Annotated in this window: 824 protein-coding genes, 5 tRNA genes, 12 pseudogenes, 1 CRISPR repeat array, 2 riboswitches and 2 other annotated features (1 of these 846 only partly in view); of the genes and pseudogenes, 316 read left to right on the top strand and 525 right to left on the bottom strand. The window is 49.7% G+C overall.

Features of this window, described 5'->3' with window-relative positions; translation table 11 throughout:
• From V3C10_13240 to V3C10_12970, 55 genes are all read left to right on the top strand, one after another.
• A protein-coding gene (locus tag V3C10_13240) for a hypothetical protein (GenBank protein ID WVP60285.1) crosses the window boundary here: on the top strand, positions 1 to 454 show its 3' portion. 314 nt of this gene lie to the left of the window's left edge; the window shows 454 of its 768 coding nt (coding positions 315-768); its start codon lies beyond the left edge, outside the window; the stop codon is at positions 452 to 454.
• A 1-nt stretch (position 455) separates the two neighbouring features.
• Complete coding sequence (locus V3C10_13235) at positions 456 to 629, top strand: N-acetylmuramoyl-L-alanine amidase (protein WVP60284.1); 174 nt, start codon at positions 456 to 458, stop codon at positions 627 to 629.
• A gap of 215 nt (positions 630 to 844) precedes the next feature.
• Positions 845 to 1255 (top strand): VRR-NUC domain-containing protein, encoded by a 411-nt coding sequence (locus V3C10_13230; protein WVP60283.1) that lies wholly within the window; start codon positions 845 to 847, stop codon positions 1253 to 1255.
• Positions 1256 to 1282: 27 nt separating this feature from the next.
• Positions 1283 to 2071: a ParA family protein gene (locus V3C10_13225; protein ID WVP60282.1), complete on the top strand. Its 789-nt coding sequence runs from the start codon at positions 1283 to 1285 to the stop codon at positions 2069 to 2071.
• A 208-nt stretch (positions 2072 to 2279) separates the two neighbouring features.
• Entirely contained in the window at positions 2280 to 3548 is a 1269-nt protein-coding gene (locus V3C10_13220) for a DUF3850 domain-containing protein (protein WVP60281.1), read from the top strand.
• A complete protein-coding gene (locus tag V3C10_13215) occupies positions 3541 to 3774 on the top strand; it encodes a hypothetical protein (protein ID WVP60280.1) in 234 nt (77 codons plus the stop codon). Before V3C10_13220 ends, V3C10_13215 begins: the two co-directional genes overlap by 8 nt.
• 156 nt (positions 3775 to 3930) lie before the next feature.
• Complete coding sequence (locus V3C10_13210; GenBank protein WVP60279.1) at positions 3931 to 4179, top strand: DNA-binding protein; 249 nt, start codon at positions 3931 to 3933, stop codon at positions 4177 to 4179.
• An 80-nt stretch (positions 4180 to 4259) separates the two neighbouring features.
• Positions 4260 to 4655: a single-stranded DNA-binding protein gene (locus V3C10_13205; protein WVP60278.1), complete on the top strand. Its 396-nt coding sequence runs from the start codon at positions 4260 to 4262 to the stop codon at positions 4653 to 4655.
• 20 nt (positions 4656 to 4675) lie between these two features.
• Positions 4676 to 5242, top strand: coding sequence for a hypothetical protein (locus V3C10_13200; GenBank protein ID WVP60277.1), 567 nt, complete (start codon positions 4676 to 4678; stop codon positions 5240 to 5242).
• Positions 5243 to 5662 (top strand): hypothetical protein, encoded by a 420-nt coding sequence (locus V3C10_13195; protein WVP60276.1) that lies wholly within the window; start codon positions 5243 to 5245, stop codon positions 5660 to 5662.
• Positions 5663 to 5837: 175 nt separating this feature from the next.
• The gene (locus tag V3C10_13190; GenBank protein ID WVP60275.1) at positions 5838 to 6137 is read left to right on the top strand and encodes an HNH endonuclease signature motif containing protein; all 300 of its coding nucleotides are present in this window, start codon (positions 5838 to 5840) and stop codon (positions 6135 to 6137) included.
• Positions 6138 to 6243: 106 nt separating this feature from the next.
• Positions 6244 to 6597: a hypothetical protein gene (locus tag V3C10_13185; protein WVP60274.1), complete on the top strand. Its 354-nt coding sequence runs from the start codon at positions 6244 to 6246 to the stop codon at positions 6595 to 6597.
• 6 nt (positions 6598 to 6603) lie between these two features.
• Entirely contained in the window at positions 6604 to 8259 is a 1656-nt protein-coding gene (locus V3C10_13180; protein ID WVP60273.1) for a terminase large subunit, read from the top strand.
• Between the two features lie 17 nt (positions 8260 to 8276).
• A complete protein-coding gene (locus V3C10_13175) occupies positions 8277 to 9557 on the top strand; it encodes a phage portal protein (protein ID WVP60272.1) in 1281 nt (426 codons plus the stop codon).
• Positions 9547 to 10143 (top strand): HK97 family phage prohead protease, encoded by a 597-nt coding sequence (locus V3C10_13170; protein WVP60271.1) that lies wholly within the window; start codon positions 9547 to 9549, stop codon positions 10141 to 10143. Before V3C10_13175 ends, V3C10_13170 begins: the two co-directional genes overlap by 11 nt.
• A 28-nt stretch (positions 10144 to 10171) precedes the next feature.
• On the top strand, positions 10172 to 11401 hold the full coding sequence (locus tag V3C10_13165) for a phage major capsid protein (protein WVP60270.1): 1230 nt from the start codon (positions 10172 to 10174) through the stop codon (positions 11399 to 11401).
• Between the two features lie 52 nt (positions 11402 to 11453).
• Positions 11454 to 11846 (top strand): hypothetical protein, encoded by a 393-nt coding sequence (locus tag V3C10_13160; protein ID WVP60269.1) that lies wholly within the window; start codon positions 11454 to 11456, stop codon positions 11844 to 11846.
• A gap of 17 nt (positions 11847 to 11863) precedes the next feature.
• Positions 11864 to 12199, top strand: coding sequence for a DNA-packaging protein (locus V3C10_13155; GenBank protein ID WVP60268.1), 336 nt, complete (start codon positions 11864 to 11866; stop codon positions 12197 to 12199).
• Positions 12189 to 12527 (top strand): hypothetical protein, encoded by a 339-nt coding sequence (locus tag V3C10_13150; GenBank protein ID WVP60267.1) that lies wholly within the window; start codon positions 12189 to 12191, stop codon positions 12525 to 12527. The genes V3C10_13155 and V3C10_13150 overlap by 11 nt, the downstream gene beginning before the upstream one ends.
• Before the next feature lie 2 nt (positions 12528 to 12529).
• Positions 12530 to 12961 (top strand): hypothetical protein, encoded by a 432-nt coding sequence (locus V3C10_13145; GenBank protein WVP60266.1) that lies wholly within the window; start codon positions 12530 to 12532, stop codon positions 12959 to 12961.
• Complete coding sequence (locus V3C10_13140; protein WVP60265.1) at positions 12958 to 13284, top strand: hypothetical protein; 327 nt, start codon at positions 12958 to 12960, stop codon at positions 13282 to 13284. The genes V3C10_13145 and V3C10_13140 overlap by 4 nt, the downstream gene beginning before the upstream one ends.
• A gap of 7 nt (positions 13285 to 13291) precedes the next feature.
• The gene (locus V3C10_13135) at positions 13292 to 13855 is read left to right on the top strand and encodes a major tail protein (GenBank protein ID WVP60264.1); all 564 of its coding nucleotides are present in this window, start codon (positions 13292 to 13294) and stop codon (positions 13853 to 13855) included.
• A gap of 49 nt (positions 13856 to 13904) precedes the next feature.
• Positions 13905 to 14309 (top strand): hypothetical protein, encoded by a 405-nt coding sequence (locus V3C10_13130; GenBank protein ID WVP60263.1) that lies wholly within the window; start codon positions 13905 to 13907, stop codon positions 14307 to 14309.
• A 205-nt stretch (positions 14310 to 14514) separates the two neighbouring features.
• Positions 14515 to 17646 carry a PblA gene (locus V3C10_13125; GenBank protein ID WVP60262.1) on the top strand — a complete coding sequence of 1044 codons (3132 nt, stop codon included), beginning with the start codon at positions 14515 to 14517 and terminating at the stop codon, positions 17644 to 17646.
• Positions 17647 to 17649: 3 nt separating this feature from the next.
• On the top strand, positions 17650 to 18537 hold the full coding sequence (locus V3C10_13120) for a phage tail family protein (GenBank protein ID WVP60261.1): 888 nt from the start codon (positions 17650 to 17652) through the stop codon (positions 18535 to 18537).
• Positions 18538 to 18541: 4 nt separating this feature from the next.
• A complete protein-coding gene (locus tag V3C10_13115) occupies positions 18542 to 19696 on the top strand; it encodes a siphovirus ReqiPepy6 Gp37-like family protein (protein ID WVP60260.1) in 1155 nt (384 codons plus the stop codon).
• Positions 19697 to 19701: 5 nt separating this feature from the next.
• Positions 19702 to 20838, top strand: a complete 1137-nt coding sequence (locus tag V3C10_13110; GenBank protein WVP60259.1) for a hypothetical protein — start codon at positions 19702 to 19704, stop codon at positions 20836 to 20838.
• Between the two features lie 14 nt (positions 20839 to 20852).
• A complete protein-coding gene (locus V3C10_13105) occupies positions 20853 to 21290 on the top strand; it encodes a hypothetical protein (protein ID WVP60258.1) in 438 nt (145 codons plus the stop codon).
• Positions 21283 to 22425 (top strand): hypothetical protein, encoded by a 1143-nt coding sequence (locus V3C10_13100; protein WVP60257.1) that lies wholly within the window; start codon positions 21283 to 21285, stop codon positions 22423 to 22425. The genes V3C10_13105 and V3C10_13100 overlap by 8 nt, the downstream gene beginning before the upstream one ends.
• A 40-nt stretch (positions 22426 to 22465) precedes the next feature.
• A complete protein-coding gene (avd, locus tag V3C10_13095) occupies positions 22466 to 22822 on the top strand; it encodes a diversity-generating retroelement protein Avd (GenBank protein ID WVP60256.1) in 357 nt (118 codons plus the stop codon).
• 326 nt (positions 22823 to 23148) lie between these two features.
• Positions 23149 to 23898 (top strand): reverse transcriptase/maturase family protein, encoded by a 750-nt coding sequence (locus V3C10_13090; GenBank protein ID WVP60255.1) that lies wholly within the window; start codon positions 23149 to 23151, stop codon positions 23896 to 23898.
• 336 nt (positions 23899 to 24234) lie between these two features.
• The gene (locus V3C10_13085; GenBank protein WVP60254.1) at positions 24235 to 24414 is read left to right on the top strand and encodes a hypothetical protein; all 180 of its coding nucleotides are present in this window, start codon (positions 24235 to 24237) and stop codon (positions 24412 to 24414) included.
• Positions 24411 to 24899, top strand: a complete 489-nt coding sequence (locus V3C10_13080; GenBank protein ID WVP60253.1) for a phage holin family protein — start codon at positions 24411 to 24413, stop codon at positions 24897 to 24899. The genes V3C10_13085 and V3C10_13080 overlap by 4 nt, the downstream gene beginning before the upstream one ends.
• Positions 24900 to 24977: 78 nt before the next feature.
• A complete protein-coding gene (locus V3C10_13075) occupies positions 24978 to 26387 on the top strand; it encodes a phage tail tip lysozyme (protein ID WVP60252.1) in 1410 nt (469 codons plus the stop codon).
• Between the two features lie 463 nt (positions 26388 to 26850).
• Positions 26851 to 27048 carry a helix-turn-helix transcriptional regulator gene (locus V3C10_13070; GenBank protein ID WVP60251.1) on the top strand — a complete coding sequence of 66 codons (198 nt, stop codon included), beginning with the start codon at positions 26851 to 26853 and terminating at the stop codon, positions 27046 to 27048.
• Between the two features lie 21 nt (positions 27049 to 27069).
• Positions 27070 to 27753, top strand: coding sequence for a hypothetical protein (locus tag V3C10_13065; GenBank protein WVP60250.1), 684 nt, complete (start codon positions 27070 to 27072; stop codon positions 27751 to 27753).
• A gap of 88 nt (positions 27754 to 27841) precedes the next feature.
• On the top strand, positions 27842 to 28903 hold the full coding sequence (locus V3C10_13060) for an IS30 family transposase (protein WVP60249.1): 1062 nt from the start codon (positions 27842 to 27844) through the stop codon (positions 28901 to 28903).
• A 304-nt stretch (positions 28904 to 29207) separates the two neighbouring features.
• On the top strand, positions 29208 to 30227 hold the full coding sequence (plsX, locus tag V3C10_13055) for a phosphate acyltransferase PlsX (GenBank protein ID WVP60248.1): 1020 nt from the start codon (positions 29208 to 29210) through the stop codon (positions 30225 to 30227).
• Positions 30228 to 30243: 16 nt separating this feature from the next.
• Positions 30244 to 30474 (top strand): acyl carrier protein, encoded by a 231-nt coding sequence (gene acpP, locus V3C10_13050; GenBank protein WVP60247.1) that lies wholly within the window; start codon positions 30244 to 30246, stop codon positions 30472 to 30474.
• A gap of 96 nt (positions 30475 to 30570) precedes the next feature.
• A complete protein-coding gene (gene rnc / locus V3C10_13045) occupies positions 30571 to 31257 on the top strand; it encodes a ribonuclease III (GenBank protein WVP60246.1) in 687 nt (228 codons plus the stop codon).
• 7 nt (positions 31258 to 31264) lie between these two features.
• Positions 31265 to 34825: a chromosome segregation protein SMC gene (gene smc / locus V3C10_13040; protein ID WVP60245.1), complete on the top strand. Its 3561-nt coding sequence runs from the start codon at positions 31265 to 31267 to the stop codon at positions 34823 to 34825.
• Positions 34826 to 34883: 58 nt separating this feature from the next.
• Complete coding sequence (gene ftsY / locus V3C10_13035; protein WVP60244.1) at positions 34884 to 35828, top strand: signal recognition particle-docking protein FtsY; 945 nt, start codon at positions 34884 to 34886, stop codon at positions 35826 to 35828.
• Entirely contained in the window at positions 35825 to 37099 is a 1275-nt protein-coding gene (ilvA, locus tag V3C10_13030; GenBank protein ID WVP60243.1) for a threonine ammonia-lyase, read from the top strand. The genes ftsY and ilvA overlap by 4 nt, the downstream gene beginning before the upstream one ends.
• Before the next feature lie 19 nt (positions 37100 to 37118).
• Positions 37119 to 38417, top strand: coding sequence for a chloride channel protein (locus tag V3C10_13025; GenBank protein ID WVP60242.1), 1299 nt, complete (start codon positions 37119 to 37121; stop codon positions 38415 to 38417).
• Positions 38418 to 38446: 29 nt separating this feature from the next.
• Positions 38447 to 39757, top strand: coding sequence for an amidohydrolase (locus V3C10_13020; protein ID WVP60241.1), 1311 nt, complete (start codon positions 38447 to 38449; stop codon positions 39755 to 39757).
• Between the two features lie 1140 nt (positions 39758 to 40897).
• Entirely contained in the window at positions 40898 to 41599 is a 702-nt protein-coding gene (gene pyrH, locus V3C10_13015; protein WVP60240.1) for a UMP kinase, read from the top strand.
• A 12-nt stretch (positions 41600 to 41611) separates the two neighbouring features.
• Complete coding sequence (gene frr, locus V3C10_13010) at positions 41612 to 42166, top strand: ribosome recycling factor (GenBank protein ID WVP60239.1); 555 nt, start codon at positions 41612 to 41614, stop codon at positions 42164 to 42166.
• Positions 42167 to 42299: 133 nt separating this feature from the next.
• The gene (locus V3C10_13005; protein ID WVP60238.1) at positions 42300 to 43040 is read left to right on the top strand and encodes an isoprenyl transferase; all 741 of its coding nucleotides are present in this window, start codon (positions 42300 to 42302) and stop codon (positions 43038 to 43040) included.
• A gap of 124 nt (positions 43041 to 43164) precedes the next feature.
• Positions 43165 to 43965, top strand: coding sequence for a phosphatidate cytidylyltransferase (locus V3C10_13000; protein ID WVP60237.1), 801 nt, complete (start codon positions 43165 to 43167; stop codon positions 43963 to 43965).
• A gap of 81 nt (positions 43966 to 44046) precedes the next feature.
• Positions 44047 to 45189, top strand: coding sequence for a 1-deoxy-D-xylulose-5-phosphate reductoisomerase (locus V3C10_12995; protein WVP60236.1), 1143 nt, complete (start codon positions 44047 to 44049; stop codon positions 45187 to 45189).
• A 1-nt stretch (position 45190) separates the two neighbouring features.
• On the top strand, positions 45191 to 46375 hold the full coding sequence (gene rseP / locus V3C10_12990; GenBank protein WVP60235.1) for an RIP metalloprotease RseP: 1185 nt from the start codon (positions 45191 to 45193) through the stop codon (positions 46373 to 46375).
• An 82-nt stretch (positions 46376 to 46457) separates the two neighbouring features.
• Positions 46458 to 47522: a flavodoxin-dependent (E)-4-hydroxy-3-methylbut-2-enyl-diphosphate synthase gene (ispG, locus tag V3C10_12985; GenBank protein ID WVP60234.1), complete on the top strand. Its 1065-nt coding sequence runs from the start codon at positions 46458 to 46460 to the stop codon at positions 47520 to 47522.
• Between the two features lie 63 nt (positions 47523 to 47585).
• A complete protein-coding gene (locus V3C10_12980; GenBank protein ID WVP60233.1) occupies positions 47586 to 52136 on the top strand; it encodes a PolC-type DNA polymerase III in 4551 nt (1516 codons plus the stop codon).
• 291 nt (positions 52137 to 52427) lie between these two features.
• The gene (locus V3C10_12975; GenBank protein ID WVP60232.1) at positions 52428 to 52652 is read left to right on the top strand and encodes a hypothetical protein; all 225 of its coding nucleotides are present in this window, start codon (positions 52428 to 52430) and stop codon (positions 52650 to 52652) included.
• A gap of 60 nt (positions 52653 to 52712) precedes the next feature.
• Complete coding sequence (locus tag V3C10_12970) at positions 52713 to 53024, top strand: hypothetical protein (GenBank protein ID WVP60231.1); 312 nt, start codon at positions 52713 to 52715, stop codon at positions 53022 to 53024.
• 158 nt (positions 53025 to 53182) lie between these two features.
• On the opposite strand, the gene V3C10_12965 is transcribed toward V3C10_12970, so the two are convergent.
• The gene (locus V3C10_12965; GenBank protein ID WVP60230.1) at positions 53183 to 54289 is read right to left on the bottom strand and encodes a DUF362 domain-containing protein; all 1107 of its coding nucleotides are present in this window, start codon (positions 54287 to 54289) and stop codon (positions 53183 to 53185) included.
• 374 nt (positions 54290 to 54663) lie between these two features.
• On the opposite strand from V3C10_12965, the gene V3C10_12960 reads away from it, so the two are divergent.
• The 11 genes from V3C10_12960 to V3C10_12910 all read left to right on the top strand — a co-directional run bounded on the left by V3C10_12960 (position 54664) and on the right by V3C10_12910 (position 73977).
• A complete protein-coding gene (locus V3C10_12960; protein WVP60229.1) occupies positions 54664 to 55944 on the top strand; it encodes an aminotransferase class I/II-fold pyridoxal phosphate-dependent enzyme in 1281 nt (426 codons plus the stop codon).
• Positions 55945 to 56359: 415 nt separating this feature from the next.
• Positions 56360 to 63643, top strand: a complete 7284-nt coding sequence (locus tag V3C10_12955; protein ID WVP60228.1) for a SpaA isopeptide-forming pilin-related protein — start codon at positions 56360 to 56362, stop codon at positions 63641 to 63643.
• A 210-nt stretch (positions 63644 to 63853) separates the two neighbouring features.
• Positions 63854 to 65404, top strand: a complete 1551-nt coding sequence (gene cls, locus V3C10_12950) for a cardiolipin synthase (GenBank protein ID WVP60227.1) — start codon at positions 63854 to 63856, stop codon at positions 65402 to 65404.
• A gap of 357 nt (positions 65405 to 65761) precedes the next feature.
• Positions 65762 to 66214, top strand: coding sequence for a DUF2975 domain-containing protein (locus V3C10_12945; protein ID WVP60226.1), 453 nt, complete (start codon positions 65762 to 65764; stop codon positions 66212 to 66214).
• A gap of 15 nt (positions 66215 to 66229) precedes the next feature.
• Positions 66230 to 66436, top strand: coding sequence for a helix-turn-helix transcriptional regulator (locus V3C10_12940; GenBank protein ID WVP60225.1), 207 nt, complete (start codon positions 66230 to 66232; stop codon positions 66434 to 66436).
• 2 nt (positions 66437 to 66438) lie between these two features.
• On the top strand, positions 66439 to 67989 hold the full coding sequence (locus tag V3C10_12935; protein ID WVP60224.1) for a DUF4173 domain-containing protein: 1551 nt from the start codon (positions 66439 to 66441) through the stop codon (positions 67987 to 67989).
• Between the two features lie 61 nt (positions 67990 to 68050).
• Positions 68051 to 68932 (top strand): patatin family protein, encoded by an 882-nt coding sequence (locus tag V3C10_12930; GenBank protein WVP60223.1) that lies wholly within the window; start codon positions 68051 to 68053, stop codon positions 68930 to 68932.
• A 298-nt stretch (positions 68933 to 69230) separates the two neighbouring features.
• Positions 69231 to 70325 carry an S-layer homology domain-containing protein gene (locus V3C10_12925; GenBank protein ID WVP60222.1) on the top strand — a complete coding sequence of 365 codons (1095 nt, stop codon included), beginning with the start codon at positions 69231 to 69233 and terminating at the stop codon, positions 70323 to 70325.
• 17 nt (positions 70326 to 70342) lie between these two features.
• Positions 70343 to 72079, top strand: coding sequence for an efflux RND transporter periplasmic adaptor subunit (locus tag V3C10_12920; GenBank protein ID WVP60221.1), 1737 nt, complete (start codon positions 70343 to 70345; stop codon positions 72077 to 72079).
• A gap of 16 nt (positions 72080 to 72095) precedes the next feature.
• Positions 72096 to 72809, top strand: a complete 714-nt coding sequence (locus V3C10_12915) for an ABC transporter ATP-binding protein (GenBank protein ID WVP60220.1) — start codon at positions 72096 to 72098, stop codon at positions 72807 to 72809.
• A complete protein-coding gene (locus V3C10_12910) occupies positions 72793 to 73977 on the top strand; it encodes an ABC transporter permease (GenBank protein ID WVP60219.1) in 1185 nt (394 codons plus the stop codon). The genes V3C10_12915 and V3C10_12910 overlap by 17 nt, the downstream gene beginning before the upstream one ends.
• A 92-nt stretch (positions 73978 to 74069) precedes the next feature.
• Here the strand turns inward: V3C10_12910 and V3C10_12905 are convergent, their stop codons facing one another.
• The gene (locus V3C10_12905) at positions 74070 to 74978 is read right to left on the bottom strand and encodes a GNAT family N-acetyltransferase (GenBank protein WVP60218.1); all 909 of its coding nucleotides are present in this window, start codon (positions 74976 to 74978) and stop codon (positions 74070 to 74072) included.
• 540 nt (positions 74979 to 75518) lie between these two features.
• Between V3C10_12905 and V3C10_12900 the strand changes: the two genes are divergently transcribed.
• From V3C10_12900 to V3C10_12860, 9 genes are all read left to right on the top strand, one after another.
• Entirely contained in the window at positions 75519 to 76502 is a 984-nt protein-coding gene (locus V3C10_12900; GenBank protein ID WVP60217.1) for a dipeptidase, read from the top strand.
• 295 nt (positions 76503 to 76797) lie between these two features.
• On the top strand, positions 76798 to 78459 hold the full coding sequence (locus tag V3C10_12895; GenBank protein ID WVP60216.1) for a Na/Pi cotransporter family protein: 1662 nt from the start codon (positions 76798 to 76800) through the stop codon (positions 78457 to 78459).
• Positions 78459 to 79175, top strand: a complete 717-nt coding sequence (locus V3C10_12890; protein ID WVP64625.1) for a response regulator transcription factor — start codon at positions 78459 to 78461, stop codon at positions 79173 to 79175. The genes V3C10_12895 and V3C10_12890 overlap by 1 nt, the downstream gene beginning before the upstream one ends.
• A gap of 93 nt (positions 79176 to 79268) precedes the next feature.
• Positions 79269 to 80672 (top strand): ATP-binding protein, encoded by a 1404-nt coding sequence (locus V3C10_12885; protein ID WVP60215.1) that lies wholly within the window; start codon positions 79269 to 79271, stop codon positions 80670 to 80672.
• A 741-nt stretch (positions 80673 to 81413) separates the two neighbouring features.
• Positions 81414 to 82442, top strand: coding sequence for an ABC transporter substrate-binding protein (locus V3C10_12880; protein WVP60214.1), 1029 nt, complete (start codon positions 81414 to 81416; stop codon positions 82440 to 82442).
• Between the two features lie 121 nt (positions 82443 to 82563).
• Complete coding sequence (locus V3C10_12875) at positions 82564 to 83487, top strand: ABC transporter permease (protein WVP60213.1); 924 nt, start codon at positions 82564 to 82566, stop codon at positions 83485 to 83487.
• A complete protein-coding gene (locus tag V3C10_12870; protein ID WVP60212.1) occupies positions 83481 to 84278 on the top strand; it encodes an ABC transporter ATP-binding protein in 798 nt (265 codons plus the stop codon). Before V3C10_12875 ends, V3C10_12870 begins: the two co-directional genes overlap by 7 nt.
• A gap of 266 nt (positions 84279 to 84544) precedes the next feature.
• Complete coding sequence (locus V3C10_12865) at positions 84545 to 86116, top strand: SH3 domain-containing protein (protein WVP60211.1); 1572 nt, start codon at positions 84545 to 84547, stop codon at positions 86114 to 86116.
• 656 nt (positions 86117 to 86772) lie between these two features.
• Complete coding sequence (locus V3C10_12860; GenBank protein ID WVP60210.1) at positions 86773 to 88494, top strand: SH3 domain-containing protein; 1722 nt, start codon at positions 86773 to 86775, stop codon at positions 88492 to 88494.
• Positions 88495 to 88633: 139 nt separating this feature from the next.
• Here V3C10_12860 and V3C10_12855 read toward each other — a convergent pair whose 3' ends face one another.
• A complete protein-coding gene (locus tag V3C10_12855; protein WVP60209.1) occupies positions 88634 to 89575 on the bottom strand; it encodes a LysR family transcriptional regulator in 942 nt (313 codons plus the stop codon).
• Between the two features lie 166 nt (positions 89576 to 89741).
• Here V3C10_12855 and V3C10_12850 point away from each other — a divergent pair, with 166 nt between their 5' ends.
• Positions 89742 to 92021, top strand: coding sequence for a hydratase (locus V3C10_12850; GenBank protein ID WVP60208.1), 2280 nt, complete (start codon positions 89742 to 89744; stop codon positions 92019 to 92021).
• Between the two features lie 89 nt (positions 92022 to 92110).
• Here the strand turns inward: V3C10_12850 and V3C10_12845 are convergent, their stop codons facing one another.
• The 3 genes from V3C10_12845 to citC all read right to left on the bottom strand — a co-directional run bounded on the left by V3C10_12845 (position 92111) and on the right by citC (position 94922).
• Positions 92111 to 92335, bottom strand: a complete 225-nt coding sequence (locus V3C10_12845) for a hypothetical protein (GenBank protein WVP60207.1) — start codon at positions 92333 to 92335, stop codon at positions 92111 to 92113.
• A 482-nt stretch (positions 92336 to 92817) separates the two neighbouring features.
• Positions 92818 to 93660 (bottom strand): tyrosine-type recombinase/integrase, encoded by an 843-nt coding sequence (locus V3C10_12840; protein WVP60206.1) that lies wholly within the window; start codon positions 93658 to 93660, stop codon positions 92818 to 92820.
• Between the two features lie 188 nt (positions 93661 to 93848).
• Positions 93849 to 94922, bottom strand: a complete 1074-nt coding sequence (gene citC, locus V3C10_12835; GenBank protein ID WVP60205.1) for a [citrate (pro-3S)-lyase] ligase — start codon at positions 94920 to 94922, stop codon at positions 93849 to 93851.
• A 217-nt stretch (positions 94923 to 95139) separates the two neighbouring features.
• Here citC and V3C10_12830 point away from each other — a divergent pair, with 217 nt between their 5' ends.
• A complete protein-coding gene (locus V3C10_12830; GenBank protein WVP60204.1) occupies positions 95140 to 95937 on the top strand; it encodes an ATP-dependent Clp protease proteolytic subunit in 798 nt (265 codons plus the stop codon).
• A 545-nt stretch (positions 95938 to 96482) separates the two neighbouring features.
• On the opposite strand, the gene V3C10_12825 is transcribed toward V3C10_12830, so the two are convergent.
• Positions 96483 to 96608 carry a hypothetical protein gene (locus tag V3C10_12825; GenBank protein WVP60203.1) on the bottom strand — a complete coding sequence of 42 codons (126 nt, stop codon included), beginning with the start codon at positions 96606 to 96608 and terminating at the stop codon, positions 96483 to 96485.
• A 146-nt stretch (positions 96609 to 96754) separates the two neighbouring features.
• On the opposite strand from V3C10_12825, the gene V3C10_12820 reads away from it, so the two are divergent.
• From V3C10_12820 to V3C10_12730, 19 genes are all read left to right on the top strand, one after another.
• Entirely contained in the window at positions 96755 to 99841 is a 3087-nt protein-coding gene (locus tag V3C10_12820) for a DNA translocase FtsK 4TM domain-containing protein (GenBank protein WVP60202.1), read from the top strand.
• Between the two features lie 78 nt (positions 99842 to 99919).
• Entirely contained in the window at positions 99920 to 101389 is a 1470-nt protein-coding gene (locus tag V3C10_12815) for a UDP-N-acetylmuramoyl-L-alanyl-D-glutamate--2,6-diaminopimelate ligase (GenBank protein ID WVP60201.1), read from the top strand.
• Positions 101390 to 101412: 23 nt separating this feature from the next.
• Positions 101413 to 102798 carry a UDP-N-acetylmuramoyl-tripeptide--D-alanyl-D-alanine ligase gene (gene murF / locus V3C10_12810; protein WVP60200.1) on the top strand — a complete coding sequence of 462 codons (1386 nt, stop codon included), beginning with the start codon at positions 101413 to 101415 and terminating at the stop codon, positions 102796 to 102798.
• A complete protein-coding gene (priA, locus tag V3C10_12805; protein ID WVP60199.1) occupies positions 102795 to 105026 on the top strand; it encodes a primosomal protein N' in 2232 nt (743 codons plus the stop codon). The genes murF and priA overlap by 4 nt, the downstream gene beginning before the upstream one ends.
• Before the next feature lie 46 nt (positions 105027 to 105072).
• On the top strand, positions 105073 to 105552 hold the full coding sequence (def, locus tag V3C10_12800; protein WVP60198.1) for a peptide deformylase: 480 nt from the start codon (positions 105073 to 105075) through the stop codon (positions 105550 to 105552).
• Positions 105553 to 105554: 2 nt separating this feature from the next.
• Complete coding sequence (fmt, locus tag V3C10_12795) at positions 105555 to 106505, top strand: methionyl-tRNA formyltransferase (GenBank protein WVP60197.1); 951 nt, start codon at positions 105555 to 105557, stop codon at positions 106503 to 106505.
• A gap of 65 nt (positions 106506 to 106570) precedes the next feature.
• Positions 106571 to 107290, top strand: a complete 720-nt coding sequence (locus V3C10_12790; GenBank protein WVP60196.1) for a zinc metallopeptidase — start codon at positions 106571 to 106573, stop codon at positions 107288 to 107290.
• Positions 107280 to 108614, top strand: a complete 1335-nt coding sequence (gene rsmB, locus V3C10_12785) for a 16S rRNA (cytosine(967)-C(5))-methyltransferase RsmB (protein WVP60195.1) — start codon at positions 107280 to 107282, stop codon at positions 108612 to 108614. Before V3C10_12790 ends, rsmB begins: the two co-directional genes overlap by 11 nt.
• A gap of 4 nt (positions 108615 to 108618) precedes the next feature.
• Positions 108619 to 109671: a 23S rRNA (adenine(2503)-C(2))-methyltransferase RlmN gene (gene rlmN, locus V3C10_12780; GenBank protein ID WVP60194.1), complete on the top strand. Its 1053-nt coding sequence runs from the start codon at positions 108619 to 108621 to the stop codon at positions 109669 to 109671.
• Entirely contained in the window at positions 109668 to 110414 is a 747-nt protein-coding gene (locus V3C10_12775; GenBank protein ID WVP60193.1) for a Stp1/IreP family PP2C-type Ser/Thr phosphatase, read from the top strand. Before rlmN ends, V3C10_12775 begins: the two co-directional genes overlap by 4 nt.
• Positions 110411 to 112540: a Stk1 family PASTA domain-containing Ser/Thr kinase gene (gene pknB, locus V3C10_12770; protein WVP60192.1), complete on the top strand. Its 2130-nt coding sequence runs from the start codon at positions 110411 to 110413 to the stop codon at positions 112538 to 112540. The genes V3C10_12775 and pknB overlap by 4 nt, the downstream gene beginning before the upstream one ends.
• A gap of 15 nt (positions 112541 to 112555) precedes the next feature.
• Positions 112556 to 113434 (top strand): ribosome small subunit-dependent GTPase A, encoded by an 879-nt coding sequence (rsgA, locus tag V3C10_12765; protein WVP64624.1) that lies wholly within the window; start codon positions 112556 to 112558, stop codon positions 113432 to 113434.
• Positions 113435 to 113436: 2 nt separating this feature from the next.
• Positions 113437 to 114099, top strand: a complete 663-nt coding sequence (gene rpe / locus V3C10_12760) for a ribulose-phosphate 3-epimerase (GenBank protein ID WVP60191.1) — start codon at positions 113437 to 113439, stop codon at positions 114097 to 114099.
• A gap of 22 nt (positions 114100 to 114121) precedes the next feature.
• The gene (locus V3C10_12755; protein WVP60190.1) at positions 114122 to 114772 is read left to right on the top strand and encodes a thiamine diphosphokinase; all 651 of its coding nucleotides are present in this window, start codon (positions 114122 to 114124) and stop codon (positions 114770 to 114772) included.
• 155 nt (positions 114773 to 114927) lie between these two features.
• Positions 114928 to 115518: an ECF transporter S component gene (locus tag V3C10_12750; GenBank protein ID WVP60189.1), complete on the top strand. Its 591-nt coding sequence runs from the start codon at positions 114928 to 114930 to the stop codon at positions 115516 to 115518.
• Positions 115519 to 115544: 26 nt separating this feature from the next.
• Positions 115545 to 116423: a pyridoxamine kinase gene (locus tag V3C10_12745; GenBank protein WVP60188.1), complete on the top strand. Its 879-nt coding sequence runs from the start codon at positions 115545 to 115547 to the stop codon at positions 116421 to 116423.
• A 687-nt stretch (positions 116424 to 117110) separates the two neighbouring features.
• Entirely contained in the window at positions 117111 to 118388 is a 1278-nt protein-coding gene (gene serS, locus V3C10_12740) for a serine--tRNA ligase (protein ID WVP60187.1), read from the top strand.
• A 344-nt stretch (positions 118389 to 118732) separates the two neighbouring features.
• A complete protein-coding gene (locus V3C10_12735; protein ID WVP60186.1) occupies positions 118733 to 119875 on the top strand; it encodes an SLC13 family permease in 1143 nt (380 codons plus the stop codon).
• A 155-nt stretch (positions 119876 to 120030) separates the two neighbouring features.
• On the top strand, positions 120031 to 121233 hold the full coding sequence (locus tag V3C10_12730) for a cofactor-independent phosphoglycerate mutase (GenBank protein ID WVP60185.1): 1203 nt from the start codon (positions 120031 to 120033) through the stop codon (positions 121231 to 121233).
• Positions 121234 to 121393: 160 nt separating this feature from the next.
• Here the strand turns inward: V3C10_12730 and V3C10_12725 are convergent, their stop codons facing one another.
• From V3C10_12725 to citX, 3 genes are read right to left on the bottom strand one after another with little or no spacing between them, the layout of a single operon-like run.
• Positions 121394 to 123133, bottom strand: coding sequence for an NFACT RNA binding domain-containing protein (locus V3C10_12725; protein WVP60184.1), 1740 nt, complete (start codon positions 123131 to 123133; stop codon positions 121394 to 121396).
• 59 nt (positions 123134 to 123192) lie between these two features.
• Positions 123193 to 124224 (bottom strand): triphosphoribosyl-dephospho-CoA synthase, encoded by a 1032-nt coding sequence (locus V3C10_12720; GenBank protein WVP60183.1) that lies wholly within the window; start codon positions 124222 to 124224, stop codon positions 123193 to 123195.
• A complete protein-coding gene (gene citX, locus V3C10_12715) occupies positions 124221 to 124775 on the bottom strand; it encodes a citrate lyase holo-[acyl-carrier protein] synthase (protein ID WVP60182.1) in 555 nt (184 codons plus the stop codon). The genes V3C10_12720 and citX overlap by 4 nt, the downstream gene beginning before the upstream one ends.
• 624 nt (positions 124776 to 125399) lie before the next feature.
• Between citX and citD the strand changes: the two genes are divergently transcribed.
• The 6 genes from citD (at position 125400) to V3C10_12685 (ending at position 131923) form a co-directional block, all read left to right on the top strand.
• Positions 125400 to 125699, top strand: coding sequence for a citrate lyase acyl carrier protein (citD, locus tag V3C10_12710; GenBank protein WVP60181.1), 300 nt, complete (start codon positions 125400 to 125402; stop codon positions 125697 to 125699).
• Positions 125699 to 126601, top strand: coding sequence for an aldolase/citrate lyase family protein (locus tag V3C10_12705; GenBank protein WVP60180.1), 903 nt, complete (start codon positions 125699 to 125701; stop codon positions 126599 to 126601). The genes citD and V3C10_12705 overlap by 1 nt, the downstream gene beginning before the upstream one ends.
• A gap of 1 nt (position 126602) precedes the next feature.
• On the top strand, positions 126603 to 128162 hold the full coding sequence (gene citF / locus V3C10_12700; protein WVP60179.1) for a citrate lyase subunit alpha: 1560 nt from the start codon (positions 126603 to 126605) through the stop codon (positions 128160 to 128162).
• A gap of 592 nt (positions 128163 to 128754) precedes the next feature.
• Positions 128755 to 129783 carry a tripartite tricarboxylate transporter substrate binding protein gene (locus tag V3C10_12695; GenBank protein WVP60178.1) on the top strand — a complete coding sequence of 343 codons (1029 nt, stop codon included), beginning with the start codon at positions 128755 to 128757 and terminating at the stop codon, positions 129781 to 129783.
• Positions 129784 to 129894: 111 nt separating this feature from the next.
• Positions 129895 to 130395 (top strand): tripartite tricarboxylate transporter TctB family protein, encoded by a 501-nt coding sequence (locus V3C10_12690; protein ID WVP60177.1) that lies wholly within the window; start codon positions 129895 to 129897, stop codon positions 130393 to 130395.
• A gap of 16 nt (positions 130396 to 130411) precedes the next feature.
• The gene (locus tag V3C10_12685) at positions 130412 to 131923 is read left to right on the top strand and encodes a tripartite tricarboxylate transporter permease (GenBank protein WVP60176.1); all 1512 of its coding nucleotides are present in this window, start codon (positions 130412 to 130414) and stop codon (positions 131921 to 131923) included.
• Between the two features lie 106 nt (positions 131924 to 132029).
• Here the strand turns inward: V3C10_12685 and V3C10_12680 are convergent, their stop codons facing one another.
• Complete coding sequence (locus V3C10_12680) at positions 132030 to 132938, bottom strand: LysR family transcriptional regulator (protein WVP60175.1); 909 nt, start codon at positions 132936 to 132938, stop codon at positions 132030 to 132032.
• A gap of 173 nt (positions 132939 to 133111) precedes the next feature.
• Between V3C10_12680 and V3C10_12675 the strand changes: the two genes are divergently transcribed.
• The 12 genes from V3C10_12675 (at position 133112) to V3C10_12620 (ending at position 143030) form a co-directional block, all read left to right on the top strand.
• Positions 133112 to 133681: a chromate transporter gene (locus V3C10_12675; GenBank protein WVP60174.1), complete on the top strand. Its 570-nt coding sequence runs from the start codon at positions 133112 to 133114 to the stop codon at positions 133679 to 133681.
• The gene (locus V3C10_12670) at positions 133662 to 134198 is read left to right on the top strand and encodes a chromate transporter (protein WVP60173.1); all 537 of its coding nucleotides are present in this window, start codon (positions 133662 to 133664) and stop codon (positions 134196 to 134198) included. Before V3C10_12675 ends, V3C10_12670 begins: the two co-directional genes overlap by 20 nt.
• Positions 134199 to 134822: 624 nt before the next feature.
• The gene (locus V3C10_12665; GenBank protein WVP60172.1) at positions 134823 to 135701 is read left to right on the top strand and encodes a YicC/YloC family endoribonuclease; all 879 of its coding nucleotides are present in this window, start codon (positions 134823 to 134825) and stop codon (positions 135699 to 135701) included.
• Between the two features lie 30 nt (positions 135702 to 135731).
• On the top strand, positions 135732 to 136352 hold the full coding sequence (gene gmk / locus V3C10_12660) for a guanylate kinase (protein ID WVP64623.1): 621 nt from the start codon (positions 135732 to 135734) through the stop codon (positions 136350 to 136352).
• Positions 136353 to 136372: 20 nt separating this feature from the next.
• Positions 136373 to 136630, top strand: coding sequence for a DNA-directed RNA polymerase subunit omega (gene rpoZ / locus V3C10_12655; GenBank protein ID WVP64622.1), 258 nt, complete (start codon positions 136373 to 136375; stop codon positions 136628 to 136630).
• 226 nt (positions 136631 to 136856) lie between these two features.
• Positions 136857 to 138194 carry a 30S ribosomal protein S12 methylthiotransferase RimO gene (gene rimO / locus V3C10_12650; GenBank protein ID WVP60171.1) on the top strand — a complete coding sequence of 446 codons (1338 nt, stop codon included), beginning with the start codon at positions 136857 to 136859 and terminating at the stop codon, positions 138192 to 138194.
• Positions 138178 to 138720, top strand: a complete 543-nt coding sequence (gene pgsA / locus V3C10_12645) for a CDP-diacylglycerol--glycerol-3-phosphate 3-phosphatidyltransferase (protein WVP60170.1) — start codon at positions 138178 to 138180, stop codon at positions 138718 to 138720. The genes rimO and pgsA overlap by 17 nt, the downstream gene beginning before the upstream one ends.
• 2 nt (positions 138721 to 138722) lie before the next feature.
• Entirely contained in the window at positions 138723 to 139976 is a 1254-nt protein-coding gene (locus V3C10_12640; GenBank protein WVP60169.1) for a competence/damage-inducible protein A, read from the top strand.
• Positions 139977 to 140047: 71 nt separating this feature from the next.
• Entirely contained in the window at positions 140048 to 141349 is a 1302-nt protein-coding gene (locus V3C10_12635) for a hypothetical protein (GenBank protein ID WVP60168.1), read from the top strand.
• Complete coding sequence (locus V3C10_12630) at positions 141336 to 141659, top strand: hypothetical protein (protein ID WVP60167.1); 324 nt, start codon at positions 141336 to 141338, stop codon at positions 141657 to 141659. Before V3C10_12635 ends, V3C10_12630 begins: the two co-directional genes overlap by 14 nt.
• 5 nt (positions 141660 to 141664) lie before the next feature.
• Positions 141665 to 142627, top strand: coding sequence for a DUF2953 domain-containing protein (locus tag V3C10_12625; protein ID WVP60166.1), 963 nt, complete (start codon positions 141665 to 141667; stop codon positions 142625 to 142627).
• Between the two features lies 1 nt (position 142628).
• Positions 142629 to 143030, top strand: a complete 402-nt coding sequence (locus V3C10_12620; protein ID WVP60165.1) for a GerW family sporulation protein — start codon at positions 142629 to 142631, stop codon at positions 143028 to 143030.
• A gap of 440 nt (positions 143031 to 143470) precedes the next feature.
• Here V3C10_12620 and rpmB read toward each other — a convergent pair whose 3' ends face one another.
• Positions 143471 to 143656: a 50S ribosomal protein L28 gene (gene rpmB / locus V3C10_12615; protein WVP60164.1), complete on the bottom strand. Its 186-nt coding sequence runs from the start codon at positions 143654 to 143656 to the stop codon at positions 143471 to 143473.
• Positions 143657 to 143865: 209 nt separating this feature from the next.
• On the opposite strand from rpmB, the gene V3C10_12610 reads away from it, so the two are divergent.
• The 4 genes from V3C10_12610 to V3C10_12595 all read left to right on the top strand — a co-directional run bounded on the left by V3C10_12610 (position 143866) and on the right by V3C10_12595 (position 148669).
• Entirely contained in the window at positions 143866 to 144222 is a 357-nt protein-coding gene (locus V3C10_12610) for an Asp23/Gls24 family envelope stress response protein (GenBank protein WVP60163.1), read from the top strand.
• A 13-nt stretch (positions 144223 to 144235) separates the two neighbouring features.
• Entirely contained in the window at positions 144236 to 145903 is a 1668-nt protein-coding gene (locus V3C10_12605; protein WVP60162.1) for a DAK2 domain-containing protein, read from the top strand.
• 86 nt (positions 145904 to 145989) lie between these two features.
• Positions 145990 to 148110: an ATP-dependent DNA helicase RecG gene (gene recG, locus V3C10_12600; GenBank protein WVP60161.1), complete on the top strand. Its 2121-nt coding sequence runs from the start codon at positions 145990 to 145992 to the stop codon at positions 148108 to 148110.
• Between the two features lie 28 nt (positions 148111 to 148138).
• Positions 148139 to 148669: a GNAT family protein gene (locus V3C10_12595; GenBank protein WVP60160.1), complete on the top strand. Its 531-nt coding sequence runs from the start codon at positions 148139 to 148141 to the stop codon at positions 148667 to 148669.
• 184 nt (positions 148670 to 148853) lie between these two features.
• Here V3C10_12595 and V3C10_12590 read toward each other — a convergent pair whose 3' ends face one another.
• Positions 148854 to 150068 carry a ribose-phosphate pyrophosphokinase gene (locus tag V3C10_12590; GenBank protein WVP60159.1) on the bottom strand — a complete coding sequence of 405 codons (1215 nt, stop codon included), beginning with the start codon at positions 150066 to 150068 and terminating at the stop codon, positions 148854 to 148856.
• Positions 150069 to 150250: 182 nt separating this feature from the next.
• Here V3C10_12590 and V3C10_12585 point away from each other — a divergent pair, with 182 nt between their 5' ends.
• The 32 genes from V3C10_12585 to V3C10_12430 all read left to right on the top strand — a co-directional run bounded on the left by V3C10_12585 (position 150251) and on the right by V3C10_12430 (position 187130).
• Positions 150251 to 151630, top strand: a complete 1380-nt coding sequence (locus V3C10_12585; GenBank protein WVP60158.1) for a DUF512 domain-containing protein — start codon at positions 150251 to 150253, stop codon at positions 151628 to 151630.
• A 49-nt stretch (positions 151631 to 151679) separates the two neighbouring features.
• Positions 151680 to 153014: a ribosome biogenesis GTPase Der gene (der, locus tag V3C10_12580; protein WVP60157.1), complete on the top strand. Its 1335-nt coding sequence runs from the start codon at positions 151680 to 151682 to the stop codon at positions 153012 to 153014.
• Positions 153015 to 153016: 2 nt separating this feature from the next.
• A complete protein-coding gene (gene plsY / locus V3C10_12575; protein WVP60156.1) occupies positions 153017 to 153652 on the top strand; it encodes a glycerol-3-phosphate 1-O-acyltransferase PlsY in 636 nt (211 codons plus the stop codon).
• 14 nt (positions 153653 to 153666) lie between these two features.
• A complete protein-coding gene (locus tag V3C10_12570) occupies positions 153667 to 154677 on the top strand; it encodes an NAD(P)H-dependent glycerol-3-phosphate dehydrogenase (GenBank protein WVP60155.1) in 1011 nt (336 codons plus the stop codon).
• Positions 154678 to 155013: 336 nt separating this feature from the next.
• The gene (locus tag V3C10_12565; protein WVP60154.1) at positions 155014 to 156234 is read left to right on the top strand and encodes an ABC transporter substrate-binding protein; all 1221 of its coding nucleotides are present in this window, start codon (positions 155014 to 155016) and stop codon (positions 156232 to 156234) included.
• A gap of 126 nt (positions 156235 to 156360) precedes the next feature.
• A complete protein-coding gene (locus tag V3C10_12560; GenBank protein ID WVP60153.1) occupies positions 156361 to 157242 on the top strand; it encodes a branched-chain amino acid ABC transporter permease in 882 nt (293 codons plus the stop codon).
• Positions 157243 to 157252: 10 nt separating this feature from the next.
• Complete coding sequence (locus V3C10_12555; GenBank protein WVP60152.1) at positions 157253 to 158317, top strand: branched-chain amino acid ABC transporter permease; 1065 nt, start codon at positions 157253 to 157255, stop codon at positions 158315 to 158317.
• 3 nt (positions 158318 to 158320) lie between these two features.
• On the top strand, positions 158321 to 159079 hold the full coding sequence (locus V3C10_12550) for an ABC transporter ATP-binding protein (GenBank protein WVP60151.1): 759 nt from the start codon (positions 158321 to 158323) through the stop codon (positions 159077 to 159079).
• Between the two features lie 13 nt (positions 159080 to 159092).
• The gene (locus tag V3C10_12545; protein ID WVP60150.1) at positions 159093 to 159803 is read left to right on the top strand and encodes an ABC transporter ATP-binding protein; all 711 of its coding nucleotides are present in this window, start codon (positions 159093 to 159095) and stop codon (positions 159801 to 159803) included.
• A 1726-nt stretch (positions 159804 to 161529) separates the two neighbouring features.
• A complete protein-coding gene (locus V3C10_12540; GenBank protein WVP60149.1) occupies positions 161530 to 161652 on the top strand; it encodes a hypothetical protein in 123 nt (40 codons plus the stop codon).
• An 849-nt stretch (positions 161653 to 162501) separates the two neighbouring features.
• Positions 162502 to 163977: a stage IV sporulation protein A gene (gene spoIVA / locus V3C10_12535; GenBank protein WVP60148.1), complete on the top strand. Its 1476-nt coding sequence runs from the start codon at positions 162502 to 162504 to the stop codon at positions 163975 to 163977.
• A 61-nt stretch (positions 163978 to 164038) separates the two neighbouring features.
• On the top strand, positions 164039 to 165640 hold the full coding sequence (locus V3C10_12530; protein WVP60147.1) for an MBL fold metallo-hydrolase: 1602 nt from the start codon (positions 164039 to 164041) through the stop codon (positions 165638 to 165640).
• 44 nt (positions 165641 to 165684) lie between these two features.
• On the top strand, positions 165685 to 166158 hold the full coding sequence (gene rnhA / locus V3C10_12525) for a ribonuclease HI (GenBank protein ID WVP60146.1): 474 nt from the start codon (positions 165685 to 165687) through the stop codon (positions 166156 to 166158).
• Between the two features lie 148 nt (positions 166159 to 166306).
• Positions 166307 to 167227 (top strand): lysozyme inhibitor LprI family protein, encoded by a 921-nt coding sequence (locus V3C10_12520; protein ID WVP60145.1) that lies wholly within the window; start codon positions 166307 to 166309, stop codon positions 167225 to 167227.
• 536 nt (positions 167228 to 167763) lie between these two features.
• Entirely contained in the window at positions 167764 to 170370 is a 2607-nt protein-coding gene (gene alaS / locus V3C10_12515; GenBank protein ID WVP64621.1) for an alanine--tRNA ligase, read from the top strand.
• 157 nt (positions 170371 to 170527) lie between these two features.
• Positions 170528 to 170704 (top strand): 30S ribosomal protein S21, encoded by a 177-nt coding sequence (gene rpsU, locus V3C10_12510; protein WVP60144.1) that lies wholly within the window; start codon positions 170528 to 170530, stop codon positions 170702 to 170704.
• Between the two features lie 165 nt (positions 170705 to 170869).
• Positions 170870 to 172669 (top strand): DUF6020 family protein, encoded by a 1800-nt coding sequence (locus tag V3C10_12505; GenBank protein ID WVP60143.1) that lies wholly within the window; start codon positions 170870 to 170872, stop codon positions 172667 to 172669.
• Between the two features lie 54 nt (positions 172670 to 172723).
• Entirely contained in the window at positions 172724 to 172996 is a 273-nt protein-coding gene (locus tag V3C10_12500; GenBank protein ID WVP60142.1) for a YabP/YqfC family sporulation protein, read from the top strand.
• Positions 172997 to 173015: 19 nt separating this feature from the next.
• Positions 173016 to 174239, top strand: coding sequence for a sporulation protein YqfD (locus tag V3C10_12495; GenBank protein ID WVP60141.1), 1224 nt, complete (start codon positions 173016 to 173018; stop codon positions 174237 to 174239).
• Positions 174226 to 175278: a PhoH family protein gene (locus V3C10_12490; protein WVP60140.1), complete on the top strand. Its 1053-nt coding sequence runs from the start codon at positions 174226 to 174228 to the stop codon at positions 175276 to 175278. Before V3C10_12495 ends, V3C10_12490 begins: the two co-directional genes overlap by 14 nt.
• The gene (ybeY, locus tag V3C10_12485; protein ID WVP60139.1) at positions 175275 to 175772 is read left to right on the top strand and encodes an rRNA maturation RNase YbeY; all 498 of its coding nucleotides are present in this window, start codon (positions 175275 to 175277) and stop codon (positions 175770 to 175772) included. The genes V3C10_12490 and ybeY overlap by 4 nt, the downstream gene beginning before the upstream one ends.
• Positions 175769 to 176890: a DUF3048 domain-containing protein gene (locus V3C10_12480; protein WVP60138.1), complete on the top strand. Its 1122-nt coding sequence runs from the start codon at positions 175769 to 175771 to the stop codon at positions 176888 to 176890. Before ybeY ends, V3C10_12480 begins: the two co-directional genes overlap by 4 nt.
• Positions 176871 to 178544, top strand: a complete 1674-nt coding sequence (locus tag V3C10_12475) for a polysaccharide biosynthesis protein (GenBank protein WVP60137.1) — start codon at positions 176871 to 176873, stop codon at positions 178542 to 178544. Before V3C10_12480 ends, V3C10_12475 begins: the two co-directional genes overlap by 20 nt.
• 89 nt (positions 178545 to 178633) lie before the next feature.
• Entirely contained in the window at positions 178634 to 179383 is a 750-nt protein-coding gene (locus tag V3C10_12470; GenBank protein WVP60136.1) for a GNAT family N-acetyltransferase, read from the top strand.
• Between the two features lie 25 nt (positions 179384 to 179408).
• Positions 179409 to 180014, top strand: coding sequence for a Fic family protein (locus V3C10_12465; GenBank protein ID WVP60135.1), 606 nt, complete (start codon positions 179409 to 179411; stop codon positions 180012 to 180014).
• 585 nt (positions 180015 to 180599) lie between these two features.
• Complete coding sequence (locus V3C10_12460) at positions 180600 to 180980, top strand: hypothetical protein (protein WVP60134.1); 381 nt, start codon at positions 180600 to 180602, stop codon at positions 180978 to 180980.
• A 111-nt stretch (positions 180981 to 181091) separates the two neighbouring features.
• Positions 181092 to 182321 (top strand): NAD(P)/FAD-dependent oxidoreductase, encoded by a 1230-nt coding sequence (locus V3C10_12455; protein WVP60133.1) that lies wholly within the window; start codon positions 181092 to 181094, stop codon positions 182319 to 182321.
• 2 nt (positions 182322 to 182323) lie between these two features.
• Positions 182324 to 183949, top strand: a complete 1626-nt coding sequence (locus V3C10_12450) for an FAD-dependent oxidoreductase (protein WVP60132.1) — start codon at positions 182324 to 182326, stop codon at positions 183947 to 183949.
• Positions 183950 to 184176: 227 nt separating this feature from the next.
• Complete coding sequence (gene proB / locus V3C10_12445) at positions 184177 to 185022, top strand: glutamate 5-kinase (protein WVP60131.1); 846 nt, start codon at positions 184177 to 184179, stop codon at positions 185020 to 185022.
• Positions 185023 to 185112: 90 nt separating this feature from the next.
• A complete protein-coding gene (locus V3C10_12440; protein WVP60130.1) occupies positions 185113 to 185340 on the top strand; it encodes a DUF896 domain-containing protein in 228 nt (75 codons plus the stop codon).
• Positions 185312 to 185887, top strand: coding sequence for a 5-formyltetrahydrofolate cyclo-ligase (locus V3C10_12435; GenBank protein WVP60129.1), 576 nt, complete (start codon positions 185312 to 185314; stop codon positions 185885 to 185887). The genes V3C10_12440 and V3C10_12435 overlap by 29 nt, the downstream gene beginning before the upstream one ends.
• 1 nt (position 185888) lies before the next feature.
• The gene (locus V3C10_12430) at positions 185889 to 187130 is read left to right on the top strand and encodes a glutamate-5-semialdehyde dehydrogenase (protein WVP60128.1); all 1242 of its coding nucleotides are present in this window, start codon (positions 185889 to 185891) and stop codon (positions 187128 to 187130) included.
• 810 nt (positions 187131 to 187940) lie between these two features.
• Here the strand turns inward: V3C10_12430 and V3C10_12425 are convergent.
• Positions 187941 to 188066 (bottom strand): hypothetical protein, encoded by a 126-nt coding sequence (locus V3C10_12425; GenBank protein WVP60127.1) that lies wholly within the window; start codon positions 188064 to 188066, stop codon positions 187941 to 187943.
• Positions 188067 to 188305: 239 nt separating this feature from the next.
• On the opposite strand from V3C10_12425, the gene V3C10_12420 reads away from it, so the two are divergent.
• The 30 genes from V3C10_12420 to V3C10_12275 all read left to right on the top strand — a co-directional run bounded on the left by V3C10_12420 (position 188306) and on the right by V3C10_12275 (position 223247).
• Positions 188306 to 190816, top strand: coding sequence for a heavy metal translocating P-type ATPase (locus V3C10_12420; GenBank protein ID WVP60126.1), 2511 nt, complete (start codon positions 188306 to 188308; stop codon positions 190814 to 190816).
• A gap of 242 nt (positions 190817 to 191058) precedes the next feature.
• A complete protein-coding gene (miaB, locus tag V3C10_12415; protein WVP60125.1) occupies positions 191059 to 192561 on the top strand; it encodes a tRNA (N6-isopentenyl adenosine(37)-C2)-methylthiotransferase MiaB in 1503 nt (500 codons plus the stop codon).
• 14 nt (positions 192562 to 192575) lie between these two features.
• Positions 192576 to 193883 carry a L,D-transpeptidase family protein gene (locus tag V3C10_12410; protein ID WVP60124.1) on the top strand — a complete coding sequence of 436 codons (1308 nt, stop codon included), beginning with the start codon at positions 192576 to 192578 and terminating at the stop codon, positions 193881 to 193883.
• 36 nt (positions 193884 to 193919) lie between these two features.
• Positions 193920 to 196565, top strand: coding sequence for a DNA mismatch repair protein MutS (gene mutS, locus V3C10_12405; GenBank protein ID WVP64620.1), 2646 nt, complete (start codon positions 193920 to 193922; stop codon positions 196563 to 196565).
• Between the two features lie 37 nt (positions 196566 to 196602).
• A complete protein-coding gene (mutL, locus tag V3C10_12400; protein ID WVP60123.1) occupies positions 196603 to 198738 on the top strand; it encodes a DNA mismatch repair endonuclease MutL in 2136 nt (711 codons plus the stop codon).
• A gap of 145 nt (positions 198739 to 198883) precedes the next feature.
• A complete protein-coding gene (gene miaA, locus V3C10_12395; protein WVP60122.1) occupies positions 198884 to 199888 on the top strand; it encodes a tRNA (adenosine(37)-N6)-dimethylallyltransferase MiaA in 1005 nt (334 codons plus the stop codon).
• 20 nt (positions 199889 to 199908) lie between these two features.
• Positions 199909 to 201189, top strand: a complete 1281-nt coding sequence (locus V3C10_12390) for a methionine gamma-lyase family protein (GenBank protein WVP60121.1) — start codon at positions 199909 to 199911, stop codon at positions 201187 to 201189.
• A 937-nt stretch (positions 201190 to 202126) separates the two neighbouring features.
• On the top strand, positions 202127 to 202381 hold the full coding sequence (locus tag V3C10_12385) for a DUF4321 domain-containing protein (protein ID WVP60120.1): 255 nt from the start codon (positions 202127 to 202129) through the stop codon (positions 202379 to 202381).
• Positions 202382 to 202499: 118 nt separating this feature from the next.
• A complete protein-coding gene (gene radC / locus V3C10_12380; protein ID WVP60119.1) occupies positions 202500 to 203192 on the top strand; it encodes a DNA repair protein RadC in 693 nt (230 codons plus the stop codon).
• Positions 203193 to 203194: 2 nt separating this feature from the next.
• Complete coding sequence (gene mreC, locus V3C10_12375) at positions 203195 to 204043, top strand: rod shape-determining protein MreC (GenBank protein WVP60118.1); 849 nt, start codon at positions 203195 to 203197, stop codon at positions 204041 to 204043.
• The gene (gene mreD, locus V3C10_12370) at positions 204024 to 204542 is read left to right on the top strand and encodes a rod shape-determining protein MreD (GenBank protein ID WVP60117.1); all 519 of its coding nucleotides are present in this window, start codon (positions 204024 to 204026) and stop codon (positions 204540 to 204542) included. Before mreC ends, mreD begins: the two co-directional genes overlap by 20 nt.
• Positions 204535 to 207420 (top strand): penicillin-binding transpeptidase domain-containing protein, encoded by a 2886-nt coding sequence (locus V3C10_12365; protein ID WVP60116.1) that lies wholly within the window; start codon positions 204535 to 204537, stop codon positions 207418 to 207420. Before mreD ends, V3C10_12365 begins: the two co-directional genes overlap by 8 nt.
• Before the next feature lie 14 nt (positions 207421 to 207434).
• On the top strand, positions 207435 to 208097 hold the full coding sequence (locus tag V3C10_12360) for a septum site-determining protein MinC (protein ID WVP60115.1): 663 nt from the start codon (positions 207435 to 207437) through the stop codon (positions 208095 to 208097).
• 65 nt (positions 208098 to 208162) lie between these two features.
• Complete coding sequence (gene minD, locus V3C10_12355; GenBank protein WVP60114.1) at positions 208163 to 208954, top strand: septum site-determining protein MinD; 792 nt, start codon at positions 208163 to 208165, stop codon at positions 208952 to 208954.
• A 15-nt stretch (positions 208955 to 208969) separates the two neighbouring features.
• Positions 208970 to 209254 (top strand): cell division topological specificity factor MinE, encoded by a 285-nt coding sequence (gene minE, locus V3C10_12350; GenBank protein WVP64619.1) that lies wholly within the window; start codon positions 208970 to 208972, stop codon positions 209252 to 209254.
• The gene (locus V3C10_12345; GenBank protein ID WVP60113.1) at positions 209251 to 210375 is read left to right on the top strand and encodes an FtsW/RodA/SpoVE family cell cycle protein; all 1125 of its coding nucleotides are present in this window, start codon (positions 209251 to 209253) and stop codon (positions 210373 to 210375) included. The genes minE and V3C10_12345 overlap by 4 nt, the downstream gene beginning before the upstream one ends.
• Before the next feature lie 15 nt (positions 210376 to 210390).
• The gene (mgsA, locus tag V3C10_12340; protein ID WVP60112.1) at positions 210391 to 210786 is read left to right on the top strand and encodes a methylglyoxal synthase; all 396 of its coding nucleotides are present in this window, start codon (positions 210391 to 210393) and stop codon (positions 210784 to 210786) included.
• 10 nt (positions 210787 to 210796) lie between these two features.
• The gene (locus tag V3C10_12335; protein ID WVP60111.1) at positions 210797 to 211765 is read left to right on the top strand and encodes a serine hydrolase; all 969 of its coding nucleotides are present in this window, start codon (positions 210797 to 210799) and stop codon (positions 211763 to 211765) included.
• A 92-nt stretch (positions 211766 to 211857) separates the two neighbouring features.
• The gene (locus tag V3C10_12330; protein WVP60110.1) at positions 211858 to 212277 is read left to right on the top strand and encodes a twitching motility protein PilT; all 420 of its coding nucleotides are present in this window, start codon (positions 211858 to 211860) and stop codon (positions 212275 to 212277) included.
• Positions 212278 to 212390: 113 nt separating this feature from the next.
• Complete coding sequence (locus V3C10_12325) at positions 212391 to 213794, top strand: HlyD family efflux transporter periplasmic adaptor subunit (GenBank protein WVP60109.1); 1404 nt, start codon at positions 212391 to 212393, stop codon at positions 213792 to 213794.
• An 81-nt stretch (positions 213795 to 213875) separates the two neighbouring features.
• Positions 213876 to 214580, top strand: a complete 705-nt coding sequence (locus V3C10_12320) for a YggS family pyridoxal phosphate-dependent enzyme (protein WVP60108.1) — start codon at positions 213876 to 213878, stop codon at positions 214578 to 214580.
• Entirely contained in the window at positions 214577 to 215083 is a 507-nt protein-coding gene (locus V3C10_12315; protein ID WVP60107.1) for a cell division protein SepF, read from the top strand. Before V3C10_12320 ends, V3C10_12315 begins: the two co-directional genes overlap by 4 nt.
• Positions 215084 to 215091: 8 nt before the next feature.
• The gene (locus V3C10_12310) at positions 215092 to 215847 is read left to right on the top strand and encodes a YlmH/Sll1252 family protein (protein ID WVP60106.1); all 756 of its coding nucleotides are present in this window, start codon (positions 215092 to 215094) and stop codon (positions 215845 to 215847) included.
• 13 nt (positions 215848 to 215860) lie between these two features.
• Positions 215861 to 216994, top strand: coding sequence for a 3-dehydroquinate synthase (gene aroB, locus V3C10_12305; GenBank protein WVP60105.1), 1134 nt, complete (start codon positions 215861 to 215863; stop codon positions 216992 to 216994).
• Positions 216987 to 217499, top strand: coding sequence for a signal peptidase II (gene lspA / locus V3C10_12300; protein ID WVP60104.1), 513 nt, complete (start codon positions 216987 to 216989; stop codon positions 217497 to 217499). The genes aroB and lspA overlap by 8 nt, the downstream gene beginning before the upstream one ends.
• Positions 217500 to 217546: 47 nt before the next feature.
• A complete protein-coding gene (locus tag V3C10_12295) occupies positions 217547 to 218464 on the top strand; it encodes an RluA family pseudouridine synthase (protein WVP60103.1) in 918 nt (305 codons plus the stop codon).
• Positions 218465 to 218616: 152 nt separating this feature from the next.
• Positions 218617 to 219264 carry a cytidylate kinase-like family protein gene (locus V3C10_12290; GenBank protein WVP60102.1) on the top strand — a complete coding sequence of 216 codons (648 nt, stop codon included), beginning with the start codon at positions 218617 to 218619 and terminating at the stop codon, positions 219262 to 219264.
• Positions 219265 to 219415: 151 nt separating this feature from the next.
• Positions 219416 to 221461, top strand: a complete 2046-nt coding sequence (locus tag V3C10_12285) for an NlpC/P60 family protein (GenBank protein ID WVP60101.1) — start codon at positions 219416 to 219418, stop codon at positions 221459 to 221461.
• 205 nt (positions 221462 to 221666) lie between these two features.
• A complete protein-coding gene (locus V3C10_12280) occupies positions 221667 to 222884 on the top strand; it encodes a winged helix DNA-binding domain-containing protein (GenBank protein WVP64618.1) in 1218 nt (405 codons plus the stop codon).
• A 21-nt stretch (positions 222885 to 222905) separates the two neighbouring features.
• The gene (locus tag V3C10_12275) at positions 222906 to 223247 is read left to right on the top strand and encodes a hypothetical protein (GenBank protein WVP64544.1); all 342 of its coding nucleotides are present in this window, start codon (positions 222906 to 222908) and stop codon (positions 223245 to 223247) included.
• Between the two features lie 46 nt (positions 223248 to 223293).
• Here the strand turns inward: V3C10_12275 and V3C10_12270 are convergent, their stop codons facing one another.
• Positions 223294 to 224136, bottom strand: coding sequence for a YitT family protein (locus tag V3C10_12270; protein ID WVP64543.1), 843 nt, complete (start codon positions 224134 to 224136; stop codon positions 223294 to 223296).
• A gap of 182 nt (positions 224137 to 224318) precedes the next feature.
• Between V3C10_12270 and V3C10_12265 the strand changes: the two genes are divergently transcribed.
• The 14 genes from V3C10_12265 to V3C10_12200 all read left to right on the top strand — a co-directional run bounded on the left by V3C10_12265 (position 224319) and on the right by V3C10_12200 (position 238613).
• The gene (locus tag V3C10_12265) at positions 224319 to 224531 is read left to right on the top strand and encodes a hypothetical protein (GenBank protein ID WVP64542.1); all 213 of its coding nucleotides are present in this window, start codon (positions 224319 to 224321) and stop codon (positions 224529 to 224531) included.
• A 141-nt stretch (positions 224532 to 224672) separates the two neighbouring features.
• A complete protein-coding gene (locus V3C10_12260; GenBank protein ID WVP64541.1) occupies positions 224673 to 225839 on the top strand; it encodes a hypothetical protein in 1167 nt (388 codons plus the stop codon).
• A 184-nt stretch (positions 225840 to 226023) separates the two neighbouring features.
• Entirely contained in the window at positions 226024 to 226380 is a 357-nt protein-coding gene (locus tag V3C10_12255) for a molecular chaperone Hsp90 (GenBank protein WVP64540.1), read from the top strand.
• A 146-nt stretch (positions 226381 to 226526) separates the two neighbouring features.
• Positions 226527 to 227744 (top strand): glycosyltransferase, encoded by a 1218-nt coding sequence (locus V3C10_12250; GenBank protein WVP64539.1) that lies wholly within the window; start codon positions 226527 to 226529, stop codon positions 227742 to 227744.
• The gene (locus V3C10_12245) at positions 227741 to 229624 is read left to right on the top strand and encodes an NAD-dependent epimerase/dehydratase family protein (protein WVP64538.1); all 1884 of its coding nucleotides are present in this window, start codon (positions 227741 to 227743) and stop codon (positions 229622 to 229624) included. Before V3C10_12250 ends, V3C10_12245 begins: the two co-directional genes overlap by 4 nt.
• On the top strand, positions 229599 to 230897 hold the full coding sequence (locus tag V3C10_12240) for a F390 synthetase-related protein (protein ID WVP64537.1): 1299 nt from the start codon (positions 229599 to 229601) through the stop codon (positions 230895 to 230897). Before V3C10_12245 ends, V3C10_12240 begins: the two co-directional genes overlap by 26 nt.
• A gap of 13 nt (positions 230898 to 230910) precedes the next feature.
• Complete coding sequence (locus V3C10_12235) at positions 230911 to 231852, top strand: 3-oxoacyl-[acyl-carrier-protein] synthase III C-terminal domain-containing protein (GenBank protein WVP64536.1); 942 nt, start codon at positions 230911 to 230913, stop codon at positions 231850 to 231852.
• Between the two features lie 54 nt (positions 231853 to 231906).
• Entirely contained in the window at positions 231907 to 232539 is a 633-nt protein-coding gene (locus tag V3C10_12230) for a DUF4317 family protein (GenBank protein ID WVP64535.1), read from the top strand.
• On the top strand, positions 232536 to 233429 hold the full coding sequence (locus V3C10_12225; GenBank protein ID WVP64534.1) for a DUF1266 domain-containing protein: 894 nt from the start codon (positions 232536 to 232538) through the stop codon (positions 233427 to 233429). The genes V3C10_12230 and V3C10_12225 overlap by 4 nt, the downstream gene beginning before the upstream one ends.
• Before the next feature lie 101 nt (positions 233430 to 233530).
• A complete protein-coding gene (locus V3C10_12220; GenBank protein ID WVP64533.1) occupies positions 233531 to 233941 on the top strand; it encodes a DUF3788 domain-containing protein in 411 nt (136 codons plus the stop codon).
• A 316-nt stretch (positions 233942 to 234257) separates the two neighbouring features.
• Positions 234258 to 235295 (top strand): GGDEF domain-containing protein, encoded by a 1038-nt coding sequence (locus V3C10_12215; protein ID WVP64532.1) that lies wholly within the window; start codon positions 234258 to 234260, stop codon positions 235293 to 235295.
• A 91-nt stretch (positions 235296 to 235386) separates the two neighbouring features.
• Entirely contained in the window at positions 235387 to 236586 is a 1200-nt protein-coding gene (locus V3C10_12210; protein WVP64531.1) for a hypothetical protein, read from the top strand.
• Positions 236587 to 236796: 210 nt separating this feature from the next.
• Positions 236797 to 237522: an ATP-binding protein gene (locus V3C10_12205; GenBank protein WVP64530.1), complete on the top strand. Its 726-nt coding sequence runs from the start codon at positions 236797 to 236799 to the stop codon at positions 237520 to 237522.
• Between the two features lie 35 nt (positions 237523 to 237557).
• Positions 237558 to 238613 (top strand): tyrosine-type recombinase/integrase, encoded by a 1056-nt coding sequence (locus V3C10_12200; protein WVP64529.1) that lies wholly within the window; start codon positions 237558 to 237560, stop codon positions 238611 to 238613.
• Between the two features lie 181 nt (positions 238614 to 238794).
• Here the strand turns inward: V3C10_12200 and V3C10_12195 are convergent, their stop codons facing one another.
• On the bottom strand, positions 238795 to 240174 hold the full coding sequence (locus V3C10_12195; protein ID WVP64528.1) for a S41 family peptidase: 1380 nt from the start codon (positions 240172 to 240174) through the stop codon (positions 238795 to 238797).
• A 125-nt stretch (positions 240175 to 240299) separates the two neighbouring features.
• Between V3C10_12195 and V3C10_12190 the strand changes: the two genes are divergently transcribed.
• Together V3C10_12190 and V3C10_12185 are read left to right on the top strand one after the other, a co-directional pair.
• Entirely contained in the window at positions 240300 to 240992 is a 693-nt protein-coding gene (locus V3C10_12190) for a response regulator transcription factor (GenBank protein ID WVP64527.1), read from the top strand.
• Entirely contained in the window at positions 240989 to 242284 is a 1296-nt protein-coding gene (locus tag V3C10_12185) for a HAMP domain-containing sensor histidine kinase (GenBank protein ID WVP64526.1), read from the top strand. The genes V3C10_12190 and V3C10_12185 overlap by 4 nt, the downstream gene beginning before the upstream one ends.
• 97 nt (positions 242285 to 242381) lie before the next feature.
• Here V3C10_12185 and V3C10_12180 read toward each other — a convergent pair whose 3' ends face one another.
• The 4 genes from V3C10_12180 to V3C10_12165 form a co-directional block, all read right to left on the bottom strand.
• Positions 242382 to 244547 (bottom strand): serine hydrolase domain-containing protein, encoded by a 2166-nt coding sequence (locus tag V3C10_12180; GenBank protein ID WVP64525.1) that lies wholly within the window; start codon positions 244545 to 244547, stop codon positions 242382 to 242384.
• A gap of 4 nt (positions 244548 to 244551) precedes the next feature.
• A complete protein-coding gene (locus V3C10_12175) occupies positions 244552 to 247059 on the bottom strand; it encodes an FtsX-like permease family protein (protein WVP64524.1) in 2508 nt (835 codons plus the stop codon).
• Position 247060: 1 nt separating this feature from the next.
• Positions 247061 to 247819, bottom strand: coding sequence for an ABC transporter ATP-binding protein (locus V3C10_12170; GenBank protein WVP64523.1), 759 nt, complete (start codon positions 247817 to 247819; stop codon positions 247061 to 247063).
• 257 nt (positions 247820 to 248076) lie between these two features.
• Entirely contained in the window at positions 248077 to 248388 is a 312-nt protein-coding gene (locus V3C10_12165) for a LysM peptidoglycan-binding domain-containing protein (protein WVP64522.1), read from the bottom strand.
• 174 nt (positions 248389 to 248562) lie between these two features.
• Here V3C10_12165 and lexA point away from each other — a divergent pair, with 174 nt between their 5' ends.
• Positions 248563 to 249177: a transcriptional repressor LexA gene (gene lexA, locus V3C10_12160; GenBank protein ID WVP64521.1), complete on the top strand. Its 615-nt coding sequence runs from the start codon at positions 248563 to 248565 to the stop codon at positions 249175 to 249177.
• 166 nt (positions 249178 to 249343) lie between these two features.
• On the opposite strand, the gene V3C10_12155 is transcribed toward lexA, so the two are convergent.
• The 10 genes and pseudogenes from V3C10_12155 to V3C10_12110 all read right to left on the bottom strand — a co-directional run bounded on the left by V3C10_12155 (position 249344) and on the right by V3C10_12110 (position 256180).
• On the bottom strand, positions 249344 to 250066 hold the full coding sequence (locus V3C10_12155) for a DUF554 domain-containing protein (GenBank protein WVP64520.1): 723 nt from the start codon (positions 250064 to 250066) through the stop codon (positions 249344 to 249346).
• Between the two features lie 138 nt (positions 250067 to 250204).
• On the bottom strand, positions 250205 to 250561 hold the full coding sequence (gene rsfS / locus V3C10_12150; GenBank protein ID WVP64519.1) for a ribosome silencing factor: 357 nt from the start codon (positions 250559 to 250561) through the stop codon (positions 250205 to 250207).
• An 85-nt stretch (positions 250562 to 250646) separates the two neighbouring features.
• Positions 250647 to 251231 (bottom strand): annotated as a pseudogene (yqeK, locus tag V3C10_12145) (bis(5'-nucleosyl)-tetraphosphatase (symmetrical) YqeK).
• 78 nt (positions 251232 to 251309) lie between these two features.
• Positions 251310 to 251918 carry a nicotinate-nucleotide adenylyltransferase gene (gene nadD, locus V3C10_12140; protein ID WVP64518.1) on the bottom strand — a complete coding sequence of 203 codons (609 nt, stop codon included), beginning with the start codon at positions 251916 to 251918 and terminating at the stop codon, positions 251310 to 251312.
• Positions 251919 to 251939: 21 nt separating this feature from the next.
• Complete coding sequence (gene yhbY, locus V3C10_12135) at positions 251940 to 252236, bottom strand: ribosome assembly RNA-binding protein YhbY (protein WVP64517.1); 297 nt, start codon at positions 252234 to 252236, stop codon at positions 251940 to 251942.
• A gap of 46 nt (positions 252237 to 252282) precedes the next feature.
• Positions 252283 to 253566, bottom strand: coding sequence for a GTPase ObgE (gene obgE / locus V3C10_12130; protein ID WVP64516.1), 1284 nt, complete (start codon positions 253564 to 253566; stop codon positions 252283 to 252285).
• A 160-nt stretch (positions 253567 to 253726) separates the two neighbouring features.
• On the bottom strand, positions 253727 to 254017 hold the full coding sequence (gene rpmA, locus V3C10_12125) for a 50S ribosomal protein L27 (protein ID WVP64515.1): 291 nt from the start codon (positions 254015 to 254017) through the stop codon (positions 253727 to 253729).
• 3 nt (positions 254018 to 254020) lie between these two features.
• Positions 254021 to 254350 carry a ribosomal-processing cysteine protease Prp gene (locus tag V3C10_12120; protein WVP64514.1) on the bottom strand — a complete coding sequence of 110 codons (330 nt, stop codon included), beginning with the start codon at positions 254348 to 254350 and terminating at the stop codon, positions 254021 to 254023.
• Positions 254351 to 254358: 8 nt separating this feature from the next.
• Entirely contained in the window at positions 254359 to 254667 is a 309-nt protein-coding gene (gene rplU, locus V3C10_12115; GenBank protein WVP64513.1) for a 50S ribosomal protein L21, read from the bottom strand.
• A gap of 169 nt (positions 254668 to 254836) precedes the next feature.
• A complete protein-coding gene (locus V3C10_12110) occupies positions 254837 to 256180 on the bottom strand; it encodes an MATE family efflux transporter (protein ID WVP64617.1) in 1344 nt (447 codons plus the stop codon).
• Between the two features lie 465 nt (positions 256181 to 256645).
• Here V3C10_12110 and V3C10_12105 point away from each other — a divergent pair, with 465 nt between their 5' ends.
• The 4 genes from V3C10_12105 to V3C10_12090 all read left to right on the top strand — a co-directional run bounded on the left by V3C10_12105 (position 256646) and on the right by V3C10_12090 (position 261822).
• Positions 256646 to 257905, top strand: a complete 1260-nt coding sequence (locus tag V3C10_12105; GenBank protein WVP64512.1) for an MFS transporter — start codon at positions 256646 to 256648, stop codon at positions 257903 to 257905.
• Positions 257906 to 258058: 153 nt separating this feature from the next.
• Complete coding sequence (locus V3C10_12100; protein WVP64511.1) at positions 258059 to 259933, top strand: TIGR03960 family B12-binding radical SAM protein; 1875 nt, start codon at positions 258059 to 258061, stop codon at positions 259931 to 259933.
• Positions 259908 to 260624, top strand: a complete 717-nt coding sequence (locus V3C10_12095) for a TIGR03936 family radical SAM-associated protein (protein ID WVP64510.1) — start codon at positions 259908 to 259910, stop codon at positions 260622 to 260624. The genes V3C10_12100 and V3C10_12095 overlap by 26 nt, the downstream gene beginning before the upstream one ends.
• Positions 260617 to 261822 (top strand): ribonuclease E/G, encoded by a 1206-nt coding sequence (locus tag V3C10_12090; GenBank protein WVP64616.1) that lies wholly within the window; start codon positions 260617 to 260619, stop codon positions 261820 to 261822. Before V3C10_12095 ends, V3C10_12090 begins: the two co-directional genes overlap by 8 nt.
• Positions 261823 to 262099: 277 nt before the next feature.
• Here V3C10_12090 and V3C10_12085 read toward each other — a convergent pair whose 3' ends face one another.
• From V3C10_12085 to V3C10_12070, 4 genes are all read right to left on the bottom strand, one after another.
• Positions 262100 to 262711 carry a hypothetical protein gene (locus V3C10_12085; protein WVP64509.1) on the bottom strand — a complete coding sequence of 204 codons (612 nt, stop codon included), beginning with the start codon at positions 262709 to 262711 and terminating at the stop codon, positions 262100 to 262102.
• Positions 262712 to 262733: 22 nt separating this feature from the next.
• Positions 262734 to 264731 carry a sensor histidine kinase gene (locus V3C10_12080; protein ID WVP64508.1) on the bottom strand — a complete coding sequence of 666 codons (1998 nt, stop codon included), beginning with the start codon at positions 264729 to 264731 and terminating at the stop codon, positions 262734 to 262736.
• Positions 264728 to 265408 (bottom strand): response regulator transcription factor, encoded by a 681-nt coding sequence (locus V3C10_12075; protein WVP64507.1) that lies wholly within the window; start codon positions 265406 to 265408, stop codon positions 264728 to 264730. The genes V3C10_12080 and V3C10_12075 overlap by 4 nt, the downstream gene beginning before the upstream one ends.
• 277 nt (positions 265409 to 265685) lie before the next feature.
• Positions 265686 to 266255, bottom strand: a complete 570-nt coding sequence (locus V3C10_12070; GenBank protein WVP64506.1) for a hypothetical protein — start codon at positions 266253 to 266255, stop codon at positions 265686 to 265688.
• A 276-nt stretch (positions 266256 to 266531) separates the two neighbouring features.
• Here V3C10_12070 and V3C10_12065 point away from each other — a divergent pair, with 276 nt between their 5' ends.
• The 7 genes from V3C10_12065 (at position 266532) to V3C10_12035 (ending at position 273677) form a co-directional block, all read left to right on the top strand.
• Positions 266532 to 266885 carry a hypothetical protein gene (locus tag V3C10_12065; protein WVP64505.1) on the top strand — a complete coding sequence of 118 codons (354 nt, stop codon included), beginning with the start codon at positions 266532 to 266534 and terminating at the stop codon, positions 266883 to 266885.
• Positions 266886 to 266906: 21 nt separating this feature from the next.
• Positions 266907 to 267410, top strand: coding sequence for a sigma-70 family RNA polymerase sigma factor (locus V3C10_12060; GenBank protein ID WVP64504.1), 504 nt, complete (start codon positions 266907 to 266909; stop codon positions 267408 to 267410).
• Positions 267382 to 268221, top strand: a complete 840-nt coding sequence (locus tag V3C10_12055) for a hypothetical protein (GenBank protein ID WVP64503.1) — start codon at positions 267382 to 267384, stop codon at positions 268219 to 268221. The genes V3C10_12060 and V3C10_12055 overlap by 29 nt, the downstream gene beginning before the upstream one ends.
• Before the next feature lie 61 nt (positions 268222 to 268282).
• The gene (locus V3C10_12050; GenBank protein ID WVP64502.1) at positions 268283 to 268987 is read left to right on the top strand and encodes a response regulator transcription factor; all 705 of its coding nucleotides are present in this window, start codon (positions 268283 to 268285) and stop codon (positions 268985 to 268987) included.
• Positions 268988 to 270394 (top strand): HAMP domain-containing sensor histidine kinase, encoded by a 1407-nt coding sequence (locus V3C10_12045; GenBank protein ID WVP64501.1) that lies wholly within the window; start codon positions 268988 to 268990, stop codon positions 270392 to 270394.
• Positions 270395 to 270494: 100 nt separating this feature from the next.
• The gene (locus tag V3C10_12040; protein ID WVP64500.1) at positions 270495 to 272969 is read left to right on the top strand and encodes an FtsX-like permease family protein; all 2475 of its coding nucleotides are present in this window, start codon (positions 270495 to 270497) and stop codon (positions 272967 to 272969) included.
• A 21-nt stretch (positions 272970 to 272990) separates the two neighbouring features.
• Positions 272991 to 273677, top strand: coding sequence for an ABC transporter ATP-binding protein (locus V3C10_12035; protein ID WVP64499.1), 687 nt, complete (start codon positions 272991 to 272993; stop codon positions 273675 to 273677).
• Positions 273678 to 273783: 106 nt separating this feature from the next.
• On the opposite strand, the gene V3C10_12030 is transcribed toward V3C10_12035, so the two are convergent.
• The 17 genes from V3C10_12030 to V3C10_11950 form a co-directional block, all read right to left on the bottom strand.
• Positions 273784 to 274527, bottom strand: coding sequence for a Sir2 family NAD-dependent protein deacetylase (locus tag V3C10_12030; GenBank protein ID WVP64498.1), 744 nt, complete (start codon positions 274525 to 274527; stop codon positions 273784 to 273786).
• 397 nt (positions 274528 to 274924) lie between these two features.
• A complete protein-coding gene (bioA, locus tag V3C10_12025) occupies positions 274925 to 276109 on the bottom strand; it encodes an adenosylmethionine--8-amino-7-oxononanoate transaminase (GenBank protein WVP64497.1) in 1185 nt (394 codons plus the stop codon).
• 16 nt (positions 276110 to 276125) lie between these two features.
• Positions 276126 to 276809 (bottom strand): dethiobiotin synthase, encoded by a 684-nt coding sequence (gene bioD, locus V3C10_12020; GenBank protein ID WVP64496.1) that lies wholly within the window; start codon positions 276807 to 276809, stop codon positions 276126 to 276128.
• 61 nt (positions 276810 to 276870) lie between these two features.
• Positions 276871 to 277446 carry a biotin transporter BioY gene (locus tag V3C10_12015; protein ID WVP64495.1) on the bottom strand — a complete coding sequence of 192 codons (576 nt, stop codon included), beginning with the start codon at positions 277444 to 277446 and terminating at the stop codon, positions 276871 to 276873.
• Between the two features lie 374 nt (positions 277447 to 277820).
• On the bottom strand, positions 277821 to 278249 hold the full coding sequence (locus V3C10_12010; GenBank protein ID WVP64494.1) for a phage tail protein: 429 nt from the start codon (positions 278247 to 278249) through the stop codon (positions 277821 to 277823).
• 53 nt (positions 278250 to 278302) lie between these two features.
• On the bottom strand, positions 278303 to 280054 hold the full coding sequence (locus V3C10_12005; GenBank protein ID WVP64493.1) for a phage tail sheath family protein: 1752 nt from the start codon (positions 280052 to 280054) through the stop codon (positions 278303 to 278305).
• A 96-nt stretch (positions 280055 to 280150) separates the two neighbouring features.
• Positions 280151 to 281437 carry a GHKL domain-containing protein gene (locus tag V3C10_12000; GenBank protein WVP64492.1) on the bottom strand — a complete coding sequence of 429 codons (1287 nt, stop codon included), beginning with the start codon at positions 281435 to 281437 and terminating at the stop codon, positions 280151 to 280153.
• A gap of 233 nt (positions 281438 to 281670) precedes the next feature.
• On the bottom strand, positions 281671 to 282903 hold the full coding sequence (gene pepT / locus V3C10_11995; GenBank protein WVP64491.1) for a peptidase T: 1233 nt from the start codon (positions 282901 to 282903) through the stop codon (positions 281671 to 281673).
• A gap of 802 nt (positions 282904 to 283705) precedes the next feature.
• Positions 283706 to 284245: a Holliday junction resolvase RecU gene (locus tag V3C10_11990; GenBank protein WVP64490.1), complete on the bottom strand. Its 540-nt coding sequence runs from the start codon at positions 284243 to 284245 to the stop codon at positions 283706 to 283708.
• Positions 284246 to 284261: 16 nt separating this feature from the next.
• Complete coding sequence (locus tag V3C10_11985) at positions 284262 to 285236, bottom strand: RluA family pseudouridine synthase (GenBank protein WVP64489.1); 975 nt, start codon at positions 285234 to 285236, stop codon at positions 284262 to 284264.
• 68 nt (positions 285237 to 285304) lie between these two features.
• Positions 285305 to 285874, bottom strand: coding sequence for an O-linked GlcNAc transferase-like protein (locus V3C10_11980; GenBank protein WVP64488.1), 570 nt, complete (start codon positions 285872 to 285874; stop codon positions 285305 to 285307).
• Positions 285861 to 286670 carry an SDR family NAD(P)-dependent oxidoreductase gene (locus V3C10_11975; GenBank protein ID WVP64487.1) on the bottom strand — a complete coding sequence of 270 codons (810 nt, stop codon included), beginning with the start codon at positions 286668 to 286670 and terminating at the stop codon, positions 285861 to 285863. The genes V3C10_11980 and V3C10_11975 overlap by 14 nt, the downstream gene beginning before the upstream one ends.
• A 6-nt stretch (positions 286671 to 286676) precedes the next feature.
• On the bottom strand, positions 286677 to 288608 hold the full coding sequence (locus tag V3C10_11970; GenBank protein ID WVP64486.1) for a YgiQ family radical SAM protein: 1932 nt from the start codon (positions 288606 to 288608) through the stop codon (positions 286677 to 286679).
• A 14-nt stretch (positions 288609 to 288622) separates the two neighbouring features.
• The gene (locus V3C10_11965) at positions 288623 to 289300 is read right to left on the bottom strand and encodes an HAD family phosphatase (protein ID WVP64485.1); all 678 of its coding nucleotides are present in this window, start codon (positions 289298 to 289300) and stop codon (positions 288623 to 288625) included.
• A 35-nt stretch (positions 289301 to 289335) separates the two neighbouring features.
• Positions 289336 to 290070 carry a pseudouridine synthase gene (locus tag V3C10_11960; protein WVP64484.1) on the bottom strand — a complete coding sequence of 245 codons (735 nt, stop codon included), beginning with the start codon at positions 290068 to 290070 and terminating at the stop codon, positions 289336 to 289338.
• A complete protein-coding gene (locus V3C10_11955; protein ID WVP64483.1) occupies positions 290070 to 291467 on the bottom strand; it encodes an RsmB/NOP family class I SAM-dependent RNA methyltransferase in 1398 nt (465 codons plus the stop codon). The genes V3C10_11960 and V3C10_11955 overlap by 1 nt, the downstream gene beginning before the upstream one ends.
• 23 nt (positions 291468 to 291490) lie before the next feature.
• The gene (locus V3C10_11950; GenBank protein WVP64482.1) at positions 291491 to 292294 is read right to left on the bottom strand and encodes a M23 family metallopeptidase; all 804 of its coding nucleotides are present in this window, start codon (positions 292292 to 292294) and stop codon (positions 291491 to 291493) included.
• On the opposite strand from V3C10_11950, the gene V3C10_11945 reads away from it, so the two are divergent.
• Positions 292287 to 293360, top strand: coding sequence for a nucleoside recognition protein (locus V3C10_11945; protein ID WVP64481.1), 1074 nt, complete (start codon positions 292287 to 292289; stop codon positions 293358 to 293360). The two genes, V3C10_11950 and V3C10_11945, sit on opposite strands and share 8 nt — an antisense overlap.
• On the opposite strand, the gene V3C10_11940 is transcribed toward V3C10_11945, so the two are convergent.
• From V3C10_11940 to V3C10_11835, 22 genes are all read right to left on the bottom strand, one after another.
• Complete coding sequence (locus tag V3C10_11940) at positions 293338 to 293931, bottom strand: vacuolar family H+-ATPase subunit H (GenBank protein WVP64480.1); 594 nt, start codon at positions 293929 to 293931, stop codon at positions 293338 to 293340. The two genes, V3C10_11945 and V3C10_11940, sit on opposite strands and share 23 nt — an antisense overlap.
• A gap of 29 nt (positions 293932 to 293960) precedes the next feature.
• Positions 293961 to 294446: a pantetheine-phosphate adenylyltransferase gene (coaD, locus tag V3C10_11935; GenBank protein WVP64479.1), complete on the bottom strand. Its 486-nt coding sequence runs from the start codon at positions 294444 to 294446 to the stop codon at positions 293961 to 293963.
• A gap of 2 nt (positions 294447 to 294448) precedes the next feature.
• A complete protein-coding gene (gene rsmD, locus V3C10_11930) occupies positions 294449 to 295039 on the bottom strand; it encodes a 16S rRNA (guanine(966)-N(2))-methyltransferase RsmD (protein ID WVP64478.1) in 591 nt (196 codons plus the stop codon).
• A 155-nt stretch (positions 295040 to 295194) separates the two neighbouring features.
• Positions 295195 to 295398 carry an alpha/beta-type small acid-soluble spore protein gene (locus V3C10_11925; protein WVP64615.1) on the bottom strand — a complete coding sequence of 68 codons (204 nt, stop codon included), beginning with the start codon at positions 295396 to 295398 and terminating at the stop codon, positions 295195 to 295197.
• 252 nt (positions 295399 to 295650) lie between these two features.
• Entirely contained in the window at positions 295651 to 296508 is an 858-nt protein-coding gene (gene pgeF, locus V3C10_11920) for a peptidoglycan editing factor PgeF (GenBank protein ID WVP64477.1), read from the bottom strand.
• 27 nt (positions 296509 to 296535) lie between these two features.
• Positions 296536 to 296895, bottom strand: coding sequence for a YraN family protein (locus tag V3C10_11915; protein WVP64476.1), 360 nt, complete (start codon positions 296893 to 296895; stop codon positions 296536 to 296538).
• Positions 296896 to 296958: 63 nt separating this feature from the next.
• A complete protein-coding gene (locus V3C10_11910; protein ID WVP64475.1) occupies positions 296959 to 297606 on the bottom strand; it encodes a ribonuclease HII in 648 nt (215 codons plus the stop codon).
• An 83-nt stretch (positions 297607 to 297689) separates the two neighbouring features.
• Positions 297690 to 298547, bottom strand: a complete 858-nt coding sequence (gene ylqF, locus V3C10_11905) for a ribosome biogenesis GTPase YlqF (GenBank protein ID WVP64474.1) — start codon at positions 298545 to 298547, stop codon at positions 297690 to 297692.
• A gap of 14 nt (positions 298548 to 298561) precedes the next feature.
• Positions 298562 to 299110 carry a signal peptidase I gene (gene lepB, locus V3C10_11900; GenBank protein ID WVP64473.1) on the bottom strand — a complete coding sequence of 183 codons (549 nt, stop codon included), beginning with the start codon at positions 299108 to 299110 and terminating at the stop codon, positions 298562 to 298564.
• A gap of 87 nt (positions 299111 to 299197) precedes the next feature.
• Positions 299198 to 299545, bottom strand: a complete 348-nt coding sequence (gene rplS, locus V3C10_11895; GenBank protein ID WVP64472.1) for a 50S ribosomal protein L19 — start codon at positions 299543 to 299545, stop codon at positions 299198 to 299200.
• Between the two features lie 1566 nt (positions 299546 to 301111).
• The gene (locus V3C10_11890; protein WVP64471.1) at positions 301112 to 302233 is read right to left on the bottom strand and encodes an IS110 family transposase; all 1122 of its coding nucleotides are present in this window, start codon (positions 302231 to 302233) and stop codon (positions 301112 to 301114) included.
• Between the two features lie 108 nt (positions 302234 to 302341).
• A complete protein-coding gene (gene trmD, locus V3C10_11885) occupies positions 302342 to 303076 on the bottom strand; it encodes a tRNA (guanosine(37)-N1)-methyltransferase TrmD (GenBank protein WVP64470.1) in 735 nt (244 codons plus the stop codon).
• Positions 303077 to 303106: 30 nt separating this feature from the next.
• Positions 303107 to 303619, bottom strand: coding sequence for a ribosome maturation factor RimM (gene rimM, locus V3C10_11880; GenBank protein ID WVP64469.1), 513 nt, complete (start codon positions 303617 to 303619; stop codon positions 303107 to 303109).
• Between the two features lie 132 nt (positions 303620 to 303751).
• Positions 303752 to 303979: a KH domain-containing protein gene (locus V3C10_11875; protein WVP64468.1), complete on the bottom strand. Its 228-nt coding sequence runs from the start codon at positions 303977 to 303979 to the stop codon at positions 303752 to 303754.
• A gap of 218 nt (positions 303980 to 304197) precedes the next feature.
• On the bottom strand, positions 304198 to 304437 hold the full coding sequence (rpsP, locus tag V3C10_11870; protein WVP64467.1) for a 30S ribosomal protein S16: 240 nt from the start codon (positions 304435 to 304437) through the stop codon (positions 304198 to 304200).
• 63 nt (positions 304438 to 304500) lie between these two features.
• A complete protein-coding gene (gene ffh, locus V3C10_11865; protein ID WVP64466.1) occupies positions 304501 to 305865 on the bottom strand; it encodes a signal recognition particle protein in 1365 nt (454 codons plus the stop codon).
• Positions 305866 to 305930: 65 nt separating this feature from the next.
• Positions 305931 to 306296: a YlxM family DNA-binding protein gene (locus V3C10_11860; protein ID WVP64465.1), complete on the bottom strand. Its 366-nt coding sequence runs from the start codon at positions 306294 to 306296 to the stop codon at positions 305931 to 305933.
• Between the two features lie 58 nt (positions 306297 to 306354).
• Positions 306355 to 308199 (bottom strand): sensor domain-containing diguanylate cyclase, encoded by a 1845-nt coding sequence (locus tag V3C10_11855; protein ID WVP64464.1) that lies wholly within the window; start codon positions 308197 to 308199, stop codon positions 306355 to 306357.
• Entirely contained in the window at positions 308168 to 310435 is a 2268-nt protein-coding gene (locus tag V3C10_11850; GenBank protein WVP64463.1) for a sensor domain-containing phosphodiesterase, read from the bottom strand. Before V3C10_11850 ends, V3C10_11855 begins: the two co-directional genes overlap by 32 nt.
• Positions 310436 to 310736: 301 nt before the next feature.
• Entirely contained in the window at positions 310737 to 312095 is a 1359-nt protein-coding gene (locus V3C10_11845) for an MATE family efflux transporter (GenBank protein ID WVP64462.1), read from the bottom strand.
• A gap of 134 nt (positions 312096 to 312229) precedes the next feature.
• On the bottom strand, positions 312230 to 312682 hold the full coding sequence (bcp, locus tag V3C10_11840; protein WVP64461.1) for a thioredoxin-dependent thiol peroxidase: 453 nt from the start codon (positions 312680 to 312682) through the stop codon (positions 312230 to 312232).
• Between the two features lie 91 nt (positions 312683 to 312773).
• Positions 312774 to 314222, bottom strand: a complete 1449-nt coding sequence (locus V3C10_11835; protein ID WVP64460.1) for an amidohydrolase — start codon at positions 314220 to 314222, stop codon at positions 312774 to 312776.
• Between the two features lie 204 nt (positions 314223 to 314426).
• Here V3C10_11835 and V3C10_11830 point away from each other — a divergent pair, with 204 nt between their 5' ends.
• A complete protein-coding gene (locus tag V3C10_11830) occupies positions 314427 to 315398 on the top strand; it encodes a PfkB family carbohydrate kinase (protein WVP64459.1) in 972 nt (323 codons plus the stop codon).
• Between the two features lie 235 nt (positions 315399 to 315633).
• Here V3C10_11830 and V3C10_11825 read toward each other — a convergent pair whose 3' ends face one another.
• From V3C10_11825 to V3C10_11800, 6 genes are all read right to left on the bottom strand, one after another.
• Complete coding sequence (locus tag V3C10_11825) at positions 315634 to 316581, bottom strand: hypothetical protein (GenBank protein WVP64458.1); 948 nt, start codon at positions 316579 to 316581, stop codon at positions 315634 to 315636.
• A gap of 252 nt (positions 316582 to 316833) precedes the next feature.
• A riboswitch (cyclic di-GMP riboswitch) is annotated at positions 316834 to 316916 on the bottom strand.
• A gap of 113 nt (positions 316917 to 317029) precedes the next feature.
• On the bottom strand, positions 317030 to 319375 hold the full coding sequence (locus V3C10_11820) for a hypothetical protein (protein WVP64457.1): 2346 nt from the start codon (positions 319373 to 319375) through the stop codon (positions 317030 to 317032).
• A 201-nt stretch (positions 319376 to 319576) separates the two neighbouring features.
• The gene (locus tag V3C10_11815) at positions 319577 to 320752 is read right to left on the bottom strand and encodes an amidohydrolase (protein ID WVP64456.1); all 1176 of its coding nucleotides are present in this window, start codon (positions 320750 to 320752) and stop codon (positions 319577 to 319579) included.
• Between the two features lie 46 nt (positions 320753 to 320798).
• Positions 320799 to 321731: a MetQ/NlpA family ABC transporter substrate-binding protein gene (locus V3C10_11810; protein WVP64455.1), complete on the bottom strand. Its 933-nt coding sequence runs from the start codon at positions 321729 to 321731 to the stop codon at positions 320799 to 320801.
• Between the two features lie 115 nt (positions 321732 to 321846).
• Positions 321847 to 322524 (bottom strand): ABC transporter permease subunit, encoded by a 678-nt coding sequence (locus V3C10_11805; protein ID WVP64454.1) that lies wholly within the window; start codon positions 322522 to 322524, stop codon positions 321847 to 321849.
• A complete protein-coding gene (locus V3C10_11800; GenBank protein WVP64453.1) occupies positions 322521 to 323540 on the bottom strand; it encodes a methionine ABC transporter ATP-binding protein in 1020 nt (339 codons plus the stop codon). Before V3C10_11800 ends, V3C10_11805 begins: the two co-directional genes overlap by 4 nt.
• A gap of 89 nt (positions 323541 to 323629) precedes the next feature.
• Positions 323630 to 323904: a binding site (T-box leader), on the bottom strand.
• 445 nt (positions 323905 to 324349) lie between these two features.
• Here V3C10_11800 and V3C10_11795 point away from each other — a divergent pair.
• Complete coding sequence (locus tag V3C10_11795) at positions 324350 to 325687, top strand: replication-associated recombination protein A (protein WVP64614.1); 1338 nt, start codon at positions 324350 to 324352, stop codon at positions 325685 to 325687.
• A 152-nt stretch (positions 325688 to 325839) separates the two neighbouring features.
• Here the strand turns inward: V3C10_11795 and V3C10_11790 are convergent, their stop codons facing one another.
• From V3C10_11790 to aspS, 5 genes are all read right to left on the bottom strand, one after another.
• On the bottom strand, positions 325840 to 326373 hold the full coding sequence (locus V3C10_11790; protein ID WVP64613.1) for a rubrerythrin family protein: 534 nt from the start codon (positions 326371 to 326373) through the stop codon (positions 325840 to 325842).
• Positions 326374 to 326584: 211 nt separating this feature from the next.
• Positions 326585 to 328021 carry an Asp-tRNA(Asn)/Glu-tRNA(Gln) amidotransferase subunit GatB gene (gene gatB / locus V3C10_11785; protein ID WVP64452.1) on the bottom strand — a complete coding sequence of 479 codons (1437 nt, stop codon included), beginning with the start codon at positions 328019 to 328021 and terminating at the stop codon, positions 326585 to 326587.
• On the bottom strand, positions 328022 to 329506 hold the full coding sequence (gatA, locus tag V3C10_11780; protein ID WVP64612.1) for an Asp-tRNA(Asn)/Glu-tRNA(Gln) amidotransferase subunit GatA: 1485 nt from the start codon (positions 329504 to 329506) through the stop codon (positions 328022 to 328024).
• 45 nt (positions 329507 to 329551) lie between these two features.
• Positions 329552 to 329845 carry an Asp-tRNA(Asn)/Glu-tRNA(Gln) amidotransferase subunit GatC gene (gatC, locus tag V3C10_11775; protein ID WVP64451.1) on the bottom strand — a complete coding sequence of 98 codons (294 nt, stop codon included), beginning with the start codon at positions 329843 to 329845 and terminating at the stop codon, positions 329552 to 329554.
• A gap of 55 nt (positions 329846 to 329900) precedes the next feature.
• Positions 329901 to 331232 (bottom strand): aspartate--tRNA(Asn) ligase, encoded by a 1332-nt coding sequence (gene aspS, locus V3C10_11770; protein ID WVP64450.1) that lies wholly within the window; start codon positions 331230 to 331232, stop codon positions 329901 to 329903.
• A gap of 596 nt (positions 331233 to 331828) precedes the next feature.
• Here aspS and glmS point away from each other — a divergent pair.
• The 3 genes and pseudogenes from glmS (at position 331829) to purF (ending at position 337388) form a co-directional block, all read left to right on the top strand.
• On the top strand, positions 331829 to 333661 hold the full coding sequence (gene glmS / locus V3C10_11765; protein ID WVP64449.1) for a glutamine--fructose-6-phosphate transaminase (isomerizing): 1833 nt from the start codon (positions 331829 to 331831) through the stop codon (positions 333659 to 333661).
• A 178-nt stretch (positions 333662 to 333839) separates the two neighbouring features.
• On the top strand, positions 333840 to 335939 hold the full coding sequence (locus V3C10_11760; protein ID WVP64448.1) for a glutamine synthetase III: 2100 nt from the start codon (positions 333840 to 333842) through the stop codon (positions 335937 to 335939).
• Between the two features lie 27 nt (positions 335940 to 335966).
• Positions 335967 to 337388, top strand: a pseudogene (gene purF / locus V3C10_11755) (amidophosphoribosyltransferase).
• Positions 337389 to 337585: 197 nt separating this feature from the next.
• Here purF and codY read toward each other — a convergent pair.
• From codY to V3C10_11710, 9 genes are all read right to left on the bottom strand, one after another.
• Positions 337586 to 338365: a GTP-sensing pleiotropic transcriptional regulator CodY gene (gene codY, locus V3C10_11750; GenBank protein WVP64447.1), complete on the bottom strand. Its 780-nt coding sequence runs from the start codon at positions 338363 to 338365 to the stop codon at positions 337586 to 337588.
• A gap of 122 nt (positions 338366 to 338487) precedes the next feature.
• Positions 338488 to 340569, bottom strand: coding sequence for a type I DNA topoisomerase (topA, locus tag V3C10_11745; GenBank protein WVP64446.1), 2082 nt, complete (start codon positions 340567 to 340569; stop codon positions 338488 to 338490).
• A gap of 10 nt (positions 340570 to 340579) precedes the next feature.
• Positions 340580 to 341731, bottom strand: a complete 1152-nt coding sequence (gene dprA / locus V3C10_11740; protein ID WVP64445.1) for a DNA-processing protein DprA — start codon at positions 341729 to 341731, stop codon at positions 340580 to 340582.
• A 59-nt stretch (positions 341732 to 341790) separates the two neighbouring features.
• Complete coding sequence (locus V3C10_11735; protein WVP64444.1) at positions 341791 to 343332, bottom strand: YifB family Mg chelatase-like AAA ATPase; 1542 nt, start codon at positions 343330 to 343332, stop codon at positions 341791 to 341793.
• Between the two features lie 318 nt (positions 343333 to 343650).
• Complete coding sequence (locus tag V3C10_11730) at positions 343651 to 344577, bottom strand: alpha/beta fold hydrolase (protein WVP64443.1); 927 nt, start codon at positions 344575 to 344577, stop codon at positions 343651 to 343653.
• 83 nt (positions 344578 to 344660) lie between these two features.
• The gene (locus V3C10_11725) at positions 344661 to 345995 is read right to left on the bottom strand and encodes an MATE family efflux transporter (protein WVP64442.1); all 1335 of its coding nucleotides are present in this window, start codon (positions 345993 to 345995) and stop codon (positions 344661 to 344663) included.
• A 32-nt stretch (positions 345996 to 346027) separates the two neighbouring features.
• Entirely contained in the window at positions 346028 to 347320 is a 1293-nt protein-coding gene (locus tag V3C10_11720) for a Wadjet anti-phage system protein JetD domain-containing protein (GenBank protein ID WVP64441.1), read from the bottom strand.
• Positions 347321 to 347443: 123 nt separating this feature from the next.
• On the bottom strand, positions 347444 to 350977 hold the full coding sequence (gene nifJ / locus V3C10_11715) for a pyruvate:ferredoxin (flavodoxin) oxidoreductase (GenBank protein ID WVP64440.1): 3534 nt from the start codon (positions 350975 to 350977) through the stop codon (positions 347444 to 347446).
• 315 nt (positions 350978 to 351292) lie between these two features.
• Entirely contained in the window at positions 351293 to 353083 is a 1791-nt protein-coding gene (locus V3C10_11710; GenBank protein ID WVP64439.1) for a VanW family protein, read from the bottom strand.
• A 204-nt stretch (positions 353084 to 353287) separates the two neighbouring features.
• Here V3C10_11710 and V3C10_11705 point away from each other — a divergent pair, with 204 nt between their 5' ends.
• Positions 353288 to 354130 (top strand): PHP domain-containing protein, encoded by an 843-nt coding sequence (locus V3C10_11705; GenBank protein WVP64438.1) that lies wholly within the window; start codon positions 353288 to 353290, stop codon positions 354128 to 354130.
• A 320-nt stretch (positions 354131 to 354450) separates the two neighbouring features.
• Here the strand turns inward: V3C10_11705 and cobA are convergent, their stop codons facing one another.
• The 3 genes from cobA to V3C10_11690 are packed head-to-tail and all read right to left on the bottom strand — an operon-like array spanning position 354451 to position 357467.
• Positions 354451 to 355989 carry a uroporphyrinogen-III C-methyltransferase gene (gene cobA / locus V3C10_11700; GenBank protein ID WVP64437.1) on the bottom strand — a complete coding sequence of 513 codons (1539 nt, stop codon included), beginning with the start codon at positions 355987 to 355989 and terminating at the stop codon, positions 354451 to 354453.
• Positions 355990 to 356040: 51 nt separating this feature from the next.
• Complete coding sequence (gene hemC / locus V3C10_11695) at positions 356041 to 356946, bottom strand: hydroxymethylbilane synthase (GenBank protein WVP64436.1); 906 nt, start codon at positions 356944 to 356946, stop codon at positions 356041 to 356043.
• On the bottom strand, positions 356946 to 357467 hold the full coding sequence (locus V3C10_11690; GenBank protein WVP64435.1) for a bifunctional precorrin-2 dehydrogenase/sirohydrochlorin ferrochelatase: 522 nt from the start codon (positions 357465 to 357467) through the stop codon (positions 356946 to 356948). Before V3C10_11690 ends, hemC begins: the two co-directional genes overlap by 1 nt.
• A 302-nt stretch (positions 357468 to 357769) precedes the next feature.
• On the opposite strand from V3C10_11690, the gene V3C10_11685 reads away from it, so the two are divergent.
• Together V3C10_11685 and V3C10_11680 are read left to right on the top strand one after the other, a co-directional pair.
• Entirely contained in the window at positions 357770 to 358027 is a 258-nt protein-coding gene (locus V3C10_11685; GenBank protein WVP64434.1) for a hypothetical protein, read from the top strand.
• A 210-nt stretch (positions 358028 to 358237) separates the two neighbouring features.
• A complete protein-coding gene (locus tag V3C10_11680; GenBank protein ID WVP64433.1) occupies positions 358238 to 358474 on the top strand; it encodes a polya polymerase in 237 nt (78 codons plus the stop codon).
• A 206-nt stretch (positions 358475 to 358680) separates the two neighbouring features.
• Here V3C10_11680 and V3C10_11675 read toward each other — a convergent pair whose 3' ends face one another.
• From V3C10_11675 to V3C10_11665, 3 genes are all read right to left on the bottom strand, one after another.
• On the bottom strand, positions 358681 to 360006 hold the full coding sequence (locus V3C10_11675) for a sensor domain-containing diguanylate cyclase (GenBank protein WVP64432.1): 1326 nt from the start codon (positions 360004 to 360006) through the stop codon (positions 358681 to 358683).
• A 90-nt stretch (positions 360007 to 360096) separates the two neighbouring features.
• Positions 360097 to 361218: an AI-2E family transporter gene (locus V3C10_11670; GenBank protein ID WVP64431.1), complete on the bottom strand. Its 1122-nt coding sequence runs from the start codon at positions 361216 to 361218 to the stop codon at positions 360097 to 360099.
• Positions 361219 to 361230: 12 nt separating this feature from the next.
• Entirely contained in the window at positions 361231 to 362406 is a 1176-nt protein-coding gene (locus V3C10_11665; GenBank protein ID WVP64430.1) for an alanine--tRNA ligase-related protein, read from the bottom strand.
• A gap of 142 nt (positions 362407 to 362548) precedes the next feature.
• Here V3C10_11665 and V3C10_11660 point away from each other — a divergent pair, with 142 nt between their 5' ends.
• Complete coding sequence (locus V3C10_11660; protein ID WVP64429.1) at positions 362549 to 362818, top strand: hypothetical protein; 270 nt, start codon at positions 362549 to 362551, stop codon at positions 362816 to 362818.
• 169 nt (positions 362819 to 362987) lie between these two features.
• Here the strand turns inward: V3C10_11660 and V3C10_11655 are convergent, their stop codons facing one another.
• The 17 genes and pseudogenes from V3C10_11655 to V3C10_11575 form a co-directional block, all read right to left on the bottom strand.
• Complete coding sequence (locus V3C10_11655; GenBank protein WVP64428.1) at positions 362988 to 363629, bottom strand: precorrin-8X methylmutase; 642 nt, start codon at positions 363627 to 363629, stop codon at positions 362988 to 362990.
• On the bottom strand, positions 363626 to 365167 hold the full coding sequence (locus V3C10_11650) for a cobyric acid synthase (protein WVP64427.1): 1542 nt from the start codon (positions 365165 to 365167) through the stop codon (positions 363626 to 363628). Before V3C10_11650 ends, V3C10_11655 begins: the two co-directional genes overlap by 4 nt.
• On the bottom strand, positions 365149 to 366279 hold the full coding sequence (locus tag V3C10_11645; protein WVP64426.1) for a histidinol-phosphate transaminase: 1131 nt from the start codon (positions 366277 to 366279) through the stop codon (positions 365149 to 365151). The genes V3C10_11650 and V3C10_11645 overlap by 19 nt, the downstream gene beginning before the upstream one ends.
• A 58-nt stretch (positions 366280 to 366337) precedes the next feature.
• Positions 366338 to 367312 carry an adenosylcobinamide-phosphate synthase CbiB gene (gene cbiB, locus V3C10_11640; protein ID WVP64425.1) on the bottom strand — a complete coding sequence of 325 codons (975 nt, stop codon included), beginning with the start codon at positions 367310 to 367312 and terminating at the stop codon, positions 366338 to 366340.
• A 53-nt stretch (positions 367313 to 367365) separates the two neighbouring features.
• Positions 367366 to 367815, bottom strand: a complete 450-nt coding sequence (locus V3C10_11635) for a bifunctional adenosylcobinamide kinase/adenosylcobinamide-phosphate guanylyltransferase (GenBank protein ID WVP64424.1) — start codon at positions 367813 to 367815, stop codon at positions 367366 to 367368.
• Between the two features lie 30 nt (positions 367816 to 367845).
• On the bottom strand, positions 367846 to 368229 hold the full coding sequence (locus V3C10_11630) for a VOC family protein (GenBank protein WVP64423.1): 384 nt from the start codon (positions 368227 to 368229) through the stop codon (positions 367846 to 367848).
• 22 nt (positions 368230 to 368251) lie between these two features.
• Positions 368252 to 369022 carry an adenosylcobinamide-GDP ribazoletransferase gene (locus V3C10_11625; protein ID WVP64422.1) on the bottom strand — a complete coding sequence of 257 codons (771 nt, stop codon included), beginning with the start codon at positions 369020 to 369022 and terminating at the stop codon, positions 368252 to 368254.
• Positions 369023 to 369051: 29 nt separating this feature from the next.
• Positions 369052 to 369627, bottom strand: a complete 576-nt coding sequence (locus V3C10_11620) for a bifunctional adenosylcobinamide kinase/adenosylcobinamide-phosphate guanylyltransferase (GenBank protein WVP64421.1) — start codon at positions 369625 to 369627, stop codon at positions 369052 to 369054.
• A 99-nt stretch (positions 369628 to 369726) separates the two neighbouring features.
• Complete coding sequence (cobT, locus tag V3C10_11615; GenBank protein ID WVP64611.1) at positions 369727 to 370899, bottom strand: nicotinate-nucleotide--dimethylbenzimidazole phosphoribosyltransferase; 1173 nt, start codon at positions 370897 to 370899, stop codon at positions 369727 to 369729.
• Positions 370900 to 371752: 853 nt separating this feature from the next.
• Positions 371753 to 371878 (bottom strand): hypothetical protein, encoded by a 126-nt coding sequence (locus V3C10_11610; protein WVP64420.1) that lies wholly within the window; start codon positions 371876 to 371878, stop codon positions 371753 to 371755.
• A gap of 121 nt (positions 371879 to 371999) precedes the next feature.
• A complete protein-coding gene (locus V3C10_11605; protein WVP64419.1) occupies positions 372000 to 372488 on the bottom strand; it encodes a peptidylprolyl isomerase in 489 nt (162 codons plus the stop codon).
• 32 nt (positions 372489 to 372520) lie between these two features.
• Positions 372521 to 374221 carry a peptide ABC transporter substrate-binding protein gene (locus tag V3C10_11600; GenBank protein WVP64418.1) on the bottom strand — a complete coding sequence of 567 codons (1701 nt, stop codon included), beginning with the start codon at positions 374219 to 374221 and terminating at the stop codon, positions 372521 to 372523.
• A gap of 81 nt (positions 374222 to 374302) precedes the next feature.
• Entirely contained in the window at positions 374303 to 375262 is a 960-nt protein-coding gene (locus V3C10_11595) for an oligopeptide/dipeptide ABC transporter ATP-binding protein (protein ID WVP64417.1), read from the bottom strand.
• A 9-nt stretch (positions 375263 to 375271) separates the two neighbouring features.
• Positions 375272 to 376279 (bottom strand): ABC transporter ATP-binding protein, encoded by a 1008-nt coding sequence (locus V3C10_11590; GenBank protein ID WVP64416.1) that lies wholly within the window; start codon positions 376277 to 376279, stop codon positions 375272 to 375274.
• Positions 376280 to 376341: 62 nt separating this feature from the next.
• Complete coding sequence (locus V3C10_11585; GenBank protein WVP64415.1) at positions 376342 to 377493, bottom strand: ABC transporter permease; 1152 nt, start codon at positions 377491 to 377493, stop codon at positions 376342 to 376344.
• 14 nt (positions 377494 to 377507) lie between these two features.
• The gene (locus V3C10_11580; protein ID WVP64414.1) at positions 377508 to 378425 is read right to left on the bottom strand and encodes an ABC transporter permease; all 918 of its coding nucleotides are present in this window, start codon (positions 378423 to 378425) and stop codon (positions 377508 to 377510) included.
• 685 nt (positions 378426 to 379110) lie between these two features.
• Positions 379111 to 379296, bottom strand: a pseudogene (locus tag V3C10_11575) (DUF6783 domain-containing protein).
• On the opposite strand from V3C10_11575, the pseudogene V3C10_11570 reads away from it, so the two are divergent.
• Positions 379213 to 379653: pseudogene (locus V3C10_11570) on the top strand (DUF6783 domain-containing protein). The pseudogenes V3C10_11575 and V3C10_11570 overlap by 84 nt on opposite strands.
• Positions 379654 to 379736: 83 nt before the next feature.
• Here V3C10_11570 and V3C10_11565 read toward each other — a convergent pair.
• The 10 genes and pseudogenes from V3C10_11565 to V3C10_11520 all read right to left on the bottom strand — a co-directional run bounded on the left by V3C10_11565 (position 379737) and on the right by V3C10_11520 (position 389073).
• Positions 379737 to 380513, bottom strand: a pseudogene (locus V3C10_11565) (tRNA-dihydrouridine synthase family protein).
• A 29-nt stretch (positions 380514 to 380542) separates the two neighbouring features.
• Positions 380543 to 381973: a cobyrinate a,c-diamide synthase gene (locus V3C10_11560; GenBank protein ID WVP64413.1), complete on the bottom strand. Its 1431-nt coding sequence runs from the start codon at positions 381971 to 381973 to the stop codon at positions 380543 to 380545.
• Entirely contained in the window at positions 381970 to 382578 is a 609-nt protein-coding gene (gene cbiT, locus V3C10_11555) for a precorrin-6Y C5,15-methyltransferase (decarboxylating) subunit CbiT (GenBank protein ID WVP64412.1), read from the bottom strand. Before cbiT ends, V3C10_11560 begins: the two co-directional genes overlap by 4 nt.
• Before the next feature lie 32 nt (positions 382579 to 382610).
• Positions 382611 to 384095 (bottom strand): precorrin-6A reductase, encoded by a 1485-nt coding sequence (cobK, locus tag V3C10_11550; GenBank protein ID WVP64411.1) that lies wholly within the window; start codon positions 384093 to 384095, stop codon positions 382611 to 382613.
• Positions 384088 to 384834: a precorrin-3B C(17)-methyltransferase gene (gene cobJ, locus V3C10_11545; protein ID WVP64610.1), complete on the bottom strand. Its 747-nt coding sequence runs from the start codon at positions 384832 to 384834 to the stop codon at positions 384088 to 384090. The genes cobK and cobJ overlap by 8 nt, the downstream gene beginning before the upstream one ends.
• A gap of 158 nt (positions 384835 to 384992) precedes the next feature.
• Positions 384993 to 386039 carry a cobalamin biosynthesis protein gene (locus tag V3C10_11540; GenBank protein ID WVP64410.1) on the bottom strand — a complete coding sequence of 349 codons (1047 nt, stop codon included), beginning with the start codon at positions 386037 to 386039 and terminating at the stop codon, positions 384993 to 384995.
• Positions 386020 to 386814 carry a precorrin-4 C(11)-methyltransferase gene (cobM, locus tag V3C10_11535; protein ID WVP64409.1) on the bottom strand — a complete coding sequence of 265 codons (795 nt, stop codon included), beginning with the start codon at positions 386812 to 386814 and terminating at the stop codon, positions 386020 to 386022. The genes V3C10_11540 and cobM overlap by 20 nt, the downstream gene beginning before the upstream one ends.
• Before the next feature lie 35 nt (positions 386815 to 386849).
• Entirely contained in the window at positions 386850 to 387536 is a 687-nt protein-coding gene (gene cobI, locus V3C10_11530; protein ID WVP64408.1) for a precorrin-2 C(20)-methyltransferase, read from the bottom strand.
• 94 nt (positions 387537 to 387630) lie between these two features.
• Entirely contained in the window at positions 387631 to 388797 is a 1167-nt protein-coding gene (gene cbiD / locus V3C10_11525) for a cobalt-precorrin-5B (C(1))-methyltransferase CbiD (protein ID WVP64407.1), read from the bottom strand.
• 57 nt (positions 388798 to 388854) lie between these two features.
• The gene (locus tag V3C10_11520; protein WVP64406.1) at positions 388855 to 389073 is read right to left on the bottom strand and encodes a small, acid-soluble spore protein, alpha/beta type; all 219 of its coding nucleotides are present in this window, start codon (positions 389071 to 389073) and stop codon (positions 388855 to 388857) included.
• A gap of 262 nt (positions 389074 to 389335) precedes the next feature.
• On the opposite strand from V3C10_11520, the gene V3C10_11515 reads away from it, so the two are divergent.
• A complete protein-coding gene (locus V3C10_11515) occupies positions 389336 to 390058 on the top strand; it encodes a LytTR family DNA-binding domain-containing protein (protein WVP64405.1) in 723 nt (240 codons plus the stop codon).
• Positions 390059 to 390177: 119 nt separating this feature from the next.
• Here the strand turns inward: V3C10_11515 and V3C10_11510 are convergent, their stop codons facing one another.
• From V3C10_11510 to V3C10_11390, 25 genes are all read right to left on the bottom strand, one after another.
• A complete protein-coding gene (locus V3C10_11510; GenBank protein WVP64404.1) occupies positions 390178 to 391149 on the bottom strand; it encodes a DUF4097 family beta strand repeat-containing protein in 972 nt (323 codons plus the stop codon).
• Between the two features lie 13 nt (positions 391150 to 391162).
• Positions 391163 to 392086 carry a DUF1700 domain-containing protein gene (locus V3C10_11505; GenBank protein WVP64403.1) on the bottom strand — a complete coding sequence of 308 codons (924 nt, stop codon included), beginning with the start codon at positions 392084 to 392086 and terminating at the stop codon, positions 391163 to 391165.
• Between the two features lie 5 nt (positions 392087 to 392091).
• Complete coding sequence (locus tag V3C10_11500; GenBank protein WVP64402.1) at positions 392092 to 392406, bottom strand: PadR family transcriptional regulator; 315 nt, start codon at positions 392404 to 392406, stop codon at positions 392092 to 392094.
• A gap of 1233 nt (positions 392407 to 393639) precedes the next feature.
• Positions 393640 to 394779, bottom strand: coding sequence for a 30S ribosomal protein S1 (gene rpsA, locus V3C10_11495; GenBank protein ID WVP64401.1), 1140 nt, complete (start codon positions 394777 to 394779; stop codon positions 393640 to 393642).
• On the bottom strand, positions 394760 to 395611 hold the full coding sequence (gene ispH, locus V3C10_11490; GenBank protein ID WVP64400.1) for a 4-hydroxy-3-methylbut-2-enyl diphosphate reductase: 852 nt from the start codon (positions 395609 to 395611) through the stop codon (positions 394760 to 394762). The genes rpsA and ispH overlap by 20 nt, the downstream gene beginning before the upstream one ends.
• 17 nt (positions 395612 to 395628) lie before the next feature.
• Positions 395629 to 396315 (bottom strand): (d)CMP kinase, encoded by a 687-nt coding sequence (gene cmk / locus V3C10_11485; GenBank protein ID WVP64399.1) that lies wholly within the window; start codon positions 396313 to 396315, stop codon positions 395629 to 395631.
• 36 nt (positions 396316 to 396351) lie between these two features.
• Positions 396352 to 397596: an NAD(P)/FAD-dependent oxidoreductase gene (locus V3C10_11480; protein WVP64398.1), complete on the bottom strand. Its 1245-nt coding sequence runs from the start codon at positions 397594 to 397596 to the stop codon at positions 396352 to 396354.
• A gap of 54 nt (positions 397597 to 397650) precedes the next feature.
• Positions 397651 to 399162 carry a polyphosphate:AMP phosphotransferase gene (pap, locus tag V3C10_11475; GenBank protein ID WVP64397.1) on the bottom strand — a complete coding sequence of 504 codons (1512 nt, stop codon included), beginning with the start codon at positions 399160 to 399162 and terminating at the stop codon, positions 397651 to 397653.
• Between the two features lie 15 nt (positions 399163 to 399177).
• Positions 399178 to 399603, bottom strand: a complete 426-nt coding sequence (locus V3C10_11470) for a DUF3783 domain-containing protein (protein ID WVP64396.1) — start codon at positions 399601 to 399603, stop codon at positions 399178 to 399180.
• Between the two features lie 31 nt (positions 399604 to 399634).
• The gene (locus tag V3C10_11465) at positions 399635 to 400522 is read right to left on the bottom strand and encodes a radical SAM protein (protein ID WVP64395.1); all 888 of its coding nucleotides are present in this window, start codon (positions 400520 to 400522) and stop codon (positions 399635 to 399637) included.
• Entirely contained in the window at positions 400513 to 401538 is a 1026-nt protein-coding gene (locus V3C10_11460; protein WVP64394.1) for a LysR family transcriptional regulator, read from the bottom strand. Before V3C10_11460 ends, V3C10_11465 begins: the two co-directional genes overlap by 10 nt.
• Before the next feature lie 306 nt (positions 401539 to 401844).
• Positions 401845 to 403086, bottom strand: coding sequence for an aromatic amino acid transport family protein (locus tag V3C10_11455; protein WVP64393.1), 1242 nt, complete (start codon positions 403084 to 403086; stop codon positions 401845 to 401847).
• Positions 403087 to 403104: 18 nt separating this feature from the next.
• Positions 403105 to 403917 carry a nitrilase-related carbon-nitrogen hydrolase gene (locus V3C10_11450; GenBank protein WVP64392.1) on the bottom strand — a complete coding sequence of 271 codons (813 nt, stop codon included), beginning with the start codon at positions 403915 to 403917 and terminating at the stop codon, positions 403105 to 403107.
• A 236-nt stretch (positions 403918 to 404153) separates the two neighbouring features.
• A complete protein-coding gene (locus V3C10_11445) occupies positions 404154 to 404306 on the bottom strand; it encodes a hypothetical protein (GenBank protein WVP64391.1) in 153 nt (50 codons plus the stop codon).
• Positions 404307 to 404925: 619 nt separating this feature from the next.
• A complete protein-coding gene (locus tag V3C10_11440) occupies positions 404926 to 405927 on the bottom strand; it encodes an aminopeptidase (GenBank protein WVP64390.1) in 1002 nt (333 codons plus the stop codon).
• A gap of 153 nt (positions 405928 to 406080) precedes the next feature.
• Positions 406081 to 406704, bottom strand: a complete 624-nt coding sequence (locus V3C10_11435; GenBank protein ID WVP64389.1) for an NAD(P)H-dependent oxidoreductase — start codon at positions 406702 to 406704, stop codon at positions 406081 to 406083.
• A 16-nt stretch (positions 406705 to 406720) separates the two neighbouring features.
• Positions 406721 to 407284 (bottom strand): hypothetical protein, encoded by a 564-nt coding sequence (locus V3C10_11430; protein WVP64388.1) that lies wholly within the window; start codon positions 407282 to 407284, stop codon positions 406721 to 406723.
• 341 nt (positions 407285 to 407625) lie between these two features.
• On the bottom strand, positions 407626 to 408579 hold the full coding sequence (locus V3C10_11425; GenBank protein ID WVP64387.1) for a LysR family transcriptional regulator: 954 nt from the start codon (positions 408577 to 408579) through the stop codon (positions 407626 to 407628).
• 96 nt (positions 408580 to 408675) lie between these two features.
• Positions 408676 to 410658: a TRAP transporter permease gene (locus V3C10_11420; GenBank protein ID WVP64386.1), complete on the bottom strand. Its 1983-nt coding sequence runs from the start codon at positions 410656 to 410658 to the stop codon at positions 408676 to 408678.
• Positions 410659 to 410717: 59 nt separating this feature from the next.
• Positions 410718 to 411794: a TAXI family TRAP transporter solute-binding subunit gene (locus V3C10_11415; GenBank protein WVP64385.1), complete on the bottom strand. Its 1077-nt coding sequence runs from the start codon at positions 411792 to 411794 to the stop codon at positions 410718 to 410720.
• A gap of 53 nt (positions 411795 to 411847) precedes the next feature.
• Positions 411848 to 412849: an aminopeptidase gene (locus V3C10_11410; GenBank protein WVP64384.1), complete on the bottom strand. Its 1002-nt coding sequence runs from the start codon at positions 412847 to 412849 to the stop codon at positions 411848 to 411850.
• A 352-nt stretch (positions 412850 to 413201) separates the two neighbouring features.
• Positions 413202 to 414395 carry a site-specific integrase gene (locus tag V3C10_11405; GenBank protein ID WVP64383.1) on the bottom strand — a complete coding sequence of 398 codons (1194 nt, stop codon included), beginning with the start codon at positions 414393 to 414395 and terminating at the stop codon, positions 413202 to 413204.
• Positions 414396 to 414475: 80 nt separating this feature from the next.
• Positions 414476 to 414679, bottom strand: a complete 204-nt coding sequence (locus V3C10_11400) for an excisionase (GenBank protein WVP64382.1) — start codon at positions 414677 to 414679, stop codon at positions 414476 to 414478.
• A gap of 15 nt (positions 414680 to 414694) precedes the next feature.
• Positions 414695 to 414904, bottom strand: a complete 210-nt coding sequence (locus V3C10_11395; protein WVP64381.1) for a helix-turn-helix domain-containing protein — start codon at positions 414902 to 414904, stop codon at positions 414695 to 414697.
• A complete protein-coding gene (locus tag V3C10_11390; protein ID WVP64380.1) occupies positions 414891 to 415325 on the bottom strand; it encodes a sigma-70 family RNA polymerase sigma factor in 435 nt (144 codons plus the stop codon). Before V3C10_11390 ends, V3C10_11395 begins: the two co-directional genes overlap by 14 nt.
• A 349-nt stretch (positions 415326 to 415674) precedes the next feature.
• On the opposite strand from V3C10_11390, the gene V3C10_11385 reads away from it, so the two are divergent.
• From V3C10_11385 to V3C10_11235, 31 genes are all read left to right on the top strand, one after another.
• Positions 415675 to 417336: a hypothetical protein gene (locus tag V3C10_11385; GenBank protein ID WVP64379.1), complete on the top strand. Its 1662-nt coding sequence runs from the start codon at positions 415675 to 415677 to the stop codon at positions 417334 to 417336.
• 13 nt (positions 417337 to 417349) lie between these two features.
• Positions 417350 to 417889 carry a hypothetical protein gene (locus tag V3C10_11380; protein WVP64378.1) on the top strand — a complete coding sequence of 180 codons (540 nt, stop codon included), beginning with the start codon at positions 417350 to 417352 and terminating at the stop codon, positions 417887 to 417889.
• Between the two features lie 15 nt (positions 417890 to 417904).
• Positions 417905 to 419887 carry a type IV secretory system conjugative DNA transfer family protein gene (locus V3C10_11375; protein WVP64377.1) on the top strand — a complete coding sequence of 661 codons (1983 nt, stop codon included), beginning with the start codon at positions 417905 to 417907 and terminating at the stop codon, positions 419885 to 419887.
• Between the two features lie 119 nt (positions 419888 to 420006).
• Positions 420007 to 420210 carry a hypothetical protein gene (locus tag V3C10_11370; GenBank protein ID WVP64376.1) on the top strand — a complete coding sequence of 68 codons (204 nt, stop codon included), beginning with the start codon at positions 420007 to 420009 and terminating at the stop codon, positions 420208 to 420210.
• Between the two features lie 52 nt (positions 420211 to 420262).
• Positions 420263 to 420487: a hypothetical protein gene (locus V3C10_11365; protein WVP64375.1), complete on the top strand. Its 225-nt coding sequence runs from the start codon at positions 420263 to 420265 to the stop codon at positions 420485 to 420487.
• An 18-nt stretch (positions 420488 to 420505) separates the two neighbouring features.
• On the top strand, positions 420506 to 420946 hold the full coding sequence (locus V3C10_11360) for a PrgI family protein (GenBank protein WVP64374.1): 441 nt from the start codon (positions 420506 to 420508) through the stop codon (positions 420944 to 420946).
• Positions 420867 to 423632, top strand: a complete 2766-nt coding sequence (locus V3C10_11355; GenBank protein ID WVP64373.1) for a hypothetical protein — start codon at positions 420867 to 420869, stop codon at positions 423630 to 423632. Before V3C10_11360 ends, V3C10_11355 begins: the two co-directional genes overlap by 80 nt.
• Positions 423633 to 423656: 24 nt before the next feature.
• Positions 423657 to 425552: a phage tail tip lysozyme gene (locus tag V3C10_11350; GenBank protein WVP64372.1), complete on the top strand. Its 1896-nt coding sequence runs from the start codon at positions 423657 to 423659 to the stop codon at positions 425550 to 425552.
• 20 nt (positions 425553 to 425572) lie between these two features.
• Positions 425573 to 426424, top strand: coding sequence for a hypothetical protein (locus V3C10_11345; GenBank protein WVP64371.1), 852 nt, complete (start codon positions 425573 to 425575; stop codon positions 426422 to 426424).
• A gap of 30 nt (positions 426425 to 426454) precedes the next feature.
• On the top strand, positions 426455 to 427531 hold the full coding sequence (locus V3C10_11340; protein WVP64370.1) for a hypothetical protein: 1077 nt from the start codon (positions 426455 to 426457) through the stop codon (positions 427529 to 427531).
• 114 nt (positions 427532 to 427645) lie between these two features.
• Complete coding sequence (locus tag V3C10_11335; GenBank protein ID WVP64369.1) at positions 427646 to 428923, top strand: hypothetical protein; 1278 nt, start codon at positions 427646 to 427648, stop codon at positions 428921 to 428923.
• A gap of 91 nt (positions 428924 to 429014) precedes the next feature.
• Positions 429015 to 430088 (top strand): hypothetical protein, encoded by a 1074-nt coding sequence (locus V3C10_11330; GenBank protein WVP64368.1) that lies wholly within the window; start codon positions 429015 to 429017, stop codon positions 430086 to 430088.
• Between the two features lie 15 nt (positions 430089 to 430103).
• Complete coding sequence (locus V3C10_11325; GenBank protein WVP64367.1) at positions 430104 to 430826, top strand: hypothetical protein; 723 nt, start codon at positions 430104 to 430106, stop codon at positions 430824 to 430826.
• Between the two features lie 16 nt (positions 430827 to 430842).
• Positions 430843 to 431421, top strand: a complete 579-nt coding sequence (locus V3C10_11320) for a DUF3846 domain-containing protein (protein ID WVP64366.1) — start codon at positions 430843 to 430845, stop codon at positions 431419 to 431421.
• Between the two features lie 41 nt (positions 431422 to 431462).
• Positions 431463 to 432911 (top strand): hypothetical protein, encoded by a 1449-nt coding sequence (locus tag V3C10_11315; protein WVP64365.1) that lies wholly within the window; start codon positions 431463 to 431465, stop codon positions 432909 to 432911.
• Positions 432912 to 433041: 130 nt separating this feature from the next.
• Positions 433042 to 433923, top strand: coding sequence for a hypothetical protein (locus V3C10_11310; GenBank protein WVP64364.1), 882 nt, complete (start codon positions 433042 to 433044; stop codon positions 433921 to 433923).
• Positions 433924 to 434595: a hypothetical protein gene (locus V3C10_11305; GenBank protein ID WVP64363.1), complete on the top strand. Its 672-nt coding sequence runs from the start codon at positions 433924 to 433926 to the stop codon at positions 434593 to 434595.
• Positions 434592 to 436781, top strand: coding sequence for a DNA topoisomerase (locus tag V3C10_11300; GenBank protein WVP64362.1), 2190 nt, complete (start codon positions 434592 to 434594; stop codon positions 436779 to 436781). Before V3C10_11305 ends, V3C10_11300 begins: the two co-directional genes overlap by 4 nt.
• Positions 436782 to 436784: 3 nt before the next feature.
• On the top strand, positions 436785 to 437807 hold the full coding sequence (locus V3C10_11295; protein WVP64361.1) for a hypothetical protein: 1023 nt from the start codon (positions 436785 to 436787) through the stop codon (positions 437805 to 437807).
• A gap of 9 nt (positions 437808 to 437816) precedes the next feature.
• The gene (locus V3C10_11290) at positions 437817 to 438596 is read left to right on the top strand and encodes a hypothetical protein (GenBank protein ID WVP64360.1); all 780 of its coding nucleotides are present in this window, start codon (positions 437817 to 437819) and stop codon (positions 438594 to 438596) included.
• Between the two features lie 19 nt (positions 438597 to 438615).
• Positions 438616 to 440133: a hypothetical protein gene (locus V3C10_11285; protein ID WVP64359.1), complete on the top strand. Its 1518-nt coding sequence runs from the start codon at positions 438616 to 438618 to the stop codon at positions 440131 to 440133.
• Positions 440134 to 440145: 12 nt separating this feature from the next.
• Positions 440146 to 440451 (top strand): hypothetical protein, encoded by a 306-nt coding sequence (locus V3C10_11280; protein ID WVP64358.1) that lies wholly within the window; start codon positions 440146 to 440148, stop codon positions 440449 to 440451.
• Between the two features lie 105 nt (positions 440452 to 440556).
• Positions 440557 to 441042 (top strand): hypothetical protein, encoded by a 486-nt coding sequence (locus tag V3C10_11275; protein WVP64357.1) that lies wholly within the window; start codon positions 440557 to 440559, stop codon positions 441040 to 441042.
• 26 nt (positions 441043 to 441068) lie between these two features.
• Entirely contained in the window at positions 441069 to 441701 is a 633-nt protein-coding gene (locus V3C10_11270) for a hypothetical protein (protein ID WVP64356.1), read from the top strand.
• Positions 441702 to 441748: 47 nt separating this feature from the next.
• Positions 441749 to 449518 (top strand): VaFE repeat-containing surface-anchored protein, encoded by a 7770-nt coding sequence (locus V3C10_11265; protein ID WVP64355.1) that lies wholly within the window; start codon positions 441749 to 441751, stop codon positions 449516 to 449518.
• Between the two features lie 75 nt (positions 449519 to 449593).
• Positions 449594 to 450148, top strand: coding sequence for a hypothetical protein (locus tag V3C10_11260; protein ID WVP64354.1), 555 nt, complete (start codon positions 449594 to 449596; stop codon positions 450146 to 450148).
• Between the two features lie 120 nt (positions 450149 to 450268).
• Entirely contained in the window at positions 450269 to 451057 is a 789-nt protein-coding gene (locus tag V3C10_11255; protein WVP64353.1) for a class B sortase, read from the top strand.
• 177 nt (positions 451058 to 451234) lie between these two features.
• A complete protein-coding gene (locus V3C10_11250; protein WVP64352.1) occupies positions 451235 to 452296 on the top strand; it encodes a zincin-like metallopeptidase domain-containing protein in 1062 nt (353 codons plus the stop codon).
• 60 nt (positions 452297 to 452356) lie between these two features.
• Positions 452357 to 452689 (top strand): hypothetical protein, encoded by a 333-nt coding sequence (locus V3C10_11245; protein WVP64351.1) that lies wholly within the window; start codon positions 452357 to 452359, stop codon positions 452687 to 452689.
• A gap of 15 nt (positions 452690 to 452704) precedes the next feature.
• Positions 452705 to 453163, top strand: a complete 459-nt coding sequence (locus V3C10_11240) for a hypothetical protein (GenBank protein WVP64350.1) — start codon at positions 452705 to 452707, stop codon at positions 453161 to 453163.
• A gap of 22 nt (positions 453164 to 453185) precedes the next feature.
• Positions 453186 to 453434 (top strand): hypothetical protein, encoded by a 249-nt coding sequence (locus V3C10_11235; protein ID WVP64349.1) that lies wholly within the window; start codon positions 453186 to 453188, stop codon positions 453432 to 453434.
• Positions 453435 to 453833: 399 nt separating this feature from the next.
• Here the strand turns inward: V3C10_11235 and V3C10_11230 are convergent, their stop codons facing one another.
• The 50 genes from V3C10_11230 to V3C10_10985 form a co-directional block, all read right to left on the bottom strand.
• Positions 453834 to 455015 carry a hypothetical protein gene (locus tag V3C10_11230; GenBank protein ID WVP64348.1) on the bottom strand — a complete coding sequence of 394 codons (1182 nt, stop codon included), beginning with the start codon at positions 455013 to 455015 and terminating at the stop codon, positions 453834 to 453836.
• A gap of 119 nt (positions 455016 to 455134) precedes the next feature.
• Entirely contained in the window at positions 455135 to 455740 is a 606-nt protein-coding gene (locus tag V3C10_11225; GenBank protein ID WVP64347.1) for a hypothetical protein, read from the bottom strand.
• A complete protein-coding gene (locus V3C10_11220) occupies positions 455730 to 455960 on the bottom strand; it encodes a hypothetical protein (protein ID WVP64346.1) in 231 nt (76 codons plus the stop codon). The genes V3C10_11225 and V3C10_11220 overlap by 11 nt, the downstream gene beginning before the upstream one ends.
• A complete protein-coding gene (locus V3C10_11215; protein WVP64345.1) occupies positions 455953 to 456114 on the bottom strand; it encodes a hypothetical protein in 162 nt (53 codons plus the stop codon). The genes V3C10_11220 and V3C10_11215 overlap by 8 nt, the downstream gene beginning before the upstream one ends.
• A gap of 51 nt (positions 456115 to 456165) precedes the next feature.
• Complete coding sequence (locus tag V3C10_11210; GenBank protein WVP64344.1) at positions 456166 to 456363, bottom strand: hypothetical protein; 198 nt, start codon at positions 456361 to 456363, stop codon at positions 456166 to 456168.
• Positions 456356 to 456616 (bottom strand): hypothetical protein, encoded by a 261-nt coding sequence (locus V3C10_11205; protein WVP64343.1) that lies wholly within the window; start codon positions 456614 to 456616, stop codon positions 456356 to 456358. Before V3C10_11205 ends, V3C10_11210 begins: the two co-directional genes overlap by 8 nt.
• A gap of 79 nt (positions 456617 to 456695) precedes the next feature.
• Complete coding sequence (locus V3C10_11200; GenBank protein ID WVP64342.1) at positions 456696 to 456878, bottom strand: Lar family restriction alleviation protein; 183 nt, start codon at positions 456876 to 456878, stop codon at positions 456696 to 456698.
• A gap of 18 nt (positions 456879 to 456896) precedes the next feature.
• On the bottom strand, positions 456897 to 457505 hold the full coding sequence (locus V3C10_11195; GenBank protein ID WVP64341.1) for a hypothetical protein: 609 nt from the start codon (positions 457503 to 457505) through the stop codon (positions 456897 to 456899).
• A 3-nt stretch (positions 457506 to 457508) separates the two neighbouring features.
• Complete coding sequence (locus tag V3C10_11190) at positions 457509 to 458051, bottom strand: hypothetical protein (protein ID WVP64340.1); 543 nt, start codon at positions 458049 to 458051, stop codon at positions 457509 to 457511.
• A 3-nt stretch (positions 458052 to 458054) separates the two neighbouring features.
• Positions 458055 to 458381: a hypothetical protein gene (locus V3C10_11185; GenBank protein ID WVP64339.1), complete on the bottom strand. Its 327-nt coding sequence runs from the start codon at positions 458379 to 458381 to the stop codon at positions 458055 to 458057.
• Between the two features lie 12 nt (positions 458382 to 458393).
• Positions 458394 to 458690, bottom strand: coding sequence for a hypothetical protein (locus V3C10_11180; GenBank protein ID WVP64338.1), 297 nt, complete (start codon positions 458688 to 458690; stop codon positions 458394 to 458396).
• Positions 458691 to 458785: 95 nt separating this feature from the next.
• A complete protein-coding gene (locus V3C10_11175) occupies positions 458786 to 460057 on the bottom strand; it encodes a relaxase/mobilization nuclease domain-containing protein (protein ID WVP64337.1) in 1272 nt (423 codons plus the stop codon).
• A gap of 3 nt (positions 460058 to 460060) precedes the next feature.
• Entirely contained in the window at positions 460061 to 460675 is a 615-nt protein-coding gene (locus V3C10_11170; GenBank protein WVP64336.1) for an NUMOD1 domain-containing DNA-binding protein, read from the bottom strand.
• Positions 460653 to 461246 carry a hypothetical protein gene (locus V3C10_11165; GenBank protein ID WVP64335.1) on the bottom strand — a complete coding sequence of 198 codons (594 nt, stop codon included), beginning with the start codon at positions 461244 to 461246 and terminating at the stop codon, positions 460653 to 460655. Before V3C10_11165 ends, V3C10_11170 begins: the two co-directional genes overlap by 23 nt.
• 76 nt (positions 461247 to 461322) lie before the next feature.
• Positions 461323 to 461751, bottom strand: coding sequence for a helix-turn-helix transcriptional regulator (locus V3C10_11160; GenBank protein ID WVP64334.1), 429 nt, complete (start codon positions 461749 to 461751; stop codon positions 461323 to 461325).
• Positions 461738 to 462154 (bottom strand): hypothetical protein, encoded by a 417-nt coding sequence (locus V3C10_11155; GenBank protein ID WVP64333.1) that lies wholly within the window; start codon positions 462152 to 462154, stop codon positions 461738 to 461740. The genes V3C10_11160 and V3C10_11155 overlap by 14 nt, the downstream gene beginning before the upstream one ends.
• A 649-nt stretch (positions 462155 to 462803) precedes the next feature.
• The gene (locus V3C10_11150) at positions 462804 to 463289 is read right to left on the bottom strand and encodes a hypothetical protein (GenBank protein WVP64332.1); all 486 of its coding nucleotides are present in this window, start codon (positions 463287 to 463289) and stop codon (positions 462804 to 462806) included.
• Positions 463290 to 463354: 65 nt separating this feature from the next.
• Positions 463355 to 463672 (bottom strand): integration host factor, actinobacterial type, encoded by a 318-nt coding sequence (gene mihF, locus V3C10_11145; protein WVP64331.1) that lies wholly within the window; start codon positions 463670 to 463672, stop codon positions 463355 to 463357.
• Between the two features lie 11 nt (positions 463673 to 463683).
• Positions 463684 to 463941, bottom strand: a complete 258-nt coding sequence (locus tag V3C10_11140) for a hypothetical protein (GenBank protein ID WVP64330.1) — start codon at positions 463939 to 463941, stop codon at positions 463684 to 463686.
• On the bottom strand, positions 463942 to 464115 hold the full coding sequence (locus tag V3C10_11135; GenBank protein ID WVP64329.1) for a hypothetical protein: 174 nt from the start codon (positions 464113 to 464115) through the stop codon (positions 463942 to 463944).
• On the bottom strand, positions 464099 to 464383 hold the full coding sequence (locus tag V3C10_11130) for a hypothetical protein (protein WVP64328.1): 285 nt from the start codon (positions 464381 to 464383) through the stop codon (positions 464099 to 464101). Before V3C10_11130 ends, V3C10_11135 begins: the two co-directional genes overlap by 17 nt.
• Positions 464384 to 464393: 10 nt before the next feature.
• The gene (locus tag V3C10_11125) at positions 464394 to 464609 is read right to left on the bottom strand and encodes a hypothetical protein (protein WVP64327.1); all 216 of its coding nucleotides are present in this window, start codon (positions 464607 to 464609) and stop codon (positions 464394 to 464396) included.
• Positions 464602 to 465204, bottom strand: a complete 603-nt coding sequence (locus V3C10_11120) for a P-loop NTPase (GenBank protein ID WVP64326.1) — start codon at positions 465202 to 465204, stop codon at positions 464602 to 464604. Before V3C10_11120 ends, V3C10_11125 begins: the two co-directional genes overlap by 8 nt.
• Positions 465205 to 465227: 23 nt before the next feature.
• A complete protein-coding gene (locus V3C10_11115) occupies positions 465228 to 465485 on the bottom strand; it encodes a hypothetical protein (GenBank protein ID WVP64325.1) in 258 nt (85 codons plus the stop codon).
• Positions 465485 to 465712 carry a hypothetical protein gene (locus tag V3C10_11110; GenBank protein ID WVP64324.1) on the bottom strand — a complete coding sequence of 76 codons (228 nt, stop codon included), beginning with the start codon at positions 465710 to 465712 and terminating at the stop codon, positions 465485 to 465487. The genes V3C10_11115 and V3C10_11110 overlap by 1 nt, the downstream gene beginning before the upstream one ends.
• 12 nt (positions 465713 to 465724) lie before the next feature.
• Positions 465725 to 465901 carry a hypothetical protein gene (locus V3C10_11105; GenBank protein ID WVP64323.1) on the bottom strand — a complete coding sequence of 59 codons (177 nt, stop codon included), beginning with the start codon at positions 465899 to 465901 and terminating at the stop codon, positions 465725 to 465727.
• Between the two features lie 20 nt (positions 465902 to 465921).
• Positions 465922 to 466311: a single-stranded DNA-binding protein gene (gene ssb, locus V3C10_11100; protein ID WVP64322.1), complete on the bottom strand. Its 390-nt coding sequence runs from the start codon at positions 466309 to 466311 to the stop codon at positions 465922 to 465924.
• A 183-nt stretch (positions 466312 to 466494) separates the two neighbouring features.
• Positions 466495 to 467079, bottom strand: coding sequence for a hypothetical protein (locus tag V3C10_11095; GenBank protein ID WVP64321.1), 585 nt, complete (start codon positions 467077 to 467079; stop codon positions 466495 to 466497).
• A gap of 134 nt (positions 467080 to 467213) precedes the next feature.
• Positions 467214 to 467693: a hypothetical protein gene (locus V3C10_11090; GenBank protein WVP64320.1), complete on the bottom strand. Its 480-nt coding sequence runs from the start codon at positions 467691 to 467693 to the stop codon at positions 467214 to 467216.
• A 393-nt stretch (positions 467694 to 468086) separates the two neighbouring features.
• Positions 468087 to 468368 (bottom strand): hypothetical protein, encoded by a 282-nt coding sequence (locus V3C10_11085; protein ID WVP64319.1) that lies wholly within the window; start codon positions 468366 to 468368, stop codon positions 468087 to 468089.
• Positions 468361 to 469554 (bottom strand): hypothetical protein, encoded by a 1194-nt coding sequence (locus tag V3C10_11080; protein WVP64318.1) that lies wholly within the window; start codon positions 469552 to 469554, stop codon positions 468361 to 468363. The genes V3C10_11085 and V3C10_11080 overlap by 8 nt, the downstream gene beginning before the upstream one ends.
• A 72-nt stretch (positions 469555 to 469626) precedes the next feature.
• On the bottom strand, positions 469627 to 470169 hold the full coding sequence (locus V3C10_11075) for a hypothetical protein (protein ID WVP64317.1): 543 nt from the start codon (positions 470167 to 470169) through the stop codon (positions 469627 to 469629).
• Positions 470170 to 470234: 65 nt separating this feature from the next.
• Positions 470235 to 470723 (bottom strand): hypothetical protein, encoded by a 489-nt coding sequence (locus V3C10_11070; protein ID WVP64316.1) that lies wholly within the window; start codon positions 470721 to 470723, stop codon positions 470235 to 470237.
• Between the two features lie 411 nt (positions 470724 to 471134).
• Positions 471135 to 471773 (bottom strand): hypothetical protein, encoded by a 639-nt coding sequence (locus V3C10_11065; GenBank protein ID WVP64315.1) that lies wholly within the window; start codon positions 471771 to 471773, stop codon positions 471135 to 471137.
• A gap of 132 nt (positions 471774 to 471905) precedes the next feature.
• Positions 471906 to 472175, bottom strand: coding sequence for a hypothetical protein (locus V3C10_11060; GenBank protein WVP64314.1), 270 nt, complete (start codon positions 472173 to 472175; stop codon positions 471906 to 471908).
• A 9-nt stretch (positions 472176 to 472184) separates the two neighbouring features.
• Entirely contained in the window at positions 472185 to 472787 is a 603-nt protein-coding gene (locus tag V3C10_11055) for a 3'-5' exonuclease (protein ID WVP64313.1), read from the bottom strand.
• Between the two features lie 73 nt (positions 472788 to 472860).
• Complete coding sequence (locus tag V3C10_11050) at positions 472861 to 473514, bottom strand: hypothetical protein (GenBank protein ID WVP64312.1); 654 nt, start codon at positions 473512 to 473514, stop codon at positions 472861 to 472863.
• Between the two features lie 23 nt (positions 473515 to 473537).
• On the bottom strand, positions 473538 to 473756 hold the full coding sequence (locus tag V3C10_11045; GenBank protein WVP64311.1) for a hypothetical protein: 219 nt from the start codon (positions 473754 to 473756) through the stop codon (positions 473538 to 473540).
• 22 nt (positions 473757 to 473778) lie between these two features.
• The gene (locus V3C10_11040) at positions 473779 to 474198 is read right to left on the bottom strand and encodes a hypothetical protein (protein WVP64310.1); all 420 of its coding nucleotides are present in this window, start codon (positions 474196 to 474198) and stop codon (positions 473779 to 473781) included.
• Between the two features lie 138 nt (positions 474199 to 474336).
• The gene (locus V3C10_11035; protein WVP64309.1) at positions 474337 to 474897 is read right to left on the bottom strand and encodes a hypothetical protein; all 561 of its coding nucleotides are present in this window, start codon (positions 474895 to 474897) and stop codon (positions 474337 to 474339) included.
• 134 nt (positions 474898 to 475031) lie between these two features.
• Complete coding sequence (locus V3C10_11030) at positions 475032 to 475652, bottom strand: hypothetical protein (GenBank protein ID WVP64308.1); 621 nt, start codon at positions 475650 to 475652, stop codon at positions 475032 to 475034.
• Positions 475653 to 476173: 521 nt separating this feature from the next.
• Positions 476174 to 477706, bottom strand: coding sequence for a DEAD/DEAH box helicase (locus V3C10_11025; protein WVP64307.1), 1533 nt, complete (start codon positions 477704 to 477706; stop codon positions 476174 to 476176).
• Between the two features lie 105 nt (positions 477707 to 477811).
• A complete protein-coding gene (locus tag V3C10_11020) occupies positions 477812 to 478792 on the bottom strand; it encodes a hypothetical protein (protein WVP64306.1) in 981 nt (326 codons plus the stop codon).
• A gap of 133 nt (positions 478793 to 478925) precedes the next feature.
• Positions 478926 to 479492, bottom strand: a complete 567-nt coding sequence (locus V3C10_11015) for a hypothetical protein (GenBank protein WVP64305.1) — start codon at positions 479490 to 479492, stop codon at positions 478926 to 478928.
• 121 nt (positions 479493 to 479613) lie between these two features.
• On the bottom strand, positions 479614 to 479895 hold the full coding sequence (locus V3C10_11010) for a hypothetical protein (protein WVP64304.1): 282 nt from the start codon (positions 479893 to 479895) through the stop codon (positions 479614 to 479616).
• Positions 479896 to 480038: 143 nt separating this feature from the next.
• Positions 480039 to 480311: a hypothetical protein gene (locus V3C10_11005; protein ID WVP64303.1), complete on the bottom strand. Its 273-nt coding sequence runs from the start codon at positions 480309 to 480311 to the stop codon at positions 480039 to 480041.
• Between the two features lie 75 nt (positions 480312 to 480386).
• Entirely contained in the window at positions 480387 to 480836 is a 450-nt protein-coding gene (locus V3C10_11000) for a hypothetical protein (GenBank protein ID WVP64302.1), read from the bottom strand.
• A gap of 134 nt (positions 480837 to 480970) precedes the next feature.
• Positions 480971 to 481171 carry a hypothetical protein gene (locus V3C10_10995; GenBank protein WVP64301.1) on the bottom strand — a complete coding sequence of 67 codons (201 nt, stop codon included), beginning with the start codon at positions 481169 to 481171 and terminating at the stop codon, positions 480971 to 480973.
• A gap of 317 nt (positions 481172 to 481488) precedes the next feature.
• Positions 481489 to 481740, bottom strand: coding sequence for a hypothetical protein (locus V3C10_10990; GenBank protein ID WVP64300.1), 252 nt, complete (start codon positions 481738 to 481740; stop codon positions 481489 to 481491).
• 101 nt (positions 481741 to 481841) lie between these two features.
• Entirely contained in the window at positions 481842 to 482120 is a 279-nt protein-coding gene (locus V3C10_10985; GenBank protein WVP64299.1) for a hypothetical protein, read from the bottom strand.
• A gap of 208 nt (positions 482121 to 482328) precedes the next feature.
• On the opposite strand from V3C10_10985, the gene V3C10_10980 reads away from it, so the two are divergent.
• From V3C10_10980 to V3C10_10965, 4 genes are all read left to right on the top strand, one after another.
• The gene (locus tag V3C10_10980) at positions 482329 to 482766 is read left to right on the top strand and encodes a hypothetical protein (GenBank protein WVP64298.1); all 438 of its coding nucleotides are present in this window, start codon (positions 482329 to 482331) and stop codon (positions 482764 to 482766) included.
• Between the two features lie 449 nt (positions 482767 to 483215).
• The gene (locus V3C10_10975; protein WVP64297.1) at positions 483216 to 483437 is read left to right on the top strand and encodes a hypothetical protein; all 222 of its coding nucleotides are present in this window, start codon (positions 483216 to 483218) and stop codon (positions 483435 to 483437) included.
• Between the two features lie 37 nt (positions 483438 to 483474).
• Positions 483475 to 484320, top strand: coding sequence for a helix-turn-helix domain-containing protein (locus tag V3C10_10970; protein WVP64296.1), 846 nt, complete (start codon positions 483475 to 483477; stop codon positions 484318 to 484320).
• Positions 484321 to 484450: 130 nt separating this feature from the next.
• Positions 484451 to 485302, top strand: a complete 852-nt coding sequence (locus V3C10_10965) for an ATP-binding protein (protein WVP64295.1) — start codon at positions 484451 to 484453, stop codon at positions 485300 to 485302.
• Positions 485303 to 485810: 508 nt separating this feature from the next.
• Here the strand turns inward: V3C10_10965 and V3C10_10960 are convergent.
• From V3C10_10960 to V3C10_10945, 4 genes are all read right to left on the bottom strand, one after another.
• Positions 485811 to 486812 (bottom strand): aminopeptidase, encoded by a 1002-nt coding sequence (locus V3C10_10960; GenBank protein WVP64294.1) that lies wholly within the window; start codon positions 486810 to 486812, stop codon positions 485811 to 485813.
• Between the two features lie 151 nt (positions 486813 to 486963).
• Positions 486964 to 488265: a dicarboxylate/amino acid:cation symporter gene (locus tag V3C10_10955; protein WVP64293.1), complete on the bottom strand. Its 1302-nt coding sequence runs from the start codon at positions 488263 to 488265 to the stop codon at positions 486964 to 486966.
• A 255-nt stretch (positions 488266 to 488520) separates the two neighbouring features.
• Entirely contained in the window at positions 488521 to 489351 is an 831-nt protein-coding gene (locus V3C10_10950; protein WVP64292.1) for a carbon-nitrogen hydrolase family protein, read from the bottom strand.
• Positions 489352 to 489623: 272 nt separating this feature from the next.
• A complete protein-coding gene (locus tag V3C10_10945; protein WVP64291.1) occupies positions 489624 to 489875 on the bottom strand; it encodes an HPr family phosphocarrier protein in 252 nt (83 codons plus the stop codon).
• 350 nt (positions 489876 to 490225) lie between these two features.
• Between V3C10_10945 and V3C10_10940 the strand changes: the two genes are divergently transcribed.
• Complete coding sequence (locus V3C10_10940) at positions 490226 to 491104, top strand: DMT family transporter (GenBank protein WVP64290.1); 879 nt, start codon at positions 490226 to 490228, stop codon at positions 491102 to 491104.
• An 84-nt stretch (positions 491105 to 491188) separates the two neighbouring features.
• Positions 491189 to 491680, top strand: coding sequence for a hypothetical protein (locus V3C10_10935; GenBank protein WVP64289.1), 492 nt, complete (start codon positions 491189 to 491191; stop codon positions 491678 to 491680).
• Positions 491681 to 491824: 144 nt separating this feature from the next.
• On the opposite strand, the gene V3C10_10930 is transcribed toward V3C10_10935, so the two are convergent.
• Both V3C10_10930 and V3C10_10925 read right to left on the bottom strand, forming a co-directional pair.
• On the bottom strand, positions 491825 to 493525 hold the full coding sequence (locus tag V3C10_10930; protein WVP64288.1) for an acyltransferase: 1701 nt from the start codon (positions 493523 to 493525) through the stop codon (positions 491825 to 491827).
• 15 nt (positions 493526 to 493540) lie between these two features.
• Positions 493541 to 494695: a hypothetical protein gene (locus V3C10_10925; protein ID WVP64287.1), complete on the bottom strand. Its 1155-nt coding sequence runs from the start codon at positions 494693 to 494695 to the stop codon at positions 493541 to 493543.
• 245 nt (positions 494696 to 494940) lie between these two features.
• Between V3C10_10925 and V3C10_10920 the strand changes: the two genes are divergently transcribed.
• A complete protein-coding gene (locus V3C10_10920; protein WVP64286.1) occupies positions 494941 to 495717 on the top strand; it encodes a nitroreductase family protein in 777 nt (258 codons plus the stop codon).
• Positions 495718 to 496722: 1005 nt separating this feature from the next.
• Here V3C10_10920 and V3C10_10915 read toward each other — a convergent pair.
• From V3C10_10915 to V3C10_10875, 9 genes are all read right to left on the bottom strand, one after another.
• Complete coding sequence (locus V3C10_10915) at positions 496723 to 500487, bottom strand: phosphoribosylformylglycinamidine synthase (protein ID WVP64285.1); 3765 nt, start codon at positions 500485 to 500487, stop codon at positions 496723 to 496725.
• Positions 500488 to 500672: 185 nt separating this feature from the next.
• Entirely contained in the window at positions 500673 to 501320 is a 648-nt protein-coding gene (locus V3C10_10910; GenBank protein WVP64284.1) for a histidine phosphatase family protein, read from the bottom strand.
• 13 nt (positions 501321 to 501333) lie between these two features.
• Positions 501334 to 501912 (bottom strand): sigma-70 domain-containing protein, encoded by a 579-nt coding sequence (locus tag V3C10_10905; GenBank protein WVP64283.1) that lies wholly within the window; start codon positions 501910 to 501912, stop codon positions 501334 to 501336.
• A gap of 92 nt (positions 501913 to 502004) precedes the next feature.
• The gene (locus V3C10_10900) at positions 502005 to 502943 is read right to left on the bottom strand and encodes a M14 family metallopeptidase (GenBank protein WVP64282.1); all 939 of its coding nucleotides are present in this window, start codon (positions 502941 to 502943) and stop codon (positions 502005 to 502007) included.
• Positions 502940 to 503878: a M14 family metallopeptidase gene (locus tag V3C10_10895; GenBank protein WVP64281.1), complete on the bottom strand. Its 939-nt coding sequence runs from the start codon at positions 503876 to 503878 to the stop codon at positions 502940 to 502942. The genes V3C10_10900 and V3C10_10895 overlap by 4 nt, the downstream gene beginning before the upstream one ends.
• A 435-nt stretch (positions 503879 to 504313) precedes the next feature.
• Positions 504314 to 505339, bottom strand: a complete 1026-nt coding sequence (locus V3C10_10890; GenBank protein WVP64280.1) for an ABC transporter substrate-binding protein — start codon at positions 505337 to 505339, stop codon at positions 504314 to 504316.
• Between the two features lie 3 nt (positions 505340 to 505342).
• Entirely contained in the window at positions 505343 to 506071 is a 729-nt protein-coding gene (locus tag V3C10_10885) for an ABC transporter ATP-binding protein (protein WVP64279.1), read from the bottom strand.
• The gene (locus tag V3C10_10880) at positions 506058 to 506828 is read right to left on the bottom strand and encodes an ABC transporter permease (protein ID WVP64278.1); all 771 of its coding nucleotides are present in this window, start codon (positions 506826 to 506828) and stop codon (positions 506058 to 506060) included. Before V3C10_10880 ends, V3C10_10885 begins: the two co-directional genes overlap by 14 nt.
• A 5-nt stretch (positions 506829 to 506833) precedes the next feature.
• The gene (locus tag V3C10_10875; GenBank protein ID WVP64277.1) at positions 506834 to 507562 is read right to left on the bottom strand and encodes a hypothetical protein; all 729 of its coding nucleotides are present in this window, start codon (positions 507560 to 507562) and stop codon (positions 506834 to 506836) included.
• A 500-nt stretch (positions 507563 to 508062) separates the two neighbouring features.
• Between V3C10_10875 and V3C10_10870 the strand changes: the two genes are divergently transcribed.
• Positions 508063 to 508977, top strand: a complete 915-nt coding sequence (locus V3C10_10870) for a LysR family transcriptional regulator (protein ID WVP64276.1) — start codon at positions 508063 to 508065, stop codon at positions 508975 to 508977.
• Positions 508978 to 509064: 87 nt separating this feature from the next.
• On the opposite strand, the gene V3C10_10865 is transcribed toward V3C10_10870, so the two are convergent.
• The 18 genes from V3C10_10865 to V3C10_10780 all read right to left on the bottom strand — a co-directional run bounded on the left by V3C10_10865 (position 509065) and on the right by V3C10_10780 (position 533393).
• On the bottom strand, positions 509065 to 511455 hold the full coding sequence (locus V3C10_10865) for an ATP-dependent DNA helicase (GenBank protein ID WVP64275.1): 2391 nt from the start codon (positions 511453 to 511455) through the stop codon (positions 509065 to 509067).
• A gap of 241 nt (positions 511456 to 511696) precedes the next feature.
• Positions 511697 to 511939: an HPr family phosphocarrier protein gene (locus tag V3C10_10860; protein WVP64274.1), complete on the bottom strand. Its 243-nt coding sequence runs from the start codon at positions 511937 to 511939 to the stop codon at positions 511697 to 511699.
• 445 nt (positions 511940 to 512384) lie between these two features.
• Positions 512385 to 512768 carry a hypothetical protein gene (locus tag V3C10_10855; GenBank protein WVP64273.1) on the bottom strand — a complete coding sequence of 128 codons (384 nt, stop codon included), beginning with the start codon at positions 512766 to 512768 and terminating at the stop codon, positions 512385 to 512387.
• Positions 512769 to 512848: 80 nt separating this feature from the next.
• Positions 512849 to 515209 (bottom strand): diguanylate cyclase, encoded by a 2361-nt coding sequence (locus V3C10_10850; GenBank protein WVP64272.1) that lies wholly within the window; start codon positions 515207 to 515209, stop codon positions 512849 to 512851.
• A 153-nt stretch (positions 515210 to 515362) separates the two neighbouring features.
• A tRNA-Trp gene (locus V3C10_10845) sits at positions 515363 to 515433 on the bottom strand.
• A 150-nt stretch (positions 515434 to 515583) separates the two neighbouring features.
• On the bottom strand, positions 515584 to 516960 hold the full coding sequence (gene radA / locus V3C10_10840) for a DNA repair protein RadA (GenBank protein ID WVP64271.1): 1377 nt from the start codon (positions 516958 to 516960) through the stop codon (positions 515584 to 515586).
• An 86-nt stretch (positions 516961 to 517046) separates the two neighbouring features.
• Positions 517047 to 517460 (bottom strand): endosialidase, encoded by a 414-nt coding sequence (locus V3C10_10835; protein WVP64270.1) that lies wholly within the window; start codon positions 517458 to 517460, stop codon positions 517047 to 517049.
• A 65-nt stretch (positions 517461 to 517525) separates the two neighbouring features.
• Positions 517526 to 520000, bottom strand: a complete 2475-nt coding sequence (locus V3C10_10830; GenBank protein ID WVP64269.1) for an ATP-dependent Clp protease ATP-binding subunit — start codon at positions 519998 to 520000, stop codon at positions 517526 to 517528.
• Between the two features lie 129 nt (positions 520001 to 520129).
• Positions 520130 to 521164, bottom strand: coding sequence for an ATP--guanido phosphotransferase (locus tag V3C10_10825; GenBank protein WVP64268.1), 1035 nt, complete (start codon positions 521162 to 521164; stop codon positions 520130 to 520132).
• Positions 521148 to 521717 (bottom strand): UvrB/UvrC motif-containing protein, encoded by a 570-nt coding sequence (locus V3C10_10820; GenBank protein ID WVP64267.1) that lies wholly within the window; start codon positions 521715 to 521717, stop codon positions 521148 to 521150. The genes V3C10_10825 and V3C10_10820 overlap by 17 nt, the downstream gene beginning before the upstream one ends.
• 31 nt (positions 521718 to 521748) lie before the next feature.
• Positions 521749 to 522120, bottom strand: a complete 372-nt coding sequence (locus V3C10_10815; GenBank protein WVP64266.1) for a GntR family transcriptional regulator — start codon at positions 522118 to 522120, stop codon at positions 521749 to 521751.
• A gap of 208 nt (positions 522121 to 522328) precedes the next feature.
• The gene (locus tag V3C10_10810) at positions 522329 to 524755 is read right to left on the bottom strand and encodes a cadherin-like beta sandwich domain-containing protein (protein ID WVP64265.1); all 2427 of its coding nucleotides are present in this window, start codon (positions 524753 to 524755) and stop codon (positions 522329 to 522331) included.
• 12 nt (positions 524756 to 524767) lie between these two features.
• Positions 524768 to 527395 (bottom strand): SH3 domain-containing protein, encoded by a 2628-nt coding sequence (locus V3C10_10805; protein ID WVP64264.1) that lies wholly within the window; start codon positions 527393 to 527395, stop codon positions 524768 to 524770.
• A gap of 548 nt (positions 527396 to 527943) precedes the next feature.
• The gene (locus V3C10_10800) at positions 527944 to 529356 is read right to left on the bottom strand and encodes an oxaloacetate decarboxylase subunit alpha (GenBank protein WVP64263.1); all 1413 of its coding nucleotides are present in this window, start codon (positions 529354 to 529356) and stop codon (positions 527944 to 527946) included.
• 24 nt (positions 529357 to 529380) lie between these two features.
• A complete protein-coding gene (locus tag V3C10_10795; protein ID WVP64262.1) occupies positions 529381 to 530532 on the bottom strand; it encodes a sodium ion-translocating decarboxylase subunit beta in 1152 nt (383 codons plus the stop codon).
• 47 nt (positions 530533 to 530579) lie between these two features.
• Complete coding sequence (locus V3C10_10790) at positions 530580 to 531008, bottom strand: biotin/lipoyl-containing protein (GenBank protein WVP64261.1); 429 nt, start codon at positions 531006 to 531008, stop codon at positions 530580 to 530582.
• A gap of 21 nt (positions 531009 to 531029) precedes the next feature.
• Complete coding sequence (locus V3C10_10785; GenBank protein ID WVP64260.1) at positions 531030 to 531920, bottom strand: OadG family transporter subunit; 891 nt, start codon at positions 531918 to 531920, stop codon at positions 531030 to 531032.
• Positions 531921 to 531941: 21 nt separating this feature from the next.
• Positions 531942 to 533393 carry a carboxyl transferase domain-containing protein gene (locus tag V3C10_10780; GenBank protein WVP64259.1) on the bottom strand — a complete coding sequence of 484 codons (1452 nt, stop codon included), beginning with the start codon at positions 533391 to 533393 and terminating at the stop codon, positions 531942 to 531944.
• A 361-nt stretch (positions 533394 to 533754) separates the two neighbouring features.
• On the opposite strand from V3C10_10780, the gene V3C10_10775 reads away from it, so the two are divergent.
• From V3C10_10775 to V3C10_10765, 3 genes are read left to right on the top strand one after another with little or no spacing between them, the layout of a single operon-like run.
• On the top strand, positions 533755 to 533931 hold the full coding sequence (locus tag V3C10_10775; GenBank protein WVP64258.1) for a spore coat associated protein CotJA: 177 nt from the start codon (positions 533755 to 533757) through the stop codon (positions 533929 to 533931).
• Complete coding sequence (locus tag V3C10_10770) at positions 533928 to 534194, top strand: spore coat protein CotJB (protein WVP64257.1); 267 nt, start codon at positions 533928 to 533930, stop codon at positions 534192 to 534194. Before V3C10_10775 ends, V3C10_10770 begins: the two co-directional genes overlap by 4 nt.
• Entirely contained in the window at positions 534194 to 534802 is a 609-nt protein-coding gene (locus tag V3C10_10765; protein ID WVP64256.1) for a manganese catalase family protein, read from the top strand. Before V3C10_10770 ends, V3C10_10765 begins: the two co-directional genes overlap by 1 nt.
• A gap of 141 nt (positions 534803 to 534943) precedes the next feature.
• Here V3C10_10765 and V3C10_10760 read toward each other — a convergent pair whose 3' ends face one another.
• A complete protein-coding gene (locus V3C10_10760; protein ID WVP64255.1) occupies positions 534944 to 537430 on the bottom strand; it encodes a diguanylate cyclase in 2487 nt (828 codons plus the stop codon).
• Positions 537431 to 537641: 211 nt separating this feature from the next.
• Here V3C10_10760 and V3C10_10755 point away from each other — a divergent pair, with 211 nt between their 5' ends.
• On the top strand, positions 537642 to 538148 hold the full coding sequence (locus tag V3C10_10755) for a MarR family transcriptional regulator (GenBank protein ID WVP64254.1): 507 nt from the start codon (positions 537642 to 537644) through the stop codon (positions 538146 to 538148).
• Positions 538149 to 538196: 48 nt separating this feature from the next.
• Here the strand turns inward: V3C10_10755 and V3C10_10750 are convergent, their stop codons facing one another.
• From V3C10_10750 to V3C10_10730, 5 genes are all read right to left on the bottom strand, one after another.
• Complete coding sequence (locus V3C10_10750) at positions 538197 to 539345, bottom strand: AAA family ATPase (GenBank protein ID WVP64253.1); 1149 nt, start codon at positions 539343 to 539345, stop codon at positions 538197 to 538199.
• Entirely contained in the window at positions 539342 to 540148 is an 807-nt protein-coding gene (locus V3C10_10745; GenBank protein ID WVP64252.1) for an RNA ligase family protein, read from the bottom strand. Before V3C10_10745 ends, V3C10_10750 begins: the two co-directional genes overlap by 4 nt.
• A 304-nt stretch (positions 540149 to 540452) precedes the next feature.
• The gene (locus tag V3C10_10740; GenBank protein ID WVP64251.1) at positions 540453 to 542243 is read right to left on the bottom strand and encodes a GH25 family lysozyme; all 1791 of its coding nucleotides are present in this window, start codon (positions 542241 to 542243) and stop codon (positions 540453 to 540455) included.
• A 288-nt stretch (positions 542244 to 542531) separates the two neighbouring features.
• Positions 542532 to 542939 carry a MerR family transcriptional regulator gene (locus V3C10_10735; protein ID WVP64250.1) on the bottom strand — a complete coding sequence of 136 codons (408 nt, stop codon included), beginning with the start codon at positions 542937 to 542939 and terminating at the stop codon, positions 542532 to 542534.
• Positions 542940 to 543054: 115 nt separating this feature from the next.
• Entirely contained in the window at positions 543055 to 544095 is a 1041-nt protein-coding gene (locus V3C10_10730; protein WVP64249.1) for a YeiH family protein, read from the bottom strand.
• Between the two features lie 306 nt (positions 544096 to 544401).
• On the opposite strand from V3C10_10730, the gene V3C10_10725 reads away from it, so the two are divergent.
• Positions 544402 to 545292 carry a LysR substrate-binding domain-containing protein gene (locus V3C10_10725; protein ID WVP64248.1) on the top strand — a complete coding sequence of 297 codons (891 nt, stop codon included), beginning with the start codon at positions 544402 to 544404 and terminating at the stop codon, positions 545290 to 545292.
• Positions 545293 to 545295: 3 nt separating this feature from the next.
• On the opposite strand, the gene V3C10_10720 is transcribed toward V3C10_10725, so the two are convergent.
• The 11 genes from V3C10_10720 to V3C10_10670 form a co-directional block, all read right to left on the bottom strand.
• The gene (locus V3C10_10720; GenBank protein ID WVP64247.1) at positions 545296 to 546219 is read right to left on the bottom strand and encodes a DMT family transporter; all 924 of its coding nucleotides are present in this window, start codon (positions 546217 to 546219) and stop codon (positions 545296 to 545298) included.
• On the bottom strand, positions 546209 to 547075 hold the full coding sequence (locus V3C10_10715) for an AraC family transcriptional regulator (protein WVP64246.1): 867 nt from the start codon (positions 547073 to 547075) through the stop codon (positions 546209 to 546211). Before V3C10_10715 ends, V3C10_10720 begins: the two co-directional genes overlap by 11 nt.
• Positions 547076 to 547411: 336 nt before the next feature.
• On the bottom strand, positions 547412 to 548122 hold the full coding sequence (locus V3C10_10710; protein WVP64245.1) for a Bax inhibitor-1/YccA family protein: 711 nt from the start codon (positions 548120 to 548122) through the stop codon (positions 547412 to 547414).
• A gap of 131 nt (positions 548123 to 548253) precedes the next feature.
• Complete coding sequence (locus tag V3C10_10705) at positions 548254 to 549684, bottom strand: MATE family efflux transporter (protein ID WVP64244.1); 1431 nt, start codon at positions 549682 to 549684, stop codon at positions 548254 to 548256.
• 59 nt (positions 549685 to 549743) lie between these two features.
• The gene (locus V3C10_10700; GenBank protein WVP64609.1) at positions 549744 to 550979 is read right to left on the bottom strand and encodes a peptidoglycan-binding protein; all 1236 of its coding nucleotides are present in this window, start codon (positions 550977 to 550979) and stop codon (positions 549744 to 549746) included.
• A gap of 156 nt (positions 550980 to 551135) precedes the next feature.
• Entirely contained in the window at positions 551136 to 552932 is a 1797-nt protein-coding gene (locus tag V3C10_10695; GenBank protein WVP64243.1) for an aminopeptidase P family protein, read from the bottom strand.
• Positions 552933 to 553011: 79 nt separating this feature from the next.
• Complete coding sequence (gene lpdA, locus V3C10_10690; protein ID WVP64242.1) at positions 553012 to 554433, bottom strand: dihydrolipoyl dehydrogenase; 1422 nt, start codon at positions 554431 to 554433, stop codon at positions 553012 to 553014.
• Positions 554434 to 554462: 29 nt separating this feature from the next.
• Positions 554463 to 555473: an aspartate--ammonia ligase gene (gene asnA, locus V3C10_10685; protein WVP64241.1), complete on the bottom strand. Its 1011-nt coding sequence runs from the start codon at positions 555471 to 555473 to the stop codon at positions 554463 to 554465.
• 195 nt (positions 555474 to 555668) lie between these two features.
• Complete coding sequence (locus V3C10_10680) at positions 555669 to 557879, bottom strand: glucose PTS transporter subunit IIA (protein ID WVP64240.1); 2211 nt, start codon at positions 557877 to 557879, stop codon at positions 555669 to 555671.
• A 47-nt stretch (positions 557880 to 557926) separates the two neighbouring features.
• Positions 557927 to 558208 carry a hypothetical protein gene (locus V3C10_10675; protein WVP64239.1) on the bottom strand — a complete coding sequence of 94 codons (282 nt, stop codon included), beginning with the start codon at positions 558206 to 558208 and terminating at the stop codon, positions 557927 to 557929.
• A 10-nt stretch (positions 558209 to 558218) separates the two neighbouring features.
• A complete protein-coding gene (locus tag V3C10_10670; GenBank protein WVP64238.1) occupies positions 558219 to 560138 on the bottom strand; it encodes a sigma 54-interacting transcriptional regulator in 1920 nt (639 codons plus the stop codon).
• 329 nt (positions 560139 to 560467) lie between these two features.
• On the opposite strand from V3C10_10670, the gene V3C10_10665 reads away from it, so the two are divergent.
• From V3C10_10665 to V3C10_10635, 7 genes are all read left to right on the top strand, one after another.
• On the top strand, positions 560468 to 561784 hold the full coding sequence (locus tag V3C10_10665; GenBank protein ID WVP64237.1) for a citrate:proton symporter: 1317 nt from the start codon (positions 560468 to 560470) through the stop codon (positions 561782 to 561784).
• 104 nt (positions 561785 to 561888) lie between these two features.
• Entirely contained in the window at positions 561889 to 562335 is a 447-nt protein-coding gene (locus V3C10_10660; protein WVP64236.1) for a YhcH/YjgK/YiaL family protein, read from the top strand.
• A gap of 24 nt (positions 562336 to 562359) precedes the next feature.
• Complete coding sequence (locus V3C10_10655; GenBank protein WVP64235.1) at positions 562360 to 563475, top strand: lactonase family protein; 1116 nt, start codon at positions 562360 to 562362, stop codon at positions 563473 to 563475.
• A 13-nt stretch (positions 563476 to 563488) separates the two neighbouring features.
• A complete protein-coding gene (locus tag V3C10_10650) occupies positions 563489 to 564496 on the top strand; it encodes a hypothetical protein (protein WVP64234.1) in 1008 nt (335 codons plus the stop codon).
• A gap of 65 nt (positions 564497 to 564561) precedes the next feature.
• Positions 564562 to 565314, top strand: coding sequence for an MBL fold metallo-hydrolase (locus V3C10_10645; GenBank protein ID WVP64233.1), 753 nt, complete (start codon positions 564562 to 564564; stop codon positions 565312 to 565314).
• The gene (locus tag V3C10_10640; protein ID WVP64232.1) at positions 565311 to 566081 is read left to right on the top strand and encodes an aldolase/citrate lyase family protein; all 771 of its coding nucleotides are present in this window, start codon (positions 565311 to 565313) and stop codon (positions 566079 to 566081) included. Before V3C10_10645 ends, V3C10_10640 begins: the two co-directional genes overlap by 4 nt.
• 69 nt (positions 566082 to 566150) lie before the next feature.
• The gene (locus V3C10_10635) at positions 566151 to 566876 is read left to right on the top strand and encodes an RraA family protein (protein WVP64231.1); all 726 of its coding nucleotides are present in this window, start codon (positions 566151 to 566153) and stop codon (positions 566874 to 566876) included.
• A 400-nt stretch (positions 566877 to 567276) separates the two neighbouring features.
• Here the strand turns inward: V3C10_10635 and V3C10_10630 are convergent, their stop codons facing one another.
• The 5 genes from V3C10_10630 to V3C10_10610 form a co-directional block, all read right to left on the bottom strand.
• Positions 567277 to 569154, bottom strand: coding sequence for a TRAP transporter fused permease subunit (locus tag V3C10_10630; protein WVP64230.1), 1878 nt, complete (start codon positions 569152 to 569154; stop codon positions 567277 to 567279).
• A 21-nt stretch (positions 569155 to 569175) separates the two neighbouring features.
• Positions 569176 to 570261: a TAXI family TRAP transporter solute-binding subunit gene (locus V3C10_10625; protein ID WVP64229.1), complete on the bottom strand. Its 1086-nt coding sequence runs from the start codon at positions 570259 to 570261 to the stop codon at positions 569176 to 569178.
• Positions 570262 to 570344: 83 nt separating this feature from the next.
• Positions 570345 to 571061, bottom strand: coding sequence for an aspartate/glutamate racemase family protein (locus V3C10_10620; protein WVP64228.1), 717 nt, complete (start codon positions 571059 to 571061; stop codon positions 570345 to 570347).
• A 41-nt stretch (positions 571062 to 571102) separates the two neighbouring features.
• Positions 571103 to 572284 carry a hypothetical protein gene (locus V3C10_10615; GenBank protein ID WVP64227.1) on the bottom strand — a complete coding sequence of 394 codons (1182 nt, stop codon included), beginning with the start codon at positions 572282 to 572284 and terminating at the stop codon, positions 571103 to 571105.
• 17 nt (positions 572285 to 572301) lie between these two features.
• Complete coding sequence (locus tag V3C10_10610; GenBank protein WVP64226.1) at positions 572302 to 573318, bottom strand: hypothetical protein; 1017 nt, start codon at positions 573316 to 573318, stop codon at positions 572302 to 572304.
• A 595-nt stretch (positions 573319 to 573913) separates the two neighbouring features.
• Here V3C10_10610 and V3C10_10605 point away from each other — a divergent pair.
• Positions 573914 to 574930, top strand: coding sequence for a GntR family transcriptional regulator (locus tag V3C10_10605; GenBank protein ID WVP64225.1), 1017 nt, complete (start codon positions 573914 to 573916; stop codon positions 574928 to 574930).
• A gap of 68 nt (positions 574931 to 574998) precedes the next feature.
• Here the strand turns inward: V3C10_10605 and V3C10_10600 are convergent, their stop codons facing one another.
• The 62 genes and pseudogenes from V3C10_10600 to V3C10_10295 all read right to left on the bottom strand — a co-directional run bounded on the left by V3C10_10600 (position 574999) and on the right by V3C10_10295 (position 640293).
• Entirely contained in the window at positions 574999 to 575598 is a 600-nt protein-coding gene (locus V3C10_10600) for a VanZ family protein (GenBank protein ID WVP64224.1), read from the bottom strand.
• Positions 575599 to 575823: 225 nt separating this feature from the next.
• Entirely contained in the window at positions 575824 to 576021 is a 198-nt protein-coding gene (locus tag V3C10_10595; GenBank protein WVP64223.1) for a hypothetical protein, read from the bottom strand.
• A complete protein-coding gene (locus V3C10_10590) occupies positions 576011 to 577507 on the bottom strand; it encodes a hypothetical protein (protein WVP64222.1) in 1497 nt (498 codons plus the stop codon). The genes V3C10_10595 and V3C10_10590 overlap by 11 nt, the downstream gene beginning before the upstream one ends.
• On the bottom strand, positions 577504 to 578583 hold the full coding sequence (locus V3C10_10585) for a radical SAM protein (GenBank protein ID WVP64608.1): 1080 nt from the start codon (positions 578581 to 578583) through the stop codon (positions 577504 to 577506). Before V3C10_10585 ends, V3C10_10590 begins: the two co-directional genes overlap by 4 nt.
• Before the next feature lie 501 nt (positions 578584 to 579084).
• Positions 579085 to 581274 (bottom strand): hypothetical protein, encoded by a 2190-nt coding sequence (locus tag V3C10_10580; GenBank protein ID WVP64221.1) that lies wholly within the window; start codon positions 581272 to 581274, stop codon positions 579085 to 579087.
• 157 nt (positions 581275 to 581431) lie between these two features.
• The gene (locus V3C10_10575) at positions 581432 to 582553 is read right to left on the bottom strand and encodes a hypothetical protein (GenBank protein ID WVP64220.1); all 1122 of its coding nucleotides are present in this window, start codon (positions 582551 to 582553) and stop codon (positions 581432 to 581434) included.
• Between the two features lie 29 nt (positions 582554 to 582582).
• Complete coding sequence (locus tag V3C10_10570) at positions 582583 to 584031, bottom strand: oligosaccharide flippase family protein (protein ID WVP64219.1); 1449 nt, start codon at positions 584029 to 584031, stop codon at positions 582583 to 582585.
• The gene (locus tag V3C10_10565) at positions 584009 to 584896 is read right to left on the bottom strand and encodes a glycosyltransferase (GenBank protein ID WVP64218.1); all 888 of its coding nucleotides are present in this window, start codon (positions 584894 to 584896) and stop codon (positions 584009 to 584011) included. Before V3C10_10565 ends, V3C10_10570 begins: the two co-directional genes overlap by 23 nt.
• Entirely contained in the window at positions 584889 to 586193 is a 1305-nt protein-coding gene (locus V3C10_10560; protein WVP64217.1) for an O-antigen ligase family protein, read from the bottom strand. Before V3C10_10560 ends, V3C10_10565 begins: the two co-directional genes overlap by 8 nt.
• Entirely contained in the window at positions 586171 to 587427 is a 1257-nt protein-coding gene (locus V3C10_10555) for a glycosyltransferase family 4 protein (protein WVP64216.1), read from the bottom strand. Before V3C10_10555 ends, V3C10_10560 begins: the two co-directional genes overlap by 23 nt.
• Positions 587428 to 587441: 14 nt before the next feature.
• Complete coding sequence (locus V3C10_10550; protein ID WVP64215.1) at positions 587442 to 588809, bottom strand: hypothetical protein; 1368 nt, start codon at positions 588807 to 588809, stop codon at positions 587442 to 587444.
• Positions 588810 to 588816: 7 nt separating this feature from the next.
• Complete coding sequence (locus V3C10_10545; GenBank protein ID WVP64214.1) at positions 588817 to 589590, bottom strand: glycosyltransferase; 774 nt, start codon at positions 589588 to 589590, stop codon at positions 588817 to 588819.
• A gap of 13 nt (positions 589591 to 589603) precedes the next feature.
• The gene (locus V3C10_10540) at positions 589604 to 590950 is read right to left on the bottom strand and encodes a glycosyltransferase (GenBank protein WVP64213.1); all 1347 of its coding nucleotides are present in this window, start codon (positions 590948 to 590950) and stop codon (positions 589604 to 589606) included.
• Positions 590951 to 590969: 19 nt separating this feature from the next.
• Entirely contained in the window at positions 590970 to 592136 is a 1167-nt protein-coding gene (locus V3C10_10535) for a DUF1972 domain-containing protein (protein WVP64212.1), read from the bottom strand.
• Between the two features lie 98 nt (positions 592137 to 592234).
• Positions 592235 to 592921, bottom strand: a complete 687-nt coding sequence (locus V3C10_10530) for a hypothetical protein (GenBank protein WVP64211.1) — start codon at positions 592919 to 592921, stop codon at positions 592235 to 592237.
• Positions 592922 to 592982: 61 nt separating this feature from the next.
• Positions 592983 to 594107, bottom strand: coding sequence for an LCP family protein (locus V3C10_10525; GenBank protein WVP64210.1), 1125 nt, complete (start codon positions 594105 to 594107; stop codon positions 592983 to 592985).
• Complete coding sequence (locus V3C10_10520) at positions 594107 to 595537, bottom strand: sugar transferase (protein ID WVP64209.1); 1431 nt, start codon at positions 595535 to 595537, stop codon at positions 594107 to 594109. The genes V3C10_10525 and V3C10_10520 overlap by 1 nt, the downstream gene beginning before the upstream one ends.
• Positions 595538 to 595617: 80 nt before the next feature.
• Positions 595618 to 596331 carry a CpsD/CapB family tyrosine-protein kinase gene (locus V3C10_10515; protein ID WVP64208.1) on the bottom strand — a complete coding sequence of 238 codons (714 nt, stop codon included), beginning with the start codon at positions 596329 to 596331 and terminating at the stop codon, positions 595618 to 595620.
• A 39-nt stretch (positions 596332 to 596370) separates the two neighbouring features.
• Positions 596371 to 597264, bottom strand: coding sequence for a Wzz/FepE/Etk N-terminal domain-containing protein (locus V3C10_10510; protein WVP64207.1), 894 nt, complete (start codon positions 597262 to 597264; stop codon positions 596371 to 596373).
• A 72-nt stretch (positions 597265 to 597336) separates the two neighbouring features.
• Positions 597337 to 598056 (bottom strand): CpsB/CapC family capsule biosynthesis tyrosine phosphatase, encoded by a 720-nt coding sequence (locus V3C10_10505; GenBank protein WVP64206.1) that lies wholly within the window; start codon positions 598054 to 598056, stop codon positions 597337 to 597339.
• Entirely contained in the window at positions 598043 to 598207 is a 165-nt protein-coding gene (locus V3C10_10500; GenBank protein ID WVP64205.1) for a hypothetical protein, read from the bottom strand. The genes V3C10_10505 and V3C10_10500 overlap by 14 nt, the downstream gene beginning before the upstream one ends.
• Positions 598208 to 598687: 480 nt before the next feature.
• Complete coding sequence (locus V3C10_10495; protein ID WVP64204.1) at positions 598688 to 599530, bottom strand: tyrosine-type recombinase/integrase; 843 nt, start codon at positions 599528 to 599530, stop codon at positions 598688 to 598690.
• Between the two features lie 364 nt (positions 599531 to 599894).
• The gene (locus V3C10_10490) at positions 599895 to 601379 is read right to left on the bottom strand and encodes a lipopolysaccharide biosynthesis protein (GenBank protein WVP64203.1); all 1485 of its coding nucleotides are present in this window, start codon (positions 601377 to 601379) and stop codon (positions 599895 to 599897) included.
• On the bottom strand, positions 601376 to 602470 hold the full coding sequence (locus V3C10_10485) for a TDP-N-acetylfucosamine:lipid II N-acetylfucosaminyltransferase (GenBank protein ID WVP64202.1): 1095 nt from the start codon (positions 602468 to 602470) through the stop codon (positions 601376 to 601378). The genes V3C10_10490 and V3C10_10485 overlap by 4 nt, the downstream gene beginning before the upstream one ends.
• A gap of 68 nt (positions 602471 to 602538) precedes the next feature.
• Positions 602539 to 603009 carry a VanZ family protein gene (locus V3C10_10480; protein WVP64201.1) on the bottom strand — a complete coding sequence of 157 codons (471 nt, stop codon included), beginning with the start codon at positions 603007 to 603009 and terminating at the stop codon, positions 602539 to 602541.
• Between the two features lie 29 nt (positions 603010 to 603038).
• A complete protein-coding gene (locus V3C10_10475) occupies positions 603039 to 604511 on the bottom strand; it encodes an acyl-CoA carboxylase subunit beta (protein WVP64200.1) in 1473 nt (490 codons plus the stop codon).
• Complete coding sequence (locus tag V3C10_10470; protein ID WVP64199.1) at positions 604504 to 605778, bottom strand: O-antigen ligase family protein; 1275 nt, start codon at positions 605776 to 605778, stop codon at positions 604504 to 604506. Before V3C10_10470 ends, V3C10_10475 begins: the two co-directional genes overlap by 8 nt.
• A gap of 80 nt (positions 605779 to 605858) precedes the next feature.
• On the bottom strand, positions 605859 to 607253 hold the full coding sequence (locus tag V3C10_10465) for an AMP-binding protein (GenBank protein WVP64198.1): 1395 nt from the start codon (positions 607251 to 607253) through the stop codon (positions 605859 to 605861).
• A gap of 15 nt (positions 607254 to 607268) precedes the next feature.
• Positions 607269 to 608021, bottom strand: a complete 753-nt coding sequence (locus tag V3C10_10460; protein ID WVP64197.1) for an SDR family NAD(P)-dependent oxidoreductase — start codon at positions 608019 to 608021, stop codon at positions 607269 to 607271.
• A 14-nt stretch (positions 608022 to 608035) separates the two neighbouring features.
• The gene (locus V3C10_10455) at positions 608036 to 608275 is read right to left on the bottom strand and encodes an acyl carrier protein (GenBank protein ID WVP64196.1); all 240 of its coding nucleotides are present in this window, start codon (positions 608273 to 608275) and stop codon (positions 608036 to 608038) included.
• Positions 608276 to 608297: 22 nt separating this feature from the next.
• Positions 608298 to 608522 (bottom strand): acyl carrier protein, encoded by a 225-nt coding sequence (locus V3C10_10450; protein ID WVP64195.1) that lies wholly within the window; start codon positions 608520 to 608522, stop codon positions 608298 to 608300.
• A gap of 62 nt (positions 608523 to 608584) precedes the next feature.
• Positions 608585 to 609349: an SDR family oxidoreductase gene (locus V3C10_10445; GenBank protein WVP64194.1), complete on the bottom strand. Its 765-nt coding sequence runs from the start codon at positions 609347 to 609349 to the stop codon at positions 608585 to 608587.
• Between the two features lie 16 nt (positions 609350 to 609365).
• Positions 609366 to 610454, bottom strand: coding sequence for a ketoacyl-ACP synthase III (locus tag V3C10_10440; GenBank protein WVP64193.1), 1089 nt, complete (start codon positions 610452 to 610454; stop codon positions 609366 to 609368).
• A 1-nt stretch (position 610455) separates the two neighbouring features.
• Complete coding sequence (locus tag V3C10_10435; protein ID WVP64192.1) at positions 610456 to 611085, bottom strand: MBL fold metallo-hydrolase; 630 nt, start codon at positions 611083 to 611085, stop codon at positions 610456 to 610458.
• An 11-nt stretch (positions 611086 to 611096) separates the two neighbouring features.
• Positions 611097 to 611738 carry a NeuD/PglB/VioB family sugar acetyltransferase gene (locus V3C10_10430; GenBank protein WVP64191.1) on the bottom strand — a complete coding sequence of 214 codons (642 nt, stop codon included), beginning with the start codon at positions 611736 to 611738 and terminating at the stop codon, positions 611097 to 611099.
• A 24-nt stretch (positions 611739 to 611762) separates the two neighbouring features.
• A complete protein-coding gene (locus V3C10_10425) occupies positions 611763 to 612503 on the bottom strand; it encodes a sugar transferase (GenBank protein WVP64190.1) in 741 nt (246 codons plus the stop codon).
• Positions 612504 to 612550: 47 nt separating this feature from the next.
• A complete protein-coding gene (locus V3C10_10420) occupies positions 612551 to 613654 on the bottom strand; it encodes a DegT/DnrJ/EryC1/StrS family aminotransferase (protein WVP64189.1) in 1104 nt (367 codons plus the stop codon).
• A 48-nt stretch (positions 613655 to 613702) separates the two neighbouring features.
• Positions 613703 to 614722, bottom strand: coding sequence for a dTDP-glucose 4,6-dehydratase (gene rfbB, locus V3C10_10415; GenBank protein WVP64188.1), 1020 nt, complete (start codon positions 614720 to 614722; stop codon positions 613703 to 613705).
• Between the two features lie 73 nt (positions 614723 to 614795).
• Positions 614796 to 615695, bottom strand: coding sequence for a glucose-1-phosphate thymidylyltransferase RfbA (rfbA, locus tag V3C10_10410; GenBank protein WVP64187.1), 900 nt, complete (start codon positions 615693 to 615695; stop codon positions 614796 to 614798).
• A gap of 214 nt (positions 615696 to 615909) precedes the next feature.
• Positions 615910 to 616446, bottom strand: a complete 537-nt coding sequence (locus V3C10_10405) for a hypothetical protein (GenBank protein ID WVP64186.1) — start codon at positions 616444 to 616446, stop codon at positions 615910 to 615912.
• A 90-nt stretch (positions 616447 to 616536) separates the two neighbouring features.
• Positions 616537 to 617625, bottom strand: coding sequence for an LCP family protein (locus V3C10_10400; GenBank protein WVP64185.1), 1089 nt, complete (start codon positions 617623 to 617625; stop codon positions 616537 to 616539).
• Positions 617626 to 617682: 57 nt separating this feature from the next.
• Complete coding sequence (locus V3C10_10395) at positions 617683 to 618384, bottom strand: CpsD/CapB family tyrosine-protein kinase (protein WVP64184.1); 702 nt, start codon at positions 618382 to 618384, stop codon at positions 617683 to 617685.
• Positions 618377 to 619216 (bottom strand): Wzz/FepE/Etk N-terminal domain-containing protein, encoded by an 840-nt coding sequence (locus tag V3C10_10390; protein WVP64183.1) that lies wholly within the window; start codon positions 619214 to 619216, stop codon positions 618377 to 618379. Before V3C10_10390 ends, V3C10_10395 begins: the two co-directional genes overlap by 8 nt.
• A gap of 171 nt (positions 619217 to 619387) precedes the next feature.
• Complete coding sequence (locus V3C10_10385) at positions 619388 to 620122, bottom strand: CpsB/CapC family capsule biosynthesis tyrosine phosphatase (GenBank protein WVP64182.1); 735 nt, start codon at positions 620120 to 620122, stop codon at positions 619388 to 619390.
• A gap of 499 nt (positions 620123 to 620621) precedes the next feature.
• Complete coding sequence (locus tag V3C10_10380; protein ID WVP64181.1) at positions 620622 to 621470, bottom strand: tyrosine-type recombinase/integrase; 849 nt, start codon at positions 621468 to 621470, stop codon at positions 620622 to 620624.
• Positions 621471 to 622157: 687 nt separating this feature from the next.
• The gene (locus V3C10_10375) at positions 622158 to 623978 is read right to left on the bottom strand and encodes a phosphotransferase (GenBank protein WVP64180.1); all 1821 of its coding nucleotides are present in this window, start codon (positions 623976 to 623978) and stop codon (positions 622158 to 622160) included.
• Between the two features lie 290 nt (positions 623979 to 624268).
• Positions 624269 to 624773: pseudogene (gene tnpA / locus V3C10_10370) on the bottom strand (IS200/IS605 family transposase).
• Positions 624774 to 624907: 134 nt separating this feature from the next.
• Positions 624908 to 625642 carry a 2-C-methyl-D-erythritol 4-phosphate cytidylyltransferase gene (locus V3C10_10365; GenBank protein WVP64179.1) on the bottom strand — a complete coding sequence of 245 codons (735 nt, stop codon included), beginning with the start codon at positions 625640 to 625642 and terminating at the stop codon, positions 624908 to 624910.
• Between the two features lie 215 nt (positions 625643 to 625857).
• Positions 625858 to 627273 (bottom strand): polysaccharide biosynthesis C-terminal domain-containing protein, encoded by a 1416-nt coding sequence (locus V3C10_10360; GenBank protein ID WVP64178.1) that lies wholly within the window; start codon positions 627271 to 627273, stop codon positions 625858 to 625860.
• 131 nt (positions 627274 to 627404) lie between these two features.
• A pseudogene (tnpA, locus tag V3C10_10355) lies at positions 627405 to 627832 on the bottom strand (IS200/IS605 family transposase).
• A 134-nt stretch (positions 627833 to 627966) separates the two neighbouring features.
• Positions 627967 to 628944 (bottom strand): glycosyltransferase family 2 protein, encoded by a 978-nt coding sequence (locus V3C10_10350; protein ID WVP64177.1) that lies wholly within the window; start codon positions 628942 to 628944, stop codon positions 627967 to 627969.
• A gap of 5 nt (positions 628945 to 628949) precedes the next feature.
• Positions 628950 to 629708 carry a CDP-alcohol phosphatidyltransferase family protein gene (locus V3C10_10345; protein ID WVP64176.1) on the bottom strand — a complete coding sequence of 253 codons (759 nt, stop codon included), beginning with the start codon at positions 629706 to 629708 and terminating at the stop codon, positions 628950 to 628952.
• A 24-nt stretch (positions 629709 to 629732) separates the two neighbouring features.
• Complete coding sequence (locus V3C10_10340; GenBank protein WVP64175.1) at positions 629733 to 630443, bottom strand: glycosyltransferase; 711 nt, start codon at positions 630441 to 630443, stop codon at positions 629733 to 629735.
• Positions 630440 to 631783 (bottom strand): O-antigen polymerase, encoded by a 1344-nt coding sequence (locus V3C10_10335; protein WVP64174.1) that lies wholly within the window; start codon positions 631781 to 631783, stop codon positions 630440 to 630442. The genes V3C10_10340 and V3C10_10335 overlap by 4 nt, the downstream gene beginning before the upstream one ends.
• A 52-nt stretch (positions 631784 to 631835) precedes the next feature.
• Positions 631836 to 632894, bottom strand: coding sequence for a glycosyltransferase (locus V3C10_10330; GenBank protein WVP64173.1), 1059 nt, complete (start codon positions 632892 to 632894; stop codon positions 631836 to 631838).
• Positions 632895 to 633062: 168 nt separating this feature from the next.
• Positions 633063 to 633620, bottom strand: coding sequence for a hypothetical protein (locus V3C10_10325; GenBank protein ID WVP64172.1), 558 nt, complete (start codon positions 633618 to 633620; stop codon positions 633063 to 633065).
• A 199-nt stretch (positions 633621 to 633819) separates the two neighbouring features.
• Entirely contained in the window at positions 633820 to 634893 is a 1074-nt protein-coding gene (locus V3C10_10320; GenBank protein WVP64171.1) for an LCP family protein, read from the bottom strand.
• Positions 634894 to 635002: 109 nt separating this feature from the next.
• Positions 635003 to 636433 (bottom strand): sugar transferase, encoded by a 1431-nt coding sequence (locus tag V3C10_10315; protein WVP64170.1) that lies wholly within the window; start codon positions 636431 to 636433, stop codon positions 635003 to 635005.
• A 142-nt stretch (positions 636434 to 636575) separates the two neighbouring features.
• Entirely contained in the window at positions 636576 to 637304 is a 729-nt protein-coding gene (locus V3C10_10310; GenBank protein WVP64607.1) for a CpsD/CapB family tyrosine-protein kinase, read from the bottom strand.
• 47 nt (positions 637305 to 637351) lie between these two features.
• Positions 637352 to 638182, bottom strand: coding sequence for a Wzz/FepE/Etk N-terminal domain-containing protein (locus V3C10_10305; protein WVP64169.1), 831 nt, complete (start codon positions 638180 to 638182; stop codon positions 637352 to 637354).
• 54 nt (positions 638183 to 638236) lie between these two features.
• A complete protein-coding gene (locus V3C10_10300) occupies positions 638237 to 638968 on the bottom strand; it encodes a CpsB/CapC family capsule biosynthesis tyrosine phosphatase (protein WVP64168.1) in 732 nt (243 codons plus the stop codon).
• Between the two features lie 482 nt (positions 638969 to 639450).
• Positions 639451 to 640293 carry a tyrosine-type recombinase/integrase gene (locus V3C10_10295; GenBank protein WVP64167.1) on the bottom strand — a complete coding sequence of 281 codons (843 nt, stop codon included), beginning with the start codon at positions 640291 to 640293 and terminating at the stop codon, positions 639451 to 639453.
• A gap of 970 nt (positions 640294 to 641263) precedes the next feature.
• Between V3C10_10295 and V3C10_10290 the strand changes: the two genes are divergently transcribed.
• On the top strand, positions 641264 to 641683 hold the full coding sequence (locus tag V3C10_10290; protein WVP64166.1) for an HTH domain-containing protein: 420 nt from the start codon (positions 641264 to 641266) through the stop codon (positions 641681 to 641683).
• An 11-nt stretch (positions 641684 to 641694) separates the two neighbouring features.
• A complete protein-coding gene (locus V3C10_10285) occupies positions 641695 to 642720 on the top strand; it encodes an IS3 family transposase (protein ID WVP64165.1) in 1026 nt (341 codons plus the stop codon).
• 551 nt (positions 642721 to 643271) lie between these two features.
• Here the strand turns inward: V3C10_10285 and V3C10_10280 are convergent.
• The 8 genes from V3C10_10280 to V3C10_10245 form a co-directional block, all read right to left on the bottom strand.
• Positions 643272 to 644501, bottom strand: a complete 1230-nt coding sequence (locus tag V3C10_10280) for a lactate racemase domain-containing protein (protein WVP64164.1) — start codon at positions 644499 to 644501, stop codon at positions 643272 to 643274.
• A 201-nt stretch (positions 644502 to 644702) separates the two neighbouring features.
• Positions 644703 to 645980 carry a TRAP transporter large permease gene (locus V3C10_10275; protein WVP64163.1) on the bottom strand — a complete coding sequence of 426 codons (1278 nt, stop codon included), beginning with the start codon at positions 645978 to 645980 and terminating at the stop codon, positions 644703 to 644705.
• On the bottom strand, positions 645977 to 646489 hold the full coding sequence (locus V3C10_10270; GenBank protein WVP64162.1) for a TRAP transporter small permease: 513 nt from the start codon (positions 646487 to 646489) through the stop codon (positions 645977 to 645979). The genes V3C10_10275 and V3C10_10270 overlap by 4 nt, the downstream gene beginning before the upstream one ends.
• A 36-nt stretch (positions 646490 to 646525) precedes the next feature.
• The gene (locus V3C10_10265; GenBank protein ID WVP64161.1) at positions 646526 to 647629 is read right to left on the bottom strand and encodes a TRAP transporter substrate-binding protein; all 1104 of its coding nucleotides are present in this window, start codon (positions 647627 to 647629) and stop codon (positions 646526 to 646528) included.
• A 37-nt stretch (positions 647630 to 647666) separates the two neighbouring features.
• On the bottom strand, positions 647667 to 648074 hold the full coding sequence (locus V3C10_10260) for a DUF126 domain-containing protein (protein WVP64160.1): 408 nt from the start codon (positions 648072 to 648074) through the stop codon (positions 647667 to 647669).
• A complete protein-coding gene (locus V3C10_10255) occupies positions 648075 to 649292 on the bottom strand; it encodes an aconitase X catalytic domain-containing protein (GenBank protein WVP64159.1) in 1218 nt (405 codons plus the stop codon).
• A 348-nt stretch (positions 649293 to 649640) separates the two neighbouring features.
• Entirely contained in the window at positions 649641 to 650627 is a 987-nt protein-coding gene (locus tag V3C10_10250) for a winged helix-turn-helix domain-containing protein (GenBank protein ID WVP64158.1), read from the bottom strand.
• Between the two features lie 116 nt (positions 650628 to 650743).
• Positions 650744 to 650817, bottom strand: a tRNA-Pro gene (locus V3C10_10245).
• 299 nt (positions 650818 to 651116) lie between these two features.
• Between V3C10_10245 and V3C10_10240 the strand changes: the two genes are divergently transcribed.
• Positions 651117 to 651899 carry an HAD family hydrolase gene (locus tag V3C10_10240; GenBank protein WVP64157.1) on the top strand — a complete coding sequence of 261 codons (783 nt, stop codon included), beginning with the start codon at positions 651117 to 651119 and terminating at the stop codon, positions 651897 to 651899.
• Between the two features lie 20 nt (positions 651900 to 651919).
• Here the strand turns inward: V3C10_10240 and V3C10_10235 are convergent, their stop codons facing one another.
• The 3 genes from V3C10_10235 to V3C10_10225 form a co-directional block, all read right to left on the bottom strand.
• Positions 651920 to 652201: a hypothetical protein gene (locus V3C10_10235; protein WVP64156.1), complete on the bottom strand. Its 282-nt coding sequence runs from the start codon at positions 652199 to 652201 to the stop codon at positions 651920 to 651922.
• Positions 652202 to 652518: 317 nt separating this feature from the next.
• The gene (locus tag V3C10_10230) at positions 652519 to 652794 is read right to left on the bottom strand and encodes a hypothetical protein (protein ID WVP64155.1); all 276 of its coding nucleotides are present in this window, start codon (positions 652792 to 652794) and stop codon (positions 652519 to 652521) included.
• Between the two features lie 293 nt (positions 652795 to 653087).
• On the bottom strand, positions 653088 to 653423 hold the full coding sequence (locus V3C10_10225) for a hypothetical protein (GenBank protein WVP64154.1): 336 nt from the start codon (positions 653421 to 653423) through the stop codon (positions 653088 to 653090).
• 70 nt (positions 653424 to 653493) lie between these two features.
• On the opposite strand from V3C10_10225, the gene V3C10_10220 reads away from it, so the two are divergent.
• A complete protein-coding gene (locus V3C10_10220; GenBank protein WVP64153.1) occupies positions 653494 to 653730 on the top strand; it encodes a hypothetical protein in 237 nt (78 codons plus the stop codon).
• Here V3C10_10220 and V3C10_10215 read toward each other — a convergent pair whose 3' ends face one another.
• The 6 genes from V3C10_10215 to V3C10_10190 all read right to left on the bottom strand — a co-directional run bounded on the left by V3C10_10215 (position 653731) and on the right by V3C10_10190 (position 662265).
• A complete protein-coding gene (locus V3C10_10215) occupies positions 653731 to 655173 on the bottom strand; it encodes a TrkH family potassium uptake protein (protein ID WVP64152.1) in 1443 nt (480 codons plus the stop codon).
• A 17-nt stretch (positions 655174 to 655190) separates the two neighbouring features.
• Positions 655191 to 656549 (bottom strand): Trk system potassium transporter TrkA, encoded by a 1359-nt coding sequence (gene trkA / locus V3C10_10210; GenBank protein WVP64151.1) that lies wholly within the window; start codon positions 656547 to 656549, stop codon positions 655191 to 655193.
• A 336-nt stretch (positions 656550 to 656885) separates the two neighbouring features.
• Positions 656886 to 658103, bottom strand: a complete 1218-nt coding sequence (locus tag V3C10_10205; GenBank protein WVP64150.1) for a glycine betaine/L-proline ABC transporter ATP-binding protein — start codon at positions 658101 to 658103, stop codon at positions 656886 to 656888.
• Complete coding sequence (locus V3C10_10200; protein WVP64149.1) at positions 658090 to 659964, bottom strand: glycine betaine ABC transporter substrate-binding protein; 1875 nt, start codon at positions 659962 to 659964, stop codon at positions 658090 to 658092. The genes V3C10_10205 and V3C10_10200 overlap by 14 nt, the downstream gene beginning before the upstream one ends.
• A 200-nt stretch (positions 659965 to 660164) precedes the next feature.
• Positions 660165 to 661565 carry a HAMP domain-containing sensor histidine kinase gene (locus V3C10_10195; protein ID WVP64148.1) on the bottom strand — a complete coding sequence of 467 codons (1401 nt, stop codon included), beginning with the start codon at positions 661563 to 661565 and terminating at the stop codon, positions 660165 to 660167.
• On the bottom strand, positions 661558 to 662265 hold the full coding sequence (locus tag V3C10_10190) for a response regulator transcription factor (GenBank protein WVP64147.1): 708 nt from the start codon (positions 662263 to 662265) through the stop codon (positions 661558 to 661560). Before V3C10_10190 ends, V3C10_10195 begins: the two co-directional genes overlap by 8 nt.
• Before the next feature lie 287 nt (positions 662266 to 662552).
• Between V3C10_10190 and V3C10_10185 the strand changes: the two genes are divergently transcribed.
• Together V3C10_10185 and V3C10_10180 are read left to right on the top strand one after the other, a co-directional pair.
• Positions 662553 to 664235: a glucan-binding protein gene (locus V3C10_10185; GenBank protein WVP64146.1), complete on the top strand. Its 1683-nt coding sequence runs from the start codon at positions 662553 to 662555 to the stop codon at positions 664233 to 664235.
• Between the two features lie 255 nt (positions 664236 to 664490).
• A pseudogene (locus V3C10_10180) lies at positions 664491 to 666674 on the top strand (SdrD B-like domain-containing protein).
• A 536-nt stretch (positions 666675 to 667210) separates the two neighbouring features.
• Here V3C10_10180 and V3C10_10175 read toward each other — a convergent pair.
• Positions 667211 to 667281 (bottom strand) — tRNA-Gly (locus V3C10_10175).
• 133 nt (positions 667282 to 667414) lie between these two features.
• On the opposite strand from V3C10_10175, the gene V3C10_10170 reads away from it, so the two are divergent.
• Genes V3C10_10170 through V3C10_10160 form a run of 3 tightly spaced genes read left to right on the top strand, consistent with a single transcriptional unit; the run spans position 667415 to position 670273 of the window.
• Entirely contained in the window at positions 667415 to 667855 is a 441-nt protein-coding gene (locus V3C10_10170; GenBank protein WVP64145.1) for a MarR family transcriptional regulator, read from the top strand.
• Positions 667845 to 669176 (top strand): MATE family efflux transporter, encoded by a 1332-nt coding sequence (locus V3C10_10165; protein ID WVP64144.1) that lies wholly within the window; start codon positions 667845 to 667847, stop codon positions 669174 to 669176. The genes V3C10_10170 and V3C10_10165 overlap by 11 nt, the downstream gene beginning before the upstream one ends.
• 53 nt (positions 669177 to 669229) lie before the next feature.
• Positions 669230 to 670273, top strand: a complete 1044-nt coding sequence (locus tag V3C10_10160; protein WVP64143.1) for a ComEC/Rec2 family competence protein — start codon at positions 669230 to 669232, stop codon at positions 670271 to 670273.
• 99 nt (positions 670274 to 670372) lie between these two features.
• On the opposite strand, the gene V3C10_10155 is transcribed toward V3C10_10160, so the two are convergent.
• Positions 670373 to 670531 (bottom strand): hypothetical protein, encoded by a 159-nt coding sequence (locus tag V3C10_10155; protein WVP64142.1) that lies wholly within the window; start codon positions 670529 to 670531, stop codon positions 670373 to 670375.
• A 119-nt stretch (positions 670532 to 670650) separates the two neighbouring features.
• Between V3C10_10155 and V3C10_10150 the strand changes: the two genes are divergently transcribed.
• Both V3C10_10150 and V3C10_10145 read left to right on the top strand, forming a co-directional pair.
• Positions 670651 to 670724: transfer RNA gene (locus V3C10_10150), tRNA-Pro, on the top strand.
• Positions 670725 to 670735: 11 nt separating this feature from the next.
• A tRNA-Glu gene (locus V3C10_10145) sits at positions 670736 to 670807 on the top strand.
• 182 nt (positions 670808 to 670989) lie between these two features.
• Here V3C10_10145 and V3C10_10140 read toward each other — a convergent pair.
• The gene (locus V3C10_10140; GenBank protein ID WVP64141.1) at positions 670990 to 671571 is read right to left on the bottom strand and encodes a LysE family transporter; all 582 of its coding nucleotides are present in this window, start codon (positions 671569 to 671571) and stop codon (positions 670990 to 670992) included.
• A 118-nt stretch (positions 671572 to 671689) separates the two neighbouring features.
• Positions 671690 to 672005: pseudogene (locus tag V3C10_10135) on the bottom strand (sodium-dependent transporter).
• 247 nt (positions 672006 to 672252) lie between these two features.
• On the opposite strand from V3C10_10135, the gene V3C10_10130 reads away from it, so the two are divergent.
• On the top strand, positions 672253 to 672804 hold the full coding sequence (locus tag V3C10_10130) for an XRE family transcriptional regulator (protein WVP64140.1): 552 nt from the start codon (positions 672253 to 672255) through the stop codon (positions 672802 to 672804).
• Between the two features lie 169 nt (positions 672805 to 672973).
• On the opposite strand, the gene V3C10_10125 is transcribed toward V3C10_10130, so the two are convergent.
• The 17 genes from V3C10_10125 to V3C10_10045 form a co-directional block, all read right to left on the bottom strand.
• On the bottom strand, positions 672974 to 673144 hold the full coding sequence (locus V3C10_10125; GenBank protein ID WVP64139.1) for a DUF1540 domain-containing protein: 171 nt from the start codon (positions 673142 to 673144) through the stop codon (positions 672974 to 672976).
• An 87-nt stretch (positions 673145 to 673231) separates the two neighbouring features.
• Positions 673232 to 673840 carry a manganese catalase family protein gene (locus tag V3C10_10120; GenBank protein ID WVP64138.1) on the bottom strand — a complete coding sequence of 203 codons (609 nt, stop codon included), beginning with the start codon at positions 673838 to 673840 and terminating at the stop codon, positions 673232 to 673234.
• A gap of 3 nt (positions 673841 to 673843) precedes the next feature.
• The gene (locus tag V3C10_10115; GenBank protein WVP64137.1) at positions 673844 to 674098 is read right to left on the bottom strand and encodes a spore coat protein CotJB; all 255 of its coding nucleotides are present in this window, start codon (positions 674096 to 674098) and stop codon (positions 673844 to 673846) included.
• Position 674099: 1 nt separating this feature from the next.
• Complete coding sequence (locus V3C10_10110; GenBank protein ID WVP64136.1) at positions 674100 to 674588, bottom strand: spore coat associated protein CotJA; 489 nt, start codon at positions 674586 to 674588, stop codon at positions 674100 to 674102.
• A gap of 490 nt (positions 674589 to 675078) precedes the next feature.
• Positions 675079 to 675510: a CBS domain-containing protein gene (locus V3C10_10105; protein WVP64135.1), complete on the bottom strand. Its 432-nt coding sequence runs from the start codon at positions 675508 to 675510 to the stop codon at positions 675079 to 675081.
• A 156-nt stretch (positions 675511 to 675666) separates the two neighbouring features.
• The gene (locus tag V3C10_10100) at positions 675667 to 676260 is read right to left on the bottom strand and encodes a lactate utilization protein (GenBank protein WVP64134.1); all 594 of its coding nucleotides are present in this window, start codon (positions 676258 to 676260) and stop codon (positions 675667 to 675669) included.
• 425 nt (positions 676261 to 676685) lie between these two features.
• Positions 676686 to 677459, bottom strand: a complete 774-nt coding sequence (locus tag V3C10_10095; GenBank protein WVP64133.1) for a M23 family metallopeptidase — start codon at positions 677457 to 677459, stop codon at positions 676686 to 676688.
• Positions 677460 to 677499: 40 nt separating this feature from the next.
• A complete protein-coding gene (locus V3C10_10090; GenBank protein ID WVP64132.1) occupies positions 677500 to 678414 on the bottom strand; it encodes a SpoIID/LytB domain-containing protein in 915 nt (304 codons plus the stop codon).
• A gap of 113 nt (positions 678415 to 678527) precedes the next feature.
• On the bottom strand, positions 678528 to 679064 hold the full coding sequence (locus tag V3C10_10085; GenBank protein ID WVP64131.1) for a hypothetical protein: 537 nt from the start codon (positions 679062 to 679064) through the stop codon (positions 678528 to 678530).
• Positions 679065 to 681518, bottom strand: coding sequence for a glycogen/starch/alpha-glucan phosphorylase (locus V3C10_10080; GenBank protein WVP64130.1), 2454 nt, complete (start codon positions 681516 to 681518; stop codon positions 679065 to 679067).
• Positions 681519 to 681534: 16 nt separating this feature from the next.
• Complete coding sequence (ileS, locus tag V3C10_10075; protein WVP64129.1) at positions 681535 to 684675, bottom strand: isoleucine--tRNA ligase; 3141 nt, start codon at positions 684673 to 684675, stop codon at positions 681535 to 681537.
• Positions 684676 to 685221: 546 nt separating this feature from the next.
• Positions 685222 to 686067 (bottom strand): DUF6282 family protein, encoded by an 846-nt coding sequence (locus V3C10_10070; protein WVP64128.1) that lies wholly within the window; start codon positions 686065 to 686067, stop codon positions 685222 to 685224.
• A gap of 12 nt (positions 686068 to 686079) precedes the next feature.
• Positions 686080 to 687438, bottom strand: coding sequence for a sodium/glutamate symporter (locus tag V3C10_10065; protein WVP64127.1), 1359 nt, complete (start codon positions 687436 to 687438; stop codon positions 686080 to 686082).
• Positions 687439 to 687451: 13 nt separating this feature from the next.
• Positions 687452 to 687634, bottom strand: coding sequence for a hypothetical protein (locus tag V3C10_10060; protein WVP64126.1), 183 nt, complete (start codon positions 687632 to 687634; stop codon positions 687452 to 687454).
• A complete protein-coding gene (locus tag V3C10_10055; GenBank protein ID WVP64125.1) occupies positions 687634 to 687759 on the bottom strand; it encodes a hypothetical protein in 126 nt (41 codons plus the stop codon). Before V3C10_10055 ends, V3C10_10060 begins: the two co-directional genes overlap by 1 nt.
• A 121-nt stretch (positions 687760 to 687880) precedes the next feature.
• Positions 687881 to 688828 (bottom strand): hypothetical protein, encoded by a 948-nt coding sequence (locus tag V3C10_10050; GenBank protein ID WVP64124.1) that lies wholly within the window; start codon positions 688826 to 688828, stop codon positions 687881 to 687883.
• 98 nt (positions 688829 to 688926) lie between these two features.
• On the bottom strand, positions 688927 to 689874 hold the full coding sequence (locus tag V3C10_10045) for an alpha/beta hydrolase (protein ID WVP64123.1): 948 nt from the start codon (positions 689872 to 689874) through the stop codon (positions 688927 to 688929).
• A gap of 231 nt (positions 689875 to 690105) precedes the next feature.
• Between V3C10_10045 and V3C10_10040 the strand changes: the two genes are divergently transcribed.
• The 3 genes from V3C10_10040 to V3C10_10030 all read left to right on the top strand — a co-directional run bounded on the left by V3C10_10040 (position 690106) and on the right by V3C10_10030 (position 694980).
• Entirely contained in the window at positions 690106 to 691017 is a 912-nt protein-coding gene (locus V3C10_10040) for a MurR/RpiR family transcriptional regulator (protein ID WVP64122.1), read from the top strand.
• A gap of 225 nt (positions 691018 to 691242) precedes the next feature.
• Positions 691243 to 693345, top strand: coding sequence for an EAL domain-containing protein (locus tag V3C10_10035; GenBank protein WVP64121.1), 2103 nt, complete (start codon positions 691243 to 691245; stop codon positions 693343 to 693345).
• 174 nt (positions 693346 to 693519) lie between these two features.
• Entirely contained in the window at positions 693520 to 694980 is a 1461-nt protein-coding gene (locus V3C10_10030) for a nicotinate phosphoribosyltransferase (GenBank protein ID WVP64120.1), read from the top strand.
• 154 nt (positions 694981 to 695134) lie between these two features.
• Here V3C10_10030 and V3C10_10025 read toward each other — a convergent pair whose 3' ends face one another.
• Together V3C10_10025 and V3C10_10020 are read right to left on the bottom strand one after the other, a co-directional pair.
• The gene (locus V3C10_10025; protein ID WVP64119.1) at positions 695135 to 695383 is read right to left on the bottom strand and encodes a hypothetical protein; all 249 of its coding nucleotides are present in this window, start codon (positions 695381 to 695383) and stop codon (positions 695135 to 695137) included.
• Between the two features lie 190 nt (positions 695384 to 695573).
• Complete coding sequence (locus tag V3C10_10020) at positions 695574 to 697250, bottom strand: acyl-CoA dehydrogenase family protein (GenBank protein ID WVP64118.1); 1677 nt, start codon at positions 697248 to 697250, stop codon at positions 695574 to 695576.
• 737 nt (positions 697251 to 697987) lie between these two features.
• On the opposite strand from V3C10_10020, the gene V3C10_10015 reads away from it, so the two are divergent.
• The gene (locus V3C10_10015) at positions 697988 to 698536 is read left to right on the top strand and encodes a pyruvate kinase alpha/beta domain-containing protein (GenBank protein ID WVP64117.1); all 549 of its coding nucleotides are present in this window, start codon (positions 697988 to 697990) and stop codon (positions 698534 to 698536) included.
• A 108-nt stretch (positions 698537 to 698644) separates the two neighbouring features.
• Here the strand turns inward: V3C10_10015 and V3C10_10010 are convergent, their stop codons facing one another.
• From V3C10_10010 to V3C10_10000, 3 genes are all read right to left on the bottom strand, one after another.
• The gene (locus V3C10_10010) at positions 698645 to 700072 is read right to left on the bottom strand and encodes a sodium:solute symporter family protein (GenBank protein ID WVP64116.1); all 1428 of its coding nucleotides are present in this window, start codon (positions 700070 to 700072) and stop codon (positions 698645 to 698647) included.
• Between the two features lie 389 nt (positions 700073 to 700461).
• On the bottom strand, positions 700462 to 700911 hold the full coding sequence (locus tag V3C10_10005; protein WVP64115.1) for a hypothetical protein: 450 nt from the start codon (positions 700909 to 700911) through the stop codon (positions 700462 to 700464).
• Positions 700912 to 701259: 348 nt separating this feature from the next.
• The gene (locus tag V3C10_10000) at positions 701260 to 701988 is read right to left on the bottom strand and encodes a YebC/PmpR family DNA-binding transcriptional regulator (protein ID WVP64114.1); all 729 of its coding nucleotides are present in this window, start codon (positions 701986 to 701988) and stop codon (positions 701260 to 701262) included.
• Between the two features lie 1154 nt (positions 701989 to 703142).
• Between V3C10_10000 and V3C10_09995 the strand changes: the two genes are divergently transcribed.
• A complete protein-coding gene (locus V3C10_09995; GenBank protein WVP64113.1) occupies positions 703143 to 704552 on the top strand; it encodes a citrate transporter in 1410 nt (469 codons plus the stop codon).
• 78 nt (positions 704553 to 704630) lie between these two features.
• Positions 704631 to 706490 (top strand): asparagine synthase (glutamine-hydrolyzing), encoded by a 1860-nt coding sequence (gene asnB / locus V3C10_09990; protein ID WVP64112.1) that lies wholly within the window; start codon positions 704631 to 704633, stop codon positions 706488 to 706490.
• A 21-nt stretch (positions 706491 to 706511) separates the two neighbouring features.
• Here the strand turns inward: asnB and V3C10_09985 are convergent, their stop codons facing one another.
• The 8 genes from V3C10_09985 to V3C10_09950 form a co-directional block, all read right to left on the bottom strand.
• A complete protein-coding gene (locus V3C10_09985) occupies positions 706512 to 707153 on the bottom strand; it encodes a sugar O-acetyltransferase (protein ID WVP64111.1) in 642 nt (213 codons plus the stop codon).
• Between the two features lie 25 nt (positions 707154 to 707178).
• Entirely contained in the window at positions 707179 to 708564 is a 1386-nt protein-coding gene (locus tag V3C10_09980; protein WVP64110.1) for an MATE family efflux transporter, read from the bottom strand.
• A gap of 216 nt (positions 708565 to 708780) precedes the next feature.
• Complete coding sequence (locus tag V3C10_09975) at positions 708781 to 710136, bottom strand: hemolysin family protein (GenBank protein ID WVP64109.1); 1356 nt, start codon at positions 710134 to 710136, stop codon at positions 708781 to 708783.
• Between the two features lie 549 nt (positions 710137 to 710685).
• Positions 710686 to 711033 (bottom strand): type II toxin-antitoxin system PemK/MazF family toxin, encoded by a 348-nt coding sequence (locus V3C10_09970; GenBank protein WVP64108.1) that lies wholly within the window; start codon positions 711031 to 711033, stop codon positions 710686 to 710688.
• A gap of 180 nt (positions 711034 to 711213) precedes the next feature.
• Complete coding sequence (gene alr / locus V3C10_09965) at positions 711214 to 712395, bottom strand: alanine racemase (GenBank protein ID WVP64107.1); 1182 nt, start codon at positions 712393 to 712395, stop codon at positions 711214 to 711216.
• On the bottom strand, positions 712358 to 713923 hold the full coding sequence (locus tag V3C10_09960) for an NAD(P)H-hydrate dehydratase (protein ID WVP64106.1): 1566 nt from the start codon (positions 713921 to 713923) through the stop codon (positions 712358 to 712360). The genes alr (V3C10_09965) and V3C10_09960 overlap by 38 nt, the downstream gene beginning before the upstream one ends.
• A 2-nt stretch (positions 713924 to 713925) precedes the next feature.
• Positions 713926 to 714288 carry a holo-ACP synthase gene (acpS, locus tag V3C10_09955; protein WVP64105.1) on the bottom strand — a complete coding sequence of 121 codons (363 nt, stop codon included), beginning with the start codon at positions 714286 to 714288 and terminating at the stop codon, positions 713926 to 713928.
• Entirely contained in the window at positions 714285 to 714977 is a 693-nt protein-coding gene (locus V3C10_09950; GenBank protein WVP64104.1) for a redox-sensing transcriptional repressor Rex, read from the bottom strand. The genes acpS and V3C10_09950 overlap by 4 nt, the downstream gene beginning before the upstream one ends.
• 160 nt (positions 714978 to 715137) lie before the next feature.
• Between V3C10_09950 and V3C10_09945 the strand changes: the two genes are divergently transcribed.
• Positions 715138 to 717087 carry an ABC-F family ATP-binding cassette domain-containing protein gene (locus V3C10_09945; GenBank protein WVP64103.1) on the top strand — a complete coding sequence of 650 codons (1950 nt, stop codon included), beginning with the start codon at positions 715138 to 715140 and terminating at the stop codon, positions 717085 to 717087.
• 3 nt (positions 717088 to 717090) lie between these two features.
• Here V3C10_09945 and V3C10_09940 read toward each other — a convergent pair whose 3' ends face one another.
• The 9 genes from V3C10_09940 to V3C10_09900 all read right to left on the bottom strand — a co-directional run bounded on the left by V3C10_09940 (position 717091) and on the right by V3C10_09900 (position 728554).
• Positions 717091 to 717525 carry a helix-turn-helix transcriptional regulator gene (locus V3C10_09940; protein ID WVP64102.1) on the bottom strand — a complete coding sequence of 145 codons (435 nt, stop codon included), beginning with the start codon at positions 717523 to 717525 and terminating at the stop codon, positions 717091 to 717093.
• Between the two features lie 160 nt (positions 717526 to 717685).
• On the bottom strand, positions 717686 to 718744 hold the full coding sequence (locus tag V3C10_09935) for a TRAP transporter substrate-binding protein (protein ID WVP64101.1): 1059 nt from the start codon (positions 718742 to 718744) through the stop codon (positions 717686 to 717688).
• Positions 718741 to 720765: a helix-turn-helix transcriptional regulator gene (locus V3C10_09930; GenBank protein WVP64100.1), complete on the bottom strand. Its 2025-nt coding sequence runs from the start codon at positions 720763 to 720765 to the stop codon at positions 718741 to 718743. Before V3C10_09930 ends, V3C10_09935 begins: the two co-directional genes overlap by 4 nt.
• Positions 720766 to 720907: 142 nt before the next feature.
• Positions 720908 to 723598: a cadherin-like beta sandwich domain-containing protein gene (locus tag V3C10_09925; GenBank protein ID WVP64099.1), complete on the bottom strand. Its 2691-nt coding sequence runs from the start codon at positions 723596 to 723598 to the stop codon at positions 720908 to 720910.
• A gap of 81 nt (positions 723599 to 723679) precedes the next feature.
• Positions 723680 to 724471, bottom strand: a complete 792-nt coding sequence (gene tatC, locus V3C10_09920; GenBank protein WVP64098.1) for a twin-arginine translocase subunit TatC — start codon at positions 724469 to 724471, stop codon at positions 723680 to 723682.
• Positions 724472 to 724554: 83 nt separating this feature from the next.
• A complete protein-coding gene (gene tatA, locus V3C10_09915; GenBank protein WVP64606.1) occupies positions 724555 to 724734 on the bottom strand; it encodes a twin-arginine translocase TatA/TatE family subunit in 180 nt (59 codons plus the stop codon).
• Positions 724735 to 724854: 120 nt separating this feature from the next.
• Positions 724855 to 725130 (bottom strand): twin-arginine translocase TatA/TatE family subunit, encoded by a 276-nt coding sequence (locus V3C10_09910; GenBank protein ID WVP64097.1) that lies wholly within the window; start codon positions 725128 to 725130, stop codon positions 724855 to 724857.
• A 364-nt stretch (positions 725131 to 725494) separates the two neighbouring features.
• The gene (locus V3C10_09905; GenBank protein WVP64096.1) at positions 725495 to 727231 is read right to left on the bottom strand and encodes an oleate hydratase; all 1737 of its coding nucleotides are present in this window, start codon (positions 727229 to 727231) and stop codon (positions 725495 to 725497) included.
• A 180-nt stretch (positions 727232 to 727411) separates the two neighbouring features.
• Positions 727412 to 728554: an N-acetylmuramoyl-L-alanine amidase family protein gene (locus V3C10_09900; protein WVP64095.1), complete on the bottom strand. Its 1143-nt coding sequence runs from the start codon at positions 728552 to 728554 to the stop codon at positions 727412 to 727414.
• A gap of 293 nt (positions 728555 to 728847) precedes the next feature.
• Here V3C10_09900 and V3C10_09895 point away from each other — a divergent pair, with 293 nt between their 5' ends.
• The gene (locus V3C10_09895) at positions 728848 to 729045 is read left to right on the top strand and encodes a hypothetical protein (GenBank protein ID WVP64094.1); all 198 of its coding nucleotides are present in this window, start codon (positions 728848 to 728850) and stop codon (positions 729043 to 729045) included.
• A gap of 797 nt (positions 729046 to 729842) precedes the next feature.
• Here V3C10_09895 and V3C10_09890 read toward each other — a convergent pair.
• The 12 genes from V3C10_09890 to typA all read right to left on the bottom strand — a co-directional run bounded on the left by V3C10_09890 (position 729843) and on the right by typA (position 742907).
• On the bottom strand, positions 729843 to 731120 hold the full coding sequence (locus tag V3C10_09890; GenBank protein ID WVP64093.1) for an adenylosuccinate synthase: 1278 nt from the start codon (positions 731118 to 731120) through the stop codon (positions 729843 to 729845).
• Positions 731121 to 731265: 145 nt separating this feature from the next.
• Positions 731266 to 732162, bottom strand: coding sequence for a LysR family transcriptional regulator (locus tag V3C10_09885; protein WVP64092.1), 897 nt, complete (start codon positions 732160 to 732162; stop codon positions 731266 to 731268).
• 314 nt (positions 732163 to 732476) lie between these two features.
• Positions 732477 to 733907 (bottom strand): adenylosuccinate lyase, encoded by a 1431-nt coding sequence (gene purB, locus V3C10_09880; protein WVP64091.1) that lies wholly within the window; start codon positions 733905 to 733907, stop codon positions 732477 to 732479.
• Between the two features lie 131 nt (positions 733908 to 734038).
• Entirely contained in the window at positions 734039 to 734755 is a 717-nt protein-coding gene (gene purC / locus V3C10_09875; protein WVP64090.1) for a phosphoribosylaminoimidazolesuccinocarboxamide synthase, read from the bottom strand.
• Positions 734756 to 734879: 124 nt separating this feature from the next.
• A complete protein-coding gene (locus V3C10_09870) occupies positions 734880 to 735302 on the bottom strand; it encodes a hypothetical protein (protein WVP64089.1) in 423 nt (140 codons plus the stop codon).
• A gap of 100 nt (positions 735303 to 735402) precedes the next feature.
• Positions 735403 to 736677 (bottom strand): GGDEF domain-containing phosphodiesterase, encoded by a 1275-nt coding sequence (locus V3C10_09865; GenBank protein ID WVP64088.1) that lies wholly within the window; start codon positions 736675 to 736677, stop codon positions 735403 to 735405.
• A 277-nt stretch (positions 736678 to 736954) separates the two neighbouring features.
• Entirely contained in the window at positions 736955 to 737275 is a 321-nt protein-coding gene (locus V3C10_09860; GenBank protein WVP64087.1) for a hypothetical protein, read from the bottom strand.
• 80 nt (positions 737276 to 737355) lie between these two features.
• Positions 737356 to 738111, bottom strand: a complete 756-nt coding sequence (gene dapB / locus V3C10_09855) for a 4-hydroxy-tetrahydrodipicolinate reductase (GenBank protein ID WVP64086.1) — start codon at positions 738109 to 738111, stop codon at positions 737356 to 737358.
• A gap of 24 nt (positions 738112 to 738135) precedes the next feature.
• Positions 738136 to 739020, bottom strand: coding sequence for a 4-hydroxy-tetrahydrodipicolinate synthase (gene dapA / locus V3C10_09850; protein WVP64085.1), 885 nt, complete (start codon positions 739018 to 739020; stop codon positions 738136 to 738138).
• Positions 739021 to 739165: 145 nt separating this feature from the next.
• Positions 739166 to 739338, bottom strand: a riboswitch (Lysine riboswitch).
• 117 nt (positions 739339 to 739455) lie between these two features.
• Positions 739456 to 739950 (bottom strand): cob(I)yrinic acid a,c-diamide adenosyltransferase, encoded by a 495-nt coding sequence (locus V3C10_09845; GenBank protein ID WVP64084.1) that lies wholly within the window; start codon positions 739948 to 739950, stop codon positions 739456 to 739458.
• Between the two features lie 89 nt (positions 739951 to 740039).
• A complete protein-coding gene (locus tag V3C10_09840) occupies positions 740040 to 740672 on the bottom strand; it encodes a single-stranded DNA-binding protein (GenBank protein WVP64083.1) in 633 nt (210 codons plus the stop codon).
• Between the two features lie 390 nt (positions 740673 to 741062).
• Entirely contained in the window at positions 741063 to 742907 is a 1845-nt protein-coding gene (typA, locus tag V3C10_09835) for a translational GTPase TypA (GenBank protein WVP64082.1), read from the bottom strand.
• Positions 742908 to 743273: 366 nt separating this feature from the next.
• Between typA and V3C10_09830 the strand changes: the two genes are divergently transcribed.
• Complete coding sequence (locus tag V3C10_09830) at positions 743274 to 743612, top strand: hypothetical protein (GenBank protein WVP64081.1); 339 nt, start codon at positions 743274 to 743276, stop codon at positions 743610 to 743612.
• Between the two features lie 6 nt (positions 743613 to 743618).
• On the opposite strand, the gene V3C10_09825 is transcribed toward V3C10_09830, so the two are convergent.
• Positions 743619 to 744269 carry a YigZ family protein gene (locus V3C10_09825; GenBank protein WVP64080.1) on the bottom strand — a complete coding sequence of 217 codons (651 nt, stop codon included), beginning with the start codon at positions 744267 to 744269 and terminating at the stop codon, positions 743619 to 743621.
• A gap of 275 nt (positions 744270 to 744544) precedes the next feature.
• Between V3C10_09825 and V3C10_09820 the strand changes: the two genes are divergently transcribed.
• Positions 744545 to 747265, top strand: coding sequence for a transglycosylase domain-containing protein (locus V3C10_09820; protein WVP64079.1), 2721 nt, complete (start codon positions 744545 to 744547; stop codon positions 747263 to 747265).
• Between the two features lie 71 nt (positions 747266 to 747336).
• Here V3C10_09820 and bilS read toward each other — a convergent pair whose 3' ends face one another.
• From bilS to V3C10_09725, 19 genes are all read right to left on the bottom strand, one after another.
• Positions 747337 to 747900, bottom strand: coding sequence for a flavodoxin family protein BilS (gene bilS, locus V3C10_09815; GenBank protein ID WVP64078.1), 564 nt, complete (start codon positions 747898 to 747900; stop codon positions 747337 to 747339).
• Complete coding sequence (gene bilR / locus V3C10_09810) at positions 747897 to 749018, bottom strand: bilirubin reductase (GenBank protein WVP64077.1); 1122 nt, start codon at positions 749016 to 749018, stop codon at positions 747897 to 747899. Before bilR ends, bilS begins: the two co-directional genes overlap by 4 nt.
• On the bottom strand, positions 749006 to 749437 hold the full coding sequence (gene bilQ / locus V3C10_09805; GenBank protein ID WVP64076.1) for a bilirubin utilization transcriptional regulator BilQ: 432 nt from the start codon (positions 749435 to 749437) through the stop codon (positions 749006 to 749008). Before bilQ ends, bilR begins: the two co-directional genes overlap by 13 nt.
• Before the next feature lie 251 nt (positions 749438 to 749688).
• Positions 749689 to 750045 (bottom strand): stage V sporulation protein AE, encoded by a 357-nt coding sequence (spoVAE, locus tag V3C10_09800; protein WVP64075.1) that lies wholly within the window; start codon positions 750043 to 750045, stop codon positions 749689 to 749691.
• A gap of 43 nt (positions 750046 to 750088) precedes the next feature.
• Positions 750089 to 751126 carry a stage V sporulation protein AD gene (locus V3C10_09795; protein ID WVP64074.1) on the bottom strand — a complete coding sequence of 346 codons (1038 nt, stop codon included), beginning with the start codon at positions 751124 to 751126 and terminating at the stop codon, positions 750089 to 750091.
• A 25-nt stretch (positions 751127 to 751151) separates the two neighbouring features.
• Positions 751152 to 751598, bottom strand: a complete 447-nt coding sequence (locus V3C10_09790; protein ID WVP64073.1) for a SpoVA/SpoVAEb family sporulation membrane protein — start codon at positions 751596 to 751598, stop codon at positions 751152 to 751154.
• A gap of 66 nt (positions 751599 to 751664) precedes the next feature.
• A complete protein-coding gene (locus tag V3C10_09785; GenBank protein ID WVP64072.1) occupies positions 751665 to 752117 on the bottom strand; it encodes a stage V sporulation protein AB in 453 nt (150 codons plus the stop codon).
• Complete coding sequence (locus tag V3C10_09780) at positions 752107 to 752733, bottom strand: stage V sporulation protein AA (protein WVP64071.1); 627 nt, start codon at positions 752731 to 752733, stop codon at positions 752107 to 752109. Before V3C10_09780 ends, V3C10_09785 begins: the two co-directional genes overlap by 11 nt.
• Positions 752730 to 752897: a hypothetical protein gene (locus V3C10_09775; GenBank protein ID WVP64070.1), complete on the bottom strand. Its 168-nt coding sequence runs from the start codon at positions 752895 to 752897 to the stop codon at positions 752730 to 752732. The genes V3C10_09780 and V3C10_09775 overlap by 4 nt, the downstream gene beginning before the upstream one ends.
• A gap of 1019 nt (positions 752898 to 753916) precedes the next feature.
• A complete protein-coding gene (locus V3C10_09770) occupies positions 753917 to 754630 on the bottom strand; it encodes a SigB/SigF/SigG family RNA polymerase sigma factor (GenBank protein ID WVP64069.1) in 714 nt (237 codons plus the stop codon).
• Between the two features lie 4 nt (positions 754631 to 754634).
• Positions 754635 to 755090, bottom strand: coding sequence for an anti-sigma F factor (gene spoIIAB, locus V3C10_09765; protein WVP64605.1), 456 nt, complete (start codon positions 755088 to 755090; stop codon positions 754635 to 754637).
• Positions 755091 to 755142: 52 nt separating this feature from the next.
• Complete coding sequence (locus V3C10_09760; protein ID WVP64068.1) at positions 755143 to 755484, bottom strand: STAS domain-containing protein; 342 nt, start codon at positions 755482 to 755484, stop codon at positions 755143 to 755145.
• Between the two features lie 166 nt (positions 755485 to 755650).
• Positions 755651 to 757204, bottom strand: coding sequence for a tetratricopeptide repeat protein (locus V3C10_09755; GenBank protein ID WVP64067.1), 1554 nt, complete (start codon positions 757202 to 757204; stop codon positions 755651 to 755653).
• Between the two features lie 9 nt (positions 757205 to 757213).
• Positions 757214 to 757369 (bottom strand): hypothetical protein, encoded by a 156-nt coding sequence (locus tag V3C10_09750; GenBank protein WVP64066.1) that lies wholly within the window; start codon positions 757367 to 757369, stop codon positions 757214 to 757216.
• Positions 757366 to 758742 (bottom strand): folylpolyglutamate synthase/dihydrofolate synthase family protein, encoded by a 1377-nt coding sequence (locus tag V3C10_09745; protein ID WVP64065.1) that lies wholly within the window; start codon positions 758740 to 758742, stop codon positions 757366 to 757368. The genes V3C10_09750 and V3C10_09745 overlap by 4 nt, the downstream gene beginning before the upstream one ends.
• Before the next feature lie 256 nt (positions 758743 to 758998).
• Positions 758999 to 761674: a hypothetical protein gene (locus V3C10_09740; GenBank protein WVP64064.1), complete on the bottom strand. Its 2676-nt coding sequence runs from the start codon at positions 761672 to 761674 to the stop codon at positions 758999 to 759001.
• Entirely contained in the window at positions 761671 to 763905 is a 2235-nt protein-coding gene (locus V3C10_09735) for an MMPL family transporter (protein ID WVP64063.1), read from the bottom strand. The genes V3C10_09740 and V3C10_09735 overlap by 4 nt, the downstream gene beginning before the upstream one ends.
• 19 nt (positions 763906 to 763924) lie before the next feature.
• Positions 763925 to 764863 carry a cell surface protein gene (locus tag V3C10_09730; GenBank protein WVP64062.1) on the bottom strand — a complete coding sequence of 313 codons (939 nt, stop codon included), beginning with the start codon at positions 764861 to 764863 and terminating at the stop codon, positions 763925 to 763927.
• Between the two features lie 133 nt (positions 764864 to 764996).
• On the bottom strand, positions 764997 to 765638 hold the full coding sequence (locus tag V3C10_09725) for a cytidylate kinase-like family protein (GenBank protein WVP64061.1): 642 nt from the start codon (positions 765636 to 765638) through the stop codon (positions 764997 to 764999).
• A gap of 337 nt (positions 765639 to 765975) precedes the next feature.
• Between V3C10_09725 and V3C10_09720 the strand changes: the two genes are divergently transcribed.
• Both V3C10_09720 and V3C10_09715 read left to right on the top strand, forming a co-directional pair.
• Positions 765976 to 766569: a TetR/AcrR family transcriptional regulator gene (locus tag V3C10_09720; GenBank protein WVP64060.1), complete on the top strand. Its 594-nt coding sequence runs from the start codon at positions 765976 to 765978 to the stop codon at positions 766567 to 766569.
• Positions 766570 to 766877: 308 nt separating this feature from the next.
• Positions 766878 to 768200, top strand: coding sequence for an acetyl-CoA hydrolase/transferase C-terminal domain-containing protein (locus V3C10_09715; GenBank protein ID WVP64604.1), 1323 nt, complete (start codon positions 766878 to 766880; stop codon positions 768198 to 768200).
• 99 nt (positions 768201 to 768299) lie between these two features.
• On the opposite strand, the gene V3C10_09710 is transcribed toward V3C10_09715, so the two are convergent.
• Genes V3C10_09710 through V3C10_09695 form a run of 4 tightly spaced genes read right to left on the bottom strand, consistent with a single transcriptional unit; the run spans position 768300 to position 773298 of the window.
• Positions 768300 to 769520 carry an HlyD family efflux transporter periplasmic adaptor subunit gene (locus V3C10_09710; protein WVP64059.1) on the bottom strand — a complete coding sequence of 407 codons (1221 nt, stop codon included), beginning with the start codon at positions 769518 to 769520 and terminating at the stop codon, positions 768300 to 768302.
• A gap of 14 nt (positions 769521 to 769534) precedes the next feature.
• Positions 769535 to 771886: an FtsX-like permease family protein gene (locus tag V3C10_09705; protein WVP64058.1), complete on the bottom strand. Its 2352-nt coding sequence runs from the start codon at positions 771884 to 771886 to the stop codon at positions 769535 to 769537.
• Between the two features lie 34 nt (positions 771887 to 771920).
• Positions 771921 to 772661 (bottom strand): ABC transporter ATP-binding protein, encoded by a 741-nt coding sequence (locus V3C10_09700; GenBank protein WVP64603.1) that lies wholly within the window; start codon positions 772659 to 772661, stop codon positions 771921 to 771923.
• A gap of 4 nt (positions 772662 to 772665) precedes the next feature.
• Positions 772666 to 773298, bottom strand: a complete 633-nt coding sequence (locus tag V3C10_09695; protein ID WVP64057.1) for a TetR/AcrR family transcriptional regulator — start codon at positions 773296 to 773298, stop codon at positions 772666 to 772668.
• A gap of 381 nt (positions 773299 to 773679) precedes the next feature.
• Here V3C10_09695 and V3C10_09690 point away from each other — a divergent pair.
• The 3 genes and pseudogenes from V3C10_09690 to msrB all read left to right on the top strand — a co-directional run bounded on the left by V3C10_09690 (position 773680) and on the right by msrB (position 775384).
• Positions 773680 to 773850, top strand: a pseudogene (locus V3C10_09690) (zinc ribbon domain-containing protein).
• 159 nt (positions 773851 to 774009) lie between these two features.
• On the top strand, positions 774010 to 774234 hold the full coding sequence (locus V3C10_09685; GenBank protein ID WVP64056.1) for a hypothetical protein: 225 nt from the start codon (positions 774010 to 774012) through the stop codon (positions 774232 to 774234).
• Positions 774235 to 774409: 175 nt separating this feature from the next.
• Positions 774410 to 775384 (top strand): peptide-methionine (R)-S-oxide reductase MsrB, encoded by a 975-nt coding sequence (gene msrB, locus V3C10_09680; protein WVP64055.1) that lies wholly within the window; start codon positions 774410 to 774412, stop codon positions 775382 to 775384.
• 98 nt (positions 775385 to 775482) lie between these two features.
• Here msrB and V3C10_09675 read toward each other — a convergent pair whose 3' ends face one another.
• Positions 775483 to 778917 (bottom strand): UvrD-helicase domain-containing protein, encoded by a 3435-nt coding sequence (locus V3C10_09675; protein WVP64054.1) that lies wholly within the window; start codon positions 778915 to 778917, stop codon positions 775483 to 775485.
• 128 nt (positions 778918 to 779045) lie between these two features.
• Between V3C10_09675 and V3C10_09670 the strand changes: the two are divergent.
• A pseudogene (locus V3C10_09670) lies at positions 779046 to 779216 on the top strand (DUF6774 domain-containing protein).
• A gap of 243 nt (positions 779217 to 779459) precedes the next feature.
• Here the strand turns inward: V3C10_09670 and V3C10_09665 are convergent.
• The 6 genes and pseudogenes from V3C10_09665 to V3C10_09640 form a co-directional block, all read right to left on the bottom strand.
• Positions 779460 to 782099, bottom strand: a complete 2640-nt coding sequence (locus V3C10_09665) for a valine--tRNA ligase (protein ID WVP64053.1) — start codon at positions 782097 to 782099, stop codon at positions 779460 to 779462.
• 61 nt (positions 782100 to 782160) lie between these two features.
• Positions 782161 to 782802 (bottom strand): hypothetical protein, encoded by a 642-nt coding sequence (locus V3C10_09660; protein ID WVP64052.1) that lies wholly within the window; start codon positions 782800 to 782802, stop codon positions 782161 to 782163.
• Between the two features lie 21 nt (positions 782803 to 782823).
• The gene (locus tag V3C10_09655; protein WVP64051.1) at positions 782824 to 783015 is read right to left on the bottom strand and encodes a DUF6472 family protein; all 192 of its coding nucleotides are present in this window, start codon (positions 783013 to 783015) and stop codon (positions 782824 to 782826) included.
• A gap of 105 nt (positions 783016 to 783120) precedes the next feature.
• Positions 783121 to 783358: a binding site (T-box leader), on the bottom strand.
• Positions 783359 to 783729: 371 nt separating this feature from the next.
• Positions 783730 to 784708, bottom strand: a pseudogene (locus V3C10_09650) (glycosyltransferase family 2 protein).
• Positions 784709 to 784790: 82 nt separating this feature from the next.
• A complete protein-coding gene (locus V3C10_09645) occupies positions 784791 to 785105 on the bottom strand; it encodes a cupin domain-containing protein (protein ID WVP64050.1) in 315 nt (104 codons plus the stop codon).
• 11 nt (positions 785106 to 785116) lie between these two features.
• On the bottom strand, positions 785117 to 785362 hold the full coding sequence (locus tag V3C10_09640; GenBank protein ID WVP64049.1) for a helix-turn-helix transcriptional regulator: 246 nt from the start codon (positions 785360 to 785362) through the stop codon (positions 785117 to 785119).
• A 503-nt stretch (positions 785363 to 785865) separates the two neighbouring features.
• Between V3C10_09640 and V3C10_09635 the strand changes: the two genes are divergently transcribed.
• The 3 genes from V3C10_09635 to V3C10_09625 are packed head-to-tail and all read left to right on the top strand — an operon-like array spanning position 785866 to position 790309.
• The gene (locus V3C10_09635) at positions 785866 to 786936 is read left to right on the top strand and encodes a dipeptide epimerase (GenBank protein ID WVP64048.1); all 1071 of its coding nucleotides are present in this window, start codon (positions 785866 to 785868) and stop codon (positions 786934 to 786936) included.
• Between the two features lie 60 nt (positions 786937 to 786996).
• Positions 786997 to 788163, top strand: a complete 1167-nt coding sequence (locus V3C10_09630; GenBank protein WVP64047.1) for a DUF819 family protein — start codon at positions 786997 to 786999, stop codon at positions 788161 to 788163.
• 22 nt (positions 788164 to 788185) lie between these two features.
• A complete protein-coding gene (locus V3C10_09625; GenBank protein WVP64046.1) occupies positions 788186 to 790309 on the top strand; it encodes a CocE/NonD family hydrolase in 2124 nt (707 codons plus the stop codon).
• 182 nt (positions 790310 to 790491) lie between these two features.
• On the opposite strand, the gene V3C10_09620 is transcribed toward V3C10_09625, so the two are convergent.
• Entirely contained in the window at positions 790492 to 791661 is a 1170-nt protein-coding gene (locus V3C10_09620; GenBank protein WVP64045.1) for an AbiH family protein, read from the bottom strand.
• A gap of 88 nt (positions 791662 to 791749) precedes the next feature.
• A CRISPR array of direct repeats spans positions 791750 to 792256; the repeat unit is 33 nt; unit sequence ATTTCAATCCACACAGTCCTCGCGGACTGTGAC.
• A gap of 1096 nt (positions 792257 to 793352) precedes the next feature.
• Positions 793353 to 794780, bottom strand: a complete 1428-nt coding sequence (locus V3C10_09615; protein ID WVP64044.1) for a serine hydrolase — start codon at positions 794778 to 794780, stop codon at positions 793353 to 793355.
• Between the two features lie 306 nt (positions 794781 to 795086).
• On the opposite strand from V3C10_09615, the gene V3C10_09610 reads away from it, so the two are divergent.
• The gene (locus tag V3C10_09610; GenBank protein WVP64043.1) at positions 795087 to 795395 is read left to right on the top strand and encodes a helix-turn-helix transcriptional regulator; all 309 of its coding nucleotides are present in this window, start codon (positions 795087 to 795089) and stop codon (positions 795393 to 795395) included.
• A gap of 97 nt (positions 795396 to 795492) precedes the next feature.
• Here the strand turns inward: V3C10_09610 and V3C10_09605 are convergent, their stop codons facing one another.
• The 16 genes from V3C10_09605 to V3C10_09530 form a co-directional block, all read right to left on the bottom strand.
• Positions 795493 to 795960 carry a YbaK/EbsC family protein gene (locus tag V3C10_09605; protein ID WVP64042.1) on the bottom strand — a complete coding sequence of 156 codons (468 nt, stop codon included), beginning with the start codon at positions 795958 to 795960 and terminating at the stop codon, positions 795493 to 795495.
• Positions 795961 to 796025: 65 nt separating this feature from the next.
• Positions 796026 to 797012: a diaminopimelate dehydrogenase gene (locus tag V3C10_09600; protein ID WVP64041.1), complete on the bottom strand. Its 987-nt coding sequence runs from the start codon at positions 797010 to 797012 to the stop codon at positions 796026 to 796028.
• Between the two features lie 194 nt (positions 797013 to 797206).
• Entirely contained in the window at positions 797207 to 797446 is a 240-nt protein-coding gene (locus V3C10_09595; GenBank protein WVP64040.1) for a helix-turn-helix transcriptional regulator, read from the bottom strand.
• A gap of 199 nt (positions 797447 to 797645) precedes the next feature.
• Positions 797646 to 799511 (bottom strand): ABC transporter ATP-binding protein, encoded by a 1866-nt coding sequence (locus tag V3C10_09590; protein WVP64039.1) that lies wholly within the window; start codon positions 799509 to 799511, stop codon positions 797646 to 797648.
• Positions 799508 to 801316: an ABC transporter ATP-binding protein gene (locus V3C10_09585; protein WVP64038.1), complete on the bottom strand. Its 1809-nt coding sequence runs from the start codon at positions 801314 to 801316 to the stop codon at positions 799508 to 799510. The genes V3C10_09590 and V3C10_09585 overlap by 4 nt, the downstream gene beginning before the upstream one ends.
• 91 nt (positions 801317 to 801407) lie before the next feature.
• Entirely contained in the window at positions 801408 to 801887 is a 480-nt protein-coding gene (locus V3C10_09580) for a MarR family transcriptional regulator (GenBank protein ID WVP64037.1), read from the bottom strand.
• A 505-nt stretch (positions 801888 to 802392) separates the two neighbouring features.
• Positions 802393 to 802923: a hypothetical protein gene (locus tag V3C10_09575; GenBank protein ID WVP64036.1), complete on the bottom strand. Its 531-nt coding sequence runs from the start codon at positions 802921 to 802923 to the stop codon at positions 802393 to 802395.
• A gap of 255 nt (positions 802924 to 803178) precedes the next feature.
• Positions 803179 to 806340 carry an SNF2 helicase associated domain-containing protein gene (locus V3C10_09570; protein WVP64035.1) on the bottom strand — a complete coding sequence of 1054 codons (3162 nt, stop codon included), beginning with the start codon at positions 806338 to 806340 and terminating at the stop codon, positions 803179 to 803181.
• 61 nt (positions 806341 to 806401) lie between these two features.
• Positions 806402 to 808183 (bottom strand): arginine--tRNA ligase, encoded by a 1782-nt coding sequence (gene argS, locus V3C10_09565; GenBank protein ID WVP64034.1) that lies wholly within the window; start codon positions 808181 to 808183, stop codon positions 806402 to 806404.
• Between the two features lie 32 nt (positions 808184 to 808215).
• Entirely contained in the window at positions 808216 to 808908 is a 693-nt protein-coding gene (locus V3C10_09560) for a peptidoglycan recognition family protein (GenBank protein ID WVP64033.1), read from the bottom strand.
• A 226-nt stretch (positions 808909 to 809134) separates the two neighbouring features.
• Positions 809135 to 809692, bottom strand: coding sequence for an elongation factor P (efp, locus tag V3C10_09555; protein WVP64032.1), 558 nt, complete (start codon positions 809690 to 809692; stop codon positions 809135 to 809137).
• Positions 809693 to 809825: 133 nt separating this feature from the next.
• The gene (aroE, locus tag V3C10_09550; protein WVP64031.1) at positions 809826 to 811253 is read right to left on the bottom strand and encodes a shikimate dehydrogenase; all 1428 of its coding nucleotides are present in this window, start codon (positions 811251 to 811253) and stop codon (positions 809826 to 809828) included.
• Entirely contained in the window at positions 811237 to 811794 is a 558-nt protein-coding gene (locus V3C10_09545) for a YqeG family HAD IIIA-type phosphatase (protein WVP64030.1), read from the bottom strand. Before V3C10_09545 ends, aroE begins: the two co-directional genes overlap by 17 nt.
• Positions 811794 to 812267 carry a transcriptional regulator NrdR gene (nrdR, locus tag V3C10_09540; protein WVP64029.1) on the bottom strand — a complete coding sequence of 158 codons (474 nt, stop codon included), beginning with the start codon at positions 812265 to 812267 and terminating at the stop codon, positions 811794 to 811796. Before nrdR ends, V3C10_09545 begins: the two co-directional genes overlap by 1 nt.
• A 448-nt stretch (positions 812268 to 812715) precedes the next feature.
• Complete coding sequence (locus tag V3C10_09535) at positions 812716 to 812958, bottom strand: YlmC/YmxH family sporulation protein (GenBank protein WVP64028.1); 243 nt, start codon at positions 812956 to 812958, stop codon at positions 812716 to 812718.
• Between the two features lie 215 nt (positions 812959 to 813173).
• Positions 813174 to 814184: an FAD-binding protein gene (locus tag V3C10_09530; GenBank protein WVP64027.1), complete on the bottom strand. Its 1011-nt coding sequence runs from the start codon at positions 814182 to 814184 to the stop codon at positions 813174 to 813176.
• Between the two features lie 437 nt (positions 814185 to 814621).
• Between V3C10_09530 and V3C10_09525 the strand changes: the two genes are divergently transcribed.
• A complete protein-coding gene (locus V3C10_09525) occupies positions 814622 to 814843 on the top strand; it encodes a hypothetical protein (protein WVP64026.1) in 222 nt (73 codons plus the stop codon).
• Between the two features lie 229 nt (positions 814844 to 815072).
• Here V3C10_09525 and V3C10_09520 read toward each other — a convergent pair whose 3' ends face one another.
• The 4 genes from V3C10_09520 to V3C10_09505 form a co-directional block, all read right to left on the bottom strand.
• On the bottom strand, positions 815073 to 816476 hold the full coding sequence (locus tag V3C10_09520; GenBank protein ID WVP64025.1) for a Sapep family Mn(2+)-dependent dipeptidase: 1404 nt from the start codon (positions 816474 to 816476) through the stop codon (positions 815073 to 815075).
• Positions 816477 to 816491: 15 nt separating this feature from the next.
• Positions 816492 to 816938: a GatB/YqeY domain-containing protein gene (locus tag V3C10_09515; protein WVP64024.1), complete on the bottom strand. Its 447-nt coding sequence runs from the start codon at positions 816936 to 816938 to the stop codon at positions 816492 to 816494.
• A 60-nt stretch (positions 816939 to 816998) separates the two neighbouring features.
• Complete coding sequence (locus V3C10_09510; protein ID WVP64023.1) at positions 816999 to 818594, bottom strand: peptide chain release factor 3; 1596 nt, start codon at positions 818592 to 818594, stop codon at positions 816999 to 817001.
• A gap of 439 nt (positions 818595 to 819033) precedes the next feature.
• The gene (locus V3C10_09505) at positions 819034 to 820026 is read right to left on the bottom strand and encodes an alpha/beta hydrolase (protein WVP64022.1); all 993 of its coding nucleotides are present in this window, start codon (positions 820024 to 820026) and stop codon (positions 819034 to 819036) included.
• A gap of 478 nt (positions 820027 to 820504) precedes the next feature.
• On the opposite strand from V3C10_09505, the gene V3C10_09500 reads away from it, so the two are divergent.
• Positions 820505 to 821269, top strand: a complete 765-nt coding sequence (locus V3C10_09500; GenBank protein WVP64021.1) for a type III pantothenate kinase — start codon at positions 820505 to 820507, stop codon at positions 821267 to 821269.
• Between the two features lie 224 nt (positions 821270 to 821493).
• On the opposite strand, the gene dltD is transcribed toward V3C10_09500, so the two are convergent.
• From dltD to V3C10_09390, 22 genes are all read right to left on the bottom strand, one after another.
• A complete protein-coding gene (gene dltD / locus V3C10_09495; GenBank protein ID WVP64020.1) occupies positions 821494 to 822663 on the bottom strand; it encodes a D-alanyl-lipoteichoic acid biosynthesis protein DltD in 1170 nt (389 codons plus the stop codon).
• 2 nt (positions 822664 to 822665) lie between these two features.
• Positions 822666 to 822896 carry a D-alanine--poly(phosphoribitol) ligase subunit 2 gene (dltC, locus tag V3C10_09490; GenBank protein ID WVP64019.1) on the bottom strand — a complete coding sequence of 77 codons (231 nt, stop codon included), beginning with the start codon at positions 822894 to 822896 and terminating at the stop codon, positions 822666 to 822668.
• A 20-nt stretch (positions 822897 to 822916) separates the two neighbouring features.
• A complete protein-coding gene (dltB, locus tag V3C10_09485) occupies positions 822917 to 824092 on the bottom strand; it encodes a D-alanyl-lipoteichoic acid biosynthesis protein DltB (GenBank protein ID WVP64018.1) in 1176 nt (391 codons plus the stop codon).
• Positions 824092 to 825630 (bottom strand): D-alanine--poly(phosphoribitol) ligase subunit DltA, encoded by a 1539-nt coding sequence (gene dltA, locus V3C10_09480; GenBank protein WVP64017.1) that lies wholly within the window; start codon positions 825628 to 825630, stop codon positions 824092 to 824094. The genes dltB and dltA overlap by 1 nt, the downstream gene beginning before the upstream one ends.
• Positions 825631 to 825636: 6 nt before the next feature.
• A complete protein-coding gene (locus V3C10_09475) occupies positions 825637 to 826767 on the bottom strand; it encodes a DegT/DnrJ/EryC1/StrS aminotransferase family protein (GenBank protein WVP64016.1) in 1131 nt (376 codons plus the stop codon).
• Positions 826768 to 826812: 45 nt separating this feature from the next.
• The gene (locus V3C10_09470) at positions 826813 to 828108 is read right to left on the bottom strand and encodes an oligosaccharide flippase family protein (protein ID WVP64015.1); all 1296 of its coding nucleotides are present in this window, start codon (positions 828106 to 828108) and stop codon (positions 826813 to 826815) included.
• Between the two features lie 387 nt (positions 828109 to 828495).
• On the bottom strand, positions 828496 to 829575 hold the full coding sequence (locus tag V3C10_09465) for a hypothetical protein (GenBank protein ID WVP64014.1): 1080 nt from the start codon (positions 829573 to 829575) through the stop codon (positions 828496 to 828498).
• Positions 829538 to 830650, bottom strand: coding sequence for a glycosyltransferase (locus tag V3C10_09460; GenBank protein WVP64013.1), 1113 nt, complete (start codon positions 830648 to 830650; stop codon positions 829538 to 829540). The genes V3C10_09465 and V3C10_09460 overlap by 38 nt, the downstream gene beginning before the upstream one ends.
• A 46-nt stretch (positions 830651 to 830696) precedes the next feature.
• Complete coding sequence (locus V3C10_09455) at positions 830697 to 831866, bottom strand: O-antigen ligase family protein (GenBank protein WVP64012.1); 1170 nt, start codon at positions 831864 to 831866, stop codon at positions 830697 to 830699.
• Between the two features lie 8 nt (positions 831867 to 831874).
• On the bottom strand, positions 831875 to 832864 hold the full coding sequence (locus tag V3C10_09450) for a D-glucuronyl C5-epimerase family protein (protein ID WVP64011.1): 990 nt from the start codon (positions 832862 to 832864) through the stop codon (positions 831875 to 831877).
• On the bottom strand, positions 832842 to 833990 hold the full coding sequence (locus V3C10_09445; GenBank protein WVP64010.1) for a glycosyltransferase: 1149 nt from the start codon (positions 833988 to 833990) through the stop codon (positions 832842 to 832844). The genes V3C10_09450 and V3C10_09445 overlap by 23 nt, the downstream gene beginning before the upstream one ends.
• Positions 833991 to 834021: 31 nt before the next feature.
• Positions 834022 to 835170 carry a glycosyltransferase gene (locus V3C10_09440; protein ID WVP64009.1) on the bottom strand — a complete coding sequence of 383 codons (1149 nt, stop codon included), beginning with the start codon at positions 835168 to 835170 and terminating at the stop codon, positions 834022 to 834024.
• Positions 835139 to 835645, bottom strand: coding sequence for an acyltransferase (locus tag V3C10_09435; protein ID WVP64008.1), 507 nt, complete (start codon positions 835643 to 835645; stop codon positions 835139 to 835141). The genes V3C10_09440 and V3C10_09435 overlap by 32 nt, the downstream gene beginning before the upstream one ends.
• Positions 835645 to 836718, bottom strand: a complete 1074-nt coding sequence (locus V3C10_09430) for a Gfo/Idh/MocA family oxidoreductase (GenBank protein ID WVP64007.1) — start codon at positions 836716 to 836718, stop codon at positions 835645 to 835647. Before V3C10_09430 ends, V3C10_09435 begins: the two co-directional genes overlap by 1 nt.
• Before the next feature lie 18 nt (positions 836719 to 836736).
• Positions 836737 to 838050 carry a nucleotide sugar dehydrogenase gene (locus tag V3C10_09425; GenBank protein ID WVP64006.1) on the bottom strand — a complete coding sequence of 438 codons (1314 nt, stop codon included), beginning with the start codon at positions 838048 to 838050 and terminating at the stop codon, positions 836737 to 836739.
• A gap of 14 nt (positions 838051 to 838064) precedes the next feature.
• Complete coding sequence (locus V3C10_09420) at positions 838065 to 839285, bottom strand: glycosyltransferase family 4 protein (protein WVP64005.1); 1221 nt, start codon at positions 839283 to 839285, stop codon at positions 838065 to 838067.
• A gap of 19 nt (positions 839286 to 839304) precedes the next feature.
• A complete protein-coding gene (locus V3C10_09415; GenBank protein WVP64004.1) occupies positions 839305 to 839994 on the bottom strand; it encodes a sugar transferase in 690 nt (229 codons plus the stop codon).
• A gap of 1 nt (position 839995) precedes the next feature.
• Positions 839996 to 841330, bottom strand: coding sequence for a DegT/DnrJ/EryC1/StrS family aminotransferase (locus V3C10_09410; protein WVP64003.1), 1335 nt, complete (start codon positions 841328 to 841330; stop codon positions 839996 to 839998).
• Between the two features lie 46 nt (positions 841331 to 841376).
• Positions 841377 to 841937 (bottom strand): transcription termination/antitermination NusG family protein, encoded by a 561-nt coding sequence (locus V3C10_09405; GenBank protein ID WVP64002.1) that lies wholly within the window; start codon positions 841935 to 841937, stop codon positions 841377 to 841379.
• A 294-nt stretch (positions 841938 to 842231) separates the two neighbouring features.
• Positions 842232 to 842741 (bottom strand): transcription termination/antitermination NusG family protein, encoded by a 510-nt coding sequence (locus tag V3C10_09400; GenBank protein ID WVP64001.1) that lies wholly within the window; start codon positions 842739 to 842741, stop codon positions 842232 to 842234.
• 330 nt (positions 842742 to 843071) lie between these two features.
• Positions 843072 to 843926 (bottom strand): tyrosine-type recombinase/integrase, encoded by an 855-nt coding sequence (locus tag V3C10_09395; GenBank protein WVP64000.1) that lies wholly within the window; start codon positions 843924 to 843926, stop codon positions 843072 to 843074.
• 280 nt (positions 843927 to 844206) lie between these two features.
• Positions 844207 to 844989 carry an SseB family protein gene (locus tag V3C10_09390; protein WVP63999.1) on the bottom strand — a complete coding sequence of 261 codons (783 nt, stop codon included), beginning with the start codon at positions 844987 to 844989 and terminating at the stop codon, positions 844207 to 844209.
• Between the two features lie 219 nt (positions 844990 to 845208).
• On the opposite strand from V3C10_09390, the gene sigG reads away from it, so the two are divergent.
• Together sigG and V3C10_09380 are read left to right on the top strand one after the other, a co-directional pair.
• Complete coding sequence (sigG, locus tag V3C10_09385) at positions 845209 to 845985, top strand: RNA polymerase sporulation sigma factor SigG (GenBank protein WVP63998.1); 777 nt, start codon at positions 845209 to 845211, stop codon at positions 845983 to 845985.
• A gap of 475 nt (positions 845986 to 846460) precedes the next feature.
• Positions 846461 to 847537 (top strand): acyltransferase family protein, encoded by a 1077-nt coding sequence (locus tag V3C10_09380; GenBank protein ID WVP63997.1) that lies wholly within the window; start codon positions 846461 to 846463, stop codon positions 847535 to 847537.
• Here the strand turns inward: V3C10_09380 and sigE are convergent.
• The 16 genes from sigE to V3C10_09300 form a co-directional block, all read right to left on the bottom strand.
• Positions 847497 to 848237, bottom strand: coding sequence for an RNA polymerase sporulation sigma factor SigE (gene sigE, locus V3C10_09375; protein WVP63996.1), 741 nt, complete (start codon positions 848235 to 848237; stop codon positions 847497 to 847499). The genes V3C10_09380 and sigE overlap by 41 nt on opposite strands.
• Positions 848228 to 848377, bottom strand: a complete 150-nt coding sequence (locus V3C10_09370; protein WVP63995.1) for a hypothetical protein — start codon at positions 848375 to 848377, stop codon at positions 848228 to 848230. The genes sigE and V3C10_09370 overlap by 10 nt, the downstream gene beginning before the upstream one ends.
• A gap of 12 nt (positions 848378 to 848389) precedes the next feature.
• Positions 848390 to 849178 carry a sigma-E processing peptidase SpoIIGA gene (locus V3C10_09365; protein WVP63994.1) on the bottom strand — a complete coding sequence of 263 codons (789 nt, stop codon included), beginning with the start codon at positions 849176 to 849178 and terminating at the stop codon, positions 848390 to 848392.
• A gap of 593 nt (positions 849179 to 849771) precedes the next feature.
• Positions 849772 to 851004, bottom strand: coding sequence for a cell division protein FtsZ (ftsZ, locus tag V3C10_09360; GenBank protein ID WVP63993.1), 1233 nt, complete (start codon positions 851002 to 851004; stop codon positions 849772 to 849774).
• A 207-nt stretch (positions 851005 to 851211) separates the two neighbouring features.
• Positions 851212 to 851940 carry a cell division protein FtsQ gene (locus tag V3C10_09355; GenBank protein WVP63992.1) on the bottom strand — a complete coding sequence of 243 codons (729 nt, stop codon included), beginning with the start codon at positions 851938 to 851940 and terminating at the stop codon, positions 851212 to 851214.
• A gap of 76 nt (positions 851941 to 852016) precedes the next feature.
• Positions 852017 to 853288, bottom strand: coding sequence for a UDP-N-acetylglucosamine 1-carboxyvinyltransferase (gene murA / locus V3C10_09350; protein ID WVP63991.1), 1272 nt, complete (start codon positions 853286 to 853288; stop codon positions 852017 to 852019).
• 107 nt (positions 853289 to 853395) lie between these two features.
• Positions 853396 to 854556 (bottom strand): putative peptidoglycan glycosyltransferase FtsW, encoded by a 1161-nt coding sequence (locus tag V3C10_09345; protein ID WVP63990.1) that lies wholly within the window; start codon positions 854554 to 854556, stop codon positions 853396 to 853398.
• A gap of 60 nt (positions 854557 to 854616) precedes the next feature.
• Positions 854617 to 855963 (bottom strand): UDP-N-acetylmuramoyl-L-alanine--D-glutamate ligase, encoded by a 1347-nt coding sequence (gene murD, locus V3C10_09340; GenBank protein WVP63989.1) that lies wholly within the window; start codon positions 855961 to 855963, stop codon positions 854617 to 854619.
• Between the two features lie 12 nt (positions 855964 to 855975).
• Positions 855976 to 856932, bottom strand: coding sequence for a phospho-N-acetylmuramoyl-pentapeptide-transferase (gene mraY / locus V3C10_09335; protein ID WVP63988.1), 957 nt, complete (start codon positions 856930 to 856932; stop codon positions 855976 to 855978).
• 321 nt (positions 856933 to 857253) lie between these two features.
• Entirely contained in the window at positions 857254 to 858996 is a 1743-nt protein-coding gene (locus V3C10_09330; GenBank protein WVP63987.1) for a penicillin-binding transpeptidase domain-containing protein, read from the bottom strand.
• Between the two features lie 111 nt (positions 858997 to 859107).
• Positions 859108 to 861219, bottom strand: a complete 2112-nt coding sequence (locus tag V3C10_09325) for a penicillin-binding protein 2 (protein ID WVP63986.1) — start codon at positions 861217 to 861219, stop codon at positions 859108 to 859110.
• A gap of 25 nt (positions 861220 to 861244) precedes the next feature.
• Positions 861245 to 861727 (bottom strand): cell division protein FtsL, encoded by a 483-nt coding sequence (locus V3C10_09320; protein WVP63985.1) that lies wholly within the window; start codon positions 861725 to 861727, stop codon positions 861245 to 861247.
• A gap of 5 nt (positions 861728 to 861732) precedes the next feature.
• Positions 861733 to 862677, bottom strand: coding sequence for a 16S rRNA (cytosine(1402)-N(4))-methyltransferase RsmH (gene rsmH / locus V3C10_09315; GenBank protein ID WVP63984.1), 945 nt, complete (start codon positions 862675 to 862677; stop codon positions 861733 to 861735).
• On the bottom strand, positions 862674 to 863099 hold the full coding sequence (gene mraZ, locus V3C10_09310) for a division/cell wall cluster transcriptional repressor MraZ (GenBank protein WVP63983.1): 426 nt from the start codon (positions 863097 to 863099) through the stop codon (positions 862674 to 862676). The genes rsmH and mraZ overlap by 4 nt, the downstream gene beginning before the upstream one ends.
• A gap of 210 nt (positions 863100 to 863309) precedes the next feature.
• Positions 863310 to 863465, bottom strand: coding sequence for an aspartyl-phosphate phosphatase Spo0E family protein (locus tag V3C10_09305; protein WVP63982.1), 156 nt, complete (start codon positions 863463 to 863465; stop codon positions 863310 to 863312).
• Between the two features lie 286 nt (positions 863466 to 863751).
• A complete protein-coding gene (locus V3C10_09300) occupies positions 863752 to 865068 on the bottom strand; it encodes a sodium-dependent transporter (GenBank protein ID WVP63981.1) in 1317 nt (438 codons plus the stop codon).
• A 492-nt stretch (positions 865069 to 865560) separates the two neighbouring features.
• Here V3C10_09300 and V3C10_09295 point away from each other — a divergent pair, with 492 nt between their 5' ends.
• From V3C10_09295 to ychF, 3 genes are all read left to right on the top strand, one after another.
• Entirely contained in the window at positions 865561 to 866220 is a 660-nt protein-coding gene (locus tag V3C10_09295) for a TetR/AcrR family transcriptional regulator (GenBank protein WVP63980.1), read from the top strand.
• Between the two features lie 124 nt (positions 866221 to 866344).
• Complete coding sequence (locus tag V3C10_09290) at positions 866345 to 867043, top strand: hypothetical protein (protein ID WVP63979.1); 699 nt, start codon at positions 866345 to 866347, stop codon at positions 867041 to 867043.
• 693 nt (positions 867044 to 867736) lie between these two features.
• Positions 867737 to 868834: a redox-regulated ATPase YchF gene (gene ychF / locus V3C10_09285; GenBank protein WVP63978.1), complete on the top strand. Its 1098-nt coding sequence runs from the start codon at positions 867737 to 867739 to the stop codon at positions 868832 to 868834.
• Positions 868835 to 869070: 236 nt separating this feature from the next.
• Here ychF and V3C10_09280 read toward each other — a convergent pair whose 3' ends face one another.
• The 11 genes from V3C10_09280 to V3C10_09230 form a co-directional block, all read right to left on the bottom strand.
• Positions 869071 to 869574 (bottom strand): hypothetical protein, encoded by a 504-nt coding sequence (locus V3C10_09280; protein WVP63977.1) that lies wholly within the window; start codon positions 869572 to 869574, stop codon positions 869071 to 869073.
• 29 nt (positions 869575 to 869603) lie between these two features.
• Positions 869604 to 870170, bottom strand: coding sequence for a WHG domain-containing protein (locus V3C10_09275; protein WVP63976.1), 567 nt, complete (start codon positions 870168 to 870170; stop codon positions 869604 to 869606).
• A 142-nt stretch (positions 870171 to 870312) separates the two neighbouring features.
• Positions 870313 to 871533, bottom strand: coding sequence for a lactate racemase domain-containing protein (locus tag V3C10_09270; protein ID WVP63975.1), 1221 nt, complete (start codon positions 871531 to 871533; stop codon positions 870313 to 870315).
• Between the two features lie 121 nt (positions 871534 to 871654).
• Positions 871655 to 872635, bottom strand: a complete 981-nt coding sequence (locus tag V3C10_09265; GenBank protein WVP63974.1) for an NAD(P)-dependent oxidoreductase — start codon at positions 872633 to 872635, stop codon at positions 871655 to 871657.
• An 18-nt stretch (positions 872636 to 872653) separates the two neighbouring features.
• Positions 872654 to 874039 carry a sugar ABC transporter substrate-binding protein gene (locus tag V3C10_09260; protein WVP63973.1) on the bottom strand — a complete coding sequence of 462 codons (1386 nt, stop codon included), beginning with the start codon at positions 874037 to 874039 and terminating at the stop codon, positions 872654 to 872656.
• A 16-nt stretch (positions 874040 to 874055) separates the two neighbouring features.
• Positions 874056 to 874886: a carbohydrate ABC transporter permease gene (locus V3C10_09255; GenBank protein ID WVP63972.1), complete on the bottom strand. Its 831-nt coding sequence runs from the start codon at positions 874884 to 874886 to the stop codon at positions 874056 to 874058.
• Positions 874887 to 874890: 4 nt separating this feature from the next.
• On the bottom strand, positions 874891 to 875820 hold the full coding sequence (locus tag V3C10_09250; protein ID WVP63971.1) for a sugar ABC transporter permease: 930 nt from the start codon (positions 875818 to 875820) through the stop codon (positions 874891 to 874893).
• A gap of 37 nt (positions 875821 to 875857) precedes the next feature.
• Positions 875858 to 876775 carry a dihydrodipicolinate synthase family protein gene (locus V3C10_09245; GenBank protein WVP63970.1) on the bottom strand — a complete coding sequence of 306 codons (918 nt, stop codon included), beginning with the start codon at positions 876773 to 876775 and terminating at the stop codon, positions 875858 to 875860.
• A 211-nt stretch (positions 876776 to 876986) separates the two neighbouring features.
• Complete coding sequence (locus V3C10_09240) at positions 876987 to 877901, bottom strand: ROK family protein (GenBank protein WVP63969.1); 915 nt, start codon at positions 877899 to 877901, stop codon at positions 876987 to 876989.
• Positions 877902 to 877968: 67 nt separating this feature from the next.
• Positions 877969 to 878661, bottom strand: a complete 693-nt coding sequence (locus V3C10_09235) for an N-acetylmannosamine-6-phosphate 2-epimerase (protein ID WVP64602.1) — start codon at positions 878659 to 878661, stop codon at positions 877969 to 877971.
• A 301-nt stretch (positions 878662 to 878962) separates the two neighbouring features.
• Positions 878963 to 879316, bottom strand: coding sequence for a hypothetical protein (locus V3C10_09230; GenBank protein ID WVP63968.1), 354 nt, complete (start codon positions 879314 to 879316; stop codon positions 878963 to 878965).
• 331 nt (positions 879317 to 879647) lie between these two features.
• Here V3C10_09230 and V3C10_09225 point away from each other — a divergent pair, with 331 nt between their 5' ends.
• The 3 genes from V3C10_09225 to V3C10_09215 all read left to right on the top strand — a co-directional run bounded on the left by V3C10_09225 (position 879648) and on the right by V3C10_09215 (position 882891).
• Complete coding sequence (locus V3C10_09225) at positions 879648 to 880085, top strand: hypothetical protein (GenBank protein ID WVP63967.1); 438 nt, start codon at positions 879648 to 879650, stop codon at positions 880083 to 880085.
• A gap of 255 nt (positions 880086 to 880340) precedes the next feature.
• Complete coding sequence (gene alr / locus V3C10_09220; protein ID WVP63966.1) at positions 880341 to 881474, top strand: alanine racemase; 1134 nt, start codon at positions 880341 to 880343, stop codon at positions 881472 to 881474.
• A gap of 547 nt (positions 881475 to 882021) precedes the next feature.
• Complete coding sequence (locus tag V3C10_09215; protein WVP63965.1) at positions 882022 to 882891, top strand: MerR family transcriptional regulator; 870 nt, start codon at positions 882022 to 882024, stop codon at positions 882889 to 882891.
• A 127-nt stretch (positions 882892 to 883018) separates the two neighbouring features.
• Here the strand turns inward: V3C10_09215 and V3C10_09210 are convergent, their stop codons facing one another.
• The 19 genes from V3C10_09210 to V3C10_09120 all read right to left on the bottom strand — a co-directional run bounded on the left by V3C10_09210 (position 883019) and on the right by V3C10_09120 (position 902078).
• A complete protein-coding gene (locus V3C10_09210; GenBank protein WVP63964.1) occupies positions 883019 to 884284 on the bottom strand; it encodes an FMN-binding protein in 1266 nt (421 codons plus the stop codon).
• A gap of 344 nt (positions 884285 to 884628) precedes the next feature.
• A complete protein-coding gene (locus tag V3C10_09205) occupies positions 884629 to 885126 on the bottom strand; it encodes a hypothetical protein (protein WVP63963.1) in 498 nt (165 codons plus the stop codon).
• On the bottom strand, positions 885116 to 885316 hold the full coding sequence (locus tag V3C10_09200; protein ID WVP63962.1) for a hypothetical protein: 201 nt from the start codon (positions 885314 to 885316) through the stop codon (positions 885116 to 885118). The genes V3C10_09205 and V3C10_09200 overlap by 11 nt, the downstream gene beginning before the upstream one ends.
• Before the next feature lie 197 nt (positions 885317 to 885513).
• Positions 885514 to 886305, bottom strand: coding sequence for an RnfABCDGE type electron transport complex subunit B (locus V3C10_09195; GenBank protein ID WVP63961.1), 792 nt, complete (start codon positions 886303 to 886305; stop codon positions 885514 to 885516).
• 15 nt (positions 886306 to 886320) lie between these two features.
• Positions 886321 to 886896 carry an electron transport complex subunit RsxA gene (rsxA, locus tag V3C10_09190; protein ID WVP63960.1) on the bottom strand — a complete coding sequence of 192 codons (576 nt, stop codon included), beginning with the start codon at positions 886894 to 886896 and terminating at the stop codon, positions 886321 to 886323.
• A gap of 13 nt (positions 886897 to 886909) precedes the next feature.
• Positions 886910 to 887734: an electron transport complex subunit E gene (locus V3C10_09185; protein ID WVP63959.1), complete on the bottom strand. Its 825-nt coding sequence runs from the start codon at positions 887732 to 887734 to the stop codon at positions 886910 to 886912.
• A gap of 15 nt (positions 887735 to 887749) precedes the next feature.
• Complete coding sequence (locus V3C10_09180) at positions 887750 to 888358, bottom strand: FMN-binding protein (protein WVP63958.1); 609 nt, start codon at positions 888356 to 888358, stop codon at positions 887750 to 887752.
• Entirely contained in the window at positions 888358 to 889293 is a 936-nt protein-coding gene (locus tag V3C10_09175) for an RnfABCDGE type electron transport complex subunit D (GenBank protein ID WVP63957.1), read from the bottom strand. The genes V3C10_09180 and V3C10_09175 overlap by 1 nt, the downstream gene beginning before the upstream one ends.
• A gap of 13 nt (positions 889294 to 889306) precedes the next feature.
• Positions 889307 to 890632 (bottom strand): electron transport complex subunit RsxC, encoded by a 1326-nt coding sequence (gene rsxC, locus V3C10_09170; GenBank protein WVP63956.1) that lies wholly within the window; start codon positions 890630 to 890632, stop codon positions 889307 to 889309.
• A gap of 285 nt (positions 890633 to 890917) precedes the next feature.
• Positions 890918 to 891526 carry a hypothetical protein gene (locus V3C10_09165; protein WVP63955.1) on the bottom strand — a complete coding sequence of 203 codons (609 nt, stop codon included), beginning with the start codon at positions 891524 to 891526 and terminating at the stop codon, positions 890918 to 890920.
• Positions 891523 to 892530, bottom strand: coding sequence for an oligopeptide/dipeptide ABC transporter ATP-binding protein (locus tag V3C10_09160; GenBank protein WVP63954.1), 1008 nt, complete (start codon positions 892528 to 892530; stop codon positions 891523 to 891525). The genes V3C10_09165 and V3C10_09160 overlap by 4 nt, the downstream gene beginning before the upstream one ends.
• 3 nt (positions 892531 to 892533) lie before the next feature.
• Entirely contained in the window at positions 892534 to 893520 is a 987-nt protein-coding gene (locus V3C10_09155) for an ABC transporter ATP-binding protein (protein ID WVP63953.1), read from the bottom strand.
• Positions 893521 to 893532: 12 nt separating this feature from the next.
• The gene (locus V3C10_09150) at positions 893533 to 894432 is read right to left on the bottom strand and encodes an ABC transporter permease (GenBank protein WVP63952.1); all 900 of its coding nucleotides are present in this window, start codon (positions 894430 to 894432) and stop codon (positions 893533 to 893535) included.
• 3 nt (positions 894433 to 894435) lie between these two features.
• Positions 894436 to 895461, bottom strand: coding sequence for a nickel ABC transporter permease (gene nikB, locus V3C10_09145; GenBank protein WVP63951.1), 1026 nt, complete (start codon positions 895459 to 895461; stop codon positions 894436 to 894438).
• Between the two features lie 77 nt (positions 895462 to 895538).
• Complete coding sequence (locus V3C10_09140) at positions 895539 to 896285, bottom strand: creatininase family protein (protein WVP63950.1); 747 nt, start codon at positions 896283 to 896285, stop codon at positions 895539 to 895541.
• Between the two features lie 36 nt (positions 896286 to 896321).
• On the bottom strand, positions 896322 to 897896 hold the full coding sequence (locus tag V3C10_09135) for an ABC transporter substrate-binding protein (protein ID WVP63949.1): 1575 nt from the start codon (positions 897894 to 897896) through the stop codon (positions 896322 to 896324).
• Between the two features lie 105 nt (positions 897897 to 898001).
• Positions 898002 to 899129, bottom strand: coding sequence for a tyramine oxidase subunit B (locus V3C10_09130; protein WVP63948.1), 1128 nt, complete (start codon positions 899127 to 899129; stop codon positions 898002 to 898004).
• Positions 899130 to 899199: 70 nt separating this feature from the next.
• Complete coding sequence (locus V3C10_09125; protein WVP63947.1) at positions 899200 to 900354, bottom strand: MalY/PatB family protein; 1155 nt, start codon at positions 900352 to 900354, stop codon at positions 899200 to 899202.
• 353 nt (positions 900355 to 900707) lie between these two features.
• A complete protein-coding gene (locus V3C10_09120) occupies positions 900708 to 902078 on the bottom strand; it encodes a sodium-dependent transporter (protein WVP63946.1) in 1371 nt (456 codons plus the stop codon).
• A 127-nt stretch (positions 902079 to 902205) separates the two neighbouring features.
• On the opposite strand from V3C10_09120, the gene V3C10_09115 reads away from it, so the two are divergent.
• Complete coding sequence (locus V3C10_09115; protein WVP63945.1) at positions 902206 to 902331, top strand: hypothetical protein; 126 nt, start codon at positions 902206 to 902208, stop codon at positions 902329 to 902331.
• A 798-nt stretch (positions 902332 to 903129) separates the two neighbouring features.
• Here the strand turns inward: V3C10_09115 and V3C10_09110 are convergent.
• The 3 genes from V3C10_09110 to V3C10_09100 all read right to left on the bottom strand — a co-directional run bounded on the left by V3C10_09110 (position 903130) and on the right by V3C10_09100 (position 906747).
• Positions 903130 to 904533 (bottom strand): Na+/H+ antiporter NhaC family protein, encoded by a 1404-nt coding sequence (locus tag V3C10_09110; protein ID WVP63944.1) that lies wholly within the window; start codon positions 904531 to 904533, stop codon positions 903130 to 903132.
• A gap of 12 nt (positions 904534 to 904545) precedes the next feature.
• Complete coding sequence (locus V3C10_09105) at positions 904546 to 905739, bottom strand: M20 family metallopeptidase (protein WVP63943.1); 1194 nt, start codon at positions 905737 to 905739, stop codon at positions 904546 to 904548.
• An 81-nt stretch (positions 905740 to 905820) separates the two neighbouring features.
• Positions 905821 to 906747, bottom strand: a complete 927-nt coding sequence (locus tag V3C10_09100) for a LysR family transcriptional regulator (protein WVP63942.1) — start codon at positions 906745 to 906747, stop codon at positions 905821 to 905823.
• Positions 906748 to 907130: 383 nt separating this feature from the next.
• Between V3C10_09100 and V3C10_09095 the strand changes: the two genes are divergently transcribed.
• Positions 907131 to 908507 (top strand): amino acid carrier protein, encoded by a 1377-nt coding sequence (locus V3C10_09095; protein ID WVP63941.1) that lies wholly within the window; start codon positions 907131 to 907133, stop codon positions 908505 to 908507.
• A 166-nt stretch (positions 908508 to 908673) separates the two neighbouring features.
• Here the strand turns inward: V3C10_09095 and V3C10_09090 are convergent, their stop codons facing one another.
• The 11 genes from V3C10_09090 to V3C10_09040 all read right to left on the bottom strand — a co-directional run bounded on the left by V3C10_09090 (position 908674) and on the right by V3C10_09040 (position 922745).
• Positions 908674 to 909537 (bottom strand): hypothetical protein, encoded by an 864-nt coding sequence (locus tag V3C10_09090; GenBank protein ID WVP63940.1) that lies wholly within the window; start codon positions 909535 to 909537, stop codon positions 908674 to 908676.
• Positions 909538 to 909885: 348 nt separating this feature from the next.
• Positions 909886 to 912276 carry a ribonucleoside triphosphate reductase gene (locus tag V3C10_09085; GenBank protein ID WVP63939.1) on the bottom strand — a complete coding sequence of 797 codons (2391 nt, stop codon included), beginning with the start codon at positions 912274 to 912276 and terminating at the stop codon, positions 909886 to 909888.
• 377 nt (positions 912277 to 912653) lie between these two features.
• Positions 912654 to 913910, bottom strand: a complete 1257-nt coding sequence (gene hflX / locus V3C10_09080; GenBank protein WVP63938.1) for a GTPase HflX — start codon at positions 913908 to 913910, stop codon at positions 912654 to 912656.
• 14 nt (positions 913911 to 913924) lie between these two features.
• Positions 913925 to 914701, bottom strand: a complete 777-nt coding sequence (locus V3C10_09075) for a tetratricopeptide repeat protein (GenBank protein ID WVP63937.1) — start codon at positions 914699 to 914701, stop codon at positions 913925 to 913927.
• Positions 914702 to 914766: 65 nt separating this feature from the next.
• Entirely contained in the window at positions 914767 to 915198 is a 432-nt protein-coding gene (locus tag V3C10_09070) for a dUTP diphosphatase (protein ID WVP63936.1), read from the bottom strand.
• Between the two features lie 350 nt (positions 915199 to 915548).
• A complete protein-coding gene (gene gltS / locus V3C10_09065; GenBank protein ID WVP63935.1) occupies positions 915549 to 916730 on the bottom strand; it encodes a sodium/glutamate symporter in 1182 nt (393 codons plus the stop codon).
• 237 nt (positions 916731 to 916967) lie between these two features.
• Entirely contained in the window at positions 916968 to 917459 is a 492-nt protein-coding gene (gene nrdG, locus V3C10_09060; GenBank protein WVP63934.1) for an anaerobic ribonucleoside-triphosphate reductase activating protein, read from the bottom strand.
• A gap of 86 nt (positions 917460 to 917545) precedes the next feature.
• Positions 917546 to 919678, bottom strand: a complete 2133-nt coding sequence (nrdD, locus tag V3C10_09055) for an anaerobic ribonucleoside-triphosphate reductase (GenBank protein WVP63933.1) — start codon at positions 919676 to 919678, stop codon at positions 917546 to 917548.
• 685 nt (positions 919679 to 920363) lie between these two features.
• Complete coding sequence (gene scpB, locus V3C10_09050) at positions 920364 to 921017, bottom strand: SMC-Scp complex subunit ScpB (protein WVP63932.1); 654 nt, start codon at positions 921015 to 921017, stop codon at positions 920364 to 920366.
• Positions 921018 to 921025: 8 nt separating this feature from the next.
• Positions 921026 to 921829: a segregation/condensation protein A gene (locus V3C10_09045; GenBank protein WVP63931.1), complete on the bottom strand. Its 804-nt coding sequence runs from the start codon at positions 921827 to 921829 to the stop codon at positions 921026 to 921028.
• 34 nt (positions 921830 to 921863) lie between these two features.
• Positions 921864 to 922745 (bottom strand): metallophosphoesterase, encoded by an 882-nt coding sequence (locus V3C10_09040; GenBank protein ID WVP63930.1) that lies wholly within the window; start codon positions 922743 to 922745, stop codon positions 921864 to 921866.
• Between the last annotated feature and the right edge of the window lies 1 nt (position 922746).

Genomic DNA, 922746 nt, shown 5'->3' with positions numbered 1-922746 from the left:
AGGGTTAGAGTTCAAATACATACACGTTATGGAGATAGGCAAGAAAGGTGCGAGGCATCACCACCTTGTAGTAAATAAAATTGACACAGAGATTTTACAACGCTGCTGGTATAAGGCATACGAGGGGCATAACAGGGTTAAGGTATTCCCACTGGACGATAGCGGCAACTATGCAGAGCTGGCAAGTTATTTAATCAAGTACACAGGAACGCACAAAAAGGGTACTGACGGAGCATTACAGGGCAAGCGCTGGAATTGTAGCAAGAATTTAGTAAGACCAGAACCAGAGTACCACATAATTTCAGACCGTGAGTATTTCAAGAAAGAACCAAAGGCAATAAAGGGCTATTACGTGGATAAGAACAGCGTGAGCATGGGAGTACATAGCCCAGAGTATTACGGCTACGGGTATTTAAGATACACCTTAGTAAAAATAACAGATAGGGGGGGCTGAAATGCAGATAATCAAGGGCATTGCCATTGCAGCAGTGCTGATAATAGCCGGACTGCTGGCGTTGATTGTGGCAACATATCTGGCGTTTAGAATTGCAGCAGCTATTTCTGAGCAGCAGGAGAGCTGGAAAGACAGCGGCAGCAGAAAGGGCAGAAAACATGATAGAAAAAATTAAATACTGGTTATTCCAGAAAGGCAAGGACTGTAAGCACTGCTGCCTGCGGTGCAGATATTATGATATATGCCGCTGGGACGTACTGGGAAATGCAGGACTACAAAGCGAGGAAACAATAACGCTTTTGGCGATAGAGAACAGCAAGCCGCATAAGGACGGGCTGCTTTTCAGAATTTGCCAGTATGTAGAATTTAAGCAGAGAGCGAGGCGAGAAAATGAGAAACTTTAGACTGGACGACGAAAGCGGGCATCAAGAGGCATTATTTAGCTGGGCTGCATACAGAACAGAGATTATGCCGGAACTGCAATATATGTATCATGTGCCAAACGGCGGCAAACGTGATAAAGCAACAGCAGCGGTGCTTAAGAGGCAGGGCGTAAAGGCTGGCGTGCCGGATATTATGCTACCAGCTGCAAGGGCTGGGTATCATGGGCTTTACATAGAGCTTAAGGCAGGCGAGAACACGACGACCAAGAAACAGAAAGAGTGGTTAGAGTATCTGCGGCAGCAGGGCTATTATACCGCCGTCTGCTACGGCTGGCAGCCAGCAGCGCAGCTGATAGAGCAGTATTTATTACATTCAGACGAGCTTACAAAAGAGCAGGAAACAGTAACCATGCGTTAGGGGCGACGCAGGAAAGAGAGGCAAAGAATGAAAACAATAAGCATTTTGAACTTAAAGGGTGGCGTAGCCAAGACCTTTACAGCAGCAAACATGGCGTATGAGCTTTACAGGCGAGGTTATAAGGTGCTGCTGATTGACAACGACAAGCAGGGAAACTTAAGCAAGGCGTACAGCAGATATGATGCAGAGAACGTAGCACCAGTTACAAAGCTGCTGGCTGGGGACTGGGAAAGCGCAGACGAGCTGATACAGCATACAGAGTATGAGGGTATCGACATTGTAACGGCGAACATGTCACTATTTGGGGCTACGTGGAATTTAACCAAAGAGGACAGCGGAAACCAGATAGAGAGATACAAAGCACTGGTATATGCAAAGGTGCAGTATTACGGAGATTGCACCATATATGGCAAGTATGATTACTGCATCATTGATAACCCGCCGGATATTGGGCTTAATGTTGTAAATGCGCTGGCAATTACAGACGAGGTAATAGTACCCGTAAAGGTGGACGAGGACGCTTTAGAGGGGCTGGATATTGTGACAGAGCAGATAGAGGACGCAAAGGCATTTAACCCAGCATTAAAGCTGGCAGGCGTGCTGATTACGTCATACCAGAACACAGACGGCGAGGCAGCAGGCGTAGAGTGGCTGGAACAAAAGACAGATTTTAATATTTTGGGTATTATTCGGTATTCCAAGAAAGTAGCAGAAAATACTTTCATGCGTAAGCCGATTTATGAGTATAGCCCATGCTGCGGAGCGGCGCAGGGGTATAAGAAATTTGTAACAGCGTATACAGGGAAAGCGAGGTAGCGGGCATGGCACATAAAGAGAGATTATGCGCTTACTGGCATTGCCGCAGGACTGGCGGTACGGAGTGCTGGAACTGGGGCGGCAAATTTGCAGGGCAGAAATGCCCGCAAAGCGACGCTTGCGAGTATTGGAGAACGTGCGAAATGTGCAACGGAGTAATGGGACAGTGTAAGAAAAAACAAAGGATTGAGAAAGCGAGGTAGAGAATATGGCAAAGTTTGGCATTAACGACATTCTGAACGCAAAGACGAAAGCAGCAGGGCAGCAGGCGCAGACAGAGGGATACAAAGAAATCTATTTAAGCCCTTACGAGGTAAAGGCAGCACAGGAGAACACGCACCAGAAATTAGAAAACATAGAAGAGCTGGCAGATAGCTTTTTGCACGTAGGACAGGAACAGCCTACAGTATTGGCGAGAGTAAACGGGGAATACCGTATAATCGACGGACACAGACGTAATGCGGCAAATATTTTGAACTTAGAGCGGGGGCATAAGGAGTATGAGAAAGTGCTTTACCGCTTTATGGATATGAGCGAGGCAATGTATGAGCTGCGCTTATTGGCTGGCAACGGATATACGCAGGAACTTACAGCCTATGAAAAAACCAGATTAGTAGAGCGTACCAAAGCGGCGCTTATCAGAGCCAAGGAAGAGGACGGCTTAGAAATACAAGGTAAAATGCGTGATTTAGTGGCGGCTATGATAAACGAGAGCAGCACGAACGTAGCCAGAATGGACGCAATCAACAACAACGCAACGCCGGAGATTAAAGAGCAGCTGAAAGAGGGCAATTTAGGTATCACTGCTGCATACGAGGCAGCCAAACTGGACGAGGACGAACAGAAAGAAATAGCGGAAAAAGCAGCAGCGGGCGAAAATGTGAGGGCAAAGGAAATAGCGGAAAAAGTAGCAGAGAAAAAGGCGGGGGACGATTACGAAACACCGCACCCAGAGAGCATAACGTCTTTGTGCTATTCCTGCCAGAAATACAAGGGCTGCAACGTAAAAACGGGAACGTGCCAGAAATGCGACCAGTACATAAATAAGGCAGAGGCTGAAAAGACAGACGAACAGCGATACAGCGAAGAGCAGGACGCTATAGACCGCCAGACAAAGAAGAAATTGCAGGAGCGGGCAGACGCAGAAAAAATGGAGCATCTGCCAAGCGAGGGAAATACAGAACATAAGCAGCACGAGGTAAAAATAGTGGCATCTTATTACGAGGACGTAGTAAGCGGGAAAAAGAGCTTTGAGCTGCGGAAAAATAACAGAGGCTATAAACAGGGCGACAGCCTTAAAATGCTGGAATTCAAGGACGGCAAGCACACGGGGCGCACGATTGATGCAGATATTATTTATATGCTGGAAGATTACACAGGGCTTACAGAGGGCTACTGTATTTTGGGTATCAGAGTAACAGACTATACGGGTAAGGTGTCCGAAACGGACACGGAAAGCGGGGCAGAACATGAATAGACGGCAGCGGAAAAAGAAGAAAGCACAGGTATTTACAATTATTCTGGGCTGTACGGCGTTTTGTAAGGCAGAGCAATACGAGAAGATGCGGAAAAGCGTAGAATATCAGTTACGAACAGGCAGCGTGGTTATGCTGCCTGCATACTTGCACGTAGAGGCAATCATAAAGCAGCGAGGCGGCAGAAATATTGAGATTAAGCAGGAAAACGGGGTAGTAAATGTTTGAGTATATGGACGGCATAGTAGATGCAGTGAAAGAATTGGGACAGGCAGCAGTAGACGTAGCAGTATTTGTGACGATATGCACAGCAAAAGCGGTGTTGATAATAACAGCGCCAGTATGGATATTGCCGTATGCGATATGGAGAAAGGGGCGTAAGCAGTGAAATACAGACAGTGGAAAAAGAACTACAAGAAAAAGCACGGAGTAAACCCGCCGTTATGGTTGGACAGGAAAAAGCGGCGTAGGTATATAAGAAAACGGGTAAGACGGATTGCGGCAAGTCTGGAAGTAAATGTTGAAATAATAACTAAAGGCTTAGAGGCATCAGTTATGGCAATAAAAAAGAGGCTGATTGAATTACAAGAGAGAATAGTAGCAAGAGAAAGCGAGGCGGTAGAAAATGACTAATATTTTACTGGGAATTATAGCATTGGAATTGCTGGCTATATTTTCAAAGCTGGACAAACTGGAAGAGGGGAGCAGAAAGCATGAATAATGTATCACTTACAGGGCGGCTTACAAGAGAGCCAGAGCTTAGATATGGCGGGCAGGACAATAGCACAGCTATTACCCGCTTTACGCTTGCAGTAGACGACGGGAAAGACACAGATTTTATAAATATTAAGTGTTTCGGGCGTATTGCGGAATGGGTGCAGAAATGGTTAAGCAAAGGCAGCAGGGCAGAGGTTACGGGCAAGATTAAAACGGGCAGCTACGAGAGCCAGCGCACGGGCGGCAAGGTATATTACACAGAGGTTGTGGCAAATAGCGTAGGATTTGGAGAGAGCAAAGCAGAGGCAGAGGCGAGAGGGCAGCAGCTGCCGGAGAGTGACGGGTTTATGAACATACCAGAGGGAGCAGACGAAGAGCTGCCGTTTAATTAACAGAAAGCGAGGTACAGAACATGGAACAGGAAGAAACAAAGACAATGGCGGCGGCAGGGGCAGAAATGCCGCCAGAGGTTGAAAGCTGGGTACAGCTGCACGAAAGCGAATTAACAGAGTTATTGCAGAAACAGGCAAAGGCTGCAATAACGGAACTGAAAAGACAGGAAAAGCAGGAGCAGAAGAAAGAGAAATACCACAACACTTTTACGCTTATGAAATGTTACCGTGATGCAGTTTTCCATATCGAGAACGCCATAAGCGACGGGCAGCAGTTAGAGCTTAAGGGCATGACGGACGAGCAGCAGCGTACATACTTAGAGAGTATCAGACGCACACGCTTTAAGACACTGATAATGACAGCGCATATAGACAAAGCGGTAGAAGAGATAGAGCGCCGCAGAGAGGCAGCGGGCAGAGGCGTAGAATACAAGGCTTTTGAAATGTATTTTATGCAGGGTATGGACTATGCGGAAATTGCAGAGCAGCTGGACACAGGAAAGAATACACCGAGGCGCTGGGTAACGGGCATCATAAACGAGTTGTCAGTATTATTGTGGGGGATTGACGAAGAGAGGGTAAAGTAAGTGTTTGAAAAAATAAAGGCATGGATAAAAAGAAAGCGGGAAACAGCGAGGGAACAGCAGGCAGCAGACAGGCTGATAAAGCATATAGAGCAGGCGTTAGGATTTGAGCTTTACGAGTGGCAGAGGCTATATATAATAACTGGGATATGGCAGCCGCCAGAGGGACGACTGCACGGAAGAACGACAGCATATATATTGCGGCTATTGTTAGACCAGAGTAAGCCACTGCTGCTGTATGAGTTTTCACAAGTGGCAGCGTATGCAGATAACCCATTTATGGAGCGGCAATATCAGCCAGTACCCATGCAGTATGCAGGCTGGTTTAGGCATGAGATAATGAGCATATACGAGCAGCTAAGAACAGCAGGCGTGCCAGTAAGAGAAATGATAACAGTACAGCAGCGGGTAATATCGTGGTAAAAATGTGGTGTTTACATGGGAAAACAAAAGAGATACAATGGTAGCATGAAATGAGTAGGCGATAGCTTAAGCCATGTGCGGCAGCAGTTGCCTACTCTTTTTCTATTCATTCTTTAGCCTCCACCCAGCGCATGAAACTTAGGGCGCTGGGGAATGAAGAAAGAGAGGGGACAGTATGAAAGCATGGGCTAAGAGTTTTTATTTATCAGCGGCATGGGAAAAAACCAGAGCCGCTTATTTAATGTCACAAGATTATATTTGTGAACGCTGCGGGCAGCCCGCAAAGATAGTGCATCATAAGCGCTGGCTTAACAGAGAGAACATAAACGACATAAGCGTTACGTTATGCTGGGATAACTTAGAGGCGTTGTGCCAAGACTGCCACAACAAGGAACACCACAAACAGGAGAGGCATAAGCGGTATCGGTTCGACGAGAACGGCGGCATACTCCCCCCATATCAGAAAAATAATTAAAGGGGGCGAATACCGAGGGGGATACCCTAAAATTACCCTACGGGCGTGCGCACGGGTGGTGTAGGGGGGTGTGGTGCGGCGCAGGAATGGAAAGCGGGGTAAAGGAATGGCAACAAAGAAAGAGAAAACCAAAGAACAGAGGATAAAGACCGAAAAGACCAGACTTAAGGGAATTTTCAAGGACTTAGACGAAAACAAAAGAAAATTAGTAACGCCGCTGATAGAAAAGGCTGCATTTATGAGCATTGAGCTGGACGACTTGCAGGCGAAACTTGAAAAAGACGGCTGGACGAGTGAGTACCAGAACGGGCAGAACCAGTGGGGAACAAAGAAAAGCCCAGAGGCAGAAACCTACATAGCGCTTAGTAAGAACTATGCAGCAGTGATTAAGCAGCTTACGGAATTAGTACCAGCTGCGAAACGAAAGACAAGCAGGCTGGCGGCTTTGCGGGAAGAGTAAGCAATATTGCCGCCTTATCGAAATTATATCTATGAGTACCACGCAAAGATTACAAGCGGCGAAATCATAGCGGGAAAATGGATAAAGAAAATATACGAAATCATTATAAACGGGCTGCAAAAGCAGGAGTATTTTTTTAATGCAAAGGCTGCGAATAAGGCTATACGGTTCATAGAGAACTTTTGCCACCACAGCAAGGGGCGTAATGATTTAATCAAGTTGGAGCTATGGCAGAAAGCCATAGTTTCTGTTATTTTTGGCATACAGGACGCAGAAAAAATACGTATTTTCCGTGAAATTTTTATTGTAATTGGCAGAAAAAATGGAAAAAGTTTATTTGCATCTGCGATTATTGCATACATGGCGTACTTAGAGCCGGAGTACGGACAAGAAATATACTGCTTAGCTCCAAAATTAGACCAAGCAGCGCTGGTGTATGACGGATTTTATCAAATGGTACAGGCAGAGGACGAGTTAGCGGAGCTGGCAAAGAAACGGCGCAGCGATATTTATATTGCGGAGAGCAACACGGTAATAAAACCGATTGCTTTTAATGCCAAGAAGTCAGACGGATTTAACCCGCAGCTTGTGGTATGTGATGAAATGGCAGCATGGAGCGGGGACGCTGGACTAAAGCAGTATGAGGTTATGAAATCCGCTTTAGGCGCACGTACTCAACCTATGATATTGAGCATAAGCACTGCCGGATATATCAACGACAGTATTTATGATGAACTAATGAAACGTAGCACAAGTTTCTTGAAAGGAAACAGCAAAGAGCGCAGGCTATTACCATTCCTTTACATGATTGATGATGTGGAGAAGTGGAACGACATAGACGAACTGAAAAAGGCTAACCCTAACATGGGTGTATCCGTAAAAGAAAGTTTCTTTATGGACGAGATAGCCGTAGCAGAGGGCAGCTTAAGTAAAAAAGCAGAGTTCCTTACAAAGTATTGCAATATCAAGCAGAACAGCTCTATTGCATGGCTGGAATATCAGACAGTAGAGAACGCCGGAGTAGAAAAGACCTTAGAGGACTTTAGGGACTGCTACGCAGTGGGCGGTATTGACTTAAGCCAGACAACGGACTTAACGGCAGCCAGTGTGGTTATTCAGAAAGACGGCACACTGTATGCGTTTACGCAGTTCTTTATGCCACGGGGCAGGCTGGAATACTTACAGGCTACGGACGGCGTGCCGTATGACATATTTGTTAAAAAGGGGCTGATAACCTTAAGCGGCGAGAATTATGTAGACTACCACGACGTTTACGGCTGGTTTACTATGTTACTGGAAGATTACGGAATACGACCTTTAAAAATCGGCTACGACAGATACAGCGCCCAGTACCTTATTACCGATATGGCAAATTATGGTTTTCACATGGACGACGTTTACCAAGGCGAAAACCTTACACCAGTTATAAGGGAGTTTGAGGGCATCATAAAAGACGGCGATTTTAAGATAGCCGACAACAATTTACTAAAGACACATTTCTTAAATGTTGCGCTTAAGCACAACATGGAAACAAGAAAATTCAGACCTATAAAAATCGAGCAGCGGGCGCATATCGACGGCTTTGTATCTGTCATAGATGCAATGACCGTGCGGCAGAAATACTGGGAAGAGTGCGGCGAGCTGCTTAAAAATGCCGCATAGAAAGGAGAGTAAACGGCATGAAATTTTTAGATTATCTTTTTCATGGTAAAGAGCTGCGATATATCGACAGCTATTTTAAAATGCTGAACGGATACAGCCCGACGTTTACCAGTTATAACGGCGGCGTATATGAAATGGATTTAACCAGAACGGCAGTAAACAGCTTTGCGACACATTGCAGTAAACTTAAGCCGGAGATTGAGGGTAGCGCCCTTAAGTCACTGGAAAAGACACTACAGCATAAGCCCAACTATTTTATGGACACAACAAAATTTATTAAGCGTCTGGCAACGTATGTAGCGGTGGAACACACCGCTTTTATTATACCTATCGAGGACGAGTACGGGCGGCTTTGTGGCTGGTATCCATTGAGGGCGCAACGCTGCGAAGTCGTAGAGGCAGCAGGGCAGGTGTATTTACGGTATCTGTTTGCAAATGGCGAGCATGGAGCTATAGAGTTTGAACGTGTAGGCATTATGACAGATTTTGAATACACAGACGACCTTTTCGGAGAGGACAACAGAACACTTAAGCCAACAATGCAGCTGATACATACGCAAAACGAGGGAATTATAAACGCTGTCAAAAATTCTGCAAATATCCGCTTTCTGGCAAAGGTGGCAAATATGCTGAAACCAGAGGACATAAAGAAAGAGCGACAGCGTTTTACCGAGGATAACTTAACCGCCGACAACGATAGCGGCATGATAATTTATGATAACAAGTTTAGTGAGCTGAAACAGGTAGAGAGCAAACCATACACACCAAACGCATTGCAGATGCAGAATATACAGGAAAATGTATGCACGCATTTTGGCACAAACATGGATATTTTACAAAATAAATTTGATGAAAATACGTGGAATGCTTACTACGAGGGGAAAATAGAACCGTTTGCAATACAGCTATCGCTTGTTATGACAAATATGAGTTTTACCGAGAGAGAAAGAGCTTGCGGTAATGCTATTTTCTTTTCAGCAAACCGCCTGCAATATGCCAGCAACGCAACAAAGCTAAGCGTAAGCACGCAGCTTTTTGACCGTGCATTACTAAACAGAAACGGCGTTATGGATATATGGAACATGGCACACGTTGAGGACGGGGAAAAGTATTATATCCGCAAAGAGTATACCGAGGTAAGCGAACTGCAAAACAGTAATGGAAAGCCACAGATAATTATACAGCAAGCGCCCATAGCAACAGGGCAGCAGGCAGAGCCGCAGCAGACACCGCCAGCGGCAGCAGGCGAACCAGCAGGCGGGCTGGGGGAGAAAGAGGGTGTAAATAATGCCGATTAAGAAAGAGCGGGAATATAGGGCGCTGGCAGCGCCATTGACAGCGCAGAGTGCAACGAAATTGATACAGACGGAGTATTACGTAGAGGGTTACGCCACTACGTTTGATGCGCCGTATTTGCTGTATGAATTTGAGGACGGCACAAAGATTTACGAAAGAATAGACGCACACGCTTTAGACGGTGCAGACATGAGCGACGTTATCATGCAGTACGACCATGAGGGCAGGGTATTTGCCAGACAGTCAAACAAGACGCTGATTTTACAGCCGGACTATAAAGGGCTTAAGGTGGCGGCTGATTTAGGCAAGACAGATTTAGCCCGTGGGCTATACCAAGACATAGAGGCAGGCATGATAAATAAAATGTCATGGGCTTTTAGCGTAGCAGAGGAAAGCTACGACAGAGAAACACACACAAGGACGATTTTGAAAATCAAGAAAGTTTATGATGTGTCAGCCGTGAGCATTCCAGCAAACGGCGATACTGAAATAAGCGCCCGTGCTTTTGCGAGTAGGAGTTACGAGCAGGAGAGGCAGGAGTTGCTTAAGAGGCGGGCAGCAATACTAAAGATTAGAGCGAGCTTATAAAATCCAAGACCAGAAAGGAAACATAACAATGAGATTAAAAGAAATCGAGGAAAGATTAGCACAGATTAAGGCAGAGCTTACCACAAGAGCGGCAGAGCTGAAAGAAGAGGAAATTACAGCACTTGAAAAAGAAGTAAATGCATTGCAGGAAGAAAGAGCGGCGATTACAGCGGCAGCAGAAAAGCGCAGCGCCTTACTTGCAAGAATTGCAGCAGGCGAGAACGTAGACGACGGAAACGGCGGCGAGGGACAGCAGAGAGTGCTTAGAAATTTCAAGGGCGCAGCAGGAGAGGGCGATAACGACGACAAGTACGGCAGTATGGAATACCGAAAAGCATTTATGAAATACGTGTGCAGAGGCGAGGCGCTGCCGAAAGAGTACAGAGCAGATGCAGTAAGCAAAAGCACGGACGTAGGCGCAGTTATTCCTACCACAGTGCTTAACCAGATTGTAGAGAAACTGGAAAGCACAGGAATGATTTTAGCCCTTGTAACCAGAACTGCATACAAGGGCGGCGTTTCTATCCCCGTATCTGCTGTAAAGCCTACTGCAACATGGGTAAATGAGGGAGCGGGCAGCGACAAGCAGAAAAAGAATATTGCAAAAGACGGTATGATTACTTTTGCATACCATAAGCTGCGCTGTGCAGTAGCCGTATCTCTGGAAGTAGATACAATGGCAATCAGCGCTTTTGAAACACTGCTTATTAACAATATTGTTGAGGCAATGACAAAAGCGTTAGAGCAGGCAATCATTGACGGAAACGGAACAGGAAAACCGAAAGGAATTTTAGCAGAGACACCAGCCGACGGGCAGACAATCGAGAGCGCCGCACCGTCTTACAGTGATTTGATTAAGGCAGAGGGTGCTTTACCTATGGCTTATGAAAATGGCGCTGTGTGGTGCATGAGTAAAAAGACCTTTATGGAATATGTAGGCATGACAGATAAGAACGGGCAGCCTATCGCAAAAGTGAACTATGGAACATCTGGAAAGCCGGAAAGAACGCTTTTAGGCAGAACAGTTGTACTTTGCGATTACGTAGCAAGCTACAGCGCAGCACTTGCGAAAGATACAATTTTTGCATTCCTTTTCAATTTCAAGGACTACGTGCTTAATACAAACTACTCTATGGGCGTAAAGAAGTATGAGGACAACGACACAGACGACCAGATTACAAAGGGCATTATGCTTGTAGACGGCAAGGTAGTAGACAAAAACAGCCTTGTAGTTGTAAAGAAAATCGAGGCAGTGTAATTAACAAGGCAGCTGGTGTATAAACACTGGCTGCCAGAAAGCGAGGTAGACCATGAAAGGGTATTTAGACGCTAAAGAACTGGAAAGCTACAAGAAAGAAGATTTGCAGGAACTGGCAAAGCAGCTGGGTGTAGATGCAGAGGGAACAAAGAAAGAAATTGCTACACGCTGCGCAGCGGTTGAGGTAGGCATACCGGACGAAAGCGAGCTTACAGAAGAGGATAAAAGAGCAGCGGAAGAGGCGGCAGCAGAGGCAGCAGCAGAGGCAGCAGCGAAAGCCGAAGAGGAAGAGGCAGCCACAGAGCTTGTAAAAGTAAAAGCACAGCGCCGTTTCCTTGACAAGGAATTAAACCAGATTAAGGATACTGGGGACGAATACGCAGTAAGCAGAGAACGTGCAGCAGTTCTGGAAGAGGCAGGCGTAGCAGCAGTAATAGAAGAGTAAGAAAGAGGGTGCAGGCTATGGCAGCAGATACCACAACATTAACCGAGAAAATGCGGGCGGCGCTGCGTATCAGCAGCACCAGTGAGAAAATTACAGAGGAAATAAACGACTGTATAGCCGCCTGCAAAGCTGATATGAAAAACGACGGCGTAAAAGTGATAAAAGAGACAGACGGGTTGATTATCAGAGCAATTACACTGTATTGCAAGGCAGAGTTTGGTTTTAACAATGCTGCGGAACAATTTAGAAAGTCATACGACGCACTTAAAATGCGCTTATCTTTATCAGCAGAATACAACACAGCGCCGCAAGTGTCCGAAACGGACACCAACAGCACAGAAAGTGGGGTGTAAAGCGGTGGAGTGGCTGGACGAATTAACACTTATTGCAGAAACAACAGCAGAAAACAGGGTAAATAAAAACGGCTTTGCAGTAAAGCCGGAAGAAAGCCCCCGCACTGTATTCTGTAACAAAAAATCAGTAGGGTACAGTGAATATTTTAAGAGCCAGCAGACAGGAAAACTGGTAGAGGCAAAGTACGAGGTACACAAGGCAGATTATGGCGGCGAGGACGTAGTAGAAGTAAACGGGCGGCGCTATTTTGTACTTAAGACCTACGATACAGGAACAGACACCATAGAGCTTACGCTTACAGATTTACGCCACAGAAACGAGGTGTAAGCATGGGAGAGTTTAACACAGTCGGGCTGGAAGATATTATAGACGCTTTCAGCCGGAGAGAGGCGGCTACAGTTGAGGCAGTCCCCAAAATGCTTAAAGCTGGTGCTGATGTGCTGATAGAGGCACAGAGAGCAGAGGCACAGGCAATGGGACTGAATGAAACGGGCGGTTTTATCAATTCCATAAAAGCTACGGACGTAAAGGGCGACGATACGGAGAAATACGTAGAGATATACCCACAGGGACGGGCAAAGCATGGAAACGACAGGAAAGGAGATAAAAGCAAGGTGCGCTATGCAACAATCGGCTTTGTGGCAGAGCACGGCACAAGTAGCCACGCTGCACGCCCTTATATGACAGTGGCAAACGAAAAGGCGCACGAAAAGGTAGTAGAGGCACAGCGCAGTATATGGGAGAGTGAAACAGGCGAATGAGTATACAGGAGATTTTAGAAAGCGCAGGATTGCCAGCCCAGAGAGGCGTTTACACTGGACGGGATAAGCCAGACGCATATTATACGTTTCTGCGGCTGCTGGGTACGCCTGCGGTAAATGCAGACGACGAAGAGAAAGAGCGCAGGGAAATGTATAGAGTTACGCTTTTCCATAAGGGCGATTTTGAGGCGCAGCTTGATAAGACAAAAGAGGTATTGAAAGCAGCAGGCGTTTATATCAACAGCATAGACGCAGAAAGCTACGAAACAGAAACGGGGTACTGGTTAGTGCCTATCACAGTCGAGATTTTGAAAGAGGAGTGATTAAACAATGACACTGGGACTGAAAGATTTATATTACGCCGTATGCACAGAGGCAGACGGAGCAGAGAGCTACGGGACACCTAAGAAAATGGCAGAGGCAATGAGCGCCGATTTATCCGTAAAGACAGCAGACGGCAGCTTGTATGCAGACGACACATTAAGCGAGAGCGTCACGGAGTTTGCAAGCGGAACGCTTAAGCTGGGAATTAAAGACCTTACGCCGGAAGTGCTGGCAGAGCTGCTGGGACAGGCAGTAGATAAGAACAGCGTAGTATGGGCGGGAAAAGAGGACGAGCCGCCGTATGTTGCTGTAGGGTTCAGAGCTAAGAAAACGGGTGGTAAATACCGTTACGTATGGCTGCTTAAAGCAAAATTTAAAGTACCGTCTGAAAAGTACGAAACAAAGGGCGAGAGTATCAAGTTTAACACGCCGGACATTGAGGCATCTTTTACAACAAGAAAGAAAGATAACTTGTGGAAAGCAGACTTTGTGGGAACAGAGGAAAGCGCAGCGGCTAAAACGTGGTTTACAGCAGTGCCGGAAAAGGCAGCAGCAATGGAAAGCGTATAAAACAGGAAAGGAGAGAGGCGTAGCATGGGCTGCGCCTTAATTTTATATCATGGGAGCATTAAAGAGCGGGGCTTTTCCCGTAGAGCTGAACGGCAAAGAATATGGTTTACTTTTTTCGCTGAACGCATTAGACGAAGTACAGGAAAAGTTTGGGGGCTACGACAAATTAAGTGAGGTATTCAATAAAGATAACCCAAACCTTTTTAAAGATACAAGGTGGTTACTTACGCTGCTTATTAACGAGGCACTTTTAGCAGAGGACGAAAACGCCCAGCTGCTTGAAGAGAAGAGGGTAGGCAGACTGATACACGCAGGAAATTTGCAGGAAGTACAGAACGCTATTTTTAAATCGTTCTACAGAGGAACTGCGGGAGACAACAGCGACACAGAGAACGAAAACGACGGAGAAGAAACAACAGAAGAGGGAAACAGGGCAGCCGTGCAGGAAAATTAAATACTGCACGGCTTTTGTATATTGCAGTAGTGCTTTTGAGATACAGGGAACGTGAGGCATGGAGAAAAACACCATACCAGATAACGACACTGTTTAAATATCACAAGGAATATAACCCGCACATTTTCCGACAGGAACAGGCGGGAACACCAGCAGCTACAGAAAACATGGACGATATAGACATAGCGTTAGGGGGCTTTTAATTATGGCAGATAAGACGCAGAACGTCAAAACAAGGTTAAGTTTTGACGGAGAGGCAGAGTATAAAGCAGCCTGCAAGGAAATTAACAGCACCCTTAAAGTGCTTAATTCTGAAATGAAACTTGTAACGGCTGAATATAAGGACAATGCAAGCAGCGCAGATGCGCTGAAAGCAAAGCAGGCGGTACTACAGAAAACATACGACGAGCAGGCAAAAAAGGTAAAAGAAACCGAGACGGCTTTAGAAAAATGTCGCAAGGCAACAGGAGACAATAGCGAAGAAAGTAAAAAACTTGAAACCCAGTTAAATTACCAGAAAGCAGCGCTTGTAAAGACAGAGCAGGAATTAGGCAAAACGACTGACGAAATGGAAAAAGCAGAAAAAGCCGCTGACGAAATGGGAAAGGAAATAAAAGACAGCGGGGAACAGGCAGACGACGCAAAGGGAAAATTTTCTGGATTTACAAGCGTGCTAAGCGGAATGGGTACAGCGCTTAAAGCAGCAGCAGCGGCGACGGCGGCAGCAGTTGCGGGAGCGGCAACAGCCATAGGAGCGCTTACCACAAAAGCGATAGAGGGATACGCAGCACAGGAACAGCTTGTAGGCGGTGTAGAAACTCTTTTCAAAACGTCGTCTGATACGGTTGTTGGTTATGCAAACGACGCATATAAAACAGCCGGAATGTCTGCAAATGAGTACATGGAAACAGTTACCAGCTTTTCAGCGTCGCTGCTTGCCAGTATGAATAATGACACGGCAGCGGCAGCAGAAAAGGCAAACGTGGCAATTACGGATATGTCAGACAATGCAAATAAAATGGGTACTGATATATCGCTTATACAGAACGCCTATAACGGTTTTGCAAAGCAGAATTATACCATGCTGGATAACTTAAAACTGGGATATGGCGGTACAAAAGAGGAAATGCAGCGACTGCTTGATGATGCAAGCAAGCTATCTGGCATTAAGTATGATATTTCATCATATTCAGACGTTGTAGACGCTATTCACGTCGTACAGACGGAAATGGGCATAACAGGGACAACGGCAAAAGAGGCAAGTACAACAATAGAGGGTTCGGTTAGTTCTATGAGTTCAGCGTGGGACAACTGGGTAGCTGGAATGGCAGACAGCGAGGCGAATTTCTCACAGCTTACAAGCAATCTGGTAGACAGTATTGTAACAGTGGTAGGGAATATAGCACCGAGGGTAATAGAAACAGTGCCGAGGCTGGTAAGCGGACTGGGAGAAATCGTAGAGCAGCTTGCAACGTATATACCACAGGTTATACAGGAGTTATTACCGCCTTTAATGAGCGGCGTACAGGACTTGCTTAATACGCTGGTTGGAATGCTGCCGGAAATGATAAGCATAATCGGGCAGATTATACCGACAATCATAGATACGCTGCTTACTATATTACCGCAGCTTTTAGAGGCAGGCGTACAGATTATTACGGAATTGGCGCAAGGTATCGCACAAGCGTTACCTACATTGCTGCCAACAATCGTAACGGTGGTTACGAACATTGTAACCATGCTGATAGAAAATATACCGTTGCTGATTACAGCAGCATTACAGCTGCTTACGGGGCTGGCACAGGGGCTGGTAGCAGCGCTGCCCGTACTGATTGAGGCACTGCCGGAAATCATAACGGCTATCATAAATGCACTGGTTGAGGGCATACCGCTTATTATCGAAAGTGCGGGCGATATTATAGTTGCATTGATTGACGGCATCATAGATGCAATACCGCTTTTAATCGCAGCCATACCGCAGATTATAGCAGCCATTGTAACAGGACTGATTACGGGGCTGCCTAAGATTTTGACGGCGGCAGGCAAGCTGGTAACGACAATCATAAATAAAATAAAAGAGCTACCTACTCTGATACCGCAGGCAATCGCTGCGGGCGTTGAGAAAATAGCAGAGTGGGGCGCAAATATGCAGGAAAAAGGCGGCACAGTTATAACAGATTTTGTAACGAAAGTTATAGATATTGTTAAGGAACTGCCGCAGAAAATCTGGAACAGTATAGTAAGTGCAGTAACCAGAGTGGCTACGTGGGGCGCAAATATGCAGACCAAAGCCAAAGAAGTAATGAACACAATGCTTACGAACATTGTAACGATTGTGAAAGAAACGCCTGCTAAAATCTGGAACAGTATAGTAGGAGCAGTAACCAGAGTGGCTACGTGGGGTAACAATATGCTTACGAAAGCCAAAGAGGTAATGAACGCCATGGTAACAGGCGTTATTACGATTGTTAAGGAACTGCCGCAGAAAATCTGGAACAGCATAGTAGGGGCAGTTACCAAAGTGGCTACGTGGGGCAACAATATGCTTACGAAAGCCAAAGAGGTAATGAACGCCATGGTAACAGGCGTTATTACGATTGTTAAGGAACTGCCTGCTAAAATCTGGAACAGCATAGTAGGGGCAGTTACCAAAGTGGCTACGTGGGGCAACAATATGCTTACGAAAGCCAAAGAGGTAATGAATGCCATGGTAACGGGCATTGTTACGATTGTTAAGGAAATACCGCAAAAGATTTATAACAGCATTTCTGGTGCAATTACCAAAGTGGCTACATGGGGTACAGAAGTAAAGAACAAAGCCGTAGAGGGCATGAAAAATGTAATTACTGGAATAACAGACGTATTTAAGAATATTGGCAGTACGTTTGCTAGGTTCGGTAAAAACATGGTAGAGGGCATCTGGAACGGCATAAACGGAGCTACGCAGTGGATAAAGGACAAAATAAGCGGCTGGGTAGGCAATGTTACCGACTTCCTTAAGGATTTATTTGGAATTGCCAGCCCGTCTAAGCTGATGCGTGACGAAATCGGCGTATATCTGGCGCAGGGTATCGGCGTTGGCTTTTCTAATGAAATCGGCGGCGTTAAGAAAATGATTGAGGACAGCGTACCGCAGGAGTTTGACATAGACGCAAAGGTAAATGTAGGCAATGAATTTAAGTATGATAACGACGACAAAAAGCCAAAGCCGAGAGGCGGCGGCAGTGCAGCAGGCGGCGTAGTTGTCAATCAGTATATTTATGCGAATACCACGGACTATGCAAAACAGCAGAAAGAGGCAGCCCGACAGTTCAGAATGATAGCAAGGACGGTGTAACACATGGAAAATGAAAAACTGACTTACATAAATTCAAGGGGCGAGCGGTTAGAGCTGGGAGTAGACAGCGTATACCATTGCAATATAAGTAAAGACGTAGAGGGCATTTCCGGCGTTACGAGCGTCATTTACAGCACAAACAGTATGGGACAGCACGGCGACACCTACGTAGGGCAGCGTATCGAGGCGAGGGACATAGACGTAGTGGGACATATCAACACACGGGACAAGGCGCAGGCATTGGAACTGCGCCGCCGTATGCTTAAGATATTTAACCCAGAGCTTAGCGCTACGCTGGTGTATGAGTACGGCGGCTTTAAGCGTGTGATTGATTGCAGGGCGTATGGAGAGCCTAAGATACTAAAGAAAGAGGTACTTTATGAGTTTGATTTACAAATAGAGTGCCTTAACCCGTTCTGGCGGGAAGAGGAAGAAACAAAAGAGGATATAGCAAGCTGGGTGGCTGCGTGGCATTTCCCTTGCGTTATCGAAAAGGACAGCACAAAGAGCATGATATACGGATACCGAGCGGAAAGCGTAATAGTGGACTGCTACAACGAGGGCGACGTATCAACAGGAATGAGGATAAGGTTTACAGCACTGGGGACAGTTTCAAACCCGATACTGCTTAATGTGGATACCGAGGAATTTATACAGATTAACGCCACTATGAAAACGGGCGACGTGATAGAGATTAACACGAAGTACGGCAGCAAGGGTGCTAAGCTGATAAGGGACGGCGTAGAAACCGACTATTTCCGCTACATTGATGTAGACAGTACATTTATGCAGCTTGCCATAGGCGACAATATGTTTAGGTATGATGCAGCCAGCGGCGTAAATTCTCTGGAAGTATCCATATTCTACAGCAAGGAATTTTTAGGAGTGTGACGGTATGGAGCTTAGAGTATTCGACAAGACAGTACAGCCGCTGGGAGCTATAGACGAGCTGGCAAGCCTGCTATGGCATACAAAGTATTTTGACGTAGGAACTTTTAGCCTGCTTGCGCCGATTACGGACAATAACAGCCGTTTGCTGGTAGAGGGTAACTTAATAACCAAGCACGACGGAAAAAAGGAAGTAAAGACCGCCGACGGCGGCGTATGGCGTAGGGCAGCGCAGATAACCTACGTACACATTACCAAAGACGAGAACGGCTTAGAGCAGTTAGAGGCACAAGGCTATATGCTTAGCTGGTGGCTTAATAAGCGCTGCATTTATCCGCAGATTGTGGCGACAGGTACAAACCAGTATCTTATAAACCTTATGGTAAAGAACAACTGCGGCAGCGCAGCAGGAACAAAGCGGCGTTTTCCATTGCTTACATTTCTGGCGCAGGAAACCATAGACGGCGTGGCGGTTGAATATGCAAACGAGGTATACGCACAACTGGGGCAGGAAGTAAAGGCAAGGGCGCAGGCTGGAAAGCTGGGCTATGACATTCTGCTTAACGAAAGAGAGAGACTGTTTGGCTTTTATCTGTATAAGGGCAATGACCTTACAGCCACAAATACCGAGGGTAACACACCCTGCATATTTTCAAGAGATTTTGATAATGTCAACGAGCAGGAATATACAGCCAGTATAGAGAACTGCGGCAACTTTATTTATGTGCAGGGAGCAGCTGACGACGACGGCAGCCAGCCAGTAACCACAGTGGACGGCGAGGGCGCAACGGGGCTGGATTTAGTAGAGGTATTCTGCGACGCTACGGACATTGCCAGAAAGTACCAGCAGGGGGAAACAGAGGTAACAATACCGCTGAATACCTATATTGCAATGCTGAAAACGAGAGGCGGCGCAGAGTTGGAAAACTACGGCAAGAACATAAATTTTGTAAGTACCATAAATACAAATTCAAACTTAAAATTTAAGGCTGATTTTGATTTAGGCGACCGTATTACTTGCAAAGAAACTAAGTGGGGCATACAGATAGATGCACGCATTACAGAAGTAACGGAAACATACCAGAAAGGCGAGGAAACCATAGAGGCGACTTTTGGCGACAGCCTGCCGACGCTGGTAGACCAGATTAGGAAAGTGAGGTAGCAGAAATGGCAAACAGCTTACCGTTTAATGCCGTGGCAGTAGACGGAGAGTACGACAGGGTATATAAAGCCGAGGATTGGGCGTGGTACTTTGCTACTTTCATTGCAAACGGCATTTTTCCAAAGCCGAGCGACGGGCTACAGGTAGTCGCTTACAGCGGCATGGAAATAAGAGTAAATGCAGGCTATGCCTTTATAAACGGCTACGCCTTTAGAAATCCTGCAACGCTTAGCGTAACACTGGATACGGCAGAGGGAGCGCTTAACAGGGTGGACAGGGTAGTAGTTCGCTGGGATTTGCCGCAAAGAGATATGTATATTGCGGTGCTGAAAGGCACACCGTCTGCAAAGCCGACAGCAACGGCAGTAACACGCACTACGGAAATATGGGAGCTTGCGCTTGCAGATATTTACGTAGGCAAGGGCGTAACAAGGATACAGACGCAAAACATCACAGACCAGCGGTTTAATAGCGCAGTCTGCGGAATTGTAACAGGAACGGTGGAAGAGATAGACGCAAGCGTGCTTACAAAGCAGTTTACGGACTTTTTCAACACCTACAGCGCAGCTGTGCTGGACGAGTTCAGCGCATATAAGCAGAGTATGGAAAAGTACCTTACAGAGATTGCGGGCGTATATGACAGCTACGTAAGCAAGACAGAGGGCTTATTTGCGCAGTATGAGAGCCAGTTTAACGAAAGATACAGCAGTTTTGAAAGTACGCTTGACAACTGGGATAAGGAACTTTTAAGCGCCTATACAGACTTTATGGCAAAAATTAAGCTATTCCAGTCGGACGCTGAAAACGAATTTAACACATGGTTTGAGAGTATCAAGGACAAACTGGGCGAGGACATAGCAGGCAGCCTGCAACTGCAAATTGAAGAGCTGGCAGCAGCCATGCAGGAAGTGAAAAAGCAGGCAGAGGCGGGCACGAAAGAAACCAAAGAGGCAATAGCAGCGCTGGACGAGCGACTTAAGAGAGTAGAAAGCGGCTGGGGCATTGACTATAAGCATGATGCTGTACTGGGATTGTGTTATATGGGTGCGGCATACATGAGCCAGCATTACGAAAGAACAGTAGAAACGGCAGTGTTAGGGGCTACCTACGTGGGTAATTCCTATCTTGCAAATACATTTTAGAAAGGTGGCAGACCATGAAAGGATTTCCTAAAGTATTAAAGACAAAAGAGGACTATTACAACTGCCTTGCTATGGTAGCAAGCGGAGAACTGGCAGCAGCGGATTTGCTGGCAAAAATCGAGAGCGCAGAGAACCAGCGTTATATTGAGTGCGGCGTAGCAGCTGTAGAGGAAGAGAAAAAGGCGGTTACGGTATATTACTGCGACGAGGCAGCGGTAGGTATGAAATTTGTAGCGGGCGACGTATCCGGCACAGTGCAGGGAGTAACACATATCCAGACCGACGAGGCAGCGGCAGCAGGAGAGGCAGGAAACGACAGAACAGCCCTTACACTTTCCAAAGCGGTAAAAGCGGGCTGCAAGGTAATTGCGCTGGAACGCACAGACACCGTGGCAGGAATGACAACAGACGACATTGCAGCACTGAAAGGAGTATTAAAGCAGTATGAGTAGATTATTAGTGGACGACGTTACAAAGACCGACGCAAGGGCGCTTTTGAACGTAAATAAAATGGCTACAATCAGCGATATTGTAGCACCGAGCAATGAGTACATTTACGCCAGCGGAGCAAATGAGCTGACCGTAGTAGAGGGTTGCGTAATTGCCGTGGGCGGCGCTGGAATTTTCAAGACAGCAAACACCATTCTTACGGCTGCTAATCTGGACGCAGGCAGCGCTTTTGCGGTAGGTAAAGACTATTACGTATATATCTGCGACAGCAGAATTGACAGCGCAGACGAGAAATACGTAATTTCCCTTAACTCTACATACCCGACGGGCTGGAACGCTACAAACAGCCGTAAAATCGGCGGCTTTCATTATGGACGCTGCCGCAAGGTGGACAGCAATTTACAGCCGCTTAATGGCAGCAGTGTTATTTTTGGCACTGGCTGGGAAAGTGCAGTAAGCAACGGCATTGTACCACGTTCTGTATGGACACTGGGACACCGCCCGAAATGCAGCCCAGAGGGTATGGTATATTTAGGCGGCGGCACATGGGTAGATATTTACCTTAATTCTGACGACGGAGCAAAGGGCTTGAAATCAGAGTACGGCTGCGCACCTATGACGGGTACAGAAAGCATGAACTGGTACAACTTTGTAGAACGTCTGGCAAAGAGCGGTAAACGCCTGCCGAACTATGCGGAATTTTGCGCTTATGCTTTTGGCAGCCCTGCCGGACTGGATAACGCAAATACAAACGCATGGAGCGCCACCAGCAACACAGGTAGGGGCGTAACAGGCAGTGTGGTAAATGCCGTTTCTTCCGTGGGCGTTGTAGATGCCGTGGGGCGTGTCTGGGAGTGGCTGGACGAGCTTATTACAAGAGCGGAACACGCCACAAATGCAGACTACCACGCAAGCGTAGCGTGGGGCTGGGACAAGAAAAGCCCATTGAACACAGGCGAGAAGTCTTACGACGTTGGTAACATTTACCAGTATTACGCATATTCTCTGGCGGCGCTGGTAGCGGGCGGCCCCTGGGGCAGTGGGGCGAATTGCGGCGCTCGTGCCGTGAATTGCAGCCCTTCCCCGTGGGATGTCAATACGAACGTTGGCGCTCGTGGGGCGTGTGACTCTCTGTAGACGGCGGGCGAAAGCCCAGCCGGATAAACGGGGGTAAGGCATGGACATACAGACAAAAACAGATATTATACACCAGAAAATATACGATTTTCTGCTATATATTTACCCTCTGCTTACGAAGTACCCAAAGTATGAGAAATTCAGTTTACAGACGGCGACAAGAAACGCAATTCTTGAAATGCTGCAAGAGGTTATAAAGTGGGATAAGACGGCAACGAAAAGCCACTTATACACGGTAGATACGGCATTGCAGGAAAGTAAAGAATTGCTGCGGCTGGCGCATGACTTGAAGTATAGCGCTATGAACGCACGGCACTACGGCGAGAGCTGCCGCAAGCTGAAAGAAATAGGCGTTATGCTGGGCGAACTGATAGAAGAGGTAAAGACCAGAAAATAGCAGGATATGGGGCAGCTGCTTACTTACAGCCTCTGGCGGCGCTGATAGCGGGCGGCAACTGGAACAATGGGGCGAATTGCGGCGCTCGTGCCGTGAATTGCAACAATTACCCGTGGAATGTCAATACGAACATTGGCGCTCGTGGGGCGTGTGACTTAGTGAGAACATTACAGGCACAGAGTTCTACGGAATACTGGCAAGGACTTAGAAAGGGATAAGACCGAGTGTTTAATATCCTATAGTCAGAGTGGCTGTCCCGCCGTGAGGCAAAGAGAAAAAATACGGCTGCTGGTTAGTAGCTACGGCGAAAGGCAGGAGCTTAATACTTGAAGAGAGTAGGATACATTACCGATAAGGACGGGCGGCGCATTACGCTTTTAGAGGCTATGGGCGACTATGGAAACGTACAGAAAGCCTATAACAAAGCCAGAAAGTGTAAACGCCACAGAAAAGACGTACTGATTTTTACGAAAGACAAAGAGGAAAACTTAGACAAGGTGCGGGAAGATATTATAAACCTTGCCTATGAGCCAAGCAAATACCATTACTTTAAGGTGTACGAACCGAAAGAGCGGCAGATAATGGCGCTGCCGTTCTATGACAGGGTGGTACAGCACGCCATAAACAACGTGTTAGAGCCTATATTTGATAAGCGGTTTATATCGCAGTCTTACGCCTGCCGGAAAGGTAAAGGTATGCACGCTGCGTCTGATACGCTAAAAGAGTGGCTGTATGAGTGGAACAAATACCACCCAGACCAGCCGCTTTATGCTATCAAGGCAGATATACACCACTATTTCCAGAGCATAGACCATGCGGTATTAAAAACTGAAATACGTAAGGTTATAAAAGACGCTGGGGTACTGGCATTGCTGGACAGGATAATAGACCACAACGGCAATATGCCGGACGGCGTAGGGATACCAGTAGGAAACCTTACCAGTCAGTTATTTGCAAATATCTATCTGGACGCATTAGACCAGTTTATTAAGCATGAGCTGGGCGTAGAGGCATACATACGCTATATGGACGACTTTGTAATATTAAGCCCAGACAAGGAACAGCTGCGCAGCTAGCTTGCACGGATAGAGCAATTCTTACGGGAAGAGCTTAAGTTAGAGTTTAACCCGAAAACTACCATACTGGCAGCAAAGAATGGTATAGACTTTGTAGGCTACAAACACAGGGCAACGCACAGGAAAGTACGAAAGGACAGCATAAAGCGCATAAAGCGTACTATCAAGAAGTGCGAGAGCGGGAAAATCACAAAAGAGCAGTTACAAAAGAGTATACAGAGCTGGACGGGACACGCAGGACACGCCGACAGCTATAACCTACGAAAGAAAATAGAAACGCTGGCAGAGGCAGCCATAGAAAAGGCTGCTTAAGCGGCAGAATGCAGGAGCGAGTACATGAGTAGCAATTTACTAAGGGTAGTACAAGAACAACAGGAAACCATAGAAAAGCAAAGCAGGCTTATTGCTGATTTAATAGCCACTCTGGAAAGCTGGGAGCAGACAGCGGGCTACGACGGCGAAGAGCTGAAAGAGCGGGCAAAAGATTTGCAATTAAGAGAAAGGCAGGATTTATGAACATGACTATTACAGAATTTATTGAGGCGGCGGCACATAACAAAATTATCCAGCTGGTAGTATTGGCGATTGTGTGCGACACGGTTTTTGGCGTGCTGCGTGCAATCAAAGAGAAAAAATTTAACAGCTGCGCAGGCATTGACGGGGCTATCAGAAAAGTAGGTATGCTTATTTCTCTGGTATTCATGCTGGCAATCGACGTACTGATTAAGATTAACTTAATCGGATTTATACCGGAGCAGGCACGTACATATTTAGGGCTTGATACCGTGGGCGTGGCTGAATTTTTCGCATTGCTTTACATTGCCTATGAGGTAGTGAGTATTTTTAAGAATATGGCATTATGCGGGCTGCCCGTAAAAAAGGTATGGGAAAAGGTGCGGGAGTTTCTGGCGAAGTATACGGACGAACTGCCGGACACAGACGAACTGGACGGGGACAGCACCACAGGCAACGTAGAGGAACACAGGACGCAGGAAAGATAAGAATAATAAGGACATAGCAGCAAAGAGCGCTTGCGGGACACCGCAGGCGCTTATTTTGTATGCGGAAAGGCAGGAAATATGAATATTAACAGAAAGATAAGTAAGTACAATTTCAATAAGGGCAGCGTTTCCAGAATTAAGTATATTGTTATCCATTATGTAGGCGCACTGGGCGGCGCAGAGGACAACTGCCGATATTATGGCGGCGGCAATAGAAATGCGTCGGCGCATTACTTTGTAGGATTTAACGGCGAGGTATGGCAGTGCGTAGAGGACGCTAATATAGCGTGGCATTGCGGAGCGTCGAGATATAAGCACGCAGAGTGCCGAAACGCTAATAGTATCGGTATTGAAATGTGCGTAAGGAAGAAAAACACAAAGAGCATGGGCGCAACAGATAAAGACTGGTATTTTGAGGACGCAACAGTAGAGGCAGCAGCAGAGCTTACCCGTTACCTTATGAATAAATACGGCGTGCCTGCATCTCATGTAATCAGACATTACGACGTAACGGGCAAGATTTGCCCTAACCCGTATGTATATAACACCAGCGCCCACACATGGGACGAGTTTAAGCGTAAAATCAGCGGACAGGCAGAAACGCCGCAGGGCGGCAATGAAAAAACAATATGGAATTTTCTTACAGGCAAGGGCTTAAATGCTTATGCCGTGGCTGGTATTATGGGTAATCTGTATGCTGAAAGCGGGCTTATGCCGAACAACTTACAGAATACCTATAACAATAAGCTGGGTAAGACGGACGCAGAATATACAGCAGCGGTGGATAATGGCAGCTATGGCAATTTTGTAAAGGACAGTGCAGGCTATGGGCTGGCGCAGTGGACGTATTGGAGCAGAAAGCAGGCGTTGCTTAATCATGCAAAACAGGCGGGCGTATCCATTGCAGACCTTAATATGCAGCTGGGCTTTTTATGGGAAGAATTGCAGGGATACACAGCAGTAATGGACGCACTGAAAAAGGCGGGCAGCGTGCGTGCTGCATCTGATGCCGTTCTTACTGGATATGAAAAGCCAGCAGACCAGAGCGAAACAGTAAAGAAAAAGCGTGCAGAGTACGGCGAGGGATACTATAAAAAGTATGCAGCAGGAAACGGTACAAAGTATTACAGAGTGCGCAAGAGCTGGACGGACGCAGCAAGCCAGCTGGGGGCGTTTACGTCGCTGGAAAATGCAAAGAGCGCTTGCAAGGCGGGTTATACTGTATATGATGATAACGGCAAGGCGGTATATACCGCAGTGGGGCAGCAGACAAGCGCAGGCGTTCCGTTTAGCGTACAGGTAGATATTTTAGACCTTAATATCAGAACAGGAGCAGGCACGAACTATGCAAAGACGGGAGAAACCACAGGAAAGGGAGTATTTACCATTGTGGAAGTGAAAGCCGGACAGGGCGCAAGTGCTGGCTGGGGACGCTTGAAGAGTGGCGCAGGCTGGATTAGCTTAGATTATGCCACAAGATTAGCTTAAGTTTTCGAGGGTGGGCGGTTCGCTGTCTGCCCTCTATTTTTTTGCAATTTTCTTAGAAATCTATACAAAAGTGTTGACAATATACCGAAAAAGGTATATAATAAAATCATGGAAAGGAGATAAGAACAAATAAGAGGCAAAGCCACTGGAAAGGAGAAACGGCACAATGGGTAAGAAAAAGAAACAAAAGAAAAAGCCTATCAACTGGCAAGAATTGGCAATCAGTGCAGTGATAGACTTAATCATAGGAACAATACTTATCATAATTGGTAAGTACATAGGTTAGGGCGAAAGCCCTAACCAACAGGCGGGCGATAAGCCCGCCGCCTATAAGAAATATAACACAAACCCAAAGCCGAGTAAAGAGTATGCTTTTAAAATTAGGAGTATTTTTAGTAGCAGTAGGACTGGTAAAGCTGCTGGTTGCTTTCATTTTGAGGGCAAGAGAAAAGAGAGGTAAGGCATGAATTTAGGCGAAAACATTAAAACAGCGAGAAAAGCGGCAGGCGTGACGCAAAAGGAACTTGCAGAGCGCCTGCAAGTATACCAGAAAGATATAAGCCGCTGGGAAAACAACGAGCTTACGCCAAACGCAATAACACTGGCGAAAATTTGCAGAGAGCTTAACGCCTCTGCTGATGAAATTTTAGAATTGAAGTAGAAACGAAAGCGAGGGCTTACTATGACAAAGAAAAAGGTAATTTTATTGGCAGCGGCTGCATTATTTGCAGTAAGCGGCTTAACGGCGCTGCCGTCTGGAAATATAACAGGTGGGGTGGGCTGCATTGTGGTTGCGGCAGTATGCGCCTATTTTGGACTGAAAAAGAAAAGCGCAGGAAAAGAGAATGGAAACAGAACGCCAGCGCCTGCCGCTGCATCTGGCGGCAGAATTTTAGATACAATCAGAACGAAAGTAGTAGGCGTGACGTTCAATAATGAGGACGGAGAAAACAGGCAGGATATTTTAAGCAGAATGTCCGGCAGTGAAGATATTACAGTAGAAAAGTATACATACAACGGAGAGCCTGCCGCATACGTAAAGTGGGGCGATAAGGTAATAGGCAATCTATCGGCAGAGCTGGCGAGGGACTTAGCGAGAAAGTACCCGAAAGCCCGCTACACCGCAGAAATACTGGAAATTTCTGGGGGGGGGGTACAGACGTTCGGGTGCAATATAGAGCTTGACGTAATCGAGGACGCAACGCCCAGCGTAAGCCAGCATACGGGAGAAACTACAGTATATGTAGACCGTAGCAACAAAAAATACCATAGTAAGCCTAACTGTTCGGGAATGAAAAACCCAAAGAGCATACCGCTAAGCCAAGCAAAGAAGAAATACACCGCTTGTAAAAAGTGTTGTAAATAGGTAAAGGCATAAGCCGCAGACTTGTAAAAAGTTTGCGGCTTTTCGTCGTATATGGGGAAAGAACAGGAACGAAAGAGAGGTAGCAGAAATGGCGAATAAGAAAGGCAGCCGACAGTTGACATGGACAGACCGTATAAGTATTGAGGCATTGAAAAAAGCAGGGCATAGCGTGATAGAGATAGCAGAACAGCTGGGAGTACACCGCAGCACTATTTACAATGAGCTTAAGCGAGGGGAATATATGCACAGAAATAGCGACTATACAGAAACATTAAGTTATAGCCCAAACAAGGCACAAATGAAAGCAGAGGAAAACTTAAAGGCAAGGGGGACACAGCTTAAAATAGGCAACGATATTGCATACGCAAATTATATAGAGGATAAAATAGTAAATGAAGATTACAGCCCAGCTGCGGTACTGGGAGAATTGAAAGCACAGGGGAAAGAGGGGGAATTTTCCGTAACAGTATGCGTAACGACCTTATACAGCTACATTGACAAGGGTATTTTCCTTAAGCTGTCTAATAAGAATTTGCCAGTAAAGAAGAATAAGAAGAGAAATTATAAGAAAGTACAGAGGCAACAGAAAAGGGCGGCAGCAGGAGAGAGTATAGACAAACGCCCGAAAGAGATAGATACACGGGAAGAGTTTGGCAACTGGGAAATGGACAGCGTTTTAGGCAAGCGGGGAAAGTCAAAAAATACGTTGCTGGTACTGACAGAGCGGAAAACCAGAAACGAGATTATATTTAAACTGCCAGACCATACAGACGAGGCAGTAGTAGCGGCACTGGATAGATTAGAAAGAAAATGGGGCGCTGATATGTTTAAACGGGTATTTAAGACAATCACAGTAGACAACGGCAGCGAGTTTGCAGATGCAGAGGGCTTACAGCGTTCTATTATCAACGAGGGAGAAAAGCGGACAAAGGTATATTACTGCCACCCGTACAGCAGTTGGGAGCGTGGCACAAATGAGGTAACAAATAAGATGATACGCCGGAAGATACCGAAAGGCACAAATTTTGACGACAGGACAGAGGAAGAGGTAGAGAGTATAGAGAACTGGATAAACGGATACCCACGCAAAATACATGGCTATCATTCAGCAGGGGAACTATTCGAGGAAGAGGTAAAGCAGCTTGCATAAGAACGGAAATAGGGGGCGAGAGAGGCTGGCAGAAGTGGCAGCCTTACTATTGCGCTGCCTAAAAGTGAAAATATACAATAAAACAGGTTGCGTATTGTGCAAAATGGCAAAACGATAAAAACATGAAAAAATGTCGAATTTAATGTTGACATTTTTAAAAAGCCTTTATATAAAAAAATCATATTGATTTATAGAATGATATTTAGTATATTATTTTATAGATTGTGGCATTCTTGGTAGGTAGGAAAAGGCGGATGCTTTCACACTGAAACATGGAATGCGGCTGCAAAGGAGAAATTAGGATATGATAAGAGTAGCGGTAGATGCAATGGGCGGTGACAACGCACCAGGGGAAATTGTCGCCGGAGCCGTTATGGCAGCGAACACCAGAAAAGACATAAAGATTCTTCTGGTCGGTCAGCAGGAACGTGTATCGTCTGAATTAGAGAAGCATACATATAATACTGATCAGATCGAGATTGTAAATGCAACCGAAGTGATTGAGACCGAGGAACCGCCGGTGAATGCCATCCGGAAGAAGAAGGACTCCTCCATCGTGGTCGGAATGAATATGGTACGCCACGGTGAAGCGGACGCGATTGTCTCGGCCGGAAGTTCGGGAGCAATTCTGGTGGGCGGACAGGTGATTGTAGGAAGAATCAAGGGAGTGGAACGCCCTCCTCTGGCTCCTCTTATTCCCACGGAAAACGGAGTATCACTGCTAATCGACTGCGGCGCCAACGTGGATGCAAGGCCGTCCCATCTCGTGCAGTTTGCAAAGATGGGTTCCGTTTATATGGAACATGCGATGGGAATTAAAAATCCGCGCGTGGCAATCGTAAACATCGGAGCTGAGGAGGAGAAGGGCAACGCTCTGGTAAAAGAAACGTTTCCGCTTTTGAAAGAATGCGGTGACATCAATTTTACTGGCAGCATCGAGGCCCGGGAGATCCCTCACGGGGGAGCCGACGTTATTGTGGCGGAGGCGTTCACCGGCAATGTTATTCTTAAACTGTACGAAGGTGTAGGGGCGACACTCATATCCAAAGTAAAAGCGGGAATGATGACCAGCCTGCGTTCTAAAATCGGAGCCCTGCTTGTAAAACCGGCCCTGAAGGAAACACTGAAAAGTTTTGATGCCAGCCAGTATGGCGGCGCGCCTCTTCTGGGGCTGAACGGCCTGGTTGTGAAAACACACGGCAGTTCAAAACGAACCGAAGTATGTAATTCCATTATTCAATGCGTCACATTTAAAGAGCAGGGAATAAACGAAAAAATCAAAGAGAGCCTCTTCCCGGTGGAAGGGCAATCAGAAGAAAGGTGAGAGAGGAAGGAAGACTATGGAATTTGAGAAATTACAGCAAATCATTGCAGAGGTATTAAATACGGAGCCGGACGATATCACGCTGGGAACTACATTCGTTGACGATCTGGGAGCAGATTCACTTGACATCTTTCAGATTATCATGGGTATCGAGGAAGAGTTCGATATCGAGATTCCGACGGAAGCCGCAGAGAAGATTGTAACAGTCGGAGATGCAGTAGATCAGATTAAGAATGCCTTAAATTAATAAAGGATTGCCGGAGCAGCCCTGGGGACGGGGCTGCTTCCATCATATATAAATACAGCCCATTATACCGGGCGGAAAGGAAGAATAAGGAAAATTATGGATAAAAAATTGATAGAACTGGAAGAAAAGACAGGCTACAAGTTCCGCGATCCGCAGCTTCTTACGCGGGCCATGACCCACAGCTCCTATGCCAATGAATGCCACAAGAGCAAGCTGGAGTGCAACGAGCGCCTGGAATTTCTCGGCGACGCCGTACTGGAAATCGTGTCCAGTGACTTTCTGTTTCACAAATTCCCGGACATGCCGGAGGGAGACTTGACAAAGACGAGGGCCAGCATGGTCTGCGAACCGACTCTTGCCTACTGTGCGGAGGAACTGACACTGGGAAAATATCTGCTCCTTGGAAAAGGGGAGGAGGCAACAGGCGGACGGAACCGGAATTCCGTTGTTTCCGATGCGATGGAGGCCCTGATCGGGGCTATTTACCTGGACGGTGGTTTTGCTAGTGCAAAAGAGTTTATTCACAAATTCATCCTGAATGACATGGAACACAAAAAGCTCTTTTATGATAGCAAGACTATCTTGCAGGAGATTGTGCAGAGCCAGTTTGAGGACGGGCTCAGTTATCAGCTTCTGAGGGAGGAAGGACCGGATCACAATAAGCTTTTTGAGGTCGCGGCTATTATCGGAGAGAAAGAGATAGGACGCGGCACCGGAAGGACGAAGAAAGCGGCGGAACAGCTTGCCGCCTACCGCGGCATACTAAAAATTAAGAAATCATAGGTGGAGTATGTATTTAAAAAGTATTGAGATCCAGGGATTTAAGTCATTTGCCAATAAAATCCTGTTTGAATTTCATAACGGCATCACGGGTATTGTGGGGCCGAACGGCAGCGGCAAGAGCAATGTCGCCGACGCGGTCCGCTGGGTTCTCGGAGAACAGCGAATCAAGCAGCTCAGGGGCGGCTCGATGCAGGACGTCATTTTTTCCGGGACACAGATGCGCAAGCCCCAGGGCTTTGCCTATGTGGCAATCACGCTGGACAATTCGGATCACAAGCTGCCGATCAGCTTTGACGAAGTCACGATTTCAAGGCGTCTTTACCGTTCCGGTGAGAGTGAATACAAGATTAATGGCAGTTCCTGCCGTCTGAAGGATATTAACGAGCTTTTTTACGACACGGGAATCGGCAAAGAGGGGTATTCCATTATCGGACAGGGCCAGATTGATAAGATTCTGAGCGGAAAGCCGGAGGAGAGGCGGGAACTCTTTGACGAGGCCGCCGGTATCGTCAAGTTTAAGCGCAGAAAGCTGATCGCCCAGAAGAAACTGGAGGACGAGAAGCAGAACCTGGTCCGCGTCTCCGATATTCTGTCGGAGCTGGAAAAACAGGTCGGCCCCCTTGCAAAGCAGTCGGAAGCCGCCAGGGAGTACCTGCGCTTAAAGGAAAGCTTAAAAACCTACGATGCCAACCTGTTTTTAAACGAGACGGAAGTCCTGAAGGGGCAGCTGAAGGAGATAGAAGAGCGGGAAACCGTTGTAACCGGCGACTTGGAGACGGTAAGGAGCGAGTCGGCCAGGCTGAAGGCCGAGTACGATGAACTCAGCCGGACGGTGGAAGGGCTGGAAGAACTGATTTCGGAAAGACGGGACGCCCTGAACCGGGCCGGGCTGTCGAGGGAAAGCTTAGAGGGCCATATCCGGGTTCTGGGAGAGCAGATCAACACGGAGCGGATGAATGAGGAACATATTAAAAACCGTGTAAGTTCGATTGACGGCGAGATTGCCCAGAGAGATAAAGGCAGGGAAGAATACGAAAACGAGCGGGCCAAACTGTCGCGGAGAATTAAAGAAGTGACGGAGAGCCTGGCTGCGGCGGAACAGGCCCTGGCCGTAAAAGACGGGGAGCTGCAGTCCCTTGAAACGATGATAGAGGAGGCAAAGGCGGAGATTATCCGCGCCCTGAATGAAAAAGCCGGGCTGGCCGCCAGACAGCAGCGCTATGAGACGATGCTGGAACAGGTGGATGTGCGCAGGGCGGAGGTCATCCAGAAGCTCCTGAAGTTTAAGAGCGACGAATCCGTACAGGACGAGGCCCTGAAGGAAGAGGAGGCAAAGCTTAAGGAGATAGAAACCAGGCTTTCAGAGCTTAATGAGAGGGAGAATGCCCTGACGGCGGAGGCCGCAGCGGCCGACGAGGAAGTGAAACGCCTCGGCAGAAACTTAAATTCCACCCAGCAGGAATACCACACGAGCTACACGAAGATGGAATCGCTTAAGAACCTGGCGGAACGGTACGACGGCTACGGCAACAGCATACGCCGCGTCATGGAGGTCAGGGACCGCATCTATGGAATCCACGGCGTTGTGGCCGACCTTATTTCCACGACTAAAGAATATGAGATAGCGATTGAGACGGCTCTCGGCGGCAGCATCCAGAACATTGTCACCAATTCGGAACACACGGCCAAGCAGCTCATCGAATATCTGAAAAAGAATAAATACGGCAGGGCTACCTTCCTTCCGCTCACCAGCGTCTCGAACAAGGGAACTTTTAACCAGGGAGGCGCCCTGAAGGAAAAAGGCGTTTTAGGCCTCGCGAATGAACTGGTGACGGTGGACAAACAATATGAGGGACTGGCAGGCTACCTGTTAGGCCGCGTCGTCGTGGTCGACCACATCGACAATGCTATCGCGCTGGCGAAGAAATACAGATATTCCCTGAGAATCGTCACCCTGGAAGGAGAACTCTTAAATGCCGGAGGTTCGATGACGGGAGGCGCTTTCAAGAACAGCAGCAATCTTCTGGGACGCAGAAGAGAGATAGAGGAACTGGAAGAAAAATGCAGAAAAGCCCTGGTCACGGTGGATGAGATACAGAAGGACTTGGTTTTAAATGAGGGAGTCCTGGCCGAGACAAAAGAAGCCCTGGAGAAAGTAAAGACGGAGAAACAGGCCGCATACATCGAAGAGAACACGGCGCAGATGAACCTTTCCAGAATGGAGGGAAAGAAGCGCGAGATTGTGGAATCTTCCGCGGATCTGGTTGCCGAAAACAGGGAGCTGGAGGAGCAGTTAAAGGAGCTGAAGGAGAACCGTGCCCAGCTTTTAGAGGAAGCCGGGCGCCTGATTGCACTCGGGGAGCTTAAAAACAGGGAAGTGGAAGAACATACCGGAAAGCTGGAAGTCCTCAAATTGGAGCGGGAGACGAATGCATCGGAACTTTCCGCCGTACAATTAAAAGCGGCCCAGGTGAAACAGCAGGACAGCTTCATCCAGGAGAACATAAAGCGTGTCTGTGATGAAATTTCCAGACTGAAGCTTGAAAAAGAAGAGCTGGCGCAGGGCGGCAGCGACAGCAGCCGGACCATCGAAGCGAAACAGGCGGAGATTGAGGCCCTGAAACTGCAGATAGAGGAAACTCTTACTAATTCTCTTGAACTGGAACAGTCCATGGCTGAGAAGGTAAGGGAAAAAGAGGAGAAGACGGGAAGGCAGAAGACCTTTTTTGACAAAAAGGAAGAACTGTCCGAACGGATGAACCTTCTGGACCGGGATTTATTCCGGCTTCAGAGCCAGAAGGAAAAACTGTCGGAACGGATGGAAAACCAGACGAATTACATGTGGAATGAGTACGAACTCACCTGGTCCACGGCTGAAAAGCTGAGGAACGTGGAACTGGGTCCGGTTTCCGAGATGAAAAAGCAAATTGAAAAACTGAAGACGCAGATCAAAGCGCTTGGAAACGTCAATGTCAATGCCATCGAGGATTATAAAGAGGTGTCGGAACGGTACGAGTTCATGAAAACGCAGCACGACGACCTGATCACGGCGGAGGAGACGCTTTTAAAGATTATCGACGAGCTGGACATGGGAATGCGCAGGCAGTTCGAAGAAAAATTCCGGGAAATCAGACAGGAGTTCGACAAGGTCTTTAAAGAGCTGTTCGGAGGAGGCCACGGCGCCCTGGAACTTCAGGAGGATGAGGACATCCTGGAAGCCGGGATTCAAATTATCTCACAGCCCCCGGGCAAGAAACTGCAGAATATGATGCAGCTTTCCGGCGGAGAGAAGGCGCTCACCGCGATTGCCCTTTTGTTCGCTATCCAGAACCTGAAACCGTCGCCCTTCTGTCTCCTGGACGAGATCGAGGCGGCGCTCGACGATTCCAACGTTGACCGCTTTGCAGGATACCTGCACAAGCTTACAAAATACACACAGTTTATCGTCATCACCCACAGAAGGGGAACCATGATTGCATCGGACCGCCTTTACGGCATCACGATGCAGGAAAAGGGAGTGTCGACCCTGGTTTCCGTCAGCCTGATTGAGGATAAGCTGGAACAATGACATAACAATGACCAGGACCAATCATAACCGGAAGAGCAGATAGAGGAGGAAACAGGAGATGAGTGAAGGGAAAAAAGGCTTTTTTGGCCGTCTGGTGGAAGGTCTTACAAAGACCAGGAATTCCATTGTATCGGGAATTGATTCGATTTTCAGCGGTTTTTCCGCGATTGACGACGACTTTTACGAGGAGATAGAAGAGACCCTGATTATGGGAGATTTGGGAATCCAGACAACGATGGCAATCGTGGAGGATCTGCGCCAGAAGGTGAAGGAGAACCACATCAAGGAGCCGTCGGAGTGCAAGGAACTTCTGATCAACAGCATTAAAGGCCAGATGGATCTGGGTGAGAATGCATATGAATTTGAGAACAGAAAGTCCGTTGTCCTTGTGATTGGCGTAAACGGCGTAGGCAAGACCACATCGGTCGGCAAGCTTGCCGGCCAGTTAAAGGACCAGGGTAAGAAGGTAATCCTGGCTGCGGCCGACACCTTCCGCGCTGCGGCGATAGAGCAGCTTACGGAATGGTCCAACCGGGCGGGCGTGGAACTGATTGCCCAGCAGGAGGGTTCCGACCCGGCAGCCGTTATTTTCGACGCGATTGCGGCGGCGAAGTCGAGAAATGCGGACGTTCTGATCTGCGATACCGCGGGCAGGCTCCACAACAAGAAGAACTTGATGGAGGAGCTTAAAAAGATCAACCGGATTATTGACAAGGAATACCCGGATGCATACAGAGAGACGCTTGTCGTGCTGGACGGAACCACCGGCCAGAACGCCCTCTCACAGGCCAAACAGTTCATGGAAGTGGCCGATATCACCGGAATTATCTTGACCAAGCTGGACGGGACGGCCAAGGGCGGAATCGCCGTGGCAATCCAGTCAGAACTGGGAATACCGGTGAAGTATGTGGGAATCGGAGAAAAGATAGATGATTTGCAGAAATTTGATGCCAATGATTTTGTAAACGCGTTATTTAAACGGCCGGAGGAGAGAGTGGAATGAACGGGGAATTAGAAGAGGAAGTAAGAGGAGAAAGTGAAATGGACGAAAAACTGACACTGGAGAAATTCGAAGAAGCGACGGAAGCCGTCACAAAAGTGATCTCTGAGACAAAGCTTGTATACAGTGAACATTTTTCTAACATGACGGGAAACAAGGTTTACTTTAAACCTGAAAATATGCAGTATACGGGAGCCTACAAGGTCCGCGGAGCATACTATAAGATCAGCACGCTGACAGAAGAAGAAAAGAGCAAGGGGCTGATTACGGCCTCCGCCGGCAACCATGCCCAGGGAGTCGCTTACGCGGCCAAGCTGGCGGGAATCAAGGCGGTAATTGTTATGCCTACCACAACGCCCCTTATGAAGGTGAACAGGACGAGAAGCTACGGGGCCGAGGTGGTTCTGTGCGGAGACGTGTTTGACGAGGCCCTGGCCCATGCCAATGAGCTGGCTGCGGAGCACGGCTATACATTCATCCATCCGTTCAATGATCTGGACGTGGCGACCGGACAGGGAACCATAGCTATGGAAATCATCAAAGAGCTTCCGACGGTCGACTATATCCTGGTGCCTATCGGCGGCGGCGGGCTCTGCACCGGCGTGGCCACACTGGCAAAGCTTTTAAACCCAAAGATCAAAATTATCGGAGTGGAGCCTGCCGGCGCAAACTGCATGCAGGAGTCCCTGAAAGCGGGTAAGATCGTGTCCCTTCCTTCCGTGAATACCATCGCGGACGGCACGGCGGTACAGACTCCGGGCGATCTTCTGCTTCCGTACATACAGGAGAATGTGGATAAGATTATCACAATCGAGGACTCCGAACTGATCGTTGCCTTCCTGGACATGGTGGAGAACCACAAGATGATCGTGGAAAATTCCGGCCTTCTGACCGTGGCGGCTTTAAAACACCTGAATGTCAATAAGAAAAAGATTGTTTCCATCCTGAGCGGAGGAAACATGGATGTAATTACAATGGCCTCCATTGTACAGCACGGTCTGATCCAGAGGGATCGTATCTTCACCGTCTCCGTACTCCTTCCCGACAAGCCGGGAGAGCTTGCTAAGGTTTCCACCCTCATGGCTGCGGAACAGGGTAATGTTATCAAACTGGAGCACAACCAGTTCGTCAGCATCAACCGTAACGCGGCAGTGGAGCTGCGCATCACCGTGGAAGCGTTTGGCACAGAGCACAAAGAAAGGATTGTAGATGCGCTGAAAGCGGCCGGATACCGCCCGAAACTCGTTAAATCAAAAGGAATTTACGAAGCATAACGCTGAAAAGGGAAATGGTATGTATCAATTTGATAAAAATACACCCCTTGGCAAAAACCTTCATTATTTTGTCAAGTGGAGTGCGATATCCGTCATAATCGGACTGGTGACGGGACTGGTGGGGACGGCTTTCGGCCATGCCGTTCTGTGGGTGTCTGCCTATTTCAGGAGCCATCCATGGACGATTCTGTTCCTCCCGGTCTGCGGCCTTCTGATTACCGGCGTATATCATCTGCTTAAAGAGGATAAGAACCGTGGAACCAACATGGTAATCGAGTCCATTTATTCAGGAACGGAGATTACCTTTGGGACGGCTCCCGCCGTTTTCATAGGAACTCTTCTGACACACATTGCAGGCGGTTCCTCCGGAAGAGAGGGAGCTGCCCTCCAGATGGGCGGAAGCATCGGCAACCAGATAGGAAAAGCCCTCCGCCTGGATGAAAAAGATATAAAGATCGCCGTCATGTGCGGAATGAGCGGAGCCTTTGCCGCCCTGTTCGGAACACCGGTGGCGGCTGCCGTATTTTCAATGGAAGTCATCAGTATCGGCGTCATGTATTATGCCGCGTTAGTCCCCTGCATTTTTTCTTCGTTCCTGGGGGCGGCGGTGGCAAAACATCTCGGCCTGCATCCGGAGGCGTTTTCAATCGGGGCAGTTCCGGAGTTCGGCCTTAAAATGGGCGTGCTGATTGTGATTCTCGGAATTCTCTGCGCCCTTGTTGCGGAGCTGTTCTGTATCGTGCTGCACGGCGCGGGCCATCTGTACGTTAAACACTTTCCGTCGCCTGCAAAAAGGATTGCCATAGGCGGCCTTCTCGTGATCGTGCTGACCCTGGTGACCAGAAACATCGACTACAACGGAAGCGGCATCCGTCTGATTGAAAAATGCTTTGAAGGTGAAGTGGATTACACTGCTTTCTTATGGAAAATCCTGTTTACTGCCGTCACGCTGGAAGCCGGATTTAAAGGCGGCGAGATAGTCCCGACCCTGACGATCGGCGCGACGTTCGGCTGTACCTTTGCCATGCTGACCGGCCAGCCCCATGGGCTGATGGCGGCCAGCGGAATGCTGGCTCTCTTCGTAGGCGTGACAAACTGTCCGATCACGACTCTGCTTTTGGGCCTTGAACTGTTCGGATATTCGGCAATGCCATATTTTGTTGTGATCATCGCGGTAAGTTTTACCCTGTCCGGATACTACAGCCTGTATTCCAGCCAGAAATTTGTCTATTCCAAGACGAAAACAGAATATATCAACCGTAAGACCAACGACTTTATCCCATATCAGAGAAAGAACTTCACATCCCCTGAGGAATAGAGGCAAGGTGACGGAGAGAGGTACATGAAATGAAAATTTTGATTAAAAATGCAACGGTCCTTACGATGGATGAGGAAATGCACCTTTATGCGCCCGGCTACGTCCTTACAAGGGACGGCAGTATTGAGGAGCTGGGAGAGGAGAAAGAAGTTCTTCCCGAGGCGGATGAAACAATCGATGCCGGCGGAGGAATTCTCCTCCCCGGCTTTATTAATACCCACTGCCATGTCCCGATGATGCCGTTCCGCAGCCTGGGGGACGACTGCCCCGACCGCCTGCGCCGTTTCCTGTTTCCGTTAGAAAATGAGGCCATGACCAAGGAACTCGTAGCCCTCTCCGCCAGATATGGAATCTGCGAGATGCTCCTGGCGGGCGTAACCACCTTTACGGACATGTATTATTTTGAGGACGAGGTGGCGAAGGCCTGCGAGGAGCTCGGCATCCGCGGCGTCCTGGGAGAGACCGTAATTGGCCAGCGGACCTGTGACAGCGAAGAGCCATACGGCGGACTTCTGCTGGCAGAAGAATTCATTAAGACGTGGAAAGGCCGCGAACTGATAACCCCCATCATCGCCCCCCACGCAACCAACACGAACAGCCCCTGGATGCTGAAAAAAGCATATGAGACGGCGCTCAAATACGACACGCTCTGCACACTCCACGCCAGCGAGATGGACTACGAGTTAACGTACTTCAAAGACGAGTACGGCCAGACGCCCATTGAGTTCCTGAACACCCTCGGCGTCCTGGGAGACCATCTCCTGGCGGCGCACTGTATCCATCTGACGGAGCGCGACATCGCCCTGCTTTCAGAGAGCAAAACCACGGTCAGCCACTGTATCGGCTCCAACACCAAGGCGGGCAAGGGCGTAGCCCCGGTAAAAGACCTTCTGGCAGCCAGGATCCCGGTGGGCCTCGGCACGGACGGAGCCTCCTCTGGCAACACACTGGACCTCTTCACCCAGATGCGCCTGTTTGCCTCCTTCCATAAAACAGAAAACCGCGACAGAAGTCTTTTCCCGGCAAAAGAAATCGTAAAACTCGCCACAACAGGAGGCGCAAAGACCCTCCACATGGAACATGTCCTGGGCTCCTTGGAGCCCGGGAAAAAGGCGGACATGGTCCTGGTAGAAACAGACTCCGTCAACATGTTCCCATGCTACGACCCATACTCCGCGCTTGTCTACTCCGCCAACGCATCCAATGTGGAACTGGTGATGGTCGGCGGAAAGGTGCTGGTAAGAGGAAAGCGGCTGGTACATGCCGATCTGAAGCAGATCCGGAAAGAGCTGGAGGAGGGGATTGGGAGCTTCAGGAAAGCGGCGGAATCTTATATTTAGTTGGAAGGCGAGGACGCCTCTGATAAGACGGCGGACGGGGTAGGGGGATGGTTGGTTGAGTCTTCAGTCCCGATTGGGAGGTTGTCGTGGGGAGGAATCCGGGAGAAAAAATTCCTACGGGGCCCCGCTCCCGCTTGTGGAGCGCACAGCGGATGCTAAGCTCGTGAGAAACCTCGCCAAGCACCGGCGGGCTCCAATGTCCCCTTCGGAAAGTTTTCTCCCTCCTTCCTCCCAGGCAGGTTATCGACGGGACTGAAGACGGCGGAAGGACTCGATACCCCCGTCCGCCGTCTTATCAGAGGCTGATTGTCTCTTTTCGTCAAGTAGGGAAGAGGCTATTGTCGCGGCCACTACGCCTCTTCGGATGCCGGGGCACTGCCTCTTTATTACTTAGCGTATAGCAACATTTTATCCTGTTTTTGTATACCGCGATGCGGTGATTCATAAGAGGCTGAACTGTTAAAGATCCCGCAGTTTCGTAGTGGCCGCGACAATACCTTCCCCCACTTGGTGGAAGAGACAATCAGCCCCTGAAGCCGGCGGACGGGGGTATCGAGTCCTTCCGCCGTCTTCAGTCCCGTCGACAACCTGCCCGGGGGAAGTTGGCGAGCCTGTTATTGCATGACGGAAGTATTCCGCGAGGTGTTTTGTGTGAGTGGAGCAAAGCGTAAGTCACAGAAAACCCGAGGATAACGGCGCGAAACGGTGGTTTGTACCGTTTCTGTGCATCGCGAAGCGTGTTGCTGGGCCCGGAGGGCACGGTAACAAACTTTCCGAAGGGGACATTGGAGCCCGCCGGTGCTTGGCGAGGTCCTTTCGAGCCTAGCATCCGCTGTGCGCTCCACAAGCGGGAGCGAGTCCCCGTAGGAATTTTTTCTCCTGGATTCCCCCTCACCACAACCTACAAACCGGGACTGAAGACTCATATACACCCTCCCACTCCCCCGTCCGCCGTCCTACAGAGGCGTCCTCATTTCTCAATTAAATTCTATTTTATGAAATTTTTATCGCACAATTCATTCTTTTGTGGTAAAATAACAATGTTAAAGTATGGCACGGAAAAATATGTTTCCTGATCACGGACTGGACAGGAGGCAGAGATGCCACCCATAACTAAATACACAGGGAGAAAGACCTATTATGGAAATGAAACGAGTATTGCTTAAACTGAGTGGTGAGGCTCTGGCAGGCGACAGGAAGACGGGCTTTGATGAAGAGACGGTGAAAGAGGTTGCCAGACAGGTTAAAACAGCAGTTGACAACGGCATGGAAGTGGGAGTTGTCATCGGTGGAGGTAATTTCTGGAGAGGCCGTGAGAGTAATGCGATCGACAGAACCAAGGCGGATCAGATCGGTATGCTGGCCACAGTGATGAACTGTATCTATGTATCCGAAATCTTCAGAAGCAGCGGAATGAAGACACAGATTCTGACTCCATTTGAGTGCGGCTCTATGACGAAACTTTTTTCCAAAGACAGAGCCAACAAGTATTTTGAAAAGGGAATTGTGGTGTTTTTCGCAGGAGGCACCGGCCACCCGTATTTCTCCACTGACACAGGCGTTGCCCTCCGGGCAATCGAGATGGATGCGGACTGCATTCTTTTAGCGAAGGCAATCGACGGCGTATACGACAGCGATCCAAAGCTGAATCCGGCGGCTAAGAAGTACGACACGATTTCCATCCAGGAAGTAATTGATAAAAAACTGGCGGTGGTTGATTTAACGGCATCCATCATGTGTATGGAAAACCACGTGCCGATGGCAGTGTTCAGCCTTAATGAAAAAGACGGCATCGTAAACGCGATGCAGGGAAAAATAAATGGTACGGTAGTTACCGCATAACAGGAGGTTTATATGCAGGAGAAGATTAAACTTTACGAAGATAAGATGGAGAAATCCTACGAGGTTCTGCTGGATGAATACGCATCCATCCGCGCCGGAAGAGCCAACCCGCATGTGCTCGACAAATTGAAAGTTGATTATTACGGAACCCCCACACCGCTTCAGCAGGTGGCCAACATTTCCGTACCAGAGCCCAGAATGATCCTGATTCAGCCATGGGAGAGAAAACTGATCAAGGATATTGAGAAAGTCATTCTCACTTCCGATCTGGGAATCAACCCGAATAACGACGGCAGCTCCATCCGCCTTGTTTTCCCGGAGCTTACCGAGGAACGAAGAAAAGAACTGGCGAAAGACGTTAAGAAAAAAGGCGAGAACACCAAGGTCGCTGTCCGCAACATCCGCCGTGATGCAAACGACGTGATCAAGAAAATGGAGAAATCCGGCGATATCTCAGAAGATGAATTAGCTGAGGGCGAGGACAAGATCCAGAAGATGACGGACAAGATGATTGAGAGAATTGACAAAGCGGTAGAGGCAAAGACTAAGGAAATCATGACCGTTTAATCCTTTTGGGCTGGAAAGCACAAAGTTTGAACCGCATAACAGGGGGCAGGTAATCTGCCCCTGATTTTGTGTAGGTATCGGCAGATACAGAAATACTTACGGGTAAACACAGATACACACATCGGAGGAAATTATGGAAAATACGGATAAGAACAATTTAGAACAGTCGGATCTTAACATTCCTGAACATGTTGCCCTGATCCTGGACGGCAACGGCCGCTGGGCAAAGAAAAGAGGACTTCCGAGAACCGCGGGCCACAAGCAGGGCTGCGTGACGGTGGAACAGACGGTGGAAGACGCCGCGAGGCTGGGAATTAAGTATCTGACCGTATATGGTTTTTCAACGGAAAACTGGAAACGTTCGACGGAAGAGGTGGGAGCGCTGATGCAGCTTTTCCGCTACTATCTGAAACGACTTTTAAAAATAGCAAAAGCAAACAATGTCAGAGTGAAAATGATCGGGGACAGAACCCGTTTCGATAGAGATATTATTCAGGGAATCGATACACTGGAGCGAGAGACGAAAGACAATACGGGGATGACATTTGTCATTGCCGTAAATTATGGAGGCAGAGATGAGATCACCAGGGCGGTGAAAAAGATGATGGAGGACTGCAGGGAAGGAAGACTGGAAGCAGATTCCGTCACGGAGCAGGTGGTTGCCTCTTACTTGGATACGGCGGGAATCCCGGATCCGGATCTCCTGATCCGCACAAGCGGGGAGATCCGTCTTTCCAATTATTTGTTATGGCAGCTTGCATACAGCGAGATTATTGTCACAGACTGCCTGTGGCCTGATTTTAATAAAGAAGAACTTTTAAAGGCAATTGCCCAGTATAATAAAAGAGACAGAAGGTTTGGCGGAGTGAAGTAAGAGATATTGTGATTCAAAGCGGCTTTAGGGGTTACTGTTCGCAGGTGAAATCCCGCGAGGCGTTTTCGCACGAAGTCTTATAAAACCTGTGCAGTCTGCGGGCGAGTTGAGGGAGGATGAAGCCATGTTCAAAACAAGGCTGGCAAGCGGTATTATACTTGTAATTCTGGCTGTAATTGTGGTGAGTACGGGAGGAGGACTTCTGTACGGCGTGACTGCGGCAATCTCCCTGATCGGGATGTTTGAATTATACCGCGTAATGGGTATTGAAAAGAAGAGTCTGGGGCTTATCGGCTATATTGCCGGTATTTCCTACTATGGCCTGTTGTGGTTTGACGGGCAGAAATACGTTACTTTGATGGCGATTGCGGCTTTGATGCTGCTTATGACAATTTATGTATTTACATTTCCCCACTATGGTACGGAACAGGTGACCGTTGCTTTCTTTGGCATCTTTTATGTTGCGGTTATGCTTTCCTATCTCTATCAGGTGCGGGCGATGGCGGACGGAAGATATCTGGTATGGCTTATTTTCCTGAGCTCCTGGGGCTGTGACACATGTGCTTACTGCAGCGGGATCTTATTTGGAAAACACAAGCTGGCGCCGGTCTTGAGCCCGAAGAAGACGATCGAGGGAGCCGTCGGCGGAGTGATTGGAGCCGCCATTCTGGGGTTTGCCTATGGGGCCGTATTTGGAGGCAGTATGGCGGAGATTACGAATCCGCAGGCGGCCTGTGCGGCGGCCTGCGGAATTGCGGCGGTCATTTCCCAGATTGGAGATCTGGCGGCTTCGGCCATCAAGAGAAACCACGACGTGAAGGATTATGGACACCTGATCCCGGGACATGGCGGTGTCCTGGACCGGTTTGACAGTATGATATTTACTGCGCCGGCCATATTCTTTGCGCTCACATTTTTAGGATAACGATCAGGTACGGGGAAAGGACGCTCTGCATAGAATGATCGGAGCGGTAGATGTATACGGAAGAAAGGCAGACAGGATACGATGAAAAAAATTGCAATACTGGGTTCTACCGGTTCAATCGGGACACAGACATTGGACGTGGTCAGGACGAATAAAGATATAGAAGTGACTGCTTTAGCTGCCGGAAGCAATATCACGCTTCTGGAAGAACAGATTCGCGAGTTTGGTCCCAAACTGGCCGCAGTCTGGGATGAGAAAAAGGCGGCAGAACTGAAAGACCGCGTCCGCGATCTGGATGTGAAGATCGTAAGCGGAATGGAAGGCCTTTTGGAGGTTTCCACCGAACCATCCTCCGAGATACTGGTGACGGCCATTGTCGGAATGATTGGAATCAGGCCGACGATTGCGGCGATGGAAGCCGGAAAAGATATTGCCCTTGCCAATAAGGAGACACTGGTGACGGCCGGCCATATCATTATGCCTCTGGCACAGGAAAAAAATGTGAAAATTCTGCCTGTCGACAGCGAGCACAGCGCTATTTTCCAGAGTTTAAACGGCGAGAAGATGAACCGGATACATAAAATTCTTCTGACTGCGTCAGGCGGTCCGTTCCGGGGAAGAACGAGAGAACAGATGAAAGAAATCCGGGTGGAGGATGCGCTGAAGCATCCGAACTGGACGATGGGCAGGAAGATTACCATCGACAGCTCCACAATGGTGAATAAGGGACTGGAAGTAATGGAAGCCAGGTGGCTTTTCGGCGTTACAATGGATCAGGTCCAGGTTGTGGTCCAGCCGCAGAGTGTAATCCATTCTATGGTTGAGTTCGATGACGGCGCCGTGATTGCCCAGCTTGGGACACCGGATATGAAGCTGCCGATCCAGTATGCGCTCTATTATCCGGAACGGAAGTTTTTGCCCGGCGCGCGGTTAGATTTTGCCAAACTTGGGCAGATTACCTTTGAAGCTCCTGATTTTGATAATTTCCATGGACTTTCCCTGGCTTACAGGGCCGGAAAGCGCGGCGGAACGCTGCCGACTGTTTTCAATGCGGCCAATGAGCTGGCGGTCCGGAAATTTTTAGACAGGAAAGCGGGATACCTTGCGATAACCGATATGATCGAAGCTGCGATGGAGCAGCATCACGTGGTGGAGAATCCGTCGGTGGATGAGATTCTTTCCGCGGAGCAGGAAACTTATGACTTTATAGAGAGCAGGTGGTAGATTGTTAAGTTTACTTGCGGCAATTCTTGTATTTGGTTTAATCATACTGTTTCATGAATTTGGGCATTTTCTGCTGGCAAAACGCGGCGGAATCTGCGTGGTGGAATTTTCCCTGGGAATGGGGCCGAGACTTTTAAGCACGGTAAAGGGCGGTACCAGATATTCACTCAAACTGTTCCCTTTCGGGGGCTCCTGCATGATGCTGGGGGAGGATGATGATTTATCAGACGAAGACAGAGATGAGAAGGCCAGAACAGATATAGCCAGTAAAGCAGCTTACGGGGAAGATGAGTTTAAAAGTACAGAGGACACCCATGACGGTACGAATGCGGAAAAAACGCGGAGTTATGCGGGAATCGAGCTGGCGCCGGGCGCCACGGGCGTGTCATTCAATGAGACATCGGTGTGGACGCGTTTCCTCGTCATTGCGGCGGGACCCATTTTCAACTTTATCCTGGCATTTGTCTGCGCCTTTTTCGTAATCAGTTATGTGGGATACGATCCGGCGCAGGTTTACGATGTGGTTGAGGGTTATCCGGCGGCGGAGGCGGGACTGGAACCCGGGGACGTAATTACAAAGATAAATGGAAAAAGCATTAAAATATACCGCGATGTGCTTGCCTATACGAGTTTTCACCAGGGTGAAACCCTGAATATCGAGTACAGGCGGGGAGAGAAGCTGTATCAGGCGGTGCTCGAACCGAAATATTCCGAGGAAAATAAGTCATACATGATGGGAATCAGCGGAGGCGTCTACAACCGGCCGGAGTCCGTTTTCGTGACGGCGAAGTACAGCGCTTACGAGCTGAGGTACTGGATCAACCTGACCTTCAAGAGTCTTGAGATGATTGTAAAACGGCAGGTGACGACGGACGATATTGCGGGACCGGTCCGCATTGTTTCCATGATCGATACCACGGTGAAGGAGAGCAGCGAATACGGGCTCATGGTGGTGCTTGTCAATCTGGCCAATATGTGTGTGCTTTTGAGCGCCAACCTGGGTATCATGAACCTGCTTCCGATCCCGGCGCTGGACGGAGGCCGTCTGGTATTCATCATACTGGAAGCATTGAGAGGCAGGCCGATCGACAGGGAAAAAGAGGGCATGATCCACATGGCCGGTATGGCGGTGTTAATGGTGCTGATGGTATTTATCCTGTTTAACGATATCAGGAATATGCTGTAAACAGTGCTGTATTGTATCACGAACAGTAAATGGGCTGTGGATGAATTACGCAGTACAGCGCCGTGTACACGGGAGGTTTAAGATGGCGTACAGAGATGAAACGAAGACGGTTCAGATAGGAAAAAAGGTTATTGGAGGCGGAAATCCGATTCTGATCCAGTCGATGTGCAATACGAAGACAGAAGATGTAAAAGCTACGGTCGCCCAGATTCTGGAACTGCAGAATGCGGGCTGTGACATCATCCGTGTGGCGGTTCCGACGATGGAAGCGGCCATGGCCCTGACGGAGATCAAGAGGGCGATCCGGATTCCGCTGGTGGCGGATATCCATTTTGATTACCGCCTGGCAATCGCCGCCATCGAGTGCGGGGCCGACAAGATCCGGATTAATCCGGGCAATATCGGGGCGGAGGAGCGCGTCCAGGCCGTTGTGGATAAGGCGAAGGAGTATGGCATTCCGATCCGGGTGGGCGTCAACAGCGGTTCCCTGGAAAAACATCTGATAGAAGAATACGGCGGCGTGACGGCGGAGGGAATTACCCGGAGCGCCCTTGAAAAGGTGGCGCTGATTGAGAGGATGGGATATGACAACCTCGTAATCAGCATTAAGTCCTCCGATGTATTGATGTGCGTAAAAGCGCATGAACTGATTGCAAAGAAGACGAGATACCCGCTTCATGTGGGCATCACGGAGGCGGGAACCCTGCTTTCCGGCAACATCAAGTCAGCCGTCGGCCTGGGCCTTATCTTAAATCAGGGCATCGGCGATACCATCCGCGTTTCGCTGACGGGAAGCCCGGTGGAGGAAGTGAAGTCCGCGAAGCTGATTCTGCGCACCCTGGGGCTCAGAAAGGGCGGCATCGAGGTCGTTTCCTGTCCGACCTGCGGAAGAACCAGCATCGATCTGATTGGACTCGCAAACAAGGTGGAGACTATGGTCCAGGAGTATGATTTGGATATCAAGGTGGCCGTCATGGGCTGCGTGGTAAACGGACCCGGGGAGGCCAGGGAAGCCGATCTTGGAATTGCCGGCGGAATCGGGGAAGGACTGCTGATTAAAAAGGGCGAGGTGCTTAAAAAGGTGCCGGAAGAAGAACTTTTACCTGCGCTCAAAGAAGAGCTTGACAGGCTGGCCGGAAAACTGTAATAATACAGGATATGAGCCGCGGAGAAAAGCTCAGATTGCGGGAATGAAAAATAAGGTGATGGAATGAAATCGTTTTTGGAAGTATTTCCTGATTTACATATTGCAGATAATGTGAGAGAGCTTTTTGAGCTGGTTAAAGTGGAGAAGGTGGCCACGACCAGGGATAGAAGCTCTATCCGCATTTATATCGACAGTCCCAGACTGATTCACAAACAGAATATCTATAAGCTGGAGGAGGGCATTAAATCCCAGCTCTTCCCCGGAAAAGCAGTCACAATTAAAATTCTGGAGAAATACCATCTGTCCGGCCAGTACACGCCCAGAAAACTGATGGACGTATACCGGGACAGCATCCTGATGGAGCTTAAAAACTACAGCATTCTCTTGTACAATATGTTCCGCAAGGCCGAGCTCGCCTTTGATGAAAAGGATCTTCTGACGATGGAGCTGGAAGATACGATGATTACGAAGGACAAGGCGCCGGAGCTGGTACGGATTCTGGAGAAGATTTTTACGGAGCGCTGTAATATCCCGATGGAAGTAAAACTTACATACCGTCCTGCACAGGTGAGAAAGAGGGACGAGGACGGGCCGGCCGTCATTTATATGAATCAGGACGGCGCCCAGGCGCCATACGGCGGAGTATCAGAGCCGCAAATGCAGGGAGATTCCTTGGCTCCGGCGGCGGATCTGCCCTTCGACGAGGGCAGCACGGTGTTGAAACCGGTTGGAGATCTCAACTTCCAGGTGGAGAAGAAACAGAAGGCCTCCCCCGAAGCGGGCGGAAGAGCCGCCCAGGGAAAACAGGGCGGTGATCAGAACGGGAAAAAGGGAAAAGGAGATTTTGGCGGCAGGGACGGCAAGAAAGAGTACCGCCGTTCAGGCTACGGCAAGAAATCAGACAATCCCGATGTCCTTTACGGCCGTGATTTCGATGAGGAATCTACGGAGATAGAAAAGATTGAGGGCGAGATAGGAGAAGTTGTAATCAGGGGAAAGATTTTAGCTACGGACGTCAGAGAGCTTCGGAGCGGAAATTCCCTCTTTATTTTCAGCATCAGTGATTTTACCGATACGATCAGCGTCAAGGTATTTGCACGTGAGGATTCCCTGGAAGACCTGAAAAATGCGACGAAGGCAGGGCAGTTTGTCAGACTGAAGGGTGTGGCCAACATCGACCGTTTTGACGGTGAGCTTACCATCGGTTCTGTTGTGGGGATCAAGAAGTGCGAAGATTTCACGACGAAGCGCGTGGACAATGCCCCGGTTAAGAGAGTGGAACTTCACTGCCATACAAAGATGAGCGATATGGACGGTGTGTCCGAGGTCAAGGATCTGATTAAAAGGGCAAAACAGTGGGGAATGGACGCCATGGCGGTCACGGATCACGGCTGCGCCCAGGCATTCCCGGACGCCAACCATTCGGTGGAGAAGGGGGACAATTTCAAGGTTCTCTACGGTGTGGAGGGATATCTGGTCGATGATATGAAAGACCTGGTTGAGAACGGCGCCGGACAGACCCTGGATCACACCTGTGTTGTTTTCGATATTGAGACTACGGGTTTTAGTCCCGTCAAGAACAAGATTATTGAAATCGGCGCGGTCAGGGTGGAGGAGGGAAAGATTGTCAATAGATTCAGCAGTTTCGTCAATCCCGATGTGCCCATCCCCTTTGAGATCGAAAAACTGACCGGAATCAATGACAACATGGTTCTGGATGCACCCAAAATAGAGAAGGTCCTGCCGGAATTCCTGAAATTCTGTGAGGGCGCGGTTATGGTTGCCCATAATGCCGGTTTTGACATCAGTTTTATAAAGGAAAATGCAAGGCAGCAGGGCCTGGAATTCAACCCGACCGTATTGGATACGGTTTCACTGGCCCGTGTGCTTCTGCCGAACCTGAACCGGTTTAAGCTGGATACAGTTGCCAAGGAACTTAAGATTTCACTGGCAAACCATCACAGGGCGGTGGACGACGCCGGGGCTACGGCTGAAATCTTTGTCCGTTTTATCAAGATGCTCAAGGAGCGCGATATTTTTGACCTCACTCAGCTGAATGCGCTCAGCAAAATGACGGTGGAGATGATCCGAAAGATGCCCACCTACCATATTATCCTGCTGGCGAAGAATGATATAGGCCGCATTAACCTGTACCGCCTCGTTTCAGAGTCCAACCTAACCTACTTTGCCAGGAGGCCGAGAATCCCGAAAAGCCTGCTGACCCAGTACAGGGAGGGACTTATCATTGGTTCCGCCTGTGAGGCCGGAGAGCTTTACCAAGCGCTGCTTCGCGGAGTGCCTGATACCGAGATACATAAGATTGTGGATTTCTACGACTATCTGGAGATACAGCCCCTGGGAAACAACGCATTTATGCTCAGGGATGAAAAGAGTCCGGTCAGCTCGGAGGAAGACTTAAAAGATATAAACCGCAAGATTGTAGATCTGGGAGTGCAGTTTAACAAACCGGTCTGTGCGACCTGCGATGTCCATTTCCTGGATCCGGAGGATGAGGTCTACCGGAGGATTATCATGTCCAGTAAGGGATTTAAGGATGCCGACGATCAGGCGCCCCTTTACCTGCGGACGACGGAGGAGATGCTGAAAGAATTTGAATACCTGGGCAGCGACAAGGCCGAGGAGGTGGTTATCACCAACACGAGGAAGATTGCCGCGATGTGCGAGCGGATTGAACCGGTGCGGCCGGACAAATGTGCTCCGGTCATCCCGAACTCGGATGAGACGCTGAGAAACATCTGTTACAACAGAGCCCATGAAATGTATGGTGAAGACCTCCCGCAGATTGTGGTGGCCCGTCTGGAAAGAGAGCTGAACTCTATTATTTCCAACGGTTTTGCCGTTATGTATATCATTGCGCAGAAACTGGTTTGGAAGTCCAATGAGGACGGCTATCTGGTAGGTTCGAGGGGATCCGTAGGTTCATCCCTGGTGGCCACGATGTCGGGTATCACGGAGGTAAATCCGCTGAGTCCTCATTATTACTGTACAAAATGCCATTTTTATGATTTTGACTCGGCTGAGGTAAAGAAGTTTTCGGGTATGGCCGGCTGTGATATGCCGGACAGGAAATGCCCTGTCTGCGGGGAACCTTTAACAAAGGACGGATTCGATATCCCGTTCGAGACATTCCTTGGATTCAAGGGAGATAAAGAGCCTGATATCGACCTTAACTTCTCGGGAGAGTACCAGAGCCGGGCACATACTTATACGGAGGTTATCTTCGGCAAAGGACAGACCTTCCGCGCCGGGACAATCGGCACGCTGGCCGATAAGACGGCGTACGGTTATGTAAAGGGATATTATGAGGACAGAGGCCAGAGAAAACGCCGCTGTGAGATAGACAGGATTGTTGGCGGCTGCGTCGGAGTCAGAAGGACGACGGGACAGCATCCGGGAGGAATCATCGTACTTCCCCATGGGGAGGAGATCTATTCCTTTACCCCGGTCCAGCACCCTGCCGACGATATGACGACCAAGACGGTCACAACCCATTTCGATTACCATTCAATTGACCACAACCTTTTGAAACTCGATATACTGGGACACGATGATCCGACCATGATACGAATGCTCCAGGATTTGACGGGAAAAGATCCTCTGACGGATTTTCCGCTGGATTCCAAGGAGGTTATGAGCCTGTTCCAGAATACGTCGGCCCTCGGAATCGAGCCGGAGGATATCGGCGGCTGTAAACTGGGCGCCCTCGGAATCCCGGAGTTCGGTACCGACTTTGCCATGCAGATGTTAATCGACGCCCAGCCGAAGTATTTCTCGGATTTGGTGCGCATTTCCGGTCTGTCCCACGGTACGGATGTGTGGCTGGGCAATGCACAGACCCTGATCCAGGAGGGAAAGGCGACGATTCAGACTGCCATCTGTACGCGAGATGATATCATGGTCTATCTGATCAGCATGGGCCTGGAGGAAGGCCTGGCATTCACCATCATGGAGAGTGTGCGTAAAGGAAAAGGCCTGAAAGACGAATGGATTAAAGAAATGACCGACCACGGCGTACCGGACTGGTATATCTGGTCGTGTAAAAAGATTAAATATATGTTCCCGAAAGCGCATGCGGCGGCCTACGTTATGATGGCCTGGCGTATTGCCTATTGTAAAGTATTTTACCCACTGGCTTACTACGCGGCATTCTTCAGTATCCGTGCCAGCGGTTTTTCCTACGTACTGATGTGCCAGGGACGTGAGAAGCTGGAATACCACCTTGCCGATTATAAAAAGAGGGCGGATACCCTCTCAAAGAAAGAACAGGATACGCTCCGCGACATGAGAATCGTCCAGGAGATGTATGCCAGAGGCTTTGAATTTACGCCGATTGACATTTTCAAGGCCAGCGCCCGAAGCTTCCAGATTGTAGACGGCAAACTGATGCCTTCCTTAAGCAGTATCGACGGACTGGGAGAGAAAGCGGCCGATGCTATCGTATTTGCCGCGGAGGACGGACCGTTCCTCTCAAAGGAGGACTTTATTAACCGTACGAAGGTGACAAAGACGGTCTGCGATTTGATGGGGGAACTGGGGCTGCTGGGATCGCTGCCAGAGAGTAATCAGCTTTCGCTGTTCGATATGGTGATGTGATGAAAAATGAGGTTGCCGCCGATGATACAGGGACGGGGCGGTGAGTGGGAAGGAGTGAGTCTTCGGTCCCGGTTTGGGTTTGGTCGCGGGTGGGGAATCCGGGCAGAAAAAGTTCCTGTTCACTCCGTGCCCAGCAATACGCTACGCGATGCACAGAAACGGTAAAAACACCGTTTCGCGCCGTAATCCTCGGGTTTTCTGTGACTTACGCTACGCTGCACTCACAAAAAACGCCTCGCGGAATATAACCTGTTCACAAAAATATATTTTTCCTTTCCCCACGGGCAGGCTATGACCGGGACCGAAGACACCGGGGCTGCTGTCCGCCCCGTCCCTGGGGCTGTTGGTGATGATGGCAGCCTCTTTTTTGGGGAGGGGAGAGTGGTTGTTTCTGCTTTTTGGCGGAAGCTTTATGCGGGTGAGGGGGAGAAAGTTGGGCCGTGGGAAATCAATTTTGGAGAAATACCAGGTTTAGAAAAATTCATTTTTGATTGGTTGAGAATTGTTGAGTGGTGAAATACGATTGCGGTTTATGGATAGAGTTTGTTTCTTTTTTGATTAAGGGGCAGGCTTTTTTTGTTTTTAAGTTTTAAGGGAGGATGTCTGGATGATGAAGTCGGAGAGGTTAAAGCCGAAGAGGCTAAAGCGGGGAGATACGGTTGCTGTTGTGAGTTTATTGACCGCCATCCGGAACGCCGCCCCGCCCCAATCCTCCACCCCAAGAAAAATCAGAACAACCAGCTGCCGCAGGCCGGAGCGGAGTGGTATGCGATACACTCGGCGTCTTCAGTCCCGGTCACAATCTGCCTGTGGGGAAGAAGGGGGAAAAAGATTCCGGAGGGAACCTGGGAGTTCATCGGCACTTACCGAGGTTTTTCACGAGGTTAGTGCCGTTATGTACTCCGAAGAGCGCAAGCGTTTCCCGGAGGAACTTTTTCTGCCCGGATTCCCCACCCGCGACAAAACTAAAGCCCGGGACTGAAGACTCATCCTCCCCCTCTCACCATTCCGCCCCCCGGCCGTCCCGGCGGCGTTCTCATTTTTCATCAAATCTCAATTAATTCATATTCCATCGACCCAATCCCCAGCTTCTCAGCATGTTCCAGAGCCACTTTCCAGTTTGTTTCTGGGTGGATATCCGTGAAATGGTCATGGTGGCAGTGCTCACGCTCATCCAGAATGGTTCCAGGAATGGCTGGCTGTCTGTTTACGGCATCGGCACAGGCCATATCAAGGGCAACCGGATCAAAGGAAGCAAACATTCCCACATTGGGGATAATAGCTGCATCGTTTTCCGCATGGCAGTCACAGTATGGCGATACATCCACCACGAGGCTGATGTGGAAATGAGGCCTGTCTTTTAATACGGCGTAAGAATATTCCGCAATTTTTTTATTTAAGATGTCATTGGACTCATCGCCGCGGTTTGCAACGGCATCCACCGGACAGACACCGATACAGCGGCCGCATCCCACACATTTATCGGAATCAATCGATGCTTTTTTGTCTGTAATGGTAATTGCATCGTGGGCACAATTGCGTGTGCAGGCTCCGCAGCCGATACAGCGTTTTGTCAGGACAAAGGGGCTGGTGGCATTGTGCATCTCCATTTTTCCGGCCCGGGAACCGCAGCCCATGCCGATATTCTTCAAAGCTCCGCCGAAGCCGGTAGCTTCATGTCCCTTGAAATGGCTTAATGAGATAAAAATATCCGCATCCATAATGGCGCGTCCAATTTTAGCCTCCTTTACATATTCCCCGTCGATTGGCACAAGGACGTCATCCGTGCCTTTAAGACCGTCGGCAATCAGAAGATGACAGCCGGTGGTAAAAGGATTGTATCCGTTCGTGTAGGCTGAATCCAGGTGATCCAGCGCATTTTTACGTCCTCCCACATAGAGGGTGTTGCAGTCGGTGAGAAAGACCTTGCCGCCCTGTTCCTTGATCAAATCCACAATAACCTTTGAATAGTTGGGGCGCAGATAGGCCAGGTTACCCGGCTCCCCGAAATGGATCTTGATGGCGGTGTACTGGTTTTTAAAATCAATCTGTTCCAGCATACCGGCTCTCTTCACGAGACGGGCCAGCTTTTGAAGAAGATTTTCTGAAAATGTAGCCCTTAAGTTTGTGTAGTATACTTTTGAAGCAGTCATAGATACCTCCCTGAGTTTTTTTATGTGCTTGATGTTTTTATAAATGATTTGAATAGATATAAATTCTTTGAAATTATATCACAAAGAGGAGAGGAATGCTACTGTAATAAGACAGGCCGGATGCAGCAGAGAGAATTTTTGATGAAAAAATCGGTTGTATATTAACCATTGCCGGACAGCATCATGGTTTCCTGAGAGATGCAGAAGACGACGGTTGATAACTACAGTATATGACAGAGGGGCAGGATGTTCAGGGCAGACAGGAGAAATTTTGAAAATGCGCTCTGTGATATTGTACTGTCAGGAATTTTATGGTAGACTGTAAAATAATTTTACAACATTATAATGATTTATATTCAGAGGAGGACACACCAATGAGCCAAGAGCGTTCAATTGAGACTACCTGTATCCAGGGCGGCTGGCAGCCGAAGAATGGCGAGCCGAGGATACTTCCTATTTATCAGAGCACAACATTCAAATATTCCACCAGTGAGCAGATGGGACGTCTTTTCGATTTGGAGGAGAACGGCTATTTCTATACAAGACTTGCCAATCCCACCAATGACGCTGTGGCCGACAAGATCCGTGAGATGGAGGGCGGAGTGGCGGCAATGCTGACCTCATCCGGCCAGGCTGCCAATTTTTATGCCGTTTTCAATATCTGCAATGCGGGTGATCACTTCATCTGTTCCTCCACTGTTTACGGCGGAACATCCAACCTCTTTGTCGTTACGATGAAAAAGATGGGCATTGAAGTTACACTGGTTGATCCGGATGCCCCGGCGGACGAGATCGAGAAGGAGTTCCGTCCGAATACGAAATGCGTATTCGGCGAATCACTTGCCAACCCGGCCATGGTGGTGCTGGATTTTGAGAAGTTTGCAGCCCTTGCACATAAACATGGGGTTCCTTTTATCGTAGATAATACATTTGCAACGCCGATTAACTGCCGCCCGTTCGAGTGGGGCGCAGATATTGTAACCCATTCCACGACAAAATATATGGACGGCCACGGAATGAGCGTGGGCGGGTGTATCGTGGACAGCGGCAACTTCGATTGGGAGGCCAATGCGGAGAAATTCCCGGGACTTACAACTCCCGATGACTCCTACCACGGAATTATCTATACACAGAAGTTCGGCAAAGGAGCTTATATTACAAAGGCAACAGCACAGGTAATGAGAGACCTGGGTTCCATCCAGGCGCCTCAGAATGCCTTCCTTTTAAACATCGGCCTTGAGACGCTCCATCTGCGCATGCCACGGCACTGTGAGAATGCGATGAAGGTTGCCGAATTCCTGAAAGCCCATGAGGAAGTGGCCTGGATCAACTATCCCGGCCTGGAAGATGATAAATACCACGATCTGGCTATGAAATATATGCCGAACGGTACCTGCGGCGTTATCGCATTCGGATTAAAGGGAGGCCGTGCAGCGGCTGCCGAATTTATGGATAAGCTGAAGCTGGCCGCCATCGTTACCCATGTGGCCGACGCCCGTACCTGCGTGCTTCATCCGGCCAGCCATACACACCGTCAGCTTTCCGACGAACAGCTCGTAGAGGCGGGCGTAGATCCGTCCCTGATCAGACTGAGCGTCGGTATTGAGAATGCGGATGATATCATCGAGGATATCAGACAGGCCCTGGAAGACTAATTGACAGAGACAGAAGTAATAAGATGATAATACGGCAATGAAAAGGCCGTTCCGAGAGCAGACAAAGGACAGAATATCCTGCCCGTCCCTGCCCCGGAGCGGTCTTTTTTTAATTCACAGGAAATTATGTCCTATGAATCAAAAAACGCTCCGCGAGGATGCACACGCCGCGCAGAGGCAAATCGCTGCTGAAGCAGCCGCGCGGCAGCGAAAGAGTCCCGCGGGCGGGATCCTTTGTCTTGCGCAAAACATGAAATATGTGTGCACTTAAAATGTGTTTTGGTAAAATAAAGTTCATTATGGTAAGGCGAATTCAGGCTCGTTAATTATTTGCTATAATACATCAGAAAAGAAGAACAGTTGGGAACCGACAGGAAATAATGATGTAAAAAAGATACGAAAGAGGAGCTTGAGGATGAGAGAGACAGTGAAAAAATTTAAGGCCGAGTGGAAACAGAGATTTTCATGGGTTCTGATTTGCGTGATAATGTTCCAGACCATTACCGTGGGACAGGGATTGCCCGCCTATGCGGGAGGAAGCAGTAAAATCGATATTAAAGATTACGCAACACCCTCAGAGGCATTCGACTATATAGAGCTGTGGTCGGAAGAAGACAAAGTACAGGCCGACGGATTTGAGCTGAATCTTGAGCTTGCGTTTAACAACGATTTTCTGGAGCAGGAAGTCGAAAAAGCCCTTGAAAAAGCCGGGGACGATTATATTAACGAGTGTGCGGACATTGATTTCTCTTTCAGAGTGAAATGTGAGTTTTTGAAAGAAAACATGGATTTCAAGCCTCAGAAAATCGTCTATGGTGGAGAGGCCATAGGCACCCTGATAACCGAAAATCATAAGAATTACCTGGATATCAGAATCGAATTTAATAAAGAAGTAATATATAGCAGTGAAAATATTAGCGCCGGAGGCAGTTTGTCGCTGGAGGTTTCAGAGGGCCATAACGGCGCCGGGATTCAGATAAAAGACAATAAGGACGGAAGCGTCACCGTTAAAATCGGTTCGGGAGAGCCGGACGATCCCGACGAAAAAGGAGCCTATTCGATCAGTAAGAAAGCATCATCCAGTGAGGCGGATGCCGGTATCACTTATACGATCACGGCCAGGGCCTCCTCCTCGGAAGCGGCTTCTGCCTCCGAGCCGGCCAGCACATCAAAGCTGTCTTCCAGATATGACGACATCGATGACTGGGACACCTGGCAGGCCATGGACGATGATGATGAGGATGTGGAGGAACCCGGAACAAGCAGCCAGATAAGGAAAAGGAAACACACAAAGAAATCCGCCGGTATAAAGAAAGCGATGGGACTCGAAAAATCCTATTCTCTGGAAGGAAAGTACATCATTGATGAGATCCCGTCCGAGCTGGAAGTAATCGGAATTTACGCTGGTTCGGGAGATGACAGGGAGGAACTTACACCGCTTCAGGATTACTATAAAGACGGAAAAGTGGTCTATCCGATTGCCAGCCCATCCTCTGCCGGAATGAAGTCGGATACCGCAGGCAATATCACGGAAGCGGTCATCACCGTGGAGACGAGACTGAATGATTCCATCATCACCGGAATGGAAAAGTGGGGGACTGTCCGTGAGCTGGATGTGGAAAATAAAGTAGCGCTGCGCGACAATGCGGCGGGCACAAAAGATTTGGCCTCCGATAAGACGACGACCCACAAGAGGCTGGAACAGACAATCACGAAAGACGGACAGGAAGTCGGGGTGGACGGCAGGGTGATCCGCTGGAATATCCGTCTTAGCACGGTACTTGTTGCCGTTGATTCGGCGTATCTGATCGACTGGCTCGGCGACAGGCTTACATACAGCGGCGTTATCCACGTAAAAGACAGCAATGGCGGCGGGGATGGGGAGGATGTGGCATTATCGGACAGCGATATTTCACTCGATTTGGGAGAAACTTCGCCGGATGCTTATTTTAACAACGCGGATTCCATGAAGGAATTTATGGAACTGGTATCGGAAAAGGTGCCGTCATCCTCTTCAGAAGCGGTGAAATTCACATATACCTATAAAGACAGGGAAACTTCCGGTAAAGAGACGGTTCACACCGCAACCGGTTTTATTCTGCCTGCCCTTAATTTGATTAACCGGGATCTGGAAATCGTGTATGATACGGACGTTGGGATGGGAGGCCATACCGTGACAAGCGGAAGCGGCACCGTGACGAACAACGCCGCCTTTGTCCACAGGCATTATAAAGGGGAAGGACCGGGAGAATGGGAGTGGCCGGAGAGCGTCGATCTTAAAAAAGAGGTTGAATACAACCACGAGGCCCTGAAAAAGTCTGTAACAAATTATGATATGGCTACGCAGACCATGAGCTGGAAGTTTGAAATCAACCGCTCGAAGTCCAGGTTGGATGAGTTCACGCTGACCGATGTGTTTGATAACGGCAGACAGGTGATTCTGGAAAATGAGGGCGATCTAAAGCAGGGGAAGCTGATCCTGCACAAGGCGGATCGGACTGCTTTAGAGAATGAGACGGATTATGAATTATTGGAGGGCGCATCTCCCGACTATTTTACCCTGATCGATTCAGACAATCAACATACACTGACCGTGCATCTTGAGGACGTAGAGCCGGAAGATTATTATTACTTTACGATAAAAACCAGGGTTATTGATCCCGAAATTCTGGGCAATGAAGATGCAGTGCTTAAAAATACCGCATCATATCAGGTTAAAACAGGAGAGCAGGACTACGAAGGAGAAGCTTCTGCCGTCCGGAAGATAAAGATGCCGTTTATCAGCAAGGATGCCGTTGATACATATGATTATGAAAAGAACCTGGTAAAATGGAAAATCGGTTACAATGACGACAATATTCTTTTGAAGGATTCCATTTTGACGGACAGCCTGCCGGAGGGAGTAATCTTTTCCCCGGACGGTGTTGCGGATGGCCAGGCGGGAAATGGTTGTGAAATTACGGGAATTGAGGTTAAGGAGAGGACTTCGTCGGGCATTGGGGATTATAAAAAAGTCACTTTTGAAAAACTGCCAACGGAACCGAATGCAACGCCGTCGGATGCGGAAGAGGTGCTCAGATACAGACTGAACGATTCAGAAAACCATATCCTATCCGTTCTCACAAGGACAAATACGACGGACAGGGGTTACAGCAAACAGGATATGATTTTCGTACTGTATGAAAAATCTGCGTCGGGGGACGGGCTTGGACAGATGATCAGCGAGAACGCCTTCCGGCTCGAATTTACAACGTATGTGGAGGAACCCTACAGGCGGAAGGAATTTAAATCAAACGATTCCATTTTGCTAAACAATACGGTGAGACTTGACAGCTTTGTCATCTCTTCGCGGGAGGAGCAGGGAACCCCCGTCAAAATCGAGAGAACGGCGGATGCAAACCATGTTGCCGCTAAACAGATAACAAAAGAGGGGCAGTTTCACAATTACAATAAAAATGGCGGGGAATACGACGGCCTGCCCTGGCTGGAATGGGAAGTGACGCTCAATAAGACAGGCGCCGATTTCTCGGGAGTCACCGTGAAGGATGAGATGCAGGATTACCTGGAACTCGATCCCGACAGCCTGCAGATTTATAAAACTTCGATGAATCCGTCGGGGGAAATCACAAGTCCCGGACAGATGACGCCGCTTACCACAGGAGAACTGGATGAGAATTTCACGATCCTTAAAAATGGGGCATATTTTGACATTTCCTATCAAGAGAATGCACCGCTTGCCAATACCCCAATCGTGTTACGGTATCATACAATGATTGTAGATTCGGTACCGGACGGAGGCGTGAAGAATAAAGTTATCGTCAACTGGCCGGACGGCAGAAGCGATGAATCTGAGAGTACCAATACGGACGCGAATAATTTCAGAAACACCGTATTTGGCCAGCTGTCAAAGCTTAAAATGGCAACCGTCACAAAAAAGAGCGCAAACTCCGCCGGAGGAGGCCATGTGCTGGAGGGGGCGAGGTTCAACCTGGTTCCTGTATATGAACGTTCCTCACCGGGGACAGAGAACCTGTGGACTCCGGTCAATGACGCCACGATGGTGAAATCCAGGACCAGTAACAGCTCCGGGCAGATGTTTTTTGTCCGGCTGAAGAATGATGTAATCTACCGGCTGGATGAGACGAAACCGGCCCAGGGCTATGATCTTGATTCTTATGAGACACAGTATCTGCTGTTTACGGGCGGTATGCCTGAAAAACTGCCTTCTGATATTTCAAAGGATGCACTTCATGTGCAGGATACCGGAAGCGGCGTGCTCAAGATGAACATGGATGTCCTGAATTCGCCCCGGACCGGAGCGGATAACAGGCTGGAATTTAGTAAACAGGATCAGTCCGGAACCCCGTTAGACGGCGCTGATTTCCTTTTAACGGATCCGAGCGGCAGGCTGAACCCGCGAAGGCCGGACAGTTATGAAAATGGAAAGGTAATTTTTGAAAATCTGGATCCCTCTATGACTTATCATCTTGAGGAGGCAGCGCCTCCCTACGGTTATCAAAAAGCGCCGGGATATCTGGAGGTCAAGGTGCTTCACGACGGTGAAAACGGGTTTAAGGTGGAGACAAAGGCAGTCGGCGGATTTCCCTATACGGCGGACAGGACGGCCAGCCCTTCGGAAGCCGTTGTGACCAACACACGGCTGCTCACGGACCTTGCCTTCTATAAGACGGATCAAAATTATCATCCGGTCGACGGCACGGTTTATCCGATCCGGTTCCATGTGGAAAGAAAAGAGAAGGGGGAGGCAGATACCGCCTATGCGCCTTATCCAGGCAGTGATTCAGATTCGGTGCAGATTGATGAGGACGGACTCGTAGAGCTTTATGCCCTGCCATGCGGCGTCTACCGCCTGACCGAAGATTTTGAGGCGGTAAAAGATAAGCTGGCCGGGGAACAGAAGCCACAGGTGATTGTCGTGTACATAGAGCCGGATACATCATCCTACAAGTCCACGGAAGTGACCTTCTATAATGTGACGGAAAAGGAAACAGATGCGGCAGAACCGGTTCCGGGAGTGCTGAACGTACCGAGCGGCCTTATTATGCCGAAGGACGCTAAGGCGCTTAACGTGGTTAACGATTTTCCGTACGGGTATATCCAGGTTAACAAGACAAAGGCCCTGAAGCTGGACGGCAGCCTGATCATGACGGATGAACCCGTCGAAGGAGCCGTATTTGAAGTGTATGAAGGGGTAAAGGACGGAACTGTCTGGAAACCGATTGACGGGTCACAGCCGCTTCTCAGCCTCAGAACCAATTCCGGGGGCCATTTTGACCGTGAGGATATGGGAAAATTACTTATGGCAGGCAGGACCTATCTGGTCAAAGAGGTGGATTTGCCGGATGGCTTCTATCACGACAGCACCTTAAATTATCCCGGATATGACGGCCTGGAAACCAGGGGATTTATCCCCGTCACCATCGAAAAAGCCGGAGAAACATATTACATCGGCGCTGCGGAGCAGGGCGGCTCAATGCCTTATTCAAAGGACGGAAGGTATGCTTTCGGCACTGCAGAGCTTAGAACAGACGCCGACCCATCGCTTCTGTATTACAATATTGAGGCGTTGACGGGCAATATCAGGGGAGTCAAATACGGGGCATTCTATAACAGCAGCGGAACTGCCCTGAGAAAGCCTCTGGAGGGCGTTACATTCAGGATTACGCAGCTGCCGGTCACCGATACTTCTTACACCGGCACCGCGGTGACGGATGAGAAGGGCATTCTGCTCTTTGAGCACGTTCCGGCCGAAGCAGAGGGAACCGGCTACCGCCTGGAGGAAGTGGTACAGGCAGACGGTTACCAGACGCCGGACGGCAGCTCGCGGTTCGCAAGGGATATTATGGTAAAAGCGCATGAGACAGCCGCGGCGGATGATAATGGGGACACACTTGCCTTTATAAATGAACCTCTGGCTTTTGCACTCAGAGTGAATAAAACGGATTCCGACAGGGAACCCCTTGCCGGAGCGCAGTTTGAACTTCAGGTGAAGTCGGAGGACGGCTCGGTGACAAAGCTCTGTACCCTGAAAGAGACGGCGGGAGGAGTCCATGTCCTTCCGGATCCGGCCGTAGATGGGGAACTGATGAACCTTGGCAGCCCCGGCATCTGGGATTATTTTACCTACACAGGACGTGAGGATGTGGACGGCGCCCTCATTTCCGGCACGGAGCGTCCGGCGCTCTTCTACAGCGGTGATTTTGAATATCAGATAATGGAAGTAAACGCGCCGGAAGGCTACACGGCTGACGGCGGTATCTATACGGTTGATAAAAAAGAGGCCCAGGGCCTTAACGGCGGAGAATACAGGATCTCCAACGAAGCGGATGGAAACAGCTTTGTCAATGAGTGCTATAAAAATTCACTTCTGATTGAAAAGAGAATCGAAGGTGAAGATGGCTCCATTCTGTCGGGGGCCGACGGAGCCGATCTTTCGGGATTCCGTTTCCTGCTGACCGGAAAAGACGTTTCCGGAAAGGCAGTGGAGGAGCGGATCGGTGAAAAGGAGATAACCGGCGCCAGGGAGATCACAATCGTCCCGGCGGAGGGCATTTATCTTGAAATGGGAGCCGGCGGAACAATCGTTGTGGACAATGCCGGAGCCGGAACCTATATGATAAAGGAATTAGACAGCAGCCTGACCGCGCCGGGAGGAGCCTATCATCTGGATACAGAAGGTAAGACCGTGAAAATCCGGAAAAAAGAGACGGAGCCGGCAGGGGAGAAGGCGGTCTTCACAAACCGTCTGAAACGCGGTACCATAACGGGCCGGAAGGTAACCGCACCGGTGACGGAAAATTCCAGGGGACTGGAGGGCGCTGTGATGGGACTCTTTAAGGAGGGGACGGAGCGCTTTACGGCGGCCGATGCGTATCTGGGAAAAACGGCTTTAAGCGGCAGTGACGGCCTGTTCCGGTTTGAGGATGTTCCCTATGGAACGTATCTTGTTGCCGAGATAATGCCTCCGTCGGGCTACTATCTCAATGAAACGACGTCCTACCGCGTCACGCTTTCTTCCGATACGGAGAATCATGGAATAGAGCTTACAGGGAATCCTGCATCGGAGCTCACGGAAGCCGGTACAGACAGTGAAATCGTGATTGGTGACAGGAAGAAGGAAAGCGGAAGCCACGGCGGAAGCGGAGGCGGAGGAACCACCCCGGGTGGAAGCGGCGGCAAGGAGCCGACAGGACCGGGAGCCGAAACAAAACCGGAGGAAACAGGGACCCGGGAAAATCCGACCCAGGAACATGAAGCAGAAGAGAGTACCGCACCGCCCGCACAGGTACCGCCGGCTGTCATTCCTCCCTCGGATCAGAATGGAGCGCCGCCTGCAGTGATAGAAAAAGCACCGGACGGAGGAATCCGTGTGGAGATCCCGGATGACCGAATCGACCGGGTTATAGTCAAAAATGACCAGAATGAGGAGGTATTCCACGGAAAATACGATAACGGCGTGACAATAGACAGAACATTACCGGCTGGAAATTATGGCCTTACCACCATTGATGAAAGCGGCGTCCCACTGGGAGAATACCTGTTTACCATCGACGACAGCGGAGTGCCTTTGGCATCCCTTCCGAAAATGGGAGAGAGGACGGCTCTGTATCCGGCGCTGCTCCTGATTATGTTCGGAGGAATTCTCATGATGATATACGGCAGGAGAAAACGCCGGTAAGGTGACGCAACGGTTTAACGAAAATGGGATGCCCCGGTGGTAAAACCGTCGGGTGAAAAGCGGTAGGGTGAAATTACCCTATCGCTTTTTGTGCAGAAATGATATAATCTCCTTTATGGATTATCGAAATGCTGCCTTGACCGCCTTCGGTGCATATTGTGCAGCGTAAAAGCATGGTTTTAAAACGAGTAAAGGATGTGAAAGATACAAATGAAAAAATTAAGGGGATTGCTTAGAATTATTTTTGGCCGGACGACTTTTCTCGTCCTGTTTCTTCTGATTCAGATCGGCGTACTTCTGGCAGGGTTTAACTGGCTTAAGGAATATATGATTTATTTATACGGCGGTTCTTCCCTGCTGAGCGCCATTGTGCTTATCTATATTATCAGCAATGATGAGAATTGCAGCATCAAGCTGTCCTGGGTAGTGCCGATCCTGATTTTTCCCGTGTTCGGAACGCTTTTTTATCTGTTCCTGAAACTTCAGCCGGGGGTAAAGCTGATCAACAGGCGGATCCAGTCCCTCGAAAAAGAGGTTGCGCCCTACCTTATTCAGGATCCGGAGGTGATGAGGGAATTTAATAATATCAGTTCCAGTGAGGGCAACCTGGCCCGCTATATGAATAAGTACGGCAAATTTCCGGTATACCAGAATACCAGCGTCGAATATTTCCCTCTTGGGGACGACATGTATCCGAAAATGCTTGATGAGTTAAGGCAGGCGGAGAAGTTCATTTTTATGGAGTACTTCATTGTGGAGCGCGGAATTATGTGGGACTCAATTCTGGAGGTGCTGGAACAGAAGGTGAAAGAGGGAGTGGAGGTCCGTTTTATGTACGACGGCATGTGCTGTCTCGCGCTTCTCCCGTATTCCTATCCCAAAACACTTCAGACCAAAGGAATCAAATGCAAGATGTTTTCACCTGTGAAACCGGCCCTTTCCAGCTATCAGAATAACCGGGATCACAGGAAGATATGTGTCATAGACGGCCATACCGGTTTCACCGGCGGCGTGAACCTGGCGGATGAATACATTAACAGGAGGGAGCGGTTCGGCCACTGGAAAGATACGGCCGTGATGTTGAAAGGCGATGCCGTAACCAGCTTTACGATGATGTTTCTCCAGTTATGGGGGGTGACGGAGCCGGAGAAGGAAGACTACGGCCGTTTTCTCCTGCCGGAGGATTACCGCTTTCCGGAAGGGATGGACCGCTCCGGGTTTGTGATGCCCTATGCGGACAGCCCGCTTGACGGGGAAAATGTCGGGGAACAGGTATATCTCGATATTCTGGGCCATGCAAAGCGGTACGTGCATATTATGACGCCATACCTGATTCTGGACGATGTGACCCTGACCGCATTAAAATACGCGGCAAAACGGGGGGTTGAGACCATTATCATCATGCCCCACATCCCCGACAAACTCTATGCTTACCTGCTGGCCAGATCCTATTATGTGGAGCTTCTGCGGGCAGGGGTGAAGATCTATGAGTACACGCCGGGATTTGTCCATGCCAAGATGTTTATCAGCGATGATGAAAAAGCGGTGGTCGGGACCATCAACCTGGACTACAGGAGCCTTTACCTGCATTTTGAATGTGCGGCCTACCTGTATAAAAACAGCACCGTTTATACGGTGGAGGAGGATTTCCAGGCAACCCTCGGAATGTGCCGGCCGGTAACGCTCGAAGAGTGCCGCCGTTATTCGCCCCTCAAACGCTTTGCGGGCAAGGCGCTGAGATTGTTTGCGCCTTTGATGTAACGCAGCAGAAACAAAAAATAATATTCTGTGACTGGATGGAAATCGGATTTCTTTCGTTTCCTTCCGTCTCCGGGAAGCCGTCAGGCAGGGTCTTTGGGCCGCTGTATGCCGGCTTCCTTTTTTGCCTTGGTTTGCGGCCGGGTGCAGTCCGGTATCGCTCCATTTCTCATTTTAGCTTATGTCCATTTACCATTTCTTACACCTCAGCTGCCATTTCTTACATTTTCCGAAAAACATCATTAATATATCGAAAAACGATAAATATATATTGATTTTCAATTTTTACCATGCTATACTTCCTGTAACAGCGATGGTCCGTTTACCAGGCTGAATTTACCCCGGAGGTGTACTTTATATATGAACTGGAATAATGAAAAGTCGATAGGACTGACTAAGTTTTTTATTATTTTATTTGCGGCTGCGTATGTGCTGGTTGTGGCGTTCTGCCCGGTGATGACAAGGGAGTTTGTCAGGCATAGCTTTTCCGCGCGCGGAAAGGACGCCCTGCTGTTCACGGCGACAATCTATGCGAGCGCCGTACCTCTTGGAATTATTTTATGGAATCTCTACAGAATGATCGGGCGGATTGGAGAAGAACAGATTTTCAGCGAGGAGAATGTGAGATGCCTGCGGCTGATTAGCTGGATGTGTTTTGCCGTTGCCGCCGTCTGCCTGGTTTCCACGGCTTACTATGTGTTCTTCCTGATTATAGCGGCCTGTGCAGCCTTTATGGGACTGTTAATCCGGGTGATTAAGAATGTCTTTGAACGGGCCAGGGAAATCAAGGAAGAGAATGACTATACAGTATAGAGGGAAGGGGCTTAAATGGGAATCATAGTGAATCTGGATGTGATGATGGCAAAGCGCAAGATATCCGCCGGTGAACTGGCGGAACGTGTGGGCATCACTCCGGCCAATCTGTCAATACTGAAAAATAACAAGGCGAAGGCAATACGGTTTTCCACGCTGGAAGCCATCTGCAGGGAACTTTCCTGCCAGCCGGGAGATATTCTGGAATTTGAGGAGGAGTGATTATGGATCAGGAAGAATTAATGCCGAAAGAAAAGTTATCAGATGAAGAAAAATTGGCGTCTGAAAAGAGAGCAATATCCGAAGAGGGATTAATGCCTGAAGAGGGACTAATACCCGAAGTGAAAGTGATGCCTGACAGGGAACGAATGTTGATAGGGCAGGAGCCGCCTGAACGCGGCACAGGAGCAGATACGCGGGTATCTGCGGACGATGTAGGCGATCCGGCGGATAAAACCGCCACACAGCGCAGGGAATATGGATGGAATGACTACATCCTTGTTCTTACCGCGGCATTTGCTTCCTGGGCCTATGTGAGGGGGGCGGGGGTCTTTCCCGGTGCCTGGCTTCCGCTGTTTACAGCGCTGTTTGCATTTGCCGGGATTTTTTATCTGTCATCCTCCGGCAGGAAGATGGATGGGGAGGCGAAACTCTACTTTGTTTTCATGGCGGCTGCGGCGGTATGGTTTCTTGTCAAATATCTTCCGGGGCAGCAGGACTGGGAGCGGCAGGACATAATGCCCTATGTTGCACTGTTTCTGCACGGAGCGGGTGTTTACTGGCTGCTCACGATAGGAGGGGCAAGACTGAGAGGGCGGCTGGATGAAAGCTGCATCAGGGATTTGCTGAGAGGTTTTTTTGCTATTCCGTTTTCCCATTTTGATGAGGCCTTCCTGGTGGCGGTTCACGGAGTGAGAAAATTAAGGAGCGGCGATCAGGAGACGAAGAAAAGGCAGAAGGATAAAGCGGGGCAGATTCTGTTTGGAATCATCATGAGTATTCCCGTCCTCATTATTGTCCTGCCGATGCTGGCGGCGGCAGACGAGAGCTTTTCGGCTTTTACGGGGGGAATTTCACAATTCTGCCTGAGTCTGACACAGAAGTTTTTTGAGGCACTGTTATTTGGCGACTTTTTGTTAAATTTGCTGGTATTTTTAGGTACCTTTTATTTCTTTGGCCTTTTTTACGGCGCCTTTCATGCAAAAGTGACAAAAACAAAGAAATTAACGGGCGGGGCCGGTGCGGCGGTCAGGATTCCTTTCACGGTCATGATGTCCTTTTCAGCGGCTGTCTGCGGAGTTTATGTCCTGTTTTTCCTGGTCAAATTCTCTGACATCCTTATGAAGGCATTTTCGCACCAACAGAGTTTTGTATACAGTGAATACGCCAGACAGGGATTCTTTGAGCTGTGTTTTATCGCGGTGATCAATTTTATGCTGTTTTACTTTATCAAAGTGTTTTCCGACGGTGGGAACCGGACGGTTAAAAGGATACTTTCCCTGCTCAGTGTGGAGACGCTGGGATTTATTGTACTTGCATTTTCCAAAATGTGCCTTTATATTAGTGTATATGGTTTTACCTTTAAGAGGGTATTTACCAGCTGGTTTATGGCAGTACTGTTTGTCTCGTTCTCCAGGCTTTTCTACTGTACCTGGAAGCGGGGGAATGCCATAAAGCCGGCGGTTATTTTTGCCGCGGTCACCTTCCTCCTGCTGGCATACAGCAATATGGAGGTCTGGATGTACCAGGCAAACCTGATGATGGGCTTTTTATAACCGGCTTTTGCAGAGCGAAGGCGGCGGGCCTGTCCGGGAAGAAAGGAGAGGCGGATTTAAATTGACTGAAGGAGCACTTGTACTGGAAGGCGGCTCCCTGCGCAGCGTATTTACGGCGGGCGTCCTGGATACACTGCTGGAACATGGGATACAGCTTTCCTACGTAAACGGAGTTTCCGCCGGAACGATGGCGGGGATGAATTACATCAGCGGGCAAAAGGGGCGTATGCTCCGCATTAATAAAGAATATCTGCATGATAAGCGCTACATGGGACTTGGAAGTCTTGTGAAAAGCAGGCTGATATTCAATTTCGATTTCGTATTCGGGGAACTGAGCAATGAGCTGGTTCCCTTTGACTACGATTCTTTCTACAGTTCGCCGCAGAAGTTTGAGGTGGTGGCCACGAGATGCAAAACGGGAAAACCGGAATTTTTCGATAAGTTGTCGTGTCCGGAGATGATGCAGGCGGTCAGGGCCTCCAGCAGCATCCCGATGCTTTCGCGGATGGTAAAGGTGGACCATAAGAATTACCTGGATGGCGGAGTGTCTCTCCCCATCGCCTATGAGAGGGCATTTGAGCTGGGATATGAAAAGGTGGTCCTTGTTTTAACCCGCCACAGCGGTTATCGTAAGAAACCGGTTGGAAGACTTACTGCAAGAGCGTATGAGCGCTATTTTGCACCCCTGCCCAATCTGTTAAACGCACTTTACGAGGTGCCGGAACGGTATAACACGATGCAGGAGGCGATTGAAAACCTGGAGAAGGAAGGGCGAATCTTTGTCATCCGCCCCGAATTCCCGGTCCGGGTTTCAAGATTTGAGCAGGATGTAAGAAAGCTGGAAGAACTTTATGGGGAGGGAACCAGAATTGCGGAGAGCCGCCTGCCGGCTTTGACGGATTATCTGGGGATGACACCCGGGGAAAACAATAAGATACAGTAAAAAGAAGGCGGCGTCTGCAGGTGGAAACAGGCGGGCGCGCCTTCTTTTTTTAATTCATAGGAAACGGGAGTCCGGAAAACAGGACTCTTTCTTCTGCTCTCAAACAGGCCGGAACAGACTGCCGGTATTCTTCCGGGAGTCTGTACCCCTATCGGGGGGAAAGGGCGTGCCATCGTTCAAATACGCGGTATTTTCACAGTTAGAACACGAAATGCACACAAATTATTGGTATAGTAGCAACAAAGTAATTCGATGGAAAATGTATGAAATAAATGAGCAGTATTGAGAGGAGTTTTTTATGAATAGACAACGCATGGCTGTCTCTTTGGCGGCCGTTATGGCAATCACAGCGGCGGCTCCGATGACGGCCGAGGCTTCTTCCAGCTACAGCATGAGAAAGAAAGTGATTACGGCAGCGGGAATTATGACGGCGCAGTCCGACGACAGCAGCCTGGTGACGAGAGCGCAGTTTGCGAAGATGCTTGTAAACGCCTCCACCTACCGCAGCAGCATCAGTGCTGAAAATAATGTCTCCATATTTGCGGATGTAGACCGGAATAATGAGTACGCCTCCTATATAAGAACTGCCGTCGAGCAGGGATGGATGACGGGCTACCTCGGCGGCAAGTTCAAACCGGATGAGAATATAACCATGCAGGAGGCGGTAAAAGCAGTTTTAACCCTTCTGGGATATACGAATGAGGATTTTGGAAATAACCAGGCGGCGAACAGGCTGGCGAAAGCGGCCTATCTGGAACTGGACGATGAGATCGGCAAATCCGGCACCGAGGTTCTGAGCCGTTTCGACTGCGTCAATCTTTTTTACAACCTGATGAAAACCAATACAAAGGAAAATGAGGGAAAGAAAGCCACCAGTTCCACCGTTTACGCCTCGGTTCTCGACTTTACGCTGACATCCGACGGGGAGATCAATCCTCTGGAGGCGCTGGAAAGCAAGCTGAAGGGACCGGTTGCGGTAAAAGACAGGAGCATGGGCAGCATCCTTCCATTTTCCGTATCCAAGGCCTCGTTTTATCTGGACGGTGAGTCGGCAACAGCGGATGAAGTGGAGGATGAGGCAATCGTTATCTACTACAACACGGCTTCGAGGGCGGTTTACGGCTATTCGGAGAGCGGAAAGGGCGGCCGCGGCGCCACGGAGGGCACACTTGATGCAATTTACTACAAATCTTCGGATGTCATGATACCCACCTCCATCGTTGTCAGCGGCACGGAGTATGAACTGACTACCTCCGACATGCAGTTTGCCTTTTCGGTTTACGGCGATCTGAAGATTGGTGATGATATCATCGTTATCTGGGAAGACAAGCCGGCATCCGCGGATGAGGACAACGACAGTCCGGAATATCAGTTGATAGATTATATTGAGTAGTCGGGGAGAAGAACAAAATGAATGAAAGAGTGATCAGCCTGTTCAGCCGGATGCGGGATAAGGGCGTAAAGAAGACGCAAAAAGGAGGTAAAAAGAAAAAAATCATCCTTGTCGTGATAATGATTATCCTGTGTGCAGCTGCCGTTTTTTTCATAAACAGACAGAAGAAAATAAACGGGGCGGCCACACAGGGGCAGAAGGTGAATACGGCGTCCGTGGTAAGGCAGGATATTACATCCACGCTTTCGTCCTCGGGCACCATCTTACCCAAGGATACATACAGCATCACCTCCATGGCGGAGGGCGAGGTGATAGAGGCCAATTTTGAAGAGGGTGATCAGGTGGAGGCGGGACAAATCCTTTACCGGATCGACGCATCCTCAATGGAATCAAAACTCAGTTCCGCCAGCAATTCCGTGAGCCGGGCCGAGAGTAATTACAATGCCGCGGTCAGCGATTACAATGAAGCGGTCGGAAAATACAGCGGCAATACCTACAAGTCTACCAAATCGGGCTATATCAGGCAGCTTCATATAGAGGCCGGTGATAAGGTGAGCTCCAATACCCAGATTGCCGATATTTACAATGATCAGATTATGAAAATCAAAGTGCCGTTTTTAAATATGGAGGCGGCGGCCATTCTTCCCGGCAGCGCCGCGACCCTCACCCTCAGCGATACGCTGGAGCAGCTCACGGGTGTCGTGACGAGTGTCAGCACGATGGATGAGACGATGACGGGAGGACGGCTGGTGCGTTACGTCACCATCCAGGTGGAGAATCCGGGAGGCCTCACTGCAGATATGGCTGCCACCGCGGCCGTGGGAGAGTTTGTCTCAAGCGGGGACGGGACGTTTACAGCGACCGTGGATACCGTAATAGCGGCCGATCTCTCATCCAATGTAGAGGTGGAAGAGCTTCTTGTGAATGAGGGCGATTTTGTAAATGCAGGCAGTCCGATTTTCAGGATGAAGGCGAGCACTGCGGAAAAGCTGATTAAAACATACAAGGATTCCATGGATTCCGCTCAGTCGAGTCTGGAACAGGCCCAGTCGAGCCTCGATTCGACCCAGGATACATACGATGATTACACGATTACGGCGCCGATATCGGGGACCGTAATTAAAAAGAGTTACAAGGTGGGGGATAAGGTCCAGAACGGTTCCAGCGCTTCGGCCCTGGCCGTTATCTACGACATGTCCTCCGTCACCTTCCAGATGAATATCGATGAGCTGGATATCAGCAGCGTAAAAGTCGGCCAGACGGTTCAGGTATCGGCGGATGCGTTTGAAAATCAGAAGTTTACCGGCAAGGTAACCGGCATCAGCCTGGAGGGAACCAGCTCCAACGGCGTGACCTATTATCCGGTTACCGTGACTCTGGACGAAGTGGGAGGCCTGCTTCCGGGGATGAATGTGGACGGAACGATTATCGTAGATTCCGCTGAAAACGTTCTGGCGGTACCTGCGGACGCGCTTCAGAGGGGCAGTAAGGTTTATGTGAAGGATGATTCCGTCACGGAGGCACAGGGACGCGTACCAGCCGGTTTCCGGGAGGTGAAAGTGGAGACGGGGCTTATCAGTTCCGATTATGTAGAAATTACCTCCGGTGATTTACAGGAGGGCGATGTGGTATATGTGGCTGAGTCGAGCGCAGGCTCCGAAGGCGCTGCGATGATGATGCCGATGCAGATTGATATGCCGGCAGGCGGCCAGGGCGGCGGAAACCGCGGCAGCCAGGGCGGCGGACGGCCGTAAGAGGGGGTGAGGAAAGATGGATGAGAACAGGCCGTTAATTGAGCTTAAGGATATTCATAAGACGTACCAGATGGGTTCCGAGGAAGTGAGGGCCAACGACGGGATTAACCTGAGCATCGAACGGGGCGAGTTTGTAGCGATTGTAGGAAAATCGGGCAGCGGGAAATCTACGCTGATGAACATCATAGGAGCCCTGGATGTGCCGACCGACGGGGAATATTACCTGGGCGGGGAGGATGTCAGCCATATGTGCGACAACCAGCTGGCCGAAATACGCAATAAGATGATTGGATTTATCTTTCAGCAGTATAACCTGCTGCCCAGAGACAATCTCCTGGAAAATGTGGAACTTCCCCTTCTCTATGCAGGACTTTCCAAATCGGAACGCAGGGAAATGGCGATGAAATCACTTGAAAAGGTAGGGCTGGCTGATAAATGGGCCAGCAAACCGAAACAGCTTTCCGGCGGACAGCAGCAGAGGGTTTCCATTGCCAGGGCGCTGGCCGGAAGCCCGTCCCTGATCCTGGCCGATGAGCCTACGGGTGCCCTGGATTCCAGAACCAGCCGCGATGTGCTGGATTTTATGAAGGAACTCAACCGGGAGGGCAATACCATTGTCATGATTACCCATGACAGCTCCATAGCAATGGAGGCCCGGAGAGTCGTCCGGATACACGACGGTAAAATTAATTTCGACGGGGATGTGGAAGAGTATGCGGCAGTCATTTAGTTTAGCCCTGAAAAGCATATGGAGCAATAAAATGCGTTCGTTCCTGACGATGCTTGGGATCATCATCGGCGTTGCGGCCGTGATTATCCTGGTTGGCCTGGTCAATGGACAAATGTCGTATATGACGGAAAGCTTTTCCAGCATGGGGACGAACCAGATTTCGGTCAATCTGGTGAATCTGAGCACCCGCTCGGTGTCCGTTGATCAGATGTATGAATTCTATGAAGAAAACGAGTCCTATTTTGACCAGATGTCACCGAATGTCAGTGTCAGCGGCACGGTAAAATCGGGAAATGAATCCCTGACCAGCACGTCAATCACCGGCGTCAGCGAAGAATTTCTGGATTTAAAAAGCCAGGAGCTTCAGCAGGGCCGATTTATCCAGTACTCCGATATTTTATCCAGACAGAAGGTCTGCGTCATCGGATATTATCTCGCCACGGAGCTCTATGGAGGGGCCGACAAGGCCATCGGACAGACGCTCAAGGTCAACGGAGAGGCGTATGAAATCGTGGGCAGCGTGGAACGCCAGACCAGCGAAAGCGACGCGGTGGAGGAGGGAGGAAGCGATGATTTCATCTATATTCCCTATACCGCTGCGATGAAACTGTCCAGGAACGGGACGATCAACAATTATATTTTTACCACGAAGAATGTTGGAGATACCGAGACGGTGAAAGCACTTTTCGATGCATTTCTCTACCCGATTTTCAAGAATGAGGATCTGTACACGGTCACAGCCATGAGTGAGCTTTTAGATTCCCTGAACTCCATGATAGCGATGATGTCCATGGTGCTCGGTGGGATTGCCGGAATCTCCCTGCTGGTGGCCGGTGTGGGCGTAATGAACATCATGCTGGTATCCGTGACGGAGAGGACGAGGGAAATCGGAATCCGCAAATCCCTGGGAGCAAAAAGAAGAACAATTATGCAGCAGTTTGTGATAGAAGCCGCCGTGACAAGTTCCATCGGCGGAATCATAGGAATTATCCTGGGCTGCGCGCTGACCGGGGCCATCGGGAAAATGATGGGAATGACGGCGGTACCGACGGCCGGATCGATTCTCATTTCCTTCAGCGTGTCGGTGGGAATCGGACTGCTGTTCGGCTATATGCCCGCTGCCCGCGCAGCCCGGCTGAATCCGATTGAGGCGTTGAGGAGTGAATAGAGGAAATGGATAACAGCGGCCGCTATGTGATAGATGCGGCCGCTTTGTATTCCCGCTGTGTGCCATTTACTTTTGGCCGCGTCTTCCGGCGGTTACGCGTGGGAGAGCTCCGGGAACATATCGGTTTCCGATATTTCTTTTGCTTCTACAGAGCCGTCATTCATTGCGGAGTGAAGAAGGAAGAGAGTAGTGTCATCTTCCTTGTGCTCCATCCGTACGAACGGTTCTTTATCTTTCGGGGTGAAGCCGAGGGTGACGGTATCGGTTTCCTGATTACGGAGGGACTTGAGTATTTCTTCAAGCGGAGTATCTGTTTTTCCGAAGATATCGTAACAGTACACCCGGCCCGGTTCTGAGGAGGCGAAGATGATAACGCCGTCATTTTCAGAGAAGAAGATATTATCCCGGAAGACTCCGCCTGCGTAGAAATCAAAGACTGCCTGATTTTCGATCATTGTGAAATCTGAGAACGGATTTCCTTCCCTGTATTTTGCTAAAATTACTTCTGCATCCTCCGGGTTTGCCAAAAACAGCTTCTTTCCGCAAAAGGCGGCTTGTCCCGGCTTTTCATAAAGATATTCAAATTCGGTATGAATTTTGAAGCCGAATTTAGGGTAAAAATCCAATACTGAGTCATTGGCAAACAGATAGAGGGCGTCACACTGATCCCGCCACTCCGTAATAACCGCCTCCAGAATAAAGCGGCTCAGCCCAAGTCCGCGGTACTCCTTTTTCGTCATCACGGTACCTAACTGGATAAAGAATCTCCTTTTTCCGTGAACCAGAAATGGAATCCGGTTTACCGAAACATTTGCGCACACGGTATTTCCCGATGCCAGCACATGCGGCTCATATTCCCCGCCGACTTTGTCAAACCGGATGCCAAAGGTTTCCTCGGCCAACCGGTTAAAATCAGCAAAAAGTTCCGGTTCATCATTCAGCTTGTTACAGAAACGGTATTCTTTACCGGATATCACGATATGTCTGTTATTATCAATCATTTCTATTTCCCCTTTATTTTTATCGGATGGAAACGAACCATATAGCTGCATTTTACCACAGAAAGCAGTTGTTTTTAACAGCAACGCATAGAAAAGGCAAAAAACGCCGCTTTGCGCCGCCTGTCCCGGCGGCCGCCGCGCCAATACCTTCCTTCCGAAAAAATCAGCGACAAACAGCCGCAGCCACGATGGCGGTCGGGTCAAAACCTGCCCTGTCTTCAGTCCCGCCAATCCGATCCCGGGGAAGCAGGGCGAAAACATTCCGGAGGGGACCTTGGAATCCGCCGCTGCTTAACGAGGTTTCTTACGAGTTTAGCATGCGCTGCGCATTCCACAAGCGGGAGCGAGTCCCCAGAGGAATGCTTTCGGCCCGGATTCCCCACCTGCGGCCACCTATAATCGGGACTGAAGACCCACCGCTCCCTCCCTTTCCCCGACCGCCATCTCATCCCCTCCCGCGTCCTGATTTTTCCCCCTCTTGCCAACCCCTTCCCTTCGTGCTAAAATCACCCTATAAACAAAAGCCGGAGGAGTTACGCTATGAAATTCATTGATATGCACTGTGACACAATCTCATCCATTTATCTTGACAAAATGAGCGGGAACGAAAAAAAATTAAGAGAAAACAACTGCCACGTTGATCTGGACAGGCTTAAGAAGGGCGACTGCCTTGCGCAGAATTTCGCCCTTTTTACTATACTGAAAGAAGAGCCGGATCCATACGGTTTCGCAAGGGGAGCCTGCAGCCTGTTCAAGCAGGAGATGGCGGCGAATGAGGATTTAATCAGGCAGGCATCCACGGTGGAAGAGATTCTTCAGAACGACCGTGAGGGGAGGATGTCCGGTGTTCTGACGATTGAGGAAGGCGGAATCTGTAACGGCAGCACGGACGTGCTTCGCGATTTCTACCGTGAGGGCGTCAGGATGATGACGCTGACGTGGAATTTTGAAAATGACCTGGCGTATCCGAACCGGATTGATTGGAAGACGGGGATCGCGGTGCCGGAGACGGAACATGGACTTAAGAAAAAAGGAATAGAATTTGTGGAACTGATGGAAGAACTGGGAATGGCGGTGGACGTATCCCATCTCGGTGACGCGGGCTTCTGGGATGTGGCCAAAATGACGAAAAAACCGTTTGCCGCCAGCCACTCCAATGCCAGAGCCGTGGCAGGCCATACGAGGAACCTGACCGATGAGATGATCCGGACCCTGGCGGAACGGGGCGGCGTGCTCGGCATCAATTACTGTCCGGTCTTTTTAAATGATAAAGAGGATGGAGGAACGAGCCGCGTAAGCGACATGGTACGCCATATTAAATACATCAGAAATGTGGGAGGAATCGAGTGCATCGGCCTGGGCTCCGATTTTGATGGAATTGGAGGAACGCTGGAAATCGATTCACCGGCGGCGCTCCATCTGCTGGAGGAGGCGCTTTACCGCGAGGGCTTTACACAGGAAGAGGTGGAGAAGATTTTTTACCGGAATGTACTCCGTTTTTACCGAGATGTATGGGGATGGTAAATATTTTACGTTGATTTTACATTCACATGGTTTCGACTTTACATAGATTTGATATAGTGATGACATACTAATTTAAGATAAAAGGTAACAGTTCAGCCATGATGCATCCCGCGAGGTGTTTTCGCATGTTTTTTGCGAAAATCCCGGGTTGCGCAGCGCGACGCAACGAAAAGTGCGCGATGCGGACTTTTCATTACAGCCAACGGTGATTTATACCGTTTTTGTGCAACATTTTGCTGTAGTTGGCGGAAGGATGAACTGGAACGATAAAGATGATATGATGGGAGAAAATAGTATGTCAATCACAGATTTAGGAATGATTTTTCAGTTTGTCGGGGGTCTTGGCATGTTCCTCTACGGTATGGGGGCCATGGCCGACGGACTTCAGAAATTTGCCGGAAACAGGCTGCAGAAGCTGCTTGGAATTCTTACAACGAACCGGCTTCTCGGCGTCCTGGTGGGCGCCGGGGTGACCGCGATTATTCAGAGCAGTTCCGCAACCACCGTTATGGTAGTCGGTTTCGTCAATGCCGGAATTATCAACCTGATCCAGGCGACCGGAATCATTATGGGAGCCAATATCGGTACGACGGTAACGAGCTGGATTGTTTCGATGAGTGAATGGGGAGAGGTGTTAAAACCGGAATTTTTCGCCCCGGTTCTTTTTGGAGTGGGCGCATTTATCACACTCTTTGCCAAAAGCCATAAGAAAAAAGAGGGGGCGGAAATCCTGATCGGTTTTGCACTCCTTTTTATCGGACTTTCCTTCATGTCCGGCTCCATCAAACCGTACAAGGACGCCCCGATCTTTGCGGAGGCATTCAGGGTACTTGGCAGAAACCCGATTCTCGGCATTCTGACCGGTCTTGCCGTTACCGCCATTATCCAGAGCAGCTCGGCGTCGGTGGGAATTCTGCAGACCCTTGCCATCAACGGCATGGTCAACTGGCAGTCGGCCATTTTCATCACGCTCGGCCAGAATATCGGAACGTGTGTGACTGCGCTTTTATCCTGTATCGGCACCAGCCGTACGGCAAAAAGGGCGGCTGTGATTCATCTGCTGTTTAACGTATTCGGAACCATTATTTTCGGTTTCCTCCTGTTCTTTATATTTATTGCCAACCCGGTATTTGCGGCGGCTCCGGCGGACAGTGTCGGCATCTCCGTATTCCATACGATTTTCAATGTTTCCAATACGATTATCCTCTTTCCGTTCGCCGGTCTGCTTGTTAAGGCGTCCGACATTCTGGTGCGAGATAAGGACACGGAAAAGACAGCTCCCACGGTGGAGACGGATATGCTCCGCCATCTGGACGAAAGAATCCTGGAATCCCCGTCCTTTGCAATTGAAAATGCAGGCCACGAGATTATCAACATGGCCAGGATTGCATTAGCCAATGTAAAAATAGCGACGGCGGCCCTGCTGGAAAAGAACGAGGCGTTCTGTAAGGAAGTCTTTGAAAATGAGGAGACAATCGACCGGATGGAGAAAATCCTGACGGAATACCTGCTGAAGATTAACAACCTCTCCCTGAACGACGATCAGCACCTGCTGGTCAAAAATATGTACTACACGATCGGAAACCTGGAGCGGATCGGGGATCATTCGGAAAACCTGGCCGAGCTGGCCAGAAAGAGAATGGAAACCAACTGCGCCTTTACGGAGACGGGGCTGAACGAGTTAAGGGAAATCTCGGATGCGGCCATAAAGGCCGTGGAGTTCTCCATTGAGGCGAAGGAGGAGAAAGAGATGGTGAAGATCCGCCAGACCGCCAGGTGGGAGGAGACGGTGGATAACCTGGAGGAGGAGCTGCGCGAAAACCATATGGACCGTCTGTCAAACAGCGAATGTACGGTGGAGAGCGGCGTCATTTTCCTCGATGCCATTGCCAACTATGAACGAATTGCCGATCACGCGATGAACGTAGCAGGATATGTAAAGGAAGAGATACAATGATGCATTTAATCTATGTAGTGGAAGACGATGAAAATATCAGGAACCTGATCTGTGTGGCATTAAAGAACTTCGGATACCGCCCGGAGGGATTTGAGACGGCGGAGGAAGCGCTGGACCGTCTGGGCGGCATCATAAAGCGCGGAAAAGAAGCATACCGGGAACTGCCGTCCATGTTTGTTTTCGACTGGATGCTGCCGGGAATGGACGGAATGGCGGCAATTAAAAAGGTGAGGGAGATGGAGCCGCTTAAGGGCACCCAGATTCTGATGCTGACCGCAAAGGACCGGGAGACGGACATTGTAACAGGGCTTGATAACGGAGCCGATGATTACATGACAAAACCGTTCGGAATCCTGGAATTGTCCGCCCGTGTCAGGAACCTGCTCAAGCGTACCGGACCGCTCCGGGAAGAGAGTGCCTGCATGGCGGCCGGTGATGTAAAGATCGATAAGGAGACAAGGGAAGTTGTCGCCTGTGGAGAGAAGGCCGAACTCACATTAAAGGAATTTGAACTGCTCAGCTATCTGATGGAACATATGAACCGCGTAGTGACCCGGGATGAACTTCTCGACAATATCTGGGGCTATGATTACGACGGCGAGACGAGAACGCTTGATATGCATATTAAAACGCTGAGACAGAAATTAAAGGCCGCCGGCCAGCAGATTAAGACCGTGAGAGGCGTGGGATACCGTTTTCTGAAAGAGAAAGAATAGGCTGGGACAGGTTACTGCTTACAGGGACGCATTCCGCGAAGCGTGTTACCGTGTACGGAGTAACAGCAGCCGGAACAGGAAGGAAAAGGGATTATGCGTAAAGCCATATTTATAAAATTCATCCAGTTATTATTTGTGGCTCTTGCTTTAAACACATTCATTTTTTATGTGGTGACCAGCAGCGTGCTTCTGAAAAAGACGCGCTCCAATATGATGTTCGCCCTGGAGACGGTGGATAATCTCTTTGACTATTCCGAAGATCTGACAAAGCAGACGGAAAAGCTCAAAACGGCGGCCGATGCCAACCGGAGCCGTTTCACCGTTGTGAAGCGGGACGGCAGCGTTGAAGTGGACACTGAAATCAGCAATGCCGCGGCCATGGAAAACCATATGGAACGCGAGGAAGTAAAGGAGGCGCTCCGGTACGGAAGCGGCCATTCCATCCGAAAATCGGAAACGCTCGGAGCCCAGATGCTCTATGTGGCCAGGATGTCGGCGGACGGCGAATACATTCTGCGCCTGGCCTCGCCCTATTCCGGAATGCAGGAATACCTGCTGATGCTCCTGCCCGCCGTGCTGCTCAGCTTTGCCATTGCCTTTATCGTCTCATCCATGGAGGCGGAACGGTTTTCCCAGTCCATCACCAAGCCATTGAAGGATATCTCGAAAGAGATGCTCAAGGTAGACGGCGACTATGCGGACTTCCATTTTGAAAGATGCCCGTATCAGGAGATCAATGTGATTGCGGACACGACGACAAAAATGTCACAGAATGTAAAGGAATACCTGGAACGCCTGGAGCAGGAAAAACAGATACGCCAGGAATTCTTCAGCAATGCCTCCCATGAGTTGAAAACGCCGATCACGTCGATCCGGGGCTATGTGGAACTTCTGGAGAGCGGTATGTCCCTGAACGAGGAGACCACCCAGGATTTCATGAAACGCATCAAGAAAGAGGCCATGAGAATGGCGAGCCTCGTGGATGACATCCTGATGATATCGAGGCTGGAGTCGCGGGGTGCCAAAACAGACATTATAAAGATACAGGCGGCGGAGCTTCTGGAAGAAGCAATCGCCTCGCTGGCCACCCAGGCGGCGGAGCGGAATGTTTTCATCCATAAGCGGCTCAATTCCTTCACCATCCGGGCAGACCTGAGACAGATGACGGAACTCTGCATGAACCTGATAGGCAACGCGGTGAAATACAACAATCCGGGCGGCGAAGTCTGGGTCGAAGTGCGCCGTGAAAATACGGATATGGTGCTGATCGTAAAAGACAGCGGCGTAGGAATCCCCAGCGAAAGCCTGAACCGTATATTCGAACGTTTCTACCGTGTAGATAAAGGACGCAGCAGAAAACAGGGTGGCACCGGCCTGGGACTTGCCATTGTCAAACACGTCGTAAATTTCTACCACGGCACGGTCCGGGTGGAATCGGAAATCGGAAAAGGAAGTACATTTACCGTACGCCTTCCTATTGCGGAAGACACACGGTAAGAAGAAAAATGCCTCTGAAAAATGGCAGACAGGACTTAAAACCGCGAAAGGCTCAGTCGCTGTCCGTCATCATCAGGGGCTGTTTGTTTCTTTCGGCAAATGCCGGGGAGTGTCCAATACTATATCCCACATCAGTCTTAGACGAAGCTCACTAAGCCTCAAAAAGAGGACATTCCCGGCATCAGGGAAATGTAGTGGCCGCGACGATCCCCCTCCCATTTGAAGAAGTAGAACAAATCAGCCGCCGCAGGCCGGGCCGGAATGGTATGCGGCAACCTCGGCGTCTTCAGTCCCGGGTCATAACCTGCCTGTGGGGAAGGAGGGAGAAAAAGATTCCGGAGGGAACCTGGGAGTTCATCGGCACTTACCGAGGTTTTTTCGAGGTTAGTGTCCGCTATGTACTCCAAAGAGCGCGAGCGTTTCCTGAAGGAACTTTTTCTGCCCGGATTCCCCACCCGCGACAACTTGCAAGCCGGGACTGAAGACTCACAACCTCCCTCTCGCCATTCCGCCCCCCGGCCGTCCCGGCGGCGTTCTCCTCCCTCAATCCCCACCTTTTGCACTTTAATACGTTGATTTTTTAGGAATTTAAACAAATGAAATTGACTCCGGGCAAAAAGTGTAGTATGATAAGTTTTAATTCCAGTCTGGATAAGAAATTGAATCATTCGTTACAGCCCATTTAAGCCGAATTTGTCCAGTGCAAGGCAGGCCTGTAACAAAAAAACAGGAGGAGAAACTATGAAAAAAACAAAAAAAATTATGGCGCTTGTTATGGCAGGGCTGATGGCTGCATCGATGACAGCCTGCGGTTCCAAATCAGAACCGGAGACGACGAAAGCTCCGGAGAGCGAAGCTGCATCCACGGAAACGGCCGAAGCTACTACAGAGGCAGCTGCCAGCGGAAGGACTTATAAAATCGGCATCATTCAGCTGACACAGCACGCAGCCCTCGATAAGACGAACGAAGGTTTTGTGGCAGCCCTTAAGGATGCAGGACTTGACTGTGATATTGACCAGCAGAACGCTTCCGGCGATCAGTCGGCATGCCAGACCATTGCCGAGACTCTTGTCAACAACGGCAATGACCTGATTTTTGCAATTGCCACACCGGCGGCACAGGCAGTAGCAGGCGTTACGGAGACAATCCCGATCCTTTGCAGCGCAGTAACGGACCCGGCGGCATCCGGTCTTGTTGAAAGCAATGAAAAGCCGAACTGCAACGTTTCAGGAACATCCGATTTAACACCGGTAAAAGAGCAGATGGATTTAATGCAGAAGATTATGCCTGATGTCAAGAGTGTAGGCCTTCTTTACTGTTCTGCAGAATCCAACTCCGTGCTTCAGGTCGATATGGCGAAAGAAGCGCTTGAATCAGCGGGTATCGCATATAAAGATTATACGGTTTCCAGCTCCAACGAGATCCAGACCGTAGTAGAATCCATGGTAGGTAATGTTGACTGTATCTATGCACCTACTGACAATATGATCGCAGCCGGTATGACAACCGTATCCATGGTTGCCACAGAGAACAAGATTCCGGTAATCTGCGGTGAGGAAGGCATGGTAGACGCAGGCGGACTTGCTACATATGGTATCGACTACTACCAGTTAGGATACATGGCAGGCGAGCAGGCTGTGGATATCCTTACAAAGGGCGCAGACATCAAAGAAATGCCAATCGGCTATCTGGATGCTTCCAAGTGTGCTCTGAAGGTGAATGAGGATACGGCTGCCGAACTCGGCATTGATGTATCCAACATTAAATAATTAAGTTCAGGTTATCGTTTACAGGGGGACAGCTTTTTGGTAAGCGGTCCCCTTAATATGGGATATGCGGTATCTACGCCTGATAAAGGTATTTTAGAAAAGTTATCGGAGGAAATAGCAGATGAGTGGTTTGTTAGCTTCCCTTCAGGGCGCCGTGGCACAGGGCGTTCTCTGGGGGATCATGGTTTTAGGTGTTTATATTACGTACCGTCTGATGGACATTGCGGATTTGACCGTTGACGGAAGTTTTGCGCTGGGCGCCTGTGTCTGCGCTGTGCTGGTTGTGAACAAGCGGGTTGATCCGGTTGTCGCACTGCTGGTTTCAGCTATGGCCGGTCTGGCCGCCGGAGCCGTGACAGGCATTCTTCATACTATCTTTGAGATTCCGGCTATCCTCGCGGGAATTCTGACACAGATTTCCCTGTGGTCCATCAACTTAAGGCTGATGGGGGGGAAGAGTAACATTCCCCTTCTGAAAGTGGAAACACTGATCAGCAAGTTTGTTAAGATGACGGGACTGACCCAGTCCCAGGCATCCATGATTATTGGTATTATTGCAGCGATTATTATCATCCTGTTCCTGTACTGGTTCTTCGGTACCGAGATCGGCAGCGCCCTGCGTGCGACGGGCAACAACGAAGATATGGTCCGCGCCCTGGGCGTCAACACAAAGATGACAAAACTTCTGGCGCTTACCCTGAGCAACGGCCTTGTAGGCCTTTCCGGCGCTCTCGTATGTCAGAGCCAGAAATACGGCGATATCAACCTGGGAACAGGCGCCATCGTAATCGGCCTGGCATCGATTGTAATCGGTGAAGTCCTGATGGGACGCCTGACTTCTTTCTATTGGAAACTGACCTCGGTTGTCGTGGGTTCCATCGTTTATTTTGTAATCCGCGCCCTCGTACTCAGGATGGGCCTGGATGCCAATGACATGAAGCTGCTCTCAGCAATCATTGTTGCGCTGGCTCTCAGCTTCCCGGTCGTTCTCGCCAAGTACAGGCTGAGAAAAGAATACTCGGAAGGAGATGAAGAGGAATGTTAACAATCACGAATGTAAAGAAAACATTTAACAAAGGCACCATTAACGAGAAAAAGGCGCTGAACGGCATCAATCTTCATCTGGATCCCGGGGATTTCGTTACAATCATCGGCGGAAACGGAGCCGGTAAGTCCACAATGCTGAATATGGTGGCAGGCGTATATCCCATAGACAGCGGCAAGATTGTCATCGACGGAATCAATATTTCAAGACAGCCGGAACATAAGCGTGCAAAATATATCGGAAGGGTTTTCCAGGATCCGATGAGAGGCACGGCGGCCAACATGGAGATTCAGGAAAATCTGGCCATGGCTCTCAGAAGAGGTAAGGTAAGAGGCCTCAGCTGGGGAATTAAAAATAACGAGAAAGATTATTACAGGCAGGCCCTGGCCCAGCTCGATCTGGGACTTCAGACAAGGATGACCAGTAAAGTGGGACTTCTTTCCGGAGGACAGAGGCAGGCGCTGACCCTTTTGATGGCAACACTCCAGAAACCGAAGCTCCTTCTTCTGGATGAGCATACGGCGGCTCTCGATCCGAAGACGGCCAGGAAGGTGCTTGACCTGACCGAGAAGATCGTCAATGAACAGAACCTGACCGCCCTCATGGTCACCCATAATATGAAAGACGCCATCCAGATCGGCAACCGACTGATTATGATGCACGAAGGCAGAATCATTTACGATGTGGCAGGCGAAGAGAAGAAGAACCTGGAAGTGGAAGACCTTCTGGAGAAATTTGAGACGGCCAGCGGAGAAGAATTTGCAAACGACAGAATGATGCTGGCAAAATAGAAGAAATCCTACGGATACCGGTGGAAAATTATTTTTCCGGTATCCGTATTTTTTGCTCTTATAGGGGAACAGAAAATTTTTTTGCAGAATCTGGATAAAACTTCACAATTTGTTAATATTTGTAAAAGAAAATTTACATTTACAGGGAGTCAACTTTATTGGCATTTACCTTCATTTATGATAAAATAAGAATTACGCGCCATGCGCAGGAAAATTTTAGAATATTATGCAGTTTTTAATAAAAAACAAATTGGAGAGATTACCGCATGTTCAAACAAAAAGATAATGATTACCTGGCTTCCCTGAACAGGGCCAGGAAAAAGAGAAATCGGGGAGATTACAAAAAATACGCTCTGATCGCAGCGGGAGTTGCCGTTGTCATCGGAATTGCCGTATTTGCCGGAATGAAACTTCGCAATAAAGAGGCGGGCGGAAAACCGGGAAAAACAGGGGATGTGAACGTTTCTTCAAGTGAGTCTGCCGAAAGCCCGGAGGAGGCATCCAGGGCTGCGGAGGCAAACGAAAAGAAGGCGGTCATTGACTCTTACACAAGGCTCGGTATCGTCCAGGTTACGGGATATCTGAATATGCGTGAGAGCGCCAGCACGGATGCCAATGTCATTGGTAAACTGCAGGGAGACAGCGCCTGCGAGATTCTGGATGATTCAACGGAGGGCTGGTACCAGATTAGTTCCGGCGGCCTGACCGGCTACATCAGTTCCGAGTTCGTCTTAACCGGTGACGAAGCGAAGGCAAAGGCGGAGGAACTCGTTGTGCCGAGAGCCATTATCATGGTGGATGCATTGAATATCAGAAAAGAACCTTCCATAGAGTCGGACGCGGTGGGACAGGCCCTGAAGAATGAGCGGTATGTGATTGAGGAGGACAACGGCGACGGCTGGTATAAGATTCCCTCCGGCTATATTTCCTCCGAGTACGCGGAAAAGAAATATGCACTGAACGAGGCCAGGAAACTGGACATGAAGTCCATGGTCTTAAACCTCTATAAGAATATTGGTATTTCCAGCGTTGACAATTATTTAAACGTCAGGGAGGAACCAAGCGAAGACGGAAAGATCATCGGTAAGATGACGAGTAAGTCGGCCGGTGAAATCCTTGAGACAACCGAAGACGGCCAGTGGTACAAGATTCATTCCGGCCCCGTTACCGGTTATGTTAAAGCGGAGTATATCCTGACGGGAGGGGCTGCAAAGGACGAGGCGATGAATGTTGCCGAACTGATGGCGATTGTTTCAACAGACCGTCTGAACGTCAGGACGGAACCTTCCACGGATTCCCAGATCTGGACCCAGATTTCCAACAACGAGCGGTACGCCGTACTGAAGCAGACGGACGGCTGGGTGGAGATTGAACTGGACAGCACCTCGGCCTACGTATCGACAGACTTTGTCGACGTGCGCTATGCGCTTCCCGAGGCAATCAAGTTTACACCGCTTGACGAGAACGTTTCCCTCCGGAACAAGATAGTAAACTACGCCCTTCAGTTTGTGGGAGGCAAATATGTCTGGGGCGGCAACGATCCTCACACAGGCGCCGACTGCTCCGGTTTCGTCAAATACGTTTACAGCCATGTAGCCGGCATCTCCCTGAACCGTGTATCCAGAGACCAGGCAAGACAGGGCAGACAGATAAAATCAAGCGATATGAAGCCGGGTGATCTGATCTTCTATACCAACAGCAGAGGTACCATCAACCACGTAGCAATGTACATCGGAAACGGCCAGATCGTACACGCAGCCAGCCGCAGAAGCGGTATCAGGATCTCAACATGGAATTACCGTAACCCGTACAGAATCATCAATCTGCTCGGAGACTAAATAAAACACAGTACAATACACAAAATAAAACACCAAATAGAAACAAAACAATAAACAAAAAGCAAAAACAGGACAGATATCTGCAGACATGCGGATATCTGTCCTGTTTTTTAGTCAAAAATTGAGGACGCCAACTTCTAAGAATAGCAGGCAGGCTGTGACATGTCTGGTAATGCAGCCGCGACAGTCCCCCATCCCCCCCCCTGAAAAATAAGGACCCATCAGCGGCGGCAGGCTGGCGTGAAATGGCAAAAACCTACGCGTCTTCAGTCCCGTCATAGACTCCGCGGTGGGGGTGGAGGAAGAAAAAATCTCCGCAGGGGACGTTGGAGTCCATCGGCACTTGGACGGCGTATTTCAGGCGTCCTAGTGACCGTTATGCACTCCATCAGCGGAAGCGGTCCCCGAAGGAGATTTCTTTCTTCCGTAACCCCCACCCATACCGGTAACCTCCGCCGGGACTGAAGACTCATAACCTCCCTCTCCCCATTTTCCCCCAGCCATCTCCCCCGCGTCATGATTTTTCACCTCCCCCTTATTTCAGAAATTGTAAGTTTTTTATAGTCGCAATTCCTGACAAAATATGATATAATTCTTTCTGAATCGTATCTTTTGTAACAAAAACGTAATAATTTCAATGGTTTGGAGAGAGATTAATGGCAGAGCAGAAATCGGATGATTATAAAAGCAGGCTGAATAAGGCCAGAAACAAGCGAAACGGTAAAGACCCAATGAAGTATTTTATGTATGCCGCAGGTGGAATCATTGCGGTTCTTCTGGTAGTGGTGGCGGTAAAGCTGGCCAGAGGCGGTACATTTGCAGGACCCGGCAAGGCGAGGATGGTAAAGGAGACGGAGACGGGGGAGGCCGCTCCGGCGGGACTCGCGGAGGAGGCGGAGACCGCCGATCCGGTTAATGCGGAGCCGACTCTGTCCGCGGAAGAGCTTGCCCAGGCGGAGACAGACAACGAGAAGAAGAGTGTTGTGGAATCCTATCATAATCTGGGGCTTGTCCAGGTATCAGGATATCTGAATATGCGTGAGAATGCGAGCAAGGACGCCAAGGTAATCGGTAAGCTCATGGGAGGAAGCGCCTGCGAGATTCTGGACGACTCGACCGAGGGCTGGTACCAGATCAGTTCCGGCGGTCTGACGGGATATATCAGTTCCGAATTTGTTCTGACGGGCGATGCAGCCAAGATGGAAGCGTTTGAACAGGTAAAAGAGATGGCGGTCATTACCGCGGATAAACTCAATGTCCGCAGCGAACCGAGTCCTGACGCCCAGATCGTGGAGCAGATTTTAAAGAACGAGAGATATTCCATTCTCGGTGAACAGGAGGGCTGGATTCAGATCGGCGACGGCTATATTTCTTCCGAGTTTGTGGACAAGCGGTATGCGCTGAATGAGGCGAGAAAGCTGGATCTCAGGACCATGGTTCTGAATCTTTATGATAACCTGGGTATTTCCAATGTTAACAATTACCTGAATATCAGGGAGGAACCGAAGGAAGATGGAAAGATCATCGGTAAGATGACAAGTAAGTCGGCCGGTGAAATCCTTGAGAAGACGGATGACGGTGAATGGTACAAGATCAAATCGGGTCCCGTCACCGGTTATGTGAAGTCTGAATTTATCCTTACAGGAGACGCTGCAAAACAGGAAGCATTAAATGTGGCGGAGCTGATGGCAATCGTATCCACCGACCGTCTGAACGCAAGGACGGAGCCGAGTACGGAGTCACCTATCTGGACCCAGATTTCAAACAGTGAGCGCTACGCCGTACTGAAGCAGCTGGACGGCTGGGTAGAGATTGAGCTGGACTCCACAAGCGCCTACGTGGCAACCGACTTTGTGGATGTACGTTATGCCCTCAACGAGGCGATTAAGTTTACTCCGATCGAGGAGACGCCGCAGTCCTCCGGCAATAAGGGCGGAAGCAGCGGCAATAAGGGCAGCAGCGGTAACAAGGGAAGCGGCGTGGGCAATAAGCCTGGCAACGCAGCCGGATCCTCGAAGAGAACCCAGATTGCCAACTATGCAACCCAGTTCCTCGGCAACCCGTACGTATGGGGAGGAACGAGCCTGACACGCGGTGCCGACTGTTCCGGATTCACGATGTCGGTTATGGCCCACTTTGGCGTAAGCCTGCCGCACCATTCCGGTTCACAGGCGAACTACGGTAAGTCCATCAACTCTTCACAGATGAGGCCGGGTGATTTGGTATTCTATACGAACAGCAGTGGAACCATCAACCACGTTGCCCTCTACATCGGCAACGGCCAGGTCTGCCATGCATCCAATGCGAGGGACGGTATCAAGATTTCCACATGGAATTACCGTACACCTGCCAAGATTGTCAACGTCTTAGGTGATTAAACAGTATGATTTACAAAAATGAAAGATGAACAACGAAAAGCACGCTTCGCGAACTTTTCATTGCCATTCAATAAAAGAGGTATCCGGTCTGGACATGTAAAACTTCAGACCGGATACCTCTTTTTATGACATTTATCCGTTAAACGGTTGATCCGAAAAGCTCTTTCATCAAATCGATAAAGACAAGGTCCGCCCTGGACAGGAAAGAAGAGGGTGACGTTCCGATGGAAAGATCCCAGTAGGCATGATAGCGGGCAGGAATGGAAAAACAGGAGCCTGCCGCTTCCATCGAAGTCAGTTTTGAATATTGGCGCGGAATAAAAGTGACGCCTGCACCGGAAGCGGCCAGGAGCTGGGCCGTGGAAAAATTCTTTACCGTCAGTTTGATATCAGGCTGGGTGATTCCGGCCTGCCTTAAAAGGGAATCGCTCACCTGACGGATTCTCTGGGAGGGAGGCAGCATAATGAACGGCTCCCCGGCAAGGAGGCGGATGTCTAAAACAGGATAGGGAGCCTGACTTCCAGGCTCTGGCTCTAATGCCATTTCATGCAGGGGGGAATTCCCGCCCGCCACAATCAGAAAGTAATCCCTGGAAAGAAACCGATATTCCAGAAGGGGAGCGGCCGGTTCCTTGGGGGCATGGGCAATGATGAAATCAACCTGTCCGGCGGTGAGAAGAGCTTCCAGCCGGTCGGAGGTATCCTCGGTCACCGTTACTTCAATCGAGGGGTACCGTTCCATGAAACCGGGCAGAATTTTGGGAAGGACGACGGTACCGAGATGGCTTGTGATGCCAAGATGAATCCGGCCGGCCTGCATATTGTTGACGGCGCTGAGTTCCATTTCAAAATTGTCATAAAGTTTGAGAACCTGGAGCGCCATCTGATAATATTTTTCACCGGCATAGGTGAGCGTCAGGCCGTTTGGCGTCCTGTTGAACAGGCTGGTTCCGAGGCTGTCCTCGATCCGCTTGATGAACTGGCTCATGGACGGCTGTGCGATATAAAGTTTTTTAGCGGCCTGAGAGATGCTTTTCTCATCGGCTGCCGTTTTAATGTAAATGAGTTCACGCTGGGTCATATCTATCCCTTTCTAAAACAGGAGAAACAAAGAACGATATAGTATAAAAAATATATGGTATATAGATAATATAATATTTGAGCTATGTTTGAACGTATTATATAATAAAACCAGAGAAAAGAAAAGCGGAAATCCATTATTATTACAATAATTCAGGAGGTATCACATGGTAAAACTGTATGAGGGCGGGGCGTATCTTGTAAACGGTGAAAAACTGGTGACGGAGAGCGCCGAAGCGGAACAGATACTCGGAAAAAAGATTTCCAGGGAAGAGGCGAGGAAACATACGATTGCCTATTCAATACTGGAAGCACATAACACATCAGAGGGGATGGATCACCTGAAGATCCGGTTTGACTCCATGGCTTCCCACGACATTACGTTTGTAGGAATTATCCAGACAGCCAGAGCATCGGGAATGGAGCGTTTTCCGCTTCCCTATGTCCTGACAAACTGCCATAATTCCCTCTGTGCCGTCGGCGGAACAATCAACGAGGATGATCACATGTTCGGCCTTTCCGCAGCGAAAAAGTACGGCGGAATCTATGTGCCTCCCCACATTGCCGTTATCCATCAGTACATGAGGGAGATGATGGCCGGATGCGGGAAGATGATTCTCGGTTCGGACAGCCACACGAGATACGGAGCCCTGGGAACGATGGCAATCGGAGAGGGCGGCGGAGAGCTGGTGAAGCAGCTTCTGCGCGATACATATGATGTGGCCTGTCCCGAGGTGGTTGCCGTATACCTGGATGGAAAACCCTCCCCGTTCGTCGGCCCTCAGGATATTGCCCTGGCGATTATCGGAGCAGTATTTAAGAACGGATATGTAAAAAATAAGGTGATGGAATTTGTCGGACCGGGCGTTTCCTCCATGGACACGGACTACCGCAACGGCATTGATGTAATGACAACGGAGACTACCTGCCTCACCTCCATCTGGAGAACGGACGACGATACGAGGCGGTTCCTGAAACTCCACGGCAGGGAGGAGGATTACAGGGAGCTGAATCCGGGAGAGGCAGCCTATTATGACGGCGTTGTCTATGTGGATCTGAGCACGGTGAAGCCGATGATTGCCCTTCCGTTCCACCCGAGCAATACCTATGAGATCGATGAGCTGAACCGGAATCTGCCCGATATTCTTGCAGAGGTGGAGAAAGAAGCGGATCGGATTGCGGGACGCGAAGGTTCCCTGAGCCTGACGGATAAGATTATAGATGGAAAACTGCATGTACAGCAGGGAGTCATCGCGGGCTGTGCAGGCGGAAATTATACGAATGTGATTGAGGCGGCCCATGCCCTCCGCGGAAGGACCTGCGGAAACGGAGAGTTTACCCTTTCCGTATATCCGTCTTCCCAGCCGGTATTTATCGATCTGGTAAGGAAGGATGCCGTCCGTGAACTGATGGAGGCGGGGGCCATCATCCGCACCGCATTCTGCGGCCCGTGCTTTGGAGCGGGTGATACGCCGGCGAACAACGGCCTCAGCATCCGCCATACCACCAGAAATTTCCCGAACCGCGAAGGTTCCAAACCGGGTGCCGGCCAGATGGCGGGCGTTGCCCTGATGGATGCCCGTTCGATCGCAGCCACGGCGGCAAACGGCGGTGTTCTCACATCGGCCGAAACCATGGACTGCTGGGGAGAGATTCCTGCCTATGAATTTGACGGCACGGTATATAAAAACAGGGTTTTCTTCGGCTATCAAAAGGCGGAGGAGAAGGAGGAGCTGGTCTGCGGCCCGAACATCAAGGCATGGCCCGAGATGAGCCCGCTGACGGACAATATCCTTCTGAAGGTCTGCTCCAAAATTATGGATGAGGTTACGACAACGGATGAGCTGATTCCGTCGGGGGAGACTTCTTCCTACCGTTCCAACCCGCTGGGGCTTGCGGAGTTTACATTGAGCAGGAGAGATCCGCAGTATGTGGCCCGCGCCAAAGAGACGAATGCCATCGAGAAAATCAGGGTATCGGGGAAAAATCCGGCGGAAGGTGAAAAAGAACTTGAGCGTGTCTATGAGGTGATCCGCACAATTGCGGGAAATGAGGAGGCCGACCCATTAAAGACTGAGATTGGCAGCATGATTTATGCGGTTAAGCCGGGAGACGGCTCCGCGAGGGAACAGGCGGCCAGCTGCCAGAGAGTACTTGGCGGGCTTGCCAATATTGCAAAAGAGTATGCAACAAAACGCTACCGTTCCAACGTCATGAACTGGGGTATGATTCCATTCCTGATGGACAGGGAACCGGAGTTTGAAGTTGGCGACTATATTTATATCCCGGGAATCAGGCAACAGTTGGACGGCGATTTAAAAGACATCAGGGGCTATGTGATCCGGGAAAGCGCGGATGAAATCCGTCTTCACATTGCCGATATGACGCCCGAGGAGAGAGAGATTGTAAAGGCCGGATGTCTGATCAATTATAACAGGAGCAGATAGTGCATTAAAAAGATAAAGATCGGGAGACAATGGTCTCGCCATGAAAATCCCCTGCATTTGCATGTAAAAACGGCAAATGCAGGGGATTTTTATGGTATAGGATCCGAAATCCCTGTTTCCCTTGCTTTTTGCTCCTCTTCAATCCACTGCCGGGCATGAAAAACCGCCCGGTGCGCATTCATATATTCGATTCTTTGGCTTCCATCCGAAACTGCGCCTGCATCTGCCCCATTTTCCAACTGGTTTGCCGAACCGTCACTGATTCGGATTTTTCGTCCCTTTTCTCCTCCAAAATCCTCAATTATAATATTCAAGTGATACCTCCCTCGATATAGCCCTTTAACAGGCTGAATTTGGATTCCGTCCGATGATGTACAACATAATGTGAATTATGTTACGAATCATGTTTGGGACAGTGAAGGAAAGAGCAGAAAAAGTACTTTTGCCGATTAAATTCCATTGGCTTTATTACGAATAAGGGCGTTTATAAAAAAATAATTAAGAGTTTAAGAGGATAACAGGGATAAACGTTCGGACTTTGTAACTTTTAATTCAGATAAATTGTGATATAATGGGATAATATGGAAATTCCTATATTTCTGCGAAGAAATTTTTCTGTTTCAGACCGATGTACGAGTCAGTAGATAGTAAGATAAAACATTAGAAATTCTGTTTAAACTCTGTTTTGGCAGGATGGATTCTCTTTTTTAAGGTTAAATAAAAACCGGTTTGTTTTTTGGCTATGTACTACTACATAATTCACATTATGTTGTTTTAATTCTTTTACCGTTAAACCTCACAAGATCAGTCTCATCCGTTCAATCTGCCGTCTGTGTTCATTTCCCGATGTGATAATATAAATCCTGGTCGTATTGATGCTGCTGTGTCCCAGCAGATCCGCCAGTTTGGAGATATCTTTTTCCATTTTATAATAAGTCCTGGCGAAGAGATGCCTCAAATTATGGGGAAATACTTTCATGCCGGACACATTGGCATGGCGGCATAAATCCTTCATTTCCTTCCAGACATTACTCCGGTTAACGGGTTTTCCTTCTCTCGTGACAAATACGGGACCGCGCCGGATGGATTTCTGCCTGACGTATTTCCGGAGCAGTATTCTCAGCTTCTGTGGCAGAAAGACCTGACGGCTTTTCCCCTTACATTCCACATTGGCAATTCCGCTCTGTACGGAGTTCACCGTGATGAAGACAAGCTCGCTGACCCGGATTCCAGTGCTGCAGATGGTCTGGATAATGAGGCTGAGACGGTCTTTATTCAGCTCCCCGGCCGCCCTCACGAGCCGGTAATATTCTTCTTTCGTCAGTTCCTTCTCCTCGGGACAGTACAGACGGCGCTGGACCTTTATCTGCCTGACCTTAAACTGGCGCCACCCGGCAAACTCCATAAACTGGTTAAAGGAGGCCAGCATGGAGTTGACGCTGCTCGCGGCATACTGCTCCGCCAGGGTTTTCTTATAACCGATGGCCAGTTCCTTGGTGATTTCCCTGTCTCCGAGGAAGCCGATGAATTTCCGGATATCCCTCATGTATTTCTCGACGGTATGCACACTTTTTTCTTCCTGTGCCAGATGCCCGGCAAACTGTTCAAGCATTTCCGGGGTTGGGTAATAGTTTTCCATTTTTTCCTCCATATAATTTGTTCTGCTGATTATATTATCACTATATGGAGTATATTTTCACCTTTTTGAGGAAAAAGCCGCTGGAAATTACTGGGCATTCCCATACGTTTTGCCGCACAATCAATTAGGTTCATCCGGCGGATAACAGTTGGGGGCACAGTTGACGGAAAGTAATTTTCAAACATGCTCTAGTAATGGCGCACCTCGCCGCTTTGACGGATTTTTTCCACCACGTCCGCCGCCTCGTCTGAGAGAAAATAATTCAGGGTGGTTTCCGGGACGAGGCCGCGTATGGATTCGGTATCTCCGCTGTGGATCCGCTCACGCACGGTGGACGCGCTGATGATTTCCGGACCGGCCGTCTTTCGCGGTATGATGCGGCAGGCGACGCCGGAAGCAGGCAGATCGGCCGCCATGATTTCATTATAAATTCCCGTGACCTGGCTCGACGGCTCTTCCCCGACATAGCGGACGGTAATTCCAAGCGTCTGTGAAATTCTGCCGAAGATGGCGGTGTCCAGCTTGGCATGTGTCCGTATTACAACGTCTTTCTCCTTCAGGAAATAGGAGGGGAAGGTGGCGTTTGAGATCAGATAGCTGCCCGTCTGATGAAAGACCAGATTTTTCAAATGGGAGCTGCCCTCTTTCACAAGCCGGAAGCGCACGTCAAAGGGCACCAGGGAGGCGTCCTCCGAGACGACAAATACGTGGAGCAGACTGCATGCGGCGGCCGCGGTGGCAAGCAGATGAAGGTGTCCCAGGGTAAAGGGATTGGCGTTCATCACGACCGCTCCGACGGGAAGGTTTCCGGCAGGGGAGAGCGCTTCAAGCTGAGCCGCCGTCTCCTTTTTCAGGTTATCCAGATAGGAGGAAAATCCGTTTCCGCGGTTTTCCATGAAAACCACCTTCCCGTCCGCCCGGGCGATTTCATAGAATCCGAGATCGCGGAAGAAAAGAGCTTTATCATATTTAGTATAGAGGAACAGGCTCGTGATGTTCTGTTCGAATTCATACTGGATCAGATGGCTGACAATCTGGTTTAAAAGTCCCTCGCCCTGATGGGAGGAATCCACGGCCATACAGCGCAGCGTGTTGGCAAAGCAGGAACCGGTTGCGGCAAGATGGTAATCGTCATCATACAGCCCAATGGTATAGTGAAGGTTGGCATCGCGCTCAATCCCTTCCTTTGCGAGGAGGGCGTCCAGCTTTTTCATTTCCCGGCGATCGTTATAAAAAATGCGGCTTAAGTGATATTCTGACATATAATTCTCCGTTTCGTTCATTCAATAAATCGTTTTGCGCCTTAAATGACATAACAACAGCTTCTATTATAACGGATTTTGACCGCGCCAACAAGAAAAATAAGGATGTATGATTTTTTTGATGCTGCTTTCCGAACAGTTACGTATATTTTACCAGCTAAAAACACAGAATAACAGGAAATAGGAGTTAAAGAATTTCTAATTGAGGAGGCCTGTGATGCTGATACGAGAGTTTGACGATGAAACAGTTGATTATGAGAAGAAAAACAGCGCCCGGAAAAACGGTGTGGAAAATACGGAAAAAAATGCAGGATCAGACGGCAACGAGCCGGAAGTAGAACAGCAGAAAATCAAAAATGAAGCGGCCAGGGAGGAGCGGATCCGGGAAACCGGCCAGGTCCTTCTGGAAGACAGTAAGGACGGCGCCCATTTCCACTTGATATCCGTCATTGGAGAGATAGAGGGACATGAAAATCTGTCCGGCAATACAAAGACCACAAAATACGAGCATATCCTGCCCAAGCTTGCCGAAATAGAGGACAGCGCAGAAGTGGACGGCGTTCTTGTTCTCATCAATACGGTGGGAGGGGATGTTAGCTGCGGCCTGGCGCTCGCCGAGATGATCGCTTCCCTCAGCAAGCCGACGGTTTCACTTGTGATTGGCGACAGCCACTCCATCGGCGTTCCCCTGGCGGTGGCCACGGACTATTCATTTATCGTTCCCACCGGAACCATGATGATACACCCGGTCAGGATGTCGGGAACCGTGATAGGAGCGGTGCAGACATACGACTACTTTGAAATGATCCAGGATCGGATTTTAAACTTTGTCTCCAGCCATTCTGGAATCGCCTATGACCAGCTCAGGCGTCTGATGCTAAATACGGAGATGCTGACGAAAGATCTTGGTACTGTCCTGGTTGGAGCGGATGCTGTGAAAGAGGGGCTTATCAACGAGGTGGGCGGAATCCGTGAGGCGTTGAAAAAGCTGAATAGTTTGGTAGCTGAAAAATGAGAACGCCGCCGGGACGGCTGGGGGGCGGGATGGTGAGGTGAGATTATGAATCTTCAGTCCCGGGATGAGGGTTGTCGCGGGTGGGGAATCCGGGCAGAAAAAGATTCCTGCGGGAAACGCTTGCGCTCTTTGGAGTACATAGCGGACACTAACCTCGAAAAGACCTCGGTAAGTGCCGATGGACTCCCAGGTTCCCTCCGGAATCTTTTTCTCCCTCCTCCCCCACAGGCAGATTATGCCCCGGGACTGAAGATGCGAAGGTTTCCGCCATCCCGAACCCCGGCCTGCGGCCGCTGATTTATCCTAAATTCTTTGCTCGGAGAATCCAGCTTTTGATTTAACCTGAGATACTGTCAGACTTTAAAAGTATCTCAACTACATAGTGGTAGCGACAATACCTCCTCCGAACTTGACAAAAGAGACAATCAGCCCCTGAAGACGGCGGACGGGGCAATACCCTTCGCTGAGTCTTCAGTCCCGTCGACAACCTGCCCGGGGAAGGAAGGAGAAAACTTTCCGAAGGGGACATTGGAGCCCGCCGGTGCTTAGACGGCGTTCTTTGACGTCTTAGCATCCGCTGTGCGCTCCACAAGCGGGAGCGAGTCCCCGTAAGAATTTTTTCTCCTGGATTCCCCTTCACCACAACCTATAAACCGGGACTGAAGACTCATACACAACCTCCCACCACCCCGTCCGCCGTCTTACAGAGGCGTCCTCACATCTCAACTCCCCCTCCTCATGCCGAGAAAAAAATGAGCTACCGCGTTGCTTTTTTACTCAAACTTTTGTATACTATGCTAAGTAGAAGATAGAAAATATGTTTGGAGGCTTAGATACAGTGGCAGGCACGAGCAGGAAGAAACAGGATACAGGCAGCAGGAAGAAGCAGGCGGGTACGACGAACACAAAGCGTTCAGGCACTGGTAGAAAAAAGGCGGCTCCGGCCGTTGAAGAGAATAATTTTATGGGAACGGAAGTGGCGATTATTGTTTCATTTGCAGTATCGGTGCTTTTGTTTTTGAGTAACTTTGGCCTTTGCGGCGCAGTGGGCGATTTTTTCCGCAAGGTGATGCTGGGAGTGTTCGGGAGCATGGGTTACGCGGCGCCGGTACTCCTCTTTTTGGGCACCTGTTTTTATATGTCTAACAGGGGAAATTACAGGGCGTTTTTGAAAATGGGAGCCGTAGTTATCGTGCTCCTTGCACTCTGCGGCCTGGATCAGATGACATTTGGCGGCGGGCTGAAAGAGGGCTGGAAACTGGGGCAGTACTATGTCCAGTCGGGAACCAGCGGCGATGGCGGCGGATTTGCGGGCGGAGCGCTTGTGCTGATGCTCTGTCCGGCCCTTGGAAAGGTGGGCACCTATCTTGTCCTGATCGTCGCTTTGATTCTGGGCGCCGTGTGCATTACGGAGAAGTCCCTGGTAAGCCTTGTGAAAAAGGGCAGCGGACGAGCCTATGAATATGCCAGGGAAGATATGAGCAGGAGACGTGAAATCCATGAAGAGCGCAGGGAAGAGAAGAGGCGCATGAGGGAAGAACAGCGCGTGCGCGGTGTGGATTTGGACGCCACCAACTTAAATGACGCTCCGCTGATGCGTGAATTTGCGGCCGGTATACCGGAGGGAACCCTGCTGGCCGCCGACGATACGGCCATGGATATGGAAGCGGATATCCCGGCAAAGCAGACGGTGAGCGGCGGGGAGAATATGAAACGGCCCGGAAATCCGGCCGATATTTTCCGTGGAAGCATTGCCATGCCCCATTATGCCGCTGAAACGGATGAAGAGGAAGAAGCAGCCGAATCGGAGTGGAGAAACGCTGAGGGCGATGAAAAACCGGCCCCCGCTTCGGACATCAAGAAGGAAGGCAGAAAGAGGGACAGGGGCAGCGAGGAGACGGATGATATCCTTAAGAACATCTATGTAAGGCGCGATACCAGGACCTTTGAAGAATTTTCCGGTGAGGAGCGCGAGATAGGCGGCAGGCACCCCGGTTTTACAGCCGTGAACACGTCCGATTATGCGGAGGAGGAAATCCCCTGGGACGGTGGAGAGGATCCGGAGGGCTACTATACGGAATCTTATGTGGAGCCGTCTCCCGAGCCGGAGCATTTTGACGATTCGGAACAGGTGAACCGTTTCTATGATGAATATGAAGGAACCGAGCCGTACGGAAGCGCGGAGGCAAACTACATAGAAGATGAAATTTACGAAGATACGGACGCAGGCGCACCGGAAGACGAAGGGCTTAATTATGACAGTTTCTATATCCCGGAGGAGCCTAAGACCGTTGTCACGTCATCGGGCAAGGTGATCGAGACGGATACGGAGATGGTCCGCAAGACCATGGAGAAGAAGAGGGCGGAGAAAAAAGCCCGGCCCGAGGACGAATTGAGCGTCAATGAACAGATTGAAAAAAGAGCCGAGGCCGATAAGGTCGTCAAGAAGGAATACAAGGTTCCTCCGCTGGATTTACTGAAAAAGGGAACAAAGAACAACGGAGGATTTTCCGAAAAAGAGTATAAGGAGACGGCCATCAAGCTGCAGCAGACACTGCAGAATTTCGGCGTCGGCGTTACGGTTACCAATATCAGCTGCGGTCCGTCCGTAACAAGGTATGAGCTTCACCCGGAACAGGGCGTGAAGGTCAGCAAGATTGTCGCGCTCTCGGATGACATCAAGCTCAACCTGGCAGCCGCGGATATCCGTATCGAGGCTCCGATCCCCGGAAAAGCGGCCGTAGGCATCGAGGTTCCCAATAAGGAAAATAACGTGGTCCTGCTCCGCGATCTGCTGGAGTCGGAGGACTTTAAACGTCACGGTTCCCGGATGGCGTTCGCCGTCGGCAAGGATATCGCGGGACAGGTGGTTGTGACCGATATTGCGAAGATGCCCCATCTTCTGATTGCCGGCGCCACCGGTTCCGGTAAATCGGTGTGTATCAATACGCTCATTATGAGTATGATTTACAAAGCAAAACCCGACGAGGTCAAGCTTATCATGATTGACCCGAAAGTCGTGGAACTCAGCGTATACAACGGAATCCCGCATCTTCTGATTCCGGTTGTAACCGATCCGAAGAAGGCGTCCGGCGCCCTGAACTGGGCCGTGGCGGAGATGACGGACCGCTATAATAAATTTGCCAAATACAATGTCAGGGATTTAAAAGGCTACAACGAAAAGGTAGAGTCCATTGCAGATGTTGACGATGATAAGAAGCCGGAGAAGCTTCCACAGATTGTCATTATCGTGGACGAGCTTGCGGATCTTATGATGGTAGCCCCGGGTGAGGTGGAGGATTCCATCTGCCGTCTGGCCCAGCTGGCCCGCGCCGCAGGCATCCATCTTGTTATTGCCACCCAGAGGCCGTCTGTCAATGTCATTACGGGTCTCATTAAGGCTAATATTCCGTCCAGAATCGCATTCTCCGTATCATCGGGCGTGGATTCCAGGACAATTATCGATATGAACGGTGCGGAGAAGCTGCTTGGAAAGGGAGATATGCTCTTTTATCCTTCCGGTTACCAGAAACCGCAGCGTGTGCAGGGCGCCTTTGTCTCGGATCAGGAGGTATCGCGCGTCGTTGAATTCCTGACGGAGCAGGGAATGACGGCAGATTATAATCCCGAGGTGGAGTCCAAAATCAGCACCGCGTCCTTCAGTGACGGTCCTTCCGGAGGCAGTGACCGGGATGCCTATTTTGTCCAGGCGGGCCGGTTTATTATTGAGAAAGACAAGGCATCTATCGGAATGCTGCAGAGAATGTTCAAGATCGGTTTCAACAGGGCCGCCAGAATCATGGATCAGTTAGCCGACGCAGGCGTTGTCGGGGAAGAGGAGGGCACAAAGCCCAGAAAAGTCCTGATGACCATGGAACAGTTCGAGAATATGATGAGTGAATAACAGGGTACGGCGGGTAATTGACGCATGGAAGTGATTGTTTTGCCCTGAAATGCGTATGATAAATCAGGAGGAACTACAATGAAACTTAGAGAATGGCTTAGTGAGATGAAATATGAGCTTCTGCAGGGAAAACTGGACGAAGAGGTAAACGAGGTGGTCTACGACTCCAGGAAGGCCGTGGAGCATTCGGTGTTTATCTGCATGCGGGGAGCGAATGTGGATTCCCACAAATTTATCCCGGACGTCATTGCAAAGGGAACCAGGGTTCTGGTGACGGAGGAGGCGGTGGAAGTGCCTTCCGATATCACGGTTTTAAAGGTTGAAAACGGAAGGAATGCCCTTTCCCTGCTTTCGGCCGCCCGTTTTGGATACCCGGCCAGAAAGATGACGACGATAGGCGTGACAGGAACAAAAGGAAAGACCACATCGACTTATATGATAAAAGCGATCCTGGAGGCGGCGGGGGAAAAAACCGGCCTGATAGGTACCAATGGGGCGATTATCGGGGAGGAACATTACCAGACCATGAATACCACCCCGGAATCCTATCTCCTGCAGCAGTATTTTGCAAAGATGGTGGAACAGGGCTGCCGCTACATGGTGATGGAAGTCTCCTCCCAGAGCTATCTGATGCACCGGGTGGATGGAATCTTTTTCGACTATTCCATCTTCCTCAATATTTCCAACGATCATATCGGACCGAATGAGCATGCCAGTTTTGAGGAATATCTTTACTATAAAAAACAGCTTCTGCAGAACAGCCGCCTATGCCTCGTGAACCGGGACGACGGACATTACAGTGATATCATCGAGGGCTCTAAAGCGGAGATTAAGACATTTTCAATGGAGCACGACGCGGACTTCCGGGCCGGGGATGTGAAGTACATAAGGGAAGACAATTTCGTCGGCCTTGATTTTAAGATGACCGGGGAGTACAACATCGAACTCCGGGTGAATGTCCCGGGACTTTTCAATGTTTATAATGCGATGGCTGCCGCAGGAGTGTGCAGTTATCTGGGGTTACCGGCGGATAAGGTGGCTCACGCCATGGAACACATGCAGGTGGACGGCCGGATGGAGATTGTCTACAAATCGGCAAAGTGCACGGTGATCGTCGATTACGCCCACAATGCGGTCAGCATGGAGAGCCTTTTAAGGACCCTCAGGGACTACAACCCCAGGCGCCTCGTCGTTGTCTTCGGCTGCGGCGGGAACCGGGCGAAGGACAGAAGGTATTCCATGGGAGAAATCGGCGGAAAACTGGCGGATCTTTCGATTATTACGGCGGACAATTCACGTTTTGAGAAGGTGGAAGACATCCTCACGGATATTAAAACAGGCCTTGCCAGGACGACGGGAAAGTTCATCGAGATTCCAGACCGGCGGGAAGCCATCGAATACAGCCTGTCTCACGCAGAAGACGGAGATATCATCGCGATAATCGGTAAAGGACATGAGAATTACCAGGAAATCGAGGGCGTAAGGCATCCGTTCTTAGACAGGACCGTGGTGGAGGAAGCCGTCAAAAAGCTTGGGATGTTAGAATAGAAGAGATATGGAGCATTCAGACAATGGAAAATATCAGGGTAAAAGAGATTGTGGAGGCGGTAAACGGCCGTCTCCTCTGCGGCAGTGATGAAACGCCGTTAAAACATATAAGCATTGATTCCAGAAGCATGAAAGGAGCGGATCTTTTTGTGCCCCTGATCGGTGAAAAGGCGGATGCACACGGTTTTTTAAAGCAGGCCTTTGAAAACGGCGCGGCGGCTTCACTGACCTCGGAGCACGATGAGGCGCCGGAGAAAATCACAGGGGCGCTCATCCGGGTGGAGGATACGAAGAAAGCCCTTCAGGATATCGGCAGGTATATCAGGGAGCGTCTCACGCTGCCTCTTGTCGGCATTACCGGAAGTGTGGGGAAGACCACGACCAGGGAGATGGTTGCGGCGGCGCTTTCGGCGGGTTACAGGACCTTTAAGACGCCTGCCAACCATAACAGCCAGGTGGGAGTCCCGATTACAATATCCGAAATTTCAAACGAAGATGGAATCGGCGTTTTGGAGCTGGGGATGAGCGAACCGGGGGAGATGGAAGTGATAGCGGATATCGCCCGTGTGGATACGGCCGTGATTACCAACATCGGCGTAACACATATTGAAAATCTCGGTTCCAGGGAGAATATCCTGAAAGAAAAGCTTCATATCCAGGATGGAATGAATGCAGGCGGAACCCTGTTTTTGAACGGAGACAACGATTTGCTTCAGAATGTGAAGGCCAAAGAAGGCTGCAGTACGGTCTATTACGGGCTGGGGGAAAACTGCGGTTACCGTGCCGTAAACATTGCCTTTGACAATGGCCGCCCCTCCTTTGATATGGTCCATGGGGACACGGTGCTGCCGGTAAGGCTGGAAGTGATGGGGGAGCACAACATATTGAACGCACTGGCTGCTCTGGCAGTGGCGGATCACTATGGCGTGCCCTTAAAAGATGCGGCGGAGTCGCTCAGGGAATTCGGCGGCTTCAAAAACCGCCAGCAGATCTATGTAACCGGAGGCATCACGGTGATCGATGATACCTACAATGCAAGTCCCGATTCCATGAAGGCGGGAATCCGTGTCCTGGCATCGCTTGCGGACTGCAGGAGAAGAATTGCCGTCCTGGCCGATATGAAAGAGCTGGGGGAAAACGCTCCCCTGTTCCACCGCGAAATCGGAACCTTCCTGACGGGACAGCCGGTGGATGAAGTAGTGGTTTACGGGGAACTGGCAGAGGAGATTGCAAAAGGTGCGGAAGGGAAAATCAAAACCGCAGTCTTTAAAGAGGCGCAGAAGGAAGAGATGACGCAGTATCTTGAAACACTTCTTCTGGAAGGCGACGCCGTGCTTTTCAAAGGTTCCAACAGCATGAAGCTGGGGGAGACGGCTGCACACTTTATCCGGAGAGGAACGATTGAATGACAAAATACACCTATGCCGATATAATTATTGATATATCCCATGAGAAGGTAGACCGTACGTTTCAGTACAGGATACCGGAAGAATTGGCGGGAGAAATCTATGTGGGGGTGCGCGTTAAGGTGCCCTTCGGCAATGGGAACGCGGCCCGTAACGGGTTCGTGGTAGGCTTAAGCAACACGCCTGAATTTGATACGGAACGGATGAAAGAGATAGCTGGGGTTGTGACCGGGAGTATATCGGTCCAGTCCCAGCTAATTCAGCTTGCATGGTGGATGCGTAAGACATACGGTTCCACGATGAACCAGGCGCTTAAAACGGTCCTTCCGGTCAAGCAGAAGATGAAGCCGAAGGAGAAGAAGAGCATCCGCTGCCTGCTTGAAAAAGAGGAGCTTCGGGATGCCATAGCCGAGGCGGAGAAAAAGAATTATAAGGCCAGGCTCCGGCTGTTGAAAGCGCTTGCCGAGACGCCCGTGATTCCTTCGGAGGTGGCGGAAGCCCAGCTCCAGATCACGGCTGCTACGTTAAAGCCGATGCTCGAAAAGGGACAGGTGGAGATTTTAAAGAGGGAGGTATACAGGACTCCCTTCAAATCCCTGACCCACACCGGCGCCGCGGCCAGCTTGAATGAAGAACAGAAGGCGGCGGCCGGGCGGTTCCTTACGGAGTACGATGCAGGACTTCGGAACACCTATCTTCTTTATGGAATTACGGGCAGCGGAAAGACGGAAGTTTACATGGAGCTGATGGATCATGTATTAAACCAGGGCAGGCAGGTAATCCTTTTGATACCGGAGATTGCGCTGACCTACCAGACCGTCATGCGCTTTTACAGCCGTTTTGGGGATCGGATTGCAATTATCAATTCCAGGCTTTCGGCAGGCGAGCGCTACGACCAGTGGGAACGCGCGGCAAAGGGAGAGGTCTCGGTGATGATAGGACCCCGTTCTGCGCTGTTCACCCCATTTCAGGATCTGGGGCTGATTATCATAGACGAGGAGCATGAGGGCGCCTATAAGAGTGAAACCATGCCGCGTTACCATGCCAGGGACGTGGCGCAGAAGAGGGCTGAACTGTGTAGCGCCAGCCTGGTGCTCGGGTCGGCCACGCCGTCCATGGAGGCTTATACCAGGGCGGTGAGCGGCGAATACAGGCTCCTGGCCCTCAAAAACAGGGCGGTGAGCGGCAGCGCCCTTTCACAGGTGGACGTCGTCGATTTGCGGAAGGAGATGACCGAGGGGAATAAGAGCATGTTCAGCAGGAGGCTTGCACAGCTGATAGAGGACAGGCTGATGAAAAAAGAGCAGATCATGCTTTTTATCAACAGAAGGGGATATTCCAACTTCATTTCCTGCCGTTCCTGTGGTGAGGCTGTTAAATGCCCTCACTGCGACGTATCGCTCACACTCCATAAGAACAACCGTCTTGTCTGCCATTACTGCGGCTATTCGGTGCCCCTGATGAAGCTCTGCCCGTCCTGCGGCTCACCCTATATAGCCGGTTTCGGCGCGGGTACGCAAAAGCTCCAGGAACTGACGCAGAACGCCTTTCCGCAGGCCAGGATTCTCAGGATGGACGCCGATACGACGGCACGCAAGGGAGGCCATGAAGAGATTCTGGCCGCGTTTTCCGCACACGAGGCGGATATCCTGATCGGCACGCAGATGATCGTAAAGGGCCATGATTTCGGCAATGTGACCCTGGTCGGAATTATGGCGGCCGACCTGTCCCTGAATACGCCGGATTACCGCTGCAGTGAGAGGACGTTCCAGCTTTTAACCCAGGCGGCGGGCCGGGCCGGAAGAGGCAGCCTTTCCGGAAATGTAGTGATTCAGACTTACCAGCCGGAGCATTATGCCATTGTCACGGCGGCGGAACAGAATTATGAAGAATTTTACCGGCAGGAGATGGTTTACCGCAGGATGATGAGTTATCCGCCTGCCTGTTTCATGCAGGCCGTGCTCTTTTCGGCGAACAGTGAAAGACAGCTGGAACTTTGCTCGGGCCTTGCCCTGGCCGCGGTGGAGGCCATGGGATACACGGAAAAAGAAGTCCAAATCATAGGCCCCGTCAGGGCTCCCGTATACAAAGTTAATGATATATACAGAAAAATTTTATATATAAAGAGTAAAAATTGTGATATACTTGATAAAATCAGGTGTAATATCGAAACATTGGCGGCAGGGGATGAGAAGTTCAAAACACTGTCACTTCAGTTTGATGTGTCATAGCCTGATTTTAAGAAAAAGAACCATATTTACAGAGAGGGAATGAGAAATGGCAATCAGATCAATCAGAACCATGGGGGACGAAGTCCTCGAAAAAGAGTGTAAACCTGTTAAGGAGATGACGGAGCATACCGCTGAGTTAATAGAAGATATGTTTGAGACGATGTACGAGGCGAACGGAGTCGGCCTCGCGGCTCCTCAGGTGGGAATCAGAAAGCAGATCGTCGTAATCGATGTGGACGACGGCAATCAGTATGTGCTGATTAACCCGGAGATTACGGAGACGGAAGGCAGCCAGACCGGTTCGGAAGGCTGTCTGAGCGTACCGGGCAAGACGGGTATCGTCACAAGACCGGAAAAAGTAAAGGTAAAAGCCTTAAATGCAAAAATGGAAGAGTTTGAGCTGGAGGGTGAAGGACTTCTTGCAAGGGCAATCTGCCATGAATGCGACCATCTGAAGGGGCAGCTCTATGTAAGCCTTGTGGAAGGCAAACTGGAAGATGTGATGATGGAAGAGGAAGAGGATTAAGAATGAGAATTGTATTTATGGGTACGCCTGATTTTGCCGTCCCGACACTGGAGGCGCTGATCAGGGGAGGACACCGGGTGGAAGCCGTTGTAACCCAGCCCGACAAGCCGAAGGGCAGGGGAAAAGCAGTGCTCATGACTCCTGTGAAGGAGAAGGCGCTGGAACATGGGATACCTGTCTACCAGCCGTCCAGGATCAAGAAGGACGAAGAATTTTTCCACATCCTTGAGGAGATTGCTCCCGATGCGATTGTGGTGACCGCTTTTGGCCAGATCCTTCCCGAGAGAATCCTGAATCTCCCGAAATACGGCTGTATCAACGTCCATGCGTCTCTGCTTCCGAAGTACCGGGGCTCTGCGCCGATTCAATGGGCCGTAATCAACGGCGACCGTGAATCGGGCGTCACCACGATGATGATGGATGTGGGACTGGATACCGGCGATATGCTCGAGAGAACCGTTGTGACTCTGGATGCGAAGGAAACCGGAGGAAGCCTGTTTGACCGGCTCAGCACCGCGGGCGGGGAATTAATTCTCTCCACCCTCGAAAAGGCGGAGAACGGGACGCTTTTAAGGACCAGACAGCCGGAAGAGGGCGCCTGCTATGCGGGAATGCTTGACAAGGCACTTGGTAAAATAAACTGGGATATGGAAGCGGAGGCCATCGAGCGCCTGATCCGGGGCCTGAATCCCTGGCCGAGCGCCTACACCTCCTATGAGGGAAAGACGTTAAAGTTCTGGGATGCAGAGGTAGTTCCCTGTGATGATGCAAAAGCAACGCCGGAAGCCGTAAACGGGCAGATTGTCGGCGTTTTGAAGAACAGTTTTCTTATAAAAACGGGAAAAGGCTGCCTGAAGATTAATGAACTTCAGCTGGAAGGCAAAAAGAGGATGGATACGGGCGCATTTCTGCGCGGGTATCCGGTGAAAGAGGGGACAGTTCTGGGAGAATAATAATTGTCTTCCGGGATAAGTATGAAAAACGCCTGATAGGAATCGAGTGATGAAAGGAGTTTTTTATGTACGGTTATGGATACGGATATTATAACCTGTTTGATCCGACAATGATACTTGTTTTAATTGGTGTTGTGCTTTCGATGATCGCTTCATCCAAAGTACAGAGCACCTATGCGAAATATTCCAGGGTCAGAAGCATGACCGGGATGACCGGCGCCGAGACGGTCAAACGTCTTTTAAATTCCCAGGGAATATACGACGTGCAGGTGCGAAAGGTGGCCGGCAGTCTGACGGACCACTATGATCCGAGGAGCAAGACGGTAAACCTGTCTGAATCGGTCTATGATTCGGCATCGGTTGCGGCAATCGGCGTGGCGGCCCATGAGTGCGGCCATGCAATCCAGGACAATACGGAATATGTTCCCTTAAAGGTCAGAGGAGCCATTGTTCCGGTTGTGAACATCGGCACCCAGCTTTCCTGGCCGATGATTATCCTGGGGATTTTCATTGGAGGCGCAGGTTCCCCGCTGGTGCAGATCGGCATCCTTCTGTTTACGCTCTGTGTTTTATTTCAGCTTGTAACGCTTCCCGTGGAATTCAACGCGTCCTCGCGCGCCGTAAAGCTTCTCGATGAGACGGGGATCCTTTCCGGGGAAGAGGTCGGATATACGAAAAATGTACTGGGCGCAGCCGCGCTCACCTATGTAGCGGCAGCCGCAGGCTCTATTTTACAGCTTCTGCGTCTGTTAATCCTGTTTGGAGGAAGAAGAGATGACCGTTAAAGAACCGGCTCTCAGGGAGATTATCCTGGATATACTGCTGGAAGTGCTGGAAAAGGGGAAATACAGCCATGTGATTCTTTCACAGGCACTCACGAAGTACCAGTATCTGGAGAAGCAGGACCGTTCCTTCATTAAAAGGGTTGTGGACGGTACGGTGGAGTACCTGATTCAGATTGATTATATTATAAATTCATATTCTAAAGTAAAGGTAAATAAAATGAAACCGGTGATCCGCACGATCCTCAGGATGTCTGTATACCAGATCTGCCATATGGACCGTGTGCCGGATTCGGCCGCCTGCAATGAGGCGGTAAAGCTGGCTGAGAAGCGCGGCTTTTCAGGCTTAAAGGGCTTTGTAAACGGAGTGCTCCGAAGCATATCCAGAGGGAAAGCGGAGCTGAAATTCCCGAATGACTCCGTCCGGTATTCCGTTCCGGAATGGCTGCTTGCCATGTGGAAAAAGTCGTACGGTGAGGAAACACTGAAGGTGATGCTTGAAAGTCTTCTCACGGAGCGTCCCCTGACGGCCAGATGCTGTCTTAATAAGGCCGGTAAACAGCAGATTATCGAGTCCTTGACGGCGCAGGGAGTCACGGCGGAGGACAGCCGGTATGCTTCCGATGTCATCTGCCTTGGCGGTGTGGACTATCTGGAGAGCCTGGATGCGTTCAGGCAGGGACTGCTTCAGATCCAGGATTTGAGCTCCTCCCTGGCGGGGGATGCCGCCGGGATTAAGGAAGGCGATTACGTGATCGACGTGTGCGGTGCGCCGGGCGGAAAAGGCCTCCACGCCGCCGATATCCTGAACGGCACCGGCATGGTGGAAATCCGGGATATCAGCGATGCGAAAGCAGCCATGATAGAGGAGAATATCGCAAGAAGCGGCCTTGGCAATGTGAGGGCCGCCGTCTTTGACGCACTCACGTTTGACAAAGCGTCCGAGGAGGCCGCCGATGTCGTAATAGCCGATCTTCCGTGTTCCGGCCTTGGAATCATAGGCAGGAAACCCGACATCAAATACAATATGACTCCCGGGAAGCTGCATGAGCTGGCCTGCCTTCAGAGGGAGATTCTTTCCGTCGTTTACCGGTATGTAAAACCGGGAGGTACGCTGGTCTACAGCACATGTACGGTCAACAGAGAAGAGAATGAAGAGAATATGCGCTGGTTTATGGAACAGTTTCCCTTTGAACCGGTGAATATAAAAGGACGTCTGGGAGAAGAACTTGCGGAACCGACCATGGAGTCCGGGTATATCCAGTTTCTGCCCGGAGTGCACCCCTGTGACGGTTTCTTTATCGCAGTCATGAGGAGAAAACAGTAGTAATATGGAAAAAACAGATATTAAGTCGCTGACGCTTCCGGAGCTTAAGGATTTACTGCGGGAGATGGGAGAAAAACCATTCCGCGCAGGCCAGCTCTACCAGTGGATGCATGAAAAACTGGCGGCTTCTTTTGATGAGATGACCAACCTTTCAAAGGAGCTGCGCGAAAAACTGAGGGAAAACTGCACCTATACCACCCTGAAGACGGTGTGCGTGAAGATTTCGAAAATAGACGATACGAGAAAATACCTGTTCGAGCTGAATGACGGCAATGTAATTGAGAGCGTCCTGATGAGATATAAACACGGAAACTCTGTCTGCATCTCTTCCCAGGTCGGCTGCCGGATGGGCTGCCGTTTCTGCGCCTCCACCCTGGACGGATTGGAACGGAACTTAACCCCCTCCGAAATGCTGGAACAGATCTACCGCATCCAGCGGGATACGGGGGAGCGTGTTTCCAATGTCGTCGTGATGGGTTCGGGCGAACCGATGGACAATTACGATAACCTGATCCGCTTTATCTGCCTGCTTTCCGGAGAAGGCGGACTCAATATCAGCCAGAGAAATATTACCGTTTCCACCTGCGGCATCGTGCCGGGCATCCGGAAACTGGCGGAGGAAAACCTGCAGATCACGCTGGCCCTTTCCCTGCACGCCCCGAATGATGAGGTGAGGAGGGAACTCATGCCGATTGCCAGACGCTACAGCCTGGACGAGGTGATGGATGCCTGCCGCTATTATTTTGAGAAGACGGGGCGCAGGCTTACTTTTGAATACAGTCTGGTTCAGGGAGTAAATGACAACCTGGAGGAAGCCAGGGCTCTGGTGCGTCTGATTAAAGATCAGCATGGCCATGTCAACCTGATACCGGTTAATCCGATAAAAGAGAGAGATTACGTTCGTTCCGGCCGTCAGGCCATCGAAGCATTTAAGAACCTGCTGGAAAAAAGCGGCATCAATGTTACGGTCAGAAGAGAGATGGGGAAGGACATTGACGGCGCCTGTGGACAGCTTAGAAAAAGTTTTATAGACGACGAAAGGAAAGAGGGAGAATGAAAGCATACGCCTTGACAGATGTCGGCCGTGTCCGGCAGCTCAACCAGGATTACCAGTTTGCCAGCACAGAATCTGTGGGGCCTCTTTCAAACCTGTTTATCGTAGCAGATGGTATGGGAGGCCATAAAGCGGGGGACTATGCATCCCGCTATCTGGTGGAACACCTTGTATCTTACATAAAGGAATGTGACGATGGGAGCGCGGTATCTGCCATTAACAACGGAATCGCAAAAATAAACCGGGAACTGTATGAACAGGCTCTCACAAATACGGAACTGGCCGGAATGGGGACTACGATTGTCGCGGCGACAATCGAAGATTCCACCCTCTACGTAGCCAACGTCGGTGACAGCAGGCTTTATCTCATCGAGCGGGAGGGCATCAGCCAGATTACCAGGGATCATTCCTTTGTGGAGGAGATGGTCTCCATGGGACAGATGGACAGAGGCAGCAGTGAATATAAGGAAAAAAAGAATATTATCACCAGGGCCGTGGGTATCGGCAGGAAAGTCGATGTGGACTTTTTCGAAGTTCCATTAAAGCCGGGCGATTATATTCTGCTGTGTTCGGACGGACTGACAAACATGGTTGACAATTCAGCCATATTCCGTCTGGTGCTTTTGCCGGGTTCACTTCAGATGAAAGCCAGGGCTCTCGTTGCGCTGGCGAATCAGAACGGGGGCAGGGATAACATAGCCGTCATCCTTGCGGATCCCCAGATAAGCGAGGTGAATCCATTATGATGCTGCAGCCGGGAAGTTATTTACAGGACAGATATGAGATACTCGCCATGATTGGCGTGGGCGGTATGTCGGAAGTTTATCAGGCCAAGTGCCATAAACTGAACCGCCTTGTTGCTATAAAGTTACTGAAGGAGGAATTCAGCCAGGATTCTAATTTTGTCAGTAAGTTCAAGATGGAGGCCCAGGCAGCCGCCGGTCTTTCCCACCCCAACATTGTAAGCGTCTATGACGTTGTGGATGAGGGTGATCTCCATTATATTGTGATGGAGCTGATAGAGGGAATTACGCTTAAGAGTTATATTCTTAAAAAGAACCATCTGGGGGTCAAGGAGACGATCGGCATCGCGATCCAGGTGGCCCAGGGTATTGCGGCCGCCCACGACCAGCATATTGTCCACCGTGACATTAAGCCGCAGAATATGATTATTTCGCGCGACGGCAAGGTCAAGGTTGCCGATTTCGGAATTGCAAGGGCCGTGTCTTCCCAGACCATCGGTTCCAATGCCGTGGGCTCCGTGCACTATATTTCGCCCGAGCAGGCCAAGGGCGGCTACAGTGACGCCAGAAGCGATCTCTATTCGCTGGGAATCACGATGTACGAGATGGTGACGGGACAGGTGCCGTTTGACGGGGACAATACGGTGACGATTGCGCTGGCCCATTTAGAGGAGCCGGTGCCGCCCCCAAGCCGTTTAAACCGCGATGTCACCCCAAGCCTGGAGCGCATTATTTTAAAATGTACGGCTAAGAAGCCGGAGCGGCGTTATCAGGATGCGTATGAACTGATTGCCGATCTGCGCCACGCACTGGTGGATCCGGAGGATGAATACCTGAAACCGGAACCGCAGCTGGACGAATCATCTCCGACGGTGATCCGTGATCAGGGAGAAGTGGAATATGTACGTGATACACAGCGCCGCAATACTTCGACAAACCATGGGGAAGGATGGGATGATGGAATCGATGTTCCCGTCATAAGAAGGGAACCCAGAACTCCGGCAGCCCCTCCGGCCAGGAAAAAGAAAAAAGATCCTTCGGACGATGTAAACCCTCAGATCGAAAAAATAATGACCACGATCGGAATTATTGCCGCAGTCATTATCGTGGCCGTGGTTCTCGTCATCTTTGCAAGACTGGGAGGAATTTTTAACCTGGGTTCCGGGAAGAATCCGGATAAGAGCACGGAATCATCGGTTCAGACGGAAGAAACGCTCAACAGTACGGAATGTAAGGTGCCGCAGCTTCTCGGATTGAGTGCGGAACAGGCGGAGACGGCGTTGAAGGACGCATTCCTGAAAATAAGATACGAATACGACGACTCGGAAGATGAGAAAGAGGGTCTTGTTATCAACCAGAGCGTCCTGGCGGGAACCATTGTCTCAAAACAGTCTGAGATCGTTGTTACGGTCGGACTCGGAAGCGGCAGGGTGGACCTGACGAAGATGGGACTGACGGAAATGACCGGGGAAGAGGCCAAACAGGCGCTGGAAGCCCAGAAGTTACTTGTGGAACTGCAGGATGAACCGAGTGAAACGATCGAAAAGGGCAAGGTGCTGCGTTTCGAACCTGAAAAAGCGGAGCCGGGTTCGACGGTGAAGCTCTTTGTAAGTTCCGGTCCGGCCATCCCTCTTGTTCCGATGATTGAAATCACGGGAATGTCGGAAGAGGATGCCAAAACAGCCCTCGAGGCAATTGGCCTGACACTTGGAGAACGAAAGGAAGAAAAGAGTGAGGATGTGGCCAAAGGCATGATTATCAGCCAGGATATTCTGGCCCCGACCGATACTCCACAGGGAACGGCCGTTGGTTACACGGTCAGCACGGGCAAGGGAAAACAGTATGTGGCCGTGATTAACGATGATTTTCCGCTGAAGGATCTGTTCGGTCCCAGTTCAGGCGATATGCAGATTCAGGTCCGGATTGTAGCGATACAGGAAGTGGACGGAAGGCAGGTTGTAAATGAACTTATGCCTCCGAGGACAATGGGCGGCAATATCACGATTCCCGTCCATTACAGGATTCCGGGTGAGCCGGGGGTTCTTACCGGAGAGCTTCAGATCCAGGACCTGAGCAACGACAAAGTACTGAAGTCCTATCCTCTGGAATTTCTGGAAGTGGATGAATAAGGGTAAATGAGACGAATGGAAGGTAAGATTATCAAAGGCATTGCCGGTTTTTACTACGTCCACGACGGATACAGTGAAATATACGAATGCAAGGCAAAAGGAATTTTCAGAAACAGAAATATAAAACCGCTGGTGGGGGACGACGTAGAATTCACGGTTCTCGATGAAAAGGAAAAAACCGGGAATATTGACGCCATCCTGCCGCGGAAAAACAGGCTGATCCGCCCGGCCGTCTCGAATGTGGACCAGGCCGTGGTGGTTTTTGCCGTGACGGAACCGATGCCGAACCTGAACCTGTTAGATCGGTTCCTTGTCATGATGGAACGCCAGGAGATACCGGTAATCATCTGTTTTAACAAGATTGATCTGTCCGGGGAGGCGGAGATTGAGAGGCTGAAGGCCATCTACGGCCCGCCCGGCTATCCGCTCCACTTCATCAGCACCTACGAAGAATCGGGGCTTGAGGAGCTCCACCGGCTGATTGCCGGGAAAACGACCGTTCTGGCAGGACCCTCCGGTGTGGGGAAGTCGTCCATCACCAATTATCTGCAGCCGGAAGCCAGGATGGAGACGGGCGTTGTAAGCGAAAAGATAAAAAGAGGAAAGCATACGACAAGACATTCGGAACTTTTCTTTGTTGAAGAAGGAACCTATATGATGGACACTCCGGGATTCAGCTCCATGTATATTGAAGACTTGGAACCGAATGAACTGAAAGACTATTTTCCGGAATTTTCCGCCTATGAGGATGAATGCCGTTTTCTTGGATGTATCCATGTGGGCGAGAAGGTGTGCGGAGTGAAGACGGCTGTGGCGGAAGGAAAGATAGACCGGAGCCGTTACGACAATTACCTTCTTCTTTACCAGGAATTAAAAGATAAGAGGAGATACTGATTATGATTATTTTAGCACCCTCCATATTGGGAGCCGATTTTAAACGCCTTGGAGAACAGGTACAGGAGGTAGACAGGGCGGGAGCGCCGTACATTCATCTGGATATTATGGACGGGGCCTTTGTCCCCAGCATTTCATTCGGAATGCCGGTGATCGAGAGCCTGAGAAGCTGTACGGACAAGGTATTTGACGTACACATGATGGTGGAAGAGCCGGGAAGATACGTGGATGCGATGAAAAAGGCCGGCGCAGATTTGATCTGTGTGCATCAGGAGGCATGTATCCACCTGGATCGGACCATTAACCAGATTAAAGAGGCCGGGCTGATGGCCGGCGTGGCTCTGAATCCTGCGACGCCTGTATCCACGTTGTCCTGCATCCTCGATCAAGTGGACATGGTTCTCATCATGTCGGTCAATCCGGGATTTGGAGGCCAGAAGTTCATTCCCTACACCCTGGATAAGATTCGGGAACTGCGGAATCTCTGCAATGAAAAAGGGCTTTCCACGCGTATTCAGGTGGACGGCGGCATCTCTCCATCCAATGTGAGAGAGGTGATCAAGGCGGGCGCGGATGTGATTGTGGCCGGTTCGGCGGTGTTCAGGGGGGATGCAAAAAAGAATGTGCAGACATTCCTGGATATTTTTAGTGAATATGACAAATAATCAAAAAGAGAAGTGATGATGTATGAAAAAGTGTTTGGTTGTGACAGGCGGTTCAATTGATATTTCATTTGTTAAGGATTTTCTGCAGAACCGGAACTATGACTGGGTGATTGCGGTGGACGCCGGTCTGGAGATACTGAATTCCCTGCATATCGTGCCGGATGAGGTCGTGGGGGATCTGGATACGGTGGAGCAGTCGGTGCTCAAAGAATATAGGGACAACCCCTCCGTGACATTTGAGATCCATAAGCCGGAGAAGGATGAGACGGATACGGAACTGGCTCTTCTGACGGCCGCCCGCTGCGGCTGCGACAGGGTGGATTTGCTGGGCGCCCTCGGCGGAAGGATGGATCATGAGATCAGCAACATCCAGCTCATTTACCAGTTCTTTAAGCAGGGAATGGAAGTATGTATTTACGATGCCCAGAACAAGCTGTACCTGCTGGATGGCGGAAAAGTGTTCAGACGGTCGGAGCTTTACGGAAAATACATCTCTTTCATGCCGCTCACCGAAGTTGTGTCGGGGCTGACGTTAAAAGGATTTAAATATCCGTTAAACAGGCGCCGCATTGAATTGGGTTCCTGTCTCTGCATCAGCAATGAGCTGAACGGGGAAGAGGGAATCATGGAGGTCGAATCGGGCGTCCTGATTTGTGTGGAAGCGCACGACTGAAAAGAAAGACAGAAAAACTGACCTGATTAAAATGATTAAATCTGTATGTTTTTACAAGTACAAATTTATGCTATGATGATGCATATCCGAGGTGAAGGAAACTGCGCAGGCTTTCAGCTCTCATAAAGAACCGGAACAAAAGAGGAGAGATCATCATGACAACAAGAAACAGTCAGGCATACAAAATCGCAATGACCGGGCTTTTGGCCGCCCTCTCATATGTAGTATTTACTTTCGGCCAGATCAAGATATCACTGCCGGGCGGTGACGCGACATCCATCCATCTTGGAAACGCGGTCTGTGTACTCGGGGCGCTTCTGATGGGAGGCTTTTACGGAGGCCTGGGAGGAGCCATCGGCATGACCATCGGAGATCTACTGGATCCCGTCTACGTCATCTATGCGCCGAAGACATTTATCTGCAAGCTCTGCATTGGCCTGATTACGGGATTCATTGCACATAGGCTTGGGAAAATCGATCACAGCAGTGATAAAAAACATATTTTTAATTATACGGTAATAGCAGCATCGGCAGGACTTATCTTCAATGTGATAGCCGATCCGCTGATAGGGTATTATTATAAACTGTGGATTATCGGAAAACCGGCGGCGGAGCTGAGCCTGGCCTGGAATGTGGCTTCCACATCCATCAACGCCGTAACCTCGGCCATTGTATCGGTGGCTGTGTATATGGCGCTTCGTCCGGCACTCAGGAAAGCCGGTCTCTTTTCCGGATTGTCTGCGTAAAAAACGATGGAGACAACGAAAAACACATGGAAGATTTGAATACGACAAATGTTACGGAAAAAAAGGTAACATCTTTACAACCAAAAAAAATCGCTGCGATTAACGATATGGCAGGATATGGCCGCTGTGCACTGACAGCGGCTATTCCTGTAATCAGCGCACTGAAAGTACAGTGCTGCCCGCTCGTCACAGCCGTGCTTTCCAACCATGCAGGATATCCCTCCTGCTTTTTTGATGATTACACGGACCGGATGGAGGCTTATATCGAGGAATGGAAGAAGCTTGGCTTTTCCTTTGACGGGATCATGACCGGATTCCTGGGTTCTGCAAGGCAGGTGGAAATCGTAACGGAGTTTATCCGGTATTTCAAAAAAGAGAATACGCTGCTCCTGGTGGATCCCACGATGGGAGACAACGGAATGGCCTACAGCGTCTGCGATCAGCAGCTTTTCGACGGGATGAAAGAACTGATACAGTACGCGGACATCATCACTCCGAACCTGACGGAGGCGTGCATCCTGACGGATACCCAGTATCAGGAAAAGGGATGGAGCAAGAGAAAACTCGCCGATCTGACCTACAAACTGATCCTGATGGGGGCGGGAGCCGTGGTGCTCACCGGAGTCGTCAAAGGCAGCCTCATTCTCAATGTGATTCATGAGAGAGGAAAAGAACCGGTCTTTCAGACCGCCCACTATGTAGAGGGAAGCCACCACGGATCGGGCGATATATTCTCCGCTGTGATTGGAGCCAGCATCGTAAAAGGAATCGGCCTGGAGGAAGCGGTCAGGAGAGCGGCCGCATTCACCAGAAAATGCGTCGAGCGCACCGAAGAACTGGGCGTGCCGGAAGTGGAAGGGCTTTGCCTGGAGGAATGTTTGTCCTATTTAATGAAAATCAGCTGAGGAACGAGAATGCCGCCGGGACGGCCGAGGGCGGAGTGGTGGGGGGAAGGTTATGAGTCCTCAGTCCCGGTTTACAGGTTGTCGCGGGTGGGAAATCCGGGCAGGCTATGACCGGGACTGAAGACGCGAAGGTTCTCGCCATTCCGAACCACGGCCTTCGGCCGCTGATTCGTTTGCCGCGACAATACCATCCCCCGCACTTGACGAAAGGGACAATCAGCCTTTGAAGATACCGGACGGGGCCGATCCCTTCCCAGTCTTCAGTCCCGCCGACAACGTACCCGGGGGAAGGAGGGAGAAAACTTTCCGAAGGGGACATGGGAATCCGCCGGTGCTTGCTGAGGTATTTTCGAAGCTAGCACTCGCTGCGCATTCCACAAGCGGGAGCGAGTCCCCGTAGGAATTTTTTCTCCCGGATTCCCCCTCACCACACCCTAACCCCCGGGACTGAAGACTTATCCAACCAATCCCCCCGTCCGCATCCTTCAAAGCCGTCCCCGCATCTCAACTAATAAAGGGAACAACCTGAAATAGGGCTTTCCATAAAGAAAAAACTGTAGTATAATCGACAAAGATATGGCAGTCGGGGAAAAAATTGGCTGCCGCTCACACCGGATCGATTCCGCGAAGTGTGCCGACAGGCACGGAGCAAACCGAAAGAAAGACAGTTATTAACAGGAGGAAGAAATGTTAGATTTAAAGTTTGTCAGAGAAAATCCTGAAATCGTAAAGCAGAATATTAAAAATAAATTTCAGGACAGCAAGCTGTGCCTTGTGGATGAAGTGATTGAACTGGATGCGAAGAACAGGGCAGCCAAGAAAGAAGCGGATGACCTTCGCGCCAATAAAAATAAGATTGCCAAACAGATCGGCGCCCTGATGGGACAGGGGAAAAAGGATGAGGCCGAGGAGATGAAGAAACAGGTTGCCGAGCAGTCTGCGCGTCTGGCCGAACTGGAGGAACAGGAGAAAGAACTGGGGGAGCAGATCTTAAAGAAGATGATGACCATCCCGAACATCATTGATCCAAGCGTTCCGATTGGAAAAGACGACAGTGAAAATGTGGAAGTACAGAAATACGGCGAGCCGGTGGTTCCCGATTTCGAGATTCCTTATCATACGGAGATTATGGAGCGTTTTAATGGAATTGATCTGGACAGCGCCAGGAAAGTGGCAGGAAACGGTTTTTATTACCTGATGGGTGATATCGCCAGACTTCACTCCGCAGTAATTTCCTATGCAAGAGATTTCATGATCAACCGCGGTTTTACCTACTGTGTTCCGCCGTTCATGATCCGCAGCAACGTTGTTACCGGCGTTATGAGCTTTGCCGAGATGGATGCCATGATGTATAAGATCGAGGGAGAGGATCTCTACCTCATCGGGACAAGCGAGCACTCCATGATTGGTAAATTTATCGATACGGTTATACAGGAGGAAGAGCTTCCTAAGACCCTTACCAGCTACTCCCCATGTTTCCGTAAGGAAAAGGGAGCCCATGGTATTGAGGAGAGAGGCGTATACAGAATCCATCAGTTTGAGAAGCAGGAGATGATTGTTGTCTGCAAACCGGAAGACAGCAAGATGTGGTTCGACAAGCTGTGGCAGAATACCGTTGATTTATTCCGTTCCCTGGATGTTCCGGTAAGAACGCTGGAATGCTGTTCCGGAGACCTGGCCGATCTGAAAGTGAAATCGGTCGATGTGGAGGCATGGTCCCCGAGACAGAAGAAGTATTTTGAGGTCGGAAGCTGTTCCAACCTTGGAGACGCCCAGGCGAGAAGACTTAAAATCCGCGTAAACGGCCAGGACGGAAAATATTTTGCCCACACATTAAACAACACGGTGGTAGCTCCTCCGCGTATGCTGATTGCATTCCTGGAGAACAACCTTCAGGCGGACGGTTCCGTCAGAATTCCTGAGCCTCTGCGTCCATATATGGGTGGAATGACGGAGATCCGCTAATCTGCGGGAGATACAAACATCCTTTGGGTTCGGTTTCCAGAAAACTGACTCGGCGCCGGCGGCTCAGCCCTGGCAAAACCCGTGCGGAAAAAGGAGCGGTGAGTGTGGAGCTCCCGTCCGATTCCAGCGCCTGCACCATCGGCCTGAACGGAAATACGGATGTCACGGTATACGCATCCATATCGGACTGTGCGGTTTCGATAAAAAAATAACCGAAGACGGTTCCATTGTACCGGTCAAACAGTAAAATAATATAATGAAAAGGCAGGAGATAACCGGAGACGGCTCCTGCCTATTTTTTAGGGATAGATTTTATTCTTTATCGAGTAAACGGGGATGGAAGTATGAATCATAAAATTACATCATTAAAACAGTTTCTGAAGAATGAGACGGTGTTCTGCATCGCGGCGCTGCTTGCCTTTTTGTCTTCCCTGGTGATACGGCCGGGGAAGGAGTATGTGGGGTATATCGATTTCAGGACACTGGCGCTCTTATTCTGCCTTATGGCGGTGGTGGCGGGCATGCAGTCCATCGGAGTCTTTACCCTGCTGGGACAGAAGCTTCTGTCCGGCACCCACGGCACGAAAAAGCTCTCATTTATTTTGGTATTTCTCTGCTTTTTCTGCAGCATGGCAATTACCAACGACGTATCGCTTATCACCTTTGTCCCATTTACCATCCTGGTCTACCAGATGGTGGGAAAGGAGGAGAGACTGGTTAAATTAATTGTGCTTGAGACAATTGCCGCCAATCTGGGCAGTATGGCGACTCCGGTGGGGAATCCGCAGAATCTTTATCTCTATTCGGTGTCCGGGATTACAATGGCAGATTTCATGGGGGCTGTGCTGCCCTATGCCGTGGTTTCCATGCTCCTCCTTGGTTTTGTCCTGGTGGCAGAAAAGGATGAAAAAATTGAAGTGAAGGTGCGGATGGGAACGGGGCCGGAAGATGCGGGAGCATTCGTCAAAAGATTCGCCGTATACCTGCTGCTGTTTCTGTTCAGCCTCCTGGTGGTGATCCATATCGTACCGTGGCAGCTTGCGCTTTTAGCCGTGCTGTGCTGGATGCTTGCGAGAGACAGGAAGATTTTAAAAGAGTTAGACTATTTTCTTCTTCTGACGTTTGTCTGCTTTTTCATATTCATCGGCAATATGAAGCGGATCGATGCGGTGAATCTATGGCTGAGCAGTTTGATTGACGGCCATGAACTGATAACAGGAATCGCGGCCAGCCAGATTATCAGCAATGTTCCGGCCGCCATTTTGCTGTCGGGTTTTACCGGAGAATATAGAACTCTTCTGACCGCTGTAAACCTGGGAGGGCTGGGAACGCTGATTGCGTCCCTCGCCAGCCTCATTTCCTATAAATTTTTTGCCAGGGCCTATGATGAAAAGAAAGGCGTGTACTTTAAAACATTCACAGGATGGAACCTGGCTTTTCTGGCCGTGTTAGCCGCGCTGGCCGTTCTGCTGACGGGAGGGTTCTAGGCGGTCGTCCGCCGACAGTAACGGAATGAACAGTAACGGAGTCACCTCTTTTATTTGTCCGCATCACACGGACGGTTGCATTTTATAGAAAGAACGTGTAGAATAAAAGGCAGTAATCAGAAATATGGTACGACAAAAATCAGGAGGATGACAGAATGAAGTATATAATTGTGCTTGGTGATGGGATGGCAGATGAGCCACTTGAGGCCCTGGGTGGAAAGACCCCGATCGAATATGCGGACACTCCGGCGATGGACCGGCTGGCCCCTCTCTCCGAGGTGGGACTTGCTGCGACGATTCCGGAAGGAATGAAGCCGGGCAGTGACACGGCAAACCTTGCCGTTCTCGGATATAACCCACAGAAATATTACACGGGCCGTTCACCGTTAGAGGCTCTCAGCATCGGCGTGGATATGAAGACGACCGACATTGCCCTGCGCTGCAACATTGTTACGCTGTCCGAGGAGGAGGGACCCTATGAGGAGAGGACGATCATCGACCACAGTTCCGATGAGATTTCCACGGAGGACGCTGCCGTGCTTTTAGACGCGGTAAAAGAAGTATTTGAAAATGAGACATACCATTTCCATGTGGGCACCAGCTACCGCCATCTTCTGATCTGGGAAAAAGGCGAGGTTGTGGAGCTGACGCCGCCTCATGATGTGCTGACACAGAAGATTGGCCAATATCTCCCCCAGGATGAAAAGATGAGGGAAATGATGAAAAAGAGCTTTGATATCCTGAACCATCATCCGCTCAATGAAAAACGGGCCGCGGAGGGAAAGAACAAGGCCAATTCACTCTGGTTCTGGGGAGCCGGTACAAGGCCAGCCTTATCCTCTTTCTATGAAAAGACAGGAAAGAAAGGCGTTATGATTTCGGCTGTCGATCTTCTCAAAGGCATTGCGGTCGGCGCAGGCATGAGAAATATTGAGGTTCCCGGCGCCAATGGCGGCCTTAACACAAACTATGAGGGAAAGGCTCTGGCAGGCGTAAAAGCGCTGCTGGAAGAGGGCGCCGACTTTGTCTATATCCATGTGGAGGCCCCGGATGAGATGGGACACCAGGGAAGTGTGGAGAAAAAAGTGAAGGCCATCGAATATCTGGATCAGAGGCTGATCCGAATTGTGACGGAAGAGATGGATCAATCCGGCGAGGATTACAGGCTCCTTATCATGCCGGATCACCCGACGCCAATCCGCTGCCGCACACACGTCTCCGCCCCGGTGCCGTATCTTCTGTACGACAGCAGAAAGAAATTCGGCCAGGGACTCTTATACAGCGAGGCCAATGGAAAGAAATCCGGTATCCTGGTGAAAGAAGGTTACAAAATGATAGATCGTCTGCTGGGAGAATAGGGACGTAGTCAGATAATACAGAAGGCCCCCTCTTTTGAAAAAGAGGGGGCCTCAGAGTATCGGCTGAATCGATTCCGACCGATGTCAGCTTTTTGGCCATTTCTTTCCCGATATTCATCATAGATGTTAATTCTGCCATATTACCTCCTGATTTAAGCGTTTAAAGCACTTCCTCCAGTGTCACCTTCGGAACCGCCATCAGCGAATAATTTGTATGGTAGATAACAAAACCGGGGGCGGCTCCGGCCACTTTTTTGACGGATTTTTTCTGGATATAATCGATCTCCACTTTTTCATTGCCGCGCCCCTTGGAATAATAGGCGGCCAGTGAACCGGCTTCCTCAAATGTCCTGTCGGGAAGTTCGCGGCCCTCCGTCTTTACGATGACATGGGAACCGGGGATTCCTTTTGCGTGGAACCACCAGTCGTTGCCCGAGGCCACCTTGAAAGTCAGCTCTTCGTTCTGGTAGTTGTTCTTTCCAACATAAATATGGAACCCATCGGAGGAAATATAGTGGAAAGGACGGCTTGTGATTTTGACCTTCTTACCGGACGGTCCGTGCTTTTTGATAAAGCCGTATTCCGTCAGTTCCTGTTTTATCTGTGCCAGATCCTCCTCCTTCAGGGCAATGTCGAGGGATGTGCTGATGGATTCCAGATGTTCGATCTCCTGTTTTGTCTCTTCCACAAATTTGGAGAGAGCCTCCCAGGTTCGTTTCAGTTTATTGTATTTGTCGAAAAATTTCTGTGAGTTTTCCCTGGCGGTAAGCTGGGGATCCAAAGGGATCTTTACTGTTTCATTCGTGTAATAGTTGATACATTCAAGCTCTTTTTCCCCTCCGCTCAGTTCATAGCCGTAGGTGTTGAGGAGCTCGCCGTATATTTTGTATTTGTCTCTTTTTTCCGTATCCTTTAACTGTTTCAACTGTAAATCGTATTTTTTATATCCCCGCTCCAGTGCGGTCTGGACAATTCTGCGCAGATCGGAGGATTTCTGCCGGATGCGTGTGATTACATTTTTGGATGCATAATAAAGTTCCAGTGTGCTGCTGATGGAATCAAAACGGACGGCCCTGTACTCCGGCGGCCAGGAGGTAAGCGGGAGAGCGGAGAATTCAACCGGCTCCTCATCGCGGTAAAGAATATTCGGCTCAAACCGGCCTTCCTTCACCTGTTCCATGGCAAGCGTGAGCGTGCGGCTCAAATGGGTGATTTCCAGTTCGGAGAGAGACGAAGCAGGCACATCGGCGTCAATGGAGGCAAGATGGCAGAATTCTTCCGCCATGACGGGGCTGATCCCGGTGAAGCTTGTATAAATCGCCTTCCCGGCGGGAGCCTGGGCGGCAGAGAGCGTTTCCGTGAATACGGTCTCATCCGCAGAGAGCGGATCCTTCTTTCCTGCGGCCTGTGGGATAAAATAATCACGTCCCGGAAGCACTTCCCGGACCGAGCTGATCTGGGCGGAAATATGTTTGATACTGTCTATGATTTTATCGTCCGGTGTACAGAAAATAATATTGCTGTGTTTTCCCATCAGCTCGACAATCAGGAACTTGCGGCAGAGGTCGCCGAGTTCATCCAGGTGTTCAATCTCAAATCGGATAATCCGTTCCAGCCCGGGCTGGCTCACGGATACAATTTTCCCGTTTCCGATATGCTTTCTGAGGAGCATGCAGAAATTGGGCGCCGTCATGGGACTCTGTTTATTCGTCTGCGTCAGATAGATTAACGGGAGACTTGCATTTACCGACATCAGAAGACGGTAATTCTCCCTGTTGTTTTTTATTGTAAAAAGGAGTTCGTCCTTTTCCGTCTGGGCAATCTTTGAGATCTTTCCGCCGGTCAGTTTATCATTAAATTCCTTTACCAGGCCGGCAATTACTATTCCGTCAAAAGCCATAGTTGGTCATTCCTTTCAAATCTGTTATAGTTGCAAATCCAAGGTTGTTATAATTTCAATCAATCTCCAATTTGGAAGTTTCTATCCATGCCGTTCCCGCCGTTAAAAGCGTGAAAAAGTGATTCGATCCGCCAGAGGAAAAGAGTCATGGACAGTAGATCCGCGCAGCCTCCGGGACTTATGTTTTTATCTGTAAAGTCTTTGTTCAGCCGTGTAAGGGCCTCCATCCCTTCCTCCGTTTTGCTGCCCCCAAGCGAGAGGACAGACAGGGCGCACTGTTTTACATATTCAAGTGATTCATAGTTTGTCCTGAAAAGCACGTTCGTATCGTCCACATTGGCCATCAGATGGAGAAGGATGTGGAGGGAAAGCTGGTTCCGGCCGGGATGTACACCGGATAACTTCGCGTATTCAAAGTATTCCCGCAGTGCGGGGAGTCCGACAAAACGGACGGCCGGAAACCCATCGGCCGCTTCCCCCCTGATTCCTCGGCATCCGTATTTCAGGTAAAGCAGTTCCCCGTGCGTGTTATTTGCTCCCGGTACGACGGCGGAAAAGTCGCGCTCCATCGGACGGCGGCACATCAAGCCGCAGTAAGATAAAAGTTCCTCAGCCTGAACGCCGGAGCATACAGGGCGTCTGCCCCAAAAACATCCGGCCGCCGCGGCCAGGAGTCCCATGGAGAAAATAATGCCTTTGTGGGTATTGACACCGCCTGTCGCCTCAAACATGGCTTTCTCGGCCCGTACCCCGGCCGGCCGGATGGCGGCAAATAGCCGTTCCGCATTTTCAGCATCCGGCTTATTTCCGCTTTGCAGGCCGGCTTCCCCTTCCATAGACCCGTGATGGATTCCAATCTCGGCCATCTCTCTGATAAAGGGCAGAATTGCAGCAATGCTGAGTTCAAATGTCCTGTGATCCATATCTTTATGGGCGCCGCTGTCATTTAAATCCACCAGTCCCGGCTTTGGGGTGGCCTCCACCTCATCGGTGAGAGAGCGGCCTGCCGCACATTCCAATGAATCCAGAAACTGTTTCTGCATCAGGTTCAGGGAAAACTCCCGGCTGTCAAGCTCTTTTTTTACACTCATAGATCAGTCCCACCTTTATCAGAGCCCGGGTGAGCTTCCGATATCATTTTTTTAATATAGGCAACCAGTTCTTCCACGCTGTGATTCCTGCTTCGGCTGCAGGCGTGGGCGGGCTGTCCGCATATCAGACAGGTGCGGCAGGGAAGACCAAGTTCCTCCCTGGAAACCTTACTCCCGTCCAGTTTTATAATATCAATATCATAGAGGCGCCCGATCGAAGAGCCGTCCTCCAGTCTTGTCATCAGACGCTTAATGGTAAGGGGCGAGGCGTCGGCGGCAATAAAAGCCTCATAGCCCGTCTTCTCGCGGATCACATATTCATGAAGCGCGGCAATGCCTGAATCGGAAAGTGTCCTCAGAATTTCACTGTATCCGCCGTCGAAAACCTCTGGTATCCCTTCAAAAACCTTCACGGGTCCCGGGATATTCAGGGTAAAGCTGATGAGCGTCGTATTATATTTTTCCGTCAATGTGTTCTGCAGGAAGACGCGCCGCTCCCTGGCAGCCAGCATTTCTTCAAGTAATACCTCATTATTTACCGTCAAATCCATGTCCGAATCCTCCTGTAGATTAGTTTCGGGAATATGTTCCCATACAGTGCGGGCACAGAGATAGTATGCCCCTGACTTCTTATTATAAAGAAAAGCGGCATTTAAAACAACAGGAAGTTGAGATTTAATTGAGAAATGAGGACGCTGCCGGGACGGCTGGGGGCCGGAATGGGAGGGGAGGGGATGAGTCTTCAGTCCCGGAGGGAGGTTTGTCGTAAAGGCGGGGAATACGGAAGAAAGAAATCTGCTACGGGGACCCGCTCGCGCTTATGGAATGCGCAGCGGATGCTAAGACGCCATAAAACGGCGTCCAAGCACCGGCGGATTCCTACGTCCCCTGCGCAGATTTATTCTTCCTCCTTCCCCACCGCCCAGATTATGACTGGGACTGAAGACTCACCAACCCTCCCTCTCCCCAGTCCCGCCCCCATTTCACAGCCCTTCCCGCCCCTCCAACTACCCCCTGATAACTTTTCTCCTATGAACTCCATAAGAGCATAAGTATTTGAATTATCCATTTTACCATGCTACTATATTTTTAGATAATATGTAGAAAGACCCAATAATTAATTCAGAAAAAGTAACAATATACACAAACATATAAGCAATAGAGGAGGAAATCTTATGGTGATCGAAAAAGCGGCTGTGGCCGGTACACTGGAGTCCAGTGATGCGCAGATTACAGTTGAACCGGGTGATGGAAAGGTTGAGCTTGTCATTGAGAGCAGCGTTATCCATCAGTTTGGAAAGCAGATCAGGGCGGTTGTCCTGGAGACGCTGGAGCGCCTTAATGTGAACGATGCAAAGGTAAAGGTTGTGGACAAAGGAGCTTTAGACTGTACTTTAAAGGCCAGAGTGGAATGCGCCGTATACCGTTCCAGCGGCATTACGGAAAATTTACCATGGGGAGGTGCAATCAGATAATGAGCCATCCATTTAAAAAAAGACTGAGAAGATCCATGATGTTTCTGAACTGCCAGAAGCCGGGATTGATTAAAGACCCATATATATATAAACCAGATTCCATTATGCTTGACCTGGAGGACGCGGTTGCCGAGAACCAGAAGGATGCAGCGAGGTATTCCCTGTTTCATGCGCTTAAGGAGATTGACTACCGGGGCGTGGAGAGAGTTGTCCGCATCAACGGACTTGACACACCGCACTGGAAGGAAGATATCCGCGTTTGTGTGGCGGGAGGAGCCGATACTATCCGTATAGCAAAGACGGAATCCGCACAGGATGTCCGTACGGTGGAAGAGCATGTGCTGGCTGCCGAGCGTGAATTTGGCCGTCCCGAGGGCAGCACCCTCCTGATGTCCGCCCTGGAATCCTGTAAGGGTGTTTTAAATGCCCAGGAGATCTGTGTTTCTTCCGATCGTCTGATCGGAATCGCCCTGTCCGGAGGAGATTATACGAAAGATCTTCAGACCGTAATTACAGGCACCGGCGTGGAGCTTATGGGAGCGAGACAACATATGATTATGGCGGCACGCGCCGCAGGCGTCCAGTGCTTTGATACGGTGTTTACAAACCTGGATGACATGGAAGGATTTGAAAAAGAAACCGCCATGATCAAGATGATGGGATTTGACGGAAAATCGCTTGTCAATCCGCGTCAGATTGCCATTGTCCATAAGATATTCACTCCTACCGAAAAGGAGATTATTTTTGCTGAAAAAGTGGTGCGTGAAATTGATGACAAGAAAGCAAAAGGCATCGGCGTATTTACGGTAGATGGAAAAATGATTGATATCGCTTTCTATGACGGGGCCAAGAGGACCCTGGCTATGGCTAAAGCCGCAGGCGTTTATGAGGGGGATATGTAAAATGATAAATAAAGTGGGAAGAGATATTCCGGAGGAAGTTTTAAAGGCGACCGGTAAAAAAGTGTTTGAAGGCGCTTACGTATATGATAATTATGAGTATAAGAAGGCCGCTCCCGTAGTGCGGGCGTTGTCCGATCCGACGCGTTCCAAGATGGTGCAGTCCATCAGGGAGGCGCTTGAAAAATGTGAAATCCGCGATGGCATGACTCTGTCCTTCCATCATCATTTCCGTGAGGGCGATTACGTTGTCAATATGGTAATGGAGGAGATTCACAATATGGGGATCAAGGATCTCACCATCTGTGCCAGCTCTCTCGGCAAGGCCAATGATCCGATTGTGCCGTTTATCGAGGATGGGACGATTACCGGTATCCAGTCTTCCGGCGTGAGAGGCAAAATCGGTGAGGCTATCTCGACCGGTAAGTTAAAGAACCTGGCCATTATGCGTTCCCACGGCGGACGTGTGCGTGCCATTGAGACGGGTGAGGTGCATGTGGACATCGCCTTTATCGGCGCGCCTACCTGCGACGAATACGGCAACTGCCGCCCGAACGGCGGAAAGAGCGACTGCGGCGTTTTATCATATGCAATGGTGGATGCCCAGTATGCGGATAAAGTGGTGGCCGTGACGGACTGCCTCGTTGCATTCCCGAACATCCCGGCCAGCATTTCCATGACAAACGTAGACTATGTCTGCGTTGTGGATGCCATTGGCAATCCCGATAAAATTGCGACAGGAGCAGCCAAACCGACGACCGATGTGAGAAAAATCATGATGGCCGATTACTGTACCCAGTTTGTAATCAATACCCCTTACTTTAAAGACGGTTTCTCCTATCAGACGGGTGTCGGCGGCGCGTCCATCGCCTCCACGATATCACTCGGCAAGATTATGGAGGAGAGGGGAATCCAGATGGGACTCGGGCTCGGCGGAATCACCACCCCCATGTGTGAACTTCTGGAAAAAGGCCTGATCCGCACCCTTGTGGATACACAGGACTTTGATCAGGGAGCCATTGAATCCATCAAAAAGAACCCGAACCATATTGAGATCTCCGCATCCGAGTATGCCAACCCGTTTAACAAGGGCGCTTATGTCAATAAGCTGGACTTTGTTATCCTGGCTTCCCTGGAAGTGGATATCAATTTTAACTGTAATGTCGTAGTAGGTTCCGACGGCGTCATCACCGGCGCGCAGGGAGGCCATCCTGACACGGCGGCCGGGGCAAAGTGTACGATTGTCATCGCCCCGCTTCTGCAGGGCAGGATTCCCGCCATCTGCACCAACGTTACGACGGTGACGACGCCGGGCGAGACCGTGGACGTCGTAATCACGGATTACGGCATCGCCATCAACCCGCGCCGTCAGGATCTGATCGAGTGCATGAAGAATGTCAACCTGCCGTTCTGCACGATAGAGGAGCTTCGCGATAAAGCGTACAGCATGGTCGGTGAACCGGACCCGGTTCAGTTTGGCGAACGTGTTGTCGGCATTATCGAGGGACGCGACGGAACCATCATGGATGTTGTAAGAGAGATCCGGGAGTATCAGTTCGACTAGATTTAAGTTAAACTAAAAAATAAGTTCTACCAGAATATGAGTTCGACAGAATATGAGTTCAACTAAAAAATGAGTTCCACCAGAATATCAGTTCGGCTAAAAGAGCCAGTTTTCCTGAATCAGCGGAAAACCGGCTCTTTTACCGTTTTTACCGGAAAAATTTTCGAAATTCCGATGGAATAAGAAATTTTCACGGAATCTTTTAGAGGCTCGCCCTGATGATCACGCAGACCGATTCTGATTCCAGGCTGTTCCGCCTGCTTTCAGAATAGAACATTGCACGTGTAAAAATACAATAAATGTCACTTTGAACAAAAAAAAGCGTTCCGATAGTTTTTTTCAAAAACGGCAGTTTATAAAATTTTTGTAAAAGAAATGTAAAAAAACCTTATTTTATATGGTTTCGCGGCACATAAGTATTATCTTATGACTGGTATAATTGCACAATTATAATTCGTTAAAAGCACCAAAAATTGTACAATTCATACAAGAAGTGTTGAAAAACTGCTAAAAAACGGTATAATAGAATCAAGGGTTTGGAAAGCAGCACCCTGCAGCAAACCAAAATAATGAGTGAAAAGGAGAAGATATTATGAAGAAAAGAGTGATTAGTCTGGCATTGGCAGCAGCAATGGCAGTAAGCCTCGCAGGATGTGGAAGCAGCAGTTCCGGTACAGCAGACAAACCGGCAGAGACAAAAGCAGCCGAGGGCGGACAGGAAGCAGCGGCAGGCGCTGAGGATTGGAAATGGGAGAGGAACATTGAGATTATCTGTCCATGGGGCACAGGCGGCGGAGCCGATACAACACTCCGTACATTTGCTTCCGCTCTTGAGAAAGAACTTGGCGTATCCGTAGTCGTTAATAACAAAGCAGGTGCAGGCGGCGTTACCGGCGTACAGTTCGCGACCAGCCAGCCGGCCGATGGATATACATATTTACTTTGTACCCAGTCCCCGATGTTAGCGCAGATTTCCGGTGCAACCGATTTCGACGTATACGGAAAAATCAAACCGCTGTGCCAGCTCGTACACGACTGCAATATTTTCGTTACCAGCTCAAAGTCACCATACAACAACTATGCAGAGCTGAAAGAATATGCACAGGCTAACCCGGGCAAGGTGAAATGCGGCGTTATGACAATCACAGGTCTGGATGCAGCATGTGTGGAAGCGGCATTTGAAGGCGATGTGGAGGCAGTTGCTTACACCGAAGGTTCCCAGTTAAACGCAGACGTTATCGGCGGACATGTGGATCTGGCATGTGTAGGGCCGGCAGAGGTTTCCGCTATGCTGGAATCCGGCGATATGAAGGTTGTTATGTCCTGTACGGAGAAAAAACTGACACTGGCGGGATTTGAGAACGTAGACAGCGCAGGCGACCTTGGACTGGACTGCTACTTTGGACCGTCCCGCGGTATTTTCTATACCGAAGGAACTCCTGAAGCAGCTATCAAGGCGTTCGAAGCAGCAGCAGAAAAAGCAGTAGCCAGCGAAGAATTCCAGACATGGGCAAAACAGCAGGGCCTCGATCAGAGACAGGGCTGGTTAAATACGGCAGATTACCAGGCATCCTGGGATAACGATTACAAAGATTTAACAGAAATGTTCGGTACTAAATAATTGATTTAACAGATGTTGACTGCAAATGAATATTTAAAACAATGAAACTGAGGGGAGTGGATTTATCCGCTCCCCCTGAATAAAGAGGCAGGGAAAGGCAGGTTATCTGATTTGGACATTATTTTTTCACTTGTATTGGGAATCTTCTGCATATACCTTTTCTTCCTGGTAGGCGCCGAGTCACCAGCTCCTACAGCGACAGAACTTGGTGCAGCGTTCTGGCCGAGAATTATTCTCGTCCTTCTTATAATATTAATAATCGTGAATATAGTGAATTCTTTGAAAAAGATGAAGGGAAGCGGAGAGAAGCTGACCGCCGGATTCAATCTGGGAGAATTCTTAAAAAGTAAATTATTTGTCGGCATGATTTTAGTAGCGGTTATGGCCGTGCTGATGCCGATTATCGGATTTATACCGGTTTCGTTCCTGTTCCTGATCGCCTACGGTGTGCTTTTAGGGGAACGGAGGATAGGATTCCTGGTTATTATGGCCCTTATTATTACGGCCATCCTCTACTTACTGTTCCAGGGAGCGCTTGATATTATGCTCGCCAGAGGTACCGGTATTTTCCGTGAGTTTGCATTGTTCTTTGAAACAAAACTGCCATTTTAAGGAAGGAGTGTAAGGTATGTTTGATTTATTACTGACTGGTTTAAAAATAGTATTTACGCCTTCTACATTTTTCCTTTTAGTAGCAGGTACGGTTTTAGGTGTTATATTTGGGGCGATGCCTGGCGTAAGTGCATCGATGGCGGTTGCCCTGGCTCTTCCATTTGCTTATGCGATGAATCCGGTTATCGCGATTGCGTTCCTGGTTTCCGTATATTGCGCATCGATTACAGGCGGCGGAATCACGGCCATTCTGTTCCGTATTCCGGGAACACCTTCCAGTGCGCCCACAACGTTCGACGGTTATCCGATGGCCCAGAGAGGTGAGGCGGGCAAGGCTCTTGGATTTTCGCTGATCGCGTCCGCCGTAGGCGGTCTTGTTGCCGCATTTGCCATGGCTCTCGTATCTCCTCAGCTGGCAACGGTAGCCCTCCAGTTCGGCCCTTCCGAGCTGTTTGCGGTATCCTTCCTCGGACTTTCCGTTCTGTCCTGTCTGGACAGCGACAATATTGTGAAAACACTGATTTCCGGACTCTTAGGCCTTTTGCTCGCCTGTGTCGGAATGGACCCGATGCTTGGAATCGCCCGTTTCACCTGGGGCAACTCCACACTGCTTTCCGGTATTGAGATGATTCCGGTGATGATTGGACTTTTCGCCGTGACCGAGGTTCTCAAGCAGACGGTTAAGCCGAAGAAGATTGACACGGAAAAAGATGCAACCGGCAAATCATCCACAAAGATGAAGACGGTTCTCCCAAACTTCCGGGAAGTATGGGAAACAAAGTTTACAATGATCCGTTCTTCCGTAATCGGTACGATTGTAGGCATCCTTCCGGGCGCCGGCGCAACTATCGCTTCCTTCTTATCCTATGCGATTGAGAAGAAAGTTTCCAAACATCCCGAAAAACTGGGAACCGGTATCCCGGACGGCATCGTGGCCTCCGAGGCGGCCAACAACGCGGCTACCGGCGGTTCGATGGTGCCTCTGCTCTCCCTGGGTATCCCGGGAGGGAACGCTGCGGCTATCATGATGACGGCTCTTGTAATCAAAGGCGTTCAGATTGGACCTATGCTTGTTAAGACTCAGCCTGAGTACCTTGCATCCGTATTCGGTTCCATGCTTGTAACAAATATTATCATGGTAATCGTAGCGATGGCAGTGGCGAAAGTATTCGCCAAAATTCTTTCCGTGCCTTACAGTATCCTTGGGCCGGTTATCATTATGATGGCTGCGATCGGCGCCTATGCGCTGAACAATAATACAGGCGATGTTGCCCTGATGGCAGGCGCCGGAATTATCGGATATATGTTTGTAAAGCTGGGATACAATTCAGCCGCCCTTGTACTTGGTCTTGTACTCGGACAGATGTGCGAATCCAACTTCCGCCGTGCGTATACGCTGACAAACGGAAGCATGTCGGCGATTTTCACCAAGCCGATCACCGCAGTCATCATGATTTGCTGTATCATCATGCTGATTTATCCTTTTGTTAAACCACTTTTAGTCAAAAACAAAGCAGAAAGTAAATAGATACGGTGAGCTGTGTGTTTTAAACAGGCCGCTGTCTATGCAGGAACCCCGGCTGACATCTCACTCTGTAAAAGCAGAGTAAGGTCAGCCGGGGTTCTTGATACTATTATAGGAATGGATTTTCTACTTCAACCAGGATGTTGATGAAATCACGCATATATTTGGTCAGGTACAGATTCTTTCTGTGACAGATATAGCAGTGGCGCTGGCTGTCGGTGTTGAGAATCGGATATGTAACAGACTTTTCCTGCATCTCCGGCGTCTTCTCAATGTAGTTTTTGGGGCAGATCATGACGGCGTCGCAGGCAATGCAGACTTTTTTCTCCACCTCGATGCTGACCGTCTCCAGGATGATCTTCGGATGCATGTCATTGGTGATAAAAAGGTTATCCTGAACCGCCCTTACACTGTGCCCCGGCTTGTTGGATACAAACTTCTCATTGCGCGCCTCCGTAATCTGGATGGGAGTTCCCTCTGGAATCCGTTTGGCCAGGGCCGTATTTCTGGAAGTCAGGAGGACGAGATCCTCGTTCTCCACCAGGATATATTTGAGTTCGCTGTGCCGGGCGGTGGTCGTCATGCAGGCCATATCCACGGTTCCGTCCAGGACCATATTCTCCATCAGTCCCGATCCCTGCTCGAAAACCTCCACATCCACGTAAGGGTACATCTTAAAAAATTTAGGCAGCACGTAGGGAAGCACCTGCATTCCTCTCTGAACGGGAACGCCGAACCGGAGTTTTCCGTGATCCTCCTGCGTGATTTCCTCAATCTCTTTGGCGAGATTCGCATTGATGGTCAGAATCTGCTGGGCAGCTTCCATATATTTTTCACCGGCATAGGTCAGGGTGAGAGGCTCGGTGGAACGGTTAAAAATCGGTGTCCCCAGATTGGTCTCCACGAGTTTGATCATCTGGCTCAGAGAAGGCTGGGATACATAGAGCTTTTTTGCCGCACCGGTGATACTTCCTTCCTGAAGGACAGTGAGCATGTACTGGGCATGTTTAAGATTCATTGAATATTCCCCCGTCTGTGTTTGCTTTTGCAGCCCCTGAAGCGGTGCTGTGTTACGATCATATCATTTCCGGGAAAAAATAGCAATGACAGAGTTTTGGGCAGGCAGTTAATGACCGCTTTGACACTGCTTGGCCCTGAGGGTATAATAAATTAGAAAGGGGGATGATGGGTTTGAAAGAACAATATAAAAAACTGCTCGTGATATACTGCACGATGTTTAAAATAGGCTGTTTTACATTTGGAGGCGGATGGAGTATTATCGCCCAGATAGAAGATGAGTTCTGCAAAAAAAGGGACTGGGTGACCGAGGAGCAGATCCTGGATTTCATGTCCGTGGCGAAGTCTCTGCCGGGCATTATGATTGTCAATTATTCGGTCCTGTTCGGCTATACGGTGGCCGGCGTCCCGGGAGCGTTCGCCGCTTCCTTCGGCCTTGTCTCACCGGCGGTGATTGTCATCGCGGTCATCACTAATTTTTATGATATTTTCTGCAATAATCCCTATGTGATCCGGATGATGAACGGGGTCAGAAGCGCCGTCATTCCCGTCATCATCGGCGCTGCGTGGAAATTAAAAAAGAATGCCCTGACCGACAGGGCTACCTATCTTATAGGAATTATCGTTACCGTCATCTGCGTGGTTTCCGATCTGAATAAACTGGCGATTGTCGTCCTGTGCGGGCTTATCGGAATTGTGATGTATGTAAAGGAGAGGAGAGGCCGTGGCAGAGATTTATCTTAAACTGGTATTTGCATTTATACGGATTGGATTTTGCAGCTTTGGAGGCCTCACGATGATCCCGGTTATCCTGGACGAGGTGACGGCGAACGGATGGATGACCGAAGCGCAGGTAATGGACGTCATGGCGCTGGCCGAGATTACGCCGGGCTCCATGGGAATTAACTGCGCCACCTTTGTCGGCTACCGGATAGACGGCATTCCCTGCGCCCTGCTCAGCAGCCTCGGAGTCATGGTTCCCTCCCTGACTCTCTGCATGCTGGCAGCCCACTTCCTGAAACGCTTAAAGGGAAACCCCTGGATGGAACACGCCCTGTGGGGAATCCGCCCGGCCTGCGTGGGAATGCTGGCCGCAGTTGTGCTCACGCTCAGCGGCGGCACATTTATGGGCGGCAGCTTTGCGGTTCACTGGAATCTGGTCGTCATCGCCCTCATCACAGGCGGCGCCATGTACAAGTTCCGTCTGTCGGTGCCGAAAACCATGCTGCTGGCGGCGGCGCTGGGGCTACTGATAGGCTGAAAAATGAGAACGCCGCCGACGGCCGGGGGTCGGGATGGTGAGAGGGGGATGAGTCTTCAGTCCCGGGCTTTAATTTTGTCGCAGGTGGGGAATCCGGGCAGAAAAAGTTCCTTCGGGAAACGCTCGCGCTCTTTGGAGTACATAACGGACACTAACCTCGAAAATACCTCGGTAAGTGCCGATGAACTCCCAGGTTCCCTGCGGAATCTTTTTCTCCCTTCTTCCCACAGGCAGGTTATGACCCGGGACTGAAAACGCGAAGGTTTTCGCTATCCCGAAACCCCGGCCTGCGGCCGTTGATTTGTTCTTATTTCTTCAAAGGGGAGGGGTATTCCCTTACTTGACGAAAGAGACAATCAGCCCTGAAGCCGGCGGACGGGGCAACAACCTTCCCTGAGACTTCAGTCCCGTCGACAACCTGCCTGGGGAAGGAATCTTTTCTCCTGGATTCCCCCTCACCACAACCATTCGCCGGGACTGAAGTCCCATTCATCCAACCCACTCCCCCGTCCGCCGGCTTACAGAGGCGTCCCCGCATCTCAACTAAATCCCACACAATTCAGTTGACTCCCTTTCCCATTTGCATTATAATACCATTATCTATGGACGAAAGAGGGTACTGTCATGTTAAAGAGTATGACCGGGTTCGGACGTTGTGAAATTGCGACGGAAGAATATAAGATTTCAGTGGAGATGAAGGCGGTTAACCACCGTTATCTGGATCTGAGCATCAAGATGCCGAAGAAGTTTAATTTCTTTGAAGCAGGGATCCGAAATCTGCTCAAGAAGTATATCCAGCGCGGCAAGGTGGATCTGTTTATTTCCTATGAAGACTATACCGAAGGCCGGATGTCTCTTAACTACAATGCCTCTCTGGCGGCAGAATACATGGAATATTTCCGCAGGATGTCGGAGCAGTTCGGCATCGAGAACGATGTCCGGGTATCGTCGCTGGCAAGATTTCCTGAGATCCTTACGATGGAGCAGGAGCCGGAGGACGAGGAGCATATGTGGAAGATTCTGGAGGAGGCCGTCAGCGGGGCCGCCGTCAGGTTTGTGGACAGCAGAATCACGGAAGGCGAGAACCTGAAGAATGATCTTCTGGGTAAGCTTGACTATATGACCGGTCTGGTGGACGAGGTAGAGAAACGCTCGCCGAAGATCATGGATGAATACAGAACCAGGCTGGAAGAGAAGGTGAAGGAGCTTCTGGAAAGTTCTTCCATCGATGAAGGCAGAATTGCCGCAGAAGTTACTATTTTCGCCGATAAGATTTGTACCGATGAGGAGACCGTGCGTCTCAGAAGCCATATCGAGGCTACGAAAGCGGAACTGACTGCCGGCGGAAGCGTGGGCAGAAAGCTCGACTTTATTGCCCAGGAGATGAACCGCGAGGCCAACACGATCCTTTCCAAGGCCAATGATCTGGAAGTATCCGACAAGGCGATTGCCTTGAAGACCGAGATCGAGAAGGTCAGGGAACAGATTCAGAATATTGAGTAATGACAATTAAGACAGACGGAGACTTGTATGATGAATAATCAGGGTGTTTTAGTGGTTGTTTCCGGATTCTCGGGCGCAGGCAAAGGGACGTTAATGAAGGCCCTTCTTACAAAATATGATAACTATGCTTTATCAATTTCCGCAACAACCCGCGGCCCAAGGGACGGAGAAGAAGACGGAAGAGAATATTTTTTCAAAACACGTGAAGAATTTGAAAAGATGATAGAGAACGATCTGCTGGTGGAGTATGCCCAGTATGTCGGGAATTACTATGGAACACCGAGAGAGTATGTCGATTCCAGCATAAAAGCCGGCAAAGACGTACTTTTGGAAATTGAGATTCAGGGAGCGCTCAAGATCAAGGAGAAGTTTCCCGAGGCAGTCTTGGTGTTTGTTACGCCTCCCAGCGCAGAGGAACTGCGCCGCCGCCTTGTGAACAGAGGCACGGAGCCGATTGAAACGATCAATGCGAGACTTTCAAGAGCTGCGAAAGAGGCCGAAGGAATTGAAAATTATGATTTCCTCCTGGTCAATGATGACATTGACGAATGCGTGGACAGGATGCACCATCTAATCCAGTCGATGCATGCCAGGGTGAGCAGTCATTTAACTTTTATCAGAACAATCAGAGAAGAAATGAAGGACTTTTGAAAGGAGCCTGATCGATTATGATGTTACGTCCATCCTATAATGATTTAATTAAAGTTGTAAACAGCGGTGTGGAGCCCGGCGACGAGCCGTTAATCCAGAGCCGTTATTCCATCGTCATTGCTACGGCAAAGCGTGCCAGACAGCTGATTGCGGGGGAAGAGTCCGCCGTACCGGCCGATGCAAGAAAACCGCTTTCCATTGCCATTGACGAGCTGTATCAGTCCAAAGTTAAGATTATGAGTGACGATAATACTCCTGAAGATGAGATTGAATACTAAAGAAGAAGGCCGTCTCGCGCTGTAAAGCGCAAGGAGATGGCTTTTTATGTAATGAAGAGAACAAATGGTAACAGTTCAGATAGGTCTGCGCATTTACTGCGCTGACCGTACAAAAAGGTAGTGGCAGCAAGCATTCGGCTCATCGCGCAGCGATTTCATTAGCCGAATGCCGTAACAGTTCATGCTGTCTGAACTGTTACAACAAATGACCGATTGGAGTGAAAGAATGAAAATACTTTGTATTTCCCTGGGCTGTGATAAAAACCTGGTGGATACGGAGATGATGCTGGGCCTTTTGAATAAGGACGGCCATACATTTACCGACGACGAGAATGAAGCGGATATTATCCTTGTGAATACCTGCTGTTTTATTAATGACGCAAAAGAGGAGAGTGTAAACACGATTCTTGAGATGGCGGAACTGAAAAAATCGGGCAGCTGTAAAGCCCTGATCGTAACCGGCTGCATGGCGCAGCGCTATAAGGAAGAGATTATGGAAGAGATTCCGGAGGTGGACGGAATTCTCGGCACTTCCACCTATGACGAGATATCGAATGTACTGAATGCGGCCCTGAAAGGCGAACATATGGCGTGCTTCCACGATCTTTCTGCCCTCCCGGAGGTGGCGGAGAAACGGATAGTGACCACGGGAGGCCACTATGCCTTTTTAAAGATTTCGGAAGGCTGTAACAAACGCTGTACCTACTGCATCATTCCCTCCCTGCGCGGCCCCTACCGCAGCGTGCCGATGGAGCGCCTTTTAGAGGAGGCCTCCGGGCTTGCGGAACAGGGAGTTAAGGAACTGATTTTGGTGGCGCAGGAGACCACGCTTTATGGAGTGGATCTCTATGGGAAGAAGATGCTTCCCGAGCTTTTACGCCGTCTTTCAAAGATTTCCGGAATCGGATGGCTCAGAGTCCAGTACTGTTATCCGGAAGAAATTACCGAGGAACTGGTCCAGGTAATTAAAGAGGAAGAGAAGGTCTGCCACTATCTCGATATTCCGATCCAGCACGCCAGCGACCGGATCCTTAAGCGTATGGGAAGAAAGACGAACAAGGCGGAACTTAAGGAACGGATTGCCCGTCTGAGGGAGGAGGTGCCGGATATTGTGCTCCGGACCACCCTGATCTCCGGTTTTCCGGGAGAGACGCAGGAAGACCATGAAGAACTGATGGAGTTTGTGGATGAGATGGAGTTCGACCGTCTGGGCGTATTTGCCTACTCGGCCGAGGAGGATACCCCCGCTGCAGCGTTTCCGGATCAGATACCCGAAGAGATAAAGGCTGAGCGGCGCGATGAAATTATGGAGCTTCAGCAGGAGATCGCGTTTGAGAAGGCTGAAAATATGGTCGGAAAGACTTTAGAAGTTATGATTGAAGGCAAGGTGGCGGATGAAAACGCCTTTGTAGGAAGGACCTACATGGATGCACCAAATGTGGACGGACTGATATTTGTAAATGCAGATGTTCCCCTTATGTCCGGTGATTTCTGCCGGGTAAAAGTAACCGGAGCCCTTGATTATGATTTGATAGGAGAGATGATCGATGAATTTACCGAATAAGCTGACGGTTTTGCGCGTCATAATGATTCCTTTTTTTGTTTTCTTTCTGCTGTATCAGGGAGGTGAGAACACCACCTTCCGTATGATTTCCCTGGTTCTGTTTATCGTGGCGAGCCTGACGGACCTGCTGGACGGCAAGATCGCGAGGAAATATAATCTGGTAACGAATTTCGGCAAGTTCATGGATCCGCTGGCGGATAAACTGCTTGTCTGCTCCGCGCTGATCTGCCTGATTGAACTTGGACAGCTTCCAGCATGGATGGTCATCATCATCATCAGCCGTGAATTTATTATCAGCGGATTCAGGCTGGTAGCTTCCGACAACGGCGTTGTGATCGCTGCGAGCTACTGGGGCAAATTCAAGACGACATTCCAGATGGTGGCGGTGGTTCTTCTGATCCTGAACATACCGGCCCTTTCACTCATCACAAATCTCTGTGTCTGGGTGGCGCTTGCCCTGACCGTAATTTCACTTATTGACTATATCGCAAAGAACTTCAGGATTCTTACAGAAGGGAGCATCTAAAGATGGTTGTTGAACTGATTTCCGTGGGAACGGAACTGCTGCTTGGAAATATTGTAAATACGAACGCGCGTTATCTCTCTGAAAAATGTGCGATGCTCGGCCTGTCCGTCTATTATCAGACGACGGTCGGAGACAACAGGGAACGCATGACCGAGGTGATAAAAACCGCGCTTGGCAGGGCGGATGTCATTATTTTAAGCGGAGGCCTCGGGCCGACGGAGGATGATATCACAAAGGAAGTCTGTGCGGAGGTGATGGGATTTAATCTCGTCGAGGACGGTTCCGTCAGGGCCCATCTGGAAGAGTGGTACAAGCTCAGGATGAAGAGTGAGCTGCCCGACAGCAACTGGGGACAGGCTCTCGTTCCGGAAGGCGCCGTGGTCTTTGAAAACCAGAACGGAACGGCTCCGGGCCTTGCCATGGAGAAAGACGGAAAAATTGCAATTCTGCTTCCGGGACCTCCGGGGGAGATGTACCCGATGTTCGAAAAGCAGGTCAGCCCTTATATCCAGGGAAAGCAGTCCGGCGTAATCCGTTCCCAGATGATCAAAATCTGCGGTTTCGGTGAGAGCAAGGTGGAGGAGATGCTCCTCGATTTAATTGACAACCAGACGAACCCGACCATCGCCACCTATGCAAAGACAAAGGAAGTGCATATCCGGGTTACAGCCAGGGCCGAATCGGATGACGAGGCCAAGAAGATCCTGAAACCGGTTGTGAAGGAGATTAAAAAACGCTTTGGCATAGCCGTTTATACGACGGATGAGAAAGAGGCGCTGGAGGACGTTGTAGTGCGCCTGCTCACCAAGTATGATTTGACCGTAACGACTGCGGAATCCTGCACGGGAGGCCTTCTGGCCGGACGCCTTGTCAATGTCCCGGGCGCTTCGGAAGTATTCCGCCAGGGCTTTATCACCTACTCCAACAAGGCCAAGAGGAAAGTCCTCGATGTCAGCAAAACCACGCTCCGGAAATACGGGGCGGTCAGCGAGCAGACGGCCAAGGAGATGGCGACCGGCGGTGTATTTGCAACCGATGCCGATATCTGTGTGGCGGTTACCGGCGTGGCCGGTCCCGACGGAGGAACCCCGGAAAAACCGGTGGGCCTTGTCTATATTGCATGCTACATGAAGGACAGTGTCAAAGTGGAGGAATTCCATTTTAACGGAAACAGGGAGAAGATCAGGGAGCAGACGGTAGTCCAGGCCCTGGATCTGCTCAGACGTTCGGTCCTGAACCAGTATAAAAAGGACTAAGACAACGAAAGCCCGCCCCCGCGGACTTTTCATTGCCGATTATGAAGGAGAAAGGCTGAAGGGAAGAAGAATTGGGCAGTATTGATAAGAAAAAGCTGCTTTCGGCAGCGTACTATTATTCCTATACAAGATTTGTGCTTAATCTGTTCAGTTTATTTGAAGATATGGACAAAGCGGAGGCAACCGGATTTCTGGACGGCTTTGCGGAGATGATTACCGAAAAGACGGAGGCCTTTCTGGATGGGGGGGATGAGTACCCCGGCCTGGTGGCTGTGAGAGAACGTGTACTCGGCCTTTTAAATCAGATGACACTTTATCTGGACTGCTTCTGCATCCATGAATACGCCCTGGACAGAATGGAGCGGAAGCTGTGCGGTACGGATCCGGTACGGATTTCTCCCGAGGTCCTGGCAGACGATCTGATGGATTATGTCATGGACGGAGAGAATCAGCTTGACGTCAACCACCGCATCCAGACAATCATCGGCGAACTTCCCGTCCGCTTTACAAAGAGTAAATTCTACAGTGTGATAGAGGAGAGCTTACGGCCCTACAAGGGCAGGGACAAAAGCGATCTCGACCGCATGATCTGGCGGATACGGAGCGCTGCCGCGTTGCCCTTATTTGAGAAGGCGGGAGAGGATCCGGAACTTTTTACCGGGTACAGAAGCATGGCTCTGGAGCTTGAAAACTGTGATTATCTGAGCTTGTCAAAAGAAGAATATACGGAACTCAAGAGCCGATATGAGGAAAGCTATGGGAACCTTTCACTTCTGTTAGGGCAGCTTGTCTGCCTGCCTCCGCTAATCAACGATCTGTGCGTGATGATGCGGGCCGCAGCCTTTGCGGAACCGTCTCCATACCGGACCACTCTACAGGAGACCCTGGGGGAGATTCTGCAAAGAAGCAGGGGAAAAGACGGATTTTTCACGGAGGATGACGGACGGGTTTTTGAAATGTTCGCCCCTTTGGAGGGAAAACAGGAGTATTACTGGGAGCAGTATGTAAAACAGATGGATCGGTACAGCTCCGGTGACGAAGATATCTTTGTGGCCGGCCAGCTTCTTTCCGGAAATTTTGCAGCGCCGCTTGAGAGGAACGCAGACGGCGTGAAAGTGACGGACGAGATTTATGAGGCCTCGCTGGAACGGCTGTTTACAGAACTGGAGACACGCCTGAAACGCACGGCGAAATTTACTTCCAGAGCCGTCATGGCAAAGGTACTTGCCGAGATTCCGGTCTGGTTTAATACGCTCGAAGAGATCCAGGCGTACATCCGGGACAGCCTGTCGCTGTGCCTGGATACGGCGGAGAAAGACGCCAGCATGGTGAATTTGAAGCAGATAATGGTGGAGGGGAATGCACTGGTATAAGCATTTATATGTAGGCCAAAAAGCCAAGAAAAAACGATTTTCGATTATTCAGAATATCCGCAAAGGCCGGTTTCAGGCCGGAGTCCATGTGATCACCCCCTCATCCGGAGGACAGAACATCATGGATATTTATCCCGCCGCCGTGCTCCTTTCGGAATATTACAGTAAGAAAGAGGATTTACTGATTCTCGGAATTGCTGCCGACTACTATGAGGCGCTGGAAGTGGCGCGCGATATTGTAGATGAAATGTACCAGAAAACAGGCGGGTTTTCCATTCAGGAATTTCTTTCTATCAATGGGCAGAGGTGAATGGAATGCTCCATATTTTGTTGCTAATATTAAAGATAGCGGGATTCCTGCTGCTTGCCGTCCTGGGACTGCTCCTGTTGATCCTTCTGTCTGTCCTGCTTGTTCCGTTCAGATACAGGCTGCAGGGATCCTATTACGGAAAGCCGGAGGGAATGTTCCGTCTTACGTGGTTTCTACATCTTTTATCGGTGCGTGTGAGCTATTACGGGGAACTGAAAATACTGGTCCGGATTCTGGGCTTTCCCGTATTCCGGGAGAGTGGAAAAGAGGCGGAAGAATCCCTGGAGGAAGAGCTTATTCCAGACGCCGAAGAGTTTATCGACGACGTAGCGGACAGTTATACCGGTTATTTCCTGGAGGAACCGCTTCTTTCCGCACAGGAACTGGGCGGAAAAGAGCCGGAGAAACCGGGCGTGGAAGAACCGGAGAAAGCAGCCGGAGATCCGTTTTTACAGTCTGAGGAAGAAATTCCTGAGCCCCCGCATAAAGATGACGGTAAGGGAACTATTTTTTCCCGCATTGCCGCCAGGATTCAGAATTTTTTCCGCAGGGTGATGCTTTTTATCAGGAATGTCATGGCGGCCCTGAAAAAGGCGGACGACTGGAAAGAAACCGTGACGGCTTTTCTGAAAGACGAAGAGAACAGGAAAACGTACCGGCTGATAAAAAAACAGCTTAAAAAGGTATTACGCCACATTTTACCGGTGAAACTGAAAGGGAATATTACCTTTGGATCTGATGAGCCGTATATAACCGGACAGGTGCTTACCTGGGCGGCTCTTCTCTATCCTCTGTACCGCGATAATCTCGTAATCGAGCCCGTATTTGACAGACCGGTACTGGAGGGAAACGTATCGTTAAAAGGGCGCATCCGGACGGGAACGCTCCTTATGGCAGGAATCAGAGTATTGCTAAATAAAAATTTCAGGAAACAGCTGAAGCGCTTCCTGAACCGAGGAGGAATGTAATATGGCAGATAATCAGTTTTCATCTACGGTAGATGCGCTGTTTAAAGGAATGGATAATTTTGTGACCACAAAAACCGTGGTGGGAGAAGCGGTGAAGATCGACGATACGATCATCCTGCCGCTGGTAGATGTGACCTGCGGCATGGCGGCAGGCGCTTTCAGCCAGCCGTCCAAGAATAACGGCGCCGGCGGTATGAGCGCAAAGATGAGCCCAAGCGCAATCCTCGTGATACAGAACGGGGTTACAAAGCTTGTAAATATCAAGCACCAGGATGCCGTGACGAAAATTATCGACATGGTGCCCGATTTTGTCAACCGTTTCACAAGCGGCAAGGACAACGTAATCTCCGACGACGCGATGGAGAAAGCGGAGGCGATGGCCGAAGATTTATCCGAAAAATAATGGAAAACGCTAAGATGCATCAAACGGCCAGGCCGGGCATATACTACTCATAACCGGATGATTCAGGAAGGAGACTGCCGTGAGGCGTCTATGCGGGCTTGTAATATTTTCCATTGGCATTGGAATGATGCTGGTACTCATTTTTCCCAAGAACTTCCTGTGGGTCTGTGCCGCCATCTCGTGCCTGATTATCGGATATAATATGTTTTTTTGTTAAAGTGAACAACTCAAAGGGGATTATAAAAAGAATTCCTTATTGCAGATAACGTGAGAGTCCGGCGTGCCGGACTCTCGCGCCGAGCGCGGCCGCATAGCGGCATATTACATCTTCGCGCGAGTGCGCACCCTGCCCGGAGGGCTTTTTATATCATAGGAGCACTTTCATATAGTATAAAAAAACAGCCCCCGGCAGATACCAGGGGCCACACTTTCCATGACGATTAAGCTCTTTCAACTAAACCGGCTCTTAAGCAAGAAGTACATACATACATCTTCTGAGCTCCGCCGTTAGTTTTTACCTTAACAGACTTAACGTTAGCTTTCCACATTTTGTTGGATCTTCTATGTGAGTGGCTTACTGCATTACCGAAGTGGGCAGCTTTTTCACAGATTGCACATTTAGCCATTATTGCACCTCCTTAACCGAACATTGGACTTCCTATTAAAAATCCATAACAAAATTTATAATAGCAGAAAGCATGGAATTTTGCAAGTGAAATTTAAAAATTTGTTTCTTTTTTTGCGAAAATAATGTATAATCACTAATAGCCGGATACGCGGATGCCATCCGGCATAAAAAGCTCAGTAATTGAGTAAGAAATGGAGGCTGTGAGATATGAAAGGTCGCATTAATAATAAATTAGGTTCGATCCAGATCGACCCTGAAGTAATCGCCATGTATGCCGGAACGACAGCAGTGGAATGCTTTGGCATAGTCGGTATGGCCGCTGTAAGTATGAAGGACGGGCTGGTAAAGCTGCTTAAGAGGGACAGTCTGACCCATGGTATTAATGTTTCCATCAAAGAGAATGAAATCAGCATTGACTTCCACGTCATTGTCAGCTATGGTGTAAGTATTTCGACTGTTGCAGACAATCTGATAGAGAATGTTAAATATAAAGTTGAAGAATTTACAGGCATGACGGTCGAGAAGATCAATATCTTCGTTGAAGGCGTAAGAGTGATAGATTAAGGAGGAACTACCCGTGGGTATGAACTATATAGACGCCGAGATGCTGAAAAAGGCATTTCTGGCCGGAGCAAAAGGCCTTGAGGCTAATAAAGAATGGATTAATGAGCTGAACGTATTCCCCGTGCCGGACGGCGATACGGGAACGAATATGACGATGACGATACTTTCAGCGGCCAGAGAGGTTGCGGCGATTGAAAAGCCGACCATGGAATCTCTCGCCAAGGCGATTTCATCCGGTTCTTTAAGAGGAGCCAGAGGTAACTCAGGTGTAATTCTTTCCCAGCTTTTCCGCGGATTTACGAAGGAAATTAAGACGGTGGACGTCATTACGACAACGACGCTTGCCAACGCGTTCAACCGGGGGACCGAGACGGCATATAAGGCCGTCATGAAGCCGAAGGAGGGCACAATCCTCACGGTTGCCAAGGGAATGGCGGACAAGGCCTCCGAACTCGTGTCGCAGACGGAGGATATCATCGAATTTGCGCAGAAGGTGATAGAACATGGCGATTATGTACTGAGCCAGACGCCGGAGATGCTGCCGATCCTTAAGGAGGCAGGCGTTGTGGATTCCGGCGGCCAGGGCCTGATGCAGGTGTTAAAGGGCTGTCTGGACGGTCTTATGGGCAAGGAGCTCGATTTGTCCGTCGAGGGTGCCAAGGCTCCCCAGGCGCCGCTTCAGACCGGCAGCGCTGCAGGTGATTTCGATATCAAATTCGGTTACTGCACCGAGTTTATTGTGAATCTTGAGAAGACATACAACCAGAAGACGGAACATGAATTCAAGAGCTATCTCGAATCCATCGGAGACTCCATCGTGGTGGTGTCCGACGACGACATGGTGAAGGTTCATGTCCACACCAACGATCCGGGCCTGGCAATCCAGAAAGCCCTCACCTACGGTTCCCTCTCAAGAATGAAGATCGACAATATGAGGGAAGAGCATCAGGAGAGGCTGATCAAGGATGCCGAGAAACTGGCTAAAGAGCAGAAGGAAGAGGAGAAGGCCAGGGAACCGAGAAAAACATATGGCTTTATCGCCGTTTCCATCGGAGAAGGCATGAGCGGGATCTTTAAGGGCATCGGCGCCGATTACCTCATTGAGGGCGGACAGACGATGAACCCGAGTACAGAAGACATGCTCAACGCCATTGACTGTGTCAATGCCGACACTATCTACATCCTGCCGAACAACAAGAACATCATCCTGGCGGCGGAGCAGGCAAAGAGCCTTGTGAAGGATAAGAAGATTGTCGTTGTTCCTTCCAAGACGGTTCCGCAGGGAATCACGGCCATCATCAATTTTGCGCCGGATCTCTCCCCGGAGGAAAACCTGGAACTGATGATTCAGGAGATGGGACGCGTAAAGAGCGGCCAGATTACTTATGCGGTGCGCAACACCTCCGTCGATGGGATGGAGATCACCGAGGGCGATATCATGGGAATCGGCGACAGCGGTATGCTGGCGGTCGGTAAAGAGGTGGAAGAGGTAGCGCTTCAGACGCTCCGCGCCATGATTGACGAAGAGTCGGAACTGATTTCCATCTACTACGGCGAGGATATTAAGGAAGAGGAGGCCGGAGTCCTGTACGCAAAAGCGCAGGAGGAGTTCGCCGGCTGTGAGATAGAGCTTCACAACGGAGGCCAGCCGATCTATTACTATATGATTTCAGTAGAGTAACGGCGGGGGACGGGTACAATGATGATACAGAGGCAGACCAGGGCTGACGATTCCGGTCCGCCTCTGTTTCTTTTGCAGGTAAAACAATGAGAAATGATAATTTTAAAATAGATGTAAATACAGAAAGCGGCCCGGTTAAGAAAGAAACCGGTTTTACGGAACTGCCGGTTACCTCCCTGAAGGGCATCGGGGACAAGACTGCCAAACTTTTCGGTAAACTGGGCGTGGAGACCGTGGAGGAGCTGCTCCACTATTATCCCAGAGCCTACGATACCTTCCGCGAACCACAGCCCATATCGGAGCTGCTTCCCGAGACCATGGCCGCCGTGGCCGGAATGCTTACGAAGACGGCGGATGTAGTGAAATACGGCCACCTTCAGGTGACGACGGTGACGCTGCGCGATATCAGCGGGCTTTTGACCCTCACCTGGTACAATATGCCCTATTTAAGAGGCACCTTAAAAGCGGGGGAACGCTTTATTTTCCGTGGCAGGATTGTGAAAAAGCGCGGCCGCCTCACAATGGAGCAGCCGGAAATCTACCGGCCGGAAAAATATGCGGCCCTCGTGCACTCCATGCAGCCGATTTACGGTCAGACTAAAGGGCTGGGCAATAAAACGATTGCAAAGACCGTGGCGGAGGCCCTGGAGTCCCGCGATACGGAGCGCGATTATCTGCCTGCGGGACTCAGGAGCAAATATGAACTGGCGGAATATAATTTTGCCCTGGAGCACATCCATTTTCCCAAGGATGAGACGGAGCTGCTTTTCTCCAGGAAGAGGCTGGTATTTGATGAATTCTTCATGTTCCTGCTGTCCGTACGGCTTTTGAAGGATAAAAAAGAGGACAGGCAAAGCCCCTGTCCGTTTAAGATCGGCGGGGAGGCAGCGGCGCTGGAGGAAAAGCTTCCATTTGCCCTCACGGGGGCCCAGAAAAAGGTCCTTGGCGAGGTCTATTCGGATCTGTCGGGGGGCCGCGTGATGAACCGCCTGATTCAGGGCGACGTCGGCTCCGGTAAGACGATCATCGCCGTTCTGGCTCTTCTTCAGGCCGCGTATAACGGCTTTCAGGGCGCTTTAATGGTTCCGACGGAGGTTTTGGCCAGACAGCACTTTGAATCGATGAATGAGCTGTTTACGGGCCTCTCACTGCCTGTTAAACCGATCCTGCTCACCGGTTCCATGACGGCGAAGGAAAAAAGGCTGGCATATGAAAAAATTGCTTGCCATGAGGCCGATATCATCATCGGAACCCATGCGCTGATCCAGGAAAAAGTCGTCTATGATAAGCTGGGACTTGTCATCACCGATGAACAGCACCGGTTCGGCGTGGGGCAGAGGGAGATGCTGGGAAACAAGGGCATGGAGCCGCATATCCTGGTCATGAGCGCCACACCGATTCCCCGTACGCTGGCAATCATCATCTATGGAGATCTGGATATCTCCATCATCGACGAACTCCCGGCGGGCCGCCAGTCCATTAAAAACTGCGTGGTAGGCAAGGATTACCGTGAAAATGCCTACCGTTTTATCGAGAGGGAGGCGAGAGCGGGCCGTCAGGCCTATGTCATCTGCCCGATGGTGGAGGCCAGCGAGATGTTGGAGGCAGAAAACGTAATCGACTACACGAAAACCCTGAGGGAACATCTTTCTGCGGATATCCGAGTGGAATACCTGCACGGAAAGATGAAGGCAAAAGAGAAAAATGCAATTATGGAGCGTTTTGCCGCCAATGAGATACAGGTCCTGGTGTCCACGACGGTCATCGAGGTCGGCATCAATGTGCCGAATGCAACCATCATGATGATTGAGAATGCGGAGCGTTTCGGTCTTGCCCAGCTCCATCAGCTGAGGGGCCGCGTAGGCCGTGGAAAGGACCAGTCTTATTGCATTATGGTAAACAGCTCCGGCGAGGAGGATGCCAGAAAACGTCTGGAAATCCTTAATAAATCCAACGACGGCTTTTTTATTGCCTCCGAGGATTTGAAGCTCAGGGGTCCGGGGGATCTTTTCGGTGTGCGCCAGAGCGGGGATCTGGAATTCCGTCTGGCCGACATCTTTACCGATGCGGATATTTTGAAAACCGTATCCGAGGAGGTAAAGGAGCTGATGGATCGGGATCCGTTCCTGGAACACGAGGAGAACAGGGAGCTGAAACGGAAACTGGATCTCTATCTGGAAAGAAGTTACGAAAAACTGAATCTGTAGGAGAAAATGCAGGAAAAGGAGGAAGAAAATGCTTCGTTTAAGACCATATAAGCCAGGGGATGCCGGTTATCTGATGGACTGGCTGAAGGATGAGAGGACCGTGCGCCTGTGGAGGGCGGACCGATTTTCTTATCCGCTCACAAAGGAGCAGTTGGAGCAATACTGGGAGGACTTCCTTTCGGACGATAATGCCTGGATCTTCCTGGCCGTGGACGAGACGGGAAAAGCCTGCGGCCATTTTTCCTTCCGCAGGGTGGATTATGCAAGAAACAGCGCCCACATGGGATTTATCGTGGTAAACCCCATGGAACGCGGCAAAGGATATGGAAGAGAAATGGTTACCCTGGCCCTCCGGTATGCGTTCGATATTCTCCGGGTGGAGCGGGTGACGCTGGGAGTCTTTACGGTTAACGAGGCGGCCCACAGGTGTTATCTCTCGGTGGGATTTAAGGATGAAGAGCTTCACCGGGACTATGACTGCTTTAACGGGGAGACATGGGATTACCGGGATATGGCGGCGTCCAGGGAGGACTTTAACGGGGCGGCAGTTCCGGTGTGACATGGTGCAGGGGTATATTTTTTCAAGACCGCTTCCCATCGTTGAATTTGAGAAATGGCTTGACGGTAATTAATTAAAAACAGCCTGAACTTTACCATGGTGATATGGGGCGGCTCAGGCTGTTTATTGTATGGCAATGAAAAGTCCGCGAAGCATGCTTTTCATTGTTTCTATCATATCAAATCTAAACTAATGTTTTAAAATACTGGAAACCATCCGAATTTTCGTTATATCTGCGGATCAGCTTCTGGATCTTTGCGGTCGGCGTCAGCGCATTCTCAAGGGATACGTTGTGGTTCAGCGCATTGATGATGGCGGCGATAAATTTGCTCATATCGGCTTCCACATACCATTCGCGTTTCAGAAGTTCTTCCGGACGGTAGTTTAAGTTGGTCGTCACGACGCAGTCAATATATTCTTTGGCGTAGAATTCATCGAATTTATCAAGGCCGTTGGTGAAGAGGCCGAAGGTGGTGCATACGACTACGCGCTCCGCCTTCCTGTCTTTTAACGCCTTTGCGGTGTCAAGCATGCTTTCGCCGGAGGAAATCATGTCGTCGATGATGAGGACGGTCTTTCCTTCCACGGAGGAGCCTAAGAATTCATGGGCCACGATTGGGTTGCGGCCGTTCACGACGCGGGAGTAATCACGGCGTTTGTAGAACATACCCATATCCACGCCGAGGTTGTTGGCCAGATATACGGCGCGGCTCATGGCGCCCTCGTCCGGGCTGATCACCATCAGATGCTCCTTGTCAATCTTAAGGGTCTTATCGTGGGCGAAGAGAGCCTTGATAAACTGGTAGGTAGGCATGAAGTTATCGAAGCCGTTCAGCGGGATGGCGTTCTGAACCCTCGGGTCGTGTGCATCAAAGGTGATGATATTGTTGACGCCCATATGAACCAGCTCTTCCAGCATCATTGCACAGTCTAATGATTCACGGCTGGTTCTCTTATGCTGTCTGCCTTCGTATAAAAAGGGCATAATAACATTAACACGGTGTGCGGTTGCAATCGTGGCGCCGATGATACGCTTTAAATCCTGGAAATGATCATCGGGAGACATATGATTGGTAAAACCGCTCATTTTGTAGGTGAGGCTGAAGTTGGTTACATCCACCATGGCGTAGATATCGGTGCCGCGGACAGATTCATGGATCGCTCCCTTGCCTTCACCGCTGCCGAAACGCGGACAAGAACAGTTTAAAAGATAGGAATCGGCGTCATAACCGCGGTATTGAAGGTTTTCCTGGCGTTTCTTCAGAATTTCAATATCGTTGTGACGGAAGTTGAGAATGTGTTCATTCACTTTCCCGGCCAGATCCTTACAGCTTTCCAAAGCGGCGATTTTTAAAGGCGCCACCGGAAGGGTGTCATTAAAAACATAGTCATTAGACATGATGTGTGCTCCTCCATAAATAAGGCAGGATAATCCCTGCCTGACTTTTATATAGTTTTTATACCATTATCAGACAAGAAACGTCAATAGAAAAACAGTAATTTTTAACAAAAAGACAAAAACTTTACAAAATTCTGTAATGTTGTTATGATAAAGGAAGAGATAGAAAGGCAGAGTAAAGTATGGTGAAAAAAGGACATGTAATCAGTAAAGTCGATCCCGGCTCCATTGCGGAGGAGCTGGAGCTGGAACCGGGTGACACGCTGTTGACGATAGACGGGGAAGAGATAGAGGATATATTTGACTATGAATACATGATTGACAACGAGGCCGTCACCCTGGTTGTGAAGAAGAAAAACGGGGAAGAATGGGAGCTGGATATCGAGAATGAATACCAGGATCTGGGACTGACCTTTGAAAATGGTCTGATGAGTGATTACCGTTCCTGCAAAAATAAATGTATTTTCTGTTTTATCGATCAGATGCCCGCGGGGATGAGGGAGACTCTTTATTTTAAAGATGATGATTCCAGGCTTTCATTCCTCCAGGGCAATTATATTACCCTGACGAACATGAAGGACAAGGATATTGACCGGATTATCCGCTACAGGCTGGCGCCCATCAATATTTCCGTCCAGACGACGAATCCGGAGCTGCGGTGCCTGATGCTTCACAACCGCTTTGCCGGCGAAGCGCTTTCAAAGATAGACACGCTGTATGAGGCTGAGATACCGATGAACGGCCAGATCGTCCTCTGTAAGAATGTAAACGACAAGGCGGAGCTGGAGCGGTCCATCCGCGACCTCTCCCGTTATGCGCCCTGCATGGCAAGCGTTTCGGTGGTTCCGGTCGGTCTTTCAAAGTTCCGGGAGGGACTGTTCCCCCTTGAACCGTTCACAAAGGAAGACGCGGAGGAAACCCTCGAGATCATTGAACGGTGGCAGAAGATTATCTATGAGAAGCACGGAATCCATTTTATCCATGCCAGTGATGAGCTTTATATGCTGGCCGGACGATCGATGCCGGAGGAAGAGCGGTACGACGGTTATATCCAGCTGGAGAACGGAGTGGGTATGGTGCGCCTTTTGACGACCGAGATTGAGCAGGCGTTAAAGGATGCCTGCGACGACGGGGGGACGGAGGAGCTTTCCATGGCTACCGGCGTCCTGGCTTATCCTTATATTAAGGAATATCTGGATCAGATCATGAAGATTTATCCGGGCAGAAAGGTGCACCTCTATAAGATTATCAATCATTTTTTCGGGGAGCAGATCACGGTGGCCGGCCTGATTACGGGAACCGATCTGCTCGAACAGCTGAAGGGGCAGGAACTGGGAGAGCGCCTTCTGCTGCCCTGCGCCATGTTCCGAAGCGGAGAAGAGGTTTTTCTGGACGACGTGACGAAAACAGAAGTACAAAATGCTTTACAAGTCCGGGTGGATATTGTAAAATCAAGCGGACATGACTTTGTAGATGCAGTGCTCGGGCCGGTGGAAGAAGAAGCGCCTGAACATGGGGAATACGAATTATCTTCCTATAATCATAAGACAGAAGAGAGCTAAATTGCAGAGTAACGATGCACAGAATATTTGAACGGAGGCGTAACGTAATATGAATAAGAAGAAACCGGTTGTGGCCGTGGTAGGACGTCCGAATGTGGGAAAATCCACGTTGTTTAACGTCCTGGCGGGCGACATGATTTCCATAGTAAAAGATACTCCGGGCGTAACAAGAGACCGAATCTATGCCGAATGTACCTGGTTAGATAAGGCGTTTACCCTGATTGATACGGGCGGCATTGAGCCGGACACGAGAGATGTGATCCTGTCCCAGATGCGTGAGCAGGCGGAGATCGCCATCGCTACGGCGGATGTGATTATTTTTATTGTAGACGTAAGGCAGGGACTGACCGACTCGGATTCCAAGGTGGCCGACATGCTCCGCAAGTCGAAAAAGCCGGTGGTTCTGGCGGTCAACAAGGTGGACAGTTTTTCCAAGTTCGGAAACGACGTATATGAATTCTACAACCTGGGAATCGGGGATCCGGTTGCCATCTCGGCAGCATCCAGGCTCGGCCTGGGCGAACTTCTCGATGAAGTTGTAAAACATTTTGAGGACGGAACCGGTGAGGAAGAGGAGGATGAGCGTCCGAGAATCGCCATCGTAGGCAAGCCCAACGTGGGTAAATCTTCCATAATCAATAAACTGCTGGGAGAGAACCGTGTGATCGTATCGGACATCGCAGGAACCACGAGGGATGCGGTGGATACCGAGATCGTCCACAACGGTACGGAGTATGTATTTATCGATACGGCCGGACTGAGAAGAAAGAATAAGATTAAAGAAGAGCTGGAACGTTACAGTATCATCAGGACCGTAACGGCGGTAGAACGCGCCGATGTGGTGCTGGTTGTCATCGATGCCGTGGAGGGCGTGACGGAGCAGGACGCTAAGATAGCGGGAATCGCCCACGAACGGGGAAAAGGCATTATTGTCGTTGTCAACAAATGGGATGCCATTGAGAAGACGGATAAGACGATCTACGAATATACCAACAAGATTAAAATGACCCTGTCCTTTATCCCTTATGCGGAGTTCATCTTTATTTCCGCCATCACCGGACAGCGCATTAACAAACTCTACGATATGATCGATATGGTGAGGGAGAACCAGACGCTGCGTATCGCGACGGGTGTGCTGAACGAGATTATGACGGAGGCAGTGGCGCTGCAGCAGCCGCCGTCCGATAAGGGTAAGAGACTGAAGCTCTACTATATGACTCAGGTATCGGTAAAGCCGCCGACCTTTGTCGTCTTTGTCAATGATAAAGAACTGATGCATTTTTCATACACCAGATATCTGGAAAACAGAATCCGTGATGCATTTGGATTCAGGGGGACTTCTCTTAAGTTCTTAGTCCGTGAAAGGAAGGGAAAGGAGCAGTAAGTATGGAACGGCTTATTTGTGTTGTAATCGGCTATGCATTCGGCCTGATTCAGTCCGGCTATTTATTTGGAAAAATGAAGAAAATCGATATCAGGCAGCACGGAAGCGGCAATGCCGGTTCCACGAATGTGCTGCGTGTGATGGGAAAGAAGGCGGCGGCCGTCGTTTTCCTGGGCGATTTTTTCAAAGCGGTGATCGCGATGTGCCTTGTCAGGGCTTTATTTTCTTCTGCTTCGGACAGTACGGATCTCCTCGCCCTGTATGCCGGGCTCGGCGTTACGCTGGGACACAATTTCCCTTTTTACCTGCATTTTAAAGGAGGCAAGGGGATTGCCTCCATGGCCGGTATTATGACGGCTATGGATTTCAGGATTACCCTGACCTGCTTTGTGGTCTTTGCAGTTGCGGTAGCGGTTACGAGATATGTTTCATTAGGATCCATTCTCGTGTCGGTTACCTTTTTTACTGAGCTTATTATCTTCGGACGGATGGGAAGCTACCATGTGGCGGCTGCCCTTCTGCCGGAATTTTACATACTGGGCGGCGTTTTGATGTGTATGGCCATATGGCGCCATCGGGCCAATATCGGCCGGCTGCTGTCCGGGACGGAGAATAAACTGGGTGCATCAAAAAAATAGCGGAGGATTACAAAATGACTGCAGTTGGTGTGATTGGATCAGGGACATGGGGAACAGCCCTCTCCCTGCTGCTTTGTAAGAATGGCTGCCAGGTTACGGTATGGTCTGCCATCGAAGAAGAGATTACGGAGATGAAGGAGAGCAGGAGACATAAGAACCTGCCGGAAGTAGTGCTGCCGGATGAACTGATCCTGACGGCCGATTTGAAAGAAGCCATGTCGGAAAAAGACATTCTCGTGCTGGCGGTTCCTTCCGTCTACATCAGAGCGACGGCTGCCAGGATGAAAGAGTACATCCGCTACGGACAGATCGTCATCAATGTCTCCAAGGGAATCGAGGAGAGCAGTTTACAGACGATGTCCCAGGTCATCGAGGAGGAGCTTCCCGAGGCCGAGGTGGCCGTCCTTTCGGGACCGAGCCATGCGGAGGAGGTAAGCCGCGGAATCCCGACAACCTGTGTGGCCGGGGCCCATAGAAAGAAAGTGGCCGACTATATCCAGTCGGTCTTTATGAGCCCTGTCTTCCGTGTCTATACAAGCCCCGATATGCTTGGAATCGAAGTGGGGGCGGCGCTTAAGAACGTAATCGCCCTGGCGGCCGGCATCGCGGACGGACTGGGTTACGGAGACAATACAAAAGCAGCCCTGATTACAAGGGGAATTGCCGAGCTGACGCGTCTGGGCGTCAGGATGGGCGGAAAAGAACAGACCTTCGGCGGACTTTCCGGCATCGGCGATCTGATTGTAACGTGCGCCAGCATGCACAGCCGCAACAGAAGGGCCGGTATCCTGATTGGCAAGGGATATACGATGGAAGAGGCCATGAAGGAAGTCCAGATGGTGGTGGAGGGCGTTTACTCCGCAAAGGCCGGTAAAAAGCTGGCTGAAGATTACGGAATCGATATGCCGATTGTGGAGCAGGTCAACCAGGTGCTGTTCGACGGCAAACCGGCAAAAGATGCCGTTGGCGATCTGATGCTGCGCGACGGCCGGATTGAGAGCAGCAGCCTGCCGTGGGAAGCTTAAGAAGCAACTTTTCTAAGTTTCTCTGAAAAGATGAAAAAAGATGTTTTTTGTAGAAAAAAAGCCGTTTGTCTTCCTCTTGTAACCAAGCGTGCGTAGGCGGAAGACAAACGGCCTGTTTTTACCACTTTCTATAATCTGAAGAGATGGCTGGTATAACAACAGGTTATGATTTCAAGGGAATTGAACGGAAAAATGAAGTTTTTCTTTCGATTTCCTTTTTTTTGTTCGGTTTTCATATTGACAATTTAAATTCTTAAACTTATAATGTCGTCAATCAATCAGTTAGCATCGTTGTCCGAAAGACCGGTGCCAGCGGAAAAATTGGAGGAGATCATTATGAAAAAGAAAGTATTAAGCTTAGGCCTTGCAGTGGCCATGGCAGCATCCTTAACCGCATGCGGCGGTTCAGGCAGCAAACCTGCCGACACAACGGCAGCAGCAGGAGAAACACCGGCGGCACAGGCCGAGGGCGAATCACAGGCGCCAGCCGCTTCAGCAGACAGCGTATTTAAGATCGGCGGTATCGGACCTCTGACAGGACCGGCAGCCGCTTACGGAATTGCCGTTAAAAACGGTATGGAACTGGCAGCGAAAGAGATCAATGCGGCCGGCGGAATCAATGGTGTTCAGATCGAATACAATTTCCAGGACGACGAGCACGATCCTGAGAAGGCAGTCAATGCCTACAATACATTAAAAGACTGGGATATGCAGATGTTACTCGGCACCGTTACTTCCAAGCCGTGTATCGCAGTAGTGGCAGAGTCACAGGTTGACAACATGTTCCAGATTACACCGTCCGGCTCAGCCGTAGAGTGTATTTCCGGCGACAACGCATTCCGCGTATGCTTCTCTGATCCGGATCAGGGTAAAGCTTCCGCTCAGTACATAGGCGAGCACAAGCTTGCAACCAAGGTTGCGATTATTTACGACAGCTCTACAGAGTATTCCGACGGTATCCGCGAGTCCTTCGTGGCAGAGGCCGGCAACCAGGGACTTGAGGTAGTTGCCAGCGAGGCATTTACGGCAGACAGCAACACCGATTTCTCCGTACAGCTTGACAAGGCGAAAGAAGCCGGCGCAGAGCTGGTATTCCTGCCAATCTACTACCAGGAGGCATCCGTTATCTTAAAGCAGGCTTCCGACAAAGAATTCAGCCCAATCTTCTTTGGCTGTGACGGTATGGACGGTATCTTAAGCGTTGAGAACTTTGATAAATCCCTGGCAGAAGGTTTAATGCTGTTAACACCATTCTCCGTAGATGAGGAGAGTAGCAAGGACTTCGTTGAAGCATACAGAACCGCTTACAACGAAGAACCGCTTCAGTTCGCTGCAGGCGCTTACGACGGTATGTACGCAATCAAAGCGGCCGCTGAGAAGGCAGGCATCACACCTGATATGAGCGCATCCGATATCTGTGACGCAATGAAGACAGCCATGACTGAGATTTCCATCGACGGCTTAACAGGTATGGGAATGACCTGGACAGCATCAGGCGAGCCGAACAAAGCTCCTAAGGCTGTTAAGATTGAAAACGGAGTATATGTATTACAGTAATTATAGTAATTAGCCCTTCGAGAGGGTTGTCTGAATGACAACCCTCTTTTTTAACATTGACGGCGGTAAAAGCCCACAGCGCTTGAAAGCCGTGAGAAAAAAGACAAAGAGGTAGGTGTAGGCGGTATGAGTTTTCTTTCTTATTTAATCAACGGGATCAGCCTTGGAAGTGTATATGCGATCATTGCCCTTGGTTACACCATGGTTTACGGCATTGCCAAGATGCTGAACTTTGCCCATGGTGATATCATTATGATCGGCGGTTTTACCGTATTTACGGTCGTGAGCACGGCAGGGGGATCTCCGGTCGTCGGGGTTCTGGCTTCAATTGTAGTATGTACGGTTCTGGGCGTCACCATTGAAAAGGTCGCTTACAGGCCTCTCAGGGGAGCTTCCCCACTGGCAGTTCTTATTACGGCTATCGGCGTCAGCTATCTGCTGCAGAATATTGCTCTGCTGCTGTTCGGCTCCAATGCCAGACAGTTCACTTCCGTTGTAACTCTTCCGGCGCTTAAGCTGGCAGACGGAAAGCTGTCCATCTCCAGCGTAACGATTGTAACAATCGTCACCTGTATCATCATTATGCTGGCTCTGACCACTTTCATAAACAAAACGAAGATGGGGCAGGCAATGCTGGCCGTATCGGAAGATAAGGGAGCGGCAACCCTGATGGGAATCAATGTAAACGGAACGATCGCCGTTACCTTTGCCATCGGTTCTTCCCTGGCAGCCATTGCAGGCGTGCTTCTCTGTTCCGCATATCCGTCCCTGACTCCTTATACGGGTTCCATGCCCGGTATCAAGGCATTCGTGGCCGCCGTATTCGGCGGTATCGGTTCCATTCCCGGAGCCATGATCGGAGGAATCCTGCTCGGCGTGATAGAAAACCTGGCGAAAGCCTATATTTCTTCCCAGTTGTCCGACGCTATCGTATTCTCGGTACTGATTATCGTGCTTCTGGTGCGCCCGACCGGCATCCTTGGCAAGAAAATTAACGAGAAAGTGTAGGTGATTACAGATGAAAGCATATAAAAATAAAATTCTGGTTCAAAATGTCATCACTTACGCTCTGGTGATTGGCTGCTATCTCCTGATCCAGGCCCTGATGGCCGGAGGCCATATTAACAGCCTTTTAAAGGGAATTCTGGTTCCCCTTTGTACTTATGTTATCCTTGCGGTATCTCTGAACCTCACGGTTGGAATTCTGGGAGAGCTCAGCCTCGGCCATGCGGGCTTCATGTGTGTCGGTGCATTTTCGGGAGCTTTTTTTACCCATGCGATGGCGGCCGCCATTCCAAGCAATCAGGTCCGATTTATCATAGCCCTTTTTGTGGGAGCTCTTGTGGCTGCCGTATTCGGCATTCTCATCGGCATCCCGGTACTGAGGCTTAAGGGCGACTATCTGGCGATTGTAACGCTGGCATTCGGTGAGATCATAAAGAATGTCATCAACGTTCTTTACGTGGGCATGGATGCAAATGGGCTCCATATTTCTACGAAAGACGTGGCATCTTTGAATCTTGCGCCGGAAGGCGAAGTGATTATCAAAGGCGCCCAGGGTATTACAGGCACACCCAAGATGGCGACGTTTACTATCGGTTTTATCCTGGTGTTAATCACCCTTTTTATCGTCCTCAACATGATCAATTCCAGGACGGGACGCGCTATCATGGCGATCCGTGATAACCGTATCGCGGCGGAATCCATTGGAATCAATATTACAAAGTACAAACTGCTGGCGTTCTCCGTATCGGCGGCACTGGCCGGCGTGGCGGGTGTGCTCTATGCCCATAACCTGGCGACACTGGCTGCGACTCCGAAGAGTTTCGGCTACAATATGTCGATCATGATCCTGGTATTCGTCGTGCTGGGCGGCATCGGCAATATCCGCGGCTCCGTGATTTCGGCCGTTATTCTGACTCTGCTTCCGGAGATGCTCCGCGGACTGAATAATTACCGTATGCTGATCTATGCCATTGTGCTGATTGCCATGATGCTTCTTACGGCAAGCCCGAAAGCAATCCAGGTGCGCGAGAGGCTCGTGGCCTCAATCAGGAAACCAAAGACAAAGGAGGAGGCATAGGTTATGGCAATGCTGGAAGTAAAAAACTTAAGTATCTCCTTCGGCGGCCTGAAGGCGGTCGACGACTTTAATGTAACAATTGAAAAAGGCCAGCTCTACGGCCTGATAGGACCGAACGGAGCCGGAAAAACGACGATTTTCAACCTGCTGACCGGCGTATACAAGCCCGACTGCGGCCAGATTACACTGGATGGAAAGAATATAACAGGCCATAAGACGGCCGATATCAATAAGGCAGGCATCGCCAGGACGTTCCAGAATATCCGTCTTTTTAAGGAACTGAGCGTTCTCGACAATGTTAAGGTGGGACTTCACAACCACAATACGTATTCCACGCTGTCCGGCATCTTCCGCCTTCCCGGTTATTATAAAGTGGAAAAGAAGATGGATGAGAGGGCAATGGAGCTTTTAAAGGTCTTTGATCTGGATCAGGAATTCGGCTATAAGGCATCCAACCTTCCCTACGGAAAACAGAGGAAGTTAGAGATAGCAAGGGCCCTTGCGACGGAGCCGAAGCTCCTTCTCCTGGATGAACCGGCGGCCGGAATGAACCCGAATGAGACGGCGGAACTGATGAACACCATCCGCTTCGTCCGTGATAATTTCGATATGACAATCCTTCTGATTGAACACGATATGAAGCTTGTATCAGGAATCTGCGAGCGTCTGACCGTATTAAACTTCGGCCATATGCTGGCGGAAGGCCCCACAGGCGATGTACTGAACAACCCGCAGGTAGTTGCGGCATATCTGGGAGAATAAGGAGGACAGTCTTATGGCAATGCTGGAAGTAAAAGATTTAAGCGTATATTACGGCGTCATACAGGCGCTGAAGGGGATTTCCTTTGAAGTTGACGAGGGCGATGTCATCGCCCTGATTGGAGCCAACGGAGCCGGAAAAACGACCACCCTTCACACAATCACCGGACTGATTCCTGCCAAATCGGGCAGTATCGTCTTCGAGGGAAAGGACATCACCAGAGTTCCCGGCTATAAGCTGGTGCCCATGGGAATTGCCCACGTCCCGGAGGGCAGAAGGGTATTTGCCCAGCTCACCGTACTGCAGAACCTGAAAATGGGTGCTTATACGCGAAGCGATAAGCAGGAGATAGAGGATACGCTGGCAAAGATTTATAAACGTTTCCCAAGGCTGGAAGAGAGAAAAAACCAGCTTGCAGGAACCCTCTCGGGCGGTGAACAGCAGATGCTGGCCATGGGCCGCGCCCTGATGTCACATCCCCGTCTGATTGTTATGGATGAGCCTTCGATGGGCCTTTCCCCGATCTATGTAAATGAGATTTTCGATATCATCAAGGAGATCAGCGCCGACGGGACCACGGTCCTTCTGGTGGAACAGAATGCCAAAAAAGCGCTTTCGATAGCCAACAAGGCCTATGTCCTTGAGACGGGAAGTATTGTTTTAAAGGGCGATGCGAAAGAGCTGATGAATGATGATTCGGTGAAGAAGGCGTATTTAAGCGAGTAGGATAGACTGGTGTTGTTTTTTAACAGGGAAGAGCTGTTGCGGAATAGAATTTATCTGGGATAATTTTCTATTTTTGCAGCAGCTTTTTTTGATGTATCAAATATGCTGTAATTGAGGGAAAACTGATGTATTGAGAGATTAATAAAATAAATGTCAATGAATTGACAGAAAAAAGAAAGAAAAGGGATTGCGGGATGTGGTAAAATTTAGGTGGGTAAGTTTCGTTGATTTCCTATATTGTGAAATGGCTGTTTTCGTGCGTTTTTCTGATTGGATATATGAACATCCTGGCAAGACCCTGTAAAAGGGATAAGATCGGCGTAAAGAAAATAGCACTTTTTACAGGATCCGCTTTTGTCATATATGGTATCAGCTTTATTGCTTTTAAGTATTTAGCCGTTCACTACCGCTTATTTATGACATTCGTTTCAACAGAGATATTATCACTGTTACTATTGGCGTTTATTTTTCAGATAGGGGAGAAGTCGGAATGAGGGCTGAGTGGAAGAACTGTACAAGGACAGAGCAAGCTGAAATCGGCAGACGGCAGGCAGCCGCAATATTATTTTCTGACATATGCATTTTCGGGGAAGGACTGGCAACGCTCCTGGGATTGTCAGAAATATACCGGACAGGGCATTTGTTGTTATGTCTTACCGGCGGCGTAATAATCTATTATGTCGAGTTTCTGATGAAGCCGAGAATCAGAACCTCAAAAGAGTGGTTTCAGCTTGCAGTAGAGGACCCCGTGACGGGGATCCTGTGGGGACTCAGCCTTGTCGTTTTGGGAATCGATATTGTTTTTTTTCTCGGATTCATATAGAGCGGAATAAAAGGGGGAAAACGATTGGATCATTGCAGACAAACTAGATTAAGAGTATTAACAGCAATTATTATATTTATTGCTATTATTTTTACAAATGCCTCCTGGCATAGAAATATTAGTGCAGAAACAAAGGTGATTTATTTTGCAGTTTCGGTTCTATTGGCGGGGATTGGACTGGTTTTGACATTTAAGTATCATTTATATAACAAAGTATTTTCCTGTTTCATGTTTTTATTTTTGGTAGGTTACTCTTTTTTGGGGATTTTGTAGGAAAAATGCAGAATTCCGAGCCAGAGTCTATTAACTCAATGCAGGCTGTAGATATTAATGAGCTGGAAATTCGTCTTTTAAAGCTGAATACAGTGGAACGATTCCTGATCCAATTCTTGATAGCAGTTACGGCAATAAATATCTTGGCTGGATGTTTGTATGAAGGAAACCGCGATATCATAATTACCTTTTCATACCTGTCATGTATCATTATCATGGCATGCCTCCTTGCCGCTTCCTGTTATATGCGAAAGACGGACGCTGCCATACGGGAAAGCGTCAAGTCTCTACTTGGGGGTAAGGAATTAATATATTTTGTCCTTTTAGGCAGCTTTTGTGTGGGGTTATATGATATGTTGTTTCACTCCAACTTTATATTTGATTTTTTTGTACATGGCTTTTTCTACTTTTGATGATCTGTATTTTGCCGATAAGCTTTATGCCTTTTTACGTTCATATCTAAATGTTACTTGTTGTCAAATTTATAACCGAAAGGATTGATTTGGTAGAGGACAGGCGATATCCTTGCAGTTGACAACTGATTTTAAAAAAATTATACTTTATAGTATCAGAAAAAATAATTCGGTACGATAAAGACATTTTTTGAAATATAGAGCAGGGAGAAGATAAATGAGGCAAAATAAGATAGAAAAATTGACAAAAGCAGAAATGGAATTTATGGAATATATCTGGACTTCTGAAGGGAAAAAAACGCTTCAGAATTTTGTTGACTACTTTTCTGAACATAAATGATGCTGTAGAGAGGACAAGTTATGATAAGAATGAAGTATTGGATTTACACATATATATACCCCAATCTAGAAATCATAATGTTGTTACTAATACTTCTTATCGATTCACTTCATTTTTTTAGTGTTGATTTAAAAAAGGCCATTTTGATTTTTTATTCAATAATTGTAGTTCTAATTATTTTAGAATTACTCTATTTATTTGAAGTAATCGCAAAAAAAAGAGGTTTTATCGGATTACCAATTACGATATGTTTATATTTTGAAAGTAATATAATTCAGGAACTTTCTCTACATAAAATTCAGTATCCCCTTTTTAGCCTCTTTTGGGGGATGATAGTGTTAATACGAATCATTGAAGTGGTTTATCTTTACAAAAAGCAACGACATAAAAAAACATGTTCCTATAAAGGAATTCTGTGGAGTACGTTTGCTGATCTGTTGTTTGCATTAAGACATATCATATTTATATGAAAGAATCCTAATCTTACAATATGATAAAAGTTAGAAAGTGGAACAAGCAAATATGTCTATGTTCCACTTTCCTTTTTAGAGCTTTGTCAATATTATTTAGTTGGTAATTATATTGTTGAACCAACAGGTAGGAACATTTTGACACTGACTTAAGATGGAGAAACAACAACTCTAGTTCAAAATATATTATAACGAACACAAAGATTTATCTACTTTAAATCCTTATAATCAATCACTTTAGACAAACATATAGAATAATGATTTTATTTCTGCTTTTTCCAGATTACCGTAATCATACGTCTTTCCGCCAATATTTTTTCGCATACTACCCCTTCCCCCTTGCATATACTTGTATCAGCATAGCCAAGGGGGTATTTTTATGGACAATTTTAACGTATACAGCGACATTAAGGCCAGAACCAACGGAGAAATCTATGTAGGTATCGTAGGCCCCGTCAGGACCGGAAAATCCACTTTTATCAAGCGCTTTATGGAGCTGATGGTGCTGCCGGGCATGGAAGATCCCCATTCCAGGGAACGCACGCGAGATGAACTTCCCCAGAGTTCCGCAGGGAAGACGATTATGACGACGGAACCGAAGTTTATTCCAAAAGAGGCGGCCCAGATCGCATTGAGCGACGGCGTGGATGTGAAGGTACGGCTGATCGACTGCGTCGGATTTATGGTGGAAGGCGCGGCGGGCCATATTGAGAATGACACGGAACGCCTCGTAAAAACTCCATGGTTTGACACGGAGATTCCATTTACGGAAGCGGCGGAGATTGGAACCCGGAAGGTGATCAACGACCACTCCACTATCGGTCTTGTCATCACGACGGACGGTTCCTTCGGTGATATTAAGCGGGGCAACTACATAGCGGCGGAAGAGAAGACGATCAAAGAACTGAAAAACCTCAAAAAACCGTTCCTGGTTCTTTTGAACTCCATGAGGCCCTATTCCGATGAGACCAGGGAAATGGCAAAGCAGATGGAGGAGAAATACGGCGTCCAGGTGATGCCTGTCAACTGCGAGCAGCTCAAAAAAGAAGATATCAAGGTGATCATGGAAGAGATTCTGCATGAATTCCCGGTCACTGAGATTGATTTTACGATTCCAAAATGGATGGAAATTCTCCCGAAGGATCACTGGCTGAAAAGCAGGGTAATCCAGTCCGTCAAGGAAATGTTAAAGAAGACCGACCACATGAGAGACGCCCAGGACGCCCTTCCGGCCGAGGACAGTGAGGCGGTGAAGAGAATTAAGATTACAGGCATGAAGATGGCCGACGGCAGCATCCAGGCCCAGATCGAGGTGGATGACAGCCATTACTACCAGATTCTGAGCGAATACGTGGGCGTGCCGATTGAGGGAGAATACCAGCTCATGCAGACCTTAAAGAACCTGGCCTCCATGCAGAAGGAATATGAGAAGGTGAGCAATGCCGTATGCCAGGTGAGATTAAAAGGCTATGGCGTCGTGACCCCGGACCGCTCCGAGATTGTGCTGGATGAGCCGCAGTTAATCCGCCACGGCAATAAATATGGGGTGAAAATGAAAGCCCAGGCGCCGTCCATCAACCTGATCAAAGCCCATATTGAGACTGAGATCGCACCGATCGTGGGAAGCGAACAGCAGGCGGAGGATCTGATTACATACATCAAAGAAAATGCCGGCCAGAGTGAAGAGGGTGTCTGGAGCACCAATATTTTCGGAAAATCCATTGAACAGATAGTGGATGACGGAATCCAGGCAAAGATTTCCCAGATGACGGAGGACTGCCAGATGAAGCTCCAGGATACGCTCCAGAAAATTATTAATGACAGTAATGGCGGTATGATTTGCATTATTATCTGATATCGGGTATACTTAAACCATCAGTTTTGGCAAAAACAAATACAATACAGGAGATGGTTACATGAAATTAACTTTTATCGGTGCGGATCATGAAGTAACAGGAAGCTGCCATTTACTGCAGGCATGTGGTTTAAATGTCCTGGTAGACTGCGGAATGGAGCAGGGAATTAACAAGTTTGAGAATGCGGAACTTCCCATCAGCTATGCTGATGTGGACTATGTGCTGGTAACCCACTCCCATATCGACCATGTGGGGATGCTGCCGTTTATCTATGCGCGGGGATTCAGAGGCCAGGTGATGGGGACACGGGCCACCTGCGATCTCTGCGAAATCATGCTCAGAGACTGTGCGCACATCCAGGAGACAGAGGCGGAGTGGAAGAACAGGAAGGCAAAACGTGCAGGCAAGTCGGAGGTTCCGCCTCTCTACACGATTAACGATGCCAATGGGGTGCTGGAACACTTTATACCCTGCAATTACGATCAGATAATCAAACTGAAGGACGGCTTTGAGATCCGCTTTACAGATGTTGGCCATCTCCTGGGTTCCGCTTCCATTGAGATCTGGATGACCGAGGAGGACTGCTCGAAGAAAATTGTCTTCTCCGGTGATATCGGCAATAAGAACAAACCGCTGATCCGAAGTCCGCAGTATATCCACCAGGCGGATTATGTCGTTATGGAGAGCACCTACGGCGACAGGTTCCACAAGCATGTCGGCGATCACGTGGAAGAGTTTGCCAGGGTGATCGAGGAGACCCTCGACCGGGGCGGCAATGTGGTAATCCCGGCCTTTGCGGTCGGCCGTACCCAGGAGGTTCTCAACTATATCAGGGTAATCAAGGAAAACCATCTGGTCAAGGGCCACGATAATTTCCCGGTTTATCTCGACAGCCCGATGGCTGTGGAAGCCACGGCCGTGTTTAAAGAAAACATGATGGACTGTTACAACGATGAGACAAAAGCCCTGATTAAAAAAGGCATCAACCCGATTTCATTTCCGGGGCTGCACCTTTCGATCACAAGTGATGATTCCATTGCCATCAACTTTGACGAAGAACCGAAGGTGATTATCTCAGCGGCGGGCATGTGTGACGCCGGCCGTGTCAGACACCATCTGAAACATAATCTGTGGAGGCCGGAGTGTACGATTCTTTTTGCCGGATACCAGGCTGTGGGAACTTTGGGACGCAGTATCGTGGAGGGCCGGGAAGAGGTTAAGCTCTTTGGCGAGTCCATTGAAGTCAGGGCCAAGATCGAAAAGATCGAGGGCATCAGCGGCCATGCGGATCAGACCGGACTTCTCGAATGGGTCGGCAATTTCATGGAACGCCCCAAGCATGTGTTTGTTGTACACGGAGACGACGAGGTCTGTGATACCTTTGCCTCCCTTGTGAAGGAGAAGTTCGGAATGGAAGCGGATGCCCCGTTCAGCGGAAGCTCCTATGATTTGAAAGAGGGCTGCTTTATCACCGTTACCGAGGGGATTCCGATTAAGCGCGATACGGAACCGGCTAAGAAAGCATCCGGCGTATTTGCACGGCTTCTGGCTGCGGGCGACAGGCTCCGTAAGGTCATCATGCACAATGAGGGCGGCGCTAACAAAGATCTGGCCCGTTTTGCGGATCAGATTAATTCGCTCTGCGACAAATGGGACAGATAGTGATACAATAAGACTGAGAATAAACCTGCAAAGGAGACCTGAATTTGAAAGTAGAAGTATATACAGACGGTTCTGCCAGAGGCAATCCTGACGGACCGGGCGGTTTCGGCAGCGTCCTTCATTACCGGGACGCAGCCGGACAACTGCATGTAAAGGAGATATCCGCCGGATATAAACGCACCACAAACAACAGGATGGAGCTGATGGCCGCCATCGCCGGCCTGGAGGCGCTGAACCGTCCCTGTGAGGTGAGCCTTTATTCCGATTCCAAATATCTGGTGGATGCCTTTAACCAGCACTGGATAGACAGCTGGCTGAAAAAGGGGTGGAAGCGCGGAAAGAATGAACCTGTCAAGAATGTGGACTTGTGGCAGCGCCTTTTGAAAGCCAAGGAGCCCCACCAGGTAACCTTTATCTGGGTGAAAGGCCACAACGGACATCCTGAAAACGAGAGGTGCGATTTCCTGGCAACTTCCGCCGCCGACGGGGACAACCTTCTGACAGATCCAGGGGCCTGAGCAGATTCACTTTTTCCCGTAAAATGAACGTTTAAAACCGGTCAAATATTAAATAAATCTTACAAAATATTACTTATTTTTGGTACCTATTTCCTTTCCCGCATAAATATGATATCTTTAATTCAAACAATGCGAGGATGGATTAATATTGAAAAATAGAGGAGTAATAATTGCAATTATTTTAATTCTGATAATGGGTGCAGGCGTGACTGTAGGAACCAGGCGTTTTATACACGATAAGACGTCTGACAGCGCTGCGCCCAATTTTCAGAGCCAGCTTCCTCTCTCCGAAGAGCTTGACATGGAGAGCATGGCCATGGCGGCGGCAGGGATGACTTCCCTGCCGGAAAGCGGAGAGCAGGAAGCCGGGGCGGGAGCGGGAGATGTCCGTAACCAGGAGACGGCAAAGGAACCGGATCCTGAGGAATCCGGTTCTGAGACGGGAGAACAGAAAGCGGCAGGCCGGATGGCGGATGCCGCGGCGGGAAGCGGAACGGTTTCCACTTATTCGGATTCGGCTTCGGAAGGAACGGCTTCCGTAAAAGAGGAAGCGGCCGCTGTTTCCGCAGATACCGATGCGCCCGCTGCGGCTCCGGCTGCGGAGAATGCGCCTGCCGCCAAAAGCAGCGTCGTGATATCTCCCCTGACCGGCGTCAGTGAATCGGACACGGCGGTAACGGAATATGTTACAACCCTTGACGGTTACAGGAAGAAGTTAAATGAGATAGACGGCCTGATCCAGAATATGCAGGGATCGGAAGCCAGCTCCAATACGGATTCCCTGAAGAAGGTCGCCGACTACGAATACTATCTCTGGGATACGGAACTGAACCATATTTACCAGGCAATCCTGGAAGGGATGAACGAGGAAGAAGCGCAGGACCTGAAGACCGAGGAGAGGGCCTGGATTCGAAGCCGTGATCTGGCAGCCAAGAAAGCTGCCTCCAAGTTCGGCGGAGGCACGATGGAAAGCCTTGAATACACGGCGTCCCTGTCGGATTCCACCAGGACCAGGGCCTATGAATTATTAGAACAATACGGAACATATATAACAGAGGGGAAGGACTGACAGAGTCCTTTCTCAGAGTGTCGACAAAGTCGCCACTCTGTAGAATTCATGGCATAACGCCATAAATTCTAGTCACCGAAGGAAGAACTGCCGATTTCCTCGCGCAAGGGCTAAAGCCCCTAGAAATCGGCAGTTCAGCACTACGGCGGAACTGAATTCCACCTACGTGATTTGAAATGAGGGTTACACCCTCAAACTCCTGATATAAGGAAAATATAGTTTGTCGACAAGCTGGGGAAGGACTGACAGAGTCCTTCCTTTATTATTGTTCACATTCCGCTTGAAAACAGCGTGCTGCGCAGTGAACAGTAACACGCGGAATACATCCCGAGGGAATAGTAACCTGTCGTAACGGTTCATGCTGTCTGAACTGTTACAATCTGTCTTTTTCTTCCCCGGCAACACGTTCAATTTCCTCTTGATAAATGGATTTTCCTATGATAGGATATAAAGAATGAAGAATTATATAATAGAAAAGACAGAAACTTACAGGAGGAAGCAACGTGGAAAAGTACGGTGTAAACGAACTTAGAAAGATGTTTCTGGAGTTCTTTGAGAGCAAGGGACATCTGGCAATGAAGAGTTTTTCTCTGGTTCCACACAATGATAACAGTCTGCTGCTTATCAATTCCGGCATGGCGCCGTTAAAACCATATTTCACAGGACAGGAGATCCCGCCGAGAAAGAGGGTGACGACCTGCCAGAAGTGCATCAGGACAGGCGATATCGAGAACATCGGTAAGACTGCCCGCCACGGCACTTTTTTTGAGATGCTTGGAAACTTCTCATTCGGTGATTACTTTAAGACAGAAGCAATCCACTGGTCATGGGAGTTTTTAACCGAGGTTGTGGGACTTGACCCCGACCGTCTCTATCCGTCCGTTTACCTGGATGACGATGAGGCATTTGATATCTGGAATAAGGAGATGGGAATTCCCAAAGAGAGAATTTTCCGTTTCGGCAAAGAAGACAACTTCTGGGAGCACGGCGCAGGCCCCTGCGGTCCATGTTCCGAGATTTATTACGACCGCGGCGAGAAATACGGCTGCGGAAGCCCGGACTGTACCGTAGGCTGCGAATGCGACCGCTACATGGAAGTATGGAATAATGTATTTACCCAGTTCGACAACGACGGCCACGGCAATTATACGGAGCTGGAGCACAAGAACATCGATACAGGCATGGGACTCGAGCGTCTTGCCGTTGTCGTTCAGGAGGTGGATTCCCTCTTCACCGTGGACACGAACAAGGCTCTTTTAGACCGCGTATGCGAGATGGCCCACACGGAATACCAGAAGGATCATGAGACCGATGTTTCCCTGCGTATCGTGGCCGACCATATCAAATCATGTACGTTCATGATCTCCGACGGTATCATGCCTTCCAACGAGGGACGTGGCTATGTGCTCAGAAGACTTTTAAGACGTGCGGCCCGCCACGGAAAGAAACTCGGCATTGAAGGAAAGTTCATGGCCGAACTGGCAAAGACCGTGATCGCCCTCTCCAAAGACGGTTATCCGGAGCTGGAAGAGAAGAGCGCTATGATTTTCAAGGTGCTTTCTGAGGAAGAAGATAAATTCAATAAGACCATTGATCAGGGCCTTGCCATTCTCGTCGATATGGAGAATGAGATGGCGAAGAACCATGAGACGGTGCTTTCCGGAGAGAATGCATTTAAGCTCTACGATACCTATGGATTCCCGATCGATTTGACAAGGGAGATTCTGGAGGAGAAAAACCTTTCTTTAGACGAGGACGGTTTTGCCGCTGCGATGAAAGAGCAGAAAGAGAAGGCAAGAGCCGCCAGAAAGACGACCAACTATATGGGAGCCGATGTCACCGTATACCAGTCCATCGATCCGTCCATCACTTCGGAGTTTGACGGATACGGCAAGCTTTCGGATGAATCCGTAATCACGGTTCTGACGACGGAGACAGAGATCGTGGAAGCGCTGACAGACGGAGAAGTAGGCACCCTGATAGTTAAAAAGACACCGTTTTATGCTACGATGGGCGGCCAGCAGGCCGATATCGGCGTCATCACGACACCGGATGCCGAATTTACAGTAAAAGACACGATTAAGCTTCAGGGCGGCAAGATCGGCCATGTCGGCGTTGTCACAAAAGGCATGTTCCGCACGGGCGACACCGTAACCCTGACCGTTGATAAAGAGAACCGCGAACTGACGGAAAGAAACCACTCCGCAACCCATCTGCTCCACAAGGCCCTGCGCACCGTGCTGGGCACTCATGTAGAGCAGGCAGGTTCCCTGGTTACAAGGGACAGGCTGCGTTTCGACTTCACCCATTTCTCCGCCATGACGGGCGAAGAGATTGCAGCGGTAGAGAAGATTGTCAATGATGAGATCGCCGCTTCCCTTCCTGTGGAAACGATGATTATGAGCCTGGATGAGGCAAAGAAGACAGGCGCCATGGCCCTGTTCGGCGAGAAGTACGGCGACAGCGTCCGCGTTGTTAAGATGGGAGATTTCTCCACAGAGCTTTGCGGCGGTACCCACGTGGGCAACACGGGCACCATCTCCGCATTTAAGATTGTATCCGAGGCGGGCATTGCGGCCGGTGTCAGAAGAATCGAGGCACTGACTTCCACAGGTCTTATGAATTATTACAAAGAGATGGAGAAAGAACTCCATGAAGCAGCCAGAGTGGTTAAGTCCACACCGGCCGATTTAAGAACCAAACTGGAAGCTATGCTCGACGAGCTCAAAGCTCTTCATTCCGAGAATGAGAAGTTAAAGAGCAAACTGGCCAACGATTCACTCGGTGACGTTATGGATCAGGTACAGGAAGTAAACGGCGTGAAGCTTCTGGCAGTCCAGGTGAAGGATGTCGACATGAACGGACTCAGGAATCTGGGTGACCAGCTCAAGGAGAAACTGGGCGAGGGCATTGTTGTGATTGCATCCGTTCAGGACGGCAAAGTAAACCTGATGGCATCCGTTACGGATGAAGCTCAGAAGAAGGGCGCCCATGCGGGCAACCTGATTAAGGCGATCGCAGGCCTTGTCGGCGGAGGCGGCGGCGGAAGGCCGAATATGGCCCAGGCCGGCGGTAAAAACCCTGCCGGTGTGCCGGACGCGCTGAAAAAGGCGGCGGAGGTCGCAAAAGAGCAGATTAAATAAGGTTCTGCCATCAAATCAAAGAAAATTTAAGAAAACATAAAAATCCTGTTGACGTATGGAATTTTTATGATATAATTTTACTAGTGCTAAAAAAATACCCAAACAGTTGTATTAATATGCACTTATTACACAACTGGAGGGAGGTTAGGTGTGAGCTATGTCAAATGTAATCGTTAAAGATAACGAAAGCTTAGACAGCGCTTTACGCAGATTCAAAAGAAACTGTGCAAAGGCTGGCATTCAGCAGGAGATTCGCAAAAGAGAGCATTACGAAAAACCAAGCGTTCGTCGTAAAAAGAAATCTGAAGCTGCTAGAAAACGCAAATATAATTAATTATACGATGAAAAGATATGTTAAGCATACTTTTCACCGCGGTTAATGGGTGAGGGCGTGTTAAACATGCTTTTCACTGTCAAGAGCGAGATGAAATCCCTGGTTTATTTAAACCAGGGATTTTTGTTGAGTGGCAATAAAAAGATCGTGAGGAGGTTATGGAAGATGACAGGAATGAAGAGGAGAATATTGTGGTCTGCGGTTCTGGCAATCGCCACTGTTTTTTTTCTGACCAGTGAAACCACACTGGCCTTTCCTCTTTTAATGGATCCGGCATCCGTCTTTTGTCTGCCGGTCACGGCGGGGATTGCCTTCCTCTATCTGAAAGCTTTTTTTCCATTGGAAAACAGAAGATTTATTCTGAGCCTGATATCGGGGTTCCTGATGGGGCTTATGTTCATCCTGGGTATCCGCTACTCCCTGAATGAGATACCGGCGCCCACGGCCTTTGGTTTCTTAACGGCGCTTTCGGCCGCCACGCTGCTGTTCTCGGCGTTTACCGGCATTCTTTTGAGGATGATTCCCCTTGTGTCCAAAACAGTGGGAGAGGTTGGGAAGAAACCGGGAATAAAACAGCTTGCGCTCCTGTTCCTGCTCACCTTTGCCGTCTATATGACGGCGCTCCTGGCCGTTTATCCAGGCGTGTATTCCTACGATGCCTCGGTTCAGATCCTGCAGGTTTTCGGAAGCGATCCGCTGACAAGCCATCATCCGGTTCTGCATACGCTGTTTCTCTGCGGCAGCCTGAAGATTGGGGAAGTGCTTTTCCACAGTTACCAGATTGGCCTGGCTCTTTACAGCCTGATCCAGATCACGGTGATGGCGGCAGTATTTTCGTTCGTCCTGTACCGCATGATGCGAAGAAACGCGCCTCTCTGGCTGATACTCGCCTCCTGGCTGTTTCTGGCGGCGAATCCGTATATGCAGGTACTCGTCCTGATCACAACAAAGGATGTGCTTTTCAGCGCCTTTTTCCTGCTGGCTTTTGATTTCTCCATCGACATGATATCCGATCCGGAGCATTTTTTCAAAAGCCGTGCATTAATGGCCGGTTTCTTTTTATCGGCGCTGTTTTCCTGCTTTTTCCGGAACCAGGGTATTTACGTATTTCTGTTTTTTTCTCTCTTTGCCCTCCTTTTCTTTGTCAGATATAAGAAGAAAAGCGGCGGGGCGCGTCCCCCGGCATCCAGGTGGCTTATCTTTTCCGTTGCCCTGGCTGCGGTATATCTGACGGTAAACGGGCCGGTGCTTACGTCCCTCGGCGTGGAAAAGGGAGATGCGAAGGAAATGCTGTCCGTCCCGATGCAGCAGCTTGCCAGGGTCTGGCATGAAAAGCCGGAGAGCCTTTCAAAAGAGGAGAGGGCCTACATTGAGGCGCTGATCCTGCCGGACGCCCTGGAGGGTTATGTCAGGGTAAATGCGGATCCGGTGAAGAGCGGTTTTCAGACAGAGGTTGTGAAAAAGGATCCCGGAATGTTTTTAAAGACATGGGCTGCCATTGGCGCAAAAGAGCCTCTCGTCTACCTCGATTCCTTTTTAATGGGAAACTGGGGATACTGGTATCCCGGAGAGACCCAATACTGGATCAATTATATCGTCTTTGACGGCTCTTTTATGGAGGAAGAATATAATATTCTCCACATATTCAGAAACAGCCGTTTCCCGCAGTATGAAAACTATCTGCGGAGTATCAGCCTGACCCCGGAATATGAGAAAATTCCTCTGCTGGCCCTGATTCTCAACCAGGCGTTTCCGTTCTGGCTGATGCTTCTTACGGGAACCGCGCTGGTTTACAGGCGGCAGGCCGCGCTTCTCGTTCCGCTTTCGATGATTTTCGGCTACTTCGGCACGCTGCTTCTCGGGCCGGTCACCTGTGTCAGGTATGCGCTGCCTCTGATTGTGTGCGTTCCCCTGATGGCGGAAATTCTCCTGTACCGGACGCGGGAGAGGATTGTAAAAGAATAAAACCGGATTTTTTTTCATATAATCTCAGTAAGGACTTCAAAAGGCGGTACGCTCTTGTTCAACAGGCAAAAAAAAGCGGTGGTATCGGCCCTCAATCTGCCGGAAGATGTCTTTTTTGGAGAGATGCTTCTGTCCTTTACCGGCAGCCATTCGGCTGTAGTGGAAAATTACAGAAGCATTGTTTTATTTACGGACACGATGTTGAAACTCCAGGGAAAGACCACAAAACTGACCGTGGAGGGAAAAAATTTATCGATTGAATATTATGATAAGGAGCAGTTGAAGCTGACGGGACACATCAAGTCGGTGGATTTTGAATCTCTCTGATTTCAGGAGGCGTTATTTTATGAAGTTTCTGCGAAGGTTTTGGTCCGGCAGTGTACGGATCCAGATGACGGGGCAGTCTCCGGAACGTTTTTTTAATTTATGCGCGGCTTCCGGGCTCGATATCTGGGATGTAATATTTTCTAAAGGCAATTACATATTTTCGATGGGGATACGGGATTTCTTTTCCAGCAAGCCCTATGCAAAGAAAGCGAAGATCAGGCTTAGGATACAGCGAAAACTGGGACTTCCTTTTTTTTTATATAAAAACAGGAAAAGAAAGCTGTGGGCCGCTGGTTTTATCTGCTTTTTCATGCTTCTTTACACGCTCTCATTTTTTGTATGGGATATTGGATATCAGGGCAATGTAATGTATACGGACGATGAACTTTCTCATTTTCTGGACACACTGGGGATCCACTGCGGAATCATGAAGAACCAGGTTTCCTGCGAAGATCTGGAAGCTGCGCTCAGAAACCAGTATAACGGCATCACCTGGGTATCGGCCCGGTTGAGCGGAACGAAGCTCTATGTCCATGTCAAGGAAAACGACGTGCCTCTGGAAATTCCGGTTAGGGATGATACGCCCTGTGATCTCACGGCCGACGCCGACGGAACCATCACATCCATGATTGTACGGAGCGGAATTCCGATGGTGAAGCCGGGCGACGAGGTGGTAAAAGGCCAGATTCTCGTCAGCGGAGCCATTCCCATCACTGACGACGGCGGCACCGTGGTGGCGGAGCATTATGTCCATTCCGACGCGGACATCATTGCCAGACGCACCAGACAGGAGACAAAGGATATTTCCCTCTGGCATGAGAGAGAGGAAAAGACGGGCCGGGTCAGGAAGGGGCTTATGATGAACATCGGCGTCCATTCCTTTGTCTATCTGCTTCCCAACTTCCGGAATACGGAGTGGAGGACGGTAACGGAGCTCCGCCAAGTAAGGCTCTTCGGCGATTTTTACCTGCCTGTGGAGCTGGGGCTTATCACGTCGCAGGAAGTGTGTTCCTACGATGAAAAATACACGGAAAAAGAGCTGGAAGAACTGGGCGAGGCCTATAAAAATGAAGTTGCGGAAAAATTAATGGAAAAAGGGGTACAAATTATTGAAAATAATGTTAAAATATTAGTTAATGGCTCTTCCTGCCGCTTTGAGGTCAACATGCAGACGGAGGAACCGTTTAAAACAGAAACAAATGTCGAAACACAAGGAGAACAGCCAGACGATGAGCATAATTGAAACAGTAATTGATATTCCCATGGAACATGTACAGAACGTCTGCGGCCAGTTTGACGCATATTTGAAGAAGATAGAACGCACACTGCATGTGACCATGATTACAAGAGACGGCGCCCTGAAGATTATCGGCCCTGAGCAGGCGATCCGGCAGGCCAAAAGTGTATTCAACAACCTGCTGGAGCTTTCGAAGCGGGGCAATACGATCACGGAACAGAATGTGGATTATGCCATCTCCCTTTCTTTTACGGAGCAGGACAGCCAGATTCTGGAGATCGATAAGGATATTATCAGCCGTACGATAAACGGCAGGCCGATCAAACCCAAGACCGTGGGCCAGAAGCAGTATGTGGATATGATACGGAAGAAGATGATCGTATTCGGCGTGGGCCCCGCCGGGACGGGAAAGACTTATCTCGCCATGGCTATGGCCATCCAGGCGTTTAAGAACGGGGAAGTAAACCGGATTATCCTGACACGCCCGGCCATTGAGGCAGGTGAAAAGCTGGGATTTCTTCCGGGGGATTTACAGAGCAAGATCGATCCCTATCTGCGTCCCCTGTATGACGCCCTTTATCAGATTATGGGAGCCGAAAGCTATCTCCATAATTCCGAGAAGGGCCTGATTGAGGTGGCCCCGCTGGCCTATATGAGAGGACGCACGCTGGACAATGCGTTTATTATCCTGGATGAAGCCCAGAATACGACGCCGGCCCAGATGAAGATGTTCCTGACGCGTATTGGGTTCGGCTCCAAGGTTATTATCACCGGAGACCAGTCCCAGAAGGATCTTCCGGCCGGGGCAGTGTCCGGCCTCGATACGGCAGTCAGGGTCCTGAAGAAAATCGATGATATCGGCTTTTGTTTTCTGACCAGCAGTGACGTTGTGCGTCATCCGCTTGTACAGAAAATCGTTGAGGCCTATGAAAGTTTTGAACTGAAAGAGAAAAAGGAACAGAACGAGGGCAGACGGCGCGGAGAACGCGGATTTCACGGCGCGTCCGAGGACAGGCCCTCACCCAGAGGGAGAAAAAACAAATGACAATCAATATCGAGTATGAAGCCGAAAAGAAGCTTGAACTGCCGTATGAATCCATCATAGAGGAAGTGGTGACCGCCTCGCTGGACTACGAAGAATGCCCTTACGAGGCCGAGGTCAATGTGGTATTGACCGACAACGAGGAAATTCGGCGCATCAACCGGGAATTCCGCCAGATAGACAATGCAACCGACGTACTGTCGTTTCCAATGGGAGATTTTGAAACCCCGTCCGATTTTGAACGCATGGAGGAGCAGTCGGAAGATTATTTCAACCCGGAGACGGGGGAGCTGCTTCTCGGGGATATCGTGATTTCGGTGGACAAGGTGGAAGAGCAGGCGGAGAAATACGGGCATTCCGAGTCCAGGGAACTGGCCTTTCTGGTCGCACACAGCATGCTGCATCTCTGCGGGTATGACCATATGGAAGAGGAAGAGCGCGCCGTCATGGAGCGGAAGCAGGAGGAAATCCTGAAGGCGGGAGGGTATACCAGATGATGAAACGGGGGGTTATTCTGGCGCTGGCGGCCGGACTCTGTCTGACTGCAGGATGCACCAGGTATGAAGAAACATCGGTTACTGCAAGTGTGAAAGAAACAGAGGAGACCCGGGTAATCCGGATTACGGAACCGGAGACGGAGCCGGAACCCGAGACCGAAGGGAGCCGGGAGCTGGAACGTGTGGAGAAGGACGGAAAAATCCCCAGTTACCTGACCGGTGAGATGACGGACGTGGCGATCGCGGACCGCCGTCCCATTGCCATCATGATCAGCAACGACAAAGCGGCGCTGCCTCATTACGGAATCAACCATGCGGGCGTCATCTATGAGGCTCCCGTGGAGGGCGGGATGAACCGTTATATGGCTATTCTGGAAGATTATGATAATCTGGACCGCATCGGTTCGGTCAGAAGCTGCCGCACCTACTATACTTTTTTTGCGAATGAGTTTAAAGCGATCTATGCCCACTTCGGGCAGAGCACCTTTGCGCGCCCCTACCTGGATAGGATGGAGCATTTAAACGGCATAGAGGGAAAAGGTTCCGTGGCTTTTTACAGGACCAAGGACAAAAAGTCGCCCCACAATGCCTATGCCAGTGGGGACCGTATCCAAAAAGCAATCGGGACGATGGGCTATTCCCAGAAATATCCGGAGGACTATAAAGGCCACTATCATTTCTCAAAACCGGAGTATCCGGTGATGCTTGAGAATGGTTTTGCGGCCGCTTTTGTGCGTCCGGGATACATAATGAATGACCCATGGTTTGAATATAACAGCAAGGACGGCCTGTATTACCGTTTCCAATACGGCGGTCCGCAAAACGGCAACGAAGGACAGCTGACGGCCAAAAATATTATTTTCCAGTATTGCGGCTGGAAATATTATTCACCGTCCGAATATCTGGACATTGACGTACATAGCCCGGGGCTGGGGTATTATTTCACGAATGGAAGAGGTGAAAAAATCACCTGGACCAAGGGGAGCGCCGAGGCTATGACAAAATACTATGACGAAAGCGGTCAGGAGATTATGATGAATCCGGGAAGCACCTGGGTCTGCATCATACAGTCTGAACGTATGGATAAGGCGGAATTTTATGGAGAACAGACAGAGTAGACGTAAATCAACGGGCAGAAAGGAATCGAATTTCGTTGTCCAGGGAAGTATCCTGGCAGTGGCGGGAATTGTAGTAAGGCTGATCGGAATCCTTTACCGGGTGCCGATGACCAACATTATCGGCGATGAGGGGATGGGATATTACTCTACGGCATTTAACGTATACAACATCATGCTGATCCTCTCCTCATACAGTCTGCCGCTCGCGGTCTCCAAAATGGTGTCTGCGAGAATGGCGAAGGGGCAGTACCGGAATTCGGTCCGGGTCCTGAAGGCCGCTCTCGTCTATGCCACTGTGGTGGGAGGGCTGGCCTGCTTTATCACCTGGAATTTTGCGGATTTCTTTGCGACCACAGCGTTCAACACGCCGTTTTGTGTTTATGCGCTTAAGACCCTGGCGCCCACTATCTGGATCATGGCTTATCTCGGCGTTCTCAGAGGTTTTTTCCAGGGACACGGCACGATGATTCCCACGGCTATTTCCCAGATCTTCGAACAGATTGTCAATGCGGTAATCAGCGTAGTGGCCGCCAGTGTCCTGTTCAAGGTCGGGCTGGATTCCAACCGCGTTTACAACACGACAGGTTATCCGCAGGCATTCGGCGCCGCAGGAGGAACCATCGGAACGGGAGCCGGCGCACTGGCCGCCCTCCTTTTTATGCTTCTTCTTTTTGCCATCTATGCGCCCGTGATGAAACGCCGCAAAAGACGGGACCGAAGCAAGCGCACCGATTCCTACGGCGATATCTCGGTAACATTTTTATTCACCGTAGTACCGGTCATTATCAGCTCGGCCGTTTACAATATCAATGCGGTTGTGGACAACAGCATTATGGCTTACGGTATGGAATCCCTGGGCCAGGGAAAGGAATTCCTTTCCCTGTGGGGAATTTATAATAACAAATATATGCTTCTCGTCCATGTGCCTCTGGCCATGGCCAACTCCCTTTCCTCCTCTCTGATCCCCTCCCTGTCGGGAGCGGTTGCCAGAAAAGAGAAAGGAGCGGTTATCGCGAAGACAGGCCTTGCCATCCGCTTTGCGATGCTGATCGCTATTCCGTCCGCGGTCGGGCTTACGGTTCTCTCTGCGCCGATTAACAATCTGCTTTTCAGAGGAGGCAACAACGCGGAGGCGATCCGGATGCTGATTATCGGTTCGGCGGCGGTTATTTTCCTGTCGCTCTCAACGGTAACCAACGCCATCCTGCAGGGTATCAACCACATGAACGTGCCGGTCAGAAACGCATTTATTTCCCTGGTCCTGCATGTGATTGCCCTCTATATTATGCTGATGGTATTTAAGATGGGAATTTACAGCATGGTCTTTGCCAACATCCTCTTCGCCGTTTTCATGTGCGTCCTGAATGCCCTGGCAATCCGGAAATACCTGAATTACAGACAGGAGTTTCTCAAAACCTTCCTGCTTCCGGCAGTCGCAGCGGCCTTCATGGGCGCAGCGGCCTTCGGAGTATATAAGCTCGTGATACTGATCGTAAAGAGCAACCTGATCGGAACAATCCTGGCGGTCATCACAGCCGTTGCTGTCTACGGGATTCTCCTGATTAAGCTGCGCTGTATCGATGAGGAAGAGCTTTATACCATGCCGGGCGGAACGAAGATGATCAGGATATCAAAGAAACTGAGGCTGATGTAGGAAATGAAGCTGCGGGTGGGACGGGAAGACGCATAAGTTTCGGCATCCCGTCGGCCCTGCGGAGCCTGTGGAACTGAAGGAGAGAAGATATGGATAACGAATTTGTGAATTTGACGGCGGAAAATCTTGCCGATGAGCATTTGTGCTGCATTATCCGCAGTAAAAAGCCGCATCCGGGTGTTGAGGCGAAGCGGCAGTGGCTTCGGGAGCGGCTTAACGAAGGCCATGTCTTCCGGAAGCTGAATGCGAAGGCTACGGTTTTTATTGAATATGCCCCTCTTGAAACCGCCTGGGTCCCGATTGTAGGGGAGCGTTATTATTACCTGTATTGCCTGTGGGTTTTAGGAGATTATAAGGGGAAAGGATATGGAAAAGAGCTGATGGAATATTGTCTGTCCGACGCCAGGGCAAAAGGGAAATCCGGTGTCTGCATGCTCGGTTCCAAAAAGCAGAAATCCTGGCTCTCCGATCAGTCCTTTGTGAAAAAGTACGGTTTTAAAGTGGTCGATACAACCGAGGACGGATACGAACTGCTCGCCCTTTCATTTGACGGAACCACCCCGGCCTTCGGCCCTAATGTCAAAAACGGGGGAATCGAAAACAGGGAGCTGACAATCTATTACGATATGCAATGCCCCTTTGTCGGCCGGACCATTGACATGGTAAAAGAGTATTGTGAAACAAACGATGTCCCTGTATCCTTAATCCAGGTAGATACACTCAAAAAAGCCAAAGAACTGCCCTGCGTATTTAATAACTGGGCCGTATTTTATAAGGGAAAATTCGAAACCGTAAATCTGCTGGATCTTTCCTATTTGAAGAGAATTCTAAAAAAATGAGCCCGGATTCAGAAAGGTAAACCATATGACACTTGAAAACAAATTGGGCATCAGTGATTCTACAGAACTTGCAAGAGCGGAAGAAAAACTCAGCAAGAAAAAAGCCGTGGAATTATTCGAAAGCGGCCTTTTAGACAGATTACAAGCAGGAACCTATAATGCGCTCGCTGAAATTCATCGGCATCTATTTGAAGATATCTATGGATTTGCAGGAAAAGTACGGGATGTTAACATCGCCAAAGGCACCTTCCGGTTTGCCCCGGTTATGTACCTGCAGGCTGCAATAGAAAACGTAGAGAAAATGCCGCAGTCTACCTTCGATGAAATAATCGAAAAATACGTAGAAATGAATGTGGTACATCCATTCCGGGAAGGCAATGGCCGAAGCACAAGAATATGGTTGGATCAGATGCTGAAAAAAGAGTTAAACCTGGTCATAGACTGGAGCAAGATAGACAAAGACGACTATCTTCTCGCCATGGAGAGAAGCCCCATAAAAGACATTGAAATAAAACATCTCCTCAATCAGGCCCTGACAGACAGGGTAAGCGACAGAGAACTTTACATGAAAGGAATCGATCACAGCTATTATTACGAGGGCTACTTTGTATACAAAGCAGAAGAACTGTAAAATATAAAACCAAACGAGGCACCGCAGAGGCAACTTCCCTTCGGGGCCTTCCCCAAAAATGAGAACATCCTAGAGGCAGCGGCCGATGGCGGGTGGGCATTAAATTTCGCGTCTTCGGTCCGGGCGAAAGAGTAGTGGGGGAATCAGGGAGAAAAAGATTCCGCAGGGAACCTTGGAGTCCATCAGCACTTAGGCGGCGTATTATGACGCCTTAGTACTGTTATGGCTGCTGTTCACAGTAGTATTCCGCAAGGCGTTTTTTGTGAGTGAAGCGCAGCGAAAGTCACAGAAAACCCGAGGGTTGCGGCGCGAAACGGCGTTTTTTGCCGTTTCTGTGCATCGCGCAGCGTGTTACTGGGCACGAAGTGAACAGTAACCTGTTATGCACTCTACCGATCGTAAGCGTTTCCCGAAGGAACTTTTTCTGCCCGGATTCCCATGCGCAGTCACCCCAAACAGGACCGAAGACCCATCCCACCCACTCCCCGCCCGCCATCCCCTCCCTCAGTCCTCATTTTTCACCCCCATTTCGTGTTTAAGATAACAGAAAAAGGCAGATACTAATAATACTTAAGGAGGAATTCCATGAAAAAGTATTATGTCTGCTTTTTTCTATTAGCAGTATTTTTAGCTGCATCCATTCTAACGGGAGCCTATATTTATTTCTACCGGCCGGAGCACGCACAGCCGATACCGGGACAGATTCTGGAATCGGAGTCTGCGCCGGAGGATAATGTGGTAATCAATCAGCGCCAGGTAGAAACCAGGGAAGAAGCAAAGAACTACTGTCTGGTGGCAGAGGAAGGTTTTCTCCTTGTCTTTGCTAAGGACCGTAACAATGTATGCCTGGACACCCATATGCCGCTTGCCGAATTCCCGCTGGAGGAGCAGGAAAAACTGATGGAGGGCATCTGGTTTACATCCATGATGGATGTGTTCAGTTATCTGGAATCGTACAGCAGCTAAAAATCGGTTACTGTCCACGCCGTGCACAGTAACAAAATTCTGTCTTAAACGCACACTTAAAAACGGAAACCGGGAAGCTCTAAATTGTTACAAGACAGGAGTAAAAGGATTATGAAAAAACAGGTTATCATCATCGGAGCCGGGGCTTCCGGCATGACGGCGGCCATATTTGCCGCCAGACAGGGCGCGGACGTGACTCTGTTAGAACACACGGACCGCGTTGGCAAAAAGATTCTTTCCACAGGGAATGGGAAATGTAACCTGTCAAACCGTGTAATGGATGAAAATTGCTTCAGAAGCGGGAAATCCGATTTCCCGATGAATGTAATCAGCCGTTTCACCGTGGAGGAAACTCTCTGTTTCTTCCGTGATCTCGGCATTGTCCCTAAAGATAAAAATGGATACCTGTACCCGAATTCCGGACAGGCGGCCTCTGTTCTCGACGCACTCCGTTCGGAGCTTATCCACCGCAGCGTGCATGTCATTACAGAGTGCCAAATCGAGAAAATTTCTTACAGGGAACAGGGAGGAAAGAGGTTTGAAGTTACTGCCTCAAAGGGCAAATTTTCTTCCGACTCCCTGATTCTCGCCACCGGCTCGAAGGCGGCGCCGGGCACTGGTTCCGACGGGAGCGGATACAAACTTGCAGAGCAGTTTGGACACCGTGTCATAAAACCCCTTCCCGCCCTCGTACAGCTGCGCTGCCGGGAGAAGTTCTACAAACAGATCTCCGGGGTCCGGACGGAGGCTTCCGTCGCCCTTTTCTGTAACGGAAAAGAGATGGCAAGGGATCAGGGGGAGCTTCAACTGACCGATTACGGAATTTCAGGCATCCCTGTGTTCCAGGTCAGCCGTTTTGCGTCAAGGGCTCTCGACCAGGGCAAAAAAGTCACCGGGGTCCTGGATTTTTATCCGGAGGAGACGTACGAAAAAACCCGCAAAATGATAAGAGAGCGGAGCTTAAGCTGCGCCCATAAGACAATGGAGGAATTTTTTACGGGCTGGTTCCATAAAAAGCTCTCTGCGCTGTTTATCAAGCTGGCAGGAATCGAGCCGCAGAGGCCGGTGAAACTTCTGACTGAGGAGGAGATAGGGCGGCTGACCGGCATAATCAAGGAGTTCCGCACGGAAATTACGGCTGCCAATCCCTTTGAGAATGCCCAGATCTGCTGCGGCGGAGTGGATGTATGCGGGATTGATCCCGAGACGATGGAATCTAATAAAAAGAAAGGCCTGTATCTGATAGGAGAACTATTGGATGTGGATGGTATCTGCGGAGGATACAATCTGCAATGGGCGTGGAGCACCGGAGCAATCGCCGGGACTCACGCAGGACTGTAAACATGATTCGTATTAACCAGTTAAAACTGCCTGTCAATCACACGGAGGCGGACCTTAAGAAAAAAGCAGCCAGGATGATGCGGATCCCGGAGGATAAAATTCTTTCCCTCACTCCGGTCAGACAGTCCCTGGACGCCAGAAAGAAAAATGAACTGCTGTACATATATTCGCTGAATGCCGCCGTCTCCGGCAAGGAGAGCGCCGTCATTAAAAATGCGAAAAACGTAAATGTGCTTTTCGATAAGGAAAAGGCGTACTGTTTCCCGAAGCATGGGGAAGAACCGCTTAAGGAACGGCCCGTCATTATCGGATTCGGTCCGGCCGGTATGTTCTGCGGCCTGATGCTTGCAAGGGCCGGATTTGCGCCTCTGATTCTGGAACGCGGAGAGGACGTCGACTCCCGTGCGAAAAGAGTAAACGGGTTCTGGGCGGGCGGAGCTTTAAATCCCGAGTCCAACGTCCAGTTCGGTGAGGGCGGCGCCGGGACATTTTCAGACGGAAAACTGAATACCCTGGTAAAAGACCCGTCGGGCAGAAATAAAAAGGTGCTGGAAATCCTCGCTGAAGCAGGCGCGGATCCTTCTATTACTTATGTGAATAAACCTCACGTCGGCACGGATGTCCTGAGCCTTGTCGTGAAAAATATCAGGCAGGAAATCATCCGCCTGGGCGGAGAAATACGTTTCAACTGTAAGATGACCGATTTTACCGATGAAAACGGGCAGCTTACCTCCATCACCGCATCACAGAGACAGGAGGATGGCTCATTTAAGGAAGAAATCATCCCGGCGCAGGCCGTAGTCCTTGCCATCGGGCACAGCGCCCGCGACACCTTCGCCATGCTGGCGGGAAAAGAACTGGATCTGCAGGCAAAAGCATTTGCGGTGGGACTCAGGATTCAGCATCCCCAGAGCCAGATTAACCTTTCACAGTACGGAATGGAAAATCCCGGCTCCCTGGGAGCCGCCAGCTACAAGCTGACAAAGCAGACCTCGTCGGGCCGCGGCGTGTATTCCTTCTGCATGTGTCCGGGAGGCTTTGTCGTCAATGCGTCGTCGGAGGAAGGCAGACTCGCCGTCAACGGCATGAGCAACCACGACCGGGCCGGAAAAAATGCAAACAGCGCCCTCATCGTCACGGTGACGCCGGAGGATTTTCCGGACAATGAGCCTCTGGGAGGCGTGTCGTTCCAGAGGAACCTGGAGGAGGCGGCATACCGCGCGGGAAACGGTAAAATTCCGATCCAGCTTTACAAAGACTTTAAGAAGGGCGCCGTGTCGGACGCCTTTGGCGATGTAGAACCCGCCTTTAAGGGCGGCTATTCCTTTGCAAATCTCCGCGATGTGATGCCTGAGCCGCTGTCGGACGCCCTGATAGAAGGGATAAACAGTTTCGGACGCATCATATCGGGCTTTGACCGGGACGACGCGATTCTGGCAGGCATTGAAAGCCGCACCTCATCACCGGTCCGCATCCCCAGGGACGAGGGCCTGGAAAGCCGTGTCAGGGGACTCTATCCGTGCGGAGAGGGAGCGGGATATGCCGGAGGCATCACCTCGGCCGCGATGGACGGCCTCAGGGCGGCGGAAACAATCGTTTCCAGATTTTCCTCCGTTTTTATATCATAGGAAAGTGCTGCTATGATATAAAAAGCCCTCCGGGCAGGATGCACATGCCGCGCAGAGGTAAATGGTTGCAGAAGCAACCGCGCGGCAGCGCAAGAGTTCCGCCAGCGGAACTCTTGGTTCTTGACGTAATTTTGTAAATGAGGTAAACTTGCAGAAAATGGATCAAGAAAATGGATTACGGTTCAACAAAAAATGGTGCACAATGCTGCGGGAAAAGAGGAATTGATATGACAGAGGAAAGAGCTGCCTTAAAACAAAAAAAAAGAATTGTGATTAAAATAGGTTCGTCCTCCCTGACCCATCCGGAGACAGGGGATTTAAACCTGAGAAAGATCGAACAGCTGGTGCGGGTACTCAGCGATCTGCGTGGAGAGGGCCGGGAAGTGATTCTCGTATCCTCCGGGGCCATCGCCGCCGGCCGCCAGGCCCTCGGCTTTAATGAACGTCCCCGCCTTCTGGAAGAGAAGCAGGCGTTTGCCGCGGTGGGGCAGGCCAGGCTGATGATGGTTTACCAGAAGCTGTTTGCAGAGTACAACCAGACCGCCGCACAGATTTTGATGACGAAAAATACGGTGACGAATGAGCAGTCGCGCTTTAACGCCCACAATACGTTTAATGAACTTTTAAAACTTGGTGCCATCCCCATAGTCAATGAAAACGATACGGTTGCGACCGATGAGATCCAGTTCGGTGACAACGACAGGCTTTCGGCCATCGTGGCCGCCCTGGTGGAGGCCGATGTCCTGATACTCATGTCGGACATCGACGGCCTGTACACCGACGATCCCAATAAAAATCCGGATGCCGAATTCATCCCGTTTGTCAAAGAGCTGACGCCGGAACTGAAAGCCATGGGCAAGGGTTCTGCAAGCAGTGTGGGCACGGGCGGTATGTCGGCCAAACTGGCGGCGGCGCAGATTGCCACGGGAAGCGGTTCGGATATGCTGATTGCCAATGCAAACGATCTGAACGCAATCTATGAGATTCTGGAGGGCAAAGAATGCGGCACCCTCTTTGCCGCCCATGAGAACAAAGACTTTGATTTGAATACATACCTGGACAGCGAAAGCTGAGCGGGGAAAAGAACAGCCGGGATCTACATGGCGAAACGCAAGATTCCGGTGGGATACCAATATCTGAATTATGACACAGGAGCGTACAATATGGACCAGGAAAAAATCGACCGCATCAACGCACTCTACCACAAGAGCCAGGCAACCGGCCTCACGGAAGAGGAGAAAAATGAACAGGCTGCCCTGCGCAAAGAATATATCGAGACAATTCGTAAAAACATGCGCGGAACCTTAAACAGTATATCAATTAAGGAGGAAGACGGTACAATTACCGATCTGGGGAAAAAATATGGGAATATCAGTGACATCCAAAGCTGACCTTAGGAAAAAGGTACTGGAACTCAGAAAACACCTGACCACGGAAGAGATGGCAGAGTGGGACAATGCAATCTGTGAGAAAATAAAGGAACTTGAACTGGAAAAGCAGTTCGGTACCGTATACTGCTATGTCAGCGTACGCGGGGAGACGGGGACCGAATCCCTGATCCGCTCCTACCTGGAGCAAGGGATCAAAGTGGCTGTTCCGAGAGTAAAGGGCAAGGAGATGGATTTTTATTACATCGACCGTTATGAAGATCTCGAACCTGGCTGTTTCGGGATCCCGGAACCAAAAAAGAGCTGTAAACTGGCTGCCGAACAGAATGTGCCGGTCATCGTACCGGGAGTTGCATTCTCCGAACGCTTTGAGCGAACCGGTTACGGCGCAGGCTACTACGACCGCTTTTTTGAAAAGGAACCACAGCATGAGAAGATTGCCATCTGCTATGATTTCCAGATGACGGAGGCGATTGCCGTCGATCAATACGATATTCTGATGGATCGGATTATCACGCCTCAAAAGAGCCTGAAAAGAAAGGATGATTAATATGCTCGAACTAATCGGCAAACGCGCAAAGGACGCCTCCAGAAAGCTGGCCCTCCTCGGTTCCATAAAAAAGAATGAGGGGCTTAAAGCGGCTGCAGAAGCTCTTCTGAAAGGCGAAGAGGAAATCCTTTTAGCCAACGGTAAGGACATAGAAAGGGCCCGCGAGGCCGGAATGAACCCGGGAATGATCGATCGCCTGACGCTCACCCATGAACGGATCGAGGCCATCATTGAGGGCGTGAACCAGGTAATTAGCCTGGACGATCCCGTAGGCGAAGTCCTGGGAATGAAGGAACGTCCCAACGGCCTTTTGATAGGGCAGAAGCGTGTACCGATGGGGGTTATTGGCATGATTTACGAGGCCAGGCCCAATGTCACCGTGGATGCCTTCGCCCTCTGTTTCAAATCCGGCAACGCCGTGATCCTGAAGGGCGGCAGCGATGCCCTGGAATCGAACAAAGCGATTGTGAAATGGCTGAGAGAAGGACTTAACAACTGCGGGCTTCCCGAGGACTGTGTGCAGTTAATCACCGATACGGACCGCGAGGTCACAAAGCGGTTTATGCGTATGAACGGCTACATTGACGTACTGATTCCACGCGGCGGGGCCGGGTTGATCCGCACCGTTGTTGAGAACAGCACCGTGCCGGTCATCGAAACAGGGACAGGGAACTGCCATATCTATGTGGATGAAACCGCTGATTTTGATATGGCGCTCGATATTATATTCAATGCCAAGACCCAGAGAATCAGCGTCTGCAACTCCTGCGAATCACTGCTGGTGCATCGGAACATTGCCGGTGAATTCCTGCCTTTGCTGAAGAAACGCCTTGATGAAAAACAGGTGGAAATCCGCGCAGATCACGAATCACTTTCCATTGTGCCTGAATTTAAAGCCGCGGCCGAGGAAGACTGGGGAACGGAATACCTCGATTACATACTTTCCGTAAAACAGGTCGGTTCGGTGGAAGAGGCCATAGACCACATTAACCGGTATAACACCGGCCATTCCGAGGCCATCATCACAAAAGACTACGACAGTTCCAGAAAATTCCTGGAGGGCGTCGATGCCGCTGCGGTCTATGTCAACGCGTCCACACGGTTTACCGACGGTTTCGAGTTCGGCTTTGGAGCGGAAATCGGGATTAGTACGCAGAAACTTCATGCAAGAGGGCCGATGGGGCTTAAGGAATTGACTACCACGAAATATATTATTTACGGAAACGGGCAGGTTCGGCCATAAGCGGCTGAAATTAGGCTGCGGGACCAGCACGGAACCAAAAACGAAGGATTAGGGCTATATCATGGATAACGTGGTATAGCCATTTTAAATGCGGGGTTTTGAGGAAGGAGAACGCCGCCGGTACGGTCGGGGTTCGGGATGGGGAGAGGGAGGTTGTGAGTCTTCAGTCCCGGTTTTCAGGTTGTCGCGGGTGGGGAATCCGGGCAGAAAAAGTTCCTCCGGGAAACGCCCCCGCTCTTTGGAGTACATAGCGGACACTAACCTCGTGAAATACCTCGGTAAGTGCCGATGAACTCCCAGGTTCCCTGCGGAATCTTTTTCTCCCGGATTCCCCACAGGGAGGTTATGGCCCGGGACTGAAGACGCGGAAGGTTTTCGCCATCCTGAACTCCGGCCTGCGGCCGCTGATTTGTTCTATTCCTTCAAGGGGGAGGGTATTGTTGCGGCCACTATGTTTTCGAAAGCCGGGAGAATCCCTTCCTTTTCTGGTCTTGGAAGAGAGTTTCTATGTCAAAATATGGATTTAATATATGCTTAGATATAGTTATAGATTCCGATATAGATTGAGCTATATATTTATCCTGAAATGATGCATAAAGCGGTAACTTTGAAGATATTGAATCGATTAAAATCTAATAATGATGTAGTGGATGCGGCAATACCTTTCATCCGCACTTGACGAAAGAGACAATCAGCCCCTGAAGCCGGCGGACGGGGCAACACCTTCCCTGAGTCTTCAGTCCCGTCGACAACCTGCCTGGGGAAGGAAGGAGAAAAAATTCCGAAGGGGACATTGGAGCCCGCCGGTGCTTAGACGGCGTTCTTTGACGTCTTAGCATCCGCTGTGCGCTCCACAAGCGGGAGCGGGTCCCCGTAGGAATCTTTTCTCCTGGATTCCCCCTCACCACAACCTACAAACCGGGACTGAAGACTCATAAACAACCTCCCACTCCCCCGTCCACCATCCTACAGAGGCGTCCTCGCATCTCAATTAAATCCCCACCCATTATTTTCATAGATTCCCAAAAAAACCCTTGCAATATACCCTAATAGGGTATATAATTCAAATATAAGCCAGATACCCTATACGGGTATAATACCATATTCAAAAGAAATCGTCCATTATTTCTGCTGCTCGTGCAGAGATCAGAGAACACAGAAAGGAGACCGTATAAATGGAACAATATGAAGTGACAGGAATGAGCTGTGCGGCCTGCAGCGCCCGAGTGGAAAAGGCAGTGTCGAAGGTACCGGGAGTGGAGTCCTGTTCGGTCAGTCTGCTGACTAATTCCATGGGAGTGGAGGGAAGCGCTTCACAGCAGGAAATCATAGCGGCGGTCGAGGCGGCAGGATACGGGGCGGCGGCTAAATCAGCGGCGGTTCAAAATGCCCCGGCGGCAGCTCCCGGTGATGCGTTAAAGGATCGGGAGACTCCGGTTTTGAAACGGCGGCTTTATTACTCATTGGGATTTTTGATTGTGCTCATGTATTTTTCCATGGGACACATGATGTGGAACTGGCCGGTTCCGGCGTTTTTTGAAAACAACCATGTTGCGATGGGGCTTTTACAGCTTGTGCTGACGGCCATCGTCATGGTAATTAACCAGAAATTCTTCATCAGCGGATTCAAAGGGCTGATACACAGGGCTCCCAACATGGATACCCTGGTGGCTTTGGGCTCGGGGGCATCCTTTGTGTACAGTCTCTATGCGCTGTTTGCCATGACCGGAGCGCAGGCGGCCGGTGATATGGACGGCGTGATGGCCTATATGCATGAATTCTATTTTGAATCCGCCGCCATGATCCTGACCCTGATTACGGTAGGCAAGATGCTGGAGGCCCGCTCCAAGGGAAAGACCACGGACGCCTTAAAGAGCCTGATGAAGCTGGCTCCGAAGACGGCAACCATCCTGGTGAACGGCGTGGAGACGGAGGTTTCCATCGAACAGGTTAAAAAAGACGATATCTTCGTGGTACGGCCCGGTGAGAATATCCCGGTGGACGGAATTGTCCTGGAGGGCAGCAGCGCGGTCAACGAGTCGGCGCTGACCGGCGAGAGTATCCCGGTCGATAAGAATGCCGGTGATCAGGTGTCGGCCGCCACGGTAAACCAGTCCGGCTTTATGAAATGCCAGGCATCCAGGGTTGGAGAGGATACCACGTTATCCCAGATTATCCAGATGGTCAGCGATGCGGCCGCCACAAAAGCGCCGATCGCAAAGGTTGCCGACAAGGTATCGGGCGTCTTTGTCCCGGCCGTGATTGCCATCTCGGCCGTCACGATTGTAGGCTGGCTGATTGCGGGGCAGACCGTCGGATTTGCACTGGCGAGAGGAATCTCCGTGCTGGTAATAAGCTGTCCATGCGCCCTCGGCCTCGCGACTCCGGTTGCAATCATGGTGGGCAACGGCATGGGAGCAAAGCACGGAATCATGTTTAAGACAGCCGTTTCTCTGGAGGAGACCGGGAAGACGGAGATTGTGGCTCTTGATAAGACCGGTACGATCACAAGCGGGGAACCCAGGGTGACGGATGTGGTTCCGGCATCCGGGACCACGGAAACCGATCTTCTTAAATCCGCTTTTGCGCTGGAAAAGAAGAGTGAGCATCCTCTTGCCAGGGCAGTCCTTCTAAGGGCGGAGGAAGAGGGAATGGAAGCCGGAGAAGTCACGGATTTTCAGGCGCTCCCGGGCAACGGCCTATCCGCGGTCCTTAACGGCGCATCTTTAGCAGGCGGAAATTTTTCCTTTATCAGCACCCAGTGTGAAGTGACAAACGAGATGAAGACAGCGTCCGAGCGTCTGGCGGAAGAGGGAAAAACGCCTCTATTCTTCAGTAAAGACGGTAAACTGATTGGAATTATCGCCGTAGCCGATACAGTCAAGGAAGACAGCCCGCAGGCTGTAAAGGAACTGCAGAACATGGGAATCCATGTGGTAATGCTGACCGGTGACAATGAGAGAACCGCCAGGGCGGTCGGCCGGCAGGCGGGGGTTGACGAGGTAATCGCAGGCGTGCTTCCCGACGGAAAAGAGAGTGTAATCCGTTCCCTGAAGAAGAAGGGGAAGGTGGCCATGGTAGGCGACGGGATTAACGACGCGCCTGCCCTGACGAGGGCAGACATCGGAATCGCTATCGGGGCAGGTACGGATATTGCCATCGACGCGGCCGACGTGGTCCTGATGAAGAGCCGTCTGAGCGATGTCCCGGCAGCGATCCGTTTAAGCCGGGCTACTCTTAAAAATATCCATGAGAACCTGTTCTGGGCATTCTTTTATAACGCGGTCGGCATACCGCTGGCCGCCGGGCTGTGGTACCCGCTGTTCGGCTGGAAACTGAACCCTATGTTTGGAGCGGCGGCCATGAGCTTATCCAGTTTCTGCGTGGTGACAAACGCCCTGAGGCTTAACTTTTTTAAACTTTACGATGCCGGAAGGGACAGAAAAATAAAGGTAAAAAGAAAGGAAGAAAAAATGATGGAAAAGACGATGACAATTGAAGGAATGATGTGCGGACACTGTGAGGCAAGGGTAAAGAAATGCCTGGAAGGTCTTCCCGAGGTTACGGAAGCAGTGGTCAGCCATGAGGCAGGCACTGCGGTTGTGACACTGAGCGCCCCGGTGGAGGATGATGTGCTTAAAAAGACGGTGGAGGATCAGGATTACAAGGTGGTATCCATCCGCTGACGGTAACGTTCCTGATGGAACCCTGCCGGGCGTGCAAAACGTCCGGCAGGGTTTTGGCTTTTCAAGCTTGCCATTTCTGTCATTTTTCCCCTGTGGTGGCAGACGCTTCCTCATTTTCCTGTAAAAATACCCCTGAAGTGGGAAAATTGTAGTGAAAAAGTAAGATTGGGAGCAAATTCGTAAAAGAAATGCACTTGATCATTTGACTGCATTATAGTAATATTAACTAATGTATGAAAACGATGGAAGACACAAGGAGAACTACATATTTTATGACTTCAATAGATTACGAAAATATCGACCTTTCCTGTCTGCCTCCGGAGACGGAGCCGGCCAGACAGCAGTATTTTATCGCCAGGTGCAGACAGTGGGTCACGAAGAAGAGTGAAGAGCTCGGAAGGCCGATGACCTGCTTTATCTCCACATTCGGCTGCCAGATGAATGCACACGATTCGGAAAAACTGATGGGAATTCTTTTGGAAGCGGGATTTGTGGAAGGGACGGGTGAAGAATCCGATTTTGTTCTTTACAATACATGTACGGTCCGTGAGAACGCCAACCAGCGCGTTTACGGCCGTCTGGGTTACCTTCACAGCCTGAAGAAAAAGAATCCGCACATGATGATCAGCCTCTGCGGCTGCATGATGCAGGAACCTGAAGTTGTGGAGAAGCTTAAGAAGAGCTACCGTTTCGTCGACATTATTTTCGGCACGCACAACATTTACAAGCTTGCGGAGCTTCTTTCCGAAAGAATTGACGGGAAGAAGATGGTGATAGACATCTGGAAGGACACCGAACGGATTGTGGAAGATCTTCCGGCCGAGCGGAAATACCCGTTTAAATCGGGAGTCAATATCATGTTCGGCTGCAACAACTTTTGCAGCTACTGTATTGTCCCCTATGTCAGGGGGCGGGAGCGCAGCAGAAATCCGGAAGACATCATCCGCGAGATCGAGTCTCTGGTACAAACCGGAGTCGTAGAGATTATGCTTCTCGGGCAGAACGTCAACTCCTATGGCAAGAATCTGGAACAGCCCATCACCTTTGCCGAACTGCTTAAGAGGGTGGAACAGATTGAGGGCCTCCAGAGAATCCGCTTTATGACGTCCCATCCAAAGGATTTGTCGGACGAGCTGATTGAGGTGATGAAGGATTCGAAGAAAATCTGCCGTCATCTGCACCTTCCCCTTCAGTCGGGAAGCAGCCGTATCCTGAATCTGATGAACCGGAAGTACACGAAAGAGCAGTACCTCACACTGGCTGAGAAGATCAGGACAGCCATCCCGGATATCTCCCTGACCACGGACATCATCGTCGGTTTCCCGGGAGAGACGGAGGAAGACTTTTTAGAGACTCTGGATGTGGTGAGAACCGTGCGTTATGACAGCGCATTCACCTTTATCTATTCCAAGCGCACCGGCACTCCGGCCGCGGCGATGGAAGAACAGGTCCCGGAGGAAACGGTGAAGAACCGGTTTGACCGCCTTCTGAAGGAAGTCCAGGAGATTTCGGCCCAGGTATGCGGCCGGGAACTTCACACGGTTCAGGAGGTCCTGGTGGAAGAGCCGGATGATCACGAAGAAGGTTATCTCACCGGGCGGCTTTCCAACAATACGATCGTCCACTTCCCCGGAAGCAGGGATCTGATTGGAAAGATTGTTAATGTATACCTTGAGCAGTCCAAAGGATTTTATTATATGGGCAGCCTGCATCACGGCCCCCAGGACACTCTTAAGGATAAATAAGGAGGAAATTTTCTATGAAAAAGCACTATAAAGGTCTTGCAGTTGCCATGTCGGCATTTATGCTCGCCGGCGGAAGCTTTACGGCATATGCGGGACCTGCAAGTGAAACCGGCGCTCCATCGGCATCAGCGGGCAACACGGGCAATGCCGGTTTCGGACCGGGCGGCACTACAGCCGCAGGACATCAGCAGCAGGCCGGCACAGAACAGCCGGCGGTGGAGGATACCTCTCTTCATGTGGCAGTAAACTATACCTTTGAATCATCGGGTGATATTACAGCCTTCTCCATGGATCTTAAAAACTTCGATGGAATCGGCGGAGTATCCTACCGCGCCTACACGAATACAGGCGGTTTCCTGTGGTGGTACCACGACGGAGGCCTGACAGGCGTTCCGGGAGACGGCAACTATGTCGAGGCATTCCAGATTCAGCTGACAGGCGATGCAGAGCGTATGTACGATGTTTATTACTGCGCCACCTCATCCGGCCAGGGCAAGATGGGCTGGGCCATGAACGGCCAGGTAGCCGGTACAAGCGATATCGGTGAAAAACTTCTCGGCATTGAGGTAATGCTTGTGCCGAAGGGAGCCCAGGGACCTGTAAGCGATGCCATGCGTTATGTGACGCCCCTTTCAAGCCGTCTCGTTCTCGCCGAGAATGCGACCACTCTGGTGAATGAGGATGGAACAAACTACAACGGCTGGGTATCCAACGACCATGCCCGCTACTATTTTGTAGACGGACGCGCTTTGACGGGATGGCAGTATGTAGACGGTTACAAGTTCTACTTTGACTCATACGGCCGCCTTGTGCAGAATGTGGAACCGCTGATTGGAAAGCAGAGCAGCTATCTTCTGAAGGTCAACAAGACCCTCAACTGCCTGACCGTCTATGCAAAAGACGGAAACAACGGATATATCATTCCGGTGAAGGCGATGCTGACATCCGTAGGTGACGATACACCGATCGGAACATTCTACACTCCTGAGAAATACCGCTGGAGACTGATGGTAAATGATACATACACACAGTATGCAACGAGAATCACACAGGGCTTCCTGTTACACTCCATCACCTATGAGACGCCGGATATCTACGATCTGATGACGGTTGGCTACAACGGCCTGGGTGTTACGAGATCTCTCGGCTGCGTGCGGTTAACCGCAGAAAACTCTAAATGGATTTACGATAACTGTGCACTTGGTACAGCGGTTACAATCTACGAGGACCCGAATGTGGCATCACCGTTCGACGTTCCGGAACTGGTCCCGCTTTCCTTTGAGCAGACATGGGATCCGACAGATCCGCTTGTTGTAAGATAAGAGAAGAGAGGTTAAAACGTGACACAGCTTTCACCAATGATGACCCAGTATCTGGAGACTAAAAAACAATATCCCGACTGTATTCTTTTTTACAGACTCGGAGATTTCTATGAGATGTTCTTTGAGGATGCCTTAACGGCATCCCGGGAACTGGAAATTACACTAACTGGAAAAGACTGTGGACTTGAGGAACGCGCACCTATGTGTGGCGTTCCTTATCACGCACTTGAAGGTTATTTGAGCAAGCTCGTCCAAAAGGGCTATAAGGTGGCAATCGGAGAACAGGTAGAGGATCCGAAAACCGCAAAGGGGCTTGTAAAGAGGGAAGTAATCCGCGTCGTTACGCCGGGCACCATCACCAATTCCCAGGCTCTTGAAGAGTCGAAGAACAATTATCTGATGGGCATTGTGTACACCGACGGCGTATTCGGAATTTCTGTAGCCGATGTCAGCACCGGCGATTATCTGGTGACCGAGGTCAAATCGGAGCGGAACCTGATCGATGAGATTTACAAATTTTCGCCTTCTGAAATTATATGCAATGAAGCATTTTACATGTCGGGAATCGATTTAGATGATTTGAAAAACAGACTGCGCGTCGTTGTTTCGGATCTGGATAATCGGTTCTTTTCTGATGAATTCTGCAGAAAACTTCTGCAGGATCATTTTCATGTAGAGCACCTGGAAGGCCTTGGCCTGAACGACTACGAGACGGGCACCATCGCAGCGGGGGCCGTGCTCCAGTATCTCTATGAGACACAAAAGAATTCGCTGGATCACCTGACGAGAATCACCCCTTATACGACTGGGCAGTTTATGATGCTCGACACTTCCACAAGACGCAATCTGGAGCTGATCGAGACCCTGCGCGAAAAACAGAAGAGGGGAACCCTGCTCTGGGTATTAGATAAGACGAAAACGGCTATGGGAGCCAGAATGCTCCGCTCCTTCGTGGAACAGCCGCTAATCAATAAAGATGAAATCCTGAAACGCCAGAACGCGATTGAAGAGCTGAATATGAACTATATTTCCAGGGAGGAAATCTGCGAATATCTGAATCCAATCTATGATCTGGAACGGCTCTTAGGGCGTATCAGTTATAAAACAGCCAACCCACGCGACCTGATTTCCTTTCGAAATTCCCTTGAAATGCTGCCGCATATCAAACACATCCTGAAGGAATTCAGCGCAGAGATGCTGAAGGAGGTAGAAGAGCAGCTCGATCCACTGGAAGATTTGAAAAAGCTGATTGACGACGCAATCGTCGATGATCCGCCCATATCGGTCCGGGACGGCGGCATCATAAAGGACGGCTTCCATGAGGAGGCGGACCGTCTGCGCCATGCAAAGACGGAGGGAAAAACGTGGCTGGCCGAACTGGAACAGACGGAAAAAGAAAAGACGGGCATTAAAAACCTGAAGATCAAATACAATAAAGTTTTCGGCTATTATTTTGAAGTCACCAACTCCTTCAAGGAACAGGTCCCCGATTATTTTATCAGAAAACAGACGCTCACCAATGCGGAGCGGTACACAACGGACCGTTTAAAAGAACTGGAAGACGTGATTATGGGGGCGGAGGACAAGCTTTACTCCCTCGAATATGAACTGTTCTGCCAGGTCAGAGACGGCGTTGCCGGGGAAGTAAAGAGAATCCAGCAGACGGCCCATGCCGTCGCCCTTACCGATGTCCTGGCCTCCCTCTCCGTAGTGGCGGTGAGAAACAATTATGTAAAGCCGGCAATCAATGAGAAGGGGATTATTCACATTAAAAACGGACGCCACCCGGTGGTGGAGCAGATGATGTCGGGCGGCATGTTCGTGGCCAACGACACATATCTGGACAACGGGAAAAACCGTGTTTCCATCATCACGGGACCTAACATGGCCGGTAAATCCACCTATATGAGACAGACGGCCCTGATCACGCTGATGGCGCAGATCGGCAGTTTTGTTCCGGCCGATGAGGCCGATATCGGTCTCTGCGACAGAATTTTCACAAGAGTCGGAGCATCCGATGATCTGGCGTCGGGCCAGAGTACCTTCATGGTGGAGATGACCGAGGTCGCAAACATTTTACGGAATGCGACCAGGAACAGCCTTCTCATCCTGGATGAGATCGGGCGCGGAACGAGCACCTTTGACGGCCTTTCCATTGCCTGGGCCGTCGTGGAATATATCAGCAACACCAAGATTCTGGGCGCCAAAACCCTGTTTGCCACCCATTACCATGAACTGACGGAGCTGGAAGGCACGATGAGCGGAGTCAACAACTACTGCATCGCCGTCAAGGAGCAGGGGGATGATATCGTTTTTCTCAGAAAGATTGTAAAAGGCGGGGCGGACAAGAGCTACGGCATCCAGGTCGCCAAGCTGGCGGGTGTGCCGGATCCGGTCATCGAGCGGGCCAAAGAACTGGTGGAAGAGCTGAGCGACGCCGACATCACGGCCCGTGCCAAGGAAATAGCCGAGAACGGCTGTGGAATCGCGGTCAGGAAAAAGCTGACCAAGCCGGATGAGGTGGATCTGCTTCAGATGTCTATCTTTGATACGGTGAGTGAGGATGACATCATCAGGGAGCTGATGGAACTTGAGATTAACAAAATGTCTCCCATCGATGCTCTGACCACCCTCGACAAAATGCAGTCACGCCTGAGAAACAGATGGAGCAGCAAGCAGTAATCATCATCATTAAGGATTCGTATAAGGAGGCGAAACGATGGCAAACATTCAAGTATTGGATCAGAATACGATTAACCAGATAGCGGCCGGAGAGGTGATCGAACGCCCTGCCTCCGTTGTAAAAGAACTTCTTGAGAATGCCGTCGATGCCAAAGCGACGGCGGTCACCGTTGAGATACGCGACGGCGGCCTTTCCATGATCCGCGTTACGGACAATGGCTGTGGAATTCCAAAAGAGCAGATTCCGCTCGCGTTCCTGCGTCACGCGACGAGTAAAATCAGGACGGTTGAGGATTTATTTACCGTAGCCTCCTTAGGGTTCCGTGGTGAGGCTCTTTCAAGCATTGCCTCCGTAGCCCAGGTGGAACTCATTACAAAGACGACGGGGAGCATGTCCGGATCCAGATATCAGATAGAGGGCGGAGAAGAAATTTCCCTGGAAGAGGTGGGTGCGCCGGAGGGCACCACCTTCATAGCAAGAAACCTCTTCTACAACACGCCAGCCAGGAGAAAATTCCTGAAACCCCCGATGACGGAGGGCGCCCATGTGGCCGATCTGGTGGAGAAAATCGCCCTGTCCCATCCCGAGATTTCCATCAGGCTCATCCAGAACGGACAGAGCAAGCTCCATACCTCCGGCAACCATAACCTGAAGGATATTGTTTACACGATATTCGGCCGTGAGATTGCGGCAAACCTGCTTCCGGTGGAGTCGGGGGCGGATCCGGTTAAGGTGGAAGGTTATATCGGGAAACCCCTGATTGCCAGGGGCAACCGCAATTATGAAAACTATTTTATCAATGGCAGATATATCAAAAGCAGCCTTATCAACAAGGCGATAGAGGATGCCTACAAGCCCTTTATGATGCAGCACAAATACCCTTTTACCATGCTCCAGTTTACGATTGAGCCGGAATTTCTGGATGTCAACGTCCATCCGGCCAAGATGGAGCTGCGTTTCAGGGATGGGGAGATGGTCTATAAGATGGTGTACCATACCATCTCAATGGCGCTGTCACAAAAGGAACTGATTCCGCAGGTGGAACTGCCCGGTGTAAATCCGCCTGGCGGAAAGAATGCAGAGAACCAGGACTCTTCATCCAGAGGACTCAAACCCGTTATCATCAGGGAGAACCGGCCCGAACCCTTTGAAAAACGCAGAATGCAGGCGGAATCCCTGATTCAATCGGCGGCAGCCTCGGATCTGACAAGCTCCCTCGAAGCCGCAGCAGCAAGTGCACAGGCCGCGCCGGAAGCGGGCGGCAGGCCCTCTGGTTCCTTTGGTTCCTCCGGTCTGACCGGAAGGGATATCAGGGATCTGCTCTCCGTAAGGACACCCGTGATTGCAGATGAAGCCGCCCCCTATTCGGGACGGACGGCCGCGCCGCTCTCATTCTCCGCCGAAAAGCCGGATACAGAGAAAGAACCGGAACGCAGTATCGGACCAGAGCAGAAGATTGAGCCGGAACCGAATACCCGATCGGATTCACTCTCCGATTTGTGCCCTGAAACAGAGACGGCGGCAGACACCTCGTCTCAGGCCGTGCCGAAGCAGCTTGATTTATTCGAAGAAAAGCTGCTCACAAAGCAGGCCCGCTCCGAGCACATCCTGATCGGCCAGCTCTTCGACACTTACTGGCTTGTGCAGTTTCATGACAACCTCTACATCATTGATCAGCATGCGGCCCACGAGAAGGTTCTCTACGAAAAGACAATCGCCTCACTGAAAAAGCGTGAGTACACTTCACAGTTAATTAATCCTCCGATTATCCTGACCCTGTCCGGAAACGAGGAGCTGATGCTTAAGAAATACATGGATCATTTCACATCGGTCGGATTTGAGATTGAGCATTTCGGCGGCAAAGAGTATGCGGTGAGGGCGGTTCCCGCCAATCTTTTTTCCATTGCAAAAAGAGAGCTGCTGATGGAGATGATAGACGGCCTGACCGACGGAGCCGACCTGGGCACGCCCGATATTATCAATGAAAAGATTGCCTCCATGTCATGCAAGGCGGCGGTCAAGGGCAACCACGCAATGTCTGCCATGGAAGCCGACAAACTGATTGACGAACTGCTGGAGCTGGAAAATCCGTACGCCTGCCCCCATGGCAGACCGACCATCATTACCATGAGTAAATATGAACTGGAAAAGAAATTTAAGCGCATCGTTTAGAAGTTGCCATCAGGTTGACATAATTTAATTATGTCAACCTGATGGGGCGTTACCGTGAACCCCTTCCGGAACAGACAGAGTTTGAAGGGATCCGTTTCCTATCAACAAAACAATAAAACTACCGCATATACAGGAAAACTATCATATGAAGAAACCGTTAATCATTATTACAGGCCCTACGGCCGTGGGAAAGACCGCCCTGTCCGTCCGTCTCGCTGAGCGGATAGGCGGAGAGATTATCAGCGCTGATTCCATGCAGGTCTACCGCCATATGGATATCGGCTCCGCGAAGGTCACGAAAGAGGAAATGCGTGGAGTTCCCCATCACCTGATCGATATCCTGGAGCCTTCCGAAGAATTCAATGTGGTGACCTTCCAGAAAAGAGCGAAGGAGGCGCTGGAAGAAATCGATTCACGGGGTGCCGTGCCGATTATTGCCGGAGGAACGGGATTTTACATCCAGGCCCTTCTGTATGATATCGATTTCACGGAAACCGAGGAGGATGGCTCCTTCAGGGAAGAGATGGAGGCCCTTGCCCGCGAAAAGGGCCCGGCCGTTCTCCATGCGATGCTTAAACAGGCCGATCCGGAATCGGCGGCCGCTATTCACGAAAACAATATAAAAAGAGTGATCCGCGCCCTGGAATTTCACCGGCAGACTGGTGAAAAAATATCTGCCCATAATGAGGAAGAACGGGGAAAAGAATCCCCCTACCAGTTTTTCTACTATGTTGTCAATACCGACCGAAGCGTGCTCTATGAGCGTATCGACCGCCGGGTGGACCAAATGATGGAAAATGGCCTCGTGGAGGAAGTGAAATTCCTGAAGGCCATGGGTTTGACAAAACAGATGGTTTCGATGCAGGGGCTCGGTTATAAGGAAATCCTCGATTATCTGGATGGGAACTGCAGCCTGGAGGAGGCGGTTTACATCCTGAAACGCGACACGCGCCATTTTGCCAAACGCCAGCTCACCTGGTTTAAACGGGAACGCGGCGTACGGTGGCTGAACCTGCCCGACTTTGACAACGACAGGGAGAGAGTGCTTGATCATATCATATCCGAGTTCCGTCTGGAAACGGGACGGGATAATACACAGAATGCATGTTATGAAAATAATGCAGCAAACAGGACAGAAGACATGCAGTGAAAGGAAAAAGGAACAGGACAATGCAATTAGAAGAGATGTATGAAGGTCTTGGAATCAGCCGGAAAGTACTTGATTTCGGGAACGAGGTTGAGGCCTCACTGAAAGAGCGCTTTGAGGAGATAGACCGAAACGCGGAATATAACCAGTTAAAAGTAATCGCCGCAATGCAGAAGAACAGGGTCAGCGACATCCATTTTGCCGGTACGACGGGATATGGCTACAACGATTTGGGAAGAGAGACGCTGGAACAGGTTTACGCCGATATTTTCCACACGGAAGACGCCCTGGTGCGTCCCCAGATCACCTGCGGGACCCATGCCCTCTACACGGCTCTTGCGGGCAACCTGCGTCCGGGCGATGAACTTTTATCGCCGGTTGGAAAGCCCTACGACACACTTGAGGAAGTAATCGGCATCCGGCCGTCGAACGGCTCCCTGAAGGAATATGGAATTACTTACCGCCAGGTGGATCTCCTTCCCGACGGAAGTTTTGATTTCGACGGAATCAGATCCGCCATCGGTGAAAAGACGAAACTTGTAACGATTCAGCGGTCGAAGGGCTACGCCACAAGGCCGACGCTCTCAGTCAAGAGAATCGGAGAACTGATTGCCTTTGTCAAAGGTATCAAGCCGGATCTCATCTGCATGGTGGATAACTGTTACGGAGAGTTTGTAGAGCGAATTGAGCCCAGCGATGTGGGCGCCGATATGGTAGTCGGTTCCCTGATCAAAAATCCGGGCGGCGGCCTTGCCCCCATCGGCGGCTATATTGCCGGTACCAGGGAGTGCATTGAAAAGGCGGCCTACCGTCTCGGCTCACCGGGCCTTGGAAGAGAAGTCGGCGCCAGCCTGGGCGTCAACCAGTCTCTTTTCCAGGGACTTTTCCTGGCTCCGACCGTAGTGGCCGGCGCACTAAAGGGAGCAGTTTTTGCCGCCAATATCTATGAAAAGCTGGGCTTTCCCGTTGTTCCAAATGGAACGGAATCCCGCCATGACATCATCCAGGCCGTAACCTTCGGAAAACCCGAGGGAGTCATCGCGTTCTGCCAGGGAATCCAGGCCGCTGCCCCCGTAGACAGCTACGTGACGCCGGAGCCTTGGGACATGCCCGGCTACGATTCCCCCGTCATCATGGCAGCCGGAGCGTTCATCCAGGGTTCCTCCATCGAGCTGTCTGCCGACGGGCCGATTAAGCCGCCGTATTCCGTATTTTTCCAGGGCGGACTGACCTGGTATCATGCGAAACTTGGGATCCTTATGTCTCTTCAAAAACTGACCGAGGCGGGGATTGTTGAAAAATAAGAACGCGGATGGGGTGGCCGGGATTTGGGTGGTGAGAGGGAGTGTATGAGTCTTCAGTCCCGGGCTGTAGGTTGTCGCAGGTGGGGAAGGAGGGAGAAAAAGTTCCTGCGGGAAACGCTTGCGCTCTTTGGAGTACATAGTGATACTAACCTCGAAAAGACCTCGGTAAGTATCAATGAACTCCCAGGTTCCCTACGGAATCTTTTTCTCCCTCCTTCCCCACCGGGAAGATTTTGGCCGGGACTGAAGACGCCGCAGTTACCGCCACCCCAAAACGGCCTGCCGCCGCTGACTGTTCTTATTCTTTTCAGAGGAGAGGTATTGGAGCGGCCACTACTTGTCTATAATTAAGGAATAGGGACTTCCGTCCCTATCGTTCAGAAGAGCGCCTTAATAACAAATCTATTTAGAAGAGTAAAAATAAAATATTTTGGCTGATTAGAGGCGATTAGTGGTGACGACAGGGGGGCTTTTCCCTTGAAAAAGGCGGCATCATAGTGGAAGGCGAGGTGGATGGACGGGCATAGTCTACGCGGGTTTCAGTCCGTTCGACGCAGTAGTGGGGGGAATACGGGAGAAAGCAATTCCGCAGGGAACCTTGGAGTCCATCAGCACTTAGGCGGCGTATTTCAGACGCCTTAGTACTGTAATGCACTCCACCGAGCGCAAGCGTTTCCCGGAGGAATTGCTTTCTGCCCGTATTCCCCGTTCACAACAATCTCCCCGCGGACTGAAGCCCTCAACCACCTATCACTCCCCGTCCATCCACCCCCTCCGCGCCAAAATTTTTCAATTCCATTAATAAATCTTTAATAAAAAACTGGTCATCCCAATGTATACAGGCCGGCCGGTTTATGCTACAATAAGAAGAATCGGTTCAATTATCCATTTATGTGAATAGTTGCTAACCGTGATATAAGGGAGAGAACGAACAGATATGAGCAGAGCAAAAAACTTCTGGATCCTGCTGTTGTTTTTGCTGACGGGAATTGTGCTTGGCGGTTTTATCGGGAACCTGGCTTCCGGTATTCCGTGGCTGACATGGCTGAATTTCGGTGAGACATTCGGGCTGACCGAACCGGTTGTCCTCAATTTCGGGATTCTTGTCATCACGTTCGGCCTGACAATCAGAATCACGATGGCAAGCATTGTCGGCGTGATTATTGCAGTGATTACATATCGTCTGGTCTGATTATGGGAATCCGGCAGACCGGATCCTCCGGTTGACCGGCAATGGGAAGTCCGCGGAGCGTACTTTTCGCTGCCGTTATCCTTAAACTGTACTTGGAGAGGCACGGTTGGGAGGATATATGGAAAGACTTACAATGAAAGAACTGCCCAATTCGGACAGACCTTATGAAAAGTGCCTGGCATCGGGACCGGAAGGCCTTACCGATGCGGAATTACTGGCCGTTATTTTGAGAACCGGCGCCAGAGGGGAGACTTCCCTGGAGCTGGCCAGGAGAATACTGGATATCAATTATCCGGGCGGAATCCTGGGACTTCTCCACCTGTCTCTCCCCGAGCTTATGGCCGTCAGGGGAATCGGCAAGGTCAAAGGAATCGAATTACTTTGTATCGGTGAACTGTCCAGGCGTATCTGGAAGACACTGGTCACCGAAGAAGCGGTCGTTTTCACCGAACCGTCCGCCATTTCCGGCTTCTATATGGAAGATATGCGCCATATGGAACAGGAAGAACTGCATCTGATGATGCTGAATACGAAAAATGTACTGATTAAGGATTCACTGATATTCCGGGGCACTGTCAACATGTCGGTTGCTTCCCCCAGAGAGATGTTTATAGAGGCGCTGCGTCACCATGCAGTCCATATTATACTGGTTCACAACCATCCCAGCGGAGACCCCACTCCCAGCAGCGAAGACAGGAAACTGACTGCGCAGGTGAAGGAGGCGGGGGCGCTTCTCGGAATCCGGCTTCTGGATCACATTATCATTGGAGATAATTCTTATTTCAGTTTTAAAGAACGGGGAATTATATAGCTATGAAGAAGAGCAAATATATCCTGGCAGGACTGTCTGCTTTTTGTATCCTGCTGATTGCCGTAACGTCCATAAACAGCAGTTTTCTTACACCGCTTCGGACCGGCGTCGGATACTTCCTTGTACCTCTGCAATCCGGCATGAACACGGTGGGGACAAGTCTTTACAATAATATCAGGGACTATTCCTCCCTGAAGGAGGCCCAGGCTGAGAACGCACGTCTTACCCAGCGGATCGATCAGCTCACGGAGGAGAACAACCGCCTGCAGTCGGAACAGTTTGAACTGGAACGCCTGAGGGAGCTCTACCAGCTTGATCAGGACTACATGCAGTATGAGAAGGTGGCTGCGCGCGTCATCGCCAAGGACTCCGGCAACTGGTTCCAGATTTTCAGGATCGATAAAGGTTCCGCCGACGGAATCAAGGTGGACATGAACGTCATGGCCGGAGGCGGCTTAGTCGGTATTGTCACCGATGTGGGAGCCAACTACGCCACCGTCAGGGCAATTATCGACGACGACAGCAATGTGAGCGGTATGTCCATGCGCTCCGGCGCCACCTGTAATGTGTCCGGAAACCTGACCCTGTATCAGGAAGGCCGTCTCGGCCTTGATCATATTAAAAAGGACGACGATATCCAGAACGGTGATAAGATTGTCACTTCCAATATCAGTGATGTTTTCCTTCCCGGAATTCTGATCGGATATGCCGCCGATCTGGCCACAGACGCCAACAATGTCACGAAATCAGGCTATATAATCCCTGTGGCGGAATTCGATAACCTCCAGGAAGTACTGGTAATCACCCAACTGAAAAACGGGGGAGATGAAGATGCGCAAAGCACTGATTAATATAATACTTCTCATCCTGGCATTTACGATCCAGATATGCGTGTTTCCGCAGATTGCCTTTTTGTCCTCTGCGCCGAATCTGCTCCTGATCACCGTATTTATCTTCGGTTTTATCGAGGGTAAGGAAGCCGGTATGTTCTACGGGCTGATAGCAGGGCTTTTTATGGATCTTTTTTACAGCGGCCCGTTTGGTTTTTACACCCTGTTTTTTATCAACATGGGATACTTAAACGGGATCTGCACAAAGTACTATTATGAGGACTATATCACCCTGCCTCTTGTGCTCAGTATCGTCAATGATCTGGCATATAATATGTACATTTATATTTTCCGCTTTCTCATCAGAAACAGGCTGAATTTCGGCCATTATTTTATAAAAATCATGATTCCGGAAATCATTTTTACAACCGTAACCACCCTGATTGTTTACCGTTTCTTCTTATTCATATACCGTAAACTGAAGGCGTGGGAGCAAAGGAGAGACAAGAATCTTGTTTGATGACCTGAAAGAGTTTTTAAAAGAATTGATAAAAAAAGTGGTTACCTCCCGTCTCTTCGCCCTGTCCGCAGTCTTTTTAATCATGTTCTGCGTGTTGGTCGGCAGGCTGTTCAAGCTGCAGATCGTCGAGGGAGAAGAGTATCAGGATGCCTATATAGCCCTGGCAGAAAAAGTAATAAAGACAGCAAGTACAAGGGGCAATATTTACGACAGAAACGGAAATGTCCTGGCTTACAATGAGCTGGCATATTCCGTTACCATACAGGATATCGGAGCCTTCCGTAAGGCAAGCCAGTACGATTCGGACTGGAACAGCATGCTCTACGAACTGGTAACGATTCTGAACAAACACGGTGAAACCGCCCAGGGAAGCCTTGAACTTATGATAGACCACGATGGAGAAGTGGCCTATTCCACAAAGACAGAGGCAGCCAGAAAGCGGTTTTTAAGAGATCTATACGGTCTTAAAAGCGTGGACGAACTGACAGATAAGGATGGCGATGCACCCGCAGACGTCACGGCGGGAGAACTTTTTGATCAATTAAAGAAAAAGTATAAGCTGGAAGAGACGAAGGACAGAAGCGGCGCCCTGATAGAGGTCCCGGATGATATTGCCCTTCAGATGATTAACATCCGGTACACCATGCGTTTTACCGCTTTCCAGAAGTACGAGACGACCACCATCGCCACCAATATCAGCGATGAGACGGTAGCCGACATATTGGAGCACTCGTCTATCCTGCCGGGCGTCGACATCGATGAATCCACTATCCGCGTCTACAACGAGAGTCTTTATTTTGCTCCGATTGTAGGTTATACCGGAAAAGTTACAACGGAACGTCTGGAAGAACTGAAACAGGTCAACGACGATTATGAGCTCAACGATGTCGTCGGAAGGACCGGTATCGAGTCCTCCATGGAGCTGGAACTCAAGGGGAAGAAAGGTTCCCAGACTGCCTACGTGGACAATGTGGGAAGAATACTGAAGATTACGGATGAAGTCCAGCCCGTGGCCGGCAATGATATCTGGCTGACACTGGATCTCGATTTACAAAAGGCAATCTACAACATACTGGAGCGGCAGCTTGCCGGTGTGCTTCTGAAGACGATTGTCAATCAGGAAGCAAGTGAGATTGTTTACACCGACTCCTCCAATATCAAACTGCCAATTAAAGACGCCTATTTCCAGCTAATCAACAACAACGTCCTGTCCCTGGATCAGTTTGCATCCGAGGAGGCCTCCGATGTGGAGCGCCAGATCAATGCCAAGTATTTAAACACCAGGGCGAGGGTTGAGAGCGACATCAAGAATGAACTCATGTCCGGGAATGCCACAATGATGCGGGATTTATCGGAAGAGATGCAGGCGTACATGATTTACATTTACACCTATCTCGCCAGTGACGAGGCGGGTGTTGTCCTCAGGGATTCCATCGACACGACGAGCGCGGAGTACCAGGCATGGAAGAATAACGCCATCAGTTTGAGGGATTACCTCTACTACGGTATTGCCAGCAACTGGATCGATACGACAAAGCTCAATATCACCAGCAAGTATTCCAACGCCGACGATGTATTCTCCGCCCTGGTGGACTATGTGTTCCAGAACCTGGAGGAGGATCGCGAGTTCACGAAAAAGATTTACCGCTACCTCATCAACAATAATGTGGTGACGGGAAAAGAACTCTGCCTTGCCCTCTATTCCCAGAATGTGCTGGCCTATGACGAGGAGGAGGTAAGCCGCCTCCGTTCCAGCGGAGATGAATATGCCTTTGAATTCCTGATGAACAAGATACGCAATATTGAGATTACACCGGCCCAGCTGGCTCTCGATCCCTGTACGGCGAGCTGTGTCGTCACCAACGTCCGCACGGGAGAGGTTATGGCCCTTGTTACGTATCCAAGCTACGACAGCAACCGGATCTCCGATCCGGAATACTTTGCACAGCTCAATTCGGACCAGTCTCTGCCGCTTAGAAATAACGCGACCCAGACGCTGAAGGCGCCGGGTTCCACCTTTAAGCCAATCACGGCCATCGCAGGCCTGGAAGAGAGCGCCATCCGGATCGACGAGACCATCAACTGTACCGGTATTTATGAAGAGGTAAGTAATCCAATCAAATGCTGGAAGTATCCGGGATTCCACGGCCCGTTAAATATTATCGGCGGTATCGAGAATTCCTGTAACTACTTTTTCTCGGATCTGGCCCACAGGCTGTCTCTTGATGAAGAAGGAAATTACAACCCCGAAAAAGGCCTGGAGGTAATCCGGAAATATGCTACGATGTTCGGCCTGGATCAGCCTTCCGGAATTGAAATTTTCGAGGCGAAGCCTGAGATCAGTAACACCGACCCGGAGCGTTCCGCAATGGGACAGGGTACTCACAACTATACCAATGTCCAGCTCGCCCGCTATGTGACGGCGCTGGCCAACAGAGGAACTGTTTTTGATTTAAGCCTGATCGACAAGGAGACCGATTCCCAGGGCAACCTGGTGAAGGACTACACTCCGGCGGTTCACGCCCAGCTCGAATTCGCCCCTTCCACATGGGATGCGGTACAGCAGGGTATGAGGCAGGTTATCGCAAACAGCAGCACCAAACGTATCTTTAACAACCTGGATGTCCATATAGCAGGAAAGACAGGTACGGCCCAGGAGACCGAGAAAAGAGGAAACCATGCATTCTTCGTTTCCTTTGCTCCTTACGAGAATCCGGAAATCGCCGTAACCGTCAACATTCCAAACGGCTATTCGTCGTCCAACGCCGCTATGGCGGCAAAACATGTATACCGTTACTATTATAAGAATACGACACTTGATGATATTATGACCTCGGGAGCGTTAGACGCATCCAATGAGAGGATCAACGGAGACTAAGAGGTGAGTGTTTCATGCAAAGCTCAGTAGTGATCAAAGGAAGCAAGGCCGGTATGACTGTAATACTGAATCCTGACGTCCCCTTTGAACAACTGATTGAAGACATAGGAAAAAAGTTCAGGGAGAGTTCCAGATTCTGGGGTTCGATACAGATGACGCTGACTCTGGAAGGACGTACACTTACACCTGCTGAGGAATTTCAGATTGTGGACGCCATCACGGCCAATTCACAGATTGATATTCTCTGTATTCTGGACACCGATGCCAACCGCATCGCCAGATGTGAGAAGGCCCTGACGGAGCGTCTGATGGAACTTTCATCCCAGACCGGCCAGTTTTATAAGGGCAGCCTCCACAGAGGCGATGTCCTGGAGTCGGAGGCCAGCATTGTGATTATCGGCGACGTCGGGCAGGGCGCCCGCGTTATCGCAAAGGGCAATGTCATAGTGCTCGGCGCGGTGAACGGCACCGTCCACGCAGGGGCCGCAGGCGGCGGAGCCGTGATTGTCGCCTTCGACCTGGCGCCCGTACAGCTTCGCATCGGTGATTTCAGTACCAGGGCGGAAGAGAAAGGAAAACGTCTGGGCAGAGGCCCTATGGTTGTTTCCGCAGAAGAGGACGGCCTGGTGGTCCGGCCAATTAAGAAGAGTTTTTTAAATTATTTAAATTTTATTTAATAGTGGAATTATTTCTGATTTTAGAGTAGAATAAAAGGGTAAACTGAATACAGGAGGATGTTCAAATGAGTGAAGTCATTGTTGTTACTTCCGGAAAAGGAGGCGTCGGCAAGACAACGACTTCCGCGAATGTCGGAACCGGCCTTGCCATGCTCGGAAAGAGAGTCGTATTAATCGATACAGATATCGGGCTCAGAAATCTGGACGTGGTCATGGGGCTGGAAAACCGGATTGTTTATAATCTGGTAGACGTAGTGGAAGGTAATTGTCGCATGAAGCAGGCGCTTATTAGAGACAAAAGATATCCTAACCTGTTTTTACTGCCGTCCGCGCAGACGAGGGACAAGTCGTCCGTCAACCCGTCGCAGATGGTAAAGTTAGTAGAGTACCTGAGAGAAGATTTTGACTACATACTATTAGATTGCCCGGCCGGCATTGAACAGGGTTTTAAGAACGCCGTAGCCGGAGCAGACAGAGCACTTGTCGTCACAACCCCGGAGGTTTCCGCCATCCGCGATGCAGACCGCATCATCGGTCTTCTTGAGGCAGACGCCACCAAACGTATTGAACTGATCATCAACAGGATACGGATGGATATGGTGCACCGCGGTGATATGATGTCGGTGGATGATGTGATGGATATCCTTTCCATCCCTGTCATCGGCACGGTACCGGATGATGAGGACATCGTCGTTTCCACCAACCAGGGCGAGCCCCTCGTGGGAATGAACGGATATGCCGGACAGGCCTATCTGAACATATGCAAAAGAATACTTGGTGAATCGGTGCCGTTTATGAATCTGGAAAACAGCCGGAATATATGGTCCAGAATAACCTGTCTGCTGAAGCGGGCATAAGGGAGGGACTGTATGATGCATTTAGTGGAGCTGTTTGGCCGGAAGAATTCAGGCGAAATCGCAAGGCAGCGCCTAAAACTGTTGCTGGTTTCTGATCGGGCAGGCTGCTCGCCGGAACTGCTGGAGATGATAAGGAACGACTTTATACACGCCGTCTCCAGGTATATGGAAGTGGATACAAACGATCTCACCGTATGCGTCATCAGAAGTGCGTCTGATGAATACAAGGGAAAAGTACCTGCGCTGTATGCCAGCATACCGATTCGCGACTTACAGAATAAGGGGCCATTTACAGCATGATATTCGATTACAATTTTAAAAATTACAACTTCCGCATCATTTTATATATGCTGGCTCTCAGTACACTCGGTGTTCTGGTTGTAGGCAGCGCGAGCGGAATGGACCGGGGAACCGTAATGAAGCAGATCGTCGGAGTGGTGGTTGCGCTGATTGTGTGCGTGATCGTCTCCCTGATTGACTACCACAAGTATTTCAAATTCAGCACGCTGATTTATCTGGGCTGTGTCGGACTGCTGGTTGCGGTACACTTACTCGGGAAAAATACAAAAGGAGCGACCAGATGGCTGAAAATCGGAAGTATACAGATTCAGCCTTCTGAATTTGTTAAAATAGGCCTGATTGTGATCCTTTCCTGGTTTTTAGCGAAAAACCAGGAAAGGATCAATAAGCCGTCCGTGCTTGGAACAGCGGCGTTACTGTGCGCCGTTCCTCTGGGACTGGTCTATATGCAGCCGAACCTGTCCACCACGATTGTCATTGCTTTTACGCTTGTCTGCATTGTATATGCCGCAGGACTCAGTTATAAGTGGATTTTGGGAGTTATGGCTGCCGGAATACCGCTTACGGCGCTCAGTCTTTATCTGGCGCTGTTTGATCTGGTGCCGTTCCTGCAAAAATATCAGGCCAAACGGATACTGGCCAAAATATTTCACAGTGACAGCCAGTATGCCGACTTGAACCGTCAGCAGGATAACTCAATCATGGCCATCGGTTCAGGGCAGCTTAACGGAAAAGGATTGTTTAACAACACCTTAAGCTCCGTTAAAAACGGAAATTTCCTCTCTGAGGAACAGACAGACTTCATTTTTGCGGTAATCGGGGAGGAACTTGGTTTTATCCGCTGCGTTATCGTAATTTTGATCTATGCTCTGCTGGTCTATGAATGTATTTTCATTGCCAGCCGCGCAAAGGATACGGCAGGAAAACTGATCTGTACCGGTATGGCGTCTCTGCTTGCTTTTCAGAGTTTCGCCAATATAGCCGTTGCCACGGGAATCTTCCCGAATACGGGCTTGCCGCTGCCATTTATCAGCTCCGGCATCAGTTCGCTTCTCAGCATGTTTATCGGTATGGGCATTGTCTTAAATATCGGACTTCAAAGAAAAAGCAGCAATCATTAAGGAGGCAGGTTGTCGATGAATATAGGGTTAATTGCACATGATTCAAAGAAAAAACTGATGCAGAATTTCTGCATCGCTTATAAGGGAATTCTATCCAAACATTCCCTCTCTGCTACAGGCACAACGGGCAGGCTGATTGAGGAGGTCACCAATCTGAACATCCACAAGTATCTTCCCGGACATCTCGGAGGAGATTCACAACTCGGAGCACAGATTGAGCACAATGAGATCGATCTGGTGATCTTTTTAAGAGAACCTCTGGCGCCAAAATCACATGAACCGGATGCCAATATCGTAATCCGTCTCTGTGACATGCACAATATACCTCTGGCCACCAATCTCGCCACAGCAGAGCTTCTTATCAAATCTCTGGACCGCGGTGATATGGAATGGCGTGAGATGTATAAATAGGGGTGCGATATTGAAACGTATAATTATACAGTTTTCTCTTATACTTGCAGCATCGGCATTTACCATTTCGGGCTGCGGGAAAAAGGGCGGACTAGAAGAAGCATATGTGTTTGAAGAGCGTTCGCAGGCGATGTCTACCCATGGCGGCAACGAACTGGCACCTCTGTTTGCAGAGAACCTCTGTGTGGTCACAGGCGATGTGCAGGACGGTGACACGTCCATGACGGCGGAGGCGGGAGCCCTCTTTAATACAAGTGACAGTTCCGTTATCTACAGCAAGAATGTATTTGAAAAACTTTACCCGGCCAGCACCACCAAAATCATGACGGCCATCCTCGCGATAGAAGAGGGGACGCTCACGGATCAGGTGACTGTAACCCAGGATGCGGTTATTACCGAGGCAGGCGCTTCTCTCTGCGGAATCAAGCCGGGAGACGTCATTACCATGGAGGATCTTCTCTACGGCCTGATGATGCCGTCGGGAAACGATGCCGCCAACGCCATAGCCGTACACATGTATGGCAGTATTGATGCATTTGCAGAAAGAATGAATGCCCGGGCCAGGGAACTGGGAGCCACCGGAACCCATTTTATGAACCCCAGCGGTCTTACGGATGAGAATCATTATACGACGGCATACGATCTCTATCTGATGTTCAATGAAGCGATGAAACAGCCGCTTTTCAGACAGATAATAGCCGCCGATTCCTATACGGCCAATTACCAGAACGGCGCAGGCGAGGCTGTCTCAAAGACCTGGACCGTCGGCAACTGGTATCAGAAAGGCGATCGCGAAACACCGGCCGGAGTTACGGTTCTCGGAGGGAAAACCGGCACGACCCAGGCAGCCGGATACTGCCTCGTTATGGCTTCCGGAGACAGCCAGGATAAAGAATATATTTCCGTAGTTCTTAAATCAGACAGCCGTCCTTCACTCTATGATAATATGACAAATATAATTTCTAAAATTGTCAATTAGTGATTGCGCTTTTTATGAATTTATACTATAATTATTTATAGATTAAATGACTTTTTATACAACTTAAATAAAAATCCAAGGAGGAGATTGTTATGGTTCAGATTATTGCGGGAAATAAGGGAAAAGGAAAGACTAAGTATTTACTGGACATGGCGAATACAGCAGTAAAAGAATCCAAGGGTTCGATCGTTTATCTTGACAAAAGTGCCAAACACATGTATGAGTTGAATAACAAGGTTCGTCTTATCAATGTAAACGAATATCCGATTCACTCCAGCGAAGCGTTTGTTGGTTTTCTTTGTGGAATTATCTGCCAGGATCATGACCTGGAGCAGATGTATTTAGACAGCTTCCTCAAACTGGCCTGCCTGGAAGGTGAAAGCATTGAAACGACCTATAAAGAACTGGAATCTATCAGTGAAAAATATAACGTTACATTTGTTCTCAGTATTTCCATGGATGCAGATATGTTGCCTGAATGCGCAAGACCAAATGTAGTTGTTTCCTTATAAATGGTACATAACCTACGAAAGAAAGAGTGCTGCGGCCGCAGCGCTCTTTCTTTTGCTTGAATTTTTTGACAATTGCTTTTATAATACTAAGGAAAGGAGAACGGGATTTCGTCATGGCTAAAAACAAAAAAGTTATTCGCTATAAAAAACCACTGAACATAAACGTCGGCATGATCATTTTTGCCATGATATTCGTTTATCTTTCTTTCAGTGTTTACACGTATATCCGCCGGGACAAGATACAGTTCTACGAAGTGGTGGAAGGCAGCATTGTAAATGATAAGAGCCATACCGGCATTATTCTGAGGGAAGAGACAGTGAGACAGGCCGACAGGACAGGCTTTGTCAACTATTACATAAGGGAAGGCAAGAGGGCTGCCGCAGGCGCCCGCGTCTATTCCCTGGACGAGACGGGCCAGCTCGGCAAATTCCTGGAAGAGAACCAGGCGAACGCGGCTCCTCTGTCCGATGAGAATCTTTCTGAGCTAAAGAAACAGCTCAGTTCTTTTTGCCTCTCATACAACGACATGCGTTTCGGCGCCGTCTACGATGAGAAATATTCGCTTCAGGCTTCGGTGGCGGAGTATATGAATTTTAATGCCCTCGACGGCATGGACGAGCTTTTGAAGGAGAAGGGAATCAATTATCAGCAGGTCTATGCGGATCAGCCGGGAATTGTCTCCTATGCAATTGATTCCTATGAAAATATGACTCCTGCCGATATTTCAGAGACCTCTTTTGACCGTTCCCTCTATAAAAGAGGAACCGGAAAAGCGGGGGATCTGATCGAAAACGGGACGGCCGTATACAAGCTGATCACGTCGGAAAACTGGTCCGTTGTGTTTCCTCTGACCGAGGATGACCAGGCTTCGTATGCGGAACGGAAGACGCTTCAGATTAAACCGTCCGGAACCGATTTAACACTCCGCGGTTCCTACAGCCAGATAACAGGAAGCGATGGAAAGCCCTATGGAAAACTGGATTTTGACAAATTCATGATCCAGTTTGCTTCGGATCGTTTCATGGACTTTGAGATCGTGTCGGATGAAGCGACGGGACTCAAGATTCCCGTGTCGGCGGTTACAACAAAAGAATTCTTTACGGTGCCGGTGGACTACCTGACTCAGGGCGGAGACGCCACGATGTCGGAATCGGGATTTTTAAAAGAAGTATACTCCGAGTCGGGGGAACCTTCCATTGTGTTTACCCCTGCCTCCATCTATAATTCCACGGAGGAGTATTACTATGTGGATAAAGGGGACGCCAGTCCCTTCACGGCCGGTGACTACATTGTCAAGCCGGACTCCAGCGAACGCTACCAGTTAGGCCCTGTGGCCTCCCTGGAAGGCGTGTACAACATCAACAAAGGATACGCTGTCTTTAAACTGGTCACGGAACTGGTTAATAACGGCGAATACTATATTATTGAAAAAGGGACAAAATACGGTCTCTCCGTCTATGATCATATTGTGCTGAATGCGTCCACGGTATCGGAAGGCCAGATTATCTACCAGTAGCGGCGGGAAGGCCGCAGGCCATTACATCGGCGGTTTCATCAGGATCGGACGAGGGGCATGGTTCCGGAAAGGTGTGTCATTATGATAAAAGATAATTTAAATGAAGTAAGAGAAAATATCGTTTCTGCCTGCCATGCATCCGGCAGAGATTCCGGGGATGTGACCCTGATTGCGGTCAGCAAGACAAAGCCGGTGGAGATGCTCCGGGAGGCCTACGACGCCGGAGCCCGCGACTTCGGTGAAAACAAGGTACAGGAGATTCTCCAGAAGGCCCCCTTACTGCCGGATGACATCCGCTGGCATATGATCGGCCATCTGCAGAAGAACAAGGTCCGCCAGGTTATCGATAAGGTATTCCTGATCCATTCCGTGGACTCCGTGGACCTGGCCGAACACATTGAAAAAGAGGCGGCTAAAAAGAACATCGACGTCGATATCCTTTTGGAGGTCAATGTCGCGGAAGAAGAGAGTAAATATGGATTCAAAATGGAAGAAGTGATGGATGCAATTCTCATTATTTCCAGGTTTTCCCATGTCCATATCAAGGGACTGATGACAATTGCACCATTTGTTGAAAATTCTGAAGAAAATCGCGATATTTTTCAAAAATTATATCAATTAAATGTTGACATAAAAAGCAAAAACGTCGATAATGTTAGTATGGCTGTGCTCTCGATGGGAATGACCGGAGATTACATGACAGCAGTGGAAGAGGGCGCAACCATGATTAGAGTCGGTACTGGGATCTTTGGTGCCAGGACAAAGATAGGAGAGAATTTAGTATGAGTATTCTGAACAAACTAATGGATACAATGCGTTTAACAGAAGAAGACGATGACGATTACTTCATCGATGATGACTATGAAGATGAAAAACCTGCCAAAAAGCGGTTATTTAATAAAAAAGATGATGACGACTATGATTACGAAGAGGAGCCGGAGCCGAAACCCCGTTTTCTTTCGCGTTCCTCTAGCAAAGTAGTCCCTATGAGGAGGGGGATGGAAGTGTCCTTAATTAAACCTACCTCCATGGAAGATTCCAGGGAGATTTGCGATTATCTGCTGGCAGGCAAGGCAGTCGTGCTGAATATGGAGGGAATCCATATGGAAGTGGCTCAGAGAATTATTGATTTCACGTCGGGAGCCACTTATTCGATGAACGGAAACCTGCAGAAAATTTCCAATTACATATTTATTGCCACACCAGAAACTGTAGAATTATCCGGTGATTTTCCAGAACTGTTAGCCGACGGTTCCCTGAATATCTCCGGAATGAACCTTCACTTTTAACTATAATTATGCTGGATAAAGAAGAACAATTACTGAAAAAACGTATATCGGAGCTGGCAAACCACTGCTATCAGCGCGATATACGGTCATATACCGATTTTCTGACGTTAAATGAACAGACAATTTTCCATTCCATGAAACGTACGCTTCCCCCTGTCACCTGGCTGATGAACGGAGGCTATGAGACTGCCGAACGGAAAATTGTTTGTTTTCTGCCGTCTTACGAGGATGAAACAGCCGATTTACCTATCAGTATACTGAAAGCCGTTCCGGCCAGCCCGCGCTTTTCCCAGGATCTGACCCACAGGGATTATCTTGGCGCCATCATGAACCTTGGCATCGAGAGAAGCTGCATTGGCGATATTCTGATGAATGAAAACGGCTGTTTTATTTTCTGTATGGAAAAGATGGCCGGTTTTCTGGCCGGTGAGCTTAAGATGGTCCGCCACACGCCCGTCGTCTGTTGTCCCGTGACCCAGGCGGAAGAGGCAGCACCAAGCTTTGAGACCGTAAGCGGAAGCGTGGCCTCACCGCGGCTGGACAGCGTAGTGGCCCTTGTGTTCAAGACCTCGCGCTCCAAGGCTCTGCCGTATATCGAGGGCGAAAAAGTCTTCATCGACGGCCGCCTGTGTATTTCACCCGGACAGCAGTTAAAGGGCGGGGAAATCGTGTCGGTCCGCGGCCTCGGAAAGTTCCTCTATACCGGCGCTTTAAATGAAACGAAAAAGGGGCGCCTGTTTGTAAGCGCAGAAAAATACAGATAAGGAGTAATTTTTTATGAGTGATAAAACGATACGAGAGAAAAATACCGATCGCCTGACTGTGCATCTGAATGATAAACCGGTCTATGATATCGTGATAACGGAAGATTTTACCGGCCTCCCCGGTGAGGTTATGAAACTTGACGTGGCTTCCAGAAAACTCTGCATTGTCACCGACTCTACAGTGTCGGAGCTTTACCTGGAGGAAGTGAGGGAGCTTCTGACGCCCTGCTGCCGTCTTGTAACTTCCTATGTTTTTCCTGCCGGAGAGGCCCATAAGAATCTGGCCACCGTGCAGAAACTGTATGAAAAACTGATTAAAGAGCGCTTCGACAGGAGCGATATGCTGGTGGCCCTCGGAGGAGGCGTTGTAGGCGATCTCTGCGGCTTTGCGGCGGCCACCTATCTGCGCGGCATCTCCTTTATCCAGATTCCTACGACCCTGCTCTCCCAGGTGGACAGCAGCATCGGAGGAAAAACAGGGGTGGACTTCGACGCATACAAGAATATGGTCGGCGCATTCCATATGCCCGGGCTGGTGTATACCAATATAAGTACGCTGCTCAGCCTGCCGGACTGCCAGTTTGCCGCAGGTATGGGCGAGGTGATTAAGCACGGGCTCATCAGGGATCGGGCTTATTATGACTGGCTCCTTGACCATGCCGGGGAAATCCAGGCAAAAGATCTTTCCGCCCTGAGAGAGACGGTTGTGGGGAGCAACCTGATTAAGAGGGAAGTGGTGGAGACCGATCCCACGGAAAAGGGGGATAGGATGCTCCTGAATTTTGGCCACACCCTGGGACATGCCATAGAAAAACTGAAAAACTTTGAACTTCTCCACGGCGAGTGCGTAGCTCTTGGTTCCATCGCGGCCATGCATTTATCGGAAATCCGGGGAATGATTACAAAAGAGGATATTAACCGGTTCCGGGAGGCGCTCATGACCTTTGGCATCCCGGACCACGTCCTGGGCCTCACGCCTTCAGCCGTCATCGAAGCGTCGAAAAACGATAAAAAGATGGAGTCCGGCGTCATCAAGTTCATCCTGCTGGAAAGCGTGGGCTGTGCCTATGTGGACCGGACCGTGACCGACGGTGAGATGGAGCAGGCGCTTGCCTTTATCCTGACACAGGAGGAGACCCATGAATAAGAAAATGCGGCAGATCCTGTTTTTCTTTGCCGGACTGATTGTCAGCATCGGCTTTGATCAGTGGGCAAAATATATGGCGGTCCTGAAGCTTAAGGGAAGGCCTCCCTTTGTCATCTGGGACGGAGTCTTTGAACTCTATTATTCCGAGAACCGGGGCGCCGCCTTTGGCATGATGCAGGGGAAACAGGGATTTTTCTTCCTGATTGCCGCCGTTGTCATTGCGGTTGTCATTGTGCTCCTGTTCCGGATGCCGGCTGAGAAAAAATATCTGCCTTTCACAAGCTGTTTATTCCTGCTCCTGTCCGGCGCTGTCGGCAACATGATCGACCGTGTCACAAACGGATATGTGGTGGACTTCCTCTACTTTAAACTGATCGATTTTCCGATTTTCAATGTAGCGGACTGCTATGTTGTGATTTCGACGTGCCTTCTAATCCTTCTTTTCTTTTTCGTCTACTCCGACGATGAGCTGGAATTTCTTTCTTTCGGGAAGAAGAATCAATAAGGCGGGAACTTAAAATAACTGGAATAACTGAAAAAGGAGAGAAGAGCTTGATACAGGAATATATTGTTCCGGAAGAGTTTTCCGGTGTACGCATCGACAAGTTTCTGTCCGAAAGCTGCCCCCTGCAGTCGCGTTCCTTTCTCCAGAAGCTCCTCAAATCGGAGCTGGTGGATGTGGACGGAAAGACGGTGAAAAGCAGCTATAAGGTGTCTGCCGGTGAAACGGTTTCTTTTGAGGCGCCCGAAGCGGTGGAAGCGGAGATCACGGCGCAGGAGATGCCCCTTGACATTCTTTACGAAGATCAGGACGTCATTCTGATTAACAAGCCGAAGGGCATGGTGGTGCATCCGGCCGCCGGGCATTATGAGGGAACACTGGTCAACGGCCTGATGCATCACTGCCGGGATCAGCTTTCCGGAATTAACGGAGTCATGCGCCCCGGTATCGTCCACCGGATTGATATGGACACGACCGGCGTAATCATCGCCTGTAAAAACGATCTGGCCCACAATTCCATTGCGGAGCAGCTGAAGGTACATTCGATCACAAGGAAATATTATGCCGTCGTATTCGGCAATCTGCCGGATGACGAGGGAACGGTGGCAGCTCCCATCGGCCGCCATCCAACCGACCGGAAGAAGATGAGCGTCATCAGTAAAAATGGGAAGGACGCCGTCACCCACTACCGCGTGCTGGAACGTTTCCGCGGTTATACCTATGTGGAGTGCAGGCTGGAAACGGGCCGCACCCATCAAATCAGGGTCCACATGGCGAGCATCGGCCATCCGCTGCTGGGAGATCAGGTGTATGGGCCCTCCAAACAGCCTTTCCATCTGAACGGCCAGACACTGCATGCAGGCGTTCTGGGATTTATTCATCCGCGCACGGGCGAATATATGGAATTTACGGCTCCTCTGCCCGATTATTTTGAGGAACTCCTTACAAAGCTCAGGCGTCTGACCTGAGAATTCCGGCCGCATACAAATTTTGGACGAACCATAAAGTGACTTTATAATCTATACAGAATTCACAAAATTAATAATGACTTTTCAGAATTTTTGCGCTATAATAGAGTTAAGAAGCAGAATAGTTTTACAAATTGAAAGGAGTGAGGTCGATGATGGGTAATTTAGTGATTACAATCGGTCGTGAATGCGGCAGCGCTGGACGGCTGATAGGACAGAAACTGGCAGCAGATCTCGGTGTAAAATGTTATGACAAGGAGCTTTTAACTCTCGCCGCAAAGAACAGCGGTTTATGTGAAGAACTTTTTAAGACTCATGATGAAAAACCGACGAGCAGCTTTCTTTATTCGCTTGTAATGGATACATATTCTATGGGATACAACACCTCGGCTTATATGGATATGCCGATTAACCACAAGATTTTTCTGGCACAGTTTGACACGATCAAGAAACTGGCCGAAGAGGAATCCTGCGTAATCGTAGGCCGCTGTGCCGATTATGCCCTTGCCGAATATCCGAACATGGTCAGCGTTTTCATCTGCGGCAATGAGGATGATAAGATTCACCACCTGATGGAACGCCACAATGTGGATGAAGCAAAAGCAAAAGATATCATGATCAAAACAGACAAGCGGAGAGCCAGCTATTACAACTACTATTCCAGCAAACGCTGGGGAAGCTGCAAGAGCTACGATATGTGCCTCAACAGCAGCACCGTAGGCTATGACGGAGCAGTTGACATTATTAAGGAATTCGCCAAAAAGAAACAAGAATTTCTTAAAACAAAGAATTATAAGTAACTGATATAATTAGACCGGTATGCCTGTTTATTTTAGACAGGTATATTGGTCTTTTTTGATTCATGGAAAATTACGTCCTATGAATCAACCCGTTCTTGTTTTAAGAATTCTTTACGTGACAAACGATAAACGATAGAAAAGAGCAGCCCCAATGAGAAAGTTTCATCCCCTTATCATGAGGATTTTAGTCATGACTGCATCAGGTTTCCTGCTTATCTCCATAGCAGGGACCTATACGCCCTCCCCTTCCCTGGCGCCGCCTCAGGTCATAACCCAGGCAGGTACGCCGGAGGATACCACGGCGCTTCATTCGGAAACGGAACCGCTGGATGTAGAGGCATGTAATCCTGATACAGGTTTTGACGAAAAATCGCTGCCGGTCAGGATTATGGATGCCATGAACCGGTTCGCAGGCCGATCGGCCGCCGCTTTTTCCGGAATAAACTCCGGCAGGGAGGAGGAATATTCCCCATCCGTATTTAAATACAATCTGATGGCTCTCTATCCGCAGGAACAGGAGCTGTCACCGGCAGATGAGACGGCCTCGGAACGCGAGCGGGTGCTCCGTCTTCTGAAACATAACCTGAAACCATTTTATGACTTTTTCAGGCTGTCCTTTAATACACGGGCTTCCGATTCCTATGGAGGCCGTATGTATGAATATTTAAACCGGAAAGACGCTGAGTGGACCTCCGGCCTTTATAAATGGCTCCAGGCCTCTCCGGAACAGGCGGCAAAGATGCTCCGGCTGTCCCAGGCGTCCGTGACCGGAAAGTATGACCCAACCAATGAAAAACACGATCCGGCCAATGCCTCAACATGGCTGATCCCCTCCTGGAAAAATGTTAATTTTAATTTCTTCGACGGTGACGGCAGACGGATTGATCTCTATTCCAATTCGCAGGAGATAGCGTCGATGGCCAGCGTATACACCTGGTACACCGGATGGAACGATGTGGATAACTTCCGGAATTATATCGATGAATTGTGGCAGTTATCCCACGGATACAGCGTAGCCATCGGGCCGGTCTATTACTGTGACGGCTGTGTCGATCCGCATGAGGCAGATACAAAGGAAGGAACCGGTACCGCCGGCGGCAGCGCTGAGGCTCTAAGCGGAGGAGCAGGCGTCCAGGAAGCCTCAGAAGCGCCGTCAGAGGCTCCGCAGGGAGAGCAGGCGGGAATTCCTTCCTCCGTATCGTCAGAAGGCCAAAATGGGGCTTCTGACGCCTCTGTGGGGAATGCTGCAGGCGTTGCGGCAGAGACGGCGCCCCAGGGAGAGCAGGAGACGGTTCCGGCACAGACCGCAGCAGCTTCCGCGCAGCCGGCCGATGCCTCACAGACGGCGTCCCAGGGAGCGGAGGCCTCGCCTTCGGAACTGTCCGTTCCGGCGGACGGGACTGCCGAAGCAGGAGAGGGCGGTGCAAATGCCTCCGGGGCATCACTGACGGCGGCGCCTGAAATCCAGCTCAACAGCGAGGGGAAATTCTGTCCCGGACATGTGGATTTGACGGTTACGGCCCGCATCGTAGGCTTGTCGGAACGCAAGAATCTCTATACCATCGATAAGAAAGGCGCAGCGGCTACCGATACCTGGCCGGGATGGTCTCCCTACAACAAAGCCTATGTCGATACGTTATACAGCCAGGACTGGTCCCTTGAATACGAGCTGTCCCCGGTTGAACTGGCCCTTGGAAAACCGCTTACCTTCAGTGAAATCAGCGATTACCTGAAGCTGCTTCCGGCGGATATCTCCCGTGAGAGGAAGGCGGTGATTACATATGCCCTGCACTCCGTCGGGAAAATCCCTTATTACTACGGCGGCAAAGCACATGCCCCGGGCTATGAGGGCAATAATTTTGCAAACATCACATCCCCGGACAGAAAGGGCCGCATCATATCCGGGCTCGACTGTTCCGGCTGGGTAAACTGGGTTTACTGGTCCTCCCTCGGGAAGGTCCCCACGAACCTGGGAACCAGCGGCCTGATCCATGCGGGAAGAGGCATCAGCCGCTCGGAACTTCAGCCGGGCGACATTATCGTGAGGCTGGGAGCCAATTCCCATGTCATGATGTTTCTCGCCTGGGCACCCGGAGGTCAGATGGTCTGCATACACGAAACAGGCGGCAGCGTGAGCAACGTCACGGTCAGCATCGTGGATGCCAGATGGCCGTATTACAGGGCGCTGCTGGATTGACGCTGATTCATACAAAGAATATAGGGAATAGAAAGAATTCCCATAAGACAGGGTTCACAGGATGAGGCCGGATATTTTCCGGCAGCCGTCTGTGGACCCTGTCGTTTCCGGCAAAAATATGGTATAGTTAAAATTAGTGTAAGTCACATCACCCAGAATACGGAGAGTATTACTTATGGAAAAAGCGAACTGCCGCATGAATCATATAAAGGAATTAGATGTAACACAGATTCGGATGTTCCGGCTGCATTCCCACCATTTGGACAGGGAATACGGGAAATCGGATCTATCCGATATTGCAGGAGCATGCGGACTGCAGAATACCCCGCCGGGAGCATGGGAAACCGCTCTTTTTAACCGCATTCCGGATTTCAGCCTGGCGGATATGGAAGAACTTTTATACAGGACAAAAACTCTGCTTCAGGCATGGAGCCTCCGGGGAGCGCCCGTTGTGTTTCCCGCCTCCGAATGGGATGCGTTTCTCACCGCGCTTACTGCAAAAGAGGATGAGCCGTGGATTTATACCCGGGGAATCTCTGCGGCGCTCGACTTTCTCCAGATGGATTTTGAGGAGCTGTTTCTGCTCCTCAAACGGGTGATTTCCCGGTTGGACGATAAAATTATTACCGGTAAAAGTGATTTGGATCAGACGCTCGCCGGATGGATGGCTCCTTATCTGCCCGGTGAAAAACGCGTTCTCTGGAACCGGCCGTCCATGTACGGGGATCCGGACAGACAGACCGTCGGCGGGGCCGCTGTATCTTTTTTACTCCGGCCGTGCGCTTTTGAAGGCCTGGTCGTGTTCGGGGAACGTGACGGAACCAGCCCGACCTTTACCTCCCGCATAAACTGGCTTGGCAAAACGGAAACGGCCGTGGAAAACGGCGCCGGTGAAAGCGGCGCTTCAAACGGGGCCGCCGGGAAACTGGTGCGCAAATTTCTGCACTGCTACGGACCGGCCACGGCCGACATGTTCGCAGTCTGGCTCGGCTGTTCCGGGAAACAGGCGCGCCGCATGTGGAATACCGTCTCGGATGAAATGGAGGCGGTCACGGTATCCGGTAAAAAAGCGTTTATTCTTTCCTCCGACAGGGCGGAATTTCTTTCGCCCGCCCCTCTTCAAAGGGAGCTTCTCCTTCTCGGAGGGCACGATCCCTACCTGGACCAGCGTGACAGACTGATTCTTCAGCCGGAGAAGACGCTGCACAGCCGGATATGGAAACTCGTGACAAATCCCGGAGCCGTTGTGTACCGCGGAGAAGTAATCGGAGTCTTTACGGGGAAAAAGAAAAGTAAGGGTTTGGAGATGAAAATCTCTTTATGGCGGGATTTTCAAGACAGGCGGAAGCTTACCGGCCTTGCCGGGTCCTATGCCGCCTTCCGGGGACAGAAGCTTACAAACCTGGATCTGGAAATTTTGTAATCAGAGAGAGGAGGAAATTCGATGAAACAGTGTCCCTATTGCGGATGTGAAGAATACGGGATTGAGACGGTCAATCAGGCCGAGATGAAAAAATGCAGCGCCTGCGGAGCTTTCTACGAAGATGCCGGAGCAGAATTTGAAATCAATTCCTTTGTCCCGGTTTATGAGCGTGACAATGACGGCAGGTATCCCGGCTGTCCGAAGTGCGGCTGCCGGGATATCAGGCGGCTGACAACGGATGAACTGATGGTGCGCGGAAATCTTATAGCGGCGGCGATAGCGGGAGTTCCTCACGAGCTGAATCCCCTGCTGATCGGAAGATATGAGTGCCTGAATCCGGACTGCGGATACCGCTGGCATTAAAAAGATAGTACCGGAGGATGTCTACTCCTCCTCCGGTACCGTTTTTTTACCGTTTCGGCCGGTAGATTACCTCATTGACGGCATAGACCGTTACAAACGCATTTTTATCCGTCTTCAGTATATAGGTCATCAGCATGGCATATTCGTTCTTATCCACGATTGTGATGATTTCCCTGCGCGGACGGCCGTCGTATGCGCCGATCGCCTCATAAATCGTCGCTCCGCTGTGGAGGTGATGCAGGATGAATTCCCTGATTTCCTCCTCATGTTCGGAGATAATGCAGACCCGCTTTTTGATATTGAAGCCGAATATAAAATGATCCAGCACGATTCCGTTTAAGTAGGTGCCCAGAATGCTTAAAACTACGATCTTTTTATCATAAACGAGAGCGGAGGAGAGAGCCACGCACATGCCGGAAAGCGACATGGCCTTGCCCAAATCCATATGCATATATTTATTCAGGAATTTTGCCACTATATCGAGACCGCCGGATGACGCATTGCGGTTGAACAGCATGGCCAGGCCGATGCTCACGGTAAAGATATAGCAGAGCATATCTAAAAATGCGTCGTTGGTAATGGATTGGTTATCCGGAAACATGATTTCCAGTACGGCCAGGACAACGGGGACCAGAAAAGAGGTGTACACCGTTTTGGCGCCGAATTCCCTGCCGATAAACAGAAATCCCAGTATCAGCAGAAAGAGGTTCAGGATAAAGGTGATTGCAGAAATTTTTAAAGGCACAAAGTTTCCCAGAACGATGGCCAGGCCGGAGATACTGCCGACCGATACATGGCTCGGAATCAGAAAGAAAAATACAGCCGAAGATACAATGATGGTCGCAAAAGTAATCACCGCAAACTCTTTGACCGTCCCCCATTTTTTCATGATAATCCTCCAGTAAGTTTATAATTTTGACATATGTTTTTCATACAACCATGCCCCGTCTCGTATTGTAACACAACAAAATCCTTCCTGCAATTGACAGGAGAAAAGAAAAACCAATAAACGAAAAACAGTTGGAGGGTAAAACATGAACATAAAACAGAACAAATGGAAAACAGCCGCTGGTGAAGGCGGGCAAAAGCTATGAAGCCTATTACGAGAACCTCTTTTCCGGAGGGGCGGCCGATATGTTTTCACTGATGACATCGAACGCCATAAACTGGATTAATGCGGCGTATCTGGCCGTCCGCCTGATATCAAAGGCAGTCTGTGTCTGGGCTATGGCATGCGGCGTGTTCGGCATGGAAAATCGGGACAATGTGTCCGCTCAGGAATGAATTTAATATTTTTCTTTCCCTGATTATCAGCGCTATATTTATGTTCTCCCGTTTGCTATAATAGGAAAGGGTGGAAATTCCCCCGAGATCAGACCTGATATCCAGACCTGAAATAAAGAACATAAGATGAGAGGAAAGATTATGAAACGTATTACCAAGAAGTGGAAGACAGCAATATTCTGTATGGCTCTGTGCGGCACACTGGCCGCCTGCGGAAGCAAGAATAAAGTCCGGGAACCGGAGGAATCCGGAACGGCCGGCGTAAGTACGGAAGCCGCAGAGGCTGAATCAGTGCCACAACAGGAATCCGGGGCGGCGCAGGCCGGTGAAAACGGCGGTGAAGCGGACCGTTACAGCCTGATTGAGTCCCAGACCTTCGAAGTGACGCTGAAACCCCAGGGGAAGGTGACTTTTGCCTCCTATCAGCCGGACGGCGGCAACCTGTATGAGGATGCATTGTTCAAGCTTATGGACGGTGAACGTACAATCGCCACATTGGACGGCATGGTTCAGAACAACCGCCGTGAAAACGAGAATTTCAATGAAGTGGAAGCCGTCTCATTTCCCGATTATAATAACGACGGTTACAGTGATATCATTATTATCTGCAGCTATTCCCCTGCGTCAGGCGCTTCCGGCCGTTTTTCCGAGGCCAGAATCTACCGCGGAAGCGGGAACGGTTCTTTTACCCTAGAAAGGGAACTGTCCGACTCGGCCAATTCGGCTCTCGCCGAGAAGACCGTAAAGTCGGTTCTCGGCTTTTTAGGGGCGGGAAAAAAGGAAGAGCAGGAATTGGCCGCCTGGCAGCAGGCCTACTTAAGCCACCTTCAGCAGGAGACAGGACAGTGGCAGGGATATAACCTGATTTACATCAACGACGATGCCGTACCGGAGCTGGTGGAGATTGGCGGCAGTGAAGCTGCTGGCTGCGGGATTGTAAGCTTTGCGGACGGTGCGGTCAGTGAGACTCAGCTTGACAGGCTCGGCTTTACTTACATTGAAAAAGGGAATCTTCTCTGCAATTCCGACGGACATATGGACAGCTACTATGATCTGGTATACAGCATGGCGGGCGGACGTCTGACACAGATTGCCGCCGGTTACTACGGGGCGGAAGATCCTTCGAACCTGCAGCTGGATGAGAACGGGGAACCGGTTTACCGGTATGAATGGAATGGCGCCGTGATGTCCAAAGAAGAGTATTATCAGGCGCTTAATGCAGTTTACGACACTTCCAGAGCCAAAGATGGCTATCAATGGGATAAATGGCTTACCAAAGAGGACGTGATCCGGGCCATAACAGAATAAAGAAAGAGAATGGCGGAACCTTTATCTGACCTTTCACGGCAGCCTGCCTGGGAACAGCATTTTTGTCTGACAGCAGGCCAGAAGTCTCTCTTTTGAATTGCAATGACCCGGTAAATGTGGTAAAATATAGTATATTTCAGTGGTAATATATAGTATATTTCAGCAGAAGGAAGGAGCACCGATTATGGATAAGGAAGTTTTAAACTATGTTGTTGAGAAGACACACGAATTAATGGATGCACAGTCATGCAGCGGTGAGGCAAGAACAGCAGCTCAAACCTGGCTGGATGCCGTTGGAACTGAAAATGAGGCCGCAGAGACAAAGAAATATATCGAAGAGCTGGAGGCAGACATTATGCCGGTCGACGGTTTAATCGCTTTCGCAGAGTCTGAAACCGGCGCCCAGGTTTTCGGGGCAGAGGAAGCCAAAGGCGTGGCGGCTCATGGAAAAGAAATCAAAGCAGCCGGAGCGAAATACTGCGACTGTCCGGCCTGTGCTGCGGCGGAGGCAATCCTTTCAAAGAAGGACGCTCTCCTTTAAGAAACATAGTAACGATTATAGTAACGATTCAGTGCCTTCATTACAAAACATAACGTTTTAAACCAGTACCAGATGGGCCAACGGGCATCAGTCAGAAATGGCTGGTGCCCGTTTTCAGGAGACGGCAATACGGCCAGGAGACAGCGATGGAACAAAAACAAGAGAAGCGGGAAACAGAAAAAACCATTCTGTTTTATGCGCTTCCCGCCTATGGGCATATTCATTCAAACCTTTACTTAACCGGACGGCTGGCCAAAGCCGGATTCCGTGTTATTTATTATGCGACGGAACCCTACCGGGCGGAGATCGAGGCGAACGGCGGGGAATACAGGGCTTATCCGCTGGGCGGTAAGACCATTGATACCTCGGACGGAAACAAGCTGCTGAAGCTGTACCGCCTGATTCTTGAATATACCCACGATATGCTGCCCGCCCTTCTTTCGGAAGCAGCACAGGAAAAGCCTTGCCATATTCTATTTGATTCCCTGGCGCTGTGGGGCAGGACGGTCGGGGAACTTCTTTCGGTACCGTCATTCAGCTTTTACAGTATTGCGGCCATTGACCGGATCGGGGGAAGGGCATTTTTCGCATATGCCTTGGGATTTTCCGGCGGTTTTCTGCGGTATGCGGGAGAGCTTCCCCAGGCGCTCCGGATACGGCGGCTGCTTGGAAAAAGTTATGGAATACGGAAACTGGGAATGCTCCCCGTCCTGATGAACAAAGGACAACGGAACCTGATGGGATACTCCAGGATGTTCCAGCCCGGCGGCGGAAAATTTGGGAAGGACTATGTATTCCTCGGGCCGCTGTCTCCCCATATGAAGAGCATCCGGACCAATGATTTCATCTGTCCGCAGGAAAGACTAATCTACATTTCCCTGGGAACCGTATTTAACCGGGATCGGGAACTGTTTCATGAGATACTGAAGCAGTTCGGCCGGGAAAAGGGCGCCGGATTTCATATCGTTATGGCCTGGAATATCGAAACAACGGACCGGATTCCGGATAACTTCATTGTCCGTCCGTTCGTAAACCAGGGAGAGATCCTGAAACATGCGTCTCTCTTTATCACGTCCGGCGGGATGAACAGTATCCATGAGGCTCTGTATTACGGCGTACCCTGCCTGATGTGCCCCCAGCAGGGAGAACAGCTTCTAAATGCCAAACGGTTTGAGGCCATGGGGTTTGGAAGGATACTGAGAAAAAAAGTGGATTTGTATCGGGAGGCCATGGCAGCCATGGCTCTGAAAAATACGTGGAGCGGAGAGCGGAGAAAAAAGGCGACGGCGGTTCATGTGAAGGCGGCGCTTCATTTACTGGACCGGAACAATACAGCGAAAGAAGAAAGGCGGCAGGACGAATGAGGGATACAGTTCTGATCACAGGGGCGACCGGATTTTTAGGCGGATATCTGGTGAAGCGTCTTACAAAGGAATACCGGGTTTTAGCCCTCGGGAGAAACCGGGAGCGCGGAGAAGCGCTTCAAAAGCTGGGTGCTGAATTCTGTCCCGGCGACTTCACGGACCGCAAAACCTGTGAGGCCTATTTTCGGGATGTCCGGTACGTCATCCATGCGGGCGCCCTTTCCACGGTTTGGGGAAAATGGGAGGACTTCTACGGGACGAATGTGGCGGGAACCGCTCTGGTGGCGGAACTCTGCCTTGAAAACGGCGTCGAACGCCTCGTTTATATTTCATCCCCCAGCATCTATACGGAGAAGCATGACCGCTATGGAATCCGTGAGGAGCAGGCGCCGGAGCAAAACGATCTAAATTTTTATATCAAGTCGAAACTGATGGCGGAACGGGTGATCGGTGAGATGCATGAGAAGGGGCTGGAGACCGTCATTCTCCGCCCCAGGGGTTTGATCGGGATCGGGGATACAAGCCTGGTTCCCCGGCTTTTACGGGCGAATGAACGGATTGGGATTCCCCTTATGAGGGACGGCTGCATCACTGTAGAGCTGACCAGCGTGGAGAACGTGGCTCAGGCCTGCCGTCTGGCCCTGACTGCGGCGGAGGCGGATGGAAAGGTGTTTAATATCACCAATGGGGAGCCGATGGAATTCCGGCTCCTTCTGGAATCCTTTCTGGCTGCCATTGATAAGCAGCCCCATTATAGGAAACTGCCCTTTAAGGCGGTTTACGGCATGGCCCGGGCCCTGGAATGGGCTTACAGGACATTCCGCCTGCCCGGAGAGCCTCCGCTTACAAAGTATACGGTATGCACGCTGGCGTTTTCCCAGACCATGGATATCAGCCGGGCAAAGGACATCCTCGGCTATGAACCGGAGAAATCCCTGATGGAATCGATTCAGGAATATGGACGTTGGTGGAAGGAAAACGAATCGGAAGGGAGAAGAGACCTGCCGGGGCAGCTTTCCAAAAAAGCGGAGCCGTCCCAGGGGCTGCCAAAACCGCCCGCGCTGATAGACGGGGTAAAGCTCTATCACTGCGGTTCCTGCACCAATGATCTGCGGCTCCTTTTCCGGGGACATCCCGGTGAAAAGAGGGAGTTTCCGGCAATGGCGGCGCTGATACGCCACAGGCGCCTTGGAAACATCCTGTTTGACACAGGATACTCGGAGGCCATCTATCAGGGAGGTCCGTTTCATAAATTATACCGTCTTTTAAACCCGGTCCATGTGAGGCCGGAACAGGTGATTGATAAACGGCTGATAGCCGACGGAATCAGTCCGGAAAGCATCGGAACCATCATTCTGTCCCATGCCCATCCGGATCACATCGGAGGGCTTAAGAAATTCAGCGGATACCGCCTGGTGGCTTCGGCCGGAACCATGAGGACGCTTGACAAGCCGGGGCTCCGGGATCTGGTGTTTACGGAGATGCTGCCCGGGGAACGTGACGGGGTGAGCCGCCGGGAACCTGAGAACCGGCTCGCAGAACATTTCCTCTGCCGGTATTTTGAAGAGGTTTACGATCTGTTCGGGGACGGCAGTCTTATCGGCGCAGCGCTTCATGGACATTGTACGGGGCAGATGGGACTCTGGATACCCGATTTGAAACTGTTCCTGGCGGCGGATGCCTGCTGGGGAGGTGATCTGGTCCGCGATACCCTCCGGATGAGAGTGATTCCGCGCCTGATCCAGAAGGATTTTGCAGAGTATAAAAATTCGCTCAGGAAGCTCTGCAGGCTGAAGCGGGAGCACCCGGAAATCCGAATCGTGTTTTCCCATCAGAGAGGGAGTGAGAAGACTTATGGCAGACCAGTTTTCCGTGCTTAAATATTATCTTTATTACAAATACAGAAGGCCGTTTTCGGACAGGAGTTCCCTGGAAAGATGGCAGGAACAGAAAATCAGGAAGCATTTAAAGTATATCGCAGGGCACTCCGCCGTTTACAGGGGAGTGGAACAATTGTCTTCCTGTCCGGTTACGGATAAAACATTCATGATGGATCATTTTGACGGGCTCAACACGGTCGGAATCGGCAGGGAGGAAGCCCTGGACTTTGCGGTCCGGGCTGAACGGGAGCGGGAATTTACGCCAAAACTTAAGGGGGTGACGGTGGGGCTAAGCTCCGGCACCTCCGGGAACAGAGGAATTTTCCTGGTGTCCGACGATGAGAAAAACCGCTGGGCCGGATATGTCCTTGCAAAATTTCTCCCCGGAAGTATCCTGGGTAAGTACTCCATCGCATTTTTTATGAGAGCCGACAGCAACCTCTATCAGGCGGTAAAATCTAAAAATATCAGGTTTCACTTCTTTGATATTTACAAAGACATGGAGGAGCACCGGAAACGCCTTGGGGAAATCCGGCCGCAGATTCTGGCTGGACAGCCATCGCTCCTTCTTATGATTGCGGAAGATATCAGGCAGGGAAAGACAGGGATTCGGCCACGAACCGTGATTTCCATTGCCGAGGTACTGGAACCGGAGGATGAGCGGAGACTTAAGGAAGCGTTTGGGCTGCCCGTGATTCACCAGGTTTACCAGTGCACCGAGGGCTGTCTGGCTTCCACCTGCCCAAAGGGAACGCTCCATTTGAACGAGGATATCGTGCATATTGAGCGGGAATACCTGGATGAAAAAAGATTTGTGCCCATTGTGACCGACTTTGAACGGAAGGCTCAGCCCATCATCCGCTACCGTTTAAATGACATCCTGGTGGAAAAGAAGGAGGCCTGCGCCTGCGGCAGTCCCTGTCTGGCGCTCGAAAAAATAGAGGGACGGGAGGACGACGTCTTTACCTTCCAGGGCCATGACGGACGGGATGTGCCCATATTCCCCGACTTTATCAGAAGGTGTATCCTGTTTGCGGATGGGGGCGGGGAAGCGGAAAAAACGGGCATATCCGGAGATTACAGGATCGTGCAGGAAAAAGACGGCCGGCTGACCGTCTATGCCGACCTGACGGAATACGGGAAACAGAAAATTGCTGAGGAATTTTCACTTCTCTCAAAGGACTGCGGTTTTATCCTGCCGGAAATCAGATTTACGGCATACGGCAGGGAAAAGGGCAGGAAGATGAAGCGGGTGGAGAGGAAGAACACATGAGAAAGGGGCAGGGATGAAGGAACGCAGGGTAAAGATTGCCGGCTGGGGAAAGACCCTGGCGGCACATAAGATGGATTTTGGAGGACAGACCCGGTACCGGCTGGAGCCGGGGGAAACTCTATTGGATCTGGCGGTGCTGTCGGCTAAAAAGGCGCTCAGATGCGCCGGGATGAAGATAGAAGAGATCGACTGTATTGTCTGTGCCATGGCGACTCCGCTGCAGGCTATTCCCTGCAACGCCGCCCTGGTGCATGAGCGGCTGGCGAAAGGCCTTTCGATTCCCGCCATGGATATCAACACGACGTGTACCAGTTTTATCTCGGCCCTGGATGTAATGTCATGCCTGATTGAGATTGGACGGTATAACAATGCGCTGATTCTATCGGGTGATACGGCATCCGCAGCCCTGAATCCGGAACAGACCGAGAGCTATGAGCTGTTTTCGGATGGAACCAGCGCCTGTGTGCTGACGAAATCCGAAGACTCCGATCCCTCCGCGATCCTCTACGGCTGCCAGAGGACCTGGTCCGAGGGCGCACATGACACGGAAATCAGGGGCGGAGGCGGCCTGATGCCTTCCTTTTCCATGAATGATGGAAACCGGGAAGACTACTATTTTGATATGAAGGGGAAACGGATCCTGAAGCTGTCCGCCAAGTGTCTGCCCGGCTTTGTAGAGCATTGCCTGAAGGAAGCCGGCGTGACCCGGGATGAGATTGATCTGGTTGTTCCCCATCAGGCCAGCCGGGCGCTGAATCTCATCATGCCCAGACTGGGCTTTGGGAAGGGTACCTATATCGACCGCGTTTCGGAGTATGGCAACCTGATCTCCGCTTCGGTCCCCTACGCGCTCTGTGAGGCCATTGAGGAGGGGAAAATCAAACGGGGTGACCTGATCCTGCTCATAGGAACGGCCGCCGGACTGACGGCGAATTTTCTTCTGATGAGGTTCTGATGCACTCCCGACTAACAGAAAACCGATAATATGACAGAAAGGTAATTACAGAATATGATTAACAGAGAAGATATGCTGGAGCTGACAAGGCGGATGACTCTTTCACGGACCTCCTTCACGAGAATTGCAGGGTGTTACGTGGACGGGGACGGGGATTTTGATGGAAGTTTCAATACCAATTTTCTGAAGCTTTCCTCACCGGAACGGACAAAAAAACTGGCGCTGGCAAAGGAAATCCCTTTTTCGCCCACCAATGTAAACCTGAAAAAATATGAATTTCCCGAGGCAGTACGAAAGCCGGGCGGTATGTGGCAGCTACTGATGGCGATGAATGAATGCGGCTTGAAAAATGATGCCCTGATGGATACGTTTTACGACGTGATGATGGAAAACTATCACGCATCCTCTGGGTATGCCATTCTCGTTTTCCACGACCGCTATGATATACCGGCCAAAACATCCGACAAGGAGCGTCTGTGGGAATCGGAAGAGGTGTTTGAATATATGATTTGCGCCATCTGTCCCTTGTCCGGGGAATACGAGCCGGGCAAACCAGAATGCGGATTTTTATTTCCCGCCTTTACCGACAGGAGCGGAGATACGGACCATATTGCTGTCTTCCACGCGGATGCGGGACGTCCCCACAAAGAACTGCTACGGCTCCTGAATGTGATTCCGGATAAATGAAACCAGCAGATATCAGGCTTGGAAAGGCCGAATACCGTCATCGGGAGGCCATGCAGCAGGACGGAAGGAATGGAGGAAAAGGAATGAAAAGAAAGAAATTAATAGCGGCAGTACTTTTATGTGCAGTTTTCTCATGCAGTCTTTCCCCGCTGCCCGGCGCCGGTTTAACGGTGCAGGCCGGGACCGGCAAAGGAACGGAATCCCGGACGTATCCGGATACGGTGCGCTGGTTTAATTCCGCCTACGCCCTCTGGTGTGTCCGCAACGGCGCGGATATCTCAAAACCGGGAGGCGGCTCCCCCAATGATCTGGTCTATTCCGTGGCCCTCAGGCAGATATTGGAGCGGGACTGGGGCGTTACGGACCGCCGGAGCGCCGAGGACAAAATTACCTGGCTGGAGACCGAGGGGCATAACAAGGCGCTTTTAAGTTATTACAAGGAACATAATCTGGGGCAGTATGCGACGGATATCGATTTGAATGCGTCCTGGGGAGATAACGGCAGCCAGAACTCTATTTCCGACGGTGAAGCGGCCCGGCAGATGGCGGCCTATATGGCATACAAGACCTATGGGGAAAATGCATGTGCAGGCTGGGATTTGAGCCGCGCGCTGATGCTTCTGGGGCAGTACTATGTAACCGGCTATTACACCTATGAGGAGGCCATGGACAAGTCTCTGGAAATTGCCAAAAAGGCACAGACCATGTTCCCGTCCTGGGAAGACTTTATGCAGAGCTATATTTACGGGTACGTATTTTGGAGTAAATCCGATCCCACCGACCCGCAGTCTGAGTTTCAGTACCGTGTCTATCTTTATCAGTCCCTGAAAGCCATGGAGGATGGTCCTTATCAGCTCGACTGGTATACGGAGCTGAAAAAAGAATGGTAATATAGGGATAGCAATTTAGGAAGTATCAAATAAAAGCAGTGTAAAATAAGAGAAGTGTAAAACAATAGAAGTATAAAATATGAATCCGGGAGACACCTGATATGTATGAGAGAATGCTGAACAAACAGGAGACGCCTTCGCCGGCCGAGATGACCGCCTACTGCGGTGAGACCGCCGGGCTGTTTTCTTCGCTGAATGAGTGGCTGACTGCGACGTATGCTACGGCACAGCAGATTACCTTCCCCTACGGAAATCAATATGGCTGGGGGATTGCCCACCGGTTGAAGAAAAAACTGATATGCAATATTTTCGCTGAAAACAATTCATTTACGGTGATGGTACGCTTATCCGGGAATCAGTATCAATCGTTATACATACAGCTACAGAAATACACCCAGGAATATATCGACAATCAATATCCCTGTGGTGACGGCGGCTGGATCCAGTACCGCGTCACCTGCAGGGAGCATTTTGATGACATACAAAAAATTCTGGCCGTCAAGTGCTCCTGATTGAGACATTCCAGTATCTGATACTTAAAAACGACGTGAAAGACTATTGACAGTGAATCGTTTCAGCAATATAATAAAAATATAGTGATATGCGAATGGCGTCTGCCATTCGCATATTGTCGTTTAGAGCAATATGAATGAATTCGTTCATATTACAAAGAGGGGAGAAATCGGCGAAAAAAACGGTTCCAGTGGGTTGGGACTATATCCCGTAAAGATGGTTGCAGTAAGAAATGCGGACGCGTAAACATCATGTTCGCACTTCTCCGTTTCATGGAAAATAAATGATTTTGTTCATAATCGCAGACAGGAGGTTATGATTCTTGAAATCAGCATCAGAGGGCAGGAAGTGGGATTAATGGAAAAAACGAATACTTCGCCAAAGGAAAGCGGCGGGAATAAAACGCTTTCTGGACAAAGAGATTCATTAACAGGTTTTTTTAGCAGAGACACCATGGAAACGGAGGTTGACAGACTGCTCGCAGGCGGCACCCCCGGTTTAATGCTCGTCATAGATATAAATGACTTTCAGCGAATCAATGAGGAATATGGCCATATGGCAGGAGACAGTCTCCTCAGAAAACTGCCGGAAATTATGGGGTATTATTTCTTCAAGAAAGATATTATCGGACGTATCGATGGGGATAAATTTTCTGTCTTTATCTCCGGGACGGAAAAAAGAGGTTTTCTCTACGGTAAAATGGGAGGAATGCAGGCCAGAATCAACCAGGCCGCACAAAAAACGGGACTTGAATATCTTGATGTTACAATCGGGGCAGCCGTAACTAAAAACGGTGATACATTCAAAAGCCTGTGCAGACGTGCACTTCTTGCCGTACGCTTGGGTAAAAGAGGCCGGAGAAAAGCGATTAATTTTTGTGATGACATACCGGAAAACAGTGACAGAGAGGCAGATACCGTCTTTAGAAAAGCAGAGCACTTTGATGATTTAAAACATGTCTGCCGTCAATTGGAGGAAACAAATATTTCCGAAGCAGCCGGCAGCCAGGAATACCTGAACTTTTTAGCTGTCTGCCGGTTCCTGAAAAACAGGTTTGCCCGGACCAGATTCTACGCCCAGCTGGTTCTGATATCCTTATCGGATCAGTACGGCTATTTTATCGAATTAAGAGAACGTGACTTTTTAGCAGGGCAGTTGAAGGACAGCCTCAAAAGCTCCCTCCGTTCCAGTGATATTTACATCCAATACAGCTGCTGTCAATTTCTGGCTGTCATACCGGATGCCGCCCCTGAACATGCGTCACTGGTGGAAAACAGGATCAAAGAGGCGTTTTACAGCCGGCTACCCGGCCGATCCGATATCGTGCTGATTTTCAGTTTCCTCCCGCTGTAACAATGATTGATTTGTCCATATCCATGTGGTACTATTTCTATAAGAACAAAAAGCGCAGTGGCGGAAAATACCGCCGGAAGGAGGCGTGGCTGTGGGCGGATTGGATAGAAGCGCAGCCTTGGCAAAAGGCTACGGGAAAGGAAATCACGATTTGTATCATATGGAGGCCGGACAGGTAAATCGAAGTCCGTTTATTTCATCCGGTAAAATAGAATCCCCGGGGAATCTGAACACTGCGTCCAGCGGGGGAAATAAATCGGCATCACAGAGCCAGAGACGGAACAGGGACATTGCCGAATTGTCCTCAGACTGGAATCCGTCCATCTCTGAAACCGCGATTTCCGATTTGTTTGATGTATTGTCGAAGGATTATCCGGGAATTACAATTCTTTCCGGGAAGCAGGGCGGAGTACACGATATCAAACAGATGGCGGCCGAACTGGGAAGGGGCACGTATCTGGTTGTCAGCCGGGAATTCCTGGAACGAATGGCGGGAAGCCGGGAAGATTATGAAACGTGTAAGACCGCACTAACCGAAGCCCTGAGACGTTTATCTTCAGAGGGAAAGGGCATGGAGGCACGGGGTGTTTACCTGGGTGAAACGAAAGCAGTCTCCTGGTATGTCCCGGAGCAGACGGAACGCGACGCAGCAAAGAAGATGGCCGATGCATTAAAGAAAAAACTGCCGTCATCCTCTGGAAGTCTGGAATCAGGGCCGCAAAAGCCGTCGGACAATGATTACAGGAAAAGAGTGTATGTCTCTTATTCCTCCCTAAACCATTTCTCCGGCCTCGCGAGAGCCGGTTCCAAAGGAGAGGTAAAGAAAGTGATGAGCGATGTCCACCGGAGTATCAACAACCTCCGCCTGGCCGCCGTTTATGGGGACGAAAAGGAACGCGTGAAAGCCGGAAGGGCCATGCGCTCCCTGCAGAAGCTGCTCGCCAGAGGAAGCAAAAAGATTCGAAAGCTGGATCAGGAAGAGCTTTTGGGCGTGCGGAAAAAACATGCAGAGAAGGCCCGGAAGGAGAAAAGGGTCAGACAGATTAAGCTGGAGCTTAAAAAGCGGCGTTCCGCCCGGAAAGGTGCCGACTACGGCCTCATCCGGGAGGGACTTTCCGATCAGTACATGATTCTGGGAGACAGACGCAGCCGGAGAGATTATGAACCAAAACTCCCGGGAGATAATGCCGGTTTCTATGACGGCGGCTTTACGGATGCCGGAGCAGGAATGTCAGGTGGAATGGAATTCACTGCCTCGGAAGTCGTTATTTCGTCGGAAACGACATTTTAAAAACATATATTTTAAATTTTGCTAAGTGCGGCAAAAGAGATAGCCGGAGGATATTTTGATATCGTATTTCCTCCGGCTTTTTGATTGTAAATTTAATTCTTTGATTGTAATTTATATAGAGTAGTGTTATACTACCTATATCCAACTATTCGTGAAAGTCTACTTTATCGAATAGTTCCATATCAAACGTACAAAGGGGCCAATTACTCTATGAAAATCCAACGTCTGCTCAGTCTCACCCGCCAGGCCATTGATGACTACGGCCTGATACAGCCCGGTGACAAAATTGCGGTCGGCATCTCCGGCGGCAAGGACAGCCTGACTCTGCTTTATGCATTACAGGGTCTTCAGAAGTTTTATCCGAATCAATTTGATTTATGTGCAATTACAGTTGACTTGGGATTCGGTGATTTTGATTTATCGCCTGTTAAATCGCTCTGTGAGGAATTATCCGTGGAATATACCGTAGTGCCTACGGAAATTGGAAAAATTCTTTTCGACACGCGCAAAGAATCCAATCCCTGTGCACTGTGCGCCAAAATGAGAAAAGGCGCTCTCAATGAGGCAGCCATCCGTCTCGGCTGCAACAAGATTGCCTATGCACATCACCGCGACGATTTAATCGAAACGATGCTTTTATCCCTGATTTATGAAGGCCGTTTTTATTCCTTTTCCCCGGAAACATTTCTGGACCGCACGGGACTTACGGTGATCCGGCCGATGATATATGTAAATGAGGCCGATGTCATAGGATTCAAGAACCGATATCAACTGCCGGTATGCAAAAATCCCTGCCCGGTTGACGGAAAAACAAAACGCGAATATGTTAAACAATTAACAAAACAGTTAAATCTGGATGCACCCGGCGTTAAGGAACGTTTTTTCCATGCCATTACTGAGGGCAATATAGATGGATGGCCTCAAAAACGCCGGTAGGGAATTAATTTTATTTATGAAGGAGTTGATTTTATATGGGAAAGCCACTCTCTTACCATGAGCAGGAAACACTTGAAAATACGAAAAGGCTGCGCCAGATGATGAAGGAACTTCCGCCCTTCTGCGCCGATTTTTTCCGGGGTATTGAGCCGCGCACCTCTTCCCGCACAAGAATTGCTTATGCCTACGACTTAAAGACTTTTTTTGAATTTTTGAAGAAACAGAACCCCCTCTTTGCGGACTATAAAATGCAGGACTTCTCTCTCACTGTCCTGGATGAGATTCAACTGATGGACCTGGAGGAATACATGGAATTCCTGAAATGCTATTCCACGGACAAAAAAGAGGACCTCATCAACACGGAACGCGGCATTATGCGGAAAATGTCCTCATTAAAGAGCTTTTACAATTATTTTTACCGCAGGGAACGCATTAAAAACAACCCTGCCGCCCTGGTAGAACTTCCCAGGCTGCACGAGAAGGAAATTATCCGCCTGGAAGTCGATGAGGTTGCAAAACTCCTGGATCAGGTGGACGAGGGCGACCACCTGACGGAAAAACAGAGAGAATTCCATGTGAAGACACGCCTTCGCGATCTGGCCCTTATGACTCTTCTTCTGGGAACCGGGATTCGTGTTTCGGAATGTGTCGGCCTGAATCTGGACGATATTGATTTTGGAACCGGAGGACTCAAAATCCACCGCAAGGGCGGTAAAGAAGTAATTATCTACTTTGGTTCCGAAGTAGAATATGCCCTAAAAGATTATATTGACGAGCGGAAACATGTGACGCCCGAACCCGGCCATGAAGCCGCCCTCTTCCTCTCTCTGCAGAGAAAACGGATGAATGTCAGAAGTGTGGAAAATCTCGTCAAAAAATATGCCCGCATCGTAACTCCCTTAAAAAAAATTACGCCCCACAAGCTCCGGAGCACGTATGGCACCAGCCTTTATCGTGAAACCGGTGATATTTACCTCGTTGCCGATGTACTGGGGCATTCGGACGTAAATACCACTAAGAAACATTATGCGGCGCTGGAGGACGAGCGCCGGCGCAGTGCACGAAACAAAGTACAGCTGCGGGATAATTAGACCATTAATCCGAAAAGTTAAAAAACTTCAAAAATAAGAACAAAAATAAGAAACTTCAAAAATAAGAACAAAAATAAGAAGTGAGCAGAATTTGACACTCTGCCCACCTCTTATTTTTATGTTTCATATTTTAAATAAACGGAACGTTGCCGCTTTCAACGATATCCTTTTCTGACTGCTCTCACTGCTGCACTCCAATCATTTCCATCACGGTTCCCAGGGCATCGTCCGTCTCGATATCCGGCACGGTTCCATGCTCCATGTTGCAGCTTCCATCGGAATTCAGGCAGTATTCCACATCAAACGTCACCAGCAGATGGCTTTCCGGCAGTTCATACCATACCGGGCCGCCGCTGTCCGAGCCGCCCGTCGTCCGGCCCACCAGTGTGGCAAAACCGCTTTCCTTACAGAATACCGCAAATGCCTCTGAGGAAGAAAACACATTGGGCCCCGTGAGCACCCATATTTTGCCTCCAAACAGTTTTTCATCAAATTCCGGTTCCATCGTGTCGCTGATTTCCTTTGCAAAAGCCATTCCGCCCATATCTTCCTCCGGAAGACAGTTTAGTTTAGGGTCGTTTTTAATATCCTCAACGCTTATGGAAGAATCCTGATACGTTGAACCGTAAAACTGCCTGGTCAGCTCGTTATCCTCCATCATACGTAGCGTCCGGTATTTTGCAGGCGCCGTGATATTCGGGCGTACAAAAGCCTCTTCCCAGTAGACGGTATTGCCGCCGCTGTTATTTTGGATATCAATAATCAGATGGTCGTAATCCCTGACTTCATTCAGAAAACTCCGGATTTTCGGCAGATCTTCTTCCATCATCTCGTCCCCAAAGGAATCCACCTTTATGTAGGCAACCCTGTTTTCCTCGGACAGTATTTTCGCAATCAAATTCGGTTCTGCCAAATTTGATTCTGTCAACTCTTCCATGTCCGCGGATTTTTCTTCATCATTCTCTTCCGCTCCCTCTTCAGTTTCCGGCGGCATATCCGGCAGGAGGGTCAGCAGGTAATCGTAATATTCATAGAATGCGTTGACCTCCGGCTTCCGGCCCAAATCGACCCAGGGCTGCAGAACCGGCATTTCGCTCAGATACTTCTCATTGGTGCTTCTGAAGTCACGGAAATAATGGGGATTCAGGATTCCCACATGACCTGTTGAGCCGCAGACATCGTAAAGACTGTTGGCAATAATATCGATAAACTTCCACATGGCGTCATCGCCTTCTAAATCCATATCCTCAATCTGTTTTCTGTAATCCTCAATCATATCGTCATAGTAATGCGGGTTTTCGGGGTTGCTGCGGCTTAGCACTCCCCAGAAAGGATAGCTCTCTCCCATGGCAGTCCACATGTTATTATAATCGGACAACATCTGTTCTTTTGACAGGACCATATCCGCATGGGTATCAGCTGCGGTTGTTTCTGCGGAAGTCACGGAAGTTTCTACAGAGGCCGGTTCGGTTTTCTGGGCAGGGGCCGATGACGGACTGCAGGCGGAAAGTGATAATGCCGCGATGCAGCAGGCCGCACAGGCGTTTATAATTCGTTTCAAATGGATACCTCCTGATTTTTTTCTGTGTTCATTATACCATAAAATGCTCGGTGCGGCCATCCGCTTTCCTTTTATATCTCTCCATGATATAATAACAGGACTAGAACACTCCAAGGAGAATTTGCATGCATTATGACTGTCTTATCGTGGATGATGAGCTGGCCATCGCCCAGTCCACCAGTGAATATTTTAACCTGTTTGAGGTTTCCTCCGCCTATGTGACCGGCTACGGGGAATGCCTCGGCTTTTTGAGGGAAAATTCGGTATCCGTCCTGCTTCTGGACATCAATCTGGGAGAACAGTCTGGTTTTGCTCTGTGCAAGAAACTGCGGGAAAATCTGGACATCCCTATCCTTTTTATCAGCGCCAGAACAAGTGACGACGATATTTTGACTGCCTTAAATATCGGCGGTGACGACTATATCCAGAAGCCCTACACCCTGAGTATTCTTCTCGCAAAGGTAAAGGCAGTACTGAAACGCTGTGCACAGACGGCGGCCGCGGACGGCCTTCCCCTGACGAGCGGACGTGTCACCATCGATCTACCGGGACATAAGGTCTTTGTGGACGGCACACTCATCCGTCTGAAGGAGATGGAATTTAAGCTCCTGGTTTATCTGGCCCAAAATCCGGGACGCGTCATTCCAAAAGAAGAACTGCTCGGCCAGGTCTGGCCGGATCCTTACGTCGCGGAGGGAACTCTTTCAGTCCACATCCGCCATCTGCGGGAAAAGATTGAGGAAGATCCCAACCATCCGAAACGGATTGTGACCGTCTGGGGCACCGGGTACCGTTTTGATGCGGAGGAAGGCGTATGATCCGCAAACGGTGGCTCCTCCTGACTCTCATTCTTTATCTTTTCCTCGGCGGTATGGTCCTTCACTCTCTCACTGCCGAAATCCGCGAAACACCGGTGGATATGGTGGCGGTCAACCGTATTGTACGCGGGACGGCGGATGCCTGGGAGTCCCGGAAGTTTGAAGCTCCCGACGGATTGTCTGAGGCGGATGGGATTTCTTATGATTACTCGGTCCTGGACAACCGGGGAACGCTTCTTTTTGCAACTTCCAACGCAGCGCCCTCCTCGGTCCATGATGCCGTTTTAAACCATCAGACCGTCCTTACTGTGGAAAACGGCGGGACTGTTGTTGGTAAGGTTCTGATTCGCACCTCCTATGGCGATCTCCTGTCAAAAAGCAGGAAACAGCTCATAACCGCCGCCCTCTTTTTCCTGGTACTGATCGCCGTTCCGGCCGGACTCTATCTCTTATATTTAAACCGCAGCGTCATCCGTCCCTTTCTGGAACTGAAGGATTTTGCACGCCACGTAGCGGCCGGTAATCTGGACTTTCCTCTGCCGATGGATCGCGGCCATATTTTCGGGGCGTTTACGGAGAGTTTTGATCTGATGCGTGAACAGCTCAGGGAGGCCAGACAGCGGGAAGCTGAAGCAGACAGAAGTAAAAAAGAGCTGATTGCGTCCCTGAGCCACGATATCAAAACGCCGGTGGCCTCCATCAAGCTGGTCAGCGAACTGCTGCTGGCAACGGAGGCGGAAGGAAAGACCAGGGATAAAATCGGAACCATCTATGAAAAGGCAGGGCAGATTGACCGCCTGGTCACCAATTTGTTCCAGGCATCCCTGGAAGATCTGGGTAAAATGACGGTAAATCCGGCCGAGGAAAGCAGTGAACTTCTGGTTCCGATGATACGGAGCGCCGATTACTGCGGGCGGGTGCGGCTCGATCCGGTTCCGGGCTGTCTTCTTTTCATGGACACACTGCGTATTTCACAGGTCATTGATAATATCATTCATAATTCCTACAAATATGCAGATACGGCCATCCATGTCTCGTCCACTATCACGGGCAGCGGACTGGTATTCGTATTCCGGGACTTCGGAAAGGGAGTCCCCGATGAGGAACTCCCTTTCCTGTTTCAAAAATATTACCGGGGCAGCCGTCAGGCCCAAGAAAAGGCCGAGGGCTCCGGGCTGGGGCTCTACATCTCCCGTCTTCTGATGGAGCAGATGGGCGGCGATATCCAATGCCGTAACCTTGAGGACGGATTCGCCGTAGAATTGCTGATTCCCTTTGCCGGCGCTTCATGATACCGTGAGAGGCCAATACTTCATAATGCTGTAAGAGGTTAATGCTCCATAATGCCGTGAAAGGTCAATTCGGGAATTCTTTAAGAGCAGTCGAGGCTCACTGCACCGCGGACGTTATCACAAATTCATCTCCTGCCTCACCCGCGAACGCGATCAGGCCCTTTGCGGGAAGCAGGAATGATTCGCCGTCCTCAATCAGCCAGGAACTGGCCACACACTTCATTGTTTTGCCGCTGTGGTCATAGACGTACCAGGCGCCGGAATCCGGTTTTTCGATCGAGACCGGACGTCCCTCCTGTTCTTTCCCAAATGTGAACCATCTGGTATCTCCGCCCTTTGCAATTATGATCGGCCGACCGCCTGCCTCAAGAATTCCGGCTCCATCTTCGCGGATAAAACGGTAACTCTCATTTTCAAGATACACGTTCCCATCCCGCATTTCGATGTGGTAATCACTCAAATCCCGGCCCGCCTGCCCCGGGAGCTTCTGGAAAAATCTGGCCTCATCCTCCGAAGTTATGGCCGCCATCCGCAGTTCATTGGCATCAAAGGTCAAATATCCGGCCGGTTCTTCCCCTACCAGCGGCTCCACCATAAAATGAGACAGGTAAAAGGAGGAGGTACTCTTCTCGCTCACAAGATAGAATTCTCTTTCATTCTGTTCCTTCCACATTTCCGGGACTTCTGTTTTTTTTGTGTCTTCCTTTTCAGCCTGCACGGTTTCAACAGGTTCTAATTCAGCTTGTTCTGTCTCAACCTTCCCCCCTTCGGCCTTCCTTTCCGCGCTCTGTCCTTCCGTAAGCTGTTCCGCCACCGGCAGATAAACCGCCGTGTTTCCTAACTTCGGATACGTTTCAAAAGTACCGGCCATCAGGCGGTTTATCCCGTCCGCTCCCCTTCTGAATTCCAGAAAGGTTTTCCCCGTCCTGCCGTTGCTGCTTCTTACAAGCTGGCCCGACATATCCATATAATTGCCGTTTGTAGAGTAAAACCGGCCGTCGCCCCGATAGGTATAGACCTGGCGTTTGTCCCGCTTTGTACCGCGGTTTTCCAGGGTCAGGGTTCCGTCCCTTCCCATGGAGAGCGACAAAAGCCCGCTTCCCGCATAGAGCCCGCCGCATGTCATAAGTTCCTCCGAAATTTCACCCGCAGCCTCTGATTCTCCCCCGGCCGCCATATCCTCGGTCTCCCTTACAATCCGCCCTGACTCCTCCAGATATTCCATCAGGATTTCCTGAGCGGCAAGCTGGGCGGCCACACTGGAACCGCCGCTGGTCACCACGGCGCAGGATGCATTTTCCTCGGGCAGAACGGTGAGGCTTGAATGGTAAAACGTGGTATCTCCGCCCTTAACCAGCGCCTTAATGCCGTAACGGCTGAACGGATAGGTATCCACGCTGTCCCAGCCCAGCCCGTAAGACAGTGTGGATTCGATATGCTCTGGATTTACCGCCGCTTCGTAGGAGCTCTCCTCCATCTCCCGTGCGGCCTGCTGCGGTAGAATCCCTGCTGCCGCCCCCTGGTCCCTCATAAACAGGCGGGAAAACCGGCACAAATCCACGGCGGAGGCATAAACTCCCCCGCTGCCGATGACATTTGCCATCTCGGGCGGCAGAGGCTCTCCGGTCTGGGTGTCATACACCGCGGCCGCTCGTTTAAGAATATCCGGTGTCTGCGGCGTAGCTAAATTTTCAAGACCCAGAGGCGCCGCAAATTCATGCTCTATATATTCTGTAAAACTCATTCCGCTGACACGCTCCACCAGGAGTTCCGCCAGGGTAAAACCGTCGTTACAGTAGGTGGCAAATTCCCCCGGATCGGCTTTCAGCCGCTGCGTTTTCAGTTTTTGGAGGAGCGTATCGTGGTTGTATGTGTCCGAATCCCCCAGAAGCATGGAATTCGTAAGCGTCCCGCCCTGAAGGCCGGAGCTGTGGTTTAAAAGCATGCGTGGAGTAATCCGGACATAGCGGGGATCCTCCATTTCAAATTCCGGCAGGTAACGGATAAGCGGTTCGTCGAGAGACAGTTTCCCTTCTCCGTCCAGTTTCATGACGGCAGCGGATACTATCACCTTGCTGGTGGAGCCGATGCCGTAGAGTTTCTCCCGGCTTTGGCCGGATTTCATTCCGCTGTTTCCGGTGGACGCAACCAGAGTCGCCCCGCCGCGGCCGGACACGGCCAAATCCTCCCCGCCAAATCCTGATATGGACAGAACGGCTGCCAGGCCGAGCGCAGCGGCGCCCATTTTCCATCTGTTTCTCATCTTATCACTCCTCCGTCAGCAGCCCATAGACTGTAATTCCCTTAATTTTCCGTGCCAACGCCATGGAGACGGCAAATGCGGCGGCCACGATGATGATTCCCATACCGGCCATCAGCCAAGGATTGATCGCCATCTTCAGATTGGAAATGCCGAGCTGTTCGAACAAAGCGCTGGCCAGGCGGTTGACGCCCAGGGAGGCCAGGATGCAGCCGAGCAGGGTTCCGCCCGCCGAAATGGGTAGAAAGCTGGATGCAATCATTTCCATCAACTGACGGTCCGTATATCCCATCGCCTTGTAGATTCCAAACTCCGTCCTCTGGCGCACCAGAATGGAGCGGATCACCATGTAGAGCACCAAAATAATCATAAAAAATGTTCCGCCCAGAATGACAACCGACATCACTCCGATGGAGGAAGCGATTGTATCCACATTACTGATAAACAGCTTGCGGTTATTCTCGATCCGGTCGATGACAAAGCTGTCCGTGCTGCCGGAAAGAACAATCTCACCGTCCACCATCAGGGCATACTGGGCGCTGTCCACGCCGTAGGAGGACAAAAGCGCGGCCATTTTCTCCTTGGCCTTCGCCGCAGCGTCCTTCTCCCGCCGGTTCTCCTCTGTACTCCCGGAGGGGGACAGTACCTCAAACCGCTCTTCCATCTTCCCGATAAAATCCTCGATTACAATTCCAGGTTCCAGGTAGACGGAAATGGTGTGCTTCTTATAAAACGGGGAGACCCTCTTCATCCCATCCAGATTCAGATAACACTGGCGGCCGAAATTGCTCATGCTCTGCCCCAGGCCGCTTATGACATACTCTGCCATCCCCTGTTCCGTCTGGACGCTGACCGTGTCCCCGACCGACTTTCCCCAGGCCTTGGCAAGCACGCCTGTGATGGCAATTTCATTGTCGTACTTCGGAAAGCTTCCCTCATAGACCTCCACCATCTCCATCTTGCCGTAATCGTCGGACAGATAGCAGGTCAGGAGTTCCCCGTTTACCTTGGCCGACCCCGTCTCGTAGAGATTCGTCTTCCTCACCCCGTCCATGGCCTCTATCTCCGAAACCAGGGCGTCGTAATCCGTGTGGGGCGCCGTGTAAACCATGATATCGCTGATTTCAAACCCGGTCAGCTTCCGGACCAGTTGATCGTCCTTTCCCATATTCCACCAGGTAATAACCGCAAACCCACAGGCAAAGGCAACGCCTGTAAAAATACAGCCCACCATCAGATACGTCTTTTTCTGGAACATCATATTTTTAACGCCCAGGGCAAACGGCAGTTTCCCCGACGTCCTCTCCAGAGGGAAATAATTCTTCTCAAAGCTGTGTGTCTTCATTCCCCCGCGCAGCGCCTCAATCGGGGGGATTTTTGCCGCCCTTCCCGCCGCCTTTACAGACACGAGCAGAACAATTCCCATAATCACAAGTGCGCTGATTAAATCGGTGCTCCCGTGGGTGCCTCCGGCCCATGAGACGCCCACCGAGCTGGTGATGATTCCCCCCAGCCCCGCAATGACCGCATAGGACGCCATGGTTCCGAAAACCGTGCCTATTGTACTGATAATCAGGAATTCCACGGCAATGGACCATCTGAGCTGGTTTCCGGTATATCCGATGGCGCTCATGGCTCCCAGGCTGACCATCTGGGCCTCAATATGATTGCGGATGTGGAAGCGCATGACGATCACGGCCACCAACACCATCAGGAAGGAGAAGATAAACAGCACGGCCGACAAAAGACTGACCACCATCGTACTGCCCTGCCGCATTTCATTGATGGAGAAATCCATAACATCCGAGGTCAGGGAAATCGCTTCAATATTAATATCCGTATTTTCCTTGAAATCCTGCCGGATCGCTTCCACGTCACCCTGGTTTTTTGCACGGACCCGGATCAGATATCCACCGCCGATCATCTCGAAAAGCCGGTCATAGGTCTTCTGCGGAACATAAATATCCACCAGGCTGCTCACGGAGGACTGAAACCACGTAGACTGGGTGAAACCGGCAATCCGGAATTCCAGAATCTGCTTATTATATTCTAAAACCAGCCTGCTGCCCAGCCGGTATCCCATATCCTTGAAAAATACCGGGACATATACGGCCAAATCATCCCCTATCTCCGTCATATCCATCGTTTCCGTTATCTCATACCCCTCGGTGGAACCCATAGCGTCCATCGGAATAAAATCAGGAGAAATAACGCCTCCATCCGGGAAACTGGCCATATTCATCATGACGGCCTCCACGGTCTCTGCCGATTCGACGCGGCCGTCTTCCAGGAAATAGTCCAGATACTCATCCTGATAGGAATTGCCCATAAACCGGACAATATAATGGGCTCCATTTAACCGGTCGTTTTCCCGGTCGTAAAAACTTCCCACCCCGGCCAGCAGGGTAAGTCCCACGTCGAACATGGCGGCGGCCAGCATAATCAGGATACCCATGGAGACGGCAACTCCCTTTTTCTTACGGATACCGGCACGGGCAATCATCCAAACCGCCATATCACCACCCCATTTCATCTAAAAATGCGCCAAGCTTCTGATGGCGCGCCCCGTCGCCGTGCTCATACGTTCCAAGCATGCACTCCCCGCAGACCACACCGTCCTTCAGATACAGGATCCGGTTCGCCCGTCTGGCTGTTTTCACATCATGGGTCACCACAACCAGGCTCTGCCCCTGACGGTTAAGCTCCGTCAGCGTGTTGAGGACTTGGGTCCCGAAGGCCGAATTTAACGCTCCGGTGGGTTCGTCCGCAAAAATTATCTTCGGTTCATTGATCAATGCCCGTACAATCCCCACCCTCTGCGCTTCCCCTCCGGAAAGCTGTGCCGGAAATTTGCCCAGATCCTCTTCCTGAATCCCAACCCGGGAAAGAAGCGTTTTTGCCCTGGCGGCCGTCTTTCTGCGGTCTCGGCTTATCAAAAGTCCTGCTGCCAGTACATTATCCAGCACGCTCATATTATCGAGCAGGTGAATCTGCTGGAACACAAAGCCGCAGTTCTTTCTCCGGAATACCGCCAGCTCACTGACGTTCATCCCCGTAATCTCCGTATCCCCGTAGCGGACAGTCCCGAGCGTCGGGCAGTCCATGCCCGAGAGCGCATAGAGAAGGGTGGATTTACCCGAACCGGATGCCCCCATAATCACGGTAAAGTCTCCCTCGTATATACTCAAATCCAGGTTCTTTAAAACGTGCTGCTGGCGGCCGCCGGAGGAAAATGTCTTACACAATTTATTGGTCTGAATGATAATCTGTTTCATATCGTTAACTCCTCTCACTGCGATATAACCATTATAACCAATCGTGATTCAAAAATCTTTAGAGAACTTCTGCCTGATTCTTATCAGTTTCTTAACTGTTTCCACTGCGCCTTCATTGACCTTTGCATTAAGACCTTCGCGTTACCATCATTTAGACCAAAGGATATAAAAAATCAGCGGGCAGTTTACCGCCGCCCGCATCTCCTGATCAATTGTTCGATTGTCCGCTGTTCTGTGCACCCTCTGATTGGCACCCTCTAATATGTCTCGGGGTCAGCCCGGTAATAGGTGACGGTCAGATAATTCCCTGCATGGATGCTGTCGTCAATCAGACAGTTCATGCTCTTTAACTCACGCACATATTCCTCCATCGTCTTCGCCGAATGGTGGTTATACTTCTCGGCCAGGTTCCAGAGTGTGTCACCCTCCTCCAGACGGATACTGGTGTAATATTTACTATAGCTTACGGCCGGTTCCTCCTCGGCCATGGCCTGCATCAGATTATGCCCGAAAAATCCTGAACTCATCATAGCCAACAGAACAAGCAAAACAAGCATCCCCTTCTTCATCCCCATTTCCTCCTTGGTAAAACAAATATATGTTCCAAACGTATGTTCTTATCTCTATCTGTATTATATAGGGCGAACGTGTGTTTGTCAATGCTTTTAAGCGAAAATACCGAACAAAGGTTTGCATTTTTTTCGAACATATGTTACTATTATATATACAGAGGAGGTACATATATGGCACAGGGTAAAATTACCGATAAACAGAGAGAAATATTAGAATATATTAAAGAAACGATACTGAAGAAGGGCTATCCTCCGGCTGTCCGTGAGATCTGCGAAGCCGTGCGGCTCAAGTCCACATCCTCCGTCCATTCCCATCTGGAGCAGCTGGAGAAGAACGGATACATCCGACGCGACCCTACGAAGCCCCGTACGATAGAGATCATAGACGACACGTTTAATCTGGCCCGCCGTGAGGTGGTTAATGTTCCTCTGCTGGGTACCGTTGCCGCCGGAGCGCCGATTCTGGCCCAGCAGAATATTGAGAACTATTTCCCGATTCCCGTGGAGATGCTTCCGAATAAGGAGCTCTTCATGCTGAACGTCAAGGGAGACAGCATGATTGACGCCGGAATCTTTAACGGCGACCGCGTCATCGTGGAACAGACCAACACGGCAAGAAACGGAGAGATCGTTGTTGCCCTGGTGGAAGACTCCGCCACGGTCAAAACATTCTATAAAGAGAAGGGCCATATCCGCCTGCAGCCTCAGAACGCCTCCATGGAACCGATCATTCTCGATGATGTACAGATCCTCGGCAAGGTGATCGGCCTCTTCCGGTTAATGTGATTTTTGTTCTATTGCGATTCTATTTCAGTTCAATCTGCAATAGTTCAATCTGCAATTTAAGACGGAGTATTAAGAGAAGACGGACATTGAGCCGGTCCGTTTCCTCTTAATACTCCGTCTTTCTAATCCTGGACTATGTACATTGAAAGAATCTTAAAAAAGAATCCTAAAAAAACGGCAGAAATGCACAGGCCACGGCAAAAACGAGGGCCGGCAGCATATTGGCTACCTTAATCTTCCTCTGGAACATCAGATTGACACCCACGCAGAAAATCAGCATGGAGCCGACCATCGACATATTGGATACCGCCTGCGGCGTCAGAAGCGGCTCTATCACCCTGGACAGCAGCGTAATGCCCCCCTGGAACAGGCCGAGAGGGATGACTGAGAAGATACAGCCCTTTCCCATCGAGGACGCCATAACGAACACGATAATCGCATCCAGAACCGCCTTTGCACAGAGCATGGAGATGTCGCCCGTGATTCCGTCCTGGATTGCGCCGACGACGGCCATGGCGCCGATGCAGATTGTCAGGGAGGTAGTGACGAAGCCGTCCACAAAGCTGCCGTCACTGCCGCTTCCCGTCTTAACCTTGATCCACTCTCCGAATTCCTCCGTATGCTTTTCAATATTCAGAAGCTCTCCGAGCAGCGCTCCCAGGGCCAACGAGAAAATAATCATCATTGTGCCTCCGGATACAATCACGCCGCCGTCCACCGTAAGCATCTGCGTGAGCGTTCCGCTGATGCCGAGAAAAATGACGCAGAGTCCCACGGCCTGTATCAGAATGTTTTGAAAACGTTCCGACAGTCCTTTTTTTATCATCATACCAAGAATACCGCCGCCGATTACCCCGGCGCAGTTTATAATAGTTCCAAGTCCAGGCATTTTATAACCTCTGTTCTTTAAATTCTGAAAACTCGCACATCAGTTTACATAAAATAATTATGTTAACCAATGCGCGAGTTTGATTTTCTTTTCTTCGTTTCTTACCTTTTCCATTCAAAAGGAACGGAAACCGGTCTTTTATTGTAAGTCGTCAATGCTCGCGATCTGTTTGCCGTCTCTCCAGATACGCTCCAGATCATAGAACAGCCTGTCTTCACGTGAGAATACATGGACAATGATATCATTGTAGTCCATCAGAATCCAGTTGGCCGTATTGTAACCCTCTATCTGACGGCACTCGTGGCCTTCCTTCAGAAGTTCCTCTTCCACATTGTCGGCCATGGCCTGTACCTGGCTCGCGTTGCTTCCGTCCGCTATGATAAAATAATCTGCGAGAATGGATACTTCACGGATATCAATGATTCTGATATCTTCTCCTTTTTTGTCTTCCAGTGCTTTTACGGCGATTTTTGCCATTTTGCTTGCCTGTGTCATTCTGTGATATTTCCTCCTTCAAATCAGCCAGAGGACCCGTCTGGGTCACGGCTTCTTCCATTCTGCGCATTCTCTCTGCGTCACAATATTCAAAAGCAACTCTGGTCATATCGTCTATATAAGCGCCGGACTCCTCCAAATACCCGAGAATTCCCTTCATAATCTGGTACAGGGCCTCATCGAGATCTTCAAATGCCAGCTTTCTCATCTCGGGAAGCCGTGGCGCCCTGTCTCTGCGCGGCTCTATATAATCCGCAATATAAAGTATCTTGTCTAAAAGCCCCATGCCCGGTTTGCCCGTGGTATGGCATGCAATGGCCTGCAGTATCTCGGGATCGTCGATCCCATATTTATGTTCCGCCATCCAGGCTCCCAATTTCGCATGGATCGTGGCAGGCGCATTCAGCTCATTTTCGGTCAGTTCAATTCCTTTGCTGCGGCACTTTTTGACAATTGCCTCCTCATCGTACCGTTTTGCACAGTCGTGAAGCAGGCCGGCCAGCTCCGCTTTCTGTAAATCATACCCATACCGCATGGCCAGCGCGATACACGTATACGAGACGCCGAGTGTGTGCTCGTAGCGCATCGGGGGTAATTTGCCCTTCAGATGTTCCCGGATCCTTACAAACTCGGGAACCGGAAGGTCTTTATATGAATTTTGTTTACTCATCTTATGCCTCCCCGGCAGGGATTCTCCTTACCGTTCAGCCTGAATCTGCTGTCTAAAGACTCCGCCGGTGACAAAGCGTCAGAGGTAAAGTCCGTGCTCTTTAATATACCGGTACACCGGCTGGGGGATCAGGCCCTCCACCGGCTCTCCGGAGGCAATCCGCTCCCGGATGTCGGCGGACGCCACATCAATCTCCATACAGTGGAGTCTCATGATCCGTGCACCGTACTTTTCTTTCAGATATTCGATCTGGGTATCCAGAGAACGCTTCTGTTCCTCGCATTCGCGGCCAGCAGCAAGAAAGGTGACCGCACGCAGCACATATTCGGGCCGATACCATTTTTCAATATCGTGGATGGAATCAGCGCCCACAATAAAATAAAATTCCGTATCCTTATATTCTTCCCGGAGAAGGCGCAGTGTATCCGCTGTATAGGTATTCCCTCCCGTCCGCCTCACCTCAAAATCGGAAAGGCAAAAATAGGATGTTTCCCCGATTGCGGCCTCCACCATGGCGCAGCGGTCCTCGGAAGATGTGATCCTGTGATCTCTTTTATGGGGCGGAGTCTTTGAAGGCATATACCATACAGAATCCAGGTCATATTCCTTATAAGCCTGATGCCCGAGCATCAGATGGCCCACATGGATTGGGTCAAATGTCCCCCCCATAATTCCGATTCGTTTCATAGCCTGTCCAGGCTCCTTTCTTTACTTGGGCAGAACGATCTTTCTCTTTTTCTCGTCCTTTGCCTGCTTGTAAAGCACAATTTTTTTGCCGATTACCTGGACCACCTGGGACTGTGTGCGCTCAGCTAATACCTCGGCAATCTCATTGCCGTCGTCCATACAGTTCTTCAGAACACTTAATTTAATTAATTCCCTGGCCTCCAGAGCCTCTGCCACAGCCGTGGTCAGTTCCGGGGTAATACTGGCTTTTCCGATCTGAAAGATCGGATCCATTGTCATTGCAAGGCCTTTCAAGTAGGCTCTCTGTTTACTCGTCATTAATCTTACGCTCCCGCTTTCCTCTTAAATTCTTTACTGTATCGTTTTATTTATAATAATCAAATTCCAGGCCGTACATGCGGACGGTATCGCCCTCTTTAATTCCGGCCTCTTCCAGATCGGCAAGTATTCCGCCGTCCTTTAAGAATTTCTGGAAGAACTGGAATCCTTTTTCCGAATCCAGATTGGTGTAACCGAGCATCTTGTCAATCTTCGGTCCCTCCACTACAAACACGCCGTCCTCGGTGCGTTCTACCGTATACGGAAGTTTTTCCGCCTGGAACTGGTATTCAAATTCTTTTTCGAATATAATCGGTTTCTGATCCACCGTCTTTAAAAGTTCGTTGACATGATATAAAAGTTCTTTCACTCCCTTGCCCGTTACGGCAGAGATAGGAAATACCCTGATTCCCTCCGGCTCAAACTCTTTTCTGAGGCGCTCAATCGGATCCTCCTCTTCGCCGTCATAAATCGCATCCGTCTTGTTCGCCGCAATTACCTGCGGACGTGTGAGCAGTTCAGGGTTATAAGCTTTAAGCTCCGCGTTGATTGCCCTGATATCGGCTACCGGATCGCGTCCTTCCGTGGATGCCGCATCCACGACATGAACCAGGACTTTTGTTCTCTCAATATGTTTTAAAAAGGAATAGCCAAGGCCGATTCCCTGGGATGCGCCCTCGATGAGGCCCGGGATATCCGCCATAACGAATCCCTGTCCCTCGTTTAAATCCACAACTCCAAGATGGGGGTTGAGGGTGGTAAAATGATAGTTGGCAATCTTCGGTCTTGCGTTGGATACCCGTGAAAGCAGCGTGGATTTGCCCACATTGGGGAAACCTACCAGTCCGACGTCGGCAATGACCTTCAGTTCCAACTGAATCCAGAGTTCCTGCGCCGGCTGTCCCGGCTGGGCATATTTCGGAACCTGCATCGTGGAAGTGGCGAAGTGCATATTGCCAAGGCCGCCTTTGCCGCCCTTTAATATGACCTCGCGGCGGTTCTCGCCGGACATATCGGCAATTACCTTGCCGGATTCAAAATCCTTGATCACCGTGCCTTCCGGAACACGGATCACAAGATCCTGTCCATTCGCGCCGTGGCAGCGCTTCTTACCGCCCTGTTCCCCGTCTTCTGCAACATATTTACGGACATGACGAAAATCAGTCAGGGTATTGAGACCGTCATCCACTTCAAATATAATATCTCCGCCTTTTCCGCCGTCCCCTCCGTCCGGGCCGCCGGCGGCTACATAAAGTTCCCTGCGGAAGCTAACATGGCCGTCTCCGCCTTTTCCGGATTTTATAAATACTTTTGCACTATCGGCAAACATAAATTTCTCCTTTCACAGGTGCATTAAGATAACACCGTGTTCCGTACCGCTCCAAACTGCGCTCTGGCTCCACCGGTGTCTGAATGCCGGGCGCAGAAAACCTCCGCCGGACATTTAATGAAAAAACAGCTCCATACATTATGGTATGGAGCTGTCTGAATTATTCGTTAATTGCTCTTGGGTAAACAGAAACCTGTTTTTTGTCTCTGCCCTTTCTTTCAAATCTGACAACACCGTCAACCGTAGCGAATAATGTATCGTCTCCACCGCGGCCTACGTTGATGCCTGGATGAATCTTTGTTCCACGCTGTCTGTACAGAATGTTGCCAGCTAATACGAACTGTCCATCGGCTCTTTTCGCTCCTAATCTCTTGGATTCGGAATCACGGCCGTTCTTTGTAGAACCAACACCTTTTTTATGAGCGAATAACTGAAGGTTCATTTTAAACATGAGTTACACCTCCTTAAATCGGATTTTGATATATTCCTCTCCATATGCCTCTCCTATATTCTTAAGTCCAAGAACAAGCGAGTCCATAAGGAGTTTTGATTCTTTACTGACTTCCCCGGTAAACCGGAATGTAAAATGCCCTGTCTCTTCCTCGACACTGCCGTCAAACCCGTCGTCGGTAAACCGTTCGACAGAATTCGCCATGTTGAGGGCAAGCGCTGATGCGGATGCACATATTATGTCCTTTCCGTACTCATCATAACCGGCATGGCCTTTTAATTCAATTCCCCTGGTATTTCCTTCAGAATCTGAAAATACGTTTACTCTTATCATGGTTTTAATTAAGCATTGATCTTGTCAATCTTAACTTCTGTAAAGAGCTGTCTGTGACCATTCTTCTTATGGTATCCAGATTTTCTCTTATACTTGTAAACGATAACTTTCTTGCCTTTTCCTTCTTTCACTACAGTTGCGGAAACTGTAGCTCCGTTAACGGTTGGGCATCCGATCTGCATCTCACCGTTGTTAACAGCAAGAACCTGATCAAACGTAACTGCTTCTCCAGCAGCTGCACCAAGTTTTTCAACTTTGATTACATCGCCCTCGGCAACTTTGTACTGCTTACCACCTGTTGCAATAATCGCGTACATATGGCACCTCCTATTATCATTACTCGCCAGCTTCGGCGGCTTTACGCACTTATAGCCTCGCTGTGCGGCACACTAGATTATACTAGCATTTTCCAGACTGGTTGTCAATCATTATTTAAAGAAAATTTAAGAGAAAATTTCACCCTATACAAGCGTCGGGATATCCCCTTTAATTGACCGGTTCATGGCGCAAAAGTTCATCCTTTTTCCTGATTTTACAAAACAGCAGAAAGGCGACAATGGCTCCCACACTCTCCGCCGCGATAAAAGAAACCCAGATTCCGGCCAGACCAAACGGTCCGTGCAGGAAATAGGCCAGCGGAAGGGTAATGACAAGCTGCCTAAGCAAAAATACCGCCAGGGAGTCGAGTCCGTTGCCCATTGCCTGGAACATGGTGGGAAGGATGAAGCCCACCGACGCGGGAAGAAAGCTGACCGCAATAATGCGGAGCGCCGGAATCCCAATCTCAAGCATCTCTTCATTCGCATGAAATAAGGAAAGTAACGTTCCCGGTATGCTCTCAAACAGCAGACAGCCCACTCCCATGATCAGGAGGCAGATTACGGCGCTGTACTTAAGGCACTCCAAAAGGCGTTTTCTGGAACGGGCGCCGTAGTTGTACCCCATAATGGGCATGGCTCCCTGGGAAAGGCCGCTGGCCGGCATAAAGACGAAGGTCTGAAGCTTATAATAGATGCCGAACAGGGAAACCGCCGTATTGGAAAACTGGATCAGAATTGCATTCAGTCCCATCACAAGGAGACTCCCCAGCGCATTCATACAGGCATTCGGAACGGCGACGGCCAGAATCTGGCGTACGACCGAACCGTGAAAGCGAAATCCCTTAAAACGCAGCTTCACATCGTGGGGAAATACCACAAGGACCAGGAACGAGAGGCTCATGGCGGTGAGCTGGCCGATGATTGTCGCCACAGCCGCTCCCGTAATACCCATGGACGGACAGCCAAAGTATCCGAAAATCAGGATCGGATCCAGGATGATATTGATAACCGCACCGATGGCCTGCAGCGCCATTGGAAAGATCATCTTTCCCGTGGCCTGAAAAATCTTTTCAATACAGATATGGATAAACGGCCCAAAACAGAAGCCGACGCAGATTCTCGCATAGAGAAGGCCGTCTTTCAGGATTGCCTCATCGTCTGTAAACATCCGGAAGAACGGGCCGATGCCGACTGCACCGATTACCACAAATAATATAGAAGCGGCGCCTGCAAGGAGAAGGCCGTGGACCACCGCGCTGTCTGCTTCTTTTTGTCTGCGTTCTCCCAGTTTCCTGGCGATATAAGAATTGACGCCGACACCGATTCCCACCGAGCAGGCAACAATCAGTGTCTGCAGGGGAAAGGCAAGCGACACCGCCGTCAGGGCATTCTCACTGTAGCGCGCCACAAATATACTGTCCACAATATTGTAGAGAGACTGTATCATCATGGACAGCATCGGAGGAAACGCCATGGATAAAAGCAGCGGAAGCACCGGCTTTGTCCCCATCTTGTTTTCCTTCACCGGCTCCGCCGCGGATGCCGCATGGCCAGTCTCTGTAAAATCCGTCTTATCCGTTTCAATTATGTCCATATTCAAACCTCCCAAATCAAATCTAAAGCAACGGTTCAGCATTTTTATAGTTACCGCTCCGCGATGCGCCACCTCCTCTGCGGGACTTTCCAGCAGCTGTTTACCCCTGCGCGGCATGTGCATCCCCGCGGAGCGTTTTTTCACTCATAGGACGTAATTTCCTATGAATCAAAAACAGCCCTCTCCCTGCTTTGGTAACATAAAAGCAGTAAAGATGGGCTGTGAACAGCACTTATATAAAAATGCAACCATGCCATTCTACCATAGGGAACGAAAGCTTTCAAGTATCTTTAAAAGGATATCCGATTTCCCGCCCATACTTCTTGCCCGGTTTCTGCATCTGATGTATAATGACTTCGATTATACTTGGAGGATATGAATATGAAAAACAATGTACCGGTTTTGACGCAGCGCCCGTCCGGATTTTCCCTGTTTCTGCGATGCTGCTACGGATATCTTATCAACGGAATGGCCGTCCTGATCATCGGCTCTATCCTGCCTTCCCTGATGAAAGAGGGAGGACTGAGCTTCGTCGTGGCCGGCGCCATGCTGTCCTGTATGGCGGTGGGGAATTTTCTGGCCTGTTTCCTCTTCCCTCTCCTTTCTTCACGGCTGGGAACCCGCCTTTCGATCGCTTCGGCAAGTTTTCTGATGCCTGCGGCCCTTTTTCTGCTGACGTTGCTTCCTCCCGTGCCGGTTCTTTATCTGCTGACGTTTCTCTGCGGGATTGGCAGGGGAAGTATCTCCATCATCAATAACCGGGCGGTCAATGATATCTTCGAAAATCCGGCAAAGATGCTCAATTATCTCCACTGCAGCTTTGCCGTAGGCGCGTTTCTGGCTCCGCTTGCCACGGCCATGATGATAACGGCCGGGCTTGGCTGGAGGGCCATCGTCTATATCATCACCGCGCTCTGCGCCAGCTCCGCGCTTCTCTATGGAACGGCCGATTACTCGGTTATGGAGATCGCTTCCGTCCGGCCCGCTCATGACGGGGAATCCGAAGCTGCGGCCAAACGGTTATCCGGAAAAGCGCCGGAAATGCAGCCGGGATCCGAAGGTTCTCCCGCCGCCTTCCTCCGACTCCCCGATTTTTACTGTATCAGTTTTCTGCTCTTTTTCTATCTGGGTCTTGAAAACTGCGTCAACGGCTGGTTTGTCACCTATCTGCAGAGCACCGGTCTGGTCTCGGAGGCCTACGCTTCCACCCTGGTCTCGATCACTTGGATCGTCATCATGGCAGGCAGGCTCTTCTGTGCCGCGATGCTGGGCCGGTTTTCACAGGGACTATTGATACTCTTCCACTGTCTGGGGAGCCTCATCTGTTTCCTGTTCCTGATCGGCTCCCACAGCCTGATATCCGTCACGGCCTCTTTAGCGGGACTTGGCTTTTTTATGTCGGGGATTTATCCTGTCTGCATCGCCGACGCCGGAATCTATATTAAGGGATCCACGTTGGGAATGTCGGTCCTGACCGCCATCTCCGCCCTTGGCGGCATAGTGACTCCGCAGTTAATCGGACTGATTGCCGACCGCACCGGAATGGTCCAGGCCATTACCTTCCTCACGGCCAGCGGTTTCTGTATGGCCGGGCTGGCCGCAATTCATCTGAAAGCTGCGCCGCATGTTTCAATACAGTAAAGCAGGACAAGTATGTTCTCTTAAGTATGTTCTGCCGAATGATGTTGATTAATGCCATGAAATGCCTTATAATTATGCGTTGTGGCACATTGGTTTAAGCCATAACGCAAACCCAAAATACTGTATGAACAGCAGAGTAAACAAGGAAAAATAATGAGAAAATTAGCTTTAACTGATGAAGTATTATTGAGTATCCAGCAGCCTGCCCGCTACATCGGCGGTGAGGTCAACATGGTGAAAAAGGACCCGTCCAAGGTGGACGTAAGGTTTGCCATGTGTTTCCCGGACGTATATGAGATAGGAATGTCCCATCTTGGCATCCAGATTCTCTACGATATGTTTAACAAACGCGAGGACGTATACTGCGAGCGCGTTTATTCTCCATGGACGGATCTGGACAAGATTATGAGGGAGAAGAACATCCCGTTATTCGCGTTGGAGAGCCAGGATCCGGTGAAAGATTTTGATTTCCTCGGAATTACCCTCCAGTATGAGATGTGCTATACCAACATCCTGCAGATCCTCGATCTGGCCCATATCCCGCTTCATGCGGAGGATCGGACGGAAGAAGATCCGATCGTGATCGGCGGCGGGCCGTGCAGCTATAACCCCGAGCCGATTGCGCCTTTCTTTGACCTCTTCTATATCGGTGAGGGCGAGGTGGTTTATTTTGAGCTTTTGGACCGCTATAAAGAGATTAAAAAGCGCGGCGGAACCAGAAAAGAATTCCTGGAAGCGGCGGCGGAGATTCCCGGTATCTATGTTCCCTCTTTCTATGAAGTATGGTATAAGGAGGACGGGACTATCGACCGCATGGTTCCCGTGAATCCCCATGCCCCGGACAAAGTGGAAAAACAGCTTATTATGGATATGGAAAATACCTGCTATCCGGAAAAACCGATTGTTCCGTTTATTAAGGTAACCCAGGACCGCGTCGTCCTGGAAATTATGCGCGGCTGCATACGCGGCTGCCGTTTCTGTCAGGCCGGCATGGTGTACCGTCCCGTAAGGGAAAGAAGTCTTGAAGAACTGAAAAGCCTGGCATATAAGATGTTAAAGAGCACGGGCCATGAGGAAATATCACTCAGTTCCTTAAGTTCCAGTGACCATACGCAGTTGGAGGGGCTTGTGACCTTCCTGATCGAGGAGTTTGACGGCAAAGGAATCAACGTATCTCTTCCGTCCCTGCGAATCGATGCGTTCTCACTGGATGTTATGAGCAAGGTACAGGATGTCAAGAAGAGCAGTTTAACCTTTGCGCCGGAGGCCGGTTCCCAGCGCCTTCGAAACGTTATCAATAAGGGCCTGACTGAGGAGGATATCCTGAACGGCTCCGCACAGGCGTTCAAAGGCGGATGGAACCGTGTGAAACTCTATTTCATGCTGGGTCTTCCGACCGAGACGGTGGAAGACATGGAGGGAATTGCGGAGCTTTCCGAAAAAGTGGCCGAGGAATACTATAATATTCCAAAGGAAGAACGAAATGGAAAAGTTCAGGTTACCGCCAGCTCCTCCTTCTTTGTCCCGAAGCCGTTTACCCCATTCCAGTGGGCCAGAATGTGCACCAAACAGGAGTTTCTCGACAGGGCGTACATTGTAAATAAGAAGATGAAGGAAATGCTCAACCGCAAGAGCCTGCGCTACAACTGGCATGAGGCGGATCTGACCGTCCTCGAGGGCGTGCTGGCGCGGGGCGACCGTAAGGTGGCGGCCGTGGTGGAGGAGGCCTACAAGAACGGCGCCCTCTACGATTCCTGGTCGGAACATTTCCACAATGAAATCTGGATGCAGGCATTTGAAACCTGCGGGGTGGACATTGATTTCTATACCGTAAGGGAGCGCAGCCTGGATGAAGTGTTCCCATGGGATTTCATCGATGCCGGAGTGACAAAAGAGTTTTTAAAACGTGAATGGAATAATGCGGTCAATGAGACCGTGACGCCGAACTGCCGTGCAAAATGTTCCGGCTGCGGTGTGGCAAAATATAAAGGAGGGGTCTGCTATGAAAATAAGAATAAAGTTCAGTAAGCAAGGCCCGTTAAAATTTATCGGCCATCTCGACATTATGCGCTATTTTCAGAAGGTGATGAGAAGGGCAGATGTGGATATCCGTTACAGCGAGGGCTTCAGCCCGCATCAAATCATGTCCTTCGCCTCCCCGCTCGGAGTGGGCATACTAAGCAATGGGGAATACGTAGATATCGAAGTGAATTCCACGGAGGATTCCCGCACAATGATGGAGCGGATCAACCGGGAAAATGCGGAAGGTTTCCGCGTTTTGAGCTACAGAAAACTGGATGACAACGCAAAAAACGCAATGTCCCTCGTGGCTGCCGCCGACTATACGGTATGGTTCAAGGAGGGATATGAGCCGGAGGATGTCCCCGGATTTATGAAAGGTCTGCTGGAGTTCTGCGGCAGCGAATCGATTGAAATTGTTAAGAAGACCAAAAAAGGCGAGAAAACCATGGATCTTCGCCCTTATATTTACGAGGCATATCTGACAGATGAGAATACCCGGATCTTTTTGAAAATTTCATCCGGCAGCACGGCCAACGTAAAGCCGGAACAGATTATCGGCGCTTATTACAGTTTCCTTGGACAGGAATATCCTGTCTTCGGGTTCCAGGTGCAGCGCGAGGAAGTCTATGCCGATGAGGGCGGGGAAGGGAACCATCAATTTAAAGCATTGGAAGAATACGGAGCCGAGATTGAATAAACTGATTGTAACCAAATGGAAGGGAATGATCCTGACTGCACTGATGTCTGACAGCAAATGCCGCTCCCTGAATCTGGAGCAGGAGGAAAGCAACAGCCTCCTGGGCAATATTTATATTGGAAAAGTGCAGAATATCGTGAAAAATATCAATGCCGCTTTTGTGGATCTAGGTGGGGGAAAGACGGGATACTACAGCCTGACGGAGAACAGGACCCATCTGTTTGCCGACTGTCTTCCGGCTCTCTGTCCGGACCGGACGGTCAAACAGGGGGATGAACTGGTGGTCCAGGTGGCGCGGGATGCGGTAAAGACAAAAGATCCCGTTCTCAGCAGTTACCTGAATTTTACCGGCAAATACGCTGTCCTGACCATGGGCAAAAACCAGGTCGGTTTTTCCGTGAAAATCCGGGACGAGAAGTGGAAAGCGGAAATAAAGGAATATCTGGACGCACTGAAGGACGAGCGTTTCGGCGTGATTGTCAGGACCAATGCCATGGGTGCGGCAAAGGAGACAATCGGGCGGGAGGTACTGGCGCTTAAGGAGAGGATGGAGGAACTGCTGTCAAAAGCCGCCTGCCGGACCTGCTATTCCGTGCTGGAAAGCGCTGAGCCTTCTTATATTGCGGGACTCCGCGATACGTTTGCAGGGAGCCTGGAGGCGATTATCACGGATATTCCGGAGTGCCATACAAGGATGATAGCCTATCTGGAAGAAAACCAGCCGGATGATGCAGGGAAACTAAAGTTTTATGAGGATTCAGCGGTTCCCCTGATTAAGCTGTACAGCCTCGAATCTGCCATGGAGGAAGCTTCCGGCCGCCGGGTCTGGCTGAAATCGGGAGGCTATCTCGTGATTGAGCCGACGGAGGCGCTGACGGTCGTGGATGTCAATACCGGGAAATATACGGGAAAAAAGAACGTGGAGGACACCATCCTTAAGATCAACCTGGAGGCTGCCGCCGAGACGGCAAGACAGCTGTGCCTGCGGAACCTGTCGGGAATCATCATTGTGGATTTTATCGATATGACGAAAGAGGAGCACAAGAAACTTCTGCTGGCCCGCCTGGAGGAAGAGCTGAGAAAAGATCCGGTCAAGACCGTGCTGGTGGAAATGACAAAGCTGGGGCTTGTGGAGATAACAAGAAAAAAAGTGAGAAGACCGTTTTACGAAATGCTGAAAGAGAGTGTCGCACAATGACACGAGCAGGATTCTTTCTTGTACAAAAATCTGTGTTTTTATTGCGAAACACTGCGTGTTCACGAAACCTGCCGTGTTCCGTATATTAAATGAGAAAAACAGGTGCCGTGTATATTCCGGCATCTGTTTTTCACATTTACATTCTTATTTTTTCTATTGTTCCCCGATGGCAGCAATTCCAAACTAAAAACCTCCGGGCACATTGTCAGTTTTTCCTGGGCCAACCGATATGTAACTGTAATTCGATTTCTTCCCTATTTGTGGAAACAATGGCGCGTCACGGTTCCTCCTTCAGCGCCCCTCTCTTCCCATCACTCTCCGGGTTAAAATAGTACCGTCTTCCGTCAATCTCCACCCAGCCGACCGCCATGACGCCGCTCTCGTCCAGCCAGTACCACTGCCTGGTAAATGGATCGAACAGCCAGCCGGTGACCATAGCGCCTTCTTTCAGACCGGCGTCCGCCGCCGCATACTCTGCGGTGCTTAAGTAATACCAGGCTCCGTTCACGCATGCCCAGTCCACTACCATCCTGCCGTCGGCGTCGAACAGATACCAGAAGCCGTCGATATACAGCCATTCATTTGCCGCATACCTTGCGCCGTCTGTGACCGCCGCCGCCGGGCCCGCAGCACCGGATCCCGGTGCGTCCGCGCTTCCATCCTTATGGAACTTCCAGACACCGCCCGGCTGCTTCTCCCATGATCCGGATCCCGCAGAGGCCGGCACCTCGCCGTTTAAGTAAGTATAGACCGGCCACTTCACAGTAAAACCTCTGTCCGAGTCTCTTTTGGTCTTCGGCTGGGGAGCTGGTTCCGCTTTCGGCTTCACCGTAAACTCAGCCTCTGCCTCCGCCTTCCGCTCATGATCCCCGGTGACGGAAACCGTCATTCGATAACTCCCTTTTTCAAACTTATTCTCGATTGACAGGATCTTGATTGACAGGAAATTGAATAGTGAATACAGTTCCCTTTCCAGGCGTACTCTCCACTCCCACCGTACCTCCCATGGCTTCCACGGCCGTCTTGACAATATAGAGTCCCAGACCGCTGGATCCGTCCTTCTCCCCGCGCTCCGGCGAGACCTTGTAAAAACGCTCAAAAATATGGGGAAGGTGTTCCGGTCCGATGCCCTCCCCGGTATCCTCCGCCTTCAGCTCGATCCGCTCCCCGTTCCTTTTGATACGGAGAGAGATGCTGCCTCCCTCCTTTGTATAACGGATTGCGTTGTAAACCAGGTTGTCCAGCACACTCCATATCTTATTGCGATCCACCGCCAGTTCGACGTCCTCCTCCGCTTCAGCAGAAAATCCGATCCCTTTGTCCTGGACCAGCTCCGCGTATTTGATCTGCGCCTCCTTCATCAACTGGACCGCAGGGATCCGCTCTTTTCTGTAAACCGCTGTTCCGCCCTCCATCCTGGTCACTTCAAACAGGTTGTGAATCAGCCTCTGGAGATCCAGGTTCTTGTGGTACGCGATTCCCAGATATTCCGCCCGCTCCTGCTCGTTGGCCGTTATGGTTCCGTCCCCCAGCAGCTCCAGATAATTATTCAGCACGGTCAGAGGCGTTTTGAGGTCATGAGAGATATTGGCAATCATTTCCCGCAGGGCTTCCTGGGACGCCGCCAACTGCCGGTTGGACTTATTTAACTCTTCCGTCCTCTGCTCCACCAAAAGCTCCAGGTTTTCGTTGATCCGCTCCACCTCATTGTGGGCCTTTGCATAATTTCGTGAGAGCATCGTACACTGGCAAAGAAGTAAGAACAGGTTCGGGGCAATTCCAGGCACAAAAAGCGCTCCCTCAAAAACCGTCTTCGACAGCGGGCCGAAGAAAATAAAGATGATTAAACTTAACAGATACAGAAGCCGGTACGGATCCCTGCCAATCTTCCCGCTTTTTATCACCAGCACCACTGAGATGCCATATGGCAGCAGCACCAGGAACATCCAGTTCACCGCCACCGCATAGGGAACGCTGCGGATGCAAATCAGCGCCATGGGCAGGATAAAACTGACTCCATAGACCGCTTGCAGGATGCGGCCCAGACGGACCGAGAACATACGCAGCAGAAAAATACAGATGCAAAGGTTCTGTAAGGTAAACAGTAGCAGAAACACCCGGTTCAGCACCGGCCCGATCCCGCCGGGCAGAAAATACTGGAACAGATTGTTGCTCTCCATGGCCAGGCGGACCGTCGTCACCAGACAGGTTACACTATATATGAGATAGATTTTCTCCCTCCGTCTAAATGCAAACAGAAACAGGTGATAGATGCCCATAAACAATATTCCGCCCAGGGCAAACGCAATCAAGAGCCTCTGCCAGAAAATATGATGGAGCAGCACCGTGTCGCGGCCGATGAGAAGCGGATAAAAAATACCGCTCCCATTCATATGGTAATTAGACGCCTGAACCACCAGCTCCACCGCGCCGTCCTGGGGCGCCACGGCCAGAAGGTCATTCCTCACACCGGGAGTCGTGCGGGCCGCCGAGTCTCCCGGATGCCCGGCCTCAAATACTTCTGTCCCATTGGCCCAGATGATGGAGGAGGACATGATCTCCGGCACATAGAGCATCAGCGGCCGGTCACTGGCGGTCCTGATATGCAGGCGGTATGTGGCATATCCAAGCCTCGGATAGCCCAGCTTAATCCATGGCCCGGGCAGGGAGATATACTCTATCCCCTCTGTCTGCCCCTGCTCAAAGTCCTCCGGGGTGTAGAGCCGTCCATAATAAAACTCCCATTCCCCATCCAGTGCATAGACGTCCGATTGAAAATCTGTCTCGCAGAAATCCAATACTCCTGCCCCCGCCTTTGGCCCTTCCGTGACGAATGGCTGGGATGCGGTGAACAGCATGGTGATACAAACCGTCAGTATTAAGGCTAACAGACATAGAAACCGTTTCATAATTTCGTCCTCGCTTCCGACCTGGGATGGAACTGATAGCCCTCCCCGCGCACCGTTTCGATGTTACCGACCAGATGGCCTGCCTCATCCAGTTTGCGCCGCAGCCTTGCAATATGTACTGCAACCGAATTTGTGGTATCCGGCTTCCCTGTTCTCCATACCTCTCTGTACAGTTCCTCCGGGGTTAAGATCCGGCCGGGGTTTCCTAAGAGATACAGGAACAAATCAAACTCTTTTTGGGACAGCAAAATCACATGGTTTCCTGCGGTCAGGCTCTGCTGATGATGGTCGATGATGAATCCCTGCATCACACTGCGCCGCACCTGTGCATAAACCCGGGCTGCCAGTTCCTTTAAGCTGTAAGGTTTGGTAATATAATCGTCCCCGCCGGCCATCAATCCCCGGATCTTATCCTCCTCATCGTCCATGCAGCTTAAAAACAGAATCGGCGCTGATGTAATATTGCGTACCGCCTGACATAGCTCAAATCCGTTGAGATCCGGCAGAAGTACATCCAATAGAATACAGTCATAGCTGCGCTGGCGCAGCAATTCCAGGCCGTCCTTGGCACAGACGGCCGTATCAACCTTGTACCCCCTGGCCTCCAGGTATTTTCGGTTTGTTCTTAAAATATCCGGCTCATCATCAACGGCCAGCAGCCAATACGTTTGCTCCAACAGGTCCCCTCCTCTCTTGCATCAGATGAACGAAAGTGTTCATCTTCCCTGAAACGACAATATGCGAACGGCAGGTGCCATTCGCATATTGTACTGCTTTTATTATATGGTTGATTTGAGCCTGTGTCAATAGAGAAGTGCATCCGCTTACCCACCTGCGGCCCGGTAAACAGCAAACTCATCCGATATATCCGCCGGTATCAGATTTTTTAGATAAGCCGTCTACACACCGATTGGTTTTTGCATACTCAAATGCGGAAATTATCCGTTCCCCTGCTTATCCTATCCATTCTACATGTGTAACCCCTTTATAGACGGTATCCCAATAATCCAGTTTAACATCCTTATGTATATTCTCTAAGGAGATATACAGCTTGGGTTCCTCACTCTTAGGTCCTTTTCCAAAGAACTCAGGCTGAAAATAGATACACAGTGATTTTTCATGGACAGCGCTAAAAATCCCTGTATTTTCCATGCCGAATACCGTCTGAAGATTGTCTGACGTTCTGAGAAGCGCCATGCAGTCTTCTTTGGGCATGTTTAAAAAATCGGCTCTTACAGTTTCTCCGCTGTCCCAATCGTTTGCCACGAATCCGTTTTCTATTATAATATCGTACAACTTATTGATATCGATGATATCCGTCAGGGTAATCCTTTTAACCTGCTTTATGTCAATGGTCGTGGTTACGTATTTTCTGTTTATACCGCTGTAGTCAAGCTCATCGTCACCGATTGTGCCAAAAATACAATATTGAATACTAATTATTTCCGGTGTTTCATATGTGATATTGCTCTGCAGCAATATATCCACATTCACGCCGCGTTGTTTCAGGCCATTTATTATCACCTTCACATCATCAATCTGACAAACTTAAACCAGCCGTCCCCTGCCTATCATGTTTCTCCCTCCCGCTTCTCGCCCGCCCGGCTTTTCCGTTCCGGTTATCTTTAAGTGAAATCCGTCCGCCGCATTTTAATGACTTGGAACCTGTCTCTATTCCTGTAATTCTAACATATAACATCCGTTTCGTCACTTATGTTAAAAAATTTTACCAGTTTGAAAGGATTCCCCTGCCCCATTCGTATTATAATTGAAATGAATGAAAGAAGGAGATTGAAAATAATGAAAATCAGAACTATAATGGCAACAGCAGCAACTGGAATCGTATTGGTATTTGCAGGCAGCAGCCTGGCGTTTGGAGCCGAGTGGAGCTGTCCGAGAGGATACGAAGACTGTACCGGTTATGAATACTGTACCACTCATGACCACGGAGACTGTGAGGGCCACTGGTCCGAGGACGGGAACTGGGTGTGCCCCGACGGTACACATAGCTGGTGCGCCTCCTCATCCGCAGGTTCTCCGGCTGCTTCAGCCTCCGGCAATTCGGACGGCAGAAGTTCCAACGGTCATCACAGTGAAAGCGGGAACCGCAGCGGCCATCACAACAGGCAGGGCTGCGGCTCACATCACAGATAAAAATTACTTTATGGAGAAACAATGCGGCAGGAATCGGATGTAGAGCAGACAATCGGCCAATATGCCGATATGGTGAAGCATATCTGCTTTGTCTATATGAAAAATGAAAGCGATACGGAGGACGTATTTCAGGATGTATTTTTGAAATACGCCCTTTTTTCCGAACCCTTTCAGTCTGAGGAGCACAGAAAAGCCTGGCTGATCCGAGTGACCGTCAACCGGTGCAAGGATGTGCTGCGCAGTTTTTTCCGCCGCAATACCTGTTCCCTGGAGGAGGCCATGGCCACGGCGGCGCCGGACGGTGACGAACATTCCGAGGTTCTGGAGGCCGTGATACAGCTTCCTGAAAAATATAAAATCCTGATCTATCTGCATTATTACGAGGGATATTCCTCCGTGGAAATCGCAGGTATTTTACATAAGAATGTCAATACGGTATATACGCATCTGGCAAGAGCCAAAGCGGAACTGAAAAACAGACTGGGAGGTGAGGAAGGTGAAACAGAAGATCCAAAACGCATTTGACGCCGTTAAATGTGATGATGCGCTGAAAGAACGCACACGCGCGGCTGTTGTCGGCGGAATGAGAAGAAAACAGCAGAAAAAAACGCACAGGAAACACCGTTTCACCTCACCCGGAATGAAATGGGCCATCTCCGCCGCCTGTCTCATGCTTCTTGTGGGAAGCGGGTTCGGAGGCTACAAGCTCTATTATACCGAGGCCGCCACCATCAGCATTGATGTCAATCCCAGTATTGAACTGGATATCAACCGCTGGGGAAGGGTCGTGGACGAGGTTCCCTACGGGGCGGACGGAGAAAATGTGCTCCGGGAAGTCTCCCTGAAGCATCTGGAATACGGGGAGGCCATGGAACGCCTGCTGGGCAGTGAGGCCATGCAGTCTTATCTGAAAAATAACGCCGTGGTATCCGTCACCCTGGAAAACAGAAATGGAAACAGCCGGCTCCTGGAAAATCTTCAGGCTTCCGTCGATACCGCCTTAGAACAGTGCCATGGGAATGTAACTGCGGAATATGCCAGTGTAGACAGCCATATGTGCAGCGAGGCACACAGCCATGGTATGTCCGTCGGCAAGTATTACGCCATCCAGGAACTTCTGGATGTGGATCCCATGGCTACCCTGGATGAGTTCAAGGATAAGTCCATGAAAGAGATCAGAGGGCATACGGAACATTGTGAACACAGGGCGGAACAGAACGGGAAGCGCCTGGACGGACAGACGGACCCGGATGCCGCCTCCGGTTCCACAGACGACGGCTGTATCCCTGACACCCGTGGAAAATGCCACAATAAGCATCACAACGGCCATAACTGACAAACAGAGCTAAACAGCCCGACAGCCCGGAGATTGGCGCAGAAAAGAAAGCAGGTGTAAAATGGATTATAAAATTTTACTGGTTGACGATGAAAAAGATATTGTAGATCTGTTGGAGGAAGTGCTGCAAAAAGACGGATTTCACTCGATTCAAAAAGCCTGCACCGGCATGGAAGCGCTAATCATCTGCCGGGAATTTCAGCCTGAGGTCATTGTTCTGGATATTATGCTGCCCGATATAGACGGTCTGGAGGTCTGCAAAAAGATCCGGGAATTTTCCTACTGCTCCATCCTCTTTCTGTCGTCTAAAAACGACGACATAGATAAAATCCTCGGCCTTTCCTGCGGCGGCGACGATTACGTCACAAAGCCGTTCAGTCCCCGCGAAGTGGTATTCCGTATCAAAGCCCAGCTGCGCCGCCAGCAGTATCAGACGGCCATTTCTGAAAACGGCACGGCCCCTCTGACCGCCGGACCGCTCACCCTTGACAGGGAAAGTGGCCGCGCCTTCAAAGACGGACGGGAACTCGGACTGACGGGACGGGAATTCCTGCTCTTATCGTATCTCATGGAAAATGCGGATAAAATCATCAGCAAGGAGCGTCTTTACGAACAGGTTTGGGGCGACTACAGCAGTATCTGCGACAACACGATTATGGTCCATATCCGGCACCTGCGGGAGAAAATTGAGGACGTGCCGTCTGCCCCCCGGCAGCTTATCACCGTGAAAGGTTTGGGCTATAAGCTCAAAAAAAGGATTGATTAGATGAGACGCTCAGGCTATCGCGCAATTTTCCATATTTATCTGATTTTCTTTCTGTCTCTGCTTGCGGCGCTCCTGCTTGCCGTCTGCCTTTTCTTCATGACGCTCTCCATCCGGACGCCCGACGGCGCAGTGAAAAGAAGTGACTGGCCCAAAACGTTTACAGAAGATTTCGCAGAACAGATTATATGGATCGACGGCGCGCCGCAGCCTACACAGGCCGGGATGGCGTTATTGCAGGACAATGGCATCGGCATCCAGATTTTAGCTTCCACCGGCCGTGAAGTGTTCGGCTGCCGGAAACCAGAACAGGCAGGTACCTCCTATTCCGGCCCGGAATTGCTGCGGCTCTTTCAGTCAGGGAAATCAGGCGGCGGCGAAACAGCCGCTTTTACCGGAACGGTCCGAGCCGCAGGAGAAGAATATATCTACATCCTATATTTTCCCGTGAATGTTTCCAGCGTTACAATGTATGTCAACGGAGAGCGGTTTGCGGGCGGTAAAACCATCATTTTACCCGTCTTGTCGGCACTGCTTCTGCTTGTGCTTATCTCAGGCCTTCTCTACGGTCTTTTTACGGTAGGCGCAATGAAGCGGCTGACGTCTGCCATTCAGGATATCAGCGTCCGCAGCTATCTTCCGGTTCAGGATCACGGGGTGTTCCATGATCTCTATGACGGTCTGAACCGGCTGGACGAAGAAATCAGGGCCGGCGATCATCTGCGGATACAGACGGAAAAAATGCGTAAGGAATGGATTGCCAATATCACCCATGATTTGAAAACGCCGCTCTCCCCCATCAAAGGATATGCGGAGATCATGCTGGAAACCGGCGGGGACGGTGAGCAATGCAGGCGTTATGCCGGTATCATACTGGAAAATGTTTCTTATATGGAAACTCTTATGGATGATCTGAAACTGACCTATCAATTGGAAAACGGAATGCTGCCCGTAAACCGCGAGGAGACGGATATCGTCCGTTTTCTAAAAGAGCTGGCAATTACCATTCTGAATACTCCGGAATATGAAAACCGCACAATCCATTTCGAAAGTTCCGGGCAAATGATTCCTTACTCCTTTGATCGGACTCTGTTGACAAGGGCTTTTCGGAATTTAATCATCAATGCATTTGTACATGGCGAAGAAGATACCGAAGTCTCGCTGCGCGTATCCTTCTCCGGCTCTTTGAACATTTATGTTGCCGATAATGGAACGGGCATGGAACCGGAGATGGCGGAACATCTCTTTGACCGCTATTACAGAGGGACGGATACGGGACAGAAGCCGGAAGGAAGCGGCCTGGGCCTTGCAATCGCCAGGGATATCATTGAGCTGCACGGCGGCTCCATTTCTGTTTCCAGTATCCCAATGGCCGGAACCACATTTCAGATCGAATTTCCATCCCCTTAAGGTTAATTAAGGTTGCCTGAAAAGCAGATTAAGGTTGGCAGACTATTATTATTTTAATGATAGCTGCCAACCTTTTTTCTGCATTCAAGGAGGTCTTATTTTGAAAATCATCTGGAAATATATTCTCACAAACGTCAAAGAAAGAAAAATGCGGACCGCTGTCATGCTTCTGTCCGTCTTACTTTCCTCCACCCTTCTTCTGGTGTCGTTTTCCATCGGCGCATCGTATGAAAGCGCACAGAGGAAAATGGCCCGCGGGATGGCCGGAAGCGCAGCCCTGTCCGTAACCGCGGCTGAGGGAAATGTCGATATCGGCATCCTGCCGGAACTGCCGTCGGTGGACGCCGTTGTCGGGGTGCTGAAGGGGACTGCCCTTTATCACGAGAACGGTTATTATGAAACCATTGATTTGATAGCGGCCGATCTGGCCCTGCTCAACCAAATCAACCCTCCCCGATTCGTAGACGGGGAACAAATTGAGGGTTTCACCGGCAATAAAATTATCTTACCGGACCGCTTTACATTAAAATACGGGATTGAGGCGGGTGACACGGTTACGCTGCAGATTAACGGGCAGCCGGTTCCTTTCGACGTGGAGGCAGTTGCCGCCTATGATACGGTTTTTCTCCGGCATACAAGAGGGGCGACCGCTCTTCTGCCCCTGTCCACCCTGTCCGGTCTGTCAGGCCGGGAGGGCGGATACACCGAACTGTTAATTAAGCCGGCCGAAGGGATTTCTGCCTCGGAACTGAAACACGAGCTGTCGGCGGTTCTGCCTGACGGCGGATACCGTGTGTCCGAAGTGGTTGACGAGGCGCAGCTCTTTGCGGATGCACGGCAAAAATCCATGCCGTTTTTTCTGATCAGCTTTTTCTCCCTGACGGTGAGTGTTTTCATCATTTACAGCAGCTACAAGGTAATTACCCTGGACCGCCTGCCCGTAATCGGCACGTTCCGCAGTATCGGGGCAACGCAAAGGGCCGTGACCCGCATTCTACTGCTGGAAAGCGCACTGTACGGAGTCATGGGCGGCCTGATGGGCATTCCGGCGGGCATACTCGTCCTGAAACTGATTCTGCGGGGAATGGGACAATCCCTTTCGCAGGGAATCGAGATTCCGGTTGTCGTCTCTTTGTTCAGTATCATTTTTTCCTTTGCGGCTGCGGTAATGGTATCCCTGCTCTCCGCATGGCTCCCGGTGCACCGGGCAAGCCGGCTGCCGATTAAAAATGTTGTGCTCGGCAGCGTGGAAGAAAAACATATCCCCCGGCGCTATACGGTGGGAACTGGCATTGCGCTTTTTATAATCTCAGTGCTTCTGCCGAAACTGGCCTCTCCAAAAGCGCTGTATCCGGCCGGCGGATTTTCCCTGCTGGGGCTGATTGCCTCAACCATTCTGCTTGTTCCGCTACTGACGGACATGAGCGCGGCGGGCCTGGAACATCTTTACGGCGCTGTCCTGGGAAACGAGGGATGGCTTGCCGCCCGGAATATGCGGGGCAACCGGAATACTTCGCAGAATATCACGCTGCTTTTTATCAGCATTTCCGCTGTAATCGCCATCACCGCCGTGGGGGATTTCGTGACCGCCTACATCGGCGACGTATTCAGGGACGCTGAAATTCAGGGCTTTGCGGATGGGCAGATGAAACCGGAATTTATTGAACAGGTTAAGGAAATGGAGGGGATTGAAAAAGTGCTTCCCCTTTACGTGTATAAAAATGAAATACAGGCGGACGGCAAGACCTTCAGCCGTCTGGAAGCAACCGATCATCTGGAAAGGTACAGCTCCATGCTGGCGCTCCAATATACGGAAAGAGGGATGGAAGAAAAAGCGGTTACAGCCTTTGACGGCGGACGGGCCGTTCTGTTAAGTGAAAGCTGCATGGAACGCACCGGCTTTTCCATCGGTGATACACTTCCCCTGTCCCGCGGTGCCGGACAGAATAATTATCTTGTAGTCGGCAGCTTCAAATCAAGGGCTACGGATGTAGAGGCGGTCATTTCTTCCACATATGCCACAGCCGATTTCAGCCCTCCTTCCTATGGTTTCCTTGCCTATACCGCCGCAGATCCCGAAGCAATTATGGTGCAAATCCGCGCTCTGTTCGGCGAAACACCAAACTGGAGCCGGACGGTGAAGGAATTTAACGCGGACGCCCTGTCTACCGTAGGAGCTTTTTTGCAGCCCATGCACACCATGACCTTTTTTATTTTCCTGCTGGCGGCCGTGGGCGTTATTAATAACCTGCTGATCAACTGCATCCAAAAACGGCGGAGCATTGCCATGTACAAGTCGGTGGGGCTTTCCAACCGGCAGAATATAAAAATAACGGTGATTGAGGGATTTTCGGCCGGTCTTATTGGGGCGGCCCTGGCGGTTTTTGTTTCCTGCATGGAAATTCAGACCATTTTCCTTGTGGCCGGACCAAAAATTTCAATGGCGCCGGAACTGGATGCCGCTATCTTCCTGCGCGCCGGTATCATGGGAATGATTGTGACTCTGCTTGGCTCCGTTGTTCTTGTTTTTAAGAGCCGCAGTATGGAACTGGTGGAGGAAATCAAATTTGAATAATATACAATAACAGGAGGTTTTATGAAACAGACAGCCGCAAACATTGCCGTGGAGGGAAAACATATTGTAAAAGAGTTTCGTCTCGGCGGCGAAACCATAAAGGTACTCAAAGATATTTCGTTACAGGTTATGCAGGGGGAATTCGTATCCGTCATGGGGCCGTCCGGTTCCGGAAAAAGTACGCTGCTCTATATTCTTGGCGGCCTGGACGTTCCCACAAGCGGCCAGGTTCTTTTGAACGGCACGGATATTTCCCGTCTGGGGGACGAAAAAATGAGCCGCATCCGACGGCAGAAAATCGGCTTTGTTTTTCAGTTCTATAATCTCATCCCTAACCTGAACGCAGAGGAAAATATCATGCTTCCGCTGCTTCTGGACGGCAAAAAGACAGGGGGCTGCCGAAAACAGCTTGATCAGATTATCAGTCTCGTCGGCCTGTCCGAACACAGGAAACACACTCCCCGCGAGTTATCCGGCGGCCAGCAGCAGCGTGTGGCAATTGCCCGCGCCCTGATTAACAGCCCGGAGATTCTTTTTGCCGACGAGCCTACGGGAAATCTGGACAGCCGGACCGGGGCCGGGATTATGAATCTTTTGAGAGAGATTAACAAAAACACCGGCCAGACAATCATCATGGTGACACATTCCCCCGAAGCGGCTGAAAACAGCAGCCGGATCATTACCGTGCAGGATGGAAAAATAAAATAAAGAAGGTAAAATAGCACATGTCATTCCGCTTTTCCTCCGAACGGATCGAAAAATGCCGGGGCCTTATAACGGCCCCGGCGTAAAATCATGAACTATCTTCCGTACTTTACTCCTCTTTTCCATATCCAAGAAGAGGCAGTACATTCATCGGATGATCCAGTATCACCAGTGACGCCTTCTCATCCAGATAGTGCTTCTGCTTATGGATAATGACCAGATGTCTTCCCTCAAAATACTGAATGTAATGATGGAACACTTCGGAAGCAAGGGTCGTCCCCAGCAACAGTAATGTATCGGCTTTTGTAATCTCCTCCGTGGTGCTTGTCATCTTCTGGCTGTCCACCATCTCTCCGAACAGGGAAATCATCGGCCGGACGGGGATCCTGCAGACTTCGCAAAGCGGTACGTGTTTTGCATTCATTATGTAGGAAACAGGGTATTCTTTCCCGCATCTGGGACACTGGTTCTGGTAGATACTTCCATGCAGGTTGATTACATGTTCGCAGCCTCCCCTGCGCGGCTTGTCATAGATGTTGCTGTTGATTACGCTCTGAAGTCTGCCCGCCCGCTCCATGGCCGCCAGTGCCGGACCGGTAGCGGTGTCATGCGGCATATGATGAAGCATTTCACTTTTGTAAAATTCAAAGAACTGTTCCGGCCGTGTATTATAGAAGGTAGCCGAATACAGCTCTTCCACGCAATGGCCGTAGCGGCTTTCTATGTCGTAGGCTTTATCCTGCTTTTTTATCCCTGTAAATCCGCCCTCCTCCATCATGCCGGAGCCGCAAAGCGCCACAGTGTACGTACTTTCTTCCAGAATTCTCTTTAGCCGTTCAATTTTTTTCTTCATAGCAATGCCCCCTTCGGTTCTATCACCTTCTTTTATTATAACATTTTGCCATATCACCCGCAAGCCCGGCATTAGATGAATGTCCCCGGCATTAATGGTTACTGTTCACTCCGTGCCCAGTAACACGCTGCGCGATGCACAGAAACGGCAAAAAACGCCGTTGATTGTAATGAAAAGTCCGCATCGCGCACTTTTCGTTGCGTCGCGCCGCAACCCTCGGATTTGACCCAAGGGGGCCCGCTGTCTGTGACTTTCGCTGCGCTCCACTCACAAAAAACACCTCGCGGAATACTACCTGTGAACAGTAACTATCAATGGCCTCAAATCCGATGCATTCCCCGAAAAGAAGGGCGCTGTATCCGTGCAGACAGCGCCCTTCCTTCCATATCATATTTTTTTACCTGAACCACTCTCTCATCGTATCCAGCACCTTCACCAGTTCCTGTTCCGTGATGATATAGGGAACCATCGCATACATATAATTTAAAAACGGACGGCTGAATACGCCCCGTTCGTATGCAAACTGCTGATATCCCTCCAACACGGCAGGATCATGGACCTCTACACAGACACAGCCTCCCATGATACGAACCTCTTTTATGCGGCTGTCCGTAAAGCCTCCCATCTCCCTCCGGGTAATATCGGTAATCCGGCTGATCTTTGATATGTAATCCTCTTTTTCAAAAAGCTCGATGGACTTTAACGCCACGCTGCAGGCCAGGGCATTTCCCATGAAGGTGGGTCCATGCATCAGCGCAAGGGCGGGATCGTCGCCGTAAAAGCCCTGATATACCTTATGGTTCGCCACCGTAACCGCATGTCCGATATACCCTCCCGTCAGGGCTTTTCCCAGGACCAGGATATCCGGGCATACGAGATCTGCGACAAAACGGAATCCGGTCCGTCCAAATCCGGTGGCGACCTCATCAAAAATCAGGAGTACATCGTACTCGTTGCACAGTTCCCTCGCCCGCTCTAAAAATGAGATATCGTACATCTGCATTCCCCCCGCGCCCTGAAGCAGCGGCTCCACAATAAAACAGTTCAAATCATCATGATGCATTTTAAACGCTTCCTCCAGGGCCGGAATCTCCGTTGGAATATGAATCACATCCTTCTTTTCCCCAAATGCAAAATGGTAGTCCTCATCGTCTCCCACTTCCATGGCCTTAAACGTGTCCCCATGGTAAGAGCGGGTCAGGGAGAGTACCTTATTCCTGGTCTTTTTGCGGTTTGTATTAAACTGCAGCGCCATTTTAAGAGCCACTTCCACCGCCACACTCCCGGAATCGGAATAAAAACAGTAATCCAGATCCCCGGGCAGCCACTCCTTCAGTTTTTCAGACAGTTTTTCCACCGGCTCATGGGTCAGTCCTCCTAGCATGACATGGGCAAACCGGTCCGCCTGGGATTTGATTGCCTCCGTCAGCGCCGGATGCTTGTAACCGTGGATGACGCTCCACCAGGAGGAAACGGAATCAATTAGTTTCTGATCCTCCGTGTAAAGATAAACGCCCTCCGCATTGACGACTTTGTAGGGCGGCTTCATTGTTTTCATCTGCTGATATGGATACCAAATCATTTCTTTACCTTCTTTCCTATTCGTACAGGGATGCAAGTTCATCTGCGTCCATGTCAAGCTCCGTATCACCGTCTTTGACGCAGGCCAGCACCTTAAGTCCCGTCATGGATTCGCACATCCTCCGGTTATCTTCCTCCATCACATTCCCTGTATGGAAATGGTTAAAAATGATTCCTTTTACCGGAATATCATGGGCGCGCATATATTCGCAGGTAAGGACCACATCGTTAATTGTGCCGAGTCCCGCATCTGCAACAATCAGGCAGGACAGCTTCAGTTCTCTGATAATATCCTCCAGCTGGATTCTGGCCTCATCAAAGCAGACCGGACATACAATACCGCCGCTCCCTTCCATCGTTACATAGTCGTAATTGCGGCAGACAGCCTCAAAGCCCTCTCTGACCACCTGCAGCCGAACCGGATTTCCCTCGATTCTGGAAGCAAGGTGGGGAGAATATGCAAGCTCATATACATAAGGACACATTTCCCCGAGCGGCTGGGCAATTCCCGAAACATTCTTTACGGTCCACGCATCACCCGGAATCAGATTTCCGTCTCCGCCGCGGCTGTTCCCGCTCATAGCCGCTTTATAATATGCCGCGTTTCTCCCGCTTTGGCTCAGCTTTTTCACAATCAGGCCCGTCACAAAGGTTTTCCCGATGTCTGTTCCGGTTCCCGTAATAAAGATATTTTTACTCATATTTAGTCACCTCATCCTGTAATTCTTTCATCGCTTTGGTGGAATCTGCCTTCTTTTAGCCTTATCTCATTCGTTTCATAACCGGCTGAATCCGCTTTACCAGATAAGCTGCCAAAATACATAAACAGATATCTCCCGGGACTGCTAATATAAAACAGTAAAGAAACAGCGGCCATACTCCTATCGGCGTGTTTATCACAAAATTACAGATAATATAGTAATAAACCATCCCCACCCCATAGACGATGAAAAGCCCCGTAAAGTTTGCTGCCAGGAGTTTTTTCATTGTCAGCGGATTCCCGCGTTCAGCCATCTTTCCCGTCGCATAACTGGCCAGACAGAAGCCGATCAGATAGCCAAAGCTCGGCTTTAAAAGATACCAGATTCCTCCGCCCTCCGCGAAGATAGGCAGCCCCGCAAGACCAAGCGCCATATACAGAGCCACACTGACCGCCCCGTTTTTGGCTCCCAGCAAAAGCCCCGCAAGCATGGTAAATAGAAACTGCAGCGTAAAAGGCACCACGGGCACCGGAATTTTAATAAACGCCCCTACCGCGATCAGCGTTGTAAACATCGCCGTATAGGTAAGATTCAGTACTGGTGAGTACCTCAGGGTTTTCTCTGCTTTTTGTAACATGTTCTCCTCCTTTAGTTCCTGTTTGATTAGATTTATCCAAATGTAAACTTATTTTCAATATAGGTTCACATTTAGATAAATCTTACCAATTGCAGGCCAAATTGTCAACATTTTATTTTTTATGGTTAACAAATAGTTTTTAATCATAAAGCAGGATTATAATTGAGAAATGAAAATACTGCCAGGGAACGCCTTTTGTTCACCGTCTGAGAGTTTCTTCTGAGATTTTATATTGGTTTCAGTATTGGAGTTAGAATTGGCTTTCGATTTGATGTTGGATTTGATGTTGGATTCAATATTAGAATTAGAATTAGAATTACGAAAAGTGCTGCCGGCACAAAGGTCGCAGCAGCACTTTTCAAACGATGTATCATCTATGACTCCCTTACCAGACCCTCGTGGGCCAGCTCCAAGCTCTCAACAGCAATTTCACAGGAGTCTGCATTGAAATCAGGCACCGAATATTTGGCAGGCCATGCGTTGGTAATCTTCCACACCGCAGCCACATTCTGCATCTCATCGAGCAGGCTTACAGTCACGGTCTTTCTCTCCACCTCACCGGCTGTCCCCTTCTCCATCCAGCCGTAAACGTCCTTTCCTTCGATCACCCCATTCTTCAGGGTGATGGTGCCATATTTACGCAGTCCCGCCACCTTCATCGGCGTCCCTGCCGCCATATCTCCTTCCCTGTACTCAATCGGTTCCACCGCCGCGTCGAAACCGGAAACCTCACTGAATTTTCCCGCCTCCAGTCCATCGATTTCCAGCCTAAAACGGAATTTCGCCCTTGGATATACTGTCATAATAATGCCCCTTCCTCATTTCTTTTTTCTGTGTTTCAAATACTATTGCACTTTCAACGCTCCATTGCCTCCTCTTGCTGCCTGGAATCACCCGTTTTTTGGGTAATTCTGAAAATTATAAATTCAGCAGGTTTGACAGGAGCAACTCCAATCACACAGATTAACCTTCCATTGTCAATATCATCCTGAGTCATTGTGCTTTTTCCTATGTTGACACAAAACGCCTCATCAGTTGTAGTTCCAGCAAGGGCTCCGTCTCTCCAGAGGCTGGTGAGAAAGGCCTCAATGGTTCTCTGGACCCTGTTCCAGAGTATTTCATCATTCGGCTCAAATACTGCCCAGTTAGTACTGGCTTTTATGGATTCCTCAATAAAAATAAAAAGGCGCCTTACATTGATATACTTCCATGCCGTGTCGCTGCCGGCCGTCCTGGCTCCCCAGACGCAGATTCCCTGTCCCGGGAACGACCTGATTAAATTAACGCCTTCCGGATTCAGAATGTCCTGCTCCCCCTTTGTAAACTGTATGTCCAGACCCACGCAGCCACTGACCAACTCATTGGCCGGCGCTTTATGGACGCCTCTCTCATTATCGCTTCTTGCATATATTCCAGCCACAGAACCGGAGGGCGGTATCTGGATATTTTTCTTGTCCAGCGAATCATAAACAGTCAGCCACGGATGGTAAAGGGCCGCGTAAGACGAATCAAAGATACCCCTGTGGTTTTTGATATCCTGTACTTTTCTGGCATCCTGAGGAATATCAAGGACAGCAAAACGGCTGGCCAAATTCTCACAATGTGCCACAAGGGAAAGCTGCACCTTGGGATCGGTGATTCCCGGGACCGCCATGATGGATACGGTATCATTATCCAGAAAGGCCTGTATTCCGGTTCTCTTCCCGACGCCCTTATCCTCGCCGATAAAATCATCTGCCTTCATTTCCAACACATTTCCATTGCTCCCTCCGGAAAGACTGATGGACACTGCCGCCTCCTGCCCCTTCAGCAGACGTTCAAATGGGGTTTTTATCTTCTCTTCCGTCTCCCCCATATACATGACGGATACGAGATTGGATTTAGCCGTCTCCACAAAGCCCGGCGCCTCCCTGTTGAATGAGAGATTGTCATAGTTCTCCACCTGGTCTTTATAACGGACTTCCATGGAAAATTCACAAGTGGATATAGTCTTCCCGGGTAAAAGACTCTTATCCACCACGTCCTCTTCAAACTCTTTCTCAAAGATCAGAATATTATCACGGCTCTTAACTACCCGGTTTATTACCGTCTCCGTACCGTCGCAAAATGCAACGACGTCTCCTTTCATAAATCCGGATCCGTTCTTGACAGTATAGCACTTACCGGACGCCGTCTCAATCACCTCTAAAATCTGGGTTTTCGCCTTACTGGACGGAACTATGGACACCCTTATGCCGTTCCCCCAGAGACCCGGTTCTTTGGCTTTCAGCGATAGGACCGGGGGCTCCCCTGCCGGTGCGGCTCCTTCGGCGCAGACCGCATCCTGCGGCGCCACCCTCATCACAAAACAACGCGACCCTCCGTTGCGAAAGAAATACTCCACAGCATAAGCGAGAAACCGGTAATTGCCAAACACAGATGCCGGAAGATAACCTCCATAATTCCTAATAAATTCCGCAAAATTTGTAATCATCCTGGGAGAGCCTTCAACCGGCCCTCTCTCGGCCACACCGATAAAACCGGCCGTGCTGGTTCCAACACCCTCTGTCAGTCTTGCATCGGAATCAAACTCCTCCACATAAACGCCTGGTGATAAATACTCTGCCATATTTTTCTCCTTTCATCTTCTTTTTACCGGCAGCTGTCCTTTTTCCCTGAAAAGAAATATCCCCCTATGAATGAATTCCTGATAATGATGATAGATTCAGAGAATAAGACGCAGGCAGAACCAGCCGTCCGTGGCCTTGTATCTCAGATATGCACGGTTTTTCTCTGCAAAAGCCGCAATGCTCTGTGTCCCCAGCCCATGCCCCGCCTGTTCCGTGACCGGCCGCCCTTTTTCTTCATCGATTCTTACCGTACCTGTAAATGTATTGGCGATTTCCAGAAAAAACTGCCTCCCCTCCATTCTGCCCCTGACCTTAATCATGCGTTCCTCTCCCTCGGGAATCTTGCGGCAGGCGATGCAGGCATTTTCAAGCGCATTGGAGATGACAACGGCAAATTCAATCGGATCATTCTGAAGCGTTTCAGGAAGGGTCAGGAGAACATCATAGAGGATACCGCTGCTTTCGGCACGGCCCTCATACTCCGACAGAATGGAGTCGATCAGGATATTGCCCGTATAGGTCCTGTTCTTTTTATTGACCGATTCTAAGGACAGTTCCAGTGAATTCATCAGTTCTCCCGCCTCCTTCAAATCCCCCTGCTCCACGCAGGCCGATAAAAGCATGATATAGTGGCGCATATCGTGGCGGAGAATGTCCAGTTCCTTTCCTGATTCCCTGGCAATTTCAAGCTGTTTCTGGAGAGAAAACATCTGCGCCTGCAAAAGATCATAACCGGACTTCATTCTGTACTGCTCCTGTATACTGCAAAAAGTAAAATACAGCACCACATAGATGATCCCGGCTGCAAAACAGAGCACCAGCCCAATCATCTTCACTTCCCGGTCATGGTACATATTTCCTGACCACAATACGCTCCCCAATAAAATACAGAACATGACAGGGATGGCAGACAGCCTGTGCCATCCCGTTTCGATCCCATCCATGACCGTAAAAAAGGGACGGCGGAAATAATGATAGGTAATGATCAGCATGAAAAGATAAACGGCAGATTTAATCAGCAGCCTGTATGCTATGACCGTAGTGCCGAAGATTTCCGCTATGGCGTTTCCGATGAACATAGACAAAGATACACTGAAGCAGATAAAGATAGATTTTCCTCCCTGATACCTGGGAAGAAACAGGTAAAGAAACAACAGGGTGGCAAAATTAAGCACGGACACAATATCCCTTGCTCTATTGACCCCCATGCGGCTGCAAACCAGAAAATCCAGCGCCAGCAGAGCTGAAATTGAGGCCGCGCCGATACTTATGGTTTTCTTACGGGAATAACGCCAGTCTTTCGTCAGCATATAAACCTGAAAAAAAGATAAGGGTGTGGTAATCAGGGTATTGCAGATTTCAAATATTTCATTCAGCGTCATGATTTCCTCCCGTTTCTTCATCGCACTTGTCTGTCATTTTATTCCATTATATCTTTTGGGGATGGCACTGGCAAGTTTTTTACCCGTAGGTCTTCTATTCCATCTGGAACGTTTTTCGGTTTTCTCCATATAAAAAACTCTGCAGCCCGATTCGGTGCAGAGTTTTTTCTGTCTTTCAGTCTGTATTTAGCTATCAGGCGCTGTCATCCGGTATCCGGAAATTAAAACGTTTCCTATTTTCCAAGCGCCTCGAATTTATTTACAATCGTCAGCAGCAGATCCACTACTTTATCCATGGACTGGACCGGAATAAATTCATATCTTCCATGGAAATTATAGCCGCCCGTGCAGAGGTTCGGGCATGGAAGCCCCATATAGGACAGCCTGGCTCCGTCTGTGCCTCCCCGGATCGCAGAGATCTCTGGAGTGATGCCGTTCTCTTCCATCGCTTCTTTGGCAATGTCGATCAGGTATTTGTAAGGTTCGATCTTTTCCTTCATGTTATAGTAGGAGTCCTTTATCTTGACCTCAACGGTCCCCTCGCCGTACTTTTTATTCAGGTAGTCTGCGGCTGCGGCAAATAATTTCTTTTTCTGCTCAAACTTCTGCATATCGTGATCGCGGATCAGATAATCCATCTTGGCATTCTCCACGTCTCCGGCAAACTGGTCGAGATGGAAAAAGCCCTCATAACCCTCCGTGTACATCGGATTCTCAAAAACGGGAAGCAGGCTCTGGAATTCCATTCCGATTAAAACGGCGCTCTTCATCATGTTCTTGGCTCCGCCCGGATGGATTCCAACACCGCGCACATAGACTCTGCCGGATGCCGCGTTGAAGTTTTCGTACTCCAGCTCCCCTAAAGGACCTCCGTCTACCGTGTAAGCCACATCCGCCTTAAAACCTTCCACATCAAAGAAATCAGCGCCTCGGCCAACTTCCTCATCCGGAGTAAAGCCAATCTGGATTGTGCCATGCGGCACTTCGGGATGCTCTAAAAGCCATGCGGCCATTGTCATAATCTCGGCTACGCCCGCCTTGTCGTCACCGCCAAGCAGTGTTGTCCCGTCGGTCACAATCAGGTCTTTCCCTTCACAGTCCGCCAGGAATGGGAAATCCTTCACCCTCATGACAATATCCTTTTCCTCATTCAGAACAATATCCCCGCCGCTGTAATTCTCCACGATTCTGGCCTTCACATCCTTGCCGGACAGGGCCGGAGAAGTATCCATATGGGCGACAAACCCCAGAGAAGGCACTTTCTTATCCGTAGTTGCCCCGATTGTCGCATAGACATAGCCATTCTCACTCAAACGGACATTCGATGCCCCCATCTCTTCCAGTTCCTTCACCAGCTCTTTTGCCAGCACGAGCTGTTTCTCCGTGCTCGGAACCTGCTCCATCTCGTCTTTTGACTGAGTGTCAAAGGAGACGTACTTTAATAAACGATCTGCTGCTTTGCTCATACCTTCACCTCATAGTTTTTATTGAAAGAAATTCCATATATTACGGTTATCGCTGCAATTTGCTTTCCCGCCGGAAACTCGGTCCGCGAACGGCAGCTCATGTCCACACACATCAGATATTATACTACATATTTCTTCAGGAAAAAAGGGATATTAGAGATTTAATTGAGATGCGAGGACGCCTCTGTAAGACGGCGGACGGGGTGGTGGGAGGGTGTTTATGAGTCTTCAGTCCCGGTTTATAGGTTGTGGTGAGGGGGAATACGGAGAAAAAAATTCCTGCGGGGACACGCTCCCGCTTGTGAAGCGCACAGCGGATGCTAAGCTCGTGAGGGACCTCGCTAAGCACCGGCGGGCTTCAAGGTCACCCTCCGGAAAGTTTTTCTCCTCCTTCCCCCGGGCAGGTTGTCGACGGGACTGAAGACTCAGCGTAGGTGATTGCCCCGTCCGCCGGCTTCAGGGGATGATTGTCTCTTTTGTCAAGCGCGGGGAAGGTATAAGAACAAATCAGTGGCCGCAGGCCGTGGTTCGGGTGGCGAAAACCTTCGCGTCTTCAGTCCCGGGCCATAACCTTCCTGTGGGGAAGAAGGGAGAAAAAGATTCCGGAGGGAACCTGGGAGTTCATTGGTACTTACCGAGGTCTTTCCGAGGTTAGTACCACTATGTACTCCAAAGAGCGCAAGCGTTTCCCGCAGGAACTTTTTCTGCCCTGATTCCCCACCCGCGACAACCTATAAACCGGGACTGAAGACTCAATATACACCCTCTCACCATCCCGAACCCCGACCTAACGGCGGGGTTCTCATTCCTCATCTCTCATCTCCAAATCTCTCTGGATCGGTTCCAGATAATTCACGTAGATATCGCGGTAACTCCTGATTTTCCAGGATTTATCCAGCTCGTCATATGTAAAGCTCTTTCTTCCCCCCTCCTGCATCCTCATCCAGAACCGGTTCAGTTCCCGGAAGGGGACATAGTACATCTCATCTTTTGCGGTAAAATAAAGGATGATGAAGGCGACGCCGCCCTGTTCTTCGAATTCTTCCATGAAGGCAACCTGATGGGCGTGGACGTTCTGAAGGGGAAATGTCGACACCGCGCATTCTTTGGCGTCAAAACAGACCGGCACCCCCTGGACCGCGCCGATATAATCTACTGTGCTCTTCTGGTCAAAATAGGCCATTGTGATATGGCGGCTTTCCTTGTCGATGCTGACCGGCGTGATCGGGGTCGGTATCTTCTGGATCAGCGCCAGCCTCTTTTCCCGATAACTGTCGTTTGTATGATTGATGAGCTCCTCCAGCGTCGATCCGCGGAGGCCTCTTGTATTCCAGGTTCCCATTCGTGATATTCTCCTGCTATTGCTTTTTCTCCATCTCCGTCGTCATCGCGTCAAACTCCGCGGGCGGTTTTGCCGTGAATTCCCGGCCGCTTAAACCGGACAGCGGCTCCTCCATCCGGGACGGCATTACGAGCCTCCAGGCATGGAGCATCTGGGATTTGACACCGTATTTTTCCTTCACGGCGGCATTGAGCCTCGGATCTCCGTATTTGTAATCCCCGGCGATCGGATGGCCGATGGAGGCCAGATGCGCCCTGATCTGGTGGGAGCGCCCCGTGATCAGCTTTACCTCTAAAAGTGTATGTTTACCGTCGCTTAAAAGTGGACGGTACAGCGTCCTGATGGGCAGCGCGTCCTTCTCTTCGTGATTTAAAACCTTTACCTGGTTGGTCTTTTCGTCTTTTTTCAGGAAACCAGAGATTTCCTTCGTCCCATCCACTTTTCCCTTTACGATACAGAGATAGTATTTCCCGATGGTTCTCTCCTTAATGGCCTTCGACATGATTTGCAGGCCGGGAAGCGACTTACCCGCTATGACAATGCCGCTGGTATTTCGGTCCAGCCGGTTGCAGACGGATGGACGAAACTGGCGCATCTCTTCCCCGGTAAGCTGTCCGCTGTCCAAAAGATAATCGATCAGATATTCCACCAGGGATTCGTCACTGTCCTTCGCTTTCTGGGACAGCATTCCGGCCGGTTTATTAATCAGGATAATATCATTGTCCTCATATACCACGTCGAGCTTTGTCTTCTTCACCTTTTGAATCTTTACTTCGGAAAATTTTTCGATCGTTTCGTCGGAAAGAAAGAGCTTCACCTCGTCGCCCTCGGAAAGCTTCTCGGAGCCATCGCATTTTTTTCCGTTCAGGGTGATGTTTTTCTTTCTCAGCATCTTGTAGATAAAACTTTTTCCCGCCAGATTCAGGTACTTGTAAAGCAATTTATCGAGCCTCTGCCCGGCTTCGTTTTTTGTTATTTTTACGACCTGCATCCTCTTTATTTCTCCGTTTCGTCTCTTCTTACTTTACTGTCCGCTTATGTATTTACCGCCGCAGTTTCCTACATGCACAGGCTCTTCATCGTGTTGACGGCGTACTCCACACTTCCGTCGTCCTCGTACTCGGAGGCCGGTTTCAGGCTCTTAAGCCTTTTATCAAATGTGCTCAGTTCCTTAGTGATTTTCATATTCGGATCCAGCCTTTGGGACACCAGGATATCATTTAACGATTTTTCGGCCTCCTGGATATTCACCCTGGGATTGATGCAGTAGGCATAAATGCCGGTCGGATGGACCGCTACGGCGTCCATCGGCAGCACGTAGTCCTTCGTTGTCAGCACCATGTCGTAGAGCATCGGAAATTTCTCTTCATAGACGGAGTATTTTTCATAGAATTCCCTGGACGGTGTCTTGTATTTCATAATCGCCACCAGCGGTGAAGCCAGGTTCGCGGCAGGAAGCACCGTGACGACGGCCATGACGGTCAGAATATTCTTAACCGCCTGGCTGTCCGTAAAATAACGGGCCGCAAGCTGAGCGATAATAAACGCGGCCAGAATCGATATCAGGAAAATATGCTTTCTCTTAAAACTGGTACGGTAGCCGTACTCCCCTTTTTTACTTTTTTTCACTTTCGTTCTCCTCTTCCGGTTTTACCACCTGTTTTGGTGAAATGCATGACATGATTTTAAGAATGAGACTGTGCGGCACGGCCTTGCACATCAGACGGAAACTTTTCATCACAAACCCGTAGACGGAGACCGGCTTTCCCATCAGGCTGTCACGCACCGCCAGCTTCACCACTTTCACCGGATCCGCCATGGTCAGGCGCTTGTAGAGCGGAATACGTCCCGTTGTCTCCGCTATATCGAAAAACTCGGTTTTCACCGGGCCCGGACATACCGCCGTGACATAGATACCGCGCTTTTTAAGTTCCTCACCGAGGGCGCGGCTGTAACTTAAGACAAAAGCCTTGGTCGCCGCATAAACGGCAAAGCCGGGCTGCGGCAGGAAGGACGCCGAGGACGCATACTGGATAATTCGGCTGTTTTTGCTCATATAAGGCAGAACCATATGGGTGACGACGCAGAGAGCCTCGCAGTTCAAGCGCACCATCCCCGTCTCATCCTTTAATGCAACGCTTCCGACGCTGCCTATCTTTCCGTAACCGGAGGCATTCACCAGAATTTTGACATCCGGCTGTTCCCTCCTAAGCGCCTCGGAAAGCTCGGAAAGCTGGGTCTCATCCGTGAGATCAACCGCAAATTTCCGAACCGGGACCGGAAGCTGTTTTTCCAGCTCCATAAGCCGGTCCATTCTTCTGGCAACCAGCCAGATTTCTCCAAAGCCGGCAAAGCGATCCGCCAGCTGTACCGCCGTCTCCCGGCCCATGCCGGAGGAAGCTCCCGTTACTATTGCTATCTTCATTCCGTATCACCTTCCTGATTTTTTATGCACATTCCTGATGGTCTTTTTCTTTACCGGTTTGGCTGCTTTTCCGTCCGGCCTTCTGCCGGCTCTTCCATCCGGTTTCCCATCTTCTTTTTTTCTGCCGTAATTCTGATAACCCGTCTGTCTCGGCCGGATCAGGCACTTTTTATCAAAGCCGATGAGATCGGTTCTTCCGGCTGCCTTAAGGGCCTCCATGACCAGTTCATAGTTCTTGGGGTTCCTGTACTGGATCAGCGCTCTCTGCATTGCCTTCTCGTGGGGATTGGTCGGCACATAGACTTTCTCCATTGTCCTCGGATCGTATCCTGTATAATACATGCAGGTGGAAAGCGTGGACGGCGTCGGATAGAAATCCTGCACCTGCTCCGGCATATAGCCCAGATCCCTCAGATATTCCGCCAGCTCCACCGCCTCCGTAAGCGTCGAGCCGGGATGGGAGGACATCAGATAGGGAACAAGGAACTGTTTCATCCCCAGCTTCTCATTCATCCTCGCGTATTCCTTCATAAACTGCCGGTATACGCTGTTTTCCGGTTTTCCCATTCTCTTCAACACGTTGTCGGAAATATGCTCCGGGGCCACTTTCAGCTGGCCGCTGACATGGTACTGGCACAGCTCCTTTAAAAAGGCATGTCCCGGATCCGCCAGCAGATAATCGAAGCGGATGCCCGAGCGGATAAATACCTTTTTAACCTTCGGTATATCACGAAGTTTTCTGAGCAGCGCAATATAGTCGCTGTGATCGGCGTTTAAATTTTTACATGGTTTAGGAAACAGGCACTGTTTATTCGGGCAGACTCCCGCCTTCATCTGTTTTTCGCAGGACGGGTGCCTGAAATTGGCCGTCGGGCCGCCCACGTCGTGGATATATCCCTTAAAATCGGGGTCCTGTGTCAGAAGCTTTGCCTCCTCCACAATCGATTCATGGCTCCTCGTCTGTACAATTCTTCCCTGATGGAAGGTCAGGGCGCAGAAACTGCAGCCGCCGAAACATCCGCGGTTGCTGATCAGGCTGAACTTCACCTCGGTGATGGCCGGAATCCCCCCCGCCGCCTCATAGGAAGGGTGGTAATTTCTCATATAAGGAAGGGCGTAAACATCGTCCATCTCCTCTTCACTGAGCGGTTTCGACGCCGGATTCTGGATCACGAAGAGATGCTCCCCATATGGCTCCACCAGACGTTTGCCCGAAAAGGGATCCGTATTGGAGTACTGTGTATAAAAACTTTTCGCGTATTCTTTTTTATCCCCCGTCAGATCTTTATAGGAGGGAAGCATCACCTCATCGTACACCGATGCCAGTGAATCGGCCTTGTAGACCGTCCCGTCTATAAACGTAATATCCTTGATATCAATTCCGCTGTTAAGCGCATCGGCAATCTCGACAATGGAGCGTTCGCCCATCCCGTAGGAAAGCAGATCGGCCTGGGAATCCAGCAGAATCGACCGTTTCATTTTCCCCGACCAGTAATCGTAGTGGGCCAGGCGCCTTAAGCTGGCCTCGATTCCTCCGATGATAATCGGTTTCTTTGATATGGAACGTATCAGGTTGCAATAGACAACCGTGGCGTAATCGGGTCTTTTACCCATCACGCCGCCGGGGGTATAGGAATCCTTTGCGCGCCTTTTCTTGGAAACGGAATAATGGTTTACCATGGAATCCATATTGCCGGCCGAAACAAGGTATCCCAGCCTCGGCTCTCCCAGAATCTGGACACTGTCTGCGTCCTTCCAGTCCGGCTGGGCGATAATTCCCACCCGGTAACCGTGTGATTCCAGGATACGGCTGATAATGGCATGGCCAAAGGACGGGTGATCCACATAGGCGTCACCCGTCACATAGATAAAATCACACTCTTCCCATCCGCGTTTTTCCATATCTGCCCTTGAAATCGGTAAATAATCATGTATCATCACATTTTCTCCAATTATCTGTCTGCCTGTGTTTGAAACGTTTCCCTCATAAGCAGTTCCTCATAGTCTTTTATGTAATAGTCCGCCATGGACTGTTTTTCCTGGGTTAAGTCGAGTGAAAATTCATCCTCCACCGCGCAGACCGTCATCCCGGCCCTCTTGCCCGCCAGAATTCCGGCCGGAATGTCCTCAAATACGAGGCACTGCTGTGGAGACACCTTCAGGGTGTCCGATACCTTCAGGTAAATGTCGGGCGCAGGTTTCCCGGCGGCAACCTCGCAGGCCGTCGTCACCACGTCAAAATACGGCTCCACTTTTAAAGAGCCAAGCACCGCGTCCACCATGTCCCGTCCGTTGCTGGTGGCGATTCCCAGCTTGAAACCGCGTCCGCGCAATTCCTTTAAAAACGCCTTTGCCCCCGGTTTGAGCGGCACTTCATGGCGGTATTTATCTATGGACATCTTAACCCAGATATCCTTAATCTCATCGAGTTCCATCGGCAGTGCAAAGCGCTCCTTAAAATAGGCGGCCGTCTCCGAAAAACTCATCCCCTCGATGGCTCTCTGCAGATCGTCGGGGCAGCCGTAGCCGAAACGCCCCAGAAATTCGATGTCAATCGCCTTCCACATCCACATGGAATCCACCAGCGTTCCATCTAAATCAAATATTGCCGCTTTTTTTCCTTCTAACATCGATATACAGCTCCTTATCGTTCATTCTCCTCCGCTCAGCTCTTTCTAAGCGCCTTTAATTCCTCTGCGGTCAAGGGACGGCTCTCTCCCGGTTCCAGTAACGGATCCAGCATCAGCGGCCCCATGGAGAGGCGTTTCAAAAAGACAACCTGTCCTCCGGCTGCCTCAAACATTCTCTTAACCTGATGAAACTTTCCTTCATGGATCGTGAGCCTGGCCTCACAGACCGGTTCCCCGTCTTCTTCATAAGAAGATTCTATCAGAAGTTCTGCCGGAAGTACAGTGGTTTGGTCTGCCAGCGTAATTCCGTTCCTGAAGGCCTCTGTAACGTCTTCCCTCAGTTTTCCCTTAACCTTTGCAAAATAAACCTTGTCCACATGCTTTTTCGGTGACAGGAGTTCGTGGGCCAGTTTACCGTCATTTGTGATCAGCAGAAGGCCCTCCGTATCGATGTCCAGCCGTCCGACCGGAAAGAGATCCTTCCTCTTCGCATCCCCTATCAGGGAAATGACGGTGGGATGCAGGTTGTCCTCCGTCGCGGATACGACGCCCTGGGGTTTATTAAGCATAAAATATTCGACGGAAGAGAAAGCCACTTCCTCTCCGTCCATACAAACGGACACGGCAGCCGGGTCAAATTTATAATCGGACTCCCGGCAGACTGCCCCATCCACCAGCACACGCCCCTTGCGGATTGCCTCCTTCACCTGGCTTCTCGTCCCTTTTTTCATCTCCGCCAGAAATTTGTCAAGCCTGATTGTACCGGCCATCACTGCCACCTCCATCCAGGATAATATTTATTCTTGAGAATGCCGCCCTGGCGTTTGGCAAAACCCAGAGGCCAGCCGTCCACGCAGACCAGGCACCAGCCCTTTCCGGCCGTGACCTCATCCTCCGTAAGCTGGACCGTCTCTCCCTTCAGATAGCGGATTACCCGCTCATCCTCCGAGGCCATATGAAAGCTGTCCTTAAACTGCTCTGCCTTCAGGAACATGGCAAGCGCCTGGGACGGTTCAAAACGGCCTTTTTTCAATTCTCCCAGCAGAAGGCCTGTCCTCAGATAGCGGACATTCTTTAAATACGCCTTCCCCTTCCCCGAAAAGGGCTCCGGCAGATAATATACCGTATCGCCGACCTGATACAGGCGTTCCGGTTCCCAGTCCGCCTTTGTCATATTGAGAAAATCGCGGACCGGTTCCAGCTCTTTCGGCCAGCCATTTCCTCCCCGGGCGGATATTTTTTCCGATTGTCCGGCACCGGCCGGCATATTTTCTTCCCCATCCTTCTTCAGGAGGGCGATAAAATGGCCTTCCCCGCGTATTTTGTGGGGAAACAGCCTTACACACTCCGGTATCCCGATGCCCGGCGCAAATCCTTCCCGCTTTTCAAGCGGCACCGGATGCATATCGCCGTGTTCACTCAACAGGCGCCGGATGGTTCCCTCATTTTCCTTCTCATCAAAGGTACAGGTTGAGTAAAGGAGCATCCCTCCGGGACGCAGCATCTTAACGGCCTCCGTGACAATCCCATACTGGATTTCACTGTAATAATCAGGCCCCTTCTCCCTGTAGCTCTTGACCATATCGCTGTCGCGCCGGAACATTCCCTCGCCGGAACAGGGGGCGTCGATCAGAATCTTGTCGAAAAATTCCCCAAACCGCATCGAAAGCTTCTCCGGCGTCTCGCTGGAGACACAGATATTTCCGGCTCCAAACCGTTCCAGGTTCTTGAGCAGCGCCTTTGCCCTGGAATTGCTGATATCATTGGAAAAAAGGAGGCCCTGGCCCATCAGCTTCGCGGCCAGTTCCGTGCTCTTTCCTCCGGGGGCCGCACAGAGATCCAGGACGCGGTCCCCCGGTGTGACCGGCAGAAGTGACGCCGGTGTCATGGCGCTCGGTTCCTGCAGATAGTAAAGGCCGGCATAATACCACGGATGCCTGGCCGGCTTTAACTCCTTATCATAGTAGAAACCGTTGTCGATCCAGGGCACCGGCGAAAGCTCCCAGCCGCAGGCCGCGGCAAATTCCCCGGGCGGACATTTAAGCCGGTTGACCCTCAGCCCATAGTGGGGAGGCTCCGAAAAACAGGCCAGATACTCCTCAAATTCGTCTTTTAAAAGGCCTCTCATCTTTTCCAGAAAATCAGCCGGAAGTTCTCTGTAGTCCAATTTATAATCTCCTTTATTCACTGTCAGTAATTGTATTTCAATCGGTTTTTTTCCAGATATTTTAATATCCAGTACGGATTTACGCTCAGCTCTTCATAATGATCGGTCCGGATGTAAATTCCCAGATGCAGATGCACGGCAAAATTGCCCACCGTGTTCTCCTGCTTTCCATAGCCGGAATCCCCCATATAGCCGAGCAGCTCTCCCGCCCTCACCTTATCTCCCACCTTTAAATCTCCTGCATAGGAGTAGAGATGGGCATAATAGATGTAAGCGCCCGACGGCGTCCTGATTCCGATCCGCCAGCCTCCCTGTTCCAGCCAGCCCATCTTTTCCACCGTGCCGTCGCTGATACTTATGACGGGATAAAAACCGCGCTCCCGCTCCGTGCCCATGATATCGCAGCCCTCATGTCCCCTCTCTCCGCCGTAAGTCCGCTTCTGTTTCCAGCTGTCCTCATAGACGGGAAAAGGCGTACCCGCCCTCGTGCTCTCCGGGATGGGAAAGTATTTTAAATCCGTAAGGATCACCTCATACGCACCCGCCAGCTTCTTATAAGCGGCCGGCTTCTGCATCAGGGCCATGCTGTTATGATACGTCAAATCCTTACAGTCTGTCAAATCAAATTCATGTTCCAGCATCAGGGATGCTATCTGATCGTAATCCGGGCTTTTCTGCCCGGCAATGGCCGCTCCCAGTTTCATGCTCCTGAAGTCGTCACTCTCCCAGGTATAGGCATTCAACTGGTAAAAGCCAGGGTTCTGCCCCAGCCAGTGAAACATGGTTGTGTTAAAGACGGATAACAGAATGAGAAATATAATGAACATAAGAGAATCGCTTCCGGACATATATTATATAAAACATTCTATTCGGACTCTTATGAAAAAATCCATCCTGCCGGTCATCCCGGTCCTGATCCTGATTTTCCTGCTGATGCATCCGGCCCAGTCCTTTGAGGGAGCCAAGTCCGGTCTTCTGCTGTGGTTTAACGTGGTGCTCCCGACATTACTTCCCTTTATGCTTTGTTCCAGCCTGCTCGTGGCCTGGGGAGGCGTGCCTCTCATCACCCGTCCCTTTTCCCCTCTTTTCAGGCTGCTTCACCTGTCGGACGGCGGAAGCTATGCCCTGATGGCAGGGCTTCTCTGCGGCTACCCGATGGGGGCCAAGACGACCGCCGATTTCCTGAGAGAAGGAAAAATCACGGCAAATGAGGGAAAACGGCTTCTGGCCATCGCAGGCTGTCCCAGCCCGATGTTCGTAGCCGGATATGTCCATTCCCATCTGGATGGTACCGTCCCGTTTTTCTCAGTCGCGTTTTCCCTTTACATACCGGTTATTCTGCTCGGTTTTCTGGTACAGGTTTTCTACAGGGACAGAAACAGGGAACAAAAAAAATCGTCTGCCGTCTATTCCACCGAAGGCAGAAGCGCCGCCTCGCTGCCTGCGGGCACATCTGCGGGTACATCGGCAAATAGATATGCGGGTACGTCCATGGGGGTGTCTGCGGATGTGCCTCCCGCCAAATCCCAGCCCTTTGACGAGATTATGATGTCCTCCCTGGAAATTATGGTCAAAATCGGCGGATATATCATGCTGTATTCCATCCTTGCGCGTTTTATCTGCGGCTCCGGCCTGATCCCGGAACCGGTCAAACCGCTTCTGACCGGTTTTGTGGAAATGACGACGGGAATCGACAATGTCTCCCGCTCGCTGTCCGGCCTGCCCGCTGCGCTTGTAATCCTGTTTTCGGCCGCCTTCGGAGGCCTCTCCGGCGTCTCCCAGACAAATACGGTTATAAAAAATGCCGGACTCTCCATCCGGCATTATGTACTCTGGAAACTGGTTCACGCCAGTCTCGCATGTTTTATTCTTATTCTGCTGTCATCTCTGTAGCCGCAGCCTCACCGTTGTCATCCGGCTCCCTCACAACGCTGCCCGCCAGCTCGTTGCGGTTGGAGGATACAATATCAAAGCTGGACTGCATGGAACTCATATAGGCGTCGAATCTGCCCTGTGCGCCCTCCATGGAGTGCTTAATGATCGTCTGAAGGCTGCGCAGCATATCGTCCGTATACTGTACGGAGCCCTGGCGGATATTATTCGCTTCAATCACGGCACCGTCCACAATTGCCTGGGCCTGGGCATTCGCCTGTTCAATGATGCTGTTGGCCTCGGAATAGGCGCGCTGCATAATCTCATGTTCATTCACCAGTTCATTCGTCTGGGCCGTTGCCTCCGCCACCATGGCATCGGCCTGAGCGCGTGCTTCCTGGAGAATCGCATCCTGGTTGCTGATAATCTTCTGGTACTTCTTGATCTCTTCCGGTATCCTTAAGCGGAGCTCCACAAGCAGCTCCTCAATCTCTTCTTTATTAACAAGAATCTTTGCATTGGACAGCGCCTGATATTTACAACTGTCGATATAGTCTTCAATCTCTGTAATGATCTGTTCAATTCTGCTCATAGTCTTTCTCCTTACTTATTTGCTCCCTGTCACTTTTGCACCGCATATTTCTTTCTCACTTTCTCGGCAACCTCGGGAGCCAGAAAGGAAGAAATATCACCTCCGTACATGGCCACTTCCTTCGCCATGCTGGAGCTTAAATATGCATATTTCAGATTGGTAGTCAGGAACAGTGTGTCTATCTCGGGTGCAATAACCCTGTTCATCTGCGCAAGCTGCAGTTCATACTCAAAATCCGTAATAGCCCTGAGTCCCCTGACGATCACGTTCGCATGATTCCCGCGTACAAAATCAATCAGCAGACCATCAAAAGACTGCACCTCCACATTGCCAAAATGTGAGGTTACATCCCTTAACATCTTAACACGTTCTTCGACAGAAAACAACGGAGATTTTGCACTATTATTCAAAACCCCGACGATGAGTTTATCAAAAATTTTGGAAGAACGCTCAATTATATCAAAATGGCCGAGCGTCACCGGGTCAAAGCTGCCCGGGTAAATGGCTGTTTTCATTTTTAGTTTTCTCCTTTGGTAATGAATAAATGCTTGTTTGTCTTATACACCTTTTCCCGTACAAGTTCAAAGCCAAGCCCAGAAAGATAATCCGTCTCTGTCTCCCTGGATGCTTCCGCAATAATAAGGGTATCCCGGTCAATCAAAGCCGAATGGGCCAGATATTCAAGCACCGTCTTCTCCAGAAGCTGATTGTATGGCGGATCCATAAAAATGATATGAAACGTAAGTTGTCTGTCCTCCAGACGCTTAAGCGCGGTTATCACATCACAGTCCATCACCATTGCCTTCTCTTCCAGACGGGTAGTCTTAAGATTCTCCCTGATACATTCGATTGCCCTTTTATTATTCTCCACCATAACGGCCAGCCCGGCGCCGCGGCTCAGCGCCTCGATGCCGATTGCTCCGCTTCCGCTGAAGAGATCTAAAAAAGTGCAGCCATAAATATCATTCTGCATCATGTTAAATAGCGTCTCTTTAATTCTATCTGTGGTAGGCCTGGTATCCTTACCTTCTATTGTTTTCAAAAGCAGCCTCTTGGCGCTTCCCGATATCACACGCATGGATTCTTTCCCCGAAAATTTTTTTCTCATCTATTATAGTATGTAATTGATTTATATACAAGCAGTATTTCCGAATTCAAAGCTATTTCACGCAAAAATACAGGGCAATGGCAGCATAACATCTGCCGCAGCCCTGTACCTTCGCCGAAAAACTCAGGATTTTCCGTTAATGTCAGTTAAATGATTTATTTACCTGCCATCTGTCTTTCCTGTGCTTCGATCATCTTCTTAACCATATATCCGCCTACAGAACCATTCTGTGCAGATGTTAAGTTACCATTGTATCCGTTTGTTAACGGCACACCAATTTCGTTGGCAACCTCCATTTTGAATCTGTTCATTGCTTCCTTTGCTTCTGGTACGTTTGTGTTGTTTGTAGTAGACATAATAAACGCCTCCTTTTCATCTGTTTTTATTTTGCCCATGCATTTGTTTGTGTGTTTCATGGGCTGTTATTTATGCTACACTCCTATTATGGCTCTCAGATGAAATAATACTCTGATATCTTTTGGAACTAATGGGATTTCCTGCCACCTGTCCAACCGGACGTTTATTTCCTACAATTATAATGGTTTTGTTGAGTGGCAATGAAAAGTTCGCGAAGCGTGCTTTTCGTTGTTTCTGCCTTTTTATTAATAATTTTAAATCTGCTTTTCTTTTAATGAAAGGAATGCGCAGAGATTGCCGCGCCGCTCAGCGCTCCTTCTGTGGGAAAACAAAAGATCCGGATTGCAGTAGGTGCAGATATTGGTCACCGCCAGATTTTCTTTTCTGATTCCCGCCTCCGTTAAAACAATCTCATTGGCCTTCCAAAGATCAAGCTGGTATTTTCCGTCCGGCTTTTTAAGTAAAATTGCATTATGGCATGCTTCATCAAAAGCGCCGCAAAATTCTTCGGCCACTTCCGCTCCCACCTCGTAACAGTCTTTACAGATGCTTGGTCCGACACAGGCGATGATATCCTCCGGCCGTGAGCCGAACGCCTCTTTCATCGCATCCACCGTCACCTGTCCCATCCGTTTCACCGTGCCGCGCCAGCCGGAATGTGACAGGCCAATCGCCCTGTGGACCGGATCCAGAAAATAAAGCGGAACGCAGTCCGCAAAAAACGTAACCAGTGTAATGCCGGGAATATCGGTAATCAGGCCGTCCACATCGCGGTAATCACGGTCCCTCACTACGCCTTTCCCCTCATCCTCCGACGTCACGCGCCTTACATTGGTCGTATGGGTCTGCCAGGTCAGAACCATGCGGTTCATGTCCACACCGAGGGCCGCAGCCATCCTCCTGTAATTTTCCAGCACATCTTCCCGGTTATCTCCTCTTGTAAAAGAGAAGTTCATCGATGCAAAATCCCCTTTGCTCACCCCGCCCAGTCTGGTGGAAAAAGCCTGGGAAACAAGTCCCGTTTTTTCCAGTATGGGAAACGAAAGAAAAGGAACACCCTCCTTTTCTTTCAGCGTCAATACGGTATCCTCCGTCTTTTTCATAAATTCCATTCTTTCAAGTCCTCCTGAACAGAAGCATCACGACAGCCAGAATGCGTCCTTAACCACTCGCACCTCATCGCCCAGAATCGCCACGACATCAAAACGGCAGGGAATATCCTCCCCGTATCCATGGGTCAAAAGGTAATAGCGGGCCGCTCCGGCAATCCTCCGTCTCTTCTTCATGTCCACTGCCTCCGCCGGATCTCCGCTGTACCCTGAGCTTCTGTATTTTACCTCTATAAATACGAGGTATCCGTTATCCTTTGCAATGAGATCAATTTCTCCCGTGCGGCAGCGGTAATTCCGTTCCAGAATTACATAGCCCCGCTCCGTAAGGAAAACAGCCGCCTGTGATTCATGACGGCTGCCTGTCTCTCTGTTATTTTTAGTACCCATTCATTTTAGTCCCTGTTAATCTTAGTTCCCGTTAACCTTAATTCCTATTCATTTTAATTCCTGTTATTTTAAATCCATCTTCGTTAAAAAGCTTCTGCGGTGGATCGGGCAGACGCCGAATTCCCGGATGGCATCCATATGCGCTTTTGTGCCGTATCCCTTATGCTGTGCAAAACCGTATTCCGGATAAAGCTTGTCATACTCTCCCATCATGCGGTCCCTCGTCACTTTAGCCAGTATGCTGGCCGCTGCGATGGAAACGCTTTTGGCGTCGCCCTTAATAATCTTAACCTGCTTTTTCTCATCAATTCCAGGAATGATGACGGCGTCGTTCAGCAGGATATCCGGCTCGGAGGAAAGGGAGGAAACCGCCTGTCTCATCGCCTCATAGGTGGCCTGAAGAATATTAATCTCATCAATGACCGCCGGGCTCACAATGCCCACTCCGTATGTCACCGCTTTTTCCTGAATCTCCTGGAACAGTTCCTCGCGCCGTTTCTCGGAAAGCTTCTTGGAATCATTCAGCCAGAGAATGGTGGCGTCCTTCGGCAAAACCGCGGCTGCCGCCACAACCGGGCCTGCAAGCGGTCCCCTGCCTGCTTCGTCGATTCCGCAGACAATGGAATACCCTTCATATTTGCGCTCATATTCTTTCATCCGGTCCAGGCGCGCTAGCTCCTGCTCAAGCTTCTCACTGCTGATTTTTCTCATCCTTTGTATCTCTCCTGTCTTATCGTTCGGTTCCCTGTCTCTGGTTTCTTAATTTTCTTTAATTCTTATTTATCGTTAATTTCTTAGTCTTCTTTTTCCTGGTCCTCCGGGAATTCAAGCGTAATCCGTCCCAGTTTCCCGCTTCTGAAGTCATCAAACAGGATGTTGGCCGCCTTCTTCGTATCCAGTTCATTCCCCTTTAAAAGACAGGAACGCGCCTTGGCCACCTGTCTAAGGGCCTCATACGGGTCTTCTGAGTCTATTCCGTACCGCTCTTTCAGATTGACGCCGTAATGCTTCATCAGGAATTTAAGCAGTTCTGCGGCCAGCTCTTCTTTATCGATGATCTCGTCGTTGATGGAACCGATAAAGGCCAGTTTCAGCCCCACATCCTGGTCTTCAAAACGGGGCCAGAGAATTCCCGGGGTATCTAAAAGCTCAAGCGTTTTGTTCAGCCGGATCCACTGGTTGCCCTTTGTTACGCCCGGCTTGTTCCCGGTCTTTGTGCACGCTTTTCCTGCAAATGAATTGATAAAGGTGGATTTCCCCACATTCGGGATACCGACTACCATCGTACGGACGGGCCGGTTTAAGATTCCCCTTCTCCTGTCGCGCTCGATCTTCTCACGGCAGGCCTCCTGCACCAGCGGCTGGATTTGTTTTAAACCCATGCCGGATCTTGCATTCACTTTAATAACGTGGAATCCTTTGGCCTGAAACCAGGCCGACCATTTCTCATTATATCTCTCATCCGCCAGATCCGATTTATTCAAAAGAATGATCCTGCCTTTTCCCTTTGCCAGTTCATCGATATCGGGATTCCTGCTTCCAAGAGGAACCCTGGCATCCACCAGCTCGATCACCAGATCGATCAGTTTAATATCTTCCTTCATGGCTCTTTTGGCCTTTGTCATATGGCCTGGATACCATTGTATATTCATCTGTGAATCTCCTTTCAGGCGCCGGAGCGTATCAGCCCGATACGGCGCAGCGGACGTATCCGGAACCAGACCTTTCCCCGAATCTGGCTCTTCTTTACATTTCCTACATTGACAAAACGGCTGTCCTCACTGTTTTCCCGGTTATCTCCCAGAAGAAAGTATTCATCCTCCGCAAGTACCACCGGATTTTCCGCAAGACCTGCAAGCGCAGCCTGTGACAGTCCGTTCTCCGCCTCTATTTTTTCATCATTAATATAGAGAGAACCGTCCTTAATCTGCACCGTCTCACCAGGCAGGCCGACCACTCTCTTAATATTAAATTTCTTATCTTCCTTTTCAAATACTATGATATCGAACCGTTTGATCTTTCCAAACCTGACGGAAAGCCGGTTCATCAAAACCATTTCATCCTGTGAGAGCACAGGTTCCATGGATTGGCCCGTCACTGTAATCTGCGTCCCCATCGAGAATACAACAAACCAGGCAATGGATATTACGACAACGATATCAACAATCCAGTTAACTATCAGCCGCAGGCGGCTGGGTTCTTCGTCTATATGCATTCTTTTCCCCTAACCTGTCGTTATGAACTGCAATAACCTGTCTGCTAAAAAAGGGACAATTTACATTGTCCCTTTTCATTCCAAGAATTATTTAACTAACTCTTTAACTTTGGCAGCTTTACCAACTCTGTCTCTTAAGTAGTTAAGTTTTGCTCTTCTTACTTTACCTCTTCTGATTACTTCAATGTTCTCAACAACAGGAGAATGTAACGGCCATGTCTTCTCTACGCCTACACCGTTGGAATTCTTTCTTACGGTGAAAGTTTCTCTTGAACTGCCGTTCTGTCTCTTGATAACAGTTCCTTCGAAAATCTGAGTTCTCTCACGGTTTCCCTCTTTGATTTTAGCAGATACTCTTACTGTATCTCCTACATTGAAGCTCGGAACAGTTGCTTTCAACTGAGCAGCTTCGATATTCTTGATAATTTCGTTCATCCTAGTGAACCTCCTTTAAAATCTTTGATGTTCTTAATACATTCCGTAACAGAGGACCATCTCTTTATTTCACAGTTTATTATGATACCATATATTGGGGTGGAATGCAAGCGTTTTTTGAGAAATGAGAACGCCGCCGGGACGGTCGGGGGGCGGGATGGTGAGAGGTAGGTTATGATTCTTCAGTCCCGGCTTGAGTTTAGTCGCGGGTGGGGAATCCGGGCAGAAAAAGTTCCTGCGGGAAACGCTTGCGCTCTTTGGAGTACATAACGGACACTAACCTCGAAAAGACCTCGGTAAGTGCCGATGAACTCCCAGGTTCCCTCCGGAATCATTTTCTCCCTCCTCCCCCACAGGAAGGTTATGGCCCGGGACTGAAGACGCGAAGGTTTTCGCCATCCCGAATCCCGGCCTGCGGCCGCTGAATTGTTCTCTTCCTTCAAAGGGGAAAAGGGAACTGTCGCTGCCACTACGTTTACTCCAATCCCTGGGGAATGACTCCTGCTCATTCTAAATTCTCTACTTAAACTCTCTATCTGAAAGACAGAATCCTCTTTCAATTCCGTCTTAGACATCTCTTTCATATAATCTGAAATGCCGACAAAACGAAAAATCTCAATCAAAAAAAACTCAATCGCTATTCATGAGTTTACATTCTACAAAGCATTTCTATACATTTTCACATAAAGATACCTAAATCCAAATCGACCGGCACGAAACAGCGTTTTATTCTGTCACTGCATATCACGAGGCATTTACCATAACAGCCCAGCTCCGTATAAATATCGCCACTACGTAGTGGTCGCGACAATACCTCCTCCCCACTTGACGAAAGAGACAATCAGCCCCTGAAGATGACGGACGGGGCAACACCCTTCGCTGAGTCTTCAGTCCCGTCGATAACCTGCCCGGGGAAGGAGGAGAAAAACTTTCCGAAGGGAGACCTTGAAGCCCGCCGGTGCTTGGCGAGGTGTTTTCGAGCCTAGCATCCGCTGTGCGCTTCACAAGCGCGAGCGTGTCCCCGTAGGAATTTTTTTCTCCGGATTCCCCCCTCACCACACACTAAACACCGGGACTGAAGACTCATATACACCAACCCACTCCCCCGTCCGCCATCTTACAGAGGCGTCCTCACCTCTCAACTGATATGTAATGACTTTTGTCAAGTGTAAATTGCGGAACTTCACCACATACTTTTATTTTTTGTTTCTGAAGACATCTGGAAAGAGCTTCGGAGTGTCAGTTCCCGGCATTGGCCACTCTGATATTCGTGGATTGGTTACCTACAGGTCAATGGTCCGCCGTGGGCTCTACCGTCTAATTGCGTGGATCACAAATATTTGTGCCTACATAGTTGAGGCGTAGATAGCCCGAACCTTGAAATGGCCGAAACCCTTTCAAGATGTCTTCAGTTGTTACTTTGGATTGTGGCTAGATGTATGTGGCGCTAGCCAGCTTACATCGGCTTGTTTACCCGCTACTGTAGCGGGCGGTTACTGTCAGGGCCCTGACGCCGCAGGCGGTGCGCAGCAGCCTTGACCGGAGCCGCACGGTGCTGTAACCGTATCAGGCTATGTGATCCGTCATCATTCCCCACATGAAACAGGCCAGTTCCCTTGCGATTGCTGTTTTTGCTACATTGCTGCGCTTGTTCTGTCCAAGCACCATTTTGTAATAGCGCCGCCTTAGGCGCTCATTGGCCTTGTCTGCGTAAGCAATCACCTGTGGTGTATTTCCACTCTGGCGGGCTTTTAATTCCCTAGACTTGTATCCGATTTGCCCACGGCTATAACTCTGCGCCGCTTCAACCAGCAACCGGCGCACGTGGGTGTTCCCTGCCTTGGTGATGCCAAGCCTCTGTCGTCCGTCCCCGCTGGAATCTTCGCCTGGTACCAGCCCCAGGTACGATGCAAACCGGTCTGCTGTCGCAAACCGCTTGAAATCGCCAACCTCCACTATGACAGACAAGGCGGTCTGGGTTTTGACGCCAAGTAAACAGGTGAGCTTTTTGACATCTTCCCGATATTCCTCCCTGGACCCAAGCTCCTCAATACGCTGCTCAAGACGCTCCAGTTTATTGCTGAGCTGATCGAAGGTCAACAGATATTCGTCGAGAATCTCCTTGTACAGGCCATCCGGGGTCAATGCCCTGAGCCATTTGATATGGGTTTGAGTCCAGTGGCTGCCGCCTCTCTCATAGCGATAATTATGGCGCAAGCAGAATGCCAGGATCTGCTGCTTTATCTTTTTAAGCGCCAGCTTGTGGTCGGTTCGCATCCGGAGATATTCCTTGATTTCTTCATCCTGCTCCGTAGGGACATGGACCGGGCTATAATTATGCTGGGCCAAGCAGCGGCCAATCAGGGCAGCGTCGCGTTTGTCTGTTTTTATTTTTTTCTTCCCACGCTTCTGTAACATGGTAGTCGGAGCGAGGATTACGCAGTTAACATGATGTTCCGTTAACTGATGATATAAAGTGAAGCCGAGACAGCCAGCCTCATAACCGCATATGAAATACGCATCCTTTCCGTAAATGGTACGCAGAAACTCGAGATATTTTAGGACTTGTTTGTAATCCGATTCGACTTTCTGGACATGGGACGCTTTGTCTTCTTCGATTGTGAAGCTGCAAAGTGAAAAACTTTCCTTATGAACATCCATTCCTACGTAAACTGTGTTATAATTCATTTGATGACCTCCATTTGTATGCGGTAATCCCTGTTACCTTTGTTCTTAACAAACTTTAGTATACAGGTAAATCCACGAATTTACAAACTGGGGGTCATTACTTATTGTCTAATCCTCCCCTTTAAGCTGCGCCAGATACAACGCCTCCTTCTTCGATAAAACAGCATCTTCAAGCAGTTCTGGCCTGCGCTCCAGTGTGCGTTCTATGGATTTCCTGCGCCGCCACTCGTCGATGTTTTTATGATGGCCCGACAAGAGCACCTCCGGTACTTTTTTGCCCATAAACTCCTCGGGCCTTGTGTACTGTGGATACTCCAGCAGATTGTCGTGGAATGATTCAAATTCCGCGGAGACGTCGTTATTCAGCACTCCCGGCACCAGCCTTGAGATGCAGTCTATCATGACCATGGCGGGCAGTTCGCCGCCGGTAAGCACATAATCACCGATAGAGAGATAATCCGTCACGACAAGTTCCAGAACTCGCTCGTCGATTCCCTCATAGTGGCCGCAGAGGAATACAAGTTCATCCTCCTGCGCCAGCTCCTCGGCAATTTTCTGGTTAAATACCCGCCCCTGGGGTGTCATATAGATGACTCTCGGCCGCTTTCCGATCTTTCCGGCCAGATCCTCACAGGCCGCGTAGATCGGTCCGGGCTGCATCACCATTCCAGCTCCGCCGCCATACGGATAATCGTCCACATGATGATGCTTGTCCGTGGAATAATCCCGTATATTGACGGCTTCCACCGATATCAGGCCGTTTTCCATGGCCCGGCCGGTAATGCTGGTGTTAAGCCCTCCCATCACCATCTCGGGAAACAGCGTTAGAATATGAAAATTCATAAAATTATGCTCCTTAAAAATATCCAGATATTATAAATCCAGGAGGCCGTCCATAATATGAACCGTCACCTTTCCCTCGTCCAGGTTTACATCCAGAATACACTCCTTGATGGATGGGAACAGGTATTCCTTCCCATCATTGCCGTCGATCACATAGACGTCGTTGGCGCCGGTCTGGAGAATATCCTTCACCGTACCAAAATCCACCCCTTCATCCGTGACCACCTTAAGACCGATTAAATCTATAATGAAATTCTCGTCCGGCTCAAGCTTAACCGCCTGATCCCTGGAGACGAGAAGATCTTTTCCCTTATACAGTTCCATATCGCTGATATTGTCATAGCCCTTGAATTTGACAATGACCATATTCTTATGAAATTTCACCTGTTCTACTTCCATGGGAATACGTTCTTTTCCCGTGTCGAGCAGCACTTCCTTCAGTTTTTTAAATCTGTTTGCGTCATCGGTTGTAGGAAATACTTTTACCTCTCCTTTAATTCCATGGGTCGAGGAGATAACACCCACCCGCAGAAACTGTTCCATCCTGCTTCCCTGTCCTTTCCGTGCGGCAGGCTGCAATCCCGCCGTTGTCATATAGAAAAATCCCGCTTTATTAGGATTCTTTGCCGTATCAAAAGAAAAGCCGTCTTCCCCTGCAGGCCGGCGGCTTTTACGTTACTGAATTTCTACAATAACTTTCTTATCATCTTTGGAAGCTGCTGCTTTTACAACAGAGCGGATTGCCTTGGCAATACGTCCCTGTTTACCGATCACCTTTCCCATGTCTGAGGCGGCAACCTTAAGCTCAACTACAATCTCGTCATCTTTCTCCGATTCTGTAACTGCAACTTCGTCTGGGTTTTCAACCAGTGCTTTTGCGATCACTTCAACTAATTCTTTCATACCAATTCACCTCACAGGCCAGGCTGCTAATTGTCACTGCTCCCAGTCCTGCAAAAACGCAGTCCTGCGAACAGCAACTCGCTTCGCGATGCACAGAAACTGCAAGATGCAGTTTCGCGCCGTCAGACTCGGGATTTTTATACGCAACGCGCATAAAAACACCCTGCGGGACTGCGTGCCCCGCTTAATCGGGTATAACGGCTGTGAATAGTAAGTGATTACTGGATGCCGGCGATTTTTAAAAGTTTACCAACAGTTTCGGTTGGCTGAGCACCTGTAGATAACCACTTTTTAGCTGCTTCCTCATCGATCTTGATTGTGCTTGGCTCTGTGTTCGGATCATAGTAACCAATCTCTTCGATGAATCTTCCGTCTCTCGGGGATCTGGAATCTGCAACAACAATTCTATAGAAAGGAGCCTTCTTCTGACCCATTCTTTTCAGTCTCATCTTTACCATTTTACTTTCACCTCCTTGGGTTAATTCTGTATAGATAATGCTTATGCATCATACTAACTGGTTTTAAAACGGGAATTTCATCTTCCCGAGCATGCCGCCAAGACCACCGCCGCGGCGTTTGCCGCCTCCCATCATTCCGGGAAGCTGTTTCATCATCTTCTTCATCTCGCCGAACTGTTTCACCATCCGGTTTACCTCGGCAATGTCCACGCCTGCGCCATTCGCAATGCGCTTTTTCCTGGAGGGGTTGATGAGATCCGGGTTCTTTCTCTCTTCATCCGTCATGGAGAGGATAATCGCCTCGACTCTTCCCATCGCCTTCTCGTTGCCGTCCAGATCCACGCCCTTTAACTGGTTCATCCCCGGCATCATCGTTAAGATGCTGGACATGCCGCCCATCTGCTTAATCTGGCGCATCTGATCCAGGAAATCATTATAGTCAAACTCGGCCTTTTTAATCTTTTTGCTGAGTTCTTTTGCTTTTTCTTCATCCATCACGGCTGCGGCCTTGTCGATAATCGACAGCACATCGCCCATACCGAGTATCCTGGATGCCATCCTGTCAGGATAGAACTGCTCTAAATCGGAAAGCTTTTCTCCCATGCCGACGTAAAGAATCGGTTTGCCGGTTACGGCTTTAATGGATAGGGCCGCACCGCCTCGTGTGTCACCGTCCATCTTGGTCAGAATAACGCCGTCGACGCCGATCTTGTCGTTAAACATTCCGGCTACATTGACCGCATCCTGTCCCGTCATGGCATCAACTACGAGAAGTGTCTGGTTTACATCCACGTTCTCCTTGATTTCCACCAGCTCATTCATCATATCTTCATCGATATGAAGACGTCCGGCGGTATCGATGATTACCACATTCTGGCCGTTCTTTGACGCATGCTCGATTGCCGCCTTTGCAATGTTCACCGGCTTGTGGCCCGTACCCATGGAAAAGACAGGCACTCCCTGCTTCTCACCGTTCTTCTGAAGCTGTTCAATCGCCGCAGGACGGTATACGTCGCAGGCCGCCAGAAGGGGATTTCTTCCCTTGGCCTTAAGCTTGCCCGCTATCTTGGCCGTGGTCGTCGTCTTACCGGCTCCCTGAAGGCCGGCCATCATGATAACCGTAATCTCATTGCTGGGTTTTAAAGCAATCTCCGTCATCTCGGAACCCATCAGTTTCACGAGTTCGTCGTTGACAATCTTTATTACCATCTGCCCCGGATGTAGGCCGTTCAGCACATCGGTGCCCACCGCCTGTTCCTGTACAGAATTGATAAACTGTTTTACGACTTTAAAGCTTACATCGGCCTCGAGGAGAGCCATCTTGACTTCCTTAAGCCCCGCTTTAACGTCCGCTTCCGATAAGCGTCCTTTTCCCGTCAGGTTTTTAAAAACGTTCTGCAGTTTGTCTGCCAAGCTTTCAAAAGCCATTCAAAACCCTCCGTTCAAGTCAGGCAGTAAAAAGCAGATTACACAAACTTTTCATCGCCAATCAATCATACTAGTTTCAGGATATCATTGGAAATCTGTCCAACGCGCTTAATCAGTTCCTTGTCCTCTGTCTCAAGAAACTCGCCGGTAAGGCTGTTAATCTCCTCCACCAGCTCCCTTGTCTTAATAAACTTCTTAACAAGGCCCAGTTTTTCTTCATAACCGTTCAGTATTTTGTCGCAGCGCTTTATCATATCATGGACTCCCTGACGGCTGATGCCTTTTTCTTTTGCAATCTCGCTCAGGGACAAATCGTTGAACACAACATCTTCGTAAATCGATTTCTGATGCTCCGTAAGCAATTCACCGTAAAAATCATATAAAAGACCCTGCTCTACAATTTTTTCCATTTCAATCACCTGACTTATCATACAACAGGTTCAACAGGGTGTCAAGTGTTTTTTCTTTACACCCTGTTTTTTCTTTTCGTTATTCCGAAACAGAAGCTTCAGCCTCCTGCGCTCTATGGCAGACAAAACGGTTTTTGCCCTCTCTTTTTGCCATATACATTGCGTGATCCGCATTGCGGTACAGCTCCTGGTAGGTCCGGCCGTCGAACGGACAGGCTGCGACTCCGATGCTGACGGACATCCCAACTTCTGTTTCCCCCTGTGAATGGCTCATTTTGGAAAGAATCAGCTCCGCCTTCTTCTGCGCATTCTCAATGTCCGAGGTATCCGACATAAAAGCGGCAAATTCATCTCCGCCAATCCGGGCCACCGGATCGTAATCACGGAACGACTGGCGGAGAAGTTCGCCGATTCTGGTAAGATAACCGTCCCCCGCCTCATGGCCTTTCGTGTCATTGACCAGCTTGAAATTATCAACGTCAATCATAAAGAAGAATCCCTTCTGCTTTTCTTCAATAAGCGACTCCACCTTGCCCACAAACGCCTCCCGGTTCATAAGGCCGGTCAGGGTATCGGTCGAACTTAAGGAGAGCAGATTCATTTCTTTCGCCTTACGTCCGGTAATGTCAGTCAGTTTACCTATGACAATATCTTTATTGCCGCTGATTGGCTGCATCTTGCATTCACACCAGATCCAGCCTCCATCCCGGCCTAACAGTCTCAGCTCCACCACCTTTAACTCTCCATCTGTCCTGACGGAAGCAATGGACTCCACGGTCTCCTGCACATCATCGGGATGGACCAGTCCTCCGCAGAAGCTGCTGAATTTTTCGATGCTGTGCCGTACGACTCCCAGGAGTTCCGTGGCATTCTGCGTCAGCTGGAGCACGTCTGTTTTAAAGTTGTATTCAAAAAGGATGGTGTCTGAAAAATTGGAAAGCGCCGCATATCTCGCCTGTTCCAGTTTGATCCGGCGCCCACTTTCTATCATCAGGATATAAATGAACAGACCGGCCAGAAGCGTGAGCCCCACCAGGGACATTCCCATCAGAATCGTGTCATCCAAAAGCTGTGAAGACACATCCTTCATCAGGTTGGCATCGGAAAAGCTCATCAGGTTCCAGCCCTCGAATCCCATGGGAATATTGGTCAGAAAAACGCTGTCCGTACCGGTGTCCACCGTGAGGGTGATGTTTAAGTTTTGCTCAATGGCCCGGATAAATTCGTCGATGCCTTCCATTTTGTTTTTCGCACTCTCCAGGATATCACAAATATTCTGGCCGACCCACTCTTCTTTGTCGCTGCAGTAAAGGATGCTGCCGTTTCCGTCGGCAATGCAGCTCACCATGGTTCCTCTCATGCCGGAATAGCCCTCCAGCATGTTCATCAGTTCGGAGACACTGACGGCACATTTGATGACGCCTGCCGTCTCTCCGTTCCTGATAACAGGTTCACCGGCAAAAAAGTAGTATCCCGACCTGGACGGAGAATAAATGAGCTTGGATACGGCAGGTTTTCCCTCCAGCAGCCTTATGTAAAATTCCCGTTCCTCCGGCTTCAGGTCCGGCTGCCCGGATCTTTCCTCCCACACCTTCGCAGAAACATAGGCAAAGGGAAAATTCTGTGTCCCGTTTACATGTGAAAGGTATTGTTTGAATTCCTCACTCTCCACATCAAAGGAGGAGGCTCCCGCAAACCCGGCCACCGACTTGAGACGCACCTTCATATTCGTCAGCTCTTCACTGATTTTAATGCTCTGGGCCTCTCCATACTCCATGAGGTTTTCTTTTTCTATGCTCATAAAACGTTTGTTTACTTTCGTACCATAATTAATAAAAATCGTGTAAATCAGGACGCAAAAAGCGGTTACAGCAACTGCAAAAAGTATCGTTCTATATCTGCTGTATTTCACTTTCTCCTCCATGTATCTCCTCCTCCTTTATAAAACCTCTATATTCGTCTTCGGATAAAGGCGGTGACACTAAAAATCCCTGCAGATAATCACAGTCCAGTCTTTGCAGCAGCTGCAATTGTTCCCTGCTTTCCACACCCTCTACAATCGTCAGCATGTTGAGCCGTTTGGCCATCTGAAGCACGCTCTCAACTACAATCTGTCTGCGGACGTCCTCCCCTTCTGAGGCCAGAAATCCCCGATCCAGCTTCAGAATATCAAGAGGAAGCACCTGGAGCACATTCAGGGAAGAATACCCCGTTCCAAAATCATCCATGGCGCAGATAAAGCCCGCTGTTTTCAGTTTTTTCAAAACCTGCTGCATCAGTTCCAGATCCTCTACGGCAATGCTCTCCGTAAACTCCAGTTCCAGTTCGTCATTCTCTATCTGATATTTGTCTCTGATCGCAACATAAGTCTCCACAAATTCGGGTTGAATCATCGTATGCCTCGATACATTGACGGCAATACAGACAGAAGGCATCCCGCTTTCTTTCAACCGGTTGATCAGGATACAAATCTTCTCATAGAGATACTGATCCAGGCTGGCTATCATGCCGTTTTTCTCGAACAATCCGATAAAATCATCCGGCATCGCATAAATCTGTCCGCCGCGCAACCACCGCACCAGCGCCTCCGCCCGGTGCTTCTTCTGTCCGCTCACCTTCCTGAGTTTAACCTGCGGCTGTAAGTAGAGCACGAACTCTCCGTCTGCAAGAGCCGCCCTCATCTCCGACTCCATCTGTATCTCGTTCAGAGCCTTAATCCTCAATTCCTCGGTAAAAAAGCCTGGCCTGCTTCCCCTCAGGTTCTTCACCGACTTCTGTGCCATATTGGCGCGGTTTAACAGTTCGTCCATGCCCATATTACAGGAGGACTCCGGAATAAAGACGCCGCTGTTGACCTCCACCTGGTAATTCTTTTCTTTAAACGGCGTGAATGAAGCCAGTTTTTCCACAAGCCGTTCAAATCTTTCCTGAAGCTTTTCCACTTCATCGCGTTTCCACAAAAATGCAAAATTATCGTCACTGACACGGCAGAATATCTCCGCCTCCCGGCAGTTTTCTTTCAGACAGAATGCCCAGTACTTCAATATTCTGTTTCCCGTATGGAAGCCGAACAGATCATTAATGTATTTGAAATTTTTAATATCACAGTACCATATTGAATACTCTGACAGCGGCGCCGCCGCAAAGAGCACACCCGCTTCCCTCCTGAAACCTTCGAGGTTGAGGCTGCCCGTCAGCGCATCGTAATACTCAAGGCGCAGTTTCTTCCGGTAAAGCTCATCTCTCTGCATCAGGGAGGCTATATAGAATGCCAGTGTAAAGAGCATCGTAATGTCGGAGTGATGCTTGGTAAAATTCCCGATGGTAATCATGCCGGCCAGCTCTTTCCCTGTGAAAATGGGCGTACAGCAGAGGGAGGTGACTCCTTCCGCTTTCAAAAACTCGTAATTTTCCGGATCTGTTTCCCTGATACTCTCCGTATCCATAATCAGGATCTGGGATGAACTGCTTAAAAGTTTGCCGCATTCCTTCATGTATACGGACGTCAGTTTACCGGGACTCCGCACGCCTTTCGGCCTGCTGCCCCACTCGACCAGGGTGGGATATTCTCCGCAGCTGTGGATGGTTCCCCACTCTGCGTCAAAAAAAGGACAGATATTGTCCATGATCCGTCTCTGCGCTACCAGCTGATCCGCCTCATCAAGCATGGGCTGAATACAGTTCATCACTATATTCTGGCTCTCAAAGCTCTCCTCCAGGGCGCTTAAAACAGCGTCATGCCCCTTCAGAGCCGTTGCTATCTCCATACGGACGGTCCGCCCGTCCAGATCCACAAATTTATCTTTTAAAATATAATCGCTATTCAAGAAAGGATTATGACGCGTCCAGATATAGTAATGATCCTTGCTGAGAAGATGGTTGGTGCAGAACGGACAGGGGGCGGAACGGCCCTGAAAAACCTCATAGCATTTCTCACCCTGATAATGATCGCGCTTTAATTCCTCGGCGATAAATTTATCGTCGCTGATATAAAGTACCTCATACGTCTCCGGATCGCTGAAATAAACGAAAGATTCCGGCATCTCCATTGTCAGTATCTCATTGATTGTCCACTGATACCTTTTTATGATATCAAGCCCTCTTTTCTGCCTGTTTCTGAATTCTTCTCTCAACGTCTCACTTCCTCTTCTTTTGTACATTATTTTATCTTAGCATCAAACGGTTTTGTTGTCCACCATTCCGACAATAATAGAAGCTGTTCCTCCAGAAAAATACTTATTCTCCATAATGCGACTTAATATTCACAGCGGAAAGCGTTTTAGGGTGAAAAAGCGCCATCCGCTTCATCACACGGAAACCATGATATTCCCTGACCACCATCCGGGAATATCATGGTTTCCGTGTGCGAAGAGAATGACGCAATATCATGTAGTATCCGCGTAAATACAGTTACTGCCCCCATCGGCGGGATATAGTCCAGCCGGTGGGGGCAGCAATCACTTATACTATGACTCCGTCTTTCTTCGGAACCTTTTTATAAATTTTGCGGTAACAAATCATATGGGCGGCAGCCGTAATCAGCCACGAAATAGGATAGGATATGTACAGCGAAAAAAGCGTATGGTGATAGGCGAACACGGTGAATATCCAAATCACCCGCAGGCCGCAGGCTCCTGTCAGCGAGACGACCATGGGGAGAACGGAATAACCCATTCCCCTCAGACTGCCGACCAGGGTATCCATCCAGCCGCAGATAAAATAGGTGGTGCAGATGATGGACATTCGGAGCATGCCGTAGGAGATAACTTCCGGATCGGAAGAATAAATCTTCAGCAGATCCGTGCCTCCAATAACGGCGGCAAAACCAAGGGCCATTCCCACTGCGGTCACCGTGCCGAGGCAGATATACAGGATACGGTTCACACGTGTATACATCCGGGCGCCGATATTCTGGCTTGTAAAGCTCAGGTTTGTCTGATACAGAGCATTCATTGCCGTATAGACAAATCCCTCGATATTGGCCGAAGCCGTATTTCCTGCCATGGCAATGGAGCCGAAGGAATTGACGGAAGACTGGATTAAAACGTTTGAAATAGAGAAAATGGCTCCCTGCATTCCGGCCGGGAGGCCAATCTTCATGATTAAGAGAGTCTTCCTCTTATCGATTCTCAGCTTCTTAAGGTGCAGCTTGAGAGGTCCGTCCGACTGTGCCAGACATTTTAATACAAGACCTGCGGAAACACACTGGGATATTACAGTAGCCAGGGCAACTCCTGCCACGTCCATATGCAGCTTAATGACAAAGAACAGGTTCAGCACGATGTTGACAGCTCCGGCCAGTGTAAGGAAGTACAGAGGCCTCTTCGTATCTCCCACCGCCCTCAGGATTGCGCTGCCGAAGTTGTAAGCCATCACGACCGGCATTCCCGCAAAGTATATTTTCATATAGATAACGGACTTTTCGATCACGTCCTCCGGAGTCCCCATCAGCTCCAGCATGAATCTGGAGGTAAACAGGCCGAGGAATACAAGGATGGCTCCGCTCACCAAACTGATGGCAACAGCCGTATGTACCGTCTCACTGACGTCTTTCTCACTCTTCGCCCCGTAATAACGGGCAACCAGAACATTCGCCCCTATTGACAGACCAATAAATATATTAATTAGAAGGTTAATCAAGGCTGTGGTGGAACCGACCGCTGCCAGAGACTGGCTGCCTGCAAAGCGCCCCACCACAATAACGTCGGCCGCATTAAACAAAAGCTGCAGTACGCCCGACAGCATAAGCGGCACGGAAAATGACAGCACCTTCTTCAAAATCGGGCCGCTGCACATATCCATTTCATAAGACTTCTTCATAATCTGCTTTCCTTTCCTGTGATCGCATCATAAAATTCAGAGCCGGATTTCCCAGCCAATCTCATATTCTACTGCTGCTTCAGGAGTATTGCAAGTGGTTTTTACATATTTTTAAGATGGCCCGGGCAGCGCCATCAGACTTCCTGGGCCATCTGTCTGGCGTTGTCAGCTGCTTTCACCTTTGTGAACGCTTTTTCAATCATGCCGTTCTCATCAATCAGATACGTGGTCCTGACCACGCCCATCACCTTTTTACCGTACATATTCTTCTCCTTCCACACATCGTAAGCCTCAATGGCAATCCGCTCCGGATCGGCAAGAATTGTAAACGGCAATCCGTACTTTTCGGCAAACTTGCGGTGTGATTCCACCGTGTCTTTGCTGATTCCAATCACCTCGGCATTCTTCTCCCTGAAATCCGGATAAAGTTCGGCAAAGGAGCAGGCCTGCTTTGTGCAGCCGGCCGTGTTGTCTTTACTGTAGAAATAGAGTATTACCTTCTTTCCCCTATAATCGGCCAGGGAGACTTCTTTTCCCTCCTGGTTTAAAAGTTTAAATTCCGGTGCCTTCATTCCTGTTTCCAGCATATCTGTTATTTCCTTTCTTCTTATAATTATCTTTCTGATACTCTGATTTTTCTGATACTCTGCCGGGCGTTTATTTGCAAACCTTACCCGGTTAATTTTCTCCCAGCAAATCGTAGACGATGGACGAAAAGACCACGGCTCCCTTTTTGAGAACCGACTCGTCCACATCAAACAGAACCGTATGCTGCGGCGACGCCATCGTAGTGGTGGTCCTCATGTAAACGGCCTGCCCTCCCTGCTCCTGGACACGGTTCATCATAAAGCCGATGTCTTCACTGCCCCAGTTCTTTGCATTCGGGGTGCTGCTGACGGAATACTGGGGCAGATGTTCCCTCACCACACTGGCAATCCTCTCGACAAACGGAAGATCACTCACCTGGGAAGGCGCATGGCCCATCAGTTTCATCTCACAGGTGCAGCCCTCCATCATTGCCGCCGCCCGGCAGATTTCCCGGGCCCTCTGATCCATGTAGCCGTTAATCTCCGTCGTCTCGCCGCGGATTTCCATGGAAATCATGGCCTCGTCCGCCACTACATTGCTGCTTGTGCCGCCCTGAATCGTACCGACATTGACCCTCGTTATTCCTCCGCTGTGGCGTGCAATCCCGGAGAGGGCGACCACTGCGTGGGCCGCAGCCAGAACGGCATTCTTCCCCTTCTCGGGAAATCCTCCCGCATGGGCTGATTCTCCCCTGAAATAGACATCGTATTTGCATGTAGCAAGGGAACCGTATGTTCCGGGCGTCACATCTCCGTCATCCCCGGTATTATCGGGGGCCACATGGGTTCCGGCAAAATAATCCACCCCGTCCAGATGGCCCGCCGCCACCATGGCATTTGCTCCCCTCACCCCTTCTTCTCCCGGCTGAAACAGAAGTTTTACCGTTCCATGGAGCTGTTCACGCATCGAAGCCAGGATTTCCGCAGTGCCAAGCCCGATGGCCGCATGACAGTCATGGCCGCAGGCGTGCATCATTTTGCGGTTGACGGAAGCAAAACCTTCCCTGTGCGGCCGGTGTGCCTCCGAAGTATCCTCCTCCATCGGAAGTGCGTCAATATCAAACCGGAGCGCCACGACAGGCCCGTCCCCGCACCGCAGGATGCCGACCACGCCGGTGTATCCCTGTTCCATCTCGCTTGTAAGATATTCCGGATATCCGGGTATCTCCAGCCCCTCATCCTCGTTTCTCTTTCTCTCAATCGTCGCTTCGGCCTTTACCCTTCTGTAATGCTCCTCCAGAATCTCCCGGTCCGGAACAGCCAGCCTGTTTCCCTCTCTGCACACGTCCTTACCGGTCAGGACTTCATAACCCAGCCGTGTCAGTTTTTCCGCAATTACCGCCGATGTCCTCATCTCAAGCCATGCGGTCTCGGGATGTTTATGCAAATCTCTCCGGATCCTTACCAGTTTTTCCTGTATGTTATCCCCAATCTGAGTAATCCTGGCGTATGGATCCTCTCCGCCGTTACAGTTTCCTGTATTATCTTCCCAGCCTTCTTTTCCTTTATATTGTGCTTCGCTTTGCAGTGTTTTATCCATTTTATGCCTCCAGCTTTTATTATCGCTTCATTCGTCATACGTTTTATCATACGGCCTGCTCATCGGAGCCGCCGTTTTCTGACTCTGATTTTCTTTTATAAGTCTATCACATTTTATTGGAAATGGTAAAAAAATTGTCGGTTTTCCTGAATTATTATGCTATACTGTTAAAATAGAAACAATATAAGAACGGAGGTTTTTCAATTGGCTCACGACGCAGCATCCCATAACATCAAAGAGATTTCAACCGGCGGTACCGTCCTTCACACAGACGTCGGGCCGAAGAACATTATGGTCATCGGTTCAACCTGTGTCGACATTATCATAAATATTGATCACCTTCCAAAAACAGAGGAAGACATCCACCCCAGCAGCCAGTCTCTGGCCCTCGGCGGCTGTGCTTATAATGTGGCGTCCATGATCAAGCTCTTTCATGTCCCTCTGACTCTGATCTCCCCAGTCGGAACCGGTTTTTACGGCGATTATGTCGCAAGAGAACTGGAACGGAACGGTTTTCCCGTCGCCGTCCGTGTCCCCGACCGGGAAAACGGCTGCTGTTACTGCCTGGTGGAGGCGGGAGGCGAGAGAACCTTTATGTCATATCACGGTGCGGAGTACACTTTCCGGAAGGAATGGATGGAACCGTTTAAACACACCGCATGCGACATGGTTTATGTCTGCGGCCTGGAAATTGAAGAGCCGACCGGAATAGAACTGATCGAATATCTGGAAGAACATCCGCAGAGGGAGATTTTTTACGCCCCCGGACCAAGAGGCATCCGGATCAGCCCCGAAAAAACGCAGCGCCTCTATGCGCTTCATCCCGTGCTCCATATCAATGAACCCGAGGCGAAGAGCCTGAGCGGATGCGGTTCCATTGAAGATTCCGCAGAAAAACTCTTTTCCCTCACCTCCAATACCGTCATCATCACCCTGGGGGACAAAGGGACGTATTGCCGGGAGCAGAGCGGGAATGCCTATTACGTGGACGGAATTCCCTCCCCGGTTGTAGATACCATAGGCGCCGGCGATTCCCATATCGGCGCGGTCATGGCCTCTCTGAGCATGGGAAAAAGCCTGAAGGACGCAATCATTATTGCCAATACCGCCGCCTCAGCTGTAGTAGGGGTAAAGGGAGCGTCTTTGACGAAAGAGGAATTTGACCGTCTGTTCTAAGCCCGTCCCAACAACGACAGAACACTTCGCGGATTTTTCATTTCCACTCGTTATAAAGAGACCCGACATGATGTTTTCATCACCGTCGGGCCTCTTCTTTTCATACAGATATTCATTATAAGTATGGATTCATCCTCATGAATCCGTCCAAAACCGTCGCATTATCACCGGCTTACTTCTGCTTTAGCCGTTCCTGTCACAACCAGTTCCCGCCGTCACCCCGGCGCCTCTCGTTTCAAACTACCAGTTTCCCCGTTCCCTTTGCCTGATCGGTCAGACGTGCCAGTTCCGCCCGGTATTTATTGACTTTTTCTTCCGCCAGTTCAATATTATGCAGATGCTTTTCTATAAACATAATTCCTGCCGCATATCTGGATATCTCTTCCGTAATTTCGTCCGATAAACGGATTTCACCCGTGTAAATGGCCGCCGTCTTTGTTCTGTTCCAACGGTTCCTGGAAAAATGAAATCCGTGCCCTATCAGACAGTTCCCCAGGCAGCTGACGGAATCCCTGATAGACGAACATAACATTTCTCCCAGTGACTGACAGATTACATCTGAAAACTCAAAGCAGGTCTGAAGCTTTCTGCGGATATCCTCACGTTCCATCAGGTAAAATGTGTCGTCCATTCCCGATCGGCGTCTTATCTCCATATCCTCCATGAACATCAGAAACAGCTTCTCCCATGACTCTACAGACAACACCGCCTGTTCCATGCGGGTGCAGAGGTTCTTGGCCTCCTCCATCTGCATCGCCCGTTTACGCAGCTGTGCTCTGGTGCCGTCCAGCATCTTGTTCTCAATTCCTTTCAGCTCAAACTGAGCGTCGCGAAGCCTCTCGTCCAGATTCACACGCATTCTGCAGTCCATATGCGGCCATATCTCTTTGTTAAAGACCAGTGTTTCCATCTTTTCTGACTGTTTCTGTAAAAGTTCCAGGACTTCTTTCTCCAGCGCTTCTATTTTCTGTTCCTCGATCTCATCCGGCTGAAGCTCTATCATCTGTTCGAAATTCTGCTGTGTAATCTCCGCAGCAATCCTTGTGCTCCACGTGCAGAGTAATCTGGCAACTCTGTCACAACACGTTTTTACTTTCTCAGTCTTCTCATTCTCGCTTTCAATGAACTTTTTCTGTTTCTCAATTTCAAGCTTTAATTCTTCGATTCTCTCAATGGTTTCCATACTTGTTCTATACTTCTCCCCTTCCGCTGCCATATACGAACAATAATATCACCCCGGAGCTTGCACCTGTCCCAAACATCCTTGTGAAGATATATCAGCAGTCTAACAACGAAAAAGCGCGTTTCGCAGATTTTTCATCGACAATCAACGGTAACCCGGATGCCTTACGCACCGATTACCGCGGCCAATGAACGCAATACTGAAAAAGCAGACACCAAAAACCGGGGTATCTGCTCGACACGCATTCAAAATGATTGCAACTGGCTGTCATATACTTCTACTTAGACCCTTTAGCTTTGCGCCGCCGCCTTTCGACGGGTTTGCCAAATATAATATTTGCTCGTAGTCATTATACTTTATTTTGTTTGGAAGTGCAAATGGTTTCTTTAAAAACAGACTGGGAAAGTATTGACAATAAATGGATAATAGGGAAAGCCGGAATTACCGTCTAAAATGCCTCCTGCCCATATCCATTCTCCGAATATGGAACCGGCCGTGGAAGAATGACACGGGAAAACAGCCGTTCCAGTTCCTGTATTTTGGGACACGGCTCCTCCACATGGGATACAATCACATTGTAGACCGAGTCAAAAAGTGTTTTTTCCTGTTCCGGCAGACTGTCCGGTGCAAACGCCAGCAAAAGAACCTCGGAAGGCGGACGGCCCGTCTGTGCGGCGCTCCGTTTTATCACATTCGACTCCATAGTCTGCATTGGATGGTGATCCAGTGCAAAATAACAGTGGGAAGGATTTTCTTCCAGTGCAAACTGCTGATAAGTGAAATCCATTTCCAGACCGACCGGATGAACGGCCAGCCAGAAATGGCGGCACAGCACGGTTCCTGAGTATTTCATCCCTGCTGCCGGTTCCTCCCATGTCTTCACTTTTATCGGAATTGTCTCCCCGGCCCCCATAAACCGGCCGAGCAATGCCGACATCATCAGCCCGTCTTCCATAAACGCCCCCTCAAACCACAGACGGAGCGGGGCCTCATATGTCTGTATCTCCTTACTGCTTTGAATCCTCTCGACCGCCCTGAAAAAATACCGGCTCCGGGCAATGAAACACACCACCATATAATACCGGTGCAGCCATGGTGCAAAGTGTTCCAGTGAGATGCTGTCCATACATTTCCTGACCCGTTCATAGTACAGGATGCATCTGTCGTAATCGTCCAGATGAAAGCTGTAAAAACCCAGCATGAGATAAAGCTCCGCAATCTGTGGATTTTCCATCAGTTCATCCAGCCGCGGCTCTACCCAGCTAAGCTGTTCCCGCATGATGTCCGCGTGGGCCGCCTTAAAATTCCGGTCCAGGTTCTGCTCACCGCAAAGCTCATCCATGATGCTGAGCCTGCAGTGAAGCCCTTCCGGCAAAAGGGAATTTTCATCGCACAAAGCTGCGGCATCCTGCATCAGATCCATAAAATGCTTCAGCTCATACTGCTGCGGATGTTCTTTTTGCAGTCCTGCCAGTTCCGTCAGAAGATAAATCCGGGAATCGACAGAAACCCGAGGCAGCTTGGAAGAGCCCAGATATTCTTCCAGATCCGGGATCGCCTGATTCTTTCTATACCAGAACACATATTCCCTGAGTGCAGCCTCCTCTTTTGAGCGGCAGCCGCAAAGTCCTTCAAACAAAATGTTAATCTGCTTCATGCTCTCATATCTGATGGGCATCGGCAGCTCCAGAAGTTTCTCTTTCCCGGCTGACAGATAGTCAATACAGGGGCGTGGATCCAGCCCCGAAGCCCAGACAATCCGCGCCGTACTGGCAGCCAGGACAAGCTTATTTCTTTCCGGCAGCTTTTTGTCCCGCAGGATTCTGTCAAAGCCGCAGTTGACCATTTGATTTAAATGCCCGGCCGGCTCCTCTGCTTCCCGCATCAGCTCTAACCTGACGTTTGACAGCGCCAGGTATTCAATCGTATGATCCATGTTCAGATGCGCCTGCAGTTCGTCTATAATAACCTTCCAGTCCGCATCACGTCCCTCGATCCGAATCCGGTTAAAAGCATAGTTCTGATAAATTGTCAGCAGCAGCCCTTTATTCCTGATTTTCCGTTCTTTCACAAACTGCAGCGTACTCTTAAAGGCCTTGTCGGCATCACGGTAATGTCCTTGTCCAATCAGGCTTACGGCCCTGTTATGAAGAATCTGCGCATGAATTAGCGGATCCGTATCGGCCGTACACGCCTCCTCCGCCCTCCTGGCATGGACAGACGCCTGTTCTGTCTTCCCCTGCCGAAGCCGGAGCAGATTCATTAAAAAATGATACCTTGCTCCGTCCTCTCTCATGGATTCAATCAGAGGCTCCGCCGCGCTTAAATTACCCAGGGTAATCAGCAGAAATACCTTATGTTTTTTACACCTTGCATTCTGCCTTACCGTCATTTTCCTCTCACTCAACGCAGCCACAATTTTCCATGCCTTAATGTTGTCACAGTCTATATGCAGCGTATCGGTAAAATGCCTGACCAGGTAAAACTGCATCTCAATCCACAGGTACTTCGCCACACCATAAAAGAGCAGCAAAATCATGGCTGAAAGGCAAAGCCCAAAGATAATTCCCTTTTTGACGCCTCCGTCCGGTAAAGCCGTGCAAACCACGCCTGCGGTTTCCGCTAAAATCAATTCTGATACCGTGACGACCACCATATATCGGGGTAAGTGATGCTCCTTTTTAAGAATCCACCTTCCAAGCGCAATCAGAATCACTCCCAGCAGGACCGGTACATATACCGGCGTGCCTTTTAGATAATCATCAAATAAGCCATACAGAATGTCTTCTGCCATCGTATCCCCCCTTTTCCGCTGTTTCTATTGTAACATTGGAATTCTTTTTTGGCTACCGGCCGTAAAAGAAGCCGCTTATCCAGTTCCCTCCACTGCAGTTCAAAAAAGGCCGTCAGGAACAGTGTCGTTCTCTTACCACACTGTTCCTGACGGCCCCGCCGTGTTATTTATTTACCTGAACATCGATTTCTTTTCTGTCCGCTACATCTCCTGGAGCACCCAGAGCGCGTAATCCACATACACATTACATGCGATCAGCAGTCCGTTTTCATCGAGATCAAACAGTCCGTGATGATGTGCCACTCCCGTATTCGGCTCCTCCGGGTTATGGGTACCCACAAAGGCGTACATTCCCTTCGCAACCGCCAGATAATCGGCAAAATCGTCGGCCCCCAAAGCCTTTTCGTAGTTGCTGATGATTCCGTCCGCCGGAAGGAGCTTTTCTGTGACGGCGGTTACTTCCTCCACCACCTGGGCGTCATTTACAAGGGGAGCCGCATAATCACGGATTTCCACTTCCGCCTCCGCCCCATACAGCTCTGCCGTCTGTCTGGCAATCTGCACCACCTTGTCATTCGTGAATTTCCTGACTTCGGGGCTGAAGCTTCTGGTGGTTCCCTCTATCTCGGCATGTTCCGCCACGATATTGTACTGGGTTCCCGCCTTGATCACGCCGACGCCGACCACTACGGTTTCAAGCGGATCCGTGTTTCTGGCTACGATGCTCTGAAGTCCCACAACGATCTGGGATGCGATGTAAGCGGCGTCGATTCCGAGGTGCGGTTTGGAAACATGGGCGCCTCTGCCGGTTATGGTGATTTTAAAGTAATCACAGCTCGCATTCTGCGGTCCCTTTGTCAGGGAAATCTTTCCCGTCTCCAGGGCGCTGCTCACATGTGTTCCAAACACCCGGTCCACACCGTTAAGCAGTCCGGCTCCGACAAACTGTCTGGCTCCCTGTCCAATCTCCTCCGCCTGCTGGAAGAAAAGGCGGATATGGCCGCCGAACTCTCCCTTTTTGGCATTCAAAATCTTTGCCGCGGTCAGTAGGGTAGCCGTATGGCCGTCATGGCCGCAGGCGTGGCAGAATCCCTCATTCTGTGAGTGATACTCTGCCGTTTTTAAATCTTCCATGGCCAGTGCGTCCATGTCGGCCCGGAGGGCAATGGTTTTCCCTTCGCCCTTTTCTCCGTCGATCCAGGCATAAACGCCCGTTTCACCGATTCTTACGTGGGGAAGGCCGATTTTATCCAGCTCCTCCTCTATTTTCCTGCATGTATTATATTCCTTCAGACTTACTTCAGGGTGAGCATGAAAATATCTTCTCAGGCTGACAAGGTAATCTTTTTCGTCTGTTACATACTGTTTTAATGCCATTTTACCCTCCATCCGTGCCGGCTTTGGCGCACCTTTTCCTTATTATTTATTCCGCATCATCCCATGCGCAGATGAAAGCACCCTGGTATGCATCTTCAATCGTCTTCTTAACTTCTGCCGTATGGTAAGCGTCTACAATTTTCTTATAAACTTCATTGTCCTTATCGGCGGTGCGGGCAACGATTACGTTGATTAACTGAGGAACCGCCTCGTTGGTTGTCTTATCTACATTTTCGGTGTAAATTGTGTCTTCGATCGGATTAAGTCCTGCCGTAAATGCGTTTCCGCCGTTGATAATGGCCGCTGCGCAGTCAGGAAGAATATTAGCCAGTGTTGCGGACTCAGCCTCTTTGATATCGATCTTTACCTTGTACTCTGTAATATCGGCTTTTGTCGGTACAAATCCTTTTTCCGGATCGCATACGATGAAACCTGCCTCTTCCAGCAGTTTGAGGGCGCGGCCTCCGTTTGTCAGATCGCTTGGGATGGCAATCACATCGCCGTCCTTAATCTCATCAATGGAGGAGATTTTCTTCTTATTATTATAGATGGAAAGCGGAGCAATAATGGTATCTCCGATATCTACGATGTCATATCCCTTCTGAGCCACATCATTTGCCAGAAATGCCTTATGCTGGAATGCGTTCAGGTCGATCTCCCCGTCATTTAATGCGCGGTTTGGAGCTGCATAATCGGTAAATTTCATCAGTTCCACCTGAATGCCGTCATCCTTCAGAAGCTCGTTGATTGTATCCCACTGTGCATTGTACTCTCCGACTACGCCGACTTTTACTGTGGTCACTTCCGCCGTTTCCTTGGCTGTTTCCTTTGCCGCTTCGCCGGCCGTCTCCCCGGCTGCCGCCGTTGCGGCCGGTGTGCTGCCGCTTCCCGATCCACATCCGAAAAGTGTGAGCGCCGTCACTGCCGCCAGGGTTACTGCTGCTGCTTTTTTCCATGATGTTTTGAATGTCTTTTTCATAATTTCTCTCTCCTTTTTCTTCTCTTTTAAATATATTTATATAGTAACTATCCAGTTCTTTCCCAGGTGCCGCTTCACGCAGTACGGTTCCCTGAACAGCCGCTTTCGTCATTACTTAATGTGTCGTTTTCCTGATAATCACATTGCCGATAAACTGAATTGCACTGATAATTAAGAGGATAATAATTACCGTAGCCCAAATCATATCCCGGTAGCCCATCTGATAGCCATAGCGGATAGCGAAATCTCCCAGTCCTCCGGCTCCGATCGCACCGGCCATGGCCGTGATGCCGATCAGGCTGACAAAGGTAATCATCGTCACGCGGGTGATGCCGGGGATACTCTCCTTTAAATAAACGCCGAAGATAATCTCCACCGGTGAAAATCCCATCGCCTCGCTGGCCTCAATCAGTCCGCCGTCCAGGTCTGCAAGAACCGATTCAATCTGTCTTGCAAAGAAAGGAACCGTACCCGCAATCAATGCCACATAGGAACCGGTAACGCCGGAACCCGTTCCGACGATGGCCCGGCTGACCGGAATCAGCAGTACCATAAGAATAATGAAAGGAATCGAACGGATAATATCAACCGCTTTATCGAGAAAATTATAAATTACCACGTTCTGCAGGATTCCGCCCCTCTTTGTAACAATCAGGAGGACTCCGAAGAACAGTCCGAAGAAAAATGCGATGGTACCTGAAATCAGGAGCATCTTAAAGGTCTGTCCGATACATTTTACAAGCTCTCCGCCCAGACGTTCCAGGTTCGGCGCTAAGGTGTATAATATACTCATTCTTTAATTACCTCCACTTCCACTCCAAGTGAGTTTATGTATTCCATTGCAGCCGCCATCTGATCCGGCTCCCCGCTCAGTGTTACCACCAGCTTGCCGAGGGGTTTCCCCTTCAGGAAATCAATATTTCCGAAAATAATATTGGCTCTGATGTCGAAGGCCTTTGCCAGATAGGAAATGAGCGGCTCTCCTGCGTTGGTGCCCGAGTAGGTGAACAGAAGCATCCTGTCCCCGGCGCCGATTTCCGTCAGTTCATTCTTGTCTTCAATCAAATCGTAGATTTTTCTGATATTGCTTGCCGTGTCGATAAAGTCCCTGGTGATTCTGACCTGTGGATGGCTGAATACATCCACCGTATTACCCGACTCAACCACGGCTCCCTCTTCCATAATGGCGACCCTGTCGCAGATATCCTTCACAACCGCCATCTCGTGGGTAATCAGGACAATGGTAATTCCCATCTCTTCATTTACCTTTTTGAGAAGCTTAAGGATGGACTGTGTGGTCTGGGGATCCAGGGCGCTGGTGGCCTCATCGCAGAGAAGCACGTTCGGGTCGTTGGCCAGGGACCTTGCGATGGCAACCCTCTGCTTCTGTCCGCCCGAGAGCTGCGACGGATAGGCATCCCTCTTATCGGTCAGCCCCACCAGTTCCAGAAGAGACGCTATCTTTTCTTCCCTCTCCGCCTTTGTCATCTTCGTTTTCTTAAGAGGAAACTCGATATTCTGGTAAACCGTCCTGGAACGCATCAGGTTGAAGTGCTGGAAAATCATGCCGATCTTTTTCCTGACTTCCCTCAATTTCTTCTCATCCAGGCTCATCAAATCCACATCGTCAATCAGCACGCGCCCCGTCGTCGGCCGCTCCAGCAGATTAATGCATCTGACTAACGTAGACTTGCCTGCCCCCGAAAAACCTATAATACCAAAAATTTCACCGTCCTGTATCTCCAGATTTACGTTTTTCACAGCATGGATGGTATCAAATGTCTTGCTCACCTGTTCCAACTTAATCATTCTGACTGCTCCTTTCACTTTCTGCGCCGAGCGCGGCCGCATAGCGGGTATAAAAACTTTCATATGCAACAAAAAAAGCTCCCGCCCTGTATTAGGACGAAAGCTGTCGCTTCGTGGTACCACCTAACTTCGTCTGATGCTCACGCATCCAGACCTTTTCAAGTACGGCCGCACATCCATCGTCTCCATGGCCTGTGTCCCGGCTTATACTCTATCGCTGTAACGGGCGCATCCCGTCATGATCTAAAATATTCGATCATGCAACTCTGAGACCATCTTCATAAGCCTATCTCTGCTCCCTCTCAGCGTCCGGGAACTCTCTGTAAAAGCATCCGCTTACTACTCTTCTCTTCTACGTCTTTGCTGGTAATCAATTTATCAACTTGCGACTATATTATTGCATTTTTCCCGGTTTGTCAACCTTTTTTTTCGAAAAGACCATGGGACTGGTTTTTAATGTTATGGTTCGCAGTTTCATGACGCCGGATTCACTTCTCCCTGCCCACGCCTGTATCCTTTCCCTCGAATATTACCGTACATCCTACATTACCATATTCCGTGAAAAAAAGCAAAATATCTTATACTGGAGGCAGCCTCCTACCGTTACTGTCCGTAACAGTTCATCCTGTCTGAACTGTTACTACTGTTCACACCGCATTTAGCTGTAAACAGTATAGCCATCTTCCCATCGAATGTATGTTCCTTTTCTTCCAAATATGTGGTATGATGATACTCAGACAAACCAAGAGCATTCATAAACTTAAAATACACCTTATAATCATGCTTTTTGAGAAGGAGGTTCTCCCATGCTGGAACAGCTTTCACTCTTTGACAACCGCGAAACCACATCCCCTCTTGCCAGCCGCATCCGTCCCGATACGCTGGAAGGGTTTGTGGGTCAGCAACATCTGATTGGCCGAGGTAAAGTACTGCGCAATTTAATCGAGAAGGATCAGGTTACTTCCATGATTTTCTGGGGGCCTCCCGGTGTCGGCAAGACTACCCTGGCCCGGATTATTGCGGGTAAGACCCAGTCGTCTTTTATTGATTTTTCCGCCGTTACAAGCGGCATTAAAGAGATTAAAACCGTGATGGAACAGGCCGAGAAGAACCGCATCATGGGAATCAGGACGATTCTCTTTGTGGACGAGATCCACCGTTTTAATAAGGCTCAGCAGGACGCGTTCCTCCCCTATGTGGAAAAGGGAAGTATCATCCTGATCGGCGCCACGACGGAAAATCCCTCCTTTGAGATCAATTCCGCTCTTCTGTCCAGATGCAAAGTATTCGTGCTGAAGGCCCTGACATCGGAAGATTTACTGGAACTGCTCACGAACGTGATGAAGTCTCCCAAAGGATTTGGAAACCAGCATGTCGTGATCAGTGAGGATCAGCTGTCCCTGATTGCCAATTTTGCCAACGGGGACGCGCGCACCGCGCTAAATACCCTGGAAATGGCCGTCCTCAACGGAGAGCTTGACCGCTCCGGCACTATCACCGTCACCGACCAGGCCCTGGAACAGTGCATTAGTAAGAAATCCCTGCTCTATGATAAAAAGGGTGAGGAGCACTATAACCTGATCTCCGCCCTGCACAAATCCATGCGCAACAGCGATCCAGACGCCGCCGTCTACTGGCTCGCCAGGATGCTGGAGGCAGGGGAAGATCCTCTCTATGTGGCAAGAAGGCTGATCCGTTTTGCCAGTGAAGATATCGGAATCGCGGATCCAAATGCCCTGCCGCTCGTGGTTGCTGCCTATCAGGCATCCCACTTTATCGGAATGCCGGAATGCACGTTGAATTTGACACAGGCCGTCGTTTACCTGGCGATGGCTCCCAAATCGAATTCCATCTACCGGGCTTACGAGACGGCTAAGGAAGACGCCCAGAACATGATGGCGGAACCGGTCCCCCTGCAGATCAGGAACGCTCCCACCGGCCTGATGGCGGAACTGCATTATGGGGAGGGTTATGTCTATGCCCATGATACGGAAGACAAAATTGCCGCTATGGACTGCCTTCCCAAATCGCTTAAGGGACGATCCTATTATCAGCCCGGGACTGCTGGTGCGGAGGCTCCCGTCCGTGAGCGTCTGGAGGCGATTAAAAAATGGCGCAGGGAGCATCCTGCTTCTCAGGAGCACTAATGATCTCACTAGAAAAACAGGACGGCTCCGTCATTTACCGGGAACCGTCCTGTTTCTTAAATTCACTCCGTCAAAGGGTCTTCAAGGTCCGCTTTTCAGCATTATGTATCAAATCTCTCTCCCTGATTTTACTCCCTTGGGCCGGCCGTAAATTAATAGTTTTCTTTTCTAACTTCAAAGTAGCTCTGTGGATGTGCACATACCGGACATACGGTTGGAGCTTTCTTTCCGATTACAAGGTGGCCGCAGTTTCTGCACTCCCACATTGTCTCTTCCGTTTTCTCAAATACAGCCTGCATCTCTACATTATTTAAGAGCTTTAAGTATCTCTCTTCATGTGTCTTCTCAATAGCTGCAACTGCTGCAAATTTAGCTGCCAGCTCTTTAAAGCCCTCTTCCTCAGCTACCTTTGCAAATTCTGCATACATATCGGTCCACTCATAGTTCTCACCCTCAGCAGCCGCTTTCAGGTTCTCTGCGGTTGTTCCGATTCCCTTTAACTCTTTGAACCACATTTTTGCATGCTCTTTTTCATTGTTTGCAGTGTTCTCAAAGATTGCTGCGATCTGCTCAAATCCTTCTTTTTTCGCAGCGCTTGCGAAATATGTGTATTTATTTCTTGCCTGTGATTCTCCTGCAAATGCTGTCATCAGGTTCTGTTCTGTTCTGCTTCCTTTTAATTCCATTCTTTTATTCCTCCTACGTCCTTTTATGATTCTAGGAATTATTCCTGTTTTTATATTACACTTTTTTCCATCTTTTGTCAAGCATATGAAAAAATATTTATTCCATAAATACCCCTGACCCGGGTAACGGGAACCAGCCATATTCCCACTCCCGGGCCGGGGAACTTTGATCGGTGGCGGCTAACAACGCAGACTCAGTGGATCGCCATTCTTACTGTTCTAATTTTTTCGCTAAAATTTCATTTACCTTAGCAGGGTTTGCTTTTCCATGCATCTGTTTCATAATCCGGCCCACCAGGAAACCGGCCACCTTGGTTTTTCCGCTTCGGTATTCCTCCACCGTCTGTGGGTTTGACGCCAGGACTTCCTCCACCGTCCGTTCCAGGGCTTCGTCATCATTTACCATTAAAAGCTCCTTCTCTTTGACATACGATTCAGGTTCCACATCCTCCATAAATATCTTCTCAAAGACCTCTTTTGCGATTGTGGTGTTAATGATTCCCGCCTCCGTCATCCGGATGAGTTTTGAAAGATGCCCTGGAGAAAATGACAGCTGATCGGCCTCCACCGCATTTTCTTTCATCAATCGGCCAGTTTCGCCGATCAGCCAGTTGGCCGCTTTTTTCGGCAGACCGCAGAGAGCGGCCGTCTTTTCAAATATCTCCGCCATCTTCCTCGATTCTGTGATAATCCGGCTGTCATATTCCGATAATCCGTATTCCTCCTGGTAGCGCTTCATCTTTTCAGGCTGCAGTTCCGGAAGCGAACTTCTGATGCCCTCAAGCCATTCTTCGCTTATCACGACAGGAGGCAAATCCGGATCAGGGAAATATCGGTAATCTTTAGCGTCTTCCTTCGAACGCATTGCATAGGAATACTCCTTGTTGTCATCCCATCTGCGCGTCTCCTGGGATACGCTCTTTCCCTCTTCCAGAAGCTCAATCTGACGGTTTTTCTCCCCCTCGATGGCACGGGCAATCGCTTTAAAGGAGTTTAAGTTCTTCATTTCCGTTCTCGTTCCGAAGGTTTCACTTCCCGCTTCCCGTACCGACAGGTTGACGTCGGCTCTCATGGAGCCTTCCTGGAGCTTACAGTCCGAAGCGCCCAGATACTGGATTAAAAGACGCAGGCGATCCAGGTATGCGATAACCTCCTCCGCGTTTCTCATATCCGGCTCGGAGACTATTTCAATCAGCGGAACCCCGCTCCTGTTATAGTCCACCAGGGAACATTCTTCCCATTCATCATGAATCAGCTTTCCTGCGTCTTCCTCCATGTGGATTTCATGGATTCTGACTTCTTTCTCTCCCGAGGCCGTTTCAATCGTGAGACGGCCGTCGTGACAGATTGGCAGATAGAGCTGGGAAATCTGATAGTTCTGAGGATTGTCGGGATAAAAATAATTCTTCCGGTCAAATTTACAGCATCGGTTTATCTCACAGCCTGCGGCAAGGCCCACGGATATGGCCAGTTCCACAACCTTCCTATTTAAAACCGGCAGGGCCCCCGGCATTCCGGTGCAGACCGGACAGGTGTGGGTACCCGGCGCCGCGCCAAATGCGGTGGAACAGCCACAGAAAATTTTCGTCCTGGTGGCCAGTTCTACATGGACTTCCAGTCCGATGACGGTTTCATACTGTTTTTTCATCTATTTCCCCTCCTTGCCTGATTTTCCGCCGTAGAACGGAAGCGCCCACCCGCCTCTCGCCCGCTCGTAAGCATACGAGGCGCGGAAGAGTTTTTTCTCCTCAAAACAGCCTGCAATCATCTGAAGCCCAATGGGAAGGCCTTTCTCATCGAGCCCGCAGGGAACGCTGACAGCCGGCAGGCCGGCCAGATTGACTGAAACGGTGTAAATGTCTCCCAGATACATTTTCAGCGGATCACCCAGGCTCTCTCCAACGGCAGGCGCCGTGGACGGCGCTGCCGGGCCGAGTATCACGTCATATTTTTCAAACGCCCTGTCAAATGCCTGTTTAATTAATGACTTTGTCCGAAGGGCTTTCAGATAGTAGGCGTCATAGTAGCCGGAACTTAAGACAAAGGAACCGAGCATAATGCGGCGTTTCACCTCAGGTCCAAAACCCTCGGAACGGCTTTTCTTATACATTTCGTGAAGATCCTCATACTCTTTCGTCCTGTATCCGTATTTTACACCGTCAAACCGGGAGAGGTTGGAGCTGGCTTCCGCGGATGCAATGACATAGTAAGCCGGTATGGCATACTCCACCATGCCGAGACTGAAAAATTCCACCTCTGCGCCCTGGGCTTTTAACACTTTTGCACCGGAAAGAACTGCTTTCCTGACACTTTCGTCCAACCCCTCCCCCAGATAGTCCGAAGGAATTCCGATCCTCATTCCCTTCGCTTCACCGGTCAGCGCCTGCAGAAAATTGCAGTCTTTCCTCGGGATGGAAGTGCTGTCTTTTGTGTCGTGGGAGGCCAGAGCTTCCAGGACTGCCGCACAGTCGGCGGTGTCTTTCGCAACCGGACCAATCTGATCCAGGGACGAACCGTAAGCTATCAAGCCGTAACGCGAAACAGTCCCATAGGTCGGTTTCATTCCGGTCACTCCGCAGAAGGAACTCGGCTGCCTGATGGAACCGCCCGTGTCGGAACCCAGCGCATAAAATGTCTCACCCGCGGCAACCGCCGCACAGGAACCGCCTGACGAACCGCCCGGTACATGAGCTTCATTCCACGGATTCAGGGTCGGGCCGAACCATGAGGTTTCCGTCGTACTTCCCATGGCGAATTCATCCATATTCGTTTTACCAATGATTACGGCCCCCGCCCTCTCCAGGTTCCGGACCGCCTCCGCCGAATAGGGGGGCACGAAATTGTAAAGCATTCTGGAACCGCAGGTGGTTTTCATCCCCCCGGTACAGATATTGTCTTTCACCGCAACCGGAACACCGGCCAGCGGTCCCGTAAGCTCTCCGCTGTCTATGCGGGACTGTACGGCCTTTGCATCCTCCACCGCTTTCTCCTCGTTCAGGGATACAAAGGCGTGAATCGTATCCTCACATTTGTGAATCCTGGCAAAAGAAGCGGTTACCGCCTCCTTCACCGATATTTCTCTTTCTTTTATCTTTTTTCCCAGCTCAAGAGCCGTCAATTTCATAAGTTCCATCATTACCTCCTGGTCTGCGCCCGGAACAGCGTCTCCACCGCTCCGTTATTCCACTGTCCTTGGTACCTTATACTGGTTTTCTTTCCGTGAGGGCGCATTGGCAATCATCTCCTGCGACATATCCGTATTTGTCACCTCATCTTCCCGGAACACATTCCGGGTATCAAACAAATGGGTCATCGGAGCCGTTTCAGAGGTGTCCAGACCGTTTAACATATCAATATATTCGAGCATCCGGCCCATGTCTTCCCCGGCTTTTTTCTTCTCCTCCCCGGTGAGTTCAAGCTGCGCCAGAATTCCTACATACTCGATCATTTCATCATCAATTTTTACTGCCATGGTTTTCCTTCTTTCGGTTTTTGTGATAAATGGTTTTGCCCAGGTTACGCCTTCACTACGGGACAAGCCGGCTCATATCTCTAGGAAAGAGTGAAACCTCCCTCACGTTTTCCTCACCCAGAAGCTGCATCGTCATCCGTTCCAGGCCGATTCCCAGGCCGCCGTGGGGAGGCATGCCGTATTTGAAGGTATCCAGATAGCCGTCCATTCCTTCCACATCCATGCCCCGCCTCTCTATTTTTGCCATCAGTTCTTTGTAGTCGTGGATACGCTGGCCTCCCGTCGTCACCTCCAGCCCCCGGAATAAGAGGTCGAAGCTCTTTGTAAATCTGGTATCTTCGGGATCCTCCATCGCATAAAAGGGACGCTTTTTAGAGGGGTACTGTGTGATAAAAACAAAGTCGGCATTGTATTCTTCTTTGAAATAACGGCCGATCAGGTGTTCCTCCTCCGGTTCCAAATCGTATGGGTTCCTGATTTGCATTCCGTATTTTTCAGCCGCCAGCTCCTTGGCCCGTGTAAATGTTACGCACGGGATTTTGTCCGTCTCCGGCAGCCTGACTCTGAGAATTTCCAGTTCCCTGCTGTATTCCACTCTTAATAATTCCACCATATACTGCAGGAATCCCGTCTCCATTGCCATGATGTCCGCAACGTCGTCGATATACCCCATTTCAAAATCGAGTCCCGTATATTCGTTCAGATGGCGTTTCGTATTATGCTTTTCCGCCCGGAACACAGGTCCTATCTCCATGACGCGGTCAAAGACTCCGACCATCATCTGTTTGTAAAACTGAGGACTCTGGGCCAGCACGGCCGGGCGGTGGAAGTAGTCAAGTTTAAAGACGTTGGCTCCGCCCTCGGCTCCCCTGGCTCCGATCTTCGGGGAATGTATTTCCGTAAATCCCTGACCCTGGAGAAACTCCCTGAATGCCCTGGCAATCCCCTCTTCTATCTTGAACCTGGCCCGCTCCCTGATATTCCGGAGTGTAAGGGGCCTCATATCCAGCCTGGCCTCCAGAGAAGCTCCCATCTTCCATTTAGAAACCGCGATCGGCATCGGTTCCGTTGGTTTAGAGAGGATTTTTACGCTCCTTAACCGCAGTTCCATTCCGTGGGGCGCCCTTTCCTCCGTTTTCACAATCCCGGTCACTTCCACGAAGGTTTCTTCCCTTATCTGGGAAAAATCGGCCTCCGTGACTCCCTTTTCAAATACCGTCTGCAGAACGCCGTCCCGTTTTCTCAGAATGATAAAGGCAATGTCTCCCATATTCCTGATATTCATAACCGCGCCGTTTACTTTTACCTCCTGTCCCGCCTTCCCATCTGTCAAAAGACTCTTAAGCTCCAGAACTTTTTTTTCTTTCATTCCTGTTAAAAAATCCATCTTTCTCCCTCGCTTTCTTCTTTGTGCACCGATGTTCCGGGGAGATTAAGGGTCCAATGAATCAAAAAATCCCGGAACATCTTTCGACATTCCGGGACGGGATATTCCCGCGGTACCACCCGCATTTGAAAAGAAAAGCAGCGCTTCATCTTCTCACTCTCTTGTATGCTTAACGCGCATTCACGTGACGTCCTACTGACCTTTCGTACGTCCGGCTCCGGAGTGTTCCCTATTGTCTTACGCCCTCCTGACGCGGCTCTCAGCCGGTGACCACGTCTTTCTGTCGGATTCTTTAAAACAGAGTCTCCTTCACTGCCTTTTTTATGGTCCTCACTATAAACTATTTTTTCGGGAATGTAAAGGGTTTTTTGAAAATTCTTTTTGATGTTTTCTAAATTGAGGGGCAATTTGAGAGTGAAAAATGAGGACGCGTCTCTGCATTTCCAAAATTTTCACTGTCTTTTTTTATTAAGTTTTTTTTAAATGCGTTGACATCCCGTCATCTATGAATATAATTTACCTGTATAAATAAGCACTTTCTGTACTAGACTGACTACTGTATTATTAGACAGAAACCAAAAAACGGAGGAAAACATATGTGTGGAATTGTTGGCTACATCGGAGACGAACAGGCGGCTCCTATCCTGTTGAGCGGGCTCAGCAAGCTGGAATACCGGGGTTATGACTCGGCCGGAATTGCAGTTTATGACGGGACAGATATCAAGATGGAAAAGGTCACGGGGCGTCTTAAGCGTCTTAAAGATCTGACAAAAGAAGGAAGCACCCTCTCCGGAACAATCGGAATCGGACATACACGCTGGGCGACACATGGGAGTCCTTCCGATACCAATGCCCATCCCCACTTCAATAAAGATCGCTCGATCATTGTCGTACACAACGGTATTATTGAAAATTACAGCAAATTAAAACAGCGCCTTATCGGCAAGGGTTATGAATTCATCTCTGAAACCGATACCGAGGTTCTTGCACATCTGCTGGATTACTATTACAACCGCAACCATAACCCGCTTGAAGCGCTTACAAAGGTAATGCAGAAGGTGGAAGGTTCTTATGCCCTTGGTATCCTCTTTAAGGATTTCCCGGGTCAGGTTTTTTCCGCCAGAAAAGACAGCCCTCTGATCGTAGGACACAGCGAAAGCGGTAATTTTATCGCCTCCGACGTGCCCGCTATTCTTCAGTATACAAGGGAAGTTTTCTATATGGAGAATGAGGAGATTGCCGTCCTCTCCCGCGAGGGAATCAAGTTTTACAACGTGGACGAGGAACCGCTTCAGAAAACATGCACCCGCATCGACTGGGACGTAAACGCTGCGGAAAAAGGCGGTTATGAGCATTTCTTCCTGAAAGAAATCTATGAACAGCCAAAGGCTGTCCGCGACACCATCAGTCCGCGTATCCAGGACGGTGAGGTGGTGATCGAAGAGCTCGGCATGACGGATGAAGATATCCGCAGCATTAATAAAATCATGATCGTGGCCTGCGGCTCCGCCTACCATACCGGCGTCATGGCCAAATACGTATTCGAAGGGATTTCCAGGGTGCCGGTTGAGGTGGATCTGGCATCCGAGTACCGGTACCGCGATCCGATTTTCGACCGCAACACGCTTGTCATCATTGTGAGCCAGTCCGGTGAGACGGCCGACTCTCTCGCCGCCCTCAGGGAATCGAAGGCAAACGGCCAGAGGGTTCTGGGAATTGTCAACGTGGTAGGCAGCTCCATTGCCCGTGAGGCCGACAATGTCATGTATACCTGGGCCGGTCCGGAAATCTCCGTGGCAACGACAAAGGCATACAGCGCACAGCTCGTCTCCTTCTACCTGCTTGCCCTGAAATTCGGCAGGGTCCGCTCTACGCTGGCGGACAGCGACTACAGCCGGATGATTGAGGATCTGCAGAAGCTTCCTGAGATGATGGATGAAATCTTAAAAGACCGTCAGCAGATTCAGCGTTTTGCCAACCGTTACCTGGCCGCAGAGCACATTTTCTTCATCGGCCGCGGGGTGGACTATGCCATCTCAATGGAGGGTTCCCTGAAACTGAAAGAGATTTCCTATATCCACTCAGAGGCCTATGCAGCCGGTGAGCTCAAACACGGAACCATCTCGCTGATTGAAGAAGGCACGCTCGTCGTAGCTCTCGCAACCCAGGAAGCTCTCTATCCAAAGACCATCAGCAACGTTGTCGAGGTCAAGACAAGAGGCGCTTTTGTGATGGCGCTGACCAACGAAGATAATAAAGAAATCGAAAAGGTGTCTGATTTTACGGTTTATATCCCGAAGATTAACCGCTATTTCTCCGGTTCCCTTGCTATTATTCCGCTTCAGCTCTTCGCTTACTATGTTTCCCTGGGAAGGGGACTGGATGTGGATAAGCCAAGGAATCTGGCTAAATCTGTTACGGTTGAGTAAGGATTTCGTTTTTCAAAAATCCAAAAATATTTCAGGAAAATATTGACATTCGCATTTTTTTGTGTATACTACTGAATAAAGAAAAGCAAAGGCGCTTCGGTACAACCGAGGTGCCTTTTTTTTGTGAAATTTGCACTTTAACTGCGCGCTGTGCCGTATCTGAAAGGAGACATGATTTATGGAAAAGAACATCCCCGAGCTTTATGGAAGCCTTGTGTTTAACGACAAAATTATGAAAAACAAACTGCCGAGAGATGTTTACAGGGCTCTTCGTAACACAATTGAAACCGGCCGCCATCTGGAGCTTGATGTTGCCAACGCCGTTGCCGTCGCCATGAAGGAATGGGCCGTGGAAAACGGCGCCACCCACTTTACTCACTGGTTCCAGCCAATGACCGGGATTACCGCCGAAAAACACGACAGCTTTATAAGCCCTCTTAGCAATGACGATGTGATTATGGATTTCTCCGGCAGGGAACTGATCAAGGGGGAACCGGATGCCTCCAGTTTTCCTTCCGGCGGCCTGCGCGCCACTTTTGAGGCCAGAGGCTATACGGCCTGGGATCCTACCTCTCCGGCGTTTATAAAAGACGGTACCCTCTGCATTCCCACAGCGTTCTGCTCATACAGCGGAGAAGCTCTCGATAAAAAAACACCTCTGCTGCGTTCCATGGAAGCAGTCAACAAAGAAGCGCTCCGCGTGCTGAAGCTCTTCGGCGATGATGACGTTGCCCGTGTCTACTCCACAGTCGGTCCTGAACAGGAATATTTTCTCGTAGATAAAGAACTGTATAATAAGCGCAGCGACCTGAAGTTCTGCGGCAGAACCCTGTTTGGCGCCCCCGCGCCAAAGGGTCAGGAAATGGATGACCACTATTTCGGCTCACTTCGTCCCCGCGTTCTTGCCTTCATGAAGGAACTGGATGAAGAACTCTGGAAATTCGGCATTCCTGCTAAGACCAGACATAATGAGGTGGCTCCGTCACAGCACGAACTGGCTGTTGTGTACACGACCAGCAATCTGGCCGCGGACAATAACCAGCTTACCATGGAAGTGATGAAGCGCACGGCTGAAAAGCACGGCCTTGTCTGCCTTCTTCATGAAAAACCCTATGAAGGCATCAACGGAAGCGGCAAACATAACAACTGGTCGCTCTCCACGAACACGGGGATCAATCTCCTGGATCCCGATAAAGAGCCTGCTAAAAATCTCCGTTTCATGCTCTTTCTGGCCGCAACCGTGAAGGCGGTGGATGTATACGGCGATTTGCTGCGCGTCTCGGTCGCAACGGCGGGCAATGATCACCGCCTGGGGGGCAATGAAGCGCCGCCCGCCATCGTCTCCATGTTCATCGGCGACGACCTTGCCGCCGTCCTCGACATTGTCGAGAATGACGCAGAACCCGAAGCGCGGGAAGAGATTTCAATGAATGCGGGTGCGAAAGTCCTTCCGCATTTTGTCAAAGACACGACGGACCGCAACAGGACTTCCCCCTTTGCCTTTACCGGTAACAAATTTGAATTCCGTATGCCCGGCTCCTCCCTCCCGGTATCCGGCCCGAATGTGGTTCTCAATACTGCCGTTGCCGAGGTTCTTGGAGAATTTGCGGATCACCTGGAGAAGGTACCAACGGAAAAACTGCCCGAGGAAATCCACACTCTGTTAAAAGCGGTGATACGCCGGCATAAACGCATTATTTTCAACGGAAACGGCTACTCGGAGGCCTGGGTGAATGAGGCGGAAAAGAGGGGACTCTTCAATCTTCCAACCTGCGCAGAGGCTTTTCCCTGCTTAATAGCGGAAAAGAACATCGAGCTGTTTACAAAGCACCATGTCTTCACCCGGGAAGAAATCTTCTCCCGCTATGAAATTATGCAGGAGAACTATATAAAAACGATTATCATTGAAGCCAAAACAATGCACTCCATGATGAACAAAACCTTCCTCCCCTCCCTGCTCTCCTACATAAAAGAACTGGCCGAAACCGAAGTAAAAATGAAAAAAGCCCTGCCGTCGGCTTCCGTCTCCGCAATGGAAAAACGTTTGGACGGACTTTCCGCTCTGTATACCGCCATCTCGGAAAGGACGGATGAATTAAAAACCGCATGTTCCGGTATGGACGGTTTGGAAGACGGCATGGAAAAGGTAAAGTACTGCCGCTACACCGTACTTGCCAAAATGAATGAACTCCGAACATATGCAGATGAGGCGGAGGCCATGATACCCGATGAATTTCTTACTTATCCGTCCTATGACAAACTGCTTTTTTCAATATAAAAAATAAATTTAAGGAGGAGAGCTGAGATGCAGCCATCTGAACAAACTACGGGACTAAGGGAAGAATGCGGTGTTTTTGGAGTGTTTGATACAGGCGGTTCCAACGTCTCCGGGGATATTTTCTACGGTCTCTGCGCCCTTCAGCACCGGGGACAGGAATCCTGCGGAATCGCGGTCGGCAACACCAACGGGCCAAAGGCTCCGGCCCTGTGTCATAAGGGTCTGGGCCTTGTGCAGGAAGTGTTTACGCCAGACACACTGGCCCGCCTCACCGGAAATATCGGCATCGGCCATGTCCGTTACGCCACGACCGGCGCAGCCACTTTGGAAAATGCGCAGCCGCTTGTTTTAAATTACATCAAGGGAAGTCTCACGGTGGCGCATAACGGCAATCTCGTCAACGCCTCCGAACTGAAACGGGAACTTGAAAATACGGGAGCCGTATTTCAGACGACGATCGACTCCGAGGCCATCGCCCTGCACATTGCCAGGGAACGCCTTCATACCCCCACCGTGGAGGAAGCCATCAAGCGGACTGCGGCCAGAATAAAAGGGGCTTACGGCCTTGTTATCGCCAGTCCCAGAAAACTGATCGGTGTCCGGGATCCCTACGGTCTGAAACCGCTCTGTCTCGGCAGGATGAACAATGCATGGCTCATTGCTTCGGAAAGCTGCGCCATAGAGGCAGCCGGAGGTGAATTTATCCGCGATATTGCCCCGGGAGAGATTGTCACCATTACAAAAGACGGCCTTCACTCCGACATGGGGCTGCGGCAGGCTGAAAACGCGCACTGCATCTTTGAATATATTTATTTTGCCAGACTGGACAGCCAGCTGGATCGTGTAAGCGTATACGAAGCCCGACTGCACGGCGGAGCCATTCTGGCCCGTTCCAGTTCTGTTTCTGCCGATCTGGTGGCTGGCGTCCCCGACTCCGGCCTTACAGCGGCTATGGGGTATTCCAGAGCATCAGGCATCCCTTTTGAGCTCATCTTCCATAAAAACAGTTATGTTGGAAGAACTTTTATCAAATCCAGCCAGAAGGAACGTTAAAACAGCGTGAAGATCAAACTCAGCGTGCTGGCTCCCGCCGTGAAAGGGAAACGAATCGTGCTGGTGGATGATTCCATCGTGCGCGGCACCACAATTAAAAATCTGATTCACATGCTCAAGGAGGCAGGAGCCCTGGAGGTCCATGTGAGAATCTCCTCTCCGCCGTTTCTGTATCCCTGCTACTTTGGAACCGACGTTCCCTCCAACAGCCAGCTGATTGCCAGCAGCCATTCCACGGAGGAAATCCGCCGGTCCATAGGCGCAGACTCCCTGGCTTACATGCCCGCAGAACAGCTTCCGGAGATGGCCGGCGGCCTTCCGCTCTGCACGGCCTGCTTTACGGGGCATTATCCGATGGAAGTCCCCGGCACGGATATTAAAAATGCACTGGAATAATTTAATAGTCTGAACACTGATACTAAAAAAAGAATTCACTGAATAAGGAACGGCCGTAATAAACAAGAGAAAAATGATGCCCTGAATTCATGCATCTGCAAATTCAGGGCACCAAAAAAGGAATCGGCTGCACCCTCACCCATGCCGGTTCCTTTTTTGCATAAACAATTCATGTAAAATGAATTTTCCAGTCAATATTATTTTGTCTCTGTTTTCAAAGTCTTAAGTTCATCAAATACGACATCATTCAATACTTTGATGTAAGTGCCTTTCATACCGGAAGAACGTGATTCAATAACACCGGCGCTCTCGAATTTGCGCAGTGCATTGACAATGACAGAACGGGTGATACCAACTCTGTCTGCAATCTTGCTGGCAACCAGGATACCCTCATTGCCTTCCAGTTCGTCGAAAATGTGTGTGATTGCTTCCAGTTCTGAAAATGATAATGTGCTGATAGCAGACTTTACAATCTGAATCTTTCTGGTCTCTTCTGCATTCTCCTCATTCACGGAGCGCATCATCTCAAGTCCTACTACCGCGGTGCCGTATTCGCTCAGAATAATGTCGTCAATATCATAATTTGCATCTGCTTTGTAGATAAACAGCGTCCCCAGACGCTCGCCGGAAATGTCGATTGGTGTTATGATAGCCTGATACTTTTTGACATTTTCCTCTGCAAAGCCCAGCGTCGCAAGATTGACATTTTCTTTGGTAGATAAAACGCTCAGAAGACGTTCATTCAGCATGCGGTCAATATAACCGCCTACCTGGTCTTCGATCAGTTCCTCTATCTCATCAATTCCGGGACATATCGCAACCCCCAGCACTTTTCCCTTCTTGCTTATTACAAGAATGTTTGACTGCAGAATTTCGCCGAGCACTTCACAGATGTCATTAAAGACAACTTTGTGAGAATGATTGTTATGCAATAATTTGTTGATTTTTCTTGTTTTGTCCAACAACTGAACACTCATTACCAGTTACCTCCTTTGCTTAATCTTTGTATCGTTAGAAATTATTGCTATCATGTACAAATTTTAACACGATTTCAGATTAATAACAAGAGTTTTTCTGGTTTTTTAAATTTTTTTAATAATTAGGGACGCTCATTAAGCGTTTTGACAAATCCACAGGCCTCATTTGTACAGAGAAGCTTGCTTCCTTTCTCCACCATCATGCCGCCGCACTCCGGACATTTCTCCATGGACGGCTTCTGCCAGGACATGAAATCACAGTCGGGATTATCCTCACATCCATAGTATTTACGGCCTTTCTTGGTCTTTCGGATTACAACTTCCTTGCCGCATTTCGGACACTTTACACCAATTTTTTCAAGATACGGTTTTGTGTTCTTGCAGTCCGGGAATCCCGGACAGGCCAGGAATTTGCCGTGGGGACCGTATTTGATAACAAGGTTCCTGCCACAGAGTTCACAGATTTCTTCCGTTACTTCATCGGCAATTTTGACAGTATCGAGTTTTACGTCCGCTTCTTTCACCGCTTCGGCCAGATCCGGATAAAAATTCTCTACAACCGTCTTCCACGGCATATTTCCATCACCGATACTGTCGAGCAGGTATTCCATGTTCGCCGTAAAGGCGGTATCCACGATGGTTGGGAACGCCTTTTTCATCATTCCGTTCACGACCTCGCCAAGCTCCGTGACATACAGGTTTTTATTCTCCTTCGCCACATAGCGTCTCGCAATAATTGTCGTAATCGTCGGAGCATAGGTACTGGGACGCCCAATTCCCTGCTCTTCCAGCGCTTTGACGAGGGATGCCTCCGTATAGTGCGCCGGCGGCTGTGTGAAATGCTGGCTGCTGTCGAGATCCACAAGTTCCAGGCTCATTCCCTTCTCAAGCTTCTCCGTCAGGGCGTTGCTCTCCTCTTTATCTTCTTCCTGTATATAAACGGACATAAAGCCGTCGAATTTCACTTTGGACGCTGCCAGCGTAAAGATATGCTCTCCCGCCGCCACCCTGACCGATGTCGTCTCGTATACGGCCGGTTTCATACGGCTCGCGGTAAAACGTTTCCAGATGAGCTGATACAGGCGGAATAAATCCCTGGAAAGGGATTCCTTGACAAGAACAGGCGTCATCGCAATGTCGGTGGGCCTGATTGCCTCGTGCGCATCCTGAATCTTGGCGTCCGTCTTCTTCGCCGTCGTCTCCTCGGACACATACTGGCCGCCATACTGGGCTTTGATATACTCCCTTGCAGCCATATCCGCTTCCGCCGCGATACGCGTGGAATCGGTACGCAGGTAAGTAATGAGACCTACCGTGCCGTGACCCTTGACGTCCACTCCCTCATAGAGCTGCTGCGCCAGACGCATGGTTTTCTGTGTGGAAAAATTGAGCGCCTTTGACGCTTCCTGCTGCAGGGTACTGGTGGTAAACGGAATCGGAGCTTTCTTCACGCGCTCTCCCAATTTCACTTCACTGACTTCATACGGCTTGCCTTCCAGTTCGGCCAGAATCTGATCCAGCTCTTCCTTGTTGCCGATCGTCTTCTTTCCGCTGCCGCTGCCGTAATACTTGGCCGTCAGTTTCTTCTTGGAGCCGGGAACCTTCAGCTCGGCTTCCAGGTTCCAGTATTCCTCGGGAATAAATGAATTGATCTCATCCTCCCGGTCGCATATCATCCTGAGTGCCACGGACTGGACACGTCCGGCGCTCAGTCCTCTCTTGACCTTGGCCCAGAGAATCGGGCTGATCATATAGCCCACCATACGGTCCAGAACTCGTCTGGTCTGCTGCGCATCCACCAGATTCATATCTATCTCACGGGGCTCCTTGAGGGATGCCTTTACCGCATTCTTTGTAATCTCATTGAAGCTGATGCGGTACACTTTTTTATCTTTCAGCTCATCTAATTTCAGCGCCTTTACCAGATGCCAGGAAATCGCTTCCCCCTCACGGTCAGGGTCAGTCGCCAGATAAATCTTATCGGCTTTTTTCACTTCTTTGCGGAGCTTTGCCAGTATATCCCCCTTACCTCTGATGGTAATATACTTCGGTTCATAATCATTCTCCACATCTATTCCCAGTGTGCTCTTTGGAAGATCTCTTACATGTCCTCCCGATGCGTCCACTTCATAATTTGTTCCCAGGAACTTTTTAATTGTCTTCACCTTTGCCGGTGACTCCACAATTACCAGACTCTTTGACATAACAAAACTCCTACTCCAATTTTCTTACATAGTATTGATTGACAGGCTGCAAAATAAATCCGTCCAGTTCTAGTTTTAAGAGCGCCGCCATGCATTCCCCTGTCGGCAGTTTGCTCATTCTAATCAGTTCTTCTACATGTTTTGGTTGTGAATCTAAGCAACTATACACCATTTTTTCCGTCTTGGCAAGCGTCTTTATTGATCTTTTCACGAGTTTTAGGGATTTTTTACAATCTATTCTGAGAAAATCAAGGATATCTTCCGGAGATTGTAAGAGCGCCGCACCCTGTTTTATAAGTCCGTTGCAGCCTTCGCTCAGAAGGTCGTTCACCCGCCCGGGGACGGCAAATACTTCCTTTCCCTGCTCCAGGGCCTGATCCGCCGTAATCAGGGAACCACTCTTTTTTCTGGCTTCCACGACAATGACGGCGTCCGAAAGACCGCTGATGATCCTGTTACGCGCAGGAAAATGGCCAGCTGTTGGTTTTTCCCCCGGGCCGTATTCGGAAAGCACCCCTCCCGTTTCCAAAATGACATGATAAAGGCTCAGATTCTCTCTTGGGTAACAATAGTCAACTCCGCTTCCCAGAACAGCGTACGAAGCCCCCTGTGCATTTACAGTGCCTCTGTGAGCCGCTCCGTCTATACCCCGGGCCAGGCCGCTTATGGTCTGTATCCCGTTTTCGGCCAGTACCCTGCACAGATATTCCGCCACCTGACGCCCGTAAGAGGTACAGCTTCTGGCTCCCACGACAGCCACGGTGGGCTGGTGTTCATCCGGAAGCCTTCCTTTTACAAAAAGCCACATCGGCATGTCATAGATATTCTCAAGGCGGTGCGGATATTCCGGTTCTCCGGCCATAATAAAGCGGATCTCTTTTCCGGCAAGCTCTCCGTACTCGATTTGCCTCTGTTCCAGGCACAACTTCCCATTTTCTATCCGTTTGGCATCGTCTCCCTTCAGAAACGGAAGCTGTTCCAGATCCTGTTTCTTCATATAATATATTGCTTCAAAACTCCCGGTATATTCCAAAAGTTTTTTTGACTTGACCGCGCCAATGCCGTCTATCCGGCTGAGCCAGTAGAGATAAAGCTTTTCCTTCTCCATGTTCTTCTCTTCCGCCCTCTTTTCCATCCCTTCTTCCGTCCTTTCTTTATTCATTCCGCTGCCTGTCGTCCATATCCCTGCCTTCCCGGTCCCGGCCGGATTTGGAAACCGGACTAAAATTTAAATCCCCAGTATTTTTTCTCAAAGCTCCTGAAGGAAACCGCCTCACTGAGATGTTCCCTGGTGATTTGTTTCTTCTCATCTAAATCTGCCAGTGTTCTGGCCGTTTTAAGAATTTTTTCATAAGCCCTCGCACTCAGGCCGTACGTCCTGTATATCTCCCCGAGGAAACGCTCGTCCGCTTTCTTAAGGCCGCAGTACCGTTCGGTCTGACGCCTTTCCATCTGACTGTTGAAGCGGCAGTTCTCGTTCTTAAACCGTTCCTCCTGTATCATTCTGGCCGTCATGACCCGCTCCCTCATAACGGCAGAGCTTTCCCCCTTCTTCCTGGAACCGGGAAATTCCTGCGGCTGCCTCGGCACCTCCACGCCGATGTCAATCCGATCCAGGAACGGCCCCGATATCCGGCTCAGATAACGTCTTATCTGCGGTTCCGTGCAGGTACAGCGGCCGACATCGGGATAAAACCCGCATTTGCACGGATTCATCGCCGCGGCTATCATTGTATCCGCCGGGAATTCCACCGAACCGGTCATCCTCGATACGGTGATTTTCCGTTCCTCCATCGGCTGGCGGAGCAAATCCAACAACGCGGGCGTAAATTCCGGCAGTTCGTCGAGAAACAGGATTCCATGGGTGGCCAGGGACACCTCTCCCGGCCGCGGGTTTCTCCCTCCCCCGGCCAGCGCCTGGGCCGTAATGCTGTGGTGCGGGCTTCTAAAAGGCCTTGTCCTGATGAGAGGCTGTTCCTTTTTCAGCATCCCGCAGATACTGTATATTTTGGAAACCTCTATGCTCTCTTCCATCGAAATGGGAGGCATAATAGTAGGAAGTCTCCGGGCCGCCATCGTCTTTCCCGTTCCGGCAGGTCCGATCAACAGAATATTATGCCTGCCTGCGGCCGCGGCCTGGCACGCCCGTCTGACCATGGTAAGGCCGGCCAGCTCCTCATAATCCACCGGGTATGAGATACTGTTCATCTCCCGGAACAGGGATTCGTCAAAAAAGCGGCTGCAGGGCGGAACCGTACCGCTCAGAATTCCAGCAAGCTGCCTTAAATTTCCGACCCCCACAATCTCCACCCCCTTTACGGCAGTCCCCTCCGATACATTCTCCTCCGGGACAAAAAAGCGGCGGATTTCCAGCTTGGAGGCGGCGAATACACGGGAAAGAACGCCTCTCACCGGTTTAATACAGCCGTCCAGTCCCAGCTCACCGATCAAAGCCGCCTGCTCAAGCCCTTCCTGCGGCACTTCGCCGAGACTGCAGAGCACCGCAGCCGCAATCGCCAAATCATAGGCAGTCCCCTCCTTTCTGATATCACCGGGTGACAGATTGACCACCACCTTTTTCGGCGGCAGATAAAAACCGGAATTTTTGAGCGCCATCCTCACCCGATCCTGCGCCTCCTTGACGGCCTCCGAAAGATAACCGACCATAATAAATCCAGGAAGGCCGTCACTGACGTCGGCCTCCACCGTGACGGGGAACCCCTCTACGCCATGAATTCCCAGACTGTTAATTTTACTGAACACGAAAAGACCTCCTTAAATGAAATAATAGAAATCATGAAATCGATAGAAATATAGAAAGGATTAAGAATGCGCTGTTGGAATTTATATTGGAAATATTTGAGATAATTTGAACTTCTGATAGTTTGAATCATAGAATAGGGGAACCTTGATAAGGTTCCAGCGAATTGAAATAAAACTTCGTATGCCGTATTTTATCATATCCCAATGATGGGTGCAAGAGTATAGAGGAAAAATATCAGAATTTAGTTTCGATGCGGGACCGAAGACTCATACAACAGTCCCGTCGGAAACTACACAAATTCCTCTGATACTGGTTTCTCAGCTTCTTTTCAAAATCCAGGACGCAATATCTTCGTAAACCTCGTCCCTGTTTAACTCATTGAGCAGCTCATGGCGGGCCTGCGGATACAGTTTCATTGTGACGTCCTTCAGTCCCAGGCCGCAGAATTCCCTGTAAACCTTCCTGACGCCCTTCCCCCGGTCACCCACGGGGTCCAGTTCTCCCGACAAGAGCAGGACGGGAAGTGTTTTCGGAATCTGTTCAAACTGCTTTTTCCGGTTCAAGTCCTCCATTATGCGGAAAAAATCTTCATAGGCTCCGTTGGAGAAGATAAAACGGCAGTCCGGGTCGTCCTCAAATTTCCGGTCTTCACTGATATCTCTGGAAAGCCAGTCGTGCTTTGTCTCCCCCGGCTCAAACGGCCGGTTGTAACTGCCCAGCACAAGACTGTGGAGCGTCTCGTTGTGATAATCACGCCCCTCTCTCTTTATGGCATACCGTACCGCCTTCATGCCGATTTTCAGGACCAGTCCGGACTTGCTTCCCGTGCCCATGATGACGGCCCCTGCCACATTGCCGCCGTGCTGTGTCAGATACCGCCTGACAAAAAAGGAACCCATACTGTGTCCATGGATAAAATGGGGAAGATGCGGGAATTGGCGTTCCACATAATCCGATACCCGCTTGATATCCTCCAGTACAAAGCCGGCTCCATTTTCATCGGCAAATGTTCCCAGCATGCCGGGACGCGCCGTCTTTCCATGGCCCAGATGATCGTGGCCAATCACAGCAATTCCTTTTTCATTCATAGCCCCGGCAAATCCGGCATACCGTCCGATATGTTCCAGCATCCCATGGTTGAGCTGGAGCGTCGCTTTCGCCTCTCCGCATGGTACCCATTGGACGCCGTGAATTCTCGACGCCCCATCGCTGGATGGAATATAAAAGTCAAACCGGCTGTTCATCTCTCCACCTCTTCGTCTGTATTATTCTTTCTCTGTTCACATAACCAATCCGGGCAGAAGTTGTCCACGTCCCGCCGCCGTCCTTAAATCAGGCTCATCTTCTTCCACTTTCCCTTCCGGTAACGCAGAATAAACAGGGTAAGCCGGAAGATCCAGTCCATCAGCATTGCAATCCAGACTCCGATCACGCCCATCTTAAAATGGATTCCCAGAATGACACTGAACAGAATCCGGAACATGATCATGGAAAAGACCGAGGTAACCATCGGCATTTTCACATCGTTGGCCGCTCTCAGGGCGTTTGGAAGGGTGAAGGCAACCGGCCACATAATGATTGCACCGATGCAGTGGATCCACACCAGAATGCGCGTCAGCTCCGCCGTTTCCGCCGTCAAAGAATAGATCTTCAGGGCAAGCGGCATCACGAGCACCACAAGTCCGTTTGTGACCAGCCCGGCAATATACGCAATTTTCATCAGTTTTCTTACATAATATTCGGCCTGTTCATAATCTTTTGCCCCGACACAGCGCCCTACTACGGTCACCATAGCCAGGTTCAGCGCCATGCCCGAGATCAGGCCCATGTTATCCAGGTTATTGGCAACCGCATTGGCCGCAATCTGGACGGTTCCGAATCCGGCGATAATGCTGACAATCAGCACGCGGCCGAACTGGAACAATCCGTTCTCTATCCCGTTCGGGATTCCTATGTACAGGATCCTGCGGATCATGGAACCGTTCAGGCGGCAGAGGGATTTTGCTTCCAGATAAATGATATTCTCCCTGTTCCGAAGAAGCAGGACCATAATAACGGCGGCCACTCCCCTAGCGAATGCGGTTGCCCATGCGGCGCCCGCTACTCCCATGGAAAAGCCGAAAATAAGGATTGCGTTGCCCACCACATTAATCAGGTTCATGAGTACCGAGACCTTCATCGAAACCTTGGAATTGCCCATGGAACGGAACAGCGCGGCACAGGAGTTAAAGACTGCCAGGAACGGGTAAGAATAGGCCGATATCTGCAGGTAGGTGACCGCATTGGCCATAACATCTTCCGTTACCGTCGGATACAGAAGTCCCAGAAAGTGGCGTTTCGCCGCCAGCACAACTGCCATAATAGCGAGGGAGATGAAGGTGGCCACAATGAGTAACTGACCGGCAGACTCCCTGCACATCTCCTTACTGCCCTTCCCCAGATATTGGGAAGACACAACGGCCCCGCCCGTCGCCAGGGCCGCGAATACGTTGATTAGAAGGAGGTTGATCAAATCCACCAGAGCGACTCCCGATATGGCGGCCTCCCCTGCATAAGATATCATCATTGTATCGGCCATTCCCACCGTAATGGCCAGAACCTGCTCGATCAGAAGGGGGACGATCAGCAGCTTCAGTTCTTTATCAGAAAATAAACGGTTCATTTAAGTTCCTCCGGTTCATTTTCTCTATTATATCAAAGATTTGGAAGGTTGTCCTGAAAATTTTCCTGCTCAATGCCCATTCCCGTCTCCAAAATGCAGTCAATCAGGGGCTGCAGCAGCGGTTCCCTGATTTTTTTCAGCTTTTCGAGGCTCTCCTTTTCAAGCGGTTCCGCCCTGTCAAAGCTGCGCCTGTACTGCTCCTCGTCCATAAACAGCGGCTGCAGCTCCGGAAATATGCGTTCCCTGTTATACCTGAAAATACAGATGCCGCCGTAATCCAGATCTCCGGTGTGGTAATATACCGCCCCACCTCCCTGAAGCGTCTCGCGAAGCCGAATCAGAAACTCACGCTCGCGCGGGGTGAAATAGCCATGGCAGAAGATAATCAGTGTATCCTCCCGATAAGCCATACGTTCATAATTGGCCTTATTTTCCACGGTCACAATCCGCCTGATGCGCTGACGAGTTGCCGGATGCCCGTACTTCAGCGTCTGACTGTTTAAGACAGTGCCGTAGGTAAAACAGGACATATCGATCTCCCGGCCGTCCAGCACAATTTTTAAAGGTCCTTTTACCGCCAGCTCCTGAGCGTATTCTTCGATATTAAGCTGGCTTAGAATCTGCGTGGCGTCCATGCTGTCGTCCACGTTCCCGTGATAGGCTACGGCTAAGGAGATGACGGCGTCCTGGTATTTCTTTTCAAATACCTTGGATGCTTTCACTGTCTTCCCGCCGATGAGCATATCCCTCAGGCAACTGCTGCTGAAAATACGCTTATAAACCGGCTCCTCCAGGCGGTCCAGCGCCCGGAGGACGGAGAACAATTCCAGTTTCCCGCACTGCTCCGCCTCCTGCGGCCACTGGTCTGCCGGACTGTTGCGATCCCTCAGATATTCTTCCGCAGCCTTAAGCTCTGGCGGAATCTTTCCCGCCCGAAGACCTGTCCTCATATCGCCGAGCGCTTTCCTGAGCCATTCCTGCCGGAACAGTCCCTCCTGGTATTCAATATACCTGATGAGAGCATCCAGGCGCCTGTACTTCTCCCTGATGCCGGCCAGCCGGTAAAACTCCGGGAGGTCATCCAGCCTGTATACGGCCGCCTTCACTTCGCTGTAACGTTGATACCAGTCACATTTTAAAAGCCCGCTTTGTTCAAGGGAATGTATCTCCGAGGCAAAATCGCTCCTGGAAATCTGTTTATAATCGGTTCCGTTATATTCTTTGAGAGGAAAACTACGGTTGCCTGTGGCGCCTTTTTTCCAGTCAACCGTGCTCTTTTCCGTTTTCTCTATGATTTTTTTAACCGCATATCCTGTTCCCGTCATGTTTCTCCGCCTCCTCCCGCGCAAGTGCGCATCCTGTCCAGTGGACTTTTCAGATCACAGGAGCGCTTTCCCATGATCTGAAAAAGGCGGACAGCAAAATGCTGTCCGCCCTCAATAATATAATTAGTCGTTTCCGTACAAAGTAACCAGTTTTGTGAGGTAATGATATCTCTCTTTTGCTGCTTCCTCGTTCTTAGCGAATAATTCTTTTGCTCTCTCCGGATTCTTAAGTGCAAGGGATGTGTAACGAACCTCGCCGTTTAAGAATGCCTGGTAGTCTCCTGACGGAGCCTTGCTGTCAAGGCTGAACTTCTTCTCAGCAGCCGGATTGAAGCGGAAGTTGTGCCAGTAACCGCACTCTACAGCCAGCTTCTCCTCTGTCTGGGCTTTGTCCATACCCTTCTTGATACCGTGGTTGATACATGGAGCGTAAGCGATAACCAGGGATGGTCCCGGATATGCCTCTGCCTCTGCCAGTGCCTTTACAGTCTGTGCATAGTCGGCGCCCATGGAAATCTGTGCAACGTATACATAGCCGTAGCTCATAGCGATGGAAGCAAGGTCTTTCTTCTTAACGTCCTTGCCGCCTGCTGCGAACTGGGCAACAGCGCCTGTTGGTGTAGCCTTGGAAGACTGGCCGCCTGTGTTGGAGTAAACTTCCGTATCAAATACCATAACGTTGATATCTTTGCCGGAAGCAAGAATGTGGTCAACGCCGCCGAAACCGATATCGTAAGCCCATCCGTCACCACCGAATACCCACTGGGATTTCTTAGCGAGGAAGTCTTTGTTCTTTACAATGTCCTTGCATACAGGGCAGTCAATTCCGTCTAATGCGGCAACTAACTTGTCTGTAGCAGTACCGTTTAATGCCCCTGAACCGAATGTGTCGATCCAGTTTTTGCAGGCTGCCTTAACTTCTTCGGAAGCTTCTGCAGATGCAAAAATGTCTTCTACTTTCTTCTTTAAGCCGTCACGCATTGCATTCTGGGCTAAGAGCATACCGTAACCAAACTCAGCACAATCCTCAAATAAGGAGTTGTCCCATGCCGGTCCTTTGCCTTCTTTATTTACCGTATACGGTGTGGAAGGTGAAGAGTTACCCCAAATGGAGGAACAGCCCGTCGCATTGGAGATATACATTCTGTCACCGAATAACTGTGTGATTAATTTAGCGTATGGTGTCTCACCACAGCCTGCACATGCGCCTGAGAACTCGAGTAACGGCTGTTTGAACTGGCTTCCTTTAACCGTAGTCTCTTTGAATTTCTCAATTACATCCTGTTTTACTTCCAGTGACTGGCCGTAATCAAAGATCTTCTGCTCTGCGAGGCTCTTCTCAAGACTATTCATAACGAGAGCCTTCTCACCCTTCTTGCCCGGGCATACGTTTGCACAGGAACCGCAGCCTGTACAGTCAAGTGCGGATACGGTGATGGCAAACTTGTACTGTGGCATACCTGTCATAGCAAGTGTCTTTGTTCCTTCCGGTGCCTTGGAAGCCTCTTCCTCTGTAAGAGCTACAGGACGGATTACAGCGTGCGGACATACATAGGAACAGAAGTTACACTGGATACAGTTGTCAGGATTCCATACAGGAACATTGACAGCGATACCGCGTTTCTCATATGCGGAGGAACCGGACGGCGTTGTACCGTCTACGTAATCTACGAATGCGGATACAGGCAGGTTGTTACCTTCCTGAGCATTAACAGCAGCCTGAACTGTGTTAACGAACTTCACTACGTCTTCTCTGCCCTCTGTTGCATGAGTCATCTCAAGGCCTTCGTCTGCTGCGTTCTTCCAGCTTTCAGGAACCTGAATCTCTACAACGTTCTGTGCGCCTGCATCGATAGCAGCCCAGTTCTTCTTAACTACATCCTCGCCCTTGCGGCCGTATGTCGCCTGAGCAGCAGCCTTCATCAGTTCGATGGCTCTCTCCTCCGGAATGATGGATGCCAGCTTAAAGAATGCGGACTGAAGGATTGTGTTGATACGTGTCGGGCCCATGCCGGTCTCGATACCGAGTTTTACACCGTCGATGGTGTAGAATTTAATATTGTGATCTGCGATGAACTTCTTAACCTGTCCCGGTAAGTGCTGCTCAAGAGCTTCCATATCCCATGGGCAGTTTAACAGGAATGTTCCACCGTCAACACACTCCTGAACCATGTTGTACTTACGGATGTAAGCAGGGTTATGGCAGGCAACAAAGTTGGCTTTGCGGATTAAATAGGTGGATTTAATCGGTTTGTGTCCGAAACGGAGGTGAGACATGGTAACACCGCCCGATTTCTTAGAGTCATAGTCAAAGTATGCCTGTGCATACATGTCCGTATTGTCACCGATAATTTTGATGGAGTTCTTGTTGGCTCCAACCGTACCGTCGGCTCCCAGACCCCAGAACTTACAGTTAACGGTTCCTTCCGGAGTCGTTACAAGCGGAGCGCCCAGTTCCAGGGACAGGTTTGTAACGTCATCCACGATACCTACCGTGAACTGTTTCTTAACTGTGTTGTCAAATACGGCAACAACCTGTGCAGGTGTCGTATCCTTGGAGCCTAAACCGTAACGTCCTGTAAAGATTGGAGTCTGGTCGAATTTTGTTCCCTTTAATGCTGCAACAACATCAAGGTATAACGGCTCGCCTAAGGAACCCGGCTCTTTTGTTCTGTCTAATACGGAAATCTGTTTTACGGAATCCGGAATGGCATCAACTAATGCGTCTGCGCAGAATGGTCTGTAAAGACGGACTTTTACAACACCAACTTTTCTGCCCTGTGCCAGCAGGTAGTCAATGGTCTCTTCAATTGTATCATTGACGGAACCCATAGCGATGATAATATGCTCAGCGTCTGGAGCGCCATAGTAGTTAAACAGTTTATAATCGGTACCAATCTTTGCATTAACCTTGTCCATATAATCCTGAACGATAGCTGGTAATGCATCGTAATATGGATTGCATGCCTCTCTTACCTGGAAGAAGATATCCGGGTTCTGAGCGGAACCTCTCTGGCACGGATGGTTCGGGTTAAGAGCATTCTTACGGAACGCGTCGATGGCGTCCATATCGGCCATCTCTTTCAGATCCTCGTAATCCCATGTTTCAACCTTCTGAATCTCGTGGGAAGTACGGAAACCGTCAAAGAAGTTGATAAATGGAACTTTACCCTTGATGGATGCAAGATGTGCAACCGGTGTTAAGTCCATAACTTCCTGTACGCTGGATTCACAGAGCATGGCACAACCGGTCTGACGACATGCGTAAACGTCGGAATGGTCGCCAAAGATAGATAATGCGTGGCTTGCAATTGCACGTGCAGATACGTTGAAAACGCCCGGCAGCTGCTCGCCTGCAATTTTGTAAAGGTTCGGGATCATCAGTAACAGACCCTGGGATGCAGTGTAGGTAGTTGTTAAAGCACCGGCTGCAAGGGAACCGTGAACAGCACCGGCAGCACCAGCCTCAGACTGCATCTCTGTAATCTGAACTGTCTGGCCGAAAATGTTTGTTCTTCCATCGGTTGCCCACTCGTCTGTAGCCTCTGCCATAGGTGAGGACGGGGTGATAGGATAGATGGCTGCTACATCTGTATATGCATATGAAGCATGTGCAGCTGCATGGTTACCATCCATAGTTTTCATTTTTCTTGCCATAATGAATGTTCCTCCTGTAATTTAAGTGATAAGTGAATGTATAAGTTTAATCCCTATTTGGGAAACTTACTTGATAACATTATAACAACTTTTTGTTAAAATGCAAACGAATTTGAATTGTTCCTGCGTATTATTTTCGAAACAATAAACGGCCCCATCTTTCAAAAAATTCCCTGATTCGGCAGATCTGCCTAAAAAAAGAAAGGGAAAACCTCGAATTACGAAGATTTCCCCTTTTTTTATCTGCTTTTTTATAGGAAACTGACAAATCGAAAAGATTTCGTTCCTGAAAATACCGTTCAGGCTGTTCTGAAATTAATTCCCCCCGGGGCCTGCCGGAACATCCACAACCGGGTTTGTCGGCTGTTCGGAAGGATTGGCTCCCGGATCCTGTCCCGGTGTTACGCCGCCGTTGTCTCCCGGTGTCTGTCCTCCCGGAGATACGGCTGTCGGCGCTTCCGTCGTCTCAGAACCAGGACCTGCCGGTCCCTGTGCTCCGCCCTGTTCCGGAACGCTCTCACCCACGCTGGCTGACGGTATCTCCTCCATCGGTAAGGTCGGCGCCTCCGTAGTGATGACAACGCCCGATGTGTTTCTCTTAATAATCGCCGCTTTTCCTCTGTAACTGCTGTTGTGGAAGAACTCACGGTTGATCTCATTGCCATTCTCATAGGTCACCAGATAGGTGGACCAGCTGCTGCCCGGCACTGCCTCTTTCACCAGCTTCTCTTCCGTCAGCTGAAGCGTCTGATCTTCCTCATAGGTCGGCGCCGGAGGATCGATGGTTCCCTTCTTCTCGGAAGCCATGCGGATCTTCTGTCCGTCCTTGACAATCTGGACTCCATATATGGAAATAGTCAGCTCCTGGTTGGCAAAGCTTGTCTTAATTGCAACTGGATAATTGGAGTTATTAACGAACTTGAAGTCGGGTCCTCCAAAACTTACGGCGGCGTCCTCACCCGGTGTTACGTAGGATGGCTCGTAGCTGTGCGCATGGCGCTCCGTGCTCTTCAGTCCGGCGAAAATAACTGCATTATATAAGGTAGAGGATACCTGGCATACGCCGCCGCCCGGCTCCTGTACGATCTCTCCGTTCAGGTACGCGGTGGCCGGCTTATAGCCCTTGGCCTCCGTACGCGCGCCCGTAGTGTCGTTAAATGAGAACTCCTGTCCCGGATTGACAATCGTGCCGTTCAGGGCATTGCAGGCCAGACGGATATTCTCGTTACGGTTGCTGTTGGATGTGGTCTTTGTCGTATAAGTCGCAATCGTCTTGTATTTTTCCTTAAGCTGTGCTGCGGAGAGTTCCGGGGAAACCTCTTTGACACTGGCCTCGATCACGGCGCTGTATTCCTTCTTCTGAACCGCCGCAACCATGTCCTCCGCCAGCTTCTCCTGGTCGATGACAAGGCCGTTTGTGCCTTCTGAGAAGGTAAACTTGCCGGAATCCTTATCGTATCCTGAAATACCGCCGTTCTTGGCTACCATGTTCCAGTTGCCGGCGATGAGGGCCGCTTCCGCCTTAGCCGCTTCCATCAGGTTTTCCGCATCTATCTCGTATGCATGGGCCGTCTGCATGTCCCCCGCATAGATTTCCTCCAGAAGGTTATTCACTTTTTCAAGCAGGATGTTGCTGACCGAGGCTTCTTTATCCTGGTACTTCACTTTCATGCCCCAGTTGTACTGCTTCAGTATCGCATCCCTGGCTTCATCCTGGGTCATTCCGGAGATTACCACTCCGTCTACCGTAATCTGGTTCTCTTCTCCACTGGACGACTCAATCCCGGAGGATGACTCCACGGTCTCTCCCGTCGTCTTCGCCTTCTGGCATCCCCTGGCCACAAGCGCCAGGATCAGTATTATAATAAGCGCCCCGATCACGTACATCAGAATCTGTGTGATATCGTAATCGTTCTTCTTCCGTCTTCTGTTATGGTTATTATTATGGTTGCTGCCATGGCCGCTCATGGAACTGTGCCCGGCCGATGTATTGGAAACTCTGGGGCCCGTATGTGTATTCTTCCTGGTGCCGGAGGCGCCCGCTCTCCTTGAAGAGCCCGTATTGGATGTCCTTCTTCTGGAAGAACCGTTGTTAAAATCGCTCATAATCTTTCACCTGTCTATACTAATCTTGTTTCGTTCATGCTACAGTATAGCACAAATATCCGAAAAGAAAATAACTTATTTCTTAAATTTCTTTTTCCGTTAAATAAATACTTATTTCTTGACTTTTCGTGTCGGAAACTGTACTGTTTTACCAAAACGATGTTATACTGGTAAGCGGTTTTCACCATCTAAAGGAGGCATTTTATGGGATTTATTGATCTTCATGTACATTCGGGCGTCTCAGACGGTACCCTGTCCCCCGCGGAAGTGACGCGCCTTGCCCTGGAACAGGGACTGGACGCTTATGCCCTAACCGATCATGATACAACGGACGGTATCGATGAAGCGCTTTCCGCGGCCCGTGGAACTTCATTGGAAGTGATTCCCGGAACGGAACTGTCCTGCATTTACAATGGAAAAGAAATCCATATTCTCGGACTTTACATCAACCACCGCTCCCCCTCCCTTTCCGGGACACTGACACAGCTCAGGAAGGACAGGGACAACCGGAACGCGGAAATGCTCGCAAGATTCAGGGAGGACGGTTTCCTGATCACGAAGGAGGATTTAAACGGCGGAGACGACGGCGCCGTCATAACAAGGGCGCACTTTGCCCGCGCCCTCATGCAGGCCGGATATGTAAGCACGATGGATCAGGCCTTCCGCAGGTATCTGGAACACGGCAAAAAATACTGTCCCCAGAAAAAGACCATCGCCCCGTCCGATGCGGTCAGGCTGATTCTCGAAGCCGGCGGTTTTCCCGCACTGGCCCATCCGGTCCAGTATAAGCTCGGCTGGGCCAAAACCGCCGAAATGGTCGAGGCGTTGAAGGACATGGGCCTCAAGGGGATTGAAGTCTACTATTCTTCACACACCCAGAACGACAGCATGCGCCTTAAGGAAATGTGCCTCCGGTACGGCCTCCTTCCCACCGGTGGTTCGGATTTCCACGGCTCCAACAAACCGGACATTTCCATCGGCTTCGGAAGAGGCGGTCTCCGCGTATCCTCCCTGCTGCTGGACGACATAAGAAAAAGCCTGCTTTAGCAGACTCTAGAGTGTCGACAAAGTCGCCACTCTGTAGAATTCATGGCATAACGCCATAAATTCTAGTCACCGAAGGAAGAACTGCCGATTTCCTCGCGCAAGGGCTAACGCCCCTAGAAATCGGCAGTTCAGCACTACGGCGGAACTGAATTCCACCTACGTGATTTGAAATGAGGGTTACACCCTCAAACTCCTGATATATAAAAAATATAGTTTGTCGACAAGCTAAAGCCTGCTTTAGCAGACTCTTTCTTATGTCATAGGAAATTACTTCCCATGAATTAAAGACGCTCCGCGGGGATGCACATGCCGCGCAGAGACTAACTTCTTCCGGTGCTTTTTCCGGCGTCTTCTTCCATGCGTTCCGCCATGCTGTCCATTGTCGGTATTTCCGCCGTGATGCAGTCCATCCCGCAGGCGGCGGCCGCCTTCTTAGTCTCTTCCCCGATGCACACCGCCCTAAATCCCGAAAGCCATTCATGTTCCGGCTTCAGATTCTCCATAAATCCCCTGACGGTGGAGCCGCTTGTAAAGGTAACATAGTCAAAGTCATGAACGGCGAGTTTTTGTCTCACCCGTTTTGCCTGGGCATTTTCTCCCGGGATGACGGTTCTGTAAAGAACGGTGTCGTCATAGGAAACACCTGCCTCCCTGAGCGGCCGTGTCAGCTCCGGGGAACCCTGTTCGGCACGCAGAATCAGGATGCGTTCACCGGCAGCCCTCGTAACCAGCCCTTCTCCAAGCTCTTTTGCATAATAGCGCTTTGGCATATAGGCCGGATACAGGCCGCGTTCCTCTAAGACTGCTCCCGTAGCCCTCCCGATTACCGCGATTTTAATTCCGGCAAGGGAACGGATATCCATCTTACGTCCCGCCATTACTTCAAAGAACAACTCTACGCCGCTCGGGCTTGTAAAGACGAGCCATCCGTATTTGTCAATCTTATCAAGCGCCCGGTAAATACTGCTTAAGTCTTCCGGCAGCTCTGTCTTTACGGACGGAAGTTCCACCACCTCGGCCCCGGCGGCCCGCAGTCTTCCGGTCATGCCGGACGCCCTTCTCTCCGGCCTTGTAACAAGGATTTTTCTGCCCGAAAGAGCCCTGTTTTCAGCCCAGGAACATGTGCCGCCAAGGGAGCATACTTCTCCTATCACCATGATGGCAGGCGGTTTAATTCCGGCGGCCCTGCCATCCTCCGCCAGTCTGGAAACGGTAGAAATCACCTTCCTTTGTCCTGCCGTTGTTCCTTCCTGGAGAAAGGCGGCGGGAGTTTCTTCCGAAATACCGGCGCGGATTAACCCGCCGCAGATTTCTTCCGCCGCCCCCACCCCCATCAGAAAAATCAGGGTGCCTCCGGTTTTTACAAGAGCCTCATAATCGACAGAACCTTCCTTTCCCGCCTCAGAATGTCCCGTGATGACGTGAAAAGAGGAAGCCTTTCCCCTGTGTGTCACCGGTATTCCGCAGTAAGCGGGTACCGCCACCGCGGAGGTGATTCCAGGCACCACTTCAAAGGGAATATGATTTTCAAGAAGCGCCTTCACCTCCTCTCCGCCGCGGCCGAATACAAAGGGATCGCCGCCCTTCAAACGGACTACCAGACGGCCCTTTTTCCCTTCCTCCACCAGAATTTTATTGATTTCCTCCTGGGTGCTGGAGTGGCATCCGCTCCTTTTTCCCACATAAATCTGTTCCGCCTCTTCCGGTATCCATCCCAGGATTCCGTCTCCGGCAAGGGCGTCATAAATAACCGTATCGGCCTCCTTAAGGAGTTCCCTGCCCTTCACGGTCAGAAGCCCGGCATCGCCGGGTCCCGCTCCTACCAGATATACTTTACTGTCATATAATCTTTTTTTCATCTTCGTCTTTGTCCCTGTCCCCTTCTAGTTTACGGTTTATTTTACGGCTTTTTATTCATATTTCCCCTCTGCAAAGGCATTTTTGAGGGACAAAGCCAGTTTTACGCCCAGCTCTTCTTCCTTTCCCAGAGTGTCCTTCGCGGTTCCCGTTATATAGCGGTCCGTTATTTCATCATAATAGAGTCCTTTGAGAAGAATCCTGCCGTCCTTCACTTCGGCGCAGGCCGCAGACGGGGAGCTGCAGCCGCCGTCCAGGATTCTTACGAAAGCCCGTTCAGCCATGGCCATTGCCTGCGACTCTGATGAATTCACCAGGCCTGTAAATAAAACTGTCTCATCGTCTTTTCTGCCCTGGACCGCCATAATTCCCTGGCCTGCCGAAGGGAGAATCTCATCCACAGAAAAGTACCGGCTGATGCGTTCCCCATATCCCATGCGGAGAAGCCCCGCCGCTGCCAGAATCAGGGCATCATACTCCCCGTCGTCCAGCTTTCTGAGCCTTGTAACCAGGTTTCCGCGGATCCCCTTAAATACCGCCTCTGGATAGAGTTTCTCCGCCTGCATCCGCCTTCTCCTGCTGAAGGTTCCAATTACAGGGCTCGCCGGGAGCGCTTCAAGCCCCTTCCGGAGTACCAGGACATCTCTTTTATCTTCCCGCTCCGAGTAGGCCAGGATTGGCAGCTCCTCCGGCACCTCCATCGGCATATCCTTCAGGCTGTGGACCGTCAGATCACACCTTCCCTCCAGCAGCGCCCGATCCAGCTCCTTTACAAACAGGCCTTTACCGCCGATCTGTTCCAGGGAACGGTCCAGGATCATATCTCCCGTTGTCTTCATCGTTACAAGCTCCGTCTCCACGTCCGGACAGACCCTTTTTATCTCTTTTATCACCAGTTCCGACTGAATCACAGCCAGAATGCTCTCCCTGCTGCCAATGCGGATTATCCTGTTCTTCATCAATTCCCTCTCCCTGTCAATTCTTCTTTCAGACACTCCTGCACGGCCTGTGTCATATACTTCGCCATACGGTGATCCCTGCCTCCCGCAGTGATGCCCGCAACCACGTCTCCCTGTCTTGCAATGCCGGGAAAATAGAAATCCGACTCTTCTTTTTTCCCCGCCACGTTCACAAAGGCGCCGGCTTTCCTGCCGTCCTCCGCCGCCAGTCGGTCCGCCTCCTCATCGCCCGTGGCCGCGAGAACAAGGAAATAGGCGCCGTCATCCTGTCCCGGCTCTTTCCGCCTCTGCTTCCCGCATTTCCTGAACTCTCTGTAATCCATCTTATAGAGTGTAATGTCATGCGCTCCGTGAAACATTGTAATAAGCGCTTCCGCTTCTTCGGAAAGCTCCCTGGCAACCACTGTCACGGACGCCCCTGCCTCCAGCAGAACCCTGATGCGCCTCACCGCCACCTTACCGGCACCAATCACCAGCACTCTGCGGCCCTCCATATCAAAAAACAAAGGAAAATACGACATTCTTCCCATCCTTTCCTCTGAACCTTCTTTTTCCCTGCCCGTTCCCAGACAAAACATCCCTGCTGTGAACGGCGGCATCCTGTACTCCCCGTCAAGCCATCTCGTGCTGCGGGATTGTACTGTATTTTCAGCTTTTCCTATTATACACAAAAAGAGCCTGATATTCAAACGGGATTTATATTGGTATGCTGGGATGCCTCTTGCATCCCGCCCTATTTCACTGTATACTTGAATCGGTATCATAAAAAGCAGTCCGTATTCATGAATACGCATTTTAATAATATCGATTCAGGAGGTTTACAATGGAAGAATTTTTCAGGGCAATAGAGGATAGAATTAAGGCTTCCGGCTACGCAGGACCGGTGGACGGGGAAGGCATTTACAATGAAATCTGTGATGATATTGAAGAAAAGGAAAATGGTTCCTATCTCTTTCTGTCGAAGAAGGAGGACGGCAGCGTTTTCGAATATAAAGTTGATGTAATGGATGATAACTTCAATCTCTCCTATGTTCATATCACGGCAGAATCGGGCACGTTCCATGTCGATTTTGACATATAATTCACAAAAGGACAAGGGAAGCCGCCTGCTATTTTCACAGAGGGCTTCTCTTTTTCCTGTAAAATTTTGGGAAATATCCTCCTTGTTTAAAACAGGCGAATTTGCTATAATATGCTTGTTAAAACATTAACCCAATTTCAAACGATGAAAGAATCCCGGATTCAGTATTTCCGGACATTTCAACGTCTTCATTCAAAAGGAGGGTTTATCATGAAGATTCAGAACATTTCAGACGTAGAAAAATTTTTTACCGTAATTGATCAGTGCAAGGGAACCGTGGAGCTGGTATCACCGGAAGGCGATCGCATCAACTTAAAATCCAAACTGGCCCAGTACCTTTCCATGGCCACTATCTTTTCAAACGGATATATTAAGGAGCTGGAACTGGTTGCTTATGATAAGGACGACATCGATCGTCTTATCAAATTCATGTATCAGGGCGAATAATTCTGATCGAGTAAAAGAGGGTGTCGCAAAATCACTTTGTTTCAGTGATTTTACGACACCCTCTTTTTTATATCATAGGAGCACCTTCCTATGATATAAAAAGCCCTCCGGGCAGGATGCGCACTCGCGCGAAGATGTAATATGCCCCTATGCGGCCGCGCTCGGCGCGAGAGTCCCACGAGCCGGACTCTTTCTTGTTATACTTTTTAAGACTCCGGCCGGCCCTCCTGGCTGAATTTCATATGATACATCCTGTCGTCCGCAAGGCTCAGAAGCTCCTCCATTGTACGGGCATCCTCAGGATAATTGGCATACCCGATGCTGAGCTGCGGGAAGTAGGAGTTCCCTCCGTTGAGAAACACCTCTTCGGATAATGTTTTTTTCAGTTTTTCGATTGTCTGCCCGATGCTGCTGTCCTGGATCAGCATGACAAACTCATCACCGCCGATACGGAATGCATAATCCTTCTCGCTCTTACAGTCCGAAATCCGCTTTGCAATGGTTTTTAAAAGGCTGTCCCCGGCGGCATGGCCATAGGTATCATTTACTTCCTTAAAACGATCCACATCGAGATATACAAGATAGAATGGTTTATTTTCGTCACAGAATTCCTGCAGCACATCCGATAGCTTTCTGCTATTGTGAAGCTCGGTCAGGTAATCGCGGTTCGACAGTTCCACCATTGCCATTCTCTGTTCGTAATTCTTCAAAAGTGCATAACAGAGTGTGGGAAGCAGTATACAGATGCATATCATTCCGGCAATTATGACGATTTGTTCATCAAAACTGTTCCATCCGTCTTTCCGCGAGAGACTGAGCGTCCAGGTGCTTCCCGGCACTTCAAAACTCGTTTCAACCGGTTCCGTTAGTTCCCCATCCCCGGCGCCTGCAATAATCTGTTTTTCATTCGTATCGGGATTGATTCTCCAAAGCTGATAGACATATCCAAGCGGATCCAGCGAATTCAAAGAAACCGATTCAAATATCTCCGGTATATTTAACACAACGATGGAAAATCCCCAGAACTCTTTCGCTCCGTCCTGCTCCAGATAAATCGGCTGCCTGATTACAATGCCAAGACCCGACTGATATAGTTCAAACGGTCCGGCCAAAGTCGTCTCACCGGTATCCCTGGCATATTCCGCTTCGGTCCTCCTGTCAGGATCTTCAAAAATGTCGCCAAACGCCTCCTCGTTTCCCTCCAGCGGATAAACATATTTCACGTCTCCGCCCGGAGCCAGCTGAATGCTTCGAAATGCTTTATCGCCGTTATATAATTCCTTTGCCACTTTGTTAAAATCATTAATCTTCCCGTTACTGTCCACCAGCAGGATGCGCAGCGTGTCGGTAACCTGCATATAAGAAGACAGAGAGCGTTCCAGTTCACTGACGTTCACCGCCGAGAGATATTGTGCTTTTTCAACTGCAATATCACGTCTTTCTTTTGCATGGGAACAGACAAATAGAACAGATACAGCAAAAACAGCCATGAACGTAATGACAGCGCCTGCAAACGGCATATTCTTTTTCATTTTAAACATCCGCCCGTTTTCTTCCCCTCTTAATCATTCGTATTTGTCCTATTATAAAATAGTTTTGAGATACCCGTTTTTTTCGTGCCGCTATCTCCTTTTAAGTCTCCTGTTCACATCCTCACGCACCAGGGCATAGACAACGGAACAGAGAGGAATGAAAATCAGCATTCCGACAACGCCCATCATGCTTCCGCCGATGGATACGGCAGCCAGCACCCAGATTGACGGGAGGCCGACTGAATTTCCCACCACATGGGGATAAATTAAATTTCCCTCCACCTGCTGGAGCACAAAGAATATAATGGTAAACCAGACGGCCTGCACCGGATTTACGACCAGTGTCAGAAAGATGCCGACTGCGCATCCGATAAATGCCCCGAAGATTGGAATCAGCGCGGTAAAGGCAATCAGCACGCCGATCAAAAGGGCGTATGGCAGCCTGAACAGACTGAGCGCGATAAAGAACATGGTTCCGAGAATCACGGCTTCGGTGCACTGGCCGGCAAGGAACTTTGAGAAGGTCTGTTCCGCCATCCGGCAGATACGGATGAACTCATTTACCGCTTTCTCGGGAAAATAGGCGTAAAAGAGTTTTTTAAACTGTCTGGCCAGGTTCTCCTTCTGTAGAAGAATATAGATGGCAAATATAAAGGCAATACCGAATGTGGCGATACCGCTTGCAATGGATACGGCCGCCGTAAGCGTGGAAGACAGAACAGTACCGGCTCCCGTCGTGACAAAACCGGCTATTTTTTCAAATGTGTCTTTCCAGTCTATCTGAAGATTGATGTTATTAATATACTCCACAACATCGGGATATTCGCCGAATTTCTTTTCCAGCAGAGCCTGCATGTTGCCGAAAAATTCCGGAATCAAATCCTTCAGGCTGACGAGCGTTTCCGTTATCTGGGGCACCACCAGGAAAAATACGATTCCCAGAATCAGCGCCACAAAGAGCAGTGCCAGCGTAAGGCTCAGCACTCTCCTGTGTTTCCTCACACTCTTCTCCGGGAGCCTTGTCTCGATAAAACGCATCGGCACGTTCAGGATGAACGCGATGGCCGAACCGCAGAGGAACGGGAATACAAGGCGTATGGCCCATCCCACGAACACCAGGACCCTTTCAAACTGAAGAGCCAGAGCCAGTATCACGATCGTGTACAGGATAAGCAGCATAATCTTTTTCATTGTTTCTCGGTTTATATCCATATAATTTCCTCTCTATAAAAACGCTTCAAATACTTCTTTTATCGCTTCCTCCGGGGCCGCAAAAGAACCCTGGATCATCTGGGAACTGCCGCCTCCCCGTCCATTTAACTTCGCATTCAGTGTCTTTCCTGCTTCCTTCATATCGATAACTCGGCTGCCCGCACAGTAATTGTAACCGCCCCGGCCGTCCGGTGAAAAGACGGCCGCTGTACCTGCCTTTCCTTCCTCCAGCAAGAGATTACAGAACTGCCGCACTTGTACCGGCAAAAGACCCTCTTCAAATACAAGTAAAAGCTTCTGTCCCTCTTCATATCTCTCTGCTTTTAAAGCAAACAGTTCCCTGGTCAGCGCGCCGATACGCGCGTCCTTCTCCGCTGCTTCGTTCTTAAGCCGCTCTACCGCCTCCGCAAGCCTGTCCGGTTTGGCGGAAAGCAGATTGGAAATGGCAATGGCCTGATCCGTTTTTCTGTCATAATCCTCCATGGCCTTCGCTCCGCAAATCATGGAAATGCGCACTCCACCTTTATAATGAATCATCGAAAGAAACTTGATCGCGCCAATCTCCCCGGTGCGTTCCACATGGGTTCCGCAGCAGGCACAGCGGTCGGAACCGGGAATTTCCACGATTCTGACCTGCCCGGTCAATTCCTTCTTACTTCTGTAATCCAGTTCTGCAAGTTCTTCCTCCGTCGGATATGTAACTTCTATATACTGATTGGAATATACGGCTTCATTGGCCTCTTTTTCAATTTCCATAAGCTGGGCCCAGGTCAGTGAACCGTTTAAATCAATCGTCATCTCCTCATGCCCCATATGGAAACCGACGTTGTCATAGCCGTACCGGCCATGGATTAACCCCGACACGATATGTTCGCCCGAGTGCTGCTGCATATTGGAAAAACGGCCTTCCCAGTCGATTGTACCGGCAACAGTCTGTCCCGCCTGCAATTCCCGGTCCGTATAGTGGATAATCTCTTCTCCCTTTTCATGGACTTCCAGTACCCTGGCCTCTCCCAGCATTCCGGTATCGGATGGCTGTCCGCCCCCTTCCGGATAAAAACCTGTCCGGTCGAGTATCACTTCAAATCCCTTTTTCCCTTTTTCACATGAGAGCACTTTCGCTTCAAACTGTTTTACATAGGGAAGCTGGTAATATAACTTTTCCATTTTTATAGTCCTTTCCTTCAAAAGTTCCGCGATACTCCTATTATACACAAGTTTCCACCATGTTCAATCATGTTCCTGTTAAAATTAATTTTAAAAATCAGGAAACTGTGGCAAGCCGCCGGGCATATGATGGAGTGTAAAGAAAATCTCGGAGGAACTAAATATGAGTGATTTAGCAGCAACAAACTGCGGATGTGGATGTGAGAATAGCTGTGGCGGCGGATGTGGATGCGGTGGAGGAAACATGATCTTCCTGATTCTCATCTTACTGTGCTGCTGCGGTGGCGGCGGCGGTGGATGCTTCGAACATAACTGCGGCGGCGGATGCGGATGCGGCGGTGGATTCGGTGGAGGCGGATGTGACTGCCTGATCTGGATTATCCTGCTCTGCTGCTGTTGCGGTGGCGGTAATGGCGGCGGATTCTGCTGCTAATTAAGGCACCGGCTACGGTCCTTATACCGTCTTCAGCATGCATTCTATGCCGGTCACAAGGAATCGGGGCAGTTCTGCCCTGAAGTCAATGCAAAACTGCCGGGATTTCCGGCTCCCGTTCTGGGGAGCCTCCCGGCAGCTTCTTTTTATATCATAGAAAATCTTATCATTACATTTCCCTCTTCACCTGGTAAATCAGGGCGTTGCAGATGGCGGCCGCCACGTTGCTGCCCCCTTTTCTTCCCCTGGCGACAATATAAGGAGTGTCTTTTAAGGTCAGGATCATTTCCTTGGACTGCACCACATTGACGAAGCCGACCGGCACGCCGATAATCAGCTTCGGGTGGATTTTTCCCTCCTGAATCAGTTCATACAGCCTGACAAGGGCAGTCGGCGCGTTCCCGACGGCAAAGATGCAGTCCCGGCCAAGCCCCGCCGCCTTATCCATACTTGCGGCGGCCCTGGTCGTGCCCTCTTCTTTTGCCTTCAGGGCCACGTCCTCGTCGGCCATAAAGCACAGGACCTCCCCTCCCGTCTTTTCCAGGGATTTTTTATTTACTCCGGCCTTTCCCATATTGGTGTCCGTCACAATCGTGCAGCCCTCCCTGAGGGCCTCAAGGGCTTTCTCCACCGCCCCCTCCGAAAAGACAAGGCTGTCCGCATATTCAAAATCCGCCGTCGTATGAATTACCCTTTTTATCACCTGCGACCGGCCTTCCGGGAAGGTTCTCCCTCCCAGTTCCTCCGTTATGATTTCCAGGCTCCTCTTCTCAATCTCCGCCGGCAGCACACGTTCCAGTTCTGTTATCATGATTCTTCCAGCCCTTCCTCCAGTATTCTGTATATCTTTTCCATATCAAGGTTTCTGCGCAGTCCCTCCGCCAGCTTATCATACTGCTGTTCCCGGTATGCGCCATAGTCGAAACCCCCGTCCTCCGTCTTAAGCGCCGTCAGTCCCTTTGCCTCCATGAGCGCAGACACCACTGCCTCTGCAATGCCCGGCGCGTCGAAAATGCCGTGCACATACGTGCCGTAAATGTTTCCACAGGCCAATCCGTCCTGCTTTCTGGCCCCCGGTCCGCTCTGGTACTCCTGGAGACGCAAAAACGCGGTCCCGGTGTCTTTTAAGTCGGTTCGTCCCATATGGATTTCATATCCCTCCAGGCGTTTCCCGGAAAGCGGTTTAAAAATCCCCTCCACGGCCTCAAACCGGCCCGTCACCCTTGTTCTGGCCTTCTCCTCGTGAAAGACGGTGGATGCCTTTAAAAGCCCCATTCCTGTCGTCTGCTGTCCCGGAATGCCGTTCTCCGTACCGGCCTCGTCGATCAGGGTTTCCCCCATCATCTGATAACCTCCGCAGATTCCAAATACCGGCGTTCCCTGGGCAGCCGCCTTAAGTACAGCCGCCTCCAGGCCGTTCTGGCGCATCCACAACAGATCTCCCATCGTATTTTTCGTTCCGGGCAGAATGATCATATCCGGCCTGCCAAGCTCACTGAGCCTGCCGACATACCGCACCGACGCCTCCTTTATGGCCGAAAAGATATTAAAATCGGTAAAGTTTGAAAGGCGCGGGAATCGGATCACAGCAATATCCACCAGGGCGGTTCCCGTATCCCGGCTTGTCAGCCTGCTGCTTAAGCTGTCCTCATCCTCTATCTCCACATCCATATATGGGGCGACGCCGACCACCGAGATGCCGCAGAGTTCCTCTATCATATCCACGCCCGGTAAAAGAATCGTCTTGTCCCCGCGGAACTTATTGATAATCAGGCCACGGATCATGGCTTTCTCATCCGGTTCCAGGAGCATCACGGTACCATAAAGCTGGGCAAACACGCCTCCGCGGTCAATATCGCCGGCCAGCAGAACCGGCGCCTTTGCCATCTTTGCCATCCCCATATTGACAATATCGTCGTTTTTCAGGTTGATTTCAGCCGGACTTCCGGCTCCCTCAATCACAATGATGTCATATTCCCGATCCAGTCTCCCATACGCCTCCATAATAGCCGGTACCAGGCTTTTCTTGTAGCGGAAATAATCCCTTGCCGCCATCGTGGCCACAGGCACCCCATTTACAATCACCTGGGATCCGGTGTCGTTACACGGCTTTAAAAGAATCGGATTCATATCAGCCGACGGTTCGATCCCCGCTGCCTGGGCCTGCACCACCTGTGCGCGCCCCATTTCCAGTCCCTCGCGCGTAATGAAAGAATTGAGCGCCATATTCTGCGATTTAAAAGGGGCCACCCTATAACCGTCCTGTTTGAATATCCGGCACAATCCGGCCGCCAGAAGGCTTTTCCCCGCATTTGACATGGTTCCCTGTATCATAATTGCTTTTGCCATAATTCCCCGTTCCTCTGACTCTGTTTTCGTTCATGAGCCGATGCCTCTTTCAGGCACTTCAGCAGTTCCCTGTTCTCTTCGCGCTGTTTTACCGTCACCCTGTAATACCGGCCGTCCAGTCCCTCAAAATTGCCGCAGGAACGGATCAGGATACCTCTTTCCCTGCAGAAAGCTCTGTAGTCAAAGTCCGTATCGGCCCTGAAAAGAAGATAATTGACCATGGACGGATAAACGGTAAATCCGAGTCCGGCAAGTTCTTCATTAAGAAAACCGCGTTCCGTTTCCACCAGTTTTGCCGTCCTCTCCGCTTCCCCTCTCACATCGAGAGCCGCCATCGCAGCCGCCTCCGCCGGGGCCGATACGCTCCAGGGCTGACGGCACCGTTCCATCCGTCTTATGACTTCCCTGTCGGTACAGACCGCATATCCAAACCGCAGCCCCGCCATGGCATAGATTTTCGTAAACGCATTGATTACCATCACATGGCGGTACCGTTCCGGCTCCTCCGTTATCAGGGGAATCGCGGAAAAATACTGCCGTTCCTTTAAGAACCAGTTGAAGCACTCGTCAATGACCAGAAAAATCTCTTTTTCCCTGCACAGCCCGGCCATCGCCTCAATCCACTCACGTCCTGCGGCCGAACCGCAGGGATTGACCGGGTTGCCAAGCATTATCATGTCGATGCCGCTGCTCTTACGGATATATTCCATCAGCTTCTCCTGATTCTTCTCCAGGGAAAAGCCGGTTCTTTCCTCCAGAAGAATGGGTTCCACAAGGCAGCCTCCCGCCCCCAGGGCCATCTGATATTCCGCAAACGCCGGAACCGGAACGAGCGCCCGCTCCGGACGCAGGGCAAAAATAAGGGTATACATTAAATCGGCCGATCCGTTTCCGCAGATAAAGGCGTCTTTCGGGATACGGCCGCCGTAATAGCCTGCCAGAGCGCTTTTCAGGCTGCGGCTGCGGCTGTCCGGATACCGTTCCCAGCTGCCGGAAGAATTTATGACCGCCTGCCGGATGGACTCCGGCATACCGAGCGGGCTTGTATTCACCGAGAAATCCAGCCTGATTTTCCCGTCCGAATAAATGTCACCTCCATGCAGATATTCCATGCCTTCATTACCTCATTTCCTTTTACGTGTCTTTTTACGTCTCTTTTTGCTTGTCTTTTTAATGGGAAGCGAGCAGCAACATGGCTCCCTGCCAGGCAAGAGCCAGAAAAAGCGCCAGCCCCGAGGCCGTATACATCAGCCGGTTGGCCCTTTTTATGTCTTCCTGTTCCACCGGCCTGATATCGTCTCCGATAAACGGCTTTTTACAGAGCTCCCCGAAATACCAGGCATCGCCTGCCAGACGGATGCCCAGCGCTCCGGCGCAGACCGATTCCGTCTGTGCCGAATTCGGACTTTTATGGTTAAACCGGTCCCGTCTGAAAATCCGGACGGCATTCTGAAAGTCCATTCTCCATATCAAAGCCGCCCCCATCATAAGAACGGCCGAGAGACGGGCCGGGATGAAATTCACCAGATCATCGAACTTTGCCGCTGCCCTTCCAAAGAAGAGATACTTTTCATTTTTATATCCAACCATGGAATCCATCGTGTTTACCGCCTTATAGGCCCATCCCAGGACAGGCCCGCCCAGGGCCAGAAAAAAAAGAGGGGCGATTACCCCGTCTGAAGCGTTCTCGGCAACCGTCTCCACCGCCGCCCTGGTAATTCCCGCAGCATCCAGCACACTGGTGTCACGGCCTACAATCATCGAAACGTTGTGCCGCGCCTCCTCCACGTCTCCCTTTTTCAGAGAGTGGTAGACCTTCATGCTCTCGTCCCTCAGGGAACGGGCGGCCAGAAGAAAATAAACCAGAACCGATTCCGCAAGGAAGAGAACCATGCCCCCCGCCGCCTTTGCCGCCGCCAGCAGAAGCACCGCCGCCAGAGCCGTAACCGCCGGGACCAGAACCGCTAAAACGGCGCCTCCGTCCAGCTCTCCTTTTTCCGTCCCGGGAAACCGGGTCCGTATTCCATGTTCCAGCCGGATAATCAGCCACCCGATTGCCCGGACCGGGTGCGGTAAAAAATGTGGGTCGCCGAACACAGCATCCAGAATAAATCCCGCAAAAATCGATGCGATATGTGTCTTCATCCTATTTCTCCAATCATCACGGTTCAGAATACAGACCGAACCGTTCTATCCCATTATTTAATCCTTGTTCCGAGGCCGCATACAACCCGGTAGACCTCGTCGGAAAACGCGGCTATTTTCTGGCAGATGCGGCCGTCTATCTCGCGGTATTCCCGCAAAAACGCATCGGCCGGAACGACTCCATACCCGATTTCATTGGCCGTTACGACTGCCCTGCCGTTTTCGGACATTAGACGTTGCGCAAATCCGGCCGGATCCTTTCCTTCTTCCATCAGCCGCCGGATATAGCATTCCAGATGAATGATAAATGGAGCCGTCATTGCCTCTTCATATTCCGATGTGCGGCCGTCCGCCACGGTTTCATCCAATATGGAAAAACCGCTGTCTGCCGACGCTTTGCCGGGTTCTGAGACGCTACCCGTTTCCATCTTTTTTCTTCTTCCGCAGAATTCCAAGGCAAATTCCGTTTTCCCCTGGGACTGCCCTCCGATAATAAAAATCATCCTTCTTTTCCATCCCTTCCCAGACTGTTTTTATTCGTGCAGTTCCAGGGGAAGACCATCGGGATCCTTAAAAAATGTCATTTTCCTGTCTGTAAACTCATCGATGCGGACCGGTTCGGTTTCAATACCCAGCTCATGTAACGCCCTTACGGCCTCCTCCATGGAATCCACCTTGAAGGCCAGATGGCGCAGGCCGCAGGCCTCCGGATAATTAAGCCGTTCCGGACTGCCCGGGATGCCGAAGATCTCCAGTTCACAATCGCCCAGTCTCAGATCCAGTTTATAGTCGCCTCTCTGCTCCCTGTAATTTTCCCTGATAACCTCAAAACCCAGCTTATCCACATAGAACTCCCTGGATTTTTTGTAATCCGAAACAATAATTGCAACATGGTGTATTTTATCGAAACAAAACATAGAATCCTCCCTCATACTTCCTTCAATGAAGCCCTGTCATCCGGCATACGGCCAGAACCATGACAAGCGTAAGCTCCGCGCTCTGTAAAAAATACCCGGCCAGATCTCCCGTCATGCCACCGAACTCCTTCATGCACATTCTGTAGTAATAGTAAAACACGGCGCAGGCCGCCGCAATGCAGGCCAATCCCGTGACGGCGCCTCCGACGGATAGCAGCCCGGCGGAAGTAACACACAGATAAAGCGCCATCACCCCCTGTACCGTTCTTTTTACTGCAGCGCCGGAAAACTCTGCCGCCAGTCCATCTTTCTTTGCCTTTGGAAAACTGACCACGGACAGGCCGCTGAGAGCCCGTTCTCCGATAAAAATAAACGTCAAAAGACAGATATCCTCAAATTCCAGTTCCGAAAACGCAGCACCGTAGAGGAGCAGATATACACCGAGGCCGATGATGGCAAAGGCCCCCGTGTGGGGATCCTTTAATATTTCCAGTTTTTTCTCCCTGGATCCATAGGATCGCCTGGCATCCGTCACATCCAGAAAACCGTCCATATGGATCCCTCCCGTGATGAGAAGCGGCACCGCCACTCCCCCAAGCGTCTTAAAGACGGTTCCCGCCCCTGCGGCAGACGCCGCCCAGGTAAACAGAATCAGAACGCCGCCCGAAATAAGCCCGATTATCGGAAAAAAGCACATGGCATATCTCATGCGTTCCTTGGTCCACTCCACCTGGGGCATCGGTATCCTGGAATACATAGACAGCGCAATCACAAAGCTTCCAAGCAAATTCATACTCTCATGTTCTCCTTCTCCCGGTATTTCTAACCTTTTATCCTGACGGGAATCCCATATACGACTTCCGTCACCGTATCGGCCATTCCTCCCAGCAGACGGTTTACTTCGCCCAGAAGCGCAATATACCGCATCGTCTCATCGGAGTACTCCGTCCCATCGCTGAATACCTCATTCGTTACAATTACAAGCTCCCGGCAGCCGGAGCGCAGCGATTCAATTCCATCCAGAATTTCCGACAGGGCATTTCCCTCATCCCGGTAGAATTCATTGGAAACCAGGTTGGACATGCATTCGAGCAGCACGGACGCATCCCTGCCGCAGACCGTCTTTTCCGCAGAAAAAGGATCGGGGCGGCCGCTGGAAACCGGCTCCGCACAGGCCTTAGAAAGGTCGAGGGATTTAAGCTTTGTATACCGTTCCACCGTAATAAATCCCCGGTCAGCCCTCATACTCCGGTGCCGTCTGACTCTCTCCTCTCCCTCCCGATCCCATACCATCATCGTCGCCACGTAAATCAGAGGCCCTGATGCATTCTCCGAGATCAGGCGCTCCGCATATTCCGATTTACCGCTCCCGCTGCCTCCCGTCACAACATGCATCATCTTATTCCCGCCTTTCCATCCATAAAGAAAAACTGAGGGTTACACCCTCAAACTCCCGATATACGGAAAATATAGTTTGTCTACCGTCTGAAGCCGTCCTCACAGCGGCTTATATTCTTCAATTTCCATATCGGAAAAGGTACACATTTTTTCGTAGACGGCCAAAGTCATATCGAGAAGCGGGAATAAGGCCACCGCCCCCGTTCCCTCTCCAAGGCACATTCCGGCCTCTATAGCAGGTTTTTTGCCGAGAAATCCCAGCATCCTCCTGCCCGCCGGTTCCGCCGAAACATGGGCGGCCAGCATATAGTCCGCCGCCGTCTCTTGGATGGCCGCTGCCGCCGCTGCTGCTGCTGCCGATATGAATCCGTCGATAACGACCGGGATATGGTAAATGGCCCCGCCCAGAAATACGCCCGCAAGCCCGGCCAAATCAAAACCGCCTACTTTAGCCAGGACATCCAGCCCATTTTCCGGATCCGGCCTGTGAAGCCCAATCCCTTTCCGGATGGCCAGGATCTTCCGTTCCAGGCCTTCACTGCTGAGCCCGGCTCCTCTTCCCGTCACCTCCGCAGGATCCACCCCTAAAAGAACAGCGGCCACCGCGCTGCTCGTCGTCGTGTTGCCGATCCCCATCTCGCCCGTTGCAATGATCTGATAACCTTTGCCTTTTAATTCCCTTACCATATCAATCCCCGCAAGAACGGCCAGGAGAACCTCCCTTCCCGTCATAGCGGGTTCCTTAACAAAATTCGATGTTCCCCTCCTGATCTTGCGGTCAGTCAGCGGATGGGCCTCTCCCGTTTCGCCAATCTCGCAGGCCACGCCGATATCCACGGGAAATATGTCCACTCCAGCCTTTTCCGCCATCAGGCAGGCGCAGCTGTCTCCCCGGGTAAAATTGGCCGTAACGGCGGCCGTCACATCCTGTCCCGCCTGGGTGACGCCCTCCTCCACCACTCCGTTATCGGAGCAGAAAATCACCAGGGCCTTTTTATCAATCCGCACCGCCGGATAGCCGGTCATTCCGGCTATCCGGGTAATATCATCCTCCAGCACCCCGAGACTCCCTAACGGCTTGGCCACCTTGCTCCACCGAAACGCCGCCTTCTCGGCTGCAATCCGATCCGGTGGGATAATCTCTCTGCATCTTTCCTCAAACAGGGCCGCCAGCCTGTCTTCCGGCCACTCCCTGAACATTTCCCAGCTTATTTCTACCTGTTTCGCCGGTTCTATCTTTAAATCTTTCTCTGTTTCCTTAACCGTTGTCATTTTATTCACTCTCTGTTCCGCTCTGCCGCCTGTCGGACGTCATCTTTCGTCAATCGTTAAGCCGTTATCCGTAAAACAGATTTATTATAACAAAAGATCTGCTTTTTTACCATACTGCAATCATGCTTCAGGGAATTAGTTGAGATGTGAGGACGCCTCTGGAAGATGGCGGACGGGGTGGTGGGTTGGGTGGATGAGTCTTCAGTCCCGGTTGGTAGGGGGTGGTGAGGGGGAATCCAGGAGAAAAATTTCCTACGGGGACCCGCTCCCGCTTGTGGAATGCGCAGCGGGTGCTAGATTCGAAAATACCTCATCAAGCACCGGCGGATTCCAATGTCCCCTTCGGAAAGTTTTCTCCTTCCCCGGGCAGATTGTCGGCGGGACTGAAGACTCAGCGAAGGGGATCGCCCCGTCCGTCATTTTCAGAGCCTGATTGTCTCTTTTGTCAAATGCAGGGGAAGCTCTTATCGCGACCACGACTCGGTGGTGATAGTTTTCATTCTACCGGAATCTCGGACAGAACCTGACGCCAAATCGGAGCCTAAGTTTTAGAACAATCTAATATTAAGCTATCCTGACATATATAATCTCGTATTGTACAGGAGCCAGTTATTTAACTTTCGAATGAATACGGTGGCAGCGGCAATCCTTCTGCCCCTTGACGGAATGAAAGAATCATTACCAAATAGTGGCCGCGACAATACCTTCTTCGTACTTGACGAAAGAGACAATCAGCCCCTGAAGATGACGGACGGGGCAACAGCCCTGCCTGAGTCTTCAGTCCCGTCGACAACCTGCCCGGGGGGAAGGAAGGAGAAAAGATTCCGAAGGGGACATTGGAGCCCGCCGGTGCTTAGACGGCGTTCTTTGACGTCTTAGCATCCGCTGTGCGCTCCACAAGCGGAAGCGAGTCCCCGTAGGAATCTTTTCTCCTGGATTCCCCCTCACCACACCCTACAAACCGGGACTGAAGACTCATACACAACCTCCCACTCCCCCGTCCGCCATCCTACAGAGGCGTCCTCGCCTCTCAACTACCCCATAGAAAAACAGTGGAGATCCCCAAACCGGAACCTCCACCGCACTCATTTCCCTGTCTCTTATTCTCTTTCAATCTTCACGGAACTCATCACCGGCATTTCCACCGGCTTATTCCACGTCTCGGCCCCGGAAGTAGGAAGTCCGGCAATCCTGTCGAGCACCTCAAAGCCGGATACCATCTGCCCGAAAGCGGCGTAACGGCCGTCCAGCTTGTGGGCATCTTTATGCACCACAAAAAACTGGGTGCCCGCCGTGTCAAAGCCGTCGTCGCGGGCCATGGAGATGGCGCCTCTTATATGGGGAATCGGATTGTGTATCCCGTTTTCCTCAAATTCGCCTTTGATATGCCAGTCACTGTCCGTCATGATATCGTTGTCGGGAGAACCCGACTGAATCACATAATCCTTCACAATCCGGCACCAGGCAAGGCCGTCGTAGAACCCGCTTTCCGCCGTATCGACAAAGTTTTTCACCGTGAGCGGCGCATGCTCCGGGTAGAGTTCAAAGACCATCTCGCCGAAACCTTCTGTTGTAATCACACATTTCATCGTTTTCCCTCTGCTCTCCTAAAGTTATGCAGTTATTTAGCCATAACCTTTGCATCCTTGAAATAGAGGTTGGAAGAAGAGGTCATATAAACGCCCTTTACATAATCCTTTAACAGGAAGTTCTCAGCCTTGTAGTACAGAGGCAGAACTGCATATTCTGAGGAAGCGATCTCATCTGCCTTCTTCACCAGCTCGGCAAATTTGGCCGGATCTTTTTCAACTTTAATCTGATCTACCGTAGCGTCGTACTCTGCGTTGCTGTAATTCGCATTGTTTGTAATATCATTGGTGTATAAGAGCGGTAAGAAGCTCATCGGGTTAATGTAATCGGCGCCCCAGCCCATGGCGGCCACTTCGTAGTTGCCTGCCTGGACGTCGCTGTAGAATACAGCCCAGTCGGCGGAACTTACTTCTACCTTAATGCCGAGATTCTGCTCCCACATCTCCTTAATTGCCTCTGCAATCTTCTTTACATTGTCATCGGAGTAGAAAGAAAGCTGTATGGTTGGGAATCCTTCTCCTTCCGGGTATCCTGCTTCTGCAAGCGCTTTCTTTGCCTCTTCCGGATTTGCCGTAGAGGATAAGCCGAAATCAGAACGGCCGTCCGTCAGATCTTTTCCGTCAACCACATAGCCAGGGGCATAGAAGCTGAATGCCGGAACGGCGTCTAACTGTGCCACGTTGTTGATGAGGGCATCACGGTCGATGGCAAGGTTTAATGCCTTTCTTACCAGCGGGTTATTATACGGCTCTTTTTCGCAGTTGAAATTGTAATATACGGTACCATAGATTGGCGCTGTGTTGAGGCCGGATTTTTCTGCTTTCAGGCGGGCAATGTCACCGGACGGAACCATTCTGACGCCGTCTACTTCACCGTTCTCAAATGCGGTAAGGGCAGTTGAAGTGTCGAGGATATAGCGGTATGTAAGTTTTTCAAGCGTTACATTCTCTGCATTCCAGTAATTTTCATTTTTCTCAAGGACATAGCTCTCGCCCATGTTAATCTGGGTAACCTTGAACGGTCCGTTGCTGATATAAGAATCGGCAGACTGTGTCCATTTATCTCCGTTTGCTTCAACTGCAGCTTTCTGTACAGGTAAATATACCTGCATGCTTACCAGATCGACAAAGTATGGGCACGGAGCCTTTAACGTGTACTCTAAGGTATGGTCATCCAGCGCTTTCACACCGACTTCCTCGGCTCCCACTTTACCTTCATAATATTCTTCGCCGTTTACAACATAGTCGGAAATCATATTGAGGTACTGGGCCGTTGTGGATGGTGTCAGGACGCGGAGTGCGGAATAAACATAGTCGTTTGCCGTCAAATCACTTCCATCGCTCCACTTTAATCCGTCTCTTAAATGGAAGGTGTATACGGTCAGGTCGTCGTTGGACTCCCATGACTCTGCATTGCCCGGAACTACCTCGCCGCTCTCATCGTAGGTAACAAGGCCTTCAAAACAGTTTGCCAGGAACGGTGTGGCAAATGAGTTGCTGGTAACGGTCGGATCAATGGAATCCGGTTCATTATTGAGGACAAATGTCATCTCCTGTTTGTCTGCAAGCGTATCTCCGGCTCCTTCTGTGGAAGCCTCACTTCCTGCAGCCTCCGTCGTTGCTTCCGCAATGGTCTGTGGCTCCGTGGCTTTGCTTCCACCGCCGCCGCAGCCGGAAAGCACCGTTGTGCCCACAAGGCCGAGGGCTAAAAGCAGACTTACTTTCTTTTTCATAATATTGCTCCTCCTTCATGGAATTTTTATGTTGAAGGCGCGCTTTTCTTTATTTCCTAAGACGCCGTCACATCAATCGCATCAGTATAAGTGGCAGGCCACCATATGCCCGCTTCCCACATCCTTCATCTGCGGTACCGCCTCGCTGCAGGCCTTTGTCGCATACGGACATCTCGTATGGAAACGGCAGCCCGAGGGCGGATGAATCGGACTCGGGATGTCTCCCTCAATACTGCTTTTTTCTTTCTGTCTGGCAAGCTTTGGGTTCGCCACGGGAATACTTCCTAAAAGCCCCTTTGTGTACGGGTGAAGAGGGTTCCTGTATATCTCCCCGGCATCGCTGACCTCCACCAGCTGCCCCAGGTACATGACACCCACGTCGTCCGATACGTAACGCACCATGGACAGATCATGGGCAATGAAAAGGTAGGAAACGCCCTTTTCATCCTGGAAATCTTTTAAGAGGTTGATAACCTGCGCCTGGATTGAGACATCCAGGGCGGAAATCGGCTCATCGCAGATTACCAGCTCGGGCTGCAGGATCAGCGCTCTTGCAATTCCCACACGCTGCCTCTGGCCGCCGGAAAATTCATGGGCGTACCGGTTGGCATGTTCCTTTGTAAGGCCCACGCGTTCCAGCATCGGATAGACGAGGTCATTCGACTGATCCTTCTTTTTCACAATGCCGTGGGCCACGAGAGGCTCGGCAATGATGTCGCGGACCGTCATCCTGGCATTGAGGGAGGAATAGGGATCCTGGAAAATCATCTGCATCTTTTTTCTATATGGTTTTAACTGTTTCTGGCTTAACTTCGTGATGTTCTCTCCGTCCAGGAAAATCTCTCCCGAGGTTGGGTCATACATCCTGATAATCGTCCTGGCACAGCTTGATTTGCCGCAGCCGGATTCTCCGACCAGTCCCAGCGTCCTTCCCTTTTTCAGCGTCAGGTTCACGCCGTCCACCGCGTGAACCATCTGTTTGCCGCCTGCTTTAAAATGTTTTGTGAGGTCTCTGACCTCCAGTATATTCTGCTCACTCATGGCGTTCTCCTATCTGCGAAATGGATTATTTTCATCGGCCGGCGCATCCGGGGACAGAAGGAAACATCTGGAAAAATGTTCCTCTCCCACCTGGGTAAATTCCGGCATTTCCATTGCACACACTCTTCTCGCATAAGGACAGCGCGGCGCAAAAGGACAGCCCTTCGGCGGATTCGTCATATCCGGCGGTGAGCCGGGAATAGGACTGAGCCGCACGTCTTTATCCTGTTCCACATCAGGAATGGAAGCCAGAAGCCCCATCGTATAGGGGTGGCTCGGATGTTCAAAGATATCTTCTATCTCCGCCTCCTCCATCACCAGGCCGCCATACATGACAATGACACGGTCACAGAGCTCCGCCACGACGCCCAGGTCATGTGTGATAAAGATAATGCTGGTTCCGTACTCCTTCTCCAGTTCCCGGAGCTGGCGCAGTATCTGATCCTGGATTGTCACATCGAGAGCCGTCGTCGGTTCATCCGCAATCAGGAGAGCCGGTTTATTCGCAAGGGCCATGGCAATCATGACACGCTGGCGCATACCGCCGGAAAATTCATGGGGAAATGATTTATACCGTTTCTCCGGTTCAGGGATACGCACTCTGGAAAAAAGCTCCAGAACCTCTTTCATTAATTCTTCTTTGCTCTTTTCCGGATGGTGTTCCCGGATCATCTCAGATACCTGTTTTCCCACCGGAATCAGCGGATTTAACGAGGACATCGGATCCTGGAAAATCATTGAGATCTTCTCTCCCCTGATTTTCCGTATTTCTTTTTTAGAAAGCTTCGTCAGATCCCGGCCCTCAAAGACAATGGTGCCGTCCTTAATTCTGGCCGTATCCGCCAGCAGACGGAGAATGGACATGGACGTGACGCTCTTTCCACTTCCCGACTCCCCTACAATTCCCAGGATTTCCCCCTTTTTAACGGAGAAACTGACTCCACGGACCGCCTGCACCTCACCGTTGCTCGTCATAAATGAGGTTTTCAAATTCTCTATATTTAATATCGTTTCCATGTTCTCACTCCTTACTTTTGCCGCATACAAGGTTCCGCCTTTTCACAGGTGAATGCCGGCGGCTATTTTTTCAGCTTCGGATCCAGCGCATCCCTCAGTCCGTCGCCCACAAAGTTAAAGGCAAACATGATGATACAGATAACGAGAGCCGGGATAAAAAGCTGGTGCGGACAGGAACGAAGGTTTTCCGTCGCATCGTTGCACATGGTTCCAAGGCTGGCCAGGGGCGGTTTCAGTCCGATACCCAGATAGCTTAAAAATGCCTCCATGAAAATGGCCGACGGGATCAGCATTGTAACGGTTACCAGAATGGAACCCATGGCATTTGGAATCAGGTGTTCAAACAAAATTGTTTTGGTGGAGGAACCGATGGTCTTTGCCGCCAGGATAAATTCCTGTTCCTTAAGGCTTAATACCTGCCCGCGGACCACCCTGGCCATATCCACCCAGTATACGGTTCCCAGGGCGATAATGATACTCTGGATTCCCTGCCCCAGAAGGACCATGATAAGAATGACATAGAGCGTCAGGGGAATTGTACTGATAATATCCACGATACGCATCATGATCGTATCCACCATGCCGCCCGCGTATCCCGAGATACCGCCGAACAGGATGCCGATGATCATGTTGACGGCCGCGGCCACGAAGGCCACCATCAGTGAAACTCTTGTGCCGTACATCAGCCTGGTCAGGATATCTCTCCCCAGGTTGTCGGTTCCGAGCACATAAGATTTATTCCATATTTTGGCCGTGGGATAAATTGTGTTTGTCTCAGGATTTGCGATTACATACGGTTTCTGTCCATAGTAAAGGGCAATCTCCGTTCCGTTGTAATCATAGATCGTCATCATCCGGCCGGACTCTTCCCTGACCTTTTTAAGCTGTGTCCCCAGGGTGCCGTCCTTATCCACCTGAAGCACCTTCAGGGACTGTGTGATATAGAAGTAACCCGACTGGTCCGGGGCTTCATACACCTTCATATAAGGAGGAATATTTACCACTTCCAGATTCTGGGTCGAATAGCTGTATTTTGTAAACATCGGGCCTGCAATCGCAAAAAGAATCAGCAGCACGATAATGGCAAATCCGGCAATCGCCGTTGGTTTCCTGCGGAAGCGGAACCACACATCGCCGGCAAATGTTCTGTTTTTAGTCCATATTTTTTCACGATCCTCATTCGAGGCCTCGAGCATTTCCCATTTATTATCCATTTTTATCCCCGTCCTTATTCAAATTTGATTCTTGGGTCAATCAGACAGTAGAAAATATCCACGATAAAAATCATCGCCATCAGAAACGTAGCATAGAAAATCGTAACGCCCATGATTGTGGTATAATCTCTCACCTGCACGCTGTTGACAAAATGAACTCCGAGTCCAGGGATTGCAAAAATCTTCTCGATTACAAAGCTGCCTGTCATCAGGTTTGCCACGGTAGGTCCCAGCACGGTGATCACCGGAATCAGCGCATTCCTCATGGCATGTTTTAAAATGACTTTCGTCTCGGAAAGCCCTTTTGCCCTTGCAGTACGGATATAGTCCTGCCCCATCACTTCGAGGAGGCTGGAACGCATCAGTCTCGCCATATAGCTTAAGGAATATCCACCCAGGGCAATTACAGGGAGAATATACCCCTTCCACGTATCAACTCCGTAGGTGGGGAGCAGATTCAGCCGGAAGGAAAATATGTAAATCAGAACGGATGCAATGACAAAGGAAGGGATCGTGACGCCTATCGTCGCTATCGCCATCATCACCATATCCTGCCACCTTCCGTTCTTCACCGCGGCCAGGATTCCCATCGGGACAGCGGCCAGCAGAACAAAGACGATGGTAATACAGCCCAGCTTTGCCGATACCGGAAAACCGTTCGAGATATACTCTCCCACCTCTTTGCCCGGATACTTATAAGAAGGGCCCAGATCGCCGTGGAGCAGATTGCCCAGATAATCAAAGAACTGCTCCGGCAGCGGTTTATCCAGATTATATTTTTCATTCAGTGCGGCCAGCACCTCCTCCGACACCTGCCTGTCACTCGTAAACGGCCCGCCAGGCACGGAGTGCATAATGACGAAAGTCAGAAGCACAATCAGGAACATCGCAATCAGCATCATTCCAAGACGTTTTATAAAATATTTTACCATTTCATTCCCTCACATCAGTCTTTTCTTACGGTTTTACACCTGTCCGCCATAAATCTCCATATGGCGTTCAAATGTCTCTGCTACAAACACAAAAACCGTTATTTATGGTCGATTATAAGCCTTATTGTTACTTTTTGTCAATTGGTTTCTCGCATTACCAGTGTGAAGTTGTGTATTGAAAAATGAGGACGCGGGGGATTTGGATAGTGTGCGGGGGGAGAAAGTAAATGGTAGGGTCTTCAGTCCCGAGGGGAGATCGTCGTGAACGGGGAATACGGAGGAAAAAATTCCTGCGGGGACTCGCTTCCGCTTGTGGAATGCGCAGCGGATGCTAGCTTCGTGAGAAACCTCAGCAAGCACCGGCGGATTCCAAGGTCCCCTCCGGAAAGTTTTCCTCCTCCTTCCCCTCGGCCAAGAGGATCGACGGGACTGAAGACCAGGCAGGGATCGGCCCGCACACGATCCGGATGCCGCTGGTATTCCTCTTTTTCTATACGTGGAGGTGGGTGTCGCTGCCACTATACTTTCTTATATGCTTTAGTTTTCTTGTATTCCCGAAAATTCTCCGCTGCGAAATTACTCCCCAAAAGCCCTCACCTCCAAGCCCCTTGAACATTCAGGACATTCAGCGGTTGCCGGCCGGAGGCGGGATGGTGTGCGATATCCTGGGCGTCTTCAGTCCCGGTCATAGTCTTCCCGGTGGGGGAGGAGGAAGAAAAAATCTCCGAAGGGGACGTTGGAGTCCATCGGCACTTGGGCGGTGTTTCTCAGGCGCCCTAGAGCGTGTTTGAAAATTGCTTTCCGTCAGCTGTGCGTCACACTTTGTGGGAGATTTTGCCCCGATGAAGGAGGCGTAGTGGGCTACGCTGACTGAATCGGGACAAAATATGCCGCGAAGTGGGGCGTGCAGATGGCGGGAATGAATTTTCAAACACGCTCTAGTGACCGTTATGCACTCCATAAGCAGAAGCGGTCCCCGCAGGAGATTTCTTTCTTCCGGATTCCCCGCCCGCGATCAAACCTCCGTCCGGGACTGAAGACTCACAACCTCCCTCACCATCCCGCCTCCCAGCTACTGCAACAGCGTCCTCAATTTTCAAAACAGCACTCCTCAAAAAGCGCTTCCACCGCCGCCAGATACTCCGGGAATTTCTGGGACTTTTTTATTTTTTTTAGTTGTTTTTCTTTGATTCCCTCTTCTTTTCCGTCGAAAAGGCCGCCCATGTAAAACCACAGCTCTTTCATTTTAAAAAGTGTATTCCGGTCACCCGACATTGTTTCCCGGTATCCGTTAAAAATTTCATCGTGGAATGCCTTTAAGGCCGATTTGGAAGGTTGGGCGGGATTTTCCCGGTCTGGGGCTGTGCAGGCGGCTGGGTTTTCCATGGCTTTTAGCTGTTGGAACAGCGCGGGGTTTGCGACGGCTCCGCGGCCCAGCATGACGCTCTCTATCATGGGGTATTGACCGTGGGGGAATTGTTCCGTGAATTCGTAAAACGCTTCCCGTGTGAATATGTCTCCGTTATAGCAGACCGGATTGCTGCTCTGTTTTGCGCCTTCCCTGAACACGCTGAGGTTTGGCTTGTTTGCATAGAAATCACTCCGCACCCGCGGGTGGATAATCAGTTCTTTCAGCGGATACCGGTTGTAGACCTGCATCAGCTCTTCAAACTCATCGGGGCTGTTAAGGCCGATTCTTGTCTTTACCGACACCGAGATGCCGTCGGGTTCAAGCTCTTTCACAATCTGTTCCAGGAAACGGTCGAGCTCCACCGTGTAAAACAGAAATCCGGAACCTTTCTTTTTCGCAACCACGGTTCCTGATGGACAGCCCAGGTTCAGGTTGACCTCACGGTAACCGTACCCGGCGATTTCTCTGGACGCCCAGATAAAATCCTCCGCTTTGTTGGTCAGTATCTGGGGCACCAGCGGTATTCCCCGATTGTGCTCCGGGCAGATATCGTTTTTTTCCCTGGAACTCAGCCTGTGGTTCTGGGTCGTCGCGATAAAGGGGGTGAAATACCGATCCACACCTCCAAAAATACGGTGATGGGCGCTCCGGTATATATATCCTGTAATTCCCTCCATGGGGGCAAAATAATACTTCATATTCTATTTTATATCCTTTTCTTTTTTCGTTCCCTGCTCCATGACTTGCACTGTTCCAGCCAATGTTCCGTAAAAGATGGCGCAGACTGGTAATAAAGATGAGGAAATCCGCAGATTCTTGCGCCGTCCTGATGCATGCACCGCCACTTCCGTTCCGATGCCGGTTTTTCAGCCAGCCAGGCCCCGCCCGGATCCTCGCTCTCCCAGTAATGGAATTCGTGTCCCTTAAGGCTTTCTCCATCCGGCGATGTCAGGCTGATATAGCCGAATCGGCCGAGTTTCCGGGTCCTGAATGCCCGCATTTTATAAATTCCGGCCATTGGGTAGTCGATTCCGTCGCTGCCCTCAAGCCGGTCATGCAGATATAAAAATCCTCCGCATTCCGCCAGCACGGGAATCTCCTGCCGCCAGGCCTCCCTGATGGAACGGAGCATTTCCGTATTCTCAGAGAGCTCCCCTGCGTAATTTTCCGGGTAACCGCCTCCCAGAATGAGACCATCCACATCCCCGGGCAGTTCTTTATCATGAAGGGGGCTAAAGTTTACAAGCTCCGCCCCCTGTTCTTCCAGAAGGTCGAGATTTTCCTGATAATAGAAACAGAATGCCTCGTCGCGGGCAACGGCAATCCGCACGTTTTTCCCACCTGTGCTCTCCCCGGCAGTGATAAACTCTGCCAGTCCCGCATGAACCGCCTCTCCTGATTCTGCCCGATTCACCGTTCCGGCTCCTGCAATCGAGAGAATTCGATCAATATCCACTGTCTTTTCCATCTGCTCCGCCAGATATTCAAGACGCCTGCAGAGCGAATCAATCTCCCCGGGCAGAAAAAGGCCCAGGTGGCGGCTTTCAAAGCTGTATTCCGGCGCTTCGGGAAGGCTCCCCACCACCGGTATCCCCGTCTCCGCCTCGATCTGTTTTGCAAGCCTTTCGGCAACGGCCGGGGAAGTCCGGTTCAGTATCACGCCCTCAATCCGGCTGTCCGGCCTGAATCCGGCAAACCCTTTTACCGTGGCAGCCAGAGACAGGGATGCCCCCTTGCCGTCCAGGATCAGGATGACGGGCGTCCTGGTAATCCTGGAGATATCATAGGCGCTGGCCTGGGTATGAGTCCCGCCGACGCCGTCATAGTATCCCATCACGCCCTCTATGACCGCGATATCGGCCCCGTTCTTTAAAAACGTCCGCTTAAAGCTTTTTTCCACCTCCTCTTCATCCAGAAAGAAGCTGTCCAGATTGGCCCCCGGTATCCGGAGAACGTGGCGGTGGAACATCGGATCGATATAATCCGGCCCGCATTTGAACGAGCACGGGTGGAGTCCTCTCTTAATTAATGCCTGCAGGAAGCCGCAGGTTATCAGGGTCTTCCCGCTTCCGCTTTTCGGGGCGGCAAAAAGAATCCCCGGAACCGGATTTTTATTTTCTTCTCTTCCCATCATCATACTCCGTTCTCCCCGTTCTCTTCCCCACTTTCCCCAGTAAACGGCTCTTTCCCGCCGAAGGAAATGATATAGACCGGGTTCTGCCCCTGCATCAGATGATACCGGCCAGCGCGGGCCGCACGGGAAACCTGGATTGTAACGATATCCGCTTCAATCCCCCGCGTTCTCAGGCACTCCAAAACGAAGGAGAGGGTTTCCAGGGCAATCACGTTGATTACCACCCTGATTTGGGAATTGAGTGAAATCAGCAGATCGATAATCTCGCCCATTTCCCCCGAAGTGCCGCCGATAAACGCATGGGTCACCTTCCGCACAGATTCGTCTTTTATGACGCTGTCCCGGCCTCCTGTTACGGCCAGGGATATCTGTTCCAGTGCATCGCCCTCGACGATCGTTAAATTTCCAACGCCCGCCTTCTCTCTGTTTCTCCTAATCAGTTCAACAGCCTCAGCGTTCTTTTCAAAAGCGCAGACCGCCTTCACCGGATGGCAGAGCAGCGCCTCAACCGAGACAGAGCCGGTTCCCGCCCCAATATCCCAGAGCACGGAATCGCGGTTCAATTCAAGCTTAGACAGGGACACCGCCCGGACCTCGCTTTTTGTCATAGGTACTTTTCCTCTGATAAACCAGTCATCTCTCATTTTTTCTTCCCCTGTCGGTCAGCTTTCTGCGTGATTGCAGTGTCCTGCATCCTGCCGTCGGCCTCTATCAGTACAATACTCAGCGGATCAAACTCCTTCCCGCTCAGATTGATTGCCGTTCCACTGGTAATACGCTCATCCGGATAAGACAGTTTTTCTCCGACCGTGACTCCCACATGGCCGAAACCGCTGTCTGCGAGGCTGCGGCAAAGCTCTCCCACGCTGTTTTTTCCGCCCGTAAGGAGAAAAATCTTCCTCTTTCCCTCACGCAGCGCAGCAGCAGCGTCAAACTCCCGGCCGTGCGCCGTTTCGAGCAGGGCGTCGTCCCAGGAGGTCATGAGCCTGGAAGCAAAATAGCTGATGGAGGAAATTCCGGGAAGTATGCAGAACTCATACGCCCCTCCCGGGAGATTTTCCGCCAACTTTTTAGTCCCGCTGTAAAATCCGCTGTCCCCGGAATACAGGATGACCGCCTGCTGCCATCCGTCATTGGAGCGGAGCGCCTCCGCCACATCACGATCCAGATATGCGGCCCTGGCCTCCGGCATCCTGCCGAAGGGATTTTCCCGCTTCAAAAGCTCTTTTGCCGTTTCCAGCATGCGCGGGGCTCCCAACAGTAAATCACTGTTTTTTACCGCTTCCTTAACCTCCTCCGTCATCAGCGAGACGGCGCCGGGCCCGATTCCGGCCAGAATCACCTTTCGTCTCCCCTGCGGTGTTTCTTTGACGGAAAACCGTGAAAGCGTTTCAAACAGACGTTCCATTGTCTCGCCCTTCTCTTCCGGATGGCCGATGATTACAGCCCTTACTCCGCACTCCTCCGCCGCTTCCAGCTTCTCGTCAAACCCTCCGGCCTTTCCCGTCTCCTTGGTGACAAGAAAAGCGGCATTGGCCTGGCGCAGCATGGCCGCATTGAGTTCTTTTGAAAAAGGCCCCTGCATACAGATCAGGTGTTTTCCCGAAATCCCCAGCTCTTCGCATTTGCGTACGACGGCAGAGGACGGAAGCACCCTGGCATAGATACGCTCCCGCAGCCTGCCGGACCCGGCAAACACCTCAAGTTCATTGCTGCCGGTTGTGACAAAGATGTTTCCCTCGCTCTTTTCCAGCCACGCCGCGGCCTCCGCCGGAGTCTGAAATGTGATATTTCCCACAGTTTCATGGCCGTTTTCCGTGCTTCTTGCGCAGCGCAGATATCCCGTCTTTGTCCTCCGGCATGCCTCTTTAATATTTTCCGTTGCATTCCTCGCATAAGGGTGGGTCGCGTCGATGACGAGCTCAATTTTTTTCTCCGTCAGCCAGTTTCGCATCTGTTCTGCATCCATGGCCCCCGTCACCGGCCTTATGTAACGGTTCTCCCCGAGCAGTTCTCTTCCGTATTCAGATACCACGCTCACGTAAGCCGGTATCCTGTTTTTACCGCAGTATTCCGCCAGGAGCCTCCCCTCGGTGGTTCCTCCGAATATCATTACCTTACACATCTTTATAACCTCTTGGCGTAACCATTCTTCCCCCGATGTCCCTTGTCATCCTGTTGCCGATAAAAACCGTTGTGAACATATCGGCTGCGGTGTCCTTCAATTCCCCCAGCGTCATCACTTCCATTGATTCGCCCTCACGGCCGATATTTTTGACCAGGCCGCAGACCGTTTTTTCGTCTTTATAACGGAGCAGGATTTCACAGGCCTGTTTCAGATAGCCGGAACGTTTCCTGCTGGCAGGATTGTAAAGGCAGATATTAAAATCCCCCTCTGCCGCGGCCTTCAGCCGCCTCTTAATCGTTTCCATCGGAGTGAGAAGATCACTCAGGCTGATAACGGCAAAGTCGTGTCCCAAAGGCGCGCCGAGAATGGCCCCTCCGCTCAGGGCCGCCGTCACCCCCGGGATAATCTCGATTTCCACACCCGGATATTCCGGCGCCAGTTCAAGAATCAGCCCGGCCATCCCGTAGACGCCGCTGTCGCCGCTGCAAATCATCGCAGTCACCTTTCCCCCGGCAGCCGATTCAAGAGCCATCATGCATCTTTCTTTTTCACGGCGCATCGGCGTTGTGAGAAGCTCTTTATCCGGAAAATGCTCTTTTATCAAATCGATGTAAACGGTATAACCGGCAATTACGCTGCACTCGTTCAGCACCTGCTCCGCTCTTATCGTCATCTGCCCGTAGGCTCCCGGTCCAATCCCTACGACGTATAATTTCCCTTTATTATTTTCCTGCATCCTGTTTTTCTTCCCTTCTATCACATTCCATTTAAGTAACGGCATATCCGGATATTACCGCAGCCAAATACACTGCATCCAGATACCATTGCATCCGGACTCCATCGCACCCGAACACCATTGCACCCGAACACCATTGCATCCGGATACCCAACCCATCAGAAATTTACCGTAATTTCTCTCACTGCAGCCGCAGCCGTCACGGAAGAAAATATGCTTTTTCCCGCCGCCAGGCGCGCCTTCCCGCCGCCGACCGCGGCGCCTGCGAGGGCCGCCCGCTCACATACATTGCCAACTCCCGTCACACTTTTTACAAACTCCGATTCCGATAAACTGCCCTCTACCGCGCCCAGCTCTTCGGATGTAAAGACCTTCCATGCAAGGCCCCAGTCCGCGGCCAGCGCGATAAGAGCTTTCTCATCGCGTTTCAGGTCAATGCTGGCAAGCATGCCGAGCGCCCGCCTGTCGATTCCGCAGGTCCTCAGAAGCTCCTCAGCCGCATTTTTTGCGGCCTCCTCCGGTATACTTCGGCGGCAGCCCATTCCCAGGACGGCAGCCCTCGGAATCAGGCGCAGAAGGCCGCAGACGTGCGTCCTATCCCCATCTTCGAAAGGAAGGGCGGCTCTGCTGCATGTAATGTAAATATTCCTCCGGTGCCGTACCCCTTTATCAAGCGGCTCAGGTATCTCTCCCTCCACCGGAAAATCACTGAAAAAGCCCACCGGCTCTCCCCTCAGGACGGCGGCGGATATCTCCTTCGCCTCTTTCAGATCATCGATTGCCAGTCCGTTCTTTTTTGCAAAGAGATCCACGGCAAACGCGTGATGCAGATCCGTCGCCGTTGTAATGACCGGCTGCGCTCCCAACACTTGTGCCGCCTCTGAGGCCAGTTCATTGGCGCCTCCCAGATGGCCCGACAAAAGGGAAACGACAAACCGTCCCAGCTCGTCCACCACAACCACGGCCGGATCCTTGTCTTTTCCTTTTAAAAAAGGAGCAATGGAGCGTACCGCAATTCCCGCCGCCCCGATGAAAACGAGTCCGTCCTCTTCGGCAAAAGCCGTTTTCACAAACTCGCCCAGGGACATTCCAAGTCCGTGCACCGAAAAAGCCCGGGACTCATGCCCCAGGTTTTTAAAGCCGTTATCAAGTCTTTCACCGGTGACGCCGCCCTGGCTGGTGAAGCTAATGATTGCAATCCTCATTCCGCTCTCCTCCTTCGGCCGGCACGCCTTTCCTGAATTCCGTGGTAAAAACGGGATCGTAAAGTTTAGACCGCTCGTAGGAGCTGTGGGCAATGACGTCGCCCACCAGGATCAGGGCCGTCTTCGTAATCTGCTCCCTGGCCGCCGTCTCCTGAAGCGTCCCAACGGTACAGCACACCTTTTTCTCATCCGGCCAGGTGGCCTTATAGACAATGGCCGCCGGTGTTTCCCTGCAGTATCCGCCGCGTACCAGTTCCTCGGACAGAGGCCCCAGAAGACCCGTGCTCAGGAATACCGCCATCGTCGCCCCGTGCGCGGCAAAGGAGGCAATGCTCTCGCGCTCCGGCACGGGCGTCCTGCCCGCCATCCTGGTGATAATAAGACTCTGTGACACTCCCGGAAGCGTGTATTCCAGATTCATGGATGCCGCCGCCCCGCAGAAGGAACTGACTCCCGGGCAGACCTCATATGTAATTCCCAGCTCATCCAGCCGGTCCATCTGTTCCCGGATCGCCCCATAAATGCTGGAATCACCCGTGTGGAGCCGGACCGTCGTCCTGCCGCCGTCTTCCGCTTCTTTGATTCTGGCGATCACATCCTCAAGCGTCATCCTGGCGCTGTCAAAAACAGTGCAGCCCTCTTTTCTGTACTCAAGAAGCTCCGGGTTTACAAGTGAGCCCGCGTAGATTATCTGATCCGCCTCTCCCAGGAGTCTTGCCCCCCTCACCGTAATGAGGTCGGCCGCCCCGGAACCAGCTCCCACAAAATGTACCATCTGTTTTCCTCCGAACTATATTCTTCTGTGTTATTTTAGTTCCCGTCCCTCACGATCAGCAGGGAGTAGTATCCCGCCTCATCGGGAATCTCTTTTATACTGCCGTAAATCTTCTCATTCTCCATCCCGCAGTTTTCCACCATTTTGACGTCGCGGCTCCGTCTTTCAAGGAGGCTCTTTACCTCGGAAAGTTTCTTTCCCGACTTCATCAGCACCTTTACGCCCGGCTGCTCCAGTGCATCCTCAATCTGATAGGATGCAGGAATAATATGAAGCTCCTCCTTCCCGTTCACCAGGGGAATGCCCATTCGGGCCGCCGCCGCACAGAAAGAGGGAATCCCGTTGATCAGCTCTGTGGCATACTGTTTCTCGTCCAGTCTTTCCTTAATATATAGGCAGGTAGAATAGACCGTGGTGTCTCCCAGCGTAATAAACGCCACATTCTCCCCCTGCCTGAGGCAGTCCTCCGTCCTTCTTACCGCCTCGCTGTGGCTTTCTTCCAATAAGGCCCTGTCCTTTGTCATCGGCATCGGAAGACAGATGCACTTCTTCTCTGCCAGCTCCGGAACCGCCTGTACCGCTATTTTATATGCCACACACTGGTCCCTGTCCTTATGAGGGATGGCTAGCGTGTCACACTCCTTCAGTCTTTTTACCGCTTTAATCGTCATAAGCTCCGGATCTCCGGGGCCTACTCCCACCGCGTACCATGTTCCAGTCATCTTTTGTCCGCCTTTACTATGTATTTCCGTGTACGGCCCCTGAATGAAATTTTCATTTAAAAGAACCGCCGGTTTTATTCATAATTCGTTATAATTATTCATCTATTTTCCTGGTTCCAAGCGCCGACGCAAATTCCTTTGCCCCTGCCGTCATCGCAAGGATTCCGATTGTCCCGTTGAACAGGACGACCTCCGTGTCCACGCGGTACCGGCTCTTAAGGTTCTCTTTCACCCGTCCGGCCACAGTCTCCATCACCGGTCCCAGCCATTTTTCCTCTTTCAGATAATCTGCCGCCTCATCCGTCGTATTCATTCCGTAAAGACGTTTGGCGCTCTCTTCCGGCATTCCGGCTTCCGCTGCGCAGCCTGCCAGAATTTCCATTCTTCTGTCTCCATATTTGGAATGGGTGTTCATAACGCCTCCCGCCACCTTAATCATCTTGCCGAGATGCCCCGCCAGAAGTACCCTTTCTATCTTTTCTTCCTCCATCATCCTGAAGGTATCACCGATAAAATTGCTGCATTTGACAAAGGAAGACAGATCGAGCCCCAGTTCTTCCCTTACAAAGCGCTCCCCGTAATTCCCCGGAGCCACCGCCAGGATTTTTCTTCCCCCGGCCGCCCTGACCCTGATATCCAGGCGTATCGTTTCTATCAGCGCCGCCTCGCTCATCGGGTTAACGATTCCCGTCGTTCCAAGAACGGAAATCCCCCCGGTAATACCCAGATTCGGGTTAAATGTCTTTGCAGCCAGTTCCGTTCCCTCCGGGATGGAAATCTCAATGAGAAGCCCGCCGTCCGGCTGTCCCGACAACCGCCTTGCCCCGTCGGCCGCCTCGAATATCATCGTGCGCGGCACCGGATTGATGGCATGGTATCCAACCGGGCACGACAGCCCCTTTCTGGTCACCGTCCCCACGCCTTCTCCTCCCGTCAGATACAGTCCCGGATGCATGTCCGAGCCGTAACAGGGCCTTTCCGTAGGTCTTTTCCCGGCAAAACTTACCCGCGCATAGACAAAAGCGCCGTTCGTCACATCGGGATCATCGCCCGCGTCCTTCTTTACCGAGCATATCGCCCACTTTCCTTCCAAAAGGTTGGAACCGGCGACCGGTATTGCAAGAGTCTGCCCTCCGGGAGTTAACACCTCCACCGTAGTCTCCCTGAACCCGGAGCAGAGAAGACGGACAGCAGCCCAGGCCGCCGCCGCCGCGCATGTTCCGGTTGTATAACCGCTCCTAAGTTCTTTCTCTTCCATCATCCATACGGCCTTTCCAAATCTGAATCGAAAATTGATTTCGATATCCATTATATTGGATCAGGTGTTATCTTTCAATACTTCCTTTTTCATTTCGCGCTTCCGTTTGGTGATAAGACCGCCGATCCGTCCGCTTTCCTTGGCCGTCAGGCTCCTCCAGCCTCCGTTCATTACCTTGTCTGCAAGGCCCAGTTCCGTTGCAATTTCAAACTTCATCATATCCTCCGGCTTCAGATCCGCCGGGTCGAACTTATCTTTCTTTTTCGTTTCACTGCCCATAAAAAAAGCACACTCCTTTCCAAAATGTACTTAGAGTATGCCCTGCGTCTTCCTGCATATACAATTTTTAGGGAGATTTCCAATATTTACCTGAACAGAAAAACCCCGGAACGTTGACACCGTTATTTTTCAGAATATACTTAAAATATGTTCCCGTTCAAGTTTTTTACATTTTTTGACATTTTTTTACCGACTTTTTTTTCAAACATGGCCTCTATTTTGTTAAAATAGAAACGAGAATTTGTAACTAGGGGAGATTTAAATGGACATTGCAATTATAGAAGACTCTGGGCAGGAATTATCTTTGCTGGAAGGTTATCTCCAGACTTACCTGTCAAACCGCCAGGTATACAGAGTAATCGACACTTACACAAGCGGGGATGCATTTTTGGAAAACTGGCCTTCCAAATCCTATGATTTAATATTTCTGGACATTCTAATGGACGGTATTTCCGGCATCGAGGTTGCCAGAAAAATCCGCGAAACCGATTCGGAATGTCTTTTGATTTTCATCAGTTCCAGTAAAGAATATGCTCTGCAGGGATTTGAGGTACGTGCTTTTGATTATCTGCTCAAGCCTCTGTCGGAAGAGCGTTTCCAGAGAACCATGGATCTGTGCCACAATGAGCTGGCGAAACATATCCGCTATATCGAGGTGAAAGAAAGCCGTACGCTGGTCAAGATACCGCTGGGTGAAATCATCTACACGGATTATTACAATCACTATATACAAATTCACACCTCTGCAAGATTGATCCGGTCTTATCAGCAGTTTGACGTATTTTCACCGCTTCTGCTGTGCTATCCGCAGTTTCTGTGCTGTTACCGCAACTGTATTGTAAATATGGATCACGTCGCCTCCGTCGATAAGCACGATTTCATCATGGAGAATGGGGAGCGCGTTCCCATCACCCGGGGCAACCGGAATGCCATCTACCAGCAGTATGCAGACTACCAGTTTTTAAAATTAAACGGAGGCATTTAAATGAATTTTTATTCATAAAAGCTGACACAGCCGTTCCCATTATAACGGCTGTGTCAGCTTTCAAAATATTATCCGTCCGGCAGCATGAAAGAGCATCCGGCGCTTTCTATTCGTTTTTCTCAGTTCTTATCTGAAAACCTCACTTCCACCGATCCGGCGGAACAGTCAATACTTACGTTTTTCTCCGACCCGTTGTTGACCTTTGTGTCATTGGAAAGGCCGGAATAAACCGAATCACCGATTAGAACATTGCCAACCGCATTATCCAGGTAGAAATTATAATCTTTCTCCCCTCCGGCCAGCTCTAAGGTGACTGCTCCGGCTTTCACCTCCGCCTCCATCTGGCGTTCTATATCCCCATATGCAGTGATGCTGCCGGCCTCCGCTGAAAAGTCCGCTTTGCCGGCCTGGAAGTTACCGAGCTGCAGCTCTCCCGCCTTGACACTGACATCCAGATCATCGGCATTCACAGAAGCCGCTTTGATATACGAAGCCTTTGCCTCCAGCTCCGCCTCACGGAAACGGTATCCCGCGGGAATCTCGATGATCCCCTGCGTATATCCGGTATCCTTTGACGGCCATGTATATTTTCTGCTGGGCCAGGAATACTTGACAGACAGCTGGCCGGGTTCGTCGTCCGACTCTATCTCGATAATCGTGTACGTATCATTTTTCATATAGACGAGGATCTCATCCGTCAGTTCCGGATTTTCCACTATCTTTACCGCCGAACGTTCTGCTTCCACTTCGAGCTTTGTAATACCCTTATAGGTTCCGGCTAACTCCATCTCCTCTTTCGGACAGATGTTCAGGTTTGCGTAAGAATCACTGTCGTCACCGTCATCACCATCGTCATAACGGTCGGAATCAATCGTAAGATTCCTGCCGCTCCTGTGACGCCGGCTGTTGAACCGCAGGGTGTCTTCGATATGTTCCATCAGCCCGTCATCAAAATACCCACCGGCCCAGTTTCCCATCATACCGTGCTCCTGTGTGGCATTCCCGACAACGGCCGCCAGTGCGGTGACCGCAGTACCGACTAAGAGCAGGACGATTCCGGTAATCGCTATGCCTTTCATCCATTTTTTCATCTCTCATCCTCCTCTATATGCCTGTCTTCCGGCCGGAATTCCCACCGTCTCTGTGCATGAGCTTTTCAATAAAATGAACAATTCCCATGACCGCCCACGGCAGGAACCTGCCGTAAAACAGCCAGGAACAGCACAGAAGCAGACAGCCCGCTCCGCCGAACACCAGCCCCAGGCCGATACTCATCACTCCGCTCCAGAAACCTCCAAACAACTGCATGATCCCGGCAATCACCATGGCAACGCCGCCCAGGATACCTGCTATCGTCAGAAGGGCAAGCACAAGGAGCACTGTGGCCAATACAACGACAAAACCGGTTGCCGTCCCGGCGACCCCGAATACGGCCGCTATGGCAAATGGCCCAATACAGAGGATTCCCAGAGCAATCAGGAGATATTTCCACCATTTGCTGTCGTTTGAGGGAGCGCCCTGGCTTTTGTCGGCATAGCTGCCCTTTTCATAGGTTCCGTTTCCATAGGTTCCCCGGCCGCCTCCCTGACCATAGCCCGCCTGGCCGTAACTTCCCTGGCCGTGGTTCGCCTGTCTGTAACTTCCCTGCCTGTAATTGCTCCGGCCGCTGTTTGCACGGTATCCCTGCTGATTTCCCGTATGACCGCTGCCGGAATGGTTTTCATTCTGCTCCGCAGAACCGGCCGTTTTCCCGTCATTCACCACCGGATAAGCCGAGGTCCTGAACCGCCGGTCATCATATCCATTATCAGTAAACTCGCCCGCGCCCTCCATTCCTCCCAGGAGATCGGTCCGTATCACCGAGGCAATCCGCTCCGGACTTCCAAACTCTTCAAGCACCGCTTCTTCCTGTTCCGGTCCTGCCTCCTCCAGATAATCTCTATAATAATCGATTGCGTCTCTTTTGTCATCCTCCGGAATATCCTGGAGTAGAAATTCCAACTGTCTTAAAAATTCTTCTTTTTTCATTTTCCTCATACCTCCCCCAGGATCTCTGATATTCTGCGTGAATAGATGCTCCACTCACTCTTATAGAGGTTCAACTGAGCACGGCCGTTCTCCGTAATCTTGTAGTATCTTCTGTTTCTCCCGTCAATGGCCATATCGTAAGTTTCCAGACATTCCTCTTTCTGAAGCCGTCTCAGCACCGGATATAGGGTGGATTCCGAAATCTCAATGGCACGGCGGACATCCTGGGTGATCTTATACCCATAAGTCCCCTGATTTTCTCTGGAAACAGCGGCCAAAACTACTGCATCCAAAAGTGCTGCTCCTGTGTTAAATACCATTCTCTCACTTCCTGTTCTGTTGGGTTGTGTTTGTAGTGTGGTAATGATACGGGGGGCCGCATCGTTACCGGGTTATTCGCCGTCCTGTAAGTTATAACGAGGGACGGAGGATGATTACTGCAATAATATTGTGAAAATTTTAATATTGTTGTGGACTTAATATTATTTTGTTTAGTATATTATTTTTATTTATATATTATATGTTATATAGTATAGTAGTATTATATGATATATAATATTGGTTGTCAACAACTATTTTATTCTTAGGGGGAGGATTTAGTTGAAATGGGGGGACGCCGACTTCAGGATGGCGGACGGGCGGGGAAGTTGGCGGCTGAGGCCTCAGTCCCGGCGAAGGTTGTCGCCAAGGGGAATCCGGGCTGAAAAAATTCCTACGGGGACCCGCTCCCGCTTGCGGAATGCGAAGCGGCAGATCGGCACCGCCACTATATAATTCCGGATAGTTTTGTTTTGCATCAATATTTTATTTCACATCACTGGGATACGATTGGCGAAATATACTAAGACACGACCATAAAAAATAAGAAATATAAAAAACAGGATACACTATAAAATAATATAAACTATATAAAAGCCCATTCATTATCCTTTTCCAGGATACGCCGGCGATAAAACACAAACGATGGATTGTGGATAACTTTTAAAAAAATCCGAAGAAAAAGTTCCGGATATTAACAAAAGTCTCTTTTTAAGACTTAAGCCCAATTTATCCCCGATTTCCGGATAAATATAACGGCCGAAACAATACCCTCCCCCGGAAAGCCGAGGATGATCAGCCGAAGTCGGTGGACGCGGGATGGCGAAAAACTTCGCGTCTTCAGTCCCGGCCGTAACCTTTCCTGTGGGGGAGGAGGAAGAAAAAATCTGCGGAGGGGACGTTGGAATCCGCCGGTGCTTGGACGCCGTCTTATGGCGTCTTAGCATCCGCTGCGCATTCCATAAGCGCGAGCGGTCCCCGCAGCAGATTTCTTTCTTCCGGAGCCCCCACCCACATCCCCTCCGCCCGGGACTGAAGACTTCCCCATAATAAAGAGTCCGGGGACCCGGACTCACGCGCCGAGCACGGCCGCATAGCGGCATATTACATCTTCGCGCGAGTGCGCATCCTGCCCGGAGGGCTTTAATATCATAGGAGCACTTTCCTATGATATTAAAAAGACGCCTGCCATTCCGGCAGACGTCCTTAATATTAATCTATTATCGCGATCCTGATTACTCAGCATCCTCCTGAGCAGCTACTGCATCGATATCTACGTCAGCGACGTCTCCATCGTTGTACATCTCTGCCGGAGCTTCGAGAGCTTTTGTGCTGAGGCTGATCTTTCTGTCAGCTTCGTTGAAGTCTACAACTCTTGCTGTGATGATCTGGCCTGCAGATAATACGTCGGATGGTTTCTCAACGTGCTCTCTGGAAATCTGGGATACATGAAGCAGAGCATCTACGCCTGGCTCCAGCTCAACGAATGCGCCGAAATCAGTCATACGTGCCACTTTACCTTCTACAATGTTGCCTACTGCGTATTTCTCTGCAGCGTTAGCCCACGGATTGGTCTCCGGGAACTTAAGGCTTAATGCAACCTTCTCGCCGTTGATATCTTTGATCAGAGCCGTTACCTTATCGCCAACTTTGAAAACCTTCTTCGGGTTCTCAACTCTGCCCCAGGACATCTCGGAGATATGAAGTAAACCGTCGGCGCCGCCGAGGTCGATGAATGCACCGAAATCAGTTACATTCTTAACAACACCCTCAACTGTCTGTCCAACAGCGATCTTCTCAAATAATTCTTTCTGCATAGCAGCCTTCTTAGCAAGCAGAAGCTGTTTTCTGTCGCCGATGATTCTGCTTCTTCTGCCGTTCGGATTGAACTCTGTTACCACGAATTCGATCTCCTGGCCTGCATATTTGGATAAATCTTTGTCGTAAGTATCGGAAACCATGCTTGCAGGGATGAATACCCTTGTGCCTTCCACTTCAACAACAAGACCTTTTTCCATAACCTGTGTAACTTTCTCTGTCAGTACTTCTTTGTTCTCGAATGCTTCTTTCAGGCGTTTTAATCCCTTATCGGCAGCCAGTCTCTTGTAAGATAAAGCAGCCATTCCTTCGCCGTCGTTTACTTTGAGAACTTTTACTTCCAGCTCGTCTCCTACGGAAACTTTTGTTGTTAAATCCACGTTTGGTTCATTCGTGAATTCACTTCTCGTAATAATGCCTTCTGACTTACTTCCAGCGATACTGAGAATAATTTCATCTTCTTTTACGCCGATGACCTGACCGGTAACTGCCTCTCCTGCACGTAATCGCTTAATTGATGATTCTTCAAACATTTGTTCAAAACTTAATTCTGACATTAGTATGAACCTCCTCGATAATTTGATTCGGGGTAGATGCCCCTGCTGTAATACCTACGCTGCGCACAGAACCTGCCTTTTCAGGTTTGAAATCTTTCAGTGTCTGGATATAGTAAGTCTCCTTACATTCCCTTCGGCAAATCTCATACAACTTCTGAGTGTTAGAACTGTTTCTTCCTCCGATGACAATCATAACATCAACCTGTGAAGCTATCTGCCTTGCTTCCACTTGTCTTTCCTGTGTTGCATTGCAAATCGTATTTAAAACAAGTATATCATAACGCGTTTTAGAAATTTTTTCAACTAAATCTTGAAATTTATTGTAGTTAAATGTCGTCTGGGCAACAATACACAGCTTTTCACCCTCTGTAATCTGTAATTTTTCAAATTCTTCAACCGTCTGGATGACTAAAGTATCGTCATTTCCCCATCCTTTTATTCCCTCAACTTCCGGATGGCTGCCATTTCCCACTATGATGACGCGGCGGCCGGCCTCATTCTGCTCTTTTACAATCCGGTGTATCTTTTTTACAAAGGGGCAGGTGGCATCGACGATCTCAATTCCCTTCTCCTCCAGAATGTCGTAAATCTCTTTTCCGACACCGTGGGAGCGGATCACCACCACACCCTCCGTCAGTTTTCTCAGCTCGTCTTCCGTTTCAATGACTTTTACGCCCTTCTCCTCCAAATCCCGGACCACCTCTTCGTTATGGATGATCGGACCGAAGGTATAAATCGGCGTTTTGCCTTTTTCAATCTGTTCATAAACCTGATCCACAGCCCGCTTTACGCCAAAGCAGAAACCGGCTGTCTTTGCAACAATTACTTCCATATTAATCACCTTCTGCTCTAACAGCCGCAGCAGCCCTTGCTGCCCGCATCCTCCACCAGGCTCTCCATCTCATTAAGCACTTCTTCCAGCGTCATATTGGAGGAGTCCAGAAGGACCGCGTCCTCCGCCTGTTTCAGCGGTGCTATATCACGGTGCATATCACGGTAATCGCGGTCAATAATATCCTTCTCAATCGCTTCCAGGTCGCACTCCACATTCTTCTCCTGCAGTTCCTTATAGCGGCGGAGCGCCCTGACCCGGCTGCCCGCGGTCAGATATACCTTCAGGTTGGCGTCGGGAAGCACGCATGTGCCGATGTCCCGGCCGTCCATCACCACGTCTTTTCTCTGCGCCAGCTTTCTCTGCAGTTCCAGCAGTTTCTTTCTGACGGGTGCGTAGACCGATGTGGCGGACGCCATATTGCCTACCTCTTCGGTTCTGATAAGGCCCGTGACATTCTCCCCGTTCAGGATGAGCTGCTGGGCCCCGTCTTTATATTCAAGGGAGATTTCCACTTCGCCGCAGGCTTCCTCAATCGCCCTGCCGTCTTCCTTATCAATTCCTTTTCTCAGAAAATACAGTGCCATCGCCCTGTACATGGCGCCTGTATCCACATAGATATATCCAAGATTTTTTGCAAGCTGCCTTGCAACCGTGCTCTTGCCCGCTCCCGCAGGCCCGTCAATCGCTATATTAAACGGCATTTTTCCTGTTCCTCCCTGATATTTAAACTTTTATCTCTACTGCGCGCCTGCCGCGCTCCTGCCGGCCAGAAACCCGGTCGACCAGGCAATCTGAAGGTTATATCCTCCCGTCACCGCATCCAAATCCAGAACTTCCCCGGCAAAATAAAGGTTCTTCGCCAGTTTCGATTCCATTGTGGAGGGATTCACCTCTTTTACGGTAACTCCGCCCTGGGTGATAATGGCCTCATTGAATCCCCGCAGCCCCGTGATGGTGAGTTTAAAATCCTTTGTAGCTTCCACAAGCCGTCTCCGTTCTTCCCTGGTAATCTCATTGACCTTCTTTTCGGGAGCAATGCCGCTCCTCTTTATCATAACGGGAATCAGTTTAGAGGGATACAGATGGTTCAACGCATTACTGAACTGTTTGTTTTTCACCTCATCAAAATCCCTGAGGATTCTGGCATCCAGCTGCTCCCCGGAGAGGGCCGGCTTTAAGTCGATGGACAGCATGACCATTTCCCCCTTTAAAAGCCGCTTTGCAACATAACTGCTGGCGCTTAACAACACCGGCCCGGAGACGCCGAAATGCGTAAACATCATTTCGCCAAAGTCGCGGTACAGCTCCTTCTTTCCGTCGCTCACCGAGATCTCTATGTTTTTGAGCGCCAGGCCCTGAAGCTCTTTCACCACGTCCTCCGCCGTAATGAACGGCACCAGAGCCGGGCTCATTTTTGTGACGCTGTGTCCCGCCTCCTTTGCAAGGCGGTATCCGTCACCCGTGGACCCGGTGGTCGGGTAGGACAGGCCTCCCGTCGCCACGATGACGGCCGACGCGCTCTCCTTCTTACCGCCGCGTTCCAGAATCACTCCTTTTACGGCGTCCCCCTCCATCCAGAGGCTCTTCACGCCTTCGTTTAAATGGACTTCCACGTCCAGGCTCTTAAGCTTTCCCGCAAGGGCATTTATCACGTCCGAGGACTTGTCCGACACGGGAAAAACACGGCCTCCGCGTTCCGTCTTAAGGGGGCAACCCGCCTCCTTAAGCAGATCCATGATGTCCGTGTTGGTAAAACCGTAAAATGCGCTGTACAAAAAACGCCTGTTGGTAACCACGCTGGAAAACAGCTGTTCCAGATCGCAGTCGTTCGTCACGTTACAGCGGCCTTTTCCGGTGATAAAAAGTTTCTTGCCCAGTTTCTCATTTTTCTCATATATAACGGCCTTTTTGCCGCATTCAGCGGCGGCGATGGCAGCCGCCATGCCTGCTGCCCCGCCGCCGATTATAATAATCTTATCCATCCTGTAATTTCATCCGGGCTTTTGCCCGCTCCTTTATGCGTTTACAGTAGAATACTATGAATTGCGCTCTTTTTCAACCTCTTTTATTTTTTGCTCCAGCGCTTCCACCACTGTTTTTAAGACTTTTACCCTGGCATAGTACTTGGAATTGCCCTCCACGATGGTCCACGGCGCATAGGTGGTGGAGGTGCGCACCAGCATCTCGTTGACCGCGGCTTCATAGGCATCCCACTTTTCCCTGTTTCTCCAGTCCTCGTCCGTAATCTTCCACTGTTTGGCCGGATCGTTCATCCTCTGGTTGAAACGGCGTTCCTGCTCTTCCTTGTCTATATGGAGCCAGAACTTCAGGACCACAGCGCCGAAGTTCGCCATATGGGCCTCCATCTCGTTGATTTCCTGATAGGCCCTGCGCCAGTCTTCTTCTTTGCAGAAGCCCTCGATCCGTTCCACCATAACACGGCCGTACCAGGTGCGGTCGAAGATTGCAATGTGGCCCGCCTTCGGCATATTGTTCCAGAAACGCCACAGATAGTGATGGACCTTCTCTATATCATTGGGAGCGGCCGTCGGGTTTACTTTATAGCCTCTCGGGTCCAGGTGGCTGGTCAGTCTTCTGATAGCTCCGCCCTTGCCTGCCGCATCCCAGCCCTCAAAGCCGATTACCACCGGAATTCTCAGGCGGTAAATCTCACTGTGGAGATATTCAAGCCTCTTCTGCAGCTTATCCACTTCCGCTTTGTACTCGCTCTTATCCAAGGATTTCGTCAGATCAACGCCCGAGAGCACGCCGTTTTTGAAACGGTCCTGAGGCGCGGGGGCGGCAGCCATGGCGGCCGTTTCCTTCTTCTCATCCTCCCGTCTGTTCACCTCATATTCCATGCGGTCGGCCACCGTAGCGAGAATCTTCATCGCCGCGTAATTTTTGTCCGTGGCTTCGATGATCGTCCATGGGGCATAGCCGGTATCGGTCCGTTCCAGCATCTCCTCGTTCATCATCAGGTATTTGTCATATTCCTTATTTCTCTTCCAGTCACCGTCTGAAACGCGCCACTTTGTTTCTTTATTCGACGTCAGCTTTTCAAAACGCTTTTTCTGCTCTTTCTGTGAAATATAGAGGAACAGCTTGATAATCACACAGCCGCCTTCCGAAAGCTGTTTTTCAAAGGAGGTAATGTCGGCAAAGGCCCCTGGAAGCTCATCACGCTTTGTAACTTTGTCAAAACGGTCCACGGTTACCTTATCGTACCAGCTCCTGTCAAAGATGGCAATACGGCCGTCCTCCGGCGTCTTGGTCCAGTAGCGCCACAAAAAGGGGCGCATCCGCTCTTCCTCTCCCGGTTTCCTGCTGGCATAGACATCAAAGCCCCTTGGATCGAAGGACTGGATCAGACGGTTAATCTGCACGCCTTTTCCGGCGGCTCCCAAGCCCTCAAACACAATCACCACCGGAATTTTCTCCGCCTTGCACTTTCTCTGCAGCAGGCCCAGGCGCTCTCCCAGCTCCTCGCTGACCCGTTTATAAGTCTCTTTGTCAACCGTTTTTTGCAGATCCACCTTTTCCAGCATATCTTCCCTCCGTTTCTAAGCCTCTTCTGGCTCACTCTGAGATGTTGCCACTGTCATTGCCTCGTGTTCCTTCTTTATTTCATGGTACAGATGTACCGAATCCCAATCCTTGTTCACCGGAGTCAGTACTGCCTTATAATCAATGCGGCCGATTCCCTTTCTGCGGAGTGACTTGATGAAAGCGTCCACCTGTGGTGAAGTGAGTCCTGCGAGAAGCGCCATCTCATCCTCAAAACCCTCCGATGCCAAAACTTCGTCCGAAGGACATGCGGCAGCGGTCAATTCTTCCATTCCCTTCACTCCGGCGAGCGTTCCCAGAGGTTTCATATAGTCCTCTTTCTCCACCTGCCTGATTCGGAATCCCAGAGGCAGAAGCGCCTGCCTGATTTTCATCAGCCTGTCCTTGTCGTTAAAGTTATAAAGAAGCACTGTTTCTTTCATCCAATTTTCTCTCCTTTAAGAATTTCCTTTTTCAGAACAGAGTAAGCTGTTCGTACTGATAATTTTTCTTATATGAATGAATTATATCCGGCATTTTGTATAAAATACCGGCTTTCACGCATTCTTTCTCAAACAGGCCGTAAAGGCTCCTTGCCTTCGGGCTGCTGCAAAAATATCGGTCTCCATATCGTTTTTCATACTGCTGCCTCAGATTCTCCCCCGGGAAAATACGATCGAGACTGCTGTAAAAATAATCTCTCTGGCGATCCCGAAGCGTCACGCCGAACATGGGATAAATAAATCTGGCTTTCGATTCCCTGGCAAGTTCAATCATTCCCAGTATGTTTTCCTTTGTGTCTTCCAGAAAAGGCAGCACCGGGGTCATCACGACTCCGGTGTAAAGGCCGGCATCGCTTAGTTCCTTCACCGCCTTAAAACGCTCCGAGGATGGTGGAACTCCTGGCTCCAGCTTCTTTGAAAGGGCATCGTCGCAGGTCGTAATCGTGAGCATGCAGTTGACCGGGGACTGCTCGGCAATCACCTGATAGAGCAGGATATCCCTCAGGATTCCCGTACTCTTTGTGAGCATGGATACGCCGAAGCCAAAGGCCCCAATCAGTTCCAGGCTGTGCATCGTCAGTTCCATCTCTGTCTCGTGGGGATTGTAGGGATCACTCATGGCCCCGGTGCCTACCACGCCTTTCTTCACCTTGCGCCTTAAATCGTCCCTGACAATGAGAAGGGCATTTTCCTTGGCCTTCACATTTTCAAAGTCATCCACCCTGTAACAGCTGCTCCTGCTGTCACAGTAGATACAGCCATGGCTGCAGCCGCGGTACAGATTCATATTGTAGTCACTGCCGAACCAGGAGGTATCCTTATTCTTCGTCACAATCGTCTTTGCGGGAATCAGTTCCATTCATCCGTTCCTCTCTGGCTGTTCTTGCAGGGACTTCCTGTTTTACAGGGGCCCTTGCCCGGACAGACTCCGTCTACTTTTTTAGCCCCCGCCATGCGAAGGAATTCCCTCATGGCCGCTGTGATGTATTTCCCTTTTTTGCTGGCAAATACGACTCTCCTGCAGGCCAGCGGATCACCAATTTTATAGTATACCAGCTTCTCATTTTCAGGCAGGCAGCCGATAATATCCGCCCGGATGAATACGGCGCCCACTCCGTTGGAAGCAATGTTCATGGAGGTCAGGACCTGATCCATCTGGATTGCCACCTTGGGGGTGAATCCCGCATTTCTGCACATGTTAAAGCTCCTCTGGTACATGTCGTTGCCCGGCTTCATTATAATGAAGGGAATATCCTTAAAAAGCTCCAGAGGCACCGGTTCATAAGAATCCGACAGAAACCGTTCCGTAACGACATCCTGATAGGACAGACGGTAGGGCTGCAGCCTCTTATTGATGGGATAGGAGGCCGGTACCAGAAGGATAATCTCCTCATTTTTGAAAAAGAACCGTTCCACCGAAGAATCCTCATAGAGAGCCGTCTCGATGACCAGATCAAGCGATTCATCCTCAAGTCCTTCCTTCAGTTCTTTGACATTCCCCTCCAGAAGATCGATTGTCACATTGGGATACTTCTCCCTGAAACGTCCTATCAGATCCGGAAAGACGAAGGAACAGAAAAATGAGGCTCCCCCGATTGACAGGGAACCCGTGTTAAGCTCCCTCAAATCTTTGAAATAGGCCTGCAGATTTCTCTGGATAAACAGGATCTCTTCAATTGATTTAATATAATATGCGCCCTCTTTTGTGACTGTAAGCGGTATTGTGCTTCGGTCAAAAATGGGCGCACCTATCTCATTTTCTGCCTTCCGCACCATGTTGCTCAGCGCCGGCTGGCTGATAAATAATTTTTTCGCTGCTTTTGAAAAGCTTTTTTCCTGATACACTGAATACACATATCTCATTTCATTCAGCAAGTAAATTCCTCCCGTCCTTATATGTATATTGCGATAAAAAGCCTGTCATGAAAACATCCCATCATTGCCGGAAGATGAAACGCACGCGCTGCGCACAGATCACCATTATCAACGATATAGGGCCCACTTCATGAAGCCTTACATCATCAAAACAGAAATCTACTTCTGGCAGCGCCGGAAGCAGATTTCTGTTGGCTGGATAACGAATTATCCTGATGTATTTATTTTACCACTATTTTCCTTCCCAGGCAAATTACTTTTCCATTTTCTTATCGTAAATATCATATCTGCTAATCTGCGTTTACTTTACCATCCCGCTGGGAGAAGCTTGAATGCACCCAGAATGGCATATATAATGGTTCCGCTGTAAAGAAGTATTATGATTCCCTGAATGACCGGATTATACATCCATCCGCAGTTCCAGTCAGGCTCAATCTCACCTTTTTTTCTCGCCCCCCTGAGCATGAAGATTGGAAGAATCGCCATGATTGCGCCGGCAAAGGTGCCGGAGAAATAGATTGCGTCCACAAAGCCCACAGCTCCGCTGAGAGTAAGTGCAAGCGGTATTCCCACAATCACAATTGTAATCGGCAGACGGATTTTTACGTCCTCGTCCGAGTGGAATTTAAATTTATCGACAATGTTGGAAAGCAGCGTCTGGGAAATGGCCCAGTACGATGTAAGCATTGCAATCAGTGCAAAAATGTTGGCGATATAAAGCGCCCATAATCCCAGGGAACGTCCCCATGCAATGGTCGCAACCTGTGTCAGATCCTCTGCCGGTGTGATGTACATAACCCCCATCGGAACAATTATCAGAAGGATACAGACAATCAGCTGTCCGATGGCAATAGCCGGGGCCAGTTTTTTCGGGTCGTGGGACAGGCCCCTCGCCAGATCAGGTACAAGGTACTGTCCGATATAGCTGAATGCCGCAACGTTAAAAATCGGGATTGCATAAGTCCAGTTGCTTGTAAAAATTCTCGACAGGTCGCCGTTTTTGGCAATCATGGATGCCGCTGTAAGAACTACCAGCATGACAATCATACCGATACTCATCAGCTTGTTGCCGACGCCCATGGCCTTTAACCCAAACCAGGCAACTCCCGCCGCCGGAACCAGGAATATCAGGGTGCCGACCCAGTCCGGCACGCCCAGAAGTTCATTCATGATGTTTCCGCTGCCTGAAAAGTAAGCGATCATACAGCTTAAGGAGTTGATTACCACGGCTATGAATATGAGAATCGAACCCGCAGGTCCCAGGTATCTCTCCGCCAATCCCGGAAGCTGGACCAGCGTCCTCGTCCGGAGCGTTGTCTCCGCCACGTACATCATCGAAAACAGGGTCAGTACACCGGTGACGATAAACCAGAATACCAGGACCGGAAGTCCGGCCAGCCTGGCTGAATACGCTGTTCCCAGACAGCCCGATCCGATTCCGCAGCCTACAACCGAAAATACGACTTCCGCCGGTGTCAGTTTATGTATTTTTAACGCGCCTTCTTCATATTTCGGCTGCGTCGTTTCTTTTTTTTCATTTTCCCCCATTATGTTTTGCCCCCGTTCCTAGTATTTCTCAACTGCGTCCATGGAGAAGGTGTCTTCCTTGAAATCATTGAAATAAGGAATACGGCTTCTTACCTTCAGGACCTCATTCAGATCAATCTCGCATACGAGCAGCTCTTCTTCCGTCTTGGAAGCTTCCGCCTGCACGACGCCGTCGGGACCGACAATTTTCGAGGTGCCGCAGCAATTATCGTATACAGGGTTGGAACCCGCCATAAACATCAGGTTGAACAGTGCGTTTCCTGCAAGATCCACGTCCCATCTGCGGGCCGCCGGAATGCTCCATACTGCGGAACAGAATACCAGCTCGGCTCCCTTGAGGGCTTCAATTCTCGATGGCTCCGGGAACTCCACGTCATAGCAGATCAGCATGCCGATCTTACCGAACTTGGTGTTGATTACAGGGAAGCTGTCTCCTTCACAGAATTTTAATTTTTCCGTGCCCCAGGCATTTACTTTTCTCATATTGCCGATTACTTCGCCATTGTCATCAATAAATATGCATGAATTATACATTTTTCCGGGTATATGTACGGATTCGGCATAGCCTGCAATGATGTGCATGCCCTTTGCCTTTGCGCATTTTCTCATCGTCTGTACAAACGGCCCGTCTACCGGCTCCGCCAGTCTCTGCAGTTCTTCCGATTCCAGGAAATATCCCGTGTAGGCAAGTTCCGGGAAGCAGATAATATCCACATCCTGTTCCGCCGCCTCATCAATCATCTCCATCATCTTTCGCAGATTTTCCTTTGTGTCGCCCTGGATTACTTTCATCTGGCCGAGAGCGATCTTAACTTTTCTGTCCTGTCCCATTTTCCTCTTCTCCTTTTTTATAATAACCTGCCCTGCGATCCCCTTTCATATGAAGCTTTCCCCGTATCGTATGCAGTGTTTATACATGATAGTTTAAGGCGATAAATGGGGGTTTTCACCTGTTATACAGATTTTTCTATGCCTTATAACTTCGCAATTATAACTGTTATAAAAGCCGATAACCGCATTTATAATCTGCGTGTTACCGGCTTTCTGTATTCCGTATAAGGGGCAGCCTAATCACCTGCGGTAAGGGAGCCCGTGTTATCAACGATTTTCCATTCTCCGCTTTCCGTATTTTCCATCAGATAGAAATACTGCTCCGTATATCCATCGTCTAAAAACGTCTTTGTATGGTCATACTCGACATAGTAGCCCGCCCAAACCACAACGAAATGATCTTCAATCTTTTCATCCGTCCATCCACGGGCGGCCTCCAGTTCGCTATTCTTATAACGCCTCTTAACTCTTTCCGTCTCAATCTCATTAATCCTGATTTCATGAATCCGGATGCTCTTTGTATACTCTTTGCCGGCCTGCCCCTCCGTTGATTCGGCCGCCGGGATACATTCACTTAATTCATCAAATGCAAGAGCGACTATACCTCGCTGCGCTTATCCCTGCTTGCTGTCGGACAAGATGTTATTTTCTATGGAATAACAGTATTTTCCATACCTGGACGAAGTTTCTGCTATAGCCTGTTCGGACCGCATCCAAAACAAATCAACGATTTTATGATCCTCCATTTGTTCACCTCCCCGTTCATGTAACAGCAGTTCAAGCGGCAGCCACCCATGTGACAGCCATCCATATATTGTGCCCTTCACTTATCTACTTCCCGTTTAATTTATCCGGTTGCATGAATCCGCTCTTTTTTTACTTTTATCAGCAGGTTTTACGCGAACGCTTCATTGCCAATCCATATTTTTTTACCAATTCAAAAAATGCAGAACGGCATAGCCTGCGCTATGCTGTTCTGCAAAACTATAAAATTATGAGCAGTGAGGATTATTCTTCACCCAGGCAGACCATCTTGCCGTCTTTTACGATCAACTCATCATCAAAGGTGATGGTCGGATTGTACTGCACCATGTCGATATGTACTGTGGAACGTGCAGGCTGGCCGTAGTAGAAGCCGTTGCCCATTGCGATATGGCAGGTTCCCCTTGCCTTTTTCTCTTCCTCGAAGTCACCATTGAACATGCAGGCCGGGTTCAGTCCGATACCGATCTCTGCGATGTTGTCGCTGTCTTTGACTTCCGCAATCTGGCGGCGGATTTCTTTACAGATCTTTGCGTCTCCGCCTACTACCTCTACGATGCGTCCGCCTTCGATCTTAAGCTCAACCGGGATGGTCGGGCAGCCATAGTAGCAGATTGGCCCGTCAATGACAAGTTTTCCATGGGTGGTTCCAATAACCGGCCCTAAGGATACTTCGCCGTCCGACCATGCCATTGCATCTCCAGGGTTGCGGGCAATGCCGCACTCGATGATTGGCTCCATCTGGTTCATTTCCATATACAGGTCGGTTCCGGCCGGTGTTGTGATGTGGGCGTTCTTCTTGCCTCTCCAGATTGCCTGCAGTCTCTCGCCGTCTGCGTATACTGCCTCGTAATCCGCCAGGGCGCCGCCTCTTGTGAAGTTGTCGATATGTCTTAAGCAGATGGAAACTTCACGCAGCTTCTTCTCGTTCATCAGCTCTTTTAAACGGTTGTTGTAGATAGCGGCTCCGGATGCCGTCGTCATGCCGACGAATACGTCGCAGGCCTCCATAGCCAGTTCCAGCGTCTTCGGGAAAATCGTAGCTTTGTCTTTTCCGCGGATTGGCATCATGCTTACGTTATACTCGGCTCCGCACATTAAAGCGGCTGCCGCCATGGCGTTTGCCATACGCATATCGGTCTGCGGGTCGATGGCAATCAGGACTTCCTCGCCCGGTTTTACTGCCATCAGGTTGGATAAAATATAGTGCGCTCTCTCGATACATTCAATAATTCTGTTGTCTTCCATTGTCTTATCTCCTTTTTGAATTTACTCCTGTTTCCGTCTGGAGCAGAACCTCTGTTACTTATATTTCTGTTTCAGAACCTGAGTATATTGTAGTAATTTGCGCACTATATTTCATCCGTTATATGTATTTTTCTATATCATATCACCATTTGGTTATACATTTTCAAATGTGTGTAAAAGTTCCTCCAAAAGACATGCCGCACGCTCTTTTGCCATATTGAGGAGCGCCTCCGCATCGTTGCCGTAAATATCAAGCCCTTCGGCCGACAGGCAGTCAAAGCGTTCAATCCCGAGCATCTGGCACAGCGCCCTCATGTACTCTCCGGCAAGATCCGGGTAACCTGCGGGCATAACTCCCGTGTAGCCTCCCCTGGTCGTCACATAGATCATACGTGAAGCGCGGCAGTCTCCCACGGTCTCCCCTTTCTCATTGTAATGGAATGTCATTCCGCTGACGCACATGCGTTCCAGATACACACGCAGCAGGCTGGGAAAAGAAAAATCCCAGAACGGCGCGGCGATAATGACCGCGTCGGCCGAAGCGAACTGCCTCGTCAGCTCAAAAAAAGGATCCTCGAAACAGCCGGAGGCAATCAGCTCATTTCTCAGCTTCACCTCACCGGCATCTAATGGTTTTAAACCACATTCCATCAACCTCACCGTCTCAAGATCAATCCCCTGCCGGTTCTTAAGCCCATCCACAAGGCATCCCGCCAGCTCTCTGGTGCGTGATTCCTCCCCTCTGATGCAGCAGTCCACAAATAAAATTCTCTTCATAATTCTAATTCTCCTCTCATTCTTCTTCCGGCGAAAACACGGTTCTGTCATAGACATCCTCTCCGTTTATAACAAGCTGCTCTATCTGTTCCGCATTGACGACCGGCTCCGTATTGAGTTCTCCGGAATAATATAAATACAGCACCTTAAGATTCGGCAGTTCTGCAAACACAGACAGATCATAGCCGTCAGGCACCGAAAGAAACATCTCCTCCACCTGGGTCAGCTGATCCATATTCTGAAGATCGGCGGTATTGATATCCAGATAGGAAAGCTCTTTAAGACCTGCAAGAGGGGACAAATCCCGAACGGAAGGGACCGTAAGTCTCAGGCTTTTCAGATGTGTAAGTCCGCTCATCGGGCTAAAATCCTTTATATTCGGATAGATTCCCCACATATCAAGCAGCTCCAGGTTCTTAAGCGGCCTCAGCCATTCGAGATCCTCCATCTGCCTGTCGGCGGTCAGCCAGAGACGTTTGAGGCCCGTCATGGAGGAAATCGGACTGATGTCCTCAAGATCCTCCAACAGAAGATCGAGGGAAACCAGGTTCTTAAATTCCAGTAAATCCTCGATTGTCAAGCTTTGAAGACATTTCCGAAGACTTCCTCCCCGGTATCGTGATAACTCCGGCCGCGGAGGATACCGAAGCGGCCAGTCCAAACAGAAGCAATACCGCTTTCATCTGTCCAATCATATGTACTCCTTTCCAACGCTCCGGGCAGGCAGGCTCTCCCCTCTTCCCATGCTCCCGCAGAACATGGTTTAAGTGTACCATACCATGCCTAAAAATCAACCGGACAATCAAAATAACGCCCCGGATGCTCCGGGGCGGCAGACTATCGGCAAATGCTTGTTTCCTTTGATGGTCCGGCGGCAGGCCCGTATGAAGTGCCTGCCGCCGTCCATATGATAATAATTCCTTATTCCTCTTCCTTTCTCTGCACGCCGGCCATATTCATAAATTCCCGCATCGCAGATGTGGTGTATTTCCCCTTCTTTGCGGCAAAACTGACCGGCCGGGTTGCCAGCGGATCTCCAATCTTATAATAGGTCAGCATCTCGTTTTCCGGCATGCAGCTCACAATATCGGAGCGGATAAATACGGCTCCAACGCCGTTGGATGCAATGTTGACCGAAGTAAGAACCTGATCGACCAATAAGACTGTCTTCATCGTAAAACCGGCGTTCCTGCAAATCTGGTTACTCCTCTGGAACATATCATTGCCGGGTTTCATCGTAATAAAAGGCACCTCCCGGAGTTCATAAAGCGGAACCGCCTCCACCTCGTTACCGGCAAATCTTCCCGTACAGATATCCTGATACGTCAGGCGGTAAGGCTGGAGCCGCTTATTCACCTGATACCGGGTGGGAACGGCCAGAATAATATTCTCATTATTATAAAAATAGCGTTCAATATTGGCTCCGACATCGGTTGCTGTCTCAATCACCAGATCCACCGTTTCATTCTCAAGCCCTTCCCTCAGTTCCCCAATACTTCCCTCCATCAGATTGATCACCACATTTGGATACTTGTCCCGAAACCTTCCTATCAGGCCGGGGAATACGAATGAACAGAAGAATGAGGATCCGCCAAGAGAGAGACTGCCTGTATTCAGCTCTTTCAAATCCATAAAATAGGACTTTACATTCCTCTGGATAAACATGATGTCCTCAATCGACTTGATATAGTAGTCCCCCTCCTTTGTAACGGTAATTGGGATTGTACTGCGGTCAAAAATCACGATTCCAATATCTTTTTCCGCCTTTCTCACCATTTTGCTGAGGGCCGGCTGGCTGACCTGCAGTTTTCTCGCCGCTTTTGAAAAGCTTTTCTCCTGATATACGGCATACACGTATTTCATCTCATTAAGCAAATGACTTCCCCCAGTCATACTGTTTTTCATTGCAATTATAGATACCAAAAGACAGGCCTGATTCGGCTCGAAACCCATTCAGACCTGTCTCTTACATTAAGCTGTCTGCCTCTTTCTTCTGGCTAACTGCATTCCGATAATCACAGCAAACAGTGCAATTCCGATCAGATCCGTAACATTCCCCGCATCTACCATAAGGACGCCGCAGATTACCAGCAGAATACTCTCCCACCATTTACAAGGTATGAGAAAATACCTGGTAAAGCCTGTGGCAATTCCGATCATGCCAATGATTGCCGTAATAATCGCCTTTGCTACCATCAGAATAAAGAACGGCGTACTCCAACCCGGATTGACCAAAACCAGCACCGGATTCATCACAAAGATATACGGTACCAGATAAGCGGCAAATCCCAGCCGGAATGCATTAAATCCTGTCTTCATCGGATTCGCCTTTGCAATACCGGCCCCGGCAAAGGCGGCCAGAGCAACCGGCGGCGTAATATCGGCCACGATTCCAAAATAGAACACGAACATGTGGGCGGCAATCGCAGGAACCCCCAGGGCTACCAGCGCCGGTGCGGAAATCGTTGCCTGTATGATGTAATTGGCCGTGGTCGGCACGCCCATTCCTAGAATAAGGGAACACAGCATCGTGAATATCATTGTCATGATCAGGCTTCCGCCCGCCAGTTCCACGATTCCGTTCGCCATCTTAAGCCCCAGCCCGGTTGCCGTGACGACACCGACAATAATGCCGGCGCAGCCGCAGGTCACAGCTACGGAGATGGCGCCTCTGGCCGTCTCTTCCAGACAGAAGACAAATTTTTTCAAAAAGTCCAGTACATTAAATTTTCCGGTCTGACGGACGATCTCAATCACCCAGATGATCAGACATGAGATAATACCGTACATGGCCGCATTCATCGCCGAACGGCCCATAACCAGCAGCGCTACGATGACAATAATAGGGGCCACCCGGTACCAGCCGGTTTTCAGCAGATGACGGACCTCCGGCCTCTGCTCCTTGGGAATTCCCAACAGCCCGTTTTTCACCGCTTCAAAATGTACATTTGTAAAAATACCGGTAAAATATAACAGCGCCGGTATACATGCCGCCAGGGCTATCGTTCCGTACTTCGTTCCAACGTACTCCGTCATAATGAACGCAGCCGCTCCCATGATCGGGGGCATAATCTGGCCTCCGGTCGAGGCCGCCGCCTCTACCGCCCCGGCAAATTCAGGCTTATAGCCGGATTTCTTCATAAGTGGTATTGTAATCGAACCGGTGCTTACCGTATTCGCCACCGAACTGCCGCTGATGGTTCCCTGCAAAGCGCTGGCCACAACGGCCGCCTTCGCCGGTCCGCCCACGCTTCCGCCGCAGGCGCCCATGGCCAGACCCGTCATCCAGTCTCCCACGCCGCTGGCCTTTAAAAAGGTGGCAAACGCAAGGAACAGGAATATAAATGACGATGAAACATAGATTGGTGAGCCCAGGATTCCCTCTGTTCCCAGCCACTCCAGACAGACTAACCGCTTTAACGTCATGCCCCGGTGGAACAAAAATCCCGGAAGGTGATTACCAAATAATGCGTATAACAGGAACACGCTGCCGACACAGACAATGACAAGTCCGGCCACACGCCGCGCCGCTTCCAACAACAGCAGAATGGCTAAAATACTGATTACCATATCCATCGTTGTAAAACGGCCCGCCCGCAGAAGCAGCTGATTATAAAATACAATATGGTAGGCAGAACAGGCAAATGCCAGCGCCGCCAGAATATAATCATAGAACGGGATCTTATTGCTTGGCTTTCCGTCAATTGGATAAAGCAGGTAAGCCAGAACCATTGCAGCTCCCACGTGGGGTGCCCTTTGCAGGGTGGAAGGGAATGTTCCGAAAAGTCCCGTATAAAGCTGGAAGACAGACCAGGCTACTGCAATGACAAATACAATTTTTGCCGGAGTTCCGCTCAGGCGGCGAAACTTCGACTCTTTGTCAAATTGGGTCATGACTTCTTCGCTGTTGACTTCCTGTTCATCAAGCTTAATGGTTGTGTCTTCTTTATACATTCCTACCTCCTGTACTTAAATGCCATGCTCAAAGTGTCATTACATTCAACTGCAGGAATTTAATCGATCAGAAGGCTGGAATCCACAGCGATGCCCTTTTCTTCATAGAAACGCGCGGCGCCGGGATGAACCGCGGTAGTGATACCCGCAAGTCCGCCTTCCAGGCTGATATCATTTCCGGCCGGATGAGCGGCCGCAATTTCTTCCGCACTTTCATAGAAAGATTTTGTTATGTTATAAACCGTATCATCATCCAGATCTGCGCGGCAGTAAAGCACGGCCTGGCATGTAATCGTCTGGAAATCCTCGGTATTGCTGTACGTTCCCGCCGGAATCACCATTTTTTCATAGTAAGGAGCTTCCGCCCGAACCTTCTCGATCTCTTCATCGCTGACGCTGATATAAGCCAGATCCATAGATGTTGTCATCTCCACGATGGATGAGGCAGGCACATTAAGAACTGCACAGGAGGCATCGATATGCCCGTCCTGCATCTTTACGGCGGCGTCTCCGAACCCATCCTGCTGCGGCTGGATATCCTTATTTACATCAATACCCGCGGCTTTAAAAACCAGATCAGAGGTTCCGGCCGTACCCGAACCGGTAGGTCCGATTGCAACCTTCAGTCCCTTGAGGTCGGTAACCGATTTCGCATTTGTGCTTGCATTGGCAACGATTTGATAAACCTCGTGGTAAACAACGCCGATGGCCCGGAAGCTTCGGATCTCTCCCGTATCTGCAAATGCACCGCGGCCGTTCCATGCATCGTCTGCCGTAGCGTTCATGGCGATGCCCAGATCAAATTCCCCAATGTCTATCATATTCAGATTTTCCACCGAAGCTCCGCTGGCCTGGGAGTCCAGAGAAATACCTTCGAGTCTCTTGTTCATCGCACTGGCCATGGCTCCGCCCAGGGCAAAGTACGTTCCTCCCGAGGAGCCGCTTCCCATAATCATGGCAACTGTTTTACCGCTGGGAGCTGCGGGCTGTGCGGCTTCACTCTCCGCCGCCTGCTCCTGCTTTGTCTCCCCGCCCCCTTCCGACGCGGCCGGCGGTGTCTTGGAACCACAGGCTGTAATCGTGAGTATTAAAACCATAGCCAGGACAATACTCAAAATTTTCTTCATTTTCTCCATACACTATCCTCCTCTTTCGTTAATGGTTATATCATGACGGACGTTCCCAAGATCTACTCTTCGCCAAGGCAGACCATTTTGCCGTCTTTTACAATCAATTCGCCGTCAAAGGTGATGGTCGGGTTATACTGCACCATGTCGATATGTACCGTGGAACGTGCCGGCTGGCCATAGTAGAAGCCGTTGCCCATTGCGATATGGCAGGTTCCCCTTGCTTTCTTCTCTTCCTCAAAGTCTCCGTTGAACATACAGGCCGGGTTTAAACCGATTCCGATCTCCGCGATGTTGTCGCTGTCTTTTACTTCCGCGATCTGGCGGCGGATCTCTTTACAGATCTTAGCGTCTCCGCCTACCACCTCTACGATGCGTCCTTCTTCGATTTTAAGCTCTACTGGGATGGTCGGACAGCCATAGTAGCAGATTGGCCCGTCGATGACAAGTTTTCCGTGGGTGGTTCCGATTACCGGTCCTAAAGATACTTCTCCGTCCGACCACGCCATTGCATCGCCAGGATTGCGGGCAATGCCGCATTCGATGATGGGTTCCATGTCGTTCATCTCCATATACAGGTCGGTTCCGGCCGGTGTTGTGATATGGGCGTTCTTCTTGCCTCTCCAGATTGCCTGCAGTTTTACGCCGTCCGCATAAACCGCCTCATAATCCGCCAGGGCTCCGCCTCTTGTGAAATTGTCGATGTGTCTCAAACAGATGGATACTTCACGCAGCCTCTTCTCATTCATCAGTTCTTTTAAGCGGTTGTTATAGATAGCTGCTCCGGATGCCGTCGTCATGCCGACGAATACATCGCAGGCCTCCATAGCCAGTTCCAGTGTCTTCGGGAAAATCGTTGCTTTGTCTTTTCCGCGGATTGGCATCATGCTTACATTATACTCTGCTCCGCACATCAAGGCTGCCGCCGCCATGGCGTTCGCCATACGCATGTCGGTCTGCGGGTCAATGGCAATAAGAACCTCTTCTCCCGGCTTCACTGCCATCAGATTTGATAAGATGTAGTGCGCTCTCTCGATACATTCAATGATTCTGTTGTCTTCCATAGTCTCTCCTTTTCTTGAAGTGATGTGTGTTACAGTTACCGTTCCCGCCGGAATTCAACGGCGTATCTATAAAAACAGTTTTATCACTGTCCTTATCTATTTCGCTTCTTTATTTCGACAATTCAGACAAACATTAATATAGTATCTGTTATAAGTTTATCATAATGCCAATTCTCTATAAATCAACGCGATATTTTCCAACATGTTCCCATAACTTCCCGAAAGCCGGTGAAGCCCGATTCCAAGGGCGTTCCCGGCTTTTTCGCCTTTTGGGGAAGTTCCCGTATCTTGGCGAATCCCGGCGCATCTTGATGGCCGTGAGTAGTAAAACGAGTAGTAAAACGCGTTTTTGCTACGCCGCGACGCGTCGCATCTCCTCCGCAGCCGTGCAGCCGTCCATATGGGCGTAGTACCCGAGCGTCATCTTGATGTCCTTATGGCCCATGATGTATTGCAGCGCCTTCGGGTTCATCCCGGCCTTCGCCATCTCCGTGCAGAACGTGTGGCGCAGCGTATGCGGTGTCATGCCATCGGGAAGCTCCATCTTTCCCTTCTTCGCGTACTTGCCTCTCAGCCCCCTGAACACCCGGTCGTAATCGCCGCCGACCCTCGGCAGCCCGTCCCTGTTGAGGAAGATGAAGCCCGTTCGCCCATCGACGTTCAGGGGCTTCGCCTTCGGCCTCGATGCCATGACATGCTCGAACGCGGCCATCACCTCGTCGGTCATGTAGATGTAGCGCCTGCCGCTCTCCGTCTTAGGCTCATCGACCCGGTATCCCCCGCCGTCCGCGCGAGCGAGCTGGTGGTCCACGAAAATCACCCTGTTCGTCAGGTCGATGTCCGCCTCGGTCAGCCCGCACATCTCCGATATGCGCAGCCCAGTCCCGAGGAGGATGACCACCTCGTCGATGTACCTGTGATAGACGGCGTCCGACCGCATGAAACCGAGCAGCGCGTCCACCTGCTCCCGGCTCAGCGGCTCCCTCTCCGTCACGTCCCTCTTGATGACGGTCGCGAGCTTGAAATCGAACGGGTTCTTGCGTATGCAGTCATCGGCTATCGCCAAGTAGAACGCCGCCTTGAGCGACCGCTTGTGGTTGGAGATGGTGGAGTAGGCGAAGCCCTTGGACTTCATGCGCTGCGCCCATTCCTTCGCATCGGACGGCTTCACGCCGCCTATCTCCCGCGAGCCTATCGCATCCTCGAAGAGCAATCGCTTGAGCTGCGCCCTCGACCTCTCCGTCCCCTCGCGCACGTCGAGGCGGCATCTCGTGAACTTCGCGTAGAGCTGGCTGACCGTCATCTTCTTGCCGATGGGGTCTATCCCGTCCTCAAGGTCACGGCGTATCTCGCGCTCCCTCTCGCGCAGCGGCCTGCACGGCCTCTTACCGGCAGGGAGCCTGTCGGTCTCCACCAGTCTCCATGAGTAGATGAACTTCGGCTTTCCGTCCCCGTCCGTGTATTTGAAGACATAGAGGCCGTTGGCCTTTTGGCTCTCGCCGGTGTTCAGTATCCTATTCTTGTTGTCTCGTCTTTTCTGTGACATCCATATATCGCTCCTTCCATATGGAAAGAGCCTTGGTATGCTACTGCTATTATAGCATAACCAAGGCTCTTTTTCATCATCTAAATCACGTCCGTCGCGTCGATGAACCGCTCGAACGCCTTGCGTTTGACCTGAACGCGGTTGCCGTTCATCACCACCCAGTCAGGCGGCGGCATCTCCGAGGCAAGGCGGCGCAACTTGCCCTCGCCTATGCGGAAGTACCGGGCCGCCTCCTCGATGGTGAGCGTGTACTTCTCCCATACGGGTATGTCCTTCGCACCCATGCGCCCACCTCCTCATCACGGCTCGAACCGCAGCATCGCGGCGAGCAGCTTTCCTTGGAGCTGCGTCTTTCTCAGGGTATCGACCCCGTACTCGACGCGCCCAAACTCATCGAGGAAGGCGTGCGTGCAGAGCTGGTCCATATAGCCGTCGAAATAGGCGAGGACCTTCTGCATGGCAACGGGGTCGCCTGAGACCGCCGCGACCATTACCTCATAGCTCATCATCACCAATCACCTCCTCTAAACGCGCCCTCAGCGCGAGGAGCGCCTTCGAGCGCCTGAATTGGACCGTGGAGCGAGGGCACCCAAGCTCCTCGGCGATGCGCCTGTCCGTCCACTCTGCGAAGTAGTAGAGCAGGACGATGGCTTGGTCGCCTTTGGAGAGGCCATGGATGGCCTCGGCGAGAACGGTATCCATCACCACGACCTCCCGACCGACCACCTCAAACACGACCTCCTCCGATATGAGGTCATCGGGTGAGGCCAGCCTGTTCAGCTCGCTCTCGTGCATGTCGGAGAACACGGTCTCCCATCGCGCCTCACGCGCCTGCTTGCGAATGATGTCCGTCCTCGCGTTTCGAAGCGTCCTCTTGCAATAGGCGCAAAACATCTTGACGGCTGCCATCTTCTCTTCTTCTGAAATCATCGTGATTCCTCCTTTCTACAAGGAACACGATACGACCATGCAGTTTGCCGAGAAAATAGCTTTTCAGAAGAACATATATGTAGAAATTGTAGAGATACTTTACATCCAGACATCACACGGGACTGGAAAGATTTGAGCGCCATTTGCCATTGATTATCACAAATGGCGACTGACGACATCCGATACGCATCATCTGCCCCAGCTTCACCCTCTTGTTGGCAACTCGTCCAACGGTCTGCGTGTAAGGGATGCGGGGCACAGATAGGGTGCTCGGATATAATGCGGCATATGGGGTTACGGGCCATCCGCTTCCCCACTGCGTCCACAACAAGTAGAAAGGAAGATGACCATGGCGCAAGATTTTGGAGACGATGTAGGCGATATGCTTCTTCGCAACATCACTAGATACAGTGAAAAAGCGATTGGCCTAATCCTAAATGAGTATTTCAAGTCAGCCATCCGCGATTGGCAACAGGCGAAGCTCGAAGAAGAAGGCATGCCGAAAGAAGAGGCCGCGATAAAGGCCGAGGTCATGGCTTCTCGCGAGCATATCTGCATGCCATTTGGAAACTCGACCGATGCGGCCTATTTCGCACAGGTTGTGCGCGAGAACGGCACTTATGCCGCAGCGATGACCGATGACAATGGCAATGGGTATGTCCAGTTTGCCAAAGATGACCTTCAAAAGGTGCGGGAATGCACCGTGCAATTCTCCGAGGTCATGACCAATCTCAAATGCGGGGAAATCTCCGAGTTGATTGCAAATGGGAAACCTGTGACGCAGGATGTGTTCAAAAGCCTTAAGCCCATCAAAAATCTACCGGATTTGCCGAATGTGGATGGCATAGAGCTTAATCTACGTGATGTCACGCTTATCCCCGTGGCGATTCGCTTCACCGATACGCCAGATAAAGTCGAAGTCAGAACGTTCTCAGAACAGGACACCGCTGACCTCGATATGGACTCCGAGGTGTTCTTCTCCGGCTACACTCACGATGAGCTTACCGATATGGTCGGAAAGGCAACCGGCGAGGACTTCATTGTCGAAAGCGTCGGTGAACCCTATCAGGTCAAGGCAAGAATAATCGAACAGGAGTCTCGCGCAGCGGATTTTCCCGAGCAGACATATGATGACCGCGTAAACGATACCTATAACCACACCGAGGGTATACGCGACAAGGTGCTCAACGCCCGCGAACAGTGCCGCGATTTCGATGATTTCAAGGAACTCCTTGCCAAGGAGTACATCGGTGTCACGGAAGGCAAGAATGGCGAGTTGATGTTCTACGAAGCTCGTCGTGATGAGAACGGTGAAATCCTCGACCGTGGACCAAACAAGGACGGTCTGATGGACTGGGCCGTCGGAGCGAAGACCCTCCGGGACAGGTACAAGTGCGATGTGACTCACGACTGGTTCGAGAAGAACACGCCCAAGGAGCCGACCGCTAATGAGACCGCCCACGAGGTCGTTCCCCCGCAGAAGGACCTGAACCTCATCTGCAACGCGGTGCGCGGCGACCTTAAAGAGCACGGCATCGAGACGTATGACCGTCCTGACGGCAAGATGGGGTTCCTTGTGGATGTGAAGCACAAGCAGGACGTCATCAAGGCCGTCGAGACGCGTTTTCCCGGTCATGCACCGGAGGAACTGGGAATCGAGTTCTTCGACCACGGTCCAAGTCATGGGGCGTCGTTGGAAAACGTCAAGGACTCGCGTGAACCGCAGGTGACCGATGGTTCCCTCGACATGAACGGCTCGACTCCCGACATCAATCAAGGCATCGAGTCCCATGATGGCATGGATACTATGGTGAACACGCTGCGCATCGAGCGCGAGCAGAACGGCACCGAGGTTTCACCTTCCATGGTGCGTGAGCAGTCCGACCGTAGCCGCGAGAAGTATGACCTGAACTCTCAGGCCAAGGAGTGCCGCGCCGCGAGCAAGCAGCTCTCGCAGACCAACGACTACCCCGACCGCGACATTTCCGACAAGTTCCAGCAAGAGCGCTAGAAGGGAGCCTGATATGACCAACATGAACGAGTATCTGCCGGAGCGCCTTGCGACGAACCCCTTGCAGGCCATGGAATCTGACAGCGACATCGAGGCCATCGCCGATGCGGTGATAAGCGCCAGCGTCCTGCGCGATGAGTGCGACGGGGACGCGGCTTTCAAGAAGAGCGCGAGGCAGCTCCTCTACGCCTGCCTCGGATACCTGCGCGACTGGTGCTCATTGGAGCAGCGGACAGTCGGAAACCTCAAGGCCCTCCTCGACGCGGCGCGTCCCTCCTCATCGGGTTCCACCGTCACAGACCTCGGGGACCTGTTCTACGAGATAGAGTCGGGCTGCAAGCGCGTCATCAGCGCGGACGGCATCACCATGAGTTGGGAGCCGACGGCACTTGAGCGCAATGACGGCACCTGCCCCCGCGACACCAACGGCATCCGACCCGAGGACGATTTCTGCCTCGGGTGCTACAAGCGCTTCGCACAGGGCACCGCGCCGACCACCCGCGCCTCCATCGCCGTCTCGCTCTCCCGCGCCCTGCCGGGACGCGAGGGTTAGGAAGGAGGGTCGTTTATGGCTCAAGGCAAGGGAAACCCTGAAATCAACAAGAAAGTCGCGACCTCGGCCCTCGTGACCACCCTGCTCTCAGGTGTGGGCTTCTACCTCGGGAACCGCTATTGGGAGGCCGTAGCCTCGTTCGGGGGCCAGTTCTTCGAGCATTGGGGCGACGGCTTCGCCGCCATGTGGCCGCTCATCGCCGAGAACCCGGCGCACATCGACATGTCACCCAACGCCATGCTGGCGGGCCTGACCATGTGCGTCCTCGTCTGGCTCTTCTGGCTGCGCTACGTCGCCTTCGTGGGCAACTTCCGCGCCGGTGAGGAGAGCGGTTCGGCACGCTGGGGCACGCTCAAGGAGGGCAAGCAGTTTCGCGACCTCACCACGGAGGACAACAACCTCATCTTCACCCAGAACTTCGGCCTCGCCCTGCACCGCCCCAAGTTCAACCCCGAACTCGACCGCAACCTGAACGTGCTGGTCGTGGGCGGCTCCGGCTCAGGCAAGACGTTCAACTATGTCACCCCGAACATCTGCCAGCTTAACACGAGCTATTTCATCACCGACCCCAAGGGCACGCTCCTCAAAGACGCGGGTTTCCTGTTCACGGACAACGGCTACAAGGTGAAGTCGTTCAACACCATCAACCTCGATGAGTCCATGCACTACAACCCGCTCAAGTACGTGAAGACGGACACCGACATCCTGTCGTTCGTCAACTGCTACATCATGAACACCAACGGCGACGGCAAGGCGGGAGACCCCTTCTGGGAGAACTCCGAGAAGATGCTGTACACCTCCCTCATCGCGCTGCTGCGCGACTGGTTCCCGCCGGAGGACTACAACCTGTCGAGCCTGCTGACGCTGCTCTCCATGGCCGAGGCCCGCGAGAACGACGAGAACTTCAAGTCGCCACTCGACCTGCTCTTCCTTCAAATCGAGGAGGGCAAGCGCTACATCCCGAACGAGGGCGGCGCTCCCGCGCCGTCGATGGGCATCTCCGGCCTCTCCCGCAACTTCGGGACGGGCAATGCGACCGGAGACTCGGATTGGTCGTGGGAGCCGACCAACCTCAAGCGCAACTCCGACGGTGTGCGTCCCGCCGACTGCGGCGGTCTGTCGCCCGATGAGGACTTCGCCTTGATGAACTACAAGAACTTCAAGGTCGCGGCGGGCAAGACCCTCAAGTCCATCATCATCTCCTGCAACGTGCGTCTCGCTCCCATCGCCACCGCCGGTGTGCGCAGCCTGCTCGAATACGATGAGATGGAACTTGACACCCTCGGCGACCCGGACGCGAAGGTGGCGGTCTTCGGCATCCTATCGGATACCGACAAGACGCTCTCCTTCCTGTTCGCCATCATGATGTGGCAGTGCATCGACCAGCTCTGCCGCAAGGCGCTCACCGACTACGGCGGCAAGCTGCCGACTCCCGTCCACTTCATCTTCGACGAGTTCGCGAACATCGGGACCATCCCGCAGATTGAGGAGACCATCGCCGTCACGCGCTCGCGCAACATCGGCATCACCATCATCCTGCAATCCATGTCCCAGCTCGAATCGAAGTACGACAAGAAGGCGCAGACCATCGTGGACTGCTGCGACTCCACCTTGTTCCTCGGCGGCAAGTCGAACTCCACCAACAAGGAGATTGCCGAGATGATTGGCAAGCAGACCATCCACCAGATGACCTACAACGAGTCCACAGGTCAGTCCTCAAGCGCTGGCAAGAACCTGCAAATCCAAGGTCGCGACCTCATCGACGCAGCCGAAATCGGCAAGATGAGCCGCAGGAAGGCCATCCTGCTCATCGCGGGTACTAACCCGCTCATGGACGACAAGTTCGACCCGCACACCCACAAGCGCTACTGCTACATCGTGGACAAGCGCAACCCCAAACGCTTGCACGACAAGCCCTTCGACTTCAAGCGCTACTTGGAGGGCGGATGCGAACCGTATGACGACCATGATGACAGCGCGACCGGAGAGAAGCGGTGATTTTCCGAGACACTTTCGCAAGCGGTTATAATCTATGTTGACTCGTCGGCGCATCTGCTTATCGCGTTGCGCCGCGCATGCGGCTCACGGGCAAGAAAGGAGAGGACGGTGAAAGGACATTGGAAGAACTCGTCAGGCTCGCCGCGAAGCCCATCGCCTACATAGGCTGCACGGTCATCTTCCTCGGCCTCATCTATCTGGGCATCAACCTTCGAGATGGGGCTAGGGCTGGCGGCGGGGAACTGAGGAAGGCAATCGCCATGATTGCCGCCGGTGCCGCCGTGACCGGGTTCGCGGCCATCTACGGCTTCACGGGCTTCTAGGCCACGTGTATGCCGACACTCAATAGACTAAATCAGAAAGGAAGTTACCAATATGCTCGATAACGCAGTGAACATGCTCACGCAGGGCGTGACGTTCCTCGGCGGCGTGCTCGTCGTCTTCGGCCTCATCAACCTCGGCATGACCATCAAAGACGGCATGCAGGGCGGCGGCGGCCAGCTCTCCGGTGCCATCGCCATGATTGTCGGCGGTGCCATCGTCGTGGGTGCGGCCATCTACTTCGGTCAGCTCAACACCGGTTGGGCTGGCGGACTCTAAGAAAGGGGCGGTGCCTATATGCTATCCGTAGCGGTACATAAGGACATCGCCGAGTACCAGCCAAAGGTCGTGGGCAAGATGACCGGGCGCACCCTCGCTTCAATCGCGGGTGCGCTCGGTTGCTCCGTCCTCACAGGCCTCTACATCTACTTCGTGTTGGGCTGGAACGTCGGCGATAACATGATGCTCATCTACGCCGTGAGCCTCCCGTTCTGGTGCTGCGGCTTCATCCGTCCGAAGGGCATGCCCTTCGAGCAGTTCGCCGCACTCTGGCTCAAGGCGAACTTCGGTGTGGAGCGCATCTTCTACGTTCCCTCTATGCAACTCAGCGGTCTCATCGCTTCACCCGATGGGAAGAACGTAAAGAAAGGAAGGGTCTATGGAAAACACTATCGAAAGCAATGCAGCCTCAAGGGAATCGAATCCTACTCCCCCCGAGCCGGACATGTCATCGCGTGACACCGACGCAGGCTTCGACATCGAAGATTTCGTCCACACTTCCGGCGAGGGCTTCGGCAACGACCGCCCAATGGACGCCGATAACGGCTCGGTCGATGTGGCGGCGCTCGGCTCCTTCGCCGGTGCTCCCACCGTTGCTGGCAAGAAGATGTCCCGCAAGGAGAAGAGGCAGGCAAAGCGGGAGGTAGCACGCCTCAAGAAGGAGGCGAAGCTGGCCGAGAAAGAGGCCCGCAAGAGCTACACGTCCGTGAAGTCCCAGCTCAAGGACCGCGACAAGGAACTAACCTCGAAGACGGCGGATGCCCGCCGCAAACGCGAGGGTGCGAAGGACGTGGTGAACTACATCGGCTACAACCGCATGTACCAAGACGGCATCTGCGAGGTCGAGGAGGGTCTGTTCTCCTCCTCCATTTCCTTCTCTGACACCAGCTATCACTCCGTGCGCGACGAGCAGCAGAAATCCATGTTCTCCGCACTCACGCGCCTGTACGACCAGTTCGGCGCGAACACGCTGGTCCAGATGAGCGTCATCAACACGCCGCTGCTCAAGGAGGAGGTCGGCAACCGGAAGTTCTTCGATGTCGCCCGTCAGGGAAACGACGCCGCCCGCAATGACGCGCAGGTGTTCAACGACATCCTGAACGACAAGGTGCGCGAGGGCGTGTCCAACATACGTCGCAACCGCTACCTGACCTACTCGGTCACCGCCGAGACGGCGGACGACGCGGCACGCCAGCTCTCCCGCATCGAGACGGAATCCAGCCGCATCCTAAACTCCATGGGGTCCAAGGCCCACCTGATGAACGGCACCCAGCGATTATCTGTCATCCACTCGCTCCTGAACCCCTACAAGCCGTTCTACTTCGACTACCAGAAGGACATCTCCGCCAAGCGCGTGCAGACCACCAAGGACTGCATCGCCCCGACGCAAATTGACTGGCGACCGGACGGCATGTTCAACGACTGCTTCAAGCTGGACAACGGCGTGTACGGTCAGGTCCTTGTCATGAAGAAGTTCGGCTCCGAGCTTTCCGACCGCGCATTGGCCGACATCGTTGACCTGCCGCTCCCCATGGCGGTCACATGGTTCGTGCAGCCAATGGACAAGTCCAAGGCCATCAACTTCGTCCGCACCCGAAGCGCGTGGATTGACAAGGAGATAATCGAGGAGCAGCGCAGCGCCGTGAACAAGGGCTACGACTTCTCCATCCTGCCGCAGGAACTCAAGTATTCCAAGGAGGAGACCGAGGACGTTCTTGACCACTTGCAGAACAAGAACCAGCGCCTCTACGTCTTCACCGGCCTCATCTACACTTACGCGGAGAGCAAGCAGCAGCTCGACGCTCAGGTCATGCGCATCATCTCAACCGCCCGCCAGAACTCCATCGAGGTGGACACCTACGACTACCGGCAGCGCCGGGGCCTCAACTCCGTGCTGCCCCTCGGCCACAACCACGTCGAGATAAGCCGCATGTTCACCACCGCGCAGGTCGCCATCCTCGTGCCCTTCGCGACGCAGGAGCTTGACGATGCCGGTGGAAACTACTATGGCCAGAACAAGCACTCCCGCAACCTCGTCATGTGCAATCGCAAGCGCCTGACAAGCCCCATGGGCTTCGTCTGCGGCAAGACCGGTTCGGGCAAGGGTATGTTCACCAAGACCGAGATGACCGGCACCATCTTCTCCAACCCGACGGACGAGATTTACGTCATCGACCGCGCCGGTGAGTACACGGCCATTGCCGAGCGCTACGGCGGCACCACCTACCACTTCGGCGTTGGCACCGACACGTTCCTGAACCCCTTCGACACGGTGTCCGTGGAGCACATGCCCCGCACCGAGCAAATCGCGTTCAAAATCGACGCGATGCTGGCGCAGGCGGGTGCCTCCGCAGCCGAGTCCGGTCAGTCCCTCTCCGAGGTTGACCAGTCCATCATCCAGCGCTGCGTGGAGCTTGCGTTCCAGCGTGCCGAGGAGCGCGGCGACGGTCTCCCTCCGACATTGCAGGACTTCTACGACATCGCCCTTGAGCAGCCCGAGCATCAGGCGCAGACCATCGCGCTACGTTACGAGCGCTTCGTCAAGGGGTCCATGGACTTCTTCAACCGCCAGTCCAACGTGGATTTCAACACCCGCATCGTGGACTTCAATTTGAAGGACCTGCCGGACTCCATGCTGGTCTTCGCCCTCATCAACGTCTGTGAGGCCGTGCGAAACCGCATGTACTTCAACGCGAAGCGCAACGTCCGCACGTGGCTCTACGTCGAGGAGATGCAGTCGCTCTTCGCCTACCCGACGGTGCTCAACTACTTCTCCCGCTTCTCCAACGAGGGGCGCAAGTTCGGCCTGCTGCTGACGGGCATCACCCAGAACGCGGTGGCGATGCTCAACAACGAGGCCGCGCAGAACATCGTGCTCAACGCCGACTTCATCATGCTTCTCAAGCAGTCCCCGCTCGACCGCATGCGTTGGGTGGAGCTGCTGAACCTCTCCGAGCAGGAGGAGGAGTGCATCGACGAGTCCGCCGAGGCCGGTGACGGCCTGCTCATCGCGGGCAACGCGCGAGTGCCGATTCGCGGCAAGTTCCCGTCGGGCAACGTGCTCTATGACTTGTTCAGCACGAACCCCAACGAGACAAAGGAGCTGAAAATCGGCTCCAAGAAGAAGGACGGCAAAGTTATCTAAGCCGGGAAAGGACGGTGAACGTCAATGAAGCCTTCTGATTTCGTATCGACATCCGGCCAAAAACAAGCCATGTCACAATCCGTGTTGCAGACGGAAATGACGGATGCCGTCAACACCGGAATAGTAGGACGCGCCGACAAGAGCGAGAAGTCGTTGAAGAGCGGTCTCTACTCGGTTGGCAAGAAGGCAGCAACGGGCGGTGCCGCCAGTGCCGCCCTCGCCGCCGTCACCAATGGAAGGAACGGCAAGACCGGTTCCGCATCTGGCGGGGCGTCCCCAAAAGGCAAGGCCGGAAAGGCCAGCGCCGCCGCCATGGTTCACGCCGCCGTCCATAGCGCTCTGGAAGGCTCCGAACTTGAGGGCGCTGATGACCTTTACAACAGCGGAAAGGGCGCGTACCGCGCCGGTCGCGCCATCGGCAGGCGCATCAGCGGTAAGTCCGGGTCCCTCGACATCAAGGGCGCGGTGAAAGGTGCCGGTAAGGCAGCCGCAAGGGGTGCGGTGAGCGATACCCTCCAAGGTTCAGAACTTGAGGGCATGGATAACGTCTATGACGGAGCGAGGGTCGGCTACCACGTCGCGAAAGGCGTGAAAAAGCACCTCGGCGGCAAGGACCCCCTATCATCGGACAAAAGCCTCGGCAAGCTCTCCGAGAAGAAATCCGCGAAGAAGGTAGCAAACACGGTCGAGGCGAAGCGCAAGGCTCAGGCCGCAGGGTACTTCAAGAGGAACGTCTATACCTCTGCGCATAATGTGCAGATGGCTAAAGAAACAGCCAGTGCAGCGAAAAGTGGTTTCCACCTCATCGCGTCAGGCTCGAAGGGCGGTTTCTTTGCTGCCATTAGCTCGCCTGCCGTTCTCCTCCTTATCGGGTTCCTCCTGATTTTCATTTTGTTGGCAGCCATTCTCGGCGGTGGCGCTAATGATGAGATGGAAAAGAAAAGTATTGGTAGCTTGAGTGGCGTCCCAGCAGAGGTCGCCACATACCTAAAAGGTCACGGTTATTCAAACGAAGGCATCGCGGCGATTCTTGGAAATATGCAGCAAGAATCATCAATGAATCCGGGAACGTCTGGTGATGACGGATATGGAACCGATTCGTTCGGTCTAATACAGCTTACCGGCTCCAACAAGAACAACTTCCTTCGCTGGTGTGCCAATACCGGCAAGATATGGAACTCGGTATCCGCGCAGATGGAGTGGTCATTTTCGGGCGAACTCGGAACTGGGTATTTCGCTGGGGATTGGTATGATGCCCTCGCGGAAACATATTATGAACTCGAAGATGGATATGAGCCTCGTTTCGGTAGCGACTATTATCGAAATGGCGAGGAAATGAAAACCTCCAACGATGTTGAACTCGCCACATATTCTTTCATGGCATGCCATGAAAGACCGGGTAGTAGAAAAAGCTACAATGATGATGTGTCTCGTCTCGACAAGAGGCTCGAATACGCCCGAAACTTTCTCGCCCAATTGAATACCGGTCCAATTGGCGGCGGTCAAGATTATGTCAGCGCCGAGCAATGGCAGAAGGACATTGTAGATGCGTGCAATCGCGTCAGCTGGCCTGGTGCTTCCTTGTGCGCAACATGGACCAGCAATGTTTATCGCGCCGCTGGTTATCAGGTATGGGGAAACGGTAACAGTGTTCTAGGCCATCAAGGATATGGCGCAAGCTATTATCCCTCACGTGCAACAACGGACTTATCAGAAATAAAGGTTGGGATGCTGGTGTCAGCACAGTTTGGTTCAAATACCGCAGCAGGCAATACATACGGCCATGTGGGCATTTACATCGGTGACGGTATGGTCATGGACAGCGTAAACTCTGGCATTCGAACCATACCTCTTTCTGAGTGGGTCTCCCAGAACGGCAGAGGTTGGATTGTATGCGGTTACCCTTGGGATTGGCGATAAAAAAAGGAGAAAAAATACAAATGGAGAGCATTAAAACATTCATCAGAGAGCATCAAAAAGGGGCTATCATCCTACTCTTCATGCTCATCGTGTTCATTGGATGTTCCGCCGTCAGCGCCATCAACGTGGCTAAGCATCGTGCGGAGGAAGCAGCCGTACAGACAGATGAGGTACGAGACAAGGGAAATGCCTCCGATAATACCGACACCCCTCTATCTAAGGAACAGAAAGAAGCCATCAGCAACTACGATGATGAGACAAAAAACTTCATCGACACTCTTTCAGCTTCCGTATGGTCTGCGGGAGGTGGTCGTTACTCACTTCGCTTCTCCCGAGATTCGTATACCGAGTCTGTGAACGGTGAGTCCAACACCCATAGCTATGCCATCACTCGTATGGAAAAAACAGGAGACGGTTATGGTGGAACATATCGCACTATCGTCTTTGACACAGACACAGGTACTCATATCGTGACTTATGCGGATGGAAAAGGGTCTGCTGTACAGGATGTGAGTGGAAACATCGACAAAGATGATTCCTCCGTCATCTCAACCATCAAGAGCACATCCATGTTCGCCCAAAAAGATACCCCTTATGAAAGGGTCGAAACTGTCGAAGACATCAGCATCAAGGGATTGAATAGCGAGATAACAACACTTCTCGACGATAGCACCGATAAACTCATCGAAGAACTTAGCACGTGGTGCGCAGTCCATTATCCATCAGCTACCGAGGCGACATGGGAGAAGACTGCGGTCATTGATTATGAGACCGGCGTTGTCTCCACCAACTTCACCCTTAACACTGAGAACCCGGTCTCTATCGCCATCACATACAGCCTTTCTGACAAATCTTATGACTTCGAGTTGTAGTGTTGATGACGGAGCAGAAAGGATTGAGATATGAAAGAAAATACAAACAAGACAATCACCCGTATCAAAAGAAGGCTCCCTACTAGGCTCAATCCAGCCATCATCCTTCTAATCGCCGCATCTGTCACGCTGCTATTTCCTCAACCAGTTCACGCAGCGCCATTTTGGGAAGTCGGAACAAATCTCAAGAATATGGTTTGCGAATGGCTCCTCGACATGTCATGTTGGGGATTCAACTTGTATAACGACATCGCCATGAAAATCGGCAGTTCCGACATGCTCTCGGCACCATTCGACTCCCTGCTTGGTGTTAGCACCTATGAACTCACGAAGACCATCCATCAGACAGCTGTAATTCCTATCGCGGAATCTATTCTTGCGCTCTTCATGTTGGTTCAGCTCGTGAAAATCAGCCAACGCATCGACGCGACCGCGACCCTCCCAGCTGTAAAAGACATCGTGTTTCTCGCAGTCGTCTACGTGCTCATACATTGGTTCATTGTCAATTCGCTCGACATCATGCAGGCCATTTACAAGATAGCCGTTGACAACATCATTCCAGAAATCGGCACCGCTCAGAGCAATACAGGATTTTTCAATGGTGAACTTACCACTTCGAACATTCCTGATTCCACTTGGGATGAACTTACGATAGGAGGTTGCTTCTTAACGCTCTGCGCGTCTATTCTTAGCGTTATCGGAGGAGTCGTCGCCTACATGGTCGCATTCATCGTCGCTTATGCCCGTGCTTGGCAAATCTACGCCATGGCGGCATTCTCCTCCATTCCAATAGCCCTTCTGGGATTCGATGAGACCCGGCAGATGGGAATCGGATTTCTCAAGAATTTCGCAGCCGCCGTCCTCGCCGGTGCAGTGATGATGTTCCTTCTCGTTATCTATCCTCTCGCCCTCAGTACAATGACAACTGCAAGTGGTGTTACGGGAGGCGCATCCATTCTATTCCTGATTTCGATTCCGGCCGGTGGAACAGCAAGTCTGGCCTCGGCATCAGTTCTGATACTTCTTGAGTTCCTTGCCATTACATTTCTTCTCATCATCGCCCTCATAAAGTCCGGCGCTTGGGCAAAGGAGATTTTGGGCAGTTAACCACTTACCGAGAAATCAACACCATCAACCGAAAAGGGACGGTCTTTCGGCACCGTCCCTTTTCTTTAATAATATATTATTGGGCAATCGCAAGAGCCTTGGAAAGGAGCCGCCATGCCAAACTACAACGACGCACAGGGAGTCGCCGACCTCCTCTCCCAATTCGACTTCAATATCATCAGCGAGGGTCCGGGTGACTTCTCGACCCAGCACCGCAAGTACACCTGCGAGTTCAGCAAGCCCGGCATCGAGTCCTTCACCACCACGTACCAGTCCAACCCTGATGTCCACGGCCAGCCGACTGCGACGGATGTGTTCGCCGCGCTGGCGAGCGACGCGCTCGCGGTCGATGGCCGTCATATCGACGACTTCGCCGATGAGATGGGATTCGAGAAGCCGTCTCAGGCCATTCGCGCCTACGAGTCCTGCCGCAAGACCCTCGACTGGCTCAAGAACGATATGCAGCTCATGACCTCTGAAATCTCCGACATCGCGGAGACCCTTGACAACGAGCTTGATGAGGTAAAGGAGGAGGTCGAGCGCGTGCAGGCGGAGCGCAAGGCAAAGCATGAGTTCGAGCACCCGCCAGTGCCAGAGGGATTCACCTCCATCGAGGACTTGCAGGCGAGCCTCAACCTCGGCGAGTACGGCGACCGAATCACGGACTACACCGGCAATATCGGAGATGCCTTCAGTGAAATCGCCGATGGTGCGGTGGACCTCTACACCCACGACCTGCTCAAGTGGCTTCCCGATAACTACGAGTGGCTTGAGGAGGCGGATTTCCAAGGCCTTCTCGAAGGCTGCAAGGGCGACCTCATCAAGATGACCCAGATGGCCCAATACGAGTGCTTCACGCAGGACATGTACAGTCATCAGGAGGACATCGCCAAGTACGCCGCTCTCGAAGGCCTCGCAGCCGAAGGCGTGTACGCGCTGGCAGATGAGGTTTACGACGATGTGTTCGACGGCATCACCATCGACTTCAATGACAACAACATGGACATCGAGGACTTCGCCACCGAGGCGCAGACCGCGATTCAGGATGCCATGGATTCGCCACTCTACGATGCCCTCGGTTCAAACGATGAGATTCTTGAAGATGGTGAGCTGAGTGGCGACTTTGAGGCAATCAAGGAATCCGGTTACGATTTCCCGAATCCCTGCGCCATGAGCGCCGAGGCGGTCCGCACGGTCAACGAGAAGGGCTACGAGACCGCGTTCAACGAGTTCTGGAAGGAATTCATGCCAGATAAGGGCTACGAGGTCCCGACCGTCTCCGAGGCTGCCCAAGAGAGCCGCGAGGCATCGGGCAAGCTCGAACAGGACAGTCATGACGGGCAGACGCCCGAGCGTGAGGATGAGCGTGCCGATGGGGACGCTGAGCATTAGATAAGACGATGACCGGGCGGCGCGGGTTCTTCTCGCCCGCCTTTTCACATGAGAACATCGGGCAGGACGCCCGTTAGGAAGGAGCATGGATATGGATAAGACACCGAAAGAGCGCATCGTCTTCGATGAGGGCGTGTATTACGGCGACGAGGGCAGCGAGATTTCCATCGAGGACATCACGAGCCGCGAAGGCATCACCGTGGAAGAGGTTCTTGATAGCTATACCGAGGAGGAGATATTCGAGAACGCGATGAACATGATGGACATCGACCGCTCCGAGGAACTTGCCGGATTGAAGGCGTTCCTAGACGGCTCCGATAGCCCGCTGTCCTCATACGACAATCCACTCGGCGGTAACCGCATCATTGCGCGAGGCTCCATCGGTCGCTGGGATGGCACGCGCCATGGCATGACCGCGTACAGGGATTTCGATGACATGATGGGCGGTCACGACTCCGTGTTCAAGGACTGCGAAATTGGTAAGGTCTGGGATGAGAACGGCAGCCTGTTCATCCACGGTTACCATCACGACGGCGGGGTCGATGTCGAGGTCCGCCAGCTCACCGATGCCGGTGAGGAGGCACTGGATGTCATCGAGGACGCGTGGGTCGGCGAGCCGTTCACCATTAACGACAAGGAATACGACGGCTCTTGGGAATCAGTGAACGCAGCGATGCGTGAACTCTGGGAGAACCCCGCCCTCTGCCCCTCACCGCGCTATATGGAGCTTGCATTCGGCTGCCCCGCAGTGGAGTACGAGGCACCAGTCATCGACCCGCTTCTCGAAACCGCCGAGTTCACATCATCCGCCATCATGAGCGCCGAGGTCGCTCCGGGTGCCGCGAGCGCGACCGTGCATGATGTCGCGGGTGTTCCCTATGAAGTCCCCGCAGATGTCCTCAACGGGTTGAAGGACGCTGTGCGCATCTCGGACCGCGCAGCGACTACCACCCTCTTCACCTCCCTCACCATCGCCGGATGGACGCAGAAGGGCGATGAGAGCGCCAAGGCCAGCCCGGTGAGCCTGAAAGCCGCCGCAAAGGAGGCACGCGAGTCATCTGCCGCGTTGGCTGCGCATGGGGCTTCCACCATCGACCTCGAACATGAGGTCGATAACGCCCAGAAAGCATCGGAAACTCTTTTCGATGCCGATGGCGACCGTTAGAAAGGAGGCGGCTCTATGGATTTCAACGACGCGACCGCGCTCATGCGTCTTGTTCAGGCAGTCGAGAACGACCCCTATGTATCGAGTGGGGCCGGTGAAGCCCTCGCGGACAAGGTGCGCGAGTTCATCGAGGATGAGGCGGAATTGGGCGGCTGGTACACTGAGCTGATGAATGCCATCGGCGAGGGTGAACCGACTTTCAGGGAGTGCGGAACCTTCACCGACCACGGCTTCGGCTTCCATGCGCAGGACGGCACGAGGACGGATTACGTCATAGGATGGCCCTTTGAGGACGGCGGTTGGGCCGTCCTCACCGGCAGTTACGACCTTGAGAGCGATGAGCTGGCGGACTACCATCTTCCCGAAGATTACCTGAACGGCCTGCTGTCCCGTTACGGCTACTCGTCGCTCGCCGACTTCAAATCCGTCAACGGGGAGGCATGGCGCGACGCGCTCACGGGAATCATCGCCGGGAATCAGGAAGCGAATCGCTTCGAGGTTCCCCATCTTTTCCCCGACCCATCAGCCGCAGAGCGGTTCTGCACTTATCAAGGCGTCCCCGGCGACCTGCTCCGCCCCGCCATGGAGAAGGCACGGGCCGAGTACGAGAAGGTGAAAGCCCACCAATCTCCCGAGAAAGCCGTGTCCCTCAAGGGCGAGGTGGAGACGGCCCGTGGCGCTTCCGCCGCGATGGCCGATAACGGAAACCATTCAAATCGTGGGCAGGACGCCCGCTAGGAAGGAGGATTGTGACATGAAGGGCATGCTCATCCCGACAAACGGGAACCCGGTCGAAATCGACATCGAGGTCGATGAGACGGGTTCCACGTTACACGACCTGCAACGCCTTGTCGGTGGGAACATCGAGTCGTTCGATGTCATCTTCGGCGAGGGCACCAGCCTCTACGTCAATGAGGAGGGCCTGTTCACCTGCCCGCCCAACCGCGCGGTGTACGCGACGAAGGGCATGGAAGAGGCCGGGTACCTCTCCATGATGGATTACAGTTCACCGGTCAAGGAGGGAGAACTGTACTCCATCCTCTGCGGCGACCTCGTGGCCGTCGGGTTCGACTTCGAGACCGGAGAGAATCGCGACCTCTCAGCCGATGAGATGTCCCGCGTAGCCGACTACTTCACCGAGGTCAGCAAACCCGGCAGCGGCATCGAGGAGGTCATCGCAATCCGCACGGGACAGCGCCGTGAGGAAGCCCGCTCGGAGGATGGCCGCGTCACCCTCAAGGGGGAGGCTCAGGCATCACGTGCCGCCTCCGAGAAGCTGGCAGAGGGACGCGACACCGGCTCACCGGCACTCGACGACCACTCCATCGTGTAGATATATAGAAAGCCATCATGGCAGAAAGGTAGGAAAACACCATGGCATATGACAAGAACATCCCCGACGTGCTGCAACTACTGCGCCTCGACCTCGGTAACGTCGATTACACTGTACCGCGCGACACGACCATCGCGCGATACACCATCGTCGGAGACTACTTCCCCCGCTACTGCATCGCGGATGTGGCCGACGATGCGGACACCATGGACATCCAAGGCGCTATTGAGGAGACGATGCACACCATCCTCGACTATGGCGGTACGCCAGAGGATTTGCGCACCGCCATGGGCCTCGTGCCCGAGGCGGAAATCGACTCGGACATCATCGAGTCCGGTGAGTACGTCCCCGTAGACCTCGGCTACTGCCTCGACGGGCAACTCACGGGTTTCGAGGTGCTTCCACTCGATGAATGCGACATCAAGGACGTGTTGAACGGGCACCAGATTGAGAACGTCATGACGGCGCTCAACAACTTGCCCGTGAACCTGCGCCTGCCAGCAGCCAAAGTCCTCTCGCAGGGAGGCTACACCGAGTGGCAGGCATACCAAATCTGCAAGGCTTTCGAGGTAGGCGTCGATGCGGACGTCATCGCGGAGCGCATCGCGAACCCGGTCCTGAACCATGCCCAGATGCGCGAGCTTCGCCGCATCGCCGTGCATACCGACTTCGCCGACCACGATGCAAGCCCCTATAAAAAGGATGTCTTCAAGACGCTCTCGAACGGTGAGTACACCGCCGAGCATCTACATCAGGCTCGTGAGCTTATGAAAACCACTGCCATCCATGACATCGCGTTCCCTCGCGACTGGCTGAAACTCGACTCACGCCAAATGGAGGTCGTGCGTCACTCCCTCAAGTCCGATGTCCCCATGGACGCTTTAGAGGAATACGCGGACGGCACTTACACCGCCGACCACATGAATGTCATCACCATGGCGCTCACCGAAGGCATGGAAAAGCCAGGAATCGAGCGTCTGATGAACCATGACCTCTCCATGGAGCAGGTCTGGGGCTTCTATTCGGCCATCTCGGGTGGTCGCTTCACGAGCGAGCAGCTTGACGTGCTGTGCGACCCGACCAAGCCCGCCGAAGTCATGAACGCCATGCGCACCGGCATGACCTATGGACTGGATACCCAGACGGTGACGCGCTTCGCCGACGGCACCTTCAAACCCGGCCAGATGGAGACTATCTATCATGCCGCAGCCGACAAGAAGTGGGTCACAGATGAGATTCTTGATGTCATCGCCGACCCGCGTTACAGCGCGAACCAGATTGGCGCTCTTCATATCAGCGCCGCTCAGGGCGCGACCCTCGACGAAATCAAGCGCGAGAAGGAGGTCATGGGCATGTCCATGAACCTCAAGGACGATGCCGCGAAGTCCGGTTCCGTCCACGAGGCAGCCAAGGAATCCCGCGAGGCATCCGCCCAGCTCGGCTCTGAGAGCCATGGCGATAAGGCCGTCGAGCGCGAGGAGTTGGAGTAGAGAATAAGCGGTTTTCCACGCTTTCAATGGCCGGAGGGTTCTCAACCCGACCCGCAGGCTGTTGGAAGGGTGGAAAACCGCCCCAACTATACATATTGGAAACTATCAGACCACAAAGGAAGGAGGCCATATGCCAGATGAGATGAACAAGCGAGAGGTCATCCTGACCATCCGCGAGTACGAGAACTCGGTGGCGATGCCCGAGGGCGAGCGCGTCACCTACCTCGACCCGCGCGGCGGGGTGCATCTGAAAGACGGCGACGATAAGGCATCGGATTACACGGGGCACGCCGCGAAGTGCGCTGAGTACCTTCGCTTCGGCGATGAGGTCGATGCCGTCACCTGCGGGGAGTATCCCCGTTCCAGCGCGGTCAAGTTCTGCGATACGCCGGAGCTGTTCGTGCAGGCCGGGTTCCGCCCGCTGCCGATGCTCTACACCCAACGCCACCTGCGCGATGCCATCCGACCGAAGAGCAGCTACGACCCCCACCGCCATGGACTCACCGTTGAGCAGATGAAGCGCCTGCCCGAGTTGATGGAGCATCCCGTGATGCTCTGCGATAGCCCCGCCCGCGAGGACACCATGCTCGTGGTGCTGCGCGATGTGGATTGCGATGACCTGCCGCTCATCATGGCCGTGCGTCCCGATGGGCGCGGTTATTACGAGGCTGGCGAGATTGAGACCAACTTCATCTTGGCTGTCTACGGTAGGACGAACTTCCCCCGCTACTTCGACAACCTCATCACGCCCGATAGGGTCGTCTATTATGACGAAGAAAGAGGCCGGGAACTCAATGCACTTGCGAAGCTACACTTGCTTCGGAGCCACATCGTCGAACCCGACCTCAATAGGACTATTATACGCTGCCCGCAGTGCATAGTCAAGAGCGAAACCGCAGGTCAAGAGGGTTATCGGTTGGAATCGAAGGCCAAGGAGGCCCGTGATTCGAGTGCGAAGTTGGCAGGAAAAGAGCACAGTGCCACTCTTGAACATGACCATGAAGATAGGTAGATGGACGTGATGAAGGATATATCAGAAATCGAGGGATATGAGGATGTCGTCACATGGTGCCGTGACTTCTTCTCGGCTACGGATTCAATCCATGCCGACATCGGCGTATCGCCACTACTCTACCGTTCGGAACGTAACCTCCTGATGTCTCTGGTCTCATACCTATTCGATTACCTCCCATCGGAGGACCTGACAACGGATGCCTTGCTGACTCTTCTGTCCATGGCGGAGACTAAGCCCGATGATTATGGATGGAAATCGCCATTGGACCTTCTCTTCATGGAACTTGAGACGGGCAAGAGATACGCGGCCAGACCTGACCGCGAAGAGCCTATCGGACTATCGCGAAATCTCCTACCTGCTGACGATTCCTACCTTGTCCAGATACCCTCCCCGCTCAAGCGGCGCGACGGCTACAAGCCATCTGAGTGCGAATACTTCCCATCACCGGATAAGGACTTCACCCTCCGATGCTGGCTCCCCGTCAAATCGCTCTCCCGAGTGGACTTCGCGCTCATCGTCTCAGACTTGACGTGCCGGACGCTCGACTTCAAATACCGTGATGTGTCAGTAGCTCATCCTCTCATCACCGATGAGGATAAATCTATCGCGAAACGCCATAAACCCTTCGGTTTCAGAAGGGACAAGAGACAGAAAGGACAAAGCCTATGAAACTGGTAATCGCTGAGAAACCGATGCTCGCACGCGACATCGCACGCGCCATCTGCGGCAAGGAGGTATCGGAATCGGCGCGGCTGCCCATCTCGGGCAACGGGTACACGGTCATCGCCTGCGCCGGTCACCTGCTCGAACTGGTGGAGCCGGATGCGGTGAACCCCGCATGGGGCAAACCATGGTCGTTGGACGTGCTGCCCATCCAAATCGACGATTGGGCGAAGGAGCCGACCGAGGACAAGAAAGACTTGGTGGAGCGCATCGACTCGCTTTTGCCGGAGGCCGAGTGCGTCATCAACGCCGGTGACCCCGACGATGAAGGCCAGCTCATCGTTGATGAGGTGTTGGACTACCTCGGCTACGAGGGAGAGGTGCTGCGCGTTTACGTCAACGACAACATCGAAAAGAACATCGTCAAGGCGTTCGAGCGTCTGGTACCCAACGAGCAGTGCCGCCCTGCCGGTGACGCGGCATACGCCCGCCAGATGGCGGACAAGTGCTTCGGCGTGAACGAGACCCGCCTTGCCACCAAGCGGCTCGGGGGCCTGTTCTCCGTCGGTCGCGTGCAGACCCCAACCCTCGGATTGGTGGTCAACCGCGATGAGGCGATAGAGAACCACGTCACCCGGAAATATTACGAGCTGACCGCTACCGGCAGCTGTGCAGACGCGTCGGGAGCACCGGTGTTCAAGTTCAAGCCGGACAAGGACATGTTGGCCGGTGAAAAGCACGTCTTCGACCGCGATGTCCTCGATGTCATCAAGGCGAAGCTGGACGGCTCGGGTATGTCCTTCTCCACGGTCATCTCGAAGAAGGTCGAGAACCCTCCCCTGCCCTACAACCTGACGGTGCTGCTGTCCGACATGTCCCGCCGCTACGGTTTCTCCGCATCGAAGACCCAGCAAATCACGCAGGACTTGCGTGATAAGTACAAGGCGATAACCTACAACCGCTCGGACTCCCAGTACCTCAAGGAGGAGCACTTCGCGCAGGCACCGGTGGTGCTGGCGCAGGCCATGGAGAACGTCGGGGTAACATGGCCGCTCGACTACTCCATCCACTCCAAGGCGTTCAACGAGAAGAACGTGACCGCTCATCACGGCATCATCCCGCAGGAGGTCAGCGCCCCCGTGGCCGACATGACCGGGGATGAGGCCAAGGTCTACACGGCCATCGTGGAGCGCTACGCCATGCAGTTCCTCCCGTCTGCCACTTACGATGTGAGCACCAGCGTCTTTGCGGTCGATGGCGGGGAGTTCCAAGCCGTCGCGCGGCGCGTGCGCGAGGCCGGTTTCAAGGCCGTGTTCGGCAACGTCTCCGATGAGGACGGCGATGACGCGGCATCCGGCAACCCTTGGATTGACGAAGGCGACCATCGCCTTGAGCGCATCGAGTGCGCCGTCACCGAGAAGGAGACCGCCCCGCCCAAGCCCTACACGGAAGGCACGCTCATCGCCGACATGGCCTCCATCGCCAAGTACGTCACCGACCCGGAGGTCAAGGCCATCCTCAAGCAGAAGGACGACGGAAAGAAGGGCGAGCACGGCGGCATCGGAACCACGGCCACCCGCGCCTCCATCATCGAGAAGTTGAAGGAACGCGGGTACCTTGAGGACGTGAAGGGCAAGATTCGCTCCACCGAGAAGGCCCGCGCCTTCTACCATCTCCTCCCGCCCGAGATTCGCGGCGCGGACGTGACCGCCCGCTGGTGGCTCATCCAGCAGGACATCGCCGAGGGCAACACGGATGTGAACGCCCTGCAACAGAGCGTCATCGAGGTCTTCAAGGGCCATCAGGACACCGCCTACGTCGGTGCGAGCATCGCGCCCAAGGCCACGGTCGTGGGCAAGTGCCCTCTCTGCGGCGCGGACGTGGTGCAGCGCAAGTCGAAGTCCGGCAAGGCCTTCTACACCTGCTCCTCGAACAAGAGCGAGAAGCAGGAGGACGGGACTTGGAAGCAAGTCGCGGGCTGCGGTTTCAAGCTGCTGGGCTGGTGCGGCAAGATGTTCACGGCGAAGCAGGCTGCATCGTTGCTCGAAGGCAAGGCGGTGAAGCTCACCGGCTGCATATCCAAGACGACGGGCAAGACCTTCGACTGCAAGGCGAAGCTCAAGAAGGACGGTACGATAGAGCCGATGTTCGATAGCAAGCCCAAGGGCAAGTACAACAAGGCAAGGAGATAGCACATGGACATGGTGAATGACGGCAAGGACATCCACCTCGACACGCCGCAGGCGGTCAAGGAGGCACTGGCTTCTGGCAAGGACCTCTACAACCCTCAGACCGGCGAGTTCTGGTGGGAATATAACTACACGGGAAGCATCGCCAATACATACGTCCACCTCGACGACCCGAACCTGCTGGCGGTCATCGACAATCCCGACTTCGACCTATACGAGGACATCGTGGGCGGGTTGAACTACACGGGTTACATCACCGACAGCATCGAGACCATCATCGAGGACGGCGAGGAGAATGCTCCGCTAATCGACCCGCGCGATGAGGTGTTCGCTCAAATCGCCTCCGAGGACGGTTGGGTCATCGCGTCCCCCGAGAACGTGAGAAATGCCGTGCAATCGCACATGGCTGAACATGGGGCCGATGCTCCCGGAAAGGAGAAAGGCATGGACAAGACCGCAGAAATCGCCGCGTGGAAGGAGAATCACGTCCCCATCGACCGCAACGGTGATGACGCGCTCGTGATGCACAAGATGGCCGACGGCAGCCGAGAGTTCATCGTGGCGCACGGCTATGATGAGGAGACCGGGCACTGGGGTCACGGCACCTACTACGATTCCCTCGCCAGCGCGGCGGCAGACCTTGAGAGCCGCACCATCTCCGACGCCGGTGAGGAGGTCATCTGCCCTGACTTCTGGTACCGCGCCGACATCGAATCCGCCCTTGAGAACGCCGGTCTCGAAGTGAACGATGCGAACGTGAATGCCACGCTAAAAGAACTCGGCTTCGACAACGGATGGCTTAACAGCAATTTCCACGACCGCCTCGCCGAGATGGGCAACGAGATGATTGCAGATGCGGTGGACAACATCGAGCCGAACGGCGGCGACGGCGATTCCCCCGAGGCCTTCGTCGATAGGGGCATCTCCCTGAAAGCCGAGGCCGAGTCCATGCGCAGGGCATCTCAGGCGCTCTCCGCCGACGGCTCTGTCGATGAGCGTGAGCCTTCCTTCATCCCCGACCTCTCTTAGGAGGCACCGATGATGGACGTGAACTCGGGGTACATCGGCCACTCGATGTCACGACGCGCCGCCGAGGCTTACGAGGACGGCGAGATGCCCAATAGCAAATGGACGAAAAAAGCCATGGTCGCGGCCATCCAATCCTATTGTGATGAGTTCGACATGTCCTTCGACCCCGATGTGCTCAAGGGTATGCGCAAGGATGATATGTTCGAGCGGTTCTTCCACAAATCGTCGTGGCACCACACCTCCAAGTTCTTCAACGAGACGGATTTCTACAAGCTCGATGAGGATGCGGTCTGCGGGTCGTTCCGACCGATGACCGATGCCGAGGTCGCGGAGCGCGATGCGCTGCATAGACAGGCCATCGAGGAAGAGAGGGCCGTGCGCGAGGCCATGCGGGCTGCGAGGATTGAGCAGTTGGACCGTCATCGTGCATACCGAGAGGAGCATGGATTCGCCCCCGACACGGTGGCCGCGTTCGCCCATGAGCATCCCGAATGCTGCCATGAGCGCGTGAGCCGCAAGGGCAACCGCATACTCTCCTATATCGACTACCTTGGGCATGAGCAGGTGTGTCCCATCGACCGAATCGGCGAAACCCATCTCTACGGTTTCGATGCAACCGAACCGGGCAGCTTCGACAGGGCAATCGAGTGTCACCAGTTGCACAGTACGCGCGGAATGCCCGGTAACGACCGCATCACCCTCGGGGGCGAGGCTCAAGCCATGAAGGCCGCGTCAGCTGAGATGGCGGATGGTACGGAAAAACATGACATCGGGCTAGATGCCCGATAAGGAAAGGATGTGATGGAACATGCTCACCGATTACGAGCGCTATCAGCTCGAATGGATGATTGAACACGGGCACAGCCTCAAGGAGTTCGTGCAGGGACTCGACCTCGTTGACCGTGACGGCATCGACAGCCTTGAAGAGGCCTATGCCATCTGGGAAAACGACTACGGTTTCGGCGGTGAAGTCTTCTCCAACGAGCGCGAGTTCAAAGAGGAGGACCTACCAGCCATGAACGTCGGGGCGCATGGCGAAACGCTCCGCCAGATGGTCGCTGACACCAGCGAGATGCCAGTTAAGGCCGTCGAGCTAATCAAGGGCCTCTATGTGGTCGAGGGCGCTATGGCGCAGGACCATGGCATCGACTATCTTTTCGATAACATCGGAATCCTCACAGCCAGTGTCCGCGATATGCTCAGTCGCGAGGCTGAGCGCGGTCAGTGGGAGGGCCAATACAAGAGTCTCATCGACAAATGCGAGGAGATGCGCGGCGATGAGGAATGGGATTGCAGGGACACCGACACCCTCGTGGACGGCTTCGCGAAGGCCGTTGAGCACGAGGCGGATGCCGCATTCGAGGTCGCCCGCATCAAGGGCGAGCTGTCGATGTACAACGCCGCGTACTACAACCCCGAGACCGGCGACCTCATCGTGAGCTACCTCACCGATTACGAGGACCCGACGGTCGAGGTGTTTTCGTATACGCCTGATGAACTCCTCGACGAGATAGCGAGGCAGGGCGGTGATTTGGAGAACCTTGAGCTGACCGCGCACGACATCACCGCAGACGGCGATTACAGTCATCATGTCGCGACCTACCACTCGACCGACGAACTCGCCGAGTCCGGTATCTTCGGCAAGGGAAACCTCATGGATGTATCGGGGGAAATCTCCCTCGCCGAAACGATGTCGAGCCTGAAATCTGACAAACCCGTCCCCGAAGGTCTTCTGAATATCGACAACGTGCGCGAGTGGTATACATCCGCCTTCCCCAACGATGAGCTTGGGGCCGAACTCAACCTCGACCTTACCTTCGATGACGCCCTCGCGGCGATACCGTCGGGTACCGGCTTTTACGATTCCATCGGCGCGGGCGATTCCGTGGTGCGCGAGCGCGTCTTCGAGGAGCTGTGCAACCGCTATGGATACACCTACGATGAGGTCTATGATAGTTGGCTCAATGAGTCTCCCTTGCCCTCCCCCGCCATCTCGCAGCAGCCCGAGAAAATCGCGGTGGCGGCGGGCTACCGCTTCAACCTCGTGGACACGCGTGAGACCTCCGGCATCGACCTCAAGGGCTGCGGCACCGTGGTTACCGTGGACGGCCATGATTACGATGTAATGAAGGGCGCGACCTACGAGGACTCCCGCAAGGTCGATGACCTGCTCGACTCCCATGGGGACAGGCCCATCTCCGATTACCGCAAGCGTCCGCAGGGCATGAGCCTCAAGCAGGCCGTGAGGGAGTCCCGCGAGGCATCCGCCAAGCTCGCCGAGAATAACAGCGGCACCGATGCACCCGATGGCAAGGATGAGCGCTAGGAGGGATGCCAGATGGGACTTGAACGCGACACCTATCTCGACGCGGATGACATGACCGTCTCCGTCACCCAATCGCTCCTCGACGTGCAGGCACCCTCGCATGACGATGCCGACGAGTATGAAGATGGCTGTGCCGTCCTACGGGAGGCGGTTCAGGTGACCTCGCATGGACGCGTGGTGTCCAGTGCGGTGCAAGAGCGCCCGGTCTCCATCCACGGGGAATCGACCCGCGCCCGCGCGGCGGCTGCCGCGTTGACCGCGCATGTGGATGCCGAGGATGAAGTCGAGGAAAAGGACGACAAGCGCAGGAGCCGTTAGGGCAACCGCTACCCAGATGGTGTGGTTTCCCTTCACCACCTGCCGATTGATATACAATATAGGGTGTCTTAGGCACTCTATGGACAGAAAGGATGAGTGATAGACATGCCAGAGAACGCGAAGTACGCCAACGTCAAGATGCCTGCGGCGTTCCTCACGCCGCACGAGTTCACCGCCAAGGACGGTCGAACTTTCGAGAAGGCCTACGTTCATTTCCCGGAGGGCACCAAGGTCAACGGCATCGACCTCGGCCACTACTCCTGCGACGTGTTCCTCAACGAGCGCATGAAGCAGCAGATGCTCTCCGGCGAGCAGGTCACCATCGGCTTCAAGGCCGATGAACCTGTTCAGGTCTGGACGGGCAAGGCCGGTGATGAGCAGAACCCGTACAAGAAGTACGAGGTCAAGCCTTGGGATTTGGTCAAGGGCCTCAAGGCAGCCAACGAGGGCTTCAAGGCCGAGAAGGCAGCTGAGCGCGAGGCTGCCAAGGAGCAGGGCGCGACCCTCAAGGGCGAGTCCGAGCAGATGCGCGAGTCCTCCGCCAAGCTGGCCGGGGACAACACGCCCGAGGAGCACGCCAACACCCGCTAGGGTCCAAGGAAGGGGGAATACGGTAGATGAAGGTCGAGGTGCTTTTCAAGAGCCACCGCTACGAGGAGTTCGATTCGTCCACGCAGACGTGCTCGGAGCCGTATCGCGGCAAGGGGCTGAACGTCCTCACCGACTGGAACCTCTATCTCGGCTCCCTTGAGGAGAACGGCATCATCCTCGTGCAGCACTGGTATGACGGGAACCCGGCATCCTCCCAAGGCAAGGTGACCTTGGAGGGGGTCGAGGTTCCCGCCTCCGTGCGCAAGGTCGGGTGCGCCATGCTGCTCGTCTCCCCTGACGAGCTGGACGAAATCGTGTGGCTCAAGAAGGACGGCGAGAAGCTACTTTGGCGCGAGGGCGAAGACCTCATCAACGGAGAGCGCTTCTTCGCGCAGGAGCAGCTTTGCTACTCCGATGAGACCACCAAGTCCATCAACCGCCGCGCCGTGGCGGTCTACGATTACCTCGCGAACGCCCATCCGACATGGGACGAGGAGGAGGTGGCCGAGAGCATGGGCTACACCGCATCGGCCATCCGCCGCATCCGAGATGCGGAGCTATGCCAAGACCCCGAGTTCATCGAGGTCGAGGACGAAGATGACACCGAGGAGGCCGACGTGGATGCCGAGGGCGGTATCGGCGGCTACAACTTCGGTTAGAGATAGCAATCAGGCAAACCACCAAGCAATCAAGAAAGGAGTCTTTCATGGAACGAATCTTCTGCAAGATTAAACGCGTGAAGCGCAAGCTCGATGGCAAGCGCATCACCGCCAAAGTCATGTCAGCCGTGCTCATCGCCAGCTCCATGCTCAACGCGTTCGCGCCCGTCGCGGCATACGCAGCCGAGCCGGAGCTTGCGACCGTCTCGCTCTCCGAGACCCAGCATGGCAAGCTCTCCTTCGACGGCACCGAGGACATGACTCTGGCCGTCGAGGTCGGCACCGATGTCACGGTGAACGTCACCCCGGATGAGGGGTACTTCTCCGACGGCATCACCGTGTTCAAGGGTGAGGAAGACGGCACCGCCGTCGATGTCAAAGAGGGCAAGGCCACCTTCACCGTCGAGGGAGACACCATCGTCACCTCCACCTTCTACGCGAATGGAACTCCCGGCTCAGCGCCCTTTAAGGCCGTCGATGTCGATGAGGGCAAGGCATTCACCAGCATCGAGGGCTTCATCCGCGAACATGCAGATGCCCAGTACGTCGGCGAGGGCGATGAGCTGACCCGCGCGGACGTGCTCACCGTCACCACCTCCGTGGTCGATGGCGGCAAACTCCCCGACGCGACTCTCGACAAGCTCTGGGCTGATGAGGACGGTGACGGCTTCTCCGAGCATTGGGATGCGCTTCTCTCCCAACCGGTCTCCCACGCCGTGCTCTTCGAGGTTGACCCGGATGCCGACTACTACGTCGGTTGGGCCGGTGCCGACATCTCAGGCGCAAAACTCACCGACTGGGGCGCTTCCGAGAACAACGCCGACGCGAAGATGCGCGAGGGTTTCATCGTGGACGAGGCCACCGGCCTCGTATATGTGCCCAAGTCCTACACCGAACTGAACGACAAGGGCGAGCCGATGGTGGCCTCCTCTCGAATCCAGCTCGTCTATACCGTCGAGAATGAGTCCGCCGAGGCGGCTTTCGATTTCAACAGCACCGTCAACGACGTGCGCGGCGACGTGGCCGGTAAGGGCAAGGTATCCCTTCCCGTGACCGCCGCGTCTACCAAGGTCACCCTAGCGACCGACGATGTGGCGCTTGAATCCCTGACCGGGCGCACCATCGACAGCGTTACGGTCAACGGCATCGAGTACACGCCCGACATGGGAATGTGGCAGTACGATGCGGATACCGGTTCGCTTGAGTTCGCCATGGCCCCGGCGGGCATCCACGCCATGAACGTGAAGATGTCCGACAACTTCGGCAAGGGGGTCGCCAGCTTCTTCCGCATGCCCGAACCCCGCATGTCAGTGAACAACATCGGCACGTGGGAGTTCAAGAGCGCCCCTTGGGCCGGTCAGACATTCATCACCCGTGGAAAGAACGCCTACACCGGGCGCAACGTTCCCGGATACACGCTTCCGGCAGTCGAGAACCCCGGCGGCGGTAGGTACGAGAACAAGACAATCAATCAGGCCATGGGTTGGCAGGGCGTCGATGTCTCCCGCCTCCAAGCGGGCAACTACTCCATCGAGCGCACCGCTGAGATTTACGCCCAAGACAACGGAACGGTAAAAATCAACACGCCCGCTAAGCTGGCGCTCACCTGCGGCCATGTCGGCGTGAACCCGAGTTTCGGCTATGACCCGAACTACAACGAGCCAGCCGCCTCCGAAGACCAATACGGCCAGCACGTCCGCGTCTTCTCTGTATCCGGTAACGAGGCGATTGTTGGTGTGACAGTTCCCACATCCCATACTCAGGCGGGAGCGGGATTCTTCCGCATCGGATGGCGTGTTCTCGCCGGTCACATCAACCTGCACAAGACCAGCGCCAACCCCGACATCACCAATGGCAACGACTGCTACTCCCTTGAGGGGGCGGAGTTCACCGTCCTCAATGCGACTGGGCAGACCATGGGCGTGCTGCGCACGAACTCCAACGGCGACACCAACACCCTTGAGCTTCCCGAGGGCACCTACACGGTGCGCGAAACCAAGCCGCCGAAGGGCTATCTGCCCGCACCCGACCAGCAGGTCACGGTCCACGGCGGACAGACCACCACGGTGCAGGTGGCAGACAAGCCCTCTGGCGACCCGATGCGCATGGTCATCGGCAAGTATGACGGCGATAAGGAGTACAACGCCAACAACTTGCCGCAGGGTTCCGCATCCCTTGAGGGCGCGGAGTTCACCATCGAGTACTTCGACACCGTGGATTACGATAATTATGATGCCCTCAAAAAAGCCGGTGTGAAGCCGACTCGTAGTTGGGTGTTCAGAACCAACGCGAATGGCTTTGCATACTTTGATAAGACTTTCTTTGTTTCAGGTGATGACTTCTATCTTTCTGAAAGCGGAAGCATTACTATGCCTCGTGGTTCCGTGGCCGCATACGAATCCAAGGCTCCGACCGGTTACAAGTTGAATCCCGAGGTGAATTTCCAGAAGATTCAGGAGAAGCCTCTTGATGGTGTCACGACCTTCAACCTTCCTGAAATCCCGGAGACGGTGATTCGCGGTGGCGTGTCCGTCCAGAAGCTCGACTCCGAGACCGGACAGACCCCGCAGGGCGGTGCTAATTTCAGCGGCATCACCTTCTCCATCATCAACGACAACCCCAACGCAGTCACGGTCGATGGCAAGAGCCACAACCCCGGTCAGACGGTGAAGACCATCGTCACTGACAAGAACGGCGTGGCGAAGACCTCTGCGGACTGCCTGCCTTACGGCAAGTACATCATCCGCGAGACGGCCACCAACGACGATTACCTCAACACCTCCAACGAGATGCGAGTGACGGTCTCTGAGGACGGTAAGATGTATTCCTTCACCGCCAAGGATGACATTGTTCGCGGTGGCGTGAAAATTACCAAGCATGACATCGAGACCGGCACCGGCGACCCGCTCGGCGGCGCGTCCCTCGACGGCACGAAGTTCGAGATTAAGACCCTCAACGAGAAGCCCGTCATCGTCTCCGGCGTGACCTATACCAAGGGTCAGGTCGTTCATGCCCTAACCATCAAGGATGGCGAAGCGAGCACCAGTGCTCATCTGCTGCCCTTCGGTCTCTACTCCATTCAGGAGGTCAAGGCCGGTGAGGGTTACCTGCTCACCGACGGCGAGCCGCATGAGTTCCGCATCGCCAAGGACGGCGTGCTGGTGAACCCCTTCGACGGCGCGTTCGAGAATCAGGTCATGCGCAGCGACCTTGAGTTCACCAAGAAGGGCGATGACGGCCAAGACCGCCTCGCCGGAGTGGCCTTCAAGCTCACCTCCAAGACCACCGGCGAGAGCCATGTGGTCGTGACGGATGAAAATGGCTACTTCTCCTCCGCCTCCTCTTGGAACAAGCACACCCATGAGACCAACGCCAACGACTGGGCGCTGGCTGCCGAGGGTGTCATCGACAGCTCCAAGCTGGATGCCACCGCAGGTGTCTGGTTCGGCGGCACCACGCCGGATGACTCCAAGGGCGCACTGCCCTACGACACCTACCTCATCGAGGAGCTTCGCTGCTCCGCCAACGAGGGCTATCAGCTCATCGAGACATCGGTCATCGTGAGCCGCGACGGCAAGGTGTACGACTTCGGCACCCTCACCGACGTGAAGGCCTCCATCACCACCAAGGCCTACGACCCGATGGATGGTGACTCGAACATCGGCATGGGTAACTTCCTCACGATTGAGGACAAGGTGGCCTACGCCAACCTCTTCCCCGGTCGCAACTACAAGCTGGTCGCGGAGCTGCACGATGCCAAGACCGGCGACCTGCTGTCCGGGGACGTGACGGAGCACACCTTCACGGCTCAGGAGCCTAGCGGTTTCGAGGTCGTTTCCATCAATGTTCCCGAGACTTATCAACATGCCGGTGAGACCATCACGGTCTACGAGAAGCTGTACGACGAGGGCGGTTCCCTCATCGCCAAGCACACCGACAAGGACGACGTGAACCAGCAGGTCACGGTCATCGCCCCTGAAATCGGCACCACCGCAGTGGATGGCGCGGACGGCGATAAGCTCGTCTCCACCGACGATGCGGCAACGGTGGTCGATACCGTCCATTACAAGAATCTCATCCCCGGGCGCAGCTACGCCCTCGTCGGTGCCCTCCTCGTGAAGAAGACCGCCGAGGATGGCGAGGTCACCGGTGAACCCCTTATGGTCGATGGCGCTCCCGTGGTGTCCTACACCACCTTCACGCCCGAGACCGCAGACGGCGATGCCGATGTGACCTTCACCTTCGACTCGCTGGCGCTCAAGGACGGCACCCAGCTCGTGGCTGCCGAAGTGCTCTTCGGCATTCCCTTGGAGCCAAGTGACCTCACCGAGCCTGATGCCGACGCGCTGCTCAAATTGATGGAGAATGCCGAAGACGTCTCCACTTTCCTCGCCAAGCACTTCGACATCGAGGATTTGGGCCAGACGGTCACCATCAAGAACCCCAAGATTGCCACCACCGCGCTGGATGGCATCGACAACGACAAGAACGTGGTCACCGACAGCGAGACGGTCATCGTGGATACCGTCGAGTACCACAACCTCGTCCCCGGCAAGGAATACACCCTCAAGGGTTCCATGCAGGTGAAGGGCGAGAAGGACGGCAAGCCCGTAGCGACGCCCCTTGAGGTGGGCGGCGAAGCCGTCACCGCAGAGACCACCTTCACCCCCGAGGCCGCACACGGCACGGTCAACGTGACCTTCGCCTTCGACTCCCGCGACCTTGAGGACGGCACCCAGCTCGTGGTGTTCGAGAACCTTGAGCGAAACGGCAATGTGCTCGTGACCCATGAGGACATCGAGGACATCAACCAGATGGTGGTCGTGACCGTCCCCGGTATCTCCACCTCCGCACGCGATGGTATCGACGGCGACAAGGATGTTGTCGTGGATGACGCGACCACGGTCATCGACACCGTGGAGTACAAGAACCTCGTCCCCGGCAAGGAGTACACCCTGAACGGCAAGCTCTATTCCAAGAGCACCGGCAAGCCCCTGATGGTGGGCGACAAGCCCGTCACGGGTCAGACCACCTTCACGCCTGAGAAGGCCGACGGCAAGGTCGAGGTGACCTTTACCTTCGACTCCCGTACCATCGCCGACAAGACGGACATCGTGGTCTTCGAGAGCCTTGTGCGCTCCGGCACCGAGCTTGCGTCCCACGCCGACATCGACGATAAGAACCAGACCGTCACCGTGACCCATCCTGAAATCGGCACCACTGCCGTGGATGGCGCGGATGGCGACAAGAACGTCATCACCGATGACACCACCGAGGTCATCGACACCGTGGAGTACACGGGACTCATCCCCGGCAAGGAGTACACCTTGAAGGGTACCCTCCATGTGAAGGTGACCGACGAGGAGGGCAACGTCACGGAGAAGGCTCTTGAGGTGGACGGCAAGCCCGTCACCGCAGAGACCACCTTCACGCCTGAGAAGGCCGACGGCAAGGTCGATGTGGTGTTCCACTTCAACTCTCTGACCATTCCCCACGACACGGAAATCGTGGCCTTCGAGTCCCTTGAGAAGAACGGCGTTGAAATCGCCGCCCATGCGGACATCAAGGACAAGGCGCAGACCGTCACGGTCAAGCACCCGTTCATCACCACCTCCGCACTGGACGGCATCGACGGCGACAAGAACATCGTCACCGATGACGAGACGGTCATCGTGGACACCGTGAAATACTCCGGCCTCATCCCCGGCAAGGAGTACACCTTGAAGGGTGCCATGCAGGTGAAGAAGTCCGATGAGGACGGCAACCTCACGGCGGAGCCTCTTGAGGTGGATGGCGAGCCGGTGACGGCTGAGACCACCTTCACGCCTGAGACCGCCAGCGGCGAGGTCGAGGTGACCTTCACCTTCGACTCCCGCACCATCGCCGACAAGACGGACATCGTGGTCTTCGAGTCCCTTGAGCGCACCGGTGTTGAAATCGCCAGCCATGCGGACATCGAGGACGGCAAGCAGACCACCACGGTCACCCGTCCGCAAATCGGCACTACCGCGCTGGACGGCCATGACGGCGACAAGAACGTCGTGACCGACGGCAAGACCACGGTCATCGACACCGTGGAGTACAAGAACGTCATCCCCGGCAAGACCTACACCTTGAAGGGCAGCCTCCATGTGAAGGTGACCGACGAGGAGGGCAACGTCACGGAGAAGGCTCTTGAGGTGGACGGCAAGCCCGTCACCGCAGAGACCACCTTCACGCCCGAGAAGAGCGACGGCAAGGTCGAGGTGACCTTCACCTTCGACTCCGCCGGCATCCCGCAGGACACCGAGATGGTCGCATTCGAGAGCCTTGAGAAGAACGGCGTCGAGCTTGTGGCCCACGCCGACATCGAGGACGGCAAGCAGACCACGACCGCCCATGTGACGGGCATCTCCACCACGGCCACCGACGGCCTCGATGGGGACAAGAACGTCATCGCGGATGCGGAGACCACCATCACCGATGAGGTGGCCTACGAGAACGCCCTGACCGGCATCGGTTACACCATGACCGGTATCCTCATGGATGCCGAGACCGGCCTTCCCATCCTCACGGGCGAGGGCAGCGAGAAGTACACCGAGGCGGATGTCGCGGCGTTCATGCAGCAGCTCCTCGACGTGCTCGGACTCTCCGCGCAGGATGAGGATGAGGGTATCGCCGACATCGTGGTCTCCGATGAGACCGCCGAGGACGGTTCGGTGAAGAAGTCCCAGACCGTGCGCGTCCATGCGGACGGCACCTTCGAGGTCATCGACACCACCTATGAGACCGATGAGGACGGCCTGACCTCCGCCACCGTGGACACCACCGGCAAGGTGGGCTACGATGCCCTGACCGATGAGCAGAAGGAAGCCGTCTCCGACGTGGCCGTGCTCAAGGACTCCGGTATCGTGCTCAACTACTCCGCCACCGGCGAGCTGCCGGTGTCCATCGACATGGATACCCTCGGCAAGTTCATCGCCGACAACGAAGACCTCATCTCCCATCTGGTCTACCAGACCGCCGAGTTCACCCCGGAGAAGTACGACGGCACCGTGACCATGGACTTCCACTTCAACGCCAACGATGTCATCGACCGCCTCGGCGGCGAGACCAAGGACATCGTGGTTTTCGAGGTTATGTCCAAGAACGCGGTCGCGGATGAGGAGGGTTCCGCCCCCGTCATCGTCGCCTCCGAATGCGACCTCGACTCCGAGGAGCAGACCGTGAACCTCGTGCCCACCGTCATCGGCACCACCGCTACGGACAAGTCCGACGGCGACCACACGCTGATGGCCGGTAAGGATGCGGTAATCACCGACCGCGTGACCTACGAGGGCCTGATTCCGGGCAAGGAATACACCCTCAAGGCGACGCTCATGGACAAGAAGACCGGCGAGATGCTGTCCATCAACGACCAGCACGTCACCGCCGAACTCAAGTTCACGCCCAACAGCCAGAACGGCACCATCGACATCGACCTCGGCAAGTTCGACGCCTCCTCCCTCGACGGCCACGACCTCGTGGTGTTCGAGGAGCTGTACAAGCAGACCGAGCAGGGCAACGAGGCCACCGAGGTTCTGGTCGCCGAGCACAAGGACATCGACGATGAGGGGCAGACGGTCACCGTGACCACCACGCCTCCCGGCGGGTTCTTCGGCAAGACCGGCGGCAACGACTTCTTCATCGTGGTCTCCATCGCGGCACTCGCCGTGCTCGCGTGCGGCTGCGCCTACTACGGCATCAAGAACCGTCGCGCCGCGAAGGCCGAGGATGCCGCAGCCGATGAAGGCGACGACACTGACAACGGGGATGTCTCGGGCGACTCCGAGGCCTAACCCACTGCACATGTTGCGGGCGCTCCGTCCATGCGAATGGGGAGCGCCCGCCCTATCCCAGAAAGGGGGACACCCATGGATGACAAGAACCGTCTGAACGACGGAGAGAAACCGCAGACCCCCGCCGACCGCGAGGCCAAGGCCAAGCGCCGCATCCTCGTCGGTATCGCGGCGGGTGCCCTGCTCGTCGTCGGTCTCATCACCGGCGGCATCTACCTGTCCGGCAGGCAGGGTGGCACGCCCACAGCTCCCGGCTCTGGCACCCCGACTAGCCAGCAGGAGCAAGTCGATGGCGAGAAGCCCTGCGAGCACGACTGGACGGTCACCTACAAGACGGTGCATCACGACGCGGTGACCCACACCGAGAACGTCCCACCGGTCTACGAGGCCAAGACCAGCTACCACACCGTGTGCAACGACTGCCAGCAGACCATCGACGGCATCGCCGATGCGCATATCAAGGACACCGGTCACTCCGGTTACTCCACCAACGTGCCCATCACCGGCGAGGTGCTGGTGAGCGAGGGCTTCACCCGCGAGGTCACCGATTCCCCGGCCTACGATGAGTCCGTGCCGGACAAGCTCGTCTGCACGCTCTGCGGCGAGGAGAAACCGGCGACTGCCGAGTAGCGACCCTCTCCTTTTCAAGACCCGGCATCCTGCAATCGGGGTGCCGGGTCTTTCTCATGGAGACGATTCAAAAGCCAGAAACGACGGATGATATGATTAGAAGCTAGGAGGTGAACAGAATTGAAGAAGAGAACGAAATCGCGCATAGCTTTCGCGGCCTCAGCTGTCTTCCTGCTGAGCGCCGCAGCGATGTTCGCCTTCCTCCTCTATTGCAGGCAGGCGGCGCATACACCGCCCTCGCCAGACGCGGCCACCGAGTCCACGGTGGAGGACGGCGATGGGTTTCCTGCGGTCGATTGGGATTACTGGCAGGACATCAACCCGGATGTCATCGGCTGGGTCACCATCCCCGGCACCACCGTGGACTCCCCCATCCTGCAAGCCCATGGAGACGCCCCCGGCTATTACCTCAAGCACGACGTGTACGGCAACTACAACCCAGCCGGTGCCATCTACCTTGATGCCGATTGCGAGGAGCTGGGGCTGTCCAGCCGCAACGCCGTCATCTTGGGGCATCATTTCTGGAACGACAAGAAGGTGGCCCCCATGGGAACCGTCGCCGATTACAAGGACGAGGACTTCGCCCGCGAGCACGCCCGCGTGCTCATCCAGACCCCGACCTCGAAGATGACCTACGAGGCGCGGTTCGCGCAGATAGTCAACGGTCGCGAGCGCAACAAGCGCATCGACTTCGAGGGTGAGGCGGACTTCCGCGCATGGTACGGCGAATCGCGTGCGAACGCCGCCATGGTGCTCGATGTTGAGACGGAACCGGGTCAGGTCATCTCGCTCGTCACCTGCTCCTATAACATCTGGGTCGATAACGAGCGCACCGTCCTCGTCACGAGTATGCAAGAAACGGCCAAGAATCAAGCCGAAAATACGCAAATCGCACCAGACGCATCCTGAGACCGTTCCAGGCGGTTTGCCATGTTGCCGGGGGCTGAACTCGACACCATCCTCCCAAGACCCCGCAGAAACGATTCTGTGGGGTCGTTTTTTCTTCAACCACCGAAAATCGGCGTCAGGTGGCCCGCCACGCGCGTTGATATAATGATGCCATCGGCTGACGCGGAAAGGACTAAAATGAAAGAGCAGAAGAAATCGAAGTCGCTTGAAATCGTGGAGAAACAGCGTGCGCTTGTGGTCGAGAAGATTATCGAGGACATGAAACGCGACGGACTCCATTGGTCGGAACCCTACATCCCCTCCCTCAGTCCCCACAACCCGGTATCCGGCACGGTGTATCAGGGCGGCAACCGCTTCCATCTCGGTTTCGTGGGCTACATGCGCGGGTTCACGGACAACCGTTGGTGCACCTTCAACCAGATTCGCGATAGCGGCTGGCACCTCAAGAAGGGGGCCAAGGCCGCGCTCATCGAGAAATGGCGCGAGTTCTCCATCAAGGAGGAGAACAAGGACACGGGTGAGAAGGAGGTCACCGGCCACTACCTGCGCTGCGTGGGCTATTGGAACGTCTTCAACGCCAGCGAGATTGAGGGCATCCCCGCCCCACCGGCACCGGAGCATGTGAGCGACCGCACCGCCGCTATCGCGGACGACCTCATCCTCTCCTCCCGGTGCCCTATCGTGGAATCCATGCGCTATCAGGGGAGCGCCGGTTACGCCCCCGGCTCCGACCGCATCCTCATCGCCCCGCGCGAGACCTTCCTATCGGATGAGACGTTCACTCGCGTACTCCTGCACGAGATGACCCATTCGACCGGACACCCCTCCGCCCTCAATCGCGGCTGCAACACTGACTTCGGAAGCCCCGAGTACGCGCAGGAGGAGCTTGTGGCCGAACTCGGCTCCCTTTTCCTCTCCGCAGACCTCGGCATCCAGAACACCGACTACGAGGGCGAGCATTACGAGAACCACGTCTCCTACCTGCAATCGTGGATGCACGCGCTGGAAGACGACCCATCATACCTGTTCAAGGCGGCGGCGAAGGCCGATAAGGCGGGCACCCTCATCATCGGGCGCTACAACGATGTCTTGGAGAAGCGCCGCGACCGCGACGTGGAACGTGCACCCGAGAAGGTGTCCCTCAAGGGCGAAGTCACAGCCATGAAGGACGCGGCGAAGAGCCATGACGGTAGAAAACAGTTGTGGAAATGGCTGAAATGTAGTATAATAGTAGTGTAGAAAACTATCAACATTAGAAGTAGAAAGGCACTATAAGCGAGGTGAAGGAGGATGAAATATATGCCGAAAGTGATTGAACCGACTCCATGGAGCTTCACCATCGAGTTCGATGAGAACAAGGCGAAACGCAATGGGTACGACATCGAAACACTCTACGATTACACGGACAGGAACCTCTCTCGGTACGGATGTATCCGCATCGCTCAAGGGACTTGGAAGGCGACTGACGGCGATGAGGTCGAGTCGCAGTGCCTCGCGTTGTCACTGTTGTCCAGAACCGGATGGGTCATGCGTAATATCAAGTCCATGACCGCTTTTGAGGACGACTGCGATGAGCAGGTTGACTACCTTGATGTCTTGCGCCGCAACAATCCAGAGCGCTTATACGCATGACGGCGATGATGTACCATGTCGCACAAACGCAAGGCATTCAATTTCGATTTGGATAACGAGAAGCTAGAGGAGTTATATCCATCTCCTTCTGGTAGCACCACGAGTTACAACAACGCATGGTCGAAAATCAAGGCTTTCATGGAGGCCAACGGATTCGAGCATTCCCAGTATTCGGGATACGAATCTATCCATGGAATGTCCTATGCCGACGCATTCTCGGTTTTGGAGAGACTGCAAGCGACGTTCCCATGGTTCAGGGAATGCGCCCAAGCTGCAACCCTCACCGAAATCGGCAAGCGCCATGATGTCCTTGAGCACCTTGACCATATCAATGATGAGGTGGAACTTCCAGATGAGCCTGAACCTCATGCAACCCTTCAATCTGAGATGAAGGCCATGAGGAAAGCAGCAAGAGCATTAGAGAATAACACCGGGCAAAATCGAGAAGCACCGGTAAAGAATAACGAACGATAAGTACTAAGCGAGGTGAGGAAAGGTGAAATACGAGATTCTTGACGGACGTTACAAAGTTCCCGTACTGACCAAAGAATGGAAAGCGATGTGGTTCGTACTTGGAATGTTCTTTCAATATATCGCGGTAATCTATGCCCTCATCTTCTATCGTCTGAAATATCGAAATCTTCCGACGGTCGCAAAAGTCGCAACCAAATGGTCTGCCATCGGTTCATGGCTCATGTTCGGAGTCGTAATTTGTGGATACTATATCTTCGCCTTGTGCCATTGAGGGCATTCAACTAGATACGTCTTTCGTTCGGGTTTCCATATGACCTGCATGAAGCCCCGGTATAAACCGGGGCTTTTCCTTTGCATGAAATCGGCGCGGAGCCGTTGTCAACGGGAGCGTGGAATACCGGAGCCTTGGCGAGGATATGCCGCGAAAGCCCGTTTACAGAAGGCTCACGGGGAATCCTCTCGGTGAAGGAAAGGAGGCCTCCTGCTTTCCCTGCTCTCCGGCGAGGATGGGTTCGGGTGAAACCCGAGATACGGGTCAAGGGACGCGTCCCTTGCGGGGTTCGGGATGGAATCCCGAAATGAAGGACATTGCTTCTGTGAAAACTGATATATGACAAAGCCCCTGACAATCAGAGTCAGGGGCTTTTCTATACGAACATATCTGTATGCTCTATTTGGTGGCGGGACATCCAGAACACTTGTAACCAGTAGTCACCGTCTCATCCCAAGCATTGCTTACGAGAATCTGTTCATCCCATGCTGGTGAAGTCTCGATATATTTATTGCTATGCGATACGCAACTGCCTCCATTGAGAAAAGATTGTTCCATATGCCCTGCTACGTTACCTGTAATGTCCGCACCGCACTGATTGCAAATATCTCGACATTCAACCACCGCATCATGATGAATTGTCTTGTACTGCGCATCGTGATGCACAACCGTTGTCTGGGGAAGCCAATTATGAGTGTGCTGCGGCTTGCTCCCGCCGCCACCATTGCTTGACCCACCGTTGGAGCCGGAGTTCCCTCCATTGACAGCGTTATCGCCATTACCGCCGGTCTCGGGCTTGGACGCACCTGCGTTCCCGCCTGACGCCTCCTCGGCCTTCTGGCCCTCCTCATCGACCTTGTCCTTGTCGGCGTTCGGGTTTGCCTTGGCGTTCTCCTTGACCAGCTCGATGACCTTGGTGCCGTTCGCGCCGGTCAGGGTCCCGTCGCCCTTCTTCACGGCATCGCCGACGGACTTCACGATGGCGTTGAGCGCATCCGCGTCGGCCTTGTCAGGCGCGATGGGCTTGAACTCGAAGGGCAGCTCATCCCCCGCGTCCTTCCCATCCTTTTCCTCGACCTCGGACTTCACCTTGGCGGTCTTGGGGACCTCGTAGGTGGAGCCGTCCTTGTCCACGGGGCTGATGAAGGAGACCTCGTACTCGCCCTCTGCTGGCACGTCGAGCGCGTGCGGCTCGTTCGCGTCGTAGGCGTGGTAGTAGTCCACCTTCTCTTCCTTGTTCACGATGTGGGCGATGACCGGCGAGGACTCGCCCTTCACCCAGCCGTCCGCCTTGGCACCGAGCTGGATGACCTGCTGCTCCTGCTTCTCAGTCTGCTCGATGGGCGTAGGCTCCTTCGGCTCCGGCTTTTGCGAAGCCGCGTACCAGACACCGCCTCCGATGAGGGCGATTGCCAGCAGCCCGCCGAGTCCGGCCATCACGGCCTTCTTCTTGTCGAACTCATGGCCGAAGAGCACGATGATGCCCTTCTTCCCATCCTCATCCCCCTCGGTGGGGACGTGCGGCATCTGCTGCGTGCCCATCTCCTGCTTATCCTTATCGAAATCCTTCTTGTCTTCCATGACCAATCTTCCTTTCAATCCCGCGCCGCGAGCGCGGCGCATTCTTCAATTTGAACCTATATGTATGCTCCCGCATCATCCGCACAAGGCGAAATCATGCGCATCTTCGAGCCTGCGTGTCACGAGAACATCTGCCAGACGATGTGAACCAAGATGAACAGCACGAGCATGAGCGCCGTCCACTTGAGGAAATGGAACATGCGGTCAGGCAGGGTGACCATTGCAAGGCGCTCGATGCGCCGCTTTGACTCCAAGACCATCGTGTCGATGGCCTTCTTGCTGCGCTGCGTCGCCTCGTCTATATTGCGAAGAGTTATCTCCTGCGCTTTCTCCTGCGCCTTGTTCACGCCATTGAGCGCGGCCTGCTCTGCGGAATGGGTCTCGTCCTTGGCGCTGTTGTACAACTCCTCGACCCTATCAACCAGATTGCGCATCTCATAGAGCGTCTGGTCCATCTTCTTCACGGCCTGATTGACCTCGGCCCTCTGGGCATCCACGCTCTCCTTGAGCTTCTTCACGGAACCGGAGAGCCTTCGGTAATCGCTGAGGTCATCGGCCTTCTCCTCGTTCTCGCCAACCAGCTTGCGGCCTGCGGCACGCATCTCACGCGCCTCCTCGCTGAGGTTCCTGACTCCGCTGATGTGCGTCTCGACGCGCTCGTCATCGCGTTCCATATCCTCCCCTTGTCCTAGAGATTCCTTGAGGTGCTTCGCGCTATATGCCATGCCGTCGCGCCCCCTTCTCGCCCACCAGTCTGGTGCGGGTGTGGAAATCATCGCCTATGAGACCGGTTCGCATGAAGTTCTGCAAGGCATCGGCCACGGTGATGGCGGTCTGGCCGTCATCACATTGGGCCACGCAACACCAGTTGCCCGGTCGGTGCTCCAATGCGTGGGCGCGGCGCACCTCCACGACCCACTTCTCCGTCGCCTGTTCCTTACTCATAGAACTCCTCCTGCTCGTGATAATCCTCGCAACTGATATATTCCGGGCAGTTGGAAGGGTCGATGCGGCATCCATCCAAATCGGTGTATTCGCATCCCAGATTTCTGCCGAGCCAATGGGCGCAATCCACCTCCCTGCATTCTTTGTCAGCCATTCGTTCTCCTTTCCATGCAATAGTATTATACCATACTATATCAATAGTAAACTACTTTTCTCCAATTTTACCCATCTCCGACCGAAGCTCGAAGATGTTCGCCAAGATGAAGGCGATGCCGAAGTGGGTCATGGCATCCGACCCATCGGGTCCGCCGCTGAGCCACCGAGCTATCGCGATGAGTGCCCAGATGGCGGCTATCGCGTACCAGAGGATGCTTTGGATGTGGTCGCCGTCCACCTTACTCATCGGTGCGGACCTCCCCGTTCTTCCTCATCTTATGACGCATCACCTGTATGGCACGCACGCTCCTGCCGGTCATGCGGGAGATTTCCCTATCGGGAATGTCGTGTTCCATAACCAGCCTCCTCTCCCAATCCCGCCACCTCGTGTGGCGGACCTCATCGTCACCGGGGCACAGGGCGTAGTTCCTCTTCCGTTGTCGGTTGCGGTACTCCCTTGCCCTCTCGCTGTCCGCGAAGTTCTTCAATGTCTTCGGCATCTATGAATCCTCCAACATCTTCAACGCGTTAGGTATCCGTTCCATGACCTGCTGAACCGTACCCGCCATCACCTCCTTATCAATGGACGCGGCAGTTCCATCGCTGTATCAACTCGGGTACGAACTCGTCGGTCATCTCAGCACCGCAATGGATGCAGGTGATGCCGAACAGAGGTGGCGACTTGCGCGTCGCCGGTCTGACCTCGCCGAGCATGGGTTCACTCCCGCAAAAGGGGCAGGGCTTCAAGATGTACTCGCTCATATCCTCCACCTCCTATCGTCAGTTGACATTGAACTGGTACTCTCCCCAGCTGCCCTCCGGCACATGGATGCGCGTCTGATGCTCGACCTCCCGACACTCGCCCTTCATATCGAAAGCGAAGAATGGCGAACGCGTGACATCATAGTTGCGCACCACATCGACCTCCTCGACGCGGGCATCCTCCTCAGTCGAGTCAAATATCAACTTCACCTCATCGACTTTATAACGCCTCTTCCCGTACCCGCCATCTCCATCAGAAACCATCAACGTGTAGTAATCGTCCTCATTGATTTCACCGCTCACCCCGCCGGTGCCCATGAACGAATGACCGCCGATATGACCTGAGATGTAGCTGTTCCCGTCGAGCGACGCAATCTGAACCGACTCCTCGACCTCGACCGATTCATCCCTCAACTCGAAGCTCTCGGTCACGGAACCCGTCAAAATGAACAAGACCGGCACAGCGGCGATAAGACAGGAGAAGTACCATGAGCCATTCCCCGCCCTTCTCGCATCATCGGATGCGTAATGACGCGCATCGTATGTAGATTCATATACGCATGCGAGTACGATGGCAATAAAGCCCAACACCACCACGGATGCGAACATCCAGTCCGGCTCTCTCATCTTTCATCCCCTGTTCGTCTTCTCGGTACCAAATGTCCTTTTTGGTGCCCTATTGTTGAACTTCGCGAGTGTCGCCTTGGCTTCCATTTCCAGCTCCTCGAGACTTCTCTCAATCGACGTCTTATTCTGTTCCTTTTCCGCCTCGATTTCGACGATTTCTGCATCGCTTATGAAGAAGTGGCTCAGGATGTCATCTCGAATCGACGGGGGCATATCGTCGAAGGTCTCCTCCTTGAACCGCACCAATGTCAGCGCTCCCGCAAACACCGATGTCAGCGCAACCGAGTCCATCACGTTGCGAAGCGGGCGCGGTACCTCCTCCACCAATTGCGGCATACTTATATGCAACACCATGTAGGCTGTCGCAAAGGCGACGCAGAACAGTGCCCTCCGCGCGGTCGCTCTACTTCTCTCACCCTCTTTCTCGTAAAACCAGCGCCGCGCCGCCACCCAATCGCATCGGTCAATCGCCGCCTTGTACCCGTACAGGCACATATACGCCCGGAACGCCTCGGCGCGTTCATCGCTGTATGCAAGCTCAACCACGACCTACTCCTCTTTCATCAAATTCCAGTATCGGAAAGGCTCGCGCCACATCTTCATGACCACGGCTCCGATTGCCCTGTCCGGGCACACCTCAGCGAACAGCCGCTTCGACGGCCTCACCCCGTCCCGCTCCCACAACTTCCTCAGAACCCCCATGGTGACGAGCACCGCATCCAGGGCATCGTCTGGCGTGAGGAAGTAATCTTTGCCGTAAAGGGTCTCCCCATAGATGAAAATGGTGCCGGTGGAGGCTTCACGAATCACCTTGTTCATGATGACCATTGTGGCATGTGCCCACGCTTTGCGTCTGCGCTTCTCGATGATGTTCATTGTGCCTCCGCCCTAATACATGAGGAACGAGCCGCACTTCGGGCAGAAGGTCGCCACGTCCTCGGCCAAGATGTCGAACTGCGGTTCCGTCACCTCATCCAAATCGGTCATGTCCTGCGCGATGACACCCGCCCAGCCGCAGTGCGAACACCAGATGCCATCGACCGGGTTGGCCGAGGACTTGTTAGCGGAGTTCACGCGCGGCACGTACCTGCGTCTCTTGAAGCGCGAGGATTCGTGGCTGACCTCGATGTGCTCGGGCCACTCATCCTCGCGCCAATTACCGGGAAGAATCTCGTTCAGATACATCAACGCCCCTCTCATGGTCGTGTGTGTTGCTACTATTGTAGCATACCATAAACCTACCAATGTGGAGATGTTGGGCATCTTCACGGGGCCGCTACTTAACGCACGTCCGGTCGCTCATGCCCGCGCTCATCCTTGCCCATGGACGGTGCTTCGCGGCGCGGCTGGGTACCGGACCCGCTCGTGCCTCCGCCCTTCTTGGGCTTGCGTGCATAGGGAACCTCGGAAGCCATCTCGACGCGCAGCTCGTCGGCACCGCGACGATATGCGAGCCACAGGCGCTTCACCTCGGGGTCGTCCATGACCTCCTTGGGCGGGCGCTTGAGTTCGAGCTTCGGGAACGCGGCGAGGGCAGTGCCCTCCAAGCCATGCGCCTTCTTGCGGTAATCGAGGTAGGTCTTCCTCATGTCCTCTAGGTAGGCATCGCGGATGCCGGTGACGCGCTGGCGCTCGGCTTCGACTGCCGCTCGGGCCTCGGCGATTTCCGCGCCCTTGGCCTCGATGTCCGCTTCCACGTTCTGCAAGAACCGCTCCTCAAGGCCGTTCGCGTTCAGGTCGGCATCGAGCTTCGCGAGGGAGAAGGAGTATTTGGAGTTGTCGGTGTCGGTGACGTAGAGCCTGCCCTTGCGGAACTGGGTGTCAACGCCCCAGCCCTCAAGCATCTCACGGTACTCGTAGATGTTCTCGGCCTTGTCGGCTGCGAGACGGCACAGCTCGCGCAGGTTCATCTTGTAGGACTCTCCCCCGCGCCCCTCAATCTCCTTCTCCACCTTCGACGGTTGCTTCTTATGGACGGAGGAATTGCGCTCATCGCGCTCCACCTGCTTCAAGCCCCATGCCTTGTCCATCTTGCGGATGCGGGAGGCACGTTCGACCTTGGCCGACTTGCTGAGGCCTTCGGCGAGACGCTTCCCCGTTGAGAGGTCGCTGCGGTTGATGACCATATGGACTGCGTAACGATGGGTCTTATCCTCTTTGCAGTATTCGTTATGTAATGCAAGAACCACCTGTTGATTGGGGTAATGCCTCCGCACGTACTCCTTCGCGTATCTCATGCAGTCCTCCGGCGTGAGCTTGCCGCCGTTGATGTCGCATTCATCCGGGAGGAAGGCGAGAATCTGATGGTACATAATCGTGTTCTTGGCCTGCACTAGCTCACCGGTCTTCTTGTCGCGGACGCGGCGTGCCGCCTTATCATGCCCGAAGGCTTTTCTGGTCTCCTCCATGAAGGTCGCCCAACGGTTGAGGTTCTTGCAATCCTCCATGTTCTGCGAATCGCGGAGGAGAACCTTCTTGTCATCGTTGATGTAGGCGCGGAGGTTGCGCTGATGTCCCTTCTCCGTGACGGCACGCTGTTTGATGATAGTCATTGGTCATTCCTCCTTCCTACACGCTTCGCGTTTCCCTGCCTCAATTCCCCGCACATCAAAGTGAAACCCCTTCACGGGAAAACCCTCTCTAATCGCGCTAGTTATATAGGCAGCTTTGCATCCAATGGAGATTGCCGCATCGTCTGCACTTTCAAACAGTTCTCCGGTCTCAAGGCAGACAATAGGTTTACTTCTCTTATATCCGCCGCGCTTATGTTCAAAGAGTAGGTCATCCGGCTTCGGTTCATCCGCATAGTAGTAATGCAATCCATGAATGGAATATCCCTTATTCAGCGCTCTCCATAATCTCCTGCCATCACATCCCAGTGACTTCTCCACAGCATTCACGCTATCGAAGTGCTCTGATGTCTCAAGGCAAATAACCGGTCTCTTTTTTCCCCGTCCTCTCCTATCACTCGCGATAAAGAAAGACTTTTCCGGTTTCTCCTCACCTGCAAAATAGAAATGCAGTCCATTTGCCGTGACCCCAATCTTAGCTGCCCGTGAAATACACTGATATGAGATACCGACTGCATCCGCCGCTTCTCTAAGGCTATTGAATGATTCACCTGTCTCCAAGCAGACAACGGATTTTTTATTCACTGGCATCTTGCTCATTGCCGACCTCCTTCGTTGTATATCTCGGCGGTTGCTTCGCGTGAATCTGCGAGTTTGCCGCGCCGTTCCTCACTTGACGCAACCCCCAGCTCATATCCATCGCGCGGATTCTGTTAGCGTGCATCTTCGCCACGGCATCAGCGCGACCCTCGTTCATGCGCTTGCCGTTCGACAAATCGCTGCGGTTGATGAGGAGATGGACGACATAGTTCTCGATGCCGTCAGACACATAACGGTATTTGAGGACCGCGTAGACGACTTCATGAGTCGGGTAGTACTTCTCGATGTACTCCTTGGCGTAGGCCATGCAATCCTCCGGCGTGAGCTTCCCGCCGTTGATGTCACATTCATCTGGGAGGAATGCAAGAATCTGATGGTACATTATCGTGTTCTTGGCTTGCACCAGTTCGCCGGTCTTCTTATCACGGACATGGCGCGAGGGCTTGTCATGCCCGAACATCCTGCGTGTGCCTTCCATGAGGGAATCCCATTTGCGCCAAGACGCGGAGCCGCCGTTTATCGACGGCAAGAACTGCTCATCGCGAATCAGTATACGCTCGTCCTCGTTCATAAGTTTTCGCATGTCACCGCGCGTCGAGTTCGTGATTGCCCACTGCCGGATGATGGTCATCGGTAACTCACTCTCTTTAATCAAACGTATAGGTGTCTTTCCAATCCTGATACTGCTCTTCGGTTATCTCATTCTTTTTCAATTTGAGAGACATCTGAAACCACTTATCCATCGCCTCTTCCATCTTCTTGCTACCTGCTACGACCTCTCCATAGCAATTTATAACAATGCCAAATTGGTCTTCTGCCCTGAACAGCGCGTGAAGCAACTCAAGTTCAGTCGTAATATTACACGTGTCGAAACATTCAAGCGGAACGGCGAGTGCTTTGGCAATCCTCGCTATGCCATCTGCCTTGGGATAACGAGCACCAAGCTCATAGCTTCTCAGCGAAGATTCGCTGAGACCGCTTAGTTGTGCCAACTCCTTTTGGGTGAGGTTACGCCTCTTCCGCAGAGTCCTGATACTCCTCCCCATCGCCAGCGCCCTGTCTTTATGAGTCCCCATCTTCAATCTCCTCTTCCATATCGTCACTCAACCCCAAATTGACTACGACGTTTCCTTTCCGTGCCTCCTCTGCTATCGAGGACAGCGCCGCTTGAGTTTTCGCAAACACATCCCTCTCGTTGTCTAATATCGGGATGACATGGCTCTCGTTGAACGCATCAAGCCCGTAGGTGTTGCAAAACTTCATAAGCTGATTCAGGTTCACGCCGTGCTTGTGCAACTCGAAGAGCGTCTTGCCGAGAACCGAGGTGTCGATGACGTTGATGGTCAGGTTGTCCGAGTGGATGAGCGAGCTGCGCACGAAATCGGAAACGGTGAGGCCGACTTTCTTGGCTTTGCGTTTCAGGATTCGCCTCTCCTTGTCTGTCACTCGGACTTTCAGCCATATCTCTCTATTCTCCAATCACTTGTCCTCACTTTCATGAATCAGAACTTGTAAAACGGTGCCGCCGCCGTTTCCAAGTTCTGGGATTGCGAAAAGCCGCCTTTTCGCCAGTTGGAGAACGGTGGTCTGGTGCCTGTCTTTAGGTACCTGAGTATCGGTCGAGAACCCCCTTTCGGGTAGGCTCCTAAAGCCGTCCGAAAGCAAGATAGAAGGGTGGTTCAAATGCGGTTTTACCGCGTTTGTGGCCACACTTCTCACATCTTGCAACTCGAAGAGCGACCTTGGTCGGTGAGCACTGCTATTGTAGCAGTGCGAGAGCCTTCCCGGACGGGAAATAGGGGTGCCGCCGCCCCTATTTTCTGGCCGGGAAGGCGGTGTCTCCCGGAGCTTGCGGAGGGAGACAGAAAGGTGGGGTGCCGCCGCCCCACCTTTCTCAAATTCGCGAAACGCAGACAGATAATTTGGTTTTTCCCGACTTGGCAGTCATGTATTTTCAGACGCTCGCGAACGGATGAATGCCCTACGCCTCGGCATGAGAACGCCACTCCGCGAACCGACAATCGTGTGATTCTCAAAATCGGTCGCGCCGTTTTCTGGATGGCGGCGAACCGGAATCTGCGAAGGGCAGTAATGCGAAGCGGCGTGTCTCAGAAAGTGATAATCAGAATTACTTGTCGAGGGCTTCAGCGAAGACGCAGCAGCGGTAACCCGCGCTCGACATGTCGCCCTCCTTGGGCGGGTCGTTGTGCTTGTAAAGCACAGCACGCCTTCCGGGCCAGTAGTCCGTGCCGTCATCGTTCTTCTTGGCCCACAGCCATTCGGTCACCTTGCCGTATCGGAAATCTCCGATGAGCGGAGACGGAATCGTCTCGTCCTCGTCCTTCCCGAACGTGCGGTAGGTGATTTCGTATTTGTCGTAACCGGTCTTCGTGGAGACACGCTTCACGCCGACGATGGTGCAGTGAATCTTGGTCGCCATCGCCACGCGATAGGCTAGGTTGTTCTCATCCTCGGCATCGACGATTGCCCTTGCGCATAGACCTACTTCTACGGGTCTGGGTTGACGGCCCTTCTCGATGGCGGCGGTCATATAGGCCATCGGAAGAATCTCGCGATAGCGTTGGTCGGTCATCTTGTTCTTGCGCTCGTCCATATTGCGTCTCCCTTCGTCGCGGACGGCTGATATGGGAAACCGCCCACACGGGCGGCTCCATATTCCTACTTCAACTTCGCGACCAACTCGACGATTCCCTCGCGCTGTCGGCTACCGAGACCCTGCACGCGTCGGTTCTCCGCGATGCCGAGCTTGCGCATGATGTCATCGGCCTTCGCCTTGCCGATGCCGGGGATGCACATCAGGAACTCGTGGACGCGGATGCGCTTGGCGCGGTCATCTGCAAGGGCGTCGGCAAGGGAAATCTCCCCCGTCTTCACGAGTCCCTTGAACTCCGTGCGCTCGCGGCGAGCCTCTGCGGCACGCTCAAGCGCGGCCTTGCGCTGCTCGTCGGTCATCTCGGGCAGGTTGTTGTTCTCCATCTTGATACTCCTCACTCTCCGGCTAAGCCGGTCTGCTTGTTCTCAGATGCCGCCTTGCGCAATCGCCAGCGGCGGTTCGAGATGGACTTCATCGAGCGCTTGATGATTCGCGAAAGCTCTCTATCAGGAATCCTTTGGATGAGAACCAACTTATCCTCGTCTTCCGTCCACTTTCGCCGCTCGTACTTGAAGGCAGTCTGGGCGTAGTAACGCTTGTGCTCGGCGCGTTTGCGGTCATGCCGCTCCGATGCACTCAGGCTACCTCTCATCTATGCCGTCCACATCTTGACCTCGACCACGTTGGTGGCGCAGTTGAACATGCGTCGGTCCATCTTGCCGTCGGGCATCTGGTATGTGCCCATGTACGTCGCCCCATGAGTCGGGCCGTAGAGCTTCCCGCGTCCGCCCTGTTGGTTGAATATGGGCTTATCGGGCTTCGACATCCGTCTCCTCCTTCACCTCGACCGCGACGCCCTCCTCGGCGGGCACGAGCCATGTGCGCCACTTGGAGACGACCACGCCCCCCTCGCGATAGGACGCGCGGAAGTTGCAGACGACGCATGTGCGCCCATCGCCCCCGCGTGCTACGCCGATGACCGTACCCAGACCGAACTTCTGGGAGAGGATTCGACCCCCGATGTGATAGCGGTTCCCGTAGGCATCGCGGGGGAGCGCATGGATGTACTTGTACACCCCGATTCGCTTTCCCATCGCGCACCGCCTACGCGAACTCGGCTTCGAGGAGGCGGTTGATGAGGACGGTCATATTCTCACCCGTCTCCACCTTGTGATATTGGAGCCTCGTGTGCATGGACTTCGGGATGCGGACGTTGATGCACACCAGCTCATCGACCTCCGGCTGCGCGTGCTGGATGGAGGCCTGCTGGCGCTTGGACTTCTTCGCGGAGGCCATGAAGGCGTTGCTGTTGTTAGACATACTTTTTCTCCTTCTCGTTGATGATGGAATCTGCCAGCTCCTCAAGAGCCGGGATGACGTGGCTGTGCGGACTGTGCTCCGCGACCGACTTGCCCTCGGCTGCGGCCTGCGAGAGCGCGACCGCGCGGGGCACCTTCGCGATGACCGGAACCTGCTCTGACTCAAGGAACTCCACGAGCTGCTTGTCGAGCTTGCCGAACGCGTAGAAGTTGTTGACCACGAGACGTATCGTCGCGTCCGTACCGGAGTCCTTGGCGATTTGGTAGGTGCGCATGGTCGGCTCCACATCGCGCGTGCTCGGGAGCATGGGGATGAGGATGACATCGGCGGCGCGGCACCAATCGCCCATGCCGTCGTTCAGGACGCCCGCCGTATCGACAATCTGGTAATCGCAGGACTCGGCGTAGTCCGGGTCATCGCAGACCTCGTGGACGGAGCCGCCCTGCGGGTCGGTGGAGACGAACGCCACCGTGGAGCCTCGGCGCTCAAGCGCGAACGCCAGCTCGTCGGCGAGGGTGGTCTTGCCGACACCGCCCTTCTGGTTGAGGAACAGAATCGTGAACATATACATCAGTCCTTTCTCGTCTTGATTCATGAGTTGCTTAATCCATGAGTTGCTTAATCCACGAGGCCGCTCTTGCGGTATTCCAAGCAAAGGGCGCGAACCGTCACGGCATAGAGGGTGAGAAGCAGGGTGAAGCCTACCGAAACCATGACCACGCCGGTGGTGTTCAAACCGACGTAACAACCGAGTGCCAAGGCGACGATGACCGCTAAGGGGACTGCCGCTGCAACCGCGATGGTCAATCCAACCCCTTTTCTGCCAAAGCCTTTGCACGGACGTTCGCGATGAAGGCCCTTCGAGGCCATCGGCATCACTTCCCTTCCGATTCGTCGGGACCGTACCCGTCTGAGACTGCGGCCATACAGCAGAACGCATAGGAGAACAGGAGCATGAGCGCCACAGCCGCCACGGCACCGAAAGCCCATCGCGGACCTCCCAGCGACCATGCCAGCGCGGCTATGGCGATGAACTCCACGGCGAAGATGAGCGGGACCATATAGCGCATGATGCACATCGCGACCTTATCCGACCTTGCCATCCGGCACCTCCATCAACCTAGGAACGATGCGAGGAGGAACATGACGGCCATAATCGACAGGAAGCCGATTTGCAGCGCCCTCTTGCGAGTCATCTTCCTCCTCGCGAAGATGTACGTGGAATCGTGGGAGATGCTGGCGGCGGCGAGGATGACCGCCAGCATCAGGAAACCCCAGCCGATTGCGAACACGACCGGTCTCCTCTCGAACCCTAGAACGGGATGTCCTCGTCATAGAGGTCGAGTTCAGGAGCGGGCGCATCGCCGGTCTGCTCGCGCTTGCCGCCGCTGAACTCAAGCTGGTCAACGATGACGCTCAGCTCATGGCGCTTCTCATCGTCCTTGGTCCACTGCGAGTAGCGCAGCTTGCCGTCGATGGTGACCTTGGTGCCCTTGAGGAGGTACTTGGACAGCTTCTCGGCGCGGGTGCCGAACAGGGAGCACTTGACGAACACGGGGGCATCGACGTACTCGCCCTCGGCGTTCTTGCGCTTCTCATTGACCGCGACGGTGAACCCTGCGACTGCGAGGCCGCTGGCGGTGGCGCGCATCTCCACGTCGCGCGTCAGGTTGCCCTCGATGATGACTCGGTTGATTGCCATGTCTGAATCCAATCTACTCGGATGTGACTACCTGCCTTTTCGGCACTACCAATATAGCAAACTACAATGCCAGTATAATTGAAATGTAGTAACCTCCATATCTTCTACACGCGGCGAACCCGCCACATGCCAAGGAGGGGCCGTCGGTCATCCGGTGCCCCTCCCATGCCGTGCCTATCGCTTTCAAAAGCTCGTGACCGAGAAGCAGTCACCATTGCCGACGGTCTTCCGCACAAGGTAATAAATCCCATCTGCGCACGTCCCCTTCGCTATGACGACATCCGAGGGCTTGACGTTCTTCCATCCGTACATTCCGCGAACCCACTTGTCGAGGAACGCCTTGGTGGGGTGGAACGAACGGCGAGCGGAATTGCGGTAGAAGTCGCGCCTCGCCCTCTCGCGCCTCTTTGCCTTCGCTCCATCCGCCTCACGGGCATCATCGACGTACCAGTCACCATCGACTTTGAAGAACACGCGCTCGCTGATGACGTTCTCAGGCTCAACCCAATCGAAGGACCCCTTCGGGGCGCGGCACTCGAACAGGATGCGCGAGTCCAGCCCCTGCAAGTTCGCGAATCGAGCGTCATCGCTCACCTCCTTCAACTCCGGGCGGCGGATGCCGACCGCGACGCGCTCGCGGCCACGGGAGAGGAAATGCACGCCCACGACATCGCTGTAACTCGAATTACACATCTCAAGGACCCAGCCGTCCTCGATGTAGCGATGCACGATGCCCGTGATGATGGCGTTCAGGTCGTTGCGCTTCATGGTGGGTTTCCTTCCCTCGCGGTTTGCGTTGCCTTAATTATAGCAACCTACAATACTACAAAAGTGGTAATACAGTATGCCACATAGACTCTCCATAAGAATAGGGGCACCCTCGCGGATGCCCCTCTTGCCACCTAGTCGAAGATGAAGCGACCATCTTGGACGTGCATCTTCTCGCCATCGAACGTGTATCGCCAGATGCGAGGGTCCTTCTCCTCGGCCTCGTCCCAGTTCTCCATGAACATAAGGACGGAACCAGCCCCGATGACGGGGGCGCAGGCCTCGAAGACGGCGCGTCCCATGTCGTCCCTGTATGCACCGTACCCGCTGTCTTCAAAGCAGACACACTCCAAGCCCCCCTCGGTCTCATCCGCCGAGAACCCAAGCCATTCGAGGATGCCGCGCGGCCCCTCCTTCTCTGCATCGAACCAGAACTCGCCGGTCTGCGTCTCCTCGTCGTAATCCCCGGCAAGCGCCTTCCTCATGCCCGCGTCAAGCGCCAGCTCGACGAACCTGCCGTAATCCTCGCGCTTGATGGAGAGGATGCCCTTCAACAGGACCGTCCTGTCCTCCCACTTAATCTTCTTCCACCAGTCGCACTTCGGCTCGAACATGTCGGTTCCTTTCTCTCGGTTGCCTGTGGCTTAATTATATCAACCTAGCATACTACAAATGTGGTGAACTACATTCCCACATACGCTCTCCACAAGACCGCCCCGCAGGGAACATGGGTCATAGGGGCTTGCCCCTATCCTTGCCCTCCCCCATCCGTCACCCATGCGAACCAACCGCCATCTCTGCAACATCGCCCTTCTTGTGACCGTCACCCCATCCTCCTCTCTCCCTGCCTTCCCACCGTCTCGATTCGCGTCGTGAGAAAAAACGACCCCGCAGAATCGCTCCTGCGGGGTCTTGAATGTCACCCATGTCCAAGATGACCTATGTCGGATGATGCCGCCTAGAATCGGCTCTCAGAGCGTCTGGCGGGAAACGGGCAGGTCATGGCATCATGCAATCGTCTTCTCACCATCATCGCCCTTGCCGAGTCGATGCGCGAGGGTCAGGCACGCGACCGAAGATGCTCCCGCGACTGCGATGAGCGGCGCGAGACCGATGCCGCCGGTCTTATCGTAACTGCCAGTCTCCTGCTTCCCGCCCTCAGACTCGACGGCGCGGATGGTCACCTGAGTGGTGTTGGCGAAAGCGGGCGCTGCGGGCACCAGCATGGGTGCCGCGATAGCCAAGGCAAGTGGGACGGCAATTACACGCGTCAGGATATGCTTACTCATTGGATACCTCCCCATGAGACGTTATCAACACCTGTCCGACTATATCATCCGATGACGTGGCAATGCTCTGTATCTCGCCCTTTTTTGCAGCTTTGACTGGGCCGACCGTCTCGCTTACCAACTCACCACTATAATTTCCGGAAACATCAATCGCCTTACAGTAAATGAAATACCCCTCATCACCACTCTGGATGTCATAAGTGCTACCTGTCGCACCCTCAATCGCTTCGTCGATTTCATTATCAACGATTCTATACGCATCCGCTTTGCGCGGAGGACCATATGAATTGGCCGGTATCATATAATAAAGACCGGGGGATAACTCATATGTATATTCACACACACTTACAATTAAATAGTCACCTTGAGTCTCCCCATAGTTTCTTACTGAGACATAAGGAACTTCAATGTCATTACTAAAAAGAGCTTGGTATTCATCGCTCACGTAAGCACCATCAGAGTTAGATACTTTAATGATGATTTTTCCAAGTTCTGGCACTTCTACGTAGAGAGCACCACCATATTGCAAATCATTAGTGGAACTTATGAGGCGCTGCACTGATTCCGTCTTCTTGCGATACCACTGATAGCTCATCTGCGCATGAGGCGGGGCACCGGTGACGTTCGCAGTGAGTGTGGAACCCACCTCGGGTGTACCCTCGATATTGATAGCGGCCTTATCAGTAAGGGTCGTGGTGTCGAAGTTGAACCCAAGGCGAAACATGTCCGTGGCTCCGTCCGCTGCACGGTCGATGAGGCTACCGTGATTGGAGCGTGAGAGTTTTGAGACGGAGAGGGTCAGCGACCCTTCGGAGCCTGCCTTGAGCTTAATGGGTGATAAGGCTGGCTCATCTTTGCCACCAGTGCGGCTCAAGGCGCGGGTTCCACCGATGTCGAGGGTGAAATCTACCGCGTTGCCCATCGAATCGGCGGTGTAGGCATCCACCACGACTGCATCGCCGGAGTTCACGATGGACAAGTCGGACGGGGCCACGACCGTTCCGTCAGCCATCATGGTGCAGGAAATCGTGGTCGGCACGGTGACGCTGATGTTAGACGTGTCCACCGAACCGTCAATCTCACCTGCCGCAAAGGCCGGGGATGCGGTGCCCAAGGCGATGGCGATGGTGGCCGCGAGGCAGGTCACGGCGCGTGCGAGGAGACCGGCCTTCTTGGTCTTTCCCATATTCCTCCTTCCTAGAAAAAAATGGCGCTACGTCGAGCGCCATCGAGATTAAGAGAACAGATGCACCGTCCATTAGGCCTTGGCGTTACCGGCGGCGAACGTCCAAGTGATGGTCGCCACGGTCTTGTCCTTGGCGATGTCCTCCTTGACGTTCTTTGCGTCACCCTGCGCTTTGAGGTTCAGGGTCGCACCAGCGGCACCGGTCGGGGCGAGGTCGTAGGAACCGGCCTTGGCCTTCGGCGCGGCGGCGTCGATGAGTGCGGAGTCCACGCCGAACTGGAAGTCCACAGCATTGTCCTCGGTAGCCTTGGAGGCGTCGGCCACGATGTTGAACGGGGACTGTTTCGCCACGGACACGCCTGAGACGTGGATGCCGAAATTGGAGCCGTTGACGATTTGCAGCGCACCGGAGGACGCGGAGGTCAGCACGCCGTCAGCGCCCATGGTGAACGGGATGACCGTCGGCACCGTCACCGTCAGGTTGGAATCGTCGGCCTTGACCGTGACGGTCGTGGTCTTGTTCGTGGCGGCGAAGGCTGCGGCAGGGGTACCGATTGCGGTGGCGAGCATCGCGGCTGCCATGATTCCTGCGAGGCCCTTCTTGAACTTAGGCATGTCATGCCCCTTTCTCCCCATCCGGGGTGTCTATCCGCTCGCGGGTCCATCCCGCGAAATCACGGCTATTCAGATGCGGTGATGATGACCTCGAAGCCGGAGGGGTTGCCGGACGGCTCGCCTTCCTCCATGGCCTGAACGGTCACGGTGGCATCACCCGTCTTCGCGCCGGTCACGTCAATCTCGTCCAGCTTCTCACCGGGCTTGAGGCCCTTGTAGGAGCCGATGACCTTCCCGTCCTGCTCCACCTCGATGAGCTGGTCGAAGCGGTTCTCCTCGACGTTGGCGACGCGCACCGCCAGCTTGGAGCCATCGGCGGAGAGGGTCGGGGTCATGTCCAGCGAGATGGTCATCATGGACTCACGCGCCTGACGGTCGAGTTCGGCCTGAATCTCCTCCTTGGTCATGTCATCGTAACCGCCCAAGGTGGCACCGCCGGTCTTGCCGCCATTGAGGGCGAGGTACGCTCCGCCCGCGCAGAGCGCGAGTAGGAGCACACCCACGGCGATGAGTGCGCGACGCTTCTTCACCACAGTGTCCGTCTGGTCTGTCATCTGCATCATCCTTCCATGTAATCAGGAGTATATCTTATATGGGCGGGCCACGGAGCCGTCGAGGCCCCATGACCCGCCGTCATCCTATGAGCGCATCACCGCGCCGTATTGCCCTTCATTTCCATCTCCCCTCGTATCGGTGCGTTGCGGTGCGAATCCGCTGCGCCTCAGTCGGCACCAAGCGCCTCTATTCCATATCATTTCGTTCGTATCACAGCGAATCATCTCAATTCCGTTGCCAGTCGCAGCGTGTCCTTTCCGTCTCATGTCATTGCCGTCATCGCCTAGCCTCTCCATCTCGCAGCCATGCTCTGCATTTCCTCTCCATTTCATTGCGTATCGCAACTTCTCTAATTCGCAGCCTCGCCGGTCTTACCCGAGGTGCCGTATCTGCGTATGTGGGTCTCGCAGCTAGTCTCGGGCTACCTCCTCCCACCCGAAGCGGCCCTTGCCGCTGTTGCGCCACTGGAACAGGCCGCGCAGGCGACCGTAGTCCAGCCACTCGCGCACGGTCTCCGCGTCCTTGGGGTTCATCACGAGGATGCTGAACTCAAGCACGGTACCGGCTGGGACGGTCTCGGATGCGGCCAGCGCCACGCGCTCGCCGGAGGCGGAGCTGGCGCGAAGCGGGCGCTCGCAGCGACCGCACTCGGCACCCTCGGGGAGCTGGAACGGGATTTTGCGCTGCTCCACGAACACGGTGCCGTCGATGACCTTCTTGAAGGCCGTCAGCTTGCTCGAACGGGTACCGGGCACGCGGCGCAGGGATGAGCAGGCGTCCTTGAAGAAGCCCTTGATTTGGTAGTCCCAGCAGAAGGGCACGCCATCCTCCGTGCGGGGGAAGCAGGTGGTCGCATCCTCCACGGCATCCATGCCCTCGATGACCTCGACCTCCTCTTCGCCGACCTCCGGCTCGGGGGCCTTCGAGGCAATCCAGTTGCCGTAAATCTCGGGGTCGCCGGGGGTCATGCCCAGAGCCTCCTCAAGCAGGGTCAGGCGCACGGCGATTCGCTCACCGATGCCCTCAAGGCGGTTCCCGTCCTTCTTCATGATACGTACCATCCTTCCATGGTCCTCGGCACCGCACCTCCGGTGCCGTTTGCTATCTACAATCATAGCAAACTACAAAACAATATTGATGGAAACATTGAGACACATAATTCCATCATGACTTGGGAGGTCCTACCCCCTCCCCTTATGGCCGAACTTCTCACGCAGGAGCCTCATGCGCCCCGTCAATGCGTTGGCGAAGACCTCCTCGGCAAGGAAGTCGTGGAAGCCGTCGCCTACATCCGTCACCCGCCTCACGCGGTAGGGCTTGACGGACAGGAAGCCCTCGCCCACGGCGACGGCCATATCCAAGGTCGGGTACGCGCCGATGGCGGACCAGCGCCACCGCTCCCCGTCCGGCACCCAGACCTCCAAGCTGTAAACGGTGTCCATGCCAGCCACGGCGACCGCCTACTCCCCAATCTCCTCGGTGATTTCACCGGCGATGCGCAGAAGCTCGCCACGGCAGTAGTCCATCTTCCGGGTGTAGGACTGCATGATGACCGAAAGCTCGGCGTTCAAGACCGCAAGCTCGTCATAGCAGTCCGCCAGTGCGCGGTGCGCGTCCCTGCGCTCGATTCCGAGGATGCCGCGCAGGCTGTCCATGGAGCGGCTGGGCAGGTCGGGCCACAGCTCCCTCGCCGCCTCCAACGTGTCGATGACATAGGGGTAGATGAAGACGCGACCGGATTTGGCGGCTGCGTTCGCCACGAACGGGATGTCGAAGGAGGCGATGTTGTGCCCAGCGAGCACCGCGTCCTCCCCGATGAAGTCGAGGAACGCGTCGAGCGCGTCGCCGATGGCGGGAGCGCCCTTGAGCATATCGTCGGTGATGCCGTTGACGCGCCCCGCCGCCTCGGGCATAGACCCCTCAATCGCCACGAGCGTCGAGAACAAGCCCTGCGGCAGGCCGTCCTTGACACCGATGGCGGCAATCTCGCAAATCTGGTCGCTATCAGGGTGCAGCCCCGTGGTCTCGATGTCGAACACGACGTAATCGTACTTGGATTCCATTCCATTCTCCCTCTCGATTGAAAAAGGGCCGCGCCACCTGCGACACGGCCCCGCAAAAGGACATCTCCGACTGTTAGTCGCGCACGACCTTCTCCAACATGACCATACCCGGCGCGTCCTCGTCAGCGCTGACGGGCACGGCGCTGAGATGCACCGAACCCTCCTTCAACGCGGCAGTGAATCCCGCGACGGCGATGTCCTCGATTTCCCCGCGCAGGGCGAAGGCGGCATCCACCCAGCCCTCACCGCGCACCCACACCGGGAACGGAGTCGCCGAGACCATGAACATGCGCAGGTCCCCATCACCGGGCAGCTCGTCGGAGTCGGTCGTGCCACCGCCCTCCCGATGGAGCGGGCAACCCTCGCAATCATCGTCACGGAACAGCTCGCAGAACAGCTCCTTGATGATGTCGGAGGCACCATCATCATCGTCATCCTCGCAACGCGCCTCCTCCTCAGCCAAGGCCGCAGCAGCCGCACGGGCGTTCGCAGCCTCCTCGGCGAGCGTGGGGCGGTGGATGGCATCAGGTTCGCGCAAAGCGTCGTTCTTGACGGTCTCCATCAGCGCGACGGCCTCGGCAATCTCCACGGGGGAGGAACAGGCGGTGAGGTTCAGCAGGTCATGGCCGCACCCGCACGTCCATTCATCCTCCTTCCGCACGACCACGGTCCTGCCGCAATCGGGGCACCAGCCCACCAGATACATCTCGTCCTTCTTGTCAGCCATATCTCAATCCTTTCCCTTGATGGCTAGATAATCTCGTCCCTCAGTATACCTTTCGGGTTCGGGTAGCAATCGCGCATCGTCCAGCGCTGGGACACGAACTCGACGCAATCCCGCATCTCCGGTAGGAGCTGCGCCACCGCCGCCTCCTTGCTCGCCGCGCGGCACACGGCGGTATCCATGCCCAGCTTGTGCTTCCGCGTGGGCACCTTGCGGCGCAGCTTGATGAAGAAGTAGTAATCCATGATGTCGTTTCCTTCCCTTCTCCTAGTAGTTCAGATGACGGACGCAGGTGTTCTCATACGCCCGAGCCATCAGCCAATCCGGCACATCCTCCCCGAAAGGCTCGTAGTAACGCGCGACCTGACCCGGACGCGCCACGAGGACGGTGACGAGCTTGCACGAATGCGCGTTGAACACGAGGACGATTCCCGTGCTCGTGAGGACATGGACCTCGCAACCGGCGCGGTGCCCGGTGTCCACGAGGCACTGGCGGACGATGTGGCCGAAACCCACCGTCTGGGCGATGCGCATAATGCGCTCATGGCGGTCGCGGTGGAAGTGCCCGCTCTCGCGGAGACGGCCAAGCTCACGGCGGAACGCGTCGAGGTTCCCGCCGACCTTGCGCTCGATGACGTGGAAGTAGCTGCCCATGGCGTGTCCTTTCCGTTGTGCCGCTATCATCATAGCAAACTACCAACCCACAAATATGGTAAAGTAGGAACCTACATATATCGCACACAACCCTTTTCATGGACACGCGGGAACGATTCGCCCATGCCAAGGAAAAGGGGGCACCCCGTGGGTGCCCCCTTCATCGACCAGCTAGGCGATTCCGTATGACTTGCAGAGGTACTGGGCGTATGCCTCGCAGAGAAAAGCCACATGTTCGCTAACACCGTCGTAGTAAGCCTGCTCGCACTCCTCCAACTTCCCCAACTGATACTCGTCAACATACCCATCTTCATCGCCATCGAGAAGCGATTCCCAATCACAGTGGTGGAAGTTCCCCGCCCAACGAAGGACGGCCTCATTCTTATCCATCCCGGGGAAGACATCGCCGCCGAAAGCCACCAACCTGCAAAGCATTATGAACTGCTGGTTCAAATCGAGCTGCGCCACGTCATCATCGCTGTACGGTGCGCGGTACTCGTGGTAGCCGTTGAAGACGTACTGCTCTATGCCGCCGTTGCAAATCTGGTAGTCCATATTGATGACGGAGCTGAGGGCGCTGACCTCGTGGAACCGGGTCGGCGTGAGCGCGGCCTTGTCGCAGGTGAGCAGCTTGTCAATCCAGTCGGTGCCCTCGTCGGTCTCCATGACGCGGCTATGCGACAGCTTGACCTTCTTGTCCAGACCCTCAAGCTCGATGCCCTTGTACTTCATGGTGGGGTTCCTTCCCTCGTGGTTGCCTGTGGCTTAATTATATCAACCTACCATGCCATAAATGTAGTAAAACACATTCCTACATATCCTCTCCATGAATAAGGGCACCCTCTCGGATGCCCACTTCCCATTTGTCAGCGCGTCACCCGGACGGTCGCGCTCCTGATGAAGTTGTTCGGGTTGAGCAGCACGGCCTCTCGCCCCTCCTCGGCGTTGTACATCTCCACGAATGGAAGCCGAACACCGGTCCTCCGCAAACTCGGCGGCACCGCGAACCCACAGACGCGGTACGGCTCGAATCCGCCCCGCACGCTCTCCAACCAGACCTCATCGCCCTCCTCGACCTCGCGCACCGGCACCTCAACCGCGTCGATGTACCTGCCGAGGCGCATCCCCTCCGGCTGGCTGTCGTCGATGTCATGGAGCATGACCGCGTGGTCGTATGAACTCTGCTCGGCATGACGGTTGAACTCACGACCGACGATGCGCCACCCTTCGATGATGTAGACACCATTGTCCCAGTTATCCGTGTCGAGCTGGTCGTAGAGACCGACCCCAACACTCAGACCGCCACCGAAGAAATTGCCGATGACTTGGCACAGACGCGCCCAGCCGTAGGGGTCGCGGTCGGGGCTGCGGAAGCCATGCAATTCGCAGTAGTGCAGGAACGCCTCGACGCTATCTCGCCCGCCGTTCCAGTGGAGGTAAATGCCCATCTTCTTGTCAGGCGTGGTGATTACCGCTCGGTTGCCCATATCCGGTTCCCTTTCTCTTGGTCTTACCGTGCCTTAATTATAGCAACCTATCATGCTATCAATGTAGCAAACTACATTCCTACACGCCCTCTCCACAAAGTCGCCCCCGCAGGGAACCCGGTCATAGGGGCTTGCCCCTATCCTTGCCCTCCTCAATCCGTCATCCATGCGAACCGCATCACCGCGCCTACTGCACCGCCCTTGCCATAGCCGTCACCCTTCTCTCCGCCCTCCTTGCCTTCCATCCACACATGAGAAAAGGGGCCGCGCCGAGCGCGACCCCTTCCGTGCAATCTGGTCACTGCTTTACAACTCGTAGCGTATCCCTATCAAGTCAAACCAGTTCGTTTCATAGCCATATCCAATCGAAACACTTTCTTGCCCCACAAATCTTTTCCATCGCATCGCCGGTCTTACCCGTAGTGCCGTATCGGTGGAATCGAGGTATCTGCGGCTATTCGTCCGCGTATCGCTCCGGGTCGTACACCTTTGAGTCGTAATAGCACATATCGGCTTCCCCTCTACTCTGCGACCTGTGTACAGGATTGATTATAACCGCCATCCGCACCTTCCATCAGCGCGTCGATGTAGCCTCGCACGCGGTCGGCAACCTGCGCGGGACACTTGATATAGACCATGCCGTCATCAGTTCGCCCCGCCTTGTTCGTGGGTGTAGGCAAAGGTGCCGTAGGCGCATCCACATCGAACAGAGCGCCTTGCGACGGCTCGTGTACCTCCTCGACTTTGGCGGCGAGGGAGTCGTAGAACTCGATGACCGACTCGTTGGCATAGAGGCGCTGGCGCTCTATCTTCGGCCAGACGGTGAGACCGTCGAAGGTGGTGCAGCGGGACAGGGCGACGTAGAGCATGCCCGCGCCGAACACCTTGGAGTGGACGGCGCAGCGCTCGAAGGTCTGACCCTGCGACTTGTGGATGGTGATGGCGAACGCGAGGCGAAGGGGAATCTGCGTGAACGCGCCCACCGTGTCGATGACAAGCTCCTGCGCGGGGTTCCCGTCATCGCCGATGATGTCGCGAACGGAGGATTTCAGCACCTTCCATTCCTTCTCGCTCACCTCGACGGGGTACTCGCAGTCATCGAACTCGACCGTGACGCAATCCACCCCGACTTCCGAGATGGTCCCCAGCGAGCCGTTCGCGAGACCGTGGTCGGGCATGTTGGCGAGCAGCATCACGCGTGCGCCCTCCACGAGACGCAGCTTGTCGTCGGTGGGCTTGTCCGAGGGCTTCACATCTCCGTAGGAGTACGCCGTGTACGTCCGCGCCCTTGCGCCCAAGCGCTCCAACTCCCCCACGCGCTCGTCGTTGATGGTGGATGCCATGCGGTTCGTGGCGCACAGCCACAGGTCATCCTCCGGTGCCCGCTTGCGGTCGGAGATGGAGCGCTCGTTGAAGTAGGCGATGCAGTCCCTATCGCCGATGCGGGCGCGGTTGAGCTGACCGATGAACTCCGGGTCGCTCTGGCGCACCACCTCGGTGAGGACATGCGGCTCGAAGCCCATGCCCTTCCATAGCGGGGACTTGAAGGCGTAGCCGTCATCATTGCCCGGCCACAGCTGCATCAGCACCTTGCGGTCATCATCGGTCACGACCGGCGGAAGCTGGAAGAAATCGCCCACGAGCACGACCTGCTTCCTGCCCGAGACGCGCTTGGCTGCGAGCACCATGTTCATGACGCGCTCGAACAGGTCGATGCGGCACATGGATACCTCGTCGATGATGATGACCTCGGCCTTGTTGAGCACCTTGCGCGTGAGCGTCTTCTTGTTCTCGTCGTGCGGGTCGAGCACGCCGAAACCCACCTGCAAGGTGCGGTGGATGGTCGTGCCGTTATGCAAGTTCTGCGCGGCTATCCCCGTCGGGGCCATGGCGAGGTAGGGAACCTCGCGCTCCTCAAGCTCCTCGATGAATGCGTTGAGCACATAGCTCTTGCCCGTACCGGCGTTACCCGACAGGAACACGTTGCGGCCAGACAGCAGGGCATCCATGGCCTCCGCCTGACCCGGCGTGAACGTGCGCTCCTCCTCTTCCATGCGACCCCTTCCAAGTCGAGATGATGCTATATGGATATGATTATATCAGACTACAAAGCAACAATGGTGCGAATCTACAATACCATGAGATGTGCACATGCCGTCTCAAGCGTCACGGCCACCGACCTCATGGACGGTTCCCTCAAGCTCACCGCGCGAGGCGTTCACTACCGTCGGCGCGACCCACTTGATTTCGAGACCGGTGGGGTTCTCCCTCGGACCAGTCCAGTACCCGTGCCAATGGCCGCGCCTGACATGGGGTGCCACATGCCGTCCGGTCTTGCCGCCATCCTGCCCCTTCGCCTCATGCTCGTAGACACGGCGAACCTCCGCGAGCTGCGGGGCAATGCGGAAACCCACGTCATGGACGGTGCAATCGGTCTGACGGCTCTTTCGGGACTGGTTCTTCTGGGGAACGTAGACCGTGCGCACATCGGCCTCCTTGGAGGAGATATAGAGAAGAGACCCCAAGATATGCTCAAGAAGATAGCTGCGTGAATGAGCCGTCATCAACAGTTCCTCATCGGTAACCTCACAAGCATATGACATGGACTCATTCGCTTTACGAACAGCATTCAGCTGCTCGGAATACCATCTTTCAAGCGAAATTCCCTCATCTATCGGAAGCTCGATTGTATCGAGCCACATCCGCATCCCGCATCGAACCTCCGCCACGTCCGAACCATAATCGTCCGTGTGCCTCATCTCGCAATGATGGGTCAAGCTATCGACGAAGAGAGTTCGCCCCTCAACCCAGCAAAAACATCCCTCGTAGTAACGCGTCACATAACAACTCGCCTCACCCCAGGTGTCAGCCATATCATCGGTTAGCAGCTGTTCATACTCATCTACCCATCTTCTCTCTATGAAGATACAGCCATATGGCAGTCGCAGCAGCGCATCCACCGGCACCTCGTCCGCCTCATCAATGCGAAGCTCATCCCAAAGCTCCTTGCCGATTCTATAAACCTGTTTGCTGTCATCCCAAGAAGACAGCAACATGCTCTCCACTTCATCCAAGTCGGCACGCCGCCTCGCCCTGTCAGCCCACACCTGCGCGGGCACCTTGCTCGCCGGTATCTTCATGTCGGTCTCCTCTCGAACCGTGAATCCTATTTGCCCTCATTATCCATCGCGTGAGCCGTCGAGACATGGCGCAGCCGTGAATCGACGGGGAGGGCGATGCCTCTGGGGAGTCCGAGGGGATGAAGTTCCCTCGTCATTCCCGACATGGGCATGTCCAATCACCCCAAGGCTCGTCAAGGTCATCTGATGATGCGAAGGTCTCGGCAATGCGGTCATGGTACGTGGCGTGGGCGAGTCCGTATATCCGCCCCAGTGCATCGCCGTCCCATGTGCGCGTGATGCGCTCGGCAACCTCCTCCTCGCAAACCCCCGTGATTGCCGCCATATCGGCGAGGGTGCATCCGGTGGCGAGGAAGGCCACGGTCATGCCTACCGATTCCGCCCGCCTCACGTAGAGCGCACCTAGGTCATCCGCCCCATCCTCTATGGGGATGCCGTGCAGACGCATCACATCCGAGAACACGGAAGCGGCGCACACGCGCTGTCCGTCATCATCAGGAAGGCTCCCGCCGTATCGCTTGAGGAAAGACCGCAGCCTGCGGGGCGTGAGGGGCTTTTTGTACCAAGGCCCCTCGCAGCCGCCCATGAGCAGCGAGGTCTCGTCCCAGAAGGGGCTTTCCACCCCGGCTTGCAGGGCGAGCCGTTCGACCGTGAGGTAACAGGCGGTAGTCCCCAAATCGCCTTCGCGCGTATCCGGCATATCCCCTCCCCGACCTCTTATCTAGGTGCTATCACATCAGACCACAATACCATCAGGATAGATTGGTATCTAACTATATGAGCCACATGCCAAAGGGCACCCTCTCGGGTGCCCCACGGTGTCACCATCCCCGGTTCTTCCGTTCGGCCCTGCGGCGCTCGCGCTCGGCGCGACGGCGGTCGAACTCCGCTTGGATGCGGCGGTCTCGAAGCATACCGGCGATGTAGAGCGAGACGGTCGCGATGACGATGCAGGCGATTCCCATGCAGAACTCGACCACCGTGCCGTCGCAATACCCGTAGACGCGGGCGCAGACAACGGCATCCTCGCAGAGGAACACACCGCTCCCGCCGAAACAGAGACCCGCGACCGTGTACTTCTCGGTCTTGTCCATCTTCCCCATGTCCCCATCCATTCAACATTGGCTTGTGCTAATAGCATTGTAGCAAACCACAATACCACATAGGTAGCAAAACAGGTATCCACATATACATCATAAAGAAGGGCACCCACTTGGATGCCCTCGCTTGGGTATATGCCCTGCCCTCACCATCGCGCGATATATACGTCTCGGTATTTGAAGAGGCCTTCCCGCCAGACCTCCTCGCCAATCTCAAACCCCCGCCCGCGCATGACCTCCAACGCTTCCCGCTTGGCATCGTCAAGACCGCCGACGAAGAGGACCGCATGGAGTCTGCCTTCATTGACGGCCTTCTCGATGTTCTTCTCGCAGCGCTCGACCATCTCCCGCCGCCAGCGGGCCTCGTAACCCTTCTCGTTCTCCTTCGCCAAGATTCTCGCCGTCCTCGCATCGAGCATAGGTGTTCCCCTCTCTTCCAGTCCCACACGGGGAAGGGGCACCGCCGAAGTGCCCCCTGATGTTTCCATATCCGGCTACTCGTTGAAACGGCAACGGGAATCTAACCAATCCGCCACCTCATGGAAGGCGTCTGCATCCACGTCCCACGGCATGACCACCCAAATCTCGGTGAAGGGGTCGTTAGCCCTCCACTGGTCCACATCCTCCGCGAACACCACATGGAGGTCCGGCCGCTCGACTCCCAGCTCCTTTGCACGTCCGCGAGCCAGCTCGACAAGCTCCGGGTAGCCCATGCCGAGGTCCGCTGCGTAGCTCCCGTCATACATGGCGGAGAGCTGGACGCAGTATCGCCCATTCCACTCGACAAGATAGCACTCCACCCCGTAGCCGTCCGACCACAGCTCGTCAAGCACGCGCCTGAGTTGCACGGGCAGGTCTTCCAAGGCGGCGTTGAGGTCACCGGTCGCGTTCGACCAGTAGCGGTGCCCCTTCGGGTACTCGCCCTTCTCCAACGTGTGCAGCATGTCATTTCCTCTCTTCTCGGTTGCCTGTGGCTCAATTATATCAATGCGGCATCCTACCAATGTGGCAAACTACATTACCACATAGCCTTTCCATGAAAAAGGGCACCCTCGCGGATGCCCCTCGGACATCCCTACTACTGCAACGCGATGCCGCATCCGGTCATCGGCTCGCCCTCGCGGTACTGGCGGTCAAGCTCCTCAAGCTCCGCCCTCCGCCACTTGCGGGCGTTCTCCGCATCCCCGAGGCATCCCGCATCCTCGTGCTCGCAGATTTCCTCAAGGTAGTAATCCTTCACCTGACGGCACTTCTGCTTGTACTCTTCCTCGCGGCTCATATCCGGTTCCTTTCTCTCGGTTGCCTGTGGCTTAATTATATCAACCTACCATGCTATCAATGTAGTAAACTACATTCCTACACGCCCTCTCCACAAAGCCGCCCCCGCAGGGAACATGGGTCATAGGGGCTTGCCCCTATCCCTGCCCTCCCCCATCCGTCACCCATGCGAACCGCATCACCGCGCCTACTGCACCGCCCTTGCCATAGCCGTCACCCTCCCTCCTCTCTCCCTGCCTTCTCATCATCCCGGCATGAAAAGACCCTCCCGTGGCATCGAGCCGCCGAGAGGGTCTTTTCCTAGCCTTTATCGGGTAATCAGTAGAGCATCGCCGTGAAGGGCAGCATCGCGATGTAGCCGATGACCGACAGCGCGATTCGGATGCCGAGGCCGATGAGCGCGAACTTGGTGCAATCCGAGCGGTACGGCGCGTCGATGTTGCACAGGGATGCCAAGATGGCGCATCCCGCGCCACCGAGCAGACCGGCGAACAGGTAGCCCGCCTTCTGGGCACCGGTCAGTCCCGTCTTCCGCGTCACGAGCACTTGGTCGTTCTGGTTCTCCATCATGTGACTCCAATCAGACAAGGGGACCGAGGGCATCAAACATCCCCCGGTCCCCACATGCAACCACCGTCAAGAAAGGAGACGGCCCGACCATCGTAGCACATTCAGCCGCGATACACGGCCTTGTTCTCCCCGTACCATCGGCGGGCATCCTCGACGGTGCCCTCGCCGAAGTGGCCCACGACCTCGGCACACTCGTACAGGCAGTCGGCGAAGAACGGGTGGCACTCATCGCAGAAGCCGCGAAGCCCGCGCTCGACCCACGACGGGTTGCAGGCGTTCACCCACAGGCCCTCCTCGCCCTCGATTGACACGAGGTAGTCGCGACCGCCCCCCTCGTACTCGATGATGTCCCCGGCACTGTACATGTCCCTCAAACCCATGGATTGAACTCCTCTCCCGACGGGCACCTGCCTGTAAACGGCAGATACCGTATATAAAACAACATTGCTAGTATACCACTATACTACAATGATAACAAGGCAACCACCTCTGTCGGTTTTCCACGCTTTCAATGGCCGAAGGGTTCCCAACCCGACCCGCAGGCTGTTGGAAGGGTGGGAAACCGACTCTGGCATATAATGGAGGCTCATGTCGGCGAATAGACGGAAAGGACTGAACATGCCAACGGTATCTGAAATCGACGGGAAGCTCGATGAGTTGAAACGGCAGGCCGCAGCGCTCAAGGAGCAGCGGAAGGTAGCCGCCGCCAAGGAGCGCGAGCAGGCGAGGAAGTGGAAAGCCGCGACCCTCGCGGCTATCGGCGAAACCGTGCTCAAGACCCTCGGCGCGGATTGGACCGCCATCGACCTCGAAGGGCTGCAAGGCTGGCTCGCCGACAACGCCGAGGACATCCGGCTCATGGCGGTCACCGACACGCGCACGCCCATGGAGGCGAAGGAGGTGCTTGACGCGTTCAAGCGCTCCTCGAAGCCGAAGCGCACAGGGAAACCAGATGCGGTCGAGGATGTGACCGAGATGCCGGAAACCATCGACATGGCCGAGGATGAGAAGCAGGCGGACTGGTAGGCCGCAAAAGGGAAAAACCCGCAGCGGATGGCAGATGCCTCCCCCTGCGGGTCTCCCGTCTCTGCTGCAACTCATCAAGCAGAAAGGACTGACTCGATGATACGACACCTCGGCGCTTTCGGCACCCACATTTCACATTCCCGACCGATTTGGCACTCGGCGACCCCTCGCGCGTGTCCCTATAAATAATTAAATGGGTGTGTGAAGGATACGTGGAGAGCGATATGTCATATTGCAAGCATTGTAGGAGACTATCTTACTACAAACATGGTGAATATATGGAGCCTCCATGCAGCGTGCATCCCATCGCCGAATGGTGTATCCTCGGTATCGAGGTTTATTGCGGAACCGGACAACTTAGCTTTCTCAGCCCTCGTGGCGGGAAATATATAGAAATACCCCGTGGTGTCCGCAATCGCCACGGGGTATTGTCGTTTGGAGGCACTTACATGGAGGTCAGTTTCGATGCTGACGTGGCGATGGAGCACGGCATCCGCGCCGCAGTCGTGCTCAATCATATCGCGCACCTGATGCGGTTCCCCGACGGGTCGCAGGTCGGTTATTTCAAGTCGTGCGGTCGCGGTCTCATCGCCGAGCGCGAATATGACGGTCTCGACCCCGATTGCCGCAACTGGTACACGTTGACGGAGACGGGAAGCGCCGTCGCCTGACGGACCCTTCAAGGCACCAAAAGGAAGGAAAACATCTATGGCGGTTCTTCGTAAAGCACACAAGAGCAATTTCACGGTCATCGACAACCAAGTTTTCAAGAGCAACCTGTCGCTCAAGGCTCGCGGCCTTCTCTGCACTATGCTGTCGCTTCCAGACAACTGGGAGTTCAGCGAAAAGGGGTTGCAGATGATACTCCCGGCTGACGGTCAGACATCCGTGCGCACGGCCATCAAGGAGTTGGAAGGCTCCGGCTACCTCTCTCGTACACGTCTGCGAGATGCCAAGGGCAAGGTCATAGACTGGCTATGGACCTTCTCAGACTACCCTCAAGAAAATCAAACACTGGTCGAGACAAACGTGCAGGTCACGGGATTGCCACAATGTGATTATCCAAGTTTGGAAAATCCAAATCTGGATAAGCCAAATCTGGATAAGCCAAACTTGGAGACTCAACGACAATTAAATACAAAGCAATCAAATACGAATGAAGAAAGGAAAAAGGGAGCAAGTACCGATGGATATGCGACCGCCCCGGCGAAGGCTGCTCCCGAGAAGAAGGGCACTTATGGGTGTTACGGCAACGTCAAGTTGTCGGACACCGACCTCTCGAAGCTCAAGGCCGAGTTCCCCGCAGATTGGCAGGAGCGCATCGACCGCCTGAGCACGTACATGGACAGCAGCGGCAAGAGCTACAAGAACCACCACGCCACCATCCGCACCTGGGCAAGGAGGGACGCGGAGCGAGGAATGACACCCAAGGCCCAGGTGCAGGCCCAATCAACGGCACCTGCCCGACCGGAGATGAGCATCGACGACATCATGGAGAAGCACGGGGTCGATTACATGACCGCCATGGAGATGCACTTCGACGGCACGTATTGATGTAGCTGCAAGGCTACGAGATTGGATTTGCGGGGATTTGCCGACCATGTGCGAGTAAGTACGCAAGGCACCCATTAAAAGCCCGAGAAACGGTTCTCATCGGCTGTGGGAAGAAAGGAAGAGGCAGGACATGGAGAAATTGAACGAGACGTTGAACCGGGTCGATGTGACCCAAACCGCACCGAAGGAGAGCGGACACGGAGACCATCGCAATGAGGAAGGCCTTCTCATCTGCGGAAAGTGCGGAACACCGAAAGAGATGAGGCTGACCTGCGAGGCACTTGGGCGCTCAAGCATCGTGCCCATCCCATGTGAATGCGCGAAGACCGAGGAGCGCGAGCGCGAAGAGCGCAAGAAGGCCGAGGAGCGCCGAGTGAAGGCGGAGCAGATGCGCAAGGAGTGCTTTCCGGCGAGCGGCTTCTACCGCGACTGCACCTTTGAGGCAGATGACGGCAAGACCCCCAACACGTCGTCGCTGTGCGAGCGCTATGCGGCTACCTTCGACCCGAAGGACCCCTACGGCCTTCTCCTGCTCGGCGATGTCGGCACCGGCAAATCGTATATGTCCTCGGCGATAGCCAACCGCGTCATCGACCTCGGCTTCTCCGCGTTTCAGACGGATGTCCGCTACATCGTGAACCTCATGGAGGAGTCGTTCGACAAACGCCAGAGCAAACTCGACCGCGTGCTCTCCTACGACCTGCTTCTCATCGAGGACTTGGGTGCTCAGCGTAACACGAGCTACATGATGGAGCAGGTCTACACCATCATCGACGGGCGCTACAAATCGGGCAAGCCCATGGTCATCACCACGAACCTCGACCCGAGGCGAATCAACGACGCGTCCGGCGATGAGGCTTGGAAACGCGTCTTCGACCGCATCTTGGAGCGCTGCTATCCCATCGAGTTCAACGGCTCGAACCGTCGCGCCGCAAAGAAGATGGAGATGCGCGAGGCCATGCGCAAGCGCCTCGGCCTGTGATATACTCGTAATCGCCTTGCGTGGATGGCCGGGTCGTACCCGAACCGCAGTTCCCCGTCATCCCTTCCACTCCTCCCAGATTCCTTCCTCTGGGGCGAAGAGACCCCCGGTGCCTTCTCCACACCGGGGGTCTCTTTCTGTCTCTGCCATATTGATAGTCTGATTACATGCTTCAATGCCATGAATGTGGTCTTATGGGGGTCTCTCGCATCCCAAGGCCCTTTCCCAAAAGTAGTAATCCGGTAGTAAAACGGACCCCTCGACCTGCCGCGATGCCCGCAAACTGGGCGTTCCCGGCGATTATGCGTTGATTTTCTTAAAATTATTATGCCTTTTTATGAATGAGGCATAACCTATTCATTATATCTTTTATGGAAGCATAGCCGGTATGCCTATGAATCGTTTATGCCTGTATAAACTCCTGCTGGATACAAAAAGGCGGTAAAAAGTCTGCTTTGCAAACCTTTCACCGCCTTCATTTAAAAGCTCACTGATTTAAATCATTTACTTATTCTTCACCCAGGCAGACCATCTTGCCGTCTTTTACGATTAACTCATCATCAAAGGTGATGGTCGGATTGTACTGTACCATATCGATATGTACTGTGGAACGTGCAGGCTGGCCGTAGTAGAAGCCGTTGCCCATTGCGATATGGCAGGTTCCCCTTGCCTTCTTCTCTTCCTCGAAGTCACCATTGAACATGCAGGCCGGGTTCAGTCCGATACCGATCTCTGCGATGTTGTCGCTGTCTTTGACTTCCGCAATCTGGCGGCGGATTTCTTTACAGATCTTTGCGTCTCCGCCTACTACCTCTACGATGCGTCCGCCTTCGATCTTAAGCTCAACCGGGATGGTCGGGCAGCCATAGTAGCAGATTGGCCCGTCGATGACAAGTTTTCCATGGGTGGTTCCAATAACCGGCCCTAAGGATACTTCGCCGTCCGACCATGCCATTGCATCTCCAGGGTTGCGGGCAATGCCGCACTCGATGATTGGCTCCATCTGGTTCATTTCCATATACAGGTCGGTTCCGGCCGGTGTTGTGATGTGGGCGTTCTTCTTGCCTCTCCAGATTGCCTGCAGTCTCTCGCCGTCTGCGTATACTGCCTCGTAATCCGCCAGGGCGCCGCCTCTTGTGAAGTTGTCGATATGTCTTAAGCAGATGGAAACTTCACGCAGCTTCTTCTCGTTCATCAGCTCTTTTAAACGGTTGTTGTAGATAGCGGCTCCGGATGCCGTCGTCATGCCGACGAATACGTCGCAGGCCTCCATAGCCAGTTCCAGCGTCTTCGGGAAAATCGTAGCTTTGTCTTTTCCGCGGATTGGCATCATGCTTACATTATACTCGGCTCCGCACATTAAAGCGGCTGCCGCCATGGCGTTTGCCATACGCATATCGGTCTGCGGGTCGATGGCAATCAGGACTTCCTCGCCCGGTTTTACCGCCATCAGGTTGGATAAAATATAGTGCGCTCTCTCGATACATTCAATAATTCTGTTGTCTTCCATAGCTTTTCTCCTTTTCTTTGAACATGACTTGATTTTATGGGTTCTAAATCTCTTAACTCTTTCTTCAGGAAGTAAAACGATACCGTATCCCCTTACTTCCTTAAAATCGCTTCTTTAAATCGCTTCCAATGCTTTCTGCCTTACCAGACTCTTATGCCGCGCTCTTGTCATCCATCTTGTTGAATTTATCGCGATCCAGTTCTCCCTCAATTGCGGAAATACATACGGATGTCACGAGGTCACCAACCGAGTTTGTGGATGTGTGGGCCTGGTCGATGATACGGTAGATACCTGCAACCAGTGCGTATGCTTCCAGTGGAAGGCCCATCTGGGTCAGCAGTGTAAGGCTGATAACAAGTCCAATCTGCGGAGTGGCCGCGCAGCCAACGCTTAAGAAGGTTGCCTGTACAACCAGCATAATCTGCTGCTGGATACTCAGGTCGATTCCGTACAGCTGTGCCGCGAATAAAACGATAATACCAAAATAGATACAGGTGCCGTTCATATTGGCGGTAGCGCCGAGCGGAAGTACAAAACTTGCAATGTCTTTCGGAACGCCCATCTTCTTTGGCGCAACTTCCATGGATACCGGAAGGGCTGCCGAAGAGGTACAGGTACTGAATGCGATCATCCAGGGCTCAAATGCCTTCTTCCAGAATTTGATGGGGCTTACCTTTGCAATTCCTATCAGGAAGACGGAATAAACAACCGCACACATGATAAAGCTCGCCAGATAGTCGGTCAGAATAAACTTCAGAACCGGCCCGAAAATTGCAAGGCCATATTTAGCCAGTGAAACCGACATAAGTCCGAATACACCGAACGGGATGATTCCGAGAATCATATTTACAATCTTAAACATTGCCTGGGAACAGACTGAGATGACATCTGCAAGCGGTTTTGCCGCATCGCCGATACTGATGATGGCAAAGCCCAGAAACAGGGAAAATACGATAATTGGCATCATATCTCCATTTGTCAGTGATGCAAACGGGTTGCTTGGAAGCAGATCCAGGATTGTCTGGTAAACTCCCGGAAGTTCTTTTACTTCCACTGTGTTCTCGATTGAGCCAAGAATCAGTCCTTTACCCGGCTGAATGATATTTGCCAGAACAAGGCCGATTGTAGCTGCAATACCGGAACTGAACAGGAACCATAAAATCGTTTTGACGCCGATGCTTCTGAGTTTTTTGATGTCCCCCAGCGAAAGCGCCGCATCAATAATACAGAAAAATACCAGCGGAACAACGATCATCTTAATCAGTTTTATAAAGAAATCCCCAAGAAACTGGAGGAACGGTAAAATGTAATCGTTGATAGTAGGATTCTCTACTCCTCCCATAAAATTCAATATGTACCCGAAAATAATACCTGCAAACAGCGCAATGAAAATCTTTACATATAATGGCTGTTTCTTTTTAGCCTTAACCTCTCCCGTCATTTGTTCTGCCATATTGGACCCCCTTTTTTGCTTTGATGATTAACTAGTTCCCTTTATTACCCTTTCCTCATGAGGTTTAAACGTATTTTATCAGGACGAGGTCCTGTAATAAACTGTTATACAAGATCTGAAATATAATATAGTTTTTTGGTTATATGTTAAGACAATGTTAAAATATAGACATAAGAACCAAAAAAAAGCCGGGAAAAAACGGGGGATTATAATTAAATCCCGCGCCTTTTCCCGGCTTACCGTGAGTCTGAGCTTCTATTCCGATCTCTTCCGCTCTTTCCGGTATTCCTCAAGTGCACCGGAAAGCTGCTTCAAAACTGTCCCGTCCATGTCGTCAAAATATGGTATGTCTTCTCTCTGTCTGTCCGCCTCATCGAGATCGATGTCGGCAAATACAATTTCTTCCTTCTGTCCCTGTGACTGGGCGATCATCGAACCGGACGGCCCCGCCACCCCCGATGCTCCACAGCAAAGTTCATCTGCAAAATTAGCCCCGGCCGTGAACACCATGTTATAAAGGCTGCAGGCCATCAGATCTAAATCCCATCTGTTCCTCGCGGGCACGCTCCAGGCCGCCGGACAGAAAATCAGCTTCGCCCCCTTCAGGGCGGCAATCCGTGCCGGCTCCGGAAATTCCAGGTCATAACAGGTCAGAATAGCCACTCCGCCTAATTCTGTATCAAAAACAGGGAATTCCTCCCCACGCACAAACCTTTTTTTCTCGCTCTTCCAGAGGTATACTTTTCTCGCCTTTCCTGCAATCTTTCCGTCCCGCCCGGCGAAAACGGCCGTATTGTAAATATCCTCCCCCGGCCCGCGCTCGGCAAAACCGGCCACGATACAAATTCCGTTCTCCCTCGCCGTACGGCTGATTCTTCTGTAGAATTCGCCGTTCTCCGTTTCCGCTATCTCAAGCAGCCTGTCCTTCTTCACAAAGTACCCCGTATAAGAAAGTTCCGGAAAACAGATGACATCCGCCCCTCCGGCCGCCGCCTCCGCGGCCATCCGTTCCATCTTCGCCATATTGGCCTGCGTATCTCCCTGAACCGCCTCCATCTGCCCAAGTGCAATCCTTACATTTTTCATTTTCTCACTCCATTTGCATTATTTGTGTCCTCGCAGAAAAAAGTATAACATATGGATCTGCATGCGGAAAAGAGCGAATTGTATTTTTTTAGAGAACTATCCTTTCATAAACCCGGAACCGCTCCGACGCGGTACGGATCCGGGCAACAACGAAAAGCACGCTTCGCGAACTTTTCATTGACACTCAACAAAAAACCCTGAAACCAGATTACCGTTTCAGGGTTTTACGTCGTTGTGTTAACAGTTGCTCTCATGTTTTCCATAATTTTCACTTAAATTCCCAGTAATTTGCGGAATTTTACGTCTGCCTCCTTTTCATCTGCTCCGTCAAAGTAGAATATCAAAAACTTTCTCTGGCGTTGTATTCCACTCTGCAGTTCGTCATAACTCTTAACATTGATTCTGTGCTGTTCCGACTTAATATAGATATCACATCCAAACAGATTCGCAGCCTGAATCAATGCGGAAATCGGCGGCGGGTTAATCCTTTCATTCCCGGCCATATTATATTGCCTGGCTAGCATAAGGCCTTCCTCCTTTCCATCATCCAGGGCTGTCAACAATATTCTTTTAACTTACTATAGCACAATTATTTTTTCTGTCAATGTGTTTTATTTGTTTTGTTATCTATTATTATACACTTTTTGTCAACATTGTACAACTCTTTATATAACTTTTATAATTTGTTCACATTTGACATTACTACACACTCCCTGCCCGGCGGCTTTTAGCTGAAGTGTGAACAGTAACATTTTTTGTGATACCGCACATTCTGAGTCTAACAAAGCTGTAATTTTTTTATCCGGCGTGATATAATACTCGCAGTGTGACCGTGATCTGCTGCACACAATATTAAATATGAGAGGCATTTGTTATGAAATTTTTAGAAAAACACCCCATGTACATGATTGCAACCGGGGTAGTGGGTATTTCTTTGTCTGCTATTATAGTAAAGTATTCAGACGCCCCCTCTTTGATTACTGCTGTTTACCGCCTATTCTTTACCGTTCTTCTGATGACGCCCGTCGTGTTCCTGAACCGCGGTTTCAGGGAGGAGCTTTTTTCCGTCTCCATCAGGACCGTGATCCTGTGCGCCGTCAGCGGTATCTTCCTGGCTCTTCATTTCGTCACCTGGTTTGAATCGCTTAACTATACTTCCGTAGCCAGCTCCACCGTGATTGTCTGCACCGAATCTATTTGGGTGGCTCTCGGCTTTTGCGTTTTCCTGAAAGGACGAATTTCTAAAAAAGCGGTGCTCGGCATCGCCGTGACCTTTTCCGGCAGCATCCTGATTGCCATGTCGGACTACGGCTCCGGCAGCAATCTCCTGAAAGGTGATTTCCTGGCTCTGTTTGCCGCCGTCATGGTGGCCGCCTACACTCTGCTGGGCCGTGTTGTCAGGGAGAATACGTCGACTACCGTCTATACATACATCGTATATTTTTTCTGCAGCCTCTCGCTCTTCGCCGCATCCGCCGCGACGAGGACTCCGCTGGCCGGTTATGGCAGCACCTCCCTGCTCTGCGGGCTGCTGCTTGCCATCTGCTCCACCCTGCTCGGCCACAGTATTTTCAGCTGGTGCCTGAAATTTCTCTCACCGGCCTTTGTCTCGTCCTCAAAACTCTGTGAGCCTGTTGTGGCATCCCTGTTTGCAATGGTGCTCTTCGGCGAAGTTCCGGCTTTTCTTCAGATTCTGGGCGGCGTCATCATCCTGGGTGGCGTAATTTACTATTCACGGGTGGAACAGTCATGATTTAAGGCATTTTTTAAAACTTTTCGTTCATTTTGCCGCCCGCCAATAATATGATAGAGTATAATCCATTTCACGGAGGTTCTCATGAGCTCATATTTATCCGTATCCGGTATCATCACCCGGATTCAACCGCTGACGGGGGGCAACAGCGCCCAGTACGGCTGTACATTGAACATGTCCATACGATCCATGCAGCAGGGGGAAGTTAATTTCACCCTGAATGGAGATACTTATGTTGTTGACAACCAGACACTGCATCCCGGCGATCAGGTGACCGTCTTTTACGACGGGAATGCCCCTGCGCCCCTTATATATCCACCGCAGTATAAAGCAGTTGTCATCGCCCTCTCCGCTTATCACCAGTATTACCTTGGAGAGTTTTATAATAATTTTATCAGTACAGACGGAGTCCTCCAGTTAAACAGCATGGCCGCCCTCAATGCATTTCTGCCGAACGGGCAGATTTTTTCCGGCGCCATCGTGGGAAAAACCGTTCTTGTGGAGTATACAACGTCCACCAGGAGCATTCCCGCCCAGACAACGCCGGATCGTGTAATTGTCTTCTGTTACTCATAAGCAGTAATCGGCAGGTTTTATGCACATTTCACCATTGTCGGCAATACATAAAAGCGATCCGTGGAGGCCGTTACGCCTCTTTCGGACCGCTTTTCTACTTTCTGCTTTCTCTTCTCTGCTTTCTGCTCTCAGGCAGCCTTACCGTTATTTTCCTTTCTTTTTACCTGCCAGAAGCCTCTCTGCTCCCGCATCAAATACCTTGACCACCGTCTCATCATACAGGACGGCGATTACATAGGAAACCGCGCAGATGAACAGATATGGGATTACCAGCTGTCCAATGCTCTTATTCACCATGCCGTATGGGACGAATCCCAGAGGAAGTACGGCAGACATGACGAACAGATGCACCATCAGCACGGAAAAACTTCTTTTCCCAAGTATCTGCAGTATCTTTGAAAAACGCGCACAGATTCCGTTCATCCTGAGCACGGTGACAAATACGGCCGAGGCCATGAGGAATTCGAGGATTGAGCAATTCGTAATAATCTCCAGATAGTCCGCCCGAAAGCTGTAAATCCAGAGAGAGAGAACCAAAGCCAGGATGCCTCCCGACACCAGGCAGCGATCGTATTTCCTCATCCATGCCTTGTTCAGGAGATGGCCCGCCAGGAATAAACCCAGCCAGGAATCCAGATACAGGGAAATACCGAGTTCAAAATTGAAATACTCACATCCTGTCCGGATCGCAAGAGCCGCCACGATCAGGACAAATAGCTGTTTTTCCATCCGCTCCGGCATCTTTGCCATCATCAATCGGTAAAACGGAACCAGCAGATAGAGGGCCAGCAGCTTATATATCAGCCACAGGTGAGGTCCCATGGTAATAGTTCCACCCAGGAAATCGAGAACCGCCTGACCTCCCCATCCGAGAACGCCCTCCTGCGTAGCACAGAGAACTTTCAAATAAAACAGGGAATAGAGCGCAAAGGGAAGAAGGATTTTCAGCACCCTCTTTTTATAATATCCGCCTGTCGTTTCATCCCTGTAAGGCAAAAGGAGCGCTCCGCTGATAAAGAAGAACAGGAGGTTGCATGTCAGGACAATCAAGACCACCGCCCGGAACACAAAGTCCCTCGGGGTCCCCTTGATCTGAGCCATAGCCACCGGTTCCACCACGTGCACCGCTACGACAAACAGGGCTGCCAGGACACGCACGCCGTCCAGATAAGCCGTCCTTTTTCTGCGTTCCCCGTAGATCCTGCTTCCCGTTCCCGGGTCTTCCATTCCCGGGTCTTTCGTTCCAAGATCTCCTGTATTTACAAGCCTCCTTGACTTCTTTTCCCGGCGTTCCCTGTCGTGCAGGAGGATGGAAAGAGCCAGAATAAGAAATATTGCCAGAAGCCGGACAGGGTTCACCAAACTGATTATCTCCCCGAGGGCCGGACGGCCGGCAGGGATGCTCATGGATACATTCTCAATCTCCGCATTCCCCGTCAGGGTCAGCCTCAGCCGGTCGCAATATCCTGCCGGAAGAGCGACTCTTCCCTTTGTGGTGCCCTTTAAAATCCAGCGTTCGATCCGCCTGAACCGGTTGAATTCCTGGCCCTCATTCTCCGTATAGTAGACGAGGACCTGCATTTTGTCCGGAACCGGCGCCGCAAATTCAAATTCCAGATATCCGCCCGCCGTGTGCGGGGCAAAGTCCAGCCAGGGCATGTCCTCCGCCATCCGGTACGGCTTCCCGTCCGCTGCCACGCCCACCGTATATTCCGGCAGGAGCGTGATATTTTCTTCTAAAATTGAACCGCGCCTGGCTGAAAAACAAGCCAGGCACAATTCAATACATATTGCTGCGATCAACCCCATGATTATCAGGGGCAAACCTCTTTTTTTATCATTCATCTTTTATCTTTCAGATTACCACACAACGCCGTTGGCATCAATCCACTTGCCGTTCGGTGCCTGTCTGTTAACCCACATGGCTCCTGTTGCGGTGTCGAAGAAATACCATTTGCCATCGATCATCTGGTAGCTTGTTTTTCTGGCGCCCCTTGTACCGTCGGAAACAGGATTCAGATAATACCAGGCTCCGTCGATTGCCTGCCAGCCGGTCTTCATTGCGCCTCTCGTTCCATCGGATACAGGATTTAAATAGAACCAGTTGTTGTCTACATAGATCCAGCCTGTCATCATGTAGCCGTTCGCCGCAAGGTAGAACCAGTTGTTATCAACATAAATCCACTGGTTTGTCAGCGGTGTCCCGTTCTGGCGGTATGTCCAGCCAATCTGATCCTGCACCCAGCCGCCGCTTACGTTGGTGCTGCTTCCGCCGTTATTGTTATTGGATGGTGGTGTTCCCGTATATACGTTGCTGGCGTTCATGTAGTAATCATCGGACTCATCACTCCATTCACTCTTCTCTCCGTCCGAGTTGCTGATGGCCCTTACCTTATAGGAATAGTCGCCTGCTTTCGTCATATACGGATAAAAGTTGTAGCTTTCATTCGATGTTGTAATAGTTGTCACCGATGAATTGTTGCGGTAAAGTTTTACTTCATATTTATCGGCATCGTCCACGGATTCCCAGGTAGCATGCCTGCCGTCCCAGTCGAGAATCTCCGGCACTTCCAAATCGCCGCTTACCTTACGCTGTTTAATGTCAACCTGAAGTCCTCTGCCGCTGTCGAGTTTCTTGGCGCTCTTAAACTCACTGCGGTTTCCGGAAACGGAAAAATACTTTGATGAGGTATAGTAAAACTGATAATCATCCGCCGCATCGCCTACCAGTTCCAGCTCCACTCTGATTACCGGCGTCTCGCCGCGCTCCCACTCATCATCATTCGTATTGTAATACTCCTGATTGACTACCTTGAAATCGGTCTCTTTAAGGCCGGCCACCGACACCTTAACCGACGGAGTCCCAACATTGTCTCCTGCCTCCGGTACTGCACTCTCCACCTGGATTTTCACCTTGGTGATCTTCTTTTCAGCCGCATATGCGGTCATACACATTGCGCATGCGGTAATCACTGCAAATACAGGAACCGCTGCTCTTTTCAGGTTACGTTTCATAAACACTCCTCCTTCATCCTCTTTACCTTCGTATACTGAAATTATTGTTTAATATATGTTATTATAGCAAATGAACCTGGATTCGTCAAAGAAACCTTGCCATATTTTCAGAAATTTGACAGTTTTTTATTCATTTATTATAATAATTTATATATTTTATCTAGCTCCGGGAATTATCTCCGGAAGTGCCGAATACGTTCCTTAACAGGGCCGTACCGGCTATCACAGGAAAGGAAACCAACCCTATGAAACAATTAGAAAACCAGACAAACGAAGTTGTCAAAAACCTTTATGAAAGGAAATCTGTCCGGGTATTTGAAGATCGCCCCGTGACCCCTGAGGATCGTCTCATGATCCTTCGGGCAGCCTGTGAGGCTCCCACTGCCGGAAACCAGCAGCTTTACACAATCCTGGATATCACGGATCCGGAACTGAAAAAGCGCCTTTCCGTCACCTGCGACAATCAGCCGTTCATTGCATCAGCTCCTCTTATCCTGCTCTTCTGCGCCGACTGCCAGAAATGGTACGACGCATTCCGGTTTGCCGGCTGTTCTCCGAAGCTCCCAACCGCCGGTGATTTGATGCTGGCCGTCGAGGACAGTGCCATTGCCGCCCAGAACGCCGTTACCGCCGCATGGAGCCTTGGAATCGGCTCCTGCTATATCGGGGACATCATGGAAAGCTATGAAACCCACCGGGAGCTCTTACATCTTCCTCCCTATGTCTTCCCCGCCGTCATGGTTGTATTCGGTTATCCGACCAGGCAGCAGTGGGAACGGACGAAACCTGATCGCTGCCCGATGGAGTCCATTGTAATGGAAAATACATACCGCCTCATGGACGGCGACGCCCTGCAACGGATGCTTTCCCACAAATCCGGCCGTCAGTCTTATGAAGACTGGATAACCGCATTCTGTGACAGGAAATATAATTCCGATTTTTCAAAAGAAATGGGGCGCTCCGTCGGGGAATATCTGAGAGAATTTCTCCCTTCCGATTATTCCGGTATCAGCAGAGACTAAGAGGAACCGCAGAAATTGTGTTCCCGCAATTTCCTTTATTGGTTTTATGATGTAATTATATCAGACTCTTTTTACCTATCTATAACTTTTTACTTACATTTTCATTAAATGGGGATTTAGTTGAGATGCGAGGACGCCTCTGTAAGATGGCGGACGGGGTAGTGGGAGGTTGGATATGAGTCTTCAGTCCCGGCGGGAAGTTGTGGTGAGGGGGAAGGAAGGAGAAAAGATTCCTACGGGGACCCGCTTCCGCTTGTGGAGCGCACAGCGGATGCTAGGCTCGAAAGAACCTCGCCAAGCACCGGCGGGCTCCAATGTCCCCTTCGGAATTTTTTCTCCTTCCTTCCCCGGGCAGTTTGTCGACGGGACTGAAGACTCAGCGAAGGTGATTGCCCCGTCCGCCGGCTTCAGGGGCTGATTGTCTCTTTCGTCAAGTAAGGGGGGAGGTATTGTCGTGTCCACTATGTAGTCGTGAATCTTTTACTTTATGAAGGTATTTCGGGCTGGATTCAGAGAAAAATCCAAAGCGAAACTTAATGATGAATCAAAAAATTCAATAGTTATTTAAGGATAGGTCATGCGCTAAAGCTCTGATTCATCAATTGAATACCATACAGGGGGCATTCTCCTGGAATTCGAGGAAACGTAGTGGCAGCGACAATACCTCCCCCCTTTGAAGGAATAAGAACAATTCAGCGGCCGCAGGCCGGGGTTCGGGATGGCGAAAACCTTCGCGTCTTCAGTCCCGGTCCATAACCTTCCCGTGGGGAATCCGGGAGAAAAAGATTCCGCAGGGAACCTGAAGTTCATCGGCACTTACCGAGGTTTTTTCGAGGTTAGTACCGCTATGTACTTCGAAGAGCGCAAGCGTTTCCCGGAGGAACTTTTTCTGCCCGGATTCCCCACCCGCGACAACCTATAGCCCGGGACTGAAGACTCACACCCTCACCTCACCATCCCGCCCCCCGACCGTCCCGGCGGCGTTCTCATTCCTCAATTAAATCCTTATTTAAAATACTTCACTCCGGACTCAAACACCTTCATATCCTGGTCGCCGTAGATATTAACGGCAACGCCGTCGCCGCGTCTCTCCGAATGGCCCATCTTACCAAAGATACGGCCGTCCACGCTGGTAATACCCTCGATTGCCATGTAAGACCCGTTCGGGTTCCACTCCTCATCCATCGTCGGGTTACCGGCAAGATCCACATACTGTGTCGCCACCTGTCCGTTTGCGTAGAGGGTGTTAATCCATTCGTCGCTTGCCACGAAACGTCCCTCGCCGTGTGACAGAGGATTTACGTATACGCCGCCAAGTTCTGCTTCCTGAAGCCATGGGGACTTGTTGGAAACAACTTTCAGGCTTGCCATCCTGGAAATATGGCGTCCGATATTGTTCATTGTAAGAGTCGGTGAATCCGCCTTCTGAGGCTCAATCTTTCCGCCCGGCAGGAGCCCCAGCTTAATCAGGGTCTGGAAACCGTTGCAGACGCCTAAAATCAGGCCGTCCCTGTCATTTAACAGCTTTTCGATCTCTTCCTGCATCACCGCGTTTCTGAATACGGTTGCGAAGAATTTAGCGGAACCTTCCGGCTCGTCTCCCGCTGAGAAACCGCCCGGGAACATGATGATCTGGGACCGGCTGATCGCCTTCTTATATTCCTCGATGGACTCGCGGATATCGGAAGCGCTCATGTTGCGGAATACTTTTACAATCACATCCGCACCGGCGCGCTCAAATGCTTTCGCGCTGTCGTATTCGCAGTTTGTACCGGGCATAACCGGAATAAACACGGTTGGTTTGGCCACTTTGTTCTTGCAGATATGAACGCCGTCCGCCTTATAAAGCTCATTTCTCACTTCCGTCTGTTTCACGCCGGAGCTGGTCGGGAATACTTTTTCAAGTGTTCCGGTCCACTGATTCAGGGCCTCGTCCATGGTAATTGCGGCGCTGCCGTATTCAAATACCGCTTTGTCCGTCACTTCACCAATCACGGTATAGGAGATGGAGAGTTCACCCACTTTTCCGTCCGGCACTTCGCATACGATATTGCCCCAGCCTGGTGCAAAGAAGTCTCTCGGATCCACATTGTGCTCAACTTTTACGCCCAGCTTGTTGCCGAACGCCATCTTGCTGACCGCCTCGGCGATGCCGTGGCCCTCCACCGCATAGGCGGAAATAATCTTTCCGGCCTCCATGTCCTTATAAAGTTTCTCATAGCCATCCATAATCTGGCTGTATACGGGAAGGTCATACTTGTCTTTTTCGATTGTAAACAGGACAATCTTGCTGCCCGCTTTCTTAAACTCAGGCGAAACCACATGCTGTTTATCGGAAATATCCACGGCAAAGGATACAAGTGTCGGAGGTACGTTGATCTCTCCGTGCTCCTCGTCGTTAAAGGTTCCGGACATACTGTCTTTTCCGCCGATGGAAGGAAGGCCGAACCCAATCTGTGCATCATAAGCGCCCAGCAGGGAGGAGAACGGTGTTCCCCAACGTTTCGGATCCTCCGTCATACGTTTAAAGTATTCCTGGAACGTGAAACGGATCTTTTTGTAGTCTCCGCCGTTTGCTACGATCTTTGCAATCGAATCCAGAACCGCATAAACGGCTCCGTGGTATGGGCTCCAGCTGGAAAGGTATGGATCGTAACCGTAGCTCATCATCGTCACGGTGTCACAGCTTCCCTTTTCTACCGGAAGCTTGGCAAGCATCGCCTGTGTCTCGGTAAGCTGGTATTTTCCGCCGTAGGGCATGAATACGCTGGCAGCGCCGATAGAACCGTCGAACATCTCCACAAGGCCCTTCTGGGAGCATACATTTAAACCGGACAGCATCTTGAGCCAGGTTTCCCGTACATCGCCCACTTCTTTCCGCTCGAAGAGATTTCCCTCTTTTACGGGAACTTCCACGGTAACGTCTGCCTCCTGATGCGCTCCGTTGGTATCGAGGAACGCGCGGCTTAAATCAACAATCGTCTTTCCTCTCCAGTTCATAACAAGTCTCGGGGACTCCGTCACAACGGCTGCCGGAATGGCTTCCAGGTTCTCCTCTTCGGCAAATTTAAGCATCTTATCGACGTCTTTCGGATCTACGACAACCGCCATTCTCTCCTGGGACTCGGAAATGGCAATCTCGGTTCCGTCCAGGCCGGCGTATTTCTTCGGCACGGAGTCCAGGTCGATCTGAAGCCCGTCCGCCAGCTCACCGATGGCTACGGAAACGCCGCCGGCACCAAAGTCGTTACATTTCTTGATTAAACTGCTCACCTCAGGGCGGCGGAACAGTCTCTGAAGCTTTCTCTCGGTCGGCGCGTTGCCCTTCTGAACCTCGGCTCCACACACTTCGATGGATGCCTCGGTATGAACCTTGGAAGAACCTGTGGCACCGCCGATCCCGTCGCGGCCCGTGCGGCCTCCCATCAGGATGATGACATCGCCCGGATCGGATGTCTCGCGGATTACGTTCTTCCTTGGAGCAGCCGCCATCACGGCGCCGATCTCCATTCTCTTTGCCACATAATTCGGATGATAAATCTCTTTTACATACCCGGTTGCCAGGCCAATCTGGTTTCCGTAAGAGCTGTAGCCGTGCGCCGCATCCGTCACAATCCTCTTCTGCGGAAGCTTTCCGTGAAGTGTCTCGGACATCGGTTTTGTCGGGTCTGCCGCACCAGTCACGCGCATGGCCTGATATACGTAGGTACGTCCCGAAAGCGGATCGCGGATCGCTCCGCCAAGGCAGGTTGCTGCGCCGCCGAAGGGCTCAATCTCGGTCGGGTGGTTGTGGGTCTCGTTCTTAAAGTTGACAAGCCACTCCTCTTCCTGTCCGTCGATGACAACCGGCACTACGATACTGCAGGCGTTGATCTCCTCGGAAACCTCCATATCTTCGAGTTTTCCTTCTTTGCGGAGTTTTCTCATTGCCATCAGGGCGAGATCCATCAGGCAGACAAATTTGTCGTCACGGCCTTTGAAAATTTCTTCGCGATCGGCCAGATATTTGTGGTAAGACGCCTCGATCGGCTCATTATAGTCGCCTTTCGTAAATTCCACATTCTTAAGCTCTGTCTGGAATGTGGTATGGCGGCAGTGATCGGACCAATATGTATCGAGAACGCGGATCTCCGTCACGGACGGATCTCTCTTCTCCTCGTTTTTAAAATAATTCTGGATGTGTTCGAAATCCTTGAACGTCATGGCCAGATTTAAAGAACCGTAAAGTTCTTTGAGGCTGTCCTGTGTAAAACCGCAGAAGCCCTCAAAAATCTGCACGTCCTCCGGCTGTTCAAATACGGTTACCAGGGTTTCCGGTTTTTCGTTGTTATTCTCCCTGGAATCCACCGGATTGATGCACAGTGATTTAACCGCCTCTGCCTGCTCTGCGGTCAGGGCGCCGGAGATCACATAGGTGGTGGCCGATTTGATGACCGGGTTTTCTTCTTCATTTAACAGCTTTACGCACTGCTCGGCAGAGTCCGCCCTCTGATCGAACTGTCCCGGCAGATACTCTACGGTGAAAATCGTGTCTCCCTCTGCTGACGGGAAGCTCTCTTCATATACAAAATCTACCGGCGGCTCGGAGAAAATCGTAACCAGAGCCTCTTTGTATACCTCCTCTGATACGTCCTCCACGTCATAGCGTACTAAGACACGGACATCCGTGATCGTGCTGATCCCCAGATAATTCTCGATCTCCGTGCGCAGTTCCTTAGCTCTTACGGCAAATTCCGGTTTCTTTTCAACGAAAATTCGTCTTACACTCATTAAAGTACCTCCTGTTTTTCTGCTGGCAATTTGTGCGAAAAAAAAGACAGATGCATACTGTCCGACTACCGTCCGAACCGCGGCCGCCTTCCGGCCGCAGTATGGAAAGTAACTCTGTCCATCATCTGCCTTAATCATACACAACTTTGATAGATTAGTAAAATTAATATATCTAATATTTTTTATTAACAGTACTTATTTGTTTTCCGGTTACAGACGGCCGGCAAATGGGACGTGCGGTTGAGTTCCAGAAGCTTTCCAAGTCCCAATTTTTCATCATATTCCACAATGGAAATACTTGCATTCTTGACGATAATCTCCCGCTTCTCCTCCTGGTTTCTCAGAAGGTAGTCGATGAGATAGACCAGGATGCCTCCATGGGCGACAACGCATACGTCTCCTCCGCCCAGGACATTCACAGTCCCAAGCATCTGTTCCACGGCGCTCCGGCTGCGGTTCATACAGGACTGCCGGAGTTCTCCTCCCGTGGGCGCCGCCCTGGCCGGGTTTTTCTCCCAGTTTTTGTAGTCCACGGGATAGTTTTCTTCGATATCCTTCCAGGTTCTGCCCTCCCACAGGCCGAAATCCACTTCCTTCAGCTCCGGCAGAACCGTGACCTCAAGTCCCATCTTCCCCGCCACGATACCAGCTGTCTGCCTTGCCCTGAGAAGCGGGCTTGAAAAGAGCGCCCGCGCCCGGCAGTCTGCCATGGCCCCTGCGAGACATTCCGCCTGCTCCATCCCTGTCTCGTTTAACGGGATGTCCGTCTTGCCCTGTATTTTTCCTTCAATATTCCATCTTGTCTGTCCATGACGCAGTAAGTAAAATTTCATCGTTCCGGCTGCCCTACTCTCCGCTGACGCTCATTGCATCGAGAGTCAGTTTCATGATATCCCGGATCTCTTCCTCCGTCATCTTCATCCGTTCGGCCAGTTCTTCCACCGTGGCCTCCCGGCCCAGTTCCTCCGCCATGCTGGCGGAAATGTCCTTGAGGACGTTGACCCGGGCCAGCATTTCTTCCTCGACCCTGTATTCCGAACTCTGAAGTTCCATGGCATCCTCTATCATCCTTCGGATGCGTTCCTCCGCCTGCCCGTTGAAATCTCCGCCGCTGTATTCCTGGGCGGTGAGCAGAAGGGCAATGTTGGCTTCCTGAACGAGATCATTCATCGTGAGGCCCCTGTCTTTGTACTCCTCGGCAATTTTAACCGCCTGTCCCAGTTTTCCTTCCACCAGACGTTTCACCGCCGCCTGGCTGCCTGCCAGGATTTCATCCAGCAGACGTTCTTCCTCCTCCGGCGTGCAGGGAGGAACCATCTTCAGTTCTTCCAGATAAAGCTGGTAAAAATCATCCCCCGTCGTAAATTCTCTCCCGCCGTCGGATTCCCCGGCATCTAAAAAATCTTTTAAGCTGTCACTTGCCATTTCTCTAATTCCTTCCTTGAATATTCCTCTTTATAATACGCCCCTGTTTCCTCATAAGACCGCGGCATCCTGTATGGACATTTCCGCCGCACTCAGGCATGGAGGCGTCTGATAATCTTAAAAACAATCGCCCTCTCCATTACAAGGGGCTGGGAGTGGGCAAAAAATACAATTCCATCCGTGGGGGCCAGAATCTGGCTTATCACCTCTCCGCTTCCTGGTTCAATGATCGTTGCCATCCGATCTCCCCGCAGAACCTCGCTCCCCGGCTCCGCTTCCCGGCAGAAAAAACCGGCGCGGTCTGTTTTTACACTGGTCAGATCCTCCTCGCGGATCACACTCGCTATATAACCGCTGTGGCTGTTATAGCGGATAATTCCCATCCTCGTCAGAAAGCGCAGGACACTGGAGGCCGCCTGCTTCGCGGACGGTTCGTCAATCGTCTCCGTGGATGCGGAAAAAACGGTAAATGCATTCGTCCCGTTCATCTGCCAGTTGTAGTTTAGTGTGGCTGTATCATATGGCGTCGGCTTGCGCATCACCACATAGGGCAGGCCGAAGAGATTGGCCAGGCCCGGATTGTGGTATCCCGTTTCCATCATGCGGACGTGGGGCGCATAGTCTCCCGTCATATAGAGACTTCCAAACTGTATTCCATAGCCGTAATCTTTTACCTTGCCGAAAATACCGGCGGCCAGCCTCTTCGTCGTCTCGCCATTCTCATCTCCCGGGAAAAGGCGGTTGATGTCGGAATTGTCCGTGGACCAGAAGTGTTTGCCCACATTCATCGCCGGATGGTTGACCGAGGGGATTACGAGGATCTCATTATCCCCCACAATACCGCCGTGCGTCTCTATCTCCTTCAGCATCTTAACCAGGAGCGAACAGATATAGAGTGGCTGCACCTCGTCGCCCCGGAGCGAACCCACAATGCAGGCCGCCTTGCCGCCGTTTTTGCCGAAACGGTAGCCGTAAATATTAAAATCATCCCTGTGGATGTTCTTCATCGAGTAAATCAGTTCGTGTTTCATCCGACGACACCTCCCAGAATCCGGGCAATTAAAGAACCTTCCTCCACCATCGGATAGGCTCTCAGCGTGAAAATCAGCCCGTCACAGGGGGCGTACAGCCGCTCCTCCACGGTTCCTTCCAGCGGATTGACAATCTCGCCGATCAGCTCTCCTTTTTTGATGTCGTTCCTGTGCACCACCTTTGAGACAAAAAGCCCCGATTTGCCGGCATTGACAAAGCCCACTTCGCCGCCAAGCGAAACTATCGGCTCTTTCGGCTCGATCACCGGGCCGTCCCAGATGCCGAGGTCTTTCAGCAGACAGAAGATCCCGTCTACCAGCTGGAAACAGAACTTCTCCGTAATTCTCATGCCGACTCCCATCTCTACGACAAGGGTGGGAACGCCAATCATATTTAAAGTATGGGCAAGGGTTGATTCAAGCACGGTGGACGCGTGATGGACCCATACAAACTCCGTGTTCAGACGTCTGGCATAATCAAGCAGGCTGTCGGAAGTGCTCTCATTGAGGCGCACCTGTGGAATCTCCCTGATATAGATATTGCTGGCGTGGACATCGATACACATATCCGCTCCGGCTAAGTCCTTCACTATCATGCCGGCCACCAGTTCCGCCACCGAACCATTGTCGGTCCCCGGAAAAATCCGGTTCATATCCACGTCAAATACGGGAAATGCCCTGGTGATCGTATCCAGCCCCAATGGGTTAAGAGCCGGGTAAATCTCTACCGTCCCTTTCAGGTGGTGAATCTGCTCCCTGATTCTTCTGTTCAGCTCGTAACAGACATACTGCCCCTCCAGCTCATCGCCGTGGGTCCCCGTCACAACGCAAAACCGTTTTCCTACGTCCGTACCCTGTTCCGGCGTGATTACATTTTTTCTTATCAGAAGTGTTTCACTGACCGGAAGCTCTAAAGAAGCTACTGTTTTAATCATTTGTGTTTCCCTCTGTAAAATATGATGGCGTGTAAAATGTTACTGTTCAGAATATTTTATCAAAAATAGCGGGGATAGTAAATAGGGATTTGAGTTGAGAAATGAGAACGACGCCGGGGCGGTCGGGGGCGGGATGGGGAGAGGGAGGTTGTGAGTCTTCAGTCCCGGGCGTTAGGTTGCCGCGGGTGGGGAATCCGGGCAGAAAAAGTTCCTGCGGGAAACGCTCGCGCTCTTTGGAGTACATAGCGGACACTAACCTCGAAAAGACCTCGGTAAGTGCCGATGAACTCCCAGGTTCCCTACGGAATCTTTTTCTCCCTCCTTCCCCACAGGAAGGTTATGGCCGGGACTGAAGACGCGTTTGGGTATCGCCATTCCCAGCCCCGGCCTGCGGCCGCTGATTTGTTCTATTGATTCCGTGGTGTCCTTTCGTTATCACTGTAAAAATAACGTGCTCACATCCAGCGGTTCCTCTATCATGCCGGCTTCCAACATGAAATCGGCTGTTTTCTGGAATCCCTCTCTGTCTTCGTCGCTGATTTCCATTGAGAAATCGTAGTATTCATACATTTCCCTGGCCGCCTCTTCGTCCAGGTCCAGTTCCTGGGCCGCTATTTTAAGAGCCTCGTCCTGGTTTTCTGCGATGAATGCGGCTATTTTCTGCTGAGCCTCCATAAAGCGGCCGATGACATCCCTGTGCTGTTCGTAGAAGTCTGCCCTTACCGCTACGGCAATGATGGCTTTGATAAGGCCATCGCCGTCGGTTACGAGATTGTATCCCTGCTGATCCGCCTGATAAGCCGCAGCGCCTGCAACCAGAGCCGCGTCAACGCTGCCTCCGTCCAGGCCTGCCTTGGCGTCGGGGATGGACATGTTCACATAGTTGACATCGTCAATCGTCAGTCCTCCGGAAGCCAGGTAAGATACGAGAAGTTCATGCAGGTTGGTTCCCGCAGGCCCCGCTACCGTCTTTCCCTTCAGGCTCTCCGGCGTGCTTATGTCCTCATCTTTCGAATAGAGACGGAAGGCCTCGGGCGAGCGGCTGTACATGTTGAGAACCTTGATATCGGCCCCGTTTGCGGCAGAGAGTACCACCGAGGTGGCGCCGACCGCGTAGAGAATCTGTACGTCGCCGGATGCCAGGGCCTGTGTCTGATCCGCGCCGGAATTAATCTCCGCATACTCCACCGTGATTCCCATATCTTTAAAACTGTCGGCAAAAATAGTTTCATGCTTCTCAACGATGGTAGGGATATTGAGAGGGGACGTCACATAGGTGAGCACCAGTTTGTCAAGTCCCGAGTCTGCATTTGCCGCCTGGCTTTCCTCCGATGAACTTTGATTTGCCTGTGTGCCGGCCTGCGCCGTTTCCTTTGCGGAGCCGGTATCCGCTTTTGCGCAGCCGGCCAGCCCCATCGCTCCCATGCATACTGCAAGTCCCAATGCCATAAATCGTCTCATAAATCAGTTTCCTCCTGTTTCTTCTGTGTTTAGGTTATTGATAATTTCTCTTTTCAGGGAAATAAATGAATCGTCTAAAAGGTTCCGTTCTCCTGCCGTTTCAGGGATCGTGCACCGGGCCTTTACAAGTCCTTTTTCGATGATCACGATCTCATCTCCCAAGATCAGAGCCTCATCGATGCTGTGGGTTACAAACAGAATACTGCTCTTCTTATTTTTCTGGACCCGCAGAAGCTCTTTCTGCATCTGTTCCCTGGTAAAGTAGTCGAGGGCTGCAAAGGGCTCGTCCATCATAATGAAGGATGGTTCATATGCAAGGGCCCTGGCAATCGCGGTTCTCTGCTGCATTCCTCCCGACAGCTGGGCCGGATACGCTTTTTCAAACCCCGTAAGGCCGACCGAGGCGATGATGTCCTCCGTCTTTTTCCTGTCCTTTTCCTTTTTCCTAAGCCCAAACGTTATATTGTTCTGCACCGTAAGCCAGGGCATGAGCCTGGGTTCCTGAAAGACGAACGCCGTCCTGTGGGATTCCCCATATCTTATCTCACCCTGGTCCGCCTCTTCCAGGCCTCCGGTCAGGCGCAGAAGCGTCGTCTTTCCGCAGCCGCTCCGCCCCAGGATGACGGTAATCTTTTTTTCCGGTATTTTCAGGCTGACGCCGTTCAGGACCCGGACGGCCCTGTCTTCCACCAGATATTGTTTATGTACGTCAATCAGTTCAATTCCAGCCATTGTCATAGGATCCTTTCAAAAATTTACTGATTACAAAGGCAAAAAGCCGGTCGGTCACATACCCCACCGCCCCGATCACCAGAATTCCCACGATCACCTTGTCCGTCCTGGACATCTGCTGGGCAAACAGGATCATATGCCCCAGCCCGGTGGAAGCCGCAACCATCTCCGCGCCGATAATGGCCCGCCAGCTATAGCCCAGGCCGACCCGCATGCCGACCAGGATATCGGCCGAGGCATGGGGAAACACGATCCTCAGAAATTTACGTCCCCGGGAATAACCGAACATATCCCCGACCTCCAGGAGTTTCCTGTCACACCCGGTAAATCCCTTGACAATACTTAAATACATCGGGAAAAAGGAGGCCAGTACGATAATAACGGTCTTCGTGGTTTCCCCGATGCCGCACCAGAGAATCAAAAGCGGTATCATGCTGAGCGGCGGCACATTGCGGAAAAACTGCACAATATACTCGTAGTACCTGCCGGAGCCAGGCAGCATCGCCCGCACCATCCCAAGTAAAAAAGCCAGCAGAAATGCAATGGAAAATCCTTTCATAACGCGGATAAAGCTGACCGCAATGTCCTCCCGCAGTTCCCCATTTAACAGCATCTTGTAAAAGCCCTGCAATACCCTGGAAGGCGGAGGAAGCACGTAAGAGCTAAGCAGCCCCGTCCTGCACACGGCGTCCCAGAGAAGCAGGAGCGCTAAAATTCCCGCCGCAGCAGCCAGTGCATTTTTCGCCCTATCTTTCATGCATTTCACTCTCCTTTTGAAATCTCCGTATCCTCTTTACAGATGTTTTTTACATCTTCTTTCATTTCTTCTTTCTCACGCACTTTTCTTACCACGCCGTCCCCGTTGTGGCATCCCCTGTCACAATACAACATCTCCACGAGGGCAGTTTCCCCGCCGCCCGGGTGTTCTATATAATTCTCTATGATTTCCTTTCCCGTCAGACTTTCAACGTTTCCCTCCAAACCGCTGAAAAATCCGAGCGGGATCGGACTTGCCTCCGGCAGCTGTCCTTCCGGCCGTTCTCCGATCTCCTCAAGAAATTCATTCCATGTCACAAAACGTGTATGTCTAAGTCCCAGGGAATTTCCCATGTCCGCAAGAGAACGGCATGGAGTCGTAATGATCTTTTCTCCATCTCCAAACTCTTCACGGCCGCTGATTTCCCTGGCACAGTGAATCAGAATAGGCTCAATATCCGCCACCTTCATCCCTGTCCCTCCGCCCATTTTCTCCCCCTGCCTCCGCTTACTCTGCGCTTCCTTTACCAGCCCGCAGGCCATCGGGCAGCGAGCGTCGGCTATCGTTACTTCGCTCAATTCCACAAGCCTTTTATACTTTTCTCTCACAATACTTCCCCAGTCCGTTGTGCACCTCACCCGGACCATCCCCCTCCGTTCCAGAAAACGTTCCAGCACAGTCTCCTCATACATGCTCTCCGTTACCGGGTTAATCCAGATATATTCCAACATCATCCTCCTTTCCTTTTCTCTTTCGCGCTCTATTCGTTTATCTTCTCCTCTATTCCACGCAAAAGTTAGTTATTCCTAACCAACTTGTAAAGAATAACAAAGTACTGTTAAAAAGTCAACAATATAATTTTTTCTCCTGCTGCCGCCTCCCGCCACAGTCCCTTAAAAATATCTCCTGCAGCCTTCGCCTTTTCCACTCTCCCTCCTTGTCGTTTCTGCATTTTCCCGTATTCCCCCATATTAAAATCCACCCCGGTCTGAAACCACCCCTCTGCTTTTATTCCACCATTTCACTGCTCTTCCATAATTTCACAGTATCCATCTGCCGCCCCTCTGTGCTATCATAAAGTATTCCTTCCTCAAGTTTTTCTTCCCATGTTTTCTCCCCAAAATTTCCTCCCCCTCCGTATGTCACCTGAGCCAGGGCTGAATGCTCCTCCTCCCCTTTACTTCCCCTCGAACCTGTGCTAAACTCTATACAGCATTATAAGGGGGACTAATAAATGGATATCAATTATGAATTATATAAGGTTTTTTACCACGTTGCTTCCACCCTCAGCTTTTCGGAAGCCTCAAAGCAGCTCTTCATCTCTCAGTCTGCGGTCAGCCAGTCCATCAAAGTTCTGGAAAAGAAGCTGAACCAGACGCTTTTTATCAGAAGTACGAAGCGTGTCCAGCTGACACCCGAGGGTGAGATCCTGTTAAAACATATAGAACCTGCGATGAACCTGATTAAAAAAGGGGAAAACCAGCTCCTGGAAGCAAATACACTGAACGGCGGACAGCTCCGTATCGGAGCCAGCGACACGATCTGCCGCTATTTTCTGGTACCATTTTTAAATGAATTTCACAAAATGTATCCGAATATCCACATCAAGGTCACAAACCGCACTTCCATCGAATGCGCCCGTCTCCTTGAAAACGGACAGGTAGATTTCATTATCACCAATTACCCCAACTCCGGTCTGTCCAACACGCAGAATATTCAGGTCATCCATGAATTTTCAGACGTGTTTGTGGCAAATGAGGACTACTTCCCGCTGAAAGACAGAATTATCACGCTGAAAGAGCTTCAGTCCTATCCCATTCTGATGCTGGATCGGAAAAGTACCACCAGTGAATTTCTCCACAGCATGTTCCAGAAGCATCAGCTTGATCTTGTTCCCGAGATTGAGCTCAGCAGCAACGATCTGCTCATCGACCTGGCTAAAATCGGGCTTGGAATTGCCTTTGTTCCCGATTTCTGCATCCCACAGCAGGACGACAATTTCTTTATCTTAAACCTGGAGGAAATCCTTCCCAGACGGCAGCTTGTTGTCGTCCATAATGAAACGATTCCTATCTCCCAGGCCGCCAGGCAGTTTATCGAATTGCTGGAGGAACGTGCCGATGCAGGCAAAGAAAAACCGATTGAGTAATCACTTGACCCAATCGGCTTTTTCCGGCGTTCCTCTGCACCGGCCTGTTGGTCAGCAGCCGTTTCCGTGCCTGTCCGGTTTTTCCATTTACCGGCGGGACCAGAATTCCTCCAGTTGTGTTCTGACCGTTCGAAGCGTCACCCTGCTGCAATCGCTCCATTCCCTGGGAAACAGTTCCCGGTAGTCATTCCTCAGGAACCTGTCGTCCAGAAGCAGGATAATTCCCTTATCGGCTGCCGTCCGGATTACACGGCCCGCCGCCTGCATGACTTTGTTCATGCCCGGATACTGATAGGCGAAGGCAAATCCTTCCTGTTCCTCCTCATCAAAGTACCCCTTTAATATCTCCTGCTCCGTACATACCATTGGAAGTCCCGTCCCGACGATGACAGCTCCGATCAGCCTTTCTTCTTTCAGATCAATTCCTTCGGAAAACAGGCCTCCCATGACGCAGCACGCCACCAGGGAATGCTCCCGCTCTTTCTCAAATTCCTTTAAAAAATCCTCACGCTCCGAATCGCTCATCCGGTTTCCCTGTACCAGCCACTCAATTCCGTCTTCCGCCATCACTTCATCGTCTCCGTCCGGACGCAGGATCCGCCCGCTGTCCACCAGTTCCAGGACACGGTCCATATATTGGTAGGAAGGGAAAAACACGATATAGTTTCCCTTCTTTACTTCCGCCGCCTGGCGGATATATTCCAGTATCTTTTTGTATTCGGCCCGGTTTCTCCTCGTATAGCGGCTCGTCACATCGGTAGCCGCCAGCAGAAGGCGGTTCTCCTGCGGAAACGGCGAATTGACGTAAACCGTATAATCCTCCTCATCATTGCTTAAAAGCTGTCTGTAATACTTGATGGGAAGGAGGGTTGCCGAGAAAAACACCGTGCTGTTTCCCTGTGCAAGGCATTCTCCGATATGGACGATGGGATTTACACAGAGCAGTTTAATCATAAAGTTCCCGTACTCCGTCAGTTCCGTATAAATACGGTAATGCTCGTCCACCCTCTCATAAATATTCAGGAAATTTCTCACACAAAAATAGAAATCCAGCAGCTCCTCCCGACCGTCATTCCCCTTATAGTCGTCCATAAACTTTTCCAGTACCGAGAACAGGGAGGTCAACGCCGTCACCAGGTGATCCGCATCGGGCAGGATCTGCCAGCCCTCGCTGTCTCGTTTCATTTCCAGCAGAATTTTATTGACGCGTTCCAACTGCTTAGTAAGGCCGGCGGACTTCTCCTTCACAAGGCGTTTTGCCGCCAGCACGTCTTCCTTTATCAGAGCGGCGCTGTACATCTCCCGCGCCCTCGGCACCAGGTTATGGGCCTCGTCAATCAGGAAAATATATTCCCCTTTGGCCCCGTCTGCAAAGTAACGTTTGAGCCGCACATCGGGATCAAAAACGTAATTATAATCACAGATAATACCGTCCACAAAGCTGCTGATATCGAGACAGAATTCAAAGGGGCAGACCTGGAATTTTTCCGCATACCGTAGTATCACGTCTCTCGTTATCCCGAATTCCTTATGGACGATCTCATAAACCGCATCATTCACCCTGTCAAAGTGGCCCTTTGCATAGGGGCAGGCATCCGGATTGCATTCCGGTTTATCCAGAAAACAGAGCTTATCCTTGGCCGTTATGGTGACGGAACGGAAATAAAGGCCGCGCTCCCTCAGAATAGCAAATGCCTCCTCCGCCACCCCTCTTGTGATCGTTTTGGCCGTCAGGTAAAAAAGTTTATCTCCGTGACCCTCACCAATTGCTTTTAAGCTGGGGAATACGGTGGAAAGCGTCTTTCCAATTCCGGTCGGAGCCTGGATAAAGAGTTTCCGCCTTCTCGCTTCGGTCCTGTACACGCTGACCGCCAGCTCCCTCTGCCCTTCCCTGTAAGGGAAGGGAAACTCCAGCTCTTTCAGGGATTCATCGCGGCGTTCCGCATTGTGGTGCAGGTATCTGGCCCATTTGACATACTCGTGAATCAGGCCCATAAACCATTCCTTCAGTTCCTCTGTGGTCTTAATCACCTGAAACCGTTTGATCTCTTCCGTATCCAGATTACAGTAAGTCACCTGTATCGTCAATTCATCCAGGTTCTCCTGCGAACCGTAAAAATAACCGTAACACATGGCCTGGGCCAAATGGATTTCCACCGCCTCTTCCAGATCTCCAATATCCAGGTAAACGCCCTTAATCTCATCGATCGTCGCGCGGTTTCCCTCCCGGATAATGCCGTCGGCTCTTCCTTCTACCAGAATTTCAAAGCCGTCCTCCTCCACGGTGCACTTTAACACCACCTCGGACTGATAACCGGATCCCATCTTTTTCTGGATCTTCCGGTGGATGCGGCCTCCCGCCAGCATGGCCTCTTTCTGGTCAATCGCGGTCCTTCTGTTATCTATATCTCCGGAGCGCAGGACAAATTCCACCAGGTTCCGCACGGAAACCCGTATCTGCTTCCCTTTCATCTCCATCTGTCCTTCTCCCTCCCGACTGCGTCAATACAAAATCATGTCTCTGCTGTTATAAGGACAAAGAGTTTCGCCTGTGGAACTCTTGCGCTGCCGCGCGGTTGCTTCTGCAACCATTTACCTCTGCGCGGCACGTGCATCCTCGCGGAGCGTTTTTGATTCACAAGACGTAATTTTCTATGAATCAAGAAAAAGAGACTGCAGCCTCCTGCAATCCCTTTTCTCAAATTGTATGCAAATTCAATTAAGCAGCTGTGACAGCTTTTACCGCCGTCCTATCAAGAAATGCTTCAAAATCTTTATTCTCTCCGTTATATTCTACTGTCAGTACTCTCGTCATATCAAGGCTCATTACGCCTAAAAGAGATTTGGCGTCAATCACGACGCGGTTATAAAATACATCAATATCGAAATCGCATTTCGTTGCAGCTGCTACAAAATTTTTTGCATCTTCTACAGTTCCTAACATAATTCTTCTCTGTTTCATAATCAAAACTCCTTTAACTGGTGCAACTTATTGCTGATTCAATTAATACTTATAGCATCAATCGCGAATTTTGTCAAATTATATTTGATGGAAAATCGTTTTTTTCCTTTGTACATTATTGACAAAACCTTCCATGTTATACAGGAATTTATGACTAATTTCACAATTCTATTCTCTTTAGTAACTTTTGTTCGCGGAAACTGTTGTGAAGTTTATTTTTGATAAGGTTTGCAGTTTGCCAAAATTTATAAGATTACATAAAATTTCCAACTAAACATACGTTCTTATTATAGTCTATTACTCAGACAAGCGCAATCCTTTCCCTTTTCTTTTTTATATATCTCCGCATTTTTCTGTTACAAGCCGGAATCGAAACGGCATTTTCATCGGTGTGTAAAGCTGATACGGTTTGTTTGGGCGGCGTCACCCTACGCCGTCTCCCTTCCTATTTCATTCTTACAATATGCTGGCAGTAAATATAAAGATTCTTGATCTTTACCGCCTGCTGTCCTTCCTCCCCCAGAACGATCGGCTGGGTGCCGGACGGGGTAACATACAGCTTAAATGCAATCGCATCCTGGCCGACATGCAGATGTGCCTCGGGTTCATAATTAAATTTCATCTCCTCAAGCCCGAGATAGGCATACATCACCTTCTCCAGCTCCGGATTTCTGAACACCTGGACTACCTCTTCTTCCGCCTCCCCCTTCATCTCAATAATTGCTTTTGCTTCATCAAACTTCAAATTTGTAAAGCGATACTCGCCATCCCCCAAAATATAAGCCAACGTACCATTGTCAAGCAATAATAAAGGATCTGATTTCTCCATAAGTCTACCTCCTCTGCCCTGTATGTAACAAGTTGTATCTAACTATAATATAGAGATTACAAGATATTGTCAAATCACTGTCAAGAACGTGTCAATAACAGCTTTTTTATCTTCTTTTCCATCCGAAGCTGCGTCAGAAACACTCCGACCGCTCCGGATACGGTGCTGAGCACATTAATCTGCTCCCGGGTCCAGATGCGTTTTTCCCAGCACTGGTCAAAACCGATGAATCCGCTCCTTTTCTTTCTGTTTTTTAAAAGACATTGCAGCATGGAAATGATTTCCTGTGATGCAAGCACATCCTTTGTCCTGCCGGTGAGATCATTGATGTCGCGGCAGTAGAAAATTCCATTCTCATCAAACAGTTCATCGTACCGGTTGCCATCCGTATACTCCATGTCCTGAAGGAAATCCTTCTGCGGCTTCACCCCTTCATTGCACCATTCAAATGTATTGGAACAGGTCGCTCCATCCTCTGAATCTTCAAATATATAGACGCGGCTGACCCCAAACTGCCTGCCCACAATCTCCAGAACCTGTGATATGGCTTTGGAAATGTCTTCCTCCTGCTGCAGCACGGTAAATACATACTCACCCAGCGTCTGGTTCCTGTAATCTTCCTGCCCCCTTGGCTCTGCCGGAAGCTGGGCGGCGCTGCGTCTGATGCTGTTCTCCGCCTGCAGGATCGAATGGTAAAAAGTACACTGGTTCTTCCCCTTCTCCTTCGCCTTATAAAGCGCCAAATCGGCATTTTTATATAGGGTCTGGTAATCACAGCCGTCCAGGGGGGCAAATGCCGCTCCGGCGCTGCAGGATAACATGTAGCCGTCGCGCTCGAGGAACTCTTCCATCCGCTCCCGGATTTGTCCAAATTTATCCGATATCACGTCCTGGGAACGCGCTCCCGGCATAATCACCACGAACTCGTCCCCGCCAATCCTGCCGATGATATCTCCCGAACGGAAGGTGCGTTTCAGCAGCAGGGCAATATCGGAGAGCAGAACGTCTCCGCTCAAATGGCCATAAACATCATTAATATATTTAAAATTATCCAAATCGATAATGACAAATGCACAGGGACAATCTGCGGTGGCTTTCTCAATATATTTGCCTCCGAGTTCCGCCGTCGCCGCTTTGTTATAGAGGCCGGTCAGCGCATCATGAAGCGCCTTCTCCACCAGCATATCCACATTTCTCTTCTCTTTGTCTATATCTGAGATAACGCCGATTGCCTTTTTTCTGCTGGACTGTCTGGCTTCCTGAAGGGCAATCTTAATCCGGCACCAAAGATAGGACCCATCATTCTTTGCGATCCGGATTTCTATCTCCCTGACCGCCACATCCCTCCTCATATCACGGACCGCATTCATCAGAACCGGCAGATCGTCCGGATGGACATGACTGACGGATGCCATCGAGCTGACATTCTCTGAAATCGGATAATAACCGAATTTCTTCACCCAGTTGTCGGAAAAAGAAATCGAATCGTCCGCCATGTTCCACTCAAAGATGATATCATTAGTCTGTTCCATGATGATCCGGTGTCTCTCCAGGCTCAGCCGGAGCTCCTCCAGAACTTTACGGTTTTCAGTGACGTCGGTCAGAATACAGTAAAATACTTCCTTTCCTTCCCGCTCCACCAGCTGGCCGTGATCTAAGACTGCCATCAGGCTGCCGTCCCGGCAGATAACACGGTACTCTATCTTCTTTGTCTTCCCCCTGGCAAGCTGTTCACATACGGATTTCCATGTTGCTTCCAGATCATCGGGATAAATCAGACGCTTGAACTGATTCTTAAATTCATGCTCCATCTCTTCCCTGGTATATCCGAACATATCAAGAAAGCCACGGCTGTACTGAAGCAAATCCAAATTCTCATTAAATTCACAGCACATAACGCCGCCCGGCACATTTTCCATCAATGCGTTCAGGTTTTCGTTCTGTTCTCTCAGTAAAATTGCCTGCTCGTCCAGAAGCCGTATCAAGCTTCCCGTGTTATTCTCCTGCACCGTTCTCGGGAAAAACTCATTTTCCTTCTGGTTTTCACTTCCGGCGGACATATGTATCTGCAGGATCCTGAACTCTCCGTCCTCTTCCCGGCACAACAGAGTCATACGGATTCTCTGGCTCTCAAAAATCTCTTCTCTTCCCGTCTCCTGCACTACCAGCATGCCAAATATTGAAACCGTATGCCCGTCCAGGATTCTCACATTATACTCTTCTTCCACAATGGCAAATGAGCCTGGAAACAACCGGTACTCCTGTTCCAGAAATTCCTCCGCGTTTCTGATTCCGCGTCCAATCTCCTGTTCTCCGGTCCCTATCCATTCCACATCTTCATCCATGCAGGATAAAACCTTCTGCACATCACGCTCCACCAGGTAGGCTCTCTGAAGCCGGCAGACAAATTCTTTTGCTTTCGTCTCAAGTAATATGTCCATGCCCCCCTTTCCCCCATTGTTTCTGTTATAACAAGCATACTGGAAAATCGGGGGCATGTCAAGAAAGCAATGAGGGGGAAAATCAACAAAAAAGCTCAGATTCCCTTCTAAAATCAAAGGTTTCTGAGCTTTTCTCAATTCCTTAATCATTAGCAGGGGAAGAGGGATTCGAACCCCCATTAACGGTTTTGGAGACCGTTGCTCTGCCATTGAACTATTCCCCTAAAATTGCCTGCCCAAGTATAATACCACAGGACAGGCAGTATGTCAATCAGTTTTTCCAAAGTTGTCGAAAATTGTTTTAATTAAATGAACTGTTTTAATTATTCCTTTCAGAATAACAATAGTTCCATTTTCTCATCTTCAAAACGATCCTAAATCAGGTTAATCGCTTCCCTCACATTGCTGACTCCGGCAAGCTCAATATCTTTCCTCTTTTTCAGTTTCTCCAGGCTCACCTGCGGCATGATGCATCGTGTAAAGCCGAGTTTTACCGCCTCATTCACCCTCTGTTCCGACATGGACACGGCCCTCACCTCACCCGAGAGGCCGACCTCCCCGAATATCACCGTCTTTTCATCCACCGGCCGGTCTTTATAGCTAGAAATGAGCGCCATCACAATAGCCAGGTCAAGGGCCGGTTCATTCATCTTCATTCCTCCGGCGATATTAACGTAGGCGTCGAACTGGGACAGCTCGTACCGGCACCGTTTTTCCAGTACTGCCATCAGGAGATTAACGCGGTTGTAGTCCGTACCGGCCGCTGTTCTTCTGGGCATTCCAAAATTCGTCTTTGTCACGAGGGCCTGAACCTCCAGCATAATCGGTCTTGTTCCCTCCAGGGAACAGGCCGCCACCGCACCTGACGCTCCGGCGGGACGTCCGTCCAGCATGAATTCCGAAGGATTCTTCACCTCGGCAAGTCCTTCCTCCTTCATCTCAAATACGCCGATCTCATTGGTGGAACCGAACCGGTTCTTAATCCCTCTCAGAATGCGGTAGGAGGCATGACGGTCCCCCTCAAAATACAGCACCGTATCCACCATATGTTCCAGCACTCTCGGGCCGGCCACCACGCCCTCCTTTGTTACATGTCCGATAATAAAGACCATCACGCCCAGGCCCTTTGCAATCTGCATCAGAATATTGGTACACTCCCGCACTTGGCTCACACTGCCCGGAGCGGAGGTGACCTCCTCCATATACATCGTCTGTATTGAGTCGATGACAACGGCGTCGGGCATGGTTCTCTTAATCACTTCCTCAATTGTGCCCAGATTTGTCTCACAGAGAAATGAAAGAGGGCCGTCCACAGTTCCAATCCGGTTAGCCCGGAGCTTGATCTGCTTTAATGACTCCTCACCCGAAATATAGAGGACTTTCTGCTTCTGCCCTGCCAGATTTCTACAGACCTGTAAAAGCAGCGTAGACTTTCCGATACCCGGATCGCCGCCCACCAGGACAAGGGAACCCCTCACAATTCCGGAACCAAGCACGCGGTCCAGCTCCTCGAATCCTGTCCTTATTCTGTCTTCCTCATCCAGCACAATCTCCGACAGTGTCACCGGCCTGGCGTCCGAAGGCGCCCGCCTGGTTCCTGACGTTCCGCCCTTTCCCACCGTCTTTACCTGGGAAACAGGCTCCTCCACCATCGTATTCCACGCTTTGCAGGCCGGACACTGTCCGGTCCACTTCGCCGACTCAAAACCGCATTCACTGCAAAAAAACATGCTCGTCTTCGCTTTTGCCATTCATTTCTCCCTTTTATTCATAAACCGTTATCAAAAGAATGGAGGCTGATCCGCCGATCGCCTCCATTCTGTTAAATCAGTTATCTCTATCTTCCTGCAATCTTAATCTCTGTCGTTACGCCTTCGTTCAGTTCCACGCTTAAAACAAGTTTTCCGCTTACGTTGGTCGTCATGCCTCCGACTGCAACACCGTCGATAAATACTTCGTATTCGTGTTCGTCTTCCAGCTGTACGGTAATCTGTGCATCCTGGTTTCCCTCCACGGTAAAGGTTATCTCGGAATCATCAACTGCAAAATGGTTCACTGCCGTTCCCGGTACGGATTCATAAACGAACATTCCGTTCCTCTCCAGTTTTGTTATCTCATGAAACGTTTTAACTTTATATAAGTCCCCTTTGTATTCGAAATCCTGCAGTTTGGACTTTGCAGCTAATTCATAATTGCCAAAACTGATTGTACCGTCATCCTCGATGCGGATTAACTCGTTAACTACTGGCATAAATCTATCCTCCTGGTATTCTTCTGTGTGTTTCTTCCTGTAAACTCATTCTATCACAGTTTCTTTTACTTGACCAGTATTTTATTCTCTTTCAGGGCCTCTTTAACCGTGAATTCCAGCCCCTCTTTTCCTTTGGTCACAAGCACTTCATCGTCCTTTTTAATACGTCCTTCCAGCAGTTCTTCCGACAGCTTATCCTCTATCTGGTTCTGGATTGTCCGGCGCAGCGGCCTTGCCCCGTATTTCTCATCATAGCCTTTTTCAGCCAGATATTCTACTGCTTTGTCATCCACATTCAGGCTCATGCCTATCTGCGCCTTAGTCCGTTTGATAATCGTTTCCAGCATAATACCGGCAATCTCTTTAATATTTTCGCGGTTCAGCGGATGGAACACCATTATCTCATCAATACGGTTTAAGAACTCCGGTTTAAACATTTTTTTAACCTCGTCCATAACCCTGTTTTTCATAAATTCATAGTCTGTTTTGGCATCCGAATCGGATGAGAATCCAAGACGCTTCGGTGAAATAATGTTCTCAGCCCCCGCATTGGAGGTCATGATGAGAACCGTATTCTTAAAGTCAATTTTTCTGCCCTGGGCATCGGTAATATGGCCGTCGTCCAGAATCTGGAGCAGAATATTAAAGACGTCCGGATGCGCTTTCTCAATCTCGTCAAACAGGATGACGGAATACGGATTGCGGCGCACCTTCTCACTTAGCTGTCCGCCCTCCTCATATCCCACATATCCCGGCGGTGAGCCGATCATCTTGGATACGCTGTGTTTTTCCATATATTCGGACATGTCAACCCGGATCATCGCATTCTCCGTGCCGAACATGGCCTCGGAAAGCGCCTTGGAAAGCTCGGTCTTGCCGACGCCGGTAGGTCCAAGGAACAGGAAGGAGCCAATCGGCCGTTTCGGATCCTTAAGGCCCACGCGGCCTCTCCGGATGGCTCTTGAGACGGCCGTCACCGCCTCCTCCTGGCCCACTACCCTCTCATGGAGTATCGCTTCCAGTTTCAGAAGGCGCTCGGATTCCTCCTCGGCCAGCTTGCGCACCGGAATCCGGGTCCAGTCAGATACGATATCCGCTATCTCATTCTCTCCGACAATCAGTTTTCTGGAATTCTTCTCCTTCTGCCACTTATCGCGGATTTTATCTATCTTTTCATGCTTCTTTCCCTGTTTTTTCTTGATCTCTCCGGCCTTTTCGTATGCCTCCGCCTTGATCGCCTCCTCTTTCTGGCGTTCCAGCTTTTTGATCTCCTCCTCCAGGGTCTTAATCTCCTCCGGCTCCGTATATACGGTCAGACGCAGTTTGGAAGATGCCTCGTCAATCAGGTCAATCGCCTTATCGGGAAGGAAACGGTCGTTGATATAGCGGGCCGACAGTTTGACGGCGGCCTCCAGCGCCTCATCCGTGATTGTTACCTTGTGGTGCTCCTCGTACCGGCTTCTGAGTCCTCTCAGAATCGCGACGGAGTCTTCCTCCGTCGGTTCTTCCACCATAACCGGCTGGAAACGGCGTTCCAGAGCGGCATCCTTCTCAATATATTTACGGTATTCCTCCACCGTCGTTGCGCCGATTAACTGAATTTCTCCTCTTGCAAGGGACGGTTTCAGGATATTGGATGCGTCAATGGCTCCCTCCGCACCTCCGGCGCCGATAATTGTATGGATTTCATCAATAAACAGCAGCACATCTCCGTCGTCTTTGACTTCGGAGAGAACCTTCTTGATGCGCTCCTCGAATTCCCCCCTGTATTTGGAACCTGCCACCATACCGGAGAGATCCAGGCTGACAACGCGCTTTTTGGCAATTGTCTCCGGAACATTGCCGGAGATAATAAGCTGAGCCAGTCCTTCCACAACCGCGGTTTTTCCAACTCCCGGCTCACCGATTAAGCAGGGGTTGTTCTTCCCTCTTCTGCTCAGAATCTGGATGACTCTTTTCATCTCAACTTCGCGTCCTATCACCGGATCCAGCTTTCCCTCTTTCGCGAGTTCGGTCAGATCGCGGCTGAAACTGTCCAGATTCGGCGTGTTGCCTTTCTCTTTTCTCAGGCGGCCCGCCGCTTCATCACGGCCCGCGGGGACGTCGTCCCCCATTGCCGCCATCAAATCAATATACAGCTTCTGGATATTGACATTCATCGTATTGAGAAGGCGCGATGCCGTGCACTTTCCCTCTTTAATCATCGCAATGAGTATATGCTCCGTCCCAATCAGGGGCGCTTTAAAAAATACGGCCTCCTCATAGCTGGACTGAAGTACGGCCCTGGCTCCCGGCGTATACTCCGCCTGTTCCGCAATTCTGGTGGGCGCCGCCGGTGATATCAGACGCTCCATCAGCTCCAGCACTTTTTCTTCCGTTACATCATATCGTCCGAGGATGGCGGCCGCCACGCCGCTTCCCTCCTTAATCAGCCCCAGAAGGAGATGTTCTGTTCCCACGTACCCGTGTTCCAGCTCCTCCGCGGTGTCCACGGCCAGGCGGATTGCTTCCCTGGCCTTCTGTGTAAAACGATCTATCATAAATTGATCCTCCTGCAAATTGCCCTGTTTGGTTTACTTTATGCTTAGCATACTTTATGGTTGGTTTACTTTATGCCTCGTTTACTTTATGCTCCGTTTACTTTATGCTCCGTTTACTTTATGCTCAATTTACTTAAGTTCCGGGAGATGCTCCCTGATGTATCTTCCCCTCGCCACTTCCAGTTCATCCTTGCCAAGCGGCTGCCTGGAATATTTCTGAAGGTTCGCCGGCTGGATGCCTATCATGATGTTGTAAATACTGACAAATTCCTTTGTCTCCACGAGACCGTCCGCGATGCCCGCCCGTAAATGGGAGAGAAACGTCATCGCCTCTTTCATGGAAAGCTTTCTCGCATATTTGAGAACACCGTATGATTTGTACACCTCATCCTCGCGGAGCAGACGGTGTTTTGCGAGGGATGCTTCCCTCACCTCCCGCTCCTGGCCGGAAAGCTGGACGGCCACATTGCTCACCAGTTCCATAATTTCCTGCTCGTTCAGTCCGAGGGTTTTCTGGTTATATATCTCATAAAGATCACCGCTGTTCTCCGAACCCCGGCCATAAACTCCCCTCACCGTCGTCCCGAACCGGCTCATATCCCCCAGAAGCTCCTGAAACCGCTTGCTTGTTGAAAGGGACGGCAGATGTACAACCACGGACGCCTTCATTCCCGTTCCCACGTTGGTGGGATAGGATGTCAGATACCCGTACTTGCTGCTGAATGCATAAGGGAACTTTTCGTTGATATAGTCATCCAGCCGATCCGCCTCCTCATAGCATTCTTTCAGCATCAGTCCCGGCGCAAGCACCTGCAGGCGGATGTGATCATCGCCGTTTAATACCAGGCTCACCGCCTCATCCTCCGAATAAATAATGCTGCCCGGAGTCGTCTTTTCCATCAATGTTTTATTGAGCAGGCGGCGCTCCCGCAGTTCCATGCGGTCCAGCTCCTCCATCTTTTCCAATGTCCTGCACTCGAACCTGCGGCCGTCCGTCTCCTTCAGATTCTTCAGTTCCTGGGTCATCAGGCCTACCATGTATCTGGCTTCATCCTCCTCAAGCCTGGAGGGGAACTTATATTCTTCCCAGTTTCTTGAAAGACGGACCCGGCTGGATACAATATTGGACGGATCATTTTTCACTTTCTCAAACCATCTCGTCATTCTTTTCTTTCTCCTCTTTTAAGGCTTTTATTTTATCCCGGCATATGGCCGCTTCCTCATAATCCTCGTTCCTGATTGCCGCCTGTAAATGTCTCTCCAGTTGTTTTATCTGCTCATCCGCAGAGAATTCCATCACGCCTCCGCTGGTAACCTCTGCCGGTGTTTTTCCCATCCGGCGCATCTTCGGCTGTTTGCCGGTGTGGCTTGCGCTCTCCTGGAGCTTCTTAATCTTTTCTCCAATCAGCAGGTCAAACACATGGTAGCAGTCCGCACAGCCAAAGCGGCTGTTTTCCACGAATTCCTCATAGGTGGTCCCGCATGTAGGGCAGGCCACCTCATCCATCTTCTGCTGTCTGACCGCGGAAGACTGCAATCCCAAAAGACTCGACAGAAGCTTGCCAAGGGGAAATTCTCCCTCAATAATTGCGGAATACGGTCCGAAGTCCATTTCCTGTGCACATTGGGAACAGAGATTATGCTCGGTCTTTACCCCATTGATTACTTCCGTGTATTTAATATTTGCTTCGCGAATTCTGCATTTCTCACATAACATTCTCTAACCCTCCATTAAAGGATACCCGGTTTTATCCGGAAAAAGCGTCAAAAATAGAATCTACCAGCCGGTGTACTTCTTCGCGGCTCACATTCTTGCAGGCTCCCTTGGCAAGAATGACGCTTAAGTCGCGCTCCAGTTCCTGTATTGCCCTGATTTTATCTGCATCCAGGGAAATAACGGCTCCCCTGCGGCGGTCCAGTTTGACAAAACCTTCCTGTTTTAATACAGAATATGCTTTGTTTACCGTATGCATGTTAATCCCTATATCATCGGCCAGCTGGCGCACCGATGGGAGCGTCTCCCCCTCGCGGAGCCGCTCCGTCGCTATTCCTATAATAATCTGGTTCCTAAGCTGAATATAAATCGCTTCATCGCTGTTAAAGTCGATCTCTACAATCATAATCCACCATCTTTCGTCATTTTGTTATAGTGATTATATAACAAAGTGAACATGAAGTCAACCGGCAAGTGGAATACGATAACTTTCAACTTCCAGGGAAAATATACAGGCGGACCGGACATGCGCCCTGCAGTTCTCCCTGCTTTCATGCATGTCCGGTCCGTATGCCGGCGTTAGGGAAATCTCAGTGAGACTTCCACCGTTTCATTCAGTTTAAATCAAGAAACTCAAAATCGTCGTCATCGCGCGGACCGGGCTTTCTGGTTCTTTCCGCGGTTCTGGCGGCGCGGGCGCGCCTTTCGTCTTCCTGGCGTTCCCTCTCTAAGCGTTCCCTGGTTCTTCTGGCCCGCTCGGCGCGTTCCATCTCTCTCTGGCGGATGGCCTCTTCCATTCCTATATCCTGGCTTCTGACGGGCTTTGCCGCATACCGCTGCTCGGGATAGCCCTGGCCGCTACGGCCGGATTCCTGGCCGCTTCTTTCAGGATATCCCTGGGTGCTTCGTCCCGGCTCCGGACTTCTTCTCTCCGAATATCCCTGGGTGCTTCGCCACGGCTCCGGGTTTCTCCTTTCAGGATATCCCTGGGTGCCTCGCCACGGCTCCGGATTCCTTCTTTCAGGATAGCCCTGGGCGCCGCCACGGCCCTGTTCCGGATTTCTCCTTTCAGGATATCCCTGGGCGTTTCGGCTCTGTTCCAGGTTTCTTCTTTCCGGGTAACCCTGAACGCTTCGGCCCTGCTCCGGATTTCTTCTCTCCGGATAGCCCTGGGCGCTGCGCCCCTGTTCCGGGTTTCTCCTTTCCGGGTAGCCCTGAACGCTTCGGCCCTGTTCCGGACTTCTTCTCTCCGGATAGCCCTGGGCGCTGCGCCCCTGTTCCGGGCGTCTCTGGGATGTGCGGTTCTGCTCGGAACCTCTCGGTTCCGGCCGTCTCTGTGCCGGATAGCCCTGTTCTGCCGTTCCTGCCATTCTGCGCACCGCAGCGTCCTGATACCCCGCATTCTGGCCATATTTCGCCGTTCTTCCGGGCTCCTGGCCTCTTCTTTGCTCTGCCTGAAGACGTTCGTCCCCGGCAAGGCGTCTTCTCTGTTCCATACCGTCCTCGGCAATTCTGCCCGTCCTGGCCGCCTGTCCCTGTCTTCTCCTGTCTTCCTCTTCCTGCATCGCCCTGCGCTTTACCGGTGTCGGCGCCTCATCGCGCTCCGCTCTGCCCGCATGCTCTCTCCTGCGCATCAGCAGGTTGATCACCATAAAGAAAAGAATCAGGCAGACTACAATCAGAACCACAATAACAATAAATCTGAGATCATAATCCTTGCAGAGGGCATTATAATCATCCAGGAGCTTTGTAACCTGGGCTTCGTCAAACTGGCTCTCCAGTGCCGGATCTTCAAAGTAGCGCTGGAATGTTTTTTCAGCAATATCGTAACGGTAAAGACCTTTTTCACCGTTCTCATTCATACCGTAAATAACACAGTACTTCTGTTCCTCATCGGTCTTCCATACCCATCCCTTGACTTTTGCGTCTCCGTTCAACTGGATGGCGGTCTGGGCAAATCCCTCCGGAACTTCAATGGTATCGTCAATCGGCAGAACCACAATTGCCCTTGCCACACTGTCGATCGTTACATAAGGCGACAATGCCCCTGATTCCGGCACATAGATATAGAATGAACCGTTTCCGTCGCTTCCCTGGAGATAAATCAAGGTAAGGCCGTTGCCTGTACCGGCCATAATTTCCGTGCCGTTGTAGGTGCAGGTAGACTGGGTATATCCCGCCGGAAGAACCGCAGGATCGAATGACGACGCCACGCTGTATTCCACTCCGTCAATGTCGGCCTTCAGTTCTCCGACCACCGCACCGCCTGTAACCACGGCCTCACCGGCCTCTGTAGCCGGTACTTCCGAAGATTCCGATTTATTGACTGTAATCGTATAGGACTTTACGGTCTGGCCGTCCTCCGCAGTGACCTTACATACCACGGTATTGGCTCCCGTCTTAAGACCGGAGCCTCCGGTGACCTTTGTTTTTGCCTTGGCATCCTTGGCATCGGCGCTGACTGCGATTTTATCCACATCGCCGCCGACATTTACCGTATAGGACATTACATCCGGTGAAAAAGCCGGTGACAGCTGTCCCGGCGATACTTTTAGTGAGGCAAGGGCCGCTTCACTCGAATACGTCGCAGGAGCCTTGACTTTTACCGCCGATGACCCCACCTTTGTAACATTGACGGCCTGGGTATCCGCATCATAAACCTCATGGCTTGCTACGGATATCGACGTGTCACCCGCCTGTACCGCCTTGAATTTAAGCGTGTAGGCAAATTCCTTTGTCGTGTTGGAATCCATCGTTCCCACAAGACGCACGGAACCGGCGCCTCCGTTGGCATTATTCCCGCTGACAAACTCAATATGCGACTGATCATACGATAAAACCAGATCGGAAGCCCCGAGGTTTCCGTCTGTGGCCGTAACCTTGACCGTTACATTAAATTCCTGTCCCACGGTCGTGCTCGGATCGGAAAACGATATCTTCGCGCTGGCTGCAAAAGCCTCAAAGCCGCCAAACGGCATGGCCAGACAAAGGGCACATGCGGCAATCAGGCTGGTAACTATATTTCTTATTCTTCTGTTCATAATCTCTCCCACCTAGTTCAGTTTCTGACTCCCCAGAATATCCTTCTGCATTGCCAGGATATCCATGATGTCGACTTTCCCGTTGCCATTGACATCGGTGGCCTTCTCAAACGGGCCCGTAAGGGTTTCAAGCCCGAGGATATGCCTCTGTGCTTTCAGCACATCCAGAATATTTAATTTACCGTCACCGTTATTATCTCCCTTCACGATCACATCATACCGGACCGTGGGAGAGCCGTCGGAACCAAAAACCTGGACAAGGTCGCCCGTGCCCACGCCTCCAGTGACTTCTCCGCCCGATGAGTTATAAACCTTTACAATACTTCCCGCTCCCGCTGCGGTCAGGGAGGCCGCAAGCTGTGCCGCGGTCACACCGGCGCTGACGGTCTGCGTCCCGCCGCTTCCCGTTCCTGAAGAACCGCTGCCGCCGGGCGTAGAGCCGGGTGTTGTTCCTGATGTTGGGCCGGGTGTTCCTGAACTTCCCCCGGGGCCCACCAGATTGGATGGATCCGACGATGTGCCGAAGCCGGATACATTGCTGCCCGGAGCCATCGGCCCGTTCGTATTTCCCGATTCTATCCCGGAGCCGGAGCCGTCCGGAGCAATAATCTGTACATCTGAACCGCCTCCCGGATTGCCGGAAGAACTTCCGCCCGGATTACTTACCGTACCGCCTCCCGGGCCTGTTCCAGGGCCGCCCCCGGGACCATAGCCTGAACCGCCTCCCGAACCGGAGTTCACTCCGCTGCCGATAGAATCAGAGTAGGTCGGGCCGTTGTCCTGACGCACAACATGAATCACATAATTTCTTATACTGCCGTTCTGTGCCTTGACAGCCACGGTAATATCGTTGATGCCGCTCTGCAGATTAATATTTCCCGTTCCGCTGACGGTCGACTTGGAGTCGATCACGGAAGCCGCCACCGTCACACTGCTGACGGAATGATCCACAATCAGGTCATAGGATTCCGTATCCCTGTTAAACGTAGGGGTGAGGGCAAATCCTTCCACTCCAAGGCCGGACAGCTTATTGTTCGGGCTGCCGTCAATCGTTGGCTTTGCACATGCCGTAGCAGGCATATTCTTATAGACCGGTATGGAGAATTCCAGGGCCGTTGTTTTGAGCGCACTGATTTTAGCCAGGGTAAGCCCCTCCGCCGCCGCTGCAAGAACGTTGGTCATGTACTGGTGTTTATAGAGGTTGTCCCCCTGTACATTGAATTTTTTCAGGTAAAGAGTATCCTGTCCGCGTTTCACATAATTATTTCCATAGTAAATAGATCCGCCGAGTATGGACTTTTCCACGCTGTTCCATGGACGTTCATAACTGCCGGACTGAGATGCCCACCATAGTCCTCTCTCAACCGCTCCCATGGAGCCGGACTGATAGGCTTCAATATTAAAAAAGTTATAGTATCCCTGATAGCCTGATACGGTTCCCGATATACTTCGGCCGGTGCCCTGGCTGCCCTGCTCCTGGATAATCATTGAGGCAAGGATATAAGGGTTCACGCCCGACTGGGCCGCCGCATTCATAATAATATCAACGTAGGAGCTGCTGCCCGATACAGGGGCCGTACCACCTGAATTACCGGGATTACCGCCTGAATCGGAGAAACCGGAACCTCCGCCCATTCCCGGTCCATATGCCGTCATAACACGTTCCACCTGGTGATCACTGATTGAGGCAAGCGGTGAAATCGGAGAAATGGCCTGACCGTTATCCCCTGAACCGGAACTGCCTCCCGGACCCGAACCCGATTCTGCACCGGGCCCTGAACCAGGCCCTGAGCCGGGACCTCCTCCCGAACTGCCTGAGCCGGAGGAACCACCGGAAGGACTTCCGCCGGACGGCGCCGTACCTCCTCCCGCGCTGCCTGAAAGAAAGGTACCGGCCACCATGCTCTCCAGCCCCTCTCTCGTATGGATGGAGCTGTCATAGGACTGCTTCATAAACTGGAAAATATATTTTTCATTTAGAAAATTTCTCGGATCCATGTAGTAGCGGATAATATCCTCTGACGCCTGGACCCAGGAATTGCCGTCGAAACCGGGCCATGAACCTGTATCCCAGTCATAGGCTCCCGTTGCAGTCGACTTCCAGGAAGAAATGTTCTCTCTTCCCACCAGGTTTCTTCCGATTACGCTCTCATTCTCTACCGCGGTATTCCAATCCAGGTTGGTCTGAAGGGCCGTAAACGTCCATTTGGGATACATGGCGTGAAGTTCACGCAGACCCGGCTTGTAGCTCTCCGGAAATCCCTGGCTGTTCATATAACTCTCAAAGTCACCGTCAGACGTAATTACCGTTGGAAATTTTATGTAGTCGCTGGACGCATATCCGATTGTCTCGGCTCCGCCGCCTCCGCTGAACCGTATCTGATACCACAGTTTTCCGTCCGTTCCGGTCTGCTCACCGATTACGGTAACCGCCGTCCCATGAGACAGTTTGGCCACTGCCTGATAGGAGGTGCCCGGTCCGCTTCGCACGTTCAGATTCGTCGCATTGACCGAGGCGGTCCGCTCACTTGCCATGCTGACCATACCGGATAATCCCGTATGTCCCGCCTGCCATGGGCTGAAGGCCATAATACAGCCAAGCAGCAGAGCAACCACCCTCTTATATCCCTTTTTTTTCATTCGTGTCTCTCCCCGTAATGCCTGAAACGGCATTTTCCTCTATATTTTCAAAACCTGCGAATTCTTTTCAATCCCATTTGGGTCAAAAAAGCGATTTGCCTGATTAGGCATTATGTACATTATAATGAAAACTACCATTATATGTCAACCTCATGAACAAAAGTTCACAGAATATCCAGTAATTTACAGGAATTGTAAGAATTTCTTAACAAATTCTGCCTAACAGGATTGTGATGAGCATCAGAAGGATTAACACGGCCTGTCTTACCGTATCCTTCCTGCACCACTTAAGCACTCTGACTGTCATATCCTCCTCCGTCTCCGGATCTGTTTTGGTATTTTTGCAAAACAGTCCCATTATCTATAGTATTATATGCAGACAAGGGGGAGATGTTGACAGAAATTTTGAAAAATTTGAGTACAGACGGGATGGTGATGGGTGCCACTACCTATATCTGGCTTTTATCAGGCCATATTGTTTTATCAGGCCATATTGAAAAACAAAAAAGAGCAAAGACTCATGTCCCTGCTCTTTTCCAAACTATCTTTTATACCGGATATGCCCTGTTCAGCCTGTCGGCCTTTGCAGGATCTATCCCGGTTGACTGTGCCTCGCGATATTCGAAAAATTCCTTCGCTACCTGTGGGAATAATGCATAGGTCAGCACATCCTCATCCTGTTTCTTCCACTGGGACATCTCAGATTCCAGTTTCTGGAGCTGCGGCTCGATCTTGTCGGCCGGACGGCAGGTGATTGGCGTTGCGTCTCCGATTGCTTTCTTCTGGACTTCGGCGTTGAACGGTTTAACGGTCTGGCCGAATTCACCCATAAGAAGTTTCTTCGACTCTTTTGTAAACATCTTGTAGCGCTGTCCCATCAGTACATTTAATACAGCCTGTGTTCCCACGATCTGGGAGGACGGCGTAACAAGCGGTGGTTCTCCGAAATCCTTGCGGACTCTCGGGATCTCCTGAAGTACGGCATAATATTTGTCTTCAGCATGAGCCTCTTTTAACTGGGATACCAGGTTGGAAAGCATTCCGCCCGGCACCTGGTAACGGAGGGTATTGATATCCACTCCCAGAACCTTTGTATTCATCAGTCCGCTTGCTAAAGCTTCCTCACGCAGAGGTCTGAAGTATTCTGCAATCTCTGCCAGGGCTTCTTTGTTGAGTCCCGTGTCGTAGCGTGTGCCGCTGAAGGTCTCAACCATAACCTCTGTTGCAGGCTGGCTGGTTCCAAGGGCAAACGGTGACATGGCTGTATCGATGATATCGCAGCCTGCCTCTACCGCCTTTAAGTATGTCATGGAAGCCACACCGGAGGTGTAGTGTGTGTGAAGATCGATCGGAAGCTTCACAGATTCTTTCAGGGCTGTAACAAGCTCCTCTGCCGCATATGGGGTCAGAAGTCCGGCCATATCCTTGATACATAAGGAATTGGCGCCCATGTCCTCGATCTCCTTCGCAATATTTTTCCAATAATCAAGAGTATAGGCATCTCCCAGAGTGTAGCTTAAAGCTACCTGTGCATGGCCTTTTTCCCTGTTGGCGGCTTTCACGGCTGTCTGAAGATTTCTGATATCGTTTAAGCAGTCAAAGATACGGATAATGTCAATTCCATTGGCGATGGATTTCTGTACAAAATATTCTACAACATCATCCGCATAGTGGTTGTAACCGAGGATATTCTGTCCGCGGAACAGCATCTGCAGTTTTGTGTGTTTGAATCCCGCTCTCAGTTTTCTCAGTCTGTCCCACGGATCTTCTTTTAAGAAACGTAAGGAAGCGTCAAACGTAGCGCCGCCCCAGCACTCTACGGCATGATAACCCACCTGATCCATCTTGTCAATGATCGGGAGCATCTGCTCTGTTGTCATTCTGGTTGCGATTAAGGACTGGTGAGCGTCACGAAGGACGGTCTCCACAATCTTAACCGGCTTTTTCTCTATATTAGCCATTTTGTGACCTCCTGAATTTTTCTATTATTTCACTCCAAAGATTGCCATGAATGTTCCGGCTGCTACTGCGGTACCGATAACACCGGCAACGTTCGGTCCCATTGCATGCATCAGAAGGAAGTTAGTCGGATCTGCTTCCGCTCCCACCTTCTGGGATACACGGGCTGCCATCGGAACGGCGGACACGCCGGCGGAACCAATCAGCGGGTTAACCTTACCATGGGTTACCTTACACATAATCTTACCGAAAATAACGCCTGCCGCAGTACCAAGGGCGAATGCAACCAGACCCAGAATAACGATCTTAATTGTATTCATGTTCAGGAACGCTTCTGCGCTTGTTGTAGCTCCTACGGATGTGCCAAGCAGGATAACTACAATATACATAAGGGCATTGGAAGCTGTCTCTGTAAGCTGTTTCACAACACCTGATTCACGGAACAGGTTTCCAAGCATCAGCATACCAACCAAAGGAGCTGTAGTAGGAAGAATCAGGCAGACAACAATTGTAACAATGATTGGGAAAAGAATTTTCTCCAGTCTTGATACAGGACGAAGCTGTTCCATCCTGATCTTTCTCTCTTCCTCTGTAGTAAGCAGTTTCATAATCGGCGGCTGAATAATCGGAACCAGCGCCATGTATGAATATGCGGCTACCGCGATCGGACCCATCAGTCCGGTCTGTCCAAGCTTGCCGGCCAGGAAGATGGAAGTAGGGCCGTCGGCTCCGCCGATGATGGAAATAGCAGCGGCTGCCTTATCATTAAATCCAAGGAAGATAGCCATAAAGTAAGCGCCGTAAATACCGAACTGGGCAGCTGCCCCCAGCAGGAAACTCTTCGGGTTGGCAATTAACGGACCAAAGTCGGTCATTGCACCTACGCCCATGAAAATAAGCGACGGCAGAATACTCCATTCATCCAATAAATAGAAGTAGTGTAAAAGTCCGCCGACACCATTCGACGATTCTTCAACAGTTTTCATAATATCCGGATAGATATTAACGAGCAGCATACCAAATGCAATCGGAAGCAATAAGAGCGGTTCAAACCCCTTCTGGATAGCCAGATAGAGGAAAACGAGCGCTACGAAAATCATAACCATGTTTCCAACCGTCAGATTCAGGAATGCCGTCTGTTGAAGAAGATTAGATAATGTAGTTGTAATGTATTCCATATTAATCCCTCCAAACGGAATCTTTCATGACCCGTATTTACCAGTTTTTAGTTTAATGTTGCGAGTGTTGCGCCTGGTTCTACCATATCGCCTACCGCTACATTAATGCTGGCAATTGTTCCGTCCTGAGGTGCTACGATTTCATTCTCCATCTTCATCGCTTCCAGAATCAGGATCACCTGGCCGCGTTTTACCGCTGCGCCGGCCTGCATCTTAACACCGAGGATTTTGCCCGGCATTGGAGCTGTTACAGGTACGGAACCTGCTGCCTGTGCCGCCGGGGCTGGCGCTGGCGCTGGTGCCGGAGCAGGTGCTGCCGGGGCTGGCGCTGGTGCCGGTGCTGCTGCTCTTGGGGCCGGTGCTGGAGCTGCCGCTCTTGGAGCCGGTGCCGGGGCTGCCTTAGCTGCTCCTGTAAATCCTTCTTCTACCGTTACTTCATATGCATTGCCGTTTACTGTAATTGTATAATTCTTCATCTGATTTTCCTCCTGATTCAATTAAGCGTTTTTCCATTTTGAGCCAGACTTCCGTCTGATTGAGCGTACTACCAAACCTTCCACCGGAACGCAGGCGGCCGCAGAAATTGCTGCTGTGATTACCGCTACCAATTCCATGTCATCCGCCAGGTTTTCTTCCTCACGGAGAACAGGTTCTGGATCCGGGGCCGGAGCAACGGGTACTGGAACCGGGGCCGGGGCCGGAACTGGAGCTGCAGGCACTGGGGCTGGGGCAACGGATGCCGGAGCCGGAGCAGCGGGCGCCGGTTCTGCTGCTGCTTTCGCCGCCTCTTTCTTTGCCTTATAATTCGCTTCCAGTGTGTTTACATTCTTCAGGCTTGCAATAATAAAACTGATAAAAATAAGTACCAGGAACACAGTTCCCATACCCATCAAAGTATTCATTGCCGCTCTCTCAAGCTTTTCGCCTGTAGTAAAAATTGGAGTGAAGACCATCTCGGTCGCTGCAAGGGAAGTGCCGCCGTAATTATCACTGACCACTTCTTCAGCAGTGAGGGAAAATTCCAGTTCCCTCTTTTCATAGCTTGCTCTGACTGTTACTTTGTAGCTGTCCTCGCTCACACGCTCAACATCCTCAGAAAGAATGGATACCAGTCTTCCTAAATCAGGTTTTGAGCTCTGCCAGGAAGAAATTGCACTTTCCATGACAGTATTCTTTTGTTTCTGTACTCTCTTTAATGTAGTTGCCAGCGCTTCATCGTCGTAGCTGTCAAACTCCTTCAGATAATTCTCAGCCCCCGTCTTCATTGTAGACGCAATCGTCTCGGGAACCGGCTCTGAATCCTTATTGCTGCCGGAGCAGGCGGTAAGGGCAAAGAAGCAGACTGCCATACATAACACAAGCAATACCTTTTTAATATTCTGTTTCATATATGCGTCACCTCATCATAATCAGACCGTTCCATGCTTTTTCGACGGACGGTCCTCTCTCTTTGTGAATAACATCTCAAATGCGGCGATAACACGTTTTCTGGTCTCGCCTGCCTCGATAATATCGTCCACATATCCTCTTCCTGCCGCTGCCTGAGCAGAGCTCTGAAGTTTTTCATATTCGGCAGCCTTCTCACTGATGAGAGCTGCTGCATTCTCTGATTTGCCAATCTCTTCCGCGTACATAATCTTAACGGCGCTCTGGGCATCCATCATTCCGATCTTTGCCTGTGGCCATGCATAGACAATGTCTGCTCCGATGGACTTGCTGTTCATCGTCACATAAGCGCTTCCGAAAGCGTCGCCAATCACTACCGTTACCTTCGGCACATCTGCGTTTGCAAATGCATACGTAAGGCGGCCCGCCGCTTTGGCAATCTTCTTCTCCGTACATTTGCACTGTTTGTATCCTTTTACATTTACAAGTGTAAGGAGCGGGATATTAAAGGCATCACAGAAGTTTACGAATTCCGCAGCCTTCTCACAGCCTCTGGCTGAAAGCGCCGCTTCGAATTCTTCTGTCTTCTCATTCTCTTCATTATAAATCTCAGTACGGTTTGCAACACAGCCGACCGTAGATCCGTTCAGGCGGATAAAACCGGTTACCATAGAAGGATCATACTCTTTCTTCACTTCCATAAAGAAATAGCCGTCTGAAATCTCGGCAAGCGCTTTGGCCGTATCGCCGGTCCATCCCGCAAGCTCTTCGGAAACCCTGTTTAAATCGTCTTCGCACTCGTCGTAGGACATATCATCCTCGTTGTTTGCCGGAAGGATGGATACAAGCGTCCTGATCTGGGATAAGATCTCCTCCTCGCTTCCAACTGCATCAACAAGCCCTGTCTCTTCGCTCTGGAATGCCGCCGATGCCGTATCACATTTTGTGACATCGTTGCCTGCCAGTGCGTTGGGAGAATTAACAAATAATTTTCCGTTATCTGCCATGAATACAAAGTCTGCGATTGCAGAAGAAACTGCCATTCCTCCACCGCAATTTCCAAACACCGCGCAAATCTGCGGAACGACGCCGGATGCCATGGTCTGCTCCAGGTACATCTGCCCAAAACCGTCAAGTGCGTCTGTCGCCTCCTGAAGGCGAAGGCCTGAACAGTCTAAAAGCCCGATCACCGGCGCTCCCATCTTCATCGCCATTTTATAGATATTGGAAATTTTCTTTGCGTGCATTTCGCCGATGGAGCCGCCCATTACAGACGCATCCTGGCTGTACACATACACAAGATTGCCTTCGATGGTACCATATCCGGTAATCACACCATCAGCCGCAGTCTCCTGTGCCGTCATGTTGAAATTTGTGCTCCTTGCCGTGATATAAGAACCTACTTCAACAAAACTGTTATCGTCAAGCAGGGAATCAATTCTCTTGCCCGACAATGTCTGTGCAGAATTACTCATTTTGCTGTCCTCCATTTGAATTATTTCGACAACGGATACTACCTACCGTGACCCCATAAAAGTTCACTTTTTAGTAAGTCCAACTTTTGCCTAGTGCCATTGTATAATGGGTTTTGTCAAATTGCAAGTTCTTTCAGAGAGTTTTTATTCACCTTTTCTAATTTATAACAACTTTTTTTCACAAATTTTTGTTTTTCTTTTAATAACGTGCCAATTTTTCTGCAGTATGTTTTATTCCCGTTTTTTTCTTTCTCCTCACATTCTCCCTGAATTAACAATATTTTAGTAATTTATTATCCGGCCCAAAGTCCAATACTAACTAATGAACTTCATCAATTAAAACATGAAAGGAGGACTTATCATGAGCCCGGCAAACGACTATAAGGCAAAAGAATGCAACTGTCAACAGATATTGGCTATCGCTTCTGTTCCAATTCAGCCCTGGATTCAGCCAAGGGAACTTTCCCTTGCCCTGGAGCGCGGAACCATTTTTGAAAACCTGGACTTTCCATTTTATATAGGAGGTGAGCAGAAATGACCGACAGAACCACACTTTTAAAAGAAATCGACGAAGTCAGCTTCGCCGTCAACGATGTTACGCTTTATCTGGATACCCATCCGGACTGCGCGGACGCCATCTCCTTTTTTAATGAAATGGCCCCGAAACGCGCCAGTCTGATGCAGGAATTTGCAGCTAATTTTGAGCCGCTTACAATCGACTGTATCAGTAAAAACGGCGGTCTTACCGATCACTTCACCTGGCTTGACGGCCCAGCGCCCTGGGAAGGAGGTGCTCTCTAATGTGGAATTATGAAAAACGGCTTCAGTTTCCAGTCAGCATAAAAACCTGCTGTCCGAAAACGGCACAGCTTATCATCAGCCAGTTCGGCGGACCCGACGGCGAGCTGGCCGCGTCCATGCGTTATCTTTCCCAGCGTTACTCCATGCCATGTAAAAAGACGGCCGGACTGCTGACCGACATCGGTACAGAGGAGCTGGCCCATATGGAAATGATCTGCGCCATGATTTACCAGCTTACAAAAAATATGACAACCGAAGACGCCAGAACGGCCGGTTTTGATGCCTACTATGTCGACCATACCAGCGCTCTGTGGCCAACGGCGGCGGCCGGAGTGCCGTTTAATGCATGTGAATTCCAGAGCAAGGGAGACGCCATCACCGATTTAACGGAGGATCTGGCCGCCGAGCAGAAAGCCAGAACCACCTATGATAACCTGCTGCGGATTATCACGGATCCGGATGTGCGCGCTCCGCTCCAGTTCTTACGTGCCAGGGAGCTCGTCCACTTCCAGCGGTTCGGAGAAGCGCTGGAAAACTTAAAAACTACGATGGATTCCAAAAACTATTACTATTTTAACCCGGAATTCGATAAAAAATTTGTCCGCTGACAATCCAATGAATAAATAAACGGCTACAGCCTGTTGTTTCACCCGGCAGATCGAAAAAATACTCACTGAAGCCACTTCTGCAAAACAGATTCTATCTGTCCGCGCTGCGGTTCCCGTGAGTATTTTTTCGGCTTACGCCGGTTATTGCACCGTGATGTTTCCCGCTTTTACACCTTCCACAAAGACATCGGCCAGTTCCGGATCGAACTGCGCCCCTTTTTCTTCTATTATTATAGAGATTGCTTTTTCAAGAGGATAAGGTTCTTTGTAGGAACGTCTGGAAACCATCGCATCAAAGCTGTCGGCAATACAGAGGATGCGGCCCGACAGCGGAATGTCGGTTCCCGCTATCCGCCTTGGATACCCTTTTCCGTCATATCTCTCATGGTGGCAGATAACGGCCGGGATCACATAGTTCAGGGAAGGAAGATACCTGATAATGCCGATGGAACTCTCCACATGGGACTGCATCACTTTATACTCCTCATCGGTCAGGCGTCCCGGTTTGTTCAGAATGTCCTCAGGTATACCGATTTTTCCGATATCGTGGAGCAAAGCCGCCTCCCGGATTACTTCAACAAAATCGGAGTTTTTGTTCAGCAGCAGCGCCAGTCTCGTAGCATAATAGGCCACATTCTTCGAATGGTTGAAGGTATAGTGATCTTTCGTGTCAATGGCAGCGGTCAACGCAAAAATCGCAGAGGCATAGGAAGAATAAATCTCCTCTTTGCCTTTTTCTTCTATTTCAGTCTTGCCTTCCCGGTAAATCATCACGTCATTTTTTCCATGCTGTTTTACATGGTATACCGCCATCTCCGCATGAGTCAGCAGCGCTTCCGCCGTATCAGCCCCATCCGGAAAGGAACAGATACCGCAGCTTGCCGTCAGGATATTGAGTTCCAGCCCGCCGCGTCCCGTATTCACCCTGCCGAGGCCAAACATCAGTCTGCGTGCCACTCTTTCCGCTTCCTCCGCCGTTTTATCCGGCAGAATCACTGCAAATTCTTTTCCCCCGTATCTGGCCGCCTGGCTTTCTTTTCCGGCTGTTTGGGCTAAAAGCTGTGCAATGGCACGGATGGCCGTGTCTCCGCTTGACACTCCGTAGAGCTGGTTAAAGAGTTTAAAGTCGTCCAGGTTAATGAGAAGGAGAGAAAACTTCGTCTTTTTTTCCGCGCATTTCTCATCGAGTATTTCGTAAAATGCCCTTCTGTTCAGAATCCCGGTCGTCATATCGGTTCTGGCCTCAATCCTGGCTTCTTCATATAATTCGGCGTTTTTAAGGGCCATCGATGCGATTGATTCCACCGATTCCAGAAATGCAATCTCCTCATACCGGTAGTATCTAAAATCCGTTCCCACTGATTTGGTGCGGAGCGCCAGAAAACCGGCAAACCCGTCATTGCCCAGAGGCACCAGACAGCCGATTTTCTTTTCCTTTAATAACCGCCGCTCCTCTTCGCTTATCTTATAAAAGGCGTTCATTCTCTCCAGTTCCCTGACGGACATGCAGCCCGGATGATTTTGGATGTCCGTTACCAGTTTTCCGGAAAACTTCATCCCTTTCTTAACCTCTCCAGTAGAACTGTCGTAGATATGGTATCCGTCCTCTTTCAACATACAGGCGTATACGCGTTCCGTCGGCGTATTATTAAGAATGATGCGGAAAATGTATCCCAGTATTTCGGCCTCATTGAGTGACTGTGATACATCAAAACAGAATTCCCTCAATTTTTCCGCCCGCACCGTCTCGTCCCAGACAAACATCCTGTCGATTACAAATCTGGTAAACTCGTAGATAATCAGCGTCACAAGCACCGACGCCGCGCTGATCAGTAGCGTTATATTACCGGCGGCCTGCGGAAAGAACCGGAGAAGTGTCTCCTCTATGGCGTCAAACCAGTGAAAAAGTGCAAGCATGGTCAGCCCGGTGGCCAGAAGATAGCAGTTATTCCTGGACAGGAGCAGGGTCAGACGGACCAGATGTTTTTTCCGGAACACCCTGAAAATGCACAGCGCATTAAATATCCCCGACAGAATATCAAACGGAATTCCGGCAAATACCGGAACACAGATTAGCAGATGTCCCACCAGTATCCCTCCATAACCGACAAAAAGTGGGATAAGCTGTTTCTTCGTTCTCTGGTCGGCATGGCTTTCTATATACAGCCGGAGTGCATCCCCGATAACAAGGAGACAAATCAGGAAGAGAAAAACGACAGCCGGAGACATCTCATAAATAAAAATCCTGCCTCCCTCGGGCGAAAGCTGCACTGCAGGCGCCGGCACAAAGCAGCCGGTTGCGGCATTCGCTGTGCCGGCCGCCAGAAGAACAATAAGCCACAGCCATAAATGAGGCGGTTTCTCCACTCCCACCAGCACACTGACACAGTAATAAAATGAATACACTGTGAAAAGAAGGCCAAATACAGAAGCATGATACCAGAATTCATATCCAGGCCAGGACAAAAGACGCATCATTAAGGATCCTTCCGTCCAGCATGTCATTGCACAAAGTAAAATAATAAATGATTGGATTGCCCTGTTTTTCTTTGCTGCCAGCAGGGACAGCAATAAGTACAGGTAACATCCCAATGCCGTATACGGCACCCAAATCCAGTTGCCTGTCATAACAAAGCTCCTTCTTCGACAATTTTCGACCCTAGATTTTCCATTATAAATGCATTTTCCCATTTTTTCAATAAAAAGCTGGGAAATCATGGGAAATTGAATCCTGGGAAATGATAAATTGTATCTGAAAAATACATTGCAAATTTGACAAACCGGTGTCATTCATATTATACTTGCAGAAAGAGAATCAATACTGTGAGGATAAATTACAATGGATGAACGATGCAAAATTTACCATGAAATGATTGACGAGCTGGATGAATCATATCGCCTGATGCATGAATATGATTCGATGATTCACGATTACGGAACGGCCGTACTCTATCAGGCGGAATCCAAGATCATTCATCTTGTCGGTGAAAAGCCGGGAGTGACGGCCGTTGAACTGTCTGCGATCCTCAGGAAAACTCCCAGCGCCTGTTCCCAAATCCTGCGAAAACTCCGCCGCAAAGGCTGGATCGAACAGACGCGAAACGTCGATAACAACCGCGAGTATAACTTAAACCTCACCCCGGAAGGCTGGGCCATCTACGAGGGACATAATCAGTTTGAGCAGCGATGCTATAAGCGCACCTATCACAATCTCGGTTCCTTCAGCGATGAACAGCTCCGGACCTACGTGGAGATCCAGAAGAAACTGAACGAAACCTTTATCCAGGATGTCGAAGAGAGCCGTGAGACATCCGCCAATAAAAAAACGGAAAGCAGCCATGACTGATGCTGCTTTCCGTTTTTTTACCGCTTCGGCGGCCGCCTTTCATGAAACTCAGCCCCCAACGGAATAGATAACCCCGTAGCCTTCCGACGGCTCCACCATATCCATCTTTTCAAGCATCCGGTCAATCACCGCTTCGGGCAAGCTTCTGTCCCGCTTCTTATTTCTCCTTAAAAGCTCCTCATAAGGAGCCTCCACGTAGACCGTGATTACCCTGGCGCCATAATCCTCAAAAAAGCGGCGCAGCTTCTGCCTCGTACTCAGCACGGTATTTGTGGCATCCCACACAAAGGACTCTTTTCTGCGCAGGAATACCCTGGCCCTCTTCCGCGCCTCATCGGCCACCGCGCCGGAACCGTCCGCAGGGCTTACTCCCCACTCCTGTCTGATATCATCCAGCGAGACGACAGGAATTTCCTTTAAATTCTCACCGATATAGGTATCTTTTCCCGCGAGGGGCAGACCGGCCATCAGGAAAACAGGAAACTCCGTCTCGTCAAATAGCGGTGTGCCGCGGCCGATCCGGCTGCTCCCACCGCCAAAACCGGCATTATAATATTTAAATCTGGTGTAATCACAGGCAAATTCCGGTTTTCCTTCATAACAGTTAATTTCCTTTCCGTATTCCCGGAAGCACTCCACATTGCAGAGCAGCTCCTCTGTATCCTCACAGATCCGGCCCAGGATATCGGCCTTGGACAGCAGATAAAGAAGCGGCAGACGCACGCTCTCGGCCGCCCGGCACAGCCTGGCCTCCGCCCTGTCCCGATCCCAGAAATGAAGGGGAAGTCCATGATACCGTATCAGCCAGGCAATTTCCTCTCTCTCCCGGAAGGATGCCTCATACCGGGAGGCATATTTTTTATAAATCATCCGCCGGAATATTTTGGAACCAGTGACCGTATGTTTCGGGGAAACGAAAATACCGTTCTCAAGCTTTGTACAAACAGGTTTTCCAATATCGTGGAACAGGGCGGAGAGATAAAGAATTCCCCGCTCCTCCTCTCCCAGTCCGGCCCATTCCGGAAGTTCCGTTACAGACCGGCACACAAGCCTGGTATGCGTTTCAGCGTTCCCTTCCCCGTGGTAGGCCGGATTTTGTTCCGCCTCTTTCATTGCCTCAAGTTCCGGAAACAGGATTTTCATCCGATCATAATCGTAATCATTTTCCCCCGGCAGGTCAATCAGACGTTTCTTCATCCTTCCCGCACCTCCTCTGCAAAGAGATCGGCTCCGTCTCTCAGGCCGTTCGGAATAATCGGCCGGTCCGCCCAGTGGGTTTCAGAATCCAGGATGGTATTTAAAAAGGAACTCCTGACATATTTTAATCGGCCGGTGGTCTCATCCCCCTCCTCGATTTTAATATAGATTCCCTCCATTCGATCGCTTGCATCCGTCTGGCGGGCCGCCAGCTCAAAAGATAAATTCCTTTTTCTGCACTCTTCCCGCAGTGACGCCAGACAGTTTTCCGACTTGAATGCAGACTTTCCCAGGCGGGAAGTAAGCTCCTCCGCCCTGTCGAGACAGCCCTCAAACAGCACCGGGACCTGTTTAATAAACGGGTAGGGCAAAAGCCGTCTGCGGCGCTCTTTGGTACTGAGGAACATCTTCCTCTCCTTGTCGTAAATATCAAACTCCATAAAATAATGGGACAGCCCGTCATAGTAAACCGTATGTTTGGCGTAGAGCCACTCCCCGTACATAATATATCTGTTTCCTAAAAGGCCGTAAAGCTTTTCCTGAAAACAGCCCGCCCATGTTTTAAGAAGGGCAAACTGCCGCTCGCCATAGCCTCCGTTCAGGTAATGGCCCCGGCTCTGCAAGAGCAGTTTCCCGTTCCCGTCAAAGGAAATGCCGCAGTTAGCGCCGTCGACTTTCTCTTCCAGCACCACAAAACGTCCCCTGATCTCGGAAAACGGCACACTGTTTAAATCTTCATCCCCGGCCTGAATCCTCGATCCTTCTATGTGCCGAGTTCTTGGGTATTTTATAATATCTTCCATATGATATCATCCTCACTTTCTGAGGTGATACGGATAAGGCGGTTCCCCGGAGATGCCGGGACACTCCAACACACCATCAAAGAGGCTGCAGGGTAAAGAACTCCCCGCAGCCTCTGCACTGAGCCCCATGCCTTATGTATCACAGTTGTCGGGTAACAGCGCGGCAGAAAGGGATACGTCGTAAACCTTCCATCACTTTTACATGATGGAAGAGATACGCTTTTCCTTTTTGCTGCGATCCGTTTTACTGCGATACGATTACATGGTTCTCATTCCCTTCTGTTTGATTTATCTATCCTGGCAATCAATGTCCAGGTCCCTGTTGTGATGGTGTCTCTTCCGTCTGCTGCGCCGCCTGCTGTGTGGCAGCGTCTGCGCCTTCCGCGGCGATCTGGGTGCAGATTCCGTCGGCTCCGGCCTGATAGGAAACTCCGTTAAAATCCAGAACCGCATTCACGGCCATGGCTCCGCTCGTCTGGTCAAAATAGTATTTGGCTCCGCCAATATCCTGCCAGCCCGTCAGCATGGCTCCGCTGTCGTTCAGATAGTACCGGGCTCCGCCGATATCCTGCCAGCCCGTCAGCATGGCCCCGCTGTCATTCAAATAGTACCAGCTTCCGTTTATATTCTGCCAGCCCGTCTTCATAATGCCCGCCGCGTCCATATAATAATACTGGCCATCCACGGTCTGCCAGCCGGTTAACATCTTTCCGTCGCCGCTTAAGCAGTACCAGTTTCCGTCCGGATTCTGCCAGCCCGTCTTCATGGTTCCCGAAGGACTGAAATAGTATCTGGCTCCGTCAATATCCTGCCAGCCCGTCTTCATGGCTCCCGAGGCATCCAGATAGTACCGTTTGCCTTCCACATCCTGCCAGCCGGTCTGCATCTTTCCTTCGCCGTTCATGTAATACCAGGCTCCGTTTACTTCCGCCCAGCCGGTCTGCATCTTTCCTTCGGCTCCCATATAATAGCGGGCTCCGTCCACATCCTGCCAGCCGGCCGTCATCCTGCCCGAATTGTCGAGATAAAATCTGGCTCCGTCTATGTCTCTCCAGCCGGTCTGCATCCTGCCTTCGCCGTCCAGATAATATCTGGCTCCGCCCACATCTCTCCAGCCGGTTGCCATTGTGCCCGACGGGTCAAAGTAATACCAGGCTCCGTCCAGGTTCTGCCAGTCCACGGCCATCTTTCCGGTGGAGGCGTCCAGATAGTAGCGCCCCTCCGGGAACGTCATCCAGCCTTTGGCCGGGGTTCCGTCCGCATTCATATAATAGTGTCCCTGGCCGTCATTGATCCAGGTGGATTTCTGCATTGTATAATTCTGATAATAATAAGTATTGCCGCCGATTGTCCTCCACGTGTTGGCGGGAATGAGGCTTGCAAAATCCCTGTAGAGGAAGTTGATGTCCACATTGCCGTTGATTCCGTTGATGGAACCGGTATTGGTGGCCTGCCACATCGCCGGATTGTCATATGTATACATGACACCGTACCGCGCCACCCACATGTCATAATTGAGGGCCGACATGTCAATCTTGTTCTTAATCCAGTATTCGTTGGCATAAACCATGGGGCGGTACCCCGCCGCCTCGATCTTCCGGCAGAACGCGTTGATTACGGCGCTGACCTCGGAAGGTGACAGTGTTCCAAGCGTGTTGGTGTCCTCGGCGTCGAATACGACCGGATAGGAGATCGGATAATCTTTAATGATATTTAAAATAAAGTCGGCTTCCTGCTCGGCCATCTCCACCGATGTGGCATAGGAATAGAGATAGGCGCCTATACTGATTCCGACACTGGTGGCTCCCCTTGCATTGATACTGAAGAAAGGATCTTCTTCCCCCCTGAACCTGGTTGCAAGCATCGCAAATTTTACATCGTCCGCAGCCACCTGGTTCCAGTCCACATTCTGATTCCAGTAAGAAAGATCAATTCCTCTTGCAAGAACGCCATGGATGGGGGTTCCATCCACCATCTGGTACACATTGCCCACTCTGTCCCACTCCTTTGCATAAGCGGTGAATGGCTGTGCGCATACAGAAAGACCCAGCAGTCCTGCTATTGTATATGCAGTCAAACGTTTTCCATATTTCATAAAGTAAATACATTCCTTTCCGAAGACCTTCCATTACACCGGTGCCTTACCGCTGATATTCCCCGGATAAGGGGCAATGAAATTGATCTTCCATCCGTATTTTTAAAGAAAATCCCATTTTCTCTGTTTACGTAAAAACCCCGGAGGGCATCTGGATAATAGTTGCTCCGCCAACATTATACCAAATCCCCTCCGGGGTAAGTCAATATAGAAATTGTGAATTTTTCTGACACTTTTCTTACAATAATACCAATATGCAGCAACCGGAAGCCAAAACGCTCCCTGGTTTCAGGCGCCCTTTTTAGTCTCCAGCTCCACCGGTTTCCTCAGGTTTTCCTCCACCTGCCGAAGCCCCTGCTCATAATGTTCAATCTTGCTGTCCAGCCGTTCCAGGGATACCTTCAGATCCTCCATTCTCAAAAGGAGCTGTTCCCTCTGCTCAATGAGGATATTCCTGCGCGCCTCTGCTGTCTCCTCCCCCTGTTCAAACAGGGATACATACTCGACAAGCGCCTCAATCTGAACTCCCGCCTTTCTCATACACTTCATAAGCTGGATCCATCCAAGGGAACTCTCGTCATAATCCCTGATTCCGCTCTTTGTGCGCGGCACCGGGGGAATCAGGCCGATTCGCTCATAATAGCGGAGTGTATCGGCCGATATTTCAAACATTTTACTCACTTCTGCAATCGTCATGGCATCTCCTTTCGCCGGACTGTCCGGTACACGGCTCCCCACCCCTTTTCAGGGCAGAATTGTCATGATTATTGTATAACACAGGGATCGGGTTTGTAAAGTTTAAGTTCGCTTCCTACCAGATTCCCAGCATTCTCTGCATCACCAGACTGACTCCCGTGATTCCGACCCAGCAGCATACCCCCATGATAATCGGTTTGCCTCCCGTCCGAATCAAATCCACAATATTTGTATTCAGGCCGATTGCCGCCATCGCAAGGACAATGAAAAACTTGCTCAACTCTTTGATGGGATTAAAAATGGCCACCGGAGCTCCCATCTGCAGCGCGACCGTCGTGATAATCGACGCGCCGATAAAGTAGAGGATGAAAAAAGGAAATATCTGCTTCATGCTGACTTTCTTCCCCTCTGCCTTATCCTCTTTCTCCTCTTTTTCCGCCCTGATAAAGGCAAGCACCAGTGTAATCGGTATGATTGCCAGTGTCCTGGTCAGTTTGACCGTGACCGCCTTGTCGAGTGTGGCCGAACCCAGGTTCCACATGCTGTCCCAGGTGGCGGCCGTGGCCGTTACCGAGGAGGTGTCGTTGACCGCCGTACCGGCGAAGATACCGAAGGCATTGCCCGTCGTTGTATCAAAGCCCAGGAATTTGCCGAAAACCGGAAACAGGATGGCAGCGAGGACATTGAAGAAAAAGATAACGGATATTGCCTGGGCCACCTCCTCGTCGTTGGCATCGATGACCGGCGCCGTGGCCGCTATCGCCGAGCCTCCGCAGATGGAAGAACCGACTCCAATCAGCGTCGAGATATTGGACGGAATGTGCATTGTCTTATGTAACAGAAATGCAATCACGAGTGAAGTAGTGATTGTAGAAATAATAATTGGAAGAGACTGTCTTCCCGTTTCCAGAATTATGTGCAGGTTCAGTCCGAATCCCAGTAAGATAACGGCCCACTGCAGAATCTTCTTTGAAGTAAAGCGGATGCCTCCCGCAAAAGGTGATTTATCCCTGATAAACATGGTGATCAGCATTCCTGCAATAATCGCGATCACGGCTCCTCCGACCACAGGGAATAACTTTCCTGCAAACCAGGACGGAATCGCAACCGCCAGGCAGAGAAGCAGGCCTTTTCCATTCTCTTTCATAAACTCCATTTCATTTCCTCCTGATTCTATCTGTAATAAATTTCAGATGCTCCGGCCCCCTCTTCCACTCCCACCAATGAAAAGCGCATTCTGCACGCTTTACATTGTTAAATTTTAAAACGCTCAGGCTGAAGCATCTGTTTATTATGAAATATATGGTAACTCTCCAATTCAATAATGTAAAATTATATATATTTATGTTATAATAAATATATATTATCGTACATGTTTCATGCTCCGATTACAGGAATATAAAAAAAGCAGGGACACATTCCAAATGTGGAACGGCTCTGCTGATATCAGGAGGAATCTATTATGTTGGACTTCAGGGTCAATACGTTTCTAGCCGTATGCGAACATATGAATTATACAAAGGCCGCCGAGGCGCTTCATATTACGCAGCCGGCCGTTTCCCAGCACATTCACTATCTGGAAAGCCTGTACCACGTCAAACTCTTCCAGTACGAGGGAAAGAAAATCCATCTGACCCCTGCCGGTGAAATACTTCTCAGAACGGCGGCAGCCCTTAAAAACGATGAACAGTTTATGCTGGAGCAATTCTCCCAGCTCTCGACCCACGGGCTTGCGCTGCGGTTCGGCACGACCATGACCATTGGGGAATCCGTCATCTCCGTTCCCCTGGCCTCCTACCTGACCCGCCATCCGGAGGTCAGCCTGAGCATGATCATCTCCAACACGGATGATCTTTTAAAGAGGCTCCATGCAGGAAATATCCACTTTGCCCTGGTGGAGGGCAATTACGATACGGCCGAATACGATTCCCTGATTTACCGAACCGAACCGTTCATTCCCATCTGCTCTTCCCGCCATGTCTTTTCAAAGGAGCCGTGCTGCCTCCGGGATCTGCTGGACGAACACCTGTTACTCAGAGAAAGCGGTTCCGGTACCAGGGATATTCTGGAAAAGCACCTGGATATGAAGAATATCCGCATCACTGATTTTGCCCATATCACCGAGATAGGCAACATTCATGTCATCCTGGAACTGCTGAAGGCGGATTTGGGAATCTCCTTCCTCTATCAGGCCGCGGCCTTACAGGGAATCGAAGACGGTATGCTCCGCCCTCTGAACCTGAGGGATTTCCAGTTGGAGCATGACTTTACGTTTATCTGGAACAAGGGGAGTGTTTTCTCCGATATTTATAGGAAAGTATATGAAGAGATGCGGCCTGTGAACAGTAACTAAAAATCATCCTGTTCTCCCCGGCTGTGTTCCTTTTGCGTTTTCCCTGCCCCCCCTTCTGTCCTCCGACAAAAACAGGCCCAGCAGGGTCAGGGCAATGCCGCCGACTATCGCTTTCGTCATCTTCTCATGAAGAATCAGGGCCGATGTAACGGCTGTAATAACGGGAACCATATAAATATAGATGATGGTCTTCACCGAACCCACCATCTTCACGGCAAAATTCCAAGTTACAAAGCAGAGGGCCGACGCGCCGAGTCCCAGGAAAACCAGGTTTAAAAACATCTTCATATCATAGAACTGCCAAAGCTCCACGTGGAAGTCCATGATAAACAGAACGGGGATCATCAGGCCGATTCCGTAGAAGAAAATTCTCCGCGTCGTCTGAATCGTATTATAGCCATACCCCGTAATCTTTTTCATCAGCGTGGAATAAGCAGCCCAGAGCACCGCCGCCATCACGGCCAGGATATCCCCAAGCGGATTGAGCTTCAGTTCCATCTTACTGTCAAAACTGATCAGGAAGATTCCCGCCATGGCAATCAGAAAACCGCAGAAAAACCGCGGGCCGGGACGCCCTTCATGCAGAAACAGGCAGGTAAAGATTACGGTGAAAAATGGGGCAATTGAGATAATAACGCCCACGTTGGATGCCAGCGTATACGTCAGAGCAATATTTTCAAACAGGTAGTAAAGCGTCACGCCAAGCAGGCCCGCCAGTGCAAAGTATCCCTCCTGTTTCCGGTCGGACAGGGTAAGCCTGCGGGGGCAGACGCACCAGAGCGCCACATATCCTATGACAAAACGGATAAAGAGTATCTCGATCGGTGAAAAGGACTGAAGAAGCACCTTAGTTGATATAAATGTCGTCCCCCAGATCAGGATCGTGACAAAGGCGGCAATATGGCCCGCCAGAGATTTATTTTTCATTTTTATCCTCCTCCGTCTTAACGGCGGCCTGCGGCGTGCCGGTAAAGATTTTCTGATACTGTTTCGGCGTCAGGCCGATGAATTCCTTAAAGAAATTCGTGAAATGACTCTGATCCGAGAACCCGGCCATATTCGCCGCATCAATCGGCAGAATCCCCTGTTCCAGAAATTTCTTTGCCCGATCCAGTCTCACGGTCTGCAGATAGCGGTAAGGTGAAACACCGACCTGTTTTGTAAAGGAACGCAGCAAATAGGACTTCCCGAAGTTCGTCATGGACAGCAGTTCATCGAGGGTAATATTTTCGTCGAAGTGTTCTTCCATATAGGTACAAAGCGTCCTGATCTGCTGATCCGGCTCCGTTACGTCCGCCTCCTCAAAGGGCTGCACATATTCCTGCAGTACCTGCTGAAGCATAAAAAAGAAGGTCTCCTCTTTTTTCATTACGGGCGCATGCGACAGAATCGCATCATAAAGCTCTCCCACCGACTGGGCCAGTTCGCTGTGAAAAACAACATTCTGTGTGAAATGAGGAACAAATTCCCGGCCGGTAATCTCGCCGACCGCCCTCACCATCACATCCCGGCCGATATTGATCCCCCTGTAATCCAGCAGTTCCCCATTGACCGGCGCGCAGAAATGATTGTCACGCGGATTAAACAGCAAAAGATCGCCCGCCGTTAAATCGTACTCCCGGCCCCTGCACCAGAGATGCCTGCTGCCGCCCTCCACAAACCCTACTACATAATATTCATGGAAATGGTTGGGGAATTTCTGGACAATCCCTCTTAAATTATACGCTTCCAATTTCAAATCGCTGTCATAATAAATATGACGCTGTTCCCCCTCATGAGGCATTTTAATTCCCCTCCTTCTTCCTGTATCATCGCGCCGGAGAAACCGCGGAGTATCTTATTTCCACTGCCCCGGGGCATTTTTGTCATTCTACCACCGAACAGGAAAAATTTCTTGCATGATATGACACCGCAGCGCCGCCGGACTCTCGCACCAAGCGCGGCCGCATAGCGGCATATTACATCTTCGCGCGAGTGCGCATCCTGCCCGGAGGCTTTTTATATCATAGGAGCATTTTCTTATGATATAAAAAACCGGCGCGCCCGTGACGCCAGCCAGGATTTTACCTGTCTGTCATCGCGGGCCGCCGGCCGGACGGGCTGTTATGAGACAGCCTCCTTAATTTCTGCTTCTGTTCAAAAGTCTTAAGATGTAAAGGAACAGATTGATAAAGTCAAGATACAGGGACAGTGCGGAGAAGATGGATGCTTTCTCCAGAATCTCCTGGTTGCCTGCAAAGTAAGTATAGTTCGTTCTGATCTTGCCCGTGTCGTATGCGGTAAACCCAAGGAAAACAGCGATCCCCACGTAGCACATAACGGTTTCCATGGCTCCCAGGTTCAGGAACATGGACAGCACGCCGAAGATAATCAGGAAAAACAAACCGCCCACAAGAAGTGGTCTGATTCCGCTGATGTCAATCTTAAAGATCAGGCTGACGCCTGCCATAATTCCAAAGAACAGGGAAGTCGCCACAAATACGAGAAGCAGCTGCACTGCTCCGAATACCAGGAAGTAGGCTGAAAATACGATTCCGTTTAAAGCCGCGTAGAAAAGGAACATTCCCCTTGCCGCGCCCACCGACATCTTATTGACTCTGGCGGACATCCAGAATACGGTAAGCAGTTCCAGTCCCGATATGACAATCAATCCGTACGGGATTGCAAAGACAAATAAAATCGCTCCCGATAAATAACCTGCAACCGCAACCGCAAAGGTGAGCATCAGTCCTGCAAACATCCAAAGATAAGTCTTTGCAACATATTGTCCCAGTGTCTCCCGGCCATATCCTTCCGCCTGGTAAACCTGATTCATCTGTTCATAATCCATAGCTTTCATCCTTTCTTATTCACTCCGGTGAAAAAAACAATAAAATGAATTTTTCACATTAACTTGATAATTTCGTTCTCTTATAGACAGATTACCACAATTAACCGGAAGTGTCTACCATTTGTTGCTTCTTATTCCAGCCGTCTTCTTCTCTTTCTGCGCAGTCTCGGCAGCGGTACATTAAACTTTTTCAGGGTGCTGAAACAGTAATAGTAAATGATAAACAGCACCGTGGTAATTCCCCATGTCAGCGGATAGCTGAATATGACGGTGATAATACTCGGCCGGAGCGGAACTGCGATAATAATCCATACAACACGGAGCGTGCAGACGCCCAGGGCCGTCATGATCATCGGGATCCAGCAGTCGCCCACACCACGGAGCGCGCCCGAGAAAATCTCGATGCAAATATAGAGGATAAACGTCGGCACAAGGAAATGAAGGATCTCCATGCCCTTTGCGATAACGTCCACGTCCGTTGTAAACAGGAGATACACATATCCTCCGAAAAGATACAGGACCGTACAGAGAATCAGGGTGATAATGGCGGTAACTCCAAGACAGACATTGACGCCTCTCTTGACCCGCGTAATTTTCCCCGCCCCGTAATTTTGTCCGACAAAGGTAGTAATGGAAATTCCAAGGGCGCTGATAATCATCCAGTACACGCTGTCAATCTTACTGTAGGCGGTCCACGCCGCAATAGTATCCGTACCAAGGGAGTTGACGCTGCTCTGGATAATAATATTGGAAAGGGCGTACATAACCGACTGAAGCCCGGCCGGAAGCCCGATCTTGATAATACGCTGAACCATGAAAAGGTTTAAACGGATCTTTTTGATAATCAGTTTGTAGGAATCCGTCGCCTTCATCAGGGCGGTCACCACTAAAACCGCGCTGACTAACTGGGAAAATACGGTCGCAATCGCCGCTCCCCTCACTTCCATTTTAAGAATAACTACCAGCAGGATATCCAGCACAATATTGGTGAAGCAACTGGCCATCAGGAAATAGAGAGGGCGTTTGGAATCGCCGATCGCCCTCAGGATGCCGGCTCCCATGTTGTAAATCAGGTTCGTGATAATTCCCACGAAATAAATATTTAAATAAGAAAGAGAATAATCCATAATTTCTTCCGGAGTTCCCATTGCCTCCAGGGCTGTCCGTCCAAAAAGCAGGCCGATTACAGTCATTCCCAGGCCGCAGACAAGAGAAAAAGCCATGGCGGTATGAACCGCCTCACTGACTCTCTTCTCATTCTGCGCACCATAAAACTGGGATATAATGACGGTTGCCCCGGAAGAAAGGCCGACGAAAAAGCCGACCAGCAGGTTGATCAGCATTCCCGTGCTGCCGCCTACCGCCGCCAGGGCCTCCTTCCCCACAAACCGTCCTACAATAATAGCATCTACCGTGTTATAGAGCTGCTGAAAAAACGTACCAAACAGAATCGGAAAGAAAAACAGCAGAAGCTGTTTCCAGATTACACCCTCCGTGATGGAGCCCGCTCCGCTTTTTTTAATCTCTTTCTTCTTCTGCTCCCTGGCAGACAGGCTGTTCATAGCACTTCTCCTTCTTATCTTTTGTTATATTTTTATAAAATCAATTTGGTTTTCCGGCTTTATGAAAGCTCGGCAATCCGTGTAATGCCGACATAAATATGTGAAATCTTATACCAGGTGGCAAAATCCACCACCCCGGTCTGAGGCAGGCCGAAAATAGACTGGAACACCCTTACGGATTCCGCCGTAGCGGGCCCATAGATTCCGTCTACCGCCACACGCGGAATGGATGTATAAACAGAGGCAATCGTGTCGAGCTGCTCCTGCATCTGTCTCACCTTATCACCGCTGGAACCGACGGTCAGGCTGGTTCCCGGGAATGATGCCGGAATACCCGATATCATCTCGGCGGTGTTGATGTACATATCGTTTCCGTAAAAATGCCTGAGTATTTCAATCGGGCTGTATCCCCGTTCTCCCAGATCACAGGAGCCCCACTGGGTCATCCAGTTCGGGCAGGTTACCTGTCTTCCGTCGCAGTACTGGGTTAAAATAGGCTGTTTTACACCAGGCCTGGAAAGGTAGCTGTCAAATATATCGTCCACCACCACATTGATGGTGTCAAAAGTATCCCTGCCGTAAATCCACTTGTGATCAAACGCGGTGGACGAAGTGATTGTAAAATCATACCCCTGATTCCTGTACCACTCCGTATAGACGCGGTTCAGCGTAAAGGACATGATCGCGAGGACATTGGCTACAATCGTTGCCTGAGGCCATGTCGCATATATTTCACTGCATGCTACATTTTTGATATAGTCCCTGTAGGGAACGTAATAGTTCTTCGCCGATGCGTTCGACGGCACTCCGTCATGCACGACGATCGTCTGGGGCACCACCACGCGGCTTAAGACGATCTCGCCCGTCTCATTGGTCGGTTTAATCTCATCCTCTGCAATCTTCGGAGGATAGGTTCCATAAAGTGTGTGATCCGGGATATCTATCTCCGCCCGCGTTCCCTGCTCGTCGGCCAGCGGGATTAACCGGATTGGCTGAATCGCCGTCACCCCTGCCAGCACCTCGGTTCCGACTACCGTGATCGGTTCAAATCCCGGAGCCGTTACAGACACCGTATATTCGGAATAGGGCCGGATCAGGTTTTCCTTATTCAGGCTCAGCTCCACAGGGGGAGCCGTCACGGTGATGGAATCCGTCTGCCCGGAATTATTAGTCTGAAGCACCTCTTCCGGTCTCTCCGTTCCCTGATACCGAATTGTAACGTCTGCCCCCTGTACAGGGAAATTATTCTCATTGTTTACTACGTTTACCTGCAGGTAGCCCGGCTCTGTCCCCATTGCTTCACAGGCGCGTAGATCTCCATAACCACGTCCATATCTCTGCATTATTTTGTAACCTTTCATTACAGTTGGTTACTATATCATATATAAACAATGCGGATGTTATTCCTGTGGCCTTCAGATTTGTGATTGTTCCGCCTTGTGCACGGTAACTTAGATTTCCCTTGTAGCGGTCTTGAGCCATTCCGCCTCTTCTGGGTTCAGATACGGGGAAATCCTTGCGTAAACTTCTTTGTGGTACTCATTCAGAAGTTCTCTGTCGCGTGGTTCCATATACTTTACGTCGATTGCATCCAGGTCGATCGGAACCCATGTCAGGTTTTCAAATTTCATAAACTGGGCAAACTCGTTCTTCTCCGCTTTTACGCAAAGCATCAAATTCTCCGTCCTGATTCCGAATTTACCTTCGAAATACAGGCCCGGTTCGTCGGAAGTAATCATGCCTGCCTCAAATACGGCGTTATCCTGGCGTTCCGGCACAACGCGCCAGCGCACTCCGTTCGGACGCTCGTGGACACTTCCAAGGAAGCTGACGCCGTGGCCCGTTCCATGGTTGAAGTCCAGGCCGCGTCTCCACAGAAGCTCCCTGGCCGCAAAGTCAAAATTATATCCATGGCAGCCATATGGGAATTTAATATTCAAAAGCCGGAGCATACAGGAGGCCACGATGGTGAAATATTCTTTCTCCTCCTCAGTCACTTCCCCCAGCGCAAAAGTCCTTGTAATATCCGTGGTTCCCTCATAGTACTGTCCGCCGGAATCGACCAGATACAGTCCCCTCGGCATCAGTTTCTTATTACTCTCCTCGGATACGGCGTAATGGCACATGGCCGCATTGTCGGAATACGCGGAAATCGTGCCGAAGCTGAGTCCCAGATTTCCCTCCTGCTCACTTCTCAACTGATCCAGGTAAGCGGCGGCCGTAATCTCATCTATCTCGATTTTTCCGATGTTGTTCTTCAGCCAGTACATAAATTTGACCATGGCAACGCCGTCTTTAATATGCACCTTCTTCATGTTCTCAATCTCGACCGGGTTCTTTACGGCCTTTGCCGAAGAGGTCGGATTCATCATATCGATAACCGTGACCGTGCTGTCGAGGCTCTGGCAGACCGCATAATTGACGTGGGCCTTCTCCAGCATCACCGTCTCGTTTTTAAAGGTCGGAACGAACTGGTAAATCTCATTGTAGTCATAAATCTTTACTCCCAGGCCGCCCAGATAGGCTCTTACCTCTTCATTCAGCGTCTCCTGGTTGATAAACAGGAAAATTTCCGTCCTTGTGACAATCAGATAGGAAAGCACAACCGGAGTACACGGCACATCGTTGCCGCGGATATTCAACAGCCAGATGATGTCGTCAAGGCTGGTCAGGATATGGGCCGTTGCACGGTGTTCCTCCATGACGCCCCGAAGCTCGGCAATCTTTTCCGAAGCCGGTTTTCCTGCGTATTTATCTTCCAGAATCCATACCGGTTCTTTCGGAAGCTGTGGACGGTCTTCCCAAATCTCTCCTACCAGATCCTCATAAAAAGCAATGCAGATATCCTTGGATGAGAGGCTGTCCTGAAGTTCTTCGCCCATCAGGTCATTTACCACACGGCCGTCAAAACCCAGGACACTGCCCGGTTTCATGGTCTGCTCTAAATATTTTTCAACGGTGGGAACGCCTTCCTCACCCATTTTAAACAGTTTTACTTCTCCTCCAGCCAGTTCCCTGCCTGCCTGCACAAAATACCGTCCGTCCGTCCAGACACCGGCTTCCTCCATTGTAATGACAGCCGTTCCCGCAGAACCAGTAAAACCGGTCATAAATTCACGCGCCTTAAAATACCCATCCACATACTCAGAACCGTGAAAATCTCCGGTAGGGATCAGATAGGCGTCCATTCCCCGTTCTGCCATTAACTTCCTGAGTGCTGCAATTCTTGTGCTGACTGCATTTTCCATTTTCGTTCCTCCTGCATTATTTTCATACATTTCTATCAGCCGGTCTTAACGGCTGTCTGATACCGTTCTCCGTCCCCGGTCATCCGTAGCTTTTCAGGGCATCCTCAATGGCGAGTGATATCGTCTCGCTGTAGGTAGGGTGCGCCCTCATTGCCGTGGAAAGCTGGTAGGCCGTCAGACCATTGGCGATAGCCGTGGCCATCTCCCCGATCATGTCGGTCGCTCTCGGGCACATAATCTGCGCTCCCACCAGGGTATCCGTATATGCTTCGAAGATTAGGCGGATAAATCCGGCCTTCTTCCTCGCCAGAATCGCCTTTCCGTTGATTCCCATAAATGCCTGGCCGCATTTTACCTTCATATTATACTGTCTTGCATCTTCCTCGGTGAATCCGACTGCCGCTATCTCCGGATCTGTATAAATACAGGTCGGGACAACCGGTAGCACGACAAACATTCCGTTGGGCACGACGGTGAGCTGCATCCTGTGGCCCTTCCCGGTCAGATGCTCGATCACATAGGTGGCCTGGGCCGCCGCCACATGGGCGAGACGCATCTTCGCAACCGTGTCACCGATGGCATACACGTTCTCCTGCGTCGTCCTGTAGGTTCCCTTGACCACCGGTTTCCCGTCTTTTAATTCCACCTGGCAGTCCTCCGCCAGGACCTTCTTCATATCGGGTTTCCTGCCGACTGCCAGGAGAATGCGGTCCGCCGCGATTTCCTGCCACGAGCCCTCCTCGCGGTAGCTGACCGCCACGCTGTCATCCCCGCGGCTGCGTATCTCCATCACGGAGGCATTGCATATCACATCGATTCCCTTCGAGCGCAGGGATTCCTCCAACTGGTCGGAAATCATCGGGTCCATGGTTTCGAGAAGTTTACTGCTCTTTTCAAGTAACGTCACCCTGGAACCAAGCGCCGAGAAAATCGTTGCGATCTCGATGCCGATTACGCCGCCTCCGATGATGACAAGACGGTCAAAATGCCATTCGTCCGCCCGGAGAATATCACGGCTTGTCAGCACCTGGGGCAAATCGACGCCCGGGATATCGGGAATCGCCGGCTCCGCTCCCGTAGCCAGGATCACATTCTTTCCAACACAGGAAAAGGAACCGTCCGTTCCCTCCACTTCCACAACATTGCCCTTATGTAATTTTGCGGTTCCCTGAATCAGCGTAACATTTTTCCGGTTCAGAAGGGAACGGATCATGCTCCTGTACTCTTCCACCGATTCATCTTTGTACACCTGCATTCTCTTTAAATCAAAGCCGACCGAATCCACGCTGATCCCAAATCGTGATGCGTGCTTCAAATCTCCGTAGACAGCGGATGCCTGCAGCATGGCCTTGGCCGGGACACAGCCTGTGTTTACACAGACTCCACCCAGCTCTCCCTGTTCTATCAATGCCACATTCATGCCAAAACCGGCTGCTTTTGCCGCAGCCGTGTAGCCTCCGGGGCCTGCTCCGACTATGATTACATCGTATTGGTCCGTCATCTGCTCCCCCTAACTCTGCTGTTACGCTGTTACAGCAGATGTATATTGTGTTTCTCCGCTTCCCTGCGTATTCCATCCGGCCAGATGGACGCCTGAACCTCGCCAATATGCGCTTTCCTGAGGAAGAACATACAGATTCTGGACTGTCCGATACCGCCTCCGACCGTGTACGGAAGTTCTCCGTTTAAAAGGGCCTTCTGGAACGGCAGTTCCGCCCTCTCCTCGCATCCGGCCTTTTTAAGCTGCTCTTTCAGAGCCTCCTCATCCACCCTGATACCCATCGAAGAAAGCTCCAGGGCAATGTCCAGGACAGGGTAATATACGATAATATCTCCATTCAGTTTCCAGTCGTCGTAGTCCGGCGCACGTCCGTCATGTTTCTCACCCGAGGCCAGTTTGTCGCCGATCTGCTCGATGAAGACCGCTTTATGTAATTTCGCAATTTTGTACTCCCTTTCCTTCGGGGTACTGTCGGGGTACATGTCTTCCAGCTGCTGGGTGGTGACAAATTCAATGTGATCGGGCAGATATCTTCCAATATACTCATACTCGTAAGCCATGTAATCTTCCGTCACCTTCAGCGCTTTATAAACCGCTTTCACGATCTGTTCCAGATTTTCCCTGGTTCTTTCTTCCTTATTAATGATCTTTTCCCAGTCCCACTGGTCAACATAGATGGAATGGATATTGTCCGTATCCTCATCCCTTCTGATGGCGCTCATATCAGTGTACAGGCCTTCTCCGTTGCCAAAGCCGTAATCCTTGAGGGCCATGCGTTTCCACTTTGCCAGGGAGTGGACAATCTCCGCAAGGCGGTCCTCCTGCTCCAGAATCCCGAACTGAACCGGACGCTCCACACCGTTTAAGTTGTCGTTAAGTCCCGATTCGGGCAAAACGAACAGAGGGGCGGACACCCTGGTCAGATTCAACTGCTTTGCCAGCTCCCTCTGGAAAAAATCTTTAATAATCTTAATTGCAATCTGGGTTTCCCTAAGGTCGATCGCCGGCTCATATCCCGCCGGCACAATTAAATGCTCCATGTTATGTACTCCTGTTCTCTGTTTCCATTATTTTCCATCTTAATATTGTATTAGCCGTCACATGCAAATATCAATCGCAGACACCTTTCAGACATTATAGCACCTATATAAAAAAATGGGAATACGGCAGAAATCTTTTTCTTTCGTGAATGGGGGCGCAGGGTTTTCTTTCCCTGCACCGCCGTTATCAGAATATCAGAGCTTCAGTCCGGCCACCGCCTGTGCGGCCTTAACCTGCCCCTCTTTTACATTCACAATTTCCTGGCCGTCCGTGAGTCCGGTGAACACAACAATACAGTATTCAGATGACGCACGTTCCCTGATGTATTGTAAATCAAACTGCATCAGTTTGTCACCCTTTTTCACAAAATCTCCGTCCTTTACGAAAACTTCGAATCCCCTGCCCTGAAGTTTTACGGTATCTATACCGACATGGATCAGATATTCGATGCCGTCCTCCGTCTTCATCCCAATCGCATGACTGGTCGGGAATACAAACGCCACCTGCCCGTCCTCCGGTGCAATGACTTCGCCGTTCTCCGGAACCACCAGATATCCGTCTCCCATCATTTTATCTGCAAACGCGGGATCCGGAGCCTCCGTGATCGGGAGTGCACGTCCGTTAAACGGGGAATATAAGCGTCGGATTTTCTGCGTTCCATGCTCCTGTTTTTGATTCTCACGCACCGGATTTCCGTTAGTTTGATTTCCGCCGGTTTCATCCCCGCTGATTTCATCCCCACTGATTTTATCCGCGCCGGTTTCCTCTAAATCCCTCAGGTATTCCTCAAACTCTGCTTTTATCACCGTAACATTAGGTCCGTAAATAATCTGGACCGCGTTACCTCGTTTAATGACTCCGGAGGAGCCGGTTGCCTTCAAAACGTCCTCCCGCACCCTGGCGGAATCTAAAACCGTGCAGCGCAGTCTGGTGGCGCAGCAGTCCACATCGGAAATGTTATCTTTTCCGCCCAGGCCCTTCGCAATCACCCGGTTGCGGTCGGAAACGGCGCGGTCTTTTTGTTCTCTCTTATTGCCGGCGTTTTCTCCCCGTCCGTTCTTACCGGCTTTGACGTCCGCCTTGGTATACAGCCTGGTTTCTTCGCCCGTATCCTCCCGTCCCGGTGTCTTCAGATTGAACTTTTTAATAAGGAAACTGAAGATAAGATAATACAGGAAGAAATAAACCACTCCCGCCGGTATAATCCACAGCCAGCTCGTTTTTGCATTGCCCTGCAGAATTCCGAACAGAAGCAGATCCAGAAAACCGCCGGAAAATGTAAGGCCCACCGCGATATTCAGGATGTGGGCAATCATATAGGCCGAACCCGCAAGGATCACCTGAACCGCGAACAGCATCGGCGCCACAAAGAGGAAAGAGAATTCGATGGGTTCCGTGATACCGGTCAGCATACAGGTCAGCGCCGCCGACAGAAGAAGGCCGCCCGCCGCTTTTTTATGCTCCGGCTTTGCCTGTCTGTACATCGCCAGGGCCGCTCCGGGAAGCCCGAAAATCATAAAGATGAATTCTCCGGAAAAGTATCTCGTTGCATCCGCGCTGAAATGCACCACATCGGGTGAGGCAAGCTGGGCAAAAAAGATATTCTGGCCGCCCTGGATCAGGCTGCCGTCCACCATCATCGTCCCACCGACCGCGGTCTGCCAGAAAGGAAGGTAGAATACGTGGTGGAGACCAAATGGAATCAGCGCCCTCTTTACAATACCGAACACCAGCGTCCCCAGATACCCCGTCCCTGTCACCAGTCCGCCCAGCGCAAAAATCGCATTCTGAACCGGAGGCCAGAGAAAATAGAGTGCAATTCCGACAAATACGTAAACAAGTGTTGATATAATTGGAACAAAACGCGAACCGCCGAAGAAAGAGAGGGCATTCGGCAACTGGATTTTGTGGAACCGGTTATGAAGAGCCGCCACTCCAAGCCCCACAATAATTCCTCCGAACACTCCCATCTGCAGTGTCTGAATGCCGCACACGCTTGCAATCGTCCCTTCCAGCACATCCGGTGAAATACTGCCGTCGGGGAGAATCTTCCCTGCAACCTCCAGCACGGCGCTGATCGATACATTCATAACAAAAAATGCAATAGCCGCCGAAAGGGCCGCCACCTCCTTCTCCGCCCGCGCCATTCCAATGGCGACGCCGATGGCAAATATAATAGGAAGATTGTCGAAAATAGCGCTTCCGGCCTTACTCATAATTACAAGAAGCCCGTGGAGAATTGTACCGTTCCCCAGGAACGCCCCCAGCCGGTAGGTGGCTATCGTCGTCTCATTTGTAAAAGAACTGCCGATTCCTAGCAGCAGCCCCGCCACAGGCAGAACCGCAATCGGCAGCATGAAGCTGCGCCCGATACGCTGAAGCACACCGAAAATTTTGTCTTTCATTCGTCTTTTTCCTTTCGTCTGAATCGTTATCGTTTTTAGTATTGCCATTATCTGCAATAAAAAAACACCGGCGCCCCGGGATATGGTCTTCCATATCCTGAGACTGCCGATGCTGTGGCCGCAATATTGAATATTACATTAAACCGCTCCTCCGTAATTCCCTGCACGAAATCATCCATGGCCAGCCTGAAACCGGCTTTGTGAAGTTCTTCCAGCGTGTCGGAAACAAAGTCACCTTTCCTGAACTGTTGGTTTGTTATAAAACCGATTGTATTTTTTTGACGATGACAGTATTTCTCAAAGGTTCCCGCCCCGGCACGTTTACCCAAAACCATCCCCTCAAAATTCAATCCCCAACCCTTTCATCTTCCGATACAGCGTACTCGTACTGATCCCTAATTCCTCCGCCGTCTTTTTACGGTTATTTCCATTCCTCTCCAATGCGCTCCGTATAATCTCCTCATGCAGGCTGTCGACACTGCGGAGCGAGCGGAGACTTTCTGTTTCCGCGCTGCCGTAAGAAGACGGGGACGAGACGCTCTCCGACATGGCGATCGCCTTGACGGCAGAGTCCAGATCCAACACGGTTTCACTGCTTAAAACCATAGCCCGCTCCACAATATTAGAAAGCTGACGGATATTTCCGGGGTAAGGCAGGGAGCGCAGATATTGGATTGCGGCCGGTTCCGCTCCTCTTATATTTAATTTTAATTCTTTCCGCTTCTGTTTAATAAAATGATTGATAAGAAGCTCTATATCATCGCCGCGTTCATTCAGTGGCGGGAGCTTCATCGCCAATACGCTGATGCGGTAATACAAGTCTTCCCGGAACATCTTTTTCTTGACCATTTCTTTTAAATCTTTGTTGGTGGCGGCAATCACGCGGATATCAACCGGAATGACCCGGAGACTTCCGATGGGTGTCACCTCATGTTCCTGCAGCACCCGCAGAAACCTGGCCTGGACATGCAGCGGCATCTCGCTGACTTCGTCGAGGAACACAGTTCCCTGATGGGCCTGCACAAAAAGTCCCTGTTTTCCGCCGCTTAATGCCCCTGTGAACGCGCCCTTTTCATAGCCAAACAACTCACTTTCGATGAGGCTCTCTGGAAGGGCGGCGCAGTTGATTACGACAAAGGGACCGTTTCTCCGGCTGCTGGCGTTGTGAATGCTCTGCACGAACATTTCCTTACCGGTTCCCGACTGGCCGTAAATTAACACAGGGCTGTCGACTCTGGCGTACTGCTGGGCGGTGTGAATACAGTCAGTGAGGGCCGGACTGCTGCCTACGATGTCGTTAAAGGTAATGGCGGCAGCTCCGGTATGGGTGAGAAGCTGACGGCGCACCTGCTGCTCGATATTCTGCAGCTTTTCGACAGGCGTCATCGTTAAGATGGCGGATTTAAACATGTTATGCACAAAGACGGGCCGACCTTCCAGTACGAAATGACTGCCCTGGATCGTGAGCATTTTCCCCGAAAAATCCTCAAAATCTGTGAGCAGACGGCGGATCTCGCCGCAGGCCAGAGGCGTCTTCTCTATAGACAGTCCGCCGGCCGTGCGGGGATCTGTGCTGAGAAAATGGGAGGCGGAGCGGTTGAGGATCTGAACCTGCCCTTCTTTATCAAGCAATAGAATTCCCTCGGCGATGTTGTCCTGAATGGTATTAAGGATCTCGGCGTGCTCCTGACGCTCCTCTAAGGTATGCAGGTTATGCTCTGCAAGACGCACGGCAGACAGAATATCTCCCTCGTCATAGGGAACATTGATGACCGCCATGTTATATTGCTCGGCATAAGGGTTGAGCGTCCCGGCGCCGATCACCACACGAAACCCGGCGTCCCTAAGTTCTTTAAAAATCCCTTCCAAGTCACTGCCCGTTTGGTAGGGAAAGAATGGAACGGAATCGGGATAATGTCTGCAGGCCTTCTTGGCCGCAGTACTGTCGCTGTCGCGCCACACGATGGCAGCGCGGTCGGCGATCTTAAGTGCCTCCCTGATCGAATCGGAAAATGGGATCTTACTCCGGCGTATGGTGACCACCGAGATATCCAGCTGATTCATGATGGATTCCGCATATACGTCTCCCGTAATAAGAATCTCGGCTCCCTGCTCCATGACCCGGCGCAGCAGTTTTAATGACGTATCATTCTCATCCAGCTCATAGACCGGATAAGAAAGGGCGTTTTGTTGCATCACTGTACGCGCGTGCTCGCAGTGGTAGCGTCTTCTCAATGCGATAATGATTTTATTCTGCATTTCTCCTCCTGTTCGATTCAAAAATGATGTCTATTCGTTCACGTAATGTCAGAAATGAGATACCCTGAAATTAGTTTAAATGAAATCCGTCTGTTTTTCAATGCCAAAGTTGAATTTAAAGCCAAAATGTCCAGCCGTTCTCTGTAAACATTGCACAAAATAGTGTAAAATATATGTCAATAAGTCACAAAAATCAAGCTAATCGAAATGCTTATAGAAAAGTTGGCATATTATTTGCTATTTATATAGGCATACATACAAACATGCATTTCCGGCGTTATCATCAGGCAGACGGCCGGAAGTGACAAAACACATAGGGGGTTTATTTTATGACATATGCAGTTCTGGGCTATGCAATGATCGCACTCATCGTAATTTTGCTGCTCACTAACAAGGCGAATCCAATTATGGCGTTTATCTTAATTCCGCCGATTATCGCTCTGATTGCCGGATATTCCATCAAGGATATCAATGATTTTATCAAGGCCGGCGTATCCGGTTCTATGGGAACCGCTCTTTTGGCAATGCTCTCCATTATTTTCTTCAGTATCATGACGGAGCAGGGTCTGTTCGATCCGATTGTCAATTTCCTGGTGTCAAAGGCCGGAGATAAAATTGCGGTTATCACTGTGATTTCCGCGCTGATTGCCCATTTTTCCCATCTGGACACCGGCACCACCAGCACGCTCCTTGTGACCATTCCCGCCATGCTTCCGATCTACAAACGCATCGGTATTGACAGGCGGTATCTGTATCTGGTGGTGGTACAGGCCATCGGCATCATGAACCTTCTTCCCTGGGGCGGCGCCATCACCCGTTCCAGCGCCGTGACAGGTCTGGATCCCGCCATAATCACTAGAGCGTTAATTCCATGCATAATCGCAGGCTTTGCCTATAACATGATCACCGCATTCTTCTATGGAAAAAGGGCGCAGGCCAAAATCAAAGCCGGCATTCTGGATAAGGGAGAAGGCAGTTCCGGAAAGGATGTAGGCCTGACCGTCGAAGAGAACCGGGAAACCAGACTGAACCTGAAATACTGGCTCAACCTGGCATGGACGCTGGGGATCATTTTCCTTCTGTTCAAGGGTACCTTCGCAGGCTATATTACATTCATGTTTGCGATTGCAGGCGCTCTGCTGATCAATTACCGGACCGTGAAGGAGTGGGATGGGGTCATCGATAAATATGCCAAAAATGCCCTTCGGATTACGCTGGTTATGTTTTCAGCGGGTATTTTCTCCGGAATCCTGAACAACAGCGAAATGCTCACAGAGATGGCCACCATAGTCACCAGCCTGATTCCATCCTCCATGGCTCCTTTATTTGCCATTATCTGCGGTGTGATCGCATTTATTTTCTCCATTCTGCTGGGCGCGGACGGTTTCCACTATGGAATGATGCCGCTGCTCATCAAAGCCGGAGAAGCCTTCGGATTTGCACAGACTGGCTTAGTCTACGTCATGTGTATGGGCGCCGATGTGGTCTCACAGCTTCGGCCGGTGCAGGCTACCTCCTGGATGACCGCAGGCATGTGCGGAATTGAATTCAAGGACGGCGTAATCAAAGCATTCCCGATTATTCTCGGCCTGTTTGCAGTAGAGATCATAACAGGAATTATATTCGGAATCGTTCCGATTCTGTAATCCGCAGTCACACAGTTACACCCGCTCTTTCAGCCTGACTGTATCGTCTGCCTTGCATCAGGCTGCAAAAGAGGAAAAATATAAATTTATGAGGAGAGATAACTATGATTATCGATAAATTAGAACATGCATCCAGATACTATTCTATCAGTCCGGACCTCGAATATGCCCTGCGGTATCTCGAGGAACACAGAGAAGAACTGGCGCAGCAGCCGCTCGGTGTCTCGAAGCTGACCGACCGGCTCCAGATCAAATATCTGTCTTACAATACGGTAGAAGGTTCCAGAAAATGGGAATCTCACCTGGAGTTTACGGATTTACAGTATATGATCCGGGGAGCCGAGCGGATTGGATTCAATCAGGCCCAGTGTATGGTAAATCCCTCCAAGCAGGAGGGGAAGGATCAGATCCTTTATGACGGAGACGGAGACCGCATCCGGGTGCCGGAGGGGTATTTCATCATCCTGTTCCCCGGGGAGGTACATATGTCTAAGCTGGCGGACAAAGAGACTGCACCCGTGCAGAAGGCGTCGTTAAAGATTCGCCTGTAAACGCAAGAATTAAGGAGGTACATTATGAATCAAAAACCGTTATACGCCTATATCGGCACTTATACGACAGAAAATTCAAAGGGGAACCGGAATGCCCACGGGGTGGGTATCTATGTATACAAAATCAGCCGTGAAGACGGGCGCTGGGAGCTTGTACAGGAAATGCCTGCGCTGAATCCGGCAGTTCTTCAGTTCGGCAGAAATCAGAACTATGTCTACTGCGTCAACAGTAACAGCGGCGGCGTAACCTCTTACCTGAGAAATGAAGAAACCGGTGAACTCAGGGAGCTGAATACTGCCATGACAGACGGCAATAATATTATGATTATGTCCGTGGACGGAGACGGGGAGTTTATGGTAACCGGCGATCACAAGGGCATCGTCAATGTATTCCGCTTACAGGCGGACGGCTCCATCGGCGAGAAGACAGACAGCTTTGTTCTTCCCGGGGAAAAAGGACCTCTCAATGACAAAATCCAGCCATGGTCCCGGCCCCATCATGTTCCATTCTCACCGGACGGCAGATTTGTGCTGATCGCAGATAAGGGACTGGACATCGTCCACAGCTATCGGATAGACAGAACTTCAGGAAAGCTGTCGCCGGTCCAGCAGCTTAAATGCCACGGAGCCTCCTGCCCGCGCCACCTCTGGTTCCACCCGAACCATAGATGGGCCTATGTCAATACCGAATACTCGTCCACCATCATCGCCTGCCGCTATGACGAGGAGAATGGAACCCTGGAGCCTTTTCAGGTTGTCTCCGCTCTTCCCGACGACTACTTTGATGTAAATACCATGACATCCGAGCTGGTGGTCCATCCAAACGGAAAGTTTCTCTATATCTCCAACCGCCGGGTCAACACCCTCGGGGCTTTCTCCATCGACCAGGAAAGCGGACGGTTGACGCCGGTTGGCTGGGTCCCCTGCGGGGGAAATAAACCGCGTTTTTTTGCAATCGAGCCAGGCGGAAACTATCTGTTTAACGGAAATCAGTCCAGCGATACGATCACACTGTTTGCCATCGATCCGGATACGGGAGCGCTCCGGGATACCGGACGGGTTCTGAATACTCCAACGCCGGTGTGGATTCTGTTCACAGACTGTGTTCCCACGGTGGAAAAATTCGGCACGGCAAGATAAGGAGGATGACAAAATGAAGACAATCCTGTGCAGCGGGACGCGCTCTCCTATAAAAGGGAATGAGATTGGAGAACTGGACTTTAAGTACGAGCTGGATTTTTCCTGGGCAAAATGGCCCGCCGGACTAGAAGGCACTCACACGCTAAACGGATGCTTTGACCGTGAGGGAAGACTGTATGTTGCAACCGAGAACAAGGAGCATCCGGTGATGATATTTTCCAGGAATGGAAATTACATAAGAAGCATCGGAAAAGGACTGTTCGAAAAAGCCCACAGTGTATTTTTAACTCCCCAGCATACGGTTCTGACGGCAGACACCAGCAAAAATTATCATGTAATACGGGAAATGACTCTCGACGGTGAATGGATCCGGGATTTCGGGACTCTGGGGCAGCCCGGGGACTCCGGCTATGATTTTAACTACCTGGAAACGTTGAAACGGACGGGGCAGGTTCCGGAAGACCCGGAGTGGAACCGGCGCGCCGAGGCCAATGCAAGGCTGGACAGCGTTAAAAAGCTGGGAACTCCCTTCTGCCGCCCCTGCGCCATGGTGATGAATGACAAAGGGGAATATTTTGCCGCCGACGGCTATGGCAATGATGCGGTCCACCGGTTTGGGAAGGACGGAAGCTATGAGCTCTCCTGGGGAGGACCAGGAAAAGAGCCGGGACAGTTCCGGCTGGTCCATGATATTAAAATCGATCCCCTGGGACGTGTCTGGGTATCGGACCGCGAGAATAAACGGGTCCAAATTTTTACTCAGGACGGGGAGCTGCTGGCAGTGATCTCCAAAGGCTTAATGCGTATAGGAGCCGTATGGATAAAGGGAGACTATGCCTATATCGGAGAGCTGGACGGCGGAATCACCATTTTAGACATGGAACTCAATGTGAAGGCGCAGCTCGGTTCTGCCGGGTCAGCGATCCACGCCCACGGTCTGACGGCTGATGCGGACGGAAACTTATATATCATGACAAACAAGAAAAATGCGACTAATATTCTCCGTCTGGTCAGAAAGTAGGCAGCGGGATTATAAAAGATTCCAGATTGCTGCGCGGAGAACATAATGAAAAAGAGGTGAGTACTATGGGTGTAAAATTTACATTTTTTGGCGCAATGTGCGTGCTTGTGGAGCGGAGCGATGGGAAGAAGCTGCTGTTTGATCCGTACATATCGGAAAATCCGCAGACACACGCTCTGCTGGAATCGTTCTATGATATCGACTATCTTTTTGTAACACATAACGCAGGAGATCATTTCGGCGACGCCGACGTGATTATGCAGAATGCGCCGGATGCTGTACTGTTCAGCGGAAAGGACGTGAACCGCCGCGTACAAAAGCTGGTAAAGCTCCCCAGAGAGCGGTACTTCGGAACCATCTATGGGGATCGGCGGCCGCTGGATGATACTACGGTTGTCCATACGGTAAATGCAATTCACCGGTCGAAGGAAACTACCGATGGAGTGGAGGCGTCTCATCCCGCATTCGGTTTTATCGTGGAGGTAGAACCTGGCGTGGTGTATTACCACGTGGGGGATACCTGTCTGTTCAGTGATATGAAAATGTACCGGGAGCTGTACCATCCGACAGTCATGACCATCGGCATTTCCAGCTTCAAGGCCCCCTATCCGCCCTGCGAGATGCCTCCGAGAGAGGCGGCCTATGCAGTCTCTTACATAGGACCGGAGGTTGTCATACCCGCCCATTATCCGGAGGGAAGCACAGCGCCGGAAGAATTCCGCCGGCACATGGAGACACTGGCGCCGCAGGTTACGATAAAAGGAGCCCTCGAAAAGCCCTTTCTCTACATTCCTTCCAGAATCGAGGATATCCTATGACGGCGGAACGCTCGATCCGCGCCCGCACCGGAAGGGGAGAATGCTGTTTTGGCCTGTCCATCGTACTCCCCTGCCCTTCCGTGATCGAGCTGGCAAAGCTTTCCGGCTATGATTTTGTCCGCATCGACTGGGAGCATGCGATGTTTGGCGCAGAAGAGCTGCGAACGCTTCTGACAACCGCAAGACTGCTGGATATACCCTGTCAGGTCCGGGTGCCGGATCTGACGGCAGTCACCTCCCTTCTCGGGCAGGAGCCGGCCGGAATCATGATTCCGCATATGGAGAGCGCTGCCGCTGCCAGAGAAGCCATCGATGCCTGCAGATTCGCGCCGATCGGCCGCCGCGGGATGGACGCCAATACCCGGCGGATGCGCTGCGGCGGAATGTCACGCAGGGAGTATATGGATTATTCTGAAAAAAGTCTGGATCTGATCGTACAGATCGAGAGCCGCCCCGCCATCGAGCATATCGATGAGATCCTGTCACTGGAGGGAATCAATATGGTCGCCACAGGCCGCGCAGATCTTTCACAGGAACTTGGCGTTCCCGGTCAAAAAGATCACCCGGATGTGATACGGGCGGAAAATGACATCATAAAGAAGGCGGTCCAATACGGTAAAATCCCGGCCATCGCAGCAGATTCCCCGGAGCGGGTACAACAGCTTTACGAGATGGGCGTGCGGTGTTTTCTCATCGGGAAGGATGAAAGGCTGCTTAGTAAGGCGATAGAACAAAATCTTTTGATAGGTGATTGCAAAATTCATTGACCGGAATTTATGCGGCTTTCAGAGTTTCGCAATCGCCAAAAATCTTTTAAAAATGAGAGGAGACTGGAAATGAATCTGGCAGGAAACAGAATATTTACACAAATAAACAGGCCGGACAAAAGGCTGGTAGAACTGTTTAAGGATATTCCTTCAAGCAATATTAACGATGAGATGGAGCGGCTCTATTGTATGCATGATTACATCCATCCGCTTAACGACGTTCCTCTTTTGGGAACCGCCTTCACCGTGAAAACCGCCATCGGTGATAACCTTTATATCCATGAGGCGCTGGATCGCGCTGAGCCGGGGGATGTTCTCGTCATTGACGGAGGCGGCGGGCGAAACCGCTCCCTTGCCGGTGAGATCATGCTGAAAATGGCGTATAGGAAGGGATTGGCCGGTGTGATCGTAGACGGCTGTCTGCGGGATCTGGACGGAATCCGAAATCTTCCCATGGCCGTGTACGCCAAAGGGATCACCCCCCAGGGACCGTATAAAAATGGTCCTGGAGAGATTAACGTCCCCGTCGCCTGTGGAGGCCAGGTGGTGTTCCCGGGAGACATTCTCGTAGGAGATGCCGACGGGATTGTCGTAATCCGTCCCCACGACGCAGAGGAACTTGCGAAGAGAGCAGCCGCAAGGAAGCATTCAGAAGAGAAGACTTTTGAGCTGATGGACACGGATTTTGAGGCATACCTGGAAAATCATAAGACGAATACGAGGAAAATGGGGGCAGGCAAAAAAATAGAGATCTATGATCAAATCTGCTCCGTTACGGCTCAAATTAACGGCTAACCTGCAGCAAAGACACAGAAAACATGACAAAACGGTTCTTTTTACCATAGGACTTGTCTTAATCTGTCTGGGTGCCGATAACGTCGTTCCCGGTCTCCCCTTCCCTTACCGGATTCGATATTCCTCTGGCAATCGCGGTCATGGCAATCCTGATCCTGCCGATTATCATTAGGAAGAAGACATACAGACTGCAGGAAGCATCACTTTTGTTTATTTATATGGCTTATTGTGTGGTGTCTTTTCAGTAAATGCGACATTTTTATGCACGAAAAAAGCTGCCCCGGCCAGTGACATCACTGACTGCGGCAGCTTTTTTTCGTGCATACTTAATACCCGTGCGTGTCTCCAGGATGATGACGTGCTCCAGCGCGTTGACGCGCCGCCTGGTCTTAAGTGAAAACTATGTGTCTTTTGGAGTTCTTTTCCTCTTTTGCGCTATGCGAATGGCACAGACGGCAAAAAGAATAATTCCAATTATATCTGTCGCAATTCCCGGCTTAATCATGCAGAATCCGGCTACCAGGCAGGTAATGCGCAGCCACGGTTCGAGCGGTACCAGAAACCAGCCCTTTAACCCTGCGGCAAAAGCCGTCACTCCAAGCAGAGCGGTAATGAATGCCTGCAGAATCAGGAGTGGACTTCCCATCATAAGAAGTTCCGGCGCGTAGAGGAACATAAAGGGGATTATGAATGTAATCAGTCCCAGCTTGCATGCCGCAAGTCCCGTTTTAATGAATGATGCTCCCGATATCTCGGCCCCTGCAAGGGATGCCGGCGCCACCGGAGGCGTAATCATGGATACCAGAGCAAAGTAAAATGCAAACATGTGGGAAGGCAGCATGGCAAAACCAAGCGCTTTAAGCGCCGGAACGGAAACAGCCGATACGATGATATAGGCTACGGTTGTAGGCACACTCATGCCGAGGATAATTGAAGCAATGCCCACTAAAACAGGCCCAATCCACTGACTCTGGCCTCCCAGTTTTGTCACAAAACCCACAAAATTAAGTCCCAGACCGGAATAAGAAACCACGCCCACCACAATCCCTGAGATCGCGCACGATACGGCAATCATTACCGTTCTTTTTCCGGACAGTTCCAGCGCCTTCAGTATCTTAGACGGAGTCAGCCTGGTTTCTCTGTCCAGCCAGCTGACAGCAACAACTGCCAGTATTGCATAGGCTCCGGCAAAAGCGGCACTCTTTCCCATCATCAGCAGCACAACCAGGACAATGAGCGGAACCAGAAAAAACATTCTTCGGTTTACGTCTTTCCACTTCGGAATTTCTTCCGGAGGCAGACCTTTTACCCCGCTGAGAGCCGATTCAAAATCCACCTGCAGAAACAGAGACAGATAGTAAAGCACCGCTGGAATCAGGGCCGCCAGCATAATTGTTGCGTAGGGAAGTCCTGTAAACTCTGCCATGACAAAGGCAGCAGCGCCCATAACCGGCGGGGCCAATTGCCCTCCCGTACTCGCCACCGCCTCCACCGCGCCTGCAAACTCGGGACGGTATCCCATCTTTTTCATCATCGGGATTGAAAAAGAACCGGTGGCATAGACATTGGCGACCGCGCTTCCTGAAATGGAACCAAACAGACTGCTGGTGATAATCGCAATCTTCGCCGGGCCTCCCCGCGTTTTCCCTGCCGCCGCCTTTCCCAGATCCATCAGAAAATCTCCGCCTCCGGCCATTTCAAAAAAGCTCCCGAAGATGATAAAAATGATAATCAGCGTAGAGCACACGGAAAGCGGCAGCCCAAAAATGCCGTCATACCCAAAACAGGTAAACTCCGCCATTGCCCTGAATGAAAAGCCCCTGTGTCTGAACGGCCCCGGCATGAACTGGCCAAACCTCCCATACAAAAGCGCAATGACGGCAATCGTCGGAAGGGCGATCCCCGTCGCCCTCCGCCCCGCTTCCAGAGTCAGTATGACAATAACAATGGAAATAATATACTTTGTATTATCAAAATCCGAGACAAGATAAATCCAGTTGCTGATCATTTCACGGTTTACCAAAAGATATCCCATGACGGAAAGCGCCGCCACCGCCAGGACACAATCCGCAACCGTGAAGATCTTTGCTTTGCACCCCGCTGCCGGACGGTAATAGAGCAGTCCGAGAACCAGGGCAAATAAGAGATGCAGCGGTCTCTGTACCGGTGCTTCAAAAATACCGAAATAACCGGTATATAAGAAGAGAGCTGCAAACAATATAGCAATGTATGTAATGACTTTATGATTCCTGTATTTCGGTTCATCATCTGCTCCCATTGTTACCGTCTCCTTTCTTCATCACTTTAGGTATCCGGCCTCTTTAAAGTATTTCTCCGCTCCCGGATGAAGCGGTCCCCCGACATTATTACATGCCTCTTCCGGTTTAAAGTTGGCGTGTGTGGTTCCCCAGCCTCTGATGATATCCGGTTTTTCACAAATCAGCTTCACAACATGGTAGGCGACGTCTTCCGGAAGATCTTTTCTGCAAAGCAGAATATTTGGTTCCCCTATGGCCCAGAATTCTTCCGAAGCAAACGAATAAGTGCCGGTTTTAACGAGGTTCTTGGAGTAGCCGTATTTTTCGACCAGTGTGTCCACCATCGCTTCATCCAGCGGCAGTACCTTTAAATCCACGCTTGTCGCCAGTTCCGTAATCGCCGGGACCATCGGCGCTATAATCCCGTCCGCATGGCCGTCTGAAATGAGCTGGCAGCCGTCGGTGTAACTTAGGTAAGACATACTGCCGCCCCAGGATTCAATGTCCTTCACCGTCATTCCGAACTCCGCCAGAATGCGTTCCGCCCCCAGCGACGGCGTGCTTGACTTTGAGGTTGTCACGAGACGGATGGGATACTTCTGGTCCGCAATATCTTTTATGGAATTGACAGGCAGGGATGACTTCACTATAAAAAGGCAGGTATCGCTTGTCCCTATCTCCGCCAGACATGACAGGTTTTCATAAGTTTTCCCCTCATAGGGCGCCGTCCCGGCCAGGGCCGAGCGGTATAAATGGGAAACCGTCGTGGAAATGTCCATCTCTCCTTTCTCGGTTAAATCAATATTTCCGATTCCGCCCCCCGGCATAACGGAAAATTTCATCCCGTCCATCACATTTTCACATTCAGAAGCCAGCTGGCCCGCAAGGCCATACCAGCCTCCGCCCTGGGGGCCGCCTCCGATCGTAAAACTTGTTTTGCCGGAATCAGCAGCCGATTCATCCGTCCTGTCCGCAGCCGTTTCATTTGTTTTTTCTTCCGCTGTCTCTTTGGATTCTTCAACAGCAGACTGGCCTGCCGTCTGTTTATCCGATGACGTGCTCTGGCATCCTGCCATACTTCCCAGACATACCGATGCAACCAATATGGTCAGAAATAATTTTTTCATATAGCTCCTCCTCTCAAAAAAGTCTCACAAAATACTGTCACTCACTGAAAACACCGTATCTTACAATCTGCCTATCTATCCCTCTACAATTCTACCGAGGAATGCAGCAAATCAATTAACCCCCGGATGTCGAAGACCGGCGTTCCCAGCTGTTCCCTGAGTAGACGGGAATACGGCGCCAGGTTCGTGCATTCCAATAAAAACAGACTGATTTCCGGCTCCCTCGCCTTTGCCTCCAGGCACAAATTGATTAACTCCTGCTCTACCAGCCCTGTATCCAGCTCATACGGCTGTGAGAACGACATAATCCCACGCATAAACTCCGGACATTTTTCCATGCTGAGTAAAACGCAGCGCCCACGCTGCTTCTCAGGAAGTCCGTTCAGATAATCATCGATTGCCTCCGTTCTGCTGCTGACTACTATGGCAGTCTTTTTACCGTCCCCTGTCATGTTCAGTAAAAGAGGCAGCAGCAAAATCGCGGATGAAACGACCGGAATCGTAAGCTTTTCACGAAGCTGCTCCTGATAGGGCACCAGAAGGCCGCAGCTTGTCGCAATACTTTTGCAGCCCCGTCTTTCCAACCTTCCGGCTGCTTCAAAAAGCTTGTGGAGAGCTTCCTCCGTCCCCTGTTTTGTCAAAGCCTCGGTTTCAGCCAACTCCACAATCTCGTATTGAACCGGATATGAAAAAGAACGGGCGTTGCCGGGATCACCGGGCGGCCTGGGAAACCGGCAATCCAGCATCACAATTCCGATATCCGCCCCATATATTGCCCGGCCGCCTTTTATAACCGCCATAAGTCTCCTCTCCTCCTTCGTTGATTTTGTGCAGTTTTGTGTTAATTGTCTGCCGCTGCTCCCTCCTCAAGAGCCATCTTCTGATAGGCGGCCTTCAGTTCTTTTGTCATCTCCGCACAGTTTTCCGGAGCGCATTCTTTCCATCCCAGTCCCAGGCTCTCCCTGAGCCAGTACTGCTCCGCCTCCGTAAATACGGCCGTCCCGTCTTCCTTTACATAATCGAGTCCGTCCTTTTTCATGCCCGCAGTATTCACTTCAAATGCCTCGGCAGTGCTTACGCCTTCCGGCAGCGCCAATTCCTGTCTGTCCCAGAAAAGACGGACCGGTGCACCTCCCGGTATTCCCAAAATTCCGGAACCGTGTCGTATGATTCCCTCATCGCACACAAGAGCATATGCCGTTTCCACCGCAGAGGCCGCCGTGATGGAAGCGTTGTTGCTGACCGGGGCATTCATTGTCTCGACGCCTGTCACATCCGTCGCATAATTGACGAAACCAAACCGTTCCTCTTCTGTAAAATCCTCCGTAATATCACGCTCTCCATAATAGAGCTTCAGGATAAAGGGTACTTCATGAGCCGGAAAACGACGGAGGGCGTGGTGGGCAATGAGACGGATTACAATTTTATTTGGTGCCACACCCAGTTCCTTAGCCACCCTCAGTGCAATTCCCTGGCTGGTCGAGTCAAGAGTCCCCGCTCCAATAGTCGGCGCAAGGCCACCAGGGTATAGAACAGGTCCGGCCAAATCCGGTGCCGAAAGATTGACTACCCTGCACCGGGGTGCCGCCTGATGTACCGCCTGCATCAGAGGATAGAGAACCACCATATCCTTGGGCAGGGTATGAGCAAATCCCGGTATCAGCCCCATTCTTTTCTGCCTCTTTTTCATAGCCGGAAAATAAGGATAAAGAGACATTCCTGTTGCGCAGTTAATGAGTAATTCCGGAGAAAGGAGTCTGAGTGTCTCAGCAGTCTCCTCGACATTTGACAGATCCATTCCAACCGGCTTTACAATAGAAGGGTATCCACGCATCAATGAACCCGTTTGTGCATTATAGCTGATTGTAGCAAGATTTGCCTGATTTCTGGCAACCACATAGATAGTATCCGCAATCCCCAGGCGGGCCGCAAAAAGAGCGGCATAAGAGCCCACTTCCCCTGTGGCTCCGGTAATCATCAGACTTTTTACCCTTTTTTTCATCACATCCTTATTGGCATCCATTCTCCATCCTCCTTTGGCTATTTTTTCTCAAACAGTTTCACCAGCGCCGGATGGACAAAAACACCGTCTCTCATCACCTCTACCCCATCATATTTTACGGTGGCTTTCGTCATCAGGCCGTCCGTATGCCCATTTGCACGTATTACGCCTCCAAAACACGGGAGATCGTTGGTACCGAAGCCAATGTCAAATACGCCATACATTCTCTCATTTAAAAACTTTAAGTCACTGAGCTGCCGGATGGCCGGATTGATACCGAAGCCATAATGACAGGTACGGTAAATATTGGAATCGTTACGGCCGGCAAACCATGACTCAAACTCTTTCGCCTGTGCCCCGCCGGAAAACCCTTCGATCCTTCCGTCCCTTATTTCCAGTGTGATCGGTTCCCTTAAGATTCCAACTGGATAGGCAAACGCGTCAAAAACCACCCGGCCGTTCCATGTTTCTTCCAGCGGAGCCTGCCCTACCACTCCGGCCGGTATATATGCCTCATCATGAGGATGTTCCGCCTTGCCCGGGTTTGTCTGAACCGGTCTGCCGCCCAGTTTCGCCCTGATGTCGGTGCCGCCTTCCGATGTGATATGTATCTCCTGTGAACTGCTGATAATTTCTTCGAGTGCAATGCAGATATTATCGGTCAATGTGAAATCGGCCTCATATATCATGTCATGCACCATCTCTTTCGTAGCGCTCATTGTTCCAAGAACCCTTGTCCCGCCGTTCAGCATATCGAGGCAGGTCTTTGTATAAAAATCGGCACTCTCATACGGTATTAAAGGTATCACAAGATCAGCCGATTTCATCGCCTCCCCTAAGTGGGCCGGCACATCAATATTCTGGACTCCCCGATAGGGTAAAACCGCCAGGACCGGAACCGCCCCCTTCTGCTGAGCCGCCTCAAACAGAGCATTGGCAAGCGCCATGTCCGACGGAGGTTCACATACAATTAGAACCTTTTCTCCGGCCCTCAGCCCTGCTCTTGAAAGATATTTGTGTGCCATCCGAAGCATGAGATCATGGGAATAATTCATATTCATTCCTTCCTTTCACCGATACCGCGCATATAACGACGTTTTCGCCTTATCATGCGCCATTTCCTGTTCCTTCTTCGTTTAATTCTTCTCTTCTTACATGTACTGCTTTTCATCTGTCTGTTACCGGCCGGGGTGACAAATTTTCTAAAAACTTCATGTTTGTCTCATTGTTTTCTGGTTATTTTCATAGTATCACAGTAGAAATTGGTTGTCAATAAAAGGTCTCTATTTTTATGTTCCAATATGCATATTTTTTTATTTTAAGACCATTATATCGCATTGTGGTATAATCCAATTTAACGTTTTTTGAAATTTTTTCCATATAATCATGCTGACAAACACTTTGAAACATGTTACAATAGAAAATATTAAGATACTTTCGGATTATTTATCCACGGATGAACCTGCATTCAATGGCCATTATCCGGCATAAATCTTTGGCATAAGTTTACTGCCTGATATTTAAACCTATCAGTAATTGAACGATAAATATTCGTTTGATAAATACTTCTGACGTCATCGTTTCCATTATAAAATAGCAACCATTCTATAACTGCCTGCAATATAATCTATAAAAAAGGAGAATTGAAATATGAGCTGTGCCATTTCTCTCACAATCGATAAATCACAAAAGTCCCCTGCCTATAAGCAGGTGGCTCAGCAAATCAGCGAACTGATCCGGACAGAACAGCTCCATCCCGGCGATCGGCTCCCTACGGAGCGCCAGTTAAGCCAGGATACGGGTATTGCCCGCGGCACGATTAAAGCCGCTTACGCCCTTCTGCTTGAATCGGGTAAAATTGAGACAAGACGCGGCAGCGGCTCCTTTGTCGCCTCCAAAATGTCGGCAAACTCGATTGAATTTATCCGCCGGGAGATCAGGAACATGTTGGAAAAAATCAGTGATCTGCAGATTCATCCCGATGATCTGCTCGGAATTTTCCAGGATGAATTAAAACGGCTCCCTCAAACCGCTGATCCGGTCAACATTGCACGGATTGACTGTTGCGACGAGTGCGTATGGGCTGCCAAGCGGCAGCTTCAGCCAATCGACGGAGTCGGCTTTGCAGGATATCTGCTAAACGATGTGGCGGCAACTCCCACACGCCTGTGGGACAGCTTCGAGCTTATCATCACTACCACCAATCACTTCCGGCTGCTTACCCAACTGCTGCCGGGCTGTCTGGAGAGACTGCAGCAGGTAACAATGGATCTTTCCAGGGATTCTGCCATCAGCATTGCCCAAATACCGGCCGGAAGCCGCGTCATTACGCTCTGTCGGAATCAGACCTTCAGTGACATCATGCAGGAACAGCTCCGTGACTTTGACAATCTGCCTTCGGTTCTCCATTTTACCGACGAAGATCACGATGAGACGATTAAGCGGCAACTGCAAAAGGCCGACTATGCAATTGTTTACGCCGACTATGCCGGAAGCGGACGCAAAGGAATCTGCCAGGCTTTGGAACGTTTTTCTGAAAATGGCGGGATTATTATACCTTTCGATTACCGCCTTGACCGCGGCTCGATACTGCATATTAAAGAATTGGTTGAGAAGTCCAGGGAGAGCTGTGGGGAAATGGACGGTAATACAAAAGAGAGCAGGTAAAAACTTGATTGTTTTAGTTTTTACCTGCTCTCTCTTTTCCGTTTATTCAATTATGTTAGCCTGATATCTTAAACGGAACGGCGGCTGAATAGAATACATGACAACAATTTGAAAATCAGCCATCCAGCCAGCGTCCCCAGTGTGTTCATTACCACATCGTCCAGCTGGCAATGGCCTCTCTGCGTCAGATACTGTGCTGTCTCCAGCGATACGCTTGCCAGAAAACCGCTTAGAATGCAAAGCCAGGCTCCGGCGCCTCTGCCAAACGGCCTGATGAGGACGGGCAGAAGAACTCCCCAGGGGATGAACATAATGACGTTTTCTATTACATAGGCATTGCCTTGCGGGCTGTGCCCCCAAGTACCGAACAGTTCCATATCGACGGAAGTCCTGGAACCGGGCGGACGGGAAAAGAATGCTTCCTGAAGAAGGACGGTCAGGTAAGCGGCAAAAAGAAACAGCACACAAATATGCAGGGCGATTTCACCTGCAGTTCTGTTCCGGCCGATACGCGGCTCCTTTTTAATCCATTTTATTATGAATAAAAGAAAGAATCCGGCAGCGGCCGCCGCCAGGCCGATGAGGACGGCCTGGGGCAGATAGCTTACCGGTTCTTTCATGTCCTGGAGCATATAGCCCCAGAGTTTCATTTTGTTTCGTATTGTCATATTTCTAATTTTTACCAGTCTGTTTGATTTTATTCATTTTGGCTGCGGCTCTTGTTGGGGAGCTTTGAATGTCCGAATTGGTTATTTTATTTATTATAGTGAACTGGGAGGACGGAGTCAATAAAAATAGTTTCTCTCTTTTGACAATATCTTTTTCAGTCTTTCTGCAATTCATTTTCTGTATCCTAATTTGAATGTATTAATCGAAAAAGCATCGTTGTACTTTTACCAGGAATCTCCCCAGGAATCATCATAGAGATCTGGCTCTCTGTTAAAAGCATCATAATAAGTCTTCTGATTATTAGAATTCTCATTGTTTCTCAATACAATTTCAAATAAAATATTTACACCATTGCAGTTTCTCCCCCTTTCTCTAATTAAATCAACTATTGAGGGAGTGCGGCACTCTATATCATTTTTCATTCTTATTAACTCCCTCCTGTATAAATTCTTCCATAAATAGGTATCTTATCGCTTTGTGCAAAATATACCTGCCATCCGAAGAAACATTTACCGTTGCCCCCTCGAAAGTAAATCCCCATTGCAGTTTTCCACCAATGCCGGGAGCTGTACCTATTCTCTTAAGCTGTCCAATACACCCGATTTTGAGTAAGTATTCGAACAATTCCTTAATAATATCGTCGTTCGAAAAGTTTTCCGGCAATTCTTCTTTAGCAATATCATAAAACTGGCTGCATTTAAAACCCTCCAAAAGTATCCAGTAGTGCGAGTTATTATCTCGGTCTGCCGGTACATCACATAGCTTTGTAAAGAGATTCAACATTATCCTTCGTGTTTTTTCTATGTCCTTATTCTGAAAAAATGCTAATAGTTCATCACATATATCATTTAAAAAATATTCTTTGGAATATATCTTCAGGACTTTTTTTAAATCGGACGTTCCTATCCGCTCTAACTTCTTAAAACCACCACTAGTACAAATGTTTAAAAATTCAATAAGATCCCTGGGCCTATATAATGTATAATCCATGAGAAAGTCCCAGAATGGTTTATTATTAACCTCTTTTTCCTTACTAATTGGATCATAATCATATATAGCTATATTTTTATCAAATATATGTTCTAATGTAATGCCATTTGCCTTTAATCTTTTGTCCAGCATTTCATATAAATCATCTTTTGTCCAACTCAATGTGGTTGACTTATCCAGTAAAATTTTTTGCGCTGCTCCTTTCATCACGATTTTATCGTTTCTTAACAGAACCACAAATTTTACATTCTTAATTCTATGCTCTCTGGGATAACTATTCAGCATTTCAATAAAAGAAGATAGCGCTTCCCTTTCTTCCGAAGTAAAAAGAAGCTCATCAAATTCGTCGAAAATGAATAAAATATTCTTGTCTGTTTCTATTGATATCAACTCAGTTATTAATTTTTCGCAAAGCACCTCAGGACTATCCTTTGATTTTTTTTCGTCTGGTCGAAAAGCCATCTTTATTCCGAGCGGAAGACTGGCTTCTCCTGAAATTCTGTTTAATATCCCCTTTAATCCGAGAGTATTTTGTTTCACTGCTACGTACGGCAATAATGCCTCTGGATCTTCAACGTAAATAAGACCGCAACCTATGAGCTCTTCACAAATTAAAAATGTTATTGCCATCTCCCAGTCGATAAGCCTTGGTATATTGACATTTAATAATTGCATCTTTCTTTTAATCATTTGATATCGTATGAAATATGCATCACCCCCGGCTTGAGCAATATCCTTCATCGCTTTCTGTGCAATAAAAGTCTTACCGTTACCTTTTCGTCCAAATAGAATCAATATTTCATCTTTCACCAAATCGATGCCTTTATCATAATAATATGTATCTATATCATAATTCTCTGTGCGAACTTCCTCATACCCGTCTGCCTTACCAAAATAATAATCATTCAGCATCTTCATTTGTCCCCCTTAAAAATTATCTCTCTTTTGATACCCCTGTAAACCTCCTCAACATGTTTATAAAATTTGATGTATGTCCTGCAAAAATAATTATTTTGCCCACTGTTTATATCATTCCTTCTGCATCCCCCTCCACATATATGATATACCGGACATTTTTCGCAGCGCACTTTGAGAATCCTCTTACAGCTTTCAGATATATCATGATAATGTTTACTGTCAACCACTTCTGCGATACTGTCCGTATTTAAATTTCCGATCAGTGAATCGCCGTTTTCCAGGGTCAGCTCATCACAAAAATAAACCATGCCGCTGCTGTCTATCGTCAAATATTTTCCACATCTTTCCCGGCAGGCATTAGAGCAGATTCGACATGTATTATTAAACAGCTTGCTGATTGCGTCATCAAACTCCCTGATTCGGATATTACATTTTGCATCATCTAAAATGTATAAATCAAATAGGTGAATTAAAAAATCACCCAATAACTCCGCATCGATCACCTCTTGATCCTCAGGATTGTAACAGTAGCGCAGGCAAAGATTGGTGATTCCCGCTTCCTTCCAAAAATTATAGAACTCCTCTTCATGTCCCAGGTGCTGCTGAGTAATAACACTCAAGATACCGTGTGATATTCTGTTATCTTTTAACTTTCTTATATTATTCAGTACTGCTTCCATAGAATTATCATTACCGTTTTTTCCATAATGCGCATTCATAAAAAGTGGCCCATCAAGGCTAATACCGACTTCAAAGTTATACTTTTTAAAAAGGTTAATCCATTTGTCTGATATAAGAAAACCATTTGTTTGTATCCTATTCACAATTTTTATATTATATTTTTCCTTACAAATCTCTTCAAAAGCCATAATTTCCCTGAAGTTTTGTAATCCCCATAGAAGCGGTTCACCACCGTGGAAAATGATTACAATAATTGGCCTGTCGTTCGATAAATTGTACTGGATTACTTTTGTAATATATGATTGTACCATTTCAACTGTCATCCTGTTTGGGCTGGGATGATTCGCATACCGGCAAAATCGGCATGTATAATTGCACGAATGGGTTAGCTTCAAAATTGGACTTATATAATCCGACAACTCTTACCACCCTCCTTCTTATGATTTTATCATTGTCAATGATACTCTGTTTCATCGCGAGATCTTATTGATAATTGTACCACATAAAAAGACTTTTGAGTGCGCAAAATCCCCCCTGTTTGTACGACCAAAATTATATTTTTGACTGTTTACATATCAATAGCTGGAAAACAATAATAAAATTATCTTAAAGGCACTTTAGAAGATAACAGCCTGATTCTAAACTGTTTCTAATAATACTTTTTACATTTAAAAGAGAGTATTGAACAAATACTTCCCACTGTACAATACTCTCTTTTCTGCTATTATATAACGCTATCCCTCCTCTCCGCCCCATCCTTTTTGATTGACTTATCCTGAGGCTTTACTATAAACAACAAAGCGCTCGCTCCGCAAACCTTTCATTGCCAATAAAAAGTACAGCCCGATTGCACTTTTTATTATCTCTAAAAAAACACTTGTCCTTCCAGCATACGCCTATGATGAATACGCTTCTGTCTCCGGAACCTGAATTTCCGCAATTTCATTTGAATTAGATTCTAGAATTCTCCCATTAGAACCAACTTTCCATTCGTAGCCACCGCTGTCTTTTACCTTTTTGTTTTTTACCATTTTGCCTGATTCACTAATTACACGCAGTCCTTTTCCAGGAATATCAAACACTTCATATTTTGATCCTTTCTCAGCAGTCTGGAGCTTTCCTTTATAGTAAAAATATCCATCCTCAATACCTGTTATTCCTTTTCCATTTGAGCTGAACCTATATTTAGCCACCATTCCAGTTTCCGGCTCTACGATAGTGCAAAATCCGTCCACACCGGCCAGATTTCCATCCTCCGGTCCAAAGTAATAAACTTCATTTTCAATTTCTAATAAGCCAGCTCTGGCATGACCGTCTGCATCAAACGCATATCTTTTCCCGTCGATTTTTTCTATCACGTATTTTCCTGCCGATGCAAAAACGGGTTCTCCGCTTCCTTTTAAGTAGTACCAAAATTCTCCTGACGGTCCATCCAACTCATCCGGCTCTACTGTTTTCACCCAGTCATTCTTGGCTAATTGTCCTATAACATGCCCCTCTCCAGTTTCCGTGTAAAGATAACGAAAGCCCTTAATTGATGGTGATATGTTTTTCATCCTTATCCAGCCCCTCTGCATAATCCCATAGGTGTCAAAGATATAATCTACTCCTCCTACCGCACTCTCGGTATAAGTGCCAGAAGTACACGCTCTTTTCCTGCCTGAGGTCTCTGAAAAATAGAACCAGGCTTGCTTTCCGAATTTTTCAAAATGAGCTGCAACACGGTCATTGTCGTCAATCCATTCATCCTCAATTTCCAGCCACTGCCAGCCATGGCGGAGTGCTCCGTCCTCGCCTAAATAATATTTCTTATCATCAAACCATTTAGTGGCCATATCCCCGCTTTCATTTAGGTAATAGACCTTGCCATCAATGGAATACCATCCGTTTTTTTGAATGTTCCCATTTTTATCTGTATGGTACCAGTTGGTGTACTCCGTGCCATCCGCTCTTGTCCCGTCAATACTAAACCATGAATCTTTACATAAGACTCCGTCTTCATCAAAATACTGCCTTCCGCCTTTTTCTGTTGTCAGCCACCGTTTTTTATACATCGTTCCATTGACATCAAAATAATACGTTTTCCCTTCCACCTCACGATAGCCCCCCTTGAAAACCGCACCATTCTCATCGGCAAGATACCAGCTATCCGTAATTACCCCTGTCTGAGTGTTCGTACTGGAAATCTTAAACCACCCATTACTTTGGAGTACACCATTTTCATCCAGATAATAACGCTGCCCGCTGTCATCTACAAACCACCGTTTTCGGAAAGAAAATCCATTTTGATCAAAATAATATGTTTTTCCATCCAACCTTGCAAACCCATTTCTCAAAATCACGCCGTCCGGTTCTGCGTAATGCCAGTTTTTATACTCCTGTCCAGTCCCATTTATTCCGTGGATGGCAAACCAGCCGCTTTGCTGCCGGACTCCATTCTCATCTACATAATATCGTTTCTCATCTATATTAACCCAACTCTTACACGGCGAGTTGGCTCCCGGATAAAAATAATAATACTTGCCTTCCAGGTTAAACCAGCCGTTACTCAGAAGAACCCCATTACTATCTGCATAATATCTGTTGGTATAGGAAGCGCCGTGTGAATTGACACCGGACAGCGTAAACCAGCCATTTTCCTGGCGGGCGCCTTCCTCATCCACATAATAGCGCTTTCCCTCCAAAGTCAGAAATGTTTTTTGGGGTGAATTTCCGCCGCTATAAAAATAAAAGTTTTTCTCTCCTATCTTGTGCCAACCGTCCTTTAAAATGGCCCCGTCTGCCCCAGCGTAATACCACGTTGTATTCACTTTATCCAAAGGATTATTCGGAACACTGTCAAAGCAGAACCAGGCATTCTCATAGCGCCTCCCGTCTTCCCTGACGTAATAGCGCTCACCCTCGAAATTAATCCAGCAATTTACCGAAACCCGGCCATTACTATCTACAAACCGCCAGCTGCCATCCGGCCATTGTACCCACTGATTTACTGCTTTTTTCTCATCCTGCAAATAGTACCACTGTCCGTCACCATTCTGCCGCCAGCCATCTGCTGCTAATGTTTTTGTGGCTGCCAGAAATATCATAGCTGCCGTAAGAGAGATGAGACGCAGCGTGCATAATGTCTTCCTCGTTCTTAAAACTAGCGTTTTTCTTCGCTCGGGCTTATTCATCATAAATCTTTATCCTCCATACTATCCATTCATTCTTGCGATAAACTATATTTATCAGCATCACATTAAATCATGTTTTGTTTAATTCCTGAAGCAGCCTCAACCTCAATTCCATATTTTTAATTTCCGCCTCATTATCGGTGTTTGTTCTGGACAGATATAAATTAATAATTTCAAGTAAATATAACTTAAAGGCAAAATCCACTTCCACGCCCAGACATTCTAATACTTTGAATATTCTTTTTCGTTTTTTCAATATATGTTCCGGACTGTTGTGATGAAGAAATATCTCGGTTTGAACATAAAAATGGAAGGCGTCAAGATAAGGAGGATACGTCTTTTTATAATATTCAAAATCAAAGGCACACAATTTTTTTTTGCATATTGCGGTATTCCACGGTGTAAAATCTCCGTGATAAAAGGAAAACTCAACATATGAATTTTCTCTATAACGGTCTTCTACATAACTGATAGCGGTAACCACTATTTCTTTTTTCTTTTCATTTAGCTTGTGACAATTCAATTTTAAGTTGTTGAGCATCTGGGCATAATCGGATTGATTAAACCGTATCTGTACTCTGGTTTTACTGTATAAAGTATGTAAAAAATGAAGGCTATATTTAGAAAATGAATATTCAATACGAAAGCAGGATTTCTTTACATTACTTTGAATAAAAATTTCTAAACCATTGAGTGTTTTCCTTTCTATCACCCTGGGGATATTTTTAACACCGCATTCCCTCAGATACATTAACGCATCACACTCTTTATCAAACAATATACCAACTTCGTTATTATCCGATACCTTGCAGTATGCCCTTACTTCATTTTCCCGGCTAATCTGTAATATAACTTTCTGGTGGACCGATGGAGTTCCTCCAAAGTATGATACCTCATAGTCCTTGCCAAAAGTGCTGTCTAAAAAATTTTTAATGTCTTTCTCTAAACTGATTTTTTCCTTTTTTACCCCTAATATCTTTGAAATAACCTTCCATTGATGTACATAAGGAAATATTCTTTTCAAGAATCTCCCTCTAAGCGCTGTGGGTTGATATATTTCAAAAGCAGTTTTTAAATCTTTTTCATTAAGCAGCCATTCTTTTCCTGATGAATTAATGATGTCATAATAATACCGGCCTTCTGCATCCACGCATACAATCTTGTCAAGTAAGTTCACTTCTTCCCCTTTCAAATTGTATCTCCCGCTAATTCAATCAATATCTATCGCCATTTATGCTTTTTTACCAAACTGTGTACATTCTTTATAAAAAAGTCATCTTTTAGTAGAAATAAAAAAGCAATGTAGGTTACTATCCCCACAGAGATTAGAACTATCAAAGAGCTAATTTTAATGGACATTTGCCTTTGTAACAGCAGTAAAATAACGAACATGCCGATTGCAGATAGCCAATTTTTCCATGAGCTTATCAATAAAACTTTTAAATCTATTTGCCCCCGTTTTACTGTATAAACAATCATAAAAAGTGCGCCAAAACATTCCGCCGATACGGATGCCGCCGCTGCGCCTAACGAAAGAAACCGTGGAATAAGAAAACTGTTTAAAATATAATTCAGTACCGCGCTAAGCACAACTGCAAATGTATATATATTTTCTTGTTTTGTAGGTATTAGAAATTGACAGCCAATAACATTGCTGAGTGAAACAGGTATAATAATTAAGCTGTATACCGGTAACAATATCTTGATTTTTTCAAAACCCAAGCCAAAAAATACGGGGACAAATATCCGCACTGTTCCTGCAATGCCAAACAGTAAAGGAATTCCCAACAGCCAAACGAATTGAAATGAGCCTTTCAGATATTCCTTCATAAGCGAATAATTTTTATCTGCAAAAACTTTGGCGATCCTTGGTATCATTACGGTTCCAAGAGAAGTGACTATTGCCAATGCCAGCCTGACAATTTTTTCGGTCTGTTCGTAATAACCATTTTCCATTAATGACGGTGCAGATATGCCAAGCATCGTTTTATCAAGAACCGTATATATCTGAACTGCCACGGCCGGTATGAACAGAGCAAGTATTTCCTTGAAATCAGAAAATGGCTTTACTGTTTTAACCGATATTTTTTGTATATACTTTGGCAGATAAATCCATATTGATAAATTACCGACTAACGTCAGCAGTGACAATAACAGCGTATATTTCCACACATCTTCCGCTGTTTTTATCAGGGCAAAGATTAATACAATGTTTATTATTTTAACCAAGGCATTTCTAAAAACAATTGTTCTGAAATCTTCTAATCCCTGAAAAAACCAGGTTACATCAAACAGGACAGAAATCAGATACAGCAATTGAATCACTGCAATCTCTTTGTTAGACCGAACAAACTTAAATAAATAGAAGAAATAAATGGTAATGCAGATCAATGTGGAGACAACCCTGAAGATAAAGATTTCATAAAAAGCCCTGCTTCTTCTTTCCTTATCTTCCTGATAATAAGCAATGGTCCGTTGCCCAAAGGTTGATGTTCCCATAACCGCCACAAGAACAAAATATGAAACAATTGAATACGTATAACTGTAAATCCCGATACCATCGGCTCCTAAAACTCTTGAAATATAGGGGGTGGTTATTAAAGGTACTATCATAATCAGGATTTGGTAAGATGTATTTAAAATGTAATTATATTTTATGCTGTTTTTCATTCGTTTTTACTCTATTCTTAAATCGCTGATTTATATGTAATCCCAGGCTCATCACATAATTTTCCATGATGGCCAGTATTTTTTGAATCGTATTGAATTCGCTGTAGTTACTTATATAGTAATTCCGGCTCTTTACTTTCATCCGCATCCTTTTATTTATGTTTCCTTTTGCACCCGCAAAATGTTCATGATTCGCGGTAATTTCCTTTATATATAATTCTTTGCGGCAATGTTTCCTCACCTGTTTTGCTAAGATAGCTTCTTCGCAATACATAAATACATTTTCATCCAGAAAACCAATATCAACTAAAAAGTCGGCTTTCATAAAAAAGCAGCATCCTGAAACTTTTTCACAATACCCTGTTCTGTCCGGCATCAGGTACCAGTTGAAATTTTTAAATAGCCTGGCCTTTAACACCTGCACAGGCCACAAAAATTCTTCCCAAAACCCAGGTTCTCTCTGTGGATTCTGTCTGGTACCATCCGGTAAAATAATGTTGCTGGCCGCGACGGCGGCCTCCGGCCATTGTTCAAACTGGCTGCTCATATAAGAAATATAGGCTCTGTCCCTCAGTTCAACGTCCGGATTAATAATCAGACACCAGTCGGCTCCTGACATCACCGCCTTTTTTAAGCCAATATTATTTCCAGCAGAATAGCCTTTATTTTCTTCGGATAATATCAGATCCACGTTAAATTCACTGCTGATTTTCTCCAAATTTTCTCTTTCACCAATTTTCGATGAGGCATTATCAACCAAAATAATATTTAAATTAGGGTAATCTTGCCTGCGTAAAAACTGTATACATTTTTTACAGTCAGTGCTGTTATTATAATTTAAAATGATTACTTCTATTTTATTCATTTTTCCCCCTTTCTGCCTTAAATGCCTTCCTCCAAAAATGTATATATGCAGCTATTCCAAACGCAATCCAACACTCCGGAACATACATCGTTCCACTCGTAAAACCAATCGTAAAAATATATACAATAATTGTCATCATACTTTCAGCCACTGTTGCAAAAAAATCTTCATTGTCTCTCTTTAAGCTGTGAGCTGTGCCTGCCATTATTTTAAATGTATACCATACGGTGATAATCCAGGCTGCCGCCGTAAAAACACCTGTTCCGGAAAGCAACGTTATAAATTCAGTGCCTCCGGTCCTTGTAAAAACCTCGCCCGCCTGCAAATACGCATATGTTTGTCCAAAGCCTACCCCAAATAAAAATGTCAGAGGACTTTGAAGCCAAAATTTAAGACCGGAAGAAATTGCCTCCAATCTGAATCCCCCAGACCCATCCTCCTTTAATTCGCTGGCACCAAATACAAAAAAATTCTGTAACTTTTCTAAAGAATAACCGCCAATTTTTATAATTTTGCAGGAAAGAAATATGTATATCACTGCTCCTATCATGAGCGCTACAAAAATTTTTTTCATCACCAAATTACTTTGCCCCTCCCTAATATAGAATGTCAGTAATACAATGATCGCTGCGAGCAGAGCATAGGTTGCCGCCCGGGTCGGGGAAATTACTAAAGTAAGAACAGAGGAGCAAAAAAGAATTTTCTTTTCTGCGTTCGCATTCTCCCTCAACATAAAGGGGATAGAATATGCCGCAGCAAAGCAGGCCAATTTACCATGCGTATTCGCTTCCGTTCTGAAACCGGCAATTTGGAATTGCGATAACTGGGTTTTACCCACTTCAGTAAATGCCAGTTTATATCCTGTAAAAAGGAATAAGGCTAAGGCAAACAGTCCAAATAATAAACACAGCAGCAAAACATGATCAAAAACTTTCATAAATTTTGTGAATGATATTTTTCCGCTGTTTAATACCAAATATATTATGTAGGCTCCTATTACATTGAGAAATAAAGAAACCGTTGCTGCCATAGAACCTTTCAAATCTGTGCTGAATATATTACTCACCAGCAGGATGCCACAAAAAAGCAGCATATTTCGCATAATGCAATTATCAATTAATCTTTTAAATCCATGCCCCATGCAACAAAACAAGATAAAATTCACAAAATAATAGATTCGCATATTGCCGCCAAATAAATTGAACGCCCAAAGCTCTGTTGTAAATAGTAAAAAAAGATAAAGAACCCAAAAATCGCTTTTTCTGATTTTTAAGTCATTGAAGTTTACTATATCCAACACCTCCTTTATCTATGAGTTTTAATATATCTTCAATCTGCTCGCCCTTCCTCTCCCAGGTAAACTTTTGTAACATCCGCTGCCTGCCTGCCGCCCCCATTCTTTCCCTTAGCGGCTTGTCTATAATGAGAGTATCCAAATATTCCACTGTTTTTCTTAAAATATAATCGTAAGATAGCGGATCAATGCGGAACGCACATTGGTTGTCGGTGATAATCTCCATCCCCGTCCACTTCAAACATATAACCGGGAGTCCAAGAGCCATTGCTTCCATTAAGGACCACGAACCGCCTTCTTTCAGACTGGGAAATATAAAAATATCTGACATACTCATTATTTCCAAAACATCATTTCTGGGCATTTCTCCTATAATCGAAATGTCTTCATCCAAGCCACAATTTTTTATCCGTTTTTTCATATTTTTATACTCGCTGCCGGAACCTATGATTGTCAAATGTATATTTCTTTGGCTGTCACGCAGGTACTTTATACTATCTATAGCTATATTCATATTTTTGATCGGTATGAGTCTCCCAACTGTTATGATCCTAATACAGTTATCCTCCCTTTTATTGGCTTTCCTCAATGAAAATATTTCATCCGACATAGCAGTTTCTAATATTACCTGTGTCTTGTCGCGGTATTTTCCCGGAACTGCTAATACATTTTGCTTCGTTCTGCAGAGGATTGCCACTGCTTTCCTGCTTGGTATATAGACAAGTGGATTGAACCTTGTGGTTCTAACCAATAAAAAACGGAATTTTTGTAAGAGTTGCTGCTTAAGAGGCAGAGTCTTTATCATCTGCTCAGGTACAGCATCTGCGCCGCCAAGTGGTCCCCAGATAAAAGGGACATTAAAAAATGGCAGAAAGGTCGGCATCCACAGACTGCCAAAACTTAAATGCATAGAATAATCAAATTTATGTTCGCTTATTAACCTTCTGACTAACCGAATAATTCCAATTTGCCAAAACCAATAATACAAATAAAGCCCTTTTTCTCGTTTTTTTACCTTCCTTAACAGTTTGCAAGTGTCGTAATAATAAAAATGAAGATTTTCAAAAAGTTGTTCCGGAATATTCATCTCTATCTTGTCTTTATCGTTGCTGCGAGTAATAATGAACAGCTCATTATACCTGGCCATCTGCAAAACCCAGTTCCATCCAACGCCTGCTTCGGAACCGCGATTTGGCTCACAACCATATGCACTCACAAGTATTTTCCTTTTTCTCATGAAGTCGGTTCTCCTTACGTCTTATATGTATACCTGGAAATAATCTTTTCCGCAGCTTCATCGACCATTTCTTCAATACTTCTGCCGGCGTCCAACTTAATAAATTGTTTTCCCCGCCTGCTTAACCTTTCAAACTCTTTCAGCTGTCTATTGATTTCTTCCAGAGATAATTCCTGCTTTCGCTTGTAAATTACTTTTGCATCTGCTTCTAATATGAAGACCATGTGTGGCTGTGGAACTAATTTTGTAAAAACGCTCCGTATGGTCTCAGGAAGATTAATTCTGGAGCGAAGTGGATCCACAATAAAGTCGTATGCATATCTGTCAAAAATTGTGAATTTGTCAAACTGTACATCTTTTCTTACACAAATTATCGTGCCCACAATATAGTCTAACCAGTAGTATGAAATGCGCATAAACGAGCTAACCGGGTTTGCCGGTTTATTTCTATGGGGACAGGTAAAATCTTTGTCCTGTTCCATTACCCCCATCCTTTCCCCCACCGCCCCCAGATTCGGAAATAGCCCCGGCCTGAAATGATATATGTGCATCTTTTCTATGTCACAGACAAACATTTGTGCAAGCAGGACACAAAGCTCATTGATAAACGTAGTTTTACCTGCTCCATCAGGAGCTTCGACCGCGATAAATTTTCGGAATCTGTTTGGACATACACCTATGCGATACAATTTTTCCATCCAAAACTGTAAAATATTACAACTTGTTTTGAACGGTCTTTTTATTAATGCAATTTTTTTTGAAACTTTTGATATTTTCTTTGAATGTTCAAGAATCTGGGCATAATTTTTATCTTTCAACGCATTAATCACTATACGGGACTCTTTTTCGTCCAGCACAGAACGCAGAATCATGTCTATACGCTCAGTATTATTTTTGTAACCATCTTCAATTTTTAATACATACTTGCTCTTCAGTTCTTTACAGCCGATTACTTTATATAAAAGCAACATGACGATATCATACGCCTCATTCAAAACCCTGTATCCATTATACTCAACAGTATTTTTATAGAACAAATCAAATGATATTATTTCAAAACCTTTATTTAAGTAACCTTCCATTAAATCAATGTGTATTGCAAACTTTGTGTCCAAATCAATCCCAAACCAGCACCTGACTCGTTCATATTTCACCGTGTAATAATTTGGTACAGCAAATTGTTTAAATATCTTTAATAAAATTCTTTCAGCAAGGGCATATTTCCCCGGACGAACAATAATATCCACATCTTTTGAATCATTTTTTTCCGGCAATCCCTCATAATTCCTTAAAATAAAATACTCTACTTCAGCGTTTCCCAGTTCCTTTAAAAAGGTATCAAGAATATCCGAATGCCTTTTTCCCCAGAAATATTCCACCATACCTTATCTACCTCATTTTGTTTCTTAATTCCGCTTCTAAATTTTTCACGGTATCCTCATCCAATGTTTTTAATAATATTTCCCGTGTCTTGCGTAGCAAAGGTCTGAAGACATTTCTCCAGAGCAAACTGTTTCCCCTTTTCTTTTCTTTTTCGGTTAACCAACTGCCTGAAAAGTGGTGTATGACCGCTGAATGTTCGGTAACCTTAAATTCATTCTTTCCTATTCTTTTTGGACAAAAATATTCTCTCTTATAAATATGTATCCCTTTTAACCTCTGCTCCCTGTCTTCACTCTCAAATCCATTTAGAACTAATAATTTATAAAGGATTTTGACATTGGTTGTCATATCCATATAACCCTTTTCATTGATAAATGGATTGGCATGATAATAATCCAGCATCGCTCCGAGAATTGCATTATTTTTTTCTGCCCCTATAATACCGGTTCCTACCATTGTTCTATTCTCAAATCCGATAAACGCTTCATTTTCCAAAAATTCATCTAAATTTCTGAGGACTTCAACATCTGTATCCAAATAAATCCCGCCAAAACTGTAAAGTGCATTGATACGTACATAATCACTTACAAAAGCATATTTGCCACAGAAATAGGCCTGCTTTACATAATCAACGCTTTTAACATCAAATGTTGCTTCATTCCAGAAAATAATCTCATAATCAGGCAAATGCCGCTTCCATGATTGAATACATTTTTTTTCCATTTCCGGTATAGGGTTCGGTCCAAACCAGCAATAATGAATGATTTTAGGAATGCTCATCCTATCAGTCTCCTCATATGTACAGCCGCTCTATGTCTCTTACAGAAGGCGCCGTGAATTTTTTTATATTATTTAGATTCATAAGCCTGCATTTCGTCTTATCCCCAAGCAGTTGTAAAATAGCCCTTTTTAAAGCTTCTTTATCTGGCGCTATAACAATTCCGTATTCTTTTTTAATTAAATCTTTCGCGCCTACATTCTCACTTACCAGTACAGGTACGCCATGGCTCAAAGCCTCCAATACCGTAAATCCAAATGTTTCATAACAAATACTCGGTGCAATCAGCAGATCCGTCTCCTCAAAAATCTTTTTCAGTTCATCATACTCATAACCATCTTGAATAATCATATAGGGGGATGGCGATTCAATATGTTCAATAATCCGCAGACTGAAATTATGTTTTTCCTGCGCCCATATTTCGTCGAGGGCGTCTTTTATAATAACGCTCCCTTTGAATGGCTTAAAAGGTGATAAAAATGATATTCTCAGATCATCTGAATCAAATGCTTTAATGATCCGGTTATCCTCAATCCCCCTATGCGAAATTGGAATTACACTGCTGTTTTCGGGAGTAAAATACCTCATGTAGATTTTTCGTGTTACAGATGAATTAAAGTGGATGACATCTATCCCGGAAAGCATACTTAAATAGAACTGCCTTAAACTTTGATAGTCCGTTTTCTTTTTCATCCCTTTCACTTCTGGTATACTTTGTTTTTTCAGCGCAGCCGGAGTTATCGCGGCGGATTGCAAATAAAAATTGCGCCTGTGTTTTTTGCGGATTTTTTTTACCGGTCCACAATTTTTTATTTTTCTGTAGATTGGTGATTGCAATAATTGGATTTTGGACTGCGTGAGCCCCCCGCTGTTACAGTTTACACAGTCCACGCATTCATGGTCGCAGTCGCAGACTGATCCTTCACGGTACAGGGTAACTTTCGGACAAATCCCGTAATAATCATGTGTTGTAAACAAGGTCTTTACGCCGACTGTTTGAGCCGCCGTAATCCACTCTTTGTGAAGTCCCATTAAAGTATGGATGTGAAGGACCTCAGCTTTATAGCTCCTTAAAAATTGTTCACAAATTTCACTATCGCCGTCGGCCATATAATATTTGGCGTCCCGGACTCCTTCATCCATGGGTACGGGAAGTGGGTTTACAATTTCATAACTTTCTAAACCATAGTTGTCTTTTCTTTTAAGTACCCTATTTTTCTTTAAAAAGTTAATTTCTCCCGGCCACAGTAATCCTACCCTGTTACCCTGTTCTTTCTGGGTCAGCATTAAATCGAGGCAGTATTTCGTCATTCCTCCTGACCGATATGGGGGAAATCCCAATGAATAATGTAAAATTCTCATTTTGTCGCTTCCTTAACCATTACTTGTTACTTTGCCGCAAGAACAAAGCTCTATATTTATCCGCAATAGAATTCCAACTGTAATCGGTCATAATTTTATGCTTTGCCTTTTCACTTAAAGCATCTCTTTCAGCTCCCGTCAGTTGCTCAGCCTTTTCAATCAGCTCTGCTAAGCAGCCAGGTGTTTTTACCCAATACACAGCTCCATCTTCCGCCACTTCACGATTAAAGCCAACATCTAAAAGTAAATTCAGGCCCGTACTTCCCAATGCCTCCAGCAAACTGGGATTAGTGCCTCCCACCTCATGGCCATGGAGATAAGCATATGCATTTTCACGAATTTTCATTAACAGTTCGGGCTCGTAAATAGTTCCCACAAATTTTATCCGAACATCCTTATCAAATCCCGTCTTCGTTTTTAGAACTTCAAGAAATTTTTCACTGACATTTGTTATAAGTACAAAATCTTTCCTGGAATTACTTTTCATAAATTCCCGAATCATTATTTCATAATTATTTTCCGGTACAAATCTTCCAACAACCAGATAATAATCCCCTGGTCGTAATCCTTTTTGCTTATACCAACTAATCAGTCTTTCGTCATTATCTGAAACCGAACTCTTCCTCGTCTCAGCCCCATATGCGATATAGACCGTATCCGGATCATATTTCAAATATGTCTTCCTGATATAGGATTCTATATTTTTGCTGTCACAAACCAGCAAATCCGCATTTTTTACCATCATACGTTCTGATATCTTCCAATATCTGCGAACTGGCAGGCTCCATTTTGCCCTCATCCATTCATGCCCGTCAGGATTCACGAACATTTTCCCGCCAAACTTATGTATCTTTTTCCGGTAATATTGGGCATACGGACCTATTCTGCAGGCTAAAATGTAAACAATGGGATTTGTTATATTATTATGCTTTATATAGGCACAGATACTTTTCAATGCAGCAACGTCATAATAAATTGCCTGCGCTGCTCCAATATCAGGAACTGCAATTTTAAAGCACCGTGCATTATGATACTCATATTCCCCATACTCCGTACTTTTACACGCCACATGGTATTTCAACTCTTTGTTGTCTTTATGGTACTCTGTCAGTTTATCCACAAAGGTTTCATAGCCTCCATAAGCACTCGGAATTCCTTTTGAACCGACAATAAATATATGCTGCATGTAACTTCTCCTATTTTTAAAATCAACTGGATTTATCCGTAATACCATATATGCTTTTGGGGATGATTTGTATCCGCCAAAAGCATGTACGCCATCATTTACTTATTCTTATACACCACCGTAAAAGCCGTATCGCTCCCCAGCGTCATCGTCACCTGTTTCGTCGCATAATCAATTGCTGCCGGAGCCATAAACTCCCACTTTTTCGTTAACGTGTTATAATAGAGCAGCTGCACATCATTCAGCCCTTCCACCAGATTCGGCACATATAAGCTGACGGTAGCTTTTTCATCCACTTTTGTCTGAGTGGCTGCATCTGTTATCACCAGTGTCTGTACCGGAATCAACGGGTTATAACCAACTGTCTCCGGTGTGCCGATCGCGCGGTAGAGCGGGGTTGTTCCCGAGTTAATTGTATTAATCGTCTCTACGACACTTTGAGGGAAGCTCTCCTTCACCTCATCATTGGATGCAAAGCGAATCTCCGTATTTCCAACCATGATGGAATTGCCGGCTGAACCCGGGCCACCGCCTGCCGTTCCTCCTGTTGCTGTACCGCCCGCCGTCATGCCCCCTGCTAAACCTCCGCTCTCCGCCCCGGTAATCCCTGCGCCAGCGCTGCCGGAGGTATCAAGTGGTTTAGAACTTGAATTGCTGTCATCCCGATCTTTTGACGGCGTCACCACCGGCTTTGTATTTGGGCTTGGGTTCACAGCCCCCTGGGCCATCACCGGCTGAGCCATCATCATTGCTGCCAATACGATACCAATATACCTTTTCTTCATAACTTATCTCCTTCCTTTACATGCTGCCTGAGCCAATCATCTGTTTCTAAATTTTCACTTTCTAAGATCGTACTTCCTTATAAAATAACCGGATTACAAGTTCTTTCACTTTCTCCTCATCCGGATGAAACTCCTCATACAGTTCCGTTCGAGCCGCCTCTCCGGGAAGGAAGATGAAATCTCCGTCATCCATAATCTGCGGACTGTTCAACACCGCCAGGCCCATATCCATATATTGGTCCTTGGCCATATTGGTGATCATATATTTTTCCACATCATCCATCAGTCTGACTATCATTTGAGCGTCTTCCTCCGCCCTGCGTTTTGCCGTTTCAATGTATGCTTTTATGTACCCCTTCTGACGCTCCAGCCGTGTCAACGCCGTTTGATATTGATTGATATCTCTGTACCGGATATAATGTTCTGCCTGCTTTCCTTTCAGAAGAACTTTTTCTCCCTTTACAAATTCCGGATATTTTTCCGACAGGGATCCATCCTCAACCAGGATCTCTACACCTCCGATTTCATCATTCAGGATTTCAACCGTACTGATATTGGTTGCAAAATAACCGTCTACCCGCAGACCATACAGAAGATCCGAAACCGCCTCCGTCATCAGCTCACAGCTTTGCTCTTTTCCGTCGCCATAGGCGTATGCCAGGGTTAAATGTTGCACGTCTTTTCCCAATTCATTGCCAAAATAATCAAACAGTGTTATTTTCGTCATTGTGTCCCGGGGAATCATAAGGATTTGAACCGTATCGCTGGCCATATCCTGAGCCACCAGAAAAATACCGTCAGCCTGGCCTGCCGCTCCTGAAACGTGATACCGCTCCATCTCACCCGTCGTATCAACGCCGATGCAGAGTATCGCGCGGATTGCTGTATTACGTCTGTATTTTTTCCCCTCGTATTCCAGTACATTTTCCACTGCTGAACCAAGGACTTCGATTGCTTCGCCATTTCCCCGCTCTCGAATCCGGGCCTCTGTTTCTTGTCTTTGCCGGTATAAATCTAGGCTGAACCACAAAAACCATAAAAGAACCAATGCTCCTGCAGCCAAAATGAAGGGGAGCAGTTTTTTCCATCTGTTTCTATTCTCTCTTCCTGTTTCTCCGTCCATTACTTTTTTGTATTTTTCTTTTCGCTCTTTTACCTTCCCTTCTTTCTCCTTTCCCTCCCCCATCACGATGCCCCTTTCTGGAACAGGACCACATACACGGTCTGAAAGAGCAGCTTGATATCAAGCCAGAAGGACCAGCTATCTATGTATTCCAGGTCAAGATTTACAATCTCCTCGAAATCATTAACCGTACTTCTCCCGCTGACCTGCCACATCCCGGTAATTCCCGGTTTCAGGCTGAGACGCCGTTTATGGCGTTCCGAGTATTTCACAAATTCATCCTCAGTCGGAGGACGCGTTCCCACCAGGCTCATATCTCCCGCGAGGACGTTAAAGAACTGTGGAAATTCATCCAGGCTGGTTTTGCGTATAAATCTTCCCACCCTGGTGATCCTGGGGTCATCTTTGATTTTAAACATCAGGCCGTTCATTTCATTTTGGGCCATCAGTTCTTTTTTCCGCTGTTCCGCATCCATGTACATGGAGCGGAATTTATAGATAGTGAAACGGCGGCCGTTTTTCCCAATCCTGGTCTGCTTAAATATCACGGGCCCCGGCGACTCCAGATATATCATCGGCGCAACGACAACTCCTATCATCACAGTCAGAATCACGCCGGCCAGGCCTCCTGCAATATCCATCGTCCTTTTTAAAAACAGCTCCGCCGGGTCAAATATCCTGGGGCTGTAGGTAAGGACGTTGTAAATTCCAAACTCCTCCACCACCTTTTCCTCGCGTCCAAGACAGAAGGTATTCGTCGTTACATGAGTCACGATTCCCAGGTTTTCCATATACAGGATCAGTTCCCTCAGCCATTGTCTCCTTGACTCCGGCATACTTACCAGTGCCTCGTCGATCGCCTCCCTCATCAGAAATGCCTCCAGGCTCTTTTCCGACAGTTCCATATAGCTTCCGCTCTTCCCGCGGAGAATACGGTTTATTTCCACATGCAGATTGCCTTTGTCCTTATGGCCGCTGATTACAACAAGCGCAACGGCCTCATAATCAAACATAAAAGAGGTCACATATTTGTGCATCATCTTCAAGGCATTTTCCTCATTGGCAAACAGGATTAATTTCTTTTTGTTTTCCGATTTACTGTAATAGTCATATAGAAAAGATTTGAACAATAAACGGGCTATGTACATAAATGCTGTATTTACAATGAAAAATATGAGGTAAAACGAGCGTGGAAATTTCATTCCCACTTTAAATAAATAAAGCAGAAGCGCCAGCCCCAAAGCCATCTGAAAATTGACGCTGCACACATTTTCCAGTTCATTCCAATTGCTGCGTTTCATCAACGGCTTTTTCTCCCGATAAAATAAAGCCACGATAAAATAGATACATATCACCAGAATGCACCGGTACCAAAGTTCGGACGGCGTTATCCCCGACAGGGAACCTTCTATGAGAAATGATGTTATAATATAAGAAAAAACAACCGTCAACGTATCTAAAACCATATAAAAAGAGCGGTTTTCGACAATCATACCCTAATCCCCTGATTTCTTTTGTTTATCTCTGCAGGGCATCCTGCCTTTAAACAATCTGCCCCCGTATCTTCTGATCTTTATTTTTTAATTTCCTGTCCATATTCGTATCCGTATTGATATTTACCGTATTTCCCATAGTACCGGTAATATCCCTGCATCTGCATATTGACGCGGTTTAAAACCGTTCCGAGAATCCGGCAGCCGCTGCGTTCCAGCTGTCTCTTTACCTTCTGGAGCACTCTGTAGCTGACTCCTCCGCTCTCCACCACCATAATGGCCCCGTCACAGTGGCCTGCCACGATGGCTCCGTCAATAATCGTGCTCATCGGCGGCGTATCGATAACGACATAGGCGTATTCTTCCCTTGCCCAGTCGATCAGTTTTTTGAACAGCGGTTCCTCCAGCAGCTCCGCCGGGTTTGGTGAAAGGGGGCCTGAAAAAATAACATCCAGATTGCTTATATTAGTTGTATACACCACATCCTCCAGTGTCTTCTGCCCACTCAGATACTGGGACAGCCCTTCAATCTTCCGGTCCAGTTTATATCTGGTCACCAGGACTGATTTTCTGACATCCGCATCGATCAAGAGAACACGGTTATCAATCTGGGCCAGCGAGGAGGCCAGTGAAAATGATATCTCGCTCTTCCCCTCGTTCGGCACCGCGCTGGTCAGCATGATGACCTGCAAATTCGTACCCGAGAATTGAATATTCGTTCTCAGAGTCTTAATTGCCTCTTCATACTGATAATCCTCTTTCAGATCACGCAATAAGCTGATTTCCTTACCCATCTTGTCTCTCCTTACCGATTTTCTTTATTGGTTTCGGTTTTATCTTTCGCTGAAGCCGTCTGTGCACCCTGTTCCATTTTTTCCGTCTGTAGCCTCTGTTCCGTTTTTCCTGTCTGTCTTTTCTCCTCCAGCACTTTTCGTGAAAGCTCCGCTTTTTTTTCTGGAAGTATGCTTTTGGGGCACCTTTTTCTTTCTGCCCAAAATTCCTTTTCGGTAACTGCTTTTATCTTCCTTTGAATCTTTCCGCTCCGGAACGACGGCGAGTACGGGAAGTTCCAAATATCTCAAGGCGTCGTCTTCCGTCCTAATTGTGTCGTTCATGATAACGGCCAGGGTAATAATTCCACAGGCCAGAAACAACATCACAATACCTCCGACCGCCGCATTCTTTTTCACATTCGGACTCGTCTTAACCGTTGCCACCATGCCGTCTTCAATCAGCTTGGGAGGAGTCATTTCCATGATTTCTCCGATATAGTCGGAGGCGGCGTTGGCTATCCCGTCGACGATGGCCTTGGCCATATAGGGATCCGGATCTGTTACGGTCAGATACAGGATGCGCGTATCCTTGGGATTTTCTAATTTAAGCTTCGCCGCCAGCTGCTTATAAGTGAGATCCAGCCCCAGTGTATTAATTACTTCCTGCATTACCGGCCTGCTGCCAATCAGTTCCTTATAATCCTGGGTAAGCTGTGTGCCCATCTGCAAATCAGCCAGCGAGGTCAGTGTAGTTTCTTTTGACAGGACATAAATTTTTGCCTCTGAAGTAAACTGGGGAGTCAACACGTAGTAACTGTACGCCCCGGCAACCCCCGTTCCAAGAACGGCGGACAAAAGTATCCACCAGATTCTCCGTTTGAACTCATAAAACAGTTCCCGGAAGTCAATCAAAATCTCATCATCATCCTGATATTGGCGTATATTCTTTTCCATGACTCATTTCCTTTATCTTCTTTTGTTTTAACATTTACTTATACTTCCGAAGCTTTTATACTTTCGGAACTTTTATGCTATCGGGGCTTCCAGAAGTATGCTAGGATTTTCTACCGTCAGCTCCCTGAGGCGGTCTTCACCCGCCTTCCTTCGCAGCCACTCCAAAGCGGCTCCACAGTCCGGAGACCTGTGGGTTATTCCGTGCATATCGGTACTGAGAAAATCAAACTGGTTCTCCAGTATCATCTTTCGGCACCACCGCCTGTCGGAAAAATTTGTTCCTGTTTCCAGGCTCCCGTAATTCATCTGCATACGCATGCCGGCTGCCGACAGTTCCAGCAGCCTTTCGTTCCGTCTCAAACAAAAGTAACGCTCTGCATGGGCAAGAACAGGTATGTATCCGGCAAATATCATTTTGCGCAATGCCAGTTCCAGCCTGCTGTAGACAACAGTCGGCTGAAATTCTATCAGCACATATCTTGAGCCTGCCAGAGTTAGGAGCTTATGTTCCGACAGGTATTCTTCTATCTCATAAAAATACATAATCTCCTGTCCGGGATATATGGTAAGCCCTGGGGTCAGAACATCGGCCTCGGCCTGAACGGCATCCACAAGTTCATAAATTCGAGCCACATCCGGTTCATAATGTTTGCGGAAAAAATGAGGCGTGGCGATGATGCTTCGTATTCCCTGTTCAAATGCCTTTAAGAGCATCTTCCGGGTCTCCTCCATTGTCTCCGGCCCATCGTCAATTCCGGGTAAAATATGTGCGTGAATATCAATCATCCCCATACGTTTTACTCCTGTCCGGACTACTTTCCTTCATAAATTTCTGCTTTGCCTCAAAGACAGCCCTGCAGAAACCCATGTATTCTGCCATTTGCTGCTTTTGTGTATCCTCACCGGTTAGCTTTGTGTTTTCTTCAATAACAATTTTCATCATGCGTCTCCTTTATGCTGTAATGGCATGACTGAATTGATTCTTTAGTTGTTGGGCTACTACATAATGTGGATTATGTTCCCGAAAGAGGAAGTAAAAGAACAACATAATGTGGATTATGTTCCTTGACAAGTAAACTGCCTTTAGATGAAAAGATTAAAACTGAGTAAAACAAATAAGCGATTCGAACATGTCGAACCGATACGCGATGATTTGTCAGGAAAAATTTTACTTTTCTATTGCGCAAAATATGTTATAATGGGAGAAACTGGAATATGATTGGTAATTTTTGGAAAACATAGAATTTTATGTAAAGAATAAAGATTTTTCCATTAAGATACTTGTAAAGAAGAGAATTATGTTATGATTTCTCAGAAATAATAGTTACTTTTTTTAAATCCAAAATATGGACTATTTTGATTTTTTGTTATATACTACTACATAATCCACATTATGTTGCACCAACTAATTGTGCTGCAAATCTCATAAAATCAGGTTCATTCGTTCTATCTGCTGTCTGTGTTCCGTCCCCGATGTCACAATATAAATCCTGGTCGTATTGATACTGCTGTGCCCCAATAGATCCGCCAGTTTTGAAATATCTTTCTCCATTCTGTAATACGTCCTGGCAAAAAGATGCCTCAAATTATGGGGAAATACTTTTGCGGCTAATACCTTTGCCGTTGCACACAGCGCCTTCATTTCCTTCCAGACATTACTTCTGTTTACCGGCTTTCCTTCCTTTGTCAGAAATACGGGTCCCCGGCAGATACGGTTCTTCCTGATATATTTCATCAATAGCCCCCTTAGCTTATGAGGCAGGAATATCTGGCGGCTTTTGCCTTTACCCGTTGCATAGGCGATTCCGCTTTGCACTGACTCAACCGTAATATAGATGAGCTCGCTGATTCTGATTCCGGTACTGCAAATCGTTTGAATAATAAGGCCAATCCGTTCTTTCTTCATAAACTTCGCCGTATTAACCAGCCGGTTATATTCTTCCCTGGTCAGTTCCTTCTCCTCCGGACAGTAGACCTGGCGCTGCACTTTCATTTGCTTTACCTTGAATTCATACCAGCCGGCAAACTGCAGAAAATGGTTCAGGGATGCCAGTATTGAATTGACGCTGCTTACTGCATACCGTTCGGAAAGATTCTTTTTGTATTCAATGACTAAATCTTTCGTAATTTCCCGCGCTCCGAGGAAGCGGATAAACTTTTTCAGGTCTCTCTGGTACTTTTCAACTGTGTGGCGGCTCTTCTCCTCCTGGATTAAATATTGGATAAAGCTGTCTTTCATTTCGGATGTTATTGTGTGGTTTTCCATTTTCCCTCCGTATAAATTATTTTTACTTTCTATATTATCATTAATTGGAGGTTATTTTTAGGGGGTGGGGACGAAAAGCACTGGAAATATATGGAAGAAATTTATTTTTACTGTCCACCTCCCGTTGAATCCATACAATAAGCGATGCAGTAACGCCACATCCAGCGTACAGGCTCCGTCGTAGATTGCGAAAGTAAAAGGAACAGATACGAACAAAAGATACGTTATCTGTTCCTTTTACTTTCACAACTCTGCTTTTTTTCATCTCCTTTCTTTTACATTCTGAAAACTAAAACTGTTCATGAATGATTTCTATTAATAAAAAATGCAGCCCGATTGCATTTTCTATGTTTAAGCCACCGATTTATTCTATTTGCTTCTTTCTTTTCTTGCAGCAAAGACCGACCGCCCTTGCTTTGACATATCCAAAGGAAGGATTGTGAGAAATAATCGATAAAAACAGATATGTTACTCCTCCGGTTACAAGCTGTACAGCGAGCTTCACAATGCCAATCAGCGGAAGGGTGCCTGCCAGGAACACGCAGCATCCCATTATCCCGCTCATCCACAGTGCCGGAAATATATCGGTTATCTGCATACGAAATGAGTAGTTCAGCAATGATTTATTCGGAAATGAATTCACCAGGAGCGAAAAGATGGACAGCGGCAAAGCACATACCGCAACAGCGAACACCCCATACCGAATTGACCAAATCAGGCAGATGACCGTGACTGTTTTTTTAATTATTTCCAGTTTTAAGCTGATATCGCTTCTCCCCATTGCCTGGATCACCTGTAAGTTGGCAGTGTGCAGCGGCCAAAATGCATAGCTGAAGCACCCTATCCACATATAAGGAACCGCAGCGGACCATACATCTGTGTACAATAACCGAACCAGCGTAGAGGATACAACTGCCAGCCCTGTCATTGCCGGAAAAATCAGGTATGTGCTGATGGAAATAGACTTCCTGACCAAAGCCCGCAGCGTTGTTTTATCACCGTTCGCCGACGAATAGGCCGGGAAAAATACACTCTGGATCGAAGTATTTACATTTGAAATGATCAGTTCAGGCAAATGGTTACCGCGATTGTAAAAAGCCAGATCAGACTGTGTATATACTTTTCCAATCAACAGGCTCCTTAGATTTTTGTAAAATGTGTCAATCAAATTTGATACAAATACTTTCCAGCCAAAAGAAAATAACGGTCTGAACCGCCGGTAAGAAAAGCGGAAGCGCGGATGCCAGTCCAGCATTTTCCATAAAATCACCGTGTCCATCAGCTGATTTGTCAAAATCTGCCCTACCAGGGCCCAAACCCCATAACCAGCATATGCCATTCCAACACCGACAAAAGCCGAACATACCGTTCCGCCAATCGTGGCCTTAAAGAAAAGGTGAAACCACATTTTTTTTGAAATATATGCCTGCTGAATTCCATTGATCCCTCCCAAAACGATGGAAAGCGACAGAACCCGGATTACCGGGAGCATCTGGGGCATATCATAAAAGCCGGCTACCGCTGAGGCTGAGAAAAAAAGGCCGGTATACAGCACAAGAGACATACAGATATTAAAAACAAACACTGTCGTAAAATCCAGGTCGTCTGCTTTCTGCTTCTGAATCAGTGCAGTAGATAAACCGCTGCTGACAAAAACGTTCAGGATATTTGTGATCACGGTAATCAGTGCAACCGTACCATAAACAGAGGGGGCTAAAAGTCTGGCGAGGACCACCGAAACGATAAAGCTGACTCCCTGGGCGCCAAAACGCTCAGCCAGGCGCCATAATATGTTTGTTGAAATAGAGGGATTATCATAAGTATTCTTCTTATTCTTTTGCTGATTCATTGTTCTTCTTTGTTCCTGTCTGACGTCATAACCAGAAACAGCAGTTTCCACTTATCCCTGATTAGATTAATATCGGTATATTTTCGTATTAAAGCCATATTTTTTTTCTTGACGTCCGGGGTGTAAGTCCGGAAAGTCTCAAAGGTTTCCTTTGAGAGATTAAACGCATTTTCTACCTGAAAGCCTCTTCCCTCATAATTCGCCCACATCGTCGTATCATTCCGAATGTAGATCTTCACCCCTGAAGCCAGGGCAATTGCAATATTCCCCATGGCCTGCTGTCTGTCATTAAAAAATATCCCAATATCCATTTCGCTGATAAAATCAGAGTATGCTTCGCCGTCCATCGACTCGGTAATAGGAACGACTTTATCTTTTCCAAAAATTCCGACCGCAGTTTGAATGACTTTCTCCCGATATTCCTCAAAACCTTTAAATCCATATGTAAGAGGAATATAGAGTTTCAAATCTTCTTCAGCAAAAGACTTTAGTTCCTCGAGCGCTTCAATATGACAATTAGTTACAGTCGCAGAGTTTCCAAGCATTACTTTGACGGTCTTGTTCCTGCCATCCTTTTTATTACCTTTCTCTGTCAGCTTCTGCATTACTCCCGGACGCTGGATCGGAAGCGGATAGCTCAGAGAAAAGTGTTTACCTGTAACATGATACCACTGGCGTGCCAGCGGCAGATCTTTATCGACCAGGGTTGCCACATAACCTATCTGAGATGCATATTTTTGTTTCAGATATTCTGTCAGTTTTACTCCCCAACGGTTCGTTTTTTCATTGTGACGGTAAATGTCGCCTCCCCAGATTACCCAGCACGTTTTCGCCAGCCATTCTTTCTTTCTGGAAATAAAAATGAAATGTTTAAAATTAAATAATCCATGCAGGATAATTGCATCACATTCATTGAGATTTTTAATATATTTAAAGAAATTTTTAGGATTGATTACTTCGGCATTTCCTTCCGCCTGATTTAATCCTATCGGAGCCAAAGAATCCTTACGTTTTGCATGCCCTGTACAGAACTTGTGCTCTCTCCCATCAAAACATGTATTAATCAACATATACATATCCTGTGTATACATTGTCTGCGCCATTACATGTGTAATATTCATCTTTGTTTCCTTTCCGCAAAATCACTTCTATTAATTATTTACATTCTGTTTTTTATTACTTTATATAGCCAAATCAGGGCATTCAAAACACAAATGGCTGTCAAAAATCCAATTGCATCCACCAGAACATCTTGGAATCTCGCATTTCTCCCATTTACAAAGTACTGATGGAACTCATCAATACATCCGTAAAGAAAACAGAGCAGTGCTGACAAAAAAGAACATTTTAAAATGCATCCTCCCGTCAACTCATCCTGTTTCGATAGCAGGTAGGAATGGGTAACACCTCCCAAAAAGCCAAAAAGCGTCATATGGCCAAGCTGCCTGACATTCCACTCCCAGATAAGAAACCGGCCGTAGAACTCTCCATTCTCATCTTCCCTGAACAATCCCAGAATCCTTCCCGCCATATCGCTGATGTAGTGGGAAGAAGCTCCGGCCTGACTCGAAAACAGGAAAATAAGAACCATCATACCGATGACACATAGCAATAGAATTTTTCGCCACATAATGAACCTCCAGTTTAATTAATTTCTTTTTACAACGGGATATTCCCGTGTTTTTTCCGGAGTATTTTGGCTTTACTAAATCGTTTTTTCTTTAAGGCATTATTTAAGAGGGTATAGATTGTTTCCCTTGTCTCAGATGGCTGGATTACCTGATCAATATACCCCATTTCAAGTCCGTGTTTATAGTTGATAACCTCTGTCTTATATTCTGTTTTTTTCTCCTCTAAAAAATCGGCCCGTTCCTTCCCCGACAGATTTTTCAGTTCTTTTGCATATAGTATCTCGACTGCACCGTCTTCTCCCATTACAGCCACCTCGGCTGTCGGCCATGCTATCACAAAATCGGCTCCCAGGTGCTTGCTGTTCATCGCAATATAAGCTCCACCGTAAGCTTTTCTCAATATAATATTGATTTTAGGAACGGTTGCCTCTGAAAAAGCATAGAGCAATTTTGCCCCATGGCGGATAATCCCCTTTGTTTCCTGTGAACTTCCCGGCAGATATCCCGGCACATCCGTAAACGTGATTAATGGTATCCCAAACGCATCACAAAACCGGACAAATCTTGCCGCTTTATCGCTCGTGTCACAATCCAGACTCCCTGCAAGACACCTGGGCTGGTTTGCAACAACACCGATTGTCGTCCCGCATAGAGATGCAAATCCAACTACAATTGATTGTGCAAATTCAGGTGAAACTTCCATAAAAGTTTCGTCATCCATTACTGCGCGAATCACCTCCCTGACATCGTATCCAATGCGGGTGTTCTCAGGTATTTCAATCTCCCCGGATTTTTTTTCATATAATTCTTTTCTGGGCAGAGCAGCTTTCTCTTCACAGTTTTTTGGCAGCATGCCAATCAGACGGCGTAATTCATGAAAGCATGTTTCTTCGTCCGGATAGCAGAAATGGGAGACTCCGCTTTCCCTGGTATGAACCTTGTAGCCGCCAAGTTCCTCAGCCGTTATGCTGCTGCCCGTTACGCTTTTCACAACCTTAGGTCCGGTAATATACATCTGCGCAATGTTCTCAACCATAAAAACAAAATCCGTGATTCCCGGGGAATACACTGCTCCGCCGGCACAAGGCCCTAAAATCACAGAAATCTGAGGAATGAACCCGGAGGCCATCACGTTCCTGTAAAAAATTTCCCCATAACCGGCCAGCGAATCAATTCCTTCCTGAATTCTTGCACCACCGGAATCATTAATTGTAATAAACGGACATTTTTTACTTATTGCAACATCCTGCGCCCTGGCAATATTTTCTCCGATTTTCATGCCGAGAGTCCCGCCGCGGTATGTAAAATCCTGCGCTGCGACAATTACTTTTTTTCCATTCACTCTGCCTTCGCAAATCAAAACGCCGATTCTTCGTCCCTTATCGAAAAGCTCCTTATATTTACCATCGTCGAATAATTGCTCCAGCCGTTCCGTCACAAACAATTTACCTTTTGCATGCTGTTTTTGCTTTGCAGCCTCTATTTTATTTATCTCATCCATTGTTATCCTCTGTATATTTTTTTCGTTCCTCTTTGAATACAAAAAATAGATATGCTATCAGCATCCAAAATTGAGGGTAGCCCCAAAACGTATCCGACAGAAATAATTTTGCGTTCGCCGAAAGAAGGATGCAGATGACGAATGCCTGCTCATCCCTGGCACTGATTAAAACCTGTATGCTTTTGATTCCAATAATCAGGAACACAATAATCCCAAGCAGCCAGCCGAAATCGATAATCATTTCCAGAAAAATATTATGGCAGTATCCCCAATAATAGTATGGTGTGATAAACTGCCGGTCCCCGAATGCGCCGTATCCCAGGAACGGCATGTTTTTTATAGCCTCGGCAGCAAGCGAGTAAATCACTTCTCTTCCATTATCACTGGTTATATCTCCACTGAGAAACATTTGAATGGTTCTCGCATCAATACCGGAAAGTTCTGACAAAATGTCGTAATAAAACGCATTAAATAAAATGCCTAGTAATATAAACCCAGTGCTTATCAGTAGCTTCTTATGCATTGGAACAATTGAGAATTCTTTATAAAGATAAAGAATTCCAAAAACAAGTAGGCACAAAATACAACCTCTTGATCCTCCAACTAAAGCTAATACGGTAGATAAACAACCTAAAAATAAATAAACTTTCTTCCTCTCTCTAATAAAAAGTCCAAAAAAAATAGTGGCACAAAAAATAATAGTATAACCAAAGCTCAAATTATAACTCAGCTCAATCATTTCTCCTGCTGCATTTAAAGAATTCCAGTATCCATCACTAAATGCCTTCACAAATTGATAACTACTGTAAAACAATAACAGAAATGATGCATATTTAAGATTCTCTATTAATCGCTTGCTGTTCTTGCTTGCTGTTACAGCAAGGAATCCGAAAACAGCTCCATTATCAGGACGAAAGACATCGTCCCATACACCATAAGTCTCTCTGAAGAAGAATCTGTCGTATTCCGGATGGAAGAATAGGGTTAATACAAAAAGAGAGATTATCGTAAAAGTAACTATTAAAAAACTCCATAATGATTTATCTAACTTCCTTTTGGAAAACATCAGTATTAACATAAGAATAAGCGGTATATATATGATTAAATTGGTGAATATAATATATAAACTCTGTAAGCCGGCAAAAGCTAAAACCCTTCTTACGGCCAACCTAATCAAACCATTTGAAAAATACAGACAGATAAACCAGGTAATCGCCCTATCATAATTTATATTTACGAAATCTAAACGAATTTTCAGCTTATCCATAATGCATCGACTCCATAACTCATATATATACTGCTCCATTCTATGTTTCCGTCTCTACTGCCTTTTCTAAATTGCCGGAATTAATTCAAATTTTTGTACAAGATTTTTCCTGACTCATTCTTGGGAAGCTCCTCTATAACCTTCACTTCAAATGCAGAGGCATTTAAGTTCAATTTTTCAGCAAGATAAGCCGGAATTTTATCCTTCAGCGCTCCGTCTACGATGAAAATCTTCATTTTTTCATCATTTCCGGTACAGGCGCATTCACAATTAAATCCTTCTTTTATGATCCGTTCCGACTGATCCAGGCTGATACGAAGCCCAAACAGCTTTAAAAACCGTTTTTTTCTTCCAATTATGTAGTAAAAGCCCTCCGCATCACGTTTTGCAATATCGCCTGTGTGATATTCGCCGGACCACTCATCGCCTTTAAGCAAATCCTCCCGGCAGATCCCGTATCCCATAGTGACGTTCGGACCGCGGTATCCCAATTCTCCCTGGGCCTCCGGCTCCACTATTTCATTTCCGTTTACATCCAGCAGAAACAGTTCACCTTCAGGAATTGCTTTACCAATGCTGCCGATTTTCTCTCTTGCCATTTCCGGCGGTAAATACGCCATTCTGGCGCTTGTCTCCGTCGTGCCAAACGTAGCACAGAAACGTTTGCCAGCGTTTTCCGAATACTCTGCCAGCGTTTTGAACATCTCGTCGGTCAGTTTTCCTCCGCCTTCCGATAAAGTTTTTAAATCAGGCAGATCCATTCTGGTAAACTTAAGTTTCATCATAATTTCATAGCTGTAAGGTACGCCGGTAAAATTTGAACCATGGTTTTCTTTTATAAAATCCCAGAATTCTGTACTCATCAAATTGTTTTTAATCAGTAGAACCGTGGCTCCGACTATGAAATGACTGTTTATTACATTCAGCCCCATCGTATATTGCACAGGTAAATCCATAATGCAGTTCTCATCGCTCGTCCATCCAAAAACAGCTGCTACATTCCTGGCATTTGCTTCCAGATTTCCATACTTATACCTGACTAGCTTAGGGCTGCCGGTGGAACCGGAAGTTGTCATCAGTAAAGCAAGCTTCTCATGAATTGGATAGACATCATATTTTGATCTTAAAAGACTGTAGCCATATTTTGAATAAATTACATCGCCTTTACAACGCGTTTTCTGAGCATCGGGAATCCAGTAATAGTACGGTGTATACATCGTATCCAGTTCTTCCAGCAAAGAGGAATCAATTGCTGCGCTTAATAAAAGCGGCACCACCCTGACACTTTCAAATGCGGCAATTCCGGCCAAAGCCCCCGCTGTATTTTCACACAGGCAGAATACGACGCTGCGCATCAGGTTCAGTTCTTCCATCTCTGTGATAAAATCGCACAATTCTCCATAAGTCAGCTGTGTTCCGCTGTCATCATGTATTGCTGTCTTATTTCTTTCAATGTTTTCTATATCTAAAAACATAGTAAACCTCCACCTTTACATTATTGTACAGCCGTCAACAGCCAGCGTTTGTCCTGATACATATTCCGACAAGTCAGATGCAAAAAAAGCACATGCCCGGGCTATGTCTTTTGGTTCAGCCAGTCTCCCCATACAAACATTTTTAATTCTGGCTTCCAATTTGTCCTGATCCGCCTGTTCCATCATTGGTGTCCTGGTAAGGCCAGGAGCTATGGCATTCACCCTGATTTTCTTTTCAGCCAGTTCTTTGGCTGCCGATTTAGTCAGTGAAATAACTGCACCTTTGGTTGCCGAGTATACCAGCTGGCCGCGGTTTCCCCGGACTCCGACCATAGAAGAAATATTCACGATGCTTCCCCCTCCGGGCTGCCTCCACATCACTCTGCCGACTGTCTGCAGCATATTAATGGTTCCAATCACATTCACATTGAACATCATATCCATATTTTTCCTGCTGATCATGCCAATAAGTTCGTTAAACTCCACCCCGGCGTTGTTGATAAGAACGTCAATCCGGCCGCATTCTTTTTTTATCCGCATCACTGCCGTTTTCACCGCCGCTTCATCTGTTATGTCAAAATAAGCGGCGCGTATCTTTCCCGGGAGATTTTCATCAAATTCCCGAATCCAGTCATCCATACAGCCTTCCCTTGAATCATTTGCATACACCGTAGCTCCCAATTCGGCAAACAGCTCTGCGATTGCCCTTCCAATCCCTCTTCCCGCACCTGTAATCAGGCAAATTTTTTCTTCGAGAAGTTTTTCCATTCACTAAATCCTCCTCAGATTTCTACGCCGTTTTTCCTTAAAATTTCCAGACCATTGAGATAAGAGCCATAATGAAGGATGTCTTCTGTCTCAAACATCGTATCAAACGTATCTTCTAATTCTGAAATCAAATTCAGGTGGGCAACGGAATCCCATTTATCTACTTTTCCAAAAACGAAATCTTCTCCCAATTCGCTTTTATCTACCGTAAATACGTTAGCAAATATATCATCATAAAGTTCTCTGTTATTCATACCTATCCTCCACATAGCTGTTTTACTTCATATAATCTAGAATATCTGCGACTGTCTGAAAGTTTTTCACGACATCGCCTGTAAGTTTTACTCCACATTCGTCATCCATCATAACAATTAAAGACAGTTTCGCCATCGAATCATACTCCTCTATATCAGCTAATTTCATTTCCGGAGTAAGGGTTCCCTCATCTAAATCCAATGTTTCTTCCAACAGCGCTAATTTTTCTTTTTCACTCATCATCATTTCCTCCTGTCGTATATTTTATTTTAATTTCACCGGCCAGCTGGTTTTCTCCGCGCCTGCCATCAGGACGTAGTCATCCCACCGTCAACCGGCAATGTAATACCTGTGATAAAACGGGCTGCGGGACTGATTAAAAACGCAATTGCATTTGCTATATCTTCCGGTTTTCCAACCCCCATATACTGGCGTTCTAGAGTTCCTCTGTTTTTAGGACTGCTCATTCCGTTCGTTTTCATAAATTCAAGGTACATCTCTGTTTCCGTCATCGCTGGTGCTACAGTATTAATACAAATCCCTTTATCATATACCTCCGTGGCAATACAACGGACAGAGGCATCCATAGCGGCTTTAGAACCTGAATAGGCCAGGCGCGCTTTGTCACCACGCATAGACGCAACAGAAGATACTCCGACAATCCGCATTCCCTCATTGTATCTTCCTTTTTTGCAAATTTGACGGACCGATTCTATAAAACCAAAATAATTGATATTGAAAACTTCTTGAATTTTATCAGGTTTAAACAACTTCAACGGTGTATAGATTGCAATTCCTGCTGCGTAAACCATCCCATCCAACTTTCCCTGTTCCTCTGCAATTTGCTTAAACAAATGTTCTATCCTGTTCACTTCGCTCAAGTCCGAGACATAATAAGCGTTATTTTCGCCTTCCAGCTCACTAAGAACCGCATTCAGCCTTTCCTCTCTTCTTGCAACCAGAATTACATCTGCACCCAGTCCATTAAGTGTCATGGCCGTCTGCTTTCCAATGCCGGAGGATGCACCTGTTATCAGGATCTTCCTACCGGTTAAATCAACGAATTGATTCATTGCTCTATCTCCTGTCTTAATATTTTCCCGGTTCGAATTTACCCTCCGCATAATAATCTTTCGTACGGATTACAGGAAAAATATTATTTGTATCCAATACCGCGGAAGTTACTCCCCAGGACAGTCCGATACCAAATCCACTCATTAGAATTTTCTTTTTCCCATCTTCTTCACTTCCAAAATGATCACACAGTGTTAACGGTATCGACATACCTCCCGTATTCCCGAAACGATCCAGTGAAATCAGAACTTTTTCTTTCGGTGCTTTCAACCTGCGTGTTATCTGCTTTAAGATAAACTGGTTGGCCTGGTGAAAGGCCAAATAATCGTAATCTCCAATTTCTGTTTCAGTCAGGCTGAGATATTCTTTCACGGTCTCCGGAATATCGTTAATAGAAAAGGAAAATACAGATGTCCCATCCATAAAGATGTCGTAGAGCGATCTTTCAATGCCGTCGCTGCACACAAAAGTATCATGGGACGGATTCATATCACGGAACCCTCCAGCCGGAAGTACAATTGATTGGAACCTGTTACCGTCGCTCTTCAGTAAGGTTTTCAGTTTGACTCCCTCTTCCCGCTTAAGAAGTATCGCCGCACCGGCATCTCCATACATCATTACAATTGATTTATCAAGTGGATTTACAAGTTTTGACGCTGTTTCCCCTACCAATATCAATGCATACTCCATATCTGATGTTGCCATAAGCGATGCAGCAGTCTGAAGCCCATAGATAAACCCGGAACAGCCAAGGCCAATATCCATGGCGGCACAACCCCGAGGCAGACCGAGCCGCTTCTGTAAAACACAGGCTGTTGCAGGCCTCCGATAATCTGGAGACTGCGTAACAAATACAAGCGCTCCTATTTTGTTTCGATCTGTTTCAATTTTCTCAAACATATTTTCAGCGGCGGCATAAGCCAAATCGCCTGCTGTCTGTTCCGGCAGTGCCTTGTACATTTCCCGTATCCCAGTACTTTCGGTGAATTTTTTACAGGCCTCCATACCGAAAACAGACTCGAAACTTTGAACCGTAACCCTGTTATCCGGTACTGCGCAAGAAACTGCTTCGATCTTTATGTCATTAATCTCAAAATAAGACATTTTATTTCTTCCTCCTTAGTACAAACTCATCATAATGCCCGGGATAAACCGTAATACCTTCCGGCAAGGCCGTGATGCGTCCTCTGGAAACATGTTCCCACTTCTCGCGGCTTCCTCCCGGAAATCCCAACTCCACCTCATGCTCCATAAACAGACTATCCCCGGAAAAGAAATGGTTTTTGTTCACCAAAATACCGATACTCCCATCCGAATGTCCAGGCAGCGCAAAAATTTCTAAAAGATTGTCAAACCAGTAAAAGCGTAAATAATCGTCAAATGTAAATTCCGCAGTGCAATGATAATTTTTCTCTATGGAAACGTGTTCATCCTGTCTGGCATAGGTCTGCATCTGGCTGAATGCCTCAAAATACCGGCTCATGTTTTTTCTGGAAGTCGCAATGTTAACAGCACATGGCCTGCTGCAAATTACAGGGGCGCCGTATGCTTCTTTCCACGCGTTAACACCGGAAATATGGTCATAGTGTTCATGGGTAAGTATCAAAGCATCGACCTTTGAATTTACACCTGGATCCGTATCACGGCAGGGGTCAATTACGATCTTGTGTCCGTGTTCCGACAGCAGATACATGTTGGATGCCATCATATCCGACTCGAACCGTTGAATTTCCATACAAATCCCCCTTAAACTTCAAATCGCTTTGCCGGATTCCCCAGTACCCGTCTTCCGCTTCTTACCTTGGCAAATACCGCGCTTCCAGCCCCTATAACCGCGTCATCTCCTACTGAGATATGAGGCACAATGAATGCATGGCCTCCTATTTTCACCCTCCGTCCGATCTTTACATAACCTGCCAGTCCGCAGCCACCCATCACACATGCGTAATCACCAACCTCAGCATCGTGTCCAAGGGTTGTGCATCCGTTAATCACCACCCCTTTTCCAATTTTTATATTCACGGTCATCATAACGCCATGGGCAATGACTGAGCCATTTCCGATTTCCACCGTATCATGCAGCTCTACATCCGGAGAGATCAAGGTTTCAAATTGAATTCCTTTTTGCTCCAGTTCTTCCTGAATGGCCTCTCTAGGGCCTGGTTCACCAATCGCACAGGTGCAGACTACCTTGTCTTTATAGGCAAAAAGCCACTGCCTGGTTCCCAGGACCGGATAACCATTAATTTTTAGTCCATCTCTATAATAGGCATCATCGACGATAAATCCCAGCAGTTCATAGGTTGGCTTAACATGGTTAATCCTTTCTATCAGATAGGCTGTTTCTCTCGCGAAACCTCCGGCCCCAAATAAAACTATTTTTTTCATATCTCAATCCTTCATATCCAGTTTTTATGCAATTTGATCATCCCTATTTTTAGAGTTCTGTAAATTCTCTTCTCCCGTAAATTCTCCGTCGATTTTTTCGCTTCTAATTCCTGCTCTTTTCTTATTAAAAACAAGTCTAATGAGTCTAAAAATCATGATACAGTCTGTTTTAAAGCTGATATTCTCAACATACCAAACATCGTTCTCCAGACGTTCCTCCCAGGTTATATTCTCTTTTCGATAATCAGGAAGGGGACATTCCAACCCTGGACGGACCGCGTGTCGCAGATGCTGACGTTTTGAATACCTTGGAAGATATTTCATCAATAAAGGCCTTGGACCGATGATTGACATCTTACCATCTAAGATGAGCCAGAATTGCAGGAGCTCATCAAGTGAGGTCTTTCTTAGAAATTTCCCCAGCTTGGTGATACGCTCCGATGCGGGCAGCAGTTCATTATTTTCGTCTGTCTCGTTAGTCATATTTCGGAATTTGACCATTTTAAAGGGCTTTTCTCCCAGTCCAGGCCTTTCGTGAACGAAAAAAATGGGTCTTCCCACATCCGCAAAAGTGGCTACCGCTATCAAAAGATTCACCGGAAAAGTAAGTAGTATTGCAGTCAGCGAGAATACAATATCGATCAGCCGCTTTACATATTTAACATAGAATGTTTGCTTTATTGTTAATTCCCCCGCCGCGAAAGGGCTGATAAAATTTTCGTTCAATTCTCCGAAATAATGTGGAGTTTGTTTTAAATGTCCCATTTTCTGCCCCCTCTTACCGTAATCCTTTTTCAGACAGTTTAAATTCGTCACTGTCTCAACGATAAAATCAAATCACAAATCCGATCGACATCCTCCATTGCCAGTTCCGCATACATAGGCAACGTCAGGATATTTTTGGAAACCCTCTCTGATACCGGTGTCTCTCCATGGGCAAATTTACCTTTATATGAGTCCAGATCGTTCGTGGCCGGATAAAAATAGCGTCTGGAGAAAACATCATTTTCACACAGTCTTTTATAAACCGCTTCACGATTTTTACCGAATTTATCTTCGTCAATGTAAAGCGGAAAATAGGAATAATTTGGTTTGATGTCTTTGTTGTACCTAATTAACGTAAGTCCGTCTATTCCATTCAGATGGCCGACATAACGCTCGTATACCATCTTCCTTTTCTCAATTTCCTTATCGACATGGCGCAGATTGCAGATTCCCATTGCGGCACGGAATTCATCCAGCTTTGCATTTCCTCCTACTTCCTCAATAATATCCTCGGCAGTAATGCCAAAATTCTTCAGACAATGCAACGGGTTTTTCAAATTTTCATCTGTGAAGGCAATCGCTCCTCCCTCAATCGTGTGGAAGACCTTTGTCGCGTGAAAGCTGAACATAGACGCATCGCCAAAATTACCGACTCCAACACCTTTATATGTAACGCCAAACGCATGTGCCGCATCATAAATCACTTTCAAATTATGCTTTTTTGCAATTTTCTCGATCGCCTCCACATCACAGATATTCCCATAAACATGCACCGGGATAATCGCCGAAGTTTTATCAGTGATCAACTCTTCAATTTTCTCCGGATCCATCGTGTAATCATCCGGCTTGATATCACAAAACACCGGCTTCAGCCCGTTTCTCACTATTGCATGAGTCGTCGAAACAAATGTATATGGGGTAGTAATCACCTCACCTGTGAGTTTTAATGCCTGAATTGCAATTTCAAGCGCCATATGGCCGTTTACAAAGAGAGATAACTCTGGAACCGATAAATACTGTTTCAGCTGATGCTGAAATCTTTTATAAACGGGTCCCATATTAGTTAACCAGTGACTGTCGAATATGGGTCTGATTTCCTCAACAAATTCATCTAATTCCGGCATTGAAGATCTCGTAACTAAAATACTCATTTGTATATCCTCCTGACTTTTCCCTTGGCAGCGGTTCCCGCTGGTATTCTATCTATCACGATACATTTTTTCATAATAATTCTGATATTCACCGGTAATGATGCATTGCCACCACTCACGGTTGTCCAGATACCACCGAATCGTTTTCTGAATACCGTCTGCAAACTTTGTTTCCGGAAACCAGCCGAGTTCGCTATTTATCTTCTCCGGATCGATCGCATACCGCATATCATGGCCTTTTCGGTCGGTCACATAAGTAATCAGACTCTCCGGTTTGCCAAGTGCCTGGCAAATCATTTTAACAATATCGATATTTCTCATTTCATTGTGTCCGCCTATGTTATATACCTCGCCGATTCTCCCCTTATGAAGGATTAAATCAATAGCCTTGCAGTGATCTTCCACATACAGCCAGTCGCGGACATTCAGCCCTTTGCCATATACCGGAAGCGGTTTATCAGCCAGCGCATTTACAATCATCAGTGGTATTAGTTTTTCCGGGAAATGAAAGGGACCGTAATTGTTGGAACAACGGCTGATGGTCACTGGCAGTCCAAATGTGCGGTGATATGCCTGAACCAGCAGGTCTGCTCCGGCCTTAGAGGCACTGTATGGGGAACTGGTATGAATCGGAGTGCTTTCAGTAAAGAACAACTCAGGCTGATCCAGAGGTAAATCACCGTAAACCTCATCGGTAGAAACCTGATGGTAGCGCACCATACCAAACTTACGGCAGGCATCCATTAAAACAGCCGTTCCTTTTATATTGGTGTCCAGGAAAACCTCAGGCTCTTCAATTGACCGGTCCACATGGCTTTCAGCAGCAAAATTGACAACCATATCCGGATGTTCCGTTTCAAACACGTTATAAACTGCATTTCTGTCACAGATATTTGTCTTATAAAAATGAAAATTTGAATTTTTCAGTGCTTCTTCCAATGTGGATAAATTTCCTGCATAGGTCAGACAATCCATGCAGACAATCTGATAGTCAGGATGCGTATTAAGCATATGGTAGATAAAATTGCTTCCAATAAAACCAGCTCCGCCGGTCACAATGATTTTCATACTCTCTTCCCTCTTCTTCCTTTGTAAAAATTCTCCCTATGTTCAACCGACGTAAATGTCTTTCATACATTTTTCATTCATAAAGAACATCGATATATTTGCCATCCAGGACATCTTTCAGATATTGACCGTACTGATTCTTTTTCATGCTCTCGTAAACGGACCACACATCGTCTCTGGAGATCCAGCCATTCAGATAGGCGATCTCTTCAAGGCAGGCAATTTTCCGGTGCTGATGACTTTCCACTGTTTTTACAAAGTTGGTTGCATCTATAAGACTTTCATGCGTGCCTGTATCCAGCCAGGTAAATCCCTGGCCCAGCAGTTCCACGTTCAAAAGCTCCGCCTCCAAATAAATCCGGTTCAAATCAGTTATTTCCAATTCTCCCCTCGCGCTCGGCTTAAGTTGTCTCGCATAGTCCACTACTCTGTTATCATAAAAATAAAGTCCTGTAACACAGTAGTTGCTTTTAGGGTGCTCCGGTTTTTCTTCAATCGAAACTGCTTTACCGGTTTGATCGAACTCAACGATACCGAACCGCTCCGGATCATCCACATAATAGCCAAATACCGTTGCCCCTTTTCCCTCTGATGCATTGCGGACCGCTTTTTTCAAACGCTTTTTCAATCCATGGCCAGCAAAAATGTTATCTCCCAGCACCATTGCTACCGAATCAGTTCCTATAAAATCCGCTCCAATCAGAAAGGCCTGAGCCAGGCCATCCGGTGACGCCTGAACAGCGTAGTCCAGATTCACGCCAAAGGCTTTTCCCTCTCCCAACAATTCCTGAAAACGGGGCGTATCCTGCGGTGTGGAAATAATCAGAATATCCCGGATCCCCGCTTCCATCAGTACCGACAAGGGATAATAAATCATCGGTTTGTCATAAATAGGAAGCAGTTGTTTGGAAGTTACTTTCGTCAACGGATAAAGGCGGGTGCCGGAGCCTCCGGCAAGAATAATCCCCTTCATAAACTTTTTTATATCCTTCCATTTTTTTCATATATATTAATTCCGCGTTATATAATTAAGCCGGTTTTTGGGTTCATACAGAATCCATTAGCATCGTTATACAGATGTGATTCTTTTAAGTAATCCCGCGAAAATTTTTCTCTTAATTCTACGTAAGGTCGGGAACCTGCCCCAAGAATAACTGGGGCAGTCCCTGAGTCTCACTTACCAAAGTTTATTTTTTATAAACAATGGTAAATGGTGTTGTTCCGCTTAAAGTAACGGAAATTTCTTTTGTTGCATAGTTGATGCTGGTTGGAGCCATCAGTTCCCATGTACGTGTTGCCTGATTGTAGTACAGAATCTGAACATCATTCAGACCTTCTACCAGGTTTGGAACATACAGGCTTAATGTGGTGGAACCGCTGACAACTGCTGCCTGCACCGGTGCTAAAGGAACATAACCAACCATATTGTTCGTTCCGATTGTGCGGTACAGAGGCTCTACGCCTGCATTGATGGTGTTAATCTTTTCGATTACATCCCAGGCAATTCCGGCATTCTCGTAAACACTACGATCTGTACTGAGCGAAACTGAACTGCCGGCAGTACCAGTTGGAGCTGAACTTGCATTCAGTTCACCACTGATCATCGACTGCGTCGAACTACTGAGCGTAGGTACGCCTTGAGACGAGCGTGAGCCTGCCAGAGCTGTAAAAGGCTGTGTCATCAGGACAGCAGCGGTTAACACTCCTACGATTTTCCTCTTCATGTCACATCACCCTTCCTTTCTTCTAATTTTTATCAATAAATAGCATTTTGCTAGTTATTGCCGTTAGGCATCCGTATCACGCTTTTCCTGTTATATTTCTTTGTAGAACAGTTCTATTATGATCCGTTTCAATTCATCCAGGTCCGGGTAAAATTCATCAAAATTGATCGTCTCTACCGCCTGGCCCGGTATTGATAAGAAATCATTTTCTCCCAGTTGCTGCTGGCTGTTTAAGACTGCCAGGCCCATATCGAGATACTGGTCTTTAGCCATATTAGTAATCATGTGTTCTTCTATATCATTGACAAGCCTTGTTATCAGTTCATTGTCCTTTCCCGCCTCTTCTTTAGCGGTTTCAAAATAGGCCTGCATATATTGTTTTTGTCGATCCATCCTGCTGAGAGCCGTCTGTGACTTCGTAATATCACGGTAACGCACAAAAATCTCTGCCTGCTTTCCGTTTAAGTGTACGGTGTTTCCTTTTTTAAGTATTGGATCCCTTACTTCCAGCCCTTCTTCTTTTACGGTAACGGTTACTCCTCCTACCGCATCATTTAAGAGAGAGATGGAACTGACGTTCATTGCCAGATATCCGTCAAGACGTATTCCAAAACATAAATCTGAGACAGCCTCCGAAAGGAGCTCGCAGCTCTTTTCCCTGCCGTCTCCATAAGCATAAGCCAGAGTCAGATGCTGGACATCTTTTCCCAGCTCATTTCTCATTAAATCAAACAAAGTAATCTCCGTCATTGTATCTCGGGGAATCATTAAAATCCTGACCGTGTCTCTGGCCATATCCTGGGCCACCAGAAAAAGGCCGTCTGCCTGTCCAGCCATTCCGGAGGCAGTTTTCTGTTCCATATCCCCTTCTGTGTCCACACCAATACAAAGAATCGCGCGGATTGAGGTGTTTCTTCTATATTTGTTTCCATCCAGTTCGATGATTTCTTTCGATGCTGTCCCTGAAGAAACGGCGGCTTCGGCCGTATTTCCGGCCTCCACCAATTTTTTCGTTTTTTTCTGCAAATAATTTTGGTTCGCAAACATTAAAAAAACGCCTGCTATACAAAATACCAATAAAACAATCGGCCACTTTTGCTTCTTTATATTCTCTGCCGGGTTCTTTTTTCTAATATCATGCAGTTCTTTTTCGGCAGATTCATCCTTCTTTTTACTCATGCTTCACTATATTCTCCCTGGCAGCTTTCTGCTGCAGTTTGTTGTATCACAAGCTATTTATGACTTGTTACTATATTCTTTTCCGTAATATTTTCCATATTTCCCATAATAGTAGTAACTGTTCTGTCTGACATCTACCTTATTCAGCACCGCGCCTAAAATCCGGCACCCGCTCTTTTCGAGCTGTCCCTTCACTTTCTGAAGAAGACGATGGCTAATCTTGCCGCTCTCAATAACCAGTATTGCACCGTCACAATTGCGTCCGATAATTGCACCATCGATCAGGTTCCCCATTGGAGGCGTATCAATTATGATGTAGTCGAAGTTTTCTCTCCCCCATCCAATTAATTTATCAAAAAGCGGTTCTGCCAACAGCTCTGCCGGATTAGGAGAGTAGGGACCGGAAAAAATCATAGTCAGATTCGGCAGATTTGTCGTATAAACTACTTCATTCAATTTTTTTTGTCCGCTGAGATATTGGGACAGGCCATCTACCCTCCGATCCAGCTGATACCGTGTTACGAGAATAGATTTACGGATGTCTGCGTCAATTAAAAGAACCTTTTTATCCAATTGAGCCAGGGACGCCGCCAAATGAAACGTAGTCTCACTCTTCCCTTCACTGGGAACCGAACTGGTAAGCATGACAACCTGGATACCTGTACCCGAAAACTGGATATTCGTACGAAGTGTTTTCATTGCCTCATTATATTGATAATCTTCTATTGCCGTTCTTTTTAAAAAGACTTCGTTATCCATTTATCTGCTCCTCCTCTTTATGTCCCTTTACTTCCTCTTTAAGTCCTTTTTCCAGGGACTTATCCCATTTTTCCTCTTCCTTTATCGTCTTTTCCTTTTTAGCTTCTTCCATTGATTTGTTTTTTTCTTTTTTCTTGCCTTTTTCCCTCTTTTTCGGTATAACAGCCAGTACAGGCATACTCAGATATCTTTCGACATCCTCTTCGCTCTTGACCGTATCGTTAAAGACAACACGAACCGCTATCAGTGCACAGATTAAAAACACTGCCAGAATTCCTCCGAGTAGTGCATTTCTCTTTATGCTGGGACTGTACGGCTCAGATGCGACCACACCATCTTCAATCATTTTCGGTGGTACCATTTCCATAATTTCTCCAATGTAGTCGGAGGCTGTGTTGGCGATGTCATCTACAATCTGTTTGGCCATATAGGGATTCTCATCCCGCACTGTTAAAGATAAAATTCTGGTATTCTGCGGGTTTTCCACAGTCAGCTTACCGGCCAGTTCCTTATAAGAATAGTCTAAATTAAGATGATTGATTACCCCCTCCATAACCGGACGGCTGCTGACCAACACCTTATAGTCCTGTGTAAGCTGACTTCCAATTTGCAGATCCGCCAGAGAAGTCAGGGTTGTTTCCTTTGATAATATGTATAACTTCGCTTCCGATTTATATTGGGGAGTTATTAAAAATGCGCTGCCGGCGCCCACAATGCCAATTCCCAGAATCAGCGCCACGATAATCAGCCATAATCTTTTTTTCAGTTCAAAAAGTAGTTCGCGCAGATCAATCTCTATCTTTTCTTTGTCTTCTGTGTACATCTTTTCCATTTCTAAAGCCCTTTTCTTCCTTAAGTTAATCTTTCTAATTTATCTTCTTACCTATTAATCTATCAATCTATCTTCTTACTTACCTTTTTAACTTATTACTTACTGTTTTTCTTATTACTTAAAGATTTTACTTACTTGCTAATTATTCTTTTATTAGGAACGTTAAATCTTTTAAATCAATTCACCGTTCAGAAGTTTTTTAGGTTGATAGTAGGTCAGCCTTTTAAACGTTTCCATTCCGCAGTCCTTTTGCAGCCATTCCACTGCTTTTTTTAGTTCCGGCGGGCGGTAATCCAGGCGATGCATGTCCGTTCCCAGCAGATGAATTTTACCTTCTTTTACTGCCCTTCTGCACCACAGCCGATCGACCGGATGACTAATCCCTGTCAAGCTGCCATAATTCATCTGCATATAAGCACCTGCCTGAATCAGTTCCTCAATGCATCCGGCTTTCCTCAAACAGGAGTATCGTTCAATATGTGCCAGTACCGGAATATATCCGGCCAGAGTAAGGTGGCGTACTGCCTTATACACATCTTTATATGAAACAGAAGTGGAAAATTCGATTAGAACATATCTGGTATTTCCCAGCGTTAAAGCCCGGCCGGACTGCAGCGCTTCCACTATTTCCTCTTGATAAAATAACTCCTCACCGGAATAAATCGTTAAATCTGAGGCAATCTCACTTGCTGCTTTTTTCACTTTTTTTAAAGTATCCAAAATCTGGCTGGCGCTCATTTTATTATGTCCTCGGATATAATGCGGCGTAGCAACCACTCCACGGACACCCTGGGCATATGCCTCCTTCAGCAGGTATCTGGTTTCTCCCAGGTACCTGGATCCATCATCTGCTTTGGGGATAATATGAGTATGGATGTCGATTATCCCTTTTATTGGCTGTAACATTGATCTGCTCCCTACATTAACAGTGTCAGGTGAAATAACATAATATTGGTATGATTTAATGGGGTAACAACATAATATAGATTATGTTGTAAAAGAAACCACATAATATAGATTATGTTGTGCGATTTTTGGATTTTGGAAATTTAAATAAATAGATATGGAATTTTTTTTGATATGGTTAAGAAAAAAGGGGAATATTGTAAATATGGGATGGTAAAAATTGTAAATATTGGATTATTTTGTAAATTATAAATATGCATTAATGAGATTAAAATAAAAAACAACATGCGATAATATTGCATTATCGAAACTTAATTGGTATAATATGGGAATTAAATGGATATTTACAAAGAAGTGATATTTAAATTTTAATAAATATTTTAGAAAATATTAACTTTCCAATAGACGTTTTAGACTTTTAGGTGTATAATACGACATAATCTATATTATGTTGTAATTAACAGTATTGTTTTAGTATTTATTCGTTCTTCCGCATTTCTTATAATAGTAATTTCATTTTATCGATTTGCCGTCTGTGCTCTTCTCCCGATGATATAATATAAATTCTTGTGGTGTTTATACTGCTGTGTCCAAGTAAATCTGCAAGCTTCGAGATGTCTTTTTCCATCTTATAGTAGGTCTTTGCAAAAAGATGGCGGAGGTTGTGGGGAAAGACTTTGTTTTCTCTCACCTGGGCTATTTCACACAGATTTTTCATTTCCCGCCATACGTTGCTTCGGTTGATGGGGTTGCCTTGCTTGGTTATGAATATAGGGCCTTGCCGGATTTGCTGCTTCTTGATATAACTTAGCAGCATCATTTTTAGTTTATGCGGGATGAATATCTGCCGGCTTTTACCTTTACAGTTGACTTCGGCTACTCCGCTTTGTGCGGCCCTGACTGTAATACATTCCAGTTCGCTGATGCGGATGCCGGTGCTGCAGATGGTTTGGATGATTAAGGATAGACGATCTTTTTGCAGGTCCTGGGCTGCTTTTATGAGACGATAGTACTCTTCTTTTGACAGTTCCTTTTCCTCCGGGCAGTAGACTCGCCGTTGTTGCTTTATTTGTTTGACTTTGCAGTCATAGAGGCCGGCGAAATCGAAATAGTGGTTGAGGGAAGCCAGCATGGAGTTTATGCTGGCGGTGGCATATTGTTGTTTTAGTTCCTCTTTGTAGGTTATGACCAGTTCCTTGGTGATGGGGCGGTCCGCGGTGTAGGTGAGAAATTTTTGGAGGTCGCGGAGGTATTTGGTGATGGTGGTGGGGGATTTTTCTTCGGTTAGCAGGTGGTGGTGATAGGTGGCTAGCGTATTAGTTATCTTAATACTGTTTATAGAATCCATTGGTTTTCATTCCTTCCTATAATGTCATACACAAAAATGGGGATATTTATAGTTTTTCGTTCAATAGACTACTAATTACAAGCAAATGAGCAGTTATGGATCCCTTTCCCCACGCAATACATAAAAATAAATAATTCCTTTTCTAAAACGACAACACTAAGTTTCCTCGTGAAGTGCGCATAAAAACATTTCACAAAACAGCAACCTCTTCATAAAGTTATTGAAAACAAAATGTCTCATCAATTAAAAGTAAGCAAGTGTATCTAATTGCATATAAACTAAACTAATTCTTTAATATAAAATTCTGGATTTAATGCATAATTTTTATGAACTAATAATTATGTCCCCAATATCTTATTGCTAATTAAATATGAAATGGTATCTTGCTATTGATACCATTTCATGACGCTTTTATAATAGCAGATATAAGGAAATTAGAAAAAATGATTTTAGCATACTACTATATAAGATAATAATGGTTAAAGTATACTTATCAGTTTTTAATACAACAGGCCAAACAAATACTTTTATGTCAACTTTTACGTATTGTATTTTGTTGTAATGTCTAAGTTTATTATGCATCTACCAAAAAGTATTGAAAGCACACTATTTTCCGTCATTTATTTATACGATTTTTCATGTAAGAAAACAAATTTTTTCAGATTCTTTTTGAATGAATGTATATTATTAATCTATGGATCCATACATTATCTCATACTTGGGTAGACACCATTTTGCGAGCTTATTAGTCTGCTTAAAGAAAAACAACATCCAATCTCGGCTACTTTCATTGATGCTTTCCTTGTAAAGTGCCCAGCCAACATAATACCAATTGTGAATCGCTGAGTACGCCATCCAATGAAGATGTTCTATCTCTGTGGCCGGACGCCCGAAATAAGACTCCAGGATATCTAGTATCTTTGGCTCATCCACTTCATACTCCAGACCGGCAATCACACGGCCAAAGTCGTATCCTGGATCATTGTAACCTGCAAATTCATAATCAATAATATCTAATGTTGTCTCCGTTAAGAGTATATTATCAATATTAATGTCATTATGACACATGGTATGCTTTATACCATCCATATCCGCATACTTCTGCAGTTTTCGGATCATTGTCCATTCTTTCTCAAAGATCTTAAAAAGATCGCCTTTTATTCTCGATGCTTCCTTAAATAGGCGCTCAGTTTGTACCAAGGGATCATAATTGAACTCTTCCCATCCGGGCATATCATAGCCTTCCTCATGGAAGGCCCGTATCTTCTTTGCCACTCGTTTCATTAGCTCTACATCCTGATAATAGATACTATGAAGGTCGATACAATTCTCACGGAATTTAGAAATCTTTGCCCCTTGCTCATCGATATAAATATAAGTATCATCAGCATGAGCCTTGGCCGCAAGTTTCTGAGCAACGCACTCATTCTTTCGATAAATAAAAAAATGCGTGCTGTCTCCTGGGTAGCGGAAAATATAATGCTCACCTCTGACCACAAAAGTAAAAAGAATATTACTGAGCCCCTTCTGAAGAACGTTTATATCAGAGATCTCATCTTCCGTGCAATTCAGCACCGAGCAGATCTTATTATTGATCCAACCGCTAACGTTTCCGAGGAACAATCCATCTATGTTCTGTATTTCCTGAATGGAGTCAAACTCAAATAAGAAGTCTGCCGAGTATTCTCGTGCATATATGTCCAGATCATCTGCATGACGAGAAATAAACTCTTCCCAAAAAAGGACCGATACCCGGAAGTCATCCATTTCCTCATCCATATAACGCACAAGTCTTCTGCTCAAATCCGTATCAATATAGGCATGGCCATATATGCACTCGCCTTTTTTTACTCCGCTGTATACCTTCAAAATACGCCCAGAAGTATTCTTCTTTACCAACAGCTCATTGCGGGCATCTTCTTTATAAACCGTCGCATGAAAAGCATTGTACTCATACTTAGAGAAAGGATTCTCTTCAAAATAATTATCGCAATTGAGGATGTAGGTTGAACTAAGATATTTCCTCGCAATGTAGAGAGAATATATATTATTTTTCTTTAAATCAGGATTAATTTCAAGATTCACGCCCCACTTGTCAACTAAAAAAAAGTACAACTCCTGCTTATAACCAATGACCACTGTAATGTCATTGATATCAACTTCCTTCAATTGTCGAATCTGCCGCTCGATTAGAGTCTCACCATTCTTCATAAAAAGCCCCTTTGGCATAGAATAGACAGACTTCGCGGAGATGTCTTCGCCACCAGCCGCCAAAATAACTGCATTCTTAACCTTCAAAGGTTCGATTTCTTTTTTTCCAAGGCTAGTAACTAACCCCTCTGCAATATAGCCCTTAACCTTCAACCCTTCTACAAGCTCCGCGACTTCATTTTGAGACTTAAACGCATAATAATGAACATTTGTGTAAACATACTTCGGAATATTATTAATCATTTTATCCGTCTTTAGCATAGTATTGATGATTTCAAATTCTTTATAACTAATCATGTATTTTTCCTTTCCACTCCTTCAGCGGACTTTTCTTTGCTTTTACATCCAAGTTAGCAAACTATATTTTCCTTATATCAGGAATTTGAGGGTGTAACCCTCATTTCAAATCACATAGGTGGAATTCACTTCCGCCGTAATGCTGAACTGCCGATTTTCAGGGGCTTTAGCCCTTGCGCGAGAAAACCGGCAGTTCTTCCTTCGGTGACTAGAATTTATGGCGTTATGCCATGAATTCTACAGAATGGCGACTTTGTCTACAGTCTGTAACCACCACTTCAAGTGGTGGTCTATGTTTGCCCCTCCAGAGGGGCATTGTTACTGCTCGCCCCAAAGGGCGGTATCGCAGGCATTTTTACTGGTCTGCTATAAAACGGTACTTCCGAAATTTTCTCTTCTTGATTCCTCGGCCTGCTCTTTTATATATTTTTGTACTGCTTCATTGGTAGTATTACCGATTGTTTCTACATAATAGCCTCTTGCCCAGAATGCCTTATCCCATTTACTTTACAATTCTGGGTGCCTATCATATACCATCAGGGTACTTTTTCCCTTTAGATATCCCATGAATGACGAAAGGCTTATTTTAGGCGGTATTGCTACACTAAGATGTACATGATCTAAACATACTGCTCCTGCAATAATTTCAACATCTTTGTATCTACATAATGTTGTGGGTATTTCCTTTACGTCTTATCGCACCTTCCCATACAATGTCTTCTTTCTATATTGGGGTATGAATACGATATGGTACTGGCATTTCCAGCGAGTGTGTGATAAACTTTTATTGTCCATTTGAACTGCCTCCTATGTTTGAGTTTGGCTTGCGGCATCATTCTCATTGAAACATAGAAGGATTCTTATTGTTATCCTCACCTTTTCCACTTACACTATTCTCCCCATCATAGCTGGAGGATTAGGACTTTCATTTACCAGTCAATCGTTTTTCCTTTGTGTGCTCTCTTGGCTTTAAGTAACAGCAACCCTTCAAATCGTTCAATATCCTCCCGCGTTGTAATCTTGAAATTATGACCGCTGCTCTTTGAAAACCAGAGACGCTTTCCAAGGGCTAAATACACAGAGGTAGTATGAGGCTCAATCTCATAGAGTATTCCTCGTCTTATTACTTCTTCATAAGCCTCAATAAGTTCTCCAAACCTAAACGTCCACGGATTTGAAAAGCCCATTATTGTCTCTCGGATAAGATTCTGTGTCGTACTATACTCATCGTCCTTAATGCATGTGCAAAGTACAGAATTCTCAGCGCTTATCCCATTACCGTGCTCTTTCGCAACGCGTATACTGTCGTTGATAATATCCGGTGTAGTAAACGGAGAAACGCCAAAAGAGAGTATCAGTAAGTCCTCTAAATAAATTTTCTCCCTTAAGTTAAAGATTCCATTCATAGTTGATTCCTGGAAGGTATCTCCACCGAGGGTAAGCCACCGGAACTTTGAAATATCATACTTATCACAAATCCACTTTACCTCGTCCACCCAATCTTTATGGCAGACTATCTCAATCGCGTCGATTTCCGGATTCATCTGGAAATTATCAAGAGTGTATGCAAGTATTGGTTTGTCCTGAACTTTGATAAACTGCTTGGGAATGTCGGAACCTACACGAGTTCCGTTACCACCTGCCAAAACTACTGCTATGTTCATGTATCTCCTTTCTGTTCGAAAAAACTTATATGGCCAAGCAAAATCAATCTATAACGCCTTTTAAAGTAGGAATTTGGTTCCATAAATTCTTTTTTCCGGCTTTGGTAAACATAATATAACTTACAATTCTAACTTTCAGCTTTTCTAGGATATTAATTCAATTCTAGTTTTTTGAATATAAATAATCAGTGGAAAAAAATAAATTGATCTAAAACTTAATGCCAACCATGTATAACAAATTTAACTATTTTTTTTAATTCTTCAAAATATATATTTAACATCAAACCTAATATCACTATTTGGATAAATAAGTATGCATGTCCAAAGCAAGCCAATACCATCTGGATAGTTATTAAAAAATATGAAATTATTTCTTTCCTAATACTATTCTTTAACTTCACATATAAAATAACTTTTTGGTAGCGTATTACCCATGTTAAAAAAAAGCCAAAGGCAGTAGCACATGCTGCCCCATAAGCACCAAATATCGGTATTAATATAAAATTTAGGAAAGTATTGATGCAAGCTCCCATTAAAGCCGTTTTTGAAATTATACTAGTTTTTCCTACTCCAAGTAAAATATTTTCACAAGATAATGAAAGTTGATTAAACATTATTGAAACAAGAAGTAGTGGAACATATTTCCATGCAGCATAAAACTCTTTAGCAAACATTATTTTAGCCAAATTTTCATTCAATATCATAATTAAAGAACAAATAAAAACCATACAAAAACTGATAGTTCCATAACTCTTTCCTAAAAATCCATCTGTATCATTTGAATCAAACTCTTTAATAGCTGATATTGAAAATGATTTCGCTATAACTTCGCCAAATGCCGCTAAAATAGATGGTATCTTACTTGCAATTGCATATATACCGACGATTGATACCCCTTTGAATATTGTTAAGATATATTTATCGGATGCATTATTAATCCACCATGAAAGTGCGCTGAATATCATAGGAATACTAAAACTGATCATATCGTTTGCTATATTCTTTGAATGATTTTTCCAAGTAAATTTTTTATAAAGCTGAGCGCCGAAAAAAATATATAAAACTCTCACCGCAGCACCAACTGAATTAGCTATTAAATAACCATTTAGTCCCCAGTGTAAAACCAATAAAAAAAGAAGATTACATCCAATTGTAAGTAATGAATTAAGTATACTACTTATCGTTATTATCTTTATCTTGTTTATCCCTCTGCAGAAATATGCCAACACATTATTTAATGATCCCGTAAAATAATTTAGACATAAAAAAAACAAAAAATATATATTAATTGTTACAATATTTATATTAACTAAGACTATCAATAAAATAATAAGTAATCCACCACCTGTTAGCGTTATTTTTACGCCTACACTTAACACATCTTCTTTGCTATAATCTTCTTTTAACGCATATCTCATTACTGCATCTTGAATTTGAAGCGTTAGAACTGGCATTAATAAAGAAACTGTGTTTGTTAACATATCCGCTGCCCCATACTCAACAGTTGATAAACAACTTGTATATAGTGGAACCATAAAAAATGTAAGTGTTTTGGGCAAAAATGTAGCAATCATAAAAAGCCCTATATTGCCAACTAAATACCTGGCCTTTTTTTTGCTATTGTAAGCCATTAATATATATTCCTCCATACAATCCAAGTTAGCAACCACCACTTCAAATAGTGGTTTATGTTTGCCCCTCCAAAGGGGCATTGTTACTGCTCACCCCAAAGGGCGGTATCGCAAGCATTTTTACTGGTCTGCTATAAAACGGTACTTCCGAAATCTTCTCTTCTTGATTCCTCGACCTGCTCTTTTATATACTTTTGTACTGCTTCATCAGTAATATTACCGATTGCTTCTACATAATAGCCTCTCGCCCAGAATGCCTTATCCCATTTACTTTGCAATTCTGGGTGCCTATCATATACCATCAGGGTACTTTTTCCCTTTAAATATCCCTTGAATGACAAAAGGCTTATTTTAGGCGGTATTGCTACACTAAGATGTTCATGAGCCAAACATACTGCTCCTGCAATAATTTCAACATCTTTGTATCTACGTAATGTTGTGAATATTTCTTTATGTCTTCTCGCACCTTTCCATACAATGTCTTCTTTCTATATTGGGGTATGAATACGATATGGTACAAGCATTTCCGGCGAGTGTGTGATAAACTTTTATTGTCCATTTGGACTGCCTCCTATGTTTGAATTTGGCTTGCGACACCATTCTCATTGAAACATAGGAAGATTTTTATTGATATCCTCACCATTTCCACCTACATTATTCTCCCCAGCATAGCTGGGGAATTGGGACTTTCATTTAATTGTTATATAATATTCTTCTCCCTATTTTATGTGCAGTACGCATTCCCAAAAAAGAGAGTATCGCTGCATATTTATTTTTAGGACGAATATAAGTATCAAAATCACTTATAACTAACTTTCTATATTTAATGATTTCTTCCCATAGTTTTTTTAGATTCTCTTGATCATTAGGTGGAACTTGCAAGAATACCTGAAAATTCAAAGCAAACGCTCTAGATGCCGCTGCTTTTTTTAACGATAAATCAAATAATGAAATATTTTCAAAGAGTTCTTTTCCAATAGTAATTGCGATCATCTTTTTATCAGAAAATTTCATTCTCACAATACTATCTTGTCTGATTCTATATGCATAAAGATTAGCATCTACTATAGCTATTTTATTTGCTAAAAAAAATGCCTTATAAACTGTAGCAACATCTTCAAATAGATATCCAAATGGAAACCTAAGTTCATTAAAAATAGATCGTTTATACAATCTATGCGGTGCACCATTTGGAATTCTTTGGTATAAAATTTTTCTTATCACTTCTTTTTGCTTTATTTCTTCTATGTTACATCTTTCCAATTTTGTTTCCAGTTCAACTTTTTTAGCTACTCCATCAATAAAACTAACCGCATTAGAACAAGTAACAATATCAGCATTCATTTTTTTTGCCGCATTATACAGAATTTCTATAAATATTGGCGAGATATAATCATCACTATCAATGAAAGAAATGAACTCTCCATTACATATATCAATTCCCGCATTTCGTGCATCTGAAAGTCCTCCATTCTTTTTATGTATCACTCTAATACGAGAATCTTGTGTTAAATAGTAGTCGCACAATTCTCCGCTTTTATCTTGAGAACCGTCATCAACCAGTATTATTTCTATATTTGCATATGTCTGTTTAATTATGCTATCAATACATGTGCTTAAATAATTCTCCACACCATATACAGGCACAATCACACTAATTAATGTATCCATATTTTTCACCTTATTGGTTTATTTATATACTTTAATGATTTTCTAGTATACAGAATTATTACTAATATACACCCTGTTAAATTATACAAAAACATGTATACAAGAATAATATCAAGAAAGTTTAAAATAGTGCATACTAATATTGCTGGCGGTAGAATACCAGCTATTCCAAATTCCATTTCTATTCTTGTTCGAATACTGGTTGACGAATCATGAGCTAATCTTTTATCCAATTCAACTGGTATTGCACCTGATTCTTGTAACTCAACAGAATTATTTTTATATTTTTGATATGTTAGACGCATTAAAAGATCTAGAATTGAAATTAAAGCTCCAAGAATTATCCACCAGTAATTATTACTTAACAAAAATAGACCTCCATTTTTAAATACATATACGCCAATTCCTATTCCTAAAAATGAAACAAGTATATAACTGCCCATAGCATCAAGAAATTCTCCAAAAGGTTGCCGTTCAACACTTCTAGCTAAATTTCCATCAATACAATCTAAGACAAGCCAACAGTTAATTAAACTTGCTCCTATTATGTTTATGCTGTGATTAGAACAAAAGTATGATATTGCTGCAAAAAATGAAATAAATAGTGAAAAAACCGTAACATAGTTCGCCTTAATTCCCAGGTTTGCGCAAAAGGCGGAACCATAAAATGATACTGGTCTATAAAATGCTCTTACAAAAATTGGATCCTTTTTTCTTTTCCATTCAGGCATGCTTTCTCTAAAATATCTCGCACTATATTTCATTTATTCCTTACCTCTTCTTTATATTTAATAAAATCTTAATAAATCTGGTCCTATTAACCTTCTTATACATCGCTTTACTCGCTTTTTTTTTGAAAGCCAAGTTGCATCAAAATAATGTATCGATAAAGTCTTGGACTCATTAATAACTAACCTACCAGTTATTTCGTCCATTGGGCATAGAACAGAGGGTTCCATTATCACTATCCCTTCCAATTGTTGTTTCAGACCATTATAAATCAGACCATGTTTTTCTAGAACTTTAGAATTCCTAACAGGACAAGATAACATATCCAATGAACCATCTCTTTTAATAAAATTAACTTTATCGTAATCTTCTATCATTTCTTTAATAATAGGATTACCCGCTTCTGAACCAAAGCCAATTCCCGTATTGACGTAACATTTTCCATCTCTACTTTTTCCTTGAAATCCCATATACGCAGAATAGTGTAAAAGAGGGGTAATGTCTTTAATTAATTCAACATCAGTATCTAAGTATATTCCTCCCTCGTTGTACACGACATCCAATCTTGCCACATCACTAACAAACGCATATTTTCCCATCTCATATGCCTCTAAAGTATAGTTTCTCTTCCGAAAGTCATAATTCGATTCATCCCATCTTTTTATTTCACAGCCAGGTAGAAAACGACTCCAACTTTCCATACATTTAATTGCAGATTTAGGAAGATCTCTCTTACCGAACCAACAGTAATGAATAATTTTAGGTATCATATTTTTCTCCTAATTGAAATAATCCCACTATCCTTCAAATAAATTCTCAAATAGTAACCAAGTGCATAAAACCCCGTTATAAAAATAATATAGCTCAATGAAATAACCTCATTATAAAAACTCTCTGAATACGAATGCATAAAAAGAGTCGCTATTAACATTGAATATAACAAAACTAAGATGCTATAAGTATTTATTTTTTTCAAAGTGATAAAACTATAAATTAACGAAAATACTATTCCCTCAATAGTTTGTAAAATAATTACACCTATCATGCCAAAATCGTTATACATACATCTAAATGCTGTATAAGTATTTCCCATAGATATTCCATTTAAATATCTAAATTCTAAATATATAGTATACTTTTCCTTAAGAATTCCTAGCTTATACAAAATTCTATTAAGAGAATAAAATGTCTCTTGCCCCCATATATTGCTCTGTGTTATTGGGTCGTTTATATACATATCTAACATTTTGACATTTCTTCCCAAATAGCCCGTTATATACTCAAGTATTCCCGTTGTGCTAGTTCTTCCCACTAATGTCCTAGTTACTGAAAAAAAGAGCAATACAAAAAGAATAGAAGCAACAATTTTAATGAAATTTTTTAATAATACCTGTTTGTTATTAAGCACTTTATTGAGAATAACCCAAATAATAAATGTTGAGATAAAAAACATAATGATATAATATCGTCCTCCCGATAAAAGAACTATGGGTATATAAATCAAACATGGTATCAATAATAATCTATTTCTTGTTTTTTTATCATCTGAATTAAGTTTATTTAAAATAAAAATGTAAATACAAAAATATGAAATCACTCTGCTAATTTTTGTCATCTGTGTTACAAAACTTGGTATCAATGTATTTGAGTTTGCATTATCTTCAAAATAATAAGACGATCTATATGACATCATAGTATCAGTAATTGTAGCGATACTTAAACCTCCTATATTTTTCACAAAATAATAAATATATAAAATCAATACTATTATTTGAATACAAATTAAAATACCAATTTTGGTTCGACTTATATCTATAGAATGTAATGCAAATCTTCTTGTCTCAATATTGTTCTTAATTAGAGTTTTTTTTTGTATATAATATGTAAAGCCATAAGCTAACTCAAAAATCACCATTCCGATTAAACATAATCCAAATGTCTTTAAGCTAATGTTAAAATCCCATCCTAACATTTTACTATGAATGATTCCTGAAATAATTGATATAATATAAGACTCACACAAGACGCAACTTGGCGAAAAAATATCTCGTGAGAAAAAGTATATTATTCCAAATAAAACTACTAATAAAAATAACAAAATGTAAATCATTATATACCTCTTCTCTAAAAACTAATATCTCTCTTATAGAACCCAGAAAAAATCATAATAATGAATTATAGAATTTTATATATTTATTTTTCATTACCTCTGTATTATATATCTCAAGCACATCTTGATATGCTTTTTCTGGTAATTCCTTGGGAAAGTTCTTAATTGCAGCTTTAATTTTAAAGGCATATTCCTCAGCGTAATTACAAACATATCCATTAATCCCATCATGAATAACACTTTTATTTCCCATAGTATTACTTACTAAAACCAACTTTTTAATAAACATATTTTCAATAAGGCTCATTGCTATTGCTTCTCCTAAACTGCAAAGAATAAACGCATCTGCCCCTTTCGCCATGGCTAGAGCATCCTTTCTCGGTTTCCATCCTGTAACTTCTATATTAGAAGCTTTTAATTCTTTTTCCAACTCTCCATTACCAATCCAAATAAACTTTGCTTCTGGAACAAGTTCAGCTATTTTATTAAAAATACATGGCTGCTTTTGTACACACACACGTCCAAGAGTAAATACAGTAAATTTTTCATTTTTTACGGCCTCTATATCATTGAGTGAATTTGCTAAATCCAGCAAATTTATACCTGTTTCTATGTATGCAGTCCTTTTACATAGTTTCTCAGCAACTTCATTTTCACTTTCACAGCAGGTTAGAGTAATAGCATTCGTTTTTCCTAACATTTTCTCTAAAATCTCGTACACTTTACTCGTTTTACTCCTCCCCATTAGAATATGTGCATATCCATGCGGAGTATAGACAACAGTATTAGTCGCCCCCCTATAAGCGAGTCGTCCCAAGCCACCTGCAATAGACGAATGTAAATGAATAATATCAGGTTTAATTTCCTGTTCAATTTTATGCAACTCTTTAATAACTTTTATAGTATTAATAAGACTTTTATTGCCAAAGTTTTTTACTTCTATCAAATGAACATTAGAATCAATAAAATCTTTATAATTCTTCGGCGTCTGTGGTCTGAGCGAATATGCCAAATAAACCTCAAAATAATCTATCATGTCGTTACAAAGTTGTGAGACATATGTAAAAACCCCTCCACCGAAAGCCTCACATACCATTAAAATTTTTTTCATGAATTAGCTCCTCACTCTAAAAACCATTCTATCTGTTACCATTAAATTATAAATTATCATTTTATCTATTTTTCCACACATATCCCCCATCCCTCCAGAACTTCCCGTCCCAGCGGAACAAGGGACACTCTCTCCAAGTTTTCCTATCTACTCCGAAGTCGTAAATCCTTACTTCTTATAAACAATCGTAAATGGAGTTGTTCCGCTTAAATTAACGGAAATTTCTTTTGTGGCATAGTTGATGCTGCTTGGTGCCATCAGTTCCCACGCCTTTGTTGCCTGATTGTAGTAAAGTACCTGAACGTCGTTCAGTCCTTCAACCAGGTTCGGCACATACAGGTTTACACTTACACCGTTTCCGGCCAGTGCTGTCTGTACTGGGGCTAAAGCTGCGTAACCGACCATATTGGTAGTTCCAATTGTACGGTACAGAGCTTCAGTTCCTGCATTGATCGTATTGATTTTCTCAATCAGATCCCAGGATAAACCAGCATCGCGAAGTGCGTTTGTATCTGTGGCAAATGACACAGAACTGTTTCCAGCGGCGCCTCCATTGTTAACAACCGGCGCTGCGCTCTGATCCAGTTTTCCTGTTTTCAGAGACTCGCTGCGAGTGCTGCTTCCGCCTGACGACGGTCTGGAGCTTACGCTTCCTGCTGCAAATGCAGTCATAGGCTGAACCATCAGAGCTGCTGCAATCAACAGGCCTACATATCGCTTTTTCATGTCTTCCACTGCTCCTTTCTTAAAAATATTTATCAATAAATAGCGGCCTTTCGGCAGCTAATTATTGTCAACTTTACTACGGCTTCCTGTTGGAAATTGCCGATATCAATTCCCCGTTGGATACGATTCAGCCGGAAATTGCCGGTTGAAAACTATCGGCCCGTAGATTACCGGATGCAGGACTAGTCTTCCCCCTCGACTAATTGGCTTCCTTATAAAACAGCTCAACCACCATCCGTTTCAGTCCCTCCAGATCCGGATGGAATTCATCAAACCGCTCCGTCTCGACCGCCTCTCCCGGCACGGTCAGAAAGTCTCCCTGGCCTACCTGCTGCTGGCTGTTCAGAAACGCAAGCCCCATATCCAGATACTGATCCTTCGCCATGTTGGTGACCATATGTTCCTCAATATCATTGACAATACGGGTAATCAGCGTATTATCCTTTGATGCCGCTTCCTTTACCCTTTTTAAATAGGCTTCCATATACTGTTTTTGACGATCCATACGGCTGATTGCCGTCTGAGCCACCGTGATATCACGGTATCGGACAAATATCTCAGCCTGTTCCCCATTCAAATGAATCTCTCTGCCCTTCACAAGTTCCGGGTCACGTTTTTCCAGCCCGTCCACCGGTATTGTGACTGTTACGCCGCCTACCTCATCATTCAAAAGGCCGATCGAACTTGTATTTCCGGCCAGATAGCCGTCAATTTTCAGCCCGAACAGGAGATCCGACACAGCCTCCTTCATCAGCTCACAGCTTTTTTCTTTACCGTCGCCATAGGCAAATGCCAGTGTCAAATGCTGGGTATCTTTTCCCAGCTCATTTCCCATCAAATCAAACAGTGTAATTTCCGTCATCGTGTCTCTGGGAATCATCAATATTTTAACCGTATCCCTGGCCATATCCTGGGCTACCAGGAAAAGTCCGTCCGCCTGTCCGGCCACGCCGGAGGCCTGATAGGATTCCATCTCCCCCTGGGTGTCAACACCGATACAAAGGATTGCCCTGATCGCAGTATTTCTGCGGTACTTCTTCCCATCCAGTTCAATGACACCATTACCCGCCCTACCTGACGCGGCCTCCAAATCATCTCCTCCAATTTCCTCGGAGATGCCTGCCTCTGCTTTTTTCTTATCAAGGTACAGGTTATAGCTAAAGTTAATAAACAGGATTGCTGCAATCAATACACACAGGGAAATAACGGCGATAAACAGCTTGCTATGCATGAACTTATTTTGTTTCTTATCCTTTTCTGTTTTCTCAACCATTGTTACTCTCCTGCTTTTACTTAATGCGCTTTAAACGAAAGACTCTCAATCGAAAAACTCTTTAAATGAAGGGCGAGCCTATCCTTTCATTTTCCTTTATACTCACCCCTCAGGTTGCCCCCCTCTGGAACAGCACCACAAATACCGTCTCAATCAGCAGCTTAATGTCCGACCAGATAGTCCAGTTATCTATGTATTCGAGATCCAGTTTGACAACTTCCTCAAAATCCGTAATCTCGCTTCTGCCTTTCACCTGCCACAAACCGGTAAGTCCCGGTTTCAGGCTCAGTCTTCTCTTATGGCGCTCCTCATACTGCATAAACTCTTCCTCTGTGGGAGGCCTTGTCCCAACCAGGCTCATATCACCCTTCAGGACATTGTAAAACTGTGGAAATTCATCAATGCTGGTCTTCCGGATAAATTTTCCTACCTTCGTTATCCTCGGATCATCTTTCATTTTGAACATCAGGCCATCCATCTCATTCTGGGCCATCAGCTCCTTTTTCCGTTCTTCAGCATCTTTATACATGGAACGAAATTTATAAATATAAAACCGGCGGCCGTTTCTGCCTATCCTGCTCTGCTTGAAAATAGGCGCTCCCGGCGATTCAAGACAAATTGCCGGAATGACAAAGATACTCAAAACACCGGTCAAAATCAGTCCGACCAGCCCGCCGGCAATATCCATCGCCCTCTTCAAAAACATTTCCGTCGGTTCAAAAATCCTTGGGCTGTAGGTCAGTACATGGTAAACGCCAAAATCTTCTACCATCTTTTCCTTATTTCCACGGATAAAACTGTTTACCGTCACATGGGTATTGATTCCCATCGTCTCCAATCTGCTGACAAACCGGCTGATTTCTTCCCTGCCCGACTCCGGAAGGCTGAGCAAAGCTTCATCAATCACCTGATGTCTGAGGAAATCTTCCAGGCTCTCCTTGCTTTCTTCCATATACGAACGGGAATCCCGATGCAATATCCGGTAGATTGCCACTCTCTCATTTTCCTCGGTTTTCTGGTTGTCCACCAGCATCAGGGCAACCGCCTCATAGTCATACATAGAAGAGGTCACGAATTTGTGCATCACTTTCAGCGCATTTTCCTTATTAGAACAGATAAACAGACGTTTTCTATTTTGAGGATTTCTGTAAAATGAAAACAGTACATTTTTGAGAAATACCCGTCCCAGATACATCCAGATTACATTGAAGAAAAACAGTACAATATAAAACGATCTCGGGAATCTTGTTCCGACTCTGCAAAGATAGAGAAGCAGCGACAGCAACAGCGCCATCTGGAAATTGATAGTTACTACAATTCGGAATTCATTCCAGTTATTCCTCCTCATCAGCCCTCTTTTGGGTGCATAAAAAAGAATAACGAGCACATAAACTACCAGGAGCATCATTCCACCAAACCAGAGTTCCTGCGAGGACTTCCCCGCCAACACAGGTTCCCTGATAATCGCCGACAATATGTAGGAAATAATGATTGCCGCTATATCCAATACCATGTAGAATGCTCTATTTTTTAAAATCATTTCATACCCTGCTCCCTTATAACTTTAAAGCTTAATCTCAGTAATTTCCTGCCGTACATACCGGAACGATACAAAAGCATGTCCTTCGCACGGTACTTCTGTTAAATAATGCCGCCAACAAGCTTCCTGAATCTTGTAGCTCTTAAACGGAAACCGTTTTGGCGTCTTTCCCCTGTTTCGAATCTTCATGGCCGTACCCATAATATTTACCGTACTTGCCATAGTAGTAATAGCTTCCCTGTTTAATATCGACTTTGTTAAGCACTGCCCCAAGGATACGGCAGCCGCTCTTTCCCAGCTGTCCCTTGACCTTCTGAAGAAGACGGTAACTGATAGCCCCGCTCTCGATAACAAGAACCGCCCCGTCACAGTGACGCGAGATAACGGCTCCGTCTATTACGCTTCCCATAGGCGGCGAATCAATCAATATGTAGTCATAGCATCCTCTTGCCCACATTACCAGCTCTCCGAACAGGTTTCCTTCGAGAAGTTCCGCCGGATTTGGTGAAAACGGACCGGAAAAAATGATATTCAGGTTTTCAATATTGGTATTGTAAATAACCTCTTCTTTTTTACTTTGGCCGCTCAGATACTGTGACAGGCCGTCCACCTGATGTTCCAGATGATACCTGGAAACCAGCACCGATTTTCTGATATCGGCGTCAATTAAGAGCACCTTTTTACCTAGCTGGGCCATGGATGCCGCCAACTGAAACGTGGTCTCACTTTTCCCTTCATTCGGCACAGAGCTGGTGAACATGATTGTATGTATGTTATTGCCCGAAAACTGGATATTGGTCCTGAGCGTTTTCATCGCCTCTTCATACTGATAATCGTTTACTTCAAATCCTTTCAGAACCAGTTCTCCCATACCGCTCTCTCCGGGGCTGATTAAATCCTCTATTACTATTTCTTCATTCATTTGCGTTCTCCCCCTTCCTTTTTATCGGTACTGCCTTTTTGGCCGGAGCCGTGTTCCTTATCAACAGACGGCACCTTGGTGTTCCTGGCCGTACTGCGGGATTTCTTTTCTTTTCCCTGGCCTTTCTTTCTGTCGCTGCCGTTTCCTTTTTTCGGAATTACGGCGAGTACAGGAAGCTCCAGGTATTTGCTGACGTCTTCTTCCGATTTAACCGTATCGTTCAATATCACTCTTACAACGATAATTCCGCATACGAGTAAAAGTCCCAGGATTCCGCCGATGATGGTGTTTTTGAGAACATGCGGGCTTGATTTAATCGTCGCCACCTCACCGTCTTCAATCAGTTTGGGCGGTACCATTTCCATAATCTCTCCGATATAATCGGAAGCGGTGTTGGCTATTTCATCAACGATTGCTTTTGCCAGATAGGGGTTCGGGTCCTCTATTGTCAACGTAAGAATACGTGTGTTGTTCGGGTTGTCAATAGTCATCTTTTTCTCAAGTTCCCTGTAGGTCATGTCGAGCTTCATATGGTCAACAACACCCTGAAGTACCGGCCTGCTGACGACAAGAACTTTATAGTCCTGCGTAAGCTGGCTTCCGATCTGTAAATCCGCCAGGGATGTCAGTGTTGTCTCTTTTGAAAGTACATAAAGTTTTGCTTCCGACTTATACTGCGGCGTAATCAGAAATTTACTGTAGGCACCCGTCACCGCCGCGCCGATTAAAAGGCCTGCGATGATAAACCATATTTTTTTCTTCAGTTCAAACAATAGTTCTCTGAGATCAATCTCTATTTCGTCATCGTCCTGATACATCTTTTCCATACTCTGTTATTCCTCTTTATCTTTTTTGTCTTTTATAATGCTGTTCTCTTTCTATTACAAACTGTCTCCGGCTAAAATTGCTGTAGCGTTTTCCACTGTCAATTTCCTTGTCAGCTCTTCGCCACCTCTTTTTTTCAGCCAGGCCAGGGTCTTTTCCAGTTCCGGTGGCCTGTAATCGAGCCGGTGCATATCGGACCCAAGCAGATGGATATTTCCTTCTAAAACCGTTTTTCTGCACCAGGCGCGTTCCGCCAGGCCCTTTGCCCTGCTTAGGCAGCGGTAATTCATCTGCATATAGGCGCCTGCGCGAATCAGTTCCTCCACATATCCGCCCTTTCTCAGGCATTGATACCGTTCAATATGAGCTAATATTGGAAAATAACCGGCAAGCAGCAGAGTCCGTACTGCCAGAAAAAGCTCATTATATGGAACCGACGGCATAAATTCGACCAGGACATATCTTGTCCCCTGAAGCGTCAGGACTTCACCCGAGGCCAGTTTTTCGGTAACACCGTCAAAATATAAAATTTCCTGTCCCTGGTAGATTTTCATATCTGGTAAAACAGCCGCTACACTCTCCCGAAGCTTGCCCGTTTTTTCCTTCAGGGTATCCGCGTCCATTCGGTTATGTCCGCGCACATAGTGCGGCGTGGCAATCACGCCCCTCACTCCCTGACTATATGCCAGTTTCAGCATCTCCAAGGTTTCTCCGATATACCTGCACCCATCGTCCGCTCCCGGTATGATGTGCGAATGTACATCGATAATTCCTGATTCTGATATCATAGAGTAATCTCCAACTAAGGTTCTAACGTAATACAACATAATAGTGATTATGTTGTATTTTGTATTTATGAAGTTGAATCTTTTGATTAAAAATAGGGTGTTAAAGTTAGGAAATCTAGAAATAACTGGAATCTTTTTGAACAGTTAGATAGGTTTTTATTTTTTACGGTTGATATGGAAAATTTTACCATGAGAGAGATGGAATTTCTCTGCTAAAAGAAGAATGAAAAATTTTATCAATATTTTAGATTTTATAATCCAGGCCTTATCATATAACCACGCCAAGACATAAGTTCAGACAAATTTATACAAAACAGGACATGTTTGCCCATTAAAACATTGAACTTTTAGAACTTTACTGCTATAATAGTCGAAGGTCAAAAATGTAAAAAGAATATAAATTTCGTAAATTTTTTCTTTTCTATTGACCCGATGTTTTATGAAACAAGTATTTACAACATAATCACTATTATGTTGTATCATCATAATAACAAATTCATCCTCTCAATCTGCTTTCTATGTTCCACCCCCGATGAAATAATATAAATTCTTGTCGTATTAATATTACTATGTCCCAACAAATCGGCTAATTTTGCAATATCTTTTTCCATCTTGTAAAATGAGGTGGCGAACAGGTGTCTCAGATTATGGGGGAATACTTTTTTTGCATTCACTCCTGCAAGGCGACAGACTCTTTTCATTTCTCTCCAGATGTTGCTGCGGTTAAGCGGGTTGCCGCTTTTAGTAACAAAAACAGGGCCGGTGCGAAGGTGTTCTTTCCTTATATAATGCGATAATTTTATCACCAGTTTTCTCGGCAGAAGAACCTGGCGGTTTTTACCTTTACAGTCCACCTGGGCCACCCCATTCTTCACTGCCTGGACGGTAATACTGGACAATTCGCTGATTCTGATACCAGTGCTGCCTATCGTCTGTATAATCAGCCCTATTTTCTCTTTCCCCTCTTTCTCGGCAGATGTAATAAGTGCAAAGTATTCTTTCCTGGTCAGTTCCTTTTCCTCCGGGCAATAAACCTGATGCTGTTTTTTGAGCTGCTTTACTTTTAATTCCTGCCAGCCGGTAAACTGAAAGAAACTGTTGAGTGATGCCAGAATTGAATTAACGCTGTTCACCGCATACGCTTTCACCAGATTTTCTTTAAAACCGATCACGAGATCTTTCGTCACACTTTGCCCGCCAAGATATAATATAAATTTCTTTAAGTCTCTTTGATATTTTTCCACTGTATGACTGCTCTTTTCATCCCGCTCCAGGTAATCCCGGTATTGTATTTGCAAGTCAGGTGTTATCATATGAAGTTCCATCGGCATTCTCCTTTTAAGTGAAATTTTAGTCTTCTTAATATATTATCATTAATTGGAGTATGTTTTAATGATTTAGGCATAATCTTTACTGGTAATTTCTTCCATTCCTATCATTTGCCGATTTTTTATATAGAATTACATCATAAAATAGGGATTTAATTGAGGAATGAGAACGCCGCCGGGACGGTCGGGGGGCGGGATGGTGAGGGGGAGGGGATGAGTCTTCAGTCCCGGTTTGCAGGTTGTCGCGGGTGGGGAATCCGGGCAGAAAAAGTTCCTTCGGGAAACGCTTGCGCTCTTTGGAGTACATAACGGACACTAACCTCGAAAATACCTCGGTAAGTGCCGATGAACTCCCAGGTTCCCTGCGGAATCTTTTTCTCCCGGATTCCCCACGGGAAGGTTATGGACCGGGACTGAAGACGCGAAGGTTTTCGCCATCCCGAACCCCGGCCTGCGGCCGCTGAATTGTTCTTATTCCTTCAAAGGGGGGAGGTATTGTCGCTGCCACTACGTTTCCTCGAATTCCAGGAGAATGCCCCCTGTATGGTATTCAATTGATGAATCAGAGCTTTAGCGCATGACCTATCCTTAAATAACTATTGAATTTTTTGATTCATCATTAAGTTTCGCTTTGGATTTTTCTCTGAATCCAGCCCGAAATACCTTCATAAAGTAAAAGATTCACGACTACATAGTGGACACGACAATACCTCCCCCCTTACTTGACGAAAGAGACAATCAGCCCTGAAGCCGGCGGACGGGGTATAATGTACCCATAAGTGTGGACACGAAACGAAGTGGGGGCCCCATCTTTTAGACATCCCCCACGCCCCGTTTCCCATATCGTGGACACACCTTATGGAAGGACTGGGGGCGTATCCAGCCCGGGATTATGGCCAGAACATCCCTTTCCCTTCGACACATTCGGTCGCCTATGGTATTCTTAAGCAAGAACAGGAGGAATCCCATGATCAAAAATCTTTTTACCGCTGAACAGGTTCTGATGCTGCGTGAAAACCCTTACACCTACCGGGTGGACCAGTCCCGCTTAGCTTTTACCAAAGAATTCAAGGAGCTCTTTTATTCGGAGTATCAGGCAGGGGCGCCTCCCCGGCAGATCCTGGCAAAATACGGCTATGATCCCGCCATTCTCGGTCAGCGGAGGGTATGGGGCATTTCCGGCCATATCCGGGAGCAGTACAACAAATATGGCGGTTTCCACGAAGGGAGTGTCCCTTTCAGCAGGGCCAAACCCGCCTCTTCGGACTCTGGTATGCCGGTATCGGAGAAAGAAGAACTCAAACAGCTCCGGCACGAAGTGGATTACCTAAAACAGGAAGTTGCCTTTCTAAAAAAAATTTCCTCCATCCGGACCACAAGGAAGTAGGGGCATGGCTTATGAACGATTCTTCCTGTGTATTCGAAATCATCTGTAACACCCTGCAGCAAAGCTCAAATGCCCTTTCGGTGAAAGAACTTTGTTCCACCGCCGGTGTTTCCAGGAGCGGTTACTATGCCTGGCTAAAGGCGGCCCCGGCCAGGGAGCTTCAGGAACAGAAGGACCGTGCGGATTTTGAACGGATCCTGGCGGCTTACCGGCTCCATGGTTATACAAAAGGGGCCAAAGGCATCTATATGGCCCTGCTTCATATGACCCCTCCGGCCGTCATGAACCTGAAAAAAATACGGAGGCTGATGGATAAGTTCCAGCTTTCCTGCCCACACCGTGGCCCCAACCCTTATAAAAGGATGGCAAGAGCCCTGAAAACCAGCCATGTCGCCGATAACCTGCTAAAGCGGGAGTTCGACTGCTATGGTCCCAGGATGGTCCTGTTAACCGATATCACTTACCTGCCTTATAACGGGACCTCTGCTTATTTATCAACGGTCCTGGATGCCTTCACCCGGCAGATCCTTTCGTATGTGCTGAGCGAATCCCTGGAAGTGGATTTTGTCCTTGAAACGGTGAAGCGGCTGGTTAAAAACCATGGGATTTCCCTTAAGGCGGAAACCATTCTCCACAGTGACCAGGGCTGCCATTATACCAGCTACCGATTCATCCGCATCCTTTCCGACAAGAAGCTGCGCCAATCCATGTCACGCCGGGGAAACTGCTGGGACAATGCCCCACAGGAAAGTTTCTTTGGCCATATGAAAGATCACATCCGGGCGAAACTGGCCCAATGCGGGACCTTTCGCGAAGTACAGTCCCTCATTGATGACTATATGGAGTATTACAATAACCGGCGTTATCAATGGCAACTTGCAAAGCTTGCCCCAAATGAGTTTTACGATTTTATCACCACCGGTGAATATCCACTGGATATTTCAAACGTACCGGCACTTCCGGCGATTGCCCGGAAACCGGAGGAACTTGGTGCCAGTGCGGGCCCCTCCCGCACAGAGAATCACCCAAACCAATAGAATACCATGGCATGGGAGAGAGTGTGTCTAAGAATCGGGATACCTTTTGAGCCGATTGTCCAACCGAGTGGAGGCCTTCTGTTTTGGTGTCCATAATCAAGGTTGCACTGAAGAGAGGATGTCTAAAAATTGGGCGCCCCACTTCATAAAGTGTCCTTGACAAAGGGGACAGTTCAGGGCAACAACCTTCCCTGAGTCTTCAGTCCCGTCGACAACCTGCCCGGGGGAAGGAAGGAGAAAAAATTCCGAAGGGGACATTGGAACCCGCCGGTGCTTGGCGAGGTTCTTTCGAGCCTAGCATCCGCTGTGCGCTCCACAAGCGGAAGCGGGTCCCCGTAGGAATCTTTTCTCCTGGATTCCCCCTCGCCACAACTTCCCGCAGGGGACTGAAGACTCATCCATCCACCCCACTACCCCGTCCGCCATCTTACAGAGGCGTCCTCGCATCTCAACTAAATCCCCACATAAAGAAGCAGACCTTCCCCAACCACATTCTCAGAAGGCCTGCCATGCAATATTTTATCAAATTATAAGTAGTAACCCTTTCAACCTCAAACGAGTTCCAGCCTCTCATCCGCCTCCACCAAAGGAAGCAGCGCATCCGAAACCTCTATATACTCCAGCCTCAGCGTGCTTTCAATCCTGACGATCTTAAGACGCTTTTTATCGGCTCCGCGAAGTACCTTTACTGCAATTTTAACCGCTTCATCTTCATCTTTTGCAATCACCGGGATCTTGCAGTCGTCCAAATCCTTTACCGCAATCCCGTTGGCATAGATGGACTCATAGTCAAGTTGTTCAAATACTTTTTTCGTTGTGATGTCGAAAATTCCAAGCCCCACGCCGTTGCCATGGGTTTCCTCCGAAAGGTCCAGAAGAACCATCTTGTCGATTTTCGGCACAGCCAGAATAAATTCTTTCAACAGATAGCTTTTTCCCAGAATATTGGGGTCGTAGCCACAGCCGGAAATGTCTTTTCCTATCTTCTCCACGATCAATATATCGATCTCCGGTATCATCAGGGTCGGCATGTTCCCAGCCGCCATTTTGACAAGCTGTTTTTCCCGCTCTATCATGTTTTCCGACGGAACCGCCTCGATCCATGCCGTTTCATCGTATGCATTTTCCAGTACCGCTACGCCGAAACCGACATTGACGGACTGCATAATCATGGAGGCTGCTTCCTTCAGCACCTCTCCAAAATAGTCGAAGCTCTCCTCATGGATCGAGGTGCAGCCGATATGGTTTCCAAGCCCAATCACCAGCATCTTGCAGAGTCCGCTCTGGATATCGGCTACGAAGTCCGTATGGATTTTCACCCTGTTGATTGGCACCACCAGATCGGCTTCATAAGCCGTCTTGTCGAAATATACTTTTGTGCCGCTCTTCAGCGTTCCTATCTCCACCACATCCAGACGCGCGATAACGGGAACTCCCATGGCTTCCTCTGTGATTCCGTATCCGGTCAGGATTTCTTTCTGTCCTTCCTCCGTTCCGCCTCCGTGGCTTCCCATGGCAGATACAATGAAGGGGTCTCCCCCATATTTTTTTATTTCATCCACGACGCCGCGTACAATGGCGGCCAGATTCCTGATTCCGCGGCTTCCTACCGCTACGGCCACCCGCTGGCCTTTTTTTATTTTTCCGGCCACCTGGTCTTTTGCCATCTCCTCACGGATTTTTCCTTGCAGGTCTTGAACTTGTGGGCGTTCGAACTTTTGCCGTACCCGGTGCATAGCCGGAAGTTGGATATTATAATCTTCCTCTAACAGCAAAGGCATATTGCCACCTCCTTTCTGATTTTGCCCCGGCGCCTGCAGATACAGACACCAGGGCAAAATGGTTTGTAATGTTACTTTATAGGATATTTCTTATGTGGCATTCTTTCATTATCTATACTAGAATGGTCCTATTTCTTCAAGTTGCTCATACACAACCCCATTCATCATTGTCATCGGCTGTTCCAGCCTCACCTCATCTCATCACTTCAACAGCCCTAAAAGCCCCAGCGTAACCGGCTCACAGAATGTCGTAAGGCCAAGTGCAATCAACAGGCCGCCGATAAAGAACAGCATCGGCTTTATCAGCCGCGTCATCGGCTCTCCCGAAATTCCGGCCGCCACGAACAGGTTGATGCCGTAAGGCGGTGTAACGAAACCGATTGCCAGGTTCATTGTGAGCATAACACCAAACGTAATCGGGGACATGCCAATCTGTGTTACTACCGGCAGCAGAATCGGGGAAAGAATGATTGTAGCCGGGATGTTGTCAATCAGGCATCCGATAAACAGCAGGAACAGGTTGATTAAAAGAAGCAGGATAATCCTGTTGTCCGTAACGCTCAGCATGGTTGCAGCAATCTTATGCGGTATCCGTTCCATTGTCAGATATGCGGCAAAGGCCATTGATAATCCGACCATAAATGTCGTCATTCCGTTGACGCTGATACTCCGGTAAAATGAGTCGTAGACTCCCTTCAAATCTATTTCCCTGTAGATAAATACGCTGACTACAAAGCAGTATACAACAGCCACAACCGCCGACTCGGTCGGGGTGAAAATGCCGGAATAAATTCCGCCCAGGATGATGACCGGTGTCAACAGCGCCCAGAAGGCTCCCTTGAACGATACCCAAACCTTTTTTATGGTTGGTTTTTCTCCCCTGCTTACATTTTCTCCGCCCGTACGGAAAACGGATACGATAATCAGGACCACGCCCATTAATATGCCGGGTACGATGCCTGCCATAAACAGGTCGCTGATGGATTCCCCTACGACTACGGCGTAGATGACAAAGGGGATACTGGGCGGAATGATGACGCCTATCGTTCCGGCCGAGGCTGCCAGCGCGGCGCTGAACGGCCGGCTGTAACCGCGTTTTTCCATTTCAGGTATCATGAATCCGCCGATTGCCGATGTGGTTGCCATCGCGGAACCGGAAATGGCCGCAAAGAACATACAGGCAATCGTTGTAACGATGCAAAGTCCACCCTGAATCCATCCCAAAAGTGTATCGGCAAAATCTACGATTCTTTTCGCGATACCTCCGCTGCTCATCAGGTTTCCGGCCAGCATAAAGAACGGGATCGCCATAAGCGGGAATGAATCACAGCCGGTAATGGCGTTCTGTGTAATCAGAGCCACCGGGATGTTAGAAAAGCAGGTCAATGTGATAAAGGTTGCAATGCCTATGGCATAACCGACCGGCACAGACAAAGCCATCATCAGGATAAATGAACCAAACAGTACGGCTATATTCAAGCTCCTTCGCCTCCTTCCCTAATCTCTCCTCCATCATTTTTAAGTCCGCGGATTTTCTGCCATAATTCTCCGATAATTCTGATTGACACCGCCAGCTGGCTGACAGGGAGACTCAAATATACAAGGTACATCGGCATCCTCATCGCGGCCGAAATGAGGCCGCGTTTCTGGATGGAAACTACCAGTTCAAATCCATATTTTACAAGCAGCAGACAAAACGCCAGCCAAATCACATCAGAAATGATGCGGATTATGTCTTTACGTCTGCCCTCACCTGTGCCGCCCAGAACCTCAATGCGGACATGGGAATTATCCCTCTGGGCCACGCTGGTGCCGAGCCAGATTTGCCAGATAAAAATGTATCTTGCCAGTTCTTCCGACCAGGAAAGTGAGGATCCGAACACATATCTCAGAATTACCTGGAAGAAGACGAGAATCACGGTAAAAATCAGGCTGCACACCAGAAGATGCGCTTCCAGCTGATTATAAAAGTTTATGATTTTCTTCATCACTGTTCTTCCTTTCACAATTGCCGTCAGGCTCTGTTATTCGGCTCTGTATTTCTCCACCGCATCCACAATATCCTGGCCATAGGTAGTCTCCCAGTTTTCATACATCGGAGTAACCTTCTCCGCAAATACCTTACGCTCTTCCGGTGTGAGTTCCGTAAGCTCCATTCCCTCTTCCTGCAGTTTTTTCAGATATTCTCCATTGTTGTCTAATTCCATGGAACGCTGTTCGTCGATCAGTTTTGTCTGTACTGCGTCATCCAGAATCTTCCTTGCCTGCTCATCCATTCCCTCATAGAAATCTCTGTTGATAACGATTCCGCAGAAATCATAGATGTGCTCTGTTGTGCTGATATATTTCTGCACCTCCTGGAATTTTGATTCATAAATCAGGGATGCCGGGTTTTCCTCCCCGTCTACGGTTCCCTGCTGCATTGCCGTGAAAAGTTCACTCCAGCTCATCGGGGTTGCATTTGCGCCGAGCGCTTCAAACATCTTTATGTATACCTGGTTGCTCATACAGCGCATTTTGAGTCCCTTCAAATCATCAGGAGTCTTGATTGGCCGTTTGTTATTGGTCATATTTCTGATGCCGTTAAAGTTATAACCAAGATTTATAAGACCTACGTTATTGTCCTCCAGCTTCTTGTTCAGAATGGTTCCTAAATCTCCATCCATTGCGTCAAATGCCTGCTGCGGATTTTCGAAGAGGTATGGCATTCCCAGAACCTGGAATCCATCCACATAGGCACTCAGCAGGTTGGCCGACGGAACTACCATGGTAAGTGTTCCCAGCGCTACGGATTCGAGCATCGCCTCATCACCGCCAAGCTCACTGTTGGGATGAATCTCCACGGTAATCTTACCGCCCGACCTGGATTCCACTTCCTCCTTAAAAGCCAGACAGCATTTGTGAAGGGAGTGGCTCTCAGAACAGATATGTCCGATACTGATCTGATAGGATTCCCCCGTGTATCCGGAATCTCCGGCCGGCTGATTTTGAGACGATGTATCACTCTTTGTGTCGGCCTGAGCCGCCGGTGTGCCGGAAGAGCTGCTTGATGAGCCACAAGCCGTAAGACCTGTTACTAGGCTGACTGCTGTCAGGATTGCCGCTGCTGCCTTTATTCTTCGTTTCATACATATCCTCCTTCTGGATTTTCACTCTGGCTGTGAATCAATCGTTTACGGTAATAATTCCATTTGTAGCATCCATTGATACGATCATTCCGTCCTTGATTTCCTTAAAGAATTCCGGGTCTACCTTATGAACCATCGGAATTTCCATCGCCACGGCCGCTGTTACAAGCACCGTATCCGCCGTCTCCACAATCAGACCGGATGGATGTTTTCCTTTCATCAAAAGTTTATAGAGCCCGTCGGCCTGGACTACAGAGCTGCCTTTCCCGGATGGCATGATAAGAATTTTTCCCGCCACGTTTTTTCCGTTGATATCATGGTTGCGTTCAATGAGCTCCCCCGTCTCCGGTACTACAAGATAAAAGCACACGGCATCTTTGGATACCAGCGCCTCAGCTTTGGCTGTTCCTTTCGCAATCTTTGCGCAGTGATATGTACGTTCCATTTATTTAACCACCTTTCCTGAAATTGCCGCCTCTACCGCTTCTTCAATCGGGCGGATTAAGAATTTGATTCCACGGATTTCGTTGTAATATGCACATTTCGGGGAATCCGTCACTCCTACAGAACCGTAATACGGTTTCCAGCACGGCGGTACATCAATACAGGTATCGGCTACAATGTGGCCTCCGGCCCTCTGGATGATGCTTAAGTATCCCATCCTGTCAGCCAGTTCTCTTGTCAGCGAGCTGGTCAGCAGCCAGGTATCCACTTTGAATTTTCTTCCTTCACAGATTTTTGCAATAATGCCAACCTGACGGATTGTGATATGCGGACATCCGAACATGGCAAAATCGATCTTTCCGGGCTCGTTGCAGAGCCTCTCTCTCGTATCCTGCAAATCCTTGTCAGTAATAACGATTTCCCGTTTAATCTTCTTATTTCCGACGGCGGCTTCCACGGTCGGTGCCTCCGGGGTAATTCCTGCTATATGGTACATGGATACGCAGCCCGATGTATTGAGCTGTGCCCCGAAATTCATAAATCCTTCCGGCGTTGGCCTTTCTTTAATTCCCTTGAACACGGGAACTTCTAGTCCTTTATATTTCTCCGGATAACACCAGCCTAAAATCTGGTAATCAAAATCGGTTTTAACGTCGGCCTGGACATCCACCAGTATTTCAGCTTTTCTGTTCTCATCAAAGAGAAGCCCGTACTCCGGAACTACGCCGGTGATAGCGGCACAGAGGGCGCTGTTGGCTCCTTCCCTGTTGGTTCTGGCACCAATTACCGAATTGACATAAGGCGTTGCACTCGACTCAGAGAATGCAATGACCTCCCCATAGGCCGGAACATTCTGCTGCAGATAAGGTGTGCAGTCAAAGGTAAGCTGGGCGCCCAGTTTGCGGTAAGCTTCGTTGGTGGCGAACACGATGTTCTTTCCCTCTTCGGGAACCTCGTGCAGATGTTCATTCAGGTACTTGATACAGATGCTCGGGTTGATGGTCGGCGGAATCTTACATTTCGCCCCTTTTGAAAGCAGCTTCTCCGCGAACCAGAGGTCTGCATCCTGTGCGCTCAGAGCCACATGAGTTCTTGTTACCGGTACCATCCTCGGCGCGTCAAATGTTTCTCCAATCGCAACCTGAATCTCCATTGCCATGGATGCGCCTTCCCCATATTTCCCATTAAGCACATCCTGTTCGTAATTTGTGAGTTTCATTTACTTCCTCCTCCTTTTGATATTGGACTATTCCAATTCTCAATTTAAAAACCAGTTTTTAAGACAGTTTTTAGCGTCCCTTTAACTTATGGCTCTTATTTTAATCATATGCAGACCTTTTGTCAAGATATTTTCCAATTTTTGTTTAAAATTTTAGTTTTTTTCTTTTTCCTTTGGACTATACCAATATAATTATATTCGCAACATGTCCCTAATATCACCAGTTTTCCAAACTTTGTCTGATTATTTTTTTACGCAAAAAAAACGCCTGCTCTCAGTGAACAGGCGCCTTTTTTGTTACTTTTTTATGATTGCATTTTATTCTGTTTTATCCCGCTGAAACACGCTCTAAAGCATATTCTTCTCTTTTTCCGCTATTTTCTCACAGATGCGGGTCTGGAGATGGAGAATAGAGCCGGGGTCAAAAACATATTCGAAGTCCAGAACTCTTCCTCCACGGTCCTTGTATTTTTTAATCAGGTTGATCATAAACGGCTCACCCAGGTTCCGGTACTCTTTTGTCGTCAGCAGCAGATCCGCGTCTTTTAAGCTCTCTTCAATCTCATCCCTCTCCTTATCCGATACAAAGGTCTTTACGATGTGGATATTCTCCAAATCCCGGATCTGCCACAGAAGATTTTCCATAAACCGGTTGCTGATCGTCCATGCGACCACCCTTATCTCGGGAGAAATCTGAGCCAGCTCTATCAGAGTCTCGCTGCTCGTAACAACCGTTATTACCTCCAGCTTATTGACAAGATCGGGAAACGCCTGGATCAGTGTCTCATAGTGGTGGGTCGTCGTTACAATCAGATCGAAATTATCTCTCAGAAGCTGGGGCTCCTTCAGGACATTCTCTAAAAGGAACTGCTGGATGCTGTTATTTTCCACATTCTTATACTCGTTCTTGGCAAGCTGGAGCGCCTCCGGGCAGCAGTCCACCCAGGCCGTCATCAGTTTGACGTCCCCGGCCATATGGCGGGCCATCTGCCTTCGGAAGATATCCACCACCTGACGGGTCTGCAGTCCCATCTGCTCCGCGCGCTCGAAAATATGATTAATCTCCCTGGTCAGAATTTCCTCTTTCAGGATGCCTCCCACGTCGGAGATATACGTCCCGCTTCCCCGGACGGCATAAGCGGCTCCCTGGCGGATCAGCTCCTGATATGCCATCTGTACCGTCCCTCTGGCTATCTGGTTTTCTTTTCCAAGTTCACGTTCAGGGGGCAGTTTCTCCCCCGCTTTCAGCTCGCCGCTTCGTATCATTGCGTAGAGCTGCTCTGTTATCTGCTGGTATTTAGGCAGTGATGATGTCTCATCCAGATAAATTTTCATAATGCTTTTGTTCTCCTGATATAAAAAGAAAGGCCGGAAATCTTCTCAAGTGATAAAAAGCACCTCACGCGAACTTTTCACCACCGTTAGAAAGATTCCCGGCGTTTTTCAGTCAGTCGGAGTAACAGGATTTGAACCTGCGACCTCTCGGCCCCCAGCCGAGCGCGCTACCAAGCTACGCCATACTCCGTACTCTGCTTTATTATTATACCAAAAAATTCAAAAAAATCAATTGTATTTTTCCTGTTTAATAAAATTTAAAAAATATTTCTTATGAAAAGCAGGTGAAGGGCTGGAAATTTGCCTTCCTATCCTGAAATTCCCGGCCATCTGTGATATAATAAAAACACCCGGCCCGGTGTGCTGTCAATCTGAGCCGGCCACATCGTCATAAAGAAACATACTTTATATGAATTCTCATATATTCGGTATGTTGGCACAATCACATAAGGCAACAAAAACATAAATTTCCAGAAAGGCGGATACACAATGATCAGTTTTGACCTCGACATGACACTGCTCGACCACAAGACCGGAAAAATCACTCCCAGCGCTCTTGAGTCAATCGACAGACTGAGAAAAAAACATAAAATCGTGCTCGCAACCGGACGCGATATGGATAATTACTACAGCAGCATTTACCGTGACATCGTTCAGCCGGATGCCATCGTCCACATGAACGGAACGAAGATAACCGTCGGCGATACTCTGATTTTCGAGCATCATTTCAACAAGAAACTCCTGAAGGATCTCCTCTGCTACTGCGACCGTGAGGGCTATGGTATCGGTATGACGCTGGGGGACGACGATTTTTATATTCATCCCGAAGTTATCGAAGCCAGCGATATCAGGGCCTGGGGAAGCTGCGGCAGACGTTTTAAAGATCCATGGCAGATGCTCGATATGAACATCCGCACCCTGGCCTTTATCGGCGAGGAATCACAGGTACGCCGGGTTGAAGCAGAATTTCCGGATCTCAGCATGCCGCTCTTTGCCGGACGCCGCGGAGCCGACGTTATGGAACGTGGAATCTCAAAGGCGGACGGCCTTACCCGTCTGGCCAAATATTTCGGAGAAAAAGAAGATCTCTCCGACACGATCGCCTTCGGGGACAGCATGAACGATCTGGAAGTAATCAGAAAAGCAGGCACCGGCATTGCCATGGGCAATGCAGTTGATGAATTAAAAGAGGCCGCCGACTATGTGACTTCCTCCATTGCTGAGGACGGCATCTACCGCGCCTGCCTGCATCTCGGTCTTCTGGCCGACTGAACGGCCGGACAGGGCAGTTCTTAAACGGCCTGCCACTCCGCCTGTTCATCGGGATCCACATGGGAGACCAGCCTTACACGCTCGGCCGGGGACATCTGATCCAGTATCCCGGCCAGTTCGTCCGGCGTCAGATTTCTCTCCTCCAGAATATCGGCAATATGTTTTAAGTCTTCCTCTCTTCTTTCTTTCAGAAGCTCTTTTTCTTTTGCTTTCAAATCTTTAATCTGTGTTTCAAGAGCCTCTATCATCTCCCTGACCTCACACAGTTTTTCCGTACACGTTTTTCTTTTTCCTCTTGGCATAGTTATTTCGTCTCCTTTCCTCTTACCAGTTTTTCCCGGATCATTAATATATATGCCAGGATCCGTAAAATTAGAACAAAAATCTGTCAAAACAAAGGAGGAGCCGGGTGGTCCAGTGACCATCCGGCTTATTATGAAAAAAATATTACTATTCTGAATGTCTGATTAATTCATTTTCTTTTATCTATTGCTTTTTTCAATTCATTTGCTTTATCTTTATGTTCTTAGTATATCTTCTAATTGTGACTTCTGTTTGTAGAAAATGTGAATATATTTTGAACTCGCGGTAAATATTTTGTGAAAGGGCAAACCGTCATTTAGTTGTCGCAGCCGCAGCCCTCGGATTCATTGAGAGGTGATACACCGCCTCTCCAGTTATCACCTCTCCAGTTGTTATTGCAACCGCAGCCACAGCCGGAACCGGAAGCAGCATTAAAACCATCTCTGAAACCTACTGCGTAACCATCGTTAAAACCGGCTCTGTAAGCCCTGCTTCTGCGCCAGTCGTTATTGTTATTATTGCATCCCCATCCGCAGCCCCAGTTATTATTTCTACAGCAGCAAACGCATCTATTATTAAAAAAACAACACATAATTAAAATCTCCTTTTTTTGTATCTCTTTATAGTATATAGTATGTACATAGGGACAATGTGTTACCGGAATACAGGGACAGGGGAAATGCCTTCTGAGAAAGACCGTTTTGTAACATTGACGGCTGTTTTGCATCACGGATGCCGCCTTCGTTTCACAAACTCTGTCTTCGTACACGGGCGCTGCCTTCATTCCACAGCATGGTTCATGGCACAATTAAAAAAGCACCGGATCCCTCCGGTGCCATATAAGGTACTAGCCAAACTGCATATACGCAAACCTTTATTCAGCTTTTATTTTATGCTCTTCCTGCCGTTTTTTCTCCCTGCCGGTTTTCCCGGGGCCCGGAACTTGGGGCTTTTAAAGACCCACCAATGTCCGATGATGGTCAGGAAAATGAGTCCCAGCATCAGGAAGTCTCCCGCCGTCCCTCCAAGGTGGAAGGCGATGGAAAAGCTGGTCAGAGTATCAATGGCAAACAGCCATTTTTCAACCGAGTACACCTTTTTTATATCATAGTCGGCCGGGTTAATCGTATCAGATATGAAAATCAGGAAATCTTTGCTGCAGAACAGATCAATGGTCTCAGCCAGAAACAGACATCCTATCAAAAAAAACAATATATCCATCAGGCATATCCTTTCTCAAATCCAGTGTCTTTGATGGTATAAAAAGAGAAAAACAGCGAGGTGCAAATTTATGTTCGACATTGACAAAATCACTCAGGAACCAAACGGCCTTTTCTCCTCCGCCGCAATCTGCAAAAATGCTGCCAGAGCGGAAGAACTCCGCTCCGGATTTATCGGTCCCGTCCGTCAGATCAGTATGTTTGCCGATCTGTACCGGGAAGGGAACCGGCTTATTCTGGAAGCGGCCGACCGCCAGACACTGCTCAGGCTCATCGATATCTTAAATAATGCCGTAGAACAATTCTGATTAAAATTTCTTCCAGGTCTCCCGGGAGAATAACAGCAGGACAGGGAAAATCTCAAGTCTTCCCGCAAGCATATCGAAAATCAGGACAAGCTTGGCGGGATCCGAAAAAATACTAAAGTTTTTCGACGGTCCGACCAGTTCGAGTCCCGGGCCGATATTGTTGAACGTGGCGGCAACCGCCGTAAAGTTCGTAATCAGATCCTCCCCGTCGAATGCCAGCAGGAGAACCGAGAGTGAAAACAGCAGCGTATAGGCAACCATAAAGACATTGATGGAACGCACGACCTCATGCTCCACCACTTTCCCGTCCATCTTAATCTTACGTACCGCCTGGGGATGAAGGAACTGAACCAGTTCTTTTCTCACCGTCTTAACCAGCACCACAAGACGCGATACCTTGATTCCGCCGCCAGTGCTGCCTGCGCAGGCCCCTACAAACATCAGCATGACCAGTATGGTTTTGGATGCCTGGGGCCACAGGTCGAAGTCCTGGGTGGCGAATCCCGTCGTGGTGATAATCGAGGCAACCTGGAAGGATGCATGATGGAACGCATCCCCTAACCCTGGATAAAGAGAGGCCGTATTAAACGTAATGATTCCAATCGCCGCGGCGATGATAATCAGGTACCAGCGCAGTTCCTCCATCTTCAGGGCCTGCCCTATCTTTTTCATGAAGATAAGGAAATAAACGCTGAAGTTGACACCGAACAGGATCATGAAAATAGTCACCACATTCTGAAGATAGGGCGAATAGCCGGCGATACTGCTGTTTTTAATGGCAAATCCACCGGTTCCGGCCGTTCCGAAGGTGATGGTAATCGCGTCGAAAAATGGCATTTTCCCCGCGAGAAGAAACAGTACTTCCAGCACTGTCATGAACAGATAGATGGAATAAAGCAGTTTGGCCGTAAGGCGCACCTTGGGCACAAGCCTGCTGACGGACGGGCCTGGGCTCTCCGCCTTCATCAGGTTCATATGGGAGCCTCCGCCCGTCAGGGGAAGCAGGCTCAGTATAAAGACGAGCACTCCCATTCCGCCGATCCAGTGGGTAAAGCTCCTCCAGAAGAGGATGGATCGCGGCAGCGATTCCACATCGCTCAGGATACTCGCACCCGTTGTCGTAAAACCGGATACGGTCTCAAACAGGGCGTCTACCGGTGAGGTGATGGAGCCGCTGAATAAAAACGGCAGCGCGCCCATAATACTCAGCACAATCCAGCAGAGGGACACTGTCACAAATCCCTCCGAGGTATAAAAAATCTGTTTTTTGGGTTTCTTGATAACAAGAGGAATGCCGATGACCAGACAGAGAGCCATGGTAATAACAAAGCTCCAGCCGGCCTGTTCCCCGTAGATTAGGGCTACGATACAGGGAAGCACCATAAAAGCCGCCTCAAAGTTCAAAATCCACCCCATAATATAAAATATAATGGAATAATTCATCTCTTATTCAGCTCCTTTTATTTTTTCAAAATATCCCGTATATCCTGTAATCCCTTTTGTGTTGTCACGACAATAACAGTGTCACCCTTGCGGATACTATCCTGTCCTCGCGGAATATGGATCTTTCCGTCGCGGTTGATGCCGCCAATCAGCAGGTTCTTTTTCAATTTCAGCTCCATGAGGGGCACATCCGTCACAGCGGAATCCTCCTGGATGGAAAATTCCAGCGCCTCCGCGTTGCCATCCAGAATGTGATACAGAGTCTCGACGTTGCTGCCAATCGAGTTCTGCATGGCTCTTACATACTGAAGAATGTAGTCCGCCGTAATGTATTTCGGATAAATGACGCTGCCGATGTCCAGCGCACCGATAAGCTCATCAAAGGCAATCCGGTTCACCTTGGTAACCAGCTTTGCCTTGGAATTCTCCTTTGCAAACAGGGCAAGGAAGACATTCTCCTCATCCATGTTGGTCAGCGTGACAAAAGATTCGGCGTTTGTCAGCCCTTCTTCCATCAGGAGCCGCCTGTCCGTGCCATCGCCGTTAATAACCAGTGTATCCTGCAGCAGTTCATTGAGCAGCTCGCACCGCTTCTTATCCTTCTCCACAATCTTCACCTTAATGCGCATTGCAGAGAGCTGCTGGGCCAGGTAATAGGCAATCGTGCCTCCGCCCACTATCAGCGTATTTTTAACCTGGTTGGTCTGTATCCCTATCTTTCTGAAAAATTCCATGGAATTTCTCGGAGATGCGATAATCGATACCATATCCCCGTCATGGAGTACAAAATTGCCGTCCGGGATCGTCACATCATTCCCGCGCTCCACCGCTCCGATCAGGACATCGCAGCGGAGCTGGCTGTCCACATCCATGACCGTCATGCCGTCCATGCGGAATTCCGGTTTAATCTTAAACTTTAAAAGCTCTACTTTTCCCCTTGCAAAGGGATCGATCTTGATCGCGGAAGGGAAACGCAGAATCCTGGAAATCTCGGTAGCTGCCGCCAGCTCCGGATTGATAATCATGGAAATTCCCAGCTGCTCCTTGATAAAGCCAATATCGTTGCTGTAAACGGGGTTTCTGACCCTGGCAATCGTATGGCACTTGCCCGCCTTCTTGGCAATCAGGCAGCAAAACAGATTCAGCTCATCCGAGCCGGTCACTGCGATAAGAATGTCGGCTGTCTGAACTCCGGCCTCCAACTGGGTGCTGATGCTGGCTCCGTTCCCGACCAGCTTAATGGCATCAATATCTTCCGAAAAGCTGTTCAACCTCTCTCCCGATGTATCGACCATTACAACGTTATGATCTTCCCTGACCAGCTGCTCGGCCAGTGTAACTCCGACTTTCCCGCACCCGATAATGATAACTTCCATAATTTCCTCCGTGTGTACATCCAATTCAAGTCTGTACGTTTTTGTCTGGTATGTCTATTTTCCTATTATACCACCATATCCTGTTTTTTCAATAAGGAAAGAACACAATATCATACTGTGGAAACCATTTCAAGTGTCCGTACAAAAAAAGGCATAAATCCACCTGTTTCAAAGCCTCCAGGGAGCAGAAAGCGGCCGTTTCCGCACGGAAGCGGCGGAAACGGCCGACTTTTTATCACTTTGTTAACCGGTCTTAATCGTTAACTTTTCTTCAAGTTCTATTATCTTTGCCGCCGTCTGTCATGCCGCCGGCCTTCCTTACCACATTCCTTTTCATTACATCAGTGAGGAAAGTACCGACGCTTTCGATACAATTCCCACCAGGCTGCCGTCTGCTTCCAGTACGGCGATCGGATATTTCGCCTCCGCGGCGATCGGCAGGATGTCGCTGATTACCGTATCCTTCGTCGTGGTCGCCACATCCGTAACGTAAACCTCTTTCAGGGATTTCTCTTCCCTTCTCGCCCGGATGGCCGCCTCAACGTTGACAATCCCGAGGAATTTCATATGGCGGTCAACCACATAGGCCGTGGACACACCGTTGCTCTTCATCTCCCTGAGCGCATACTCCGGGGAATCCGTCGCACGGACCACGCAGGGGACGATCATGACATGTTTGGCGCACAGCACCTTTGTCATATCCGCGCTGTTGATAAATTCCCGCACATAATCGTCCGCGGGGTTGGCGCTCATCTCTTCCGGGGTGCCCACCTGAATCAGGCGGCCGTCCCTCATAATCGCGACGGTGTCTCCTAATTTAAACGCCTCGTTGATATCGTGGGTGATGAAAACCACGGTTTTCTCCAACTTTCTCTGGATAGACAGAAGCTCGAACTGCATATCTTTCCTGACCAGAGGATCCAGGGCCGAGAACGGCTCATCCATCAGAAGCACTTCCGGATCGTTGGCAAGCGCCCTTGCGATGCCGACCCTCTGCCTCATGCCGCCCGACAGGCTTCCGATCGAGGTGTGTTCATGCCCCTTAAGGCCGACCATCTCAATAATCTCCGTCGCCCTGCGTTCCCGCTCCACCCGGGGAATTCCCTTGACCTCCAGGCCGTAGGCCACATTGCCCAGGACATCCCTGTGGCTCATCAGGCCAAAGCTCTGGAACACCATGGAAATCTTATCGCGGCGGTATTCATTCAAATCCTTCTTGCTGAAGGTGTCAATCTCACTGTCCTCGTAGATTACCTGGCCGCTGGTCGGTTTGTTCAGCATGTTCAGCATCCTGACAACCGTGGATTTGCCTGAACCGGAGAGACCGATGATGACAAAGACTTCTCCCCGCTTCACCTTGAAGCTCACATCCCAGAGGGCCACGGTGACACCGGTTTCCCGGAATACCTCATCCTTGTTTTTGCCCTCTTTCATCATCTTGGCCGCCTCAGCCTTGTTGGCTCCATAGAGTTTCGTCAGATTCTTCACCTGTAAGATATAATCATTTTCCTTCTCGGTACTGGTAACGGTACCGGTAACTTTATTTTCTGCCATCCGCATTTTCCTCCTTTCTCTTAAACCATCCCTGAGTCAGGCGATCCATGAGGATTGCCACAATTACAACCGCCGTACCGGAAAGAAGCCCTCTTCCGATCTCCGTACGGTTTACACTGATCAGTACTTCCATTCCCAGACCGGAGGCGCCGATCATCGAACAGGTAACTACCATGGCCATGGCCATCATCAGCGTCTGGTTAACGCCGGTCAGAATGGTCGGAAGAGCCTGCGGTATCTGGACCTTGAACAGACACTGCATCTTCGTCGAACCGAAGGAACGCGCGGCCTCGACCACCTCCGGATCCACCTGCCGGATACCGTGGCTGGTGAGCCTGATAACGGGTACGATTGCATAGATTGTCGTCGCAATAACGGCCGGAGCCTTGCCCAGTCCGAAGAACAGGGTTGCCGGTATCAGATATACGAATACGGGCATCGTCTGCATCGTATCGAGAATCGGCCGGATAATCACATTCGCCTTCTCACTTCCCGATATCAGGATTCCCACGGGAAGGCCAATCAGAAGTGAAATCACCACCGACGCCAGCACGATCGACAGCGTCTCATACATCAAATCCCAAAGTCCTATCACTCCCACGAGGAAAAGCAGGGCGGAATAGATAAAACCGTTTCTCAGTTTGCCGCTCAGCTTGTATCCGCCGAAGAAAACGATCACGAGCAGAAGCCACCACGGAATCAGGTTGAGAATGGCATTTAACACATTAATAAGTACGTTGAGCCCGTTCCTGATTGCCTTAAATACGCTGGCCTGGCCCGCAAATGCTTTGACGGCGGAATCAAAGGCGCTTACATCAATCGGAATGACGAACGGGAATTCAAAGAAGTAATTTGGCTTCTCTTCCACCAGGCCGAGAGCGCCCTTTACTTCGGCCGCCTTATCTTCCGGCAGCCACTGGTCAATAAATTCGCTGTGTTCGGTTAAAAACCACTTCGCCGCTTCGCCGTAGTCGGCGCCCGTATCCTGCATATACGCAAGCGCTTCCGATGTCAGGGCGCTGCTTGTCTGATATTTCTCAAGGAATTCGCAGAACTCCGGTTCCGCTTCATAGAACTGGTTGCTTACGCCAACGGTGACGTCGACGGAAGGACAAGCCGTCTCTCCGGCTTTAAACTTCTCCAAATCCACATATGGCGTATCTTCCAGAAGCACCAGATCGTACTTACCCGTCAGCCAGGTCGGCTCCCAGTAATATCCAACGATTGGATCGCCCTTTTCATAAGCTGAGGTGAATGCCGCCGAGAGCGCCGAGTCGGAGCCGGGCTGGAAATAATTGTACTGACTGTCGAGACCGTTATACTGCACCTTCTTCTGCATAACCTCGTTGATTTCCCATCCGGGAATCGCTCCGTAGATGCGGCCTTTTCCGGGATTCTCATCATCCGGGAATACGTCGGCATATTTCTTAAGGTCCTGTACTGTCTTCAACCCCGGCGCCATCGGTGCAATGCCGCGCTCGGGATCACCTTCTATCACATATCTTGGTACATAGAACCCCTGGGTATTATCCCCGAAGTTTGTTCCCAAATCTTTAAAAAGCCCTGCATCCCTGTCCTCGTGATAGGTTGCCAGGTTGTCGGTCCACTCTTCCATATTCACGTCAATCTCGCCGCTCTTAAGCGCCTCATGCATGATTGGAGTGGAACCCGGCATCTCAGTCCAGGAATAATCAAAAGCAGACTCCGCCACCAGACCCGCCACCGCATTGTGAAACCGGACACTGTCCCAGCCTACATCGGCAAATACAATCTCTTTCGATTTTGTACTGCACCCGGCCAGCCCTGCCCCTAAGGTCAACACCATTGCCAGAACAGCAGCTACCGTTCTTTTCTTCTTCATGTAACCCCTCCTGTCTGTCAACTTTTTGTAATACTCTTCTGTTTCTGATTCTTTTATAGTATAACAGCTATTCACTGAATCCGCAATGTTTAGCTAGCTAACAAATTTTTATTAACATTTTCTTAAGACATTTTTTTAGAAATTGTTAGAATAATTAAATTTTCAGAAAATATACTCGCATCTCCGTATTTAATACCTTTTCAGCCGGAAGAAAGAGTCCGGACGCAGGATTCTTTGTCCGCGGCGGGCTGCTTAAGCGCATAGTTCTGAGCACTTTCCGCGCTGTTTTGCAGAACAAAGGTCAATCGGATCCGATATATTTTTTCCGACTCCTCCACCTCGCAGCATCCGCCCATGGCCTCCATCATTTCGCAGATATTCCGGACGCCGATGCCTACGCTTTCCACCTGGGATGTGTCGCTTTGCTTCGCGTTCTCAAACAGGAAGCCGCAGCCGTCCGGACCGTAAAATACAGACAGTTTCACCGGCTCCCCGGCGGAGGCGTACTTAATAATATTGGAGCTGATATTATCGAGGATCCTGGTCACGTATTTCGGATCAACGGATATCTCCCTGTCCTCCCAGAAAAGGGAAGCCCGGACGGTAAATCCGCTCTGTTCCAGGCAGATGCATGTCTCGGACAGGATGTCGAAGAATGCGGAACGGAAACTCTTCTGTTCCAGAGTGACAAGCTCAGTCTTCTTTTTCTGAAGGGAGTATTCCAGAATACAGTCGGCCATGTCTTTGATTTGATGTGCCTTTACATCGATTTTCCGGACCCATTTCTGCATCTGTTTCCGATCGGCGTCAATCTCATTTTTGAGGATCTCCGTATAGATGAGAAGCGCCGTCAAAGGAGTCCTCAGATCGTGGGACAGACTTGTGATCATGGACTGGTTGAGGCGGATCAGCTCCGTCTCCTGGCGGATTTGATCGCGGATGGAGCGTCGCATATTGTCCAGTCCCCTGGCTAACACCGTCATCTCATCATTTCCCATAATCGTGATGCGGTAATCCAGATTACCACCCTCCAGAATCCCGATCTCCGCGCTGAGGGTCCTGATATACTTCATGGAACTTCGTATCCCCGCCATGATAATTCCGGTAAACAGAAGGAAGGAGAGAAAGAATTCGACAATCAGCGCGTAATTGAAGAACTGGTAGGTATACATGCCCGTCAGGAAAACCTGCGCCGGTCCGTCCTGGAAATCGACGACCTTGTAGGATTCCCATTCATAAAATTCTCCTTTTACATGGAACTCCGGGTTAGCTTTCATATAGGGAAACTGTGAATCATAGAGCAGGATATGGTCACGGTAAATCTGCATCCAGACTACGGACTGGCGGTTCACCCATTCGGACAACCGGTCCGAATCCATGGAGGTGAGCTTGTTTTTTTCCACATAGCTTCTGAAATCATCAACCCTCCTCTGGTTCTCCCGCTCCATATAATTTGTTTTTTCAAAGTAGGAACGCAGCATAATGCTTCCGCTCCAATTGAGCAGAAGGAAAAAAAGCAGGGCGGCGACAAGCGCGGCCGCCAGTAATTTCAGGAAACGGTAATAGATCGTATCTGTTTTCGCCAGCTTTATTTTATTCATCAAACCGGTACCCCTTTCCCCAAACCGTCGTGATGGACACGGGGTTCTGCGGATCTTTCTCAACCTTTTTTCTGAGGTTTCTGATGTGCACCATCACGGTGGCGTTGCAGGAATAGAAATACGGCTCGCTCCAGATGCTCTCATAGAGGTTCTGGGCGGAAAAAATGCGTTTCGGATTCTGCATCATCAGAAGCAGAATGTGGTATTCAATATCGGAAAGGTTGATTTCCACCCCGTCCACAAACAATTCATTGTAATTTTCGTTAATACGGAACCGGCCCGATTCAATATACCGTTCCTCCGTCCGTACCGTTTCCTCCTCCTTGCCCCGGTAAATCTGGTAACGCCGAAGCTGCGCCTTCACTCTTCCAAGCAGCTCTGCATAGGAAAAAGGTTTTGTCAGATAATCGTCCCCTCCCGCCATCAGGCCAATGAGTTTATCGGATTCCTGGGCCTTTGCCGTCAGGAAAAGCACCGGGACAAACGATATCTTTCTTATCTCTTCACATGTTTTCAGGCCCGAGATGCCGGGCATCATAATATCTAATATGACGAGGTCCGTATCGTCAGCCAGAAGCCTTAATCCCTCCCAGCCGTCGGCGGCTTCCGTAATACGGTAGTCTTCACTCTCCAGCAAAATACGGATCCCCTCGCGGATATCCTCATCATCTTCTATTACTAAAATGTTTGCCTTACTCATGACTTTCTCCCTCCATCCGGCAGAGCCGGAAAATATGGCTCCGAGCCCGCCACAGGGATTGTATCATAACCAATATTTACGTTTTTCAATTTTTTCTTAACATTTCTGTACATACTTCCTACGAATTTTTTACTTTAGAATCATTAAAAAAGGTTTTAGAAACGGTTAAGATTTGCACGGTATGATGAAAACATCTTGAAACCGGCGCAGGTCAATGCGCAGAAGCACAGCGGCCAAAAGCCGATTTCAGGAAATTCAGAAATACAAAAAGGAGTGTGCATTTATTAATGAAAAGACAAACAAGATTAGTCCCCATGCTCGGGGTGGCAGCAATACTTGCCATGGGCGCTTCCATGACGTCTTACGCCGCCGGGTGGGAAAAAGATGATTCCGGAGTCTGGCATTATTATGATTCGGATGACGACATGGTGACCAGTGAGTGGAGAAAAGACGGTTCCAGCTGGTTTTACCTCGATGACGAGGGCGACATGCTGACCATGTCCTGGGTTGATGATGAAAGCTACGTCAACGAACGGGGCATGAGACTCGTTAATTCCTGGATTAAGGTATTATCCGGCGAGGGGGATGATCCCGGCGAGGACGGCGATTACTGGTACTACTTTGACAGTAAGGGCCATAAGCTGACATCCACTTCTAAAAAAATTAACGGGAAAACGTATTATTTTGATGAAGACGGAAAGATGGCGACCGGATGGTATGAAAAGGACGGCAATGTCTACTATCTGGGTGATGAGGACGATGGTACCAGAAAAGACAATCAGTGGCTGTGGCTGGAACGCCCAAGCAGCGAGGATGATGACAACAACAGCGCCGCCAATGCCCTTGACTGTACGGACGACAGCTCAGACCCATGTGACGACGAGGGCTGGTACTGGTTTGGCGCCGGCGGTAAGCTGACAAAGGACGCCGAAAAAAAGAAAATCAACGGCCGTTACTACTATTTCAATGAGCACGGCCAGATGCTTTACGAGTGGGTCAACGACAGAAAGATTGCCGGAGCCGCTCCGGCCAGCCAGCCGAATGCAAGCCTGGATGGAAATGCGGCTACGCCTGGTTCCTCCCAGATTGACCATATGCTTTATGCAAACGCGGTTGAGGAAGGATGGAGAGCCAACGGCTGGTACGAGATCAGCGGTTCCATCGATACGGAGACCGACGATGACTCTTACTGGTACTACTTCAAAGACGGTAAGGCGAAACGGGCGGATTCTTACAAGGATACGCGCGTCAAGGACGACGACGGCCTTGTATATGTAAAACGGATCAAGGTAGACAGCGACAAGATGGGCAAACAGTACTATGCATTTGACGAATACGGCCGCAACCTGACCGGACTTCAGTACTCACCGGATGACAAGGGCTTCTATTACTTCAATGAAAACGGATACCCGGTATTCGGAAAAGTTGCAAACGTAGACTGTGACGACGACAGCTATGAATTCCTTTTCAATACAAGCAACGGCAAGAAAGGCCAGGGCTTCAACGGAGAAAAGAGCGGTTATCTTTACTTCAACGGCAAGAAACTTACCGCAGATGACGAAAACCGTCTGGTCTTCTACAACGACAAGATTTATCTTGTAAACAGCAAGGGCAAGATTCAGAAGGGTAAGAAGGGCTTTAATATTGAAAACGCTTCTATCTCTGAAGATAAAGTGGCGGTAGCGTTTAACTCCGATGATTCCGTTAAGTCCATCACTCTGGACGAAGGCAAGGGAACAACCTATACGGCTGCGGAACTGCTTGAGAAAACCTTAAGTATTGATTCAACAACAGGCGACTATGTTGATGAGGACGGAAAATATGAGGATTCCTATGTGACGATTCCGTCCATCCAGCTTTACGACAACGACGTTTACACCTATCGTTTTACTGCAAAGAAAGACGGCGGTTTCGAGGCTGCCGAAATGTGGTACGACGTACATGAAAAGCTCAATAACAGATGGAAATAAACCAGGTTTCCTGAATGTTTGTACTCTTTTTGAAATCTTTTTGAACGCGGGGCGGGACTCATATGGGTCCCGCCTTTGTGTTGCCCGGAAGAAACGCGGGAACCGGCTTATAAACAATCCTTAACTCCGTCGCATATAATATATTGTCAGCAGTATACGCAAATTTTTGAGCTATTACTAAATTGACATTAATTTCAGTGTAAATGCAGTTTTTATCCATTATATTATACGAACCTATCAGGAGGTACAAATCATATGGCAACTATATCCGGCAGAGTGATTTTCGACAGGGACCGAAGCGCCGCGTTTTCTTCGGGCGATTCCGGCCTTGCGAATATCCCTATTGTTCTTCAAGATATCGTAACTACCGCCAGGCTGACCGTTTTAACGGATGCCAACGGAAACTATTCTTTTATCAATGTGCCGAACGGCGATTACCGAATCGTGGAATCCTATGGTACGCTGGGCGGTGTTCCCACACCGGGAAACTTTACCGCTGCGGCTGCGGGGAGTATCCCCCAGGGCGTTAATCCCCCCATCAGCTCCGCCGCCAACCCGCCCCCCGGCTCAACCAATCTGGATTCCGTCACTCCGGACACGCTTCTCGTCACGGTATCCGGAGCCGATCTGATAAACCGGGATTTCTTCAACGGCCCTGTTATTTATACACCGGTTCAGACCCTTCTGGATCCCTGTGCCGCCATTACCGGCGGAAATCTGATTGATGCAGCCGACAACGGAACCTTCGGCACCTTTCCTCAAGGTACGCCGGCCAACACAGGCGCGCCTGTGGAACCTTATCCCGGCGTCACTCCGGATTTCACCTATGTACTGCCCAATCCGGACACTTATACCCCCGCCGGCGGGGAATATACCGTGCAGAACATTATGAACGACGCACTGAGCGAGGTGATTGGCGCATGGTGGCGGATCGCAGACCATACCGCAGGCAATGAAACCGGACGGATGATGGTGGTCAACGGCTTTAATCCGGGCGCTGTTTTCTTTCGTGACGTGGTTACGGTGACTCCGAATACGAATTACCTGTTTACCGCGTGGATACTGAACCTGTTCAAGGTTACAGGCTACCCCAATCCCGAGCTGGGTGTCCGTATCCTGGATCAGAATAATAATATACTTTATGATGCAACGCTGGGTGTGCTCATTCCACCCAACCCAAACGCCCCGGAATGGAAACAGATTGGAAGCGTTATCAACTCCCAGGGCAACACCAGCCTGACGGTCGAATTCCTCAGCGAGGGTCCCGAGGTGATTGGCAATGATTACGCAATCGACGACATTGCCCTGAATGAAATTATGGTTCCGGAGTTCATACCGGTCAAAACCGTCAGTGCACCGGTTGTGAACGTCGGGGAAACCGTAGAATACACGGTAACTCTGACCAACACCTGTGAGAACCCTCTGACCGAGGTCTTTTTCCGGGATGCCGTTCCGGACGGTCTGTCGTTTGTTCCCGGCAGTGTGACAATCAACAGTATACCCGATTCGACGGCTAACCCGGACATCGGATTTTTGCTGCCCAATGTGCCCGGTGGAGGGACCGTCACTGTCAGGTTTGAGGCCAGGGCAGACTTTATACCAAGCCCTAACCCCACCCTGAACAGTGCGGACGTCACCTATTCCTATACGCCTGTGGAGGGCGGAATTCCGCTCATTTTCAGGCCGGGTACCAACGAAGTGCCCGTGGAGATAGTGGCTGCTGAGGCCGATATGGCGGTGGTGAAGACCGCAAGCCCCACCCCCGTATTACCGGGCGGAATCCTGACTTACACCATCACCGTGTCCAACCTGGGGCCTGATGCCGCGGAGAACGTAGTCCTTAGCGACGCGGTTCCCGCCGCCATCCTGAATCCGCAGTATTCCGTCAACGGCGGCGTCTTTCTGCCATGGGCCGGTTCTCTGAACCTGGGCGCCTTCGACGACGGAGAGGTGCAGATTATCCGGATTCGTGGAACCGTCAGTCCTGGTGTCTCAGGCCCGTTTTCCAACACGGCCGTTGTGTCATCCACTACCCCGGATCCGAATCCGGAGAATAATACCTCCACTGTGGAGGTGGCCATCGGTGAAGCAGCCGATCTGGCGGTGGTAAAAACAGCCAGTCCAAGCCAGATCACTCCCGGGGGAGAACTGACCTATACCATTGCCGTGTCTAACCTGGGGCCTGATGCCGCGGAGAACGCAGTTCTGACCGACGCGGTTCCTTCAGCGCTCACCGGCGCGGAATTTTCCGTCGACAGCGGCACTGCCTTCCTGCCATGGCCCGGTTTCCTGGCTTTAGGCACACTTGCCCCCGGAGAAACGCGGACGATCCTGATCCGTGGAACCATTACCTCAGGAGTCTCAGGCGCTTTGACGAATACGGCAGAGGTAACCTCCACCACCCCGGATCCTAACCCGGACAACAACACCTCCACCGTCGTCACCCCGATCCGCGGCCCCAGAGAACAGGCCGTCAGCGACCTGATTGAATCCGTGGCTCTGGAGGAGGCCGGCCTGGCTCACATTCTGAATGCGGAGGGCGAAAAGCTCCAGCGGATTATCGCCGACCCCTGCGTTACCACTAATCTTTTGCTGCAGACCAATAAGTCGGTGCGTTCCATGACCGACGCGATCACGATGCTGGAGATGATTCTGTCAAGTAAAATCGGCCTGTTTGAAGACTGTCTGTGCCCTGATACTTCAAGTGCGGATTAGCCGCCCGCTGTACGGAGGAAAAAAGCCGGCCGGTCTGTTCCTGGAACTGTGCCGGCCGGCCTTATATAAATAAATCAAAATATAAATTTCTCCGTTCGAATGGGAATTTTAGGAGATGGTAAAACGGTATTGCAGCAAATAGAACCAGTAAGGCAATACCCGGAAAAACCATATTTACCCGTTTTTCAGATAGATATACAAAAATGGCCCTCCAAACCGGAGCGCCATTTTTGTATTAAAGTTTGTCGATACTTAATTAAAGCAGATAACGGGAATCGAACCCGCCTTTCCAGCTTGGGAAGCTGGCGTTCTACCAATGAACCATATCTGCATTACAAAACTCATGAGGCTATTATATCACGATTTCAGAAAAAGTCAACGAAAGTGATTGACATATATTTTTTTTAGAAGTAATATAGTTAAGCATATTTAATTAAATTTGTCAAACTAAAGGAGTTTAAAAAATGGGAATCACGGAAAAAATGAACAGCTTCTATTATCATATGTCCCTGTATGAGCTGCAGCTGATGAATGGAAGCGATTATTATAACGGCCTTTCCTACAACAGCCTTCTCTATATCAATGTGATTGAACAGACGGAAAATTGCACGGTCAGCAGGCTGGCCGAGATGCTGCATATTACAAAGTCGGCCGTCACCATTAAGATTAATGAGCTGGTGAGGCAGAAGATCGTTCAAAAGGAACAGAGTACATTCGATAAACGTGTGTACTACTTAAAGCTCAGCCCTGAAACGGGTGAACTTATGAAAAATTATGACCGGATCTTCCAGAAAGCGGAAGCCGAGCTAAGAAACAAATATACGGAAGAACAACTGGATCTGTTTGGAGATATCCTTGAGACCATTTCCGGATATAACTGGAGGAAATTAACCGATGAACAATGAACTGAACAGGGACATCACCCTGAAATCAATCCTTAAATTTACCCTGCCGTCTATCTTTATGATGGTTGTAATGTCACTCTACACGATTGTTGACGGAATTTTCGTATCGCGCCTTGTCAACACCAACGCATTTTCCGCCGTCAATATTATATACCCGCTGATCAGCGTGGTTGTCGGCCTGGGCACGATGTTCGGAACCGGAACCACGGCCATCGTTTCAAGGAAGCTGGGGGAAGGACGGCAGAAAGAAGCAAACCAGATTGTGACCTTTATTATCCTGTTCACAATCGGGCTGGGCATTGCTTTTTCCGTGCTCTCCTATCTCTTCCTCGGGCAGATTATCCATCTGCTGGGCGCCAATGACGCTGTTTTTGATTATTGCCGCGACTACGCGCTTCCCATTGTCCTGTTTCTGCCCTTCAGCCTGCTGCAGGTGCAGTTTCAAAGCCTTTTCGTTGCAAACGGAAAACCGGGTATCGGCCTTCTTGTAACACTGGCCAGCGGGCTCGCCAATGTGTTTCTCGATTACTTTTTTATTGCGGTCTGCCATATGGGAGTGGCCGGCGCCGCCATCGCAACGGGAATCGGTTACTTTATCGCCGCCGTATTCGGGCTTTACTATTTTGCACGCCATAAAGAGGCACCCCTGCATTTTGTAAAGCCGAAGGTTTCTATTCCAAACCTGATCCGGGCAATGACAAACGGCTCCTCAGAGATGGTCAGCAATCTTTCCACCAGTGTCACGACCCTGTTATTTAACATTATTATGATGCGTCTGGTGGGACCGGACGGCGTTGCCGCCATATCCATCCTTTTGTACCTTGACTTTGTGCTCATTGCCATAAACCTGGGCTATTCCATCGGCGTGGCCCCGCTCTTCAGCTATAATTACGGCAAGGGCGATCAGAGCAGACTTAAAAAGCTGTTCCGGCTGAGTTTTTATTTCTGTACAGGCGTTGGCGTTATCATGACCGTGGGAACGGTTCTCTGTGCCGATCAACTCGCCGCTGTTTTCTCACCGGCCGGAAGCACGGTGTACGAACTGGCACGGACGGGACTGCGCATTTTTGCCATGAGCTATCTGTTTAAAGGGTTCAGCATTTTTACATCGGCGCTCTTTACCGCCTTTGGCAACGGCACCCTGTCGGCTGTCCTCTCTTTTATGCGTACGCTTGTGCTGCTTGTATCGGCTATCCTTCTGTTTTCTTCCCTCTTTGGGATCACGGGCGTCTGGTTCGCCACCCCGGCCGCCGAGGCTCTCGCCTGCCTCCTGGCTGCGGCGCTGATCTGGAAGTACAGAAAGGTTTACAGTTATCTGTAAATCATTTATACTAATACGGCTTATTATTTTGATGGCACCAAAGGAGGACACAAATGACGAAAAAGAAACGTAATGACCAAAAAAACATCAAAAAAGCTGCGTTTATCCTGATTGCGCTGCTCTGTCTCTTCGGCCTGCTGCCGGATTCCATTTCCGGAAGGATTACCGGAATCCTCAGCCAGGATTCTGATTTCCGCAGCGCCTATACCGCAGTCTCCGAGGCTGTTTCCGACGCAGCGCCCGGTTCTCTTCCGGGTAATCATACCGGATCGGGGTTCAACCCGGATCGGGCAGACGGTTCATCGGCCGGCGGTGATGACCTTAAGTTTCCGGATGGAAGCAGTCTGGAAATGAATTTTCTGGACGTCGGCCAGGGATTGTCTATCCTGATCAATGCGGACGGGCATTTTATGCTGTATGACGGCGGAGACAGGACAGCCTCCTCCTTCGTGGTCGCCTATCTGAAGGATAAGGGCGTCACCGGCCTCGATTATCTGGTTGCATCCCATTATGACGCCGATCATTTAAACGGACTCGTGGGAGCGCTCAATGTTTTCAATACGGCCCTGATCCTGGGACCGGATTACGAAACCGAGACAAAGATATACGGTTCATTTATCAACATGGTTAAGGAGCTTGAAAAAGAAATAAAACATCCGACGCCGGGAGAGCGTTATCCCCTGGGAGGCGGATATTTTGAAATCCTGGCCCCGCTTTCGGACCGGTATGACGATGTAAATAATTACTCTATTGCAATCCGTCTCGTCTATGGAGATACCTCATTCCTCATCATGGGAGACGCGGAGAAAGAAAGCGAAAAAGAAATGACGGAATACTGGCCCGATCTTTCGGCAGATGTACTCTGCGTCGGTCACCACGGCTCCCCCACTTCCACCGGTGATGAACTCTTAGACAGGGTGAATCCATCCATTGCGGTCATCAGCTGCGGCCGCGATAATTCCTACGGCCATCCGGGCAAAGCCGTACTGGAACGCCTTGAAGAACGTGATATTACAGTTCTGCGCACCGATGAATCCGGCACCATTACCATCACAAGCGACGGAGCCGGACTCACGGTCTCCCCACCCGCTTCCTGATGGAAACAGATATTGTTTATGTACTAATATTAGCAGAATATGGACGCATCAGCGGCTTCATTCCCGTCTGCCGCTGTGCGCTCCTGCCCGGAGGGCTTTTTATACCTGTCTCATTTTCGTATCCACAGCTTCCTTACGCACGTTGTGGGTCTGATTCTGGTTCTCCGGTTTTACCTTCTGGGTAATGCTGTTGAACTTCTCCAGGTTCTTTTTTTCCTGTAATTCTTCGCTCTGTTTCCAGCTCATTTTCTCATCCATCTTATTCACCTCATTGTTAGTATGGACGGCCCGAAAAAAAATATTTATTTTTTTGCTTTTTTTCTTGCTTTTTCTGCAAAATGGTGGTATGATATAACTCGCTCGCCATTAAACGACATCGAGGCGTGGCTCAGTTTGGTAGAGCGCTGCGTTCGGGACGCAGAGGTCGCGTGTTCGAATCACGTCGCCTCGATTCAAAGATAAGGCCTGTTGGTCAAGCGGTCAAGACGACGCCCTCTCACGGCGTAAACCCGGGTTCGATTCCCGGACAGGTCATTAAAGCTGTTGCAGTTACTGCAGCAGCTTTTTTGATTCATAGGAAATTGCATCCTATGAATCAAAAAAACACTCCGCGAGGATGCACATGCCGCGCAGAGGTAAATCGTTGCTGAAGCAACCGCGCGGCAGCGCAAAAATCCCGCAAGCGGAATTCCTTGTCCTTTTGAAAACGGCAGCTATTAAAGAAATAATGCAACGGCACAATAAACAAGCAGCAATGCCATGACAAAATTTACCGCCTTCGTATGTTTCGCAAAGAATTTGCAAAATGCAGAACCAAACATTGCCCATATAAAAGAGCCCGACGCGCCAATCACCGCCAAAAGGACAGTAAATCCCATCATAGCCGCGACGGAGTGGTAGACAGGCAGAATATAGAGCGTCATTGCTGTGATGGCATAAATATAAATTTTCGGGTTGACAAATTGCAGAACCATTCCGGATAAAAATCCCACCTCTTTCCCATCCTTCTCATCCGGCTTAACAGCGCTTTTCCAAATCTTCCAGGCCAGAAACAGCATGTAGACAGCACCCAGAATCTTCATCACCATTTCTATTTTCGGAAGAAACGAGTACAGAGTGGCGCTAAACAAGGTGCAAACCGACATCACAATTCCAAACCCGGCTAAAATCCCTATATTAAAGCGCAAGCTGCGGCGGAAGCCGACCCGGATCGCGTTACTCATCGACATCAGGTTGTTGGCACCCGGCGTATATGCGGTTATAAAACAGTAAATCAGAAAATCTGTTATGTGAAACATTTCAAAAAACCTCCCAACTTCCATAAAAAAATCTTATTTAAAAAAAGAAGAATAGCCGCTAATAAAAATAAGAAGGACGATCAGCGGCAGGAAATAACTGATGTATTTCCTGGCTGCTGATGACAGTGTAAAACATCATTAATAAATAATTTCCGGTAATGGTGGCATATTTGAAATAATGCCACTTCGTCCTTCGGCTCCAGCAGGTTGAAGGACAGGGCCGTGCTTCTCTGGCTGGCCCGGCCAACGGCAAATTCCATCACTACGATGGGAAGGCCCAGGATTACCAGAAAAACCATGTAAAGCACAACAAAGGACGCACCGCCATATTTCCCCGTAATATAAGGGAAACGCCAGATATTACCTAAACCGATCGAACAGGCCGCGGTAATCATTATAAATCCCAACCAGGAGGAAAAATGCTCTCTGTTCATATCACTTCCGTTCTCCCCCGCTCTTCCCCAGGTTCAACCATCTCTCCGAAATCAATACCTTACCCGGATGAATCGAAAGCCACCATTTGAAAAAGTTTTCAACCATTTTTTTCATTATAATTCTCCTTTCCTCTTTACAAACCGGACACAAAACTTTATAATAATATGAAACGAGCAATATATTGCATGTGTACGATATAATAATACATCTTGTTCATTATATTATCAATAGGGAGGAGTGATATTTTTGGACTCTATGAATCAAATTGTTGCGAAGAACATTAAGGGGCTTCGTGAAAAGAACAAATTGAGCATGGACGAGCTTTCCAGACTGAGCGGCGTCAGCAAGAGCATGCTTGCACAAATCGAGCGCGGGGAAGGGAACCCAACTATCTCAACGCTTTGGAAAATTTCCAATGGCATGGGTGTTCCTTTTGACGCTTTGACCGTCCGACCCGAAAGTCCATATGAAATTGTAAAAACGTCGGAGCTGCAGCCGCTTCTGGAGGATCAGGGAAATGTAAAAAACTATTCTATATTCCCGGATGATGACAACCGCAAATTTGCGGTCTACTATCTGGAACTGAAAGAGGGAAGCTATTGGAAGTCGGAACCGCATCTTAAAGGAGCCGTGGAATTTATCACGGTCTTTACCGGGGACATAGAAATTGATACCGACGGCCGGCAATTTGTTATAGGTAAAGGTGAAAGCATCCGTTTTAAAGCCGACAGCATGCATTCTTATAAAAATATCGGGAATGAGACCGCTGTCCTGCATATGATTATATTTAATCCTTAGACACAATTTACCATAGCAACGAAAAGCATGCTTCGCAGACTTTTCATTGCCACTCAACAGCGAAAAGCACGCTTCGCGAACTTTTCATTGCCACTCAACACAAAAAAACTGCCCGCAATCGCCAGGATTCCGGACAGTTTTTTATAAAGGAAGAACAATGAGACGCTGTTTATGCTCTGTTAACAAAAGACTCGCAGTCTGTACATTCTTTCTTGGTTGGGTTCGCCTCGTGTGTGCCAACTTTGATTTTCTCTAATGTGCAGTAGTTCTCGTCTTTTGCGTGGTATGCACAGTTGTTAATAGAACATTCGATACAAATATTTTTTCCGTTTGTTACCATAATGAGTATGCCTCCTTTGATTTTTTATTATTATCTGCAAATATCAAAAAATTATGTGCGGAGGCCAAACGGAAATTTTTTACTTTTTTATTCGCTGCGTACTTTGTCGAACGACGGATTGAAGGCATAGAAATTTTTACTGTCCAGATGCTCCTGAAGATCTCTGAGTCCCTCGCCGAAACGCTGGAAATGAACAACCTCACGCTCTCTCAGATAACGGATCGGATCACATACATCCGGATCTTTGACGACGCGGAGAATGTTGTCATAGGTAGTTCTTGCCTTCTGCTCTGCCGCCATGTCTTCAAAGAAATCGGTAATCGGATCTCCCTTGGACTGGAACTCACATGCATTGAACGGGATCCCACCTGCGGCCTGCGGCCAGATACCGGTTGTATGGTCGATATAATAGGGACCGAATCCTGATTCCTTGATCTGTTCCGGGGTCAGGTTCCGTGTCAGCTGATGAATGATCGCCGCCACTATTTCCATATGTGCCAGCTCTTCGGTTCCGATGTCTGTCAAAAGTCCCTTGCCCACTTTATACGGCATGGAATATCGCTGGGAAAGATAGCGCATGGAAGCTCCAATTTCTCCGTCGGGGCCGCCATACTGGCTCATAATGAACTGCGCCATCTGGGGATTTGACTGTGTAATTTTTACCGGATACTGTAAACGTTTTTCATATTTCCACATACCTTACATCTCTCCTTCCCATGGCCATCTGTCCGTCAGCCACGTCCATGATGAATCACTCTCTACCCCATCCGTCTGAAGCGGCCCGAACTGTGCCTGGTAGGCATCCATCGCTTCTCTTCTCATCTGGGCTACATAATGGTAATAATTCAGAGCGTTCAAATCATCGGGATGCGTATCCAGGTACAGAACGATATCGTCCACGGCAAAACTGGCTTCGTCGATTCTCTGAAGTAACATTCTGGCAGTTTCATTCATTTTACATGCACCTCCCCATTACAAACGGCAGATCCAGCTCAGCAAAAATGGTCCCCCTGGAAAAACCTTCGTCGATCGGGGACGGCTGTGACCATCTCTGCATCGGGACATAGCCCATACCGATCGGAAAACGGTCCAGATCTTCACAGAACATCGTGTTCTGCTGTGTTTCCGGTATCATTTCGCTTCCTGCCGGCATATTGCCCGTTGACGGTACCGTAGTTGTGGTCTCCGGAACTGTTTCCATATTTGCCGGCATTGTTTCCATGTTTTCCGGCATTGTAACCATGTTCGCCGGCATTGTTCCCATGTTTGATGGCATCGTTCCCATATTCGATGGCATTGTTCCCATGTTTGATGGCATTGTTCCCATATTCGTTGGCATTGTTCCCATATTCGTTGGTGCGGTTCCCATGTTAGACTGCATTGGTGCGTTTCCCATATCGGCCGGAGCAGTTCCCATATCGGCCGGCATTGGAGTGGATCTCATACCTGCCCTCACCCCGCCCGTTCTGTCGGACATATTCCTGGTTCCGGAGGACATGGAGCCTGGTTCCGCGGGCATCCATGGAGCGCGGCCCGATGGACGGGAACCTGATTCTCTTGGGGGCTGTATCATTCTTGGCGGCATTCCGCAGGGTGGATAACCCTGATCAGCATACCAGTTTGACATATCAGACCTGGAATCCTGTCTTCTGAAATCCATTCCGTCTGAACACTGAGGATTAAAACAATTCATATTCATTAAACCTTTCCTGAGCACTTATACTTTATTCTATGTCGCAACCAACAATGTGACACAAGAAAGAGTCCGCTCGCCGGACTCTCGCGCCGAGCACGGCCGCATAGCGGCATATTACATCTTCGCACGAGTGCGCATCCTGCCCGGAGGGCTTTTAATATCATAGGAGCACTTTCCTATGATATTAAAAAAGATACGAAAGCGCGGCCGGCGTTACTTTCGTATCTTTAAAGGCTCATTATTTCACTTCTTTTCCTGTCCTAAGTTCCCTTTCCTTCTCCTTGCAGAGATACTTGATGATGTCTTTTCTCGTAATGATTCCGATAAAGTTCTTCTGATCATCGAGTACCGGAACAAAGTTCTGGTTCAGGGCCTTGTCAATCAAATCCTCCATATCCGAGTCCGCCAATACCGGCTTATTATCCGATCTTCTTGGGATCTCCGTAATGCGGATGCGTTCCGCATCTCTAAGCGATAGATCATACTTATTTTTTATGCCCCAAAGCAAGTCTCCTTCCGTCAGCGTACCTATGTATCTCCCCTGGCGGTTAACGATGGGGACAGCCGCATATTTGTGGTATTCCATCTTTTCCAGTGCCTGTCTCAATGTATCATCGTCATTTATATACGCAACTTCGCTTTTAGGTGTTAAAAAAAATAAAATATTCATCTGCCTTCTCCTTGTGTGTTTCTATGCTGTCTTAGCATGCTGATATTATAACGCTCCCCTTTGAAAACTTTGTGAACAAATCATGATTTTTCCATTAGAATTATTAAAATTTGAGAAATCAGGCATATTCATACTTTCTATACGCATGCCCTGCCGTTAATAACCCAGCGGCTCGTCCACAAATATAATTTCAACTTCCATCCCATTGGATGGCCGTTCCATAATCACGGTGGAACGGCAGATTCGTCCCGGACTGCTGCAGTCATAACAGCGGTCACCTTTCACCGCACACGGCGTGGCGGAGTTCTGGCGTTTGGCGTTCTTTGGGGCCGCCACATTCTTTGCCCGGTCCATCGCCCCGGCCAGGTCCTCCCTGATTTTGTTGCTTCCAACAATAAAATATGTCTTTTCCGGTCCATACAGTGTCTGGGAGACGCGGTTTCCCGTACCATCGATATTAACCAGTTCTCCTGTCTCCGAAACTCCGTTGGCGCTGCTGATGTAAACATCCGCCGTCCTGGCATTCATCAGAGTATCCCTTCCCGGGACATCCCAATGCCATACCATCTCATTCTTCTCCCTGAGAAGTTCAAAAAGTCCCATCTCCTTAACCGTCATACTGCCTCCGATAGAGACCTTGTGCCCCTGTATCCGGTCCGTAAGATAGTCGGCCGCCTCTTTGCCCGTCGCAAAAAAAGCCGTTTTAAAACCGTGGTTTTCAAAATTCTTTTTCAGCAATTCCTGATTCATAGCAGTTCTCCTTTTTACTACAATCACAAATATTTACTGCCCGTTAATTCCATGCTCCATGGATATTACCTGCTTTCTCCATTATACATCCAGTCATAGCAGGAAGTAAACCTGAAAAGGAAATAGTTTCAGTAACTGTTCACAGCCGATATCCCGCGAGGTGTTTTTTGTGAGTGGAGCGTAGCGGAAGTCACAGAAAACCCGAGGGTTGCGGCGCGAAACGGCGTTTTTTGCCGTTTCTGTGCATCGCAGAGCGTGTTACTGTTCGCAGAACCGCGCTTTACAGCGGGGCTGTGAATAGTAACTAGTTTCAGTAACTATAAAAGTGCCGCCACACTTTACGCAAGAAATTCCTTCCGTAAACCGCCGCGGTACTTTTATGTTTTTTTCACTATTCAGTTTTCTCAGTTCTTTCTCTTTTCTGTTTATTCCAGATAGTCAAGGGCATCGACAGATTGTCCGTCGTGCATCAGCGCAAAATATACGTTGTTTCCTTCAATTGAATAATACTTTGTGGGTTCTGACACGTATCCAAGCAGAGTTCCTTTTGTCACATACTCATTCTCCGCCACCTGTACGTCCTTAAGCTGGCCGCACACGGCTGTGTACTCATTACCCAGGTCAAGAACCACATAATTGCCAATCTCCTCATTGGAGCCGGCTTCCAGGACTCTTGCATCCGCCGGTGCGCTGACCGGATCGCTTACATCTCCCTGTATAATCAGGGCCGGGTTGCATTTGTACTGGTCAAGGGTCGGGAAATAAATGGTTGTATCCATGCTGTAATCCAGCACTACATTTCCTCTGACCGGCCACTGAAGGTCGCGTTTTCCGCTGTAATTGAGCGTAACCGCTCCTACTGCGCCATCTGCTGCCCCTGCCGCTTTGGCAGTGTTTTCTCCTTTGTCTGCGGAGTCTGATTTATCATCGGAAGAATAGGAAGCGTCTGAACTTCCCGCCGCCTGGGCCCTCGTCTCTGCATTTTCCGTCTTACCACCGTTTCCGGTTTTGTTCTGCGGTATGTTCTCCGCAAGGATACCCTGGGTCTGTGGCGCTTCCAGGTACGGATTCTGCTCGTTAATGTTGTCTCCCTTTCTAATCTTTACCGCTCCTGCCGCAGCTACTATAGTCAGCAGGCCTAACACCATCATGACAAGGAACAATTTGTCCTTGAACAACTGATTCATCTTATTTTTCACGTTTATCACCTCGGTTATATTCTTACCTGACCGAAGCTTTTTATTCAAAAACTACAACAATATTTTTATAATAAAATTCCAGAATTTTTTCCGCCGTCCACCCCTGCGCCGCTTTTAGCGAGGCGCCGTACTGATCAAAGCCGTATCCGTGGCCCAGCCCCTTGACGGTGCACCTTACATTTCCCTCCGCGGCCTCGAATGTGTAGGCCGGTGACGGAAGTCCCAGAGCATACTGGATCTCCTCCCCGCTGTAGCTCTTTGACCCGGCCTGAATCGATTCCACGTACCCGGCCTCATCCTTTTTAATAACCTGGATGCTCTCCAGCACATCCTCCGGCCTGACCTGCGGCGAATCGGACATGGAATTCAGCTTATCGGCCATCTCCTGCCTGGTAAACGTATATACTCCCAGATAGTTTTCTCCCTCCACATCCTCGCCTGCGTCCACCGAAACGAGATAAGGGTGAAGTTCATCCCCGGTTCTCGTCTTCCCGGCGCTCAAACGGTGAAATAAAGGTTCTATGTAATCTCCGTTATATTCGATGACCTGCCCGGCCGTTGCCTGGACGGCATCCCTGATTTTTTTATAATTCGTCAGGTAATCGGCCTTGCCCCACATCTCCTCCATCTGGCTCTGCTCCAGGTAATCGAGATCCAGGGCCGACTCCTCGATCCTGTCTTTTCCCTGCATCTGCCGGCAGAGATAGGTCCTGGCGATAATGGCCTGGGCTTTGATTGCCTCCTCGCCGTATTCCGCCGGAATCTGAATCGCCGTAATCCCAATCAGGTATTCCTCCATATCCACCGGCGACATGGAACCGTCGCGGTCCAGAAGGACCACCCGGCCCGATAAGTTCCCCCTCTCCGTATTTCCCTCTACACGGCCTGTCCAGGCGAGTGTCGCTATGTATGGTATCAAAATTGCCATCAGGCAGATTGCTGCTGCTTTTCTCATATAAAAAACCGGCTCCGTTCCATAAAATAATAGATATCGCATTATCATTTTATGTAACGGGCCGGATTCTTATTCCAACCACTTCTATTCAATTACCCGGATGCCCCCGCATCTTACCCGGCGGTAACGGCATCCATTTTCCATTTTAAAAATCCCGTTTTCCGGAGCGTAATCGTACCGATAAATTTTTTCCTGACCACCGGCGCGACCGGCTCAAGTCTTCTCTCCAGATAAAACTCCGTCTCGACCGTGTACCGGTAGCTGACGGTTTTTCCGTTATCCTCTTCCTTCACAAGTTCCGGCGGCTGTGCATAGATGCGCTCCACCGGAGCCCCAAGCTGCTGTAAATACAGCGTGTAGGGGATTCCGATGGGAAGAAGTGAGTCTTTTCCATTGTCGGTTAAATCTCCGGCAAAATGCTCCTCATACATCCGGGGCAGGCCGACGCTGGCCGCCTCCTCAAGTTCCTCCGCCTTTTCCGATGTGTACAGTTTTTTTAGAATCCTCTCCGCCTGGGCGCTGCTGCTGGCGGAAAAGGTGATAAAACTAACCACCGAAATAATAAACAGGGCCAGGGCCAGAACGACCGGCAGGGAAACTGATGTTCTCCTGCTCCTGGAATGGTTTTTTGAAAGAAAACTGGTTCTCATTTAGTCCATCTCTACCTTTACTTTTTTCAGGTGCCAGATATCCCTTACGTACTCCTCGATCGTCCGGTCGGAGGAGAACTTGCCGGAACATGCCACATTCAACATAGCGGCCTTCGCCCATCTCTTCTCATCACGGTATGCCTCTTCCACCCGTTTCTGTGCCTCGGCATATGCATGGAAATCCTTGAGAATGAAATAGGTATCGGCTTTCGCACTGTTCTTCGTATTTAAAAGAGAATTGTAAATATCACGGAACAGCTCGGGATCCTGCGGCGCATAGTAGCCGTTAATAAGCTGCATCAGCACGCGGCGGATCTCCTGGTCGGTGTTGAAAATCTCAACCGGATTGTAACCGCCGTTGTTCTCGTAATTAATAACTTCATCGGAGGTCAGGCCGAAAATGAAGGCATTCTCTTCGCCTACTTCCTCCACAATCTCAACGTTGGCCCCGTCCATGGTTCCCAGGGTAAGGGCTCCGTTCAGCATAAATTTCATATTACCGGTGCCGGACGCCTCTTTGCTGGCCGTGGATATCTGCTCGCTGACGTCGGATGCGGCAAAAATCATCTCTGCATTGGACACTTTATAGTCCTCGATAAATACAACCTTAATCTTACCGCCGATTGATTTGTCGTTGTTGATCACATCGGCAACGGAGTTGATCAGTTTGATTGTCTTCTTCGCAATCTGATAACCTGCCGCCGCTTTTGCCCCGAAAATAAAGGTCCTTGGAACCATTTCAATATTGGGGTTATCCTTCAGCTGGTTATAGAGATACATAACATGGAGGATATTTAACAGCTGGCGTTTGTACTCATGGAGACGTTTCACCTGCACATCGAAAATGGAGCGCGGGTCGACATCGATTCCGTTGTGTTCTTTAATATATTTTGCCAGGCGCAGCTTGTTCTGGTACTTGATATTCATGAATTCCTGGCGGCACTTCTCGTCATCCGCATAGATAGCCAGTTTGCTGATGTGGGGAAGATCCGTAATCCACTCGTCGCCAATCTTGTCTGTCACCCACTGGGCCAGCAGAGGATTGCCGTGGAGCAGGAAGCGCCTCTGGGTGATGCCGTTCGTCTTGTTGCTGAATTTCTCAGGCATCATCTCATAGAAATCTTTCAGCTCCTGCTTCTTTAAAATCTCCGTATGAAGTCTGGCAACGCCGTTGACGGAGAAACCGGCCACGATAGCCAGATGGGCCATCTTTACCTGTCCGTCGAAAATAATGGCCATTTTCTTCACTTTTTCGTAATTGTTCGGATACTTCTCCCCCACCTCGATTAAGAAGCGGCGGTTGATCTCCTCGACAATCTGGTAAATACGCGGAAGCAGTCTGGAGAACAGCTCGATCGGCCATTTTTCCAGAGCCTCTGCCATGATGGTATGGTTGGTGTAGGCACAGCATTTTGTCGTAATCGCCCAGGCGTCCTCCCACTCCAGATGCTCTTCATCCAGAAGCAGCCTCATCAACTCCGCAACCGAAACGGTCGGATGCGTATCGTTCATCTGGAATACTACTTTTTCCGGAAGCTTATGGATGTCGCCGTTCTGCTCTTTAAATTTCTTAATCGCAACCTGAAGGCTGGCGGAAATGAAGAAATACTGCTGTTTCAGACGCAGTTCCTTGCCCGCATAGTGGTTGTCGTTGGGATAAAGCACCTCCACCAGGTTCTTAGCCAGGTTCTCCTGCTCTACCGCCTTCTGGTAATCTCCCTTGTCGAATGCGGCAAGGCTGAAGGTATTGATTGGCTGGGCGTCCCAGATACGCAGCGTATTGACTACGTTATTGCCGTAGCCGACAATCGGCATGTCATAAGGAATTGCCTGTACGGACTGGTATCCTTCCTGGACAAACACGTTGCGCTGTCCGTTCCAGACCGTCTTCACGTAGCCGCCGAATTTAACCTCGGTCGCATACTCTGCGCGCCGGATTTCGAACGGATAACCGTTCTTCAGCCACTCGTCCGGCACCTCGATCTGATAGCCGTTCTCAATTTTCTGTTTGAACATGCCGTAATGGTAACGGATGCCGCAGCCGTATGCCGGATATCCCAGTGTGGCAAGGGAATCCAGGAAGCAGGCGGCGAGACGGCCGAGGCCGCCGTTGCCAAGAGCCGGATCCGGCTCCTGGTCTTCAATTGCGTTTAAGTCAAAGCCCAGTTCTTCCAGGGCTTCCCTGATTTCCGTCTGTGCTCCCAGATTGATAATATTATTGCCCAGGGCGCGGCCCATCAGAAACTCCATGGAAAGATAGTACACCCTTTTGGCTTTTGTCTCGTCGAATGCTTTCTGGGTCGCAATCCAATTGTCGATAATCACATCTTTTACCGCATACGCCACGGCCTGGTAAACCTGCTGCGGCGTCGCTTCGTCGATGGTCTTTCTAAACTGGTTTTTCACATTGTCAATAATACTTCTCTTTATAGCTTCCTTATTAAAAGTCTGCATTTGTTATCCTCCTGAATCAGTCGGTGGTCTTCTCTACACCCAACATGACCTTCTCACCGTTGATATTCCATTCTTTTGCATATCCTCCGGTCTGTCCCAGCATAATGTTGTCCGCCAGAACCTCACTCTTGATTTCTTCCGTATATTTTTTAAGGATGGCCGCAATCGTATCGTTCTCATCCTGGAACACGTTGATGTGGTTCATGACCTCAAAACCGGCTTCCTTACGCATGGTCTGGACTTTGCTGATGATTTCGCGGACAAATCCCTCTTCGATCAGTTCCGGCGTCAGATTCGTATCAAGCACGACTGTCACGGAATTGTCTCCCTCTGAGATATAACCCTCTACCTGGGCCGTATCGATTAAGAGGTCGTCTGCCGTCAGGATAACCTCTGTGCCGTCGAAGTCAAATTTCAGGCTTCCCGTCTCATTCAGCGTATCCATTGCCGTATTTCCATCGATTTCAGCCAGCGCTTTCCTGATATTTCCAAGCTGTTTTCCGTATTTTGGCCCAACCGTCTTAAGCTGCGGTTTGAAGCTGTAGGATGTGAAATCACGCACATCGGACGTAAATTTCACTTCTTTTACATTCAGCTCATCTTCGATGATCTCCTGATAAAATTCAGGGAGAGCCGTCTCCGCTTTCACAAACATCCTGCCGATCGGCTGGCGGTTCTTGATGTTGGCCGTATTTCTGGCAGCGCGGCCGAATACTACAATCTTCAGTACTTCGTCCATTCTGGACTCCAGCTCCCTGTCGATGCATTTTTCATCAACCTCAGGGAAATCACAGAGATGGATGCTCTCGGGCGCTTCTTTATCAATCTTTCTTACAAGGTTCTGGTAAATATCCTCCGCCATGAAAGGCACCATCGGAGCGGCGGCCTTGCACACGGTGACAAGCGCTGTGTAAAGGGTCATATAAGCATTAATTTTATCCTGCTCCATTCCCTTTGCCCAGAAACGCTCACGGCTTCTTCTGACATACCAGTTGCTCATATCGTCCACGAAATCCTGGAGAGCTCTGGCAGCCTCAGGGATTCTGTAGTTAGCCAGGTCGTCGTCCACCTTGCCCACAAGCGTGTTCAGTTTGGACAGCAGCCATTTATCCATTACCGGAAGTTTATCATACTCCAGCTGATGCTGTGTCGCATCAAAATTATCTATATTTGCGTAGAGAACGAAAAATGCATAGGTATTCCACAGCGTTCCCATGAATTTTCTCTGGCCTTCCATAACGGCTTTGCCATGAAAACGGTTCGGCAGCCATGGCGCGCTGTTGACATAGAAATACCAGCGGATGGCATCCGCTCCGTATGTTTCCAGTGCGTCGAACGGATCGACCGCGTTGCCCTTGGATTTACTCATCTTCTGTCCGTTCTCGTCCTGGACATGGCCCATAACGATGACATTCTTGTACGGGGCCTGGTTGAAGATCAGCGTGGAAATTGCAAGCAGGGAGTAGAACCAGCCTCTCGTCTGATCCACGGCCTCGGAGATAAAGTCGGCCGGGAACTGCTGCTCAAATTTCTCCTGGTTCTCAAACGGATAGTGATGCTGTGCAAACGGCATGGCGCCGGAATCGAACCAGCAGTCGATTACTTCCGGCACACGGTGCATCTGTTTTCCGCACTTCGGGCAGGTGATTGTCACCTCGTCGATATATGGACGATGAAGTTCAATATCCTCAGGGCAGTTCTCCGACATGCTCTTTAATTCTTCAATGCTGCCGATGGAATGCTGGCAGCCGCATTCACATTCCCAGATATTTAAAGGCGTTCCCCAGTAACGGTTACGGCTGATGCCCCAGTCCTGGACATTCTCCAGCCAGTCGCCGAAACGGCCCTTGCCGATGCTCTCCGGAATCCAGTTGATTGTATTGTTGTTGCGGATCAGATCCTCTTTCACCTCTGTCATCTTGATGAACCAGGACTCTCTTGCATAATAGATGAGCGGAGTGTCGCATCTCCAGCAGTGCGGATAGCTGTGCTCAAATACAGGAGCTGAGAACAGGAGGCCTCTCTCTTTCAGGTTCTCAAGAACCATCGGATCCGCTTTCTTGCAGAACGTTCCCGGCCAGAGTGTCTCTTCCGTCATCTCCCCCTTGGCATTGACAAGCTGAACGAACGGCAGATCATAATTTCTTCCGACCTTCGAGTCGTCCTCACCGAAAGCAGGCGCAATGTGTACGACGCCGGTACCGTCCGTCAGTGTAACATAGGTATCGCATGTCACATAGTATGCTTTTTTGTTCTGTTTTTTAGCAAGCTCTACGGCAAAATCGAATAACGGCTCGTACTCCTTGTATTCCAGGTCTTTTCCCGTATATTTTTCCTTTACCTCATAGGCGCCTTCTCCCAGAACCGTATCGCAGAGCGCCTCGGCCAGGTAATATACCGTGCCGTCCTCTTTCATCTCTACTTTTACATAGGATTCCACCGGATTTACGCAGAGGGCCACGTTGGACGGCAGAGTCCACGGTGTTGTTGTCCATGCCAGGATATAGGCGTCTTCGCCTTTTACTTTGAATCTTGCGATGGCGGAACGCTCTTTTACATCTTTATATCCCTGTGCCACCTCATGGCTGGAAAGCGGGGTTCCGCAGCGGGGGCAGTAAGGCACAATCTTGAAACCTTTGTATAAAAGGCCCTTGTCCCAGATCTTCTTTAAAGCCCACCACTCGGATTCGATATATTCGTTGTGATAGGTTACATAAGGATCATCCATATCGGCCCAGAAACCGACCGTGGAGGAAAAATCTTCCCACATTCCCTTATATTTCCAGACACTCTCTTTACAGTGCTCGATGAACGGTTCAAGACCATACTGCTCAATCTGCTCCTTGCCGTCCAGGCCGAGGCTCTTCTCAACCTCCAGCTCCACCGGGAGACCGTGGGTATCCCAGCCCGCTTTTCTAGGAACCATGTATCCCTTCATGGTGCGGTATCTCGGGATCATATCCTTGATAACGCGTGTAAGGACATGGCCGATATGCGGTTTTCCATTGGCCGTTGGCGGTCCGTCGTAAAACGTATAGGTTTCTCCGTCCTTCCGGCTGTCGATGCTCTTCTCAAAGATCTTATTGTCAGCCCAGAACTTTTCAATATTTTTCTCTCTTTCTACAAAGTTTAGGTTTGTAGAGACTTTGTCGTACATGATTCATTCCTCCTAATTCCCATATAATAAAAAAACAGGCCTCTATCCTGTAACAGGACAAGGGCCTACTTGTTATACCACCTATTACTGCATACGTTCATATGCGCTCCCTGTAACGGGGGATCCCGTCAAAACCTACTCATGACGCCGTCGGGCATCAGGTTCAGCCTGAAACTCCAGAGTGATCTTCATTACCGCCCTACTCACAGCCGGCTCCCACCGCCCCGGCCTCGCTTTGGTTTTCATGACGGAACTACTGTCTCTATCAAAGTCTTTGTACATTTTAGTTTTTTATTTCCTATTTGTACTTATCCGTTTAATTGTAAACACTTTCCATGCACTTGTCAAGACCGCTGTTCCGGATTTCCCTTGATTTCCCTTGATTTTCCTCGATTAGCTTACAAAACATCAAAAAAAGCCACCAGCATGTTTAGTGCCTGGCAGCCCTTTTCCTCGTCTCATTTTTTAGCTGTCATTTCTGCAAATTCCGGCATAGCCGCCGGAATATTAATTATATTATCTGCTTCACACTAATTTCCTCCTTTTTCAGCACACAATCTCTTTCGGCAAAACATGGGTCATCGTATCAAGATCACTTCGGCTGATACCCTGTTCAGACATGGAAATCAAAAATCTTCTCATCGCTTCCACTGGATGTTCCCGATCAGACTGTCCGCGATCCGTCGTCATATAGCAGCGGGAAGCCCCCACTGTCCTGATATGGGCGGCCATCTCCGCCGCTGAGCATTCCTGTTCCCCAATATTGTACCAGCATTTTTCTATGTATACGCCCAGTTCTGCCAGTTCCTTCTGTACCTCGGCCGGAATCCTGGTCCGGCCAAACTCCGGGTGAGTCATAATCATACGGACACCGGCCTGAATTCCGGCCTTACAGAGAAGGATACTCTCCTCAGGACTTATATGACCAGTGGCCAACACAGCGCCGTACTCCTTCACTGCCGCCATGATTTCAATCACCTCCGGCTTCAGACGTCCATCCTCCGCCAGAATTCCAATTCCGGGCCGCCGGAAAAAATCTCCTGGCATATCACCGGAGGCCAGACAATTTTTTGCATCCCTGGTAGGCATAAATACGATTTTTGCCCCGCGCTTCAAGGCATTATATACGGCATAGGGATTCAGGCCTCCCACCGGCCAGTTCAGGGCAATTGCTCCATAGGCTTTTGCAGAACTCCCCGCATACAGATTTGCCAATTCTGCCCGGACAGCGGTGGATTCATAATGGCTTTTCAGCAGTATCCCCGCCATCCCCGCCTGTCCCGCTTCTCTAAGCAGCTGGAAATCATCCAGTAACCGGTGAAAGGGGGAAGGAGCCGAATGCATATGCAAATCATAGGCACCCCGAAGTAATTCATCTGCATCACCTTCCATAATATTTCCTTTCTATTTATTCAACGGTTTATGCCAGCATTTTGTAAGAAGCATAAGAATAAACATGAGCGGTGCACCCGCGGTTACCAAAATTCCCATCAGGCCGGTAAAGCCTACGCCACAGAAGATTGGATACATACCGACCTGAAATAAATCCCAGAAACTGCACGGAATCGACGCCACGCCGGCCCCCTCCAATGCTCCGCTCTGATTATCCGTATCGACCACCCTAAGCAGGGTAACGCCGGTAGCCATAACGCCGGAAAACTCACCAAAAAATATAATCCCACGTTCAAACCAGTTATCATGGAAGCTGCGCGGAGATATCACAAAAAGCATAAACAAATTGACCGCAATGCCTAACAGGGAGAAAATTAAAATCGCCGGCCAATTCTCCGCTATCACATCCTTACGAATGGTGCAGAAGCCAAAAAACACCAGAAAATCCGTTACTGTAGAACCGAGCCTGGTCATAACTGCCTTATCAACATAATGGCCGGCGCCACCTTTATTCAATATTCCCTGCAAGACGGCTCCATAGATAAGTGCAAGGCAGAGCGCCGGAATATCTATGCCGACGGCCTGCTTCACATAATACTCTGTAAGCCAGGCCAGTCCTGCAACGGCAAACATGATTACAACGTGGAAGCCAAGAGGATCGATAGATCCCGGATTCATAGTGGCTGTGCCGAGACTGGTGCGCTGCTCCTGCGGAATAAGGCCGGTCCGTTCACTGGCAGGTATGTCCCCCAGCTTTTTTGTAAACCTAAGCCAGCCTCTGCGATTTGCAATGTTGATATTGATCATTCCTCCCACAATTCCAACCACCATTCCGATGGTAGCAAAGGTACAGCCAATACCGACACCGTTGTCCAGGCCATAGGTTTCCAATACACCGCCTATAGCGCTCCCATAGCCGTAACCGCCATAGAAGCCGCCTGGCATACAAAGGCCAAAGGCCGGAAACAGATTTGGCATCAGAGTTCTTGACAGGATAAAGCTGACCAAAATAGCAAGGCCGAACTGCATAAAACTCCACATAAACATCGTCCATATTGTATCGCGGTATCCCCAGATCTTCTGCATCGCACCGGTCGTTTTTTTCTGATGCCCCGTCAACATAGTGGCAAAAAGCAGAATAATAAGAACGCTTGGATAGCTTCCCGCCTGGTCCGAAAAACCAATCACATTTAAAAATTCACCACTAAGCAGCAGACCAAATATTCCTGCAATCACAGAAGAAGGGATAAACAGGTTTTGAAGAAATTTAAGCTTTGCGCGCAGAACAGTGCCAATCGCCAAAAACAGAGATGCCCAGAAAAAGTCAATCATAAAAGCCGTCGCATTAAATGATTCAAAATAAGATAACATATACTTTCCCCCTCTAAGTAATTCGTTTCGTCACATTGGTTTCGCATAAAAGGGTATAATCCTGAGGTCTTCTGTTTTCAATAAGACTGTAATATTCCGCCTTGGCTTTGCGAATCTCCTCCAGAGAAACATCACACAGCAGGACTGCCTCCTGTGGAAAATCAACTTCCGCCTTGATCCGGCCGTCGATTCCCACTACCCTGGTTTCCCCGGAATCACACGTCCCTTCACATATGAGCCGAGCTGCTCTCCCTGAATTGTGATGGGACAGCCGACGAATACTACATTCCAGGTGTTCATTCTTTTGTTGTTGCCTTCCATAAGTCCCTCCCTTAATTAAAAAAACGTATCCCCAAATTTGTTCCTATACCCTGCCGCTTTCCCCTAAACAGCAGGATATATGAACGGTAACAGGCTATTGCCTGTTTTTACAAATACCTCTTTACTTCATATAAGAATCATAGAACTTTACCAGCGCCTTACTCATGCGGATGAATTCAGGATGATCGTCATACATAAAATCATTATGCCTTCCGTGGACTGGAAAGAGGACGGCGCCGGCACCGGCCGCTTTCAGCAGACACTCTCCTTCATACAGAGAGCCATAGCTGGTATCCTTATCGCCCGCTGCAATAAACAAGCCGCGCGGCGCCAGTTTCCCCACATATTCCTCCGCATCAATGCGTATATGATCATCCCACCAGGACCAGGGAAGCTTGGGCGGAAAATTCTCCAGGCCACCATAGTAACCGCTAATCTCTTCCGCAAGGCCGGGCGCCAGTTTTCTGATTGTGCCGTCTACATAGTCGGAGGCACCTCCCAGCCTGTCATCCTCCGGCTGGCTGAACAGGTACACGTTGGTCATAGCTCCCTGTCCCGTCATCACCCTCTGAATGCGATCTTTCTCCGCAAACTCCTCATGATGGGAAAAATACTCGAAAGACATCACATTGCGCAGAGCACGCTGACCGTTAGCAAAGCTGTTTCCAATTGCAACACATTTGATCTTCCAGTGATCCACTGCAAAGCGGATTCCGATGGGTCCTGAAAATCCCCAGCAAAACAGGGCGATATTATCAGGCTCAAATTCCGGCTGCAGCCGGGCAAAGATATACGCAGCCTCTATATCCTCATATTCGCTGTTGAAATTCGTCTTAGTGACATCACCGTCACTGGGTTTCCATCCCCGGAAATCAAATCCCAGACAGCCATAACCATGCTTTGTATACATGCGGGCCATCAGGGCCGGATAAACCGCATTGAATCCTGTCACGCCGGAAATAGGTATTATACACGGCAGTTTTGTCCCTTCTTCATAGTCATCCGGTAAATATACGGTCCCAAACAGTTTTGTACCACGGGAATAAAATTCTACTGGTCTGGTCTTCATTACTCTCCTTCTCCTCTTTTTATTGTACAATGAGCTTTTCCTGCACCATACACCATAGTTCAGGAAACAATCAGTTTCTGGCTTCAGTACCCGTCCCTTTACTTCATATAGGAATCGTAGAACGCTACCAGCGCCTTCCCCATGCGGATGAATTCAGGGTGGTTGTCATACATGAAATCATTGTGCGCACCATCCACGGTAAACAGGACCGCACCAGCACCAGCCGCCTTATAAAGCATCCGGCTTTCATACATGGAACCATATCCCACATCTTTGTCCGCAGTCAGAATAAAGAGGCCACGGGGCTCCAGTTTACCCACATATTCTTCCGCGTCGATTCGCATATGATCATCCCACCAGGTCCAGGGCATCTTAGGTGGGAAATTTTCAAGTCCGCCGTACCATTCGGCAATCTTATCCGGTAAATCCGGAGCAAGATTTCGGACGGTTCCGTCAATATAGCTGGACTTACCTCCATTGTGGTCATCAATAGGCTGGTTGAAATGATATGGATCCAGGACATCACCCTTGCCGGTTAAAACTCGCTTAATGCGATCCTCTTCCGCCCACTTTTCGCGCAGTAAAAAATCTTCAAAAGAAAGCGTATTGCGGAACGCCCTCTCACCATTGGCAAAGCTGTTGCCAATAGCGACACATTTGATTTTCCAATGATCAACTGCAAACCGGATACCGATCGGCCCAGAGAATCCCCAGCAGAACAAGGCAATATTTTCAGCATCAAATTCCGGCTGCTGCTGAGCAAAAATATAGGCAGCTTCAATGTCTTCGTACTCGCTGTTAAAATTCGTCATGCCTACCTCACCCTCACTTGGTTTCCAGCCACGGTAATCAAATCCCAGACAGCCGTAGCCGTACTGTGTAAACAGCCGGGCCATCAGTGCCGGATAGACTGCATTTAGCCCGGTAATGCCGGATGTGGGAATGATGCAGGGCAGTTTTGTTCCCTCCTGATAGGTGTCCGGCAGGTACACTGAACCGGCAATTTTCATACCGCGGGAATAGAATTCCACTTTTCCTGTTTTCATAACAGTCCCTTCCTTTCTAGTAAAACGGAATTTTTATAATTATTTTTATACCACTTTTCTTTCATTTTGTCAATATAATTATACCGTTTTTATTCCATTTTAATAATTTCCATATCAAAACGGTTACTTTTTGGTTAAATTGTGTGATATAACATTATTTTTTCCGATTGATTAGTTTCTTAAAATAGTATATAATATTCCTATGAATTAAAGAAAGGATGGTAAACCGCCTTGGAAGATCTGTTGACACGAATTAAATCAGCCAGTTTCATTTTACCCAAACGCCAGCGTCAGATTTGCAATTATATTCTGGAACATCCACTGGAGGCCAGCGGGCTGACCATCGCCGAAGCCGCAGAGAAAACAAACGTCGGCACCACGACGATCATACGCTTTGTCAATTCCCTTGGCTACAATAGCTATAATGAATATAAAAAGGACCTTCAGCGCTCTATCCTGTCCAGTGCCAAGGACACCTATATGGCACTGGATGAATTAAGACAGCGTAATTATCAAATGAGTACGAACGGACAGTGGAAGCGTTATTCCGACTGGTTTCATGACTGCCAGGATTTTATCATGGGGCTTGATACTCCTGTTTTTTATACCCAGCTGGATGCTGTCTGCGACGAAATTCTCAACGCCGATCATGTTTATCTGTTCGGTTCCCGCTCCACCCACAGCGCCGCTTACTTTTTAGGAGTCTCCCTCTCATCCGAAATGGACAATATTACAATCCTGAGCAGCTATGAATCTTACATTTACGACTATTTGTCACGGATGACTCCCAAAGATCTAGTTCTGATCTTTGGTTCCAGGCCCTATGCGATCAATACCTCGAATGTAATCCACCTGTGCAGACGGCTTGGTATCCCTGCAATCCTAATTACCACCGATTCATTAGATGATGTGGATATCGACTGCTTCCGTGCCGTAATTGCATGTGATCTAACTGAATACGGGCTGATTATGACTCCCAATATATTAGTTGCGGATATGCTGCTGCTCGAAATCGGTAGAAGGCTGGGAAAACAGAAAAGCCAACGTGACGCCCGGCTAAACCGGATCCTGTCGGAAAATAAGCTTCAAATCTGGGAAAACAAAAAAGAAGATTTCCATGACATGGATAAAACCACAAACTAAAACAAGTTGGAAAATATAGAAATACTCCCTTTCAGGCAGATGAGTCTTATTTTTGCTCATCTGCCTGAAAGGGAGTATTTCTATTATTTGTACGGAAGCAGTCCGGATGATAATGCGCCTCCATCTGAAACGTGCCGGAACCTGTAAATACATATTTGAAGTTTGTTTTTTTCATAGCAATGTGGTATACTTTACAACAAATGCAGCCGTCGAAAGGAAATCCTTATGAACCGCCGTGAATCCATCGCAAAATTTCAAAATTCTATCTGGGCCCAGGCAGTGAGACAGGGCCTTACTATCGCGATCCCCGTTCTCATTTTAGGTTCATTTGCCCTGCTGTTCAGGAACTTCCCCAGTGACAGCTATCAGACTTTCCTCATTTCCTGGATGGATGGAATGCTTTCCACGCTTCTGGATACCATATATAATATCAGTCTGAATTCCCTTGCCCTGGTTCTCTCCATTACAATCAGCCTTTCTTATGGAATGCTGTCGGAACCCGACCGTTTTCTTATCTATCCCCTTGTTTCCGTCTGCTCTTTTCTCGCCTTTTGCGGTGGAATCAGCGGCCAGAACGATTACATATTCAACGCCGAATGGGTCTTTACAGCCATGTGCATCACGCTGCTGTCCTGCTCCCTTTTCCGGCGCATTTTGTTATTCTGCAGCCGTTTTGAAAAGCTCCATACCATCGGAGCGGAATATCTGTTCAATCTCTCTATCCAGAGCCTTTTACCTGTGTCGGCCGTTATTTCTGTCTTTACCCTATCCGGATATCTTCTGCGTATGGCCTGGGGCAGTAATAACATCACCAATTTCGGCTCCTTCCTGTTCCTGAGAATGTTTGGAGGCCTGAGCGGCAATATAATCGGTATCCTGCTTTATGTTGTAATCACACACCTGCTCTGGTTCATGGGAATTCACGGCACGAACACACTGGATGCCGTTTCCAAGAGGCTGTTTGAACAGAATGTGGAAATCAACAGCGCCCTGATTTTAGCCGGTAAAATCCCCACTGAAATCTATTCAAAGACATTTTTAGATACCTTCGTCTTTTTAGGCGGATGCGGAACTGCCCTTAGTTTTGTACTGGCTCTCTGCCTTGCTTCGAAGAAGAGCCACAACCGGAAGATGTCTCTTGTAGCGTTTCCCTCCGCGTTATTTAATATCAGCGAGATTGCCGTATTCGGCTTTCCGATTATTTTTAACTTTACAATGCTCATCCCCTTTGTCCTGACCCCGGTTGTCCTGACACTTATAAGCGCCCTGGCCACCGGCATCGGCCTGGTTCCCGTCGTGACCCATTCTGTGGAATGGACCGTCCCGGTGCTTTTAAGCGGCTATAAGGCCACCGGATCCGTGGCCGGCAGTATTTTACAGCTTGTAAATATTATGATCGGCACCCTGATCTATATCCCGTTTATCAAACGGAGTGAACAAAATGAAACTGAAAAATTCAAACAGGCCATACACCAAATGGAACAGGATATGGCCACAGGTGAGAAGACGGGTATGATTCCCCGTTATCTCCATCACAGCTACACCTGCTACCATTATGCAAAAACCCTGTCCATGGATCTGCAGAATGCAATCAAGCGGGGGCAGATAGAGCTATTCTATCAGGCCCAGATTTCCGACCGGGAAAAGCTTCATGGCATGGAGGCCCTTCTCCGCTGGAATCACCCTGTAGCGGGATATATCTCCCCTCCGCTGATTATCAGTCTGGCCTATGAAAGCGGAACTTTAAATGAACTGACCTGGTACCTCCTGAACAAAGCGTGTACGGATGCCAGAAATTTGGAAAAGAAAATAAAAGATGATGTCTTTCTTTCCTTTAATATCTCGCCAAAGCAGATCCATGGCAATGACTTTTTTCATGATGTGCTTCTTACGATACAGAGTTATAACCTGACGAACATCCATTTCGTATTAGAGATCACCGAACGGGCGGCGCTGGAAATATCGGACTATCTCAGAAAACAGATAGAACCTCTTCAAAACAACGGAATCGGCTTCAGCCTGGATGACTTCGGGATGGGACACAATTCCATCCTCCAGCTTCAGTCGGATATCTTCAACGAAGTCAAACTGGACGGACAGCTTGTATCGCAGCTCCTGTCCAATGAACGCTCCCAGGAGATCATATCCGGCCTGATTCAGATGTCCAAAAAACTGGGCTGCCGCGTCGTTGCAGAATATGTGGAAACAAAAGAACACCGGGATGTACTGCTGAAGCTGGGCTGCACCATCTTCCAGGGCTATTACTACAGCCGCCCCCTGGCGCTTCCTGAATTCACAGAGGCCTTCTGTGCAGCAGAGGAAGAATGACTTCCGTGTGAATAATAACCCTAAATTGATTTATATGACATTTTTTTATCATTCTTTTGTTTTTTCCCAAATTTGTGGTATACTATGAGCACTTAGTGAGGTTTTTCACGAGCTTAGTGCGAGTCACGTACACCACCTCACTACCATTAAACAAGATAAACTAAGGAGAAGACTATGTACCAAAGGAACCTGACATTACTGACAGACCTGTACGAGTTAACGATGATGCAGGGATATTTCAAGGAAAAGGATGCCAATGAAACCGTCATCTTTGACGCTTTTTACAGAAGCAATCCGGACGGCAACGCATTTTCCATCTGTGCCGGACTGGAACAGGTAATTGAATACGTAAAAAATCTTCATTTTGAGCCGGAAGATGTGGACTATTTGAGGAGCGTGGGACTTTTTGACGAAGATTTCCTCGACTACCTGCTCCACTTCAAATTCTCCGGCGATATCTATGCAATCCCGGAAGGTACGGTCATATTTCCGCGTGAACCCATCGTAAAGGTGATCGCCCCCATCATGGAGGCCCAGCTGGTGGAGACTGCGATTTTAAATATCATCAATCATCAAAGCCTGATTGCCACCAAAACATCGCGCATCGTCTACGCCGCCCGCGGGGACGGAATTATGGAATTCGGCCTTCGCCGCGCCCAGGGTCCGGATGCCGGAACATACGGAGCAAGGGCAGCGATGATTGCAGGATGCATCGGCACCTCCAACGTACTGGCCGGCCAGCTTTTCGACGTGCCGATCAAGGGCACTCATGCACATAGCTGGATTATGAGCTTCCCGGATGAGCTGACCGCATTCCGCACCTATGCGAAACTTTATCCGTCCGCCTGTATTCTCCTTGTTGATACTTATGATACATTGAACTCCGGTGTCCCCAACGCGATAAAGGTATTTAAGGAAATGCGCGAAGCTGGAATTCCGCTGACCTTCTACGGAATCCGCTTAGACAGCGGCGATCTTGCCTACCTGTCAAAAAAGGCGAAAAAGATGCTGGATGAGGCCGGTTTCCCGGATGCCACCATCTCCGCCTCAAACGATCTGGACGAATACCTGATCGACAGCTTAAAGATTCAGGGAGCAACCATTAACTCCTGGGGTGTCGGAACCAATCTGATCACCTCCAAGGACTGTCCTTCGTTCGGCGGCGTATATAAGCTGGCCGCCATCAAGGATAAGAAAACCGGAAAATTCATCCCGAAGATCAAACTGTCTGAAAATACGGAGAAGGTTACAAACCCCGGAAATAAGACAATCCGCAGAGTTTATGATAAGGAAAGCGGAAAAATCATTGCCGACCTGATCTGCCTGGTTGATGAATCCTACGACAAAAATAATTCGCTGCTGCTCTTCGATCCGGTGGAAACCTGGAAAAAGACCCATCTGGCCCCCGGTTCCTATACGCTCCGTGAACTGCTCGTCCCTGTATTTAAGAACGGCGAGTGCATTTACCAGTCTCCGAAGGTTATGGATATCCGCACCTACTGCAAACAGGAACAGGAAACGCTCTGGGACGAGTCCCGGCGTCTTGTAAACCCTCATGAAATTCATGTGGATTTATCCAACGAACTGTGGCATATGAAGAACCAGCTCCTGGACAGTTATCACTATAACAATTAGAATATTTCATTACAACGAAAAGCATGCTTCGTGAACTTTTCATTGCAACTCAATATAGCAGACAGAAATCCGCTTCTGAACTATAATAGTCAGAAGCGGATTTCTGTCTGCCTGTTTATGCCGTTTCTGCTCCTCTAGCCTGAATCGCTGAATTTTACACTGAATCCTTCCTCAAAAGGCAGGTATAACCCTCTCCCGCCCGAAGATGGCTGCGCAGTCTATCCCCATAATCATCCGACAGATGAAGCCGGCCGAATGAGCCGGAACCTGTTTCATAATTTTCTGATTTGACGGTAAATGTGCCGTCCGTGATACCGGAACGCAGTGTATAGCGCCATACGGAGATTGCCGCCAGAACTGCCGCTATCGGAGGGGACAGAAATACACACAAGAACAGTAACATACCCCTCCTCCCCCACAGTCAGGTTGTGGCCCGGGACTGAAGGCGCGAAGGTACCATCCTGAACCGCGGCCTGCGGAGGCTGATTTGTTCTATTCTTTCAAGTGGAGGAGGTATTGACGCGTCCACTACGTTTCTTTGGATACCTGAGAAGCGCCGTCCGCCGTCTTTCAGAGGCGTCCTTACATCCCAATTATTTTCCCAACTCTTTAAGAATCATCGGAATCACTTCCTCCAGATTCCCCACAATACCGTAATCGGCGCTCTGGAAGATCGGTGCATCCGGGTCATTGTTGATTGCCACGATAATTCCGGCATCCGTAATTCCCTTCAGATGCTGTTCCGCTCCGGATATGCCGCAGGCGATGTAGAGTTTGCCCTTAAATTTCTGTCCGGACATTCCGACGAAACGGTCCATGCCGACAAATTTATGCATCTCTGCCACGGGCCTTGAGGAGCCGATTGCTGCGCCCGTTTTCTCGGCCAGGGCTTTTATTAACTCCATGTTCTCAATGGAACCTATTCCCTGTCCTGCGCTTACGACGCGCTCTGCAGCGGCAATTGGAGTCGCCGGATCCACGCGGAGTGAAAAGTCGATGCCTTCCTTCTTCAAATCGGAAACCAGAGATTCCACTCTGTCTTTCATGGAGCCGAAACGCAGCACCATTCCTTTTCTGGATGCCGGTTTTGCCGCCTCATTCTTTCCCGGTGCAGCCTCTTTTTTCTTCATCCTTCCAAGGATGGAGGCGGCGATGACAACTCTCTGAATCTCATTTGTTCCCTCATAAATGGTGCAGATTTTCGCATCGCGGTAAGCGCGCTCTACTGCCATGCCCTTCATGTAACCGCTTCCGCCAAATACCTGGAGCGCCTCGTTAACTATCTCCACACAGGAGTCGGATGCGTACTGCTTTGCCATAGCCGCTTCCATACCGAACGGTTCATGTTTTTCTTTCAGCTCCGCCGCACTGTAAACCAGAAGACGGGAGGCACGCAGCTTTGTAGCCATATCGGCGATTTTAAAGGATACTCCCTGCTGTTTGCCAATCGGTTCACCAAACTGGATTCTCTCTTTTGCATATTCAAGGGCATTTTCATAAGCTCCCTGGGCAATTCCAAGAGCCTGGGCGGCGATTCCGATTCGTCCTCCGTCCAGAGTGCTCATGGCAATCTTAAAGCCCTCTCCTTCTTTGCCAAGGAGATTTTCCCTGGGCACCTTCACATTTTTGAAAACCAGCTCTGCCGTAGCGGATGAACGGATTCCCATCTTGTCATAGTGAGTTCCAAACGAAAAACCTTCCCAGCCTTTTTCTACGATAAAAGCGCTGATTCCCCTTGTTCCAATGCCCGGTGTGGTAACGGCAAAAACAACATAGGTGTCGGCTTTGTCCGCATTTGTAATAAAGATTTTACTGCCGTTTAAGATGTAATAATCACCTTCCAGAACCGCCGTTGTCTCGGTTCCGCCTGCATCACTTCCCGCGTTCGGCTCCGTCAGTCCGAATGCTCCCAGCTTCTCCCCCTTTGCCAGGGGAACAAGATATTTCTGCTTCTGGGCCTCGGTGCCGTATGCATAAATCGGGTAGCTTCCCAGGGAAACATGAGCCGAAAGAATCACGCCGGTTCCTCCGTCCACTCTGGATAATTCCTCCACCGCAATGGCATAGCTGAGTGCGTCCAGACCTGCACCACCGTACTCCTTCGGATAAGGGATTCCCATCAGTCCCATCTCCCCAAACTTGCGGATCGCCTCCGTTGGAAATTCATTATTCTGATCCAGTAAAAAGGTATATGGCTTTACTTCGGCCTCTGCAAACGCCCTGACTCTCATTCTCAATTCTTCGTGCTGCTCACTTGTTTTAAATGACATATCTCAGTTCCTCCTTCATCTCTTCTCATTGTAAAATCTGACCGCGTATTAGATAATAGTAATTATTATCATTATCATATTCTAATAGTATACCTGTTTCCAGTTTTTGTCAAACTTTATTTTTAGGTAAGAAAAATTTCGGCGTGCAGACTCTCGTGACGGGCGAAACCGCATAGAGGCATATTGGAACTTCGCTCGGGTATGCATCCTGCCCGGAGGTCGTTTCTATCATGGGTGTTTCCTATGATAAAAAAGAGCGGTCTGATTCAACCACCCATTCTAGTCTTTTAAATGCGGATTTAGTTGAGATGCGAGGACGCCTCTGTAAGATGGCGGACGGGGGAGTGGGAGGGGGTATATGAGTCTTCAGTCCCGGTTTGTAGGGTGTGGTGAGGGGGAATCCGGGAGAAAAAGATTCCGCAGGGAACCTGGGAGTTCATCGGTACTTACCGAGGTTTTTCACGAGGTTAGTTCCGTTATGTACTCCAAAGAGCGCAAGCGTTTCCCGAAGGAACTTTTTCTGCCCGGATTCCCCACTCGCGACAACCTTCATCCCGGGACTGAAGACTCATAACCTCATAGCATATTTGATTTGTTCTTAAAATTTCTTTTTTCACATTTGCATTACTTTTTAAAACCACCTATAATAATGAAAGAGTCACTGTTTATCCAGAATAAAATATCATGCTGCAGTCTGGCTTCCGCGTCGGACTGCGGCTATCTGAAAGGAGATGCCTATGTATTTTGCAAACAAAGGAACCGAAAATACCGGAGCATGTGTAAAAGCTGCCGTCGAAACAGCCAGAGCCAGAAATATCGGGCATATTGTAGTGGCAAGCAGCCACGGCGACACGGCCAAACTTTTGAAAGGCGAAAAAGATTTGAATGTAGTCTGTGTCGCTTACGCCTATGGTTTCAGCGAACCAGGTAAAAATGTAATGACTGAGGAGACCGTCAGTGAACTCAATGCAGAGGGAATCCGGGTTCTATCGACTACCCATGTACTGAGCGGCGCCGAGAGGGGCATCAGCAGGAAATACGGAGGAATCCATCCCGTGGAAATCATCGCCGATACCCTGAGAATGTTTGGCCAGGGAACAAAGGTATGCGTGGAGGCGGCCATTATGGCACTCGATGCGGGACTGATCCCTTATGGTGAAGATATTATCGCCATCGGCGGTTCAACGCGCGGCGCCGATACCGCCGTGATCATGAGACCTGCGCACGCAAACAATGTTCTCGACACCAAAATCAACGAAATTATCTGCAAACCGTACAATATTTAATTTCAGCGGGTATAAAAAACCACATCACCCGCATCTTCCATGCCCGTGATGTGGTTTTATTGAGTGGCAATGAAACGTTCGCTAAGCGTGCTTTTCGTTGTTAATATGCTATATCATTTCTGACGGCTGTGTCCTGTAGGTGGCCAGGCTCACCGTGACCAGGACAAGGCCGCACACCAGTGAACCGGGAACCGCAGAACCGAGTCCCCACGGCTTTCCCATCAAATCCCAGCCGATACTTACCACAAAACCGGATACAATACTGGAGATAATTCCGGCGTTCGTAGCCTTCCTCCAATAGAGGGCGGCCAGGGCCGGCAGTCCTACCGATGCCGCATAGAAGGTCCATGCAAACATCAGGGCATTGTAGGCGTTTTTGATATAGAGGGCAATAATCAGCGCCCCTATCGCCAGAACTGCCGATAAGATACGTGAAATAAAGACTTCCCTTTTATCCGACATCTTTGGATTCAGCGTTTTCCCCAGATCCTGAACAAATGTCTGTGTGGAAATCAATAAATAGCTGTCGGCCGAACTCATCATAACCGAAAGAAGACCCGCCAGGCATAGCCCCGTAATACCCACTGGCAGAATATGGATTACCAGCGCAGGAACAACGGCCTCGGCCGTACCGTACATCTCTTTGATATTCGGCAGAATCTGTCTTCCCATCAGACCCAATGAAAGAATGATAAAGATGGTACATCCGTAAATTGCGGTTCCCCAGAACATACCGGCCTTTGCCGTCTTCCTGTCCTTAGCCGCAAACGCTCTCTGCCACATCTCGGCGCCGGCCATTGTAAAGACAAGATAGGTCACGATATCGCCGATTACCTTGCCGTCCACGGAAGGAATCAGCATCTCCTTCTGGACATTGCTCCAGAAAGTGCTGAATCCCCCGATATAGCGGATCCCCGAGAGCGGGAGCAGGATATAGACAAAGATGATCAGCATGAAAAACTGCACCACATCCGTATACACGACGCCAAAAAGCCCGGAAGCCGCCGTGTAAAATATAAAAATAAAGGTCGCCAGGCAGGCCCCCATCTCATATGTAATTCCCACTTTTCCTCCGACCATCCTGAAAATCACTGCCGTCGCCGTTATCTGGGAGGCCACGGTCCCCATCATCGTATAGCCGATTAAAAGCGCAATCAGGCATTTGGCTGTTTTACTGAACCGCTTTTCAAACAGTTCGGGGATGGATGAGATATTGTGTTTTACTCCCACCTCCTGAATTCTGCCGCTGATTCCTGAAAACACCAGCATGCCTATCAGGTAGGGAAGCGCCGTCACAATGGCGATGGAACCGTAATCGTATCCGAGCCCCGCCCTGCCCATCATGGCACTTCCACCGATAATTGTTGCACAAACCGTTCCCGCCAGAACCAAAGGACCAAGGCTCCGGCCTGCCACATAGTAATCACCCGCATTCTGAATCCGCTTGACAAAATAAACTCCAATCCCAAGCATCCCCAAAAGATACAGCGCCACTATCACCAGATCCAGTGTCGTAATGTTGCTCAAATCCTGCATAAGCAACCCTCCTTTATGTTATTTTTAAAGAGACAGCGCCCGCCTGTCCGAAGAACTAAGGCCAGTTTGAGCGTTTCTTTAATTCTCTTTCCCTTACGGAATTCTCATGGAAAGGACTTCCATGGGTAACAGATTCAATAACTGTAATAGATATGATAAGATTCGTATTCAAGCCTAATTTTCAGGCAATTAAAACATCCTTGTAAGATTATAACATTTTTCAGATATTACCGTCAAGATTCTAATTAATTTTATTTATTCCGGTAATCAGTAAACGGGAATAAGTGCCGCAGTTCACACCGTGTACGATGACAAATCGCTCATTTTCCGCCGTTTCATCACTTATTTAAACCATTTCTGCTGCATTCATCTGCAGTTGTAGCTCCTCGTTACGGCACATATGTCAGCGTCACGGTACCATCTAAATTTGATACATGAAACAGGGCATGTTCAGCAAACGATACTTTTGAAGGAAAATCGATGCGATACCCTAAATGATCACCATATCCCAGTACACTGGCCACCACCTTTTTATCCTTCACGAAAAGCAAATGAACCATGCCTTCGTTGATATTGTTTTCTTTCACGCTTATACTGTGAAACCCAATTGCCTTTTCTATCTCCGCCTTGTCCGCATACGGGGAAAATGTATACACGGCATCCCAATCAAAAGGGATAATCTCATTTATTTCTACGGTTTCCTGGTGGGCGGCAGAAATAACGGCTTTTTTCAACCGGTGATTGTTATATGCCACGATCGGATTGCCGATTAAAATCCATTCAAGTGAAACCGCCGCAATCACCGCTATTATCAATGTTATTGTTTTTTTCTTATTCATCAATGCACCTCGCAAATTTTCCTTTATTTTAACGGACTATCATCATTATTTCAACAGGAATGTGTCCGGTTTGCAGAACTCCCGCGCCGCGCGGTTGCTTCAGCAACTATTTACCTCTGCGCGGTATGTGAATCCTCACGGAACGTTTTTTGATTCATAAGACTTTCCTATGAATTAAAAAAAGACTCCCCTCCTCCCACCATCACAGTGTTCAGAAAAGAGTCTTTTACACATCCGTAACAGAACATATAAATCCGCCGCATACCATCACCGGCAGGATTCTTGCTCACTTTGCGCCAAATAATTCTTTGGACTGCTTTAATTTTAAGCCATTCTTTGGGATATTCTTTATTCGTCCCAGTTGTGGTATGTTGCCTGGACGTCGTCGTCCTCATCCAGGAGATCCAGAATCCGGTTCATCTTCTTGATGGCATCGTCGTCCGTCAGCTCCACCCATGTCTGAGGAATCATGGTCACATCGGCCTCCAGCATCGGAATTCCCTCTTTTTCAAGAGCCTCGCGGACTTTGGAGAAATCCTCCGGAGCCGTAATGATCTCAAAGCTGTCTTCCTCTTCTGCGAAATCTTCTGCGCCCGCATCGAGGGAAAGCATCATCAGTTCGTCCGCATCCATCTCGCACTCTTCTTTATCGATCACGATCTGGCCTTTTTTATCGAACATAAAGGAAACGCTGCCCGGTGTTCCAACGTTGCCGCCGCCCTTTGTAAATGCGCTTCTCACATTGGCCGCCGTACGGTTCTTGTTGTCGGTCAGTGTATCTACGATGATAGCAACGCCGTTCGGGCCGTATCCTTCGTATGTAAGGTTTTCATAGTTTACGGAGCTGGCATCTCCGGCTGCTTTTTTAATGCCTCTGTCAATCGTATCGTTCGGCATGTTGTTCGCCTTTGCTTTAGCAATTACGTCGCGAAGACGGCTGTTATTAGCCGGATCGGCCCCGCCCTCTTTTACCGCTACGGCGATTTCACGACCGATTACAGTGAAAACTTTTCCTTTGGCTGCGTCGTTTCTTTCCTTTTTGTGCTTGATATTGGCGAACTTTGAATGTCCTGACATAAATAACACTCCTCTTTCTATTTTTAAATAATTTCCAGGGGCGCCTCTTCCGTGTCCCTGAATTAAATGTTACATGGTATTTGTGCTCACAATCTTTACTATTCTAACACTAATGAATTCGGATAGCAAGTATTTTTCCTCTCTCTTTAGCTCTCTTTTCCTGACTCTGTAACAGTTCAGGCACAAATAGGGATTTAATTGAGGAATGAGAACGCCGCCGGGACGGTCGGGGGGCGGGATGGTGAGGGGGCGGTTGTGAGTCTTCAGTCCCGGGTTGCAGGTTGTCGCGGGTGGGGAATCCGGGCAGAAAAAGTTCCTCCGGGAAACGCTTGCGCTCTTCGAAGTGCATAGCAGTACTAAGGCGCCAAAATACGCCGCCTAAGTACTGATGGACTTCCAGGTTCCCTCCGGAATCTTTTTCTCCCGGATTCCCCACGGGAAGGTTATGGCCCGGGACTGAAGACGCGAAGGTTGTCGCCATCCCGTACCCCGGCCTGCGGCCGCTGAATTGTTCTTATTCCTTCAAAGGGGGGAGGAGGATCGTCGCAACCACTATGTTCCTTCAAATGCCTTAAAATATCTGCTATCCGGTCTCTGACTGGTTTGTTTTGAGCCTTTTTAGCTTGGAGTATTGCGTCAGAACATTCGACTTTTGTTTTAGAAATTCATCTGTTATCAAATTCATCGTGAGATACCGTCAGACCGTTAAAGTATCGCAGCTTCGTAGTGGCCGCGACAGACCCCTCCCCATTTAAGGTTAGAGACAATCAGCGTCCGGAGCGGACCATGTCCGGTGCCGCGAAAACCTCCGCCTGAGTCTTTTATCCCCGGCGATAACCTGCCGGGGGAAGGAGGCGGAATCAATTGTGCAGGGGATATGGGAGTCCGCCGGTGCCTGGCGAGGTCTTTCCGAGCCTGGCACCGCTGCGCACTCCAAAAAGCGCGAGCGGTCCCCGTAACAATTCATTCCGGCCGGATTCCCCCCTCACGACAACCTCCAACAGGGGACAAAAGACTCAGTCAGCCCCCTCACCACACCGGACATAGTCCGTTCCGGACGCGTCCTCCTCACCTCAGTTAAATCCCCATTTTAACGTTCCCCGCCATTCTTACATATTATGGTAGTATATCCTTTTTCTCAGGAGACATAAATTATGCCTGATTCTATTGTAATCCTTACTCCGCTCCACATTCTCTATCTGGTCGGAGTATTTTCTGTTCTGGCCGTGATGGTGATGCGGCGCGATACGCCGCTCATCTGCGTGCTGTTTCTCTTTCTGCTGGGCGCTCTGGGGCTGCATTCCTTTATCGGCGGTATCCAGACCGTGTTTAACGCAATTTTATACGCCGCCAAAGAGTTCATGGAAGTAATCGGCACCATTGCCCTGGTTACCGCGCTTTCAAAGTGCATGGGGGAATTGGGAAGTGACCGGCTCTTAATGGAACCGATGTCAAAGGTGATGAAAACACCGTCCCGCACCTGGTGGCTCTTAGGTATCACAATGTTTGTATTTTCCCTGTTTCTGTGGCCCTCTCCTTCCGTTGCGCTGGTCGGAGCCATCATGATTCCGTTTGCGGTCCGCGCCGGCCTCTCACCGCTCGCCGCCGCCATGGCCATGAACCTGTTCGGCCATGGATTTGCCTTGAGCTATGACGTTGTAATCCAGGGCGCTCCCGCCATATCAGGTGCGGCAGCCGGTATCTCCGCCGCCGACATTCTCTCCGAGGCCTGGCCTGTCTTCTGGGTCATGGGCGGCGTCACCGTCCTGTCCGCATTTTTACTGAACCGCAAATCCATGGGAATCACCGTCTGCTCTTCCGACAGGCGCTTCCATGTTCCGTATTTCAAGCAGGAGGCGGACGAGAAGGAAACACCGGTAATCCCGAATCCAAAGGCAGCCAAAATCCTGGCTGCAGCCGTTGTTTTAGCCTTCCTGGCCGACATTGTCTGCATGCTTGTATTTAATCTGAACGGCGGGGACGCCACCAGCGTCGTATCCGGCACGGCCGTACTGCTCATGTGTCTGGGAGCCGTAATCGGCTTTGGAAAACATTCACCGGAAAAAGTAACCGGATATCTGACCGACGGGTTTCTGTTCGCCATCCGCATCTTCGCCCCTGTCATCGTCATCGGCGCCTTCTTTTTCCTTGGCGGCGGCGGAATCACCACCATCCTGGGAGACGGATTCGGCAGTGGAATCCTGAATGACTGGGCGCTCTGGCTTGCCTCCCATACGCCCCTCAATCCCTATATTGCCGCATTCTTCCAGCTTCTGATCGGCGGTCTGACGGGCCTTGACGGTTCCGGCTTTTCCGGTCTTCCGCTGACAGGCGCCCTGGCTCACACCTTCGGGACCGCAACTTCTGCCTCCGTACCGGTTCTGGCCGCCCTGGGACAGATAGGAGCCATCTTTGTAGGAGGAGGCACCATCGTTCCCTGGGGATTGATTCCGGTTGCCGCCATCTGTAATGTAAACCCCATCGAGCTGGCCCGAAAGAACCTCATTCCGGTTCTGATCGGCTTTACGGCCGCCTTTGCAGCCGCCTGCCTGATGTTGGTATAAATTTTGTTACTGTTCACTCCGTTCCCAGTAATCACGCTACGCGATGCACAGAAACGGCAAATTTAAGGAGGAATCTTTATGTGCGGAATTGCCGGGTTTTTCAACCCGAACAAAGATTTTACACAGGAAAAAGAGAACAACATGAATATCCTGGACGCGATGAATCAGGCCCAGAAGCGCAGGGGACCGGACGATGAGGGCTGTTTCCTGAATGAACATTTCGGCCTGGCCCAGGTACGCCTGTCCATCGTCGATCTGGTCACCGGACATCAGCCGATGATAGGAAAGGACGGTTCAAGAGGCTTTGGCATCGTCTATAACGGAGAGCTCTACAACACAAAAGAGCTGAGGGAGGAACTTCGCCTGGAAGGCCATTCCTTCGACACCTCCGGCGACACGGAGGTACTGTTAAAGGCCTACCAGACCTGGGGAAGTGATTTTATCACCAGGGTAAACGGAATTTTTGCCCTGGCTATCATGGATACGTCTAAAAACCGGCTTCTGCTCTACCGCGACCGCTCCGGGATTAAACCTCTTTTTTACACGATCCGTAAAGATACCGATACAGTTGTCTTCGGTTCAGAACTAAAAGCCCTTCTGGCCTTCCCGGGAATCCGTCCGGAAGTAGACAAAAAGGGCCTGAATGAAATTTTCAGCATCGGTCCGGCCAGAACCAGCGGATGCGGTGTCTATAAAAATATCCATGAAGTGCTGCCCGGCCATTTCCTCTGCTGCACCCGCTCCGGCAACCGCCAGGAGGCCTACTGGAAACTGGAAAGCCATGTCCATACCGACTCATTTGAAGATACGGTGGAAAAAACCGGCTTTCTTCTCCGGGACGCTATCAAGCGCCAGATGGTATCGGATGTCCCCATCTGTACCTTTTTATCGGGCGGCGTCGACTCCTCCCTCGTCTCCGCCGTCTGTGCGGAGGAATTAAAAAAGCAGAACAAACGGCTTCACACCTATTCCTTTGACTTTACCGGAAACGCGGAAAACTTTAAGGCCAGCTCATTCCAGCCCTCCCAGGATCGCCCTTATGTCGATAAAATGGTGGATTTTCTGGGTTCCGAGCATACGTACCTGGAATGTTCCACAAAGGATCAGGCAGACCTTTTGTTTGATTCGGTAAAAGCCCACGATCTTCCCGCCATGGCCGATGTGGACTCTTCCCTGCTCTATTTCTGCTCCCTCGTTGCCAAACAGCACAAGGTAACGCTGACCGGGGAGTGTGCAGACGAAATCTTCGGCGGTTATCCCTGGTTCCATAAAAAAGAATGTTTCCTGGCCGATACCTTCCCCTGGACGATGGATCTGGAGGCCAGAAAAGTACTCCTGTCCGACGACTTCCTGGATTACCTCAAAATGGACGACTATGTCAAACAAACCTATGACACTTCCATTGCAGAGGTGCCGAAGCTGGACGGTGAAAATGCGGAGGAGGCGAGGCGCCGGGAAATCTCCTATCTGAACCTGCGCTGGTTCATGCAGACTCTTTTAAACAGAATGGACCGCACCAGTATGTACAGCGGCCTGGAAGCCCGCGTTCCCTTCGCCGATCACCGCATTATCGAATATCTCTTCAACGTACCGTGGGAGATGAAGGCCCGCGGAGGCGTTGCAAAGGCGCTGCTGCGCGAAGCCGGGCGCGGCCTTCTGCCGGATGAAATCCTGTTCCGCCGCAAATCTCCATACCCTAAAACTTACGACCGGAACTACGAGGCCCTGCTGGCCGGACGGGTCCGTGATATTCTCGGCGACTCTTCCTCACCGGTACTCCCCTTCCTGGATAAAAAGAAGGTGGAGCATTTCCTTGAAAGTCCGTCCGACTATGGAAAACCCTGGTACGGCCAGTTGATGGCCGCCCCGCAGCTGATGGCCTATCTGATCCAGGTGGATTTCTGGATGAGAGAATATCGAATAAGCATCGCAGATTAGGTTACAGAACAGCAGATCAAATCATTTCCTGTTAAAACTGAAATGTTCCAGATCTTCTTCAAGTATCAAATCTCTCCTGCTGTCCTCTGCACCAATGGGGCGCACCGGACGGCAGGGATTGCCAAAGGCGAGATAATTGTCGGGGATGTCTTTCGTCACAACACTTCCGGCCCCTATTACTGCCCCGTTTCCAATCCTCACGCCCCCAAGGACCACCACGTTGCAGGCCAGCCAGACATTATCCCCGATATGGATTTCCTCTGCAAATTCCGCCATCGTCGTGTTGCCGTCTTTATCAAGACCCACTCTCTCCTCTGCAATCAGCGGATGGTTGGTCGCCATCAGCGATACATTGGGACCAAAGCAGACATTATCTCCGATGTAGACTCTCGCATCATCCATCACCATAAGGTTAAAGTTGGCAAAGAAATTCTCACCAATAAAGGTATGGCTTCCATAGTTAAACTGGACAGGCCCCTGAAAATAATAGGTCTTTCCAATTCCTCCGATAAATTCCCTGATGATTGGAAGGCGTTTCTCATCATACTCATCCATGGAATTATAGCGGCGGCACGCCTCGTGCGCCCTGTGTTTAATATCTTTCAGCTCTTTCTTTCTGGGATCAAACATCTTTCCCTCATAAATTTTCTCTTCTTCGTTCACTTCTCTTCCCCTCCTCTGTCTCACACTACCCCTGTATCTCCACCGTCAGGTTCTTAAGCCACTTTCTCTGTCGGTACCGCAGATAGCTGAGAACCGTCTTGTAAACCTCCTCCAGCGTCACCATGGCATAGACAATATAAATAGGCTGTTTTAAAACAAGTCCTCCCACAAAGGCCATCGGAATTCCGATCAGCCATACGCCGCTGCAATCGAGGAAGAGGCAGACTGCGGTATCCCCGCCGCTTCGCAGCACTCCCACAATATTGACATAGTTAAACATCTTAAACGGCATAAACAGTGAAAAGACAATCAGGCACCGGCTTACATCGCGGGCCACTTCACCGGACAGCCTGTAGAGATCGATAATCTGCCAGCGGACGCCCGCACAGAAGAACGCCATAATCACGGTGATGATAAACTGAAGAATCAGGAAGTTCTTCGCATACCGCTCGGCCCTCTTCATCTGGCCGGCTCCCAGCTCGTTTCCAAGAATTACGGCGGTTGCCGCGCTCAGTCCCTGGAACAGGACCGACATGATGTCCTGTATCGTCGTGGCGACCGTGATCGCCGCCACCGCATTATCCCCCATACGTCCGTATGCCAGTGAATACATCGTAACTCCCAGCCCCCAGATAAACTCATTGGCAATAACCGGTGACGCCGTGACAAAGAATTTTTTCACAAAGGCGGCCGAGTAGCCGAACAGTTCCTTCGGGCGGCAGGCCAGAGGCGATTTGTTCAAATACACCACTAAAAGCAGAGCGGTCATCTCCACGATACGTGCAATCAGGGTGGCTAATGCCGCGCCGACCACACCCATGGCAGGCGCGCCGAATTTACCGAAAATAAAGGTATAATTAAAAAATATGTTAATCAGGATCGTACAGCTGCTGATGACAACCGGGGCTTTGACCTTGCCCACCGCCCTCTGCATGGCGACGTATGTATTGCTGACCGCGATAAATGGATAGGAAAGCGCCACCAGGGACAGATAGGAAGCTCCGATGCGTATTGCGTCCTCCCCCGTTGTAAATATCCTCATTACCTTCTGCGGAACCGCCACCGCCGGGATGAAAAACGCAAGCGCCGCGCAGGTGGCCAGAACCAGCGCCAGTCCCAGGACCTTTCTGATATTCTTAATATCGTGTGTCCCCCAGAACTGCGCCGCCAGAATCCCGGAACCGCTGACAATTCCGAACACCAGAAGCGTCATCACGAAAAACACCTTGTTGGCCAGTCCCACCGCAGCGATGGATGTAGCCCCCAGGGAACCGATCATCATGGTATCCACCATATTTACAATTGTATTCAGCATGCCCTGCATGGCTACCGGCAGCGCTATTTTTACAGCCTTGGACAGAAATATCCTGTCCGTCATCATAATTTTTGTATCTTCCAGTATCTTTTTCATCTTCCCTGCCTTTTCTCTTCCGCCTTGTCTCTTTTGTCCGTCCTCTTTTGTCTTATCGCTTCCACCTTCTCTTCTCCCGCCTCCAAAAAAGCCAAAAAGAACGCCCGGGCAACGCTCAGGCGTTCAAACTTTTATGGATGCTGCAGCCTGTACATAAAGCGTGCAGGCGTCATTCACCGGCAATGAAAAGTCCGCAATGCGCTCCTTTCACTGTTCTTATTCTTCCTCTTCCATTTTCTTCACGGAGACCGGCGCCGCAGTCACTGCGTGGATCATCTTGTTCTCAACCGAGAGAACCTTGAAAAGATAATTTTGGTACTCCACCTCAGGCTGCTCCCCCTCTCCGGGGATGCGGTCCAGCTTGGAGATCAGAAATCCGTTTAACGTATCGTAATTTTCGTAATCCTCGTCGTCGAATTCAATATTCAGCGCCTCTCCCACCTCATCGAGGGGAGCCAGCCCGTCAAAAATAAAGCTTCCGTCGTCGCGCTTGGAAATGTACTCCTCATCCTCGTCATATTCATCCAGGATGTTTCCCACAATCTCCTCCAGGATATCCTCCATCGTCACGATTCCCGCAGTCTGGCCATACTCGTCCACCACAATCTCCATATGTATTTTCTGGGACTGCATCTCTTTAAACAGCGTGTCCACATGGCGTGTTTCCGGAATGAAATGGGGTTCCCGTAAAAGTCCGTCCAGTTCTCTGAGACTTTTCTTTCTGTTTTCCTCTTTCTCGGCAAACCCAAGGGCATCCCTCATATGGAGAATTCCTACAATATCGTCGATATCCTTTTCGAAAACAGGGAAACGCGAGTTATTCGCCTCCGTCAGTATATAGGTTACCGCCTCATCCAGGGACAGCGAGGCGTCTAACGCCGTTATATTGGTCCTGTGGGTCATAATGTCCCCGGCCTCTTTGTCGTTCAGCTCGAAAATGTTCGTGATCATCTCGGCTTCCCCGGCCTCCAGGACTCCCTGTTCATGGCCTTCGTTGACCATCAGCATAATATCTTCTTCCGTCACATTGTCGTCGTCGGAATTCAAATCAATCCCCATCGGCTTCAGCACCAGGGCCGAGAGGGCCGACACAAGAAATGTAAAGGGACGCAGCAGGAGCACAATCACCTGCACCATGGAGAAAACCCCATATCCCCACTTCTCCGGCTTTCTGGCTGCACACTTCTTCGGAATCACAATCCCGAAGCTGATAAGCACAGACAGCACAACAATTCCGGCCGCCACTACGCAGGCTGTGTACACCAGCATCTCATGCCCGTCCTGCGAATGCTTTATCAGCATCCGGAACAACTGCCCCAACTGCCTCATCACATAGGCTCCTGCCAGAATTCCGATTATATTGGTCATCACCTGGACCGTATAAATAAACTCGCCAGGTTTATTGATCAGCCTCAAAAGCTTCCCTGCCCGTTCGTTTCCTTCTTCCGCCTCCTTCTCGAGACTGTTCACATTCATGTTCTGAATGGCTGAACCAAAGCCGTATAAAACGGCGTCTATCAGAATAAAACCAACAAGTATCAGTATACTTAAGGGCCAATACCCATCGTCCATATTTTTTAATTACTCCTTTTATTGATAGCGGTGAAAAGCTGCAGCCGTATGCGTTCCGCTCCGGTTACTTTTCATCGTTTCATTCGTACGGTTAAAATCTTTCCGCCAGATGCCCGCTCTTAAACCTTTACTGTACACTCCGTGCCCAGCAATCCGCTTCGCGATGCACAGAAACGGCAAAAAACTCCGTTGATTGTAATGAAAAGTCCGCATCGCGCACTTTTCGTTGCGTCGCGCCGCTTAACTCGGGATTTCACGAAAAACACGTGAAAACACCTCGCGGGATACATCCGTGTGAACAGTAACCTTAAACCCTCTGCTACGTCAAAAACCTTTGCAGAATATTAATCCTGACATCTGTCACTATATCATCTTTCCATGAGGTTCGTCAATAATAACTATCCACTCTGTGTGCGGTAATACGCCCTGTCACGCGCTGGAATGGCTGAAACCGCCGTTTTACACCGCACAACGCGTGATTTTCACGTAGAACGCGTGAAAACGCCTCGCAAAATAGAGCCGATCTGACCGGCAACCGTCAATGATAACCTATGTATCCAGCTCAAGGCTTATCATCAGCGCACGATCCACGTCCTTTAACAGCTCGTCGTCAATATGGCAGATTCTCTCTTTCAGCCGCTGTTTGTCTATGGTCCGAAGCTGCTCCAGGAGGATTACGGAATCCCGTATCATATCACACCTCTTCGTGTTTAACTCCACATGGGTTGGCAGCTTTGCCTTGTTCATCTTGGATGTTATTGCCGCACAGATTACGGTTGGGCTGTGCTTATTCCCTATATCATTCTGTATAATCAGCACCGGCCTGACGCCTCCCTGTTCCGAGCCGACCACCGGTCTTAAGTCTGCATAATAAATATCTCCACGCCTGATAATCACTTGTTTCACTCTCCGTCAAAATTCTTTATGTCCTTAGTATTGACCTGTTTTGACCCGAGTATTCCGCCGACCGCAATTCTTTTTTCATCCCGTTATTCCCTACTGATTTATCATATGGGAAAAACAGGCCTGCAGTTCCCCGGAAAGTGAAAATTAAGCGTGTTTCTTTATGATACCCTTCTACATAAAATCGGCATATTGGTCATCGAACCAGTCCTTGCTGCCGACGATCTCCCCGTTCCTTGTATACACTCTGGGAACGCGTTTTCCCAGGACACAGGGGATCTCATACCGGAACCCTCCGCACATGCCGGCCAGTTCTTCCATGGAAATCCTCTCTTCCCCGTCGCAGCCGACCAGTGTGACGCGGTCCTCCTCCGCCGCTCCCGGGATGTCCGTCACGTCCACCATGAACTGATCCATACAGACGCGCCCCAGTATCGGCGCCCGTCTGCCGCGGATCAGGACGCAGCCTTTTCCCGAAAGGTTTCTGGGGTACCCGTCCCCATACCCGGCTCCGACTGTGGCAATCCGCATTTTTCTGTCGGCCGTGAAGGTTCCGCCGTAGCTTACTGGCGTTCCCGGCTCTATGTCCTTCACATAGGTAATAAAACTCCGGATCTCCATCGCGGGGCGCAGCTCCATCTTCTGATTCACCTCGTCGGATGGATAAATTCCGTACATTGAGATTCCGGCCCGAACCGCGTCCAGGCCCATCTGCGGCAGATCCATGATGGCGGCGCTGTTGGCGCAGTGGCGGACCGGAATTTCAATCCCCCTGCCTTTAAGCGCTTCGGCAAATTCCATATACCGTTCGTACTGAAGCGCCGTAAAGTCTTTATCCGTCTCATCCGCCCTGGAAAAATGGGTGAAAAGGCCTTCTACCGTGATACCGGGAAGCGCTTTTATTTTCTCCACCTCGCCGATGCTCCCGCCGTCGGGCTGATAGCCGATCCGGCTCATCCCCGTATCCAGCGCAATATGGATGAACGCCGTCTTTCCCTCTGCTGCAGCAGCCCTTGAGAGGGCCTCCGCCTTGGAATATTCATAAATGGCCGGCCTGATGTCATACTCAAGGATCGTTTTATAATCTCTTTCATGTGTACTGCCAAGCACCAGAATCGGCTTTATAATACCGTGTTTCCGGAGTATTACCGCCTCCGGGACCGCAGCCACCGCGTAGCCGCAGACAAAGGGATCAATGGCTTTTGCCACCGGGACCGCGCCGTGGCCGTAGCCGTCTGTTTTTACAACGCCGATCATCCCGGTTCCCTCCGGCAGTCCGGCCTCCATCGTTTCCATATTCTTTATAATATTGTCAAGGTTAATTTCCGCATAAACTCTGCTGTATGGTTCTTCCATTACCGTCCTCCTGCATAATTGAATCCGCTATCTCCCTGGCGAGAATCGAATGTTCCCCTCTGCCTGCCGCGGCGCGCTCTCCCGCCAGGCCGTGGAGCCACACGCCCATAGCCGCCGCCTCATCCTCCTGGAGTCCGAGGGCGATGAGCCCCGCAATCAGGCCGGTCAGCACATCGCCGGAACCGGCTTTTGCCATGGCTCCGCCGCCGCTGCTGTTGATATAGACGGAACCGTCCTTCCCCGCCACCACAGAAACGGCGTCCTTTAAAACACAGGTCACGCCCTTCTCCTCACAATAGCCGACGGCCGCGCCGGGAAGATCCTCCCTCAGTTCAGCGATATCCTTTTCCACCAGTCTGGCCATTTCCCCCAGATGGGGAGTGACAATCACATTTTCCGTAAAGAATTCCGCCAGATGCGGGTATTCCGCCACGGTATTCAGTCCGTCCGCATCGAGTATAATGGGGACATAGGCCGATAAAAGCACATATTCCGTCAGTTTCACCACGTGGCGTCCCCTTCCGAGACCGGGTCCCAGGACAATCACGCTGGCCCAGGCGCATTCCCGCTCCACAAGCTCCCTGAACGCCTCGGGCTCCTCGGCCTCCATCTCCTCCGGGTACGATGTGATGATAGCCTCGGGGAGGAGTGTCTGCAGCATCGGCACGTTGCCGTCCACCGTCAGGATTTTCACCAGGCCGGCTCCCGTCCTGTATGCCGACAGCGCGCTTAAATAGGCGGCCCCGCACATCCCTTTTGAACCTGCCGCAATCAGCACTTTTCCGTACGTTCCCTTATGGGAATCTTTCTTCCTCCCGGGAATCCGGGACTGATCGCCCGGTTCATAAGTAAAATAACGTTTTCCTTCATAGGAGTCAAAATCCGGGAAACCGATGTCTTTCACCGCCACACGGCCGCTGTAGCCTTTTCCCGGATAGATGGCCGTTCCCACCTTCTCATAGCCGAATGTCACCGTCAGATCCGCTTTGACCGCCGTTCCCATGACACGCCCCGTCTCGGAGCTGATTCCGGACGGAATATCCACCGCCACGGTAAATTCCGGGTTCAAACCAGTAAGGAACTCCACCGCCTCTTTAAATTCGCCTTCCACGTCTCTTGTAAGCCCCACTCCGAAGACGGCGTCCACCGCCACGTCAAAACGGCCGGGGAGGTACCCGCCGAAGCGTTCCACGGCGATCCCCAGTTTCTCGTCAATCTCTATCTGGCTTCTCATCTCTTCGGTCCAGCGTTCCCTGTCCCCCACGGTAATAATGGAAACCTGGAACCCTCTCAGATGCAGGATCCTGGCAATGGCGGCTCCATCGGCGCCATTGTTGCCTGTTCCGCAGAATATCAGGGTAACGGCCTTCTCAAAGGGCTTTTTCCCCGTTTTTTTATATTCCAGTTCCAGTTCATCCGCCACACTCAGGGCGGCCCGTTCCATCAGCACCATGGATGGAATCCCTACGGTCTGAATCGCATAGGCGTCTATCTCTTTCATCTGTTTTCCGGTTACAAGGCGTCTCATTTTCAGTCCCCCTCTCCCACTGCATAGGCCGATGCGTACCGGGCCGTGTTGCTGATTGATACAAACAGCCTTTTTATCCCCAGTTCGTCCGCCTGTTCTTTTGCTTTCCCATATAAATTCACATAGGGTTTCCCCAGTCCATCCCGAAGGACCTCAATCTCCCTCGGCCCGAAGTTTCTAAATCCCGTCCCAAACACTTTGGAAACCGCTTCCTTTACGGCAAAATTGCCGGCCAGCCGGGCTATATTCCCCCCGGCCTGCCGGCACTCTTCCTCTGTATATGCACGCAGTAAAAAAGCCTCTTTGACACAGGCTTTTTTAACTCGTTCTATTTCAATTAAATCTGTTCCAACACCTATAATCATTTCTTCTCTCTGGCGTCTCCTGCTCTTCCAAGGGCCTCTTCTCTCTCCCGCTCCTGCTGATCCTGCATGTTGCAGACACGGTAAGAAAGGCGCATCAGGCTCTCGGATAAATGCACATTCTCCACTACCACATCGTCGGGAACCTGCAGGTCCGTATGGGCAAAATTCCAGATAGCCTTGATTCCTGCCTTGACAAGACGCTCTGCGATCTCAGGCGCCTTGGACTTCGGAATCGTGAGGGCTGCAATCTGCACCTCATTGTCCTTAATGAACTGTTCCAGGTCTTCAATCCCCCTGATCTCAACTCCACGGACTACCAGACCTACCAGACGGGGATTCACATCAAACATTCCCTTGATGATAAAACCACGCCGCTCGAAATTCGTATAATTGGCAATCGCCTGCCCCAGATTACCGGCACCTATGATAATCAGGTTATGCTGTCTGTCAATTCCCAGAATCCTCGCAATCTCAGTATATAAATACTTCACATTATATCCGTATCCCTGTTGTCCGAAACCGCCGAAATTGTTAAGATCCTGCCGAATCTGAGAAGCCGTCACTTTCATTCTGATACTTAAATCATTTGAAGAAATCCGCTCGACACCCTCTTCCAGCAACTCTCCCAAATACCGATAATATCTTGGAAGCCTGGAAATCACTGCTTTTGAAATCTCTTTCTGCTCCACGGCTCTTCGTCACCTTCTCTCTGAAAAATAAATTACTAATCATTATTATAGCATATGACAAATTATTGTCAAAGGTTTTTTGCTGAGCCTTGAAAAACCGCTCTGTTTATACTATAATTAACCATTAGCGGTATAAACACCAATGAACCGGGAGGATACTATGATTCTGTCATGTAACAACATATCAAAAGCATTCGGCACCGACTCCATCCTGGAGCATGTGTCATTCCATATAGAAGAACGCGAGAAGGCGGCCATTGTCGGAATCAACGGCGCCGGCAAAACAACACTTTTTAAAATCATTGTCGGCCAGATGGCGGCCGACGAGGGGGAGGTCGTCTGTTCCCGCGGAAAGACCCTCGGATATCTGGCGCAGCACCAGGATATCAGCAGCGACAACACGATATATGACGAGCTTATGGAGGTTAAGAAGCCCATCCTCATGATGGAGCAGCAGATCCGTGAGCTAGAGATAAAAATGAAGCATACAGAGGGCGATGCGCTGGAGGAGCTTTTCCAGGCCTACAGCAGGCTGAACCACGAGTTTGAGCTGATGAACGGCTATGCCTGGCAGAGTGAGATCACCGGCGTCTTGAAGGGCCTGGGATTTGTGGAGGAAGAATTCAGAAAACCGGTTAAGGAATTATCAGGCGGCCAGAAAACACGCGTTTCCCTCGGCAAGCTCCTGCTCTCGAAACCGGATATCATTCTGCTCGACGAGCCGACCAACCACCTGGACATGGAATCCATCGCCTGGCTGGAGGGATATCTTATCAACTACGCGGGAACCGTCGTAATTGTGGCCCATGACCGTTATTTCCTGGACCGCGTCGTGACTAAGATCATCGAGCTGGACAACGGCAGAGCCACCACCTTCCAGGGCAACTACTCCGCCTATGGTGAAAAGAAGGCCATGCTGCGCGCGGGAATCATGAAGGCATATTTAAACCAGCAGCAGGAAATCAAGCATCAGGAAGAGGTCATCACGAAGCTGCGCTCCTTCAACCGGGAGAAGTCGATTAAGCGGGCGGAAAGCCGGGAAAAACTGCTGGCCAAGATCGACGTGCTGGATAAACCGATGGAATTAAACGATGCGATGAACATCACGCTTGAGCCGAGCATTGTCAGCGGCAACGACGTCCTGACTGTGCGCGGGCTCACCAAGAAGTTCGACGGGCCGGTGCTTTTTTCGAACGTAGATTTTGACATCAAGCGCGGCGAACGGATTGCCATCATCGGTAACAACGGCACCGGCAAAACCACGATCCTCAAGATTATCAACGGACTGGTAAAACAGGATGCCGGGGAAATTACGCTGGGAGCAAAGGTGCAGGTTGGATATTACGATCAGGAACATCAGGTACTCCACATGGATAAGACTTTGTTCCAGGAGATCCAGGATACTTACCCGAATATGAACAACACACAGATCCGCAATGTCCTGGCGGCGTTCCTTTTCACCGGTGACGATGTGTTTAAGCTGATCCGCGATCTGAGCGGCGGCGAGCGCGGACGCGTCTCTCTGGCAAAACTGATGCTCTCCGAGGCTAATTTCCTGATCCTGGATGAGCCGACCAACCATTTGGACATAACCTCCAAGGAGATCCTGGAAAATGCCCTGGTGAATTATACGGGAACCGTGCTGTACGTCTCCCATGACCGTTATTTTATCAACAAGACGGCCACCAGAATCCTGGATCTGAAAAAGGGAACCCTGATCAATTATATCGGGAATTACGATTACTATCTGGAAAAGAAAGATACGATGGAGCAGCTTTATGCCCCGGCCGAGGACCTTTCGCCCTCCCCGAACCAAAACGCTGCCTCCGTCTCCGAGTCTTCCCCCGGTCCTTCGTCTTCTCTGGACTGGAAACAGCAGAAGGAAATGCAGGCCAAACTGCGTAAGAAACAGAATGCCCTGAAAAAGACGGAGGATGAGATACACGCCCTGGAAACAAGGGAACAGGAAATCGACGGTCTGCTCTGCCTGGAAGAAGTCTTTTCAGACGTGCCGAAGCTGATGGAGCTGAATAAAGAGAAAGAAGAAATCGCTTCCAAACTTGAAAAGCTCTATGAAACCTGGGAGGAGCTGGCGGAAGACGCCGGGTAATTTTTACTGATCCTGTCCGTTCTGTTTCCCGTCCTTCTGCAGCAGGCAGATCCCCGCGCAGGCAAGTCCGATTCCCAGGAGGGTAAATCCCGTGTTCATATCTATCGCTCTCATGGACGACAGGACAATGACTGCGATTCCCATGGCCAGGGCGGCCGCCTTAAAAACAAGCATGACAATTTCATGGATTTGCTGGTTTTTACTTCCCTCCGTTTTGGGACCGGGCGCCTCGGCCTGCATCAGTTCATCAATCGATATCCCCAGAATCTCCGCAAGTTTTGGGAGGGATTTCACATCAGGGCAGGACAGTTCCCTCTCCCATTTGGAAACCGCCTTGTCCGTCACTCCCATTTTTGCGGCCAGCTCAGCCTGCGTCATTTTCTTTTCCCTGCGAAGGGAGGCAATTGTCATTCCCATCGTCCGTTTTTCCATAATCATATACCTACATTCTCCAGGTGAACCGCACGGCAGCCAATGCGTTCCCGCATATCCAGCGGTCATCGGTTCCATGATACCACTTCTCCGGAAACACCTCAACCGACCGGCAGGTTAGTCTGCCCGACCGGTGGTTTACAAGATAACGTTTACATGTTACCGTTTACTCCCCGCGCAGGGCCTTAAGCAGACGGTCTATCTTCTCATCCCCGGCCCTCGCCCTCAAAGCGGCTTCCACCACCGGGCCTCCCGTTTCTCTCATCCTGAGAAGCAGTTCGTCGGAAAGTTCCACCGTCTCAATGCCGGATTCGGACAGGACCTCGGTGCAGGAATAAAGCTCCCTCTCGTCGGTTTCTCTGGCGTAATCCACCATCTCCTCCGCCGTCTCCTTCAAAATCTGCTGCTCTTCCCCGCTCAGCGAATCATAAAATTCCCCTCCCACCAGCATACAGTCGAAGTAGATCTTATGATTGGTATGGATCAGGTACTTTTGCAGGCGCTCAATGGAGTTGGAGACAATCAGCGGCAGCGTATTCTCCTGGGAGTTCACAAGCCCCTGCTGAAGCGCGGAATAGACCTGATGGATATCATATAATTTTGTCTGTGCGCCCAGACTCTGCCAGTACGCCCCTTCCATCGCATTGGAGGAATATATCCTGATCTGCAGCTTTGAAAAATCCGTTTCATCCATTATCTTTTCATTGCTTGTCAACACCCGGTAATGGGCGGGGAAAACGGCCAGGAGCTTTATTCCCCGCTCCTCACATTCCTCCTCCAGCATCCGGCGGACCTCACCTTCCCTGAGAAGTCCGTCTATTTCTTCCAGGGAGGCATCCGATAAGGTGGTCGCCCACAGCATCGCCTCCATTGTCTCTGTGGCGGCCGGCCCGATTCTCATCTCCACCGTCCCGTTGAGAAGAGGTTTATCGCTGTCATTGACGTGACCCAGCGTATCATCCGGGAATGTTTCCACGAGAAATCCGCCGTCCGAACGCTCCTCCAGCCGCATTTTAAAACGCCCGGCAATTTTCTGGGTTGTACTGTATGCGGTGGCGGAATGTGTCAATAGTATCACCTTTGCCTCCTGTTCCCCGGCGGTATCCGGTTCCCGCTCCTTCAGAAGAAGGCTGAAAAGCTCCGTCTCGGGCTGCGCACCTCCGCAACCTGCCAAAAGTAAGAAAACGGCCGCCCAGAGAACTGCCAAAATTCCTTTTATTCTCATGCGTCTCCCCCCTTCTTTAACCTGGCCCGGAATTGGCCCGGAGTCTCTCCCTCATACCGCTTGAATACGCGGATAAAACTCTGCGGCGAGTTAAATCCCACCCTGAGCCCGATGTCTCCGACCGTCTCATCCGTCTCCCTGAGAAGGTCTTTCGCCTGTTCCAGACGGTACCGGTTCAGATAATCCAGGAACCCCGGCGGCTGGCGCTCCGCAAATATTCTGGACAGGTAAGGAGCCGTAAGGCCCAGCTTTTCACTGATGCTCTCCAGGGAGAGGGTACTGTCGCCATATCCGTCCTTAATAAGCTCTTTTGCACGCTCCACACGGATATGCACCTCCCGGTTCCCCTCCTGCTCCTTCTTCCCGTTGTCCCCTTTTAATAAGCGGCCAAGCATCTGCACGCCCGGATTCTCTGGCCTGGCTCTCTCCATCCTCTGTTCCAAATCCGCCTGCGCCTGCAGCCAGAGCACATTTAAATCAAAGAGCGTTCCCGCCAGATCGCTTCCTCCCGCCGCCACTTCGAAACCACGTTCGGCCAGACTGCGGCGAAGGGATTTTTCAAACCGTTCCAGCTCACGGTACCATGTTGTTTCCGTCATGGCCGCTTTCATGCAGAGTACGATTCCAAGCCTCTGTTCCTCCATATCCACGGGCTGGACCAGGGCCGCTTTCCCCCAGTACTCTTCACTGCAGCGGATTACCTGGAGTCCGTACAGCTCTCCGTCCACCGGACTTTCACCGTCATGCTCCCTGCTCCTGTAGGTAAGAGCCAGAACACGGTAGCTGCCGTCAAGCGGAAATGGGCTTTGGATTTGTTCCAGGGTCTGCCTCACCGCATTTTCATCCCAGCCTTTACCGGTCATCAACTGTTTAAAAAGATGCTCGCTGAGCGAGGCCCCAACCGACTGAAGAATGTCTTTCAGCCTCTCGTTCTGTTCACGGTCCTCCTTAACGATTCCCCGCAGCAGCTCCTGTTCGGTAGCCGATACCCCGACGTTTCCCGTCCGGCCGCCCTGGTTCTTCTGTGAGATCAGCGATTCCAAAAGTGCGCGGAAAGGCCGGTAAATACGCCATATCAGGTAAAAAGACGCAACCGTCAGCAGCGCCATTGCAAACAGGCCGTATATAACCAAAGCCCTCACCAGACTGGGGGCCTCCACATCCAGATGAATCCCGGCCATATGCTGTATGAAATACCATCCCGTCCTGTCCGACTGGTAAACCAGAAGATATCCTTCCCCGGAACGGTAAACTTCCTTCCCGTCCCCTGTCTGTTCCTGCTCCAAGACCATCAGCCGCTCCGCGCCGGGATAGGACAGCATGCCCGAGAAAACCGGGATTCCCCTGCTGTCATAGACATAAATCATCCCGCCTCCCGTCGTCTGTTCCGCCGCCAGTCCCATTTTCCGGTAAATTTCGGGCAGATTCAGCCTGAGAATCACCCTTGCCAGTGTCTTCGCATCGGGATAATCCATTACCATCCATCCCTCACCGTCCAGGCAGAAAAAACCGTTTCCAAAGCCTCCCGTTTTCATCGCCCCGGGTAAATTCCCGTTCCCTGCGGCGCCTCCCTTAACATCCAGGAGTTCCTGCCGTGAAAAGTTCTCGCTGTTAACCACGCTTTTATCCGAGCCGAGCACCTTGTCCGAATAAGGCAGGTACAGGTATGCCTCCGTCACATCCTCATCCCTGTCCACGAGGTTCGACAGCTCCTGCACCACGTTCATGGCCTGCTGCTGAAGCAGGTTTTTGCCCGAAACCATCAGGCGGCTGCAGTCCTGCGCCTGCAGAAGGCTCTCCATTTTTGCGGTCAGCGAGGCAGCCGCCTTGTCCGCTTCCAGGCTCCGCTCCTTCATATTGGCAAAACAGACGTCCGACTGTTTCTCCAGATATTGTTCTTCATATAGATTTCCGAGAAAATAAGCAAAAAAGGTGCCGATCACAATGGTTACCGCCATGAGCACCAGCAGCGTTTGTCCAAACATTCCGGAAAACCGGAATTTAAACCTTATCCGTTTCATCCATTTTACCCCCGCTTTATCGTACCATAAATCATTTCCCCGGACAAGGCGGCTTCGTCACTCCACGCCAATTCCCCGGGGTGAATGAATCACTTCCCGGGGAAACGGTAAACTACTCAATCCTGCAGACGTTATCTGCTTCCTATGCCGTTTTAAAGGTAAATGTATAAGTCCTCTCCGTTTTTCCGTCCGGGCCTGTCACCGTGACGGCGGCCGGTCCCGACACCGGCACGGTAACCGGGCAGCGGCTGGATGCGGGGGCGCCGTTGACCGTAAGGCCGGTGATGCGTTCCGACATGGCCACCGGCGTCATGGTCACAGTTCCCTGAAGCGGTGAAACGATCACCTCATACTCATATTCAAACGGAACAAATTTGTTGGATACAGCATATTTTAACCGCCCGTCTTTAAGCGTTTCATTTTCCATCTCCTGTCCTGCCTTGTACTTAAAGTCGTGGCCGACGAGTTCCGCGTCCAGGAAGGTGACGCTGCTGAGCTGGGCATTCGTCCTGTAGTCGAAGTAGAGATTTTCCTCCACCCGCTCGCTTGCCCCGGTATTGTCAACCTCCAGGCGGGTAAACACCTTGCCGTCGTATTTTCCCTTGTACTCTGCCAGAACCTGTTTTCCTGCGATGGAAAAGCCGGTCCAGTTCAGGGTGTCAAAGCTGTTTCCGTCCTTTGCAAGGAGAGCGCCGTCGCCGCGCCTGTCGTCGCTGACTCCGTCCGGGCCGTAATTGACCAGGTTCTGAAGGCACTGCTCCCAGACCATCAGATAGTCGGAACCGACCCCGATCCGGTTATGGCCCGTATACAGCTCTTTGACCGATTTGCCCTCCTTTGTATAGGCCGCCATCAACTGCTGATGCAGTGACAGAAGCAGATCCTGGCGCACGCCTTTGGCTCCGAACTGGTCCGCCACCCAGTAGCGGTTGACGCCGTAAATATCGGAGGAGAATAAAAGTCCATGTTCGCGGTCGTAGATCAGAATGGAGGCGTCCTCATGGCCGGGAAGCTGGTAAAACTCGAATTTGCAGTTTCCCAGATCCAGGGTATCCCCCTCCGAAACGGGATGCACTTTATCACCTTCATAGGTACCCGATACCGTACCGTCGATAACCGGGTTGCCGCTTGTATAATCTTTGGCATACGTCTCAATGCTCCATTCCCCGCCCATTGGGCCGACCCTGTCGCAGAAATATACATCCAGGCCGTTGTGGTAGGCAACCGCCAGAGCCCCCTTATGATCCGGATGGTTATGGCCCAGCACGAAGACGTAGGGCTTGGTTGCGATCTCATTTACCCGGTCAATCAGGCTGGTCGTGGTGTTGGTCGGCATCAGGCCGTCGTAGAGAATTCCCATCCGGCTGCCTTCAATGTAATAGGCCGCCGCCTGGAAGTTGTCGAAGAAACGGTAAACGGACGGGTAGTCCTCTGAACCTTCATGGAGTTTATCCGTGGCAAAATCGTGCCAGGCCGGACGGTCAATCCGCCAGATAAACCGGCTTACGGGGCTGTCGGCCAGTCCGTCCCTGGTGGCATAGGCCTCCACCTCCACACAGAAATAAACATTGTCATAGGGAAAATCCCAGTTGTTATTCAGGCCGAACATGGGATCGGTGGAGTATCCCGGAATATAATCAATCCACTCTCCCCACTCGTCGCTCAGGGTGACGCCGTTGCCGCGGTCCCCGATAAACAGTCCTTTCATCTCCGGATGGGAGATGTTAAAAGCACGGCAGCGCCAATGCACCGTCGCATTTTTGGTCGGCGTGAACCAAACAGGACGGCAGCGTACGAATTTCCGGTGGGATACCGGCATCGACCACACAGGGGAAACCATCCGTCTGCCGATGGTTTCAATGATAATCCGTGCCTCCGTATCGGTAATTCCATCGGTCGGGTTGATGGTCCGATCGGTTCTTCCCCTCATATAATTGTGCCCAACCAGTGTATTCAGCGCATTTCTGCAGTCCGGGCTTATTTTTCCCGCATCCTCAAATTCGGACAGATAATCCGTTTCCGGGTTATCGAGGCGGAAGGCGCTGCACAGAATCACCGCCGCATCCTCGCGGGTCATGGCCGACATCGGGTAGAAACAGTCATCCGGGGACGCCGCGGATAAAATCCCCATATCAAGGGCCGCTTCCACCGGTTTTACATAATCGTTCCTTCCGGTCACGTCAAAATAATTTCTTACACGCTCCTCTTTCAGCACATTGCCGTCACCGTCGATATCGGTTCCGTCATCCATGACGCCGTTATAGTGATACCAGCCGAAATAGCCGGCCAGACGGATCATAAAATCTCCTCTCGTCATCGGCCTGTCTACCTCGATAGAATGGGCACCCGATGTCTGTCCTGTATGGAAAGTCACGGAATATACCGTTCCCTCCAGGGACCAGGTTATCTCCACATCATATCCGCCTACGCCGTCCCGCATGACAATGGTCCCGTCCGGATCCACGGATACGAGGTGTTTATTGCTTGATCTCCATGTGCCCTCCGTCTTTTCTTCCCCGTCTACAATGGCAGCCAGTTTCACCGGCTGGATAAATTCGAGGGTATAGGTCTGGCCGTTCATATTCACGTCACCACCCTGTATGTAGATGCCTCCCTCGGGAGCTTTCTTCTTTTCCGGAACCGGTGCGGAGCTTTCCCCTTTTTCCGTTCCTTCCGTGCCCGAGGTCACCGCGGCCGCGGCGCATCCCGGCAGAATCGAGGACAGGCTGATGGCGGCGGCTCCCCATGCCATTCCCTTCACAAACTGGCGTCTGCTGATCGTTCCCGACGGCCGTTCCTCCTGTGTATCTGTCTTTTCCAATGTTTCTCTCATGAGCGTTCCCTCCTCAAAAATCACATTAATATTATAGATGTCCGGACCTGCATTCAGCATTGCGGCGCCGTCCACATTTTCTCACTCTGTTTTCCTCTTTTTCAGCTTCTTCCGAAAGAGAATCCGGCAAAGAAGCAGGCTGAGTTCAAATAAAAACAACATCGGAAAGGCCACCAGTATCTGCGATGTCACATCCGGCGGTGTGATCAGGGCGGCTATGATAAAGACCGCAAGAATCACGTATTTCCTGTTTTTTCTCAGCACTCCCGGGTTAAGGATCCCGGCTTTTGTCAGCATGATCACAACCACCGGCAGTTCAAAGACAATACCAAATGTCACCAGGGTCGTTGCAACAAAGCTGATATAGCTCTCGATCGATACCATCGGGGAAATCGTCTGCCCGGCATTCATTCCTGCAAAAAACAGCAGCGTGATGGGAAGGACAATCTCAAACGCAAACGCTGCTCCTATAAAAAACTGCGCCATCCCAAAGGTCAGGATTACAAAACACGACCTGCGTTCCCCGCGCGTCAGCCCGGGCCTTACGAATCCCCATATCTGGTAGATGATGACCGGACAGGCAAAGGCCGCGCCGCCAATCAGCGCCAGACGGATATACGACAGTACCAGTTCCGTTGGGGCAATATATACAAATTGAAATCCTTCCGCTTTCTCTATCAGCCGCTCCGTCAGCCAGGCCGCCTGCCCCAGGCAGAGAAATACGGCTCCGAAAAAACAGATGATGCAGGCCGTCAGCCGTTTTCTGAATTCCTCCAGATGGGATACCAGGGACATCCTGCACTCTCCGGCTTCTCTTTTCAGTTTCAGGCGTTTCAGAAAAGCGGCACGTTTCCCACCCAATTCTTTCTCCAAATTCCATCACCTCACTTCTGTTCCGGGCAGCCCTGCCGCATAACCCGGAAACTTCGATTCCATCCGCAGTCCGCCTGCTTTTGTCAGCTCTCCGCCGGTTCCTCTGCCGCCGGGAACGTCTCGTCCTCGGCTCTCTTACTGCTCCTCTTAAAGTTTCCTATGGTCTGTCCCATCGCCTTCCCAAGCTGAGGCAGCTTTTTCGGGCCAAAAATTAAAATCGCAATACCCATTATAATTAACAGTTCTGTTGTTCCCAGTCTCATTCCGTTCTCCTTTTCTATTTTTCTTTCTTCTGCATTTTTCTTCCTTTTGCCCATTGCCGTCTTCTCTTCGATTATTTACATCACGGCGGCTTCCCGTAACAGTTCATGCTGTCTGAACTGTTACGCTTCCCGGCTCCTGTCCTGACTCGGCACCGGTGCGTCCTCCTCCCGGACTGTCCCGGCATCCCGGCATTCCGGCTGCGCGGCGGCCTGATGCGTCTTGGGGGCGGCCGGCTCTGCGCTCTCGTTCCATTCTCCCTCAAAGGAATTCACATACCTTTTGAAGGATCCGACTGCCTGGCCTGCGAGTTTTCCAAGCTCCGGCAGTTTTGACGGGCCGAAGACAACCAGCGCCACCACCAGGATCAGGATCAATTCCGTTGTTCCAATTTTCATTCCCTGCCTCCTTATTATTGTCCGTGCGGATGTCCGCGTAAATATCCATCGCCGCGTGAATTGTATCCGCATCTGAATTTTGATAGTGACAGCTTACCAGGGAACAGGGAGGTTGTATATTTTCAATTCTTTTCCTGCAAGGAAAATCATGGGATATTTTTGTTAAAACAGCGTTTTTTGTTCATCCGGGTACGGACAGATTAAAAATTGTTAAAGCAAAAAGAATAAAGTCCGGGCGGGAACAGTCTGCTTTCCTGTTCCCGCCCGGACTCTATTCTTTTGCTTTATTCTATATTCTGCTTTATGCTGATTTCCCCGTTGTCCGGATTACTGTTTCGTTCCGGATTCCATCTCAGGCTGTTACTTATAAATAGGCTTTTTTCAATGCCTTTAAGAGAATCTTCGGCATCTTGTTGTACGGTGTAACCGGACAAATCGTCTTATTCACATTCATCAATGTGTATACGGCGATTCTGGCGGCTCTCACGGAATATTCTTCGGTAAAGACCATGTCGTCCGGTATTTCCACAAACTGGCTCATCATGGCGAAGTTGGTGGACCCCTCCGGCACAACCTGCGGACGGTCGCTCATCTTGCGCGGTTGGAACTGTGCGTCAACATAAGGCATATAGCATGGGATTACATTGATAACCGTCTCCATCAGCTCTGCGATCTCCTCCTCCGGAATATGAAGCTGATGCAGATATTCATTGAGCATCTCCTCGCCGGTGCAGTCCTTCATGGCTTTCTTCACATAGTCGCCTTCCCTGTCGGTGTAGAGTCCGTATCCCCAGAAGATCGTCACGTCTGCCGGCTGATTCGGGAAATGAGGCTGGGCAGCCACTACGCTGCTCATCTTCCATCCGGAATCCTTGAACGTCATCAGGGCGCCGCTGCCTGGAATGTTGCCGGTAAACGCCTCGATTTTCTTCAAAATCCTGTCGCCGCGGCAGGTAACGGTAAAGCTCAGCCAGTTGGATTCATGCTCTTTCGTAAAGAACGGCTCAGGATTGCCGAGACGGCCCGGTTTCTTTGCCGCAATCTTGGCCCACAGTTCTCCGGAAATCGGTTTGCGCTCCGGAACGGGCGCCGGTGTATGAAGATCACCCAGCGTGGCGCTGTCCGTCATGCAGGCATTAATCATAAAGCAGAGGTCGTCCGCCTTAAGCTCTACGGTCTTCGTCTCGCCATTGTCGTTCAGATGAAGTTTCGTAACGGTGATATCGTCTCCCTCGGCGAAATCGATATCCTCCACAGTGCAGTTTTCCTTAAATACAACGCCCTCTTTTCTCAGGTATTCCTCGATCGGTCGGATGATGCTGTCGTACTGGTTGAGCGGGCTTCTCGTAACGCCTTCCAGCGTCTCGATACGGCTGAACTCAAATATCATCCTGTTCATATAGCGGCGGAACTCGAATACACTGCTCCATGTCTGGAATGCGAACGTCGTCTGCCACATGTGCCAGAAATTCGTTGTGAAGAAATGAGGCATATCGTCAAACCACTCCTGGATTGTCACCTCATCCAGATCCTTCTCGTCGGCGCGCAGAAGTTTGAGGATTCTCATCCTCTCCGCCTGGGTAAAGCCCATGCTGCGGACATCCAGGATATTGCCATCCTTGTCAACCAGACGCGCCTTGGCGCAGGTCGGATGGGCATGGTCAAAGTTCAGAATCTCCTCCGTCACGCTTCTGTTCGGCTGTGTAAGGGAAGGAATCGTCCTGAACAGCTCCCAGAAGTTCTCGTAGGTCTCCTCATTCAGCATACGGCCGCCGCGGCATACAAATCCTCCTTCCGGCGTTCCGATTCCGTCATTGCTGCCGCCCAGAATATGCATTCCTTCATAGATGGTAATCTGCTCTCCCGGAAATTTACAGTCGCGGATCAGATAGGCCGCGCCCGCCAGGCTGGCCAGGCCTCCGCCTACAAAGTGAGCGGTTCTGCCCTCATAACTGCGGCGGCTCATGACAGCCTCTTCCACTGCGTCTTTTTTCGCTTCATCGCTCTTTTTCTTCTGGTCGTAAATTTTTTTTGCAGCTACGCCCGCAACTGCGGCGGCCGCTCCGGTGGTCAGGATGCGACCCCATCTTTTCTTTCCCATAATAACAGACCTTCTTTCTTTTACTTTCCAATACGGTATACGTCCTGTGCCTGCCTGTCCGTAAGCGGTAAAAACAGACACTCTGTTTCCATATTATACCACTTCGGTTCACAAATGTCACTACATGTAGTTATTAATTCTACATCGCATTATGTCGACATATTATGCAGAGGCGGCGTATCAGGAGGATGCCGGTCCAGGCTCATTCCCCAGTTCTTCGTCATTGGCAGGGCCGTTCCCATTGGAAACAATTCCGGGATCCTCATCCATCATCAGTTCTTCCGAATCCGGTTTTCTGCCCGCCGTATCAAGCCCCAGAGCCTTCTCCAGATTCCTTACAAGCTCCGGACTGTTGCGCTTCATGTCAATCCGGATTTCCGTATTGCCGTAGCACTGGATCAGCCAGCCGAACCACATCGCCGGATCACTGTCGAAATAGGACGGCAGAGGCTGTGCCATGCTGCTCTCCGACAGATACTGGTAGAAATCAGCCATAAAATCATTATCTTCTTTATCATTCCCCGTTGCATAGGCAATATATTCACCAAAGGCCATTGCCAGGGTCTCCGGGTTGGTAAATTTCAGTTTTTTATAATTTTTATCCGTCTTGTGATAGACAAAGTAAATTCCCTGATCGGTCTTGGGGGCGGAAAAATATTTCTTATCCGTGTAGTACATAAACTCCCAGCCCGACTCCACAAACTTCTTGATCCACTCCCGCGGAACTCCGGAAAGAGCCTGGGTGATCTTGTCCCTCTCCTCGTTTGTAGGTTTTCTTTTTCCCTGTATCGTCATGTCGTAGCGGTTGTCCCGCAGCCCGTTCTCATCGTAATAGTTCATGCCGACAAACTGATTGGCCGCCATCTGCCCGTCTTCATAAAAATAGTATTTATGACCGTCAACCATACGGAATCCCCTGTTATACATCACGCCCTTGGAATCAAACCAGTACCAGGCCCCGCCCTTTTGAAGCCAGCCCTTTGTCACGACACCGTCCTCGTCCATGTAGTGCCACTGTTCTTCTTCCGCATCGTAAGCCCAGCCTGTGGCCATCTCCCCGTTCTCACGGAAAAAGTAATAATTTGACCCAATTTTTCTAAGCCCCGTCTGCATATAACCGCTGCTGCTAAAGTAATACCAGCGCCCGTCGTCGTACAGCCAGCTTTTTTCCAGGTACATACCGTCGGGCAGCATGTACTGCCAGTCCTCCCCGTCCCCGGTCCAGTCTCCTTTGACGGATGGGTCTTCCTCAGCCAGGGCGGTGCCTGCAAGCAGAAACAGCATCAGGCAGACAGAAAAAAACAGAACCCCATATTTCTTCAAAACACAGCGCCCCTTTCCAGCTCAAACTAAACTCCGTTTTAGTTATTTTACCGCACCGTCAATCAAAAGTATAGTGAAAAATTCTTACAGCATTCATAAAAAATGCCGCACGGGACATTGCCCGTGAACAGAATCCCCGGGAATTTACCGTAAAAATTTCTCTTTTGGTCCCTGTTTTTTCCGTTGTCTTACCATCTTTCTTGTAGTATACTGGGAACCATAATATCAGCCGGACAAACGGACAGCCCGCCGAGCCTTAAGGGGCGCCGGACCGGAGAAAGAGAGATACCACCATGAAATACAAACGCCCCCTGGCGATTGCCGGAGTCGTCATAATACTCCTGCTCTATGTGTCAACCATCGTATTCGCTTTAATCGACAGCCCGCTTGCGCAGAGCCTGTTAATGGCTTCCCTCTTCTGCACTGTTGTGGTGCCAGCGGTTCTTTATGGGTATTATGTGATTATTAAATATATGAAAGATCGGAAGTAGGATTTAGTTGAGATGCGAGGACGCCGCTGGGGGATGACGGGCGGGGGTGTGGTTGTGTGGTGAGTCTTCAGTCCCGGGGGGGAGGGTGTGGTGAGGGGAATCCGGGAGAAAAAATTCCTACGGGGACCCGCTCCCGCTTGTGGAATGCGCAGCGGATGCTAGCTTCGAAAAAGCCTCAGCAAGCACCGGCGGATTCCAATGTCCCCTTCGGAAAGTTTTCTCCCTCCTTCCCCCCAGGCAGTTTATCGGCCGGGACTGAAGACCGCGAAGGGACCGCCCCGTCCGGCATCTTCAGAGGCTGATTGTCTCTTTCGTCAAGTGCGGATGGGAGGATTGTCACTGCCCATTATGTGGAAGTGATACTTTTATAGTCTGATTGCATCTAATACTGAATTTAGAATAGAAATTTAATCCACAAAAAAGGAGGCAGTCTCTCTGCCTCCAATAGCACGTAGTGGTTGCGACAAATCCCCCCTCCTCTTGAAGGAGGAGAACAAATCAGCGGCCGCAGGCCAGGGTACGGGATGGCGACAACCTTCGCGTCTTCAGTCCCGGGCCATAACCTTCCCGTGGGGAATCCGGGAGAAAAAGATTCCGCAGGGAACCTGGGAGTTCATTGGTACTTACCGAGGTCTTTTCGAGGTTAGTACCACTATGTACTCCAAAGAGCGCAAGCGTTTCCCGAAGGAACTTTTTCTGCCCGGATTCCCCACCCGCGACAACCTCCCCCCCCGGGACTGAAGACTCATAAACCTCTCTCCCCATCCCGCCCCCCGACCGTTCCGGCGGCGTTCTCACTACTTCACCCTTATAATCTCATTTCTTCCAGGTCCATTCGACACCATCGTAATCGGAACCCCGATTTCCTTCTGGATTTCCTCGATGTATGCGCGGCACTCTGCCGGAAGTTTGCTGTATTCACGGATTCCCCTGATATCGCATTTCCAGCCCGGCATTTTTTTATAGACGGGTTTTGCTTTCTCCAGTTTATAGGTTACAGGGAAGTCTTTGACGATTTCTCCGTCTATCTCATAGCCGGTACAGATTGTGAGCTCGTCCAGGTAGCCGAGCACGTCTAATACGGTCAGGGCGGCTTCTGTTGTTCCCTGGATGCGGCAGCCGTATCTGCTGGCAACGGCGTCGAACCAGCCCACGCGTCTCGGACGGCCTGTTGTAGCGCCGAATTCTCCCTTGTCTCCGCCGCGGCGTCTCAGCTCGTCGGCTTCCTCGCCGAAGATTTCGCTTACAAAGGCTCCGCCGCCGACTGCGCTGGAGTATGCCTTTACGACCGTCGTGATGTTTTTAATCTCATAGGGAGGAATGCCTGCTCCGATGGCGCCGTAAGCCGCCAGGGTGGAGGAGGAGGTAACCATCGGGTAAATGCCGTGGTCCGGATCTTTTAATGAGCCTAACTGGCCTTCCAGCAGGATGTTTTTTCCTTCCCTGATTGCATGGTAGAGATAGGAAGATACGTCGCAGACATACGGCTCCACCATCTCTTTATATTTCATCATTTCTTCAAAAAGCTGTTCCGGATCAAGGAGCGGTTTGTGGTAAAGATGCTCAAGAAGCACATTCTTTGTCTCGCATACCCGGCAAATTTTCTCCTTCAGGCCCGCCGCGTCGAAAAGCTCGCTGACCTGGAAACCGATTTTTGCATATTTATCTGAGTAGAACGGCGCAATACCGGATTTTGTGGAACCGAAGGACTTTCCTCCGAGACGCTCCTCCTCGTATTCGTCGAACTGCACATGGTAAGGCATCAGAATCTGGGCCCGGTCGGATACCAGGATTCTGGGTTTTGGCACGCCTTTTGAGACAAGGTCATTTATCTCATTGACAAGATAGGGGATATTTAATGCCACACCGTTGCCGATAATGCTGGTTGTGTGATTGTAAAATACGCCGGACGGCAGCAGATGAAGGGCGAAACGGCCGTAATCGTTGATAATTGTATGGCCCGCATTGCTTCCTCCCTGGAACCGGATGATAATATCCGACTCTTCGGCCAGCATATCCGTAATTTTACCCTTGCCCTCGTCTCCCCAGTTTGCTCCTACTATTGCTCTTACCATGAATATTTTCCTCCCAGGAATCGTTGTTGTCGTTTTTTATCAATCAGCCCGCGGCTGATCTTCAACCCGTTGTTTACATGCTTAGGATACACGAATTCTCTTCATAAGTAAAATCAATATTATTTATGTTTGACATAATCCACGCTTATTTAAGTTCGGCCAAAAGTCTTGCCGCAGCCGGAGAGATATAAGATTTTTTCGATGTTACCAGGCAAAAATGCCTGTGGGGCATCTCCTCCCCGAATTCCAGCCTGAAAACTTCCCCAAGCTCAAGGGCCTCTTTCGCAAAATCGGACATCAGGCACCCGATTCCCAGGTTTCTTTTGGCAAACTGGACAATCATATCGCTGGTGGCCAGTTCAAATTCCGGTTCCAGCGTTATTCCTTTCTCTTCCAGGAACAAATCCATAAACCGCCTGGTGCTTGTCTTCTTTTCGAGGAAGATACATGGATAATCCAAAAGCTCACTGTATTTCAGCCGGCGCCCCTGAAGCTCTTTCCCAAACTTCGGACCGGCAATAAAGATATTTTCCACCTCTTTTACGGGGATGCTTTCTACGCCCGGCCGCGCTTCAAACGGTGTGCTGACGATCCCGAAATCAATTTTTCCCTCGTTTAGAAACTCCAGTGTCTCCGGCGTCGGCCCGTTTGACGCATTCACCTTGATCTTCGGATATCGTTCATGAAATTTTTCCAGATATGGCAGCAGATAGAACTGAAGGGTCATATCGCTGGCCCCGATCCGAATCTCTCCCGTATCCAGATCCTGTATCCTTTTCAGAGTATCTTCCCCATCATAGATTGATTCAATACCTCTTTTTATATAAGAATGGAGCACTTCTCCCTCTCTGGTGAGTTTCACGCCCTTTGATGTGCGCAGGAACAGGCGGCATCCGAGCGCAGCCTCCAACTGGTGCACCGCCTGGCTGACGGCAGGCTGGGAAATGCAGAGTTCCTCTGCGGCAGCCGTAATTCCTCCGCTTCTGCAAACATAATAAAATACCTTATAATACTCCAGATTGATTTTTCCGTGTTTATCCATGGCCTGATTCCCTTCGGTGCGTCTCTATCGGTATGTCTTTATCGATACGCCTTTATTTTTGACTATTACAGTGTATTCGATTCTGGGTCTTTCGTCAATCGTGGTTTCTTCCGGGTCCGATCCGGCAATCACCGCCGGCGGACAACGACCGAAAGCTCGCTTCAAGAACTTTTCATTGCCCTCAATAAAAATGAGATTCCCCTTCCTGCACATCCAGTGCGGGCGTAAGGGGAATCTCATTATAAAGTTAATCTCAGCTTTTTCACGTTAATCTCGACTTACGCGTCAATCCCGACTTTCATGTCAATCTCGGCTTACACGTTAATCTCAGCTTTCACGCCCAGTTCTTCTTTATTGGCATCCAGCACAGGCTGAATCACTTCCTCAAGGAATTCCTCCACCTGCTCTTTGGCGCGGCCCGTATACCTGGAAGGATCCATGGCCTGTTTCAATTCCTCAATCGTCAGGTTGAATGCGGGATCGGCTGCGATCAGTTCCAGAAGGTTATTGTCGAGGCCCTGTTCTTTTACGTTGCGGCCTGCTTCCATGGAGAGCGTGCGGATCTTCTCATGCAGCTCCTGTCTGTCTCCGCCGGCTTTTACGGCATCCATCATAATATTCTCTGTAGCCATGAACGGCAGCTCGGACATCAGGCGTTTCTCGATTACTTTCGGGTATACCACGAGTCCGTCCACCACATTCAGATAGAGATCCAGGATACCGTCAATTGCCAGGAATCCCTCCGGAATGCTTAAGCGCTTATTGGCGGAGTCGTCCAGTGTTCTCTCAAACCACTGGGTGGAGGCAACCATCATCGGGTTCATCATATCGGCCATCACGTAGTTGGCCAGAGACGCCATACGCTCGCTTCTCATCGGGTTTCTCTTGTATGCCATAGCGGAGGAACCAATCTGGTTCTTCTCAAAAGGCTCTTCCACTTCCTTCAAATGCTGAAGAAGGCGGATATCGTTGGAGAATTTGTGGGCGCTCTGTGCGATTCCGGCAAGGACGCTCATCACGCGGCTGTCGATTTTTCTCGAATAGGTCTGGCCCGATACCGGATAGCAGCCCTCGAATCCCATCTTCTCTGCAATCATCTGATCCAGTTTTCTGCACTTTGTATGGTCGCCGTCGAACAGCTCCAGGAAGCTTGCCTGGGTTCCCGTCGTTCCCTTGGAACCTAAAAGGCGCAGAGAGTGAATGAGGTAATCAAGATCATCCAGATCCAGCTTCAGCTCCATCATCCAAAGTGTGGCCCTCTTGCCCACCGTCGTCGGCTGGGCCGGCTGGAAATGGGTAAATGCAAGCGTCGGCTGAGCCTTGTACCGCTCAGCAAACTTTGCCATCTCATCAAGGACATTGATCAGCTTTTTCCGTACCAACGAAAGAGCCTCGGCCATGATGATAATGTCCGTATTATCTCCTACATAGCAGGAGGTAGCTCCGAGATGGATAATGCCTTTTGCCTTCGGACACTGAACGCCGTATGCGTATACATGGGACATGACGTCGTGGCGCACCTGCTTTTCGCGCTCCTTTGCCACCTCGAAATTAATCTCGTCCTGATGTGCTTTTAATTCATCGATCTGCTCCTGGGTAATCGAAAGGCCCAGCTCCTTCTCCGTCTCGGCAAGTGCGATCCAGAGTTTTCTCCAGGTCCTGAACTTTTTCTCCGGTGAGAAAATATACTGCATTTCTTTACTGGCATAACGCTCTGAAAGGGGGCTAACATATCTGTCGTACATGATTTTACCTCTCTTCTTTTATTGTGTTAAGTTTATAGTGGGCCGCGAACGCAGGCCGCCGCCATCAATAAAACCGGCTTCCACCATTCATTATAGCGGAAGCCGTAAGTTTTCTCAATCGTCGGCGGATATTACTTTCTGTCGGCAATTCCAAGACGTCTGAACACTTCGTTGTATGCGTCCTCTACATTGCCCATATCGCGTCTGAAACGGTCTTTGTCAAGTTTTTCATGTGTCTCTTTGTCCCAAAGACGGCATGTATCAGGAGATACCTCGTCAGCCAGGATAATCTGTCCATGGTAACGGCCAAATTCGATCTTGAAGTCGATTAATTCAATTCCAAGGCTGCCGAAATACCTGCGCATTACTTCATTTACCTTGAATGCATATTTTGTGATGGCATCAATCTCTTCCTCTGTAGCCAGTTCAAGGGACAGTGCATAGTATTTATTGATAAACGGATCGCCTAAGTCGTCATTCTTGTAGCTGAATTCCAGGGTTGGGCACTTGAATTCGATTCCCTCTTCCATACCCATCTTCTTAGCAAAGCTGCCTGCGGAGAAGTTTCTGATGATAACCTCAAGCGGCACGATCTCAACCTTCTTTACAGCGGTCTCTCTGTCGCTCAGCTCTTCTACTAAATGAGTCGGTACGCCTTCGGCTTCAAGCAGCCTGAAAATATGATTTGTCATACGGTTGTTGATTGCGCCTTTACCTACGATTGTTCCCTTTTTCAGTCCGTTGAATGCGGTTGCATCATCTTTGTAATCTACAATTAAGATGTCCGGATCTTCCGTTGTGTAAACTTTCTTTGCTTTTCCTTCGTATAACAAATCTACTTTTTTCATCTGCATCCACCTGTCCTTTTTATTTATAAGTTATTAATATAAACGAGCTTTGTTTCAGTAGAAATTATAATACACTGTCTGGGTAAAATCAATAGCGTGTTTTATTAAAATAATTAATAAGCATTCAGGGGCGGTCATTATCAATCGTTTTCCCGCTTTTCTCCGTCCTCTCTCGGTAAAACAGAATCTCACCGTTTTTTAAACGGATGGAGATACGGAATACATCCATAATAACGTCGTCCGTCTCCGCACCGCGTTCCAAAACGGCGCCCGTCTCCCGAAACTCTTTCACCGACAGGAATAAATCCCTGTATGCTCCGATTATCATCAAATAAATCACGGCCGCAGACAGCACAAGCAGACACGCCGCTCTTTTTCTGCGGTTCCTCCTGAGACGGACTTTTTTGAAAAAACGCCTGAGACTCCTGCGCCTCTTCTTCCTGTCCTTTTCACGGCTCCGTTCCACGCGGCCGTTTCTCAGCAAACTGCATCTTCGCCGCTTCTCACAGCACGTTTGTCCTGTTTCTCTCTTACCATGTCCCGGCAACTGCATCGTCTCCTTTGCTGCTGCCTCTCCCTGTCTCCTTATGTCTCCTTTTCAACTATAGCGGATTTGCCCTCAATTGTAAAGAAGAAATGTGCAGGGCCTAGACCTCTGCACACTCACCGTTTTTCACAAATTTTTCTTCGAATTCTTCTACCGGCATCGGCCTGTAGAACACGTAGCCCTGTATGTAATCGCAATCCAGTTCCTTCAGGAATTCCACATATCCTCTGGTCTCAACACCCTCGGCAACTACCTTCATGTTAAGCTCCTTCGCCACCTCCACTATGTGGCGGATCAGAATTCTCTCCCTTGGATCCGCCTCATTCTGGAACAGGGAACGGTCAATCTTCAGCGCATCCAGCTCCGCGTTCGTGAGAACGCTGAAGGAGGAAAAACCGCTTCCAAAGTCATCCAGGGAACAGCCGCACCCAAACTTCCTGATCTGTTCTACCACCCGGCTTACACGCTCCACCTGATTTAAGACGATGCTTTCCAGAAGTTCAAACTCAATGCAGTCTTTCGGGCAGGGCACCTTGTCGTAAACCTGTTTGTAGTGATCCAGAAAATACCGGTAGTTAAACATATTGCTTGAAAGGTTTACACTTATTTTAATCTTCTTTCCGTAAAGGTCAATCCACCTGTTGATATTCCGGCAGACCTTCTCAAACAGATAGAGATCCAGCTCACTGATCAGTCCGTTTTTATCCAGTTCCGGCAGGAAGTCACCGACCGGAATCATGCCGCGTTCCGGATCAATCCAGCGCACCAGGGCCTCTGCCTCACAGACTTCCCCCGTCCTCAGATTCACTTTGGGCTGCAGGTAAAGTTTAAAGTCACCGTTGTCCATAGCCGGCCGGATCATCTGTTCGAAATCATAGCTCTCCAGGTTCTTGTCACAATAGGTCATTCCAAAGATTTCAAAATGAGAGTTCCGAAGAGGAACCTCCGGGCACTCGGCCCGGCATATATCCGCATTATACAGGGCCACATAGAAATCCACCGGCTCCTCTGTCAGCAGATAGACTCCCATTCCCGTATATACTTTCCCCTTTTCCTCCGCCCCCGGCATATCGCGCACCCAGGCATTCAATTCGATGATATAGTGAAAAATATCGTCGTAATCCCTGGACATCTTAACAAGCAGGCAGAAGGAATCCACACTGAGCCTGGCCGCATACCCGCCTTCCTTCACCCACGCCTGAAGCGAATGATATACCCTCTCCGCCAGTTTGTCCCCCGCCTCTCTTCCGAAAAGACGGTTATAAACACGGAACCGTTTTATTTTAAGGCTGATCAGGGCATATTCTTCGGGAGCCGTTCTGCAGATTTCTTCATAGCGTTCCCTGATCCACTGCTCATTTTTCATAACTGTCATGCTCTTTATCCTCTGTCCTGAATAATAACTACTCTGTAACTATCAGCGCCTCCCCGGACACCGCCGCGCAAAATACTGACTTCTGAACTGTTACAATACTCTTTCTTCATTCTATCATCAAACCACCCGTTTAACAATGATAATCATTTTGGGGCAGGCATCTTTTACGCATCTGAAATGCCATGGCTACCTGCACATGCCTGAGAAAAAAGAAAAACAGCCCGGCCAGAAGGTTTAACCTTTCATGACCAGACTGCCTGTTCTTTTTTCAGTCGTTTTAATCACCCACTGAACTTTCCATTGTGGAGGAAACCGTGCCGTCATCAACTGCATGCTCCGCTCCGTTCTTTATGTCCTCAGCACCGTCTTTGATGTCGTCTGCAAGTCCGTCAAGCACACCGGTGCTCTCCTTTGCGTCAATTCCGTTGGTTGGTCCATTTGCGGTTCCGCCTTCCGTGCTTTCGGCGCTGATGGCAGACTGGGACTGTCCTGTGGATTCTGTGGACTTCGTATTATTTCGTCCGTCACCGCATCCTGATGCTAAAGCCATGACAAAAATTAACATAATGCCTAAAACGATCTGTCTAGATTTTTTCATAATAATATCTCCTTTCTACCACATAGTATGTACCGTGAAGAAAGGTTTTATTTTGGTAAAAACTGGATATTTTCGCGGCGTTATCCTATCACGTCCGCCATCGTATAAAGCCCCGGCTCTTTACCAGCCAGGAATTTAGCGGCCTGGACCGCCCCTTTGGCAAAAATCGCTTTTGAATACGCCGTATGCGAGAATGTCACCACTTCATCCCTGCCCGCGAAAATCACATCGTGCTCGCCGACGATAGAGCCGCCGCGTACCGCCTGGATTCCAATCTCTTTCTTATCGCGTTTCACGCGCTCCGCAGATCTGTCATACTTATAATGGTATGCGTGATCCATGGCCTCGTTGATGGAGTCCGCCAGGGCAATGGCCGTGCCGCTCGGCGCGTCCACCTTCTGGTTATGGTGTTTTTCCACAATCTCCATGTCAAAGTCTGCCGCGGCCAGAACCTGGGCTGCTTCTTTCACCAGCTTTAAAAGCACGTTTACTCCCAGGGACATGTTGGCCGAGCGGAGAACCGCCGTCTTTTCGGAAACTTCGGACACCCGCTTTATCTGCTCGTCGGAAAGGCCGGTTGTGCATACTACCACAGGCGTTCCCGTCTCCGCACACCAGTCGAGCATTGCATCCGCCGCTTTTGCAATTGAAAAGTCAATCACCACGTCGGCATCCACCGTACACTCCCGAAGCGACGGAAAGACCGGAAATGGATTGCTCTTATTATCTGCAATATCGATACCGGCTACAATGGTAATTTCTTCGTCATTCTGGGCAATTCCTGCTATCACCTGTCCCATGGCTCCGTTGCAGCCATGCATAATCGCTCTTATCATTTATATGTACCTCCGGTTTGGCGTTTAAAGAAGACCATAATTAACCATTTCTCTTCTCAGCCTCTCTCTGTTCTGCGGCTCCATCTCCACGAGCGGCTTGCGGAATGGGCCGACTCCCTTACCCATCATGTTCATCGCTTCTTTTACCGGAATCGGATTCACTTCACTAAACAGCGCTTCGATCAGCGGGATTGCATCCAGCTGCATCCTGGAGCTCTTCTCAACTTCCCCTTTGAAATAAAGCTCACACATGTCATGGACCTGACGCGGCGCCACATTGGATAATACGGAGATAACGCCCTTACCTCCCAGGGAGAGAAGGGGAACGATCTGGTCGTCATTACCCGAGTAGATGTCAACCCAGCCGTTCGACAGGCTTGCAATCTTTGCAATGGCGGAGAAATTGCCGCTTGCCTCTTTTACGCCGACGATGTTCTCAACATTCTTGCACAGATCCACGATTGTCTCGGGATTAATGTTCACTCCCGTTCTTCCCGGAATATTATAAAGGAGGATCGGGATCTTAACCGCTTCCGCCACATCGGTGAAATGGATCCGGATTCCCTTCTGGGTGGACTTATTATAGTATGGAGATACGAGAAGAAGTCCGTCCGCCCCCGCTTCTTCCGCACATTTGGAAAGATAAACCGATGTAGCCGTACAGTTGGAGCCTGTGCCTGCGATTACCGGAATCCGGTTATTCACTATGTCACAGACAAATTTGATCTCCCTGATATGCTCATCATGGGTCAGCGTCGCCGCCTCTCCCGTTGTTCCGCAGACAATAATACTGTCGGTTCCACCCGCTATCTGCTCCTCCACCAGTTCTTCGAGCTTGGAATAATTGATCTCCCCGCTCTCCTTAAACGGTGTTACTAACGCAACTCCTGCACCTTCGAAAATTGACATTCTGATATCCTCCTTCAATCTGTATTCAGACTTCCTGGTTTATCCGGGATCCCCAAAAGCAATGAAAAAATACGTTCTGCGAGCTTTTCATTGCTAATCAGTAAAAATAAAGCTGGCACGTCGGCCAGCTCATATTGTACACAAATTATCCCGTAGCTCCCCATCGTTCCTGATGACAGTCATATGATTCTTCACCATATGCCCAGAACCGCACTCACAGTGGTGCTGCTCTTCGGCGTCTTTCCCTTTCAACGGTCATCTACTGTGTCTGCCACATCCGGCCGCTTACTGATGATTGACGCAACCTCTACCTCAATATATTTGTTCCTATATTATCATTACTTTCTATTCTTGTCAACTGTGTGTCTGCTATTCCGTGTATCCATAACATCCAGGGTGAACCGTATCTCCGGTTCCCGGCCGGACGGCAATTGCTCAGCAATCCACGTCGTTGTCAATGCGAGTAACCGTATCGGCGTATCCGTACAGCTCCGGCGGGCACACCTTTCCAGTCAATATCAGACTTGCGTTCTCTTCCCTGAGGGCAAGCACGCCCATAAAGTCTTCCATTGTCATCAGGCCCAAATCCAGGATACCGAGGAATTCATCCAGTATCAGCAAATCGCATTCGCCGGTTGACAGGACTTTTTTTGCGAAATTGATGCCATTACAGATATTAATCCGCTCCTCCTGCTTCTGAGCTTCGTTCAGCGTGCAAAAATGGCAGCTCTGTTTTTCAAAACGGAATACCTTCATATCCGGTTCCAGCCGTTTAAGCCACTCTGACGTTTCAGGACTTAAGGCTCCTTTTAAGAACTGGATCATAATGACCCTTTTATTCTTTGTCATCGCTCCGATCCCCTTGCCCAGAGCCATGGATGACTTGCCGTTCCCATCGCCGCAGATTATCTGAACAATTCCCTTATCCATATTCAGCACCTCTTTATATGTGTTTTACCGTTACTTTTACCAGGCCGACTTATTCTAGCACATTTTTACCGGTTTTGCAAGTATCTTACCTATTCCTGCTCCACACACTCCAGTTTGCTTACGGATACTTCATATGCCACCCTCTTCTCGCAATCCACGTCGCTCAGTTTCTTCGTATACTCCCTGCTCTGCACACGGCCCCATACGCAGACTCTGCTGCCGACCTCAAATCCCGAAGCATATCTGGCATTTCTTCCCCACGCGATGCAGGGTATGTAATCTGATTTTCCATAAGGGCGGTTGACGGCCAGAAGGAGGTCCGCAATTTCCCTGCCAAGCGGTGTTTTCCTGTAAATCGGCTCTTTGCAGATATAGCCGTCCAGGAAAATCTGATTTGTTTTTGTATAATCCGTGAACTCTTCCAGGAAGTTTACCTCACGGACGAAAATGGAAAGCACCAGCCTGTTTTTAGTACCCTCATGGCGGTTATAGGAGCGAAACTGTCCGATGGCTTCCACCGTACAGCCCTGGTAATCCTTTGTTATATCCATAAGGCGTTCCGATATCATCAGGGGAATAATGTCCACCTGATCACTCAGCCTGCTGACAGCCATGTCAACTACATAAAAACCTTCCCCAAATACCTCATGGCTGAACTTGAACTCTGAAACTACTTCACCAATTACGCTTACCCTGTTGTTTTCAATCACTTTTTCTGACATAGTACTTCTCTCCTCTTTCTTTCCACTATATTTCTTTTCTATTCTTTTATCTTGCAATCCTCTGTTTAAAAACAGAGCTAATCCAATTGCTAATAATATGTTTATGCGGATATTTCTCTTTTAGAAGGAAAAGAAGAAGTAAAATTTCTACAGAAAAAGACAGCGCGGATGTCGAATCGGAGAGTAAAAAAACGTTCCGTATGCAATATGATGCTCCCTGTCGGACAAACGTGGTTTTTTAAGGAAATGCGTCCATATCCGACATCACAAAAAGACGCCCCGGGAGGCCGTATCTCTGGCTTCCCTGGGCGTCTATCCTGTTTTCATTATCTATTTTTCACCGGTTCCTGATTTTGCCTGTAGTTTTCTTCCGACCGGTTCCTGCCGGTTCTACTGGCCCTTGTCTTTTCTGCTGATCGCAGCCCTCTTTCTCATAGTCGGATCCAGAATCTTTTTACGGATTCTGAGGCTGGTAGGCGTTACCTCTAAAAGCTCATCGGTATCGATAAAATCAAGGCACTGCTCCAGGCTCATTTCCTTCGGAGTGGTCAGTCTTAATGCTTCGTCTGCGCTGGAAGAACGTGTATTGGTCAGTTTCTTCGTCTTGCAGACATTCAGCTCGATATCCTCGGGTTTGGCGCTCTGGCCGATGATCATTCCGGAATATACCTTTACGCCTGCGCCGATAAAGAGCGTTCCCCTCTCCTGGGCGTTGTAAAGTCCATAGGTGATGGACTCACCGGCCTCAAATGCAATAAGGGAGCCCTGCTTGCGATAGTTTAACTCTCCCTTGAAAGGTCCGTATCCGTCAAAGCTGGTGTTCAGGATTCCGTTCCCTTTTGTGTCCGTCATAAATTCACCGCGGTATCCGATCAGTCCTCTGGACGGGATGGCAAACTCAAGGCGTGTATATCCGCCTCCAATCGGGCTCATGCCCTGAAGTTCTCCCTTCCTGCTGGTCAGTTTCTGTATCACCGCGCCCGTGAATTCCTCCGGCACATCGATATAGGCAACCTCCATCGGCTCCAGCTTCCTGTTTCTCTCATCGTAGTGATAGAGAACCTCAGCCTTGCTGACGGCGAACTCAAAACCTTCTCTCCTCATATTCTCAATCAGGACGGACAGATGAAGCTCTCCACGGCCGGATACTTTGAAGCAGTCCGGTGAATCCGTCTCCTCTACCCTGAGGCTGACATCCGTGTTAAGCTCCCTGAACAGTCTCTCCCTGATATGGCGGGAGGTGATGAATTTGCCCTCCTGGCCTGCCAGCGGACTGTCGTTTACCATAAAATCCATGGCAATGGTCGGCTCTGAAATTTTCTGGAACGGGATGGCTTCGGGGTTCTCAGGGGAACAGATTGTATCTCCGATATGGATATCGGAAATACCGGAAATCGCAACGATGGAACCGATCTTCGCCTCCGTCACCTCAACCTTATTCAGACCCTCAAACTCATAGAGTTTTCCGATTTTTACCCTGCGGAATTTATCAGGCTCGTGATGGTTTACAATCACGCAGTCCTGGTTTACTTTCAGGGTACCGTTGTCAATCTTGCCGACACCGATTCTGCCCACATATTCATTATAATCAATGGTGCTGATCAGCACCTGGGTCTCCGCCTCCGGATCTCCTTCCGGCGCCGGGATATACTCAAGGATTGTCTCAAAAAGCGGGGACATATCCTCTTCCGGATCGTTTATGTCCTTCTTTGCAAATCCGGCTCTGGCCGAAGCATAGATGAACGGGCAGTCGAGCTGCTCGTCGGATGCGTCCAGATCCATGAACAGTTCCAGGATCTCATCCACAACGTCATCCGGTCTTGCCTCCGGACGGTCAATTTTATTGATGCAGACAATAACCGGAAGATCCAGATCCAGTGCCTTTCTCAGAACGAATTTTGTCTGCGGCATGGCGCCCTCATAGGCATCCACCACCAGGACAACTCCGTTCACCATCTTTAGCACACGCTCTACTTCGCCGCCGAAATCGGCGTGGCCTGGGGTATCGATGATATTGATCTTCGTGCCGTTATAGTTGACGGCCGTGTTCTTGGACAAAATCGTAATACCGCGCTCCCGCTCAATATCATTGGAATCCATCACGCGGTCTACCATCTCCTGATTGGCGCGGAATATTCCGCTCTGTCTCAAAAGCTGGTCAACCAGTGTTGTTTTACCATGATCGACGTGTGCTATTATTGCAATGTTTCTGACATCTTCACGCTTTGTTTTCATATTCTAATCTATCTCTCTTTCCTGCCAAACAGTAACTGTGCTAATTTTACATATTTTTACACAGTTACTCATTGTAACATTAAATATAGAAGAGTTCAAGGGGAATCTGAACGTTTTTTTTACAAAAACACCATATTTATAAAGGTTATACCTGCATTCGACAGTTACGGCTGCAATTTAAAGCCTGCCAAAAGCGGGAAGCCGGCTGCTGTCCACACTGTGCCCTTTAACACGCTTTGCGGTGCACAGAAACGGCAAATAACACCTTTTCGCACCGAACAACCCAGGCGTTTTCGCATTGCCATTCCGGCGGCTTTGCAATATAATTCAGTTATGGCAAAAAATCGTTCTTACAGGAGGCGGCATATGGGTCGTATCAATAACGAAAATAAGTGTTATCTTTTCATCATACTATGTGAAATCATTACGGCCGTCATCTATGCAGAGTGGATTGCACCCGATCTGGCCGCCATGCATAATGATATGCAGGTCTTTATTCCCATGGCGCTGCTGTTTATCACCGCTCTCTGTTTCCTGTCGGTCCTGCTCCTGTGCGGAGTGTATCTGCTGCGCAGCCGGCAAAAGAAAATAACGTATGAATGGAACGGCCCCGTGACTCTTCTTTTGATTCTTGCAACCCTGATGCTATGGGCTATGGTCCTTCTTATCATATCCGGCCATACGGACTGCTGTACGGGAGGGTGAGCCCATTTAAAAGATGACGGTCTCACCGCCGGTTACCCCGAAGTACACCTTGTCGAGAAGTTCGATAAGGCAGCGGCCTCCGGTTCCTTCCGTCAGCTTTTTCTTTAGTACCTGCGCCTCGGAAAGCGGCGCAAGTGCGGTGAGAACCACCTTGTCGCTGTATTCGCTTCCCAGCACCGTAATGCCCTGTTCCGCAAGGATATACTGTATTTTCCCAAGATCGCTGTAATCGGTCTTAAGCTCCAGTTTCTCGGCCAGTTTTTTCTCCAGGATCACGCAGTTTTTAAGCCCTTCCTGGACCGCCCCGGAGTAGGCCCGGACCAGGCCGCCCGTCCCCAGAAGCGTTCCGCCGAAATAACGCGTTACGACGGCGCAGACGTTATGGATCTCCTCCCCCAGAAGCACGTCGAGCATCGGCCTTCCCGCCGTCTGGGCAGGTTCCCCGTCGTCGCTGCATCTGGAAATCTCAAAGTTCTCCCCCACCGTAAAAGCGGAGCAGTTGTGGGTCGCGTCCCAATATTTTTTCTTCATTTCCGCTATGAAGGAGACGGCCTCGTCCTCGGATTCCACTGGGCGGATTGTGGCAATAAAACGTGACTTTTTCTCCACAATCTCCCCCTCTCCTCCCTCATAAAGGATTCTGTAATTTTCTTTCATCTGTTACCTCCTGCATCCCGGCTTTCTGTTCCGGGAACCGGTCTTTTCCGCCTGGAACTATCGCAGATTCCGCTCTTTTCCGTTCACTTCCCCGCCGTTAAAGCGCTGCGGTCCGCTCCGTGCCCGGTAACGAGCTTTGCGATGCACGGAATACGGCCTGTGAACTGTAACGTAAAAGCCTCTCTATTCATAATAACGTAAAAAAAATTTCATGACAATAGTATTTATTTATCAGGTAACTTTTGCTATAATGATAGCTTATAAAGGAGGCTCCTATGAATTATGGCAGAAAATCAACGAAACGAAGAATAAAGGCAGCCAGCTCCCGGAAGAAAAAATATACAAATAAGGTATTCTTATCTTTTTTTAAAACGGTTTTTGTCCTGTTTCTCTTTATCACCGCAACGGGAATCAGCACAGGGATCGGTATGCTGAAAGGAATTATCGACAGTTCGCCGGACTTTAATCCGGACAGCTTCGCGCCCAGCGGTTATTTTTCCACGATTTATAACGCGAACGGCGAGGTAACCGATACGCTGATAGGCACCGATTCCAACCGTATTGAAGCTACCTATGACGAGCTGCCCCAGGATCTCATCGACGCCTTTGTGGCAATTGAGGACTCCCGTTTCTGGCAGCACAACGGAATCGACCTCCGCTCCATCACCAGGGCTGCCGTCGGCGTCCTGACCCACAATTACAGCGGCGGCGCCAGCACCCTGACCCAGCAGCTCATCAAGAACACCGTGTTTAACGGCGGTATGGAAACCAGCGACGGCGCAAAGATTGAACGAAAGATACAGGAACAGTACCTGGCCTTACAGCTCACAAAGAATGTAGACCGGAAAATTATTCTTACCAATTATTTGAACACGATCAACCTCGGAAAGAACACGCTCGGCGTCAAGGCCGCAGCCCTGCGGTATTTTAATAAGGATGTTTCGGAACTGACACTTTCCGAATGCGCCGTTATCGCAGGCATCACGAAGCACCCGGCCCGTTTGAATCCGATATCCGGCCCCGAGGACAACGCGGAGCGCAGGGAGGTCATCCTTCAGGAGATGTACAACCAGGGATATATTACAAAAGAAGAACAGGAGGAGGCTCTGGCCGACGACGTTTATTCCCGTATCCAGAATGTGGATCTCGCAATCAAGGAGAATACCACCCCTTACTCCTACTATACGGACGAGCTCATCGAGCAGGTGACGGAAGCCCTGAAAGAGGAGTTCGGCTATACAAACACCCAGGCCTACAATCTGCTGTACAGCGGCGGGCTCCAGATTGAAACCCCCCAGGATCCGGCCATACAGGCCATCGTGGACGAGGAAATCAACAATCCCGAAAACTACGACGCAGCCCGTCTTTCCGTGGAATACCGTCTTTCCGTCACACATGCGGACGGGACAACGGAGCACTTCTCCCAGGAGACGATGAAGACCTATTTCCGTCAGGTCAAGGGACAGACAAGCTATGAAGGCCTGTTTGACAGCGAGGCCGAGATACAGGCGGCAATCGATGAATACAAGGCGTATCTGCTGAAGGAAGGCGATCAGGTGATCGGGGAATCCTCCCATATCACGCTGCAGCCTCAGGCGTCCTTTGTCCTGATCGAGCAGTCCACCGGCTATGTCAAGGCCATCAGCGGCGGACGCGGCGAGAAAACGGCCAACCGTACCTTAAACAGGGCCACCAACACGCCGAGGCAGCCGGGATCGACCTTTAAGGTCATCACATCCTTTGCACCGGCCATCGACACCTGCGGAGCGACGCTTGCCTCCGTATACTACGACGCCCCTTATACGGTAGGCACCAAAACATTCAGGAACTGGTGGGGAAGCGACTACAAGGGATACCACTCCATCCGTGACGGTATCGTTTATTCTATGAACATTATCGCCCTGCGGTGCATGGCTGAGACGGTAACGCCCCAGCTCGGCGTGGAATATGCGGAGAAGCTCGGCATTACCACCCTCGTCTCCTCGGATTTGAACCTGTCTACCGCCCTCGGCGGTATTACGAAGGGTGTTACAAACCTGGAACTGACCAATGCGTTTGCCGCCATTGCCAACAACGGCACCTATACAAAACCGATTTTCTTTACAAGGATTCTGGACCGCAACGGCAAGGTCCTGATTGAAAATGTGCCTGAGACAAGACAGGTGTTAAAGGACTCCACCGCCTTCCTGCTGACCGACGCAATGACGGACGTTATGCAGAGCAATGTCCTCTATTCAAGACCCGGCGCCGGCGTCAATGCAACCGGAACCGCGGCTGCCGTCCCGGGCATGACGACCGCCGGAAAGAGCGGAACTACAACGGATAATAAAGATATCTGGTTTGTCGGCTACTCTCCTTACTATACCGCAGGTATCTGGGGCGGATGCGACAACAACCAGAAGCTGAAGGATTCACGCGGCAACATAAACGGCGGCACCAGCTTTACGAAGCGTATCTGGCGCAAGATTATGACCAGGGTCCACGACGGGCTCTCCGATCCCGGCTTCCCGGTGCCTGACAGCATTGAGACGGCCCAGGTGTGCAGGAAATCAGGCAAGCTGGCCGTGTCCGGCGTCTGTAGCAGCGACCCGAGGGGCAACGCCGTTTACACCGAGTATTTCGCCAAGGGAACCGTCCCGACCGAGGCCTGTGACCACCATGTGAGAGTCACGGTCTGCACGGCGTCAGGCGGACGTCCTACCGCGTTCTGTCCGGAGGACCAGCAGGAGGCGCGCACCTTTATGGCCGTTCCGGCGGATGAGGGCATCACCGACGACTCCTACTACGCAATGCCGGATTACTGTACCGTACATAACGGCTCTTCCACGATTATCGATCCTTCGGGAGCGGAGGGAAGCGACATCCCGTATGGCCCCGGCTATGTTCCAGAAACTCCGGCTCCGTACTCGCGGCCGGCCAATGAATATTATACTTACCCGCATTCCTCCGGAGACGGCAATACCATCCCGATCGTCCCGGCGGGACCAAACGGTTAAAGGCGGCATAAAACCAGCCCGGGCCGTGAAAGACAAAGGTTTATCTCTGTCTTTCACGGCCCGGGCCGGTTTTATCTGGTTCCGATTAGTTCCTCCAGAAAATGCCCAAATGCGGTGAAATCTTCCTGTCCCGGATGGGATAGGGCCGCATGGTAATTCTCTATCATCCGCCTGGCCCTGTCGTCCTCCGGATTGGTCTTCAGCATGGCCTGGTAGCGTTCCAGCACGGTGGAGGCCATCCTGCCCTGGCACATGAAATACGCGGCCGGATTTACGGCTTCGGGCAGTTCCTGAGTGATGTTGTGGATCACTCTGTCATAGTATGACCGGTCGGAGCCAAAACCGGCCGTGCCGAAGAGAACCAGCTTTCCCGGAACCGGAACCGTTTCCCCCAGCGTCTTTAAAAAGGCAAGGGCATCGGCGTCCGCATTCCCCTTATCGGTCCAGAAACCGACGCAGAGAATATCGGCCCGTTCCGCACATTTCCCGTTCTTTTGTCCTTCCAGCTCAGCGGCCTGCGCGTCCCCGTAAAAGAGACAATTCCCCTCCCCGGTATTCCTGAACACTTCCAGCGCCTGATCCGCCAGCATCTTTGTGTTTCCCGTCCTGCTGCTGTATACGATTGCATATTTCATCTTTTTTCCTCCTGTCTTCCATCGTAAATACAATGAACTCCCCTGTGTTCCATCATTCCTCCCAGGCATTCCCTGTTACACCGGACGCAGGTTCTTATTTTCTCCCGGTTCTCTCCCGCCGTCTTTGCCGGCCACTGCGGATCGGCGATCAGCTGGCGGCTCATGGCGGCATAATCGATTCTGGCTTTTTGAAGCTGTTCTTCTATAAAGTCCGGACTGGTCAGTCCGCCTACCCCGCATACCGGAAGGGCGGTATATTTCCTCACCTCGTCGCAGTATTTCAGGAAACAGCCTTCCTCAGAAAAATATGGATGGGATTTCGGCGGTATCGTATCCGACAGCGAAGTGTGATCCGCCAGGGCCACATGATAGCAGTCCACACCGGCGGCCTGAAGAAGCGGCAGAAAGACCGGCAGTTCTTCCAGCAGGATTCCCGCATTGCCATAATGGGGATTCTCCTGGCGCACAGCCAGCTTATACTCAATGGGCATATCCGGAAGCGCCCGTCTCACGGCCGCAACGGCCTCAGACGCAAATCTGGCGCGGTTTTCAGCAGAGCCGCCGTAACAGTCCGTCCTGTGGTTAAAAACGGCGGAACTGAAGCTGCCGCACATTCTGTCTCCGTGAATCTGTATCATGTCAAAACCGGCCTTTTCAGCCAGTCTTGCCGCCTCCGAAAAGGATGACGTGATCTCCTTCACTCTTTTCTTGGGAATCCGGCTGATATATGGGCCGGTTCTCTCATTCATCAGGGTCCTCAGCCGGTCGGGCGTAATTTTCTTCGTCAGGACTCCCGGTATATAGCGGAGCATTCCCTTTACGTCGGAATCCGACACATGAAGCTGCGCGCAGGCCTTTGCCCCGTTTTTATGTATGGTATCGGTCACCCTGCTGTAGAATTCAAATCCCTTCCTGCTATACAGCGACTTTTCAAACAGGCTGTGCCTCAGGACGGGAACGTCCCCGACTGTCAGCATCGCCGCGCCTCCCGCGGCTATCCGCCCCATCCGTTCCAGATACTCCTCCTCTTTCAGCCCCATCGTAGTCGGGGCAAATACAATCCTGTTTTTGAGCGTCAGGCCGCGGATGGTGAATGGGGAATTGATCATTTCGTACATCCCGTTCCCTCCTCTGCTCCCTTTATCTTTTTAAGCATGGCAAAAAGCCGCTCCTTTTCATTCGCATCCAGAGCGGACAGCGCCTTTTCGTCCCACTCTTTAAAGAGTGAATGGGCCTTTTCAAAGGTCTGCTCCCCTTTTTTTGTAAGCGTCAAAAGAACCATCCTCCTGTCCTTCTCATGGCGTCTGCGCTCGATAAAACCGTCCTGCAGAAGCTTCTCCACCGATCTGGCCGCATAACCTTCATCCGAGCGGACGGCCGCCGCCATCTCCCGCTGCGAACAGCCCGGTTTCTTCCCGATGTAAATCAGAAAATATAACAGCCCCAGGGATATCCCCTCCTTCTGAAGTTCTCCCTTACAGAATGATGTGAAATCTTCCCTGAAAACCGAAGTGTAATAGGCAAATGTCTGGTACATGATATCCTCCGCTTGTTTAATTGATTTATTTGATAATGTCAAGTATATCAAAATACATGATTTTGTCAAGCATTATTCATCTGACCCCAAAACGCGGTGTCATCTTACAGAGGGCAACAGGCCCCGGCTGTGATGCGGACGCTCAAAGAGAGACAGACCGCAGCGCCGTCTGTGCCGCAGCACATGGGCTTTCCTGTGATCTGTCTCTCCACTCATTGCCAACCGGCTCCTGGCTGGAACCCGGCTTTCTTTTAATCCTTCAGTCTGGGCTTAAAAATCAGGGACGCAAAATACCCGAAGATCAGCGCCCCGGATATTCCGGCGGAACCTGCCGTAAAACCTCCCTTGAACAGACCCAGCAGCCCGTCCTTGCCGATCGCTTCGCTGACACCTTTCCAGAGGCTGTTTCCAAAGCCCAGAAGCGGTATTGTGGCTCCCGCTCCGGCCCACTCGGCAAACGGTTCGTAGATTCCAATCCAGCCCAGGATGGAGCCTGTCACTACGAGCAGCACCATAATACGGCCCGGCAGAAGTTTTGTTTTATCCATCAGAATCTGCACCGCCGCGCAAATCAGTCCGCCCACGATAAACGCCTTTACATAATCCATAAATTTATTCCTCCATTCCGGTTCTTTTCCCCGGATCCGACCTTCAGCCCCCGATGTGCTCCAAAATCACCCCATGGGCGATTCCCGGGACATTCTGCCCCTCGTTGAAACTGATTTGGGAAAGAAGGGCTCCGGTAGGCACAAAGAGCACCCGCTTCCACTCTCCGCTCCTGATCTTCGGCAGAATATAACCGCACAGCGTCACGGCCGAACAGCCGCAGCCGCTTCCGCCCGAATGGGTATCCTGAGCCGCCGAATCAAAGATTGTCATACCGCAGTCCATGTGGATTCCCTTCACATCGTATCCGGCCTGATCCATGAAATCAAACAGGATATTCTGTCCGACGGCTCCCAGGTCTCCGGTAATAATCTTGTCATAATAGTTCTGATCCACATTGAAATCACGGAAGTTTTGCAGAATTGTGTCAACCGCAGCCATCGCCATGGCCGCTCCCATGTTCATGGAATCCCTTGACTGCATGTCCACAATCTTTCCCGTCGTGGCTCCCGCTATTTTGGCATATGCCTTTTCCTGCGCCGCCGGACTTCCCTTTCCGTCCTTTCCTATGATGACGGAACCGCAGCCCGTGACGGTCCAGGTTGTGGAAAACGGCCTCTGGTTTCCGTATGCAAGCGGAAAGCGGAACTGGCGCTCAGCGGATGCAAAATGGCTGGATGCCATAGACATAACGCGGTCTGCATAGCCTGCGTTTACAACCATGGACCCAAGCATCATGGCCTCCCCCATGGTGGAACAGGCGCCATAAAGACCGAACATCGGTATTCCGAGATCCTGGACACCAAAGGAGGTGGCCACAATCTGGCCTAACAAATCACCGGCAAAAAGATATCGGATCTCGTTTTCACGAAGCCCCGATTTTTCCAGGCATTTGAGGGCGGTCTGCCTCTGGAATTCACTCTCCGCCGCCTCCCAGTTATCCTGTCCATACATGGGATCCGGTTCGATCCGGTCGAAGCAGGTTCCCAGCGGGCCATCGCCCTCCTTCTCACCCACGATTGAAGCCGCTCCCAGTATCACCGGCTGATTTTCGTATTTTACACTGGCTTTTCCTTTCTGCATCTCAACTGCTCCTTTCCCTTTGCTTTTAAAGCCCAAAGCCGAATATCATGCTGATAACTCCAAGCGCCCAGCTCACCAGGACGCCATAAAGAATAACAGGGCCCGCAATCGTAAATATCTTACAGCCCACCCCGAATACCTGGCCCTCAGCCTTGTACTCGATTGCCGGAGCCGCCACCGAGTTGGCAAAACCGGTGATGGGAACAAGAGCCCCGGCTCCGCCGAACTTTGCGATTTTCTGGAATATGTTTAAGCCCGTCAGAATGACGCTTAATAATATCAGAATGAGCAGCGTCCATGCTGCGGCGGCATCTTTCTCCAGTCCGTTTTCTTTAAACAGGTTCAGAAGAATCTGCCCAATCGTACAGATAACGCCTCCCGTTGCAAATGCCGTCAGCACGTTTTTGAAGGTGCTGTGTACGGGTGTTATCTGTTTTACGTAATCACCATATTGTTTTTTATCTACTTCCATCTGTTATGCCTCCTGTCTTATCTGTTCACTTTTGCCCACCGAACCGTGCTTTCCCGTTCCCGTGGCCTATTTACCTACACCCCCGAGAAAATATACGAGACAGCCAAAGAGTTTACCGAGAGCGACCGACAGGATTACATACTGCAGCCCGACGGCCAGCCTGATCCTCCTGCTGATTACAGGCAGTGCCTTCAGCGTCTCCGCCAGGGACATTACCAGGCATCCGACAAAGATGCCGCTGCATAACCCGAAAGTTCCCAGCACAAGGTGTCCGAGCAGAGGAATTCCCAGCCCTCTTGCTCCAAACAGCATCGGAAACTCAAAAATATCCAACACGTTGCCGAACACACCGCCGATAATAATTATCGTTTCGTAAAGCAGAATATGCCTGCTTGTTCCCGTCTTTCCAATAATACGCGGAAATACTCCGATGATGGCTAAAAAAGCAAAAACGCCGGCCGCGATGACGCCGCCGGCGCAAAGACCGATAAAAGCCAGAAGAGACTGTCTAAGAAACATCTACGCCAGACTCCTTTCTTCCGTCATTCTGAATCAGGGTTTTATTGATATTATCCTCGTAAAGGCGCATCTCCACCTCCAGCGGCGTCGGATCCGTATTCAGCTTGATTTTTGCAAAGTGATTAAAGAATACGACGATGCCCAGTGCCAGGCCGACCGAGTAGGAGGTCTCCAAAATCGTAAGCCCGTCCGACTCTTTTCCCATGACTAAGCGGTACAATTCCTTGAACACATCCAACACGCTTGCGTCGTTATTAAACGTCATAATTGCAAAAGCCGCTCCCGAAAAACATACGAGGCAGACAAAAATTGTCTTGAGCCACTGCCATGTATACATCGGTTTTTTAGACGGCTGGTAATCGATGATAAAATCCGTTTCCCCTACACTGTTCACTTCCGCTTCCGGAACGTTCTCCGAAATCTTCTGGACAACATCCACAATACTCCCCATATACCGCTTTTCCTGATCGGAATGGATCGTCTGCACCTTCACCGCTTTACACCGGCTGGCCGTGCTCTTATCACTGCAGTAGACCTCTGCAATATCGCTCAGAAAAATATCCTTCTTATGGACCTGGGTAATCTGGCTGAGTTTTACATATACTGTCTGTGTCATGCCGCCATCTCCATTTCTTCCCGTATCTCAATATTCTTAACAAAAGTCCCGTCAATATGGGAAGAATTACGGCCAACAGTCAGAAGGCAATACCACACTACCGCCACAATGGCAGCCATACAGCAAAGCAATATAATAATCCCTGTTTTTTTCCTAAGATTCATGTCACTTCACATCCTTTTCCTATGAACTGTTTACGGATAGTATGGTTCAAACAGAAATTTTTATTCCTGTCGGAATCAAAAATTTCTGTTCAATAATTTATAAACAAGTGGGGGGAATTTTGAGAAATGAGAACGCCGCCGGGACGGTCGAGGTTCGGGATGGTGAGAGGTAGGTTATGAGTCTTCAGTCCCGGGCTGTAGGTTGTCGCGGGTGGGGAATCCGGGCAGAAAAAGTTCCTTCGGGAAACGCCCCCGCTCTTCGGAGTACATAACGGACACTAACCTCGAAAAAACCTCGGTAAGTGCCGATGAACTCCCAGGTTCCCTGCGAAATCTTTTTCTCCCGGATTCCCCACAGGAAGGTTATGGCCGGGACTGAAGACGCGAAGGTTTTTGCCATCCCGGATCCGGACCTGCGGCCGCTGATTTGTTCTTTTTCTTCAAGGGGGGGAGGGTATTGTCTCTGCCACCACAGGCCTTCAGATGCCCGGGAACCGGCTCTTTATAAATCTGAGAATTGTGTTGTCAGAGAACCGGCTTTTATTCAGGATGAGTAAAGTAGAAATTCTGGGGTTTAGCCGCTCAAAACAGCATTCTATCCTATTTTACATGCGCTACGAAGCAGTGATTAATAAGATAGCGAATCGATTAAATATCACCGCTTCGTAGTGGCAGCGACAATACCCTCCCCCTTACTTGACGAAAGAGACAATCAGCCCCTGAAGCCGGCGGACGGGGCAACCACCTGCCCTGAGTCTTCAGTCCCGTCGACAATCTGCCCGGGGAAGGAGGAGAAACATATCCCTACGGGGACATTGAAGCCCGCCGGTGCTTAGACGGCGTCTTTTGACGTCTTAGCATCCGCTGTGCGCTTCACCAGCGGGAGCGAGTCCCCGTAGGGATATGTTTCTCCGGATTCCCCCCTCACTACAACCTATAAACCGGGACTGAAGACTCATCTATACCTCCCACTCCCCCGTCCGCCATCTTTCAGAGGCGTCCTCGCCTCTCAACTAACTTCATAACTTCTCCCTCATCTCCTTCAATATCTTCCGCTCCATCCGCGATACCTGAACCTGGGAGATTCCCAGGATTTCCGCTATCTGCGTCTGGGTCTGGTTGTAAAAATATCTTCTAACGATGATTTCACGCTGCTTTTTTTCCAGGGATTTTAAGAGTTCTCCCAGCACCATGCGGTCTAAGAGCATCTCGTTTTCTTCCCGCTCTTCGGCCACTTTGTCGATCAGGGACAGGGTGTTGTCCTCGCCTGTTCCGGATGGCGCATAGAGGGATTCGACCTGGCATCCGGCTTCCAGGGATGCCGCCACCTCCTCTTTGCTGGCCCCGAGGGCGTCGGAAATTTCCTCCAGGGTCGGTTCCCGGCCCAGGGAACCGGACAGGCTCTCCCGCACTACGCTGACCTTAATCCCCAGTTCCTTGATGGAACGGCTGACCTTGATCATGCCATCGTCCCGGAGAAAACGTTTTATCTCCCCGGTGATCATCGGAACCGCATAAGTAGAAAAACGCACCTCGTAGGAAGTGTCGAATTTATCAATTGCCTTGATAAGCCCGATGCTCCCTATCTGAAACAAATCTTCTGTCTCACATCCTCTTCCCGTAAAGCGTCTGACAATACTCCAGACCAGCCCTACGTTGTCCATTACCAGCCGTTCTCTGGCTGCTTTATCCCCGTTGTGAGCCATCTCGATTAGTTTCATGGTCTCATCCATAGAGTCACCTGCCGATTTTCTTTTTCATTTTTACCATAGTTCCCCGGCCCGGTTCCGACTCTACTTCCACCCGATCCATGAATGCCTCCATAAAGGAAAATCCCATTCCGGACCGTTCTCCGCTGGTATCGCTGGTATACATGGGTTCCATTGCTTTTTCAATGTTGTCGATACCCCTGCCCTCATCCCTGATCCAGACTGAAAGTTCGTCCTCCTCGATGCCGGTTTCTATGTAAATGATTCCTTCCCCGTTTCCGTATCCGTGAATCACGCAGTTCGTCACCGCCTCCGACACGGCGGTTTTTACATCGTTAATCTCCTCCAGGGTCGGGTCCATGCGGCTCATAAATACGGCCACGGTCACCCTGGCGAATTCCTCATTCTCCGACCGGCTTTCGATCTGCATTTTCATCCATTCTTTTCTGAGCGTTTTTTTCGTTTCCTGTTCCTTTATCTCCATATTTTCCTGAATCTCCTGCACGTTTTGTCCCGTCATCACGTTATTATCCTCCCTATCCATTAATTGCGTCATCCCTTGTATCACATTTTTTTACCAGCCGCATAATTCCTCCGATTGTCAGGATCCTCGTAATTCTCGGACCTGCCCCATAAATCCTCACCGTTCCCCGGCTGCCTTCCATCTGCTTATACCGGCTTAAAAGAACGCCAATCCCTGAACTGTCCATAAACTCCGTCTGCGAGAAATCAAAAACGATTTTATTAATATAATTCTCCTCCATCAGAAGATCCGTTTCATATTTCAGATTACGGCAGTTGTGATGATCAAGTTCCTTGGGCAGATGGATGATGAGCGCCTGTCCATCCGCCTCATAGGTAAAAAGTTCATTCTGCATTTTTATGCTCCTTTCGACTGCTTAAATGATATAGAGTCATAGGCACTTTCCTATGATATGAAAAAAGACACTACGGGCGTAATTTCTTATCTTCCGTAGTGTCTTTCTATTGTTCTTATTTATACAATTTGTTTTAATCCCTGCTTAAAACGGGTCCGGGACTCTCTTAATCCTGGCCTTCACCGGCAGCGCTGCTCTCCTCAGCGGCTCCGCCGTTACCCGGAGCTTCACTGCCGGCCTGGGTTTCTCCGGCATTTCCGGCCGCGGTTTCCGGCTGTGTTTCGGGAGCGGTGGTTCCTGCTCCGCCTGTACCGGCCCCTCCGGCAGTCCCGCCTGTTCCCTGCGGTTCCGTAGCAGCCGGCGTCTGGTTCGGCGCAGTCTGTCCCGGCGCTCCTGCCGCCTCACTCTGCGGCGCCAGTTCGGCAAGCTGGGTTCTCGCCTTGCCTGCATATTCCGAATCTGCAAACTGGGTCACAATCTGGGTAAACAGCTGGATGGCCGTCTCGGTCTGTCCCTGGGAACGGTTGATCATACCCATGTTAAAAATAACCTTGGGGTTGTCCGGCCTGATGTTCAGACAGGTCTGATAATAATTCAGAGCCTCGCTCATTCTTCCGGCCGACCACATCGTATAGGCCAGATCTTCCAGCGTCTGGTAGCCGTTTGTCTCAATATCCTGCTTGATCGAATTGGCGATGGCAAGATCCGTCTCATCTGTAAACAGAGCCGGGTTAAATCCGGCATAGAGGGAAACCGCCTCGGTCAGATTGTTGCTCCTGTACGCCTGTAGAATTTTCACCAGGATACTGTACTGGTTTACGACGCTTTCATTGCTGTTTAAGAAGTTATTCAGCTGTTCTTCCGCCGACTCCTTATCACTTTTATAAGTCACAATGCTGTTGTTTAAATTGCTTATCTCTTCGTTCTTCTGGTTTAACTGTTCATTATACTGAAGAATCTCCTGGTTATGCTCGTTGTTCAGTTTTTTTGCAGCCGCAGGCATTACCAGGAAAAAGATTACGGCCGCTCCCAGAAGGAGTCCTGCCCCAATGTTGAGGACGGACTGCCATCCCGTATTCTCCTTATAGCTGGGCGGGATAATAACATCGTCATCCTGCATCTGCCTGTGGGAAAATGCATTCTTGATTTTCCTGCGCTCTATCTCGGCCTTGCCCGTCCTTGCCTTGACAATGGACATATACCAGGATGCTTTGGGGTTATTCTTGTCAATCTTTAACACCTTGTAGAGCGACTTGCCCGCTTTTGTATAATCCTCATGGCTGATATAAAGAAGAGCCAGGAGCAGATGGGCCTTGACAAAACGGGGATTGGCTTCAACGACGCGTGTCAGCTGCAGCACCGCAAGATCGTCGCTACCGCTCTGCGCTTGTAAAAGCGCCTGATTGTATTTCTTTACGTTCTGGCTTGCCAGTTCAAGGCGTTCCGGCTTCCTCTGTATCTGCCCGAGGTAATAGTCCGCCCTGTTGTCATTCTCCTGGAAATTCATGCTGATAACCCACTGAACAAGCGCTTCCGACACTTCGCCCATCTCGTAGTAGATTAATCCCAACAGGTTTCTTGCTTCAATATGGTATTTATTCAGGTTCAGGCACTTCTGCAGATACTGCACCGCGCCTGTTAAATCCCTTTTTCCCGCCAGTTCCAGCCCTGCATTATAAAAGCTGTTGGAAACAAGGCGGATTTTTTTCATCTGATCCATTCTTACCGCCTATTCTCTTATTCTCTTTAAAAGTTCTATCATAATATCGGACATGTCTGTTAAATCGCTTTTTACAATTGCCTCGCCGATATCTTCCACTTCAAGGCTGGGTTTAAAACGCTCTATCTCTTCATCAAAATCAATTGTCAACGCTTCGTCACTCATGCTTCATTCCTCCTCAGCACATCTTTTATTTCTCCGATTAAGTAAAGAGAACCTGCACAGAAAACGGTGTCTTCCGGTTTTTTCTCCCTTACCGCTTCCTTAAGCGCCTCCGCTACCGTCGGTATTACGCGGATATCATGGCCGCTTTCTCCGTCAGCCCTGCCCGCGGCTTCCGTCCGTCCGAGCAGGCTGTCCACTTTCTTCCATGCATCATGGGCGGCCTCGTCCAGCTTTCTGATATCCAGACCGCGGCCGTACTCAATCTGGGTCAATATCAGCACGTCCGGCATAAATTCCCGGCAGAGGATTTCGGCCATCTCACGGTACTCTTTGTCCGAAACTACGGCAAATAAAAGGATTCTTCTGCCGCCTCCACGCTTCGCTGCGATAGCTCTGGCCGCTTTGGCAAACTCGCGGATTCCGCCCTCGTTGTGGGCTCCGTCGAGATATACATTTTCCATTATCTGTTCCATGCGCCCCGGCCATACGGCATGTCCGATGCCCCGGCTGATTACTTCCGCGTCAATCCCAAGGATCTCGGCCGTACGGAAGGCCAGCATGGAATTAACCGCCTGGTATTCCGCTGCAAACGGGATATCGAGGGCATGCTCCTTCCCACCGTCCGCCTGCTTTGCCCTCAGCTTCAGATGGCCGCCGTCAAGCTCCAGGCCGCTGTAGGACGTATTGTCCACCGGCCAGGCCCTGCTGCCCATCTCCTCCGCCTTAGCTCTAATCACCGCCGACGCCTCAGCCGACGTGTTATCGTATATTACGGGGACACCCTGTTTGATGATTCCGGCTTTTTCTCCGGCAATCTTCTCTACCGTGTCTCCCAGGTATTCCATGTGATCCAGGCTGATCGATGTAATCACGGTGGCCAGAGGATGTTCCACACAGTTTGTGGCATCCAGACGGCCGCCAAGCCCGGTTTCCAGTACTACGTAATCGCAGGGTGACTTCTTCACCATCACCATAAACATCAAAAACAGGAACTCAAAATAGGACGGATGTCCCGCTCCAATCTTCTCAAACTCTTCCTGTGCGTCCCGGACTTTCCGATATGCATATAAGAACAGTTCGTCGTCCACATCTTTACCGTTAAAGGCAAATCTCTCCGTGATGGAAAGCAGATGGGGCGATGTGAATACGGCCGCCGTATATCCGGCTTCCCTGAAAACAGAGGAGAGAAACGCACAGACGGAACCTTTGCCATTCGTTCCGGCTATATGCACGATCTTCATATCATCCTGGGGACTTCCCAGAATTCTCAGCATTTCCCTGACCATCTCAACAGTGTGCTTCTCTTTGGAAAACTTCGGTATCTGATCCAGATATTTTGCCGCCTCATTGACAGCTCTATTCCGTTCCTTCATCCTATTTACCATCTTTCTGCCAGAAAGGCCTTTATCTTTATGCGGCAAAGCCGCCCGTACTTGAAACAAAGAATCCCGCTCGCGGGATAATTACATTTTACTTTACTATTATAATATACATCCGTTTTTATGCAAGGAGTTTATTTCGGTATTTTTTTGAAATATCGACATATGAATATCGGTTAGGCCATTGCAAATTCCGCTTAAAAACCAACAGGGGGCATCCGCTTTCCGGCTGCCCCCTGCGCATCTTCTATTATCTGTTTGTAAAAATATCAATCACCGCATGGAATATTTTTGTAATCACTCTCCACATTCTGGTGAACGGGCCTGCCTCCTCATTTTCCGCATCTTCCATATCGGAAATATCGGTGGCTTCGTCGTCATCGCTTATTTCGTCTGTCCTGAGTATAATCTGCAGACTGTGGGGCGACGGGTTCTTGGAGGAAGTAAAGGAAATCTTATCGGCCTCCGGATCCATGTTCAGGAAGTTATTTTCATCCTCATATTTGTCCAGCTGTTCGTCCAGTGTATCCTTCATTCCCTCGCTGGCCGTCCTCACCGATGTGATGCTGTCGAGCGTGGTCAGGCTCTTATCCAGCAGTCCCTGAAGGCCTTCCAGGCTGTTCTTCGTGCCTGCGTCAAGAGAATCGCCTGCGGCTATCATCGTGGAATTGACCAGGCTCAGCATATCATGCGTGCTGCCCATTGCCCTGGTCAGACGGTTCATCAGTTCCTGCGTATCCGAAAGCGCATCCAGCATGGAGGGAACATAGCTGTCCGCAGTGTCAATCAGGACCCTGGTGTCGTCTAACAGATTGATCAGTTCATCCGTAACGCTTCTGAGAGCCGATACGGTGGATGCCGTCTTGGAACCGACATTTCCCACGTCGCTGCACACGGCGTTAATCTTTCCGATTACCTGGCCCGCCGACTGCTGCACTGCCGTGCCATCGCCAATCATGGCCTGGATTTTCTGAAGAATGGCTCCGACCTCGGCCGGATAAGACGTTCCCGAAAGCGACTGGAGAACTTCCTCCACATTGTCTGCATAAGGATCCAGTTCTTCGCTCCACGTCTCAAAATCATCGTCACTGACGCCGCCGCTTCCCGGAAGTCCGGAAGGTCCCCCCGAAAGTGTATTGATATCGGCTGCCGTTCCAAAAGCCTGAATGTCCACTGCGCCAAAAGCCTGAATGTCTGCGTCCTCCGGGGAACCCGATTTATCGGCTGTATCAGTAGAATCGGAATGATCGGATCCTCCCGATTTGTCAGATGTATCTGCGTTATCATCAGAGCCGGAATTATCCGCTGCTCCGGCTTTGTCGGCTGTTCCTGCGTTATTGGCAGAACCGGTGTTATCCGCTGCTCCGGCTTTGTCGGCTGTTCCGGCATTATCGGCAGAACTGGTGTTATCGGCTGCTCCGGCTTTGTCGGCTGTTCCGGCATTATCGGCAGAACTGGTGTTATCCGCTGCTCCGGCTTTGTCGGCTGTTCCGGCATTATCATCAGAGCCGGTGTTATCCGCTGCTCCGGTATTGTTGACGGAGCCGGACTTATCGGCTGTTCCTGCATGATCAGCAGAGCCAGTGTTATCCGCTGCTCCGGAACTGTCAGAAGCGGCCTCCGCTTTTTTCTTTCTGTTATAACGGAAGGAATCCGCCGATTCCAGGCTTTCTTCCAGCTCCTCAAGGTCTGCGGCCGCCAGATTGTAGGCGCCTGTGCTTCCTCCCAGCTGTCCGCCCAGGATTTCAAGAATCTGCTGGATTTCCGCCGTCTGCTGGCTGATTGCGGCCGCCAGCTGCTTCTGCTCTTCCGGCGTAATTCCCTGGCTAATCCGGTCCGACATGGAGTTTAAGGAGCTCTTAAGCCCGCCCAGGCGGTCGTAGAGACGGTCCAGTTCATCCTGGGTGTCTTCCATCGTATTATAAATGGCATCCATATTTGCATTGATATCGGTTACCGCGCTCCTGGCCGTTTCCAGGTAGGGAATCACCTTCGAAGTCTGTTCCGTCACCGAGGCCAAATCATTCAGTGCCTGGGTGGAAAGGGCCTCAATCTGCTTTCTGTTTCCGTTTATCTGCCCCCTGGCACTGTCGAGGGCGTTCAGTCCGCCCCTGACCTGGGTTACATCGGTCTTCATGGCTTCCATCGAACGCAGCAGTTCATTCATGCTGTCGTACATTTTATCCCCGTCTTCACGCCAGGTATCCTTCGCCTCTTTTAAATCCTTGATGTTATTAAGCGCATCCACTGTGCCCGGGACCATCATCATGACAACGCCCACGCTCTCATAGTTATCAGTTCCAATGCGCACCGTATAGTCCCCGTCTTCGCCCGGCAGCGCCGCAAACAGAACCACCGTATTATTGCCGATTGACTGAAGCTGGGAACCCGGGGCATCCACGCTGTAGCATTTCTCCATATCGACCGGAACCACCACGGTCAGTACCATGTTGTTTTTATAATAGGCTCTGGCATTTTTGTTGGCAAATGCCTTCACATTGATCTCCACGAGTCCCGATGCTCCGGCCAGCTTGGAAGCTTCGGCCTCCACACCGTTTAATTTATAGGAAATGTCAAAGGTCCACGGCAGATCCACCGAGCCCTCCGGCATGGTGCATTGATAATAAAACCGTTTGTTTCCTTCCGGAAGCTGCCAGGTGACGCTGCCGTCCCCGAGCTTTGGTTCCGTCTTATCCGTCATATTGACAACCTTGTCATAAACGCCGTAATCCGTGTACTGCTCCACACCGTTTGTGCTGCAGCCCTTCACGACGTTGACCGTTGTTGTTTTTCCATAATAGTCCATATTGACATACATTGTCTCATCGACCTGAACACGGGGAGCCGCCGCCCTGACAGGTGACGCCACGCTCATGGAAAGCGTGACCGCCACCATCAATACTGCTGTTTTTCTTCTATGTCTCATGACTTTCGGGCCTCCTTACCATCTTCATCATCACTGTCATTTTTTCTGGTTTTCGTCACTTTTCCCGCCAGTGTTTTAAGCCGCTCACGCCGTCTTATCCGTCTGCGTTCAAAGAATTTCCTGATTCTTTCAAACTCATTATCCATCAGGACATGGTCAAACAGAACGAGGAACGCCGGCATCAGCGTACATACAAGAATCATACTCATCCAGGCGCCTCTTCCTATCAGATGCCCCAGGTCACCGATGGCGGCCACGGATGAAATGTTATAGAGTATATATCCCACAATCGTCAGAATAGAGCCGGACGTCAGAATGGCGGGAATACTTCTGTTCAGCGCCTGGATGGCCGCCTCCTTTTTCTCCGCCTCTTTTCTGCATTCCAGGTAGTTGTTCGTCGTCAGAATCGCATAGTCGACCGTGGCTCCCAGCTGGATACAGCTCACGATGATGTATCCCATAAATATCATCGTATCTCCCTTAATATAAGGAACCGCCATATTGATGAAAATCGCCACCTCGATGGGAATCATAATGATAACCGGGATGATAACCGATTTAAAGCTGAACATGACGACGAAGAAAACGCCCAGCAGGGATAAAATATTGACTCTGCTGTAGTCCTTTGTAATTGTCGTCTCAATGTCCTGTGTCGACGGCGTCGTTCCCACCAGGTAAGACTCTTCCGGGTAATATTTTTTAAGCAGACCCTGGATATCGTCGGAGCACTGGTAAGCCAGTTTGCTTTCACCTTTGCTTCTAACGTAAATCAGGATTCTGGAATAGTCGTTCTTATGTAACTTCTCCGTGATGCTCGCGGGAAGGAATTCTTCCGGAACGCCGTCCGGGAGGGATCCGGCCATGGAGGTCACGGATTTTGTATAGGGCAGCGCTTCCACATCGTCGGTAAACGCCTTTTCATCGATCAGCGAGGTATTCGGCACCAGCGCCATCATCATATTGCTGCGCCCGAATTTCGAATTAATCAGCTGTTCATCGTCGTATACCTTTGTACCCTCGCTGGCGCCTACGGCGTCGTTGCCGAACAGAAAGCTGTTCATATTCTGGGCCGTGTAGGCAGGAATGACGAAGATCGCCACGAAGATCAGGACTCCGTACCGTATACGGTAAATCCCGCGGCTGAGTTTATCAAAACTCGGCATAAAGGAACGGTGGCCGGTCTTCTCAATCATCGGCGTCAGCCTCAGAATCATGGCCGGCATAAAGAATACGACAGTCAGAAGACTGAATACAATTCCCTTCGCCAATACAATGCCCATATCAAAGCCGATGTTGAACTTCATAAAGGTAAGCACGATAAATCCCACAATGGTTGTAAGGCTGCTGGCAAAAATAGAGTTCAGAGCTTCGTTGATGGCATTGGTCAGGGCCTCCATCTGATCAAGCCCCTTGTTTTTCTCCCTGGTAAATGCATGGATCAGGAAAATCGAATAGTCCATGGATACCGCCAGCTGAAGTACGGCCGACACGCTGTTCGTCAGGAACGATATCTCTCCCAGGAAAATGTTGGTGCCCTTGTTAATCAGAATCGCCACTCCCATGACAATCAGATACAGCACCGGTTCAAACCAGGAGTTCGTGGTCAGGCAGAGGATAATGAAAATCATCAGCACGCCCAGCGAGAGAATCATCTTCATCTCCCTCGTCACATTCTCGGCAAGCGACTTATTCTGTACCGCCATACCTACATAATGCCCCTTTTCCCCGGTTATTTCTTTCATTGCATCGATGGCCTTCGACGTCTTCCGGCTGGTATCTCCCTTTTCAAATACGATGTCCATAACCGCCGAACCGTCTTTGTAATAATCATCGATACTGTTAAAATTGATAAAGGCGTCTGCGGAAAAGACGTCGGTGCCGGTGTCCAGCCACATAATCTGGTCGACCCCGTCCACCTTTTCCAGCTTATCCTTGTACTGCTTTGCCTCGTAAAGCGTCACATCATCTATCATGACTCTTCCGGTTCCCGGATATCCGAACTTTTCTTCCATCAGATCCAGTCCGGCTTTGGACTGGACCGTCTTCGGAAGATATCTGGTCAGGTCATAATTGATATTGACGAAGGGCGCAGCCAGTATGGAAAGAAGCACCGCCACCACAAATACAATCTCTATCAGCCGGCTTCTCTCGATGATAAATACAGGAAGAGAGAAGGTGCCTTTTTTTTCTTCAAGCTGTTTTCTTTTATCATGTAAAAATTTCAGTCTCATGTTTACCTGCTCCTGTCCGTCACCTCATGAAAACGACCATAAAATAATCTTTTCCATTGACCTTTTCATGGGCAATCCCCATCTCTTTATAGTAGACAGCCCGATCAGACCTCTTTTTTTCATCGCTGTCATGACTCCTCAAAAGCTTTTCTTCCGCCGCATCGGCCCCGTCGCAGTTCATCAGATAAACTTCCATAATCCGTCTGCCGCTGTTATATCCAATCGATTTCAGATAATCGGCCAGAGTTCCCTCATCCGGTATCTTCCCGCTTCCATAGCCCTTCGTCCTTGCCATGGCAAGACGGTGCTCCGCAATCTCCTGGAGCTTTCCGTTTATAATGTAACTTGCATCCTTGTCGTAGTTCTTTTTATCGTCCTCGTAATAGTCCTCTTCCTCATCGCCTTCGAACGAATCCTCTTTCAGCTCGTTTAAATTATCCGAAAGCGCCTGAAGCTCGGTATTGTAAAAGGCCACCGGATAGGCTCCGCCGCCCGTATTTTTTTCTTTTCTGGCGCTTGAAAAGCTTCCGTCCGCATTAAAGGTATACTGGGTGCCGTCTTTCCTGAGCGTACTGTTCTGCATCGTGCCGTTGTCGCGGAAATAGTAGTGTTTTCCGTCAATGCTCTTCCAGCCCGTTGCCATCACTCCCGCCTCATCCAGGTAATACCAGGCGTCTCCTTCCATAATCCAGCCGGTTTGCCTGAATCCATCGTCTCCGATTCTGTACCAGTTTCCATCGGACTGAATCCAGCCCGGAGCCGCTGCCGCGCCGTCCTGCATTATGTACATCCACCGGCCCTCGCCGTTCTGCTGAAAGCTTCCGCCATCCGCCAGCGCAGGCATTGCGGTTCCAAGGGTGAACGCCAGGCAGAGAGCCGCTTGTGCAAACATCTTTCTTTTCTTTATTTTCCCTGAATCTGTTTGATTGTCACGATTTAATATCCTGTTCTTATCCATCTGCTCTCCCACTCTTTCTGCATTGTTCCTGCGGCTTCCGCTGCATCAGGCCGCATCTTGTTATGAATGCCATACTGTAAATTCTGCTAAATTATATTATGCGGCTTATATCCTCTGCCGTTCTGCCGGTTTTTTATTTCTCTGGTGAAGAAAATTTTTCTTCCTCCCAGGCGGCTTTTCTTTCCTCTACCAGGGCCCGGATCATGGCCGCTACTTCCCGTTCCGAGAAATGGCTGCTGTCGATCATCAGATCGTAGCTGCTCCTGTCTCCCCATTTCTTCTTTGTATAATAGTTGTAATAATTCCGTCTGATTTTATCCGCCTGACGGACCAGATAGAGGGCCTCCTCTTCATCGGTCTCATAGCGTTTTCCGACTTCCTGAACGCGCGATTGGAGCGGAGCGTAAATAAATACGGATATCAGCCCGTCACAATCCTCCAGCACCTTATCCGCACAACGGCCCACAATGACGCAGGAGCCTTTGTCTGCATATTTTTTAATCAGCCCGGACTGTATCGCAAAGAGTGTGTCATTCATCGGTTTTCCATAACCCGTAAACGGATTGGCCTTGGCAGGCACCTTGAACAGAAAGCGGTTTGCCTTCATCTCGTCGGCGTCCTCCAGCTCCTTTGTCTCAATTCCGCTGCAGCAGGCCGCCTCCTCTATTAAATGTCTGTCATAGCACGGAATCTCCAGTTCTTTCGCCAGCAGCTCCCCGATCCGTCTTCCGCCGCTGCCGAATTCCCTCCCTATGGAAATAACGATTTTTTTCATCTTTGTTCCTCCTAAGCAACATCAAATATGATAATTGACATTTGTTTATTTCTAAGCTATAATGCATTATACTAACTCATGGGGATTTATACAATAATCATTTTTTTACGCTTAATCTATTAACCGACACTTTCAACAATTATGTTCATTATCAATGATTTTTGTGCAAAATAGACAAAAAGAGACAGTTGTTAAGATGCCGTTAAGAAGTATTTTATTAAAGAAGGAGAGAATAATCCGGAGACCAATCAAGCGCTGGATATTTTCATGTTTTCGGTTCTATCCGCATGAAAATCCCGGGATGGATATACCGGACGGCTGTAAAAGGAGAAACGTTATGAAAGAAGAAAAAAAAGAGGAGAATGTTGACCGGCGTATCAGGAAGACCCGCCGCATGTTGAGAGAATGCCTGACCTCCCTGCTCAAAGAGAAACGGGTCCAGGATATTACGGTAAGAGAAATCGCCGATATGGCGGACATCAACCGCGGTACTTTTTATCTGCATTATAAAGATGTTTTTGATTTGATGGAGCAGATTGAAAATGAACTGCTGAAAGACCTTGAGGACATGCTGAACCATCACCAGGCCCAGGATCTCCTGTCCCGGCCTTCGCTGATCTTTGCGGAGCTCTATCCCCTCGTGCAGGAAAATGCGGATATTGTCTCGATTTTGATCGGGGAAAACGGGGATCTGAATTTTGTAAACCGCCTCAAACATATCGTGCGTGAGAAATGCCTCAACGACTGGAAGGCCCTGAAATCTCTGCGCAACTCCGATGCCTTCGACGCATATTATTCCTTTATCGTGTCGGGCTGTATCGGAATGGTCCAGTATTGGCTGGGCACCGGCATGAAGGAAACTGCCGAAGAGCTTGCCTTTATGACGGAAGAAGTGATTCTGAAGGGAATCCGCGTCCTGGAAAAGGACTGATGTTACCGTTCACACCCCAGCTAAAAGCTGCTGTGCTGCGAACAATAACACGCTTCGCGGAATACTGCCTGTGAACAGTAACCGGTTTTTTGCCGTTTCTGCACATCGCGAAGCATATCTTGAAAAAAACATGGTTCTAAGTTATAATAAACGGGCGGCAGTTTTGAACCCGCAGCGCCAGCCGCAAAGCTTTTTGCGGACTGGCATTTTTATATCACAGGAAACTTCTATCATACAAAAAGCCCTATGGGCTGGATGCGAAAATGAATCGCATTACACGCAAAAGAGACAGGGAAGGAAACCAGACTATGTTAAATGATTACAGGAACAAATTTGTAACCCCGGAAGCTGCCGTAGCGAAAGCGGTCCGCTCCGGTGATTGGGTGGATTACGGTTTTGGCGCCGGATTTCCGGAGCTTTTAGACAGGGCGCTGGCCGGTCGGAAAGAAGAATTAAAGGATGTGAAGATCCGCGGCGGCCTGGTGATCCGTCCCCGCATTGAGGTCGTGGAATGCGATCCGGAACAAAGTGCATTTACCTATTACAGCTGGCACATCGGCGATTATGAAAGAAAGCTTCAGAGCCGTGGTTTATGCCGTTTTATCCCGATGATCCTGCGTTCGCTGCCCGAGCTTTACCGCAGTCACATCCGCGTCGATGTGGCCTTTGTGCCTGTTTCAACGCCCGATGACAGCGGTTACTGCGGGCTTGGCATCTCAAACTATGCGTGGCGGACCATTTTTGAAAAAGCCCGGACCGTCGTGTTTGAGATTAACGAACACCTTCCGAGACTCCAGGGTGTGGACGGCTCCCACCGTGTCCATCTGTCCGAAGCGGACTTTATCGTCGAGGGGGAACACGAACCCCTCCCTCTTCGTACCTACCGGGAACCGTCTCCCACCGACATTGAAATTGCCAGACATGTCGTAAATGAGATCCCGGACGGAGCCGTTCTCTCGCTCGGCGTCGGCGGCGTGCCGTTTACGGTTGCCAGGATGCTCGCCGAATCGGATCGGAAGGATCTGGGCTGTCATACGGGGACCATCAGCGACGCCTTCCTGGCGCTGCACAAAGCCGGCAAGCTGACCAATAAGAGGAAGGAATTTGACGCGGGCTACTCTACATGGAATCTTGCCATGGGTTCACAGGAGCTGTACAACTGGCTTGATGAGGAACCGGAGCTCTTTCACCCGGGCGACGTGGACTACGTCCATTCCCCTGAGCGCATCAGCCGGATGAAGAATGTAATCAGCATCAACGGCGGCGTGGAACTCGACCTGATGGGCCAGGAAAATGCGGAATCTGCGGGCAGCCGCCAGCTCTCCGGTACAGGCGGACAGCTCGATTTCCTGGAAGGCGCTTTCCGCTCCGAAGGCGGCAAGGGATTCATCTGTCTTGCCTCCACGCATAAAAAGAAGGACGGATCCCTCAAATCCAATATCGTCCCCTTCATTCCAGGCGGCAGCGTGGTGTCGGCGCCCCGGAGCATGATTCAGTACGTGGCGACGGAATACGGCGTGGCAAAGCTGTCCGGCTTATCCCTGCGGGAGCGGGCCGAAGCAATGGCCGCGATAGCACATCCCGATTTCAGGGAAGAACTTATGAAGTATGCAAGAGAGAATTTTTTGTAACAGACAAGGCCGGAAACGGGCACAGACGGCCTGGAACTAACCAGCGGTCCAGATAGATACTGCAAAAGGGCAAGGCCATTACCGGCCCTGCCCTTTTCTTTAAAATACTGTTTTCACTCTGCTTCCATCCCTAATCCCCGTATCATAAGGATCCGAGATAACCACATCCCCCTCCGTCAGGCCTTCCAGTATCTCCGTTCTTCCGCTTTCTGTCGTTCCTGCCTTCACCGCCACGGCCTCTGCCTTTCCCGCCCTCACTCTATAGACGACCGTATCGGTTCCGTCCGGCACCACCGCAGATATGGGAACGGTCAGAACATTCTCTGCTTTTACCATATGAAACGTCAAATCCGCCTGCTGCCCGGCTCCGAACCGTTGCATCAGGGTCATGGTGTCCGGTCCTTTGGGATCCAGTTCTACCTGGCAGCGGCTCTCTTCCAGTCCTGTGGATGAGATTGCTTTTGACGCAGTTCTGGCTATAAATGCCACTGTTGCCCTTCCTTCTACCCCATCGGGATACACCGCCTCGGCCTCCATCCCAACGGTGAGTCCCGCCGCGTCCTCCGCCAGAACGGAAGCCGACAGTTTCATTTCATCTGCGCGGTAGACTTTGAGGGCCGCCTGGTTCTGCGCCAGATAGGCCCCTTTTTCCGTATATACTTCCCACAGGATTCCGTCAAACGGCATCACAACCGAGGTAGGGCCGACCGCATCTTCCAGTGTTTCGAGCTGCCTTTCGCAGGATGCGATCTGCTCGTTCAGATAGTTCTTCTGCTTCTCCGAATTGATCTCCCCGGCCTGGACATACTGCTGATAAGCCCGTGCCATCTCCGTCCGCGCCGTCTCTAACTCTGTCTGGGACAGGTAACCGCTGTCCGCCAGGATCCTGCCGTCCTCGTAATTTTTCTTTGCCAGGCGGTAGGCACTGTCCGCCGCATCATAGGCAGACTGTGCCTCTCCTCCCGCTCCGTACAGGCAGTCATATTCCTGTTTTGCCTTACTCATCTGCTGCTTTAACTGCTCCCTCTGGAGATCCAGGCTGATTTCCTGGGCTGTCTCGGTCTTAAGAAGCGCCTCTCCCGCTTTTACCTGTTCTCCCGGCTTATAGGGAATATCCGATACGCTCCCGGCCGACGGGGTGCTCAGAATCATACTGTGGACCGGCGTCAGTTCGGCCTGGACCGTAAACTTCCGTTCCAGGTTCCCATACCCGACTTTCTCCGCATCCGCCTCTGCCGGCTTCATCATGATAAGCCCAAGCGCCGCCAGGCAGAACATCACAGCCACCGCTGCCAGAATTTTTTTGTATTTCCTCTTCATATGACGGTTCCCCCCTATTCACGTTCCCGCAAAAATTCAGCCGGAAGTATTTTTTTCAGTTTTGAGAGCATTGCCGCAGAACCCAGAAATGAAGAGCAGGCCGTCAGACCAGCCGCCGCCAGGATTGCCTTTGCGTCCAGAAAATTCGGAATCGTATACATATCCCCCGACATCGTGGCCGTGATCAGAAGACTGGCCAAAAATGCCAGCGGTATTCCCAGGATAACGGCGCCCGCCGTCAGGATCCACTGGCCGGAGGAAAGCACATCCAGGCATTCCCTGCTGTTTAATCCAAGCAGCATCAGAACCGACAGCTCGCGCTTCAATTCTTCGTAGCGGATCAGGGAACTGACATAGATGACCGCAAAGCCGATTGCCACACCCACCAGTGACATGGAAAACATGATTCCGCTCATACTGCCCATAACCGTGCGGTACTGCTCCATCTTCTCCTGCCTGCTCTGAATCAGCGATACGGTTCCCTTTCCCTGCAGCCTCTCCCTCAAATCCTCCAGCACACCGTCCGGAGCCCTCAGGTATACCCCGGTGAAACCATCCCCGTAACTGCTTACCTTCCCGGCTCCCTGATAAGACATGTAGGCCAGACTTCCCATATACTGGGCAATGATATCCGTGACCACCGTACTTGTCTCCCCCTTATCCGGGTAGGATGTCCGCACTTCTATCATGTCCCCCCTCTTCACTCCCAATATTTCCGCCATGTGTTCCGACAGGATAATCCCCTCATCCCTCACATATACCTGCTGCCCTCCGGCCCGGTACAGTTTGATAAGTTGACCGTCTTTTGGAACCGCCTGCAGCGTGCAGTCTGTTTTCCCATCGGGACCGGCCAGAGTCACGGGAAATTCGATAATTCCCTCCGCCTCCCGGATTCTCGGATCCCGAACCGCCTCGAACGCGTCGCTGCGGCCGACGGGATGGCTGAAATATACCATAATATCCTGCCTCTGCGTCTTTTCCCAGTAATTGATAATAAAGATGTCAAACACCGTATTCATAGATACCAGTGTAGCCGTTATCATATAAGCCGCCGCCATCCCTGCCAGGGAAAAGCAGGTCCTTCCCGGATTTCTGGCAAGGGTTCTGACTCCCATGAGTCCTGGTATTGTCAGGAGTTTTGTCAAGCCCGGTATTTTTTCCAGGACCGACTTTCCGGCGGTTTCCGGAGCGGACGGACGAAGGGCCGCGGCCGGCATCAGCTTCCACAGGGAACCGACGCAAAGCCACGAAACTCCCGCGCAAAAGGCGGCTGCTTCCAGCGTTCCCACTGCAAAGTAAGTGGCAGAAAGAGGGGCGGAGGCCGACGGAAGCTTAAAATACACCCGGTAGAAGTCTGCCATCGGCTCTGCCAGAATATAACCCGCGCATGTTCCCAGAAGCCCTCCCACAGCGCCTACAAACGCCCCATATCCCAGATAGTGAAGCCGTATCCGCCATTTTGAAATTCCCAGGGCCATCATCGTTCCAACCTGCGTCCGCTGTTGTTCTATCATGCGGCTGAGTGTTATGTACAGGACAACTGACGCCACTGCCAGAAAGAGAAAGGGGATCGCTCCGGACATCCGCTCCAGCTGCTTAATCTCTTCCCCTACCATGGCAGCTCCCGTCTGATCCTCTCCTTTATAGGCCGATATCAGACCATAGGCATCCATAAGCTGTTCCACCTGTTTTTCAACTGTTTCCCATTCAACCCCGTTATCCAGACGCATCAGAAAACTGTTCGCCATGCCCTCTTTTCCCAGGAGACGTGAAACGGTCCGGTATGATGCAAATGCGGCATCGTATGTTCCAGGGCTTGGAAACAGTTCATTCATGTCGCGGATCATATAAATATTTTCCGGTGTCGTGCCGATTCCCGTTATTTTCATCGGAACTTTTCTGCCATTTACCACAATGTGAATTGTATCCCCCGGCTTCAGTCCCCTGGCTTCCGCCATACTCTCCCCCAGAATTAATTCCTGTTTCCCCTCCGCAGGCATCGTCCCCCTTGTAAGTAACGGCCGGTTCATCTGCCCCTCCGACCAGGACACCAGATGAAGCTCCGCCTGCCCCGTAACGCCGGCCAGCTCCACATTCCGGACAAGTCTGCCTTCCGCCCGCGCGATGCCGTCCAGACTTTCCAGCTGCGAAGCAGCCTGCAGGCCGGCATCTGCAGTGTCCGCAAAGCCGTCGCAGAAATTGGTCTTCCTGAAAAAGGCATCCCTGGATTCGACCAGATTGTCATAGCAGAGTTCCAGTACACTGTATCCGCACATACCCAGCATGACAATCAGGATACATGACAGATAAGCGGACAGGGAGCCCCTGATATCACGCAGCATTTTTTTAAACAAAATTCCTGTCATATCATGCCCCCCTTTGAATTCTCTCTTCCGTTAGTTACCAGTCCAGTTCCTCTGCGCCGCATGGCCATCCATTTACCTCCGTGCGTACCAGTTCCCCATCCTTCATATGGAACACCCGGTCGGCCACGCGGGCCATCTCCGGATTGTGGGTGATCGTAAGCACCGGGCATCCCAATTTATCCCTGACCTCCAGAAGCAGCTTTACAACGGCAATGCTGTTTTTACTGTCCAGCGCTCCAGTAGGCTCATCGCAGAGCAGAAGCGCCGGTTTCTTTACAATCGCCCTTGCTACGGAAACCCTCTGCTGCTCTCCTCCTGATAGCTGGGAAGGGAAATGGCCCGCCCGTTCGCTAAGCCCCACCATGGCGAGCGCCTCATCCGGCGCCATTGCGTCTCTGGACAGTGAGGCGGCCAGTTCCACATTCTCCCCGGCCGTCAGCGATGGAATCAGGTTGAAAAATTGAAAGACAAAGCCCACCACGTCCCGCCTGTAAACGGCAAGCTGATCCATCGTGCTGTCCGTCACCGTTCTCCCCCCGTACCGCATCGTTCCCGAGGTAGGCCGATCCATGCCTCCGATTACATTCAGCAGCGTGGAATTCCCGGAGCCGGAAGGTCCCAGGACTACGATGAACTCACCTTTTCTCACCTCAAAAGAAACATTTTTTAATGCATCCACCGCCACCTCCCCGGTCTCGTAGCGCATGGAGAGATTTTCGGCTTTTAATACAATATCTGAATTATCGTCCAGTTTATTGTTTCCCGCGGCTTCCATTCCGTTAGCAATCCTGTTCCTGATACTCTTCTTTATAAGCAATCTCCCTGAACCACCTTTCCCATCTGTAAAAGTTTCCCATCATTTCCTCTATGTCCAGGGGCAGACCGGCCCTCTGCCTGTCATGGATATAGCCGTCAACCATCCAGGTTATCATATTACAGATTTCCATCGGATCAATTCCTTCCCTGAATCGGCTGCGGTCGATTTTTTCAAAAAATATGCCGTAAGCTTCACCAATAAAATTACAGATCGAGCGGTTCAGCTCCTCGATTACAGGCTCTTTTTCCAGATAAAAACACCGCGTGACAAACTCCAGTACATGGGGGGTCTGCTTCAGTATCTTCAGTTTTTCCTGCGCTGCATATTCCAACAGCTCGAAGAAATCGGTCAGTTTGCCAAACTGTTCATCCAGCACCTGAGAAGTCACCATTTTCGAACAGTATTCAAACAGAAACAGATAGAGACTTTTTTTGTTATGGAAGTAATAAAACAGCAGACCCTTGGAAATACCGGCTTTTCTGGCAATTTCATCCGTCACCGCATGTTTGTAGTCGTTTCTGGAAAATACTTCGAGGGCTGCATTGATGATTCTGAGCTGCTTTTCCTCGGGAAGATCATAGAACTGGTCATTCATTTGCAGACTTCCTTTCTGTATAAGGGTGGAGCGATATGTTATTTGACTGGTTTGGTCAATTTAATTGTACTTCATTGACTATTTTTTACAAGGGGGTATCTGATACTTTTGCGGCCGCGGAGAATTACTGTTTTTGTTTCATTTTTAATTATCTGAATTAAAACGCGTTTTATCGCCATATTTAAGACGTTTTAACCGTTTTTACCATTTATTATGTATTTTTTTACAAGAATATGTAATATATTGTTGGACTTTTCTGCCGATTTGCGGTAAAATTTCATATAGAAATATTGGTGTAGAAAGTATGAAGGGGCCTGATGGCTTTTTAATAAAATACATAAAGGAGCTAATTTCTGTACGAACTGCCGGTCTCCGCTTTAATGTCCCAAATGTGGTTCCACTTCCCTGTCCGGCAATAAAAAAGGATTTGGAATTGGGAAAGCGGTTGTCGGCGTTGCTTTAGTCGGCCCGCTTGGATTAGCTGCAGGTAATATCGGAGCAAAAAAAGTCCGTGTCACCTGTTTAAACTGTGGTAAAAAATTTATGTTATAGGGGGAAAAAGTATGTACTGTAGAAAATGCGGAGAAGAATTCCAGGGAAAATTCTGCCCGAACTGCGGAGAACCGGCGGGAACTTAAAGGCCCTAATGCTTCCGGAACCGTCTCTGAGCCGGCCGGCACGGAATCAGAGGAATCTGAAACTTCCAGAGGGATGTCTTCCAGAACTGAAAACACTGATGCCGTTAAGACCAAACTTGCCGCATCCGGGGAAAGCGCCGTTGCCGACAACCGGGACGCCGCTCTGGAGGCCGACAGGGAACTGTTTGATATCATCACAGCCGCCGAAGCCGATTATGCCACGCTCACCACGGTTATGGGAACCGAGGGAGGATGCCGCCCGGAATTGTCACCGGAAAGTGAAAGTGAAACTGAATAAATGATGTAATTCCTTTCCGAATGATTTTCGCGGGCTCTAAAACAGGGGCGGACTTTTTCTCAGATTAATTACCAGTCAGAGAAAAGGTCCGCCTGTCTCTCATTCTATATTATTTAAAAGTGGGTATTCTATCATTAGAATAGAATTGATATCAAAAGAAAGCGAGGTTCTCCTCATGAATTCAGAACAAAACAAAAATCTCAGGGAAATCTACTTTGCAGGCGGCTGTTTTTGGGGCGTAGAAGAATATTTTTCAAGGATTCCCGGCGTCCACGACTGTATTTCCGGTTATGCCAACGGCTATGGCACAAATCCCTCCTATGAGGATGTCTGCTCCGATACGACGGGGTTTGCGGAAACGGTTCTTGTCCGGTATGATCCCGACATCGTCACGCTGCGCATCCTGGCGGAACAGTATTTCAAGATTATCGACCCGCTCAGTCTGAACCGGCAGGGGAACGACATTGGAAGTCAGTACAGGACGGGCATTTTCTATACCGACGAGAAAGATACCGTAGCCTTGCGGACCGTCATGGACACTGTACAAAAGGGGCTCCCTGCCCCTATGGCCGTAGAACTGGCTCCGCTGAATAATTTTTATCCCGCTGAAAGTTATCATCAGGACTACCTGAAGGTGAATCCAAACGGATATTGCCACATCCATTTCAATACGCTTGACGATTTGACCGTGGGCTCCGACGGAAAAGTAAGAATCCGTCTTTCGGAAGACGCGCTCAAAGAAAAGCTGACCGGGGAACAATACGAAGTGACCCAAAATTCCGCCACTGAAAGACCGTTCACGGGACAATACTATGACAATCATGAACCTGGCCTCTACGTGGATATTGTCACCGGTGAACCGCTTTTCGTCTCCTCCGATCAGTTTGATTCCGGCTGCGGCTGGCCAAGCTTTACAAAACCGGTCGATGCTGCTGCGGTCACGGAACTTACAGATACCAGCCACGGTATGAAACGCGTAGAGATACGCAGCCGGGAAGGTGATTCCCATCTGGGCCACGTCTTCCCCGACGGTCCCCTGGAAACAGGCGGACTCCGCTACTGTATCAACAGCGCCTCTCTCCGTTTTATTCCCAAAGACAAGATGGAATCCGAGGGGTACGGCGCTTATCTTTCCCAGGTTCAGTCATAAGACTGGGAGTAATTAAGGGGAGCGCTTCGCGGACTTTTCATTGCCACTCAACAGAATGCGGCAGGGATTTGCTCTGCCGCATTCTGTATGTATGATTGCTATTTCTCCTTCATCCAGTCAAACAGACTGAGCTGCTGCCCAAAACCGGATTCCGCCTGTTTCATTTTTCCCGCCTCTTCCCGTTCGAAACAGGTCTCCGGCAGAGCGTCCAGGAACTCCGACGGTTCCTTTCCCGTTATCAGAATCAACTGCTCTTTCGCCCTGGTCATTCCCACGTAAAAGAGGCGGCGTTCTTCCTCTTTATCTATCTCATCCGCTTTACCCGCCGACTGCCTTTCTAACGGAATCAGTCCCTTTCTGGCTCCGCACAGAATCACGGCAGGAAATTCCAGACCTTTTGAGGCATGAAGAGACATCAGCGTAACTGCATCGGACCGGTACTGTTTTTTTCCCGGGCGGATCAGTTCACCCTCCGTGCCAAAAGCCAGCGCATCCAAAAAGTCTTTCATATTGTGGTACATGAATGAAAGCTGCCATAATTTTTCCATATTCTGGCTGCCGGACGTATCGCCATCCGATGCCGCAGTGATCCACTGTTCCAGGATATCCGAAGGTTTTCCTTTTTTCAAAAGTGGAAGGTAGTATTCCATTTCTCTGGCAAACCTTTCTTCCCGCTCCCCGTCTCCCAGTCCATTCCACAAAAGGCGGCGGCTGAGTCTGGCCGAGAACCGGTCTTCCGGATTTAGCAGACTCCTGAAAAAACTGATGCTGCCCCTGACCTCAGGATCCGCCAAAAATGCGTCTCTTCCCGCCACCCGGTAAGGGATTCCTTCCTTACGCAGACATTTCTCCAGAAGCGCTGCCTGACGGTGGGTCCGATAAAGGACCGCTATGTCGGAAAAACCGGCGAGGCGTCCCGTTATCCTTTTTTCCTGGGCATCCAGCATATCAATTCCGCCGATAAGACGGTTAATTTCCTTTGCTGTGAAAATAGCCTCGGACATCGCACTTTCCGCTGTGACAAGGCGGATCTTTGCTCCCTCCCCGCATACGGGCGTCAGTCTTCTCTCCGGCCCGGGATTTTCTGAAATAACGGCCTGCGCACCTTCCAGAATGGCTGGAACCGAGCGGTAGTTTTCATTCAGGATAATACTAATTAAAGAAGGGTAGTCTTTTTTCAAGCGCTCAAAGCAGGCCGCATCCGTTCCCCGGAATCCATAGATGGACTGATCCGGATCTCCGATTACAAAAAGTTCCCTTCCTCCCCGGTTCCATACCCTGATAAGTTCAAGCTGAACCAGGTTAACATCCTGAAACTCATCCACCAGAAGGTAATTAAAATGATTTTTCCTGATTTCATTTTTCTGTTCTGTTTTAAGAAGTTTTAACGTTTCAATGAGCAGATCGTCAAAATCACAGGCCCCCTCCGCCATCAACCGCTTCTGATACTCCCGGGCCGCTTCATGAAAGGTATCTTCACTGCTGTTTTCCTCTGTGGACGCGGGATTCCCCGCTCCCTCAACCGTGGCGGCCGTCGTTCTTTCTCCTGCGGGATCACACAGCTCCATTCGTGACTTTTTCAGGGACAACTGTCTTAAAAAGCCGGATGGTGAGATGTTTAAATGATATTCTCTTACAATATCCGCGGCCGTCTCTAAAAGCATCTCTTCCGGAGCCGGAATGCGGTCAAAACCCTGTTTTTTCAGGAGTTCCAGGCAAATGCCATGAAATGTCCCCACTCTCAGCAGGCGGGTAATTCTTTTTCCTCCCGCCTGTTTTTCCAGGCGCTCCCGAAGCTCCAACGCCGCCTTATTGGTAAATGTAACAGCCGTAATCTCGGACGGTTTTACACCGCGTTCCTCCAGAAGATAACCGATTCTGAACGTCAGTGTTCCCGTCTTTCCGGTTCCCGGACCGGCCGTAACCGCAATGGCGCGGGCCGGCATGACAACGGCTTCTCTCTGCTGTTCATTCAGATGGCCAAGGAAAGAATTTTTGTTGTTCCTGGGAGAACCGGCCGGGCCGTTGTCCCTGTTTACCACAGTATCAGAACTTCTTACCCCAGATTCCGGACAATCCCATTCATTCGCCGCTGCCGTCTCTTTTACGGCGTTACCTGGGTCAGAATCCATTTCAGCGCCCTCGCCTGCTGACATCTCATCTGATGCCGTCTCACCTGCCGCCATCTTATTTGTCACGGCTCCCTCTGTTGTCCTCTTATCTTTCAAGTCCCCAACTGCTGCACCCAGGCTTTCCCGGGATGGAAGAAATAAACTGATCTGCCCGTCCACATTTTCAAGTTCCCACGGTTCGAACAGCTGGATCGTTCCATACTCTCCGTCAAATCCTGGATTGCGCAGGACGTTTCCACGGCGCAAACGGCTGATTCCCTCGGCAATCATGGTTCCGGCCGCCAATTTGATGTCTTCCTGCGGTACTTCCCTTAGGATGGAAAATTCATTTCCCAGTTTGGACAGAATCTCCTGATACTGCCTCTGGACCCTGGCACTGGCTGCAGATCTTCCTGTGGAGGCCGCTATTACCTCGGGCAGGGGCACCAGGCTCTCAAAAACTTTTCCGTCCGGCCGGACATAGCCCTCCGCCCGGTCGGCCAGTTCCTCCACCCTGTGTGAGACGCCGATGGTCAGTTTTTTTCCGCACACCGGGCATTTTCCCCCATACTTAATAGTCTCCGCCGGGTTTAAGCACAGGTGGCATTTCCGATGCCCGTCCAGATGGTATTTGCCCTCCTCGGGAAAGAATTCAATCGTTCCCCGAAGGCCGTCGCCCGTCTCAATCGCCTTCACTAACGAGGGATAGTTAAGGTCTGTGTCCAGCAGGTTGGCCTCTCTTCCCAGTTTTGACGGCGAATGGGCATCTGAGTTAGAAATAAGCTGGTAAGAATCAAGCGCTGAGAGGCGCCAGTTCATCGGCGGATCGGAGGACAGCCCCGTCTCCAGCGCATGAATATGGGGCGTCAGATCTCCAAAACATTCTTCGATTGTATCAAAGCCGGAAAACGCCCCGAACAGTGAAAAATGAGGCGTCCAGATATGAGCCGGCACATAGACCGCATCCGGGCACACTTCCAGCATAATTTCCAGAAGATCGCGGCAGGGCAGTCCAAGGATCGGACGTCCGTCGGAGTGGATGTTTCCGATCTGTTCGAGCCTTGCGGACAAAAGCTCCGCCGCTTCCAGGTTTGGCAGCAGCAGAAGGCTGTGCACCTTCCTTACCCGCTCCCCCCACTTATAAATCGAGCTGATCTCACCCGTTACAACAAATCTTACCGCCTGGGAGTCATCCGCGCCCTTATCGTGAATTCTGTATTCCTCTTTTAAAGTGTATAGCCCCTCTTCCGCCGGAACCAGTTTTTCTTTTAACTCCTCCCGCCAGGCCGGGTGCGTAAAATCGCCGGTTCCCAGAAGCCGGATTCCTTTTTTTCTTGCCCACAGCTCCAGCGCTTCCGGCGTACAGTCGTGGCTGGTGGCCCTTGAGTAACGGGAATGGATGTGAAGATCTGCTATGTACATTTTCATTTCTCCTTTGTATGCGGAACATATTCTCTTCTGCAGTATTCCTATCAATAGTATATCACAAAAACGGCCCGGCTCATTCTATTTTTTCTCCTCTGTTCATATTTTGAATTGAGGTGTCATTTATGCAATCTTGTGAATTTGCCATGACTATAACCGCCCTGGCCTGCAATATCGCCCAGGGTAAAACTTCGGAGGAAATCGCCCTGTATACCGCCCTTTTCTCCCAATTGGGGGACACCCTGGCTGCCATCGATGCACACCAGGTACTCTGTTCGCCGCCGGAAAGCACGGAAATGCCGGGGAACAAGAAAACGCCGGGGAACAAGGAAATGCCGGAGAACAAAGAGGCGCAGGAATCCTCACTGAAAAAAAATACGTCCGGCCAGAGCGCGTCTTAACATTGCGGACTTTTCACTGCCGGTCCACAGAACAATGAAAAGCACGCTTCGCGAACTTTTCATTGCCACTCAAAAAAAGCTCCGGGGCATCAGATGGGAATTTTTCCGCATCCTCCGCTCCGGAGCCTTTTCCGATACTTACTTTCTGAGATGATCCAGTCTTTCCTTGACCTGAGCCATCATCTGGGTATATTTTTCAAGCTTTTCACGCTCCTCGGCAATCTTTGCCTCCGGCGCTTTGCTGACAAACTTTTCGTTATTCAGCATTCCGGTAACGCGTGCCAGCTCTTTTCCAAGCTTTTCTTCCTCTTTTTCCAGTCTTTCAATTTCCTTATCCAGATCCACAAGCTCTGCGAACGGCATATAAATCGTTGCCTGGGCCGTCACAGCCGATACCGCGTCATCCGCAATGCCTGTCTTATCCTTCTGGAGGACTACCTCGCCCGCATATCCGAGTGTTGCAAAGAATACCCGGCTGTGTTCGAAAATGCCCAGAATCTCATCGCTGTCGGACACAACGTATACCTTTGCCTTTTTGCTCGGCGGTACATTCATGGAGGTACGTACGTTTCTGATTGCGCGGACCGCTTCCTTGATTACCTCCACGGCCTTCTCCTCACCGGAGAAATTCCATTCTTCTTTGTAAACCGGCCAGGCGGAAATCATGATGGACGGTTCCTCATCCTGGAGATTGCAGAAAATCTCTTCCGTGATAAACGGCATGTATGGGTGAAGCAGTTTCAGGGAGTTGATTAATACGGTCTTGAGTGTCCACAGCGCCGCCGCTTTTGTCGTATCATTGTCATCCCAGAGCCTCGGTTTTACCATCTCGATATACCAGTCGCAGAATTCCTCCCAGACAAAGTCATATACCTTCTGGAGTGCGATACCAAGCTCGTATTTATCCATGTTTTCGGTGACGTCCCTGGAAAGGGTGTTTACCTTCGACAGGATCCAGCGGTCGGCCATCGTGAGGTCGCTTAAGCTGACATCGGCTGCCGGAGCCTTTTCAATATTCATCATGATGAAACGCGTTGCATTCCAAATCTTGTTTGCAAAATTACGGCTTGCCTCCACTCTTTCCCAGTAGAAACGCATATCGTTGCCTGGTGCATTGCCCGTCATCAGGGTCATACGCAGGGCATCGGCGCCGTACTTCTCGATTACCTCCAACGGATCGATGCCGTTTCCAAGGGATTTGCTCATCTTGCGTCCCTGGGAGTCTCTTACCAGGCCGTGAATCAGTACGGTGTGGAACGGCTCTTTTCCCGTCTGCTCGATTCCGGAGAATACCATACGGATCACCCAGAAGAAAATGATATCATATCCCGTTACCAGCACATCCGTCGGATAGAAATACTCATATTCCGGTGTTTTCTCCGGCCAGCCCAGAGTTGAAAACGGCCAGAGCGCGGAGGAAAACCAGGTGTCCAGCGTATCTTCATCCTGACGCAGACGGGTGCTGCCGCATTTCGGGCAGGCGTGAGGCGCTTCTTTCGCCACTACCATCTCACCACATTCCTCACAGTAATATGCAGGGATTCTGTGTCCCCACCAAAGCTGTCTGGAAATGCACCAGTCGCGGATTCCCTCCAGCCAGTGAAGATAGGTCTTTCCAAAGCTCTCCGGAACGAATTTAAGACGCCCGGACTGCAGTGCCTCAATCGCCGGTTTTGCCATTTCCTCCATCTTTACGAACCACTGTGGTTTTACCATCGGTTCTACGGTTGTGCCGCAGCGGTCATGGGTTCCGACATTGTGGGAATGCGGTACTACTTTTACAAGGAGTCCCTGCTCCTTAAGATCGGCTACGATGGCCTTTCTGGCTTCGTAACGCTCCATTCCCTTATATTTACCCGGAGCGCTGATCGTGGCATCGTCGTTCATGATGCAGATTTCCTCCAGGCCGTGGCGTTTTCCTACCTCAAAGTCGTTCGGGTCATGGGCAGGCGTAATCTTTACACAGCCCGTACCAAACTCTTTGTCAACATATTCATCCGCAACAACCGGAATTTCACGGTCGGTCAGAGGCAGTTTCAGCATCTTGCCGATCAGGTCTTTATATCTGTCGTCTTCCGGGTTTACGGCCACCGCAGTGTCACCTAACATCGTCTCCGGACGTGTGGTGGCGATTTCTACGAAACGGCCCTCTTCGCCCACAATCGGATAATTGATATGCCAGAAAAATCCGTCCTGCTCCTCATGCTCCACCTCGGCATCGGAAATCGAAGTCTGGCAGACAGGGCACCAGTTGATGATTCGGGAGCCTTTATAAATATAGCCTTTCTCATAAAGTTTTGTGAATACTTCTAAAACCGCGTCGGAGCAGCCCTCGTCCATGGTGAAACGCTCTCTGTCCCAGTCGGCGGAGGAACCTAATTTATGGAGCTGGTTTACGATGCGGCTGCCATACTCTTCTTTCCACTCCCAGGCTTTCTCCAGGAATTTGTCACGGCCCAGATCGTGTTTGTCAATGCCCTCGCTTTTCAGCTTATCGATCACCTTCACCTCTGTGGCGATCGCGGCATGGTCGGTTCCCGGCTGCCATAATGCTTCGTATCCCTGCATTCTCTTGTAACGGATTAGGATATCCTGCATTGTATTATCCAGGGCATGTCCCATATGGAGCTGTCCCGTGATGTTTGGCGGCGGCATTACGATGGTAAACGGCTTTTTGTCCTTATTTACTTTTGCATGGAAGTATTTGCTGTCCAGCCATTTCTGGTAGAGGCGTCCTTCAATGTCCGCCGGATTATAGGTTTTTTCGAGTTCTTTCATGTGTGTCTCCTTTTCTCTTTTCAGTTCTTTTTGTGAATCATTATTTGTTTGATATCAGCGGTTATGTCTGTTCTTTTTTTATAAATGAAATCGATTCTATCACCTGCATCACTTCCTGCTTAAGAACACTCTCCTGTTCTGCTGGAAAGGACGCCGTGATAAGATATCCGTTCTCTCCGTCCGAGGCCAGATAAAGAAGCTGATACATTCTGTCTCCGCCTCCCGGCCCGGTCATAGTCATCCCAAGTCCCGCCAGCTCTTCACTGACTTCGCGGATATCCGTCTTTTTAATATCGGGATATTCTTCTTTTAAGGCCTCCACATAGCCGTCTGCAAAAGATGTCTCAAAATCGGCAATCATCTCTTTATTAAGTCCCTCTGCAGGAGAAAATGAAATATGGACGCTTCTGTTTTCCAGAAGACTGAGTTCCCATAAATCCCCGCTTCCCGTTGTCCACCATTTTACATCATCGGCCTTAATGGTGAATCTGCCGTCTCCGCTCAGATATACTCCGTTTTCCAGCGTTCCCGGCGTCTGCGCAGCCGCCGTCTCCGTAACGGCGCCGGTTGTGCGGCATGCCGTCAGCAGCATGGCTATTATGATTACGAAGACCACCGCAGCAGCCACGGCCTTCCTGCCTGATGTCGCTGTATTTCTTCCTGCTGTATTGCTTTTCTCAGCCATCCGGCGTTTCTCTGCCATTTGATGCCTCCTCGCCTGGTGTTACATCTGTTTCCTCACAATGCGGTATTCATCGTCTGTCTGGTAGTAAGGACATTCAAAACGGTGATTTCCGAGAAATAAAGCCATTTCATCTTCATCCAGATCCGCCTCACAGACGTAATAACCATAATCCTCATCATAAATATAATTACCGCAGGATTCGCAGCTCTTTGGTCCTCCCTGTTTTTTCAAGCCTCCACCTCCCTTTTTAAGCGCCCGGCGTGAATGTGAATGACAACAAGCAAGTCTCACAAACTTTTTACTGTCAATTAAAAAAGCCCTCTGCACAATTATTATGCAAAGGGCGAAATATCTTCCGCGGTACCACCTGGCTTCTGCCGTATCTCATAGAGTTCCGGCAATCTCATTGAGTCTTTTAACGGTGACCGGCCGTGACTCCCTACTTGCGTCCCGCTTTGGGGAATCCCGCTCCGAAGCTACCTTCCATCCACACTTTCCCTGAACAGCCTCTCAACCAGTGGGCCGTCCTCTCTGTCGGGGTTATGCATGTACTCCTCTTCTTCACAGCATTTTCTTATATACTATGATATCATAGTGGTTTTTGGGCGGATTGTCAAGATTTAATTGAAGAATGAGAACGCCGCCGGGACGGTCGGGGGGGGGATGGTGAGGGGGAGGGGATGAGTCTTCAGTCCCGGTTTGCAGGTTGTCGCGGGTGGGAATCCGGGCAGAAAAAGTTCCTTCGGGAAACGCTTGCGCTCTTTGGAGTACATAACAGTACTAAGGCGTCTGAGAAACGCCGCCTAAGTGCTGATGAACTCCCAGGTTCCCTCCGGAATCTTTTTCTCCCGGATTCCCCACCAGGAAGGTTATGGACCGGGACTGAAGACTCATATATACCCTCCCACTCCCCCGTCCGCCGTTTTACAGAGGCGTCCTCGCATCTCAACTATCCTGTTCCTCAGAACTTTCCTCATCTCCCAACAGCGTTTCCACCAGATACCTCGGCCTGTGCTTTGTTTCCAGATAAATCTTCCCGATATACTCTCCCACAATCCCAATGGACAGTAAAAGAAGCCCCCCGATAAACCAGATGGAAACCATGATACTGGCCCAGCCGCTGATTGTGTTGCCTCTGTAAAAATCCACGACCGCCCAGATCAGAAACCCGATGCTGACGAAAAAGGAGACGATCCCCGTAAATGTAATCAAACGGATTGGTTTGATGCTCAGGGAAGTGATTCCCTCGATGGCAAAGGCAAGCATTTTTCCCAGCGGATATTTGCTCTCGCCTGCCGCCCTCTCTTTCCTGTCGTAATACACGACATCCGAAGAATACCCGATCATCGGCACTATCCCCCGCAGAAACAGGTTGACCTCGGTAAATTCCTCCAGGCCTTTTAAGGCCCGGCAGCTCATCAGGCGGAAATCCGCATGGTTATAAACGGTGTTTGCGCCTAAAAGATTCATCAGTTTATAGAAGCTCTCCGCCGTCAGACGCTTGAAGGCGGAATCGGTCGTCCTTTTCTTTCTGACGCCGTAAACAATATCGCAGCCCGCCTTGAACCGCTGATCATCCGGTCACAGGCATCCACGTCATCCTGCAGATCCGCATCCAGTGAAATTGCGGCGTCGCAGTGGAGGGCTGCCTCGGAAAGCCCGGCTAACAATGCATTCTGGTGTCCCCGGTTCCGGCTCAGTTTCAGGCCCTGGAACCGGCCGTCTCCCTGTGTAGCCCTTCAATCAGTTCCCATGTCCTGTCGCGTGACCCGTCGTCCACCAGGAGAATCCGGCTCTGTTTATCTATCTTTCCCGCACCGCACAGCTCATCCAGTTTCCTGCCAAGCGTACCGGCCGTCAGGGGTAAAACCTCTTCTTCATTATAACAAGGCACCACAAAATATAGGATCGGTGCATTTTTCATCTTCTCTCATCTCCTGCCGTCTTTTTTGAATATTTGTCCATTATATACGAAAACACTGCAAAAGGAAAGGGGGCCGGTTCCCCTATCCCGGAAAGTGTAACGTGCCCCAGACCGGAGGCGTGATGGTGGAAATCACCTCCACATAACCGTCGGTCTGATTCATGCAGGTATGCGGCAAATCCTCCTCAATAATAATGGTGTCTCCCTCGTGCAGCACGGTGACGGAATCCCCGATTTCCACGTTGAGCGTTCCCTTTAAAATCAGGATGGTCTCTTCGGAATGATGGACCACCGGAAGCTCCGAATCCTTTGAATTCGGTTCCAGAGTGGCTTTTATCATCAGTGTCTTTGGGATAAAACCGGGTGAGGGAAGCGGCGTCAGGAATTCATATTCCACGCTGCTCTTCCTCATTCTACCGACAGGCGCTCTTCCCTCCGGATTGTGAGATTGCGGTCATTTTTATGATCATCCATCAGAATATAGACAGGGACATCAAAGCTCCCGGCAATTTTTCGAAGGGAGGAAAGAGACGGCTCTACTTCCTCCCGCTCCACCTGGGAAATATATCCGATCGACAGGCCCGTGCTCTCCGCCAAATCTTTCATGGTAAGTCCCAGTTTTTTACGGTATTCTCTAATATTTGTGCCTAACATATATAACTCCTTCTTTGTGCTATCCCCTATTCTAACGTGCATACGGCGCTTACGCAAGATTTTTATCCGGGCAATGTAACGGTTTATCCATAAAGTGGGGATTTAGTTGAGGAAGGAGAACGCCGCCGGGACGGTCGGGGGGCGGGATGGTGAGGGGGAGGGGATGAGTCTTCAGTCCCGTCGACAACCTGCCGGGGGAAGGAGGAGAAAAACTTTCCGAAGGGTGACCTTGAAGCCCGCCGGTGCTTAGCGAGGTCCTTTCGAGCTTAGCATCCGCTGTGCGCTTCACAAGCGGGAGCGTGTCCCCACAGGAAAGTCTTTCTCTGGATTCCCCCCTCACCACAACCTATAAACCGGGACTGAAGACTCATCCACACCCTCTCACCACCGCACAGCCTACTTTTCATACATAAACAGTTGACCAAATTTTTAACCTATAGTAAAATTAGCAGAAGTTATTATCGATATAATTATGATATAATCATAATCACAGGAGGATACAAATGAAAATCACGGGTATGAAAATTGAAAAAGTCCAGATTCCGTTAAAAGAGCCTTTCAAGGTGGCCTTTACCGTCGTTAACTATCTGGAAAGTGTATTGATTCAGGTGACAACGGATGAGGGTTATGTTGGATATGGAGAGGCCGCCCCGTTTGCACCGGTAACCGGAGAAACGGTGGACGGCGTAATTGCGGTCCTGGAAATTTTTAAACAGGGGCTGACTGGGATGAATCCGATGGACATCGAAGCGGTACATGGTATGATGGACGGCGTAATTGTCGGAAACGGAGCCGCAAAATGCGCCGTGGATCTTGCAATGTATGATCTGATGGGTAAATCCATGGGACAGCCCGTCTACAAGCTGCTCGGCGGCTTCAGTAATACGGTGCAGAATGACATCACCATCGGAATCGGCGCTCCGGAAGCAATGGCAGCCGAGGCAAAACGTCTTGTAACGGAAGAAGGATACCATATTTTAAAAATCAAAGCAGGCATCGACTATAAGGAAGATATCCGCGCTATGAAACTGATACGTGAAGCGGTCGGCCCGGACATCCGCCTCCGCGCAGACGCAAACCAGGGATACACGGTTTCAGACGCGGTCTGCGCTCTGGAGGGTTTCCGTGAATTCGGCATCGAAGCCGTGGAACAGTGCCTGCCGCACTGGGATATGGAGGGTTCTGCCTTTATCCGCAGCAAGGTGAACGGAATCCAGATTATGCTGGACGAATCCATCCACGGCCCGGTGGACGCCGCCAGGGCCTGCCGGATCGGAGCCGCCGATATCCTGAATATTAAACTGATGAAATGCGGCGGCCTCTATCCGGCTGCAAAAATCAATGCCATCGCCGAAGCGAACGGCGTTACCTGTATGGTTGGCTGCATGCTGGAGACAAAGCTTGCAATCACCGCTGGTTTGAGCCTTGTGGCGGCCAAAAAGAATGTGACGGAGGCAGACTGCGACAGCTTCCTCTATTACAGGGAAAATCCGGTGGAAGGCGGATTTATCCAGAAAAACGACACCTTTATGCTGCTTGATGAACCGGGATTCGGCGTAAACTTCAATATGTAGCCGCATTCCCCTGTCATTACATAATGAGAAACCATAGAAAACAACGAAAGAGGTACAATTATGCAATTCCCTATTTTTCAGACAACAGACGAATTACTGACGGTTGTTTTGGTGATGGTGGCATTTTCCCTGTGGGTCCAGCGTTTTAAGGCGTTTAAATACATCGGTCCGGCCCTCACGGTAATTGTCATCGGACTTGTGCTCGTCAATCTGCACATTGTTCCCGGGTATCAGGACGTGTATGGCGTTGTCATCACCTACTGCGTCCCGATGTCCATCTCCATCTATCTGCTAAACATTAACTTAAAGGAACTGGCGAAGCTGTCCGGAAAGGCCGTGGTCGGCCTCGTATCTGCCGTATTCAGCGTCTGCCTGGTAGCCACCGTGTTCGGTGTGATTTTCAGCGGAAAGATGTTTGAGGGCTGGAAAATCGCCGGAATGTTTGTCGGAACTTATACGGGAGGCAGCTCCAACCTGACCGCAATCGCGGTGGGCCTGGATGCGGCCAATGAAACCATCGCCGCCGCCAATGCCGCAGACTATGTGGTGGGCATGCCGACGCTGTTTCTGATGTTCGCCGCCCCAGCCCTGTTCCAGAATGTCAAATTCCTGAGGAAAATCTGGCCGTACCGCCTGTCCGACGAAGACCGCGTCGGCGACGGGGAAGAGCCGGTCCTGATGGCCGAGCAGAAATGGAGCATTCAGGATATCGCATGTCTTCTGGCAGTCTCAATCACCATCGTGACAATTGCCACCAGGCTGGCGGCCTTTCTGCCTTCCGACTTTGCAAGCGCTAGGCGGATACTCCTCATTTCCACGCTCTCCATTGCGGCCGCCCAGATTCCGGCTGTTGGAAAGCTTAGGGGCAATTTGAATCTGGGACTGTTCTTCGGAATGATGTATCTGGCCATCATTGGATTCAGCGTGGATCTGGCCTCTTTCTTCGGCTCCACCATGACGATCACACTCTTCTGCTTCTGTGTCATCGTTGGCAGTATCACGCTTCATCTGCTCCTGTCCAGACTGTTCCGGGTACCGTATGAATATGTAATTCTCGGCATCACCGGGGCGATTGCAGACGGAACCACCGCCTCCCTGGTCGCATCCAGCGCCAAGTGGAACCGGCTGGTCAGCGTGGGCCTGCTCATGGGCGTCATCGGCGGCGTCTGCGGAAACTATGTGGGTATTTTAGTTGCCTATCTGATCAAATTTATCATCGGGGCATAAGGCATAAAAAAGGAGTCAGCATATGGAACAATGGAATTTTTACCTGTCCGGAATCCTGTACGGAGTCTGTGAGCGCAGGGATAATCAGATCTTTCATCAGCCCCTTGACGTGTACGCCGGCCGTCTAAAAGAATGGCAGGCACTTACGGAGGAAGATACCTGGTATTTGGAACTTGGAAAAATGAATGTCCGTGAAGCTCTTCTGCGTCTGCCGGACTATGAAGCCGGTATCGCAGAAACCGCCGGGCGGACGGATGCAGAAGACGCAGAGACTGACAGCGCTTCCTGTTGCAGGTGTCAATTTCAAACTGCGCACGGGGAAACTTTCGAAAAAAAAGACAGCCATACTTTTATCCAGCGTAATATAAAATTCCCTAAGGATCTGGTTACGGAGGATGAAAAAGTAATCGCATTCATCACCCCCTTCCGCGATCAGTGCGCGGTGCTGGTAAAAGAAGGGTTTGAAGACAGAACCATTTTAAAGGACTGGAAAGAAATGGACGTAAGTCCCCTTTTCCCTGTGGAACCTCCGGTGACGGAAATGGTTCCGATGCGGGATCGGGTACGCTTTGCGACCGACGTTTATCTTCCAAAGGGCGCCGGGAAAGTACCTGCCGTGTTGGTCCGCACCCCCTATGGAAAGGGTGTCGGAACCGCAGCCTATTTCCGCTTCATACAGCGCGGCTATGCCGTGGTGATACAGGACGTGCGGGGGCGCGAAGACAGCGAAGGGGAATGGCTCCCCATGTACTACGAAGTTGAGGACGGCGACGATACCCTGACCTGGATTGCGGCACAGCCGTGGAGCGACGGAAATGTCGGCATGACGGGCGGTTCCTATCTGGGATACGTCCAGTGGGCGGCCGCCGCCAGCGAAAATCCCCATTTAAAGGCAATGCTCAGCAGCGTCTGCGCCGGAAGCCCGTTTATCGACGTTCCCCGGCGGGGCGGCTGTTTCAACTCCGGCATGCTGGCATGGGCCTTCCTGGTTTCCGGACAGCACGCCAATCCAGAACTGATGGCGCGTGACGACTGGGAGGAAGTTCTGGACATCCGGCCGCTCGAGGATCTGGCGCCGAAAGCGCTCGGATATGATATCCCCTTCCTGAAAAAATGGTTTGAGCATATGGATTACGACGCTCTCTGGAAACGGGGAAGCTGGAAGGAGCGGACCGGAAATCACCGCGTCCCCGCCCTGATTATGTCCGGCTGGTTCGACGACAACGGCATGGGCACAACGGAGGCTCTGGAGCTTTATCATGACTATGAAGAAAAGAAGGTCATCCTGGGTCCATGGATGCATGGCGGTAATGCCAACTATGACATTCACGGATTTGCGCTCGGTAACAATGCCCTCCGTTATGATATGGATTTAATCTGCCTGGCATGGCTGGAACATTACTTAAAAGGCGTAGACAACGGCATTGAAAAGACGCCCCGGGTCGAGTATTATACCATGGGCAGCAATGAGTGGAAGACGGCAGATAACTGGCCCGTTCCGGGAACGCGGGAACTGAGCCTCTACCTGGACGGAGCGCGCCCAAACGCGGCTGCATCCAATAAGGGGCTCCTCTCTTCTTCCGCCCCGGTGCATTCCTCCTATGATTCCTACCTCTATGATCCAAAAAATCCGGCCATCCATCTCGTGGATATGTCGGAAAATGAGCTGGAAGTGCCGGAAGATTATACGGAAGAGGAAAAACGGCCCGATTTTCTGTGCTACTCCACCGATGTACTTACATCGGATTTAACAATTACCGGAGATGCAACGGCAGAACTCTTTATCTCCTCCGACTGTGAAGATACGGATTTGATGGTCCGAATCACGGACGTGGATGAAAACGGCCGCTCCATAAAGCTGGCCGACGGTGTCATAAGTGTCCGCTACCGCAACCAGTTTGAGCATCCCGAATTCATGGAACCCGGTCAGGTTTATCAGGTCAAAATCCGCACTACGAAGCTGTCCCACACCTTCCAAACAGGCCATCGGCTTCGCGTGACCGTCACCTCCAGCGCAAAGAATTTCATCTTCCCGAACCGGAATACACGGGACGGTTTTAACAGCGTGACGGTTCGGACCGCCGATAACCGGATTCACCGGGGAGGCGCTTATGCGTCGAGGGTGATTCTGCGTAAGGAAGGGTAGACAGTACTTTTGGGGGACGTGCACGGGGTCCCGCTGCCAATAATAATAATGAAGACGTCAAAGATATCGTGTGTAAAGAAAAGGTGATATCGGCAAAACGTAAAAATCCCCATCAGGAACCATGAACTGATGGGGATTTTTACATTTCGCATTTGAACTCCATTTTTTTCTTCTGTTTTCCGTTACGTCCTGAACAGCACGATTTGTTCTTTCCCAATTCCTATCACATTTACAAATGCCCGGATCCTTTTTAAATCAGAGGGATTATGCCAGCCCAGATTCCATACCGCCCTGCCTGTTTTCTGCTTAATTTCTTTAAAGTATGGATAATCCACATATGAAAGGGAATGTCCGATTACCACAATGACTTTTATATCACTCAGCGCTTCAAAACGTTCCCTGTTATTTTCAATTATCATATCTGAACGCTTCGTCGTAATATCATAATACTCCGCCACATGCCGTCCGGCCGTCATATGCATATCATAGGAAGTTTGGTTATGAAACCGCGGCTTCCACTCCTTTTTATGATACTCCGGATCCTCTTCCGCTCCCGACGCATGGCCGAGAATTAATTCCTGTTTTTTCTTTCTCCTGTCGCCGTGGATATACAAAACATTTTCCGACGGAACACCGTAAACCGACTCAAGAAATTCTGTATAATTAAAGTTAATATAATATCCGTTGTTATTAATGACCGATACCAGCGGCTTTGCCGTACTCACGGGTCTGAGACTTTCAATCCACTTGCGAAACCGTTTTGGAAGTTCCGCCTCAATAACCTGCAAAGGATAAACGGCCCATTCCGCCGCAGCAAAGAAATCGGCCGCCAAGAAATCATCGTCGTCCTCTTCAGGAACCCCCATAATATCCATCATATCCGGAACCGTTCCCATCATTCGTTCATCGTCCATATGAGCCAGACTATCTTCAAGGTCGGACCACAAATCCTCTTTCAGGTTCCAATCCTCCAATTGTTTTCTAAGCTCAGAATGTTTTCCAAGATAGTCCCGAAACTCCGTATATCTTGACGGGACACCATGCATTAAGTCGAAGCCATTTCCTATAATGTAAAGCGTACGCCTAGAATGATCCAGAGGCAGCTCTGCCAAGCTATATTTTTGATACGGCATAGAAGATAAGATACGGGCACTTTCTTTCTCTTTTCTTTCCTGCCCAGCTCTATCTTCCGCTTCTTTTTTTAGTCTGTCGGATCTTTCTTTTTTTATTTTGCGGCAGTCTTTACAACGTTTAGGGGGATATAAATGATGTTTATCGTAATATGCTTTTTCCCCTTCATTAAAGAAAGGCCTGCCGCACTGAGTACATGTTAGAAGTAATTTTCCCGGCATAAATAGCTTCTTCCTTTCCCGTTCACTCCGGCGTATGAATGTGCTTATTGGATAGAACTTTTTATGGGATCTTACTTTTTACTTCTTTACTTTTAATTTGTACAGTCCTCGCGGACTGTGACAATTGCCCGAAGCACAGAATCATTTGCTTTAGATCTATTTCAATCCACACAGTCCTCGCGGACTGTGACAGTATAAATCCTCAGCAATCAATCCTTGTACCTATTTCAATCCACACAGTCCTCGCGGACTGTGACGATATTATTGAAAATCAGAATCAGGGTAATAAAATTTCAATCCACACAGTCCTCGCGGACTGTGACTGAACTGGGATCAATTAATACACAAATTATAAATAATTTCAATCCACACAGTCCTCGCGGACTGTGACGGTACTGTACTGCCATTTGATATAAAGGATAATAATTTCAATCCACACAGTCCTCGCGGACTGTGACCAAAAACCACGGTCAGATCCTCCCGCATCGTCAGAATTTCAATCCACACAGTCCTCGCGGACTGTGACTGCATCCCAGCGGGCGACACTTTTGGCAGAAGGAAAATTTCAATCCACACAGTCCTCGCGGACTGTGACAGCAATTATGCATGATATTCTCCGCCAATTATAGCGCATTCTCATACATAATGCACAATCATCTTCTCATATTATACTATATCTTCACTCGAAATCAAATATTATATGCCTTATTCTGGTGCGAATCTCCTGGGTATTTTATGTTTGCTAGGGATTCGCACCAGAATTCTTACACCTCATTTTCATTATAATTAATTCAAACTGCCTATTCCATATCCTCAATCAGTCTTTGCTACAACACATACTGTTTAAGTATGCACTTAACAATAGTTTCTATTTCTTTCTGCCAACGTTTCCACACAACTTCATCATTCAGCCACATATTTTCATCTAGATAGCATATCTCAAAGCTATCTTTACTATCTAAAGAACATAAAGAATATCTCCTTACGCTCTGCATTTCTGAATTCCCTATTCTACAATACCCTTAAGAATTAGCTTATCCAAAGTTGTGTCAGGTTTATAACACCCTTTCTGTTATTTTATATATCAATCGGAAACATTCTTGGATAGTCTGACGCTCTCCCTCATTTTTATATATCGCAAATCGGTACCTCATAACCAGATTGTTTTACCTGACACATAGTACGCAATATAATATGTCCACACAGGGCAGTTTCCTGATTGAATGTAATTTTCTCAATATGCCATCGATATTGATCCGCGGCATCGTATTTTGATAATGGGTTGTCCTATATAAAGTTGATTTTCCCGCCCCCGTTTATCCTGCATAGAAAATATATTTATTCATTTAAAACTCTATTGGTCTATTACTTTTTTTGATCGCTCGGTAAAATAAAATCACTTGTCATAGAATAAAAGTCCTATTCTTCTGTCTCCGCATTTAAGACCAACTCCATAGTTTCGTCTATATCTATATCTTTACATTCCTTATATAATTTCCTTGCAGCTTCGGCCTTTGGCATAAACTCTTCTGCCTTTTTCTTTATATCAAACAGAGGCGATACTGAAAGCCAGCTTTACCGACCTTATAGCCCCTATCTATGTCAATTATCATACAGAAAATTGTATTTAAAGAAAAGGCGTAAAGAAATTTTTCTTTACCCCCTTCCATATTCACCATATTTTGACGAGATTACTTGCTCCAAACTCCATTCTCATCCACCTTAAACCCATCCGGTGTCGTCCCTCCCGTAAACAGGGAGCCGTTATCATCTACATAATACCACATTCCGTTGGTCTCCACCCATCTGGTCTTCGCCAGGCCGCCGCTGTTTCTGAAGAAATACCATACGCCGTCGATCTGGTTCCAGCCTCTGACCATCTGGCTGTCATTGTTGAAATGGTAGATTTCATTATTGATCATCATGGACTCATTCTTTGCATACGTTCCGTCGGACTTTACAAACTTCCATACATCGCCGTTCTGCTCCCACTTATTGACATCCTTGGAGGAGACTCCCGGGCCTGCCGAGGGTGAGGAGGACGGTCCGCCTCCCGGGCCTGTCTGCTGGCCACCGGCCGGGCTGCCTGTCTGGTTCTGCTCTTCCGTCAGATAGGCGAATCCGTAATCGAGAAGCGCCCTGGTATCCGTATAATGCGTCTGCTTGCTCTTCAACACAACGGCAATCAGCCGTCTGCCGTCCCGCTCCGCACAGGTGACGAGCGTATTGCCCGCCAGGGATGTATATCCCGTCTTTCCGCCCACGATGCCCTGATAGTACTCCGCATTGGCGGAACTTATCATCTTGTGGCCTATCGTCAGCTTTCTGACGGTCGGGACACTGGCCGTTGCAGGGAAATCATAGCTTATCGTGGAAGCAATCTGCGAGAGTGTCGGGTTTTCGAATGCCGCTTTGGCAATCAGGGCCATATCCCGGGCCGTTGTATAATGCTCCGTACTATTGAGGCCGTTCGGGTTGACAAAATGGGTATTCGTGCATCCCAGGGAAGCCGCTTTCTGGTTCATCAGATCGGCAAAGCCGCTGACGCTGCCGGATACGTGTTCGGCCAGGCCGTTTGCCACCTCATTGGCTGATTTAAGCAGCAGGGCGTACAGACAGTCTTTCACGGAAAACTTGTCCCCTGCCTTAATTTTCAAAGTCACCGCCCCCGATTCCAGGTTCGATACCGCGCTCTCTGAAAAAGTTACCGTGTCGTTTAGATTGGTGTTTTCCAGTACCAGCAGCGCCGTCATCAGCTTTGTTATGCTGGCTGGATAATATCTTGTATCCGCATTCTGTTCGAACAGAAAACGGTTGTTGTTAACATCATAAAGGACGGCTCCCTGGGAAGCCACCACCGGTTTCTCGGCCGCTCCGTTTGTCTGTCCCTGCGATGTACCCGCACCGGATGCCTGGTTCCCCTGGGAGGTCGTAACGGTGCCGGAAAGCGCCGGAAGACGCGAGGGACTGGATGAACCGGTCTGGCTCTGCACCGTCTGCTGGCCCGCTCCCGGTCCGGCGGCAGGTGTGGAAACATCTGCTGATACGGTGGAGACGATGGCCATCGACATGGCCAGTCCAAGACAAAGGGCTGCTTTTATGTTTTTCCATCTGTTCATTGGTATTACTCCTGTATATTTCTGTATTTTTATTGCCTGCCTGAAAATATGATATCTCATATTTTATATTTCGTACTTTACCATTGTACAGCATTTCAGTCTTTATTACAATCCGATCCGAAAGTTATAATTATTACAATTTTATTACAGACTGTTGGTATAGAATCAGAAAATAACGAAGATCGTTTAAAACACTACACTTCTCGCAAACCGCAGATTTTAACCGGACAGATCGGCGTATATATCATGCCAGACCGGACACAATCCAGTCATATATACTTTAAAATCATATACAGGGGTGATAAAATGTACGAAGAATTATTTTATAAAAGATTAATTGAATTGCGTTTGAATAAAGGTGTCTCAGCCCGCGATATGAGCCTTTCCATCGGTCAGAGCGCGGGATATATTAACTCGCTTGAAAATAAAAAAGGCATGCCGTCTCTGACCGTTCTTTTTTATATCTGTGAATATCTGGGTGTCACTCCCTCGGAATTCTTTGATGAGGGAAACGGATATCCCGCCGAACTGAAAGAGATTATGGAAGATTTGCGCCACCTCAACCGGTCCTACCTGCAGAATATCGGGGTGATTATAAAGGGACTGCGCAAGTGAACAGGCTCAAGGGCGGAGTCCGGGCAGGCGGACTCATCTATCCCTCTTACCATCTGCTCCCCAGAGCCTGCGCCTTCTATGCCCGGTCTCCCGGCTCCTATCCCAGCTTACACACATCAACCCACATCTCATACCCGGAACAGCGCTCCAGCTCCTCCATCGTCAGCTCTATCGCGCTGTTGCTGCTTCCGCATGCCGGAAATACCGTCTCAAAGCGTTTCATCGATTCGTCCAGGTAGACCTTTACCCCTTCATTAATGCCGAAGGGACATACGCCGCCGATTCCATGTCCAATCTTCTCCGTCACCTCGTCCGGTGAAAGCATCTTGGCTTTGACCGAAAACTGTTCTTTGTATTTGTGATTATCGATCTTGGCGTCGCCCGCTGTAACGATCAGAATCGCGTCTTCGCCGATCTTAAAGGACAGCGTCTTTGCAATCCTGGCCGGCTCGCAGCCGACCGCCAGGGCCGCCAGTTCCACCGTGGCGCTGGACGTCTCAAATTCCAGGATCTTGTCCTCCATTCCCCATTTTTTCATATGTTCCCTTGCACGTTCAATTGACATTTTCTTACCCTCCCTGTTCAAAATGCCGAATCCGGCAACGGTTCCTGCGGATTCGGCAATCTATATTATAAGTATTTCTTTCTCAGCTCCGCTGCGCTCTCTGCAACGAGATAGCCTGGCGCAATGTCGAATACGGTCCTGCATCCGCTCTGCCCTTCCGCATTCATCTTATAGGCCGCCCTGGCATAGGCTACAATGATTGAGGATGTGAATTCGGGGTTGGAATCCAGTTTCAGGCTGTACTCAATCACATGGCCGTTCTCTTTATTCCAGCCTGTCTTTCCTCCCCTTAATACGAAACCTCCGTGAGGAAGACGGCTGTGATCTCTTTTCATCTCCTCTTCCGATATGAAATGAACGGTTGTATCATAATCAGAGAAGTAGTTCGGCATAGTCTTTATTTCATTCTCAATTTTTGCCTTGTCCGCTCCTTCTTCCGCTACGACGAAACACTCTCTCGTATGTTTCTGTCTCGTAGTCAGTTCCGGATTCGTTCCGCTTCTTACTTCCTGAAGCGCGCTCTCTACCGGAATCGTATACTGCCTGGCATCCTTCACGCCCTCAAGCCTTCTGATAGCGTCTGAGTGGCCCTGGCTTACGCCCTTGCCCCAAAATGTATAATTCTCCCCGTCCGGAAGGGCCGCCATGGCATATAAGCGGGCAATGGAGAACATGCCGGGATCCCAGCCGGCCGAGATAACGGCAATCCTGCCCCCCTTCTTTGCAGTCTTGTCCACCTCATCAAAATGCTCCGGAATCTTTGCATGTGTGTCAAAGCTGTCCACCACGTTGAACCACTGCGAATAATGAGGCGTCTGCTCCGGAAGATCGGTTGCGCTGCCTCCGCAGAGAATCATGACGTCGATCTGATCTTTCATCTTCTCCGCCTCTTCCACCATAAGCACCGGAACACCCTCCGTAAGGATTTTTACCGTCTCGGGGGCGCGTCTTGTGAATACAGCCTTTAATTCCATATCGGGATTCTGCCTGATTGCGCACTCGACCCCCCTTCCCAGATTTCCATAGCCTAAAATACCGATTCTGATACTCATATTCTCTTTTCCTCCATCTGTGTTTTTGGGCATAAAAAGGGAGTGATTCCTCACTCCCTCGTCAGTTGTTCCCTATTATACAATAAATAAATAAAATTTTCCAGATCTATTCTTTATATTCTTTCCACAACTGTTTTTCCATTTGCTGCCCGCTCCTGCCGGCCTGTTTAACTCTTCTCTTTAAGAGACTCCGCTCAATCCTCCTGATCCAGGTTATTGAACAAATCACAGGCATAGAATTCCCTTATGGACATGTTAAATCCTTCGGCAATCTTTTGGATATTGACTATGCCCGGATTTTTACTGCGTCCGTTGAGAATACATTTCAGCGTTGAGAGCGGCATCCCGGTCTTATACGACAGGGCATACAAAGTGAGCCGGTCCCTTTTGAGAAGCTCCCTGATCCTTTTCACAGTCGCCTCACATATCTGCATCTTATGACCTCCAATCTTTCGTATGAATCTAGTTTATACGAAAAATCGCAAAGAGCCGGGCGATATATCATCCTGAATGTAAGGTTATGGAAATTTTTTCCAGCTTACGACTTTTCCGCTCCAAAAGATAGCTCTTCGGTATCCCAATTATTACCGATTTGCGGAAAAATGCCATCTGGACAGTTACTGTAAAAGTACATTATTCCAGCTCACTTAGTCCGGTGTACAATTGATAGTAGCGGCCTTTCTGGCGGATTAGGTCTTCATGATCACCTCTTTCTATTATCTTACCATGCTCCAGCACCATAATGGCGTTGGCGTTGCGGACCGTAGAGAGGCGGTGCGCAATAACAAGCGTCGTCCTGTCCTTCATCAACCGATCCATGCCGTGCTCGATATGCTTTTCTGTCCTGGTATCTACTGAACTTGTCGCTTCATCCAAAATCAGTATCGGCGCCTTTGAAACCGAGGCCCTGGCAATGTTCAAAAGCTGCCTCTGGCCCTGGCTTAAATTGGCTCCGTCCCCTTCCAGCATTGTGTCATACCCTTTCGGCAGACGCATGATAAATGAATGGGCGGAAGCCGTCTTTGCAGCCTCGATTACTTCCTCGTCAGTCGCGTCCAGACGGCCGTAACGGATGTTCTCCATGACTGTGCCCGTGAACAGATGGGTATCCTGAAGAACCATTGCGATATTCTGCCTCAGTTCGTTGCGTTTCATGTGACGGACGTCAACTCCGTCCACCGTAATGCTTCCCGACTGGATGTCATAAAAACGGTTAATCAGGTTGGTGATCGTCGTCTTACCGGCTCCCGTGGAACCGACAAACGCGATTTTCTGCCCCGGTTTTGCATAGAGGCTGATATCGTCCAGAATCACCTTATCCGGATTGTATCCAAAGGTTACGCGGTCAAGCACCACTTCGCCTTTCACCGGCTGAAGAGACACCGCATCGGCATCGTCCTCAGGCTCCGGCTCCGTATCCATCACGGCAAATACACGCTCTGCACCGGCCAGTGCGGAAAATACGTTGCTGATCTGCATTGAAATCTCGTTGATCGGCCTTGAAAACTGCCTTGAGAAATTCAGGAAAACCGTGAGGCCGCCCACATCAAAATTTTTAAAAACGCAGAGCAGACCTCCGATGCAGGCCGTCAGGGCGTAATTGACCTGGCTTAAGTTTCCCATTACCGGACCCATCATTCCACCGAAGAACTGGGCTTTTATCTGTTTATCCCTTAAATCGCCGTTCAGATAGCCGAATTCCTCCTCCGCTACCTCCTCATGGCAGAATACCTTCACTACCTTCTGTCCCTGGATTGTCTCCTCAATGTAACCGTTGAGGGCGCCGAGGGCCGACTGCTGGGCCGAGAAGTACTTCTGGCTTCTGGATGCCACAAAGCCTCCCGCTTTCATCATCAGCGGAATCATCACCACCGTGATTACAGTCAGGTATATATTCGTGTATATCATCAGGAGCAGAGTTCCCATAATGCTGAGCGCTCCTGAAAACAACTGAACGAGCGTACTGCTCAGCATATTGCCGATGGTATCCACATCGTTAGTAAAACGGCTCATCAGATCGCCGTTGTTATTGGTGTCATAAAATCTCAGGGGCAGCTTCTGCATCTTTGCAAACAGTTCTTCCCTGATACGCTGCAGCGCGTTCTGGGCAATGGTCAGCATAATGCGGGACTGCGTATAGTTTGCCGCCACGCTGAGCAGATAAACGGCCGCCATCACGAGCAGAGCCCGGAACAGGCCTGCGCTGTCTCCTCTGCTGCCGTCCAGAGGCACGATATAGGTATTGATAATCGGGCGCAGCATATAGGCTCCCGCCAGATTGGTCAGGGTGCTCACAATGACGCAGGCAAATGCAACTATCATCCACATCCTGTCTTTTTCCAGATAGGATAAAAGCCGTTTTACCGTCTCTTTACTGTTCTGCGGTTTCCCGCCGCCTTTTGCCGCCATGCGGCCGGGGCCGTGCTTCTTCCTCGGAGCGTCCGCCACTCTGTTTCCGTAGCGCCGTTTCAGGCTTTCAATTCTTCTCTGATCCATCATGCCTGCACCTCCTGTCTGCCGTTTCCGTCCGTCGCTGCCTGTGCCGGCGCTTCCGCGTTTTTGCCGCTCTCCTCTTCACCGCCGCTCTTTCTGCCGTACTGGGTTTCATAAATCTCCCTGTAGGCCTCACAGGAGGCGAGGAGTTCGCCGTGCCTTCCCATACCGATGATCTTTCCGTCATCCAGTACAATAATCTTGTCGGCATCCTCCACGGAGCTGATTCTCTGTGCAATGATGAATTTCGTCGTGTCTTTTAGCGCTGTCCTGAATGCCTTTCGTATCCCGGCTTCCGTGGCTGTATCCACGGCGCTGGTGCTGTCGTCCAGGATCAGGATTTTCGGTTTTTTCAGGAGCGCCCTGGCAATGCAGAGCCTCTGCTTCTGTCCGCCTGACACATTGACGCCGCCCTGACCCATTTCCGTGCCGTATCCCTGGGCAAATGAGGTCACAAAACCGTCCGCCTGGGCGCTCTCCGCCGCCAGCCTGACCGTCTCCATATCGGCCTCCTCATTGCCCCATTTTAAGTTTTCTTCAATGGTGCCGGAGAACAGTACGTTTTTCTGAAGCACCATGCCCACGCCGTCCCTCAGATGTTTCAGCGAGTAATCCCTCACATCGATCCCATCGATCAGCACCTGCCCCGACGTGGCCTCATAAAGCCTTGGTATGAGCTGTACCAGGGACGTCTTGCCGCTTCCGGTGGAACCGATAATTCCCACCGTCTCGCCTCCCTTCACCTGGAAATCAATATGCTCCAGGACGTAATCCCGGTCATTGCCATAGGAAAAACAGACGTCCTTAAACTCTACCCGCCCTTCCGTAACAAGAGCATCCTTTCTGCCCGCGTCCGCATCGGTCAGATCGATTTCGGTATCCATGACCTCGTTGATACGTTTTACCGACGCCATGGCTCTGGAACTCTGTAAAAACACCATGGACAGCATCATTAAGGACATCAGGATCTGTACAATATAGGTGGTAAATGCGGTCAGATCCCCAACCGCCATCTCTCCTGCAATAATAATATTGCCTCCGTACCAGACAACGGCGATTGTCGTCACATTCATTGCCAGCATCATGACAGGCATCGTTGCAATGACGATACGCATCGCCTTTAAACTGCTCTCCTTTAAGTCCGCATTCATCACTTTGAAGCGGTCACTTTCATAATCCTCCCTGACGAAGGATTTCACTACCCTGACATTGGTCAGGACTTCCTGTATGCCGCTGTTGAGACGGTCCAGTTTCTTCTGCATCACCTCAAACCGCGGGAACGCCAGCCTCAGTATCGTTGCAATCGCCGCCGTCAGAAGCGGGATGACAATCAGAATGATTACCGCCAGACGCGCATTCATCAGAAATGCCATGATAAGCGCCCCAATCAGCATTCCGGGAGCGCGCAGCATCAGGCGCAGTCCCATCATCATGACGTTCTGGACCTGCTGAATATCATTGGTCAGTCTGGTGACCAGGGAACCCGTGCTGAATTCATCGATATTTTTAAATGAAAACTGCTGGACTCTGGAAAATACATCCTTCCTCAAATCACTGGTGAAACTGATGGAGGCCTTAGCTGAAAAATAGGCGCCCAGGATTCCTCCCGCCGCCATCAGCACCGTAGTCAGAATCATCACAAATCCGATTCTGATAATATAACCCGCATCACGCTGCGCCACACCGTTGTTGATAATCATGGACATCAGTTTTGGAAGCATAATCTCTCCGAACACCTCCGTCAGCATCATAAGCGGCCCGATGATAAAGGCGCTCAGATACGGCGTGACATATTTTTTATATCTCTTCATATTGTCTTTCCCTCCAGGCTAATCTTGTGTCACCACTCACTGTGTAAACGGCAGCATGCTTTGCAGAACACTGCGGTGAACGGTAACCATCCTATTCTGTCTTTGTATCACTTTCCTGGAAAAGATATTCCAGATTGAGACGTACTTTATCAAGGAACCCCTCAAACTGATCCAGTTCTTCGTCGGTAAATCCGGCAAAAAGGGCGTTTTCCACCTTTTTAAATATTTTCTCACTGCCTTCCACAACCGCCTGCCCCTTGGGCGTAATGCAGATCTGGTTAAAACGGTTGTCGTCTTTATCAGCCACGCGGCTGATATATCCGCCTTTTTCCATCTTTTTTAGGGAGACGGCTATGGTCGCGGTAGAAACATGCTGCCTGTTAGCGATTTCCTTCTGTGATGCGTTTGGGCATCTGGAAATGAACATCAGGATCTGATGCTGGCTCCGGTATACTCCCGATTTATTCAGTTCCCGCTCGAGATACATCCTGTGCAGTTTATTTGCCATAAAATATTTTTCTACCAGTTCGTGATTACGGGTTTCCATATTGTCATGAAAGTCACAGTTCATTTTTAACCTCCTTGTTAGCCTTCTAATAATTAACTATATGATAATTAGTTAGTTAACTTATGTCAAGTGAATTTTTCGTGAAGAGAATCTTAATATCCGTAAATGAAAAAAAGGATACGAAAATGTTTTCTGTTATTTCCGTCCCAATTCAAAACAGCAGGGAAATCTTCCTCCCTGCCGCCTCAAAATACTGTTTGCACAACATGCTGTATCTGTGATATATTGGATATGCGGATATTATATCTGCTAAACCGTTATATTATTCGATCCTTTTGGGTCACCGCGTGCATTGTTGCAGCAATGCACGCATTTTTTATCTGATCATTACACTTACCACCATCATTACCAGGGAAACCAGAAGCTGGCCTGACGATAATGCCATCATAATCTTTTCATATTTAGACATATCATCTCCTCCTCTCTCACTTCTCTGATATAATATCCGCCCGCTTTCATCCCCTGCCCCACAGCTGGACAGGGGACCTTGCCTCATCCTGTCCATTTATCAGTCATCTTCATACCGCATGCAGAAATCCTGTATACCCTCATCCATTTTCCTGAAGTCTGAAACAAACTGAAATTCCCGATCCGATAACTGGCTGAGTTTAAAACCGTCCATCTGTGCCCGGATAATCTCCCAGCTGGCCCTTATCTGTCTGACGATGCCGGCAGGGGTAGGATCGCTTTCCGCATCCATTTTCTTTGCCGAAACGGCCGTAGACGGAGACGCTGTCTTCAGCTTCAGCCCCAGATTGGGTTCCGCCCTGTAGTTTCCCCAGCCTGCCTTAGTCAGCTCACCGCGGCGCACCATGTTCTTAAGGCAGCCTGCCAATTGGCCCTGGGTATAAAATTCCCCCTGGCCCTGCCTGCTGTCGATGTACTCTCTTATCTCCGCAGCCTCATGCATTTTTCCATCCCTGCAGATTTCCCTGATCCACTCCGTCAGCGCCATGCTCGTTGCCCTTTTTTCCAGATCGACTTCAAAACTCTGTAAACCGTTATAGGCCACTCTGCCCTCTAATTTATCAACCTGCATATGTAACTCCTTTCTGAAATATCATTCTTTTAGCTTAATCAAGCTACTATATTTCTTTTATGCTTTTATTATAGCTATATCATTCTGTTTTGTCAATATTATTTAGCCATATTTTAAAATATTTAGCTTATTTTAGCCATTTTATTGTGTTGGAGCCTTTCCACCAGCCTGAATCTGCCCACTTTCCCTGTTTTTCCTGCACAAAAACAGCCGCCCCATTTTCCAGGACGGCCATTTCAGGTATTTCATTCCATATTAACTTAAAATCCGTATCAGTTCCTCTCTGCTGAGCTCCGCCAGAGAAACCATTCCTTCCGTCACAATCTGGTCAGCCAGGTTTTTCTTCGCTTCCTGAAGGTTTAAAATATTTTCTTCTATCGTATCTTTCATAATCAGCTTATACACCGTCACCTGTCTGCTCTGTCCGATGCGGTGGGCGCGGTCCGTCGCCTGGTTCTGTGCGGCCACGTTCCACCATGGATCGTAATGGATCACAATGTCGGCCGCCGTCAGGTTAAGCCCCGTACCGCCCGCTTTCAGGGAAATCAGGAAAACCGGCACCCCGTCGCGGTGGAAATCATTCACCATCCGGTTCCTCTCCTCTTTGGGCGTGGAGCCGACGAGCAGGTGATAGGAAATCTCTTCTTTTTTAAGCCTTTGGCCAATGATTGCGAGCATGGAGGTAAACTGAGAAAACAAAAGAATCTTATGCCCCGACTCCACTGCCGATGCAATGAGGGAAATACATGTTTCCAGCTTGGCCGACTCCCCGCTGTAACGTTCGAAACAGAGAGAGGGATCGCAGCACAGCTGTCTGAGTCTCGTAAGCTCGGCCAGTATCTGCAGTTTTCCGCCGCCCTCCACCGCCGTTTCATCCTCCAGAAGAGATTGGCGCAGTTTCAGGGCCGCCGCCTGATAAAGGGTTTTCTGTTTGCCTTCCGGCGCCGAGTAAACCACCTTTTCCAGCTTATCGGGCAGTTCCTTCAGGACATCCTTCTTCAGCCTTCTCAGGATAAACGGGCGGATCATCCTGTGGAGATTCTCGAGCGCTTCCCCGCTCTGCTCTTTTACAATCGGTATCTCAAACATGGTTTTAAACTTACGGTAGGTAAATAGAAAGCCCGGCATCAGGTAATCAAAGATACTCCACAGCTCACTGAGCCGGTTCTCCACCGGGGTTCCCGTCAGGGCAAAGCGGGTCACGGCCCTGACGGCCTTGACCGCTTTCGCACTCTGGGTGGATGCGTTCTTGATATACTGCGCCTCGTCGATCACCTCAAAACGGAAGGTGTGCTCCATATAAAACGGCAGATCGCGTTTGAGCAAATCGTAAGAAGTGACCACCACATCGTACTCTTTTATGTGCTCCAGCTCCTTCTGTCTCTCGGCCTGCGGCCCGGTTACCAGAAGTACCTTAAGGGAGGGGGCAAATGCGGCAATCTCATGTCCCCAGTTGTATATGAGTGAAGCGGGGCAGACCACCAGGGATACGCAGTCCCCGCCGTCTTCCTTCCGTTCCTCCTTCTCAGACACCAACAGCGTAATCATCTGAAGTGTCTTTCCAAGGCCCATATCATCGGCAAGGATACCGCCGAACCGGTACACATCCAGCATTTTCATCCAGACGAAACCGGCTTTCTGGTACTCCCTGAGCACACTCCCCTGCTCGTCCGGAGGTTCATAACCTACGGTTTCCGAAAGCTGAAGATCCCTTACGATCGTCTTGAAGCAGCTGTCCCTGGAAAACGGAATATGCCCGTTCTCCCTCACCAGGCTTTCCAGATAAAACGCCCGGTAAACCGGCAGCTTTATGACGCCCGACTGAAAATCATTCTTGCCGAGAGCGAGGCCGTCCGACAGCTTCAGGAGCGTAAGAAGGCCGTCGTCGTCCAGCCGTAAAAAATCTCCGTTTTTCATCCGGCAGTACTGCTTCTTCTGCCGGTATTCCGAAAGGATTCCGGCCATCTCCGTGGCCGTCATCCCCTGCGCGTCCACCTTAAGGTCAAGCCAGTTTCCGTTGACGGAAACCCCCAGGGATATTCTGGGAGGTTCCAGCACTCGGATGTTTCTGACATTCTCGGAAACCCATACTTCGCCGATTTCCCGGAACCGGTCCATCCCCTCGCTCAAAAGACGGTAGATGGCGTCCTCGTCCTCCCGGATGACTAAAGCTTCCCCATTATTCTCCCGGAACTCAAAATATTTCGTAATGAGCCGGCTGATCCGGAACTCCCCCGGCACATCCCTGCAGATTTCCTTCGGGATCCGTTCATCGTCCAGCGGATGAAATGAGAAATCTCCATAGGACAGCGTCGGTTTCAGGGCAATTTCCCCCGGCTCGCTGCTGTCGAATTCAAACCTGGCTTTCAGCTCTCCCGGTCTGTACTGCTCCCAGTCGATCCCCTCCGTCTTCAACAGTCCCGCCTCATCCAGTCCTTTTAAAACCCTCTCGTAAAAGAGTGGGATATCCCTCTCATTCACCCTCACCCTGCGCGTTCCTCCCGGCTCGGATAAAATGTGTTTTAAAAATAAGGACAGGATTTCCGTGCTTTCCCGGTCGCAGCAGTACAGGCAGTTTTCATCTGCCACATAGAGGCTCTTTTCTCCCTGAAAGGCCATCAGCTCCTCCGGCACCGAGATCTCGATTCCCTCCCGGCCAATCCGTTTTGCATGGACGTAGAAGGCAGGTTTTCCCTTAAGAAGCAGAAGTTCCCTTCTGTGCCCCTTGTAATCCTCCGTGTCAATCACATTTCCTTCCATGATTGCAAAAAAACGGTCACAGGCCGGTTTACTCAGGAAAATGGTATTCAGGAGCGGCACTGTGGTATTTGTCCTCTTCCTGATATCTTCAAAATGTTCCCTGTAGATTCCCGTCTCTTCTATCACCATCTGCACCAGCGGACGGCTCTCCGGCGTAAATGCCGAGAGACTGTGCTCGAAGGCAAGCCCTTTTCCGTACTCCACCCGTTTTCCCGTCCTGACCGCATCGGAAAATGCCCCTAAATCCTTAATCAGATACTGCCTTTTTTCCTTGATGCGGCATTCCAGGGAAACGCCCCGGTGTCCCACAATGAGACGCGGCACAAGGCTCACAGTCTCTGAAATCTCTTCCCCCATAATCCGGGCAACCTCACGGTTTGTATACTCGCGGATCATCGTCCTGACAGACGGCGAAGTCGATATCGGAATGCTTCTGTTCTCCCGTTCCCGGGCCCCGTATTCCTTTAGCAATGTCCGGCCGTGGACACACGCTCCCTTATAGGAATTGCCCAGTGCACAGGTACAGTGGTAATCATAAATCTCCCCGTTTTTAATGAAGATCCTGGTGTTGTATGTCCCGTCACCGTCTTCCACCACCGCCTGAACACGTACTTCTCCCTTCCAGAACGTGTCAACCGCCATATCCCTGATATTCAAACTGACCCCTCCAATAGATGACAGGCGGCTCCCTCAGTGGACAGCCGCCTGTAAAAGCATATTACATGTGTTCCGGAGACTCCATTCCCAGAAGATCCATACAGGTGTCCAGCACCTCTTTCGTAAGTGTGATAAGGCTGATAAATGCAGCCTGTTTTTCAGCATCTTCCTCGGCAATAATTTTATTCTCCAGATAGAAATTGTTAAAAGCATCCGCAAGGTCAGACATATACTGGCAGATCTTGTGGGGAGCCGTCTCGTTAAAGGCCGCCTCGACCACTTCGCCGAAACGGCACAGTTCCAGCTGAAGTTCCTTCTCCGTCACCGACTGAGCCGGACGGATCGGTGCTTTCGCAGCGTCAGCGCCCTTAAGCTCCGCATATTTTTCCAGGATGGACTTGATTCGGACGATCATATACTGGATATGAGGTCCTGTGTTGCCCTCAAAGGAGATAAAACGGTCTACGTCGAATACGTAATCCTTTGTTGCCTGGTTCGAAAGGTCGCCGTATTTCAGCGCAGCAAGGCCTACGATCTCGGCGGTGCGCTGCATCTCATTCTCCGGTACCTTCTGTTTTTCCTGAATCTTCTTATAGACTTCCTCGTTAATTCCCTTAATCAGGGTTTCCAGACGCATTACCCCGCCGTCCCTGGTCTTGAACGGTCCGCCTTCCTTGCTGTTCATCGTGCCGAAACCGAGGAAAATCATCTTTGTATCTTCCTTCACAATTCCGGCCTTCTTCGCAACGCGGAATACCTGGAGAAAATGGAGATCCTGACGTTTGTCCACCACATAGATATAACGGTCCGGTTTATAATCCTTCTCCCTCTCGATGAGAGTAGCCAGATCCGAGGTGGCATAAAGCGCCGCCCCGTCGGATTTTCTCACGATACAGGGAGGATATTCCTTCGTATCGCCTTCCTGTGCCACATCCACCACGAGAGCGCCTTCGCTCTCATAGGCAATGCCTCTTTGAATTAAATCCTCAATCAGTCCCGGAATATAGGGCTGGGCATCGCTCTCGCCTTTCCACAGATCGAAGTAGACATTCAGGTTATTATAATTCTTCTTTAAATCAGCCAGGGAAACATTCATAATATGTCTCCAGATGGCGCGGTACGGCTCATAACCGCTCTGGAGCTTAAAGGTGGCCTCCTGGGCCCTCTCCTTAAATGCCTCTCCCGCTTCCGTCTTTTCTTTTGCTTTGGCGCTGGCTGCCGGATAAATATCCTCCAGCTCGGAAATGGTAAACGGCGCTTCCGCCGGATATTCTCCCTTGAAGTTCTCATCAAAATAAGGAAGTTCCGGTTTCCTGTCGCGAAGCTCCTCAATTATCAGACCCATCTGAAGGCCCCAGTCACCCAGATGCACATCGCCGATGGTCTTGTGTCCCATATAACGGCAGATGCGTTTAATGCTCTCGCCGATCACGGCCGCACGCAGATGGCCGACATGAAGCGGCTTCGCCACATTGGCTCCGCCGTAGTCCACGATAATCGTCTCCGGCTCCTTCGCCTCCTCAAGACCGTATTTCCCGTCCTCTGCCATCCTGTTCACGTAATCCGCCAAGTATTCCGGATTCAAACGGATGTTGATAAAGCCGGGCATTACCGCATTCAGCTCGGAAAACATCGGGCTGTCCTTTAGCTTCTCCACCACCTCATTGGCAATGTCAATCGGTTTCTTTTTATAGGCCTTGGCCGCCGCCATAGCGCCGTTACACTGATATTCACAGAGATCCGGGCGGTTGGACAGGGTGACGCGGATATACTTCTCATCATATCCGCAGCCTGTGAACGCCGGTTTGAATTCTTCTATGATCAGGTCAACTATCTTTTTCATCGGACTAATCTCCTTCTAAGTATTGCCTTTGCTTATCGCATCGCTTTTTTCACATCTTTTTTAAATTTCTTCCAGGCGTCCTCATCGTCTACAAAATTCTTCGGGCATGCTTTTCCCGTCACATCATAGTGGCGGATGACGTCCCTGGAACTCAAATCCAGTTCATTGCAGAGCCAGGCGGTCAATTTCACCAGCGATTCATACGTCTCTTCGGTAAACTCACCATCCTCGCCGGGATGGCAGCACTCGATGGAAATCGTATCGGAATTACGGTTGTTGGAAGCAAATGATTTCTCGTCAATCGGGATACACTGGATAATCTCTCCGTCCAGCCCGATGACAAAATTGCTGCTCACTGATGTCGTATTACTGCCGCTCTGATTCTTCAGGCTCTCAAAATAATCCCTGTTCTGCTGGGCCGTGGTTCCCGGGTTGCCGATATAATGAACGACAATGGCATTCACCGACGCCAGTTTTGTACCCGGCCTGGAATATGGATTCACCGATAAAAACTGCTGGTCAATCCACTCCGGCGCCTTGATGGCGCTCAAATCAATCGGTTTGCGGATCGTTGTCCCCCGTAACAACCATCCCGTCCCGGTTCCCAGAATAAACGCAATAATTCCTATGGCACAGCGGATGATGAGCCTTTTACGGATCAGCTGCCTGCGTCTCAGCTCTTTTGCGCTGTCTGCATGACGGCTTTCCCTTCTCTCCTTCTCCATCCGTTCCTCTCCTCTTATGTCCTTAACCCATTTTCACTGTTAACGGTGACCCGTGCGCTCCGTCCGGTAACAGATTACCGCCTTCAATCAGCGATAACCTGTACGCTCTGCGCACAGGTCTCCCTCGTCAATCAAAAAGAACTGCTGTAAAATCTCGCTCGTCTCCTCCGGATATTTTACAGCAGCTCCCTTTTTTCCTCATGGCAGCCGTTCAGTTAAACTTCTATTAAACTCTGGACAGATACTCACCTGTACGTGTATCAATCTTGATTTTGTCTCCCTGATCTACGAATAACGGAACATAAACGGTAGCTCCTGTCTCAACAACAGCCGGTTTCGTAGCGCCCTGGGCCGTATCACCCTTGAAGCCGGGTTCTGTATCTGTAATTTCCAGTTCTACAAATAACGGAGGCTCTACAGAGAATACTTTACCATTGTAAGAACAAATCTTGCACATCTCATTCTCTTTGACAAATTTCAGGGCATCGCCAATCGTCTCTCCATTTAATGCCACCTGCTCATAGGTATTCACATCCATGAAATGGAACAGATCGCCGTCAGAATATAAATACTGCATGTCCACTCTGTCGATTCTGGCTGCCGGGAACTTCTCAGTTGGTCTGAATGTTCTCTCCACAACACCGCCACTCATTACGTTTTTAATCTTTGTTCTAACGAATGCAGCACCCTTTCCAGGTTTTACATGCTGAAATTCCATAATCTGAAAAACGTTACCTTCAATTTCCAATGTGATACCGTTTCTAAAATCGCCCGCTGATATCATAAATGATACTCCTCCTTGAAATTCTCTTAATCTTTTTTATTTTATACTATAATACCCTGTTTTTCAACTACTTTTTGACGAATCGCGTCTAATTCACCGTGATCCCTATCCCGTTTACCGGCAAAAGTCCGCCTTACCGCTTGCCGTCATAGACCGGCGTCTCTTTTTCCAGCTTTTCGATCGCCTTTACCACCTCGTGGATATCGATTCCGTCAACCTCCAGCGATTGGTGGGAACTCTCTTCGTAAATGGGGTTGCGCTTTTCAATCAGCGCCTCCACCTTTTCTCTCACATCGCTGCCCTGAAGAAGCGGTCTGGTGGTGTCGCCCTCGAGTCTTTTTAAAACCGTATCGGCCGTAACGCGCAGATATACGACGCGGCCCAGTTTTTTCAGAAGCTCCCTGTTCTCTTTGCGAAGGGGAAGTCCGCCGCCTACGGACAGGATCATCCTCTCGCTCTTGTTTTCCCTGTTTGCCACCAGTTTTTTCAGAAGCTCCGTCTCCATCTGACGGAATGCCTCCTCTCCTCTCTCGGCAAATATATCAGAAATGCTGGTTCCGGCTTCTTCCCTAATCAGATAATCCGTATCCACCATGGTAAGTCCGTGTTTCTTCGCGTATGCTTCGCCGACACAGGTCTTGCCTGCGCCCATAAATCCGATCAGGATGAGATTTGCCTTCCAGGCCGCTGCTTTCCGGCTGGCAGCCAGGCGTTCTTCTATCGTCGTTCTGGCCTCGGAAATCGTCTCCTCATCCACCTTTACGCCCGGGTTCCACAGTTCATAGGAGATCACTCCCTGGTAGAGCAGCATGTTCAGTCCGTTGATCGCACGGCCGCCGGCCGCCTCCACATGCTCCATGAACCTTGTCTTCGCCGGTGTGTAAATCACATCGACCGCTTCCCCTACTTTCTGATAGAATGCAGGATCTTCAATGGGAGCCACTCCGACATTCGGATGCATACCCACGCTGGTCGACTGGACGGTAAAGTACCTGCCGTCGGGAATTTTACCGTGATCCGCCAGAGGAAGCGGCTTAACCACGTCTCTGCCCACCAGATTATTGACCCAGTCCGTCAGCGCTCTCGCTTTCTCCTGGCTCCGGTTCAGAAGGTAAATGACGGACGCGCCTTCCTTGGCCATCATATAGGCGGCGGCCTTGCCCGCGCCGCCCGCACCGATCAGGATGCAGGCCCTGTCTTTGATCACAATGCCTTCTTCTCTCACGGAACGTAAAAGTCCGGGAACATCGGTATTATACCCTTTATATCCGCCATCCATCCGCACCAGCGTGTTGACGGCGCCGATATCCGCAGCCGTCTCATCAATTTCCTTCAGATATCTCATAACAGTCTGCTTGTGGGGAACCGTGACATTCAATCCCAGGATATTCAGGGCGTAAGCGCCTTCCACAGCCTGTTCAAGATTTTCTTCCTTTACCTTATACGGAACATATGCCAGATTCACTCCTGTCCTCTTTGCATAAAGATTCTGCAGCAGCGGAGACATGCTGTGCTCCACCGGATTGGCAATAATTCCGCATACCCTAGTTTTTCCGTCCATACTCACTATCTCTTCCTCTTCTGAATTTTTCTTTTTTCTCTGTCTTTCTTTTGTCTCTATTGTAAAAATAAAGCACAATCCATTCCAGACGGCGCTTTATGACAATCTGGATCTCTTCTTTCGGATGGATCGGTTTGACCAGTATCCCGTAAATCCCGAGCCGGTTGGCGCCGTAGACATCCGTAAAAAGCTGATCACCGACAAAGAGCGTGGACGCCCTGTCCGTCTTCATCAGCTCCATTGCCTTTTTATATCCCTTCATTCCGGGTTTTCCCGCTTTATAGAGGTAACGCGACCCGACCCGTGATGCAAACGACGACACTCTGGGTTCTTTATTATTGGACATCAGACAGGTTTCCATCCCCATCTTCCGAAGTCTTTGAAAAAGGGCCACGGCCCTCTCGTCAGCCGGGGCCCCGTGCGGTACCAGGGTATTGTCAATATCAAAAATAACGCCTCTGATTCCCTTATCATAGAACTCCTCATAGGGGATAACATAGGCTGAATCCACATACTCTTTCGGGTAAAACGCATGAAACATCAGACTATCCTTCCGTCCGGCTTATTCTGAAGAAGCTTTCCGAGCTCTTCCATAAATGTGTTGACATCCTTAAATTCCCGGTATACGGAGGCAAATCTGACGTATGCAACCTCATCCAGATCTTTCAGCTTGTCCATCACAAGCTCGCCGATGGCGGATGTGCTGATCTCCTTCTCTTCCATATTAAAAATCTTATTCTCAATTGCATCGATCAGGGAAGCAATCTGCTGCGGGGATACCGGCCTCTTGTGGCAGGAATGGAGTACACCGGCCTCAATCTTGGCGCGATCATACACTTCCCTCGTATTGTCTTTCTTGATTACCATTAACGGAATTGTCTCAAGCTTTTCGTAGGTGGTAAACCGTTTGCCGCACGTCTCGCACTGCCGGCGGCGACGGATCGAGCTGTTATCATCAGCAGGGCGTGAATCGATGACCTTCGTGTCTGCTGCATTGCAAAATGGGCATTTCAATTGTTTTTCCTCCTGGCACAAATAATTGTGTTTATTTTATCGCAATGGGAAGGGATATGCAAGCAAAAAGTGGATTTTATTAGAAATGAGGGCCGGGGGAGACGGGTGGGGGCTGGGTGGGGGGAGGTTATGAGTCTTCAGTCCCGGGCTGTAGGTTGTCGCGGGTGGGGAATCCGGGCAGAAAAAGTTCCTGCGGGACACGCTTGCGCTCTTTGGAGTACATAACGGTACTAACCTCGTGAAAAATCTCGGTAAGTGCCGATGAACTCCCAGGTTCCCTGCGGAATCTTTTTCTCCCGGATTCCCCACAGGAAGGTTATGGACCGGGACTGAAGACGCCGGGGTTGTCGTGCACACACCGGCGCGCCATGGGGTTCCGGCTGAGAGGCCTCTTTCTTGGGGTGGATGAGAGGATGGGGGGATGGGTATGTAAGCCGTATGGATGGGGTTATTCCTTTTTTTCGTGCAGTTCTACAAGGATGATGTCGTCTCCTATCTGCTGGATGTCACAGAAGGGGATTACGTATTCTTTTTCATGTCCCAGAAAGCCCCAGACACAGCATTGGCCTGGGACGATGATCGCTAGCATTCTTCCCGTGCAGATGTCAAAGTCTACGTCTCCTACAAAGCCGAGCCGCTTGCAGTCGCAGACGTTGATTACCTCTTTTTGTTTCAGGTCACAGATTCTCATTTTTATGGCCTCCGGAATGTTGGTTACTGTTAGTATATGCATGATTGGAGGATGGGTTCTTGCTGAAATAGGAGGCTTGGGAGGATGCCCCGGAAACTTTTTAGAGCATAGAGCTCTTTCCTATGATCTAAAAAGCCAACCGCCGATCCCGGGATTCGGGGCTGGCGGCTGGCTTTTATGGGTGATGAGGCCGGTGCACGGAGTGTGCAGGCGTCTTACTGTTCCTGGTTGTCAGATACGTAGATTGCGGATTCTACGCCTGCGGTCTCACCAAATACGATTGTGGCTGTCAGGTCATTGCCTGCCAGGGCTGCGTCGCCGTGGACGCCTGCGCTGATCAGTTCTCCTGCTGCATAGAGTCCCGGAACGGTTTCTCCCTTTGCATCGATTGCTTCCGCACATGTATTGACGATAACGCCTGTGACTTTCTCATCGGAAGCCTTGGAAAGCTGGATATCAAGTTTGGATATAACCGGAAGCAGTTCTTTGTCTGTGGCTACAAGAGCAATGCTGTTGATGGTTTTTTCTTCCCCATCCACTATCGCTTTCACTCCGGTTACCGTACCATCTCCGTTTGTGATGATTTCATTGACTGTCACGCCTTTCTTAACAGGGATCTTAAGTTCTTCTACTTTTTTGACAAGGGCGTCGGATACTGCCTCTGCAAGGCTGCCGCCGTTGGCCAGTGTATAGCTTCTGGCTACTGAGGAGCCGTCTTTCTTCTCCACGCCTTTTAATTCAATGCCAAGGCTTTCGATCAAGCTCTTGGCCTCCTCGGCGCCCTCAACGAGGAATTCCGCCATCTCGGCATTGTTCGTATTCTTTCCTGCCTTCATCGTATCGGCGAGGTATAACTCGTAGGAATCCTCGATCTCTGCCTCAAACTGCTCCGCCGTATCAGACGCGTTGATGAAATCTTCCTTCTCCTTAATATCGGCCGCCAGTTCATCTGTACCGCTCAGAATCAGAATCTTGGACGGGCTCATTCCGTCGGCCACGGCCTGGATAGCTGCTGTCAGCCCTGCGCCGTCTCCTCCGAGAATCACAAGCTGCGGTTTACTCTCCTTTGCGGCCGCCTCGGTAGCAGCCTCCGTTGTCTCCGGAGTTGTCTGAGCCTCCGTCGTGCCTTCTGTGGACGGTGTCTTTGTGGTATTATTGCTGCATCCTGTCATCGCCGCTGCAGCCATCACTGCTGCTGAAAACAGGGCAAGTGTTCTTTTCTTCATGTAGCATTCTCCTCTCTTTTGCAGTCCTGTCGGTATCTGCATTTCCATGGCCACCAGCCGGGAACGGATGTCCAGGCGTTTAAACCTGCTGACTTCCGGCTGTACCAGTATTAAAGTCTAGCATATTATCGGCTGCAAATCAATTGAGCTTTTTTTAATTCTATTTGGAAAAATAAAATTCTTTATTAAATATTTATAAAATCGGGAACCAAACGCCGTTTTGCGCCGCAGCGCTCGGGTTTTCTGTGACTTCCGCTGCGCTCACAAAAAACGCCTCGCGGGATACCGCCTGTGAACAGTAACAAAATGATGGCATTTTAGATGACAGACCTTGATAAATCTTGACAGACTCGGCGTTTAAGCTTAAAGTTGTAAGAAAGGATCCCCGCAGTCCAGGATGCAGAGACGGACGGTTAACCGGCGTTTGGAGGTGTTGGATGAAACGGTTTATTCAAATTTATTTTATATGTTTCATATGTTTGGCAGTATTTTTCTTTTTCGGCGGCTTTCTATTATTTGACATGAGCAGAAACGTCTACCGCGCAGCAGCGGCGATCGCATTTATCATCGCAATCCTTATTAACGTCTTTATTTCACAGGAAGATAAAATAGAAGAATTGGAAAAAAGAATCAAAAAGTTAGAAGAAAACCAACCGTAAGATAAAATAGTGATAGGCGAGTCATTTCGAACAGATCAATTAAACGGACAGGCCAATTAAATAAAGTGAGTGAAAACAGAAAATGCTTTCACTCACTTTATTAATTGTCCAAAATCGAAAGGTACAGCAGGAAACAGTTCTTTTTACCGTTTCCATTCATCACACAGCACGATGCCAAGCGCAAAACGGACATAAACTTCTTCTGCCCGGAGTGAAAGCCCTGTCTGCCCTATGCGCAGAGGTCCGCAATCACCTGCGCAAATATTTTCGCGCTTACGAGCAGTTCATCAATCACCGCAAATTCGTCTGCGCCGTGCATCTTATTATCGGTCTCCGGCATGGCTGCTCCAAATGCCACTCCGTTCTTAAGCGTGTGCACATAGGTGCCTCCGCCCATGGACTCACAGGTTCCTTTTCTTCCCGTATAGGCCTCATATGCGTTCAACAGTGTTTTTACAAAATCGGAATTGCCGTCCACATGGTGAGGCGGCGTCATAGATTCATTGGTCAGGGTGAACCCGTGCTCTGCCAGTCTCCGCCTTGCAGGCTCCAGCACGTTATCTTCATTGGAGCAGATTGGGCAGCGGCTGTCAAATGTGGCATCCAGGCTGCCGCCGTCCACTTCCAGAAGATCGAAAGCCAGGGTCAGCGCACCGGAAAGTTCATCTTCCATGGCTACTCCAAGCGCCTCTCCGGCGGTGTCGTTGCATGGGAAAAGTTTTACAAGGTTATGAAGAGCTTCAATCTGTCCGCACTCTGCAAACGGAAGGCGGCTGATCAGAAGCAGCAGCGCCGTCAGCGCATTTTTACCTTCTGTCGGAAGGGATGCGTGGGCTCCCACTCCGACGGCCGTAATCTCCAGCGTGTGGTTTCTGCCCTGGATTTCAAAGGATACTCCCGTCTCCTTCTCCACCCCTTCCGATACCTCGCGTACCAGATCGTCGTCCAGTCCTTCAAATACGGCAAATGCCTTTCCGGGAACTACGTTTACCTTCGTGCCCGCATGGATGGAAATCACTCTTGGAAGCGCTTCGGAAGGTTCAAATTCCGCCGTAAAATGACCGGCCAGACTGCCTTTTTCTATGTTAACAACCGGGAATGAGCCATCCGGTGAAAATGTCATCGGCGCTTCCTCCTCCACATCATAATAGTGGCGGATATCGGAACTTCCGCACTCCTCATCGGTTCCCAGAATCAGACGGACATTTTTGGAAACCGGGATTCCCAGTTCCCTGATGGCGCGCATGGCATAAAGGGCGGCCACAGCCGGTCCCTTATCATCCGCCGTTCCGCGTCCGTAAAGTTTGCCGTCTTTTTCAACAGGCTCAAACGGCTCCGTCACGGTCCAGCCCTCTCCGGCCGGCACCACATCGAGGTGAGCCAGGATGTCGAGCTGCTTTTCCTTGTCATTGAGATCTGCGGTTCCTACATAGTTGTCATAATTATTAATTGAAAATCCGTACTTTTCAGCCATGGAAAGAGCCAGGGCCAGAGCCTTACTTGCTCCGTCGCCGTATGGTTTTCCCTCCAGGTAGGATGTTTTCTCACTGTTAATTCTGCACAGCAGGCAGATATCATCTATCATTTCCTGTCTGTGGGAATCGATATATTTTTCTATTTCTTCTCTGTACATAACCGGCCCTTTCCGCTATTTAAGCATTTCCGCCAATACCTGATTTACCACTTTTCCGTCAGCTTTTCCCTTTACCTTCGGCATCAGGACTTTCATAATCTTTCCCTTGTCGGACGGAGCCGCCTTCTCAATTCCGAGTTCCGCCAGCACCTCTTTGATTACCGCGGCAATCTGCTCCTCGTTCATGTCCTCCGGGGCAAACTCTTTGTAAACCGCCATCCTGGCCTCAGCCTCGGCGCGGATATCATCCCTGTCTGCGGGAGCCAGCTCATAGGTCTCCTTCGTCTGTTTCAGTTCTTTCTTCACGATAGCATCGGCCTCCGCCTCGGTGAGCGGTTCCCTTTTATCTATCTCTGCATTCTTAAGAGCGGAAAGAAGCATGGAAAGAGAATCTTTTCTCGCCTTGTCCTTTGCCTTCATAGCCTCTACCATAGCTGCACGTACAACATCAATCTTACTCATCTTCTTACCTCCTGTGAATTATATGAAATGATAGGAAACCATATCCTTAGCGATTCCCTGTTAATTATTGCGTCCAAACTCACTGAGCTTTAAGCCCGGGTTGCGGTCCAGGACCATTCCCACGCTCCAGCTGTTGATGAATAGCAACAGAGGGTTATCTTTAAGGTCTTTGATCCTCTTCATATCGGATGTACCCTGGAGCTTCGCCACATCCACCTCATCCTTATTCTCAATCCAGCGGATATATTCATATGGAAGCTTGTCCAACTTAACCTCCACGTTATATTCATTTTCCAGTCTGTAGGTGAGGACCTCAAACTGCAACTCTCCTACAACGCCGACGATAATCTCTTCCATTCCCGTATTAAACTCCTGGAAAATCTGGATCGCGCCCTCCTGGGCAATCTGGTTGATTCCCTTGATAAACTGTTTCCGTTTCATCGTATCCATCTGGCGGACTCTGGCAAAATGCTCCGGTGCAAATGTGGGGATTCCTTCAAACTCTATCTTATCGGAAGCCGTGCAGAGCGTATCCCCAATGGAGAAAATGCCCGGATCGAACACACCGATAATATCACCGGCATATGCCTCCTCCACGATCTTCCTGTCCTGTGCCATCATCTGCTGCGGCTGGGACAGACGGATCTTACGGCCGCCCTGTACATGGGTAACCTCCATTCCGGCCTGGAATTTGCCGGAACAGATTCTCATAAATGCGATTCTGTCCCTGTGGGCTTTATTCATATTGGCCTGGATTTTAAATACAAAGGCGCTGAACTGGTTATCAAACGGATCCACGACGCCCGTCGTCGTCTTTCTCGGAAGAGGTGACGTCGTCATCTGGAGGAAATGCTCCAGGAATGTCTCCACTCCAAAGTTGGTCAGGGCGGAACCGAAGAATGCCGGTGAAAGCTTGCCCTGGCTTACCAGGTCCATATCAAATTCATCGCTGGCGCCGTCTAAAAGCTCGATATCTTCCAAAAGCTGTCCATGGTAGTCCGGCCCAATGATGCCGTCCACATCTCCGCTCTCCAAATCGAATTCCTGGGAAGCGACTTCCTTCTGTCCTCCCATGGCCGCCGTAAATGTGGTAATCTTCTTCGTATTTCTGTCGTATACGCCCTTGAAATTCTTCCCGCAGCCGATCGGCCAGTTGACCGGGCATGTCTTAATACCAAGCACGCTCTCAATCTCATCCATCAATTCAAAGGGATCCCTGGCTTCACGGTCCATCTTGTTGATAAATGTAAATATCGGGATATTCCTGAGCAGGCAGACCTTAAACAGTTTAATCGTCTGTGCCTCGACGCCCTTTGATGCATCGATTACCATGACGGCGGAATCTGCCGCCATCAACGTACGGTACGTATCCTCCGAGAAATCCTGATGTCCCGGTGTATCCAGGATGTTGATGCAGTATCCTTCGTAATTAAACTGCAGTACGGATGAAGTAACGGAGATACCTCTCTCCTTCTCAATCTCCATCCAGTCGGAAACAGCGTGCTTCGCCGCCTTCCTTCCCTTGACCGTTCCGGCCAAGTTGATCGCTCCTCCGTAAAGCAGGAACTTCTCGGTCAATGTGGTCTTACCTGCATCAGGGTGGGAAATGATGGCAAAGGTGCGTCGTTTTTTAATCTGCTCTGTTATATTCTCCAAGAGTTTTTCCTCCAAAATCAATGATTCTCTAATGTTCCACACTGAATATGGCGCATACGGCCTTTCCATAAACAGTCTCTGTTTCCTGTCGAAAAAATAGACATCCGTGGAAGATGTCTACTTTATTCTATTATGAAATATAAGGAAAGTCAATAAAAAGTCTTGACAGAGCTTTTCTATAATCTAGTTATTGTTCATACCGCATTGCGCTGTGAACAATAACACGCTTCGCGATGCACAGAAATGGCAAAGAACGCCATTGATTGTAATGAAAAGTCCGCATCGCGCACTTTTCGTTGTATCGCGCCGCAGAACTCGGGATTTTCACGAAAACACGTGAAAACACCTCGCGGGACAGCGTGCCCCGCTTTATCGGGTATACATCCCGAGTGAACCGTGACCTATTCTGTCCAGTTTATCCTGTACCGGACAGATTTTTTCAAAGCGATATGATCCACTTTTTTACAAGCTCTGTCCAGGACTGGCAGCACGGCACCACATAACCGCCTCTCCCGTCATCCGTCTCCTTATCCGTCTCCTCATTTGCCAGGGCCAGACCGTGTCTTCCCTGCGGATAGATATGAAGCTCCAGACTGACCTTTGCCTTTTTAAGCGCCCAGGCAAAGAGCAAAGAATTTTCCACCGGCACGGTTCCGTCGGTATCCGTATGCCACATGAAAACCGGCGGGACCTGTTCTCCCACCTGGTTCTCCAAAGACAGAAACTCCCGTGAAAATTCCGCTCTGCCCTTTCCCGTCAGATTGTCAAAGGATGCCGCATGCCCGTATTCCCCCGATGAGATAACGGGGTAAGAAAGAATCAGCCCGTTCGGACGCATTTGCTCCGGTTCAAGGCCCAGCCGCTCCTTCAAAAAATTCCTGTTCCAGAACACTCCCAGCGAAGCCGCCAGATGACCGCCCGCCGAAAAGCCGCACACACAGATTCCGTTTGGCTCAATATGCCATTCACCGGCCCGTCTCCGTATCAATGCCACGGCGGCCGCCAGCTCACAGAGCGCCTCGGGAAAGATGCCGGGATCCGTGCTGTAGTGGAGCACAAATGCCTGACAGTCCATGGCAAGAAACTGGAAAGCCGCCGGCTCCCCTTCCCTGGTGGAACAAAATTCATAACCGCCGCCCGGACAGATAATGACCGCTTTTCTCCTAGCATCCGGTTTTCCGTCCGTATTATCCTTCAGAAAACAGGTGAGAAGCGCGCCTCCGCTGCGCCGTTTGCGGTTCTTCGGTAATCCGGTGTTTCCACTGCTGGTTTTTCCACTTCTGTCGTTTCCACTTCTGCTTCCTTCAATCCTTCCGTCGATATTACCGCCGCTGTCACCGCAGCCGTCCTCTTCTGTCTCCACCGGTTCGCCTTTTATCCGGAATCCTGTTTCTCCCGTTCCGGTCTCTATCAAAAATTTTTTAAAAATCATATTATCACGCTCCCATTCACTCCTGCACAAAAAAAGATATCATCATTGTACACCGCCGTTTGGCCACGGTAAAGTAAAAATGCCTGCTATGATGAGAGCTATAATAAGATCCTATAATGAGAACGCCCAAAGACTAACATTTACTGTTACCACCCCATTCAAGAAAGAGTCCGGCTCGCCGGACTCTCGCGCCGAGCGCGGCCGCATAGTGGCATATTACATCTTCGCGCAAATGCGCATCCTGCCCGGAGGGCTTTTTATATCATAGGAGAATTTTCCTATGATATAAAAACAGCGTGCTGCAAACAATAACACGCCTCACGGGATATTGCCGGTGGACAACAACGAATAATATTCAGCCGCAGGGCCAGACTATAGTACAAAATGTATTTATCGTAACAATTCACATGTTTGCACGATTGTTTTTCCGACAAAAATAATGTATACTTTCAGTATATTAAACATAAGGAGCATCCGCATGATTCTGGCAATCGATATCGGCAACACGAATATTTTCATTGGGGCCATTGACAGTAAAAAAACATATTTTGCAGAGCGTATCACAACTACTATTGGCAAAACCAATCTGGAATATGCCATTACGCTGAAAAGTATTCTGGAAATCTATCATATTGAGCCAAAAGAGATTGAGGGCGCCATTATTTCCTCGGTCGTCCCGCCGTTAAACAGGACGCTTATGTCCGCTGTCAGAAAAATCACCGGAATCTCGCCCAAGCTCGTCGGCTCCGGCATGAAAACCGGACTCAATATCCTGATGGATAATCCGAAATCCGTGGGCAGCGATATGATTGTCAATTCCATCGGAGCCCTGGGTGAGCATGAGCCGCCCATTATAATCATGGAGATGGGAACCGCCACCACAATGTCGGTCATTGATAAGAACAGCCGTTATATCGGAGGCGCCATTCTCCCCGGCCTTCGCGTATCTTTAGACAGTATGAGCGCAAGTACGGCCCAACTGCCGCGAATCAGCCTGGATACGCCGAAAAGAGTCATTGGGAAAAATACCGTGGATTGTATGAGAAGCGGGGTTATTTTCGGAAATGCAGCTATGATAGACGGGATGATTACGAAGATTGAGGAAGAACTGGGAGAACCCGCCACCGTTATCGCCACCGGCGGTATTGCAAAGGCGGTGCTGCCGCTCTGCAGCCATACGATTATTTATGATGGGGCGCTGCTGCTGAAGGGGCTGCTGGCGTTGTATGAGAAAAATCGATAGTAAGATTAAGATAGTAGAAAAGGTAAAAGCCGGGAAAGAAAATGCATGTGCAAGATGGGGATGGATGAATCTTGTATGCGGAGTCTTTGCCGGCTTTTAAGCTTTAAAATTGATTATAAATAAATTCTGGTGCAGAGGAAAGATCAGCTTTTAACAAATATAACAATATTGCAATCATCATAAACCACATCACGATTCCATGTGTTAAAATGTATATTTTTTCATTATTGTTTATCTTCTTTATAAAAATGGTAAACAGCTTCATCCAGATAAACCCATCCTTTCCAGCCCAAATGCATAATGTCTTTTAGAAAATATTCTTCATACTCCTTATCAGAAAAATCGGCTATTTGAACCTGATATTCTTCACAAATTGAACGTATCTTTTGATAATAAGCAGCTCTCTCTTCTTTCGGAAAACCAGTCCAGTCATACCAGCGCCCGTTTACAGGAATACTAACGATTAAAGGCTCAATTCCGGTCTCCTTACACACTTCGAGAAACAAACAAAAGTCATCATATTCCGGTGAGTCCAAATAGCTGGAGTTAACTTCAGAATCCTTTCTCTGATTCAGTGAATCCTTAACATATGTATCATAATACTCATCATAGATGAATAAATCATTATTTGTGCAAGCCTCTTTGCCTGCATTTTCAGCTTCTTTCATCAATTGATTGAAATTAATATCTTCAGCTATAATTGGCTCCATCAATTCAAATTCCCTGTCTTTGATATCCTCATAAAGTAAAAAACGCTGTTTCAAATTCATGAAAGAATCATATACTGCCATTTCTATGTGTGAAACGGGATTTAATGTATGTTTTATATAATTTTTCTCATATGTTTTCACACGCTTTAATTGTGGTGGATCTGATTCTAAAAGAGATTGAACCCTTTCCGTCACTCTTTTTTTTACCTCATACGTAATATCGGAATTTTTCAAAAATTCTACATACATCCGCTCCGAAAAACGGCTGGCATATGCCTCAGAATTGAGATGTGAGGATGTAAACCACTGTGGGGACAGAATCAACACAACTTTTTCTGAAGGGATATTTTTTGCATACGCCCCAAGATTAATCGCATGGTGCAGGCTCTGCATAGTCCCCCTTCCTATCATAATCATATTGAAATCGGAATTTCCGTTTTGGAATAACGACGGTGGATAGGCAACCTCATCTGACGCAGATAACTCAGATGAGCCCAATACAGGAATTGTGTCATCCGTAAATATAATTTCCATGGCCGCCTTGCAGAAATTTCTTTTATCCGTGTTATAATATATCAACGTTTCTTTTTTATTATTTATCAACTTTTCGGAATAAATAAACAATCCTATGCAAGTAATAATAAATAACATCAGCGCTCCCATGAAAGAAAGTATTCTTTTCATTTTTACAGCCTCGCCTTAATCAGTTCAATAATTTTTTGGGGCGTATTAATATCTTTCCGCTCAATTTCCGAGGGCGCGATAATCACGCCAAACTGATTCTCTATCTCAAATAATAGTTCTGCAAAGGTCAGAGAATCCAAGAGCCCCGTCTCAAACAGTTCTACCTCCTGTTTTTCTTTCACAATCTCATCTTCACAAAGCTCTGCCAACATTTCCAATACTTTTTCTTCCATTTTCAACTCATCCTTTCATTTTACAAATAGACAATAACTGCATTCCAAATTTTCGATACATGCCCTGAAAATATCAAGAATCCAAACATGACAAGATTTAAAGTCAAAAACCAGGAACCAAAACGATACCAGCCTTTGTCCTTATGATTCCGATAAAATTTTGATTTCTTCTGATAAATCTCAGTTACTGCTAAAATCAAACCGTGATAGACACCATAAATAATATAGTGCGGCTCCAGACCGTGCCAGATTCCCATAATTGTCATATTAAGAATTAAACCGGCAGCCGCCCCGTTCAAGCGGCTTTTAAACCGCTTCTTTCTGGCTGAATCCACCATAAAACGGGTGAAAATAAAATCTCTGAACCAGGAAGATAATGTAATGTGCCAGCGGTTCCAGAAATCTTTCATATCAATACTGAGAAATGGCCTGTTAAAATTATCCGGCGTCCTTATTCCCAGAAGATAGCTTGTTCCCACGGCCATAGAGCTGTAACCTGCAAAGTCAAAAAACATATACAGGCCATAAACATACGCATATCCAATGATGTAGATCGGCCTATAACGCTCCGCAAAAACATCTGTCAGCAGTTTATAAAATACCGCCGAGCATACAACCTTATAAAATAGTCCTAACAGAATTTTATATAAGCCGGTTCCCATCAGTTCCTGGTACTCTTTAACTGAGTAAGTTTTATCATAGTCCTCGCCAAAGCGTCTGCTTCTGTCAATGGGGCCAGAACTAAGACATGGGAAAAACAAAATAAAATTCAGAAACTGAAGCGGTTCTATTTCCTGAATTACTCCATCGTACGTTTCAATAATAATTTGAATCACCCTGAAACAAATATAAGATATCCCCAAAAATCCAAAAATACTCTTTCCATACAGGCCGCTCACCTTGCTCAGCACCAGAGGAATTACCGCCAGGAGTATAGCATGTCCGTATATGTATTGATTCCTTCCATACCTTTTCCTGAGAAATAAATATATTTTCACAAGATAAACTGCCGCTGCCGCATAGACCATCAAATATACCAGTTGAACCAGACTATCCTTATAGATTGCCCAGATAAAAAGGATTGTCAAAACCGTTCTGTAATTTTTTAATGATTTTCCGGAAAGTCCCAGCATCACTGCCGGGATAAGTGCTGCGAACAAGTAAACAAAAAATGTGTATCCAGAAAAAAAGTTCATTACTTTATCCCCTCCAGCGCTTTTCTGTCCACTTTCCCATTATTCGTCATAGGCAGTTTTTCTAAGAAAACAATTTTCTTAGGAATCATATAGTCCGGAATATAAGACTTTAATTCTATCCGCAGTTTTTGTGCGGCACTGAAGGAATCTTCAATTTTATCCTTTGCTACAACAAAGGCCGTAAGGCTCCGAACTTGTCCGTCTTTATAAACTGGCAAAAGCGCTGCTTTCTCAACTCCCGAAAGCTTCATGATATTGCTCTCTATATCTTCTATTTCGATGCGATAACCATGAAGCTTAATCTGAAGATCAATCCTTCCACAGTAGAAAAGCTGCCCATCTTTTTTATATCCTTTATCACCTGTATGATAAAGCCGGTAGTCTTTACCTTCTATTTCGCGGTTTCCGAATACTTTTTCTGTTAAATCCGGCCTTTTCCAATAACCGATGCTCACCGAATTTCCAACTATCACGATTTCTCCCTTTTCACCTTCCAGCAGAATGTTTCCCTGCTGATCCATAATGAAAATCCATGTACCTTCCTTTTCTTTTCCCACCGGCAAGGGATTCTGGGTCTCGCAAAGTTCCGGAGTGACCAGAACCTGGGTAACTGCTACCGTAGATTCAGTTGGCCCATATGTATTCACAATATCTGCATCAGGAAATTCATCCTTCAGCCGCTCCACTGTACGATTTGTCAAAGTCTCTCCGCAGAATAAAAAGAGTTTTAAATTTGGAAGTATTTCCCTTGAAAATTTTTTATCCGACAGGCAGACATCGGCAAAAGACGGTGTGGAAACCCATACATCGGCATGTGAGTCTTTAAGGGAATCAAGCATCTGTTTCATATCATTCTGCACACTTTTTTCAAGTGCCCAAAGCGTTCCGCCCGTATATAAAGAAAGATATAAATCCATAACAGACAGATCAAAGGAAAACGGAGCCTGATTGAGAAATGTATAATGTTCACCTTCCTGCAGGCCGTGGCCAAGTGTTACTGCCCATTTAATAAACTGATCCAGACAGTCTCTGGTAATCTGCACACCCTTAGGCGTACCGGTACTGCCAGAGGTAAATATAATATAAAATGTATCTTCAGCACTGACTTGTTTCTCTTTTCCAATACTATTTTCTTCATTTTCTATGGTTGATATAATCGAATGATAGGATAGAATATTTTCGTATTCTAAAGACAGTTCCTCCGTCGCAAGTATCAGCTCAGGCTGTACTTCTTTAATAATTGCCTCAACTCTGTTTAGAGGAACGGAAATGTCGACCGGACAATATGCTCTTCCTGACTTCACGCAGGCAAGAAAGCATACCAGCATATAGGGATCCTTATGTCCGTAAACAATAAGCGGCGTCCTGGTTTCGAGAATACGATCCAAATACGCCGCCAGTTTATCAGAATATAAATCCAGTTCTTTCCATGTTATCCGGTTCGATCTTATGCCCCCACCCAGTATATTTTCCTTATGATAAGCAATACGTTCCGGGTAATTTGATGCATTTTCGCTTATCTTTTCTAAAATGGTCATTTTGTTTCACCTCTTACTGATATATTTTTTTATTTCTTCTGAAATATAGTGAATCGCGGAAGTCTCCAGGTACGGATGCATCGGAAGTGATAATACTGTTTCACAAAGTTTTTCTGTCATCGGGCATTCCTGATATAACGTCAGGTCTTCAAACGCCTTCTGACTGTGCATGGGAATCGGATAATAAACCATCGTCGGAATTTTTTTTGTCTTCAAAAACTCTTGAAGCCCATCCCGTTCTTTCCTGTTTTTAAGCTGAATTGTATACTGAGCCCAGCTGGATAAGGCTCCGGCCGGAATACTCGGAGTCTTGACAATATCTTTTAAAAGTTCCGTGTAGGTCTGAGCCGCCTCATTTACTTTATCCAGCTCATATTCTTTGAACGCTTTTAATTTAGGGAGCATGATAGTAGCCTGCAGCGTGTCCAGCCTAGAATTCCATCCGATACGGATATTTTCGTATTTATAGGAACCTTTTCCATGAACCCGGATTGATTCAAGATACTCTGCCATTTTTTTATCATTGGTAAAAATGGCTCCGCCATCCCCGTAGCAGCCAAGAGGCTTGGCAGGAAAAAAAGAAGTAGTTGCTGCGTCACCAAAGGAGCAGGCTCTCCTGTCTTCAAGCATGCCGCCAAAGCCCTGTGCGCCATCCTCTAAAACTTTAAGTCCATATTGCTTTGCGACTCTTTCTATTTCCGGATAAGGAGCAGGAAGGCCGAACAAATCGACGGGAATAACCATTTTGGGAGTTAATTTGCCTTCCTCGATGACTGCCTTAATTGCTTCTTCTAATTTAGCCGGATCCATATCAAAGGTATCTTCATCTACATCGACAAAAACCGGTGTTGCTCCCTCGAAAGAAGCTACCTCTCCGGTGGCGAAGAAGGTGAAATCAGGAACAAATACCGCGTCTCCCTCTTTAATATCCCAGGCCATAAGAACCATGGAAAGAGCATCGGTTCCGTTACCACAGGTAATGCAATATTTCATGCCTGTATAGGCGGCAAGCCGCTCTTCCAGTTCTTTTACTTGCGGGCCGCTGATGAAAGCGGTGTTGTCGATGACATTTTGAATTGCAGCATCGATTTCTGGTTTTAATACTTCATATTGTTTTTTCAGGTCTCGAAATTCCATAGTATGACTCCCTTCTTTCTCTTTTCTTTGTCAACTCTATTCTTTTTATTTGCAGTTTTTATTGCCAGGATTGTTGTCCCAATAATACTGTTTCAAAAATATAAATAATAGGCTGATAGCCATTATACCGTAAACAATGCAACTAGTAATAGCTACGCCCATAGCTCCAAATCTAGGAATAATTTGAATGTTAAGACTAAATTGAAGTAAAATTCCTATCCCTGAAATTATCATATTATACTTTACTTTTCCCATAGCCGCTAAAATATTTGCTGTTGTATAACGGAGTCCGCAATTAAAAAATGAAGCTATCAACAAAACCCCCATTATCTTCACTACATTTATGTATTCACTTCCATATAAAAGCAAAACAATCGGTTTCGCCAAAACAGTAATTATTAAACATATTGCTCCAACTACACCCGCTGTTATAAGATAAGTCTTTTTGTAATTACTTCGAATCCACGCATTATTATTTTCATTTCTCACAAAATAGGGAGTTACAAATATTCCGATCGCCGTACTTAATAAAGAGACACTACCTGGGATTGTATAAGCAACTTTATATTCTGCAATTATTTCTGGGGCACAATACCTTCCCAAAAGAAAGGTATCATTTAACATAAAAATTGCCCACAATCCATTTGTTATCATATATTGTAACGAATATCGAGTAATGGTAGACTTCTCAGATTTTGAAAGTTTTTTCGAAATTAAATCGCTATAATAGTCCTTTTTCGTTAGAATAAAAAAGGAGACTGCTAATACTATGTAAATACAAACCTGGGAAAAAACAACGCCTTTAATTCCAAACCATTTTCCAAATAAAATTTTACTTATGATAGTCACACCGGAGAAACAAAACGAATATAACGCATATCTTTGATTCGAAAACATGGCTCGTTCATTGCACAGCACATTATCTATTATATATTGAAATGGTACAGCTATTATTAATATACAAAGCAGCCAGATATAGTTTTGATATGCGGCTGGATGCGGATAAAATCCACTGAATATTAAAAGACATAGTATTAAAATAACATTCCAGACAATTCCCTTTTTAACTGCATAATTAAAATAATTATATTTTTCTTGTATCGTTTCTGCTAACACTACATAACGCAATATTGCATTAGAGAGTCCCATTCCCGCAAAAACAAAAGCATAACCATAAATGTTATCCAAATATCCCAAAATACCATATTCTTGCTTGCTCAATACTCTTACCAAAAAAATTGAGCCAAAAAATGAGATTACTTTTGTCATGAATGTACCTGCAAAAATATGTAACAGTCCTTTTTTCCAGATAACATCCCACATTTTTATTATTTTATTCATAAGCTCTTTTTACCTTTATCCTATATACCATCAACATTTTTATACTTTCTTTTCCTTCCTTTTCTGATAAATAGAAATAAGAATTCCTAAAAAAGCTCCAAAGGAAGGTGCAGTTATATATGAACTTGAAAACAGCAGTTGACCTATGCAATATGAAGTAAATATTATATATAAATGCCTGAAATACTTATCTTTAGTTTTTTTACTTTTCGTATTGAGTCAATAAATATAGTGCATAATATTATTAAAGCTATTACTCCAAAATTCCAAATTGAAACATTATTTCTATTTATAATAATGTTCTCAACTGGATAAATATAACCATTTTCCTTCAGAAAACAATTCAAAAACGAACTGGAGCGAATACGATTAAATATCTTAAAAAGTTCAGATTTGATTATCACCGTTATACTCCTCTATTCTAAAATTGGAATGTTCTACTTCTATATTACTCTGTTCAACTTCGATCTCATAAATTCTCCATTTCATATTAATATCCTGCCCTGAAACCAACAAATATTTGTTATTATTATTCCAAAAAATAGTAGTCTTGTATTCTGTAAGCAATTCTTTTTCTATCCTATTTGGTATTTTTATTCTAGATAAAATACGCCATCTTAAGACACAAGATTCCTGTATAGAATAAAAATTTTCATATCGTCTTTCGACAAAATTAAATAAAGTAAAAATGCCGTGAATGCATTTATCATATTTTCTTCGCTGCTTAGATAGGCCTGTAGAATACCCCACTGACAAATGCCAAATACAACAATTCGGCGGCATATTACCTACTTCTACTTCCTCTGGTGGGCCCCATTTTTCTCCTTCTATACTTCTTCTAATAAATAATTTTGTACGGTCTTCCGATAATTTATTAACATAAAACATAATGTATTCATCGTCTTTCTCAACTACAGCCGGTGAAATAAAATCCTCTGTTTCTGATAAAAAAATCAATTTACGTTCGCTAAGACCACCCTTATCATTTACATTTACTCTATAAATCCAGTTTTTTTTATTTTTTCCTTTCAATGATTGACGGTAATAGAGATACAAACTATTATTTATGATTGAAAAACAGGGATCAGATAAATGACAATTCTTTTTGTAATCTGGCAGCACACACGAACCCGCACAGTAATTCCACTTTTCATTTGCATATACATAAATTATCGGGTTTTCATACAAATCAATTCCATAAGGATAGGGTGTTACAACTAAATAATGATGTTTTTTCCAGCAAACGACATCAGGATGTACCGCTTGTTGCGAACCGTCTGGGGTTTTTAGCATGACGATATTATCTAAACCATTTCGCTCCTTTTCATATGACAAAGCCTTTGCCAATGTTGCTGGTACTTTAAGGTTAAAGAACTCATAAAATCCTCTATATAAACACCAGGAAAGGCCTCTGTTTTTTAATAAAAAACTAATTTTTCTTAGCATCATATATAATTTTTTTTGCATCCTCTCTGACATGTAATGCACGAGATGTCCAATAATTATTTTCTAAAAATTTTGAAATATTACGTCTATATTGATAATATAAATTTTCATCTTCTAAAACACCTTTTACTGCATAAGCTAAACTTACTGGATTAAAATCCTTTGCTATGATACCAATATCGTGTTTTTCAACTAATTTTTTAACTTCATAGCAAGGTGTTGCTACGATAGGCAGCCCATACGCGAGATATTCAAAAGTTTTAATTGGCATAGCTAAATTTGTGTAATCACGATTTGACATTGAAATAACACCAACATCTGCTATATGATAAACTGAAGACAATTTATCTTCTGTGGTGTGTCTAATCTCCAGCCATTTATAATTATTAAGCTGAGCATGATTTATCCCCGGCATCTCTAGCTCTTCTTTTCGGCAAACTACTATTAATTTATAAGTATCCGTTAGAGAGTTATTTAATATCCGCATTGCATCAAGTAAACGATTAAATCCATATTCCTCACTTATTCCGCCGACATAAATCACTGTTCGAGATATTCTTTTCTTTTGAGAAATTTCAATTCTTTCACTTGCTGGCATTAAAACACGTTTATCTCTGTATTTAAAATATTTAAGGCAGCTATCTGTTGGAAAATATGTGATAGCTGCAACCTTATTTATAAAATGCTCATCGCGCTTATATAATAATATTAAACCCACTTTTTTTACATAGGAAATAAAAGAATCATTGACTTTAAAAAACTCTTCTTTAAACAAATATCTAAAATCTCTAACAAAATATAATATAGGGATGTTCAATTCATAAATACGTCTCAGAAGTAAAATATCTTCTTTTATTAATAGTGGATAAACGGGACTTTCAACATAGCAGTAGTCTGGCTGATTGTTATCAAGCCATTGGTTCACCCTTTTAATATTAGACAAGCGTTTTTTTTGATTTATAAAATCAATAGCTCCTTCCAGTAAAATCACATTATCTTCTATTTTCTTAAATGCCTGATACATTTTAAAAGGACGCACTGAAGATCCCGATGCTATGAACTTAAAATCTATATAAGTAATGTACAGAAGGTTCATGTTATTCTCCTAAAATGAATATTGTTTGAGTTGGTCGGATTTTGAATTAATACCTTTGACAGGAACTATGTCTTTGATTTTGTAGTGCGTTATAATATAAAAAGCAACATATAACTGCAGCAAAAACATAGTACTCTATAAATAAGGAACTGCTTAAATTTAATATGATTGCTGATGGAATCGCAAAAACGCTGAATAAATCTCTATATATCAATATTTTACACCGAAATAACATTCGATACATCCATACAATACACAAAATCATGAATAGCATAGTAAAAAATACACCGAAAGCAACTGACAATTCCAGGAACACATTATGCGCATAAAACCCTCTTCCCCCTCCAATTACCCTATCTTCCCCTATGCCATATCCAAAAGGATTTTTTTTTATAGCATCGAGCATATTATTATATATTGCCAATCTTGAATCGGATGAAAAGTATGAGCCATTAAATATACGCGTTATTGAATATGTTCCAAAATGGTGCAGTGTAAGTAAAATCACATTGTTAAATAGTAACCCTCCCCAGCAGCAAACAGCAAGCATCAAAAAAACTTTAACCTTTCCCTTCATATCAGTATAACTATAGATGCAATATGTTATATAGGCAATAACTGCCAAGGAAGCTCCTCGAGAAGCATACAAAAAATAAATGATAATTGTAATTATAGAAAACAAAACACTTATAAGCCTTTTAGTTTTAAATGCATCTTGAGTAACCACAGACCAAACGACAATAGAGCTATAAGCAAATCTCATATAGTCTACAGTACTACCGTAAGCTGGAGAAAAAGGTACTAACCATGTCTTGATCAAAAAAATATAACCTGAATATCTAATATATTTTAAAATAATCTCTGGTTCAGCAATACAATAAAGAATTATAATCAATGGTATTATATATAATATCAAAAAGCGAAACATTTCTTGCAAATATACAATTTTCTCACTACCAAACAGGAAACTACTATATAATAACAGTAAATATCCATTCACAAAACAAATTACTTTCATATCTATTTTTCGTTTAAAATGAATTACTATAAGTAACGCCCAAATAATAAATTTAATTATAACTATAATATGGCACTTTCTAATTAAAGATATATTTACCCCCCAGTAAGATAATAAGTCAAATATACAACCAAATGTAAAAAACATATACACACTTAAAAATTCAATAACAGATTTAATGTTCTTCTTTCTCTTCATGCGCCCCCCTAAACTATTATGTCAAATCCTATGGATTTCCCCCATTTTTTTATGTATTTTTTATAAGTCGATTGTGGATAGAGGTTATCTATATATTGAAGTAATTTAATATGCAGAATATGATATTTTCTGTTTGCAATTTTTTTTGATGAGGTACTTAAATATGAGAGATCATAAGCACTACAATAATCGTCATCATAATAAGGCAATATATTAGTTAAAGTTTTAAGCCCCTCCTTTAATAATTTGTCAGCTTTTTGAGATTTTCCAAGGATTGAATAATCCCACAGCCCAATCAAACAAAACATAAAACCATTTAAGGTAAGACTAGGACTAACGGTAGGATACTCTTCATAAAAAATATTGCCATTAAAACTCCTTTTTAACCCTCCCGCACTAATTGAAATATCTAAAGATTGTATAGCTAACTCCATACTTTCTAGGTAAGAATTATCATTATCAATTAAATAGGCACGTGATAAAAGTGAAAGAGCTTGTCCCTGAGCCATAGCACTTCCCCATGGATTTATAAATTCGTTTTGAGTTGGAACATGGAAATAATGATTATGATAATACCAAATACCTGTTGAACGTTCCTGATTATTTAATAACCATTGACATACTCTATTAAATTCGTCTTTGTACTTATCTTTGTTTGTAAGCTTATATAGCTGAAATGCAATTAAACCTTGTTGGATTATCGTCACAATATTATAGTAATATCTGTTTTGAGCATCTTTTTCCAGTAAAATCCCATTGCTATATTGTTTATTTCTTTTGGTATATTGCCTATATTGCCTGCTATTTTTATGTAATAAAGTTGGATAATCCATTTTCTCATAATTACCATTCTCGGAAATATGCAGATCATTGGGGCAAATATATCTTCCATGGGTATATAAAAAACATGTTAAAAAGTAGCTCGCTTTAGGATATATACGATCTGTATGGTAATACAAAAAATCTAACAATTGCTTAAATTTCTTTTTTATATTCATAATTTTCCCTTATAACATCCCTATAAATATCTAATATTTTTTTCGATACTATAATATTTGAAAACTTTCTTTTTATATCTTCGGATATATTACTAGAAATAAATTTATAATTGTCCAGATAGCAATTTTCTATAACCTCCTCTACATTATAAGGATCAACAAAGACTCCATTAATACCATTATTTATATACTCTTCAGCACCCCCGCATCTAGTTGTAATCACAGGCACACCCGCTGCCAATGCTTCTATCATAGCTACACCGAATGTTTCGCTGCGGGACAACAGAATAAATGTTCCTGATTTTTTTAGAGCTTCAGCAATTTCTTCTCTACCCCTTAAGCCCATTAAAAAAATATTATCTTGAACATTATGAGAACTGATTAAGCTCTCTAATTTCTCTCTTTCGCTACCTTCGCCAAATATATATAATTGAATGTCTGAAAACTTATTTATTAATTTAATAAAAGTGACAACTAATAAATCCATTTGCTTTAATTCAATTAAATTTCCGACCGAAATAAAGATATTTTTTTGATGCGTATCCCTTTCAGAGTAATTAAAAGAATCTAAATTTACAAGATTGGGAATACTCACTGCACTGATATGAAAATCTTCAAATATAACTTTACATAGTGATTCACTAACTGCCAAAACTTTGTCTGCTTTCTTGTATGCATAAAAAAGCATTTTCTTTTCAAATTTATTCAAATTTCTACAATGTACTTTAGAAGAATGTTCTGTAATAATAAAGGGAATCCTCTTACTCTGAATGCTTTTTGCACATATATATGATATTTCTGGAAAATGACTATGTATTATTTCTGGATAGCCATACTTTATATAAATTTTTTTTAATATATATTTCATTCCATATATATATAAAGGATACACCACTTTTTGCGGCCTAGAGCCGAATGGTATGTTTACCAGTTCGACATCTACACCATCTGCTACAAAGTGTTTTTGTTTGTAATCTCTTCTATGAATAAAAAGTCGCAAATCCAACGCAATATAAACCACTTTATTTCCACATTTTGCCAATGCTTTTGCTTGATCATATTCAAAAATGCCATTTGTCTTATATTTAGGAGTTGGGTATCCTCTACCAATAATAAGTATATACATAACTGTCGCCTTAATCCCATTTTCAAATTATTTATTTCATCTCCAGAGATTCATACAGTGTAATTAATTTTTTCTCTTCTCGTTCCCAATTGAAAAAATTTTTTATAAGTTTTCTTCCATTCTCCCCCTTTTTTTTTGCAAGCGCAGGATTACCATTGAGAAACAAAATCGCATCTTTGATTTCCACAGGTGACTCTGGATCAACACAAATTCCAAAATCATATTTCGCATTTAACCTCTTAGCATAACAGGTATCAGATATAATCACAGGAAGCCCCATCGCCATATACTCAAAAATTTTTGTGGGAAATGTATCTATATTATAATACTGACCTTTATCTAACAGTGTACTCACACCGATATTACATCTCTTATATAAATCAAAAACCTTTTCTCTACTTAAATATCCATAATCTATTACATACTTGTATTCGGGCATACTTTGAATTTTCTCTTTAAATTCTTTGGAAGAATAATTTCCCGCAATTGAAAGTTTACAGTTTGCCAATCCCGCCGCTTTAATTAAATGATATATTCCCCGTTCATACGTCAGGCTCCCTACGTGGCACATCATTTTTTCTTCTCTGTTGCTCTCTTTATATCGGTAATAAAATTCTTCTAACTTAGGTGCATTTGAAATAAAAATGGTTTGAGCTGCAATTTTTTCAAAATAATTCTTCCCATTTAAAGTACACGGTGTCAAAACAGCTGTAATGTATTTCAAATAATGCTTCTCCATTTTTTGATAAAATTTGCTTGCCAATTTTCTCAAAAAAGAGGGTATATATTTTTTTTCCTGTAATTGGAGCGCATAAAATTCATGACTGTCAAATATAACCTTGGCACCTGTTTGTGTTAACTGTTTAGAAAATCGTAATAATTCCGGATCATGTATACAATAAATATCAGCTTTGCACTTTAAAGCCATTTCAACAACAACCTTCGTTGCAAAAAGCATTCTATTTATGCGATTCATATGTTCTATACCACTTGAAAGAATTAGAACGCCTTGACAAAGCTCATCCTGAAACTCATCATTAACTATTAGTGTAACTTGATATCCCGCTTTACTTAATGAAACACATTCCTTCTGAAAAATCCGCACATCATATCGCTGATGCACACTCGTCATATGACATACTTTTACCTTACATATGTTTTTTGATGTTTCCCTGTTCATCTACTTCACCCACTATTTTCGCCGGCACCCCAGCAACTAATGTATACTCCGGTACATCTTTGGTAACAACCGCCCCGGCCGCTACCATTGCGTACTCACCAATCACAATTCCACATACAATTGTAGCATTTGCTCCAATGCTGGCACCTTTCTTGACTAAAGTTTTTTTATACATTTCAGCACCTTTGGGAAATTCAGCACGTGGTGTGAGATCGTTTGTAAAAACACAAGAGGGTCCGCAAAATACTCCCTCCTCCAGCTCAACCCCCTCATAAACAGAGACATTGTTTTGTATCTTAACATTATCTCCTATTTTAACGTTATTCGAAATGTTGACATTCTGGCCCAATACACAGTTTTCTCCTATGATGGCGCCTTTCTGTACATGGCTAAAATGCCATATTTTTGTTCCTTTTCCTATTGTGACATCATCATCAACATAACTGCTTTCATGGACAAAATATGGTTTCTCCATTAAAACTCCCCCTCCATATCTAGACTCGAAAAGTTATCGAGCGGCAAATGAACAGAGCAGCCATCCTTTTGACTTTTATATATTGCCAATACTAATTCCAATGCATCTTTTCCTGCGTAAGCATCCACATAAGGCTTTCGATCAGTCTGAACGGCATCTATCATATCGGCAAAAAGACTCGTATGCCCGTTCCCGTAAACATTACTAGTTTCTTCTACTAACCCTTTATTTTTTGTATCAATTTCCGTTTCATCGGCAAAATCCCAAACATCTATGTTATTTGTAGAAGTCCCCCCGATTTTCACCGTTCCTTTTTCGCCAAAAATATAGAGCGTTTCTTCTAAATTTTTAGGGTATACATTAGTTGTTCCTTCTATTGTCGCAATCGCTCCATTTTTAAATTTGACGACAGCCATCCCGACATCTTCCGCCTCCAAGTAATGATGAAACTGTTGTCGGGTAGCTCCATAAACCTCCTCGACTTCTCCACCAAATGTCCAACGAAGTAAATCGATTCCATGAATGCACTGATTCATTAACGCTCCACCGTCCTGTGCCCAAGTTCCTCTCCACGGTGCCTGCGTATAATAGTTTTTATTTCTGTTCCATCTCACATGAATCGAACCGTGCGATAAAGCCCCAAAGCGTCCTGCCTCCAAAGCTCTGCGCATTTCCTGAACTGCAATATTAAAGCGGTTCTGATGACATGCACATACTTTTACTCTTCTTTCCTCTGAAAGACGGATAATCTCATTTGCATCTTCCATGCTCATAGCCATCGGTTTTTCAATAATCACATGAACTCCGTGTTCAATACAATATAATGCTATCTCTGCATGGATACCGCTTTCTGTTGCTATACTAACTAATTCAGGACAGGTTTTTTCCAACATTTCTTTATAGTCTATATATTTTTCAATCAAAGAATTGTTCTCAAGGCTATGTTTTTTAAGCAAGCCATCCATGTGTTCCGGTACAATATCGCAAACAGCTACAATCTCTAATTTATTGTTAACAGCTGCTGTAATATGATTTGTGGCAATTCTGCCACATCCAATCAACGCATATTTCATAATAATCTCCTAATAACTTTATAAAACTTCTATGTTTTCTCTTGCTTGAATATTTTTCATCACATTTTTTGTATCAAAAATCGCCTTAGCATTAGCTTGCACCATTGCATAATCAACACTGCTATGTGCTGTCGTTATCATAACTAAATCATAGCCTGCAATAATTTCTGGTGAAATTTTCTCAAGTCCCTTTACGACTTTTCCATTTTCTTTATACTCTGCCACCCACGGATCATAAAAATCTACCTGGGCCTGTTCTTTTTTCAACTCCTCGATTACATGAATTGCCGGGCTCTCGCGATAATCGTCAATATCCTGTTTGTATGCTACACCAAGGACAAGGACTTTCGCATTCTTTAAAGATTTTTCGTGACTATTTAAAATTTTTCCGGCCCTCTCAACACAATATTCCGGCATCCTATCATTAATCATCATAGAGCTTTCAATCATAGATGTGTGAAAACCAAATTCTCTTGCTTTCCAAGATAAATAATAGGGATCCAAAGGAATACAATGCCCGCCGAGACCTGGCCCTGGATAAAATGGCTGAAACCCATAGGGTTTTGTTTTTGCTGCGTCTATTACCTCCCACATACTGATTCCCATTTTATTACACAGCATGGTTAGCTCATTTACCAAACCGATGTTAATATTTCGATATGTATTCTCAAGAATTTTTTCCATTTCTGCCACTGCCGGAGAAGAGGCCTCATATACGTCACCTTCTAAAACAGCCCGATACATAGTTGCAATTACTTCTGTTGCATCTTTTCCGATTGCACCAATTACCTTTGGAGTATTCTTTGTTTTGTAAATCAAGTTGCCTGGATCAACCCGTTCCGGAGAAAACCCCAAATAGAAATCAGTCCCACATCTTAAACCGGAACCGTTCTCAATGATTGGCTTTATTAATTCTTCCGTTGTCCCGGGATATGTCGTAGACTCTAAAACCACCATGGTTTCTTTCTTTAAATATTTCGCTATCTCTTCTGTGGACTTTCTGACATAACTGATATCAGGCTGTTGATGCTTGTCCAGCGGCGTAGGCACACAAATTGCAATAAAATCAACGTCTCGAACAAAAGAAAAATCCGTCGTTGCAGAAAGCATTCCTGATTTAACTAATTTTGTTAAATCGCTGTCCACCACATCACCTATATAATTATGTCCCTCATTTACCATCTGTACCTTTTCTTTTTGGACATCGAAACCGATAGTTTTAAATCCCGCTTTTGCTTTTTCCACTGCTAAAGGAAGTCCTACGTAGCCAAGGCCAACTACTCCTACCACAATTGTTTTTTCTTCGATTTTTTTTAGCAAATCATTCTTCATTTCCTTTTTTCTCCTTAAAATAAGGCGGCAAAATCTGCCGCCAACTTTTTATATGTAAATTTTTTTAGTGCTGCCTCTCTGCCATTTCTACCTATGGAATTTCTAACCTCTATACTCATGCCTTTTATTTCAAGTACAGATTGTGCAATTCTTCTTTCATCTCCAGAATTAATTGCAATTCCACATTTGTATTGCTCAATAGGTGATTCTGGTGTTGTAATCGCGCAGATAATCGGCTTTTCCCCCATCATGGAGTCAAAAATCTTATTCATACAGATTCCAAACCGATATAAAGGTGAATCTTTTGCACCTATGTAGATACAGTCAAAAAATTTGAGCAATTCCGGAACGGATTTTTTAGGAACTGGCGGCAAAAAAAACAAATTATCAATCTTTTCTTCTTGCTTTCGTAAACACAATCTCTCCTTTTCCACTCCATTTCCTACGAGTACAAAAACGACTGATGAATCTTCTATTTGCTTTGCTGCGTCTAACAATGTATCAAGTGCATTTGAAATGGCATGACCACCAAAATAGCCAACAATAAATTTACCTTCAGCCCGTTTTTCTGCTAAAAAATTTTTATGCTTTTCTGGCAATTTTTCTGCGTTGCTCCACTCCGCTTCAACAATCCCATTAGAGATATACATAAATTTATCAGGTCTCATTCCGTGATTTACCATATATTCTTTTGCAAATGGCAAAAGCGAAACCACCTTATCTGAATAACGGTATGCTGAATCCTCGGCTTTCTGCATCAGAACAACAAATGGATTTTTCCGTGACATACCACCAACTTCATATAAAGTCGCTGGCCACATATCATGCACCTCATGAATCAACTTCGCACCCGCCTTTTTCGCAATTTTCTGAGCAGCATAAGTATCCAGCGGATATGTCGAAGATGCAATCACCACATCCGGCTTCCATTCCATTGCAATTTTCCCGGCATTCAGCCACAGCTTCCCCACAAACCGGAACATGGTAAAGGCTCTTCTTGCGCCGTTTCCTTTATAATCGCCTGTTTTCAGCCAGTAATAATCAATACCGTCTATCGTTTCTTTCTGAAAATCTTTGTTTATTTTTCGGTTCTTCACTCGAAGATGGGAATAATCTCCCGCCACAATTCTGACATGGTACCCAATTTTCACCCATTCTCTGGCCAAGTAATAAGGTCGAAATTCCATTCCCATTTCGGGACTTCCTGCATAATGGTTTATTAATAAGATATTCATTTGTTTTCTTTCCTGCAATTTATTTGAGCACTGCTTCCAGAGTCCTAATTAAGATTAGTCCTTCCTGGCAGAGGGAGAATTCCCTTATTCCTTCCAAATTCCACCGCATCTTCCCCGGCAGCACCCTCCCCACATACACCCGATCAGCCTCATCCCCGCTCACGCCGTTAAGCAGCCGATCCTCATCCTTAAACTCAATACTTGCCTCCGAGGTCACCCCTGCAGGCAGCAGCAGCGTCGCATACATTTCCTTCGTATACTGCTTCACATACTTCGCCACCTCCGGCCGGGTTCCGACGAAAGTCATCTCGCCCTTCCAAATATTGATGAGCTGCGGCAGTTCGTCCAAGCGGCAGCCGCGAAGCTTTCTTCCCACCTTCGTAATCCGGGAGTCTCCTCCCACCGTCACCAGACTGCCTATCTTGTCGGCATTCTGCACCATAGTCCGGAACTTATAGATCCGAAAGATGCGGCCGTACTGCGTCACCCGCTCCTGCCGGTAGAATATCGGCCCTTCGGAATCCGTCTTAATCCAGATTGTCAGAAATAAAAAAACGGGTGCCAAAAGCACCAGCATTATAGATGACATAACAAAATCAAAGGTTCGTTTCATTAGAAGGCCGAACCGGTGTTTCCTGAGGAGCTCGTAATAGGGCCTGACTTCTTTCGTACGCATAAAATCCGGAAGCTTTTCCCAACTGCAAAGCATGTTATCTGCCCTCCAGCATACTCGTATTTGAACCCAAAGACGTTTCCAGCGCCCTGTAGCAGTTTATAAATGTCTCCGCCACATATTCCACCTGCTCATCCGTCAGACAGGTATGAAGCGGCAGCGTAATCTCATTCTCAAACTGCTTATACGCATTGGGATAATCCTTCATATCAAATCCCATCTTTATGTATGCCGTGTGCATCGGCAGCGGCTTATAGTGTACATTGGCCGCGACTCCGGCCTCGGCCATATCGATAATAAGCTGATTTCGAAACGCCAAATCCTTCCCCCTAAGACGCACCAGGCACAGATGACGGCTGGAGTGAAATTCGTTCCCACCCGGCTTTTTCTCATCATGAACCATTTCATGGCAAACTGACCCGCCGTTCTTTGCCTTACCGTGCTCTGTCCCATCGCACGTTATTCCATCATGAATCAGGAACTCCACCGGAATTTCCTTCAAACGCTCCTGATACCGCTCCACAATGACTCTCCTGCGTTCCAGAATTCCCGGATACCGCTTGAGCTGTGCCAGACCGATCCCGGCCATGATATCCGTCATGTTGCATTTGTAAGCCGGCATCACGATATCGTATTCCCAGGCCCCCAGCTTCGTCTTCGCCAGGGCGTCTTTATTCTGTCCGTGGAGCGACAGCAGCATGAACTGGCTGTAAATCCAGTCGTTGTCGATTCCCGGAATTTCCCTCCAGGTCAGGGCGCCGCCCTCCGCCGTCGTCAGGTTTTTCACCGCATGGAAGGAAAAACTGGTGAAATCCGCCACCTCACCGCACGCTTTTCCGTTTCTCGTCGCTCCGAATGCATGGGCGGCATCGTCCAGAATGATGACGCGGCCAATTTTTTCCTGTATTTCATTGGCCGGATGAAATAACGATTTTTTCTTTTCCACAATTTTAAAAATCCGGTCATAATCGCACATGACTCCTCCGATATCGACCGGAATAATTACTTTTGTCTTCTCTGTGATTGCCTCTTCCAGTTTGTCATAATCCATTTCATAGGAATCCGTCGCCGTATCTACTAAGACCAGCTTTGCACCTGCATGGCAGACAATGCTTGCGCTGGCCGTGTAGGTGTAAGCGCTTGTGATGACCTCATCTCCCGGCCCAATGCCGAGAAAATGGAGAGCCAGTTCCGCGCAGGCCGTCGCCGAATTCAGGCATACCGCTCTTGGAACATGGACAAATGATGCTATCTGTTTTTCAAATTCCTTAGTCTTGGGCCCCGTCGTGATCCAACCGGATTTTAATGCCTCCACAACCTCCTGGATTTCCTGTTCCGTAATATCAGGCGGTGAAAATGGAACCTTTAACATAAGCGACATCCTCCTTTTCTTTTTCTACAACAAAAAAAGGACCTCTTCAGTCCTTCTCTATCTTTATTCCCAACATTGCAGTTTGACGCTCACCTCGTATAGTGAGTTCTATAAGAGCATACCGCTTTCTCAAATTCAGCCGTATGATCTTTTCTTTGAAATACTCCAATGGGCCTTCCAGCCCTATTACTTCGCCGGAACCGTCTAACTTTAATTTTGTCAGAGGAACCAGGTGGTCTTTCTTTTTATCACTGTTTTCACAAAGCAGCCGGAGAAAATCCACTTCTTCCTTCTCCAGCGGTATAAAGGTTCCATGGCTGTCGCCTAAAAGCTTTGTAAATTCCGGTATCCGCTTCAATTGGTAGAAGAGCATTTCGGATTTATCCCGAATTGCTTCCGAACTGGACACCCTTCCTTCTTTCAATTCTAAAAAAACATAGGCTGGAAATAACGTTTCCGTCACTTCCAGCCACTTTCCTCCCAGCCGTTTTAAAAGCTGACGCTTTAAAAAAAAGCAATCTTTATAGAGTGAAGCCGGCAGCATTTTGTGTATAACCTCAACCAGCTCCTGTTCTTTTCCTGTCGTTGTCTGTATTACATACCACATGACCCCTGACTCCTGCCCCGCTTGCGTCGGGCTCGGGGATGGTTTTTTAAGAGACCGGAGATAGAAGCCGACAGAACTGTAAAATCTGTGTGAAACAGCTCTCATTCAGGCCCTAAAAATTAATTTGGGTATGCTTCGCCATTTCCACAGCAAATGCATGCTCTGAACCTATCTATCTCCTTATGTCCTTACCTCACCTTCATATGCCCCACTAGCTTTATGAACGCTGCGTAATTTTGTCTGTACTACATTTTTTATTTTAACTTTCCAGATTCTTCGATTCCGATTCTCCGCTCAGGACTTCTTCAAAATGTCAATCCCTGCCCAGATGTCCTTTTCCTCTGCATTCAGCCGCAGATTTAAAATTACAATTCTCTTATGCAGATCAATTTTCCGAATCAGAGACTCTCTTCCTGCCAGAGGACCCTCGATTACCCGAATCATCCCATCCCGCATAATTCCACGGGACAGTCCCATATGATGGTGTTCTCCGCACAAGAGACGAATCATCGCTTCTTCGTCCGGCCGAACCGGTAGAAGGAGTCCATTCCCTTCCAGCACATCTACAATTTCCCGGTATTGCTTAAGTTCCATGGACAGTTGTTCAGGATCGCTGCTTTGTAAGAATACATAATTCGGAAACATCCGATACGTATCTACATGCCATGCCCCCAGATATTTCTTCATTCTTTCGTAAGAAAACTGGAACGCATCCTCAAGCGCCCGTCCCGATAAATGCTGCTTGCAGGAACGGATCAAAGTATCTTCCTGACCAGCCTTACAGTATAAAACGTACCAGCCCAACGAATACTCCCCTTTCTGCTTACAACATAATAGGTATTATGTTGTCGGACAGGGCAGAATGAGATATAATATGTAGTTTTTTTCAGACACAATTATAGCTTTAATTTCTTTTTATTAAGATTTTTGTAAAGATTTCCGGTTGAAAGCCCATAAAACATGTGGTAAGATTGTTACAGCCATCAAGATAATGTATACCGGTACAACATAATACCTATTATGTTGTACTCTTTTATTTTCCTCAAATTTCCTTACCTCCCCATTCTTTTTCCCACTCTTTTTCAGCGTTCTATTTCTCTTCCTTCCTAATTTTACCTCAACTTTGCAAACCCGTCAGAGTACAAGCCCTAATTTTTCCAATTGTTTCAGACACTCATTACCAGACGAAGCCGTGTAGATACGGGTTGTTTCGATGCTGCTATGTCCCATGAGATCTGCCAGCTTGACAACATCTTTTTTTAGCTCGTAGAATGTTCTGGCAAAAAGATGGCGGAGGTTATGGGGGAAAATTTTCTGTCCTTCCACCTTTGCCTTCCCGCCCAGTTTCTTCATTTCTCTCCAAACATTGCTTCGATCCAAGGCTTTGCCACTTCTGGTGATAAAGATTTCCCCCTTTTTGAGATGCATTTTTCTGGCATACCAAAGAAGACGCTTCCTGAGTTTGCCAGGAATAAGGACAAATCTGTTTTTTCCTTTATTAAGAATCTGAAATTTCCCCTTTTCCACCGACTCCACAGTTACGAATTTTAATTCGCTGATACGAAGGCCCAGACTGCATAAAGTCTGTAACAGCATGGCCAGCCGTTCGTTTCCGTTCTTTCTGGCTGCATCGACAAGGCGTCGGTATTCTTCCTTTCTAAGCTCTTTCTTATCTTCGTAAAATATCTGTCGCTGAACTTTGACCAGTTTTACCCTGCAATCCTGATATCCCAAAAAATTCAAAAAGCAATTTACGGCAGTGAGCATTGAATTAACGCTTCTCACATGATAACGCTCCAACAGCCAGTTTTTAAAACTTACCGTATTTTCTTTCGTCAGCCTGCTGTTATATTTTTCCGATAAAAAGCAATAAAACTGCTGGATATCATGGCAGTATTTCGAGACTGTGGCAGCTGCTTTTTCTTCCGATATAAGGAAGCTGCAAAATTGCGAAATTTGTTCTTTCTGAAAATTCTTATCTTTAGCCATTAGCCGTTCTCCTATTTTGTTTTTCTACTGTTCTTACTGTTTTGTTTCTATCCTTACCATTATAAAAAAAGACTTTTACCCTGAAAAGTGTTTTTTCGGGTAAAAGTCTTTTTTCTGTAGCAGTTTAATCATAAATAAGGTTTTCTGTTAAGGATAATAACACCGCCTGGACGGTTGAGAGTTAAGATGATGAGGACTGCCCAGGGAGGAGTAGAAAAACTTTCCAATTGGGATACGGAAGCCCGCTGTCTTACAGGGGCGTCCTTGAACCTCAACTAAATCATTTTACAACCTTCAAAGTCGAACAGTCTCTCTCAATATTATCGATCTTCTCCCTATCCAGTCTCAGTCCGAAGCCGAACGGATTGACCACGATTCCGTCCACCTTCCTCACCAGCTTTTTCAAATCGCGGAACTTCACAACGACCGGCTGGTATTTCTGTTTCTTGTCGAATTTTCCGAACTCGATGAGATCGGTGAATACGGGATAGAACTTAAGGCCCTTATTATCGGCGATCATCGGATAAACACGCTCATTCACATCCTCTGCCGGAATCAGGAACTTTGCATTGTATAACTCGGAACACATCAGGTCCTGCATCGGTTTTACCGCTCTTTTTCTGGAAAGCTCCTGATAGAACTGGGCTGCGGCACGCATCAGGGACGGATTAATCACCATGTCCGCGTTCTCTTCCGGTTTCGCTACAATGCTGAATAACGACATTGCAAGGGATTCCTGGCCCTTGTCTACCATAATGGCCTCAAAGCCGCTGCGGTACAGATCGTTAAAAAATCCGATTCTCTGGGCCGGTCTGATCTCAAGGCTCTTCACCTCGTATCCTTCCCACTTTAATTCCTTTACAAATTCATCTGCAAATGCTTTGCTGGAAAAGATATATGCTGCCGGCTTCTCATTCTCTGCCCCCATGAAAAAGTTGTTGGTAGCTCTGGCTGCAACCGCAAACAGGGCCTCTCCCGTCTTAATTACTTCCAGAATTTCTCCGAAAACTGCTTTATCTTCATTCTCAAGATAGGATTTAATCAGTTCGTTTATGGTTTTCATTCTTTTCCTCCATCTGTATGCATCAAAAGTTATTGTACTATTCTAACACAGACAGGGGCAACAATCAATCAACTCTCTGAAAAGGAAAATTTTTTCATCCCTCCAATCGTATAAATCGATCCAAATTCGTACATCATTCATTTATAAGAATTCGGTGGAAAATATCCCTTACAATAAATTCCGCCGAGACAATTAATGAAAGATGCGGAGGTAAAGTACATGCCTGTATACAAAGTGGAAATCTGCGGAGTCAACACTTCCAAACTGCCGCTTCTCAGCAACGATGAGAAGGAAGCGTTGTTTAAACGGATTCTTGATGGGGATATGGATGCCAGAGAACAATACATTAAGGGAAATTTGCGTCTTGTCTTAAGCGTCATCCAGCGTTTTTCAAACAGCAGTGAAAATGTGGACGATCTTTTTCAGATCGGCTGCATCGGACTGATAAAAGCGATAGATAATTTTGATATAACACAGAATGTGCGGTTCTCCACCTATGCAGTCCCGATGATCCTCGGAGAAGTCAAACGTTACCTGAGAGATAATAATTCAATCCGTGTCAGCCGCTCCCTGCGCGATACCGCCTACAAGGCGATTTATGCCCGGGAAGGACTGATGAAAAAGAACCTGAAGGAACCGACCATCTGTGAAATCGCGGATGAAATCGGAGTCAGCAAGGAAAGCATCACCTATGCCCTGGACGCAATCCAGAGCCCGGTCAGCCTCTACGAACCGGTCTACACCGACGGCGGGGATCCCCTCTATGTCATGGATCAGCTCAGTGATAAAAAATGTTCCGAGGAGCACTGGATCGAGGACATCTCCTTAAACGAAGCAATGAAACGCCTCCCGGAACGCGAGCGCCATATCATCGACATGCGTTTCTTCGAGGGCAAAACCCAAACCGAGGTAGCCGAAGAAATCCACATCAGCCAGGCCCAGGTCAGCCGTCTTGAAAAAAGCGCCTTAAAAAGCATGCGCAACTACCTGAGCTGATTCCCGGAAAGACGGTTCCCCGGTTCTCCAAAAGCGGGCCATCCGGGCCGCCATGAACATTTTAAATACACAGTGCCCTGCCCTGATAAAGAAAGACATTAAGAAGAACTGATTTCTCCAAATCAATCCTCTTTCTTCATCAGACAAGGCACTATTATCTTTCCCTAAAAACTTTAACACATTTCCTAAAAACATTTAACACATCTCCAAGCGTTTCCTCCTTCGGGAAGGCTGCAGCCCTCCATCCCGGCCTCCTGTCCGGAAGTTCTCTCCTCCCCTTTTCCCTTCCCCCTCAGTTGACACATTTCTTCACATATTCTATACTTGATGATAAGATCTTAAAGCAGTCCGTGTTCCCACTAGACAGGAACATCCGCTGCGCGTTTCCCGGAAGGCGCTCATTTCCTGTGAAAAGCCGAAGGGAAACCAACCGTACCTATCACCTCACCGAAAAAATACTTAAGGAGTTACCACTATGAACCCAACCACACCGTCACGTTCCTCTTACTGGGACATCGTAAAGGGACTTGGTATTATTGCAATTGTCCTGGGGCACAGCTGTTACTTTGCCGTAGGCTTTGTCTATCTGTTCCATCTGGCCCTGTTTTTCTTTGTCTCGGGCTATCTGTACAGCGAAAAAAAATACGGGGATGCTCCCTTTGCCTTCTTTGGCAACCGATTTGCAGGGACATGGCCCCGTTATGTTTTTTATACGTCCTGTTTCGTCCTGCTCCACAATTTCTTTGTGACGCGGGGGCTCTATTCCGGCCAGGAGCTTTATAACCATACGAAAATGCTGGCTCAGATTTGTACGAATATCTCCTTTACAGGCTCCGAACCGGCCCAGGGAGCGCTCTGGTTCATTCCGGCCTGGCTGGCCGCATCCGGCCTGTTCGGCGCCGCCGTATGGTTCGGCCGGACTTTCTCCCGTAGGATTGGCAAACCCGGGCTTAAGGTATGGCTGATTGGCTTTGCCTGCGCCTCCATCGGCGCCGCCGGTGTGTTCCTGAATATGAGGAAAGTGGGGATTGCCTACAACCTCCATGCATCCCTGGTTGTGGTCCCGATCTACTTTTTTGCTTACCTGCTGCGGCTTCACTGTCCCGATTTTAAGAAATTCACCACCTGGTACGGCTGCGTCATCAGCGCCGCCGCCCTGTACTTTATCAATGCAAAGATGGGCATCTATATTCTTTTAGACGGAATGGTGATTCCCGGGGCCTGGTTTTACGTCATTTCCCTGATTGGAATCTATTTCTGTCTGTCCCTCGGAACTCTGATGGAACGGTTTAAGGCCGCCTCCCGTTTTCTTTCGTTCCTGGGACGATATTCTTTTGAAATTATGGCGGTTCATTTCGCCGTCTTTAAACTGGTGGACTACTTATATGCGAAGCTCTGGCTCCGGTCGGTACCCGAAAATCTGGCCGGGTTCCCCACCGGTTTTTCCCATGAGCTGTGGCCGGTCTACCTGATAGCCGGAACCCTGATTCCCGCATTCATCGGCTGGATTTCTACTCGTATTTCACGATTTCTTTTTTCAGCCGCTTCATAATCTTTTTCTCGAGCCTGGAGATGTAGGACTGGGATATGCCCAGAAGGTCTGCGACTTCCTTCTGCGTCATCTCATCCTCATTCTCCGTTCCCAGGCCAAAACGCAGTTCTACGATTTTCTGTTCTCTCGGCCCCAGACGGCTGATTGCCGTACTGAGCAGGTTCTTTTCTATCTCATCTTCCAAATCCCGGTAAATGACGTCCTCGTCGGTTCCCAGAATATCGGAAAGCAAAAGTTCATTTCCGTCCCAGTCCACATTGAGCGGTTCGTCAATGGAGACTTCCATCTTTGTTTTGTTGTTGCGTCTTAAATACATCAGTATTTCATTTTCAATACACCGGGAGGCGTAGGTGGCAAGCTTGATATTTTTATCTATGTTAAAGGTGTTGATTGCCTTGATCAGTCCGATGGAGCCGATGGAAATCAGGTCCTCCACACCGACGCTGGTGTTGTCAAACTTCTTCGCTATGTAGACTACCAGACGCAGGTTGTGCTCGATCAGCTTCGACTTTGCCTGGGCATCCTTCTCCGTTCCCAGCTCCTTTAACACCTCTGCCTCTTCCCTGCTGTTTAAGGGCGCCGGAAGAATATCCGCACCGCCGATATAATGGACTTCCCCCTCTTTCTGAAGAAAAACCGATTTAAACGACGGAACCATCTTAAGACGGAATTGATTCGGGATTGCTAATTTTATAACCATAATTTCTTTCCTCCTAAATAACCATATCTGTAACCATCAGGGCCTTCTTCTTTACCTTTCCACAAAACAGCGCGTTCCGCTTTGCCGGGTACACCGCCTCCTGAACGGTTATCATTATTTTCATTACAGCTTTCCATCATACTGCGGCCTTATCAAAGCCACAGCTTTTCATTCAGCAAAATCTGGTAAGAACCATTCTGTGACAGTTTTTCTTCCGAGATTGCAATATACGGTTTCTCTATTACTTTCTTCTGACCTTCTTGTTCTATCTCCATCCTGTCGGCCCGGACCGCCGGTAAAATGCCGCTGTCCTTCCCGACCGAGCGGAAAGGGACGAACAGAACCGCATTCACGGTGCCGAACAGCTCCCCGCAGCTTTCCGCTGAAATGACGCTGACCGGGCTTCCCGTATAGGGTTCCGTCAGGCGGTTCCCCGTGTCCAGAAAACCGGTAAAACCGGCCTTCCTGCCCTGATATTCAATCAGGACGCTGTAGAGATGGCCGCTGTCCGCCGCACTCTTTGACACAGTCCTCCACAGGTACAGCGTTAAAAAGATACTGAATCCCGCTGCCGCCGCATAGAGATAGATAGAACCAAAGAAGCCTCCGGCACGGAACAGCTCCATCAGGCCTGCCGTCATAACCGCCGCCAGATACAGGCCCGCCACGGCTTTTATAAGCGCGTGCAGGTCTTTGATTCTGAATGCCAGGGCCGCCATCAGGGCGCTGGCCGCGAAGTATGTAACAATTGACTGGAGAAAAAAAACAGGAAAGGGAAAAATGGTCACAGCCAGCGCGTAAAAAGCTCCTGCCATGCTGGCCAGAAATATTCCTCCCTTTCGTGTCTCCAGCTTCATCACCTTTTTTACTACTGTGAGAAGCAAAAAATCGATTGTAAAATTATTGGCTAACACCACATCCGCGTAAACGTTGTATGTCACCGGAAATTCTCTCACCTCTCTGTCTGACAGTAGGATACAGTTCAGTCCTGCGGCAGAATAACGCCGGGCTTTGACATAAAAGCAATACCGCCCGAAAGGGCATACCGGGCCTGAACTGTTACGACAGTAGTCATTATAAATTCCCGGGCTTGTGTTTTTTGTCAAATACGGAAAGTTAATTCCTGTTTTTGATCGTCATATTTCGAAACAAAATGCGGACACCGCGATTGGCTTTTCCATGACGGGAATCGTTCCTGATTTTCCCTCTGCTTCCTCTGGCTGTGGGAGGCCGATCCCCTGTGCCCCGGCCGGTGAAACCAGCCGTAAGGGTAAAATAATGGCCGGCCACCTGTATTTTAAGTCCGGGCGGCCGGCCGTGTCGTTCTTATTTTGTTGGTTTACGATTGAAAATGTCGAAAAATCAATTCCGATTTGGACAGCAGTGCGTAAGATACCGCCGCTGTTTTCATCATCCAAAACAGCCGCAATGCTTACGCACTGCGGCTAATATCATCCTATATGTCATTTTATATAAAAAGTACGGAAAACAGGCTGCTCTCTGTTTCATGTCCGTGTCTAATCCCTGTTTCTGATTACTTTTTATTCTTCAGAAAATCCGGGATATTGATCTGTGTCTCTCTCTGCATCGGGCGGTATGGCTGCACCGGTGTGGATGGCTGTACCGGAACCTTCGGCTGCTGTGGCTGCTGAGAAACTGCGGCGGAAGGAGCCCGGTAGGTCGGTGTCTTATAGGCAGGCGCAGATGTAGCCGCCGTCTCTCTGCCTGCTCCCTGAGGTGCAAACGTTGGAGCCGGTTTTGCCTTGAATGGGGTGGTGAATTCCGTCATTGCCTTTGCTACAGGCGTATTGACGCCGTGGGCATCCAGTCCTGTTGCAATAACCGTGATTGTCGCTTCATCCTGTGCATTCTCATCAAACATGGCGCCGAAGATGATGTTGGCATCGTCTCCCGCCAGTTCCTGTACATAAGTTGCGGCGTCATTGGCCTCGATCAGGCTGATGTCACCGGAAATATTAATAATAACGTGGCTTGCGCCTTCGATGGTTGTCTCTAACAGAGGGCTGGCAACGGCCTGTTTAACAGCTTCAATGGCCTTATCGTCTCCCTTGGCATGTCCGATGCCGATATGAGCGATGCCCTTGTCTATCATAACGGTCTGTACGTCCGCGAAGTCCAGATTGATAAGTCCCGGTACATTGATGAGATCCGTAATGCCCTGTACGGCCTGCTGAAGCACTTCATCGGCCTTCTTGAGAGCATCCGGCATGGTTGTGCGGCGGTCTACAATCTCAAGGAGTTTATCGTTAGGAATTACAATCAGAGTGTCCACATTGGCTTTTAATTTCTCAATGCCTGCAAGTGCGTTGCCCATACGTGTCTTGGCTTCAAAGCGGAATGGCTTCGTCACAACGCCTACGGTCAGAATGCCCATATCCTTGGCAATTCTTGCGATAACCGGCGCCGCACCCGTTCCGGTGCCGCCTCCCATACCACAGGTTACGAATACCATGTCGGCGCCTTTCAGTGCCTGTGCAAGCTCTTCCTGGCTCTCCTCTGCGGCTTTCTCACCGATCTCAGGTTTCGCCCCGGCTCCCAGTCCCTTAGTCAGCTTCTCACCGATCTGCATGGCTGAAGCGGCCTTGCAAAACTGCAGCGCCTGCTTGTCCGTATTAATTCCAATAAATTCCACACCTGCTATATTCTCTTCTATCATGCGGTTAACCGCATTGTTTCCGGCTCCGCCGACACCTATAACGATGATTCTGGCAGAATTCTCCGATTCATTTATCTTAATCTCTAACAAGATAGTTCCTCCTTCACTTATCCATCTGATCTTGTTTATCTTTATAATTATTATTCATTCTGGATTGTCTAAATCTGGTCTATCTAATACTATATTTGATTTTCGGTAAAAAATCAACTGTGAATTTCATAAAAACATTACTTATTTTGTTTTTTTACTCAGCAGTTCCGCTATGGTGTGTTTCACGGGGGATTTTAAGGCCTTCCTTTATTCATCCTGCTCAAAGCGGTATGATGGATTGGAGTTCGTTTCATCATAAGTATCAAGATATAATGTACCGGAAAGCTCTGTATAGGTGTTTAAGATATCCCTGAGTTCGGAAATCTTACCGTTTATCTGGGCATTGCCGCCCAGCTCCACCTTCAGGTTGTCCACGGTCAGCGTGGCCTCTTTCTGGCTGTTGAAATCGATCCTGTCCGCTTTGATGTCATACATCTCAAGCACCTGGGTCAGATTCAGTATCTCGTCGAAGATCCTCACATCCTCCACCGGCAGAGGTTTGTGCAGGACAATATGGCCGAATCTGAGGCCGGTAATCATCGGAATGCCCGCCAGCTTTTCGTTGGTGCTCTCCACGATGATACCGTCCTTGTCAAAATACATCAGGCTGTTCATATAGGAAACGTAGCCGACCACACTTTTTTCATAGGTGATGATTTCCACATTGACAGGACTTCTGAATACTATTTTATAGTCTTCCACAAAAGGAATTGACTTATGTGGGCGGAAACGATACTGATAGTAGCAGTAAACGGGATTTCTGCTTAATTTTGTATCGAAAAGCATCGATTCAATCTGTTCCTGCGTATATCTCTCGTTACCGCTGACTTTCACCGTTTTAATCCGGACAGAGAGAAGGACGGCAAGCAACAGCAGCACAGCCAGAAAAATCCCTGCAATTACCAGTTTTTTTCTGTTTTTGTTTACTCTTCTCAACTGTGCACCTCCTGTTTACTTCCCGCCCGGCGGTTCTATCGTATTTCACTCTGCGAATCAGGATCACAGATATCGTTCAGCGTCCGGCCGGTTCCTCCACATAGCGGATGCAGGCTCCCATCCCGGATAAATCACGGCAGATATCCTCATATCCCCGCATAATGTATTCACAGCTGCCGACGATTGTCGTTCCTTCCGCCATCATGCCTGCGGCTACAAGGGCCGCGCCGCCGCGCAGATCTTTCGCCTCGACACGGGCTCCCTTTAAACGGGTGTGCCCAACAATCCTGGCGATATCTTCCTCGACAATAATCTCAGCTCCCAGTTTTTCAAGCTCCACTGCTGTTTTGAACCGGTTTTCGAAGATTTTTTCTTCTATGATACTGGTTCCTTCCGCCCTGCTCATCACAGCCATCATAATAGACTGAAGATCGGTCGGAAATCCCGGATAGGGATCGGTCTTTATGGACGCTGCCTGCAGTCTTTCCGAAGCTTTCAGATAAATAAGCCCATCCTCCGCATAAATCAGGGCGCCCATCCTTTTCAATACCGTGGTGACCGTCAGAAGTCCCGCGCTTTCGGTACCGGTCAGGAGAAGCTCCCCGCCGGCTCCGGCCGCCGCCAGAAGATAAGTTCCTCCGGCAATCCTGTCGCCGCATACGGTAAATCTGGAATCATGGAGAGGCAGACCGCCTTCGATTACGAGCACATCGCTCCCGGCTCCCCGGATGGAAGCCCCCATGTTATTCATGAAACGGCACAGCTCCGTAATCTCAGGCTCTTTCGCACAGCCCTTTAATACGGTCTTTCCCGAAGCCGCCACCGCCGCAAAAATTGCATTTTCCGTGGCTCCGACGCTTGGAAACGGGAAATCCACCACCGTTCCCCGAAGGTGGGGCACGTTTGCCCGGAGCGGCTCATTCCCCTCCCCTTCCTCTATCAGAACTCCCATTTTTTCAAGGGCCATCAGATGAAGATCAATGGGCCTCTTCCCTATCATACAGCCGCCCGGATAATACACTTCCGCCTCTTTACATCTTCCCAGAAGAGCGCCAAGCAGCATGATGGAGGAACGCATCTTCTCCATCTCTTCCTTGGGAATGGAAAAACGGGACAGCCCTGCCGCATTGATCGTGAGGCTGTGTCCGTCCAGGACGCAGCTGCATCCCAGAGAATCAAGTATCCCCATCATACAGAACACATCCTGTATTCTGGGGACATTATCAATGACCGTTATTCCCTTGTTCAAAACCGCTCCCGCCATCATCGGCAGAACCGCGTTCTTTGAACCCTGCACTATAATTTCACCTTTAATCGGGCACAGCCCCTGGACCTCTATCGCAGACAAGAAAAACCCCTCCCGTTTGTCTTCTATATACTATCCTATGTAAAAAATGAAATTATGTGCATAAATCAGCTGTTTTCCACTGTTTGTATGTATCATCTGCCGCCGCGTTACTGTTCCAGCTTAATCTGGTTCGACACGCTGAGCACAAGCCCCATCTCCAGCATCAGAAACAGGACCGATGTACCTCCGTAACTGATAAAAGGAAGCGTAACTCCCGTATTGGGAATGGAGTTGGTAACTACGGCAATATTCAGGATAACCTGGATGGCGATATGGGACATCACTCCCACCACTATCATGGCGCCCAGAAGATCCGGGGCATTGCCTGCAATCACCATAAAACGGTAAATCATAAACATGAAGATCAGAATCAGGGAGATCGCTCCAAAAAGCCCCAGCTCCTCGCAAATGATAGAGAAAATCATGTCATTCTGCGCCTCGGGCACAAACCCCAGTTTCTGAAGGCTCTCTCCCAGCCCTTTTCCAAAGAGGCCGCCGGAGCCAATCGCATATAGCCCCTGCAGTACCTGGTATCCGCCGGACCGCGAGTACATGATGGGGTTCTTCCACACGTTGATTCGGCCCAGCTGGTAATCCTTCAGGATATGCATATTCACCAGAATATGCCCAATGTACGGAGCCGCCGCCAGAAGCCCGACTCCCGTTCCGATGCAGGCGAAAAACGGCCACTTGATCTTACAGGCCACAAACATCATGACAAACACGATGCCGCAGATAATGATACCCGAGCTCAGGTTGTTTGCCGTAACGAGCAGGGCTAACGGGAGGGAAAAACCGATGAGCACGAGGGCCGGTTTCGGTTTGTTGATTCTCGTTCCCAGCTCGGCTATGAAAACGGCCACGAAGAGTATCAGGGAAATCTTTACAAGCTCCGTCGGCTGGAACTGAAGGATACTCGGTCCCAGCTTCAGCCACCTCTTTTTGCCGTGGGAAGCCACGCCGAGAGGGCTGAACATCGTCAGCAGCATTGTAATCCATGACAGGGCATATCCCAGAATGGCAAATCTGGCAAACCAGTGGTAATCAATCTTGGAGACCATATACATGGCCACAAAGCTTCCGCCTGCAATCGCCGCCTGCCTGATCGCAAAGTACGCAGGGTTATCGTAGTCCAACTGTGCCTTGTAGGAGCTGGCGCTGTAAATCATCACAAGTCCGAACGCAGTCAGGAAAATAATCGTAAACAGCAGACTGTAGTCGTAAAAGCGATGCGCTTTCTTTTTCTTCTTTTTCCCCGTACCAGGCATTATTCCACTCCTCATCCCTAAGGTACGCCAAAACCATTATTCCCTATGAGATAAAGTCGGTTACAGGCCCCTTACATATTCTTTAAACTTGGTTCCCCGCTCCTCAAAGTTCTTAAATTGTCCCCAGCTTGCACAGGCCGGAGAAAGGAGCACGTTGTCGCCCGGATTCGCATAGGATGCACATACCTGGACTGCCTCCAGCAGATCTTCCGCATACATGATGTCTGTAAATCCGTGACGTTTTGCACATTCTGCAATCTTATCTCTGGTCTGTCCGATCAGTACGAGATACCGTACTTTCCCGTCAAAGCTTTCAATCCACTCATCAAATTCAGAATGCTTATCATAGCCGCCCGCAATTAAAATGGTCGGTCCCGGCATTGCCTTGATGGCCTGCATGGCGGCATCCGGGTTCGTACCCTTGGAGTCGTTATAATATTTTACGCCGAAGCGCTCCGTTACATACTCAATTCTATGTTCCACCGCCTCAAAATTCTTTATCACTTCCTGAATTTTTTCCAGCGGAACGCCCATATTCATGCTGATGGCAACCGCCGCCATTACATTCTCATGGTTATGGCGTCCGAGAAGCTTCAGATCATGGATATCCACAATCTCCACCACCTTGCTTCCGTCATTATATACAATCTTTCCGTCGTCCAGATAATATCCCTTCTTCAGGGTCTGGCGGCTGGAGAAATATACCACGTTGATTTTCAGCGTCTCGCCGAACTCTCTCAGAACGGAGTCTTCATAATTGAGGACACACGTATCGCCCTCTTTCTGGTTCTTTGTAATACTCTCTTTGACTTCGATGTAGCATTCCATTGTTTTATGGCGGTCCAGATGATCGGGGGTAATATTCAGGATAGCGCTGACATTGGGACGGAAATCCATAATCGTCTCAAGCTGGAAACTGGAAACCTCCGCGACGGTCACGGAATCCTCCTCCGTCTCCAGTGCATGCGCCGTATATGGCTCCCCAATATTGCCCACAACAAAAACGCTCTCATAGAAAGATTTCATAATCTCTCCCGTCAGAGCCGTCGTCGTCGTCTTTCCATTGGTTCCCGTAATCGCGGCCAATTTGCCCTTGGCACAGTGGAACGCAAGCTGGATCTCACTCCAGATCGGCACTCCCGCCTCGTCCAAAACCGCCACAAACGGGGCGTCCATCGGAATGCCCGGGCTGATAACCGAAAGTTCCACTCCCAGCAGATCCGTTCTCTTCAGTTCTCCGAGAACCAACGTCACTTTGGCGTCCTCGTCGAAATTCTTCTTAATCTTCTCTGCATCCAGCTTCTCATTTCCATCATAAAGAACTACTTCCCCGCCCTTGGCAAGAAGAAGTTTTGCGGCCGCAATACCGCTGATTCCTGTTCCTGCTACTAATACTTTTTGACTCATCGTCCATTCCTCCTATAATCCTAAGTAAGCTACAAGGCAAAGGATTGCCGTTATAATCGAAAATACAGCCACGACTCTCGTCTCCGACCAGCCGCAAAGCTCAAAGTGGTGGTGGATCGGGGCCATCTTGAAAACACGTTTACCGCCGGACTTTTTAAAATAAGTCACCTGGATGATGACCGACAGGACCTCCACCAGATAAATCAGGCCCACGACGGCGATAAAGAGAGGCATCTGCATCATAAACGCACTGGACGCCACAAAGCCTCCCAGAGCCAGAGAACCGGTGTCACCCATAAATACCCTGGCCGGATACACATTGAACAGCAGGAAGCCTAAAAGGCTGCCTACCACGGCGCCTGTAATCGGGCTGATGCCGCTGTTCTCACCGATGGCTACGATTGTAAAGAAGGTGGCCACCAGAATCGTTACGCTGGTACAGAGACCATCCAGACCGTCGGTAAAATTCACACCGTTATCCGTTCCCAGGACGATAAAGAAAAGGGCCGGGACAAAAAGCCAGACCGGCATCTCCAGGACTTTCCCCATAAAAGGAATGATCATTCCCGTTCCGATCTCATCGGATGTAATAATATAGTAAGCAAAAATCCCCGTAATAATAATCTGTCCTACCAGCTTCTGCCCCGGATTCAGTCCTTCCGAGCGCTTCATGACAATCTTGATATAATCGTCCAGAAAACCTATCACGCCGAAACCGGCCGTGACAAACAGAACGGGGATAATCTTCGGATAATCCTTCAGATAGAGCAGGGAAGTGATGATAATGCTTGAAAGAATTACCAGTCCGCCCATCGTCGGAGTCCCCTGTTTTTTCAAATGGGCCTGCGGTCCGTCATCCCTGACCTGCTGCCCAAATTTCAGCTTGTGAAGAAACGGTATCACGATTGGACACAGAATCGCGCTGATTACAAATGCGATAATTACCGCCAGTATTGTCTCATTAACCATGTCACACCTCTAATTCTTATGTAGCCTCTGCCTTGTATTTTTCTATTATTCAAAATTTACTACATACGAAAATAGTATACGTCTTTTTAATGGAATAATCAACCTTTTTTCCGTGTGGTCCGCCTGGTCCGCCTTGTAGTTGAGATGCGGGAACGGCTCTGAAAGATGGCGGACGGGGTGGGGAGGTTTTGGTGGGTGGGTCTTCAGTCCCGGTTTATTAAGTGTCGTGAAGGGGAATCCGGAGAAAAAAATTCCTTCAGGGACTGAGGACTCATCCCCTCCCTCTCACCATCCCGCCCCCCGGCCGTCCCGGCGGCGTTCTCATTCCTCTGACTCTGCCTCCGTCTTTGGAATCCCCAGATACGGAAGAATGTTCTCGAATATGCTCCCCACAACCGGGGCCGCTATCGTGCCTCCGTAGTATACTCCCTCCGGTTCGTCGATCGTGATCAGGGCGATTACCTGGGGATCGTCGGCCGGGGCGAAACCTACGAAGGAAGAAATGTATTTTTTCAGGCTTCTTGGAAGTTTCTCGGAGGTCGCCGTCTTTCCCCCGATCCGGTATCCCTCAATTTTGGCGTTTTTACCGCTGCCCTCTGACACGACCTGTTCCAGAATGTAGCGCATTGTGCCGCTGGTCTCCTGGGACAGGATTCTGTCGCCTAAGGGGAAATCAAAATTATGCACCGAGCCGGTCTGGGGGCTGACCGATTTTACGGCCAGATGGGGCGTTACCCTGTTTCCTCCGTTGATGATGGACGATGCCGTCGTGATGAGCTGGAGCGGCGTGATCTGGAACGACTGGCCGAAGGAGACGGTGGCCAGTTCCACCAGGCCCATGTTCTCTTTCTTATGCATGATTGTGGCCGCCTCGCCGGGCAGGTCGATCCCCGTCTTTCCCAGCAGGCCGAACTGTGAGAAGTATTTATAATAATTGTCCACGCCCAGTCTCTGCCCTACGTCGATGAGGACGGGATTGCAGGAGTTCATCATTCCCTGCAGGAATGTCTCGCCTCCATGGCCTCCCACTTTATGGCACCTAATTTTTCGGTCCTCCACCACGCGGAAACCCGGGCAGGAGAACTGATCGGTCAGCCTTACGGCTCCGGCTTCGAGTCCCGCCGCCGCGGTCACAATCTTGAACGTGGAACCGGGTTCATACGTATCATTGATGCACTTGTTTCTCCACATCTGGTTCAGCAGATCCTGGGAACTTTTTCCGTTGCCGTCGGCCGCGATGCCCGGGATCAGGGTAAACGGCTCATTCAGGTTGAATTCGGGCACATTTACCATGGCAAGAATCTCTCCGTTCTTCGGGTTCATAACAACCACCGACACGCTGTTCGCCTGCTTCTTTTCCATGACCTGATAGGCCGCCTGCTCGGCGAATTTCTGGATATTGACGTCCAAGGTGACGACAAGGTCGTTGCCCGCCACCGGCTCGATCCGATCCTCCGCCGCGTTCTCGATCTCCACTCCCGCCGCATTGGAAAGCGTCAGGATTTTTCCGTCCTGACCCTTTAAGTATTTCTCATACTGGACTTCCAGCCCGATGATGCCCTGGTTGTCTCCACCTGTAAATCCCAGTACCCTGGAGGCCAGGCTGTCATAAGGATAATATCGTTTATAATCCTCGTCTACCTTTACCCCGGCAAGTCCCTGTGCGCGGATCTTGTCTCCCTCCGCTTTATCCACGTTGGTCTTTATAATTTCACGCGCCGAGTATTTCTCCACTTTTTTTCTGACCGTGTCTTCCGGCACTTCAAGTTCGTCGGAAAGCACCCGTATGACATTTTCCGGATCTTTGATCTGGTTGTGCACCACCGATATCGTACATACCGTCCTGTTGTCGGCGATCACCACTCCGTTCCGATCCAGAATCCGTCCTCTGGCAGCCTTGATCGTCCTCTCCCTCTGATGCAGATCCTCCGCCATCTGGCTGTAATAGTCCGCTTTATAGATCATAAGGAAGAACAGCCTTCCGGTCAGTCCTGCCATGCACAGGCATAACATGATGCATACGAACGCTATTCTTCCTCTGTGATGTGTCTGATTTCTGTTCATGCGGTACCTTTATGCTTTCGTTGGTACAGTATATTAAAAAATCAGGATTTTATTCTTTAACATTGGTCCAGGCTGTTTTTATCCGGTTGATACCGGCCGCTTTTTACGGCCTTAAGCCGGAGGGATGGGAGCCTGGCTGCTCTCGGGCGGCGCCCCGGTGCTGCCCGGCGGTTCCGTCATATCGCCGCCGGAGCTTTCAGGCGATGCGCCTGTTCCTCCCGGCATTCTGTCCGGATAATTATAGTCTTCCTCTCCGGAATCAATAAATTCGTCATCAAAGGACGGCCATGTTTCCATCGGAGCCGTACTTTCTCCGCTTTCACCGGTCTCTTCCTGGGTCTCGGAGGTTTCTCCGCTTGTGATTCCCTCTTCTCTTCCTGCCAGTTCCTCGTCTTCCGGAAGTCCTGTGTCGGTATCCGGGAATACGTTCATATAGGGAAGAATTTCCGCCATAATTTTACTTGAAATTTCACTGGCGAACTTGGAATGCGCCTGTTCCTCTCCCGGCAAGTTCGGCGTGTCTAACACGACATAAACAAGAACCTGAGGATCATAGGCGGGAGCATAACCGATAAAAGATACAAGGTAATTTTTCTCTTCACGCGGCTGTTTCTGAGCCGTACCCGTCTTACCAGCCACCTGGTATCCGGCAACCGCAGCGGCTCCCGCCGTACCGCCCACACCGGAAACGGTCTGGTAAAGCGCGTCGTTGATAAATCTCGACGTGCTCTCGGATACGGTCTCGCGCACCAGCTTCGGGCTGCTCTTCTGCACTACGGCGCCCTGGTCGTTCAAAACTCTTCTGACCACATGCGGTTCGTAGTAGGAGCCGCCGTTAATCAGGGAGCTGTATGCGGCCGCCATCTGAATCATCGTACAGTTGTAGTTCTGTCCGAAGGCGTTTGTCGCAAGGTCGACGGGTCCCATCTTGTCTGCTCTGTATACAAGGCCCGAGGTATCGGCCTCGCCGGGAAGGTCAATTCCCGTTTTGGAACCAAAGCCGAAAATACTCTGGTATTTGGCAAATTTTTCTTTGCCTTCCAGACGCACGATATTCATCATAACAACGTTACATGACTTCATAAGTCCCTGCGTAACGGTCAGAGGGCCGTGGCCGCTTCTGGCAACGCAGCGGATTTTCCACTTGTCGAGCTGGAGCATACCGCCGCACTCAAACGTCTCATAGCCGCTGATGGCTCCCTCCTCGATGGCTCCCGCCACGGTAAACGCTTTCTGCGGGGAACCAGGCTCAAAGGTATCGCTGACGCAGAAGTTCCTCCACATCTTATACCAGTTATCCGCCTTTGTCTTCTCATCCATGGCGGCCTGTTCTTCCTGGGTATAGTAACGGTCCATATTGTAGGGATCGTTTAAATCGTAACGGATGTTGGTGTCCATCGCGAGGATCTCCGCATTGTTGGGATCCATGACGATGACGGCCGCCACCTTGCTTCCAATTCCGGCCTGCCATTCGTCGATATATTTCTGGCAGATCTTCTGGATGTTGGTGTCGATGGTCAGTTCCAGGGTTTCTCCGTTTCTGGCCGGCTTCACTACCCTCTCCAGGTTGGAGTCGTCGTTTAAGTAACCGTACTCCCTGCCGTTGACCCCGGTGAGGACATCATTATAATACTGCTCCACTCCGCCGGAGGCATTGCCGTCCTTCATCGCAAAACCGATGACGTTGCAGGCCAGATCTTTGTATGGGTAAACTCTCTTATATTCATCCTCGAACCACACTCCGGTGATTCTCTTTTTGCCGCCCTCATCGGCAGCCAGCTTCCTGTATTCCTCGTTTCTGGCCTTTTTCAGGTTTTCAAACTGCTCCTTCTGTTCCGCCGACATCTGCTTTTCATAGATGACGTAATAGCTGTCTTTCCTGTCGTTTATCAGTTTGCGCAGTTCTTCCCGGTCATAGCCAAAACACTCGTTTAAGGCGTCTAACGTCGCTTCCAGGTATTCATAACTCTCATCATTTTCCAGGATCTGCTTGGGATCCAGGATCAGGTTGTATACTTTCTCACTGATGGCCAGATACGTTCCGTTTCTGTCCACAATATTTCCGCGCTTAAAGGGGATCGTCCGGCTCTCGTAATCCTGGTGGCTCAGAACGATCTGGTTATAGTCTTCCCCTTTACTTTTCACAATATTATATAGCACTAAGACAAGTGCAAACAAAGCCAGCGTAATTACCATTACGGTAATCGCCAGCTTTTCCTGCATATATTTCCGAAAGGTCTGTTTGTTGTTAGTGTTTTGGGATGTCCTCATACTGCCTTACATACTCACTTTCCGTTTTATTATACAAAAGAATCTGGTTCTTATTGGCATATACCATGCCAAGTTCTTCTGTAGCGACTTTATATACATGATCCAAGTCAACGTAAGTGTCAATTCTTGTCTGAAGGGCATCATTTTCAGATTTCAGATGTTCAAGCTTAAGCTCCAGCGCTTCTATATTGTTGATTCTTGTCGTGATTGAAGCCTGAATGCGCAGATAATTCATGCACAAAAACAGCGTGATTACGGCTGCTACGGTCAAAGCAAAGACATAAGGCCCGTCCATATAGAGGGCTTTCTCCCTGTTTCTCCTTACAACGTGGCTGCGTCTGTAGTCGTCCTGTACCCTGCGCTCCGGCTTTGTCTGCGTCGTAGTTCTATTTACTTTTCTTACGGTATTGCCGTCTACATAAGTACCGGCATATTCAGGATGTCTTCTTCTGGCAGCCATAGGTTTTACCTCCTATTTTTCTCAAACACCCTCAGTTTTGCGCTCTTGGAACGCTTGTTTTCTGAGAGTTCTTCCTCTGACGGTAGGATGGGCTTGCGTGTCGCCACGCGGCCCCTGCTCTTCTTTCCACACATACACACAGGGAAGTCGGGCGGGCAGGTGCATGGATTTTCATTCGTCCGGAAACGGTTCTTTACAATCCTGTCCTCAAGGGAATGGAAGGTGATAATGGAAAGCCTTCCCCCCGGAGCCAGAAGATCCGTCATGGTATCGATCGAATTCTCCAGAACCTCCAGTTCTTTGTTCAGCTCTATACGGATTGCCTGAAAGGTCCGTTTGGCCGGATGGCCTCCCGTCGCCCTCACCTTGGCCGGAATTGCGGCTTTTATAATCTCAATCAGCTCTCCCGTCGTCTCAATCTCTTTTTCCTGCCGTGCTCTGACAATGTGTTTTGCAATATTCTTTGCAAATCTGTCTTCCCCATAATCTCTGATGATATGGAACAGCTCTGATTCAGTGTAGTTATTTACAATATCTTTCGCGGTCTCCGTATTTCTCTGGTCCATTCTCATATCGAGGGGGGCATTGTCCTCCCTGTAAGTGAATCCCCGGTCCGCCGTGTCAAGCTGATAGGAGGAGACGCCTAAATCCAGGTAAATCCCATCCACCTCTTTTATACCCAGCTCTCTTAAAACCGCTTCGATATTCTCATAGTTGCTTCTAACAATTGTTACTTTATCTCCGAATTCTTTCAGACGTTCGGATGCAGCCGCGATGGCATCGGCATCCTGATCGATTCCGATCAGCCTTCCACCCTCTCCGAGCCGCCTGCACACTTCGTATGCATGCCCGCCTCCACCCAGGGTTCCGTCCACATAAATGCCGTCCGGCTTTATGTTAAGGCTGTCGATTGTCTCATCTAAAAGTACTGATTTGTGTCCAAATATCATATTCCAAGGCCTTCCATGTTCTCTGCAATTTCGTCCATGTCGTCATAGACGTTCTTTTCGGTCCAGGTTGCTTTGTTCCAGATCTCGATCCGGCTTCCCACTCCCACCAGAACCACTTCTTTTTCCAGGTTCGCAAACTCCCTGAGCACGGCGGGGAGAAGGATTCTACCCTGCTTGTCCACCTCACAGGCGGAAGCTCCGGCCAGGAAAAAACGTGAGAACTTTCTGGCATTTGTATTCGTAAGCGGCAGTGACTGGAGCTTTTCTTCGAAGTTTTTCCACTCAGAATTATCATACACAAAGAGACAGCCGTCTAAACCCTTTGTCACGACAAATTCGTCTCCCAGCTGTTCCCTGAATTTGGAGGGGATAATTAACCTCCCCTTCGCATCGATTGTATGATTGTATTCACCCATGAACATAGCAATCACCTGTCATCCATTGTGCTCCACTTCGTTTCCACCTGGCGCCATTTGGCACCACTTTCCACCACTTTCTACCACTTTGTATTCTAATTCTAGTACATATGTAAGGAAATAGCAAGAAATATTTATAAAAAAATACAGAAAAGGGGTGGTAAGATCTGGGAATCTTACCACCCTTTTTCATGTACTTCTACATATGTAATTCACTTAGTAACCGGCTACAACATATTGATTTAATAACTGATCAAGCTCCACACTGCACTGATAAATCACTTTATATTCATCCTCCGTGTCAATGCTTCTATTCAACCGTTCCCTTGCGTTTTCGATTTTACTGATCAATTCTTCTCTCGCATTTGCCATATCCTACTCTCCTTTTGTTGATGCTGTCTTCAGTTGTGGCGCCGTCAGAGGATATTGTTGTCATTGTTGTAAAAAATATTTGCACAAACCGGTATTCCAGACCCTCAATCCAGGAATACAGTCTTAAACTCCAGATATCCGATGCCAGCAATCGCGGGCGCGCTTACAGACAAGGATGTTTGTAAATGCTTCCTCGATATATCTTCATTTTAAGTCCTGATCCCCTAAAAATCAAACTAATTCGGCCGATAATATTCGACAAAAATTGACGTGAAGCCCCTTTTTATCAACCAATTCCCTTGTAAATGATACCCAGGATAAATACGATAATTGTAAGCGGCACATAGAGTCCGCAGGCAATTTTACCGAACAGGGACGGCAGTTTTTTTCCTCTTCCCGCCTCCATTTCTTTCCTGATTTCTTTGTATCCCAGAATGTAATAAATGGAAACCGCGCCGAGCACCGCCCCAAACGGAACCACCATGATGGTGATGAAATCCATCCAGCTTCCGACAGAAGGCTCCGCTTCCAGGAATACGCCGACACCAAAACAAATCACGCCGCACAGAAGCACCGCAAGTTTTCTTGGAACCTCAAACCGATGCTGGATACTTTCAATTACTGCTTCAAACATATTAATTAAAGAAGTGATTCCTGCAAATACCACGGAAAGGAAGAAAATCACGGCAAAAATTTGCCCCATCGGCATCTGTGCGAAAATCTTCGGAATCGTGATAAACATCAGCGATGGACCGGCTCCCGGCTCAATGCCGAATGCAAATACGGCCGGCATGATGGCCAGGGCTGCAAGAAGAGCCGCCACCGTGTCAAACATCGCCGTGCGCAGCGACGCGCCCACGATATCGGCATTTTTATTAAGGTAGGAACCGTATACGATCATTCCTGACCCCGTGATGGACAGCGAAAAAAATGCCTGTCCCATGGCCATAACCCAGGTATTGACATCCTTCAGACGCTCCCACTTCGGCACAAAGAGAAAGCGGTAGCCTGCGGATGCGCCCGGCAGGAAAAACACCCTGACCGCCAGGACGGTAAAAAGCACGAAGAAAATGGGCATCATCACGCGGTTTGCACGCTCTATCTGTGTAACAGAGCCCGTAATCAGGATCACGACCGTAATCAGTACTACCGCCAGATGCCACGGCAGACTTCCAAAGCTGCCCGTAGCCTGTGCAAAATATGCGGCCGACTCCTCCGAAAGAATGGCGCCGGACAGGGAACCGCCCAGGGAACGGAGCACCCAGCCGATAATAATTGAATATCCAATGGCGATTCCCAGAGAACCAAGGAGCGGAATCCAGCCGAGCAGACGCCCCGCTTTCCCCTGCCCCCTGTGAGCCCAGCAATATTCATAAGAACCAAGCGTTCCTGTCTTTGCCCTTCTCCCGATGGCAAACTCCGCCGACAGGCCGGTCAGGCCGAACAGGCAGATGAAAAAGATATAGGGAACCAGGAAGGCCGCTCCTCCGAACTGGCCCAGACGGTATGGAAACATCCATATATTACCCAGGCCCACCGCGGACCCCACGCAGGCCAGGACAAAACCCAGCGAACTGCTGAAATTACCATTTTTGTGACTCATGAAATAAACCTCCTCGTTGTTATGGTGGAAAATCCGTGATGCGGGCCTTTCATCATTGGTTACGGCGAAAAAACTGTAACTGCGCTTTTCACCGTGTGAGCGCATCTGCCGGTCTGGCTCTTATCCGGCTAGAATATCTGCGGTATCCATGCCTGCCGGAACAGACGGGCTTACTATGCCGCTTTAAACGGCAAAATCATTTCTATCATAATATATCCTGCATATAAAAGCAACTTATTTTACTTAAGCGATTTTAGTTGAACCTCCGTTACCGTTCACAGGCAGCATTCCGCGAGGTGTTTTTTGTGAATGGAGCGTAGCGGAAGTCCTAAACACCGTCTCCAGTAACAGACCTCCTTTTATTAAGGAAGAAATACTCCGGAAAACGGTAAGGACGGCAGGGTAGGTTTTGCTTTGGGCTGCTTGACATGGAGGAGAATTTAGATGATAATGAGTTTATTCACTCATCGAAATTGCTATGGAGGTAGGTTTATGAGATATTCAGATGATCCGGGGGACAGAGGGGTCCGGAGGGCGCGCAACAGTCCGCGGAGTCCCCGCATTTCCAAGGATCCCGGGGAACGGAAACAGGAAATTATCGAGACGGCTTTGGAACTTCTGGCGGAGAAGGGATATCATGATTTAAATGTCCAGGATATTACGGACAGGATGAATGTTTCCCCCGGACTCTGCTACCGCTATTTTAAATCTAAAACCGACATTTTTGCCGCTGCATCCGAATTCTATGCCATGAAGATGGTGGAACAGGTGAAGATTCCTCTCTCCCAGGACATTCCTGTAACCGAAAAACTGAAGATTGTGATAGACCGCATCTTTGAGTTTACGAAGAAACACGAGGAATTTGAAGCGCGCTATAGCGAGGGGGAGGATATCCGGGCAATTTACCTCGATCATGTCGCGGAACAATGGGCTCTCGTGCTTCTCCCGGTTATCGGACAGGGTGTGAAGGAAGATATTTTTCACTGTGCGGATGTGTCCGCCGCCACCCATTTTCTGATTTTCGGACTGGTCCATACATTTCACCGGCTTATGCCCGCTCAAAATACAGGAGAATATATGACTTCTTATCTTGATTTCACCCATGAAATGTTTGCACGCGTTTTGGGCATCCCGGCGGATTCATTCCGTTAACCGGTATCCTCCTGTATATGGGCTGTTTTTTTAATTCTATCAATGCTTTAATTGAGCACCGGAACTGTGATCCGACGGCTGTTGCACCGCGCGGAACAGCTCCGGTATATTTTCCTCTCATGGAATGAGTAAATGGTGCGGAACCCTTGTTTCCCTTTTCATCATGTTTTCCGGCCTGAAAGCCATGTGCGGGGTGGTGCAGAGGCTGATGGGGGAAGCGCCGGACAAAAATCTGGAGGAAACAATCATATCCTGCGTCATGCGCCATCCTGAAGTATCGAAAATCAGTAATCTCCTGATCCATGACTACGGAATGGGCCGCTATGCCGTTTCCATGCATATCGGCGGAGCAGCCCCGGCGCTCACGGAACAGGCGGCCCAAGCGGAGCAGGCGGTTCAAATGAGCCAGATACAACAAATCGAACAGTGGATGCAGATGGAGCAAAGGCCGCAAATGGGGCAAAAGCCGCAGATGGAACAGATCGCCCAGGAAATTACATATGAGCTTTTCTCCTCTCTGGACTGTGACGCCACAATCCAGACCGAGCAGCTCATCACCGATGAAGCCGTCATAGTTCCTATACGCAGCAGCGCAGAACAGGTGATTAAAAAATTCGAGGAAACGGCTCTCATCAGGGAACTGAGGCTGGTAAACGCCGGTTCCCACATCAATGTATTTCTAACGGCCGCCTGCTCCAGACGGCTGCAAAAGGAAGAGGCCGCTGTAAGGCAGGCGCTCCGGGATTCCATTTGTGAGGGGAATGACCGGTATCAGATTATTCCAAAATTGGTGATTGCTCCGATCGGCAAAAAGAAAAACTGAAGTATGGTTTTCAGCATTTTCGCTGTTACCGTTGACAATAATGCCTCCCATCCTTCCCCACCAGGATGACCGTTTTCATTTTACTGTACACAGCCTCATTTGCCCTATCATACAAAATAACGCTGTCACTATACCTAAAAAAAGAATTTTAGCTACGCATTCCAAAAGCGAAAGCGCAGCTCCGGAAGAATATTTTCTGCCCGCATTCCCCCTCACAACTCCCTCCCCAGGACTGAAGCCCCCACACACTCCCTCCCCCTCCGCACTTGAGAAAATCCGTCCCAAGCGATGCCGGATGGCGGGCGGGCCGCAGCCTACCCGGTCTTCAGTCCGTTCGACGCAGTTCCGGGGAATTCGGGAGAAAACATTCCGCAGGGGACCTGGGAATCCGCCGGTGCTTAACGAGGTCTTACACGAGTTTAGCACCCGCTGCGCATTCCAAAAGCGAGAGCGTGTCCCCGGAGGAATATTTTCTGCCCGCATTCCCCCTCGCGACTCCCTCCCCAGGACTGAAGACCCTCACACCCTCCCACTCCCCGCCCGCTATCCCCACCCCACATTTTCTCAATTAAATTCCCTCTTCCTTTCCCCCCCATTTTATGGTATTCTATTCTGGTACGCCCAGGCGTAAACAGCGGTAAATGAACTTTGTAAACAGCTTGCTGTTTCTCAATAATAGAAAGGATGTTTATTATGAAATTAGGTATTGTAGGCCTGCCGAACGTAGGTAAAAGTACTCTCTTCAATTCCCTGACAAAAGCCGGCGCAGAATCCGCCAATTATCCGTTCTGTACCATCGACCCCAACGTGGGCATCGTACCGGTTCCCGACTTCCGCCTCGGAAAGCTTTCCGCTCTCTATAATTCTGAAAAGATTACCCCGGCCGTAATCGAATTTGTAGATATTGCAGGCCTTGTAAAGGGCGCATCCAAGGGCGAGGGCCTCGGCAACCAGTTCCTCTCCAATATCCGTGAGGTGGATGCCATCGTACACGTAGTGCGCTGCTTTGAGGATCCCAATGTTATCCATGTGGACGGCAGCGTCGACCCGCTCCGCGACATCGAGACAATCAACCTGGAACTGATTTTCTCCGATATGGAAATCCTGGAAAGAAGAATTTCCAAGACAAATAAGAGCCTGATGGGCAATAAAGCCCTTGCAAAGGAATTAGAAACGTTAAAAGCGCTCTATGCTCATCTGGAAGACGGCAAACTGGCAAGAAGTTTTGAAACTGAGGATGAGGACGAGCTTGAATTTATTAATTCTTTAAACCTGCTTACCTGGAAACCGGTGATTTTTGCGGCAAACGTCTGTGAAGACGATCTGTCCGACGACGGGGCAAATAATGAATATGTAGCCGCCGTACGCAAATTTGCTTCCGAAACAGGCAGCGAGGCCTTTGTCATCTGCGCACAGATTGAGCAGGAGATCGCAGAACTGGATGAGGAAGAAAAGAAGATGTTCTTAGAGGATCTGGGCCTTACGGAATCCGGCCTGGAGAAACTGATCGCCGCCAGCTACCGCCTTCTCGGCCTGATCAGCTACCTGACGGCAGGACCTCAGGAAACACGCGCCTGGACCATTAAGGTCGGCACCAAAGCGCCTCAGGCAGCCGGTAAAATCCATTCCGATTTTGAACGCGGCTTTATCAAGGCAGAGGTTGTCAACTATCAGGATCTGCTGGACTGCGGCACCTACACGGCCGCCAAGGAAAAAGGGCTGGTTCGGATGGAAGGCAAGGAGTATGTGGTAAAAGACGGTGACGTGGTTCTCTTCCGTTTTAACGTATAAAACCGGTATAAATCCGTATTGCAAAGAGGCTGCTGCAAAATCAATCTCAATAAATTAAGATAACAACGAAAAGCACGCTTCGCGAACTTTTCATTGCCGCTCAATAAAAAAGGGTGAGTCATACAAACTGATGTATACTCACTCTTTTTTAATAAGTCAAAACAAGCTGTTAAAACAATATAGCTGAAGTTGAACAGATAAAACGGGTTATCGGGTTATCCCATCGAAAAGGGATGCTATTGCATATCAACCGGAACGTAAACGTCCATATAAGTGACACCCTCTCTTACATAGGTCTCCTCCATACAGATGCGGTTCTCATAACTTTGCGCTGCCATATGGCGTGCGTTTACATATTCAAAAATTTTTCCGTAAGCGCCGGGGATCTTCTCCCAGGGCGCCGAGAAGGGGGCCGTAATAGTGATCACCGCATAGTGATCCGTGTCTTGGACAGCTAGTTCTGCTCCCCCGCAGGAAGGAACAAAATCCTCTGGAATGACATACGCCGCCACATATCCATGCAGTCCAAATCTTTCCTTCTGTTCTTCAGAGACAAAGGGAAAATCCCAACCAATCCTTTTTAGGGTATAGCCGGGAGTATCAAGCAGCCCGCTGTTTTTTGCCCAACGCTCCATATATTCCATTGCATCTGTTTCGGGATTCGGGCTGATTACGACATATCTGGCAAGCCTGAATTTCTCCACTGTCTTCAAACTGATTTCACTATATACCTGATTCATTTCTCATTCTCCTGACGTTAAATTTAAATCTACTCCTCCAGCTCCTTCATACCTGCAATCAATACCTTCAATGAGAGGTTGAAGCTATCCTCCACCGGCAAAACATGGCCAAACGCATGGTTATTTACTAATAAGGAAAAGCCTTCCAAAAACGCCCGGAAAGTACGGATCAGATGATCACAGTTCTCTTCTGAAATGTTTAATGAGGCTGTGATTTTCGAGCAGATTAAAAACAGCCCGTCCGTAACTCTCCCTGCTTCATCGTTCTGGTATTTGTTATACCAAAGCATGGCGCTGAACACGCCGGGGTTTTCCGTCGCATACCGATAGAATGCCCTGCATATCGCTTCCCACGCGGCATACCCGCTGACCCCCGCCGCAGCCTCCAGCATCCGTTCTTCCATGTTCCGCCAGCCATAGAGCATCAGTTCATTTTGCAGATCGTCAAGCCCCTTAATGTGATTGTAAAGGGACGGAGGCTTTACATGTAAGCTGTCCGCCAGTCTCTTTAATGTCACTGCTTCAAACCCCATGCTGTTTGCTAACTGGGCTGCTTTTTCAATCACGGCGCTTTTATCAAGACCCGCTCTAGCCATAATATGCCTCCAAAAACTATTGATAATAGTATTATAACTAATTATATTAGTTTTGTAAAGAAGGTATGTCTCTATCGTCGTGTGTAATCCGGGATTTCCGATGCTGTATATGATGCACGAAAGCGGTCCGATATCATTTCACCTATGCAAAATACTGTATCGTCCCGTCGGAAAAAATCCCGGCCTCCGTCCCCTCTCCGTGGTCTTTTCTCAGAAGCTCCATCGCCTCCTCCCACGTCTTTACCCACACCACGCGTTTCTTTCCGTCCACATCGCCGAAGCGCAGAGTCGAATATTGATCGGGATAGGGGCTCAGGCAGATAATGCGGCGCACATGGGCCACTTCGTCCCCCATCGGGCCCCACTGTCTTCCGAAGGCCTTTCTGCCGAAGGGACCTGAAAAATAGTGCACCACCTGCCCGTCCGGACAATAATTGACGAGTACAATATCTCCCCCCGTTTCTTTCAGGTACGCGGCCGCATTCAGAATAGCCAGATCCGCCTCGTTGACCTTCGCATTGGCATTTGCCACGATCACATCCTTTTTATCCGGAATCCGGCTTCGATAAGTCACAGCCGCCGCCTGAATCCCCTCATAATATTCCGCTATCGGATCTCCCGCAAACAGTCCGATGATATCCAGCCTTGCATTATAAATCACATCTATCTTAAAAAACTCTCCCGCCATCCGGGTCATATCTTCGATCTCCGTCCTCATAACAGGGGAACTCTGCTGCCCCATCCACCCATACTTGCTTTTCGTATGGTTTCCTGTGGTCGTGGCGATGGAAGCAATTCCCGGAAACAGAAGTTTTCCCCCGCCCCCAAATCCATTGAGCGGGTGCGGGGTAATAGCCCCTATTCCAATTCTTACGTCACTCTCTGCAAACTCGCGGTTAATTTCCACCGGAACGCCCTCCGGTGTATAACCGAGCAGCACATTATTTTCGTATGGGTTATGGTTAAATACGCAGAACCGGCCGACTATATTTTCCCCCAGCTTTCTGACAAACTGGCTTCTCGTCATGGCCCCATGATTTCCAAGGGCGCAGAGGAATTCGATATTGTCCTCCCGGATTCCTGCCGCCAGAAGCTCCTCCACCACAAATTCCGCGATCTCTTTAAGCTTTGTCCCGCGGCTGGCATCGTCAAATATAATGACTGCGTTCTTCCGCCCCCGGGCCAGTTCACGGATTGTTTTCATTCCCCCGGACGGATGGTTAATCCGGTTTCTAATCTGCTCCAGCGTCAGGGCTGGCATCGTATCCCCCGGCATTCCGTAATACTCCGTATGCCAGTTTTCGGGCAGACTTACCCTGACCTTCCCATTTTCAGCGGCAACCTGATACAATGTAACATCCATATAATTCCTCCACCGCCAATAGCGGTCTCCTATACGGCTATAGGACTGCCGCAAAATGAAGTCTCTCATTTCATGGCAGCCCTCCGGCCGATGCTATTTCCCTGATTTTCCAGAAGCCTGCTTAAAAATTGTCCAGCAGCTCTTTATTTCTCACATACTGTGACAGTTCCCCCTTCTCCAGAAACGCTTCGATTGTCTCCGCCATGATGGTCTGGGACCGCAGTCCCCCCTCCGCCGTCTCCGCGCCCATGTGGGAAGTGATAAATACATTTTCCATGTCCAGGAGCGGATTATCCTCCATCGGCGGCTCATCGCACAGCACATCGAGACCCGCTGCCCCAATCCGGCCGTTCTTCAGCGCTTCGACCAGATCCGCCTCATTCATCACGCTGCCGCGGCAGGTGTTGATCAGGTATGCGCCCATCTTCATCCTGTCAAAGCATTCCCGGTTGATGCTGCCCGCCGTCTCCGGCGTGCTTGGGATATGCAGGCTCACAATGTCGCTTTGTTCAAATAATTCCTCCCTGGAACCGGCAGACCGCACCCCTGCAGGAAGCTGTTCCTCTTTTATATAGGGATCATAGGTCAGAATCTGCACCCGGAAACCCGACAGCATACGGGCCAGGTTCCGCGCAATATTGCCGAATCCCAGAAGGCCCACGGTTTTACCGTCCAGCTCTGTCCCAGTAATGGTAGAGGGCCATATACGGGCCTTTACGCCGCCGACACAGGGGGTGAATTTCCGGCCTGCGTTCAGGATATGTAAGAGCGCCACCTCCGCCACCGAGGCTGAGTTTGCCCCGATGATATTGGCCACCGGGATGTGATGTCCGGCTGCAGCCGCAAGGTCGATATTGTCGAGCCCCATCCCATATTTCTGGATGAATTTCACCTTTCCCTCGGCCTCCGCCAGGAGCGCCTCATCCCATTTTTCCAGCGTGCTGATCACCACGTCCGACATGAGCGCCTGCTCTCTCACGAGATCCGGCCGGTTTCCCGGAATTGCCTTTGCCACAAAATTATATTTTCCTGAAAACTGCTTTTCCAGATAGGACAAATCCACTTTTACCGGATCCACGTTAATCCAGATTGTCTGTTTCATACCGTCACCTTTCCCTGCCTACTGCATTACGTCCTGAATGTCCTCAATCGCCCGGACGGCCATATCGACCGCTTCCTCTCCCGTAGCCGAACCCGTCATTACCTGGTTTACCATCTTGCAGGCCGGATAGCTGAAGAAGTGCTTGGATGCCACTGCGCGTCCTTCCAGCGTATCAACCGGATAGCCGTAATAACCTCCGGCATTGCGCGCATAATCCACGATCAGGGCATTCACTTCATCCTGCCATACATCTGCTTTTGCCGTATCTTCAAATACAGGGGCCAGGAATGGAGCCGTCGTCTCGAAGCACTGGCCGTACCATTCGGGATCCAGCAGATATTTAATCAACTCAGCCGCCTCGTCCGGGTATTTGGAAGTCTTTGTGATGCCGTAGCCTCTCGGGAAGCTCATGTAGATTCCGTTCTCCGAGCCGACCGGAGCAGATACAAAAGCCGTGTTATCAAAAATTTCTTTATTTTCCTCGTTGTCACGAAGCGCAACATAGAGGGACGGTCCGTTGATGCAGATAGCCGCCCTGCCCTGGATATAGGCCGAATTGTTGCCGCCCGCATCCCAGGTCGTGCTGTCCGCCGGAATCACGCCGTCTTTGTAGAGCTGCCCGATCATATCCAGCCTGTCCGCCCATTTATTGCCGTCTTTGATCGTGATATTGCCGTCTTTGTCAAACATATAGGCGCCTTCGTTCCACTGCCACTGACGCCATTCATTCTCATCATCGTCATCGGTGTCTCCACAGCCCATGGCCAGCCCATAGAAATTGTTGTCCTGATCCGTCACCTTTTTTGCTACTTCCACTACCTCATCCCAGGTCTTCGGCATCTCGGTAATTCCCTTTTCCTCCAGGACATCCTTGCGCACATACATGATGACCGCGGAACTGCTGTACGGCACGTAATAATGGACCCCGTCGATCTGGGTGCTGGCGTAGGCGGAATCAAAATAGCCGCGCTCCTCGTTCAGCTCATTCACCAGCTCCGACACGTCGGTGTAGGGAATATTCGGATAATAGTTCATCGTCCTGGTGGTATCGGTGTAGGTCACATCCGGTGCATTTCCGCCCTCAATGGCCGCGTTCAGTTTTGGTATAAAGTCCGTGGAGTTTATAACCTCACAGTTTACTTTGATTCCGCTCTCCGCCGCAAACTGCTGCACCCTCTCCTCAGTTGCCTTATTCACCTCATCACTGAACAGCTTCTCCACCCAGATCGTCAGTTCCTTTGCCTCAGCCTCCTTGCCTGCCTCCGCTTTTGTGCTCTCTCCCGCCGGGGCGGCTGCGTCCGTCGCATCCCCTGCCTTGCCGGAACATGCGGTCAGGGAAATACCCATTGCCGCACACAACGTAATGCCGGCGGCCCTTTTCCAGAAACGTCTGTTTTTCTTCATAATAATTTTCCTCCTTTTATTGTTTCACACCGCCCGCCGTCTTTCCTCCGACAAGCGCGCTGTTTGATAAGATATAAATGCAGAGAATCGGGATGCATGCGGCCATCGCTCCGGCCATCAGCTGGTTCCACGCCGGCATATCCCCATAGATAATGGCCGACAGAATCAGCGGGAAGGTCTGCACCTCCTTGCTGCTCACATTGACAAGTGCATACAGGTATTCACCCCAGCACATGGCAAAGGCAAAGATTGTGGTAGAGACAATGCCTGGCAGCGCCAGAGGGAACACAATCCGGTACATCGTTCCAATCCTGGAACAACCGTCCACCCTGGCCGCCTCCTCTAACTCCACCGGAACCGAAGCAATATGCGGTATCAGAATCCATGCCACATAGGGCAGGGTAAAGGTGGGATAAATCAGCATCAGCCCGTAAATACTGTTGCTCAGCTTCAGCGTCGATACAAACATATAGAGAGGGATGTACAGCACGCAGGTCGGAAGCAGATAGGTAAACAGGACCGTCTTCGAGTACATCCTGCGGCCCTTAAATTTAATCCGCGCAATCGCATAGGCGGCCGGGTAAGCCACCAGGATGGAGAAGGCAGATACAAACACCGCAATAATCAGGCTGTTCTTTAAACCGCTTACAAATGAGGTCTCCGTCAGCAGATAGCGGTATGCCTCCAGGCTGAACTTGTGAGGGTACATGGTTGGAATCTTCGCATATATTTCCCCCTGGGATTTAAGAGACGTGTTGAGCATCCAGTAGATGGGAAACAGCGCGACAATCAACATCAGGGCTACAAACAGATAATTAAGCACTCTCAGCATTTTGTTACTTTTCATCGTCTCACCCCTTTTCCCGTCTCTTCCGCTTCCCGGCATTCTCATCCGGCAGCATCATCTTCGCGATACAATTGATAATCAAAAACAGGAACGGCATTGCAATAACGGCCACCGCCACACCGCGTCCCAGCATCATCTGCATCATGGCCGTCTTGTAGCTGTATACGTTCATGACCTGGGTGCTTCCGTTTGGCCCGCCTCCCGTCATCAGCCATACGCTCTCAAATTCATTCAGAGTCCAAATCGTGGACATCAGCGTCGATAACAGCAGCACTTCCTTAATCTCGGGAAGCGTTATGTAGATAAAACGCTGCCACACATTGGCCCCGTCTATTTGTGCCGCCTCGTAATAATCACCTGAAATGGTCTGCAGCTTCGCCAGAATCGACATCCCGAAAAACGGGGTCCCCCTCCATACATTACTGATAATAATAGCCGTCATGGCCAGTCCGGCCGAGCCGAACCAGATGAGATCCTTATCAATCAGGCCGAACGTGCGCATCAGATAATTTGCCACGCCTCCGTTGGTGCTGAAAATCCATTTCCAGTTGTAAACAGCCACGATATTGGGCAGCGTCCACGGAATCATCAGGATCGCCCGGACGATGTTGCGTCCCTTAAACTCCATATTGAGGGACAGAGCCATCGCGGTTCCGAGCACTGCCTTCAGTGCAATCGCGAAAAAAGTAAATTTCAGCGTATTAACAATGGAATGCAGATATTCTTTATCCGTCAACAGACGCACATAGTTGCGGAGCCCGATGAATTTGGCCGGGCCGCCTATGGTTTTGTTGGTAAAACTGATGTAAATCCCCCAGATAATCGGCACGAGCAGGACGCACAGCAGATACACAATCAGCGGAATGTTGATCAGCCAGGCAAAGCGCGCTTCCTTCGATATCTTTCCCGCCCCTTTTACTTTGGCCTCACTCATGGCATCCCTTCCCCCTTCCCCATTTATGAAACCGCTGTCAACAGAATTCCTTCTTAGCTTCCACAATCATCCTTGCCGCCTCACCGGCAACGGCATAGTCAGCTTCGGTGAGCGGCGCCAGCGGCAGCCTGACTCCTCCGATATCCAGCTTCTCATTGATGCGGAGCACCTCTTTTATCACGCCGTACATATTACCGTGGGCACTGCACAGCTTTGCAATGATATCGTCAATCACATACTGGAGACGACAGGCCTCCGCCATCTCGCGCGCCTCAAAAAGTTCGTTGAGCTTTAAGAAAAGCTCTGGCATCGCGCCATAGGTTCCGCCAATCCCGCCGTCGGCCCCGATGGAACGGCCTCCGATAAACTGTTCGTCGGGACCGTTAAAGATAACGTAATCATCCCCGGCCGCCGCCTTCAGTATTTGGATATCCTGTATCGGCATGGAAGAATTCTTCACTCCAATAACCCTTGGGTTCTTTCTCATCTCCGCAAACAGGGACGGAGTCAGGGCCACGCCGGCCAGCTGCGGGATATTATAAATAATAAAATCGGTATCGGGAGCGGCCTCGCTCATGTCGTTCCAATATTTTGCAATGGCATACTCCGGCAGGCGGAAGTAGATCGGCGGTATTGCCGCGATGGCGTCCACCCCCTGCTCCTGGGCATGTTTTGCCAGGACCACGCTGTCCTTCGTGTTGTTGCAGGCCACGTGGGCAATGACGGTCAGTTTTCCCCGGGCGGCCGCCATTACATTCTCCAGAACGGTTTTCCGGTCCTCCACACTCTGGTAGATGCATTCACCGGAAGAGCCGTTGACATAGACTCCCTTTACGCCCTTTTTAATAAAAAACTCCGTCAGCGCCCTCACCCGCTCGGGACTAATCTCTCCCGATTCATCATAGCAGGCATAAAATGCTGGAAAGATTCCTCTGTACTTATCCAGATTTCTCATATTTCCTCTCCTTTGTCTGTTTTACTTTTTGGTCCCCTGTTTCAGGAAAAATGCCCTGGTTATGTTACTGTTCACAGCCCCGCTGTAAAGCGCGGTTCTGTGAATAGTAACCTGATTATTTCTTTCCGGCAGAATTCCTGTGTGCATTAATAATAAATTCATCATACTACAAAAAATATTTTTCGTCAATCTTGTATAAAAAAATATTTTTTTATTTCCAAATTGTTGGGTTGACGTTTTTTTCTTCACAAAGCCCGGAGGCCAGCCAGGCCGCGCCAAGCAGCCCCGCCCTGTTTCCAAGACCGGCCGGAAGCAGTTCCACACCGCGGAAACTGTCCATAATCTCACACTGTGTTTTCTCCCGGATTCTGCGTATCACATGCGGCTGGGCCATCACACCGCCGCCCAGGATGATACAGGAGGGATTGAAAATATGGATGAGCGTGATAAGGCCATAGACTATCTCATCGATCCAGACGTCGACCAGGGCGTAGACTCCCGGCTCGGAAAGACGCTCAAATATCTTCCTTCCGCTGTCCAGATCACCGTCGTACTTCTCCACCATTCGCACCAGCGCCGTGGTGGAGGCGTATTTTTCATAACAGCCGCTGAAGGGGCTGCCCGCCTCCCGATCCTCCGGGTGCACAATGATGCCGCCAAACTCACCGGCCGAGAATGTGCCTCCCGTATATACCTCCCCATTTATCACGATCGCGCCTCCCACTCCGGTACCATATGTAATACACAGAAAATCACTGCGTCCAATCCCCGCGCCGAACCTGGCTTCTCCAAGGGCCGCCGCATTCACGTCATTTTCAACCGCCGCCGGCACCGCAAATTCACGTTCTAAAATCTCCCGTACCGGCATCCCGGTATAGCCCGGAATATTTTCATTGGCATAGAGGATACGGCCCTTTTTAGAATCCACCTGTCCCGCGGTGCTGATTCCGATCGCCCGGTATCCCCGGTATCCGCGTAGGATTTCCTTTACCCTCTCCATTACATAGGAGCCGCCATTCTGAGCATTGGTGTCCCACTCCCTCACTTCCGTCAGTTCACCGCCGCACCAGAGTCCGGACTTGATGGATGTGCCTCCGATATCCAGCGCCACTATTTTGTTCTCCATCCCTCTCTCCTTTTCCAGTTTTATCTGTCCAGTACCTGTACCGTCTGCTGAGCATTAACATCCTTTCTTACTTAATAGCCGACACAAACCGCTGTGTAATTTCCCGCGGCCTTGTGATGGCGCTTCCAATCACAACCGCCCAGACGCCGCGATTAAGCGCCGCCTTCAATTGATCCGGCATCCAGATTCCGCCTTCGGCAATCACCGGCCTGCCGCACTCTTTCGCCAGCCTTCCCATCAGCTCAATATTGGGAAGCTCCACGCCCGCGGTATAGTCCGTATATCCGTTCATCGTGGTCCCCACAAAATCAAAACCCAACTCGGCCGCATGCATTCCCTCCTCATAGCTGGAGCAGTCAGCCATAAATAACTGCTCCGGATACTTTTCACGCACCTCGCCGAAAAAATCATCCAGTGACCTTCCGTCCGGGCGCGGTCTTTTCGCGGAGTCCGTCGCATCCGTCGCGATAATCGACACACCGCATGCCACGAGGGCGTCAACCTCTTTTACCGTAGGTGTAATATACACACTGCAGTCCCCGTACACCTCCTTAATAATCCCGATAATCGGAAGGTCCACCGTCTTTTTAATCTCCGTAATATCCTCAACTGTATTGGCCCGGATTCCTACCGCACCTCCCTTCATCGCCGCATACGCCATCCGTGACATAATATAGGAGCTGTGCAGAGGCTCTTCTTTCAACGCCTGACAGGATACAATTAAGCCCCCCTTAATCCGATCCACAATTGCCTGATTCATCTGATTCATACAAATCCCTCGCATTCACCTTATTTGTAATACTCATTCATAACAACTTAATTAAACTATATCACGTCAAGAAATTTTTTTCAATTATTAAAAATAAATAAAAAAGTTTTTTAATTATGTTAAAAACCGCCAAAGTAATACGGCAGCCCCCATAAGGACTGCCGCATTACTTTGACGGCTGCTATGCAAATACCATCAAAAAATCGGTCCGGATTTTTCCATGAAACGGCCAACCAGGAAGCCGGAGACTCATCCAATCCCGTCTGCCATCCGCCTGCCGCGACTTATTTTTTCAACTCCTCTTCCTGTCAAGAAATGCCTTCGCATCCTTTGACATCACAAGGATTAGCACACTGACCATGTAGATCGTCGTAATAAAAAACAATACCCATACATAAAACGAAACCATGCCTCCCAGCACAAATTCCGTCACCGTAAAGGCCCCGAATACGGCCGCTATACCGTTCAGCGCAGTCAGCAGGTATTTAGCCCACCTGTGTCCCTGGTAAAGGAAATACCAGACAATGCAGCTGAGAATAATCCGTATCATATTAACCGAAATTGCAACGGTGCACAGTTCCGCAACGGCTCCGCCCGCAATGACTCCAATTATGTAAATCTGCCCCTTTTTCTGCTGTTCTGTCATGCTTTTCTGCCCTTTCCTCCTATAGTTTCGAATCGTCTGTGGTCATTATACCATATTCACTTCGTGAATACGTGTCTCCGACGGAACTCAGCGCCCGATTTTCTGCGGTGGACGCAGAACTCGCCATGCGCAGGTATAATGCCCCTTTATGGTCATTATACCATATCCACCCCCAAAACAAAACCTTATCACGCTGTTTCGGCGGAGCTTCCGCCCGCCTCCTGCCCTCGGCATCTCTTTTTCCCGTCCTGTTTCATCTACCTTCCTGCTTTTTGCATAAAAACATGTTTTCGGTAATAGATTGTAATAAACAAATCCGGAGGGCTTTTTTATGAGCTCTAAAACAAAAATAGTAGTGCTGCGCATGAAGGAAATTATTTACACTGCCATCTTTATCGGTCTTGGGATCCTTTTGGTAACGTTATTCCTTATCATGTTCCATCCGAAAAAGGACGCTGCCCAGACGGCATCCGACAGTGTACAGTACATACCGGGCGTATACACAGCCTCTCTCGTCCTTGGCAGCCAGAACGTCAATGTGGAAGTAGCCGTCGATGCGGATCATATCAATTCCATCAGCTTCTCCCCTCTCAGCGATTCGGTCGCAACGATGTACCCGCTGATGGCTCCGTCAATCGCCCAGCTTTCCGAGCAGATCTGCCAGACGCAGTCGCTGGAAAACCTATCCTATCCCGAGGGCAGCCAGTATACCTCACAGGCGCTGGTCAATGCAATCCGCACCGCGCTGGACAAAGCTTCATCAAATTGATGCAAAACACACCGCACCAGGCGATAAGGGCGGAAACAGGGACAGAAAATTCCAGCAACACAGAATTTTCTGTCCCTGTTAAATTGTCCATTTTTTAACATATTTTTCAGATTTTTCTGTTTTTTATTGTATTTTGTCAAACTCAGTGAGATAATGGACGCATGTTCTGATTTTGAAGCAGTGGCTGTGACCGGTTGGAAACGGTAAAACGCGCTTCGAACGGCAGAAAAATCACAAAATGGGGGAGGAATTATTATGAACGAAACGGGGAATTCATTCATTACCATCGACCTGACGAAAATCAGGTCCAATATGGAAAAAATCAGGAAACACGTAGGGCCGGATGTGGAAATTATGCCTGTTCTGAAGGCAAACGCATGCGGTCATGGCCTGATCCGCACCGCGGACTGGCTGATAAGCGAATGTAAGATCAGAAGGCTGGCCGTAGCCCAGGTGCGCGAAGCACAGACACTAAGGGAAGCCGGAAACCGCGCGGAGATTATGGTGCTGGGAGGAGTGCCGGTCAACAATCTGCCCTACGCGGTGCAGGAGGATCTCATTCTTCCGGTCTTCCGCACTCAGGATGCCGCCCTCCTGTCCGGACTGGCCTTGAAAAGTGGAAAAAAAGCCCGCGTCCATATAAAGATAGACACCGGGCTGGGGCGCATCGGCGTAGAAAAGGGAAGGCAGCTTGAGGATCTCCTCGATGGCATCCTCCCGCTTCAGGGACTGGAAATCGAGGGCGTTTTCACCCATTTCGGCGAGGCCGAGGTGGCCAACCCTGAATTTACCGAACAGCAAATCCGGGATTTTGAGGAGGCGGTCGGGCAGATACGGGCTAGAGGCATCCAGCCGCGTTACATCCATGCCACCAATACCCCATCCACGGTACGGTTCAAAAAAGCCCATTATAATATGGTGAGGACAGGCCTTCTCTGGCTGGGCTATGATCCCTGCCTCGACGAGGAAAACCGTCTGGGCCTTGAAACGGTGCTGGACTGGAAGACATTTATTACCAACAAGAAATACGTCCCTGCCGGCAGGAGCATGGGCTACTGGAGAAGTTTTACGGCAAAGCGCGACACCGTAGTCGGAATTGCCAGCTTCGGGTACGGGGACGGCTATCTGGAGGATTTGGGCAAGAAGGGCGGCTATGTGCTGATTCACGGCAGACGCGCCCCCATCATTTCCGTCTGCATGGATCAGACGTTCTTAGATATCACAGATATTCCAGAAACGGAAATTGGTGACACAGTCACGCTGATCGGCCGGGACGGCGGGGAAAAAATCGACGCGTTTGACCTGGAAAAAATCACAGAGAATTCTTATGTCGTATACCTCTGTAACATCAGTGAACGCCCGGTGAAAATTTACAAAGATCAGGAATAGGCGTTCTTTATCCGTAACGGCGTTTCATAGAAAAATAGCAGCCGGGCTGTATCCTGCTGCCCAGAGTGTCGACAAAGTCGCCACTCTGTAGAATTTATGGCATAACGCCATAAATTCTAGTCACCGAAGGAAGAACTGCCGATTTCCTCGCGCAAGGGCTAAAGCCCCTAGAAATCGGCAGTTCAGCACTACGGCGGAACTGAATTCCACCTACGTGATTTGAAATGAGGGTTACACTCTCAAACTCCTGATATAAGGAAAATATAGTTTGTCGACAAGATGAGCAGCCGGGCTGTATCCGGCTGCTATTTTTGTGGCTGGATGACGGTAACACGCATTATTTTTTACAAAATATAAAACAGGTATTGACCCTCACGTATCGTGATATTGTATAGTAATATCAGAAGGAAGGTTACATGCATAACTTCCTCTCTATCTTCAAAGAATCATACCGGTAGGATTCGCCCGTAAATATGCAGATAGTAACTATATAAATCGTATATAAGCAGACAGATAGTTAATTCGCAAATAACAGGAGGCAGATAAGATGATGACTGTAAAACAGGTTTCATCGCTGACCGGTGTCAGCGTAAGAGCCCTTCAGTTTTATGACGAGATTGGCCTGTTCAAACCATCGGAGGTAACGGATGCAGGATACCGTCTGTATGATGACCGTGCGCTGGAGGTACTGCAGCAGATTCTGTTTTTTAAGGAACTCGACTTTACCCTGAAAGAGATCAAGGCGATCATGGAGAGTCCCGGGTTCGATAAAACGGAAACCTTCATAAAACAGCGCGAACTGATACAGGTGAAACGCGACAGGCTGACTTCCCTGTTGGGACTGCTGGATAAGCTGATCAAAGGAGAAACGTGTATGGATTTCAGTAATTTTGATATGGAACGGTATTTCACCGTTCTGGAAGAATTTAAAAAAACAGAACCGGAAAAAATCGGAAAACAGATGGGCGGCATGGAGCGCTTTGACGAGATGCTCCTGGATTTAAAATCACGCGGGGATGAAATTGCCGCAATGGCCGTCAAACAGTTCGGAAGCATTGAAAATTTTACAAAGGCAATGGAAAAAAATTTACAGGCTTTCCTGTCGGATGGCCCGCCCATCGCCCCGGAAGAGGTGGACGGCCTTGTTGAAAAGACCGAAGAAATCACCAGAAGACTGACCGCCGATTTGAGTAAAGACACTTCATCCGCGGAAATCATGGCGATTACCGGAGAACTCATTTCTTTCACCGAGGAATGCAATCAGGGCGTTGATATGGGAGAAAACTACTGGCAGTTTATGGCCGACACTTACGTGTCATCCCCCGCTTTTACCGAGGTGACCGACAAAAAATATGGAACCGGCGCATCGGCATTTATCAGCCGCGCCCTGAAGGATTATCTTAAAGAACGTCAATAACGGATAAAAACCGGACGCAGAAGCCGGTAGAAATGCCCTGCTGGGACAGTGAATTCTGTCTCTGCAGGGCATTTGCTTATCTTAAATTATTTTATTTGTTTATATTAATTGTTTCATTTTAATCTGATTATAAAACAGGCCCATTCAGCAGGCACTGTTTCACCGCTTCCAGAAATCCTCCCGCATAGATGCTGACCGAGGAAACCGCATCGCCTGCGTAGCCGGAGTCCGAAAGGAGGCCTTTCTCCGTCTGGTTCTCTACCAGGTATCCGGCCAGGATGTCCGCCTGCTCATACCACTTCGGACCGTTTTCCGTCATCGTATACTGACCCTCTTCGGAAAGCTGTCTTTTTCCGGCTCCCTCTGCATTCACCGCATCCCATTTGAGAGCAATGATTTTATGATCCTTTACCGTCATGGAAATTGTGTCGCAGAATCCGTTGTCGTCGGCCTGCCCGCTCTTCCAGGAATACGCTCCGTCGGCCGCAGCAGCCAGCAGCGCATCAAGGCTCATATGGGAGGTGTCGCCCTTTGCCAGAAGAAGGCATTTTTTCAGGCAGTCAATAAATCCTCCGATATGGATGCTGACCGAGGAAACCGCATCGGAGGTTCCTCCGTCGTTCATCAATCCTTCCGTCGTCTGGTGCTCTATCACATAACGGGCCAGCTCGTCCGCCTGCTCATACCACTTCGGACCGTTTTCCGTCATCGTATACTCGCCTGCTTCGGACATCTGTCTTTTGCCCGTTCCGTCCGACTGCACGGCATCCCATACGAGCTGTGTGATTTTATTTCCACTTATTTCAATTCTGATTTCGTTATAAAAACCGTTTTCATCCGGCTCGGCGTCGCGGTAAACGTAGGCTCCGTCCTCTATCTCCTTCAAAAGCTCAGCCACCTCGGGCAGTGCTTTTTCGGCATTCTCCTGGGCAACCTCCTGCTCAATAATCGCAGCCAGTTCGGTGCCCTCTTTCACTGCTCCCCGCACACAGTTTGCCATGGCCGTCTTGACCGCGTTGCTGGTCATCGTGGCGCCGGATACGCTGTCCACACTGTGGGTCTGCTTCATCCAGATGTCCTTTGAAAGCTTTACGGCCGCCGCCTTTCCAATCTCCGGCGTTTCATCCGGAGCGTTCACTTTCACATCGTCTATTCCGTATTCTGAAAATCTGGCTGTCACGGTAATCGGTCCGCCGTATCCTCTCGCACTTCCCTCGTAAGTTCCTTCATTATAAATCGGCACATCCGACACAGGCAGGTTTCTGCCCGCTATGGATTTATAAAGAGGCCCTGAAACCGCAATCAGTCCTCCCGCCAGTACAATCATGATTCCTGCCCCGGCAAGCCCTGCCGCCATGCTGTTCTTTCCGTTGTTCTTGTCGTTTTTCTTCACGTTTCTCGAATCCTTTCCTTTTTCATCGGCTGGTGTTTCTGATACATGGGAAAACTTCCCCCGAATAGTATACAGGAACATGGCATGATATTCAATAAATTTTATAGAAATTATATATTTTTGCAAATATAGAAAAAATATACATTTCTTAAACCGGCGGGTACCTTTACCTATTTCCGGCCGCCGGTAAAAAATCAAAATATCCGGCCAGACCGGGAATATTTTGCCCTTAGTCTGGCCGGATACCTTTATTTTATTCATTTTCCGCCAATTCCGTATTCAGCTGCCGCTTTCCAAATATAATTATGGCGCATCCTCCAACCATGAAACCATCATGATACTCTCTATATCTCATCCTGATAGATATCGGCCGCCAGGGCATGATACTCTTCCGGCGGAATTCTAAATGCCGGGGACTCTTCCACTGCCGCAATGAAAGCCGGGACATCATCGTCAAAATCATAGGTCCAGAGGGTTTCATTCTGACTGCCGAGCCGGTCGTCGGCCGGGTAGATAAGATCCAGGTGGATCTGTTCCATATAATCGTACTCTCCATCCACCTCTATGGTAAACTGCCTTACCATGGAAAGATAAAACTGATCTTCTCCCGTCACATCATACACTCCCGTCTCAAAGAGCAGGCTGTCGTCGGAACAGTCAAAACGGAGACGGTTAAATTTTTTAAATACCTCCCAGGCGGTTTTCAGATCCGGCTCCTTGGGATTGAATCCGGCCTCCTTGAGGGATGCCCTGAGTTTTCCCAGCGCATCCACTGTTTTTAAAAGCGTTTCTTTCTGTTTCTTATTTTTCTGTGAGCGATCCGCTCCCGGTTTATGTTCCATGTCCAACCTCCTTATCATAGCACTGTTCCGCACCGGCAGACGGCGGTAGTTCCGTCCGGCGGACTACCGTATGTGTAATCGAATGCATCTCAAGCGCCAGCTCAACCGCCGGTTCAAAATTCCTGCGTGACCGGATCAGCCTGCGCAGCTCGTCCACCTTAAGCTTATAATCATTTACCGTATCCGTCATATCGTCTTCCTCCGCTCATCGCGTTTCCGGGTGTTGCACTGTTCTTTTCATCATAGTTGTCTTTCATTATAATTCATTCTTTGGCCGCGGTCAATCATAGGGAAGGGGATAGCAAAAAGCACGCCCCACAGAGCGTGCTTTCCGTTATTCCCAGCCTTCAATGAAAGCGCATTGCTGCGTCTTCACCGTCCGCTTTCTTATTTAATAATCTTTACAGGGCACTTCGCCGCGCACTTGCCGCAGTTGGTACACTTCTCATAATCGATTACCGCAAGGTTGTTATCCATATGAATGGCGTCATCCTCGCACTGTTTGATACAGAGTGTACAGCCGATACAGCCGTTGTCACATTTTGCCTTGACCGCCGGTCCCTTATCGTGGGAATTACACTGTACCAGGTGCTCTGCCTTATACGGAACAAGTTCAATAAGATGCTGCGGGCAGGCGTCCACACATTTGCCGCAGGCCACACACTTCTCTTTGTCTACGACTGCAATGCCGTCGATCACGTGAATCGCGTCGAACTGACAGGCAGTTACACAGGAACCGAATCCCATACATCCGTAGGTGCAGGCTTTGTCACCGGAACCCGGAACAACGGCCGCCATCTTACAGTCCTTGATACCGTAATAGTTATACTGTGATTTTGCCTTGTCACAGGTGCCTTTACATTTTACAAAGGCTACCATCTTCTCGCTGCTGCCGGCTTCCACACCCATGATGGCTGCGATTTTCTCGGCACAGGGAGCGCCGCCGACCGGGCAGGCGTTGATTGGGGCCGTACCTTCGGCAATGGCTTTTGCAAGGCCGTCACAACCAGGGAAGCCGCAGCCGCCGCAGTTGTTGCCCGGAAGTTCTTCCCTGACAAGGATTTCTTTTTCGTCTACTTCTACTTTAAATTTCTCGCTGGCAACTCCGAGGAGCACACCGATGATAATACCGGTGAGACCTACGATAACCGCCGCAATAATAATTCCAGTTATATTCATCCTTCGTCTCCCCCCTTAAATTAATCCGGAAAATCCGAAAAATGCGATTGACATGAGACCTGCGGTAATTAACGTAATCGGGGATCCCTGGAAGTTGTATGGCACATCATTGAACTCAATTCTCTCACGCACACCGGCCAGAAGCACGATTGCAATGGTAAAACCAACTGCGATACCGACGCCGTTGACAACGCTCTCTACGAAGTTGTAGGTTTTCTGTACGTTTGTTAATGCCACGCCGAGAACGGCACAGTTTGTTGTAATCAGGGGAAGGTATACACCGAGCGACTGATACAGCGAAACCATATTTTTCTTAAGGAACATCTCTACGAACTGTACTAAAGCCGCAATAACCAGGATAAACACGATGGTCTGAAGGTATTCCATACCAAAACGCACCAGGATGTTATCATAGATTAAGCTTGCCACTGCGGATGCAATCGTAATTACGAAGATTACGGCCACACCCATACCTGCTGATGTCTCTACCTTCTTGGATACGCCAAGGAATGGGCAGATACCGAGGAACTGGCTTAATACAACGTTATTTACCAGGGCTGAGCCGATGGCAATTAATAGTAATTCTTTCATCTATCCATTCCTCCTATTCTGTTTTCTCAGGTTCTTTTGCAGCTTCGGCTTCCGCTTTCGCTTCCTCGGCTGCCTTCTTAGCTGCCAGGGCCTTTTCCGCCGCAGCTTTCTTCGCTGCCGCCGCCTTAGCCGCCTCCTCTGCCGCTTTCTCAGCCAGCGCCAGATGGTTCACCGCACATGCGGAACCCGCACAGCTTGCACAGTTGCCGCCGCATGCCAGATTGGACTGAGGCACGGAACCGTTGGTTGCAGAAGGAGCTTTGAACTTATTCTGGAGCGCGGTCAGGATTGCAAGGACAAAGAACGCACCCGGAGCAAGCACAAAGATCGAAATGTGGAAATCTTCCGGGATAATCTGTTTGCCGAAGAAAGCTCCGCCGCCCAGGAATTCACGGAAAATACCGATACAGGTCAGGGCGATGGAGAATCCAAGACCCATACCAAGTCCGTCGAAAAGGGAGGAAATTGCATCATTCTTAGAAGCGTAAGATTCGGCACGGCCAAGGATGATACAGTTAACTACGATTAACGGAATGTAGATACCCAGCGATGCGTAAAGGGAAGGTACATATCCCTGCATCAAAAGCTGGACTACGGTTACAAGGGTTGCCACGATAACGATGAATGCCGGGATACGCACACGATCCGGAATAATCTTACGCAGCGCCGCAATAATTAAGTTTGAAAATACAAGAACGGCTGTTGTGGAAAGTCCCATGCCCAGACCGTTTACGGCAGATGTTGTAACTGCCAGGGTCGGACACATACCTAACATTAACACGAAGGTTGGGTTTTCTTTAATAATACCGTTTGTAATACGTTCTGTATATTTGTTCATATCTCCCACCTCCTGTTAGTCTATGAAATTCTGTTTGCAGTACAGGGCTGCATTTACCGCATTGGTTACTGCCTTGGACGTAATGGTCGCGCCGCTGATGGCATTGATCTCAGCATCGCCGGCATTGCCGCCCTTTACAACGGTGAGCTCCGTAGCGGTTTTACCGTCATACTGGGTTCTGAACGCGTCTTCCTTCGCCTTAAGGCCCAGACCCGGCGTATCGCTGATTTCGCGGAAACCGATGGCGGTAATGCTTCCGTCTTCCTTAATGCCGACGGAGATGGCTACTTTTCCGCCGTAGCTGTCATTGGAATAGGAATTGACTACATATCCGAGGTCACTGCCCGCGTCGTCCTTTGCCACCATAACGGTCTCAACGCCGACACCGCCGAAAGCGGATGTTGCAAGCTGTGTATTGCATTCTTCCAGGTTGATTTCGCTTGACTCCTCAAAGGAGGAAGCCTCCGGGAACACACCTCTGTAAGTCTTGTTGTTTGCTTCAATTGTGGCCTTTTCGATCGGGCCTTTTGTCACTTCATATACGCCTCCCAGCGCAATACCGGAAATCAGGGTGATTGCAAAAAGGATAAAGGCGTCTTTCATAAATCCGGATTTAGCTGCCATTATTTCTTACCTCCCTTTTTTCCAAATGCAGTCGGAAGGGTGAACTTCTCGATTAACGGAACCAGGATGTTACAGAAGATAATCGCATAGGAAACACCCTCTGCAGAGCCGCCGAAGATACGGAAGAGGCCTGTCAGAAGTCCCAGGGCGATACCGAATACATACTGTCCCTTTGGTGTAATCGGGCTTGTTACATAATCAGTTGCCATGAAGAAGGCGCCAAAAATCAAACCGCCGCCGCATACATGGGCCAGAATGTAGCTTACATCGAATCCGCTGTAGATTGCGGCAAAGATTGCAACCGTTGCAATATATGTAAGCGGGATACGCAGTGTGATAACCTTTCTGAATACCAGATAAGCGGCGCCGATTAACAGTGCAATCACGGAAACCTCACCGATGGTTCCAGGGATACGTCCGATAAACATAGCCGTTACATCCACCTGCTCCCCTGCCTTTAACATAGCCATTGGAGTTGCACTGGCTACTGCATCGGAGAACGGCTCGGTAAATGTGGTCATCTTGCCTGCGAATGAAATAAGCAGGAAACATCTTGCCGCCAGGGCCGGGTTCATCCAGTTCTGGCCAAGACCGCCGTACATCTGTTTTACAATGATGATGGCGAATACACCGCCCAGGCATGGCATCCAGACCGGAATCTGAGGAGGCATGTTGAGCGCAAGGATCATACCGGTAACAACGGCGCTGCCGTCATAAACGGTAATCGGTTTTTTCATCAGTTTCTCAAAAATATATTCGGAAAGTACGCAGGATACAACTGTAGCAATCAGTACAAGAAGTGCGTGCATACCGAACTGCCATACACCGTAAATGGATGCAGGAAGCATTGCAATTGCCACGTCAAACATGATTGCCTGGGTGGAATGTTTACTTCTTACATGAGGTGATGACGATACGTTAAATAATTTTCCCATTTCTTCACACCTCCTACTTTCTGCGGCTGGCCGCCACTGCTTTACGCAGCTCTTTGAATGCCTGTGTCAGCGGTCTCTTGGCCGGGCATGTATATGCACAGCAGCCGCATTCCACACATTCCATACCGTTCAGCTTCTGGAATTTCTCCATGTCGTGACGCTCCGCGGCGTCCATCATCATCTGCGGCACAAGGTGTTCGGGACATACGTCCACACACTTTCCGCACCGGATACACGGAGTCGGATCCATTGCTGCAACCTGGTCTTTTGTGAATGTAGTCAGTGCAGAAGATGTCTTGGCCACCGGGAAGTCAAGGCTGAATAAGGCCTGGCCCATCATTGGCCCGCCGGAAATCATCTTCTCTGGTTCTTCCTTAAATCCGCCTGCGGCTTCTTTAAGTCTGTTGTAATTCGTTCCCAGCCTTACCTCAAAGTTCTGAGGATTCGCTACGGCATCGCCTGTTACCGTGATAATCTTACGCATCAGCGGCGTAGATTTGCAGACTGCATTATAAATAGCAGCCACAGTGTCAATGTTGTCAACAACACAGCCTGCGTCTGCCGGCAGCATGGAAGAATTGATTTCTCTTCCGGTAACGGCATAAATCAGGGTACGCTCACCGCCCTGCGGATACTTGGTAAGCAGCGGACATACCTCAATTCTCGGCTCATCTTTTACCATCTCCGTCAGTTTCTTGATCGCTTCCGGTTTGTTATTCTCAATGCCGATGATTCCCTTTGCATTGTCAAATAACTGGAGGATGACTTTCAGTCCGCCGATAATCTGTTCCGGACGCTCCATCATTACACGGTAGTCGCTCGTCAGGTAAGGCTCGCACTCTGCGCCGTTCACAATTACGTGATCGATGGCAGCCTCATCCTTCGGCGTCAGCTTCACATGGGTTGGGAAACCGGCTCCGCCTAAGCCGACAATACCGGCTTCTTTAATGATATTTCTGATTTCTTCCTTAGAAAGCTTTGTGTAATCCCTCTCGTTACCAAAACCTTCAATCGCATTCTCTTCCCCATCGTTCTCTACGATGATAGACTGTACCATTGCACCATTCGCTACCAGTCTCGGTTCGATCCCCTTTACCGTACCGGAAACAGAACTTAAAACATTGGCGGAAATAAAGCCTCCGGCCTCTGCAATAATCTGACCTTTCAGTACCTGGTCGCCTTTGGCAACCAGTGGTTTTGCAGGAGCGCCAATGTGCTGGGACAGCGGATATACCATCTCTTCGCCCTTTTCAGGAACGATTACCTGGATCGGTTTATCCTCAGACAGTTCTTTTCCCTCATAAGGATGAATGCCGCCTATAAATGTAGCCAAACCCATCAAATAAACCCTCTTTCTCTAGTTAGATTTTCTCTCCCGGATGTGAATTTTTTATCAGATTTTCGTGAATTTTTTATCACTTCCAGGGTTAAAAGCTATCGCGTATAGTATAGCATAGGTAAATGTTTTTAACAATTGGGAAATTTAAGATAATCGACCGTTTTTTGTATAAAAATTAATACAAAATTTATTTTTTTCGACTGGTGTTTCATACAGAAACGACAAAAAAGGCTGCCATAAATTTCCCATGGCAGCCGATTCTTCGTATTTTTATTTAACAATTTTTTACCTGTAAAACAGGTAGAATGCCGGATGGCGGGAGGCGCATTCCGTTTCCACCGTATCCGGCTCCGCCAGGATGTACGGCTCCTTCAATTCAACTTTTTCCCGTCGGTCCGGCCTTTCGTATTTCTGTTTTGTAAAAGAGGGGTCCAGAAACCATATCCGCTCCGGTCTATCCGTGCCGCGTCCGTTTTCGTCCCCGTCCATCCCGGCCGCAAACAGGTAATGGCCTCCGTCGGAGAAAATGCCGTTTTTTCTCCCCACGTTCACCACCGCACAGCCGCCCTCTCCCAGGCATTTGCGCAGATCATCCATTCCTCCCGCCGTCTCAAACCGCAGCCCGTACAACTCTGCCGCCGCCTCTCCCAGGCGCTTCATATCGGTGCCGAAAACATTGGCCCCCGATTCCACGGACAGCTCAATACACCCTTTGATGGGAAGCAGCTTCCCCGTCATAAATTCCACCATCATGCAGATGCAGCACAGGCCGCAGCCGGCCACGGCCACGCTGGGATACGGTTTTTGCAAACGCTCCCCTCTTTCAAGGGTCGTAGGGTAAGGCACGCAGGCATAATTAAGCTGGTTGACCGGCCTCAGGGAAGGCGGCTTCATCCGGCCTCCTCCCGCGTCTTCTGCGCCGTCTGCGGTTTCAGCGCTCCGTCCGCTATCTCCTTCCAGTAATGGCAGGCTATATAATGTCCGTTTCCAGCCTCCTCAAGCTTCGGCCCCGAGTCAAAGCACCGTTCCTGTGCATAAATGCACCTGCTGCAGAAACGGCATTTGTCGCCCGGATTGATCGGCGAGGTGATCTCGCCCCTCAGCAGGATCCGCTCCGTCTTCTGATGGATTTTCGGCCGCGGGATGGCGGACAGCAGCGCTTTTGTATACGGATGGAGCTGATTTCTGAACAGTTCCTTCGACTCACACATCTCCACCATCTGGCCGAGATACATCACCCCTATATCGTCCGAAATATGCTTCACCACAGACAGGTCATGGGTGATAAAAATATAGGTAAGGCCCCTCTCCTCCTGCAAATCCTGCATCAGGTTCAGGATCTGCGCCTGAATCGACACATCCAGGGCCGAAACCGGCTCGTCACAGACGATGAATTTGGGATTCAGCGCCAGCGCCCTGGCAATCCCGATACGCTGGCGGCGGCCGCCGTCCAGCTCGTGGGGATATGTATTGTAAAGCCTGCCTGCCAGGCCTACCGTATCCATCAGCTTCAGCACTTCCCGGTCACAGTCGGATGAAGATGCACACATTTTAAAGATTTTCAGCGGTTCTCCGATGATCTCGCTGACCGTCATACGTGGATTGATGGAGGAATAGGGATCCTGGAAAATCATCTGCATCTCCTGATGCAGTTCCTTCATCGCATGGCGTCCCGGGTTTGAGATATCTTTGCCGTCAAACAGAATGGTTCCTTCCGTGGGTTCCAGCAGGTGCAGGAGCACCCGGCCGAGCGTCGATTTGCCGCATCCCGACTCCCCTACGATCCCCAGGGTCTTCCCCTGTTCCAGTGTGAAGCTGATATCATCCACCGCGTGCAGCATCCCCTTGGGAGTGCTGAAATATTTCTTAAGTCCTTTTACTTCTAGCAGTGCCGCCATCTCTTACTCCTCCCTTCTTCCGGCGTTTTGCCGCGGCAGGTGGCATTTCACCATATGGCCGGGCGCCGTCTCCCGGAGAGACGGATCCTCCGCCAGGCACCGCCCGGTGCAGTGCGGACACCTGGGGCTGAACGAGCATCCCGCAGGAAGGTTCGTCGGATCCGGCATGAGGCCCGAGATGGGGCTGAGCCGTTCCGTGTCATTGTCGAGATCCGGAATGGAACCGAAAAGGCCGATCGTATACGGATGCTCCCCATGGTCGTAAATATCTTCCAGATTGCCGTACTCCACGATTTCACCGGCGTACATGATGGCAACCTTATCGCAGACCTGGGCAACGACTCCCAGATCGTGGGTAATCAGGATCATTGAAGTATTCAGCTTATCCTTTAACTCCGTCATCATCTCCAGCACCTGGGCCTGGATTGTCACATCCAGCGCCGTTGTCGGCTCATCGGCAATCAGAAGTTTTGGGTTGCAGGCCAAGGCGATGGCGATCACCACCCTCTGCTTCATCCCTCCCGAAAACTGATGGGGATAATCCTGGTAGCGTTCTGCATTGATTCCCACCATCTGAAGCATCTCCTGGGCGCGGACAGAGGCCTCGGCCGGCGAGCACTGGTTGTGGAGCCGCACCACCTCCGCTATCTGATCCCCCACCGTCATAACCGGGTTTAAGGATGTCATGGGATCCTGGAAAATCATCGAGACTTCCCTGCCCCTCATTTTCCGCAGCTCGTGCTTTGACTTCGTCAGGACATTTTCTCCCTGGAATACGATTTCCCCGCCCACGATTCTTCCCGGCGGGTTTGGAACAAGGTTCATAATGGCGAGGGCCGTCGTTGTCTTGCCCGCCCCCGTCTCTCCCACAAGGCCCAGAGTCTCCCCTGCGACCAGATCAAACGACAGGTGATTCACGGCTTTCACCACGCTCTTTTCCTTGACATAGTGAACCGACAAATCGCGGACCGATAATATAGTTTCGCTCATTTCGTTCCTCCTTTACGTTTTCAGTCTGGGATCCAGGGCATCTCTTAAGCCGTCCCCGAACAGGTTCAGGCCGAAGATAATCATGGCAATGGCAACGCCCGGGAATGTGACAATCCACCATGCCTTCCTTATATAAGCGCGTCCCGCCGACAGCATGGCGCCCCATTCCGCCGAAGGAGGCTGGACGCCCAGGCCGATGAAACTTAAGGCCGACGCCTCCAGTATGGCTTTGGCAACGCTCATTGTAATCTGGACGATAATCGGAGCCAGACAGTTGGGCAGAATATGTTTCATAATAATACGGTAATCGGACGCGCCGATGGAACGGGCCGCTTCGATATACTCCTGCTCTTTTACCGAAAGGATCGAGGCCCGGACAATTCTCGCATAGGCCGGGACGGCTCCGATTGCAACGGCGATAATTACATTCCTGATTCCGTTTCCAAGGGCCGCGACAATTGAGATTCCCAAAAGGGTGCTCGGGATGGCCAGCATAATGTCGATCAGACGCATCAGGATATTGTCCGTCCTTCCGCCGTAGAAACCGGCTAAAGAACCGGCCAGCATGCCGATGACGGCCGATAATGTCGCCGCCACGGCTCCTATCATCAGGGAATAACGGCTTCCGAACACGATTCTGCTGAATATGTCGCGGCCGAATTCATCGGTGCCGAATAAGTGCTCACCGCAGGGTTTCATAAATTTCCTGGTCAGATCCTGCTCGTCCACACCGTAGGGAGCGATAAAATCCGCAAATACCGCAATCAGTATCAGGATGGCGATTAACGCCAGGCCGAACATAGCCAGCCTGTTTCTCTTCAGTCCGTTCCAGGTCTGGGTAAAAAGCCCCTCTTTTTTAATGGAGGAATAATCGATCGCATCATTTACCGCCGCTTCTGCTGTGCCTGCCATATGTTATTCCTCCTTTCCCATCTTATCTTCTGCCGCACCGGCTTTTTCGTTCCTCACGGCCTGCATTGACGCCCCGGCCGGGACCGCTTTTCGGCCGGAGTTCTTATACTGTGACTTAATTCTCGGATCCACAAAGGCGTACAGAATGTCCACCAGCAGATTGACGATGGAGAAGGCAAATGCGATAAACAGGACTCCGCCCTGCACCATCGGATAATTCTTTACATTGATGGCATCCACCATCAGCTTTCCGATTCCCGGTATGGAGAAAATGGACTCCGCCAGAATCGCGCCGCCGAGCATGCCGCCGAAGGAAATTCCCACAACGGTGATAATCGGGATCAGCGCATTTTTAAGCGCATGACGGAACACGATTACAATCTCCTTCTGCCCCTTTGCCCGCGCGGTTGTAATGTAATCCTGGCGGATGACCTCCAGCATCGCCGACCGCGTCTGGCGCATGATGGTGGCGCTGGACGCCATTCCCACGGTCAGGGAAGGCAGAATCCAGTGCAGGGGCGTATCAAACCCCGAGGGCGGCAGCACCTTAAAATGAACCGCAAAGATGATAATCAGCATCAGGCCGGTCCAGAAGTTCGGCATGGACACGCCGGTCAGGGCGAACACCGTCGCTATCTTGTCAAAGATGGAATACTGCTTCACCGCCGCTATCACTCCGGTCACGACTCCGATGACCGTGGCAAAGGAGACGCTTAAAACCGCCAGCGTCACGGTAGCCGGCACTCTCTTTAGAATCTCGATGGACACCGACTGCTTCGTCGTATAGGATTTTCCAAAATCAAATTTTGTCACAATGTTTTTTATGTAATTGAAATACTGTACCAGAAAGGGCTGATCAAGTCCCAGCTCACGGTGGAGCGTATTAATATTTTCCTGGGTGGCATCCATTCCCAGCATATACTCCGCGGGATCTCCGGGAGTAAAATACAGGAGGCTGAAAATAATCAGGGAGACGCCCAGCATGACGGGAATCAGCGCCAGTATACGTTTGAATATAAACTTGCTCATTAATCTCTCCTTCCGCATTGCCGTAAAGCGCACGGGTTTTTTGCCATTGGTCCGGCCCGGCCGGGTTACCGTCCGCTTTATGGGCGGGCGATAATCTCATCCACGATCTGTTCCATGTATTCGAGGGATGCCTCCGTCATCTTCTTTCCTATCTCATAGGTCGCTTTTCTGGCGTCCCCCAGGGCTCCATTTAACGATGCGTCGTTTTTCCAGCTCCAGGCGGCTCCTCCCTTCACAAAGGAATCATGGGTCAGCATGCTGTCCTGCATAATTCCCGGCACGCGCTCTTTCCGCACCGTCTCGGGACAGAGATAGAGGCAGGAACTGGTCTCCACCTCACAGGCATGGCCGATGAGCTTCGGCAGTCCCGTCAGCCCTCCCAGGGAAATTTCCGAACCGACCGCCGACCAGTAGGCATCAATTTCATGGTTCTGCTTTAAACTAATCACCGCGCCTTCCAGAGCCGGAAAATTGCCGCCGTGTGCATTTAAAAACAGGATCTTTCTGATTCCGTGTTTTGCAATGGAAACGCCGATATCCACCAGCAGGTGCATCATCGTCTCCACCTGCAGCGTCACGGTGCCGGGGAAATCCATGTGGTGGAGGGACAGTCCGTACGGCACGCAGGGGAATACAACCACCTTATTTTTACAGCGCTCCGCCAGTTTCTCCGCGTACGCGGCCGCTCTGGCCGCGTCGGTCGCAAATGTGGTGTTGGGGCCGTGCTGTTCACAGGAACCCACCGGCACCAGAGCGACTTTAATATGTTCCATCTCGGCCTCAAGTTCCGGCCAGGTCAGGTTATTCATGATCAGTTTATCCAAAATCTTACCTCCTGTTTTTCTCTGAGACGTTTTTTACTATTCGGCTACGGTGACGCCCGCAAAGGATGGGATGTTGCCCGGATCACAGTAGAAGTTTTCCACCTGGTCCGTAATCACGTAATTCACCGTCTTGTTTGCCACGCCTATTATGTAATACTGGTGGTAAATGTAGTCCTGAAGTTCCTCGTAAACAGCTGCTCTCTCCTTTGAATCGTAGGCGGCGCTTCCCTTGTCCAGGAGCTCGTCAATCTTCTTATCCACCGGCCTGAAAAAGCCGTCGCTTCTCGTGTCAAAATCCGCCAGGGCATGTCCCGGATCGCCTGTGGAGTAAGTTGCCGCCATAATCGTAACCTGATTATCCCCGCGTCTGCCCGCCGCTATAATCTCGGAAGTGGATGCGGTGGAAATATTGGCCGTCACGCCGATCTCTTTCCACATGTTCTGCGCAATGACGCCGATGTTCTGCTGCTCTGAGCCGTTTGGAAGATTGAGTTCAATTGTAAGTCCGTCCGCATAACCCGCTTCCGCCAGAAGTTCTTTTGCTTTCTCTACATTATATTCATGCTTTCCCTGCGATTGATAGGCAAATACGGTGGACGGCATGACGCTCTCGCTGACCGTCGCATAGTTTCCATACACCGTCTCCACCAGGGAGTCGAGATCCAGGGCCATGGACAGGGCCTGCCGGATTCTCACATCACCGAGCACCTCATCATCCATGGAAAATACGATATAGGACATGCCGTAGCTGTCGCCGGACACCACTTTAAGTCCGTCCGTCTCCGCCAGTCTGTCCAGGTCGCCCGTGTCGGGATCCAGTACGATATCGGCATTGCCGGACTCGATCTCCAGCGCCCTGTTTGCCGTCTCCGTGATAAACTTCAGGGTGAGGGTGGAATAAGCCGGTTTTTCTCCCCAGTAGCTGTCATTGCGCTTTAGGGTGATACTGGTTCCGCTCACCCAGTTATCGAATGCAAACGGGCCAGTTCCGACGGGACTGCGCCCGAACTGGTCGTCTCCCATCTCCTCCACCGCTTTTTTACTCACGATGCCGCCCCTCGTCGAGGTCAGATAATTGTATACGGCCGCAAACGGCGCTTTCGTCGCTACATCCACGGTCAGCTCGTCCACCGCCTTCGTGTTTTCGGCGTCAAAGGAGGCAAAAATGGAAGCGCTGGACGGTTTCTCCGTGGCCCTCTTAATCGTGTAGGCCACATCCTCCGCCGTCATTTTTTCACCGTTGTGGAAATATACATTGTCCCTCAGTTTGAAACGGATCGTCTTATCGTCTACCTGTTCCCAGCTCTCCGCAAGTCCGGGAACGATATTGCCCTCCTCATCTTTTTTTACCAGTGTCTCAAAAATCTGTACCTGGGTGGTCATGGCCACCAGCTCCGTGTTTCCGTGAGGATCGATGTTGGAGGGTTCCCCCTTAAGTACTGCAATCACTTCGTCTTTAACGGCCGCATTCCCTGCCGTCTCCCCTGCCGGGGCCTCTGTGCCGCTGCCGGTTCCCGCTTCGGAACCTGCCGGCGATTCACTCTTGCCGGAACAGCCCGCCAGAACGGCGGCCGCCAAAAGCATTGTCAGAAACAATCTCGTTTTTTTCATAACCTCTCTCCTTCTCCTTTGTATGATAGGTAAATAGTTTACAGGACTGCCGTTTTTGCAGGGCTGTGAATCGTAACAAATCAATGGCTAACCTGTTTATCATCCCTACAGCCAGTGGGCCTGATCCCAGAGCGTCAGCATCGTACCCAGATCCTGTCTGACCGCCTCCTCGAACAGAGTGTACCCCCATGAAACATCCTCCACCGGAAGGCCGCCGGATATGAAAATAATTTTCTCGTCCTCGGACTTTCTCGGGCTTATCTTCCCCGCCGCAACGTCGCTCAGGCTCATCATATTTTCCGCTTTCACCTTCCCCTGCTCCATCATCTTAAGCATCTGGTAGCTGGGCGCCCAGTCTTTCGTGCTCTCAATTCCGTCCGGATGCATCCGGCCCTCGTCGTACCACACCTCGTGCATCGGCCAGTAGTCGAAAACCACCTGGTTTTCCAGCCAGCATTCCTCGGACAGCTCCGCATGGCCGGTGGCCGTAAACAGGCAGCCCGGTTTCAGCCACTCCCTGTCAATGACAACGGGCACCGGCCCTGCCGCTGCGACGCTGATGACGTCGGAATCCACGACCGTATCCCTGAGATTGTCTTTTATAATAATTTCTATCTCATATTCTTTCCGGAATTCCTCGGCGAACGCCTCCGCGCTGGCCCTGACAATATCATTTAAATACAGCCGTTTTACCCCGGGCATGCTGTTTAAGATTCCCCTCGCGCACGCCCTGCTGATGACCCCGCAGCCGATTACGCCGAGGGACTCCGCATCCTTCTTTGCCAGATATTTGGCCGCCACGCCGGGTACGCTGCCCGTCCTCATCGCACTCAGAAGATTGGCCGACATGATGCAAAGCGGCTCCCCGGTCACCACATCATTCAGACCCACCATAAGAATCGAACGGGGAAGTCCCCTCTCTTTGGGATTCGTGATATTGGAACCGTACCACTTCACGCCGCAGCAGTTATACCGTCCGCCTATGTAGGCAGGCATCGCCATATACCTCCGGTCCGGCCCGGCCACCGGCATACCCGGAAAGGGAGTTTCCTTCGGATACCAGAGCATACAGCCGTGGCTGCTCTGATTATAGCCGCCCATCACAAAATCACCCGTTCCCAGAAGCTTGAATGTGTCGTCCATCACCTCCACGCATTTCCTGACGTCCAGCACTCCCGCTTTGATCATGTCAGGTTCGGATAAGAACCTGAATCCCACCTGTTTCCGTTCCATAAAATGCCCTCCATTCTTATTCACGGTACTCTTTCTGTAAAATACCTGCTCTGCGTTTTTAAGCGCCGCGCTATGTCGTAAGCGCCTTTCTGATATGTTCCATCCCCTCCTCCAGATAAGCGCGGGGACAGGCGATGTTCAGGCGCAGGAACTGTTCATAGCCCTGCCCGTATTCCGACCCGAAGTTCAGCGCCACCTTCGCCTCATCCCGCATCTTGTGGAACAGCTCTTCCTCGGTAAACCGGTATCCGGAAAAATCCATCCACATCAGGTAAGTGCTCTCCGGCATGGAGGCCTTCACCTTTGGCAGATATTTTTTCACATAATCCAGGACAAAACGGGCGTTTCCTTCCAGATAGGAAATCATTTCATCCACCCAGGGACCGCCCTTCCCATAGGCGGCTTCCGTCGCCCGGTAGGCAAACAGATTGATGTAAAGATGCATGCTGGCCGCAAATTCTTCCACCTTTTGGCGCAGCTTTTCATTCTTTATAACGATGACCGACGACTTCAGCCCCGCAATGTTGAACGTTTTACTGGGGGCGGTAATCATGATCGCATCCTCATCCACCTGTAGAATCGAGGTATGGTGGTGTCCGGGATATACAATATCGTAATGGATTTCGTCTGAAATAATCAGCACCCCGTATTCCCTGCAGAGAGCCGTAAGCCGTTTAAGCTCCTCCCCGCTCCATACCCTGCCCACCGGGTTGTGGGGACTGCACAGAATATAATATTTAACTCCTTCCCTGAATTTCTTCTCGATGTCCTCAAAATCCAACTCATATCTGCCGTTTTGGTACAGGAGGGGCGATTCCGCCAGCTCATACCCAAGCCCTTTCACGACCGTAAAAAACGGGGAATAAACCGGAGGATTCAATAGCATTTTGTCTCCTTTCCCAGCAATCGCCAGGAGCACGACCGAAAGCGCCGTTATCACGCCCGGAGCCGGAAGCAGCTGCTCTCTTAAAAGCTCCAGGCCGTGACGGTCCCGGTTCCAGGAAATGATACTGTCATAATACCCGTCACCGGCAAATGTATATCCGAACGTCATTCCGTCGTCCGCCCGCTCCCTGATCGCCCGGTTGATATCCGGCAGCACCGGGAAATCGGCATCCGCCACCCAGAACGGCATCAAATCATCTCTGCCGTAATCACGTCCCAGGGCGTCCCACTTCGTGCTGTCCGTATGCCTGCGCTTTAAAAGCACATCGAAATTATACATACACGCTCCTCCATCTCTAATCATTTATCTGCTTTTGTATTTATGTACTTCTATATTTAGCTTCTTTTTAGTTAATCTGCTAAACTTTATATCTTAGTTATTTTATATCACCACGCGCCATATTTGTCAATATATATTCTGTATATTTTGATATTTTATAATAATTTTTATTTAATAGTTTATTATATCATCCTTATATCTGGTTTTTAATCCAACGTTCTCCGATAACTGCAGCCGCACTCTTCGGCTTCACGAACTTTTCGCTGCCACTCAAAAAGGCAAGAGGAAAAAAACACTTTCCTCTTGCCTTCAGGCTGCTTATATTCAATTAAATGATTTCCGTCCACTCAAAATTATGCAAAAAACTTAGCCCAGTATCCCTGGAAGAAAATATACAGTACAACCAGCGGTATTACATAAGAAACATAAATTCTGGCCCATGCAGGGAACTTGATGCCTTTTCCCTCATTGGCCTCCTTTGTGAAGTTCTTGAATCCCCATCCGTAACGGCTTGTACAGAATAAAAGGTACACAAGGCTTCCCAGAGGAAGCAGGTTATTGCTGACGATAAAGTCCTCCAGATCAAGGATGGTAGATCCGGGGCCGAACGGAGTTACACCGCTCCACACATTGAATCCCAGCACACAGGGAAGGGATAAAAGCGTCACTGCAATCATATTGACTACTACTGCTTTCTTTACGCTGCATCCGGTCAGGTCCGTTGCGAAGGAAACAATATTCTGGAAAACGGCGATTACCGTGGAGGCTGCCGCGAAGGACATAAACAGGAAGAACAGCGTTCCCCAGAACCTGCCGCCCGGCATGTTGTTAAATACGTTCGGCAGCGTAATAAAAATCAGGCTTGGCCCCTGTCCCGGCTCAATATTATAGGCGAAGCAGGCTGGAAAAATAATCAGTCCGGCCATAAACGCCACCAGTGTGTCAAGGATTGTAACGCTGATCGCTTCTCCGGTCAGTCTTCTCTCTTTGCCGATATAACTTCCGAAGATTGCCAGCGCTCCGATACCGATACTCAGCGTAAAGAAGGATTGTCCCAGGGCGGCGAATACCACCTCCCCGATTCCAGCCTCTTTTATCTTGTTAAAGTCAGGTTTCAAATAGAATTCCAGGCCCGGACGGCTTCCTTCCATTCTCACGGAATTCACTGCCAGCACTACCATCAGCACAAGGAGGCTGACCATCATAAGCTTCGTAATCTTCTCCACTCCGCCCTGAAGTCCCATTGCACAGATAGAAAAACAGAATACAACGCAGAGCACCATAAATCCGATCATCAGGGACGGATTGGAAAGCATTGCGCCAAATTCCCCTGCCACGCCGTCCGCATCCAGGCCCACAAAATCGCCTGCCGCCATCTTGACGAAATACAGGAACAGCCATCCTGCCACGGTTGTATAAAACATCATAAGAATATAGTTGCCTGCCATTGCAAACCACTTCTCAATATGCCACTTACTGCCTTTCGGTTCCAGCACATCAAACGAAAGCGCCGCACTCTTCTGGCTCGCCCTGCCCACCGCAAACTCCATGACAATAATCGGAAGTCCCAGAAGCACAAGGAATACCGCATAAATCAGAACAAAGGCCGCGCCTCCGTACTGACCAACTATGTACGGGAATCTCCAAACATTCCCCAGGCCGATAGCACAGCCTGCGGAAATCAGGATAAATCCCAGACGTGATGAAAATTTTTCTCTGCCCATTACCATTCTCCTTTATAAATATACATATCCTAGCTAGTTTACTATATATTTCACCAAAAGACAAGGGATTAATTGAGATGTGAGGACGCCTCTGTGAGACGGCGGACGGGGGAGTGGGAGGGTGGATATGAGTCTTCAGTCCCGGTTTGTAGGGTGTGGTGAGGGGGAATCCAGGAGAAAAGATTCCTACGGGGACCCGCTTCCGCTTGTGGAGCGCACAGCGGATGCTAAGACGTCAAAGAACGCCGTCTAAGCACCGGCGGGCTCCAATGTCCCCTTCGGAATCTTTTCTCCTTCCTTCCCCGGGCAGGTTATCGACGGGACTGAAGACTCAGGGAAGGTGATTGCCCCGTCCGCCGGCTTCAGGGGCTGATTGTCTCTTTCGTCAAGTGGGGGAACGGTATTGTCCCAGCCACTACGCAGTTACGGTGCTTTTACATTCTGCCGGATTCTCAGGACAAAAAATAGTGCCGGATTCTAATTCTAAAGCTGAATCAAGGCAAAACCGAAAGCCGATTCTAACTCTATAACAGAATCCAACACTAAATCTAAATCTATATTCTATCCAAAGCAGATTCCAGTACATAATTTGAACCTGCTTCTAACTCAGGTGCAGAGACCAACAGCCAAATCTCTACCAAATCGCTCCAATCCCGGCCAGGCGTCATTCCCTAAGCATCCGGGAAAACGTAGTGCCCTCAACAATACGCCTCCCCCTGAAAGAAACAGAACAAATCAGCCGCCGCAGGCCGCGGTCCGGGATGGCGAAAACCTCCGCGTCTTCAGTCCCGGACCATAACCTGCCTGTGGGGAAGGAGGGAGAAAAAGATTCCGGAGGGAACCTGGGAGTTCATCGGCACTTACCGAGGTCTTTTCGAGGTTAGTGTCCGCTATGTACTCCAAAGAGCGCAAGCGTTTTCCGCAGGAACTTTTTCTGCCCGGATTCCCCACCCACAACAACCTATAAACCGGGACTGAAGACTCATAACCTCCCTCTCACCATCCCGCCCCCCGGCCGTCACCGGCGGCGTTCTCCTTCTCCCAATCTATATCATATTGGTCCAAAATGAATCGCCTGTGCAATAATCAGCATCACGGTCCCCGTTGCCATCCAGATCAGGAACAGTTTCCACATGAATTTCATCCATCTGTCATAAGGAATATTGGCAGCACTGATGATTCCCATAAGAGCCGTGGAGGTAGGAAGCACGTAGTTACAGAATCCGTCTCCGAAGTTGAATGCGAGTACCGCCGTCTGCCTTGTAATTCCCAGCAGATCCGCAAGCGGAGTCATAATCGGCATAACTGCCGCCGCCTGGCCGCTGCCTGATGTCAGGAATACGTTGATTACCGTGTTGGCAATCAGCATGGCCGGAGCCTGGAGCATGGCCGGAACGACGTTCAGGCCGCCTGCCAGGGCATGTACAACGGTGTCGATGATGTTGCCCGATTTCATAATGCTTGAGATGGCGCTTGCCATACCGATAATGAATGCGGCTCCCAGCATCTTCTTACATCCTGCCAGGAAATCTTTTGAAATCTTGGACGGTCCGAAGCCCGCAATCGCGCCTTCCACAACAGCCAGTCCCAGGAATATTGCCGCAGTTTCTTCCATGTCCCAGTCCATCTTGATGCCGCCGTAAACAATGGCGATCAGGGAGGCAAAGAAGGCAATCATGATCAGGACTTTTCTTAAATCCATGGTTCCGAATGTTTCAAGATCCGCATTCTCCTTGAACTCGCTTGTCTGATCCAGGTCGTACATCGGGCTCAGTTTCGGATTTTTATGCACTTTCATTGCATAGCGGATCAGGTAAATATTCGTTACCACATAGAAAACCGCAAAACAGACAAAACGGTAGGCAACGCCGGAGTAAAGCGGCAGTTCCGCAATTTTCTGCGCCACAATAGTCGTGTTGATGTTTAACGGGCCTGTGGAGAATCCAACGGCTCCGCCTAACAGGATGATGGCGGCTCCCGTGATGGAGTCAAGCCCCATCGCCATTGCCAGCATAACCATGATGGGAGCAAAGGCAATAAAGAGGTTTACCCCCTGCGTCGTACAGATCAGGGCAAATACAAGCGTCAGGATCGGGATGAAAATATATAATTTACCCGAAAATTTCTTGGCCAGTTTTGCAACGATGGCATGGAGAGCGCCTGTCTCCGTCACCATGTGGAATGCGCCGCCGGCAAAGAGGATAACCAGCATCAGGTCAATCTTACTGATAAATGCTTTTACAATAAAAAGCGGTATTAAGAACGGGTTCACCGGCGTCCTGTCAATATAGCTGAACTGGGACGGATCGATTACCTTGATTCCCTCGGCATTCTCCACCCTTACATACGCCCCCGCCGGAATAATCCAGGTCAGGACAACTGCCGCCAGGATAATCACACCAATAATGACAAAGGTATGCGGCATCTTAAATTCTTTTTTCGTCTTTTCGCTCACTTTCGTTCCCCCTTAATTCATTTTCATCTCATCAGCCAGTCTCTCGGCAAATTCTTTTTTCACCGATTCAAGAAGCTCCGGCTGCATCACAAGATCCAGTGCCGAACCGGCCAGAATCTTTGCTCCGTAAACAATTGCCTCATGGGCTTCGCTGCTCTTTCCCGCATCGACATAGTCCTGTGAATGGGACGCCGCATCCTCTTTTACAAATGCCACCCTGATACAGGAACCCGGTACGCGGTGCATGATGTTGCCGAAATCGGTGGAACCTGTTTTTTCTCTTGCAGGCCTGATTCTCGGCGCTTCTGCCAGGGAAGCGTTTGCCATCAGGATATCATTTAAGGCCAGACACGGGATCTTGCTGTCGATTCCCTTTTCTTCAATGATTTCCACTTCCGTTTCCGTCATCATCGCCGCTCCCTGAAGCACTTTCTTAAATCGTTCGATCACCGTGTCAAGGTAGGTACGGCTGTAGGAACGGACATAAAAGCTGGCCTCCGCGGTCGCCGGAACGATATTGGCGGGCGTGCCTCCGCAGTTTACAATGGTGTAGTGCATTTTCACATCATCCGCCACGTGTTCCCGGAGGAATTCCACTCCCTGGCATGCCATGATAAGTCCGTCCAGGGCGCTTCTCCCCTTCTCGGGCTTCACGGCCGCATGGGCGCTGACTCCGTGGAATATGATTTTGAATTTGGAAAGCGCCAGGCTTTTCACATCCACCTGGGTTGCGCCGCTTCCATGCATCATCAGGGCCACATCCAGTTCTTCAAATGTGCAGCCGTTCTTCACCATCATAATTTTACCGCTGACACTCTCTTCCGCCGGAGTTCCATACACGGTTACCGTATAGTTCTCCTCTGTATCAGCATTCTTAAGCGCAGCCGCAGCCGCCAGAATCGACGGTCCCTGGAGCTGATGCCCGCAGGCATGGCCGATCTCAGGGAGAGCGTCATACTCACACAAAAGGCCGATGTTCGGGCCGCCGTTTCCATGGTGGTAAATTGCCCTGAAGGCAGTCTCCACTCCCGCTACCTGACGTTCCACCGAAAACCCCTCTTTTTCCAGCCACCCGGTCAACAGCCCAAAGGCATGATGCTCGTTCAGCCCCAGTTCAGGATGGTCGAAAATATCATCGGACATAGCTGCCATCTGAGGTGCGATTGTATCTATGTACCGGTACATTTTCTCTTTTTCCATTACCATACAAATACCTCCTTCAATCTGATACACTCAGTATATCGATTCAGGAGGTATTTGTATAATTTATAGTTTTTATTATTTGTATTAGGAAAATATATATTCCTTTCCCTGTTCACTGATTAACTTTATAAAATGCTGCATATATTCCGGCACGTACATACCCTGCCGGTAGCCGGCCACAAAGGCGGTCTTTCTGGAGGATTCGCCCATTGTATAGTAATTGACCTTTTTCCTGTATTTCATATTACCGGCATAGCTTTCCCTGTTGAAACTGATTCCCAGGCCCTCGGCCGTCATCTGGATGGCCGTCTCGATATTCCGAATCACCTGGATTTTTCCCGGGTGCACGCCCGCATCCTTCAGGGCGGCGTCCACATCGGCACGGATACTCTGGTTCGGGTGCTGCAGAATCAGGTTTTCCCCTTCCAGCCAGTTGAGATCCAGGTTTCTGTAGCGGGAACCTTCCACATAGACCGCCTTCTCGTTCAGGGGATGGATCTGCGGCACCGCAATCAGCAGCTCCTCCTCAAAGAGCACCTGGTACTCCATATCCTTTCTGACGGCGGCGGAATTCATCAGAACGAGATCCAGTTCATACCGTTCCAGCATCTGGCTCAACTCCCACATGTTGCCTTCCCGGATCACCACTTCAATGCCCGGATATTCACTTGCAAACCGGTAGAGAACTGGAGGCAGGAGCCATGTCTCACGGCGCAGCTGCACCCCGACGCGTATTTTCCCTCTTTTATTATTCATCAGGCCAGCCAGCGCCTCGTCGAATTCCTTCTTGAGCTCCAGCATCTTTCTCGCCTTTTCCACATAGAGCTCGCCCGCATAGGTCAGGACAAACCGCTTACCGGCCCGCTCAAACAGCTTTGTGCCCAGCATTTTTTCCAGATTGTTGATATAGATGCTGAGGGCCGGCTGAGATATATACAGCCTGTCCGCGGCCTTGGTGATGTTGCCGCATTCCGCCAGCACACAAACGTAAGTCTGTTCTTTCAGGTTCATCGTAAACTTCCTTTCCTGCTTTTCTCCCGTGTGGATACCATGGTAATACCGTGTGCACTGATGCCGTGTGGATACCGCAGGGATATAATGGATCATATTTTATAACTAATAAGTATTCAATTATTACAGCAGTTCCATTTTATCACAGAATATGTTTTTATAAAACTTATATATTTTTAATTTTATATTTATTTTTTAAATATATATTTCAAAAAAGGGATTCACCGCTCTCTTCCGCTTCCGTCTGTGGAGTAAGCCGTCAAATTTTACGGATTTCACCGCCTGCAAAACTCAAATTTTCCGTTGAAAGGCTTTCCCTGTCATGATATGATAGACGGGCTGCAAATTTTGCTGCAAATCATATTCAATAAGGGGGAGATTCTATGGAACAACTGGAATCAATACTGACAAAAATCAATTCGATACTCTGGGGAAACTGGCTCGTCTACGTTCTTCTTGCGCTGGGCGTTCTCTACACCTTTGCCAACGGCTTTGTCCAGCTTCGCCACTTCCGATTTATCATGAAAAAAACGCTGATCGACTCATTTAAATCCCGAAACGTGGACAAGGGCAGCGGCTCCATTTCCACCTTCAAGGCCATGATGGTAACGCTGGCCGGCAACGTGGGAGGCGGCAATGTAGTCGGCGTCGCCACCGCAATTGTGACCGGCGGCATGGGCGCTGTATTCTGGATGTGGTTCGCCGCATTCTGGGGCATGGCATTAAAATATGGAGAGATCGTCCTCTCCCAGCTCTACAGAGGACGTGACCGTAACGGTAACCTGCTCAGCGGCCCTATGTACTATATCCGTGACGGCCTGAAAATGCCCTGGCTGGGCGTTGTCATCGCCGTTCTCATGTGTCTGAAGATGATGGGCGCCAATCTGGTGCAGTCCAACACCATCTCCGGCATTTTAAACACCCAGTACGGCGTACCGACCTGGCTTGTGGGCGTTCTGCTGATTGCGCTTTTAATGTGTATCACCCTGGGCGGGCTGAAACGAGTGGCCGATATCGCCACCTCCCTCGTGCCCACCATGTCCATCTTTTATATTATAATCGGCATCCTGGTCATCCTGTTAAATATCAACCAGGTACCGGCCGTATTTGCCGAAATTTTCACCGAGGCGTTCTCGATAAAGGCCGCTGCCGGAGGAACCGGCGGTTTCATTATGGCAAAAGCCATGCAGTACGGCATCACCCGCGGCATGTATTCCAATGAGGCGGGCGAGGGAACCGCTCCGTTCGCCCACGGCTCCTCCATTGTCGGACATCCCTGTGAAGAGGGAATCACAGGCGTGACCGAGGTGTTTCTGGACACGATCATCATCTGTACCATCACCGCGCTGGTGGTCGGCGTAACGGGTGTCTATAAAATCGACGGTATGAACGCCACCGTAATGGCGCTCACCGCGTTCGGCACCGTCTGGGCGCCGCTTAAGCACCTGGGGGCATTTGCCCTCCTGGTATTCTGCTTTACCACGCTGATGGGCCAGTGGTTCAATGCCGCCAAAAGCTTTAACTACGCCTTCGGCCCAAAGGTGACCGGAAAAATTAAATATATTTATCCGTTCCTCTGCATCATCGGCGCTATCCAGAAAATCAGCCTCGTATGGACTATCCAGGATTTGGCGATGGGACTCGTCATTATCCCCAACATGATCGCATTAATTATCCTGTTCCCTCAGGTGAGGAAGCAGACAAAGGATTACTTCTCCAATCCGAAATTCTATCCGCAGGCCGCTTCCAAAAAGCGGTAGAATCCCGGACCGGCAGCGAAAGGAAGGTTTCACAGCCATTCCACTGCTGAGGGCAGAAAAAGGGTTACCCTATGGCCAGGCCAGATGGGTAACCCTTTTTCCGTACTTTTCTATTTCTTATTACTCTCTATTTTCTTTCAGCCTCAAATGCTTTTTGCGGTGTCCGTCAGCTTATCGCTTCAGAACCAATCTTATAAGTCCACGCTCCGTCCGAATATTGAGCCGTTATGTCAATCAGGTAATAGGCTCCCGTTCCGCTTCTGTACTTCGTGGCATTGCATTTCACTTTGTTCCCGTCTGTTGAAAGTTCCTCCAGGGTGATAAGGATTCCGTTCTCAATTCCTTTTTCCCGGTCCATCAGACCTTCCGCGGTCAGCTCTTCCGCCGTTGCCTGTCTTCCCCAGACTCCGTAATAGCCTCCCGACAGATAGGCAAGGCCCTCCTTCTCGCCCGCAGTCAGGGAAGTAACTCCTGTAAAGTCAAAATAACTCTCTGAAATCCCCTCGTTAAGCCCCGGATCTTTCTCGGCCAGTTCCTTCATGATCCCGGCATAGAGCGCGAATTCCCTGCTGCCCGTCTCCCCGGTGAGCCTCAGCTTATCAAAGGTGAACTGCGCCGGGTAAGTTTCCTGAACCATTCCATTCCAGAACAGTTCCACAATCATGCCCTGCTTTAAATCGGAAATCTCTATCTTTCCGCCTTTCTCATCCTCCAGAAGCGGACCGTAGCCTGCCGTATAGAGGCCGTACTCTTTTTCCGGATCCAGGACCAGAATATAGGTATCCTTTACCTCCAGGATTTCATAGCGCGTTCCTCCCGTGGAATAATCGGGCGCGTCATTTGTATTTTCATTTCCCGCTCCGCTCTCTCCCCCCGCGACTGTCTGCACAATTCCTCCCGCAGTCCCGCTTTGAGAGGCTCCTGCCGTCTCATCCGCCGCTCCGGCCTGTGGCCCGCCGCATCCGTATAAAAACGTCATGCCCGCGATCAGGGCTGCTCCCAGACACCGCCTCACCATGGTTCTTTTCATAATCGTCTCCTCCTCTTCTATACTTTACTGCCGCAGCCTGTGTTTCTGTCTTCAGCCTGTCGTTCTGTCCTTAGCCTGTCGTTCCGTTCTTACCTGTAGTTTCTATCCCGTACTTCCAGTATCCACCAGATTTACAGTCTCATTATATCAGAGGAGGAAAAACGATGTGTTACCTTTCGTTTAAAGTTTTATTACAATCCCGGCGGCAATCAGGGCATAGGGGCAGGAGCTTTTAACGCAAAAACTGCCCGCCACGCCGGAACCGGATTCCGGGCATGTGCGGGCAGCTGATGGTTAACCGGCAATGAGCCTCTGTTCTCTTTCACAACAACGGCGGATCGGCCGTCATTATCTGTTCTCTTCCACAAATTTTCTGATATTGGAGGCGTTGACGTATTTTTTAATCTCTCCGTCTTTACCTACCTGGACAAGGGTAGGGGCCTGCATGATGCCGAAACGGTCGGACAGCTCCGGATTTTCCTCGGCATCCACCACCTCGTATTCCCTGTCTTTCAGGAACTCTTTGGCGATTTTACAGTTAGGGCATGTCTTTGTCGTAAAGAGGTAGATTCCCTCTCCGGCTCCGTTCCCCTTCTCCATCGTTTCCTGTCCCCTGTTCCCGCTCTCCTGCGGCTCCAGGATAAATTTCTTTCCATTCTTTAATACGGAACGCGTCACGTCATATGACGTCCTGTCCTTATACTCCTGCGTCTTCCCCTCATTCCAGTTCTGCACCGGACGGTAATATCCGGTAATGCGGCTGTAAACCTCCGCTTTCTTTCCGCAGACAGGGCAGGTAAAGTGTTCGCCGATCAGATAACCGTGCTCCTGGCAGATGGAGTAGGTCGGTGACAGGGTGTAATACGGCAGCTTGTAGTTCTCGGCTATCGTACGCACCAGCTTGGCCGCCGATCTCCAGTCGGGCAGCTTCTCTCCCAGGAACGCATGGAACACCGTGCCCGAGGTATAAAGCGTCTGAATCTCGTCCTGGACGTCCAGGGCGTCAAAGATATCGGCCGTATAACCCACCGGAAGATGGGAGCTGTTGGTATAATACGGCGTCTCGCCAGGCTGGCCTGCGGTGAGGATATCCGGGAAATGCTTTCTGTCGTGCTTTGCCAGACGGTAGGAGGTGGATTCCGCCGGAGTCGCCTCCAGATTGTAGAGATCGCCGTACATCTCCTGATAGTCAGAGAGGCGTTCCCTCATGTGGTTCAGCACATTCTTGGTAAATTCCTGCGTCTCTTCGTGGGTCATGTCCTTGCGCAGCCACCTCGCATTGAGTCCCGCCTCGTTCATACCCAGAAGGCCGATGGTGGAAAAATGGTTGGCAAAGGTTCCCAGATAGCGTTTTGTATAAGGGTAGAGGCCGTTATCCAGAAGCTTTGTGATAACCTCCCTCTTGATATGTAACGAACGTGCGGAAATATCCATCATATGGTCGAGGCGTCTGTAGAAATCCTCCTCATTCATCGCCAGATAAGCGATTCTCGGCATGTTGATCGTCACAACGCCCACGGAACCGGTACTCTCGCCGGAGCCGAAGAACCCGCCCGTCTTCTTGCGCAGTTCGCGCAGATCCAGTCTTAAGCGGCAGCACATGCTCCTGACATCGCTCGGCCGCATATCGCTGTTGATATAGTTGGAAAAATACGGCGTTCCGTATTTGGATGTCATCTCGAACAGGAGGCGGTTGTTCTCCGTGTCGGACCAGTCGAAATCCTTTGTGATGGAGTAGGTCGGGATTGGATACTGGAAACCCCGTCCGTTGGCGTCCCCCTCGATCATCGTCTCGATAAAGGCCTTGTTAATCAGATCCATCTCCGCCTTACAGTCTTTATATTTAAAATCCATCTCTCTGCCGCCGACAATGGCATTCATCTCGGCCATATCGTCCGGGACGGTCCAGTCCAGGGTAATATTGGAGAATGGAGCCTGGGTTCCCCAGCGGCTCGGCGTATTGACACCGTAGATAAAGGATTCAATGCATTTCTTTACGGAATCGTATGATAAATTATCAACTTTTACAAAAGGCGCAAGGTATGTATCAAAAGAGGAAAATGCCTGAGCTCCCGCCCATTCGTTCTGCATGATTCCGAGGAAGTTGACCATCTGGTTGCACAGTACGGAGAGGTGCTTGGCCGGTGAGGAAGTAATCTTTCCCGGGATTCCGCCCAGACCTTCCATCAGAAGCTGTTTTAAAGACCAGCCTGCGCAGTAGCCTGTCAGCATCGACAGATCGTGCAGATGGATGTCCGCATTCCTGTGGGCCTCGGCAATCTCATGATCATAGACCTCGGAGAGCCAGTAGTTTGCCGTTACCGCCCCGGAGTTGCTTAAAATGAGTCCGCCCACCGAATAGGTGACCGTGGAATTCTCCTTAACACGCCAGTCTTCCACCTTAACATAGTTGTTGACCACATCCTTGTAATCCAGGATGGTCGCTTTCATGTTACGGATTTTCTCTCTCTGTTTTCTATATAAAATGTACGCCTTGGCAACTTCCGTGTAACCTGTCTGTTCCAGCACATGCTCCACGCTGTCCTGCACCTCTTCCACGCTGATTTTCCCTTCCGACATCTTGGACTGGAAATCGGCTGTAACTCTCAGGGATAACAGTTCCAGAATCTCCTGATTATAGTCATTCTTTGTCGCCTTAAAGGCCTTCTTAATTGCGTTCGTAATCTTTCCCAGATTGAATTCCGCCACTTCTCCGTCACGCTTTATAACGCTGATCATTTTCCCTACTCCTTTCATCCTGCACCCAACGAGGGCTCGTCTCCAATTATAGCAGATGGCATAATAAAACACAATATCTGGTTTGGTTTTTTTTAAGATACCAGATATTGTGTGTTACTATTCGCAGGTAGTATTCCGCGAGGTGTTTTTTGTGAGTGGAGCGTAGCGAAAGTCACAGAAAACCCGAGGGTTGCGGCGCGAAACGGCGTTTTTGCCGTTTCTGTGCATCGCGCAGCGTGTTACTGGGCACGGAGTGAACAGTAACTATTGTGTCTTGTTTTGTCAAAAACTCGTGAAATTAACGTTGAATATTGATAACAGTGAAGCAACGGGTGATTCCGTCCGATGTTTTTACCGCCGTTTTTTTCTTTCCATCATCAGCCGTCCGTCATCAGACCGGAATATAATTCGGTCGGCACGTATGCCGTCACCATAATTCCATCATCCCGGTATTCTTCCGAAAGGAGCTGGCCGTACCTGCGGATGGTTTGAATCTTCCCCGCATCTTTATAAGGATACAGTTTTTCCAGGAAGATTTTCCGGCTCCGCAGAATAGTTTCCAGAATCTCCGTCAACTCATTAAGCCCTCCGCCCGTTTTGGCGGAAACCCTCACCTGGTAGTCGGACTGCAGATCCTTAAGAATCACTTCGTGCTCCAGCCGGTCGATCTTGTTAAATACCGTGACCACGGTCTTATCCGTAATCTCAAGTTTCCTCAGCGTCTCATAGACGATGTGGATCTGGGCGTCCATCTGAGGATTGGAACAGTCTACCACGTGGAGAATGATATCGCTGTATCTGGCCTCCTCCAGGGTGCTCCGAAACGCCTCGATCAGATGGTGGGGAAGCTTTCTGATAAACCCAACCGTATCGGTCAGGAGAATCTGCTGCCCGCTGGGCAGTTCCATCCCCCTTGTGGTGGGATCGAGGGTGGCGAACAGCTTATCCTCCGCCAGGATCCCGGCTCCCGTCAGTTTATTAAGCAGCGTGGATTTACCTGCGTTGGTATATCCCACAATCGCCGCCGACAACGTGTAGTTCCGGTCGCGCTGTTTTCTGGAAACCTCCCGGTGGCGCTTGACTTCCTCAAGCTCTGCTTTCAATTGTCCAATCCGATCGTGGATCAGACGGCGGTCCACCTCCAGTTTTTTCTCGCCGGGTCCCCTCGTTCCGATTCCGCCTCCCAGACGTGAGAGGGAGTTGCGCAGGCCCACCAGGCGGGCCGCCCGGTACTTGAGCTGCGCCAGCTCCACCTGTATCTTACCCTCGCTCGTAACGGCGTGGGCCGCAAAAATATCCAGGATGACCATCGTCCGGTCCATCACCTTTGTGTCCAGCGCATTCTCCAGGTTGCGAAGCTGTGCCGGTGAAAGCTCGTCATCGCAGATTACGCCTGTGGCGCCAAGCTCCCATACCCGCTCCCGCACCTCCTCAATCTTTCCCTTGCCGAGGTAGGTGCCGGGATGGACTCTCTCCCTGTTCTGGATAATCTTGTCCACCGTCACCGCGCCGGCCGTATCGGCCAGTTCTTCCAGCTCATCCAGGGACTCTTTTGTATCATCTTCATCGGAGGTGCTGACCGCAATCAGGATCACACGCTCCTCAAGCTCTTTTAAATCAATCAGTTCTGCCATATTCCTCCCGCCTTCTAACGGCTCTCCAGAAATGCAATTTCTTTTTCCAGCTCGGGCGTGGAACCATACTCCGCCACATAGCTTCTGAAGGTCTCAAGCGCCTTTGCAAAATCGCCTTTTTTCTCGTAAACGGCGCCCACGTTGTACATCATCTGACGGCTCTCCCCCGAACCGCCCATCGCAATCCCCTGCTCAAAATAGGAAATCGCCTCGTCGAAACGCTCGGCTGCCATCATGCAGAGGCCCATCTGGTTGTAAATCCCGGGGCCGGAAATTCCGCTGCTTATGGCCGCTTCACAAAATTCCACCGCCTTATCGTAATTCCCCGCCGTTCTGTAGGCATCCGCAATCGAGGACACCGCAATCCCGGCTCCTGCCGCCGTCTTTTCTTCGCTCTTTACCGCCTCTTTTGCCTTCGCATACGTCTCGGCCGCCGTATCCGGATCCCCGGACATGGCCTCGGACGCCGCCTTGTAATACAGATACTCCGGCTCCTTCTCATCCACATCCGCCAGAATTCCGTACGTATGCGCAGCCGCCGTATAGTCTTCCAGCATAAATTCCGCCTCGCCCCTGTATTTCAGTATATCCAGTTCGAAGGCATTTACAACCCCGTCCGCTTCTTTCAGGGCCAGATCAAAGGATTCCACCGCCGACGCATAGTCTCCGCTTTTCACCTGTTCGATTCCTTTTAGCCTCGCCTCTTTTGCTGCTTTCGGCTCCCCGCATCCGCCCAGCATGAGCGCCGACGCGGTAAGCGCCGCAAGGACAATTGACGTTCCTCTTCTCATTAGTCCATACCTCGTATTATTCTCCGCATGATTCCCGGGTCCTTCTCCGATCGGCCTTTGTCCAATCAGTTCTTTCCGGTGCTTCCGTGACCGCCTCGGTCCTCGTGGCCGAGAACCGGCGCCTCCTCGAATTCGATTGCCGGCTGGTGCTCCATGATACGGAACTGGCAAATCCGGTCGCCGGTGCTAATCTTTGTATCCCTGAGGGCATAAGCCGGGAAAAACCACTGATCGTTGTCGCCGCAGTAAGTCTCATCAATGACGCCCATATGGTTTGTCTGGATGATTCCGAAATTTTTGAATGTGCTGCTTCTTGGAACCACATGCGCCTCATATCCGTTCGGAAGCTCCATCGCCACACCGAGGGGAATCAGGGCAAATTCTCCCTGTTTCAGCTCCATGTCCGCCGCGGCCCTCAGATCAATCCAGTCGGATTTCCCTGCAATATAATCGAGTTTTTCTATTTTGTCGGTAAAATATTTGATTTTGATTCTCATTCGTCTGTCTCCTCTGTCTGTGTAAAGTAAGGGCTGCCCGCCGTTAAACGCCATGGCCGCCGCGCATCCTGCTATGCAGTGCAGTAAGATTATAACATCCTTTTGGCCTGCGGTAAAGCAACTTATTGCCGTCCACACTGCATCCGCCCCGCGGTTTACGGAACCGTTTTTTTTCTGAAACAACGAAAAGCACGCTCCGCGAACTTTTCATTGCCACTCAACGCGGAAAACTGCCCCATCCAGACCGGAGCCTGGATGGGGCAGTTCCCAACGTAAACAAATAATATCAGGAATAAGGGTGTTTTTACCCGAATCGTAACTATTCAGTACCTTCATAGTTATCCCGAATCTTACAAAATATTCATGAAGGTCGTAAGCACCATCGAGTTAAAGAAGTCTACAAACAGGCTTCCTACCAGCGGCACAATGAAGAATGCTCTCGGCGCCGGGCCGTATTTTTCCTGTAAAGCTCTCATGTTCGCCATTGCGTTCGGTGTGGCGCCCATACCGAATCCACAGAATGCCGTCGTCATGGCTGCCGCCTCATAGTCGCGGCCCATAATGTTGAACACTGCGTAGTTGGCGTAAAGGAACATTACCAGGGTCTGTATAAGCAGGATGACAATCATCGGAAGCGCCAGTGCGGCAAGCTGCCACAGCTTCAGGTTCATCATCGCCATCGCCAGATAAAGGTTCAGGGAAAGGCCGCCCAGTGCGTCGATTTCTTCCATCGGAAGCTCCGAATTCTTTACGTCCCAGATGTTACGGATTGCTGCGGCACAGAGCATTGCGCCGATATAAGCCGGCATTGTGAGGCCGATATTTTTAAAGAAAGTGAAAATTAAAGTTCCGATACCGATGGCAACTGCAAGAAATGCCGCTGCATTGGTAAATTTCTGTCCGTCGATCGGGGAACCAATCTCGTCAACTGCGGTTCCTTCTGCCTTAGCGGTTGATTTAAGTCCCATTTTTTCAACACGTGCCCTTGCAATCGGCCCGCCCATCATGCTTCCTGAAACAAGGCCGTATGTAGCTGCCGCCAGGGCAACGGTAAGAGCTCCCGATACTCCGTATGTCTGTTCCAGAAGAGGTCCGAAGGAACCCGATGTTCCGTGGCCGCCAACCAGAGGCATGGACCCCATACAGAGGCCTAAAAGCGGGTTAAGTCCGAATGCCGCCGCCAATCCGCTTCCCACTGCATCCTGGATAATACACATTCCGACCGACAATGCAAGGAATATAAACACCTGCAGGCCGCCTTTTTTCAGGAGCCGGAAACAGGCTGTAAAACCTACGCTGCAGAAGAACACGGTCATAAGAATCGTTTGAACTGTAGTATCAAATGAGAATTCCAGGACTCCCGCCCCGTAAAGCGCCAGATGTGCTAATGCGAAGACAATACCTCCTGCTACCGGTGCCGGAATACAGTACTTACTGAGAAATCCCAGTTTTTTTACCATAAACCTTCCCAAACAATAGACGAGTGCCCCCAGCGCACAGGCCTGATACATATCAAGCTCAATTACCATCATACTAACTCCTCCTTCTCACTTTTGTTTTGTGTAATCATTTTTCACCCGTCACTACAGAAAGTAACAGAAAGTTACAGTAGTCTTCTGTTAAGGAATCGATAAGGCAATGGCTTGTAAATCAAATTTTTGTTTAGCAATATCTTAACTTCGCTTTACAAAGTTCTGTTTTTTCAACAATGAAAAGCAGGCCCGGCAGATCCTGTTTTAAGACCTGCCGGGCCTGCTTTAAAGCTCCCGTTATTCAGCATGGAGAACCGGCCTGTCCGCGTCCAGGCTCTTTTTCACATCGATCACCCGCTGGTTGGAACTGCCCTTCCACTTCAGCGTGCTGTCCTTAAGCTCCTCCACAAACCGGCCGTCCACCAGGACGTCAACCAGGCTGATAAACTTCAGCTCTTTGATCTCCTCCCAGGTAAATCCCGTATACAGCCACACGGTTTTATCCGGAAATTCCGCCCTGACCCTCCTGATCAGCGCTTCGGTGTCCTCCCTGTTCTTAAAGTGAAGCGGATCGCCGCCGCTGAATGTGATGCCGGAAATATATTGTTTGCCCAGTTCCTCCGCTATCTCCCGCCATGCCGCCTCATCAAAGGGAATTCCCCCTTCCACGTCCCAGGTTACGGGGTTGTGGCAGCCCTTACAGCCATGGCTGCAGCCTGCCTCCCAAAGAACGACCCTTAAGCCATCCCCGTTGAGCATATCGTCTTTTGTAATATTGTGATAACGCATTTCTTAACTCCGATCTGTTTTGTCCGTTCTATCTTTCCCGGGTTGGTTTTCCCGATTCTATTTTCCCGGGTCTGTTTTCTCCTGCTTTACATGGACTTTCTCTCGGCTATCTCGGCCATTTTTGCCTCGTTTAACCGTGTATCGCCCTTGACACGGGAATAGCTTAAGTACCCGTTCATCCTGTCTATCTTCGTCAGGTTGCTGCTGCCGCAGGCCGGGCAGACGTCCATGTCGAGCTCCTGGTGGCCGCAGTCGTCACAATAGGAAAGGGACAGGTTCACACCCTCGTAAAGTCCCATCTCCATGGCCCGCCGTACCAGGGTTCTGACGGCTTCCAGGTTATAGTCGATGGGGTATTTCACATACTGGATCTTGCCTCCATTGGACAGCTCCCAGAACCTGTATTCCAGATCCTGCTTCCGGATCGGGGAAATCTCCTCCGTCACGTGGCAGTGGAAACCATTGCTGACGTATTCGCGGTCGGATACATTCTCGATAATTCCGTATTTCTTGCGGAACTGTTTCACCTGGAGGCCGCAGAGGTTCTCCGCCGGCGTCGCGTAGATGGCGTAAAGGTTCCCGTCTTCTTTCTTGAACTCTTCCACCTTTCCGTTGATATGCTCAAGGACTTCAAGGGCAAACCGGCCGTCCTCCACCAGGGATTTTCCGTTGTAGAGCTGCTGAAGCTCGTTAAATGCGGTAATTCCAAAGGATGCCGTCGCCGTCCTGAGCAGCGGCTTAATCTTATCGTGAAGCCCCAGATGGCCGCCATAAAATCCGCCCTCACAGTAGGCCAGGGGATTGGTGGACGCGCGCATCTCTCCCAGGTATGCATAGGTACGGATATGAATCTTCCGGATCAGGTCCAGATAATAGTCCAGCACTTCATAGAAATCCCGGCTCTCCTGCCTTGCCCTGGCGAGAATCATCGGAAGGTGGAGGCTGACTACGCCGATATTAAAACGGCCCACAAAGACCGGCTCGTCCTTTTCGTCGGCCGGATTCATGCCGCCCCTCTCATACCAGGGAGATAAGAATGCGCGGCAACCCATCGGGGAAATGATCTTTCCATACTTTTTATACATTCCGGCAATATATCCCTCGCCGGTCAGTGAAAGCCAGTCCGGATACATCGTCCTGGCGGAACATCTGATTCCCGCTTCAAACACATCTTCCAGCTCGCAGCCCGGCCCATGGAGCTTTTCATCATAGAGGAAAACGATTTTCGGGAACAGGACCGGCTTCTTGCAGCCTTCCTTCCCCTCTCCCTTTTTCCTCACTTCCAGCATTGTGATGGTCGCCAGCTTTGCAAAACGGCTTTTCCCCGTGCCTGCCGTCATTGTAATGAAAGGATAGTCCCCGCGGCTGGAGGAGACGGAATTAAATTTGTATTCCCAGCCCTGGAATCCCTGTTCCATGTCACGCTTGATATCGGAAAAGGCCACTTCCTCCGCCTTTTCTTTATCAAGTCCCAGAAGCATATATTTCTCCAGGTATTTTGCATAGGATTTTTCCGCATAGGGAGCCAGGATTTCCTCCACGCTCGGAACGGTAAATCCTCCGTACTGCTGGCTGGCCGCGCTGAGCACGATGTCCCCGATGACGTCGAAGGCCACATCCAGGGTCTTCGGCTCATTGTACCAGAGATTTCCCATCTCAAAACCGCCCGACAGGACGCTCTTTACATCGAACAGACAGCAGTTCATCGTATCGCGGCGGGCCGACATGTCGTGGATATAGAGATATCCGTCGCGGCAGGCCTGAAGCTCCTCCACCGTCATAAAGAATTTCTGGTAAAGCGATTTATTCAGCTCATTAAAAATCAGGCTCCGCTTGGTGGACACCAGGGCGCTGTCAGTGTTGCTGTTTTCCTTATCTCCGATATACATGATGGATTGGCTTTTCTTATATACGTCATCCAGCATCTGCACGAAATCCTGTTTGTAATTGCGGTAATCGCGGTAGCTCTTGGCCACCGCCGGATTCACCCGCTCCAGCGCTCCCTCCACCAGGTTATGCATCTGGGAAATCGGGATCCGGTTCTCATCCAGTTTCTCCACCTTATCCTGAACAAAACGGCAGATGAACGCAATTTCCTCCTGCGTGAAGTGAACCATGGCGCGCTCCGCCGATTTATTGACGGCCACCACGACCTTCTGGACATTAAAATCTTCTCTTGTCCCATCCTTTTTAATCACTTTTATCTCCGAATTTTTCATTCCGTCCTCCTGTTTTCCTAAAATTCCCGCCTCATCCTTTTCATCCGGACATTCTTCTCTGCGGAGCGTTCCGATTTATCTACATATCGTTATCATTTTCATTACTGTTTCTATATCCTGTGTTCATCAAAAAAAATCACGGTACTTATCCTACCATCCCAGCCGCAATGCGTCAAGCTCCATTTCCACATTTTTATACAAAATTCGGGCTGCGTGCCAATCCCGGCTCATGCAGACTTTTCTCCGGGTACGTCACAAAATGTGATTTGCTCTGCCCCTCCGCCATCCGTTCCGTCGGCTGATTGCCTCAGCTGTCAAGAGGAGGCGTAGAGGGGGAGCGATGGGTCTAGGTTGATCCGGATAATTTCTTTTGGGGATAATGGTATGTGGATGGATTGGTTAGATTCGTTAGATTGGCTTGTTGAAAAGATTGCGGGGCAATCTGGAAATTTCTGAATGGTGCGCGTTAGATTCGATAAAGTGGTGAAAATGTAGTGCTGAAAATGCGAAGAAAAAATATGTATTGGGCATTGGTCTGTTTTGTTTGGAAATGGCGTAGTTATTTGATTTCCCCCACCCCCAGAAACAGGACAGTTGGCGGGACATGGGCGGGGCGGATAGGTGAAGGCGATCACCTTCGCGTTTTCAGTCCCGGCCATCGTCTTCCTCCATCCCCACATTGCCATCAAACTCCGCCCGGGACTGAAGACTCACACTCTCTCCCCTCACCATCCCGTCCGCCATCCGTCCCGACGGCGTCCTCATTTCTCCGCCCGATTTCTTCTTCCACCTCCAGCCTGAATTCATCCACCTGCCGCGGATTGATCTCCGGCAGTTCCTCCGTCGACCCGACACCGAAGCGGCGCAGGAATTCTTCCGTTGTGGCGAAAAGGGCAGGGCGCCCCGGGGCATCCAGGCGGCCTACTTCATATACCAGGTTGTACTCGATCAGGCGGTTGACGGCATGGTCGGATTTGACACCCCTGATTTTTTCTATCTCCAGCTTTGTAATCGGCTGCTTATAGGCAATAATGGAAAGCGTCTCCAACACCACGTCCGTCAGGACCTGCTTCTTCGGGGCGGAGGCCACCTGTATCAGGTTATCGTAATATCTGGCCCTGGTGCACATCTGGTAACTGTCTTCCAGCTCTATGATCTGCATCCCTCTCTGCTCCTTCTCATACCGCTCTTTCAGGCGCATCACCGCGTCTTTTGCCGCCTCCGCGTCACGGCCGAGGGCCGCGGCTATCTGGCGCACTTCCACGGATTTGCCCATTGTAAAAAGAACGGCTTCCACAATTGCCTCATCTTCCGAAAATACCATGTTTTCCTGTTCCATCTGTTATCTCATTCCTGTTCTTCAAAGTCCTCCAGACCTTCCAGATCGAGCTCTCCCGTCTCTCCTTCCGGTTCCAGGGTTTCTATGTACATATCGTCAAATAGTGCTTCCTGGGTCAGGCATATTTTCCCCATCTTCATCAGTTCCAGCACAGCCAGGAACGTAACTACCACTTCCAGGCGGCCCGTCTGCTTCTCAAGAATCTGGCGGAAGCTGAATGTTCTGTGTTTTCTCGCATACTGCATGACCGAACCGATTTTCTGTTCCAGGCTCACCGGCTCCTTGCGGATTGTGCCGAAGTTACTTCTCACCGGATCGATCTTGTCCTCCTTGCGCTTCATCACCGAGTCAAAAATGCTCTGAAGTTTGGCCAGCGTCAGCCCGTCCAGCAGGCTGTCTAAATCCACGGGCGGCTCATACTTCAAAACCTCCTTCGGGATCGTCGGATCCTTAAACAGAAGACGCTCCGCGTCCTGCTCCCGCTCCTCCAGCTCCTGGGCCATGTATTTATATGTCTTATACTCCAACAGCCGGCGTACCAGCTCAGCTCTCGGATCCTCCTCGTCCTCTTCCTCCTCTTCCTGGGCAGGCAGAAGCATCCTCGACTTGATATCGATCAGGGTAGCCGCCATCACGAGGAATTCGCTGACAATGTCCAAATCCGTCTTTTCCATCTGGCTGACGTAATCCAGATACTGCTGCGTGATCAGCACGATCGGGATATCATAGATGCTGACTTTATTCTTTTCTATTAAATGGAGGAGAAGATCCAGCGGACCTTCAAAATTCTCAAGCTTATAGGAAATTCCCATCTGGTTTTCGTTCCGTCCTTTCCCCGATAGTATATCAAAGATGATTTTTCATGGCAACCCCCTCCGGTTTCAGGGTAATCCGGATGAGCTGCGGCCTGTCGTTCAGCCTGATATTGATGGAATGGGTCCCCAGCCCGCGGCTGACTAACATTGTCTTTCCTCCGCTGTCGAAGCGGCCGGCGCACCAGGGCAGAAAGAACTGGTATTGCGGAGTCATCACGCCGCCCAGAAACGGCAGGCGGATGGTTCCCCCATGGAAATGGCCGGACAGGGTCAAATCGGCTCCCCACTGTCTGCAGTTCTTAAAAAACAGAGGGGAATGCAGCATAAGAATCTGGAACCTGGCCGGATCCGCCTTCCCTGCATGGCGCTCCAGTTCCTTTTCCGGAAGTGCCGGTATCGTAAAACGGTGGCGGTAATATTGTTCCTCCATATTGCATCCGGTGATACGGATATCCTCACCAAAGTCCGCGCTTTGATCGGAGAGATAAACGGCTCCTGCTTCGGCCAGCTCCCCTGTGAACCTGTCGTAGAGATCGCCGTAGACCGTCCTCTCCCGTCTCATCCGCTCCTCATGGTTTCCATTGGCATAATAGACAGGGTAACGCGCAGCCAGTTCCCGCACCAGTTCCAGGATTACCCGCAAATCGGCATCCCCTCTCGTAACCATCATATCTCCGCCAATCAACACGGCATCCGGACGGATTCTGTCTACCTCCTCCACCAATTTCCTGTTTTTCTCACCAAATTCATTATTATGTAAATCGGAAAGAAATACAAATTCCCGTTTATTTCCTTTTATTTTTCCCGAAGTTATCTGGTAGTGATCTGTGACAAAATGTTTTTTTTCATATTCCGATCGCAGAACCAGTCCTCCGGCAACGGCCGCCAGGGCCGCCACACAGGCATATACCATA

It is taken from the genome of [Clostridium] symbiosum, from assembly GCA_036419695.1.
Lineage (GTDB): Bacteria > Bacillota > Clostridia > Lachnospirales > Lachnospiraceae > Otoolea > Otoolea symbiosa_A.
The sequence above is the reverse complement of the archived record's forward strand: the minus strand, read 5'-3'. Positions and strand labels throughout refer to the sequence as shown.

Excerpts from the sequence above, each read along its gene's own strand:
- obgE (WVP64516.1), bottom strand. The coding sequence starts at position 253,566 with ATGTTTGCCGATAGTGCAAAAGTATTTATAAAATCCGGAAAAGGCGGA.
- V3C10_11580 (WVP64414.1), bottom strand. The coding sequence starts at position 378,425 with ATGGTAAAATATTTTATAAAACGTCTTGGAATGATGCTGATTGCGATG.
- V3C10_10070 (WVP64128.1), bottom strand. The coding sequence starts at position 686,067 with ATGGAAGGTGATGCAGATGAATTACTTCGGGGTGCCTATGATTTGCAT.
- V3C10_12905 (WVP60218.1), bottom strand. The coding sequence starts at position 74,978 with ATGATTGATAATAACAGACATATCGTGATATCCGGTAAAGAATACCGT.
- V3C10_12260 (WVP64541.1), top strand. The coding sequence starts at position 224,673 with ATGAAACGTATTACCAAGAAGTGGAAGACAGCAATATTCTGTATGGCT.
- V3C10_10985 (WVP64299.1), bottom strand. The coding sequence starts at position 482,120 with ATGGGTTTGAGGGACATGTACAGTGCCGGGGACATCATCGAGTACGAG.
- V3C10_09740 (WVP64064.1), bottom strand. The coding sequence starts at position 761,674 with ATGAGACATAGAAGAAAAACAGCAGTATTGATGGTGGCGGTCACGCTT.
- V3C10_09435 (WVP64008.1), bottom strand. The coding sequence starts at position 835,645 with ATGGAGAAACCATATTTTGTCCATGAAAGCAGTTATGTTGATGATGAT.
- V3C10_11050 (WVP64312.1), bottom strand. The coding sequence starts at position 473,514 with ATGGCTGACAAGAAGGACGAGATGTATCTGGTGGGCTGGTGCCCCGAT.
- V3C10_13185 (WVP60274.1), top strand. The coding sequence starts at position 6,244 with ATGGCAACAAAGAAAGAGAAAACCAAAGAACAGAGGATAAAGACCGAA.
- V3C10_10930 (WVP64288.1), bottom strand. The coding sequence starts at position 493,525 with ATGAATGATAAAAAAAGAGGTTTGCCCCTGATAATCATGGGGTTGATC.
- V3C10_13005 (WVP60238.1), top strand. The coding sequence starts at position 42,300 with ATGGAAAATACGGATAAGAACAATTTAGAACAGTCGGATCTTAACATT.
- V3C10_10440 (WVP64193.1), bottom strand. The coding sequence starts at position 610,454 with ATGTCTTATTTTGAGATTAATGACATAAAGATCGAAGCAGTTTCTTGC.
- dltD (WVP64020.1), bottom strand. The coding sequence starts at position 822,663 with ATGAAAAGAATACTTTCTTTCATGGGAGCGCTGATGTTATTTATTATT.
- V3C10_13200 (WVP60277.1), top strand. The coding sequence starts at position 4,676 with ATGGAACAGGAAGAAACAAAGACAATGGCGGCGGCAGGGGCAGAAATG.
- rpmA (WVP64515.1), bottom strand. The coding sequence starts at position 254,017 with ATGTTTAAAATGAACCTTCAGTTATTCGCTCATAAAAAAGGTGTTGGT.
- V3C10_09675 (WVP64054.1), bottom strand. The coding sequence starts at position 778,917 with ATGTACATAGCAGATCTTCACATCCATTCCCGTTACTCAAGGGCCACC.
- hflX (WVP63938.1), bottom strand. The coding sequence starts at position 913,910 with ATGGCAGAACTGATTGATTTAAAAGAGCTTGAGGAGCGTGTGATCCTG.
- V3C10_09500 (WVP64021.1), top strand. The coding sequence starts at position 820,505 with ATGATTCTGGCAATCGATATCGGCAACACGAATATTTTCATTGGGGCC.
- V3C10_10820 (WVP64267.1), bottom strand. The coding sequence starts at position 521,717 with ATGTTATGTGAGAAATGCAGAATTCGCGAAGCAAATATTAAATACACG.
- V3C10_09845 (WVP64084.1), bottom strand. The coding sequence starts at position 739,950 with ATGGATAAGGGAATTGTTCAGATAATCTGCGGCGATGGGAACGGCAAG.
- V3C10_09730 (WVP64062.1), bottom strand. The coding sequence starts at position 764,863 with ATGGATAAGAACAGGATATTAAATCGTGACAATCAAACAGATTCAGGG.
- V3C10_11595 (WVP64417.1), bottom strand. The coding sequence starts at position 375,262 with ATGAGTGAGCAGAATATACTGGAGGTCAGAGACCTCACAAAACATTTT.
- V3C10_13155 (WVP60268.1), top strand. The coding sequence starts at position 11,864 with ATGGCAGCAGATACCACAACATTAACCGAGAAAATGCGGGCGGCGCTG.
- V3C10_10055 (WVP64125.1), bottom strand. The coding sequence starts at position 687,759 with ATGGAAGGCAACAACAAAAGAATGAACACCTGGAATGTAGTATTCGTC.
- mgsA (WVP60112.1), top strand. The coding sequence starts at position 210,391 with ATGAATATAGGGTTAATTGCACATGATTCAAAGAAAAAACTGATGCAG.
- lspA (WVP60104.1), top strand. The coding sequence starts at position 216,987 with ATGAATAAGAAAATGCGGCAGATCCTGTTTTTCTTTGCCGGACTGATT.
- nrdD (WVP63933.1), bottom strand. The coding sequence starts at position 919,678 with ATGAAAAATTCGGAGATAAAAGTGATTAAAAAGGATGGGACAAGAGAA.
- dapB (WVP64086.1), bottom strand. The coding sequence starts at position 738,111 with ATGATAAGAGCGATTATGCATGGCTGCAACGGAGCCATGGGACAGGTG.
- V3C10_12000 (WVP64492.1), bottom strand. The coding sequence starts at position 281,437 with ATGACGCTGAATGAAATATTTGAAATCTGCAATACCCTGATTACCACA.
- V3C10_11940 (WVP64480.1), bottom strand. The coding sequence starts at position 293,931 with ATGAGCAGAATTGAACAGATCATTACAGAGATTGAAGACTATATCGAC.
- V3C10_09830 (WVP64081.1), top strand. The coding sequence starts at position 743,274 with ATGGGTCGTATCAATAACGAAAATAAGTGTTATCTTTTCATCATACTA.
- V3C10_11730 (WVP64443.1), bottom strand. The coding sequence starts at position 344,577 with ATGAACAGCCGGTTTGACTTTTATATTCCATCCAGCGATGGGGCGTCG.
- V3C10_11065 (WVP64315.1), bottom strand. The coding sequence starts at position 471,773 with ATGAAGAAGGACGGGAACCGCCTTGAGGGCATCGGTGAGCGAATCGCC.
- V3C10_12010 (WVP64494.1), bottom strand. The coding sequence starts at position 278,249 with ATGACAGTATATCCAAGGGCGAAATTCCGTTTTAGGCTGGAAATCGAT.
- V3C10_09045 (WVP63931.1), bottom strand. The coding sequence starts at position 921,829 with ATGGGAATTTCCTATAAGCTTGAGAATTTTGAAGGTCCGCTGGATCTT.
- bilQ (WVP64076.1), bottom strand. The coding sequence starts at position 749,437 with ATGTACCAGACATTTGCCTATTACACTTCGGTTTTCAGGGAAGATTTC.
- V3C10_12880 (WVP60214.1), top strand. The coding sequence starts at position 81,414 with ATGAAAAAAACAAAAAAAATTATGGCGCTTGTTATGGCAGGGCTGATG.
- V3C10_11710 (WVP64439.1), bottom strand. The coding sequence starts at position 353,083 with ATGAGCGATTTTAACAACGGTTCTTCCAGAAGAAGGACATCCAATACG.
- mutL (WVP60123.1), top strand. The coding sequence starts at position 196,603 with ATGGCAAACATTCAAGTATTGGATCAGAATACGATTAACCAGATAGCG.
- V3C10_13230 (WVP60283.1), top strand. The coding sequence starts at position 845 with ATGAGAAACTTTAGACTGGACGACGAAAGCGGGCATCAAGAGGCATTA.
- V3C10_10725 (WVP64248.1), top strand. The coding sequence starts at position 544,402 with ATGTTGGACTTCAGGGTCAATACGTTTCTAGCCGTATGCGAACATATG.
- V3C10_11415 (WVP64385.1), bottom strand. The coding sequence starts at position 411,794 with ATGGAGAAAATGAAGAAAATTTTGAGTATTGTCCTGGCTATGGTTTTA.
- V3C10_09475 (WVP64016.1), bottom strand. The coding sequence starts at position 826,767 with ATGGAATTTCGAGACCTGAAAAAACAATATGAAGTATTAAAACCAGAA.
- V3C10_11015 (WVP64305.1), bottom strand. The coding sequence starts at position 479,492 with ATGCCGGATACGCGCGAAGGCGATTTGGGGACTACCGCCTGTTACCTC.
- V3C10_09725 (WVP64061.1), bottom strand. The coding sequence starts at position 765,638 with ATGAAAAAAATCGTTATTTCCATAGGGAGGGAATTCGGCAGCGGCGGA.
- V3C10_10345 (WVP64176.1), bottom strand. The coding sequence starts at position 629,708 with ATGAAATATAGTGCGAGATATTTTAGAGAAAGCATGCCTGAATGGAAA.
- V3C10_10650 (WVP64234.1), top strand. The coding sequence starts at position 563,489 with ATGAAGACAATCCTGTGCAGCGGGACGCGCTCTCCTATAAAAGGGAAT.
- V3C10_11760 (WVP64448.1), top strand. The coding sequence starts at position 333,840 with ATGGAAAAGAACATCCCCGAGCTTTATGGAAGCCTTGTGTTTAACGAC.
- V3C10_11540 (WVP64410.1), bottom strand. The coding sequence starts at position 386,039 with ATGAGGATTGCAATCATTAGCTTCACCAGCCAGGGCGGCGTCACCGGT.
- V3C10_10620 (WVP64228.1), bottom strand. The coding sequence starts at position 571,061 with ATGGCGGTTATAAAAGGCGGCCGGGCAATATATGGGGCGGATATCGGA.
- V3C10_10805 (WVP64264.1), bottom strand. The coding sequence starts at position 527,395 with ATGAAAAAAAAGGGATATAAGAGGGTGGTTGCTCTGCTGCTTGGCTGT.
- gltS (WVP63935.1), bottom strand. The coding sequence starts at position 916,730 with ATGATGGTAATTGAGCTTGATATGTATCAGGCCTGTGCGCTGGGGGCA.
- V3C10_12820 (WVP60202.1), top strand. The coding sequence starts at position 96,755 with ATGTTTGGAGGCTTAGATACAGTGGCAGGCACGAGCAGGAAGAAACAG.
- V3C10_11825 (WVP64458.1), bottom strand. The coding sequence starts at position 316,581 with ATGGAAACCATTGAGAGAATCGAAGAATTAAAGCTTGAAATTGAGAAA.
- V3C10_11290 (WVP64360.1), top strand. The coding sequence starts at position 437,817 with ATGATGGACGTGAACTCGGGGTACATCGGCCACTCGATGTCACGACGC.
- V3C10_12935 (WVP60224.1), top strand. The coding sequence starts at position 66,439 with ATGGATCAGGAAGAATTAATGCCGAAAGAAAAGTTATCAGATGAAGAA.
- V3C10_11625 (WVP64422.1), bottom strand. The coding sequence starts at position 369,022 with ATGAATTTGCTTGGAAGCTTTGTGATTGCGCTGTCTATGTATTCCAGG.
- V3C10_11630 (WVP64423.1), bottom strand. The coding sequence starts at position 368,229 with ATGTTTTGTTTCGATAAAATACACCATGTTGCAATTATTGTTTCGGAT.
- aroE (WVP64031.1), bottom strand. The coding sequence starts at position 811,253 with ATGGACGGAAAAACTAGGGTATGCGGAATTATTGCCAATCCGGTGGAG.
- V3C10_12015 (WVP64495.1), bottom strand. The coding sequence starts at position 277,446 with ATGTTACAAAAAGCAGAGAAAACCCTGAGGTACTCACCAGTACTGAAT.
- purC (WVP64090.1), bottom strand. The coding sequence starts at position 734,755 with ATGAAAAAAGTAGATTTGTTATACGAAGGAAAAGCAAAGAAAGTTTAC.
- V3C10_12035 (WVP64499.1), top strand. The coding sequence starts at position 272,991 with ATGAAACAGACAGCCGCAAACATTGCCGTGGAGGGAAAACATATTGTA.
- cobA (WVP64437.1), bottom strand. The coding sequence starts at position 355,989 with ATGAAAAAAAGATTATATGACAGTAAAGTATATCTGGTAGGAGCGGGA.
- V3C10_13065 (WVP60250.1), top strand. The coding sequence starts at position 27,070 with ATGACAAAGAAAAAGGTAATTTTATTGGCAGCGGCTGCATTATTTGCA.
- V3C10_12920 (WVP60221.1), top strand. The coding sequence starts at position 70,343 with ATGAATGAAAGAGTGATCAGCCTGTTCAGCCGGATGCGGGATAAGGGC.
- V3C10_12425 (WVP60127.1), bottom strand. The coding sequence starts at position 188,066 with ATGAGTCTTCAGTCCCGGTTTGTAGGTTGTGGTGAGGGGGAATCCAGG.
- V3C10_10005 (WVP64115.1), bottom strand. The coding sequence starts at position 700,911 with ATGAATAAGAAAAAAACAATAACATTGATAATAGCGGTGATTGCGGCG.
- cobM (WVP64409.1), bottom strand. The coding sequence starts at position 386,814 with ATGGTACATTTTGTGGGAGCTGGTTCCGGGGCGGCCGACCTCATTACG.
- V3C10_11375 (WVP64377.1), top strand. The coding sequence starts at position 417,905 with ATGGCTCAAGGCAAGGGAAACCCTGAAATCAACAAGAAAGTCGCGACC.
- V3C10_11350 (WVP64372.1), top strand. The coding sequence starts at position 423,657 with ATGAAGCCTTCTGATTTCGTATCGACATCCGGCCAAAAACAAGCCATG.
- V3C10_10635 (WVP64231.1), top strand. The coding sequence starts at position 566,151 with ATGAATCTGGCAGGAAACAGAATATTTACACAAATAAACAGGCCGGAC.
- V3C10_10435 (WVP64192.1), bottom strand. The coding sequence starts at position 611,085 with ATGGAAATTCAACGGTTCGAGTCGGATATGATGGCATCCAACATGTAT.
- V3C10_12030 (WVP64498.1), bottom strand. The coding sequence starts at position 274,527 with ATGAAGAAAAAAATTGAACGGCTAAAGAGAATTCTGGAAGAAAGTACG.
- V3C10_10565 (WVP64218.1), bottom strand. The coding sequence starts at position 584,896 with ATGAATAAAATAGAAGTAATCATTTTAAATTATAATAACAGCACTGAC.
- V3C10_12725 (WVP60184.1), bottom strand. The coding sequence starts at position 123,133 with ATGGCTTTTGACGGAATAGTAATTGCCGGCCTGGTAAAGGAATTTAAT.
- V3C10_09795 (WVP64074.1), bottom strand. The coding sequence starts at position 751,126 with ATGCAGAAAGGAAAAGCCAGTGTAAAATACGAAAATCAGCCGGTGATA.
- V3C10_12975 (WVP60232.1), top strand. The coding sequence starts at position 52,428 with ATGACCGGGACCGAAGACACCGGGGCTGCTGTCCGCCCCGTCCCTGGG.
- V3C10_13110 (WVP60259.1), top strand. The coding sequence starts at position 19,702 with ATGGCAAACAGCTTACCGTTTAATGCCGTGGCAGTAGACGGAGAGTAC.
- V3C10_10660 (WVP64236.1), top strand. The coding sequence starts at position 561,889 with ATGATTATCGATAAATTAGAACATGCATCCAGATACTATTCTATCAGT.
- V3C10_10085 (WVP64131.1), bottom strand. The coding sequence starts at position 679,064 with ATGAGAACCAGTTTTCTTTCAAAAAACCATTCCAGGAGCAGGAGAACA.
- V3C10_11305 (WVP64363.1), top strand. The coding sequence starts at position 433,924 with ATGGACGTGATGAAGGATATATCAGAAATCGAGGGATATGAGGATGTC.
- V3C10_10925 (WVP64287.1), bottom strand. The coding sequence starts at position 494,695 with ATGAAACGTAACCTGAAAAGAGCAGCGGTTCCTGTATTTGCAGTGATT.
- V3C10_11000 (WVP64302.1), bottom strand. The coding sequence starts at position 480,836 with ATGCTGCACACGTTGGAGAAGGGCGAGTACCCGAAGGGGCACCGCTAC.
- V3C10_10785 (WVP64260.1), bottom strand. The coding sequence starts at position 531,920 with ATGAAACAGAATATTAAAAAGGTATTGCTTGTGTTATGTATGGCAGTC.
- V3C10_11090 (WVP64320.1), bottom strand. The coding sequence starts at position 467,693 with ATGTTCGAGCCGAAGTGCGACTGGTGGAAGAAGATTAAGTGGGAGGAC.
- V3C10_11805 (WVP64454.1), bottom strand. The coding sequence starts at position 322,524 with ATGAGTATATTATACACCTTAGCGCCGAACCTGGAACGTCTGGGCGGA.
- V3C10_09630 (WVP64047.1), top strand. The coding sequence starts at position 786,997 with ATGCAATTCCCTATTTTTCAGACAACAGACGAATTACTGACGGTTGTT.
- V3C10_12960 (WVP60229.1), top strand. The coding sequence starts at position 54,664 with ATGAGCCAAGAGCGTTCAATTGAGACTACCTGTATCCAGGGCGGCTGG.
- V3C10_09150 (WVP63952.1), bottom strand. The coding sequence starts at position 894,432 with ATGGCAGGCACAGCAGAAGCGGCGGTAAATGATGCGATCGATTATTCC.
- rsgA (WVP64624.1), top strand. The coding sequence starts at position 112,556 with ATGGAAGGTAAGATTATCAAAGGCATTGCCGGTTTTTACTACGTCCAC.
- V3C10_10510 (WVP64207.1), bottom strand. The coding sequence starts at position 597,264 with ATGGAAAAGAATATACGCCAATATCAGGATGATGATGAGATTTTGATT.
- V3C10_11340 (WVP64370.1), top strand. The coding sequence starts at position 426,455 with ATGAAAGAAAATACAAACAAGACAATCACCCGTATCAAAAGAAGGCTC.
- ispG (WVP60234.1), top strand. The coding sequence starts at position 46,458 with ATGGCGTACAGAGATGAAACGAAGACGGTTCAGATAGGAAAAAAGGTT.
- V3C10_09180 (WVP63958.1), bottom strand. The coding sequence starts at position 888,358 with ATGGCAGCTAAATCCGGATTTATGAAAGACGCCTTTATCCTTTTTGCA.
- V3C10_09580 (WVP64037.1), bottom strand. The coding sequence starts at position 801,887 with ATGAACTGTGACTTTCATGACAATATGGAAACCCGTAATCACGAACTG.
- V3C10_11620 (WVP64421.1), bottom strand. The coding sequence starts at position 369,627 with ATGATGCATGTTGTGACGGGAGGCAGCGGGAGCGGTAAATCGGAATAT.
- V3C10_10535 (WVP64212.1), bottom strand. The coding sequence starts at position 592,136 with ATGCAGCATATATTTATTGTCGGTTCAAAAGGAATTCCGAGTGCTTAT.
- V3C10_09770 (WVP64069.1), bottom strand. The coding sequence starts at position 754,630 with ATGGATGAGACCATGAAACTAATCGAGATGGCTCACAACGGGGATAAA.
- V3C10_10705 (WVP64244.1), bottom strand. The coding sequence starts at position 549,684 with ATGAACAGCCTGTCTGCCAGGGAGCAGAAGAAGAAAGAGATTAAAAAA.
- lexA (WVP64521.1), top strand. The coding sequence starts at position 248,563 with ATGGCACAGGGTAAAATTACCGATAAACAGAGAGAAATATTAGAATAT.
- rpsA (WVP64401.1), bottom strand. The coding sequence starts at position 394,779 with ATGTCAGAATTAAGTTTTGAACAAATGTTTGAAGAATCATCAATTAAG.
- V3C10_09945 (WVP64103.1), top strand. The coding sequence starts at position 715,138 with ATGATTCTGTCATGTAACAACATATCAAAAGCATTCGGCACCGACTCC.
- V3C10_10240 (WVP64157.1), top strand. The coding sequence starts at position 651,117 with ATGATCAGTTTTGACCTCGACATGACACTGCTCGACCACAAGACCGGA.
- V3C10_09605 (WVP64042.1), bottom strand. The coding sequence starts at position 795,960 with ATGTCAATTGAACGTGCAAGGGAACATATGAAAAAATGGGGAATGGAG.
- V3C10_09820 (WVP64079.1), top strand. The coding sequence starts at position 744,545 with ATGAATTATGGCAGAAAATCAACGAAACGAAGAATAAAGGCAGCCAGC.
- citX (WVP60182.1), bottom strand. The coding sequence starts at position 124,775 with ATGGATTTGACGGTAAATAATGAGGTATTACTTGAAGAAATGCTGGCT.
- V3C10_12200 (WVP64529.1), top strand. The coding sequence starts at position 237,558 with ATGGGAAAGCCACTCTCTTACCATGAGCAGGAAACACTTGAAAATACG.
- V3C10_11005 (WVP64303.1), bottom strand. The coding sequence starts at position 480,311 with ATGCTCGATGCGAGGACGGCGAGAATCTTGGCGAAGGAGAACGAGAAG.
- V3C10_09090 (WVP63940.1), bottom strand. The coding sequence starts at position 909,537 with ATGAAAAGAACCATGGTGAGGCGGTGTCTGGGAGCAGCCCTGATCGCG.
- V3C10_11650 (WVP64427.1), bottom strand. The coding sequence starts at position 365,167 with ATGGCAAAAGCAATTATGATACAGGGAACCATGTCAAATGCGGGGAAA.
- V3C10_13160 (WVP60269.1), top strand. The coding sequence starts at position 11,454 with ATGAAAGGGTATTTAGACGCTAAAGAACTGGAAAGCTACAAGAAAGAA.
- V3C10_11845 (WVP64462.1), bottom strand. The coding sequence starts at position 312,095 with ATGAAGAAGTCTTATGAAATGGATATGTGCAGCGGCCCGATTTTGAAG.
- dltB (WVP64018.1), bottom strand. The coding sequence starts at position 824,092 with ATGAACTTTTTTTCTGGATACACATTTTTTGTTTACTTGTTCGCAGCA.
- V3C10_10315 (WVP64170.1), bottom strand. The coding sequence starts at position 636,433 with ATGATTTTAAAAAATAGAGCATTCTACATGGTATTGGATATAGCGGCA.
- V3C10_10855 (WVP64273.1), bottom strand. The coding sequence starts at position 512,768 with ATGGAGAAATCAGATCCTTTATTATTGCTTGACAATGGTACGTTGGCT.
- V3C10_10625 (WVP64229.1), bottom strand. The coding sequence starts at position 570,261 with ATGAAAAAATTATTTCTGACCATATTGGTTGCATCGGTATGTCTGGGA.
- V3C10_12790 (WVP60196.1), top strand. The coding sequence starts at position 106,571 with ATGTACGGTTATGGATACGGATATTATAACCTGTTTGATCCGACAATG.
- V3C10_10270 (WVP64162.1), bottom strand. The coding sequence starts at position 646,489 with ATGAAGAAAATCATAAACTTTTATAATCAGCTGGAAGCGCATCTTCTG.
- V3C10_09305 (WVP63982.1), bottom strand. The coding sequence starts at position 863,465 with ATGGCAAATGCGAGAGAAGAATTGATCAGTAAAATCGAAAACGCAAGG.
- V3C10_11455 (WVP64393.1), bottom strand. The coding sequence starts at position 403,086 with ATGGGGGAAAATGAAAAAAAAGAAACGACGCAGCCGAAATATGAAGAA.
- V3C10_11335 (WVP64369.1), top strand. The coding sequence starts at position 427,646 with ATGCCAAACTACAACGACGCACAGGGAGTCGCCGACCTCCTCTCCCAA.
- V3C10_09130 (WVP63948.1), bottom strand. The coding sequence starts at position 899,129 with ATGGAACGGAAACAGGTGGGATTCAGGTTCTTATCCGAACCTGACATG.
- plsY (WVP60156.1), top strand. The coding sequence starts at position 153,017 with ATGGAACGGCTTATTTGTGTTGTAATCGGCTATGCATTCGGCCTGATT.
- V3C10_10120 (WVP64138.1), bottom strand. The coding sequence starts at position 673,840 with ATGTGGAAATATGAAAAACGTTTACAGTATCCGGTAAAAATTACACAG.
- V3C10_11440 (WVP64390.1), bottom strand. The coding sequence starts at position 405,927 with ATGGAAGACAACAGAATTATTGAATGTATCGAGAGAGCGCACTATATT.
- V3C10_12885 (WVP60215.1), top strand. The coding sequence starts at position 79,269 with ATGCGTAAAGCCATATTTATAAAATTCATCCAGTTATTATTTGTGGCT.
- V3C10_10790 (WVP64261.1), bottom strand. The coding sequence starts at position 531,008 with ATGAAGAATTATACAATTACAGTAAACGGCAATGCATATGAAGTAACG.
- V3C10_10530 (WVP64211.1), bottom strand. The coding sequence starts at position 592,921 with ATGAAGAAAAGGTATATTGGTATCGTATTGGCAGCAATGATGATGGCT.
- V3C10_09780 (WVP64071.1), bottom strand. The coding sequence starts at position 752,733 with ATGACACAGACAGTATATGTAAAACTCAGCCAGATTACCCAGGTCCAT.
- dapA (WVP64085.1), bottom strand. The coding sequence starts at position 739,020 with ATGTCAATTTTCGAAGGTGCAGGAGTTGCGTTAGTAACACCGTTTAAG.
- V3C10_09270 (WVP63975.1), bottom strand. The coding sequence starts at position 871,533 with ATGGATGTTACATTGTATCAGGTTGCCGCTGAAAATGGGAAGGTCAGG.
- hemC (WVP64436.1), bottom strand. The coding sequence starts at position 356,946 with ATGAAGAACAGGATAATCCGCATTGGCAGCAGGGAGAGCATTCTGGCT.
- V3C10_10500 (WVP64205.1), bottom strand. The coding sequence starts at position 598,207 with ATGATGAAAATTGTTATTGAAGAAAACACAAAGCTAACCGGTGAGGAT.
- rpsP (WVP64467.1), bottom strand. The coding sequence starts at position 304,437 with ATGGTAAAGATGAGACTGAAAAGAATGGGTCAGAAGAAGGCTCCTTTC.
- V3C10_10605 (WVP64225.1), top strand. The coding sequence starts at position 573,914 with ATGAGCTGTGCCATTTCTCTCACAATCGATAAATCACAAAAGTCCCCT.
- V3C10_10715 (WVP64246.1), bottom strand. The coding sequence starts at position 547,075 with ATGCCTCATGAGGGGGAACAGCGTCATATTTATTATGACAGCGATTTG.
- V3C10_09230 (WVP63968.1), bottom strand. The coding sequence starts at position 879,316 with ATGACAGAACAGCAGAAAAAGGGGCAGATTTACATAATTGGAGTCATT.
- V3C10_11265 (WVP64355.1), top strand. The coding sequence starts at position 441,749 with ATGGAACGAATCTTCTGCAAGATTAAACGCGTGAAGCGCAAGCTCGAT.
- ileS (WVP64129.1), bottom strand. The coding sequence starts at position 684,675 with ATGTACGACAAAGTCTCTACAAACCTAAACTTTGTAGAAAGAGAGAAA.
- V3C10_12915 (WVP60220.1), top strand. The coding sequence starts at position 72,096 with ATGGATGAGAACAGGCCGTTAATTGAGCTTAAGGATATTCATAAGACG.
- V3C10_12980 (WVP60233.1), top strand. The coding sequence starts at position 47,586 with ATGAAATCGTTTTTGGAAGTATTTCCTGATTTACATATTGCAGATAAT.
- V3C10_10865 (WVP64275.1), bottom strand. The coding sequence starts at position 511,455 with ATGGAGATGAAAGGGAAGCAGATACGGGTTTCCGTGCGGAACCTGGTG.
- pgeF (WVP64477.1), bottom strand. The coding sequence starts at position 296,508 with ATGGAATTTATGAAAAAGACGGAGGATACCGTATTGACGCTGAAAGAA.
- V3C10_13075 (WVP60252.1), top strand. The coding sequence starts at position 24,978 with ATGAATATTAACAGAAAGATAAGTAAGTACAATTTCAATAAGGGCAGC.
- V3C10_10595 (WVP64223.1), bottom strand. The coding sequence starts at position 576,021 with ATGAAAAATGATATAGAGTGCCGCACTCCCTCAATAGTTGATTTAATT.
- V3C10_09585 (WVP64038.1), bottom strand. The coding sequence starts at position 801,316 with ATGAAGAGATATAAAAAATATGTCACGCCGTATCTGAGCGCCTTTATC.
- gatB (WVP64452.1), bottom strand. The coding sequence starts at position 328,021 with ATGAAAAAACAGTATGAAACCGTCATCGGACTGGAAGTCCATGTAGAA.
- V3C10_09255 (WVP63972.1), bottom strand. The coding sequence starts at position 874,886 with ATGAAAAGTAACAAAATGCTGAGAGTGCTTAATTATCTGTTTGTAGCC.
- V3C10_09575 (WVP64036.1), bottom strand. The coding sequence starts at position 802,923 with ATGCAGGTTGATAAATTAGAGGGCAGAGTGGCCTATAACGGTTTACAG.
- V3C10_10400 (WVP64185.1), bottom strand. The coding sequence starts at position 617,625 with ATGAGTAAAAAGAAGGATGAATCTGCCGAAAAAGAACTGCATGATATT.
- murF (WVP60200.1), top strand. The coding sequence starts at position 101,413 with ATGGAAAATATCAGGGTAAAAGAGATTGTGGAGGCGGTAAACGGCCGT.
- V3C10_12170 (WVP64523.1), bottom strand. The coding sequence starts at position 247,819 with ATGAAACAGATTATCATTCAGACCAATAAATTGTGTAAGACATTTTCC.
- V3C10_12465 (WVP60135.1), top strand. The coding sequence starts at position 179,409 with ATGACACTTGAAAACAAATTGGGCATCAGTGATTCTACAGAACTTGCA.
- V3C10_10220 (WVP64153.1), top strand. The coding sequence starts at position 653,494 with ATGTTCGACATTGACAAAATCACTCAGGAACCAAACGGCCTTTTCTCC.
- V3C10_11220 (WVP64346.1), bottom strand. The coding sequence starts at position 455,960 with ATGAGTAAGGAACAGGCGACGGAGAAGTGGGTCGTGGAGGTGCGCCGC.
- pgsA (WVP60170.1), top strand. The coding sequence starts at position 138,178 with ATGAATTTACCGAATAAGCTGACGGTTTTGCGCGTCATAATGATTCCT.
- V3C10_10365 (WVP64179.1), bottom strand. The coding sequence starts at position 625,642 with ATGAACATAGCAGTAGTTTTGGCAGGTGGTAACGGAACTCGTGTAGGT.
- V3C10_12270 (WVP64543.1), bottom strand. The coding sequence starts at position 224,136 with ATGAAAAAATGGGGGACGGTCAAAGAGTTTGCGGTGATTACTTTTGCG.
- V3C10_10380 (WVP64181.1), bottom strand. The coding sequence starts at position 621,470 with ATGGATTCTATAAACAGTATTAAGATAACTAATACGCTAGCCACCTAT.
- typA (WVP64082.1), bottom strand. The coding sequence starts at position 742,907 with ATGAAAACAAAGCGTGAAGATGTCAGAAACATTGCAATAATAGCACAC.
- V3C10_10655 (WVP64235.1), top strand. The coding sequence starts at position 562,360 with ATGAATCAAAAACCGTTATACGCCTATATCGGCACTTATACGACAGAA.
- V3C10_11075 (WVP64317.1), bottom strand. The coding sequence starts at position 470,169 with ATGCCTAAGTTCAAGAAGGGCCTCGCAGGAATCATGGCAGCCGCGATG.
- nifJ (WVP64440.1), bottom strand. The coding sequence starts at position 350,977 with ATGGCAAGAAAAATGAAAACTATGGATGGTAACCATGCAGCTGCACAT.
- serS (WVP60187.1), top strand. The coding sequence starts at position 117,111 with ATGTTAGATTTAAAGTTTGTCAGAGAAAATCCTGAAATCGTAAAGCAG.
- V3C10_11790 (WVP64613.1), bottom strand. The coding sequence starts at position 326,373 with ATGGAATTAAAAGGAAGCAGAACAGAACAGAACCTGATGACAGCATTT.
- V3C10_11690 (WVP64435.1), bottom strand. The coding sequence starts at position 357,467 with ATGTCGTATTTTCCTTTGTTTTTTGATATGGAGGGCCGCAGAGTGCTG.
- V3C10_11035 (WVP64309.1), bottom strand. The coding sequence starts at position 474,897 with ATGAAGTACAAGGGCATCGAGCTTGAGGGTCTGGACAAGAAGGTCAAG.
- V3C10_10710 (WVP64245.1), bottom strand. The coding sequence starts at position 548,122 with ATGGATTATGAACAGATGAATCAGGTTTACCAGGCGGAAGGATATGGC.
- V3C10_10165 (WVP64144.1), top strand. The coding sequence starts at position 667,845 with ATGAACAATGAACTGAACAGGGACATCACCCTGAAATCAATCCTTAAA.
- argS (WVP64034.1), bottom strand. The coding sequence starts at position 808,183 with ATGAAAAAGATAGTTGACCTGATCATAGAAGAATTCAAACCGGCGTTC.
- V3C10_12230 (WVP64535.1), top strand. The coding sequence starts at position 231,907 with ATGATTAACAGAGAAGATATGCTGGAGCTGACAAGGCGGATGACTCTT.
- V3C10_11635 (WVP64424.1), bottom strand. The coding sequence starts at position 367,815 with ATGATTTTTATTATCGGAGGGCAGTCCCAGGGGAAAACGGAATTTGCC.
- V3C10_10215 (WVP64152.1), bottom strand. The coding sequence starts at position 655,173 with ATGAATTATTCCATTATATTTTATATTATGGGGTGGATTTTGAACTTT.
- V3C10_09635 (WVP64048.1), top strand. The coding sequence starts at position 785,866 with ATGAAAATCACGGGTATGAAAATTGAAAAAGTCCAGATTCCGTTAAAA.
- V3C10_12080 (WVP64508.1), bottom strand. The coding sequence starts at position 264,731 with ATGAAACGGTTTCTATGTCTGTTAGCCTTAATACTGACGGTTTGTATC.
- V3C10_12775 (WVP60193.1), top strand. The coding sequence starts at position 109,668 with ATGAAAGCATACGCCTTGACAGATGTCGGCCGTGTCCGGCAGCTCAAC.
- V3C10_10835 (WVP64270.1), bottom strand. The coding sequence starts at position 517,460 with ATGCCAGTAGTTAACGAGTTAATCCGCATCGAGGATGACGGTACAATC.
- ffh (WVP64466.1), bottom strand. The coding sequence starts at position 305,865 with ATGGCTTTTGAAAGCTTGGCAGACAAACTGCAGAACGTTTTTAAAAAC.
- V3C10_12440 (WVP60130.1), top strand. The coding sequence starts at position 185,113 with ATGGACCAGGAAAAAATCGACCGCATCAACGCACTCTACCACAAGAGC.
- V3C10_11030 (WVP64308.1), bottom strand. The coding sequence starts at position 475,652 with ATGGGCAACCGAGCGGTAATCACCACGCCTGACAAGAAGATGGGCATT.
- V3C10_10480 (WVP64201.1), bottom strand. The coding sequence starts at position 603,009 with ATGTGGCGAAAAATTCTATTGCTATGTGTCATCGGTATGATGGTTCTT.
- V3C10_11175 (WVP64337.1), bottom strand. The coding sequence starts at position 460,057 with ATGACTATCATCAAACAGCGTGCCGTCACGGAGAAGGGACATCAGCGC.
- V3C10_09415 (WVP64004.1), bottom strand. The coding sequence starts at position 839,994 with ATGCTTTGCAGTTGGGAAAAGCTTCCGGATTTTATGCGTACGAAAGAA.
- V3C10_13020 (WVP60241.1), top strand. The coding sequence starts at position 38,447 with ATGAAAATTTTGATTAAAAATGCAACGGTCCTTACGATGGATGAGGAA.
- V3C10_13190 (WVP60275.1), top strand. The coding sequence starts at position 5,838 with ATGAAAGCATGGGCTAAGAGTTTTTATTTATCAGCGGCATGGGAAAAA.
- V3C10_11395 (WVP64381.1), bottom strand. The coding sequence starts at position 414,904 with ATGATGAGCTATGAGGTAATGGTCGCGGCGGTCTCAGGCGACCCCGTT.
- V3C10_09155 (WVP63953.1), bottom strand. The coding sequence starts at position 893,520 with ATGAGCGAAACTATATTATCGGTCCGCGATTTGTCGGTTCACTATGTC.
- rfbA (WVP64187.1), bottom strand. The coding sequence starts at position 615,695 with ATGAAGGGGATTATTCTTGCCGGAGGCTCCGGCACCCGCCTTTATCCG.
- avd (WVP60256.1), top strand. The coding sequence starts at position 22,466 with ATGGACATACAGACAAAAACAGATATTATACACCAGAAAATATACGAT.
- V3C10_09380 (WVP63997.1), top strand. The coding sequence starts at position 846,461 with ATGAACCCAACCACACCGTCACGTTCCTCTTACTGGGACATCGTAAAG.
- alr (WVP63966.1), top strand. The coding sequence starts at position 880,341 with ATGAACGAAACGGGGAATTCATTCATTACCATCGACCTGACGAAAATC.
- V3C10_12870 (WVP60212.1), top strand. The coding sequence starts at position 83,481 with ATGTTAACAATCACGAATGTAAAGAAAACATTTAACAAAGGCACCATT.
- V3C10_13125 (WVP60262.1), top strand. The coding sequence starts at position 14,515 with ATGGCAGATAAGACGCAGAACGTCAAAACAAGGTTAAGTTTTGACGGA.
- V3C10_11675 (WVP64432.1), bottom strand. The coding sequence starts at position 360,006 with ATGAAAAAGAATATGCCGTTTGCAGGCGCTGTCATTACGTTCATGGCT.
- gatA (WVP64612.1), bottom strand. The coding sequence starts at position 329,506 with ATGGAACTTATGAAATTGACGGCTCTTGAGCTGGGAAAAAAGATAAAA.
- V3C10_10550 (WVP64215.1), bottom strand. The coding sequence starts at position 588,809 with ATGGTGGAATATTTCTGGGGAAAAAGGCATTCGGATATTCTTGATACC.
- V3C10_12285 (WVP60101.1), top strand. The coding sequence starts at position 219,416 with ATGAGAAAGTTTCATCCCCTTATCATGAGGATTTTAGTCATGACTGCA.
- V3C10_10735 (WVP64250.1), bottom strand. The coding sequence starts at position 542,939 with ATGACGATTGCAGAAGTGAGTAAAATGTTTGAAATATCGGCCGATACA.
- V3C10_09600 (WVP64041.1), bottom strand. The coding sequence starts at position 797,012 with ATGAGTATCAGAATCGGTATTTTAGGCTATGGAAATCTGGGAAGGGGG.
- V3C10_12665 (WVP60172.1), top strand. The coding sequence starts at position 134,823 with ATGTTAAAGAGTATGACCGGGTTCGGACGTTGTGAAATTGCGACGGAA.
- pap (WVP64397.1), bottom strand. The coding sequence starts at position 399,162 with ATGCTGGAAAAGGTGGATCTGCAAAAAACGGTTGACAAAGAGACTTAT.
- alaS (WVP64621.1), top strand. The coding sequence starts at position 167,764 with ATGTTTCTGGAGTTCTTTGAGAGCAAGGGACATCTGGCAATGAAGAGT.
- cobK (WVP64411.1), bottom strand. The coding sequence starts at position 384,095 with ATGTGTAAGGTAATGATATTCGGAGGAACCACCGAGGGGAGGCTCCTG.
- V3C10_12085 (WVP64509.1), bottom strand. The coding sequence starts at position 262,711 with ATGACGGTTTCCGTCACCGGGGATCATGAGCGGAAGGCGGAGGCAGAG.
- V3C10_12095 (WVP64510.1), top strand. The coding sequence starts at position 259,908 with ATGAAAATAAGAATAAAGTTCAGTAAGCAAGGCCCGTTAAAATTTATC.
- asnA (WVP64241.1), bottom strand. The coding sequence starts at position 555,473 with ATGGAGCATTTAATTGTGCCGGCGGGATATGAGCCGGCGATCGACCTT.
- V3C10_10000 (WVP64114.1), bottom strand. The coding sequence starts at position 701,988 with ATGTCAGGACATTCAAAGTTCGCCAATATCAAGCACAAAAAGGAAAGA.
- V3C10_09895 (WVP64094.1), top strand. The coding sequence starts at position 728,848 with ATGAAATACAAACGCCCCCTGGCGATTGCCGGAGTCGTCATAATACTC.
- V3C10_12240 (WVP64537.1), top strand. The coding sequence starts at position 229,599 with ATGGCAGACCAGTTTTCCGTGCTTAAATATTATCTTTATTACAAATAC.
- V3C10_11270 (WVP64356.1), top strand. The coding sequence starts at position 441,069 with ATGAAGGTCGAGGTGCTTTTCAAGAGCCACCGCTACGAGGAGTTCGAT.
- rpe (WVP60191.1), top strand. The coding sequence starts at position 113,437 with ATGATTATTTTAGCACCCTCCATATTGGGAGCCGATTTTAAACGCCTT.
- V3C10_09840 (WVP64083.1), bottom strand. The coding sequence starts at position 740,672 with ATGTCAGAAAAAGTGATTGAAAACAACAGGGTAAGCGTAATTGGTGAA.
- V3C10_10975 (WVP64297.1), top strand. The coding sequence starts at position 483,216 with ATGGAGGTCAGTTTCGATGCTGACGTGGCGATGGAGCACGGCATCCGC.
- V3C10_10665 (WVP64237.1), top strand. The coding sequence starts at position 560,468 with ATGACATATGCAGTTCTGGGCTATGCAATGATCGCACTCATCGTAATT.
- V3C10_12330 (WVP60110.1), top strand. The coding sequence starts at position 211,858 with ATGGTTCAGATTATTGCGGGAAATAAGGGAAAAGGAAAGACTAAGTAT.
- V3C10_10720 (WVP64247.1), bottom strand. The coding sequence starts at position 546,219 with ATGAAAAATAAATCTCTGGCGGGCCATATTGCCGCCTTTGTCACGATC.
- V3C10_10405 (WVP64186.1), bottom strand. The coding sequence starts at position 616,446 with ATGAAGAGGAAAATCGTAGGAGTGTTAACCGCTGCTGTCCTGATGACA.
- V3C10_12005 (WVP64493.1), bottom strand. The coding sequence starts at position 280,054 with ATGGCAGAGTATTTATCACCAGGCGTTTATGTGGAGGAGTTTGATTCC.
- V3C10_10170 (WVP64145.1), top strand. The coding sequence starts at position 667,415 with ATGGGAATCACGGAAAAAATGAACAGCTTCTATTATCATATGTCCCTG.
- V3C10_12435 (WVP60129.1), top strand. The coding sequence starts at position 185,312 with ATGGGAATATCAGTGACATCCAAAGCTGACCTTAGGAAAAAGGTACTG.
- V3C10_09930 (WVP64100.1), bottom strand. The coding sequence starts at position 720,765 with ATGAAACGGATAAGGTTTAAATTCCGGTTTTCCGGAATGTTTGGACAA.
- V3C10_09525 (WVP64026.1), top strand. The coding sequence starts at position 814,622 with ATGAAACGGTTTATTCAAATTTATTTTATATGTTTCATATGTTTGGCA.
- V3C10_11520 (WVP64406.1), bottom strand. The coding sequence starts at position 389,073 with ATGGGCAGTGAAACGAAAAAGAAAGATAAGTTCGACCCGGCGGATCTG.
- V3C10_11725 (WVP64442.1), bottom strand. The coding sequence starts at position 345,995 with ATGAACCGTTTATTTTCTGATAAAGAACTGAAGCTGCTGATCGTCCCC.
- V3C10_10590 (WVP64222.1), bottom strand. The coding sequence starts at position 577,507 with ATGAAGATGCTGAATGATTATTATTTTGGTAAGGCAGACGGGTATGAG.
- V3C10_11330 (WVP64368.1), top strand. The coding sequence starts at position 429,015 with ATGGATAAGACACCGAAAGAGCGCATCGTCTTCGATGAGGGCGTGTAT.
- V3C10_10470 (WVP64199.1), bottom strand. The coding sequence starts at position 605,778 with ATGGATAAGCTGAAAATTCGTTTAGATTTCGTAAATATAAATTATGAT.
- V3C10_09660 (WVP64052.1), bottom strand. The coding sequence starts at position 782,802 with ATGGCAGAGAAACGCCGGATGGCTGAGAAAAGCAATACAGCAGGAAGA.
- V3C10_10970 (WVP64296.1), top strand. The coding sequence starts at position 483,475 with ATGGCGGTTCTTCGTAAAGCACACAAGAGCAATTTCACGGTCATCGAC.
- miaA (WVP60122.1), top strand. The coding sequence starts at position 198,884 with ATGAAGAAACCGTTAATCATTATTACAGGCCCTACGGCCGTGGGAAAG.
- V3C10_09175 (WVP63957.1), bottom strand. The coding sequence starts at position 889,293 with ATGGGAAAATTATTTAACGTATCGTCATCACCTCATGTAAGAAGTAAA.
- mraY (WVP63988.1), bottom strand. The coding sequence starts at position 856,932 with ATGGTTAATGAGACAATACTGGCGGTAATTATCGCATTTGTAATCAGC.
- cbiT (WVP64412.1), bottom strand. The coding sequence starts at position 382,578 with ATGACAAAAAGCGAGGTCCGGGCGGTGTCCCTGTCTAAGCTTGAATTG.
- V3C10_12450 (WVP60132.1), top strand. The coding sequence starts at position 182,324 with ATGATTCGTATTAACCAGTTAAAACTGCCTGTCAATCACACGGAGGCG.
- V3C10_12910 (WVP60219.1), top strand. The coding sequence starts at position 72,793 with ATGCGGCAGTCATTTAGTTTAGCCCTGAAAAGCATATGGAGCAATAAA.
- V3C10_12625 (WVP60166.1), top strand. The coding sequence starts at position 141,665 with ATGCTCCATATTTTGTTGCTAATATTAAAGATAGCGGGATTCCTGCTG.
- V3C10_12925 (WVP60222.1), top strand. The coding sequence starts at position 69,231 with ATGAATAGACAACGCATGGCTGTCTCTTTGGCGGCCGTTATGGCAATC.
- V3C10_11860 (WVP64465.1), bottom strand. The coding sequence starts at position 306,296 with ATGATAAGTCAGGTGATTGAAATGGAAAAAATTGTAGAGCAGGGTCTT.
- V3C10_12205 (WVP64530.1), top strand. The coding sequence starts at position 236,797 with ATGAAAATCCAACGTCTGCTCAGTCTCACCCGCCAGGCCATTGATGAC.
- trkA (WVP64151.1), bottom strand. The coding sequence starts at position 656,549 with ATGGAAGTTATCATTATCGGGTGCGGGAAAGTCGGAGTTACACTGGCC.
- V3C10_12250 (WVP64539.1), top strand. The coding sequence starts at position 226,527 with ATGGAACAAAAACAAGAGAAGCGGGAAACAGAAAAAACCATTCTGTTT.
- V3C10_11605 (WVP64419.1), bottom strand. The coding sequence starts at position 372,488 with ATGAAATGTGTGATTACAACAGAAGGTTTCGGCGAGATGGTCTTTGAA.
- V3C10_12530 (WVP60147.1), top strand. The coding sequence starts at position 164,039 with ATGAAATTAACTTTTATCGGTGCGGATCATGAAGTAACAGGAAGCTGC.
- V3C10_09105 (WVP63943.1), bottom strand. The coding sequence starts at position 905,739 with ATGGTAATGGAAAAAGAGAAAATGTACCGGTACATAGATACAATCGCA.
- V3C10_10310 (WVP64607.1), bottom strand. The coding sequence starts at position 637,304 with ATGGGAGAACTGGTTCTGAAAGGATTTGAAGTAAACGATTATCAGTAT.
- V3C10_10955 (WVP64293.1), bottom strand. The coding sequence starts at position 488,265 with ATGGCAGAACAAATGACGGGAGAGGTTAAGGCTAAAAAGAAACAGCCA.
- V3C10_11585 (WVP64415.1), bottom strand. The coding sequence starts at position 377,493 with ATGGATAATAAATGGGAAATGCTCGAGGCCTCGAATGAGGATCGTGAA.
- V3C10_10670 (WVP64238.1), bottom strand. The coding sequence starts at position 560,138 with ATGCAGAATAAAATCATTATCGCATTGAGAAGACGCTACCACTGCGAG.
- V3C10_12480 (WVP60138.1), top strand. The coding sequence starts at position 175,769 with ATGATGAAACGGGGGGTTATTCTGGCGCTGGCGGCCGGACTCTGTCTG.
- V3C10_09300 (WVP63981.1), bottom strand. The coding sequence starts at position 865,068 with ATGAGTCACAAAAATGGTAATTTCAGCAGTTCGCTGGGTTTTGTCCTG.
- V3C10_12275 (WVP64544.1), top strand. The coding sequence starts at position 222,906 with ATGAAACAGTGTCCCTATTGCGGATGTGAAGAATACGGGATTGAGACG.
- V3C10_12360 (WVP60115.1), top strand. The coding sequence starts at position 207,435 with ATGCAAAGCTCAGTAGTGATCAAAGGAAGCAAGGCCGGTATGACTGTA.
- V3C10_10420 (WVP64189.1), bottom strand. The coding sequence starts at position 613,654 with ATGAGTATTTTAGTTACGAGATCTTCAATGCCGGAATTAGATGAATTT.
- V3C10_10490 (WVP64203.1), bottom strand. The coding sequence starts at position 601,379 with ATGAATCAGCAAAAGAATAAGAAGAATACTTATGATAATCCCTCTATT.
- V3C10_12045 (WVP64501.1), top strand. The coding sequence starts at position 268,988 with ATGAGACGCTCAGGCTATCGCGCAATTTTCCATATTTATCTGATTTTC.
- V3C10_09960 (WVP64106.1), bottom strand. The coding sequence starts at position 713,923 with ATGAGACGCCTTGTAACCGGAAAACAGATGAAAGAGATAGACGCCTAT.
- cobJ (WVP64610.1), bottom strand. The coding sequence starts at position 384,834 with ATGCAGGAAAATAATAAAGGGAAATTATACGTCGTAGGGATTGGACCG.
- dltA (WVP64017.1), bottom strand. The coding sequence starts at position 825,630 with ATGACCATTTTAGAAAAGATAAGCGAAAATGCATCAAATTACCCGGAA.
- V3C10_13205 (WVP60278.1), top strand. The coding sequence starts at position 4,260 with ATGAATAATGTATCACTTACAGGGCGGCTTACAAGAGAGCCAGAGCTT.
- V3C10_12545 (WVP60150.1), top strand. The coding sequence starts at position 159,093 with ATGGCAATGCTGGAAGTAAAAGATTTAAGCGTATATTACGGCGTCATA.
- V3C10_11170 (WVP64336.1), bottom strand. The coding sequence starts at position 460,675 with ATGAGCAAGATGCCAGTGAATAAAAAATCCGTTGTCTGCTTGGAGACA.
- rpoZ (WVP64622.1), top strand. The coding sequence starts at position 136,373 with ATGTTACGTCCATCCTATAATGATTTAATTAAAGTTGTAAACAGCGGT.
- V3C10_11165 (WVP64335.1), bottom strand. The coding sequence starts at position 461,246 with ATGAACGAGGACGAGCGTATACTGATTCGCGATGAGCAGTTCTTGCCG.
- V3C10_10125 (WVP64139.1), bottom strand. The coding sequence starts at position 673,144 with ATGGTAACAAACGGAAAAAATATTTGTATCGAATGTTCTATTAACAAC.
- V3C10_09975 (WVP64109.1), bottom strand. The coding sequence starts at position 710,136 with ATGGACGATGGGTATTGGCCCTTAAGTATACTGATACTTGTTGGTTTT.
- V3C10_10030 (WVP64120.1), top strand. The coding sequence starts at position 693,520 with ATGTACCAAAGGAACCTGACATTACTGACAGACCTGTACGAGTTAACG.
- V3C10_09370 (WVP63995.1), bottom strand. The coding sequence starts at position 848,377 with ATGATGGAAAGCTGTAATGAAAATAATGATAACCGTTCAGGAGGCGGT.
- V3C10_13105 (WVP60258.1), top strand. The coding sequence starts at position 20,853 with ATGAAAGGATTTCCTAAAGTATTAAAGACAAAAGAGGACTATTACAAC.
- V3C10_11250 (WVP64352.1), top strand. The coding sequence starts at position 451,235 with ATGAAAGAGCAGAAGAAATCGAAGTCGCTTGAAATCGTGGAGAAACAG.
- V3C10_10475 (WVP64200.1), bottom strand. The coding sequence starts at position 604,511 with ATGGATGAGATAAATAAAATAGAGGCTGCAAAGCAAAAACAGCATGCA.
- V3C10_09440 (WVP64009.1), bottom strand. The coding sequence starts at position 835,170 with ATGAACAGGGAAACATCAAAAAACATATGTAAGGTAAAAGTATGTCAT.
- V3C10_11480 (WVP64398.1), bottom strand. The coding sequence starts at position 397,596 with ATGGATAAGATTATTATAATCGGCGGCGGGGCAGCAGGCATGGCGGCT.
- recG (WVP60161.1), top strand. The coding sequence starts at position 145,990 with ATGAGAAATGATAATTTTAAAATAGATGTAAATACAGAAAGCGGCCCG.
- V3C10_09345 (WVP63990.1), bottom strand. The coding sequence starts at position 854,556 with ATGCCTGGTACGGGGAAAAAGAAGAAAAAGAAAGCGCATCGCTTTTAC.
- V3C10_10830 (WVP64269.1), bottom strand. The coding sequence starts at position 520,000 with ATGATAGATCGTTTTACACAGAAGGCCAGGGAAGCAATCCGCCTGGCC.
- V3C10_10580 (WVP64221.1), bottom strand. The coding sequence starts at position 581,274 with ATGATATTTCTGGCAGCCACAAAAACATTAGCAGCAGATGGCTGGCGG.
- V3C10_11080 (WVP64318.1), bottom strand. The coding sequence starts at position 469,554 with ATGGGAAAGACCAAGAAGGCCGGTCTCCTCGCACGCGCCGTGACCTGC.
- V3C10_13135 (WVP60264.1), top strand. The coding sequence starts at position 13,292 with ATGACACTGGGACTGAAAGATTTATATTACGCCGTATGCACAGAGGCA.
- V3C10_09125 (WVP63947.1), bottom strand. The coding sequence starts at position 900,354 with ATGTATAATTTCGATGTGCTTTTAAAGCGCAGGCATACGGACAGCACG.
- radC (WVP60119.1), top strand. The coding sequence starts at position 202,500 with ATGGAAAGACTTACAATGAAAGAACTGCCCAATTCGGACAGACCTTAT.
- V3C10_09590 (WVP64039.1), bottom strand. The coding sequence starts at position 799,511 with ATGATGGATCAGAGAAGAATTGAAAGCCTGAAACGGCGCTACGGAAAC.
- V3C10_12850 (WVP60208.1), top strand. The coding sequence starts at position 89,742 with ATGGTAAAACTGTATGAGGGCGGGGCGTATCTTGTAAACGGTGAAAAA.
- spoVAE (WVP64075.1), bottom strand. The coding sequence starts at position 750,045 with ATGGATTATGTAAAGGCGTTTATCGTGGGCGGACTGATTTGCGCGGCG.
- cls (WVP60227.1), top strand. The coding sequence starts at position 63,854 with ATGAAAAAATTAAGGGGATTGCTTAGAATTATTTTTGGCCGGACGACT.
- V3C10_11150 (WVP64332.1), bottom strand. The coding sequence starts at position 463,289 with ATGGACGAGCGCAAGAACAAGATGACCGACCAACGCTATCGCGAGATT.
- V3C10_10940 (WVP64290.1), top strand. The coding sequence starts at position 490,226 with ATGAAATTTTTAGAAAAACACCCCATGTACATGATTGCAACCGGGGTA.
- V3C10_10140 (WVP64141.1), bottom strand. The coding sequence starts at position 671,571 with ATGTTTCACATAACAGATTTTCTGATTTACTGTTTTATAACCGCATAT.
- V3C10_12900 (WVP60217.1), top strand. The coding sequence starts at position 75,519 with ATGAAATTCATTGATATGCACTGTGACACAATCTCATCCATTTATCTT.
- V3C10_09860 (WVP64087.1), bottom strand. The coding sequence starts at position 737,275 with ATGAAAAAATCTAGACAGATCGTTTTAGGCATTATGTTAATTTTTGTC.
- ssb (WVP64322.1), bottom strand. The coding sequence starts at position 466,311 with ATGGCAATCAACCGAGTCATCATCGAGGGCAACCTGACGCGCGACGTG.
- V3C10_09075 (WVP63937.1), bottom strand. The coding sequence starts at position 914,701 with ATGAGAAGAGGAACGTCAATTGTCCTTGCGGCGCTTACCGCGTCGGCG.
- V3C10_11280 (WVP64358.1), top strand. The coding sequence starts at position 440,146 with ATGGGACTTGAACGCGACACCTATCTCGACGCGGATGACATGACCGTC.
- V3C10_11875 (WVP64468.1), bottom strand. The coding sequence starts at position 303,979 with ATGAAAGAATTAGTTGAAGTGATCGCAAAAGCACTGGTTGAAAACCCA.
- V3C10_11670 (WVP64431.1), bottom strand. The coding sequence starts at position 361,218 with ATGGATATAAACCGAGAAACAATGAAAAAGATTATGCTGCTTATCCTG.
- V3C10_10010 (WVP64116.1), bottom strand. The coding sequence starts at position 700,072 with ATGCAGGATTTGAGCAACATTACGACACTGGATCTGGTGATAGTGGCG.
- V3C10_09330 (WVP63987.1), bottom strand. The coding sequence starts at position 858,996 with ATGAACAGAAATCAGACACATCACAGAGGAAGAATAGCGTTCGTATGC.
- V3C10_12220 (WVP64533.1), top strand. The coding sequence starts at position 233,531 with ATGTATGAGAGAATGCTGAACAAACAGGAGACGCCTTCGCCGGCCGAG.
- V3C10_11085 (WVP64319.1), bottom strand. The coding sequence starts at position 468,368 with ATGAGTAAGCATATCCTGACGCGTGTAATTGCCGTCCCACTTGCCTTG.
- V3C10_10160 (WVP64143.1), top strand. The coding sequence starts at position 669,230 with ATGACGAAAAAGAAACGTAATGACCAAAAAAACATCAAAAAAGCTGCG.
- V3C10_09455 (WVP64012.1), bottom strand. The coding sequence starts at position 831,866 with ATGAAGAGAAAGAAGAACATTAAATCTGTTATTGAATTTTTAAGTGTG.
- V3C10_10680 (WVP64240.1), bottom strand. The coding sequence starts at position 557,879 with ATGAAAGACAAAATTTTCGGTGTGCTTCAGCGTATCGGGCGCAGCTTC.
- V3C10_11945 (WVP64481.1), top strand. The coding sequence starts at position 292,287 with ATGAACATAAGAGAATCGCTTCCGGACATATATTATATAAAACATTCT.
- V3C10_09715 (WVP64604.1), top strand. The coding sequence starts at position 766,878 with ATGTTAAATGATTACAGGAACAAATTTGTAACCCCGGAAGCTGCCGTA.
- sigG (WVP63998.1), top strand. The coding sequence starts at position 845,209 with ATGCCTGTATACAAAGTGGAAATCTGCGGAGTCAACACTTCCAAACTG.
- V3C10_13130 (WVP60263.1), top strand. The coding sequence starts at position 13,905 with ATGGGAGCATTAAAGAGCGGGGCTTTTCCCGTAGAGCTGAACGGCAAA.
- V3C10_09520 (WVP64025.1), bottom strand. The coding sequence starts at position 816,476 with ATGTACAGAGAAGAAATAGAAAAATATATCGATTCCCACAGACAGGAA.
- V3C10_10295 (WVP64167.1), bottom strand. The coding sequence starts at position 640,293 with ATGGAACTTCATATGATAACACCTGACTTGCAAATACAATACCGGGAT.
- V3C10_11160 (WVP64334.1), bottom strand. The coding sequence starts at position 461,751 with ATGGGGACTCATAAAGACAGGGCGCTGGCGATGGGGAGGAGTATCAGG.
- V3C10_10390 (WVP64183.1), bottom strand. The coding sequence starts at position 619,216 with ATGGAAAAGATGTACACAGAAGACAAAGAAAAGATAGAGATTGATCTG.
- V3C10_10455 (WVP64196.1), bottom strand. The coding sequence starts at position 608,275 with ATGAATAACAGAGAACTTTATGATGATATATTTGCTAACGTATTTACG.
- purB (WVP64091.1), bottom strand. The coding sequence starts at position 733,907 with ATGTACGACAGATATGTTAGCCCCCTTTCAGAGCGTTATGCCAGTAAA.
- V3C10_10200 (WVP64149.1), bottom strand. The coding sequence starts at position 659,964 with ATGAAGAAGAAAAGAACGGTAGCTGCTGTTCTGGCAATGGTGTTGACC.
- V3C10_12180 (WVP64525.1), bottom strand. The coding sequence starts at position 244,547 with ATGAGAAACAGATGGAAAATGGGCGCCGCTGCGCTCGGCCTGGCAGCC.
- V3C10_10610 (WVP64226.1), bottom strand. The coding sequence starts at position 573,318 with ATGAATTATTCCCATGATCTCATGCTTCGGATGGCACACAAATATCTT.
- V3C10_10935 (WVP64289.1), top strand. The coding sequence starts at position 491,189 with ATGAGCTCATATTTATCCGTATCCGGTATCATCACCCGGATTCAACCG.
- V3C10_11130 (WVP64328.1), bottom strand. The coding sequence starts at position 464,383 with ATGGGAAAGCGAATCGGGGTGTACAAGTACATCCATGCGCTCCCCCGC.
- V3C10_12455 (WVP60133.1), top strand. The coding sequence starts at position 181,092 with ATGAAAAAACAGGTTATCATCATCGGAGCCGGGGCTTCCGGCATGACG.
- V3C10_12175 (WVP64524.1), bottom strand. The coding sequence starts at position 247,059 with ATGGCGGTTTGGATGATTGCCCGTGCCGGTATCCGTAAGAAAAAGGGA.
- V3C10_10290 (WVP64166.1), top strand. The coding sequence starts at position 641,264 with ATGATCAAAAATCTTTTTACCGCTGAACAGGTTCTGATGCTGCGTGAA.
- V3C10_10115 (WVP64137.1), bottom strand. The coding sequence starts at position 674,098 with ATGAATGAAACTGCCAGAATGTTACTTCAGAGAATCGACGAAGCCAGT.
- V3C10_10920 (WVP64286.1), top strand. The coding sequence starts at position 494,941 with ATGAAACAATTAGAAAACCAGACAAACGAAGTTGTCAAAAACCTTTAT.
- V3C10_12570 (WVP60155.1), top strand. The coding sequence starts at position 153,667 with ATGACTGCAGTTGGTGTGATTGGATCAGGGACATGGGGAACAGCCCTC.
- V3C10_10765 (WVP64256.1), top strand. The coding sequence starts at position 534,194 with ATGTGGAATTATGAAAAACGGCTTCAGTTTCCAGTCAGCATAAAAACC.
- V3C10_11970 (WVP64486.1), bottom strand. The coding sequence starts at position 288,608 with ATGATACATGATTATTTACCGATTTCAAGGGCAGATATGGAAAAACGC.
- V3C10_11890 (WVP64471.1), bottom strand. The coding sequence starts at position 302,233 with ATGAATTATAACACAGTTTACGTAGGAATGGATGTTCATAAGGAAAGT.
- V3C10_11660 (WVP64429.1), top strand. The coding sequence starts at position 362,549 with ATGAGTGATTTAGCAGCAACAAACTGCGGATGTGGATGTGAGAATAGC.
- aroB (WVP60105.1), top strand. The coding sequence starts at position 215,861 with ATGAGTGATAAAACGATACGAGAGAAAAATACCGATCGCCTGACTGTG.
- V3C10_12730 (WVP60185.1), top strand. The coding sequence starts at position 120,031 with ATGAAGTATATAATTGTGCTTGGTGATGGGATGGCAGATGAGCCACTT.
- V3C10_12755 (WVP60190.1), top strand. The coding sequence starts at position 114,122 with ATGAAAAAGTGTTTGGTTGTGACAGGCGGTTCAATTGATATTTCATTT.
- V3C10_10980 (WVP64298.1), top strand. The coding sequence starts at position 482,329 with ATGTCGGCGAATAGACGGAAAGGACTGAACATGCCAACGGTATCTGAA.
- V3C10_11045 (WVP64311.1), bottom strand. The coding sequence starts at position 473,756 with ATGGATTACTACTTCTTCATCAAGCTGCGCCGCAAGGTGCCCACGCGG.
- V3C10_12475 (WVP60137.1), top strand. The coding sequence starts at position 176,871 with ATGGAGAACAGACAGAGTAGACGTAAATCAACGGGCAGAAAGGAATCG.
- nikB (WVP63951.1), bottom strand. The coding sequence starts at position 895,461 with ATGAGCAAGTTTATATTCAAACGTATACTGGCGCTGATTCCCGTCATG.
- V3C10_12585 (WVP60158.1), top strand. The coding sequence starts at position 150,251 with ATGGTGAAAAAAGGACATGTAATCAGTAAAGTCGATCCCGGCTCCATT.
- V3C10_10750 (WVP64253.1), bottom strand. The coding sequence starts at position 539,345 with ATGAAGAAACGTCTGATTGACCTGCCGGGGGAAAATGATTACGATTAT.
- V3C10_11215 (WVP64345.1), bottom strand. The coding sequence starts at position 456,114 with ATGGCTGACAAAGAATGCAGGGAGGTGGATTGCGCCCATTGGCTCGGC.
- V3C10_10300 (WVP64168.1), bottom strand. The coding sequence starts at position 638,968 with ATGATATCAGAATCAGGAATTATCGATGTACATTCGCACATCATACCG.
- V3C10_12540 (WVP60149.1), top strand. The coding sequence starts at position 161,530 with ATGAGGCAAAATAAGATAGAAAAATTGACAAAAGCAGAAATGGAATTT.
- rsfS (WVP64519.1), bottom strand. The coding sequence starts at position 250,561 with ATGACACAGGCAAGCAAAATGGCAAAAATCGCCGTAAAAGCACTGGAA.
- V3C10_10645 (WVP64233.1), top strand. The coding sequence starts at position 564,562 with ATGGGTGTAAAATTTACATTTTTTGGCGCAATGTGCGTGCTTGTGGAG.
- def (WVP60198.1), top strand. The coding sequence starts at position 105,073 with ATGGCAATCAGATCAATCAGAACCATGGGGGACGAAGTCCTCGAAAAA.
- V3C10_10190 (WVP64147.1), bottom strand. The coding sequence starts at position 662,265 with ATGAGTAAGGCAAACATTTTAGTAATAGAAGATGATGAGGATATCCGC.
- V3C10_10375 (WVP64180.1), bottom strand. The coding sequence starts at position 623,978 with ATGATTAGTTATAAAGAATTTGAAATCATCAATACTATGCTAAAGACG.
- V3C10_11365 (WVP64375.1), top strand. The coding sequence starts at position 420,263 with ATGCTCGATAACGCAGTGAACATGCTCACGCAGGGCGTGACGTTCCTC.
- nrdG (WVP63934.1), bottom strand. The coding sequence starts at position 917,459 with ATGCGTTATCACAATATTACAAAAGACGATATGCTCAACGGGGATGGC.
- V3C10_09935 (WVP64101.1), bottom strand. The coding sequence starts at position 718,744 with ATGAGAATAAAAGGAATTTTGGCAGTTCTCTGGGCGGCCGTTTTCTTA.
- V3C10_10945 (WVP64291.1), bottom strand. The coding sequence starts at position 489,875 with ATGCTAGCCAGGCAATATAATATGGCCGGGAATGAAAGGATTAACCCG.
- V3C10_10045 (WVP64123.1), bottom strand. The coding sequence starts at position 689,874 with ATGAAAACAGGAAAAGTGGAATTCTATTCCCGCGGTATGAAAATTGCC.
- V3C10_10640 (WVP64232.1), top strand. The coding sequence starts at position 565,311 with ATGACGGCGGAACGCTCGATCCGCGCCCGCACCGGAAGGGGAGAATGC.
- V3C10_09295 (WVP63980.1), top strand. The coding sequence starts at position 865,561 with ATGAGATATTCAGATGATCCGGGGGACAGAGGGGTCCGGAGGGCGCGC.
- V3C10_12495 (WVP60141.1), top strand. The coding sequence starts at position 173,016 with ATGAAGTTTCTGCGAAGGTTTTGGTCCGGCAGTGTACGGATCCAGATG.
- V3C10_09465 (WVP64014.1), bottom strand. The coding sequence starts at position 829,575 with ATGCAAAAAAAATTATATATGATGCTAAGAAAAATTAGTTTTTTATTA.
- V3C10_09760 (WVP64068.1), bottom strand. The coding sequence starts at position 755,484 with ATGCAGAATGAACTTTTTACCTATGAGGCGGATGGACAGGCGCTCATC.
- V3C10_12385 (WVP60120.1), top strand. The coding sequence starts at position 202,127 with ATGAGCAGAGCAAAAAACTTCTGGATCCTGCTGTTGTTTTTGCTGACG.
- rplU (WVP64513.1), bottom strand. The coding sequence starts at position 254,667 with ATGTACGCGATTATTGCAACAGGTGGTAAGCAGTACAAAGTTGCCGAG.
- V3C10_11965 (WVP64485.1), bottom strand. The coding sequence starts at position 289,300 with ATGTTAGAAGGAAAAAAAGCGGCAATATTTGATTTAGATGGAACGCTG.
- trmD (WVP64470.1), bottom strand. The coding sequence starts at position 303,076 with ATGAATTTTCATATTCTAACGCTGTTTCCCGAGATGGTGATGGGAGGG.
- V3C10_12105 (WVP64512.1), top strand. The coding sequence starts at position 256,646 with ATGAAAAACAATGTACCGGTTTTGACGCAGCGCCCGTCCGGATTTTCC.
- V3C10_12290 (WVP60102.1), top strand. The coding sequence starts at position 218,617 with ATGATGGGTAATTTAGTGATTACAATCGGTCGTGAATGCGGCAGCGCT.
- V3C10_10770 (WVP64257.1), top strand. The coding sequence starts at position 533,928 with ATGACCGACAGAACCACACTTTTAAAAGAAATCGACGAAGTCAGCTTC.
- V3C10_09085 (WVP63939.1), bottom strand. The coding sequence starts at position 912,276 with ATGATCAGCGTTATAAAGCGTGACGGAGAAGTGGCGGAATTCAATCTG.
- V3C10_10305 (WVP64169.1), bottom strand. The coding sequence starts at position 638,182 with ATGGAAAAGATGTATCAGGACGATGACGAAATAGAGATTGATCTCAGA.
- V3C10_11950 (WVP64482.1), bottom strand. The coding sequence starts at position 292,294 with ATGTTCATTATATTTCTCATTCTGTTATCCGTCTTTAACACAACCATG.
- V3C10_10100 (WVP64134.1), bottom strand. The coding sequence starts at position 676,260 with ATGAATCAGGAATTGCTGAAAAAGAATTTTGAAAACCACGGTTTTAAA.
- V3C10_11200 (WVP64342.1), bottom strand. The coding sequence starts at position 456,878 with ATGAGCGAGTACATCTTGAAGCCCTGCCCCTTTTGCGGGAGTGAACCC.
- V3C10_12100 (WVP64511.1), top strand. The coding sequence starts at position 258,059 with ATGAGAAAATTAGCTTTAACTGATGAAGTATTATTGAGTATCCAGCAG.
- yhbY (WVP64517.1), bottom strand. The coding sequence starts at position 252,236 with ATGACGAGTAAACAGAGAGCCTACTTGAAAGGCCTTGCAATGACAATG.
- der (WVP60157.1), top strand. The coding sequence starts at position 151,680 with ATGAATAAGAAGAAACCGGTTGTGGCCGTGGTAGGACGTCCGAATGTG.
- V3C10_12695 (WVP60178.1), top strand. The coding sequence starts at position 128,755 with ATGAAGAAAAGAGTGATTAGTCTGGCATTGGCAGCAGCAATGGCAGTA.
- V3C10_11110 (WVP64324.1), bottom strand. The coding sequence starts at position 465,712 with ATGGCAAGGTCGGATAAGGTCGCGATGTGCATCATGCGCTATATGGTC.
- V3C10_10815 (WVP64266.1), bottom strand. The coding sequence starts at position 522,120 with ATGATTGTAGAGATCGACTTTAACAGCGATGAAGCGATTTATATTCAG.
- V3C10_11230 (WVP64348.1), bottom strand. The coding sequence starts at position 455,015 with ATGGAAGACAAGAAGGATTTCGATAAGGATAAGCAGGAGATGGGCACG.
- V3C10_09700 (WVP64603.1), bottom strand. The coding sequence starts at position 772,661 with ATGGAAGCCGCGGGAAACAATAAACTGGACGATAATTCAGATATTGTA.
- V3C10_09615 (WVP64044.1), bottom strand. The coding sequence starts at position 794,780 with ATGAACAGATGGAAAAACATAAAAGCAGCCCTTTGTCTTGGACTGGCC.
- V3C10_10995 (WVP64301.1), bottom strand. The coding sequence starts at position 481,171 with ATGAGCCGCGAGGAAGAGTACAAGCAGAAGTGCCGTCAGGTGAAGGAT.
- V3C10_09755 (WVP64067.1), bottom strand. The coding sequence starts at position 757,204 with ATGGATCAGATGAAAAAAATCCGCCTTGTTTCCAACAGCTTTTATAAT.
- V3C10_09940 (WVP64102.1), bottom strand. The coding sequence starts at position 717,525 with ATGATTATGGAAAAACGGACGATGGGAATGACAATTGCCTCCCTTCGC.
- V3C10_09100 (WVP63942.1), bottom strand. The coding sequence starts at position 906,747 with ATGAACCTGAAAGAACAGACTTACGTTTGTGTGCTGGCGGAATGCGGC.
- V3C10_09980 (WVP64110.1), bottom strand. The coding sequence starts at position 708,564 with ATGAAAAAGATACTGGAAGATACAAAAATTATGATGACGGACAGGATA.
- V3C10_10890 (WVP64280.1), bottom strand. The coding sequence starts at position 505,339 with ATGAGACGATTTATGGCATTGGGACTTGCAGTATGCATGGGAGCGATG.
- V3C10_12830 (WVP60204.1), top strand. The coding sequence starts at position 95,140 with ATGCTGATACGAGAGTTTGACGATGAAACAGTTGATTATGAGAAGAAA.
- V3C10_09275 (WVP63976.1), bottom strand. The coding sequence starts at position 870,170 with ATGGCTAGAGCGGGTCTTGATAAAAGCGCCGTGATTGAAAAAGCAGCC.
- V3C10_12940 (WVP60225.1), top strand. The coding sequence starts at position 66,230 with ATGGGAATCATAGTGAATCTGGATGTGATGATGGCAAAGCGCAAGATA.
- V3C10_09290 (WVP63979.1), top strand. The coding sequence starts at position 866,345 with ATGAGTAAATGGTGCGGAACCCTTGTTTCCCTTTTCATCATGTTTTCC.
- V3C10_12235 (WVP64536.1), top strand. The coding sequence starts at position 230,911 with ATGAAGGAACGCAGGGTAAAGATTGCCGGCTGGGGAAAGACCCTGGCG.
- V3C10_10360 (WVP64178.1), bottom strand. The coding sequence starts at position 627,273 with ATGGCTTACAATAGCAAAAAAAAGGCCAGGTATTTAGTTGGCAATATA.
- V3C10_13235 (WVP60284.1), top strand. The coding sequence starts at position 456 with ATGCAGATAATCAAGGGCATTGCCATTGCAGCAGTGCTGATAATAGCC.
- V3C10_12060 (WVP64504.1), top strand. The coding sequence starts at position 266,907 with ATGCGGCAGGAATCGGATGTAGAGCAGACAATCGGCCAATATGCCGAT.
- V3C10_11910 (WVP64475.1), bottom strand. The coding sequence starts at position 297,606 with ATGAGAAAAATCAGCAGTGAGAAGCTTGAGCAGGAGCTAGCGCGCCTG.
- V3C10_10850 (WVP64272.1), bottom strand. The coding sequence starts at position 515,209 with ATGGACATATTACTTGAGACGAAAGCAAAAGAATTTGTCTGCCGGCTT.
- V3C10_10960 (WVP64294.1), bottom strand. The coding sequence starts at position 486,812 with ATGGAAGACAACAGAATTATTGAATGTATCGAGAGAGCGCACTATATT.
- V3C10_10910 (WVP64284.1), bottom strand. The coding sequence starts at position 501,320 with ATGAAATTTTACTTACTGCGTCATGGACAGACAAGATGGAATATTGAA.
- V3C10_10825 (WVP64268.1), bottom strand. The coding sequence starts at position 521,164 with ATGACGAGATGGTTTGAGAAAGTGAAAAATGATCCGTCCAATATTGTA.
- citC (WVP60205.1), bottom strand. The coding sequence starts at position 94,922 with ATGTCAGAATATCACTTAAGCCGCATTTTTTATAACGATCGCCGGGAA.
- V3C10_10185 (WVP64146.1), top strand. The coding sequence starts at position 662,553 with ATGAAAAGACAAACAAGATTAGTCCCCATGCTCGGGGTGGCAGCAATA.
- V3C10_09775 (WVP64070.1), bottom strand. The coding sequence starts at position 752,897 with ATGAATCTTAGGAAAAAAACAGGGATTATTATATTGCTTTGCTGTATG.
- radA (WVP64271.1), bottom strand. The coding sequence starts at position 516,960 with ATGGCAAAAGCGAAGACGAGCATGTTTTTTTGCAGTGAATGCGGTTTT.
- rsmB (WVP60195.1), top strand. The coding sequence starts at position 107,280 with ATGACCGTTAAAGAACCGGCTCTCAGGGAGATTATCCTGGATATACTG.
- ftsY (WVP60244.1), top strand. The coding sequence starts at position 34,884 with ATGAGTGAAGGGAAAAAAGGCTTTTTTGGCCGTCTGGTGGAAGGTCTT.
- V3C10_10800 (WVP64263.1), bottom strand. The coding sequence starts at position 529,356 with ATGGCTAATATAGAGAAAAAGCCGGTTAAGATTGTGGAGACCGTCCTT.
- V3C10_11600 (WVP64418.1), bottom strand. The coding sequence starts at position 374,221 with ATGAAAAAGAAAGTAAGTCTGCTTTTAGCCCTCGGCCTTGTGGGCACA.
- V3C10_09215 (WVP63965.1), top strand. The coding sequence starts at position 882,022 with ATGATGACTGTAAAACAGGTTTCATCGCTGACCGGTGTCAGCGTAAGA.
- V3C10_12185 (WVP64526.1), top strand. The coding sequence starts at position 240,989 with ATGATCCGCAAACGGTGGCTCCTCCTGACTCTCATTCTTTATCTTTTC.
- V3C10_09640 (WVP64049.1), bottom strand. The coding sequence starts at position 785,362 with ATGTTAGGCACAAATATTAGAGAATACCGTAAAAAACTGGGACTTACC.
- citD (WVP60181.1), top strand. The coding sequence starts at position 125,400 with ATGGTGATCGAAAAAGCGGCTGTGGCCGGTACACTGGAGTCCAGTGAT.
- V3C10_10330 (WVP64173.1), bottom strand. The coding sequence starts at position 632,894 with ATGAAAAAAATTTTAATGGTATGTGAGGCTTTCGGTGGAGGGGTTTTT.
- V3C10_10090 (WVP64132.1), bottom strand. The coding sequence starts at position 678,414 with ATGAGAAAAGCAGCAGCAATCTGCCTGATGGCAATTTTGATACCATAC.
- V3C10_11420 (WVP64386.1), bottom strand. The coding sequence starts at position 410,658 with ATGTATAAAGAAGACACAACCATTAAGCTTGATGAACAGGAAGTCAAC.
- V3C10_10570 (WVP64219.1), bottom strand. The coding sequence starts at position 584,031 with ATGAAAAACAGCATAAAATATAATTACATTTTAAATACATCTTACCAA.
- V3C10_13070 (WVP60251.1), top strand. The coding sequence starts at position 26,851 with ATGAATTTAGGCGAAAACATTAAAACAGCGAGAAAAGCGGCAGGCGTG.
- efp (WVP64032.1), bottom strand. The coding sequence starts at position 809,692 with ATGATATCAGCGGGCGATTTTAGAAACGGTATCACATTGGAAATTGAA.
- V3C10_09535 (WVP64028.1), bottom strand. The coding sequence starts at position 812,958 with ATGAGAATCTGTGACCTGAAACAAAAAGAGGTAATCAACGTCTGCGAC.
- V3C10_13115 (WVP60260.1), top strand. The coding sequence starts at position 18,542 with ATGGAGCTTAGAGTATTCGACAAGACAGTACAGCCGCTGGGAGCTATA.
- V3C10_10545 (WVP64214.1), bottom strand. The coding sequence starts at position 589,590 with ATGAGCATTCCTAAAATCATTCATTATTGCTGGTTTGGACCGAACCCT.
- V3C10_10430 (WVP64191.1), bottom strand. The coding sequence starts at position 611,738 with ATGAAAAAAATAGTTTTATTTGGGGCCGGAGGTTTCGCGAGAGAAACA.
- V3C10_09685 (WVP64056.1), top strand. The coding sequence starts at position 774,010 with ATGTCTTCCAGAACTGAAAACACTGATGCCGTTAAGACCAAACTTGCC.
- V3C10_10225 (WVP64154.1), bottom strand. The coding sequence starts at position 653,423 with ATGGATATATTGTTTTTTTTGATAGGATGTCTGTTTCTGGCTGAGACC.
- V3C10_12750 (WVP60189.1), top strand. The coding sequence starts at position 114,928 with ATGACAACAAGAAACAGTCAGGCATACAAAATCGCAATGACCGGGCTT.
- V3C10_09750 (WVP64066.1), bottom strand. The coding sequence starts at position 757,369 with ATGAGTGACGAAGCGTTGACAATTGATTTTGATGAAGAGATAGAGCGT.
- V3C10_10615 (WVP64227.1), bottom strand. The coding sequence starts at position 572,284 with ATGGATGCCAATAAGGATGTGATGAAAAAAAGGGTAAAAAGTCTGATG.
- V3C10_12190 (WVP64527.1), top strand. The coding sequence starts at position 240,300 with ATGCATTATGACTGTCTTATCGTGGATGATGAGCTGGCCATCGCCCAG.
- V3C10_12345 (WVP60113.1), top strand. The coding sequence starts at position 209,251 with ATGATATTCGATTACAATTTTAAAAATTACAACTTCCGCATCATTTTA.
- rsmH (WVP63984.1), bottom strand. The coding sequence starts at position 862,677 with ATGATATTTGGACACAAATCAGTACTTTTAGATGAGACAATCGACAGC.
- V3C10_12560 (WVP60153.1), top strand. The coding sequence starts at position 156,361 with ATGAGTTTTCTTTCTTATTTAATCAACGGGATCAGCCTTGGAAGTGTA.
- V3C10_11385 (WVP64379.1), top strand. The coding sequence starts at position 415,675 with ATGGCGCAAGATTTTGGAGACGATGTAGGCGATATGCTTCTTCGCAAC.
- V3C10_09280 (WVP63977.1), bottom strand. The coding sequence starts at position 869,574 with ATGAATCAGGTATATAGTGAAATCAGTTTGAAGACAGTGGAGAAATTC.
- V3C10_10385 (WVP64182.1), bottom strand. The coding sequence starts at position 620,122 with ATGTTACAGCCAATAAAAGGGATAATCGACATCCATACTCATATTATC.
- acpS (WVP64105.1), bottom strand. The coding sequence starts at position 714,288 with ATGATTATAGGTGTTGGAACAGATTTAATTGAAATAGAACGAGTTAAA.
- bilR (WVP64077.1), bottom strand. The coding sequence starts at position 749,018 with ATGTACGAAATGATCAATTCCCCATTCACCATCCGCGGCCTGACGCTC.
- V3C10_10325 (WVP64172.1), bottom strand. The coding sequence starts at position 633,620 with ATGAAAAAGCGATATGTAGGCCTGTTGATTGCAGCAGCTCTGATGGTT.
- V3C10_09470 (WVP64015.1), bottom strand. The coding sequence starts at position 828,108 with ATGAATAAAATAATAAAAATGTGGGATGTTATCTGGAAAAAAGGACTG.
- ychF (WVP63978.1), top strand. The coding sequence starts at position 867,737 with ATGAAATTAGGTATTGTAGGCCTGCCGAACGTAGGTAAAAGTACTCTC.
- V3C10_09135 (WVP63949.1), bottom strand. The coding sequence starts at position 897,896 with ATGAAAAAAACGAGATTGTTTCTGACAATGCTTTTGGCGGCCGCCGTT.
- V3C10_10730 (WVP64249.1), bottom strand. The coding sequence starts at position 544,095 with ATGGAGTTTATGAAAGAGAATGGAAAAGGCCTGCTTCTCTGCCTGGCG.
- V3C10_13175 (WVP60272.1), top strand. The coding sequence starts at position 8,277 with ATGAAATTTTTAGATTATCTTTTTCATGGTAAAGAGCTGCGATATATC.
- V3C10_11405 (WVP64383.1), bottom strand. The coding sequence starts at position 414,395 with ATGTCACAGAAAAGACGAGACAACAAGAATAGGATACTGAACACCGGC.
- V3C10_12255 (WVP64540.1), top strand. The coding sequence starts at position 226,024 with ATGGATAAGGAAGTTTTAAACTATGTTGTTGAGAAGACACACGAATTA.
- V3C10_09885 (WVP64092.1), bottom strand. The coding sequence starts at position 732,162 with ATGGATAAACACGGAAAAATCAATCTGGAGTATTATAAGGTATTTTAT.
- V3C10_11985 (WVP64489.1), bottom strand. The coding sequence starts at position 285,236 with ATGCAGGTCGTAAAAATAACAAAAAACGAAGCCGGGCAGAGGCTCGAT.
- V3C10_10425 (WVP64190.1), bottom strand. The coding sequence starts at position 612,503 with ATGGGACATTTAAAACAAACTCCACATTATTTCGGAGAATTGAACGAA.
- ybeY (WVP60139.1), top strand. The coding sequence starts at position 175,275 with ATGACAATCAATATCGAGTATGAAGCCGAAAAGAAGCTTGAACTGCCG.
- aspS (WVP64450.1), bottom strand. The coding sequence starts at position 331,232 with ATGGATTTTTTAACAGGAATGAAAGAAAAAAAAGTTCTGGAGCTTAAG.
- V3C10_10230 (WVP64155.1), bottom strand. The coding sequence starts at position 652,794 with ATGTGTTGTTTTTTTAATAATAGATGCGTTTGCTGCTGTAGAAATAAT.
- V3C10_11120 (WVP64326.1), bottom strand. The coding sequence starts at position 465,204 with ATGAATCAAGACGAGAAAGGACTGATGTATATGTTCACGATTCTGTTC.
- V3C10_10760 (WVP64255.1), bottom strand. The coding sequence starts at position 537,430 with ATGACAGGCAACTGGATTTGGGTGCCGTATACGGCATTGGGATGTTAC.
- rfbB (WVP64188.1), bottom strand. The coding sequence starts at position 614,722 with ATGAAAATCATTGTGACCGGCGGAGCTGGTTTTATTGGAAGCAATTTT.
- V3C10_09390 (WVP63999.1), bottom strand. The coding sequence starts at position 844,989 with ATGAAAACCATAAACGAACTGATTAAATCCTATCTTGAGAATGAAGAT.
- V3C10_13165 (WVP60270.1), top strand. The coding sequence starts at position 10,172 with ATGAGATTAAAAGAAATCGAGGAAAGATTAGCACAGATTAAGGCAGAG.
- V3C10_12490 (WVP60140.1), top strand. The coding sequence starts at position 174,226 with ATGAGCATAATTGAAACAGTAATTGATATTCCCATGGAACATGTACAG.
- V3C10_10525 (WVP64210.1), bottom strand. The coding sequence starts at position 594,107 with ATGGGGGAGGGAAAGGAGAAAGAAGGGAAGGTAAAAGAGCGAAAAGAA.
- priA (WVP60199.1), top strand. The coding sequence starts at position 102,795 with ATGACAAAATACACCTATGCCGATATAATTATTGATATATCCCATGAG.
- V3C10_12120 (WVP64514.1), bottom strand. The coding sequence starts at position 254,350 with ATGATAAGAGTAAACGTATTTTCAGATTCTGAAGGAAATACCAGGGGA.
- V3C10_11500 (WVP64402.1), bottom strand. The coding sequence starts at position 392,406 with ATGGTATTTAACACAGGAGCAGCACTTTTGGATGCAGTAGTTTTGGCC.
- V3C10_10285 (WVP64165.1), top strand. The coding sequence starts at position 641,695 with ATGAACGATTCTTCCTGTGTATTCGAAATCATCTGTAACACCCTGCAG.
- citF (WVP60179.1), top strand. The coding sequence starts at position 126,603 with ATGATAAATAAAGTGGGAAGAGATATTCCGGAGGAAGTTTTAAAGGCG.
- V3C10_11040 (WVP64310.1), bottom strand. The coding sequence starts at position 474,198 with ATGATGATAGCGGCACAACGGAAAGGACACGCCATGGGCAGCTACTTC.
- msrB (WVP64055.1), top strand. The coding sequence starts at position 774,410 with ATGAATTCAGAACAAAACAAAAATCTCAGGGAAATCTACTTTGCAGGC.
- V3C10_12320 (WVP60108.1), top strand. The coding sequence starts at position 213,876 with ATGATAAAAGATAATTTAAATGAAGTAAGAGAAAATATCGTTTCTGCC.
- rpsU (WVP60144.1), top strand. The coding sequence starts at position 170,528 with ATGTCAAATGTAATCGTTAAAGATAACGAAAGCTTAGACAGCGCTTTA.
- V3C10_12470 (WVP60136.1), top strand. The coding sequence starts at position 178,634 with ATGGATAACGAATTTGTGAATTTGACGGCGGAAAATCTTGCCGATGAG.
- V3C10_10810 (WVP64265.1), bottom strand. The coding sequence starts at position 524,755 with ATGAACAGAAGAATAAGAAATATAGTTACCAGCCTGATTGCCGCATGT.
- V3C10_11560 (WVP64413.1), bottom strand. The coding sequence starts at position 381,973 with ATGATGATGGGAAGAGAAGAAAATAAAAATCCGGTTCCGGGGATTCTT.
- V3C10_09040 (WVP63930.1), bottom strand. The coding sequence starts at position 922,745 with ATGGTATATGCCTGTGTGGCGGCCCTGGCGGCCGTTGCCGGAGGACTG.
- V3C10_11915 (WVP64476.1), bottom strand. The coding sequence starts at position 296,895 with ATGGGTACTAAAAATAACAGAGAGACAGGCAGCCGTCATGAATCACAG.
- V3C10_10880 (WVP64278.1), bottom strand. The coding sequence starts at position 506,828 with ATGAAAGATAGGGCGAAAAATGCACTGGCTGCTGCGGCGGGAATTTTA.
- V3C10_09235 (WVP64602.1), bottom strand. The coding sequence starts at position 878,661 with ATGAATCAGGCAATTGTGGATCGGATTAAGGGGGGCTTAATTGTATCC.
- V3C10_11070 (WVP64316.1), bottom strand. The coding sequence starts at position 470,723 with ATGACAGACCAGACGGACACTGTGGTGAAGAAGCGTCGCGCACTCATC.
- V3C10_11645 (WVP64426.1), bottom strand. The coding sequence starts at position 366,279 with ATGGAATATCTGCATGGAGGTGACATTTATTCGGACGGGAAAATCAGG.
- V3C10_12610 (WVP60163.1), top strand. The coding sequence starts at position 143,866 with ATGAAAGGTCGCATTAATAATAAATTAGGTTCGATCCAGATCGACCCT.
- V3C10_10250 (WVP64158.1), bottom strand. The coding sequence starts at position 650,627 with ATGAAAATTTATCTGGATGAGACATCATCACTGCCTAAATACCAGCAG.
- bioA (WVP64497.1), bottom strand. The coding sequence starts at position 276,109 with ATGATTTGGTATCCATATCAGCAGATGAAAACAATGAAGCCGCCCTAC.
- V3C10_10895 (WVP64281.1), bottom strand. The coding sequence starts at position 503,878 with ATGATTAAAACAGTAGCTTCTTTAGAGCTTCCGGTCAGTGAAACACTT.
- V3C10_11515 (WVP64405.1), top strand. The coding sequence starts at position 389,336 with ATGGACATTGCAATTATAGAAGACTCTGGGCAGGAATTATCTTTGCTG.
- rimM (WVP64469.1), bottom strand. The coding sequence starts at position 303,619 with ATGGAACAGTTTCTGCGGGTGGGTGTTATCTCCTCGACCCATGGAATT.
- rsxC (WVP63956.1), bottom strand. The coding sequence starts at position 890,632 with ATGGGTTTGGCTACATTTATAGGCGGCATTCATCCTTATGAGGGAAAA.
- coaD (WVP64479.1), bottom strand. The coding sequence starts at position 294,446 with ATGAAAACAGCCATTTACCCGGGCAGCTTTGACCCGGTGACGCTCGGC.
- V3C10_10020 (WVP64118.1), bottom strand. The coding sequence starts at position 697,250 with ATGTCATTTAAAACAAGTGAGCAGCACGAAGAATTGAGAATGAGAGTC.
- V3C10_12245 (WVP64538.1), top strand. The coding sequence starts at position 227,741 with ATGAGGGATACAGTTCTGATCACAGGGGCGACCGGATTTTTAGGCGGA.
- V3C10_09825 (WVP64080.1), bottom strand. The coding sequence starts at position 744,269 with ATGAAAGAAAATTACAGAATCCTTTATGAGGGAGGAGAGGGGGAGATT.
- V3C10_11245 (WVP64351.1), top strand. The coding sequence starts at position 452,357 with ATGCCGAAAGTGATTGAACCGACTCCATGGAGCTTCACCATCGAGTTC.
- V3C10_11960 (WVP64484.1), bottom strand. The coding sequence starts at position 290,070 with ATGGCCGGTACAATCAGGCTTGACAAATTTCTGGCGGAGATGAAAAAA.
- mihF (WVP64331.1), bottom strand. The coding sequence starts at position 463,672 with ATGGAGAACAACAACCTGCCCGAGATGACCGACGAGCAGCGCAAGGCC.
- V3C10_09185 (WVP63959.1), bottom strand. The coding sequence starts at position 887,734 with ATGAACAAATATACAGAACGTATTACAAACGGTATTATTAAAGAAAAC.
- V3C10_10340 (WVP64175.1), bottom strand. The coding sequence starts at position 630,443 with ATGATACCTAAAATTATTCATTACTGTTGGTTCGGTAAGAGAGATCTT.
- V3C10_09325 (WVP63986.1), bottom strand. The coding sequence starts at position 861,219 with ATGCAGGAAAAGCTGGCGATTACCGTAATGGTAATTACGCTGGCTTTG.
- V3C10_11210 (WVP64344.1), bottom strand. The coding sequence starts at position 456,363 with ATGAGTAAGGTGGACGGCGACCACATCCAAAGCATCCTCTGGTACGCG.
- V3C10_09165 (WVP63955.1), bottom strand. The coding sequence starts at position 891,526 with ATGAAGCCGCCTTCCCTGAGGCCGGTCAACCAGCTTAATTATGCCTGC.
- ispH (WVP64400.1), bottom strand. The coding sequence starts at position 395,611 with ATGGAAGTAATTGTTGCAAAGACAGCCGGTTTCTGCTTTGGCGTAAAG.
- V3C10_10155 (WVP64142.1), bottom strand. The coding sequence starts at position 670,531 with ATGGATGAGAAAATGAGCTGGAAACAGAGCGAAGAATTACAGGAAAAA.
- V3C10_10505 (WVP64206.1), bottom strand. The coding sequence starts at position 598,056 with ATGGGGATGATTGATATTCACGCACATATTTTACCCGGAATTGACGAT.
- V3C10_10465 (WVP64198.1), bottom strand. The coding sequence starts at position 607,253 with ATGTTTTTAGATATAGAAAACATTGAAAGAAATAAGACAGCAATACAT.
- rimO (WVP60171.1), top strand. The coding sequence starts at position 136,857 with ATGAAAATACTTTGTATTTCCCTGGGCTGTGATAAAAACCTGGTGGAT.
- V3C10_10195 (WVP64148.1), bottom strand. The coding sequence starts at position 661,565 with ATGAATAAAATAAAGCTGGCGAAAACAGATACGATCTATTACCGTTTC.
- cmk (WVP64399.1), bottom strand. The coding sequence starts at position 396,315 with ATGCCGTTTAATATAGCGATTGACGGGCCTGCGGGAGCGGGCAAGAGC.
- V3C10_10110 (WVP64136.1), bottom strand. The coding sequence starts at position 674,588 with ATGAGATCCACTCCAATGCCGGCCGATATGGGAACTGCTCCGGCCGAT.
- V3C10_11610 (WVP64420.1), bottom strand. The coding sequence starts at position 371,878 with ATGAGTCTTCAGTCCCGGTTTGTAGGGTGTGGTGAGGGGGAATCCAGG.
- topA (WVP64446.1), bottom strand. The coding sequence starts at position 340,569 with ATGTCAAAGAGTCTGGTAATTGTGGAGTCACCGGCAAAGGTGAAGACA.
- V3C10_12705 (WVP60180.1), top strand. The coding sequence starts at position 125,699 with ATGAGCCATCCATTTAAAAAAAGACTGAGAAGATCCATGATGTTTCTG.
- V3C10_10515 (WVP64208.1), bottom strand. The coding sequence starts at position 596,331 with ATGGGTAAGGAAATCAGCTTATTGCGTGATCTGAAAGAGGATTATCAG.
- V3C10_12875 (WVP60213.1), top strand. The coding sequence starts at position 82,564 with ATGAGTGGTTTGTTAGCTTCCCTTCAGGGCGCCGTGGCACAGGGCGTT.
- V3C10_12565 (WVP60154.1), top strand. The coding sequence starts at position 155,014 with ATGAAAAAGAAAGTATTAAGCTTAGGCCTTGCAGTGGCCATGGCAGCA.
- ylqF (WVP64474.1), bottom strand. The coding sequence starts at position 298,547 with ATGAATATACAATGGTATCCAGGCCATATGACAAAGGCCAAAAGAGCC.
- smc (WVP60245.1), top strand. The coding sequence starts at position 31,265 with ATGTATTTAAAAAGTATTGAGATCCAGGGATTTAAGTCATTTGCCAAT.
- spoIIAB (WVP64605.1), bottom strand. The coding sequence starts at position 755,090 with ATGGAGATAAAGGAACAGGAAACGAAAAAAACGCTCAGAAAAGAATGG.
- V3C10_09430 (WVP64007.1), bottom strand. The coding sequence starts at position 836,718 with ATGAAATATGCGTTGATTGGATGTGGCAGAATTGCCACAAATCATATT.
- V3C10_12685 (WVP60176.1), top strand. The coding sequence starts at position 130,412 with ATGTTTGATTTATTACTGACTGGTTTAAAAATAGTATTTACGCCTTCT.
- tatA (WVP64606.1), bottom strand. The coding sequence starts at position 724,734 with ATGAGACTGGGAACAACAGAACTGTTAATTATAATGGGTATTGCGATT.
- glmS (WVP64449.1), top strand. The coding sequence starts at position 331,829 with ATGTGTGGAATTGTTGGCTACATCGGAGACGAACAGGCGGCTCCTATC.
- pepT (WVP64491.1), bottom strand. The coding sequence starts at position 282,903 with ATGAGCAAAGCAGCAGATCGTTTATTAAAGTACGTCTCCTTTGACACT.
- gatC (WVP64451.1), bottom strand. The coding sequence starts at position 329,845 with ATGGCAGTAAAAATTGATGATGAAATGATCGAGTATGTAGGAATTCTG.
- cobT (WVP64611.1), bottom strand. The coding sequence starts at position 370,899 with ATGACAACGGTTAAGGAAACAGAGAAAGATTTAAAGATAGAACCGGCG.
- V3C10_11510 (WVP64404.1), bottom strand. The coding sequence starts at position 391,149 with ATGAAAAAATGGATGAAAGGCATAGCGATTACCGGAATCGTCCTGCTC.
- V3C10_11680 (WVP64433.1), top strand. The coding sequence starts at position 358,238 with ATGAAGATTCAGAACATTTCAGACGTAGAAAAATTTTTTACCGTAATT.
- V3C10_10870 (WVP64276.1), top strand. The coding sequence starts at position 508,063 with ATGGATATCAATTATGAATTATATAAGGTTTTTTACCACGTTGCTTCC.
- spoIVA (WVP60148.1), top strand. The coding sequence starts at position 162,502 with ATGGACAATTTTAACGTATACAGCGACATTAAGGCCAGAACCAACGGA.
- V3C10_09195 (WVP63961.1), bottom strand. The coding sequence starts at position 886,305 with ATGAATATAACTGGAATTATTATTGCGGCGGTTATCGTAGGTCTCACC.
- V3C10_11820 (WVP64457.1), bottom strand. The coding sequence starts at position 319,375 with ATGGCAGAAGACATTCTGTATGGCTTATTTGATGATTATCTAAAAGGC.
- V3C10_11180 (WVP64338.1), bottom strand. The coding sequence starts at position 458,690 with ATGTATCTGAACGAGATTCTTCCCGGTAATTGGCGCGAGGATGAGTGG.
- V3C10_10695 (WVP64243.1), bottom strand. The coding sequence starts at position 552,932 with ATGGAAAATGCAGTCAGCACAAGAATTGCAGCACTCAGGAAGTTAATG.
- V3C10_12550 (WVP60151.1), top strand. The coding sequence starts at position 158,321 with ATGGCAATGCTGGAAGTAAAAAACTTAAGTATCTCCTTCGGCGGCCTG.
- V3C10_11400 (WVP64382.1), bottom strand. The coding sequence starts at position 414,679 with ATGGGTGCGAAGGACATACCCGTATGGGAGAAGTACACGCTCACCATC.
- V3C10_10905 (WVP64283.1), bottom strand. The coding sequence starts at position 501,912 with ATGGCAAGTGACAGCTTAAAAGATTTTTTAGATGCCGGGGAATCCGAC.
- V3C10_11470 (WVP64396.1), bottom strand. The coding sequence starts at position 399,603 with ATGAAAGAAACAGTGCTTCTTTATAACTTTAACGACAAGGACAGGCTG.
- gmk (WVP64623.1), top strand. The coding sequence starts at position 135,732 with ATGAATAATCAGGGTGTTTTAGTGGTTGTTTCCGGATTCTCGGGCGCA.
- V3C10_11135 (WVP64329.1), bottom strand. The coding sequence starts at position 464,115 with ATGTCGAAGCCCGATAAGCCCATATTCAACCAACAGGGCGGACGCGGG.
- V3C10_12630 (WVP60167.1), top strand. The coding sequence starts at position 141,336 with ATGCACTGGTATAAGCATTTATATGTAGGCCAAAAAGCCAAGAAAAAA.
- mreD (WVP60117.1), top strand. The coding sequence starts at position 204,024 with ATGCGCAAAGCACTGATTAATATAATACTTCTCATCCTGGCATTTACG.
- V3C10_11300 (WVP64362.1), top strand. The coding sequence starts at position 434,592 with ATGAAACTGGTAATCGCTGAGAAACCGATGCTCGCACGCGACATCGCA.
- dprA (WVP64445.1), bottom strand. The coding sequence starts at position 341,731 with ATGAATAAAGAAAGGACGGAAGAAGGGATGGAAAAGAGGGCGGAAGAG.
- V3C10_11275 (WVP64357.1), top strand. The coding sequence starts at position 440,557 with ATGCCAGAGAACGCGAAGTACGCCAACGTCAAGATGCCTGCGGCGTTC.
- V3C10_09265 (WVP63974.1), bottom strand. The coding sequence starts at position 872,635 with ATGAAACAGACAATCTGGATTAACGTGGATCCGGTAAAAGTGGATTTG.
- V3C10_12735 (WVP60186.1), top strand. The coding sequence starts at position 118,733 with ATGAATCATAAAATTACATCATTAAAACAGTTTCTGAAGAATGAGACG.
- V3C10_09445 (WVP64010.1), bottom strand. The coding sequence starts at position 833,990 with ATGTATATACTTATTATTGGTAGAGGATACCCAACTCCTAAATATAAG.
- dltC (WVP64019.1), bottom strand. The coding sequence starts at position 822,896 with ATGGAAGAAAAAGTATTGGAAATGTTGGCAGAGCTTTGTGAAGATGAG.
- V3C10_11410 (WVP64384.1), bottom strand. The coding sequence starts at position 412,849 with ATGGAAGACAACAGAATCATTGAATGTATCGAGAGAGCGCACTACATC.
- V3C10_09735 (WVP64063.1), bottom strand. The coding sequence starts at position 763,905 with ATGAGACTGAAATTTTTACATGATAAAAGAAAACAGCTTGAAGAAAAA.
- V3C10_09205 (WVP63963.1), bottom strand. The coding sequence starts at position 885,126 with ATGGAACATAAACCGGGAGCGGATCGCTCACAGAAAAATAAGAAACAG.
- V3C10_12995 (WVP60236.1), top strand. The coding sequence starts at position 44,047 with ATGAAAAAAATTGCAATACTGGGTTCTACCGGTTCAATCGGGACACAG.
- V3C10_10600 (WVP64224.1), bottom strand. The coding sequence starts at position 575,598 with ATGACAATACGAAACAAAATGAAACTCTGGGGCTATATGCTCCAGGAC.
- V3C10_11810 (WVP64455.1), bottom strand. The coding sequence starts at position 321,731 with ATGAAAAAGACATTCAAAACATCATGGAAAAAAGCAGCAGCAGTAACC.
- V3C10_09420 (WVP64005.1), bottom strand. The coding sequence starts at position 839,285 with ATGAATATCTTATTAATAAACCATTATGCAGGAAGTCCCGAAATGGGA.
- V3C10_11655 (WVP64428.1), bottom strand. The coding sequence starts at position 363,629 with ATGATAACAGAACTGGAACGTGTGCTGCCGGCGGAGATTGAGAAGAGG.
- V3C10_10740 (WVP64251.1), bottom strand. The coding sequence starts at position 542,243 with ATGAAATATGGAAAACGTTTGACTGCATATACAATAGCAGGACTGCTG.
- V3C10_13085 (WVP60254.1), top strand. The coding sequence starts at position 24,235 with ATGAGTAGCAATTTACTAAGGGTAGTACAAGAACAACAGGAAACCATA.
- V3C10_09115 (WVP63945.1), top strand. The coding sequence starts at position 902,206 with ATGAGTCTTCAGTCCCGGTTTGTAGGGTGTGGTGAGGGGGAATCCAGG.
- murD (WVP63989.1), bottom strand. The coding sequence starts at position 855,963 with ATGAGTCAAAAAGTATTAGTAGCAGGAACAGGAATCAGCGGTATTGCG.
- V3C10_09505 (WVP64022.1), bottom strand. The coding sequence starts at position 820,026 with ATGATTTTTAAAAAATTTTTGATAGAGACCGGAACGGGAGAAACAGGA.
- V3C10_09425 (WVP64006.1), bottom strand. The coding sequence starts at position 838,050 with ATGAAGAATGATTTGCTAAAAAAAATCGAAGAAAAAACAATTGTGGTA.
- lpdA (WVP64242.1), bottom strand. The coding sequence starts at position 554,433 with ATGACGGACCAATACGATGTAATCATAGTCGGAGCAGGCCCCGGAGGC.
- V3C10_12065 (WVP64505.1), top strand. The coding sequence starts at position 266,532 with ATGAAAATCAGAACTATAATGGCAACAGCAGCAACTGGAATCGTATTG.
- V3C10_09560 (WVP64033.1), bottom strand. The coding sequence starts at position 808,908 with ATGGAGAAGGAGAGAAGGGAAAGCCGTCATGCAGACAGCGCAAAAGAG.
- V3C10_10105 (WVP64135.1), bottom strand. The coding sequence starts at position 675,510 with ATGAATATTTTATTTTTTTTAACACCTAAAAGCGAAGTTGCGTATATA.
- V3C10_09260 (WVP63973.1), bottom strand. The coding sequence starts at position 874,039 with ATGAAGAAAAACAGACGTTTCTGGAAAAGGGCCGCCGGCATTACGTTG.
- V3C10_11465 (WVP64395.1), bottom strand. The coding sequence starts at position 400,522 with ATGGAACTGATTCCCGCAAAGACGATTGTGACGAAGAATAAGGATACC.
- V3C10_10320 (WVP64171.1), bottom strand. The coding sequence starts at position 634,893 with ATGGTTGAGAAAACAGAAAAGGATAAGAAACAAAATAAGTTCATGCAT.
- V3C10_13100 (WVP60257.1), top strand. The coding sequence starts at position 21,283 with ATGAGTAGATTATTAGTGGACGACGTTACAAAGACCGACGCAAGGGCG.
- V3C10_10495 (WVP64204.1), bottom strand. The coding sequence starts at position 599,530 with ATGGAAAACCACACAATAACATCCGAAATGAAAGACAGCTTTATCCAA.
- V3C10_10235 (WVP64156.1), bottom strand. The coding sequence starts at position 652,201 with ATGCCAAGAGGAAAAAGAAAAACGTGTACGGAAAAACTGTGTGAGGTC.
- V3C10_11205 (WVP64343.1), bottom strand. The coding sequence starts at position 456,616 with ATGCCGAAGACATTGAAGAACTTCGCGGACAGCGAGAGGGCAAGGGAG.
- V3C10_11800 (WVP64453.1), bottom strand. The coding sequence starts at position 323,540 with ATGATTAAGTTGGAACAGGTGAGCAAGACATTTGATACCATCCATGCT.
- V3C10_11260 (WVP64354.1), top strand. The coding sequence starts at position 449,594 with ATGGATGACAAGAACCGTCTGAACGACGGAGAGAAACCGCAGACCCCC.
- codY (WVP64447.1), bottom strand. The coding sequence starts at position 338,365 with ATGAGTGTTCAGTTGTTGGACAAAACAAGAAAAATCAACAAATTATTG.
- V3C10_09240 (WVP63969.1), bottom strand. The coding sequence starts at position 877,901 with ATGGAGAACAAAATAGTGGCGCTGGATATCGGAGGCACATCCATCAAG.
- V3C10_09070 (WVP63936.1), bottom strand. The coding sequence starts at position 915,198 with ATGAGAATCAAAATCAAATATTTTACCGACAAAATAGAAAAACTCGAT.
- V3C10_11225 (WVP64347.1), bottom strand. The coding sequence starts at position 455,740 with ATGGCATATAGCGCGAAGCACCTCAAGGAATCTCTAGGACAAGGGGAG.
- V3C10_11020 (WVP64306.1), bottom strand. The coding sequence starts at position 478,792 with ATGAAGATACCGGCGAGCAAGGTGCCCGCGCAGGTGTGGGCTGACAGG.
- V3C10_12430 (WVP60128.1), top strand. The coding sequence starts at position 185,889 with ATGCTCGAACTAATCGGCAAACGCGCAAAGGACGCCTCCAGAAAGCTG.
- V3C10_11390 (WVP64380.1), bottom strand. The coding sequence starts at position 415,325 with ATGATTTCAGAAGAAGAGAAGATGGCAGCCGTCAAGATGTTTTGCGCC.
- V3C10_11315 (WVP64365.1), top strand. The coding sequence starts at position 431,463 with ATGGCATATGACAAGAACATCCCCGACGTGCTGCAACTACTGCGCCTC.
- bcp (WVP64461.1), bottom strand. The coding sequence starts at position 312,682 with ATGCTGGAAACAGGAATGAAGGCACCGGAATTTAAACTTTTAAACCAG.
- V3C10_12815 (WVP60201.1), top strand. The coding sequence starts at position 99,920 with ATGAAACTTAGAGAATGGCTTAGTGAGATGAAATATGAGCTTCTGCAG.
- V3C10_12420 (WVP60126.1), top strand. The coding sequence starts at position 188,306 with ATGGAACAATATGAAGTGACAGGAATGAGCTGTGCGGCCTGCAGCGCC.
- V3C10_13080 (WVP60253.1), top strand. The coding sequence starts at position 24,411 with ATGAACATGACTATTACAGAATTTATTGAGGCGGCGGCACATAACAAA.
- V3C10_12155 (WVP64520.1), bottom strand. The coding sequence starts at position 250,066 with ATGCCTGGACTTGGAACTATTATAAACTGCGCCGGGGTAATCGGCGGC.
- V3C10_13215 (WVP60280.1), top strand. The coding sequence starts at position 3,541 with ATGAATAGACGGCAGCGGAAAAAGAAGAAAGCACAGGTATTTACAATT.
- scpB (WVP63932.1), bottom strand. The coding sequence starts at position 921,017 with ATGGAACAGGAAAACATGGTATTTTCGGAAGATGAGGCAATTGTGGAA.
- fmt (WVP60197.1), top strand. The coding sequence starts at position 105,555 with ATGAGAATTGTATTTATGGGTACGCCTGATTTTGCCGTCCCGACACTG.
- V3C10_11285 (WVP64359.1), top strand. The coding sequence starts at position 438,616 with ATGCTCACCGATTACGAGCGCTATCAGCTCGAATGGATGATTGAACAC.
- V3C10_10080 (WVP64130.1), bottom strand. The coding sequence starts at position 681,518 with ATGCAGACTTTTAATAAGGAAGCTATAAAGAGAAGTATTATTGACAAT.
- V3C10_12050 (WVP64502.1), top strand. The coding sequence starts at position 268,283 with ATGGATTATAAAATTTTACTGGTTGACGATGAAAAAGATATTGTAGAT.
- V3C10_12855 (WVP60209.1), bottom strand. The coding sequence starts at position 89,575 with ATGACCCAGCGTGAACTCATTTACATTAAAACGGCAGCCGATGAGAAA.
- V3C10_12680 (WVP60175.1), bottom strand. The coding sequence starts at position 132,938 with ATGAATCTTAAACATGCCCAGTACATGCTCACTGTCCTTCAGGAAGGA.
- V3C10_12590 (WVP60159.1), bottom strand. The coding sequence starts at position 150,068 with ATGTCTAATGACTATGTTTTTAATGACACCCTTCCGGTGGCGCCTTTA.
- V3C10_10775 (WVP64258.1), top strand. The coding sequence starts at position 533,755 with ATGAGCCCGGCAAACGACTATAAGGCAAAAGAATGCAACTGTCAACAG.
- rlmN (WVP60194.1), top strand. The coding sequence starts at position 108,619 with ATGGAAAAAACAGATATTAAGTCGCTGACGCTTCCGGAGCTTAAGGAT.
- V3C10_10860 (WVP64274.1), bottom strand. The coding sequence starts at position 511,939 with ATGAAACAGAGAAGAATTATGTTAGGAACTGTAGAAGATGCAAAAAAT.
- V3C10_09200 (WVP63962.1), bottom strand. The coding sequence starts at position 885,316 with ATGACGGATACGGTAAATGATTATAAGCTTAAGGTGGACGAGCTGCGC.
- V3C10_12860 (WVP60210.1), top strand. The coding sequence starts at position 86,773 with ATGGCAGAGCAGAAATCGGATGATTATAAAAGCAGGCTGAATAAGGCC.
- V3C10_09925 (WVP64099.1), bottom strand. The coding sequence starts at position 723,598 with ATGAGAGAAACATTGGAAAAGACAGATACACAGGAGGAACGGCCGTCG.
- V3C10_12215 (WVP64532.1), top strand. The coding sequence starts at position 234,258 with ATGATTCTTGAAATCAGCATCAGAGGGCAGGAAGTGGGATTAATGGAA.
- V3C10_10025 (WVP64119.1), bottom strand. The coding sequence starts at position 695,383 with ATGTTACTGTTCTTGTGTGTATTTCTGTCCCCTCCGATAGCGGCAGTT.
- V3C10_10035 (WVP64121.1), top strand. The coding sequence starts at position 691,243 with ATGAACCGCCGTGAATCCATCGCAAAATTTCAAAATTCTATCTGGGCC.
- V3C10_11310 (WVP64364.1), top strand. The coding sequence starts at position 433,042 with ATGCCAGATGAGATGAACAAGCGAGAGGTCATCCTGACCATCCGCGAG.
- V3C10_10540 (WVP64213.1), bottom strand. The coding sequence starts at position 590,950 with ATGAGAATTTTACATTATTCATTGGGATTTCCCCCATATCGGTCAGGA.
- V3C10_13000 (WVP60237.1), top strand. The coding sequence starts at position 43,165 with ATGTTCAAAACAAGGCTGGCAAGCGGTATTATACTTGTAATTCTGGCT.
- V3C10_11835 (WVP64460.1), bottom strand. The coding sequence starts at position 314,222 with ATGGATAAAACACTGCAAAGCGAAGCACAATATAAAGGAAAAGAAGGC.
- mutS (WVP64620.1), top strand. The coding sequence starts at position 193,920 with ATGATGACCCAGTATCTGGAGACTAAAAAACAATATCCCGACTGTATT.
- V3C10_11720 (WVP64441.1), bottom strand. The coding sequence starts at position 347,320 with ATGACGGGAACAGGATATGCGGTTAAAAAAATCATAGAGAAAACGGAA.
- V3C10_12640 (WVP60169.1), top strand. The coding sequence starts at position 138,723 with ATGGTTGTTGAACTGATTTCCGTGGGAACGGAACTGCTGCTTGGAAAT.
- V3C10_11685 (WVP64434.1), top strand. The coding sequence starts at position 357,770 with ATGGAAGAATTTTTCAGGGCAATAGAGGATAGAATTAAGGCTTCCGGC.
- V3C10_09595 (WVP64040.1), bottom strand. The coding sequence starts at position 797,446 with ATGCAGATATGTGAGGCGACTGTGAAAAGGATCAGGGAGCTTCTCAAA.
- V3C10_09160 (WVP63954.1), bottom strand. The coding sequence starts at position 892,530 with ATGGCGGCACTGCTAGAAGTAAAAGGACTTAAGAAATATTTCAGCACT.
- V3C10_11590 (WVP64416.1), bottom strand. The coding sequence starts at position 376,279 with ATGGAAACGATATTAAATATAGAGAATTTGAAAACCTCATTTATGACG.
- acpP (WVP60247.1), top strand. The coding sequence starts at position 30,244 with ATGGAATTTGAGAAATTACAGCAAATCATTGCAGAGGTATTAAATACG.
- V3C10_09320 (WVP63985.1), bottom strand. The coding sequence starts at position 861,727 with ATGGCTGCCAGAAGAAGACATCCTGAATATGCCGGTACTTATGTAGAC.
- V3C10_10875 (WVP64277.1), bottom strand. The coding sequence starts at position 507,562 with ATGATGTTGGAATATATCTGGATTAACCCGGTAACGGAGAGCATGTAT.
- V3C10_12955 (WVP60228.1), top strand. The coding sequence starts at position 56,360 with ATGAGAGAGACAGTGAAAAAATTTAAGGCCGAGTGGAAACAGAGATTT.
- V3C10_13225 (WVP60282.1), top strand. The coding sequence starts at position 1,283 with ATGAAAACAATAAGCATTTTGAACTTAAAGGGTGGCGTAGCCAAGACC.
- V3C10_10780 (WVP64259.1), bottom strand. The coding sequence starts at position 533,393 with ATGAGTAATTCTGCACAGACATTGTCGGGCAAGAGAATTGATTCCCTG.
- V3C10_12110 (WVP64617.1), bottom strand. The coding sequence starts at position 256,180 with ATGGGGACAAAGCCGGTGCTTCCGCTGCTTTTATCCATGGCGTTTCCT.
- V3C10_12865 (WVP60211.1), top strand. The coding sequence starts at position 84,545 with ATGTTCAAACAAAAAGATAATGATTACCTGGCTTCCCTGAACAGGGCC.
- V3C10_10265 (WVP64161.1), bottom strand. The coding sequence starts at position 647,629 with ATGAAACGAAGAATAAAGGCAGCAGCGGCAATCCTGACAGCAGTCAGC.
- V3C10_11095 (WVP64321.1), bottom strand. The coding sequence starts at position 467,079 with ATGAAGCGCAACGACCTGAACGCCATCATCACGGGCATCGTGCATCGC.
- V3C10_11195 (WVP64341.1), bottom strand. The coding sequence starts at position 457,505 with ATGAGAGAGCCGGACTGGATGTTCGCATCCGTGGTGGTGTTGGGCTTT.
- V3C10_11815 (WVP64456.1), bottom strand. The coding sequence starts at position 320,752 with ATGGCATTAAAACAGTATGTAACAGACGAAAAAGATTACCTTGTCAGC.
- minE (WVP64619.1), top strand. The coding sequence starts at position 208,970 with ATGCATTTAGTGGAGCTGTTTGGCCGGAAGAATTCAGGCGAAATCGCA.
- proB (WVP60131.1), top strand. The coding sequence starts at position 184,177 with ATGACAGAGGAAAGAGCTGCCTTAAAACAAAAAAAAAGAATTGTGATT.
- sigE (WVP63996.1), bottom strand. The coding sequence starts at position 848,237 with ATGGTTATAAAATTAGCAATCCCGAATCAATTCCGTCTTAAGATGGTT.
- V3C10_12390 (WVP60121.1), top strand. The coding sequence starts at position 199,909 with ATGCAATTAGAAGAGATGTATGAAGGTCTTGGAATCAGCCGGAAAGTA.
- V3C10_12555 (WVP60152.1), top strand. The coding sequence starts at position 157,253 with ATGAAAGCATATAAAAATAAAATTCTGGTTCAAAATGTCATCACTTAC.
- V3C10_12840 (WVP60206.1), bottom strand. The coding sequence starts at position 93,660 with ATGGAAAACTATTACCCAACCCCGGAAATGCTTGAACAGTTTGCCGGG.
- V3C10_10990 (WVP64300.1), bottom strand. The coding sequence starts at position 481,740 with ATGATGGAGAACCAGAACGACCAAGTGCTCGTGACGCGGAAGACGGGA.
- rplS (WVP64472.1), bottom strand. The coding sequence starts at position 299,545 with ATGAACGAAATTATCAAGAATATCGAAGCTGCTCAGTTGAAAGCAACT.
- V3C10_09995 (WVP64113.1), top strand. The coding sequence starts at position 703,143 with ATGCCTGATTCTATTGTAATCCTTACTCCGCTCCACATTCTCTATCTG.
- V3C10_10630 (WVP64230.1), bottom strand. The coding sequence starts at position 569,154 with ATGGGAGCAGATGATGAACCGAAATACAGGAATCATAAAGTCATTACA.
- V3C10_09705 (WVP64058.1), bottom strand. The coding sequence starts at position 771,886 with ATGACAGGAATTTTGTTTAAAAAAATGCTGCGTGATATCAGGGGCTCC.
- V3C10_12315 (WVP60107.1), top strand. The coding sequence starts at position 214,577 with ATGAGTATTCTGAACAAACTAATGGATACAATGCGTTTAACAGAAGAA.
- V3C10_13140 (WVP60265.1), top strand. The coding sequence starts at position 12,958 with ATGAGTATACAGGAGATTTTAGAAAGCGCAGGATTGCCAGCCCAGAGA.
- V3C10_09245 (WVP63970.1), bottom strand. The coding sequence starts at position 876,775 with ATGAGAAATCTGGATAAGTACAGAGGAATCTTTCCAGCATTTTATGCC.
- V3C10_09410 (WVP64003.1), bottom strand. The coding sequence starts at position 841,330 with ATGTTAAAGGTTCCATTTTCACCGCCTGATATTACGGAACAGGAAATC.
- V3C10_09865 (WVP64088.1), bottom strand. The coding sequence starts at position 736,677 with ATGACAGTTATGAAAAATGAGCAGTGGATCAGGGAACGCTATGAAGAA.
- V3C10_09225 (WVP63967.1), top strand. The coding sequence starts at position 879,648 with ATGAGCTCTAAAACAAAAATAGTAGTGCTGCGCATGAAGGAAATTATT.
- V3C10_09785 (WVP64072.1), bottom strand. The coding sequence starts at position 752,117 with ATGTTTCTTAGACAGTCTCTTCTGGCTTTTATCGGTCTTTGCGCCGGC.
- V3C10_12720 (WVP60183.1), bottom strand. The coding sequence starts at position 124,224 with ATGAGTGTAAAAAAAGAGCTTGACAGCCGGGAGTTTTCCCTGAACCTG.
- V3C10_09250 (WVP63971.1), bottom strand. The coding sequence starts at position 875,820 with ATGAGTGAGGCCAAAGTAAAAGGGGCGGGAAAGATATCGAAGGAAGCG.
- V3C10_10350 (WVP64177.1), bottom strand. The coding sequence starts at position 628,944 with ATGGATACATTAATTAGTGTGATTGTGCCTGTATATGGTGTGGAGAAT.
- V3C10_10395 (WVP64184.1), bottom strand. The coding sequence starts at position 618,384 with ATGGATAACGAAGTCTTTTTAAAAAGAACGGCAATAGAAGATTATCAA.
- frr (WVP60239.1), top strand. The coding sequence starts at position 41,612 with ATGCAGGAGAAGATTAAACTTTACGAAGATAAGATGGAGAAATCCTAC.
- V3C10_10050 (WVP64124.1), bottom strand. The coding sequence starts at position 688,828 with ATGAAGACCAGACCAGTAGAATTTTATTCCCGTGGTACAAAACTGTTT.
- V3C10_11055 (WVP64313.1), bottom strand. The coding sequence starts at position 472,787 with ATGGAATCCAAGTACGATTACGTCGTGTTCGACATCGAGACCACGGGG.
- rnc (WVP60246.1), top strand. The coding sequence starts at position 30,571 with ATGGATAAAAAATTGATAGAACTGGAAGAAAAGACAGGCTACAAGTTC.
- V3C10_09905 (WVP64096.1), bottom strand. The coding sequence starts at position 727,231 with ATGGGAAAGAAAAGATGGGGTCGCATCCTGACCACCGGAGCGGCCGCC.
- V3C10_09610 (WVP64043.1), top strand. The coding sequence starts at position 795,087 with ATGTACGAAGAATTATTTTATAAAAGATTAATTGAATTGCGTTTGAAT.
- V3C10_12895 (WVP60216.1), top strand. The coding sequence starts at position 76,798 with ATGTCAATCACAGATTTAGGAATGATTTTTCAGTTTGTCGGGGGTCTT.
- ilvA (WVP60243.1), top strand. The coding sequence starts at position 35,825 with ATGAACGGGGAATTAGAAGAGGAAGTAAGAGGAGAAAGTGAAATGGAC.
- V3C10_13145 (WVP60266.1), top strand. The coding sequence starts at position 12,530 with ATGGGAGAGTTTAACACAGTCGGGCTGGAAGATATTATAGACGCTTTC.
- V3C10_09665 (WVP64053.1), bottom strand. The coding sequence starts at position 782,099 with ATGAAAGAACTCGAAAAAACCTATAATCCGGCGGACATTGAAGGACGC.
- V3C10_10950 (WVP64292.1), bottom strand. The coding sequence starts at position 489,351 with ATGAAAAATGTAAGGATTGCACTTGGGCAGATGGAGGCGGTTCAGGGA.
- V3C10_12890 (WVP64625.1), top strand. The coding sequence starts at position 78,459 with ATGCATTTAATCTATGTAGTGGAAGACGATGAAAATATCAGGAACCTG.
- cbiD (WVP64407.1), bottom strand. The coding sequence starts at position 388,797 with ATGATGGAAGAGAAAGAACTTAGGAGCGGTTATACAACCGGAACATGC.
- V3C10_09710 (WVP64059.1), bottom strand. The coding sequence starts at position 769,520 with ATGAAGAGGAAATACAAAAAAATTCTGGCAGCGGTGGCTGTGATGTTC.
- V3C10_10795 (WVP64262.1), bottom strand. The coding sequence starts at position 530,532 with ATGGAATACATTACAACTACATTATCTAATCTTCTTCAACAGACGGCA.
- V3C10_09405 (WVP64002.1), bottom strand. The coding sequence starts at position 841,937 with ATGTGGTATGTAATACAGACAACGACAGGAAAAGAACAGGAGCTGGTT.
- V3C10_09745 (WVP64065.1), bottom strand. The coding sequence starts at position 758,742 with ATGAAGGAACGGAATAGAGCTGTCAATGAGGCGGCAAAATATCTGGAT.
- V3C10_09395 (WVP64000.1), bottom strand. The coding sequence starts at position 843,926 with ATGGCTAAAGATAAGAATTTTCAGAAAGAACAAATTTCGCAATTTTGC.
- V3C10_12505 (WVP60143.1), top strand. The coding sequence starts at position 170,870 with ATGACAGGAATGAAGAGGAGAATATTGTGGTCTGCGGTTCTGGCAATC.
- V3C10_10335 (WVP64174.1), bottom strand. The coding sequence starts at position 631,783 with ATGATTTACATTTTGTTATTTTTATTAGTAGTTTTATTTGGAATAATA.
- V3C10_09545 (WVP64030.1), bottom strand. The coding sequence starts at position 811,794 with ATGTTTCATGCGTTTTACCCGAAAGAGTATGTGGATTCAGCCTATGTT.
- V3C10_11025 (WVP64307.1), bottom strand. The coding sequence starts at position 477,706 with ATGGAAGAGGAGGAGCGCACGTTCACGCCGGGTCAGGCGGAGGCCATG.
- pyrH (WVP60240.1), top strand. The coding sequence starts at position 40,898 with ATGGAAATGAAACGAGTATTGCTTAAACTGAGTGGTGAGGCTCTGGCA.
- V3C10_12620 (WVP60165.1), top strand. The coding sequence starts at position 142,629 with ATGGCAGATAATCAGTTTTCATCTACGGTAGATGCGCTGTTTAAAGGA.
- V3C10_11295 (WVP64361.1), top strand. The coding sequence starts at position 436,785 with ATGGACATGGTGAATGACGGCAAGGACATCCACCTCGACACGCCGCAG.
- V3C10_11850 (WVP64463.1), bottom strand. The coding sequence starts at position 310,435 with ATGTACAAAAGAAGAGGAAGTGAGACGTTGAGAGAAGAATTCAGAAAC.
- V3C10_11380 (WVP64378.1), top strand. The coding sequence starts at position 417,350 with ATGACCAACATGAACGAGTATCTGCCGGAGCGCCTTGCGACGAACCCC.
- V3C10_11705 (WVP64438.1), top strand. The coding sequence starts at position 353,288 with ATGGGATTTATTGATCTTCATGTACATTCGGGCGTCTCAGACGGTACC.
- V3C10_12965 (WVP60230.1), bottom strand. The coding sequence starts at position 54,289 with ATGACTGCTTCAAAAGTATACTACACAAACTTAAGGGCTACATTTTCA.
- V3C10_13170 (WVP60271.1), top strand. The coding sequence starts at position 9,547 with ATGCCGATTAAGAAAGAGCGGGAATATAGGGCGCTGGCAGCGCCATTG.
- V3C10_11505 (WVP64403.1), bottom strand. The coding sequence starts at position 392,086 with ATGAAAAAAGAAGAATTTTTAAGACAGTTGGAATTTCTACTCCAGGAT.
- V3C10_11125 (WVP64327.1), bottom strand. The coding sequence starts at position 464,609 with ATGTCTAACAACAGCAACGCCTTCATGGCCTCCGCGAAGAAGTCCAAG.
- V3C10_09460 (WVP64013.1), bottom strand. The coding sequence starts at position 830,650 with ATGAACCTTCTGTACATTACTTATATAGATTTTAAGTTCATAGCATCG.
- V3C10_11355 (WVP64373.1), top strand. The coding sequence starts at position 420,867 with ATGGAAAACACTATCGAAAGCAATGCAGCCTCAAGGGAATCGAATCCT.
- V3C10_10745 (WVP64252.1), bottom strand. The coding sequence starts at position 540,148 with ATGGAAGATATTATAAAATACCCAAGAACTCGGCACATAGAAGGATCG.
- bilS (WVP64078.1), bottom strand. The coding sequence starts at position 747,900 with ATGAAATATGCAATCGTATACAGCAGCAGGACGGGAAACACAAAGATG.
- V3C10_10205 (WVP64150.1), bottom strand. The coding sequence starts at position 658,103 with ATGGCAGAAAATAAAGTTACCGGTACCGTTACCAGTACCGAGAAGGAA.
- V3C10_11855 (WVP64464.1), bottom strand. The coding sequence starts at position 308,199 with ATGGAGGAGAAAGTGAAATACAGCAGATATAGAACGATACTTTTTGCA.
- V3C10_11990 (WVP64490.1), bottom strand. The coding sequence starts at position 284,245 with ATGGGAACCTGGAATACAAGAGGCCTCCGCGGATCGACGCTGGAGGAG.
- rsxA (WVP63960.1), bottom strand. The coding sequence starts at position 886,896 with ATGAAAGAATTACTATTAATTGCCATCGGCTCAGCCCTGGTAAATAAC.
- V3C10_11360 (WVP64374.1), top strand. The coding sequence starts at position 420,506 with ATGCTATCCGTAGCGGTACATAAGGACATCGCCGAGTACCAGCCAAAG.
- V3C10_11975 (WVP64487.1), bottom strand. The coding sequence starts at position 286,670 with ATGAAGATAGCAATAGTAACGGGAGCTTCCTCCGGCATGGGCCGGGAG.
- lepB (WVP64473.1), bottom strand. The coding sequence starts at position 299,110 with ATGCATATAGACGAAGAACCCAGCCGCCTGCGGCTGATAGTTAACTGG.
- V3C10_10260 (WVP64160.1), bottom strand. The coding sequence starts at position 648,074 with ATGGAACGTACATATCACTGCGCAAAGATTGCGAAAGGAACAGCCAAA.
- V3C10_13025 (WVP60242.1), top strand. The coding sequence starts at position 37,119 with ATGTATCAATTTGATAAAAATACACCCCTTGGCAAAAACCTTCATTAT.
- V3C10_12165 (WVP64522.1), bottom strand. The coding sequence starts at position 248,388 with ATGAAGAAGGGGATGCTTGTTTTGCTTGTTCTGTTGGCTATGATGAGT.
- V3C10_11240 (WVP64350.1), top strand. The coding sequence starts at position 452,705 with ATGTCGCACAAACGCAAGGCATTCAATTTCGATTTGGATAACGAGAAG.
- V3C10_09120 (WVP63946.1), bottom strand. The coding sequence starts at position 902,078 with ATGGGCAGAGAAAAATTTTCATCACGTCTGGGATTTATCCTGATTTCC.
- V3C10_10755 (WVP64254.1), top strand. The coding sequence starts at position 537,642 with ATGGATGAACGATGCAAAATTTACCATGAAATGATTGACGAGCTGGAT.
- V3C10_09910 (WVP64097.1), bottom strand. The coding sequence starts at position 725,130 with ATGAAAATTGGAACAACGGAATTGATCCTGATCCTGGTGGTGGCGCTG.
- V3C10_11140 (WVP64330.1), bottom strand. The coding sequence starts at position 463,941 with ATGAGAGGTAGCCTGAGTGCATCGGAGCGGCATGACCGCAAACGCGCC.
- V3C10_09530 (WVP64027.1), bottom strand. The coding sequence starts at position 814,184 with ATGAAGAAAAGAACACTTGCCCTGTTTTCAGCAGCAGTGATGGCTGCA.
- rsmD (WVP64478.1), bottom strand. The coding sequence starts at position 295,039 with ATGAGAAAAAAATTTTCGGGGAAAGAATCCATGCGTGTGATATCGGGA.
- V3C10_10520 (WVP64209.1), bottom strand. The coding sequence starts at position 595,537 with ATGATTGTCGAAAACCGCTCTTTTTATATGGTTTTAGATACGTTGACG.
- asnB (WVP64112.1), top strand. The coding sequence starts at position 704,631 with ATGTGCGGAATTGCCGGGTTTTTCAACCCGAACAAAGATTTTACACAG.
- V3C10_10280 (WVP64164.1), bottom strand. The coding sequence starts at position 644,501 with ATGCCTTTGCTGTTAGAGGAAGATTATAATATCCAACTTCCGGCTATG.
- V3C10_09620 (WVP64045.1), bottom strand. The coding sequence starts at position 791,661 with ATGCCGGGAAAATTACTTCTAACATGTACTCAGTGCGGCAGGCCTTTC.
- V3C10_10015 (WVP64117.1), top strand. The coding sequence starts at position 697,988 with ATGTATTTTGCAAACAAAGGAACCGAAAATACCGGAGCATGTGTAAAA.
- V3C10_11325 (WVP64367.1), top strand. The coding sequence starts at position 430,104 with ATGGATTTCAACGACGCGACCGCGCTCATGCGTCTTGTTCAGGCAGTC.
- V3C10_11450 (WVP64392.1), bottom strand. The coding sequence starts at position 403,917 with ATGGGACAGGACAGAAAAGTTAAGATCGCTCTCGGCCAGATGAAAGTA.
- V3C10_10460 (WVP64197.1), bottom strand. The coding sequence starts at position 608,021 with ATGGAAAAACTTCTCGAAGAAAAAATTTGCCTGATTACAGGTGCGGGA.
- V3C10_09515 (WVP64024.1), bottom strand. The coding sequence starts at position 816,938 with ATGAGTAAGATTGATGTTGTACGTGCAGCTATGGTAGAGGCTATGAAG.
- mraZ (WVP63983.1), bottom strand. The coding sequence starts at position 863,099 with ATGTTCATGGGTGAATACAATCATACAATCGATGCGAAGGGGAGGTTA.
- V3C10_12460 (WVP60134.1), top strand. The coding sequence starts at position 180,600 with ATGAAAAAGTATTATGTCTGCTTTTTTCTATTAGCAGTATTTTTAGCT.
- V3C10_12310 (WVP60106.1), top strand. The coding sequence starts at position 215,092 with ATGCTGGATAAAGAAGAACAATTACTGAAAAAACGTATATCGGAGCTG.
- V3C10_10965 (WVP64295.1), top strand. The coding sequence starts at position 484,451 with ATGGAGAAATTGAACGAGACGTTGAACCGGGTCGATGTGACCCAAACC.
- cbiB (WVP64425.1), bottom strand. The coding sequence starts at position 367,312 with ATGAAGACACATATCGCATCGATTTTTGCGGGATTTATTCTGGATGCT.
- V3C10_12225 (WVP64534.1), top strand. The coding sequence starts at position 232,536 with ATGAAACCAGCAGATATCAGGCTTGGAAAGGCCGAATACCGTCATCGG.
- V3C10_11345 (WVP64371.1), top strand. The coding sequence starts at position 425,573 with ATGGAGAGCATTAAAACATTCATCAGAGAGCATCAAAAAGGGGCTATC.
- V3C10_11010 (WVP64304.1), bottom strand. The coding sequence starts at position 479,895 with ATGGGGAAGATGGACAAGACCGAGAAGTACACGGTCGCGGGTCTCTGT.
- V3C10_12945 (WVP60226.1), top strand. The coding sequence starts at position 65,762 with ATGAACTGGAATAATGAAAAGTCGATAGGACTGACTAAGTTTTTTATT.
- plsX (WVP60248.1), top strand. The coding sequence starts at position 29,208 with ATGATAAGAGTAGCGGTAGATGCAATGGGCGGTGACAACGCACCAGGG.
- V3C10_12745 (WVP60188.1), top strand. The coding sequence starts at position 115,545 with ATGGAAGATTTGAATACGACAAATGTTACGGAAAAAAAGGTAACATCT.
- cobI (WVP64408.1), bottom strand. The coding sequence starts at position 387,536 with ATGACTGGAACATGGTACGCGGTGGGAGTAGGCCCCGGAGATCCGGAG.
- nadD (WVP64518.1), bottom strand. The coding sequence starts at position 251,918 with ATGAAACGAATCGGAATTATGGGGGGGACATTTGACCCAATCCATGTG.
- V3C10_09890 (WVP64093.1), bottom strand. The coding sequence starts at position 731,120 with ATGGTAAGAGCAATAGTAGGAGCAAACTGGGGAGACGAGGGCAAGGGT.
- minD (WVP60114.1), top strand. The coding sequence starts at position 208,163 with ATGAGTGAAGTCATTGTTGTTACTTCCGGAAAAGGAGGCGTCGGCAAG.
- V3C10_09695 (WVP64057.1), bottom strand. The coding sequence starts at position 773,298 with ATGAATGACCAGTTCTATGATCTTCCCGAGGAAAAGCAGCTCAGAATC.
- V3C10_09790 (WVP64073.1), bottom strand. The coding sequence starts at position 751,598 with ATGGAAGTAGATAAAAAACAATATGGTGATTACGTAAAACAGATAACA.
- V3C10_10485 (WVP64202.1), bottom strand. The coding sequence starts at position 602,470 with ATGTATACACAGGATATGTATATGTTGATTAATACATGTTTTGATGGG.
- V3C10_09450 (WVP64011.1), bottom strand. The coding sequence starts at position 832,864 with ATGAATATAAAAAAGAAATTTAAGCAATTGTTAGATTTTTTGTATTAC.
- pknB (WVP60192.1), top strand. The coding sequence starts at position 110,411 with ATGATGCTGCAGCCGGGAAGTTATTTACAGGACAGATATGAGATACTC.
- V3C10_10445 (WVP64194.1), bottom strand. The coding sequence starts at position 609,349 with ATGAATCAATTCGTTGATTTAACCGGTAGGAAGATCCTGATAACAGGT.
- V3C10_13120 (WVP60261.1), top strand. The coding sequence starts at position 17,650 with ATGGAAAATGAAAAACTGACTTACATAAATTCAAGGGGCGAGCGGTTA.
- bioD (WVP64496.1), bottom strand. The coding sequence starts at position 276,809 with ATGAGTAAAAATATCTTTATTACGGGAACCGGAACAGACATCGGGAAA.
- V3C10_12595 (WVP60160.1), top strand. The coding sequence starts at position 148,139 with ATGCTTCGTTTAAGACCATATAAGCCAGGGGATGCCGGTTATCTGATG.
- V3C10_12410 (WVP60124.1), top strand. The coding sequence starts at position 192,576 with ATGAAAAAGCACTATAAAGGTCTTGCAGTTGCCATGTCGGCATTTATG.
- V3C10_13220 (WVP60281.1), top strand. The coding sequence starts at position 2,280 with ATGGCAAAGTTTGGCATTAACGACATTCTGAACGCAAAGACGAAAGCA.
- V3C10_10065 (WVP64127.1), bottom strand. The coding sequence starts at position 687,438 with ATGTTATCTTATTTTGAATCATTTAATGCGACGGCTTTTATGATTGAC.
- V3C10_13060 (WVP60249.1), top strand. The coding sequence starts at position 27,842 with ATGGCGAATAAGAAAGGCAGCCGACAGTTGACATGGACAGACCGTATA.
- V3C10_10900 (WVP64282.1), bottom strand. The coding sequence starts at position 502,943 with ATGAAACACGAACTGATTTACTCGATGAAGAACATCCACAGGGATGAT.
- V3C10_11435 (WVP64389.1), bottom strand. The coding sequence starts at position 406,704 with ATGAAGAGAATTTTATTTGTGGACTGCTGCATCAGAGGGGAGGAATCA.
- rpmB (WVP60164.1), bottom strand. The coding sequence starts at position 143,656 with ATGGCTAAATGTGCAATCTGTGAAAAAGCTGCCCACTTCGGTAATGCA.
- V3C10_11115 (WVP64325.1), bottom strand. The coding sequence starts at position 465,485 with ATGCCGATGGCCTCGAAGGGCCTTCATCGCGAACGTCCGTGCAAAGGC.
- alr (WVP64107.1), bottom strand. The coding sequence starts at position 712,395 with ATGGAAGAACCATACAGCAGAGTTTATGCGGAAATTAACCTTGACAAT.
- V3C10_12325 (WVP60109.1), top strand. The coding sequence starts at position 212,391 with ATGGCTAAAAACAAAAAAGTTATTCGCTATAAAAAACCACTGAACATA.
- V3C10_11185 (WVP64339.1), bottom strand. The coding sequence starts at position 458,381 with ATGAACATCATCGAGAAGCGCAGACGCAAAGCGTGGGCACATGCCACA.
- V3C10_10700 (WVP64609.1), bottom strand. The coding sequence starts at position 550,979 with ATGGGGACAGAGCCGGGCTACCTGCAGGTAAACGTAGTAAACAATGAG.
- mreC (WVP60118.1), top strand. The coding sequence starts at position 203,195 with ATGAAGAAGAGCAAATATATCCTGGCAGGACTGTCTGCTTTTTGTATC.
- V3C10_12825 (WVP60203.1), bottom strand. The coding sequence starts at position 96,608 with ATGAGTCTTCAGTCCCGGTTTATAGGTTGTGGTGAAGGGGAATCCAGG.
- V3C10_10450 (WVP64195.1), bottom strand. The coding sequence starts at position 608,522 with ATGATGATGAGTGAAAAAGAAAAATTAGCGCTGTTGGAAGAAACATTG.
- V3C10_10915 (WVP64285.1), bottom strand. The coding sequence starts at position 500,487 with ATGAGTGTAAGACGAATTTTCGTTGAAAAGAAACCGGAATTTGCCGTA.
- V3C10_10255 (WVP64159.1), bottom strand. The coding sequence starts at position 649,292 with ATGAAACTCACAAATTACGAACAGGATGTGCTTAATGGGAAATATGGG.
- V3C10_09625 (WVP64046.1), top strand. The coding sequence starts at position 788,186 with ATGGAACAATGGAATTTTTACCTGTCCGGAATCCTGTACGGAGTCTGT.
- V3C10_11320 (WVP64366.1), top strand. The coding sequence starts at position 430,843 with ATGAAGGGCATGCTCATCCCGACAAACGGGAACCCGGTCGAAATCGAC.
- V3C10_10885 (WVP64279.1), bottom strand. The coding sequence starts at position 506,071 with ATGGCTGGAATTGAACTGATTGACGTACATAAACAATATCTGGTGGAA.
- V3C10_09720 (WVP64060.1), top strand. The coding sequence starts at position 765,976 with ATGAAAGAAGAAAAAAAAGAGGAGAATGTTGACCGGCGTATCAGGAAG.
- V3C10_09095 (WVP63941.1), top strand. The coding sequence starts at position 907,131 with ATGGAACAACTGGAATCAATACTGACAAAAATCAATTCGATACTCTGG.
- V3C10_10555 (WVP64216.1), bottom strand. The coding sequence starts at position 587,427 with ATGAGAAAAAGGAAAATACTTGTGAGTGCATATGGTTGTGAGCCAAAT.
- miaB (WVP60125.1), top strand. The coding sequence starts at position 191,059 with ATGGAAGACACAAGGAGAACTACATATTTTATGACTTCAATAGATTAC.